The sequence below is a fragment of the Pantoea sp. B550 genome (assembly GCF_024158165.1).
In the GTDB taxonomy this organism is placed as follows: domain Bacteria; phylum Pseudomonadota; class Gammaproteobacteria; order Enterobacterales; family Enterobacteriaceae; genus Pantoea; species Pantoea alfalfae.
The window spans coordinates 2120936-3043681 of record NZ_JAMYXI010000003.1; the positions used below are offsets into that span (position 1 = coordinate 2120936).

The 922746-nt window shown below is 55.6% G+C and carries 824 protein-coding genes, 22 tRNA genes, 9 rRNA genes, 2 other RNA genes, 8 pseudogenes, 3 riboswitches and 2 other annotated features (2 of these 870 only partly in view); of the genes and pseudogenes, 516 read left to right on the top strand and 349 right to left on the bottom strand.

The window, feature by feature from the left end; genetic code table 11:
• The 14 genes and pseudogenes from wecB to NIM72_RS12950 all read left to right on the top strand — a co-directional run.
• Window positions 1-41: the 3' end of a non-hydrolyzing UDP-N-acetylglucosamine 2-epimerase gene (gene wecB, locus NIM72_RS12885; protein ID WP_161733877.1), read on the top strand. The gene continues 1090 nt to the left of window position 1, outside the view; the window shows 41 of its 1131 coding nt (coding positions 1091-1131); its start codon lies beyond the left edge, outside the window; the stop codon is at window positions 39-41.
• Window positions 38-1297, top strand: a complete 1260-nt coding sequence (gene wecC, locus NIM72_RS12890) for a UDP-N-acetyl-D-mannosamine dehydrogenase (protein ID WP_222924761.1) — start codon at window positions 38-40, stop codon at window positions 1295-1297. The genes wecB and wecC overlap by 4 nt, the downstream gene beginning before the upstream one ends.
• A gap of 84 nt (window positions 1298-1381) precedes the next feature.
• Window positions 1382-1501 (top strand): annotated as a pseudogene (locus NIM72_RS12895) (glucose-1-phosphate thymidylyltransferase 2 RmlA2); the annotation flags it as partial.
• A complete protein-coding gene (gene rffC / locus NIM72_RS12900) occupies window positions 1479-2186 on the top strand; it encodes a dTDP-4-amino-4,6-dideoxy-D-galactose acyltransferase (RefSeq protein WP_222924758.1) in 708 nt (235 codons plus the stop codon). The pseudogene NIM72_RS12895 and the gene rffC, both read left to right, overlap by 23 nt.
• Window positions 2173-3303, top strand: coding sequence for a dTDP-4-amino-4,6-dideoxygalactose transaminase (gene rffA, locus NIM72_RS12905; RefSeq protein ID WP_033784417.1), 1131 nt, complete (start codon window positions 2173-2175; stop codon window positions 3301-3303). Before rffC ends, rffA begins: the two co-directional genes overlap by 14 nt.
• Window positions 3303-4553 carry a lipid III flippase WzxE gene (wzxE, locus tag NIM72_RS12910; protein WP_253420660.1) on the top strand — a complete coding sequence of 417 codons (1251 nt, stop codon included), beginning with the start codon at window positions 3303-3305 and terminating at the stop codon, window positions 4551-4553. Before rffA ends, wzxE begins: the two co-directional genes overlap by 1 nt.
• Window positions 4550-5617, top strand: a complete 1068-nt coding sequence (locus NIM72_RS12915; protein ID WP_253420663.1) for a TDP-N-acetylfucosamine:lipid II N-acetylfucosaminyltransferase — start codon at window positions 4550-4552, stop codon at window positions 5615-5617. The genes wzxE and NIM72_RS12915 overlap by 4 nt, the downstream gene beginning before the upstream one ends.
• Window positions 5614-6957, top strand: coding sequence for an ECA oligosaccharide polymerase (wzyE, locus tag NIM72_RS12920; protein ID WP_253420666.1), 1344 nt, complete (start codon window positions 5614-5616; stop codon window positions 6955-6957). The genes NIM72_RS12915 and wzyE overlap by 4 nt, the downstream gene beginning before the upstream one ends.
• 25 nt (window positions 6958-6982) lie before the next feature.
• Window positions 6983-7723: a lipopolysaccharide N-acetylmannosaminouronosyltransferase gene (wecG, locus tag NIM72_RS12925; RefSeq protein WP_161733890.1), complete on the top strand. Its 741-nt coding sequence runs from the start codon at window positions 6983-6985 to the stop codon at window positions 7721-7723.
• Between the two features lie 158 nt (window positions 7724-7881).
• Window positions 7882-7958: transfer RNA gene (locus tag NIM72_RS12930), tRNA-Arg, on the top strand.
• 98 nt (window positions 7959-8056) lie between these two features.
• Window positions 8057-8132: transfer RNA gene (locus NIM72_RS12935), tRNA-His, on the top strand.
• Window positions 8133-8148: 16 nt separating this feature from the next.
• A tRNA-Leu gene (locus NIM72_RS12940) sits at window positions 8149-8235 on the top strand.
• A gap of 20 nt (window positions 8236-8255) precedes the next feature.
• Window positions 8256-8332: transfer RNA gene (locus NIM72_RS12945), tRNA-Pro, on the top strand.
• Between the two features lie 32 nt (window positions 8333-8364).
• Window positions 8365-8494: non-coding RNA, RtT sRNA (locus NIM72_RS12950), on the top strand.
• Between the two features lie 1151 nt (window positions 8495-9645).
• On the opposite strand, the gene hemY is transcribed toward NIM72_RS12950, so the two are convergent.
• Genes hemY through hemC form a run of 4 tightly spaced genes read right to left on the bottom strand, consistent with a single transcriptional unit; the run spans window position 9646 to window position 13670 of the window.
• Window positions 9646-10842, bottom strand: coding sequence for a protoheme IX biogenesis protein HemY (hemY, locus tag NIM72_RS12955; RefSeq protein WP_253420669.1), 1197 nt, complete (start codon window positions 10840-10842; stop codon window positions 9646-9648).
• Between the two features lie 2 nt (window positions 10843-10844).
• Window positions 10845-11978, bottom strand: a complete 1134-nt coding sequence (gene hemX / locus NIM72_RS12960) for a uroporphyrinogen-III C-methyltransferase (protein WP_253420672.1) — start codon at window positions 11976-11978, stop codon at window positions 10845-10847.
• Window positions 11979-12003: 25 nt separating this feature from the next.
• Window positions 12004-12732, bottom strand: coding sequence for a uroporphyrinogen-III synthase (gene hemD, locus NIM72_RS12965; RefSeq protein WP_150013259.1), 729 nt, complete (start codon window positions 12730-12732; stop codon window positions 12004-12006).
• Complete coding sequence (gene hemC, locus NIM72_RS12970) at window positions 12729-13670, bottom strand: hydroxymethylbilane synthase (protein ID WP_161733897.1); 942 nt, start codon at window positions 13668-13670, stop codon at window positions 12729-12731. The genes hemD and hemC overlap by 4 nt, the downstream gene beginning before the upstream one ends.
• Before the next feature lie 317 nt (window positions 13671-13987).
• Here hemC and NIM72_RS12975 point away from each other — a divergent pair, with 317 nt between their 5' ends.
• From NIM72_RS12975 to NIM72_RS13015, 9 genes are all read left to right on the top strand, one after another.
• Window positions 13988-16546, top strand: coding sequence for a class I adenylate cyclase (locus NIM72_RS12975; RefSeq protein WP_161733899.1), 2559 nt, complete (start codon window positions 13988-13990; stop codon window positions 16544-16546).
• A gap of 147 nt (window positions 16547-16693) precedes the next feature.
• Window positions 16694-16894, top strand: coding sequence for a lipoprotein (locus NIM72_RS12980; RefSeq protein WP_010257328.1), 201 nt, complete (start codon window positions 16694-16696; stop codon window positions 16892-16894).
• 28 nt (window positions 16895-16922) lie between these two features.
• The gene (dapF, locus tag NIM72_RS12985) at window positions 16923-17747 is read left to right on the top strand and encodes a diaminopimelate epimerase (protein ID WP_253420675.1); all 825 of its coding nucleotides are present in this window, start codon (window positions 16923-16925) and stop codon (window positions 17745-17747) included.
• Window positions 17744-18448: a DUF484 domain-containing protein gene (locus tag NIM72_RS12990; RefSeq protein ID WP_013359688.1), complete on the top strand. Its 705-nt coding sequence runs from the start codon at window positions 17744-17746 to the stop codon at window positions 18446-18448. The genes dapF and NIM72_RS12990 overlap by 4 nt, the downstream gene beginning before the upstream one ends.
• Window positions 18445-19350 (top strand): tyrosine recombinase XerC, encoded by a 906-nt coding sequence (gene xerC, locus NIM72_RS12995; protein WP_161733901.1) that lies wholly within the window; start codon window positions 18445-18447, stop codon window positions 19348-19350. Before NIM72_RS12990 ends, xerC begins: the two co-directional genes overlap by 4 nt.
• A complete protein-coding gene (yigB, locus tag NIM72_RS13000) occupies window positions 19347-20063 on the top strand; it encodes a 5-amino-6-(5-phospho-D-ribitylamino)uracil phosphatase YigB (RefSeq protein WP_161733903.1) in 717 nt (238 codons plus the stop codon). The genes xerC and yigB overlap by 4 nt, the downstream gene beginning before the upstream one ends.
• 154 nt (window positions 20064-20217) lie before the next feature.
• Complete coding sequence (uvrD, locus tag NIM72_RS13005; RefSeq protein ID WP_033734817.1) at window positions 20218-22380, top strand: DNA helicase II; 2163 nt, start codon at window positions 20218-20220, stop codon at window positions 22378-22380.
• A gap of 302 nt (window positions 22381-22682) precedes the next feature.
• On the top strand, window positions 22683-23636 hold the full coding sequence (gene corA / locus NIM72_RS13010) for a magnesium/cobalt transporter CorA (protein ID WP_161733905.1): 954 nt from the start codon (window positions 22683-22685) through the stop codon (window positions 23634-23636).
• A gap of 97 nt (window positions 23637-23733) precedes the next feature.
• Window positions 23734-24786, top strand: coding sequence for an AbrB family transcriptional regulator (locus tag NIM72_RS13015; RefSeq protein WP_161733907.1), 1053 nt, complete (start codon window positions 23734-23736; stop codon window positions 24784-24786).
• Here the strand turns inward: NIM72_RS13015 and rarD are convergent.
• Window positions 24757-25656, bottom strand: coding sequence for an EamA family transporter RarD (gene rarD / locus NIM72_RS13020; protein ID WP_222924753.1), 900 nt, complete (start codon window positions 25654-25656; stop codon window positions 24757-24759). The two genes, NIM72_RS13015 and rarD, sit on opposite strands and share 30 nt — an antisense overlap.
• Window positions 25657-25679: 23 nt before the next feature.
• Window positions 25680-26150: a thioesterase family protein gene (locus NIM72_RS13025; RefSeq protein ID WP_013359695.1), complete on the bottom strand. Its 471-nt coding sequence runs from the start codon at window positions 26148-26150 to the stop codon at window positions 25680-25682.
• Window positions 26151-26344: 194 nt separating this feature from the next.
• On the opposite strand from NIM72_RS13025, the gene pldA reads away from it, so the two are divergent.
• The 4 genes from pldA to NIM72_RS13045 all read left to right on the top strand — a co-directional run bounded on the left by pldA (window position 26345) and on the right by NIM72_RS13045 (window position 30734).
• Window positions 26345-27223: a phospholipase A gene (pldA, locus tag NIM72_RS13030; RefSeq protein ID WP_061061281.1), complete on the top strand. Its 879-nt coding sequence runs from the start codon at window positions 26345-26347 to the stop codon at window positions 27221-27223.
• Between the two features lie 24 nt (window positions 27224-27247).
• Entirely contained in the window at window positions 27248-29077 is a 1830-nt protein-coding gene (recQ, locus tag NIM72_RS13035) for an ATP-dependent DNA helicase RecQ (protein ID WP_161733911.1), read from the top strand.
• A gap of 12 nt (window positions 29078-29089) precedes the next feature.
• Window positions 29090-29713, top strand: a complete 624-nt coding sequence (rhtC, locus tag NIM72_RS13040) for a threonine export protein RhtC (protein ID WP_150013235.1) — start codon at window positions 29090-29092, stop codon at window positions 29711-29713.
• Window positions 29714-29924: 211 nt separating this feature from the next.
• Window positions 29925-30734 (top strand): DUF1460 domain-containing protein, encoded by an 810-nt coding sequence (locus NIM72_RS13045; protein WP_253422095.1) that lies wholly within the window; start codon window positions 29925-29927, stop codon window positions 30732-30734.
• A 69-nt stretch (window positions 30735-30803) separates the two neighbouring features.
• Here NIM72_RS13045 and rhtB read toward each other — a convergent pair whose 3' ends face one another.
• Window positions 30804-31427, bottom strand: a complete 624-nt coding sequence (gene rhtB / locus NIM72_RS13050) for a homoserine/homoserine lactone efflux protein (RefSeq protein ID WP_161733913.1) — start codon at window positions 31425-31427, stop codon at window positions 30804-30806.
• A gap of 112 nt (window positions 31428-31539) precedes the next feature.
• On the opposite strand from rhtB, the gene pldB reads away from it, so the two are divergent.
• Both pldB and yigL read left to right on the top strand, forming a co-directional pair.
• On the top strand, window positions 31540-32532 hold the full coding sequence (gene pldB, locus NIM72_RS13055; RefSeq protein ID WP_253420678.1) for a lysophospholipase L2: 993 nt from the start codon (window positions 31540-31542) through the stop codon (window positions 32530-32532).
• Between the two features lie 52 nt (window positions 32533-32584).
• Window positions 32585-33385: a sugar/pyridoxal phosphate phosphatase YigL gene (yigL, locus tag NIM72_RS13060; protein WP_033784698.1), complete on the top strand. Its 801-nt coding sequence runs from the start codon at window positions 32585-32587 to the stop codon at window positions 33383-33385.
• A gap of 46 nt (window positions 33386-33431) precedes the next feature.
• Here yigL and glpT read toward each other — a convergent pair whose 3' ends face one another.
• Entirely contained in the window at window positions 33432-34772 is a 1341-nt protein-coding gene (glpT, locus tag NIM72_RS13065; protein ID WP_161733917.1) for a glycerol-3-phosphate transporter, read from the bottom strand.
• 374 nt (window positions 34773-35146) lie between these two features.
• Between glpT and NIM72_RS13070 the strand changes: the two genes are divergently transcribed.
• Complete coding sequence (locus NIM72_RS13070; RefSeq protein WP_222924749.1) at window positions 35147-36010, top strand: carboxylate/amino acid/amine transporter; 864 nt, start codon at window positions 35147-35149, stop codon at window positions 36008-36010.
• A 511-nt stretch (window positions 36011-36521) separates the two neighbouring features.
• Here NIM72_RS13070 and NIM72_RS13075 read toward each other — a convergent pair.
• Together NIM72_RS13075 and metR are read right to left on the bottom strand one after the other, a co-directional pair.
• Entirely contained in the window at window positions 36522-37001 is a 480-nt protein-coding gene (locus tag NIM72_RS13075) for a DUF1456 family protein (protein WP_253420682.1), read from the bottom strand.
• Window positions 37002-37084: 83 nt separating this feature from the next.
• Entirely contained in the window at window positions 37085-38011 is a 927-nt protein-coding gene (gene metR, locus NIM72_RS13080) for an HTH-type transcriptional regulator MetR (protein WP_161733921.1), read from the bottom strand.
• 144 nt (window positions 38012-38155) lie between these two features.
• Here metR and metE point away from each other — a divergent pair, with 144 nt between their 5' ends.
• A complete protein-coding gene (metE, locus tag NIM72_RS13085; RefSeq protein WP_253420685.1) occupies window positions 38156-40426 on the top strand; it encodes a 5-methyltetrahydropteroyltriglutamate--homocysteine S-methyltransferase in 2271 nt (756 codons plus the stop codon).
• A gap of 50 nt (window positions 40427-40476) precedes the next feature.
• On the opposite strand, the gene NIM72_RS13090 is transcribed toward metE, so the two are convergent.
• Window positions 40477-41310, bottom strand: coding sequence for a dienelactone hydrolase family protein (locus NIM72_RS13090; RefSeq protein WP_161733925.1), 834 nt, complete (start codon window positions 41308-41310; stop codon window positions 40477-40479).
• A gap of 304 nt (window positions 41311-41614) precedes the next feature.
• Between NIM72_RS13090 and udp the strand changes: the two genes are divergently transcribed.
• The 10 genes from udp (at window position 41615) to tatD (ending at window position 51099) form a co-directional block, all read left to right on the top strand.
• Window positions 41615-42376: a uridine phosphorylase gene (gene udp / locus NIM72_RS13095; protein WP_161733927.1), complete on the top strand. Its 762-nt coding sequence runs from the start codon at window positions 41615-41617 to the stop codon at window positions 42374-42376.
• A 92-nt stretch (window positions 42377-42468) separates the two neighbouring features.
• Complete coding sequence (locus NIM72_RS13100) at window positions 42469-43737, top strand: tetratricopeptide repeat protein (protein WP_253420689.1); 1269 nt, start codon at window positions 42469-42471, stop codon at window positions 43735-43737.
• Window positions 43738-43822: 85 nt separating this feature from the next.
• A complete protein-coding gene (gene rmuC / locus NIM72_RS13105) occupies window positions 43823-45322 on the top strand; it encodes a DNA recombination protein RmuC (protein WP_222924745.1) in 1500 nt (499 codons plus the stop codon).
• Window positions 45323-45397: 75 nt separating this feature from the next.
• Window positions 45398-46156 (top strand): bifunctional demethylmenaquinone methyltransferase/2-methoxy-6-polyprenyl-1,4-benzoquinol methylase UbiE, encoded by a 759-nt coding sequence (ubiE, locus tag NIM72_RS13110; RefSeq protein ID WP_008926452.1) that lies wholly within the window; start codon window positions 45398-45400, stop codon window positions 46154-46156.
• 11 nt (window positions 46157-46167) lie between these two features.
• Window positions 46168-46773, top strand: a complete 606-nt coding sequence (locus tag NIM72_RS13115; protein ID WP_253420692.1) for an SCP2 domain-containing protein — start codon at window positions 46168-46170, stop codon at window positions 46771-46773.
• Window positions 46770-48407 carry a ubiquinone biosynthesis regulatory protein kinase UbiB gene (ubiB, locus tag NIM72_RS13120; RefSeq protein WP_150013210.1) on the top strand — a complete coding sequence of 546 codons (1638 nt, stop codon included), beginning with the start codon at window positions 46770-46772 and terminating at the stop codon, window positions 48405-48407. Before NIM72_RS13115 ends, ubiB begins: the two co-directional genes overlap by 4 nt.
• A 109-nt stretch (window positions 48408-48516) precedes the next feature.
• On the top strand, window positions 48517-48771 hold the full coding sequence (tatA, locus tag NIM72_RS13125; protein WP_150013208.1) for a Sec-independent protein translocase subunit TatA: 255 nt from the start codon (window positions 48517-48519) through the stop codon (window positions 48769-48771).
• Between the two features lie 3 nt (window positions 48772-48774).
• Window positions 48775-49470 (top strand): Sec-independent protein translocase protein TatB, encoded by a 696-nt coding sequence (gene tatB / locus NIM72_RS13130; RefSeq protein WP_253420695.1) that lies wholly within the window; start codon window positions 48775-48777, stop codon window positions 49468-49470.
• Window positions 49470-50228, top strand: coding sequence for a Sec-independent protein translocase subunit TatC (gene tatC, locus NIM72_RS13135; protein ID WP_161733937.1), 759 nt, complete (start codon window positions 49470-49472; stop codon window positions 50226-50228). Before tatB ends, tatC begins: the two co-directional genes overlap by 1 nt.
• Before the next feature lie 88 nt (window positions 50229-50316).
• Complete coding sequence (tatD, locus tag NIM72_RS13140) at window positions 50317-51099, top strand: 3'-5' ssDNA/RNA exonuclease TatD (protein ID WP_161733939.1); 783 nt, start codon at window positions 50317-50319, stop codon at window positions 51097-51099.
• Here tatD and rfaH read toward each other — a convergent pair.
• On the bottom strand, window positions 51096-51584 hold the full coding sequence (gene rfaH / locus NIM72_RS13145) for a transcription/translation regulatory transformer protein RfaH (RefSeq protein ID WP_033734838.1): 489 nt from the start codon (window positions 51582-51584) through the stop codon (window positions 51096-51098). The genes tatD and rfaH overlap by 4 nt on opposite strands.
• A 206-nt stretch (window positions 51585-51790) precedes the next feature.
• Between rfaH and pepE the strand changes: the two genes are divergently transcribed.
• From pepE to fre, 3 genes are all read left to right on the top strand, one after another.
• Window positions 51791-52516: a dipeptidase PepE gene (gene pepE, locus NIM72_RS13150; protein ID WP_253420698.1), complete on the top strand. Its 726-nt coding sequence runs from the start codon at window positions 51791-51793 to the stop codon at window positions 52514-52516.
• 80 nt (window positions 52517-52596) lie between these two features.
• On the top strand, window positions 52597-54081 hold the full coding sequence (gene ubiD / locus NIM72_RS13155; RefSeq protein ID WP_161733943.1) for a 4-hydroxy-3-polyprenylbenzoate decarboxylase: 1485 nt from the start codon (window positions 52597-52599) through the stop codon (window positions 54079-54081).
• 41 nt (window positions 54082-54122) lie between these two features.
• The gene (gene fre / locus NIM72_RS13160) at window positions 54123-54824 is read left to right on the top strand and encodes an NAD(P)H-flavin reductase (protein WP_008926461.1); all 702 of its coding nucleotides are present in this window, start codon (window positions 54123-54125) and stop codon (window positions 54822-54824) included.
• Window positions 54825-54894: 70 nt separating this feature from the next.
• Here the strand turns inward: fre and fadA are convergent, their stop codons facing one another.
• Both fadA and fadB read right to left on the bottom strand, forming a co-directional pair.
• Entirely contained in the window at window positions 54895-56058 is a 1164-nt protein-coding gene (gene fadA, locus NIM72_RS13165; RefSeq protein WP_253420701.1) for an acetyl-CoA C-acyltransferase FadA, read from the bottom strand.
• Window positions 56059-56068: 10 nt separating this feature from the next.
• On the bottom strand, window positions 56069-58252 hold the full coding sequence (gene fadB, locus NIM72_RS13170; RefSeq protein WP_253420704.1) for a fatty acid oxidation complex subunit alpha FadB: 2184 nt from the start codon (window positions 58250-58252) through the stop codon (window positions 56069-56071).
• Between the two features lie 187 nt (window positions 58253-58439).
• Here fadB and pepQ point away from each other — a divergent pair, with 187 nt between their 5' ends.
• The 10 genes from pepQ (at window position 58440) to birA (ending at window position 70143) form a co-directional block, all read left to right on the top strand.
• Window positions 58440-59771 carry a Xaa-Pro dipeptidase gene (gene pepQ / locus NIM72_RS13175; protein WP_161733949.1) on the top strand — a complete coding sequence of 444 codons (1332 nt, stop codon included), beginning with the start codon at window positions 58440-58442 and terminating at the stop codon, window positions 59769-59771.
• A complete protein-coding gene (locus tag NIM72_RS13180) occupies window positions 59771-60388 on the top strand; it encodes an IMPACT family protein (RefSeq protein ID WP_161733951.1) in 618 nt (205 codons plus the stop codon). The genes pepQ and NIM72_RS13180 overlap by 1 nt, the downstream gene beginning before the upstream one ends.
• Before the next feature lie 32 nt (window positions 60389-60420).
• On the top strand, window positions 60421-61872 hold the full coding sequence (gene trkH, locus NIM72_RS13185; RefSeq protein WP_161733953.1) for a Trk system potassium transporter TrkH: 1452 nt from the start codon (window positions 60421-60423) through the stop codon (window positions 61870-61872).
• Between the two features lie 17 nt (window positions 61873-61889).
• Entirely contained in the window at window positions 61890-62423 is a 534-nt protein-coding gene (gene hemG / locus NIM72_RS13190) for a menaquinone-dependent protoporphyrinogen IX dehydrogenase (RefSeq protein WP_253420707.1), read from the top strand.
• A gap of 409 nt (window positions 62424-62832) precedes the next feature.
• A 16S ribosomal RNA gene (locus NIM72_RS13195) occupies window positions 62833-64372 on the top strand.
• A gap of 88 nt (window positions 64373-64460) precedes the next feature.
• Window positions 64461-64535 (top strand) — tRNA-Glu (locus NIM72_RS13200).
• A 230-nt stretch (window positions 64536-64765) separates the two neighbouring features.
• Window positions 64766-67673 (top strand): 23S ribosomal RNA (locus NIM72_RS13205).
• 211 nt (window positions 67674-67884) lie between these two features.
• Window positions 67885-68000 (top strand): 5S ribosomal RNA (gene rrf, locus NIM72_RS13210).
• Together the 16S, 23S and 5S rRNA genes with 1 tRNA gene alongside form the textbook arrangement of a ribosomal RNA operon.
• Window positions 68001-68149: 149 nt before the next feature.
• On the top strand, window positions 68150-69187 hold the full coding sequence (gene murB, locus NIM72_RS13215) for a UDP-N-acetylmuramate dehydrogenase (protein ID WP_161736984.1): 1038 nt from the start codon (window positions 68150-68152) through the stop codon (window positions 69185-69187).
• The gene (gene birA, locus NIM72_RS13220; protein WP_161736985.1) at window positions 69184-70143 is read left to right on the top strand and encodes a bifunctional biotin--[acetyl-CoA-carboxylase] ligase/biotin operon repressor BirA; all 960 of its coding nucleotides are present in this window, start codon (window positions 69184-69186) and stop codon (window positions 70141-70143) included. Before murB ends, birA begins: the two co-directional genes overlap by 4 nt.
• A 42-nt stretch (window positions 70144-70185) precedes the next feature.
• Here birA and coaA read toward each other — a convergent pair whose 3' ends face one another.
• Window positions 70186-71133: a type I pantothenate kinase gene (gene coaA / locus NIM72_RS13225; protein WP_161736986.1), complete on the bottom strand. Its 948-nt coding sequence runs from the start codon at window positions 71131-71133 to the stop codon at window positions 70186-70188.
• Between the two features lie 354 nt (window positions 71134-71487).
• Between coaA and NIM72_RS13230 the strand changes: the two genes are divergently transcribed.
• The 14 genes from NIM72_RS13230 (at window position 71488) to rpoC (ending at window position 86148) form a co-directional block, all read left to right on the top strand.
• Window positions 71488-71658 (top strand): hypothetical protein, encoded by a 171-nt coding sequence (locus NIM72_RS13230; RefSeq protein WP_161736987.1) that lies wholly within the window; start codon window positions 71488-71490, stop codon window positions 71656-71658.
• A gap of 237 nt (window positions 71659-71895) precedes the next feature.
• Window positions 71896-71971: transfer RNA gene (locus tag NIM72_RS13235), tRNA-Thr, on the top strand.
• 8 nt (window positions 71972-71979) lie between these two features.
• Window positions 71980-72064 (top strand) — tRNA-Tyr (locus NIM72_RS13240).
• 190 nt (window positions 72065-72254) lie between these two features.
• A tRNA-Gly gene (locus NIM72_RS13245) sits at window positions 72255-72329 on the top strand.
• 5 nt (window positions 72330-72334) lie between these two features.
• Window positions 72335-72410 (top strand) — tRNA-Thr (locus tag NIM72_RS13250).
• A 108-nt stretch (window positions 72411-72518) separates the two neighbouring features.
• Window positions 72519-73703 carry an elongation factor Tu gene (gene tuf, locus NIM72_RS13255; RefSeq protein ID WP_222924737.1) on the top strand — a complete coding sequence of 395 codons (1185 nt, stop codon included), beginning with the start codon at window positions 72519-72521 and terminating at the stop codon, window positions 73701-73703.
• A gap of 231 nt (window positions 73704-73934) precedes the next feature.
• Window positions 73935-74318 carry a preprotein translocase subunit SecE gene (gene secE, locus NIM72_RS13260; protein WP_013359731.1) on the top strand — a complete coding sequence of 128 codons (384 nt, stop codon included), beginning with the start codon at window positions 73935-73937 and terminating at the stop codon, window positions 74316-74318.
• Window position 74319: 1 nt separating this feature from the next.
• Window positions 74320-74865 (top strand): transcription termination/antitermination protein NusG, encoded by a 546-nt coding sequence (gene nusG, locus NIM72_RS13265; protein ID WP_013359732.1) that lies wholly within the window; start codon window positions 74320-74322, stop codon window positions 74863-74865.
• A 147-nt stretch (window positions 74866-75012) separates the two neighbouring features.
• Window positions 75013-75441: a 50S ribosomal protein L11 gene (rplK, locus tag NIM72_RS13270; RefSeq protein WP_006121495.1), complete on the top strand. Its 429-nt coding sequence runs from the start codon at window positions 75013-75015 to the stop codon at window positions 75439-75441.
• A gap of 3 nt (window positions 75442-75444) precedes the next feature.
• Window positions 75445-76149 (top strand): 50S ribosomal protein L1, encoded by a 705-nt coding sequence (gene rplA / locus NIM72_RS13275; RefSeq protein ID WP_010261038.1) that lies wholly within the window; start codon window positions 75445-75447, stop codon window positions 76147-76149.
• 365 nt (window positions 76150-76514) lie between these two features.
• Window positions 76515-77012 carry a 50S ribosomal protein L10 gene (gene rplJ / locus NIM72_RS13280; protein ID WP_003848098.1) on the top strand — a complete coding sequence of 166 codons (498 nt, stop codon included), beginning with the start codon at window positions 76515-76517 and terminating at the stop codon, window positions 77010-77012.
• A 65-nt stretch (window positions 77013-77077) separates the two neighbouring features.
• Window positions 77078-77440, top strand: coding sequence for a 50S ribosomal protein L7/L12 (rplL, locus tag NIM72_RS13285; RefSeq protein WP_009092660.1), 363 nt, complete (start codon window positions 77078-77080; stop codon window positions 77438-77440).
• 329 nt (window positions 77441-77769) lie between these two features.
• On the top strand, window positions 77770-81798 hold the full coding sequence (rpoB, locus tag NIM72_RS13290; RefSeq protein ID WP_013359733.1) for a DNA-directed RNA polymerase subunit beta: 4029 nt from the start codon (window positions 77770-77772) through the stop codon (window positions 81796-81798).
• 126 nt (window positions 81799-81924) lie between these two features.
• The gene (rpoC, locus tag NIM72_RS13295) at window positions 81925-86148 is read left to right on the top strand and encodes a DNA-directed RNA polymerase subunit beta' (RefSeq protein ID WP_013359734.1); all 4224 of its coding nucleotides are present in this window, start codon (window positions 81925-81927) and stop codon (window positions 86146-86148) included.
• A 55-nt stretch (window positions 86149-86203) separates the two neighbouring features.
• Here the strand turns inward: rpoC and NIM72_RS13300 are convergent, their stop codons facing one another.
• Window positions 86204-86386: a DUF1127 domain-containing protein gene (locus NIM72_RS13300; RefSeq protein WP_033734941.1), complete on the bottom strand. Its 183-nt coding sequence runs from the start codon at window positions 86384-86386 to the stop codon at window positions 86204-86206.
• 174 nt (window positions 86387-86560) lie between these two features.
• On the opposite strand from NIM72_RS13300, the gene NIM72_RS13305 reads away from it, so the two are divergent.
• On the top strand, window positions 86561-88015 hold the full coding sequence (locus NIM72_RS13305; RefSeq protein ID WP_222924735.1) for a PLP-dependent aminotransferase family protein: 1455 nt from the start codon (window positions 86561-86563) through the stop codon (window positions 88013-88015).
• Window positions 88016-88208: 193 nt separating this feature from the next.
• Here NIM72_RS13305 and thiE read toward each other — a convergent pair whose 3' ends face one another.
• The 3 genes from thiE to rsd all read right to left on the bottom strand — a co-directional run bounded on the left by thiE (window position 88209) and on the right by rsd (window position 91607).
• Complete coding sequence (thiE, locus tag NIM72_RS13310; RefSeq protein ID WP_161736283.1) at window positions 88209-88835, bottom strand: thiamine phosphate synthase; 627 nt, start codon at window positions 88833-88835, stop codon at window positions 88209-88211.
• Between the two features lie 2 nt (window positions 88836-88837).
• Complete coding sequence (gene thiC / locus NIM72_RS13315; protein WP_305884806.1) at window positions 88838-90760, bottom strand: phosphomethylpyrimidine synthase ThiC; 1923 nt, start codon at window positions 90758-90760, stop codon at window positions 88838-88840.
• A gap of 87 nt (window positions 90761-90847) precedes the next feature.
• Window positions 90848-90948: riboswitch (TPP riboswitch) on the bottom strand.
• A 152-nt stretch (window positions 90949-91100) separates the two neighbouring features.
• Complete coding sequence (gene rsd / locus NIM72_RS13320) at window positions 91101-91607, bottom strand: sigma D regulator (protein WP_161736285.1); 507 nt, start codon at window positions 91605-91607, stop codon at window positions 91101-91103.
• Between the two features lie 89 nt (window positions 91608-91696).
• Between rsd and nudC the strand changes: the two genes are divergently transcribed.
• The 6 genes from nudC to NIM72_RS13350 all read left to right on the top strand — a co-directional run bounded on the left by nudC (window position 91697) and on the right by NIM72_RS13350 (window position 96095).
• A complete protein-coding gene (gene nudC, locus NIM72_RS13325) occupies window positions 91697-92467 on the top strand; it encodes an NAD(+) diphosphatase (RefSeq protein ID WP_161736286.1) in 771 nt (256 codons plus the stop codon).
• 40 nt (window positions 92468-92507) lie between these two features.
• Window positions 92508-93575 (top strand): uroporphyrinogen decarboxylase, encoded by a 1068-nt coding sequence (hemE, locus tag NIM72_RS13330; RefSeq protein WP_013359742.1) that lies wholly within the window; start codon window positions 92508-92510, stop codon window positions 93573-93575.
• Window positions 93576-93577: 2 nt separating this feature from the next.
• Window positions 93578-94246: a deoxyribonuclease V gene (gene nfi / locus NIM72_RS13335; protein ID WP_161736287.1), complete on the top strand. Its 669-nt coding sequence runs from the start codon at window positions 93578-93580 to the stop codon at window positions 94244-94246.
• Between the two features lie 63 nt (window positions 94247-94309).
• A complete protein-coding gene (locus NIM72_RS13340; RefSeq protein WP_013359744.1) occupies window positions 94310-94900 on the top strand; it encodes a YjaG family protein in 591 nt (196 codons plus the stop codon).
• Window positions 94901-95088: 188 nt separating this feature from the next.
• Window positions 95089-95361 carry a nucleoid-associated protein HU-alpha gene (gene hupA / locus NIM72_RS13345; protein WP_003850136.1) on the top strand — a complete coding sequence of 91 codons (273 nt, stop codon included), beginning with the start codon at window positions 95089-95091 and terminating at the stop codon, window positions 95359-95361.
• 71 nt (window positions 95362-95432) lie between these two features.
• Window positions 95433-96095: a DUF1481 domain-containing protein gene (locus tag NIM72_RS13350; RefSeq protein ID WP_161736288.1), complete on the top strand. Its 663-nt coding sequence runs from the start codon at window positions 95433-95435 to the stop codon at window positions 96093-96095.
• A gap of 32 nt (window positions 96096-96127) precedes the next feature.
• Here the strand turns inward: NIM72_RS13350 and purD are convergent, their stop codons facing one another.
• Window positions 96128-97408, bottom strand: coding sequence for a phosphoribosylamine--glycine ligase (purD, locus tag NIM72_RS13355; RefSeq protein WP_253420710.1), 1281 nt, complete (start codon window positions 97406-97408; stop codon window positions 96128-96130).
• A gap of 19 nt (window positions 97409-97427) precedes the next feature.
• Complete coding sequence (purH, locus tag NIM72_RS13360; protein WP_222924733.1) at window positions 97428-99017, bottom strand: bifunctional phosphoribosylaminoimidazolecarboxamide formyltransferase/IMP cyclohydrolase; 1590 nt, start codon at window positions 99015-99017, stop codon at window positions 97428-97430.
• A gap of 631 nt (window positions 99018-99648) precedes the next feature.
• On the opposite strand from purH, the gene NIM72_RS13365 reads away from it, so the two are divergent.
• From NIM72_RS13365 to aceK, 8 genes are all read left to right on the top strand, one after another.
• Window positions 99649-101188, top strand: a 16S ribosomal RNA gene (locus tag NIM72_RS13365).
• 88 nt (window positions 101189-101276) lie between these two features.
• Window positions 101277-101351 (top strand) — tRNA-Glu (locus NIM72_RS13370).
• A 230-nt stretch (window positions 101352-101581) separates the two neighbouring features.
• A 23S ribosomal RNA gene (locus NIM72_RS13375) occupies window positions 101582-104489 on the top strand.
• Window positions 104490-104700: 211 nt separating this feature from the next.
• Window positions 104701-104816: ribosomal RNA gene (gene rrf / locus NIM72_RS13380) — 5S ribosomal RNA — on the top strand.
• A gap of 178 nt (window positions 104817-104994) precedes the next feature.
• Complete coding sequence (metA, locus tag NIM72_RS13385) at window positions 104995-105924, top strand: homoserine O-succinyltransferase (RefSeq protein ID WP_010252696.1); 930 nt, start codon at window positions 104995-104997, stop codon at window positions 105922-105924.
• A 263-nt stretch (window positions 105925-106187) separates the two neighbouring features.
• Entirely contained in the window at window positions 106188-107786 is a 1599-nt protein-coding gene (gene aceB, locus NIM72_RS13390) for a malate synthase A (protein WP_253420713.1), read from the top strand.
• 17 nt (window positions 107787-107803) lie between these two features.
• Window positions 107804-109105: an isocitrate lyase gene (gene aceA / locus NIM72_RS13395; protein ID WP_253420716.1), complete on the top strand. Its 1302-nt coding sequence runs from the start codon at window positions 107804-107806 to the stop codon at window positions 109103-109105.
• Between the two features lie 62 nt (window positions 109106-109167).
• The gene (gene aceK / locus NIM72_RS13400) at window positions 109168-110916 is read left to right on the top strand and encodes a bifunctional isocitrate dehydrogenase kinase/phosphatase (RefSeq protein WP_253420719.1); all 1749 of its coding nucleotides are present in this window, start codon (window positions 109168-109170) and stop codon (window positions 110914-110916) included.
• Here aceK and iclR read toward each other — a convergent pair.
• Window positions 110891-111718: a glyoxylate bypass operon transcriptional repressor IclR gene (iclR, locus tag NIM72_RS13405; protein ID WP_222924730.1), complete on the bottom strand. Its 828-nt coding sequence runs from the start codon at window positions 111716-111718 to the stop codon at window positions 110891-110893. The two genes, aceK and iclR, sit on opposite strands and share 26 nt — an antisense overlap.
• A gap of 194 nt (window positions 111719-111912) precedes the next feature.
• Here iclR and metH point away from each other — a divergent pair, with 194 nt between their 5' ends.
• The gene (gene metH / locus NIM72_RS13410) at window positions 111913-115596 is read left to right on the top strand and encodes a methionine synthase (RefSeq protein WP_253420722.1); all 3684 of its coding nucleotides are present in this window, start codon (window positions 111913-111915) and stop codon (window positions 115594-115596) included.
• A 320-nt stretch (window positions 115597-115916) separates the two neighbouring features.
• On the opposite strand, the gene NIM72_RS13415 is transcribed toward metH, so the two are convergent.
• From NIM72_RS13415 to pgi, 5 genes are all read right to left on the bottom strand, one after another.
• The gene (locus NIM72_RS13415; RefSeq protein WP_222924728.1) at window positions 115917-118007 is read right to left on the bottom strand and encodes a YjbH domain-containing protein; all 2091 of its coding nucleotides are present in this window, start codon (window positions 118005-118007) and stop codon (window positions 115917-115919) included.
• Complete coding sequence (locus NIM72_RS13420; RefSeq protein WP_161733487.1) at window positions 118007-118750, bottom strand: capsule biosynthesis GfcC family protein; 744 nt, start codon at window positions 118748-118750, stop codon at window positions 118007-118009. Before NIM72_RS13420 ends, NIM72_RS13415 begins: the two co-directional genes overlap by 1 nt.
• Window positions 118747-119394: a YjbF family lipoprotein gene (locus NIM72_RS13425; RefSeq protein ID WP_161733489.1), complete on the bottom strand. Its 648-nt coding sequence runs from the start codon at window positions 119392-119394 to the stop codon at window positions 118747-118749. The genes NIM72_RS13420 and NIM72_RS13425 overlap by 4 nt, the downstream gene beginning before the upstream one ends.
• 196 nt (window positions 119395-119590) lie before the next feature.
• On the bottom strand, window positions 119591-119848 hold the full coding sequence (gene yjbE, locus NIM72_RS13430; protein ID WP_161733491.1) for an exopolysaccharide production protein YjbE: 258 nt from the start codon (window positions 119846-119848) through the stop codon (window positions 119591-119593).
• 566 nt (window positions 119849-120414) lie between these two features.
• Window positions 120415-122061: a glucose-6-phosphate isomerase gene (pgi, locus tag NIM72_RS13435; protein ID WP_253420724.1), complete on the bottom strand. Its 1647-nt coding sequence runs from the start codon at window positions 122059-122061 to the stop codon at window positions 120415-120417.
• Between the two features lie 391 nt (window positions 122062-122452).
• Window positions 122453-122645: riboswitch (Lysine riboswitch) on the top strand.
• 113 nt (window positions 122646-122758) lie between these two features.
• On the opposite strand from pgi, the gene lysC reads away from it, so the two are divergent.
• From lysC to panS, 3 genes are all read left to right on the top strand, one after another.
• Window positions 122759-124111 carry a lysine-sensitive aspartokinase 3 gene (lysC, locus tag NIM72_RS13440; RefSeq protein WP_161733495.1) on the top strand — a complete coding sequence of 451 codons (1353 nt, stop codon included), beginning with the start codon at window positions 122759-122761 and terminating at the stop codon, window positions 124109-124111.
• Window positions 124112-124350: 239 nt separating this feature from the next.
• Window positions 124351-125043 carry an aquaporin Z gene (gene aqpZ / locus NIM72_RS13445; RefSeq protein ID WP_161733497.1) on the top strand — a complete coding sequence of 231 codons (693 nt, stop codon included), beginning with the start codon at window positions 124351-124353 and terminating at the stop codon, window positions 125041-125043.
• A gap of 183 nt (window positions 125044-125226) precedes the next feature.
• Window positions 125227-126144 (top strand): ketopantoate/pantoate/pantothenate transporter PanS, encoded by a 918-nt coding sequence (gene panS / locus NIM72_RS13450; protein ID WP_161733499.1) that lies wholly within the window; start codon window positions 125227-125229, stop codon window positions 126142-126144.
• 86 nt (window positions 126145-126230) lie between these two features.
• Here the strand turns inward: panS and NIM72_RS13455 are convergent, their stop codons facing one another.
• The 6 genes from NIM72_RS13455 to NIM72_RS13480 form a co-directional block, all read right to left on the bottom strand.
• Entirely contained in the window at window positions 126231-127856 is a 1626-nt protein-coding gene (locus tag NIM72_RS13455) for a Na/Pi cotransporter family protein (RefSeq protein WP_161733501.1), read from the bottom strand.
• Between the two features lie 110 nt (window positions 127857-127966).
• On the bottom strand, window positions 127967-128959 hold the full coding sequence (locus NIM72_RS13460; protein ID WP_253420727.1) for an ABC transporter ATP-binding protein: 993 nt from the start codon (window positions 128957-128959) through the stop codon (window positions 127967-127969).
• 2 nt (window positions 128960-128961) lie between these two features.
• Complete coding sequence (locus NIM72_RS13465) at window positions 128962-129747, bottom strand: ABC transporter permease (protein ID WP_135910422.1); 786 nt, start codon at window positions 129745-129747, stop codon at window positions 128962-128964.
• Window positions 129748-129758: 11 nt separating this feature from the next.
• Entirely contained in the window at window positions 129759-130604 is an 846-nt protein-coding gene (locus NIM72_RS13470; RefSeq protein WP_222924727.1) for an ABC transporter permease subunit, read from the bottom strand.
• Window positions 130601-131413 carry an alkaline phosphatase family protein gene (locus tag NIM72_RS13475; protein ID WP_161733509.1) on the bottom strand — a complete coding sequence of 271 codons (813 nt, stop codon included), beginning with the start codon at window positions 131411-131413 and terminating at the stop codon, window positions 130601-130603. The genes NIM72_RS13470 and NIM72_RS13475 overlap by 4 nt, the downstream gene beginning before the upstream one ends.
• 20 nt (window positions 131414-131433) lie before the next feature.
• Window positions 131434-132495 (bottom strand): ABC transporter substrate-binding protein, encoded by a 1062-nt coding sequence (locus tag NIM72_RS13480; protein WP_253420730.1) that lies wholly within the window; start codon window positions 132493-132495, stop codon window positions 131434-131436.
• A 206-nt stretch (window positions 132496-132701) separates the two neighbouring features.
• On the opposite strand from NIM72_RS13480, the gene NIM72_RS13485 reads away from it, so the two are divergent.
• From NIM72_RS13485 to ubiA, 4 genes are all read left to right on the top strand, one after another.
• Window positions 132702-133409: a UTRA domain-containing protein gene (locus NIM72_RS13485; protein WP_222924726.1), complete on the top strand. Its 708-nt coding sequence runs from the start codon at window positions 132702-132704 to the stop codon at window positions 133407-133409.
• A gap of 70 nt (window positions 133410-133479) precedes the next feature.
• On the top strand, window positions 133480-133890 hold the full coding sequence (gene psiE / locus NIM72_RS13490) for a phosphate-starvation-inducible protein PsiE (RefSeq protein ID WP_013359769.1): 411 nt from the start codon (window positions 133480-133482) through the stop codon (window positions 133888-133890).
• Window positions 133891-133976: 86 nt separating this feature from the next.
• Window positions 133977-134489, top strand: coding sequence for a chorismate lyase (gene ubiC, locus NIM72_RS13495; RefSeq protein WP_161733513.1), 513 nt, complete (start codon window positions 133977-133979; stop codon window positions 134487-134489).
• Between the two features lie 28 nt (window positions 134490-134517).
• On the top strand, window positions 134518-135384 hold the full coding sequence (gene ubiA / locus NIM72_RS13500; RefSeq protein WP_256497640.1) for a 4-hydroxybenzoate octaprenyltransferase: 867 nt from the start codon (window positions 134518-134520) through the stop codon (window positions 135382-135384).
• 413 nt (window positions 135385-135797) lie between these two features.
• Here the strand turns inward: ubiA and plsB are convergent, their stop codons facing one another.
• The gene (gene plsB / locus NIM72_RS13505; protein ID WP_161733614.1) at window positions 135798-138221 is read right to left on the bottom strand and encodes a glycerol-3-phosphate 1-O-acyltransferase PlsB; all 2424 of its coding nucleotides are present in this window, start codon (window positions 138219-138221) and stop codon (window positions 135798-135800) included.
• A 128-nt stretch (window positions 138222-138349) separates the two neighbouring features.
• On the opposite strand from plsB, the gene NIM72_RS13510 reads away from it, so the two are divergent.
• From NIM72_RS13510 to NIM72_RS13525, 4 genes are all read left to right on the top strand, one after another.
• The gene (locus tag NIM72_RS13510) at window positions 138350-138718 is read left to right on the top strand and encodes a diacylglycerol kinase (protein ID WP_161733515.1); all 369 of its coding nucleotides are present in this window, start codon (window positions 138350-138352) and stop codon (window positions 138716-138718) included.
• Window positions 138719-138823: 105 nt separating this feature from the next.
• On the top strand, window positions 138824-139438 hold the full coding sequence (lexA, locus tag NIM72_RS13515) for a transcriptional repressor LexA (protein ID WP_013359774.1): 615 nt from the start codon (window positions 138824-138826) through the stop codon (window positions 139436-139438).
• Between the two features lie 100 nt (window positions 139439-139538).
• Entirely contained in the window at window positions 139539-140861 is a 1323-nt protein-coding gene (dinF, locus tag NIM72_RS13520) for an MATE family efflux transporter DinF (protein WP_161733517.1), read from the top strand.
• Between the two features lie 167 nt (window positions 140862-141028).
• Window positions 141029-141241, top strand: a complete 213-nt coding sequence (locus tag NIM72_RS13525; RefSeq protein ID WP_013359776.1) for a CsbD family protein — start codon at window positions 141029-141031, stop codon at window positions 141239-141241.
• An 89-nt stretch (window positions 141242-141330) separates the two neighbouring features.
• Here the strand turns inward: NIM72_RS13525 and zur are convergent, their stop codons facing one another.
• Window positions 141331-141852 carry a zinc uptake transcriptional repressor Zur gene (gene zur, locus NIM72_RS13530; protein WP_161733519.1) on the bottom strand — a complete coding sequence of 174 codons (522 nt, stop codon included), beginning with the start codon at window positions 141850-141852 and terminating at the stop codon, window positions 141331-141333.
• Between the two features lie 451 nt (window positions 141853-142303).
• Here zur and NIM72_RS13535 point away from each other — a divergent pair, with 451 nt between their 5' ends.
• From NIM72_RS13535 to pspG, 3 genes are all read left to right on the top strand, one after another.
• Window positions 142304-143554 carry a conjugal transfer protein TraF gene (locus NIM72_RS13535; protein ID WP_253420733.1) on the top strand — a complete coding sequence of 417 codons (1251 nt, stop codon included), beginning with the start codon at window positions 142304-142306 and terminating at the stop codon, window positions 143552-143554.
• Window positions 143555-143660: 106 nt separating this feature from the next.
• Complete coding sequence (dusA, locus tag NIM72_RS13540; protein ID WP_161733523.1) at window positions 143661-144653, top strand: tRNA dihydrouridine(20/20a) synthase DusA; 993 nt, start codon at window positions 143661-143663, stop codon at window positions 144651-144653.
• Between the two features lie 178 nt (window positions 144654-144831).
• Complete coding sequence (pspG, locus tag NIM72_RS13545) at window positions 144832-145098, top strand: envelope stress response protein PspG (RefSeq protein WP_161733525.1); 267 nt, start codon at window positions 144832-144834, stop codon at window positions 145096-145098.
• A 222-nt stretch (window positions 145099-145320) separates the two neighbouring features.
• Here the strand turns inward: pspG and NIM72_RS13550 are convergent, their stop codons facing one another.
• Window positions 145321-146304: a quinone oxidoreductase gene (locus NIM72_RS13550; protein ID WP_161733527.1), complete on the bottom strand. Its 984-nt coding sequence runs from the start codon at window positions 146302-146304 to the stop codon at window positions 145321-145323.
• 96 nt (window positions 146305-146400) lie between these two features.
• Between NIM72_RS13550 and dnaB the strand changes: the two genes are divergently transcribed.
• The 6 genes from dnaB (at window position 146401) to NIM72_RS13580 (ending at window position 151366) form a co-directional block, all read left to right on the top strand.
• The gene (dnaB, locus tag NIM72_RS13555) at window positions 146401-147807 is read left to right on the top strand and encodes a replicative DNA helicase (protein ID WP_010252197.1); all 1407 of its coding nucleotides are present in this window, start codon (window positions 146401-146403) and stop codon (window positions 147805-147807) included.
• Window positions 147808-147936: 129 nt separating this feature from the next.
• Window positions 147937-148416: an Lrp/AsnC family transcriptional regulator gene (locus tag NIM72_RS13560; RefSeq protein ID WP_161733529.1), complete on the top strand. Its 480-nt coding sequence runs from the start codon at window positions 147937-147939 to the stop codon at window positions 148414-148416.
• 240 nt (window positions 148417-148656) lie between these two features.
• Window positions 148657-149271 (top strand): YitT family protein, encoded by a 615-nt coding sequence (locus NIM72_RS13565; RefSeq protein WP_033734896.1) that lies wholly within the window; start codon window positions 148657-148659, stop codon window positions 149269-149271.
• 40 nt (window positions 149272-149311) lie between these two features.
• Window positions 149312-150505 carry an amino acid aminotransferase gene (locus NIM72_RS13570; protein WP_161733616.1) on the top strand — a complete coding sequence of 398 codons (1194 nt, stop codon included), beginning with the start codon at window positions 149312-149314 and terminating at the stop codon, window positions 150503-150505.
• Between the two features lie 121 nt (window positions 150506-150626).
• The gene (locus NIM72_RS13575) at window positions 150627-151046 is read left to right on the top strand and encodes a secondary thiamine-phosphate synthase enzyme YjbQ (protein WP_161733533.1); all 420 of its coding nucleotides are present in this window, start codon (window positions 150627-150629) and stop codon (window positions 151044-151046) included.
• Window positions 151046-151366 carry an MmcQ/YjbR family DNA-binding protein gene (locus NIM72_RS13580; protein WP_161733535.1) on the top strand — a complete coding sequence of 107 codons (321 nt, stop codon included), beginning with the start codon at window positions 151046-151048 and terminating at the stop codon, window positions 151364-151366. Before NIM72_RS13575 ends, NIM72_RS13580 begins: the two co-directional genes overlap by 1 nt.
• Window positions 151367-151418: 52 nt before the next feature.
• Here NIM72_RS13580 and NIM72_RS13585 read toward each other — a convergent pair whose 3' ends face one another.
• Both NIM72_RS13585 and uvrA read right to left on the bottom strand, forming a co-directional pair.
• The gene (locus tag NIM72_RS13585; protein ID WP_161733537.1) at window positions 151419-152483 is read right to left on the bottom strand and encodes an NAD(P)-dependent alcohol dehydrogenase; all 1065 of its coding nucleotides are present in this window, start codon (window positions 152481-152483) and stop codon (window positions 151419-151421) included.
• Between the two features lie 232 nt (window positions 152484-152715).
• Window positions 152716-155544, bottom strand: coding sequence for an excinuclease ABC subunit UvrA (gene uvrA / locus NIM72_RS13590; RefSeq protein WP_161733539.1), 2829 nt, complete (start codon window positions 155542-155544; stop codon window positions 152716-152718).
• Between the two features lie 225 nt (window positions 155545-155769).
• Between uvrA and ssb1 the strand changes: the two genes are divergently transcribed.
• A complete protein-coding gene (gene ssb1 / locus NIM72_RS13595) occupies window positions 155770-156324 on the top strand; it encodes a single-stranded DNA-binding protein SSB1 (RefSeq protein ID WP_161733541.1) in 555 nt (184 codons plus the stop codon).
• A gap of 69 nt (window positions 156325-156393) precedes the next feature.
• On the opposite strand, the pseudogene NIM72_RS13600 reads toward ssb1, so the two are convergent.
• Window positions 156394-156914: pseudogene (locus tag NIM72_RS13600) on the bottom strand (isochorismatase family protein).
• Window positions 156915-157033: 119 nt separating this feature from the next.
• On the opposite strand from NIM72_RS13600, the gene NIM72_RS13605 reads away from it, so the two are divergent.
• Window positions 157034-157861 carry an AraC family ligand binding domain-containing protein gene (locus NIM72_RS13605; protein WP_253420735.1) on the top strand — a complete coding sequence of 276 codons (828 nt, stop codon included), beginning with the start codon at window positions 157034-157036 and terminating at the stop codon, window positions 157859-157861.
• A 77-nt stretch (window positions 157862-157938) separates the two neighbouring features.
• Window positions 157939-158898 carry a DMT family transporter gene (locus NIM72_RS13610; RefSeq protein ID WP_161733548.1) on the top strand — a complete coding sequence of 320 codons (960 nt, stop codon included), beginning with the start codon at window positions 157939-157941 and terminating at the stop codon, window positions 158896-158898.
• A 923-nt stretch (window positions 158899-159821) separates the two neighbouring features.
• Here the strand turns inward: NIM72_RS13610 and NIM72_RS13615 are convergent.
• Window positions 159822-160217 carry a transposase gene (locus NIM72_RS13615; protein WP_013359793.1) on the bottom strand — a complete coding sequence of 132 codons (396 nt, stop codon included), beginning with the start codon at window positions 160215-160217 and terminating at the stop codon, window positions 159822-159824.
• 524 nt (window positions 160218-160741) lie between these two features.
• Here NIM72_RS13615 and NIM72_RS13620 point away from each other — a divergent pair.
• The gene (locus NIM72_RS13620) at window positions 160742-161998 is read left to right on the top strand and encodes an oligosaccharide flippase family protein (RefSeq protein WP_013359794.1); all 1257 of its coding nucleotides are present in this window, start codon (window positions 160742-160744) and stop codon (window positions 161996-161998) included.
• 8 nt (window positions 161999-162006) lie between these two features.
• Window positions 162007-162957: an ATP-grasp fold amidoligase family protein gene (locus NIM72_RS13625; RefSeq protein ID WP_013359795.1), complete on the top strand. Its 951-nt coding sequence runs from the start codon at window positions 162007-162009 to the stop codon at window positions 162955-162957.
• 54 nt (window positions 162958-163011) lie between these two features.
• On the opposite strand, the gene NIM72_RS13630 is transcribed toward NIM72_RS13625, so the two are convergent.
• Window positions 163012-163293 (bottom strand): YjcB family protein, encoded by a 282-nt coding sequence (locus NIM72_RS13630; protein ID WP_013359796.1) that lies wholly within the window; start codon window positions 163291-163293, stop codon window positions 163012-163014.
• Window positions 163294-163547: 254 nt separating this feature from the next.
• Complete coding sequence (soxS, locus tag NIM72_RS13635) at window positions 163548-163973, bottom strand: superoxide response transcriptional regulator SoxS (RefSeq protein WP_150012009.1); 426 nt, start codon at window positions 163971-163973, stop codon at window positions 163548-163550.
• A gap of 100 nt (window positions 163974-164073) precedes the next feature.
• Here soxS and soxR point away from each other — a divergent pair, with 100 nt between their 5' ends.
• The 4 genes from soxR (at window position 164074) to NIM72_RS13655 (ending at window position 168770) form a co-directional block, all read left to right on the top strand.
• Complete coding sequence (gene soxR, locus NIM72_RS13640; protein WP_161733550.1) at window positions 164074-164559, top strand: redox-sensitive transcriptional activator SoxR; 486 nt, start codon at window positions 164074-164076, stop codon at window positions 164557-164559.
• Window positions 164560-164598: 39 nt separating this feature from the next.
• Window positions 164599-165264, top strand: coding sequence for a glutathione S-transferase family protein (locus tag NIM72_RS13645; protein ID WP_161733618.1), 666 nt, complete (start codon window positions 164599-164601; stop codon window positions 165262-165264).
• A 361-nt stretch (window positions 165265-165625) separates the two neighbouring features.
• Entirely contained in the window at window positions 165626-166975 is a 1350-nt protein-coding gene (locus NIM72_RS13650; RefSeq protein WP_253420738.1) for an NCS2 family permease, read from the top strand.
• Between the two features lie 145 nt (window positions 166976-167120).
• Window positions 167121-168770 (top strand): Na+/H+ antiporter, encoded by a 1650-nt coding sequence (locus NIM72_RS13655; protein WP_161733554.1) that lies wholly within the window; start codon window positions 167121-167123, stop codon window positions 168768-168770.
• A 45-nt stretch (window positions 168771-168815) separates the two neighbouring features.
• Here the strand turns inward: NIM72_RS13655 and NIM72_RS13660 are convergent, their stop codons facing one another.
• The gene (locus NIM72_RS13660; protein WP_161733556.1) at window positions 168816-169718 is read right to left on the bottom strand and encodes a LysR family transcriptional regulator; all 903 of its coding nucleotides are present in this window, start codon (window positions 169716-169718) and stop codon (window positions 168816-168818) included.
• 103 nt (window positions 169719-169821) lie between these two features.
• On the opposite strand from NIM72_RS13660, the gene NIM72_RS13665 reads away from it, so the two are divergent.
• From NIM72_RS13665 to NIM72_RS13675, 3 genes are all read left to right on the top strand, one after another.
• On the top strand, window positions 169822-170247 hold the full coding sequence (locus NIM72_RS13665) for a CidA/LrgA family protein (protein ID WP_253420740.1): 426 nt from the start codon (window positions 169822-169824) through the stop codon (window positions 170245-170247).
• Window positions 170240-170935, top strand: a complete 696-nt coding sequence (locus NIM72_RS13670) for an LrgB family protein (protein WP_150038354.1) — start codon at window positions 170240-170242, stop codon at window positions 170933-170935. Before NIM72_RS13665 ends, NIM72_RS13670 begins: the two co-directional genes overlap by 8 nt.
• 140 nt (window positions 170936-171075) lie before the next feature.
• The gene (locus tag NIM72_RS13675; RefSeq protein ID WP_150011995.1) at window positions 171076-171621 is read left to right on the top strand and encodes a YfaZ family outer membrane protein; all 546 of its coding nucleotides are present in this window, start codon (window positions 171076-171078) and stop codon (window positions 171619-171621) included.
• An 82-nt stretch (window positions 171622-171703) separates the two neighbouring features.
• Here the strand turns inward: NIM72_RS13675 and NIM72_RS13680 are convergent, their stop codons facing one another.
• The 3 genes from NIM72_RS13680 to acs all read right to left on the bottom strand — a co-directional run bounded on the left by NIM72_RS13680 (window position 171704) and on the right by acs (window position 175781).
• Entirely contained in the window at window positions 171704-173359 is a 1656-nt protein-coding gene (locus tag NIM72_RS13680) for a cation acetate symporter (protein WP_161733560.1), read from the bottom strand.
• Window positions 173356-173685 carry a DUF485 domain-containing protein gene (locus NIM72_RS13685; RefSeq protein WP_013359807.1) on the bottom strand — a complete coding sequence of 110 codons (330 nt, stop codon included), beginning with the start codon at window positions 173683-173685 and terminating at the stop codon, window positions 173356-173358. The genes NIM72_RS13680 and NIM72_RS13685 overlap by 4 nt, the downstream gene beginning before the upstream one ends.
• A gap of 140 nt (window positions 173686-173825) precedes the next feature.
• Window positions 173826-175781 carry an acetate--CoA ligase gene (gene acs / locus NIM72_RS13690; RefSeq protein WP_161733564.1) on the bottom strand — a complete coding sequence of 652 codons (1956 nt, stop codon included), beginning with the start codon at window positions 175779-175781 and terminating at the stop codon, window positions 173826-173828.
• A gap of 585 nt (window positions 175782-176366) precedes the next feature.
• Between acs and gltP the strand changes: the two genes are divergently transcribed.
• The 6 genes from gltP (at window position 176367) to NIM72_RS13720 (ending at window position 183518) form a co-directional block, all read left to right on the top strand.
• A complete protein-coding gene (gltP, locus tag NIM72_RS13695) occupies window positions 176367-177668 on the top strand; it encodes a glutamate/aspartate:proton symporter GltP (protein ID WP_161733566.1) in 1302 nt (433 codons plus the stop codon).
• Window positions 177669-177887: 219 nt separating this feature from the next.
• Window positions 177888-178163 (top strand): type II toxin-antitoxin system RelE/ParE family toxin, encoded by a 276-nt coding sequence (locus NIM72_RS13700; RefSeq protein WP_010252139.1) that lies wholly within the window; start codon window positions 177888-177890, stop codon window positions 178161-178163.
• Between the two features lie 119 nt (window positions 178164-178282).
• On the top strand, window positions 178283-178657 hold the full coding sequence (locus NIM72_RS13705) for a helix-turn-helix domain-containing protein (RefSeq protein WP_033780420.1): 375 nt from the start codon (window positions 178283-178285) through the stop codon (window positions 178655-178657).
• A 722-nt stretch (window positions 178658-179379) separates the two neighbouring features.
• Window positions 179380-180291, top strand: coding sequence for an N-acetylmuramic acid 6-phosphate etherase (murQ, locus tag NIM72_RS13710; protein WP_161733568.1), 912 nt, complete (start codon window positions 179380-179382; stop codon window positions 180289-180291).
• Entirely contained in the window at window positions 180291-181745 is a 1455-nt protein-coding gene (murP, locus tag NIM72_RS13715) for a PTS N-acetylmuramic acid transporter subunit IIBC (protein ID WP_253420748.1), read from the top strand. Before murQ ends, murP begins: the two co-directional genes overlap by 1 nt.
• A gap of 228 nt (window positions 181746-181973) precedes the next feature.
• The gene (locus NIM72_RS13720; RefSeq protein WP_161733572.1) at window positions 181974-183518 is read left to right on the top strand and encodes a PAS domain-containing methyl-accepting chemotaxis protein; all 1545 of its coding nucleotides are present in this window, start codon (window positions 181974-181976) and stop codon (window positions 183516-183518) included.
• Between the two features lie 9 nt (window positions 183519-183527).
• Here the strand turns inward: NIM72_RS13720 and NIM72_RS13725 are convergent, their stop codons facing one another.
• Window positions 183528-184493: an AraC family transcriptional regulator gene (locus NIM72_RS13725; RefSeq protein WP_253420751.1), complete on the bottom strand. Its 966-nt coding sequence runs from the start codon at window positions 184491-184493 to the stop codon at window positions 183528-183530.
• A 104-nt stretch (window positions 184494-184597) separates the two neighbouring features.
• Here NIM72_RS13725 and NIM72_RS13730 point away from each other — a divergent pair, with 104 nt between their 5' ends.
• The 5 genes from NIM72_RS13730 (at window position 184598) to NIM72_RS13750 (ending at window position 188312) form a co-directional block, all read left to right on the top strand.
• A complete protein-coding gene (locus NIM72_RS13730; protein ID WP_253420753.1) occupies window positions 184598-185785 on the top strand; it encodes an MFS transporter in 1188 nt (395 codons plus the stop codon).
• 212 nt (window positions 185786-185997) lie between these two features.
• Window positions 185998-186207, top strand: a complete 210-nt coding sequence (locus NIM72_RS13735) for a DUF1471 domain-containing protein (protein ID WP_009092571.1) — start codon at window positions 185998-186000, stop codon at window positions 186205-186207.
• A gap of 197 nt (window positions 186208-186404) precedes the next feature.
• Window positions 186405-187457 (top strand): YncE family protein, encoded by a 1053-nt coding sequence (locus NIM72_RS13740; protein ID WP_253420762.1) that lies wholly within the window; start codon window positions 186405-186407, stop codon window positions 187455-187457.
• 209 nt (window positions 187458-187666) lie between these two features.
• Complete coding sequence (locus NIM72_RS13745) at window positions 187667-188020, top strand: type II toxin-antitoxin system RelE/ParE family toxin (protein WP_022625232.1); 354 nt, start codon at window positions 187667-187669, stop codon at window positions 188018-188020.
• On the top strand, window positions 188013-188312 hold the full coding sequence (locus tag NIM72_RS13750) for a helix-turn-helix domain-containing protein (RefSeq protein ID WP_253420765.1): 300 nt from the start codon (window positions 188013-188015) through the stop codon (window positions 188310-188312). Before NIM72_RS13745 ends, NIM72_RS13750 begins: the two co-directional genes overlap by 8 nt.
• Window positions 188313-188359: 47 nt before the next feature.
• Here the strand turns inward: NIM72_RS13750 and sbmA are convergent, their stop codons facing one another.
• Window positions 188360-189601, bottom strand: a complete 1242-nt coding sequence (sbmA, locus tag NIM72_RS13755; protein ID WP_161733582.1) for a peptide antibiotic transporter SbmA — start codon at window positions 189599-189601, stop codon at window positions 188360-188362.
• 275 nt (window positions 189602-189876) lie between these two features.
• Here sbmA and NIM72_RS13760 point away from each other — a divergent pair, with 275 nt between their 5' ends.
• The 3 genes from NIM72_RS13760 to NIM72_RS13770 are packed head-to-tail and all read left to right on the top strand — an operon-like array spanning window position 189877 to window position 193719.
• Window positions 189877-190611: a gluconate 2-dehydrogenase subunit 3 family protein gene (locus NIM72_RS13760; RefSeq protein ID WP_161733584.1), complete on the top strand. Its 735-nt coding sequence runs from the start codon at window positions 189877-189879 to the stop codon at window positions 190609-190611.
• A 2-nt stretch (window positions 190612-190613) separates the two neighbouring features.
• Window positions 190614-192398 (top strand): GMC family oxidoreductase, encoded by a 1785-nt coding sequence (locus NIM72_RS13765; protein WP_253420768.1) that lies wholly within the window; start codon window positions 190614-190616, stop codon window positions 192396-192398.
• A 10-nt stretch (window positions 192399-192408) separates the two neighbouring features.
• A complete protein-coding gene (locus NIM72_RS13770; RefSeq protein WP_253420771.1) occupies window positions 192409-193719 on the top strand; it encodes a cytochrome c in 1311 nt (436 codons plus the stop codon).
• A gap of 46 nt (window positions 193720-193765) precedes the next feature.
• On the opposite strand, the gene NIM72_RS13775 is transcribed toward NIM72_RS13770, so the two are convergent.
• The gene (locus tag NIM72_RS13775; protein WP_161733590.1) at window positions 193766-195175 is read right to left on the bottom strand and encodes an MFS transporter; all 1410 of its coding nucleotides are present in this window, start codon (window positions 195173-195175) and stop codon (window positions 193766-193768) included.
• A gap of 394 nt (window positions 195176-195569) precedes the next feature.
• Here NIM72_RS13775 and NIM72_RS21540 point away from each other — a divergent pair.
• A pseudogene (locus NIM72_RS21540) lies at window positions 195570-195671 on the top strand (hypothetical protein); the annotation flags it as partial.
• Window positions 195672-195752: 81 nt separating this feature from the next.
• Here the strand turns inward: NIM72_RS21540 and abgT are convergent.
• The 3 genes from abgT to NIM72_RS13790 form a co-directional block, all read right to left on the bottom strand.
• On the bottom strand, window positions 195753-197270 hold the full coding sequence (gene abgT, locus NIM72_RS13780) for a p-aminobenzoyl-glutamate transporter (protein WP_253420774.1): 1518 nt from the start codon (window positions 197268-197270) through the stop codon (window positions 195753-195755).
• Between the two features lie 160 nt (window positions 197271-197430).
• Window positions 197431-198873: a M20 family metallopeptidase gene (locus NIM72_RS13785; protein WP_253420777.1), complete on the bottom strand. Its 1443-nt coding sequence runs from the start codon at window positions 198871-198873 to the stop codon at window positions 197431-197433.
• Entirely contained in the window at window positions 198870-200183 is a 1314-nt protein-coding gene (locus NIM72_RS13790; protein ID WP_222924715.1) for an amidohydrolase, read from the bottom strand. Before NIM72_RS13790 ends, NIM72_RS13785 begins: the two co-directional genes overlap by 4 nt.
• A 114-nt stretch (window positions 200184-200297) precedes the next feature.
• Between NIM72_RS13790 and NIM72_RS13795 the strand changes: the two genes are divergently transcribed.
• The gene (locus NIM72_RS13795; RefSeq protein ID WP_253420780.1) at window positions 200298-201194 is read left to right on the top strand and encodes a LysR family transcriptional regulator; all 897 of its coding nucleotides are present in this window, start codon (window positions 200298-200300) and stop codon (window positions 201192-201194) included.
• A gap of 72 nt (window positions 201195-201266) precedes the next feature.
• Entirely contained in the window at window positions 201267-201704 is a 438-nt protein-coding gene (gene yjdN / locus NIM72_RS13800) for a VOC family metalloprotein YjdN (protein ID WP_013359825.1), read from the top strand.
• 138 nt (window positions 201705-201842) lie between these two features.
• Here the strand turns inward: yjdN and NIM72_RS13805 are convergent, their stop codons facing one another.
• From NIM72_RS13805 to NIM72_RS13815, 3 genes are all read right to left on the bottom strand, one after another.
• Complete coding sequence (locus tag NIM72_RS13805; RefSeq protein ID WP_161733602.1) at window positions 201843-202709, bottom strand: nucleoside-specific channel-forming protein Tsx; 867 nt, start codon at window positions 202707-202709, stop codon at window positions 201843-201845.
• Between the two features lie 279 nt (window positions 202710-202988).
• Window positions 202989-204344 (bottom strand): HAMP domain-containing sensor histidine kinase, encoded by a 1356-nt coding sequence (locus NIM72_RS13810; RefSeq protein WP_253420783.1) that lies wholly within the window; start codon window positions 204342-204344, stop codon window positions 202989-202991.
• The gene (locus tag NIM72_RS13815) at window positions 204341-205000 is read right to left on the bottom strand and encodes a response regulator (RefSeq protein WP_111141873.1); all 660 of its coding nucleotides are present in this window, start codon (window positions 204998-205000) and stop codon (window positions 204341-204343) included. The genes NIM72_RS13810 and NIM72_RS13815 overlap by 4 nt, the downstream gene beginning before the upstream one ends.
• Before the next feature lie 584 nt (window positions 205001-205584).
• Here NIM72_RS13815 and NIM72_RS13820 point away from each other — a divergent pair.
• The 4 genes from NIM72_RS13820 (at window position 205585) to NIM72_RS13835 (ending at window position 209333) form a co-directional block, all read left to right on the top strand.
• A complete protein-coding gene (locus NIM72_RS13820; protein WP_161733606.1) occupies window positions 205585-205926 on the top strand; it encodes a hypothetical protein in 342 nt (113 codons plus the stop codon).
• Between the two features lie 690 nt (window positions 205927-206616).
• Entirely contained in the window at window positions 206617-206985 is a 369-nt protein-coding gene (locus NIM72_RS13825) for a helix-turn-helix domain-containing protein (RefSeq protein WP_013359828.1), read from the top strand.
• A gap of 168 nt (window positions 206986-207153) precedes the next feature.
• Window positions 207154-208050 carry a LysR family transcriptional regulator gene (locus NIM72_RS13830; RefSeq protein WP_253420786.1) on the top strand — a complete coding sequence of 299 codons (897 nt, stop codon included), beginning with the start codon at window positions 207154-207156 and terminating at the stop codon, window positions 208048-208050.
• Window positions 208051-208160: 110 nt separating this feature from the next.
• Complete coding sequence (locus tag NIM72_RS13835; protein ID WP_253420789.1) at window positions 208161-209333, top strand: MFS transporter; 1173 nt, start codon at window positions 208161-208163, stop codon at window positions 209331-209333.
• An 84-nt stretch (window positions 209334-209417) separates the two neighbouring features.
• Here the strand turns inward: NIM72_RS13835 and NIM72_RS13840 are convergent, their stop codons facing one another.
• Together NIM72_RS13840 and NIM72_RS13845 are read right to left on the bottom strand one after the other, a co-directional pair.
• Entirely contained in the window at window positions 209418-211808 is a 2391-nt protein-coding gene (locus NIM72_RS13840) for a glucose/quinate/shikimate family membrane-bound PQQ-dependent dehydrogenase (protein WP_253420792.1), read from the bottom strand.
• 275 nt (window positions 211809-212083) lie between these two features.
• Complete coding sequence (locus NIM72_RS13845) at window positions 212084-212683, bottom strand: hypothetical protein (RefSeq protein WP_033781586.1); 600 nt, start codon at window positions 212681-212683, stop codon at window positions 212084-212086.
• Between the two features lie 401 nt (window positions 212684-213084).
• On the opposite strand from NIM72_RS13845, the gene NIM72_RS13850 reads away from it, so the two are divergent.
• Complete coding sequence (locus NIM72_RS13850; RefSeq protein ID WP_222924710.1) at window positions 213085-214326, top strand: MFS transporter; 1242 nt, start codon at window positions 213085-213087, stop codon at window positions 214324-214326.
• 422 nt (window positions 214327-214748) lie between these two features.
• Here NIM72_RS13850 and NIM72_RS13855 read toward each other — a convergent pair whose 3' ends face one another.
• Window positions 214749-215906: a Gfo/Idh/MocA family protein gene (locus tag NIM72_RS13855; RefSeq protein WP_161736363.1), complete on the bottom strand. Its 1158-nt coding sequence runs from the start codon at window positions 215904-215906 to the stop codon at window positions 214749-214751.
• 269 nt (window positions 215907-216175) lie between these two features.
• Here NIM72_RS13855 and NIM72_RS13860 point away from each other — a divergent pair, with 269 nt between their 5' ends.
• Both NIM72_RS13860 and NIM72_RS13865 read left to right on the top strand, forming a co-directional pair.
• Window positions 216176-217060, top strand: a complete 885-nt coding sequence (locus tag NIM72_RS13860) for a BadF/BadG/BcrA/BcrD ATPase family protein (RefSeq protein ID WP_222924709.1) — start codon at window positions 216176-216178, stop codon at window positions 217058-217060.
• Between the two features lie 40 nt (window positions 217061-217100).
• Window positions 217101-218219, top strand: coding sequence for an ROK family transcriptional regulator (locus NIM72_RS13865; protein WP_161736365.1), 1119 nt, complete (start codon window positions 217101-217103; stop codon window positions 218217-218219).
• Window positions 218220-218585: 366 nt separating this feature from the next.
• Here NIM72_RS13865 and NIM72_RS13870 read toward each other — a convergent pair whose 3' ends face one another.
• The gene (locus NIM72_RS13870; protein ID WP_161736366.1) at window positions 218586-219677 is read right to left on the bottom strand and encodes an ABC transporter ATP-binding protein; all 1092 of its coding nucleotides are present in this window, start codon (window positions 219675-219677) and stop codon (window positions 218586-218588) included.
• 12 nt (window positions 219678-219689) lie between these two features.
• Window positions 219690-220289 carry a GNAT family N-acetyltransferase gene (locus NIM72_RS13875; RefSeq protein ID WP_161736367.1) on the bottom strand — a complete coding sequence of 200 codons (600 nt, stop codon included), beginning with the start codon at window positions 220287-220289 and terminating at the stop codon, window positions 219690-219692.
• A 550-nt stretch (window positions 220290-220839) separates the two neighbouring features.
• Here NIM72_RS13875 and NIM72_RS13880 point away from each other — a divergent pair.
• From NIM72_RS13880 to NIM72_RS13895, 4 genes are all read left to right on the top strand, one after another.
• On the top strand, window positions 220840-222171 hold the full coding sequence (locus tag NIM72_RS13880) for an extracellular solute-binding protein (RefSeq protein ID WP_161736368.1): 1332 nt from the start codon (window positions 220840-220842) through the stop codon (window positions 222169-222171).
• 57 nt (window positions 222172-222228) lie between these two features.
• A complete protein-coding gene (locus tag NIM72_RS13885; RefSeq protein WP_161736369.1) occupies window positions 222229-223101 on the top strand; it encodes a carbohydrate ABC transporter permease in 873 nt (290 codons plus the stop codon).
• Window positions 223101-223916 (top strand): carbohydrate ABC transporter permease, encoded by an 816-nt coding sequence (locus tag NIM72_RS13890; protein WP_010252038.1) that lies wholly within the window; start codon window positions 223101-223103, stop codon window positions 223914-223916. The genes NIM72_RS13885 and NIM72_RS13890 overlap by 1 nt, the downstream gene beginning before the upstream one ends.
• A gap of 103 nt (window positions 223917-224019) precedes the next feature.
• Window positions 224020-225351 carry a glycoside hydrolase family 28 protein gene (locus NIM72_RS13895; RefSeq protein WP_253422098.1) on the top strand — a complete coding sequence of 444 codons (1332 nt, stop codon included), beginning with the start codon at window positions 224020-224022 and terminating at the stop codon, window positions 225349-225351.
• A 1-nt stretch (window position 225352) separates the two neighbouring features.
• Here NIM72_RS13895 and NIM72_RS13900 read toward each other — a convergent pair whose 3' ends face one another.
• Window positions 225353-226423, bottom strand: a complete 1071-nt coding sequence (locus NIM72_RS13900; RefSeq protein ID WP_371876298.1) for a tartrate dehydrogenase — start codon at window positions 226421-226423, stop codon at window positions 225353-225355.
• Between the two features lie 64 nt (window positions 226424-226487).
• Between NIM72_RS13900 and NIM72_RS13905 the strand changes: the two genes are divergently transcribed.
• The 4 genes from NIM72_RS13905 to NIM72_RS13920 all read left to right on the top strand — a co-directional run bounded on the left by NIM72_RS13905 (window position 226488) and on the right by NIM72_RS13920 (window position 229829).
• Window positions 226488-227432: a LysR family transcriptional regulator gene (locus tag NIM72_RS13905; protein ID WP_161736371.1), complete on the top strand. Its 945-nt coding sequence runs from the start codon at window positions 226488-226490 to the stop codon at window positions 227430-227432.
• A 195-nt stretch (window positions 227433-227627) separates the two neighbouring features.
• A complete protein-coding gene (locus tag NIM72_RS13910; RefSeq protein ID WP_253420796.1) occupies window positions 227628-228719 on the top strand; it encodes a YncE family protein in 1092 nt (363 codons plus the stop codon).
• A 406-nt stretch (window positions 228720-229125) separates the two neighbouring features.
• Complete coding sequence (locus tag NIM72_RS13915; RefSeq protein WP_253420799.1) at window positions 229126-229425, top strand: hypothetical protein; 300 nt, start codon at window positions 229126-229128, stop codon at window positions 229423-229425.
• Between the two features lie 89 nt (window positions 229426-229514).
• Window positions 229515-229829, top strand: a complete 315-nt coding sequence (locus tag NIM72_RS13920) for a hypothetical protein (protein ID WP_150037891.1) — start codon at window positions 229515-229517, stop codon at window positions 229827-229829.
• A 254-nt stretch (window positions 229830-230083) separates the two neighbouring features.
• On the opposite strand, the gene NIM72_RS13925 is transcribed toward NIM72_RS13920, so the two are convergent.
• The 4 genes from NIM72_RS13925 to NIM72_RS13940 all read right to left on the bottom strand — a co-directional run bounded on the left by NIM72_RS13925 (window position 230084) and on the right by NIM72_RS13940 (window position 233417).
• Window positions 230084-230380 carry a DUF1330 domain-containing protein gene (locus tag NIM72_RS13925; protein WP_161736375.1) on the bottom strand — a complete coding sequence of 99 codons (297 nt, stop codon included), beginning with the start codon at window positions 230378-230380 and terminating at the stop codon, window positions 230084-230086.
• A gap of 11 nt (window positions 230381-230391) precedes the next feature.
• Window positions 230392-231258 (bottom strand): glutathione-dependent disulfide-bond oxidoreductase, encoded by an 867-nt coding sequence (yghU, locus tag NIM72_RS13930; RefSeq protein ID WP_253420801.1) that lies wholly within the window; start codon window positions 231256-231258, stop codon window positions 230392-230394.
• 218 nt (window positions 231259-231476) lie between these two features.
• A complete protein-coding gene (locus NIM72_RS13935; protein WP_150011911.1) occupies window positions 231477-232355 on the bottom strand; it encodes a sugar phosphate isomerase/epimerase family protein in 879 nt (292 codons plus the stop codon).
• 18 nt (window positions 232356-232373) lie between these two features.
• On the bottom strand, window positions 232374-233417 hold the full coding sequence (locus NIM72_RS13940) for a Gfo/Idh/MocA family protein (RefSeq protein WP_253420804.1): 1044 nt from the start codon (window positions 233415-233417) through the stop codon (window positions 232374-232376).
• Between the two features lie 335 nt (window positions 233418-233752).
• Between NIM72_RS13940 and NIM72_RS13945 the strand changes: the two genes are divergently transcribed.
• The 3 genes from NIM72_RS13945 to NIM72_RS13955 all read left to right on the top strand — a co-directional run bounded on the left by NIM72_RS13945 (window position 233753) and on the right by NIM72_RS13955 (window position 237026).
• Window positions 233753-234778: a LacI family DNA-binding transcriptional regulator gene (locus NIM72_RS13945; protein WP_253420807.1), complete on the top strand. Its 1026-nt coding sequence runs from the start codon at window positions 233753-233755 to the stop codon at window positions 234776-234778.
• A gap of 150 nt (window positions 234779-234928) precedes the next feature.
• Window positions 234929-235846: a TIM barrel protein gene (locus NIM72_RS13950; protein ID WP_253420810.1), complete on the top strand. Its 918-nt coding sequence runs from the start codon at window positions 234929-234931 to the stop codon at window positions 235844-235846.
• 10 nt (window positions 235847-235856) lie between these two features.
• Window positions 235857-237026 (top strand): Gfo/Idh/MocA family protein, encoded by a 1170-nt coding sequence (locus tag NIM72_RS13955; RefSeq protein WP_161731751.1) that lies wholly within the window; start codon window positions 235857-235859, stop codon window positions 237024-237026.
• A 255-nt stretch (window positions 237027-237281) separates the two neighbouring features.
• Here NIM72_RS13955 and NIM72_RS13960 read toward each other — a convergent pair whose 3' ends face one another.
• Genes NIM72_RS13960 through NIM72_RS13980 form a run of 5 tightly spaced genes read right to left on the bottom strand, consistent with a single transcriptional unit; the run spans window position 237282 to window position 242533 of the window.
• Window positions 237282-238478, bottom strand: a complete 1197-nt coding sequence (locus NIM72_RS13960) for an ATP-grasp domain-containing protein (protein ID WP_161731753.1) — start codon at window positions 238476-238478, stop codon at window positions 237282-237284.
• Window positions 238475-239740, bottom strand: a complete 1266-nt coding sequence (locus NIM72_RS13965; protein ID WP_140922733.1) for an ATP-grasp domain-containing protein — start codon at window positions 239738-239740, stop codon at window positions 238475-238477. Before NIM72_RS13965 ends, NIM72_RS13960 begins: the two co-directional genes overlap by 4 nt.
• Window positions 239724-240956, bottom strand: coding sequence for an MFS transporter (locus NIM72_RS13970; RefSeq protein ID WP_161731755.1), 1233 nt, complete (start codon window positions 240954-240956; stop codon window positions 239724-239726). The genes NIM72_RS13965 and NIM72_RS13970 overlap by 17 nt, the downstream gene beginning before the upstream one ends.
• A gap of 16 nt (window positions 240957-240972) precedes the next feature.
• Window positions 240973-242055, bottom strand: a complete 1083-nt coding sequence (locus NIM72_RS13975; RefSeq protein WP_181161909.1) for a thymidylate synthase — start codon at window positions 242053-242055, stop codon at window positions 240973-240975.
• On the bottom strand, window positions 242045-242533 hold the full coding sequence (locus NIM72_RS13980; protein WP_161731759.1) for a nucleoside 2-deoxyribosyltransferase: 489 nt from the start codon (window positions 242531-242533) through the stop codon (window positions 242045-242047). The genes NIM72_RS13975 and NIM72_RS13980 overlap by 11 nt, the downstream gene beginning before the upstream one ends.
• Window positions 242534-242808: 275 nt before the next feature.
• Between NIM72_RS13980 and NIM72_RS13985 the strand changes: the two genes are divergently transcribed.
• Window positions 242809-243747, top strand: a complete 939-nt coding sequence (locus tag NIM72_RS13985) for a LysR family transcriptional regulator (protein WP_150011895.1) — start codon at window positions 242809-242811, stop codon at window positions 243745-243747.
• A 106-nt stretch (window positions 243748-243853) separates the two neighbouring features.
• Here the strand turns inward: NIM72_RS13985 and NIM72_RS13990 are convergent.
• The 6 genes from NIM72_RS13990 to aspA form a co-directional block, all read right to left on the bottom strand.
• Window positions 243854-243929, bottom strand: a tRNA-Phe gene (locus NIM72_RS13990).
• 107 nt (window positions 243930-244036) lie between these two features.
• Window positions 244037-244615 (bottom strand): transcriptional regulator, encoded by a 579-nt coding sequence (locus NIM72_RS13995; RefSeq protein WP_161731761.1) that lies wholly within the window; start codon window positions 244613-244615, stop codon window positions 244037-244039.
• Between the two features lie 63 nt (window positions 244616-244678).
• Entirely contained in the window at window positions 244679-246379 is a 1701-nt protein-coding gene (locus NIM72_RS14000) for a protein-disulfide reductase DsbD (protein ID WP_222924701.1), read from the bottom strand.
• Complete coding sequence (gene cutA, locus NIM72_RS14005) at window positions 246355-246669, bottom strand: divalent cation tolerance protein CutA (RefSeq protein ID WP_253420813.1); 315 nt, start codon at window positions 246667-246669, stop codon at window positions 246355-246357. The genes NIM72_RS14000 and cutA overlap by 25 nt, the downstream gene beginning before the upstream one ends.
• A 64-nt stretch (window positions 246670-246733) precedes the next feature.
• Window positions 246734-248035: an anaerobic C4-dicarboxylate transporter gene (locus NIM72_RS14010; RefSeq protein ID WP_161731767.1), complete on the bottom strand. Its 1302-nt coding sequence runs from the start codon at window positions 248033-248035 to the stop codon at window positions 246734-246736.
• Between the two features lie 111 nt (window positions 248036-248146).
• A complete protein-coding gene (gene aspA, locus NIM72_RS14015; RefSeq protein WP_150011885.1) occupies window positions 248147-249583 on the bottom strand; it encodes an aspartate ammonia-lyase in 1437 nt (478 codons plus the stop codon).
• Window positions 249584-249911: 328 nt separating this feature from the next.
• Between aspA and NIM72_RS14020 the strand changes: the two genes are divergently transcribed.
• The 4 genes from NIM72_RS14020 to NIM72_RS14035 all read left to right on the top strand — a co-directional run bounded on the left by NIM72_RS14020 (window position 249912) and on the right by NIM72_RS14035 (window position 253265).
• Window positions 249912-250373: an FxsA family protein gene (locus NIM72_RS14020; RefSeq protein WP_222925504.1), complete on the top strand. Its 462-nt coding sequence runs from the start codon at window positions 249912-249914 to the stop codon at window positions 250371-250373.
• Between the two features lie 228 nt (window positions 250374-250601).
• Window positions 250602-250895, top strand: a complete 294-nt coding sequence (locus tag NIM72_RS14025; RefSeq protein WP_009092502.1) for a co-chaperone GroES — start codon at window positions 250602-250604, stop codon at window positions 250893-250895.
• A 48-nt stretch (window positions 250896-250943) separates the two neighbouring features.
• On the top strand, window positions 250944-252593 hold the full coding sequence (groL, locus tag NIM72_RS14030; RefSeq protein ID WP_003848314.1) for a chaperonin GroEL: 1650 nt from the start codon (window positions 250944-250946) through the stop codon (window positions 252591-252593).
• Between the two features lie 324 nt (window positions 252594-252917).
• Window positions 252918-253265 (top strand): DUF4156 domain-containing protein, encoded by a 348-nt coding sequence (locus NIM72_RS14035; RefSeq protein WP_008925394.1) that lies wholly within the window; start codon window positions 252918-252920, stop codon window positions 253263-253265.
• 52 nt (window positions 253266-253317) lie between these two features.
• Here NIM72_RS14035 and epmB read toward each other — a convergent pair whose 3' ends face one another.
• Window positions 253318-254346 (bottom strand): EF-P beta-lysylation protein EpmB, encoded by a 1029-nt coding sequence (gene epmB / locus NIM72_RS14040; RefSeq protein WP_222924700.1) that lies wholly within the window; start codon window positions 254344-254346, stop codon window positions 253318-253320.
• Window positions 254347-254389: 43 nt separating this feature from the next.
• Here epmB and efp point away from each other — a divergent pair, with 43 nt between their 5' ends.
• From efp to NIM72_RS14055, 3 genes are all read left to right on the top strand, one after another.
• Window positions 254390-254956: an elongation factor P gene (efp, locus tag NIM72_RS14045; RefSeq protein ID WP_010251979.1), complete on the top strand. Its 567-nt coding sequence runs from the start codon at window positions 254390-254392 to the stop codon at window positions 254954-254956.
• Window positions 254957-255007: 51 nt separating this feature from the next.
• Window positions 255008-255139, top strand: a complete 132-nt coding sequence (locus NIM72_RS14050) for an entericidin A/B family lipoprotein (RefSeq protein WP_003848306.1) — start codon at window positions 255008-255010, stop codon at window positions 255137-255139.
• Between the two features lie 102 nt (window positions 255140-255241).
• Entirely contained in the window at window positions 255242-255376 is a 135-nt protein-coding gene (locus tag NIM72_RS14055; RefSeq protein WP_003848302.1) for an entericidin A/B family lipoprotein, read from the top strand.
• 55 nt (window positions 255377-255431) lie between these two features.
• On the opposite strand, the gene NIM72_RS14060 is transcribed toward NIM72_RS14055, so the two are convergent.
• Window positions 255432-255956, bottom strand: a complete 525-nt coding sequence (locus NIM72_RS14060) for a lipocalin family protein (RefSeq protein WP_061061424.1) — start codon at window positions 255954-255956, stop codon at window positions 255432-255434.
• A gap of 135 nt (window positions 255957-256091) precedes the next feature.
• Between NIM72_RS14060 and epmA the strand changes: the two genes are divergently transcribed.
• Window positions 256092-257069 (top strand): elongation factor P--(R)-beta-lysine ligase, encoded by a 978-nt coding sequence (epmA, locus tag NIM72_RS14065; protein ID WP_161731772.1) that lies wholly within the window; start codon window positions 256092-256094, stop codon window positions 257067-257069.
• A 160-nt stretch (window positions 257070-257229) separates the two neighbouring features.
• Here epmA and degS read toward each other — a convergent pair whose 3' ends face one another.
• The 3 genes from degS to zapG all read right to left on the bottom strand — a co-directional run bounded on the left by degS (window position 257230) and on the right by zapG (window position 260266).
• Window positions 257230-258291, bottom strand: a complete 1062-nt coding sequence (gene degS / locus NIM72_RS14070; RefSeq protein ID WP_161731774.1) for an outer membrane-stress sensor serine endopeptidase DegS — start codon at window positions 258289-258291, stop codon at window positions 257230-257232.
• A gap of 89 nt (window positions 258292-258380) precedes the next feature.
• Window positions 258381-259754: a serine endoprotease DegQ gene (gene degQ / locus NIM72_RS14075; RefSeq protein ID WP_010251960.1), complete on the bottom strand. Its 1374-nt coding sequence runs from the start codon at window positions 259752-259754 to the stop codon at window positions 258381-258383.
• 110 nt (window positions 259755-259864) lie between these two features.
• Window positions 259865-260266: a Z-ring associated protein ZapG gene (gene zapG / locus NIM72_RS14080; RefSeq protein ID WP_003848291.1), complete on the bottom strand. Its 402-nt coding sequence runs from the start codon at window positions 260264-260266 to the stop codon at window positions 259865-259867.
• Window positions 260267-260444: 178 nt separating this feature from the next.
• On the opposite strand from zapG, the gene zapE reads away from it, so the two are divergent.
• From zapE to sspB, 5 genes are all read left to right on the top strand, one after another.
• On the top strand, window positions 260445-261572 hold the full coding sequence (zapE, locus tag NIM72_RS14085; RefSeq protein WP_161731776.1) for a cell division protein ZapE: 1128 nt from the start codon (window positions 260445-260447) through the stop codon (window positions 261570-261572).
• A gap of 227 nt (window positions 261573-261799) precedes the next feature.
• Window positions 261800-262228, top strand: coding sequence for a 50S ribosomal protein L13 (gene rplM, locus NIM72_RS14090; RefSeq protein WP_008925400.1), 429 nt, complete (start codon window positions 261800-261802; stop codon window positions 262226-262228).
• Between the two features lie 15 nt (window positions 262229-262243).
• Window positions 262244-262636, top strand: coding sequence for a 30S ribosomal protein S9 (gene rpsI / locus NIM72_RS14095; RefSeq protein ID WP_008925401.1), 393 nt, complete (start codon window positions 262244-262246; stop codon window positions 262634-262636).
• A gap of 330 nt (window positions 262637-262966) precedes the next feature.
• Window positions 262967-263608: a stringent starvation protein SspA gene (gene sspA, locus NIM72_RS14100; protein WP_003851135.1), complete on the top strand. Its 642-nt coding sequence runs from the start codon at window positions 262967-262969 to the stop codon at window positions 263606-263608.
• 3 nt (window positions 263609-263611) lie between these two features.
• Window positions 263612-264097, top strand: coding sequence for a ClpXP protease specificity-enhancing factor (gene sspB, locus NIM72_RS14105; protein ID WP_013359871.1), 486 nt, complete (start codon window positions 263612-263614; stop codon window positions 264095-264097).
• 112 nt (window positions 264098-264209) lie between these two features.
• Here sspB and NIM72_RS14110 read toward each other — a convergent pair whose 3' ends face one another.
• Both NIM72_RS14110 and NIM72_RS14115 read right to left on the bottom strand, forming a co-directional pair.
• Window positions 264210-265967, bottom strand: coding sequence for a sulfite reductase subunit alpha (locus tag NIM72_RS14110; protein WP_222924699.1), 1758 nt, complete (start codon window positions 265965-265967; stop codon window positions 264210-264212).
• 185 nt (window positions 265968-266152) lie between these two features.
• A complete protein-coding gene (locus NIM72_RS14115) occupies window positions 266153-271684 on the bottom strand; it encodes a glutamate synthase-related protein (RefSeq protein ID WP_253420820.1) in 5532 nt (1843 codons plus the stop codon).
• An 887-nt stretch (window positions 271685-272571) separates the two neighbouring features.
• Between NIM72_RS14115 and arcB the strand changes: the two genes are divergently transcribed.
• Both arcB and mtgA read left to right on the top strand, forming a co-directional pair.
• Entirely contained in the window at window positions 272572-274923 is a 2352-nt protein-coding gene (gene arcB, locus NIM72_RS14120; protein WP_161731782.1) for an aerobic respiration two-component sensor histidine kinase ArcB, read from the top strand.
• Window positions 274924-275792: 869 nt separating this feature from the next.
• Window positions 275793-276512 carry a monofunctional biosynthetic peptidoglycan transglycosylase gene (mtgA, locus tag NIM72_RS14125; RefSeq protein WP_161731784.1) on the top strand — a complete coding sequence of 240 codons (720 nt, stop codon included), beginning with the start codon at window positions 275793-275795 and terminating at the stop codon, window positions 276510-276512.
• Between the two features lie 3 nt (window positions 276513-276515).
• On the opposite strand, the gene npr is transcribed toward mtgA, so the two are convergent.
• From npr to NIM72_RS14180, 11 genes are all read right to left on the bottom strand, one after another.
• On the bottom strand, window positions 276516-276788 hold the full coding sequence (npr, locus tag NIM72_RS14130) for a PTS phosphocarrier protein NPr (RefSeq protein ID WP_010251923.1): 273 nt from the start codon (window positions 276786-276788) through the stop codon (window positions 276516-276518).
• Window positions 276785-277639, bottom strand: coding sequence for an RNase adapter RapZ (gene rapZ / locus NIM72_RS14135; RefSeq protein WP_010251920.1), 855 nt, complete (start codon window positions 277637-277639; stop codon window positions 276785-276787). Before rapZ ends, npr begins: the two co-directional genes overlap by 4 nt.
• 47 nt (window positions 277640-277686) lie before the next feature.
• Window positions 277687-278166 carry a PTS IIA-like nitrogen regulatory protein PtsN gene (gene ptsN, locus NIM72_RS14140; protein ID WP_013359876.1) on the bottom strand — a complete coding sequence of 160 codons (480 nt, stop codon included), beginning with the start codon at window positions 278164-278166 and terminating at the stop codon, window positions 277687-277689.
• 150 nt (window positions 278167-278316) lie between these two features.
• Entirely contained in the window at window positions 278317-278604 is a 288-nt protein-coding gene (gene hpf, locus NIM72_RS14145) for a ribosome hibernation promoting factor (RefSeq protein WP_161731786.1), read from the bottom strand.
• Between the two features lie 21 nt (window positions 278605-278625).
• Window positions 278626-280059, bottom strand: coding sequence for an RNA polymerase factor sigma-54 (rpoN, locus tag NIM72_RS14150; protein WP_161731788.1), 1434 nt, complete (start codon window positions 280057-280059; stop codon window positions 278626-278628).
• A 48-nt stretch (window positions 280060-280107) separates the two neighbouring features.
• On the bottom strand, window positions 280108-280833 hold the full coding sequence (gene lptB / locus NIM72_RS14155) for an LPS export ABC transporter ATP-binding protein (RefSeq protein WP_009092467.1): 726 nt from the start codon (window positions 280831-280833) through the stop codon (window positions 280108-280110).
• 5 nt (window positions 280834-280838) lie between these two features.
• On the bottom strand, window positions 280839-281390 hold the full coding sequence (lptA, locus tag NIM72_RS14160; RefSeq protein WP_033731276.1) for a lipopolysaccharide ABC transporter substrate-binding protein LptA: 552 nt from the start codon (window positions 281388-281390) through the stop codon (window positions 280839-280841).
• Window positions 281365-281937 (bottom strand): LPS export ABC transporter periplasmic protein LptC, encoded by a 573-nt coding sequence (lptC, locus tag NIM72_RS14165; protein WP_161731790.1) that lies wholly within the window; start codon window positions 281935-281937, stop codon window positions 281365-281367. Before lptC ends, lptA begins: the two co-directional genes overlap by 26 nt.
• The gene (kdsC, locus tag NIM72_RS14170) at window positions 281934-282500 is read right to left on the bottom strand and encodes a 3-deoxy-manno-octulosonate-8-phosphatase KdsC (RefSeq protein ID WP_253420823.1); all 567 of its coding nucleotides are present in this window, start codon (window positions 282498-282500) and stop codon (window positions 281934-281936) included. Before kdsC ends, lptC begins: the two co-directional genes overlap by 4 nt.
• Window positions 282501-282513: 13 nt before the next feature.
• On the bottom strand, window positions 282514-283497 hold the full coding sequence (kdsD, locus tag NIM72_RS14175) for an arabinose-5-phosphate isomerase KdsD (protein ID WP_161731794.1): 984 nt from the start codon (window positions 283495-283497) through the stop codon (window positions 282514-282516).
• A gap of 16 nt (window positions 283498-283513) precedes the next feature.
• On the bottom strand, window positions 283514-284494 hold the full coding sequence (locus NIM72_RS14180) for a calcium/sodium antiporter (protein WP_033731280.1): 981 nt from the start codon (window positions 284492-284494) through the stop codon (window positions 283514-283516).
• Between NIM72_RS14180 and NIM72_RS14185 the strand changes: the two genes are divergently transcribed.
• From NIM72_RS14185 to murA, 8 genes are all read left to right on the top strand, one after another.
• Window positions 284493-284750 carry a hypothetical protein gene (locus NIM72_RS14185; protein WP_161731798.1) on the top strand — a complete coding sequence of 86 codons (258 nt, stop codon included), beginning with the start codon at window positions 284493-284495 and terminating at the stop codon, window positions 284748-284750. The genes NIM72_RS14180 and NIM72_RS14185 overlap by 2 nt on opposite strands.
• A complete protein-coding gene (gene mlaF / locus NIM72_RS14190; RefSeq protein ID WP_253420826.1) occupies window positions 284722-285537 on the top strand; it encodes a phospholipid ABC transporter ATP-binding protein MlaF in 816 nt (271 codons plus the stop codon). The genes NIM72_RS14185 and mlaF overlap by 29 nt, the downstream gene beginning before the upstream one ends.
• A 4-nt stretch (window positions 285538-285541) precedes the next feature.
• Window positions 285542-286324, top strand: a complete 783-nt coding sequence (gene mlaE, locus NIM72_RS14195; RefSeq protein ID WP_161731800.1) for a lipid asymmetry maintenance ABC transporter permease subunit MlaE — start codon at window positions 285542-285544, stop codon at window positions 286322-286324.
• A 4-nt stretch (window positions 286325-286328) separates the two neighbouring features.
• Window positions 286329-286874: an outer membrane lipid asymmetry maintenance protein MlaD gene (mlaD, locus tag NIM72_RS14200; RefSeq protein WP_161731802.1), complete on the top strand. Its 546-nt coding sequence runs from the start codon at window positions 286329-286331 to the stop codon at window positions 286872-286874.
• Window positions 286875-286889: 15 nt separating this feature from the next.
• A complete protein-coding gene (gene mlaC / locus NIM72_RS14205) occupies window positions 286890-287525 on the top strand; it encodes a phospholipid-binding protein MlaC (RefSeq protein WP_161731804.1) in 636 nt (211 codons plus the stop codon).
• Window positions 287525-287830 (top strand): lipid asymmetry maintenance protein MlaB, encoded by a 306-nt coding sequence (mlaB, locus tag NIM72_RS14210; RefSeq protein ID WP_010251883.1) that lies wholly within the window; start codon window positions 287525-287527, stop codon window positions 287828-287830. Before mlaC ends, mlaB begins: the two co-directional genes overlap by 1 nt.
• Window positions 287831-287943: 113 nt before the next feature.
• The gene (gene ibaG / locus NIM72_RS14215; protein WP_010251880.1) at window positions 287944-288201 is read left to right on the top strand and encodes a BolA family iron metabolism protein IbaG; all 258 of its coding nucleotides are present in this window, start codon (window positions 287944-287946) and stop codon (window positions 288199-288201) included.
• 66 nt (window positions 288202-288267) lie between these two features.
• Window positions 288268-289527, top strand: a complete 1260-nt coding sequence (gene murA, locus NIM72_RS14220; RefSeq protein ID WP_161731806.1) for a UDP-N-acetylglucosamine 1-carboxyvinyltransferase — start codon at window positions 288268-288270, stop codon at window positions 289525-289527.
• Between the two features lie 72 nt (window positions 289528-289599).
• Here the strand turns inward: murA and NIM72_RS14225 are convergent, their stop codons facing one another.
• A complete protein-coding gene (locus NIM72_RS14225; protein WP_161731808.1) occupies window positions 289600-289884 on the bottom strand; it encodes a helix-turn-helix transcriptional regulator in 285 nt (94 codons plus the stop codon).
• A gap of 237 nt (window positions 289885-290121) precedes the next feature.
• The gene (gene ispB, locus NIM72_RS14230; protein ID WP_253420830.1) at window positions 290122-291093 is read right to left on the bottom strand and encodes an octaprenyl diphosphate synthase; all 972 of its coding nucleotides are present in this window, start codon (window positions 291091-291093) and stop codon (window positions 290122-290124) included.
• A gap of 256 nt (window positions 291094-291349) precedes the next feature.
• Between ispB and rplU the strand changes: the two genes are divergently transcribed.
• From rplU to cgtA, 3 genes are all read left to right on the top strand, one after another.
• Window positions 291350-291661, top strand: a complete 312-nt coding sequence (rplU, locus tag NIM72_RS14235) for a 50S ribosomal protein L21 (RefSeq protein WP_008925416.1) — start codon at window positions 291350-291352, stop codon at window positions 291659-291661.
• Between the two features lie 15 nt (window positions 291662-291676).
• Entirely contained in the window at window positions 291677-291934 is a 258-nt protein-coding gene (gene rpmA, locus NIM72_RS14240) for a 50S ribosomal protein L27 (protein ID WP_003851093.1), read from the top strand.
• A gap of 244 nt (window positions 291935-292178) precedes the next feature.
• The gene (gene cgtA / locus NIM72_RS14245; RefSeq protein ID WP_013359890.1) at window positions 292179-293351 is read left to right on the top strand and encodes an Obg family GTPase CgtA; all 1173 of its coding nucleotides are present in this window, start codon (window positions 292179-292181) and stop codon (window positions 293349-293351) included.
• A 74-nt stretch (window positions 293352-293425) separates the two neighbouring features.
• On the opposite strand, the gene NIM72_RS14250 is transcribed toward cgtA, so the two are convergent.
• Genes NIM72_RS14250 through NIM72_RS14270 form a run of 5 tightly spaced genes read right to left on the bottom strand, consistent with a single transcriptional unit; the run spans window position 293426 to window position 298281 of the window.
• A complete protein-coding gene (locus NIM72_RS14250; protein WP_253422102.1) occupies window positions 293426-293845 on the bottom strand; it encodes a hotdog fold thioesterase in 420 nt (139 codons plus the stop codon).
• 2 nt (window positions 293846-293847) lie between these two features.
• On the bottom strand, window positions 293848-294606 hold the full coding sequence (gene dhbA, locus NIM72_RS14255) for a 2,3-dihydro-2,3-dihydroxybenzoate dehydrogenase (protein ID WP_253420832.1): 759 nt from the start codon (window positions 294604-294606) through the stop codon (window positions 293848-293850).
• Window positions 294603-295457, bottom strand: a complete 855-nt coding sequence (locus tag NIM72_RS14260) for an isochorismatase family protein (RefSeq protein WP_253420835.1) — start codon at window positions 295455-295457, stop codon at window positions 294603-294605. The genes dhbA and NIM72_RS14260 overlap by 4 nt, the downstream gene beginning before the upstream one ends.
• 18 nt (window positions 295458-295475) lie before the next feature.
• Entirely contained in the window at window positions 295476-297092 is a 1617-nt protein-coding gene (locus NIM72_RS14265; protein WP_253420838.1) for a (2,3-dihydroxybenzoyl)adenylate synthase, read from the bottom strand.
• Between the two features lie 10 nt (window positions 297093-297102).
• The gene (locus NIM72_RS14270) at window positions 297103-298281 is read right to left on the bottom strand and encodes an isochorismate synthase (RefSeq protein ID WP_253420842.1); all 1179 of its coding nucleotides are present in this window, start codon (window positions 298279-298281) and stop codon (window positions 297103-297105) included.
• Between the two features lie 176 nt (window positions 298282-298457).
• Between NIM72_RS14270 and fepB the strand changes: the two genes are divergently transcribed.
• The gene (fepB, locus tag NIM72_RS14275; protein WP_110331232.1) at window positions 298458-299426 is read left to right on the top strand and encodes a Fe2+-enterobactin ABC transporter substrate-binding protein; all 969 of its coding nucleotides are present in this window, start codon (window positions 298458-298460) and stop codon (window positions 299424-299426) included.
• Here the strand turns inward: fepB and entS are convergent.
• A complete protein-coding gene (gene entS / locus NIM72_RS14280; RefSeq protein WP_253420845.1) occupies window positions 299421-300665 on the bottom strand; it encodes an enterobactin transporter EntS in 1245 nt (414 codons plus the stop codon). The two genes, fepB and entS, sit on opposite strands and share 6 nt — an antisense overlap.
• Before the next feature lie 147 nt (window positions 300666-300812).
• On the opposite strand from entS, the gene fepD reads away from it, so the two are divergent.
• The 3 genes from fepD to NIM72_RS14295 are packed head-to-tail and all read left to right on the top strand — an operon-like array spanning window position 300813 to window position 303567.
• Window positions 300813-301802 (top strand): Fe(3+)-siderophore ABC transporter permease, encoded by a 990-nt coding sequence (gene fepD / locus NIM72_RS14285; RefSeq protein WP_253420848.1) that lies wholly within the window; start codon window positions 300813-300815, stop codon window positions 301800-301802.
• Window positions 301799-302779 carry an iron-enterobactin ABC transporter permease gene (gene fepG / locus NIM72_RS14290; protein ID WP_253420850.1) on the top strand — a complete coding sequence of 327 codons (981 nt, stop codon included), beginning with the start codon at window positions 301799-301801 and terminating at the stop codon, window positions 302777-302779. The genes fepD and fepG overlap by 4 nt, the downstream gene beginning before the upstream one ends.
• Window positions 302776-303567: an ATP-binding cassette domain-containing protein gene (locus NIM72_RS14295; RefSeq protein ID WP_253420853.1), complete on the top strand. Its 792-nt coding sequence runs from the start codon at window positions 302776-302778 to the stop codon at window positions 303565-303567. Before fepG ends, NIM72_RS14295 begins: the two co-directional genes overlap by 4 nt.
• Window positions 303568-303608: 41 nt before the next feature.
• On the opposite strand, the gene NIM72_RS14300 is transcribed toward NIM72_RS14295, so the two are convergent.
• The 3 genes from NIM72_RS14300 to fes all read right to left on the bottom strand — a co-directional run bounded on the left by NIM72_RS14300 (window position 303609) and on the right by fes (window position 309060).
• Complete coding sequence (locus NIM72_RS14300; protein WP_253420856.1) at window positions 303609-307538, bottom strand: enterobactin synthase subunit F; 3930 nt, start codon at window positions 307536-307538, stop codon at window positions 303609-303611.
• Complete coding sequence (locus NIM72_RS14305; RefSeq protein WP_161731830.1) at window positions 307531-307752, bottom strand: MbtH family protein; 222 nt, start codon at window positions 307750-307752, stop codon at window positions 307531-307533. Before NIM72_RS14305 ends, NIM72_RS14300 begins: the two co-directional genes overlap by 8 nt.
• A gap of 96 nt (window positions 307753-307848) precedes the next feature.
• Entirely contained in the window at window positions 307849-309060 is a 1212-nt protein-coding gene (gene fes / locus NIM72_RS14310) for an enterochelin esterase (RefSeq protein WP_161731832.1), read from the bottom strand.
• Between the two features lie 250 nt (window positions 309061-309310).
• Between fes and NIM72_RS14315 the strand changes: the two genes are divergently transcribed.
• A complete protein-coding gene (locus tag NIM72_RS14315) occupies window positions 309311-311578 on the top strand; it encodes a TonB-dependent siderophore receptor (RefSeq protein ID WP_253420859.1) in 2268 nt (755 codons plus the stop codon).
• A 61-nt stretch (window positions 311579-311639) separates the two neighbouring features.
• On the opposite strand, the gene dacB is transcribed toward NIM72_RS14315, so the two are convergent.
• Window positions 311640-313073: a serine-type D-Ala-D-Ala carboxypeptidase gene (dacB, locus tag NIM72_RS14320; protein WP_253420862.1), complete on the bottom strand. Its 1434-nt coding sequence runs from the start codon at window positions 313071-313073 to the stop codon at window positions 311640-311642.
• A 249-nt stretch (window positions 313074-313322) separates the two neighbouring features.
• Here dacB and greA point away from each other — a divergent pair, with 249 nt between their 5' ends.
• Window positions 313323-313799 (top strand): transcription elongation factor GreA, encoded by a 477-nt coding sequence (gene greA / locus NIM72_RS14325; RefSeq protein WP_010251811.1) that lies wholly within the window; start codon window positions 313323-313325, stop codon window positions 313797-313799.
• A 106-nt stretch (window positions 313800-313905) separates the two neighbouring features.
• Here greA and yhbY read toward each other — a convergent pair whose 3' ends face one another.
• The gene (gene yhbY / locus NIM72_RS14330) at window positions 313906-314199 is read right to left on the bottom strand and encodes a ribosome assembly RNA-binding protein YhbY (RefSeq protein ID WP_010251809.1); all 294 of its coding nucleotides are present in this window, start codon (window positions 314197-314199) and stop codon (window positions 313906-313908) included.
• A 127-nt stretch (window positions 314200-314326) separates the two neighbouring features.
• On the opposite strand from yhbY, the gene rlmE reads away from it, so the two are divergent.
• The 17 genes from rlmE to NIM72_RS14410 all read left to right on the top strand — a co-directional run bounded on the left by rlmE (window position 314327) and on the right by NIM72_RS14410 (window position 332327).
• Window positions 314327-314956, top strand: coding sequence for a 23S rRNA (uridine(2552)-2'-O)-methyltransferase RlmE (rlmE, locus tag NIM72_RS14335; RefSeq protein WP_013359905.1), 630 nt, complete (start codon window positions 314327-314329; stop codon window positions 314954-314956).
• Window positions 314957-315069: 113 nt separating this feature from the next.
• On the top strand, window positions 315070-316995 hold the full coding sequence (gene ftsH, locus NIM72_RS14340) for an ATP-dependent zinc metalloprotease FtsH (RefSeq protein WP_161731836.1): 1926 nt from the start codon (window positions 315070-315072) through the stop codon (window positions 316993-316995).
• 79 nt (window positions 316996-317074) lie between these two features.
• Window positions 317075-317914, top strand: a complete 840-nt coding sequence (folP, locus tag NIM72_RS14345; RefSeq protein ID WP_033731317.1) for a dihydropteroate synthase — start codon at window positions 317075-317077, stop codon at window positions 317912-317914.
• A complete protein-coding gene (glmM, locus tag NIM72_RS14350) occupies window positions 317911-319245 on the top strand; it encodes a phosphoglucosamine mutase (RefSeq protein ID WP_161731838.1) in 1335 nt (444 codons plus the stop codon). The genes folP and glmM overlap by 4 nt, the downstream gene beginning before the upstream one ends.
• 217 nt (window positions 319246-319462) lie before the next feature.
• Window positions 319463-319801, top strand: a complete 339-nt coding sequence (gene secG / locus NIM72_RS14355) for a preprotein translocase subunit SecG (protein ID WP_003851074.1) — start codon at window positions 319463-319465, stop codon at window positions 319799-319801.
• A 37-nt stretch (window positions 319802-319838) separates the two neighbouring features.
• A tRNA-Leu gene (locus tag NIM72_RS14360) sits at window positions 319839-319925 on the top strand.
• A 59-nt stretch (window positions 319926-319984) separates the two neighbouring features.
• Window positions 319985-320061, top strand: a tRNA-Met gene (locus tag NIM72_RS14365).
• Between the two features lie 211 nt (window positions 320062-320272).
• A complete protein-coding gene (gene rimP, locus NIM72_RS14370; RefSeq protein WP_010251795.1) occupies window positions 320273-320725 on the top strand; it encodes a ribosome maturation factor RimP in 453 nt (150 codons plus the stop codon).
• A 24-nt stretch (window positions 320726-320749) separates the two neighbouring features.
• Entirely contained in the window at window positions 320750-322237 is a 1488-nt protein-coding gene (gene nusA / locus NIM72_RS14375) for a transcription termination factor NusA (protein WP_061061455.1), read from the top strand.
• Window positions 322238-322254: 17 nt separating this feature from the next.
• Window positions 322255-324948, top strand: coding sequence for a translation initiation factor IF-2 (gene infB, locus NIM72_RS14380; protein ID WP_161731840.1), 2694 nt, complete (start codon window positions 322255-322257; stop codon window positions 324946-324948).
• Between the two features lie 65 nt (window positions 324949-325013).
• Window positions 325014-325421, top strand: coding sequence for a 30S ribosome-binding factor RbfA (rbfA, locus tag NIM72_RS14385; protein WP_033731320.1), 408 nt, complete (start codon window positions 325014-325016; stop codon window positions 325419-325421).
• Window positions 325421-326365: a tRNA pseudouridine(55) synthase TruB gene (gene truB, locus NIM72_RS14390; protein ID WP_253420865.1), complete on the top strand. Its 945-nt coding sequence runs from the start codon at window positions 325421-325423 to the stop codon at window positions 326363-326365. Before rbfA ends, truB begins: the two co-directional genes overlap by 1 nt.
• A gap of 131 nt (window positions 326366-326496) precedes the next feature.
• Window positions 326497-326766 carry a 30S ribosomal protein S15 gene (gene rpsO, locus NIM72_RS14395; protein WP_003851063.1) on the top strand — a complete coding sequence of 90 codons (270 nt, stop codon included), beginning with the start codon at window positions 326497-326499 and terminating at the stop codon, window positions 326764-326766.
• Window positions 326767-327076: 310 nt separating this feature from the next.
• Window positions 327077-329212, top strand: a complete 2136-nt coding sequence (gene pnp / locus NIM72_RS14400; RefSeq protein WP_222924682.1) for a polyribonucleotide nucleotidyltransferase — start codon at window positions 327077-327079, stop codon at window positions 329210-329212.
• A gap of 129 nt (window positions 329213-329341) precedes the next feature.
• Window positions 329342-330226 carry a lipoprotein NlpI gene (gene nlpI, locus NIM72_RS14405; RefSeq protein ID WP_161731844.1) on the top strand — a complete coding sequence of 295 codons (885 nt, stop codon included), beginning with the start codon at window positions 329342-329344 and terminating at the stop codon, window positions 330224-330226.
• A gap of 105 nt (window positions 330227-330331) precedes the next feature.
• Window positions 330332-330388, top strand: a complete 57-nt coding sequence (gene yrbN / locus NIM72_RS21575) for a protein YrbN (protein ID WP_098053093.1) — start codon at window positions 330332-330334, stop codon at window positions 330386-330388.
• 16 nt (window positions 330389-330404) lie between these two features.
• Window positions 330405-332327: a DEAD/DEAH family ATP-dependent RNA helicase gene (locus tag NIM72_RS14410; protein WP_013359913.1), complete on the top strand. Its 1923-nt coding sequence runs from the start codon at window positions 330405-330407 to the stop codon at window positions 332325-332327.
• Between the two features lie 55 nt (window positions 332328-332382).
• On the opposite strand, the gene NIM72_RS14415 is transcribed toward NIM72_RS14410, so the two are convergent.
• Complete coding sequence (locus tag NIM72_RS14415) at window positions 332383-333129, bottom strand: SDR family NAD(P)-dependent oxidoreductase (RefSeq protein ID WP_253420868.1); 747 nt, start codon at window positions 333127-333129, stop codon at window positions 332383-332385.
• A 172-nt stretch (window positions 333130-333301) separates the two neighbouring features.
• Between NIM72_RS14415 and NIM72_RS14420 the strand changes: the two genes are divergently transcribed.
• Window positions 333302-334222 carry an AraC family transcriptional regulator gene (locus tag NIM72_RS14420; protein WP_253420871.1) on the top strand — a complete coding sequence of 307 codons (921 nt, stop codon included), beginning with the start codon at window positions 333302-333304 and terminating at the stop codon, window positions 334220-334222.
• Here NIM72_RS14420 and NIM72_RS14425 read toward each other — a convergent pair whose 3' ends face one another.
• From NIM72_RS14425 to NIM72_RS14435, 3 genes are all read right to left on the bottom strand, one after another.
• Window positions 334223-335233, bottom strand: coding sequence for a luciferase-like monooxygenase (locus NIM72_RS14425; protein WP_253420874.1), 1011 nt, complete (start codon window positions 335231-335233; stop codon window positions 334223-334225).
• A gap of 114 nt (window positions 335234-335347) precedes the next feature.
• Window positions 335348-336226: a U32 family peptidase gene (locus NIM72_RS14430; RefSeq protein WP_161731938.1), complete on the bottom strand. Its 879-nt coding sequence runs from the start codon at window positions 336224-336226 to the stop codon at window positions 335348-335350.
• Window positions 336227-336235: 9 nt separating this feature from the next.
• Window positions 336236-337231, bottom strand: coding sequence for a peptidase U32 family protein (locus NIM72_RS14435; protein ID WP_161731852.1), 996 nt, complete (start codon window positions 337229-337231; stop codon window positions 336236-336238).
• Window positions 337232-337433: 202 nt separating this feature from the next.
• Between NIM72_RS14435 and NIM72_RS14440 the strand changes: the two genes are divergently transcribed.
• A complete protein-coding gene (locus NIM72_RS14440) occupies window positions 337434-337958 on the top strand; it encodes an SCP2 domain-containing protein (protein WP_161731854.1) in 525 nt (174 codons plus the stop codon).
• A complete protein-coding gene (locus NIM72_RS14445; protein ID WP_161731856.1) occupies window positions 337952-338458 on the top strand; it encodes a GNAT family N-acetyltransferase in 507 nt (168 codons plus the stop codon). The genes NIM72_RS14440 and NIM72_RS14445 overlap by 7 nt, the downstream gene beginning before the upstream one ends.
• Here the strand turns inward: NIM72_RS14445 and NIM72_RS14450 are convergent.
• Window positions 338442-338735 carry a GIY-YIG nuclease family protein gene (locus tag NIM72_RS14450; RefSeq protein ID WP_161731858.1) on the bottom strand — a complete coding sequence of 98 codons (294 nt, stop codon included), beginning with the start codon at window positions 338733-338735 and terminating at the stop codon, window positions 338442-338444. The genes NIM72_RS14445 and NIM72_RS14450 overlap by 17 nt on opposite strands.
• Window positions 338736-338810: 75 nt before the next feature.
• On the opposite strand from NIM72_RS14450, the gene NIM72_RS14455 reads away from it, so the two are divergent.
• Window positions 338811-339239, top strand: a complete 429-nt coding sequence (locus NIM72_RS14455) for a YhbP family protein (RefSeq protein ID WP_161731860.1) — start codon at window positions 338811-338813, stop codon at window positions 339237-339239.
• Window positions 339240-339274: 35 nt separating this feature from the next.
• Here NIM72_RS14455 and NIM72_RS14460 read toward each other — a convergent pair whose 3' ends face one another.
• Window positions 339275-339796, bottom strand: coding sequence for a type 1 glutamine amidotransferase domain-containing protein (locus NIM72_RS14460; protein WP_033731332.1), 522 nt, complete (start codon window positions 339794-339796; stop codon window positions 339275-339277).
• 147 nt (window positions 339797-339943) lie between these two features.
• Between NIM72_RS14460 and NIM72_RS14465 the strand changes: the two genes are divergently transcribed.
• Window positions 339944-340579 carry an NAD-dependent epimerase/dehydratase family protein gene (locus NIM72_RS14465; RefSeq protein WP_253420877.1) on the top strand — a complete coding sequence of 212 codons (636 nt, stop codon included), beginning with the start codon at window positions 339944-339946 and terminating at the stop codon, window positions 340577-340579.
• Here the strand turns inward: NIM72_RS14465 and nrdG are convergent.
• On the bottom strand, window positions 340571-341038 hold the full coding sequence (nrdG, locus tag NIM72_RS14470) for an anaerobic ribonucleoside-triphosphate reductase-activating protein (protein WP_161731864.1): 468 nt from the start codon (window positions 341036-341038) through the stop codon (window positions 340571-340573). The genes NIM72_RS14465 and nrdG overlap by 9 nt on opposite strands.
• Window positions 341035-343173: an anaerobic ribonucleoside-triphosphate reductase gene (gene nrdD, locus NIM72_RS14475; protein ID WP_253420880.1), complete on the bottom strand. Its 2139-nt coding sequence runs from the start codon at window positions 343171-343173 to the stop codon at window positions 341035-341037. Before nrdD ends, nrdG begins: the two co-directional genes overlap by 4 nt.
• A 249-nt stretch (window positions 343174-343422) precedes the next feature.
• Here nrdD and NIM72_RS14480 point away from each other — a divergent pair, with 249 nt between their 5' ends.
• The gene (locus tag NIM72_RS14480; RefSeq protein WP_253420883.1) at window positions 343423-345795 is read left to right on the top strand and encodes a beta-N-acetylhexosaminidase; all 2373 of its coding nucleotides are present in this window, start codon (window positions 343423-343425) and stop codon (window positions 345793-345795) included.
• Window positions 345796-345828: 33 nt separating this feature from the next.
• Here NIM72_RS14480 and galR read toward each other — a convergent pair whose 3' ends face one another.
• Window positions 345829-346830 (bottom strand): HTH-type transcriptional regulator GalR, encoded by a 1002-nt coding sequence (gene galR / locus NIM72_RS14485; RefSeq protein ID WP_003851033.1) that lies wholly within the window; start codon window positions 346828-346830, stop codon window positions 345829-345831.
• Between the two features lie 192 nt (window positions 346831-347022).
• Between galR and NIM72_RS14490 the strand changes: the two genes are divergently transcribed.
• The 8 genes from NIM72_RS14490 to lplT all read left to right on the top strand — a co-directional run bounded on the left by NIM72_RS14490 (window position 347023) and on the right by lplT (window position 364079).
• Window positions 347023-349296 carry a molybdopterin guanine dinucleotide-containing S/N-oxide reductase gene (locus NIM72_RS14490; RefSeq protein ID WP_253420887.1) on the top strand — a complete coding sequence of 758 codons (2274 nt, stop codon included), beginning with the start codon at window positions 347023-347025 and terminating at the stop codon, window positions 349294-349296.
• Between the two features lie 278 nt (window positions 349297-349574).
• Entirely contained in the window at window positions 349575-351314 is a 1740-nt protein-coding gene (locus tag NIM72_RS14495) for a penicillin-binding transpeptidase domain-containing protein (protein ID WP_161731872.1), read from the top strand.
• Between the two features lie 420 nt (window positions 351315-351734).
• Window positions 351735-352943 (top strand): efflux RND transporter periplasmic adaptor subunit, encoded by a 1209-nt coding sequence (locus NIM72_RS14500; protein WP_253420890.1) that lies wholly within the window; start codon window positions 351735-351737, stop codon window positions 352941-352943.
• The gene (locus NIM72_RS14505) at window positions 352940-356161 is read left to right on the top strand and encodes an efflux RND transporter permease subunit (RefSeq protein WP_253420893.1); all 3222 of its coding nucleotides are present in this window, start codon (window positions 352940-352942) and stop codon (window positions 356159-356161) included. The genes NIM72_RS14500 and NIM72_RS14505 overlap by 4 nt, the downstream gene beginning before the upstream one ends.
• The gene (locus NIM72_RS14510) at window positions 356158-359259 is read left to right on the top strand and encodes an efflux RND transporter permease subunit (protein WP_253420896.1); all 3102 of its coding nucleotides are present in this window, start codon (window positions 356158-356160) and stop codon (window positions 359257-359259) included. Before NIM72_RS14505 ends, NIM72_RS14510 begins: the two co-directional genes overlap by 4 nt.
• A gap of 3 nt (window positions 359260-359262) precedes the next feature.
• A complete protein-coding gene (locus NIM72_RS14515; RefSeq protein ID WP_253420898.1) occupies window positions 359263-360651 on the top strand; it encodes an efflux transporter outer membrane subunit in 1389 nt (462 codons plus the stop codon).
• Between the two features lie 90 nt (window positions 360652-360741).
• Complete coding sequence (gene aas, locus NIM72_RS14520; protein ID WP_222924669.1) at window positions 360742-362892, top strand: bifunctional acyl-ACP--phospholipid O-acyltransferase/long-chain-fatty-acid--ACP ligase; 2151 nt, start codon at window positions 360742-360744, stop codon at window positions 362890-362892.
• Entirely contained in the window at window positions 362889-364079 is a 1191-nt protein-coding gene (lplT, locus tag NIM72_RS14525; RefSeq protein ID WP_253420900.1) for a lysophospholipid transporter LplT, read from the top strand. The genes aas and lplT overlap by 4 nt, the downstream gene beginning before the upstream one ends.
• Before the next feature lie 49 nt (window positions 364080-364128).
• On the opposite strand, the gene ridA is transcribed toward lplT, so the two are convergent.
• The 4 genes from ridA to argF form a co-directional block, all read right to left on the bottom strand.
• Window positions 364129-364515, bottom strand: coding sequence for a 2-iminobutanoate/2-iminopropanoate deaminase (ridA, locus tag NIM72_RS14530; RefSeq protein WP_253422106.1), 387 nt, complete (start codon window positions 364513-364515; stop codon window positions 364129-364131).
• 72 nt (window positions 364516-364587) lie between these two features.
• On the bottom strand, window positions 364588-365052 hold the full coding sequence (pyrI, locus tag NIM72_RS14535) for an aspartate carbamoyltransferase regulatory subunit (RefSeq protein WP_161731886.1): 465 nt from the start codon (window positions 365050-365052) through the stop codon (window positions 364588-364590).
• Window positions 365053-365063: 11 nt separating this feature from the next.
• A complete protein-coding gene (pyrB, locus tag NIM72_RS14540; protein ID WP_222924667.1) occupies window positions 365064-365999 on the bottom strand; it encodes an aspartate carbamoyltransferase in 936 nt (311 codons plus the stop codon).
• Window positions 366000-366234: 235 nt separating this feature from the next.
• Complete coding sequence (gene argF / locus NIM72_RS14545) at window positions 366235-367242, bottom strand: ornithine carbamoyltransferase (protein WP_161731890.1); 1008 nt, start codon at window positions 367240-367242, stop codon at window positions 366235-366237.
• Window positions 367243-367402: 160 nt separating this feature from the next.
• Here argF and rraB point away from each other — a divergent pair, with 160 nt between their 5' ends.
• The 4 genes from rraB to NIM72_RS14565 all read left to right on the top strand — a co-directional run bounded on the left by rraB (window position 367403) and on the right by NIM72_RS14565 (window position 371138).
• Window positions 367403-367825, top strand: a complete 423-nt coding sequence (gene rraB, locus NIM72_RS14550; RefSeq protein ID WP_253420902.1) for a ribonuclease E inhibitor RraB — start codon at window positions 367403-367405, stop codon at window positions 367823-367825.
• A gap of 56 nt (window positions 367826-367881) precedes the next feature.
• Window positions 367882-368643, top strand: a complete 762-nt coding sequence (locus tag NIM72_RS14555; RefSeq protein ID WP_161731892.1) for a tRNA-(ms[2]io[6]A)-hydroxylase — start codon at window positions 367882-367884, stop codon at window positions 368641-368643.
• Window positions 368644-369006: 363 nt separating this feature from the next.
• A complete protein-coding gene (locus tag NIM72_RS14560) occupies window positions 369007-370335 on the top strand; it encodes an OprD family porin (protein WP_253420904.1) in 1329 nt (442 codons plus the stop codon).
• Between the two features lie 38 nt (window positions 370336-370373).
• Window positions 370374-371138 (top strand): histidine phosphatase family protein, encoded by a 765-nt coding sequence (locus NIM72_RS14565; RefSeq protein WP_256497786.1) that lies wholly within the window; start codon window positions 370374-370376, stop codon window positions 371136-371138.
• Here the strand turns inward: NIM72_RS14565 and NIM72_RS14570 are convergent.
• The 4 genes from NIM72_RS14570 to pepA all read right to left on the bottom strand — a co-directional run bounded on the left by NIM72_RS14570 (window position 371133) and on the right by pepA (window position 376618).
• Window positions 371133-371642: a GNAT family N-acetyltransferase gene (locus tag NIM72_RS14570; protein WP_371876304.1), complete on the bottom strand. Its 510-nt coding sequence runs from the start codon at window positions 371640-371642 to the stop codon at window positions 371133-371135. The two genes, NIM72_RS14565 and NIM72_RS14570, sit on opposite strands and share 6 nt — an antisense overlap.
• A gap of 79 nt (window positions 371643-371721) precedes the next feature.
• Window positions 371722-374577, bottom strand: a complete 2856-nt coding sequence (locus tag NIM72_RS14575; RefSeq protein WP_161731898.1) for a valine--tRNA ligase — start codon at window positions 374575-374577, stop codon at window positions 371722-371724.
• Between the two features lie 5 nt (window positions 374578-374582).
• A complete protein-coding gene (locus tag NIM72_RS14580) occupies window positions 374583-375041 on the bottom strand; it encodes a DNA polymerase III subunit chi (RefSeq protein ID WP_161731900.1) in 459 nt (152 codons plus the stop codon).
• A gap of 65 nt (window positions 375042-375106) precedes the next feature.
• The gene (gene pepA / locus NIM72_RS14585) at window positions 375107-376618 is read right to left on the bottom strand and encodes a leucyl aminopeptidase (protein ID WP_009092357.1); all 1512 of its coding nucleotides are present in this window, start codon (window positions 376616-376618) and stop codon (window positions 375107-375109) included.
• A gap of 268 nt (window positions 376619-376886) precedes the next feature.
• On the opposite strand from pepA, the gene lptF reads away from it, so the two are divergent.
• Entirely contained in the window at window positions 376887-377987 is a 1101-nt protein-coding gene (gene lptF / locus NIM72_RS14590) for an LPS export ABC transporter permease LptF (RefSeq protein ID WP_253420921.1), read from the top strand.
• Window positions 377987-379063: an LPS export ABC transporter permease LptG gene (gene lptG / locus NIM72_RS14595; protein ID WP_161731906.1), complete on the top strand. Its 1077-nt coding sequence runs from the start codon at window positions 377987-377989 to the stop codon at window positions 379061-379063. Before lptF ends, lptG begins: the two co-directional genes overlap by 1 nt.
• A gap of 189 nt (window positions 379064-379252) precedes the next feature.
• Here lptG and NIM72_RS14600 read toward each other — a convergent pair whose 3' ends face one another.
• The 3 genes from NIM72_RS14600 to NIM72_RS14610 all read right to left on the bottom strand — a co-directional run bounded on the left by NIM72_RS14600 (window position 379253) and on the right by NIM72_RS14610 (window position 383779).
• Window positions 379253-380551 (bottom strand): DUF445 domain-containing protein, encoded by a 1299-nt coding sequence (locus tag NIM72_RS14600; RefSeq protein ID WP_253420925.1) that lies wholly within the window; start codon window positions 380549-380551, stop codon window positions 379253-379255.
• A 26-nt stretch (window positions 380552-380577) separates the two neighbouring features.
• On the bottom strand, window positions 380578-382080 hold the full coding sequence (locus NIM72_RS14605; RefSeq protein WP_161731910.1) for a helicase HerA-like C-terminal domain-containing protein: 1503 nt from the start codon (window positions 382078-382080) through the stop codon (window positions 380578-380580).
• 121 nt (window positions 382081-382201) lie between these two features.
• Window positions 382202-383779 carry an ABC transporter substrate-binding protein gene (locus NIM72_RS14610; protein WP_253420927.1) on the bottom strand — a complete coding sequence of 526 codons (1578 nt, stop codon included), beginning with the start codon at window positions 383777-383779 and terminating at the stop codon, window positions 382202-382204.
• 688 nt (window positions 383780-384467) lie between these two features.
• Here NIM72_RS14610 and NIM72_RS14615 point away from each other — a divergent pair.
• The 3 genes from NIM72_RS14615 to NIM72_RS14625 are packed head-to-tail and all read left to right on the top strand — an operon-like array spanning window position 384468 to window position 388263.
• Window positions 384468-385196: a gluconate 2-dehydrogenase subunit 3 family protein gene (locus NIM72_RS14615; protein ID WP_095706284.1), complete on the top strand. Its 729-nt coding sequence runs from the start codon at window positions 384468-384470 to the stop codon at window positions 385194-385196.
• Window positions 385197-385226: 30 nt separating this feature from the next.
• Window positions 385227-386996, top strand: a complete 1770-nt coding sequence (locus NIM72_RS14620; protein ID WP_033731366.1) for a GMC family oxidoreductase — start codon at window positions 385227-385229, stop codon at window positions 386994-386996.
• Between the two features lie 4 nt (window positions 386997-387000).
• Window positions 387001-388263 carry a cytochrome c gene (locus tag NIM72_RS14625; protein ID WP_253420930.1) on the top strand — a complete coding sequence of 421 codons (1263 nt, stop codon included), beginning with the start codon at window positions 387001-387003 and terminating at the stop codon, window positions 388261-388263.
• A 43-nt stretch (window positions 388264-388306) separates the two neighbouring features.
• Here the strand turns inward: NIM72_RS14625 and NIM72_RS14630 are convergent, their stop codons facing one another.
• From NIM72_RS14630 to NIM72_RS14640, 3 genes are all read right to left on the bottom strand, one after another.
• Window positions 388307-388975 (bottom strand): MarC family NAAT transporter, encoded by a 669-nt coding sequence (locus NIM72_RS14630; protein ID WP_161731916.1) that lies wholly within the window; start codon window positions 388973-388975, stop codon window positions 388307-388309.
• Window positions 388976-388990: 15 nt separating this feature from the next.
• Window positions 388991-389626, bottom strand: coding sequence for a hypothetical protein (locus NIM72_RS14635; RefSeq protein WP_161731918.1), 636 nt, complete (start codon window positions 389624-389626; stop codon window positions 388991-388993).
• 131 nt (window positions 389627-389757) lie between these two features.
• The gene (locus NIM72_RS14640; protein WP_253420933.1) at window positions 389758-390267 is read right to left on the bottom strand and encodes a DUF2501 domain-containing protein; all 510 of its coding nucleotides are present in this window, start codon (window positions 390265-390267) and stop codon (window positions 389758-389760) included.
• A 532-nt stretch (window positions 390268-390799) separates the two neighbouring features.
• Here NIM72_RS14640 and NIM72_RS14645 point away from each other — a divergent pair.
• The 12 genes from NIM72_RS14645 (at window position 390800) to NIM72_RS14700 (ending at window position 404207) form a co-directional block, all read left to right on the top strand.
• Window positions 390800-391201 carry a DUF2382 domain-containing protein gene (locus NIM72_RS14645; protein WP_253420936.1) on the top strand — a complete coding sequence of 134 codons (402 nt, stop codon included), beginning with the start codon at window positions 390800-390802 and terminating at the stop codon, window positions 391199-391201.
• A 16-nt stretch (window positions 391202-391217) separates the two neighbouring features.
• A complete protein-coding gene (locus NIM72_RS14650; RefSeq protein ID WP_253420938.1) occupies window positions 391218-392213 on the top strand; it encodes a YsnF/AvaK domain-containing protein in 996 nt (331 codons plus the stop codon).
• Window positions 392214-392435: 222 nt separating this feature from the next.
• On the top strand, window positions 392436-393467 hold the full coding sequence (locus NIM72_RS14655; RefSeq protein ID WP_253422109.1) for a DUF1176 domain-containing protein: 1032 nt from the start codon (window positions 392436-392438) through the stop codon (window positions 393465-393467).
• Window positions 393468-393676: 209 nt separating this feature from the next.
• Window positions 393677-393761, top strand: a tRNA-Leu gene (locus NIM72_RS14660).
• 199 nt (window positions 393762-393960) lie between these two features.
• Window positions 393961-395220 (top strand): integrase arm-type DNA-binding domain-containing protein, encoded by a 1260-nt coding sequence (locus NIM72_RS14665; RefSeq protein WP_253420940.1) that lies wholly within the window; start codon window positions 393961-393963, stop codon window positions 395218-395220.
• A 246-nt stretch (window positions 395221-395466) separates the two neighbouring features.
• Window positions 395467-396477 (top strand): DUF4917 family protein, encoded by a 1011-nt coding sequence (locus NIM72_RS14670; protein ID WP_253420942.1) that lies wholly within the window; start codon window positions 395467-395469, stop codon window positions 396475-396477.
• Between the two features lie 43 nt (window positions 396478-396520).
• Window positions 396521-397096, top strand: coding sequence for a restriction endonuclease subunit S (locus NIM72_RS14675; protein ID WP_253420944.1), 576 nt, complete (start codon window positions 396521-396523; stop codon window positions 397094-397096).
• 19 nt (window positions 397097-397115) lie between these two features.
• Complete coding sequence (locus NIM72_RS14680) at window positions 397116-398723, top strand: type I restriction-modification system subunit M (protein WP_253420946.1); 1608 nt, start codon at window positions 397116-397118, stop codon at window positions 398721-398723.
• Window positions 398720-399907 carry a restriction endonuclease subunit S gene (locus NIM72_RS14685; protein WP_253420949.1) on the top strand — a complete coding sequence of 396 codons (1188 nt, stop codon included), beginning with the start codon at window positions 398720-398722 and terminating at the stop codon, window positions 399905-399907. The genes NIM72_RS14680 and NIM72_RS14685 overlap by 4 nt, the downstream gene beginning before the upstream one ends.
• A 58-nt stretch (window positions 399908-399965) precedes the next feature.
• A complete protein-coding gene (locus NIM72_RS14690; RefSeq protein WP_253420952.1) occupies window positions 399966-402881 on the top strand; it encodes a type I restriction endonuclease subunit R in 2916 nt (971 codons plus the stop codon).
• Window positions 402882-403061: 180 nt separating this feature from the next.
• On the top strand, window positions 403062-403163 hold the full coding sequence (locus NIM72_RS21580) for a hypothetical protein (protein ID WP_371876305.1): 102 nt from the start codon (window positions 403062-403064) through the stop codon (window positions 403161-403163).
• Between the two features lie 174 nt (window positions 403164-403337).
• Window positions 403338-404207, top strand: coding sequence for a restriction endonuclease (locus tag NIM72_RS14700; RefSeq protein WP_253420955.1), 870 nt, complete (start codon window positions 403338-403340; stop codon window positions 404205-404207).
• A 30-nt stretch (window positions 404208-404237) separates the two neighbouring features.
• On the opposite strand, the gene NIM72_RS14705 is transcribed toward NIM72_RS14700, so the two are convergent.
• The 7 genes from NIM72_RS14705 to NIM72_RS14735 all read right to left on the bottom strand — a co-directional run bounded on the left by NIM72_RS14705 (window position 404238) and on the right by NIM72_RS14735 (window position 410089).
• Window positions 404238-404894: a GIY-YIG nuclease family protein gene (locus NIM72_RS14705; RefSeq protein WP_253420957.1), complete on the bottom strand. Its 657-nt coding sequence runs from the start codon at window positions 404892-404894 to the stop codon at window positions 404238-404240.
• A 107-nt stretch (window positions 404895-405001) separates the two neighbouring features.
• Window positions 405002-405907, bottom strand: a complete 906-nt coding sequence (locus tag NIM72_RS14710; protein WP_253420959.1) for a hypothetical protein — start codon at window positions 405905-405907, stop codon at window positions 405002-405004.
• 26 nt (window positions 405908-405933) lie between these two features.
• Complete coding sequence (locus tag NIM72_RS14715) at window positions 405934-406206, bottom strand: hypothetical protein (protein ID WP_226347945.1); 273 nt, start codon at window positions 406204-406206, stop codon at window positions 405934-405936.
• Window positions 406203-406745: a hypothetical protein gene (locus NIM72_RS14720; RefSeq protein ID WP_253420961.1), complete on the bottom strand. Its 543-nt coding sequence runs from the start codon at window positions 406743-406745 to the stop codon at window positions 406203-406205. Before NIM72_RS14720 ends, NIM72_RS14715 begins: the two co-directional genes overlap by 4 nt.
• 66 nt (window positions 406746-406811) lie before the next feature.
• Window positions 406812-408515: a serine/threonine protein kinase gene (locus NIM72_RS14725; RefSeq protein WP_253420963.1), complete on the bottom strand. Its 1704-nt coding sequence runs from the start codon at window positions 408513-408515 to the stop codon at window positions 406812-406814.
• Window positions 408516-408528: 13 nt separating this feature from the next.
• Window positions 408529-409248: a TerY-P anti-phage system serine/threonine phosphatase gene (locus tag NIM72_RS14730; protein ID WP_253420965.1), complete on the bottom strand. Its 720-nt coding sequence runs from the start codon at window positions 409246-409248 to the stop codon at window positions 408529-408531.
• Between the two features lie 7 nt (window positions 409249-409255).
• Window positions 409256-410089 carry a TerY-P anti-phage system-associated VWA domain-containing protein gene (locus NIM72_RS14735; protein ID WP_253420967.1) on the bottom strand — a complete coding sequence of 278 codons (834 nt, stop codon included), beginning with the start codon at window positions 410087-410089 and terminating at the stop codon, window positions 409256-409258.
• Window positions 410090-410713: 624 nt separating this feature from the next.
• Here NIM72_RS14735 and NIM72_RS14740 point away from each other — a divergent pair.
• From NIM72_RS14740 to symE, 4 genes and pseudogenes are all read left to right on the top strand, one after another.
• Window positions 410714-411064: pseudogene (locus NIM72_RS14740) on the top strand (transposase); the annotation flags it as partial.
• Window positions 411034-411400: pseudogene (locus tag NIM72_RS14745) on the top strand (type II toxin-antitoxin system RelE/ParE family toxin). The pseudogenes NIM72_RS14740 and NIM72_RS14745, both read left to right, overlap by 31 nt.
• On the top strand, window positions 411384-411707 hold the full coding sequence (locus tag NIM72_RS14750; RefSeq protein ID WP_253420969.1) for a DNA-binding transcriptional regulator: 324 nt from the start codon (window positions 411384-411386) through the stop codon (window positions 411705-411707). The pseudogene NIM72_RS14745 and the gene NIM72_RS14750 overlap by 17 nt, the downstream one beginning before the upstream one ends.
• A 384-nt stretch (window positions 411708-412091) precedes the next feature.
• Window positions 412092-412421, top strand: coding sequence for an endoribonuclease SymE (symE, locus tag NIM72_RS14760; protein ID WP_253420971.1), 330 nt, complete (start codon window positions 412092-412094; stop codon window positions 412419-412421).
• A gap of 292 nt (window positions 412422-412713) precedes the next feature.
• Here the strand turns inward: symE and NIM72_RS14765 are convergent, their stop codons facing one another.
• Window positions 412714-413586 carry a phosphorothioated DNA-binding restriction endonuclease gene (locus NIM72_RS14765; RefSeq protein WP_253422111.1) on the bottom strand — a complete coding sequence of 291 codons (873 nt, stop codon included), beginning with the start codon at window positions 413584-413586 and terminating at the stop codon, window positions 412714-412716.
• Between the two features lie 221 nt (window positions 413587-413807).
• Between NIM72_RS14765 and NIM72_RS14770 the strand changes: the two genes are divergently transcribed.
• Window positions 413808-414584: a CDP-diacylglycerol diphosphatase gene (locus NIM72_RS14770; protein WP_253420973.1), complete on the top strand. Its 777-nt coding sequence runs from the start codon at window positions 413808-413810 to the stop codon at window positions 414582-414584.
• A gap of 68 nt (window positions 414585-414652) precedes the next feature.
• A pseudogene (locus NIM72_RS14775) lies at window positions 414653-414802 on the top strand (DUF1493 family protein); the annotation flags it as partial.
• A gap of 234 nt (window positions 414803-415036) precedes the next feature.
• On the opposite strand, the gene NIM72_RS14780 reads toward NIM72_RS14775, so the two are convergent.
• Window positions 415037-415705, bottom strand: coding sequence for a YecA family protein (locus NIM72_RS14780; protein ID WP_150010999.1), 669 nt, complete (start codon window positions 415703-415705; stop codon window positions 415037-415039).
• Window positions 415706-416060: 355 nt separating this feature from the next.
• Here NIM72_RS14780 and NIM72_RS14785 point away from each other — a divergent pair.
• Together NIM72_RS14785 and NIM72_RS14790 are read left to right on the top strand one after the other, a co-directional pair.
• Window positions 416061-416216, top strand: a pseudogene (locus NIM72_RS14785) (serine hydrolase); the annotation flags it as partial.
• Between the two features lie 125 nt (window positions 416217-416341).
• Entirely contained in the window at window positions 416342-416857 is a 516-nt protein-coding gene (locus NIM72_RS14790; RefSeq protein ID WP_161735949.1) for an RcnB family protein, read from the top strand.
• 58 nt (window positions 416858-416915) lie between these two features.
• Here the strand turns inward: NIM72_RS14790 and NIM72_RS14795 are convergent, their stop codons facing one another.
• From NIM72_RS14795 to NIM72_RS14810, 4 genes are all read right to left on the bottom strand, one after another.
• On the bottom strand, window positions 416916-418028 hold the full coding sequence (locus NIM72_RS14795; RefSeq protein WP_161735950.1) for an FAD-binding oxidoreductase: 1113 nt from the start codon (window positions 418026-418028) through the stop codon (window positions 416916-416918).
• Window positions 418029-418047: 19 nt separating this feature from the next.
• Entirely contained in the window at window positions 418048-418800 is a 753-nt protein-coding gene (locus NIM72_RS14800) for an amino acid ABC transporter ATP-binding protein (RefSeq protein ID WP_061061528.1), read from the bottom strand.
• Entirely contained in the window at window positions 418793-419599 is an 807-nt protein-coding gene (locus tag NIM72_RS14805; protein WP_253420983.1) for an amino acid ABC transporter permease, read from the bottom strand. The genes NIM72_RS14800 and NIM72_RS14805 overlap by 8 nt, the downstream gene beginning before the upstream one ends.
• Before the next feature lie 61 nt (window positions 419600-419660).
• Window positions 419661-420473, bottom strand: a complete 813-nt coding sequence (locus NIM72_RS14810) for an ABC transporter substrate-binding protein (RefSeq protein WP_161735952.1) — start codon at window positions 420471-420473, stop codon at window positions 419661-419663.
• 193 nt (window positions 420474-420666) lie between these two features.
• On the opposite strand from NIM72_RS14810, the gene NIM72_RS14815 reads away from it, so the two are divergent.
• Window positions 420667-421752 carry a LacI family DNA-binding transcriptional regulator gene (locus tag NIM72_RS14815; protein WP_222924615.1) on the top strand — a complete coding sequence of 362 codons (1086 nt, stop codon included), beginning with the start codon at window positions 420667-420669 and terminating at the stop codon, window positions 421750-421752.
• Between the two features lie 5 nt (window positions 421753-421757).
• On the opposite strand, the gene NIM72_RS14820 is transcribed toward NIM72_RS14815, so the two are convergent.
• Window positions 421758-423206, bottom strand: coding sequence for a PLP-dependent aminotransferase family protein (locus NIM72_RS14820; RefSeq protein ID WP_253420986.1), 1449 nt, complete (start codon window positions 423204-423206; stop codon window positions 421758-421760).
• Window positions 423207-423305: 99 nt separating this feature from the next.
• Here NIM72_RS14820 and NIM72_RS14825 point away from each other — a divergent pair, with 99 nt between their 5' ends.
• Window positions 423306-424019: a GNAT family N-acetyltransferase gene (locus tag NIM72_RS14825; RefSeq protein WP_253420988.1), complete on the top strand. Its 714-nt coding sequence runs from the start codon at window positions 423306-423308 to the stop codon at window positions 424017-424019.
• Window positions 424020-424035: 16 nt separating this feature from the next.
• Here NIM72_RS14825 and NIM72_RS14830 read toward each other — a convergent pair whose 3' ends face one another.
• The 3 genes from NIM72_RS14830 to NIM72_RS14840 all read right to left on the bottom strand — a co-directional run bounded on the left by NIM72_RS14830 (window position 424036) and on the right by NIM72_RS14840 (window position 427733).
• Window positions 424036-424623: a hypothetical protein gene (locus NIM72_RS14830; RefSeq protein ID WP_253420990.1), complete on the bottom strand. Its 588-nt coding sequence runs from the start codon at window positions 424621-424623 to the stop codon at window positions 424036-424038.
• A gap of 218 nt (window positions 424624-424841) precedes the next feature.
• Window positions 424842-427133 (bottom strand): phosphatidylglycerol--membrane-oligosaccharide glycerophosphotransferase, encoded by a 2292-nt coding sequence (opgB, locus tag NIM72_RS14835; RefSeq protein WP_161735957.1) that lies wholly within the window; start codon window positions 427131-427133, stop codon window positions 424842-424844.
• A 210-nt stretch (window positions 427134-427343) separates the two neighbouring features.
• Window positions 427344-427733: a tautomerase family protein gene (locus NIM72_RS14840; protein ID WP_098051578.1), complete on the bottom strand. Its 390-nt coding sequence runs from the start codon at window positions 427731-427733 to the stop codon at window positions 427344-427346.
• A 102-nt stretch (window positions 427734-427835) separates the two neighbouring features.
• On the opposite strand from NIM72_RS14840, the gene NIM72_RS14845 reads away from it, so the two are divergent.
• Window positions 427836-428753, top strand: a complete 918-nt coding sequence (locus NIM72_RS14845; protein WP_222924610.1) for a LysR family transcriptional regulator — start codon at window positions 427836-427838, stop codon at window positions 428751-428753.
• Here the strand turns inward: NIM72_RS14845 and NIM72_RS14850 are convergent.
• On the bottom strand, window positions 428730-429743 hold the full coding sequence (locus NIM72_RS14850; RefSeq protein ID WP_253420993.1) for a glycosyltransferase family 32 protein: 1014 nt from the start codon (window positions 429741-429743) through the stop codon (window positions 428730-428732). The genes NIM72_RS14845 and NIM72_RS14850 overlap by 24 nt on opposite strands.
• A gap of 502 nt (window positions 429744-430245) precedes the next feature.
• Here NIM72_RS14850 and NIM72_RS14855 point away from each other — a divergent pair.
• Window positions 430246-431211, top strand: coding sequence for a WD40 repeat domain-containing protein (locus tag NIM72_RS14855; protein ID WP_253420996.1), 966 nt, complete (start codon window positions 430246-430248; stop codon window positions 431209-431211).
• Here NIM72_RS14855 and NIM72_RS14860 read toward each other — a convergent pair.
• Window positions 431193-431747, bottom strand: coding sequence for a histidine phosphatase family protein (locus tag NIM72_RS14860; RefSeq protein ID WP_161735962.1), 555 nt, complete (start codon window positions 431745-431747; stop codon window positions 431193-431195). The genes NIM72_RS14855 and NIM72_RS14860 overlap by 19 nt on opposite strands.
• Before the next feature lie 580 nt (window positions 431748-432327).
• Between NIM72_RS14860 and NIM72_RS14865 the strand changes: the two genes are divergently transcribed.
• The 3 genes from NIM72_RS14865 (at window position 432328) to NIM72_RS14875 (ending at window position 435824) form a co-directional block, all read left to right on the top strand.
• Window positions 432328-433716, top strand: coding sequence for an MFS transporter (locus tag NIM72_RS14865; RefSeq protein WP_253420999.1), 1389 nt, complete (start codon window positions 432328-432330; stop codon window positions 433714-433716).
• 87 nt (window positions 433717-433803) lie between these two features.
• Window positions 433804-434826 carry a LacI family DNA-binding transcriptional regulator gene (locus NIM72_RS14870; protein WP_222924606.1) on the top strand — a complete coding sequence of 341 codons (1023 nt, stop codon included), beginning with the start codon at window positions 433804-433806 and terminating at the stop codon, window positions 434824-434826.
• Between the two features lie 11 nt (window positions 434827-434837).
• A complete protein-coding gene (locus tag NIM72_RS14875) occupies window positions 434838-435824 on the top strand; it encodes a nucleoside hydrolase (protein WP_161735965.1) in 987 nt (328 codons plus the stop codon).
• A 150-nt stretch (window positions 435825-435974) separates the two neighbouring features.
• Here the strand turns inward: NIM72_RS14875 and NIM72_RS14880 are convergent, their stop codons facing one another.
• The 3 genes from NIM72_RS14880 to NIM72_RS14890 form a co-directional block, all read right to left on the bottom strand.
• Window positions 435975-436439: a YbaK/EbsC family protein gene (locus NIM72_RS14880; protein ID WP_098051571.1), complete on the bottom strand. Its 465-nt coding sequence runs from the start codon at window positions 436437-436439 to the stop codon at window positions 435975-435977.
• A 94-nt stretch (window positions 436440-436533) separates the two neighbouring features.
• Window positions 436534-437328, bottom strand: coding sequence for a siderophore-iron reductase FhuF (gene fhuF, locus NIM72_RS14885; RefSeq protein ID WP_253421002.1), 795 nt, complete (start codon window positions 437326-437328; stop codon window positions 436534-436536).
• Between the two features lie 184 nt (window positions 437329-437512).
• Entirely contained in the window at window positions 437513-438610 is a 1098-nt protein-coding gene (locus NIM72_RS14890) for a diguanylate cyclase (RefSeq protein ID WP_161735967.1), read from the bottom strand.
• A gap of 232 nt (window positions 438611-438842) precedes the next feature.
• Between NIM72_RS14890 and NIM72_RS14895 the strand changes: the two genes are divergently transcribed.
• Window positions 438843-439127, top strand: a complete 285-nt coding sequence (locus NIM72_RS14895; protein WP_161735968.1) for a DUF1435 domain-containing protein — start codon at window positions 438843-438845, stop codon at window positions 439125-439127.
• A 146-nt stretch (window positions 439128-439273) separates the two neighbouring features.
• Here NIM72_RS14895 and NIM72_RS14900 read toward each other — a convergent pair.
• The 4 genes from NIM72_RS14900 to rsmC all read right to left on the bottom strand — a co-directional run bounded on the left by NIM72_RS14900 (window position 439274) and on the right by rsmC (window position 440775).
• A tRNA-Leu gene (locus NIM72_RS14900) sits at window positions 439274-439360 on the bottom strand.
• 28 nt (window positions 439361-439388) lie between these two features.
• Window positions 439389-439475 (bottom strand) — tRNA-Leu (locus tag NIM72_RS14905).
• Window positions 439476-439505: 30 nt separating this feature from the next.
• Window positions 439506-439592 (bottom strand) — tRNA-Leu (locus NIM72_RS14910).
• A gap of 151 nt (window positions 439593-439743) precedes the next feature.
• Window positions 439744-440775, bottom strand: coding sequence for a 16S rRNA (guanine(1207)-N(2))-methyltransferase RsmC (rsmC, locus tag NIM72_RS14915; RefSeq protein ID WP_253421005.1), 1032 nt, complete (start codon window positions 440773-440775; stop codon window positions 439744-439746).
• 106 nt (window positions 440776-440881) lie between these two features.
• On the opposite strand from rsmC, the gene NIM72_RS14920 reads away from it, so the two are divergent.
• From NIM72_RS14920 to yjjG, 3 genes are read left to right on the top strand one after another with little or no spacing between them, the layout of a single operon-like run.
• Entirely contained in the window at window positions 440882-441292 is a 411-nt protein-coding gene (locus NIM72_RS14920) for a DNA polymerase III subunit psi (protein WP_161735969.1), read from the top strand.
• Window positions 441264-441704, top strand: coding sequence for a ribosomal protein S18-alanine N-acetyltransferase (rimI, locus tag NIM72_RS14925; protein ID WP_253421009.1), 441 nt, complete (start codon window positions 441264-441266; stop codon window positions 441702-441704). Before NIM72_RS14920 ends, rimI begins: the two co-directional genes overlap by 29 nt.
• Window positions 441705-441722: 18 nt before the next feature.
• Window positions 441723-442403, top strand: coding sequence for a pyrimidine 5'-nucleotidase (gene yjjG / locus NIM72_RS14930; RefSeq protein ID WP_253421013.1), 681 nt, complete (start codon window positions 441723-441725; stop codon window positions 442401-442403).
• Window positions 442404-442494: 91 nt separating this feature from the next.
• On the opposite strand, the gene NIM72_RS14935 is transcribed toward yjjG, so the two are convergent.
• On the bottom strand, window positions 442495-443145 hold the full coding sequence (locus NIM72_RS14935) for a YtjB family periplasmic protein (RefSeq protein WP_095706238.1): 651 nt from the start codon (window positions 443143-443145) through the stop codon (window positions 442495-442497).
• Between the two features lie 107 nt (window positions 443146-443252).
• On the opposite strand from NIM72_RS14935, the gene serB reads away from it, so the two are divergent.
• From serB to nadR, 3 genes are all read left to right on the top strand, one after another.
• Window positions 443253-444230 (top strand): phosphoserine phosphatase, encoded by a 978-nt coding sequence (gene serB / locus NIM72_RS14940; RefSeq protein WP_161735972.1) that lies wholly within the window; start codon window positions 443253-443255, stop codon window positions 444228-444230.
• A 13-nt stretch (window positions 444231-444243) separates the two neighbouring features.
• The gene (gene radA / locus NIM72_RS14945) at window positions 444244-445626 is read left to right on the top strand and encodes a DNA repair protein RadA (protein WP_010253610.1); all 1383 of its coding nucleotides are present in this window, start codon (window positions 444244-444246) and stop codon (window positions 445624-445626) included.
• A 75-nt stretch (window positions 445627-445701) separates the two neighbouring features.
• Window positions 445702-446943: a multifunctional transcriptional regulator/nicotinamide-nucleotide adenylyltransferase/ribosylnicotinamide kinase NadR gene (gene nadR / locus NIM72_RS14950; RefSeq protein ID WP_161735973.1), complete on the top strand. Its 1242-nt coding sequence runs from the start codon at window positions 445702-445704 to the stop codon at window positions 446941-446943.
• A gap of 45 nt (window positions 446944-446988) precedes the next feature.
• Here the strand turns inward: nadR and NIM72_RS14955 are convergent, their stop codons facing one another.
• The gene (locus NIM72_RS14955) at window positions 446989-447990 is read right to left on the bottom strand and encodes a zinc-binding alcohol dehydrogenase family protein (protein WP_253421015.1); all 1002 of its coding nucleotides are present in this window, start codon (window positions 447988-447990) and stop codon (window positions 446989-446991) included.
• A gap of 95 nt (window positions 447991-448085) precedes the next feature.
• On the opposite strand from NIM72_RS14955, the gene NIM72_RS14960 reads away from it, so the two are divergent.
• Window positions 448086-448982 carry a LysR family transcriptional regulator gene (locus NIM72_RS14960; RefSeq protein ID WP_161735975.1) on the top strand — a complete coding sequence of 299 codons (897 nt, stop codon included), beginning with the start codon at window positions 448086-448088 and terminating at the stop codon, window positions 448980-448982.
• A gap of 112 nt (window positions 448983-449094) precedes the next feature.
• On the top strand, window positions 449095-449472 hold the full coding sequence (locus tag NIM72_RS14965; RefSeq protein ID WP_253421017.1) for a type II restriction endonuclease: 378 nt from the start codon (window positions 449095-449097) through the stop codon (window positions 449470-449472).
• A gap of 54 nt (window positions 449473-449526) precedes the next feature.
• Here the strand turns inward: NIM72_RS14965 and ettA are convergent, their stop codons facing one another.
• Together ettA and deoR are read right to left on the bottom strand one after the other, a co-directional pair.
• Entirely contained in the window at window positions 449527-451194 is a 1668-nt protein-coding gene (ettA, locus tag NIM72_RS14970) for an energy-dependent translational throttle protein EttA (RefSeq protein ID WP_013356691.1), read from the bottom strand.
• A 180-nt stretch (window positions 451195-451374) separates the two neighbouring features.
• Complete coding sequence (gene deoR, locus NIM72_RS14975) at window positions 451375-452139, bottom strand: DNA-binding transcriptional repressor DeoR (RefSeq protein WP_161731745.1); 765 nt, start codon at window positions 452137-452139, stop codon at window positions 451375-451377.
• A 380-nt stretch (window positions 452140-452519) separates the two neighbouring features.
• Between deoR and rbsK the strand changes: the two genes are divergently transcribed.
• Genes rbsK through NIM72_RS14990 form a run of 3 tightly spaced genes read left to right on the top strand, consistent with a single transcriptional unit; the run spans window position 452520 to window position 455782 of the window.
• Window positions 452520-453437 carry a ribokinase gene (rbsK, locus tag NIM72_RS14980; RefSeq protein ID WP_161731733.1) on the top strand — a complete coding sequence of 306 codons (918 nt, stop codon included), beginning with the start codon at window positions 452520-452522 and terminating at the stop codon, window positions 453435-453437.
• Between the two features lie 9 nt (window positions 453438-453446).
• Window positions 453447-454772, top strand: a complete 1326-nt coding sequence (gene fucP / locus NIM72_RS14985) for an L-fucose:H+ symporter permease (RefSeq protein WP_161731731.1) — start codon at window positions 453447-453449, stop codon at window positions 454770-454772.
• Window positions 454769-455782: an aldose 1-epimerase family protein gene (locus tag NIM72_RS14990; protein ID WP_253421019.1), complete on the top strand. Its 1014-nt coding sequence runs from the start codon at window positions 454769-454771 to the stop codon at window positions 455780-455782. The genes fucP and NIM72_RS14990 overlap by 4 nt, the downstream gene beginning before the upstream one ends.
• A 7-nt stretch (window positions 455783-455789) precedes the next feature.
• Here the strand turns inward: NIM72_RS14990 and urtE are convergent, their stop codons facing one another.
• From urtE to atzF, 8 genes are all read right to left on the bottom strand, one after another.
• The gene (urtE, locus tag NIM72_RS14995; RefSeq protein WP_253421021.1) at window positions 455790-456488 is read right to left on the bottom strand and encodes an urea ABC transporter ATP-binding subunit UrtE; all 699 of its coding nucleotides are present in this window, start codon (window positions 456486-456488) and stop codon (window positions 455790-455792) included.
• Window position 456489: 1 nt separating this feature from the next.
• Window positions 456490-457281, bottom strand: coding sequence for an urea ABC transporter ATP-binding protein UrtD (urtD, locus tag NIM72_RS15000; protein ID WP_161731728.1), 792 nt, complete (start codon window positions 457279-457281; stop codon window positions 456490-456492).
• A complete protein-coding gene (gene urtC / locus NIM72_RS15005) occupies window positions 457278-458351 on the bottom strand; it encodes an urea ABC transporter permease subunit UrtC (RefSeq protein WP_253421024.1) in 1074 nt (357 codons plus the stop codon). Before urtC ends, urtD begins: the two co-directional genes overlap by 4 nt.
• The gene (gene urtB, locus NIM72_RS15010; RefSeq protein WP_253421026.1) at window positions 458351-459916 is read right to left on the bottom strand and encodes an urea ABC transporter permease subunit UrtB; all 1566 of its coding nucleotides are present in this window, start codon (window positions 459914-459916) and stop codon (window positions 458351-458353) included. The genes urtC and urtB overlap by 1 nt, the downstream gene beginning before the upstream one ends.
• Window positions 459917-460015: 99 nt before the next feature.
• Window positions 460016-461284, bottom strand: coding sequence for an urea ABC transporter substrate-binding protein (gene urtA, locus NIM72_RS15015; protein ID WP_161731743.1), 1269 nt, complete (start codon window positions 461282-461284; stop codon window positions 460016-460018).
• 27 nt (window positions 461285-461311) lie between these two features.
• A complete protein-coding gene (locus tag NIM72_RS15020; RefSeq protein WP_253421029.1) occupies window positions 461312-462013 on the bottom strand; it encodes a GntR family transcriptional regulator in 702 nt (233 codons plus the stop codon).
• Between the two features lie 9 nt (window positions 462014-462022).
• The gene (gene uca / locus NIM72_RS15025; RefSeq protein ID WP_253421032.1) at window positions 462023-465640 is read right to left on the bottom strand and encodes an urea carboxylase; all 3618 of its coding nucleotides are present in this window, start codon (window positions 465638-465640) and stop codon (window positions 462023-462025) included.
• 2 nt (window positions 465641-465642) lie between these two features.
• Window positions 465643-467439: an allophanate hydrolase gene (atzF, locus tag NIM72_RS15030; protein WP_253421037.1), complete on the bottom strand. Its 1797-nt coding sequence runs from the start codon at window positions 467437-467439 to the stop codon at window positions 465643-465645.
• A gap of 271 nt (window positions 467440-467710) precedes the next feature.
• Here atzF and sltY point away from each other — a divergent pair, with 271 nt between their 5' ends.
• Both sltY and trpR read left to right on the top strand, forming a co-directional pair.
• Window positions 467711-469630 carry a murein transglycosylase gene (gene sltY / locus NIM72_RS15035; RefSeq protein WP_253421040.1) on the top strand — a complete coding sequence of 640 codons (1920 nt, stop codon included), beginning with the start codon at window positions 467711-467713 and terminating at the stop codon, window positions 469628-469630.
• A 45-nt stretch (window positions 469631-469675) separates the two neighbouring features.
• On the top strand, window positions 469676-469996 hold the full coding sequence (gene trpR, locus NIM72_RS15040; protein ID WP_222924588.1) for a trp operon repressor: 321 nt from the start codon (window positions 469676-469678) through the stop codon (window positions 469994-469996).
• Here trpR and yjjX read toward each other — a convergent pair whose 3' ends face one another.
• Window positions 469997-470515 (bottom strand): inosine/xanthosine triphosphatase, encoded by a 519-nt coding sequence (yjjX, locus tag NIM72_RS15045; RefSeq protein WP_161731712.1) that lies wholly within the window; start codon window positions 470513-470515, stop codon window positions 469997-469999.
• 204 nt (window positions 470516-470719) lie between these two features.
• Between yjjX and gpmB the strand changes: the two genes are divergently transcribed.
• Window positions 470720-471367: a 2,3-diphosphoglycerate-dependent phosphoglycerate mutase GpmB gene (gene gpmB / locus NIM72_RS15050; RefSeq protein WP_161731710.1), complete on the top strand. Its 648-nt coding sequence runs from the start codon at window positions 470720-470722 to the stop codon at window positions 471365-471367.
• 39 nt (window positions 471368-471406) lie between these two features.
• On the opposite strand, the gene robA is transcribed toward gpmB, so the two are convergent.
• Complete coding sequence (gene robA / locus NIM72_RS15055) at window positions 471407-472288, bottom strand: MDR efflux pump AcrAB transcriptional activator RobA (protein WP_161731708.1); 882 nt, start codon at window positions 472286-472288, stop codon at window positions 471407-471409.
• A 194-nt stretch (window positions 472289-472482) separates the two neighbouring features.
• Here robA and creA point away from each other — a divergent pair, with 194 nt between their 5' ends.
• Window positions 472483-472956 carry a protein CreA gene (creA, locus tag NIM72_RS15060; RefSeq protein ID WP_161731706.1) on the top strand — a complete coding sequence of 158 codons (474 nt, stop codon included), beginning with the start codon at window positions 472483-472485 and terminating at the stop codon, window positions 472954-472956.
• A gap of 71 nt (window positions 472957-473027) precedes the next feature.
• Here the strand turns inward: creA and arcA are convergent, their stop codons facing one another.
• Window positions 473028-473744 (bottom strand): two-component system response regulator ArcA, encoded by a 717-nt coding sequence (gene arcA, locus NIM72_RS15065; RefSeq protein ID WP_010253677.1) that lies wholly within the window; start codon window positions 473742-473744, stop codon window positions 473028-473030.
• Window positions 473745-474353: 609 nt separating this feature from the next.
• Between arcA and NIM72_RS15070 the strand changes: the two genes are divergently transcribed.
• The 5 genes from NIM72_RS15070 (at window position 474354) to thrC (ending at window position 480080) form a co-directional block, all read left to right on the top strand.
• Window positions 474354-475058 (top strand): tRNA/rRNA methyltransferase, encoded by a 705-nt coding sequence (locus NIM72_RS15070; RefSeq protein ID WP_161731704.1) that lies wholly within the window; start codon window positions 474354-474356, stop codon window positions 475056-475058.
• Window positions 475059-475246: 188 nt separating this feature from the next.
• On the top strand, window positions 475247-475315 hold the full coding sequence (gene thrL, locus NIM72_RS15075) for a thr operon leader peptide (RefSeq protein WP_071822204.1): 69 nt from the start codon (window positions 475247-475249) through the stop codon (window positions 475313-475315).
• Window positions 475254-475372 (top strand) — a sequence feature (Thr leader region). Its footprint overlaps the gene before it by 62 nt.
• A 26-nt stretch (window positions 475373-475398) precedes the next feature.
• Window positions 475399-477861 carry a bifunctional aspartate kinase/homoserine dehydrogenase I gene (thrA, locus tag NIM72_RS15080; protein WP_253421044.1) on the top strand — a complete coding sequence of 821 codons (2463 nt, stop codon included), beginning with the start codon at window positions 475399-475401 and terminating at the stop codon, window positions 477859-477861.
• Between the two features lie 2 nt (window positions 477862-477863).
• Window positions 477864-478793, top strand: coding sequence for a homoserine kinase (thrB, locus tag NIM72_RS15085; RefSeq protein ID WP_161731700.1), 930 nt, complete (start codon window positions 477864-477866; stop codon window positions 478791-478793).
• A gap of 3 nt (window positions 478794-478796) precedes the next feature.
• Window positions 478797-480080, top strand: a complete 1284-nt coding sequence (thrC, locus tag NIM72_RS15090) for a threonine synthase (protein WP_161731698.1) — start codon at window positions 478797-478799, stop codon at window positions 480078-480080.
• 62 nt (window positions 480081-480142) lie between these two features.
• Here the strand turns inward: thrC and yaaA are convergent, their stop codons facing one another.
• Complete coding sequence (gene yaaA, locus NIM72_RS15095; RefSeq protein WP_253421047.1) at window positions 480143-480916, bottom strand: peroxide stress protein YaaA; 774 nt, start codon at window positions 480914-480916, stop codon at window positions 480143-480145.
• A gap of 209 nt (window positions 480917-481125) precedes the next feature.
• On the opposite strand from yaaA, the gene tal reads away from it, so the two are divergent.
• From tal to NIM72_RS15110, 3 genes are all read left to right on the top strand, one after another.
• Window positions 481126-482079, top strand: a complete 954-nt coding sequence (gene tal, locus NIM72_RS15100; protein ID WP_013356716.1) for a transaldolase — start codon at window positions 481126-481128, stop codon at window positions 482077-482079.
• A gap of 125 nt (window positions 482080-482204) precedes the next feature.
• Window positions 482205-482792, top strand: coding sequence for a molybdopterin adenylyltransferase (gene mog, locus NIM72_RS15105; protein WP_253421050.1), 588 nt, complete (start codon window positions 482205-482207; stop codon window positions 482790-482792).
• Window positions 482793-482898: 106 nt separating this feature from the next.
• Window positions 482899-484206: an MFS transporter gene (locus tag NIM72_RS15110; RefSeq protein WP_253421053.1), complete on the top strand. Its 1308-nt coding sequence runs from the start codon at window positions 482899-482901 to the stop codon at window positions 484204-484206.
• 51 nt (window positions 484207-484257) lie between these two features.
• On the opposite strand, the gene satP is transcribed toward NIM72_RS15110, so the two are convergent.
• Entirely contained in the window at window positions 484258-484827 is a 570-nt protein-coding gene (gene satP, locus NIM72_RS15115; RefSeq protein WP_222924582.1) for an acetate uptake transporter, read from the bottom strand.
• A 303-nt stretch (window positions 484828-485130) separates the two neighbouring features.
• Here satP and dnaK point away from each other — a divergent pair, with 303 nt between their 5' ends.
• The 4 genes from dnaK to nhaR all read left to right on the top strand — a co-directional run bounded on the left by dnaK (window position 485131) and on the right by nhaR (window position 490545).
• Complete coding sequence (dnaK, locus tag NIM72_RS15120) at window positions 485131-487041, top strand: molecular chaperone DnaK (protein ID WP_253421056.1); 1911 nt, start codon at window positions 485131-485133, stop codon at window positions 487039-487041.
• 104 nt (window positions 487042-487145) lie between these two features.
• Window positions 487146-488291: a molecular chaperone DnaJ gene (gene dnaJ / locus NIM72_RS15125; protein WP_135910149.1), complete on the top strand. Its 1146-nt coding sequence runs from the start codon at window positions 487146-487148 to the stop codon at window positions 488289-488291.
• 164 nt (window positions 488292-488455) lie between these two features.
• The gene (nhaA, locus tag NIM72_RS15130) at window positions 488456-489628 is read left to right on the top strand and encodes a Na+/H+ antiporter NhaA (RefSeq protein ID WP_253421059.1); all 1173 of its coding nucleotides are present in this window, start codon (window positions 488456-488458) and stop codon (window positions 489626-489628) included.
• An 8-nt stretch (window positions 489629-489636) separates the two neighbouring features.
• On the top strand, window positions 489637-490545 hold the full coding sequence (gene nhaR / locus NIM72_RS15135; protein WP_161731688.1) for a transcriptional activator NhaR: 909 nt from the start codon (window positions 489637-489639) through the stop codon (window positions 490543-490545).
• A gap of 36 nt (window positions 490546-490581) precedes the next feature.
• On the opposite strand, the gene rpsT is transcribed toward nhaR, so the two are convergent.
• On the bottom strand, window positions 490582-490845 hold the full coding sequence (rpsT, locus tag NIM72_RS15140; protein ID WP_008925553.1) for a 30S ribosomal protein S20: 264 nt from the start codon (window positions 490843-490845) through the stop codon (window positions 490582-490584).
• Between the two features lie 306 nt (window positions 490846-491151).
• Between rpsT and ribF the strand changes: the two genes are divergently transcribed.
• The 11 genes from ribF to NIM72_RS15195 all read left to right on the top strand — a co-directional run bounded on the left by ribF (window position 491152) and on the right by NIM72_RS15195 (window position 506823).
• A complete protein-coding gene (ribF, locus tag NIM72_RS15145) occupies window positions 491152-492081 on the top strand; it encodes a bifunctional riboflavin kinase/FAD synthetase (protein ID WP_013356724.1) in 930 nt (309 codons plus the stop codon).
• A 29-nt stretch (window positions 492082-492110) separates the two neighbouring features.
• Window positions 492111-494927 carry an isoleucine--tRNA ligase gene (gene ileS, locus NIM72_RS15150; protein ID WP_161731687.1) on the top strand — a complete coding sequence of 939 codons (2817 nt, stop codon included), beginning with the start codon at window positions 492111-492113 and terminating at the stop codon, window positions 494925-494927.
• Window positions 494927-495433 (top strand): signal peptidase II, encoded by a 507-nt coding sequence (lspA, locus tag NIM72_RS15155; protein ID WP_003854827.1) that lies wholly within the window; start codon window positions 494927-494929, stop codon window positions 495431-495433. The genes ileS and lspA overlap by 1 nt, the downstream gene beginning before the upstream one ends.
• A 3-nt stretch (window positions 495434-495436) precedes the next feature.
• A complete protein-coding gene (gene fkpB / locus NIM72_RS15160; RefSeq protein WP_161731685.1) occupies window positions 495437-495907 on the top strand; it encodes an FKBP-type peptidyl-prolyl cis-trans isomerase in 471 nt (156 codons plus the stop codon).
• A complete protein-coding gene (gene ispH, locus NIM72_RS15165) occupies window positions 495888-496841 on the top strand; it encodes a 4-hydroxy-3-methylbut-2-enyl diphosphate reductase (RefSeq protein ID WP_003854823.1) in 954 nt (317 codons plus the stop codon). Before fkpB ends, ispH begins: the two co-directional genes overlap by 20 nt.
• Before the next feature lie 223 nt (window positions 496842-497064).
• Entirely contained in the window at window positions 497065-497880 is an 816-nt protein-coding gene (gene dapB, locus NIM72_RS15170) for a 4-hydroxy-tetrahydrodipicolinate reductase (RefSeq protein WP_253421063.1), read from the top strand.
• Between the two features lie 469 nt (window positions 497881-498349).
• Window positions 498350-499498 carry a glutamine-hydrolyzing carbamoyl-phosphate synthase small subunit gene (gene carA, locus NIM72_RS15175; RefSeq protein ID WP_161731680.1) on the top strand — a complete coding sequence of 383 codons (1149 nt, stop codon included), beginning with the start codon at window positions 498350-498352 and terminating at the stop codon, window positions 499496-499498.
• A gap of 14 nt (window positions 499499-499512) precedes the next feature.
• A complete protein-coding gene (gene carB, locus NIM72_RS15180; protein ID WP_161731678.1) occupies window positions 499513-502740 on the top strand; it encodes a carbamoyl-phosphate synthase large subunit in 3228 nt (1075 codons plus the stop codon).
• Between the two features lie 252 nt (window positions 502741-502992).
• Window positions 502993-504132, top strand: a complete 1140-nt coding sequence (locus NIM72_RS15185) for a porin (RefSeq protein ID WP_161731676.1) — start codon at window positions 502993-502995, stop codon at window positions 504130-504132.
• Between the two features lie 234 nt (window positions 504133-504366).
• On the top strand, window positions 504367-504849 hold the full coding sequence (folA, locus tag NIM72_RS15190) for a type 3 dihydrofolate reductase (RefSeq protein ID WP_161731674.1): 483 nt from the start codon (window positions 504367-504369) through the stop codon (window positions 504847-504849).
• Window positions 504850-504939: 90 nt separating this feature from the next.
• Entirely contained in the window at window positions 504940-506823 is a 1884-nt protein-coding gene (locus NIM72_RS15195) for a PhoX family phosphatase (protein WP_161731672.1), read from the top strand.
• A 34-nt stretch (window positions 506824-506857) separates the two neighbouring features.
• On the opposite strand, the gene apaH is transcribed toward NIM72_RS15195, so the two are convergent.
• Genes apaH through lptD form a run of 6 tightly spaced genes read right to left on the bottom strand, consistent with a single transcriptional unit; the run spans window position 506858 to window position 513671 of the window.
• Entirely contained in the window at window positions 506858-507715 is an 858-nt protein-coding gene (apaH, locus tag NIM72_RS15200) for a bis(5'-nucleosyl)-tetraphosphatase (symmetrical) ApaH (protein ID WP_161731670.1), read from the bottom strand.
• Between the two features lie 53 nt (window positions 507716-507768).
• A complete protein-coding gene (gene apaG, locus NIM72_RS15205; RefSeq protein ID WP_253421066.1) occupies window positions 507769-508146 on the bottom strand; it encodes a Co2+/Mg2+ efflux protein ApaG in 378 nt (125 codons plus the stop codon).
• A 3-nt stretch (window positions 508147-508149) separates the two neighbouring features.
• Window positions 508150-508971 (bottom strand): 16S rRNA (adenine(1518)-N(6)/adenine(1519)-N(6))-dimethyltransferase RsmA, encoded by an 822-nt coding sequence (gene rsmA / locus NIM72_RS15210; protein ID WP_161731666.1) that lies wholly within the window; start codon window positions 508969-508971, stop codon window positions 508150-508152.
• Entirely contained in the window at window positions 508964-509956 is a 993-nt protein-coding gene (gene pdxA, locus NIM72_RS15215; RefSeq protein ID WP_161731664.1) for a 4-hydroxythreonine-4-phosphate dehydrogenase PdxA, read from the bottom strand. Before pdxA ends, rsmA begins: the two co-directional genes overlap by 8 nt.
• Window positions 509946-511241: a peptidylprolyl isomerase SurA gene (gene surA / locus NIM72_RS15220; RefSeq protein WP_161731662.1), complete on the bottom strand. Its 1296-nt coding sequence runs from the start codon at window positions 511239-511241 to the stop codon at window positions 509946-509948. The genes pdxA and surA overlap by 11 nt, the downstream gene beginning before the upstream one ends.
• A 54-nt stretch (window positions 511242-511295) precedes the next feature.
• Window positions 511296-513671 carry an LPS assembly protein LptD gene (gene lptD / locus NIM72_RS15225; protein ID WP_161731660.1) on the bottom strand — a complete coding sequence of 792 codons (2376 nt, stop codon included), beginning with the start codon at window positions 513669-513671 and terminating at the stop codon, window positions 511296-511298.
• Between the two features lie 182 nt (window positions 513672-513853).
• On the opposite strand from lptD, the gene djlA reads away from it, so the two are divergent.
• On the top strand, window positions 513854-514663 hold the full coding sequence (djlA, locus tag NIM72_RS15230) for a co-chaperone DjlA (protein WP_013356743.1): 810 nt from the start codon (window positions 513854-513856) through the stop codon (window positions 514661-514663).
• 59 nt (window positions 514664-514722) lie between these two features.
• Here the strand turns inward: djlA and rluA are convergent, their stop codons facing one another.
• From rluA to polB, 3 genes are all read right to left on the bottom strand, one after another.
• Window positions 514723-515376: a bifunctional tRNA pseudouridine(32) synthase/23S rRNA pseudouridine(746) synthase RluA gene (rluA, locus tag NIM72_RS15235; RefSeq protein WP_253421070.1), complete on the bottom strand. Its 654-nt coding sequence runs from the start codon at window positions 515374-515376 to the stop codon at window positions 514723-514725.
• A gap of 38 nt (window positions 515377-515414) precedes the next feature.
• Window positions 515415-518321 (bottom strand): RNA polymerase-associated protein RapA, encoded by a 2907-nt coding sequence (gene rapA / locus NIM72_RS15240; protein WP_161731656.1) that lies wholly within the window; start codon window positions 518319-518321, stop codon window positions 515415-515417.
• A gap of 152 nt (window positions 518322-518473) precedes the next feature.
• Window positions 518474-520834: a DNA polymerase II gene (polB, locus tag NIM72_RS15245; protein ID WP_161731741.1), complete on the bottom strand. Its 2361-nt coding sequence runs from the start codon at window positions 520832-520834 to the stop codon at window positions 518474-518476.
• 169 nt (window positions 520835-521003) lie between these two features.
• On the opposite strand from polB, the gene NIM72_RS15250 reads away from it, so the two are divergent.
• Complete coding sequence (locus NIM72_RS15250; RefSeq protein ID WP_161731654.1) at window positions 521004-521768, top strand: DedA family protein; 765 nt, start codon at window positions 521004-521006, stop codon at window positions 521766-521768.
• Window positions 521769-521771: 3 nt separating this feature from the next.
• Here the strand turns inward: NIM72_RS15250 and thiQ are convergent, their stop codons facing one another.
• From thiQ to sgrR, 4 genes are all read right to left on the bottom strand, one after another.
• On the bottom strand, window positions 521772-522473 hold the full coding sequence (gene thiQ, locus NIM72_RS15255) for a thiamine ABC transporter ATP-binding protein ThiQ (protein ID WP_161731652.1): 702 nt from the start codon (window positions 522471-522473) through the stop codon (window positions 521772-521774).
• The gene (gene thiP / locus NIM72_RS15260; RefSeq protein ID WP_253421073.1) at window positions 522457-524067 is read right to left on the bottom strand and encodes a thiamine/thiamine pyrophosphate ABC transporter permease ThiP; all 1611 of its coding nucleotides are present in this window, start codon (window positions 524065-524067) and stop codon (window positions 522457-522459) included. The genes thiQ and thiP overlap by 17 nt, the downstream gene beginning before the upstream one ends.
• Window positions 524043-525029 carry a thiamine ABC transporter substrate binding subunit gene (gene thiB, locus NIM72_RS15265; protein ID WP_161731648.1) on the bottom strand — a complete coding sequence of 329 codons (987 nt, stop codon included), beginning with the start codon at window positions 525027-525029 and terminating at the stop codon, window positions 524043-524045. The genes thiP and thiB overlap by 25 nt, the downstream gene beginning before the upstream one ends.
• A gap of 46 nt (window positions 525030-525075) precedes the next feature.
• Window positions 525076-525178: riboswitch (TPP riboswitch) on the bottom strand.
• Between the two features lie 35 nt (window positions 525179-525213).
• Window positions 525214-526875, bottom strand: coding sequence for an HTH-type transcriptional regulator SgrR (gene sgrR, locus NIM72_RS15270; protein ID WP_161731646.1), 1662 nt, complete (start codon window positions 526873-526875; stop codon window positions 525214-525216).
• 252 nt (window positions 526876-527127) lie between these two features.
• On the opposite strand from sgrR, the gene NIM72_RS15275 reads away from it, so the two are divergent.
• Window positions 527128-528306 (top strand): MFS transporter, encoded by a 1179-nt coding sequence (locus NIM72_RS15275; RefSeq protein WP_150010845.1) that lies wholly within the window; start codon window positions 527128-527130, stop codon window positions 528304-528306.
• 269 nt (window positions 528307-528575) lie between these two features.
• Here NIM72_RS15275 and leuD read toward each other — a convergent pair whose 3' ends face one another.
• The 5 genes from leuD to leuL all read right to left on the bottom strand — a co-directional run bounded on the left by leuD (window position 528576) and on the right by leuL (window position 533425).
• The gene (gene leuD, locus NIM72_RS15280; protein ID WP_161731642.1) at window positions 528576-529181 is read right to left on the bottom strand and encodes a 3-isopropylmalate dehydratase small subunit; all 606 of its coding nucleotides are present in this window, start codon (window positions 529179-529181) and stop codon (window positions 528576-528578) included.
• Window positions 529182-529184: 3 nt separating this feature from the next.
• Window positions 529185-530591 carry a 3-isopropylmalate dehydratase large subunit gene (gene leuC, locus NIM72_RS15285; RefSeq protein WP_161731640.1) on the bottom strand — a complete coding sequence of 469 codons (1407 nt, stop codon included), beginning with the start codon at window positions 530589-530591 and terminating at the stop codon, window positions 529185-529187.
• Window positions 530592-530595: 4 nt separating this feature from the next.
• On the bottom strand, window positions 530596-531687 hold the full coding sequence (leuB, locus tag NIM72_RS15290) for a 3-isopropylmalate dehydrogenase (protein WP_098051507.1): 1092 nt from the start codon (window positions 531685-531687) through the stop codon (window positions 530596-530598).
• A 2-nt stretch (window positions 531688-531689) separates the two neighbouring features.
• On the bottom strand, window positions 531690-533252 hold the full coding sequence (gene leuA, locus NIM72_RS15295) for a 2-isopropylmalate synthase (protein ID WP_161731638.1): 1563 nt from the start codon (window positions 533250-533252) through the stop codon (window positions 531690-531692).
• A gap of 89 nt (window positions 533253-533341) precedes the next feature.
• Window positions 533342-533425 carry a leu operon leader peptide gene (leuL, locus tag NIM72_RS21585; protein WP_099257765.1) on the bottom strand — a complete coding sequence of 28 codons (84 nt, stop codon included), beginning with the start codon at window positions 533423-533425 and terminating at the stop codon, window positions 533342-533344.
• Between the two features lie 730 nt (window positions 533426-534155).
• On the opposite strand from leuL, the gene ilvI reads away from it, so the two are divergent.
• From ilvI to mutT, 22 genes are all read left to right on the top strand, one after another.
• Window positions 534156-535880 carry an acetolactate synthase 3 large subunit gene (ilvI, locus tag NIM72_RS15300; RefSeq protein WP_253421075.1) on the top strand — a complete coding sequence of 575 codons (1725 nt, stop codon included), beginning with the start codon at window positions 534156-534158 and terminating at the stop codon, window positions 535878-535880.
• Between the two features lie 2 nt (window positions 535881-535882).
• Window positions 535883-536374, top strand: coding sequence for an acetolactate synthase small subunit (ilvN, locus tag NIM72_RS15305; protein WP_009092152.1), 492 nt, complete (start codon window positions 535883-535885; stop codon window positions 536372-536374).
• A gap of 196 nt (window positions 536375-536570) precedes the next feature.
• Window positions 536571-537581: a catabolite repressor/activator gene (cra, locus tag NIM72_RS15310; protein WP_013356758.1), complete on the top strand. Its 1011-nt coding sequence runs from the start codon at window positions 536571-536573 to the stop codon at window positions 537579-537581.
• A gap of 494 nt (window positions 537582-538075) precedes the next feature.
• Window positions 538076-538534: a division/cell wall cluster transcriptional repressor MraZ gene (mraZ, locus tag NIM72_RS15315; RefSeq protein ID WP_009092149.1), complete on the top strand. Its 459-nt coding sequence runs from the start codon at window positions 538076-538078 to the stop codon at window positions 538532-538534.
• A gap of 2 nt (window positions 538535-538536) precedes the next feature.
• On the top strand, window positions 538537-539478 hold the full coding sequence (rsmH, locus tag NIM72_RS15320) for a 16S rRNA (cytosine(1402)-N(4))-methyltransferase RsmH (protein WP_222924567.1): 942 nt from the start codon (window positions 538537-538539) through the stop codon (window positions 539476-539478).
• On the top strand, window positions 539475-539795 hold the full coding sequence (ftsL, locus tag NIM72_RS15325; RefSeq protein WP_003854764.1) for a cell division protein FtsL: 321 nt from the start codon (window positions 539475-539477) through the stop codon (window positions 539793-539795). Before rsmH ends, ftsL begins: the two co-directional genes overlap by 4 nt.
• Window positions 539796-539811: 16 nt before the next feature.
• Window positions 539812-541581: a peptidoglycan glycosyltransferase FtsI gene (locus tag NIM72_RS15330; protein WP_013356760.1), complete on the top strand. Its 1770-nt coding sequence runs from the start codon at window positions 539812-539814 to the stop codon at window positions 541579-541581.
• Window positions 541568-543055 (top strand): UDP-N-acetylmuramoyl-L-alanyl-D-glutamate--2,6-diaminopimelate ligase, encoded by a 1488-nt coding sequence (gene murE, locus NIM72_RS15335; protein WP_161731632.1) that lies wholly within the window; start codon window positions 541568-541570, stop codon window positions 543053-543055. Before NIM72_RS15330 ends, murE begins: the two co-directional genes overlap by 14 nt.
• Complete coding sequence (gene murF, locus NIM72_RS15340) at window positions 543052-544410, top strand: UDP-N-acetylmuramoyl-tripeptide--D-alanyl-D-alanine ligase (protein WP_161731630.1); 1359 nt, start codon at window positions 543052-543054, stop codon at window positions 544408-544410. Before murE ends, murF begins: the two co-directional genes overlap by 4 nt.
• Window positions 544404-545486 (top strand): phospho-N-acetylmuramoyl-pentapeptide-transferase, encoded by a 1083-nt coding sequence (gene mraY / locus NIM72_RS15345; protein ID WP_013356763.1) that lies wholly within the window; start codon window positions 544404-544406, stop codon window positions 545484-545486. Before murF ends, mraY begins: the two co-directional genes overlap by 7 nt.
• Window positions 545487-545488: 2 nt before the next feature.
• Window positions 545489-546805: a UDP-N-acetylmuramoyl-L-alanine--D-glutamate ligase gene (gene murD / locus NIM72_RS15350; RefSeq protein WP_161731628.1), complete on the top strand. Its 1317-nt coding sequence runs from the start codon at window positions 545489-545491 to the stop codon at window positions 546803-546805.
• Window positions 546805-548019 carry a cell division protein FtsW gene (ftsW, locus tag NIM72_RS15355; protein WP_222924564.1) on the top strand — a complete coding sequence of 405 codons (1215 nt, stop codon included), beginning with the start codon at window positions 546805-546807 and terminating at the stop codon, window positions 548017-548019. Before murD ends, ftsW begins: the two co-directional genes overlap by 1 nt.
• Complete coding sequence (murG, locus tag NIM72_RS15360; RefSeq protein ID WP_161731624.1) at window positions 548016-549074, top strand: undecaprenyldiphospho-muramoylpentapeptide beta-N-acetylglucosaminyltransferase; 1059 nt, start codon at window positions 548016-548018, stop codon at window positions 549072-549074. The genes ftsW and murG overlap by 4 nt, the downstream gene beginning before the upstream one ends.
• Window positions 549075-549144: 70 nt before the next feature.
• Window positions 549145-550623 (top strand): UDP-N-acetylmuramate--L-alanine ligase, encoded by a 1479-nt coding sequence (gene murC / locus NIM72_RS15365; RefSeq protein WP_161731622.1) that lies wholly within the window; start codon window positions 549145-549147, stop codon window positions 550621-550623.
• Window positions 550613-551533: a D-alanine--D-alanine ligase gene (locus NIM72_RS15370; protein ID WP_253421077.1), complete on the top strand. Its 921-nt coding sequence runs from the start codon at window positions 550613-550615 to the stop codon at window positions 551531-551533. Before murC ends, NIM72_RS15370 begins: the two co-directional genes overlap by 11 nt.
• A gap of 1 nt (window position 551534) precedes the next feature.
• Complete coding sequence (gene ftsQ / locus NIM72_RS15375) at window positions 551535-552374, top strand: cell division protein FtsQ (protein WP_161731618.1); 840 nt, start codon at window positions 551535-551537, stop codon at window positions 552372-552374.
• Window positions 552371-553627 (top strand): cell division protein FtsA, encoded by a 1257-nt coding sequence (gene ftsA / locus NIM72_RS15380; RefSeq protein ID WP_010253890.1) that lies wholly within the window; start codon window positions 552371-552373, stop codon window positions 553625-553627. Before ftsQ ends, ftsA begins: the two co-directional genes overlap by 4 nt.
• Before the next feature lie 71 nt (window positions 553628-553698).
• A complete protein-coding gene (ftsZ, locus tag NIM72_RS15385; RefSeq protein ID WP_003854738.1) occupies window positions 553699-554853 on the top strand; it encodes a cell division protein FtsZ in 1155 nt (384 codons plus the stop codon).
• Window positions 554854-554954: 101 nt separating this feature from the next.
• Window positions 554955-555872, top strand: coding sequence for a UDP-3-O-acyl-N-acetylglucosamine deacetylase (lpxC, locus tag NIM72_RS15390; RefSeq protein ID WP_031376704.1), 918 nt, complete (start codon window positions 554955-554957; stop codon window positions 555870-555872).
• Between the two features lie 301 nt (window positions 555873-556173).
• Entirely contained in the window at window positions 556174-556680 is a 507-nt protein-coding gene (secM, locus tag NIM72_RS15395; RefSeq protein WP_371876306.1) for a secA translation cis-regulator SecM, read from the top strand.
• A 74-nt stretch (window positions 556681-556754) separates the two neighbouring features.
• Complete coding sequence (gene secA, locus NIM72_RS15400) at window positions 556755-559460, top strand: preprotein translocase subunit SecA (RefSeq protein ID WP_161731614.1); 2706 nt, start codon at window positions 556755-556757, stop codon at window positions 559458-559460.
• Between the two features lie 154 nt (window positions 559461-559614).
• Window positions 559615-560010 carry an 8-oxo-dGTP diphosphatase MutT gene (gene mutT / locus NIM72_RS15405; protein WP_161731611.1) on the top strand — a complete coding sequence of 132 codons (396 nt, stop codon included), beginning with the start codon at window positions 559615-559617 and terminating at the stop codon, window positions 560008-560010.
• 27 nt (window positions 560011-560037) lie between these two features.
• Here the strand turns inward: mutT and yacG are convergent, their stop codons facing one another.
• Genes yacG through coaE form a run of 3 tightly spaced genes read right to left on the bottom strand, consistent with a single transcriptional unit; the run spans window position 560038 to window position 561600 of the window.
• Window positions 560038-560235 (bottom strand): DNA gyrase inhibitor YacG, encoded by a 198-nt coding sequence (yacG, locus tag NIM72_RS15410; RefSeq protein WP_161731609.1) that lies wholly within the window; start codon window positions 560233-560235, stop codon window positions 560038-560040.
• An 8-nt stretch (window positions 560236-560243) separates the two neighbouring features.
• A complete protein-coding gene (zapD, locus tag NIM72_RS15415; RefSeq protein WP_161731607.1) occupies window positions 560244-560987 on the bottom strand; it encodes a cell division protein ZapD in 744 nt (247 codons plus the stop codon).
• Between the two features lie 4 nt (window positions 560988-560991).
• The gene (gene coaE / locus NIM72_RS15420) at window positions 560992-561600 is read right to left on the bottom strand and encodes a dephospho-CoA kinase (protein ID WP_253421079.1); all 609 of its coding nucleotides are present in this window, start codon (window positions 561598-561600) and stop codon (window positions 560992-560994) included.
• 234 nt (window positions 561601-561834) lie between these two features.
• Between coaE and NIM72_RS15425 the strand changes: the two genes are divergently transcribed.
• Window positions 561835-562875, top strand: a complete 1041-nt coding sequence (locus tag NIM72_RS15425; RefSeq protein ID WP_161731603.1) for a GMP reductase — start codon at window positions 561835-561837, stop codon at window positions 562873-562875.
• A 25-nt stretch (window positions 562876-562900) separates the two neighbouring features.
• On the opposite strand, the gene hofC is transcribed toward NIM72_RS15425, so the two are convergent.
• From hofC to nadC, 4 genes are all read right to left on the bottom strand, one after another.
• Window positions 562901-564100: a protein transport protein HofC gene (gene hofC, locus NIM72_RS15430; RefSeq protein WP_253421081.1), complete on the bottom strand. Its 1200-nt coding sequence runs from the start codon at window positions 564098-564100 to the stop codon at window positions 562901-562903.
• Window positions 564093-565478 (bottom strand): type II secretion system protein GspE, encoded by a 1386-nt coding sequence (gene gspE, locus NIM72_RS15435; protein ID WP_253421084.1) that lies wholly within the window; start codon window positions 565476-565478, stop codon window positions 564093-564095. Before gspE ends, hofC begins: the two co-directional genes overlap by 8 nt.
• Window positions 565465-565920, bottom strand: coding sequence for a prepilin peptidase-dependent pilin (gene ppdD / locus NIM72_RS15440; RefSeq protein ID WP_253421087.1), 456 nt, complete (start codon window positions 565918-565920; stop codon window positions 565465-565467). Before ppdD ends, gspE begins: the two co-directional genes overlap by 14 nt.
• A gap of 174 nt (window positions 565921-566094) precedes the next feature.
• On the bottom strand, window positions 566095-566991 hold the full coding sequence (nadC, locus tag NIM72_RS15445) for a carboxylating nicotinate-nucleotide diphosphorylase (protein WP_222925501.1): 897 nt from the start codon (window positions 566989-566991) through the stop codon (window positions 566095-566097).
• Between the two features lie 197 nt (window positions 566992-567188).
• Between nadC and ampD the strand changes: the two genes are divergently transcribed.
• Window positions 567189-567740: a 1,6-anhydro-N-acetylmuramyl-L-alanine amidase AmpD gene (ampD, locus tag NIM72_RS15450; RefSeq protein ID WP_161731595.1), complete on the top strand. Its 552-nt coding sequence runs from the start codon at window positions 567189-567191 to the stop codon at window positions 567738-567740.
• Between the two features lie 16 nt (window positions 567741-567756).
• Window positions 567757-568611: a beta-lactamase regulator AmpE gene (ampE, locus tag NIM72_RS15455; RefSeq protein WP_161731593.1), complete on the top strand. Its 855-nt coding sequence runs from the start codon at window positions 567757-567759 to the stop codon at window positions 568609-568611.
• Here ampE and NIM72_RS15460 read toward each other — a convergent pair.
• The 4 genes from NIM72_RS15460 to aroP form a co-directional block, all read right to left on the bottom strand.
• Window positions 568593-569552 (bottom strand): family 43 glycosylhydrolase, encoded by a 960-nt coding sequence (locus NIM72_RS15460; RefSeq protein ID WP_253421089.1) that lies wholly within the window; start codon window positions 569550-569552, stop codon window positions 568593-568595. The genes ampE and NIM72_RS15460 overlap by 19 nt on opposite strands.
• Window positions 569549-570961, bottom strand: coding sequence for a glycoside-pentoside-hexuronide (GPH):cation symporter (locus NIM72_RS15465; RefSeq protein WP_161731589.1), 1413 nt, complete (start codon window positions 570959-570961; stop codon window positions 569549-569551). Before NIM72_RS15465 ends, NIM72_RS15460 begins: the two co-directional genes overlap by 4 nt.
• 177 nt (window positions 570962-571138) lie before the next feature.
• On the bottom strand, window positions 571139-571384 hold the full coding sequence (locus NIM72_RS15470; protein ID WP_222924547.1) for a hypothetical protein: 246 nt from the start codon (window positions 571382-571384) through the stop codon (window positions 571139-571141).
• A 124-nt stretch (window positions 571385-571508) separates the two neighbouring features.
• Entirely contained in the window at window positions 571509-572864 is a 1356-nt protein-coding gene (gene aroP, locus NIM72_RS15475; RefSeq protein WP_161731585.1) for an aromatic amino acid transporter AroP, read from the bottom strand.
• Between the two features lie 515 nt (window positions 572865-573379).
• On the opposite strand from aroP, the gene pdhR reads away from it, so the two are divergent.
• From pdhR to lpdA, 4 genes are all read left to right on the top strand, one after another.
• Window positions 573380-574144, top strand: a complete 765-nt coding sequence (gene pdhR, locus NIM72_RS15480; RefSeq protein WP_033731582.1) for a pyruvate dehydrogenase complex transcriptional repressor PdhR — start codon at window positions 573380-573382, stop codon at window positions 574142-574144.
• 101 nt (window positions 574145-574245) lie between these two features.
• Window positions 574246-576912 (top strand): pyruvate dehydrogenase (acetyl-transferring), homodimeric type, encoded by a 2667-nt coding sequence (aceE, locus tag NIM72_RS15485; RefSeq protein ID WP_161731583.1) that lies wholly within the window; start codon window positions 574246-574248, stop codon window positions 576910-576912.
• A 14-nt stretch (window positions 576913-576926) separates the two neighbouring features.
• The gene (aceF, locus tag NIM72_RS15490; RefSeq protein ID WP_161731581.1) at window positions 576927-578831 is read left to right on the top strand and encodes a pyruvate dehydrogenase complex dihydrolipoyllysine-residue acetyltransferase; all 1905 of its coding nucleotides are present in this window, start codon (window positions 576927-576929) and stop codon (window positions 578829-578831) included.
• Window positions 578832-578991: 160 nt separating this feature from the next.
• Window positions 578992-580416, top strand: a complete 1425-nt coding sequence (gene lpdA / locus NIM72_RS15495; RefSeq protein WP_253422113.1) for a dihydrolipoyl dehydrogenase — start codon at window positions 578992-578994, stop codon at window positions 580414-580416.
• A 264-nt stretch (window positions 580417-580680) separates the two neighbouring features.
• On the opposite strand, the gene NIM72_RS15500 is transcribed toward lpdA, so the two are convergent.
• The gene (locus NIM72_RS15500) at window positions 580681-581316 is read right to left on the bottom strand and encodes a hypothetical protein (protein WP_253421091.1); all 636 of its coding nucleotides are present in this window, start codon (window positions 581314-581316) and stop codon (window positions 580681-580683) included.
• Between the two features lie 142 nt (window positions 581317-581458).
• Window positions 581459-582358, bottom strand: a complete 900-nt coding sequence (locus tag NIM72_RS15505; RefSeq protein ID WP_253421093.1) for a LysR family transcriptional regulator — start codon at window positions 582356-582358, stop codon at window positions 581459-581461.
• A gap of 105 nt (window positions 582359-582463) precedes the next feature.
• On the opposite strand from NIM72_RS15505, the gene NIM72_RS15510 reads away from it, so the two are divergent.
• The 4 genes from NIM72_RS15510 (at window position 582464) to yacL (ending at window position 587504) form a co-directional block, all read left to right on the top strand.
• Complete coding sequence (locus NIM72_RS15510) at window positions 582464-582973, top strand: phenolic acid decarboxylase (protein WP_010253965.1); 510 nt, start codon at window positions 582464-582466, stop codon at window positions 582971-582973.
• 86 nt (window positions 582974-583059) lie between these two features.
• Window positions 583060-583794 (top strand): MBL fold metallo-hydrolase, encoded by a 735-nt coding sequence (locus NIM72_RS15515; RefSeq protein ID WP_253421095.1) that lies wholly within the window; start codon window positions 583060-583062, stop codon window positions 583792-583794.
• Between the two features lie 544 nt (window positions 583795-584338).
• On the top strand, window positions 584339-586936 hold the full coding sequence (acnB, locus tag NIM72_RS15520; protein WP_161731573.1) for a bifunctional aconitate hydratase 2/2-methylisocitrate dehydratase: 2598 nt from the start codon (window positions 584339-584341) through the stop codon (window positions 586934-586936).
• A 190-nt stretch (window positions 586937-587126) separates the two neighbouring features.
• Window positions 587127-587504 carry a protein YacL gene (yacL, locus tag NIM72_RS15525; RefSeq protein ID WP_013356797.1) on the top strand — a complete coding sequence of 126 codons (378 nt, stop codon included), beginning with the start codon at window positions 587127-587129 and terminating at the stop codon, window positions 587502-587504.
• Window positions 587505-587552: 48 nt separating this feature from the next.
• Here the strand turns inward: yacL and NIM72_RS15530 are convergent, their stop codons facing one another.
• The 5 genes from NIM72_RS15530 to NIM72_RS15550 form a co-directional block, all read right to left on the bottom strand.
• Window positions 587553-588224 (bottom strand): SDR family NAD(P)-dependent oxidoreductase, encoded by a 672-nt coding sequence (locus NIM72_RS15530; protein WP_202604838.1) that lies wholly within the window; start codon window positions 588222-588224, stop codon window positions 587553-587555.
• Window positions 588225-588228: 4 nt separating this feature from the next.
• The gene (locus NIM72_RS15535) at window positions 588229-589428 is read right to left on the bottom strand and encodes an exo-alpha-sialidase (protein ID WP_161731569.1); all 1200 of its coding nucleotides are present in this window, start codon (window positions 589426-589428) and stop codon (window positions 588229-588231) included.
• 1 nt (window position 589429) lies between these two features.
• Window positions 589430-590845 carry a sodium:solute symporter family protein gene (locus NIM72_RS15540; RefSeq protein WP_161731567.1) on the bottom strand — a complete coding sequence of 472 codons (1416 nt, stop codon included), beginning with the start codon at window positions 590843-590845 and terminating at the stop codon, window positions 589430-589432.
• A gap of 79 nt (window positions 590846-590924) precedes the next feature.
• The gene (locus NIM72_RS15545) at window positions 590925-591809 is read right to left on the bottom strand and encodes a dihydrodipicolinate synthase family protein (RefSeq protein ID WP_253421097.1); all 885 of its coding nucleotides are present in this window, start codon (window positions 591807-591809) and stop codon (window positions 590925-590927) included.
• Between the two features lie 11 nt (window positions 591810-591820).
• The gene (locus tag NIM72_RS15550; protein ID WP_161731563.1) at window positions 591821-592969 is read right to left on the bottom strand and encodes an iron-containing alcohol dehydrogenase; all 1149 of its coding nucleotides are present in this window, start codon (window positions 592967-592969) and stop codon (window positions 591821-591823) included.
• Between the two features lie 187 nt (window positions 592970-593156).
• Between NIM72_RS15550 and NIM72_RS15555 the strand changes: the two genes are divergently transcribed.
• Genes NIM72_RS15555 through NIM72_RS15565 form a run of 3 tightly spaced genes read left to right on the top strand, consistent with a single transcriptional unit; the run spans window position 593157 to window position 596160 of the window.
• Window positions 593157-594416 carry a four-carbon acid sugar kinase family protein gene (locus NIM72_RS15555; protein ID WP_253421099.1) on the top strand — a complete coding sequence of 420 codons (1260 nt, stop codon included), beginning with the start codon at window positions 593157-593159 and terminating at the stop codon, window positions 594414-594416.
• Entirely contained in the window at window positions 594409-595389 is a 981-nt protein-coding gene (locus NIM72_RS15560) for a D-threonate 4-phosphate dehydrogenase (protein ID WP_253421100.1), read from the top strand. Before NIM72_RS15555 ends, NIM72_RS15560 begins: the two co-directional genes overlap by 8 nt.
• Window positions 595390-595395: 6 nt before the next feature.
• On the top strand, window positions 595396-596160 hold the full coding sequence (locus tag NIM72_RS15565) for a DeoR/GlpR family DNA-binding transcription regulator (protein WP_222924537.1): 765 nt from the start codon (window positions 595396-595398) through the stop codon (window positions 596158-596160).
• Window positions 596161-596240: 80 nt separating this feature from the next.
• Here NIM72_RS15565 and NIM72_RS15570 read toward each other — a convergent pair whose 3' ends face one another.
• From NIM72_RS15570 to NIM72_RS15585, 4 genes are all read right to left on the bottom strand, one after another.
• Window positions 596241-597533: a glycoside hydrolase family 28 protein gene (locus NIM72_RS15570; protein ID WP_161731555.1), complete on the bottom strand. Its 1293-nt coding sequence runs from the start codon at window positions 597531-597533 to the stop codon at window positions 596241-596243.
• Window positions 597534-597707: 174 nt separating this feature from the next.
• Window positions 597708-598517: an adenosylmethionine decarboxylase gene (gene speD, locus NIM72_RS15575; RefSeq protein WP_003854677.1), complete on the bottom strand. Its 810-nt coding sequence runs from the start codon at window positions 598515-598517 to the stop codon at window positions 597708-597710.
• A 28-nt stretch (window positions 598518-598545) separates the two neighbouring features.
• Window positions 598546-599409 carry a polyamine aminopropyltransferase gene (gene speE / locus NIM72_RS15580; RefSeq protein ID WP_253421102.1) on the bottom strand — a complete coding sequence of 288 codons (864 nt, stop codon included), beginning with the start codon at window positions 599407-599409 and terminating at the stop codon, window positions 598546-598548.
• 102 nt (window positions 599410-599511) lie between these two features.
• Entirely contained in the window at window positions 599512-599859 is a 348-nt protein-coding gene (locus tag NIM72_RS15585) for a YacC family pilotin-like protein (protein WP_150010759.1), read from the bottom strand.
• Window positions 599860-600040: 181 nt separating this feature from the next.
• On the opposite strand from NIM72_RS15585, the gene cueO reads away from it, so the two are divergent.
• Entirely contained in the window at window positions 600041-601636 is a 1596-nt protein-coding gene (gene cueO, locus NIM72_RS15590; protein ID WP_161731551.1) for a multicopper oxidase CueO, read from the top strand.
• On the opposite strand, the gene NIM72_RS15595 is transcribed toward cueO, so the two are convergent.
• A complete protein-coding gene (locus NIM72_RS15595) occupies window positions 601637-602920 on the bottom strand; it encodes a cystathionine gamma-synthase family protein (RefSeq protein WP_253421104.1) in 1284 nt (427 codons plus the stop codon).
• A 235-nt stretch (window positions 602921-603155) separates the two neighbouring features.
• On the opposite strand from NIM72_RS15595, the gene hpt reads away from it, so the two are divergent.
• Window positions 603156-603692, top strand: a complete 537-nt coding sequence (gene hpt / locus NIM72_RS15600; protein WP_105099563.1) for a hypoxanthine phosphoribosyltransferase — start codon at window positions 603156-603158, stop codon at window positions 603690-603692.
• 81 nt (window positions 603693-603773) lie between these two features.
• Here the strand turns inward: hpt and can are convergent, their stop codons facing one another.
• A complete protein-coding gene (gene can, locus NIM72_RS15605; protein WP_033784496.1) occupies window positions 603774-604430 on the bottom strand; it encodes a carbonate dehydratase in 657 nt (218 codons plus the stop codon).
• A gap of 108 nt (window positions 604431-604538) precedes the next feature.
• Between can and NIM72_RS15610 the strand changes: the two genes are divergently transcribed.
• Together NIM72_RS15610 and NIM72_RS15615 are read left to right on the top strand one after the other, a co-directional pair.
• The gene (locus NIM72_RS15610) at window positions 604539-605468 is read left to right on the top strand and encodes an ABC transporter ATP-binding protein (RefSeq protein WP_161731547.1); all 930 of its coding nucleotides are present in this window, start codon (window positions 604539-604541) and stop codon (window positions 605466-605468) included.
• Entirely contained in the window at window positions 605465-606235 is a 771-nt protein-coding gene (locus tag NIM72_RS15615) for an ABC transporter permease (protein ID WP_161731545.1), read from the top strand. The genes NIM72_RS15610 and NIM72_RS15615 overlap by 4 nt, the downstream gene beginning before the upstream one ends.
• 230 nt (window positions 606236-606465) lie before the next feature.
• Here NIM72_RS15615 and panD read toward each other — a convergent pair whose 3' ends face one another.
• From panD to thpR, 9 genes are all read right to left on the bottom strand, one after another.
• Window positions 606466-606846, bottom strand: a complete 381-nt coding sequence (gene panD, locus NIM72_RS15620; RefSeq protein ID WP_013356815.1) for an aspartate 1-decarboxylase — start codon at window positions 606844-606846, stop codon at window positions 606466-606468.
• 47 nt (window positions 606847-606893) lie between these two features.
• Window positions 606894-607748: a pantoate--beta-alanine ligase gene (gene panC, locus NIM72_RS15625; RefSeq protein WP_253421106.1), complete on the bottom strand. Its 855-nt coding sequence runs from the start codon at window positions 607746-607748 to the stop codon at window positions 606894-606896.
• A gap of 15 nt (window positions 607749-607763) precedes the next feature.
• Window positions 607764-608558, bottom strand: a complete 795-nt coding sequence (gene panB / locus NIM72_RS15630; protein WP_253421108.1) for a 3-methyl-2-oxobutanoate hydroxymethyltransferase — start codon at window positions 608556-608558, stop codon at window positions 607764-607766.
• An 83-nt stretch (window positions 608559-608641) separates the two neighbouring features.
• Complete coding sequence (folK, locus tag NIM72_RS15635) at window positions 608642-609127, bottom strand: 2-amino-4-hydroxy-6-hydroxymethyldihydropteridine diphosphokinase (protein ID WP_253421110.1); 486 nt, start codon at window positions 609125-609127, stop codon at window positions 608642-608644.
• Complete coding sequence (pcnB, locus tag NIM72_RS15640) at window positions 609124-610542, bottom strand: polynucleotide adenylyltransferase PcnB (RefSeq protein WP_222925499.1); 1419 nt, start codon at window positions 610540-610542, stop codon at window positions 609124-609126. The genes folK and pcnB overlap by 4 nt, the downstream gene beginning before the upstream one ends.
• 86 nt (window positions 610543-610628) lie before the next feature.
• The gene (gene gluQRS / locus NIM72_RS15645; RefSeq protein ID WP_161731535.1) at window positions 610629-611507 is read right to left on the bottom strand and encodes a tRNA glutamyl-Q(34) synthetase GluQRS; all 879 of its coding nucleotides are present in this window, start codon (window positions 611505-611507) and stop codon (window positions 610629-610631) included.
• 73 nt (window positions 611508-611580) lie between these two features.
• Window positions 611581-612036, bottom strand: coding sequence for an RNA polymerase-binding protein DksA (gene dksA, locus NIM72_RS15650; RefSeq protein ID WP_008925615.1), 456 nt, complete (start codon window positions 612034-612036; stop codon window positions 611581-611583).
• 247 nt (window positions 612037-612283) lie between these two features.
• Complete coding sequence (gene sfsA, locus NIM72_RS15655) at window positions 612284-612988, bottom strand: DNA/RNA nuclease SfsA (protein ID WP_253421112.1); 705 nt, start codon at window positions 612986-612988, stop codon at window positions 612284-612286.
• Window positions 612966-613523, bottom strand: a complete 558-nt coding sequence (thpR, locus tag NIM72_RS15660) for an RNA 2',3'-cyclic phosphodiesterase (protein ID WP_253421114.1) — start codon at window positions 613521-613523, stop codon at window positions 612966-612968. Before thpR ends, sfsA begins: the two co-directional genes overlap by 23 nt.
• 30 nt (window positions 613524-613553) lie before the next feature.
• Between thpR and hrpB the strand changes: the two genes are divergently transcribed.
• The 6 genes from hrpB to fhuB all read left to right on the top strand — a co-directional run bounded on the left by hrpB (window position 613554) and on the right by fhuB (window position 624799).
• Window positions 613554-616037, top strand: coding sequence for an ATP-dependent helicase HrpB (gene hrpB / locus NIM72_RS15665; RefSeq protein WP_253421116.1), 2484 nt, complete (start codon window positions 613554-613556; stop codon window positions 616035-616037).
• 98 nt (window positions 616038-616135) lie between these two features.
• Window positions 616136-618673 carry a bifunctional glycosyl transferase/transpeptidase gene (gene mrcB, locus NIM72_RS15670; RefSeq protein ID WP_253421118.1) on the top strand — a complete coding sequence of 846 codons (2538 nt, stop codon included), beginning with the start codon at window positions 616136-616138 and terminating at the stop codon, window positions 618671-618673.
• 201 nt (window positions 618674-618874) lie between these two features.
• Window positions 618875-621097, top strand: a complete 2223-nt coding sequence (gene fhuA, locus NIM72_RS15675; RefSeq protein ID WP_253421120.1) for a ferrichrome porin FhuA — start codon at window positions 618875-618877, stop codon at window positions 621095-621097.
• Between the two features lie 39 nt (window positions 621098-621136).
• Entirely contained in the window at window positions 621137-621931 is a 795-nt protein-coding gene (gene fhuC, locus NIM72_RS15680; protein WP_161731523.1) for a Fe3+-hydroxamate ABC transporter ATP-binding protein FhuC, read from the top strand.
• Window positions 621932-621941: 10 nt separating this feature from the next.
• Window positions 621942-622820, top strand: coding sequence for a Fe(3+)-hydroxamate ABC transporter substrate-binding protein FhuD (gene fhuD / locus NIM72_RS15685; RefSeq protein ID WP_161731737.1), 879 nt, complete (start codon window positions 621942-621944; stop codon window positions 622818-622820).
• Window positions 622820-624799, top strand: coding sequence for a Fe(3+)-hydroxamate ABC transporter permease FhuB (gene fhuB, locus NIM72_RS15690; RefSeq protein WP_161731521.1), 1980 nt, complete (start codon window positions 622820-622822; stop codon window positions 624797-624799). Before fhuD ends, fhuB begins: the two co-directional genes overlap by 1 nt.
• Before the next feature lie 331 nt (window positions 624800-625130).
• On the opposite strand, the gene hemL is transcribed toward fhuB, so the two are convergent.
• Window positions 625131-626411, bottom strand: coding sequence for a glutamate-1-semialdehyde 2,1-aminomutase (gene hemL, locus NIM72_RS15695; RefSeq protein ID WP_161735470.1), 1281 nt, complete (start codon window positions 626409-626411; stop codon window positions 625131-625133).
• A 203-nt stretch (window positions 626412-626614) separates the two neighbouring features.
• On the opposite strand from hemL, the gene erpA reads away from it, so the two are divergent.
• Window positions 626615-626962: an iron-sulfur cluster insertion protein ErpA gene (gene erpA / locus NIM72_RS15700; protein WP_008925625.1), complete on the top strand. Its 348-nt coding sequence runs from the start codon at window positions 626615-626617 to the stop codon at window positions 626960-626962.
• A 30-nt stretch (window positions 626963-626992) separates the two neighbouring features.
• On the opposite strand, the gene NIM72_RS15705 is transcribed toward erpA, so the two are convergent.
• The 3 genes from NIM72_RS15705 to mtnN all read right to left on the bottom strand — a co-directional run bounded on the left by NIM72_RS15705 (window position 626993) and on the right by mtnN (window position 628853).
• Window positions 626993-627244 carry a hypothetical protein gene (locus NIM72_RS15705; protein ID WP_161735472.1) on the bottom strand — a complete coding sequence of 84 codons (252 nt, stop codon included), beginning with the start codon at window positions 627242-627244 and terminating at the stop codon, window positions 626993-626995.
• Between the two features lie 123 nt (window positions 627245-627367).
• Window positions 627368-628162 (bottom strand): vitamin B12 ABC transporter substrate-binding protein BtuF, encoded by a 795-nt coding sequence (gene btuF, locus NIM72_RS15710; RefSeq protein ID WP_161735474.1) that lies wholly within the window; start codon window positions 628160-628162, stop codon window positions 627368-627370.
• Window positions 628155-628853, bottom strand: coding sequence for a 5'-methylthioadenosine/S-adenosylhomocysteine nucleosidase (gene mtnN, locus NIM72_RS15715; RefSeq protein ID WP_161735476.1), 699 nt, complete (start codon window positions 628851-628853; stop codon window positions 628155-628157). The genes btuF and mtnN overlap by 8 nt, the downstream gene beginning before the upstream one ends.
• 92 nt (window positions 628854-628945) lie before the next feature.
• Between mtnN and dgt the strand changes: the two genes are divergently transcribed.
• From dgt to NIM72_RS15730, 3 genes are all read left to right on the top strand, one after another.
• Complete coding sequence (gene dgt, locus NIM72_RS15720) at window positions 628946-630436, top strand: dGTPase (RefSeq protein ID WP_161735478.1); 1491 nt, start codon at window positions 628946-628948, stop codon at window positions 630434-630436.
• A gap of 134 nt (window positions 630437-630570) precedes the next feature.
• Entirely contained in the window at window positions 630571-632016 is a 1446-nt protein-coding gene (gene degP, locus NIM72_RS15725) for a serine endoprotease DegP (protein ID WP_161735480.1), read from the top strand.
• A gap of 184 nt (window positions 632017-632200) precedes the next feature.
• A complete protein-coding gene (locus tag NIM72_RS15730; RefSeq protein WP_013356833.1) occupies window positions 632201-633358 on the top strand; it encodes a CdaR family transcriptional regulator in 1158 nt (385 codons plus the stop codon).
• Window positions 633359-633418: 60 nt separating this feature from the next.
• Here the strand turns inward: NIM72_RS15730 and NIM72_RS15735 are convergent, their stop codons facing one another.
• The 4 genes from NIM72_RS15735 to map all read right to left on the bottom strand — a co-directional run bounded on the left by NIM72_RS15735 (window position 633419) and on the right by map (window position 638459).
• Window positions 633419-633811 (bottom strand): DUF3461 family protein, encoded by a 393-nt coding sequence (locus tag NIM72_RS15735; RefSeq protein WP_033731626.1) that lies wholly within the window; start codon window positions 633809-633811, stop codon window positions 633419-633421.
• 224 nt (window positions 633812-634035) lie between these two features.
• On the bottom strand, window positions 634036-634860 hold the full coding sequence (gene dapD, locus NIM72_RS15740) for a 2,3,4,5-tetrahydropyridine-2,6-dicarboxylate N-succinyltransferase (RefSeq protein WP_161735481.1): 825 nt from the start codon (window positions 634858-634860) through the stop codon (window positions 634036-634038).
• 83 nt (window positions 634861-634943) lie between these two features.
• Window positions 634944-637598: a bifunctional uridylyltransferase/uridylyl-removing protein GlnD gene (glnD, locus tag NIM72_RS15745; RefSeq protein WP_222924511.1), complete on the bottom strand. Its 2655-nt coding sequence runs from the start codon at window positions 637596-637598 to the stop codon at window positions 634944-634946.
• A gap of 66 nt (window positions 637599-637664) precedes the next feature.
• Entirely contained in the window at window positions 637665-638459 is a 795-nt protein-coding gene (map, locus tag NIM72_RS15750; RefSeq protein WP_161735485.1) for a type I methionyl aminopeptidase, read from the bottom strand.
• Between the two features lie 318 nt (window positions 638460-638777).
• Here map and rpsB point away from each other — a divergent pair, with 318 nt between their 5' ends.
• The 21 genes from rpsB to NIM72_RS15855 all read left to right on the top strand — a co-directional run bounded on the left by rpsB (window position 638778) and on the right by NIM72_RS15855 (window position 662804).
• Window positions 638778-639503: a 30S ribosomal protein S2 gene (gene rpsB / locus NIM72_RS15755; protein WP_031375276.1), complete on the top strand. Its 726-nt coding sequence runs from the start codon at window positions 638778-638780 to the stop codon at window positions 639501-639503.
• A gap of 181 nt (window positions 639504-639684) precedes the next feature.
• Window positions 639685-640536, top strand: a complete 852-nt coding sequence (gene tsf, locus NIM72_RS15760; RefSeq protein WP_013356839.1) for a translation elongation factor Ts — start codon at window positions 639685-639687, stop codon at window positions 640534-640536.
• A gap of 157 nt (window positions 640537-640693) precedes the next feature.
• Window positions 640694-641419, top strand: a complete 726-nt coding sequence (gene pyrH / locus NIM72_RS15765) for a UMP kinase (protein ID WP_013356840.1) — start codon at window positions 640694-640696, stop codon at window positions 641417-641419.
• A 143-nt stretch (window positions 641420-641562) separates the two neighbouring features.
• On the top strand, window positions 641563-642120 hold the full coding sequence (gene frr, locus NIM72_RS15770) for a ribosome recycling factor (protein ID WP_161735487.1): 558 nt from the start codon (window positions 641563-641565) through the stop codon (window positions 642118-642120).
• A 111-nt stretch (window positions 642121-642231) separates the two neighbouring features.
• Window positions 642232-643428: a 1-deoxy-D-xylulose-5-phosphate reductoisomerase gene (ispC, locus tag NIM72_RS15775; RefSeq protein ID WP_161735489.1), complete on the top strand. Its 1197-nt coding sequence runs from the start codon at window positions 642232-642234 to the stop codon at window positions 643426-643428.
• A 181-nt stretch (window positions 643429-643609) separates the two neighbouring features.
• Entirely contained in the window at window positions 643610-644362 is a 753-nt protein-coding gene (gene ispU, locus NIM72_RS15780; RefSeq protein WP_009091989.1) for a (2E,6E)-farnesyl-diphosphate-specific ditrans,polycis-undecaprenyl-diphosphate synthase, read from the top strand.
• An 18-nt stretch (window positions 644363-644380) separates the two neighbouring features.
• The gene (gene cdsA, locus NIM72_RS15785) at window positions 644381-645238 is read left to right on the top strand and encodes a phosphatidate cytidylyltransferase (RefSeq protein WP_161735491.1); all 858 of its coding nucleotides are present in this window, start codon (window positions 644381-644383) and stop codon (window positions 645236-645238) included.
• Between the two features lie 12 nt (window positions 645239-645250).
• Complete coding sequence (gene rseP, locus NIM72_RS15790; protein WP_161735492.1) at window positions 645251-646597, top strand: sigma E protease regulator RseP; 1347 nt, start codon at window positions 645251-645253, stop codon at window positions 646595-646597.
• Between the two features lie 51 nt (window positions 646598-646648).
• On the top strand, window positions 646649-649060 hold the full coding sequence (gene bamA / locus NIM72_RS15795) for an outer membrane protein assembly factor BamA (RefSeq protein ID WP_222924509.1): 2412 nt from the start codon (window positions 646649-646651) through the stop codon (window positions 649058-649060).
• 110 nt (window positions 649061-649170) lie between these two features.
• Entirely contained in the window at window positions 649171-649668 is a 498-nt protein-coding gene (gene skp / locus NIM72_RS15800) for a molecular chaperone Skp (protein ID WP_003852644.1), read from the top strand.
• 3 nt (window positions 649669-649671) lie between these two features.
• Window positions 649672-650697 carry a UDP-3-O-(3-hydroxymyristoyl)glucosamine N-acyltransferase gene (lpxD, locus tag NIM72_RS15805; RefSeq protein ID WP_013356846.1) on the top strand — a complete coding sequence of 342 codons (1026 nt, stop codon included), beginning with the start codon at window positions 649672-649674 and terminating at the stop codon, window positions 650695-650697.
• A 152-nt stretch (window positions 650698-650849) separates the two neighbouring features.
• Complete coding sequence (gene fabZ, locus NIM72_RS15810; protein WP_003852639.1) at window positions 650850-651305, top strand: 3-hydroxyacyl-ACP dehydratase FabZ; 456 nt, start codon at window positions 650850-650852, stop codon at window positions 651303-651305.
• A gap of 3 nt (window positions 651306-651308) precedes the next feature.
• Window positions 651309-652097 carry an acyl-ACP--UDP-N-acetylglucosamine O-acyltransferase gene (lpxA, locus tag NIM72_RS15815; RefSeq protein WP_253421122.1) on the top strand — a complete coding sequence of 263 codons (789 nt, stop codon included), beginning with the start codon at window positions 651309-651311 and terminating at the stop codon, window positions 652095-652097.
• Between the two features lie 3 nt (window positions 652098-652100).
• Window positions 652101-653249: a lipid-A-disaccharide synthase gene (gene lpxB / locus NIM72_RS15820; protein ID WP_161735496.1), complete on the top strand. Its 1149-nt coding sequence runs from the start codon at window positions 652101-652103 to the stop codon at window positions 653247-653249.
• On the top strand, window positions 653242-653868 hold the full coding sequence (gene rnhB / locus NIM72_RS15825; RefSeq protein ID WP_161735498.1) for a ribonuclease HII: 627 nt from the start codon (window positions 653242-653244) through the stop codon (window positions 653866-653868). The genes lpxB and rnhB overlap by 8 nt, the downstream gene beginning before the upstream one ends.
• Before the next feature lie 31 nt (window positions 653869-653899).
• Window positions 653900-657382: a DNA polymerase III subunit alpha gene (dnaE, locus tag NIM72_RS15830; protein ID WP_161735500.1), complete on the top strand. Its 3483-nt coding sequence runs from the start codon at window positions 653900-653902 to the stop codon at window positions 657380-657382.
• A 12-nt stretch (window positions 657383-657394) separates the two neighbouring features.
• Entirely contained in the window at window positions 657395-658351 is a 957-nt protein-coding gene (accA, locus tag NIM72_RS15835; protein ID WP_013356851.1) for an acetyl-CoA carboxylase carboxyl transferase subunit alpha, read from the top strand.
• A gap of 169 nt (window positions 658352-658520) precedes the next feature.
• Window positions 658521-660671: a lysine decarboxylase LdcC gene (locus NIM72_RS15840; protein ID WP_253421124.1), complete on the top strand. Its 2151-nt coding sequence runs from the start codon at window positions 658521-658523 to the stop codon at window positions 660669-660671.
• A gap of 64 nt (window positions 660672-660735) precedes the next feature.
• The gene (locus NIM72_RS15845; protein WP_253421126.1) at window positions 660736-661125 is read left to right on the top strand and encodes a VOC family protein; all 390 of its coding nucleotides are present in this window, start codon (window positions 660736-660738) and stop codon (window positions 661123-661125) included.
• 52 nt (window positions 661126-661177) lie between these two features.
• Entirely contained in the window at window positions 661178-662557 is a 1380-nt protein-coding gene (gene tilS, locus NIM72_RS15850) for a tRNA lysidine(34) synthetase TilS (protein WP_253421128.1), read from the top strand.
• Window positions 662496-662804: a cytochrome c gene (locus NIM72_RS15855; protein ID WP_161735506.1), complete on the top strand. Its 309-nt coding sequence runs from the start codon at window positions 662496-662498 to the stop codon at window positions 662802-662804. The genes tilS and NIM72_RS15855 overlap by 62 nt, the downstream gene beginning before the upstream one ends.
• A 40-nt stretch (window positions 662805-662844) precedes the next feature.
• Here the strand turns inward: NIM72_RS15855 and rof are convergent, their stop codons facing one another.
• Window positions 662845-663105 carry a Rho-binding antiterminator gene (gene rof, locus NIM72_RS15860; RefSeq protein ID WP_150010675.1) on the bottom strand — a complete coding sequence of 87 codons (261 nt, stop codon included), beginning with the start codon at window positions 663103-663105 and terminating at the stop codon, window positions 662845-662847.
• Complete coding sequence (locus NIM72_RS15865) at window positions 663092-663292, bottom strand: YaeP family protein (protein WP_003852623.1); 201 nt, start codon at window positions 663290-663292, stop codon at window positions 663092-663094. The genes rof and NIM72_RS15865 overlap by 14 nt, the downstream gene beginning before the upstream one ends.
• 217 nt (window positions 663293-663509) lie before the next feature.
• On the opposite strand from NIM72_RS15865, the gene arfB reads away from it, so the two are divergent.
• Window positions 663510-663920, top strand: coding sequence for an alternative ribosome rescue aminoacyl-tRNA hydrolase ArfB (gene arfB, locus NIM72_RS15870; RefSeq protein ID WP_003852622.1), 411 nt, complete (start codon window positions 663510-663512; stop codon window positions 663918-663920).
• Between the two features lie 204 nt (window positions 663921-664124).
• Here the strand turns inward: arfB and proS are convergent, their stop codons facing one another.
• From proS to metN, 6 genes are all read right to left on the bottom strand, one after another.
• Entirely contained in the window at window positions 664125-665843 is a 1719-nt protein-coding gene (proS, locus tag NIM72_RS15875) for a proline--tRNA ligase (protein WP_253421130.1), read from the bottom strand.
• An 89-nt stretch (window positions 665844-665932) separates the two neighbouring features.
• Window positions 665933-666637, bottom strand: a complete 705-nt coding sequence (gene tsaA / locus NIM72_RS15880; protein ID WP_161735510.1) for a tRNA (N6-threonylcarbamoyladenosine(37)-N6)-methyltransferase TrmO — start codon at window positions 666635-666637, stop codon at window positions 665933-665935.
• Complete coding sequence (gene rcsF / locus NIM72_RS15885; protein WP_013356860.1) at window positions 666634-667032, bottom strand: Rcs stress response system protein RcsF; 399 nt, start codon at window positions 667030-667032, stop codon at window positions 666634-666636. Before rcsF ends, tsaA begins: the two co-directional genes overlap by 4 nt.
• Before the next feature lie 128 nt (window positions 667033-667160).
• Window positions 667161-667976 (bottom strand): MetQ/NlpA family lipoprotein, encoded by an 816-nt coding sequence (locus NIM72_RS15890; RefSeq protein WP_161735512.1) that lies wholly within the window; start codon window positions 667974-667976, stop codon window positions 667161-667163.
• A 34-nt stretch (window positions 667977-668010) separates the two neighbouring features.
• On the bottom strand, window positions 668011-668664 hold the full coding sequence (locus NIM72_RS15895) for a methionine ABC transporter permease MetI (RefSeq protein ID WP_031375299.1): 654 nt from the start codon (window positions 668662-668664) through the stop codon (window positions 668011-668013).
• Window positions 668657-669688, bottom strand: coding sequence for a methionine ABC transporter ATP-binding protein MetN (metN, locus tag NIM72_RS15900; RefSeq protein WP_150010669.1), 1032 nt, complete (start codon window positions 669686-669688; stop codon window positions 668657-668659). The genes NIM72_RS15895 and metN overlap by 8 nt, the downstream gene beginning before the upstream one ends.
• A 189-nt stretch (window positions 669689-669877) precedes the next feature.
• On the opposite strand from metN, the gene gmhB reads away from it, so the two are divergent.
• From gmhB to NIM72_RS15935, 7 genes are all read left to right on the top strand, one after another.
• A complete protein-coding gene (gmhB, locus tag NIM72_RS15905) occupies window positions 669878-670438 on the top strand; it encodes a D-glycero-beta-D-manno-heptose 1,7-bisphosphate 7-phosphatase (RefSeq protein WP_222924503.1) in 561 nt (186 codons plus the stop codon).
• Between the two features lie 407 nt (window positions 670439-670845).
• Window positions 670846-672385: ribosomal RNA gene (locus NIM72_RS15910) — 16S ribosomal RNA — on the top strand.
• A 73-nt stretch (window positions 672386-672458) separates the two neighbouring features.
• Window positions 672459-672535 (top strand) — tRNA-Ile (locus tag NIM72_RS15915).
• A gap of 142 nt (window positions 672536-672677) precedes the next feature.
• Window positions 672678-672753 (top strand) — tRNA-Ala (locus tag NIM72_RS15920).
• A gap of 207 nt (window positions 672754-672960) precedes the next feature.
• Window positions 672961-675868, top strand: a 23S ribosomal RNA gene (locus NIM72_RS15925).
• A gap of 90 nt (window positions 675869-675958) precedes the next feature.
• Window positions 675959-676074, top strand: a 5S ribosomal RNA gene (gene rrf / locus NIM72_RS15930).
• Between the two features lie 87 nt (window positions 676075-676161).
• Window positions 676162-676238: transfer RNA gene (locus NIM72_RS15935), tRNA-Asp, on the top strand.
• A 144-nt stretch (window positions 676239-676382) separates the two neighbouring features.
• On the opposite strand, the gene yafC is transcribed toward NIM72_RS15935, so the two are convergent.
• Window positions 676383-677285 (bottom strand): DNA-binding transcriptional regulator YafC, encoded by a 903-nt coding sequence (gene yafC / locus NIM72_RS15940; RefSeq protein ID WP_161734554.1) that lies wholly within the window; start codon window positions 677283-677285, stop codon window positions 676383-676385.
• Between the two features lie 263 nt (window positions 677286-677548).
• On the opposite strand from yafC, the gene NIM72_RS15945 reads away from it, so the two are divergent.
• On the top strand, window positions 677549-678340 hold the full coding sequence (locus tag NIM72_RS15945) for an endonuclease/exonuclease/phosphatase family protein (RefSeq protein WP_161734552.1): 792 nt from the start codon (window positions 677549-677551) through the stop codon (window positions 678338-678340).
• A gap of 108 nt (window positions 678341-678448) precedes the next feature.
• On the opposite strand, the gene mltD is transcribed toward NIM72_RS15945, so the two are convergent.
• A complete protein-coding gene (mltD, locus tag NIM72_RS15950) occupies window positions 678449-679825 on the bottom strand; it encodes a murein transglycosylase D (RefSeq protein ID WP_013356866.1) in 1377 nt (458 codons plus the stop codon).
• 71 nt (window positions 679826-679896) lie between these two features.
• Window positions 679897-680652: a hydroxyacylglutathione hydrolase gene (gloB, locus tag NIM72_RS15955; RefSeq protein ID WP_161734558.1), complete on the bottom strand. Its 756-nt coding sequence runs from the start codon at window positions 680650-680652 to the stop codon at window positions 679897-679899.
• A 42-nt stretch (window positions 680653-680694) separates the two neighbouring features.
• On the opposite strand from gloB, the gene NIM72_RS15960 reads away from it, so the two are divergent.
• Window positions 680695-681432, top strand: coding sequence for a class I SAM-dependent methyltransferase (locus NIM72_RS15960; protein WP_150012952.1), 738 nt, complete (start codon window positions 680695-680697; stop codon window positions 681430-681432).
• On the opposite strand, the gene rnhA is transcribed toward NIM72_RS15960, so the two are convergent.
• The gene (gene rnhA, locus NIM72_RS15965) at window positions 681414-681980 is read right to left on the bottom strand and encodes a ribonuclease HI (protein ID WP_161734560.1); all 567 of its coding nucleotides are present in this window, start codon (window positions 681978-681980) and stop codon (window positions 681414-681416) included. The two genes, NIM72_RS15960 and rnhA, sit on opposite strands and share 19 nt — an antisense overlap.
• On the opposite strand from rnhA, the gene dnaQ reads away from it, so the two are divergent.
• Together dnaQ and NIM72_RS15975 are read left to right on the top strand one after the other, a co-directional pair.
• Complete coding sequence (dnaQ, locus tag NIM72_RS15970) at window positions 681934-682665, top strand: DNA polymerase III subunit epsilon (protein WP_013356870.1); 732 nt, start codon at window positions 681934-681936, stop codon at window positions 682663-682665. The genes rnhA and dnaQ overlap by 47 nt on opposite strands.
• 134 nt (window positions 682666-682799) lie before the next feature.
• Window positions 682800-682876 (top strand) — tRNA-Asp (locus NIM72_RS15975).
• A gap of 49 nt (window positions 682877-682925) precedes the next feature.
• Here the strand turns inward: NIM72_RS15975 and NIM72_RS15980 are convergent.
• Window positions 682926-684434: an NCS1 family nucleobase:cation symporter-1 gene (locus tag NIM72_RS15980; protein WP_253421131.1), complete on the bottom strand. Its 1509-nt coding sequence runs from the start codon at window positions 684432-684434 to the stop codon at window positions 682926-682928.
• A 144-nt stretch (window positions 684435-684578) separates the two neighbouring features.
• Here NIM72_RS15980 and NIM72_RS15985 point away from each other — a divergent pair, with 144 nt between their 5' ends.
• From NIM72_RS15985 to puuE, 3 genes are read left to right on the top strand one after another with little or no spacing between them, the layout of a single operon-like run.
• A complete protein-coding gene (locus NIM72_RS15985; protein ID WP_253421134.1) occupies window positions 684579-685301 on the top strand; it encodes a GntR family transcriptional regulator in 723 nt (240 codons plus the stop codon).
• The gene (gene hpxA, locus NIM72_RS15990; RefSeq protein ID WP_161734546.1) at window positions 685298-686029 is read left to right on the top strand and encodes an allantoin racemase; all 732 of its coding nucleotides are present in this window, start codon (window positions 685298-685300) and stop codon (window positions 686027-686029) included. The genes NIM72_RS15985 and hpxA overlap by 4 nt, the downstream gene beginning before the upstream one ends.
• A 34-nt stretch (window positions 686030-686063) precedes the next feature.
• Window positions 686064-687017: an allantoinase PuuE gene (gene puuE / locus NIM72_RS15995; RefSeq protein ID WP_161734544.1), complete on the top strand. Its 954-nt coding sequence runs from the start codon at window positions 686064-686066 to the stop codon at window positions 687015-687017.
• A 49-nt stretch (window positions 687018-687066) separates the two neighbouring features.
• On the opposite strand, the gene hpxZ is transcribed toward puuE, so the two are convergent.
• The 4 genes from hpxZ to NIM72_RS16015 are packed head-to-tail and all read right to left on the bottom strand — an operon-like array spanning window position 687067 to window position 690622.
• Window positions 687067-687447 carry an oxalurate catabolism protein HpxZ gene (hpxZ, locus tag NIM72_RS16000; protein WP_161734541.1) on the bottom strand — a complete coding sequence of 127 codons (381 nt, stop codon included), beginning with the start codon at window positions 687445-687447 and terminating at the stop codon, window positions 687067-687069.
• Window positions 687447-688844: an AtzE family amidohydrolase gene (locus NIM72_RS16005; RefSeq protein WP_253421136.1), complete on the bottom strand. Its 1398-nt coding sequence runs from the start codon at window positions 688842-688844 to the stop codon at window positions 687447-687449. Before NIM72_RS16005 ends, hpxZ begins: the two co-directional genes overlap by 1 nt.
• Window positions 688841-689023: an oxalurate catabolism protein HpxX gene (gene hpxX / locus NIM72_RS16010; protein ID WP_161734537.1), complete on the bottom strand. Its 183-nt coding sequence runs from the start codon at window positions 689021-689023 to the stop codon at window positions 688841-688843. The genes NIM72_RS16005 and hpxX overlap by 4 nt, the downstream gene beginning before the upstream one ends.
• A 12-nt stretch (window positions 689024-689035) precedes the next feature.
• Window positions 689036-690622 (bottom strand): gamma-glutamyltransferase family protein, encoded by a 1587-nt coding sequence (locus NIM72_RS16015; RefSeq protein WP_161734535.1) that lies wholly within the window; start codon window positions 690620-690622, stop codon window positions 689036-689038.
• 138 nt (window positions 690623-690760) lie between these two features.
• On the opposite strand from NIM72_RS16015, the gene hpxU reads away from it, so the two are divergent.
• The 9 genes from hpxU (at window position 690761) to uraH (ending at window position 697959) form a co-directional block, all read left to right on the top strand.
• Complete coding sequence (gene hpxU, locus NIM72_RS16020) at window positions 690761-691600, top strand: MurR/RpiR family transcriptional regulator HpxU (RefSeq protein ID WP_222924491.1); 840 nt, start codon at window positions 690761-690763, stop codon at window positions 691598-691600.
• Window positions 691601-691791: 191 nt separating this feature from the next.
• On the top strand, window positions 691792-692577 hold the full coding sequence (locus tag NIM72_RS16025) for a transporter substrate-binding domain-containing protein (RefSeq protein ID WP_161734531.1): 786 nt from the start codon (window positions 691792-691794) through the stop codon (window positions 692575-692577).
• Window positions 692578-692587: 10 nt separating this feature from the next.
• Window positions 692588-693256 (top strand): amino acid ABC transporter permease, encoded by a 669-nt coding sequence (locus tag NIM72_RS16030; RefSeq protein ID WP_161734529.1) that lies wholly within the window; start codon window positions 692588-692590, stop codon window positions 693254-693256.
• Window positions 693256-693912: an amino acid ABC transporter permease gene (locus NIM72_RS16035; RefSeq protein WP_161734556.1), complete on the top strand. Its 657-nt coding sequence runs from the start codon at window positions 693256-693258 to the stop codon at window positions 693910-693912. Before NIM72_RS16030 ends, NIM72_RS16035 begins: the two co-directional genes overlap by 1 nt.
• Window positions 693893-694624, top strand: a complete 732-nt coding sequence (locus NIM72_RS16040) for an amino acid ABC transporter ATP-binding protein (RefSeq protein ID WP_061061686.1) — start codon at window positions 693893-693895, stop codon at window positions 694622-694624. The genes NIM72_RS16035 and NIM72_RS16040 overlap by 20 nt, the downstream gene beginning before the upstream one ends.
• 20 nt (window positions 694625-694644) lie before the next feature.
• A complete protein-coding gene (locus NIM72_RS16045) occupies window positions 694645-695880 on the top strand; it encodes an alanine--glyoxylate aminotransferase family protein (RefSeq protein ID WP_253421138.1) in 1236 nt (411 codons plus the stop codon).
• Complete coding sequence (gene hpxK, locus NIM72_RS16050) at window positions 695877-697130, top strand: allantoate amidohydrolase (protein WP_161734525.1); 1254 nt, start codon at window positions 695877-695879, stop codon at window positions 697128-697130. The genes NIM72_RS16045 and hpxK overlap by 4 nt, the downstream gene beginning before the upstream one ends.
• Before the next feature lie 2 nt (window positions 697131-697132).
• Window positions 697133-697627 carry a 2-oxo-4-hydroxy-4-carboxy-5-ureidoimidazoline decarboxylase gene (uraD, locus tag NIM72_RS16055; protein ID WP_161734523.1) on the top strand — a complete coding sequence of 165 codons (495 nt, stop codon included), beginning with the start codon at window positions 697133-697135 and terminating at the stop codon, window positions 697625-697627.
• Window positions 697624-697959, top strand: coding sequence for a hydroxyisourate hydrolase (uraH, locus tag NIM72_RS16060; protein ID WP_161734521.1), 336 nt, complete (start codon window positions 697624-697626; stop codon window positions 697957-697959). Before uraD ends, uraH begins: the two co-directional genes overlap by 4 nt.
• A 23-nt stretch (window positions 697960-697982) precedes the next feature.
• On the opposite strand, the gene NIM72_RS16065 is transcribed toward uraH, so the two are convergent.
• Window positions 697983-698750, bottom strand: a complete 768-nt coding sequence (locus tag NIM72_RS16065; RefSeq protein ID WP_161734519.1) for an amidohydrolase — start codon at window positions 698748-698750, stop codon at window positions 697983-697985.
• Window positions 698738-699898: a pyridoxal phosphate-dependent aminotransferase gene (locus NIM72_RS16070; protein ID WP_161734517.1), complete on the bottom strand. Its 1161-nt coding sequence runs from the start codon at window positions 699896-699898 to the stop codon at window positions 698738-698740. The genes NIM72_RS16065 and NIM72_RS16070 overlap by 13 nt, the downstream gene beginning before the upstream one ends.
• 341 nt (window positions 699899-700239) lie before the next feature.
• On the opposite strand from NIM72_RS16070, the gene NIM72_RS16075 reads away from it, so the two are divergent.
• Genes NIM72_RS16075 through NIM72_RS16085 form a run of 3 tightly spaced genes read left to right on the top strand, consistent with a single transcriptional unit; the run spans window position 700240 to window position 702078 of the window.
• Window positions 700240-700854, top strand: coding sequence for a methylthioribulose 1-phosphate dehydratase (locus NIM72_RS16075; protein ID WP_161734515.1), 615 nt, complete (start codon window positions 700240-700242; stop codon window positions 700852-700854).
• Window positions 700851-701534 carry an acireductone synthase gene (gene mtnC / locus NIM72_RS16080; RefSeq protein ID WP_253421141.1) on the top strand — a complete coding sequence of 228 codons (684 nt, stop codon included), beginning with the start codon at window positions 700851-700853 and terminating at the stop codon, window positions 701532-701534. Before NIM72_RS16075 ends, mtnC begins: the two co-directional genes overlap by 4 nt.
• Before the next feature lies 1 nt (window position 701535).
• Window positions 701536-702078, top strand: coding sequence for an acireductone dioxygenase (locus tag NIM72_RS16085; RefSeq protein WP_253421144.1), 543 nt, complete (start codon window positions 701536-701538; stop codon window positions 702076-702078).
• A 56-nt stretch (window positions 702079-702134) separates the two neighbouring features.
• Here the strand turns inward: NIM72_RS16085 and mtnA are convergent, their stop codons facing one another.
• A complete protein-coding gene (mtnA, locus tag NIM72_RS16090) occupies window positions 702135-703157 on the bottom strand; it encodes an S-methyl-5-thioribose-1-phosphate isomerase (RefSeq protein WP_253421146.1) in 1023 nt (340 codons plus the stop codon).
• Window positions 703158-703278: 121 nt separating this feature from the next.
• Here mtnA and mtnK point away from each other — a divergent pair, with 121 nt between their 5' ends.
• Window positions 703279-704478, top strand: a complete 1200-nt coding sequence (mtnK, locus tag NIM72_RS16095; RefSeq protein WP_161734507.1) for an S-methyl-5-thioribose kinase — start codon at window positions 703279-703281, stop codon at window positions 704476-704478.
• 395 nt (window positions 704479-704873) lie between these two features.
• On the opposite strand, the gene fadE is transcribed toward mtnK, so the two are convergent.
• Window positions 704874-707324, bottom strand: a complete 2451-nt coding sequence (gene fadE, locus NIM72_RS16100; RefSeq protein ID WP_161734505.1) for an acyl-CoA dehydrogenase FadE — start codon at window positions 707322-707324, stop codon at window positions 704874-704876.
• A gap of 253 nt (window positions 707325-707577) precedes the next feature.
• Here fadE and lpcA point away from each other — a divergent pair, with 253 nt between their 5' ends.
• Complete coding sequence (lpcA, locus tag NIM72_RS16105) at window positions 707578-708156, top strand: D-sedoheptulose 7-phosphate isomerase (protein WP_013356896.1); 579 nt, start codon at window positions 707578-707580, stop codon at window positions 708154-708156.
• A gap of 51 nt (window positions 708157-708207) precedes the next feature.
• Window positions 708208-708975 carry a class II glutamine amidotransferase gene (locus tag NIM72_RS16110; protein WP_253421150.1) on the top strand — a complete coding sequence of 256 codons (768 nt, stop codon included), beginning with the start codon at window positions 708208-708210 and terminating at the stop codon, window positions 708973-708975.
• On the opposite strand, the gene dpaA is transcribed toward NIM72_RS16110, so the two are convergent.
• Window positions 708946-709689, bottom strand: a complete 744-nt coding sequence (gene dpaA, locus NIM72_RS16115; protein WP_253421153.1) for a peptidoglycan meso-diaminopimelic acid protein amidase — start codon at window positions 709687-709689, stop codon at window positions 708946-708948. The genes NIM72_RS16110 and dpaA overlap by 30 nt on opposite strands.
• 244 nt (window positions 709690-709933) lie before the next feature.
• On the opposite strand from dpaA, the gene dinB reads away from it, so the two are divergent.
• On the top strand, window positions 709934-710989 hold the full coding sequence (gene dinB / locus NIM72_RS16120; protein WP_253421165.1) for a DNA polymerase IV: 1056 nt from the start codon (window positions 709934-709936) through the stop codon (window positions 710987-710989).
• Between the two features lie 36 nt (window positions 710990-711025).
• On the opposite strand, the gene NIM72_RS16125 is transcribed toward dinB, so the two are convergent.
• From NIM72_RS16125 to pepD, 4 genes are all read right to left on the bottom strand, one after another.
• Window positions 711026-712093, bottom strand: a complete 1068-nt coding sequence (locus tag NIM72_RS16125) for a sugar ABC transporter substrate-binding protein (protein WP_161734497.1) — start codon at window positions 712091-712093, stop codon at window positions 711026-711028.
• 25 nt (window positions 712094-712118) lie between these two features.
• On the bottom strand, window positions 712119-713120 hold the full coding sequence (locus NIM72_RS16130; protein ID WP_161734495.1) for an ABC transporter permease: 1002 nt from the start codon (window positions 713118-713120) through the stop codon (window positions 712119-712121).
• Entirely contained in the window at window positions 713117-714622 is a 1506-nt protein-coding gene (locus NIM72_RS16135; RefSeq protein ID WP_253421168.1) for a sugar ABC transporter ATP-binding protein, read from the bottom strand. The genes NIM72_RS16130 and NIM72_RS16135 overlap by 4 nt, the downstream gene beginning before the upstream one ends.
• A gap of 260 nt (window positions 714623-714882) precedes the next feature.
• Window positions 714883-716340 carry a beta-Ala-His dipeptidase gene (gene pepD / locus NIM72_RS16140; protein ID WP_161734491.1) on the bottom strand — a complete coding sequence of 486 codons (1458 nt, stop codon included), beginning with the start codon at window positions 716338-716340 and terminating at the stop codon, window positions 714883-714885.
• Between the two features lie 254 nt (window positions 716341-716594).
• Between pepD and gpt the strand changes: the two genes are divergently transcribed.
• The 3 genes from gpt (at window position 716595) to crl (ending at window position 718949) form a co-directional block, all read left to right on the top strand.
• Entirely contained in the window at window positions 716595-717053 is a 459-nt protein-coding gene (gene gpt / locus NIM72_RS16145) for a xanthine phosphoribosyltransferase (RefSeq protein ID WP_003851171.1), read from the top strand.
• 115 nt (window positions 717054-717168) lie between these two features.
• Window positions 717169-718416 (top strand): esterase FrsA, encoded by a 1248-nt coding sequence (gene frsA / locus NIM72_RS16150; protein ID WP_161734489.1) that lies wholly within the window; start codon window positions 717169-717171, stop codon window positions 718414-718416.
• A gap of 131 nt (window positions 718417-718547) precedes the next feature.
• Window positions 718548-718949: a sigma factor-binding protein Crl gene (gene crl, locus NIM72_RS16155; RefSeq protein ID WP_161734487.1), complete on the top strand. Its 402-nt coding sequence runs from the start codon at window positions 718548-718550 to the stop codon at window positions 718947-718949.
• Window positions 718950-719357: 408 nt separating this feature from the next.
• Here the strand turns inward: crl and ompC are convergent, their stop codons facing one another.
• Entirely contained in the window at window positions 719358-720470 is a 1113-nt protein-coding gene (gene ompC, locus NIM72_RS16160) for a porin OmpC (RefSeq protein ID WP_161734485.1), read from the bottom strand.
• Window positions 720471-720708: 238 nt separating this feature from the next.
• Here ompC and proB point away from each other — a divergent pair, with 238 nt between their 5' ends.
• The 11 genes from proB to NIM72_RS16210 all read left to right on the top strand — a co-directional run bounded on the left by proB (window position 720709) and on the right by NIM72_RS16210 (window position 729402).
• Window positions 720709-721812, top strand: coding sequence for a glutamate 5-kinase (gene proB, locus NIM72_RS16165; protein WP_010255198.1), 1104 nt, complete (start codon window positions 720709-720711; stop codon window positions 721810-721812).
• Window positions 721813-721822: 10 nt separating this feature from the next.
• Window positions 721823-723076, top strand: coding sequence for a glutamate-5-semialdehyde dehydrogenase (proA, locus tag NIM72_RS16170; RefSeq protein WP_161734483.1), 1254 nt, complete (start codon window positions 721823-721825; stop codon window positions 723074-723076).
• A 360-nt stretch (window positions 723077-723436) separates the two neighbouring features.
• Complete coding sequence (locus NIM72_RS16175; RefSeq protein WP_161734481.1) at window positions 723437-724168, top strand: S24 family peptidase; 732 nt, start codon at window positions 723437-723439, stop codon at window positions 724166-724168.
• 423 nt (window positions 724169-724591) lie between these two features.
• Window positions 724592-724870 (top strand): hypothetical protein, encoded by a 279-nt coding sequence (locus tag NIM72_RS21590; RefSeq protein ID WP_161734479.1) that lies wholly within the window; start codon window positions 724592-724594, stop codon window positions 724868-724870.
• 204 nt (window positions 724871-725074) lie between these two features.
• The gene (locus NIM72_RS16180; RefSeq protein WP_013356911.1) at window positions 725075-725542 is read left to right on the top strand and encodes a glycoside hydrolase family protein; all 468 of its coding nucleotides are present in this window, start codon (window positions 725075-725077) and stop codon (window positions 725540-725542) included.
• On the top strand, window positions 725539-725886 hold the full coding sequence (locus NIM72_RS16185) for a hypothetical protein (protein WP_161734477.1): 348 nt from the start codon (window positions 725539-725541) through the stop codon (window positions 725884-725886). Before NIM72_RS16180 ends, NIM72_RS16185 begins: the two co-directional genes overlap by 4 nt.
• Window positions 725883-726176, top strand: coding sequence for a hypothetical protein (locus NIM72_RS16190; RefSeq protein WP_161734475.1), 294 nt, complete (start codon window positions 725883-725885; stop codon window positions 726174-726176). Before NIM72_RS16185 ends, NIM72_RS16190 begins: the two co-directional genes overlap by 4 nt.
• 204 nt (window positions 726177-726380) lie before the next feature.
• Window positions 726381-728135, top strand: a complete 1755-nt coding sequence (locus NIM72_RS16195; protein ID WP_161734474.1) for a glycosyl hydrolase family 28-related protein — start codon at window positions 726381-726383, stop codon at window positions 728133-728135.
• 244 nt (window positions 728136-728379) lie between these two features.
• A complete protein-coding gene (locus NIM72_RS16200; protein WP_253421171.1) occupies window positions 728380-728715 on the top strand; it encodes an Ivy family c-type lysozyme inhibitor in 336 nt (111 codons plus the stop codon).
• A gap of 300 nt (window positions 728716-729015) precedes the next feature.
• The gene (cspA, locus tag NIM72_RS16205; protein WP_003854408.1) at window positions 729016-729228 is read left to right on the top strand and encodes an RNA chaperone/antiterminator CspA; all 213 of its coding nucleotides are present in this window, start codon (window positions 729016-729018) and stop codon (window positions 729226-729228) included.
• Window positions 729229-729231: 3 nt separating this feature from the next.
• The gene (locus tag NIM72_RS16210) at window positions 729232-729402 is read left to right on the top strand and encodes a cold-shock protein (RefSeq protein WP_098053076.1); all 171 of its coding nucleotides are present in this window, start codon (window positions 729232-729234) and stop codon (window positions 729400-729402) included.
• Between the two features lie 225 nt (window positions 729403-729627).
• Here the strand turns inward: NIM72_RS16210 and NIM72_RS16215 are convergent, their stop codons facing one another.
• The 3 genes from NIM72_RS16215 to NIM72_RS16225 all read right to left on the bottom strand — a co-directional run bounded on the left by NIM72_RS16215 (window position 729628) and on the right by NIM72_RS16225 (window position 732699).
• Window positions 729628-731205, bottom strand: a complete 1578-nt coding sequence (locus NIM72_RS16215; protein WP_253421174.1) for a methyl-accepting chemotaxis protein — start codon at window positions 731203-731205, stop codon at window positions 729628-729630.
• 301 nt (window positions 731206-731506) lie between these two features.
• Complete coding sequence (locus NIM72_RS16220) at window positions 731507-731656, bottom strand: hypothetical protein (RefSeq protein WP_202604978.1); 150 nt, start codon at window positions 731654-731656, stop codon at window positions 731507-731509.
• Between the two features lie 80 nt (window positions 731657-731736).
• Complete coding sequence (locus NIM72_RS16225) at window positions 731737-732699, bottom strand: chemotaxis protein (protein WP_013356916.1); 963 nt, start codon at window positions 732697-732699, stop codon at window positions 731737-731739.
• A gap of 167 nt (window positions 732700-732866) precedes the next feature.
• On the opposite strand from NIM72_RS16225, the gene NIM72_RS16230 reads away from it, so the two are divergent.
• Window positions 732867-733259, top strand: coding sequence for a YgiW/YdeI family stress tolerance OB fold protein (locus tag NIM72_RS16230; protein ID WP_161734468.1), 393 nt, complete (start codon window positions 732867-732869; stop codon window positions 733257-733259).
• A 35-nt stretch (window positions 733260-733294) separates the two neighbouring features.
• Here NIM72_RS16230 and dbpA read toward each other — a convergent pair whose 3' ends face one another.
• The 3 genes from dbpA to NIM72_RS16245 form a co-directional block, all read right to left on the bottom strand.
• Window positions 733295-734677, bottom strand: coding sequence for an ATP-dependent RNA helicase DbpA (dbpA, locus tag NIM72_RS16235; RefSeq protein ID WP_161734465.1), 1383 nt, complete (start codon window positions 734675-734677; stop codon window positions 733295-733297).
• 909 nt (window positions 734678-735586) lie between these two features.
• A complete protein-coding gene (locus NIM72_RS16240) occupies window positions 735587-736975 on the bottom strand; it encodes an amidohydrolase (protein ID WP_253421177.1) in 1389 nt (462 codons plus the stop codon).
• Between the two features lie 90 nt (window positions 736976-737065).
• Entirely contained in the window at window positions 737066-737926 is an 861-nt protein-coding gene (locus NIM72_RS16245; protein ID WP_222924461.1) for a LysR family transcriptional regulator, read from the bottom strand.
• An 87-nt stretch (window positions 737927-738013) separates the two neighbouring features.
• On the opposite strand from NIM72_RS16245, the gene NIM72_RS16250 reads away from it, so the two are divergent.
• The 6 genes from NIM72_RS16250 (at window position 738014) to yniD (ending at window position 743716) form a co-directional block, all read left to right on the top strand.
• Window positions 738014-739183 (top strand): cyanate transporter, encoded by a 1170-nt coding sequence (locus tag NIM72_RS16250; protein ID WP_222924460.1) that lies wholly within the window; start codon window positions 738014-738016, stop codon window positions 739181-739183.
• 205 nt (window positions 739184-739388) lie between these two features.
• Entirely contained in the window at window positions 739389-741044 is a 1656-nt protein-coding gene (gene lldP, locus NIM72_RS16255; protein ID WP_161736670.1) for an L-lactate permease, read from the top strand.
• The gene (lldR, locus tag NIM72_RS16260; RefSeq protein ID WP_161736669.1) at window positions 741041-741814 is read left to right on the top strand and encodes a transcriptional regulator LldR; all 774 of its coding nucleotides are present in this window, start codon (window positions 741041-741043) and stop codon (window positions 741812-741814) included. The genes lldP and lldR overlap by 4 nt, the downstream gene beginning before the upstream one ends.
• The gene (lldD, locus tag NIM72_RS16265; protein WP_253421180.1) at window positions 741814-743001 is read left to right on the top strand and encodes an FMN-dependent L-lactate dehydrogenase LldD; all 1188 of its coding nucleotides are present in this window, start codon (window positions 741814-741816) and stop codon (window positions 742999-743001) included. Before lldR ends, lldD begins: the two co-directional genes overlap by 1 nt.
• 57 nt (window positions 743002-743058) lie before the next feature.
• A complete protein-coding gene (locus NIM72_RS16270) occupies window positions 743059-743487 on the top strand; it encodes an OsmC family protein (protein WP_161736668.1) in 429 nt (142 codons plus the stop codon).
• Window positions 743488-743608: 121 nt separating this feature from the next.
• Window positions 743609-743716 carry a small membrane protein YniD gene (gene yniD / locus NIM72_RS16275; RefSeq protein WP_022625163.1) on the top strand — a complete coding sequence of 36 codons (108 nt, stop codon included), beginning with the start codon at window positions 743609-743611 and terminating at the stop codon, window positions 743714-743716.
• A 115-nt stretch (window positions 743717-743831) separates the two neighbouring features.
• Here yniD and NIM72_RS16280 read toward each other — a convergent pair whose 3' ends face one another.
• From NIM72_RS16280 to NIM72_RS16290, 3 genes are all read right to left on the bottom strand, one after another.
• Window positions 743832-744062 carry a hypothetical protein gene (locus NIM72_RS16280; protein ID WP_161736667.1) on the bottom strand — a complete coding sequence of 77 codons (231 nt, stop codon included), beginning with the start codon at window positions 744060-744062 and terminating at the stop codon, window positions 743832-743834.
• A 99-nt stretch (window positions 744063-744161) separates the two neighbouring features.
• Complete coding sequence (locus NIM72_RS16285) at window positions 744162-744332, bottom strand: hypothetical protein (RefSeq protein WP_003850083.1); 171 nt, start codon at window positions 744330-744332, stop codon at window positions 744162-744164.
• 174 nt (window positions 744333-744506) lie between these two features.
• A complete protein-coding gene (locus NIM72_RS16290; RefSeq protein ID WP_161736666.1) occupies window positions 744507-745157 on the bottom strand; it encodes a CPBP family intramembrane glutamic endopeptidase in 651 nt (216 codons plus the stop codon).
• A gap of 213 nt (window positions 745158-745370) precedes the next feature.
• Between NIM72_RS16290 and NIM72_RS16295 the strand changes: the two genes are divergently transcribed.
• The 3 genes from NIM72_RS16295 to NIM72_RS16305 all read left to right on the top strand — a co-directional run bounded on the left by NIM72_RS16295 (window position 745371) and on the right by NIM72_RS16305 (window position 749019).
• Window positions 745371-747974 (top strand): EAL domain-containing protein, encoded by a 2604-nt coding sequence (locus tag NIM72_RS16295; protein WP_161736665.1) that lies wholly within the window; start codon window positions 745371-745373, stop codon window positions 747972-747974.
• 275 nt (window positions 747975-748249) lie between these two features.
• Window positions 748250-748546: an I78 family peptidase inhibitor gene (locus NIM72_RS16300; RefSeq protein ID WP_013356930.1), complete on the top strand. Its 297-nt coding sequence runs from the start codon at window positions 748250-748252 to the stop codon at window positions 748544-748546.
• Window positions 748547-748701: 155 nt separating this feature from the next.
• On the top strand, window positions 748702-749019 hold the full coding sequence (locus tag NIM72_RS16305; RefSeq protein WP_161736664.1) for a hypothetical protein: 318 nt from the start codon (window positions 748702-748704) through the stop codon (window positions 749017-749019).
• Window positions 749020-749028: 9 nt separating this feature from the next.
• Here the strand turns inward: NIM72_RS16305 and NIM72_RS16310 are convergent, their stop codons facing one another.
• The gene (locus NIM72_RS16310; protein ID WP_161736663.1) at window positions 749029-749280 is read right to left on the bottom strand and encodes a biofilm development regulator YmgB/AriR family protein; all 252 of its coding nucleotides are present in this window, start codon (window positions 749278-749280) and stop codon (window positions 749029-749031) included.
• 433 nt (window positions 749281-749713) lie between these two features.
• On the opposite strand from NIM72_RS16310, the gene NIM72_RS16315 reads away from it, so the two are divergent.
• On the top strand, window positions 749714-750988 hold the full coding sequence (locus tag NIM72_RS16315) for a multidrug efflux MFS transporter (RefSeq protein WP_256497690.1): 1275 nt from the start codon (window positions 749714-749716) through the stop codon (window positions 750986-750988).
• On the opposite strand, the gene NIM72_RS16320 is transcribed toward NIM72_RS16315, so the two are convergent.
• A complete protein-coding gene (locus NIM72_RS16320; protein WP_253421183.1) occupies window positions 750870-754007 on the bottom strand; it encodes a beta-galactosidase in 3138 nt (1045 codons plus the stop codon). The two genes, NIM72_RS16315 and NIM72_RS16320, sit on opposite strands and share 119 nt — an antisense overlap.
• Before the next feature lie 253 nt (window positions 754008-754260).
• Here NIM72_RS16320 and NIM72_RS16325 point away from each other — a divergent pair, with 253 nt between their 5' ends.
• The 3 genes from NIM72_RS16325 to NIM72_RS16335 all read left to right on the top strand — a co-directional run bounded on the left by NIM72_RS16325 (window position 754261) and on the right by NIM72_RS16335 (window position 756655).
• Window positions 754261-754407, top strand: a complete 147-nt coding sequence (locus tag NIM72_RS16325) for a hypothetical protein (RefSeq protein WP_253421186.1) — start codon at window positions 754261-754263, stop codon at window positions 754405-754407.
• 201 nt (window positions 754408-754608) lie between these two features.
• Window positions 754609-754911 carry a PsiF family protein gene (locus tag NIM72_RS16330; RefSeq protein ID WP_161735318.1) on the top strand — a complete coding sequence of 101 codons (303 nt, stop codon included), beginning with the start codon at window positions 754609-754611 and terminating at the stop codon, window positions 754909-754911.
• A gap of 217 nt (window positions 754912-755128) precedes the next feature.
• Entirely contained in the window at window positions 755129-756655 is a 1527-nt protein-coding gene (locus NIM72_RS16335; protein WP_253421189.1) for an FAD-dependent oxidoreductase, read from the top strand.
• Window positions 756656-756708: 53 nt separating this feature from the next.
• On the opposite strand, the gene proC is transcribed toward NIM72_RS16335, so the two are convergent.
• Complete coding sequence (gene proC / locus NIM72_RS16340) at window positions 756709-757521, bottom strand: pyrroline-5-carboxylate reductase (RefSeq protein WP_161735314.1); 813 nt, start codon at window positions 757519-757521, stop codon at window positions 756709-756711.
• A gap of 168 nt (window positions 757522-757689) precedes the next feature.
• Between proC and NIM72_RS16345 the strand changes: the two genes are divergently transcribed.
• Entirely contained in the window at window positions 757690-758145 is a 456-nt protein-coding gene (locus tag NIM72_RS16345) for a YaiI/YqxD family protein (RefSeq protein ID WP_003850071.1), read from the top strand.
• On the opposite strand, the gene NIM72_RS16350 is transcribed toward NIM72_RS16345, so the two are convergent.
• The gene (locus tag NIM72_RS16350) at window positions 758142-758864 is read right to left on the bottom strand and encodes a DUF2076 domain-containing protein (protein WP_253421192.1); all 723 of its coding nucleotides are present in this window, start codon (window positions 758862-758864) and stop codon (window positions 758142-758144) included. The genes NIM72_RS16345 and NIM72_RS16350 overlap by 4 nt on opposite strands.
• A 316-nt stretch (window positions 758865-759180) precedes the next feature.
• Between NIM72_RS16350 and aroL the strand changes: the two genes are divergently transcribed.
• The 3 genes from aroL to ppnP all read left to right on the top strand — a co-directional run bounded on the left by aroL (window position 759181) and on the right by ppnP (window position 760552).
• Complete coding sequence (gene aroL, locus NIM72_RS16355; RefSeq protein ID WP_161735310.1) at window positions 759181-759705, top strand: shikimate kinase AroL; 525 nt, start codon at window positions 759181-759183, stop codon at window positions 759703-759705.
• 111 nt (window positions 759706-759816) lie between these two features.
• Window positions 759817-760008, top strand: coding sequence for a YaiA family protein (locus tag NIM72_RS16360; protein ID WP_161735308.1), 192 nt, complete (start codon window positions 759817-759819; stop codon window positions 760006-760008).
• A gap of 247 nt (window positions 760009-760255) precedes the next feature.
• Entirely contained in the window at window positions 760256-760552 is a 297-nt protein-coding gene (gene ppnP, locus NIM72_RS16365) for a pyrimidine/purine nucleoside phosphorylase (RefSeq protein WP_003850060.1), read from the top strand.
• Window positions 760553-760612: 60 nt separating this feature from the next.
• On the opposite strand, the gene rdgC is transcribed toward ppnP, so the two are convergent.
• Entirely contained in the window at window positions 760613-761524 is a 912-nt protein-coding gene (gene rdgC, locus NIM72_RS16370; RefSeq protein ID WP_150013087.1) for a recombination-associated protein RdgC, read from the bottom strand.
• A gap of 146 nt (window positions 761525-761670) precedes the next feature.
• On the opposite strand from rdgC, the gene mak reads away from it, so the two are divergent.
• Entirely contained in the window at window positions 761671-762582 is a 912-nt protein-coding gene (mak, locus tag NIM72_RS16375; protein ID WP_161735307.1) for a fructokinase, read from the top strand.
• An 84-nt stretch (window positions 762583-762666) separates the two neighbouring features.
• Here mak and eat read toward each other — a convergent pair whose 3' ends face one another.
• Window positions 762667-764031: an ethanolamine permease gene (eat, locus tag NIM72_RS16380; RefSeq protein ID WP_161735305.1), complete on the bottom strand. Its 1365-nt coding sequence runs from the start codon at window positions 764029-764031 to the stop codon at window positions 762667-762669.
• Between the two features lie 249 nt (window positions 764032-764280).
• Here eat and NIM72_RS16385 point away from each other — a divergent pair, with 249 nt between their 5' ends.
• The gene (locus NIM72_RS16385; RefSeq protein WP_253422119.1) at window positions 764281-765285 is read left to right on the top strand and encodes a phosphotransferase enzyme family protein; all 1005 of its coding nucleotides are present in this window, start codon (window positions 764281-764283) and stop codon (window positions 765283-765285) included.
• A 162-nt stretch (window positions 765286-765447) separates the two neighbouring features.
• Complete coding sequence (locus NIM72_RS16390) at window positions 765448-766515, top strand: AraC family transcriptional regulator (RefSeq protein WP_161735303.1); 1068 nt, start codon at window positions 765448-765450, stop codon at window positions 766513-766515.
• Here NIM72_RS16390 and NIM72_RS16395 read toward each other — a convergent pair.
• The gene (locus NIM72_RS16395) at window positions 766512-766904 is read right to left on the bottom strand and encodes a cell envelope integrity TolA C-terminal domain-containing protein (RefSeq protein ID WP_161735301.1); all 393 of its coding nucleotides are present in this window, start codon (window positions 766902-766904) and stop codon (window positions 766512-766514) included. The two genes, NIM72_RS16390 and NIM72_RS16395, sit on opposite strands and share 4 nt — an antisense overlap.
• Window positions 766905-767058: 154 nt before the next feature.
• Between NIM72_RS16395 and NIM72_RS16400 the strand changes: the two genes are divergently transcribed.
• From NIM72_RS16400 to NIM72_RS16410, 3 genes are read left to right on the top strand one after another with little or no spacing between them, the layout of a single operon-like run.
• Window positions 767059-767736: a CsgG/HfaB family protein gene (locus NIM72_RS16400; RefSeq protein WP_161735299.1), complete on the top strand. Its 678-nt coding sequence runs from the start codon at window positions 767059-767061 to the stop codon at window positions 767734-767736.
• 11 nt (window positions 767737-767747) lie between these two features.
• Window positions 767748-768107 carry a DUF4810 domain-containing protein gene (locus NIM72_RS16405; protein WP_161735297.1) on the top strand — a complete coding sequence of 120 codons (360 nt, stop codon included), beginning with the start codon at window positions 767748-767750 and terminating at the stop codon, window positions 768105-768107.
• Entirely contained in the window at window positions 768104-768760 is a 657-nt protein-coding gene (locus tag NIM72_RS16410) for a GNA1162 family protein (RefSeq protein ID WP_253421195.1), read from the top strand. Before NIM72_RS16405 ends, NIM72_RS16410 begins: the two co-directional genes overlap by 4 nt.
• 29 nt (window positions 768761-768789) lie before the next feature.
• On the opposite strand, the gene NIM72_RS16415 is transcribed toward NIM72_RS16410, so the two are convergent.
• Window positions 768790-772464: an AAA family ATPase gene (locus NIM72_RS16415; RefSeq protein WP_161735294.1), complete on the bottom strand. Its 3675-nt coding sequence runs from the start codon at window positions 772462-772464 to the stop codon at window positions 768790-768792.
• Window positions 772461-773660: an exonuclease subunit SbcD gene (gene sbcD / locus NIM72_RS16420; RefSeq protein WP_161735292.1), complete on the bottom strand. Its 1200-nt coding sequence runs from the start codon at window positions 773658-773660 to the stop codon at window positions 772461-772463. Before sbcD ends, NIM72_RS16415 begins: the two co-directional genes overlap by 4 nt.
• A 197-nt stretch (window positions 773661-773857) precedes the next feature.
• Between sbcD and phoB the strand changes: the two genes are divergently transcribed.
• The 6 genes from phoB to proY all read left to right on the top strand — a co-directional run bounded on the left by phoB (window position 773858) and on the right by proY (window position 781219).
• Window positions 773858-774547: a phosphate response regulator transcription factor PhoB gene (gene phoB, locus NIM72_RS16425; RefSeq protein ID WP_003852491.1), complete on the top strand. Its 690-nt coding sequence runs from the start codon at window positions 773858-773860 to the stop codon at window positions 774545-774547.
• A gap of 14 nt (window positions 774548-774561) precedes the next feature.
• A complete protein-coding gene (gene phoR, locus NIM72_RS16430; RefSeq protein WP_222924441.1) occupies window positions 774562-775875 on the top strand; it encodes a phosphate regulon sensor histidine kinase PhoR in 1314 nt (437 codons plus the stop codon).
• Window positions 775876-775894: 19 nt separating this feature from the next.
• Window positions 775895-776815: a PstS family phosphate ABC transporter substrate-binding protein gene (locus NIM72_RS16435; RefSeq protein WP_222924440.1), complete on the top strand. Its 921-nt coding sequence runs from the start codon at window positions 775895-775897 to the stop codon at window positions 776813-776815.
• 163 nt (window positions 776816-776978) lie between these two features.
• A complete protein-coding gene (locus NIM72_RS16440) occupies window positions 776979-778085 on the top strand; it encodes a cobalamin-independent methionine synthase II family protein (protein WP_253421197.1) in 1107 nt (368 codons plus the stop codon).
• Between the two features lie 391 nt (window positions 778086-778476).
• Window positions 778477-779796, top strand: coding sequence for a branched-chain amino acid transporter carrier protein BrnQ (gene brnQ / locus NIM72_RS16445; protein WP_222924439.1), 1320 nt, complete (start codon window positions 778477-778479; stop codon window positions 779794-779796).
• A gap of 70 nt (window positions 779797-779866) precedes the next feature.
• Window positions 779867-781219, top strand: coding sequence for a proline-specific permease ProY (proY, locus tag NIM72_RS16450; protein WP_033731734.1), 1353 nt, complete (start codon window positions 779867-779869; stop codon window positions 781217-781219).
• Window positions 781220-781741: 522 nt separating this feature from the next.
• Here the strand turns inward: proY and NIM72_RS16455 are convergent.
• The 4 genes from NIM72_RS16455 to NIM72_RS16470 are packed head-to-tail and all read right to left on the bottom strand — an operon-like array spanning window position 781742 to window position 784601.
• Window positions 781742-782998 carry a histidine-type phosphatase gene (locus tag NIM72_RS16455; protein WP_253421200.1) on the bottom strand — a complete coding sequence of 419 codons (1257 nt, stop codon included), beginning with the start codon at window positions 782996-782998 and terminating at the stop codon, window positions 781742-781744.
• On the bottom strand, window positions 782999-783811 hold the full coding sequence (locus NIM72_RS16460; protein ID WP_253421202.1) for an inositol monophosphatase: 813 nt from the start codon (window positions 783809-783811) through the stop codon (window positions 782999-783001). It abuts the gene before it with no gap.
• A 9-nt stretch (window positions 783812-783820) separates the two neighbouring features.
• Complete coding sequence (locus NIM72_RS16465) at window positions 783821-783973, bottom strand: hypothetical protein (RefSeq protein WP_161735278.1); 153 nt, start codon at window positions 783971-783973, stop codon at window positions 783821-783823.
• A 46-nt stretch (window positions 783974-784019) separates the two neighbouring features.
• Window positions 784020-784601: an ACP phosphodiesterase gene (locus tag NIM72_RS16470; RefSeq protein WP_253421205.1), complete on the bottom strand. Its 582-nt coding sequence runs from the start codon at window positions 784599-784601 to the stop codon at window positions 784020-784022.
• Between the two features lie 103 nt (window positions 784602-784704).
• On the opposite strand from NIM72_RS16470, the gene queA reads away from it, so the two are divergent.
• From queA to secF, 5 genes are all read left to right on the top strand, one after another.
• Entirely contained in the window at window positions 784705-785775 is a 1071-nt protein-coding gene (gene queA / locus NIM72_RS16475) for a tRNA preQ1(34) S-adenosylmethionine ribosyltransferase-isomerase QueA (RefSeq protein WP_033731738.1), read from the top strand.
• Between the two features lie 79 nt (window positions 785776-785854).
• Window positions 785855-787003 carry a tRNA guanosine(34) transglycosylase Tgt gene (gene tgt, locus NIM72_RS16480; RefSeq protein ID WP_033731739.1) on the top strand — a complete coding sequence of 383 codons (1149 nt, stop codon included), beginning with the start codon at window positions 785855-785857 and terminating at the stop codon, window positions 787001-787003.
• Window positions 787003-787335 (top strand): preprotein translocase subunit YajC, encoded by a 333-nt coding sequence (gene yajC / locus NIM72_RS16485; protein ID WP_009091760.1) that lies wholly within the window; start codon window positions 787003-787005, stop codon window positions 787333-787335. The genes tgt and yajC overlap by 1 nt, the downstream gene beginning before the upstream one ends.
• A 25-nt stretch (window positions 787336-787360) precedes the next feature.
• Entirely contained in the window at window positions 787361-789208 is a 1848-nt protein-coding gene (gene secD / locus NIM72_RS16490) for a protein translocase subunit SecD (protein ID WP_253421208.1), read from the top strand.
• 10 nt (window positions 789209-789218) lie between these two features.
• Window positions 789219-790187 carry a protein translocase subunit SecF gene (gene secF, locus NIM72_RS16495; protein WP_013356971.1) on the top strand — a complete coding sequence of 323 codons (969 nt, stop codon included), beginning with the start codon at window positions 789219-789221 and terminating at the stop codon, window positions 790185-790187.
• Between the two features lie 59 nt (window positions 790188-790246).
• On the opposite strand, the gene NIM72_RS16500 is transcribed toward secF, so the two are convergent.
• Together NIM72_RS16500 and lysM are read right to left on the bottom strand one after the other, a co-directional pair.
• Window positions 790247-790825 carry a DUF3251 domain-containing protein gene (locus NIM72_RS16500; RefSeq protein WP_161735270.1) on the bottom strand — a complete coding sequence of 193 codons (579 nt, stop codon included), beginning with the start codon at window positions 790823-790825 and terminating at the stop codon, window positions 790247-790249.
• Between the two features lie 16 nt (window positions 790826-790841).
• A complete protein-coding gene (gene lysM / locus NIM72_RS16505) occupies window positions 790842-791279 on the bottom strand; it encodes a peptidoglycan-binding protein LysM (RefSeq protein WP_161735268.1) in 438 nt (145 codons plus the stop codon).
• Window positions 791280-791465: 186 nt separating this feature from the next.
• Here lysM and nrdR point away from each other — a divergent pair, with 186 nt between their 5' ends.
• From nrdR to pgpA, 6 genes are all read left to right on the top strand, one after another.
• A complete protein-coding gene (nrdR, locus tag NIM72_RS16510; RefSeq protein ID WP_009091750.1) occupies window positions 791466-791915 on the top strand; it encodes a transcriptional regulator NrdR in 450 nt (149 codons plus the stop codon).
• 3 nt (window positions 791916-791918) lie between these two features.
• Entirely contained in the window at window positions 791919-793019 is a 1101-nt protein-coding gene (ribD, locus tag NIM72_RS16515; protein ID WP_253421211.1) for a bifunctional diaminohydroxyphosphoribosylaminopyrimidine deaminase/5-amino-6-(5-phosphoribosylamino)uracil reductase RibD, read from the top strand.
• A gap of 90 nt (window positions 793020-793109) precedes the next feature.
• Window positions 793110-793580 (top strand): 6,7-dimethyl-8-ribityllumazine synthase, encoded by a 471-nt coding sequence (gene ribE, locus NIM72_RS16520; protein WP_161735265.1) that lies wholly within the window; start codon window positions 793110-793112, stop codon window positions 793578-793580.
• 19 nt (window positions 793581-793599) lie between these two features.
• A complete protein-coding gene (gene nusB, locus NIM72_RS16525; RefSeq protein ID WP_009091744.1) occupies window positions 793600-794019 on the top strand; it encodes a transcription antitermination factor NusB in 420 nt (139 codons plus the stop codon).
• Window positions 794020-794074: 55 nt separating this feature from the next.
• Window positions 794075-795052 (top strand): thiamine-phosphate kinase, encoded by a 978-nt coding sequence (gene thiL, locus NIM72_RS16530; RefSeq protein WP_161735263.1) that lies wholly within the window; start codon window positions 794075-794077, stop codon window positions 795050-795052.
• Window positions 794997-795536: a phosphatidylglycerophosphatase A gene (gene pgpA / locus NIM72_RS16535; RefSeq protein ID WP_161735261.1), complete on the top strand. Its 540-nt coding sequence runs from the start codon at window positions 794997-794999 to the stop codon at window positions 795534-795536. Before thiL ends, pgpA begins: the two co-directional genes overlap by 56 nt.
• A 59-nt stretch (window positions 795537-795595) precedes the next feature.
• Here pgpA and NIM72_RS16540 read toward each other — a convergent pair whose 3' ends face one another.
• From NIM72_RS16540 to xseB, 4 genes are all read right to left on the bottom strand, one after another.
• Window positions 795596-796570 (bottom strand): aldo/keto reductase, encoded by a 975-nt coding sequence (locus NIM72_RS16540; protein ID WP_161735259.1) that lies wholly within the window; start codon window positions 796568-796570, stop codon window positions 795596-795598.
• An 82-nt stretch (window positions 796571-796652) separates the two neighbouring features.
• A complete protein-coding gene (gene dxs, locus NIM72_RS16545) occupies window positions 796653-798518 on the bottom strand; it encodes a 1-deoxy-D-xylulose-5-phosphate synthase (protein WP_161735257.1) in 1866 nt (621 codons plus the stop codon).
• Between the two features lie 19 nt (window positions 798519-798537).
• A complete protein-coding gene (gene ispA / locus NIM72_RS16550; RefSeq protein ID WP_161735255.1) occupies window positions 798538-799437 on the bottom strand; it encodes a (2E,6E)-farnesyl diphosphate synthase in 900 nt (299 codons plus the stop codon).
• Window positions 799437-799679 (bottom strand): exodeoxyribonuclease VII small subunit, encoded by a 243-nt coding sequence (xseB, locus tag NIM72_RS16555; protein ID WP_161735253.1) that lies wholly within the window; start codon window positions 799677-799679, stop codon window positions 799437-799439. The genes ispA and xseB overlap by 1 nt, the downstream gene beginning before the upstream one ends.
• Window positions 799680-799911: 232 nt before the next feature.
• On the opposite strand from xseB, the gene thiI reads away from it, so the two are divergent.
• The gene (gene thiI / locus NIM72_RS16560; RefSeq protein WP_222924433.1) at window positions 799912-801360 is read left to right on the top strand and encodes a tRNA uracil 4-sulfurtransferase ThiI; all 1449 of its coding nucleotides are present in this window, start codon (window positions 799912-799914) and stop codon (window positions 801358-801360) included.
• 80 nt (window positions 801361-801440) lie between these two features.
• On the opposite strand, the gene yajL is transcribed toward thiI, so the two are convergent.
• Entirely contained in the window at window positions 801441-802037 is a 597-nt protein-coding gene (yajL, locus tag NIM72_RS16565; protein WP_033731753.1) for a protein deglycase YajL, read from the bottom strand.
• Complete coding sequence (gene panE / locus NIM72_RS16570) at window positions 801991-802911, bottom strand: 2-dehydropantoate 2-reductase (protein ID WP_033731754.1); 921 nt, start codon at window positions 802909-802911, stop codon at window positions 801991-801993. Before panE ends, yajL begins: the two co-directional genes overlap by 47 nt.
• 135 nt (window positions 802912-803046) lie before the next feature.
• Here panE and NIM72_RS16575 point away from each other — a divergent pair, with 135 nt between their 5' ends.
• Window positions 803047-803538: a YajQ family cyclic di-GMP-binding protein gene (locus tag NIM72_RS16575; RefSeq protein WP_003852530.1), complete on the top strand. Its 492-nt coding sequence runs from the start codon at window positions 803047-803049 to the stop codon at window positions 803536-803538.
• 569 nt (window positions 803539-804107) lie between these two features.
• Here NIM72_RS16575 and NIM72_RS16580 read toward each other — a convergent pair.
• The 8 genes from NIM72_RS16580 to NIM72_RS16615 form a co-directional block, all read right to left on the bottom strand.
• Entirely contained in the window at window positions 804108-805472 is a 1365-nt protein-coding gene (locus NIM72_RS16580; protein ID WP_253421213.1) for an MFS transporter, read from the bottom strand.
• Between the two features lie 132 nt (window positions 805473-805604).
• A complete protein-coding gene (gene cyoE / locus NIM72_RS16585; protein ID WP_010255394.1) occupies window positions 805605-806492 on the bottom strand; it encodes a heme o synthase in 888 nt (295 codons plus the stop codon).
• 13 nt (window positions 806493-806505) lie between these two features.
• Complete coding sequence (locus NIM72_RS16590; RefSeq protein WP_008924889.1) at window positions 806506-806835, bottom strand: cytochrome o ubiquinol oxidase subunit IV; 330 nt, start codon at window positions 806833-806835, stop codon at window positions 806506-806508.
• Window positions 806835-807452: a cytochrome o ubiquinol oxidase subunit III gene (locus NIM72_RS16595; RefSeq protein ID WP_009091720.1), complete on the bottom strand. Its 618-nt coding sequence runs from the start codon at window positions 807450-807452 to the stop codon at window positions 806835-806837. The genes NIM72_RS16590 and NIM72_RS16595 overlap by 1 nt, the downstream gene beginning before the upstream one ends.
• Window positions 807452-809434, bottom strand: a complete 1983-nt coding sequence (gene cyoB, locus NIM72_RS16600) for a cytochrome o ubiquinol oxidase subunit I (protein WP_013356988.1) — start codon at window positions 809432-809434, stop codon at window positions 807452-807454. Before cyoB ends, NIM72_RS16595 begins: the two co-directional genes overlap by 1 nt.
• 4 nt (window positions 809435-809438) lie before the next feature.
• Window positions 809439-810365, bottom strand: a complete 927-nt coding sequence (gene cyoA, locus NIM72_RS16605; protein WP_150037820.1) for a cytochrome o ubiquinol oxidase subunit II — start codon at window positions 810363-810365, stop codon at window positions 809439-809441.
• A 444-nt stretch (window positions 810366-810809) separates the two neighbouring features.
• A complete protein-coding gene (gene ampG / locus NIM72_RS16610; protein WP_253421214.1) occupies window positions 810810-812300 on the bottom strand; it encodes a muropeptide MFS transporter AmpG in 1491 nt (496 codons plus the stop codon).
• A 57-nt stretch (window positions 812301-812357) separates the two neighbouring features.
• The gene (locus NIM72_RS16615; RefSeq protein WP_161736019.1) at window positions 812358-812936 is read right to left on the bottom strand and encodes a lipoprotein; all 579 of its coding nucleotides are present in this window, start codon (window positions 812934-812936) and stop codon (window positions 812358-812360) included.
• A 286-nt stretch (window positions 812937-813222) separates the two neighbouring features.
• On the opposite strand from NIM72_RS16615, the gene bolA reads away from it, so the two are divergent.
• From bolA to NIM72_RS16660, 9 genes are all read left to right on the top strand, one after another.
• Window positions 813223-813537, top strand: a complete 315-nt coding sequence (gene bolA / locus NIM72_RS16620) for a transcriptional regulator BolA (protein WP_033731761.1) — start codon at window positions 813223-813225, stop codon at window positions 813535-813537.
• 293 nt (window positions 813538-813830) lie between these two features.
• Window positions 813831-815135 carry a trigger factor gene (gene tig / locus NIM72_RS16625; RefSeq protein WP_161736020.1) on the top strand — a complete coding sequence of 435 codons (1305 nt, stop codon included), beginning with the start codon at window positions 813831-813833 and terminating at the stop codon, window positions 815133-815135.
• Window positions 815136-815470: 335 nt separating this feature from the next.
• Window positions 815471-816094, top strand: coding sequence for an ATP-dependent Clp endopeptidase proteolytic subunit ClpP (clpP, locus tag NIM72_RS16630; protein WP_010255410.1), 624 nt, complete (start codon window positions 815471-815473; stop codon window positions 816092-816094).
• 136 nt (window positions 816095-816230) lie between these two features.
• Window positions 816231-817502, top strand: coding sequence for an ATP-dependent protease ATP-binding subunit ClpX (clpX, locus tag NIM72_RS16635; protein ID WP_003850494.1), 1272 nt, complete (start codon window positions 816231-816233; stop codon window positions 817500-817502).
• A gap of 186 nt (window positions 817503-817688) precedes the next feature.
• Window positions 817689-820043 carry an endopeptidase La gene (gene lon / locus NIM72_RS16640; protein WP_003850493.1) on the top strand — a complete coding sequence of 785 codons (2355 nt, stop codon included), beginning with the start codon at window positions 817689-817691 and terminating at the stop codon, window positions 820041-820043.
• 214 nt (window positions 820044-820257) lie between these two features.
• Window positions 820258-820530, top strand: coding sequence for a nucleoid-associated protein HU-beta (gene hupB / locus NIM72_RS16645; RefSeq protein ID WP_033731763.1), 273 nt, complete (start codon window positions 820258-820260; stop codon window positions 820528-820530).
• Window positions 820531-820777: 247 nt separating this feature from the next.
• A complete protein-coding gene (gene ppiD, locus NIM72_RS16650) occupies window positions 820778-822646 on the top strand; it encodes a peptidylprolyl isomerase (protein ID WP_222924428.1) in 1869 nt (622 codons plus the stop codon).
• Between the two features lie 140 nt (window positions 822647-822786).
• Window positions 822787-823146 carry a helix-hairpin-helix domain-containing protein gene (locus tag NIM72_RS16655; protein WP_253421216.1) on the top strand — a complete coding sequence of 120 codons (360 nt, stop codon included), beginning with the start codon at window positions 822787-822789 and terminating at the stop codon, window positions 823144-823146.
• Window positions 823147-823246: 100 nt separating this feature from the next.
• On the top strand, window positions 823247-823645 hold the full coding sequence (locus tag NIM72_RS16660; RefSeq protein ID WP_150013161.1) for a YbgC/FadM family acyl-CoA thioesterase: 399 nt from the start codon (window positions 823247-823249) through the stop codon (window positions 823643-823645).
• A 50-nt stretch (window positions 823646-823695) separates the two neighbouring features.
• Here the strand turns inward: NIM72_RS16660 and queC are convergent, their stop codons facing one another.
• Both queC and NIM72_RS16670 read right to left on the bottom strand, forming a co-directional pair.
• Window positions 823696-824391, bottom strand: a complete 696-nt coding sequence (queC, locus tag NIM72_RS16665; RefSeq protein WP_161736024.1) for a 7-cyano-7-deazaguanine synthase QueC — start codon at window positions 824389-824391, stop codon at window positions 823696-823698.
• A gap of 41 nt (window positions 824392-824432) precedes the next feature.
• Window positions 824433-826151: an SgrR family transcriptional regulator gene (locus tag NIM72_RS16670; protein ID WP_253421218.1), complete on the bottom strand. Its 1719-nt coding sequence runs from the start codon at window positions 826149-826151 to the stop codon at window positions 824433-824435.
• Between the two features lie 92 nt (window positions 826152-826243).
• Here NIM72_RS16670 and cof point away from each other — a divergent pair, with 92 nt between their 5' ends.
• A complete protein-coding gene (gene cof / locus NIM72_RS16675) occupies window positions 826244-827065 on the top strand; it encodes an HMP-PP phosphatase (protein WP_161736033.1) in 822 nt (273 codons plus the stop codon).
• A gap of 34 nt (window positions 827066-827099) precedes the next feature.
• Here cof and NIM72_RS16680 read toward each other — a convergent pair whose 3' ends face one another.
• Complete coding sequence (locus NIM72_RS16680; protein ID WP_161736026.1) at window positions 827100-828134, bottom strand: PLP-dependent cysteine synthase family protein; 1035 nt, start codon at window positions 828132-828134, stop codon at window positions 827100-827102.
• Window positions 828135-828251: 117 nt separating this feature from the next.
• Here NIM72_RS16680 and NIM72_RS16685 point away from each other — a divergent pair, with 117 nt between their 5' ends.
• The 5 genes from NIM72_RS16685 to amtB all read left to right on the top strand — a co-directional run bounded on the left by NIM72_RS16685 (window position 828252) and on the right by amtB (window position 834192).
• The gene (locus tag NIM72_RS16685; RefSeq protein ID WP_033782182.1) at window positions 828252-828713 is read left to right on the top strand and encodes an Lrp/AsnC family transcriptional regulator; all 462 of its coding nucleotides are present in this window, start codon (window positions 828252-828254) and stop codon (window positions 828711-828713) included.
• A gap of 24 nt (window positions 828714-828737) precedes the next feature.
• Window positions 828738-830507 (top strand): SmdA family multidrug ABC transporter permease/ATP-binding protein, encoded by a 1770-nt coding sequence (locus NIM72_RS16690; RefSeq protein ID WP_161736027.1) that lies wholly within the window; start codon window positions 828738-828740, stop codon window positions 830505-830507.
• Window positions 830500-832275 (top strand): SmdB family multidrug efflux ABC transporter permease/ATP-binding protein, encoded by a 1776-nt coding sequence (locus tag NIM72_RS16695; RefSeq protein WP_253421220.1) that lies wholly within the window; start codon window positions 830500-830502, stop codon window positions 832273-832275. The genes NIM72_RS16690 and NIM72_RS16695 overlap by 8 nt, the downstream gene beginning before the upstream one ends.
• 257 nt (window positions 832276-832532) lie before the next feature.
• Window positions 832533-832871: a P-II family nitrogen regulator gene (glnK, locus tag NIM72_RS16700; RefSeq protein ID WP_003850469.1), complete on the top strand. Its 339-nt coding sequence runs from the start codon at window positions 832533-832535 to the stop codon at window positions 832869-832871.
• 34 nt (window positions 832872-832905) lie between these two features.
• Entirely contained in the window at window positions 832906-834192 is a 1287-nt protein-coding gene (gene amtB, locus NIM72_RS16705; protein WP_161736029.1) for an ammonium transporter AmtB, read from the top strand.
• A gap of 58 nt (window positions 834193-834250) precedes the next feature.
• Here amtB and tesB read toward each other — a convergent pair whose 3' ends face one another.
• Window positions 834251-835114: an acyl-CoA thioesterase II gene (gene tesB, locus NIM72_RS16710; RefSeq protein ID WP_161736030.1), complete on the bottom strand. Its 864-nt coding sequence runs from the start codon at window positions 835112-835114 to the stop codon at window positions 834251-834253.
• Window positions 835115-835304: 190 nt separating this feature from the next.
• On the opposite strand from tesB, the gene NIM72_RS16715 reads away from it, so the two are divergent.
• A complete protein-coding gene (locus NIM72_RS16715; protein WP_033731772.1) occupies window positions 835305-835862 on the top strand; it encodes a YbaY family lipoprotein in 558 nt (185 codons plus the stop codon).
• A gap of 29 nt (window positions 835863-835891) precedes the next feature.
• Here NIM72_RS16715 and NIM72_RS16720 read toward each other — a convergent pair whose 3' ends face one another.
• Window positions 835892-836212, bottom strand: coding sequence for an MGMT family protein (locus NIM72_RS16720; RefSeq protein ID WP_161736031.1), 321 nt, complete (start codon window positions 836210-836212; stop codon window positions 835892-835894).
• 187 nt (window positions 836213-836399) lie between these two features.
• Here NIM72_RS16720 and ffs point away from each other — a divergent pair.
• Window positions 836400-836496, top strand: an RNA gene (gene ffs, locus NIM72_RS16725) — signal recognition particle sRNA small type.
• Window positions 836497-836634: 138 nt separating this feature from the next.
• On the opposite strand, the gene NIM72_RS16730 is transcribed toward ffs, so the two are convergent.
• The 3 genes from NIM72_RS16730 to NIM72_RS16740 form a co-directional block, all read right to left on the bottom strand.
• A complete protein-coding gene (locus tag NIM72_RS16730; RefSeq protein WP_003850458.1) occupies window positions 836635-836850 on the bottom strand; it encodes an HHA domain-containing protein in 216 nt (71 codons plus the stop codon).
• 24 nt (window positions 836851-836874) lie between these two features.
• The gene (gene tomB, locus NIM72_RS16735; protein ID WP_161736034.1) at window positions 836875-837252 is read right to left on the bottom strand and encodes an Hha toxicity modulator TomB; all 378 of its coding nucleotides are present in this window, start codon (window positions 837250-837252) and stop codon (window positions 836875-836877) included.
• A 147-nt stretch (window positions 837253-837399) separates the two neighbouring features.
• Entirely contained in the window at window positions 837400-837753 is a 354-nt protein-coding gene (locus NIM72_RS16740; RefSeq protein ID WP_222924426.1) for a hypothetical protein, read from the bottom strand.
• 326 nt (window positions 837754-838079) lie between these two features.
• Between NIM72_RS16740 and NIM72_RS16745 the strand changes: the two genes are divergently transcribed.
• Genes NIM72_RS16745 through NIM72_RS16755 form a run of 3 tightly spaced genes read left to right on the top strand, consistent with a single transcriptional unit; the run spans window position 838080 to window position 840478 of the window.
• A complete protein-coding gene (locus NIM72_RS16745; protein WP_253421222.1) occupies window positions 838080-838748 on the top strand; it encodes a metal ABC transporter ATP-binding protein in 669 nt (222 codons plus the stop codon).
• Window positions 838745-839584, top strand: a complete 840-nt coding sequence (locus tag NIM72_RS16750; protein WP_253421224.1) for a metal ABC transporter permease — start codon at window positions 838745-838747, stop codon at window positions 839582-839584. The genes NIM72_RS16745 and NIM72_RS16750 overlap by 4 nt, the downstream gene beginning before the upstream one ends.
• Before the next feature lie 15 nt (window positions 839585-839599).
• Entirely contained in the window at window positions 839600-840478 is an 879-nt protein-coding gene (locus NIM72_RS16755) for a metal ABC transporter substrate-binding protein (protein WP_161731951.1), read from the top strand.
• Between the two features lie 47 nt (window positions 840479-840525).
• Here the strand turns inward: NIM72_RS16755 and ykgO are convergent, their stop codons facing one another.
• The 4 genes from ykgO to NIM72_RS16775 all read right to left on the bottom strand — a co-directional run bounded on the left by ykgO (window position 840526) and on the right by NIM72_RS16775 (window position 845460).
• Window positions 840526-840666: a type B 50S ribosomal protein L36 gene (gene ykgO, locus NIM72_RS16760; protein ID WP_009091664.1), complete on the bottom strand. Its 141-nt coding sequence runs from the start codon at window positions 840664-840666 to the stop codon at window positions 840526-840528.
• An 11-nt stretch (window positions 840667-840677) separates the two neighbouring features.
• Window positions 840678-840932, bottom strand: a complete 255-nt coding sequence (locus tag NIM72_RS16765) for a type B 50S ribosomal protein L31 (protein WP_033782196.1) — start codon at window positions 840930-840932, stop codon at window positions 840678-840680.
• 162 nt (window positions 840933-841094) lie between these two features.
• On the bottom strand, window positions 841095-844250 hold the full coding sequence (locus NIM72_RS16770) for an efflux RND transporter permease subunit (protein ID WP_222924419.1): 3156 nt from the start codon (window positions 844248-844250) through the stop codon (window positions 841095-841097).
• A 16-nt stretch (window positions 844251-844266) separates the two neighbouring features.
• The gene (locus NIM72_RS16775; RefSeq protein ID WP_161731955.1) at window positions 844267-845460 is read right to left on the bottom strand and encodes an efflux RND transporter periplasmic adaptor subunit; all 1194 of its coding nucleotides are present in this window, start codon (window positions 845458-845460) and stop codon (window positions 844267-844269) included.
• A 142-nt stretch (window positions 845461-845602) separates the two neighbouring features.
• Between NIM72_RS16775 and acrR the strand changes: the two genes are divergently transcribed.
• Window positions 845603-846241, top strand: coding sequence for a multidrug efflux transporter transcriptional repressor AcrR (gene acrR / locus NIM72_RS16780; protein ID WP_033731781.1), 639 nt, complete (start codon window positions 845603-845605; stop codon window positions 846239-846241).
• Here acrR and rsmS read toward each other — a convergent pair.
• The 3 genes from rsmS to priC are packed head-to-tail and all read right to left on the bottom strand — an operon-like array spanning window position 846238 to window position 847232.
• The gene (gene rsmS / locus NIM72_RS16785; RefSeq protein ID WP_161731957.1) at window positions 846238-846390 is read right to left on the bottom strand and encodes a pleiotropic regulatory protein RsmS; all 153 of its coding nucleotides are present in this window, start codon (window positions 846388-846390) and stop codon (window positions 846238-846240) included. The genes acrR and rsmS overlap by 4 nt on opposite strands.
• Window positions 846391-846398: 8 nt before the next feature.
• Complete coding sequence (locus NIM72_RS16790) at window positions 846399-846644, bottom strand: hypothetical protein (RefSeq protein WP_161731959.1); 246 nt, start codon at window positions 846642-846644, stop codon at window positions 846399-846401.
• Window positions 846645-846701: 57 nt separating this feature from the next.
• Window positions 846702-847232 (bottom strand): primosomal replication protein PriC, encoded by a 531-nt coding sequence (priC, locus tag NIM72_RS16795; RefSeq protein WP_253421227.1) that lies wholly within the window; start codon window positions 847230-847232, stop codon window positions 846702-846704.
• Window positions 847233-847289: 57 nt separating this feature from the next.
• On the opposite strand from priC, the gene NIM72_RS16800 reads away from it, so the two are divergent.
• From NIM72_RS16800 to htpG, 6 genes are all read left to right on the top strand, one after another.
• Window positions 847290-847679 (top strand): DUF454 family protein, encoded by a 390-nt coding sequence (locus NIM72_RS16800; RefSeq protein WP_161731963.1) that lies wholly within the window; start codon window positions 847290-847292, stop codon window positions 847677-847679.
• Window positions 847680-847823: 144 nt separating this feature from the next.
• Complete coding sequence (gene apt, locus NIM72_RS16805) at window positions 847824-848375, top strand: adenine phosphoribosyltransferase (protein WP_013357022.1); 552 nt, start codon at window positions 847824-847826, stop codon at window positions 848373-848375.
• Between the two features lie 157 nt (window positions 848376-848532).
• Window positions 848533-850602: a DNA polymerase III subunit gamma/tau gene (gene dnaX / locus NIM72_RS16810; protein ID WP_253421229.1), complete on the top strand. Its 2070-nt coding sequence runs from the start codon at window positions 848533-848535 to the stop codon at window positions 850600-850602.
• Window positions 849944-850005 (top strand) — a sequence feature (DnaX frameshifting element). Its footprint overlaps the gene before it by 62 nt.
• Window positions 850603-850657: 55 nt before the next feature.
• Window positions 850658-850990 carry a YbaB/EbfC family nucleoid-associated protein gene (locus tag NIM72_RS16815; protein WP_003850423.1) on the top strand — a complete coding sequence of 111 codons (333 nt, stop codon included), beginning with the start codon at window positions 850658-850660 and terminating at the stop codon, window positions 850988-850990.
• On the top strand, window positions 850990-851595 hold the full coding sequence (gene recR, locus NIM72_RS16820) for a recombination mediator RecR (protein WP_222924412.1): 606 nt from the start codon (window positions 850990-850992) through the stop codon (window positions 851593-851595). The genes NIM72_RS16815 and recR overlap by 1 nt, the downstream gene beginning before the upstream one ends.
• A 97-nt stretch (window positions 851596-851692) precedes the next feature.
• Entirely contained in the window at window positions 851693-853567 is a 1875-nt protein-coding gene (htpG, locus tag NIM72_RS16825) for a molecular chaperone HtpG (RefSeq protein ID WP_161731969.1), read from the top strand.
• Between the two features lie 345 nt (window positions 853568-853912).
• Here the strand turns inward: htpG and NIM72_RS16830 are convergent, their stop codons facing one another.
• The gene (locus tag NIM72_RS16830) at window positions 853913-854782 is read right to left on the bottom strand and encodes a LysR substrate-binding domain-containing protein (RefSeq protein WP_222924411.1); all 870 of its coding nucleotides are present in this window, start codon (window positions 854780-854782) and stop codon (window positions 853913-853915) included.
• Window positions 854783-854969: 187 nt separating this feature from the next.
• Here NIM72_RS16830 and NIM72_RS16835 point away from each other — a divergent pair, with 187 nt between their 5' ends.
• The 4 genes from NIM72_RS16835 to NIM72_RS16850 all read left to right on the top strand — a co-directional run bounded on the left by NIM72_RS16835 (window position 854970) and on the right by NIM72_RS16850 (window position 859036).
• Window positions 854970-855845 carry a DUF6024 family protein gene (locus NIM72_RS16835; protein WP_253421232.1) on the top strand — a complete coding sequence of 292 codons (876 nt, stop codon included), beginning with the start codon at window positions 854970-854972 and terminating at the stop codon, window positions 855843-855845.
• A 114-nt stretch (window positions 855846-855959) separates the two neighbouring features.
• Window positions 855960-856604: an adenylate kinase gene (gene adk / locus NIM72_RS16840; protein WP_013357027.1), complete on the top strand. Its 645-nt coding sequence runs from the start codon at window positions 855960-855962 to the stop codon at window positions 856602-856604.
• Window positions 856605-856717: 113 nt separating this feature from the next.
• On the top strand, window positions 856718-857677 hold the full coding sequence (hemH, locus tag NIM72_RS16845; RefSeq protein ID WP_253421235.1) for a ferrochelatase: 960 nt from the start codon (window positions 856718-856720) through the stop codon (window positions 857675-857677).
• Window positions 857678-857734: 57 nt separating this feature from the next.
• Window positions 857735-859036 carry an inosine/guanosine kinase gene (locus NIM72_RS16850; RefSeq protein ID WP_161731979.1) on the top strand — a complete coding sequence of 434 codons (1302 nt, stop codon included), beginning with the start codon at window positions 857735-857737 and terminating at the stop codon, window positions 859034-859036.
• A gap of 300 nt (window positions 859037-859336) precedes the next feature.
• Here NIM72_RS16850 and ybaL read toward each other — a convergent pair whose 3' ends face one another.
• Entirely contained in the window at window positions 859337-861031 is a 1695-nt protein-coding gene (ybaL, locus tag NIM72_RS16855) for a YbaL family putative K(+) efflux transporter (RefSeq protein ID WP_161731981.1), read from the bottom strand.
• Between the two features lie 606 nt (window positions 861032-861637).
• Between ybaL and ushA the strand changes: the two genes are divergently transcribed.
• Window positions 861638-863353, top strand: a complete 1716-nt coding sequence (ushA, locus tag NIM72_RS16860) for a bifunctional UDP-sugar hydrolase/5'-nucleotidase UshA (protein WP_222925494.1) — start codon at window positions 861638-861640, stop codon at window positions 863351-863353.
• A 34-nt stretch (window positions 863354-863387) separates the two neighbouring features.
• Here ushA and NIM72_RS16865 read toward each other — a convergent pair whose 3' ends face one another.
• Complete coding sequence (locus tag NIM72_RS16865) at window positions 863388-863819, bottom strand: multidrug/biocide efflux PACE transporter (RefSeq protein WP_161731985.1); 432 nt, start codon at window positions 863817-863819, stop codon at window positions 863388-863390.
• An 89-nt stretch (window positions 863820-863908) separates the two neighbouring features.
• On the opposite strand from NIM72_RS16865, the gene NIM72_RS16870 reads away from it, so the two are divergent.
• Window positions 863909-864778 carry a LysR family transcriptional regulator gene (locus NIM72_RS16870; RefSeq protein WP_161731987.1) on the top strand — a complete coding sequence of 290 codons (870 nt, stop codon included), beginning with the start codon at window positions 863909-863911 and terminating at the stop codon, window positions 864776-864778.
• Here NIM72_RS16870 and ybaK read toward each other — a convergent pair.
• The 3 genes from ybaK to copA form a co-directional block, all read right to left on the bottom strand.
• Window positions 864775-865254, bottom strand: coding sequence for a Cys-tRNA(Pro)/Cys-tRNA(Cys) deacylase YbaK (gene ybaK, locus NIM72_RS16875; protein ID WP_161731989.1), 480 nt, complete (start codon window positions 865252-865254; stop codon window positions 864775-864777). The two genes, NIM72_RS16870 and ybaK, sit on opposite strands and share 4 nt — an antisense overlap.
• Window positions 865255-865427: 173 nt before the next feature.
• Window positions 865428-866231 (bottom strand): TraB/GumN family protein, encoded by an 804-nt coding sequence (locus tag NIM72_RS16880; RefSeq protein ID WP_253421237.1) that lies wholly within the window; start codon window positions 866229-866231, stop codon window positions 865428-865430.
• Between the two features lie 71 nt (window positions 866232-866302).
• Window positions 866303-868816 carry a copper-exporting P-type ATPase CopA gene (gene copA / locus NIM72_RS16885; protein ID WP_253421239.1) on the bottom strand — a complete coding sequence of 838 codons (2514 nt, stop codon included), beginning with the start codon at window positions 868814-868816 and terminating at the stop codon, window positions 866303-866305.
• 97 nt (window positions 868817-868913) lie between these two features.
• Here copA and cueR point away from each other — a divergent pair, with 97 nt between their 5' ends.
• A complete protein-coding gene (gene cueR / locus NIM72_RS16890) occupies window positions 868914-869318 on the top strand; it encodes a Cu(I)-responsive transcriptional regulator (RefSeq protein ID WP_161731995.1) in 405 nt (134 codons plus the stop codon).
• Here the strand turns inward: cueR and NIM72_RS16895 are convergent.
• The 5 genes from NIM72_RS16895 to tesA all read right to left on the bottom strand — a co-directional run bounded on the left by NIM72_RS16895 (window position 869306) and on the right by tesA (window position 873091).
• Window positions 869306-869752, bottom strand: coding sequence for an NfeD family protein (locus tag NIM72_RS16895; RefSeq protein WP_222924402.1), 447 nt, complete (start codon window positions 869750-869752; stop codon window positions 869306-869308). The two genes, cueR and NIM72_RS16895, sit on opposite strands and share 13 nt — an antisense overlap.
• Window positions 869752-870666, bottom strand: coding sequence for an SPFH domain-containing protein (locus tag NIM72_RS16900; protein WP_161731999.1), 915 nt, complete (start codon window positions 870664-870666; stop codon window positions 869752-869754). Before NIM72_RS16900 ends, NIM72_RS16895 begins: the two co-directional genes overlap by 1 nt.
• 57 nt (window positions 870667-870723) lie before the next feature.
• Window positions 870724-871581 carry a co-chaperone YbbN gene (locus NIM72_RS16905; protein ID WP_161732001.1) on the bottom strand — a complete coding sequence of 286 codons (858 nt, stop codon included), beginning with the start codon at window positions 871579-871581 and terminating at the stop codon, window positions 870724-870726.
• A gap of 79 nt (window positions 871582-871660) precedes the next feature.
• On the bottom strand, window positions 871661-872434 hold the full coding sequence (locus NIM72_RS16910) for an SDR family oxidoreductase (protein ID WP_161732003.1): 774 nt from the start codon (window positions 872432-872434) through the stop codon (window positions 871661-871663).
• Between the two features lie 30 nt (window positions 872435-872464).
• The gene (tesA, locus tag NIM72_RS16915; protein ID WP_202604849.1) at window positions 872465-873091 is read right to left on the bottom strand and encodes a multifunctional acyl-CoA thioesterase I/protease I/lysophospholipase L1; all 627 of its coding nucleotides are present in this window, start codon (window positions 873089-873091) and stop codon (window positions 872465-872467) included.
• Here tesA and ybbA point away from each other — a divergent pair.
• Window positions 873059-873745, top strand: coding sequence for a putative ABC transporter ATP-binding protein YbbA (gene ybbA / locus NIM72_RS16920; protein ID WP_010259059.1), 687 nt, complete (start codon window positions 873059-873061; stop codon window positions 873743-873745). The genes tesA and ybbA overlap by 33 nt on opposite strands.
• Window positions 873742-876159, top strand: coding sequence for a putative ABC transporter permease subunit YbbP (gene ybbP, locus NIM72_RS16925; RefSeq protein WP_253421241.1), 2418 nt, complete (start codon window positions 873742-873744; stop codon window positions 876157-876159). Before ybbA ends, ybbP begins: the two co-directional genes overlap by 4 nt.
• Before the next feature lie 84 nt (window positions 876160-876243).
• Here the strand turns inward: ybbP and purK are convergent, their stop codons facing one another.
• The 4 genes from purK to ppiB all read right to left on the bottom strand — a co-directional run bounded on the left by purK (window position 876244) and on the right by ppiB (window position 879152).
• Entirely contained in the window at window positions 876244-877308 is a 1065-nt protein-coding gene (purK, locus tag NIM72_RS16930; RefSeq protein WP_161732005.1) for a 5-(carboxyamino)imidazole ribonucleotide synthase, read from the bottom strand.
• Window positions 877305-877811: a 5-(carboxyamino)imidazole ribonucleotide mutase gene (gene purE, locus NIM72_RS16935; protein ID WP_161732007.1), complete on the bottom strand. Its 507-nt coding sequence runs from the start codon at window positions 877809-877811 to the stop codon at window positions 877305-877307. Before purE ends, purK begins: the two co-directional genes overlap by 4 nt.
• A 130-nt stretch (window positions 877812-877941) precedes the next feature.
• On the bottom strand, window positions 877942-878658 hold the full coding sequence (gene lpxH / locus NIM72_RS16940; protein ID WP_253421243.1) for a UDP-2,3-diacylglucosamine diphosphatase: 717 nt from the start codon (window positions 878656-878658) through the stop codon (window positions 877942-877944).
• Complete coding sequence (gene ppiB, locus NIM72_RS16945) at window positions 878658-879152, bottom strand: peptidylprolyl isomerase B (RefSeq protein ID WP_013357047.1); 495 nt, start codon at window positions 879150-879152, stop codon at window positions 878658-878660. Before ppiB ends, lpxH begins: the two co-directional genes overlap by 1 nt.
• Before the next feature lie 212 nt (window positions 879153-879364).
• Between ppiB and cysS the strand changes: the two genes are divergently transcribed.
• Together cysS and NIM72_RS16955 are read left to right on the top strand one after the other, a co-directional pair.
• Complete coding sequence (gene cysS / locus NIM72_RS16950; RefSeq protein ID WP_253421245.1) at window positions 879365-880750, top strand: cysteine--tRNA ligase; 1386 nt, start codon at window positions 879365-879367, stop codon at window positions 880748-880750.
• Window positions 880751-880783: 33 nt separating this feature from the next.
• Window positions 880784-881890 carry an AAA family ATPase gene (locus NIM72_RS16955; protein WP_253421247.1) on the top strand — a complete coding sequence of 369 codons (1107 nt, stop codon included), beginning with the start codon at window positions 880784-880786 and terminating at the stop codon, window positions 881888-881890.
• Window positions 881891-881917: 27 nt separating this feature from the next.
• Here NIM72_RS16955 and ybcJ read toward each other — a convergent pair whose 3' ends face one another.
• Both ybcJ and folD read right to left on the bottom strand, forming a co-directional pair.
• The gene (gene ybcJ / locus NIM72_RS16960) at window positions 881918-882130 is read right to left on the bottom strand and encodes a ribosome-associated protein YbcJ (protein WP_013357050.1); all 213 of its coding nucleotides are present in this window, start codon (window positions 882128-882130) and stop codon (window positions 881918-881920) included.
• The gene (gene folD / locus NIM72_RS16965; protein ID WP_161732013.1) at window positions 882131-882997 is read right to left on the bottom strand and encodes a bifunctional methylenetetrahydrofolate dehydrogenase/methenyltetrahydrofolate cyclohydrolase FolD; all 867 of its coding nucleotides are present in this window, start codon (window positions 882995-882997) and stop codon (window positions 882131-882133) included.
• A gap of 173 nt (window positions 882998-883170) precedes the next feature.
• On the opposite strand from folD, the gene NIM72_RS16970 reads away from it, so the two are divergent.
• Together NIM72_RS16970 and NIM72_RS16975 are read left to right on the top strand one after the other, a co-directional pair.
• Window positions 883171-883674, top strand: coding sequence for a DUF1198 family protein (locus NIM72_RS16970; protein ID WP_222924399.1), 504 nt, complete (start codon window positions 883171-883173; stop codon window positions 883672-883674).
• A gap of 94 nt (window positions 883675-883768) precedes the next feature.
• A tRNA-Arg gene (locus NIM72_RS16975) sits at window positions 883769-883845 on the top strand.
• Window positions 883846-883863: 18 nt separating this feature from the next.
• Here NIM72_RS16975 and NIM72_RS16980 read toward each other — a convergent pair.
• A pseudogene (locus NIM72_RS16980) lies at window positions 883864-884064 on the bottom strand (tyrosine-type recombinase/integrase); the annotation flags it as partial.
• A gap of 105 nt (window positions 884065-884169) precedes the next feature.
• Here NIM72_RS16980 and NIM72_RS16985 point away from each other — a divergent pair.
• Window positions 884170-885309, top strand: a complete 1140-nt coding sequence (locus NIM72_RS16985; RefSeq protein ID WP_222924397.1) for a hypothetical protein — start codon at window positions 884170-884172, stop codon at window positions 885307-885309.
• Between the two features lie 158 nt (window positions 885310-885467).
• Here NIM72_RS16985 and NIM72_RS16990 read toward each other — a convergent pair whose 3' ends face one another.
• Window positions 885468-885680 (bottom strand): hypothetical protein, encoded by a 213-nt coding sequence (locus tag NIM72_RS16990; protein WP_033779622.1) that lies wholly within the window; start codon window positions 885678-885680, stop codon window positions 885468-885470.
• 129 nt (window positions 885681-885809) lie between these two features.
• Window positions 885810-886037 carry a DUF333 domain-containing protein gene (locus tag NIM72_RS16995; RefSeq protein ID WP_222925493.1) on the bottom strand — a complete coding sequence of 76 codons (228 nt, stop codon included), beginning with the start codon at window positions 886035-886037 and terminating at the stop codon, window positions 885810-885812.
• 509 nt (window positions 886038-886546) lie between these two features.
• Here NIM72_RS16995 and NIM72_RS17000 point away from each other — a divergent pair.
• On the top strand, window positions 886547-886870 hold the full coding sequence (locus tag NIM72_RS17000; RefSeq protein ID WP_222924396.1) for a hypothetical protein: 324 nt from the start codon (window positions 886547-886549) through the stop codon (window positions 886868-886870).
• On the opposite strand, the gene NIM72_RS17005 is transcribed toward NIM72_RS17000, so the two are convergent.
• Window positions 886867-887685 carry a DUF4225 domain-containing protein gene (locus NIM72_RS17005; protein WP_253421248.1) on the bottom strand — a complete coding sequence of 273 codons (819 nt, stop codon included), beginning with the start codon at window positions 887683-887685 and terminating at the stop codon, window positions 886867-886869. The genes NIM72_RS17000 and NIM72_RS17005 overlap by 4 nt on opposite strands.
• Window positions 887686-888249: 564 nt before the next feature.
• On the opposite strand from NIM72_RS17005, the gene NIM72_RS17010 reads away from it, so the two are divergent.
• Window positions 888250-888573 (top strand): hypothetical protein, encoded by a 324-nt coding sequence (locus NIM72_RS17010; RefSeq protein WP_222924393.1) that lies wholly within the window; start codon window positions 888250-888252, stop codon window positions 888571-888573.
• 306 nt (window positions 888574-888879) lie between these two features.
• Here the strand turns inward: NIM72_RS17010 and NIM72_RS17015 are convergent, their stop codons facing one another.
• Complete coding sequence (locus tag NIM72_RS17015) at window positions 888880-889206, bottom strand: SymE family type I addiction module toxin (RefSeq protein ID WP_253421249.1); 327 nt, start codon at window positions 889204-889206, stop codon at window positions 888880-888882.
• Window positions 889207-889722: 516 nt separating this feature from the next.
• Between NIM72_RS17015 and ddpX the strand changes: the two genes are divergently transcribed.
• Entirely contained in the window at window positions 889723-890304 is a 582-nt protein-coding gene (gene ddpX / locus NIM72_RS17020; protein ID WP_253421250.1) for a D-alanyl-D-alanine dipeptidase, read from the top strand.
• 169 nt (window positions 890305-890473) lie between these two features.
• Here ddpX and NIM72_RS17025 read toward each other — a convergent pair whose 3' ends face one another.
• Entirely contained in the window at window positions 890474-890710 is a 237-nt protein-coding gene (locus NIM72_RS17025) for a DUF2171 domain-containing protein (protein WP_003854080.1), read from the bottom strand.
• A 355-nt stretch (window positions 890711-891065) separates the two neighbouring features.
• On the opposite strand from NIM72_RS17025, the gene NIM72_RS17030 reads away from it, so the two are divergent.
• The 4 genes from NIM72_RS17030 to NIM72_RS17045 all read left to right on the top strand — a co-directional run bounded on the left by NIM72_RS17030 (window position 891066) and on the right by NIM72_RS17045 (window position 894576).
• A complete protein-coding gene (locus tag NIM72_RS17030) occupies window positions 891066-891662 on the top strand; it encodes a DUF1349 domain-containing protein (RefSeq protein WP_253421252.1) in 597 nt (198 codons plus the stop codon).
• A 96-nt stretch (window positions 891663-891758) separates the two neighbouring features.
• Entirely contained in the window at window positions 891759-892778 is a 1020-nt protein-coding gene (locus NIM72_RS17035) for a DUF481 domain-containing protein (protein WP_253421254.1), read from the top strand.
• 101 nt (window positions 892779-892879) lie between these two features.
• A complete protein-coding gene (locus NIM72_RS17040) occupies window positions 892880-893845 on the top strand; it encodes a magnesium and cobalt transport protein CorA (protein WP_253421256.1) in 966 nt (321 codons plus the stop codon).
• A 497-nt stretch (window positions 893846-894342) separates the two neighbouring features.
• Entirely contained in the window at window positions 894343-894576 is a 234-nt protein-coding gene (locus tag NIM72_RS17045) for a hypothetical protein (RefSeq protein ID WP_222924380.1), read from the top strand.
• Between the two features lie 7 nt (window positions 894577-894583).
• Here NIM72_RS17045 and NIM72_RS17050 read toward each other — a convergent pair whose 3' ends face one another.
• A complete protein-coding gene (locus NIM72_RS17050) occupies window positions 894584-895513 on the bottom strand; it encodes a lipid kinase (RefSeq protein WP_161732033.1) in 930 nt (309 codons plus the stop codon).
• Window positions 895514-895681: 168 nt separating this feature from the next.
• On the opposite strand from NIM72_RS17050, the gene NIM72_RS17055 reads away from it, so the two are divergent.
• The 3 genes from NIM72_RS17055 to NIM72_RS17065 all read left to right on the top strand — a co-directional run bounded on the left by NIM72_RS17055 (window position 895682) and on the right by NIM72_RS17065 (window position 896848).
• On the top strand, window positions 895682-895954 hold the full coding sequence (locus NIM72_RS17055) for a cupin domain-containing protein (protein WP_253421259.1): 273 nt from the start codon (window positions 895682-895684) through the stop codon (window positions 895952-895954).
• Between the two features lie 12 nt (window positions 895955-895966).
• Complete coding sequence (locus NIM72_RS17060; RefSeq protein ID WP_161732037.1) at window positions 895967-896392, top strand: DUF4186 domain-containing protein; 426 nt, start codon at window positions 895967-895969, stop codon at window positions 896390-896392.
• A gap of 138 nt (window positions 896393-896530) precedes the next feature.
• Entirely contained in the window at window positions 896531-896848 is a 318-nt protein-coding gene (locus NIM72_RS17065; RefSeq protein WP_161732039.1) for a hypothetical protein, read from the top strand.
• 64 nt (window positions 896849-896912) lie between these two features.
• Here NIM72_RS17065 and NIM72_RS17070 read toward each other — a convergent pair whose 3' ends face one another.
• Complete coding sequence (locus NIM72_RS17070; protein ID WP_253421266.1) at window positions 896913-898151, bottom strand: AI-2E family transporter; 1239 nt, start codon at window positions 898149-898151, stop codon at window positions 896913-896915.
• Between the two features lie 352 nt (window positions 898152-898503).
• Between NIM72_RS17070 and NIM72_RS17075 the strand changes: the two genes are divergently transcribed.
• Window positions 898504-898833, top strand: coding sequence for a hypothetical protein (locus tag NIM72_RS17075; protein WP_222924375.1), 330 nt, complete (start codon window positions 898504-898506; stop codon window positions 898831-898833).
• Between the two features lie 14 nt (window positions 898834-898847).
• Here the strand turns inward: NIM72_RS17075 and NIM72_RS17080 are convergent, their stop codons facing one another.
• Entirely contained in the window at window positions 898848-902609 is a 3762-nt protein-coding gene (locus NIM72_RS17080; protein ID WP_161732045.1) for an NAD(P)-binding protein, read from the bottom strand.
• Between the two features lie 579 nt (window positions 902610-903188).
• Between NIM72_RS17080 and NIM72_RS17085 the strand changes: the two genes are divergently transcribed.
• The gene (locus NIM72_RS17085) at window positions 903189-903881 is read left to right on the top strand and encodes a DUF421 domain-containing protein (protein ID WP_161732047.1); all 693 of its coding nucleotides are present in this window, start codon (window positions 903189-903191) and stop codon (window positions 903879-903881) included.
• Here the strand turns inward: NIM72_RS17085 and NIM72_RS17090 are convergent.
• Window positions 903878-904630: a GNAT family N-acetyltransferase gene (locus NIM72_RS17090; protein WP_253421268.1), complete on the bottom strand. Its 753-nt coding sequence runs from the start codon at window positions 904628-904630 to the stop codon at window positions 903878-903880. The genes NIM72_RS17085 and NIM72_RS17090 overlap by 4 nt on opposite strands.
• A gap of 188 nt (window positions 904631-904818) precedes the next feature.
• On the opposite strand from NIM72_RS17090, the gene NIM72_RS17095 reads away from it, so the two are divergent.
• Window positions 904819-905025, top strand: coding sequence for a hypothetical protein (locus NIM72_RS17095; protein WP_253421270.1), 207 nt, complete (start codon window positions 904819-904821; stop codon window positions 905023-905025).
• Window positions 905026-905090: 65 nt separating this feature from the next.
• On the opposite strand, the gene NIM72_RS17100 is transcribed toward NIM72_RS17095, so the two are convergent.
• Window positions 905091-906284 carry a zinc-dependent alcohol dehydrogenase gene (locus NIM72_RS17100; protein WP_253421272.1) on the bottom strand — a complete coding sequence of 398 codons (1194 nt, stop codon included), beginning with the start codon at window positions 906282-906284 and terminating at the stop codon, window positions 905091-905093.
• A 150-nt stretch (window positions 906285-906434) separates the two neighbouring features.
• Window positions 906435-907025, bottom strand: a complete 591-nt coding sequence (locus tag NIM72_RS17105; protein WP_161732055.1) for a hypothetical protein — start codon at window positions 907023-907025, stop codon at window positions 906435-906437.
• 363 nt (window positions 907026-907388) lie between these two features.
• Between NIM72_RS17105 and NIM72_RS17110 the strand changes: the two genes are divergently transcribed.
• The 4 genes from NIM72_RS17110 to NIM72_RS17125 all read left to right on the top strand — a co-directional run bounded on the left by NIM72_RS17110 (window position 907389) and on the right by NIM72_RS17125 (window position 911686).
• Window positions 907389-908675 carry an HAAAP family serine/threonine permease gene (locus NIM72_RS17110; protein ID WP_161732057.1) on the top strand — a complete coding sequence of 429 codons (1287 nt, stop codon included), beginning with the start codon at window positions 907389-907391 and terminating at the stop codon, window positions 908673-908675.
• Window positions 908676-908896: 221 nt separating this feature from the next.
• A complete protein-coding gene (locus NIM72_RS17115) occupies window positions 908897-909994 on the top strand; it encodes an ABC transporter substrate-binding protein (RefSeq protein ID WP_253421274.1) in 1098 nt (365 codons plus the stop codon).
• 271 nt (window positions 909995-910265) lie between these two features.
• Complete coding sequence (locus tag NIM72_RS17120) at window positions 910266-910748, top strand: RcnB family protein (protein WP_253421291.1); 483 nt, start codon at window positions 910266-910268, stop codon at window positions 910746-910748.
• A gap of 101 nt (window positions 910749-910849) precedes the next feature.
• The gene (locus NIM72_RS17125) at window positions 910850-911686 is read left to right on the top strand and encodes a Cof-type HAD-IIB family hydrolase (RefSeq protein WP_161732161.1); all 837 of its coding nucleotides are present in this window, start codon (window positions 910850-910852) and stop codon (window positions 911684-911686) included.
• A 79-nt stretch (window positions 911687-911765) separates the two neighbouring features.
• Here the strand turns inward: NIM72_RS17125 and NIM72_RS17130 are convergent, their stop codons facing one another.
• Window positions 911766-912914 carry an iron-containing alcohol dehydrogenase gene (locus tag NIM72_RS17130; protein ID WP_161732063.1) on the bottom strand — a complete coding sequence of 383 codons (1149 nt, stop codon included), beginning with the start codon at window positions 912912-912914 and terminating at the stop codon, window positions 911766-911768.
• Between the two features lie 291 nt (window positions 912915-913205).
• Here NIM72_RS17130 and gntT point away from each other — a divergent pair, with 291 nt between their 5' ends.
• Window positions 913206-914522 carry a gluconate transporter gene (gntT, locus tag NIM72_RS17135; RefSeq protein ID WP_013357083.1) on the top strand — a complete coding sequence of 439 codons (1317 nt, stop codon included), beginning with the start codon at window positions 913206-913208 and terminating at the stop codon, window positions 914520-914522.
• A 173-nt stretch (window positions 914523-914695) separates the two neighbouring features.
• Here gntT and NIM72_RS17140 read toward each other — a convergent pair whose 3' ends face one another.
• Window positions 914696-914941 (bottom strand): hypothetical protein, encoded by a 246-nt coding sequence (locus NIM72_RS17140; RefSeq protein ID WP_013357084.1) that lies wholly within the window; start codon window positions 914939-914941, stop codon window positions 914696-914698.
• Between the two features lie 1305 nt (window positions 914942-916246).
• On the opposite strand from NIM72_RS17140, the gene cspE reads away from it, so the two are divergent.
• From cspE to tatE, 5 genes are all read left to right on the top strand, one after another.
• On the top strand, window positions 916247-916456 hold the full coding sequence (cspE, locus tag NIM72_RS17145) for a transcription antiterminator/RNA stability regulator CspE (protein WP_006118399.1): 210 nt from the start codon (window positions 916247-916249) through the stop codon (window positions 916454-916456).
• A gap of 227 nt (window positions 916457-916683) precedes the next feature.
• Window positions 916684-917115, top strand: coding sequence for a GNAT family N-acetyltransferase (locus tag NIM72_RS17150; RefSeq protein ID WP_161732067.1), 432 nt, complete (start codon window positions 916684-916686; stop codon window positions 917113-917115).
• Between the two features lie 265 nt (window positions 917116-917380).
• Window positions 917381-917539, top strand: coding sequence for a hypothetical protein (locus tag NIM72_RS17155; RefSeq protein ID WP_161732069.1), 159 nt, complete (start codon window positions 917381-917383; stop codon window positions 917537-917539).
• A gap of 46 nt (window positions 917540-917585) precedes the next feature.
• On the top strand, window positions 917586-918374 hold the full coding sequence (locus NIM72_RS17160; RefSeq protein ID WP_253422122.1) for a deaminated glutathione amidase: 789 nt from the start codon (window positions 917586-917588) through the stop codon (window positions 918372-918374).
• 132 nt (window positions 918375-918506) lie between these two features.
• Window positions 918507-918710: a twin-arginine translocase subunit TatE gene (gene tatE, locus NIM72_RS17165; protein ID WP_003854033.1), complete on the top strand. Its 204-nt coding sequence runs from the start codon at window positions 918507-918509 to the stop codon at window positions 918708-918710.
• Between the two features lie 110 nt (window positions 918711-918820).
• Here tatE and lipA read toward each other — a convergent pair whose 3' ends face one another.
• The 5 genes from lipA to rlpA all read right to left on the bottom strand — a co-directional run.
• On the bottom strand, window positions 918821-919786 hold the full coding sequence (lipA, locus tag NIM72_RS17170; RefSeq protein ID WP_161732071.1) for a lipoyl synthase: 966 nt from the start codon (window positions 919784-919786) through the stop codon (window positions 918821-918823).
• A gap of 169 nt (window positions 919787-919955) precedes the next feature.
• A complete protein-coding gene (lipB, locus tag NIM72_RS17175) occupies window positions 919956-920615 on the bottom strand; it encodes a lipoyl(octanoyl) transferase LipB (protein WP_161732073.1) in 660 nt (219 codons plus the stop codon).
• Window positions 920616-920694: 79 nt separating this feature from the next.
• Entirely contained in the window at window positions 920695-920958 is a 264-nt protein-coding gene (gene ybeD, locus NIM72_RS17180; RefSeq protein ID WP_013357093.1) for a DUF493 family protein YbeD, read from the bottom strand.
• A 100-nt stretch (window positions 920959-921058) separates the two neighbouring features.
• Window positions 921059-922270 carry a D-alanyl-D-alanine carboxypeptidase DacA gene (dacA, locus tag NIM72_RS17185; protein ID WP_033732040.1) on the bottom strand — a complete coding sequence of 404 codons (1212 nt, stop codon included), beginning with the start codon at window positions 922268-922270 and terminating at the stop codon, window positions 921059-921061.
• Between the two features lie 131 nt (window positions 922271-922401).
• Window positions 922402-922746, bottom strand: partial view of an endolytic peptidoglycan transglycosylase RlpA gene (gene rlpA, locus NIM72_RS17190; protein WP_253421294.1) — the final stretch only. It continues 750 nt past the right edge of the window; only the last 345 of its 1095 coding nucleotides appear in the window; its start codon lies off the right edge, out of view — the gene reads right to left on this strand; the stop codon is at window positions 922402-922404.

Here is a 922746-nt window from a genome sequence, read left to right on the forward strand (position 1 = left end):
GTATTTTACAAGCCTTAAAAGATAACCGAGCCGAATTATGAGTTTTGAAACCATCTCTGTGATTGGACTGGGATACATTGGGCTGCCGACGGCAGCCGTTTTTGCCTCAAAGGGAAAAAAAGTGGTGGGCGTGGATATCAATGCGCGCGCCGTAGAAACCATCAATCGTGGCGCGATCCACATTGTGGAACCCGATTTAGATCAGGTGGTGCATGCGGCTGTTGCGCGTGGCGACCTGCGTGCCACCACGCAGCCTGAAGCCGCTGACGCTTTTCTGATCGCCGTACCGACGCCATTCAAGGATGATCATCAGCCCGACCTGCGCTTTGTAAAAGCTGCGGCGGAGTCGATTGCACCGGTTCTGAAAAAGGGCGATCTGGTGATTCTGGAGTCGACCTCGCCGGTGGGCAGCACCGAACAGATGGCCGACTGGCTGGCTGCGGCACGTCCCGACCTGCGCTTTCCGCAGCACGGTGAGACGCCCGATATTTTTGTCGCCTACTGCCCGGAGCGCGTACTGCCGGGTCAGGTGATGGTTGAGCTGATTAACAACGACCGGGTGATTGGCGGCATGACCCCCGCCTGTTCTGTCCGCGCCAGCGAGCTTTATCGGCTATTTTTAAAAGGTGAATGCGTTGAAACTAACGCCCGTACCGCCGAGATGTGCAAGCTGACCGAAAACAGCTTCCGTGACGTGAATATCGCCTTTGCCAATGAGCTGTCGCTGATTTGTGCCGATCAGGGCATTAACGTCTGGGAGCTGATTGCGCTGGCGAATCGCCATCCGCGCGTCAACATTCTGCAGCCTGGTCCGGGCGTCGGCGGTCACTGTATCGCCGTCGATCCCTGGTTTATCGTGGCGCAGAATCCCGAATTAGCCCGCCTGATCCGCACCGCGCGCGAGGTGAATGATGCCAAGCCGCAGTGGGTGCTGGACCAGGTGAAAACCGCGCTGGCGGACTGCCTGACGCAGACCGGCAAGCGCGCCAGTGATATCACCATTGCCTGCTTTGGCCTGGCCTTTAAACCCAATATCGACGACCTGCGCGAAAGCCCGGCGGTGGGCGTGGCACAGAAGATTGCCGAATGGCACAGCGGCACCACCTGGATAGTTGAACCGCACATTGAGCAGCTTGCAGATTCTCTGGCTGACAAAGCAGAGCTGGTTTCCAGCGCGCAGGCGCTGGACCAGGCCGATATTCTGGTGATGCTGGTCGATCACCGTGCCTTCCGCGCCATTGATGCCGCCGACGTTCAGCAAAACTGGATTGTCGACACCAAAGGTGTCTGGCGATGAAGCGTTTTCTGATCACGGGCGGTGCCGGTTTTATCGGCTCGGCTCTGGTGCGCTTTATCCTTTAAACGGCTTATCTGTGTGGCCGCCTGGCGTAACAACTGGCTCAGTGATGACCAGCTGCGTGCTGCCGGTGAAGCGCTGACAAAAACCGGCTACGGCCAATACCTGCTGGATTTATTACATGTCCGTCCACGTCAGTATTAATCCCCTTAGCTGGGAAAGTGCATTCTTCGGTGTTGAGACCGTGCGGCTGGAGCCGGAAGGTGACATTCCGCTGGAGCAGGCGCTGCATCATCCCTGTGCGCTGATGCAGATGAAAGTGGCTGCCAGCGAGACGGCGTTGATTGATACGCTGCAGCAGCATCAGTTCCAGCTGGCAGAAGGCGAGGCGGACCTGACGCTGGCGATTAAAGAGACAGAACGGCAGGCGGGGATTCGCATTGCGCGCGAAGCACAGATTCCGCAACTGCGTGATGCAGCGTCACAGCTTTTCAGCCAGAGCCGTTTTCGCGCGGCCTGGTACGCACCGGACGCCAGCGGCCGTTTTTATGCGCAGTGGATTGAGAATGCGGTGCGTGGGACGTTTGACGATCAGTGTCTGGTGGCCAGTGATGCCACCGGTCAGCTGCAGGGATTTGTTTCGCTGCGCGCGGTGGATGGCGATGCTCGCATTGGCCTGCTGGGCGTAATGCCTGACGCGCAGGGTCAGGGGCTGGGTCAGCGACTGCTACTGGCGGCGGCTGACTGGGCGCGGGTAAGGCAGTTGGCTCAGCTTCGGGTGGCTACCCAGCTCAGTAATCTCACGGCGATGCGCCTCTATTTACGCAGCGGTGCCCGACTCGACAGCACCGCCTACTGGTTTTACAGGAAAGGTCATGATTCCATTTAATGCGCCCCCGATTGTGGGCACAGAAATTGAGTATATGCAGTCGGCGATGAACAGCGGCAAGCTGTGCGGCGACGGCGGCTTCACCCGTCGTTGTCAGCAGTGGATGGAGCAGCGTTTTGGCAGCAAAAAAGTGCTGCTGACTCCCTCCTGTACCGCTTCGCTGGAGATGGCAGCGCTGTTAATCGATCTGCAGCCCGGCGATGAGGTGATCATGCCGAGCTATACCTTTGTCTCAACCGCCAACGCCTTTGTGCTGCGCGGCGCGCGCATCGTGTTTGTCGATGTGCGCCCGGACACCATGAACATCGATGAAACGCTGATCGAAGCCGCCATCACTGAAAAAACCCGCGCCATTGTGCCGGTGCATTACGCAGGCGTAGCCTGTGAAATGGACACCATCATGGCGCTGGCGGCTAAGCATAAGCTGTTTGTGATTGAAGATGCGGCGCAGGGCGTGATGTCACGCTACAAAGGCCGTGCGCTGGGCACCATCGGTCATATTGGCTGCTTCAGTTTCCACGAAACCAAGAATTATACTGCCGGTGGTGAAGGGGGCGCGACGCTGATCAACGACGCCAGCCTGGTCGAGCGCGCCGAGATCGTGCGGGAAAAAGGCACCAACCGCAGCCAGTTCTTCCGGGGTCAGGTCGATAAATATACCTGGCGCGATATGGGGTCGAGCTACCTGATGGCCGACTTGCAGGCCGCCTATCTCTGGGCGCAGCTGGAAGCCGCTGAACGCATCAACCAGCAGCGGTTACGCATCTGGCAGCGTTATTATGACGCACTCCAGCCGCTGGCGGCTCAGGGCCGCATCAGTCTGCCAGTGATCCCCGCCAGCTGCGAACACAATGCGCACATGTTCTACATCAAACTGCGCGATCAGGACGATCGCCAGGCGCTGATCAACTGGATGAAAGAAGCAGAGATACTGACAGTGTTCCACTATATTCCGCTGCACAGTTCACCTGCCGGTGAGCGTTTTTCGCAATTTGTCGGTGACGATCGCTTCACCACGCTGGAAAGTGAACGTCTGCTGCGCCTGCCGCTGTTTTATAACCTGTCGGATAATAATCAGAGCACGGTTATCAGCTCGCTGCTGAGCTTCTTTTCCTGATGTCATTAGCCAGAGCCTCAGTGTGGACCGCATCGTCCACGCTGGTAAAAATTGTGTCTGGTCTGCTGGTGGTCAAACTGCTGGCAGTCAGCTTCGGCCCCGAAGGTGTTGGCCAGGCAGGTAACTTCCGGCAGTTGATCACCGTGCTGGGTGTGCTGGCGGGCGCGGGCATCTTCAACGGCGTCACCACCTATGTGGCGCAGTATCAGCAGCAGCCCGGACCACTCCGGGCGATGGTGGGCACGGCATCGGCTATGGTGCTGGGCTTCTCCGGCGTGCTGGCGCTGCTGTTTCTGCTGGCGGCAGCCCCCATCAGCACCGCGCTGTTTGGTCATGACCGCTATCAGGGCGTCATCCGCGTCGTCGCCTTTCTTCAGCTCGGCATCGCCTGGGCCAACTTTACCCTGGCGCTACTGAAGGGCTATCGTGACGCGCGTGGGAATGCGCTGGCGCTGATTCTCGGCAGCCTGACTGGCGTGGCGGGCTATCTGCTCTGCTGGTGGCTGGGCGGTTATCAGGGCGCATTGATCGGCCTGGCGCTGGTGCCAGCTTTGCTGCTGCTGCCTGCGCTACTGATGCTGAAACGCCGTGCGCCGCTACCGCTGAGCTGGCTGCGGCCACAATGGCATTCTGAGCTGGCGCGTAATCTGGCAAAATATACCCTGATGGCGCTGATCACGGCGGTGACCTTACCGGTTGTCTGGGTAATGATGCGTAACCTGCTGGCAGAGCAGGAGGGCTGGGCGCAGGTCGGGTTGTGGCAGGGTGTGACCAGCATTTCCGATGCCTATCTGCAGTTTATCACCGCGACGTTTAGCGTCTGGCTGCTGCCGACGCTTGCGCGGCTCGACAACAAACGCGACATCGCACGTGAGATTGGCCGTGCACTGCGCTTTGTCCTGCCCGCCGTGGCGGTTGCCAGCTTCGCCGTCTGGGTACTGCGTGACTTCGCCATCAGTCTGCTGTTCTCTCAGGCTTTTCGCGAGATGCGCGATCTTTTTGTGTGGCAGCTGTGCGGCGATGTTTTTAAAGTCGGTGCCTATGTTTTCGGATATCTGGTTATCGCCAAAGCCTCGCTGCGCTTTTATGTTCTGACTGAGATTAGCCAGTTTCTGTTGCTGACCCTGTTCTCACGCTGGCTGATCCCGTTACATGGCGCGACGGGTGCGGCGCAGGCCTATATGTTTACCTATATGGCTTACTTTGCCCTGTGTTGTGGCGCTTTTATTGTTTACTGCCGGAAAAAATGACTTTAATTCACGTTTTGGGATCGGACATTCCCCACCACAATCTTACGGTGCTGCGCTTTTTCAATGACGTTCTCAGCGTTGAGCAGCCTGCGGCTTTCCCACGCCATTTTATGGTGGTGACGCAGCAGCCAGAGAGCCTGTCTCCGTTCAGTGCGTTACAGATCGAGTGCTTTACCAGCAAGAAAGTGCTGGCGCAGGCGGTTTTGCAGCGGGCCAGGAATCGTCAGCAGCGTTTTTTCTGCCACGGTCAGTTTAACCCGTGGATCTGGCTGGCATTACTCAGCGGTAAGCTGCGCCGTTCTCAGCTGTTCTGGCACGTCTGGGGCGCCGACCTCTATGAAGATTCGCGCAGCCTGAAGTTTCGTCTGTTCTATCTGGTCCGCCGGATAGCACAGGGACGTGTTGCGCAGGTTTTTGCGACCCGAGGCGACCTGCATCACTATCAGCAGCGCCATCGCCGCGTTCCCGGTTCACTGCTCTATTTCCCGACCAGAATGCCGGATGCTGCCGTTGAGTCTGCGCCGTCAGAGCCGTTTACGCTGCTGCTGGGCAATTCGGGCGATCCGAGTAACCGACATATTGAAGGCTTAAAGGCGATTCACGCGCAGTTTGGCGAGCAGGTGCGCATCGAGGTGCCGCTGGGCTATCCGCCGGGCAATGAGGCGTACATCAGCCAGATTAAGGCCGCAGCAGAGACGCTGTTTCCTGACGGTCAGGTGAATCTGCTGCGTGAAAATCTGGCATTTGATGATTACTTAGCGCTGCTGGCGCGCTGCCATGTCGGCTATTTTATGTTTGAACGTCAGCAGGGGGTGGGAACACTTTGCCTGCTGATCCAGGCCAACGTGCCGTTTGTTCTGACCCGCAAAAACCCATTCTGGCGTGATGTGGCTGAGCAGCAGCTTCCGGTACTCTTCAGCGAAGATACGCTGTCGCCTGCGGTGATCGCCGAGGCACGCCGGCAGCTGATGCGCTGTGATAAACAGGCTATCGCCTTCTTTGCGCCAGGTTATCTCGCAGGCTGGCGAGCCGCGTTACAGCTCAGCGAAGGGGAGTTGTCATGAGTCTTATGCAGTTTGGCGGCCTGCTGGTGGTCTATCTGCTGTCGCTGGTTTTTATTCTGACGCTGACCTGGCGGGAGTTTAAGCGCGTCCGTTTTAACTTCCATCTGTTCTTTACGCTGCTGTTTCTGCTGACCTTTTACTTCGGCTTCCCGCTGACCTCCGTGCTGGTGTTTCGCTTTAACGTGGACATGATGCCAGTGGAGAATCTGCTGGAGGCGCTGCTGTCGGCCACAGCGTTTTACGCCATTTATTACGTCAGCTATAAAGTGCGGCTGAAACCGGCCAGCGCGCCTCCGGCTAAGCCCTGGCTGCAGATGAATCGGGTTGAAACCCACCTGACCTGTGTGATTCTGGCGCTGGTCGCGCTGGGTACCGTGACGGTGTTCTTCATTCACAACGGTTTTCTGCTGTTCCGCCTGACCGCTTATAACCAGATTTTCTCCAGCGAAGTATCGGGCGTGGCGCTTAAGCGCTTCTTCTATTTCTTTATTCCGGCGATGCTGATCCCCTACTTTTTACGGCCGACCCGCCGCAACTGGCTGCTGTTTTTGGTCGTGACGGTGGCCTTTGGTTTACTGACGTATGCACTGGTGGGCGGAACACGCGCCAATATCATTATTGCGTTTGCCCTGTTCCTGTTTATCGGCATTACCCGTGGCTGGATCACTCTGTGGATGCTGGCAACGGCGGGTGTGATGGCAATTGGGGGGATGTTCTGGCTGGCGCTGCGCCGCTATAACCTCGACGTGATGGGCGATGAAGCGTTCTATACCTTCCTGTATCTGACGCGTGATACCTTCTCGCCGTGGGAGAATCTTGCCCGGCTGCTGGATAACTACGACAAAATTGAGTTTCAGGGGCTGGCACCGCTGTGGCGTGATTTCTACGTGTTTATTCCGACCTGGCTCTGGCCCGATCGCCCGCTGGCGGTGTTGAACAGTGCCAACTACTTCACCTGGGAAGTGCTGAACAACCATTCTGGCCTGGCGATTTCACCCACGCTGATTGGCTCTCTGGTCGTGATGGGCGGCGTCTGGGCGATTCCGATCGGTGCGGTAGTGGTAGGGATGATTATTAAAGCCTTTGATGCGATCTATCAGCGTGGCTGCCTTGAGGCCAACCGGTACACCGGCGCCATCCTGCAAAGCTTCTGTTTTGGCGCGGTGTTTAACATGATCGTACTGGCACGCGAGGGCCTCGATGCGTTCGGCTCACGTGTGGTGTTTTTCTGCCTCATTTTTGCTGCCTGTCTGGGCATGGCTAAATTACTTTTCTGGTTACTGGATCGCGCAGGTTTAATTCGCGACCGCAGCAGGCGGGTGTTGCACAGCCCGCTCTGATTAACCTCTGGGATTAACGGAAGATATGACAACGTTAAATGAGACGCCGCAGTACCGTATTCGCGGCGTTGATTTGTATGGCTTCGAAAACATGCCGTCGGCGGTGAATTTTCTGATGCCGCCGCAGAGCGTACGCAGCGGTATTTTAGTGGCGATTAATGCGGAGAAGATCCTGACCGCTGAGCGGGATGAGGGATTACGCACGCTGTTAGCGCAGGCGGAATATGCGTACGCCGATGGCATCAGCATTGTGCGCTCGATTCGTAAAAAATATCCACACGCGTCGGTGCAGCGCATTGCGGGTGCTGATTTATGGGAAGCGCTGATGGAACGCGCCGGGCGGGAAGGGACGCCTGTATTTCTTATCGGCGGTCGTCAGCAGGTGCTGGATGAAACCTGCGATAAGCTACGTCGTCAGTGGAATGTGAATATTGTTGGCGCGCAGGATGGCTATTTTGCGCCAGCCGATCAGGATGCGCTGTTTGCCCGGATTGCGGCCAGCGGCGCGAAGCTGGTGACCGTCGCGCTGGGATCGCCACGTCAGGAGTTGCTGATGCTGGCGTGCCGTGCGTACTGGCCTGATGCCCTTTATATGGGCGTGGGTGGAACGTACGATGTTTTCACCGGTCATGTGAAGCGCGCCCCTGAGATCTGGCAGCGACTGGGGCTGGAGTGGCTCTATCGTCTGATTCGGCAGCCGAGCCGCCTGCGCAGGCAATTAAAACTGCTTAAATATTTGCGCTATCACTGGCGCGGCGATCTCTGATATTGCTGATAAATGCCGCATTTTCAGGCATCACGAGAGTGGAAATGTACTATTTGTCGACGAAATGCACAAAGCGTAATCAAACGCGTCTTTTTATTTAAAAAGCACTAGACACGATGGGCGCTTATCTCTAGTATGCACATCCGCAACGGCGCTACGCGCCCGTAGCTCAGCTGGATAGAGCGCTGCCCTCCGGAGGCAGAGGTCTCAGGTTCGAATCCTGTCGGGCGCGCCATATCGTTTGTGCGCATGAGCTTCGGTGGTTGATTTACCGCGGTTGGCAGTAGAGATTTAAATGCTGCAGGCTTTAAACCTGTAACATTAAGAATAGTGGTGGCTATAGCTCAGTTGGTAGAGCCCTGGATTGTGATTCCAGTTGTCGTGGGTTCGAGTCCCATTAGCCACCCCAGATTTTGCTGGGAAACGCGAAGGTGGCGGAATTGGTAGACGCGCTAGCTTCAGGTGTTAGTGTCCTAACGGACGTGAGGGTTCAAGTCCCTCTCTTCGCACCAGGCAAAACAGTTAAAAAAATCGGCGAGTAGCGCAGCTTGGTAGCGCAACTGGTTTGGGACCAGTGGGTCGGAGGTTCGAATCCTCTCTCGCCGACCATTTTTAGAAACCTGTCTGAAAAGACAGGTTTTTTTTCGTCTGTAGGAAAGAGGATGAGGACCGACAGAGGAGGTTTGAGCCGAGCGTAGCGAGACAACGTTGCTTCAGCAACGGCCCGCAGGGCGCTGCTCGCAGAGCAGAGTAATCCTCTCTCGCCGACCATATTTAGAAATCTGTCTGAAAAGACAGGTTTTTTTTTCGTCTGTAAAAAAGTGGATTTGAATTTCTGCTACGCACCTCATCCCTGAGGTGCGCCCGTAAACGGGCCAACGCTTTGCATTGTTCAGAAACGCTCCCGGCGTTTTATCCGGGCGGTGGGACGCTTTCCTCCTCTGACCGTGTTCCCTGCGCGTTGGGCTTCTTCATTGCTGTAAACCCTATGAAGCTTATGAAGTACTTAATACGTCTGCCATACGTGAAGCGAAGGGAGCATATGCCTGTAGCAAAGCATCGCGGGCCAGGGATGGGCCGCGCTGAGCCTGCCATGGATGGCGTCTTTTGCGTCTTTGCGAAAGGCGTATGCTCCCTGAAGCCCGCACAGCGGTGAGCGCGAGCCTGCGAAGGGAACACGGTCAGATCGGAAAGTCGCTAATGCCATCCATGGCCGCCCGACCCACGCGATTACGCACCTCATTCATGAGGTGCGCCCGTATCCGGGCCAACGCTTTGCGTTGTTCAGAAACGCTCCCGGCGTTTTAGCCGGCCGGTGGGACGCTTCCCTCCTCTGGCCGTGTTCCCTGCGCGTTGAGCATATTCATTGCTGTCAAAGTTACTCTGCTTTGATTCCACTAGCAATATAAGCAGGAACAATAGCGTCGTGAATTGCCGACAGATAAGTCATTGTTATTGTTAATTTCTAAGAGAGAATGACCTGGTTGTCTCTATTCAGAGACAGAGAAATTTATGGCTGTCGCTTCATCCCGACACATCCTGCCGTACCTCGCTCAGGAAAGGCTTAGCCAACTTCTTAAGATATTGATTGATATAAAATTTAAAAATAAATCTTAACCTGGCACGGCTTGTGCAACACTTTTGCTGTAGATGCTCATTCCACCTCTTATGTCTGCTGATGCTACATAAACCTGGGAATGATGCAGAGCCAATTTTAGGTACCTGTTGTCTGCCTGCCTGTATCGCGTAAGCCTTACAGGGTTAACAGACACCACGTTGAGTCAGGTACCTCCCGGTTGTCTTACCGACCTGATCTTGCACCTGCCCCTGGCAGGTGTTTTTTTTGCCTGCGCAATGTGGCTGGCAGATTGCAGGCACAAAAAAGCCGGGCGAGCCCGGCTTTAACCTGTCTGACAACCGCATCAGACGTTGGGATTATTCTTCAGCGTCAGCAACAATCCTTCACGACGCATCTTTGCGGCCTCTTCCGGACGATGCAGACGATCATAGACATCTGCCAGCCATGCATAATCAAACGCATCCGGACGCTGCGCCAGCGCCTGCTGCAGCGCGTCTGCTGCCTGCTGCCATTCGCCATGACGCATCAGCAACTGTCCCAGCGTACTGTGCAGCAACGGCGTTGCGCCATGCTGTTTGATCTGCTGGCGTAATGCCTTTTCCAGCGCTTCCGGATTACCGCTTTTGATGCGAGGCATCAATAGCACCAGCCGATCGTCATAATGACGCTTGAGGCCCTCCAGCACGATCGACTGTGCGGTGTCGTGATCGTTGCACTCAATCAGATGATCCGCCATTGCCACCTGCAGGGTCGTATCCTGACGGGTTTTGCGGCTCAGCGTGCCCCACCAGCGCTTCAGGCCATCGCTGCCCTGGTCGGCCATTGCCTGATTCATCAGACCCAGCCAGGCCTGCTGCTGTAACGCATCACGATGCAGGTCATCACCGACCTGCGCTTTCTGCATAGCAGGCAGAATATCCAGCAATGCACTCCAGGCGCCCGTACGGACGTACGCCTGTTCGGCCAGGCGCAGCACTTCAGGGTGACGCGGTGCCACTTCCAGCAGGCGATCAACGCTGTGACGAGCCGCATGATCTTCGTTACGGGCCAGCTGAATACGAGCACGGGCAATTTCCACCGGAATGGTATTGCTTTCAGACAGCTCAGCAGCACGTTCAAGATGCTGATTGGCACGAATTTCATCGCCACGCTGCTGGGCGGCTTCCGCGGCCAGCAGGTAGTTCGCTACCGGTACGTCGGCGTGATCGGCATCTTTAGACAGTAATTTTTCTACCTGGCGGTGATCGCCTTCTGCCAGCTTCATCAGCGCAGACTGGGTATGACGCTGCGCGCGACGGCGTTTGCGTCCGGTAAACCAGCCGCGGGTACGCGCCCCGGTGTGCAGCACACGGCGCAGCAGCCATTCCACCGCCAGAATCACCAGCAGGCTGATGATAAGGATAATCACCAGGCCGGTAACGCTGGTTTCGATATTCCAGTTATCGGTCTGAATCAGCACGTAGCCCTGATGACCGGCAATCATCGGTCCCAGCACCACGCCCGCTATCAGCAGGATAAAGAGGATAAATACCTTAAGCATGCTTAGCCTCCCTGCTGATTAGCAGCAGCAGACGGTTGCGCCAACAGGTTCCGCACGCGGGTCTGCATAAGCTGTTCCAGCAACGGCTGACTTTCCAGGTTATCCGGCAGATCCATATTGATGTTCTGCTGGCTCAGCTCATCCAGTTGGGCAAGGAAGGCTTTGGTGGCAGCATCATTAGTGTCATACCAGGCGCGAACCCAGGCGGACACGGTATCGATAGATTGTTTATAAATCTCATCCTGATGACGTGGTACGGCCTGCGCAGCAATCAGCAGACGCGAGCGGATATTCTCACGCAGGTAGACATCCTGATTCGGGGCCAGCAGCGGCTGTGCGGTATTATCGCGGCGGCGGATAGTAATAAAGTCATCCATAAAGTTATGCCAGCTTTTCACCAGATTCTGACGCCATTCACGTACCGAACCTGAGAGTTCGCCGCCGTCACTGTCCATCGGCGTATCATCGCTGTCATTATCGGCCAGACGCAGATTATCAACGTTATTCGACAGTTGATTCAGCTTGAGGATCACGCCGTCGTAGTCGACCTGCGTAACAGAAGAGAGGTTACTGATATCCTGAGTCAGGGCGCGACGCACATTCATGACGCTGGGATCGTTCATGTCAGCCAGACTGGCATCGGCGCTTTTCAGCAATGCAGCTGCGGTAGTGACATCCTGATCGCTCCAGAGTTTGCGGCCAGCCAGTTTCACCAGATAGTCCGCCTGTGCCAGCAGCCAGCTACGCACGTCGTTGCCAGAAATCACGGCCACTTTTTCACGCAGCGTTTCCAGCGCTTTTGCTGACGCAGCCTGCTGTTGCTGTGCCGTCTGCAGGGCAGTTTCAGCGCCACTCAGTTGCTGTGTCAGCTGCTGTTTATCGCTGCTGGCCTGCTGCTGCAATGCGCTTAACTGGTCGCTCAGCTTCTGATTGGTTTGTGCCTGTAAATCAGCCTGATGTTTCCCGTTAAGGTATAAACCTGCACCCATCGCCAGCGCGATGACAATCGCAACTGCACCCAACACCATGCCACCCTTTTTCGCATTACGCGGTGGTGTGCTGTTGCTGGAAGGAGAGCGGTCAACCGCTGGGGTGGTTTCTTCAACCATGGCGGAGGAGTCTTTTTGTTCCGTCATATGTGGCACATCCCATTGTTAAAGTTCAGCGTAACGCGCGCAGCAGCGCATCGTTATCGGCACCATCGGCTACCTGAATATCCTGCCAACCCAATCCTGCGGCCAGGGTAGCCAAACGTTCACTGACGACTATCAGTCGGCAGTTGAGCAGCCATTCCTCGCGATCAACCGCGGGGAACAGCGAAAAAAGCTGTTGTAACATTTCACCACTGGTCACCACCAGCACAGAGACGCCGCGATCGCGCCAGCGGCGGCCTTCAACCGGTCCGTCATAATGCTTCTGGCAGCGCTGGTAGCAGGCAGCAAACGTTACCTCAGCACCTCGCCGGGTTAATGTTTCTGCCAGCAATTCGCGTCCGGGATCGCCACGCAGGATCAGCGCACGTTTACCGGCAACCTGCTGAAGCGTGTTTATCTGGATCAATTCCTCACTGGTTTCATGCGCATGAGGCCAGGTCACCTGCTGTCCGCTGACGGTGTGAAACGCCAGCGCGGTGCTGCGACCAATTGCATAATAGTCCAGCTCCGTGGGCCATGCTTTGATCGCGTGCTGTGCGTAGTGAATCACCTGCTGAGAAAGAATAAAGACGAGATCACCGGCACGAAGTCCGGCGAGCCTGTGAGGCAGGGAATCGAGATCAGCGCCTGGCGCAAACTCGATCAACGGCAGGCTCCACGCCTGTTTGCCAAGGGCATGCAGGCGTGACACCAGCTCTGCCGCTGCGGGTTCCGGGCGCGTCACCAGGATGGTCATGCCGGCGGCTGCCCCTGATAGACCTCTTTCAGGATTTCACGCGCGCCGCCGTTCAGCAGTTCATCGGCAAGTGAGATGCCCATCTCTTCAGCCTGAGCGCGGGGACCACGGCGTTCGCCGCTGACCATCACCCGGCCATCCGGTGCACCGACCATGCCGCGCAGCCAGAGCTTATCGCCTTCCAGCACCGCGAAACTGCCAATGGGGACCTGGCAGCCACCCTCTAAGCGGGTATTCATAGCGCGTTCCGCTCTGACACAGACTTCGGTGTCATCGTGGTTCAGTGCCCGTAACAGGTCAATCAGGACGCTATCATCCAGACGGCATTCAATGCCGACTGCACCCTGACCCACGGCGGGCAGGGAGACTTCGGCAGGCATTGCCTGGCGAATGCGATCTTCCAGCCCCAGACGCTTCAGTCCGGCGACGGCAAGAATAATCGCGTCATACTCGCCGGCATCGAGCTTGCCGAGTCGGGTACCCACATTGCCGCGCAGCGAGCGGATCACCAGATCCGGACGGCGCGCGCTAATCTGGCACTGACGACGCAGGCTGGAGGTACCTACAACGGCACCCTGTGGCAGCGCATCAATGGAGTCATAGTGATGAGAAACGAACGCATCACGCGGATCGTCGCGCTCGCAGATGGTTACCAGGCCCAGACCTTCAGGAAAACTGACCGGCACATCCTTCATAGAGTGCACTGCCATGTCGGCACGGCCATCCTGCATTGCCAGCTCAAGCTCTTTGACAAACAGCCCTTTACCACCGACTTTTGCCAGCGGCGTATCAAGGATAATGTCACCTTTGGTGACCATAGGCACCAGCTCAACGCGCAGTCCCGGATGGGCACTCATGAGTCGTTGCTGTACATAATGTGCCTGCCATAATGCGAGCGGGCTTTGTCTTGTAGCAATTCTGAAAATTTTGTCTAACATGCTGTTAACCATTTTTATCGTTCACTGAATATCCTATCATCTCTGGGTGAATACTGTCAGTTTCAACGGATTGAAAACGGCCTGTGCGCGGTTTCAGGCCCGGTTTATCAAGCCATAGCGTGGCAACCAGTGCCGAAAAGGCGGGAAGCTGGTAAGAACGTGCTAAACTGTTAAGTAGCGCAACTTTCTTTACGGTCAATCTGCCGAGTGATAGATTGATCACGTTTCCAGCAATTATCTGCCCACTTTTTTACTTTTATAAGCGGCAGAGCGTGGAAACAGGGTGCTTAAACACTGGGACAATCAGGCGAAACGTCTTGTACCTCTACATTGAGACACTGAAACAGAGACTGGATGCAATTAACCAGCTGCGCGTTGATCGTGCGCTGGCTGCCATGGGACCCGCTTTCCAGCGCGTCTACAGTCTGCTGCCAACCTTATTACATTATCAACATCCGCAGATGCCGGGTTACCTTGAAGGTAGCGTTCCACATGGCATCAGCTTCTACACGCCTGATGAAAATCAGCGACAGCTGCTGGCCGATCTCACCGGCGACAGCGACCTGCGCCATGCCGATGCGCCGAAAGGCGAAATGCCGATCACTGCGATCTACTCTATGGGCAGTACCTCCTCGGTCGGGCAGAACAGCGTCTCGGATCTCGATATCTGGGTGTGTCATCAATCCTGGCTTGATAATGAAGAGCGGCTGAATCTGCAGCGTAAATGTACGCTGCTGCAGAAGTGGTGTGTCTCGATGGGCGTGGAAGTGAGTTTCTTCCTGATTGACGAGAACCGCTTCCGTCATAACGAAAGCGGCAGCCTGGGCGGTGAAGACTGCGGCTCCACACAACACATTTTACTGCTGGATGAGTTTTACCGTACCGCGGTTCGTATGGCGGGCAAACGCCTCCTGTGGAATATGGTGCCGGGTGAAGAAGAGCACCATTACGATGACTACGTGATGTCGCTGTACGCCAAAGGCGTGCTGACCCCCAATGAGTGGCTCGATCTGGGCGGCCTCGGCACGCTGTCGGCGGAAGAGTATTTCGGTGCCAGCCTGTGGCAGCTCTATAAAAGTATCGACTCGCCTTATAAAGCCGTACTGAAAACGCTGCTGCTGGAAGCCTACAGCTGGGAATACCCGAACACACAACTGCTGGCAATGGATATCAAACAGCGCCTGCACGACGGCGAAATCATCTGCTTTGGCCTCGATCCTTACTGCATGATGCTTGAGCGCGTGACGCACTACCTGACCAGCGTGGACGATCAGCCGCGCCTTGATCTGGTGCGTCGCTGCTTCTATCTCAAAGTATGTGAAAAGCTCAGCACCGAAGATCATCAGCAACGCACCGGCTGGCGTCGCGAGATTTTATCGCAGCTGGTTAAAGAGTGGGGCTGGAACGAAGAGAAGATCGCCATTCTGGACAACCGTGCCGGGTGGAAAATCGAGCGGGTGCGCGAAGCCCATAACGAATTACTGGATGCGATGATGCAGAGTTATCGCAACCTGATCCGCTTTGCCCGTCGCAACAACTTAAGCGTCAGCGCCAGTCCGCAGGATATCGGTGTATTGACCCGTAAACTGTATGCCGCGTTTGAAGCGCTGCCGGGCAAAGTGACGCTGGTGAATCCACAGATTTCGCCCGATCTCTCTGAACCGAATCTGACCTTTATTCATGTGCCGCCTGGCCGCGCCAACCGTTCCGGCTGGTATCTTTATAACCAGGCACCGGACATGGATTCGATCATCAGCCATCAGCCGCTGGAATATAACCGCTACCTGAACAAGCTGGTGGCCTGGGCGTGGTTCAATGGTCTGCTGACCCGTAAAACCCGGCTGCATATTAAAGGCAATGAGATTTGCGACCTGGCGCGCCTGCAGGAGCTGGTTAACGATGTTTCCAGCCACTTCCCGCTGCGTCTGCCTTCGCCGACGCCAAAAGCGCTCTACAGCCCGTGCGAAATCCGGCACCTCGCGATTATTGTTAACCTTGAGCACGATCCGACGGCGGCCTTCCGCAATCAGGTGGTGCACTTCGACTTCCGCAAGCTGGATGTCTTTAGCTTTGGTCAACAGCAGCAGTGCCTGATTGGCAGCATCGATCTGCTCTATCGCAACTCCTGGAATGAAGTGCGTACGCTGCACTTTAGCGGTGAACAGGCGATGATCGAAGGGCTGAAAACCATTCTCGGCAAGATGCATCAGGATGCCGCACCCCCGGATACGGTGGAAGTGTTCTGCTACAGCCAGCATCTGCGCGGTCTGATTCGCACGCGCGTGCAACAGCTGGTCTCTGAATGCATTGAGCTGCGCCTCTCCAGCACACGTCAGGAGCCGGGCCGCTTCAAAGCGCTGCGCATGGCAGGCGAGACCTGGGGACTGTTCTTTGAACGCATGAGTGTCTCGGTGCAGAAGCTTGAAAACGCCGTGGAATTTTATGGCGCGATCTCCAACAACAAGCTGCATGGGTTGTCGATCAAAGTCGAAACGAATCAGACGCCGCTGCCACCGGTAGTGAACGGCTATGCCAGCGAAGGCATCATTCAGTTCTTCTTTGAAAACACCACGGATGAGCGCGGCTTCAACATCTATATCCTTGATGAGACCAATCGGGTTGAGGTCTATCATCACTGTGAAGGCAGCAAAGAGGAGCTGGTGCGCGACGTCAGCCGCTTCTACTCCTCATCGCACGATCGCTTCACCTATGGGTCGAGCTTTATCAACTTCAACCTGCCGCAGTTCTACCAGATTGTGAACACCGGTGATCGATTCCAGGTGATTCCATTCCGGAGTCAGACGCTGACGCAGCTCTGTACGACGCAGCCTGACAACGACAACAGCGACTATCAACCGCGCTATCAGGTGCATTGATGCTGACGGGCTGCCTGCGCTCTGCAGGTGGCCGCTATCTTCCTGGCCTGTCACCCGGTTCACGCTATTTGCGGGGATTTCCTGTTGCTTTTCCACCTTCAACTGCGATGATAAGCATCCAGGTAAAGGACATAAAGAGCATAAAGAATGAAGAAAGTAATAAGCCTGTTGGCCATGACACTGGCAGTAATCAGCCTTGCAGGTTGTGGTCTGAAAGGACCGCTCTACTTCCCGCCGAAGGACCAGCCGAAGAAACAACAAGCCCCAACCGACCGCCAGAAAGCGGATGCCTCTAAAGCCGATGTCGGCGGGCTGGTGACCGGCAATTCAGGCGTAAAAGCGAACTAATCTGATGGCTTATCCGGCGGAGCAAAAAATGCAGTTCTCCAAAATGCACGGTCTCGGCAACGATTTTATGGTTGTGGATGCAGTGACACAAAACGTCTTCTTCTCGCCGGAATTGATCCGCCGGCTGGCCGATCGTCATCTGGGGATCGGTTTTGATCAGCTGCTGATTGTTGAACCGCCTTACGATCCCGATCTCGATTTTCATTATCGAATTTTCAACGCTGACGGCAGTGAAGTGGCGCAGTGCGGCAACGGTGCACGCTGTTTTGCCCGCTTTGTTCAGCTGAAAGGGCTGACCAACAAAAGCGACATCCGGGTCAGTACCCAGAATGGCCGCATGGTGTTAACCGTGACGCCTGACGATCACGTGCGCGTGAACATGGGTGAGCCCAACTTTGAGCCTCAGCAGGTGCCGTTCCGCGCCAATAAAGCCGAGAATCTCTATCTGCTGCGCGTGGCCGAACAGACGGTGATGCTGGGTGCAGTGTCGATGGGGAATCCCCACTGCGTCATTCAGGTGGAAAGCGTTAAAACCGCGCAGTTTGAACTGCTGGGCCCGATTCTCGAGAGCCACGAGCGTTTCCCGGATCGCGTCAATGTCGGTTTTATGGAGATCATTAATCCCGAACATATCCGGCTGCGCGTCTACGAACGTGGAGCGGGTGAAACGCAGGCGTGCGGCAGCGGCGCCTGTGCTGCCGTTGCATGCGGCATTCAGCAGGGCATTCTGGCACCGAAAGTGCGTGTCGATCTGCCTGGCGGGACGCTGCATATCTCCTGGAAAGGTGCCGGTCAGCCGCTCTACATGACCGGGCCTGCGACACACGTCTACGATGGGTTTATTCATCTATGAAAAATATCGAAGAGCAGGCTGACAGTTCGGTTCTGCTGGACGATCAGGCCGTCAGTGATTATCTGCGGCAGAATCCCGATTTCTTTATCCGTAATGCCCGCGAAGTTGAACAGATGGCGGTGCCGCATCCGGTGCGCGGCAGCGTGTCACTGGTCGAGTGGCATATGGCGCGGCAACGCAACCACATCCAGCGGCTGGAAGAAGAGATCACCCTGCTGATGGAGCAGGCCAGCGCTAACCATGAGCTGTTTGATCGTCTGCTGTCGCTGGAAAGTCATCTGGCCGCGGCAGATTCGCTGCAGGATATGCTCAACCGTCTGCATCGCTGGGCGCGAGAGTTAGGCCTGGCGGGCGCCAATGTGCGGCTGTTCAGTGATAAATGGCTGCTGGGCGCGCCCTCCGATTTCTTCCAACTGAGCCTGTCGCGTCAGGCGTTTGAACCGCTGCGTATTCAGCGCTTCGGCAACCAGCATCATTATCTCGGTAATATCAATGGGCCGGAACTGCTGCTGCTGCTGCCGCAGGCCAAAGCAATTGGCTCGGTTGCGATGTCGCTGATGGGCGAAGAGGGCGATCTCGGCGTGCTGGTATTCAGCAGCCGTGACAGCCAGCACTATCAGTCGGGCATGGGAACGCTGCTGTTACAGCATCTTTCACAGATGATGCCTGGCCTGCTTTCCCGTTGGGTAGAGCGCGCATGAGCAGCGCGCTGCAGGAGGCGGTCGACGGATTTCTGCGCTACCTGAAAGTGGAGCGCCAGCTGAGTCCGTTAACCCAGAGCAGCTATGCGCGCCAGCTGACCGCGCTGGTTGCAATTGCTGATGAGATGAAGCTCGGCAGCTGGGCGCAACTGGAACCTGCGCAGGTGCGCAGCATGGCGGCGCGCAGTCGTCGCGCCGGACTCTCTGCCAGCAGCCTCGCGTTGCGTCTCTCCGCCCTGCGCAGTTTTCTCGACTGGCAGGTGAGCCAGGGGTTGCTCTCCGCTAATCCGGCCAAAGGGGTGATGACGCCACGTAAAGCGCGCCATCTGCCTAAGAATATTGATGTGGATGAAGTGAACCAGCTGCTGGAGATCGACCTTAACGATCCGCTGGCGGTGCGCGACCGCGCAATGCTGGAAGTGATGTATGGCGGCGGGCTGCGTCTCTCCGAGCTGGTGAATATGGATTGCCGCCACGTCGACCTCGATTCCGGCGAAGTGTGGGTCGTGGGTAAGGGCAGTAAAGAGCGCCGGGTGCCGATTGGCCGCACGGCGGTCACCTGGATCCAGCACTGGCTGCCGCTGCGTGAAACCTTTGGCGGCCAGGATGATGCACTGTTTCTGTCGACGCGAGGCAACCGCATCTCGCCCCGCAACGTGCAGAAACGCTTTGCCGAATGGGGCATCAGACAGGGTGTGGCGAGCCATATCCATCCGCATAAGCTGCGACACTCTTTTGCCACGCATCTGCTGGAGTCCAGCGGCGACCTGCGTGCCGTGCAGGAGTTACTGGGTCATGCGAACCTCTCGACTACCCAGATCTACACCCATCTCGACTTCCAGCATCTGGCTTCGGTGTATGACGCTGCGCATCCCCGCGCCAAACGAGGAAAGAACGAATGAAGTTTTATCGTCCGCTGTCGGCCATAAAAGCCATGACCTTCGATCTTGATGACACCCTCTACGATAACTATCCAGTAATCCGTCGCACCACGCTGGAGTCTCACGCTGCTTTGCAGGCTTTTCATCCGGCGCTGCGTGACTTCACGCCGCAGGATTATCAGCAGTTGCGCGATCAACTGCTGCAGCGCGAGCCTGAGATCTATCATGACGTTTCAGAGTGGCGACGCCGTTCGGTAGAGCTGGCGATGCTGAATATCGGCCTCTCTGCTGCGGAAGCGACCGCGGGCGCGGCAGAGGTCATGGCGGTGTTCCATCAGTGGCGGAGTCAGGTCGAGATGCCGGACGAGACGCATCAAACGCTGAAGGCGCTGGCGGAAAAAATCCCGCTGGTGGCGGTAACCAATGGCAACGCCAGCCCGGAAAAAATGGGCATCGCTGAATATTTCCGCTTCACGTTGCGGGCCGGACCTGACGGGCGCGCTAAGCCGTGGCAGGATATGTATCAGCTTGCCGCGCAACGCCTTGATATTGCGCCACAACACATTCTGCATGTGGGCGACGACCTGACTACCGATGTCGCCGGCTCACTGCGCTGCGGCATGCAGGCCTGCTGGGTTAACCTGCGGCAGGGCAACCTGATGCATATCCCGGATGCGCGCCTGTTGCCGCATGTCGAAATTTCGCGGTTGGCATCACTCACCTCACTGCTATAATGGCTGTAAATTTATCCAGTCGTCTCCCTTTTTTCTGCCAGGCCGCTGTGCTTTATCCGGCGTCCGTGGCGCAGCCTGACTGGCCGCGACAATGCCTTACGGCAGGCGCAGTAAACAGCGCGGCGACGGCGTTTTTCTCTGGTAAACGGTGCTTATGGACGTTTCTGAACTGCTCGACGGTTTGAATGACAATCAGCGCGCGGCCGTTGCGGCTCCGCGCAGTAACCTGCTGGTGCTGGCAGGCGCGGGCAGTGGTAAAACGCGGGTGCTGGTGCATCGCATTGCCTGGCTGATGTCAGTCGAGAACTGCTCACCTTATTCGATCATGGCGGTGACCTTTACCAACAAAGCGGCAGCAGAGATGCGTCACCGTATCGAACATCTGATCGGCACCAGTCAGGGCGGGATGTGGATCGGGACTTTCCACGGTCTGGCGCATCGCTTACTGCGTGCCCACCATCTTGACGCCGGTCTGCCGCAGGATTTTCAGATCCTCGACAGTGAAGACCAGCTGCGTCTGCTCAAGCGCCTGATCAAATCGATGAACCTTGATGACAAGCAGTGGCCTGCGCGCCAGGGCATGTGGTACATCAACGGCAAAAAAGATGAAGGCCTGCGGCCAAAGCACATTGAAAGTTATGGCAATCCGATTGAGCAGACCTGGCTGCGCATTTATCAGGCTTATCAGGAAGCCTGTGACCGCGCTGGTTTGGTCGACTTCGCCGAGCTGCTGCTGCGCGCCCATGAGCTCTGGCTCAACAAGCCGCATATCCTGAATCACTACCGCGAACGCTTTACCAACGTGCTGGTGGATGAGTTTCAGGATACCAACAACATTCAGTATGCCTGGATTCGGATGCTGGCGGGTGACAGCGGCCGTGTGATCATCGTGGGGGATGATGATCAGTCGATCTACGGCTGGCGCGGTGCGCAGGTTGAGAATATTCAGCGCTTTCTGCAGGATTTTCCTGGCGCGGAAACGATCCGTCTGGAGCAGAACTATCGCTCAACCAATAATATCCTGAAAGCGGCCAACGCCCTGATCGCCAACAACAATGGCCGTCTGGGTAAAGAGCTCTGGACCGAAGGCAGCGATGGCGAACCGATCTCTATCTACTGCGCTTTTAATGAGCTGGATGAAGCACGCTTCGTGGTCAACCGCATCAAGGTCTGGATGGAGAACGGCGGTGCGCTCAACGACTGCGCCATTCTCTATCGCAGCAACGCCCAGTCGCGTGTGCTGGAAGAGGCGCTGCTGCAGAGCAGCATGCCGTACCGTATTTATGGCGGCATGCGCTTCTTTGAACGCCAGGAGATCAAAGATGCGCTCTCCTATCTGCGTCTGATGGCGAACCGCAATGACGACGCCGCCTTTGAGCGCGTGGTGAATACCCCGACGCGCGGCGTGGGCGATCGCACGCTCGACGTGGTGCGTCAGACGGCGCGTGAACGTCAGATGACGCTGTGGCAGGCTACGCGCGAACTGCTACAAAGTCGCGCACTGGCTGGCCGCGCCGCGTCTGCACTGCAACGCTTCTGTGAGCTGGTCGATTCACTGGCTACCGAAACTGCCGAATTACCGCTGCATGTTCAGACCGACCGGGTTATCAAAGACTCTGGCCTGTGGCTGATGTATGAGCAGGAAAAAGGCGAAAAGGGTCAGGCGCGTATCGAAAACCTTGAGGAGCTGGTGACGGCAACCCGTCAGTTCAGCTATCAGGATGAAGATGAAGATCTGATGCCGCTGCAGGCCTTCTTATCCCACGCGGCGCTGGAAGCGGGCGAAGGTCAGGCAGATAAATGGCAGGATGCGGTTCAGCTGATGACGTTGCACTCAGCAAAAGGGCTGGAGTTCAGCCAGGTCTTTATCGTCGGCATGGAAGAGGGCATGTTCCCAAGCCAGATGTCGCTGGATGAAGGCGGGCGGCTGGAAGAGGAGCGTCGTCTGGCGTATGTCGGTGTGACCCGCGCGATGCTCAAGCTGACGCTGACCTACGCTGAAACCCGCCGACTCTATGGTAAGGAAGTGTATCACCGGCCTTCCCGTTTTATCGGCGAACTGCCCGAGACCTGCATCGAAGAAGTGCGTCTGCGCGCCAGCGTCAGCCGTCCGGTCAACCATCAGCGTATGGGTGCCCCGGTGACCAAAAATGACAGTGGATTCGCGCTGGGCCAGCGTGTTCATCACGCAAAATTTGGCGAAGGCACCATCATTAATCTGGAAGGCAGCGGTGAGCACAGTCGCCTGCAGGTGGCGTTTCAGGGTCAGGGAATCAAGTGGCTGGTGGCGGCTTACGCGAAGCTGGAAACGCTTTAGCACGCGGTTGACGGCTTTTTCGTCTCAGCGTAACATGCGCCCACTATTATCATGAGAGGACAATGCCTTGGACACGCCCAGTCGATGCTGGCTCAATGACCTGAATATCAGGCATAACATCTAAGGCTACCTCTTTACGCGGGTAGCCTTAGCGGTTATCAGCGACCTCCCTTTTTGATTCCGTCGCGCGAGTCAGCACTGATTTATCTTTGAAACTCTGTTTCCGTGTTCAGGCTGCCTGTTCCCTTTAAAGGAACGGCGGACCGCTTTGTCCCATTTAGTCTGCAATGGGGAGTATTGCTATGCTGAGCGCATTTAAACTGGATCACAGCCGCCTGACGCGACTGGAGCTGGAAGACGAAACCGACAAACTGACCAACTCTGTCTGGGTCGATCTGATCGAGCCGGAAGAGGGCGAGCGTGACCGGGTGCAAACGGAGCTGGGCCAGAGCCTGGCAACACGGCCAGAGCTGGAAGATATCGAGGCCTCGGCACGCTTCTTCGAAGATGAAGATGGTCTGCATATCCACTCCTTCTTCTTCTATGAAGATGCTGACGATCATGCCGGTAACTCCACCGTGGCGTTCACCATTCGTGAGGGCCGACTCTACACGCTGCGCGAACGTGAACTGCCCGCTTTCCGTCTCTATCGTATGCGCGCCCGTAACCAGACCCTGATCGATGGCAATGCCTTTGAGCTGCTGCTCGACCTGTTTGAAACCAAAATCGAACAGCTGGCGGATGAAATCGAGAACATCTATAGCGCACTGGAGAAACTGAGCCGGGTGATCATGGAAGGTCAGCAGGGCGAAGAGTACGATCAGGCGCTGTCGCGGCTCGCCGAACTGGAAGATATCGGCTGGAAGGTGCGTCTCTGTCTGATGGATACCCAGCGCGCCCTGAATTTCCTGGTGCGTAAAGCGCGTCTTCCGGGTAATCAGCTGGAGCAGGCGCGGGAAATTCTGCGCGATATCGAATCGCTGCTGCCGCATAACGAATCGCTGTTCCAGAAGGTCAACTTCCTGATGCAGGCGGCCATGGGCTTTATCAACATTGAGCAGAACCGCATCATCAAGATCTTCTCAGTGGTTTCCGTGGTGTTTCTGCCGCCGACGCTGGTGGCCTCCAGCTATGGGATGAACTTTGAGTTTATGCCGGAACTGAAGTGGAGCTTTGGTTATCCGGCCGCGATCGGCCTGATGATTCTGGCCGGACTGGCGCCTTATCTCTATTTCAAACGTAAAAACTGGCTTTAAAAAAGCCACGGGCCATCTCAGATGGCCCGTTCTGCTGGCTCCTGTCCCCATTTCTGCGTAATCTTACCCTCCTGTTTTTACAAATTATTAACTTTTTATGGACGCTTTTTCGTTGCGCGCGCAGTGGACGCTACTGCTGCTGATCTCGGTACTACTGGGCGCGGTGCTGCATTATTTTCATGTACCCGCCGCGCTGCTACTGGGACCGATGATTGTAGGTGTGGTGATGGGCCTGTCAGGAGCCACACTGCGAATTGATAAACGATTCTTCCTGCTTGCTCAGGCGGTGCTGGGTTGCATGATTGCGCAGAGCCTGTCGCCTTCGATTCTGACACCGCTGGTTCAGGAGTGGCCAATCGTGCTGGCGGTGCTGCTGCTGACGCTGGCCGCCAGCGGCCTGTCGGGTTTTCTGCTGGTTCGCTTCAGTCATCTGCCTGGCCCGACCGGCGCATGGGGCTCGTCACCGGGCGGTGCTTCGGCAATGGTAGCAATGGCGGGGGACTTTGGCGCTGACGTGAGACTGGTGGCGTTTATGCAGTATCTGCGGGTACTGTTTGTCGCCTCGGCGGCCGCGCTGGTCGCGCGCATCGGGCTGGGCGATGAAGCGCACAGCGTTTCGCTGCTCTGGTTTCCCGTGCTGAATTATGGCTTTGCGATTACGCTGATGGTGATGCTGGCCGGCGCGTGGCTGGGGACACGACTGCGCATTCCTTCTGGCGCGCTGCTGCTGCCCGCGCTGGCGGGGGCGGTACTGAACAGCAGCCATATCGCAGTGTTACAGGTGCCGGAGTGGCTACTGGCCGTGGCCTATGCGCTGATTGGCTGGAGCGTGGGATTGCGTTTCACTCGCCCGATCTTTCTGCTGGCACTGCGCACGCTGCCGCAGATGCTGGCCTCAATCTTCGGGCTGATGCTGTTGTGTGGCGGGCTGGCGTGGATATTGACGCGCATGCTGGATATCGATCTGATGACGGCCTATCTCGCCACCAGTCCAGGCGGGCTGGACACAGTGGCGATTATTGCTGCGGGAACCCAGGTCAACATGGCATTTGTGATGGCGATGCAGACGTTGCGTCTCTTTACCATCCTGTTGACCGGCCCGGCTTTAGCGCGCTTTATTTCACGCTATGCGCGCGCGGGAACGGAATGAAAACGCTACCGCATCGCAGACAAACACCAGCAGCGCCAGCCAGATAAAGCCGAAGGTTACCATCTTGTCTGGCGTGATGGTTTCACCGTAAAACACCACCGCCAGCACAAACATCAGCGTCGGGCCGAGATACTGAAAGAAACCGACCGTAGAGAGGCGCAGCCGGCTGCAGGCCGCCGCAAACAGCATCAGTGGAATGGTGGTCACAATGCCCGCTGCGATCAGCTTCAGGTTGAGACTCAGCGGGTTCGCCGATAAATGACTGGTGGCGCTGTCGGCAAAGCCAAACAGATAAATGGCTGCCAGCGGAAACAGCCACAGGGTCTCAATCAGCATGCCGCTCTGTGCATCGACCTGGATCTTTTTGCGCATCAGACCATAAACGGCAAAGCTCAGGGCCAGCCCCAGCGCGATAACTGGCAACGATCCAAACTGCCACAGCTGCACCAGCACGCCGACGGTGGCCAGCAGCACGGCGAGCCATTGCAGGCGGCGAAACCGTTCGCGCAAAAACAGCATGCCGAACACCACGTTGATCAGCGGGTTAATAAAGTAGCCCAGGCTGGCTTCCAGCATATGCTGATTGTTGACTGCCCAGATAAACAGCAGCCAGTTGCCGCCGATAGTCACGGCCGTCAGCGCCAGCAGCAGCACTTTTTTAGGCTGACGCAGCACGCCTCGCACGCCGGGCCAGCTTCGGCTCAGGGTAATCAGCAACACCATAAAAAGTGCCGACCAGATTACCCGGTGCGTCATGATTTCTGTGGCGGGAACCTGTTTGACCAGCTTGAAATAGGCGGGCGCAATGCCCCAGATAAAGTAGGCGCCCAGTGCAAAGCCAATGCCCTGGCGGGTTTGTTGCGTATCCATATGCGATCCATTCAGTGGCATAGTTAGCCGATAAGATAGGTGGCGGTAGCCGTGGCGATGTAATCGCCCTGTTGATTATGCAGTTCCACGCGTGCCACGGCGACTTTGTTACCGGCACGCAGCAGGCTGCTGGTGGCGGTGAAGCGTTCGCCGCGTCCGGGACGCAGATAGTCAACGCGCATATCGATGGTGCCCATACGTGACAAACGCTGGCGCAGATCCGCTTCGCTGATGCTCTCCTGACGGGTTAACGCATTGCTGACGCAGACCATCCCCGCTGCCACATCGAGTACCGACGCAATAACACCACCATGCAGAATCTGCTGGGCCTGGTTGCCCACCAGCATGGTTTTGTTATTGAAGCTGATCTCTGCGTAGTCTGCGTCAAGGCGCATCAGCTCCAGGCCTAACGCCTGATTAAATGGCATGTGATAAACAAAAATTTCGCCGACCAGCTGGCGAGCGTCCTGCGGTGTCAGCACGGGTGATGACATGATGATGTGTCCTGAAAAAATCGGGCCAGAGGGGCGCGGAACATGAATGAGTTGTGTATTCTATGCCGCCTGCGAGGGTGTTTCCAGTTTAAGAAAACAGCACTCATGCTCGCTGCCATTTGCGTGTAGAATGGCCTGCTTTTTACAACACCCTTTCAGTTATTCTGATACGCAGCTGTTCACCGGAGAATTTTATGCGTAAGCATCGCGCCTTGCTGGCGGCAATGTTGATATTTCCTGCGCTGGCGCAGGCGGATGAAGCCCGGATTAAAGAGGTTCATGACGCGCCACAGGTTCAGGGCAGCATTATTGCTAACCTGCTGGAGAAGCATGATAACCCGTTTGTTCTCTATCCTTACGAGAACAACTATCTGCTCTACACCTATACCAGCGACCTCAATAAAGAGGCGATCTCCTCCTATAACTGGGGTGAAAACGCTCGCAAAGATGAAGTGAAATTCCAGCTCAGCCTGGCGTTTCCGCTGTGGCGCGGTATTCTGGGCGACAACTCGGTGCTGGCAGCCTCTTACACCCAGCGTTCCTGGTGGCAGCTGTCAAATAGTGCTGAGTCATCACCTTTCCGTGAGACCAACTATGAGCCGCAGATTTTTCTGGGCTGGGCGACCGACTACTCGCTGGGTGGCTGGACGCTGCGTGATGTCGAACTGGGTCTGAATCACCAATCTAATGGACGAAGTGACCCGACTTCACGCAGCTGGAACCGTGTCTATGCGCGTCTGATGGCGGAGAACGGTAACTTCCTGGCGGAAATCAAACCCTGGTATCGTATCCCTGAAGGGGCGAGCAGCGATGATAATCCCGACATCACCAAATATATGGGTTACTACCGCACCCGGCTGGGCTATAAGTTCGGCGACAGTATCTTCAGCGTAGAGGGCAACTATAACTGGAACAGCGGTTATGGCGGCGCGACAATGGGCTGGAGCTACCCTATCAGTGAACACGTCCGCTTCTATACTCAGGTGTTTAGCGGCTACGGTGAATCACTGATCGATTACAACCATCGCCAGACACGTCTGGGTGTGGGTGTAACGCTTAACGACTTGTTCTAATCCCTAACGTAAGACAGGAATCGCGTGGCAACCTCGGCAGTTCTTAATCAGGAAACGCTGGCGCAGCAGGTATTGCAGGACACCTTCGGCTACCAGCAGTTTCGTCCCGGTCAGCAGACGATCATTAATCAGGCGCTGAGCGGGCGCGACTGTCTGGTGGTGATGCCCACTGGCGGCGGTAAATCGCTCTGTTATCAGATTCCGGCGCTGGTGCGCGAAGGGCTGACACTGGTGGTGTCGCCGCTGATCTCACTGATGAAAGATCAGGTCGATCAGTTGCTGGCGAACGGCGTGGCGGCAGCCTATCTCAACTCCACCATGACGCGCGAGCAGCAGCAGACGGTGATGGCTGACTGTCGTACCGGCCGGGTTAAGCTGCTCTACATCGCCCCTGAACGCCTGATGATGGATAACTTCCTGGACAGTCTGGCGCACTGGCAACCGGCGATGCTGGCGGTGGATGAGGCGCACTGTATTTCACAGTGGGGCCACGATTTCCGTCCGGAATATGGTGCACTCGGGAAGATGCGTCAGCGCTTCCCGGAATTACCGGTCATGGCATTGACGGCGACGGCGGACGAAACCACCCGCAACGACATCGTTAATCTGCTGCACATGCAGGATCCGCTGATTCAGATCAGCAGCTTTGACCGCCCCAATATTCGCTACACGCTGGTGGAAAAATTCAAACCCACCGATCAGCTGCTGCGCTACGTTCAGGATCAGCGCGGCAAATGCGGCATTATCTACTGCAACAGTCGGGCGAAGGTGGAAGACACCGCCGCGCGACTGCAAAGCCGTGGATTCAGCGTCGGGGCGTATCATGCCGGAATCGACAGCGAACAGCGTGCCCGCGTGCAGGAAGCGTTCCAGCGTGACGATCTGCAAATCGTAGTGGCAACTGTGGCTTTTGGCATGGGCATCAACAAGCCCAACGTCCGTTTTGTGGTCCACTTTGATATTCCGCGCAACATCGAATCCTATTATCAGGAAACCGGACGAGCCGGACGTGATGGTCTGCCCGCCGAAGCGATGATGCTTTACGACCCGGCCGATATGGCCTGGCTGCGTAAATGCCTGGAAGAAAAAGTGCCGGGGCCATTGCAGGATATTGAGCGCCACAAGCTCAACGCGATGGGCGCGTTTGCTGAAGCGCAGACCTGCCGCCGCCTGGTGCTGCTGAATTACTTTGGCGAGGGTCGCCAGCAGCCGTGTGACAACTGCGATATCTGCCTTGATCCGCCAAAACGGTATGACGGCCTGGTTGAAGCGCAAAAAGCGCTTTCCGGCATCTATCGCGTGGGCCAGCGGTTCGGCATGGGCTATATCGTTGAGGTGCTACGCGGGTCCAACAACCAGCGTATCCGTGAGCAGGGCCATGACAAGCTGCCGGTCTATGGACTGGGCAAAGATCAGAGCCACGAACACTGGGTCAGCGTGTTACGTCAGTTAATCCATCTGGGGCTGGTAACGCAGAACATCGCTATGCATTCGGCTTTGCAACTGACCGAAGCAGCACGACCGGTCCTGCGCGGTGAAGTGCCACTGATGCTGGCGGTGCCGCGTTTAATTACCGCGAAAACAAAGAGCAGCGGTCCGGCGAAGTTTCACGGTGGTAACTACGATCGCAAACTGTTCGCCAAACTGCGTAAGCTGCGAAAAGCAATCGCCGATGAAGAGAATATTCCGCCTTACGTGGTGTTCAATGACGCCACACTGATAGAGATGGCAGAACAGATGCCGGTCAGCGCGTCCGAGATGCTTAGCGTTAACGGCGTGGGTCACCGCAAACTGGAGCGCTTTGGCAAACCCTTCCTGGTGATGATCAAAGAGCATCTTGATGATGAAGAGTAAAGGACACTAATCATGCTGATGTTATTCGCAACCGTGGCGCTGGTACATCTGGTGGCGCTGATGAGCCCCGGCCCCGACTTCTTTTTTGTCTCACAGACCGCCGCCAGCCGATCGCGCAAAGAGGCGATGATGGGTGTGCTGGGCATTACCCTGGGTATTGTGGTCTGGGCAGGCGTGGCGCTGATGGGCCTGCATCTGATCCTGGAAAAAATGGCGTGGCTGCATCAGATTATTATGGTTGGCGGTGGCCTCTATCTGCTCTGGATGGGCTGGCAACTGATGCGCTCGGCGCGTCAGCGTCATAGGCAGCCGCAGCAGGATGAGCCGGTGGTAGAGCTGCCGAAACGCGGCATGAGCTTTCTCAAGGGCCTGCTGACCAACCTGTCGAATCCTAAAGCGATTATCTACTTCGGCAGCGTCTTCTCGCTATTTGTGGGTGATGATGTCGGCTCAGCAGAGCGCTGGGGTCTGTTCCTGCTGATTGTCGGTGAAACCTTTGCCTGGTTTACCCTGGTGGCGGCTATCTTTGCGCTGCCATGGATCCGCGCGAAGTATCAGCGGCTGGCGAAGTGGGTGGATGGTATGGCTGGCGTGCTGTTCGCCGGTTTTGGTATCCACCTGATTATTTCGCGTTAAGCCCTTATGCCGGAGGGCGCGCTGCGCATCCGGCAGTCATTCCACCTCCTGCCGCTCCCTCTGAACGTCATCTGCGTGACGACTGTCACAATCTGCACCCGATGATGCCTCTCTGTTGCAACTGCAGATAAATAGTCACCATTCGTTAATTAATGAAACCATCACCTCCGGTATGGTCGTACCAACGGACTATTTTTTCATGGAGATGATGATGCGAGTAAAACCCCTGTTGCTGTTTTTCATCACCGCCTGTATCAGCGCCTGCGCCTCGCCTGATGCTGCCCATTACCGTGCCCCTGATCCGGCGAAAGTAGAGAGTGTCCCGGCTATTCTGGCGCAGATACCTCCGGCGTCAGAGCAGCCGCAGGGCGAGAGGATTAGCCAGATTTCCGCCGCGTTTCTCGGTACGCCCTACCAGGCCGATACGCTGATCGGATCGCCCGATACGCCGGAAGCGCTGGTGATCAATTTCAACGGTGTGGATTGCTTTACACTGCTTGATTACGTCCAGGCGCTAAGCCGCAGCCACGACCGCGCCAGCTTTGAGGCCAGCCTGATTCGGACCCGCTACGCTGGCGGTGAGGTCAGTTACCTGCAGCGTCGCCACTTTTTTACCGACTGGTCTGCCGTTAGCCCACGCAATGCCGATGACGTAACCGGCACCCTTAGTCCGAATGCGGTAACGGTAGTGAAGCAACTGAATCGTCAGGCCAGCGGAAAAGAAAGGCTGCCCGGTCTGGGTGTGATTCCTCGCCGCATTACCTATATTCCGGCCCGGGCAATCACATCAAAGGTGTTGAAGCAGATCCAGACTGGCGATTACATTGGGGTTTACACGCCCGCTCAGGGGCTGGATGTCTCGCATGCCGGGATTGCCGTCCGGCATGATGGGAAATGGTGGTTCAGGAACGCTTCATCACTGGCCGCTAATCGCAAAGTTGTCGATGTGCCGTTCAGGGAATATATGCAGTCGAAGTCGGGCATCATTGTATTACGTGCGGTGCCGCTGACTGCGCCTTAATGGTGCCCGGGAAGAAGGGGTTAAACAGGGAGTGTTCGCGCCGACCTCAGTGTGTCGGCGCAAAAAGTGTTAAGCGATTTTTCTGGCGCTGGCCAGCAGTGCGCCCACCGCCATAAACAGTCCACCAAAAATGCGGTTCATTAACTTCATCTGCTTTGGCCCTTTAATCCAGCCAGCAATGTGTGTGGCCAGCGTTGCGTAGCCAATCATTACGATGATATCGACCACCACCGTGGTCACACCCAGCACCAGATACTGCATAAACAGCGGCTGATGTGGCTGGATAAACTGCGGGAACAGGGCAGCCAGAAAGACGATGCTTTTCGGGTTGGTCAGGTTAACCAGCACGGCGCGTTTGAACAGGCGACGACGCGGCATCGCTTTGGCGACCGCATCAAGATCGATGCCACCTGCTGAGCGCCACTGCTGAATACCCAGCCAGACCAGATAGGCCGCACCGGCCCACTTCAGGATTTCAAACGCCAGCAGCGACTGAGAAAACAGCGCACCCAGTCCGATGCCGACCAGCACGATGTGCAGCGCCAGGCCAACCTGCAAACCCGTGATCGAGGCTACTGTGCCGCGATAGCCATGGCTGATACCGGTACTCATGGTATTGATTGCGCCGGAACCGGGCGACAGGCTGAGAATTGTGGTGGTAAGCAGGTAGGTCAGCCACCATTCGATGGTCATGGGTCAGGCTCTCTTTAGTCGCGGATTTGTGACACAATACGCCAGAAATAAGCGCGGCGCTATGGCATGCGCAGGGCATTCAGGACTCTGTATCCGGTCATCAGGAGGGCGAATGAATCAACACAAAGCCAGTTGGCTGCGACGAGAAAAAGCCTTTGCTGCCTTCGCCACCGGGCCGCTGCTCGATTTCTGGCACAGTCGTGAGGAGCTAGAGTTTACCGGCGTGGGTAATCTGACACTGCGCTATGTCCGCTTCACATCGCCGCAACATAAGCGTGTGATCCTGATTGTGCCGGGACGCATCGAGAGTTACATAAAATATCCTGAGCTGGCGTACGATCTTTTTCACTGCGGATTTGATGTGGTGATCCTCGATCATCGCGGTCAGGGGCGTTCCGATCGCCTGCTGGAAGATTCACACCGTGGTCACGTGGCGGAATTTACGCATTACGTGGACGATCTTGAAACGCTCTATCTGAAAGAGATTGTCAGCGGTCACTACCAGCAGCGCTATGCGCTGGCTCACTCAATGGGTGGCGCAATCTTAACGCTGTTTCTGGCGCGTCAGCCGCAGGCATTTCATGCAGTGGCGCTGGTGGCACCCATGTTTGGCATCGCCTTACCGCTGCCCTCTTTTCTGGCCCATCGGATCCTGGACTGGGCGGAGAAACGTCCAGCCTTACGCGATGGCTATGCGCTCGGCACCGGACGCTGGCGCGCGCATCCGTTTGGCATTAACCGGCTGACCCATAGCGCCGAGCGTTACCGGCGTAACCTGCGTTTTTATGCGGACGATCCGGCGATTCGTGTGGGTGGGCCGACCTACCATTGGGTACGTGAAGGCATCCATGCGGGGCGCAACATCATCAGTCAGGTTGATAAGATCACGACGCCGCTGCTGTTGTTACAGGCCAGCGATGATCGGGTGGTCGACAATCGTTCGCAGGACCTGTTTTGTGCCGCGATGGCTGCTGCGGGTTATCCGTGTGAAGGTAATAAACCACGGGTGATCGACGGCGCGCGTCACGAGATCCTGTTTGAAAAAGATGAGATGCGTGCCGAAGCACTCAATGCAGTGGTCGACTTTTTTTCATCGCATCACTGACGTTATTTATCCGACCGGTAAAAACCGGCAGAAACAGATACCCGAGGTTTTCATGTATCACATCGTTGCATCCGATCTGGATGGCACGCTGCTTTCTCCCGAACATCGCCTGACCCCTTTTGCACGTGAAACGCTGCAGCAGCTGGTCGCTAAGGATATTCACTTTGTCTTCGCCACCGGTCGTCATCATATCGATGTCGGACAGATGCGCGACAGCCTGGCGATTCCGGCCTATATGATTACCTCAAACGGTGCGCGCGTGCACAATGCAGAGGGCGAGCTGGTGTTCAGTCATAATCTGGATGAGGATATCGCCAGCGACCTGTTTGGCCTGCAATATCATCACAGCGATATTCTGACCCACGTTTACCGCGACGATGAGTGGTTTGTCAGCCGTTCAAGTCCGGCTGAGCAGGACTATTTCCGCGAGTCCGTGTTCAACTATCAGGTCTACGAGCCAGGTCTGCTGCCAACCAGCAACATCAGCAAGGTCTTTTTCACCTGCGAAAACCCTGAGCATCTGATCCCCATGGAGCAGGCAATTGAAGCGCGCTGGGGCGATCGGGTTAACGTCAGTTTCTCGCTGCCAACCTGTCTGGAAGTCATGGCGGGCGGCGTGTCGAAAGGCCATGCGCTGGAAGCGGTTGCGAAAACGCTGGGCCATTCACTGGAAAGCTGCATTGCCTTCGGCGACGGTATGAATGATGTGGAGATGCTGAGCATGGCAGGTAAGGGCTATATCATGCAGAACGCCCATCAACGGTTGAAAGATACGCTGCCGGAGCTGGATGTGATCGGTTCAAATGCTGATGATGCGGTGCCGCAGACGTTGCGCACGCTCTATCTGGCTTAAGCCGTTAGCGTAAAAAGGGCCGGTATCCGGCCCTTTTTTATTGCCGTCAGGCAGGGGTCTTTTTGTGATTGTGTTCGCTGACCATAGTCAGTAACAGCAGAATAACCGCCAGCACACAGCCCGCAATCATCACCATGAAGCCGCCATCCCAGCCGAAGTAATCGACGGTGTAACCGACAATGGCGCTGGCCGCGACCGAACCGCCGAGGTAGCCGAACAGGCCGGTGAAGCCCGCCGCTGTCCCCGCCGCTTTTTTCGGTGCCAGTTCCAGCGCATGCAGACCAATCAGCATCACCGGACCGTAGATCAGGAAGCCAATCACGATCATGCAGGCCATGTCGACGCCAGGATTGCCCGCGGGGTTGAGCCAGTAGATCACGGTCGCGATGGTCACCAGCGTCATAAAGAACACCCCGGTCGCACCGCGATTACCGCGAAACACTTTGTCCGACATCCAGCCACACAGCAGCGTTCCCGGAATCCCCGCATATTCATAGAGGAAGTAGGCCCACGACGACTTATCCAGCGTGAAGTGTTTGACTTCGCGCAGATAGGTTGGTGACCAGTCGAGGATGCCGTAGCGCAGCAGATAGACAAACACGTTGGCCAGCGCGATGTACCACAGCAGCTTGTTCGGCAGCACATACTTCATGAAGATCTGTTTTGCCGTCAGCTCCTCTTCGTGACTGGCATCGTAGTCGGGCGGATAGTCGTTTTTGTACTCTTCAATCGGTGGCAGACCACAGGATTGCGGCGTGTCGCGCATTAGCGCAAAGGCCAGAATCGCAATGGCAATCGCGCCAAACGCGGGCATGTAAAGTGCCGCTTTCCAGTCGTTGAACCACGCCATACCGAGCAGGAACAGCAGAGGCGGAATACCGCCGCCCACGTTATGCGCACAGTTCCAGACCGAGACAATCCTTCCTCGCTCCTTCTGCGACCACCAGTGAACCATGGTTCGTCCACACGGAGGCCAGCCCATGCCCTGGAACCAGCCGCAGATAAACAGCAGCACAAACATCACCATGATGCTGGAGGTCGCCCAGGGGACGAATCCCATGATCAGCATCACAGCTGCGGCCAGAATCAGGCCTGCCGGTAAGAAGACGCGCGGGTTTGAGCGGTCAGAGACCGATCCCATGATGAATTTTGAAAAGCCGTAGGCAATGGAGATGCCGGACAGGGCAAAACCGAGATCGCCACGTGAAAAACCCTGCTCCACCAGATAGGGCATGGCGAGTGCGAAGTTTTTTCTGACCAGATAGTAGGCGGCGTAACCAAAGAAGATCCCGATGAAAATTTGCCAGCGCAGACGACGGTAGAGCGGATCAACGTGATCCTCCGCCACCTGAGGCTGACGTGGTGCAGGTTTAAAAATGCTCAGCATCAGTGAGGCCCTCCAGGGCACATTATGGTTTTTAATTCCCGGCAGGTTGGAGCAGGAAAGTGCAGAACAAAATGGATGCATAATGTTCCATTTCGCGCAAAGAATAGTGTTAGTTGCGCAACGTTACTGTGATGAATGACACATTTGTTACAGTTTTATTACAATGAGGAGCGGAAGCGATCATCTGATGGATCATTTCGCGCATTTTATGTGGCTGAAAACCTATTCTTTCGACTTTTATGTCAGGAAGTGTAAGCAGGCTGTCCGGGAGGCTTTTTAATTGCCTGGTTTATAATCAGATGTCAACCAGATTTCACAGCCTGACGGCGGCACATTGTTTACACTGACGGCCTGTTAATTTCGGGGTCGTCGCCGTGTTTTTATTGATTATTACCACCATTCTGTGGGCATTTTCGTTCAGCCTGATTGGCGAATATCTCGCTGGCCAGGTGGATAGCTGGTTCTCTGTGCTGATGCGGCTGGCGCTGGCTGCGCTGGTGTTTTTGCCTTTCCTGCGCTGGCGTGGTCATCGCCTTTCAACGCTGCTGCTTTATATGCTGGTGGGGATGCTGCAACTGGGGGTGATGTATCTGCTGAGCTTCGAAGCCTATCTCTACCTTAGCGTGTCAGAATTCCTGCTGTTTACGGTGATGACGCCGCTTTATGTGACGCTGATTTACGATCTGATCAGCCGTCGTCCACTGCGCATCGGCTATATCTTTAGTGCGCTGCTGGCGGTGGCTGGCGCGGCCATTATTCGCTATGACAAAGTCAGCGATCATTTCTGGTTCGGTCTGCTGTTAGTGCAACTGGCAAACATCTGCTTCGCGGCTGGCATGGTGGGCTATAAACGTCTGCAGGAGACCCGTCCGATGCCGCAGCACACGGCCTTCTCATGGTTCTACCTGGGGGCGGTGTTGATTGCGGTGATCGCCTGGTGTGCCTGGGGCAATCCGCAGAAATTGCCGACCACCTCATTGCAGTGGGGCATTCTGGTCTGGCTGGGCGTTGCGGCTTCCGGTCTCGGCTATTTTATGTGGAACTACGGTGCGACGCAGGTTGATGCCGGTACGCTGGGCATTATGAATAACATGCACGTGCCTGCCGGGCTGCTGGTGAATCTGGCTATCTGGCAGGAGAAACCGCACTGGCCAAGCTTTATTGCGGGCGCACTGGTGATCCTCGCCTCGCTGTGGGTGCATAAGCGCTGGGTAGTGGGGCGCGGTGACCTGTCATAAACAGGGCTGTTGCATGGGTGCGGCCTCCCGGGCTGGCGCGTCCGATCGCGAAGGAATCTCACATCCCTGTGGATCGGCCGGGCCATTCTTGGCCCGGACGCTTCGCTCTTCTGACGCGCCAGCCCTGGAGACTTAACAGCATCATCGCAGTAGAACCAGGGGCTCAGAGCGAATATGAAGGAGGGGATGGGTCGCTGAAACGTAGAGCATTCGCGATGGAGCTGGCGTATGCGATCGCGAAGGAATCTTACAGGATGGTTCAGAAATGCCCCCGGCGCTTTTTCCCCCTGCGACGAACGCTCCACCGATGACCCGCTTTCACTCCCCAGAGCTGGCCTGGTGTTGCTGATTAAAAAGACATGAAGAAGCTTGAGGGAAGAGGTGGCGCAACTGAGGAGCAAAGCGTCCGAGCCAGGGATGGCGAGGCCGTGCTGCATGGATGCAGGCTTTCTTTGCGATCAGATGCGCCACTTCTGACCACGCAGGTACCCGAAGCGATCAGCCACAGACGTTAAGCAGGCTTCTCACTCTTAGGGCGCTGAATCATCGCCAGCCCTTTCAGGAAGTTACGCAGAATCTGATCGCCGCATTCGCGGTAGTTCTTATGATCAGGTTTGCGGAAAATCGCACCAATCTCAGCCTGTGAAACGGTAAAATTCACGCGCTTCAGTACATCAGGAATGTCGGTGGTTTTCAGATCAAAAGCGATACGCAGCTTTCTCATGAAGATGTTATTGGTCATCTTGCGCTCAATCGACGGCGCGGGCGCATCTTCACTTTTGCCGCGACGGTAGAAGATCAGGCCATTCAGGAAATAACCCATCAGCACATCGGGGCAGGGACGGAACGCAGCATCGTCATCTTTTTTCAGCCACGCCTGAATATCCGCCAGCGGCACGTCACATTGTGACAGCGCAAAAATCTCCACCATTTTGGCATCGCTCAGGTTGAGCATGTAGCGCACGCTGCGCAGAATATCATTGTTAGTCATGGTGAGATCTTCTCATGGTCAGTCGACAGGCTGCGCATTATAGGGGATTTTGCCCGCGTTCGCGCAGGTTTGTGTCCGTCGGATTACCGCTGTAACACGGCACCAGGCCGCGCGGCGTCACGCACAAACGGCAGATGCTCACAGGCGTGCTGTCGGGCAAAGCGGATAAAGGCTTCCAGCACCGGCTGACGCTGTTCTCCTTCGCGCACGGCCGCATAAAGACGGCTCCAAAGTCCATCACCTAGTGTGCGCGTGACGACCAGACCCTGCTTCTCAAAACTCTCTACCACCCAGTGCGGCAGTGCGGCAATCCCCATCCGTGCCGACACCATCTGAATCATCAGCAGGGTATTATCCACACTTTTCAGGGCCGGGCTGACGCCAGCGGGCTGCAGGAAGTGACGCCAGATATCCAGACGCTGACGCTGCACCGGATAGATCATCAGCACTTCATCGGCTAAATCTTCCGGCGAAATCTGCTCAACCTGGGCCAGCGGGTGATCCGTCGCCAGTACCAGCCGTACTTCATAATCAAACATCGGTGAGTAGAACAGGCCCGAGCGCGCCAGAATGTCGGAGGTCAGCACCACATCCAGCTCACCCTGCTGCAGAGCAGGCTGCGGATCAAAGGTCACGCCCGATTTAAAATCCATCACCACCTGCGGCCAGCTCTGACGGAATTTATCCAGCGCCGGGGTCAGCCACTGAATGCAGCTGTGACACTCAATCGCCACCCGCAGCGTGGTCTGATGCGGCTCATGGCAGGCCTGCAACGCCTGCTGAATCTGCGGCAGCACCTGCTCTGCCAGCTGCAGCAGAATATCGCCCTGCGGCGTAAAGCGCAGTGGCTGACTTTTACGGACGAACAGGCGGAATCCCAGCCGCTGCTCCAGATCGCTGAACTGGTGAGACAACGCCGACTGCGTCTGATGAAGCTGGGCTGCCGCCGCCGCCAGCGATCCCGTATTGCGCAGAGCCTGAAGCGTCCGCAGGTGCTTGAGTTCGATCATGAGAGTCCTTCACATCGAAAATGAACATATTGCGCTTGAGCAACATACAGTACCCGCAGAGTATAGCAGTGTAAACATCTGGACGGCTAAACATCTTTGGCTGCCCATTTAAGCCAAAGTGAAAGATTATCTGGAGAACAGCACATGACTATCCTCAACCATACCCTCGGCTTTCCCCGAATTGGCCTGCGCCGTGAACTGAAAAAAGCACTGGAGCGTTACTGGGCAGGCGACAGCACGCAGCAGGCCTTACTGGAGACGGGCCGCGAGCTGCGTGCGCGACACTGGCAACAACAGAAAGAGGCGGGCGTCGATCTGCTGCCGGTCGGCGATTTTGCCTGGTATGATCATGTGCTGACTACCAGCCTGCTGCTGGGCAACATACCCACGCGTCATCAGAACAAAGAGGGGACCGTTGATCTCGACACGCTGTTTCGTCTGGGGCGCGGTCGTGCGCCGACTGGCGAGCCTGCGGCGGCGGCAGAAATGACGAAATGGTTTAACACCAACTATCACTACATGGTGCCGGAATTTACTCAGGACCAGACCTTTAAACTTACCTGGACTCAGCTGCTGGATGAGGTGGATGAGGCGCTGGCGCTGGGCCACAACATCAAACCGGTGCTGCTGGGACCGGTGACGTATCTGTGGCTGGGTAAAGTTAAAGGTGAGCCCTTTGAACGTCTGTCGCTGCTGGAAAGGATTCTGCCGGTTTACCAGCAGGTGCTGGCAGAACTGGCGAAGCGCGGCATCGAATGGGTACAGATTGATGAACCCGCCCTGGCACTGGAGCTGCCGCAGACGTGGCGCGAAGCCTTCCAGCCGACGTATGACGCGCTGCAGGGTAACAGTAAGCTGCTGCTGACCACCTATTTTGACAGCATCGGACAGAACATTGATGTGATTCGTGCGCTGCCGGTGCAGGGCCTGCATATCGATCTGGTTCATGGCCGCGATGATATTGAGCAGCTGAATCAGCAACTGCCCGCCAGCTGGCTGCTGTCGCTTGGCGTGATCAACGGACGTAACGTCTGGCGTGCCGATCTGAGCCGCTGGTTCAGTCGCCTGCAACCGCTGACCAGAGCGCGTGAACAGGTGTGGATTGGCTCCTCCTGCTCGCTGCTGCACAGTCCGATCGATCTCGGCGTCGAGACCCGGCTGGATGATGAAGTCAAAAGCTGGTTCGCCTTTGCGCTGCAAAAATGTGCAGAGCTCTCGCTGCTGAGTCAGGCACTCAACACGAATGATCCCGCCTCGCTGGAGGCCTGGAGCGCACCGGTGCGCGCCCGTGCTTATTCCCGCCGTGTGCATAATGCCGCGGTAGGCCAGCGTCTTCAGGCCATTACGCCACAGCACAGTGAACGTCTGAGCGCCTACCCAGTGCGGGCACTTCTGCAGCGTCAGCGTTTCAATCTGCCCGCCTGGCCCACCACGACGATCGGTTCTTTTCCACAGACCACTGAAATTCGCGGCCTGCGCCTCGATTTTAAGCAGGGCCGTCTCGACAGTAATCATTACCGCACCGGCATCGCGGAGCACATTAAACAGGCGATCATCGAACAGGAGCGGCTGGGACTGGATGTGCTGGTTCACGGTGAAGCAGAACGTAACGACATGGTTGAGTACTTCGGCGAGCATCTGGAGGGATTTGTCTTTACCCAGAATGGCTGGGTACAGAGTTACGGTTCCCGCTGTGTGAAACCGCCTGTGATCATCGGCGATGTCAGTCGCCCAGAGGCGATTACCGTCGAGTGGGCCCGATATGCTCAGTCGCTGACTGACAAGCCGGTAAAAGGAATGCTGACCGGCCCGGTGACGATTCTCTGCTGGTCATTCCCGCGTGAAGATGTGCCACGGGAAACTATCGCAAAGCAGATCGCGCTGGCGCTGCGTGACGAAGTGGAAGACCTTGAGAAAGCAGGCATTGGTATTATTCAGATCGATGAGCCTGCACTGCGTGAAGGTCTGCCACTGCATCAGTCTGAGTGGGCAGACTATCTGAACTGGGCAGTGGAGGCGTTCCGGCTGAATGCGGCGGTGGCGCGGGATGAAACCCAGATTCATACGCATATGTGTTACTGCGAGTTCAACGACATCATGGACGCCATCGCTGCACTGGATGCTGATGTGATCACGATTGAAACCTCACGGTCTGACATGGACTTACTGGAGTCGTTCGAACACTTCGACTACCCGAATGAAATCGGCCCCGGCGTCTATGACATTCACTCGCCTAATGTCCCCAGCGTGGCGTGGATAGAGGCGCTGTTGCTGAAGGCGGCGAAACGGATTCCGGAAGCGCGTCTATGGGTAAACCCGGACTGCGGTCTGAAAACGCGTGGCTGGACGGAAACACGTCAGGCGCTGGCCAATATGGTGACGGCGGCAAAGAAATTGCGTGGTGAGACGGCGTAGGAATGGGACCGGATGGCAATAAACAGGGGCGCCGAAGCGCCCCTGTTTATTTATTTTGATGCCACGCCATACTGCCTGAACCAGGCCAGCATGCGCTGCCAGCCATCATTGGCTGATTCAGCATGATAGCTTGCACGATAGTCAGCATTAAAGGCATGGCCCGCTTCGGGATAGACGATGATCTCGGCGGTTGCATTGGCGGCATGGAGTGCCTGACGCATCTGCTCGACGCTCTCCAGCGGGATACCCTCATCCTGGCCACCATACAAACCTAATACTGGCGCATTCAGGTCGATCGCAATATCAATAGGATGCTTCTGCTGCTTCAGCGTGCGCTCGCCGGTCAGTCGCCCATACCAGGCAACCGCGGCGCGTAGCTGTGGGTTATGCGCGGCGTAGAGCCAGCTGATGCGGCCACCCCAGCAAAAACCGGTGATGCCCATGCGACGGATATCGCCGCCGTTGCGTGCCGCCCAGTTAGCGGCATGATCGAGATCGGCCAGCACCTGGGTGTCAGGCACTTTGCTGACCAGCTCGCTGAACAGCGTCGGGATATCGTTATACTCAGTCGGGTCGCCTTCGCGGAAATAGAGCTCAGGCGCAATCGCCAGATAGCCTTCCAGCGCCAGACGGCGGCAGATGTCCCGGATGTGCTCATGGACACCAAAGATCTCCTGCACCACCAGCACCACAGGCAATGGGCCTTCCGCTGAGTGCGGTTTTGCAAAAAATGCCGGCATGTTTTCGCCCTGGCTGGGCACTGAGGTTTCACCTGAGTGAATGGCCGGGCTTTCGGTAATAATGGTGGTAGAGGCGGTGGGCTGCACGGCAGGGGCAAAGCCGCCCGTCGCCGGTTTTTGTGCCATATTGTCACTGGGTTTCATTATTCTCTCCGTGCAAGCATTTACGCAATCACGTAACTATAGCCTGGCCGTAAAGCGTCTGCGTCCAGGTGTCGGTTAACACAATCAACAGCGAATAAAATCATCCACCTCTTTAACATTGCGCCGACCCTGACACAGCCTCGCTGAGGGCTATCCGGATGAATAAGACGTAATTATGTGATTAAAATCACATTTTATGTTCCGGGAAATGTAACTTTCATTTTCTTAAGTGAATTTTGTCACATATTTATCGGGCGTGCTGGCGTAGAGTGGCGCGCTACCTTCCCTTAACAGGAGTCTGAAAATGACACAGTCTGACGTTTTCCATCTTGGCCTGACAAAAGCCGATCTGCAGGGCGCGACCCTGGCGATTGTGCCGGGTGACCCGGAGCGTGTGAAGAAAATTGCCGGACTGATGGAAGATGCCACGCATCTCGCCTCACACCGTGAATTTACCTCCTGGCTGGCTAAACTTGATGGCAAGCCGGTCATTGTCTGCTCAACGGGCATCGGCGGTCCTTCTACATCGATTGCGGTCGAAGAGCTGGCGCAGCTTGGCGTGCGTACCTTCCTGCGAGTCGGTACCACAGGTGCTATCCAGCCACACATTAACGTCGGCGATGTGCTGGTGACCACCGCGTCCGTTCGCCTGGACGGAGCAAGCCTGCATTTTGCCCCGATGGAATTCCCGGCTGTCGCTGACTTCGCCTGCACCACCGCACTGGTTGCCGCCGCTGAAGCCTGTGGCGCGAAAACCCACATTGGCATCACCGCCTCTTCTGACACCTTCTATCCGGGCCAGGAGCGCTACGACACTGTTTCAGGCCGTGTCGTCAGTCGTTTCAAAGGATCGATGAAAGAGTGGCAGGAGATGGGCGTGCTTAACTATGAGATGGAATCTGCAACGCTGTTAACCATGTGCGCCAGCCAGGGTCTGCGGGCCGGCATGGTCGCGGGCGTGATTGTGAACCGTACTCAGAAAGAGATTCCGGATGCGGTCACCATGAAGCAGACAGAAAGTGACGCAGTGAAGATTGTGGTCGAAGCGGCGCGTCGTTTATTATAACGACTGCGTCGGGCAACAGGTTTTTTGTCCAGACTCAAAACCTGTTGCCGGTAGTTAACGGCGCGTAACATCAGTGAAACCTGAGAGTGTTTATGCGCAATACGATTCCTGTCCGACGTCCTGTCCCTGATGCTAATCCGGCCGCACTCAAAGCCCGTCTGGAACGCAGTGCCGAACGTTTCCGTGCCGCCATGCAACAGGGCGACTATGCGCTGGCTGCTCAATGCTGTGAAGAGGTATTGCGCTCCATGCCCAATCAGATGCAGGTGCTGAGCGACTACGCGCTCTGCCTGCTGCGTCTGGGTCAGTACAATAAATCGTACAAAATCTACCAGAAGATTTATCAGTCGCCGCCCGAGGTGCAGGCTACCGCCTCCGAAACCTGGCTGGATGGCCTGACCGAAGTGTGTGGCTGGCTGGATAAAAAGGATGAGGTGACGCGTCATGGGCTGGCCTCGCTGATGCGCTCTGATGCGCGTTTCAGTCAGGGGCAGCGCGCCACGTTTCCCGCTCCGCAACCTGAGCCTGTCGATCTCAGCCAGCCACATCAGAATGTCATCGCTTTCTGCCTCTATGGCGATCAGCCGCGCTACTGTGAAACCTTAATCAAAAACGTTGAAGTGGCGCCTGAACTCTATCCCGGCTGGGTTTGCCGCATCTACCTTGATGACAGCGTGCCGCAGCATGTCTGGCAGCGCCTGGACCAGCCACATGTGCAACTGGTCGATATGTCTCACGAAAAAACGCTGTTTCCGACCCTGTGGCGCTTTCTGGTGCTCGACGATCCTGACGTGAAGCGTTTTATCGTGCGCGATGCCGACTCGCTGCTTTCAGAGCGCGAAGCGGCGGCGGTTAACGCCTGGCTGGCATCGCCTTACTGGTTCCACCATATGCGTGACTACTTCTCCCATACCGAACTGCTGCTGGCAGGGATGTGGGGCGGCTGTCACGGTGTTTTCCGGAATGTGGAGCAGGCGATGCGTGATTTCATTGCACAGTATCAGGGCAGCCAGCGCTTCACCGATCAATATTTCCTCAAAGTGGCGTTATGGCCCACAGTGCGGGAAAGCCTCCTGAGCCATGATGAACTGTTCAACTTTCATCAGGCCCAGGCGTGGCCTGATCATGCGCCCGTGCGCTGGCAGACGCCGCATTTCCACGTAGGCAGCAATGCCGGCTTTGCCAGTATGACCGGTAAATCCAGCGCTCCTGAAGGGAGCAGACAGCGCGTCGCGATCACTTCTGGCGAGACAACCTGGCATTATCTGGCGCAGGTCAAAAACGGCGAGTGGCTTTTGCCGATGCCATTCTTCCTGATTGATGAGTGGCAGGCTGGAAAGCTGACGGTAGCGGCCCTGTAAGGCGCTGAATGCCGGTAAATTTATCTGGACATTCATACAGTGCGACTCTACCTTTTTCCTCAGCAGCCTGAGTCGCGGGGAAATCATGGATCAGCACATCATTATCAGCGCCTGTCTGGCGCTTGCCGGGTTGGGGATTGGCTGGATGCTGGCACAGTTACGTGCCGGCCATCAGGTCGCCAGTTTTCAGACCGAGCGCCGTCTGCAGGAAGAGGCGCAACAGCGCCAGCAGCAGCAGATCGAACAGCTTCAGCAGCAGACGCAGCAGCGTGAGCAGGAGCTGCGTCAGCTTCATGGCGCGCTGAGCGGGGCCAATGAGCGCCTGCAACAGCTCGATTACTGGCGCAATGAAAGCGAACAGCTTAATCGTGAACTGCGCAATCAGCTGGAGGTTAACAGCGCACAGGAAGCGGAGCTGCGCGAAGTGACCATCCGCCTTGAAGAGACACGTTTCGCGGCTGAAGAGAAACAGCGCCTGCTGACCAACAGCGAACAACGCCTCAGCGCCCAGTTTGAAAACCTCGCCAACCGTATTTTCGAAAACAGCGGCCGTCGTGTCGATGAACAGAACCGTCAGAGTCTGGACGGGCTGATTGGCCCGCTGCGTGAACAGCTGGATGGCTTTCGCCGTCAGGTGCATGAAAGCTTTGGGGCAGAAGCGCGTGAACGGCACACCCTGACTCATGAAATCCGGCAGTTACAGCAGCTGAATGCGCAGATGGCACAGGAGGCGCTTAACCTGACCAAAGCGCTCAAGGGCGACAATAAAATCCAGGGTAACTGGGGTGAAGTGGTGCTGAGCCGTGTACTGGAGGCCTCCGGGCTGCGTGAAGGCTACGAATATGAAACTCAGGTCAGCATCCAGTCAGAACAGCAAGGCCGGATGCAACCGGATGTCATTGTGCGTCTGCCGCAGGGCAAAGATGTCGTGGTGGACGCCAAAATGACGCTGGTGGCCTATGAACGCTACTTCAATGCGGATGATGAGATCGAACGTGAGCAGGCGATCCAGGAGCATGTCAGCGCCATGCGGGCGCACATTCGCCTGCTGGGACGAAAAGATTATCAACAATTGCCCGGTTTACGGTCGCTGGATTATGTGTTGATGTTCATTCCGGTCGAGCCGGCCTTTTTGCTGGCGATTGACCGCCAGCCTGAGCTGATTGGCGAGGCGCTGCAGCAGAACATTATGCTGGTCAGTCCCACCACGCTGCTGGTGGCGCTGCGTACCATTAACAATCTCTGGCGCTATGAGCATCAGAGCCGTAATGCGCAGCGTATTGCTGACCGGGCTACGCGCCTCTATGACAAGATGCGACTGTTTGTCGATGACATGAGCGGCATTGGTCACAGCCTGGATAAGGCGCAGAACAGCTATCGCGAGGCGATGAAAAAGCTGGCAGAAGGGCGCGGCAACCTGATTGCGCAGACGGAAGGATTTCGTGCGCTGGGCGTGGAGATCAAACGACCCATTAATCCTCAGCTGGCCGAACGGGCCATGCCGGAAAACCGGGCCGCTGACGATGCAGATGACGACAGGGATGCGGATGAGAGTGAGAGGCGTGTGAGGCGCCTCCACGAATAGTATGGGCGCAGCGTGCCTGACTTCCGTGACTCTGATACACTTCGGGAAGTATTGTTTGTGGAGCAGGTAAAACCGATGGCAGATGAATCACAGCAGGAAACTACCCATTTTGGCTTTCAGACGGTCGCCAAAAGCGAAAAAGCTGACAAAGTCGCGGATGTATTTCACTCCGTAGCAGCAAAATATGACCTGATGAACGATTTGATGTCGTTTGGCGTCCATCGTATCTGGAAGCGTTTTACCATTGACAGCAGCGGCGTACGTCGCGGTCAGCGCGTGTTAGATCTGGCGGGGGGTACCGGCGATCTCACCGCCAAATTCTCTCGCCTGGTGGGCGAAACCGGTCAGGTTGTCCTGGCGGATATCAACAGCTCCATGCTGAAGATGGGCCGCGAGAAACTGCGCAATCAGGGCGTGGTGGGCAACGTAAGTTACGTCCAGGCCAACGCAGAAGCTCTGCCTTTCCCTGATAACTATTTCGACTGCATCACTATCTCCTTTGGTCTGCGCAACGTTACGGAAAAAGAGAAGGCGCTGGCCTCCATGTTCCGTGTCCTTAAGCCGGGCGGACGCCTGCTGGTGCTGGAGTTCTCTAAGCCTGTTCTGGATCCGCTGAGCAAAGCGTATGACGCCTACTCGTTCCACATTCTGCCGCGCATCGGACAGCTGGTGGCGCAGGATGCAGAGAGCTATCGCTATCTGGCCGAATCAATCCGCATGCATCCCGATCAGGAGACCCTGAAAGCGATGATGAACGATGTCGGTTTTGAAAATACCACTTACTCCAATATGACCGGCGGCATTGTTGCGTTGCATCGTGGATTTAAGTTCTGAGTGAGATGGTAATGAACCTGACGCCCTTGATTACCGCAGGACTGGAAACGGCGCTGAACCGTATTCTCTATCGCGATCGTGGCCTGAAAGCGGCGCGGCAACGCCTGAATGGCAAAGTGCTGACGCTGCGCCTGAGTGAGTTTTCGCATCCGCTGGTGCTGGTTTTCAGTGAGCAGCGACTGGACGTACTCGCGGACTGGCAGGATCGCAGTGACTGCACGGTGATTACTTCGCTGAAAACGCTGCCAAAGCTGCGCGATCGCCAGCAGCTGACGCCGCTCATCCGCAGCGGTGAGCTGCAGGTTGAAGGTGACCTGCAGGTGGTGCAGCAGTTCTCTGCGCTAATGGATCTGGCTGAGCTGGATCCGGCAGAATATCTGGCTCCCTGGGTCGGTGATATCGCCGCTCAGGGTATCAGTCAGCGCTCACAACAGGCATTTCGCTTTTTCAAAGGTGAAGTGCAGCGTCGCCAGGATTATCTCGGACAGGCCATTACCGAAGAGTGGCGTGTTGCGCCTGGCTCGCTGGAGTTAGCCTGGTTTTCTGAGGAGGTCGACGCGATGGAACGTTCGCTTGAGGCGCTTGATGCGCGTCTGGCGCAGCTGGAGGCAAAATGAGTTTTGGAGAGATCCGCCGTTTATATCTGATCATGAAGGTCTTTCTGACCTATGGCCTTGATGAACTGATTCCTCAGACACGCCTCACTTTCCTGTTTCGCCTGTGGCGTCGTTCGGTTTTCTGGATCCCGAATCTGCATCAGCAGGAACTGATCGGTGCACGTATGCGCATGGCGATGGAGCAACTTGGGCCGGTCTGGATCAAGTTTGGCCAGATGCTGTCGACGCGTCGTGATCTTTTCCCGCCGCTGATCGCCGATCAACTGGCGATCCTGCAGGACCGCGTTGCGCCGTTCGATGGCGTCAAAGCCAAAGCGCAGATTGAAGCCTCAATGGGCGCGCCGATTGAAACCTGGTTTGATGATTTTGATATCAAGCCACTGGCATCGGCATCCATTGCGCAGGTACACACCGCCACGCTGAAATCGACCGGTAAGAAAGTGGTCATCAAGGTGATTCGCCCCGATATTTTGCCGGTGATCCGAGCGGACATGAAGCTGATCTATCGGCTGGCACGCTGGGTTCCGCGTCTGCTGCCGGATGGCCGTCGTCTGCGTCCGGTCGAGGTGGTGCGCGATTATGAGAAAACCCTGCTTGATGAACTGAATCTGTTACGCGAAGCCGCTAACGCTATTCAGCTGCGCCGGAACTTTGAAGATAGCCGCATGCTCTATGTGCCGGAAGTCTATTCAGATTACTGTAGCGAAACCATGATGGTGATGGAGCGCATCTACGGCATTCCGATTTCAGACGTTGCCACACTGGAGCGTCATGGCGTGAACATGAAGCTGCTGGCAGAGCGTGGTGTGCAGGTCTTCTTCACCCAGGTCTTCCGCGACAGCTTCTTCCATGCGGATATGCATCCGGGCAACATTTTTGTCAGCTATGAGCATCCTGAAGACCCGCAATATATCGGTATCGACTGCGGTATCGTGGGGTCGCTGAACAAAGAAGATAAGCGTTATCTGGCGGAAAACTTCATCGCTTTCTTCAACCGTGACTACCGTAAGGTCGCAGAGTTGCACGTTGACTCAGGCTGGGTGCCGCCCGATACCAATGTTGAAGATTTCGAGTTTGCGATCCGTACGGTTTGTGAACCGATTTTTGAAAAACCGCTGGCTGAGATCTCCTTCGGCCATGTGCTGCTGAACCTGTTTAACACCGCACGTCGCTTTAATATGGAAGTGCAGCCGCAACTGGTATTACTGCAAAAAACTCTGCTCTATGTGGAAGGTATTGGTCGTCAGCTCTATCCGCAGCTCGACCTGTGGAAGACAGCTAAGCCGTTCCTGGAAGAGTGGATTAAGGATCAGGTCGGTTTGCCCGCTATTATTCGTGCGGTCAAAGAGAAAGCGCCATTCTGGGCTGAAAAGTTACCTGAGTTGCCAGAACTCTTTTACGACAGCATGCGCCAGCACAAACTCTTACGGCACAGCGTCGATAAGTTAGTGGGCGACATGAATGCGCAACGCGTCCGTCACCATCAGGCGCGATACCTGTTTGGTGTCGGTGCAACGTTGCTGTTAAGTGGAACGGCGGTGCTGCTCACCCGACCGGACTGGGACTTCTTCCCGGCGGTACTGATGGCAGCGGGAATCGTCTCCTGGTTAATCGGCTGGCGTAAGACAAACTGATTGTCACGTCTGTTTAAAAAAAGGTAATGTCGCTGGCTAAAGCCCGGTTAAAAAGGGCACTCTGTCCTGCATTACCTTATCGTTTTCACAGAATATTAGAGGCTATCTCATGGGCGGTATCAGTATCTGGCAATTGTTAATCATTGCCGTGATTGTTGTTCTTCTGTTCGGTACCAACAAATTACGTAATCTGGGTTCAGATTTAGGTTCTTCGATTCGTGGCTTCAAAAAAGCCATGAGTGATGAGGATGACAAAAAGGATCAACCGAAAGAGCAGGACGCTGACTTCGCGGCCAAAACACTGGCGGACAAACAGCAAACTTCGGCTAACAAAGAAGACGCCAAGAACGACAAGCAGGTGTAAACCGTGTTCGATATTGGTTTTAGTGAACTGGTATTGGTGTTCGTTATCGGGCTGATTGTTCTCGGCCCGCAACGTTTACCGGTCGCGGTGAAAACCGTGGTCGGCTGGATCAGGGCGATTCGCTCGCTGGCAGCCAATGTACAACATGAACTGGCGCAGGAGCTCAAGTTGCAGGAATTGCAGGAGAGCCTGAAAAAGGTGGAAGAAGCGGGCCGCGGCACGCTCTCCCCTGAGCTGAAAGAGTCGATGGAAGAGCTGCGTAAAACGGCGGATTCAATGAAGCGCTCGGTCAGCCAGAGCATCGACATTGAAAAAGAAGAAGACGAGGCGAACACCATCCATTCGGCTCAGCACAGGCCCGCGCCTCATGCGGCTTCTGCTGCAGTGCCGGCATCTGAGCCTGCTGTCGCTGAGTCTTCGGTGACGCCTGCATCAGCAGCGCATCAGGCCAGTGCCGCGGCACAGAGTCCGTCATCAGCATCAGGCCCGGCGGTGCAACCTTCCGCTGCACCTGCTGCAGTCGCCACGTCTCCGGCACAGGTTTCGTCAGCAGTTTCATCAGCTCCGGCTGTGCAATCCTCTGCCGCGCCCGCCACCGCGGCGAGTGCACCGGCACAGGCACCCGCAGGTGATGCCGCCAGACCGACTGATACTGCGCGTCATTCCGTACCCTCCTCTTCTGCAAGTGATGAACGATAATGGCCGTTGAAGATACCCAACCGCTCATCAGCCATCTGATTGAGCTGCGTAAGCGCCTGCTGAATTGCATCATCGCCGTACTGGCGATCTTCCTGATGCTGGTTTACTTCGCCAACGACATCTACCAGCTGGTCGCCGCACCGCTGATCAGTCAGATGCCGGTCGGGTCCAGCATGATCGCGACCGATGTGGCCTCACCGTTTTTCACCCCGATTAAGCTGACCATTATTGTATCGGTGTTTCTCGCGGTGCCGGTGATCCTTTATCAGGTCTGGGCCTTTGTCGCCCCTGCGCTCTACCGGCATGAGCGCAGGCTGGTAATGCCGCTGCTCTTTTCCAGCACCTTCCTGTTCTACTTCGGCGTAGCCTTTGCCTATTTCGTGGTCTTCCCGCTGGCATTTGGTTTTTTCACCAAGACCGCACCGATTGGCGTCACCGTCGCAACGGATATCTCTAAGTACCTCGATTTTGTCATGACGCTGTTTATGGCATTTGGCGTGGCGTTTGAAGTGCCGGTAGCGATTGTGTTGCTGTGCTGGACCGGGATCACCAGTCCGGAAGAGTTGAAGAAGAAACGCCCCTATATTCTGGTGGGCGCCTTCGTGGTCGGGATGTTGCTCACACCGCCGGATGTTTTTTCCCAAACTTTGCTCGCTATTCCGATGTACTGCCTGTTTGAAGTCGGCGTATTCTTTTCCCGGTACTACGTGGGTAAAGGCCGACGCTTACAGGATGAGGAAGAGAACACTGACGCCTGATGCTGACAGCCTTACCCGCACTGGCGGGAAGCGTTCACTCCAAACCGCCCTGATGGGCGGTTTTTGTTTATAAACAGTGGGAAATATTATGTTTGATATCGGTGTAAACCTGACCAGCACGCAATTCGCCTCCGACCGGCAAAAGGTGGTTAAACGCGCGCGTGATGCGGGCGTCACCGGCATGCTTATTACCGGCACTAACGCGCTGGAGAGCCAGCAGGCTCAGCGACTGGCTGAAGCTCAACCCGGCTTCTGCTGGTCTACTGCAGGCGTTCACCCTCACCATGCCAGCGAATGGTCCTCGGAAATCGCCAGCACCCTGCGTCGCCTGGCTGAAAAACCGGAAGTGGTGGCTATTGGTGAGTGCGGACTTGATTTCAACCGCAACCTGTCGGCTCATGGGCAGCAGGAGTATGCGTTTGACGCGCAGCTGGCGCTGGCGGCAGAACTCAATATGCCGGTGTTTTTGCACTGCCGTGAAGCCCATGCGCGTTTCACGGCGGTACTTGAACCCTGGTTGCCAAAACTGCCGGGTGCAGTCATCCACTGCTTTACCGGCACGCGTGACGAGCTGGAAGCCTGTCTGGCAATGGGATTATCGGTGGGGATTACGGGCTGGGTTTGCGATGAACGTCGTGGTCTGGAACTGCGCGAGCTGCTGCCACTGATCCCGGCTGACCGCCTGCTGCTGGAAACCGATGCGCCTTATCTGCTGCCGCGCGACATGCGCCCGCGTCCGACCTCACGCCGGAACGAACCCTGCTTTTTACCGCATATTGTGCATCAGGTGGCGACATGGCGCGGCGAGAAAACCGAAGAGCTGGCGACCCGCATCGATCAGAATGCGCGGGCGTTATTCAGACTGGCTTAAATCTTACGGAACTGCTTATTGTCGACGCTGCGCATTACCTGCTTGTTCAGCAGATTGAGTAACAGAATCGAGCGCGTTTCACCATCCGGCTCGGCAAAAATGGCGCGCAGCCCTTCAAACGTCCCTTCGGTGATGACAACTTCATCGCCGCTTTGCGGTGTCTCAGGGTCAAGCAGGATTTGCGGAACGTCGGTTTCCAGCGCTTCGATCACCGCTGACGGCACGGTTGCGGGGGTGGTGCCGAAGCGTACAAAGTGACTGACACCGCGTGTGCTGCTAATCGTCGTGGTGTGAATCGCTTCCGGATCGAATTCGATAAACAGATAATTTGGAAACAGTGGCTCACTCACCGTGGTGCGTTTGCCGCGCACGATCTTTTCCAGAGCGATCATTGGACTGAGGCAATGCACTTCCTGCCGCTCCAGATGCTCCTTCGCGCGCAATAGCTGACCACGTTTGCAATAGAGTAAGTACCAGGATTCCATAACTGCTCCCATTGAATGGACGCTAAGAATAGCAAACCTGCTGCCAGAGTTATAGCGCAGGGGCAGGGTAAAGCGCCCCGCAGCGAAAATAAACTGAGACTTTTCTTAACATGCCGGATAGCAGTAAAAGCATTGATGGGTAATTGACGTCTGCTATTGCTCTGTATCAGACTCGATGACCATCACATCTGCATAAGGATCCTCTGATGGAACTCTTTCTGTTGAGCAATGGCAAGCTGGCGGATGATGGGGCGCTGCTGGGCTATGCGCAGCCACAGCTGCACGCCATGATCGCCCGACGCGCTATCCGATCGGCGGTACTGATCCCCTACGCAATTATTCGTGGCGACCAGCAGCAGCGTGCTGCCGAGCTCAGTGCTTCTCTTGGAATTCAGGTGGAGCGAGTTCAGGCATTCGCTTCGCCAGCTGACGCGATTGCCCAGGCAGATCTGATTTTGGTCAGCGGTGGCAACACCTGGTTTCTGAATCAGATGCTGCATGAACAGGGTCTGATCGGAGTGATTCAGCGCGCGGTGCGGGAGCGGCAGGTACCCTATGTCGGCTGGAGCGCAGGCTGCAACGTGGCAACGCCCTCAATCCGTACCACTAACGATATGCCGGTGCGCAGCAGCGTGGTGTTGCCTGCCCTGGGCCTCTTCCCGGTGCAGATCAATCCCCACTATCTGGATGCCAGCGTCAGCGGCCATATGGGCGAAACCCGCGATGAACGCCTGGCGGAGTTCTGTGCAGTTAACCCTGCCGAGTCGGTCATTGCACTGCGTGAAGGCAGTTTTCTGCACCTGCATGACAACCAGCTGCGTTATCACAGCGTGCGTAACGAAGATTTTAAACTGTTTCGCCACGGCGAGCCGATTCAGGGGTATCACGATGCCCGTGCGTTACAACCGCTGGTTCCCTTTCAGTGCGTATGAGGCCGCCATATAAACCTCAGCATATCCATGTAATCAGACCTATAATGGCCGACTCACTCTGGCCGGAAAGCTAAAGCCGCATGAAATATCACGATTTAAGAGACTTTCTCGCGCTGCTCGAACAGCGCGGTGAGTTAAAGCGCATTACCCAGTCGATCGATCCTGAACTGGAAATGACCGAAATTGCCGACCGCACCCTGCGTGCCGGTGGTCCCGCTCTGCTGTTTGAAAACCCGAAAGGGTACGACATGCCGGTGCTGTGCAATCTGTTCGGCACACCAAAGCGCGTGGCCATGGGCATGGGCCAGGAGGAGGTCAGCGCACTGCGCGAAGTGGGTAAACTGCTGGCCTTCCTGAAAGAGCCGGAGCCGCCAAAAGGCTTCCGCGATCTGTTCGATAAGATGCCGCAGTTTAAGCAGGTCCTGAACATGCCGACCAAACGTCTGCGCAATGCACCCTGTCAGGAAGAGGTGTTCAGCGGCGATGAAGTCGATCTGACCCGCATTCCGGTGATGAAGTGCTGGCCTGGCGATGCGGCACCGCTGATTACCTGGGGACTGACCGTGACGCGCGGCCCGCATAAAGAGCGGCAGAATCTGGGCATTTATCGACAGCAGGTGATCGGCAAAAACCGTCTGATTATGCGCTGGCTATCGCACCGTGGTGGCGCGCTCGATTATCTGGAGTGGAAGAAAGCGCACCCGGGTGAGCGTTTTCCGGTCTCGGTGGCGCTGGGTGCCGATCCCGCCACTATTCTCGGTGCCGTCACGCCGGTGCCTGACACGCTGTCAGAATATGCGTTTGCCGGGTTGCTGCGCGGCAATAAAACCGAAGTGGTGAAGTGCCTGTCGAACGATCTCGAAGTGCCGGCCAGTGCTGAAATCGTGCTGGAAGGGTATATCGAAGCGGGCGATATGGCACCAGAAGGACCTTACGGCGATCACACCGGCTACTACAATGAAGTAGATAGCTTCCCGGTGTTTACCGTGACACATATTACGCAGCGTCATAAGCCTATCTATCACTCCACCTACACCGGCCGTCCGCCGGATGAGCCTGCGGTGTTGGGTGTGGCGCTGAATGAAGTGCTGGTGCCAATCCTGGTGAAGCAGTTTCCGGAGATCGTGGACTTCTATCTGCCACCGGAAGGTTGCTCATACCGGCTGGCGGTCGTAACGATTAAAAAGCAGTACGCCGGGCACGCCAAACGTGTCATGTTTGGCGTGTGGTCGTTTTTACGGCAGTTCATGTACACCAAATTTGTTATTGTGTGTGACGATGATGTTAATGCGCGTGACTGGAACGACGTGATCTGGGCCATTACCACGCGTATGGATCCGGCCCGTGATACGGTATTAGTGGAAAATACCCCGATCGATTATCTCGATTTCGCCTCGCCCGTTTCCGGGCTGGGGTCGAAAATGGGGATGGATGCGACCAATAAGTGGCCAGGTGAAACGCAGCGCGAATGGGGTACCCCCATCGTTAAAGATCCGGCGGTCACCGCGCGCATTGATGCTATCTGGGATGAGCTAGGTATTTTTGATCAGCCGCCACAGCGTTGATGGCGAGCACAACCATAAAGACGACCCGACAGAGGGAACGCATGACAACGTTAAGCTGTAAAGTAACTTCAGTTGAGGCGATTACCGACACGGTCTATCGCGTTCGCCTGATCCCTGAAGCGGAATTCAGTTTTCGCGCGGGACAGTATCTGATGGTAGTGATGGATGAGCGCGACAAGCGTCCGTTCTCACTGGCCTCAACGCCGATGGAAAAAGATATCATCGAGCTGCATATCGGCGCGTCCGATCTGAACCTCTATGCCATGGCCGTTATGGATCGCATCCGTAACGATCGCCAGATCACCGTTGATATGCCGCACGGCGATGCCTGGCTGCGCGAAGAGAGCACTAAACCGCTGATCCTGATTGCAGGCGGTACCGGTTTCTCCTATGCCCGTTCCATTCTGCTCACCGCGCTGGCGGAACAGCCAGAGCGCGACATCGCCATTTACTGGGGCGGACGTGAGCTTAAGCACCTGTACGATATGGATGAGCTGGATGCGCTGGCCGTCAAGCATCCGAACCTGAAGGTGATCCCGGTGGTCGAGCAGCCCGAAGCGGGCTGGCAGGGTCGTTCTGGTACGGTACTGACCGCAGTGATGCAGGACTTCAGCACGCTGAGCGAGCATGAGATTTATATCGCCGGACGTTTTGAGATGGCGAAGATTGCCCGCGATCGTTTCTGTGCCGAGCGTGGTGCAGTGGAATCACAGATGTATGGCGATGCGTTTGCCTTTATCTGATAGCTGGTAGCAGACAGAAAAAACCCGCCGATCAACGGCGGGTAAATCTGACAAAGTAAGACTCAACGTATTACAGACGCTCGAATACGGTTGCGATCCCCTGGCCCAGTCCGATGCACATGGTGGCAAGGCCAAAACGGGCATCGCGGCGTTCCATGATGTTCAGTAATGTGGTGCTGATGCGTGCGCCGGAACAGCCCAGCGGATGGCCCAACGCAATCGCGCCGCCATTCAGATTAACCTTCTCATCCATCCGTTCCAGCAAACCTAAGTCCTTGATGCAGGGCAGCGTCTGCGCGGCAAAGGCTTCGTTCAGCTCAAACACATCGATATCACTGACGCTCAGTCCCGCCCGTTTTAATGCCAGTTTGCTGGCCGGTACCGGTCCATAGCCCATAATCGAAGGATCACAGCCGACCACTGCCATGCTGCGGATACGTGCGCGTGGCGTCAGCCCCAGTTCACGGGCGCGTGATTCACTCATAATCAGCATGGCGGCCGCGCCATCTGACAGGGCCGACGACGTACCCGCTGTGACGGTGCCATTCACAGGATCGAAGGCGGGTTTGAGCGCCGCCAGACCTTCGGCGCTGGTCTCCTCGCGGATCACCTCATCGCAATCATAGCGCTTAAGAATGCCATCGCTGTCGTGACCCCAGGTGGCGACAATCTCCGTTGCGAAGTCCCCACGTCGGGTGGCCTGCCATGCGCGCTGGTGCGAACGCAGGGCAAACGCATCCTGCTGCTCACGGCTGATATGATGCATACGCGCCAGCATCTCGGCAGTTAAGCCCATTATGCCTGCGGCTTTGGCAACGGTGCGGCCCAGGCCAGGATGAAAGTCCACGCCGTGATTCATCGGCACGTGTCCCATATGCTCCACGCCACCAATCAGGCAGCACTGCGCATCGCCGACCATAATAGCGCGGGCCGCATCGTGCAGCGCCTGCATTGACGAACCACACAGCCGGTTAACGGTGGTGGCCGGCACAGAGTGCGGGATTTCGGCCAGCAGCGCAGCGTTACGTGCGATATTAAATCCCTGTTCCAGCGTCTGCTGTACGCAGCCCCAGACAATGTCGTCGAGGGATGTCGGGTTCACCGCCGGGTTACGGCTCAGAATTTCGCGCATCAGGTGCGCAGAGAGATCTTCAGCGCGCACGTTCCGAAAGGCGCCGCCTTTTGAACGTCCCATTGGCGTGCGCACCGCATCAACAATCACCACATTTTCCATCTTCTTGCCCTCAGGCGCTTTTCAGCGCGGCTTCATCAATCGGTTTGGCGGCGGGATACCAGCTTTCATGCTGATGGGCTTTCTGCACCAGCAGCTCAGGCAGGGCATACAGGCCACCAAGCGCGCTGTAGCGCCGGGCCTGATCGACCACATTGCTGTTGCCCAGGGTATCGAGGTAGCGGAAAGCACCACCACGGAACGGTGGGAAACCGAGGCCATAGACCAGTGCCATGTCCGCTTCAGCGGGCGAGGCGATAATCTTCTCTTCCAGGCAGCGCACCACCTCATTCAGCATCGGCAGCATCATGCGGTTCAGAATCTCTTCATCGCTGAAGGCTCGCGCGGGCTGACAAACCTGTTGCAGCAGCGTATCTACCTCCGCATCCGGCACCTTCTTCAGCTTGCCCTTTTTATCCTCTTCCCAGCGCCAGAAGCCTTTGCCATTTTTCTGACCAAAACGACCGGCATCAAACAGCAGATCGATCGCATCGCGATAGTCATGCTTCATACGATCCGGGAAACCATCAGCCATGACGCTTTGCGCGTGGTGTGCGGTATCGATGCCCACCACATCCAGCAGCCATGACGGCCCCATCGGCCAGCCGAACTGTTTTTCCATCACTTTATCAATCTGACGGAAATCAGCGCCGTCGCGCAGCAGCAGGCTGAAAGCCGCGAAGTAGGGGAACAGCACACGATTGACAAAGAAGCCGGGGCAGTCATTCACCACGATGGGTGTTTTGCCCATTTTGCTGGCCCATGCCACGACTTTACTCAGTGTTGCTTCACTGGTTTTCTCGCCACGAATCACTTCAACCAGCGGCATACGCGGCACCGGATTGAAGAAGTGCATGCCACAGAAATTTTCCGGGCGTTGCAGCGCCTGTGCCAGCTGGGTGATAGGAATGGTTGAGGTATTGGAGGCCAGAATCGCATCCTGACGCAGATGCTGTTCGGTTTCCGCCAGCACTTTGGCCTTGATCTGCGGGTTCTCTACTACGGCTTCCACCACCACATCGGCCTGGTCAAAACCGGCGTAATCCAGGGTGGGCTGAATAGTGGCGATCACACTGGCGAGTTTACTGCCGTCGATTTTGCCGCGGTCCAGCAGCTTATTGAGCAGCTTGCTGGCTTCGTTCATCCCCAGGGTTAACGCCTGCGGATTAATGTCTTTCATTCTTACCGGCACACCTTTCCAGGCCGACTGATAGCTGATGCCGCCACCCATGATGCCCGCGCCCAGTACCGCTGCCTGAGCCGGTGCACCGCTTTCGCTGCCGCGTTTTTTCGCCAGGCTTTTAACGTACTGGTCGTTGAGAAAGATGCCGACCAGTGCGCGGGCTTCATCAGACTGCGCCAGGGGCACAAACGCCGCGGTTTCAAGTTTCAGCGCATCATCACGGCCAAGACTGGCCGCCGCTTCAATCGTTTTTACGGCCATCAGCGGGGCGGGATAGTGTTTACCTGCCGTCTGCAGCACCATTGCTTTCGCAATCGTGAAGCTCATCGCCGCTTCAATCGGACTGAGTTTCAGCGGTGCCAGTTTCGGTGCCCGGCGCGCCCGCCAGCTGCCATCAGTAGCGGCGGCTTTGAGCATCGCGATCCCCGCCTCGCGCAGTTTCTCGCGCGACACCACCGCATCGACCAGGCCGAGTTTCAGGGCGGCGTTGCCATCAACATCTTTACCCGCCGCAATAATTTCCAGCGCACTGTCGGCGCCCAGCAGGCGCGGTAGTCGCACGCTGCCCCCAAAGCCGGGCATGATGCCAAGTTTTGTTTCCGGCAGGCCAATACGGGCGTCCGCAGTGGCAATACGCAGATCGGTTGCCAGTACGCATTCACATCCACCGCCCAGCGCATAGCCGTCAATGGCGGCCAGAGTCGGCACCGGCAAATCTTCCAGACGGTTAAAGATGTTGTTGGCGTAGCTCAACCACTGACTCAGCTTTTCGGTGGGTGCATCAAACAGAGAAAGAAACTCGGTGATATCCGCGCCCACAATAAAAGCAGGTTTAGCGGAGCTCAGCAGCAGGCCGCGCAGTTCTGGCTGCTGTTCCAGTACCGCAATCGCCTCGCCCAGACTGGCGACCGTTTGCGTATCGAGCTTATTGACCGAGCCTGTAGCGTCAAAAACCAGCTCGGCGATGCCATCGTCCAGCCAGTGAAGAGTAAGGTTAGCGCCTTGGTAGAGCATGTGCGTCTCCTGAAACCGCGAAAGGTGATCTGGTCATACCAGATGATCGTGAGTGTGGGAGCGATGTTAATTAATTGCAAACGGCTCTTTGCTTATTTGCTAACAAGATCACAGCAGTGCTGACATCGGCATCTGCGCAAGGGGTATGCTAAACTTGCGGCCATTTCGCGACACTGGAGAGACGTCAATGGATTCACTGAAGACCTTGTATCACGCGCATATCGCCACGTTGCAACAACGGGCGCAGCAGGTGCTGGCACGCAACAAACTGGATGCGATGCTGATCCATTCCGGTGAGTTATTGACGGTGTTTCTGGATGATCACACCTATCCGTTCAAGGTGAATCCACAGTTCAAGGCCTGGGTGCCGGTGACGCAGGTGCCTAACTGCTGGCTGTGGATTGACGGGGTGAACAAACCGAAACTGTGGTTCTACTCTCCGGTGGATTACTGGCATAACGTCGAACCGCTGCCGGATAGTTTCTGGACCGCGGATGTTGAGGTCATTGGCCTGAAAAATGCTGATGAGATTGCGCAACTGCTGCCCGCACAGCGCGATAACGTCGCTTATATCGGCCCGGTCAACGCGCGCGCGGCTCAGCTCGGTATCGCCTCTGGCAATATCAATCCCAAAGCGGTGATCGACTTTCTGCATTTCCATCGCAGCATCAAAACCGATTATGAACTCGCCTGTCTGCGTCAGGCACAGAAGCTGGCAGTGGCTGGCCATCGCGCAGCGAAAGAGGCGTTCGCAGCGGGCTTAAGCGAGTTCGATATCAATCAGGCGTATCTGACCGCAACCGGTCATCGCGACACCGATGTGCCTTACGGCAATATCATCGCGCTGAATGAACACGCTGCCGTGTTGCACTATACCCGGCTGGATCATCAGCCACCGGCGAAACGCCACAGCTTTTTGATTGATGCCGGTGCTGAGTATCTTGGCTATGCCGCCGATTTGACCCGCAGCTATGCGGCGCAGAGTGGTTCGCTCTATGCCAGAATGATTGAGGCAATGAACGCGGAAGAGCTGGCGCTGATCGCTACGCTGAAAGCGGGCGTGCGCTACACCGATTATCATCTTCAGATGCACCAGCGTATTGCGAAGATGTTGCTGAAGTTTGAGCTGGTGCAGGGGATCAGCGAAGAAGCGCTGGTGGCTGAAGATCTGACCGGTCCGTTTATGCCTCATGGCCTGGGGCATCCGCTGGGTCTGCAGGTGCATGACGTGGCTGGCTTTATGCAGGATGATCAGGGCACGCATCTGGCCGCGCCTGCGCAATATCCTTATCTTCGCTGCACCCGCGTGCTGCAACCGGGCATGGTCTTAACCATCGAGCCGGGCTTCTATATTATTGACTCATTACTGGCGCCGCTGCGTGCAGGCCGTTTTAGTCAGTACTTTAACTGGCAGGCCATTGATGCGCTTCGGCCTTATGGCGGGATTCGTATCGAAGACAACGTGGTGATCCATGCGCATCGCGTTGAGAACATGACCCGCGATCTGCATCTGGCCTGATGGAGGCCTTTGATATTCCCGCTGTGCCCCTGAGCAGCAGTGAGGAGACGATCAAAAAGAGCCGCTTCATTACACTACTGGCGCACACCGAGGGTGCAGAAGCGGCGCGCGCGTTTGTCCAGCAGGTTAAAAGCGAGCATCCCACTGCCCGGCATCACTGCTGGGCGTGGGTCGCGGGTGCGCCGAATGATTCTCAGCAGCTTGGCTTCTCTGATGATGGTGAACCTTCGGGCACGGCCGGCAAACCGATGCTGGCGCAGCTGATGGGCGCAGATATTGGCGAGATTACCGCCGTGGTGGTGCGTTATTATGGCGGCATCATGCTGGGAACCGGCGGCTTAGTGAAAGCCTATGGCGGTGGGGTCCAGCAGGGGCTTAAGCTGCTGCCACGGCAGCGCAAAGTGCCGATGAAGCTGTTCACACTGCAGTGTGACTATTCACAGCTCAGCGACATAGAACGGCTGGTTCAGCGTTTCGACGGTAAGGTGACCGACAGTCAGTTTCAGGATCGCATTGCATTGACGCTGGCTGTCCCTTACGGACAGATCGACGGATTTAAACAAAATCTGTCAGACTTTAGTCGGGGCGCGTTATCGCTGATCCCGCTCACACCCTGATATTCATCTCTATTATTTAAAGGAACGGCTGAATGCACTTTCGCGCCATTACCCGCATAGTCGGTCTGCTGGTGATCCTCTTTTCAGTGACGATGATTTTGCCCGGCCTGGTCGCATTGATTTATCGCGATGGCGCGGGGCGGGCATTTAGCCAGACCTTTATGATGGCGCTGGTGATCGGCTCGCTGCTGTGGTGGCCGAATCGCAAAAAGAAAACCGAACTCAAACCGCGGGAAGGGTTTCTGATTGTCGTCCTGTTCTGGACGGTGCTGGGCAGCGTAGGGGCGATGCCCTTTATCTTTGCCGAGCAGCCGCATCTTTCGGTAACGGATGCGTTTTTTGAATCTTTCTCTGGCCTGACAACGACCGGTGCCACCACACTAGTGGGACTGGACTCGCTGCCCAAGGCGATCCTCTTCTATCGGCAGATGCTGCAGTGGCTGGGCGGTATGGGGATCATCGTGTTAGCGGTGGCGATACTGCCGATTCTCGGCGTCGGGGGTATGCAGCTCTATCGCGCTGAGATGCCGGGTCCGCTAAAAGATAACAAGATGCGGCCACGTATCGCCGAGACGGCCAAAACACTCTGGCTGATCTACGTCCTGCTGACGGTGGCCTGTGCACTGGCGCTGTGGCTGGCGGGCATGCCCGCGTTTGATGCTATCGGTCACAGCTTCTCAACCATCGCCATTGGCGGCTTCTCTACCCATGACGCCAGCATCGGCTATTTCCATAGTGGCACTATCAATACCATCGTGGCAGTGTTTCTGCTGATCTCAGGCTGTAACTATGGCCTGCACTTTGCCATGTTAAGCGGACGTAATTTACGCGTGTACTGGCGCGACCCGGAATTCCGCATGTTTATTGGCGTTCAGCTGACGCTGGTATTGATCTGCACACTGGTTCTCTGGTTCCACAATGTCTATGAAAGTGGCTGGCAGACGCTGAATCAGGCCTTCTTCCAGGTCGTTTCCATGGCGACAACGGCGGGATTCACGACCGACAGCATCGCACGCTGGCCATTGTTCCTGCCGGTACTGCTGTTGTGCTCCGCCTTTATTGGCGGCTGTGCCGGTTCAACCGGCGGTGGCCTGAAGGTGATTCGCATCCTGCTGTTGTGCAAGCAGGGTAACCGTGAGCTTAAACGTCTGGTTCATCCCAATGCGGTCTATACCATCAAGCTGGGCAATCGGGCGCTACCGGAACGTATCCTTGAAGCCGTCTGGGGATTCTTCTCGGCTTATGCACTGGTGTTCCTGGTCAGCATGCTGGCGATCATCGCCACCGGCGTCGATGACTTCTCGGCTTTTGCTGCCGTTGCCGCGACGCTCAACAACCTCGGGCCGGGCCTGGGGGTAGTGGCTGATAACTTCACTTCAATGAATGACGTGGCAAAATGGATTCTTATTTCTACCATGTTGTTCGGGCGTCTCGAGGTATTTACCTTGCTGGTGCTGTTCACGCCTACTTTCTGGCGTGAATAATTAATAAGGATGCTGACATGAAAGCGCTGATTCTCTATTCCACTCGCGACGGACAAACAAAGAAGATTGCCTCTTCTATTGCTGAGGTGATCCGTCAGCAGCAGCCATGTGATGTACTGGACATCCAGGATGCCACTCTGCCTGACTGGGCACAGTATGATCGCGTGCTGATTGGTGCCTCGATCCGCTACGGCCATTTCCAGCCAGTCGTCGATAAGTTCGTAAAGCTTCACCTTCAGGCGTTGCAGCAGCGTACCAGCGGTTTCTTTTCGGTGAACCTGACGGCGCGTAAACCTGAAAAGCGTTTGCCTGAAACCAACGCCTATACGCAGAAGTTCCTGGCTAACTCTCCGTGGCAGCCCGATTGCTGTGCCGTGTTCGCAGGCGCACTTTATTATCCCCGCTATCGCTGGTTCGATCGCGTCATGATTCAGCTGATTATGCGTATGACCGGTGGTGAGACAGATTCAACGAAAGAAGTGGAATACACGGACTGGCAGCAGGTACGCACTTTTGCCAATGATTTTGCACAGTTACCAGGCAAATCGTAGCGAAATAGCGCGATTTGATGAAAATTACTGCGAACGATAATCTTTTCGCAATAAACACTTGTCAGCCCGCGCGAACTCCCTATAATGCGCCTCCATCGACACGGCACACCGGCAACGGGAAACGGGTTGAAGGCACAGGAGACTGCGCCGCAGGAGAAAAACTTCTGAGAAAGAGGTTGACTCTGCAGGAGGAAAGCGTAATATACGCCACCTCGCGACAGGACGCTAACGCACTGTTCGCACTGCTCTTTAACAATTTATCAGACAATCTGTGTGGGCACTCGCAGGATTGATATCAGCGTCTTTGGACGCACAAAAATATCAAAGCCTCACGAGTGAACACATAATGAAATTCATTATGACGTTTTACAGATGAGCACCGCTTAACTTGTTTAAGCAAATCAAACTTAAATTGAAGAGTTTGATCATGGCTCAGATTGAACGCTGGCGGCAGGCCTAACACATGCAAGTCGGACGGTAGCACAGAGAGCTTGCTCTCGGGTGACGAGTGGCGGACGGGTGAGTAATGTCTGGGGATCTGCCCGATAGAGGGGGATAACCACTGGAAACGGTGGCTAATACCGCATAACGTCGCAAGACCAAAGAGGGGGACCTTCGGGCCTCTCACTATCGGATGAACCCAGATGGGATTAGCTAGTAGGCGGGGTAATGGCCCACCTAGGCGACGATCCCTAGCTGGTCTGAGAGGATGACCAGCCACACTGGAACTGAGACACGGTCCAGACTCCTACGGGAGGCAGCAGTGGGGAATATTGCACAATGGGCGCAAGCCTGATGCAGCCATGCCGCGTGTATGAAGAAGGCCTTCGGGTTGTAAAGTACTTTCAGCGGGGAGGAAGGCGGTGCGGTTAATAACCGCGCCGATTGACGTTACCCGCAGAAGAAGCACCGGCTAACTCCGTGCCAGCAGCCGCGGTAATACGGAGGGTGCAAGCGTTAATCGGAATTACTGGGCGTAAAGCGCACGCAGGCGGTCTGTTAAGTCAGATGTGAAATCCCCGGGCTTAACCTGGGAACTGCATTTGAAACTGGCAGGCTTGAGTCTTGTAGAGGGGGGTAGAATTCCAGGTGTAGCGGTGAAATGCGTAGAGATCTGGAGGAATACCGGTGGCGAAGGCGGCCCCCTGGACAAAGACTGACGCTCAGGTGCGAAAGCGTGGGGAGCAAACAGGATTAGATACCCTGGTAGTCCACGCCGTAAACGATGTCGACTTGGAGGTTGTTCCCTTGAGGAGTGGCTTCCGGAGCTAACGCGTTAAGTCGACCGCCTGGGGAGTACGGCCGCAAGGTTAAAACTCAAATGAATTGACGGGGGCCCGCACAAGCGGTGGAGCATGTGGTTTAATTCGATGCAACGCGAAGAACCTTACCTACTCTTGACATCCACGGAATTCGGCAGAGATGCCTTAGTGCCTTCGGGAACCGTGAGACAGGTGCTGCATGGCTGTCGTCAGCTCGTGTTGTGAAATGTTGGGTTAAGTCCCGCAACGAGCGCAACCCTTATCCTTTGTTGCCAGCGATTCGGTCGGGAACTCAAAGGAGACTGCCGGTGATAAACCGGAGGAAGGTGGGGATGACGTCAAGTCATCATGGCCCTTACGAGTAGGGCTACACACGTGCTACAATGGCGCATACAAAGAGAAGCGACCTCGCGAGAGCAAGCGGACCTCACAAAGTGCGTCGTAGTCCGGATCGGAGTCTGCAACTCGACTCCGTGAAGTCGGAATCGCTAGTAATCGTGGATCAGAATGCCACGGTGAATACGTTCCCGGGCCTTGTACACACCGCCCGTCACACCATGGGAGTGGGTTGCAAAAGAAGTAGGTAGCTTAACCTTCGGGAGGGCGCTTACCACTTTGTGATTCATGACTGGGGTGAAGTCGTAACAAGGTAACCGTAGGGGAACCTGCGGTTGGATCACCTCCTTACCTGAAGATACCTTCCCGCGCAGTGTCCACACAGATTGTCTGATAAAAAGTAATGAGCAGGACGGCTGCGAAGTCGTGACACTATCGTGTCCCCTTCGTCTAGCGGTTAGGACTCCGCCCTTTCACGGCGGCAACAGGGGTTCGAATCCCCTAGGGGACGCCACCTGCTTGGTGACAGGTGAAAGATGTCTCCATACAGTATCTCAAAGCCGTTCTGGCTGCGTAAGCAGCCGGGTCGCGTTTGAGATATTTGCTCTTTAACAATCCGGAACAAGCTGAAAATTGAAACGACGTGTCGCTTTCATTCTCCGTAACAAGAATGAAAAACGCGGCACGTTCGAGTCTCTCAAATGCTTGCAGTCTGCAGCGTTGCAAAACGCCTGTGGGTTGTGAGGTTAAGCGACTAAGCGTACACGGTGGATGCCCAGGCAGTCAGAGGCGATGAAGGACGTGCTAATCTGCGTAAAGCGACGGTAAGGTGATATGAACCGCTACAGCCGTCGATGTCCGAATGGGGAAACCCGGTGCACTCTGTGCATCATTGCAGCATGAATACATAGTGCTGCAAGGCGAACCGGGGGAACTGAAACATCTAAGTACCCCGAGGAAAAGAAATCAACCGAGATTCCCCCAGTAGCGGCGAGCGAACGGGGAGCAGCCCAGAGCCTGAATCAGCATGTGTGTTAGTGGAAGCGTCTGGAAAGTCGCAGGGTACAGGGTGATACTCCCGTACACAAAAGCACACGCGCTGTGAGCTCGATGAGTAAGGCGGGACACGTGGTATCCTGTCTGAATATGGGGGGACCATCCTCCAAGGCTAAATACTCCTGACTGACCGATAGTGAACCAGTACCGTGAGGGAAAGGCGAAAAGAACCCCGGCGAGGGGAGTGAAACAGAACCTGAAACCGTGTACGTACAAGCAGTGGGAGCCCTCTTTACGGGGGTGACTGCGTACCTTTTGTATAATGGGTCAGCGACTTATATTCTGTAGCAAGGTTAACCGTATAGGGGAGCCGCAGGGAAACCGAGTCTTAACTGGGCGTTAAGTTGCAGGGTATAGACCCGAAACCCGGTGATCTAGCCATGGGCAGGTTGAAGGTTGGGTAACACTAACTGGAGGACCGAACCGACTAATGTTGAAAAATTAGCGGATGACCTGTGGCTGGGGGTGAAAGGCCAATCAAACCGGGAGATAGCTGGTTCTCCCCGAAAGCTATTTAGGTAGCGCCTCGTGAACTCATCTCCGGGGGTAGAGCACTGTTTCGGCTAGGGGGCCATCCCGGCTTACCAACCCGATGCAAACTGCGAATACCGGAGAATGTTATCACGGGAGACACACGGCGGGTGCTAACGTCCGTCGTGAAGAGGGAAACAACCCAGACCGCCAGCTAAGGTCCCAAAGTCATGGTTAAGTGGGAAACGATGTGGGAAGGCACAGACAGCCAGGATGTTGGCTTAGAAGCAGCCATCATTTAAAGAAAGCGTAATAGCTCACTGGTCGAGTCGGCCTGCGCGGAAGATGTAACGGGGCTAAACCATGCACCGAAGCTGCGGCAGCGACACTATGTGTTGTTGGGTAGGGGAGCGTTCTGTAAGCCGTCGAAGGTGTGCTGTGAGGCATGCTGGAGGTATCAGAAGTGCGAATGCTGACATAAGTAACGATAAAGCGGGTGAAAAGCCCGCTCGCCGGAAGACCAAGGGTTCCTGTTCAACGTTAATCGGAGCAGGGTGAGTCGACCCCTAAGGCGAGGCCGAAAGGCGTAGTCGATGGGAAACAGGTTAATATTCCTGTACTCGGTGTTACTGCGAAGGGGGGACGGAGAAGGCTATATCAGCCGGGCGACGGTTGTCCCGGTTTAAGCGTGTAGGCGGAGGGTCCAGGTAAATCCGGTCCCTTATTAACGCTGAGGCGTGACGACGAGGCACTACGGTGCTGAAGTGATAAATGCCCAGCTTCCAGGAAAAGCCTCTAAGCATCAGGTAACACAGAATCGTACCCCAAACCGACACAGGTGGTCAGGTAGAGAATACCAAGGCGCTTGAGAGAACTCGGGTGAAGGAACTAGGCAAAATGGTGCCGTAACTTCGGGAGAAGGCACGCTGGCGCGTAGGTGGAGGGATTTACTCCCCGAGCCGAAGCCAGTCGAAGATACCAGCTGGCTGCAACTGTTTATTAAAAACACAGCACTGTGCAAACACGAAAGTGGACGTATACGGTGTGACGCCTGCCCGGTGCCGGAAGGTTAATTGATGGGGTTATCCGCAAGGAGAAGCTCTTGATCGAAGCCCCGGTAAACGGCGGCCGTAACTATAACGGTCCTAAGGTAGCGAAATTCCTTGTCGGGTAAGTTCCGACCTGCACGAATGGCGTAATGATGGCCAGGCTGTCTCCACCCGAGACTCAGTGAAATTGAACTCGCTGTGAAGATGCAGTGTACCCGCGGCAAGACGGAAAGACCCCGTGAACCTTTACTACAGCTTGACACTGAACATTGAGCCTTGATGTGTAGGATAGGTGGGAGGCTTTGAAGCGCGGACGCCAGTCTGCGTGGAGCCAACCTTGAAATACCACCCTTTAATGTTTGATGTTCTAACGTAGGCCCGTTATCCGGGCTGCGGACAGTGTCTGGTGGGTAGTTTGACTGGGGCGGTCTCCTCCTAAAGAGTAACGGAGGAGCACGAAGGTCAGCTAATCACGGTCGGACATCGTGAGGTTAGTGCAATGGCATAAGCTGGCTTGACTGCGAGAGTGACGGCTCGAGCAGGTGCGAAAGCAGGTCATAGTGATCCGGTGGTTCTGAATGGAAGGGCCATCGCTCAACGGATAAAAGGTACTCCGGGGATAACAGGCTGATACCGCCCAAGAGTTCATATCGACGGCGGTGTTTGGCACCTCGATGTCGGCTCATCACATCCTGGGGCTGAAGTAGGTCCCAAGGGTACGGCTGTTCGCCGTTTAAAGTGGTACGCGAGCTGGGTTTAGAACGTCGTGAGACAGTTCGGTCCCTATCTGCCGTGGGCGCTGGAGAATTGAGGGGGGTTGCTCCTAGTACGAGAGGACCGGAGTGAACGCACCACTGGTGTTCGGGTTGTCATGCCAATGGCACTGCCCGGTAGCTAAGTGCGGAAAAGATAAGTGCTGAAAGCATCTAAGCACGAAACTTGCCCCGAGATGAGTTCTCCCTGACTCCTTGAGGGTCCTGAAGGGACGTTGAAGACTACGACGTTGATAGGCCGGGTGTGTAAGCGCAGCGATGCGTTGAGCTAACCGGTACTAATGACCCGTGAGGCTTAACCTTACAACGCCAGAGGCGTTTTTGAGAGACAGATTTTCAGCTTGTTAACCGGATACAGTTGTGTCCTGCGGGCTGAAGTCCGAAGGATTTTGCGCTGAGGCAAGGCGGCAACCGACCGATACGAAGGAGCATACTGAAGTATGTGACGGAGTAGCGCGAGGGCGGCCAACGCAGCATCAGCACAAAAGACACAGGACAGAGCACAAAGAATTTGCCTGGCGGCTTTAGCGCGGTGGTCCCACCTGACCCCATGCCGAACTCAGAAGTGAAACGCCGTAGCGCCGATGGTAGTGTGGGGCCTCCCCATGCGAGAGTAGGGAACTGCCAGGCATTATATAAGTGAAGAAGCCCCGCACGCAGTGCGGGGCTTTTTTACGTCTGCAGATCGTGAAAAACCGCACCATAATCTCCGAAAACAGCCTGAGAACCCCTCTCTGATACGGTAAACTACGGCCAGATAACTCAGTAAAGGCCGTCAAATGTCCAGCCAGCATCCTTCCTTAAAAGCCGACAATACGCTTGGGCTTGAAGTACACACACAAAAACGCATCGTCGCAGAGACGCCAGCCGCCATTCTGGCCGCATGGCAGGATAGCCAGCGTAATCAAACACCTTTCCTTGTGCTCGGTGAAGGCAGTAATGTCCTCTTCCTGGAGGATTTTGCCGGTACCGTAGTGCTGAATCGCATCAAAGGCATCAAAATTCAGGATGAATTTGAGTGCTGGAAGTTGCATGTCGGGGCAGGTGAGAACTGGCATCAGCTGGTTAAGAGTACGCTGGAAAAAGGGATTACCGGCCTGGAAAACCTGGCGTTGATCCCTGGGATGACCGGCTCGGCACCGATTCAGAACATTGGCGCCTATGGTGTGGAATTAAAAGATGTCTGCGAATATGTGGATGTACTTAACCTGCACAGTGGTGAGACAGAACGTCTCAATCGTGAAGCCTGTGAATTTGGCTATCGTGACAGCATTTTTAAACATCGCTACCAGTCAGGCTATGTCATCGTCGCGGTCGGGATAATATTGCCTAAGCAATGGCAGCCCGTATTAACCTATGGCGACCTGAAAACGCTTAACCCGGTGACAGCCAATGCCTGGGATGTCTATCACGCGGTATGCCAGATGCGGCAGAGCAAATTACCGGATCCGAAAGTCACCGGTAATGTCGGCAGCTTCTTTAAAAACCCGGTCGTCACCGAGGCGCAGCGTAGCTCTCTGCTGACCCATTTCCCTGCGATGCCACACTATCTGATGCCAGATGGTGAAACCAAGCTGGCCGCAGGGTGGCTTATCGATCAGTGTCAGCTGAAGGGGTATCGCATCGGCGGTGCCGCCGTTCACCAGCAACAGGCTCTGGTACTGATTAACGCTGACCATGCCACACCTGAGGATATCGTTGCGCTGGCAAAAACTGTGCGCGCCCGGGTAGGTGAAAAATTTGATGTCTGGCTTGAGCCCGAAGTCCGCTTTATTCAGGCGCAAGGTGAATGCAATGCTGTCGGGGTGATCGTATGAAAGACCACAGTGTCCCGCTCAAACTGGTCGATATTTTATCTGATGGTGAGTTTCATTCTGGCGAGCAGCTGGGCGACACACTGGGCATGAGTCGTGCCGCCATCAATAAGCACATCCAGACACTAAAAAGCTGGGGTCTTGACGTCTATACCGTGACAGGGAAAGGCTATAGCCTCTCTGCCCCAATACAGCTGCTGGATGAGCAGGCAATTCTGTCACAGGTGAAGCAGGGTCATGTCTCGGTTATACCGGTGATTGATTCCACAAATCAGTATCTGCTGGAACGCATGCATGACATGCCGTCTGGCACCGCCTGCATAGCAGAATACCAGCAGGCAGGTCGTGGCCGTCGTGGTCGTCAATGGTTCTCTCCTTTTGGTGCCAACCTCTACATGTCCATGTACTGGCGTCTTGAGCAGGGTCCGGCTGCGGCGATGGGTCTTAGTCTGGTCATCGGTATTGTTATGGCTGAAACATTACGTTCACTCGGTGCCGATGATGTCCGGGTAAAGTGGCCCAATGACATTTACCTCAACGATCGGAAACTGGCAGGTATTCTGGTCGAACTGACCGGCAAAACCGGTGATGCTGCGCAGATCGTTATGGGGGCGGGCATCAACCTGGCGATGCGGACAGCGGATGCTTCACAGATTAATCAGGGCTGGATTAATCTGCAGGAGGCCGGAGTAAGCGTGAACCGCAATGAGCTGGCAGCCCGTCTGATCAACAGCCTGCGCGAGGCCCTGCCGCTGTTTGAGCAGGAGGGATTAACTGCCTTTATCTCGCGCTGGGCGGCACTGGACAATTTTATTAACCGGCACGTTAAGCTGCTCATCGGCGAACGTGAAGTGCATGGTATTGCACGGGGCGTCGACAGCCAGGGTGGTTTATTACTGGAGCAGGATGGCGAAATAAAAGCCTGGGTGGGTGGGGAAATATCACTGCGTCCTGTCTGATTAAAAAAGCCTGCACTGATGCAGGCTTTTTTATGACCGCGGTTATTTACGCAGGCGAACCTTGTCGACCGCATGATCGCCACTTTTGGTCATGATCAGGCTGGCCCTTTCACGCGTCGGCAGGATATTTTCCTGCAGATTGAGCCAGTTAATCTCTTTCCATAGATTACCCGCTATCTCAACCGCTTCTGCCTCTGAGAGCTGGGCGTAATGGTGGAAGTAGGAGTCTGGATCGGTAAAGGCACCCTGACGGAATTTCAGGAATCGATTGATATACCAGCTTTGCAGAAGGTCTTCCTCTGCATCTACATAGATAGAGAAGTCAACGAAGTCCGAAACAAAGACGTGATGGGGGTCATGGGGATAGTCCATGCCGCTCTGTAATACGTTCAGACCTTCCAGAATAAGAATATCTGGCTGCTGTATCACTTTATCGCCGTCAGGGATGACATCATAAATCAGGTGCGAATAGACCGGGGCGGTCACCTGACTGGCTCCGGATTTTAAGTCGGAAACGAAATTGACCAGCCGGTGCATATCATAAGATTGCGGGAAGCCTTTTTTCTTCATTAAGCCACGCTCTTTCAGCACGGCATTAGGGTGAAGGAAGCCATCCGTCGTGATCAATTCCACTTTACGATGTTCAGGCCAGCGGCTGAGCAACGCCTGCAGTACACGCGCAGTCGTACTCTTACCGACCGCGACGCTCCCCGCAATACTAATGATATAGGGGATTTTCTGGCTATTTGTGCCCAGAAATTGCTCCAGTACCGCCTGCCGACGAACGTTAGAGCTGATATAGAAATTAAGCAGACGCGAAAGGGGCAGATAAATTTCTGCGACTTCCTCCAGCGAAAGATCTTCGTTGATGCCCTTGAGCTGCGCGATCTCTTCCTCTGACAGCGTCATCGGCACAGAATCACGTAATGCAGCCCACTGCTCACGAGTGAACTCCAGATAAGGCGTTGTCAGGGGGGGTGTTTTATTCATAAGCATGCATCTGACCGCAAATTCATTACTATCAACCGCGTGTTAGCCGATAAGCAGGACAGTACGGGTGAAGTGAGTCACGAATCGCTGGTTTATCAGTGAGAACAATGGGCTGGAGGGTATCACCAGTATGGCTTTCAACAGAAGTAAAAAGATAGAGGCGATCTCGCTTTCGTCGGCATACCCACAAAATGTTACGATAGTCGCTGTTTTCACCGATCCGGGGTTGTTTATTATCTTACCGCGCCTCACAGCCACTGGGTGGCGTTAATCCCCTTATCCGACTACAGGCCTGGCTTGAGGGCGTAAACGCGGGAGAGGAGGACACAGAAGGGCGGGGAAAGACAAAACCCGATGCCGGACGACATCCCCGGCAAAACCGTCTGCCCTTCTGAGACCGTTCGTAACGGTGGTGCCAAAAAAGCGGTTTATTTGGTCGCAAAGCGGCTCCATTTTCTGCTGAAGCGCGACAGTGAACAAAAAAATGATGCAGAGTGGTTCAAAAAAGCATCACTCAGTGCGTAAAGGCAAAATAAAGGCGTGGGCCGTGGATCATTTATCTGCCCGAAAGAGCGCTTTCGCACGGAGTGAAGCGTCGGTCAGAACCGGCTGAGCCGGTAAAAACAGGGCCGGATTGCACAAATATTCTGCAAAAAATCGCGAAAATGCGACGATTTGCACAAATAGTAAGCGATAGAAAAAAATATGCGATTTTTTAGTTGCATCCGACGCCCGACCTTCCTAGAATGCGCACCACTTGATGCCGGCTTAGCTCAGTTGGTAGAGCAACTGACTTGTAATCAGTAGGTCACCAGTTCGATTCCGGTAGCCGGCACCAATCAAGTAGGTGGGATTCCCGAGCGGCCAAAGGGAGCAGACTGTAAATCTGCCGTCACAGACTTCGAAGGTTCGAATCCTTCTCCCACCACCATCTCAGCCTCACGGTTGAGTACAGATAGACAACCTGTTTATCTGTCAGGTGAGTCATTTATCACCCTGAATTCAGACTGAGCGTTAGCGAAGTCAAAGCCGGTCAGCTTCGCTGGCAGGCAGTAGATAACAGAGAGTCATTCTCTGTTTTCTGCAAGCTACAGAAAGAACAGGTAGCCGAGTTCCAGGATGCGGGCATCGTATAATGGCTATTACCTCAGCCTTCCAAGCTGATGATGCGGGTTCGATTCCCGCTGCCCGCTCCAGATGTGCTGATATGGCTCAGTTGGTAGAGCGCACCCTTGGTAAGGGTGAGGTCCCCAGTTCGACTCTGGGTATCAGCACCACTTCCTTTAATCTCCCTCCTGATTTTCTCTGTAACTTCCTTGCAGTCAGGCATTGCCTGGTTAATGTGATGATATCATTGATATATCCGTGTCTTAGAGGGACTAGCGATGGCTAAAGAGCAATTTCAACGTAACAAACTGCACGTAAACGTGGGCACCATCGGTCACGTTGACCACGGTAAAACCACCCTGACTGCAGCTATCACTACCGTACTGGCTAAAACCAACGGCGGCCAGGCGCGTGCATTCGACCAGATCGACAGCACCCCTGAAGAAAAAGCCCGCGGTATTACCATCAACACCGCACACGTTGAGTATGAGACTGCTTCACGTCACTACGCTCACGTTGACTGCCCAGGTCACGCCGACTATGTGAAAAACATGATCACCGGTGCTGCGCAGATGGACGGCGCGATCCTGGTTGTTGCTGCGACTGATGGCCCGATGCCACAGACCCGTGAGCACATCCTGCTGGGTCGTCAGGTTGGCGTTCCTTACATCATCGTGTTCCTGAACAAGTGTGACATGGTTGATGATGAAGAGCTGCTGGAACTGGTAGAGATGGAAGTCCGTGACCTGCTGTCACAGTACGACTTCCCAGGCGATGACACCCCAATCGTTCGTGGTTCTGCGCTGAAAGCGCTGGAAGGCGTTCCTGAGTGGGAAGCAAAAATCGTTGAGCTGGCTGAACACCTGGACAACTACATCCCGGATCCAGTCCGTGCGATCGACATGCCGTTCCTGCTGCCAATCGAAGACGTCTTCTCAATCTCTGGCCGTGGTACTGTTGTTACCGGTCGTGTTGAGCGCGGCATCGTTAAAGTCGGCGACGAAGTTGAAATCGTAGGTATCAAAGATACTGCGAAATCAACCTGTACCGGTGTTGAGATGTTCCGTAAGCTGCTGGACCAGGGTCAGGCAGGCGAAAACTGTGGTGTTCTGCTGCGCGGTATCAAGCGTGAAGACATCCAGCGTGGTCAGGTTCTGGCTAAGCCAGGCTCAATCAAGCCACACACCCAGTTCGAGTCAGAAGTTTACGTTCTGTCTAAAGACGAAGGTGGTCGCCATACTCCGTTCTTCAAAGGCTATCGTCCACAGTTCTACTTCCGTACAACTGACGTAACCGGCTCAGTAGAGCTGCCAGAAGGCGTTGAAATGGTCATGCCAGGCGACAACATCAAAATGGTTGTTACCCTGATCCACCCAATCGCAATGGACGAAGGTCTGCGCTTCGCAATCCGCGAAGGTGGCCGTACCGTTGGCGCGGGTGTTGTTGCTAAAGTTATCGCATAATTACCGATAACGTTTGACGCAATGCACACGGAAAGGGCATCATTTGATGCCCTTTTTGCACGCTGTTTCATAGAACCTGGCTCATCAGTGATTTTTTCGATCATAATCATTGCTGAGACAGGCTCTGTTATGCGGCGTTGGATACCGAGTTACGCCTCAAAAGCTCATTCGGTTTGGACGCCTCGCACTGCGGGGCAGAATAGTTTCTGAATTATTGTGGCAGGTTGGTTTATGAGTGCGAATACCGAAGCTCAAGGGAGCGGGCGTGGCCTGGAAGCGGTAAAGTGGGTAGGTGTTGTATTACTGCTGCTTGCAGCGATTGTAGGTAACTACCTCTATCGTGATGTGTCACTGCCACTGCGCGCGTTAGCCGTAGTTGTACTGATTGCAGCGGCTGGCGGCATTGCGCTTTTAACGACCAAAGGCAAAGCGACCGTGGCTTTTGCTCGTGAAGCAAGAACAGAAATGCGTAAGGTTATCTGGCCAACCCGCCAGGAAACGCTGCACACCACGTTAATCGTTGCCGCGGTTACTGCCGTGATGTCACTGATTTTGTGGGGGCTGGATGGTATTCTGGTCCGTCTGGTATCGTTTATCACTGGCCTGAGGTTCTGAGATGTCTGAAGCTCCAAAGAAACGCTGGTACGTCGTACAGGCGTTTTCCGGTTTTGAAGGCCGCGTAGCCCAATCGCTGCGCGAGCATATCAAATTGCACAACATGGAAGAGCTGTTTGGTGAAGTCATGGTCCCGACTGAAGAAGTCGTTGAAATCCGTGGTGGCCAGCGTCGTAAGAGTGAGCGCAAGTTTTTCCCGGGATACGTACTGGTTCAGATGGTGATGAATGACGCCAGCTGGCATTTAGTACGCAGCGTCCCGCGCGTGATGGGTTTCATCGGCGGTACCTCTGACCGTCCTGCACCTATCAGCGATAAAGAAGTTGATGCGATCATGAATCGTCTGCAGCAGGTCGGCGACAAGCCTCGTCCTAAAACGCTGTTTGAACCGGGTGAAATGGTTCGTGTTAATGACGGTCCGTTCGCTGACTTTAACGGTGTGGTTGAAGATGTGGATTACGAAAAGAGCCGCCTGACGGTATCCGTATCCATCTTTGGTCGTGCAACACCAGTTGAGCTCGACTTCGGTCAGGTGGAGAAAGGTTAACCTCTTTCCGCTCACAAATTAGCTGTTGCAGCAGGCGCGAAATTTAACTACAATTTCGCGCCTTTTGTTTTTATGCGCTGGCAACAGCGTATAAATCGTTATCACGGGGAGCCTTTACAGGCGCTATAACCCAATTGAGGAAATATCATGGCTAAGAAAGTCCAAGCCTACGTCAAGCTGCAGGTTGCAGCTGGTATGGCGAACCCAAGTCCACCGGTTGGTCCAGCTCTGGGTCAGCAGGGTGTTAACATCATGGAATTCTGTAAAGCGTTCAACGCTAAGACCGAATCTCTGGAAAAAGGTCTGCCGACTCCTGTTGTTATCACCGTATACAGCGACCGTTCTTTCACCTTCATTACCAAAACGCCTCCGGCTGCCGTACTGCTGAAAAAAGCAGCGGGCATCAAGTCAGGTTCTGGTAAGCCGAACAAAGATAAAGTCGGTAAAGTGACTCGTGCTCAGGTACGTGAAATCGCAGAAACCAAAGCTGCGGACATGACTGGTTCTGACGTTGAAGCGATGACTCGCTCAATCGAAGGTACTGCTCGTTCCATGGGCCTGGTAGTAGAGGACTAAGAAATGGCTAAGCTGACCAAGCGCATGACCGTAATTCGCGACAAAGTTGACGCGACCAAGCAGTATGACATTGCTGAAGCTGTTGCTCTGCTGAAAGAACTGGCAACTGCCAAGTTCGTTGAAAGCGTTGACGTTGCTGTCAACCTCGGCATCGATGCACGTAAATCTGATCAGAACGTTCGCGGCGCGACCGTTCTGCCACACGGTACTGGTCGTTCAGTACGTGTTGCTGTCTTCGCCCAGGGCGCTAACGCTGAAGCTGCTAAAGCAGCTGGCGCAGAGCTGGTAGGCATGGAAGACCTGGCTGATCAGATCAAGAAAGGCGAAATGAATTTTGACGTTGTTATTGCTTCTCCGGATGCAATGCGCGTTGTTGGCCAGCTGGGCCAGATTCTGGGTCCACGTGGCCTGATGCCAAACCCGAAAGTGGGTACTGTAACGCCTAACGTTGCTGAAGCGGTTAAGAACGCTAAAGCAGGTCAGGTTCGTTATCGTAACGACAAAAACGGCATCATCCACACTACCATCGGTAAAGTGGACTTTGACGCTGACAAACTGAAAGAAAACCTGGAATCTCTGCTGGTTGCGCTGAAAAAAGCTAAACCATCACAGGCTAAAGGCGTGTATATCAAGAAAGTCAGCCTTTCAACCACCATGGGCGCCGGCGTTGCCGTTGACCAGGCTGGTTTGAACGCAACAGCAAACTAATTGCTGCTTGAAACGGGCGAAAAATTCACCTAGAATCTTACGCCCGTTGTTCTGTTATTAGCAGAACAGGACACCAGAGAGCCAGAACCGACTGTTGCGTTTATCGCCATTCCCTCTGACTCTGCTGCGTCGCACAGAATTTAGGTTGGAGCCAGGCCTTATCCTGGCCTCCGTCCAAGACCGCAGGCGCTGTTTATCTCCGGGTATTCCGCTTAATCCCCTGCGTAGACGGTGACAGAACCAAAAGAATTTTTTCTTAGCTGGATTCTGCTCACCGTGTTCGAGCGCTTATTACCCCTCGGGGTGAGTAAGTGAAGTGAGTTCCGGGGAAATCCTTTCCCGGTCAAATCCAGGAGCAAAAGCTAATGGCATTAAATCTTCAAGACAAACAAGCGATTGTTGCTGAAGTCAGCGAAGTAGCCAAAGGTGCGCTTTCAGCGGTTGTTGCGGATTCCCGTGGCGTTACCGTTGATAAAATGACCGAACTGCGTAAAGCAGGCCGTGAAGCTGGCGTTTACATGCGTGTTGTTCGTAACACCCTGCTGCGCCGCGTCGTTGAAGGTACTCAGTTTGAGTGCCTGAAAGACACGTTTGTTGGTCCGACCCTGATTGCATATTCTATGGAACACCCGGGCGCTGCTGCTCGTCTGTTCAAAGATTTCGCGAAAGCGAATGCAAAATTTGAGGTCAAAGCTGCAGCCTTTGAAGGTGAGCTGATCACGGCGGCCAATATTGACCGTCTGGCAACGCTGCCGACCTACGAAGAAGCACTGGCACGTCTGATGTCGACCATGAAAGAAGCCGCTGCTGGCAAACTGGTCCGCACTCTGGCTGCTGTACGCGATGCAAAAGAAGCGGCTTAAGGCCTTATTCTTTTCTTCGTAACTGCTTACGTATAAACTTTTTCTGATTCTTAGGAACAATTGTCATGTCTATCACTAAAGACCAAATTCTGGAAGCTGTTGCAGCGATGTCCGTAATGGAAGTTGTTGAGCTGGTTTCTGCTATGGAAGAAAAATTCGGCGTTTCTGCTGCTGCTGCTGTAGCTGTTGCTGCGGGCCCGGCTGAAGCTGTTGAAGAAAAAACTGAATTCGACGTCGTACTGAAAGCTGTTGGCGCGAACAAAGTAGCAGTCATCAAAGCTGTACGTACTGCAACTGGTCTGGGCCTGAAAGAAGCCAAAGACCTGGTTGAAGCAACTGGCGTAATCAAAGAAGGCATCAGCAAAGATGACGCAGCTGCACTTGAAGCTGCTCTGAAAGAAGCTGGCGCTGAAGTTGAAGTTAAGTAAGACAGCCTTCGGGTTGCAGTCTGAGTAGTTTCAGGCTGATGGCTGGTGACTTTTTGGTCACCAGCCTTTTTGCGCTACAGGGTCTCAATGGGGTTTCACACTGTTTGTCCATTGTTGCTCTTCAATATCTTTCTCTATCGACGACTTAATATACCGCTTTCCTGTGCGGGTTCCCTGCCTTCTCAAAAGCGATGAAATGATTTAAGCGTGATAGAAAGAGGTATTGCACTGCTGCCGCGCAGCCAGTGAATCAAACAAAATCGTGTTGCATGAACTGTCCTGTCAGGACGGACAGCGTGGGTCGACTTGTCAGCTAGCTGAGGAACCCTATGGTTTACTCCTATACCGAGAAAAAACGTATTCGTAAGGATTTTGGTAAACGTCCGCAAGTACTGGACATACCTTATCTCCTTTCCATCCAGCTCGACTCGTTCCAGAAGTTTATCGAGCAAGATCCAGAAGGTCAGTACGGACTGGAAGCTGCATTCCGCTCTGTATTCCCTATTGCGAGCTACAGCGGCAACTCTGAGTTGCAGTATGTCAGCTACCGCCTGGGTGAACCTGTCTTTGACGTGAAAGAGTGTCAGATCCGTGGCGTGACCTATTCGGCACCGCTGCGCGTGAAACTGCGTCTGGTGATCTATGAGCGCGAAGCGCCAGAAGGCACCGTAAAAGACATTAAAGAACAAGAAGTCTACATGGGCGAAATCCCGCTCATGACCGACAACGGTACCTTTGTTATCAATGGTACCGAGCGCGTTATCGTTTCTCAGCTGCACCGTAGTCCCGGCGTGTTCTTTGATAGCGATAAGGGTAAAACCCACTCATCGGGTAAAGTGCTGTACAACGCACGTATCATCCCTTACCGCGGTTCATGGCTCGACTTTGAGTTTGACCCGAAAGATAACCTGTTTGTCCGTATTGACCGTCGTCGTAAGCTGCCGGCCACAATCATCCTGCGCGCGTTACAGTTCACTACACCTCAGATCCTCGATATTTTCTTCGAGAAAGTCGTGTTTGAAATCCGTGACAATAAGCTGCAGATGGAGCTGGTGCCTGAGCGCCTGCGCGGTGAAACCGCTACCTTCGATATTGAAGCGAACGGCACCGTCTACGTCGAAAAAGGTCGCCGCATTACTGCGCGCCATATTCGTCAGCTGGAAAAAGATGGCATTCAGCACATCGAAGTCCCGGTTGAATATATCGCGGGCAAAGTGGTCGCTAAAGATTACATCGATGAGAGCACCGGTGAGCTGATTGTTGCAGCGAACATGGAACTGTCGCTGGATCTGCTGGCTAAACTGAGCCAGTCCGGTCACAAGCGCATCGAAACGCTGTTCACCAACGATCTGGACCATGGTCCATATATGTCCGAGACCCTGCGTGTCGACCCAACCAGCGATCGCCTGAGCGCACTGGTTGAGATCTACCGCATGATGCGTCCTGGTGAGCCGCCAACACGCGAAGCTGCAGAGAACCTGTTTGAGAACCTGTTCTTCTCAGAAGATCGTTACGATCTGTCTGCGGTCGGTCGTATGAAGTTCAACCGCTCATTGCTGCGTGATGAAATCGAAGGTTCAGGCATCCTGAGCAAAGATGACATCATCGAAGTCATGAAGAAGCTGATCGACATCCGTAACGGTAAAGGCGAAGTGGACGATATCGACCACCTCGGTAACCGTCGTATTCGTTCAGTGGGTGAAATGGCTGAGAACCAGTTCCGTGTCGGTCTGGTACGTGTTGAGCGTGCGGTTAAAGAGCGTCTGTCTCTGGGCGACCTTGATACGCTGATGCCACAGGACATGATCAACGCGAAGCCGATTTCGGCTGCCGTGAAAGAGTTCTTTGGTTCAAGCCAGCTTTCTCAGTTTATGGATCAGAACAACCCGCTGTCAGAGATTACGCATAAACGTCGTATCTCTGCTCTCGGCCCGGGTGGTTTGACGCGTGAGCGTGCCGGTTTCGAAGTGCGTGACGTACACCCAACGCACTACGGTCGTGTCTGCCCAATCGAAACCCCTGAAGGTCCGAACATCGGTCTGATCAACTCCTTGTCTGTCTATGCACAGACCAATGAGTACGGTTTCCTTGAGACACCTTATCGCCGCGTTATTGACGGTCTGGTTTCTGACGAGATTCACTACCTCTCTGCTATCGAAGAGGGTAACTACGTTATCGCTCAGGCGAACGCCCCTCTGGATGACAACGGCGCGTTTGTTGATGACCTGGTCACCTGCCGTAGCAAAGGCGAATCAAGTCTGTTCAGCCGCGATCAGGTTGACTACATGGACGTTTCCACCCAGCAGGTGGTTTCTGTCGGTGCATCCCTGATCCCGTTCCTGGAACACGATGACGCCAACCGCGCCCTGATGGGTGCGAACATGCAACGTCAGGCCGTTCCGACTCTGCGTGCTGATAAGCCGCTGGTTGGTACCGGTATGGAACGTGCTGTTGCCGTTGACTCCGGTGTAACAGCCGTGGCGAAACGTGGCGGTACCGTACAGTACGTCGACGCATCACGTATCGTTATCAAAGTTAACGAAGACGAAATGCATGCTGGCGAAGCCGGTATCGACATTTACAACCTGACCAAATATACCCGTTCTAACCAGAACACCTGCATCAACCAGATGCCATGTGTTTCTCTGGGTGAGCCGGTTGAGCGCGGCGACGTGCTGGCAGATGGCCCGTCCACCGATCTGGGTGAACTGGCACTGGGCCAGAACATGCGCGTAGCGTTCATGCCGTGGAACGGCTACAACTTCGAAGACTCCATCCTGGTCTCCGAGCGCGTGGTTCAGGAAGATCGCTTTACGACTATCCACATTCAGGAACTGGCTTGCGTGTCGCGTGACACCAAACTGGGGCCGGAAGAGATCACTGCTGATATCCCGAACGTGGGTGAAGCTGCACTCTCTAAACTGGATGAGTCAGGCATCGTCTACATCGGTGCTGAAGTGACCGGCGGCGACATTCTGGTTGGTAAGGTAACACCGAAAGGTGAAACCCAGCTGACGCCAGAAGAAAAACTGCTGCGCGCTATCTTCGGTGAGAAAGCCTCTGACGTGAAAGATTCGTCACTGCGCGTGCCGAATGGCGTGTCAGGTACCGTGATCGACGTTCAGGTCTTTACCCGCGATGGCGTGGAAAAAGACAAACGTGCGCTTGAAATCGAAGAGATGCAGCTGAAGCAGGCCAAAAAAGACCTGTCTGAAGAACTGCAGATTCTGGAAGCGGGCCTGTTCAGCCGTATCCAGAACGTACTGATTTCAGGTGGCGTTGAAGCAGACAAACTGGACAAGCTGCCGCGCGAGCGCTGGCTGGAACTGGGTCTGACTGACGAAGCCAAGCAAAACCAGCTGGAGCAGCTGGCAGAGCAGTACGACGAACTGAAGCACGAGTTTGAGAAAAAACTCGAAGGTAAGCGTCGTAAGATCACCCAGGGCGATGATCTGGCACCAGGCGTGCTGAAAATCGTTAAGGTTTATCTGGCTGTTAAGCGTCAGATTCAGCCGGGTGACAAAATGGCAGGCCGTCACGGTAACAAAGGTGTTATCTCCAAGATCAACCCGATCGAAGATATGCCTTACGATGAAAACGGTACGCCGGTTGACATCGTTCTGAACCCGCTGGGCGTACCATCGCGTATGAACATCGGTCAGATTCTGGAAACGCACCTGGGTATGGCAGCGAAAGGTATCGGCGAGAAAATTAACGCCATGCTGAAGAAGCAGGAAGAAGTCGCGAAGCTGCGCGAATTCATCCAGCGCGCCTATGACCTGGGTACCGATCTGCGTCAGCGAGTTGATCTGAACACCTTCTCCGATGACGAAGTACTGCGTCTGGCTGAGAACCTGAAGAAAGGTATGCCAATCGCCACGCCGGTGTTTGATGGTGCGAAAGAGAGCGAGATCAAAGAGCTGCTGCAGCTCGGCGGCCTGCCTTCTTCCGGTCAGATTACCCTGTTTGACGGCCGTACCGGTGAGCAGTTCGAACGTCAGGTAACCGTTGGCTACATGTACATGCTGAAACTTAACCACCTGGTTGATGACAAGATGCATGCACGTTCTACCGGTTCCTACAGCCTGGTTACTCAGCAGCCGCTGGGTGGTAAGGCGCAGTTCGGTGGTCAGCGCTTTGGTGAGATGGAAGTATGGGCACTGGAAGCATACGGTGCCGCGTATACCCTGCAGGAAATGCTTACCGTTAAGTCTGATGACGTCAACGGCCGTACCAAGATGTATAAAAACATCGTTGACGGTAACCATCAGATGGAACCGGGCATGCCGGAATCCTTCAACGTACTGTTGAAAGAGATTCGCTCGCTGGGTATCAACATCGAGCTGGAAGACGAGTAACCCCTTTTCATGCGGCTTACCGCCGCCTGAAAGCGCAGGGTTTAAAGCGCTCGCAATTGTACTGGTTACGGGGCGTTCAATTTCGGTTGGACGCCCCCTGAGTCTCACTCCGACGGGAGCTAATCCGTGAAAGACTTACTTAAGTTTCTGAAAGCGCAAACTAAGACCGAAGAGTTTGATGCGATCAAAATTGCGCTGGCTTCGCCAGACATGATCCGTTCCTGGTCTTTTGGTGAAGTGAAAAAGCCAGAAACCATTAACTACCGTACTTTTAAGCCAGAGCGCGATGGTCTGTTCTGTGCCCGTATCTTCGGGCCGGTAAAGGACTATGAGTGCCTGTGCGGCAAGTACAAGCGCCTCAAACACCGTGGTGTGATTTGTGAGAAGTGCGGCGTTGAAGTGACCCAGACTAAAGTACGCCGTGAGCGTATGGGCCACATCGAACTGGCGTCGCCGACTGCGCACATCTGGTTCCTGAAGTCACTGCCATCGCGTATCGGCTTACTGCTGGATATGCCACTGCGTGACATCGAGCGCGTGCTCTACTTTGAATCTTACGTGGTAATCGAAGGTGGCATGACCAACCTCGAGAAGCGTCAGATCCTGACTGAAGAGCAGTACCTTGACGCTCTGGAAGAGTTCGGTGACGAGTTCGACGCCAAAATGGGCGCCGAAGCAATCCAGGCCCTGTTGAAAAACATGGATCTGGAGCAGGAGTGCGAGCAGCTGCGTGAAGAGCTGAACGAAACTAACTCCGAAACCAAACGTAAAAAACTGACTAAGCGCATCAAGCTGCTGGAAGCGTTCGTCCAGTCTGGCAACAAGCCAGAGTGGATGATCCTGACCGTGCTGCCTGTTCTGCCACCGGACCTGCGTCCGCTGGTACCGCTGGATGGTGGTCGTTTCGCCACGTCGGATCTGAACGATCTGTATCGTCGCGTGATCAACCGTAACAACCGTCTGAAGCGCCTGCTGGATCTGGCTGCGCCAGATATCATCGTGCGCAACGAAAAGCGTATGTTGCAGGAAGCGGTCGATGCACTGCTGGACAACGGTCGTCGCGGTCGTGCGATCACCGGTTCCAACAAGCGTCCGCTGAAATCGCTGGCTGACATGATCAAAGGTAAGCAGGGTCGTTTCCGTCAGAACCTGCTGGGTAAACGTGTCGACTATTCTGGTCGTTCGGTTATCACCGTTGGTCCATACCTGCGTCTGCATCAGTGCGGTCTGCCGAAGAAAATGGCACTCGAACTGTTCAAACCGTTCATTTACGGCAAGCTGGAACTGCGTGGCCTGGCCACCACCATCAAAGCCGCGAAGAAAATGGTTGAGCGCGAAGAAGCCGTTGTCTGGGATATCCTCGACGAAGTGATCCGTGAGCACCCGGTTCTGCTGAACCGTGCGCCTACGCTGCACCGTCTGGGTATTCAGGCCTTTGAACCGGTTCTGATTGAAGGTAAAGCGATCCAGCTGCACCCGCTGGTTTGTGCGGCTTATAACGCCGACTTCGATGGTGACCAGATGGCTGTTCACGTACCGCTGACGCTGGAAGCCCAGCTGGAAGCGCGTGCGCTGATGATGTCGACCAACAACATCCTGTCACCTGCGAACGGCGAGCCAATCATCGTTCCTTCTCAGGACGTTGTACTGGGTCTGTATTACATGACCCGTGACTGTGTTAACGCCAAAGGCGAAGGCATGGTGCTGACTGGCCCGAAAGAAGCTGAGCGTATTTATCGCGCCGGCCTCGCCTCTCTGCATGCTCGCGTTAAGGTGCGTATCACCGAACACGAGAAGAATGAGCAGGATGAGTGGGTTGCTAAAACCAGCATCATCGATACTACGATTGGCCGTGCCATCCTGTGGATGATCGTGCCAAAAGGTCTGCCTTTCTCCATCGTTAACCAGGCGCTGGGCAAAAAAGCTATCTCCAAAATGCTTAACACCTGTTACCGCATTCTGGGCCTGAAGCCGACCGTTATCTTTGCTGACCAGACCATGTACACCGGTTTCGCTTACGCTGCCCGTTCAGGCGCGTCAGTCGGTATCGACGACATGGTTATTCCAGAGAAGAAAGTGGAAATCATCACCGAAGCGGAAGCAGAAGTGGCTGAGATCCAGGAGCAGTTCCAGTCTGGTCTGGTAACCGCAGGCGAACGTTATAACAAAGTCATCGATATCTGGGCCGCAGCCAACGAACGTGTTGCCAAGGCGATGATGGAAAACCTCTCTACCGAAGTCGTGATTAACCGCGACGGCGAAGAAGAGCGTCAGGTTTCCTTTAACAGCATCTTTATGATGGCTGACTCCGGTGCGCGTGGTTCTGCTGCACAGATTCGTCAGCTGGCCGGTATGCGTGGTCTGATGGCGAAGCCAGATGGCTCCATCATCGAAACACCAATCACGGCGAACTTCCGTGAAGGGTTGAACGTACTCCAGTACTTCATCTCAACCCACGGTGCACGTAAAGGCCTGGCGGATACCGCACTGAAAACAGCGAACTCCGGTTATCTGACGCGTCGTCTGGTTGACGTTGCCCAGGATCTGGTAGTTACCGAAGATGACTGTGGTACACACGAAGGCATCATGATGACGCCTGTCATTGAAGGTGGCGACGTTAAAGAGCCACTGCGTGAACGTGTACTGGGCCGTGTGACTGCTGAAGACGTTCTGAAGCCGGGTACTGCTGATATTCTGGTCCCACGCAACACGCTGCTCGATGAGCACTGGTGTGACGTGCTGGAACTGAACTCAGTCGACAGCCTTAAAGTCCGCTCGGTGGTAGGTTGTGAAACCGACTTTGGTGTGTGCGCGCATTGCTACGGTCGCGACCTGGCACGTGGTCACATCATCAACAAAGGTGAAGCGATCGGTGTTATCGCGGCACAGTCCATCGGTGAGCCAGGTACACAGCTGACGATGCGTACGTTCCACATCGGTGGTGCGGCATCACGTGCGGCTGCTGAATCCAGCATTCAGGTGAAGAACAAAGGTACCATCAAGCTGACCAACGCCAAGTCGGTAACGAACTCGGCAGGCAAGCTGGTGATCACCTCGCGTAACGTTGAACTGAAAATGATCGACGAATTCGGTCGTACCAAAGAGAGCTATAAAGTTCCTTACGGTTCTACCATGGCGAAAGGTGATGGTGAGCAGGTTGCAGCGGGCGAAACCGTCGCAAACTGGGATCCGCATACCATGCCAGTTATCACCGAAGTGGGCGGTTTCATTCGCTTCACGGATATGGTTGATGGCCAGACGATTACCCGTCAGACAGATGATTTAACCGGTCTGTCTTCACTGGTGGTTCTGGACAGTGCTGAACGTACTGCAGGCGGTAAAGATCTGCGTCCTGCGCTGAAAATTGTTGATGCCAACGGCAACGACGTTCTGATCCCGGGCACCGACATGCCGGCTCAGTACTTCCTGCCAGGTAAAGCGATTGTTCAGCTGGAAGATGGCGTTAAGATCAGTGCCGGTGACACGTTAGCGCGTGTTCCACAGGAATCTGGCGGTACCAAGGATATTACCGGTGGTCTGCCACGCGTTGCTGATCTGTTCGAAGCGCGTCGTCCGAAAGAGCCAGCTATTCTGGCGGAGATCAGCGGCATCATCTCCTTCGGTAAAGAGACCAAAGGTAAGCGTCGTCTGGTCATTACTCCGCTGGATGGCAGTGAGCCATACGAAGAGATGATTCCGAAATGGCGTCAGCTGAACGTGTTCGAAGGTGAACGTGTTGAGCGCGGTGACGTGGTTTCCGATGGCCCAGAGTCTCCACATGACATCCTGCGCTTGCGTGGCGTGCATGCGGTGACCCGTTACATCACTAACGAAGTGCAGGAAGTTTACCGTCTGCAGGGCGTTAAGATTAACGATAAGCACATCGAAGTCATCGTTCGTCAGATGCTGCGTAAAGCAACCATCGTGAGCGCAGGAAGTGCAGACTTCCTGGAAGGTGAGCAGGCTGAATTCTCTCGCATCAAGATCTCTAACCGTGATCTGGAAGCGAACGGAAAAGTCGGCGCAACCTTCATGCGTGACCTGCTGGGTATTACCAAAGCGTCACTGGCAACCGAATCGTTCATCTCTGCAGCCTCGTTCCAGGAGACCACACGTGTCCTGACCGAAGCAGCAGTAGCAGGCAAGCGCGATGAACTGCGCGGCCTGAAAGAGAACGTCATCGTGGGTCGTCTGATCCCAGCCGGTACCGGTTATGCGTACCATCAGGATCGTATGCGCCGCAAAGCGGCAGGTGAAGTTCCGGTTGCACCGCAGGTGACTGCGGATGAAGCCTCAGCCAGCCTGGCTGAACTGTTGAACGCCGGTCTCGGCGGCAACAAAGACGATTAATCGTCCTTTGCCTGATAAAAACCCTGCCTCGGCAGGGTTTTTTTTTGTCTCAGATTCAGCCATTCCAGTCACTGCGGCTGATACCAATATCTTTCAGCTGACTGTCGCTTAACTTCGACAGGATGAGGCGTGTCTCACGCCGCAGCTGCCAGCGTTTGTAACTGCGCCACAGATAACGAACCAGGTGGTAAGGCGTGCCTGTAAACGGTTTAGCTGCGCGATTCTCGTCATATCCCATGATAGTGCCCTCAGTGAAGTGTCTGAGGACCATTTTCAGTGGATCGCTCTGTATGATACAGACGCAAAAATCACTTTTATTTAACATACAGATTGCCGTCAGTACGATCTGAATGGTAAAAAAGAGTCGGAACTGTACTGGTTACTGCTCAGCCTCTGAGCCTGTGGAGATACAATGACCCGCTATGAACATCTGGCTACGCTGCTGGCTCAGCGTATCGAACAAGGCTTATATCGCAGCGGTGAGCGCCTGCCTTCAGTACGCAGTCTGAGTACGGAGCATGGCGTCAGTATCAGTACCGTGCAGCAGGCTTATCATCTGCTGGAAGAGAAGCAGATGATTACGCCGCAGTCGCGCTCCGGCTATTTTGTGGCGTCACGCAAAGCAACGCCGCCGATCCCGGCGCTGACCCGCCCCGCACAGCGGCCGGTTGAGGTGACACAGTGGGATGCGGTGCTGGAGCTGATTAACAGCCGTCTGGAAGATGATGTTTTGCAGCTGGGCAGCGGCATGCCCGATCTGACCCAGCCGACGCTTAAGCCACTGTGGAAAGCTTTCAGCCGCCAGGTGCAGAAGCAGGACATGGCGCTGCTGAATTATGACAGTCTATATGGTGTGCTCGCTTTGCGGCAACAGGTTGCACGGCTGGCGATAGACAGCGGCTGCCAGCTCACCGCCGATGACATTGTCATTACTACCGGCTGTCATGAAGCATTATCGGTCGCCGTACGTGCAGTCTGCGAGCCGGGGGATATCATTGCCGTTGAATCACCGTCGTTTCACGGCATTATGCAAACTCTGCGCGGCTTTGGCATTCGTGCCATCGAGATCCCAACCGATGCAGTCACCGGCATCAGTCTGGAAGCGCTGGAGCTGGCCTTTGATCAATGGCCGATTAAAGCGGTTGTTGTTGTGCCGAACTGCAATAATCCGCTGGGATTTATCATGTCTGAGCCGCGTAAGCGGGCTTTGCTGGTGCTGGCGCAGCGGTTTGACGCGGCAGTGATTGAAGATGATGTCTATGGTGAGTTAGCCTGGGAATATCCGCGTCCGCCTACCATCAAATCGCTGGATCTCGATGGCCGGGTGCTGCTGTGCAGCTCCTTTTCGAAAACGCTGGCGCCAGGTTTACGCGTTGGCTGGGTTGCACCAGGCCGCTATCGTGACCGCGTGCTGCACATGAAATATATCGTCACCGGCTCCACCGCCACACAGCCTCAGCATGCGGTCTCCGAGTTTATCCGTCAGGGCCATTATCAGCCTCATCTGCGCCGGATGCGGCAACTCTATCATCGTAACTATGAAACTTTTAGCTGCTGGGTACGCCACTACTTTCCCTGCGGCATCTGCGTTTCCCGTCCTCAGGGCGGTTTTCTGATGTGGATAGAACTTCCCGAAGCGTTTGATGCGGTTCGTCTTAACCGGGAACTGCGCGAGTCAAAAATTCAGATTGCTGTGGGTTCACTGTTTTCAGCGTCGGGGAAATACCGTAACTGTCTGCGCTTAAACTACGGGCTGCCGATCAACGAGCAGACTGAACAGGCGCTGGCGCGGGTGGGTGCGGCCGTCGAGCGCGCCATGCTCTCGTGCCAGCATGAGACCCAGGCTTCAGCCTCCACGCTCGCATAGCGAAGAGAAGAAGCAGGGCCGGCAAGAGGAGGGATCCGGCCCTGGTCAGATAACCTTAACCTGACGGATGCCACGTTAAAGTTTTGGATCACAGCACGCCAGCGGCAACATGCACCTTTGCGCGGCACTTTCCCGGAATAATGCTGGCTTTACCGATTTTGCAGCCGCTATGCGCGACAGGTTCCATAAATGCTTAGTCGCCTGGTCCTGCCAGCGCCAGAAGGGTGCGCGTTGCGGCACGCCAGTCATCTGCCTGAGTAATGGCACTCACCACCGCAATGCTGCCGACGCCGGTGGCCAGCACCTCGGGTGCCCGCGCAATCGAGATACCACCAATCGCCACGGTGGGAATATGCGTCAGCCGTGTCAGATGCCGTTTCAGCTGCTCAATGCCCTGCGGCGAAGAAGGCATCTCTTTGGTCTGCGTCGGGAAAATATGCCCAAGTGCGATGTAAGAGGGCTGGATTGCCAGAGCGCGATCCAGTTCCGCATCGTCATGGGTGGAGAGCCCCAGACGCAATCCTGCCTGATGAATGCGAGCAAGATCGGCGACATCGAGATCCTCCTGACCCAGATGTACGCCATAAGCCTGATGTTTAATCGCCAGCTGCCAGTAGTCATTGATAAACAGGCGGGCGTCGTAGCGTTTACCTAACGCAATCGCCTGAGCAATGGCGGGTTCGGCGACCTCATCAGGCCGATCTTTGATGCGCAACTGCATCGTGCGAACGCCCGTTTCAAGCAGGCGTTCGATCCACTCGGGGCTATCAACCACCGGATAAAGTCCCAGGCGCGGGACGGTAGCGGGAAATGCGGGCATCGTTACTCCTCCTTAATGGCATCGGCGGGATGATAGAGCTCACCGCCGCGGCTGCGGAAACGATCTGACACCTGCGCCATGCCCACTTCAACCGGCTCGGCACGGGCATCCTGGCGTGCCGCAAACTCGCGCACCTCCTGGGAAATTTTCATCGAGCAGAATTTAGGGCCGCACATTGAGCAGAAATGGGCCACCTTGCCTGACTCCTGCGGCAGGGTTTCATCATGCATTGCCCGCGCCGTATGGGGATCCAGCGCAAGGTTAAACTGATCTTCCCAGCGGAATTCAAAGCGTGCTTTAGACATGGCGTTATCACGGATCTGCGCTCCAGGGTGGCCTTTCGCCAGATCGGCAGCATGCGCCGCAATTTTGTAGGTGATCAACCCCTGCTTCACGTCCTCTTTGTTCGGCAGACCCAGATGCTCTTTGGGCGTGACGTAGCACAGCATGGCACAACCAAACCAGCCAATCATGGCGGCACCGATTCCCGAGGTGAAATGGTCGTAGCCGGGCGCGATATCAGTGGTCAGCGGCCCAAGCGTGTAGAAGGGAGCTTCATTGCACAGATCGAGCTGTTCAGTCATATTACGGCGGATCATATGCATCGGCACATGTCCCGGACCTTCAATCATCACCTGAACGTCATACTCCCAGGCAATACGCGTCAGTTCGCCCAGGGTACGCAGTTCGGCAAACTGCGCCTCATCGTTGGCATCCTGAATGGAACCCGGACGCAGACCATCGCCCAGCGACAGGGAGACATCGTAAGCGGCGCAGATTTCACAAATCTCGCGGAAGTGCTCATACAGGAAGCTCTCCTGATGGTGGGACAGGCACCATTTCGCCATGATCGAGCCACCCCGCGAGACAATTCCCGTGAGGCGTTTCGCCGTCATCGGGACATAACGCAGCAGTACGCCCGCGTGAATAGTGAAGTAATCGACGCCCTGTTCCGCCTGCTCCAGCAGCGTGTCCCGGAATATTTCCCAGTTCAGCGCCTCGGCCACGCCATTCACTTTTTCCAGCGCCTGATAGATCGGCACGGTCCCGATGGGCACCGGGCTGTTTCGCAAAATCCATTCTCGCGTTTCATGAATATAGCGACCGGTAGAGAGATCCATCACCGTGTCGGCACCCCAGCGGGTCGACCACACCAGCTTTTCTACTTCTTCCTCGATAGAAGAGGTGACTGCCGAGTTACCGATGTTGGCATTGACCTTGACGAGGAAGTTACGGCCAATGATCATCGGCTCCGATTCAGGATGATTGATATTGGCAGGGATAATGGCGCGTCCGTCAGCGACCTCCTGACGGACAAACTCGGGTGTGATATCGGCGGGCAGATGCGCGCCAAAACTGTGCCCCGGATGCTGTTGCAGCAGCACCTCACTGCGGATTCGCTCACGGCCCATGTTTTCCCGCAGGGCGATGAACTCCATCTCCGGGGTAATCATGCCCTGACGGGCATAGTGCAGTTGCGTGACACGGCGGCCTGCACGGGCGCGGCGCGGTGTTGGCAGGTGATCGAAGCGCAGATGATCCAGCCCCTCGTCAGCCAGTCGCTGCTGGGTATAGCCCGAGCTGTTCTGCTCAAGAAGCTCACTGTCGTCGCGTTCAGCAATCCAGCGTGCGCGCAGCTTTTCCAGACCGCGATGCACATCAATCTGTGCCGCGGGATCGCCATACGCACCTGCCGTATCATAGACCGGCACCGCTTCATTTTGCTCATAGAGAGGCTGTTCTTTGCTGCCGCCGATATGGGTCGGGCTTAGGGTGATTTCACGCATCGGCACGCGAATATCTTCCCGGCTACCGGTAATCCAGACGCGACGGGACTGAGGAAAAGCACTGCCGCTTTGCAGGGAATCGATAAATTCCTGCGCCTGGGTACGCTGTTCACGACGGGACATTTTTGGGTCAGACATAGCAATCTTCCTGTTAAGGGGGAACGATGCTTGTCCGGAGTTCGGAAGGAGTAACCGTATAGACAGCACAGGCATGCTGGCATACAGAGAAGTTTTACTCTTGTTCCCTACGCAGGTTCTAACCTGGTCAGGTTCCGCGGATCCCGAATTAACGGTCTCAGCCCAACTGGGCACTCCGACAAGAAGCGGTTTTTTCGCGGGTGTCTGATAACAGACTCGGGCGTAAAAACCTCACATTTCAAAGCTAAAATAAAAAAGGTTCTTTGGAGAGCGCTCCTCAGAACCTGTTCAGCATAAAAGGGCTACAGGATAATCTCAAGCCCTTTGCCATTGTTAACCACTAAGCCGGACGCGCGATTTGGCTGTCATTCGCCACTGGTGGCGTAGCAAGCTGGTTATCCCAGGCCAGCTGAATCAGCTTATCTTCCAGCGTAAAGCGTGATTCCAGCACTTCACCCACTTCGGAGAGAGCCTGCTGGAAGGTCATGCAGTTTTCATCATCAATGGCCTGCTGCAGGTGACCGTCATACAGCTGCATCAGACGCTCAGTGTTTGCCTCCAGCGGAGGGTAGATCTGCGCGGCGGCGATCATCGGGCTGTCGCCACTCATTTCACTGATCACGCGCTCATAGATACTGAAGTGACCGGCAGAAAGATAGTCGACCAGGCCGTGACAGAAGTTGTCGAGTGCCTGCTCATCAAGACGCGTCAGCGCCTCTTTTTTAGGTTTAAGACCGACCAGGTGATAATAGGTCACCAGTAGCTGGCGACGCGCTTCAAGCCACGAATCGACCAGTTCATTACTGCCACCTACGCGTTCAGCCAGGACGTCTAACTGGTTAAGCATATCTAACTCCATGTGAGTTATAGTTGTTTATCTACACACTTAACATCAGGGCTTCAGCGTGCGAGTTGACGCTAAGGATGACGAAATAAATGCAATGCGAAATCTCAAGCGTAGACGCTGGATGGTGGATTGTCAGCCATGAACAAAAACTTTGGTTGCCACAAGGTGATTTACCCCACGGAAACGCCGAAAAATTCGGTTTAACTGGCAGTAAGGCCCGGACCATTGGTGAATGGCAGGGCGAAAAAGTCTGGCTGATTTGTGAGCCGCGTTCCTCCGATATGTTCTCCGTGCGACAGCTGATCGATCAGGATGTGGCGCTGTTTCAGCTGGTGGGTCGCGGTGTACAGCTGGCGGAGTTCTACCGCTCTCATCGCTGGTGCGGCTACTGCGGACATGAGATGCACCACAGCAAACATGAATTTGCCTGTCTCTGCAGTCATTGCCGTGAGCGTTACTATCCGCAGATCGCGCCCTGCATCATTGTGGCTATCCGTCGCGGCGATGAAATCCTGCTGGCGAATCATGCCCGCCATCGCAACAAGGTCTACACCGTGCTGGCCGGTTTTGTGGAGGTCGGCGAGACGCTGGAGCAGGCCGTTGCCCGGGAAGTGATGGAAGAGAGCAATATCCGCGTCAAAAACGTCCGTTACGTGACCTCCCAGCCTTGGCCCTTCCCGCAATCGCTGATGACGGCGTTCATGGCGGAGTATGACAGCGGCGATCTGCAACATGACGGTAAAGAGCTGCTGGATGCCGCCTGGTTCCGTTTTGATGCGCTGCCTTTGCTGCCACCGCCAGGCACGGTAGCGCGCCGCCTGATTGAAGATACCGTCGCCCTGTGCCGCGCCGAAGCGTGAAAGTGCTACACTACACGCCTGTTATTGAGAGAGTGTTGAGATGAGTGAACTGAAGAACGATCGTTATTTGCGTGCCCTGTTACGTCAGCCGGTTGATGTCACGCCGGTATGGATGATGCGACAAGCCGGGCGCTATTTGCCGGAGTACAAAGCGACACGCGCCCAGGCGGGTGATTTCATGTCGCTGTGTAAAAACGCCGAGCTGGCCTGTGAAGTGACCCTGCAGCCGCTGCGCCGTTATCCGCTGGATGCCGCCATCCTCTTCAGTGACATCCTGACCATTCCGGATGCGATGGGACTGGGTCTCTACTTTGAAACCGGCGAAGGCCCGCGTTTCTCTAATCCTGTGACCTGCCGCGCTGACGTTGAGCGTTTGCCGGTGCCCGATCCTGAAATGGAGCTGGGCTATGTGATGAATGCGGTCCGCACCATCCGTAAAAACCTGAATGGCGATCTGCCGCTGATTGGCTTCTCAGGCAGTCCGTGGACGCTGGCCACCTACATGGTGGAAGGCGGCAGCAGTAAGGCCTTTACTAAAATTAAGAAGATGATGTATGCCGATCCGGCGACGCTGCACGCGATGCTGGATAAGCTGGCCGACAGCGTCATCCTCTATCTCAACGCTCAGATCCGCGCCGGAGCGCAGTCCGTCATGGTCTTTGATACCTGGGGCGGCGTGCTGACCGGTCGTGACTATCGCGAATTCTCCCTGCACTACATGCACAAGATTGTCGATGGCCTGCTGCGTGAAAACGACGGCCGCCGCGTGCCGGTGACGCTCTTTACCAAAGGCGGCGGACAGTGGCTGGAAGCGATGGCTGCCACCGGTTGTGATGCGCTGGGTCTCGACTGGACCACCGATATTGATGATGCACGCCGCCGCGTAGGCGACAAAGTTGCGCTGCAGGGCAACATGGATCCCTCTATGCTCTATGCGGCACCTGAACGTATCGAGCAGGAGGTGGCCGGTATTCTGGAGCGTTTTGGCTCAGGCACTGGTCATGTCTTTAATCTGGGGCATGGCATTCATCAGGACGTTCCGCCCGAAAATGCCGGTGTCTTTGTTGATGCTGTGCATCGTTTATCGCGTCCCTGGCATCAGGAGTAATTATGGACATTGCCGCACTTCGCGCTGAGCAGTTACAACGCGCCGCTGACGTGGTGCGTGAAGATGACTTTGACGTTCTGCCGCCCCGCTTTATTGGCGGGGCAGACGTTGGGTTTGAGCAGGACGGCACCGTCACGCGGGCGGCGATGGTGATACTGGAATATCCCTCGTTAAAACTGGTGGAGCATCGCATCGCGCGCGTTGAGACCACCATGCCCTATATTCCGGGCTTTCTCTCCTTCCGTGAATATCCGGCGCTGATGGCTGCCTGGCAGATGCTGGAGCAAAAGCCTGATCTGCTGTTTGTGGATGGACACGGTATTTCGCATCCAAGACGGCTGGGCGTCGCATCGCATTTTGGCCTGCTGGTCGATGTGCCCACTATTGGTGTTGCGAAAAGTCGTCTCTGCGGGCGTTTTGACGATCTGGATGCGCAGCCTGGCAGCCGTCAGCCGCTGATCGACAAAGGTGAGCAGATAGGCTGGGTATGGCGCAGCAAGCTGCGTTGTAATCCGCTGTTTGTCGCCACCGGTCATCGTGTCAGCCTGGATACGGCGCTGCAGTGGGTCGAAAACTGTACGCGCGGTTACCGGTTGCCGGAACCTACCCGCTGGGCCGATGCGGTTGCCTCTAACCGAACCGCTTTCCAGCGCTGGCAAAACGCGCTTTAACACTGTTTGTGCTGCGGTTTTGCAGTTACACTGCGGCCAGAGAAACGAATAAGAGCCACCTTTATGTTACAGAACCCCGTTCATCTGCGTCTGGCGAAGCTGGAAAGCTGGCAGCACCTGACTTTTATGGCCTGCCTGTGCGAACGCATGTATCCCAACTATCGCGCATTCTGCGAGCAGACTGAATTTGCCGATCCGGCACTCTATCGCCGGATTCTTGATCTGATCTGGGAAAACCTGACGGTCAAAGATGCGAAGATTAACTTCGACAGCCAGCTGGAAAAACTCGAAGCCGCCATTCCTGATGGCGATGCATTTGAGGTTTACGGCGTTTATCCGGCTATCGATGCCTGTGTGGCATTAAGCGAAGTCGTTCATGCGCAGCTGAGCGGCGAAACGCTTGAGCATGCTATTGAAGTCAGCGAGACCTCAATTACCACCGTCGCTATGCTGGAGATGACCCAGGCTGGACGCGAAATGACCGATGAAGAGCTGCGTGAAAACCCGGCTATCATCGATGAGTGGGACCTCCAGTGGGAGATTTTCCGTCTGCTGGCGGAGTGTGAAGAGCGCGACCTTGAATTGATTAAAGGTCTGCGATCTGACCTGCGTGAAGCGGGAATTAGTAACATCGGTATAAATTTCCAGCAGTAAGGCGATAAAACGTGACTTCAGGCCCGAATTAGCGCGCCTGAAGGCTTCACATTGGCCCCCTGTCTGGTCTACATTTGGGGGGCTGAAAATTGTGGCTATCGGTGCGTGCAGGCAGAAGAGTGCCAGAATATGGCTTTTCCCTCGCACTCGTTGCTTAGCAAGCGATAAATACACTTTAAGGATAACTTATGAACAAGACTCAACTGATTGATGTGATCGCAGAAAAAGCTGACCTGTCTAAAACCCAGGCAAAGGCAGCGCTGGAATCGACTCTGGCTGCGATCACTGAGTCTCTGAAAGATGGTGATGCTGTACAACTGGTTGGTTTTGGTACTTTTAAAGTGAACCACCGCGCTGAGCGTACCGGTCGTAACCCGCAGACTGGCAAAGAGATTAAAATCGCTGCAGCAAACGTACCGGCATTCGTGTCTGGTAAAGCGCTGAAAGACGCCGTTAAGTAAGACGTCGCACTGCGGTTAAGCTTTAAAACAGGGGGCGTTTCGCCCCTTTTGTTTTTAAGAGGCCAGCCATCATGATTCCGCTGTTACCGCGTTTATCTGTTCTGTTTCTCTCTCTGTTTCTTTTCGGCTGCAGCTCGACTCCGGATATACCTCCCTTTTCTGCCAGTGGCTATCTTGCCGATCGTGGTGTTGTTCGTATCTGGCGCAAAAATAGCGACCATCAGTCAGTTCATATCCGCACCCTCTATACGCCGTTCAGTGGCGGTGAAGGTGAAGTGACTGACTATGTCTGGCTGGAAGAGTCATTGATCAGCATTCAGCGCCAGGTGAAGGGCAAACAACCTGACGATGTAACCCTGCGCTTCGACCAGGCGGGTGGTCTCAACTTTATGCAGCGCCAGCTTGCAGGCCGGCGTGAAGCGGTCAGCCCGGATGCGGTTGAACTCTATAAGTTTGATGCCGAGCGCATGCGTAACCTCAGCGATGCGCTGTTAAGCGGTCAGGTGTTCCTGAAACAGGGACACTGGCTGGGAAACAATGTGCTGGAGAATTGTGAAGGCCAGCAGGTCAGACCCGCTTTTGATGCTGACGAGGTGCAGATGCTGACACAGCAGCAGCGTAGCGCATCGGCACCGCTGATGGTGTCATGGCTTGAAGCACCTGAAGGAATTCAGTTGTTGCGGGTCAGTCAGAAGGATGACTGCTCACAGCAGCCGACAGAAGACGATATGTGAAGTGAAAAGGGGGCACCAGGTGCCCCCTTCGCTTATTTGCGGTTAATAGCGCGGTAGCCGATATCGCGGCGACAGAAACTGCCCTGCCATGAAATTGGCTTTGTCAGCTCGTAAGCCCGCTTTTGTGCCGCAGCGACATCGTCACCCAGCGCAGTGACGCACAGCACACGGCCACCGTTCGTCAGTACCCGATCCTCTTCCAGACGTGTTCCGGCGTGGAATACCTTGCCGTCGGCAACCTCTTCCAGTGGGAGCCCATGAATCTGATCGCCCTGAGCGTAATTACCCGGATAACCGCCTGCCGCCAGTACCACACCCAGCGCAGGACGGGGATCCCATTGTGACTTTTTCTGATCCAGCTTACCGTCACAGGCAGCCAGGCAAAGATCGACCAGATCCGACTGAAGGCGCAGCATGATCGGCTGCGTTTCCGGATCGCCGAAGCGGCAGTTAAATTCGATTACTTTCGGCTGCCCGGTGTGGTCGATCATCAGACCGGCATAGAGGAAACCGGTGTAGACGTTGCCTTCTGCGGCCATGCCACGCACGGTTGGCCAGATAACCTGATCCATCACGCGCTGGTGGATCTCATCGGTGACAACCGGAGCCGGTGAGTAGGCCCCCATACCACCGGTGTTCGGACCAGTGTCGCCATCGCCGACGCGTTTGTGATCCTGGCTGGTGGCCATCGGCAGTACATGCTCGCCGTCTACCATCACGATGAAGCTGGCTTCTTCGCCATCCAGAAACTCTTCAATCACAATGTGGTGTCCGGCATCGCCAAACGCGTTACCTGCCAGCATATCCTGAACCGCATCCTCAGCTTCCTGCAGCGTCATTGCGACAATCACGCCTTTACCTGCGGCCAGGCCGTCGGCTTTAATAACGATGGGCGCACCTTTCTCACGCAAATATGCGAGAGCAGGCTCAACGTCGGTAAAGTTCTGATACGCCGCGCTGGGGATCTGGTGACGTGCCAGAAAATCTTTGGTGAAGGCTTTAGAGCCTTCCAGCTGTGCCGCGGCCTGCGTCGGACCAAAGATAGCCAGCCCTGCCTTACGGAAGGCATCCACGACGCCAATCACCAGCGGCGCTTCCGGCCCGACAATCGTCAGATCGATCTTTTCACGCTGGGCAAATTCAAGCAGGGCAGGGACATCTGTCGCACTGATCGCGACGTTCTGCAGCGCAGGCTCTAATGCGGTGCCCGCATTACCAGGCGCGACAAATACGGTTTCCGCCAGTGGCGACTGGGCCGCTTTCCAGGCCAGAGCATGTTCACGTCCGCCATTGCCGATTACTAAAATTTTCATCTGTTACTCTCCAGAACGATTAATGGCGGAAGTGGCGCATGTCGGTGAAGATCATCGCAATGTCATGCTCATCGGCTGCCGCAATCACTTCTTCATCGCGGATGGAGCCACCTGGCTGGATAACGCAGCTCACGCCTGCCGCGGCGGCGGCATCAATACCATCGCGGAACGGGAAGAAGGCATCTGACGCCATGGCTGAGCCTTTCACTTCCAGACCTTCATCGGCTGCTTTAATACCCGCAATTTTAGCGGAGTAGACGCGGCTCATCTGACCCGCGCCAATGCCGATAGTCATGTTGTCGCGTGCATACACAATGGCATTGGACTTAACGAACTTCGCGACTTTCCAGCAGAACAGCGCATCACGCAGCTCCTGTTCTGTTGGCTGGCGCTTGCTGACTACACGCAGCTGGCTGGCGTCCACCATGCCGAGATCACGATCCTGGACCAGCAGGCCGCCATTGACGCGTTTGAAATCCAGCGCGGCAGTGCGGTTTTGCCACTGGCCGCAGATCAGGACACGAACATTCTGTTTCGCAGCGGTAATTTTTAGCGCGGCTTCGGAAACGGCAGGCGCGATGATCACCTCAACAAACTGGCGGCTGATAATCGCCTGTGCCGTCGCTTCATCCAGCTCGCGGTTAAAGGCAATGATGCCGCCGAACGCGGAGGTCGGGTCGGTCTGGTAAGCACGCTCATAGGCTGCCAGCAGATTGTCACCGGTCGCGACACCACAGGGGTTAGCATGCTTAACGATGACGCAGGCGGGTTCACTGAACTCTTTAACGCATTCCAGTGCCGCATCCGTGTCAGCAATATTGTTATAGGAGAGCGCTTTGCCCTGAACCTGCTGCGCGGTCGCTACTGACGCTTCAGTAATGTTCTCTTCTATATAGAAGGCAGCATCCTGATGGCTGTTCTCGCCGTAACGCATATCCTGCTTCTTAATGAAGTTCAGATTCAGGGTACGCGGGAAACGGCCAGCGGGCTGATTGCGTTCACCGTGATAGGCTGGCACCAGGGTACCGAAGTAGTTAGCGATCATGCTGTCATAGGCGGCGGTATGTTCGAAGGCTTTGATGGCCAGATCGAAACGGGTCTCAAGCGTCAGCGCGTTCTCATGCGCATCCATTTCAGCAATGATGGCGTCGTAGTCACCGCTGCTGACCACAATGGCGACATCTTTATGGTTCTTGGCAGCAGAGCGCACCATGGTCGGGCCACCGATGTCGATGTTTTCCACCGCCTCTTCCAGTGAACATCCTTCACGGGCGACCGTCTGTGCAAAGGGATAGAGGTTAACGACCACCATGTCGATTGGGCTGATGTCGTGCTGCGCCATGATGGCATCATCCTGGCCGCGACGACCCAGAATGCCGCCATGCACTTTCGGATGCAGGGTTTTGACGCGTCCATCCATCATTTCCGGGAAACCGGTGTAGTCAGAGACTTCAGTAACAGCCAGACCCGCATCCGCCAGAAGGCGAGCGGTTCCACCTGTGGAGAGCAGTTCGACACCGCGACTTGAGAGCGACTGAGCAAATTCGAGGATACCGGCTTTGTCAGAGACACTGAGCAATGCGCGGCGTACAGGACGAGGTTGTTGCATGGTGGTTTATCCCTTGGCTTTGTTTCGCGTATATAAGAGCGTTACGTCAGGCTTTACAGCGGTTTTCTCTTCTATATAAGAAGAAAAGATCAAAAACCTCAGGTAACGCCCCGAAAAGGGGTGTCCGGAATATTGCCCGGCATTGTAGCGAAAACGTTTGCGTGATGCTCGCCTAAATTCATTCAGCCTGCTCTGTGTGGATAACATTGTGCGTAACTGCGTATAACAGCGGCTTTTGCTGTGGAATGCAGCGAACGCTCTTTTTTATGCAATTTATGGGTTGCGACTCTCCGGCAACTCCCTATAATGCGCATCCATCAACACGGCACACCGGAAACGGGAAACGGGTTGAAGGTTCAGGAGACTGACCCGCCGGAGAAAAACTTCTGAGAAAGAGGTTGACTCTGCAGGAGGAAAGCGTAATATACGCCACCTCGCGACAGGACGCTAACGCACTGTTCGCACTGCTCTTTAACAATTTATCAGACAATCTGTGTGGGCACTCGCAGGATTGATATCAGCGTCTTTGGACGCACAAAAATATCAAAGCCTCACGAGTGAACACATAATGAAATTCATTATGACGTTTTACAGATGAGCACCGCTTAACTTGTTTAAGCAAATCAAACTTAAATTGAAGAGTTTGATCATGGCTCAGATTGAACGCTGGCGGCAGGCCTAACACATGCAAGTCGGACGGTAGCACAGAGAGCTTGCTCTCGGGTGACGAGTGGCGGACGGGTGAGTAATGTCTGGGGATCTGCCCGATAGAGGGGGATAACCACTGGAAACGGTGGCTAATACCGCATAACGTCGCAAGACCAAAGAGGGGGACCTTCGGGCCTCTCACTATCGGATGAACCCAGATGGGATTAGCTAGTAGGCGGGGTAATGGCCCACCTAGGCGACGATCCCTAGCTGGTCTGAGAGGATGACCAGCCACACTGGAACTGAGACACGGTCCAGACTCCTACGGGAGGCAGCAGTGGGGAATATTGCACAATGGGCGCAAGCCTGATGCAGCCATGCCGCGTGTATGAAGAAGGCCTTCGGGTTGTAAAGTACTTTCAGCGGGGAGGAAGGCGGTGCGGTTAATAACCGCGCCGATTGACGTTACCCGCAGAAGAAGCACCGGCTAACTCCGTGCCAGCAGCCGCGGTAATACGGAGGGTGCAAGCGTTAATCGGAATTACTGGGCGTAAAGCGCACGCAGGCGGTCTGTTAAGTCAGATGTGAAATCCCCGGGCTTAACCTGGGAACTGCATTTGAAACTGGCAGGCTTGAGTCTTGTAGAGGGGGGTAGAATTCCAGGTGTAGCGGTGAAATGCGTAGAGATCTGGAGGAATACCGGTGGCGAAGGCGGCCCCCTGGACAAAGACTGACGCTCAGGTGCGAAAGCGTGGGGAGCAAACAGGATTAGATACCCTGGTAGTCCACGCCGTAAACGATGTCGACTTGGAGGTTGTTCCCTTGAGGAGTGGCTTCCGGAGCTAACGCGTTAAGTCGACCGCCTGGGGAGTACGGCCGCAAGGTTAAAACTCAAATGAATTGACGGGGGCCCGCACAAGCGGTGGAGCATGTGGTTTAATTCGATGCAACGCGAAGAACCTTACCTACTCTTGACATCCACGGAATCTGGCAGAGATGCCTCAGTGCCTTCGGGAACCGTGAGACAGGTGCTGCATGGCTGTCGTCAGCTCGTGTTGTGAAATGTTGGGTTAAGTCCCGCAACGAGCGCAACCCTTATCCTTTGTTGCCAGCGATTCGGTCGGGAACTCAAAGGAGACTGCCGGTGATAAACCGGAGGAAGGTGGGGATGACGTCAAGTCATCATGGCCCTTACGAGTAGGGCTACACACGTGCTACAATGGCGCATACAAAGAGAAGCGACCTCGCGAGAGCAAGCGGACCTCACAAAGTGCGTCGTAGTCCGGATCGGAGTCTGCAACTCGACTCCGTGAAGTCGGAATCGCTAGTAATCGTGGATCAGAATGCCACGGTGAATACGTTCCCGGGCCTTGTACACACCGCCCGTCACACCATGGGAGTGGGTTGCAAAAGAAGTAGGTAGCTTAACCTTCGGGAGGGCGCTTACCACTTTGTGATTCATGACTGGGGTGAAGTCGTAACAAGGTAACCGTAGGGGAACCTGCGGTTGGATCACCTCCTTACCTGAAGATACCTTCCCGCGCAGTGTCCACACAGATTGTCTGATAAAAAGTAATGAGCAGGACGGCTGCGAAGTCGTGACACTATCGTGTCCCCTTCGTCTAGCGGTTAGGACTCCGCCCTTTCACGGCGGCAACAGGGGTTCGAATCCCCTAGGGGACGCCACCTGCTTGGTGACAGGTGAAAGATGTCTCCATACAGTATCTCAAAGCCGTTCTGGCTGCGTAAGCAGCCGGGTCGCGTTTGAGATATTTGCTCTTTAACAATCCGGAACAAGCTGAAAATTGAAACGACGTGTCGCTTTCATTCTCCGTAACAAGAATGAAAAACGCGGCACGTTCGAGTCTCTCAAATGCTTGCAGTCTGCAGCGTTGCAAAACGCCTGTGGGTTGTGAGGTTAAGCGACTAAGCGTACACGGTGGATGCCCAGGCAGTCAGAGGCGATGAAGGACGTGCTAATCTGCGTAAAGCGACGGTAAGGTGATATGAACCGCTACAGCCGTCGATGTCCGAATGGGGAAACCCGGTGCACTCTGTGCATCATTGCAGCATGAATACATAGTGCTGCAAGGCGAACCGGGGGAACTGAAACATCTAAGTACCCCGAGGAAAAGAAATCAACCGAGATTCCCCCAGTAGCGGCGAGCGAACGGGGAGCAGCCCAGAGCCTGAATCAGCATGTGTGTTAGTGGAAGCGTCTGGAAAGTCGCAGGGTACAGGGTGATACTCCCGTACACAAAAGCACACGCGCTGTGAGCTCGATGAGTAAGGCGGGACACGTGGTATCCTGTCTGAATATGGGGGGACCATCCTCCAAGGCTAAATACTCCTGACTGACCGATAGTGAACCAGTACCGTGAGGGAAAGGCGAAAAGAACCCCGGCGAGGGGAGTGAAACAGAACCTGAAACCGTGTACGTACAAGCAGTGGGAGCCCTCTTTACGGGGGTGACTGCGTACCTTTTGTATAATGGGTCAGCGACTTATATTCTGTAGCAAGGTTAACCGTATAGGGGAGCCGCAGGGAAACCGAGTCTTAACTGGGCGTTAAGTTGCAGGGTATAGACCCGAAACCCGGTGATCTAGCCATGGGCAGGTTGAAGGTTGGGTAACACTAACTGGAGGACCGAACCGACTAATGTTGAAAAATTAGCGGATGACCTGTGGCTGGGGGTGAAAGGCCAATCAAACCGGGAGATAGCTGGTTCTCCCCGAAAGCTATTTAGGTAGCGCCTCGTGAACTCATCTCCGGGGGTAGAGCACTGTTTCGGCTAGGGGGCCATCCCGGCTTACCAACCCGATGCAAACTGCGAATACCGGAGAATGTTATCACGGGAGACACACGGCGGGTGCTAACGTCCGTCGTGAAGAGGGAAACAACCCAGACCGCCAGCTAAGGTCCCAAAGTCATGGTTAAGTGGGAAACGATGTGGGAAGGCACAGACAGCCAGGATGTTGGCTTAGAAGCAGCCATCATTTAAAGAAAGCGTAATAGCTCACTGGTCGAGTCGGCCTGCGCGGAAGATGTAACGGGGCTAAACCATGCACCGAAGCTGCGGCAGCGACACTATGTGTTGTTGGGTAGGGGAGCGTTCTGTAAGCCGTCGAAGGTGTGCTGTGAGGCATGCTGGAGGTATCAGAAGTGCGAATGCTGACATAAGTAACGATAAAGCGGGTGAAAAGCCCGCTCGCCGGAAGACCAAGGGTTCCTGTTCAACGTTAATCGGAGCAGGGTGAGTCGACCCCTAAGGCGAGGCCGAAAGGCGTAGTCGATGGGAAACAGGTTAATATTCCTGTACTCGGTGTTACTGCGAAGGGGGGACGGAGAAGGCTATATCAGCCGGGCGACGGTTGTCCCGGTTTAAGCGTGTAGGCGGAGGGTCCAGGTAAATCCGGTCCCTTATCAACGCTGAGGCGTGACGACGAGGCACTACGGTGCTGAAGTGATAAATGCCCAGCTTCCAGGAAAAGCCTCTAAGCATCAGGTAACACAGAATCGTACCCCAAACCGACACAGGTGGTCAGGTAGAGAATACCAAGGCGCTTGAGAGAACTCGGGTGAAGGAACTAGGCAAAATGGTGCCGTAACTTCGGGAGAAGGCACGCTGGCGCGTAGGTGGAGGGACTTGCTCCCCGAGCCGAAGCCAGTCGAAGATACCAGCTGGCTGCAACTGTTTATTAAAAACACAGCACTGTGCAAACACGAAAGTGGACGTATACGGTGTGACGCCTGCCCGGTGCCGGAAGGTTAATTGATGGGGTTATCCGCAAGGAGAAGCTCTTGATCGAAGCCCCGGTAAACGGCGGCCGTAACTATAACGGTCCTAAGGTAGCGAAATTCCTTGTCGGGTAAGTTCCGACCTGCACGAATGGCGTAATGATGGCCAGGCTGTCTCCACCCGAGACTCAGTGAAATTGAACTCGCTGTGAAGATGCAGTGTACCCGCGGCAAGACGGAAAGACCCCGTGAACCTTTACTACAGCTTGACACTGAACATTGAGCCTTGATGTGTAGGATAGGTGGGAGGCTTTGAAGCGCGGACGCCAGTCTGCGTGGAGCCAACCTTGAAATACCACCCTTTAATGTTTGATGTTCTAACGTAGGCCCGTTATCCGGGCTGCGGACAGTGTCTGGTGGGTAGTTTGACTGGGGCGGTCTCCTCCTAAAGAGTAACGGAGGAGCACGAAGGTCAGCTAATCACGGTCGGACATCGTGAGGTTAGTGCAATGGCATAAGCTGGCTTGACTGCGAGAGTGACGGCTCGAGCAGGTGCGAAAGCAGGTCATAGTGATCCGGTGGTTCTGAATGGAAGGGCCATCGCTCAACGGATAAAAGGTACTCCGGGGATAACAGGCTGATACCGCCCAAGAGTTCATATCGACGGCGGTGTTTGGCACCTCGATGTCGGCTCATCACATCCTGGGGCTGAAGTAGGTCCCAAGGGTACGGCTGTTCGCCGTTTAAAGTGGTACGCGAGCTGGGTTTAGAACGTCGTGAGACAGTTCGGTCCCTATCTGCCGTGGGCGCTGGAGAATTGAGGGGGGTTGCTCCTAGTACGAGAGGACCGGAGTGAACGCACCACTGGTGTTCGGGTTGTCATGCCAATGGCACTGCCCGGTAGCTAAGTGCGGAAAAGATAAGTGCTGAAAGCATCTAAGCACGAAACTTGCCCCGAGATGAGTTCTCCCTGACTCCTTGAGGGTCCTGAAGGGACGTTGAAGACTACGACGTTGATAGGCCGGGTGTGTAAGCGCAGCGATGCGTTGAGCTAACCGGTACTAATGACCCGTGAGGCTTAACCTTACAACGCCAGAGGCGTTTTTGAGAGACAGATTTTCAGCTTGTTAACCGGATACAGTTGTGTCCTGCGGGCTGAAGTCCGAAGGATTTTGCGCTGAGGCAAGGCGGCAACCGACCGATACGAAGGAGCATACTGAAGTATGTGACGGAGTAGCGCGAGGGCGGCCAACGCAGCATCAGCACAAAAGACACAGGACAGAGCACAAAGAATTTGCCTGGCGGCTTTAGCGCGGTGGTCCCACCTGACCCCATGCCGAACTCAGAAGTGAAACGCCGTAGCGCCGATGGTAGTGTGGGGCCTCCCCATGCGAGAGTAGGGAACTGCCAGGCATTATATAAGTGAAGAAGCCCCGCACGCAGTGCGGGGCTTTTTTACGTCTGTTGTTTGCCACGTTAAGCTGAAACATTTTCATTTTCTGCATCAAACCTCGACAATCTCTGCTGATCACTATAATGTTGGGCATCCAGATGTCTAAACGTTTATATGGTTGCGAGAGGTGAGCAGGTTATGCCAATCAGGGTTCCCGACGAATTACCGGCAGTGAATTTTTTGCGTGACGAAAATGTCTTTGTGATGACATCGTCGCGCGCCAGTGTTCAGGAGATCCGCCCGCTTAAAGTGCTCATACTGAATCTGATGCCGAAAAAGATCGAAACGGAGAATCAGTTTCTGCGTCTGCTTTCCAACTCGCCCTTACAGATCGATATTCAGCTGCTGCGCATCGACAGCCGCGAGTCACGCAATACGCCCACTGAACACCTCAACAACTTCTACTGCAATTTTGAAGATATCCAGCATGATAACTACGATGGCTTAATCGTGACAGGTGCACCACTCGGGCTGGTTGATTTTAATGATGTCGCTTACTGGCCACAGATTCAGCGCGTTCTGCACTGGGCAAATGAGCATGTCACCTCAACCCTGTTTGTCTGTTGGGCGGTTCAGGCCGCGCTTAACATTCTGTATGGCATCCCCAAGCAAACCCGGCATAACAAACTGTCTGGCGTCTATGAGCATCAGATACTGCATCCCCATGCGTTACTGACCCGCGGTTTTGATGATAATTTCCTCGCACCGCACTCACGCTATGCTGATTTTCCCACTCATTTGATAACGGATTACACCGATCTTGAGCTGTTTGCTGAATCGGAACAAACCGGTGCCTATCTGATGGCGAGTAAAGACAAACGTCTGGTGTTTGTTACCGGTCACCCGGAATATGATGCCCTTACATTGTCTGGTGAGTATCATCGCGATTATGAAGCGGGGGTGAATCCGGAAGTCCCTTATAACTATTTCCCGCAGGATAATCCGGTATTGCCACCCCGCGCCACCTGGCGCAGTCACGGCAATCTGCTGTTCTCGAACTGGCTCAACTACTACGTTTACCAGATCACGCCGTTCGATCTGCGTCACATGAACCCAACGCTGGAATAGTCCCGTCTGAAGATCAACGGAACCGTGTTAGCCGATGGCAACACGGTTTTTTTTCGCCTTCATAACGTTAAATGAAAGCGATTCCTTTAATGGATGAAAATTTTATTTCTGATAAAACATAAGGATAAGTTGATTTTTATTTAAAAATGGAAATAGCTTTTGATTTATAAAAATAAATGATTATGCTCTGATCCTGTCGCTCACAAAACGAACACCGTGTGGATCCGCTGCATTCGATCCTTTGAATACAGGAGAAAGCCAGCATGACAGACTCAGTGATCAGCCATACCCTCTCTTTCAGCCAGCCCTTTAATCATGCCGAACAGCAGCTGTTAACGCCCGAGGCCGTCTCTTTCTTAGAGGGGCTGATTGCACGCTTTGCACCACAACGCGACGTGCTGTTGTCGGCTCGCCAGCAACGTCAGCGTCGATATGACGAGGGCTATCTTCCAGACTTCGATATGGAAACCGCTTCCATAAGAGCCAGCGCGTGGCGTATTCAACCCATTCCGGCAGATTTAAAAGATCGTCGGGTTGAGATCACCGGTCCACCCGAGCGAAAAATGGTGATTAATGCCCTGAATTCAAACGTAAAGGTTTTTATGGCCGACTTTGAGGATTCGCTGTCACCGGAGTGGTCAAAGCTGATTGACGGGCAGCTTACTCTGCGCGAAGCTGTGCTGGGTACGCTGAGTTACACCAGCGACACTGGCAAAATTTATCAGCTCGGCGCTAATCCAGCTGTGCTGATGTGTCGGGTTCGCGGCCTGCATCTGTCAGAAAAACATGTCAGCTGGCAGGGCGAGGCGATTCCGGGTGGGCTGTTTGATTTCGCGCTCTATTTCTTCCACAACGTCCGTCCTTTACTGGCCAAGGGCAGCGGACCTTACTTCTATCTGCCTAAGACTGAGAGCTGGCAGGAGATCGCATGGTGGCGTGAGATCTTTAGCTTCAGCGAGGATCAGTTCGATCTGCCGCGCGGCACGATCAAAGCGACAGTGCTGATCGAAACCTTACCCGCCGTGTTTCAGATGGATGAGATCCTGTGGAATCTGCGCGATCACATTGTGGGCCTCAATTGTGGCCGCTGGGACTACATCTTCAGCTACATCAAAACCCTGAAACAACATGCGGATCGCGTACTGCCGGATCGCCAGTCTGTCACCATGTCTCAGCCGTTTCTGGATGCTTACTCGCGCCTGCTGATTAAAACCTGTCATCGCCGGGGCGCTTTTGCGATGGGCGGGATGTCTGCGCTGATCCCCGCTAAAGATCCGACGCGCAATGCCTGGGTGCTGCAGCGCGTAACGGAAGATAAAGAGCGGGAGGCGGACAACGGGCATGACGGCACCTGGATTGCGCATCCGGGCCTGGCAGATACCGCCATGGCGGTCTTCAATGCTGCGCTGGGTGACCGGCCGAATCAGCTGCATATTCTGCGCGAAGAAGATGCCCCCATCACGGCGGAGCAGTTACTGGCGCCCTGCCAGGGCGAGCGCACTGAAGCCGGAATGCGCGCCAATATCCGCGTCGCACTGCAATATCTTGAAGCGTGGATTAGCGGCAACGGCTGTGTGCCAATTGACGGACTGATGGAGGATGCCGCGACTGCTGAGATCGCACGCACCTCAATCTGGCAATGGATTCGTCACCAGCAAATGCTGAGCAGTGGCCAGCAGGTCACGGCCGAACTGTTTCTGCGCTGGCTGAATGAAGAGCTGCATCTGCTGCAAAACGCGCTGGGCGAAGCCCGTTTTAGTGCCGGTCGCTATGACGACGCGGCACAGTTGATGGCGCAGATCACTACCGAACGCGAGCTGGTTTCCTTTCTTACCCTGCCAGGCTACCGCCTGATCCCCTGAACAGAGGAGCTATTGCCATGACACGTACTCAACAGATAGATCAACTGGAACAACTCTGGCAGACCGCACGCTGGCAGGGCATTACCCGCCCTTACAGCGCAGCAGAGGTTGTCAATCTGCGCGGTTCTGTTCTTCCCGCCTGTACGCTGGCAGAGCGCGGTGCGGAAAAATTATGGACGCTGCTGAACGGGGAGGCGAAGAAAGGGTACATCAACAGTCTGGGTGCGCTCAGCGGCGGGCAGGCACTGCAGCAGGCCAAAGCGGGCATTGAAGCAATTTACCTTTCTGGCTGGCAGGTGGCTGCGGATGCCAACGTGGCAGGGCAGATGTATCCCGATCAGTCTCTCTACCCGGTGAACTCGGTGCCGGAAGTGGTGACCCGCATTAATCAGACCTTTCAGCGTGCCGATCAGATTCAGTGGTCCAGTGGCATCGAAAAGGATGACAGCCGGTACACCGATTTCTTCCTGCCGATTGTTGCCGATGCGGAAGCCGGTTTTGGCGGCGTACTCAATGCGTATGAGCTGATGAAGGCGATGATTCAGGCGGGCGCGGCTGCGGTCCACTTCGAAGATCAGCTGGCGGCGGTAAAAAAATGCGGTCACATGGGCGGTAAAGTGCTGGTACCGACTCAGGAAGCGATTCAGAAACTGGTGGCGGCACGGCTGGCTGCGGATGTAATGGGCGTACCCACCGTGCTGCTGGCCCGCACTGACGCCGACGCCGCTGACCTGATTACCTCAGACTGCGATGAATACGATCGTCCCTTTATCCCTGGTGACCGGACGGCAGAAGGCTTTTTCCGCACCCACGCTGGCATTGAACAGGCGATCAGCCGCGGGCTGGCCTATGCACCTTATGCTGACATCCTGTGGTGCGAAACCTCGACGCCGGATCTGGCGATGGCACAGCGCTTTGCCGACGCCATTCATGCGCGCTTCCCGGGCAAACTGCTGGCTTACAACTGCTCACCGTCGTTCAACTGGAAGAAGAACCTCGATGATCGCACCATCGCGAAGTTCCAGCAGGCGCTCAGCGACATGGGCTATCGTTTCCAGTTCATCACGCTGGCGGGCATCCACAGCATGTGGTTCAACATGTTCGATCTGGCGCATGCCTACGCCCAGGGCGAAGGCATGCGTCACTACGTGGAAAAAGTGCAGCAGCCTGAGTTCGCTGCCCGCGATCGCGGTTACAGCTTCTCGTCACATCAGCAGGAAGTGGGCACCGGTTATTTCGATCAGGTGACCAACATCATTCAGGGCGGTAAGTCTTTAGTCACCGCGCTTACCGGTTCGACCGAAGAGCATCAGTTCTGACGCTTCTTCTATGACGGATTCCCCGCCCGCACCACGTGGGCGGTCATTGACCGGAGCTGACTATGCCGCCACGCGAATCTCTGATCGCCCACACTATCCTGCAGGGTTTTGATGCGCAGTATGGCCGCTTTCTGGATATTACGGCCGGGGCGCAGCAGCGGTTCGAGCAGGCGGATTGGCAGGCAGTGCAGCATGCCATGAAGGCCCGCATTCATCTCTATGATCATCACGTCAGCCTGGTGGCCGATCAGCTGCGGGTGCTGAATGGCGCGGCCAGCTGGGATGAGATTTTCTGGCTGCGGGTCAAGGATCACTATCAAAGCCTGCTGCCTGGCTATCCACGGCATGAGATCGCTGAAAGCTTCTTTAACTCGGTTTACTGCCGGTTGCATGGACATACTGACCTGCAACCGGATCGGCTATTTATCTTCAGCTCCCAGTCCCAGACCGCACCAATCACACCTTTGAGGCCGTTGTCGCGCCATTATCAGCCGGAGCGGGGCTGGCGGGCATTAGTGGATCAGGTGCTGGGAGATTTACCGCTGACGCTGCCGTGGCAGCACCGCGCGCGCGATGTCGGCTGGATTGTCCGCCACCTGCAGTCGTATTTCCCCCGGCTGGATCAGGGCTGGCTGGAGGTCAACTGTGAACTCTTCTATCGCAACAAAACCGCCTGGCTGGTGGCGCGCCTGCATCTGCCGGAGGGCATTTTTCCCTGTCTGCTGCCGATACAGCGCACTGAAAGTGGCGAGCTGTGGATCGACACCTGCCTGACCGATGTGAATGACGCCAGCATTGTCTTTGGTTTTGCCCGTGCCTATTTCATGGTGTATGCCCCGGTGCCTGCGGCGCTGGTGGCCTGGCTGCAACCGATTCTGCCCGGCAAAACGCTGGCGGAACGCTATATGGCGATTGGCTGCCAGAAGCACGGTAAAACCGAAAGCTATCGCGAATATCTTCAGGCGCTGGCAGAGAGTGAGACGGCCTTTGAGATCGCGCCTGGCGTGCGGGGCATGGTGATGCTGGTCTTCACGCTGCCGGGCTTTGACTGGGTGTTCAAGGTGATAAAGGATCAATTCGCGCCGCAAAAAGAGGTGACGGAAGCGCAGGTCCGCGCCTGTTATCAGCAGGTCAAAGAGCACGATCGCGTGGGTCGGATGGCGGATACGCAGGCGTTCGAGCAGTTTGTGCTGCCACTGTCGCGTATCTCACCGGCGCTGCTGACGGAACTCCACGCCTGCGTGGCAGAAAAGCTGCATATCGAAGGTGATCGCCTGATCATTCGTCACCTGTGGCTGGAGCGTCGTATGCAGCCGCTTAACCTCTACCTGGCGCAGGCCAGCGACGCTGAGCGACGACACGCCATTGAAGAGTATGGCCACGCGATTAAACAGCTGGCAGCCGCCAACATATTTCCTGGCGACATGCTGTTTAAAAACTTCGGCATAACCCGTCATGGCCGGGTGATTTTCTACGATTACGATGAGATCCGCCCGATGCAGGCGCTGAATTTCCGCGAGGTGCCCGCGGCGCGCTATGAGGAAGATGAACTTAGCGCTGAGCCGTGGTACAGCGTCGGACCGGATGATGTCTTCCCGGAAACCTTCCGCTATGCGTTATGCAGTGAAGCCGCGACTGGCGCCTTACTGCTACAACTGCATCCGGAGATATTCGACGCCCGCTGGTGGCGCGCGCAGCAGCAGCGCCTCGCTCATGGCCATGTTGAAGAGGTCATCGCCTGGCGGCAGACGCAGCGTTTCAGCGTCTGCTACGCGTCAGAGGCTATTAACGGCCGCTGTACGCCAGCGTAACCTGACGCGCTTCGCGGATGACCAGCGCACCTAATTCCGTAATCCGATCGTCTGTCATGCGAGCGATAGGGCCGGAAATCGAGAGCGCGGCAAACGCCTCGCCATGTTCATCGTAGAGGGGCGCGGCGACACAGCGCAGTCCAAGTGCATGCTCTTCATCATCCAGCGAAAAGCCCGCTTTGCGTACCTGCGCCAGATTCTCTTTCAGGCTCTGCGGCGACATCAGGGTCTTTGGCGTGTAGTAATGCAATCCTTTCTGATGCAGCAGGGTGGTAACCTGTTCATCACCCAGATGCGCCAGAAACGCTTTGCCTGCGCCTGACGCATGCATCGGCAGCTTGCCGCCTATCGGCGCGGACATCCGCATCAGTTGGGTGCACTGTACCTGATCAATGATCACCGCCTGGTGGTCACTGAGATCCAGCACCGCCAGATTTACCGTTTCACCGGACTGCTCCATCAGGCTCCGCAGCACCGGGTGGACCAGCGCCAGCAGATTCCGGCTTTGCAGGAAACTGCTGCCGACCACAAAGGCATGCGCGCCGATTGTCCACAGTCCGAGATCGCCCACCTGACGGACAAAACCCTGCTGTTGCATGGTGCTGAGCAGGCGATGCGTGGTGGAGTTGGGCAGGCCCGCCTGCTGTGCCAGCTCGGTCAGCGCCACGCTGCCATGTGAGTCAGCAATCAGCTCCAGCAATGTCAGGCCGCGCGTCAGCGATTGAACCTGACCGCCCGCAGGTGCGGCGACAGGGGTGCCGCGGGGTTTCTTACCGCGTTTAACGGGAACGGGCGTTGCCATCGTTGTCTCTCCTTTTGCATTGTGGAAATCATTTTCGTTTTAATCACGCCGTTTGCAAATGCTGGTTTTCTGGTCAGACCTGTGAAGCCGTGACCTGCACCTGTCGCAGAAGAGGTTACTTTGTCGCCAGAGAGGCTTGTGCCAGAATGAAAAACAGGGTTTTCCGCCAGCAGACTGACGTGAATGGGGCAACAGTGAGCACTAAAATTGACGCGCTACATCAGCAGCTCGCACAACGCATTATGGTGTTGGATGGCGGCATGGGCACCATGATCCAGAGCTACCGGCTGGAGGAAGAGGATTATCGCGGCAGCCGTTTTGCTGACTGGCCCTGCGATCTCAAAGGCAACAACGATCTTCTGGTACTGAGTAAACCGTCGGTGATCCGCGAGATCCACGACGCTTATCTGGCTGCCGGTGCGGATATCCTCGAAACCAACACCTTCAACGCCACGTCGATTGCGATGGCGGATTACCAGATGGAAAGCTTGTCGGCGGAGATCAATTTCGAAGCGGCCCGGCTGGCGCGCGTCTGCGCCGATGCGTGGACGGCGAAAACGCCGGATCGTCCGCGTTACGTTGCGGGTGTGCTCGGCCCGACTAACCGCACCTGCTCGATCTCACCCGACGTTAATGATCCTGCTTATCGCAACGTCACCTTTAATCAGCTGGTGGAGGCGTACCGCGAATCGACTCGTGCGCTGGTGGAGGGCGGTGCTGACCTCATCATGATCGAAACGGTGTTCGATACGCTGAATGCCAAAGCGGCTGTCTATGCGGTGAAGACCGAGATGGACGCGCAGGGTGTGAAGCTGCCGCTGATGATCTCCGGCACCATCACTGACGCCTCCGGCCGGACGCTCTCCGGTCAGACCACTGAAGCGTTTTACAACTCCCTGCGTCATGCCGAACCGCTCTCTTTTGGCCTGAACTGCGCGCTGGGACCGGATGAGCTGCGTCAGTATGTGGCGGAGCTGTCGCGCATCGCCGAGGGCTACGTCACTGCCCATCCCAATGCGGGTCTGCCCAATGCCTTTGGCGAATACGATCTCGATGCGGCACTGATGGCGGAGCAGATTAAGGAATGGGCCACCTCGGGCTTCCTGAACATTATTGGCGGCTGCTGTGGCACTACGCCGCAACATATTGAAGCTATGGTCGCGGCGGTTGAAGGCGTCGCGCCGCGCAGGTTGCCGGTGATTCCGGTGGCCTGTCGCCTTTCCGGTCTGGAGCCGCTGAACATCACCGCTGAGTCGCTGTTTGTTAACGTCGGTGAGCGCACCAACGTCACCGGCTCAGCAAAATTTAAGCGGCTGATTAAAGAAGAGAAGTACAACGAAGCGCTGGAGGTGGCGTTGCAGCAGGTGCAGAGCGGCGCGCAGATCATCGATATCAACATGGATGAAGGGATGCTCGACGCCGAGGCGGCGATGGTGCGCTTCCTGAATCTGATTGCGGGTGAACCCGATATTGCCCGCGTGCCGATTATGATCGACTCCTCGAAATGGGCGGTGATTGAGAAAGGGCTGCAGTGCATTCAGGGCAAAGGAATTGTGAATTCGATTTCGATGAAAGAGGGGGAAGCGGCCTTTATCCATCATGCGCGCCAGGTCCGGCGTTACGGCGCGGCGATGGTGGTCATGGCATTTGACGAAGTGGGCCAGGCAGATACCCGCGCCCGTAAAATCGAAATCTGTCGCCGCGCTTACCGGATCCTGACCGAACAGGTCGGCTTTCCGCCGGAAGATATCATTTTTGATCCCAACATCTTTGCGGTTGCCACCGGCATCGACGAGCACAACAACTACGCGATGGATTTCATCGGTGCCTGTGAAGACATCAAGCGTGAACTGCCCCATGCGATGATTTCCGGCGGCGTCTCCAACGTCTCGTTTTCCTTCCGTGGCAACGACCCGGTGCGTGAAGCGATACACGCGGTGTTCCTCTACTACGCCATCCGAAATGGCATGGATATGGGCATCGTCAACGCAGGCCAGCTGGCCATCTATGACGATCTGCCGGCAGAACTGCGCGAGGCGGTAGAGGATGTGATCCTTAACCGACGGGATGATGGCACCGAGCGGCTGCTGGCGCTGGCGGAGAAATATCGTGACGGCAAAAGCGAGGGTGCGCAGGACAAGCAGCTCGCCGAGTGGCGCAGCTGGGACGTGGTGAAGCGGCTCGAATATTCGCTGGTCAAGGGCATCACGGAGTTTATCGAGCAGGATACCGAAGAGGCGCGCCAGCAGGTGCCCCGTCCGATAGAGGTGATTGAGGGGCCGCTGATGTCCGGCATGAACGTGGTCGGCGACCTGTTCGGCGAAGGCAAAATGTTCCTGCCGCAGGTGGTGAAATCGGCGCGCGTGATGAAGCAGGCGGTGGCGTATCTGGAGCCGTTTATCGAAGCCAGCAAAGAAGCAGGGCGCAGCAACGGTAAAATCGTGCTGGCCACCGTCAAAGGCGACGTGCATGACATCGGCAAGAATATTGTCGGCGTGGTGTTGCAGTGTAATAACTACGAAATTATCGACCTTGGCGTGATGGTGCCGGGCGAGAAAATCCTCAAAACAGCGCGTGAAGTGAAGGCAGACATCATCGGCCTGTCAGGGCTGATTACGCCGTCGCTGGATGAGATGGTCAATATGGCGAAAGAGATGGAGCGTCAGGGCTTTACCTTACCGCTGCTGATTGGCGGCGCGACCACCTCGAAGGCGCATACTGCCGTCAAAATTGAGCAGCACTACAGCGGCCCGACGGTCTACGTGCAGAACGCCTCTCGCACCGTTGGCGTGGTGTCGTCGCTGCTCTCCGCCACATTAAAAGACGATTTTGTCGCCCGAACGCGCAAAGAGTACGAAACCGTGCGCATCCAGCATGCACGTAAAAAGCCGCGCACGCCGCCGGTCTCGCTACAGATGGCGCGCGATAACGCCACTTCAATTGACTGGGAGAGTTACACACCGCCGGTGCCGCATCGACCTGGTGTCAGTCAGGTGGAGGCCAGCATTGCCACGCTGCGCCACTACATCGACTGGACGCCGTTCTTTATGACCTGGTCGCTGGCGGGTAAATATCCCCGTATTCTGGAGGATGAGGTGGTGGGTGAGGCGGCGCAGCGTCTGTTTGCCGATGCCAGTGCGATGCTCGACAGATTAAGTGAGGCGTCGCTGCTGAAGCCGCGTGGCGTGGTCGGTATTTTCCCGGCTAACCGGGTTGGTGATGATATCCATATTTACCGTGACGAGCGACGCGATGAAATTTTGTGTGTGAGTCATCACTTACGTCAGCAGACCGAGAAAACCGACTTCGCTAACTATTGTCTGGCGGATTTTGTGGCCCCAAAAACCGCCGGAAAAGCGGATTATCTCGGCGCGTTCGCAGTGACAGGCGGACTGGAGGAGGATGCGCTGGCGGAGGCCTATGATCGTCAGCACGATGACTACAACAAGATTATGGTGAAAGCGCTGGCTGACCGTCTGGCGGAAGCCTTTGCTGAATATCTGCACGAGCGGGTGCGTAAGGTGATTTGGGGCTTTGCGCCCAACGAAAATCTCAGCAATGAAGCGCTGATTCGCGAAAATTATCAGGGAATACGTCCGGCGCCAGGCTATCCGGCCTGCCCGGATCACACTGAAAAAGCTGCCATCTGGCGTCTGCTGGCAGTGGAAGAGCAGATCGGCATCAAACTGACCGAATCCTTTGCCATGTGGCCGGGCGCGGCGGTGTCCGGCTGGTACTTCAGCCATCCTGACAGCCGCTATTTCGCCGTGGCGCAGATTCAGCGTGATCAGGTGGAAGATTACGCAGCACGCAAAGGGATGTCGGTCACGGAAGTGGAGCGCTGGCTGGCGCCGAATCTCGGCTACGATGCGGATTAAATAAAAAAGCGGCCGGGGGCCGCTTGAAGGGAGGGGAATCAACTCGGGCCCTGTCAGCTGTGATATCGAGCCAGCGCAGGAAACACGGTCAGATTCACCCTGTTTCGGCTTTTTTTCAGCGGTCTGAAGCGTTCAGATGGTCGCCTGAAACGCGCCGGAGTCAAAGCGATGGGAGCATACGCCCGGAGTAAAGCATCGCGGGCCAGGGATGGCCCGCGCTGAGCATGCCACGGATGGCGTTTTTGCGTCTTTACGCAGGGCGTTTGCTCCCTGAGCCTGCTTCTGTAAACAGCGTTGAGCGGCCCGAAAGCCGCCTCTGCTTAGTTAAAGCGCGCGTCGCGATCGGACGTCAGATCATACAGCTGGTACTTACGACCCAGCATCTGACCGCCATCACGCGTCAGCGGCACCCAGTTGACCTGCGCGCGACCGCGTGTTGGCGTCACGGTGAACAGATCCATCGGCACGGAGATATAGAAGCCTTTGGTGAAGTCACCCTCGCCATACTCTTCCGACGACACGTTGGTTTTGGTGGCATAAACACCGACCATCACGCCGCTGTCGAAGCGCTTCGACACATCGACCGTCACGCCTTTATCTTTTGCCAGATACTGTCCTACGCTGGTTTTCACCAGCACATCCTGCATGAACCACGGACGCCAGTAACCGGTCAGGTTGCCAGTGGTCGCTTTATAGCGGTTAAACTGCATCATATTGTCCCAGTCACGCTGACGGACGTAGTTGGCATCGACACCTACCGCCCAGTTCGCATCGACCGGACGATAAAGCAGCTCGCCGCCCACGCCGCCGTACATCGTCTCCAGATAGCCGCCGTAGACCTGACCATAGAAGCCGTTACCGAGGTGGCCCATATAGTTCGCCTGCAGATCATTGACATAAACGTTGTTCTCAACGTAATCGCGGATATGAGTACGCACGCGCGGCAGCGAAGAGTCCGCCGGTGCGCCGTTGTAGTTGAACTTGTCGTAGTTGTTGGCGAGGTTACCAAACAGACTGCCGCCCACCAGCAGGTGATCCGTCAGCCAGTAATCCGCATTGGCCATGACGCCAACCTGATACATGTAGAAGCTTTCCGGGCCACCCACCGACTGATTCAGCACCGGCGACAGGCTGTAGTTCAGCCGATCTTTACGGATAAACATACCCTGCTCAGTGTTACCCGGATCGATCGGTTCTTTGCGGGTCTGTTGCAGCGGCTGCTCGTGGCCCAGCGGGTAGCCTTCCAGCTCGTTACGCAGACTGGCAACTTTCGTTTCAGTGGTCACCTGCGGCATGTTAAAGCGCGACTCGGTCACATTAATGGTGTCAATGCCGTCCGGCAGGTGGTTCATGATAATGCGATTAGCGCGATCCACCCCTTCACGGGTATCACGGTACTTCGTCTGCTCGCCTGACACATACAACGTGTGGCCCTGAGTCTGAATCCGCGGACCATCAAGACCCGCGTTGTATTTCAGATCGGTCAGCTGAGTGCCGACTACCGTCGGCTCCAGCAACGGCGGCTGCGGCTGTGGATTATAGGCCGGCTTCTCGCTGTCGATGTGCGCCTGACGCAAATCATTGAAGTTGGTACGGATGGTGACACCAAACATAAACGTATTGCCGCGTTCGTAGCTGGCGTTGATGTCAGCCCAGTCGGTCACACGATAAATCGCGCCGACGTTGAGCTTGCTGCGCTGATCAAGGCGGCCAGCAAAGTCATTCTGGTAGTCGTTGCCCTCATACTCCATCTTGAGTCGCAGCGGCTGCCAGGGCGTCTGATACTCCACGCCGCCGAAAAATGCTGTCGGACCGTGGAACATCTGCGAGCCATTGATGGAACCCGCTTCGCCTACCTGTGGACGCTGGCAATAGCTGTCGCTGTAGGAGCAGAACGGGTTCTTCACGGTGCCGCTATTGCCGAGATAGCCCCAGCCGAGGCCCAGGGTGAAGTCGAACGGTCCCCAGGCTTTGGTTCCCACCACATATTCACTGTCGAACAGGCCGGTACCACCGAGATCGCGCGTTCCCACCGCCACTTCCGGCAGCCAGAAGCCTTCCTGCCACAGACGCAGTTTCAGGTCGAAGGCTTTATCCTTATAGCTCTGCGTGCCGCTGAATTCTGACACCGCACTGTACTGCCGGGTGCGCACGTCGGTATAACGCACGGTCGTCTCCAGCCAGGGAAAGAGCTGCAGTGACGCAGAGTAGTAGCGGTACTGATCGTTGTCGCGCGCATTGAGGCTGAACTCGCCTTCTCTGGACATGCGCGCTGTCGGCACCTGCATCAGGCCCACACCACCGAAATCAGATTGTGACGGGCCCACCGGCGCGGGGAAGGTGTCGGCCTGCGCCTGACAGGCTGCCGCCACGGAAACAGCCAACAGGCTGAAGAGATAACGTTTTTTCATCAGTCTGGTATCCGGTGAGTCAGTACGGAAAGGATGCGATCGTTCAGATCTTCATAGCTGCCTGGCAGGCTCCATGAGGAAAAGCCGAGCCAGATAACGCTGCCTGGCTCCACTTCCGCGTGGCGATGATTCCAGTATGCAACCGGCACCTGCTGTGTGGCGCCGGAAGGCGCAATCACCGTGACAAAATTGCGTTCTGCGCCGGAGAGTGACGGGTGACCCTCCAGATAGTCGCGTACTGATTTACCCGGCTGCCAGCTCACTTTGCCTGCACCGCTTAATGCGCCGAGCAGCAGCACTGAATCGGATGGCGCCTGCAGCCAGAGGTCATAGCTACCTTCCAGCCGACGGTTGTCCGCCGGATGGAGACGGATCCAGTCCGGGTCAAGCGGGGTGAACTGGCGACCTGTCACGTTGATGGCGCTCAGCTGGCGGATGACCTCAGCAATGGCCGCCGCCCTATCGCCACTGCTGTCAGCACGCCAGGCACGTAACGCGCCCAGCGTCTGTTGATATTGCTGCTGTGCGACGGCGCTGGCACCGCGCTCGGCAATAACGGTACGGCGCCAGTCCGTGTTGGTCTGCAGCGGAGGCAGTGTCACCAGCTGTGACAGATCCGCGATCTGGCTCAGCTCAGCCTGACCGCCGTTGTGCGGAGCATGAACGATAACCTGCGCAGTCGCCTGCGCTTCTGCGGCGCTGAACAGGCTCAGCCCGGCCAGCAAAATAGTGATTTTTTTCATGATTTCGCCGGCTTCAGAATAGTGATATCGACAGGGAAGGCATCGGCCGCCAGCATCTGATGGGCCTGCACCACATCACCGCTGCTGTTGTCGATCCAGAAGGTGTTCTCCCACTCGCGGTTACTGCTGTCGATGCTTACCTGCTCATGCCAGACACGGCACGGAATGCGGTTGCCCGCCACGGTCAGCACTTCGTCGGTGCCACGCTGGAAGGTGGAGCGCACGGTCGCGCCGCGAACCTTGCCCTGCTCGGTCCACTGCACAATGCGGGTCCAGCCTGCGCCATTGCTGATATGCAGGCTGTCAGCAAGCGGATCCTGTTGCAGATTGCTGACGCTCAGCAGGTTATCCGGTAAGCCCAGGGTTTTAACCAGGCGGCCGTGCTGTGTCACCAGCATCGCCTGATCCTGCGTAACCCATTTCTGCTGCCCCTTCTCGTTGTAGCCCAGCACCACAAAAATGCGCGGACCCTCATTCAGACGAGCATAGAGACTGGCATAGGGAAGATTGTTGACCTGTTGATCGGTGACGGTCACGTCATCCGGACCGTTAACCGCGAGCAGCAAAGTCTGTTCAAGACCTTTTTGCGTTTGTGTACAGGCCTGCAGCAGCAGGCAAGCGAGCAGCAGAGGAAGTCGGCGCACTGTGTGTCCCTGATAAGTCATGCCAAAGTAAAAAATAACCACACAGGCGTGTGGTTATGTTTAAAGGTGCTCTGCCCGTCACGGCTGGCTGCAGAGATACAGGTTACGTGGCTTAGCGTCATCACTTACCGAAGTCAGTGTTTCAGCCGCAGCCCGTTTGCTGTAAATCAGCAATCAGACGGGAGACGGGCATCCATCAACGAGTGGTGCTCGTCGTGGTCGTGGTTGTTGTACCGGTATTTGCACCGTCACCACCGCCAGAAGCAGCAATGCCGAGCCCGACCAGCGCGCCAAGTGCGCCGACACCGACAGCCGTGGACGTGCCAGCAGAGATTGCTCCCGCCTGCGCGCCAGCTGCAGTACCTGCTTCACCTGCTTCCTGCGGCGCAGCAAATGCGCTGGAAGAAGCGGCAACGAGGATCAGGGCTGCACCGGCAACCATAGTTTTTTTCATAACAACGTTTCCTGCATTGAGTGAATGAAGGAGCTCTGACCGGCGACAAGGGCAATACAGACAGGCTGCAGCCAAAGCGACGGACAGTCCCATTGCGGGCGCGTTCATTATAGGGCAACAAAATATCAGAGTTCAGTGCCATAAAAACCAGGGTAAATAGCGGGGCAATTGCGTGATTTAATCAGCTGAATTGGGGATAACTACTTTTTAAATCGGAGGTTTTCTGGTTGATACCCTATATTTCGCTACAGGTAAGGCGAATGCAAAGCGGAATGTTCTTTTTTAGTTATATCTGGTACGGAATAAGAATAATCAGAATTTACTCAGAAGGGCTTAAATTAAATATGGCTATAAATCAATAGCTAACCCTGTTGCCCGTTAGTTTTCAGATCCATTTTATACTGGATATCACACTGTTTTATGGCCAGATGTTCAGAATTATCTTAGGGTATTTTAAGACTTTTCCCGCACTGGCGTGAATGACAAAATCGATAATCAGGCCACCTGGATGGAAAAAGAGACAAAAAAAGGGCGGCAACGTTGCCGCCCGATGAAATTAACGCCGATTAACGCCAGGATTTATAGCGGTTAATTAAGGCATTAGTGGAACTGTCATGAGAGGTAATTTCGTCCTCATTTTCCAGTTCCGGCAGAATACGGTTCGCCAGCTGCTTACCTAACTCCACACCCCACTGATCGAAGGTGAAGATATTCAGGATGGCACCCTGCGTGAAGATTTTGTGCTCGTACAACGCAATCAGCGCACCCAGGCTGTACGGCGTAATTTCACGCAGCAGAATGGAGTTAGTCGGGCGATTACCTTCAAACACCTTGAACGGCACAATGTGGGCTACAGATTCTGCCGATTTGCCGGCATCGGTAAACTCTTTCTCCACGACGTCGCGTGACTTACCAAACGCCAGCGCTTCGGTCTGGGCAAAGAAGTTAGAGAGCAGCTTCGGATGGTGGTCCGCCAGCGCGTTATGAGTAATCGCCGGGGCAATGAAGTCACACGGAACCAGTTTGGTCCCCTGATGGATCAGCTGATAAAACGCGTGCTGACCGTTGGTGCCAGGTTCGCCCCAGATAATAGGGCCAGTCTGGTAGTCCACCGGATGACCGTCGCGATCCACATACTTGCCGTTTGACTCCATATTTCCCTGCTGGAAATAGGCGGCAAAGCGGTGCATGTACTGGTCGTAAGGCAGAATCGCTTCGGTTTCGGCACCAAAGAAATTGTTATACCAGATGCCAATCAGCGCCAGCAGCACCGGCAGGTTCTGCTCCGCCGGGGTAGAGGCGAAGTGCTGGTCCATGGCATGTGCGCCGCTCAGCAGTTGCCCGAAGTTATCGAAACCAATCGAGAGAATGATCGACAGGCCGATCGCTGACCACAGTGAATAGCGGCCGCCAACCCAGTCCCAGAATTCAAACATGTTATTGGTGTCGATACCGAATTCACCCACCGCTTTGGCGTTAGTCGACAGGGCAGCAAAGTGTTTCGCTACGTGCTGTTGATCGCCTGCGGTTTTCAGGAACCAGTCGCGCGCACTGTGGGCGTTGGTCATGGTTTCCTGGGTGGTGAAGGTCTTCGATGCGACCAGGAACAGGGTGGTTTCCGGGCTGAGATCTTTCAGCGTTTCGGCGATGTGGGTGCCGTCTACGTTAGAGACAAAATGCATGTTCAGATGGTTTTTGTACGGGCGCAGCGCTTCCGTCACCATAAACGGGCCAAGATCGGAGCCGCCGATACCGATGTTCACTACGTCGGTGATCGCTTTACCGGTATAGCCTTTCCATTCGCCGCTGATGATGCGCTCTGAAAAGCCTTTCATCTTGTCCAGCACAGCGTTGACCTCTGGCATCACATCTTTGCCATCCACCAGAATCGGCGTGTTACTCCGGTTACGCAGTGCGACGTGCAGCACCGCACGATCTTCGGTACGGTTAATCTTCTCACCCGAGAACATAGACTTAATGGCACCGCTGAGATCGGTCTCTTTAGCCAGCGTCTGTAACTTATCGAGGGTTTCCTGGGTGATGCGGTTTTTGGAGAAATCCACCAGCATCTGATCATCAAAGGTGGCAGAGAATTTGGCAAAACGATCGGCATCCTGGGCGAACAGATCGGCAATTTCTACCGATTTCATCTGCTCAAAATGCTGTTGCAGCGCTTTCCAGGCTGCGGTTTGTGTCGGATTGATATTTTTCATGGCAACACTCTTGTTGATATTAAGAACCGTCATTCCATCGGAGGCACATCATGCCCGTTTAGCGTTTCAGTATGACCACACTTGTAACTGAAAGGAAAAATTTTGTCAGCGCACGCCGCGCAGACGAGGTAAACGCTGCGGTCTGTCGTCAGCATTCACTGGCGCGAACAGCCTGAGGATGGCAGCAGTATCACGCGCTAAAGTGTGACGCGAAAGTCTGCGCAAAACGTTGTGCCGTGTCAGGGATTGTTGCAGGGGCTGAACCCATTAAGCACTGTAGCCGCTGCGGCGCAGGGCAATTTGTTTTCTGATGCGGCTCTGCGGCCATCGCTGACATTGACAGCAGGTCCAGAAAAGGCTAGATCTATGCGCCTACTTGCGCACCTGTGTGCAAGCCAGAAGAGGCGCGTCGCCCAGGCAGTGTGTTGGAGGAACCGTATCCGGTGAAAACACATCATGGGGAGCGACGCCGAGGTGGGTCAGCACGCGGTGTGCTGCCTGTCGGCTACAGGGGCTGAATCCTCTGGGTTGTCACCAGAAACGTCTGCAGTCGACGTTTTGCAAGGTGGGGCGCTTCTGGGTGACTCGTCTATCCGATCTTGTCCGCCCGTTTCTGCTCTTTCCTTGTGCCTGGCTGAAAGCATGTTTCTCGACCCTTTCATCGGCGAGAACAAGATAACCTGACACGAGGTCCTACATGTCTCAAACTCTGATAGTGGCAAAATTTGGCGGCACCAGCGTAGCCGATTTTGAAGCGATGAACCGCAGCGCCGATGTGGTGTTGCAGGACGCCAGCACGCGTCTGGTAGTGCTCTCTGCCTCGGCAGGCATTACCAATCTTCTGGTTGCGCTGGCTGAAGGCCAGCAGGCACCCCAGCGCGCTGCTCTGCTTGATGATATCCGCCGTATCCAGTACGCCATTGTCGATCGCCTGCAGCGTCCGGACGTGATCCGCGATGAAATTGATCGGATGATCGACAATATCAGCATGCTCTCAGAAGCGGCGTCACTCGCCACCTCAAATGCCCTGACCGATGAACTGGTCAGCCACGGCGAGCTGATGTCTTCACTGCTGTTTGTTGAAATTCTGCGTGAACGTCAGGTGAATGCAGAGTGGTTTGATGTTCGCAAAGTGATGCGCACCGACGATCATTTTGGCCGGGCAGTCCCGGATGTTCAGGTGCTGGCGGAGCAGGCGACGGCGCAGTTACACCCACGTATCGCGCAGGCGCTGGTGATAACTCAGGGCTTCATTGGCAGCGAAAGCGAAGGGCGCACCACCACCTTAGGGCGTGGCGGCAGTGATTATACCGCCGCGCTGCTGGGCGAAGCGCTGAACGCGGCGCGCGTCGATATCTGGACGGATGTGCCGGGTATCTATACCACCGATCCACGCGTGGTGCCGACGGCGAAGCGTATTGATGAAATCACCTTTGAAGAAGCCGCTGAAATGGCGACGTTTGGTGCAAAAGTCCTGCATCCGGCGACGCTGCTGCCCGCCGTGCGCCGGGGTATTCCGGTCTTCGTCGGATCCAGCAGGGATCCGGCAGCGGGCGGCACCCGCGTCTGCAACGAAACCCGCAACCCGCCGCTGTTCCGGGCGCTGGCGTTACGCCGTAAGCAGACGCTGTTAACGCTGCACAGCCTTAACATGCTGCATACGTTTGGTTTCCTCGCCGAACTGTTTAACATTCTGGCGCGTCATAACGTCTCCGTTGACCTGATAACTACCTCCGAAGTCAGTGTGGCGCTGACGCTGGACACCACCGGCTCGACCTCAACCAGTGCCAGTCTGCTGACCCAGGCGTTGCTGACTGAACTCTCGTCGCTGTGCCGGGTAGAAGTGGAGGAAGATCTGGCGCTGGTGGCGATTATCGGCAATGAGCTGTCAAAAGCGTGTGGTGTTGGCAAAGAGGTGTTTGGTGTGCTCGATCCGTTCAACCTGCGGATGATTTGCTATGGTGCCAGCAGCTACAATCTCTGCTTCCTGGTGCCGGGCAATGATGCGGAAAGCGTAGTCCGTACGCTGCACCGCAATCTGTTCGAGTAAATTTATCTGCTGTTCAGGCCGCGTCTGCGCGGCCTGAACAGTGGCAAAAAAGGTTCAGTTCGTCCTGATCTCCCTGTGGTTTGCTTCTTCCAGACAGTTCCATCAATACAAAGGCTTATTGCCACTATTGCCAAATGGCAACCCCTTTCTTTGCGCATTTCGTGTACCGGCGTTGCGCTCCCTTTCCTCAGATTTATAATCCCGCCGCTGAATCCATTCACCTAAAGTTAGGAAATATCATGAAAAGGTTAGTCGCAGAGGCGCTGGGGACTTTTGTACTGGTCGCAGGCGGTTGTGGTAGTGCCGTACTGTCAGCGGCGTTCCCGGAACTGGGCATTGGCTTCATGGGCGTGGCGCTGGCTTTCGGGCTGAGCGTGCTGGTCATGGCGTATGCGGTCGGTCACATCTCAGGCGGTCACTTTAATCCGGCAGTTACCCTGGGATTAGTGGCAGGCGGACGTTTCTCCGCCTCGCAGGCCATTCCTTACATCATCGCGCAACTGGTGGGCGGCATTGCGGCTGGCGCGGTGCTTTATCTGATCGCCAGCGGTAAAGGCGACTTCAGCGCAGCGGCCAGCGGCTTTGCGGCGAACGGCTACGGTGAACACTCACCGGGTGGCTTCAGTTTGCAGGCAGGCATGATCACTGAGGTAGTGATGACGGCTATCTTCCTGATTGTGATCATGGGCGCTACCAGCGAACGCGCGCCAAAAGGCTTTGCCCCGATTGCGATTGGCCTGGCGTTAACCCTGATCCACCTGATCAGCATTCCGGTGACTAACACCTCTGTTAACCCGGCACGCAGCACCGCAGCAGCCCTCTTCCAGGGTGACTGGGCGATCTCTCAGCTGTGGATGTTCTGGTTGATGCCGATTATCGGTGCCGTGGTTGGTGGTTTGATCTACCGCGGTTTAGAGGAAAAAGCAGCGTAATTTCGTCGATATTCAGCGGATCGGCAGCAGTCGATCCGCATTTTCCTGTCTCGCCCCATCTTCGCCTTACGCCATGATAATGAAATGTTATGATCCCGCCTTGGTCACGGCAGTCGTTCCTGCATGATGACGCTCTATGGCAAATCTGCACTAAACATAACATTCTTATAAGGAAGTCTGGCTATGCTCGCCACGTTAACCCGCCTGTTCCCGCTCTGGGCCGTGCTGCTGTCTGTCGCCGCCTATTACTCTCCAGGTACCTTTCTCGGCATCGGACCCTGGGTCACTTATCTGCTGATGCTGATTATGTTCGGCATGGGTGTCACCCTGAATATCGACGATTTCAAACGGGTGCTGACCCGGCCTGCGCCGGTGATTGCCGGCACCTTTCTGCACTATCTGGTGATGCCGTTAGCCGCCTGGGGGCTGGCAAAACTGTTCCATATGCCGCCCGATCTGGCCGCCGGTATGATTCTGGTCGGCTCAGTTGCCAGCGGCACCGCCAGCAACGTCATGATCTATCTGGCGAAAGGGGATGTGGCGCTGTCGGTAACCATTTCTTCCGTCTCCGCGCTGGTGGGCGTGTTCGCCACGCCGCTGTTAACCCGCTTTTATGTGGATACCCACATTCAGGTTGATGTGGTGGGCATGCTGCTGAGCATCGTGAAGATCGTCGTGATCCCGATTAGTCTTGGACTGATCATTCATCACAGCATGAACAGCGTGGTTCGCCGGGTGGAGCCGTGGCTGCCTGCGTTTTCGATGGTCTGCATTCTGCTGATCATCAGCGCGGTGGTGGCAGGCAGTCAGAGCTTTATCGGATCGGTGGGTTTGATGGTGATCGCGGCGGTGATCCTGCATAACGCGATTGGCCTGCTTGGCGGCTACTGGGGCGGCAAACTGTTTGGCTTTGATGAGTCAACCTGCCGTACGCTGGCACTGGAGGTCGGCATGCAGAACTCCGGTCTGGCGGCGACGCTGGGCAAACTCTACTTCTCGCCGCTGGCGGCATTGCCGGGCGCACTCTTCTCGGTGTGGCACAACCTGTCAGGTTCACTGCTGGCGGGTTACTGGTCCGGAAAGCCGATTAAGAAGAAGTAACCGTGGCGGCGCATTATTGCGATGCGCCGCTTCTCACTGCTGTTACGCCGGACGATTGCTCCGGCGTAACTGTCTGTTCACACGCTTTATTCATAATCCCGTTCATCGTCGGGCTGGTCCAGCACGGTATAGGCCACGCTGCAGAAGAGGGAATTCAGGCGCTTCATATCGCCGAGTAAACCAAGGTGCAGCGAGCTGGTCTCAATGCTCTGCACGTTCTGCTGATGCAGGCGATCAACGTGGGCATGAGAGTAGCGGCGAATCATCAGGCGGAAGCGATGTTTCGCGCGGCGCAGTCGCCTGGCGCTGGTGACATCGTGCGACAGAAATACCGACAGGCTCATTCTGAGGTTGGCGATTAACAGCTCCTGCAACTCCTGCAGCTCCTTTAAGCCCTCTGCAGAAAACGCACGGCCCGCTGCCAGCGACTTGTCAGCGACATCGCCGCTCATCCGCTCAATAATGTCACCGGCCTGCTCCAGATTCAGCGACATCTCAATGATTTCACCCCAGCGGCGCGAATCCTCTTCCGGCAAATCCTCTTTGGGCATCCGCGCCAGATAGAGTTTGATGGCGGTATAGAGCACATCGACATCATCATCAAGCCGCCGCACCGTGCGCTCCTCGCGGGACTCACCATGTATGACTTTATTAAACGCTTCCAGCATCTGTTCCAGCACGTCACCCATGCGCAGCGCTTCGCGGGCGGCATTCACCAGCGCCAGCGCCGGGGTATCCAGCGCGCTGCGATCGAGGTGCTTTGGCTTAAGCTGCAGCGCGTTGTCGACGTCGTCGGCAATGAGTCGACGGCAGAGGCGCGCCATCAGGTCAGCAAACGGCACCATCGCCACACAGCGGATCAGGTTGTAAAACACATGGAAGAAAATCACTAACTCTTCATCGTTGACCGGCAGCTTATCGAGCCAGGTCGCCACAATATCGACAAACGGCAGGATCAGGACGCAGCCAATGAACTTGAACAGCAGGCTGCCGAGCGCTACGCGCTTACCGGCGGCATTCGAGCTGCTGGCGTTGATCATCGCCAGCAGACCGCTACCGAGATTGGCACCGATCACCAGACAGAGCGCGACCTTGAACGAAATCACGCCGGTTGCAGTCAGTGTCGCGGTGATCAGCACCGCGGCCAGACTGGAGTAACTGATAATGGCAAACACTGCGCCCAGCAGCGCATCGAGCATCACGTCGCCCGTCAGGCTGGAGAAGAGCACCTGCACACCCGCGGCCTGAGTAATCGGACGCGCCGCTTCGACAATCAGCTGCAGCGCCAGCAGTATCAGGCCCAGGCCGATACTGGCGCGGCCTAACTGACCGGCACGGGTCTGTTTGCGGCTGAGGAAGAACACCACGCCAAAGAAGATAAACAGCGGTGAGAGCCAGGAGAGATCAAAGGTCAGAATACGGGCCATGATAGCGGTACCGACATCCGCGCCCAGAATCACCACCAGTGCGGGCGTCAGGCTGACCAGATTCTGCGCCACAAACGAGGTGACCAGCAATGTCGTAGCGTTGCTGCTCTGCACCAGCGTGGTTACGCCGATACCTGCCAGAAACGCCATCGGTTTTTTTTCGATGCTGCGGCTCAGCACGCGGCGCAGATCGGCACCGTAGACCCGCATGATGCCGGTTCGCACGATATGCGTGCCCCAGACCAGCAGGGCCACTGCAGAAAGTAAATTAAGCAGGGTTAACACGGGGTATCGCTCCTCGTTTGTCAGGCTTCAAACAGCACAGACTGCCAGCCTGACAGCGAGAGCAATCTGTGAAGGGGATTGCCGTGCTATGCGTGATTTTTTCCTGTGTTTTAAGCCACCTGGCGCAAAGTCGACAGCTCTAATTGTAGACCAATCTTCCTGCCAGCGGGATGCAAATCCGCCGCCGATCGGTTAAGCACATCGACCGAAAGCTCCACGTCATGCGCCCGGATACGGTAGCGGATGACGTTGCCCAGCAGGCTGTGGCTGAGGATTTCCGCAGGAATACCCTGGCCTGGCACGGTAAACAGCATCGATTCCGGGCGAATAGCCACCTGACTGTGGAAAGGCTGGCCGGTCAGCCGCGTCGCCTGCTCGGCACTCAGCAGGTTGTAATTGCCAATAAATCCGGCGGCAAAGAGATCGACCGGCTGTGTATAGAGCGCTTCGGCATCGCCGTTCTGGACGATTTTGCCCCGGTTCATTAGCACGATGCGATCGGAGAGCGTCAGCGCCTCCTCCTGATCGTGGGTCACGAAGAGGGTGGTGAGATTCAGCTCGCGCTGAATGCGCCGGATTTGATCGCGCAGATGGCGACGGATACGTGCATCCAGCGCCGACAGCGGCTCATCCAGCAGCAGCAACCGCGGACGCGTGACCAGTGAACGCGCCAGCGCCACGCGCTGACACTGGCCGCCTGACAGCTGATGCGGATAACGACGCGCATAGTCACTGAGTTCCACCAGTTCCAGCACCTCCAGCACTCGCTGGCGGATCTGTGCCTCGGGCAGCTTCTGCATCTTCAGGCCAAACGCGACGTTCTTCTCCACCGTCATGTTGGGAAACAGCGCATAGCTCTGGAACACCATGCCGATGGCGCGCTTCTGCGGGGCCAGCGGCACGATATCCTTGCCCTCCAGCCTGATTTCACCGCTGTCGACGCCGGTTAATCCCGCCAGACAGCGCAGCAGCGTCGATTTGCCGCAGCCGCTGGGGCCGAGCAGGGTGACAAATTCCCCTTCGGCGGCGCTGAAATCGATCTGCTCAAAAATCGGCGTCGGTCCATAAGACTTGTTCAGCTCTCTGACCTCAAGGTAACTCATATTCAGCCTCGTTCAGGATTCAGGGCGTTGGCCAGCCAGGTGACCAGCAGCACCACAAAGAAGTAGGAGATCACCAGCGCGCTGGTGAAGTGACCGCTGCCGTTGCGCATGTTGAAGAGATAAACCTGCAGGGTTTCATAGCGGTTGCCGACCAGCAGGTTAGCGAAGACGAATTCGCCAATCAGAAAGGAGAACGAGAGCAGCACGGCGATCAGCATCCCTTTACGCAGGTTAGGCAGCACCACCCACAGCGCCGCCTGCCAGGTGCTGGCACCCAGCAGCTGTGCAGCATCAATCAGCTCTTTAAGGTTGATCGCCTGCATATTGTTCGCCAGCGCTCGATAAATAAACGGCAGTGCGATGGTGAAGTAGCAGCCGATTAAGATCCATGGCGTGCCGGTCAGCATCAGCGGTGACGAAGAGTAGAGCTGGAGTAATCCCACGGATGACACCACCGGCGGCACCGCAAAAGGCATCAGGATCAGGATGTTCATCACCGCATCCAGTCGGGGAAAGTAGTAAGCGATTACAAACATGGCAGGCAGCACCAGCACCAGCGAGAACAACAGCGCACCAAAGCAAATCAGCAGCGAATGGCCCAGCGCCGTCAGAAAACGTGGGTCGCTCCAGAGCTGAATGAACCACTTCAGGCTATAGCCCTGCGGCAGAATGGTATTACTCCAGTCGGACGAAATCGCATAGAGCAGCGTCGCCAGCAATGGCAGCGCCAGCAGAGTAAAGAGTAACCCGACCATGATCCGGTGATAGAGATGCTCAGCACGTGACATGACGGCTCCTTTCATGGCTGTTTCGCATTGAGATAGCTGCGGCGCACCAGATACTGCTGCACCAGGGTGATGAGCGTCATAATGGCCACCAGCAGCATCGCCAGCGCGCTGCCGGTGTTGGGATCGAGCGAAATATCACCCGAGACCAGCGCGGCGATGCGCACCGGTACCACGTTGAAATTACCGGTGGTCAGGGCGTAAATCGTGGCGTAAGCGCCCAGCGCATTTGCCAGCAGGATGACAAAAGTACCGAGCAGGGCCGGGAACAGAATCGGCAAACCGATATGCCACCAGTAGCGCCAGCGGCTGGCACCCAGCAGCGCAGCGGACTCCTGCCACTCCTTTTTCAGCCCGTCGAACGCCGGATAGAGCAGCAGCACGCCCAGCGGGATCTGGAACCAGGTGTAAACCAGCACCATGCCGTTGCGCGAGAAGAGTCGGAAGCTCTCAATCACGCCATAATGGCGCAGCAGCAGCGTCAGACAGCCGTTCAGCCCCAGTAGAATCACAAAGGCAAACGCCAGCGGGACACCGGCAAAATTGCTGGTCATGTTGGTAAAGGAGATAAGAAAACGCTGCAGTCGTCCGCTGCCGAGCTGATGCAGCGAATAGCCGGTGATGAGCGCAATCAGCAGTCCCCAGACGCTGGACCAGAGCGAGATATCCAGTGAGAAGCGGAATGCCTGCTGGTAGAAAGGCGAGGTGAGAATGTCCTGATAGTTATCCCAGCCCCACTGGCTGTTCATCTCACTCCAGAAGCTGTTGATGGCGATCCACAACAGCGGGGCCAGTTGAAAGGCGACCCAGAACAGAGTGAATGGCAACAGCAGCAGCAGCGCGAACCCTTTTCCCTTCATCTTTGCGGCTCCGCCAGCAGGCCGCGACAGACCGGCTTGTCATGGGCCACTTCCAGCAGTTCACACAGCGTGCCGCACAGGTCGGTTTGCTGCGGCGCGAGGTCAGGCTGCAGCGAGAATGCGTGGCCAAAGACAAACAGCGGCACCGTGGTCTCTTCCGGCAGAATCCCGCCGTGGGAGCGATCGTCATTCATGCCATGATCGGCCGTTACCATCACCTGATAGCCTCCGGCCAGCCACAGCGGCATCCACTGCGACAGCAGGCCGTCGGCAATGCGCGCCCGGTTGCGGTACTGCGGCGAGGAGAGCCCCGACTTATGACCGGCATCGTCGATATTCATCGGGTGGATCAGCAGAAAATCGGGATCGTGACGCAGCCGCAGGCTCTCTGCATCTTCAAACAGATGCGAGTCAGGATAGCTATCGTCAGAATAAAAATGCCCATACTGAATCGGCAGGTCCGGCGCGTCGGTGTGACGATCGCGCGCCGGAACGAACGGGGTGCGGTTATAAAGCTCACTCACCCAGTGGTAGGCCGCCGCCGCCGTTGTCAGTCCCGCCGCGCGCGCAAAGTGGAACACGCTGCGCTCGCGACTTAACCGGCTGACGCCGTTATGAATAATACCGCTTCTGACCGGCGGAACCCCGGTCAGAATGCACTCATAAAGCGGGCGCGACAGCGACGGTAACTCACAGGTCATTCGGTAATAGGACCCGTTGCCCTGCGAACATTCGGCATGCAGGTAACCCATTGCATGTTGTGCGACCTGATTGCTCAGCCCGTCCAGTACCACCAGGATGGTCTTCATTCCGTTCTCCCTGCCGCGAACTACTGCTGCATGTTAATGATGACGTTTTCCTGCCACAGGCGCGGCAGCATTTTCGACGATTTATCCCAGGCAGCCTGATCCTTAACCGGACGGGCATTTTTATATTCGGACTGCGGCAGCAGGCGAGCCTGAACGTCCGCTGGCAGCGTCAGATGCTCGGCACGAATCGGGCGCGCATAGCCTTTCGCCAGATTGATCTGGCCCTGGTCTGAGAAGATATATTCACGCGTCAGTTTTGCGGCGTCAGGATGTTTCGCATATTTGTTAATAAGGGTGGTGTAGCCGGAGGTGACTGAGCCATCAGACGGGATTACCACTTCGTAGCGGTTTTTGTCGATCTGGTCACGGTAGTTCAGAGCGTTGAAGTCCCACACCACCGCCATCTGTACTTCGCCTTTTTCGATGTTAGCGATCACCGGATCGGTCACGCCAAGACGACTCTGCTTAGCCAGATCGGCAAAGAACGCCAGCGCCGGTTTCAGGTTCTTCTCATCACCGCCTAAAGCGTAGTTGGCAGCCAGTACGCCATTAGCCGCCTGAGCAGCTACGCCGACGTCACCGATAGTAACCACATACTTACCTTTTTTCAGATCGGCCCAGCTGTGGGGGATATCTTTCACCTGCTGCTTGTCGATCAGAAAGGCAATGGTGCCGGTATAGGCCAGTGCCCAGTGACCCTCTTTATCTTTAGCCCAGGCCGGAATCTGATCCCAGTGCGTGGGTTTATAGGGCTGGGTCACACCTTTAGCGACAGCGATCGGGCCAAAGGCGGCGCCCACGTCACCGATATCAGCACTGGCGTTCGCTTTCTCTGCATCGAATTTCGCCAGCTCCTGCGCCGATGACATATCGGTATCGCTGTGCTTAAGGCCATATTTGCTGCTGATGTCGTTCCAGGTATCTTTCCAGTTGGCCCAGCTATCCGGCATCCCGACGCTGTTGACCTGACCTTCACTGCGCGCGGCTTTTTCCAGCGCAGCGAGGTCGTTATCGGCGGCCTGCGCAACGGGCAGGGTGAGAACTACAGCACTGGCTACTACAGAGGCGATAAACGCTTTCATCTCAGTTGCTCCGGGTGTAAGTTGATGGGCCTGGCTGGTCTAGTCCAGCAAGAACCGAGCCAATGTAGCCCCTGTATATGAACGATTTATGACAAGGCGGCGCGGTGCGGGGAAGGGGCGACAAAAGAGGCGACCCGTTCGCCTGCCACAGGCGCATTTACCTGAACAGTAAGAGTGCGGAGTCGCACCAAAATGAGGCTACTGTTGTGGAGTCGATAGCACTCAAAACGGCGGATGCGATAGCCAGCGCACTGCTGACGCGCATTCAGGCGGGGGAGTTCAGCGGCGGGCGGCTGCCGGCAGAGCGTGCCTTAAGCGAGGCGTTCAGCACCACCCGGATTACCTTGCGGGAAGCACTGGGCAAGCTGGAAGCCCAGGGAATGATCTACCGGGAACTGCGCCGCGGCTGGTTTATCGCGCCACCACGTCTGATTTACAATCCGCTGCATCACAGCCACTTTCATGCCATGGCGAGGGAGCAGGGACGGCAGGCGACCACTGAGGTGATCGCCGCTGAGCAGGTTGCGGCGCACGACAGCGTCGCGACCGCGCTGCGGCTGGCACCCGGTTCGGCGGTTTACTGCATCCGCCGCCTGCGCCGCATCGACGGGCGCGCCGTACTCTATGTAGAACACTACCTTAATCCGCGTTTCTTCCCTGGCCTGCTCGATGAAGATCTGACCCGCTCCCTGACCGATCTCTATGACCAGCGCTACGGTATTCGCTACGGCGGCGCGCGCTTCACCATTCTGCCTGGCCCGTTGCCGGAGATTGCCGCACCTACGCTGAATGTGGCGCCGGGCAGTCCCGGTCTGCTCATCACCCGTATCAACCGCAATCAGCTAAAAGAGGTGATTGATTGCGACTGTGAATACTGGCGGTACGACGCGCTCTGTGTGGATGTAGAAGCTTAGGGTTATTGTGATTTGCATCACACTGACGCATGATATCGCGCGCTGATAACTCCTTTTTAAAAGGCGCAACATGAGTGACAAAAATCCTTTGGCCCGCCACCTTGCAACGGTATTGCAATGGGTGCTGAATCTGGGTCTGCTGAGTCTGGCGATCATCCTGATCGTCTTTTTAGGCAAAGAAACTATCCATCTGGCAAACGTTCTGTTTAACACCGGTGAGCAGGCCTCTTCTTACCTGCTGATTGAGGGAATTGTTATCTATTTCCTCTACTTCGAATTTATTGCCCTGATTGTTAAGTACTTTCAGTCGGGCTATCACTTTCCGCTGCGCTACTTTGTCTATATCGGTATCACGGCCATCATCCGCCTGATTATCGTCGACCATAAAAATCCCTTCGATACCCTCTGCTACTCAGCGGCGATTCTGATTCTGGTGGTCACGCTGTGGCTGGCCAACAGTAACCGGCTGAAACGCGAGTAATCCACCTGCCGTCTGACACGACGGCAGGTGTTCGCATCGCCGCTCTGCGCTAAACTAGCGTCCTGAAAATTATCGGGAGTGGTGCCATGTCGCAAGACGCACTCAGCTTATTACGTTCGCTCAACTGGCTTTCTCCGTCGCAGGCCACCCTTGCGCCGCCTTTGCTCGACTGGCTGATGGAGGAGGATTCGATGACGCGCCGCTTTGAACAGCACTGTCAGCGGGTCACGGTTCAGCCGCTGCGTGAAGGCTTTATTGACGCCAGCGAGCTGGGTGAGGAAAGGGCATTGTTGCCAGACGATGAACGCTTCTGGCTGCGCGAAGTGCTGCTGTCCGGCGACGATCAGCCCTGGCTGGCGGGTCGCACGCTGGTGCCGGAAAGCACCCTCAATGGGCCGGAGGCGATGCTGCAACAGCTCGGCACCCGTCCTCTGGGGCGCTATCTTTTTTCGTCGTCGACGCTGACCCGCGATTTTATTGAGCCGGGGCAGGTGGACGGATTATGGGGACGGCGTTCCCGCCTGCGTCTCTCTGGCAAACCGCTGCTGCTGACTGAACTGTTTTTACCGGCATCGCCGCTCTATCGCGATCTGGTCTGAGGATTTTGTGGTGCAAACGAGCTTAAGTATGAATAAATGGCGGGCCTACGCTCGCCTGATGCGTATCGACAAACCGATTGGGACGCTGCTGCTGATGTGGCCCACGCTCTGGGCATTATGGCTGGCTGACATGGCGATCCCGCCGCTGCCGGTGCTGGTGGTATTCGTTGCCGGAGTGTTTGTGATGCGCGCGGCCGGTTGTGTGATTAATGACTACGCCGACCGTAAAGTTGATGGTCATGTGGAGCGTACGAAGCACCGGCCACTGGCCAGCGGCACGGTGAGTGCCAAAGAAGCGAAGCTGCTGTTCGTGATCCTGGCGCTGATAGCTTTTGCGCTGGTGCTGACCATGAACCTGATGACGATAATGCTCTCCGTCGTGGGGTTGGCGCTGGCCTGGGTCTATCCCTTTATGAAGCGTTATACCCATCTGCCGCAGGTGGTGCTGGGGGCCGCATTTGGCTGGGCGATTCCTATGGCATGGTCCGCAGTTAGTGAGTCCTTACCTCTGGTATGCTGGCTGGTGTTTATTGCCAACATCTGCTGGACGGTCGCTTACGACACGCAGTATGCGATGGTCGATCGGGACGATGACCTGAAGATTGGCGTGAAGTCGACGGCGATTTTATTTGGCCGTTTCGACAAGCTGATTATTGGGCTGCTGCAACTGGCAACTCTGTTGCTGATGGCGCTGGTGGGCATGATGCTGCATCTGAATGGCGCCTTCTACTGGACGCTGCTGCTTGCGGCTGCGCTGTTTGTTTACCAGCAGAAGCTGATCGCCGGGCGTGAACGCCAGCCCTGTTTCCAGGCTTTCCTGAATAATAATTATGTCGGGATGGTGCTGTTCCTTGGCGTACTGATGAATACGCCGCCGTTCAGTCAGCTGTTCTGATAGAGAGTTTTGGGCGAAAAAAGGCTGATTTAGCGGCGAAATCGAGCGTGCGCAGGAAACACGGTCAGATCGGAAAGACGCAAAAGCCGCCATCCCTGGCATGCTCGGCCCGCGCGATTACGCACCTCATCCCTGAGGTGCGCCTGTAGCCGGGCCAACGCGTTGCGTTGTTCAAAAACGCTCCCGGCGTTTTTAGTACGCACCTCATCCCTGAGGTGCGCCCGTTGCCGGGCCAACGCGTTGCGTTGTTCAAAAACGCCTGGCGTTTTTTTCCGGGCGGCGGGACGCTTTCCTCTTCTGACCCTGTTCCCAGCGTGTTGAGCTTATTCATTGCTTCCAGAATTCTTCTGCTCCGAAGTTTTGGGCATAAAAAAGGCGACCTCATGAGGTCGCCTTTTTACTGTACGCAGGGGTCAGTCGTGCGCCACCGCGGTTTCAATCGTCATGCGGACATCACTGGTGACCAGGTCAGCCAGGATGTGCCAGGTCGCCAGCGTCTGTGCGACATTGGCATCCCCGCTGTCGCTGATATACCCTTCATCGCGTAGCGTCAGTACCAGCGAGGTAAAGACCGCTTTGTCGAAGAACTCCGGCGCATTGATCCCGTGCAACACCGACAGACGCTGTGCCAGCGTCCGGCTCTCTTTCTCCAGCGTGCCGCGGTTAATCGTCGGCTTGGCGCTGAGAATGGAGAACGTAATGGCGTAGCGCTGCAGCGTTTCACGCACACCGGCAGCCAGCAGTTGCAGCGTGCGATAGCGCGCTGAGGAAAAGCGCAATTCGCCGGCTTCGAACGTAATCAGGCCCTGACGCGCCAGCTCCTGACTCAGTTCGGTCAACAGTTGCGGCAGCTCATCGGTCTGCCAGCGCAGGAACAGCTCACTCTTCAGCATCGGGTAGATCAGGCTTACCTGACGCAGCAGTTCTGCTTCGCTCAGCGTCTGATGCTGCTGAACAATGGCGGCAATCAGCGACGGCATCACCAGCATGTGATGAATATTGTTGCGATAGTAGGTCATCAGCACCGCCTGCTCACGCGGCAGAATGATGATGTCGCCAATGCTGTCCTTTTCGCTCTCAAACTTATTCATACCCATGGCGTGATCCAGCAGCGCTTCCGCGGAGAGATCGGGTACGGTCGCATTTGGCGAGTAAGGCACGTTGCGCAGCAACTGGGTATAGCACTCCAGTTGTTCAATCAGCTGTTCACGGGTGAGTGAGCGCTGACGCGACGCCAGCAGGGCGGTGACACAGAGGTTCATGGCGTTAGCCGCGCCCGCTTCATTGATACGCACCATCAGGCTGGCAGCAATATCGTTGACGGTTGGGGTTAACCAGCTGGGACGCTGCGGCTCAATCGGATCGATGGCATCGCGCCATTCCGGCACCCGCTTGTTGAGATAGTTGACCAGCGGCAGCGGTTCGCCAAAGTTAACGTAACCCTGACCGAGATTGCGCAGCTTGCGTAAGCCGCGCACCATCTGCATGAAGCCCTCTTTCTCTTTGGCTGCGCCGCGCAGTTCTTTGGCGTACGTACCCACTTCCATCACGTGTTCATAACCGATGTAGATCGGCACCAGCGTGATCGGGCGATTGCCGCCGCGCAGCATCGCCTGCAGCGTCATAGCTAAAGTGCCGGTTTTCGGGTCCAGCAGGCGACCGGTACGAGAACGGCCACCTTCAACAAAGTATTCAACTGAATAACCGCGGGTGAACAGCTCGCCGAGATATTCGCGGAACACCGTGGCGTAGAGCTTGTTGCCTTTAAAGGTACGACGAATAAAGAACGCGCCCAGACGACGGAAAATCGGGCCGGCTGGCCAGAAGTTGAGATTGATACCGGCAGCAATGTGTGGCGGCACCAGGCCCTGATGATAGAGCACATAGGAGAGCAGCAGATAATCCATGTGGCTGCGATGGCACGGCACATAGACAATCTCGTGGCCATCCTGCGCCAGCTGACGAACTTTTTCGCCGCCATTGACGTTGATGCCCTGATAGAGACGACTCCAGAGCCAGCCCATCACGCGGTCGGTGACGCGAATCGCTTCATAAGAGAAGTTGGCGGCAATTTCTTCCATCATCTCAACGGCATTCTGCTGCGCTTTCTCATGGGAGATTTTTTTGCTGCGTGCTTCATCTTCGACGGCTTTTTCAATCGCTTTGGATTGCAGCAGACGGTTGAACAGATCCTGACGCGCCGGTAAACGCGGGCCAATCGCCGCCAGCCGCTGACGGGCAAAATGGATGCGCGCCACGCGAGCCAGCTTCTGGGCGATCGACTTATCCGTACCGTGCTCCGTGGCCATACGGCGCAGCGAGACGGTCGGCGAGAAGCGAACAAAGCTGTCGCGTCCGTGCCAGATCACCGCAAAGAACTTCTGTACACCGTTCAGCACCCGCAGGTGTGGCGTGGCTTCGCCCTGGACTTCACGTCCTGGTGCGCGGCCAAACATTACCGTGACCGGCAGCATCTGGATATCGAGCTTAGGGTTATTGCGATGCAGATCGAGGTAATCGTGAAAGATTTTCACCGATTCGACGCTGGGCACAAAGTAGGGGAATACGCGCGGGCCATCGTGGATAAATACGTGGCGCGGCAGCAGTGAACCATCAATCTCCAGCGGAGAGAGCGGATCAGGCAGATGATGCCGCAGACACTGCGCGCGTAAAGTCAGTAAGTCGGCCTTCGAATCGTAAGGCAAAACATACATAATAGGTCGGGTCGGATCCAGACCATGTTCAGACACGGGATCGGCCGGAATGGCCTTACTTTTTACCAAAAACGACAGTGGTAAATTAAGCAATTTGTAATAGAGTTTACGCCAACCTGACATAGACAACATGAAGCCTCTTGTTAGCAAAGCGCCGCAAGCATACCAGAAAGTGCAGCGAAGATCTGTGGTGGTGCCAATTGCACGCAGCCCAGACATTGACGTCAATCCGATAAAAGGGTTCCCACATCATGGCAAATAATGCCACCGGACTTATCAGAATAATTAAAGCCGCAGGTTACTCCTGGCAGGGACTGCGTGCCGCCTGGCAACATGAAGCGGCGTTTCGTCAGGAAGCCCTGGCTGCGCTGGTCGCCATTATTATCGCCTGCTGGCTGGATGTCGATGTGGTCTCACGCATCCTGATGATTGGGTCGGTGGTGCTGGTGGTCATTGTCGAAATCCTTAATAGCGCCATTGAATCCGTGGTCGACCGCATCGGTCAGGAGCATCATCCGCTGGCGGGCCGGGCCAAAGATATGGGATCTGCGGCAGTACTAATCAGCATCTTACTGGCACTCTTTGTCTGGATCGCGCTGCTCTGGACACATTTGCGATAAGCGTTCCATATCGCGCCGGAAGCCGCGTTTTGCCTGACAATCGGTTTCCATTTCGCCAATACCTGTATATACTCACAGCGACTGTATAAACAACCAGGGGGCGGGATGAAAGCATTAACCAGCAGGCAGCAGCAGGTCTATGACCTGATTCGCGACCATATTTCTTCAACAGGCATGCCGCCTACGCGCGCAGAGATTGCTGCACAACTGGGCTTCCGCTCACCGAATGCGGCAGAAGAGCACCTGAAAGCGCTGGCGCGTAAAGGCGTCATTGAGATCGTTTCCGGTGCATCGCGCGGCATTCGCCTGCTAATGGAAGAAGAAGCCTCAGAAGGCATACCGTTGATTGGCCGGGTTGCTGCCGGTGAGCCAATCATGGCGCAGGAACATATCGAAACCCACTATAAAGTGGATCCGGGCCTGTTTAAGCCCTCTGCCGACTTCCTGCTGCGCGTCAGCGGAATGTCGATGAAAGATATCGGGATTATGGATGGCGACCTGCTCGCGGTACATAAAACCCAGGATGTGCGCAATGGCCAGGTTGTCGTTGCCCGCATTGATGATGAAGTCACCGTTAAGCGCTGGAAAAAGCAGGGTGCTATCGTGCATCTGCTGCCTGAAAACAGCGATTTCGACCCGATTGTTGTCGATACCCGTGCACAGTCTCTGACCATTGAAGGTCTGGCGGTTGGCGTGGTGCGTAACGGCGAGTGGCTCTGATTCTGAGGGCTGCGTGCATTCGCTTTCTCTGATGCTATTCTGTCTGCCCTAATTTTGTCGCTGCCTGTTTTGCGCAGCGACACTGAGCACGGAACGGCGAATGCGCTTTATCACGGCAACGGATAAAAATCTCTGGCGGCTTGCGCTGCCGATGATCCTTTCAAATATCACCGTTCCCTTACTGGGCGTGGTCGATACTGCAGTTATTGGTCATCTCGACAGCCCTGTCTATCTTGGCGGGGTTGCGGTCGGGACCACTGTGACCAGTTTCCTCTTTATGCTGCTGCTTTTTCTTCGAATGAGTACGACTGGCCTGACGGCGCAGGCGTTTGGTGCCGGTGATAAAATGGCGCTGGCACGTGCGCTGACCCAGCCGCTGATGATTGCGCTGCTGGCAGGTGTACTGTTCATCGCTTTACGTTATCCGATTATTCAGCTGGCGACCCATCTGGTTGGCGGTAATCCCGCGGTACTGGAACAGGCGGCGCTGTTTATTCAGATTCGCTGGCTCAGTGCACCCGCCACGCTGGCAAACCTGGTCATTCTGGGCTGGCTGCTGGGCGTGCAGTATGCGCGCGCGCCAGTGATCCTGCTGGTGGTAGGCAATCTGGTTAACATCGGGCTCGATCTCTGGCTGGTGATGGGACTGCACTGGGGTGTCGCGGGGGCGGCAACCGCCACGGCGCTGGCGGAGTACATCACGCTGGGTGTCGGCGGTATCATGGTCTGGCGAGTCCTGAAGCTGCGCGGTATTACGTTAAGCCTGCTGAAGCAGAGCTGGCGCGGTGACAGCGGCCGGCTGCTGCGGCTGAACCGGGACATCATGCTGCGCTCATTGATGCTGCAACTCTGTTTCGCCTCGCTGACCGTGCTGGGCGCGCGGCTGGGCCCGGATGTGGTGGCGGTTAACGCGGTATTGCTGATGTTCATTACGTTCACGGCCTATGCGCTGGATGGCTTTGCCTACGCAGTTGAAGCTTTTGCCGGCGAGGCCCATGGTGCAAAAGATGGCGGCAAACTGCTGCGTGTCTGGCACTCTGCCTGTCGGCAGGCGGTGGTGGTAGCGCTGTTCTTTTCCCTGACCTATGCCATTGCTGGCCCGCAGATTGTTACCCTGTTGACCTCTCTTCCTTCGCTGCAACAAAGTGCTGACCGCTATCTGGTCTGGCAGATCGTTATGCCGCTGATCGGCGTCTGGTGTTATCTGCTGGATGGGATGTTCATCGGCGCAACACGCGGACGTGAGATGCGTAACAGCATGGTGGTGGCAGCAGCAGGCTACTTTCTGATGCTGCTCAGCGTACCGGCGCTGGGTAATCACGGACTGTGGCTGGCGGTAACGGTTTTCCTGGCGCTGCGCGGCCTGTCGCTGTGGCTCATCTGGCGTAAGCACTGGCGTCAGAACAGCTGGTTTGATGCCTGAGTCAGTCGTGGCTGCACGCAAGCCGATACAGATTATTCTGTATTATTCCACGGTTAATAAATTGGCTACTATAATTAACTCTATGCAGCGCAGTTAACCAGCGCTTTATATCGTTATTTTGTTAAGTAACAAGATAATCATTAAACCCCGAGGATTGGAGGTCTGCCATGAATAAAGATGAAGCCAGCGGCAACTGGAAGCAGTTCAAAGGCAAAATGAAAGAGAAATGGGGCAAGCTGACCGATGACGACATGCAGGTTATCGAAGGTAAACGCGATCAGCTGGTCGGCAAAATCCAGGAACGTTATGGCTATGCGAAAGATGAAGCAGAGCGTGAAGTAACCGACTGGGAAGGTCAGAACAAAGATCACCGCTGGTAATCTGATACCAGGCTGATAATCAGCTAAAAGCTTTCCGGCGCGCCCGCCCCGGAACGGCACAGGGACGGAACAGCACAAGGATGTGCAGATTACCCGCGTTTGCCCCGCTTTTTACCCTCATCCTGATGGTCATGCTCGCAGCTTTCATGGTGCGTACAGGCTTCGACCGCAGCACAATTTTTACATAAACCATGCGCTTCAATCACGCTATGACGTAAAGCGAACTGTGCTTCACCCGCCAGCGTTGCGATAATCTTCTCCACGCCCTGCGCCTGTTTCTCCGTTACCGCAGCACAGCGGTCACAGACCAGCATCACCGATGTATGTGCCGGTGCCTCAAAATGGTGGCACATGACGTAGCTGTTGTTGGATTCCACCCGATGAATGAAACCCTGCTCCAGCAGGAAATCCAGCGCACGATAGACCGTGGGCGGCTTAGCCTGTGGTTCGCTGATGCGGAGCTGATCCAGCAGATCGTAAGCGCTGATCGAGCCAGGCTGTTCGGCCATCAGGCGCAACACCTCAGCACGCTGCGAAGTCAGACGTACACCGCGCTGCAGGCATATCTTTTCAGCCTGAATCAAAATTTGCTGCGACGTCATGTTTGTCATGAAAAATTCTCCGCTGGATAAGTGATGTTATTTTATCACACATAGTTTTTCGGCGCTGATGTTCGTTTTCGCCTGGTAAAACAGCATTATTTGCCTGATAAAGCAGCATTTTAAGCGTTTCACCCGCTATCTATCTCAAATCTGACGAGAAATCAGATCCATTTTCAATCGACCTGAAGCGGAATTTGTTGGTATTTTGCTTTGCATCTCACTGAGTTAAGAAGTAATGTTCAGAAAGACTTAAGGAAAGTCTGGCATTATTTGAAATACCCCGACGCAGTTTGAACAATTACAACGGTTTTTTGATTGGAAAACGTCCAATCCTTTGAATTAAGACACTGTTTCCTTTGAATTCACAGCAATAACGCGTTAGCCAGGGTTCACAATAGGGCTAACAAACTATTCAGTCGTTGAATGTTTCAATGACAATTTCTCAGGTGATGGCAGGCAAATGGTGAAAAAATCCGCTCAACGTTCAGCGCTGAAGTATTCCGCTGCAGCGACCGCGCTTTTCCTTTCTTCTTCCGCCATGGCGGCAGGGACCTGGTATGATGCACGTAATGACGCCATGGGCGGGACCGGCGTAGCATCTTCTGTTTATGGCTCAGCAGTGCTAGCGAACCCGGCATTAATGACGCGTGCTAAATCTGACGATAACGTCAGCATTATTTTCCCTTCAGCGGGAATTCAGGTGACTGACAAAGATAAGCTGATCGATAAAGTCGATGATATTACGGACACCGTAGATCGCTATCGTGACGTGATTGGTAATCTGACTTTTGCAGATTATCTGCGTGGCTACCCTGAACTGCGTGCTGCCTCCGGCGATGTTGCTGACAAGCTCAGCGATTTGCGCGGTAACAAAGCTCACGGCAGTGCAGGCGTGGCCGTGGCCGTCACGATCCCCAATGAGACTCTGCCTTTTGCGTTTATTACCAAAGCCTACGGTACGGCGCACGTCCGTGCCAACGTGGTCCAGGGTGATATCGACTATCTGCGCGGTGTCGCTAACGGAACGGTGCTGCTACGTCCGGGCGATCAAAATAACCTTCGTTCCAGTGCGAATGGCTTAGCGGCACTGACCATTGATTATGGTGTGGCGGTGGCGCATGAGTTCACTATCGCCGGTCAGCCGGTCTCAGTGGGCGTGACGCCGAAAGTGCAGAAAACCTCGCTCTATAACTATACTGCCAGCATCTATAACTATGACAAGAACGACATCAACAATAGCCAGTATCGCAGCACCGACACCGGCTTTAACGTTGATGCCGGTCTGGCAACCACCTTTGCTGAAAACTGGACGCTGGGTGTGACCGGACAGAACCTGGTTTCGCGCGATCTGCAGACCAAAGAGGTCAACGGGTTCCGTGATACCTACCAGATTCGCCCGCTGGTCACCACCGGCCTGTCCTGGGATAAAGGTCCGTTTACCGTGACCGGCGATGTGGATCTGACCGAAACCAAACGCTTCAAAACTCAGGATAACAGCCAGTATGCGGCAGTGGGCGCGGAATACCGCGTGCTTGACTGGCTGCAGCTGCGTGCCGGTTATCGTGCGGACATGCGGTCTAACGACGAAAATGTTGCCACCGCAGGTTTTGGTCTGTCACCGTTTAACAAAGCTGTCCATGTGGATCTGGCCGGCTCTGTGGGGGCTAACAATACCTGGGGCGCGATGATGCAGCTGGGCTTTAACTTCTAAGCACGTTATTCAGGCTGTTCGGAGGCGGGCGATGCACTATCGCCCGCCCTTGTGTTATCCTTGCACAGAATTCCATCACCCTTAATTACCGGATTGTCTGCGCTTCATGCCTAATTTCTCTTCGCAACGTTTCTCTATCGCCCCCATGCTCGACTGGACCGATCGCCACTGTCGCTATTTTCATCGTCAGCTGACCGGCGACACGCTGCTCTACACCGAAATGGTGACCACGGGCGCGATCATTCATGGCAAAGGGGATTACCTGGCTTACAGCGAGGCGGAACATCCGGTCGCGTTGCAGCTTGGCGGTAGCGATCCGGCGGCGCTGGCGCAGTGTGCGAAGCTGGCAGAGCAGCGTGGCTACGATGAAGTGAACCTGAATGTCGGCTGTCCTTCGGATCGGGTTCAGAATGGCCGATTCGGTGCCTGCCTGATGGCCGAGGCGAATCTGGTCGCGGATGCGATTAAAGCGATGCGCGACGTGGTATCGATTCCGGTGACGGTGAAAACCCGCATCGGGATTGATGAGCTGGACAGCTATGAATTCCTGACCGACTTTATCGGCACGGTGGCCGGTCGCGGTGAATGCGAGACATTTATTATCCATGCGCGCAAAGCCTGGCTCTCTGGCCTCAGCCCCAAAGAGAATCGCGAAATTCCACCGCTGGATTATCCCCGCGTCTGGCAGCTGAAACGCGATTTTCCGCATCTGACGATCGCGCTCAATGGTGGTGTGAAAACGCTGGAAGAGGCACTGGCTCATCTGCAGCACCTTGACGGCGTAATGATGGGACGTGAAGCCTATCAAAACCCCGGCATTCTGGCGCAGGTCGATCAGACGCTGTTTGGTCGTCAGCATCCGGCGGCTAACCCGGTGGACGTAGTGCGCGCTATGTATCCCTATATTGAAGCGGAGCTGGCGAAGGGCACGTATCTGGGACACGTCACACGCCATATGCTGGGATTATTTCAGGGAATTCCGGGCGCTCGCCAGTGGCGACGTCACCTGAGTGAAAACGCCCACAAGCCGGGCGCTGATGTTCGCGTACTGGAAGCGGCGCTGGCGCTGGTTGCGGATAAGGTCCCGCAGGAAGTCTGATGTCTGCCCTGAACAGGAAAGCCAGCTTTTAAAGCTGGTTTTTTTTACGCCATAATGTGGTTTTTCTCACCAGGTTACGACACTTTTTTTAATCCTTATTAGCGTTAAATCAATAAGTTATCGGTTGGCACGTTTCTTGTAATAGCTATAACAATCAATCTCAAAAAGGAGCGCTGACGTGGAAATTTTATTCGTATTGGGTTTTTTCCTGATGCTATTGCTGACCGGCGTTTCACTGCTGGGCGTGCTGGCGGCACTGGTGGTCGCAACCATCGTGATGTTTGTCGGTGGACTGTTTGCAATTGTTATTAAAGTGTTGCCGTGGCTGGTGCTGGCGGTGATTGCTGTGTGGCTGCACCGTGCCCTTTTTGGCGACAGCGAGGCGCGAGCGCGCCGTAAGCTGAGGCGTAAAATCAGCAGGTTAGACCGCAAAGGCTGGCGCTAAATGCGGTAGCGATCACAGTGTGAAAGATTGCTCGGCACTGATCTGCAATTAAACATATTTTTTACTTATGTTTTCTGGCAGGATGCCTGTCGTCAAATCGATGTGCCATCGACTCGACACGAATTCATCGCCGCTGTCCCTACACCAGCGCGAACAAAAAATAAAAAAAAGAAGAGGGCTTCCCAGGGGAAGCCCTTTTTGTTGCTTACCGGGCGCTGACTGTTACGGAATTAACAGACAGGATCCCTGCGTGGCCCGGCTCTCCAGCATCTGGTGCGCCTTACTGGCCTCTTTCAATGCAAACTTCTGCTGCTCTGGTACATCAATCTTAATGGCGCCGCTCGCCAGCAGCGAGAACAGCTCGGCACTGGCGGTTTCCAGCTCCTGCCGATTGGTGATATAACCAAACAGTGAAGGGCGGGTCACAAAGAGCGAGCCTTTCTTATTCAGAATGCCCAGATCAATCCCGGTCACCGGACCCGACGCATTACCAAAACTGACCATCAGACCGTGACGACGCAGCGAGTCCAGCGACGCTTCCCAGGTGTCTTTGCCCACCGAGTCATACACGACGCCCACTTTTTTTCCGTCGGTCAGTTCGCTGACGCGCTGTGCAATATTCTCTTCGCGGTAGTTAATGGTCGCCCAGGCACCGGCGTTCTTCGCCATCGTGGCTTTTTCTTCGGAACCCACCGTACCGATTAAATGTGCACCCAGCGCTTTTGCCCACTGGCAAGCGATAAGCCCGACGCCGCCCGCGGCCGCATGAAACAGAAAGGTCTCACCGGCGCTGATTTTATAGGTCTGGCGCAGCAGATATTGCGTGGTCAGCCCTTTCAGGTAGCTGGCTGCGCCCTGCTCAAAGCCGATCGCCTCCGGGAGATGCATCAGGCGATCTTCCGCCACGTTATGCACTTCGCTATAGGCCCCCATCGACGCCAGACAGTAGACCACGCGATCGCCGGGCTTAAATAATGTCACGCCACGTCCAACCCGCGACACGACGCCCGCGGCTTCCGTTCCCAGGCCAGAAGGAAAAGCGGTAACCGGATAGAGCCCGCTGCGAACATAGGTATCGATGTAATTAATCCCGATAGCGCGATGCTCTACCTGCACGTCATGTTCAGCCGGGTCAGCGGGTTCAAAATCTGTCCACTCTAAGACGTCCGGGCCGCCATGCGCGCTGAACTGAATACGCTTTGCCATTCTGACTCCTGTGATTGTTTCATCATGAGGGTGAGGCGCGCACCTCAACTAAGGTATACTTGCGCGTCCCCACAGAAGATCGGTAATGCATTCACTATGGCAGGAAATAAACCCACCAACAAATCGAACGAAACGCAGGATCGCCAGCTCGCAGGCGTGAAAATGCCCCCGCATTCTCTGGAAGCGGAGCAGTCGGTGCTCGGTGGGTTAATGCTGGATAACGAGCGCTGGGATAACGTCTCTGAGCGCGTCGTCGCGAATGATTTTTTCAACCGCTCGCATCGGCTGATTTTTTCCGAGATGCAGCGGCTGCTTGAAAACAGCAAACCTATCGACCTGATTACGCTCTCTGAATCGCTGGAAACCCGGGGCGAACTGGAGATGGCAGGCGGCTTCGCCTATCTGGCTGAACTGGCGAAAAATACACCGAGTGCGGCGAATATCGGTGCTTATGCCGACATCGTGCGTGAACGTGCGGTGGTGCGTGAGATGATCGCCGTCGCCAACCAGATTGCCGATGCCGGTTACGATCCGCAGGGACGTAACAGCGAGGAGCTGCTCGACTTCGCAGAGTCGAACGTCTTTAAAATCGCGGAAGCGCGCGCAGATAAAGATGCTGGCCCGAAAAACATTGAGCAGATTCTGGAATCGACCGTCTCCCGTATCGAATCGCTCTATCAGACCCCGCACGATGGCGTCACCGGCGTCGATACCGGCTATCAGGATCTGAATAAAAAGACCGCGGGCCTGCAGGGTTCTGACCTGATTATTGTCGCCGCACGTCCGTCAATGGGTAAAACCACCTTCGCGATGAACCTGTGCGAAAACGCCGCCATGCTGCAGGAGAAGCCGGTGCTGATCTTCAGTCTGGAGATGCCCAGCGAGCAGATCATGATGCGTATGCTTGCGTCACTTTCCCGCGTCGATCAGACGCGCATCCGAACGGGACAGCTGGATGATGAAGACTGGGCGCGTATCTCCGGCACCATGGGCATCCTGCTGGAGAAGAAGAACATGTACATCGATGACTCTTCTGGCCTGACGCCTACCGAAGTGCGCTCGCGCGCCCGACGTATCTACCGTGAAAACGGTGGCTTAAGTATGATCATGATCGACTATTTGCAGCTGATGCGCGTACCGTCATTGTCGGACAACCGTACGCTGGAGATTGCGGAGATCTCCCGCTCGCTGAAAGCGCTGGCGAAAGAGCTGAATGTGCCGGTGGTGGCGCTGTCGCAGCTTAACCGCTCACTGGAGCAGCGTGCTGACAAGCGTCCGGTCAACTCGGATCTGCGTGAATCGGGTTCGATCGAGCAGGATGCGGATTTGATCATGTTTATCTATCGGGATGAGGTTTACCACGAAAACAGCGATCTCAAAGGGATCGCGGAGATCATCCTGGGTAAACAGCGTAATGGCCCCATCGGTACAGTACGCCTGACCTTTAACGGTCAGTGGTCGCGCTTTGATAACTACGCGGGTCCGCAATACGACGACGAATAATCCCGCTTTGTGCTGTCATGCACGATCTGTGCATGACAGCCCCCATCATCATAAAATAGTGTTGGACAACCTCTCGGGTTATCGGGTTATCTGTAACAAAGCGACGCCTGGTACCGATGTGGAAACGGAATGACTCACGTAGACGATTACGACCTTAAAATCCTGACTTTATTACAAGCTAACGGCCGTCTGACCAATCAGGAACTCAGCGATCTGGTCGGCCTTTCTGCCTCACAATGTTCGCGCCGCCGTATTAATCTGGAACAGGCTAACCTCATCCTGGGTTATCACGCCCGGCTGTCACCCGATGCCATCGGGCTTGGCATGGTGGGATTGATTGAGGTGCGCTTAATCAACCACACCGCTGAATATGTTGAGAGCTTTCACCGGATGGTGGAGCAGGAGCAGGCGATCGTGGATGCCTATAAAACCACGGGCGATGCAGACTATCTGCTCAAAGTGGCAGTAGCCGATCTTAATTCCCTCAGTGCGTTAATCAGCCAGTTAGTCGCGGGCCACCAGAGCGTTTCCCATGTGAAAACCTCAGTGGTGCTGGGAAGAATGAAAGAGAACGGGCTGATGATGCTGCCTGAGCAAAAGACGCGCTAAAAGGGTGCGCGCTGTGCGGTTTTGGTGCACACTTGCGGTAATAAATGCAATTAACGCGCATCAAAACGGAGCCAGACGCATAGATTGACGGTATCAGTCGAAATCTATGCATAAAGTTATGTTTAAAGCGCCTTAGATATCATTGGGATATCGCTGGCATCCGCTTTACAGCTGTTCAGTGCTGTGACGATGGTGCGTTTTTTGCATCGGAACCGCATCATTTGCACTGAGAAAACCCCCATGGATAACATCGCAGAACCTACCCGCGTCCCGCATTCGCGCATTGAAGATGCGCTGGCGATGGTGCTCGGCACTCTAATGGTCTCGTTCGGCGTCATTATGCTAAAACAGGCCGGTGCGCTGACGGGCAGCACCGCAGGTATCGCTTTTCTGATTAGCTATCTCTCGCCGCTCTCATTCGGCAGCGCATTCTTCCTGATCAACATCCCTTTTTACTGGCTGGCGGTAAAACGCATGGGCTGGGAATTTACCCTGAAAACCTTCTGCGCCGTCGGGCTGGTGTCGCTGTTCACTCAACTGCACCCGCTGTTCGTCCACTTTTCTGACCTTAATCCCTTCTATGCGACACTGTTCGGTAACGTCATCATGGGAATCGGGTTTATAGTGTTATTTCGTCATAAGGCGAGCCTGGGCGGCATCAATATTCTGGCGCTGTGGCTACAGGATCGCTTTGGGATCCGCGCGGGTAAACTGCAGATGGCAGTCGATACCTGCGTCGTGCTGGCGTCACTGTTTGTGGTGAGTGGCCCCATCCTGCTCGCGTCGATTGCGGGTGCGGTGATCCTGAACCTGATTATTGCAATGAACCACCGTCCGGGACGCTATCGGGTTTAATCCGCCGCTTACCTCTGGACCAATCATGGAGACCTACACCGTGTTTCAAAACGTTGATGCCTATGCGGGCGATCCGATTCTGTCGTTGATGGAAGCGTTCAAACAAGACCCACGTGAACACAAAGTTAACCTGAGCATCGGGCTCTATTACGACGAACAGAACATCATCCCGCAGCTGAAGGCTGTAGCGGCTGCTGAAGAGCAGCTTTATGCTGAGCCGCATCAGGCATCGCTCTATCTGCCAATGGAAGGGCTGAACAGCTACCGCAGTGCGATTGCACCGCTGCTGTTTGGTGCCGATCATCCGGTGTTAAAGGCGGGCCGTATTGCGTCGATTCAGACTCTTGGCGGTTCTGGCGCGTTGAAAGTGGGTGCGGATTTCCTTAAGCGCTACTTCCCGCAGTCTGCCGTCTGGGTCAGCGATCCGACCTGGGAAAACCACGTCGCGATTTTTAATGGCGCAGGTTTTGACGTCAATACCTATCCCTGGTATGACGCAGAAACTCACGGTGTGCGGTTTGATGCCTTTATCAGCACCCTGAAAACCCTGCCTGCGCAGAGCATCGTGTTGCTGCATCCCTGCTGTCATAACCCGACCGGCGCTGACCTGACGGATGCGCAGTGGGATCAGACCGTTGAGGTGCTGAAAGCACAGCAGCTGATTCCTTTCCTGGATATCGCCTATCAGGGCTTTGGTGCCGGTATGGAGCAGGATGCGTATGCACTGCGCGCGGTCGCCGCGGCGGGTCTGCCTGCGCTGGTCAGCAACTCCTTCTCCAAAATCTTCTCGCTCTATGGCGAGCGCGTAGGCGGTCTCTCTATCGTGTGCGACAGTGCCGAAGAGTCAGCACGTGTGCTGGGCCAGTTAAAAGCAACCGTTCGCCGTAACTACTCCAGCCCGCCGAATTTCGGTGCGCAGGTTGTCGCACGCGTCCTCAACGACGAGGCGCTGAAGGCCAGCTGGCTGGCTGAAGTGGAGGCGATGCGTCTGCGCATTCTCGCGATGCGCCAGTCGCTGGTGGACGTACTGAGCACCGCGCTGCCAGGTAAAAACTTCGACTATCTGCTGAAGCAGCGTGGCATGTTTAGTTATACCGGTCTGAGTGCGCAGCAGGTTGATCGCCTGCGTAACGAATTTGGCATCTATCTGGTGGGCAGCGGTCGCATGTGTGTGGCCGGTCTGAACAGCAAAAATGTGCATCAGGTAGCGGAAGCGTTTGCCGCCGTGATGTAACAGCAGCCAGGTTGTAAACAAGACCGCCAGCGTTTTCTCTGGCGGTTTTTTTATGGGTCAGGGTTTACCTTTCGGCGACATGCTGCACACTTAAACGGGATAACCGTTTCAGGAATAAGCTATGTGGCATCAACAAACTATTACGCTGAGCGCGAAGTCGCGTGGGTTTCATCTGGTCACCGATGAGATCGTCAACTCGCTCTCCGGACTGCGTGATATCAAAACCGGTCTGCTGCATCTGCTGTTGCAGCACACTTCGGCGTCGTTAACCTTAAATGAGAATTGCGACCCGACGGTGCGCAGCGACATGGAGCAGCATTTCATGCGGTACGTGCCCGAGAATGCGCCTTATCAGCACGATTACGAAGGGCGTGATGATATGCCGGCGCACATCAAATCGTCGATCTTAGGGGTTTCGTTGTTATTACCGGTTCAGCGGGGACGTCTGGTGCTGGGCACCTGGCAGGGGATCTGGCTGGGCGAGCATCGCATTGAGGGCGGTGCCAGGCGGATTGTCGCCACGTTACAAGGGGAATCGTAATGAATAACTCAGATTTACTGACCTATTGCATGAGCAAGCCGGGCGCGGAGCAGAGCGTCCACAGTGACTGGAAAGCCACGCAGATTAAAAGCAACGGCGTGCTGTTTGCGATGGTACATGAGGCGAAAGGGCGGCCCGCGGTCTCGCTGAAATCGACGCCTGCGCTGGCCGAATTACTGCGCGAAGAGCACAGCGATATTATTCCCAGCGAGCATCTGAATAAGTCTCACTGGAGCACGCTGTTCCTCGACGGTTCGCTGAAAGATTCGCAGATCTACTATCTGGTCGATGCCTCATACCAGCAGGCGGCTACCCGTTAAACGGCAATAAAAAACCCTCTTACCTGAGCAAGAGGGTTTCAGATCAAGCAGCTTACGCGGCAGACTGAGCGCGCAGCGTGTTGATATCGATAACAAAGCGATACTTCACATCGCTTTTGAGCATGCGCTCATAGGCTTCGTTGATCTGGTCCATCGCGATCAGCTCAATGTCTGACGTAATCCCGTGCTCGCCACAGAAATCGAGCATCTCCTGGGTTTCCGCGATGCCGCCAATCAGTGAACCGGCGATGCTGCGACGTTTAAAGATCAGGTTAAAGACCTGCGGTGCCGGATGGTCGTGCTCCGGTGCACCAACCAGCGTCATGTTGCCATCCAGTTTCAGCAGGGTGATGAACGGGTTGAGATCGTGCTGAGCCGCCACGGTGTTCAGGATGAAGTCAAAGCTGTTCGCGTGCTGCGCCATCTGCTCCGGATCTTTGGAGATCACGACTTCATCGGCACCCAGACGTTTGCCATCTTCAATTTTGGATGGCGAGGTGGTGAACAGCACCACATGTGCGCCCATGGCATGCGCAATCTTCACGCCCATATGGCCCAGGCCGCCTAAGCCTACGATACCCACTTTTTTGCCAGGACCGACATTCCAGTGACGCAGCGGCGAATAGGTGGTGATACCGGCACACAGCAGCGGTGCAACGCCCGCCAGCTCCAGGTTCTCGGGAATGCGCAGCACAAAGCTCTCATCAACCACCATCGACGTTGAGTAACCGCCGTAGGTAATAGCGCCGGTTTCGCGATCTTCGCCGTTATAGGTGCCGACAAAGCCGTTTTCGCAATACTGCTCCAGACCCTGCTGACAGCTTGGACAGCTGCGGCAGGAATCAACCATGCAGCCGACGCCAACCAGATCGCCGACTTTGTATTTCTGCGTCTGTGGACCAACAGCAGTCACGCGACCCACAATTTCATGACCCGGAACCACGGGAAAAATGGTGTTTTTCCACTCATTACGGGCCTGATGCAGGTCTGAGTGGCAAACGCCACAGAACAGCACCTCAAGCTGAACGTCATGGGCGCGCAGCTCACGCGGCTTAAAATCGAACGGTGCCAGTTTGGATTTTGCATCCTGAGCAGCATACGCATGCGTAATATTCATGGTGTCTCCAGTTTCGATGTGTCGTGAGTGTTTTTTGATGATGTGCAGCAGCATGGATGTGCTGCGAAAACAGGGCGACGCCAGGGGCGTGCCAAAGAGGAACCGTTTAAGGATAGTCAGCGTAGTGAGAAGCGTATATGCCTATACATGTCTGAATCTTGCCTGATTCTGCATTTTTCTGGCTGAATCGGCAGGGGTAAAAAAAGGCCCGCACGCGGCGGGCCTGAAAGAATTACTTCTGTAACAGGGGCTTCAGGAAGCGCGCAGTGTGGGATTTCTCACACTCCGCCACGGTTTCTGGCGTACCAGCAACCAGGATTTCACCGCCGCCGCTGCCGCCTTCCGGACCGAGATCGACAATCCAGTCTGCGGTTTTGACCACATCAAGGTTGTGCTCAATTACCACGATGGTGTTGCCCTGATCGCGCAACTTATGCAGCACTTCCAGCAGCTGCTGGATATCGGCAAAGTGCAGGCCGGTGGTCGGCTCATCCAGAATGTAGAGCGTCTGACCCGTGCCACGCTTCGACAGCTCACGCGCCAGCTTCACACGCTGGGCTTCACCGCCGGACAGGGTGGTGGCGGACTGACCGAGGCGGATGTAGGTGAGACCTACATCGATCAGCGTCTGCAGCTTACGCGCCAGCGCTGGTACGGCATCGAAGAACTCACGGGCCTCTTCGATGGTCATCTCCAGCACTTCGTGGATGCTCTTGCCTTTGTACTTCACTTCCAGCGTTTCACGGTTATAGCGTTTGCCTTTGCACTGGTCACACGGCACATAAATGTCCGGCAGAAAGTGCATCTCGACTTTCAACACGCCATCGCCCTGACAGGCTTCACAGCGTCCGCCCCGCACGTTGAAGCTGAAGCGACCCGGATTGTAACCGCGCGAACGCGCTTCCGGCACGCCCGCAAAGAGTTCACGCACCGGGGTAAAGATACCGGTGTAGGTGGCCGGGTTGGAGCGCGGTGTACGACCAATCGGGCTCTGATCGATGTCGATCACTTTGTCGAAGTGCTCCAGGCCTGCCACGTCACGGTAAGGTGCCGGTTCGGCGATGGTCGCACCGTTCAGCGCCCGCTGAGCAATCGGGAACAGCGTATCGTTGATCAGGGTCGATTTACCTGAACCGGACACACCGGTAATACAGGTGAACAGTCCGACCGGCAGCGTCAGCGTGACATCCTTAAGGTTGTTGCCGCGTGCGCCGGTAATCTTCAGCACTTTGGCCGGATCGCCTTTGACGCGCTCCTCTGGCACCACAATGCCACGCTTGCCGCTCAGGAACTGGCCGGTCAGGGATTCTTCCTGCGCCATAATCTGATCAACGGTGCCTTCCGCGACGACCTGGCCGCCGTGTACGCCTGCACCCGGACCGATGTCGATCACATGGTCTGCGGCACGAATCGCATCTTCATCATGCTCAACCACGATCACGGTGTTACCGAGGTCGCGCAGATGAATCAGGGTGCCGAGCAGCCGTTCGTTGTCACGCTGGTGCAGGCCAATAGAAGGCTCATCCAGCACATACATCACACCGACCAGACCCGCACCGATCTGGCTGGCCAGACGGATACGCTGTGCTTCACCCCCGGACAGGGTCTCAGCGGAACGTGACATTGAGAGATAGTTCAGGCCGACGTTGACCAGGAAGCTCAGGCGATCGCCAATCTCTTTCAAAATTTTCTCGGCAATCTGCGCACGCTGGCCGCTGAGTTTCATGTTTTCAAAGAAGGACATCGCATGACCGATGCTCATCTCAGAGATAGTCGGCAGCGTGGTGTTCTCCACGAAGACGTGGCGCGCTTCACGACGCAGACGGGTGCCTTCACAGCTGGCACAGGCGCGGTTGCTGATAAACTTCGCCAGCTCTTCGCGAACCGCAGAGGATTCCGTCTCTTTATAGCGGCGTTCCATGTTATTGAGCACGCCTTCAAACGGATGACGGCGAACCGAGGTATCGCCGCGATCGTTGATGTACTTAAATTCGATGCTCTCTTTGCCTGACCCATACAGAATCACCTTCTGCACGTTGTCTGGCAGGCTGCCGAATGACGCTTCGATATCAAAATCGAGGTGTTCCGCCAGCGAACGCAGCATCTGGAAATAGTAAAAGTTACGGCGATCCCAGCCGCGGATAGCACCGCCCGCCAGCGAAAGTTCAGGATTCTGCACGACGCGGTCAGGATCAAAATATTGCTGTACGCCCAGGCCGTCACAGGTTGGACAGGCGCCCGCCGGGTTGTTAAACGAGAACAGACGCGGTTCCAGCTCACTCATGCTGTAACCGCAGATGGGGCAGGCGAAGTTAGCCGAGAAGAGCAGCTCTTCTGCGTCGCTGTCATCCATGTCCGCCACGATAGCCGTGCCGCCGGAAAGTTCCAGCGTGGTTTCAAACGACTCCGCCAGACGGGTTGCCAGGTCTTCACGCACTTTAAAGCGGTCAATCACCACTTCAATGGTGTGCTTCTTTTGCAGCTCAAGCTTTGGCGGATCGGAGAGGTCACACACTTCGCCATCAATACGCGCACGGATATAACCTTGCGTTGCCAGATTCTCCAGCGTTTTGGTGTGCTCACCCTTACGATCTTTCACTACCGGGGCCAGCAGCATCAGGCGACGACCTTCCGGCTGCGAGAGCACCTGATCCACCATCTGACTCACGGTCTGCGCCGCCAGCGGCACATCATGATCCGGACAACGCGGTTCGCCTACGCGGGCAAACAGCAGACGCAGATAATCGTGAATCTCAGTGATGGTTCCCACGGTCGAACGTGGGTTATGCGAGGTGGATTTCTGCTCAATGGAAATGGCGGGCGACAAACCTTCGATATGATCGACGTCCGGCTTCTCCATTAACGAAAGAAACTGGCGCGCATACGCAGAGAGCGACTCCACATAGCGGCGCTGACCTTCCGCATACAGCGTATCAAACGCCAATGAGGATTTACCGGACCCTGACAGGCCGGTTACCACAATGAGTTTGTCGCGTGGGATGGTCAGGTTGATGTTTTTCAAATTATGGGTGCGGGCACCACGAACTTCGATCTTATCCATTCACCTTTCCCGGATTAGCTGCACTCACCGTGCCTTGCCGACACGGCCAGAATAAACGTGTCATTATGGCACAAAAAATAGACTGAATATATATCCAGTACTCTCAGGCCTGGAAGCGGAGAGGGATTAAAACTGGAACCCCGCTCGAAAGTGGGAAACAGTCCGCAGGACGTGTTAGAATTGAGAGATTAGACTGTATGCATTAACTCATCGGGAGACAGCAACATGGCCAGTCGTGGCGTTAACAAAGTGATTCTTGTCGGGAATCTGGGTCAGGATCCGGAAGTACGTTACATGCCAAATGGTGGCGCGGTTGCCAACATTACGCTGGCTACGTCGGAAAGCTGGCGCGACAAGCAGACCGGTGAAAACAAAGAGATCACTGAATGGCACCGTGTGGTGCTGTTTGGCAAACTGGCTGAAGTCGCAGGCGAATACCTGAAAAAAGGGTCGCAGGTCTACATCGAAGGTCAGCTGCGTACCCGTAAATGGCAGGATCAGGGCGGCCAGGAACGTTACACCACCGAAGTCGTGGTCAACGTTGGCGGCACTATGCAGATGCTGGGTGGCCGTCAGCAGGGCGGCAACGCGGGTGCACCAGCAGGTGGCGGCGCGCAGGGCGGTGGCAACAACAATGGTTGGGGTCAGCCGCAGCAGCCGCAGGGTAACAACAATCAGTTCAGTGGTGGCGCGCAGTCCCGTCCACAGCAGCCACAGAGCGCGCCGGCCAGTAGCAACAACGAACCACCAATGGATTTCGACGACGATATTCCATTCTGATTCTGTTGGTCAGAGAGTGTAAAAAAGCCCGCTTATGCGGGCTTTTTTATGTGCGGCTTTCGCAGGCGGTTACGACCATTCCGCCACAATCTCGTCTGTGCGCAGCACACGCGGCACGTTACCGGGAATCGACAATGAGGACCAGACCTCATTGTGCTGGTTTATCAACGCTTCAGCGCTGACCCAGTGACGATCGGCGGTGGTGTGCGCATCCGCAGCAACCGTAATGGCATAACCTGCACTGGCACCCACTTTTATGGTGGTATCCAGACAGTAGTCAGTGGCACAACCGCACACCACAAACTCTTCCACCGCCCGCTTCTTTAACAGTGCGGCCAGCTCAGTCTGCCAGAAGCTGTCGCAAGCGGTTTTTGTCACGTAATATGCGCCAGCAGGCTGAATCAGTTCCGACAGCAGATTAAAAGCTTCATTTCCCTCGCACATCGCGCCTTCGCGGTGCTGGATAAAATGGTGATATCGGCGCGTTCAGTCAGTCGGTTAATCTGCGCTACCCGACCCGCCTGGTCGAAGCGCGGCGAGATGAAGACCCCATTCTGCATATCGATAATCACTGCCACACGCTGTGCCATGCTTAACCCCATCCGTCTGAAAAAAGCAGTGTTACCCGCGGCGTTGCAGATAGCAATCTTTTGCATTTTAGCCCCGGTCGCAGGCATGCTTAGCAGACTGGTTAAATAAGGAGAGAGAAGTGGACGGTGTTCCGGCAAGTTTCCCCTGTGAGAAAGATCGCGCCCGGTTCCGGCAACTCGCAGAGCTGCCGGGTGTGGAACTCTATCAGGCCCACATCTCCCGCTATGCCTTTGAACCTCATACCCATGAAGCCTTTGGGATCGGCACCATTGAAGCGGGCGCACAGCGCTTTCGCTATCGCGGCACCGAATATACTGCGCCGGAGAACTCACTGGTCATGATGAACCCGGATGAGCTGCACACGGGTGAGTCAGCGTGCGAAGAGGGCTGGCGCTATCAGATGATCTACATTCAGCCGCAGCTGATGGATGAACTGACCGGCGACCGCGGCTGGTGGTTTAACGAGGCGCTGCTGACCGATCCGCGCGTGGCGCAGCCGCTCTCCCGCACGCTTGCCGCACTCTGGCATGCAGAGTCTGAACTGGCGCGCCAGAGCCTGATTGCTGAGCTGCTGCTGCAAATCCGTCCGCTGGCGCGTATGTCCTCACAGCGCAGACCCGATGCCCGGCATCGTTTTGATCAGGTCAGAGATTTTTTGCGCGCAAACCTTGCAGAACCGGTGCGGCTGGAGGAGCTGGCCGCGCTGGCTTCACTGTCGCCGTGGCACTTCTTACGTGCTTTTCGGCAGCACTATCACGTTACGCCGCATCAGATGCTGATGGCTTTCCGGCTCTATGACGCCAAGCAAAGGCTGGCGCAAGGTGAGGCGGCCGCTAGCGTCGCGGCGGCGGTTGGATTGACCGATCAGGCTCATCTCACCCGCGCCTTTGCTCACCGTTATGGCATTACGCCGGGCCGCTATCAAAAGCAGGTTCGCCAGCCCTGATAACACCGCAATCTGCTACAAGCATTTCCCGCCGGAACCCGCCACACTCTGCCAAAAGTCTGTATAAGGAAGAAATCATGTTTGCGGGAATTATGTTTGCCGTCACCGCCGGGTTGCTGTGGGGGCTGATCTTTGTCGGGCCGCTGCTGGTGCCGGACTATCCTGGCGCCCTGCAATCGGCGGGACGTTACGTGGCGTTTGGGCTGATTGCGCTGCCGCTGGCCTGGCACAGCCGTCGTCGGCTGCGTCAGCTGTCACGCGCTGACTGGCTTGAGGCCGTGAAGCTCTCGTTGGTGGGAAACCTCTTCTACTATGCGTTTCTGGCGAACGCCATTCAGCGTACCGGCGGGCCGGTCTCCACCATGATTATCGGCACGCTGCCGGTGGTGATCGCCGTCACGGCTAACCTCTGTTATGGCCATCTTGAAGGACGGCTGCCGTGGCGGCGGCTGTTCCCGGCACTGGTCATGATGGCGGCTGGCTTGCTCTGCGTGAACGCAGCGGAGCTGCAGAGCCAGGGCGCCACGCTGGATCTCAGTCGTTATCTGACCGGTATCGTGCTGGCACTGCTGGCGGTAATCTGCTGGACCTGGTATCCGCTGCGTAATGCCCGCTGGCTGCGCACGCATCCTGAACTGCGCCCCTCAACCTGGGCTACCGCGCAGGGGCTGGTGACGCTGCCGATGGCACTGATCCTGTACGCGCTGGTCAGCGTTCAGCTCGCCTGGCAGCAGCCCGATTTTTCGCTGCCGTTCGGGCCGCGTCCCACGGTATTCATCGCATTGATGCTGACGATTGGCCTGCTCTGCTCCTGGCTTGGCACCTTATGCTGGAATGCTGCCAGCCAGCGTCTGCCCACCGTACTGATGGGGCCGCTGATCGTTTTCGAGATACTCTTTGGCCTGTTATGGACTTTTCTCTGGTATCAACGCTGGCCGCCGCAGCTCACCCTGACAGGCATTGTTTGTCTGATGGCGGGTGTGATCTGGGCAATGCGCATCAAACCGCACCCGCAGGTAGTTACGATTAAAGAGTAAACCGTAAAACTCACCTGAATGCCTTTACCGCGCGGACAACACACCGCGCGGCTTTTTAAGATTAAACCCTATCCTGATTTGCTCGCTCTTCGGCAGATTTATACCGCGAAATCGATTTCATGGTTCCGCACTGTTGTCCGGTATTCTCCGATAACCTCATTCATCCTTCCTTTGTCAGTAAAAAAACGGTCCTTTCTGGCACCTGAAAGTTGTCTGTTTCAACTCTGGCAACCTTTCACTGGTCAGATATCGGTCATTAATCAGGAAAAATAGCGCAGCATTATGGACGTTACGCTTTTATCCGCTGCTGTTTATTGCGTTAGGGTCCTGAGAAAAGGGGACTAAAAACCACCATTAACTTCACTCAGTGATAAATGAGTAAGAGAATTCCGCCGCTGCGTTATTAATTAAAGATTAATCTCTGGCATCAATGATGTGCAATGAAGAGAGTGAAAAGATAGACCCATAACGTTAGTGATAAGGAGCAATAAACTATTTAACCCGGATTAATCCTGGAGAAAGTTAATGCAATAAAGCCGTCATCGGGAATTAAAGCGCAACCGCAAAATTTGAGTCAGGGCCACCATTAACTCAAATGTACGGTGATTATTGTTTGTGCGATGTTTAAAGCGGCTTAATGGTGTTGAGAGGATTTAGTTCCGACGATTAGCAGGGCTAAACTAAAAAAGGGAAGGCCCAATCCCGCATAAAGGGGATTGGGAGGGGAAGATAAGGCGTGGAATGCGAGACTTTTGCTGTTGTGAATCAATTTTACCGCAAAAAAAGAAGCTTAGCTGTGAAGCCATTCATTAGTTATAAATGGAGCGGAAAAGGAGGCCGCAATTGTCCTGTTAAATGATCTTCATCTCTTCTGGTAAGAACAAATCTCAGCGTTAAGTCTAAAAAGCGCGGTAGCATTAGGTTTAGCGATTCTCCGTGCCTGACGGATAGTGGTATACGCTGCGGCTGATATCTAATAAGCGGCAGCTGCGACGGGTGCCAATGTCAAAGGTGGTCTGCAGGAAATCTACAGCCTGTCGTTTTTCATTAGTCGTAAAGAAGTGCTTCAGAACGCTCTGCAGCATCTCTTTGTCCGAGTTGAGCGTCTGCAGTTCACGTGTGACATTCTGCAGTTTTTCTTCCAGCTCCTTGATTTTTCTGCCTTCTTCCGAAGACAACCCAGAAAACTTCTTTTTCCAGCTATAGAACGTGGCTTCAGAGATGCCTAACTCTTCACAAATCTCTCTGACTTTCACGCCCGATTCAGAAGCTTTAATGGCATTTGTGATTTGATCTTCGCTGTATCGTGACTTTCTCATAAATGCTCTTACCTTTCTTATCGATTAATGGATGAGAATGACTTTAATAATTTCTGGCACTGTAAGATTTTATTAAGGCAGTATTAAAGTGCGCGAATTGAATTGCGAAGCCTAAATTAAGATATTTAGAAGAAATATCATCATGGGATAAATCTTATTTTATTCTTATCCGGGGAGCGTGCCTTCCTGGAAGCGGGTTTTTGTTATAAATTCATCGCATCCAAAATACGAAAAAATTCTACGTACACTGGATATTTAGCTTCGCCGACTTGATTAATATGCCGGTATAGCTCTTTAAGGTTGTTTTATTTTCAGCCTGAAATCGTTTCCATTTGAAGTGATTCGCGCCATTTATAATAAGAATTATCCTGAATTCACTCTCCGGATCATGATTTACATCTCAATTTTCGGACCAGCTTGGTCTGAAGTCATACATTTTCGCCAGGCCCACTGAGCGCTTATTAATTCGTTACAGGGATGTTGTACCGAAGCGGTTGTAGTTGAGTAATACTAAGGAAGAGTCGATGAAATTGAGCGTAATGTCTAATGCCGCCTGGATGATGTCTGAGAAGATCATCTCCGTTTTTGGCGTCATTTTTGTGACGTCTTACGTGGCTAAATCCTTTGGTCCAACGGTGTTTGGCCAGATGGCGTTTTCTACTTCACTTTTTGCAATGGTGCAAACCGTCGCAATCTTTGGCACCGAAACTATTCTGTTTAAGCGCGTCAGCAAAAATGCGTCGAAAGGTCTTCGACTGATGACCATCGCCCGTACGCTGCGCATGGTGCTATTGCTGGTCACTTCGGTGCCAGTCTTAATTTGGGTCTGGTACAACATGCAGGAAAACTTCCTGGCGTTTGCACTGGCCTCATTTGTTGCCTCGGTTTTTGTCACCCAGGACACCTTCAGCGTTTATAACAACGCGCGTCTTGCCTCGCGTCTTAACACTATCGCTAACGCTGTGGGCATGCTGCTGAGTTTCGGCATCAGCTTTACCGTGGCCTGGCTGCGTCTTAATCCGCTCTGGCTGACGCTGTCGATTGTTGCCGTGACACTGGTGCCTTACCTGATCAAGCGTCACAACTTCTATCAGGACCACCAGGATCAGATGCCACCGCGCGAAAAGCGCACCGCCTATCTGCGCTATCTGATGTATGCCGGTCTGCCGCTGGCGATCTCCAGCATCTTTATCTCGGTGCAGGTCAAAGCGGCGCAGATGTTTCTGGCAGGCACGGCGCCTGCGCGCGACCTCGGTCTCTTTGCGGCGGCGAATACTATCTCCGCCTCCTGGATTTTTATCCCGGTTGCGCTTATCACCTCCTGCTTCACTGAAATCTTCAGGGAGCGCGGCGAGGTCGCCATTAAGCTGGCTGCCCGGCTCAATGGCTACGTTATGGCGGTTTCATTGCTGATGCTGCTTGTCATTTCGCTTTACGGCGAGCAAATCATCATCGCGTTGTACGGACCGGAATACACACAGTCAGGAAGTCTCATTACGTTGCTGTCGATAGCGACCAGCTTTTCGGCAATGGGGACCGTAGCGTATCGCTACATGGTCAAAGAGGGAGGATTTAACTACTTGCTGAGGAAAATCATCTGCCTGATGGTCATCAGTCTGCCGCTCTCCTGGTGGTTGATCCAGGGTCACGGCATCATGGGGGCCGCGTGGAGCGTTTTCCTTTCAGAACTTTTGTCCCTGACCGTAATGAATTACTTCTTTAAAAACGGCGTCATTCAAAAGATTCAGGTTTCCTCACTCAACTACAAAACATACAAATGAGGTCAGATATGCTCAAGTTGAAAGAAGAACTCAGAAAAAGTGTGCAGTACTTTATCAAGAAGATGCCCTGGGCTTATCAGGACCGCATCTACTACTTCCATAAGTTCAGAAAGCTGCCCAATCTGCGTCAGCCAAAAGTGTTCAACGAGAAGGTGTTGTACCGTAAGTTTATCTTCGGCGATTACCAGAACTACGGTCGTCTGTCAGATAAGTACTCGGTACGCGAATTCATTGCTGAAAAAATCGGTAATGAGTACCTGATCCCGCTGGTACACGAAACCACTGACCCGACCACGCTGAACAGCCTGCCTTGCTGGAAGGGAACGGTGATCAAGCCGAACCACGCCTCCAACATGGTAGAAATACTGCTGGAAGAGCCGGACGCGTTGCGCAAGCAGCAGATCATTCATGACTGCTATCGCTGGCTGAAGACCGATTTCGCCAATGAAGCGCGCGAGATTCACTACCGCTACATCAAGCCACGCATCCTGGTTGAGAAGTACATTGGTGATGGCAAAAGCGCGCCGATCGATTACAAATTCCATATGTTCAACAAGCGTGATGGCAGGTTCGAATATGTGCTGCAGGTAATCTACAACCGCTGCCAGCCGCTGCTGTCGATGAACTTCTACGTGAATAACCTCAATGAGGCCTATCACAAGATCCGCGATACCGGGCTGGATGTGTCACCGATTATGCCGTCACTGGAACATGCGCTCGAACTGAGCAAGAAGCTGGCCAGCGATTTCGACTACGTGCGTGTGGATTGGTATATCCATGACGAGCATATCTACTTTGGCGAACTGACCTTCACCCCAGGTGCAGGGCTGGTTACCGGATTAGATCGTGGTTTAAACCAGATGATGGGAGATATGTGGATTCAGGACCGCCGCGGAACGCAGAGCCCGGGCGTTACAGTGCAGGATGTTAATATTCCTGCCATGTTGAAGAAAATTTAAGTTCACACAGCAATATAAAAAACCCCGCTAAGCGGGGTTTTTTATGCGTAAAAATCAGGGCATCGGCCAGTCAGCAGGCGCCTGGCTCATCGCATCGATAAAGGCGTGCTTTGAGATTTCCACGAAGTTATGTACGTTTTCCATGCTCAGGGTAATGCCCATCAGACCGGTAACAAACCAGCAGGTCATGCCTAAACCAATCCCGCCACACATAAAGGCCATCACGTGACGGCTATCCTGACGAAGTTTGGTTTTCAGGGTGCTGGCAAAAAACATCATGATTGCGCTCAGCAGTTCCCAACGCATAACAAGAAAACTGGCGGTTAACGTAGCCATCGGCCGGACCTCACTATCAGTAAGTATTCCTGACAATCTGCGGACATCACCGGCGACAAAAAAGTGTGTCAGGTAGGACTTTTTTGCCGTCAACCCAGGTTAAAAGTGTGACTTGGGTCACATTATATCACCCGATTTTAAATTTTGAACAAAATTTGACTCTTGTATGGTAGTGGTGTGCAGAAAAAATGAGCAGTAGAAGAAGAACGGCGGGGAAATCAGACAGATGCGCCCGGAGCGGGCGCAGCGAAGAATTAACGGACCGGGCAGCACTCGCCGGTCGTGCGCTGGGTAAAGCTGTTGATCGGATCGTTACAACCGAAACTCAGCAGGCGAGGGCGCTGAATCGCCTGGCGTCGCATGGTGTGGCGGTAAGCGGTCGGGGTCTGTGAAAACTGACGACGAAACACCCGTGAAAAAGTTTGCTGCGAGTCATAGCCATACTGCATCGCGATATCAAACACCGGACGCTGTGTCTGCGATAGCGCTTCTGCGGCCAGCGTCAGGCGGCGCTCACGAATATAGCCACCCAGCGTCTGTTTCGTCACGGAACGGAACATACGCTGCAGGTGCCATTTCGAATAGCCTGATTTTGCCGCAACCTCATCAATCGACAGGCTCTTATCGAGGTTCTGGTCAATCCAGTCCGTCAGGGAATGAATGATCTCTTCTTGCATCATAGCCTCATCCTTCTGGTGCTTAATAAGGGGTAATGGGAGTTTAGGGGTTTCAACGGAGAAGAAGTATAATTCCTCAAGTTAACTTTAGGTAAAGGGTCTGATGAAAAAAGAACGTAACTATCCAAAACCGGTCTTAACACCCGGGGAAGTGGCGCGCCGCAGCGGTGTGGCGGTCTCGGCGCTGCACTTTTATGAAACCAAAGGCCTCATTTTCAGCACCCGCAACAGCGGCAATCAGCGCCGATACAGCCGCGATGTGCTGCGACGCGTGGCGATCATCAAGATTGCTCAGCGTATTGGTATCCCGCTGGCGACGGTCAGTGACAGTCTCGACCACATTCCGCCAGATAAGCGCATGTCGACGACGGAATGGGATGCGCTGACTCAGCACTGGCGCGAAGAGCTGGATAAACGCATTGAAACTCTTACCCGTCTGCGCAATGACCTGGATGGCTGTATCGGTTGCGGCTGCCTGTCGATGCGCGACTGTCCGCTGCGTAATCCCGGCGACCGGCTGGGTCAGCAGGGCTCGGGTGCGGTGCTGCTTGACCCGGAACAGGATGATAAACATCCGGCTGTGGAGTGACGTCTATACTTGGTGAAGGTCAACACACAGGGAATCATGATGATCACCGTTCACCATCTTGAGAAATCGCGCTCGCATCGGGTGCTGTGGCTGCTGGAAGAGCTGGAAGTGCCGTACCAGATTAAACGCTATCAACGCGAACCGACCATGCTGGCCCCGGAGGCGCTAAAAAAAGTGCATCCACTGGGAAAATCGCCGGTCATTACTGACGGGAACCAGGTGGTAGCAGAATCGGGGGCCATTCTCGAATACCTTGAAGAGAAATATGATCACGAATTCAGGCTGAAAGTGAGTGATGAGGCGTCACGGTTACAGTGCCGCTACTGGCTGCACTACGCCGAAGGCTCGCTGATGCCGCTGCTGGTGATGAAACTGATCTTCGGTCAGATGGGCAAAGCGCCGGTGCCATGGCTGCTGCGTCCGGTCGGCGCGGCATTTGGCAAAGGGGTGCAGAAGGCATTCCTGGATAAACAGCTAAAGCCGCACAGGCAGATGATCGAACAGCATCTGGCAGCCAATACGTGGTTTGCCGGTGAGCGTTTTACCATTGCGGATATCCAGATGAGCTTTCCGCTGCTGGCACTGGCGCGGCGTGGCGGACTGGATCGGATGCCTGCCACAGAGAAATGGTTGCAGACGGTGCAGCAGCGCGCCGCCTGGCAACGCGCGATTGCGCAGGGCGGCGAGCTTTCGTTGCCAGGTTAATCCTCTCTCCGCCGGCGCATCCTGTCTCATCCCGACTGCGCCGGTGCGAATCCTGCCTTTATATGACATTAACTTTATGGCCTCAGCGTTTCAGGCTGGCTTCCGTCGGGCGTCTGCCAGCCTCCTGCGCCCAATCTTTCTTTATGCCAAAGAATCTCCCTCTTAGAGTTGAAAACGTGGCGCTAAACGCCGGATAATCGCATGCCTTTTTATCTGGCTGCTTTTGACGGCTAATTATCTGCGGCAAGGTAAACGTTTGCCTGATGGGTTAATCCCGACAGTGACGCCGTCTACCCGCTTATTCCAGGGACAGCGATGGTCGCAGAGCGATCCACACAACAAAAATTTTTGAGGCTCAACTATGTCAACTGAATCACGCCCGGCCAGTGGAAAACTGGACGCATGGTTCTCGATCTCGGCGCGCGGCAGCAGCGTGCGCCAGGAAATTCTGGCCGGACTCACTACCTTCCTGGCGATGGTCTACTCCGTCATCGTGGTACCGGGAATGCTGGGCAAAGCCGGTTTTTCCCCCTCCGCCGTGTTTGTCGCCACCTGTCTGGTCGCCAGCTTTGGTTCCATCCTTATGGGGCTGTGGGCCAATCTGCCGATGGCCATTGGCTGCGCCATCTCCCTGACCGCCTTTACCGCTTTCAGCCTGGTGCTGGGTCAGCACATCAGCGTGCCGGTCGCGCTGGGCGCAGTGTTCCTGATGGGCCTGCTGTTTACCCTGATCTCCGTGACCGGCATTCGTGCCTGGATTTTGCGTAACCTGCCGATGGGCGTGGCGCACGGCACCGGCGTCGGGATTGGCCTGTTTCTGCTGCTCATCGCCGCTGACGGCGTGGGTCTGGTGGTAAAAAATCCGGCTCCGGGCCTGCCGGTGGCGCTGGGTCACTTCACCACTTTCCCGGTGATGATGACACTGCTGGGACTGGCCGCGATTATCGGACTGGAGAAGCGCAGGGTACCGGGCGGCATCCTGCTGACGATTATCGCTATTTCGCTGCTCGGCCTGTTCTTTGACCCGTCGGTGACATATCAGGGACTGTTTGCCCTGCCGAGCCTGCGTGACGCCAGCGGTCAGTCGTTGCTGTTCAGCCTCGACATTATGGGGGCGCTACAGCCTGTAGTACTGCCCAGCGTGCTGGCACTGGTGATGACGGCGGTTTTTGACGCCACCGGTACCATTCGTGCGGTCGCAGGGCAGGCCAATCTGCTGGATAAACAGGGCCAGATTATCAATGGCGGTCGTGCGCTGACCAGTGACTCCGTCAGCAGCCTGTTCGCGGGTCTGGTGGGCGCGTCACCGGCTGCGGTCTATATTGAATCGGCGGCAGGGACAGCGGCGGGGGGCAAAACCGGCCTGACCGCAATTGTGGTGGGCCTGCTGTTTCTCGCTATCCTGTTTATGTCGCCGCTGGCTTATCTGGTTCCGGCTTACGCTACCGCACCTGCACTGATGTATGTGGGTCTGCTGATGCTCAGTAATGTGGCAAAAGTGGACTTCAGTGATTTTGTCGATGCGATGTCTGGGCTACTCACGGCGGTGATTATCGTGCTCACCTGCAACATCGTCACCGGCATCATGATCGGTTTCGCCAGCCTCGTGGTGGGGCGTCTGTTCGCCGGTGAATGGCGTAAGCTCAACGTCGGTACCGTGATCATTGCCGTCGCGCTGGTGGCATTTTACGCCGGTGGCTGGGCAATCTGACTGTACAACCGGGCGTGCGGCTGCGCGTCCGGAATTTTTCACTTTTTTCCCGCCCGGCGCACGCGTAGCTGACAACCTTCAATGCAGTTTGTTTTACACTTTAGCGCTTAACCAATGATTGAAAGAAACGACGCCTAAGGAAAGCATGGAAATCTTTTTTACTATTCTCATCATGACGCTGGTCGTGTCGCTCTCTGGCGTCGCGGCCCGCATTCTCCCTTTTCAGATCCCGTTGCCGCTGGTGCAGATCGCCGTAGGTGCGATGCTGGCCTGGCCAACATTTGGTCTGCATGTCGACTTTGATCCGGAACTGTTTCTGGTGCTGTTCATCCCGCCGCTGCTGTTCGCAGATGGCTGGAAAACGCCGATCAGTGAGTTCCTGCATCATGGTCGAGAAATCATCGGCTTAGCGCTGGCGCTGGTGCTGATTACCGTGATCGGCATCGGCTATCTGATCTACTGGCTGGTGCCGGGGATCCCGCTAATCCCCGCCTTTGCGCTGGCGGCGGTGCTGTCGCCGACCGATGCCGTGGCACTCTCCGGCATTGTCGGTGAAGGTCGCATTCCCAAGAAGATTATGTCGATTGTGCAGGGTGAAGCCCTGATGAATGATGCTTCGGGCCTGGTATCACTGAAGTTTGCCGTCGCCGTCGCCATGGGCACCATGGTGTTTACCTGGGGCGGTGCCAGCGTTGAGTTCCTGAAAGTCGCGGTAGGCGGCCTGATTGCCGGTGTGGCGATCTGCTGGCTGTACGGTAAATCGCTGCGCCTGCTCAGCCGCTGGAGCGGGGATGACCCGGCGACACAGACCGTGCTGCTGCTGCTGCTGCCATTCGCCTCTTATCTGATTGCCGAACATCTGGGCGTCTCAGGCATCCTGGCAGCGGTCGCGGCCGGTATGACCATCACCCGTTCCGGCATTATTCGTCAGGCTCCGCTGGCGATGCGGCTGCGTGCCAACAGTGTCTGGCAGATGCTGGAGTTCGTGTTCAACGGCATGGTCTTCCTGATGCTGGGCCTGCAGCTGCCGGACATTCTGCAGACCTCGATCGACCAGGCGCAGGCCGACCCGAATGTGGAACTCTGGATGCTGTTCGCCGATATCGGGCTGGTCTATGCCGCGCTGATGATCGTGCGCTTTGGCTGGCTGTGGATTATGCAGCGCTTCAGCAAACGCCTGCTGAAGAAGAAGCCGCTGGAGTTTTCAAACTACTCGCTGCGTGAACTGCTGATCGCCTCGTTTGCCGGGGTACGCGGTGCAATCACCCTGGCCGGTGTGCTCTCTATCCCGCTGTTCCTGACCAACGGCGAGCCTTTCCCGGCGCGTTATGAGTTGGTGTTTATCGCCACAGGCGTGATTCTGTTCTCGCTGCTGGTAGGGGTAGTGATCCTGCCAATTCTGCTGCGCGGCATTGATAGTATCGACAAAGGTGCACATCGCCGTGAGCTGCAGAATGCCCGTGCGGTGATGGCAGGTGCAGCGATTGAGAGCCTGCACAAGATGGAAGAGCGGCTGGAGAATGAGTCAGAAGAGAACATCGATCCGGAACTGCTGAAAGAGGTCAGTCTGCGCGTGATTGGCAACTTACGTCGCCGCGCCGAAGGCAAGAATGATCTTGAACATGCATTGTTTGCTGAGAACCTTGAGCGTCGTTTCCGCCTGACCGGGCTGCGTGCCGAACGTGCAGAGGTCTATCATCTGCGCGCCACCCAGCAGATCTCCAATGAGACGATGCAGAAGTTGCTGCACGACCTGGATCTTCTGGAAACACTGCTGATCGAAAAAGAAGAGTAAGCCCTGGCTGGCACGCCTGTGGATTCATGCGGGCGTGCCAGCTTTTCACACCGACAGGCGCGGCGGTTCATCCGGCCAGTGTTCGCGACAACAGTTGATCCACGCCTGCGCACTGCGTGACAGATAACTCCCTTCCCGCCAGATCAATCCCAGACTCCATTTCAGCTCCGACGCCAGCGGCAGCCACAATAGCGACTGCTTATCCAGCCGCTGACAGATCGGCTCCGGCAGAATCGCCAGCCCCATCTCCGCCTGCACCATTGCCGCCAGAAAATCCCACTGACCGCTGCGCACTGCCACCGTTGGCGTCAGGCTGAGCCGCTGAAACGCCTGCATCAGCTGACGATTCAGTGAAAACTCCTCATTGAAAATCAGCAACGGGTGCTCTGCCAGCTCTGCCAGTCCTATCTGCTGGCGGCTGAGCCACGCCGGGCGGCGCGGCAGCAGCACGCAGAGCGGATGATGCATCAGGGGCAGGGTATTCAGCGGCAGCTCGGCATCGACCGGCAGCGCGGTCAGAGCGATATCCAGACTGCCCGCCAGCACCGCCTGCTGTACGGTCAGACCGCCGAATTCAGAGATTTTCAGCTTCACACCGGGATAGCGGCGGCGAAACGCGGAAATCGATCCGGCGATCTGCATACCGACCATCGGCGGAATACCCAGTCGCAGCTCACCGGTTTTGAGCTGGTTGATGTCACCAATCTCCGCCTCAAGCTGATGAAACTCCTGCAGGATTGCCAGGCCGCGCTGATAAACCGCCTGCCCGCTGTCGGTGAGGTGCAGGCGACGGCCATCCCGCAGGATCAGCGTACAGCCCAGTTCCTCCTCCAGCTGACGCAGCATTTTGCTGATGGTCGGCTGCGTCACAAACAGCTTTTGCGCCGCACGGGTAAAGCTCTGCTGGCGGACCACTTCAGTAAAGTAGCGTAGGGCGCGGACATCCATAACTATTCCTTTCAGGCATGATTGCGATAATTTTAATTCATTTTTTTCACCTTCTGTTGACGATTTATACTGCGACATCAGTTTAATCGGGGGAGACAAGGTGATGGCGTTAGCGCTCACTCCACGCAGTATCCGTGCAGTGCAATGGCTCAGCCTGCCGCTTCAACTGGGTTTCTATATCGGCCTGTTTATCGCCTGCGACCGGCTGGTGAGCTGGCTGAAGCTGCCGCTGCCCGCCAATATCGTCGGGATGCTGCTGCTGCTGACCTTAATCGTGACGCGGGTTGTGCCGCTGAACTGGGTAAAAGCCGGATCGCGCTGGCTGCTGGCCGAGATGCTGCTGTTCTTTATCCCGGCGGTGGTGGCGGTAGTAAATTATGGCGATCTGCTGCGCGTCGATGGCTGGCGTATCTGCGTAGTGATTGGCGTCAGTACGCTGCTGGTGCTGGCTTCCACCGCCTGGGTGGTGGACCGGCTCTATCAGTATGAAGTCGCGCGCGCCGCGCGTAAGCAGGATCCTCATGCGTGATTTTCTGCTCAGCCTGCTGTGTGTAGCGGTTACGCTGCTGGTATATGCGCTGAATAAACGGCTTTACCGCCGCTGGCGTACGCTGCTGTTAATGCCGCTGGTGATGACGCCGCTGGTACTGGTGGCGCTGCTGCTGCTGACCCACATCAGCTGGCAGGATTACATTGCAGAAAACCACTGGCTGCTCTGGCTGCTGGGACCGGCGACGCTGGCGTTTGCGGTGCCGGTCTATGAGAACGTAGCGATTATAAAGCGCCACTGGCTCTCTCTGAGCGCGGGCGTTCTGACCGCCACGCTGGTCGCCGTCTGCAGTTCGGTCTGGCTGGCGCGGCTGCTAACCCTGCCGGAGTCAATCCAGCGCAGTCTGGCCGTGCGTTCCATTACTACGCCTTTTGCGCTGGCCGCAGCCGGGCCGATTGGCGGTCAGCCCGATCTGGTGGCGCTGTTTGTGGTCATCACTGGCGTGTTTGGCATGGCAGTGGGTGACGTGCTGTTTCTGCGCATCGCGATTAAGCAGGGGGTGGCGAAAGGAGCAGGCTTTGGTGCCGCGTCACACGGTGCCGGCACCGCTCGCGCTTATCAGCTTGGGCAGCAGGAGGGCGTCGTCGCCAGCCTGGTCATGATGCTCTCGGGGGTGGTGACCGTTATACTGGCCCCGGTGATTGGACACCTGATGTGGACAATATAGTCTACACTGCGTTGCGCAGAGACAGCTGCAATTCTGAACGCGACACGTATTTTTACGTAAAGTTTCCCGGATTTTGTTGTCTCCCCGTTTCAGGCTGTTAACCTTGCGGCCGAATTAATTGTCCTTCACGGAGTGGAATCATGTTTAAGCATCTTGTTACCGGGAGCGCCCTCGGGCTGGTTTTACTGAGCGGTGCCGCTCAGGCGATTGAAGGTAGTGTTGATGTCAGCGAACACAATACCAACCTGAATCTGGGTCTGGGCACCACTACACCCGGTCTGTTTCTGAAAGGTAACTGGCTGCGTAGCGACCATGATGGCAGCACCTACGGTGCCGGTCTGGGCTACAACGTTGACTTCGGGCCGCTGCGTCTGGCACCGACCGCAAAAGCGATCTTTACCCATCCGGAAGATGGAAAAGATGGATTTGCGGTGGCGGTGGGCGGTGCAGCACACTACAGCCTGAACAGCATGTGGGGCCTGTATGGTGAATATTATTATGCGCCAGAGTCGTTCACCGATCAGCTCGACAGCTATCAGGAAGCCGCTGGCGGCCTGAGCTTCACGCCGGTTTCACTGCTTAACCTGCGTGTGGGTTATCAGTACATCGAACTGAACAACAAAGATGGACGTAAAGATAACGTGCTGGTCGATGGCCCTTACGTGGGTGCATCACTGCGCTTCTGATTCTGTTGCGTGAAAGAAAAGGGCGACTCCCCAGGTAGTCGCCCTTTTTTATTGCCTGATCGTTATGAACGAAAAGCCACAATCAGTGCGCCTTGCCCTGTTCAATACCGGTGCCGGTCTGCGAGCGAATAAATTGCGCGCGGAAGCGGGAACGCTCTTCTGCGCCCTGCTGCGAATGATCGGTAATGGAGAAAAGCCAGATGCCGACAAAAGCCACCACCATCGAGAACAGCGCCGGATACTCATACGGGAAAATCGCCGTGGCGTTGCCCAGCACCTGTACCCACACGGTCGGGCCGAGGATCATCAGGATAACGGCGGTCAGCAGACCGAGCCAGCCGCCTACCATCGCGCCGCGCGTGGTGAGTTTTGACCAGTACATCGACAGCAGGATGATCGGGAAGTTACAGCTGGCCGCAATCGAGAAGGCCAGCCCGACCATAAAGGCGATGTTCTGCTTCTCAAACAGAATACCCAGCGCAATCGCCACCACACCCAACGCCAGCACGGTGATTTTGGACACCCGCAGCTCATCTTTCTCGCTCGCCTGGCCTTTACGATAGACGCTGGCGTAGAGGTCATGCGACACCGCCGACGCGCCCGCCAGGGTTAAGCCCGCGACCACCGCCAGAATCGTGGCGAAGGCAACCGCAGAGATAAAGCCCAGGAAGGTGCTGCCGCCAACTGCGTTAGCCAGATGTACTGCCGCCATATTGGTGCCGCCAATCAGCGCGCCGCTGGCATCTTTAAAGGCCGGGTTCGCACCCACCAGCAGAATCGCACCGAAGCCGATAATAAAGGTCAGGAAGTAAAAGTAGCCCATAAAGCCGGTGGCCCAGAAGACGCTTTTACGCGCCTCTTTGGCATCCGCGACGGTGAAGAAGCGCATCAGAATATGCGGTAAACCTGCCGTACCAAACATCAACCCCAGCCCCAGCGACAGCGCCGAGATAGGATCTTTGACCAGCCCGCCAGGCTGCATAATCGCGATGCCTTTGGGATGAACCGCCATCGCCTCAGTGAACAGCGTGTTAAAGCTGAAGTTGGCCGCCTTCATCACCATTACTGCCATAAAGGAGGCACCAAATAGCAGCAGCACCGCTTTGATGATCTGCACCCAGGTGGTCGCCAGCATGCCGCCAAACAGCACATACATCACCATCAGAATGCCGACCAGAATCACCGCAACATGGTAGTTCAGGCCGAACAGCAGCTGGATAAGTTTACCGGCACCCACCATCTGCGCGATCAGGTAGAGCGCCACTACCACCAGCGAACCGCAGGCTGACAGGGTACGAATCGGCATCTGCTTCAAACGATAGGAGGCGACATCGGCAAAGGTGTAGCGGCCCAGGTTGCGCAGCCGCTCGGCGATTAAAAACAGAATCATCGGCCAGCCGACCAGGAAGCCGAGCGAGTAGATCAGTCCGTCATAGCCTGAGGTGTAAACCAGCGCTGAAATGCCCAGGAACGAAGCCGCTGACATGAAGTCACCCGCCATCGCCAGGCCATTCTGGAAGCCGGTGATATTGCCGCCAGCGGTGTAGTAGTCGTTACGCGATCGGGTTCGCTTTGACGCCCAGTAAGTAATTCCCAGCGTAGCGCCGACGAAAATCGTAAACATGATAATCGCCTGATAGTTGGTTGCCTGGCGCTGCACCGCACCGGTGATCGCATCAGCGGCCAGCGCTGAAAACGGCAACATTAAGGCCAGCAGCCATAAAGTGAGACGAGTCATGATTTCACCTCACTGAGGATCGCTTTGGTTAAACGGTCAAACTCACCGTTGGCGCGCCAGACATAGACGCCGGTCAGCACAAACGACATCACAATCAGCCCGACACCAATCGGGATACCGCGGGTGACGTTAGTGCCGGCATGCAGCGGCGTGCCGAGCCAGCCGGGAGCAAAGGCAATCAGCAGGATAAAGCCAACATAGAGCACCAGCATGATCAGCGACAGCAGCGTCGCGAACGCCTGGCGTTTACGGACTAACTCATGAAAACGGGGATTACGTTCAATCTGCTGATTGATTGCATCCTGATTCGAAAGGGCGTCATTCATCACATTTTCTCCAGAGGGCTTGCACGCGAGAATCTCACGACAGGGCGCGGATTCAGCTGGTTATAATAGTTGTGACTACCGAAACAGACTGCGTAGGGCGGGTGTGGCGGGAAGCGATCTTCCCGCCGGACAGCATGCGTTTAAGGCATTTTGATCGACTGTTTCTCCTCAAGCAGTTTTTCGACGACGCCAGGATCGGCAAGGGTCGAGGTATCACCCAGGTTACTGGTATCGCCGGTGGCAATTTTGCGCAGAATACGGCGCATGATTTTGCCGGACCGCGTTTTCGGCAGTGAGTCAGTCCAGTGCAGCACATCCGGTGTGGCTATCGGGCCAATCTCTTTACGGACCCACTGGCGCACTTCGGTGTACAACTCCGGCGACGGCTCTTCGCCATGATTCAGCGTGATATAGGCGTAAATCGCCTGGCCTTTAATGCTGTGCGGAATCCCGACCACGGCCGCTTCGGCAATTTTAGGATGCGACACCAGCGCCGATTCAATTTCGGCAGTACCAAGACGGTGACCGGAGACGTTGAGCACGTCGTCGACACGTCCGGTGATCCAGTAGTAGCCATCTTCATCGCGACGGGCACCGTCACCACTGAAGTAGACATTTTTAAAGGTAGAGAAGTAGGTCTGCTCGAAACGGTCATGGTCGCCAAAGAGGGTGCGCGCCTGTCCCGGCCAGGACTCGGTGATCACCAGATTGCCTTCACAGGCACCTTCCTGTGGCTGACCTTCGTTATCCACCAGCGCCGGTTGCACACCAAAGAACGGCCGGGTAGCGGAACCCGCTTTCAGTTCGGTCGCACCCGGCAACGGCGTGATCATGAAGCCGCCGGTTTCGGTCTGCCACCAGGTATCCACTATCGGGCAACGGCTGTTGCCGATTTTCTTGTAGTACCACTCCCAGGCTTCCGGGTTAATGGGCTCACCGACCGATCCCATAATGCGCAGGCTGCTGCGATCGGTACCTTCAATGGCCTTATCCCCTTCCGCCATCAGCGCACGGATGGCGGTGGGTGCGGTATAGAGCAGGGTGACTTTATGTTTATCGACCACTTCCGCCATGCGGCTCGGCGCTGGCCAGTTCGGCACCCCTTCAAACATCAGCGTGGTGGCACCACACGCCAGCGGGCCATAAACCAGATAGCTGTGTCCTGTTACCCAGCCGACATCGGCGGTGCACCAGTAGATGTCATCCTGATGGTAATCAAAGACGAACTTAAAGGTGGTGGCGGCATAGACCAGATAACCGCCTGTGGTATGCAGCACGCCTTTGGGTTTGCCGGTGGAGCCGGAGGTATAAAGGATAAACAGCGGATCTTCCGCGCCGACTTCGGCTGCAGAGTGATTGGTGCTGGCGTCCCGCATCAGGTCATGCCACCACCGATCGCGGCCTTCAACCCAGCCCACATCTTTACCGGTGCGCTGGAACACCACCACGTTTTTCACGCTGGTGACATTCGGGTTTTTTAACGCGTCATCGACATTTTTCTTCAGCGGAATGCTGCGACCGGCGCGGATCCCTTCATCGGCGGTAATGACCAGCGAGGCGCTGGAGTCGACAATGCGGCCAGCGACCGCTTCCGGTGAGAAGCCGCCAAAGATCACGGAGTGAACGGCACCGATACGGGCACAGGCCAGCATCGCCACCGCCGCTTCCGGCACCATCGGCATGTAGATTGCCACCACGTCGCCTTTTTTTACTTCCAGCAACTCAAGCACATTGGCGAAGCGACAGACTTCAGTATGCAGCTGGCGGAAGGTCAGAGTTTTGCTTTCGCTGGCGTCGTCGCCTTCCCAGATAATCGCCGGGTGATCGCCGCGCGTTGCTAAATGGCGGTCAAGGCAGTTTGCCGCCAGGTTGAGCGTGCCATCTTCGTACCAGCGAATGTTAATGTTACCTGGCGCAAACGAGCAATTTTTCACCTTGCTGTAAGGCTTAATCCAGTCAAGGATTTTGCCCTGTTCGCCCCAGAAACTGTCTGGATCGTCGACAGAATGCTGATACATCGCCTGGTACTGTTCAGCCGTAATCAGGGTGTTTGCTGCAATGTTCTCTGGAACGGGATGAATGTGATTTTGGCTCATAGCGGATCTCCTAGAAGATGTTAATGATATGTCAATCAATGGTTAATTGAAGCCTGTGCCATAGCTTTGTTTCTTTTTTGCGCCACAGATCACGAGATAAACCTCTTCGGGAGAAGCGTGAAGCCGTTCTGATATTTCCGGTTAACTCTCTGGCGGCGATGGGGAATTAAGAAGGGGTATCACTCGGGATTGGGCTGGATAAAAAGCAAGCAAACGCGCCTGACGCGTTTTTAACCCACTTTGCATAGCTATGCGGAAATTCATCTAAGTATTACTTTTCATAACAGCAGGTTAGGGATTTTTAACGCTGGCAGCACTTTATGCTACTTAGCTGGCTAACTTTTAATCGGATCTGCCAGGGGTTGCATTTACCACAGTGAAAATGGTACTTATCTCGCCCCTGTTCTGCAGGTATCAACTCAGACCGCGTCTGAAAATGGGTATGGGAATCATCAGATTTTCATACGAGGCGCTGTTTCTAAACACCCTCTAATTTACCGGGCTTTTTGCTCACTCCCTGTGTGTATTGTCTTCTGCACCTTCGCAGTAGAGAGAAACGGGTTTTGACTGAGGAAATTACGCGTTATGAAAGGTTTTAAAATCAGCCTGGCCTGGCAGATTCTGACAGCCCTGGTGCTCGGCATCGTTGTGGGTGCTGTGTTGCATAATCAGCCAGACAATCGTGAATGGTTAGTCACCAACATTCTCAGTCCTGCAGGCGATATCTTTATTCATCTTATCAAGATGATTGTGGTACCGATTGTGATTTCATCCCTGATTGTCGGCATCGCTGGCGTGGGTGATGCAAAGAAGCTGGGACGCATCGGCGTCAAAACAATTCTCTACTTTGAAGTGATCACCACCATTGCCATTGTAGTCGGTATTACGCTGGCCAACGTATTTCAACCCGGCACCGGCATTGATATGTCAACGCTGGCAACGGTGGACATCTCTAAATATGAAGCGACAACGGCAGAGGTACAGGGCGGTCCGCATAGCCTGGTGACCACCATTCTGTCGCTGATCCCGCAGAATATTTTCGCCTCTATGGCAAAAGGCGACATGCTGCCGATTATCTTTTTCTCGGTGCTGTTTGGTTTAGGCCTGTCGTCACTGCCGTCAGAACAGCGCGATCCGCTGGTGAACCTGTTCCGTGGTATCTCTGAAGCGATGTTTAAAGTAACGCACATGATCATGCGTTATGCGCCGGTCGGTGTGTTTGCGCTGATCGCGGTGACGATTGCTAACTTCGGTTTTGCCTCGCTGTGGCCACTGGCTAAGCTGGTGCTGCTGGTTTACGCCGCGATTCTGTTCTTCGCCTTTGTGGTGCTGGGCGGGGTAGCGCGCTTCTGTAAGCTGCGCATCACCACGTTGATGCGTATTCTGAAAGATGAGCTGATTCTCTCTTACTCCACGTCCAGCTCGGAAACCGTGTTGCCGCGCATCATGGAGAAGATGGAAGCCTACGGCGCGCCGAAAGCGATCACCAGCTTCGTGGTGCCGACCGGTTATTCATTTAACCTGGATGGTTCAACGCTGTATCAGAGTATCGCGGCGATCTTTATTGCGCAGCTGTACGGCATCGATCTGTCGCTGACCGATGAAATTGTGCTGGTCCTGACGCTGATGGTGACCTCGAAAGGTATCGCTGGCGTGCCAGGCGTTTCGTTTGTGGTGCTGCTGGCTACGCTGGGCAGCGTCGGCATTCCGCTGGAAGGTCTGGCGTTTATCGCCGGTGTTGACCGCATCATGGACATGGCGCGTACCGCGCTGAACGTGGTCGGCAACGCGCTGGCGGTGCTGGTGATTGCCCGCTGGGAAAACCAGTTCGACGCCGAACAGGCGAAAGAGTACGAGCTGCAACTGCGGACGCAGACCGCAAGCTGAACAAGGCATTAACGTAAGAATGGGCTCAACGAAAGTTGGGCCTTTTTTTTTATGAGATTTTTCATGGCAGATATACAGGTTGACTGAAAATTAAAAGGTTATACTTTTATAACTAAAAACCATAATTATGAGACGAGAGTATTGTTGTTATGATTGATTATAGTTATATTTCGTTGCGGTAAGTTGACTGTCTTCTTTGACAACATGGAGTGTTGACGGATGCCAGAAATTAACTGGACGAAAAAGGCATTGAAACAGCTTTATGGGCTGCCTCAGAAAGAGGGTAACGCTATTGAAGATGCTGTAGAGGCGCTGGCTAAATGGCCGGATATTCCCCATCTGAAAGTCGAAAAGCTGACTGATGATAAACAGAAGCGAATGAAGCTGGTAGTAGGTCACTACCGCGTACTCTGGAAGATAGAGAAAGGTCAGCCAGTAGTGATAGATATACTTGAAGTCGTAAGAAGAACATCGACCACGTACAAAAAGCGCTAGCAGTGTGGCAGGAGCAATGTGCGTCATCAATAAGTTCTGTGCAGCCGGGTTTAGCGTTCCGCAGCACAGGCAGACGATCAGACAGTGTTGCCTGCCGTACCAGTAAGGAGTGATTACCCATGAATGCTATACAGTTTCTGACGGACGAGCGCGGGAACCGCACTGGTGCTGTCATCCCTATAGAGCTGTTTAATAAGCTCATGGCTGAACGTCATTTAGATGATGTGTTTGAGTCTGTCCCTTATGAAGTGGGTCCAGACGATGATGAAACGATTCCTCACGATGTAATGAAAATCAGCCGACGGCAATCTGTTCCTTTGCATGTTGCCTGGCGTTTGCATCGTCACCTGTCACAGGAAGAGGTGGCGAATAAACTGGGCATCACGCAGGCTGGCGTGTCGAAGTTAGAGTCGAGAAAGAAACCTCAAAAACAAACGCTTGAGAAGCTGGCTGCTTTATATGGCTGCAGAACGTCACAACTTTATATTGATTAAATGGATGCGCTTTTAACCTGCGATTGGTGGGTTTTAATTGGCTGACGCGGCTCCCTCGCGATGTCGAATGGTGCCCTCAGAACCCATTATGAGGCAGGCAATTGCTCACTGTTTTCTGATACCTGACTAAACAGTGGATGTCGCTGAAGAACAAAACGTGCATCGCTCAGTCGGATACCAGCATTGCCTGCGCAAAGACGGCGTAAAACTATCCCCGGGGTCTTGGCTGCCGGTTCACTCGCCTCGTCCATGCGGCGGACGCTTAACTCCGTCAATGCTGGTATCCGCCTTCTCATCCACCTTGAGTATAGATTGTCACAAGGACAAAAACCATGAAAGGACATCTTACTCCAGCAGGCCTTTTTCAACGTTTATGTCCGACTCAAGCCTCTTTTTAAGCAGCCATAAAAAAGCTTGAGAGAAGAAAAGGTTCACCTGAAGAGTAAAGCGTCCCACGCCAGGGACGGCGTGGGCCGAGCGTCATGGATGACGAATGCGTCTTTACGATCAGGTGAACCTATTCTGACCTGCGCCAGTCTCCCAGCGATTCCACTCACATGAACCGCACCCAGGTCGTAATGCTTATACTCATCACTCACCCAACCTGATCCCCCGCAACATGACTCACCCCACATCCATCGAAAAAAGATCTCACCCAATGAATTAATCATTCGTTATGATAGTTAGTAATTTGAATAATTTATTCCTTTGCGGAGCCCGCCATGAAACTCGACCTCAGCCAGATGATCACCGAAGGCCGCAACCCGGCCAGCCAGAACATTGATGAACTCTCCACCGAAGCGATGCTGCGCGTCATTAATGATGAAGATAAAAAGGTGGCATTGGCGGTTGAGGCCATCGTGCCGCAGATCGCCACCGCCGTTGACGCCATCTGCACGGCATTTAAAGCTGGAGGACGGCTGATCTATTGCGGCGCAGGCACCTCCGGGCGACTCGGCATCCTGGATGCCAGCGAATGCCCACCCACCTTTGGTACACCCCGCGAGCAGGTTATTGGCCTGATTGCCGGCGGTCATACCGCTATATTGCAGGCGGTTGAAAATGCCGAAGATAACCGGGAGCAGGGTGCGCAGGATCTGAAGGATATCCACTTCAGCCGCCACGATGTGCTGGTCGGTATCGCCGCCAGCGGTCGCACACCTTATGTGCTGGGCGCGCTGGCTTACGCTAACGAGCTTGGCGCAACTACCGTGTCGCTCACCTGTAATCCGGGCAGCGCCATGTCGCAGGTTGCCGCGATTGCGCTCACGCCAGTGGTTGGCCCGGAAGTGGTCACTGGCTCCTCACGGATGAAAGCGGGTACGGCGCAAAAACTGGTGCTCAACATGCTCACCACCGGGTCAATGATCCGTAGCGGAAAAGTGTACGGCAACCTGATGGTTGATGTGGAAGCGACCAATCAGAAACTGGTGCAGCGCCAGGTCAACATCGTCATGCAGGCCACGGATTGTGATGATGCAACGGCCAGCGCCGCGCTCACCGCCTGCGGTGGACACTGCAAAACCGCAATCCTGATGGTGCTGGCTGACCTGGCCGCCGATGAGGCGAAAGCGCTGCTCAGTCAGCATCAGGGCTTTATCCGTCAGGCGCTGCAGGCAGCGGGAGCACGCTAATGGCGAAAATCACCGAGGCACTGTTGCGTGACATCCTGCAGGCGGTCGGTGGCGCGCAAAATATCGTGGCCTGTGCTCACTGCATGACGCGGCTTCGGCTGACGCTCAATCAGCCGGAACAGGTCGACCTGACTCAGCTAAAAAGTCTGCCGGGCGTATTAGGCGTTATCGATAGCGAGGCGCAGTTTCAGATTGTCCTGGGGCCGGGCAAAGCGCAAACCGCGGCCGAGGGAATGCAGAGCCTGCTGACAGAGGGCGATACCGCGCCGGAACCGCAGGGCGGAACGGCAGAACTTAGCCAGCTGGCAGCGCAACAGAAGCAGCAGCTCAAAGCGAAGCAGACCAGCGGCGTGCATCAGTTCCTGTCGCGCTTCGCCACCATCTTCACCCCGCTGATTCCGGGCTTCATCGGCGCGGGACTGCTGCTGGGATTTGCCACGCTGATTGAGCAAAGCCTCCACCTTAATGTGTCCGGCGACCACGCGCCCTGGCTGCTGCACACCGTGGCGTACATGAAGGTCTTCGGCAAAGGGCTGTTTACCTTTCTCAGCATCCTGATTGGCTACAACGCGCAAAAAGCCTTTGGCGGCAGCGGCGTCAATGGTGCCATCATCGCTTCGCTGTTTGTGCTTGGCTATGTGCCCACGGCCACCACCGGCTACTACAGCGGCATGGAGAGCTTCTTTGGCCTGACGATCGACCCGCGCGGCAATATTATCGGCGTGCTGATGGCGGCAATTATCGGGGCGGGGATTGAGAAACAGCTGCGCAAAATCATTCCCGGCAACCTCGATATGATCCTGACTTCACTGTTTACGCTGGTGATTACCGGGGCCATCACCTATCTGTTTATCATGCCGCTGGGTGGTGAACTGTTTAAGGGGATGTCGTGGCTGTTTATCCACCTCAATAACAATCCCTTTGGCTGTGCGCTGCTGGCCGGGCTGTTCCTGATCGCGGTGATGTTCGGCATTCATCAGGGCTTTATTCCGGTCTACTTTGCGCTGATGGAAACGCAGGGTTTTAACTCGCTGTTCCCGATTCTGGCGATGGCGGGCGCAGGTCAGGTCGGCGCATCAGCGGCGCTGTGGTGCAAAGCCGGAAAAGGGGCGCTGCTGCGGGCGCAGATCAAAGGTGCCATTGTGCCCGGCCTGCTGGGTGTCGGAGAACCACTGATCTACGGCGTCACGCTGCCGCGCCTCAAGCCCTTTATCACTGCCTGCGGTGGCGGCGCGCTGGGCGGTTTCTTTATCGGGCTGGTAGCGTGGCTGGGTTTGCCGGTTGGAATGAATACGGTATTCGGACCTTCCGGCCTGGTCACGCTGCCGCTGATGACCTCCAGCCAGGGGATTTTCGCCGGTATGGCGGTTTACCTGGCCGGACTGATCGTGGCCTGGGTCGGCGGATTCCTGCTGACCTGGTGGTTCGGCACCCGAAACGTCGACCTCAGCTGACTGGCTGCCGGAATTCTGAAATCCGGCTAACGGATGAATAATCACCTAAAAATGTGAAAGCCGCTGCAAAGCGGCTTTTTTATTGCCAGTAATTTAACTTAATCGCTAAAGAGTAGGCGGACGCATGCCGAAAACATAAAAAAAGGTAATCGTTATCTCTCAGCCCCTCGTTTTCACGCTGACACGCAGACTGTCACGTGCAGGACGTCGGGTCTTCAAGGACTTTTGATGCGTAACAACCAGCCTGTCTCTCAGCGTGAATATCAGTTTGACGATCATGCGACACTGATGTCGACCACCGATCTCAACAGCCACATCACCTATGCCAACGACGCCTTCATCGAAGCGAGTGGATTCTCTGCCGAAGAGATCAACGGCCAGCCGCATAACATGGTGCGTCATCCCGATATGCCACCAGAAGCGTTTGCTGACATGTGGGCGACGCTGAAACAGGGTGAACCCTGGACTGCGCTGGTCAAGAACCGCCGTAAAAATGGCGATCACTACTGGGTGCGGGCTAATGCCATTCCGGTGGTGCGCGACGGTAAAGTGCAGGGCTATATGTCAGTACGCACCAAACCCACGGCAGAGGAAATACGTCAGACCGAAACGCTCTATCAGGATTTTCGTGAAGGCCGGGCCAGAGGGCGACGTTTTTACAAAGGCCTGCTGGTTCGCAGTGGCTGGCGTCGTTCCGCCTCCATTCTGAAAACGCTGCCCCTGCGCTGGCGGATCCGCAGTACGCTGCTGGCGTTACTGCCCCTTTCGGTGGCAGGCGTCTGGGCGCTGGGCATGACGCACACAGCACTGGCTGGCTTTACCGCAGGCATGGCTGGGCTGCTTCTGCTCAGCAGCCTGTGGCTGGAGCAGCAGATTTCACGCCCTATCGAGCGGATGTGCAAACAGGCGCTGAGCGTGGCGACCGGTGCGAGTCACAAAGTTGAGCAGATGGATCGCGTTGATGAGGTCGGTGTCACACTGCGCGCTATCGGTCAGCTCGGATTGATGTTCCGCTGGCTGGTCGATGATGTCAGCGGTCAGGCGATCAACGTGCTGAGTGCCAGCGACGCCATCGCCCGCAGCAACAACGAACTCAGTCGCCGTACCGAGCAGGCAGCGGCCAACGTGCAGCAGACCGCGGCCACCATGAATGAAATGACCGCCACAGTGAAGAGCAATACCGAAACCGCGCACGAGGCGAATAGCCTCTCAGCCAGCACCAGCCACGCTGCCAGCAAAGGCGGCGAGGTGATGACCGAGATGATGGGCATGATGGGCGAAATTGCCGACAGTTCAAAGCGGATTGCCAATATTACCAGCGTTATCGATGGCATTGCTTTCCAGACTAACATACTGGCGCTGAACGCCGCAGTAGAAGCGGCGCGGGCTGGTGAGCAGGGCAAAGGCTTTGCGGTGGTGGCAGGCGAAGTCCGTAGCCTCGCACAGCGCAGCGCCAAAGCCGCCAGCGAAATTAAAATGCTGGTCGAAACCAGCGGCAGCCGGGTCCAGTCGGGCAATGAGCACGCCAGCGCAGCAGGCCGGACGATGCAGGATATCGTGTCACAGGTGCAGAATGTCACCTCACTGATCGCCCAGATCAGCGCCGCCACGGCCGAACAGGCGACCGCGCTCAGCGAAGTCAGTTCAGCGGTGGAAGATCTTGATGACATCACCCATCAGAACGCCGCTCGCGTGACAGAAAGCGCCGAGGCGTCAGGTCGCATGACCCATCAGGCTAACCGGCTGGTGGAAGCGATCAGCGTGTTTCGTTAAGAGAAAAAATTACGAGGCCAGCGCCTGCGTGCCTTCGCGTCCGGTACGCAGCGCCCCTGGCGATTGCCCGACAATCCGCTTAAAGGCACGACTGAATGCCGCAATTGAGCCGTAGCCGAGATGATAGGCCACGGCTTCCACCGCTTCGCCATTGTTTACGATCCGCTGCACCGCCAGCCGCATCCGCAACTCCGTCAGATATCGCAGCGGCGTCATGCCGGTAGCCGTGAGAAAACGTCCGGCGAACACCGAACGCGAACAGCCCGCCACGCTGGCGAGTCGCGCCACCGTCCAGTTTTCGCCCGGCTCCCGATGCATCGCGGCAATCGCCTGGCTCAGACGCGGATCGCGCATCGCCTGCACCAGCCCGCTACTCTGGCCGCAGCCATTCTCTACCCAGCCGCGAACTATCAGCGCGGCAACCACATCCGCCAGGCGCGACAGGATTCCGGCAAATCCCGCCTGGCGGGTGCGCGACTCCCGCTCCATCGCCGCCAGAATCGGCTGAATCTCCGGGTACTGCGACAGCAGGGTACTCACCAGCATCACATCCGGCATGGTAGTGATCAGTGGTTGCATACCGCCAAGTTCAAACGCCATGCAGGCGCTGAACAGCAGCACGCTGTGCTCGTCATCACAGGCATCTTCCGGTGCGGCAATCGCGCAGACGCTGTCGCAAATCGGCTTACTCGCCATGTTCTTAATACACTGGCAGTCCGCCTCCTCAGTGGAGATCAGGCTGTGCGGCTTACCGTGCGGCACCAGCAGCGCATCGCCGCTGTTGAGATGAAACAGTTCGCCGGAGGCGCTGCGCACCAGCAGTGAGCCGCGCCCGACAAAGTGAAACTGCGCCCGCCCCGGCGCATGCTCATAATGCAACCCGAACGGCGCGCTTACCGCGATACGCTGATAGTTCACGCCATACAGACGCATTCCCATCAGCAGCTCACTGGTCAGATCTCCATAGTGGCTCATACGATTCCGGACGAATTATCAAAAATGAAGGTGTAAGCATCATAGATCGTCCTGACGCTCCACTCTATGCTCACACTCACTTTTTTATCTTCCGGAGAAGCAGCATGAGTCTGACAACCGAAGTGGCTGATGAGGTTTCCTCGCCGACCCGTCCCGCCTGGGGCGCGGTATTTGCTATGGCGTTTGGGGTGTTCAGCCTGATTACCGCCGAATTTTTACCCGTGAGTCTGTTGACGCCAATGGCCCACAGCCTGGGCGTTTCAGAAGGGCAGGCGGGACAGACCGTCACCATCACCGCGCTGGTGGCGCTGTTTACCAGTCTGGTCACCGGCAGCGTTACGCGGCGTATCGATCGCCGCATTGTCATGCTGGTGTTTTCGCTATTGCTGATTGCTTCGGCGCTGATGGTGGCGTTTGCGGCTGACCTGACGGTGATCCTGCTGGCGCGGGTGCTGCTGGGAATGGCCATCGGCGGCTTCTGGACGCTCTCAACGGCCATCACCATGCGCCTGGTACCCACTGACCAGGTACCGCGTGCGCTCTCTATTGTCTTCAGCGGCATCTCACTGGCGACGATTATCGCCACGCCACTTGGCAGCTATCTCGGCGGAGTGGTGGGCTGGCGTAACATCTTTATGCTGACCGCCGGACTGGGTGCGGTGGCACTGCTGTGGCAGTTCTTTACCCTGCCCGCCATGCCGGCAGAGAACAAAGCCCGCAATGGCGGCGTGCTGGCGCTCCTGCGTATCGGCGTGATGCGCTGGGGCATGCTGGCGGTGATCATGATGTTTACCGGCCACTTCGCTTTTTTCACCTATCTGCGTCCGTTTCTGGAAGGCGTTGCACAGCTCAACCTTAATCAGCTGTCGCTGGCGCTGCTCGCCTTTGGCGTGGCGAACTTCTTTGGTACCTCGCTGGCGGGTTTTCTGGTCACCCGCAGCGTATCGCTGACGCTGAGCGGGATGGCGCTGTTAATGAGTGTCACGGCGCTGATGCTGGTGAGCTTTGGCGATGTCAGCTGGATGGTAGGCGCAGGTGTGGCAATCTGGGGGATGGCCTTTGGTTCGATGCCAACCGGCTGGTCAACCTGGATTTCACGCGCGGTGCCGGATGACGCGGAATCGGGCGGCGGGTTACTGGTCGCCACCATTCAACTGGCGATTACCGTCGGCGCGGCAGCAGGCGGCTGGATGTTTGACCTGCGCGGAGCAGGCGGCGTGTTCGTTGCCAGTGGTGTGCTGATGCTGCTGGCCGCACTGACCATCTTCACTCGGGTGCGGCATCACGGTTAATCTTCTGAAGGTAGCGCATTATGCTGCCTTTTTTTATAGAGGCGGGTGATTAACCTTTTGAGCGATAACTGTGCGATACGTGCTTTTTATGTTCAATTTTACTGAAAGAGTTAAGCAAAACCCTCCGCTTTTTACTGATCAACTTCCGGACTAATATATCTATCAACAAGGCATCACGCCTTACCTGATAAAAATTAAACGAGGAATTGACCATGAAATCTATCAAAACTTTTGCAGCTGTTATCGCGCTTTCTGTTCTGCCATTCGCCAGCTTCGCCCAATCTGTGACCGCCATCGATTCTACGCTGGATGGTGCGGAAGCGAAAATTGCTGCCCAGGCGCAGGAAGCTGGTGCTTCATATAAAATCACTGAAGCTTACACCAACAACGGCGTTCACATGACCGCTGAACTGCTGAAATAAAACGTTCTACCCTCTTGTGCTGACAGGACGCCTCCGGGCGTCCTGGCTTCGTTTCTCCGCGAATAATCCTGTCCCTTTCCTTCATAAATAATTATCATTCTCAAAAAAAGTAAATCAGCCTGTGTGTCAGGCCTTTCTGGTTGCAATGTTGGGCTTTCTTATCACTGCGTCTGCAGTGAATTAACTCTGGAGAAGTTATGAAAGCGATTACCATTACGCGCCGGACCCTGCGTCCGCTGTTACTGGCTACGGCCCTGTTCTCTGCCTCTGGATGGCTGGCAGCGCAGGCGGCGGATCTTAATCAGTCAGTGGGTAAAGGTGTTTATGAACTGGCGGTCAGCCCGAAAGACAACGCGCTGTTCGTGGCGACAGCGCAGAACAGCAGCGGTAACGGCGGCACGGTTTTCCGTCTCGACCCGGCGACGCTGGGGGTGCAGCAGGCAATCCACACTGAGCTGAAATCGTTTGGTGCGGCGATCAACCCCCAAACCAACGTGCTTTATATCGGTAACACCGTAAACGGTTCGGTGACCGCTATCGACGCCAGTAGCGGCAAGGTACTGAATACGCTGGTGCTGGATAGCCGTCCGCGCAGTGAGGCCGTGCGTCCGCTGCAGCCGCGCCAGGTGGCGGTTGATGCGAAAACTAACCGGGTGTATATCACCGGACTGGGACCGCAGAGCGTGGTCTGGGTGGTGGATGGCAGCACGATGAAACTTGTCAGCACCATCCCGAATACCGGCAAAATGGGCACCGGTCTGGCTGTGGATGCCGACGCGCAAAAGATCTACGTCACTAATGCTGATGGCGAACTGGTAACCATTAATGCACGTACAAATGCGGTTGAGAAGAAGCAGAAGATTGACGGCGATAAAGAGCACTTCTTCCTGAACATTGCGCTGGATACGCATGGTCAACGCGCTTTCCTGACAGATTCAAAGCAGGCACAGGTGCTGGTAGTGGATCTGCGTAATCAGCAGGTGATGCAGCGGATTGATGTGCCTGAATCGCTGGCGGTTCTGTTCAATGCGAAGCGTGATGAGCTTTATGTTACCCATCGTAAAGCCGGTGAAGTCAGCATCATCGACGCCAGCAGCTATAAGGTGAAGCGTACGGTAAAAACCCCGGCGTTGCCTAACAGTCTGGCACTCTCGGCAGACGGCAAGGTGCTTTATGTCAGCGTGAAACAGCCTGGCTCGCGTAAGGCGCCGCCAAAAAATCCTGACAGCGTGATGCGTATTGCGCTGTAAGGCGTGACGTCCCGGACACTGCTGTATTGAAGCTGTTTTACATCCGGTCTTTGTAAACGAGAAAGCCACTCTGACGAGTGGCTTTTTTATTTTCAAAGCCGGTTTGAGGTCTGGAATATCCTTTTGCCCTGGCGGCCCGCGAGACACTTGCCTTTATAGCGAACAGGCTATAGCATCATTTATAGCTTATTCGCTATAAGGATGTTGCGATGTGGGATGTGGATACAACCAAAAGATTTGATGAGTGGTTTAAGGCTCAGAGTGAGGAACTGAAGGAGGATATGCTCGCCGCGATAGTTATCCTGTCTGAGTATGGGCCGCATTTAGCGAGGCCGTTTGCTGATACCGTAGACGGCTCTGATTTTCCGAATATGAAAGAATTAAGAGTACAGCATCAAGGCAAACCGATACGGGCCTTCTTTGCTTTTGATCCTTCTCGCCGTGGCATTGTGTTGTGTGCAGGCGATAAAACCGGGGTTAAGGAAAAGAAATTCTATAAAGACATGATCAAATTGGCAGATGCTGAATTCCGCAAATATTTGAATGGAGGGGATAATGGCTAATTTAAAACAGCTAATGGCAAATCAAAGTCCGGAGAGTCGCGAACGCATTGCCAAAAAAGTCGATGCAATGCGGCAGGTTATCGCGCTACACATGTTGCGCGAAGAACTTAACCTGTCACAGACAGAGATGGCGCAGGCAATGGGTGTGAAACAGCCAACTATCGCCAGAATGGAACAGGCTGATAATGATCCCCGCCTTTCTACGCTGAAGCGTTACGTTACGGCTCTGGGAGGCGAGATAAGTATCGATGTCAAATTGCCGACAGGCAAAAGAATAGCTTTTGATCTGTGATTAAATGAGAGAAGCCACATTAACGTGGCTTCTCTCTTTCCAACCCGTTACACCTCTTCCGATGCCTCGCGCTTCATCTCATCATGGGGTACATCATCCAGAATCTGCTCAAAGCTGCGCAGACGCTTGTAGATCGACATCAGTTCGATCAGCGTCGACCAGGAGGCGATCAGATACTGGAACGAGCCACGCACCTGATCAAACACGTTGGTAATCTGGTTGAGTAAGCCCAGCGTAATAGTGCCTGCCACAATCGACGGGAAAAGCAGGAACAGACCAAACACGTTATCGACCTGCAGATAGAGAATGCGGGTGATGTTGAAGTAGAGATAGTGGAAGTAGAGACGGAAGTAGTTAACCCGCACCCGGCTAAACAGTTCCTGTACGGTCTGCGGTTGTGCACGATCGGCATTGTCTTCGCCGTAGACCAGCTCTTTACGGTAGGCGGCTTCAACCCGCTGATTACGGAACTCCAGCCCTGGCAGCTTAATTCCGACCAGCGCCAGCAAGCCGGTGCCGAATACAGACCAGAGCACTGCGGCAATTACCAGCGCGTAAGGAATATTGCCGAGGAACGGGATATCTTTTACGTGATGTGACAGCGCCACCAGTACCGGCAAAAACGCCACCAGCGTCATAATCGCCTGAATAAAACTGACACCCCAGTTTTCCAGCGTCGTTGCAAACCGCATGGTGTCTTCCTGCACACGCTGTGCGGCACCTTCCACATGACGCAGCCGCTGCCAGTTGTGCATGTAGTAGTTATTCATGGCGGTACGCCAGCGGAAAACCCAGTGGCTGATAAAGAAGGAGTTGAGAACGCCAATCACCACCGCAATTAAGGCAATGCCGAGAAACGCGATAACCTGATGGTAAAACTCGGCAATCTGCACCGATCCCGCTTTGGTCAGCGCTTTCTGTATCAGATCATAGAACGGACCATACCAGGCATTAATAGCCACCCCCACCTGCACGCCAAACCAGGTGACAAAGATAATCAGCGCGGAACCCCACACTGACCAGCGTTGCCACGGATGTGCATCAATCAGCCGCCAGGCCAGGGCAAAAATGGCGACCATTATCCAGTAATAGAGATAAAACCAAATCTGACTCGCGGCGATAAAACGTGCCGCTGTGGTCGGTAAAGGTTCTTTCATTGCCGCTTCAAAAGTCGGCCACATGCCGGGCAGATGCGCGGCAAAGCCGAACCAGGCAAAAATCGCTACTAAGCTCCAGACAGCCGCAGAGCTGAAAAACAGCGCTGGCCGCGGAAAAAAAGACTTAAACATAGGCACTCCGCTGTTGTGTGTTGCCTGTTATAACGTTTTTGACGTGGCGCTGTCTGTAGTCTGTTGTTTCTGCTCATGACAGGACGGTGATAGATGTTAATGAAATTGTGCGGTTTTGTTTCGTGGAACTAAATCTTTGTGAATGGCAGTGTTACAATATGCTGGCTTGTTACCGGTAACAAGCCAGATGCTACCCTGAATTTGCTGATAAAAACCATTACAACGCAACCATTTATTTTTCATACCGCCGGATAGGGCGGGAATGAGGCAATGTCATGTCAGAACAAAAAAAAGGTCATTCACGCAGGGATTTTTTGCTGAAGACGATTACCCTGGCGCCTGCAATGGCGGTAGGTTCCACGGCGATGGGCGCGCTCTCTCTGCCGCTCGCCGCACAGGCGGCTGAAACCCCGGCCGCGCCACAGCAGGCGCGTGATTACCAGCCGAACTGGTTCACCGCCGAAGAGTTCGCCTTTATCACGGCCGCCGTAGCGCGTCTGATCCCCAGTGATGAACGCGGGCCGGGTGCGCTGGAAGCCGGCGTGCCGGAGTTTATCGATCGTCAGATGAACACGCCGTATGCCACAGGCTCGAACTGGTATATGCAGGGGCCGTTTAATCCCGATCTGCCGAAAGAGCTGGGCTATCAGTTGCCGCTGGTGCCACAGCAGATCTACCGTCTCGGGCTGGCCGATGCCGACAACTACAGTAAAAAGCAGCACGGCAAGGTGTTCGCCGAGCTCAGCGGCGAGCAGCAGGATGCCTTACTGCAGGCGATGGAGAGTGGCAGTGCGGAATTCAGCCAGCTGCCAGCAAAAGTTTTCTTCAGCTTCCTGCTGCAGAACACACGCGAAGGCTTCTTCAGCGATCCCATCCACGGCGGGAATCAGGGCATGGTCGGCTGGAAGCTGATTAACTTCCCTGGCGCACGCGCCGACTTTATGGACTGGGTAGAGCGCGGCGAACGGTATCCGTTCCCGTCAGTGTCGATTCGCGGGGAGAGAAGCTAAGCATGGCTAACGAAATGAAAAAAGTGGATGCGGTGATTGTCGGCTTCGGCTGGGCAGGCGCGATTATGGCGAAAGAGCTGACCGAAGCGGGCCTTCACGTGCTGGCGCTGGAGCGCGGACCGCATCGCGATACCTATCCTGATGGCTCCTATCCGCAGTCCATTGATGAGCTGACCTATAACGTTCGCAAAAAACTGTTCCAGGATCTCTCTAAAAGCACCGTAACCATTCGTCATGACGCCTCGCAGACGGCTGTTCCCTATCGCCAGCTGGCGGCGTTTCTGCCAGGCACCGGCACAGGTGGCGCAGGTCTGCACTGGTCCGGCGTTCATTTCCGTGTCGATCCGGTTGAACTGCGGATGCGCAGCCATTACGAAGAGCGCTATGGTAAGAACTTTATCCCGGAGGGCATGACGATTCAGGATTTCGGCGTCAGCTACGATGAGCTTGAGCCGTTCTTCGACAAGGCAGAAAAAGTCTTTGGCACCTCCGGCAGCGCCTGGAGCATTAAGGGGAAGGTGGTCGGCAAAGATAAAGGCGGCAACCCGTTTGCGCCGGATCGCTCCGATAACTTCCCGCTGCCCGCGCAGAAGCGTACTTATTCAGCGCAGCTGTTTGCTCAGGCCGCTGAGTCGGTCGGCTATCATCCTTACGATCTGCCGTCCGCCAACACATCGGGCCCTTATACCAACACCTATGGCGCGCAGATGGGGCCATGCAACTTCTGCGGTTACTGCAGCGGCTACGCCTGCTACATGTATTCCAAAGCGTCGCCTAATGTGAACATCCTGCCCGCGCTGCGTCAGGAGCCGAAGTTCGAGCTGCGCAATAACTCTTATGTGCTGCGGGTTAATCTCAGCGATGACAAAACGCGCGCGACCGGCGTGACCTATGTGGATGGGCAGGGTCGCGAGCAGGTCCAGCCCGCTGACCTGGTGATCCTCTCCGCCTTCCAGTTCCATAATGTGCATCTGATGCTGCTGTCGGGCATCGGTAAACCGTACAATCCGATCACTAACGAAGGCACCGTAGGCCGCAACTTCGCCTATCAGAACCTCTCCACGCTCAAGGCGCTGTTTGATAAAAACACCACCACCAATCCGTTCATCGGTGCGGGTGGCGCGGGCGTCGGCATTGATGATTTCAATGCGGATAACTTCGACCACGGGCCGCTGGGCTTTGTCGGCGGTTCGCCATTCTGGGTCAACCAGGCGGGTACCAAACCGATCTCCGGTCTGCCGGTGCCAGCGGGCACACCTAACTGGGGCAGCCAATGGAAAGCGGCGGTGGCGGATACCTACACCCACCATCTGTCGATGGATGCGCACGGCGCACACCAGTCCTATCGCGCTAACTACCTCGATCTCGATCCTCACTATAAAGATGCCTATGGACAGCCGCTGCTGCGCATGACCTTTGACTGGCAGGAGAACGACATCAAGATGGCGCAGTTTATGGTCGGTAAGATGCGCAACATCGCCGAAGCGATGAACCCGAAGATGATCATCGGCGGCGCGAAAAAGCCGGGCACCCATTTTGACTCTACGGTGTATCAGACCACCCACATCAGTGGCGGGGCGATCATGGGAGACGATCCCAAAACCAGTGCGGTGAACCGTTATCTGCAAAGCTGGGATGTGCCAAATGTGTTTGTACCGGGCGCATCCGCCTTCCCGCAGGGACTGGGTTATAACCCGACCGGCATGGTGGCGGCGCTGACCTACTGGTCAGCCAAAGCGATTCGCGAGCACTACCTGAAAAACCCTGGTCCACTGGTGCAGGCATAAGGAGATGGCGATGAAAAATGGCATTCTGGCTCTGATTCTTGGCTCCCTGTCGTTCGCCGTACTGGCGGATAGCAGCCAGGACGATCTGGTTAAACGCGGTGAGTATCTGGCGCGCGCCGGTGACTGTGTGGCCTGCCACACCAGCAAAGGCGGCGCAGCGTTTGCCGGTGGTCTGCCGATGGCAACACCGATTGGCACCATCTACTCCACCAACATCACGCCCGATGGCGACACCGGTATTGGTGAATACAGCTACGACGACTTTCAGAAAGCGGTGCGTCACGGCGTGGCGAAAAATGGCGATACGCTCTATCCGGCGATGCCATTTCCTTCCTACGCGGTGGTCAGCGATGAGGATATGAAGGCGCTTTATGCCTACTTCATGCATGGCGTTGCGGCGTTTAAGCAGCCAAACCGGGAGAGCGACATTCCCTGGCCGCTGTCGATGCGCTGGCCGCTGGCGATCTGGCGCGGCATTTTTGCGCCCGATGTAAAAGCGTTCCAGCCTGCCGCCCAGGAAGATCCGGTGCTGGCGCGGGGTCGCTATCTGGTTGAAGGACTGGGCCACTGTGGAGCCTGTCACACGCCGCGCAGCATCACCATGCAGGAGAAGGCGCTGACCAACGAGGAGGGCAGCGACTATCTGGCGGGTAGCAGCGCGCCGATTGATGGCTGGACCGCCAGCAACCTGCGCGGTGACAACCGTGACGGGCTGGGACGCTGGAGCGAAGAGGACCTGCGTCAGTTCCTGCGCTATGGCCGCAACGATCACACCGCTGCTTTCGGTGGCATGACTGACGTGGTGGAACACAGTCTGCAGCACCTGAGCGAGGCCGATATCACCGCCATTGCGCGCTATCTGAAGTCGCTGGGTGCAAAAGACCCGCATCAGGCAGCCTTCAGCGTCGATGATGCCACCGCCAAAGCGTTGTGGAAAGGTGATGACAGTGCGACGGGTGCAGCCACCTACGTCGACAGCTGTGCGGCGTGCCATAAAACCGATGGCAGCGGTTATAAACGTTTCTATCCGGCGCTGCGCGGTAATCCGGTGGTGCTGGCGGACGATCCGACCTCACTGATTCATATCGTGCTGGTGGGCGGACAGTTGCCTGGCGTCAATGGCGCGCCGTCGACGATTACCATGCCAGCATTCGGCTGGCGTCTTGACGATCAGCAGGTGGCAGACGTAGTGAACTTCGTGCGCAACAGCTGGGGCAATAAGGCGACAGAGCAGGTCAGCGCGAAACAGGTCGCGGCGCTGCGTAAAGATGAGAAAGACCGGCTGGGCAGTGCGGATATCAACGTACTCGAAGGCAAATAACCGGCAGTAATAGAGGCCGTCATCATCAGGATGACGGCCTTTTCTTTTAGATATTCTCCAGATCGATTCCGCGCGTTTTCGGCCCGTAAATCCCTACTGACAGCATCACCATCACCATGCTCAGCACGATAAAGGTAATTACACCTGGCGTTCCTGCGTACTGCAATATCATCCCGATGAGAATACTGCTGAAGACCGTTGAGAGGCGGCTGAAAGAGTAGCAGAAGCCGACTGCCCGCGCCCGAATGTGGGTGGGGAAAATCTCGGTCTGATAGGCGTGGAAGCTGAAGGTCAGCCAGGCGTTGGACCAGGTGATCAGGAAGCCGCACAGAATCAGCAATACCGGCTGCGTCTGGAAAGCAAAGAGCGTACCGAACACCACCGTCATCAGCGACGACAGGACGATCTGCCACTTATTCTCCATTTTGTCAGCGTAGCGGCTGCAAATCAGCGATCCCAGCGGATAGGCCAGGGTGATGAAGAAAGCATAGAGCAGGCTGTGCGTCACCGTGGCTCCACGGCCTGACAACAGCGCAGGCAGCCAGTTACCAAAGCCAAAAAAGCCGATTGCCTGAAAAAAATTCATCACCACCAGCATCAGAGTGCGCTTGCGGTAAGCAGGAGACCAGATCTCGCTGAAGCGTCCCTTTCTGGGCAGTTTTGCCGCTGCATCCTCAGCTGAAAACGCGGGTCCGGCCGGGATGCCGCAGCGTTGCTCCATCATCGACAGCACGTCATGTGCCTCCTGATGACGACCCTGCTGCGCCAGCCAGCGTGCTGACTCCGGCAGATTTCTGCGCACCAGCCAGATCACCAGCGAACAGACCGCGCCCGCGATCACTACCCAGCGCCAGCCTTCCAGACTGAGCAGCGTTTGCGGAATCAGCCACCAGGACATCAGCGCCACCGCAGGCACCGACAAAAACTGCACGAAAAAGGAGAAGGCAAAAGCGCGGCTTCGCAGATGGCTCGGCACCCATTCCGACAGGTAAGTATCAATAGTCACCAGCTCGACGCCCAGCCCGATCCCCACCAGAAAGCGGAACAGAATGATCATCTCCGCGCTCTGCTGGAACGCCATCAGCAGCGAAAACAGCCCATACCACAGCAGCGCACACATAAAGGTGAGACGGCGACCAAAGCGGTCAGCGTAGGGGGCCAGCAGGCTGGCCCCGAAAAACAGGCCGAGAAAAGTGGCTGAGGCGAAGGCCGCCTGATCGGAGAAGCCCAGCACGCCTGCCGCACCCGTGTGAAATACGCCGGCCGACAGCAGGCCGGTACTGATGTAGCCGGTTTCAAACAGATCATAAAGCTCAAAAAAGCCGCCCAGCGCCAGCAGCGTAATAAAGCGCCACAATCCGGCGGAGGAGGGCAGCGCATCAACGCGTGCGGCTAAGCTGTTACGGGCCGCCGATGAAGCGTGCATCGGCGGCAGGCTGGTGGAGGAGGTGGTCATGTCAGCGTGAACCTCAGGCAGTGTGGAGACGACTCGCAGCCGGTCGGAGGCTTATTAAAATAGTTAACCGTTAGCAAGCGAAGAAAGAGCAGAATAGTCAATTCATCCGCCAATGCCGAGAGCGTCGTTGCTGACGATTTAGCAACATACGTTGCAGGTTTTGCCATTCATCGCAGATCAACTCCGGCAGTTGTGATCAGGCCAGGATCTGTATGAAACTCAGAGCTGTCTCTCAGCCCGGTAACGCGGTAGCAGGCCCGTATGGATGCAAATGACGTAACTGCGCTAGCATAGCCTTGCTTTGTTACCTCTTCTTCATGGATGCAGAAAAGCTGAGCTGAAGAAGCTGACACAATCAGGGAAAGATAAGGTGTAACGTGAGTTTTTTGACGAGCTGAAAGCATCGCTGAAAGAAGCTGTTGAGATCAAAAACGGTGCCAAAGAGCCAGGTCGTGTTACCCGCTATGCGGTGGCCGACGTGAAGACTATCCGGGCACTCAATCCATGCCCAGATATCCCGCCAGCCGGAAAAGCGAGAAAGCGCCACCGATAATGCCCGCATCGGTGGCACGGTGCCTTAAGGCAATTTCGGCCAGACGCCGGGTCCAATCGGCAGACCCAGCAGATACCACACCAGCAGCAGCGCTATCCAGCTGATAAAGAACACCAGCGGATAGGGGAAGATCAGCACGTAATAGGTGCCGAGCTGCGCATCTTTCTGGTAACGCTGCAAAAAAGCCAGGAACAGCGGCAGAAACGGCGACATCGGTGCCAGCGGCAGCACGGCGGAGTCGGCGATGCGGAAAATCATCTGGGCAAAGGCGGGATGGAAGCCGAGCAGCATAAACATCGGCACGAAGACCGGCGCCAGAATCGACCAGATGGCTGAACCGCTGGCGATAAACATGCAGAGAAACGCCGACAGGAACATCAGGCCGAGAAAAGCGGGCGCGCCGCTGACGCCTGCGCTCTCCAGCACATCAGTCAGCCCGATCGCCATGAATTTGCCCATGTTGCTCCAGTTGAAGAACGCCACGAACTGCGACAGCGGAAACACCATCACGATAAAACCCGCCATGCCCTTCATCGGATCGACCAGCAGCTGCGGGATATCATCCGGACGACGGATCTGCCGGGTGACCACGCCATAAGCAATCGCCACCACAAAGAAGAACAGAATGATGATTGGCACAATGCCCTGAATAAAGGGCGAGGGAATAATGGCGCCGGTAGCGGGATTGCGCAGCGGCGCATGTTCCGGCACCACCAGCAGCGCCATCAGGCCGATAAACAGCAGCGCGGCGATCCCGGCAGCCCGCAGGCCGCGGTTCTCCAGCGGCGTCAGTGCCGCCAGCTTCTCGCCGTTGCCCTGCCACTTTGGCAGGCGCGGCTCGACAAACTTATCGGTCAGCAACGCGCCCACACCCGTCAGCACAATCACCGACGTGGCCATAAAAAACCAGTTATCGATGACGCTGACGTGTACCGTATCGCTGACCGCTTTAGCTGCTTCGGTGCTGATCCCCGAGAGCAGCACATCGGTGGTGACAATCAGCAGGTTGGCGGTAAAGCCAGAGGCCACACCGGCAATCGCGGCCAGCAGGCCCGCCACCGGATGACGGCCCACCGCCAGAAAGATCAGTGCGCCCAGCGGCGGCATCACCACCAGCGCGGCATCCGAGGAGATATGGCTGAAAAAGGCGATAAACAGCACCATGTAGCTGGCATAACGGCGGCTGACGCGTGACGCCATCTTCACCATCAGCGACTGGAGCAGGCCGACCTTTTCCGCCAGTCCGGCACCAATCACCAGCGCCAGAATCGATCCCAGCGGTGTAAAGCTGCTGAAGTTTTTGATGATATTGGGCAGGATCCACTGAATGCCTGCGACGCTCAGCAGGTTATTCACCCGCACGATTTCGCCGTTGCTCGGGTTCTTCACAGCCAGATCCAGCGCGCTGATAATGGCGGTCGCCACCATCAGCACCACGATCAGATAGACAAACAGTAAAAACGGGTTGGGGACTTTATTCCCCACACGCTCGATCCAGCTGAAAAGCCGGCCAGGGCTGCGGTTCCCGGATGTTGCTTCCATGGTATTGATTCTCGTCTTGTGTTCCCCTTATCGGTGGAGGCCCGGTCTGACGCCCGTCGTGATATACAACAGGCGGTGAGTTCAGAGTCGGCTCCGCTGAATCAGGGAAGTGTTTGCACTATTTTTTATAGTGGTCCGCGTCAGAGACACGGCCGTTGGCTCATTCGGCCAGTTTTGTGGGTATGATCCCCGCCGGGATAGGGCAGATATAAGGCTGCGCGGCGCGTACCCGTTCAAACTCGGCCCTGCAGCCAGCCAGTGCCTGCGGATCCGTTAACAGCGTTAACACCGTGGCCGCCATCACTTTACTCGCCAGAAACATCCCCTTATGCCCGATACTGGTGCGACCCTGCGCCACCAGTTGCCAGGTGTGCAGCGGCGTGCCGAAGGTAAAGCAGGGCGCAAAGCACTGTGCGGTCGGCGTTACCCAGCTGACATCGCCGACATCGGTGGAGCCATAAAGCAGCTCACGCGTGACCGCATAGGGCGCAACCTCATCCATAAACAGTTTGTCACCCAGCTGTTCAGCCCAGGCGTGACCGGCTTCACCACCGGTTCGGGCGACATTGAGCCGGGCATTGCGCAGATCGTCATCGGTCAGGGTGGCACGCAGTTCGGCCGCAAACGCGCGCTCTTCGTCGCTGTAGTCGGGCAAACCAAACTGATGCAAATAGCGCTCCATCACCGCCTCCAGCGCGCGATTCGGCACGTAGTCAGAACAGGCTTTGTCTAAACGTACGGTCAGCGTGGTGTCGGTCATCAGCGCTGCACCCCTGGCGATATTGATCACCCGTTCATAAATCGCCTGCGCCTGTGGCAGTTCCGGGGCGCGGATCAGGTAGAGCACCTCCGCATCGGCCTGCACCACGTTCGGCGATACACCGCCGCTGTTGGTGATGGCGTAGTGCAGACGTGCCTCCTGAACAATATGCTCGCGCAGAAAATTGGCCCCGGTATTCATCAGCGTGACGGCATCCAGGGCGCTTCGGCCCAGATGGGGAGAATTGGCCGCGTGCGCCGCAACCCCTTTGAAGCTGAACGCCGCCTGAATATTGGCGAGGGTACGCAGATTGAACATGCCGCTGAACCCCTCCGGATGCCAGGTCACGGCGGCATCAACGTCGTCAAACAGCCCTTCGCGCACCATAAAAGTCTTGCCCGAACCGCCCTCTTCGCCAGGGCAGCCGTAAAAGCGCACCGTGCCACCCGTGTGATGCTGTTCCATCCAGGCTTTCACGGCGCAGGCCGCTGCAACACCTGCCATGCCGAGCAGGTTGTGACCGCAGCCATGGCCGTTGCCGTTGGCTTCCAGCGGTTGTGGCCGGGCGCAGCCCGCCTGCTGACTCAGGCCCGCCAGCGCATCGAACTCGCCAAGGATGGCAATCACCGGCTTGCCGCTGCCCGCACTGGCGATAAACGCCGTATCGATGCCACCCACGCCGCGTTCCACTCTGAATCCCTCTTCTGCCAGCGCATCAGAAAGCAGGGCTGACGAGCGGGTTTCGGCAAAGCGGGTCTCCGGTGTGTCCCAGATGGCGTCGCTGAGCGTGCTGAAACGAAGCTGATGACGATGGATATAGTCGGCAATAAAGTCTTCCATCATCGTGAGCCCCTATACTGCGCCTGGTTCAGCGCCAGGGTGGCCAGCAGTGTGATAGCGTCCGGCATGACCCGCTCGTCAAAGTCGAATTTCGCGTTGTGATGGCCCGCCGCCAGCGCGCAGCCAAAAATAACGTAAGAGGCCTGGCCGCCGCGCTCTTTGACTCGCTCCATCATGTAAGTCGCATCTTCTGACCCTGCCGCCTGCGCTTTACGATCGACCACCGAGTCGAAGATACCGAGCGCGTCTGCCTGCTGATGGATGAAATCGACCCACGGCTGCGTCGGCGTACAGCTGCGCGCGGCACCCATCAGTGAAACCTGCTGCTCAACGCCATACATCGCCGCTGCACCGGCAATCACCCGCAGCGCCTGCTGATAAATATCGTCGTTAACCTGATTGGTCACGCCACGGGTTTCGACTTTCAGCAGGGCGCAGTCGGCCACCACGTTACGGCCGGTTCCGGCCTGCAGCACGCCCACGTTGACCCGCGCCACGCCGCCGCTGTGCTGGGTTAAACCATGCAGCGCCAGCGTTGCCTGTGCGGCGGCCAGCAGGGCATTACGCCCCTCTTCAGGACGACCGCCCGCATGGGCACCGACGCCGGTAAAGTGAACATCCAGCTTGGTAGTGGCGAGGAAGCTGTCGCTGCCGCACACCACTTCGCCTGCCGGTACGCCGGTGCCGATATGAATCGCGGTGAAGCGATCAACGTCATCGACCACGCCCGCCGCCACCATCGCTTTTGCGCCGCGCACACCCTCTTCGGCGGGCTGGAAGATCAGTTTAATCGTACCGCTGAGCTGATCTTTCATCGCCATCAGCACCGAGGCGAGACCCAGCCCGATAGTGGTGTGGCCGTCATGCCCGCAGGCGTGCATCATGCCTGCGTTGCAGGAGGCGAACCCTTCACGTTGCGGCAGATGATCGTCAGCCTGGCTCTCGTTGAGATCCAGGGCATCCATATCGACGCGGAAGCCCATCACCGGGCCGGGACGGCCGGTCTCGAGCGTTGCCACGATGCCGCAGAATCCGCCGGAGAAGTGGCTGATCCACTGCGGCAGCGCGCCCTGTTGCAGCGCGCGCGCTTCCTGCTGCTTCAGCACCGCCTCGTCGGGCAAGCCCATCCGCGCGTCAGCGTCGATGACCTCACGGCCCAGCTTCAGTTGATAACCGAGCTTATGCAGCTCTTCAGCGACTAAGGTGGCGGTGCGGAACTCCAGCCAGCCCGATTCGGCATAGTGATGGAAGTCGCGACGCCACTGTTGCAGCTGTGGCAGCCGGGCGCTGACGTGGTCTGAAAGGGGTTTCATCGGCTCTCTCCTCGTTGTTGATTTTTTATGCACTGTTCCGAATCTACACAATGGTATTGACCGGCATAAGATGCGAATATCTTGTTACTGATAAACAAAGGTTATCGCAAAATTATGTCTGCCAATCTCAAGCTCCATCAGCTGCGCGCCTTCGTTGACGTGGCGCGACAGGGCAGTATCCGGGCGGCAAGCCGTCTTTCCGGGCTGTCACAACCGGCGTTAACCAAAGCGATTCAGGAACTGGAGCGCGAGCTGGGGGCAAAGCTGTTTATCCGCCGTCAGCAGGGCGTAGTGTTAACCAATATCGGTGATAACTTTTTTCGGCATGCCAGCCTGGTGCTGGCAGAGCTGCGGGTCGCCGAAGAGGATATTCAGCAGCGGCTGGGACTGGGTGGCGGTCAGGTGAATATCGGCGTCGGTGGCAGCGTGGCGCGCACCATTATGCCGCAGGTGATTAACCAGTTTCATCGCGAATACCCGCTGGTGAAGGTGCGCATCGTCGAAGGCCAGCTGGTGTCGATGGTGCATGAACTGCGTCAGGGGGCACTCGATTTCACCATTAATACCTACGATCAGAGCCATCTCGATCAGGAGCTGATGTATGAGCGGATGATGGAGCGCGAGTACAAGGTAGTGGTACGCAAAGGCCATCCGCTGGAAAAGGCGCGTTCTCTGGCGGAGTTACAGCAGGCGGACTGGACGATGCCAACGCCTAAAGGCAGTTACTACCGCTTGTTGCACGATCTGTTTGGTGAACGCGGCATGGCACCCAAAATCGTGGTGACCTGTGAAACCTTTATGGCCTGCACCAGCCTGGTGGCGCAAAGCGATTTCATCAGTATTCTGTCGGTCGACGTCATTGACGACCCGATTCTGGGCCGGTCGCTGGTGGCGCTGACGCTCGACGAGCCCTTACCGAAAGCCATCTTCTATCTGATCCAGCGCAAAGACACCGCGCTGACGCCGATGAGCAGTTATATGGCACAACTCTTTCGGCGTTATTGTCAATGAAATCAGGGGGTAAAGTCGATCGTCTACACTATAGAGGTACTGTAAAAATCCACCCGACAAATAGAGGTTACGATGCAAGTCAGTCCTTATCTGTTTCTCTATGGCCGTTGTGAAGAGGCTATCGACTTTTATCTGCAGGCGACCGGGGGAGAGCTGCTCTCTAAAATGAAATTTGGTGATATGCCGGATCAGGGTGAGCAGGTCGGCGATCAGTCTGCCGCGCCGCAGCCGCCAGAAAAGATCATGCATGCCCAGCTGCGTATCGGTGACGGTGAGCTGATGCTGAGCGACGGCAATACTGAGAAGCCGCCCGCGTCTGAACATGCCGGTTATGCGGTCAGCCTTTCCACCACTGATGTCGAAAAGGGTAAAGCCTGGTTTGAGAAACTGTCGGCAGGCGGCAAGGTGACAACTGAGTGGCAGGAGACATTCTGGTCGAATGGATTCGCGATGTTTATCGATAAGTTCAACATTCCATGGCGCATCAACGTTGAGAAGCCGCAGGAATAAACGACGTTCAGATGCAGGACTGAGTGGCTAAACCTGCCTCTCAAAAGTTGGCCTGGAGGAGAGCTGGCCTGGAGGCGTTAATGCCCCAGGCCAGTTCTCCTGTGCAACGGGCGTTTTTTCAGCCGCCCGTCATCATTATCAGAAGTTATAACCCGCTACCAGGTAGTAACCCCAGCCAGTCGATTTCACTTCAAATGGCCCTTTGCCGAAGTTCAGCTCCTGACCATCCGCCCACTGTCCGCCGTTGTGGAAGTAACGCGCCACTGCAGAAATATGCCAGTGATCGTAACCCAGTGACAGAATGTGGCTGGAGGCGATAGAGTTGCTGGTGCGTGATGAACCGCCTTTCTCGTTGAGGTCAGAACCCCAGTCGAAGTTGGTGAAGCCCACATAGCCCAGATTACCGCCCCACAGCGTGGTGATTGGCACGAAGTATTTCACCTTGAAGCGATAGCCATCCCAGCTGTTTTCGTTTGCCGCGCCGTAATTTTCCCACTGATATTTGGCGTAGACGTTCAGCGACAGGCCGACATCGCTGTGCGTATCGATATCGGTGCCCAGACCCATATACCAGGTATTCTGGCGGTTGTCGCTGTTGCGGCCCATATCGTAGATATAGTTATTGGCGAAATACCACTCTTTGAACGGGCCAAAGGCCAGGCTGGTGCCGGTTAGCTTATCGATAGAGAAGCGCGGTTCAATCTCCATAAACATCGGTGAACCGTGGTCGAACACGCCGTTGGCATTGCTGTTGCCCACGCCGAAGAAGTTAGGCACGTCCAGATAGCCGTAGAAATCGAACCACTCTTTCTTCGCAAACGCTTCATATTCCAGATAAACGTCGTTATTAAATTGCGGTCCGAAACGCGTGTGGTAGCTGCCTACCACGTTCACGCTCTGATGCCACCAGTCGGAGACATACTGTGGATCGCTTTCAGCGGCCTGCGCAGCACCACTCAATGAACATGCCAGCACGGCACCTGCTATCAACGTTTTATATTTCATTATTATCAGCCACATGCTTTTGACCGCCGCACACCAGACGCAGTCAGAGAGAAATCGGTCCCTTGATGGGAATGAGGGTTTCACAGCGAATAACAACCCGTTCTTCAGCCCGCGTAGCGTGCCTGTAACAGATCGATAGAAAATAGATTTTGCTCACGTTTGTCAAAAAGTGTTGCATTACAATTCAGCTAAAATGTGACGAACTTCACAATAGCGATGTGGATCGAACGGAACCAGGCAACCGTTTACGTTGTCTGGTTCGTGATCAAACAGGCGGGATCAGGGAAGGGTGACGCGAACCTGCAAACCACAAACAGCACCCTGTGGTGTCAGGCAGTTGGTAAGGGCAACGTGGATCTGATGTTTCTGTGCGACGTTACGCACAATGGAGAGTCCCAGCCCGCTGCCCTGGGCTTTAACGTCAGGCGAACGGGTAAAACGGTCGAACGCGCGTTCGATAAAGGATTCCGGGATGCCCGGTCCGTTATCGACAATATCGACCACCGTTTTGCCCGCCACCCGATGCAGCAGCACATCGACCAGGCTGCCTTCCGGCGTGTGCAACATAGCGTTACCAATCAGGTTGTCGAACAGGCTGCGCAATTCAGAACGGCTGGCCTGCAGACGGTACTGCGTGGAGCCATTAAAGCCGATATCAATGCCGCGTTTGTCCGCCACCACCATCAGCTGCTCAATGCTCTCTTTCAGCAGATCTTCCAGTTCAATATGCTCCACGCTGGACACCACGCTCTGGTCATCCTGGCGTGAGACATTGAGTAACTGTGTGACCAGGTGACGGGTGCGCGTGACGCCCGCTTCCAGCTGGCTGAACTGACGGCTCGCTTCGCCTGGCTGAATATGCTGACGCAGGTTTTCCAGCTGTAACGTCACCGCTGTTACCGGCGTACGCAGCTCATGGGCAGCATCTTCCAGGAACTGACGCTGCGACGACCAGGCGTCACGCAGCTTACTCAGCAGCGAGTTGTAAGCGGCTACCAGCGGCAGGATCTCATCCGGTAAGCCCTCAGGTGAAACATTGTGCGGATGATGTGTCTCCTGCGCCGCAATCTGACGTGAAGCGACCTGCAGATCTCGGGTGATCTTGCGCACCACCAGCCAGATCACCAGCAGCGACAGCGGCATCATCAGGATCATCGGAATGATCGCCGACAGCGCCCGCTTAACCATCGAGGCTTTCATGTAGCTGAGGTTGTGCATCACCTGGATGGTTTTGATCTCGCTGCCGGGCATGCCGGGCCGGGTAAAAATACGCCATTCACAGTCGTCGCACTGACCCACATGCACATCGTGATACCCGCGCTGATTTTGCAGCGGGGCCTGCAACTCCGGCCATGAGCTGGCCCGCAACTGGCCCTGATCGTCCCAGAGCTGGACTACAAAGGCGCTCTTTGCTTTATCCGGCGCGATAAGCATCGGCATCAGGGCGGGCATCTGTTTATTGGTAGACCAGGCATCAGCGATTTTCGCCAGCTGATCGTCCTTCATTGTGCCGACCATATCGCCATAGCAGCTGAAGAAATACCAGGTGACGCCGCCTATCATCAGCAAATGAATGATCAGCAGCGTAGAGAGAAGTTTGTTGCGTAATGACCGCATAAAGGTGAAAGGTTTCATATTGCCGGAACCCGCCAGCCCAGTCCGCGCACGTTACGGATCACGTCGTTGTCGAGCTTACGACGCATCCCGTGGATCAGCACATCGACCGCGTTGCTGCTGACTTCATCGCCCCAGCCGTAAATGCGGTTTTCCAGCTGCTCGCGCGACAAGATGGCACCTGGCCGCTCCAGCAGGGCATAGAGCAGGGCATATTCCCGCGCAGTCAGCTGCTCGCGCTGTCCTTTGTAGAGTACCTCGCGGGTCATCATATCCAGCTGGACATCACCGCTGCCCAGCACCGAGTCTGCTGCGCCGTGGCTGCGTCGGGTAATGGCGCGCATCCGGGCCATGACTTCCTGGAGATCGAACGGCTTAAGCAGGTAGTCATCCGCCCCGCTGTCGAGTCCCTGTATCCGCTGCGCCACCGTGTCGCGTGCGGTAAGAATCAGCACTGGCGTGGCATCGCCGCGCCCGCGCGCCCGGCGCAGCACCTGCAGACCGTCATCGCGCGGTAAGCCGAGATCGAGCAGCACGCAGCTGTAGCCGCCTTCGCTCCAGGCATTCTGGGCATAGACGCCATCGCGCACCCAATCTACCGACCAGCCCGCGCCCTCCAGTGCCTGCTGCAGGTTCGCGCCGATCATTTCATCATCTTCAACCAGTAACACGCGCATGGCTGATCTCCTCTGCAAAGATGGGGGGAGAGTTTACTCACCAATTGTTAGGCCAGAATTATCCGCCGTCATACTCCGCACTGTGGCGGCGCTGGCTGCATCTGCAGTGCTCAATCAGAACCCTACCCGCATTCTTCAAATTAAACGAGAATAAAACTAATGGCTTAGGGGTGAAAATGTTGATGCTTTCAGGAATAAGTAAACGCTATCCTGAATCTGCAGGAATTATGTAACTACACCATTATATGAATAATACGTGTTAAAAATAATTGTTATTCGATAGAGGCTTCACTTCCGCTAATCTGACAATGAATAGGAAATGTTAAAATTATGCAATGAAAATTAACTCTGCGAATGAATTGTGCTAACTGTCACAAAATCACATAAATATTAAAAAGTTTATTAAGACTAATAAGCATAAAAAATCTCATAACTATATTTTTCTGTCAATCTGTTTGATATGATTCGTTTTTCTAAATTTCGGCAAGGATAATAACTATTTGCTCATAGGAATATCAATTGATATAAACGTGCTGGCAATAGAGTTTGCTATCAATAGATAAAGAACAGAAGGAGTTTGTTAAATGAAGAACTTAGAAAATAATCAATGGCTTTTAGTTACTGGTGCAAGCGGTGCATATGACCCTGCTTATGCCGGAGCGTCTTCTCATGCTAGCCAGCATGGTAATAAGTCGGGTGGTTCCAGTAATCTATTTGGGCCGAGTAATGGCGTAGTACAGGTCGTGGCTGCTCATCCTGAAATTGCGGACTGCCTCAATGGTATTCTGGGCGGGATGATTGCTGGTTCAGCAGGTGGGCCGGGCTCAGCTGTGGCAAGTGCCATTGGGGGTGGTATCGGTTCATGTTTTAATAATTCTGGAAACAGCAATGCTGGGAATAGTTTTGGTGGGCAATGTACCTGGTGAAGTTAGTCTCCACGACTAATGACAGCTGAGGGTCTTATGCAAAAAATAGTCTGTTATCTATCTATACTAAGCAGCATATTAGTAGGCGCAATGTTTTTGAGTGGCGCAGGCGTCTCCTATATAGGCTGGTATGCTATGCCAGAAAATGCATCAAAAATGGTGGTTACAATCGCTACATTGACTACGTTTGTTAAAACTGCCATTTCTTTGTGTTCATGGTTTTTCAGTACATCTGGCAGCAGTAAAAAAACTTAAGCGTGGATATTAAATCTGCAGGGGCTTCGGCCCCTGTGATTATTTAACAAAATCAGTAGAGCAGGAGGCTAATACATTTCACCTGGAACTATAAATGGTTCAACAGCGATGCTTTAACAGGATTTGCTCAGAAATAGAGGATTTGTGTGTTGAGCAGAAATTTATTGATAACGTAAAATTTTAGATGCTCCCAGGAACTCATCACCACATCACATCCCGCATAAAAAAATCTCCTGGCTGACTCAGTTTTTTGAAAACATCTCACCTCTTTTTCTTCAACGATCTCACGACTGATTCCCCCCAAAGCCCCGCAGGCCGCGCCTTTCCGCTCCCGTTTCAGCCGTTGCTAATTCTGCGCTAATTTTCTGCTAATTAAGGGATAAATTTTAGCGGGTAGAGTGGCTCCACTGCACATCAGCATCAACAGGAGGAACCATGAATCAGCGCGAGTTTATTCGGAGTTTGCTGGACTGGATTGAGAACAACTTAGGACACGATCTGCATCTGGATGAGGTGGCACGCCGCTCGGGCTATTCGCGCTGGCATCTGCAACGCCTGTTTCGTCAGCATACCGGCTTTTCACTGGCAGAATATATCCGCCAGCGTCGCTTAACCGAGTCTGCACTCAGTCTGCTAAGCAGCAACGAAGCGATATTACAGGTGGCGATGAATTACGGCTTCGATACCCAGCAGGCCTATACCCGCACCTTTAAAAACTACTTTATGATGACGCCAGGCCAGTTGCGCCGTCAGCGTCGCGTCGAGCCGGATCGGTTGCTGTTCCCTCTGGCGATGGCCAGCTGATGCCTGATAAGGCCTTCCCGACATCGCACACAGACGGGAAGGTCGGCCCGCGCTCTGCGCCGCTCTTCTCCTGAACTTCGCCTCGCTTTTTTTGCCGGTCAGCCACAGCGATCCCGCCCGAACATGTTAGTTTGTTGCCAGCCCCCCTTACTGCCGGAGTCGGGAAACATGGAAAATGGCGCGAACTTAACCGCCATGCTGGTATTTGCACGGGTTGTGGAATTACAGAGTTTCAGCGAGGCGGCACGCGCACTTGGCCTGTCCAAATCTCACGTCAGCCGGGAAATTGCCCGTCTGGAGCTGCGGCTCGGTATCCGGCTGCTGCAGCGTACTACCCGGCGGCTGGCACTGACTGAGCTGGGTCAGGCTTACTATCCTTACTGTGTGAGGATGCTGGCTGAAGTGCAGCGCGCCGAGGCGTTTGTGCAGCAGGTGCATCAGCAGCCCACTGGGCATGTCAGGCTACAGGCGCCCGTCACTTTTGGCTGCCAGTGCGTGGTTCCCGTTCTCAATCGTTTTCTGCGCCGCCATCTGCATATTAACGTCGATCTCGATCTGACCGATCGCAATCACGATCGGCTGGACGATCAGGTCGATCTGGCGATTGTGATCCGATCCCGATCGCCGCAGCAGGGCAATTTCCGGGTACTGAGCGATATCGAGTGGGGACTTTATGCCGCGCCCGCTTACCTGGCGCAGCGACCCGCCATCACGCATCCTGAGATGTTGCCGCGCCACGACCTGCTGCTGTTTCATGGTCCGGCGCACACCGCCGCACTGCCGTTCCGCCGCGATAAACAGCGGCTGGCACTGGACGTGCGCAGCCGCTTTCGCGCCAATAACAGCATGGCGCTGCTCAATGCCGCACTGGCGGGCAGCGGTATCGCCTATCTTCCGTCCTACATGGCACAGGAGGCGATTGCGCGTGGCGACATTCAGCAACTGCTGCCGGAGTGGCAGATGGATCGCCTGCAAAGCTATCTGCTGCTGCACAACACGCCTGAACCGGCGTCACCGGTGACACTGCTGTGCGATACCCTGATTACGGCGCTGAATCCGAACTGATTGTTGCCTGCTGACAACAATCAGCGCCACAAAGTAACTATCCTGCGATGACTGTTGTTCATCCGCTACGCCGGTTAGCCTGTATCCCTGATCATTCAACGGATATTTACATGCAACAGTTACCCGAAACGGCAGAGTTTCAGCACTGGCGACGTAACTTAGCGGTCTGCGTCGTCGGCTCTTTTACCACCATCGTGGCGATGACGCTGCTGCTGCCATTTCTGCCGCTCTATGTGCAGCAACTGGGCGTTGAGCAGCCCGCGGCCATCGCCCGCTGGTCCGGGCTGGCCTATGGCGCGACCTTTTTCAGCGCCGCGCTGACTGCGCCGCTGTGGGGCAGGCTGGCTGATCGCTACGGTCGTAAGCTGATGCTGATCCGGGCCAGCCTGGGAATGGCGATTGCGATGTCGCTGATTGGCATGGCAACCGCGCCGTGGCAGCTGGTGGCGCTGCGGCTGCTGGCCGGGCTGCTGGGTGGCTACGCATCGGGATCGACCATTCTGGTGGCGGCGCAGACGCCAAAAGCGCAGACCGGCTGGGCGCTGGGCATCCTGTCATCCGGTATTATGGCAGGCAACGTAGTGGGACCGCTGCTGGGTGGCGCTTTACCGCCGCTGATCGGCATTCGTCAGACATTCTGGCTGACCGGTGCGGTCATCTTTCTCGCCTTCCTCGCGACCACCTTTTTACTCAAAGAGCAGCCACGTGCTGCTGCGACGTCGCGTGCCAGCCAGCAACCGCATCCTGAAGCAGAACCGGTGAATCACACACTGGTGCGGCTGATGTGGCTCTCCGGCATGTTGCTGATCTTCGCCAGCATGTCGATTGAACCCATTATTACGCTTTACGTGGGCGAGTTCGTGCAGGGTGACCATCAAATCACGATGATCGCCGGCCTGGTGATGTCTGCGGCGGCGCTGGGCACGGTGCTGGCAGCACCCCGACTGGGTCGTCTGGCCGATCGGGTAGGGCACTGGCGGGTTCTGACCGGCGGATTACTGGTCAGTGGGCTGTTGCTGATCCCCCAGGCGTTTATCACAGCGGCCTGGCAACTGGTGCTGCTGCGTTTTCTGATGGGGATGGCGCTGGGCGGATTGATGCCGTGCATTACGGCGATAATCCGTCATAACGTGCCCGGTTCACAGGTCGGGCGGATGCTGGGGTATTCGACGTCGGCGCAGTATATCGGCCAGGTCAGCGGTCCGTTGTTCGGTGGGCTGATAGGTGGGACGTTCGGGATGCGGCCAGTGTTTCTGGCAACCTGTGTAGTGATGCTGTTTTGAGCGTGGCTCAACTGGCGTGAGATGAAAAAATAGCGCAAAAAAGGCGGACCGGAGTCCGCCTTAGGCTATTCACAGCGTCGTGAATTATTTCTGGTCTGGCAGTGCGTAAGCAATCACATAATCGCCCAGCTTAGTACCAAACGAACCGTGACCGCCTGCCGCGATGACAACGTACTGCTTGCCATCTACTTCATAGGTCATTGGGGTCGCCTGGCCGCCTGCTGGCAGACGTGCCTGCCACAGCAGCTCGCCGGTATCGGTGCTGAACGCACGCAGGTAGTTATCTGCGGTCGCGCCAATGAAGAACACCTTACCAGCGGTGGTGACAGGACCACCCAGCATCGGCATACCCATTTTGAACGGCAGCGGAACCGGCGCGCTATCGCGAACGGTACCGATACGCTGTTTCCACACTACGTCGTTGGTCTTCAGATCCACCGCGGAGATGTAACCCCAGGCAGGCTGTTTACATGGCAGACCAAACGGTGACAGGAACGGATTCAGCTCGACGCCATATGGCACGCCATACTGTGGCTGAATACCGGTTTCCGTACCTGAACCACCCTCTGCGCCTTTCGGCGGCTCAATCGGATTGCCCGGGCCACGTGGAATCAGCTTCGAGACAAACGGCAGCGCCATTGGGTTAGCAATCGCAATCTGACGATGTGGATCGACGGCAATACCGCCCCATTCGAACATACCGAGATTACCCGGGAACACCAGCGTGCCCTGCTCTGATGGCGGGGTGAACGGACCTTCATAGCGCAGGCGCTTGAAGATCACGCGGCACACCAGCTGGTCGAACATCGTCGCGCCCCACATGTCCTTGTCCGTCAGGTTCTGTTTCGGACGGAAGGTCAGCTCAGAGTAGGGCTGAGTAGCGGCAACGTGGTCGCCTTTTGCAGCACCCTGTGGCACTGGCGTTTCTGGCGCAGGGACCACTGGCTTGCCGGTACGGCGATCCAGGACAAAGATGTTGCCGGTTTTCGCTGGCGCGTAAACCACCGGTACGGTGTTGCCATCTTTATCGGTGATGTCAGCCAGGGTCGGCTGCGACGGCAGATCCATATCCCACAGGTCGTGATGCACAGTCTGATAAGACCAGACCAGCTTACCGGTGGTGGCATTCAGAGCCAGCACGCTGCTCGCATAGCGTTCCTGCTCTGGAGTGCGGTTACCGCCCCAGATATCCGGTGTGGTCACGCCCATTGGCAGATAAACGGTATCCAGTTTCGGATCGTAAACTGCCGGTGCCCATGAATTCGGTGAGTTCATGGTGAAGGTGTGTTCATCAGCCGGAATGGCATTTGGGTCTTTCGCGCCTGGATCAAATACCCACAGCAGTTTGCCGGTATTCACATCAAAACCACGGATCACGCCTGACGGCTCGCGGGTTGAGAAGTTATCGGTTACTGCACCGGCCATTACGATGGTGGTATTGGTAATGATTGGCGGCGAGGTCGGCTCATACATACCCGCAGTCGTAACAGGCTGTTTGTGTTGCAGATCCAGCTCGCCATTGACGCCAAATGTCGGGCAACGTTCGCCGGTCTCTGCGTCCAGCGCAAACAGACGACCATCGTTGACAGGCAGATAGATACGACGAGAGCAGAGAGCAGGCTGCGTATTCGCTGCATCGGCTGCTGCCGGCACTTCGTGGTAAGAAACACCGCGACAGGTCACGTGCTGGAAGGTTGGATTCACCTTCATGCCCGGATCAAATTTCCACTTCTGCTTACCGGTGGCCGCATCCAGCGCAAACAGAATCTGGTGTGGCGAACAGAGGTAAAGCGTGTCGCGGATTTTAATCGGGGTGACTTCATCGGTGATTTCACCTGGGTCGTCAGGCCCTTTCATGTCGCCCGTCTGGAACTGCCAGGCAACCTGCAACTCTTTCACGTTCTGGAGGTTAATCTGCTTCAGCGGCGAGAAACGGGTTCCCTGCTGATCGCGCGCATAAGCGGGCCAGTCAGCATCAGGAATGTTACTCAGCGGCGCAGCCTGCGGGGCGTTGTCAGCGGTTTCTGGCACTGAACCGTTTATCACCTGCGGATCGTTAAACACCGCATAGGTCAGCACGATAGCACTGGCAACCAGCGCTACAGCCATGGTCCCCAGCGCGGCTTTACTGCCCGCGTTGAAGCTGCGATAAACAAACGGCAGGATCAGCCAGACACCAAAAATCACCAGCACATCGGTGCGCGGTGCCAGTGCCCAGAAGTCTGTACCCACTTCCCATACACCCCAGATCAGGGTGCCGATCAGCAGTAGCGCATAGAGAACCAGCGCGGTGCTTTTGCGACGGGAAAGCAGATAGGCGGTGATAAGCATCACCACACCGCCGAAAACGTAATACCAGGAACCACCAATGGCGGCTAACCAGCCACCGCCAATCAGCATAAACGCGCCCGTCAGTACTGCGAACAGCACTGTCAGGAAACGAATTACGCCAAAAGATGAGGAGTTTTTCCCCATAATATCGACCTCGTTTCGTTGCCATAAAACACACGAAAACAACCAGATAGGCTGTTTCCAGTTATCAAGTACAAATGATTAGGGTGTTCTGAAGTATCTCTTCCGTTAAGACAGACGGTCCCTTTGTGTTAAATGTTATAGCAAAATCAGATCAAGATTTGATTTTTTTAGCTTAAATCGCTTAACAACCGGAATAATACGACATTTTATGGGGGATTAAAGGACGTTAAGCGCACCGCCGTGTGCCCTTAACGCCGGAAGGCAGGATTTGTGAATCAGCAGCTAATAAGATCGCCATCCGAGCGTTGCTGTTGCCAGCCGCTGATATTTATCTCAGCAAACTGCTCAGCCGTTAAAGTCGGCGTATGACTTCGTACGATGACCTCTGCCCCTTTTTCACGAAATGTCGCCATAAAAAAGGGAAAGGTAAATTTTTCATAATTGTCATTAAAGAACGCTTCGTTTAAAACAATCCCTGAAAAAGGGAAAGATTCCAGCAGTCGCCAGTCTGCTCCCGGCGGCGCAAAATCATAAAGCCAGAAATCAAATTTCTTAGTTAATTCAAGTAGTGGCGCATAATGTGCCGCTAAACTGGAATAATTAATTCCAATCCGGATTCGCCCATTCTGTAAATGTGAATAAGCGTCCGGTACCGCAATCATTCCCCGTAATCGCATATCATCGATGGGAATAATCATTAATGCTGCTTCAGTGGCAATTTGATTGTGTAATGAAATAATGTTGTTTGTATTAAGTGTATTTCTGCTTTCCTGATTTTGCTGAAGATAAGGCACGCTATAGCAAATGCCAGAGACATTACGCTTAACGTGATGGATAGGTTCAGTAACATAGGGGTTATATAAACTGTTTTTCATTATCTCTATGAAATGCAATAAAAAAGGATTTGTTGATAATTGATTATATAAAAAGTCGCATTTTTTTAAACGCGTGAATAAATATAGATCATCTGCTTAATCCAAATCATCCTTTTGTTGCCTGCGAAAGTAAATAAACCCATTAGCAAAGAGAACATAATTCCTTTGGCGTCTGATGATGTGCTGGAATATATTCAATAGTCGGGACCAATAGGCTGGTAATAGTCAGGAGAGGTCGGATGCGCCTGTGCCGGACAGGTATGCGTTTTGTTGTGCAGAGAGCCAGGGCTGGAGCCGCAGCCATTCAGGTCTCATCCGGTCTGTTAATTTAACATCATCAATAACCACACCAATAACACCGCGCAACGATGCGGGCTTCCTCACCTGATTTGGGATAAGACATGGGATTTATGGCATCAACAGCAGAAGAGTCGCTGTGGCGACATCGGACATTTGTCGCGTTCTGGCTGGCGCGCACCTGCTCATCATTTGGTTTTCAGATGTTCTCGGTGGCAATCAGCTGGCAGATCTATGCGCTGACCAACAGCGCAATGGCGTTGGGGATGATTGGCCTGATGCAGTTTCTGCCGTCGGTATTGCTGGCGCTACCTGCAGGTCATCTTGCGGATCAATATGACCGGCGGCGCATTGTGCTGCTGGGGCAGCTGGTGGAATTTGCTGCGCTGGTGGCATTAGTGGTGCTTACCTTATTCCATACCGCTGACAAGACCGCGCTGTGGGGACTGGTGTTTATGATTGCGGTGGCGAAGGCGCTGGAGTGGCCTGCAATGTCCTCAATGCTGCCGTCGCTGGTGCCGCCTTCGATTCTGGCGCGCGCCATGGCGATGAACTCAGTAGGGGGCCAGGCGGCGGTGATTGTCGGGCCGACCATGGGCGGGCTGCTTTATGTTGCCGGGCCGCATGTCGTATATGGCGTTTCCGGACTGTTTTATCTGATTTCGCTGACGCTGGTGAGTCTGCTGCGCTATGAGCGTCCGGTGCAGGCTCGTCTGCCAATGAATATGAAGAATCTGTTTGCCGGGATTCACTTTATCCGTGAGCGCAAGGATGTGCTTGGGGTGATTTCGCTCGATCTGTTTGCGGTGCTGCTGGGTGGCGCGACGGCACTGTTGCCGATTTTTGCCAAAGATATTCTGCATACCGGGCCGTGGGGATTGGGAATGTTGCGCGGTGCGCCGTCGGTGGGCGCCTTGCTGGTCGGCATCTGGCTGAGCCGTCACAAGCTGGACAAGCATGTCGGGATGATTATGTTTGGCTCGGTGGCGGGATTTGGCGTTGCCACATTGGTGTTCGCGCTGTCCACGCAGCTGTGGCTGTCGCTGATTGCCCTCTGTGCGCTGGGGGGCTTTGATATGGTGAGTATGGTGATCCGGGGTGCGCTGGTGCAACTGGATACGCCGGATGCTATGCGGGGACGGGTGAATGCGGTTAACGCGATTTTTATCAATACGTCGAATCAGCTGGGCGAGTTTGAGTCTGGGTTGCTGGCAGCCTGGATGGGAGCGGCACCCGCGGCAGCGATTGGCGGCATCGGTACGCTGATTGTGGTGGCGTTGTGGATGACGTTGTTTCCGCATCTGCGGCGGCGTCAGAAGCTGGAGAATGAGGTGGATCCGGTTTAGGACTGGCGTCGGGGCTGGTTGGATTGGCTGAGGGGATTTGTGCGGTTATGGACTGCGGTGCACGCTCAGCGCGGGCCATCCCTGGCCCGCTATGCTCTGCTACAGGCGTATGCTCCCATCGCTTTGAGTCTGCTCGTCGCCTCAGGCTGTGGAGCAGGTAGGTGAGGATGATTGGGTCACTGGAGGGAATTGTGCGGTTGTTGAATTGCGCGCAGGCGTATGTCCCCATCGCTTTAAGAATGCAAGTAGCCTCAGGCTGGAGAGAAGGGAAAAGACGTTGGCTGAGCGTTGGACAGAGTTATTACGGTGGCGCTCACCATCAATAATGTCACTGGCCCGAAGGCCAGTACAGGAAGTTACCAGTCATACTGCCATTCAAAACCCGGAGTCAGAGGGGGTGTCTGACCCGCAGGATGGGCCCATCAGGTCCCGGTTTTTCCCAGGTTGGCGTCAAATGTTAGCCAGCTTTCACGCATGTCCACAACGCTGCGGGTTTTGCGCGCCTCATCGATTTTTATGGCGGTGAGGCCCGCTTCCAGCGCGTCCACCACTGAAACTTTCAGCGGTGTTCCCTGTTTAATATGTTTAACAATCTCTTCTGCCATCAGCGCATCTGCGCCGTAGTGACCGTCATACGCATTGCCGCTGTAGGCGGTATCGACCTCTTTTTCACCGCTGCGCGCGTTATGTACGCGGAAGTAGTTTCGTACAAAGTCGCCTTCTGCCATGCCGTCCGTGCCCATCACACAGAAACGGCGGAACTCATCCGGAACGTTCAGGTTGGCATGGAAAGCCAGCGTCGCGCCGCCTTCGTACTCAATCAGGGCGGTCTGGTAGTCAACAATATCGGCGTCGCTGTCGAAGACCGCATCGGTGCTCGACCAGCCACTAGGCTTCACGTGATAAAGCTCTGACTCAGCGGTGATCGCTCCCTGTGGTGCATGCGCCGGGGTAAAGGATTTCCGGCCACCAAAGCTGGCGACGCGGATCGGACGCTCCTGCAACAGGCCCTGATAGAGGTCGATATCGTGGCAGCACTTCTCCAGAATGTACGGACCGGCATACTTCTCCAGACGCCGCCAGTCACGCTGGAAGAATGCGCCGTGGTAAGGCTTGATATGTTCCGTCGCCTCAATCGAGGTGATCTCACCCAACTGGCCCGCATCGCGTGCCGCCAGCAGATCGTGATAGAGTGGGGAGTAGCGCAGCACCAGGCCGACCAGAATGCGCGCTTCGCCATACTGACGCACCAGCTTCGCCATCTCCATGGTCTGCTCTTCATTGATCACCACCGGCTTTTCGGTAAACACCGTGTAACCCGCTGCCAGCGCCTGACCCACATGCTCCAGATGCAGAAAGTTGGGAGAGCCCACCAGCACCACATCCATTCCGCCGTGCTCCAGCAGCGCGTCGATGGACGCAAAGGCCTGGCCGGGCGCGATACCAAAACTGTGCAGATTAGGCAGTCCGGCGGGTGCCGGATCGTAATAACCCACTACCGAGAAGGCGTCGTCGGCTTTGCTGAACTCTTTGATCACGTGGGACAGTCGAAAGCCGAGACCGATAATGCCTACTTTCATGTTAAACCCCTGCTCCTGAAATCGCATGATGCATAGCCCGCCTGTGATCGGGCGCGCCTGTTGATAATCTGACCACCAACTTATTACGACAGAAAAACTAATGTCAATAACGCACTGCGCGTTTTGCGAGGTGGTTTTTGTTATCGTTATGTAAATTAAGAATAAAATTCAGATATGATTTTGCTATATTTATTTGTTATTGCGATTTAAGTTTTTTTATCCTATCGTTCGCTCATTATGGCTATAACCCAAAATCGGGAAGGAAGCGCGTGCAACCACACTATCTTCTTGGCATTGATGGCGGCGGTACACAGTGTCGCGCGCGGTTAACCGACCTGCAGGGCCACGTGCTGGCGGAAGCCACTGGCGGGCCAGCCAACGTCTGGTCAGACTATGACGCGGCGCTGACCTGTGTCGGACAACTGATTGACCGGGTATTGTCACAGGCGGGATTAGCCCCGGAGGCGCTAACGCAGACCGCGCTGGTGGCCGGATTAGCGGGTGCGAATGTCGCCTCGGTGCAGGCGCGGCTCGCCAGCTGGCAGCCCGCCTGCGCGGCGTTACAGGTGGTCAGCGATGTGGAGATCGCCTGTGCGGGTGCGCATGGTGGCGCTCCTGGCGCTGTCTTTATCATCGGCACAGGTAGTCAGGGCGCGGCCTGGGATGGCGAACGCTTTACGCTGCTTGGCGGCTGGGGCTTTGCCCTGTCTGACCAGGGCTCGGGCGCAGAACTGGGCCGTCGTGCGCTGCGTCTGGCGCTGCTGGCCCATGAGTCAATTATTATGCCGACTGCCTTTACCCGGCAGTTGATGGCGCAATTCAGTGACAGCCCGGAAACGATGCTGCTCTGGACGCGCTCAGCGACGCCTGCTGACTGGGCACGCGTGGTGCCACAGGTTTTTGCGGCCGCCGACGCGGGCGATGGTCACGCTCAGGATCTGCTGCATCAGACCGCAGCAGATATCGGTCTGATGGTCTGCCGTCTGATTGCGTTGAGCAGCGGACGGGTGGCGCTGATGGGGGGCGTGGCGACGCCAATACAGCGCTGGCTGGATGACGATATTCAGGCCCGGCTGGTCACGCCGCAGGGCGATGCCCTGAGCGGGGCGCTGATACTGGCGCAGCAGCTGACGCCTGTCCGATACCCGATCTGAAACTGGCTGAACCTCTTCTGCCAGATAACCCGAGGAATTTATGACCGCTCCCAACGTAACCGCGCGCATTCTGCGGTTGATTGTTGAAAATGCGCCGATCAGCCAGTCAGACCTGAAAGTCCGTAGCGGACTGAGCATGTCGACCGTGTCGCAGGCGACTAATCGGCTGCTGGCACAGGAGATTGTGCAGGAGCTGGGGCTGCGTCGCGTGTCGATGGGGCGGCCAAAAACCCTGCTGGGACTCAATCCCGATCGTGCCAGCGTGATTGGCATTCAGCTCAACGCGGAACGCAATCTGATCGTCATGACCGATCTCAGCGGCAACCTGCTGGGCGAGCAGCAGATGCCGAAAGGCACGCTGACACCGCGCCAGCTCGGCGATGCGCTGGCGAAGTTCCTGCGAGGTGTCGAGGAGAAGCGGGTCGGGGCGATTGGCCTGGCGCTGTCGGGCCTGGTTGATGCTGAAAACGGCTACTGCATCCGCTCCAAAGTGCTCGACTGGGATAATGTCCCGATTGCACGTCTGCTGGAAGAGCGTTTCTCGCTGCCGGTCTTTATCGAGAACGACGCCAACGCGATGGCGATGGCGGCGCTGGTGTTTGGGCAGCTCGGTAATGCCCAGTCAGCGGTAATCGCCACCTACGGTAAAGGGATCGGTGCAGGCATCATCCTGAATCGTCAGCTCTATCGCGGTCGTCATGGCAAGGCAGGCGAGATCGGCAACGGGCTGGTGGGTGATGGCTCGCTGCGTCTGCTGGAAGATGTCGCCTCATCGCGCGCCATTCTGCAGCGGCTGGCGGAGCAGGAACCGATGGAGGGCCTTACGTTGCAGGCGCTGGATCAGCGACCAACGCCCGAGGTGCTGGCGGTGCTGGAAGAGGCAGGGCGCGAGCTGGGGATTTCGCTGGCGAACCTGTCAGTGGCCTACGATCCGGACGTGGTTTATCTGGCGATGGAGCCGCACATGGCATCACGCATTCTGCTCGATCACATCACTCAGAGCTTCCAGGCATACCGGCTCAAACTGACGCCGCACATGACGCCGTTGCAGTTCCTGACGGAATCGAACCGGATGTGGGCGCTGGGCGCGGCGGGTTTTGCCGTCAACCGGCTGCTGGATCTGCTGGCGGCGCAGGCCGATGAAGAGCCGGTCACCTGAGTTATCCCTGGAATAAAAACGGGCGCTAAGCGCCCGCCAGACTGCTGACAAACCCAAGTCAGGGTGAGTCTGGCAGCAATGAATAAGCGCAATGCGCAGGGAGCACGCTCAGAGGAGGAAAGCGTCCCGCGGCAGGGACAAAAACGCCAGGCGTTTTTGAACAACGCAACGCGTTGGCCCGGTTACGGGCGCACCTCAGGGATGAGGTGCGTAATCGCGCGGGCCGGGCATGCCAGGGATGGCGGTTTTTGCGTCTTTCCGATCTGACCGTGTTCCCTTCGCAGGCTCGGTCTTACCGCTATCGAGCTGGACTTTGTCAACAATCTCACGGGCGCTTCGGCGCCCGTTTTTATTTCCGCGTTTGCCTTAGCGCAGGCGCAATCCCTGCTCATCAAACAGCAGGCAATGCGCGGCAGAAAAGCCCAGTTCTACCTGTGTGCCCATATCGCGCGTGGTTGCTTCGCGCTCTTCCACCACCAGCATCTGCTCGCGCCCGATATCCAGGTAGAGATAGTTGGTGTGGCCCAGCATCTCGCCATAGGCCAGCTCGCCGTGGAAGCGCAGTGCGTCCGGCGTCTGCGCGGCGGGCTGGAAATGCTCAGGACGAATGCCCAGCGTCACGGTCTGGCCCTCACGACAGTCTGCGGCGATTTTCAGCACCAGGCCCTCAATTTTCAGTTCCGGCACCCGCAGTTGCACTTCACCCTCGCCGGTGGCGCTGATTTCCGCCCGCAGGAAGTTCATTTTCGGTGAGCCGATAAAGCCAGCGACAAACAGATTATCCGGATCGTGATAGAGCGTCAGCGGTGCGCCGACCTGCTCAATGCGGCCCTGACGCAGCACCACAATGCGGTCAGCCAGCGTCATCGCCTCCAGTTGATCGTGGGTCACATAAATCATCGTGTTACCGAGCGAGGCGTGCAGCCGGGCGATCTCAATGCGCATCTGCAGGCGCAGTTCAGCATCAAGGTTAGAGAGCGGTTCATCGAACAGGAAGATACGCGGATGACGAATAATCGCCCGGCCTATCGCCACGCGCTGCCGTTGTCCGCCAGAGAGCGCACGCGGCAGGCGATCAAGCAGTTCGGTGAGATGCAGACGGGCTGCCGTCTGAGTGATCGCCTCGTTGATCTCCGCTCTGGACTTTTTCATCACCTCCAGCGGATAGGCCAGATTGCCGCGCACCGTCATGTTGGGGTAGAGCGCATAAGACTGGAACACCATCGCGATGCCACGCTCGGTGGCGGGCTGCTGCGTCATGTCCTGCTCCTCAATCAGCAACTGTCCGCTGCTGATCTCCTCCAGCCCGGCGATCATCCGCAGCAGCGTCGATTTGCCGCAGCCGGATGGCCCGACAAACACCACAAATTCACCGCTGTTAATCGTCAGGTCGATGCCATGAATGACATTAACGTGTTCATACGACTTCTTCACATTCTGCAAGCGCAGGCTGGTCATCGGCTACCTCACTCAGAGTAACTGGCCCATGTAGATGGCATTGCTGCGCAGGATAGGGGTAAACCCCATGCGCGCATAGAAGGCACAGACCTGCTCGTTCTGCAGGCTGACGCCAAGATGGACACCGCTGACGCCCGCCGCCCGCAACGCCGCCAGCTCATGCTCAATCATCCGGCGACCCCAGCCGCCTTTCTGCGCCGCCGGCAGGAGGTTGATATGCAGATGCGCGGGCCACTGCGTCACCAGCGTGTCAGCAGCCTGGTCGGGATGACGTATTGCGTCGAGCACTTTGCTGTCGAGCGGGGCGCTGGCGCTGCGATCACGATACTTATCCTGCAGCTGCGGCCACCATTCGGCCTGAAGCTGTGCTTCAAACGCGCGGGTATCGGGCGCGGCGACGACATAACCCTGCACCTCACCGTCCCGCTCCAGCACAAAAGCAAAGTCAGGCGCGAAGCGCGCATAGGGCACGGCAAAACGCTGGCCGGGATAGTCGGGATCGGAGTAGAGCGCGCGGGCATCGCTGCCTGCATCGGCTGTTTCCAGGCAGATGCGGTAGAGCGCCGGGTAGTCCGCCGGCGTGGCCGGACGAATGACACTTTGATTCGCCATGGTGAATTCTCGTGAGTGAGGGAACCGGTCAGGGATTGAACAGATCCGCAGATGAAAGTTACGTTAATGAAAGTGGACTTAGTTTTCAAGATAGAATAATTACCTTATCGCACTAACGCAGGCGGTTCGGCAATGTTTAGCGGCGTCAGGATGCACAACTGTGATCGCCAACACGTCAGGAGCGCCGCGGCTGGCCAGCGTTTTAAGGCCGTTCGGAAGGGAAAAGTGTGAGCGTGATAGGATTTTCATATGTTTTATCAGGACGTTATTTTGCGATTATTGTACTGGTATCTCCTGCTATTGAAAACGTGACTGGCGACGTGCCGCCAGGGTTAATCGTCTGAAAGCCAGCGCGGTGTGCTGAATTTCACGCCATGTCGCTGTTTATTTGCGCGTGCTCACAGCGTTGCAATTCCCACTGCAGGCTGTTTGACTTTATTTTTCCATTAAAGTAAGTATGAGTGAGTGCGTTTGTGTGCGGCTGCAGCCTGCAGGATGTCAGGCGGTGAGATGAAAGGATGCCGATCCTGGTCTGAAGAAGGTGAGCATAATGTCTGTTTCCTCCGTTCGTTCGTTCCGAATTCGCAATGTGGGTCGGCTGCTGGCAGCAGGCCTGCTGGCGGGCAGCGTTTCTCATGCCGCTCACGCCGCTGTTACTCTGAATGAGTGGGATATCTACAACTACCCGGAGCAGACTGCCGCGGTGGATGAAGGGATTAAAGAGTTCTCACAGCAGAATCCCGGCATCGTGATTAACCGCTCAGTTCACTCTTTTGAAGATACCCGCATTCCGCTGAAGCTGGCACTGACTGCCGGTGATGGCCCACAGATCGCCCAGGTCAATCAGGGCGGCGGTGATATGGGGTCGCTGGTTAAAGATAAGCTGCTGCTGCCGCTCGACGGCTATGCCGCCAGCTACGGCTGGACCACGCGCTTCCCGGACTCGATTCTGAAACGTAACCGCTGGTCAGACAGTGGCGAGTTCGGCAGCGGCAAGCTTTACGGCATCGCCAGTCTGGGCGAAATGGTCGGTCTCTATTACAACAAAGCGCTGCTGGATAAAGCGGGCATTGCGGTACCGAAAACGCTGGCCGAGCTGGAAAGTGCCATGGCGAAGCTGAAACAGCAGGGCACCGCACCGATGATGCTGGGCCTGCTCGATGGCAACATGGGCCAGCAGCTGCTCAGCACCCTGTGGCAGGCGCAGATTGAGAGCCACGACCGCAAGACGCTGGATAATCTGATTTACGATGTGGGCGGTACCTTCAAAGACAGCAAGCTGGTCAATGCCGCCACCATGATGAAGAGCTGGACCGACAAAGGGTACTTCTTCCCTGGCTTTCAGGGCATTGGTCACGACGATGCGGCGACGCTGTTCCAGAACGGCCAGGCCGCGTTCCTCGTCAGTGGCACCTGGTATCTCGGCCAGTTTAAAGACAACAAGGATATTCACTTTGCCGCAATGCCTGCCGGTGAAGGCGTGAAGCAGCCGCTGATGGTGGGCGGGACCGATCTGGCGTTCTCGATTACCAGCACCGCCAAAGGCAAAGATCAGCAGGAGGGCGCGGCGAAGTTCATCAACTATATGGTCTCGGATGCTATGGCGAACCGCTGGCTGAAAGTGGGCTTCCTGCCGGCCAGTACTAACAAGGCGGCCAAAATGCCGGCGGACAATCCGCTGCTGGCGGAGGCGTATCAGGTCTGGCTGACGCTCAACGACTATGACGGTTTAGGCCACTATGTGGACTGGGCCACGCCGACCATGAATGCCGAGCTGAATCAGAACGTCCAGCTGCTGCTGGCGGGTCGTCAGACTGCCGATCAGATGGTGGCCAATTTTGATAATAACTATCAGCGTTACCTGAAAACCCTGAAGCATTAAGCCGGAGGCCCGGCGCACAGCCGGGCCTGAGCATCGTTCTGAACCACGAGTAGGGTTATGTTGAATTTAAGCGGCTGGCGTAATTTTCTCTATGTTCTGCCTGCGGTGCTGGTCTATGCGGTGTTTCTGCTGTTCCCGCTGCTGGCCTCACTGGGTATCAGTTTTACTGAATGGGACGGCACCTCGCTGCCGGTGTTTAGTGGCATCAGTAACTACCTGCGGATGTTCAGCGATCCGGTCTTCTGGATTGCGCTGGGCAACAACGCCATCCTGATGCTGTTCTATACCCTGTTGCCGATTGGCGTCGGCCTGCTGCTTTGCAGCTTTCTCTATGACACGCGCAACAACAACGAACGCAGCGTGCTGCGCATTCTCTTTTTCCTGCCCTACATTATGCCGATGGCGGTATTGGGCGTGGTGTGGCGCTGGCTTTATAATCCGGCCTTCGGGCCGATCGACCAGATATTACGCGCGATTGGGCTGCCACAGCTGGCGCTCTCCTGGCTGGGTGATTTTACCTGGGCGCTGCCCGCCGTGGGGCTGGTCGCCACCTGGTACTTTTTTGGCTTCTGTCTGGTGCTGTTTATGGCGGGCCTGCAGCGTATGGACCCATCACTGCTGGAAGCCGCCGATCTGGATGGCTCGTCACGTCGCCAGAAGTTTATGCGCATCACGCTGCCTGGCCTGCGGCCCGAACTGCGGATTGCCCTGCTGCTGACGGTGATCGCCAGCCTGAAAGCCTTTGACCTGGTCTATGTGATGACCCAGGGCGGGCCGGGCACCTCCACCATGGTGACCAACATCTTTATGTATAAGCAGGGCTTTGACCTGCACTACTTTGGCTACGCCTCGTCGGTCGCGGTGTTCAGCATGATCATTGTTTTAGGGATTAACTATCTGATCCACCTGGCCTTAAAGGAGCGTTACTGATGCGAAGCACGCCGGTGATTTCACGCGCGCTGATCTGGATCGTGGCGCTGATGACGATTCTGCCTTTTCTGATGGCGCTGATGACCTCGTTTAAAACCCAGATGGAGCTGTTTCAGGGTGTTTTCACGCTGCCCGCCTCGCTGAATTTCAAAAACTACCTGACCGCCTGGCAGCAGGGTCACTTTAACGTCTACTTCCTCAACTCAGTACTGGTGGTCATTCCGGTAGTGCTGTTCAGCGTGCTGCTCGGCATTCTGGCCGGGTTCGGTTTCGCCTGGCTGAAAATCCCCGGTAAAAAAGTCATCGGAGCGATGCTGGCGCTGGGGATGGTATTGCCGAGTGAAGCCTTTATCATTCCGCTCTATCACGAGCTGCGCTGGATGGGGCTGACCAACACCTATCTGGCGCTGATCCTGCCGCAAATTGCCTTGTCGCTGCCCTTTACCACGCTGATGATCGCCAGTGCTTTTCAGCAGGTGCCGAAAGAACTGGTGGAAGCGGCGGTGATGGATGGGGCATCGCGGGTCAAAATTCTGTGGGGCATTCTGGTGCCCGCTATCTGGCCGACCCTGTCAACGCTGGGGCTGCTGCTGTTTATCTGGACCTGGAATGAGTTCCTGATCCCGCTGATTCTGGTCAACAAGGATGAGCTGCGCACGCTGCCGATTGGCATGATGTTTTTCCAGAACAAAAACACCATCGACATTCCGGTGCTGATGGCGGGCGCGATGATTGTGATTATGCCGCTGATCGTGGTGTTCCTGATTTTCCAGCGCAAGTTCATCAGCGGCGTCACCGAAGGGGCCGTGAAGTAATTTGTGAAGTTCCGCACGAAACGGCGCACTGGCGGCCAGACAAAGGTTTGCCGCGCCGTATCGTGCTGCAATTCCTCCTCCTCAACCCTGCGGGAGACGCATGATGCACCTTTCCCTTGCTGATTTTCACCCTGTCGCCGATGGCGAAACCCCGGACACGGCCATGTTGCAACGCGCGATGGATCAGATTGCGGCGGCAGGCGGTGGCCGTCTGACGCTGCCAGCCGGACGTTATCGCAGCGGCTGCCTGAACCTGCCCTCTGATTTTGAGCTGCACCTTGAAGCGGGTGCGGTGCTGATCGCCAGTCCGCGGCTGGCTGACTACCAGGCGGTACAGGCGCTGAGCTGCGCGGAAAAGTCCCACAACGTGCTGCTCTATGCGCTGGGCCAGCGCAATATCACCATTAGCGGCACCGGCCGCATCGATGGCGAGGGTGAAGCCTGGTTTGCCGCTGAGCGGGATGAGCAGGGCTATCGTCTGCCGCGTGCCGACCGGCCGCGCATCATTGTGTTTGAAGATTGCGAACAGGTGACGCTGACCGCCTTTACCATAGTGCAGGCACCGATGTGGACAGTGCATCTGGTGAGCTGTCGCCATGTGCATATCGACCACCTCACCATCGACAACGCCATGACGATGCCAAATACCGATGCGCTCGACATCGACAGCTGCGAAGCCGTGTTTGTCAGCAACAGCTACCTCAGCGCCGCTGATGATGCCATCTGCATCAAAACCACCCATAAACCGGCCGCGCTACGGCGTCCGGCGCGACAGATCATGATCACCAACTGTCTGCTGCGCAGCTACAGCTGCGCCTTTAAGATCGGCACTGAAACCTGGGATGACGTCGAAGATGTCACGGTAACCGGCTGCACCATTTTTGATTCCAACCGCGGCATCGGCATCCTGTCGCGTGACGGCGGCGCGATGCGGCGTCTGCTGTTCAGCAATCTGACCTTTGCCTGTCATCACGCGCCGCCCTGTCACTGGGGTAAAGCCGATCCGCTGCATATTTCGGTACGCCGCCGCGATCCTGCCATCATGCCCGGCATCGTGGAGCAGGTGCAGTTCAGTAATCTTACGGGCGTGTCAGAAGGGGCGATTAACCTGCATGCGGCAGAACCGGGCTGGATACGCGATGTGGTCATCAGCCAGCTGCAGATGCGGCAGAGCGTGGCACCGGTTGCACAGGGACACTATGATGTACGGCCGCCCTGTAACCCGGACTCCCCGACCGGCATGGGGCTGGATAACGCCTACAAACTTGACCCGAAAACCGGCGAAGCCTTTGGTGTCGAGCGCTATCCCGGCGGACTGCCGGGCCTGTTCGCGCGTGGGGTGGAGAACCTGCAACTGCACAGCCTGGTGATAACACGTCCGGAGCCGTTACCGTCAGGCTGGCACCCTGAGTGTGTGGTGCAGTTGCCGGATTGATTTACAGCGCGGCGGCGATGGCTGCACCGAGCTGTTCGGTGCTGGCGCTGCCGCCGAGATCGCGCGTCAGGTGCTCGCCCGCCGCCAGCGTGCGTTCAATCGCGTCTAACACCGCATCACCTGCCGCTTTGTAGCCGAGGTGCTCCAGCATCATCGCCCCGCACCAGATCTGTCCGATGGGATTGGCGACGCCTTTACCGGCGATATCGGGCGCAGAACCGTGAACCGGCTCGAACAGGCTGGGGAACAGGCCTTCCGGGTTGATATTGGCCGAAGGGGCGATGCCGATGGTGCCGGTACAGGCCGGGCCGAGATCGGAGAGGATATCGCCAAACAGATTGCTGGCGACCACCACATCAAACCAGTCCGGATGCAGCACGAAGTTAGCGGTGAGAATATCGATGTGATACTTATCGACGCGAACATCGGGGAACTGACCGGACATCGCTTCAACGCGGCTATCCCAGTAAGGCATGGTGATGGCGATGCCGTTCGATTTGGTGGCAGAGGTCAGGTGTTTCTTCGGCCGACTCTGCGCCAGCTGATAGGCAAACTTCAGGATGCGATCGACGCCGGTGCGCGTCATCACCGTCTCCTGAATCACCACTTCACGGTCAGTGCCGGGAAACAGGGTGCCGCCAACGCTGGAGTATTCACCCTCGGTGTTTTCGCGTACCACATAGAAGTCGATATCGCCGGGCTGACGATTCGCCAGAGGCGCTTTGACGCCAGGCATCAGCCGCACCGGGCGCAGATTGACATACTGATCAAACTCCCGCCGGAACTGCAGCAGCGAGCCCCACAGCGAAACGTGGTCGGGCACGACATCAGGCCAGCCGACCGCGCCAAAATAAATCGCATCAAAGGCTTTGAGCTGCAGGAACCAGTCGTCAGGCAGCATTTTGCCATGCTGCTGCCAGTAGTCGGCGCTGGCGTAATTGAACCACTCCCAGCGCAGCGGAATGTTAAATTTCTCTGCGGCCGCATTCATTACGCGGACGCCTTCCGGCATCACTTCTTTGCCGATGCCGTCGCCAGGGATAACGGCAATGCGGTGAATTTTGTCAGTCACAGGGCACCTTTCCGGTTGATGTTCGAATTGTGTACGCAGTATAACTGTCGATTCCGGGGAAATAATGAGCCTCAAAGGCAATCCATTGTTGAATCAAAGTAGAGAATCCCGCACCTCCACCGATGACTTAGCCTTCTTTGTTCGCCTGGCCGCGCTGGACAGTCTGACCGCGGCGGCGCGTGAACTGGGCCTGTCGCTGGCGGCGGTCAGCAAGCGTCTGAGCCAGCTGGAGCAGCGGCTTGGCGTGCAGCTACTGCGCCGCACCACGCGACGGCTGGAGCTGACGCCGGAAGGCCGTCGTTATCTGGCAGGTGCGCGCCCGTTGCTGGATCAGCTGGTGGCGCTGGAAGAGGCGGTCAGCGGTGAAACGGCTCAGTTGCGCGGCACACTTAACATCAATGCCTCATTTGGTTTTGGTCGTCGGCACATTGCGCCCTGCGTCTCTGCCTTTGCCGCACTGCATCCGCAGCTCTCGCTATCGCTGTCGCTCAGCAGCCAGCCGCTTAATTTTCTGGATGCGCACATGGACATTGATATCCGCGTCGGTGAACCGCCCGACTCGCGGCTGGTAGCGCGTAAACTGCGCACCAATCCGCGCATCCTCTGCTGCTCACCCGCCTATGCTGCCCGTCACGGCCTGCCCGCTACGGTGCGCGATCTGGCGCAGCACAACTGCATTTTACTGCGTCAGCACGACAGCGATTTTACGTTATGGCGGCTGACCAGCGGCGAACAGAGCATCAGCCAGAAAGTGCGCGGCAGCCTGATTACCAACGATGGTGAAGTGGCGATGCGGCTGGCGATGGATGGGCATGGCATTCTGCTGCGCTCCTGGTGGGACGCGCAGCACAGTCTGGCGACAGGCGAACTGTTGCAGGTGCTACCCGACTGGCAGGCCCCTGATGGCGATATTTTTGCGGTCTGGCAGGCGCAGCGCCAGCTTCCGGCGCGCATCACCGCGTTTGTAGCGTTTCTGCAGAAAAATCTGCAATCTGTTGAAAAACAGTGATTTTATATGGATGGGCGGGCCTGAAAAAGCATCTGCGGACAAGTAGCATACCGCATTAAACTGATTCGGTCGTTTCAGACTGACGCTGCGTTTACAGTCTTTTTTCTGATGCGTATGATTTTCATTCATTTTTCTTCCCTGCCTGTCCTCTGCGTTGCGGCCAGCCGGGAGAGCAGGTCGATAGGGGAGTTAAGCATGAAAGCGTTGTTCAGCCCGCATAAAAAGGCACTCGCACTGGTGATGGTCACCACCTTCAGCCTGGCGGCGTGCCAGACCGCGGTGAAAAAAGTGGATGGTGGCGCCGTAGTGATGCAGCCCTCCAGCCCCGATAACCTGATTGAGCGCGAGCTGGGTGAAGGGTTGTATGAGATGGCGTACCTGCCCGCCAGGAATGCGCTCTATGTTGCCAGTGCGCCGGAAGGGAACGATATCAGTGGCGGCATGATCTACCGTCTTGATGGCACTACGCTGCAGAGCACCGGGACGGGCCATTTCGACCTGAAAAACTTTGGGCTGATTAGCGAGCCGGACGGCAGCGCACTCTACGCCACCAACTCACTGGATGGCGGCATCGCTAAGATTGATCCGGAGAACGGAAAGGTGCTGAAACGCCTGATGTTTGACGATAAAAACGAGAAAGGGTTACCGGTTGGCACGCGTGAAATCTTTCTGCATGACGGGCTGCTCTATGTCGGCGGCACAGGCGATCCGGGTGTGATCTGGGTGGTCGATGCCAAAACGCTGACCCTGAAAACCCGGATTAAAAATGCCGGCAAGTGGGTCACAGGCATTATCTTCTCGCCGGTCAGCGACCGGATTTACGCGGCGAACGGCAGCGGTGAAATCCTGGTAATCAATCCGCGTAATCACAAGATCGAACAGCGTCTGACAGCCGGTGACGGGCAGAATTATCTTTTCCTGAACATGGCCGAAGATCCGGCGACAGGACGCCTGTTTGTCACGGATAATTCTAAGGCGAAAAACACCCTGGTGTTTGATGAGCGCAGCGGCAAGGTGATTAAGCGTCTTGATGTGGGTGATTCGATGGGGATTAAGTTTAACGGCAAGCGCAATGAGATTTATATCAGCCAGCGCGAGTCGAAGAAGGTGCTGCAACTGGATGGCACGACCTATGAAGTGAAAAACAGCTGGTCATTTGATCGTCACCCTGACAATCTGCTGGTCTCACCGGATGGGCAGACGCTCTATGTCACCACCAGGCCTGACTTTAATCAGCATCACAGCAGCAAAGAGCGGGACGGCGTAGCACGTATTCAGCTGAATTAAGTTAATAAATGGCGGCCGCAGGCCGTCTTAATGCTTTTATCTGATTCTCAATTTCAGTTGTTGTTTTTAATTATTAGCAAAATGTTTCTTGTCTTTCTGCATGGACCTATTTCACTGGCAGGGGAACGGCTTTTGCTATTCATTCTGGAATTAATGTTGTCAAAAAATTAACCATATAACCAGGTGGCTGGCTTTTTTATTATTATCATTCCAATATTATCCCGATTTTTATGATTATTTCATAATATCTGGAAAGTGATTTTATTATATTTATATTTTTCCAGAAAATGGATTTTTTTACTATTTTTTTTAGCCTTCTGCTGCTGTATTGTTCCAGTAAATGAATTTTACATTTACTGAAATAAAAGGGCTTATAAATTAACATTAAATAGCCGGAGTGAAAATAATGAGAAAGCTAAAGGAATACGAGGTTAGTGTCGTAAGCGGTGGCGCTCCAGCGACGGCCGATGAGGTTAACGCTTTTTTTGAAGGTATTGTCTGGGGTGTGCTGGATGGATTACTGACTGGCGTAACCGTCGGCGGAAGCGGTAGCCGAAGCGCCGTATTTGGTATTATCTCTCAGGGCGTAGGAGCCATTGTTGGCGGTATAATTGGCCCTATCGCGGGCGGCATTATGGGTGCAATGGTTGGCAGAGATGCCGTTGCAGCGTATGCGGCTGACATCAGAAAGCAATATTCCAGCTAGTCAAAAGCATTGCATCCTCCCCTCTTCATTAAAGGTGATTTAATGAAGTTTTACTGTCGTAATAATCTTTAAATATAAGGAAATTAATCATGCGTGAATTATCTCTGATCGAAACTGAAATCGTAAGTGGCGGTGCTTTAGTGGCTACGCTGGGCGACGCAGCAGAAGGCGCTGTCTGGGGTTTTTTTGAAGGTCTGGCGACTGGCGCGGCAGTAGGCGGTAGTGCCAGCCGCAGCGCCGTATTCGGCCCTATTGCTCAGGTTGTAGGCCTGGTTTTCGGGAGCATTGTTGGCCCGATCGTAGGAACCGTTATGGGCGCGCTGTGGGGTAAAGATACCGTCGCGGCCTATGGAGCGGACTTCCGCCAGAATTACGGCACCAGCGGCAGCGTAGCGCTCGTTTAATATTTTCTGAACGAAACATGATCTGAGTTGTACGATAGCGGTATTATCTATCCATAATGTTAGCGATGGATTTTACTAACGTTTTTGAAAATAAAATCACGGACGATATTCGAATACTCAGAGAGTTTAATCAAATCCGTAACGTTTCGACGTTGCGGATTTTTTTGTGCAGTTATCTCAGTAACCTGTTGGCGAATGAGAATGTAAGCCGCACCTTAATGGCTACGGCTTACTGTTCTCATAGTCATAACAGGTTATGACTGCTCTACACCCTGAACCAGCACCACACGGTATTCCGCACCTTTCAGGCGATGCTGTTTCGCTTCCTGATATTCCGGGCTGTCATACCAGCCGTGCGCTGCTTCAGCCGTCGGAAACTCCAGCACGACAACGCCGTCCGCTTCCGGTCCTTCCAGCGTCTCAAGCTGTCCATAAAACGCCAGTGGCGTAATGGGATGGTCGCCGCGCGCTTTGCCCGCTTTCTCGCCGTAAATAGCGAATTCCTCAGGGTTAGTAATTTTGTCGCGAATAAAGATGACATATGCGCTCATTGTGGGCTCCTTTACGCCTGGCGTTTATCTTCAGTGTTAATGTCAAAATCGGCTGCATCATGACGCTCATGCAGCTGATCGGCCGGGTCACCCATAACGCGGTTAACCTTGCGGCCACGGATGACGGCAGGACGCTGTGCGATCTCTTTCGCCCAGCGCACCACGTTTTTATAGGACTGCACATCCAGGAATTCGGCCGCGCCATACTGATCGTTGAGCACCATGTTGCCGTACCACGGCCAGGTGGCGATGTCGGCGATAGTGTAGTCATCACCGGCCAGATAGCGGTTATCAGCCAGCTGGCGATCCAGCACGTCAAACTGACGCTTCGCTTCCAGCGTGAAGCGGTTAATGGCGTACTCAATTTTTTCTGGCGCGTAGTGATAGAAATGGCCGAAACCACCACCCAGGTAAGGCGCTGAGCCCTGCAGCCAGAACAGCCAGTTCAGCGTTTCAGTGCGGCCAGCGATATCTTTCGGCAGGAAGTAACCATATTTTTCCGCCAGATAGAGCAGGATATTGCCTGATTCAAATACCCGAATCGGCGGTGTTGCCGAGTGGTCGCTCAGCGCCGGGATTTTTGAGTTCGGATTCACGTCGACAAAACCACTCGAGAACTGATCGCCGTCGCCGATACGGATCAGCCAGGCATCATACTCGGCATCGTTGACGTTAAGCGCCAGCAGCTCTTCCAGCAGGATGGTGACTTTCTGGCCGTTAGGCGTGCCGAGCGAATAGAGCTGCAGAGGGTGTTTGCCGACCGGCAACGCTTTCTCATGGGTGGGACCAGCGAACGGACGATTAGTTTTAGCGCCGTTACCTTTGGCTTCAGGGTCCCAGGTCCAGACTTTTGCGGGCTGATATGCATTTTCCGACATAATGAAAGTTCGCCTTATGGTGTGGTATTGGTCTGGAGTGTAGCAGGTACTGCGAAGGCGGTTTAACCCTGCTGGCTGCGCGAGGACGTGTTGTGACGGGCCGATGTCAGGCGGAGAGCGGCTCAGGGGAAAAGTGCTTAAAAGTGTGTCAGATGGGACAATGTCTGTCCTGCGCGGATATAACCGTGCAGCCAGCAACGACTGCACGGCAGGCAGGTTTACAGCAGTTCGCGCTCAATCAGTTCGCGGGTTTCAATCGCCTGCACCTTCATCTTTTCCGGGTAACCAAACAGTGACGCCGCGATAATCGGTTCACCACCGACTTTATGGCTGCGGGTAGCAAAACCGGTGTCGCGCAGGGTTTTAAACAGGGTATCGAAGTCGACTTCACCTTCGCCAACACCAACGTGCTGGTGAATAGTGGCATCCACGCCTGGCGGGTTAACGATATAGCGACAGTGTTTCGTATGGTTCATGGTGTCGGCGATCAGCATGTGGGACAGATCGTCACCCGCATACTCCAGCATCGGTTTCACATCGCCTTTGCCTTTGTCATAGAAGAAGGTGTGCGGCGCGCTGTAGATATACTTCACGTTATCGCTGCGGAACGACTTCACGATATCCACGGTTTCATTGTTCTCTTCACAGAAATCCCACGGGTGGGCCTGAATTTCGACGCGGATACCTTCACGTTCGATAATCGGCAGCAACTCTTCCATTGAGCGATAGAACATCTCTTCACAGATTTCCGGCTCGTTAGGCGTGCCGGAGAGTTCGGTGTTAATGACCTGCACACCCATCTCAACCGCAATCTCAATCATCCGCTTCCAGTTCTTTACCGCAGCCTGACGGCGCAACTCATCCGGGCCGGACCAGCGATAGACCACGATAAAAGAAGAGATTTCCAGCCCGGTGGCGCTCAATGCATTCTTATACTCGGTGATGATCTCACGGCTGGCTTTGGGATGTTTATAAAACGGGTTAATCTGCGGATGCGGCGACTGCTCGATATATTTGTAGCCCCAGTCGGCCACCTGATGAACCATTCGGGTGATGCCTAAGTCTTTAATCACATCCACATCAAAAGCGATTTTCATCTTTCTGCTCCGGGCACATTAAGGTTGCTGTTCTTCGTTGAAGGTCACGCCGATCTGCTGCCTGACGTTGTCCATTGCGGCCAGGGTGATGATCGCCTGGTCAAGCGAATGGACAGGTGAATCGATCAGGTTCTGGCCGACGCACCAGGCGAAGTGGTTAATTTCATGACAGAGTTGTTCATAGCGGTTAGTGGGTTCCTGCCACTGCAGGCGGTGACGCCGATTGCTGGAAGTGAGCGTGAAGTTACCGGGTGCATAGAACTGGCCCGCCAGCTCCAGCGTGGCGTCGCGACCGGCAATCACCGCGCAGCCGGGCGTGTTGCTGAACAGGGTAGTATTCAGCACCGACTGCATGCCGTGCTGATGGGTAAACAGCATCGACGTCTGACCGTTGACGCGGCCATCCGGGACGGGCTGACCACGGGCGACGATCGTGTCAGGTGCACTGCCGCCAACAAATACGCTAAGCGCCACCAGATAACTGCCGAGATCGAGCATCGGACCGCCCGCCAGATCGGCATTGAAGATGCGGTGATCCGGGGTGAAAAACTCACCGTGATCGGCAATCAGGGTGTGGACGTCACCGAGTACGCCATCCGCCAGCAGCTGACGAATGACGTCATACTTCGGTGCAAAGTTGCACCACATCGCCTCCATACAGAGCCGGTTCGCGGCCGCAGCGGCCTGTTTAAGCTGAATCGCCTGCTGCGCATTCAGCGCCAGCGGTTTTTCGATCAGCAGATGCTTTCCGGCGGCAATCGCGCGCAGGCCATCGGGAAAATGGTGGTTGTGGGGTGTCGAGATATAGACCGCATCCACATCATCCCGTGCCAGCATCGCATTGAGGTCGCCTGTGGCATGGCCGATTGACCATTTGTCGGCAAAGGCCTGTGCTTTTGCCGGGTCGCGCGCAGCCACCGCCGTGATCTGCTGGTGGGTATGCTGGTGCAGCGCATGGGCAAAATGGTCGGCGATCCAACCTGGCCCGATAATGCCCCAGCGCAGTTGCGGAACCTGGCGGGCATCGGTTGTGCGTGGAGCCGGAAGCGTTGATGGGAACATTACTTTTCCTTTTTTACGTGCAGGCTGGGGGGGCTCAGGTCTCCACTATAAAAAGCTCACCGTCACCGCTCTAACCTTTTAATGATGTGATCCCATCAACCGGATCGGTCGGATCGGTTCGGGATTTTTACCCTTTTTAGCAAATGAACGTTTTAAAGAGAATGCGAAAAGAAATGAATGTTTCATTTTGAGAGAAAGATCAAAGTTAGCTCTGATTTTCTATCAAATAAATGAGAGGAAATGGCCCTGTCGCGATAAGGTAGTGCTGTTTTAAACAACAGAACATAAAGACGTAGCCGTTAGTTAATGGGAACAGGAAAAGCAGGAGAAGGGTGATGTCAAAAGTGACGATGACGGCCATTGCGCAGGCGGCGGGCGTGGGTGTGGCGACGGTAGACAGGGTGCTGAACCGCCGAGCGCCGGTACGCAGTGTGACCGAGCAGAAGGTGCTGGCTGCGGCCCGTGAACTGGGCTATCGCCTGACCCAGGCGCACAGCCAGACCACCGCGCCACTGGCTGCAGCCGCACTCCGCGTGAGCTTTATCCTGCTGCCTGCCCGCTATTCGTTTTATCAGCAGCTGGGCGAGGCGCTGAAGCAGCAGCTCAGGGCGCAGCAGCCACAGGGTAGCGAACCTGAATTCTGCTGGCATGATATTCACGAGGTTGAAGCCGTCGCGCATTCCTTGCGTCAGCTGGCACAGCGCAGTGATGTGATTGCGCTGGTGGCGCTGGATCACCCGCTGATCCGTCACGCAATCCAGGATGTTTCACGGCTGGGCGTGCGGGTTTACGCGCTGTTCTCCGATTTCTCGCCCTGTGACCATGCCGGATTTATTGGCATCGATAATCAGAAAGCAGGACGCACTGCGGCCTGGATGGCACATCATCTGCTGCGTGAGCCGGGATGTGTCGGTGTGCTGCTGGGCGACCACCGTTTCACCTGCCAGGAGAGCAGCGAAATCAGTTTCCGCTCCTACCTGCGCGAGTCGGGCATCAGTCAGCGGGTACTGGAACCGTTAAAAACGCATGAGTCGGGTGAAGGAGGCTATCAGGCGACCCGGCAACTGCTGGAAGCCCACGACGATCTGGTCATGATTTATGCGCCCTGCGGCGGCATAGAGGGCGTGATACAGGCGCTGCGTGAGAGCGGTCGCACGCAGATTGATTTGCTGTGCCACGGCCCGCTGCCTGGCGATGAACTGGCGCTGATTGACGGCACCATCACGCTGATGGTGCGGCACCGTATTGATGCGATGGCGGAGGCGGTGATCGCTACCTGTCTCAGCAGCCGGAGGGATCAGCCTGACCATTTTGCACAGGTGACCGTACCATTTGAGATCGTAACGCTTGAAAACCTGTAGAAATAACAGGTTAGCTATTATTTGATAGTAATCTATCATTTAACGGGATTTTTAAACGCGATCTCTATCAAAAAATGAAACTTTCATTGTTGTCTGAGATGAAATTTTTATTTGATACTGCCAGCAGTTTTCACTGCACAGGCAGATATCATGACCTTTCATATTGCGAATGCCCCCTGTAGCTGGGGCGTGGATGATCCCGCTAATCCCTTTCTGCCGCCGTGGCAGAAAGTCCTGACCGAAGCCGCGCAGGCCGGCTATCCCAATATTGAACTCGGTCCCTGGGGCTATCTGCCAACCGATGCCGCCGAACTGACCCGGCAGCTTAATGCGCATCAGCTTTCGCTGGTGGCAGGCACGATCTTCGATGATTTGGTCAGTGAGGCGCATTTTCCGGCGCTGGTGACGCTGACCCACAATCTGTGTCGCACGCTGTCCAGCGTACCTGTTGCGACTAAAACGCCCGGTGCCAGCGCGCCTTATCTGGTGATCATTGATTTCGGCAATCCGGAGCGGGCGAAATATGCCGGTCAGTCTGAAAAAGCGCCACGGCTTTCCGCTGAAGACTGGCAGCGCATGATGCAGCACATCACCCTTCTGAGTGAGATCGCCTGGCAGGAGTATGGCGTGCGGCCGGTTATCCATCCGCATGCGGGCGGCTGCATTGAGTTTGCCGATGAGCTGGCACAGCTGGTCAGTGACATTCCGCATCAGGTCGCCGGTTTGTGCCTGGACACTGGTCATCTCTATTACGCCGGCATGGATCCGGTCGCTTCGCTGAAACAGTACTGGGACCGTATCGACTACCTGCACTTTAAAGACGTTAACCAGCCGGTCTGGCGTGATGCCCTCTCGCAGGGACTCGACTTTTTCACTGCCTGCGCGCAGGGGGTGATGTGTCCGCTGGGGCAGGGCGCGATCGACTATCCGGCAGTGCGCAGCTTGCTGACTGAACGTCATTATCAGGGCTGGATCACCATCGAACAGGAGCGCGATCCGCGCCATGCCGACACCAGCCTGCAGGATGTGAAAGCCAGCCTGGACTATCTCCGATCAACAGGATTCTGAGGACAACAGCATGATTAATGGTAAAAAAGCAGTTAACCGCTCGCTGCGCTGGGGCATGATCGGCGGCGGCGGCACCAGCCAGATTGGCTATATCCATCGTTCGGCGGCGCAGCGTGACGGCAATTTTGCATTGCTGGCGGGGGCGTTTGATATCGACGCGGCGCGCGGCCGCGAGTTTGGTCAGGCGCTGGGTGTGGCACCTGAACGCTGCTATCCCGACTACGCCAGCCTGTTCGTCGGAGAAGCGGCGCGCGAAGATGGCATTGAAGCGGTGTCGATCGCCACGCCTAACAATACCCATTTCGCCATTTGCCGCGCGGCGCTGAATGCCGGACTGCATGTGGTGTGCGAGAAGCCGCTCTGTTTTACGGTCGAAGAAGCGGATGAGCTGGAGCAGCTGAGCCGGGAAAAACAGAAGATTGTCGGCGTCACTTACGGCTATGCCGGGCATCAGCTGATTCATCAGGCCAGAGAGATGATCGCTGAAGGCATACTGGGTGAGATCCGCATTGTAAATATGCAGTTTGCTCACGGCTTCCATAATGAGGCGGTGGAGTTGCAGAGTGAAAGCACCCGCTGGCGGGTAGATCCGCGCTTTGTCGGCCCGAGCTACGTGTTAGGCGATCTGGCGACGCATCCGCTGTTTATCGCCGAAACGATGTTGCCGCAGCTGAAGGTGACGCGTCTGCTCTGTTCGCGCCAGAGTTTTGTCGCCTCGCGTGCGCCGCTGGAGGATAACGCCTTTGTGATGATGGAGTATGACAATGGCGCGGTGGGTACGCTCTGGGCCTCGGCGGTGAATGCAGGTTCCATGCATGGGCAGAAAATTCGCGTGATCGGATCGAAAGCCAGTCTGGAGTGGTGGGATGAGCAGCCAAATCAGCTGCGCTACGAAGTGCAGGGCGAGCCGGTTCGCATTCTGGAGCGCGGCATGGGCTATCTCAGCCCGCGCGCGCTGGAAGAGGATCGCATTGGTGGAGGCCATACCGAGGGATTATTCGAAGCTTGGTCAAATCTCTACCGCCGCTTCGCGCTGGCGATGGATGCCACCGATCGTCGTGACACCGCCTTCCTGGAGGATTTCTGGTATCCCGATGTGCATGCCGGATTAGCGGGCGTGCGCTGGGTAGCCCAGTGCGTGAAATCAGCAGATGCTGGGGCGGTGTGGGTGGAAGGGTAAGGGCGTGATAAACAAAACCTCAACCCGCCAGAGACGGGTTGAGGAAAGCGGCGTCATCTGTGAGTACACCGCACTGCCGCTGACATTTTAATTATCACCCGTTGAAAAGGGCCGTAACAGGCAGGACAAAAAACATCCTGACCAGATAATTGCATCCACACGACATTATCAACTTTTTATCCCGGATGCATCAGCCTGTAAAGCGGGACGCCAGGCAGACCTGCTCCTGATTACGTCAGGCAATACTGTGCGGGACTAAGCTATGCGTAGCGTTGAAGCGATAAAGCTAAGCGAGCTATGCTGAACAGACTGCAACACATTCTCAATGCTGCTGATCGTTCCGCCGGCAATCATATTTCGTGAGTCTTTTCCGTCTACCGTAATGATGTTGTCACGGTAAACTGTGACGTTATTGCCTTCGTCGCGAATAACAGAACTGATTTCATCTGCATATTTCCCGCCCAGTTGCAGAGCGGCTCCCTGACGACTTTGATAAGGAAGCGGTGCCTGCCATTGACCCGAAGAAATAAGGTACGTTGACTCAAATGAATTGACGCCGCTTGCTGCTGAGCTCAGGCAACTGATTCCGCTAATACGTGGGTTAATTTCCAGAAGATAAAGGCTGTTTTCCGTAACAATAAAATCGACGCAGCAGACACCATTGAACCCCAGGTGATTTAATAGGAGAATCAGTTTTGTCTGGACCTCACCGGTTAACTGTTTGCTGAAAAGACCAGGATGACAAACGCGTATCGTATCAAAATCAGAGCGAACTCCCAGTGAACTCTGGCCGGTATAACAGGGAGGCTGGAAAAAGTAATTCCCCGGCGTACCAGCAATTTCTATGCAACCAAGCGCACCATCAATAAAGGACTCAATTAAAATATTCTTGCGCTGATTCTGACTCAGCGTCTTGATCAGCTGGTCTTTGTTACTGATTATCTCAATACCATGCCCCATACAATCCCACAGAGGTTTCAGAATGACGGGAAAAGCAATATGGCTGACCAGTTCCTGCTCAAGTTTGTCTCTGCAGCCCGGTTTTAAAAGCTCGCCATGTGTAAATTCTCGGTCCAGAAGTTCCCAGCGCGGCGTAGGAAGGGCGAATTGCTCAAAAAGCATTTTGGTTGCTCTTTTATCGGCGAGCTTATATACAGCATTAATTGGGCCAGGGACCGCGCTGACGCCTTCTGACAAAGTGATGTCTTCAATGGTCCTTTCATTGGGAATAGACCAGGAAATAACATGGCTGACGTAAGCCGGTTGACGCTCACTTTGGGCATCGTCAATTGCGGCATCAGGCCCCATCGGAGACGAAAAGTGAGGCTGATCTTTGAGCAGCAGTCTTGAATCACTGTGCCTGCTTTTGATCGTTTCCCATGCCATTTCGAGAAAAGGTGATGCCTGGCTTATATCCAGCGAGCGGATGCAGAGTACGGGAAAATCACTCATACGATAGAGACCCTGGTGCTTTGTGAAAATTCATCCATAGCCAAAAGTATTGACTGCTCAGAATCAGCGGTAAAAATGGCCCATCCCAGACGTTCAATATTTGTTGAGCCCGGTTTTACCGGTGAATTTTCACTAACGGTAGAGCGGGTTTCAATGACGGATGCATTTTCCAGCCTGGAAGGAATTTCAAGCTGCTTTAAAACGCCTTCGGCGTCAGGCCGGACAAACTGAATGGCACAATAGCGTTTAGGCACGGCAGGTTTAAAGTCACTATCCAGCATACCGACGGCCTGGCGGGCATAGATTTCAAGCGGGTCCTGATCGGTGGAAAGGGCGACAAGGCGAGGAATATAGTCACCTGCTGGCCGTGAACAGCTCTCAATAACGCGTGGCTTTCCTTCTTTGTCTAATTTGATTTCGGTATGGCTTATGCCATTCGTGATGCCCAGGGCAATAACCGCCTGAGTGGCAACGTTCAGAATCTCATCGCGTAAGGCGTCAGGAACAGGCGCCGGGAAAATGTGTCCGGTTTCTGCACGAGCTTTGCCGGGCGTGGTGAACTTCATTGTCACACCCCAGGGCGCATATCGACCTGAGACGGAAAGGCCTTCAACACTAAACTCCTGTCCGGGAATATATTCCTGAACCAGAATTTCTTTGCTGAAAGGAATACCGTGTGGATATTCATGTGTCCATTGTGATGCGTCTTTACATGCCTGAGGAAACTCGTTGCACTCCATCAGCACTGAAACGCCAAAGGAGGCTGCATTTTCAGCCGGTTTGACCACCAGAGGAAACGCCAGCTCTTCCAGAGGAAGCTGATGCACATCATCCTTGTCGGTTAATACCGCCAGCAGTGCCGGTAACGGACACTCTGCCTTCGACAGCGTGCGGTACATGTCATATTTGTTTCTTCTGGCTCTGGAAAGCGAGGCATCCGGACCGCAAAGATCGAGCCTTTGTGCGACTTCTGCTGCGATATCTGTCAGGAACTCCCAGGCGACAACTACCCCGGAAACGCCTTTCTTCTTCGCTTCGCTGACCAGCGTCTCAATGGCCAGCTGGCGCACTGAAAAGTCCAGAAAAATGAGGTCATCAATCATGCCTGAGACTTCTTGCAGCATGGAGTCATAGACTTCTTCTGTTGTGGCGACGACTGAATGATAACCCAGTGCGCGTATTGCCTTAAGAAGCAGCTCTCCTCCCATACCGATCGGCTCAATAACCAGTATGCTTTTATTTCCATTAATAGTTGTATTCATTAACTCCTCCTTTTAAATTTTTGAATCCCAGACTAAAAGTGACTGCGGTCAGTAAGAGCAGTACTATCCAGGTGGAATGCGTATTCATATCCAGCAGCCAGCCAAAAATTGCCGGAGACAACGTCATTCCTGCCGACCAGGTCATCTGGAAGGCAGCCATGTAATTTCCATTATTTACTTCCGGGGCTAGTTTTATACTTAGCATGTTAACCGACGGCGTAGATAACATTTCTGCAAGGCTGTAAATAAGCATCGCAACAATTAACAGCCCACCAGTAACTATCTGGTTATTTAAAGTTATGCTGGCACACCAGAAAATAATGAATGAAAGAATATTCAGGTAATAAGCGTGTTTTATGTTCTGGACGGGATCGTTCTCTTTTGTCCATGATGCAATATGGGTGCTGATTAGCGCCACAATGGCCGTGTTTAAAATGACCAGTCCGCCTGAGAAAAAAGCAGGAAGGCCAAGTTGTTTGGTTGCATAAATAACAATTACGAGCGGAATAACCATTGCAGCAATGACTAAGCCAAAGTTGACAATCAGAAGCTGGCGATAGCTGGGATCGCTCAACACTTTTCTAATATTATGACTTTCTGCTTTTTTGTGGCTATTCTTTACCGTCTGCACGGCTACAGGATGCCACATCAAAAGTGCCAGGCAGGATAGAAAGTAAAGTGATGCCGACGCAATAATAATAAAATGCAGACTGCTGTCAGAATCAACAGAAAAAGCCAGTGAAGTAAAGATGGTGCCCAGTCCCAGACCAATATTCCTGATAGACGCAATAAGTCCGAACCAGGTTTGAGTCCCTTTCCCACCTGAAGCCAGTGAAACCAGCCCTCGGTTGCTCGTCCAGAAAATATGAGATCCTGCCTGGGTAAAAAACTGCGTCAGCATTATGGTAAAAGGGTCTCTGGCGAAAAGACACATGACAAAACCCGCGCCGCTGATAAAATCGCCCCATATCGACAGTTTTTTAGGACCGAGTCTGTCCAGTAACCTTCCTATCAGGACAGGTACTAAAGAGGAAAGGGCACGGCCTGTGGCAATAGCTACGCCTATTATTGAGAGCGTAAGCGTTGTCGTTCTGTCAAAGTAGATCATCATAAACGCCATGATCAATCCACCACCCGTTGCATTTAATATTGTCGATGCAACAAATAGTCTGGAACGTTTTATGTTTGGCACTGATATTTTTAATGTGGTTTTCACGCAGAGACCTTTAAAACTAAGTGATTAGACTGCTATTTACCGGGTTCTTCATCGAGGTAAATGCCTGATAAAATTCATCTGAAATCGTGCTGACTGCTGCCAATGTTTCCTGGGATTTCCATTTCCTGCTAAGATATTCAAGTGCGGCAATGTGGAAATCACTATTGCCCAGCTCTTTGAGGTAATTATTGATAATGTCCCGATCGACATTTAGCTGCAGCGCATTATAAATTTTCAACAAGGTCGCGGCCTTTCTGAAAAAAGGATCGGCTATATTCTTCTCGATCTCAGACGAATTTTTAAAGTTGCCGTTTCGTGAAGCCTCTTCAGCCTGAAAAACCATTGCCAACACTTCATCAATATTTTCTGCACACGTGGTTATTTTGGTCGGGTTAATCTGGCATTCGTACATGCTTACCGGGTTCTTCATGCTGCTGATTTTCTCTGCAGTCGAGTAATGACGGTTATAGATATGGAATGTGCCTACATACCAGGATAACTTTCCGACTTTCCACCCAAGCGTATTAGCAATAATCTCGTGTAAAACGCTCCACTCAAAAAAATTAATGCCGCTGAATCCCCAGATGGCATCATTCGCGCGGACGGTAACATGTAAATCAAGATAACCGCCTCGCTGGATGAAGTGCAGCCAGTTATTACAGGGAACATCTTTTGTTTCCTGATAATCCGTTTCAGGATCAAAGATATTCATTACTGCACGTTTTGTCAGCGGATCTTCTCTAAGGCGATTCACTACTCCCTGCAACTGGTCTACTTTCCCTTTCCATTTGCGTAACCGGGGTCCGTAGGCTGCTCGCCAGGTCAGTGAGTCATCGGAATAGTCTTCTGCGCGAGGAAGATAATGTTTAAGGAAGTGCAGATCATCCCGTCCAGCGAGTACCCACATCGTTTCTGCAACCTGCGCAAAGACGTTATTATTTCTGTGGGGTAATACCAGGAATCGCTCTGTGGGATGGCTGATTTTGGTTAATGTAGAGAGAACTTCCCGTTGCTCCTGATCGCGTGAGCCAACATCGTTACCATTCATCATGATGTTATTTACGGTATTAACCAGCGCATGCGTAATATTACGATTCATGGGCGACCTCATAACCTAACTTCGCCATTTCACTTTCGATAATCTGAAAGGCATCTTCAACCTGCTGATAATCATAATGGCGACATCCATCACTGCCAGATATCATGGCTGAAACGTTTTTTTCATTTTTTCTGTAGAGCGTGATAACAGGAATACGCCAGCTGATTGCTGTCGCAATTTCATAACCTACTCCCAGACTTGGAGTTGTGACTTCAGCGACAACTACCTGGGAATGGCGCAGCCAGTGCAAATCACGGTCATGAATAAATTTGTCACCCAGGAAAGACTGACCACCATCAGATAAACTGTAATCACCCACGTGTTCGGTAATAACTTTACCGTAGCCCTTGAGCTTATTAATCAGTTTCGCGTAAACAGGAACATCATCCCGTCCGGCTCTGATTGAACCAGCAAAATAGATAACCAATCCATTGTCAATAACAGTTTCAGGCGAAAGGGTATGTACTAATTCACTCACGATGCTTCTCCATATAAGGGTTTCCTTTGACCAAAAAATAACAGTCAAGCTTTCAGTTTTTTGAAGCTTATAAAAAGAATTTCATCCGGTTTATTAACGGAATTAATAAAGCCGGGGAGGTACTCTTACTATTTTGAAAATTTGACAAGCGACAGTGCCTTTCAGGTAATTTAACAATTCATTTTCATCAAGACTAAAATGCAGTGACATCATTGTAAATATAAGTAAAGGTACTTACACTAAGGAAAAAAATTCCACAATTGGAGGGGGGGGGGATGGAGAGTCTGCGAGGTCTCAGGGCGTTTGTTTATACGGCTGAACTGGGCAGCTATGTTGCAGCGGCAAGGGTGTCAGGCATCTCTTCTTCAGCGATTGCAAAGAGCGTGGCGAAACTTGAAGACGAACTCGGGGTAAGGCTTTTTCATCGGACAACGCGCAGCATCGGTCTGACTGAAGAAGGGAATGTCTTCTATGAACGGTGTAAGTTCATCCTGAATGAGATTCGCGATGCCAGAGCTCTGATTGCCGAAACGCGCATCACGCCCTGCGGCAGATTACATATCAGCGTGCCGCAAATTTTCGGGCATTCCCTTTTGATGCCCATACTTCCACGTTTTATTGAAAAGTACCCTGATATACAGCTTGATATCGATTTTGAAGATCGCGTGGTGGATCTGATTGCGGAAGGAATAGATGTCGCGGTGAGAAGTGGTGAGCTGGCAGATAACCGCCTTGTGAGCAGAAAGCTGGGAGAGCAGTATTTTGTCGTCTGTGCCAGCAGAGAGTATCTAAAAACGCATGGCGTCCCTTTGAACCCTGCTGATCTGGTCCACCATCGCTGCATACATTTCAAATATCCCTCAAGTGGTCGAATCGCCAGTTGGGCTTTCTCTGCCGATTTTGAAAACCTGGACCTTCCCAGGGATCTTATATTCAACAATACTCACGCTGGGTTGCGGGCAGCCATTGATGGATCAGGCGTAGCTCATCTGCCGGTCTATGTTGCTGAAGAAGCATTTGAAAAAGAATTACTCGTCCCTTTGCTGACTGAATACATGCTGCCATTAGGATCGATGTCGCTAATCTGGCCTTCTAACCGCCATTTATCCTCGAAGGTCAGAGCATTTGTGGATTTTGTCAGCAGCGAACTGGTTCAGGGGAACTATTTTACGAACATCGGCAGTCAGACGCTGAGTGGGCCTGACGAAGCGTGAATTGAAGGAGATGGGCGAGCCACTGGATGTGGCGAGTCTATTGAACCTTCGATAACGGGTTCGCTCCAGAACGCAAAAACCCGCCAGAGGCGGGTTCTTTAAATTTTGGTGCCCGAACCCGGAATCGAACCAGGGACACGGGGATTTTCAATCCCCTGCTCTACCGACTGAGCTATTCGGGCAACGGGGCGCATTAAACCGTAAAGGCCGCGGGTCGTCAACGGCTTTCACTAAAAAACCCCTGGAAACGTGACTGATTGCCTGATTTTCAGTCAAAACGGGCAAAACATCAGGCCAGCGCGCCATTTTTGCGGCACAGCGCGATGCTGTAGACATCCTCGGCCAGACGCTGGGCTGTGGCGACATCCTGCACATTGCGTTTCACCAGCAGCCTGCTCAGGCAGCCTTCAAGAATCAGCTCCATCTGATCGGCCACCATGCTGGGGTTGTCCAGCGCCTGCTCAACCAGAATGTCGTGGGTGAACTGCCATGAGCCGCGTTTCTGCTGTTCGGCCAGTTGATGGATGGGCTGATCGGGCTGCGGGTAGAAGCTGCAGGCGGCGATAAACAGGCAGCCCGGAAAGCGTCCTTTACTGACCTGCTCACTCAGGACTTCGTAGCGTGCCATCAGTTTCTGATCCGGTGACAGCGACGCATCCAGCAGGATCTGGCGTCGCCAGGTTTCGATCTGCTGGCCATGATAGCGCAGCGCATCATAGAGCAGAGCGTCACGATCGGGCCAGAACAGCTGAAGCTGCTCAAGGGTTAATTCAGTCTGTCCCGCCAGGGTTTCCAATGAGAGGGTGGCGGCGAGGCCGTTCTGTTCAAGCACATTCAATGCATGCTCGAGTATCTGTTCACGCTGCAAGTGACTCTCCTCTGGTATGCAGGCCCGGTCATTCACCGGGCAATGACCTGACTCCAGTGTTGTTTACGGGGTAAGTTTCTGCAAATGCGCTCTGAAGTCGGCGGCATTGAGAAATCCGGTGAGGCGCGAGTCGGGGATTTCACGGCCCTGCGCATCGAAGAACAAAATCGTCGGTAAACCAAGCACCTGAAGATGCTGCAACAGCGCGTTGTCGCTGGCGTTGTTGGCGGTGACGTTGGCCTGGAGCAGCTGTACCTGACTCAGGCTATCGCGCACGGCGCTGTCACTAAAGGTATATTTTTCAAACTCTTTGCAGGCGACGCACCAGTCAGCGTAGAGATCGACCATGGTGATGCGGCCGCGGGCCTGCTGCAGCGCGCTATCGAGCTGCTGCGGTGTCTGGATGGTATGAAACGGCAGCGGTGCCACAGCCTGCTGCGCCGCCGGGCCACCAAAGGCCCAGTCCTGCAACGGGCGTGCACTGATCAGCGCAGCGGCCAGCATGATAATCTGCACGACGCGCCACTTACCGCTGCTGGCGCGCAGGCTGACGCTGAACGCCCAGCCGAAGAACGCCACGCCGAGCAGGCTCCAGAGCCGCACTCCCCACGCGTCGCCCAGCACCCGTTCCAGCAGGAACACCGGCAGCGCCAGGATGACAAAACCAAAGCCCTCTTTAACGGTTTGCATCCACGGGCCGCTTTTCGGCAGCAACCGGTTACCAAACAGGGTCACGGCGATCAGCGGTAATCCCATTCCCACCGCATAGAGCCACAGCGTTCCGGCACCGGCCCACGGATTTCCGCTCTGCGCGATGTAAAGCAGAATGGCGCTGAGCGGGGCCGTGGTGCAGGGCGAGCAGATCAAACCCGCCAGTGCCCCCATCAGGAAGACGCCGGGCAGCGAGCCACCCTGCTGACGATTGCTCCACAGGGTCAGACGGGTTTGCAGGCTGGCGGGCAGTTGCAGCGTAAACAGGCCGAACATCGACAGCGCCAGCACGATAAACAGCAGTGAGAGCGAGAAAAGAACGTAAGGATGCTGTAATGCGGCCTGAAAACGCAGACCCGCTGCCGCAACCACCAGTCCCAATAGCGTATAAGTCAGCGCCATCCCCTGCACATAGACCATCGCCAGCGCGAACAGCCGGCCCAGCGAATAGTGGCGCTGTCCGCCAAGGATGATGCCGGAGATCAGTGGATACATCGGCAGTACGCAGGGGGTAAACGCCACGCCGATGCCGATTAATAACGCCCAGAGCGGAGAAAAGGGTAGCGGACTGGCGGGCGCGGGCTGAGCACTGACCGGTGCTGGCGCGCTGCTGGCTGCAATCTCACTTACCGGCACGCTGCGCGTCTCCGGCGGATAACAGAATCCAGCGGCGGCACAGCCCTGATAAGTGACGCTGAGCGTGGCATCAGGGCCTGCCTGTTGCAGCGTCACCGGCAGCGTCAGGTCCTGCGGATAGATCTCACTTTTGCCAAAGAACTCATCCTCATGCGGCTGACCGGCGGGCAGCGTCAGCGGCGTCATCGTCGCGTTCTGCGGCGTGATGTGGATCTGCTGGCGATAGAGGTAGTAACCCGATTTCACTTTCCAGTGCAGGTTGAGCTGCGCGCCCTGCTGATCGAAGTCAAACGTAAACGCCTGATCGACCGGCACAAAACGGCTGGTCGCCGGGTTTGAAAAAAGCGATGCGTGCGTCTGCAGGCAGATAAACAGCGTCAGCAGAAGCGTAATTAAGCGAGAGATGCGTGCAGCCATGACAAGTATTCACTGTCTCCATGTTGAACCGGCAGCGCCAGCAATTCGGGTACGTCGTAAGGGGGGGCCTCTTTAAGCAGATCACACAGTGCCTGCTGATGATCGCTGTCGCACTTCAGCAGCATCTGAATTTCGCTGCTCTGCGCCATTTTGCCCTGCCAGAGATACCATGAGGTGGCGCCCGCCAGCATGGTGACGCAGGCCGCCAGTCGGGCTTCCAGCGCTAAGCCAGCAAGGTGCTCTGCCGTGGCCTGATCGGGCGCAGTGCAGAGGATCACGACAGCGTTCATCCTGTGACTCCTGTTGAAAAGAGCGCCGATGATAGCACGCTCCATCCGTAACACGAGGAGTGCGCTATAGCAGCAATCCGCCAAAGACGAAGCCAGAGAGTACCGACAACGCAATGGCGATTACCCCGGGAATGATAAAGGCGTGGTTAAAGACAAACTTGCCAATCCGGGTTGAGCCGGTGTCATCCATCTCCACGGCGGCCAGCAGGGTCGGGTAGGTCGGCAGCACAAACAGCGCGGACACCGCCGCGAAGGAAGCGATGGCCGTCAGCGGCGTCACGCCCAGCAGCAGCGCGGCGGGCATCAATGCTTTGGTGGTGGCGGCTTGTGAGTAGAGCAGCATCGAGGCGAAGAACAGCACCAGCGCCAGCATCCACGGATAGGTTTTCAGTGTGTCGCCCGCCAGCATCTGAATATCTGCCAGATGCGCTTTGACAAAGGTATCGCCCAGCCAGGCGACGCCCATCACGCAGATACAGGCGCTCATGCCGGATTTAAAGGTACTGGCGCCGAGGATCTCGCTGGTGTCGAGCTTGCAGGTCAGGCTAATCAGTGTGGCGATGGTCAGCATAAACACTACAATCGCTTCGTTGCGTGGCAGCGGCGGATTGACGATCAGCCCGACACTGGCGCTGGTCGCGGTGGCATAGAGCACCACGGCCACAATACCAATCAGAAATAGCAGCACCGATTTTTTCGCGCCCGGTTTTGCCTGGAAGACGCTGGTACCGCGCAGCGTGACTTCGCCTTTGGCGAGACGCGCCTGATAGACCTCATCATCTTTCAGCTCTTTGCCCAGGAAGTTCGTCACCAGTGCCGCCAGGAAGAGACCCACCATGGTTGAGGGGATGGCAATCGCCAGCAGCGTGATATAGCTGACGCCATGCGGTTCAAGCAGCGTGGCGAAGAAGACCACCGCAGCGGAAATCGGTGACGCGGTAATCGCAATCTGCGAAGCCACCACCGCAATCGACAGCGGTCGGGAAGGGCGAACGCCTTGCTCTTTCGCGACTTCGGCAATCACCGGCAGCGTTGAGAACGCGGTGTGCCCGGTTCCGGCCAGCAGCGTCATCAGGTAGGTCACCAGCGGGGCCAGCAGCGTGACGTGGCGCGGATGACGGCGCAGCAGGCGTTCCGCCAGGCTCACCAGATAATCCATGCCGCCCGCTACCTGCATGGCGGCTATTGCGGCGATCACCGCCATAATGATTTCAATCACATCGAACGGGATAGCACCGGGCACCATGCCAAATCCCAGCGTCAGCACCAGCACGCCCATGCCGCCGGCGAACCCGATACCAATGCCGCCAAGACGGGCACCCAACCAGATCGCCATTAAGACGATAAGCAGCTCAACCACAAACATGAATCACTCCTGAAAAGTAAACCGGTAAAACCTGGGTGTGCTGTGTAACAAAAAAAAAGGCACACCGTGTTGATCGCGGTGTGCCTTTGGTTAACCAGCGTCGATTAAGCCTTACTGTTCATTTTCATCGGTATAACGTTTCGCTTTATAAACCGGGTACATCAGGTTCTGCACCGAGAAGATATCGTCCAGCTCACTTTCCGTCAGCAGGCCGCGCTCCAGCACCACCTCACGCACGCTTTTACCGGTCTCTGCGCAAATTTTGCCAACGATGTCGCCGTTGTGGTGGCCGATGTACGGGTTAAGGTAAGTGACGATACCAATCGAGTTGAAGACGTAGGCTTCGCACACCGCGCGGTTGGCGGTGATGCCGTTAACGCACTTCTCCAGCAGGTTGTAGCAGGCATTCGTCAGGATGCTGATTGACTCAAACAGCGCCTGGCCAATTACCGGCTCCATCACGTTGAGCTGCAACTGTCCCGCTTCAGAGGCCATCGTCACGGTAATGTCGTTGCCAATCACTTTGAAGCAGACCTGGTTAACGACCTCTGGCACGACCGGATTGACCTTGGCCGGCATGATAGAGGAACCCGCCTGCAGCTCTGGCAGGTTAATTTCGTTCAGGCCAGCGCGGGGACCGGAGGAGAGCAGGCGCAGGTCGTTACAGATTTTAGAAAGCTTCACCGCCAGACGTTTCAGCGATGAATGGACCATCACATAAGCACCGCAGTCAGAGGTCGCTTCAATCAAATCTTCCGCCGGCACCACCGGCAGGTTGCTGACCTCCGCCAGACGCTGAACCGCAAGATGCTGGTAGCCTTCCGGTGTATTGAGGCGGGTGCCGATGGCGGTCGCGCCCAGGTTCACTTCCAGCAGCAGTTCAGCGGTGCGCAGAATGCTTTTAGTCTCTTCATTCAGCAGCACGCTGAAGGCGTGAAACTCCTGGCCGAGGGTCATCGGCACGGCATCCTGCAACTGGGTGCGGCCCATTTTCAGGATGGTCTGGAATTCATCGGCTTTGCGCTGGAAGCCTTCGGCCAGCTGGCTGATGCCATCAAGCAGCTTCAGCAGCGAGCTGTAAACTGCGATACGAAAACCGGTCGGGTAGGCGTCGTTAGTGGACTGGCACTTGTTCACATGATCGTTAGGGTTAAGATACTGATATTCCCCTTTCTGATGGCCCATCAGCTCCAGGCCGATGTTTGCCAGCACCTCATTGGTGTTCATGTTGACCGAGGTCCCGGCACCGCCCTGATAAACATCCACGGGGAACTGGTCCATACAGCGGCCGTTGTTCAGCACTTCGTCGCAGGCCTTAATGATGGTATCGGCAATATTACGCGGAATGGTCTGCAGCTCTTTATTGGCCATCGCCGCCGCTTTTTTTACCATAACCATACCGCGGACAAATTCAGGTATGTCGCTGATTTTGCTGTTGCTGATATAAAAATTTTCAATCGCACGCAGAGTATGAACGCCATAATAGGCATCCGCCGGAACTTCGCGCATACCTAACAGGTCTTCTTCGATACGAATGTTGTTCGCCATGATAACCTTCTTGTTGTTGCCGCTAACCATCACAAAGGATGTGTTTATTTTGTTGTGGTGTGCCCGTGCCGACATATTATCCGTCTTCACAGTGGCATGTGCGATCATATTCTGATGCATAAGAAAAGCACGAATGCAGATCACTTAATGCTGCCGTCTGGTTAACGATATGTGAAGTTGGTTACAAAATTAACCCTGCAGGATAAATTTGACAGGATCGGTTGAAAATGGCGGCGCGGGTGCCCATCTCTTTTCTTATCATCCTCAGGATGAACGCTTTCTGCTGACCGGCACGCTGCCGTTCAGCCCCTACTTACAGGAGAGTACGGTGCGCTGGATACCGTTATTAGTCTTTTTTATTCTGGCCTGGATCGAGATTTCGCTCTTCATTCAGGTTGCACACGTCATGGGCGTGCTGCTGACCATGCTGCTGGTGGTCTTTACCTCGTGCATCGGGGTTTCGCTGGTTAAAAATCAGGGCATGAAGAACTTCATGCTGATGCAGGAGAAGCTGGCGCGTAACGAAAGCCCGGCCAATGAGATGATCAAAAGCGTATCACTGATCATCGCGGGCTTCCTGCTGCTGTTGCCTGGTTTCTTTACTGACTTGCTGGGCCTGCTGTTGCTGCTGCCACCGGTGCAGAAGCATCTGACGCTGAAACTGATGCCTCATCTGCGCGTCTGGCGCGGGCCGGGAGCCGGGCCTGACAGCGGCTACACTATGGATGGCGAGTTCGAGCGTAAAGACAGCAATCGCCTTGAGCATCATGACGATCACAAGGATCGTTAACTGCAGCCCCAGCTTCTGAAAGCGCAACCTTCGGGTTGCGTTTTTTATTTGCCTCATCCTCTGTTCAAAAAGCCATCACTTATTACTCGCGGGTAAAAAATTTATTGTCCGTCCCCTTGAAAGTGGGTGGCAGCGGCCCTATCTCTCTGGTCACGAGGCCGGAAGCCATGCAGCCCGGTGTTCAACCCCAAAACTGAATGATTGGACTTCTCAAAGGAGAGCTATCAAATGAAAATTCGTCCATTGCACGATCGCGTCATCGTCAAACGTAAAGAAGTTGAAGCTAAATCAGCTGGCGGCATCGTGCTGACCGGTTCTGCAGCCGGTAAATCCACCCGTGGTGAAGTTCTGGCTGTCGGCAATGGCCGCATCCTTGAGAGTGGCGACGTTAAGCCGCTGGACGTGAAGGTTGGTGACGTCGTGATCTTCAATGAAGGTTACGGTGCTAAAACCGAAAAGATCGACAACGAAGAAGTGCTGATCATCTCTGAAAGCGACATTCTGGCGATTGTTGAAGCGTAATTTTTTCGCGTAACTCACTGAACGAAACGAATTTAAGGGACAATTGAAATGGCAGCTAAAGACGTAAAATTCGGTAATGACGCTCGCGTAAAAATGCTGCGTGGCGTGAACGTACTGGCAGATGCAGTAAAAGTTACCCTGGGCCCTAAAGGCCGTAACGTGGTTCTGGATAAATCTTTTGGTGCACCGACCATCACTAAAGATGGTGTTTCTGTCGCACGTGAAATCGAGCTGGAAGACAAGTTCGAGAACATGGGCGCGCAGATGGTGAAAGAAGTGGCCTCTAAAGCGAACGACGCTGCGGGCGACGGTACCACCACGGCAACCGTACTGGCACAGTCAATCATCACTGAAGGCCTGAAAGCGGTCGCAGCGGGTATGAACCCGATGGATCTGAAGCGCGGTATCGACCAGGCAGTTATCGCTGCGGTTGAGAAACTGAAAGCGCTGTCTGTACCTTGCTCAGACTCTAAAGCGATTGCGCAGGTTGGTACTATCTCTGCTAACTCCGATGAAACCGTAGGCCAGCTGATTGCTCAGGCGATGGAAAAAGTCGGTAAAGAAGGCGTGATCACCGTTGAAGAAGGCACCGGCCTGCAGGACGAGCTGGATGTGGTTGAAGGTATGCAGTTTGATCGTGGCTACCTGTCTCCTTACTTCATCAACAAGCCAGAAACTGGCGCAATTGAACTGGAATCGCCGTTCATCCTGCTGGCTGACAAGAAAATTTCTAACATCCGTGAAATGCTGCCAGTGCTGGAAGCCGTTGCGAAAGCGGGCAAACCACTGCTGATCATCGCGGAAGATGTTGAAGGCGAAGCGCTGGCAACACTGGTGGTTAACACCATGCGCGGCATCGTGAAAGTGGCCGCGGTTAAAGCACCAGGCTTCGGCGACCGTCGTAAAGCTATGCTGCAGGATATCGCTATCCTGACCGGTGGTACCGTGATCTCTGAAGAGATCGGTATGGAGCTGGAAAAAGCGGCGCTGGAAGATCTGGGTCAGGCTAAACGCGTTGTGATCAACAAAGACACCACCACCATCATCGACGGTGTGGGTGAAGAGGCGACAATCCAGGGCCGTGTCACCCAGATTCGTCAGCAGATCGAAGAAGCAACCTCTGACTACGACAAAGAAAAACTGCAGGAGCGCGTAGCGAAACTGGCAGGCGGCGTAGCCGTTCTGAAAGTAGGCGCAGCCACTGAAGTTGAAATGAAAGAGAAGAAAGCCCGCGTTGAAGATGCGCTGCACGCAACCCGTGCTGCTGTCGAAGAAGGCGTGGTTGCTGGTGGTGGTGTGGCGCTGGTTCGCGTTGCCGCACAGCTGGCCGATCTGCGTGGTCAGAACGAAGATCAGAACGTCGGTATCAAAGTTGCGCTGCGCGCAATGGAATCTCCACTGCGTCAGATCGTCTCTAACGCCGGTGAAGAGCCATCCGTTGTTGCTAACAACGTGAAAGCGGGCGACGGTAACTACGGTTACAATGCGCAGACTGAAGAGTACGGCAACATGATCGACTTCGGTATCCTGGACCCAACCAAAGTGACCCGTTCTGCTCTGCAGTACGCGGCCTCTGTTGCGGGTCTGATGATCACCACCGAATGTATGGTCACTGACCTGCCAAAAGGCGACGCACCTGATTTAGGCGGCGGCGCTGGCGGTATGGGTGGCATGGGCGGTATGGGCGGCATGATGTAATTGCCGTTGACTGCTTAAGTCATCACAGAACCCCCGATCGGAAACGGTCGGGGGTTTTTCTTTTGGGCAGGAAAATAGTATAAGTAGTGGCGCAATCGTTCGTCTTTCCTCTTGATATCTCCCGCTGTCTGCTCGCTGACTGTTACCGCCCTGCCAGATTGACTTACGGCCGTAAGCTCATCGGAAAGCGCAAAGCTGTCAGCCTGAACACAGTATGAAATATTGAGGTGATATAACGGGATTAAGGCAATGAATGTTCAGAAAAAAGCGATCTTTTTCTGCTACGCTGCCACCCGACTCTGATGATAATAAATGGGGATTACAATGCGGATTAACCTCTTGCTCGGACTGACGGCTGGCGCGTTATTGCTGGCGGGCTGCAGCAGCTCTACGCAACTCTCTTCAGCAGGACAGCGCGTGACGTTTACCGATCAGCAGCCTGGCAATAACTGCCAGCTTCTGGGCAATATCACCGGCTCACAGAGCAACTGGCTGAGCGGGGCTGGCGGCGAAACCAGCGCGCTGCGCGGTGCAGCCAATGACCTGCGCAATCGCGCAGCGGAGATGGGCGGCAACGTCATTTACGGTGCAACCAGCCCGACGCAGAATCTGTTGTCCGCGTTCGCGCCACTCGACAGCAAAATGACCGGCCAGGTATATAAGTGCCCATAATGTGACTCGGGCGCCTGCTTTGTTGAATCGGCCAGCTTTTCGCTGGCCGTTTTTATTCCTGACGTAACTGTAAATCCAGCGGTGTTTTACTTGGCTCCCCACCAATTTCTCGCGCCAGCTTTGGCACCAGATAACCCGAGACCTGTGACAGCAGCGCACGCACCAACTGACGGGCTTCCTCATCAGACACAAAGAAGTGCGCGGCACCCTGTACCTTATCCAGTACGTGCAGATAATAAGGCAGGATACCCGTATCAAACAGCGCATTGCTCAGCGTGGCCAGCGTCCGGGCATTATCATTGACGCCACGCAACAGCACACTCTGATTCAACAGGGTGACACCGGCACGCTTCAGGCTGCTCATCGCCTCACGCAGCTCATCATCAATCTCCTGCGCATGGTTGATGTGCGTCACCATCAGCACCTGCAGGCGGGTTTCGCTGAGCATCTGACAGAGCTGATCGGTGATGCGCGCCGGTATCACTACCGGTAAACGACTGTGGATGCGCAGACGCTTCACGTGCGGGATCGGTTCCAGCGCCGCGAGCAGCCAGGCAAGCTCATGATCTTTCGCCATCAACGGATCGCCGCCGGAAAAAATGATCTCATCCAGCTCAGGATGATCGGCGATATAGTCCAGCGCAGCCTGCCAGCTACGCTTGTTGCCGGGATTGTCCTGATAGGGAAAATGACGACGAAAGCAGTAGCGACAGTTGACGGCGCAGCCGCCTTTTACCAGTAATAATGCCCGGTTTCGGTATTTATGCAGCAATCCAGGTACAACGTTGCTTTGTTCATCGAGCGGATCGGTGCTATAACCTGGCGCATCGATGAATTCCTGACGGCGGGTCAGCACCTGAAGCAGCAGCGGGTCGTGCGCATCGCCTTTTTTCATCCGGCGGATGAACGCATGCGGAACACGCAGGGCGAAAAGACGCCGCGCATCCGCGCCCTCAGCCAGCTCAGTGTGCTGATCAAGGGCTAAAATCCGCAGTAATTCATCAGGTTCAGTGACAACATCCGCAAGTTGCTGCAACCAATCTTCTCTGGAAGGTGTTTTTAGGGTTACAATGTGTGCCATTTTTTTGGCTTAGTACCAGTGTCAATTTTCGTAGAGGGCCTTCATGGCGACTTATTCTAGCAACGATTTCCGTCCCGGTCTTAAAATCATGTTTGAAGGCGAGCCGTATGCCATCGAATCCAGTGAGTTCGTTAAACCGGGTAAAGGTCAGGCATTCGCACGCGTTAAAATGCGTCGCCTGCTGACGGGTTCTCGCGTTGAGAAAACTTTTAAATCTACCGACTCCGCCGAAGGCGCAGATGTAGTAGATACCAACCTGAACTACCTGTACAACGACGGTGAGTTCTACCACTTCATGCACCCGGAAAGCTTTGAGCAGTTCCAGGTTGAAGAGAAGACGGTAAGCGATGCAGCAAAATGGCTGCAGGATAACGCTGAATGTATCGTTACGCTGTGGAACGGTCGTCCAATTGCCGTTCAGCCGCCGAACTTTATCGAAGCCGAAGTTATCGAAACCGATCCAGGCCTGAAAGGTGATACGGCGGGTACTGGCGGCAAGCCAGCCAAGCTGTCTACCGGCGCCGTGGTGAAAGTGCCATTGTTCGTTCAGGAAGGCGAAGTGGTCAAAGTTGACACCCGCTCTGGCGAATACGTGTCACGCGTAAAATAAGATTCGCAGGCGCATCTTCTGATGCGCCTTTTTCTTGTCTGAGAGAAAAAAATGATCAAGCTGGCAAAATTAATCGCATTCGCGTTGCTGGTCTCTTCTGCGCTTAGCGCCTGCAACACATTCCACGGTTTTGGCGAAGATGTCTCCCACTTAGGCGGTGCCATTTCGCGTGCGGCAAAATGACCTTAACTGATTGTCCTTTTTAGAGTCCCGCTAGCAGCAACTGCCTGAAATCCGGCTATGCTTAAAGCGCTGTACTTTACATCCATCAAAAAGGACATTGTTATGTTAAAGAAAAGTATTGCCGCAATCTTCTCTGTACTGGTGCTCTCTTCTCTGCTGACGGCGTGTAATACCACGCGTGGCGTCGGTGAAGATGTTGAAGCGGGTGGCCAGGCGATTCAGAACAGCACGAAGTAACCTGTTATTCCAACCGGTACGAAAGACTTTTCGTACCGGCTTGTCATATTCTGCACTATTTCTGTTTTACCCAGATTAACTCTTCGACCGGGAAACCATCCCGACGCGCCTGTTCAACCAGTTTCTCTTTCACGCCCGGCTCCAGTTGGGGTGTCCGTGACAGTATCCAGAGATAGTGGCGATTCGGGCCGCACACCAGCGCATAGCGATAGTCGGGATCCAGTGCGATAACGTTATAGCCGCCGTAGAAGGGGCCAAAGAAAGAGACTTTCAGTGACGCACGCTGGGGTTCACCAGTGAAGTAGGCTTTACCGACGCTTTCCTGCCAGCGCTGCTTTTTGACGTTATAGCCACGATTGATCACTTTCAGACCGCCATCTTCACGCGGGCTGTAGTTTGCCGTCACCTGCTCAAGGCCACGCTCAAAGGGGTGGTTAAGGCGGGCAATCTCATACCACTGACCGAGGTAGCGCTGGCTGTCAAAGTTATCAACGACCGTGACGTTCTTTGGCGGCGTGGTGCTACAGGCAACAGAGAGAAAAGCACTCAGGCTGGCAACAACTGTTTTCCATGGAGACATAGTGGGATTCCTTTGTGATTTAACCGCTTAAGTATAGAAGCCGAAACGCTGTTTTTGGCAGCACGGGCACGAGATTGTTTGCCGCAGGCATTGCAGGTAGACTTCCCCCCCTAATTTGTATCAGGAGTCATCACCATGAGCGAAACGGCAAGCTGGCAACCAAGCGCACCCATCGCCAATTTGTTAAAACGCGCCGCTATTTTAGCCGAAGTGCGTCGTTTCTTTGCCGATCGCGGCGTGCTGGAAGTCGATACGCCGGCGATGAGCCAGGCAACGATTACCGATATCCATCTGGTGCCGTTCCAGACGCGTTTTGTCGGGCCTGGTGCAGCGCAGGGTCGCGATCTCTGGCTGATGACCAGCCCGGAATATCATATGAAACGCCTGCTGGCGGCGGGCAGTGGCCCGATCTACCAGATGGCGCGCAGCTTCCGCAATGAAGAGGCGGGGCGTCACCACAACCCCGAATTTACCATGCTGGAGTGGTACCGGCCGCATTACGATATGTACCGTCTGATGAACGAAGTCGATGATCTGATGCAGCAGGTGCTGGAGTGTGACAGCGCCGAGTCGCTCTCTTATCAGCAGGCATTTATCCGCCATCTGGAGCTGGATCCGCTGTCAGCGGATAAAGCGCAGTTGCGAGAAGCTGCTGAAAAGCTGGGTGAAGGCGAGCTGGCGCGCGCAGAAGAGGATCGCGATACCTTGCTGATGCTGCTGTTTATGCTGGGTGTGGAACCAAAGATTGGTCAGGATAAACCCTGCTTCGTTTATCACTTCCCGGCCAGCCAGGCGGCACTGGCGGAGATCAGTACGGAAGATCACCGTGTGGCTGAACGTTTCGAGGTCTATTACAAGGGCATTGAGCTGGCGAACGGTTTCCGTGAACTGACCGACAGCCGTGAGCAGCGTCAGCGCTTTGAGCAGGATAACCGCCGCCGTGCGGCGCGCGGCCTGCCTGTGCATCCTATTGATACTTATCTGCTGGATGCGCTGGCGCATGGTATGCCAGCCTGTTCCGGGGTCGCGCTGGGTATTGATCGCCTGATCATGCTGGCGTTGAAAGCGGAGTCATTGAGTGAAGTGATCGCGTTTCCGGTGGATCGTTGCTAAAAGTCCGGATGAAAAGGGCAGGGATGGCCCATCTGACCGCAAAGGAATCCTGCATCCCTGCAGGGCGGCCTCGCCATCCTGACTCGGACGCTTTGCTCTTCAGATGGGCCACCCCTGCCCGTCAGGCTAAGGCATTGCTGATAGTCTAAAACCCCGCCAATCAGCTGCTGCTGTCAGGAAACTCCTGAATGGTGACCGGCAGCGTCAGCTTCTGATCGTTTCGCAGCACCTGCACATCAATTACTGAACCCGGACGAATTTCTGCCACCTGATCCATGGTCTCCTGCGCGGAGATGGCCGGCTTGCCATTAACGCTGAGCAGCACATCGTTGGCCTGAATCCCGGCTTTATCCGCTGGCCCATCTGGCGTGACCACGCTGACAATAATGCCCTGAACCCGATCCAGATTGCTGCCCTGTCCATGCAGCGGCGGTAACTCACGCCCGGTAATGCCGATATAGCCGCGGATCACCCGGCCATCACGAATCAGCTTGTCCATGATTTTTGAGGCTAAGACGGTTGGAATGGCGAAGCCAATCCCTTCCGGGGTTTCACCATCATTGCTCTTATCAAACGTCAGGGTGTTAATGCCCATCAGCTCGCCGAGTGAGTTAATCAGCGCACCGCCGGAGTTACCCTGATTGATTGAGGCATCGGTCTGCAGGAAGTTCTGCCGGCCTGACGAACTCAGGCCTACGCGGCCTGTGGCGCTGATAATACCCTGCGTTACCGTCTGACCGAGGTTATAGGGGTTACCGATTGCCATTACCACATCGCCGATATGCGGCTGCCGGTTGGGATTAATCGGGATAACAGGCAGGCCAGAAGCCGTAATCTTCAGTACGGCCAGATCGGTCATGCCATCGGAACCCACCAGCGTCGCTTCAAAGAAGCGGCCATCCTGCAATGCCACGATAATCTGATCGGCATTGTTGATCACATGCTTGTTGGTAAGGATGTAGCCTTTTGTATTCATGATCACCCCTGAGCCCAGGGTGGTGATGCCACGATTGTTGTTGCCGTGGGCGCTGCGGTTGTAAACGTTCACAACGGCAGGCACGGCGCGGCGCACCCCCTGATTGAAGCTAAAGGGCGTTTCGTCGGTAATATTGTCGTGGTTATAGAGGGCGTCGCTGCCCATACGCAGTGCAGGCAATGCTGCGAGCAAAATACCCGCCACAATCAGGCCCAGCACCACGGCACGCAAAAGTTTAAGAAACATGGTGTTAAATCACGCCAGGGGAGATCGCAGGGGAGAATAACATGAGAGCGGCGGACACACACGCGCTTGTGTCCGCCGTAATGCGAGGTTTATCTCAACAACAGATAGATACTTTCATCGCCGCGCACCACATTCAGTGCCAGTACCGGCGGTTTTCCTTCCAGAATTTTACGCATTTCTGCAATCGTCTGAACACGATTGCGGTTAACGCCGATAATCACATCATCTTTCTGCAGGCCAACCTGTTCGGCTGGCGTACCTTTTTCGATGGTATCGACCTTCACGCCTTTATCACCGGTTTTGGTCTGTCCATCACTCAGGGTTGCGCCCTGAAGTGCAGGTGACATCAGCTGAGCGCTGGCGGTACTCTGGGCGCTCTGTTCCAGCGTGACGGTAACGGTTAGCGGCTTACCTTCGCGCAGCAGGCCAAGTTTAACCTGCTCGCCTGGCGGCGTGGTGCCCACTTTGACGCGTAACTCAGCGAAGCTGGTAATCGGCTTATCGTTGATCGACGTAATGATATCGCCTGACTTCACGCCCGCTTTCTGCGCGGCAGATTGCGGTAAGACTTCAGAGACAAAGGCGCCGCGCTGTGCATCGACATTGAATGCTTTAGCCATATCGGCTGTCATTTCAGTGCCTTTGATGCCGAGCTGACCGCGCTTCACTTCACCAAATTTAATCAGCTGCTGCGCGAGGTTCATCGCCATATCACTCGGGATAGCAAAGCCGATACCGATGTTACCGCCGCTGGAGGCCAGAATCGCAGTGTTGATACCGATCAGCTCACCGTTAAGGTTGACCAGCGCACCGCCTGAGTTGCCACGGTTGATCGCAGCATCGGTCTGAATAAAGTTTTCCAGCCCTTCCAGGTTCAGGCCGCTGCGGCCCAGCGCAGAAATAATCCCGGAGGTGGCGGTCTGCCCCAGACCAAACGGGTTACCGATCGCCACGGCGAAATCACCCACTTTCAGCTGGTCAGAGTCCGCGACTTTCACCTGCGTGAGGTTTTTAGCGCCCTGAATCTGAATCAGCGCGATATCGGTCTGCTCATCATGGCCGATTAGTTTGGCTTCATATTCGCTGCCGTCGCCAAGCTGTACGTTGATCTTATCCGCACCGTTGACCACGTGATTGTTGGTCAGCACGTAACCTTTCGCGGCATCAATGATGACGCCAGAACCTAAGCCTTCAAACGGCTGTGGCTGACTATTTCCGCCAGGCATCTGGCCGAAAAAACGCTTCAGGGGTTCAGGAATATCCTGAGCCTGTGCACCCGAATCAGTGCCTTCAACGTGAACACTGACCACGGCAGGTAACACTTTTTCCAGCATCGGTGCCAGACTTGGCAGCGGCTGGCCCGCAATTTGTGCTGGTAGCGTTGCCATCGCGTCTGGTGCGGCGGCAAGGCTCATCCCAATACTCAGGGCTAATGCGCTAAACAGGCGTGCTTGTTTTTTCATTGCTACAACGCTCTCGCTGCAAAAGGTGGGAAGAATTAATGAGTGTGACAGTCGTTTGCGGTCAGGGTTCGCAAAAACAGCGGGCGCAGACAGGCTGCGCCCCAAAAAGATTAGTCGCGGGCAGGGCGCTCGCCACGCAGTAAACCGGATGCGCCTTCAGAGTAGTCGCGCGGCATCTGCACCGGCACCTGATCGTTGTCCGCTTCAGCTTCAGTCAGCTGATAGGCAAACGGATTTTTCTGGCCAGGCAGATTTGGCAGCAGGTCATTCGAGCCTTTTGCCATATGCTGATAGAGCTGACGATAGTCACGCGCCATGTTGTCCAGCAGCTCCGCACTCTGTGCGAAGTGGTTGGTCAGCTCTTCGCGATAATCAGCCAGCTCCGCTTTCGATTTTTCCAGCTCGTACTGCATGCTGCGCTGCTCACGCAGCTTTTTGTTGCCAAAACGCATGGCGACTGCGCCGACAATAATACCTACCACTAAACCAATTAGCCCGTATTCCCAGGTCATAATGACTCCCGTGTTTTTTCCATTGTTCCGTAGGGCGTTGCACCATTTCAATAATAGTCACTATACCCGTTAATCTTATGGATGTGGAACTCCGGAGCAGCATGGCTTAGTGTAGAACGGCCTTTTTTTCAGCAACCGTGGTATCAATCAGACACCATTCAGGGACTTTGAAACAATAATGCAAACCTCAACTCCGCTTGCACGCTATGAGCAGGCGCTGTCGCAGGGCGAATTCAGGCCCGATGACGTACAACGTGAAGCGATTACCCGTTTAGACGCGCTGCAGCAGGCGCTGGTTGCCCGGCAACAATCCGCCGCGCCTTCCTCATCCGGCCTGCTGGGGCGCCTCTCTAAATTGATTGGCAAAGAGAAAAACGAAACGGTACAACCGGTACGCGGGCTCTATATGTGGGGCGGTGTCGGTCGCGGTAAGACCTGGGTTATGGATCTCTTTTTTCAGTCTATTCCTGGCGATCGCAAACTGCGCCTGCACTTCCACCGCTTTATGCTGCGGGTGCACGAAGAACTGACACAGCTTCAGGGCCAGAGCGATCCGTTGCTGATCGTGGCGGACAAATTCAAAGCCGAAACCGACATCCTCTGTTTTGATGAGTTTTTTGTCTCCGATATCACCGATGCAATGCTGCTGGGCACGCTGATGGAAGCGCTGTTTGAACGCGGTATTGCGCTGGTCGCCACCTCGAACATTCCGCCGGACGATCTCTATCGCAATGGTTTGCAGCGTGCACGCTTCCTGCCTGCTATTGAGCAGATAAAACGGCACTGTGATGTGATGAATGTGGATGCGGGTATCGACTACCGGTTACGCACGCTGACCTCCGCACATCTGTGGAACTTCCCGCTCAACGCAGAGACGCATGCCGAGATGGGCCGGATGTTCAAAGCACTGTCAGGCAGTCAGCCTGAAGCGGCACCGGTTCTGGAAATTAATCATCGCCAGATGCCGACGCTGGGCGTCAGCGAAGGCGTACTGGCGATTAATTTCACGACCCTGTGTGGAGAGGGCCGCAGCCAGCATGACTACATTGCGCTGTCGCGCCGTTTTCACAGCGTGCTGCTGTATGACGTGCCGGTGATGATTTATAAAACCGAAGATCAGGCGCGCCGTTTCCTGGCGCTGGTCGATGAGTTCTATGAACGTCATGTGAAGCTGGTGGTCGCGGCAGAAACGTCCCTGACCGAGATTTATCAGGGCACGCGACTGAAATTTGAATACCAGCGCTGTTTATCGCGACTTCAGGAGATGCAGAGCGAAGAGTATCTGCGTTTGCCACACCTGCCGTGAGAATAAACAGGATAAATACCGAAATAGGGTTCGATTTTTGTAACCGACTTCTCTATAATCTTGCGACCCCACGTTACAGCAAAGGATTTTTTTCCCAAATCCTCTGTGTTCCAGTAACTCTATCCGAAGGGGTGGCTTGCTGGTCAAAATGGTCGTGTGAGCCTCATTCGTTTACTTAAGCGTTTGGGATTTCACCAACGTGTAACTTAATTTGGGTAAGCTTTTCGATGAAAACTTTTACAGCTAAACCAGAAACCGTCCAACGTGACTGGTTTGTAGTTGACGCAACGGGCAAAACTTTGGGTCGCCTGGCGACTGAACTGGCGCGCCGTCTGCGTGGTAAGCATAAAGCGGAATATACTCCGCACGTTGATACGGGTGATTACATCATCGTTCTGAACGCAGAAAAAGTTGCTGTAACCGGCAACAAGCGTACTGACAAGATCTACTATCACCACACTGGTCACATCGGTGGTATCAAACAGGCGACCTTTGAAGAGATGATTGCTCGCCGTCCTGAGCGTGTGATTGAGATCGCGGTTAAAGGCATGCTGCCGAAGGGCCCGCTGGGTCGTGCTATGTACCGTAAACTGAAAGTTTACGCAGGCAACGAGCACACCCATGCGGCACAGCAACCGCAAGTTCTTGACATTTAATCGGGATTAAAGGCAATGGCTGAAACTCAAAACTACGGCACTGGTCGCCGCAAAAGCTCTACCGCTCGCGTATTCATTAAGCCGGGTAGCGGTAACATCGTAATTAACCAACGTTCTCTGGAACAGTACTTCGGTCGCGAAACTGCCCGCATGGTAGTTCGTCAGCCGCTTGAGCTGCTGGACCTGGTTGGTAAATTCGATCTCTATGTCACTGTTAAAGGTGGCGGTATTTCTGGTCAGGCTGGTGCGATCCGTCACGGTATCACCCGCGCTCTGATGGAATACGACGAATCACTGCGTGGCGAACTGCGTAAAGCAGGCTTCGTTACTCGTGATGCGCGTCAGGTTGAACGTAAGAAAGTCGGCCTGCGTAAAGCACGTCGTCGTCCTCAGTTCTCCAAGCGTTAATTGTTTGCAGCTCCGGCTGTGGCAATTGGCTCAAAAAACCCGCTTCGGCGGGTTTTTTATTTTCTGCCTTCCCACGACTTCCCGCGAAAACCGTAACGTCGCGCTCAATTTACCTGCAAAGATTCATTACTCGCCCACAAGCAGCCTAAAATCTGGTAAACTCTGTGTCACTTTGCGCCCGCAGGCCGGTGCGTTATGCGCCTTCCCACTGTCGGGGCGTCAGTATCTGTGACGCGGCTAACCAGGTTGCGTGCGAGTTCGATAAGCTGGTGAATCGCCGTGTGGTTGGCTATTCGCAGTATCTTTTTGTGAACAAACTTGGAGGTTTTCATGGCTGTCGCTGCCAACAAACGTTCGGTAATGACGCTGTTTTCTGGTCCTACTGACATTTTCAGCCATCAGGTACGTATTGTCCTGGCGGAGAAGGGTGTCAGCGTAGAGATCGAGCAGGTCGAAATGGATAACCTGCCGCAGGATCTGATTGACCTCAATCCGTATCGCACGGTACCAACGCTGGTAGATCGTGAGCTGACGCTGTATGAATCACGCATCATCATGGAATATCTGGATGAGCGCTTCCCGCATCCGCCACTGATGCCGGTTTATCCGGTTGCCCGTGGTGACAGCCGACTGATGATGCATCGCATCGAGCAGGACTGGTACAGCCTGATGCGGAAAGTCGAGAACAGCACGGGTCAGGAAGCCGAAGCCGCACGCAAGCAACTGCGTGAAGAGCTGCTGGCCATCGCGCCACTGTTTGGCCGTACGCCTTACTTCATGAGCGAAGAGTTCAGTCTGGTCGATTGCTACCTGGCGCCGCTGTTATGGCGTCTGCCGTCAATGGGCATCGATCTGATCGGCTCGGGTTCAAAAGAGCTGAAAGGTTACATGAACCGTGTATTTGAGCGTGACTCTTTCCTTGCTTCATTGACTGAAGCTGAACGTGAAATGCGCCTGCAAGCCCGGGCTTAACGTATGGAAATGTCGCAACTTACTGCACGTCGTCCCTATCTGCTGCGCGCCTTCTATGACTGGTTGCTCGACAACCAGCTGACGCCGCATCTGGTGGTCGACATTAATCTGCCGGGTGTGCAGGTGCCGCTGGAGTATGCGCGTGATGGTCAGATTGTCCTGAACATTGCGCCACGTGCTGTCGGTAACCTCGACCTGGCCAATGATCAGGTGTCGTTCAACGCCCGCTTTGGTGGCGTTCCTCGCCAGGTTAACGTGCCGATGGCGGCGATTCTGGCGATCTATGCACGTGAAAACGGTGCCGGAACGATGTTTGAACCGGAACCAGCCTATGAGCTGGGAATGCAGGAAGCGTCAGAGGGTCAGGAAGAGACTATGATGTCCGTGATTGATGGCGACCGTCCTGACGATGCCAGCGATGACGAGACGCCGCCTGATGACGATCCACCACCACGTGGCGGACGGCCTTCACTGCGCGTCGTGAAATAGCCGTGACATAATCGTGAATACCCGTCCATGCGACGGGTATTTTTTTGCCTGTCAGCCATAAAAAAATCCGGCTGCCTGCGCAAGCCGGATTTTTATCAGCAGACCTTCGCGATCAGTAAACGTCGCGCAGGTAGCGTTTCTCTTTCTTCAGCTGATCGACATAGTCCGCAGCACGCTCGGTAGAGAGACCACCAAACTGACGAACCACTTCATACAGCGCATTATCCACATCCTTCGCCATACGTGAGGCATCACCACAGACGTAGAAGTACGCTCCTTCCTGCAGCCATGCATAAAGCTCTGCGCCCTGTTCCAGCATCCGGCTCTGTACGTAGATCTTCTTCTCCTGATCGCGCGAGAACGCCAGATCCAGACGGGTCAGCAAGCCGTTATCCCGCCAGGCCAGCAGCTCATCCTGATAGATAAAATCATGTTCCTGATGCTGATCGCCGAAGAACAGCCAGTTTTTGCCCTGCGCGCCGGTTGCCTGGCGCTCCTGCAGGAAGGCACGGAATGGGGCGATACCAGTACCCGGTCCCACCATGATCAACGGTGCGCTGTTATTGGCAGGGACGCGGAATGCTTTATTGGGTGAGATAAAGATGGCGGGCTTCTCACCACGACGCACGCGCTCGGCCAGATAGGTCGAGCAGACGCCACCGCGATTACGGCCGCCACTGTGATAACGCACCGAGGCAACGGTCAGATGTACCTGGTTAGGGTGTGCTTTAGAACTGGATGAAATAGAGTAAGCACGATGCTGCAGCGGGCGCAGCAGGGCAACAAACTCAGGCACCGCCAGCGTGCGTGTCAGCTCAAGCTGCAGCAGGTCGAGGGTATCTTTGCCCCACAGCCAGACGCCCAGTGCATCTTTATCATCATGCTGTAAGACATGACGCAGTTCCTGATTGGTCGTGTTCTGCCCAACCCATTCGATTAACTTGCGTGACGGCTCAGAGATTTCAAACTGATAGGTCAGCAGGTCGCCGAGGCTGCGGTCAAAGCCAGGTACTGGTGTCTGGTAATCAGCATTAAGCTGCGTCAGCAGCAGGCTGACCAGTGACGGCTCGTTGACCGGAATCACGCCCAGCGCATCGCCCGCTTCATACTTCAGGCCGCTGTCCGACAGGTCGAATTCGAAATGACGAATATCTTTGGCTGACTGCTCGCCTGACAAACGCTTGTTGGTGATCAGCGCGGCGGCATACGGATTCGATTTGTTACTGCCTGGGATGACTGGCGCTTCAGGCGCGCTCTCCAGCACAGTGCCGCTGCTGCCTGCGCTGGCGGCAAACTGTGGCATTGAGCTGTTCAGCCACTCGCTGGAAGGTTCTTCGTAGTCGATATCACAATCGATACGATCAACCACGCGTTTCGCACCCAACTGCTCAAGGCGCATATCAATGAACTTGCCTGCCTGACAGAAGCCATCGTAGCCGGTATCGCCAATCGCCAGTACGGCGAAATGCATCTGCTCCAGACGCGGTGCGGTACTGGCAGAGATCGCATCCCAGAACAGCTGTGCGTTGTCCGGCATCTCACCTTCACCATAGGTCGAGGTGACGATCAGCACATGACGCATGGTGGCAAACACGTCGAGATCGACATCGCCCAGCGCCTGCACCACCGGCACCAGGCCTTTCGCACGGGCAGATTTTGCAGCAGTCTGCGCCAGCGCTTCGGCATTGCCGGTCTGGGAGCCGTAAAGAATATGCAATTGCGTGGTCGCGGCTGCGCCTGTACCCGCGGCAGGTTGCTGCTTGTCTTCTAATACCAGCAAACGGGAGTGAAGCCCCGCGAGAAAGCCAGCCAGCCAGTACTTCTGATCGCCATTAAAAGGTGCATCTTCTGGAATATAAGGAATTTTCATGGGTACTTTTACTCAATCCCGTTCTCGCCCGATATCAGTGGCGTTCCCCGGTCTGAAAGCGGTTCCGCCTCCCCGCGCCGCAGCGTGTGCAGCATGGGAAAGCGGTTCAGCCTCTGTCCGGTACAACGATTAATCCGGGCAATGATCAATTAATAATATTCAGTTCAGCCTGATCAGTATCACTGTCAGGAGAGTTTACCCACCGCAGCGGCGATTTCCGGCAATGCCGCACGTGCAAACAGCTCTTCAAAGTCAGGCAGGTGGCCCAGCACTTCCCGGTTACAGGCATCCTGATACATGATCCAGCCGTAGGTCGCCAGACTGTCCATGGAGCGGATGTTACGTTGCGTCAGCGCCGCTTTGTAATCTGACATGCGTTTGGTACCGATCAGACTCGCCAGTTCGTCATCGCTGTAACTCTCGATGGCCGAACGGGCATGACGCTGCAGCTTGCTCACCAGCGAAAAGTCTTCAGTCATCAGCAGATTACGCACCGCTTTTTCCACCGCCGCATCTTCAACAGGTGTACCTTTCGGCAACTTCGCCAGTGCCAGCTGCTGGGCAAAACTCAGCACGGTGTAGTTGTTCAGCAGGACAAACATCTCCTGCGTATCGGTTGCGCCATAAGCCGGGACGGCACCGTTGGCGATGGTTTTACCCTGACGCCACGCGGCTTTGAATTTCGCTACCTGATGGCCTGCCAGTGCTGTCGACAGCTCTTCGAGCAGATCTTTACGGCTCTTGGCTTTGAGGATCTCGCCGCCATCCTGATAGAGCAGCAGCGAGCGCGGCATCACGTAAACAAAATGGTGACACTCGGTTTCCCAGTTCTCCAGCAGCCAGGCGGCACGCGGCGATTTGGTCGCTTCCAGATGCCAGTTCAGCATGGTCAGCACTGCCTGCTTGTGCACCTGCGCCATCTCATCCTGATCGGCAATCGAGCCGAACCGCACTGAATCACCGGCAGCGTGACTGGCCAGCGATCCATACGGATCGTACTGGTAAGCAAAGCCGCCGCTCATGCCGTTGCCAAATCCTTTACCAAAGGTGCCCAGGTTAAGAATGGCACCGTTAGTCATGTATTCGCAGCAGAAGTCACCGACGCCTTCAACCACGGCCGTTGCGCCTGAGTTACGCACCGCGAAGCGATCACCAGCCTGACCCTGCACGAATAGACGTCCGCCAGTTGCGCCGAACAGCGCAAAGTTACCAATCAGCACGTTGCCGTCGCCATCCTGCGCGCCGCCGCCCGGTGACATGACAATCAGCTCACCGCCACACTGTCCCTTGCCGACGCCATCATTACAGGTGCCGTAGTGGGCCAGCTGCATGCCATCGTTGCAGAACGCGCCAAATGACTGACCAGCAGAACCGGTGGTGGAAATTTTTACGCTCTCAGGGGCCAGATAACGGCGGCCGCGATCGTCGGTCATCACCGCAGGCATCGCCTGCAACTGCGCCGCACTCAGTTCATGGTTCAGCATGCGTTCAATGTCGATCGCTAACTGGCCGCCCACACTTTTGTTGCGGTTGTTCAGCACGATGCCGTTGCCCAGTGCGACGTCGGTATTGCCCTGATCGACCAGTGCTGATTTCAGCTGCTCAACCCAGCCGTCATCCAGCTCAAAATCTTTTTCCAGATAAACCGGCTTGTCGATTTTCAGCTCAGGTACCACGGTCAGCATGGCGCGTAAGTCGAGTTTGCCGACTTCCAGTGGATGATCCATCAGGTGCAGCAGGTCAGAGCGACCTCGAGCCTCACGCAGGGAACGCAGGCCCATGCGAGCCAGAATCTCACGCACTTCATGTGCCACATTGAGGAAGTACTGTGCCAGCTGACGCGGATCGCCATCAAAGGCTTCGGCATTAGTGGTTAAACCAGCAGGGCACTTAACGTTGCAGTTTTTCGCCATCACGCATTTCAGCATCATCAGCGCCGTCGTACCGAACTCAAAACTGTCACCGCCCAGCAGAGCAGATTTCACCACGTCGCTGCCGGTCTGCTGCGCGCCAGAGCAGCGCAGCTGCACTTTATCGCGCAGGCCGTTGGCGCATAGCGCCTGATGGACTTCAGCGATGCCGATTTCCGCCACGCGTCCGGTATATTTCAGGCTGGTCACCGAGGCAGCACCGGTACCGCCGGTGTTTCCCGCGACGTTAATCACGTCTGCACCGGCTTTGGCTACGCCAACCGCGATGGTGCCGATCCCTTCAGAGGAGACCAGTTTGACGATAACGCGTACCCGCGCCGCTTTGCAGTCGTGGATCAGCTGCGCCAGATCTTCGATGGAGTAGGTATCGTGATGCGGCGGCGGCGAGACCAGTTCAACGCCAGGCGTACCGCCACGGGCCGCAGCAATCTCGACGGTCACTTTGGCCGCCGGTAACTGACCACCTTCGCCAGGTTTCGCACCCTGACCAATTTTAATCTCCAGCTCTTCCAGCATCGGATCCGCCAGATAGGCAGCCCAGACGCCGAAACGCCCCGAAGCCAGCTGTTTGATACGGGAGGCACGGATGGTACCGTGACGGGAATAATGCTCGCCGCCTTCACCGCAGTTACTCATGCCGCCGACCATGTTGGTGCCGTGTGCGACCGCTTCATGAGCCGGAGCGACCAGTGCACCATGGCTCATTGCCCCGGAAGCAAAGGTACGGGTAATTTCGCAGGCTGGCTGCACTTCACTTAGCGGCAGTGAGGGCAGGGTAGTAAAAATACGTGACAGATAATCTGCCGCTTTACCGTACGCCGTCACTTTCAGACCGCCAGTGACCACGTCGCTGCTCTCGATATCGTCGCCGAAGCGGGATTTCAGGGCGCGGGACAGGTTCTGCAAACGTTCACTCTCTGGCTTCAGCCCCTCAATCGCATCGGTCAGACGCAGCATAAAGTGATTCAGGCTGCCATCTACCGCTTCACACTCCATGCCGCGAATAGCAAAGCCGTTGTTGGTCAGTGAGTAGCGCCCAAGCTTACGGCGGAACTCCGCTTCGCTGTCGATGTGGGTCAGGTCAGCCGGGAAGGTCAGGATGTCGCGCAGGGCCGCCGGGCGACGTTTACGCTCTTCATACATCAGACTTGAGAACTGGCGATAATCGGCCGTAATCGCAAAGTTGTTGATCACGTCATCCGGAATGCGCTCGAAGCTGCTGTCCTTAAACGTCTCTGGCTTGATGCCAAAGGCGTTATCCAGTTTTGCCAGCGTCATCAGTCGGATGAAGTTGTCCTCTTCGCGCGCTTTGTCGGCAAAGCGAATCGGCTCTTCAGTCATGTCGATGAAGGTGCGCACGGCGATGGTACCGTAGGAGTGACCGGCGCCTTCGGCACGCTCTTTGAACAGGCCCAGCAACGGCACTTCAGACTCGCCCTGAATCTTCAGCGCGCTCTGATGCCAGTCAACGGCCATTGCCGCGATGGCTGCAAAGCCTGCGCCACCCACCGGGGTTTTGATATTCGGGAAATACTTTTTCAGCACCGGATCATCAGTGTTGAGGAAGTTAGGCTCAAAGAATTCACCGCTGCTGTAACTCTCAACGGTACAGAGACCGACTTTGCCCATGGTTTTCATCAGGGCTTTTTCAGCGGCTTTGGCATAGCGCTTAAAGGCTTTGTTACCTTCTTCACCTTCACCAAATTTCTCCTCTGCACGCATCTGTACACCCAGTGGATAGATAGCGGAAGCTCCGAAGCCGAGGGTGGCAGCTATGTGATGCGAGGAGATGCTCTGGCCGCTTTCCACTACCAGAGAAACATCCAGACGCAGACCTTCCTGCACCAGGCGCTGGTTGATGGCAGAAACCACCAGCAGCATCGGGATTGCGGCGTGCGTTGACGAGATGTGACGATCGGTAAGCACGGCGATGCCACCCTGTGCACGGGCAAAATCCACTACCTGTTGCGCCAGGTCATCAATCGCTTTTTCCAGCGCATTGGCGTTCGCGGTGGTGCTCAGCAGATCTTTGCCGATTACCGGCTCATAGAGCATTTCAAAGCGCGCATAAGGGGCGATGGTCTGCTCGCGCAAACGCAGCATATCAAGATGGCTGAGGATGGGGGTCGGTACCACAATCTGACGCCCCTTGCTGCGGCCCAGATGGGGTTTCGCACCCAGCGCGACACGCAGCGTCATGCCATCCACTTCGCGGATTGAGTCCAGCGGTGGGTTGGTCACCTGAGCAAAGCGCTGAGAGAAGTAGTGCGCCATGCCGCCTTCATGATCGGATAAACCGTTAATGGCGTTACCGTAACCCATCGCGGAGATTTTCTCTGCGCCGGTATTCAGCATCGGGTCCATCATGAACTTGAAGCTTTCCTGGTTGTAGTAGTAAGCCACAAAGCGCTGATAGGTTTTCAGATCGCCGCGATAACGAAGTGGTGAACCCTGCTGTTCAGCCGGGATCTCAGGCAGATCGTCAAGACCGACGCGGGCTTCACGCAGCAGCGCCGAATAATCTTTCTCTGCAGCCAGTTTTTCCAGCGCCTGCAGCGTGGTGTAGCTGCGTTTTTCACGATGATCGAAATAGAGCATGCCGCCTGCTTCGATACGGCCACGACGCAACACGCTTTCCGGTGGGAAGGCGATCTGGCCGGCTTCTGACATCGCCCCAATATACTCCGCCGTTTCAACTGAACGCAGTGGACGCAGGCCAAGACGGTCAAGGCGGGCACCAATTACTTCGCCGTTGCCGAAGATTAATGCCGCCGGCCCGTCGTTTTTCTCTTCATAAAGAGAGAAATACTCCAGCATGTCACGCACTTCTGCTGGCAGTGAACTGTCGTTTTCCCAGGCGGGCGGCATCATTGAAACCACGGCGGTGATGAGATCGAGATTATCTTCCATCAGACGGCTGTGGATACTCTGATCCAGACGTGAGCTGTCGGACTGACCTTTCGGCCGCACGATTTTCTTGCCACGGGCCAGTGCCAGCGCGGACTCAGCGATGCGGTTTTTACGGTCCGTGTTCAGCTCACCGTTATGTGCCATCAGGCGAAACGGCTGGGCCATCGTGGTATGCGGATCGGTGTTGGTGGAGAAGCGGGTATGGAAAAACAGCCCGCGCACCTGATGATCAGGATCGGTCAGATCTTTGAAGTAGGGGATCACTTCATTGGAGTTCAGACGAGCTTTAAACACCTGGGTACGCGACGACAGCGACAGCGGATAGAGGCCACCAAATTCACTTTCGGTAAACGCGCGGGCTTCAATCGTTAACAGGGCGCGGTAGATGCGTTGTTCGAAGTCGTTCTGGTCAACCACGTCCTGTGGCGCAGTGAAAATCCACTGCAGAATCGGTAACTGAAACTGTACGGCGGCCGGACGGGTCACGCTGCTGTCGAGCGGCATGTCACGCTTCATGATCACCGGCAGGCCAAAGCTGCTGAGTGTCTCATCTACCAGACGTTCAGCATTCGCGCGCAGCGCAGCATCTTTCGGCACAAAGAAGTTGCCGACGCCAAAGCGGCCTGCTTCCAGCGGCTGGCCGGTAATCTTGCGGAAGAAGTGCAGGGAAAGGTCAACGTTGACCCCCGCGCCGTCGCCAACGCCTTCCGCTGACATACCGCCGCGGTGAGGTACCGTGCACAGGGCGCTATGCGCCATCTGCAGAATTTCGTGGGTCTGCTCGCCGTCCTTGCGCGTAATGAAACCTACACCACAGCTGTCACTGCCTGCTGTCGGATCATACAAGCCATAGGATTGAGGTTTTTTAGTGGACATTGAGGGTCTCCTTAACTGCTTTGACATTACCTGCACTGTTTCAGGGTCTGAGCGCAACGAGCGCTATCATTTTCATCGCCATGCTCTGTCGAGCGCGCGTCATAGCCCTGAGCATTTCTCTCCAGACATCGATAAAACGTCCTTAATTGAGCTGCTCTCTGATTTCCGGTCTCTTAAAGGAGATGACTTAAACCGCGCGGGAGTCTTCTTGTTGCATAGATATGCCGAGACAATGGCCCGTCTGGAAAGCTTTCAGCGGATTTCCAACTTATCGGGAAAGAGTAATCAGGTCAAATAGGGCGGTCAGACAAGGTAAATAGGTGTTTTATGTGATTAAGTTTATGAATTAATGGGTTTTTAAGGTTTAAAATGTATCACTCTGTAGCCTGGCGATAGGCCCATAAATGTGAACTGACTCACTGTAGTGCAGGCGTCAGATCTCTGCACCATGCTGGTGACGGGGTGTTAGACAGCATTAAATGCTGTTCAGAACCGTTGATGCATAGCATGTATCTGTTTTTCTTATGTCCGTCTATTTGAATGAAACAGCGGTTGGTTATAAGAAAAATTAATCAACACGGGCGTGCTTAAAACAGCATTTAAGTTGAATGGGTATGCATGTAAACAAGGTGTGCCTGCGCAACAGGACATTGCCAGGATATTGAAAACAGGCCATACGGAGAAATCACGGATTCGATGGCGGCATTACAGATTATTCATTTGGCACAATCAGTCAAGGGTTTTAAGCCCTTTGTCCTTAACGTCGCCGATCGGCTATGCGAATGCACCATAAAAGCGCATTTGATCCCGTATCTCCACGCGACGTGCCGGGACGCCAGCAGGCTAACTACGCTATTATGAGGCTGTTTCTCTTCCAGGGAGTTGTTATGAAACAAATTCGTCTGTTGGCGCAGTACTACGTTGATTTAATGGTCAAGCTTGGGCTGGTGAGGTTCTCACTGTTGCTGGCATCTGCGCTGGTGGTGCTGGCGATGATTGTCCAGATGGCGGTTACGATGGTACTGCGGGGTCATGTCGAGAGCATTGACGTGGTGCGTTCGGTCTTCTTCGGGTTGCTGATTACGCCCTGGGCGGTCTATTTTCTGTCGGTGGTGGTCGATCAGCTGGAGGAGTCGCGTCAACGGCTGGCACGGCTGGTGGATAAGCTGGAAGAGATGCGAACCCGCGACCTGGAACTGAACCAGCAGATGAAAGAGACCATCACGCAGCTGAATCAGGAGATCAGTGATCGTAAGAAGGCGGAGCTGGCTCGCGAACAGGTGATGGACAAGTTGCGTGAAGAGGTGACGCGTCGCGAGCAGGCACAGATTGAGCTGGAGCAGCAATCCTCCTTCCTGCGCTCCTTCCTGGATGCTTCGCCTGACCTGGTTTTCTATCGCAACATTGATAAGCAGTTCTCCGGCTGTAATCGCGCGATGGAACTGCTGACCGGTAAAAGCGAAAAACAGCTGATTGGCCTGACGCCACGCGATATCTACGACGATGAAGCGGCAACGAAGGTGCTGGAAACGGACGAGAAAGTGTTCCGTCATAACGTCTCGCTGACCTATGAACAGTGGCTGCAATATCCCGACGGGCGCAAAGCCTGTTTCGAGATCCGTAAAGTGCCTTATTACGACCGCGTCGGTAAGCGCAGCGGACTGATGGGTTTTGGTCGCGATATAACGGAGCGTAAGCGCTATCAGGACGCGCTAGAGAACGCCAGCCGGGAGAAGACCACCTTTATCTCTACGATCAGCCACGAGCTTCGTACGCCGCTTAATGGCATTGTCGGCCTGAGTCGCATTCTGCTGGATACCGACCTTAACCAGGAACAGCTGAAATATCTGAAGACCATCCACGTCTCTGCCATCACGCTGGGCAACATCTTTAATGATGTGATTGAGGTGGACAAAATCGAGCGCCGCAAAGTGCAGCTGGATAATCAGCCCCTCGACTTTACCGGTTTCCTCGCCGATCTGGAAAATCTTTCCGGCCTGCTGGCCCAGCCAAAAGGACTGAAGTTTGTGCTTGCGCCGCAACTGCCGCTGCCGCATATGATTTCGACGGACGGAACGCGTCTGCGTCAGATTCTGTGGAACCTGATTGGTAACGCCGTGAAGTTCACTCAGCAGGGCGAAATCGTGGTGCGGGTAGTCTATGAGCAGGACGAAACGCTGCGCTTTGAGGTGCAGGACTCCGGTATGGGTATTCGTCAGGAGGAGCAGGATAAGATCTTTGCGATGTACTATCAGGTCAAAGATCAGCATGGCGGTAAACCGGCGACCGGCACCGGTATCGGGCTGGCGGTTTCACGTCGTCTGGCGCAGGCGATGGGCGGTGACATCCGCGTACACAGCGCACCAGGACAGGGATCATGCTTCACGGTTGAGATCAAAGCGCCACGCATTGCTGAAGAGGTGGAAGATGAAGGCCTGGACGACAGCCTGCCACTCCCGGCGCTGCACGTGCTGCTGGTGGAAGATATTGAGCTGAATGTGATTGTGGCGCGCTCGGTGCTTGAGAAGCTGGGTTGCAGCGTCGAAGTCGCCATGACCGGTAGCGAAGCGCTGGCGATGTTCGACCCACTGGAGTTTGATCTGGTGCTGCTGGATATTCAACTGCCCGATATGACCGGACTGGATGTCTCGCGTGCGATTCGCCAGCAGTATCAGGGAACGCATCTGCCACCGCTGGTTGCGCTGACCGCCAACGTGCTTAAAGACAAAAAAGAGTATTTCGATGCGGGAATGGATGATGTTCTGAGCAAACCGCTGGCAGTGCCGGCCCTGACCGCAATGATCAAAAAATACTGGGATTATCAGGCAGATTCGGAAGAGGAAACCGCAGATGCCAGCGACGACAAAACCCGGATGCTGCTGGATGTGGCGATGCTCGAACAGTATATCGAGCTGGTTGGTCCGGGCCTGATTACCCAAAGCCTGACGATGTTTGAAAAGATGATGCCGGACTATCTTGCTGTGCTGGAATCGAATCTGATGGCGCGCGATCAGAAAGGCATTGCTGAAGAGGGGCACAAGATTAAAGGGGCGGCGGGTTCGGTCGGGCTGCAGCGTTTGCAGATGCTGGCGAAACAGATTCAGAGTCCTGAATTACCGGCGTGGTGGGACAACGTTGTTGAATGGATTGACGAGCTGAAGCATGAGTGGCGACACGATGTGCAGGTATTGCGCGACTGGGTGGCAGAGCAGGGTCAGTCATATCCCGGAAAAAAATGACCCCAGCCGAGGCCGGGGTGCGCGAATACTGCGCCAACACCAGGGAAAGCATTGCGGCCGCTATGATTTGAATAATTAATGCAGCCGCAGGGTATTGGTTAACACTGACATCACCTTAGCAAATTCATCTTCTCATGCGACAAGATTCATTAAAATTTGTGATATTGAGCAGCGTTTAAATACAGAAAACATTAATTTGGCAACACAGTCAAGCAAGGAATCATTTTCTCTGCTGCGTTGCTTATATTTTAATCAAATTTGTGGTTTTTTGTGTGGTTTTGACGCGGCTCAGCTCCAAAGCAAAGGCTGAGCCGCAGTAAATTAAGCTGGCATTAACATCTGCCTCCTGAGGCAGGCTAACGCGCTGATATTGCAAGTGACCGCCCTGAAATGACACGAATTATCCAAAACGATTTGGAATGATAAAAAAGAATCTAAAACTTTGCCCTTTCATTGCGCTGACATCATTGTGCTTGCTGAAAGTCACCAGGGCCATAGCAACGTTGAGTGATGCTGTTAAGCGCTGTTTATTTATACGTTATAAGCATGATTCTGTTTAAGCTTTGGGCGGCTCATCATTCATAAAATAATAACAGTTAAGCATAATGAATGATTTGAACCGGTGCTTATTATCCATTATTAAGTGTTTATCTGGAAAGATGCTAAGCAGTAGCCATGAATGGAACCGATTCCTTTTTTCTGGAAGTCCTTGAACTATTTCGAACTGTTGCAGCATTTTGATGCAAAATGATTGAATAAAGTCTGGAAACCGTTGTGAGGTTTTCAGCGATATTTGTGGAAAAGCTGCTTTTCTGGCAGTGATTACATGAGTGATTGATTAACGTCTGAAACAAGTGTGGGAAGATTGCATGAACAAGCATAAAGGAAGCGTCGGACAGCGTATCAGACGTATTATTGGTCGTATCCTGCTGGTGTGGCTGGGCGTATGGCTGGCGGGAATATTACTCTTTTCGTTCTTACCGGTACCGTTTTCAGCGGTGATGGCTGAACGCCAAATTAGTGCCTGGTTACACGGTGACTTTAGTTATGTCGCCCATTCTGACTGGGTCGGACATGATGAGATTTCGCCGTGGATGGGGCTGGCCGTTATTGCCTCCGAAGATCAAAAGTTTCCGGACCACTGGGGGTTCGATGTCGCGGCGATTGAATCTGTACTGGATAACAGCGATAGCCGGATGCGCGGGGCGTCCACATTGTCACAACAGACAGCCAAGAATCTGTTTCTGTGGGATGGCCGCAGCTGGGTGCGTAAAGGTCTGGAAGCGGGGCTGACAGTAGGGATTGAGACAGTCTGGACGAAGCGACGTATTCTGACCGTCTATCTCAATATTGCAGAGTTCGGGCCGGGTATCTTTGGCGTTGAGGCAGCTTCACAGCGTTATTTCCACAAGCCAGCCAGCCGGCTTACTGCAGCCGATGCTGCTTTACTGGCGGCGGTTCTGCCTAATCCTATCCGTTATCGTGCTGCTGCACCTTCAGGCTACGTCAGAGAGCGACAGCAGTGGATAATGCGTCAGATGCGCCAGCTTGGCGGTGAGGGCTTCCTGCAGCGTAATAAGCTCGACTAAGCCTTAGTCTTCATCAAAACCCGCTTCAAACAGCTCAATGACTGCTGCCAGCGCCGGGATCTCCTCCGGGCCGCTGGCTTCAATCTCTATGTGTCCGCCTTTAGCCGAGTCGAGCATCAGCAGCGCAATCACGCTGCTGGCTTCGGCTTCTGTGCCCGCTTCGTTGCGCAGCAATACTTCGGCATCGAAGCTCTGCACCAGCTCAAACAACTTCATCGCCGGACGGGCGTGCATGCCTAGCTTATTTTTGATTTCTACAGTTTGTCTGACGGTCATGATTTGCGCTTTTCCAGCGTGCGATGGCGTGACTGTACATTCTTACCGCGCGAACGGAAGTAATCCGCCAGCTGTTCTGCAATATACACTGAGCGGTGTTTGCCACCAGTACAGCCAATTGCCACGGTAAGATAGCTACGGTTATTGGTCTCCAGCATCGGCAGCCAGAGTTCAAGATAGCTGCGTGTCTGGTAGATAAAGTTGTGCACTTCAGTGTGGCGGTCAAGGAATGCCGCGACCGGACGATCGAGGCCGGTCATCGGGCGCAGCTTAGGATCCCAGTGGGGATTGGGCAGAAAGCGCACGTCAAAGACATAGTCAGCGTCAATCGGAATGCCATGCTTGAAGCCAAACGACTCAAACACCATAGTCAGCTCACGTTCACGCTTGCCCAGCAGGCGGGTACGCAGCATCTCTGCCAGCTCATGCACTGACATCTCTGAGGTGTCGATGATCAGGTCGGCACGTGAACGCAGCGGCTCCAGCAGGTCGCTCTCTTCATCAATCGCGCTCTCTAGTGACAGGTTTTTGCTGGAGAGGGGATGCAGACGGCGCGTATCGCTGTAACGACGAATCAGGGTATTGCGATCGGCGTCGAGAAACAGCAACTGAGGTGAAAATGTGTCAGGCAGATTATTCAGCGCGGTTTCAAAAATTTCCGGGGATTCAGGCATGTTACGGACGTCGATGCTGACCGCCGCCGAAATATTGCGTTCCGCCAGCGAGTTGGCTAACTCAGGCAGCAACACGACCGGCAGGTTATCAACGCAGTAGAACCCCATATCTTCCAGCGCACGGAGCGCCACTGACTTCCCCGAGCCTGAACGACCGCTAACGATCATCAGCACCATGACCTTCTCTCCCGTTTTAAAACCGGCACCGGGCCGGTAAAGACGCGTTACTGCTCTGTCTGGACTTCCGTAATAATGGCATAGAGTTCTTCATCACTCTGCGCAGCACGCAGACGACGACAAACCGTTTTATCTGCCAGACGTTTTGCCACCAGTGAAAGGGTGTGCAGGTGTGTTTTGCACTGGTCAGCCGGAACCAGCAATGCAAACAACAGATCGACCGGCTGGTTGTCGACGGCATCAAACGCAATCGGCTGCTCGAGGCTGATAAATACCCCTACCGCACGCAGTGTATCCTCTTCCAGCTTGCCGTGAGGAATGGCTATTCCGTTACCAATACCGGTACTGCCCATACGTTCGCGGGTCAGAATCGCTTCGAAAAGCGTCTGGTGCGGCAGGTTGAGCTGCTTAGCGGCCAGTTCGCTGATGATTTCCAGCGCACGTTTTTTGCTCTGGCAGTGTACGCCGCTGCGGGTGCAGTCTGGCGAAAGCACTGTGCTCAATTCCAGTGTAAGATCGTTGTTCATTATCGTTTCACTTGCGTGTTCACCAGGCCATTCACCGCCAGCGCCCTGATATGTGCGACAAACGGCGCTTGCTCAGATGACAAAACGGGGCGGATTATCCGCCCCATACTGTCGGCTCTGCGCGCCATGCGCGCGTAGCTAGCGTGAAGGTTAGTGTTTTTTCAGTTTATCTTTGTGTTTGGTCAGCTGACGGGCGAGTTTATCAATCAGCCCATCAATTGCCGCATACATATCTTCCGCTTCGGACGTGGCGTGCAGCTCGCCACCGTTCACGTGGAGTGTTGCGTCAGCCACCTGTGTGACTTTCTCAACCTTCAGGACAATATAGACCTGATTGATATGTTCAAAATAGTGTTCCAGTTTGGCAAATTTACTGTTGACGAATTCACGCAAAGGTGGCGTGATTTCAACATGTTGCCCGGTCAGGTTCAGCTGCATAGGTCTTCCTTCTCATTTCTTTCAAACCAGTTGTTTACGCTGGTTCGATGGCGGGATGGATAAAGACTCACGATATTTGGCGACGGTACGCCGTGCCACCATGATCCCCTGATCAGATAACATGGAGGTCAGTTTACTGTCGCTCAAGGGTTTGGCTGGGTTTTCCGCCGAAATTAATTTCTTCACCAGAGCCCGGATCGCGGTAGAGGAGGCTTCGCCGCCACCTTCCGTATTAACGTGGCTGGAGAAAAAGTACTTCAGTTCAAAAATGCCACGCGGGCTGTGCAGATACTTCTGCGTGGTAACACGGGAAATGGTCGATTCATGCATCTCAACGGCCTGGGCGATATCGGCCAGCACCATCGGACGCATAAATTCTTCACCCTGCTCGAAGAACGCCTGCTGCTGCTCAACGATACAGCGCGTGACTTTCAGCAGCGTGTCATTACGGCTTTCCAGACTCTTAATCAGCCAGCGCGCTTCCTGCAGATTACTGCGAATGAACTGACTGTCGCTGTCATTGCGCGTTGCGCCACCCATTGCCGCGTAGTGCTGATTAATCTTCAGACGTGGCAGGCTGTCGGCATTGAGTTCAACCGTCCAGCGGTTGCCAACCTTACGTACCAGCACGTCGGGGATAACATATTCCGGCTCGCCAGTGTTGATCGACTGACCCGGACGCGGGTCCAGTGACTGAATCAGCAGCATCGCCTCTTTCAGCACCTCTTCTTTGAGGCGCGTGACGCGCATCAGGCTGCGGAAGTCGTGATTGGCCAGCAGATCGAGATGTTCGCTGACAATCAGGCGCGCTTCAGCCAGCATCGGTGTCTCTGGTGCATACTGCGAAAGCTGAACCAGCAGACAGTCACGCAAATCGCGTGCGCCCACACCAATCGGGTCAAAACGCTGGATACGTTTCAGCACCGCCTCAACCTCATCCGCTTCAAGCTCATCGTTGCCAATGCTGTCGAGGATCTCCTCAAGCGAGACGGTGAGATATCCGGTGTCATCAATAGCATCGACGATAGACGTCGCGATTGCGCGGTCGGTATCACTGAAAGGCGTCAATTCGACCTGCCACATCAGGTAATCCTGCAGTGACTGCGTGGTTTCACCCTGATAGACAGGTAACTCATCATCCTGATAATCGGTACCCGTGCCGGAAGGGGTGCCAGCGGTGTAGATTTCATCCCAGGTGGCATCCAGCGGCAGCTCATCAGGCATCTCTTTCTGCTCAAGCGCTTCACGTGTATCCAGCGCTTCGGCTTCCGACGATTCCCGGGAGTCAATCTCATCATGCAGATCGGTCTGCTCAAGCAGTGGATTACTTTCCAGTGCAAGCTGTAACTCCTGCTGGAGTTCAAGCGTGGAGAGTTGCAGCAGACGAATCGCCTGCTGCAATTGTGGAGTCATTGCCAGCTGTTGGCTGAACCTGAGTTGTAAACCTTGCTTCATAGACAGGATGGTAGTTCCCAGGTAAACATCGGTATTAACGACACCTTATCAGAGTCTGAACTCTTCACCCAAATAAACCCGCTTAACCTGCTCATCCGCAAGAATTTCATTGGGTGTACCATGCGCAATCAGGTGGCCCTGGCTGACGATATAGGCCCGCTCACAGACCGCTAACGTTTCGCGTACGTTGTGGTCGGTAATCAAAACGCCGAGGCCGCTGTCACGCAGATGCTCAATGATCTTCTTGATGTCGATAACGGAGATAGGGTCAACCCCGGCAAAAGGTTCATCCAGCAGAATAAACTTTGGATTGGCAGCCAGCGCGCGGGCAATCTCAACACGACGTCGTTCACCACCCGACAGTGCCTGACCCATGCTGTCGCGCAGGTGCTCGATGTGAAACTCTTCCATCAGCTCACGGGCGCGATCCTGACGTTGCTCTTCGGTCAGGTCATCACGAATCTGCAGTACCGCCATCAGGTTATCGTAGACGCTGAGGCGACGGAAAATCGATGCCTCCTGCGGCAGATAGCCGATGCCACGGCGCGCACGTGCATGCAGCGGCAGGATACTGATATCTTCATCATCAATAACAATGCGGCCCGCGTCACGCGGGACAATACCTACCACCATGTAAAAGGTGGTGGTCTTACCGGCCCCGTTCGGGCCGAGCAGGCCGACAATCTCGCCGGACTTTACCTGCAGACTGACATCTTCTACCACGCGACGGCCTTTATATGCCTTCGCCAGGTTTTCTGCGATTAATGTGGCCATAGCTATCAGTTACTCTTCTTTCCGCTGTTGGACGAACCTTTATCCTGAAGTTGCGACGGCACCAGGACGGTCGTGACGCGCTTGTTCTGGCCCTGGCTGTAAGCCTGCATTTTCTGCTCTTTTACCAGGTAGGTAATACGATCACCTTTGATGTTGCTGTCCTGCTGTTCAATGAACGCATTGCCGGTCAGTTCAACGAAATCGTTAGCCAGTTCGTAGTGCAGTTTTGAGGCATGGCCCTGAACCGGCTTACCGCTGTCTTGCATCTGATAGAAAGTGGCAGGATTACCGTAGGCGTCAACGATGGTTTTCTTGCTGTCGCCGCCCGGACGGGTCACCACGACTTTGTCCGCCGTGATTTTGATAGAGCCCTGCGTCACGATGACATTGCCGGTAAAGGTCGCGACATTGCCCTGCAAATCCAGCGCCTGATTCTGCGAGTCAATATTGACGGGCTTGTCCGAGTCACCGGTCAGGGCCAGCGCCGGAACGCTGGTTGCCAGTAACATGCTGGCCAGTAAAATCTTCAGGCTATTTTTGTTCATTTTGAATTTCATAAGAGGTTTTGACCTTCTCGATTAACTCGGCGTTTTTTGTCCGTAAATTGCCGCGCATTTTCATGCCGGTGGAGTTAAAGCTGCGGCCATACAATGTCACCTGGTCATCAGAGGTAACGTCCTGAGTGACAAGATTAATCTGTGCATTATCGGTTTTGATCCGCTCAAGCTGGGAATCCTGCGTCAGCGTATTCAGCTCAACATGGCCATACAGATAAAGCATACGATCTTTGGTGAGCTTTGCTTTATCTGCGCGTAACGTCCAGGTGGGAACTTTGTTCTCATCAAAGGTGGTCATTACCGGATTGTCGAACCAGCTCAGCTCGTCATCCGAGAAATAGGTCACTTTGTCAGAGACCAGTTTATATGACAGCGCGCCCTGCGGGTTATACACCACAGTGTGAGAATCGTCACTGGTATAGGTCGGCGACTGACCATTCGTCCCGACTGGCGTGCTATCGCCATCCTGGTTGGTAAGATTCCAGCCGATCAAAACCAGTGCAATCAAGGTCAGAATCAGCGTTATCCAACGCCTGCTTTTACTCATACTGATTGCCCTTTGGCATCCTCAAATTTGTTCTGCGCCATTAAGATCAGGTCACATACTTCGCGTACTGCGCCGCGTCCACCCGCAATCCGCGTGACATACTGCGCGCGCGGCAACAGAATCGGATGTGCATCCGCTACTGCCACGCTTAATCCCACTTTCGCCATAACCGGCCAGTCGATCAGGTCGTCACCGATATAGGCGACCTGCTCATCAGAGAGAGACAGTTTATCCAGAAGTTCACGATAGGCCAAAAGCTTATCGGATTGTCCCTGATAAAGATGACGGATGCCGAGCGTTTTGCAGCGATCTTCCATCAGACGGGCATTGCGGCCGGTAATAATAGCCACTTCCACATCGGCGGTCAGTAAACAGCGTACACCGTAACCATCCCGCACGTTGAAGGCTTTCAGCTCTTCGCCATTGTTCCCCATGTAGATCACCCCGTCGGACATGACGCCATCGACGTCGCAGATCAGCAGACGAATGTTGCTGGCGCACGCCATGACGTCAGCACTGACCGGTCCATAGCAGGTGTCAATCGTGGGAATTGCCTGTTGCATTTTCTTTTCCTGTTCAGACTACGCCAGCGCGCAGCATGTCATGCATATGTACCACACCGAGCAGATGATCGTCATCGGCCACCAGAATCGAGGTAATGTTTTTGGTCTGCATCAGGTTCAGGGCTTCAACCGCCAGCATATTTGGCCGGACGCGGATGCCACCTGGCGTCATCACTTCCCCGATAGTGGCGCGCTGAAAATCGATGCCCATATCAAAGATGCGGCGCAGGTCACCATCGGTAAAGATACCTTCAATTTTCATCAAACCGTCGACAATGACCGTCAGTCCCAGATTTTTGCGGGTAATTTCCAGCAGCGCATCACGTAGTGAGGCGTCACGGGTGACGTGCGGCAGCTCATCGCCGCTGTGCATGATATCGGATACATGCAGCAGTAGTTTGCGGCCCAGCGCTCCGCCAGGATGGGAGAGGGCGAAATCTTCCGCCGTGAATCCACGCGCTTCAAGTAACGAAACCGCCAGCGCGTCGCCCATCACCAGTGTGGCTGTGGTGCTGGTGGTTGGCGCAAGGCCTAACGGGCAGGCTTCCTGGGGAACATGGACACACAGATGCACATCGGCAACCCGGCCCATCGCGCTGTCAGGCCGTCCGGTTATGCAGATCAGCGCAATATGCTGGCGTTTTAACACCGGAATCAGCGCGAGGATTTCGTTCGACTCACCGCTGTTGGAGATGGCGATCACGACATCATTTTTGCTCACCATGCCCAGGTCGCCATGGCTGGCTTCGGCCGGATGAACAAAAAACGCTGGCGTGCCGGTACTGGCAAAGGTCGCCGCCATTTTTTTGCCGATATGACCAGACTTGCCCATGCCCATCACCACCACTTTCCCCTGGCAGGCGTAGATCAGGGCGCAGGCGCGGGCGAAATCGTCATTAATATATTGATCGAGCTGTTCCAGTCCTTCACGCTCAATGCGCAGGACGTTTTTTCCCGCCTGCTGAAAATCAAAAGCTGTTGGTTGCTGATATGACATAGTGAGTCTGTCCTTGTTAGCCGTCCATGAATGCCGGCTGCATCCACAGCAGCGTCACCCAGACGAAGAAACCACAGAGTAAAATCAGGCCGGCGATGCGGCCAACGCGTCGGCGACGCAGCAGGCAGAGCAGGGCAAACAGCACGCTGACCCCCAGCATCACCCAGTAATCACGGGCAAAGGCGTGATAGTCGATACTGCCGGGGTGAATCAGCGCCGGCAGGCCCAGCACGATAGCAATATTATAAATGTTGGCGCCGATCAGGTTGCCGATCGCGATATCATCTTCACCTTTCAGTGCCCCGGCAATCACCGTCGCCAGCTCGGGCAGGCTGGTGCCCACGGCGATAAGCGTCAGGCCCATCACCAGTTCGCTGACGCCAAAGTAGTCGGCAAAGGCGGTGGCATTGTCGATCACCATCCGGGTCGACATCGGCAGGATAATCAGCGCGACGGCCAGCCAGAGGAAGGCCACCGTATTTCCGCTCTCTTCGCGGGGCAGCTCGGCCAGCTGCTCGCGCGTCAGGGTGTCGTTGTTGTCCCGTTCTGCTTTACGCGCAATGCGAATCACCACCATCAGATAAATAGCGGCGATGGCGATCAAGCCAATTCCATCCAGTCGACTAAGCTGATTGTCAAACAGCATGAATCCGCTGAGCAGGGTAACCAGCAACATCAACGGCAGTTCACGACGTATCAGATTAGAATGAACGCTGAGTGGATGCATTAGCGCAGCGGCACCGAGAATGAGTAAAATGTTGGTAATATTCGAGCCAAGCGCGGTACCAACAGCCAGATCCATCTGGCCATGCTGGGCCGCAGAAAAGGAGAGGATCATTTCTGGCAGCGAGGTGCCTATGCTGACAACGGTCATGCCAATGATCAGTGGCGGGATGCCAAATGATCGACACAATATAGAGGCGCTAAACACCAGACGATCGGCACCATATGCCAGTAAAAGCAAACCGATAATCAGCAGTGCAGAAGCTACGAACATGAAAAATCCTTGCGTAAAAACCCAGGCCGGCAATGCCTTTCCCGACCGGTTTAAGGTTCTGTTTGGCGAGACAGCCGCTGATTTTGACCGTCTGAACGGCAAAAGTAAATTTAATGACCATTTTCGCCAAATCTTAGCGGTAAGTTTCTGTAAAGCTATCGTGAATCAGGACCGAACAGGCTACCATCGTACCCCATGTTTACGCCCGATCCTTACAAGAGGTAATAATGATCCAGCAGCAAACGAATCTGGTTGAGGTTCGTGGCGTGAGTTTTTCGCGCGGAGATCGCACCATCTTCGACGACATTTCGCTGACCGTGCCAAAAGGCAAAGTGACGGCGATAATGGGACCGTCGGGAATAGGAAAAACCACTCTGCTACGCTTGATTGGGGGGCAACTTCAGCCAACTAGCGGGGAAATCTTTTTCCGTGGCGAAAACATTCCGTCATTGTCTCGCGCTAAATTGTACGAAGCGCGCAAAAAGATGAGCATGCTGTTCCAGTCTGGCGCGCTATTTACTGACTTAACGGTCTATGAAAATGTCGCCTGGCCGCTGCGCGAACATACCCGTCTTCCCGCACCTATTCTGCACAGCACGGTATTAATGAAGCTGGAAGCCGTGGGTCTGCGTGGTGCAGCTCAACTTAAACCGGCTGAGCTGTCGGGCGGAATGGCGCGTCGTGTGGCGCTGGCGCGCGCGATTGCCCTTGAACCGGAGCTGATCATGTTCGACGAACCCTTTGTCGGTCAGGATCCCATTACTATGGGCGTGCTGGTAAAATTGATCGACGAACTTAACCATGCTCTGGGCCTGACCTGTATTGTGGTCTCGCACGACGTACCGGAAGTACTGAGTATCGCGGACTATGCCTATATCGTGGCCGGACAAAAAATTATCGCACACGGCACCACACCGGAACTGCGAGAGAATAATGACCCGCGCGTCCGCCAGTTTATTGATGGCGATGCGGATGGTCCGGTTCCCTTCCGTTTTCCTGCCGGCGACTATCTCTCTGATTTAACCGGCTCAGGGAGTAACTAAACAGATGGTCTTGAAGGCGCTGGCGTCATTCGGTCGTCAGGGAATTGAAACGTGCGCCAGTTTTGGACGCGCAGGATTAATGCTGTTTCACGCGCTGGTAGGAAAACCCGCGTTTCGCAGACATTCGCCGCTACTGATTAAACAGCTCTATAGTGTTGGCGTGTTGTCGTTACTGATTATTGTGGTGTCTGGCCTGTTTATCGGCATGGTACTCGGACTTCAGGGTTATCTGGTACTCACCACATACGGTGCTGAAACCAGTCTGGGTATGCTGGTGGCGCTGTCGTTGCTGCGTGAGCTGGGGCCGGTCGTGACCGCGCTGCTGTTTGCCGGACGGGCAGGCTCGGCGCTCACGGCTGAAATCGGTCTGATGAAAGCCACTGAACAGCTCTCCAGCATGGAGATGATGGCGGTGGATCCGTTGCGTCGCGTTGTTTCGCCGCGCTTCTGGGCCGGTTTTATTAGCATGCCGCTACTCGCACTGATCTTTACTGCCGTTGGCATCGCTGGCGGTGCACTGGTTGGCGTGAGCTGGAAGGGAATCGATCCTGGTTTCTTCTGGTCAGCCATGCAGAACGCGGTCGATTTCCGCACCGACGTTGTTAACTGCATCATCAAAAGCACCGTCTTTGCCGTGACGGTTACCTGGATTGCTCTTTTTAATGGCTATGACGCGATTCCCACTTCTGAAGGGATCAGTCGCGCGACAACGCGTACCGTAGTACATGCTTCACTGGCGGTGCTCGGGTTGGATTTTGTGCTGACAGCACTGATGTTTGGGAATTGATGCAATGCAAAGCAAAAAAAGCGAAATCTGGGTTGGCATTTTTATGATTATGGCGTTGATCGCCGCATTGTTTCTCTGTCTGCGCGTCGCCGATTTAAAGTCGATGGGCACAGAGCCAACGTGGAAACTTTACGCCACGTTTGACAATATCGGCGGCCTGAAAGCCAGTTCGCCGGTCAAAATTGGCGGTGTAGTGATTGGCCGGGTAACGGACATTGAGCTTGAATCGAAAACGCTGCTGCCACGTGTCACGATGGAGATCAGCGATCAGTATGCGAATAAAATTTCAGACACCAGCTCGCTGGCGATACGCACGCAGGGACTGCTGGGTGAGCAGTTTCTGGCGCTCAACTTAGGCTTTGACGATCCTGAACTCGGTTCGGCGATGCTGAAAGATGGCGATACGCTACGCGATACCAAGTCAGCCATGGTGCTTGAAGACCTGATTGGCCAGTTCCTTTACAAGAGCGGCGATAACAAACAAAACAGTGACAACAAGGATGCGCAGGAAGGCGACAGTGCTGCGCCTGCGGCACCGGCTCAACCTTAAAGAAGAGGGTATACCATGTTTAAACGTTTACTGATGATTGCCATGCTGGTGGTTGCCGTACCGCTAACGGCGACAGCGGCCGATCAAAGCAATCCCTACAAGCTGATGAACGAAGCGGCGGAAAAGACCTTTACCCGTCTTAAAAATGAGCAGCCTAAAATCAAGCAGGATCCAAACTACCTGCGTCAGATTGTGCGTCAGGAGCTGCTGCCCTATGTACAGATCAAATATGCGGGCGCGTTAGTGTTGGGCCGCTACTATCGTGATTCGACCCCGGCGCAGCGTGAAGCCTACTTCAGCGCCTTTGGTGACTATCTGGCACAGGCTTATGGTCAGGCTCTGGCACTCTACAACGGTCAGAGCTACCAGATTCAGCCTGAGCAGCCATTGGGCGATGCTCAGATTGTCGCCATTCGGGTCTCCATTATCGATCCAAATGGTCGCCCACCGGTTCGCCTCGACTTCCAGTGGCGTAAAAACAGCCAGAGCGGTAACTGGCAGGCTTATGACATGATCGCTGAAGGCGTCAGCATGATCACCACCAAACAAAATGAGTGGAGCGATCTGTTGCGTACTAAAGGTATCGATGGTCTGACAGCGCAACTGAAATCCTCTGCGGCACAGCCCATCACGCTGGATAAACAAAAATAATGCACGAATCGTTACGCTGGGAGCGGGAAGCCAGCACGCTATTGCTGAAAGGCGAACTGGATCGCGACACGTTAATGAGCCTGTGGCAGCAACGTGAGACGCTGATTAAAGATGTCGATACCATCGATGTCGCGGCGCTGGAGCGTGTGGACTCTTCCGGACTTGCCCTGCTGGTGCACCTGCGGGAAATCGCACGGGCACAGGGTATTACCCCTCGCTTTACGGGCATCAGCGACAAACTGCATTCGCTGATTACGCTTTACAATCTGCAACAGATTATTGTTTCTGCGGATAAAAGCGCCTGATTTCCGGTTGTTATGCTAAGCCCCTGTTTTCAACAGGGGCTTTTGCGTATTTAAGAGTCAGCCGCTTTCCTCTACTATGTCAGCCTTATTATTATTAAGTGAAGTTAAGCCCAATGGAAAACAGTGAAATTCAGGCCGTGCTGATGGCAGCATTGCCTTTAGACGAAGTGCACGTGATGAGCAATGATGGCAGCCATTTTCAGGTGATCGCCGTAGGCGAACTGTTTGGCGAACTGAGCCGCGTCAAAAAGCAGCAGGCTGTCTACGCGCCGCTGATGGAATTTATTGCGGATAACCGCATTCATGCTGTCTCTATCAAAACCTATACTCCCGCTGAATGGGCGCGTGACCGTAAACTCAACGGTTTCTGATCCCCAGCGTGGTGAACTCGTCGCTGGCGAGTCCAATCTTTAGCTAGTTAATTGAGAGCCGTGTTAATGGACAAATTTCGTGTGCAAGGCCCCACCCGCTTAAGTGGTGAAGTAACCATTTCCGGGGCGAAGAACGCCGCGCTTCCTATTCTGTTTGCTGCCCTGCTGGCTGAAGAGCCGGTTGAGATCCAGAATGTGCCAAAGCTGCGCGACATTGATACCACCATGAAGCTGCTGAGCCAGCTGGGTGCGAAGGTGGAACGCAACGGTTCTGTGCATGTCGATGCCAGCGCGGTAGATGTATTCTGTGCGCCTTACGATCTGGTCAAAACCATGCGTGCCTCAATCTGGGCGCTGGGTCCACTGGTGGCACGTTTTGGTCAGGGTCAGGTTTCCCTGCCGGGTGGCTGCGCGATTGGCGCGCGCCCGGTTGACCTGCACATTACCGGTCTGGAACAGCTGGGTGCCGAGATCAAGCTGGAAGAGGGCTATGTTAAAGCGTCAGTCAATGGCCGCCTGAAGGGCGCGCTGATTGTCATGGACAAAATCAGCGTTGGCGCAACCGTGACCATCATGAGTGCTGCAACGCTGGCGACTGGTACTACCGTAATCGAGAATGCGGCGCGTGAACCGGAAATTGTCGATACAGCCAACTTCCTTAATACCCTGGGCGCTAAAATCAGTGGTGCAGGCAGCGACAAAATTACTATCGAAGGCGTAGAGCGTCTGGGTGGCGGTGTCTATACCGTCCTGCCCGATCGTATCGAAACCGGTACTTTCCTGGTGGCTGCCGCTATTTCAGGCGGTAAAGTAATGTGTCATAAAACTCAGCCCGATACGCTGGATGCAGTGCTGGCGAAGTTGCGTGATGCGGGTGCCGATATCGAAACCGGTGAAGACTGGATCAGTCTGGATATGCATGGCAAGCGACCAAAAGCGGTCAATGTGCGCACCGCACCGCATCCGGGTTTCCCGACCGATATGCAGGCGCAGTTCACTCTGTTAAATATGGTTGCGGAAGGCACAGGCGTGATTACCGAAACCATTTTTGAAAACCGTTTCATGCATATTCCGGAACTGATTCGTATGGGCGGACATGCTGAGATTGAGAGCAACACAGCGATCTGTCACGGGGTTGAAACCCTTTCAGGTGCGCAGGTGATGGCGACCGATTTGCGTGCGTCTGCCAGCCTGGTTCTGGCAGGTTGCATTGCGGAAGGAACGACGTTCGTTGATCGCATTTATCATATTGATCGTGGCTATGAGCACATCGAAGATAAGCTGAAAGCGATGGGCGCGAACATCGAGCGCGTCAGCGAAGAGTAGTTCTGCAGATGCGCTGAAATAGCCAGCCCCCGCGGGGGCTGGTTTTTTTTCGCCTGAGGATCGCCTGAGATCTCAGGCATTATCCGTCTGATCGGCAGGCGTCCGGATACGTTTTCTGCGATCCAGCAGACAGTTTGTATCGGGATCGTAATAGCGGCTGGGCCAGATCTCACTGGGATGAACCTTAATCGCGTCGGCAATCAGCCATTCGCCTTTGGGCCAGGGACGCGTCAGTGCATTAGCCAGCGTTGATGAACTCAGGCCTGCTGCGCGTGACAGCGCCGCCAGTGTCATACCACGCTTATGCAGCGCCGCGATAATGTCAGCCGGGTGCCAGTCTTCCTTTCTTTCTTGCATAACCTGTTCTCCTTTTCCTTGTCATTGCATCGTCCAGCGAGATGCTGGTTTTCCTTTTACCATTATCTGGAAATAGTCAGAATTTTATAGCAAATGTTTCCTGATAATTTCCAGTAATATTTGGATCCAGCTTCTGGTCTGTGTCGTGGCACGCAACAGGAGTGCAATAGCTAATAGGGAACAAAAAGAAGTGAGAGCAGGGTCGTAAAAACGGAGCCCGGCAGGCTCCGTGAGGGATCAGAAGTCGCGCTGAACTGACATGTGTGCCAGCGACTCCAGCGCGCTGCGCCAGGGGGATTCGGGCAGAATCCGCAAGGCTTCAATCGCTTTATCCGCTTCCTGTTCCGCGCGGCTGCGCGTCCATTCCAGCGAACCACACTGATTCATCGCCTCCAGCACCGGCTCAAGCAGATGGCGGCCATTTCCCTGCTCAATAGCTTCACGGATCATCTTCGCCTGTTCAGGCGAGCCGTGCTGCATGGCATGCAGCAGCGGCAGCGTCGGTTTGCCTTCGCTCAGGTCATCGCCGGTATTTTTACCCAGCGTCTCGCCGTCAGCACTGTAATCCAGCAAATCGTCAATTAACTGGAAAGCAGTACCCAGATAGCGCCCATAATCCTGTAGCGCCTTTTCCTCTTCAGGCGTGGCTTCAGCCAGTATCGCCGAAGCCTGTGAGGCTGCTTCAAACAGGCGCGCGGTCTTACTGTAAATCACGTGCATGTAGCTCTCTTCGGTAATGTCGGGATCGTTAACGTTCATCAGCTGCAGGACTTCGCCCTCAGCAATGACGTTTACTGCTTCTGACATCAGCGCCAGGATACGCAGCGACCCCATGCTGGTCATCATCTGGAAGGCACGAGTGTAAATAAAATCACCGACCAGCACGCTTGCCGCATTGCCAAACGCCGCGTTCGCGGTCGCTTTGCCACGACGCATATCGGATTCATCCACGACATCGTCATGCAGCAGCGTGGCGGTGTGGATAAATTCGATCAGCGCCGCATTGGTCACGTGCAGGTCGCCCTTGTAGCCCATGGCACGTGCGGATAGCACGGCAATCATGGGACGGATACGCTTGCCCCCACCACTGATGATGTAGTAGCCCAACTGGTTGATGAGCGAGACATCCGAATTCAGCTGGTCGAGGATGGTCTGGTTAACGGCAGCCATATCCTGTGCGGTTAATTCATTAATCTGTTCTAAGTTCATTCGTCTTTTCAGCTATGACTCGTTATCTCTGCCATGGTAAGTGGTTTACCCAGCCAGCGTTCAGGTAATCTGTTACTGATTGTACTTGAATTTTGTGCCTGAGAAACGGTTGCATTCAGCCTGTGTTTTTTTTCTGCAAGAGTGTGCAAAGTGCTCTTGTCTTCTTCTGGAGTTTTGCGTAGAATTCGCGCCCTATTGTGAATATTTAGCGCGCCGCCTGATGAACTAAAAGGCAAGCGCAGAAGCGGAGTTTTATATGTACGCGGTTTTCCAAAGTGGTGGTAAACAACACCGAGTAAGCGAAGGTCAGACCGTTCGCCTGGAAAAGCTGGACATCGCAACCGGTGAAACGATTGAGTTTGACCAGGTTCTGATGATTGCTAATGGCGAAGACGTGAAAATCGGCGCGCCACTGGTTTCAGGCGGAATGATCAAGGCAGAAGTTGTTGCTCACGGTCGTGGCGAAAAAATTAAGATTGTTAAGTTTCGTCGTCGTAAGCACTACCGTAAGCAAGCAGGCCATCGCCAGTGGTTCACTGATGTGAAAATCACTGGTATCACGGCGTAAGAGGAGATCTGACAAATGGCACATAAAAAGGCTGGTGGTTCGACTCGAAATGGTCGTGACTCCAATGCAAAACGTCTGGGTGTAAAACGTTTCGGTGGTGAATCTGTTCTGGCAGGTAGCATCATCGTTCGTCAGCGTGGCACCAAATTCCACGCCGGTACCAATGTAGGTTGTGGTCGTGACCACACCCTGTTTGCTACCGCAGACGGCAAAGTACAGTTCGAAGTTAAAGGTCCGAACAACCGTAAATACATCAGCATCGTTGCTGAGTAAGGTTGTCGTGACGCAGACGTCTGACGTCTGAACGCACGAATTGAAGGCCCCGCAGCTCCTGCGGGGCTTTTTACATTCTGCGGTCTGTCGCGGTAAAAGCGACGCATCACAAAAGTTTGCTGTACACTTTGTGTACGCACTGGCGAAAGCCAATCCTGATTTATCCGCCGCTGGTCAGCGCAGAAGACCCTGGCGGACCCGTCTGCAGAGTGCTGCAGACGATTGTGTGACGGAGATTTAAAAAATGAAGTTTGTTGATGAAGCGACAATTCTGGTCGTCGCCGGTGATGGCGGTAATGGTTGCGTAAGCTTCCGCCGCGAAAAATATATCCCGAGAGGCGGCCCTGACGGGGGTGATGGTGGTGACGGCGGTGACGTTTATCTGATCGCTGATGAAAACCTCAATACCCTTATCGATTATCGTTTCGAAAAATCTTTCCGCGCCGAGCGTGGGCAGAACGGCCAGAGCCGCGACTGTACCGGTAAACGTGGTAAAGATATCGAAGTTAAAGTGCCGGTCGGCACCCGGGTTATCGACCAGGGTACCGGTGAGACACTCGGCGACATGACGCGCCACGGCCAGAAACTGATGGTCGGTAAAGGCGGCTGGCATGGCCTGGGCAACACCCGTTTCAAATCGTCAGTGAACCGCAGTCCGCGCCAGAAAACCATGGGTACCCCAGGTGAAAAGCGTGACCTGCAGCTGGAGCTGATGCTGCTGGCGGACGTCGGGATGCTGGGCTTACCGAATGCCGGTAAATCGACCTTTATTCGTGCCGTCTCGGCAGCCAAACCTAAAGTAGCGGACTATCCGTTTACCACCCTGGTGCCAAGCCTGGGCGTAGTGCGTATGGACAGCGAGCAGAGCTTCGTCGTGGCCGATATTCCGGGTCTGATTGAAGGTGCAGCAGAGGGCGCAGGCCTCGGCATTCGCTTCCTGAAGCACCTTGAACGCTGCCGCGTGTTGCTTCACCTGATCGACATCGACCCTATTGATGAAAGCGATCCGGTTGAAAATGCCCGTATCATCCTCGGCGAGCTGGAAAAATATAGCGAGAAGCTGTTCAACAAACCACGCTGGCTGGTCTTCAACAAAATTGATCTAATCAGTGAAGAAGAAGCGCAGTCACGGGCTAAAGCGGTTGCTGAAGCGCTGGGCTGGGAAGATAAGTATTACCTGATCTCTGCCGCAAGCCAGACCGGCGTCAAAGAACTCTGCTGGGACGTGATGAGCTTCATCAACGCTAACCCGAAAGAAGCGGAGCTTGAAGAGAAGCAGCCGGAGAAAGTGGAATTCATGTGGGATGATTACCACAAAGAAACCATTGAAAACACGGTCGAAGTGGAAGATGAAGAGTGGGATGACGACTGGGATGATGAAGACGACGAAGGCGTTGAAATTATCTATCAGCGTTAACCGATCGCCTGCTACTGCGTGATATGCGATGCCCCCCTTTCAGTGCTGAAAGGGGGGCATCGTTCTTTCTGCCGCTAGTTCATGACCGCTACGCTCAGTCGCGCACTGCAGCACAGCTGATCCCGACCCTTCCGAATCTCAATCTGCCAGCTCTGACTGCGTTTACCCAGATGCAGTGGACGGCAAATTCCGCGCACCAGACCCGCAGAAACCGCACGATGATGGCTGGCATTCACTTCTACGCCAACCACGCTGCTGCCTTCCTCTACCGCCATATACCCGGCAATTGAACCCATCGACTCCGCCAGCACCACAGAGGCACCGCCATGCAGCAGCCCGAACGGCTGTTGCGTCCGGGCATCGACCGGCATCGTCGCTTCCAGATAATCGTCACCTATTGCGGTAAAAACGATACCCAGATGGGCCACCAGAGAGTTCTCACCCAGCGCGTTCAGCGCAGGAAGATCAATGGATCGTTTCCAGATCGCTGTCATCATCATGCTCCCAGGGTTGCGCCGCCATCGACCACAATATCCTGCAGCGTCACATGGCTGGCAAGATCCGACGCGAGAAACAGAACGGTGGCCGCAATCTCCTGCGGCTGCGCAATCTTGCCCAGCGGAATACCCAGCTTGAACTGATCCGGGAAGCCCGCAATCATCTCCTGCTCACCGGTCGGTGTGTGCCACAGACTGCGCTGCATATCGGTGTCGGTGGAGCCAGGCGAAACGATATTACAGCGCACGCCGTAAGGCGCCATCTCCAGACCCACGGTCAGACAGAGGCTGCGCAGCGCGGCTTTTGACGCACCATAAGCGGACATGCCGATACGTGGGGCATGCGCTGAATTCGATGCGACAGTAACGATGGCACCGGTGCGCTGTTCACGAAAGCGTGGCAGCGTCTGCTGGAACAGATTAAATGCACCGCCCGCATTGACGTTAAGACAGGCCTGCCAGTCGGCAAACGAGAGCTCATCGGTGGCACCAGTACGCAGAATACCGGCTGCGTTGACCAGCACATCAATGCGCGGCTGGGCGGCTAATACGCGCTGGCAGATCGTTTTGACCTGAGCCGGATCGGCCACATCCATCGTGTGGCAGGGAAACGGATAATCATCACTCTGGAACCGCAGATCAAACGCCTCTACCTGCGCGCCCGCCTGATGAAAGGCTAACGCAATATGATAGCCGATGCCCTGGCCGGCACCGGTTACCCAGACGATTTTACCGCTGAAGTCGAATGTGTGGCTCATTTCGCCGGCTCCCGCGACAGCAGCGCCCACCAGCCATCAATGCTCGGGTTTTTGGCCAGGCTGACAAAATCAATGTCACGATGTACCTGACGCCAGCGTGCCGCCAGCGCCATCACGCGTACCGAATCCAGCCCGTAGTCGATCAGGTTTTCATCATCGTCCGGCACCTCATCATCTTCCAGCAGCGGCAGGATCAACGCGCGCAAATCATCTTTGCTGAGTGGCACAGGCATCAGATCGGCGGTCATCACCACTTTTCCGCTACGGCCCGCGGTGTAGGTCAGCGCCATCATATGTTCCTCACGGCTGAAGTCAGCCAGCGCATCGGCCACCATAAACGGCTGAATATTGCGCATAAACGCATCGGTGGCGGTGGTCAGGCAGCCAATATGGGCATAGACGCCGGTGATAATCAGCTGATCGCGCCCCATCTCCTGCAGGATCGCCTCCAGCGGCGAGCGGTGAAATGCACTGTAGCGCCATTTGGTCAGGACATGATCGTCCTCATCCGGTGCCAGCGCCTCCACGATCTTCTGCTGATCGGGATGCTTATTCAGTCCGGGTCCCCACATATCGTTAAGCAGCGCACGATCTTTATCGCTCTGCGCGTTTGGCTGAGCGGTGTAAAACACCGGAATACCCTGCGCTTTGCAGTAGCGTCGCAGGCGGACAATATTGTCAACGACCTGCTCAACCAGCGGGCTATTTTCGCCCCAGAAGTTGAGAAAATAGCGCTGCATATCGTGGATCAGCAGGGCGGCACGTCCCGGCTCCAGCATCCATTTCACTTTGTTGTTGGGCAACTCGGTGGCGGCTGGCAGCAGATAAGAGGTCAGTTGTGGAATAGCCATTGAAAATCTCCGGACAGATCAGGCTTGCGCTTGTTGATCGGCAAGTTGTTGGCGCAGACGTTTCTTGTCCACCTTGCCGACCGCGGTCAGCGGCAGAGCATCTACGCAGGTAATACGGTCGGGCAGCTTAAATTCTGCGACGCCCAGTTCACGCAGGTGACGACGCAGCGCCACCGGTTTCACCGGCTGACGGGTGACAATAAAAGCACAGCTCTTTTCACCCATCAGTTCGTCGCTCATAGAGACCAGCGCTGCGTGGATCACATCCGCATGGCGCTGCAGCAGGTTTTCAATCTCTTCAGCTGCGATCTTTTCGCCGCCCCGGTTGATCTGATCTTTCTCCCGACCCTGCACAATGATGTTGCCAGCGGGGGTGATCTCAACCAGATCGCCAGAGCAGTAGAAGCCCTGGTCATCAAAGCTGGCGGCGTTATGTTCCGGGCTGTTGTAGTAGCCACGGAACGTATAAGGACCGCGCGTCATCAGGCGACCAATGGCACCCACCGGTAGCGGATGTCCCTGTTCGTCTGCAACCCATACCTCGTCATCCGGAGAAACAGGGCGTCCCTGCGTAGTGAGAATGGTCAGTTCATCGTCATCCAGCCGGGTGTAATTCACCAGACCTTCCGCCATACCAAACACCTGCTGAAGGGTACAGCCAATCTCGTTCTGGATGCGCGCGGCCAGCGTTTCGCCCAGCTTTGCGCCACCGACCTGAATACGTTGCAGTGAGGCCAGCGCGGCATTGCTGCCCCATTCCTGAATCGCCTGCAGCCAGAGACTGGCCGCGGGTGGAACCAGGCCGGTATCAGTTACCTGATGTTTTTCAATCAGCGGGAAACAGAGGGTCGCGCTGGGATCGGCCGCTAAGATCACCTGGCCGCCCGCGTAAAAGACGCCCAGCGCGCCCGGAGAACTCATCGGGAAATTATGCGCAGCGGGCAGGGCAATCAGGTAACGGGTGTCTGCGGTGACCCCGCAGATCACATCGCTTTCCCGGATGCTGTAGTAGTAATCATTGTGGGTACGTGGGATGAGTTTCGGGGTGCCGGTACTGCCGCCCGAAAGCTGGAAAAAGGCGACTTCATCGCCTGCGGTCGGGGTTGCCCTGAAGTCACCTGCGGGTTCTGCCAGCAGGGCGTCGAGACGGTTTTCCGCATGAGCATCATTACGCAGGATCACCTGCTGCAGTGAAGGCTGTTCCCGGCGAAGCTGCGTAATAAAGGCGTCATCGGCGAACAGGGGGTGGCTGCGATCGGCAATCAACAGGCGCGGCGCGATCTGACTGGCATAGGCGGCCAGTTCGGTACGCTGATGGCTGAACAGGGCGTTAACCGGGGCAACGCCGATTTTGAACAGCGCAAACAGCGTCAGGTAAAATTCCGCCACGTTGCCAAGCTGCACCAGCGCCGTATCACCGGGTTTCAGGCCACGACGCTGCAGGGCCGCTGCCAGATTGTCACTCAGTGAGGCCAGCTGTCGATAGGTAAATTGCCGGTCGCCATCAATCACCGCCACGCATTCGCTGTCGCGGTGACGCTCCAGGATGTCGGTCATCGGCAGATCCAGCCAGTACCCTTTTTCACGGTAACGAGCAGCCAGATCGTCCGGCCAGCGGCTGTAAGAAATCGTCATACAGGTTCCTTTAGTGCAATCCAAAAGCGCGAAGCATGGTGTCGAGTTTGACGCCGGTTTCGCGCCACTCGGATTCAGGTTGTGAGTCCGCCACGATGCCCGCGCCAGCAAACAGCCGGACCCGCGGACCATTCACCGTGCCGCAGCGGATGGTGACGACCCATTCGCCGTTGCCCTGATCGTCACACCAGCCGACGATGCCGCCAAACAGCTGACGCTCAAACGGTTCAAGTTGCTGAATCAGCGCCTGAGCACGCTGATGCGGAAATCCGCTGAGCGCTGGTGTCGGATGCAGCAGGCAGGCCAGTGACAGTGCATTTTCGCGGTCGTCCAGTACTTCGCCCCGAATCTGCGTAGCGAGGTGCCACAGCGTTGCGGTGGTCAGCAGGGAAGGGGTTTCCGGGACCGACAGCAGGCGACTGCGAGGCTGCAGCGTCATGCGCATCGCATCCGTCACCAGTTTATGTTCATGCCGGTCTTTGGCTGACTGCATCAGGCTGTCACCTGAGGCCTGGTCACGCTGTGGATCGTTGTTGCGCGGCGCTGAACCGGCCAGCGGACAGGAGCTGAACTGTCGGCCCTGCTTACGAATCATCAGTTCCGGGCTGGCCCCCACCAGCGCGCCGCCATCGGGCAGCGGCAGATGAAAGTGATAGCTGTCAGGGTTCTGCGCCACGATGCGCTGCATCAGGGCGGCCGTATCGACCGGTTGTTCCGCCACGATTTCCATCAGCCGCGACAGCACCACTTTATCCGGATCGCCGCGCCGCGTGGCTGCCACGGCCTGCGCAACCATGTCAGTGAAGGTGTCGTGATCCGGCAGCGCGGTACGGCGACGAACTTTTGGCAGATCGCTTTCAGCCGATGAGGCGTGGGCTTTCAGATCGTCACGCTGAAAGGTCTGATACGACTCAGGGATAAACAATGCAGCGGGCTGATCCACATCGAACGGGATCGCACCCACCAGAATGGGATGGGCTATGCCCTGTTTTCTGGCCGAGGCAAAATGATGCTGCAGTTGTTGCTGAAACTCTCCGGTCAGCTGCTCACCCTGGTTTACCGGGGCAGTGAGTGTCGTAAAACAGCCCTGAGTTGTCAGGCTTCGCCAGGGAGAAGTAAACAGGAAGCCACGGCAGAGTGCCGGAAAATCCTGCAGCAGGGGATGTTCAAATGCCAGCGATTCCACCATAATTTCACCTATAAATGATAAGATAACTAATAATGATTATCATTTGTATTATGTTGCAGTAACCTACGTCGAATAGCCGGAGGTGTCAATAAATACGCGGTGATTCAGCTGGTTTTGTTGGTTAAATCAGCACAAGTTGTCGCCCGGATTACCGGAGAGAAATAGGATGAAAACAAATGACTAAACAGGGAGTAACGTCGGCATTAGCGCTGTTTTTGCTGAGTATCACTCTGTTCAGCGTGACCGCTGTTGCACAGACCGGCTGGCCGCGCACCTTCGCGGGGGCAAAAGGTCAGGTCACCCTGGCTCAGGCACCGACTCGCATTGTCTCGACCAGTGTCACCCTGACCGGATCGCTGCTGGCGATTGATGCGCCGGTAGTTGCCAGTGGCGCAACCGCACCCGGCAGCCGGCTGGCTGATGAGCAGGGATTCTTCCGGCAGTGGGGGCGTGTGGCGAAACAGCGTGGCGTAAAGCGGCTCTATATTGGTGAACCCAATGCGGAAGCGATCGCTGCGGAAGCGCCAGACCTGATTGTGGTCAGCGCCACCGGTAATGATTCAGCGATCAAACTGGCCGATCAGCTCTCGGCGATTGCACCGGTACTGGTCGTTAACTATGACGATAAAAGCTGGCAGCAGCTGGTGACGCTGCTGGGTGAGGCGACCGGGCATGAGGCGGATGCCGCTGCCCGGATAAGCGAGTTCGACGCGCGTGAAAAGGCGCTGAAGGCAAAGCTGACCCTGCCTCCGCAGCCGGTTTCTGCAATGGTGTGGAACGGAGATGGCCGGGCTGTGAATCTCTGGACGGAGGCATCGGCACAGGGGAAGTTACTGCAGGCGCTGGGCTTCACGCTGGCAACGCCACCGGCGACGCTTCAGTCCGCTCACAGCATGGGACAGCGTAAAGATATTCTTCAGCTGTCAGGCGAAAATCTGGCGGAAGGCCTGAATGGGCAGACTTATCTGCTGTTTGCCGCCGAAGATAACACGGCTGCGCAGGTAATGAGCAATGCTTTTCTGGCGCAGACCCCAGCGGTGCGCGCTAAAGCGGTCTATGCGCTGGGGCTGGATAGCTTTCGTCTCGACTACTACAGCGCCAGTCATTTACTGACGCGGCTGGAAGCGCTGTTCGTGAAATCATGATGTTGCTTCGTCGGGGGCAGGCCGTTGATAGCGTCGCAGGCGGCCCATCAGCAGCCACATGATGAGACCCAGCACGGTGGCTGCCAGGCCAGAGAGGGCGGCTGCCTGCTGCGGCAACAGCAGTGAACCCATCGCGCCAATTATTGCTGCACCTATCGCATCGCCGGTGACATTCTGCGCTGTCCAGAGGCTGTTGATCCTGCCAAGCAGTGCATCGGGCGTCAGCGTCTGAATCATCGCGTACTGCACCAGGCTGCTGATGGCACTGAAATAACCAAAGGCCACGAGGCAGATCAGACTCAGGCTGAACCATGGCATCAGGCTGAACAGAGCCAGTGCGACGAATGCCGCGATGGCACTGACCAGAATCAGGCGGCCCGGCTGTGGCGACTGCGCCAGCCGTCCGCTGGTCAGCGCGCCTGTCGCAGCACCCAACGGCACGGCGGCGTACATCAGCCCCAGCTCCGTCAGACCGACCTGCCAGTGGGGTGCCAGCGCCGGATAGAGCACGCGCACCGCGCTGGCTAACGTTACCAGCGCGCCAGTCAGCGCGGCCATACCTACAATCGGCGTATCGAACAGAAATCGGACGCCGCTGCTTAGCGCCATTAAGGGATGTTCACGCGGCTGCGGCGGTGGCGCAAGCGGTGGCAACCGCAACAGGGTTAATACCGTCAGCAGCGTGCCGAACGCGGCCAGCCCGTAGTTCCACGCCACACCGCCCTGAGCAATCACCATACCCGCAATGGCGGGTGACAGAATCGCGCCAAAGCGTACCGTCAGCATAGTGATGGCACCCGCCTTCATCAGATTCTCACGCCCGACCAGCGCCGGGGTGGCCGCCAGCAGCGCCGTGACGCCTATCGCGCCGAAAAAGCCATCCCAGAGTCCCAGCACGAAGACGGCGATGACCGACGGTGAAGGGAGCAGGGCATTAATGCACAACGCGGCAAAACCCAGGCCACAGGTGGATCGGGCAAACAGGATCAGGCGACGGCGCTCATAGCGATCGGCCAGCACGCCGCCGGTCAGCAGGCCGATAAACATACCGGCTCCGGCCAGCGTCACCGCCAGCCCTACCTGTAGCGGCGATTGCGTCAGCTGCTGAATCTGAACCGGGACCGCCACCGCCAGCATGCCGAGCGCGACAATCGAGATAAAGCGGGCGATAAACAGGGCGCGAAAGGCGGGATGGGTTCTCAGCAGAGTGAGATCGATAAAATGGGAGGGTTTGTTCATAGCGTCGCTTTTTTGCACCCATTTTCCTCATTATTGAATCTGAGAGTCATGGTAACATACAAAAAACAGTTAATAACGATAACAAGTATCATTATCATAAACACTCGCAATTGCGGGCCATGTTGAATTCGTGAAGGTTTAAACGTTATGCGTCAACTCCGTGCAATAGCCGGTTCAGGGATGCTGCTATTGTTGCTTATTGCGCTCAGCCTGATGCTGGGTGCCAGACCTGTCCCCTTTCATGATGTCACACATGCCTTACTCTCCGACTGCAGCCGCATCGATTGCGTGATCGTGCGCGATGCCCGGCTGCCGCGAACCCTGGCGGGACTGCTGGCCGGGATCAGTTTAGGTCTGGCGGGCGCACTGATGCAGAGCCTGACGCGCAATCCACTGGCCGATCCAGGCATTCTTGGTGTGAATGCCGGAGCAGGTTTTGCGGTGGTGCTCGGCATCGCGCTCTCTGGCGCCGATTCTCCTGCGGAATGGCTGGGTTTTGCTTTTACGGGTGCACTGCTGGCGTCGCTGCTGGTGGCCCTGACGGGGGCGATCGGCGGTGGCCGCGTGAATCCGCTGCGTCTGACGCTGGCAGGCGTGGCGCTGGGTGCGGTGCTGGAGGGCTTAACATCTGGCCTGTCGCTGCTTAATCCCGATATTTACGATCATCTGCGTTTCTGGCACAGCGGCTCGCTGGATATCCGTAATTTCGCCATTCTGCGCACTGTCTTTCCGGCGGTCGTGGCCGGGAGCCTGCTGGCGCTGCTGCTGGCACGTTCGCTCAACAGCCTGAGTATGGGCGGAGATATGGCAACCGCGCTGGGCACCCGTGTGATGCGTACTCAACTGGTGGGATTGCTGGTGATTGCACTGCTGAGCGGTGCGGCGACGGCGGCAGTCGGACCCATCGCCTTTGTCGGGTTAATGACACCGCATCTGGCCCGCTGGCTGCTGGGCAACGATCATCGCTGGATGCTGCCGGGAACCCTTGTGATCACGCCCTGTCTGCTGCTGGCTGCCGATATTCTTGGACGGCTGCTGATACCGGGTGAACTACGCGTGTCAATTGTCACGGCCATTCTCGGTGCGCCGATGCTGATTGTGCTGGTGCGCCGTAAGCTGGGAAAAGGGCAGATATGACACGGATGATGATCAATGCGTTACTGCTGTTGATGGCCTGCGGGGTGCTGGCTTTTCTGGGCATCACGCGCGGCACCTTACCGATCTCAGCCAGCCAGTTATGGGCACTTTTCAACGGCGAGGCGGCGCGCAATGTTCAGCTGATTGTGCTGGAGTGGCGTCTGCCGCGCGTCATGATGGCGCTGCTGATTGGTGCGGCGCTGGGCGTCAGCGGGGCGATTTTTCAGTCGCTGTTGCGCAACCCGCTGGGCAGTCCCGATATTCTGGGTTTTAACACCGGCGCTTACAGCGGTGTGCTGGTGGCGCTGGTGCTGTTCCAGCAAAACATGGAAGGGATGACGCTGGCAGCACTGCTTGGCGGACTGCTCACTGCGGGAGTGGTCTGGCTGTTCAGCTGGCGCAACGGCGTGGAGACTTTTCGGCTGATTATTGTGGGTATCAGCGTGCGGGCACTGCTGATGGCGCTGAACAGCTGGCTAATTATCAGTGCTTCACTGGAGGCGGCACTGAGCGCCGGGCTCTGGAGCGCCGGTTCACTTAACGGTATTACCTGGGCGAAAACCACGCCGGTGATCATCGTGCTGCTGCTGGCGCTGCTGGCAACAGGCATGCTGGCCCGCCGCATGCGACTGCTGGAGATGGGTGACGACACGGCCTGCGCGCTGGGCGTTCCGGTTGAGCGCAGCCGCGTCATGCTGATGCTGACAGGCGTTATCCTCACCGCCGCCTCGACGGCGCTGGTCGGTCCGATCGCCTTTATTGCGTTGCTGGCACCGCAGATTGCGCGGCGGCTCAGTGGTGGCACCAAAGGCGCGCTGCCGCTGGCGGCCTTGTGTGGCGCGCTGCTATTAATCGCCGCGGATTACGCCGCGCAGCACTTTTTCCTGCCTTATCAGCTGCCGGTTGGCGTAATCACGGTCAGCCTGGGCGGGCTCTATCTGATTGCGCTACTGGTGCGGGAGGCACGACGCCAATGAAAGTGACAACACGTTTGCGGGGCGACGCGCTGACGCTGGGCTATGACAAAAAAATCGTGGCGGAGAATCTCTCTGTGGCGATCCCTGACGGTGAGCTGACCGTGATCATTGGTCCCAACGCCTGCGGAAAATCGACGCTGCTGCGTACCTTAAGTCGCCTGGCCTCGCCGCTGCAGGGTGAGGTGCTGCTGGATGGCAATACCATTGCTCACTACGCGACCAAAGAGGTGGCACGCCGGCTGGGGCTGCTGCCGCAAAGCTCGAATGCGCCTGCGGGTATCAGCGTCAGCGAACTGGTGGCGCGCGGGCGTTATCCGCACCAGTCGTTGTTTGGGCGCTGGCGACAGGAAGATGAGGCTGCGGTGCAGCAGGCCATGCAGGCCACCGGCGTGGCCGATTTAGCGCAGCAGCAGGTTGATACGCTCTCTGGCGGTCAGCGGCAGCGGGTGTGGATTGCGATGGTGCTGGCTCAGCAGACACCGCTATTGCTGCTGGATGAACCGACCACCTGGCTGGATATTGCCCATCAGATTGAACTGCTGGAATTAATGCAGGATCTCAATCAGCAGCATGGCCGAACGCTGGTGGTGGTGCTGCACGATCTTAATCAGGCGTGCCGCTACGCCAGCCACCTGATAGCGATGCGCGACGGGAAAATCGTTGCCGAAGGAAAACCGGCGGAGATTGTAACGCCGGAACTGATAGACGCGATCTACGGCCTGCGCTGCATCATCATTAACGATCCGGTGGCCGGTACGCCGATGATTGTACCGCTGGGCAGAGGCTGACCCGCGCCTTCTCCGGTGAAAAAAGCGCAGGTCAGGATGACTCAGGAAATCAGCGTTGCCAGACACTGCTGCAGTCGTGGGCCGATCTGCTCGAACATGCGCGGTGAGATGATCTCGACGTGCGCACAGTCCAGCGGCCAGATAGTCAGTCCGCCAACCCAGGGCGCCCAGGCGCGGCGTGCATCCTGACCGGGCAACTGGGTCTGTTGCGCCAGGAACAGCGTGGCGTGCCCACTAAAGCGGGCACTGCGCGCCGTGGCCAGCAGGCGCACCGAACTGGCATAGTTGGCTTCAATGGTGGTAAACAGTGCCTCCATTCCTTCACCGGCCTGCTCGCGCTGTGCTGCGATAAACTGCTCGCGCTCACGATTAACCTCTTCCAGCACCGCCGGATCCAGCACGTTTTCGCCGCGCCGTTCATCCCAGTTCTGCGTCTCCGGCGGCCAGGTATCCAGCAGTCCGAGGAAGGCAACGGTTTCACCTTCGGCCTCCAGCCGCGCGGCGATACCCTGCGCCAGCGTGCCGCCCAGCGAATAGCCCAGGAAATAGTAGGGCCCCTCTGGCTGCTGCTGGCGCACCGTCGCCAGATGCGCCTCACACACCGCGTCAAGGTGCTGCGCCTGATTCAGCGGGCTGGTGATATCAGGTGACTGAATGCCGAGCAGCGACCAGCGGGCATCCAGATAGCGCTGCAACACGCTGAATTGCCAGGCAAAACCTGAGGCGGGATGGAAGCAGAACAGCGTCGGGCCGGTAGTACGCCGCAGCGGCAAGACCGCCTCAAATCCGGCGCGGGCTGTCTCCGCGGGTTCACTACTAAGCAGGACGGCCAGCTTTTCTACCGTAGCTGCCACCATAATCTGGCCCACTGACACCGGCTGATTCAGCGTCCGCCGCAGCTGCGCCGCCAGCCGCATCGCCAGCAGCGAATGACCACCCAGCGCAAAAAAATCATCCTGTGCGCTGACGGACTCACGTTCCAGCAGCGTGGCGAACGCCTGCGCCAGCGTCGTTTCCAGACCCGGGTACGGTGCACGACCGGCAGCCGCTGTTCGGGTCTGTGGCAGCGGCAGCGCTTTACGATCCAGCTTGCCGTTGCTGCTGAGCGGTAATGCCGCCAGCTGAACAATCGCCACCGGCACCATATGCGCCGGTAACTGTGTCGCCAGAGTCTGGCGCATGACGTCGGCATCAATTGAGCCCTCTGCCACCACATAGCCGACCAGCTGGCGGGCATCACCCTGCTGGTCGCTGCTGCTGCCCAGTACCACTGCATGCGTCACGGCCTGCACAATGCCAGGCAGCGCAGCCATGGCGTGGTCGATCTCGTTCAGCTCGATACGCTGTCCGCGAATTTTAAGCTGATCGTCGCTGCGACCCAGATACTCCACCGCACCATCCGGCAGCCAGCGCGCCACATCACCGGTGCGGTACATCCGGGAGCCGTGACCCCACGGATCGGCGACAAACCGGCTGGCAGTGAGGTCGGGACGATCAAGATAGCCATGCGCCAGCTGCACGCCGGTCAGCCAGAGATCGCCAGCCACGCCCGGTGGCACCGGCTGCAGACGCGCATCCAGAATCCGTAAGCCGGTGTTCCAGACCGGGAAGCCAATCGGCACGCTGGCACCGTCGACGGCCGCCAGCGCCGGTCCGAAAGCCGGGTAGAAGCTGACATCCACTGCCGCTTCGGTCGGGCCATAAAGATTATGCAAGGGCACCCGGGTCAGCGTCTGCCACTGGCGCGACAGCTCAGCGGGCAGCGCTTCGCCGCTGCAGAAAACCCGGCGCAGGCTGGCGCAACGCGCTATCGCGTCACCTTCCTCCAGCGAGGCGACAAAAGCAGCCAGCATCGACGGAACAAAATGGGTGGTGGTCACGCGGTAGCGGGCAAATAGCTGCTGCAGCGCGTCCGGGTCGCGGTGGGCATCAGGCGGTGCCATCACCAGCTGTGCGCCAGCGATCAATGGCCAGAAGAACTCCCACACCGAGACATCAAAGCTGCTCGGCGTTTTCTGCAGCACCACATCATCACCGCCGAGCGGATAACGATCCTGCATCCACAGCAGCCGGTTGACGATCGCCTCATGACTGACCAGCACGCCTTTTGGCCGACCGGTCGAACCAGAGGTATAGATGAGGTAAGCGCCATCATGCGGACGCGGAGCCTGTGTCAGCACGCTATCCACCGGAGTTAACAGCACGTCGTAAAACAGCGGCGCGGCCGGTGAGAGAGCCGCCAGCCTGTCTGCCAGTTCGCGGCAGGTGATCAGCATTTTCGGCGCGGCATCTTCCAGCATCATCTTCAGCCGATCGTCCGGGTAGCCGGTATCAAGCGGCAGCCAGGTTGCGCCTGTGCTGACAATCGCCTGCAGCGCCAGTGATAAAAAGACCGAGCGCGGCAGCGCCACGGCGACGATGTCACCCCGCGTCACACCCTGCGCAATCAGCTGTTGTCCCAGCGCGGCGACCTGCTGTTGCATCTGCTGATAATTAAGCTGATGCGCCTCATCCGCCAGCGCCATAGCGTGCGGCGTACGCTGCGCCTGCAGCAGCAGCAGGCTGCTTAGCGTCTCTGCAGGCAGCATCACAGCCGTCTGATTGACCGCTGCCAGCTGTTGATGTTCTTCCGGCATCAGCATATCCAGCTCGCCACAGGCGCACGCTGGCCGGACGGCAAGCTGCTCAAGCAGCAGACCAAAGCGACTGGCATGTTGCTTCAGCGCGGTTTCACTATAGCGCTCTGCATTAGCCAGTAGTTCCAGCGTGAGGTCGCCCTGTTCGCTGAGGTAGATAGCAATCTCCAGATCGCGAACCGGGCCTGACGCCAGCTGATGAGTGATGCCTTCAATGCCTGCGAAATCGAGCTGATAGTCGAACATCTTCAGGTTAATCACCGGCCCATAGAGCGGAGCACTGTCACCAAACCGGCCCAGATCGCGCTGCACCTGCTCAGCGTCGTAACGCTGATGACGGCGCATTTTTCTGACTTCGCCCGCCAGACGCCCGGCCAGTGCCGTCAGCGGCTGTGCCGGGTCGTAATGGATTGCCATAGGCAAAACGTTGATCACCGGACCGGTGGCGCAGAGCGCGGCCGAGCCGATGCGGCGCATAAAGATGAAACCGGCGGCGAACGCATGCTGACCGGTGAGGCGCGCCAGCCATAACGCCACCAGCGCAAAGGCGGTGTCCGCAGCACTGAGGTTGTGCTGCCCGGTGTGCGTCAGCAAAGCCTGAAAAGTGTTGCGATCCACGGCAAACGTATGGCGTAGCAGGTCGGTACTGGCGCTCTGACCGGCCAGCGGCAGAGCGGACAACGAGGCGGGCGCAGGTAACTGCGCGCCTTTCTCCAGCCAGAACTGACGATCGCGCTGCCAGGTCGAAGAGTGCTGATAGCGCTGATACTCGTCGACGACCTCGCTGAACGGGACAAAGGGGCTCGGCTCCGGCGTGTCGCCGTGCTGCCAGGCGCTGTAGAGATGGGCGATGCGGCGGGTCAGGGCGGTGAAGCTGAAACCATCGACCACCAGATGATGGTAGCGCTGATACCAGTACCAGTGATCCTCGCCCAGCCGAAGCAGGCTGTGATGATAGAGCGGCGCACCGCTCAGTATCCGCAGGTCACCGGACATATCCTGCTGCATCAGCGCACGTGCTGATGCAGCAGGATCGGCGGCATCGCGCAGATCGATTATTTCAGGCTCGCGAAAATGCTGGGGGGCAGGCCACTGCAGCGGTTCACCCTCCTGCTCGCCAAAGGCCATATTCAGCGTGTCCGCTTCCTGCATGCCAGCAATTATGGCCCGTGACAGCAGCGCGCTGTTCAGCACACCGTGCAGTTCGACAAAATGCGCCACGGCGTAAGCATTGGAATAGGGCGATAGCTGGTCAGCGATCCAGATTCCGGGCTGAGCGGCCACCAGCGGCAACGTTTTTTGCTCTGTCAGCGGGTTCAGAGTGGTCTCAGACATTGCGGCTCCCACTGTCCTGCGTCATAACCGGACGGATATCGTGCCAGTTTTCATTCAGCCAGCTCAGGCAACGGGCCTGTGGTTCGGGCCCATAAACAGGCTGCCATCCTGGCGGGACCGCACAAAAGGCGGGCCATAAGCTGTACTGCTGCTGAGCATTTTTCAGTACCTGACAATCCTGCTGGGGATCGTCGAAAGGATTGCGTTGTTGCATGTTGGTCTCCTGTCCGAAGTCGTCGGGCGTATAAACGCCGATCTCCTGGGTATCCTTTTTCTTTTAATGGCACACAGACGGCGGGATATCAGCGGGTTATGACGATTGCCACATAGCGTTGAGGCCTGCCAGCAGTCCGCCGCGCCAGCACAGCGCATCGTGACCGCCTTCAATCGGGTGATAGCTGACCTGATGTCCTGCCACAGTCAGATCGCGCTGAAACTGTTCGTTTGCTGCCAGAATCAGGCGTTCGCGCCGCCCCGCCTCCAGATAAAAGCGCCGGGAGGGCGCCTGCAGCAAACCCTGCTGTAACTGCTGCGGCAGCCAGCCATTCGGGTCACCGCGCGCGGGCCACCAGAACGAACCGGAAAGACTGACGGCACCCGCAAAAGTTTCCGGCCAGTTCAGGGTGGCGTAAGCGGCAGAAAGGCCGCCAAAACTCTGTCCGGCCACCAGCGTGCTGTCGGCCCGAAACGGTGCCCACTGCTGAATTTGTGGTAACAGCTCGTGCTGAATCGCCAGCCAGAAGTCAGGGTTACAGGTCAGTTCACGCGTGCGGTGTTCGCGGTCGATGATGTCGATCATGACATAGACCGCAGGAGGCAGCTCGCCTGCCTCAGTGAGTTGCTGAAGCGGACCGGCAACCGGCATGCTGTGCGCCCAGAACTGACCATCCAGCAGCAGTGCCAGCGGACGATCGCCTGCACTGGCGTCTCCGGTGACAGCGATCCAGATCTGACGCTGGTTTCCCAGCCGTTCGCTGCGCCACAAATAGTGTTGCAGCGGAATATCGGCGGCACGGCCCTCATCAACCGCACGCCACACCTGTTGATCCGGCGCGCGTGGCAGGTGCAGCGGCGAGACCCTCATTCCGCGTCCACCTGCCCAGCTACGCAAAGGATTCAGCGGGTCGCTTTGTGCCTGCCGGAATTTCTGACTCCACCACTGGCGCAGCGCCTGCATATCAGCCTGCCCGGCAAACGTCTCTGTCTGGTTGTCAGGGATCAGGCAGTAGCTGCCGCGCCAGTCAGCGGGCAGGGTGGTTTGCCACCACCAGACATCGGTATCAGGAACAGGTGTTAAGGAGGAAGGTGAGGCTGTGTGATGATGATCGGTTACACCGGTAATGTTGATCCAGACGCGCCGGGTATCAGAGTGCAGCGGGTCACCCTGCGGATCACGCCAGAAAAAAGTGACCTGACAGGTCCCCTTTTCAGCGGGTTCAATCAGGGGAATGCCCTGTTGCTGCAGCTGCTGCCACCAGCGTTCGCTGCCGGTCTCTTCGTTTAACCACGCTATTCGCGCCATGATTCAATCACACTTGCTTAGAGTCATGCATGTTACAGATAATAGTATTGATAATTATTTGCATTTGCAATAGGGTGTTTCCGCTCGACAGGGAGCGCGCGCATTCTCTCTGCCGCATCGGATTTCAGACGGACGCAACGCGGTTCTGAAGCCGGTGTGGCGGGAAGGTTAATGCGTTGCAGGCAAGGTTATGACCTTTTTACCGGTACGCCGGCAGTGGCATGCTCGCTGGCACTCCAGGAATAGAAAAATGAAAAAGATATCCCGGCTTTCGTTAGCCATTATGATTGAACTGGGTCTCACGGCCTCTCTCATTTCTGCCGGTGCCGTGGCTGCTGAAGCCACCCGCGAACCCGCTATCGACAGCAGCACCTCCGATCCCCTCCACGACGACACCATGACGGTCACCGCCGCTGAGCAGACGCTGCAGGCCCCTGGCGTGTCAACGATTACCGCCGACGAAATCAAAAAACATCCGGCTGCGCGCGACGTCGCCGAAATCATCCGCACCATGCCCGGTGTCAATCTGACCGGTAACTCCACCAGCGGCCAGCGCGGTAATAACCGTCAGATCGATATCCGTGGTATGGGGCCGGAAAATACCCTGATCCTGATCGATGGCCTGCCGGTAACCAGCCGCAATGCGGTGCGGCTTGGCTGGCGTGGCGAGCGCGACACACGCGGCGACACTAACTGGGTACCGCCAGAGATCATTGACCGCATTGACGTCATCCGGGGTCCGGCAGCGGCCCGCTACGGCAATGGTGCGGCGGGTGGTGTGGTTAATATCATCACCAGGAAAGAGATGGATAATCAGTGGCACGGCTCGTGGAGCGCCTATTACAACGTGCCGCAACACAAGGAGGAGGGCGCGACGCGGCGTACTAACTTCAGTCTTGAAGGACCGCTGGGCGATGATGTCAGTTTCCGGCTCTATGGCGGTCTGGCAAAAACGCAGGCTGATGCTTACGATATCAATGAAGGGCACGCCGCAGACCGCACCGGCAGTTACGCGGGATCCTACCCGGCGGGCCGCGAAGGTTCAGTCAATAAAGATATTCATGGCCTGCTGCGCTGGGCGTTTGCACCAATGCAGGCGCTGGAAGTGGGGGCCGGTTACAGCCGTCAGGGCAACCTCTATGCTGGCGACACCCAGAACACCAATACCAACGCGCTTGTGAAAAGCAAATATGGTGACGAAACCAACCGGCTCTATCGGCAGAACTTTTCAGTTAAGTGGACCGGCGCCTGGGATAATGGCATCAGCACCAACACCTATGCGCAGTATGAAAACACCCGCAACTCGCGTCTGAATGAAGGGCTGGCGGGCGGCACTGAAGGGATCTTTTCCAACAGCAATTTCAACACTATCCAGCTGGATGATGTGTTGCTGCACAGCGAGATCAGCGTGCCCTTTGAGTGGCTGGTGAATCAGACTGCAACCTTTGGCACGGAATGGAATCAGCAGCGGATGAAGGATCCTTCCTCGACGACGCAGGCCGCCAGCTACGGTTCGATTCCGGGTATCGCCACCACCGGACGCTCTCCCTATTCGCAGGCGGAGATCTTCTCACTGTTTGCGGAAGACAATATTGAGCTGACTGACAGCACCATGCTGACGCCCGGCCTGCGCTTCGATCACCATTCGATTGTCGGCGATAACTGGAGCCCGTCGCTCAACCTCTCACAGGGATTAGGCGATGAGTTCACGCTGAAAATGGGCATTGCGCGCGCTTATAAAGCGCCGAGCCTCTACCAGACTAACCCGAACTATCTGCTTTACAGCAATGGCCAGGGCTGCGCGGCCAGTGCCGGTGCCTGTTATCTGATGGGTAATGATGACCTGAAAGCGGAAAACAGCATCAATAAAGAGATTGGACTGGAATGGAAGCGCGACGGCTATCAGGCGGGTCTGACCTGGTTCCGCAACGACTACCGGAACAAGATTGAGGCAGGCACGGCTCCCACCGGCACGGCGTCTAACGGCAAAACCGACATCTACAAATGGGAAAATGTGCCCAAAGCGGTGGTTGAGGGGCTCGAAGGTACGGTTAACGTCCCGTTCTCCGACAGCCTGACGTGGAACAACAACTTCACGTATATGCTGCAGAGCAAAAATAAAGAGACCGGCGATCGCCTGTCAATTATTCCGGCGTATACGCTCAATTCGACGCTGAGCTGGCAGGCGATGCAGGATCTCTCTCTCCAGACAACCCTGACCTGGTACGGTAAACAGGTGCCGAAGAAGTATGACTATAAAGGTAACGCCGTCACCGGCAGCGCGACCGATCAGGTCAGTCCCTATTCGGTTGTAGGCATGAGCGGCACCTATGACGTTAATAAATATGCCAGTGTCACCGTGGGTATCGACAACCTCTTCGACAAGCGTCATTTCCGTCAGGGCAATGCGCAGACTACCGGCAATGCCACCACCGGCGCTTACCTCTACGGCGCAGGAGCCAATACCTTTAACGAATCGGGCCGCACATTTTATATGAGCGTGAACACCCGCTTCTGATCGGTTCAGCCATAAAAAACGCAGCAGGTTGATCGCCTGCTGCGTTTTTATTTCTGCTTAATCAGTTGTTCTGATTGATATCGCGGTAGAGTCGGCTTTCAAAACGCACCAGTGGAATACGGCGGGTACGTTGATCTTCCGGCGGCACTGCATAACCGGAAAGGAACTGAACAAATGCCACTCTTGCACCGCTGGAAGTGGTAATAAAGCCCGCCAGATTATAGACGCCCTGCAGTGAACCGGTTTTCGCCGAGACCTTGCCATCCAGTCCCGCCTCATGCAGCCCGCCACGATACTGTAGCGTGCCGTCGTAACCCGCCAGGGGCAACATCGAAATATAATCCAGCGTGTTGTCATTCTTCGCAATGAACTGCAACACCTGCATCATGGTTTGCGGCGAAATCAGATCGTGGCGCGACAGACCGGAACCATCAACCTGAATGCTGTTACCCATATCGACATTGGCTTTGGCTTTCAGGATACGGCGGACAGCATCCTGCCCGGCACGGAAGGTACCGGGCACGTTGAAGTAGTGATGACCAATGGTGCGGAAGACCGTGTCGGCTATCATGTTGTCTGACTTCTTCAGCATGGTGTGCAGCAGCGTGTGCAGCGGCGCAGACTGGGTCGATGCCAGTACGGTACCTGGCTCCGTGACCTGCGTCTGGCGCACCAGATGGCCACTGTAGTCAATCTCTGACGAGCGCAGCTCTGCCTTAAGGATTTCACCTGCCCAGGCCGCGCCATCCTGCACCGCAAAGGCCAGCGGCAGCGGTTCGGCACGCTGGCGCATACAGCCTGTCAGGGTGTAACGGTTCAGCTCACCGGGAACCACATCCAGTTCGCAATATTGCGCTTCACCGCTGTTACGGCCGATGGTGCGGACCTGGCTGTACATATGCGCCGGATAATAGGAGGCGATGCGCACAAACGCATTTTCACCTGGCGTATTGGCACTGTAGAGCGACACCGAGAAGCAGTTTTTATCCACAATCGCGGCACCCGGCGGGGCGCTGAAGCACTGGGTCATATCGTTCCACGGCCAGCCCGGTGCCATGTCGTGACTGGCAAAAACCGAGGTGTCGATAACCAGGTTGCCTTTGATATGGTTAATGCCCTGCTTCTTTATTGCCGCGACCATGTTGCGCAGATCCTGACGGCTTAAAGTTGGATCACCGCCGAAACGTGCGACTAAGTCGCCGTTCAGGGTGCCATCTATAATGGCACCCCGGGTCTCAAACGTGGTCTGAAAACGGAAGTCGCCACCCAGTTCCAGTAGTGCCGCCAGCGCCGTCACCACTTTCATGGTACTGGCGGGCAGGGCCATCTGTTTGCCGTGGTAATCAATGATCGGTGTTGATGCACCCACTTTCTGAACCATCAGCGCCAGATTGGCGCCATCTGGCAGGTACTGCATGTATTCATCAACTGGCGCTGCGTGTGCCTGCAGCATAAATGCGCAGCTTAATCCGGTAACAAGTCGTGAAAATCGCATAATCTCGCGGTAACTGGCAGGTGAGGGCGTCAATACTACGTCGCTGGACGGTGCAAAGTAAACGATGACCCGCAGGGAACTCTGGGGTAAAATACGTATCAAATTGCAAAACTCTTTTCTGGCCTGGAAGCATCTCCGGGTCAGGATTCTTTTATTTGCAAAAACGGGCTAATGCGCCGCAGAGCGCTTTTTTCTGCGGTCACCGGTCAGGATGACATCGTTAAACAGGAAAGAGGGCGAGGAGCTTAAATGAATCAGATTCCGATGACGTTAAGAGGCGCTGAAAGATTGCGCGAAGAGCTGAACGAGCTGAAAACCGTGAAGCGCCCGCGCATTATCGCCTCTATCGCTGACGCACGCGAGCATGGCGATTTAAAAGAGAACGCGGAATATCACGCTGCGCGTGAAGAGCAGGGCTTTTGTGAAGGCCGTATTCAGGAGATTGAAGCCAAACTCTCCAATGCGCAGGTTATCGATGTTACGCAGATGCCTAAAACCGGCCGCGTGATCTTCGGCGCAACGGTGACCGTGCTGAACGTCGAGACCGACGAAGAAGCCACGTATCGCATCGTGGGCGATGACGAAGCAGACTTTAAGCAAAATCTGATTTCAGTCAATTCGCCAATGGCGCGTGGTCTGGTGGGTAAAGAGGCCGATGATGTGGCTATCGTAAAAACCCCGGGCGGCGACGTTGAATATGAGATTCTGAAGGTGGAATACCTTTAAGATGTTGCTACGCTTTGAAAAGCGCTGAAGCACAATGTAAAGAAAGGAAAAAGGCCGCATTGCGGCCTTTTATCTGAGGTAAGAGCATGTCACTTTCTTTGCCCACTTAGCGTGGCAGAGAAATTTTGCTCTCTTTAGAGGGGCGATACAGCACCAGCGTTTTGCCGATCACCTGTACGTTGCTGGCACCGGTCTCACGCACGATAGCCTCGACGATCAGCTGTTTCGTTTCACGATCTTCAGAGGCGATTTTTACCTTAATCAGTTCGTGATGCGACAGAGCCTGCTCGATTTCGGCCAGCACGCCTTCAGTCAGGCCATTGCCACCCAGCATAACAACTGGCTTGAGCGGATGGGCGAGGCCCTTGAGGTGCTGTTTTTGTTTGGTACTTAGATTCATCGTAGTTTTTTACTTACTCAGGGATTGAAAACGGTTCATTCTACCGCCATCTCGGGTATATCACCAAATCGACGCAACCCATTGCGTGCAGGTTTATCGCTACGATGACGATTTAACTGGAATTATTATGACGGGTAAAAAGCGTTCGGCCAGCTCCAGCCGCTGGCTTCAGGAACACTTTAGCGATAAATATGTGCTTCAGGCGCAGAAAAAAGGGTTGCGTTCGCGCGCCTGGTTTAAACTTGATGAAATACAACAGGGTGACAAGCTTTTCAAACCCGGCATGACCGTGGTAGATCTGGGTGCTGCACCTGGTGGCTGGTCGCAATATGTGGTTCAGCAAATCGGGAATAAAGGGCGCATCATTGCCTGTGATATCCTGCCAATGGATCCGATAGTCGGTGTCGATTTCCTTCAGGGCGATTTTCGTGAAGAATCGGTGATCAATGCGCTGCTTGAGCGCGTTGGCGATCAGAAAGTCCAGGTTGTCATGTCCGATATGGCGCCGAATATGAGTGGTACACCTGCCGTAGATATTCCCCGGTCGATGTATTTAGTAGAACTGGCGCTGGAGATGTGTCGGGATATCCTGGCACCTGGCGGCAGTTTTGTAGTGAAAGTGTTTCAGGGAGATGGCTTCGATGAATACCTGCGGGAAATTCGCTCCCTGTTTACGAAAGTGAAAATTCGTAAGCCGGACGCTTCACGTTCACGTTCACGTGAAGTGTACATTGTGGCGACTGGGCGCAAACTATAACCAAATTGCTGGAGACGTCCGCAGCTTTGCTGCGATTCCATGTATGCAGGATCTATAGTACCCTACGCTATCTGTTAACACCGATGTAATATGAGGTTAATCCCTTGAGTGACATGGCGAAAAACCTGATTCTCTGGTTAGTCATCGCGGTCGTGCTGATGTCAGTATTCCAGAGCTTTGGGCCCAGCGAGTCAAATGGCCGTCGGGTTGATTATTCAACCTTCCTGTCGGAAGTGAACCAGGATCAGGTCCGCGAGGCACGTATTAACGGGCGTGAAATTAACGTCATTAAAAAAGACAGCAATAAATACACGACCTACATTCCTGTCAACGATCCCAAGTTGCTTGATAACCTCTTGACCAAAAACGTCAAAGTGGTTGGCGAACCGCCGGAAGAGCCAAGCCTGCTGGCTTCCATCTTCATTTCGTGGTTCCCGATGCTGCTGCTGATCGGTGTGTGGATCTTCTTTATGCGTCAGATGCAGGGCGGCGGCGGTAAGGGCGCGATGTCCTTCGGCAAAAGCAAAGCCCGCATGTTGACGGAGGACCAGATTAAAACCACTTTCGCCGATGTAGCAGGTTGTGACGAAGCGAAAGATGAGGTGGCTGAGCTGGTGGAATATCTGCGCGAGCCGAGCCGTTTCCAGAAGCTGGGCGGTAAAATTCCAAAAGGCGTTCTGATGGTGGGCCCGCCGGGTACCGGTAAAACCCTGCTGGCAAAAGCGATTGCCGGTGAAGCCAAGGTGCCTTTCTTCACTATCTCCGGTTCTGACTTTGTGGAAATGTTTGTCGGTGTCGGTGCATCCCGTGTGCGCGACATGTTCGAACAGGCCAAGAAAGCCGCTCCGTGCATCATCTTTATCGATGAGATCGATGCTGTGGGTCGTCAGCGTGGTGCCGGTTTAGGCGGTGGTCATGATGAACGTGAGCAGACGCTGAACCAGATGCTGGTTGAGATGGATGGTTTCGAAGGTAACGAAGGTATTATCGTTATCGCCGCGACTAACCGTCCTGACGTACTGGACCCTGCGCTGCTGCGTCCAGGCCGCTTTGACCGTCAGGTTGTGGTCGGTCTGCCAGACGTACGTGGTCGTGAGCAGATCCTGAAAGTGCATATGCGTCGTGTGCCACTGGCAACCGACATTGATGCCGCAATCATTGCACGTGGTACGCCAGGCTTCTCAGGTGCCGATCTGGCCAACCTGGTGAACGAAGCTGCGCTGTTCGCCGCTCGTTCAAACAAGCGCGTGGTGTCGATGGTTGAGTTCGAGAAAGCGAAAGACAAAATTATGATGGGTGCGGAACGTCGCTCCATGGTGATGACGGAAGCGCAGAAAGAGTCAACGGCTTACCACGAAGCGGGCCACGCCATTATTGGCCGCCTGGTGCCAGAGCATGATCCGGTGCATAAAGTTACGATTATCCCGCGCGGCCGTGCGCTGGGTGTGACCTTCTTCCTGCCTGAAGGCGACGCGATTAGCGCCAGCCGTCAGAAACTGGAAAGCCAGATCTCAACGCTGTACGGTGGTCGTCTGGCAGAAGAGATCATCTACGGTGTGGAACATGTTTCTACCGGTGCGTCCAACGACATTAAAGTCGCGACTAATCTGGCACGTAACATGGTGACGCAGTGGGGCTTCTCTGAAAAACTGGGGCCGTTGCTGTATGCAGAAGAAGAGGGTGAAGTATTCCTTGGACGTTCTGTCGCGAAAGCGAAACATATGTCTGATGAAACAGCCCGCATCATTGACCAGGAAGTTAAACACCTGATCGACAGCAACTACCAGCGTGCCCGCCGCATTCTGGGTGAGAACATGGACATTCTTCACGCCATGAAAGACGCGCTGATGAAGTATGAAACCATTGATGCACCGCAGATCGACGACCTGATGGCACGCCGCGAAGTGCGTCCGCCTGCGGGCTGGGAAGATCCAGGCAGCAACTCAGACAGCAACGGTACGCCAAAAGCGCCACGTCCGGTTGATGAACCGCGTACGCCGAACCCAGGCAATACCATGTCAGAGCAGTACAACAAATAAGACGCATCATTGTCAGACAAAACCCCGGCTGGTCCGGGGTTTTTTACATCCAGATATTGATCAGCAAGGAGTTTTCACCATGAAGTTGTTTGCCCGTGATTCCCATCTCGATTTATCTTTTCCTCATGTGATGGGCATTCTGAATGTCACGCCGGACTCTTTTTCAGATGGTGGTAAACATAACGCGCTGGTCGATGCGCTGACGCATACCAATGAGATGGTCAACGCAGGCGCAACCATTATCGATGTCGGCGGTGAATCAACCCGTCCTGGCGCAGATGAAGTGAGTGTGGAGGAGGAGCTGGAGCGGGTCATTCCGGTAATCGATGCCATTGCCCAGCGTTTCGAAGTGTGGATTTCAGTAGACACCTCTAAAGCCGACGTAATCAGGGAAGCCGCACGAGTGGGTGCTCACATCATTAACGATGTCCGCTCACTCTCTGAGCCGGGTGCGCTGGAAGCCGCAGCGGCTACCGGACTTCCTGTCTGTTTAATGCATATGCAGGGCGAACCGCGCACCATGCAGCAGGCACCGGTTTACGAAAACATCTTAAGCGAAGTGGACACTTACTTCGCTCAGCAGATTGCGCGCTGCGAAGCGGCGGGAATTAAAAAAGAGCAGCTGATACTCGACCCGGGCTTCGGTTTCGGTAAAAATCTCAGCCACAATTATGAACTGCTGGCTCATCTCAGCGATTTTCACCACTTTGGTCTGCCGCTGCTGGTGGGGATGTCGCGTAAATCGATGATTGGCCAGTTGTTAAATGTTGGCCCGTCACAGCGTTTAACCGGCAGCCTGAGCTGCGCGGTGATTGCTGCCATGCAGGGCGCGCAGATTATTCGCGCGCATGATGTAAAAGAGACGGCCGAAGCGATGCGCGTGGTCGAAGCGACCCGAAGAGCAAAAGGAGCATCATGAGTAATCGTAAATATTTCGGTACAGATGGCATTCGCGGCAAAGTCGGTGAAACACCTATCACGCCTGATTTCGTCCTGAAGCTGGGCTGGGCCGCGGGTAAAGTACTGGCGCGTCACGGTTCGAAAAAGATCATTATCGGCAAAGATACCCGTATCTCGGGCTATATGCTGGAGTCTGCGCTGGAAGCAGGCCTCGCCGCCGCGGGCCTGACCGCTGCGTTTACCGGTCCGATGCCGACCCCCGCCATCGCCTATCTGACCCGTACCTTCCGCGCAGAGGCGGGCATCGTTATTTCAGCGTCGCACAATCCGTTTGACGATAACGGTATTAAATTCTTCTCGTCCGAAGGCACCAAACTGCCTGATGACGTGGAAGAAGCGATTGAACTGGAGATGGAAAAGCCGATTACCTGTGTTGAATCAGCCCAGTTAGGCCGCGCCAGCCGCATTGTTGATGCAGCGGGGCGTTACATTGAGTTCTGTAAGGGGACTTTCCCCAGTGAACTCAATCTGAATGGTCTGAAAATTGTGGTCGACTGTGCCAATGGTGCGACTTACCACATTGCGCCGAATGTCCTGCGCGAGCTGGGCGCAACCGTCATCGCAATCGGTGTCCAGCCAGACGGCATGAACATCAACAAAGAGTGCGGTGCCACCGATCTTAAACTGCTGCAGCAGCGCGTACTGGCGGAGAAGGCCGATATTGGTCTGGCCTACGACGGCGATGGCGACCGCATCATGATGATTGACCATCTGGGCGACAAAGTAGATGGCGACCAGATCCTCTACATCATTGCACGTGAAGCGCTGCGTCAGGGACAGTTACGTGGCGGTGTAGTGGGTACGCTGATGAGCAACATGGGCCTGGAATTAGCGCTGAAACAGCTCGGCATTCCGTTTACCCGTGCCAAAGTCGGTGACCGTTATGTGCTGGAGAAGATGCAGGAGAAGGGCTGGCGTCTCGGCGCGGAGAACTCCGGTCATGTGATCCTGCTGGATAAAACCACCACCGGCGACGGTATCGTTGCAAGTTTGCAAGTGCTCACTGCGATGGTGCGTAACCACATGAGCCTGCACGATCTCTGCAGTGGTATGAAGATGCTGCCGCAGGTTCTGGTCAACGTACGCTTCGCGGGCGAGCATGACCCGCTGCAAAACGACGCCGTGAAAACGGTCACCGCTGATGTTGAAAAAGCGCTGGCGGGTCGCGGACGCGTTCTGTTGCGTAAGTCAGGCACTGAGCCGCTAATTCGTGTGATGGTCGAAGGCGAAAATGAGGCGCAGGTCACCGAACTGGCTAATCGTATTGCCGATCAGGTCAAAGCGGTTTAAACCTCTTAAAGGCGGTGCTCAGAATGCTGAACCGCCTGTAAAATCACCGGGATGGCGCTTTTTTCTGCAATCAGTTTGCGTAAGAGAAATTGCACTTGCAGAGATATGCGCCTTTGGTTAGTATTCACACCCGCTTCTGATGGGTGATGACGAGACGCCCCATCAATACTGGTTGAAGCTTTAACTGTACGATTATCGTGCAAGGAACAGGTTGAATATGTACGAAGCTCTTTTAGTTGTTTTCCTTATTGTAGCTATTGCCCTCGTGGGTATGATCATGCTGCAGCAAGGCAAAGGCGCTGATATGGGAGCCTCATTCGGTGCAGGCGCATCCGGTACGGTGTTTGGTTCTTCGGGTTCAGGTAATTTCATGACCCGTACTACTGGCATCCTAGCGGCACTGTTCTTCATCATCAGCCTGGTTCTGGGTAATCTGAACAGCAATAAAGCCTCGAAAGGAAGTGAGTGGGAAAATCTTTCTGCGCCGGCGCAGTCTTCTCAACAGACTGAAAAGCCAGCTCAACCGGTTACACCGGGCAGCGATATTCCTAAGTAAGATCGTCAGCACAACGAATCGTTGTGGTCAGTGCAGTGCCGTGGTGGTGGAATTGGTAGACACGCTACCTTGAGGTGGTAGTGCCCGATTGGGCTTACGGGTTCAAGTCCCGTCCTCGGTACCAAATCGTAGTATCACTTGCATTTTATGCAGGTCTGGCGTATTATTCGCCACGTTTTCGGACGCGGGGTGGAGCAGCCTGGTAGCTCGTCGGGCTCATAACCCGAAGGTCGTCGGTTCAAATCCGGCCCCCGCAACCACTTTCCCTTTGAGTTCTTTTTCAAATATACTGTATGCATCGACGGACGCATTCACGGCTATTTTTTGAAAGAAAATTCTTTGGATGGAGTCCGGGCCGCGTTGCGGCATACAGGGTCCAGTGACTAAAAGCCCCGAATATTCGGGGTTTTTTGTTATTAGCGAATCGTAATACTGGGCTATAGGCCCTTTTTTTATGTCTTGGGGGTGGGCTTGTCCACATTAGAGCAAAAATTGACAGAGTTGGTATCGGCTCCCGTAGAAGCGCTGGGTTACGAACTGGTTGGAATTGAATTCGTTCGTAGTCGCACATCTATCCTGCGCATCTATATTGATAGTGAAGATGGCATCAATGTCGATGATTGCGCCGATGTCAGCCACCAGGTAAGTGCGGTAATGGATGTTGAAGATCCGATTACTGTACCTTACAACCTTGAAGTCTCTTCACCGGGACTCGATCGTCCTCTGTTCACCGCAGAACACTACACCCGTTTTATGGGTGAAGAAGTGAGTCTGGTGTTGCGTATGGCCGTTCAGAACCGCCGTAAATGGCAGGGAACCATCAAGTCAGTTGATGGCGAGATGATCACGGTGCACGTTGAGGGTAGCGATGAAGTGTTCGCGCTGAGTAATATTCAGAAAGCGAACCTGGTCCCCCACTTTTAAAAGTCCGGATTGAGGCTAACCAGGATGAACAAAGAGATCTTAGCTGTTGTAGAAGCCGTTTCTAACGAAAAAGCCCTGCCGCGTGAGAAAATCTTCGAAGCGCTGGAGAGCGCGCTGGCGACTGCGACCAAGAAAAAGTACGAGCAGGAAATTGAAGTACGCGTCAGCATTGATCGCCGCAGTGGCGATTTCGATACTTTCCGCCGCTGGGAAATCGTAGAAGAGGTGACACAGCCGACGCGCGAGATCACGCTGGATGCGGCCCGCTTCGAAGATGAAGCATTCAATCTGGGCGAATATGTCGAAGATCAGATTGAATCGGTCACCTTTGACCGTATCACTACCCAGACCGCTAAGCAGGTTATCGTGCAAAAAGTGCGCGAAGCTGAGCGCGCGATGGTGGTTGATCAGTTCCGTGAGCAGGAAGGCGAAATCATCACCGGTGTGGTGAAGAAAGTTAACCGCGACAACATTTCCCTCGACTTAGGCAGCAATGCCGAAGCGGTCATTCTGCGCGAAGATATGCTACCGCGTGAAAACTTCCGTCCAGGCGACCGTATTCGTGGCGTACTCTACTCTGTACGTCCGGAAGCGCGTGGCGCGCAGCTGTTTGTGACGCGTTCCAAACCGGAAATGCTGATTGAACTGTTCCGCATTGAGGTGCCAGAAATTGGCGAAGAACTGATTGAAATTAAAGCCGCTGCCCGTGATCCGGGTTCCCGCGCTAAAATTGCAGTCAAAACCAACGACAAACGTATCGATCCGGTGGGTGCCTGTGTGGGCATGCGCGGCGCGCGTGTTCAGGCGGTTTCCAGTGAACTGGGCGGCGAGCGTATCGATATCGTGCTGTGGGACGATAACCCGGCGCAGTTTGTTATTAACGCCATGGCTCCGGCCGATGTGGCATCAATCGTGGTTGATGAAGATAATCACACCATGGATATCGCCGTAGAAGCTGGCAATCTGGCTCAGGCGATCGGCCGTAACGGCCAAAACGTGCGTCTCGCTTCGCAGCTGAGTGGCTGGGAGCTGAACGTGATGACCGTCGATGATCTGCAGGCTAAGCATCAGGCTGAAGCGCATGCAGCGATCGATATGTTCACTAAACATCTCGACATCGACGAAGAGTTCGCCACCGTACTGGTGGAAGAGGGCTTCTCCTCGCTGGAAGAGCTGGCATACGTGCCAATCAACGAGCTGCTGGAAGTCGACGGCCTCGACGAAGAGACCATTGAAGCCCTGCGTGAACGAGCAAAAAATGCGTTAACCACCCTGGCACTGGCGAAAGAAGAGAGTCTTGGAAATCAGGAGCCCGCTGCGGATCTTCTGAATCTTGAAGGCCTCGATCGTGCGCTGGCGTTCCGCCTGGCGTCAAAAGGCGTTTGCACGCTGGAAGATCTCGCTGAGCAAGGTGTTGACGATCTGACGGATATTGAAGGCATGTCTGATGAACAGGCCGGCGCGCTGATTATGGCCGCACGTAATATCTGCTGGTTCGGCGATGACGCGTAATAACAGGAAGGAACAGCATGACAGATGTAACCGTAAAATCGCTGGCCGCAGAAATTCAGACTCCGGTCGATCGCCTGGTACAGCAATTTGCTGATGCGGGAATCCCTAAGTCTGAAAATGACGCGGTGACCCAGCAAGAGAAAGAAACCTTACTATCTCATCTGAACCGTGAACACGGTCAGGTCGGTTCAGCTAAGCTGACGCTGCAGCGTAAAACGCGCAGCACCTTGAATATTCCAGGCACCGGGGGTAAAAGTAAGTCGGTGCAAATCGAAGTCCGCAAAAAGCGTACCTATGTGAAGGGTGATGCAGAGGCTGAGCAAGCTCAGGCAGAAGCTGAAGCCGAGGCGCAGCGTGAAGCGGAAGAGCAGGCGCAACGCGAGGCTGAAGAAAAAGCCCGTCGCGAAGCTGAACAGAAAGCGCAACGTGAAGCCGAAGATAAAGCCAGGCGCGAAGCCGCTGATAAGGCCAAACGTGCAGCAGCGGAAAATGACAAAGTGACAAATCAACCTACCGACGAAGTGACCAGGGCTGCGCAATCAGACAAAGCCCGTCGCGAAGCTGAAGCTGCTGAACTGAAGCGTAAAGCTGAAGAAGAAGCCCGCCGTAAGCTTGAAGAGGCTGCCCGCCTCGTAGCCGAAGAAGCCCGCCGTCTGGCTGAAGAGAAATCAGCTGAATGGGAAAAACCGGAAGAAGAGGATAAAGGCGACTATCACGTCACCACTTCGACCCACGCCCGTCAGGCAGAAGACGAAAACGACCGTCAGGTTGAAGCAGGCCGTGCGCGTGCGCGTACTACTGCTAAAGCTGCGCGTCCGGCGAAAAAAGGCAACAAACATTCCGAAGCCAAAACTGACCGTGAAGAAGCGCGTGCGCAGGTTCGTGGCGGTAAAGGCGGTAAGCATCGCAAACCTAGCGCACTGCAGCAGGGCTTCAACAAGCCAGCGCAGGCCGTTAACCGCGATGTTGTGATTGGCGAAACCATCACCGTAGCCGAACTGGCGAACAAAATGGCGGTGAAAGGTTCTCTGGTCATCAAAGCGATGATGAAGATGGGCGCCATGGCGACTATCAACCAGGTCATCGATCAGGAAACTGCACAGCTCGTAGCCGAAGAAATGGGCCACAAAGTGACCCTGCGTCGTGAGAATGAGCTGGAAGAAGCGGTAATGGACGATCGTGATACCGATGCGGCACAGGAGTCTCGTGCGCCGGTTGTGACCATCATGGGCCACGTCGACCACGGTAAAACCTCTCTGCTGGACTATATCCGTTCCACTAAAATCGCCTCTGGCGAAGCGGGCGGTATTACACAGCACATTGGTGCTTACCACGTTGAAACCGACAACGGTATGGTCACCTTCCTGGATACCCCGGGCCACGCCGCGTTTACCGCGATGCGTGCACGTGGTGCACAGGCGACAGATATCGTTATCCTGGTGGTTGCCGCAGACGATGGCGTGATGCCACAGACTGTCGAAGCTATTCAGCACGCCAAAGCCGCTAAAGTGCCGGTTGTGGTTGCCGTGAACAAGTGCGATAAGCCAGAAGCGGATCCGGATCGTGTTAAAAACGAACTGACTCAGTACGGAATCATTCCGGAAGAGTGGGGCGGCGAAAACATGTTCGTAAATGTCTCTGCGAAAGCGGGTACCGGCATTGATGACCTGTTAAACGCAATCCTGCTGCAGGCAGAAGTTCTGGAACTGACGGCTATCCGTGAAGGTATGGCGAGCGGCGTGGTGATTGAATCGTTCCTCGACAAAGGTCGTGGTCCGGTTGCTACCGTGCTGGTTCGTGAAGGTACGCTTAATAAAGGCGACATCGTTCTTTGTGGTTTCGAATATGGCCGTGTTCGTGCAATGCGTGACGAACTGGGTCGCGAAGTCATGGAAGCGGGTCCTTCTATCCCGGTTGAGATTCTGGGCCTGTCCGGCGTGCCGGCTGCAGGTGATGAAGCGACTGTGGTACGTGACGAGAAGAAAGCACGTGAAGTTGCGCTCTACCGTCAGGGCAAATTCCGCGAAGTTAAACTGGCTCGCCAGCAGAAATCTAAGCTCGAAAACATGTTTGCTAACATGACCGAAGGCGAAGTGTCTGAACTGAATATCGTTCTGAAAGCCGACGTTCAGGGTTCTGTGGAAGCCATCTCTGATTCCCTGCAGAAACTCTCCACCGACGAAGTGAAGGTGAAGATTGTGGGTTCAGGCGTGGGCGGTATTACCGAAACCGATGCAACCCTGGCGGCTGCTTCTAACGCCATCCTCCTTGGCTTCAACGTTCGTGCCGATGCCTCTGCGCGTCGCGTCATTGACGCAGAAAGCTTGGATCTGCGCTACTACTCTGTCATCTATAACCTGATTGACGAAGTTAAAGCAGCGATGAGCGGCATGCTGGCACCAGAGTACAAACAGCAGATTATTGGCCTGGCTGCAGTGCGCGACGTGTTCAAATCACCGAAGTTTGGCGCGATTGCCGGTTGTATGGTGACGGAAGGTAACATCAAACGTCACAATCCAATCCGTGTCCTGCGTGACAACGTGGTGATTTACGAAGGCGAGCTGGAATCTCTGCGTCGCTTCAAAGATGACGTCAACGAAGTGCGTAACGGCATGGAGTGCGGTATCGGCGTGAAGAACTACAACGACGTTCGCGTTGGCGATATGATCGAAGTGTTTGAAATCATCGAAATTAAACGCACCATCGAGTAATAGACTGCTGATGTGTTGCAATTTGGGAGGCCTCTGGCCTCCCGAATTATTTGGGAGAAATAATGATGGCGAAAGAATTTGGTCGCCCGCAGCGCGTGTCACAAGAGCTGCAAAAAGAGATTGCGATGATCCTGCAGCGTGAGATTAAAGATCCGCGCCTTGGCATGATGGTCACCGTATCCGGCGTTGAAGTGTCACGCGATCTTGCTTACGCAAAAGTGTTCGTTACGTTCCTCAACGACAAAGATGAAGATGCGATCAAGCATGGCCTGAAAGCGCTGAAAGAAGCGTCAGGCTACATTCGCATTCTGCTCGGCAAAGCGATGCGTCTGCGTATCGTGCCTGAGCTGACGTTCTTCTACGATAACTCGTTAGTCGAAGGGATGCGCATGTCTAACCTCGTCACCAGCGTCGTTAAGAACGATGCAGAGCGCCGTGGTCCGGATGCCACCGGCGATGACGAGGAGGCGTAATGAGTCGTCCGCGTCGTCGCGGTCGCGACGTCCATGGCGTGTTGTTGCTGGATAAGCCACAAGGCGTTTCGTCGAATGATGTCCTGCAGAAAGTGAAGCGTATCTTTAACGCTAATCGCGCAGGCCATACCGGCGCGCTTGATCCACTGGCCACCGGCATGTTGCCAATCTGCCTGGGTGAAGCGACCAAGTTTTCGCAGTATCTGCTCGATTCCGACAAACGCTACCGTGTGATTGCCCGACTGGGCGAGCGCACTGACACGTCAGATGCGGATGGCAATATCGTGCAGACGCGTCCGGTCAGCTTCAGTCAGGTCGATCTGGATAGCGCCCTTGAGAGCTTCCGCGGCGATACGCTGCAGGTGCCATCGATGTTTTCGGCGCTGAAGCATCAGGGTCGTCCGCTGTATGAATATGCGCGTCAGGGCATTGTGATTGAGCGTGAACCGCGTCCCATCACGGTCTATGAGCTGCAATTTATTCGCTGGCAGGATAATGAGCTGGAGCTGGAAATTCACTGCTCCAAAGGCACCTATATCCGTACCATCATCGATGACCTGGGTGAAAAGCTGGGATGCGGTGCGCATGTCATCATGCTGCGACGTGTACAGGTTGCCCGTTATCCGTATGAACGGATGGTGACGCTGGAACAGCTCAACACGCTGCTGGCGGAAGCCACAGAAGCGGGCACCCCACTGGAAACGCAGCTCGATCCGCTGTTGTTGCCGATGGACAGCCCGGCCTCTGATTTCCCTGAAGTGAATATCCCGCCCGCCGTGGCAGATTTTTTCCGTCAGGGACAGCCGGTACAGGCCAGCAACGCGCCTGCGAAGGGGCTGGTCAGAGTATCGGAAGGCGAAGCGCGTAAGTTTATCGGTATGGCAGAAATTGCCGATGATGGCCGTCTTGCGCCACGTCGTTTAGTGGTTGAGTATCAGGATTAAGCCAGGCGTTCACTTTTCGCTGATGGGGCATTTGCGTTGCTATCAGGCGCAGAGTAGAATAGCGCGGCTTTAAAGCGGGATGCTGAATTAGAGATCGGCACCCATACATTCATTTATTACTGGAGTTTATTATGTCTCTAAGCGTAGAAGCTAAAGCAGAGATCGTTGCTAAATATGGCCGTGGTGCTAACGACAGCGGTTCAACTGAAGTTCAGGTTGCCCTGTTGACCGCGCAGATTACCCATCTGCAGGGTCACTTCTCTGAGCACAAAAAAGACCACCACAGCCGCCGCGGTCTGCTGCGCATGGTATCACAGCGTCGTAAGCTGCTGGACTACCTGAAGCGTAAAGACGTTGCACGCTACAGCAGCCTGATCGAAAGTCTCGGTCTGCGTCGCTAAGTCTGAAGAATCTGATCGTCGGGGCATTATGCGGACTTTTGCACTGTGTGCAGCTTACGATCAGATTTGTGCGAGTTTCGTGAAGAGGGGGCCTTTATGGCCCCTTTTTTCGAGCAATCGGCAGCAATCCGGGCCAAACTGATGTATTGTTGCTTAGTGTGATCTTTAGTTTGCAGAATTTCGCGCGGCTAATGAGAGGCTTTACCGCAGGGGCGGTCGAGGGTTGTCATTAGTCGCGAGGATGCAGCTGAAGATTGGTAATCAATGGCAGGCTACAGATAGCCCTGCCCCGAAGTTAAGGACTTTGATTTTGCTGAATCCGATCGTACGCAAATTCCAATATGGTCAACATACCGTCACGCTGGAAACCGGCATGATGGCTCGCCAGGCGACAGCCGCTGTGATGGTGAGCATGGACGATACTGCAGTGTTCGTCACTGTTGTAGGTCAGAAAAAATCTAAACCAGGTCAGGACTTCTTCCCACTGACCGTGAACTATCAGGAGCGTACTTACGCTGCTGGTCGTATCCCAGGCAGCTTCTTCCGTCGTGAAGGCCGTCCAAGCGAAGGCGAAACCCTGATTTCGCGTCTGATTGACCGCCCGATTCGTCCACTTTTCCCGGAAGGCTTTGTTAACGAAGTCCAGGTTATTGCCACCGTGGTGTCTGTCAACCCACAGGTTCATCCAGACATCGTTGCGATGATCGGTGCTTCTGCTGCACTGGCGCTTTCTGGTCTGCCGTTCAATGGCCCGATTGGCTCTGCACGTGTAGGTTACATCAACGATCAATATGTTCTGAACCCAACCGCAGATGAGCTGAAACAGTCTCGTCTGGATCTGGTTGTTGCCGGTACGCAGAATGCCGTTCTGATGGTTGAATCTGAAGCTGAGATCCTGTCAGAAGAGCAGATGCTGGGCGCCGTGGTCTTTGGCCATGACCAGCAGCAGATCGTTATCGAAAACATCAATGCCCTGGTTGCTGAAGCAGGCAAACCGCGCTGGGACTGGCAGCCAGAAGCGGCTAATACCCCGCTGATTTCTCGTGTTGCTGCCCTGGCAGAAGCGCGCATCAGTGATGCTTACCGCATCACTGACAAGCAGGAGCGTTACGCGCAGGTTGGCGTCATCAAAGACGAAACCATTGCTGCGCTGCTGGCTGAAGATGACACGCTGGATGGTTCAGAAATCGGCGACATCGTGCATAGCCTCGAAAAAACCGTTGTTCGTACCCGCATCCTGAATGGCGAGCCACGTATCGATGGCCGTGAAAAAGATATGATCCGCGGTCTGGACGTGCGTACTGGCGTATTGCCACGTACTCACGGTTCATCACTGTTCACCCGTGGTGAAACGCAGGCACTGGTTACGGCAACGCTGGGTACTACCCGTGATGCGCAGAACCTGGATGAGCTGATGGGCGAACGTACCGACAGCTTCCTGTTCCATTACAACTTCCCTCCGTACTCTGTCGGTGAAACCGGCATGGTCGGTTCGCCGAAGCGTCGTGAGATTGGTCACGGTCGTCTGGCGAAGCGCGGTGTGTTAGCGGTAATGCCTAAAGCGGAAGATTTCCCTTACACCGTTCGCGTCGTGTCTGAAATCACCGAATCAAACGGCTCCTCTTCAATGGCCTCTGTCTGTGGTGCCTCACTGGCGCTGATGGATGCAGGTGTGCCAATCAAAGCCGCCGTTGCCGGTATCGCGATGGGTCTGGTGAAAGAAGATGAGAAGTTTGTGGTTCTGTCTGACATCCTGGGCGACGAAGATCATCTGGGCGACATGGACTTCAAGGTAGCCGGTAGCCGTGAAGGTATCACCGCGCTGCAGATGGACATCAAAATCGAAGGCATCACGCGTGAAATCATGCAGGAAGCCCTGAACCAGGCCAAGGGTGCGCGTCTGCACATTCTGGGCGTAATGGAACAGGCTATCAGCACACCGCGTACTGAGATTTCTGAATTTGCACCGCGCATCTACACCATCAAAATCAGCTCTGACAAGATCAAAGATGTGATCGGTAAAGGCGGCTCAGTGATTCGTGCACTGACCGAAGAGACCGGCACCACGATTGAAATCGAAGATGACGGCACCGTGAAAATCGCTGCGACCGATGGTCTGAAAGCGAAAGAAGCCATTCGTCGTATTGAAGAGATCACTGCAGAAATCGAAGTGGGCCGCATTTACAGTGGTAAAGTGACCCGTATCGTTGATTTCGGTGCCTTCGTTGCCATCGGCGGCGGTAAAGAAGGTCTGGTTCACATTTCACAAATCGCTGATAAGCGCGTTGAGAAAGTGACTGACTACCTGCAGATGGGTCAGGAAGTGCCGGTTAAGGTGATGGAAGTTGATCGCCAGGGTCGCGTACGCCTGAGCATCAAAGAAGCGACAGAATCTAAGCCGCAGACTGAAGAAGCTGCAGCGGTGACCACGCCTGACGCTGAATAAGTCGTTGCTGATTTGCCCCTCTTTGCCTGGCAGAGAGGGGCGTTTGTATCATCGCGAGGGCGGGAATCCTTGTGCACAGCAGGCGGATGACAGGATGGTTATCCCAATGTTTGTATTCGGGAGTGGGAAATGAAGCCTTTTCTGCGCTGGTGTTTTGTTGCGACAGCTTTGACGCTGGCAGGATGCAGCAACTCCAATTGGCGTAAGAACGACGTTCTTGCAGTGCCTTTACAGCCCACACTGCAGCAGGAAGTGATACTGGCGCGCATGGAACAAATTCTTGCCAGTCGCGCTCTCACCGATGATGAACGCGCACAGCTGTTATATGAGCGCGGAGTGTTGTATGATAGTTTAGGTCTGCGGGCATTAGCGCGGAACGATTTTTCGCAAGCGCTGTCTATAAGACCAGATATGCCCGAAGTGTTTAACTACTTAGGCATATATTTAACGCAGGCGGGCAACTTTGATGCCGCCTATGAAGCGTTTGATTCTGTACTTGAGCTTGATCCAACTTACAACTATGCGCATTTAAACCGTGGTATCGCCCTCTATTACGGCGGTCGATACAAGTTAGCGCAAGATGATCTGCTGGCGTTTTATCAAGACGATCCTAACGATCCTTTCCGCAGTCTGTGGCTCTATCTCGTTGAACGTGAGATGGATGTCGACAAGGCAAAAGTCGCGCTTAAACAGCGTCACGACAAAGCGGTCAGAGACCAATGGGGATGGAATATTGTCGAGTTCTACCTTGGAGATATCAACGAGAAAACGTTGATGGAAAGTCTCAAGGCGGACGCAACGGATAACACCTCGCTCGCTGAACATCTCAGTGAAACCAACTTCTATTTAGGTAAGTACTACCTAAGTCTGGGGGAGAAGGACGACGCGAAAGCGTTGTTCAAACTGGCGGTGGCCAACAACGTTAACAACTTTGTTGAACACCGATACGCATTGTTGGAACTGGCGCAACTCGGCCAGGCACAAGACGATTTATCAGAATCTGACCAGCAATAGCTGACGAACTTAATTTGCCTGTAAAACCTGTTAAGTCATCATCTTAAAGGATGAAGGCTTTTCTGTTCGTCAAAACTTCTAATTTGAGCCGGTTCACACTTTTTGATGAAAATGACTGAAAGTTTTCACGACGAGTTATGTAGACTGGCCGCCGCAATCTAAGAGGCACGTGTACTACATGACTGATATTCAAACCACTTTTGCTGACCTTGGCCTGAACGCCGACATCCTTGAATCACTGAATGGCATGGGCTACGTAAAGCCATCCCCAATCCAGGCTGAGTGTATTCCTCACCTGCTGGCGGGCCGTGACGTGTTAGGCATGGCGCAGACCGGGAGTGGTAAAACTGCGGCATTTTCTCTGCCGCTGTTAAACAACATCGACCCGACTGTTAAAGCACCGCAAATCCTGGTGCTGGCACCGACCCGCGAACTGGCGGTACAGGTTGCTGAAGCAATCACCGAATTCTCTAAGCACATGCGTGGCCTGAACGTGGTTGCCCTTTACGGCGGCCAGCGTTATGACGTGCAGCTGCGCGCTCTGCGTCAGGGACCACAGGTTGTTGTGGGTACCCCTGGTCGTCTGCTTGACCACCTGAAACGCGGCACGTTAGAACTCTCTAACCTGCGCGGCCTGGTGCTGGATGAAGCTGATGAAATGCTGCGTATGGGCTTCATCGAAGACGTTGAAACCATCATGGCTCAGATTCCAGCCGGTCATCAGACTGCACTGTTCTCTGCAACCATGCCGGAAGCGATTCGTCGCATCACCAAACGCTTCATGAAAGATCCACAGGAAGTGCGTATCCAGTCAAGTATGACAACGCGTCCTGATATCAGCCAGAGCTACTGGACCGCTTACGGTCGTAAAACAGATGCACTGGTTCGCTTCCTGGAAGCAGAAGACTTTGATGCTGCCATCATCTTCGTGCGTACTAAAAACGCAACGCTGGAAGTGGCAGAAGCACTGGAGCGTAGTGGCTACAACAGCGCCGCGCTGAACGGTGATATGAACCAGGCTCTGCGTGAGCAGACGCTGGAGCGCCTGAAAGATGGTCGTCTCGACATCCTGATTGCAACCGACGTTGCGGCCCGTGGCCTGGACGTTGAGCGTATCAGCCTGGTTGTGAACTACGACATCCCGATGGATGCAGAATCTTACGTTCACCGTATCGGTCGTACCGGTCGTGCTGGTCGTGCTGGCCGTGCGCTGCTGTTCGTTGAGAACCGCGAGCGTCGTCTGCTGCGCAACATCGAACGTACGATGAAGCTGACTATCCCTGAAGTTGAACTGCCTAACGCAGAACTGCTGGGTGAGCGTCGTCTGGCCAAGTTTGCCGCTAAAGTTCAGCAGCAGCTGGAAAGCAGCGATCTGGATCAGTACCGTGCTCTGCTGACTAAAATGCAGCCGGAAGATGAACTGGATCTGGAAACGCTGGCCGCCGCACTGCTTAAGATGGCACAGGGCGAACGTCCTCTGATTCTGCCACCAGAAGCACCACGTCCTGCACGTCGTGAATACCGCGATCGTGACGAGCGTGATGGCCGTCGTGACAGCCGTGAAGCGCGTAGCGATCGTGGCCCACGTGAAAGCCGTGACAGCCGTGATGGCGATCGTCCACGTCGCGAACGTCGTGACGTTGGCGAAATGCAGCTGTACCGCATCGAAGTAGGCCGTGATGATGGTGTTGAAGTTCGTCACATCGTTGGCGCTATCGCTAACGAAGGCGACATCAGCAGCCGTTACATCGGTAACATCAAGCTGTTCGGTAACCACTCGACTATCGAGCTGCCGAAAGGCATGCCAGGCGATGTGCTGCAGCACTTCACCCGTACGCGTATTCTGAACAAACCAATGAATATGCAGCTGCTGGGTGATGCTCAGCCAAACGAAGGCCGTGGCGATCGTCGTCCAGCCGGTGCTGGCGGTGAGCGTCGCAGCGGTCCGGGCGCAGCTAACCGTGAAGGTGGCCGTCGCTTCTCTTCTGAACGCCGTGAAGGTGGTCGTGAAGGCGGTGGACGTACTTTCAACCGTGAAGGTAGCCGTGGTCCACGTCGTGAAGAAGGCGCAGCTGCCGCTCCACGTCGTCGTGATGCATAACGACTTAACGTCGTAATAAAAAGGGAAGCCGCTGGCTTCCCTTTTTTTATGCCTGTCAGGCCCCCCCGCTGATCATGACGCGCTCGCCGCTGACATAAGCGGACTCCTCAGAGGCCAGAAATAGCGCGACCTGCGCCACATCCTCCGGCAGACCAAAACGCCCCAGCGGGGTAGCCGCCAGCAGCTGTGCCTTGAGCTGCGGACTCATCCTCTTCGCAGCCAGTAATCCCTCGGTCAGGATCATCCCAGGAGCCAGCGCGTTAACCCGGATATTCCTGGCGCCCAGTTCGCGCGCCAGCCCCTGAGTCAGGGTATCCACCGCGCCTTTGGTGGCCGCCCAGAGTACGGAACCCGGCGTGCTGTTTTTACTGTTCAGGGCACTAAGATTGATAATGCTGCCGCCATGCGCGGGGAAATGACGAATCGCCTGCTGACAGACCATCAGCGTGCCGAGCAGGTTAATGTTGATCTGCTGCTGCATCTCCTCCTGCGTCAGCGCCGCAAACTCGCCGTGATGAAAGCTGCCCGCATTGTTCACCACAATGTCCGGTGCGCCGAAACACTCTGCAGTTGTGGCGAACAGCCGTTCCACATCCTGCAGATGAGAAATATCAGCCTGTACCGCCACGGCTTCACTGCCCAGCGTGACGATATCGCTGACTACGTCAGCCGCTCCCACCTCGTCCTGACGATAGTTGACCACGACGCGCGCGCCCGCTGCGGCAAATGCGATGGCAATGGCCGCGCCAATGCCTTTGGACGCGCCGGTCACCAGTGCAATTTTATTCTGCAATGCTTTCATTATGTCATTCTCCGCCGTAATGATTGCGTCGAAAGACTATGCGCGCGGCTGACGAAAAGCGGGTAGCGCAATCCTGCAAGCTTTTTGCACGATCCTGCAAAAGTGCTGCACCAGCAAAGGCATTCCGCCAGACGTCAGGTAATATCGGCACAGAGCGGAAGGGGAGAACGCAGTGACAGAGAGTAACAAGTGGCAGGCGCTGGCACAGTTAATTGCCCGTCATGCGCCGGAGGATGGTCGGCATTCCAGCGCCATCGACTGCCTGTTTTTTGGCCGGGTTTCAGCACCTACTGAGCCGATGCACTTTGCTCAATGGGCCAGTTTTGCGCTGGTGGCGCAGGGCAGCAAAGCGCTGCATATGGGTGATGAGGTGCTGCACTATGGACCAGGGGATCTGCTGCTGGTAACGCTGGATATGCCAGTGCGCGCCTGCGTCACTGTCGCCACGCCGGAAAAGCCCAATCTCGGGATAGGTATCGCCATCAATGAATCCCGGCTTATGCGCTACCTTGAACAGTTTCCGCCAGCGCTGCCGCTGGTGACCTCAGGCAATGAACGGGGTGTCACCGTGCATAAGGTTTCACCTTTGCTGGTGGATGCAGTCATCCGGCTGGTGCGTCTGCTTGACCACCCGGAAGATATTGAGGCGCTGGCTCCGCTGATTGAGCAGGAGATTTTCTACCGGCTGCTGACCGGGCCGGAGGGCTCGCGCATCCTGAATATGGCGCTGGCTGAGCGGCCGGGTAACCGGGTGGCGCAGGCTGCCCGCTGGCTGCGGGAGAATTTTCACCAGCCGCTAAAGATCGATCAGCTTGCCAGCAGTGTCGGCATGAGTATCTCTTCGCTGCATCATCACTTCAAAGCCGTAACGGCTATGACGCCGATGCAATACCAGAAACAACTGCGGCTCAATGAGGCGCGGCGTTTGATGTTGGTGGAAAAGCTGGATGCCGGTACGGCAGGCTATCGGGTGGGCTATCAGAGCGCATCACAGTTCAGTCGTGAATATCGCCGCCTGTATGGGCAATCTCCTGCCAGGGATAGTCGTCAGCTGGCGGTGAGCCCGGATACCCTGCGCCCACCGCAAAACTGATTACAGGCTGTTTGCCGCTTCCATCGCAATGGCAAAGGAGCGCAGACGAGCTTCGCTGTCAAAAATCTGGCCATTAACCATAATTTCATCTGCCTGCGTTTCACGCATCAGCGAAGCCAGGCCATGACGCACCTTGTCGGTATCGCCCACCAGCGACATGCTGAGTGCCTGCTGAACGCCATACTGCTCTGACGGCGACCAGAGATTATCCATATTCTCAACCGGGGCCGGTAACGGGCCCGGTTTGCCGCGGCGCAGGTTAATAAACTGCTGCTGCTGCGAGGTAAACAGGAAGCGCGCATCACGCTCATTATCAGCGGCCACCACGTTAATGCAGACGGTGGCATAGGGCTTGTCGAGACGCGCCGAGGGCTGGAAGTTCTCACGATACACGTGCAGTGCCTGGAAGAGCTGGTCAGGCGCGAAGTGGGAGGCAAAGGCAAACGGCAGGCCCATTTTTGCTGACAGCTGCGCGCTGTAGAGGCTGGATCCGAGTAGCCAGACCGGGATCTTCAGCCCCAGACCCGGCACTGGCTGAACCGGCAGTTGCGCATCCGGGCCAGCATCGAACCAGTTAATCAGTTCAGCCACATCTTCGGGAAAGGTGTCCGCATGCATGCTGGACTGGTGACGGCGCAGCGCCATCATGGTGCGCTGGTCAGAACCGGGCGCGCGACCTAAACCGAGATCGATACGGCCCGGATAGAGAGAGGCCAGGGTGCCAAACTGCTCGGCGATGACCAGCGGCGCATGATTAGGCAACATAATGCCACCGGAGCCCAGCTTCAGTGTCTCGGTGTTCGCCGCCAGATAGCCGATCAGCACCGACGTCGCAGCGCTGGCAATCCCTGTCATGTTGTGATGTTCAGCCAGCCAGTAGCGTTCGAAGCCCAGTTTTTCAGCCTGACGCGCCAGCGCCAGGGAATTATGGAACGCATTCCGTGCGGTCGCACCCTGTGGAATCGGCGCAAGATCCAGCACGGACAGGCGAAGAGGTTTTTTATCAGACATGACTACTCCCGTTGTATGGCGCAGGCGTAAAACCTGCACCATTTAGTATTACGCATCATTCCTTATATTAAAACTGCTAACCTCAGCAGGAATATAGCCGGTATGTGCTTTTACTCAGGATGCCAGCGTCATACCCGCCAGTTTGCGCCAGTAACCGTTACAATCGCAGCCTTTCGCGACCATAAGCGGAGCCTGACCGTTTTCATTGGCGCGGAAACGGTCGATCTCTGCCAGCGTCGACGTATCCTGCGGCGAGAGTCTCACGCAATCGACCTGGCCACGCATCCCCGCCAGATCGTTACCCAGGTTATAGCAGTAGCCGCTCATGGTCTGAATGCCATTGAGGACGAACACCTGTTGTCCCTCCTGAGAGTTGACGCGGCGACCTGTCGGATAGTTGATACAGCAGGTTTCGCAGTCATCTTTCGCGCGATTTTCCGAGCGGGCGGTGAAACAGCGCGCTGACAGCGCCAGCGGCAGATGACCGTAACCCATCACCTCCACCTCAAACTGCTTGCGGATACCCCGCGTCTCGCACTGCGCCAGCAGCTGTAGCAGCCAGTCACGCGACATCTCCACCGGCATACACCAGCGCGTCATGCCCTCTTTAACCAGCAGCTGCAGCGTGTCGGCATTATAGACATTCAGCGTGGGACCGGCGACAAAGGGCAAATGGCGCTCAGCGGCCATATTGACCGTGCCGATATCATTGGCTTCAATCAGGAACTCGCCGTTTTCTACGTAGCGCTGCAGCTCTTTCAGCTCAGAGGGTGATTGCAGCAGCGCCAGCGTGCTGAGTACAACCTGTTTGCCGCTGGATGCCACGTCACGCGCCAGCGCCATCCAGCGTGCATAGGGCGTAGCGCGGCGTTTACTGCACACCGCTTCGCCGAGATAAATAATATCCGCACTACTGCGGACAGCCTGCTGATAAAAATCGTCCAGCGTATCGGTCGGCCAGTACCAGAGCACCGGTCCAAGAGCATATTGCATCATGACTCCTTATTGCCATTCACGGTGATAAGCACCCAGCGTGGTTTGTGTGCCTTCAGAGAGATCGCCCAACGTCTGCATCCACTGTGGCGCCACGTCAAACTGCTCCGGCTGCGCCTTGCAGCGATCGATTGCCTGACGCCAGACGCGCGCCACATCAGCGACGTAGGCGGGACTGCGCTGCCGGCCTTCGATTTTCACCGAGGCGATGCCTGCCCGCAGCAGCTCTGGCAGCAGTTCCAGTGTGTTGAGACTGGTCGGTTCCTCCAGGACGTGATAACGCTGATTGTTAACCTCATAGCGTCCTTTGCAGAGCGTCGGGTAACCGGCGCTCTCATCGGGGGCGTAGCGATCAATTAGCACTTCATTCAGGCGTGATTCCATGCCCTGCGGCGTCTGCTGCCAGCGTACAAATTTCGCCGGGGAGCAGGCACCTGCGCTGTTAGGTGATTCGCCGGTCATCCAGGAGGAGAGGTAGCAGCGGCCTTCTGCCATAATGCACAGACTGCCAAAGGCGAACACCTCCAGTGGCACCGGCGTGCTGCGTGCCAGTTGTTTAACCTGATGAATCGACAAGACGCGCGGGAGTACCACCCGCTGCAGATTGAAGTGGCGATGATAAAAGCGAATCGCCTCAAGATTGGTTGCCGATGCCTGTACAGAGAGATGACGTTCAACCTGTGGATAGTGCTTCGCGGCGTACTCCAGCGTAGCGATATCAGCCAGAATCAGGGCATCTGCCCCGTTTTGCGCCGCCACATCAATCGCCCGCTGCCAGCGTCCCATGCCATCGGGATGGGCAAAGGTATTGATTGCCACATGCAGTTTGCGCTGATGCTGATGGAGATAGCGCGCCGCTTCAGCCAGCTTTTTATCAGTGAAGTTCAGGCCCGCAAAGTGACGAGCATTGGTGTCATCTTTCAGTCCCACATAGACCGCATCCGCGCCATTTTCTACGGCGGTGCGCACTGCGGGTAAGTTTCCTGCCGGGCAGAGCAGTTCCATAGGTGTTCCTCTCAACATGCGATGGGCGTCGAGTCTAGGCATCTGGTCTGGTCTGTGTGTTGATTTAAGGCAGTGAAATTTCAGTTCATCTTTCCCGGCAGCGTTTTTTCCCGCTATTGCCGCGTTTTTTATTGATCCCGGATGAGGCGCGCAGAAAAGGATATGGCAATATACGTAAAATTTTCTGAAGGGAGTGACGAAAGTGTTAGAGCGGATACATGCCCATTGTGTGAAGACCGGTCCAAAAATCTTAGGGTTACCTGTAGCGCTCACCCCATTCCCGGTCAAAAAGTTGCTGCTGCAACAACTCTTAAACTGGCAATTTCGCCATGCTTTGGCTGAAGGTGAGTTAGACTTTCTGAATGGTCGCCTGCTGGGTATCGAGATTGCCGATCTTAATCTGCAATGGATAACCACGCTGCAGGATGGCCGACTGGCGGTATTGCAACAGTCCGAAGCGGATGTCTGGTTTCGGAGCAATGCCAATGATCTGTTGCTGGTGGCAGCACGTAAAGCAGACCCCGATATGCTGTTCTTTCAACGCCGTCTGGTGATTGAAGGTGACACAGAACTGGGACTTGAGGTGAAGAACGTAATGGATGCTATTGAACCCGAGGCTATGCCCACTGCGTTACGCACGGCTATTGAGCAGATGGCGGCATTTGTCGACGCCGGCATGAAACAGGACGCGAAGGCCGCACAGCCGCGCGCAGGTGCCGCATGTTGATCCGTAGCGAAATTGGTGTTGATGCCGCAGGCATCGACGTACTGCTCAGACGCTGCTTCAGTCACTCCGCCGAGGCGGAACTGACTCAGGCGTTGCGTGAAGATGGCCTGCTGACCTTAGGCGTGGTCGCCACAGATGACGAGGGACAGGTGCTGGGTTATGCCGCATTCAGTCCGGTCAGCGTTCAGGGCGACGATCGCGGCTGGGTGGCGCTGGCACCGCTGGCCGTTGATGAGACGCTGCGCGGTCAGGGCATTGCCAGCAAGCTGATTTATGAGGGGCTGGATACACTTAATGAATTTGGCTACAGCGCGGTTGTCGTGCTGGGCGATCCGGCGCTGTTCAGCCGGTTTGGTTTTGAACCGGCTGCACGTCATGGCCTGCGCAGTCGCTGGCCGGGAACAGAGGCAACGTTCCAGGTCTACCGTCTGGCGGACAATGCCTTTGACGGCGCGGAAGGGCAGATCGACTACGCCGAACCCTTTAATCGCCAGCCGTAATACGTAGCCAGCTCTCCAGGCTGATCGGCTGACCCGCCACCAGCAGTAACTTCTGCTGATGGGTCAGTTGCTTAACCTGATACTCCAGTCTGGAGGCGCTGGCGCGATCGCCCGCCTCACAGTGAAACACCAGGTCCAGCGGGCCTTTGCCGCGCAGCGCGCGGGCGCCGCGTCCGCTCTGGTGCTGAGCAACCCGGCGCACCACATCCGTGGTGATGCCGGTGTACAGGCTCCCTTTCGCCGTCCGGACGATGTAGAGTTGCCACTGCTGACCCATCGTAAACTATTCCCAAAAAAAGGTGCCGGGCAGTGTAGCGCGCTTCACGCTCCGGTGCACCACCAGGAGTTTATCTTGTCCGATCACGCCCATCTGGTTCGCTACCTCAGAAAGCAGCATGTACTTTCTCTCTGCTGTACCGCCGACGATCAACTCTGGTGCGCTAACTGCTACTACGTCTTTGATGAGACACGCATGGCCTTCTGGATTATGACCGAACCCGCTACCCGCCACGGTGAATTAATGGTACAGAATCCGCAGGTTGCAGGTACCGTCAATGGCCAGCCCAGAACTGTGCTGCTCATTAAAGGGGTACAGTATCGTGGCCGGGTCAGACGGCTGGAGGAAGCAACAGAGCTGGTCGCCAGAGCGGCTTACCAGAAACGTTTTCCGGTCTCACGCAAAGTGTCGGCCCCGCTGTGGGAGATTGAGCTGGATGAGGTGAAGATGACGGATAATGCGCTGGGATTCGGCAAGAAAATTGCCTGGCAGCGGGAAAAATAGACACGCCCCTTTCGGCTGAAAAGGGCGCGGCGGAATTACAGCGCTTCGAGGATCCGCAGGGATTCACGGTTAAAGGCCGGTAAATCGTCCGGCGTACGGCTGGTGACCAGCTTATCGCCGTCCACCACCACTTCCTTGTCATGGAAGTCAGCACCGGCATTGATCAGGTCAATGGCAACGGCTTTAACGGTGGTCATCTTGCGACCGCGCACGCCGTTCGCGCTAATCAGCAGCTGTGGACCGTGGCAGATGGCAAAGATCGGTTTGCCGCTGGCGACAAACTCTTTGGTAAAGGCAACAAAACGATCGTCGCCGCGCAGAGCGTCAGGCGAGTGACCGCCTGGCAGCAGCAGGGCATCAAATTCCGCCGGGCTGACATCATCAATGCTGCGATCGATGGTCACTTCCGCTTCGCCTTTCTTGCCTTTAACGACATTACCGGCCTGTTTCTCAATGGTCACGACCTCAAAACCCGCGCCTTTGTAGGCTTCCGCAGGTGAGGTAAATTCTGAGTCTTCAAATTCGTCGGTAATCAAAACCGCAACTTTCTTGCTCATCTTTTTTTCCTCCTTAAAGTTGTGGAGAGCGTGGCGCGCTTTCCGGATCACGCTGTAAGCCTGGTCGCTGAGCGTGAGAACGCAAGCCTGCCCGTTAAGATCAGCTATCTTTTAAGCTGTCAGCAGTGAAATAAGGACGAATCTGAGATGAATCGCGTATTACTGACCGGTGCCACTGGCTTAGTCGGGTCGCATCTGCTGCGCTTACTGATTGAGGATCCCCGCATTGACGAAATCATCGCGCCCACCCGCCGGCCACTGCCTGCGATGCATAAAGTGGTGAATCCGGTAGAAGCCGATCTGACGGATGTGCTCGGGCCGCTGGAAAGTTCGCTGGATACGGTGTTCTGCTGCCTGGGAACGACGCGCAGGCAGGCGGGCAGCAAACAGGCATTCATCCACGTCGATTACACCCTGGTAGTGGACAGCGGATTATGCGGATTACGCCTGGGCGCGAAGCAGATGCTGGTCGTCAGCGCGCACGGTGCCAGCCGTTACTCACCGTTTTTGTACAATCGCGTCAAAGGCGAAATGGAGAATGCGTTGCGCCATCAGGGCTGGCCGCGCCTGACGCTGGTGCGACCTTCACTGCTGCTGGGGGATCGCGCGCAGAAACGTCAGGGCGAAAGCCTGGCGGGACCGCTGTTTTCGCTGCTGCCGGGCAACTGGCGGGCGGTTCACGCACGCGACGTGGCGCGCTGTCTGCATCAGCAGGCGTTCACGCCGGGTGGTGAAAGCGTCAACATCATTGAGTCGGGCGACATCCCACGTCATTCAGCGTAACTGCCAGACGATCTGATTACGGCTGCCGCGCCATTGCAGCGTGGCATCTTTCTCCTCTTCGACAAAGCGGCCATCGATCAGCACGTCGAGATAGTCCAGCACGGCGCGCTGTGCCGCATTCAGCTCCTGCATCCGGTAGCCGGTCCAGAGCCAGATGTCTTTACCGGGGCATATCTGTCGCACCCGTTTCACCAGACGGCGAATGTGCGGCACGTTATGCGGATGAAGTGGATCGCCACCGCTCAGCGACAAGCCCTGGCGCGGAATGCGTGTGTCCTGCAGATCCGCCAGTAGTTGCTCCTCCATCGCCAGCGTAAAGGGCACGCCGGAATCAATACGCCAGGTGCTCTGGTTGTAGCAGCCGCGACACTGATGTTCGCAACCAGCAACAAACAGCGTGCAGCGGGTGCCGGGGCCATTCACGATATCCACATCGTAGTAACGATGAATATGCATCATCCCAGCGGTCCTTCGGCCAGATGCTTAACGCGACGCTGCACTTCCTGCTGTTTACCGGCATTAAAGGGCCGTGCATCCGGGCTGCCAAGATAGCCACAGACCCGCCGTGTAACAGAGACGCGCGCCGGATCGTGATTGCCACAGTTCGGACAGGTAAAGCCACGGCTGGTACAGGTGAACTCGCCGTTGAAGCCGCACTCGTAGCACTCATCAATCGGCGTATTGGTACCGTAATAGGGCACGCGGTCGTAGCTGTAATCCCAGACATCTTCCAGCGCTTTGAGATTGTGCTGCACATTCGGGTATTCGCCGTAACAGATGAATCCGCCATTCGCCAGCGGCGGATAGGGCGCTTCAAAGTCGATTTTGTCGTAAGGATTCACCTTCTTCTCAACGTCGAGATGGAAGCTGTTGGTGTAGTAGCCCTTGTCTGTGACGCCCGGCACCAGACCAAACTGCGCGGCATCAAGACGGCAGAAACGGTCACACAGATTCTCACTTGGCGTGCTGTAAAGGCTGAAGCCGTAGCCTGTTTCCGCTTTCCAGCGATCGGTGGCGGCGCGCATGTACGCAATGATCTCTACGCCTTTGGCGCGCAGCGCCGCATCATCGTAAGGATGCTGATGACCGCCGCTGAGCGCATTCAGGGTTTCATGCAGGCCGATATAGCCCAGCGACAGCGACGCACGACCATTACGGAAAATAGGTCCTACCTCATCATCGGCATTCAGCCGGACGCCGCAGGCCCCTTCCATATAGAGGATGGGCGCAACGCGCGCTTTGGTCTTCTCCAGCCGTGCCACACGCGTCATCAGCGCCCGCTTAGCCAGCAGCAGGCGGGCATCGAGCAGCGTCCAGAAACGCGCTTCATCACCGCCCGCTTCCAGTGCGATGCGTGGCAGGTTCAGGCTGATCACCCCGATATTGTTGCGACCCTCATGAATCTGCTCGCCGTTCTCTTCATAAACGCCAAGGAAACTACGGCAGCCCATTGGGGTTTTGAACGAGCCGGTGACTTTCACCACCTGGTCGTAATTGAGAATGTCGGGATACATCCGCTTGCTGGCACACTCCAGCGCCAGCTGCTTGATGTCGTAATTAACATCGCCCGCCCGGCGGTTGACGCCTTCACGAATGCTGAAGACCAGTTTAGGGAACACCGCGGTTTTGCGATTCTTGCCCAGCCCCGCCAGCCGGTTACGCAGAATCGACTGCTGGATCAGCCGTGCCGCCCAGTCAGTCCCCAGACCAAAACCAAAGGTGACAAACGGCGTCTGACCGTTGGCGGTGTGCAGGGTATTCACCTCATACTCCAGCGACTGAAAGGCGTCATAGCACTCTTTATCTGTGCGCTGGCGCGCATACTGCTCTGCCTGCGGGATTTGCCACTGTTCGGCGATCGCCAGATGCCGGGTATAGCTCTGCTCAACAAACGGGGCCAGTACTTCATCAATGCGGTTAATGGTGGTGCCGCCGTAAATGTGGCTGGCGACCTGGGCGATAATCTGCGCCGTCACAGCAGTGGCGGTGGCGATCGATTTAGGTGGCTCGATCTCAGCATTGCCCATCTTAAAACCGTTGGTCAGCATGCCCTTCAGATCGATCAGCATGCAGTTGAACATCGGGAAGAAGGGTGAATAGTCGAGATCGTGATAGTGGATCTCGCCGCGCTCATGCGCCAGAACGATGTCGCGCGGCAGGATCTGCTGCTGTGCGTAGTGCTTTGCCACGATCCCGGCCAGCAGATCGCGCTGCGTCGGGATCACTTTGCTGTCTTTATTGGCATTTTCGTTCAGCAGCGCCGCGTTGGTCTGATCGACCAGACCGCGAATGGCGTGATGTAACTGGCTCTGACGATCGCGGGCGACATCGCGATCGTGGCGATACTCAATGTAGGCGCGCGCCAGTTGTGGATAAGGACCCGCCATCAGCGTCTCTTCTACCGCACACTGAATCTCGCGGATAGCCACTTCCGGACGATCGGCCAGCCGCAGGGCAACGCGCTCAGCGACCTGCGCGCACCAGGCCGCATCGTCGACATCTGCTGCCCGTGCCGCGGCCACAACAGCCTGCTCAATACGCTGCGCATCAAAGCCTGTCCGGCATCCATCGCGCTTGATTACCACCGTCGCCATTCCTCTCTCCGTTAACTACATATGGGGGTTGGGTGGATTCTATTCTCTACATGTAGTGATTGCTGTGAATTATTGCGCAAGGATTTGACCTGAAGCAAGGAAGACTCAACCCGGCAGAAAATTCCGACGAATGTAAAAAATCGGGTGATGGTTCAGGTTTCCTGCGGGATTCACTGGCGAATCGGCGTGCAGCAACTTTAATCAACGTTCTGCCCTGTCAAACCGTTGACGTTACAAGGATGCCCGCCAATGTGGTTACCCCGTACTCTGCTCCTGCTCGCTGTTTTTAGCCCGATCGTCATAGCCAATCCGCTGCCGCTAATGCCCTGGCCGCAACAGGTGGAGCAGCCCGCCAGTGGCGGTGCGCTTACCCTGACGCCGCAGTTGACGCTGCAAATCTCAGGCGATCATCTGGCGGGGGCCGAAGCACGCTGGCTGGCGCGCATCAGCGATCAGACCGGCTGGCCGCTATTGCCCGCCACGCAGCCGGTAGCTGCACCGACTATCCGCATCATGATTGCAAAGGCAGTCGATCCACTGCCGCTGCCCGACAGTGATGAGCGCTATCAGTTGCAGGTCAATGGCGATGGCGTGCGATTAACCGCACCCAACCGTTTTGGTGCGATGCGCGGCATGGAAACCCTGCTGCAGCTGATACAAAACGGTGAGCAGGGCACGACGATTCCTTACGTCACCATTCACGATCATCCGCGCTTTCCGTGGCGCGGTGTGCTGATCGACACGGCACGCCACTTTATGCCGGTAGAAACGCTTAAGCGTCAGATCGACGGCATCGCCGCCGCACGAATGAACGTCTTTCACTGGCATCTCACCGACGATCAGGGCTGGCGCTTCGCCTCCAGCCACTATCCCCAGCTGCAGCAGAAAGCCAGCGATGGCAACTATTACAGCCAGCAGCAGATGCGGGAAATCGTGAAATATGCCACCGACCGTGGGGTGCGTGTGGTGCCCGAGCTGGATATGCCAGGACATGCCTCCGCGCTGGCGGTGGCGATGCCGGAACTGATCAGCGCAGCGGGTCCCTTTCAGATGGAGCGCGGCTGGGGCGTCTTTAAACCGCTGCTTGATCCCGCTAATGAACAGGTTTATCAGGTGATCGATACGCTGGTGGGAGAGATAGCGGCGATCTTTCCCGATCCCTGGCTGCACATCGGCGGCGATGAAGTCGATCCCACGCAGTGGAAAAACTCACCCGCGATTCAGCAGTTTATGCGCGAGCACGATCTGAAAGACGCGCATGCGCTGCAGGCGTACTTCAATCAGCGGGTGGAGAAGATCCTCGAAGCCCATCAGCGTCAGATGGTGGGCTGGGATGAGATCGCTCATCCCGATCTGCCACGCAGCATTCTGATCCAGTCCTGGCAGGGCCAGGATGCGCTGAGTGCGCTGGCAAAAGAAAATTATCGCGGCATCCTCTCCACCGGTTTCTACCTCGATCAGCCCCAGCCTGCCAGCTATCACTATCGCAACGAGGTCACGCCACGCGGGCTGAACGGTCAGGACCGTCTGCGGCCCGGCGACCAGGCGCAGAGCTGGTCATTCACGATGCCACGGCTGAAAGGCAGCCCGGTGAAGGGCAGCTTTACGTTGATTCAGGGCGCGCAGGGCTGGCGCGGTTTTATCGACTTCGACGGCAAAGCCCGGCGGATGATCAGCGACATCAACTGGCTCTCGACGCAACAGGTGCAGTTCACGGTGGATAGCTGGATGGGGCCGTTCCAGCCGGTGGTCACGCTGCAACAGCAGTCTCTCAAAGGCTATGTGCGGGTAGGCAACGTACGTTATCCCGCCAGCGGTCAGCGTCTGATGCAGCCGCCTGCGGGCATCGCACCCGTGCTGCCCACGCCAGAACAGGTACAGCAAAATCTGCTGGGTGGCGAGGCGGCGCTGTGGGCTGAAAACATCAACAGCCAGATCATTGATACTAAACTGTGGCCGCGCGCCTTTGTGGTGGCCGAGCGGTTATGGTCGGCAGAAAACGTCACGAACATGGATTCGATGTATTCACGGCTGGCGGCGATGGATCGCTGGAGCACGGTGTCCGTGGGAACGCTGCAACATGCGCAGACGGAGCAGCAGATGATGCGGCTGGCCAGCGGACACGATATCGCCCCGCTGCGAGTGCTGGCCGAAGTACTGGAACCGGCGCAGTATTACACGCGTCAGCACCTGAAGTTTCAGGCGGGGCATTACAACTATCAGGAGCCATTAAACCGGCTGGCCGATGTGCTGCCCGCAGAGAGTGAGGCAGTGCGCCAGCTGGAGCAACAGGTCGCCGTATTAATCGCCAATCGTAATAATCCGGCTGCCGCCTCCGCAGTGCGCGCGCCGCTGCAGCGCTGGCAGGCCAACACGACTGCGGTGATGCCGATCGTCAACGGCAGCGCGACGCTGAAGCCGCTGGCACACAGCGTGCAGCAGGTTGAGGTGCTGAGCGCCATGGGCCTCGCGCTGGTGAATGCTTACGTCCGTAATCAGGCGTTTGGTGCCAGTGAAGTGGCGGAGATGCAGGCGACACTGGATGCCGCCGCAGAGGTGCAGGATGAAACGGTGATAGCGCTGGTCAGGCCGCTGGAGACGCTGCTGCACGCCTTTCAGTAAGTACTGTGGCCGGCTGAACCGGCCTCCGTTGCGTCAGGCCGGGCCGCTGACCGAATGACGGCGCACCAGCGTCGGGCTGAACATGTGAGTCACTTCCGGCAGCGGCAGATCGTTGGCCAGCGCCAGGGCCAGCTGAGCGGCCTGCTGCGCCATCGTGACAATCGGATAGCGGACCGTCGTAAGGCGTGGTCGCACATAGCGCGACACCAGCACATCATCGAAGCCGATCAGCGACATCTCTTCCGGCACGCGGACGCCGTTATCGCTCAGCACCGCCAGCGCGCCCGCCGCCATCGAGTCGTTGTAGCAGGCGACGGCGGTGAAATTTCTGCCGCGTCCCAGCAGTTCTGTCATCGCCTGCTCACCGCCCACTTCGTCCGGTTCGCCCCAGGTCACCAGCCGATCGCTGCACGGCAGACCGTGCTCTTTCAGCGCATCATAGTAACCCTGCAGGCGATCTTCGGCATCGGAGATGGTGTGGGTCGAGCAGATAAAGGCGATATTCTGATGGCCGAGCTGGATCAGATGACGGGTTGCCAGCCAGGCGCCGTAGCGATCGTCGAGTGCAATACAGCGCTTTTCAAAGCCTTTGATCAGGCGGTTCAGCAGCACCATACCCGGCACCTGCTTCATCAGCACTTCCAGTTCTGCGTCGGGAATTTTCTTGGCGTGCACCACCAGCGCCGCGCAGCGGTGACGCATCAGCTGTTCAATCGCCTGCCGCTCTTTTTGCTCATTATGGTAACCGTTACCAATCAGCAAAAAGTTACCGGTGTCGCCTGCCACCTCATCCACGGCTTTCACCATTGCGCCAAAAAAGGGATCGGAGACGTCACCGACAATCAGGCCGAGCGTTTCGGTCGATTGCTGCGCCAGCGCGCGTGCGTTGGCATTCGGGTGATACTGAAGCTGCTCCATCGCCTGGCCTACGGCCTGTCGGGAGCTGTCGCTGGCTTTGGGAGAATTATTGATTACACGGGAGACTGTGGCGACAGAAACGCCCGCCAGTCGCGCAACATCCTTTATGGTAGCCATGCGTTGACCTGCTTTGGGGAAAACGTTTACACATCGCATCAGTGTTACGGAAAAGGGCGGACACATCAACCCGACAGAATGCCAGCGTCGTCGCAAAAAGGGGCAAAAACGACCGCTGCTGCACATCTTCTGCTGAGACGTTGCCCCATGTTATGCTCAGTTCCCCACCTGGCTACCGTGAAAAAAACAACGATGAAAACCAAAGTGCCACATCTGGCGCACTGGGGCGCGTTTACCGCCGTCACTGAAAACGATCGTCTGATTGGCTGCGAACCTTTCTTCGCTGATGCCGATCCGTCACCGATGATCCACACCATTCCTGAGCTGGTCTACTCAGACAAACGCATTCGCCAGCCGATGGTGCGTCGCTCGTGGCTGAAGTCACGCGAAAAGAGCGACCGCACGCTGCGTGGCCGGGAAGATTTTGTCGCCGTCGACTGGGAAACCGCGCTGGACCTGGTGGCGGAAGAGAATCGCCGCGTCCGCGAACGCTATGGTGCGTCGGGCATTTTCAACGGCTCCTACGGCTGGTCATCGGCCGGTCGCGTCAATCACGCCCGCACGCTGGTGCGTCGTTTCTACTTTCAGGGCGGCGGCGGCGTCGATCAGCAGGGTAACTACAGCTGGGGCGCGGCGCAGTTCTTCCTGCCCTATGTGATCGGCACCTATATGCCGCTGACCGGGCGCGTCACCGAGTGGCCGCAGGTAGTGGAACATGCCGAAATTTTTGTCGCCTTTGGCGGGCTGGCGCTGAAAAACGCCCAGGTCGCCTCAGGTGGCGCAGGGCAGCACAGCCTGAAACCGGCGCTGATGCAGCTGGCGGCCAAAGGCACGCCGGTCATCAACATCAGCCCGATGCGCGATGACTGCCCGGAATTTGTGAACGCCGAGTGGATCCCGATTCGCCCCAATACCGACGTGGTACTGATGCTGGCGCTGGGGCATGAGATCACCCAGCACGGCGCGGTTGACGAGGCGTTTCTCGCCAGCCACTGCACCGGCTGGCCGCAGCTGCGCGCCTATCTGCTGGGCGAAACCGACGGCGTAGCGAAAACCGCTGGCTGGGCCAGCCGTATCACCGGCATCCCGGCTGATCGCATCGTGCAGCTGGCGCAGCAACTGACCGGCAAGCGCAGCTTTATTACCTGCTCCTATTCCGTGCAGCGCGCCCATCGCGGCGAGCAGCCTTACTGGATGATGATTGCGCTCTCCTCAATGCTCGGTCAGCCTGGCCTGCCGGGCGCGGGGTTCTCTTTCGGTCATGGTTCAATGAACAGCGTCGGCAATCCCCGTCAGGAGGGGCCTGCCCCGATGATGAGCACCGGTTCCAATCCGTCAGGGTTGTCGATTCCGGTGGCGCGCATCAGCGATATGCTGCTCAATCCCGGCCAGCCATATAGCTTCCAGGGCGAAACGCTGCACTATCCCGATATCCACATGGTGCACTGGGCGGGCGGCAATCCTTTCCACCATCATCAGCAGCTGAACCGGCTGGTGGAGGGCTGGCAACGGCCCGATACGGTGGTGGTGCAGGATATCGTCTGGACGCCAGCGGCGCAGATGGCGGACATCGTGCTGCCTGCGACGACCACGCTGGAGCGTAATGACATCGGCGGCTCCTCACGTGACCGCTTTGTGCTGGCCATGCATCAGGCGATTAAGCCGCAGCATCAGGCGCGCAACGACTTCGATATTTTTGCCGACTTAGCAGAGCGACTCGGCTATCGCGACACCTTTACCGAAGGGCGCAATGAGATGCAGTGGATTGCGCATCTTTATCAGCAGTGTGCGACCGCGCATCAGCGCAAAGGCATCGATTTCCCAGAGTTTGATGAATTCTGGCAGCGCGGCTTTGTGGAAATTCCGGAAGGTGGCAAGCCTTATCAGTTTATGGAGGATTTCCGTGCCGATCCGCAGGCCAATCCAATCAAAACCGCCAGCGGCAAAATCGAGCTGTTCAGTCAGACCATTGCGGACTACCAGCTGGACGACTTCGCCGGTCATCCGGAGTGGCGTGAACCACAGGAGTGGCTTGGTTCCCCAGTCAGCCGCGACTATCCGCTGCACATGATCTCCATTCAGCCTTCCGACCGGTTACACAGCCAGCTGGATGCCACCGACACGGTGCAGGACAATAAAACGGCCGGACATGAAACGCTTTACATGCATCCAGTGGATGCAGCTGCGCGCGGACTGGTGGAGGGCGATGAGATTGAGGTGAGCAACGCACGTGGTGTGATGCTGGCGGGTGTGCAGATCACCGAGGGCGTGACGCAGGGCGTGGTGATTATCGCTACCGGTGCGTGGTTTGATCCTGGCTTTGGCAGGGCGTGGCAGCCTTTTGATCGTGCCGGTAACCCCAACGTGCTGACGCTCGATATTGGTACGTCGTCGCTGACGCAGGGGCCAAACGCCATGAGTTGCCTGGTGGAAATCAAAAAACATCAGGATTGCACAATAGCGTAAGGATCTCATGGCTGGTTACATTTTGCGGGTAACTGTTGCGTTTAGGCGATGGCAGCCGATCAATCCCCTTTGCTATATTCAGGGTCCCAGAGGTATTGATGGGTGAACATCAATAGATTTTCTTGATTACACCAACCTGCGCAGATGCGCAGGTTTTTTTTGCCAAAAATCCGTTGCCAATAACGAACTGATACACAGTTTTCCTGTTATACGGCCAGCGCTTTCTTTATAACTGCTGGCACCAGCCCCTTTCTCTTTATTTTGCGCAGCGGAATGCCATGCCCCGGATTAAAAAACTACTGGGAAAAGACCAGATAAAAGCGCCATTCAACCCTTTTCGTTTTCGACTGATCTGTCTGGGTGTCACAACCTGTCTGGTGGTGCTGCTGGCGCGCGTCGCGGACCTGCAGTTCCTGAATCAGCCGATGCTGGAGCACGAAGCGGATCAGCGATCGCTGCGAACCGTCACGCTGCCCACCAGTCGCGGCACCCTGCTGGATCGTAACGGCGAAGCGCTGGCGCTCAGCGTGCCATCGCGCGATGTGATTGCCGATCCACTGCGCGTACTGGAGAGCAACCCCGATTTTACCAGTGCCAAATGGGCCTATCTTGCGGCCGCGCTCAACACCCGTCCCGAAGAGCTGGCGGCGCAGATCACCGCCAACCCGAAACGTCGTTTCCTCTATCTGGGACGTAAAGTCGAACTGGGCATCGCCAAAGACATTAAAGAGCTGAAGCTGAAAGGCATCAGTGAAGTTTATGACGACAGCCGTTTCTATCCGATGAGCGAAGCCTCTGCGCCGCTGATCGGTATCGTTGGCGCGGATAATGTCGGCCTGAACGGGCTGGAAAAAGGCTTCGATAAAGTCTTGCAGGGCGAGCCGGGCAAAGAGGTCTATCGTCAGGATGCGGCGGGCAATATCATCGCGATGATCAACTACCAGCCGCCGACGCAGCCGCCCACTGTGCAGCTCAGCATCGACAAATATGACCAGTACACGCTCTACAGCAAACTGCGCGACGGCGTACTGATCAACAAAGCGGACTCGGGTGCGGCCGTGCTGGTGAAAATCGACACCGGCGAGATTCTGGCGATGGCCTCCTATCCGTCGTTCAACCCCAACAACTATGAAGGGGCCACCCCGGCGCAGATGCGTAACTCGGCCATCAATGACAGCTACGAACCGGGATCGACCGTTAAGCCGTTAGTCGTAATGGAAGCGCTGGAGCGCCATCTGGTGCGTCCGGACTCGGTGATCGACACCACGCCTTACAGCGTTAACGGCCACCTGATCCGCGACGTCGGCCACTGGCCGCGCCTGACCATGACCGGCATTCTGCAAAAATCGAGCGACATCGGCGTCTCTCATCTGGCGCTGGCGATGCCCGCGGAGGCGCTGGTGAATACCTATCATGCGTTTGGCCTGGGCAAACCGACCGGATTAGGGCTGACCGGCGAAAGCGTCGGCTACTTCCCGCTGCACCGCGCCCGCTGGGCGGATATCGAGCGGGCTACCTTCTCCTTTGGCTATGGTCTGCGCGTCACGCCGCTGCAGATTGCCCGCGAATACGCCACGCTCGGCTCTTATGGCGTTTACCGTCCGCTGTCGATCACCCGCGTCACGCCGCCGGTCATGGGACGCCAGGTCGCCAATCCGGAAACGGTGAAAGAGGTGGTGCATATGCTGGAGAGCGACGTCCTGCCGGGCGGAACCGGACTGAAAGCTGCGGTACCGGGCTACCGTCTGGCAACCAAAACCGGTACGGCGGAAAAGATGGGTACCAGCGGCAAGTATGATGGCGGCTACGTCAACTACACCGCCGGTATTGCGCCCGCCAGTCATCCTGAAGTGGCGCTGGTGGTGATGATCAACCATCCGACGGCGGGCGATCACTTCGGTGGTTCGGTTGCTGCGCCGGTGTTCGGCAATATCATGGGGCCGGTACTGAAACACATGAACGTTGCACCGGATGCCATCTACACTAAACCCACGGCCAGCCCTTCGGATAAATCTTAGTTAAATCAGAGTGTAAGCGAGGCGTGAGGAATATTCACACCTCGTTGCACTTCCCCGAATTCGGTTGCGTTTTCCCGCTGTCTCCGCGCGGTCAATCAGTGCGAGGATAGCAGTCCCAGAGGTATTAATGGGTGTGAAAACAACACTGCTTCGGCAGTGAGACCCTGTTATTACACCGACCCACGCAGATGCGTGGGTTTTTTTTGTCTGCTTGCCTGAGCCTGCCGTTACCGCTGTAAAAACTCCCGCTAAATCAACATCGTTCTTAACGAAACCCTGACAGTTTGCCAATAGAAAGGCGCGTCGCCTTTCACTGATAATGGCCGCCGTGAAGCCTGGCGGTTTTTTGCTCGCTGCCGCTCACTGCCGCATTCCGCACGTTCCGGGATTTCTTTTTCTGCTTATCTGAAGAGTTCGACGATGACTCACCTTTCTCGCCCCGCGCGTTCCTTTGGGCTTAAATGGCTGCTTCTGTTGCTGGTGGCGGCGATTGTCGCGGGCGTTATCTGGCGTCTGCTCTCTTCGGGGCACGGGCCGGGTGACGGAATGCCGCCGGGCAGACCGGGTTTGCCTGGCATGATGGGCGGCAGTGCAACGCTGGTTCACAGCGGGGTTGCCAGCACGGCGGATGTGCCAGTATGGCTTAATGCGCTCGGCACGGTGATCCCCAACGCCAGCGTGACGGTGACCAGCCGCGTTGACGGCCAGTTGGAGCAGGTTTTCTTCACCGAAGGACAGAAGGTCAGTGCCGGTCAACTGCTGGCGCAAATCGATCCGCGCAGCTATCAGGCGACGCTGAACCAGTATCAGGCTGAACTCAGCGAGAACCAGGCGCTGCTGAAAAGTGCCGAGCTGACGCTGGCGCGCTACCGCAAACTGGCGGCGCAGGATGCGCTGGCGCGCCAGGATCTGGACACGCAGATTGCCACCGTCGGGCAGTATCGCGGCGCGGTCGCCGCCGATCAGGCGCAGATCGCCAGTGCGAAACTCAGCATTGAATATGCCCGGATCACCGCCCCGATCAGCGGGCGCGTCGGTCTGCGTCAGGTCGATCCCGGCAACATGGTGCAGAGCTCCAGCAGCACCGGTCTGGTGACCATCACGCAGATGCAGCCCGCCGCCGTGACCTTTAGCGTGCCACAAAGCGACATCCCCGCGCTGGTCAGCGTGCTGCATCAGGGGCAGAGCCTGCCCGCCACGCTGTTTGATCAGGACAACCAGCATCCGCTCGCCAGCGGCGAAGTGAAGTTCATCAGCAACCAGATCGACACCGCCACCGGCACCGTGGCGCTGAAAGCGGTGTTTGCCAACCAGGATGAGTCGCTGTTTGCTAACCAGTTTGTGAATCTGCGGCTGCAGACCCGGGTGCTGAAAGGCGCGACGGTGATCCCGGCGCAGGCGCTGCAGTTGAGCAGCGACGGCAGCTTTGTCTTTGTGATCAACAAAGATCATACCGTCACGCGTAAAGCGGTCACCACCGGCCCGGCTTTCGGCGACGATCAGCAGGCGATCCTCAGCGGCGTTGCACCGGGCGATCGGCTGGTAACGGAAGGGATCGATCGTCTGACCAGCGGCAGCAAAGTGTCGCTGGCGGATGAGACGCCCGCTGCCGGTGCTGTATCGAAATGAATCCGTCTCGCCTGTTTATTCTGCGTCCGGTCGCCACCATTCTGCTGATGGCCGGCGTGCTGATCGCCGGCATTTTTGCCTGGAAATTCCTCTCAACCTCGGCGCTGCCGCAGGTCGACTATCCGATCATTCAGGTCACCACGCTCTATCCGGGTGCCAGCCCGGATGTGATGGCGTCGTCGGTCACCTCACCACTGGAGCGCCAGTTAGGGCAGATGGCGGGACTGAGCCAGATGAGCTCCACCAGCGCCAGCGGCTCGTCGATCATTACCCTGAAGTTCAGCCTCGATCTGTCGCTGGATGTCGCCGAGCAGGAGGTGCAGGCGGCGATCAATGCGGCGAATAACCTGCTGCCCGACGATCTGCCCAACCCGCCGACCTACAAAAAGGTTAATCCGGCGGACAGCGCGGTGGTGACGCTGGCGGCCAGCTCCGGCACGCTGCCGCTGACTGAGGTGCAGGATCTGGTCAACACCCGGGTGGCGCTGAAGCTGTCGCAGATCTCCGGCGTCGGGATGGTGACCTTGGCGGGCGGCCACCAGCCGGCGATTCGGGTGCAGATGAATCCTCTGGCGCTGGCGGCGCATCACCTGACGCTGGAGGCGGTAAATACGCTGATTGGCAACAGCAACGTCAATGGCGCCAAAGGCGGCTTTGACGGTAAATATCATTCGGTGACCATCGACGCCAACGACCAGCTGCGCACCGCAACCGAGTACGGCAACCTGATCCTCAGCTATGAGAATGGCGCGGCGCTGCGCCTGAAAGATATCGCCCACATCGAACAGGGCCCGGAGAACAGCTTCCAGTCCGCATGGGCCAATAACCAGCCCGCGATTGTCATCAGCGTGCAGCGTCAGCCCGGCGCAAACGTGATTCAGGTGGTGGACAACATCAAGGCGCAGCTTCCTGCACTGCAGGCGGCGCTGCCGGACGGGGTGAAGATGACGATTCTCTCCGACCGCACCCAGACCATTCGCGCCTCAATCAGCGACGTGCAATTTGAGCTGATGCTGTCGATTGCGCTGGTGGTGATGGTAACCTTTCTGTTCCTGCGCAACGTGGCCGCCACGCTGATCCCGAGCGTGGCGGTGCCGCTGTCGCTGGTTGGCACCTTTAGCGTGATGTATCTGGCGGGCTTCAGCCTGAATAATTTGTCGCTGATGGCGCTGACCATCGCCACCGGCTTTGTCATCGATGACGCGATCGTGGTGGTCGAGAACATCTCCCGGCGGCTGGAGCAGGGCGAGTCACCGATGGAAGCCGCGCTGAAAGGCTCACAGCAGATTGGCTTCACCATCATCTCGCTGACCTTTTCGCTGATTGCGGTGCTGATCCCGCTGCTGTTTATGGGCGATGTGGTCGGGCGGCTGTTCCGGGAGTTCGCGATTACGCTGGCGGTGGCGATCCTGGTGTCGATGGGGGTGTCACTGACGCTGACCCCGATGCTGTGCGCGTATCTGCTGCGGCACATTCCACCAGAGCAGCAGTCAACCTTTGCCCGCAAGGGCGGCGCGCTGTTTGACCGGCTGGTGCGCGGCTATGACCGGCTGCTGACCATGGTGCTGAACCATCAGAAACTGACGCTGCTGGTGGCGCTGGCGACCTTCGGGCTGACGGCGCTGCTCTATCTGATGGTGCCGAAAGGCTTCTTCCCGACGCAGGATACCGGGCTGATTCAGGGCGTTACCGTTGCGTCACAGGATGTCTCGTTTAACGCCATGACCACGCGGCAGCAGGCGCTCTCCGCGCTGATCCTGAAAAACCCGGCGGTGAAGAGCGTCTCATCGACCATCGGCATCGACGGCACTAACAGCAGCCTCAACAGCGGACGGTTGCAGATCAACCTTAAGCCGTCTGGCACCCGCGATCTCAGTGCCAGCGAAGTCATCAGCCAGCTGAACCGGGCGACCGCCAGCGTGCCGGGTATCCGGCTCTATCTGCAGCCAGCACAGGATCTCACCGTCAACGATCAGGTGTCGCCGAGTCAGTATCAGTTCACCCTTGACGACGCCGACAGTGAAAATCTGGTCCGCACGTCGCCGAAACTGGTGGCGGCCTTGCAGCAGCGGCCCGAGTTTAATGGCGTGGTGAGTAACCTGCAGGATCAGGGGCGTGTCTCTTACGTGGAGCTGAACCGCGATAAAGCGGCGCGCTTCGGCATTACCGCATCGGACGTGGACACCGCGCTCTATAACGCCTTTGGTCAGCGTCTGGTCTCGACCATTTTTACCCAGTCGAATCAGTATCGGGTGGTGCTGGAAGTGGCGCCAGCTTACCAGCAGGGGCCGGCGTCGTTTGATGATGTTTATCTGCAGCCGTCCACCAGCAGCAGTTCAACGTCGTCATCCACCAGCACGACGTCATCAGCGTCAACGTCTTCGTCAACATCTTCGTCTTCATCGACGTCCACTTCAGCCTCTGACACCCGCTCTGCCAGCAGCGGCATGGTCAAACTTACCTCTATCGCCACTATCCACCAGCGCACCGGTTCGCTGATGCACATGCGGCTGAATCAGTTCCCGGCGGTGATGATCTCCTTCAACCTGAATCCAGGCTACTCGCTGGAGGATGGACAGCGGGCAATTGCCGACGTGCGGCAGCAGCTGCAGCTGCCGGAGAGCACCACGCTGCGCTATCAGGGCGAAACGTCGGCATTCCAGAGCGCCACCGGCAACACGCTGTGGCTGATTCTGGCGGCGCTGATCACCATGTATGTGGTGCTCGGCATTCTCTACGAAAGCTTTATCCATCCGGTGACCATCCTCTCTACGCTGCCGTCGGCGGCGGTGGGCGCGTTGCTGACGCTGCTGCTGGCGGGCACCGAATTCAGCCTGATTGCGCTGATTGGGGTGATACTGCTGATCGGCATCGTGAAAAAGAACGCCATCATGATGATCGACTTCGCGCTGGAGGCGGAACACCATCAGCAGCTCAGCGCGCGCGACGCAATTCATCAGGCCTGCCTGCTGCGCTTCCGCCCGATTCTGATGACGACGATGGCGGCGCTGCTGGGTGCGCTGCCACTGATGCTGGCCTCCGGCTCCGGGGCAGAGCTGCGTCAGCCGCTGGGGCTGGTGATTGTCGGCGGGCTGATTGTCAGTCAGGTGCTGACGCTCTTCTCCACGCCGGTCATTTACCTCCTGTTTGATGGGCTGGCGCAGCGCGGTAACGCCTGGGTGAAACGCCGTCAGCAGCGGGCGCGGAGCGGGCAATGAATCTGACGCGGCTGTTTATCTTTCGTCCGGTAGCGACGCTGCTGCTGACGCTGGCGATCCTGCTGCTGGGCGCGCTGGGTTACCGGCTGCTGCCGGTGGCACCGCTGCCGCAGGTCGATTTTCCGACCATCATGGTCAGCGCCAGCCTGGCAGGCGCCAGCCCGGAAACCATGGCGGCGACGGTCGCTACGCCGCTGGAACGTTCGCTGGGGCAGATTGCCGGTATTAGTGAGATGACCTCCAGCAGCTCGCAGGGCTCCAGCAGCATCATCCTGCAGTTTGAACTGGACCGCGATATCAATGGCGCGGCGCGCGACGTGCAGGCGGCGATTAACGCGGCGCGCAGCCTGCTGCCGAGCGCAATGGCCTCGCTGCCGACTTATCGCAAAGCCAACCCGTCAGATGCGCCGATTGTGATGCTGGCGCTGACCTCTGCTACCCGCACGCCCGGCGAGCTTTACGATCTGGCGGAGAGCAAAATCGAACAGGCGATGGGGCAGGTACAGGGCGTCGGCGAAGTCTCGCTGATGGGCAGTGCCTTACCGGCGGTGCGGATTGATCTGCAGCCGCTGAAGCTGACCCATTACGGCATCTCGCTGGAGACGGTGCGTGCCGCCGTCGCCAACAGCACCACCAATCTGCCTAAAGGGATCTTACAGGGCAGTGACCATTCGTGGCTGGTGGACAGCAACGGCCAGCTGGAGAAGGCGGCCAGCTACCGCGATCTGATCATCACTTATCAGCAGGGCAACGCGGTGCGGCTGCGCGACGTCGCCACGGTCTATGACTCGGTGGAAGATCGCTATCAGGCGGGATTCCTGAATGCTACGCCTGCGGTAATGATCGGCATTAAACGTCAGGCGGGCGCTAACATGCTGGAAACCATCGACGCAATAAAAGCGCAGTTGCCGCTGCTGGAAAAGAGTCTGCCCGCTGACAGCCAGCTGAAGGTGGTGGTTGACCGCTCACCGGGCGTGCGCGCCTCGCTGTATGACACCGAAGAGACGCTGCTGATCGCGGTGCTGCTGGTCATTGCGGTGGTGTTTGTTTTCCTGCGCAATCTGCAGGCGGTGATCATTCCGGCCCTGGCGCTGCCGGTGTCGCTGATCGGCACCTGCGCGGTGATGTACCTGCTGGGTTACAGCCTGGATAACCTGTCGCTGATGGCGCTGATTATCTCTACCGGCTTCGTGGTGGATGATGCGATTGTGGTGCTGGAGAACATCACCCGTCACATTGAGCGCGGACTCAGCCCGCTGCGGGCAGCGCTGCGCGGGGCGCAGGAGGTGAGCTTCACCGTGCTGTCGATGACCGTATCGCTGATCGCGGTGTTCATCCCGATTCTGCTGATGGGCAGCATTGTCGGGCGGCTGTTCCGCGAATTTGCTGTCACGCTCACCGTGTCGCTGCTGATCTCGCTGTTTGTCTCACTCAGCCTGACGCCAATGCTCTGCGCGCGCCTGCTGAAACCAAAGCCGCCTGTCAGTCAGCGGCCGCATCCGCTTTATCAGTTGATTGAAAACCAGCTGAACCGCCTGCTGGCCGCCTACGGGCGCGGGCTGGCCTGGGTGATGCGCCATCAGAAACTGACGCTGCTCAGCCTGCTGCTGACCGTGCTGCTGAATGTTTTTCTGTTCACCGTGGTGCAGAAGGGCTTTTTCCCGAATCAGGACACCGGGCTGCTGATGGGCGCGCTGCGTGCCGATCAGAACATTTCGTTTCAGGCGATGAAGCCGAAAATGCTGATGTTCACGAAGATCATTCAGGAAGACCCGGCGGTCGATAGCGTAATGTCGTCGATGGGCAGCGGGATGTTTGGCTCCCGCAACAGCGCCAACTTCTTTGTGCGACTTAAAGATTTTGACCAGCGCGATGCCACGGCTACCGAAGTCGCCAACCGGCTGACGCGTAAAACCAGCCACATCGCCGGGGCGCAGATGTTCCTGATGGCGGCGCAGGATCTGCACATTGGCGGACGCAGCGCTAACGCCACGTATCAGTACAGCCTGCAGGCAGACGATCTTGATCTGCTGCGGATCTGGACGCCGAAAGTGCAGGCGGCGCTGGCGGCGACCCCCGGGCTCAACAGCGTAGACTCCGACTCGCAGACCGGCGGGCAGGAGGTGGAGCTGACTATCGACCGCGACCGCGCGACCCGGCTGGGCGTCAATGTGAACATGCTGGATACGCTGCTGAACAATGCGTTCAGCCAGCGGCAGATCGCCACGCTCTATAACACCCTGAATCAGTATCACGTGGTGATGTCACTGCAGGACAGCGACACCGCGAATCCGGAGACGCTTCAGCAGCTCTATGTGATTAACGACAGCGGTGACCGCGTGCCGCTTTCCGCCTTTGCCCGCTTCAGCGGCGGCAATGTGCCGCTGTCGGTGGCGCATCAGGGCCAGTCCGCGACCAGTACCGTAGCATTCAACCTCAATGAGGGCGTTTCGCTGGAGCAGGCGCAGTTACTCATTAAACAGGCGATGGCGAAGCTGGGCCTGCCGTCGACCCTTCATGCCGGTTTTGCCGGTACTGCCGCCGCCTTTTCCCAGCTGACCGCCACCATGCCGTGGCTGATTCTGGCGGCGCTGGCGGCGGTCTATCTCGTGCTCGGCGTGCTCTACGAGAGCTACATCCATCCGCTGACCATTCTCTCAACGCTGCCGTCTGCGGGCGTCGGCGCGCTGTTACTGCTGCTGCTGACCAACACGCAGCTCACGGTGATCGCGCTGATTGGCATCATCCTGCTGATTGGCATCGTGAAAAAGAACGCCATCATGATGATCGATTTTGCCATCGACGCGGAGCGGCGGCAGGGTATGTCGCCGCAGCAGGCGATTACCCAGGCGTGCCTGATGCGCTTCCGGCCGATCATGATGACTACGCTGGCCGCCTTTTTCGGCGCGTTGCCGCTGGCGCTGGGCAGCGGCGGGGATGCCGATCTGCGCAGTCCGCTGGGGATCGCTATCGCGGGCGGACTGGCGCTCAGCCAGCTGCTGACACTGTTTACCACACCGGTTGTTTATCTTTGGCTCGACCGTCTGGGCCGTGCCACTCAACGTCAATGGCGTCGTCTGCGCCCTACGGAATCCTGATCCATGAAACCGCTTATTCCCTTTGTTGTGATGCTGCTGCTGGGCGGCTGTAGCGTCGGTCCCGACTATCAGCGCCCCGCGATGGCGATGCCGGTCCACTATAAAGAGGCCAGAGGCTGGCAGCAGGCGACGCCGCTTGATGCGCAAAGCAAAGGCGAATGGTGGGCGGTTTATCACGACGCCACCCTGAGCGGCCTGCTGAACCAGGTGAGCATCTCGAACCAGAACGTGGCGAATTATGCCGCGCAGTACCGGCAGGCACAGGCGCTGGCGAGTGCGTCACGCGCGGCGCTGTTTCCTTCACTGGGCTATGACGGCAGCGTGACGCGCAGCGGCAGCCATGCCACTGGCAGCAGCGTTCGCACTACCAGCAGCAGCCATCAGGCGGAGCTGAGTGCCAGCTGGGAGCCTGATCTGTGGGGCAAACTGCGACGCACGCTGGAGGAGAACCGCGCCAGCGCCTCGGCCAGCGCGGCGGAACTGGCCAATATCACCCTGAGCGCCCAGTCTGAACTGGCGCAGGATTATTTCCAGCTGCGCATCATGGATCAGAAAATCGCGCGCTATCAGCAGAGCATTGACGCTTATCAGCGCTACCTGAACGTCATTAACAGCCAGTATCAGGCGGGCACTGCGTCGCGTGCCACGCTGGCTCAGGCGCAGCTGCAGCTGGAGAGTGCCAGCGCCTCGGCGCAGGATTACCAGTGGCAGCGCGCGCAGATGGAACATGCCATTGCGCTGCTGGTCGGCAAAGCCCCCGCCGACTTCAGTCTCGCCGCCGCGCCGCTGACCGCCACGCTGCCCGCCATTCCGGCCGCCCTGCCGGGCGAGCTATTGCAGCGCCGTCCCGACATTGCGTACGCCGAACGTAACATGGCTGCGGCCAATGCTGCGGTGGGCGTGGCGGTGGCCGGTTACTATCCCGACCTGACCCTCAGCGCCAGCGGGGGCGTCAGCGCTTCCGTGCTGCATTCGCTGTTCTCGCTGCCGAATCGCGTCTGGTCGCTGGGGCCGGAGCTGAGCGGCACGCTGCTTGACGCGGGCGCGACCTCTGCCAAAGTCGATCAGGCGCGGGCAGGCTGGGATGCCAGCGTCGCAACCTATCGTCAGACGGTGCTGTCCGCGATGCAGGAAGTGGAAGATAAGCTGGTGGAGCTGAACACGCTGCAGGGCGAAATCGCCGCACAGCAGCGCGCCACCGATGCAGCACAGACCTCGGCGCGGGTGACGCGTCTGCAGTATGAGGCGGGCATGATTAACTACCTGGATGTCGCGACCACGGAGAACAGCAGCCTGAGTGCGCAGCAGAGTTTGCTGACGCTGCAGAGCACGCAGTGGGTCAGCAGCGTGGCACTGATTGCCGCGCTCGGCGGTAGCTGGCAGGCCCCCTGAAGCCGCGTCAGATTGCCGATAATTCGGTTGTCGAACCGCGTCAAATCCTGCATCGTGAGGGGCTAATTTTCACGATGCTAAGGAACCGGCATGGCTTTCAAAATTTTACGTTTGATATTTCGCCTGTTATGGCGGGTCGAACTGCGTGGCGACGTCGCCGAACTGCATAAGCAGAAGGTATTAATCACGCCGAACCATATGTCGTTTCTCGACGGCATGTTGCTGGCGCTCTTTTTACCGATTAAACCGGTATTCGCCGTCTACTCGACCATCAGCGAAAGCTGGTTTATGCGTCTGATTAAACCCTTTATCGACTTTGTGCCGCTGGATCCGACCCGGCCTATGGCGCTGAAGCAGCTGGTAAGGCTGATTGATACGGGCCGTCCGGTGGTCATCTTCCCGGAAGGACGCATTACCGTCACCGGCTCGCTGATGAAAATCTACAGCGGGGCCGGCTTTGTCGCCGCGCGCTCAGGCGCGAATGTGGTGCCAATGCGCATTGAAGGCGCAGAATACACGCCGTTTGGTCGTCTGGCTGGCGTGTTTAAACGTCGCCTGTTCCCGCGCATCACCCTGACCGTACTGCCCGCGACCCGCATTCCGATGCCGGAGGCGAAACGGGCGCGCGACCGTCGCGTGCTGGCCGGTGAGCATCTGCATCACGTGATGATGGAAGCGCGCATGGCGGTGCGTCCGCGTGAAACCCTGTTTGAGGCGTTTCTGGCGGCGCGTACCCGTTATGGCGCGTTTAAGCGCTGCATCGAAGATGTCAATTTCAAGCCTGACAGCTACACCGGACTGCTGAAAAAGTCGCTGGGCGTGGGCCGTATTCTTGAACGCTACAGCCAGCCGCGAGAAGTGGTGGGGCTGCTGCTGCCGAATACCACCGTGACAGCGGCAGCGATTTTCGGGGCCACCCTGCGCGGGCGCGTTCCGGCCATGCTCAACTACAGTGCGGGCGTTAATGGCATGCGGGCGGCACTGACCGCCGCACAGATCAAAACCGTCTTCACGTCGCGGCAGTTCCTGGAAAAAGGCAACCTGTGGCATCTGCCGCAGGGGCTGGACGATGTGCAGTGGATCTACCTGGAAGATCTGAAAGATACCGTCACCGGCAAAGACAAGCTATGGATCCTCGCGCATCTGCTGATGCCGCATCGCGCCCAGTTGCCTCAGCAGCCGGAAGACGCCGCCATGGTGCTGTTTACCTCCGGCTCTGAAGGCAACCCTAAGGGCGTGGTGCATTCGCATAAAAGCCTGCTGGCGAACGTCGAGCAGATCCGCACCATCGCCGACTTCACGCCGCGCGACCGCTTTATGTCTGCGCTGCCACTGTTTCATGCGTTTGGTCTCACCGTCGGGCTGTTCACGCCGCTGATGACCGGCGCCCAGGTGTTCCTCTATCCCAGCCCGCTGCACTATCGCATCGTGCCAGAGCTGGTCTATGACCGTAACTGCACCGTGCTGTTTGGCACCTCAACCTTCCTGGGTAACTACGCGCGCTTTGCCGCACCCTATGATTTTGCCCGCCTGCGCTATGTGGTAGCGGGTGCGGAGAAGCTGCAGGAGAACACGCGTCAGCTCTACATTGAGAAGTATGGCATTCGTATCCTTGAAGGCTACGGCGTCACCGAGTGCGCGCCGGTCGTGGCGATTAACGTGCCGATGGCGGCGAAGACGCACACCGTGGGACGCATTCTGCCGGGCATGGATTCACGACTGATGTCGGTGCCAGGCATTGAGCACGGCGGACGTCTGCAACTTCGCGGGCCGAACGTGATGAAAGGCTATCTGCGGGTCGAAAATCCTGGCGTGCTGGAAGCACCGGTCGCTGACGATGGCGAAGGCAACATGGAAGCGGGCTGGTACGACACCGGTGATATCGTCAGCTTCGATGAAGGCGGTTTTTGCCAGATTCAGGGTCGTGCCAAACGCTTTGCGAAGATTGCCGGTGAGATGGTATCACTGGAAATCGTCGAGCAGATCGCTCTGAAAGCGTCACCGGACAAACAGCACGCCGCCTCGCTGCGCCCGGATGGTCAGCGTGGTGAGGCACTGGTGCTGTTTACCACCGATGCGGAGCTGGCGCGCGACAGGCTGCAGAAAGCTGCCCGCGAGCTGGGTGCGCCAGAGCTGGCACTGCCGCGTGATATCCGTGTCATGAAGCAGTTGCCGCAGCTGGGCAGCGGTAAACCCGACTACGTTACCCTGAAAAAAATGGCGGAAGAGGAGCAGGCATGAGCCTTGATCGTAATGCGCCGCTGATGTCGCGTGGCATGATCGCCGTGATTATCGCCCAGTTCTTTTCGGCCTTCGGCGATAACGCGCTGCTGTTTGCCACGCTGGCTGTGCTGAAAAGTCAGTTCTATCCCGAGTGGAGCCAGCCGGTATTACAAATGCTGTTTGTCGCAGCCTACATTCTGCTGGCGCCGTTTGTCGGTCAGGTGGCGGACAGCATGGCGAAAGGGCGGGTGATGATGCTCGCCAACAGCCTGAAGCTGCTGGGCGCGCTGGTGATCTGCTTCGGCTTCAATCCCTTTGTCGGCTACACCCTGGTGGGCGCAGGCGCAGCGGCCTACTCGCCAGCCAAATATGGCATCCTCGGTGAGATCACCCACGGCGAGAAGCTGGTGAAAGCCAACGGGCTGATGGAGGCCTCGACCATCGCCGCCATTCTGCTTGGCTCGGTGGCGGGCGGGATGCTGGCTGACTGGCATATTCTGGCGGCGCTGGGGATCTGTGCACTGACTTACGGCATCGCCGTAGTCGCGAACCTGTTTATCCCGAAACTGCAGGCGGCACGTCCGGGGCAGAGCTGGCAGTTCGGCGTGATGACGCGCAGCTTCTTCAGTGCCGCCACGCTGCTGTGGCGTGATGCGGAAACGCGCTTCTCGCTGCTCGGCACCAGTCTGTTCTGGGGCGCAGGCGTGACGTTACGTTTTCTGCTGGTGCTCTGGGTGCCGGTGGCGCTGGGCATCAATGACAACACCACGCCAACCACGCTGAATGCCATGGTCGCGATCGGTATCGTGATTGGCGCGGCAGCGGCGGCGAAGCTGGTCACGCTGGAGACCGTGCGTCGCTGCATGCCGGCCGGTGTGCTGATTGGCGTGATGGTGGTGGTCTTCGCGCTGCAGCACTCCCTGATGAATGCTTATTTAGTGCTGATGCTGATTGGTGCGCTGGGCGGTTTCTTCGTGGTGCCGCTGAATGCGCTGCTGCAGGCGCGCGGCAAAGAGAGCGTCGGGTCAGGCAATGCGATTGCGGTTCAGAACCTGGGCGAGAACAGCGCCATGCTGATCATGCTGGGGCTCTATACGCTGGCGATTAAGGCGGGAGCACCTGCGGTGTCGACGGGCGTCGGTTTTGGCGTGCTGTTTGCGCTGGCGATTACGGTGCTGTGGCTATGGCGACCGGCTAAGCGGTAACGAATTCGCCGCCTCTCTCCGGCTTACGCGGGCAGAGGCGGCGTGAGGCTTAGCGACGGACGGCAATCGCTTCGATTTCGATCTTCACATCTTTTGGCAGACGCGCCACCTCGACACAGGAACGCGCCGGGAAGTGAGCCTCATGCTCGGTGAAAAACGCTTCATACGTCGCGTTGACCGTGGCGAAATCATTCAGGTCCTTCACGAACACCGTGGTCTTCACGATGTCACCCACCTTCAGACCCGCGGCTTCAACAATCGCCTTCACATTTTCCAGTGACTGACGTGCCTGTGCGGCAATGTCATCTACCACCTGGCCGGTCGCCGGATCCACCGGGATCTGGCCAGAGGTAATGATCATGCTGCCCAGATCGACACCCTGAACATAGGGACCGATAGCGGCAGGGGCTTTTTCAGTACTGATTTCACGAGACATCATGGCTCCTTTGATTATGTCGTCAGGCGGCGATGCCGCCGGTATTGCCCATTATAAGGTCGGGCAGGGCGATTACCAGTGACCCAGCACCACATGGCGGGCGAACTCTTTCTCGCAATATTTGCACTTCAGATACACATCGTCGGCGCGCTGCTTCACGGCAAAGCTGGAGAAGACCGGCTCGCTGCGGCTGATGCAGTTGCTGTTCGGGCAGGTCAGCACCCGTTCAACGTGATCCGGCAACGTCGGGGCGATCTTCGCCACCACTTCGTAGTCGTCGATGCGGTTAACCGTGGCGTGCGGCGCATAGACCGCCAGCTGATTTACCTGATCGTCGGTGAGAAAGGTGTTCTCAATCTTGATCAGATCTTTGCGGCCCATCTCGCCTGACGGCAGATTCAGACCGATGGTAATGCGCTGATCGGTTTCGGTCAGCCGGAACAGGGAGAGCAGTTTAAAGCCGATCTGCGCCGGAATATGGTCGATGACCGTGCCGCGCTTGATCGCTTCGACCTGCAATTTGTTGTCCTGCGTCATGGGGGGTCTCCTTACAGGGCGAGTTCGCTGTTTAAAACCAGTGCCAGCAGAGCCTGGCGCGCATAGATGCCGTTACCCGCCTGCTGGAAATACCAGGCATACGGGGTTTTATCGACATCGGTGGTGATTTCATCGATGCGCGGCAGCGGGTGCAGCACCTTCATATTGTCGCGTGCCGTACTGAGGTCGGCGGCGCGCAGAATGAACTGCGCTTTGACGTTGGCATATTCAGAGGGATCGAGCCGCTCTTTCTGCACCCGCGTCATGTAAAGGATATCAAGCTGCGGCATCACCTCTTCAAAGCTGTCATGCCGTGACCAGGCGATGTTCTTCTCATCCAGCATATCGGTGATATAGGCTGGCATCGCCAGCGCATCGGGCGCGATGAAGAAGAAGCGGTTGCCGTCAAACTTTGCCAGTGCCTGCGTCAGGGAGTGGACGGTACGGCCATATTTCAGGTCGCCGACCATCGCCACATTCAGCTGATTAAGACGGCTCTGCGTCTCCTGAATGGTGAAGAGATCGAGCAGCGTCTGGGTCGGATGCTGGTTCGCGCCGTCGCCAGCGTTGAGAATCGGGATGCCGCCGGAGAATTCGGTCGCCAGTCGCGCCGCGCCCTCCTGCGGATGACGCATCACAATCGCATCAACGTAGGTACTGATTACTGAAATAGTGTCGGCCAGGGTTTCGCCTTTCTTGCCCAGCGACGTATTACTGCCGTCGGCAAAGCCCACCGCTGACGCGCCGAGGCGATGAATGGCGGTTTCAAACGACAGGCGGGTACGGGTCGACGCCTCAAAGAAGCAGCTGGCGATCACCTTGTGCTTCAGCAGTTCCGGCTGCGGATGGGCTTTAAGCTTTGCGGCGGTGTCCAGTGCCAGTTCCAGCTCTTCACGACTGAGGTCGTTGATTGAAATAATGTGCTTGCGATATAGCGGGTTAGCCATAGCTCTCTCCTCTGCGCGGCCGGATTGCGGACAAAAAAAAGCCCCTGCTTAAGGGGCTTTTTTAAGATCGGGTCGATGACCGAAAGAAACAGCAGCGCCGCCTGCGGTCAGGCGTGATTGAGCGTCAAATTGTCCGCTGTGCTGTCGCATATTTCCTCCGGCAAATTGGGCCGCATTATACCCGTTCGCGGTGGGTCAGCAAGAGGAAAACGTTTGCGCCTCTGGAGCGGATCGGTCAGCGCTGGCCCAGCGTGGCCACCATTACCGCTTTAATCGTGTGCATCCGGTTCTCAGCCTGGTCGAACACAATGCTGTGTGGTGATTCGAACACCTCGTTGCTCACTTCCATGCCGTTGGGCAGATCGTACTGTTCCGCCATCTGCTGGCCCAGCGTGGTCTGATCGTCGTGGAAGGCGGGCAGACAGTGCAGGAATTTAACCTGCGGGTTGCCGGTCAGATCGAGCATCGCCCGGTTAACCTGATAGTCACGCAGCAGCGCAATACGCTCGGCCCACACCGCTTTGGCTTCGCCCATCGACACCCAGACATCGGTGTAGATAAAGTCAGCGCCTTTCACACCGTCGGCAATATTGTCGGTGAGGATAATTTTCCCACCGGTCTGCTGTGCGGCTTCACGGCACTGCGCCACCAGTTCGTCCTCTGGCCAGCAGCTCTTCGGTGCCACCAGACGCAGATCCAGACCGACCTGTGCGGCGGCTTCCAGCATGGTGTTACCCATGTTGTTGCGCGCATCGCCCACATAAACCAGTGTCATTTCGCTGAGTTTTTTGCCTGGCAGATGCTCCTGCATGGTCAGCAGGTCGGCCAGCAGCTGGGTTGGGTGAAACTCGGTGGTCAGACCGTTCCACACCGGCACACCGGCGTGTTCTGCCAGCGTCTCTACCAGCTCCTGACCGTAACCGCGATACTGAATGCCATCGTACATGCGGCCCAGCACCCGCGCGGTGTCGCGCATTGACTCTTTATGGCCGATCTGACTGCCACTGGGGCCAAGATAAGTCACGTTTGCACCCTGATCGTAAGCGGCAACTTCGAAAGAGCATCGGGTACGGGTCGAGTCTTTTTCGAAGATGAGCGCGATGTTTTTACCTTTCAGATACTGCACTTCGCTGGCGCTTTTTTTCGCCTGTTTCAACTCAGCGGAAAGGGAAAGCAGGTGATCGATTTCGGCGGGGGTAAAATCCAGAAGCCTGAGGAAATGGCGCTGATACAGCTGACTCATACAACACTCCGGTAATCATCAAAATGAATTAAAATTCAATCTAACCGTATGAATATGCATTTTCAAGCCTGGAGCTAAGAAACTTTTCGTTTTGTGTAGTGGCACGACAGGCAGTGTGGGAAAATAATTGATTATTGCCGAACTCAGAGAGGACATTGTCATGGCATATGAAGCATTACTGGAAGAGCAGCAGGAAGAGACGCGGCAGATTATCGAAGAGCTGCTGGAGGATGGCAGCGATCCTGATGCGCTCTATACCATCGAGCATCATCTCTCATGCAATAATTTTGATTCGCTGGAAAAAGCGGCCATTGATGCGTTCAAGCTGGGTTATGAAGTGACCGAGCCGGAAGAGCTGGAGCTGGAAGATGGCACCACCGTGATGTGCGTCGACATCATCAGCGAATCTGCGCTGAAGCCTGAACTGATCGATGTGCAGGTTGAGCAGCTGGTGAACCTGATTGGTAAGTACAACGTCGACTACGACGGCTGGGGCACCTATTTTGAAGACCCTGATGCTGAAGATGAAGACGAAGATGACGACGCCATCGAAGATGAAGATGATGATGGTATTCGCCACTAAGTAGCCGGGGCGGAGAGTTCTCCGCCTGTCACTTCTGCCACCCCTTTTCTGACATCATGAATTACGCACCCTTACTCGAACCGATCTATCAGTTTCTGCACTGCCGCACGCCACAGGCCTGGATTGATGAGGCGCGCAAGCCGGAAAACCTGACCCTGCTGTTAACCGACCATCTGGTGTGTGAGCTGAAAGCCGCCCAGACTGCGGTGTGGCTGATCCGCAAATATGTGGCCGACAAACCCAGCGGCGACGCTATTCTGGCGTGGCTGAAACCCTATGAAGATTTTATCTTCCGGGAAGATGGCGACAGCGACTTTATCAACGCCCATAAGAACCTGACGAAACGCATCATTGTGCGCAATGCGCTGCCGTGGGCGGATGAGCTGGTGGAGAAGATGGTGCTACTGATTAAAGAGGAGCTGCATCACTTCTATCAGGTCTGGGAAATTATGCAGTCGCGCGGGCTGGTCTATCAGAAGATCACCTCCAGCCGCTATGCTAAATCGCTGTTGCGCGAAGTGACCACCCATGAGCCGGAGACGCTGGTGGATAAGTTGATTTGTGGTGCTTACATTGAGGCGCGATCCTGCGAGCGTTTCGCCAGTCTGGCGCCGTATCTTGATGATGAACTGGCGAAGTTCTATATTTCGCTGCTGCGCTCAGAGGCGCGGCATTATCAGGACTATTTAACGCTGGCGGCGCAGATTGCCGGTAAGGATATTGCGCCGCGGGTGCAGGCGATTGGCCGGGTCGAAGCAAAGCTGATTAGCGAGCCGGACACGGAGTTGCGTTTTCACAGCGGCGTACCTGCGTGGTAAACCCCTGAGGACGCCCTGGCCAGGGTGTCTCTTTTTCCGGATGCCTGACCGCGTTTATTTCTCTTCCGTGCAGCGTGGTCTCATATAATGTGCTGTGTAACGCTTTAATTTAAGTAACACTGACGTACAAAGATATTTTGTGCCACCTATCACATAACGGTTTTTTTACGCTGACTTTCTGAAGTTAAATAAATATAGTCCCGGAGTCAGTGCGGGATTGTTATTTTTTTAAGCAAAACCCGACTCGCTACCCTTTTTAACAGAGGGCAGCGAGTCGGGTTTTTTTATGGGTTAACGGAACCGGGTCACCCTTATTGTCATGGCGTGACGGATTTTTACTATCGCCAGGGGAAGGATTTAAAAATGAAAGAAAAATACTATTTTCATTTATTTTTTTCACTATTGCTGCTTTTTTTTGGGGGGAGTGTTAAGGCGTCTGACATTCACGCCCCCTCCGCGCAGAATAAATTATGGGGTGACGCGGCGCTCGATTTCAAACTGCGCAACCATTGGAAGTATCTCAAGGAGGACGAAGCACAGCCCACCGCGGTTCACAATGCCTGGGGCCAGGCCGCGACAGTCGATTTTCGTTCCGGTTATCAGTGGGACCTGCTTGGATTTGATACGACTTATACCCGCGCCGTACGCCTGGGGTCAAGCGACTACTTCTCCACGCGCGGTCTGCTCTATGACAGCGGTGGTAACATGGAGAAGCGGGATGCCCACGGCTTTAGCAAGTTCAGTCAGCGCTATCTTAAGCTAAAGCTCGGCAATCGCAGGCTACGGTTCGATGGAAAGGCAGGCTGGCAGGAACTGAAAAATATCGGCGTGCTGACGACCACGGATCGCCTGTCGCGCAACAACTATGCTGGCTATAGCGGAGCACTGACGTGGCAGAATGCCCGGCTGGATCTTGCTTTCGTTAACAAAACCATACGGCATGATTCAGGAAAAACGCTGGCGTTGCAAACCCAGGCCAGACAAAAAATTGACGCCATTTACACCGCTGCGCTGCGCTACAAAGATGAACGTCACGCGGTTGCCTACGCATTCGGCGAGGCTGAGCGCTATCAGCGCCGCCATGTGATTGAGGCGGGCTACACCCTCTCGCCATACTGGTCACTAGGCGCGCAAATCTATGGCAGCCAGGCGCTGGAGAAATATAGAAGGATGCCCGCCAGCAAGAGAACCTTTGATAAACAGGCGTGGCACTATGTCGGGGAAACGACCTGGAAGCATGGCGCCTGGACGCAGAGACTGGCTGCTGGCTGGACATCGGCTCCAAAGGAGAGGGCGGTGGGATATTATGCCCGGCCCCTGACTAAAAATACCCGGGGACGTTTCACGCCACTAACTTCGGCGGGCAAAGACTATATGCGCGATAGAGAGCTGGCACTGGTTTCTCTGAGTCAGTATGAAATTACAAAGGGGATCAGTACCGGAATACAGCTTAATTATGGCCAGTTCCATTATCGTAATAATCTTGTGCGAACCGGCGAGGTTTCATTAATTAATCAATTCAGTAATCAACATCCCACCTTCAAAAATCTGACGCTATTCACGCTGACCGGTTATGGCTGGTCATATAAAAACAGTAAAGAGACCCCGCATCTGAATAATCAGGGGAAAACTCAGCGTTCCCGCAGTTTGTCCGCTGAAGTGGTTGTTCAATATAAATTCAATCTTTTTTGATCCGGAGAATAAAAATGAAGATAAAATTTAAAACGCTCATGTTAATAGCTGTCATCTCCGTCAGCACTGCCGGCTCCGCCTGGGCCGCAGATGTGATGCTCTATGTTACCCGGCATGGAAAGACCATGTTTAATACGGTACATCGCGCACAGGGATGGGCCGATACGCCGCTGACGGCTTCCGGTGCAGCTGTTGCAGAGCAACTGGGAAGGGGATTGCAGCCGTTACCCTTCGTCGCGGCCTGGTCCAGCGATTCGGGACGGGCGAGAGAAACTGCGCAGCTGGTAATGAAGAACTGGAAACACCCGCCTGTGCTGAAAGAGCTGAAAGGGCTGCGCGAGGTGGGATTTGGCCTTTATGAAGGCGATCTGAATAAAAATCTGATTAACGCTGCCGCGCATCAGGCGGGCTATGCTTCTGATACCGCACTTCTGGAAGCGTTTAGCGCCGGTAAAATTCATATGGATGGGATGATCGACGCGATTCATGAGGCGGAAGCCGCAGGCACGCCATCGCTGGCAGGTATTAAATCCTCCGGCCAGGCCGAAACCTATCAGCAGGTAGCTAAGCGCATGATGAAGAGTATCACCACAATCGCGAAGCAGGCGCAGCAGCAGGGCGGAGGCAATGTGCTGGTGGTCAGCCACGGTATGGCTATCACCACTCTGCTGCAGGCGCTGGGCGATACTTCGTTACGGGAGCAGCTTAAGAATGCCAGCGTGACGCTGCTGCGCTACACCGATAACGGGCAGTTCAAAATCGAGTCCATCAACGATATGCGTTACGTGGAGCGCGGTTTATAAGGTCTTCAGCATCCGTACTTCGCAGTCGACATGGCCGGTGCAGCCCATTGCACTGTCGATGTGCTCAAAGCCCAGCGACTCATACAGTTTAATCGCCCGCGTCAGGCTGGCGGTGGTTTCCAGATAGCAGCGCCGGAAGCCGTGGTTGCGCGCATGCTCCATCGCCCGCAATGCCAGTTCGCGCGCCAGACCCAGACCGCGCACCTCTGGCAGAAAGTACATCTTTTGCAGTTCGCAGATATCGGGCGCGCTGCAGGCGAGCGGCGCAACACCGCCACCGCCGACCACCTTGCCCTGATACTCAACAATCCAGTAGGCGCTCTGTTCGGCACTGTAGAGCTCAAACAGCTGGTCGAGCTGCGGATCGGAAACGGTGTAGCCCTTGTCAGCCGTCAGGCCGAACTCGGCGGAAACATCACGGATCACCTGGGCGATATGCGGATTATCGGCGGCCGTAATTGGCCGCACCTGGAGGTCAAAATGCGGGATGGTACTGGTCGTCATCATCTCTTCCGGATTTGTACGAGGTCAATAAAAAAGCCGGGCAAGCCCGGCTTTATGAATAAGCTGTCAGCTACGACGCTTACAATGCCGCAATGACCGCCTGCTGTTCAATCAGTTTTGCTTTTGATTGTTGCAGGTCTGCCACGCGTTCACGCTCTTTCGCCACCACCGCTTCCGGGGCGCGTGACACAAAGCCTTCGTTTGCCAGCTTGGTCTCAATCTTCTCGATTTCCACATCCAGCTTAACCAGCTCTTTCGCCAGACGCTCCAGCTCGGCGGTTTTATCCACCAGATCCGCCATCGGGATCAGCAGCTCTGCGCCTTCAACCAGTTTGGTCACCGACACCGGACCTTTCTCGCCCGCAGGCAGAATGGTCAGGCTTTCCAGACGCGCCAGGCGCGACAGGAAGTTGCGGTTAGCTTCAACGCGACGCAGTGCCGCAGGCGAGCAGTCACGCAGCAGCACATCCAGCGGCTTGCTCAGTGCGATGTTCATTTCGGCACGGATATTACGCACCGCCACGATCGCCTGTTTCATCCACTCGATGTCCGCTTTCGCTTCGGCATCTTCTTTCGCCGCATCGTACTGCGGGAAAGGCTGCAGCATGATGGTGTCGTCGCTGATATTTTTCAGCCCCTTCACACGCTGCCAGATGGTTTCAGTGATAAACGGAATGATCGGATGCGCCAGACGCAGCAGCGCCTCCAGCACGTGAACCAGCGTATGACGGGTGCCACGCAGTTCAGCTTCACTGCCACTATTCATGACCGGCTTGGTCAGCTCCAGATACCAGTCGCAGAACTGGTTCCAGGTGAAGTCATACAGCAGGTTAGCCGCGATGTCGAAACGATAGCTATCCAGGGCTTCACGGTACGCTTTCACCGTGTTGTTGAACTCGGTCAGGATCCAGCGATCCGCCAGCGACAGCGTCATTTCGCCGCCATTCTGTCCGCAATCCTGCTCTTCGGTGTTCATCAGCACAAAGCGGCTGGCGTTCCACAGCTTGTTACAGAAGTTGCGATAGCCTTCCAGGCGCTTCATGTCCCAGTTAATGTCGCGTCCGGTTGAGGCCAGCGCCGCCAGGGTAAAGCGCAGTGCATCGGTGCCTGATGGCTCGATGCCGTCAGGGAACTGCTTCTCGGTACGTTTGCGAATCTTCTCAGCCAGCTGTGGCTGCATCATATTGCCGGTGCGTTTTTCCAGCAGCGCTTCCAGCGAAATGCCGTCGACCATATCCAGCGGATCAATCACGTTACCCTTGGATTTCGACATCTTCTGACCTTCTTCATCACGGATCAGACCGGTCATATAGACGGTTTTGAACGGCACCTGCGGTTTGCCGTTTTCATCTTTGATGAAGTGCATGGTCAGCATGATCATGCGGGCAATCCAGAAGAAGATGATGTCGAAGCCGCTGACCAGCACGCTGGTCGGATGGAAAGTACGCAGCGCTTCGGTGTTTTCCGGCCAGCCCAGAGTGGAGAAGGTCCACAGACCTGAGGAGAACCAGGTATCCAGCACGTCATCATCCTGACGCAGCGCCACATCGGCGGCCAGGTTATTCTCGGCGCGCACTTCGTCTTCGGTGCGGCCGACGTAGACGTTACCGTTGTCGTCATACCACGCCGGGATGCGGTGACCCCACCAGAGCTGACGGGAGATACACCAGTCCTGAATATCGCGCATCCAGGAGAAGTACATGTTTTCGTACTGCTTCGGTACAAACTGGATGTCGCCATTCTCAACGGCTTCAACCGCGACTTTCGCCAGCGGTGCGGTACGCACATACCACTGGTCGGTCAGCATCGGTTCGATAACCACGCCACCCCGGTCGCCGTAAGGCACGGTCAGATCGTGAGGTTTGATCTCTTCAAGCAGGCCGAGTTCATCGACAGCGGCAACAATCGCTTTACGCGCCGCGAAGCGTTCCATGTTCTGGAAAGCCGCCGGGATCTCATCGGAACAGGCATCGCTGGCTTCGCCGTTGGTGTCATACACCTGAGCACGGTCGCGGATATCACCGTCGAAGGTCAGGATGTTGATCATCGGAAGCTTATGACGACGGCCAACTTCATAGTCGTTGAAGTCATGCGCCGGGGTGATCTTGACGCAGCCGGTGCCTTTTTCCATGTCGGCATGTTCGTCGCCAACGATAGGGATCAGGCGGCCAACCAGCGGCAGCATCACAAATTTGCCGATCAGATCTTTGTAACGTGGATCTTCCGGGTTAACGGCGACGCCGGTATCACCCAGCAGGGTTTCCGGACGGGTGGTGGCGACCACCAGATAATCTTTGCCGTCGGCGGTTTTTGCGCCGTCAGCCAGTGGATAGCGGATATGCCACATGGAGCCTTTGCTCTCGCGGTTTTCCACTTCCAGATCGGAGATCGCAGTGCGCAGCTTAGGATCCCAGTTCACCAGGCGTTTGCCACGGTAGATCAGGTTCTCTTTGTAGAGGCGAACAAACACCTCTTTCACGGCGTTGGAAAGGCCATCGTCCATGGTGAAGCGCTCGCGCTCCCAGTCGACGGAGTTGCCCAGACGGCGCATCTGGCGGGTAATGGTGCCGCCGGACTCTGCTTTCCACTGCCAGATTTTCTCGATAAACGCATCGCGGCCATAGTCCTGGCGCGTTTTACCCTCTTCAGCCGCAATTTTGCGCTCAACCACCATCTGCGTGGCGATGCCCGCGTGGTCAGTACCGGCCTGCCACAGGGTATTTTTCCCCTGCATGCGCTGGTAACGGATCATGGTGTCCATGATGGTTTGCTGGAAGGCGTGACCCATGTGCAAGCTACCGGTGACGTTCGGCGGCGGGATCATGATGCAAAAGCTTTCCTGGCTGGTATCGCCATTCGGTTTGAAGTAGCCCTGCTTTTCCCAATGCTCGTAAAGCGGCTGCTCGATATCTTGCGGGTTATATGTCTTTTCCATTTCTGCTATGTCGTTTGCGGCTGTGGTGGCGCTGCCGTATTCAATTGGAATCCAACGCTGCGATACGCTTTGTAGCGGTCGCGCGCCAGTTGTTTGAGAGCGTCCTCGTAAGGAACGAAGTCTATCACTTCATGGAAAGCAGTAGCAAAATCTGCGAAGTGGGGCAGCAGGCTAATCAGCAGGTCGCGCGGTGAACTGCCGCGACGCTGTGGCCAGGCCAGCTCGACCGGCGCACCGTAGCGCGGGCCTTCACCCGCCAGGTTGTGCGGCACGAAGGCGTTTGCCGGTCGTTGCCACAGCGCTTCGTCAAGACGAATGGCCTGCTGTTCATCTTCGCAGGCGATCAACACCCGCTTTCCGGCCCGCCAGCGTGTTTCCGCCAGATTGCACACCAGCGCTTCAACGGCGCTCAGGCCATCGCTCGGGGCATCGGTTTCCAGCACGTAGAAGGTTGCGTTTTTCATCGGTTAGCTCATCAGAAGATCAAGGGCGGAATCAGATCCGCCCCTGCTGTCAGAAAAGAGGGCGCTTAGTCGTCGCCGTTCAATCCTGCCCGATTCAACAGAAACTGCGACAGCATCGGCACCGGACGTCCAGTAGCGCCTTTAGCCTTGCCGGAGCGCCAGGCCGTGCCGGCGATATCCAGGTGCGCCCAGTTATATTTGCGGGCAAAGCGTGCCAGGAAGCAGGCAGCGGTAATCGCGCCGCCAGGACGGCCACCGATGTTGCCCATATCGGCAAAGTTGGACTCCAGCTGCTCCTGGAACTCATCCGCCATCGGCAGACGCCAGGCGCGGTCGCCTGACTGCTCCGAGGCGCTGATCAGCTCATGCGCCAGCGGGTTGTGATTCGACAGCAAACCGCTGATGTGATGTCCCAGCGCAATCACGCAGGCTCCGGTCAGCGTTGCCACGTCAATGACGACTTCCGGGTCGAAACGTTCCACGTAGGTCAGCGCATCGCACAGCACCAGACGGCCTTCGGCGTCGGTGTTCAGTACTTCAACCGTCTGGCCAGACATGGTGGTCAGCACGTCGCCCGGACGCATCGAGCGGCCATCCGGCATGTTTTCACAGCCCGCCAGCACACCCACCACGTTCAGCGGCAGATTCAGCTCGGCCACCATCCGCATCACGCCATAGACGGCGGCCGCGCCGCACATGTCATATTTCATTTCGTCCATGCTGTCGGCAGGCTTGATAGAGATGCCGCCGGAGTCAAAGGTCAGCCCTTTACCCACCAGCACAATCGGGCGCGCTTCAGCATCCGGATTGCCTTTGTATTCAATCACCGACATCAGCGATTCGTTCTGCGAACCGGCCCCGACAGCGAGATAGGCGTTCATGCCCAGCTCTTTCATCTGCTGTTCGCCGATCACGCGTGTGGTGACATTTTTGCTGAAGGCGTCGGCCAGCTGGCGCGCCTGCGACGCCAGATAGGCAGCGTTACAGATGTTTGGCGGCATATTGCCGAGATCTTTAGCGGCTTTCATGCCTGCAGCAACCGCTAATCCATGCTGAATAGCGCGTTCGCCGCTGGTCAGTTCACGGCGGGTCGGCACGTTAAACACCAGTTTGCGCAGCGGACGACGCGGCTCTGCTTTGTTGCTTTTCAGCTGATCAAAGTTGTAGAGCGCCTCTTTTGAGGTCTCCACGGCCTGACGCACTTTCCAGTAGGTATTGCGGCCTTTGACATGCAGTTCGGTCAGGAAGCAGACCGCTTCCATGGAGCCGGTGTCGTTCAGCGTGTTGATGGTTTTCTGAATGACCTGCTTGTACTGGCGTTCATCCAGCTCACGCTCTTTACCGCAGCCAATCAGCAGAATACGCTCGGACAGGATATTTGGCACATGATGCAGCAGCAGTGTCTGGCCCACTTTTCCTTCCAGCTCGCCACGGCGCAGCAGGGCGCTGATGTAGCCGTCGCTGATTTTATCCAGCTGCTCGGCAATCGGTGACAGACGACGCGGTTCGAAAACGCCAACGACAATGCAGGCACTGCGCTGTTTTTCCGGGCTTCCGCTTTTTACACTGAACTCCATGCACTCTCCTGAATCTTAAAGACAACGGCCGCTGCTGCCGCTAGAATGTAGCGCGCTCATGACCCATTTATTCATCGTCGCAGCATGACATTCTGCCGCTGGAGGTCATAATGAATCAGGGTGACAAGATGTTGTTTTTTCACCACCCGGACGCGTTTTTCATACAAATTTAGCTACGGCGACGGCCATTGATGAAGAAAAATGGCTGATAAGCGTTGAAACTAGCGATTTTCCTGCAAAAAGACAAGTTTTCACAGGCGTACTAAGCGTGATCATCATTAGATATCTGGTTCGGGAAACGCTCAAAAGCCAGCTGGCTATCCTGTTTATCCTGCTACTCATCTTCTTTTGCCAGAAGTTAGTCAGGATCCTGGGAGCCGCGGTGGATGGCGAAGTGCCGACAAACCTCGTTCTGACCTTGTTAGGACTCGGTGTGCCTCAAATGGCACAACTTATACTGCCCTTAAGTCTGTTTCTGGCGATCCTGATGACGCTGGGGCGTCTCTACACGGAAAGTGAAATTACCGTGATGCACGCCTGCGGCCTGAGTAAGGCCGTCCTGGTGAAAGCGGCGATGGTACTGATGCTGTTTACCTCGATAGTGGCTGCGGTGAACGTCATCTGGCTGGGGCCGTGGTCATCCCGTTATCAGGATGAAGTGACGCAGAACGCCAAAGCAAACCCAGGTGCGGCAGCGATGGCTGCCGGGCAGTTCCAGACCTCCAGCGACGGCAGCGCCGTGCTGTTTGTCGAGGATGTGAAGGGCAACAACTTTGGTAACGTGTTCCTGGCGCAGTTACGGCCAAAAGGTAACGCGCGTCCTTCGGTGGTGGTGGCTGACAGCGGTCACATGGAGCAGCACAAAGATGGCTCGCAGGTGGTAACGCTGGACAAAGGCACCCGCTTTGAGGGCACCGCACTGCTGCGTGATTTCCGTATCACCGACTTCACCAACTATCAGGCCACCGTGGGATATAAAGCGGCAACGCTCGATCCTAACGATGCAGAGCAGGCCAGCATGACCGACCTGTTCGCGAATAAGACACCGGATTTTCAGGCCGAGCTGCACTGGCGTCTGACGCTGGTGTTCGCGGTGCTGGTGATGGCGCTGATGGTAGTGCCGCTCAGCGTGGTGAACCCGCGTCAGGGTCGCGTGCTGTCGATGCTGCCCGCCATGCTGCTCTATCTGATCTTCTTCCTGTTGCAGAGCTCGCTGAAGTCGAGCGGGGCGAAAGGGCGGCTTGATCCGGCGCTCTGGATGTGGGTGGTGAATATCAGCTATCTGTTGCTGGCGGTGCTCCTTAACCTGTGGGATACGGTGCCGATGCGTCGGATTCGCGCCCGCTTTACACGCGGAGGGTCGGTCTGATGTTTCGCGTACTTGACCGCTATATCGGTAAAACTATCTTCAATACCATCATGCTGACGCTGTTCATGCTGGTGTCGCTTTCCGGCATCATCAAGTTCGTCGATCAGCTGCGCAAGACCGGTCAGGGCAGCTACAACGCGCTGAGCGCCGGTTACTACACCCTGCTGAGCGTGCCGAAAGATATTGAGATTTTCTTCCCGATGGCGGCCCTGCTGGGTGCGCTGCTGGGACTGGGCGCGCTGGCGCAGCGCAGTGAGCTGGTGGTGATGCAGGCGGCGGGCTTTACCCGCATGCAGGTGGCGCTGTCCGTGATGAAAACGGCAATTCCGCTGGTGCTGCTGACCATGGCGATTGGTGAGTTTGTTGCGCCATCGGGCGAGCAGATGGCGCGTAATTACCGGGCGCAGCAGCTTTATGGCGGCGCACTGGTCTCGACGCAGAATGGTCTGTGGGCGAAAGATGGCAATAACTTCATCTATATTGAGCGCATCAAAGGCGACAATGAAATTGATGGTGTGAGCATCTATAACTTTAACGATCAGCGTCGTCTGCAGAGCGTGCGTTACGCGGCGACGGCGATCTGGGATGCGGCTAAGAAGCGCTGGATGCTGTCTCAGGTCGATGAGTCAAACCTGACCGATCCGAAGCAGATTACCGGTTCACAGAGTCTGAGTGGCGAATGGAAAACCAATCTGACGCCGGACAAGCTGGGCGTGGTAGCGCTGGATCCGGACGCGTTGTCGATTCGCGGTCTGCATAGCTACAGTAAATATCTGAAGCAGAGCGGCCAGGAAGCGGGACGTTATCAGCTGAATATGTGGAGCAAGATTTTCCAGCCGCTGTCGGTGGCGGTGATGATGCTGATGGCGCTGTCGTTTATCTTCGGTCCGCTGCGTAGCGTGTCGATGGGTGTGCGTGTGGTGACCGGTATCAGCTTTGGCTTCCTGTTCTACGTGCTGGACCAGATTTTCGGTCCACTGAGTCTGGTTTATGGCTTACCGCCGATTCTGGGGGCGATTCTGCCGAGCTTTGCGTTCTTCGCGATCAGTCTGTTTATGCTGATTAAGCGGCGCTAAGCGCAATGAATGCAGTAAAAGAAAAGGCCGCGCAAGCGGCCTTTTTTATTGGCTAACAGTGCAGGCTCAGGGATTATACGCTTTCCACAAAGACGCTATCCATGACCCGCAATGCTTTACGACAGGCGTATACGCCCATCGCTTTATGTCTGCCAGCCGGAGGAGTGACTGCAGTGGCCTGAAACGGCGTTACGCCACGCTATTTATCCAGCCTGACAGTGCGGGCAGGGCAGCGGGCAGCTGCGACAGCAGATAGAGAATCAGCCCGATGGTGCCGCCTACCAGCGTGCCGTTGATGCGGATAAACTGCAGGTCCTTGCCGATATTGAGTTCAATCTGCTGCGACATGTCGCGCGCATCCCAGCTTTTCACAGTATCGCTGATGTGACGCGTCAGGAAGCCAGCAAACTCTGGTGCAACACTGCGTGCAGCCTGTTCCAGATGCTGGTTCATGGAGTCACGCAGCGCCGGGTCGGCGGCCAGGGTTTCGCCAAGCCACAGGGCCGCACCGCGCACTTTCTCCTGCACCCGCGAATCCTCACTGCTGAGATCCGCTTTGAGCCAGTTGCGCATATCATTCCACAGCTCGCCGATGTAGCGGTTAAACGAGGCATCCTCTTTCAGCCAGCCCTTGATCTCTTCGGCGCGCTCCGCCATTTCCGGATCGTTTTGCAGTTTAACGATCAGTTTATCAACCGCCCGGTTGAAGCCGAGGCGCAGCTCATGGCCCTGATCCAGCGCCACATCATCCAGCAGGGAATCGACCGCGTTGGCCACCAGCTCGGCGCTGTGTTCGCCCAGCCATTCGGTCGGCAACATTTTGGCTTTGATCGGATGCTCGCGTTTCAGCCAGCGCACCAGCTGCATGGCGATAAACTCGCGGGTACTGGGCTTATGCAATAACTTCAGCAACTGGTCGATGGCCGCGTCCAGCAATGCCTGATGGCGGTTATTTTTGGTCAGGCTTTCCAGCACCATGGCGCTGGTCTGGCTGAGATCGACCTTGTCGATGGCACGATGCACCGCGCGGCGCATAAAGGTCTGAATCCGCGCGTCATCGGTGAGATCCAGGAAGCCGCGCATCACCTGCAGCAGATGGCGGCCAACGCGGTCGGCATTGCCCGGTGCATTCAGCCACTGTGCCAGCAGGTTTGAAGGATCGTGACGGCGAATCAGGTTCAGCAGGGAGTCGGTATCAAGAAACTTTTCCTGCACAAAGCGGCCGAGGTTTTCACCGATACGATCTTTGTTGCGCGGAATGATGGCGGTATGGCGCGAGATAAAAGGCACCGGCACGCGCCGGAACAGCGCCACCACGGCAAACCAGTCCGCCAGTGCGCCGACCATCGCGGCCTCCGCAATCGCTTTGACGCCGCTGACCCAGAAGCCAGGCGGCAGGAAAAGGGTGACAACAAAGGTGGCGACGGCGAGCAGCAGCAGCAGCAGCGCCAGGCGTTTCATCCGTTTCAGTTCGTAGTGTTTATCCATAACCTGATCTTAGCAGAGAGCGGGGTTCATCGGCGACGGCCACCCAGCAGGCTGCCCAGCACCCCACGGATGATCTGATTGGTGATCTGGCGGGTAGCGCTTTTCGCCATGGTCTGTACCACGCCGTCGTGTTTGCCGCCGCGCGGGCCGGTGTGACCAAACAGGATCTCTTTCAGACCACCGAGAATCCCATTGTCGACAGCCACAGCGTCGCCTTTGGCCGGGGGGGCACTCGCCTCATCGCTGGCGGCCTGGAAGCCTTTTTGCAGCTTTTCAAACGCCGATTCGCGATCGATTTCGGTGTCATATTTGCCATAGAGCGGCGAATGGTTGATCAGGCCGTTACGCTCATCGCCGGTGACCGGACCCATGCGCGAGCCTGGCGCAATGACCATGGCGCGCTCCACCACCGACGGACTGCCTTTGGCATCCAGAAAGGAGATCAGCGCTTCGCCAGTGCCCAGCGCCTGAATCGCTTCCACGCTGTCAAACGCCGGGTTGGCGCGCAGCGTATCGGCGGCCGTTTTCACCGCTTTCTGATCTTTGGGCGTGAAAGCGCGCAGGGCGTGCTGAACGCGGTTGCCGAGCTGGCCCAGCACCCGATCGGGAATATCCGCCGGGTTCTGGGTGACGAACCAGACGCCGACCCCTTTGGAGCGGATCAGCCGCATGACCTGTTCTATTTTCTCCAGCAGCACCGGCGGTGCATCGGTAAACAGCAGGTGCGCCTCATCAAAGAAGAACACCAGCTTTGGCTGATCGAGATCGCCCGCTTCCGGCAGATGCTCGTAAAGCTCCGACAGCAGCCACAGCAGGCTGGTGGCGTAGAGTTTTGGCATCTGGTAGAGCTTCTCTGCGGAGAGGATGTTGATGACGCCTTTGCCGTTGCTGTCGACACGCATCCAGTCAGCGATATCCAGCATCGGCTCACCAAAGAAGTGTTCCGCCCCCTGTTGCTCCAGCGTCAGTAATCCGCGCTGAATCGCGCCGACCGAGGCGCTGTTGATATTGCCGTAGTGGGTCTGGAAGTTTTTGGCGTTGTCACCAATGTACTGGGTCATGGCGCGCAGATCTTTGAAGTCCAGCAGCAGCAGGCCCTGGTCATCGGCGATGCGGAAAATAATCTGCAGCACGCCGCTCTGGACTTCATTCAGATTCAGCAGCCGCGCCAGCAGTAATGGACCGAGATCGGAAACGGTGGCGCGTACCGGATGGCCTTTCTCGCCAAAAATATCCCACAGCACCACCGGATTGCTCTGCGGCTGCCAGTCGGTGACGCCGATTTTCGCCAGCCTCTCCTGCAGCTTTTCGCTGGACTGGCCCGCCATCGCCACGCCGGTTAAATCGCCTTTGACGTCAGCCATAAAGACCGGTACGCCGCTGGCGGAGAACGATTCGGCCAGCTTCTGCAACGTAACGGTTTTCCCGGTGCCGGTCGCACCGGTAATGAGGCCGTGGCGGTTGGCCATTTGCGGCAACAGATGAAGTTCGACGTCTGGCGTACGGGCAATCAGTAGCGGGGAAGTCATGGTTTTCCACTCTCAGTCAAAGGATTATGCCTGAAGGATAGCAAGCGGAGCATAGACAGGAGGAGAACAATTCGTCAAAAACGCGGCCGCTGCCCGCAGAGCAGCGGCCTGAAACGCGGGATTACTTCTGCACCTCTTCGAAATTGAGCAGGCTGACGCCGATGCCCTGCTGCAGGTGACTGAGGTTGCTGCGCACCGCCACCTGGGTCGCGCCCTGTAAGAGTACGATAAACGGTGAATCCTGCTGGATGCGGGTTTGCAGCCCGGTATAGAGGCTACGGCGTTTAGCCGCATCGCTCTCTCCGGCGGCGGCGCGGGTCTGTGTACTCAGCGCCGGAATGGTCCAGCCGACACGCCATGCCAGGGTTTTGCCGCCACCTGGCACGTTAGAAGCAAAGGTGCTGGCATTGGTGTTAGGGTCGATGTAGTCCGCGCCCCAGTAAGTGAAGATGGCCTGGAAGTCGCGGCTGCGCATTTTGCTCCACAGCTCCGATTCCGCCACCGGCTGGATATCAAGCTGCACATCCGCTTTGGCAAAGCTCGCCTGCAGCGCCTGCGCCACGTCTATATAAGGCGGCTGGTTCACCACCGTCAGCGCGATGTGGGTGCCCGGTTTGATGCCGCCTTTCTGCAGGATTTCCTGCGCCTTTTTCAGATCGTAATGGAACGGCGTGGTGTTCAGTGCACCATCGAAGCCATCCGGCAGGAAGCTCTGATGGATGCGATACTGACCTTTCAGCAACTGGTTCGCCAGGCTGTCATAGTCAACCAGCCAGCGTGCCGCCTGCCACAGGGCCGGATTGCCCAGCGCCGGTTGCTGCGCGCTCTGAGTATTAAAGCCAACGTAATAAACCAGGCTGGACGGGAAGGCGTCAACCCGCACATTTGCCTGTGTTTTCAGCGCGGCAATCTGGTCCGGACCAAGCTGATAGGCGACATCCACGTCACCCTGCTGGAGCAGCAGTCGGCGGCTGCCGGCATCGGCTACGCCCTTGAGCAATACCCGCTTCAGATGCGGCTTCTGCGTGCTGTAAGAGTTAGCTTCCAGCACCAGCGCCTGCAGCGGGACAAACTGTTTGATGGCATAGGCGGCGCTGCCAGCCGAGTGCGTTTTCAGCCAGGCATTGCCGTAATCGTTATTGCTGACGTGTTCCCGGGCCAGTTTACTGTCAACGATGGAGGCGACCGGCGCGGTCAGCAGGCGCAGCGCCAGATCGCTGCCGATCTCAGCGGGCCAGCGCAGTTCAAGCTGGTGGTCGTTGATCACCGTGAACTGTTGATCGATATTTTCCGGCGTCCAGCCAAACTCACCCAGGATAAAAGAGGGGGCTTTGTTGAGTTTTACCGCGCGGGTTAAGGAGAAGACCACATCCTGCGCGGTCAGCGGATGACCGCTGGCGAAACGGGCCTGTGGGTTGAGGTCAAATACCAGGCTGTGCGGCGTTTTTCCGGCCTGCCAGCGTGTGGCGGCGAGTGGCGAGAGCTGCTGTGGGTTCTGATGATTCGGTTCCAGTAGCGTCTGGTAGATATTGCGCAGGCTGCTGTTACTGACGGTTTCAAAACTTTCCGCCGGATCGAAACTGATGATGCCATCGAGTGGCACGGCGACTACCAGCGTGTCCGCTGGCGTCGCGGCGTATGCCGGGTGAACCAGTGTCAGTGCAGTCAATAAAGAGAGTGAGAGTAGCGTTTTGCGCATTGAGGGTTATCCTGAGTCGTTGATCGCTCTACTCTATCGGGCGCCGGATAATCTCAAAATGCCGGTTTGTTATGAGCTTTGCACAATTACATGCTTAGTTATTCAGGCAAAAAGACAAATTAAGGTCATGTCCGTCAGTAATTATTTCAGCGTCCTTTAACAACAGGCGGAATAAAGCAGGATTTACTCAGGCGATCACACTTTGCGCACTGTCTGATTGTATGACCATCAAAGTCACTATAGTGTTAACGATGAGAATGATTCTCTTGTATGGAAGTATGATATTTTTTTATCGGTTATTCTGCGTGATGATGACAGGGCGAAAATAATATCCGTCGCTCCTGCGTTAAAACGGCTAAATACCCGATGTTTATGCGGTTTTAGACGCAATTTCCTCGCTGTAAATCTTTTACCTATCCGCAACCCTTCCGCAACACCATGATAAACTTTCACTACAACACATTTTAAATTCAATTTTTACATTCAGACATATCTATATCCCTAATATTGCCAGGTTATTAACCGATATGTTCCGTTAGTCACCGAACCATAATTCTACCTGCCTTCTCTGTTCTGCCGTTGTCTGTGCTGTGTGCGTTCATCTCTGCGGGGAGTTTCCTGCCTGCACCCGGCCTTTCAGCGTCATAACACAGTAAGCGGGTATTTAGCAGATGAGAGTCGTGCGGATATGCTTTTAGAAAAACCCACCACCAGGCGTAAATTTTTGCTCGGTTCACTGCTGGCGTTGCCATTAAGTGAACTGGTCCTGAAAGGCATGACTGCGGCACAGGCTGCAGAGATGGCCGCACCGGAGTTAGCCGATTACAAACCGATCTTTTTTAGTGCCGATGAGTGGCAGTTTATTCTGGCCGCCACCGACCGCCTGATTCCGGCGGGCGGCAAAGGCAAAGCACCGGGCGCGCTGGAAACTAACGTGCCGATCTTTATCGATCAGCAGCTGCACAGCGAAGCGTTTGGCAGCGAAATCTATATGCAGGGGCCGTTCAACACGAAAGCACCCGCCACGATGGGTTATCAGATCCCGTTCCGTCCCCAGCAGATGTATCAGACCGGTATCCGGCTGATCAATCAGTGGTCGCAGAACACGCACCAGAAAGCGTTTCATGCGCTGACGCTGGAAGAGAAAGATGCGGTGCTGACCCAGGTCAACAAAAACGAGATCGACTTTGCCGCGCTGGGCGAAGCCGATCTTAAGCCTTCCCATTTCTTCAGCCAGCTGCTTTCCGATACCAAGCATGGCTACCTGGCCGACCCGATGTACGGCGGTAATAAAGGCATGAAAGCCTGGATCGCTATCGGCTTCCCCGGCGCGCGTGCCAGCTTCACCGAATGGGTGAAACAGCACAACGTTCCTTATCCGCTCGGCCCGGTCAGCATTAAAGGTGAACGCGCATAAGCGCTTCCACATCAGGTAAACAGGATTATCATGGCACAGGTTACTAAAAAAGAAGTCGACGTCGTGGTCTGCGGCCTCGGCTGGGCAGGCTCGCTGATGAGCATCGAGCTGGCACTGGCAGGTCTGGACGTGCGCGCCCTGGAGCGCGGCGGCGATCGCGATTACGACGAGTTCGCCTACCCGAAACCGGCGGATGAATACGCCTATGCGGTGCGCAACAAAGTGTTTGCGACACCCGCCGAAGTGGCGGTCACCGTGCGCTACAACAGCAGCCAGACGGCATTGCCAACCCGTAAATGGGGCGCGTTTGCACCGGGCACCGGCGTAGGCGGTTCCGGTCTGCACTGGACGGCGGTACTGATCCGTCCGACGCCGACCGATATCAAACTTAAAACCTACGTTGACGAGGCTTATAAGCCCGGCATTCTGCAGGATGATATGCGGGTGATGGACTTCCCGTTCAGCTGGGAAGAGATCGAGCCCTATTACTATAAATTCGAACTGATTTGCGGCCAGTCGGGCAATACCGGCAACCTGCGCGGCAAAATCCTGGAAGGCGGCGACCCGTTTGAAGGCCCGCGCTCTGAACCTTACCCACTGCCCGCGCTGGATGACACGCTGAACAATGTGATGTTCAAAGAGGTGGCGACGAAACTCGGTTACCACCCGTTCCCGAATCCGTCAGCCTGTGTGTCGCGTGCGTGGAAAAACCCGTACGGCAACCAGATCGCCCCGTGTAACTACTGTGGCTACTGCAGCAAGTATCCGTGCCTGAACTACTCCAAAGCGTCGCCGCAGACGGCGGTGATGGATTCGCTGAAGCGTATGCCGAACTTCTCCTATGAAGTGAATGCGGAAGTGATCAAGGTCGTGCTGAACGATGATAAGAAAACCGCCAAAGGCGTGATCTACATCGATGCGCAGGGCAACGAGTGCTTCCAGCCCGCAAAAATCGTGGTGCTGAGCAGCTTCCAGCTCTACAACGTGCGTCTGATGCTGCTTTCCGGCATCGGCAAACCTTACAACCCGATTACCGAAGAGGGCGTGGTAGGGCGTAACTACGCGTTCCTGTCGAACGGCGGCGCAACGCTGTTCTTCAAAGATAAAAACTTCAATCCGTATGCGACGGCGGGCGCGACCGGCCAGATGTTTAACGATATCTCGCCAGGCAACTTCGACGGCCCTTCACTTGGCTTCCTGGGCGGTGCGAAGATCCACAGCTCACAGGCGACCGGCACGCCAATCAGCACCGCGCTGCCAAAAGGCACCCCGACCTGGGGCATGGGCTACAAGGAAGGTCTGGAAGAGTGGTACGGTCATTCGATGAAGATCAGCATCACCACCACCTGCCAGTCTTACCGCGACATCTATCTGGATCTCGATCCGAACTACAACGATCACCGTGGCCTGCCACTGCTGCGCATGACGTTTAACTGGAAAGAGAATGAGCTGAAGCTGCAGCAGCATCTGAAAGGCATCGTCGGCAACATCGCCAAAGAGCTGAACCCGGACAGCATGAGCATGAGCTTCCTGCCGATGGGCGCGGATTTCGATATCACCAAATATGTCTCTACCCATAACGTGGGCGGCGCGGTGATGGGCGATAACCCGAAAACCTCGGCGCTGAACAAGTATCTGCAGAGCTGGGATGTGCATAACGTCTTTGTGCCCGGCGGCAACGCCTTCCCGCAGAACTTCCAGGCGAACCCGACCGATACCATCGGTGCGATTACCCTGATGGCGGCGCAGGCGATCAAAGATCACTACCTGAAAAATCCCGGCCCACTGGTACAGGCATAAGCGCATGAATAAGCTGAAACTGAAGTCTTTTATTTTTGCCAACGCGGTGCTGCTGGCCAGCGGATTTGCGCTGCCGGTTCACGCCGAAGATGAAGCGCAACTGATTAAGCAGGGCGAGTATCTCTCCCGCCTGGGCGACTGTATGGCGTGCCACTCGCTGCCCGGCAAACCGGCCTATTCGGGTGGACTGGCGATTGAGTCGAACCTCGGCACCATCTTCTCCACCAACATTACGCCGGATAAGCAGCATGGCATCGGTAACTACAGCGAGCAGCAGTTCTCTGACGCGGTGCGCAAGGGCGTATTACCGGATGGCTCGCATCTCTATCCGGCCATGCCGTATCCTGACTACGCCAAAATCAGCGATGCCGATATGCACGCGCTCTACGTCTACTTTATGAAAGGCGTGCAGCCGAGTGCGGAACAGCCACCGGAAACCGATCTGAGCTTCCCGTTCAGTCAGCGCTGGGGCATGCGGTTCTGGAACTGGGCGTTCACGTCCGATAAGCCGTTCCAGCCGATTGGCGGCGCGTCAGCCGAGGTTAACCGCGGTGCCTATATCGTGGAGAGTCTGGGTCACTGCGGCAGCTGCCATACGCCGCGCGGTCTGGGCATGAACGAGAAAGCGCTGGATAGCGGTGATGATAAATTCCTGGCGGGCGGCAGCCTGAACAACTGGGATGTGCCGTCACTGCGTGGCCTGCCACACTGGAGCGAGCAGGAAGTCATCGACTACCTGCAGACCGGCCGTAACGATAAAGCGGCAGTAGGCGGCGAGATGACCTCGGTGGTCGAGCACAGCAGCTCACACATGACCGATGCCGATCTCAAAGCCATTGCGGCCTACCTGAAGTTCCTGGGCGGCAATCCGCCATTGCAGGCGTTCAGCGTGCAGGCGCAGCAGGCAACGGAAGCGAAACTCACCGCCGCGAAGAACCTCAGCGAAGGCGAGCGTCTCTATCTGGATAACTGCGGGGCCTGTCACTTCGTGACCGGCAAAGGCGCACCCGGGATCTTCCCAGAGCTGGATGGCGCAACCATCGTGAATGCTAAGGATCCAACCGGCTTGATCCACACCATTCTGGCCGGTGCGCAGCAGCCTTCGACCGCGAAAGCGCCGTCTAAACTGGCGATGCCAGGCTTTGCCCAGCGGCTGAATGATGATGAAGTCGCGCAACTGGCGACCTTTGTTCGTCAGGGCTGGAGCAACACCGCGCCTGCGGTGAGCAAAGATCAGGTTGCTGAAGTGCGTAAAACGCTGAAGTAATCGCGCTTTCCCCTCTGCCTGTCCGGGGAGGGGAAAACCCGGATTAATGGAAGGTGCGTACCACTTCCAGCACGCCGTTAATGATGAACTGCACGCCCATACAGACCAGTAAAAATCCCATCAGGCGCGATATCGCCTCAATACCGCTTTTACCCACCAGCTTCATGATGGCACCCGAACTGCGCAGCGAGATCCACAGAATCAGGCTCACCAGCAGGAAGGTCAGCACCGGTGCCACGCTGATTACCCAGGCGGGAAAATCGACGCCACTTCTTACCGTTGAGGCAGAAGAGATGATCATCGCAATGGTACCCGGCCCGGCCGTACTTGGCATCGCCAGCGGCACAAAGGCGATATTCACCGGCTCTTTAGCCCCATCCAGCTCATCCAGTTTCTGCTTAGCTTCAACTGAATGCCCGGCAGGTTTAGCCGGGAACAGCATCCGGAAGCCGATAAAGGCGACAATCAGGCCGCCCGCCATGCGCAGACCCGGTATAGAGATACCGAAGGTATTCAGCACCGCACTGCCCGCGTACCATGCCACCATCATGATGGCGAAGACATAGATGGAAGCCTGGCGCGCCTGGCGGTTGCGCTCCTCGAAATTCATGTCACCCGCCAGCCCTAAAAACAGCGCCACGGTGGTGAGCGGATTGGCGAGCGGCAGGATCACCACCAGCCCCAGGCTGACCGCTTTAATCAGTTCCAGCATAGCCGATCTCCCTGATTAGTGTTTCGGGCGCTCCAGCGCCTCTAACAGCTCAGGGAAGAAGTCCTGCAGGATTTCCGGCGTCATCAGTTCGGGGTACTGCATCAGATGCTCGCGGATACGTTCGTTGACGTCCGGCAGCAGACGCTGGGCCGCGGCGCTGGCGGTGATTTTGTGCTTCTTCATGGCGCGCAGCAGATCGCCTGGCAGCGCGTCTTCGTCATCGCCGTCATCGACCATCTCCAGCGCATCCAGCTCGTCGAACATCTCCATCAGCGCTTCGGTCTGCGGTGTGCGCGACTCATATTCACGCGGATGTTCATCTTCCAGAAAACGCAGCATGGCGCGCATCGGCGTGCCGTCTGGCGTGGAAGGCGGCTCAGCGGCGAACCAGCTCAGCAGCTGGTGCATGGTGACCTGATGGACGCGATAACCGCTGTCGACCAGCTCATCGGCCAGCAGCTCGGCGGTTTCGTTTTCAATCAGGCAGATGTGGGTGCGATTAGGTTCGTACTGCTCCAGCCACTGGTAGATCTCTTCAATCACGCCATCGTCATACTCGAATTTTTTGCTGAGATAGCTGCCGTCCTGTTCATGAACGCAGGCCTGAATCTGATCGGGGTCGAAGTAAAGTGCGATGTTGATGCCTTTCATGCGTGCTGTCCTGTAGAAACCAAAACAACACTATAGCGCTCAACCCCAGGTTAAGGGAATGTCAGGCATCACAGCAAAGCGGGGTTTAACGCTCCCCTCAGAGCAGAGAGGGGAGAGAGAAGGGAAGGAGATCAGGAGATAAAGTTTTTGCCCTGCTTCAGCACCACGTCACAGGCTTTGGTTTTCAGTTTCTCCCCCATCGGCGAGTTGCTCAGGCTTTGCAGATTCAACTGCTGGCCGTTCCCGGTGTTCAGCAGTCCTGCCACGCCCTGGGTGTAGTCGGTTTTCTGTTCCTGCGCGGTGGTGGTATTCAGACCGAGCTTGCTCAGCACCTGATCTTTAACCGACTGCACATTGTTTTTCACCACGTTATGTTCGACGCAGTACTGCATCACACCGGCCGCGTTGGTCATGCTGTTGGCGCTGACCGCTTTGTCGCCGCCGCCCAGCATGCTGGTAATAGCAGACAGTGACATGCCGCCATTTTGCTGGGTGGTGCCGGTGGTGCTGCCGTTGTTCTGCTGGCTGAGCTGCGATGCTGCACTGCTCAGCTGATCCTGCCAGCTTGCCGCTGATGCACTGCCTGCCACCAGAAGTGCCGCCAGTCCCCATCCCCACGCACTGCGTTGTGCCTGTTTCATCTTAACCTCAGTATCTGCTTATTCAGTTTTGCTAAGAAAGGCTGAGGAGCAGAAAGTTCCTGAACTTTCTTCATAAATAACGCTTTGGGAATCTTCTGTAATAGAGGCAATAAAATATCCGGATGAGCACGGGTGTTATTATTTCGTGAGATGACTTTCCCTGGTGCGTTAATTAGCGCTTCAGCTGAAACATTCTTTAATATTCTCACGGTGTTTATCAGGAATTGTCCTGGTTTAAATTAAAGTTACCGCTTTGCTTATAGCGTATTTTCTAAGCGATTGCGTCTGGTCTGGTAATATTTACCTGAGGAATTATTTTTATATAATCTCATGTATTTTTAGTTATTTTTATTTTTAGCGTAGCGGTGATTTAAGCCGACTTGCTGTTTTTTGATGCAGATTTCTGTGCCGTAATTAAATTGAGTTGGTGGGGGTTTTTATTATTCCGGCTTGCGAAATCAGCGAGAGTGTTCATGCTTAATCACTGTGTCAGGCAGTTGTGGTAGATATTTAATTTAACGGGAGTGATATTATGGCTGGACAGCCAGAGCACAATAATAATGCAGATGTCACGCTTAAACTCGCTGAAGAGCAAATAGCCCTGACGAAGCAAAAGATTGTGGATGGACATGTCCGCGTTACCCGTTCCACAACTGAACATGACGAGGTCATCAGTACACTGCTTACCCAGGAGAAGGTTGAGGTTGAGCATGTAGCGAAAGCGCAGCCCGTTGAAACGATGCCCGAAATCAGGGAAGAGAATGGTGTACTGATTGTCCCGGTAGTAGAGGAAGAAATCCAAATCGTCAGAAAGCTGGTGCTTAAAGAGGAAATCCACATCCGAAAAGTGCAGGAGAATGTTCCTTTTCAGGAGGTGGTGACCCGACGTGAGCAGCAGGTGAACGTTGAGAGAGATGACGATCAAATCAGCTAACAGAGAGGAACCTATCATGGCACAGGAAAAAATCGTAACACTGTTCGATTCTGCAATTCAGGCAGAGGCCGCGAAAAGAAATCTCGTGAAAGCAGGCTTTTCTGATCGGGACATCAGTCTTATCAGTGGAGAACGTTTGCAGCAGGAAGGGCAGTCTGTCCGCCATCCGAGCCTGTGGCAGCGTCTGTTTGGGCACGACGTCGATAAAGATGAGGCGGATGTGTATACCCGAGCAATGGACAAGGGCGGCGTCGTGCTGACCATCCGTACTGAGGAGGAGAAGCTGGCCCGCGCCATGACGATTCTCCATTCTCATGACTCGGTAGATGTGCCGTCACGTATGCAAAGCTCAGTCGGGAACGGCACCACCGCACCGGGCATTAACCCGACCGCAGGCAAGCAGTTTGCCGGTGAGACCAACGACCGCCCGGCTGAGCCGCGACGTACCTCGCTGACCGGTGATGAGAGCGAGGCTGATATTCTGCGTCTGGCCGAAGAGCAGGTGGAAGTGGGTAAACGTCTGGTGAGCGAAGGCTCCACCCGCGTACGACGCTATACCGTGACCGATACCGTCTCTGAAGATATCTCGCTGCATGAGCAGCATGCTGACATCTTCCGCCGCTCGGTGAATGAACCCGCGCTGGCCGGTGAAGTGGACTGGTCCGAGAAAACCGTCGAAGTCGCTGAGACGCATGAGCAGCCGGTAATCAACAAAACGACCCACGTGAAAGAAGAAGTGGTGGTGCGTACCGACGGCAGCGATCGTACCGAGACCATTAACGACACGGTGCGTCGTCAGGAAGTGGAGATCGACCATGCACGCGGTGGTCTGGAGAGCGAGCTTCCGGGTACGACAGCAGGGGTAAAACCTGCTGCAGCGGGTGCAGCGACACAGTCACCCGGCGCGCACAACCATGACCACAAAGAGAGCCTGACTGAGAAAGTGAAGGATAAAGCTGGCGAAGTGAAGGATAAGGTCGAAAACAAGCTGCATCATGACCATACGCATTGAGGCGCCTTGCCTGACAACAACAGGCGCTGATGGGTATCGCTGATACCCTATGCTGAGCATGTGATATGCAAGGAAGAGCCAACCGCGAGGTTGGCTCTTTTGCGTTTGTGGGGAGGGAGAAAAAACGGATAACGACGTCAAATTCTCTTCGATATAATCAGGCGCTATCTGTGCAGGCGGGACAGAAATAAAACCTGAGGGATTAACGTGAACTGTAAACCGATGCTTTTCGTGCTGGCGATGCTCTCCCTGTCGGCTCAGGCCGCTCAGAGCGGAAAAACGCTTGAGCACAAAGACTGGGAAGTAGTCTGTGATAACACTCGGACCTGCCGCATTGCGGGTTATGCCAAAGAAGAGGATCCCTCCGGCTCCATTCTGCTCACCCGTGCTGCTGGACCGGGAACGGAGACAGTGGGCGAAGTGACGCTCGGCGACACCGAAGATGACAGCGAACCGGCGGAAAATCTGACGCTGTGGATCAATGGTAAATCCGCTGGCGATCTGGTGGCGGCTGATGACAACTGGCGAATGTCAGCCAGTCAGACTTCTGCGGTAATCAGCGCCGTGAAAGGCAGCGGTAAAGTTGAATTTAAAGGCGGCACAAAGCCATTCCAGCTTTCCGGCGAGGGCGCGTATGCCGTGCTGCTGAAAGCGGACGACGTGCAGGGCCGTATCGGCACGGCAGGCGCGCTCACCAAAAAGGGCAATAAACCGGAAAGCAGCGTGGCTAAGGCTGTGCCCGCACCAGTTATTCAGGCGGCTAAAACCCTCGGCGGCGAACCCCGTTTGCTGACTGCAGCAGAAAGCGACGCGCTGAAAACCCGACTGCTTGCAACGGTCAATCATAACGACGATGACACCTGCGACAGCCTCTATTCACCGGCCGAAAACAGCGATCCGGAAACCGACGGACTCACGCTTACGCCACTGGATGACACACACGCCTTGCTTTCAGCACTCTGCTGGCGTGCCGCTTATAACGAAGGATATGGCTACTGGGTCATTGATAATCAGCTGAAAGGCAAGCCTGAACTGGTGACCATTTCCGGGTCCGATTACGACAAGGGCGAGATTACCAGCGTGCAGAAAGGCCGGGGTATCGGTGACTGCATGAGCCAGGAAAGCTGGGTATGGGACGGCCAGGCCTTCCGCAAAAGCTATGAGGGCGGGACCGGCATGTGCCGGTATATCCATGCAGGCGGCACGTGGGATCTTCCGACGCTGGTAACGGATGTGAAGGCTGTTTCGGGTTAGCGCTTTTGTTATGCCAGTAAAGTTGATGGCTGACGTGAATGCTTTACGGCGGGCGAGGGGGAGCAGGCAGCTTCAACAAGGAGGTTATGCTGTGTCCCGGAGAACCCAAAAGACGGTTTTTTCAGCAGTTGCACCTCTGCCAGCGGATAAGGGTTGCGGAAACAGGGGGTAACGGTATAATCCTCAACGTTTTCCGCATACCCTTCAGTGCCGAAGTGGCGAAATCGGTAGACGCAGTTGATTCAAAATCAACCGCCGCGAGGCGTGCCGGTTCGATTCCGGCCTTCGGCACCATCGGAACATCAATAGACGTCAACGGACGTCTTTTTTTGTGCCTGAAATCCAGTATCCGCAAGGCTTTGCCCCGCTTTTTAGTCAACCGACGTCAATCTAAGTTACCCCACATCAACATGCTTGTGAGTATAGAACCGAGTATATATGTTGGTTCGATAATGCTTATATACTCACGGCAGCATATGGAAGGAATACCATCATGGCCCTGACTGATACCAAGGTGCGTTCGGCAAAATCTGAAGCAAAGGAATACTCGCTAGTCGATGGCGATGGCATGTTTTTGTTGATACATCCTAACGGCTCCAAATATTGGCGCTTCCGTTTCCGCTTTGGCGGCAAGCAGCACCTCATGGCTTTTGGGGTTTACCCTGAAACGTCACTGGCTGATGCACGTCAAAAGAGGGAAGAGGCCAGGAGGCTTGTTGCTGCCGGTGTCGATCCTCGTGAGCATAAGCGTGCAGTGAAAGAAGAACAGGCTAAAGAGGCCATCACTTTTGAATCTGTTGCCAGAGATTGGCACGCCAGCAATCAAAAGTGGTCTGAGTCACATAGCGGCCGTGTTCTTAAAAGCCTGGAAGATAATCTATTCGATGCGATTGGTAAGCGGAATATCGCTGAGTTAAAAACCAGAGATTTACTTATCCCCATAAAGACCGTAGAGATGTCTGGACGTCTTGAGGTGGCGGCGCGTCTACAGCAACGAACAACTGCAATTATGCGATTTGCCGTGCAAAGCGGTTTAATTGATTACAACCCCGCACAAGAGATCGCTGGAGCAGTTGCCACAGCTAAACGACAGCATCGTGCTGCGCTAGAACTTAATCGCATTCCGGAGTTACTTCATCGCATTGATACCTACACTGGCAGGCCATTAACACGCTTAGCAGTGGAGCTGACGTTGTTGGTCTTTATTCGATCTAGTGAACTACGTTTTGCTCGCTGGTCAGAAGTCGATTTTGACACTGCAATGTGGACGATTCCGGGAGAACGTGTACCACTTGAAGGTGTTAAGCATTCACACCGAGGCTCAAAGATGCGGACTCCTCATCTTGTTCCTTTATCTCACCAAGCACTCGGTATTCTGGAAAAGATCAAAAGCTTGAGTGGAAACCGTGAGCTCATCTTCGTTGGTGATCACGACCCGCGTAAGCCGATGAGTGAGAACACGGTGAATAAAGCACTTCGAGTGATGGGCTACGATACAAAAGTTGAAGTTTGTGGTCATGGTTTTAGAACGATGGCTTGTAGTTCGTTGATTGAGTCGGGATTATGGTCGAGGGATGCGGTTGAGCGACAGATGAGTCATCAGGAACGTAACTCTGTGCGTGCGGCTTATATTCATAAGGCCGAGCATTTGGGGGAGCGTAGGTTGATGCTGCAGTGGTGGGCGGATTATCTGGATGCGAATAGAGAGAAGGGAGTTAGTCCGTTTGATTTTGCAAAGCAAGCAGTAAGATAAGCCCTTTTAAGGATTATAGCTCCTTGAAAATAAGAAACTTTAAAGCGTTATTTAGCGCTTGAGATGAATGGTTTTTCTGTAATTCGTCAAAATTACACATAAAAGGATTGACGACAACACAGCGTTGTTGTCTAATGGCCTCAGCTTCAAACGAGGTAATTTTTAAAAATTACCAATTTGAACATGAGTGGGTGAGTTCTTGCCGGAATACCCACAAATCTTAAATATGAAAGCGAGGATTGAAACATGGTAACAATTAAACAATGGGCCGAGATTGAGGCCAACTACGATGATACTTTACTTTTGGGGAATGGTGCAAGTATCGCTGTTAATAGCGATTTTGCCTATCGTAGCTTATGTCAGAAGTTGACCGAGCTCAGTTCAGATGGGCAGCTGACAGCCTTGTTCGAACTATTTGATACGCAAGATTTTGAGTTGATTCTGCACCGTCTGTGGATTGCAACTCAAGTAAATCAACAACTCGGTGTGCCTGAAAATGCAACGACAGAGGGGTATAAGTTACTTAGAAATCTGTTGATACAATGTGTGAGCCAAAATCATTCTGAGCATCATGAGCTATCGGATGTGCTAATCAAAATCCGTGCTTTTATAGGCAGATTTAAGACAGTCTTATCTCTGAATTATGATCTTATTGTTTACTGGGCATCTTTGCTAGAAGATACAACTACCGGAAAATTAAAGGATTGCTTCATCAATCGTTTGTTTAATGAACAGTTAGATTGGAGTGATTTTAGAGACTTACATTGGAAAGATCGTGAAAAAGGTTACAAGACGACAAGCTTAGTCTTCTATCCACATGGCTCTCTGATTTTGGCTCAAGACTTCAGTGGTCAAGAGTCCAAATTACATACTAATCCTCATGGTGACGGAAATTATCTTCAGCAAATATCTCAGCAATGGAATTCTGCAGCAGTTACACCAGTTTTTGTTTCTGAAGGGACAAGTAAGCAAAAACTAAGTGCGATTGCTCGTAGTCGTTATCTGGATACAGTCTACCGTGAAGTTCTACCAGAGAAAAAGGAAAGTATCGTGATTTATGGGTGGAGTATGGGGGAAAATGACACCCATATACTCGATGCACTGAAAAAAAGTCAGCCATCAAGGATTGCGATTTCAGTGTATGGCACTGATACCTCTGACTGTGATGCAATTGAAAGAATGTTAAAAGCGGTGTTTGGTCAAGGTTTACTCGTCGAGTTTTTCGACAGTGAAAGCGCCAACTGCTGGTGCCATTAAACAAGCGAAAGGGGGCACAGCCCCCGATTTTACGAGGATAAAAATGGGAAAAATCGTCTATAGCGACATTGCAAATTTTATCCCCGGAGTAAACCTGTCACGCATAGAGTCGGAAGAATCAGGAGAAGAGTATCGTTTTTATACAGCACAGCTGCATCAGATCGATGACTGGCAACCTGAAGTGATAGTTTCTGAAAAAGAACAGGTAGTTAAGAGTACGTCGTTTCTAAAAGTGACAAGAGAAAATGATGTCATTATTAACTTAGCGAACGCTAAAGCTGTTCTTGTTAAGCAGGAGCATGCGGGGCGAATATTGGGCAATAACTTTGTTAAGGTCGAGTTGGATGTTAGCAGAGTCTCTCCGTTGTTTTGGATTTGGCATTTCAATGAGAGCAAAGCTATAGCCCAACAAAAATCATTTGTTCTACAGGGGTCAACTGTACCTAAGTTAACTCTGCAAATGGTTCGTCAATTTGAACTCGATTTACCTGGACTAAAAAAGCAACAAGCGATAGGTGAGCTGTATCTTCATCTCAGGATGAAAGATTACTACGAGTACAACTTGATGAAATTAAAGCAACAATATTATTTTGCCAAACTAGAAAATTTATCAAAATAATCAACAATTAAGGTTTTTTATGTCTCCTCAGATTGAAGCGCAAAATTTAAGTGAACTGCAAGGCCGCCTGTGGAATATCGCCGATACCCTGCGCGGTAAGATGAATGCCGATGAATTCCGCGACTACTGCTTAGGCTTTATTTTCTACAAATATCTTTCTGAAAAATTCGTTGCTTACGCTAACAAAATTTTGACGGAAGATGGCATTCAGTACAATGAACTGAATGCGGAACATCCGGCTTATCAGGATATCGTTGATGCGGTAAAAGAGGACAGTGTCCAGACCTTAGGTTATTTCCTGCCGCCAACGGATTTGTTCCACTCCATGGCGGAGCGTGTGGCTAAAGACCCCAAAGGCACAGGTACCGGCTTTATTCTGGAAGACCTCGCCACTACGCTACGCAACATTGAACAGAGCACTCTGGGCACTGACTCAGCGGATGACTTCAGCAACCTGTTTGAAGATCTGGACTTAGGATCCAGCAAGCTCGGCAACACTGCGAAAGCAAAAAACGAATTGATCGGCAAAGTCGTCACTGAACTCGACAAACTGAGCTTTAGCCTGAGCGAAGCGAGTTCCGACATTTTGGGTGATGCCTACGAGTACCTGATCGGCCAGTTCGCCTCAGGCGCAGGTAAGAAAGCCGGTGAGTTCTATACCCCGCAGCCGGTCTCCACCCTGCTGGCTAAAATCGTCACCACCCACAAGCTGAAGCTCAAAAACGTGTATGACCCGACCTGTGGCTCTGGCTCTTTATTACTGCGCGTGAAACGTGAAGCCTCTTCAGTGGGGAAAATCTACGGTCAGGAGATGAACCGTACCACCTACAACCTGGCACGTATGAACATGATCCTGCACGGGGTTCACTATGCGGATTTCGAGATCATTCAGGAAGATACGCTGGAGCGCCCGCAGCATACGCATCTGAAGTTTGATGCTATCGTCGCCAACCCACCGTTCTCTGCCAAGTGGAGCGCCAGCCCGCTGTTTATGAACGATGACCGTTTTGCCCAATACGGCAAACTGGCACCGTCCAGCAAAGCAGATATGGCGTTTGTGCAGCATATGTTCCACCATCTGGAAGATGACGGCACTATGGCGGTGGTGTTGCCTCATGGGGTTCTGTTCCGTGGCGCAGCGGAAGGGCATATTCGCCAGTTTATGATTGAGAAGCTGAATTGCATTGATGCAGTGATCGGCCTGCCTGGCAATATCTTCTATGGCACCAGCATTCCGACCTGCGTACTGGTGCTGCGCAAGTGCCGCAAACACAACGACAGCATTCTGTTTATCGACGCCAGCAACGAGTTTGAGAAGGTGAAAACCCAGAATCGCCTGTTGCCGGAGCATATCGACAAGATTACCGATACTTATAATGATTGGAAAGCAGCCGAGAAATACAGTCATATCGCTAGCTTGAAAGAGATCCGTAACAACAATTACAACCTTAATATCCCACGCTATGTTGCTACTTTTGAAGCGGAAGAAGAGATTGACCTCAACGCCATGGCGCAGGAAATCCGTGATCTGGAAGGGAAAGTGGCGAAGATCGATAAGACCATTGCTGGATTCTGTAAGGAACTAGGGATTGAGGCACCGTTTGTGCTGGCTGAGGGAGATAAATGATGGTTCCGAAGCTGCGTTTTTCAGAGTTTAAAGGAAAATGGCAAAGTGATTTATTTGGCAATGTTGTGACAAATAAATCAGCAAAGTACAATCCATCAACGGAAGAGGAAGATTTACCTTGTTTGGAAATGGATAGTATTTCCCAGGAAGATGGGCGCATACTTCATATATACTCAGCAAAACAACAAGCAAGTATTAAAAATAGATTTTCATCTGGCGATGTTTTATTTGGAAAGCTAAGGCCATACCTTAGGAAATATATATTGGCGCCATTTAATGGCGTATGTTCATCCGAAGTGTGGGTGCTCCATGGGTTAAATATTAACAATAAATTTCTTTTTCATTATGTTCAAACCAATAAATTTATTGAGTGTGCTAATAAGTCCTCCGGTTCTAAAATGCCTAGAGCTGATTGGTCGGTTGTTTCATCAGAAATGATGTCATTTCCCCAGGAAAAAGAACAAGCCAAAATTGCCGATTTCCTGTCCTCTGTAGACGAAAAAATCTCTTTACTGAACAAGCAGTACGGCCTGTTTTGTCGGTACAAAAAAGGCATGATACAGAAGATTTTTAGTCAGGAAGTGCGATTTAAGGATGATAGCGGGAACGAGTTTCCTGAATGGGAGGAGGTAGAGCTAAAACAAATAGCCATCAAGGTAAATACTAAAAATAGAGATAATTCAGTAAGTACAGTTTTAACTAACTCTGCCACACAAGGTATTGTTAGTCAGGAAAGCTACTTTGAAAGAGAGATTGTTACAGAAAGCAACTTGACAGGATATTACGTCGTTAGAATCGGTGATTTCGTATATAACCCGAGAATATCTTCAACCGCTCCCGTTGGTCCTATAAAAATGAATGAATTGACCCAGGGAGTTATGTCTCCTTTGTATACGGTTTTTCGTTTTGAAAAAGGCTTGCTGAAATTTTATCAATATTTTTTAGAAAGTTCAGTTTGGCATGATTACATGAAAAGCGTAGCGAATAGTGGTGCCAGACATGACCGTATGAATATATCAGGAGCAGATTTCTTCGGTCTTCCTGTACCCCAACCTTTTGAGGAAGAACAAACCAAAATCGCCAAATTCCTCTCTACCCTTGACGAAAAAATCGCCGTCAAAAAAGCAGAACTAGACAAGTTAAAAACCTGGAAGCAAGGCCTGCTCCAGCAAATGTTCGTATAGAATTTATCCGGCCCGACCTACTCCGGGCCAGCACAATAACGAAAGGCACTACACACTGATGGCAACGCAAAGCGAATACGAGTTAGAAACGCAGCTGGTGGAACAACTGGTAGGCATGCACTACGAGCGGGTGAATGTTACCGATGAAACCAGTATGAAAGCCAATCTGCGCAAGCAGATTGAAATCCATAACCGACTGGAATCTTCCCCGCTAACTGACGGTGAATTTAACCGTATTTTTTTGCACCTGACTAAAGGTAATGAAGTTATCGATCGCGCTAAGATCCTGCGCGATCGCTACCAGTTGTTGCGCGATGACGGCACCGAGAAGTGGCTCAGATTTATCAATAAAGAGGAGTGGTGCCAGAACGAGTTTCAGGTGACGAGCCAGGTGAAGCAGTTCAACGCTGAGCAAAACACGCGTAAAACCCGCTTCGACGTCACGCTACTGATCAACGGCCTGCCGCTGGTGCAAATTGAACTTAAGCGTCGCGGCCTGGGGCTGAAAGAGGCTTTTAACCAGATCGATCGTTACCATCGGGATGCCTTCTGGGTAGGCAGCGGCCTGTTCCAGTATGTGCAGATCTTTATTATCAGCAACGGCGTGGACACCAAATACTACGCCAACAACCGCGCCAACCACTTCGAGCAGACCTTCTTCTGGACCGATGAAAAGAATAACCCCCTCAAAGCGCTGGAGAAATTCACCGACGCATTTCTGAAAGTCTGTCACATCGCCAAAATGATCACCCACTACACGGTGCTGAATGAAACCCGTAAGTGCCTGATGGTGATGCGCCCCTATCAGTTTTACGCTTGTGAGGCGATGATCCGCCATGTGAAGGAGAATCTCCACAAGCAGGGACGTCCGGAGAACGGCTATATCTGGCACACCACTGGCTCCGGTAAAACGCTGACCTCGTTCAAAGCCAGCCAGGTGATCATGGAAATGCCGGAAGTGGATCGGGTCATTTTTGTAGTCGATCGCCGGGATCTGGATTATCAGACGGCGAAAGAGTTCAATGGCTTTGCAAAAGAAAGCGTGGATACTACCAACAACACCAGTACGCTGATAAAACATCTCAAGCAAAGCAGCACCAAACTGACGCTGACCACCATTCAGAAGCTGAATAATGCCATCACCCATGAAGGGTATAAAGCGCAGCTCGCACATTTGCGAAAAGAACGCATCGTCTTTATCTTCGATGAATGCCACCGCAGCCAGTTCGGTGATACACACAAAGCGATCGTGAATTTCTTCGAGAATGCGCAACTGTTTGGTTTTACCGGGACGCCAATCTTTGCCGATAATGTCAATATCACCAATGGTGTCAAACAGACCACCGAACTGTTGTTCGATAAATGCCTGCATAAATACGTGATTGTCGACGCCATCCGGGATGAAAACGTTCTGCGCTTTGCCGTGGAATATGTCGGTACTTACAAGCGCAAAGAGAGCAGCAATGAGATCGATATTGATGTGGAAGATATCGACACTAAAGAGGTCATGGAAAGCGACATCCGGCTGGGCAAAATCACCGACTATATCCTTGCTCATCATAACGCGAAAACCCGCAATCGCGAGTTCACCGCGATGTTCTGTGTCGGGTCAGTCGATATGCTGATCACCTACTACAAACTCTTTAAAGAAAAGCAGGCCGCACTGCAGGCGGCGGATGCCAACTACAAGCCATTAAAAATTGCCACCATCTTCACTTATGCCGCCAATGAAGCGGACAAAAGTGATAAAGAGGCGGTAAACGGACTGCTGGATGAAGAGGATATTAGCCTGCCGCAGGGCGCGAAAGTTGATACCTCGAGTCGCGATCATTTGGATAGTTTTATCAAGGATTATAACGAACTGTATGGCACCAGCTACTCGGCCAATGATTCAAAGAGCTTCTACGATTACTACAAAAATATTGCTCAGCGCACCAAAGAGAAAAGCATCGACATTCTTCTGGTGGTGAATATGTTCCTCACCGGCTTCGACAGCCCGGCGTTGAACACGCTGTACGTTGATAAAAACCTGCGTTTTCACGGCCTGGTGCAGGCGTTTTCCCGCACCAACCGCATCCTCAACGAGAAGAAAAGCCACGGGAATATCGTCTGCTTCCGTAATCTGAAGAAAGCCACCGACGATGCTATTGCCTTGTTCTCGAATAAAGATGCCTCTTCTACGGTGCTGGTCAAACCCTTTGAGGAGTACTTCGGGGATTATCAGGAAGCCGTCGATCGCTTGTTAACGCTGACGCCAACGGTAGAAAGCGTGGACGATTTACCGGATGAAGAAGCGCAACTGGCATTCGTAACGGCGTTCCGCGATGTGATGCGTTTGAAAAACATCCTCGAAAGCTTTGCCGATTTTGATGATGCGGCTAAACCGCTGTCGGACCAGACGCTGGTGGATTTCACCAGTAAGTACCTCGATATTCACGACAAGGTGAAAAAACACTCCAGCAAGGAGAAAGTCTCGATTCTTGAAGACGTGGATTTTGAAGTCTCGCTAATTCATCGCGACGAAATTAACGTTGGCTACATTCTGCGTCTGCTGGCGGGTATTCAGGCGATGCCGCCAAAAGAGCAGCAGGAACAGAAGAAAAAGATCATGGATATTGTCGACAGCGACGTCACGCTGCGTAGTAAACGTGAGCTTATTAATAACTTTATTGAAAAAAGCCTGCTGCATGCCCCGCATGACGAAGATATCACTCAGGTGTTTGAAGCCTATGTCGAACAGGAAAAAGGTAAGGCGCTGGCTGCCCTGTGCAACGAAGAGCGACTTGATTCCATTAAGCTAACCGGCTTACTGGATAACTACCTCTTTACCGACGTGATGCCGCGAGAGGATGAAGTGGCAGAAACGCTAACCTGGACGCCGAAGATTCTGGAACGCAAGAACGTGCGGGCACGTGTCTATGACCGTGTGTGTAATGTGATTGAAACGTTTATCAATGGGATGCGCGGGTTTTAGTTTGAAAGGGTCAGCTGATAAATGGCCCTTAAATTCACACTTTATATCTAAAAATCAATTTGTTAAATATTTGTCTGTCAGGGGTTTCGTAGCAATTTGGCTCATGTTAACTTGATGAAACTCTGACACTTAATCACCCCGGAGTGCATTGATTACGTAATTCTGCATGAGCAGTGTCATATTGCTGAACACAGTCATAGCGATCGCTTTTACCGTCTGATGGGACTGTTATGCCCGAGTGGGGAGTTGTCAAAACGCGGTTGGATGAGATGGCTGGGGTGATATTTTCTGCTTTTAGATGTGGAGATGAGATTTTATCTTAGTTAGTAAAATCAGCGTGGTGTATGTTCATGTCCTCACCAGTTGGAAGTACACTCAATTGCTAAGTAACTAAACAGACTTTAGTTGATCTGTTTGACGCAACCGATCTAAAAAAAACATATCAGGGATGTTTATATGGCCGTTCCTACCTACGATAAATTTATTGAACCAATTCTCCGTTTTCTGGCAGGTAAACCTGAGGGCATACCTGCTCGCGATGCGCATGAAGCTGCGGCAGATGCACTTAATCTTGATGATAATCAGCGAGCAGAAGTGATAGCCAGTGGTCAGTTGGTTTATAAAAACCGGGCAGGGTGGGCACATGACCGTCTGAAGCGAGCTGGATTATCGCAAAGTTTATCCAGAGGAAAATGGTGCTTAACCCCCGACGGGGTTAAATGGGTACAGGCCCATCCCCAGCCGCTCGTCGAAGAGGAAGTGAACCACCTGGCCTTTGATTTCATGAACGTGAAGTTAAAACAGCAGCCAGATGCTGTCGATCTTGATCCAAGACCAGCGGCACCGAACCAGGAAGAGCTAGCAAAAAGCAGCCCTGACGATCGTCTAGATCAAGCGTTAAAAGAGCTGCGGGATGCTGTTGCTGATGAGTTACTGGAAAACTTGTTGCAAGTATCTCCTGCGCGCTTTGAGGTTATCGTACTGGATGTACTTCATCGTCTGGGATATGGCAGCATCGACGGCATTATTTCGCTTGATAAATTGGGGCTGGAAAAAGTTTACGTGCAGGCTAAGCGCTGGCAGAACACAGTTGGTCGCCCTGAACTTCAGGCGTTCTATGGTGCGCTGGCCGGACAAAAGGCCAAACGTGGAGTATTTATTACCACTTCCGGTTTTACTTCTCAGGCGCGGGATTTTGCCCATTCCGTTGAGGGAATGGTGCTGGTTGATGGCGAACGTTTAGTTCATTTAATGATTGAAAACGAGGTTGGCGTTTCCTCTCGTTTGGTTAAGGTGCCCAAACTGGACATGGATTACTTTGAGTAATGAATTTGGGTTATCGTTACGCCTGTCGCATCAGACGAAAATTCTCTGGGCTTGATGCGCGCGTGTTATTTGTTGGCATGCATCGTCATGAAAGAGATCCGTAGTCATGACGACAGAGTAAATATCGTAATCATTTACCAGCTTATTCGCATTTAAACGGACATCATCTTCTGGCCGAAAGAATGCCTCGTCTGTGTCAACAATGAATGCTAGATCTGTCCGTTGGGTTGTCTGCTCTACGAGGTATCCAGCGATTTCTTTCTCAGTCGTAATCTCTAGCCAGACACCTCCGGGCATTTGAACAATCCTTACCGCTACAATTTCTGGACGTATATATAAAGGATATTTTTCTGTAAGCCGTAGCGTTATATCCTCGGCCACATACTGTTCAGTGGAGTTTTGAAGGGGGGTTGCCAGCTTAATTAGTAATGCAACGGCCTTGTCGAGTGGGTAGCGGAAAAACTCGCGTGCCGCATTAACTCGAAAATCATTCAATTCATTATGTACCATAGCCTCGAGAGCTTCATGTTGTTCAGCAAACAACTCAAAAGCAACTTGAAACGGTGTTGGTACTCCAGTGGAGAAGAGCTCACGCGCACGCATGCGTGAGTCGCGTAGCGTTCGACCGATTTTAATTAATCCTGGCATGCTTGAGTTGATTAAAATGTATACATATCCAGGGGCCATAAATGCTTCTCCTTTTTATAAATTTAGTATGATACTGTCAATCAAAATCATTATCTTCAGAAGAGTCGAGTTCGTAGTAAATCGCCAATTGTTGCAGGCTTGATATCTCAAGGTTGATAACTGGCTTGCCAGCGCGGTCTTTTTTTTTCGGAGACTTCTGGGTTTAACAAAAAGACACGAAAATATCTCACATTTTCTGTTGATAATATTTCATCAATATAATGACTGAATCGTCCTTTCTCCATAAGGTTCTTATTGATATACAGACGAATTGGTTTATCGTTATGTTTATCGAAGAAATTAATGAGAAAACCACGACCATAGCGTTTCACCAAAGAGCCACCGCCGAAAATGACACCTGCGTATTGGTTTTTTAGCCCTTTCTGAATATGAGTTATGTATTTATGGAAATGAATATTCCCGTAGTTTGTGACTCTTAGTCTTAAAGCTCTGAACTCGTCGTATGTAAGAGTTCTCTTGGCTTCTTGCCAGGTGTCTACTAGGCGCTGTAACTGGTTAGTTCGTGTATAACGACTCCACTTGCGGGATTTCTCGTCAGACAAATCATCGTCTTTGACGGGGTAGTTTACCTGCGAAAGTGATGTAAGTTGTCCAGATTCTTTTTGCTGAGAATCTTTCTCATCAGTACAAGGATCGAAGCAATTGATAAAATCATTTAGCTTCTGCCTTGCCTTTCTTTCTGTGTAGTCAGCCTCTGTTTCATTAGGTTGACGGGGCTGGTTAGCTTCCTCAGAAAACTGCATCCATTCACATCCCAGATTATGGGGATGTGGAGAACGAAAATGTGCAACTTTGAACTTTTTACCGTCTTCAGCTTTGACATGGTAATTAACGCCACTAATGGTGACGTTGCAGTTGCGATCGCCGCAGGGGAAAGTGAACCGTTGTCTGTCGTGCGGATTTCTTGAAAAGAATTCTGTTCTTGCTTCATCAATCGATATACATCGATCTAACTCATGGCAATAAGCAAAAAGTACTTTGGTCTTTGACATACGTCCTCCATGACGCTTTTTTGTAATCACTTTATCTTTATGAATTTACTGTTTTTAAAAGTTCTGAACAGATTTTTCGTCATCTTTTCAACTAGTTCATCAGCATAATCTTCAGCTATTTCCATCCCTTTCGATTTAGCAACGATGAGCAGAGATGTGACGTCGTTTTCCCTCCCACAGTTGGCACAAACGACAACGCTATGACTTGGGGGGGCGTAATCCTCGTAAGGTAAGGCGAACTGTTCCGAGCGGCAGAATGCACAGCGCAGTCGGATCGTTTTTTTAAGATCCTCCATCATCCCATTAGACCTGGAAGAGAACCAGCAAGACCTCCGACGATAGAGCCAACCAAAGGATGTTCCAAAAAATTAGCCAAGCGGTTTTTAGCTTCCTGTTTGTCTTCATCAGAAGCGGAGGATTTCTCGATCTGCTGAAGTAATTGATTAAATACATTGTGAATGTTTTGCGTATTGGCGTTACCAACTTGTGCTGGCCCATGAACATTTAGCGTCGCGATTTGCATACTGGCTCCTAACTCGTAAGAACGATTTTTCCCATGTTTGACTGATATAGCCCTGCTCTGGCCTTCTTCTGTCAGGGATACATGTTCAAAATCTCCATAGTCCTTACGTAGAAGAGAACGGGAATGGCAGATGTTGATGATTTTGAACAAATACTCTTCCGACCAGTGAAGCCGCTCGTCAATAGCAATGCGATCGTTCTGGTCCATATCAAATCCAAATGAAACAGTTTTGATCGTCTCTCCGAGGTTCTCCATGTCATCGTTCATATATGTTAAAAGAGCATCTATATCTGACTGAATTTTCTCTGCGTCCATTTTTTACCTCATTTTTCGATAGTTAGGAAACAAGCATCGTGATATGCAGATCGCCCGCCTTGCTGATTAATGCAGCAATCTCGAAAGCCATTTGAAAATCTTTATGATTATATTTGTCTTAGAAGTCTGTTGATTTGAAGCAACTGTCTTACTCGGAATGCTTTGAGCTGGTGATACCGGCTGTGAAGCTGATGTTTTCGTCGGTGCCACATAATGCGTTGATGATTTATTAGGCACAATATGCTGAGTTTGCGCTCTTGCTGGCGATGCAGTTTGTGTAGAAGCCCGTAACTTGCTGAGGATTGCCTGGTTTACAGTCGTTGCATTAGTGCTCATAGGCTTAGGAGTTGAAATGGTGCTCTTACCCTTAATGCGCTCTAGGGCTTCTTGATTGCTGCTAGTAGAAGTTAATGTTTGTCGACTATTCTTTGGCCCAGCAAGACGCCAACGGGCATCTGTTTCTGAAAGCACGGTCATTTGGCCGATCGTCGTTACTGTAATTGAGATATGTGAATATTTGTATTTCCCGCTAACGTAAGGCGGCTCCATAAGACCGATTACACTAATCCATTTTCCGATCCATGAGGCATCGGGTTTTGAAGGCAAGGCGCTAATGCCCTCACTCCAAATTGATATTTTAAATATATTACCGCGCCAATCACCGAAATTAACGAAGATATATGGCTTGCCATTTCGGGTTTTATTGAGTTTGACGTCAATAATCTTGCCAATAACTTCAACTTTATCACCAACTCGCTTAAGGCAGGCGCTGTACTCTAGAGCTGATAATACTGTGTAGGCACCGATGTAACCGGGTTTCAGTCTGCTGCTTGGTATATCCCCATTCATACTAATAGTTGTTAGGGATACGGGAATGTTTCTGCCAGCAATGAAGTCATCCAAGGAAGGTGTTTTTTCCATTGCGGAAGCGCATACTGCGGCAAAATTCTTTACGTGGGGGGAAAGCTGTTGAATGCCTGATAGCATCCCTAAGATGGAAGATGAACTGGGGTCTACAAAGTCATTAGCTCGAAAAATGATTGCATCCAGTTCCGAATTTGATTTATCCCAAATGGAAGGATCGATTTGCAAGGTTTTAAGAGCTAGCCAGAGCGTAATGAGTGAGAAACGGTCCAGAGTGTGATTGAACGGATTTGTTGATTTACGTTGGGGATGCTGAAAATTGACGTGCCCCAGCTCTGAGCTTCCTAATGTCTTAATCTCATCAACGAACATTCCGTCATAGTCGATTAGCTGAACGGTTGCACCTCCGTCGGAAACCATCAGGTTTCCGGTCTGGAAATCACCATGTGCTATTTTTTCTTTTTCAAGGTATGCAGCAAGTGATTCAATCGATGCAGATAGTTTCGCTATTGCTTGTGTAGAACGCTTGTTGACCTCAAGGAATTCTCCAAGTGTCTCTCCCTTGGCCCATGCCATTTTGACAATAGGGTAAGATATTCCTTCGACTTTGATCCCTTGGGGCTGAAACTGGAAATCAAGAAAGTAGGGTGAGCGAAGGCTGGAAATCTTCCTGGCTATAGCCTCATAACGGCATTCTAAGGCTTTTGATTCCCTGTGAAAGCAACGAACGGCATATTTCTTAACACCTGATTTGATCGTATAGGTCAGCGCAAAGCCACCGCTGATGGCCAAGGGTAGACCCAGCCCTGTCGTGGCAACGGAGCCAGATTTCAATTCAGGATCGATTAACAGCTTACTATGTAGCTGAAACGCTTGGTTGTATTGTTCAAGAGACGGGTAAGGCATCTTTCTTTCCGCGTTAAAACGATAGTACAAGCAGCGTTGAGTCGTCGATATGCATACGTTTTGCTGCACGCTCCCTCAGGACTAACTGTGCAAGCTGTTCCTCGGTTTGCAGTGAAAGTAATTCTATAAAACCAGAATCCTCTGCCAGTGCTTGTTTCAATGCCCATTCGCCGAGCGCATCTGTCATACAGAGGAGTTTGGGTTGGGTGAGTTTTTCAAGGTAAAAAGTTTTCCCATGCCGTGTCCAGAAACTACCTCCGCCGACGAAATCGTTATGAGCGGGGAGCGTAGCAAGCAGTGTTGGCCGCTCTCTAAATTTATCTGGATTATCGAAAGGCCATGCGCGAATGAGTTTCCCGCAATCAACCAGCATAGTGATGCTATCTCCTACAGCAAGAATCTCTACCGCCTGATGCTCTTCAAATTCCTCTACACCTATTAGTGTCGCAAAACTGCCTCTTTCGAATGCAGCTTGCTTGGACCAGGACATAGACGGGAAGTCATGCGTGGCAGAATATTCCGCTACAGCAGATGCTACCCATTCAGGATTTACTTTCGGTTCTGCAATAAATTTACGAGCAAGAAGATCAGCCCATAACTTTGAGTTGAAGGACTCGCTCGCGCCATCACATAGAGCCAGCCTTCTCTCATCCTCGGAGAAGGCAAATTTATCTTCATTCGCCTCAGGGTATCCAGGATCTTTTGGAACTGTCCCTAAGAACTCCAGTTTCATTGCTGAATCAACGCAGCTGAGAAGCGCGAGTTCCGATGTCGAAGAAATCGACGAGTTCGGCAGCCTCAGCATTGAACATGAATCCACGAGATTCGATTCCGACCGTATGACCTTTTTCCTGCGCGAAACGCACCAGATGTTCCGGAAGAGGGCTGGACATACGGAAGAGCAGCTTAGCGTAGGCATCCGGTAAAGCAGCGTCAGAGGAGGGGAATCTGATTGGATCATTTCCGAGGGAACTGACATGGATGTTAAGAATAAGAACTTCACCGTCATTGGTGCTAATTTGTCGTAAATGATTAGCAATCTCTTCCGGGTCACCGTCGTTTGATTCGCCGTCAGTCACATGCAGAATAGTCGGAGGATAGCAATCCGGGTGGGCATCACACCAAGTCACCAACTCTTCGGCAGCTCTGGTCAGGGCTTCACGCATAGGCGTGCCGCCACTAGCAATAGGATTGAACCATACTGGAAACTTAATTGCTGTCTCGATGATTCCGCCAGCTCCATCATCCATCTTCCTTTTGCGATCTTCCACTCTGGCTGGATTTTGTTCGAGAGCTGAAATTGGATTGAGGACTTGTCCTCCAAGCGGACCAGAGAAGCCATTAGAAACCCCTTGACCGCCATAACCCAAAACGCCAATCTCGAAATAGTCACGCACGCCTTCCGACTTTGTACAGCGAGTGATTAGGTTCATTAACGTTCGATTAAGCGCATCGGCGACAAACTCAGCCTTGCTTCGACCGGAGGACATTTTGTCTGACATCGAGCCAGACTGATCGACGACGAAAAGAAATGCTGCAGGGTTATTGCGACTGATCTGAGCTTCGTAAGCCATATGTCTTTCTCCTTTTTGAGATTATTCCCATCGTATCAATTTGTTAGACAATTGCGAGAAATGCCCTAAGAACAGTTGAAATTTTTAGTCGAGTCTTGACTAAAATCACACTAAGCCATGCTCTTTAGAGAGGGATTAACATACCATGCTGATTATTAGGATTTTAATAGTTAGATTTTATCAAATGATCCAGCCTGCTTATTGATCGCTACAAGTAATGGCGTATATCTAGTCCGCACATTGCGGACATACCTTTTCACCATTCCAACAGATATGGCACCAACAGCATTGCCAGTTTTGTATCGTAGTTTGGCAGGATAGTTGGCGTGTCTTTATCGCTCTGACTGAGGTATGCGCAGTTTGTGGTGTTTATATTCCGCCAGTCATGCCAGCCATAGTTCGGTAAGTGGAGGCAATTGATACACTGGTGCAAGAGCAAGCAGTAAGTCGCTTTATATGCTCCAGACTGAGTGGAGTATGAATAAAACTTCTCACGCCAGTCAGTAGGTCAAGTGAAACAATTATTTTCACCCTGCAGTACTCATAGAACAGCTGACCTGCTCCCAGTTGATTAATACACCGCGATGTTAGTAATGTCTTCATCAGTCACATGAGGACATCCTCATCAAGAAGCGTTTTTCCAGCGAACAGATCATCAGTATTCTCCGCGAGGCCGAAGCCGGGGTTTCGGCACGGGAACTCTGCCGCAAGCATGCTATTTCAGACGCTACTTTCTACACCTGGCGCAAGAAGTTAGGCGGCATGGAAAGTCCCTGAGGTAAAGCGGCTTAAGTCACCTGAAGATGAGAATGCCCGCCTTAAGAAGCTTCTCGCTGAAGCCATGCTGGATAAGGAGGCGCTTCAGGTGGGGCTGGGCCGAAAGTTCTGACGACAGACCAGAAGCGGGAAGCCGCCGCTTTGGTTACCGGCGCATCTGGCAGTTATTGCGCCGGGAGGGCCTCAAAACTAAATGGTTCAGCAAGGCAGCGAAATCTCACGCCATTAAAGATAGTGAGTTATGTCGGCCTACAGAGGCAGTAGTGCAGGGGGAAGGCTGACGATCCTGGTGGTGGTGTTTACAAGAAGCGCCTGAACCAGAATCGCGATCGCGCCATTATCCTGATGAAAGGTGGGGAGCACTGGTTTTACACGTTCCTTTATGCCAAACAGGATATGGCAAATATTGATAATCGCGAGCTGGCCGGATTTCGCGAGTTAGCAAAGCACTATGCTGCCCTTAGCGATGAAAAGATCAAGGCACTGATTAAGAGTAAAGAACTGGTGGAGATTTGCCATGACTGCAAAAAGTAAATTTAAGAGTCCTGCATTTGAGGCCATCCACAGCGCGGCTTCTGGATTTTTAAGGGTCGATGCTATCCCTCAGGAAACGATGCGCAACTTTGATAGAGCGTGCCTCAACAATGTGGATGAGCTGCAACCCATCGAGATTAAGGCGTTGCGTGAGAAGCTGAACGTCAGCCAGCCCGTTTTTGCCAGCTATCTGAACACCAGTGTGTCAACGGTGCAGAAATGGGAAAGTGGGGTAAAGCGTCCAAGTGGATTATCGCTGAAACTGCTTACCGTGGTGCAGAAGCATGGACTGAAGGTGTTGGTTTGAGTTTGTTGTACTGGCTTATTTCCGGGTGAATTATTTCAGGAAAATAAGTCCCAGTATCTATCTGACAGGCTGACAACCGCGCCGCCGCGTTGCTGGAAAAAATTAAAGTCGAACGTACAGCGAGCACAGGTAAAAAAGCGTCGCGAAAAAAATCCTGAACCTTATTTTATTGCGCACCTTACTGGTGCGCTTCTTATTATTCCATGCCAGCTAAATCTTATTTTTTATATTCAAATGATTTTATAAATAGCTTATTAAAGGCTGTTTTAAACTGGACTTTCCTTCTCTTTACTGATGATATATACAGGTATTTAGCGCGGTGCGGATGTGCTGCAACACACCCGCGCCGCTAATCACAATCACTATTAAACAGGAATAGTAATCATGACTGACGCCCATTCTATTGCACAACCGTCTGAACCAGAAGTCTCGCCATCAAATAACCGTCAATTAACGGTTGGCTACGCGAGTCGCTATCCGGATTACAGCAGAATGCCCGCCATCACCATGAAAGGACAATGGCTGGAAGCTGCCGGTTTTGCCACAGGCACAGCCGTAGAAGTAAAGGTAATGGAAGGTTGTATCGTGCTCACCGCGCTACAGGAGAGCGAACTGATGCAGTCGCTGCGCCAGGTGTGCAAACTCTCGGCACGGAAACAAAAGCAGGTGCAGGAGTTTATTCAGGTTATATCAGGTAAACAGAAAGTCGTCTGATGGAAAAGCCGCTCCCGATATCATATCGGGAGCGGTTAACTATCAGGACCAGAACACTTCTACCAGCACATCTGTTGCCGGACTTTCTTCACTGTTTGCCACGTTCACCGCATTACAGCCTGACGCCTGAATGCCCGACTGCAAAGAAATACTATCCCCGACGTCAACGTTATATTCACTTCATACAAAGTGAATGCGCCAGCATACTTTTATTAACAACTCGAATATTCAGCCTCTGCCGACATTTGCCATCCACATAGTTAACGTAAGGCTGGGGAGGCTTTTATGCGTCTCAGGCTTTAAACACCTGCGTCTGATGCCACTCAATAAACCGCTCAGCAGGCCATAGCATTTTATCTTTAGGCAGATGAAGTCTTTGCCCCTCAAGCGCCCAGAAAAGCTGGTCAACAATGGGGCTACGATTGACCCCTCCTGAGATCTGAATCTTCAGGTCTTCATCAATGCCGATAGCACCTTTGTCGAATGCAGAATGGTGTACGGAGCAGAGGGCTAGTCCGTTATTGACTTCACAAGGTCCACCATATTGCTTCCAGCGTATGTGCGCAGCCTCAAGTCCTACCAGCGCACCATCCAGTCGCAGGTCATACCCGCAAATGGCGCATTGTGAGTGATAAGCCCTTAAAATCATGTCGCGAAAGCGAGGATCGCGAGCTCTCATCAGCGTGACTAAATCAAAGCCTAACAGTTCGGCCAGGTTAATCTGGAGACTCTCGGGAAAGCGCTCAGTCAGAATCTGCTGCGCCAGCTTGTCGATCAGGGCTGGATTGTTTTGCAGCGTTTGATAATTCTCCTCATCAAATCCGCCCCAAACCTGATTTTCAATCAGCTCACGCTTAGTCGGCTGGATATTTCCTTTACGAGGTCTGCAGTTCTCTGTGTTTTCCAGCGTCCAGAATCCATCTGTTCTCAACCGCCAGAAAGGCATATTGGGATAGTACTCACGCCTTTTCGGACCAAACTCAATCAGCAGCCTGGTTAACGGCTCGTCAATCTCATTTCCATAGTTAAACAGCCGCGAATGTCCTTTTCTGTATTGGGATAATACATAGAGCAGCAATAGAGGTTTATGAGGGGCGCATTGATCGCCTTTGCGCCATACCGCGACATCGGAAATGGCAGTCTGAAGTGATTGAGCTGGAGTCATAGTCAGGGCTAAGCAACGGATAATTATTGCGATCATGCTCTTAAAAAGTATGAGATTCAATGCGTGCTCACAGAACATTCTGTGAGTTGTGTCCGTTGAAGCAGATCACCACAGGCTCCATGCTAAACTGCATAAACGCTCCCCTAATATGAACCCTTGCTGATGAGGTTGTACCCGCATTGAGTTGCCTGACCGGACGCAATCTACTTAACGGGAAATGGTTGTGGCGATGCCGATCTCTGCCGCTGGTCATTGCGCTGCTGCTGACAGGATGCGCCCGCTCTGACGCGCTGTGGACGGTCACGCATGACCTCTGTATGAATAACTATCACTACCGTCGCGATCCTGCACCCTGCCAGCAAATCTATCAGCCGCAGGACAGCACACAGGGCTATAGCATCATCCAGAACCCTCGCCACAGCTTGCACTTTATTCTGGTACCGACGATGGCGATGTCCGGCATTGAGAGCATTACGCTGTCGCGCCCCGGACGTCCCGACTATTTCGGTTACGCCTGGTTAATGCGCTATCGTCTGATGGCGGCCTATGGCGCTAAAGTGCCTGAGGATCGGCTTGGCATGGCGCTGAATTCCGCTTATGGCCGCAGCCAGAATCAACTGCATATTCATCTGACCTGCCTGCGGGAAGATGTTTATCGCCAGCTTCAGGCCGAGCGCCCCTATATTCATAATGACTGGCGACCCTTGCCCGACCGTTTGCTGAATCACACCTATTATGCCCGTCGCGTTATGCAGCCGACGGCGATGGGGATCTATCCTGTCTCCTCCGTGGCGCGCCATTTCCATCTGTCCTCGCCGCAGCTGGCGGAGTCGGGTGTGGCGCTCATCCCGACGACGTTCTCGGGAGAAAAAGGGTTTATCCTGCTAACCACCCGGCGCGGCTGGGATAAGGGCAACCGGGCGTCCGTTGAGTCGCTACTGGATAAACGCTGCGCAATTCTTTCAACACCGCCAGCTGATGTTTCAAGGGCGGAGTAAGCCAACCTCATCACCCTGAATTCTGCACTGACCCCGCCACTCTGGTGTAATCCGAGGGATTACACATTGCCACAGAGAACTTCAGCATTGAAGCCTGTTCTCCGCATGAGCCTGTATCATGGAACCCATTCAAAAAGTTTGAACCTGTTCCCGTTCCGGATTTTACGCCCGGTATGCTGATTGCGTCGGCAAAAGCTGGCAGAGGGTTGTATGACTGAGCATCCGCAGAGTGCTAAATCACTATCTCCACTGGCTCCTGTCTCTTTAGCTGCCTGAGCGCCAAAAAAACCGGCTTTCGCCGGGCCAGATTTCATGCTCACGCTATCTTCACCGAAGAAGTCGTTTCGCGCGGCAACGCCGTTACCAGTTAAACAGCCGAAGCAGGAATAGAGGTCACTTCAAACCTGCCGGGCAGAATAGCCACCCGGCAGCTCACAAAGCAGCAAAATCGATCAATGCAGACAGCACTGCTTATATTTTTTGCCGCTGCCGCACGGGCAGGGATCGTTACGGCCGGGCAGTTTCTCTGCTGAAACAGGTTTTTGTGGCACGGGAATCGCTTCCGGCTGGGAGATCCAGTGGTCATGCAGCGCCAGCGCAGCAGGGCGGATTGCCTCAATGCTGGCTTCCATCTCCTCCGGCGTCATAGCGTCAATCTTTTCGAGGTTCTCTTCCACGCCGTGCAGGGCGATAGCATCCAGCGCAGGCTGCAGATCCGCTGGCAGAGCAGACCAGTCGGTCAGCGCGACACCGCGCATATAGCCGAAGCACCACTCTTCAACCACGGTAAACTCCAGACCCTCCATCTCGCGGATGCCAAACAGCGGTTCGAACTGCTCCGGGAATTCAGATAAGCGATCAGCCACATCATTCATATGCTGGAAGCACAGCGACATAAAACGCGTCATTTCACGCTCGTTGCTCCATTTTGGAATCTGCTTCTCGCCACCCCACAGCGCCACCAACCACTGGCTGGGTTCGACGGTCACAGGGCCGGAGAGAACGGCAGTCAGCAGACCATCCAGTTCGGAGACATCAATAATCGACGCTTCGCTGCCATATTTTTCCAGCATATCTTCCAGCCATTGCAGCTCTTTTTCGGACAGTGGGCCTTCTTTCATGCGGTTGCCTCCCGGGCATATTAAATTTCAGCGCGGCGTTAAGCCTCAAAACCGCAGCAGTGTACACCCTTGTGGGCTGCAACACAGCTAACCCTGTTCGGGCATTCCCTGGCAGTTAAACCGTGTTCAGCCTCTCTGTCACCTGTTATGCAACTACAGTCACGTACGTTCTGGCGCTGCCGCCGCTCAGCTACGCGTTAAATAAATGACTGACAGAAGGAAAACAGCGTTTCCTGCAGCATGGTTTTGGCTGGCTTTTTCACACGGATCGTCGCTATCGGCCAGTGGATGGACAGATTAACAATGCGACTTAATCTGCCTGCTGGCGGATGGTGTCACCTTCTCGCAGATCTCCGCGCTGTCGGGCTATATCGGCGCCTACGCCAGTTTTATCGGCTACGACAAACGTCACGGTAATGCGGTTGTGGTGCTGCAGAGCGGCTTTAACCGGAGCAACAATTCAGGCATTGCGTTGTTGGTCGATCTGGCAACTCAGGATAAAGTGGTCTGATCCGTTATCTGGCCTGTGTGCAGTAAGGCAAACAGCGCTGTTTTCCCTGCACATAGCATCAGCACAACGGAACGGAAGTGCGATAAACTTTAGCCTGACTGTCAAAATTCAACGTGGAAATCATTATGCGCAGGACTCAACGTGTACTTTTATCAATGGGATTACTGGTTGGCTCGCTGAGCCTGATCCCCGCTGTACAGGCTGCTGGCGAAGCAACGGATACCGTTCCGCCACCGCCGCAGATCCAGCCCGCTAATCCTGATGCTCAGACCGCGACGCCTGATACCGGCAGCGTTCAGCCAGATGCCGGTGCGGCGCAAAACCAGGCACCGACCAGCTCACAGTCTAATGATGGTATTACGCCCACCACGCCAAACACGCCGTCAACGGTGAATGGTGCGCGCCCTGATTATGAACTCAGCACCATCATCATCGACTACAAACAGTACAAAATCGGTGACATCGTGCCAGAGAAGTACACCGATAAAACTTTCACCATTACCGAGTGGCAAAAGCGTAATCTGCCTGCCCCGCAGGAAAATACTCACTGGGCGTATATCAACGCCAACTACATTCTGATTACCAATGACACTGGCAAAATCGTCATGGGTAAATCGGGTGATATCTTCTTCCGTGGCTAATTCCGTGGCTAATTCCGTGGATAAATAAAATCAGCCGGTCGTGATGACCGGCTTTTTTTTAGCTGAAACGTTCTGCACTAAAGCTGGCCAGCATCGGATGCTTCTCACCGCTTACGATCTCCTCCGCCAGTAATTCCCCGACAATCAGCGCCAGCGTTGCGCCCGAATGCGTGAACGCCACATAACAGCCCGGCACCTTTTGCAGTTGTCCCAGCACCGGATCGCCATCGCCCGGAATCGGCTTCAGGCCAGTCTTCCAGCTCTGAACGCTGAGCGGCTCGTCACCCCGTAACAGCTTGCTCGCTTCGTCCGCCAGCTTTGCCACGACCTGCTCATCAATATAGTAATCACCTCCGGCCAGCGGCTGGATATCCTCTTCATACCAGTCATGATCCAGCGCGTAACGGTTGCCGGGATTAGGCCGGATGGCGGCGCGGGGCGTGTTCAGCACCGCTTTCAACTCATGGCTGCCTGGTTCCGTGATGACCAGCATGGAGACCGGCGATCCGTTGGGGATCGTCACGCCGAGAGGTGCTACCACATCCGGTGTCCAGGGGCCACAGGCGACCACCACCGCATCTGCCCGCAGCTCACCCTGTTCAGTGCGGATGCCACAGGCGCGGCCCTGATCGGTGAGCACGCTGGCTTTACCGGCATGTTCTATCACTTCACCCCCGCGCGCCCGAAACTGATTCACCAGATACTCTGTGAGGTGTGGCAGGCTGACCCAGCCTTCACCAGGATTAAATATTGCCTGCGACGGCAGCGCGTCGGGATTGATGGCCGCATCCGCCTGCGCCACGTTATCCGCAGTCATGAGTTGTGAGTCGTAGCCGTGGGTTTTCTCATAAGCATGCCGCGCCTGGGTTCCGGCTGCATCGTCTTTAAACCAGCAGAGCCCGCCATCAAAACGTAGCCAGTCAAGGTCAGGATGTTGAGCAAACAGGGTGCGATAGCGATCGATACCCGCCATGCGCAGCGCATGGTAGGGCAGGGAGCGCTCACCCGCTGAGTTGAGCCACGACAGTGAACGTCCCGATGCGCCGGAGCAGAGTGCAGCTTCGGTCACCAGCGTCACCGCCGCTCCGCGTTTTGTCAACTCCAGCGCCGTCGACACACCGATGACGCCACCGCCCAGTACCACCACTTTTATTTCATTTTTTAACGCCATTATCAGGTTCCTTGCTCAGTTACAGCACTTCAGAGAGAAAACGTTGCAGTCGCGGCGACTGCGGTGCATCAAAAATGGCACCCGGCGGTCCGGCTTCAACAATCTCGCCTTCGTCCATAAACACCACCTGATCTGCCACCTTGCGTGCAAAGCCCATTTCATGGGTCACTACAACCATTGTCATGCCGCGACGGCAGAGATCCGCCATCAGCGTCAGGACACCTTTCACCAGTTCGGGATCGAGCGCGGAGGTCGCCTCGTCAAACAGCATCACCTCGGGATCCATCGCCAGCGCGCGGGCAATCGCGACGCGCTGCTGCTGACCGCCGGAGAGATCGCGTGGCCGGTGATCGGCGCGTTGCCCCAGGCCCACCTCTTCCAGTCGCTGACGCGCAATCGCCATCGCCTGCGCTTTAGGCAAGCCTTTAACCCGCCACGGGGCCAGCGCCACGTTCTCCAGCGCGCTGTGGTCGGGGAAGAGATTGAAATGCTGAAACACCATGCCAATCCGCAGCCGCAGCGCATCGGGTTTGTCGTGCAGCACCGATCGGTCAGCCAGCAGCACATCCCCGGACTGCGGTTCATGCAGCCGGTTGATGCCGCGCAGCAGCGTCGATTTACCCGAGCCGGATGGTCCGATAATGCAGGTAGTACTGCCAGGCGCGACCCGCAGCGAGACGTTACGCAGCACCTCAATCGGGCCATAGGCCAGCGTCAGATCGCGCAGCTCCAGGCTGGCGCCGTGCCAGCTCGCGCCGTTCAGGTTATTCATGGGTGCCTCCGATTCGGGGTTGCGTGACCAGTGAAACCCCGGGCGTTCTGACTTCATCCACTTCTTTTAAGCCGCTTTTCGGTGCCGTCAGGCGACGGCGGCCGGTGCGATAGCGCACATCGACATAGTTGACCATGTGTGTCAGCGGCACCGTGATGATCAGATAGAACAGCCCGGCCAGCATCAGGGGCGAGAGGTTGCCAGTGAGCACTGCCGCATCCTGACCCACGCGAAACAGCTCCCGCTGCTGGGTCATCAGGCCCAGCAGGTAGACCAGCGATGAATCTTTGATAATGGCGATGAACTGGTTAACGATGGCGGGCAGCACACGGCGGATCCCCTGCGGGATGACCACCAGCCGCATTGCCCGGCCATAACTCATCCCCAGCGCCCGGCAGGCCTCCATCTGGCCGCATTCCACGCTCTGAATACCGGCGCGGAAAATCTCGCCCATATAGGCGCTGGCGATCAGGCTGAGGGCGAAGATCCCCAGCGGATAGGGTGTAGGACCGAACAGCTGATAGCTGAATCGCGCCAGGCCCTGACCAATCAGCAGAATGGTCAGAATCGAAGGCAGACCGCGGAACAGATCGGTATAGAGCCGGGCAGGTAGTCGCAGCCAGCGTGAGGGCGAGATGCCCATCAGCGCCAGCAGAAGACCAGACAGCGTGCCGAGCAGCGTAGCTGCCAGCGAGATAATCACCGTGTTGACCAGCCCGGTGGTCAGCATCTGCGGCAGTACTTCCATCATTGATGGAAAATCAAAGAAGGTGCGGGAAAGAATCGTGAGCAGGTCCATCGCCGTCTCCATGCAGGGTGGGGGATCCCCCGGTTAACTCAGGACGCGGACGTCCGCATCTTTACTGCCCGCCAGGCAGATACTGTTTTGGCATCGGCGATCCGGGGAACCACTTCTCGTAAAGTCGTTTCCAGGTGCCATCCTGCATCGCGGCTTTGATGGCGCCGTCCAGCGCAGCCTTAAAGGCGGGTTTGCCTTTGGCGATGGCAATGCCGGCCGGTGCATCAAACGAGGGGATGTCGGCGGCAGAGACCAGCTTAAAGCGGTCGGCGTAGCTTTTTGCTGCCTCGTAGTCGAGGAAGATCGCGTCGAGCGTACCGTTGTTGAGCGCGGAAACTGCGCTGTTGTTATCCGGGAAGCGCACGAGATCGGTCTGGGTGAAGTGTTCGACGGCATAGCTCTCCTGCAGCGTACCCTGGACCACCCCGAGCCGGCGTTTTGCCAGGGTGGCGACATTCTTGACGCCGCTGTCAGAGCGGGTCAGCACGGTGAGAAATCCCGCCAGATAACCCGTCGAAAAGTCGACCGTCTTTTCCCGCGCCGGAGTGATACCGATAGCCGCCACCGCCGCGTCATACTGACCGTTAGCCACGGCCGGCATAATCGCCGAGAAGTCCTGACCAATAAAATCGACCTTATCGATCCCGATTCGGTGGGCGACATTCCGGAAGAACTCGACGTCAAAGCCGGTAAACTCACCGCTGGCATCCGTGAAGGTGTAAGGTTTTGAGTCGCCGACGCTGGCGATGCGTAGCTGACCCGGTTCGATCAGCCCATAAGGATTGTTATCGCTGGCAGCCAGCGTACAGAACGAAAGTGAACAGAGTGCGAGCGTGGTGCCGAGCAGCTTGCCCAGGGTGGTTTGCGATTTCATAGCTCATCCGTTTTTGCAGGTTTAAACATCAGAGACAGTTGAGCCAGCAATTATAATTGAGACCGGTCTCAACGCAGGTGGCACCTCAAGACGTGGGCGTTGTGAGACCGGTCTCAAGGGGTTATAATGAGTTTAAGCACAGCCTTTTTTCGGCGTCAATATTCCTGTCATCAACCTGTGATTCAAAATAATTATGACGAGTCAGAAACGACAATCGAAAGCGCCTACCGTGGCGGATGTGGCACGTGCAGCAAACGTCTCTAAAGCTCAGGCGGCCCGTGCGCTGGGCGGTTATGGGGCCGTCAGTGATGAGGTGCAGGAGCGGGTCAGCAGCGCGGCCTCAGCGCTGGGCTACCGTCCGAATGCTTTGGCCCGCAGCATGAATACCGGGCGTTCTCATACCATCGGTGTGATTGTCGGTGATATCGAAAACCCTCACTTTGGCCTTGCGCTGCGCGGCATGGCCGATGTAGCGCGCACGGCCGGTTACCATCTGCTGCTTAGCAACAGCGATGAGAAACTGCAGGCTGAGCAGGATGCAGTGCGGGTGATGCTGGAAAAGCGGGTCGACGGCATTATCGTTGCGCCATGCTGTTCGGAGCACCAGCACAACAGCCATCTGACGCAGGTACTGGAAGAGGGCAGAGCGCTGAAATTATTTGATCGCGCAGTGACTGACCTTAATGTGGAAGCGATCTGCTGCGAATTTACGGATGTCGCCGCAGAAGCGACCGCCCGATTGCTGGAGGCAGGTCATCGTCATATCGCCTATGTTACCAGCATGGCGCTGGCAACCGATTACAGAGCACCAGAGGATTTTGGCCTGACGCCGGTTGCTCAGCGCGTTAGCGGCATGATGCAGGCCTTTGCTGCCGCGGGCGTGGAGTTTGATCCAACGCTGGTGAAAGTGAACGCGCTGGATGAAACGGAGATTGCCCGTATTGTGGCTGAGCTGTGGCAGCGTCCGCAGCCGCCCACGGCGCTGGTGGCCTCTGACAGCGTGGTCGCGATGTGGCTGCTGCGGGAAGTCACGCAGCGCGGACTGCGCATCCCTGCCGATCTCTCATTTGTGATGTATGACAATTTTCCGTGGAGTGAGATTGTCACGCCGCCGCTGACGGTGGTGGCGCAACCGGTCTATGAGATGGGCCGTGAGGCGGCACGACGCCTGATTGCGGAGATACGCGGCGAGGCAGCCGGGCCAATGCCGCGCTTTGACGCCCGCCTGATGATTCGCCAGTCGATTGCTGCGCCGGCCAGCCTGATCAGCGCGGAATGATCAGGTTATCCGGGCCAGCTGAGCAGGCGACTTAGCTGGCGCGTAGCTGCGGTAATTTGCGTGTCGCTGCAGTTGCCATAGCCAATAACCAGCCCCTGCTGCACCCGTTCCTGCAGATAGAAGGTCGAGAGAGCCATGGGTGCGTATCCCGCCTGGAGCAGTTTGCGGGTGATAGCGACGTCATCCCGATGAGGATCGAGTGGCAGCACCAGATGCATACCGCTGTTACCGCCCAGCAGCGGAATCGACTGACCCGCAGCGCGCTGCAGTTCGGTTCGCAGCCATGCCTGTCGCTGACGATAGAGACGACGCATTTTACCGAGATGGCGGCGATAATCACCACTGAGAATAAAATGCGTCAGTGCCTGCTGCTCCAGACGGTTTCCGCCGCGCAGTAGCTGATGAAGCGCTGGTCGCAGTCGACTGACCAGCGGGGCGGGCAGTACCATAAAACCGATGCGCAGCGCAGGGAACAACGTCTTGCTGAAAGAACCAAGATAGATAACCGGGGCATTATCGGTCATGCCCTGCATCGCCATGACAGGCTCGCCGTGGTAATGGAAGTCGCCATCATAATCATCTTCAATAATCCAGGCCTGGTGCTGCTGCGCAGCAGCAATCAGCGCCAGACGCCGGGCCGCGCTCATTACCGCGCCGGTGGGATACTGATGGGTAGGCGTTGTATAAATCAGACGGGGCGGAGTCCGTTCCCAGTGTATCGGCTCGGGGGCAAGACCCTGCTGATCGATGGGGATCGGGACAACGTTAAGCTCCCCGGCCTGCAGAGCGGCTTTGGCACCGCGATAGCCGGGCTCTTCAATCCAGCCATGGTCGCCAGGATTGCTTAACAGGGCGACGCACAACGTTAGCGCCTGCTGCACACCTTCGGTAATCACAATCTGTCCGGCATCACAACGTACACCACGCGTGAGACGCAACTGCTGCGCCAGTACATCACGCAGTTCGGGATCGCCAAATGGATCGCCATAGCCGAGTAGCTGCGGTGGCGTGTGACTCAATATCTGATTCAGCGTCCGGCGCCATGCAGCCAGCGGGAAATGGGTCAGAGCGGGGATACCGGGACGCAGGGGCAATGCGCCGCTGTCCATTTCCCTGCTGTGGTGAAAGAGATCAATTCGTTTTGCCAGCGGCCAGCTGGCTAACGTATCGTCATCCGTCTGTACGGCAGGTAAAGCCAGCGGGCTGATGCGGCTGCCTTGCCGATCGCTCATCAGATAGCCCTCTGCCTGTAGCTGTGTCCAGACGTTAAGCACCGTATTCCGTGAAACCTTTAGCTCAGGTGCCAGCTGACGCGTGGACGGTAACATCGTTCCGGCAGCAAGCTGACCCTGCAAAATGCCCTGTTTTATCCGCCGATAAAGTTGCTGCTGCAGTGTGGTCCCTGCTGCTGGTATCAATGGAGCCAGCAGCAAATCTGGGATCTCTGGCTTCATGACCTGCTCCGTGGATCCATCATTTTTCATGATTGTGGTACTTTTTAACCCACCATGATAGTGGCAATCTGCAGATATCATCTGTAGCCGGGAGGCGATATGTCACAACACCTGAATCAATTCGGTCAGCCGGTCGGTCAGCCTTTACCAGACTGGCAACCCCGTCCTTTGCCCCAGCATCAGGTTTTCACCGGCGAGTCGTGTCGGCTGGAGCCGTTCAGTGCAGCACGGCATGGTGATGCACTGTCTGAGGCCTGGGAGATGGCTGAGGATGGACGCGACTGGACTTACCTGCCAGCCGGTCCCTTTACCGAACGCCAGGCATGGCAGGCGTATGCCGCACAGCTTGAAGTGAGCCGCGATCCGCTGCATTTTGCTGTGATCGATCTCGCCACCGACCAGGCGGTGGGGAGCCTGTCGTTAATGCGCATCCAGCCTGAATATGGCGTGATGGAAGTCGGGCATGTCATGTTTTCGGCCCGGCTGAAGCAGACCCGCATGGCAACGGAGGCGCATTTCCTGCTGATGCGTTACGCATTTGAGACGCTGGGTTATCGTCGTTATGAATGGAAATGCGACAGCTGTAATGCCCCGTCGCGTAAGGCGGCGGCACGGCTGGGCTTCCGGTATGAAGGCGAGTTCCGTCAGGCAATCGTCTACAAAGGGCGTTCGCGTGACACCAGCTGGTTTTCGATGATCGACAGCGAATGGCCGCAGGTGAAAAAGGGCCTGAAGCGCTGGCTGGCGGAGGATAACTTTACCGCCGAGGGTCAGCAGCGCGAAAAGCTGGAGGCGCTTCGCGACAGACCCTGACCGGGCGATAACGGGATCACATTACACAATCTTTCAGGACCGCCGCCAGCAGGGTGGTGGTCATCAGGATAGACAACCGTTTGATCCAGCGCATATCGGTGGTCAGGGTCACAACGTCATTTCTCAGGCTGTCGACAGCCGAAGTTAATCGGAAATTCATTTCACTGAGAGCGACATCCAGCTTATCCACTTTGCCTTCTGACTGATTAAAACGGATGGCCAGTTTGTCTGTTTTTCTTTCAACATGGCCAAGCCGCTCGTCTATCTGATGTACTTTTGTTGTGAGCTGACCAAGCCGCTCATCTATCTGATCAACTTTGGCCGTAAGTTTGCCGAGTCGATCGTCCATCTGGTCGATTTTGGTCGTGAGGTTACCGATCCGATCGTCTGTCTGGTCGGCTTTTGTCTGAAGCTGGCCGATCCGGACGTCAATATGATTGGTTTTGGTCTGAATCTGACCGAGTTGCTTCCCGACCTGTGCGCCTGGCGGCCTCTGCTGCATATCGTTAAACACCTCCACCATCGCCTCCGCTTGCTGATCGTCGATCCCTGCCTGTTGCAGCGCTTTAAAGGCTTTATGGGTACTCATCATTGTGCTTGTCATCACGACACCTCCCTGTGTACTCCAGCGATAACCGCATCATGACAGGCACAAAGCGTATCCCTACTCAGCTGGTTGTATTTTGCGCGCCATGCCGAAAAATATCAATTAGTTCAAAAGGTAACGTGCAGCGAAGTATGGGCTGGTTCGCAACAGAGAGCCGATGACAGTATGAGGTGCCTCTGCGGATTACCGCAGAGGCGGAAGGGGAAAAAACGGCGTTATGGCTGTGGTACGATTTTAATTTCAACCATACCGATGCCCAGTTTGCGCGGATCCTGGCCGGTGATATTGCCGATGTTACTCAGCTGCGGTTCCGGTGGCGCAATCACCAGCTGATGGCTGGCGTTTGGGTTGTCGAAATGCAGAGTATGCGTCGATACCTCTTCGCCCAGCGACAGCAGTTGCTGCTGATCGCCAACCCGAACCGGGATCGCGCGGTGTGCGTTGGGGCCATATGCACGTGCGGTAATGACCAGATCAAACTTAGCCGGGAGCGCATCGACATAATCGATATGCACTTCTGGCGCGAGATTGGCGTTTGACCAGCGCCCCCAGCTCTCTGGCCGTGAGATGCCGCTGAAGCTTTTAACCGTTTCTGGCGCGCCAGGCACGTCGAGCCGGAAGCTGTCAGCGCTATAGCGAATGTTGTTATCTTCAATCCGGATCTGCGCCAGGTTCTGCTGGTAACGTGCCTCGCTGACAACGCCGTCCGGAAACTGCACTTTGCCTTTCCATTGCGGTTTGTCGACATGCGTCACGGTTGGCGTGCCGCCAAGCTGCCCCATCGCCACACAGAGATCGCCGGAGAGGGCCAGCGAAGGCTGCCAGAGTCGTGCCATTTTAAAACAGCGATCCACCCAGAGAAATTTATCGGCTGAGGCGAAATCGGCCAGCTGATAGCGCAGCGGGGCCGAATATTCCCCTTCCGGCATCGGCTCCACATGCTTATCGCTGATGCGGAACAGAATCGGCAGTTTAAAGGTGGTGCCTGAGAAGCTGAACGTATTCTTCGCCTGATCCACCGTGAAGTTGTCTATCTTCTTCGGGAAATTCCAGAGCTGAATAATGTCAGGTTTCCAGCTCGCCACCTTACTCTTCATATCGTCGAACTGGGTGGAAAGTGAAAGAGAAGAAAGGCTGCTGCGGCCCAGGCCAATCGCGTTATCGCCGCCGAGAATATCCAGCAGCGTTGCGCCATTATCCAGTGTGCTGCGCTTCGCTTCCATCAGTTCCGCCTGCGGTTTATCACCCCGGATCACCATGAATAGATTACGACGAGGTTGTTTGACCAGCCACGGATGCGCCGTATTATTCATGGCCAGATGATCGGAGCTCACCACAATCACGGTATTTTTAAACCACGGCGACGCTTTGATGCGCGCAATCAGTCGCGCCACATGTTCCTGCGAGCAGGCGACCGCACTGAAGGACTGATTCGGTTTGCCTGCAATGCTGTAGCTTCTGCGATCGCAACTGCGTGAGATAAACCCGTCCGGGTGATGCGTATCGACGGTCAGCGTAAACAGCGCAAAAGGTTTACCGGCCTGGGAGAGTTCCTGGTATTTTTCAAAGACTTCGTCCAGCACCGTATCGTCGTAATAACCCCAGTTATTGCGGTAAGCAGGATCGGCAACGCGGCTTTTCAGCTCCTGCGAACCATAAAGATTTTCAGGGTCGAAACCGTGCGATTTCAGGAAGACATCTTTACCGGCAAAACGGAGATCGGCACCCTGAATAAACCAGTTCTGGTAGCCGGAGTTTTTCAGGATGTCGCCCAGACAGACGTTTTGCGGATAGAAGCTGGAGAGCGACGCCGACGCATTGCCGTCAAACGGCGCAAACAGCGGAATGCCGCACTGTGAGGCGACCATACCTGCAATGGTGTAGTCGGTGCCGGGTAACTGTTCGGTTTCGCTGAAGTCGATACTCTGCTCTTTCTGCCGGCTCAGCTCAGGCGCCAGGCCGGGAAAGGCGATGGGGTCGAAATAGGTGCGCTCTAAGCTTTCACCATAGATGTAAACCACGTTGAGGCGCGGCTGTTCAATGCGATTACGCGGCACTTTATAAAAGTTGTCGAAGTCAGAATCGGCCATCTGGGTATGCGACACGATGAGCGTCGCAACCTGACGAAAGGCCGGGGTAGTCTGCACTGAGCCGAGTGCGCAGGCGGCCGCCAGCAGCGACCAGCCCATGTGATGCGGACGCTTACGCCGACGCAGAATCCACGACAGCAGGCAGAACAGCAGGAACAGCACAATAATCAGCCCAATCGCGGGCACCACATACTTACTGACACCCGCGCCGGTCAGGCTATTGGTCAGGGTATAGAGCACCGCATCGTTGATGCCGTCTCCGGTAAAATAGTTGCTGGCATACAGGGTGGCGTTCAGCACAACGAAAAGCACCAGCAGGATAAGAACTAGAATAAACCAGAATTTGTTACGCCCGGCTTTACAGGAATAGATTGCAATAGCGGCCAGAAACAGCACGACGGAGACCAATTCGGACAACGGTAAATCCTCTCTCTACAGGGTTGCACGAGGCTTCACGCAACCGGCCACCTTCGGGGGATGGTTTTTCGACAATCTATATTGGCTGTCATCCGGCTGCAACATATCCGGCCCGATTTGTGCGGTGTAGAGCAGATTGGTTAAGAAGAGAGGTTTTCAGGCGTGACGGTGGCTGGCGCACCGTCAGCAGAGCAGAAGTCAGGACGTTTTTCAGAGTTTGCCGGTGAGGTATTGCGCTTCGCCGTCGGCAAAACTCCAGTCACCTTTGTCGTTGGTGATAAAGCTGATCATTAAATCGTTGCCCTGCACGCCACAGTGCTCACGCAGCTCACGCGCCAGCTCCGCCATAAAATGCTGCTTCTGTTCACGGCTGCGTGGGCTGGTATAAACCCGCACCATCACCAGATTATCGCTGCGGCTGAATCCCAGGCCGGTATCCTGAAACACCATCTGATAGCGCTTGTTTTCCTGAACAATCTGATAACGATCGCGTTCAGGCACGTTAAAAGCTGTCAGCACGGCACGGTGCGCTGCATCCAGCAGTGTACGCAGCTCTGATTCTGAACGACCCTGAATAACATCGAATTGCAGTAGTGGCATAGTGAACTCCTCATCGTGATTAATGCACCTATGGTGACTTCTTTATCCGGCGGGAAAAAGCGCGTAGCCTGAAATGATTATTCAATATAACGAACAATCGCAATGAAAGAGATGAAAACGGATACGCTATGGGATCATCTTCACTGGCTGACCGTACTGGCTGAGCAGGGCAGCTTTACCCGCGCGGCAGAGCGGCTGGACGTCAGCAAAGCGGCGATGAGTCAGAAAATCAAAGAGCTGGAGCAGATAGCCGGTGTACTGCTGGTACAGCGCACCACACGCAGCGTGCGGCTGACATCGGCGGGTGAGAAGCTGGTGGAGGAGTTGCGCGAGCCTTTTGCCCGCATCGAACAGAGTTTTTTCAGCGTGCGCGATACCGCCGGGCCAGTGCGTGGTCTGGTGCGTATTACCGCGCCGGTGGCGTTTGCCCGACAGCAACTGGTGCCGATTATTGGTGAGTTTCTGCGTGACTATCCGCAGGTGCGTCTGCAGCTGGATGTGACGGATCGCATTGTGTCGCTGAGCAGTGAGGGATTTGATCTGGCAATCCGGCACAGTGACACGCTGCCGGAAACCCATGTGGCGCTGCCGCTGTGTGATACGCAGACAGTACTGGTGGCCTCACCCGCCTATCTTAACGAACAGGGTATACCGAACACGCCGCAGGATCTGGTGCAGCATAACTGTCTTTACTATCCGCGTGGTGTTGAATCACCGCGCTGGCGGTTTGCTACCGCAGCGGATGGCGAAGAGGTGCAGGTCCGGATTCAGGGCAGTTTTGCCACCAACAACAGTGAGTCGATACGCGATGCCGCTCTGCAGGGACTGGGAATCGCGATGCTGCCCGACTTCAGCGCCCGTGAAGCGCTGGCCGCGGGCTCATTGCAGCAGGTGTTATCTGAGTGGCAGCCGGTTGAAGCCTTTGCCGCCCGCCTGTGGATCGTCCGACCCTGGGCGGCGCAGGTGCCCCGCGCAGTCACCACCTTTACGCACTGGCTACGCGCGCGTTTTGACCGTTGATGGCAATGCCAGCGCAGGTGATGGGGTGTCCATCATCTCGCCAATCAGGCTGCTGCGGTTATACAAACCCAGCCGCAGATTGAAGTCGAGATGCAGTCGCTCGTTGCCGGTTAATTTGATAATCGGTGGTGGCGTCTCTGGCCGCTGCTGAAACATCACCGACTGCGCAAAGGCGGTGCTGCTGTCGGCATGCAGGCGCTGATAGTACCAGGCGCTGGCTTCCCCTTTACGCAGATAAAGATTGGCTCGCCGGTATTCGCGCATCGCGATCTGCTGCGCCAGTGACAGGAGCTGACGTGACGGATTATCTACATTTTGCACAATCAGCGGAAAATCATCCCGCTTTTTAAGCTCATGGAAATAGTTGCGGATACCGACGTTTTTAACCGGTGCCAGCTGTTTCAGCCATTCGCGAATGAAGGCATTTTGCGGCGGCGCGGCAATGAACCAGCTCTCGGTGACCGGCGCAAGCAGGTTCAGCGTTGATTGCTCGCGATAGTAGCCGATGAGATCCATTGGCCGCGTCTTGTGAACGCGGTGTACCCAGGCGAGATTCTCAAACAGCAGGGTGCTGCAGTCGATACCGATACCGCCATAGCGGTGAATCAGCTCAAGCCGGATGATTTCACTTTTATGTGCCAGCGTCAGATCGGAAGAGATAAAGCTGAGTTCGGGCAGCCACTGCGACAGGGTGCGCTGCGTAACCAGATAAACCTGGTGATCAGGATTGTCCCGCCGGATTTTACTGATATTCAGCGCCATTGACGCCGGCAGCTGATCGTTATGCCAGACCATCCAGACAATCTTTGGAATCTCAGGCAGATCTTTCTGCTGAGCGATCAATACGACATTATCTTCCTGTCCTGGATCATATTCCGGTGCCTGACAGAGGCTCTGTTGTTTCTTATTCCATAACATCTGGCTACTGAACGATATTCTTTTCCAGTTACGCCAGATTTTATGCGCTGAACGTTGGCGATGTGAAGTCATGGTACACCTGTTATTTTTATTTTCCCGCGATAGTTCAGGCTCTGGCCGTTACGCCTGAGGCGTGAGCGGACGGCATTGAATAATGGCTCATCCCGATGAATGCGGGAATTAATGAATAGTTTTCCCTGGTGGCGACGCAGTGCGGGAGCGCGCGATAGTTTCCTCACGGCTTTTTAATTGCACTGCACCTTTTTAATAAAACATTATTTACACATTAGCTATGTCTTTTTTTGACTTTAGGATAATACGGAAATCATCCGGTCATCCTATTGGAATAATAATATCGGCATGGTTAATCAGTTATTTAAATGTGTCTGAACACATAACTAAAGAATATCTGAATATTATGCTGAGCTTTTGGGTTTTCTCAGGGCCCGGACATCAGGATCAGTGAATATTGCGCTTAACGTGTAGCGTAAGCCCGGCTTAACAATTCCCGGAATCGTACAGCCTGAAGAGGATTGTCTACGCTTAAGAAGAACTTACTGAGAAAGGAGCGCGCATGCAGAGTGAATCCTATGGTTTACTGGCGGTTGATAAGCAGGGTAATCGCGTCCTGTTTCTTAATCCGGAAACCTTCGCGGTCGAGCGCGAGCTGAACGCTTTTCCACCGCGGCCGCATGAACTCCTGATGCTGGCCCCCTGGGGCAAAGCGTATGTGCCCATCTATGGTGACGGCGTTCATGGCAATAACCCGCATCCGGGTCACAAAGTGGCGATCATTGATTTGCAGCGTCGCGAGATCAGCGGCTTTATCGATCTGTCGCCGTTGCGTGCCCCACACAGTGGGCAACTGGGCCGTGATGGCAAAGTCTATCTCTGCTGTGAGCAGAGCGCCGCTGTAGCCGTGATCGATCCGCAGACCGACAAAGTGGAAAAGATCATCCCGATTCCTTCTCACAACGCGCATCGCCTGACGCTGTCACCCAGCGGCCGCAAACTGTTCACCGATAACGAAGAGGATGCGACCATCACCGTCGTGGATCTCTGTGAAGCAGAGGGACGGGTCATCGATACGATTCTGCTGCCGGGTCCGATTGCGGGCATCGCCGCCTCACCAAAACACCCTTATCTGGTCGCCAGCGCCGCGGATGCGCCGTTACTTTATGTGATCGACCGACAGAGCCACCGTATTCGCCAGCGCATTACGCTGCCAGGTCATCAGCAGCCCTGCCAGGTGGTTCGCTTCAGCGCCGATGGCGAACAGCTGGTGGCGATTGGCGATCAGGAACCACTGGTAACGCTGTTTGACGACCTGCTGAATCCGCTGGGCGATATCAGCGTGGGCAACATGCCGATGGATGGCTGCTTCACGCCAGACAGGCAACAGCTGCTGATTGCTAATCAGGATGATGGCACGCTGAGCGTGATCGATCTGGCGCAGGGTAAAGTGATTGCCACGCCGCGTGTCGGAACAGGCTGTGAGGTGCTGGGCTATTTTCCGATTGGTCAGATAAACGGACGGTGATAGATCGCGGAACTCCAGTGGCGGCTGCTGGCATGTTTTTCTGCCTGCCAGCCGCGTTTACGTAATTCGCGCGCAATCATCTTGTTCATGATGCCGTGGCCCAGCAGCAACACTGTGCCACGCTGTGAGTGTCCTATCAGCTTCTCTGCCGCCGCCGAGGCGCGGCTGCGCGCATGTTGCAGCGACTCCGCTTCACCCGCATAACCGCAGAACCACAACAGCCGCAGTAAGGCCAGCCAGCAGATCGTTGGCAGCTGAAAGGCCCCCGTCCGCAGCAGCGGTACGGCGACTTCGCTGTAGAGCGCATCAATCTCATGAGGCTGCAGGCCAAGCTGGCTCAGAGAGGATTGTGCGCGGGGCAGAGGACTGCAGACAATAATCGCGGCCTGACGGGCGATCTCAATACTGCGCGGTGGCGGCCCGTCACTGACTCCGGACTGATCGTAAGCTTCGCACCAGTCTGCAAGTGTCTGCACGCTCTGACGACCCGCGGCCTGGTGGTCAGGTTTACCGTGTCGCATCAGAATAATAGTCATAACACCTCTGTCAGGCTTTTTTTCAGGGTAACGCATTGTCTGCGCTTGCAGAGATTTTTCAGAATAAAGACGAAGTGTCATCTGCAGGTAATCAGGGTGTGCGACAACAGAACCCGATGAAAGGATTTTAGCCTCGCTTATAACGCTCAATGATTAGAGAAAATGCTAACTTACCGTGCAGAGTGATTTTTTATTGTGCGATATGGTGGAGTTAACTGGCTGAATTTGCGCTGAAAATGTGCGATGACGCAATGTGATAGTGAAGTTTTACTAACAAATTTCGTCGGGGTGCCTTGATTTATCTACGCGCGTAGATACACTAGGTCCCCAGTGATTGCTCACGGTGCGATGCATAGTAGGCTCCATTGATTGTTAAGTTACATTCGCTCAGTTTAAGCGACCGGTGAAAAATACATCGGCGAAACGGGGCGAAGAACAAGATTCCAACACCAGGGAATCCTTTAACCTTTCATCATGGTTAGTCAACTGAACGTCGCCACCGGGGGAATTCCGCTTTCATCAGGGAATCGACCCATGGACGGGCGTTTATCAATCTGCATACTCATTCAGGGATAGGGTTATGACGGCACACAATTCCGTTAAGCAGCAGGCATCACTGTCTTCCACCTCAGCCGCCGACGAGCGGTTTAACACTTCTTCAGGCCGAAAAGATTTCTGGCGCGCCACTTTCTCATGCTGGCTCGGAACGGCAATGGAGTACGCGGATTTCGCACTCTACGGCCTGGCTGCCGGTATCATCTTTGGCGACGTCTTCTTTCCGGAATCGACTCCCGCGATGGCACTGCTCTCCAGCTTTGCGACCTGGTCCGTCGGGTTTATTGCCCGGCCTATCGGCGCGCTTTTTTTCGGCTGGCTCGGCGACCGCAAAGGCCGTAAGGTGGTGATGATCTCCACCATCATTCTGATGGGCGCTTCCACCACCTTTATCGGCTTAATACCGAGCTATGCCGCGATTGGCGTCTGGGCTCCGGCCTGTCTGGTGCTGCTTCGCTTTACCCAGGGTTTCGGCGCGGGCGCAGAGTTATCGGGCGGCACGGTGATGTTGGGTGAGTATTCGCCGACAGAGCGTCGCGGACTGGTTTCTTCCGTGATCGCACTGGGCTCCAACAGCGGCACGCTACTGGCCTCACTGGTCTGGCTGCTGGTGGTGCAGATGGATCAGCAGAGCCTGCTGGAGTGGGGCTGGCGTATTCCCTTTCTCAGCAGTGCCTTGATTGCCCTGGTTGCGCTGTGGATTCGACGTCATCTGCGTGAAACGCCGGTGTTTGAGCGCAGAAAAGCGGAGATCGAAGCGGAACGTGCAGGCGTACTGGCGGCGCCGGTAGTGGATCAGCGACCGTTCTTCCAGCGTACACGTGCCTTCTGGACCATGGTTGGCCTGCGTATCGGGGAAAATGGCCCGTCCTATCTGGCGCAGGGCTTTATCGTCGGTTACGTCGCGAAGGTACTGATGGTGGATAAGTCCGTGCCGACAACGGCCGTGTTCCTTGCCTCACTGCTGGGCTTCCTGATTATTCCTTTTGCAGGCTGGCTCTCCGACCGTTTTGGTCGCCGGGTGGTGTATCGCGTCTTCTGTCTGTTACTGATGATCTACGCCTGGCCTGCCTTTACGCTGCTGGACACGCGTGAACCGATGCTGGTTATCCCGGTTATCGTGGTCGGTATGGCACTGGCGTCACTGGGTATCTTTGGTGTGCAGGCTGCATGGGGCGTGGAAATGTTCGGTGTTCATCATCGCTACACTAAAATGGCGGTGGCCAAAGAGCTTGGCTCGATTTTATCCGGCGGCACGGCACCGCTTATTGCCGCTGCTATGCTCTCTTATACCGGTCACTGGTGGCCGATTGCGGTCTACTTCTCTGCAATGGCCGCCATTGGATTCTTTACCACCTTTGTCGCTCCTGAGACGCGAGGGCGGAATCTCAATCTGCCTGAAGATGCCATCTAGATTTGCCTGAGGGTGCCATCTGCCATGGGAGAGCGATAAACAGCAGGCCGTGTAAAGCGGCCTGTTTTTTTTATGGAGGAACGTGATGTGCCTAAGTCGTTAACGGGAAAAGTGACCCGCAGTGAAGTTGCGAAAGCGGCAGGCACCTCAGTGGCAGTCGTCAGTTATGTCATTAACAACGGGCCTCGTCCGGTCGCTGAGGCGACCCGCCAGCGGGTACTGGAGGCGATTAAAGCGACCGGTTACCGGCCAAATGCGGCAGCACGCGCCCTGGCATCCGGTAATACCAAAACGTTTGGACTGGTGGTGCCCAACATCGGCAATCCCTTCGTGGCGTCAATGGCGCACGTGTTGTTGCAGGAGTCGATGAACCACGGTCACGTCATGCTGCTGGGTGATGCAGGTGACGATCGCAAACGCGAACTGGAGTTGATTCAGGGGCTGCTCAACCGGCAGGTCGATGGACTGTTTTACAACAGCGTCGATCGCCATCCATACATCGACCTGATTAAAGCAAGCGGAACGCCACTGGTGATGCTGGAGCGGGTTGAGCCTCAGCCGGGTGTGAACATGCTGCGGGTCAATGAACGTCAGGCCGCGTGGCAGGTGACGGCACATCTGTTGAGTCACGGTTATCAGCAGGTGGGGATCATCAGCGGCCCGGTCGATATGCTCAACGCGCAGGATCGTATTCAGGGCTGGCGCGATGCCATGCACGATCGTGGCCTGCCGGTTGATGAGTCGCTGATGTTTCCTGCCAGCTACACCCCACAGGGCGGTTACGAGGCGGCACAAACCATGATCGCCCGCGGCTGTGTGCCTCGTGCGTTGTTTACCAGTAATGAAGGTCAGGCGATTGGCGCGCTTCGCGCCTTTTCCGAACATCACATTCGCGTGCCGCAGGATGTGGCACTGGTCTGCTTTAACGGGACCAATCACTCGTCGTTTCATGTCCCGACATTAACCACGGTGCGTCAGCCACTGCGTGAGATGGCACGCTCTGCGATTCAGATGCTGAAAGAGGGGCAGAGCGAAGCGCAATTAAAGGAGTTTCCACACTATCTTGAAATCGGTGAATCCTGCGGCTGTCAGCCGCAAAGTCAGAGTTAATTTATAAAAATATGAAAAGAATCATTATTGATTGCGATCCCGGCAATGGTATCGCGGGTGCCAACACCGATGATGGGCTGGCAATTGCGCTGGCCTTAGCTTCACCAGCCCTGTCGCTGGAATTGATCACCACCGTAGCGGGTAACACGCCATCTGACGTGGGCGCTCGCGTTGCCAAAGATCTGATCGTCCGGCTGGGATTATCTATTCCGGTCGTACAGGGCGCGACGCAGGCGTTACAGGAAGATCCTGCGCCATGGCGCGAGATGCTGGATCATCGGGTCAATCAGCTTGCGCAGGGAAAACTCTGGCAGGATGTGCGTCAGCCAGCCGATGTTGCGGCGGATGCGCTTGATGCGGCTGACGCTATCGGCAAACTGATTTGCGACAATCCGGGCGAGATTACGCTGGTGGCAATTGGCCCGCTGACGAATGTGGCGCTGGCGATGCAGCGTTATCCCGCCATGGCAGAATCGGTGGCGGAAATTGTGATCATGGGCGGCGTCTTCTCGCTGGATGACTACATCAAAGACACCAATTTTGGTCTGGATCCCGAGGCGGCGCATCAGGTGTTGCACAGCGGTGCTACAGTGACACTGGTGCCGATGGATGTCACCACGCAGACGCTGCTGACCCAGCAGGATCTGACCCGCCTCACCGCCGTCGATCATCCGCTGACCGAATTTGTGCGCGACACGCTGCGACCGTGGATCGACTATTCAATGGAAACCCGTCAGCTGGCGGGATGCTGGATCCACGATGCGCTGGTGGTCGCCTGGTTGCTGAATCAGCGAGTCGCCTCAGGCATCGATTACCGGGTTGATATCGAACTGCGTCCCGGTGCGACGCGTGGCAAAAGCTGGCGTTATCGTCAGCCGCTTCGGCTCACTGTCGGTGTGCCTGATCACTGCGGCGCATCGGTGCATGTGCTGCATAGCGTCGATAACACGCTGCTGTTGTCGATCATTGAACAGGCATTTATGCGCCTGACATCCTGAAGTCATGGGCGATGAACTGCGCCCGCTTACTGCGCGTGATCGGCTGCCATGATAAGGCAGTGATTATCAGCGGCTGACAAAATTTGTCAGGTTGTCAGTAGCATTCGGGCGCAGGCAGAAGATGCAGGGTTTATCAACCAATACAAAGCGTTAGATCGCTTCACACACGTCGATCCAGCGGGCGTTAGTCAGTTCAGCCATCTGCTGTGGCGAGATACGGACGGCGCTGTGGATAGCGCCAGCGGCGGGCAGGACTTCATCAAAGCTGCGCAGTGAAACATCACAGTAGACGGTCAGCGGATTCTCCAGACCGAACGGACAAACGCCGCCCACTGGGTGGCCGGTCCAGTTAATCACCTCGTCGACGCTCAGCATCCGCGCTTTCGCGCCCAGCGCTGCTTTCAGCTTGCGATTATCCAGCCGGGCATCACCGCGTGTCACAATCAGCACCACGTCGTTTTTGACTTTCAGTGACAGGGTCTTGGCAATCTCTCCTGGTGTCACGCCATGGGCGCGTGCAGCCATCCCGACCGTTGCAGTGCTTTCTGCCAGTTCAATAATTTCAATTTCAGGGGCGTGTTCGGCAAAGAACTGGCGCACGGACTCCAGACTCATCTTTCTCTCCAGGCTTATCGAAGGCGTAAAAATTGCCACAAGCCTCAGTGCCTGTAAACGAGATAAACGGAGAATTCGCTGTAATTAAGTCTGTTTAGCTGCCGCTCAGTGTGCAGTTGCCGCATTGTTGGACATCAGGGATGCGATAACGCTGGCAACAGCTGCGACGGACCAGTTCGCCGTTACGCGGGATCATGGTGCGGTAAAGGGGGTTTGCGCTGCCATCCAGCAGCCGCTGGTTGAAGAACAGCGCCTGCTCCAGTTGCAGGATCAGCGCCTCATCGATCTGGCTTTTCAGCTCACCCAGGAACCACTGGAATGAGTAGCCCATGTTGTTCCAGATGAGTCGGGCGTTAATATCACCATGCTGCGTAATGCTATCGACCACCGGGATCAGATGCTGCTGAATCAGCCGATCAATGCGCTGCAGGGAATTAAGATAGCGCGCTTCTTCATCTTCCTGCACATCGATCCAGAACGTGGCCGGATGGCCATTCTCATGAAATCCGACGCGAATATGCTCAGGCGAGCAGTCCAGCGCACGTGACTCCTGCAACAACGCCATAATGAGCGGTGGCAGCAGCAGGCCAAAATACCACTGTGCCCAGAGTGACAGCACCGGTTTCGCTTCACGAAGGGCATCAGGATGATCGCGATAGAGATAATCACTATAGCGCTGGATGAGCGGACCAAAGGCCTCTGACGCCGACCAGGCGGCAAGTGTCAGCGTATCGCGCGGAGCAGACTGGTTGAACTTCGTCGATTCAAGCAGATAGCTGCGCTGTTGCTGCAGCCGCTCATGCAGACTTTCCGCCAGCGGGCGGTCATTCTGCCGGAAGATCATCGACTGAGCGCTAAAACGCTGTTCCTGAGCTGAAGCAGTTGCCATGACGACTCGCAGAAAGTGTAGATAAGAAAGCAAATGATAATCGTTATTGATTAACTCTACAAGTCGCGTAAAAAAACGTCGCTGCTGGCGGGAAAAAGGCGGGGATTGAGAGCGGTCATCAGGCCGGACAGGGCAGCACTTCGCTCGCCACCGTTCCGTTCAGTAACGACCGCATTATGCTTACTCAGGCATGTTCGCTGGACGTCTGAGGCTGCTGTCGGGGCAAATCTTCCCAGGCCAGGATGGTATTGCGACCCTGATTTTTAGCCACATATAACGCGCTGTCCGCATTGGCGACCGCCAGATCGAACTCATTATCATAAATGGGCGCGATACCCGCACTGATAGTAACGTGGGTTGAAACGGTCTCATTGAAAAGGTGAGGGATTTCTAAATCCAGCACATACTGGCGGATTCGCTCTGCCAGCTTCATGGCGATGGAACTGTTCACATTGGTCATCAGCACCAGAAACTCTTCGCCGCCGTAGCGGGTGACGACATCACGCGAACGCACTGCATCACGAATCGCGACAGAGACCCGCGCCAGCGCCTGGTCGCCCATCGCATGTCCATAGTTATCGTTGTAGGCCTTGAAGTGATCGATATCCAGCAGCAGCACGTAGTGGCTGCCGGCATGGTTTTCCAGAATATTATCGAGCCGGTTCTTCAGGCCGCGGCGGTTATAGAGTCCGGTCAGCGGATCGAGCATGCTGAGATCGCTGAATGTCTCTTTCTCTTCATAGAGCTGATGCATGAGGCGCAGGGTAAAGCTGTCGGCACGGCGGCGCATCAGATGCTGCAGGGAGAAACCGATCAGGGGCAGGATGATGGTCAGCAGGATCAGCGGCAGATGCTGTCCATTGTCGAGCAATAGTACGGTGAATACCGGCGGCGCGACGTGCAGACAAAAAGCACCCAGATAATCGCTCAGGGCGATGGCACTGATAAATAACACACTGATCAAACTGATAATAAGAAAGCCACCATCAAAATAGAACACCTGATGAAAGCGATAATTAATGTGCAAAGCCCAGAGCATGCCGAGCAGGAGTGCTACAGGATTTAACAGGGGAAGTTTTAGTCTGGGCCATATTAAATAGGTAATTAACATGATCCCGCTAAACGCAGCGACACAAATTACCGGCAGGGTCGCGTCATTTGTCTCATTGCTCATTACGGGCAGCAGATAAAATAGCGAAACGGCGATATTTAAAAAGAGAAAAAGCATCACTGAAAGCCGGTATTTACTCTGTTTCAGTTCTTCATATGATTGTAATTTCATTATAAATACTCGTGACGGCCCTGAAATACCAAAGCGCAAGCCGGCAAAAAAAAGATTCTGCCAGAGAGTGAGCAAATTATTGCTGTTGCTGTTATTAAAAGTGTTATCGGCCGCAATCTAGCATTTTCCAACTGGTCTGTCATCTTCGTTGCCGGACGTGGCAAAAACAGGCTGCAAGGGCGTCAGAACTGCTATATGATAATGGGAATGCTTATCATTTGAGGTTTGCGTCATGGGGATAGCGATTATTGCGGCCTGCGGCCTGTGGGGAGTCAGCTGGGCATTGGGTAAAAAGCTGGATAGCGCGTGGGGCGTATTGCTGCCCTGCATCGCACTGCCGCTGTTCGCCTTGTGGGAACCGAGCTTCAGTCAGTGGCGGATGGTGATGACGGTTGCACTGCTACTGACGGTCGTAATGCTGTTTAGCCCGCGTCTGCGTCACTATCTGCTGCTGCCCTCCTGTCTGGCGTTAGCAGGCGGACTGGCGGCTATCTCTGTGAATTTTCATCTGATTTAATCGGGGCGGAGCGGCTGAAAATTGTCGTACAGCATGAAGCGACCGGATGAGCGAAACCAGGCTGAAAAAATGAGGTGAGCAGGGGATAAAACGATACTGCAAGGGAAGCTGAAGTGCATTGCGGGAAAAACTGAGGATGACAACGTTGGTGCGAAGAGAGGGACTTGAACCCTCACGTCCGTTAAGACACTAACACCTGAAGCTAGCGCGTCTACCAATTCCGCCACCTTCGCATCGAGTTGTCTGTTCATATCACCGCAATGGTGCGAAGAGAGGGACTTGAACCCTCACGTCCGTTAAGACACTAACACCTGAAGCTAGCGCGTCTACCAATTCCGCCACCTTCGCGCAGTGCTCGCGATATGAAACATGTGATTTTGGTGCGAAGAGAGGGACTTGAACCCTCACGTCCGTTAGGACACTAACACCTGAAGCTAGCGCGTCTACCAATTCCGCCACCTTCGCATACCCGTAACATCCTGAGAATGTTACAACCACGGAGGCGCATTCTAGAGATTTTACTCTTTGCGTCAACAACTATTTCGTCGGGCTGAAACGATCGCTGTAAAAAGCAACGTTTTCAGCCCGGCAACGCAGTTAACGCCGGGAAAAGCGCTTAGCGCGTTTTGGCTCCGCGACCGTAAACAGCACGATAAACTTTAAAACGACCGGTCTGCGCGATAACTTCGTGACTGCCGAAGGCTTCATCCAGCGCCTGCGGGTAGGGCAGGAAGGTGTTTGCGACGATACGCAGTTCACCGCCGGTGTTCAGGTGTTTCACTGCGCCACGGATCAGCGCCTGGGCGGCGTCGAGGCTGGTCTGGGTACCTTCATGGAACGGCGGGTTCGAGATAATCATGTCGAAACGCCCCGTGACGTCAGAGAAGACGTTGCTGGCGAAGACTTCGCCCTCAATGCCATTGGCGGCCAGCGTCAATTTACTCGCTTCAATGGCAGCCGCGTGCACGTCGCACAGCCACAAACGTACTTTAGGCGAACGGGCCGGCAGAGAGGCGGCAATCACGCCTGCGCCACAGCCCATATCCAGCACTTTACCTTTGGTATGTGGAGTAAAGGTCGAGAGCAGCAGGGCACTGCCGCTGTCCAGGCCGTCACGGCTGAAGACGCCAGGCAGGGTATGAATCGTCAGACCATCCAGCTGATACTGATGACCAAAGCTGCTGGCATCAAACTCAGGCTGTTTGTCCAGACGACCATGGTAGAGACCACAGCGACGCGCGCTGTCGATTTTCTCCAGTTTCACCCACGACTCCGCCATACCTTCAGCACTGCGCACGCCGCTGCGGTTTTCACCGACCACGAACACGTCACAGCCGACCGGCAGCAGAGAGAGCAGGTTCTGCAGCTGGAACTGCACTTCCGGCTTATTCTTGGTCCAGAAGTAGACCAGCGTATCGCAGCCCTGCACATCTTCTGCCTGCGCAACCATGCCGTAACGCGCCTGCTCGCCCATACGACGGCTGAGGTTTTGCCAGTGATGATATTGCTGGGTGTGAACGCGCGACGAGGCGGTTTCCAGCTGAGCGGGCAGGTCATCCTGCAGATCGCCAGCAAATAAAACATGGCGGGCGGTAAATTCATCACTGTGGCGCAGAATGACTTCGCTGGCCGGGGTTAAAGCAGACATGTAGGGCTCCTGTAAGATCTGAGCGGGGATTATAGTGGTTTGTTGGCGCATGTTCGATGGGTTTGCTAGCATAGCGACGCATTCAGGCAGCAGAACAGGTAACACCATGACGTCCAGGCGCGACTGGCTTTTACAGCAAATGGGAATTACACAGTACCAGCTGCGCCGCCCGCGCGTGCTTCAGGGCGAAATTGCCGTCACGCTGGCACCGGACACGCAGTTAATTATTGTCGCTGACGCACCGCCCGGTCTGCATGAACCGCTGATGCGCGACGTGCTGCATGCTCTCAATCTGCAACCCGAACAGGTCATGACCGTGACGCCGGATCAGTTGCAAATGCTGCCGGAGACGCTGAACTGCGCGGGCTGGCTGCTCGGCGTAGAGAGCGAACAGACTTTCAATGGCGTAGCATTAACCAGCGCCTCTTTCAATGAACTAATCAGCAGCGGCGTCGCCAAACGCGCGCTCTGGCAACAGATGTGTAACCATGACAGCCATCTCTTTACTCACCCATGACGATCTGGCGCAGGCCTACGCCATTGAGTGTCGTAGTCACGCGTTTCCCTGGAGTGAAAAGACGTTTGCCAGCAATCAGGGCGAGCGCTTTATCAATTTACGTCTCGATGTTGACGGCAAAATGGCCGCCTTTGCGATTACGCAGGTGGTACTGGACGAAGCCTCGCTGTTTAACATCGCGGTCGATCCCGCTTTTCAGCGCCGGGGATTGGGCCGCCAGTTGCTGCAGCATCTGATCGATGAACTGATTAAACGCGACGTGCTGACGCTGTGGCTGGAAGTGCGGGCCTCGAACCAGCCCGCCATTGCGCTCTATGAGCAGCTTGGATTCAATCAGGTCAGTCGTCGCCCCAACTATTATCCCACCGCCAGCGGCCGTGAAGATGCCATTCTCATGGCCCTGACGCCGTAGTGGTGTTAAGGAGCTTTAATGATCGATAACTGGGACTGCATCCTGTTTGATGCGGACGATACCCTTTTTCATTTCGACGCCTATGCTGGTTTACAGCGCCTGTTTGCGGGTTATGACGTGCAGTTCACCGACCAGGATTACAGCGATTATCAGGCTGTCAACAAACCGCTGTGGGTCGATTATCAGAACGGCACCATCTCAGCGTTACAGCTGCAGACTCAGCGTTTTAACCACTGGAGCGAAAAGCTCAGCGTGGCGCCAGAGATCCTCAACAGCGGCTTCCTCAGCGCGATGGGCGAGATCTGCACGCCGCTGCCGGGTGCAGTCAGCCTGATGAATCAACTGCATGGCAAGGTAAAGATGGGGATCATTACCAACGGCTTTACCGCGCTGCAGCAGACGCGTCTTGAGCGCACCGGTTTCCGCGATTACTTCCCGGTGCTGGTGATCTCTGAGCAGGTCGGCGTGCCTAAACCGGCGGCAGAGATCTTTGATTATGCGCTGGAACGTATGGGCAATCCGGATCGGCAGCGGGTGCTGATGGTGGGTGATACACCAGAATCAGATATTCTGGGCGGCATGAATGCTGGCGTGAAAACATGCTGGCTCAATCATGGCACCCGGCCGCTGCCAGAACATATCAAACCAACCTGGCAGGTCAAATCGCTGGGTGAGCTGGAAGCGCTGCTGATCGGCTGATGGAAGCTGCCTCGCAAATCCGCAACTTTCCTGTAAAAAAGGCCCGCACAGCGGGCCTTTCTCGTTTTATCTTTACCGCAGCGCAGGCGCGTTACTCTTTCTTCTCGTCGTCCTCATCCCGATCCTCTTTCACCGGAGTGCTGGCGGTAAGCAGAAACGGCGACTGCTGCCAGCGGGTGCGGCGATGGCGCAGCAGGGTACGGGAGAGAATAATGCCGATCGCCAGCGCCAGCAGCATCATCAGACGCAGAATATTGGTGGTGTTATCGACCTGATGTGAGTCGGTGACCAGCACGTGGGTATCCAGCGTTACGCGCAAAAAGCCCAGCGGGCCATCGTTTCCGGCCAGCGGCTGCACAATCTGGTGGTTGAAATAGCTGCCCGCGCGCTTGCCGTCGAGCGCCAGCCGGTCGCGGACATTGATGTTTTCACCGCTGTGCGCCACCAGACTGCCGTCTCCGTCATATACGGATGCATCCAGAATACGGCTGTTCGCCGTCATCTGATTAAGGATGGCTTCGATCTGATTCCGGTTATTTTCACTGTTGTCCATCAACGGCTTAAGGCTGAACGCCACCTGGCTGGTCAGCGTATGCGCCAACTCCTCGACCTGCTCAGAACGCGCCGTCTGATGGCCGAGACTAAACCAGGAGGCGCCCTGCATCAGCACGACCAGCAGCGCCATCGAGATAAGAACAATCACGGTACGATGTAAGCGAAATTTCAGTGCGGTTTTAGCCATTAATCATCCGGGTCATATCACAACCGAAAGCCTGGAGATTATGTTGCCAGAAGCGACGCAGACAAGGTAGCCTCTTGCGTGGTTTTGTTGTCCCTACAGGAGCTCTGATGCCAAATCGTTTAACCTGGTGCGATCTTCCCGCCGATGTCTCCCTCTGGCCGGGTTTGCCCCTTTCTCTTAGCGGTGATGAAGTGATGCCGCTGGATTATCGTGCTGGCCGTACCGGCTGGCTGCTGTATGGCCGCGGTCTGGATAAGCAGCGGCTGACCGATTACCAGCACCAGCTGGGTGCGGCGATGGTGATCGTCAGCGCCTGGAACGTCGATGAGTATCAGGTGATTCGCCTGGCGGGATCGCTGACGCCGTTTGCCAGCAAGCTGGCGCACGACGCCGGGCTGGACGTGGCACCGCTGGGAAAAATCCCGCATCTCAAAACGCCAGGCCTGCTGGTGATGGATATGGACTCCACCGCGATTCAGATCGAGTGCATCGATGAGATTGCAAAACTGGCGGGCTGCGGCGAGCAGGTGGCGGAAGTCACGGAACGCGCGATGCGCGGCGAACTCGACTTCACCGCCAGCCTGCGTCAGCGCGTGGCCACGCTGCAGGGGGCGGACGCCAATATTCTGAAACAGGTGCGTGATGCCCTGCCGCTGATGCCAGGCTTAACCACCCTGACGCAGAAGCTGCAGGCGCTGGGCTGGCAGATTGCCATCGCGTCTGGCGGCTTTACCTACTACGCCGAATACCTGCGCGACAAGCTGCATCTGTCGGCGGTGGTCGCGAATGAACTTGAAATTCGCGACGGCAAACTGACCGGCAACGTGCTGGGACCGATTGTCGACGCACAATACAAAGCCGATACCCTGAAGAAGCTGGCGCAGCGTTTTGACATCGCGCCGGAACAGACGGTGGCGATCGGCGATGGGGCCAATGACCTGCTGATGATCAAAGCCTCAGCGCTGGGCATTGCGTTCCATGCTAAACCTAAGGTGAATGAGCAGACTGCGGTCACCATTCGCCATGCCGATTTAATGGGGGTGTTCTGCATCCTCACCGGCAGCCTGATCCACGAAGAGCGTTAACAGAGGTATTGATTTGGCCAAAGCGGCAAAACGCGCATTTGTCTGTAACGAATGTGGCGCAGATTACCCACGCTGGCAGGGGCAATGCAGCGCCTGTCACGCCTGGAACACCATCACCGAGGTGCGCATCGCCGCCTCTCCCGCCGCTGCGCGTAACGAGCGCCTGAGTGGTTATGCCGGCAGCGCTGGCACCAGCCGGGTGCAGAAGCTCTCTGAAATCAGCCTGGAGGCGTTACCGCGCTTCTCGACCAGCTTCAAAGAGTTTGACCGGGTACTGGGCGGCGGCGTCGTGCCGGGCAGCGCTATTCTGATTGGCGGCAGTCCGGGCGCGGGCAAATCCACGCTCCTGCTGCAGGTGATGTGCCGGTTGTCCGAAGGGATGAAAACCCTTTACGTCACCGGTGAAGAGTCACTGCAACAGGTGGCGATGCGCGCCCATCGTCTGGGATTACCCACCGAAAATGTCAATATGCTGTCGGAAACCAGCATTGAGCAGATCTGCCTGATCGCCGAGCAGGAGCAGCCGCAACTGATGGTGATCGACTCGATCCAGGTCATGCACATGGCGGAGATCCAGTCATCGCCGGGCAGCGTTGCTCAGGTGCGTGAAACCGCCGCTTACCTGACGCGCTTCGCCAAAACGCGCGGCGTGGCGATCATCATGGTCGGCCACGTCACCAAAGATGGTTCGCTGGCCGGGCCGAAAGTGCTGGAGCACTGCATCGACTGTTCAGTGCTGCTGGATGGCGATGCTGATTCCCGCTTCCGCACGCTGCGCAGCCATAAAAACCGCTTCGGCGCGGTGAATGAGCTGGGTGTGTTTGCCATGACCGAGCAGGGCATGCGTGAAGTCAGCAACCCGTCAGCTATTTTCCTGTCGCGCGGCGAAGAGATCACCTCGGGCAGTTCGGTGATGGTGCTGTGGGAGGGAACGCGACCGCTGCTGGTGGAGATTCAGGCGCTGGTCGATCATTCGATGATGGGCAATCCACGCCGCGTGGCAGTGGGTCTGGAGCAGAACCGCCTGGCGATTCTGCTGGCAGTATTGCACCGTCACGGCGGATTGCAGATGGCCGATCAGGATGTGTTCGTTAACGTCGTGGGCGGCGTCAAAGTCACCGAAACCAGTGCAGACCTGGCGCTGATGCTGTCGATGGTGTCGAGCCTGCGCGATCGTCCGCTTCCGCAGGATCTGGTGATCTTCGGCGAAGTAGGACTGGCCGGTGAGATCCGTCCGGTGCCCAGCGGGCAGGAGCGCATCGCTGAAGCGGCGAAGCATGGCTTCAAACGCGCCATTGTGCCGGCAGGGAATGCACCGAAAAAACCGATTGCCGGGATGCAGGTTTTCAGCGCGAAGAAGCTGGCCGATGCGCTGGCGATTCTGGACGATCTGTAACGCGCCTGCGGCCGCCAGCGAAAAGCCGCTGGCTGGCCGCTCCCACCTTAACCGCATTGATGCAGGAGGCACGACATGTCGTCGTTTGATTATCTGAAAACGGCCATTCGCCAGCAGGGCCATACGCTGCAACAGGTCGCTGATGCCAGCGGCATGACCAAAGGCTATCTGAGCCAGTTACTCAATGCCAAAATCAAAAGCCCCAGCGCGCAAAAGCTGGAGGCGCTGCACCGCTTTCTGGGACTGGAGTTTCCGCGCCGCGATAAAACGGTGGGCGTGGTGTTTGGTAAGTTCTATCCGCTGCATACCGGCCATATCTATCTGATTCAGCGCGCCTGTAGTCAGGTGGATGAGCTGCATATCATTATGGGTTATGACGAGCCGCGCGACCGCGAGCTGTTTGAGAACAGCGCGATGTCACAGCAGCCGACAGTCAGCGATCGCCTGCGCTGGCTGCTGCAGACCTTTAAGTATCAGAAAAATATTCGTATTCACGCCTTTGATGAAGAGGGGATCGAACCCTATCCGCACGGCTGGGATGTGTGGAGTAAAGGCGTCAGCGCGTTTCTCAGCGAGCACGGCATTGCGCCGGACTGCATCTACACCAGCGAAGCGCCCGATGCGGAGATGTACCAGCAGCACCTGGGCATTCAGACCGTGCTGGTCGATCCCAACCGATCCTTTATGAGCATCAGCGGCGCGCAGATTCGTCAGGATCCGTTCCGCTTCTGGGACTACATCCCGACTGAAGTGAAACCGTTCTTTGTGCGTACCGTGGCGATCCTCGGCGGAGAGTCGAGCGGTAAATCGACGCTGGTGAATAAACTCGCCAACATCTTCAACACTACCAGTGCCTGGGAATATGGCCGCGACTATGTCTTTTCCCATCTGGGCGGTGACGAAATGGCGCTGCAATATTCCGATTACGACAAGATCGCGCTGGGACAGGCGCAGTACATCGATTTCGCCGTCAAATACGCGAATAAAGTGGCGTTTATCGACACCGACTTTGTGACCACGCAGGCGTTTTGTCTCAAATATGAAGGGCGTGAACATCCCTTTGTGCAGGCGCTGATCGATGAGTATCGTTTTGATCTGGTGATCCTGCTGGAGAACAACGTGCCCTGGGTCGCGGATGGCTTGCGCAGCCTGGGCAGTTCAGTGGATCGGCGGGAGTTTCAGTCGATGCTGGTCACGATGCTGCGGGAAAATAACATCGAATTCCTGCACGTGAAGGAAGATGATTATGACGCCCGTTTCCTGCGCTGTATTGAGCTGGTGAAAGCGATGCTGGGCGAGAAAAACGCCCAGCCGTAACGCATGCATTGGCCCGGTCTGCCGCACGGCAGCCGGGTCAGGGCATTAATAGACCATCACCACTTTGCCGCGCATGTGGCCTTCCAGCACGCGCTGGTGGGCGGCGGTTAAAGTCTCAACGCTTAAGCCATGCAGCGTTTCGCTCAGCGTGGTCTGCAGCTTACCTTCATCCAGCAACGCCGATACCGCATCCAGAATCTCGCCCTGACGCGCCATATCCGGTGTATTGAACATGCTGCGGGTATACATCAGCTCGAAGTGCAGTGCCGCACTCTTCAGCTTCAGCTGGTCCATCGACAGGGGATGTTCGTTTTCCACGATGGTGCAGATATGACCCTGCGGAGCGATCAGCTTCGCCATGGTTTCCCAGTGACCGTCGGTGTCATTCAGGCAGAAGATATAATCGACCTGCTTAATGCCCTGTTTCTCCAGCTCACCGATCATATCTTTGTAGTTGATCACCAGATCGGCTCCGCGATCGCGGCACCACTGGGCGGAATCTTCACGCGAGGCTGTCGCAATGATCTTCACCTTGCTGCGCAGTTTCGCCAGCGGGATCGCCAGCGATCCGACACCGCCCGCGCCGCCGACGATCAGCAGCGTCTGATCTTCCGTTGCGGTCTCCAGGTTCAGTCGCTCAAACAGGCCTTCCCAGGCGGTCAGGGCCGTTAGCGGGATCGCCGCCGACTGCGCCCAGTCCAGGCTCTCTGGCTTGTGACCGGTGATGCGTGAGTCAACCAGCTGTTCGGTGCTGTTACTGCCAGGGCGGGTCAGATCGCCCGCATAGAAGACTTCATCGCCAGGCTTAAAGTTGCTGACTGAGCTGCCCACTTCCAGCACAACGCCACTGGCATCCCAGCCGAGAATGCGTGGCTGCTGTAAGCCGTTCTTCTTCGCCCCTTTGTGCACCTTGGTATCGACCGGGTTGACCGACGCGGCTTTGACTTCGACCCGCAGGTCATACTCACCTAGCGTAGGGGTTTCAGGAAAAATTTCGGTAAAGTTTTCCGGATTTTCGGGATTAACTGCGATAGCGCGAATAGACATAAAGATTCTCCTTGGTCAGTGTCTTAAGTGTAGAACCTGATTTTAGCGGTGATAAGATGGACAATCTCTCATAGAGTGTTCGTCTGAGGTGAACAATGGCATTTCGTCAGTGGCAGGATATGGCGCTGTTTGCGCTGGTGGCGGAATGCGGCAGCTTTACCGGCGCGGCAGAACGCGCGGGTCTGCCCAAATCGAGCGTCAGTCAGCGCATCAGTCAGCTGGAACAGCGGCTGGGGATCCGGCTGCTGAATCGCACCACCCGCCAGCTCAACCTGACCTTTGCCGGTGAGCGCTATCTGCTGCATTGCCAGGAGATGATGCAGGCCAGTGAGCGCGCCGATCAGGCGATTGCCAGCCTGCGGGAAAACCCCAGCGGGCGCCTGCGCATTACCAGCCCGGCAGGCATTGGTGCCACGCTGCTGGCGCGCTGTAATGCAGAGTTTTTACGTCTTTATCCTGATGTGACGCTGGATGTCTCGATCTCCGATGAGATGCGCGATCTGGTACAGGAGGGCTTTGATGTGGCGCTGCGCACCGGTCAGCCGCAGGAGTCCTCGCTGATTGGCCGCCGGATAGGCAACTGCCCGCGACTGCTGGTGGCTTCTCAGCACTATCTTAATCAGCATCCACCGCTGCTTCACCCACAGCAGCTCTCGGCCCACCGCTGTATTGCGCATCGCGCCTGGAATGAATGGGTGTTGCAGCGCGATGACGAGTTCTATCGCTGGCTGCTGCCGCCAGGCCATCTCACCGACAATTTACTCTATGCGCGCGAATCGGCGCTGGGCGATGCGGGTATTACGCTGCTGCCGCGCTTTCTGACCGACGGGGCGATGGCGGATCCCCGACTGGTGCCGGTACTGCCGGAATGGGAAATCGAGGGGAATGAGCTGTGGCTGGTCTATCCGGGCCGTAAACTGAATTCACCTGCGCTGGCGCGCTTTATTGAGTTCGCGCTGCAGTCACCGGTGTTCAGGGAGTTTTATCGCTGAACTTAAAATAAAAGTTATAACCGTAACCTGTAACTTTGACACCCGTAGCAGAAAATTACATTGCATTAATTACGATGGCATTTCCCGTTCTTCTCAAAGGAAGAGAAATGTTATGAAAGCTCAAAATTTAAAAAGTGCATGTATTAAAACTTTATCAAAAAGTGAACTTTATGATCAAAGAGAGTTTAATGGTGTAGCAGCTCTTAAAAATATTTTAGGTAATGAAAATAAAGATATTGAAGCAGATTTTGTACTCAGGGGCAGTGATGTCAGCTGTAGTGCATCACTGACTTGGTATGGTGCCAGAAAGTCACATGAAAGCCGGTCTGAATTTCGGCTTTATTATGAAGGCAATCCGGTAATGGAGCTCGCAGTGCCTGGTGATAATATTGTCATTGGTTATGATAAAAAAAGTAAATTAACCTGCATTTTATTTAAAACACATGATGATGAGCATCAAGGGCATGTTGAAGAATGGATGCCGCTTTAAAAAAATAAAAAAGGGAAGCATCCGCTTCCCTTTTTAGTATTAATCAGACTGCGATTACTTCGTCATACGTTTGTACTTGATGCGCTTCGGCTCCAGCGCGTCGGCGCCGAGGGTACGCTTCTTGTACTCTTCATATTCGGTAAAGTTACCTTCGAAGAATTCGATGTTGCCCTCATCCTGATAATCCAGAATGTGCGTGGCGATACGGTCCAGGAACCAGCGGTCATGCGAGATCACCATCGCACAGCCCGGGAACTCCAGCAGGGCGTTTTCCAGCGCGCGCAGGGTTTCAATGTCCAGGTCGTTGGTTGGCTCATCGAGCAGCAGCATGTTGCCGCCAACCTGCAGCAGCTTCGCGAGGTGCAGACGACCACGCTCACCACCCGACAGTTCGCCCACGCGTTTGCCCTGATCGACGCCTTTAAAGTTAAAGCGGCCGACATAGGCGCGGCTTGGCATCTCGGTGTTACCGATACGCATGATGTCCTGACCACCGGAAACTTCTTCCCACACGGTTTTGGAATTGTCCATGCTGTCGCGGAACTGATCGACGGAGGCCAGCTTAACGGTCTCACCCAGCACGATGCTGCCGGAATCAGGCTGTTCCTGACCGGACATCATACGGAACAGGGTGGATTTACCCGCGCCGTTCGGACCGATAATCCCGACAATCGCGCCTTTTGGCACAGAGAACGAGAGATCGTCAATCAGCACACGGTCGCCATAGGACTTACGCAGATTGCTGACTTCCAGCACTTTGTCACCCAGACGGGCACCTGGCGGAATGAACAGTTCGTTGGTTTCGTTACGCTTCTGGTAGTCGGTGTTATTCAGCTCTTCAAAGCGTGCCAGACGGGCTTTGCCTTTAGACTGCTGGCCTTTTGGTCCTTTACGAACCCACTCCAGCTCTTTCTCAATCGACTTACGACGAGCCGCTTCAGAAGAGGCTTCCTGCGCCAGACGCGCATCTTTCTGCTCCAGCCAGGAGGAGTAGTTGCCTTCCCACGGAATACCTTCACCGCGGTCAAGTTCCAGAATCCAGCCTGCCACGTTATCCAGGAAGTAACGGTCATGCGTGATCGCCACGACGGTGCCTTCGAAGTCATGCAGGAAACGCTCCAGCCAGGCGACAGATTCGGCGTCCAGGTGGTTCGTTGGTTCGTCCAGCAGCAGCATGTCTGGTTTTTCCAGCAGCAGGCGGCACAGGGCGACGCGGCGACGTTCACCACCGGAAAGGGTGGCGATTTTCGCGTCCCAGTCTGGCAGGCGCAGCGCATCGGCAGCACGTTCCAGCTGGGTATTCAGGTTGTGACCATCGTGTGCCTGGATGATCTCTTCCAGACGGCCCTGCTCGGCGGCCAGCTTGTCGAAGTCTGCACCCTCTTCGGCATAGAGCGCATAGACTTCGTCGAGACGTTTCAGTGCGCCAACCACTTCTGACAGTGCTTCTTCAACCGACTCACGCACGGTGTGTTCAAGGTTAAGCTGCGGCTCCTGCGGCAGGTAGCCAATCTTGATGCCTGGCTGCGGACGCGCTTCCCCTTCGATATCTTTATCGATGCCGGCCATGATGCGCAGCAGGGTAGATTTACCCGCACCGTTCAGGCCGAGTACGCCGATTTTTGCGCCAGGGAAGAAGCTGAGCGAGATGTTTTTCAGGATATGACGCTTCGGCGGAACTACTTTGCCGACGCGATGCATGCTATAGACGAATTGAGCCACGTTGGTTTGAGCCTCTGGGTCTGTTGGTCGTTGGAATGATGTCGAAGTTTAGCCTTTTTCACCGTTTAATCCCAGCCAGGGGGCGGCGAATATTCGCCGGGCAGAAGGGATGCCGGACGACGTGCGGGATAACTGACTGATTTCCGCGCTCAATTGCTGACGATAGTACCGGGGCAGGCCTCAGGGCAGGCGCAGTGGTATCGCCTGCTGTGCCAGCCAGTTCTGCAATGCCTGGTCGGGCGCGCTGTCACTCACCAGCAGATCAAAGCGCTGTAGCCCGGCGATGCGGGCGGGCAGCACTTTGCCATATTTACTGCTGTCCGCCACCAGCACCGACTTTTGGGCACGCAGCATGGCGTGATGTTTCATCATCAGCTCATTGGTATTGTAGCAGGTCGCCCCCTGATCTTTGTCGATGCCCGCCGCAGAGATAAAGGCCAGCGTCGGACAGAGATCGTCCAGGAGGGTATGCACGCCAATCGGCGTAAACAGCGCATTGTCGGCATGAAATTCACCGCCGCTCAGAATCACACTACAGGCCGGTTTCTCTTTCAGGGTCAGAAAGGTGTTCATGGCGCAGCAGATGGCAGTAAATGACAGCGTGTCAGGAATGGCATCAACGATATAGGGCAGGGTAGTGCCGCAGTCAAAGAAGACCGTATCGTTTTCGCTGATCAGGCTGGCTGCCGTCTGCGCCAGCCGCTGCTTTCTGGCGGCATTCTGCCCATGCTGATCGCTGACAAAATAGTGGCCGGCATGACTTTTCGGGTCGCTGACGATATAGCCGCCCAGCAGGACCACGCTGGAGCCTGGCTCGGTTAAATCACGGCGAACCGTCATCTCTGAGACGCCTAACAAGTGGGCCGCATCTTTCAGATGCAGTTTGTCGGTGCGTTTAAGCGCCTGGGTCAGCTTGTGAATGCGTTCGTCGCGCCGGGTTTCCATGGTCATCTCTCTGTTACCTATCCTGTAGTGCGGAGCAGGAACGCCGGAATCGACGCTATATCGCGACAAACCTCACAGATTTGAATGAGTTGCGTCTCATCCGCCAGGCTGGCAGTCAATCTTACCCGCAATCTGTAAGAGCCGCAAACCTCCGCCGTGCGGTGATCCCGGCCCATCATCACTGGCGGTAACATCTCTCAGCCGTCATGGCCCCTGATGTTATCTTGTTATAATAGTAACACTTTAAATCCCCCTTTATGCCGTTTACCGCCGGTATCTGCCACTTCAGGATGTGGTTTTTGTCACATATTTAACCTTTAAGAAAGGTTATTGTTAATTTAATAACATTTTAAGTGTGAAAAACATCCGGGAGTTCTGTCATGACAATTGCGGTTATCGGCTCAAACATGGTCGATCTGATTACCTATACCAACAGCCTGCCGAAAGCGGGCGAAACCCTTGAAGCGCCCGACTTTGCCATTGGCTGCGGCGGTAAAGGCGCTAACCAGGCGGTCGCGGCCGCGAAAATGGGTGGCAACGTAATGATGGTCAGCAAGGTCGGCGACGATCTCTTTGCTCCCAACACCGTTGCTAATCTGCAGCAGCAGGGCGTGGACACGCGCTTTGTCACTACTGCAACAGGCGTCTCCAGCGGCGTGGCACCGATTTTTGTCGATGACCAGTCGCAGAACCGCATTCTGATCATCAAAGGGGCCAACCAGCAGCTGAAACCGGCCGATATCGACGACGCGGCAGAGGCGCTGAAAGCCTGTGAGCTGATCATCCTGCAACTGGAGATCCCGCTGGAAACGGTCTATTACGCCATCGATTTTGCCCGCCAGCATCAGATCAGCGTGATCCTGAATCCGGCGCCGGCCGTCGCCACGCTGGATATTCACTACGCCTGCAAATGCGACTTCTTTATGCCGAACGAAACCGAGCTGGAGATCCTCACCGGCCTGCCGGTCAACACTGATGAAGAGGTGATCCTGGCCGGGCAGTCGCTGCTGAAGCATGGCCTTAAAAATCTGATTATCACGTTGGGCAGCCGGGGCTCGGTCTGGATGAGCGGCGACGAGATCCATCGCGTGGCCGCCACGCCGGTTCAGGCGGTGGATACCAGCGGTGCGGGCGATGCCTTTATCGGCTGTTTCGCGTATCTGCTGGTGAAAACCGGCGATGTGGTCGCCGCTATGACCCAGGCCTCTGCTTATGCCGCCTGCAGCGTCACCGGGCGCGGCACCCAGCGCGCTTATCCCGACGCCGAGTGTTTCCAACGTTTTCTCAACCGTAACTGAGGTTCTGCTATGCAACAGAAAATTGTTCAGCAATCTGATGGCTATCTGAATAAAACGCCGCTGTTCCAGTTCATTCTGCTGTCGTGCCTCTTTCCGCTCTGGGGTTGTGCAGCGAGTCTTAACGATATCCTGATCACCCAGTTTAAAAGCGTGTTCGCCCTGAGCGATTTTGCCAGTGCGCTGGTGCAGAGCGCCTTTTATGGCGGCTATTTTCTGATTGCGATCCCCGCCTCGCTGGTGATCCGTAAAACCAGTTACAAGATGGCAATCATGATCGGCCTGGCACTCTATATCGCTGGCTGTATCGCCTTTTATCCCGCTTCGCACATGGCGACCTACACCATGTTCCTGGCGGCGATCTTTGCTATCGCCATCGGCCTGAGCTTCCTGGAAACTGCGGCCAATACCTACAGTTCGATGATTGGTCATCGTGACCATGCGACGCTGCGCCTCAACGTCAGCCAGACCTTCTATCCGATTGGTGCGCTGATGGGGATCGTGCTGGGTAAATATCTGGTGTTCCAGGAGGGCGACAGCCTGGAGAGTCAGATGGCGACGATGACGGCAGAGCAGGCGCATGCCTTCCGTCTGACGATGCTGGAGCACACGCTGGAGCCTTACAAATATCTGGTGATGGTGCTGGTAGTCGTAATGCTGCTGTTTATGTTCACCCGCTATCCGCGCTGCAAACCTGAGAGTAATGAGAGATCGCGCCCCTCGCTGGGCGAGACCTTCCGCTATCTGGCCGCTAATCGTCACTTTAAACGCGGCATTGTGACCCAGTTCCTCTATGTTGGCATGCAGGTCGCGGTCTGGTCGTTTACCATTCGTCTGGCGCTGACGCTGGGGGCGACCAACGAACGTCACGCCTCTAACTTTATGATCTACAGCTTCGTCTGCTTTTTTATCGGTAAGTTCGTGGCGAACTTCCTGATGACCCGCTTCCGTGCCGAGAAAGTGCTGATCGCCTATTCGGTGCTGGGCGTGCTGACGCTGGCCTATGTGATGCTGGTGCCGAACTTTACCGCCGTCTACGCCGCTGTGTTTGTCAGCGTGCTGTTTGGTCCCTGCTGGGCGACGATCTACGCGGGAACGCTGGCGACGGTCGATAACAAATACACCGAAGTCGCAGGCGCGTTTATCGTGATGGCGATTGTCGGTGCGGCCTTTGTCCCGGCGCTGCAGGGCCTGGTTTCGGACTCACTGGGTTCGATGCAGCGGGCATTTGGCGTCTCGCTGCTCTGTTTCGCCTGGGTCGGATTCTACTTCTATGGCGAACTGCGCCATAAAAAACAGCTGGTTGCGACCGGTCGTCTGGCGGAGGAGTCACCATGAAAACCCGTTTACCTTTAGCCAGTGAACAGTTTCACACCACACCCTGGGTGCTGTTAGAGAGCGATGACTTCCGGGTTGAGCTGTTTCGCTATCCGGCGGGCATTGAGGCGGTGCGCATTCATAACCGGCGCGGCAGCGTGACCGTGCTGCCATTTCTCGGACAGATGGTCTGGGACGTGCAGTTCGACGAGCACAATCTGACCATGAGCCACAGTTTTAAACAGCCGCTGCCCGCCAAGTCGATCATCGACACTTACGGCTGTTTTGCCTTTCATTCGGGACTGCTGGCCAACGGCTGTCCCGCACCAGAGGACGATCATCCGCTGCACGGTGAGATGGCCTGCGCCCGCATGGACAGCGCCTGGCTGGTGCTGGAGGATCAGACGCTGTCGCTGGAAGGGGAGTGTGAATATGTTAAAGGCTTCGGCCATCACTACCTTGCGGCACCTGCCGTCCGCCTTCAGGCCGATCGGCCCCGTCTGACGATAGCGATGACGGTGACCAATCTGGCGGGCGCGGCGATGCCGCTGCAGTATATGTGTCACCTCAACAGCGCGTGGATCGACCAGGGACGCTTCCGGCAGTCGATCCCCGATCGGGCATTCCAGCTGCGTCGCTCGATCCCCGCACACCTTAAACCCACACCTGCCTGGCGCGAGTACACGGATCACTTATCGCGCGATCCACAGGCGTTACAACAGCTCGATCAGCCGCAACTCTGCGAGCCGGAGATCGTCTTCTTCGCGGACGATCTGCCGCAGTATGGCGATGACGTGCAGTTTGAGCTGCATTCGCCGCAGGGCTATGCGCTGATGACGCGCTTCTCTACCGCGCAGTTTCCGCACGCGACCCGCTGGCTGCTGCATAACCACGATCAGCAGGTGGCGGCCTACATTCTGCCCGCCACCTGTCGTCCAGAGGGCTTTCTGGCCGCGCAGCAGGCCGGTACGCTGATCACCCTGGCCAGCGGCGAAGAGCGGCACTTCTCCGTCGAGACCGGCCTGCTCTGAGCCGGATTTAAATCGCCACCAGGCCGCGCACACCCTCAGCTTCCATGGTGTCGCCGCGGCCACGCTGCACGAACTCCCCGCGCGACATCACCAGATAACTGTCCGCCAGCTCCGCTGCGAAGTCATAAAACTGCTCCACCAGCAGGATCGCCATATCGCCCCGCTGCGCCAGCTGGCGGATTACCGCGCCGATCTCTTTGATCACCGAAGGCTGGATCCCTTCGGTCGGCTCGTCGAGGATCAGCAGCTGTGGCCGGCAGGCCAGCGCCCGGCCGATCGCCAGTTGCTGCTGCTGACCGCCTGAGAGATCGCCGCCCCGGCGTGACTTCATCGCCAGCAGCACCGGAAAAAGTTGGTAGATCTCCTCCGGTACTTCACGTGCCTGGGCAGCCGGAAAGCGTGACAGGCCCATCAGCAGGTTCTCTTCCACCGTCAGACGCGGAAAGATTTCCCGACCCTGCGGCACATAGGCGATGCCCGCCTGCACCCGCTGGTGCGGCTTGCGGCCATTCATGCGCTGCTGCTGCCAGTGAATCTCGCCTGACTTCGCCGGAATCAGCCCCATCAGGCATTTCAGCAGCGTGGTTTTCCCCACGCCGTTGCGCCCCAGCAGACAGGTAATTTCGCCAATCTTAACCTCAAATGACAGGCCGCGCAGAATATGACTGCCGCCATAATATTGATTCAGTTCAGTAACCTGTAACATTTCAGCGCCCCAGATAAACGTCGATAACCTGCTCGTTGGACTGCACGTCGCGCAGCGAACCCTCGGCCAGCACCTGTCCCTGATGCAGCACGGTGACATGGTCGGCGATAGTCTCGACAAAGCCCATGTCATGCTCCACCACCATCAGCGAATGCTTGCCCGCCAGGCTGCGGAACAGCTCGGCGGTGTAGGCCGTTTCGGCATCGGTCATACCCGCGGCCGGTTCATCCAGCAGCAGCAGATGCGGCTCCTGCACCAGCAGCATGCCGATCTCCAGAAACTGCTTCTGGCCGTGTGACAGCAGGCCCGCGCGACGCTGGCGTTCGCCGCCCAGCCGCAGCAGTTTCAGCACCTCATCAATGCGGTCACGCTGTTCGCCGCTGAGGCGGGCGCGCAGGCTGGCCCAGACCGATTTGTCGTCTTTGAGCGCGATCTCCAGATTCTCGAACACGGTTAACGCCTCAAACACCGTGGGTTTCTGGAACTTACGGCCGATACCGGCGCGGGCGATCTCCACCGGTGAAAGGCGGGTCAGATCGCTATCCTGGTCGTAGATCACCCGGCCAGCGTCAGGACGCGTTTTGCCGGTAATCACATCCATCAGCGTGGTTTTGCCCGCACCGTTAGGGCCGATCACGCAGCGCAGTTCACCGACGCCGATCTGCAGCGACAGATCGGTCAGCGCCCGGAAACCGTCAAACGACACGCTGATTTTCTCCAGTTGCAGCACCGGATCGCGCTGCGCCCGATGGCGATCCGCCAGTTGAGTCTGGGTAAACAGGACATCACTCATTTTTTCCTCCGACGCAGCAGGCCAATCACGCCGTGCGGCAGAAACAGCGTGACCAGGATAAACATCAGTCCCAGGAAGAAGAGCCAGTATTCAGGGAAGGCGACGGTGAAGAAGCTGCGCGCGCCGTTCACAATCGCCGCGCCCAGCAGTGGGCCTATCAGCGTGCCGCGTCCGCCCAGCGCCACCCAGATTGCCGCTTCTATCGAGTTGGCCGGTGACATCTCACCCGGATTGATAATGCCGACCTGCGGCACATAGAGCGCCCCGGCCAGGCCGCACAGCACGGCGGAGAGCGTCCAGACAAACAGCTTGAAGCCGCGCGGGTCGTAACCACAGAACATCAGACGGTTTTCGGCATCGCGTACTGCGGTCAGCACCCGGCCAAACTTGCTGCTCGCCAGGGCAAAGCCGATCCCCAGGCTCAGCAGCAGCAGCAACACGGTGGCGATAAACAGCCCGATGCGGGTGCCGGTCGCCGTCACCGAAAAGCCGAGCAGGGTGGTAAAGCCGGTAAAGCCGTTGTTGCCGCCAAAACCGGTTTCGTTGCGGAAGAACAGCAGCATTCCGGCGTAGGTCAGCGCCTGGGTCATGATGGAGAAGTAGACGCCTTTGATCTTCGAGCGAAAGGCGAAGAAGCCAAACACCAGCGCCAGCAGGCCCGGCACCAGCATGCTCAGACAGAGCGCCCAGACGAAATAGTCGGTGCCGGTCCAGAACCAGGGAAGTTCACGCCAGGAGAGAAAGGACATGAAGGCGGGCAAACCCTCACCGGCAGCCTGGCGCATCAGGTACATGCCCATGGCATATCCGCCCAGGGCAAAGAACAGGCCGTGACCCAGCGACAACAGTCCGGCGTAGCCCCACACCAGATCCAGCGCCACCGCGATCACCGCATAGCAGAGGATTTTGCCGACCAGCGTCAGGGTATAGGTGGAGATCGCCAGCGGATGCGTGGCGGGCAGCAGCGCCAGAAATGGCATCACCAGTAATGCCAGAGTGATCGCCACGCCGATGCCGATCGTCAGGCGCGGCGCGGTGCGCGCCACGCGAAGCGTGATGGGTTGCGTCATCAGTCAGTCACCCTTCCTTTAACCGCAAACAGCCCCTGCGGGCGTTTCTGAATAAACAGCACGATAATCACCAGAATCAGGATCTTGCCCAGCACCGCGCCAATCTGCGGCTCCAGCACTTTGTTCAAAATCCCCAGGCTGAACGCGGCAACCACGGTGCCCGCTAACTGGCCGACGCCACCCAGCACCACCACCAGGAACGAGTCGATGATGTAGCCCTGACCCAGCTCCGGCCCGACGTTTCCGAGCTGTGACAGCGCCACGCCGCCCAGCCCGGCAATGCCCGAACCGAGGCCAAATGCCAGCATATCGACGCGGCCGGTCGGCACGCCGCAGCACTCCGCCATGGCGCGGTTCTGGGTCACGGCGCGCACGTTCATGCCAAGGCGGGTCCGGTTCAGCAGCAGCCAGGTCAGCGCCAGTACAAACACCACAAACAGGATTACCGCGATGCGGTTCCACGGCAGCACCAGATTAGGCAGCAGCTGTAAGCCGCCGGAGAGCCACGACGGGTTCGCCACCTCCAGGTTCTGCGCCCCGAACAGCACCCGCACCAGCTGGATCAGCATCAGGCTGATCCCCCAGGTAGCAAGCAGCGTCTCCAGCGGACGGCCATAGAGATGGCGAATGATGGTGCGCTCCAGTGCCATACCGATAGCGGCAGTGACCATAAAGGCGACCGGCAGCGCCAGCAGCGGATACCAGGCTAAATAGTCCGGTGCAAACTGCTGGAACAGGCTCTGAACCCACCAGGTGGCGTACGCGCCGAGCATCAGCATTTCACCGTGCGCCATGTTGATCACCCCCAGCAGGCCATAGGTGATCGCCAGGCCCAGCGCAGCCAGCAGCAGGATGGACCCCAGTGACAGGCCGCTAAACGCCTGCCCCAGCAGATCGCCCCACATCAGCCGTTTCTGAATCTGTTGCAGGCTTTCCGCCGCGGCTGCCCGCACCATGGCGTCCGGCTCATTCGCGGGCTGAGTCAGGCGTTGCAGACTGGCCTGCGTGTTAGGATCGCTGGATTCGCCCAGCAGTTTTACCGCCCGCAGGCGCACCATCGGCTCGTCATCCGCCAGTTGCAGGTTCGCCAGCGCCAGCGCTAATGCGGCATGCACCCGGCTGTCCTGTTCGGCGGCCAGGCGCTGTTCCAGCAGCGGCAACTGGTCAGCGGCACCCCCATTCTGCAACTGCTGCGCTGCGCGCAGGCGCAGTGCCGCATCGCTGCTCACCAGCTGGTGGGCGGCCAGCGCATTGTTAACCAGCACGCGCAGGCGATTGTTCATAAACAGCTTTTTCAGGTTTCCTGTGGGCTGCGCCACCGCATCCAGCGGCTGCAGCGTGGATCCCTGCTGGCTGAACGGCTGTTTATTCTGGTCGATGACCACCGTTTCGGCATGCAGCGCTTCCAGCAGCGGCAAGCGATGACTGTCCGGTGCGGTGGCCCACTGTTGCAGCAGCGTGGCCTGCTGGCTGCGGCTGGCGGCGGCAAAATCAGCCGCCGGTCCGGCACTCGCAAACAGCGGGAGCAGCAGCAGCAGGCTGAAAAAGCAGCGACATAGATTCATAAAAGGAGCCTCGTTTGGGAAGGTCAGCACGGCAGCCTGTTGAGTGCTGCCGTGCTGCCGCGTCACAGCGGGTGACGCTTTCTCATCAGCAACGCGCGCTTACTGCGCGGTCTTCACCGGGTGATCGGGCTTCTTGTCGTTACCGGCAATGTACGGGCTCCACGGCTGTGCCCGCACCGGCTTATCGGTCTGCCACACCACGCTGAACTGACCGTTCTCTTCTACTTCGCCAATCATGACCGGCTTATGCAGATGATGGTTGGTCTGATCCATGGTCAGGGTAAAGCCATCCGGCGCGTTGAAGGTCTGACCGGCCATCGCCGCGCGTACTTTGTCCACATCCGTCGTGCCCGCTTTTTCCACCGCCTGCGCCCACATATGGATGCCAACATAAGTTGCTTCCATCGGGTCGTTGGTGACGACGGTAGCCGCATTCGGCAGGTTGTGTGCTTTGGCGTAGGCGCGGTAATCGGCGACGAACTTCGCGTTGGTCGGATTATCGATCGACTCGAAATAGTTCCAGGCCGCTAACTGACCCACCAGCGGTTTGGTGTCGATGCCGCGCAGCTCCTCTTCGCCCACCGAAAAGGCGACCACTGGAATGTCAGTAGCTTTGATGCCCTGGTTCGCCAGCTCTTTGTAGAACGGTACGTTGGAGTCGCCGTTGATGGTCGAGACCACCGCCGTTTTACCGCCTGCCGCGAACTTTTTGATGTTGGACACGATGGTCTGGTAGTCGCTGTAACCAAACGGCGTGTAGACCTCTTCGATATCTTTGTCGGCCACGCCTTTGCTGTGCAGGAAGGCGCGCAGGATTTTGTTGGTGGTGCGCGGATAGACGTAGTCGGTACCCAGCAGGAAAAAGCGTTTCGCGCTGCCGCCATCTTCGCTCATCAGGTACTCCACCGCCGGAATCGCCTGCTGGTTAGGCGCCGCGCCGGTGTAGAAGACGTTGGGTGACATCTCTTCCCCTTCATACTGCACCGGATAGAACAGCAGGCCGTTCAGCTCTTCAAACACCGGCAGTACCGATTTGCGTGACACTGAAGTCCAGCAGCCAAACACCACTGCCGCTTTATCCTGAGTCAGCAGCTGCCGCGCTTTCTCGGCAAATAACGGCCAGTTAGAGGCGGGATCGACCACCACCGGTTCCAGCTTTTTCCCCAGCACGCCGCCTTTTGCGTTGATCTCATCAATGGTCATCAGCGCCACATCTTTCAGTGGCGTTTCAGAAATCGCCATGGTGCCAGAGAGCGAATGCATGATACCCACTTTGATGGTGTCAGCCGCCTGCGCACTCCAGGCGAACCCCATGCTGATAACGGTGGCGGAGAGGGCGAAAGCCTTGATCAACGAACGTCTTTTCATCATTTAAACCCCTGGGTGGTTGTTATGTTATTCGGTAAGCTGGAGCCGGGCCTGCTGGAGGCGGTGCAGGGTGATCTTCCTGACCTCCGCCTTACTGACGGCGATGTGATCGGTCAGGATGCGTTGTGCCTCGATGGTCTGCTGCTGAAAGATCGCCTGTAAAATCTGCGCATGTTCCTGATAAGTGGCATAGACGCGGTCATCACGGGTGAAGTCGAGCCGACGGATAATGCGGATCTTCTCCGTGAGTTCGGCGTGAATGCGCGCCATCTCCGGGTTACCCGCTGCCGCGACCAGCGTCATGTGAAACGCCTCGTCATGCTGCGACACCACCAGGCCCTCGGTGAGCGCCTCTGCCTCACACCAGAACTGATTCAGTTCGCTTAACAGCGCGCCAGACTGCGGCGCAGGCAGGGCGCAGAGGCGTTTTACCGCCTCGCACTCCAGCACCGTGCGCAGGTCATACAGCGATTCGAACCAGGCGAAATCGAAATTTTTAATCTGCCAGCCGCTGCGGAACCACACTTCGACAAAGCCTTCGCGCTCCAGCCGGAACAGCGCCTGGCGCACCGGCGTGCGGCTGACCGCCATCCGTCCGGCGATTTCGCTTTCGCTGAAACGATCGCCCGGCATCAGGCGAAAGGCGAAAATATCGGCCTTCAGCGCCTGATAGACCCGTTCGGCCAGCGCTTCCGGGCGCGCTTTAGGGGATTGAGGTTGGGTTGTCATCGGCGCTCCTTATTCCAGCCACAGCAGGGTGTCGCCAGGACTGACCGGACGGCCCGCCTGACAGGCAATCCGCGTTACCCGACCGGCCTGCGGGGCGACAATCGCCAGCTCCATCTTCATCGCCTCGACGATAATCAGCGTCTGCCCGGCGCTGACTGCGTCGCCCGGCTGCACCAGCACTTTCCAGATGTTGCCATTGAGGTCCGCCTGCACCGGCAGCCCGTTCTCCTCCTCTTCGATGACGCTGGCAGGCGTGTCATCCGCCTGCGTTGCGTTCTGCTCTTCCTGCGCCCAGAGCTGCACTTCCTGTTCAAAGGCGGTGGCCTGGCGCTGGCGGAACGCGGCAATCTCAGCGGCGTGGTCGGCGAGGAACTGCTGGTGGGCGGCAAAATCAAACTGCGTCTCTTCAATACGCAGGCTGGCACGACCTTCCCGGAAATCTTCGCGCAGCTGGTTCAGTTCGGTTTCACTTACCGGATAGAAGCGTACCTGATCGAAGAAGCGCAGCAGCCACGGCGCATCGGGCGCGAACTGCGGGTTTTTCAGGAAGGTGTTCCAGATAGGCAGCGTGCGGCCCACCAGCTGATAGCCGCCGGGCGAATCCATGCCGTAGATACACATATACATGCCGCCAATCCCGACGGTGCCTTCGGCGGTGAAGGTGCGCGCCGGACTGTATTTGGAACTCAGCAGGCGATGGCGCGGATCGATCGGCACGGCACAGGGTGCGCCAAGATAGACGTCGCCCAGCCCCAGCACCAGATAGCTGGCGTCGAACAGGGTGTCGCGTACCTCATCGCGGCTGCTTAAACCGTTAATGCGCTGGATAAAATCGACGTTGTTGGGCAGCCAGGGCGCGCTGGCACGCACCGTCTCCTGATAGCGGCTGACCGCACCCAGCGTGGCGCTGTCTTCAAATGCCATCGGCATCCACACCACGCGGGAGGGCACTTTCAGCGTGCTGACGTCGCCCAGCGTCGCTTCCAGCGCCAGCAGCAGTGACATCAGCCGGGACTGGCTAATGATGCGGCTGTCGTAGCGCACCTGCAGCGAACGCACGCCAGGCGACAGCTCCCCGACACCCGTCTCCGCCTGCGCCGTTAGCGCATTCATCAGCAGATGGACGCGCAGGCGCAGCGCCAGGTCCAGCACGTTGTCACCATACTCAATCAGCACATATTTATCGCCCGCCTGGCGATAGACCACTTTTGGCGTGCTGTTGGTAGCCTCAATGGCGGCCAGAATCGTGGCGGAGCCGTGAGCGGTTTCGGCCAGCGACGGCACGGCAAAGGTTGGGGGTTGTTCCGGTCGCAGGGTGTCGACCAGGTGCATCTGTGCTTTTTCCCGCGCCAGCGCATCGTCTGCCGTAATGGGATGGAAGCGGATGGTGTCGCCAGGTTTGACCTGACCCACTTTCCACAGCTCGGCTTTGGCGATAGTTACCGGACAGACAAAGCCGCCCAGGCTCGGGCCATCGTGCGTCAGGATCACCGGGAAGTCGCCGGTGAAATTGACCGCGCCGATGGCATATTCACAGTCGTGAACGTTGGAGGGGTGCAGGCCCGCTTCGCCGCCGTTGGCGCGGGTCCAGGTCGGTTTCGGGCCAACCAGCCGCACGCCGAGGCGGTTGGAGTTGTAGTGCACCTGCCAGTCGCTGGCAAAGAACTCGTCGATGGCAGCCTGGGTGAAGAAGTCTGGTGCGCCGTGCGGGCCGTAGAGCACGCCGATGCGCCATTCACTGCCGTAGTGCGGAATCAGTGCGGTATCGAGCGGCTGCGGATCGCTGACTGGCGCAGGCGTGGTGCAGGCTGCCCGTTCAGGCTGTGAGATCGCCAGCATATCGGCCACGCGCAGGGTACGTCCGGCGTGACCGCCAAACTGTCCCAGTGAAAAGGTGCTGCGGCTGCCCAGATATTCCGGCACGTCGAAGCCGTTACGCACCGCCAGATAGCTGCGGCAGCCGGTCCGCGCGCGTCCCAGCGCCAGAGTCTGTCCCGCTTTCACGGCCAGCGGCTGCCAGGTGCTGACCGGTTCTCCATCAAGCCGGGCGTTGCAGTCCGCGCCGGTCAGCGCCAGAATGGCATCGCAGTGGAAACGCAGCGTCGGTCCCTGCAGAGTAAATTCCAGGCCTGCGGCTGATTCATGGTTACCGACGATGCGGTTCGCCAACCGGAACGCGAGGTCATCCATCGGGCCGGAAGGCGGCACACCAATATCCCAGTAGCCGAGGCGACCAGGGTAGTCCTGAACCGAACTGAAGGTGCCGGGCTGCAGCACTTCCACTACGGAGGAGGCAGGGACGACGCTGTCGAGGTAGCGCGTCCAGACGTTGCCACTGCGAAAAGCGTCGCTGGTGGTGATCTGGCGCAGATAGTCGAGGTTGGTGGCGATGCCATGCAGCTGCGTGGCATCCAGCGCCTGGTGTAGTTTTTCCAGCGCCGCATCGCGGGTGCTGGCATGCACAATCAGCTTGGCGATCATTGGATCGTAGAAGCTGGAGACCTCGCTACCGGTTTCGATGCCGCTGTCGACCCGCACGCCGTCTGGGAAGGTTACGCTGGTGAGCAGGCCGGGGCTGGGCTGAAAGTTCTTCAGCGGATCTTCCGCGTAGAGCCGCACCTCAATGGCCGCGCCCTTTGGAGGCCGCTGCAGACGTGCCCAGTCCACCGCATCGCCCGCCGCCACCTGCAACATGCATTCGATCAGATCGAGTCCGGTGACGCATTCTGTGACCGGATGTTCCACCTGCAGACGGGTGTTCACTTCCAGAAAGTAAAAGGTCTGCTGGTCGACGTCGTAGATATACTCCACGGTACCTGCGCTGCGGTAGTTAACCCGCTCGCCGAGCCGAACCGCCGAGGCGAGCAGGGCGTCACGCGTCGCCTGCGATAAACCGGGTGCCGGCGTCTCTTCCACCACCTTCTGATTGCGGCGCTGCAGTGAGCAGTCGCGTTCGCCCAGTGCCACCACGGTGCCGGTGCCATCACCAAAAATCTGCACTTCAACGTGGCGGGCGCGATCGATACAGCGCTCCAGAAAAACGCCGGCATCACTGAAGAACTGTTCGCCCAGACGGCGCACGCTCTCCCAGGCGCTGGCGAGCGCATCGGCATCGGCGCAGCGCGTCAGGCCAATGCCGCCGCCGCCCGCCGTGCTTTTCAGCATCACCGGATAGCCTATTTCATCGGCGGCCTGTAACGCCGCCTCCAGCGAGGCGAGCAGCGGTGTACCTGGTGTCATCGGGACACCCGCGCTGGCTGCCAGCTCACGGGCGCGGTGCTTCAGGCCGAACTCACCAATCTGCTGCGCGGTAGGGCCGACAAAGGCGATGCCCGCCGCGTCGCAGGCGTCAGCAAACGGCTGGCTTTCAGAAAGAAAACCGTAGCCTGGCCAGATCGCCTGCGCGCCGCTCTGCTGCGCCGCCGCCAGGATTTTGTCGATACGAAGATAGCTGTCGCTGGCTTTGTCGCCGCCCAGCGCGATAGCGATATCGGCCTGCTTAACGTGCTGCGCGTTGCGGTCAGCGTCGGAGTAGACTGCGACGCTTGTCACCCCGAGGCGCTTCAGAGTGCGGATGGCGCGGCAGGCAATTTCGCCGCGGTTGGCAATCAGTACGGTGGTGAACATGCTCAGTGACTCCCCTGTGATGCCAGCCAGTTGCGCCAGCCGCCTGTTTCAGTAATCTCCAGCGCGGTCTTCAGCGCCGAGCCTTCGCAGATAAAGCCTTTCACCACCCGGCCATCAGCCAGCGTCAGGCTGCCGATACCCAGCGGGGCGGGGATCTCCGCCACAAACTCGCCAAAACGCGCGACCGGGATATCCCACAGTTCAACGGTGATCGCAGCGCCCTGTTCGTCACGCATCAGGCCGGGCTTTTTGATCGCGCCCTCCAGCAGGGCGAAGAGGCGATAGTGTGGCGCGGTCTGCGTCTCTTCGACCCAGACGGCCTTGCGTTCAGTGAGCTGGAAATTAAGTGGCATGCCGGTCAGATGCGCGCCCACGACCGCCAGCCGGACGTGGTCGGGTGAAGCGGGCAGCGAAGTGCGCCGGGTCGGAAAGGGCTGGCCGGTCGCGCCCAGCGGCAGCGCGAGCTGCTGCTGCCAGCGAAGACCAAATTCCGCCAGCGCCCGATCGTGCCAGGCTGGCGCAATCAGTGTGATGCCAGCCGGGAGATCGTCGTTGCGGAACGGGCCGGGCAGCGCCAGCGCTGAGAGGTCGGCAAGATTGGTGAAGTTGGTATAGGTGCCGAAATGTGAGTTGTAGAGAATCGGCTCCTGCTTCATCTCCTCCAGGGTGTGGATGGTGGGCGAGGTCGGCACGACCAGCGCATCAAACTGTGCCAGCGTCTGGTGTATCTGGCGCGTCAGCTCCGCCCGCAGATACTCCGCCTTATAAGCATCGACCGCGCTGTATTTCAGGCCGCTGGCGACGATCTCATGCACCACCGGGTCCATCTCCGCCGGATGATCGAGCATCCCGCCCACCGCCGCCGTGCGTTCGGCGACCCAGGCGCCGTAATAGAGCTGTTCAGCCAGCTTGCTGAACGGGGTGAAGTCGATAGGGTGCAGCGTTGCGCCGCCCGTCTGTAATGCCTCCAGCGCCTGATCCCAGGCTGCTTCGGCCGCAGCATCATCAAAAAATTCCGGGTTCAAAGGTACAGCAAAATGGGGATGAACCGGCAGGCTGGCCGGGGCGGTGCGCGGATTCACACGCGAATAGGCGTCACCGGCATCATAACCTCCCATGACGCTGGCGACGCTAAACGCATCTTCTGCCGTCAGCGCAAACACCGAAAGGGTGTCGTTGAGGCGACAGGCGGGCACCACGCCGCGCGCAGAGAACCAGCCTTTGGTCGGCTTGAGGCCGACTATATTGTTAAAGCCTGCCGGCACACGGCCCGAACCGGCGGTATCGGTGCCCAGCGAAAAAGCGACCAGCCCGCGCGCCAGCACGGATGCCGAGCCGGAGCTGGAGCCGCCACTGACATAATCAGCATCAAAGGTGTTACTGACCGCACCATAAGGCGAGCGGATTCCCACCAGACCGGTCGCGAACTGATCGAGGTTGGTTTTGCCGATGACGACGGCGCCAGCGGCTCTCAGCCGGGCGACGGCGACCGCGTCTTCGCTGGCGGTATAGGTAAAGGCAGGGCAGGCAGCGCTGGTGGGCCAGCCCGCCACATCAATATTGTCTTTGACCGCAAAGGGCACACCAAACAGCGGCAGCGAGCCGGGATCGCGCTGATAGTCCGCCAGCAGTGGCGCAATCTGTGCCGCTAACTGATCCGGGGTCGCGAGATAGATCCAGGCATTATCACGGGTATCCATCGCTGCCAGGTGTGCGCTCAGCAGTGAGGTTATCTGTTGCGGAGCCTGCTGATAGCGCTGCTGCCAGGCGGCAAGTGTCAGGCCGAGGGTTGAAGTCATAGGAAGAATTCCAGCTGGTATACAAGATGGGATTCAACAGAGCAAAGGGTGTGCCACTTTTTTAAGACGATGATTCAACAGTTTAATGCATTCAGTGATAAGATTTTCTGATGATAATTTGCACAATGACGGCGCGCACGCTGAGCGATGACGGTGCGTTTAATGTCCGTATGCGTAAATTTTGCGAAGAACATGGCAAGAGTCCGGTGGCCCGGTTAGCATGAAAGACTGTCTGGCAACTCGCCGGCGCCCAGCAACAGAGGAGATTTACGTGGTGAAGTGGCGTAACTGGATGATAGGGATCTGCCTGGTCGGTTCGGCCAGCAGCGCATGGGCCGATTCGCTGGATCAACAACGGCAACGTTATCAACAAATTAAACAGGCCTGGGACAGTAATCAGATGGCGACCGTGGATCAGCTGTTGCCGACGCTCCAGGATTATCCGCTCTACCCTTATCTGCAATATCGCCTGCTGGCACAGGATCTCGATCAGGAAACCGCCCTGGCCGTGCAGAACTTTATTCGCCAGTATCCGACGCTGCCACCCGCACGCTCGCTCAGTACCCGCTTTATCAATGTGCTGGCCTGGCGTCAGGACTGGCAGGGCGTGCTGAACTTCAGTCCGACCGAACCCAAGCCGGTGCAGGCACGATGTAACTGGTATTACGCCAAGTGGGCCACCGGTCAGCAGCAGGCCGCGTTTGATGGCGCAAAGCAGATCTGGCTGCGTGGCACAGCCCTGCCCGCCGACTGCGATAAGCTCTTCTCGGTATGGCAGGCTTCCGGTCAGGTTTCGCCTATTACCATCCTGGAACGTATCCGGCTGGCGATGAAAGCGGGCAACGACAGCCTGGTGAGTTATCTGGCGAAAACGTTACCTGCTGACTATCAGACCATGTCTGACGCGATACAGTCCCTGCAGCAGGATCCGTTAACGGTCAGCACGTTTGCCAGCGCCGTTGGGCCAACCGACTTCACCCGTCAGGCCACGATTTACGCCTTTACGCGCGTGGCGCGGCAGGACATGGAAAATGCCCGCAGCCTGATTCCGATACTGGTCCGGGCGCAGAAGATGGGGCCGGAAGATGAGCAGGCGCTGAAAGAGATTGTGGTCTGGCGCATGATGGGCAGCGATCTCACTTCTGAGCAGGCGCGCTGGCGCGATGCGGTGGTGATGAACAGTGAGTCAACCGCGCTGGTGGAACGCCGGGTGCGCCTGGCGCTTTCTCAGCATGACAGACGCGGTCTGAACACCTGGATCGCCCGTCTGCCGCTGGAGGCCAAAGAGAAAGATGAGTGGCAGTACTGGCAGGCTGACCTGCTATTTGAGAAAGATCGTAAAGAGGAAGCGGAAGAGATTCTGCGCAAGCTGATGCAGGCGCGTGGCTTCTATCCGATGGTGGCCGCCCAGCGGCTTGGCGTTGACTACCCGTTGCAGGTGGATGAAGCGCCGAAGCCTGACAGTGCCACTGTGCAGGGACCGGAGCTGGCCCGCGTGCGCGAACTGATGTACTGGGGGCTGGATAATCTGGCACGCAGCGAGTGGAGCAATCTGATTGCCAGCCGCACCCACACGCAGCAGCAGATGCTGGCGCGTTACGCCAATGAGCAGGACTGGTGGGATCTCAGCGTGCAGGCGACCATCACCGCAAAAATGTGGGACAGCCTGAAAGAGCGCTTCCCGCTGGCGTGGCAGAGCGTCTATGAGCGTAACACCGAGGTCAAACAGATCCCGCCGAGCTATGCGATGGCGATTTCGCGTCAGGAAAGCGCCTGGAACCCAAAAGCGCATTCGCCGGTCGGGGCGAGTGGTCTTATGCAGATTATGCCTGCCACCGCGGCGCACACCGTGAAGATGTATAACATTCCTGGCTACAGCAATATCAGCCAGCTGCTGGATCCGGAAACCAATATCCAGATCGGCACGCAGTATCTGGAATATGTCTATCAACAGTTTAACCAGAACCGGATCTTCGCCTCCGCCGCCTATAATGCCGGGCCGGGCCGGGTGCGAAGCTGGCAGAAAACCAGTGCAGGCAATCTCGACGCCGTCGCGTTTATTGAGACCATTCCGTTCTCTGAAACGCGCGGCTACGTGAAGAATGTGCTGGCGTATGACGCCTACTATCGTCACTTCATGGGCAAGCCTGACAAGATCCTGTCAGATGCTGAGTGGAATCGCCGTTACTAGCTGTGCTAAGCTTCCGTACTCTTTAGCGAGTACGGAAGCCTCTTCATGACCCATTCTGATTCCCCCTCTACCGATGCGCATTCGCCAGAAGATAGCTGGCAACGCTTTGTCGTGCTGATGCAGCAGGCCTTTGCCGATGGTCATGCATTGCCCCTGATGCAACTGATGATGACGCCTGATGAGCGGGAAGCATTCGGCACCCGACTGCGGATTATCGAAGAGTTGATGAACGGCGAAATGAGCCAGCGCGAGCTGAAAAATGAGCTCGGCGTCGGCATCGCAACCATTACCCGTGGCTCTAACAGCCTGAAAGAGGCGCCCCCAGAGCTGAAACGCTGGCTGGAAGCGCATCTGGGACGCACCTGATCACTGCTGGTAAAGCGGATGGACGAACGGGCAGAGTGCCAGAATCAGTGCCTGATGATAGACACTGGAGCGACTGAGCAGGCCGTTCGTGAACGCCCCGATAGCACCACCCTGGTGTTTGATATTGTCGATGCCGGTTAACCGCGCCATCTCGTCGCCCAGCTCACGGCCTTCACGCAGGCCTGCCAGCACGACTGGCGGCAGGGTAAAACTGGCCGAGCGCGATTCGCCGCGCTGCTTCTGGTTTTCCACGACCATCCAGGCAAATGCGGTGTCATCTTCGATGCCTGCCTCAATCGCTACCCAGAACGCCGCTTCAGGCCGGACCTGTCGGGCATTCATGACGCGCTGACGTGCGCCTGTTCGCGTTTCCAGATGGGTTAACGGTTGTGCTGCTACGCCGCTATCGACCTCGACCCCTTCAATATGGCAGGATCCCTCGCCGAAAACGTCGCTGAAAGCCTGAGCAATCGCGTGAATCTTCGCTGGGTTGGTTGTGGCTGCGACAACATGGTACATAATTGATTGAACCCTCAGGTGATTAAGAGCCTGGCCCATCAGGCGATTTTATGGGCTGGTCTGAACCTGGGCAGTGCCACGATCCTCGCGTACTCCGTGTACGCCGGATTATTACGCACGCTCCGTGTCCAGACTGTCTGCAACAATGACGCCTGATGGGACAGGCTCTGAGACGATTTTTGTCGCAGTATAACGGAAACTAACATGCTACAGGTCTATCTTGTTCGTCACGGTGAAACGGTATGGAATGCGGAACGCCGCATTCAGGGGCAATCCGACAGTCCGCTGACGGAAAAAGGTGAGCAACAGGCTTATCAGGTGGGTGAGCGCGTCAAACATCTGGGCATCACGCACGTGATTGCCAGCGATCTGGGACGTACGCGCCGCACCGCGGAGATTATTGCGGACGCCTGCGGATGCGCAGTGACGCTGGATCCGCGGCTGCGTGAGTTGAATATGGGCGTACTGGAGAAGCGTCCGCTGGATGGTTTAACGGCGGAGGAAGAGCAGTGGCGCGCCACGCTGGTCAACGGCACCGAAGGCGGTCGCATTCCAGAAGGCGAGTCGATGACGGAGATGGCGACGCGCATGCACGCCGCGCTGAATGCCTGTCGCGAACTGCCTGTCGGAAGCCGTCCGCTGCTGGTCAGTCACGGTATGGCACTGGGATCGCTGGTCAGTACGATTCTCGGTCTGCCCGCGTATGCGGAACGTCGCCTGCGTCTGCGTAACTGCTCAATCTCACGTGTCGATTATCAGCAGAGTGCCTGGCTGGCAGAAGGGTGGATTGTGGAGACGGCGGGGGATATTTCCCATCTTGACGCGCCTGCGCTCGACGAGCTGCAACGCTGATGTCGTGAAAGCTGCCGTCCACAGACGGCAGCCCTGATCTTAGCTGGCGACAGTCTGACGGCGAATCGGAATCAGATATTCGCACCGAATCTCGGTCGGTGGCTCGCTAAGCTTTTTACCGCCATGAGTATAAAAGCGTTCGATGTCCTGTCCCTGACGACGGGTCAGTCCCAGCGTTGGCATGCAGGTGCCATAAAGCAGCAGGATAAATTCCTGCAGATTGACGCGCGGGCCGTTGTAGGTGAACTGCACGTAATCGCCCGCTTCCAGAATAACACTCTGGCCGGAGTGCAGGTTGACCGCGCTGTCAGCAGGCACCGCCGTGGTGTAGAGAATCTCCTGCTCATCATCTTTGTCCTGGCTGGCACGCACCTGATGCAGGCCATACAGCACCGGCGGAACCGTGTCCGTTTCCAGCAGGAACTGCTTCCAGAAGTGAATCCGCATCTCGTCGCGATAGCTGGAGATCTGCTCCAGAATACAGGTGTAGTTCTGGGTTTGTCCCACCAGTACCGTTTCCGGCAGGGTAACGAAAGCCGGTTCCGGCTGCGTCTCATCGTCCAGGCGAATCGGGGGACGAATACCGAATGAGTTCCAGTCGGAAGAGCGACGATACCAGGCCGGAGTCTGAGCAAACTGCTTTTTGAATGCGCGAGTAAAAGTTTGCTGTGAATCAAAACGATACTGCAGGGCGATGTCCAGAATCGGGCGACTGGTCAGCCGCAGCGCGACAGCAGCTTTCGACAGACGACGCGCACGGATATAGGCACCTATTGCGTGACCGGTTACGTCCTTGAACATCCTTTGTAAATGCCATTTAGAGTAACCGGCTTTCTGGGCAACATTGTCCAGTGAAAGGGGTTGATCCAGATGGCTCTCCAGCCAGACAAGCAAATCGCGAATGATACCGGCTTGGTCCATAAAACATCCTCATACTCTGGTGGTGCAGCTAAACGCATTCGAAGAATATTAGCACTCATTGCTCAAAAGACGTGGGCCGTTTTCCGGGGAAGGTTGTGCTAAATCAGTACGGGCTTAAACCCGTTTTAGTTTGGTCATTAATTCGTTTGACAGTACATTACATTCTCATCTATTCCATTTGCAATGGTAACTCCATGACAATAACGCGTCTTATGATCGCTGTGCTGACCACGCTGACCTTTTCCAGCCCGCTGCTTGCCGAACAGATTGGCTCTGTTGATACGGTATTCAAGATATTCGGGCCTGACCACAAAATCATTGTTGAAGCATTCGATGACCCGGACGTTAAAAATGTAACCTGTTATATCAGCCGGGCGAAGACCGGCGGTATTAAAGGCGGACTGGGACTGGCAGAAGATACCTCTGATGCCGCGATTTCCTGTCAGCAGGTCGGTCCGGTCGAACTGAGTGATAAAATTGCGCAGGGCAAAGCGGAGGGAGAAGTGGTCTTCCGCCAGCGTACCTCTCTAATCTTCAAGAAGCTGCAGGTTGTACGCTTCTTCGACAAAAAGCGCAATGCTCTGGTCTATCTGACCTACTCCGATAAAGTGGTCGACGGTTCACCGAAAAATGCGCTCAGCGCCGTGCCGATTATGCCGTGGCACTGATTAACCTGCTGTATTGAGCGCAAAAAAAACGCCCGCAGGGGCGTTTATTGTTTATCGCATCTGACAGCTGCTTAATCCTGCAGATCACCACAGAAGCGATAACCTTCACCATGGATGGTGGCGATGATCTCAGGCGTGTCCGGCGTAGATTCGAAATGCTTGCGGATACGACGGATGGTGACATCAACGGTGCGATCGTGCGGCTTAAGGTCGCGGCCGGTCATTTTTTTCAGCAAATCGGCACGGGTCTGAATTTTGCCTGGATTTTCGCAGAAGTGCAGCATGGCGCGGAACTCACTGCGTGGCAATTTGTAGTGCTCGCCGTTCGGGTTGATCAGTGAGCGGCTGTTGATATCCAGCTCCCAACCGTTGAATTTGTAACTCTCTACCTGACGGCGCTCTTCGCCTGGCATCGCCAGGTTCATAGTGCGCGACAGCAGGTTGCGGGCACGAATAGTCAGCTCACGTGGATTAAACGGTTTGGTGATGTAGTCGTCAGCGCCAATTTCCAGACCAAGAATTTTATCGACTTCGTTGTCACGGCCGGTCAGGAACATTAGAGCGACATTGGCCTGCTCACGCAGTTCACGGGCCAGTAGCAGGCCGTTTTTACCGGGCAGGTTGATGTCCATAATGACCAGGTTAACGTCATTGTCAGTCAGCACCTGATGCATTTCAGCGCCATCAGTCGCCTCGTACACCACATAACCTTCCGCCTCAAAAATGCTCTTGAGGGTATTACGCGTGACCAGTTCGTCTTCAACGATAAGAATGTGCGGGGTCTGCATGTTTAGCTACCTAAAATTTGCCAACAAATTGAAAACAGGGCGTACAGCGGTATGGCGTTCTCCATCATCGAGAGCGGCGGGCCGCGCTGAACCGTTGTACGAAATCATATTTTGATAAGCCATCTATCAACGTCAACAACAGTATTAGCTCAGCCAGTCAGGATGAAAATTGCATGCCCCGGGCGTTAATGATAATGGCGCATATCCTAACTGTATTAACAGCAACCTAACAGCACCAACTACAACCGATAAGCATAAAAACAACGCTTCGTTGACTTATATCAAATGCAATTGTAGCACGTTAACACTTTTGTGAAAAACTTCTCGCAGAATGCCTGTTTAGCTCACAAAAAGCATCATTTACGTTACATTTATCACGCCTGTGACCCAAAATGAAACCAGCGGGTAATCACATTCTATCTCTTTGAAGTTAAATAAATTAATAATGATTTCTTTAATAAGGCGGGTTTCGGGGATAAAAATATTCAGGGCATCACTTTTCACTGGTTTTAACATTGTTAACACCCGATTTTCTTGTCGCCTTCTGACGACTGGATCATTAACAGTCATGTTAATATGGCGTTATGTAAATGGACCAATGGAATAAATATGCTTTTTCCCCTGATTCTCGTCTCGCCCGCGCGGCCAGAAAATATCGGCGCTGCGGCGCGTGCCATGAAAACTATGGGGTTCAGCCAGCTGCGCATCGTTGCCAGCGACGCCTGGCAGGATCCGGCAGCGCGCCGGGTAGCCCATGGCGCAGGTGAGATCCTCGATAATGTTCAGGCCTTTACTACGCTTGCCGAGGCTTTAGCGGATATCGATTTTTCGGTCGCGACGACGGCGCGCAGCCGGGCAAAGTTCCGTTACTATGCCACACCCGAGCAGGTTGAAACGCAACTGCTGGAAAAGCGTCAGTGGGTCAACAGCATGGCGCTGGTGTTTGGCCGCGAAGATAGCGGGCTGACCAACGAGGAGCTGGAGCAGGTCGATCTGCTGACCGGCATCCCGATGGCAAATGATTATCCTTCACTGAATCTCGGTCAGGCAGTGATGGTTTACTGCTATCAGCTGTCGAAGCTGAATCAGGTTGAAGCGCCGGTCGCGTCCGCTGCCGACGGGCAGCAGCTGCAGGCGCTGCGTCAGCGTTTCCATCAGCTGCTGGCGCAACTCGATGTCAGTGATGATGAGAAGCTGTCAGACTGGATCGATCAGCGAGTGGGTTTGCTGGAACAGCGTGACAGCGCGATGCTGCATCGTCTGCTGCACGATATTGAAAAAAAACTCACAGATAAATCCTCGGCAAAAAGCTGATTTTACAGCAACAGATCGCAGGGAATTTCTGCATCGCAAACGATCGAACAGCGTTTTGCGATTTGACCGGAGGCTGTGCGCAGTGGTGGAAAACTGTCCGCCGGACAAATCGGGTTGACTTAATGTGCGCTTTGCTTTACTTCTGGAAGCAAGACGGACAGACAAAAACAGACAGAAAATAAATCTAAATGCGTAAAATCAGCCTGAACACCACAATTATTACCACCACCATTACCTCAGGTAACGGTGCGGGCTGACGCATACAGGAAAAACAGAAAACAAGCCCGCACCTAAACAGTGCGGGCTTTTTTTTCGGCTTAAATTCAGGAGAGTTAATATTATGCGAGTGCTGAAATTCGGCGGGACCTCGGTAGCGAATGCGGAGCGTTTCCTTCGCGTCGCTGACATTCTGGAAAGCAATGCGCAACAAGGACAGGTTGCAACCGTGCTCTCTGCACCTGCGAAGATCACTAACCATCTGGTGGCGATGATTGAAAAAACCATCAGTGGTCAGGACGCTTTACCGAATATCAGCGACGCCGAACGCATCTTCAGCGAGCTGCTGCAGGGGCTCGCTGACGCGCAGCCGGGCTTTGAGTTCGATCGACTGAAAACCCGCGTTGATCTGGAGTTTGCTCAGCTAAAACAGGTAATGCACGGCATCAGCCTGCTGGGCCAGTGCCCGGACAGCGTCAACGCAGCGATTATCTGTCGTGGTGAAAAACTCTCGATTGCGATCATGGAAGCGCTGCTGCAGGCGCGCGGTCATGAGGTGAGCGTGATTGATCCGGTCGAGAAATTGCTGGCGGTCGGCCACTACCTCGAATCGACAGTCGACATCCCTGAATCAACCCGCCGTATTGAAGCGAGTCAAATCCCGCCGCAGAACATGATCCTGATGGCTGGCTTTACCGCCGGTAACGAGCGCGGCGAGCTGGTGGTGCTGGGCCGTAATGGCTCTGATTATTCAGCTGCCGTGCTGGCCGCCTGTCTGCGTGCCGACTGCTGCGAAATCTGGACCGATGTGGATGGCGTCTATACCTGCGATCCGCGTCAGGTGCCGGATGCACGCCTACTGAAGTCAATGTCGTATCAGGAGGCGATGGAGCTCTCCTATTTCGGCGCCAAAGTGCTGCATCCCCGCACTATCGCGCCTATCGCCCAGTTCCAGATCCCTTGCCTGATCAAAAACACCGCTAATCCGCAGGCGCCCGGCACCCTGATTGGTGCTGAAGGCGAACAGGATGAGAGCCCGGTAAAAGGCATCACCAATCTGAATAATATGGCGATGGTCAACGTCTCCGGCCCCGGCATGAAAGGGATGGTTGGAATGGCGGCCAGAGTCTTTGCGGCGATGTCGCGCACCGGTATCTCTGTGGTGCTGATCACTCAATCCTCTTCCGAATACAGCATCAGTTTCTGCGTGCCGCAGAGCGAGCTGGCGCGGGCGCGTCATGTGCTGGAAGAAGAGTTCTACCTGGAGCTGAAAGATGGCCTGCTGGATCCGCTGGATATCATTGAAAACCTGGCGGTGATCTCGGTGGTGGGCGATGGCATGCGCACGCTGCGTGGCATCTCAGCGAAATTCTTCTCGGCGCTGGCACGCGCCAATATCAATATCGTGGCGATTGCACAGGGCTCCTCTGAGCGCTCCATCTCGGTGGTGGTAAATAATGACGAAGTAATCACTGGCGTGCGTGTGGTGCATCAGATGCTGTTCGCCACCGATCAGGTGATCGAAGTGTTTGTGGTCGGTGTCGGCGGTGTCGGCGGTGCGCTGCTGGATCAGTTACATCGCCAGCAGGCGTGGCTGAAGCAGAAGCACATCGATCTGCGGGTCTGCGGCATTGCGAACTCGCATGCGCTGTTAACAAATGTCCACGGCATCGATTTAAGCAACTGGCAGGCGGCACTCGCCGAAGCGAAAGAGCCGTTCAATCTCGGACGCCTGACGCGTCTGGTGAAAGAGTATCACCTGCTTAATCCGGTCATTGTGGATTGTACCTCCAGCCAGGCCGTTGCCGATCAGTACGCGGATTTCCTCAGCGAAGGCTTCCATGTGGTAACGCCGAACAAAAAGGCGAATACCTCCTCCTGGAATTACTATCAGCAGATGCGCGCCGCCGCCGCCAACTCACGACGTAAATTCCTTTATGATACCAACGTCGGTGCCGGACTGCCGGTGATTGAGAACCTGCAGAACCTGATGAACGCGGGTGATGAACTGCTGCGCTTCTCGGGTATTCTTTCCGGATCGCTGTCGTTCATCTTCGGCAAGCTGGACGAAGGGATCTCGCTGTCGCAAGCCACTAACATGGCGCGTGAGATGGGCTTTACCGAACCCGATCCGCGAGACGATCTCGCTGGCACCGATGTGGCGCGTAAGCTGCTGATCCTGGCGCGTGAAGCGGGTCATCAGCTTGAGCTGAGTGATATTGAGATCGAGCCGCTGCTGCCCGCCAGCCTTGTCGAAATTCAGGATGTGGAGCAGTTTATGCAGCGTCTGCCTGAGCTGGATAACGCCTTTGCTGACCGCGTTGCACAGGCGCAGAGTGAGGGCAAAGTGCTGCGCTACGTGGGCGTGATTGAAGAGGGCGGCGTCTGCAAAGTGAAGATCGACGCCGTTGACGGCAACGATCCGCTCTATAAAGTGAAAAACGGTGAGAACGCGCTGGCGTTTTACAGCCGCTACTATCAGCCGATTCCGCTGGTGCTGCGCGGATACGGTGCAGGAAATGATGTTACAGCGGCCGGTGTCTTTGCCGACCTGCTGCGTACGCTGTCATGGAAGTTGGGAGTTTAATCATGGTAAAAATTTACGCACCGGCCTCGATTGGTAACGTCAGCGTCGGCTTCGATGTGCTGGGCGCGGCGGTTTCGCCGGTAGATGGCTCCCTGCTGGGTGACTGCGTCTCCGTGGAAGCGGCAGAGCAGTTTTCACTGACCAACGCCGGACGTTTTGTCAGTAAGCTGCCCGCCGATCCCAAAGAGAACATCGTTTATCAGTGCTGGCAGCGTTTCTGCGAGGCGATTGGCAAAGCGATCCCGGTGGCGATGACGCTGGAGAAGAATATGCCCATTGGCTCCGGGCTGGGTTCCAGCGCCTGCTCGGTGGTGGCCGGTTTAATGGCGATGAACGAGTTTTGCGGCAAGCCTCTCAGCGACAGCACGCTACTGACGCTGATGGGTGAGCTGGAAGGGCGAATCTCCGGCAGCGTACATTATGATAATGTCGCTCCCTGCTTCCTCGGCGGCATTCAACTGATGCTTCAGGAGAATGACATCATCAGCCAGGCGGTGCCAGGCTTTGACGACTGGCTGTGGGTAATGGCCTACCCGGGCATTAAAGTGTCGACCGCAGAAGCACGCGCCATTTTACCGGCGCAGTACCGTAAAGAAGACTGCATTAAGCATGGCCGCCTGCTGGCCGGCTTCATTCACGCCTGCCATACGCGTCAGCCGCAGCTGGCAGCTAAACTTATGCAGGATGTGATTGCCGAACCTTATCGGACCCGGCTGCTGCCAGGTTTCGCCGAGGCGCGGCAGGCCGCGAAAGAGATTGGCGCACTGGCGTGCGGCATCTCCGGCTCTGGTCCGACACTTTTCGCCGTTTGCAATCAGATGGAAACGGCACAGCGGATGGCTGACTGGCTGAGCCAGCACTATCTGCAGAATGATGAAGGCTTCGTCCATATCTGCCGTCTCGACACGGCTGGCGCACGACAATTGGGATAACGCATGAAACTCTACAATCTTAAGGATCACAACGAGCAGGTCAGCTTCGCCCAGGCGGTGAAACAGGGTCTGGGTTCGCAGCAGGGTCTGTTCTTTCCGCTGGAACTGCCGGAGTTTGAACTGACCGACATCGACGCGATGCTGGAGATGGATTTTGTCAGCCGCAGCAGCAAAATTCTCTCGGCTTTCATTGGTGACGAGATTCCGGCCCATCAGCTGCATGAGCGTGTTAAAGCCGCTTTTGCTTTTCCGGCCCCGGTGAAACAGGTCAGCGAAGATATCGCCTGTCTGGAGCTGTTCCACGGTCCGACGCTGGCGTTTAAAGATTTCGGCGGCCGTTTCATGGCGCAGATGCTGTCGTATGTTTCAGGCTCAGATGAGCAGATCACCATTCTGACCGCCACCTCCGGTGATACCGGCGCGGCCGTGGCGCACGCGTTCTACGGCATGAAGAACGTGCGCGTGGTGATCCTCTATCCGCAGGGCAAAATCAGTCCGTTGCAGGAGAAACTCTTCTGTACCCTGGGCGGTAACATCGAAACCATCGCTATCGACGGCGATTTTGATGCCTGCCAGTCGCTGGTCAAACAGGCGTTTGATGATGAAGAGCTGAAAAAGACGATTGGTCTGAACTCGGCAAACTCTATCAACATCAGCCGCCTGCTCGCGCAGATCTGCTACTACTTTGAAGCAGTCGCGCAGCTGCCGCAGGAAAAACGTAATCAGCTGGTGGTATCCGTGCCGAGCGGCAACTTTGGTGATTTGACCGCCGGTCTGCTGGCGAAATCGCTGGGCCTGCCGATCAAACGCTTTATCGCCGCCACCAACGCCAATGACACGGTGCCGCGCTTCCTTGGCAACGGCGAATGGCAGCCTAACCTGACGGTCTCTACGCTGTCGAATGCGATGGATGTCAGCCAGCCGAACAACTGGCCGCGTGTGGAAGAGCTGTTCCGCCGTAAAACCTGGCGCTTAACCGATCTCGCCTGTGGTGCGGTCTCTGATGAGACCACGCGCGCCGCCATGCGTGAACTGGCTCAGATTGGCTATGTTTCCGAGCCGCATGCTGCCATCGCCTGGCGTCTGCTGCGCGATCAGCTGCAGGAAGGGGAATATGGTGTGTTCCTCGGTACCGCGCACCCTGCGAAATTCCGCGAAAGTGTGGAAGCGATTCTTGAACAGACTCTGACGCTGCCGCCAGAGTTAGCGGAGCGCGCTGATCTGCCGCTCCTGTCGCACGAGATGACGGCGGACTTCGCCTCACTGCGGGCCTTCCTGCTGAAGTAGTGCTGTAAATGGCTTCCCGGCGGCGGGAAGCCTATTCGCGGAGAGACATTACGCGCGGGGTATTACTGCTCCGCGCGCTTAAAGACCAGCTCGCTCTCCCTGCTGCTGGCTGCATCAAAACGATAGCCATCCAGATCAAACGCTTTAAGCTGCTCCGGCTTTGTCAGGCGCTGCTGAATCACATAGCGGCTCATTAATCCACGCGCCTTTTTGGCATAGAAGCTAATCACTTTATAACTGCCGTTCTTCTCATCGAGGAACACCGGCTTAATCATTTGTGCTTTCAGCTTCTTCGGCTTAACTGCTCTGAAATATTCGTCCGAGGCGAGGTTAATCAGTACCTCATCACCCTGTTCCGCCAGCGCGGCATTCAGCCGTTCAGTGATAACATCGCCCCAGAATGTGTAGAGATCTTTGCCCGCCGGATTGGCCAGACGAATGCCCATCTCCAGTCGGTAAGGCTGCATGAGATCGAGCGGACGCAGCACGCCATAGAGGCCTGACAGCATACGCAGATGCTGCTGAGCAAAATTGAAATCCTCATCACTGAAGGTTTCGGCCTGCAGGCCCGTGTAGACATCACCTTTGAACGCCAGGATGGCCTGACGGGCATTCTGCGGGGAAAAATCGGGGTGCCAGCTGTTAAATCGTTCGGCATTGAGGTGTGCCAGTTTGTCGCTGATGCCCATTAACGAGGCGATGCTGGCGGGTGACAGCTCGCGCGCAATCTCAATCAGCTGTTGTGACTTTTCTAACAGCGCAGGCTGGGTGAAACGCGTGGTCGCCAGCGGGCTTTCATAATCGAGCGTCTTGGCAGGAGAGATCACCATCAACATTGTTGCTTCCTCGGTTAATGCCTGGTTTAACAGGGCATTGGCTGCTTATCAGGCTTTGCAGTGTACCAAAAAAGCCGCAAAGAATGACGAATCACACCTATTTGTTCGCGCTATCGTAAACGGCATTCCCTGACCTTGCGCGACCGTTGGCGCGTGATATTATCCCAACAGCCTTTTTTCACACTGACAGTTAACTAAGAGAAAAGAACATGACGGACAAACTTACCTCCCTGCGTCAGCTCACCACCGTCGTCGCCGACACCGGTGATATTGCAGCCATGAAGCTGTATCAGCCGCAGGACGCTACCACCAACCCTTCTCTGATTCTTAACGCCGCACAAATTCCTGAATACCGTAAACTGATCGATGAAGCGATCGGCTGGGCGCGTGAGCAGAGCAGCAACAAAGAAGAGCAACTGCAGCTGGTTTCTGACAAGCTGGCCGTAAACATTGGTCTGGAAATCCTGAAGCTGATCCCAGGCCGTATCTCGACTGAAGTCGATGCGCGTCTCTCTTACGACACGGAAGGCAGCATCGCTAAAGCCCGCAGCCTGATCAAACTCTACAATGATGCCGGTATCAGCAATGACCGCATCCTGATCAAACTGGCCTCTACCTGGCAGGGCATCCGTGCTGCAGAGCAGCTGGAAAAAGAGGGTATCAACTGTAACCTGACCCTGCTGTTCTCCTTTGCTCAGGCGCGTGCCTGTGCTGAAGCGGGCGTGTTCCTGATCTCTCCGTTTGTTGGCCGCATCCTCGACTGGTACAAAGCCAACACCGACAAGAAAGAGTATGCCGCGCACGAAGATCCAGGCGTGGTTTCAGTCTCTGAAATCTACAACTACTACAAGCAGCATGGCTATGAAACCGTGGTGATGGGCGCGAGCTTCCGTAACGTTGGCGAAATCATCGAGCTGGCCGGCTGTGACCGTCTGACCATTTCGCCTGCGCTGCTGAAAGAGCTGGCAGAGAGCGAAGGCACCCTGGAGCGTAAACTGAGCTACAGCGGCGAAGTGAAAGCGCGTCCGGCCCGCATGACCGAGTCTGAGTTCCTGTGGCAGCACAACCAGGATCCCATGGCGGTAGCTAAGCTGGCAGAAGGTATCCGCAACTTTGCCGTTGATCAGGGCAAACTTGAGAAAATGCTGGCAGAACTGCTGTAATCTGCTGACCGTGGCGGCGCAGGCTGCCACGGTTTTCTCTTTTCCGACCCTTTCACTTTATATTATCCTTTCTGCTATTCCCCTTTTACTCCACCGCACCGCGGTAAATCACAGCGAAGCTCATCATGAATACATTACGCATTGGCCTGATCTCGGTCTCCGATCGCGCCGCGAACGGCATCTATCAGGATCAGGGGATTCCCGCACTGGAGAGCTGGCTTGGCAGCGCAATCAGCAGTCCGTTTGAGATTGAGTCCCGACTGGTACCGGACGAGCAGCCGATGATTGAGCACGCCATTTGCGAACTGGTCGATGAACGTTTTTGCCATCTGGTGTTAACCACTGGCGGCACCGGTCCGGCCCGACGCGATGTCACGCCCGACGCCACCTTAGCCGTTGCCGATCGGGAAATGCCTGGCTTTGGTGAGCAGATGCGTCAGATAAGCCTGCAGTTTGTGCCGACCGCGATTCTGTCGCGTCAGGTCGGGGTGATCCGCAAACAGTCGCTTATCCTCAATCTGCCGGGTCAGCCGAAGTCGATCAAAGAGACGCTGGAAGGGCTGAAGGATGAGCAGGGCAACGTAAAAGTGCACGGCATCTTTGCTTCTGTACCTTATTGTTTACAGCTTCTGGAAGGGCCTTACGTCGAGACGCATTCTGAGGTAGTAGCAGCATTTCGCCCTAAAAACGCGATACGTGAGATAAATAACTAAATATTGCGCATTTCAGGCATAAGCTATAGCCCTGCTGGTGTGGCAAAAGATTGACGATATAGTAAGAGTATCTTTACAACCTTGTCTCTTTTGCCTCTGGACTATTATGAATCCGACTTACACGCAGCGTCTGACCGGTAAGGATTACAAAACTCTGGCGCTGGCCGCGCTGGGCGGCGCGCTGGAATTTTACGACTTCATCATCTTTGTCTTCTTCGCCACCGTAATTGGCGAACTCTTTTTCCCTTCAGATATTCCGGAATGGCTGCGTCAGCTGCAGACGTTTGCCATTTTTGCCGCAGGCTATCTGGCACGCCCGCTGGGCGGCATCGTGATGGCGCATTTTGGCGACAAGCTCGGACGCAAAAAGATGTTCAGCCTGAGTATTCTGCTGATGGCGCTGCCAACCCTGATGATGGGCGCTCTGCCTACCTGGCAGACGATTGGCATTGCTGCGCCACTGCTGATGCTGTTGATGCGGATGCTGCAGGGCGCAGCGATTGGCGGCGAAGTGCCGGGTGCGTGGGTGTTTGTCGCTGAGCACGTGCCTTACAAACGTATCGGCATCGCCTGTGGCACGCTGACGGCCGGGCTGACCATCGGCATTTTACTGGGGTCGCTGGTGGCGACGCTGATTAATACCTCGATGTCGCAGCAGGCGATTCATGACGGCGGCTGGCGTATTCCGTTCTTCCTCGGTGGCGTGTTTGGTCTTATCGCAATGTACCTGCGGCGCTGGCTGCATGAGACGCCGGTCTTTGTTGAGATGCAGAAGCGTAAAGCGCTGGCTGAAACCCTGCCGCTGAAGACCGTGCTGGCGGAGCATAAAAAGTCGGTTGTGATTTCCATGCTGCTGACCTGGCTGCTCTCCGCCTGCATCGTGGTCGTGATCCTGATGTCGCCGGTCTGGCTGCAGAAGCAGCTGGGCATCGCGCCCGCGCTGACCCTGCAGGCCAACAGTATCGCCACCGTGATGCTCTGCATCGGCTGCATTATTGCCGGACTCGCTGTCGATCGCGTTGGTGCCAGTCGTACCTTATGTGTCGGCAGCCTGCTGCTGGCAATCTGTAGCTGGCAGTTCTATCACCTGACCGCTCTCTATCCGCAGCAGCTGTTCCTGCTCTATGGCGTGGCGGGCCTGAGCGTCGGTATTGTCGGCGTCGTGCCCTTTGTGATGGTGCGCGCCTTCCCGGCAGAGGTGCGTTTTACCGGCCTCTCGTTTTCCTACAACCTCTCCTACGCGATCTTCGGCGGGCTGACACCCATCTTTGTGTCGCTGCTGATGAACGTCTCAGTGATGGCACCCTGCTGGTATGTGATGGCGCTGGCGCTGGTGGGATTGTTGACGGGGATCTGGCTGCGGCGTGATGTCAGCCACGAGCCTGGCCTGCAGCAGGGAATAAACTCTTTGTAATGCGGGGACGCGGAGACAGGCTCCGCGTCTTTTTCAGGCGTAAAGGCAGGCTTAAAGCGATTTCGCGCCAATCGGCAGAAGAGTGCGGCCAAAGGTGTCGTTCAGCACTTCACCCATTGCCAGATAGCAGGCGCTGGCACCACAAAGTATGCCGACCCAGCCCGCAGACACCTCCAGCGAAGGCAGGTGCATAAGGTGAGCCACGGCCAGCAGCAGAAACAGCAGCGTGAGCGAGCCAAAGACAAACTGCAGCATCCGCGCACCTTTCAGCGTGCTGATAAACATAAACAGCGTGAAGATGCCCCACAGTGCCAGCCAGGCACCCAGGAAGCGTTCATCAGGCGCTTTCGCCAGACCCATCTGCGGTAACAGCAGAATCGCCACAAAGCTTAACCAGAACATGCCGTAAGAGGTAAAGGCTGTCAGCCCAAAAGTGTTGTTCTTTTTAAATTCCAGCAGACCGGCCAGCACCTGCGCGATTCCGCCATAAAAAATCCCCATCGCTAAAATTGCCACGTCCATGTCAAACAGACCCGTGTTGTGCAGGTTCAGCAAAATGGTTGTCATGCCAAATCCCATTAAGCCCAGCGGGGCAGGATTAGCCAGCGTTGAATTTGCCATAGTTCCTCGGCAGTCAGTTGATCGTTAATGAAATAAAAGGACTTCAGCCTGCTCACAGAAAGGAGTAAGGCGACGCATCATATTCAGTGGGTTAACCGTGTTCTTTGATCCCGGCAGGGCCAGAGGTAGAAAAATTTTTTTGGTTTAGCCCTTGATGCGCATCGAAGCGGCCCCATTTACTTGTCATCGAGCGTTGTGAACGTTGGAAAAAAAGCATGTGCTGGCAGGTTGAATGCAAACAACCCGCCCACATAACAGGTTCACAACCCAAATTGGCAACGAATTTAAGTGGGAGATGTTTAGATGGGTAAGATTATTGGTATTGACCTGGGTACAACCAACTCTTGTGTTGCGATCATGGATGGCACTAAAGCACGCGTGCTGGAAAATGCCGAGGGCGATCGCACCACGCCTTCAATTATTGCGTATACACAGGATGGCGAAATTCTGGTCGGTCAACCGGCTAAACGTCAGGCAGTGACTAACCCGCAGAATACCCTGTTCGCAATCAAGCGTCTGATTGGTCGTCGTTTCCAGGACGAAGAAGTGCAGCGTGATATTAAAATCATGCCGTACAAAATCACCGGCGCTGACAACGGCGACGCCTGGCTGGAAGTGAAAGGCCAAAGAATGGCACCACCGCAGATCTCTGCTGAAGTGCTGAAGAAAATGAAAAAGACCGCCGAAGATTACCTCGGTGAGCCAGTGACCGAAGCGGTCATTACCGTACCGGCTTACTTCAACGATGCGCAGCGTCAGGCGACCAAAGATGCCGGCCGTATCGCGGGTCTGGAAGTCAAACGTATCATTAACGAACCGACAGCTGCTGCACTGGCATACGGTCTGGACAAAGGCCAGGGCAACCGCACCATCGCGGTTTATGACCTGGGTGGCGGTACCTTCGATATCTCAATCATCGAGATCGACGAAGTTGACGGCGAAAAAACCTTTGAAGTTCTGGCGACCAACGGTGACACCCACCTGGGTGGTGAAGACTTTGACAGCCGCCTGATTAACTATCTGGTTGCTGAATTCAAGAAAGACCAGGGCATCGATCTGCACAACGATCCACTGGCAATGCAGCGTCTGAAAGAAGCGGCAGAGAAAGCGAAAATCGAACTTTCTTCTGCACAGCAGACCGATGTTAACCTGCCATACATCACGGCAGATGCGACCGGTCCTAAGCACCTGAACATCAAAGTGACCCGCTCTAAACTGGAGTCACTGGTTGAAGATCTGGTTGCACGCTCAATCGCGCCACTGAAAGTTGCGCTGCAGGATGCGGGCCTGTCTGTATCAGACATCAACGACGTTATCCTGGTGGGTGGTCAGACCCGTATGCCACTGGTTCAGGCGAAAGTGACCGAATTCTTCGGTAAAGAGCCGCGTAAAGACGTGAACCCGGACGAAGCCGTTGCCGTTGGTGCTGCGGTTCAGGGTGGTGTACTGGGTGGCGACGTGAAAGACGTGCTGCTGCTGGACGTTACCCCGCTGTCACTGGGTATCGAAACCATGGGTGGCGTGATGACTTCGCTGATCAGCAAGAACACCACCATCCCAACCAAGCACAGCCAGGTCTTCTCGACGGCTGAAGATAACCAGTCAGCCGTGACCATTCATGTGCTGCAGGGTGAGCGTAAGCGCGCCAATGACAACAAGTCACTGGGCCAGTTCAACCTCGACGGTATTCAGAATGCGCCACGCGGTATGCCGCAGATCGAAGTGACCTTTGACATCGATGCGGATGGTATCCTGCACGTGTCGGCGAAGGATAAGAACAGCGGTAAAGAGCAGAAGATCACCATCAAAGCCTCTTCAGGTCTGAGCGATGAAGAGATCCAGAAAATGGTGCGTGATGCAGAAGCGAACGCTGAATCTGACCGTAAGTTCGAAGAGCTGGTCCAGACGCGTAACCAGGGTGACCAGATTGCCCACAGCACACGTAAGCAGCTGGATGAAGCAGGCGACAAACTGTCAGCTGATGACAAAGCGCCAATTGAAGCCGCACTGGCCGCGCTGGAAACTACGCTGAAAGGCGAAGACAAAGCGGAAATCGACGCCAAAATGCAGGCGCTGATGGAAGTGTCCGGCAAACTGATGGAAGCAGCACAGCAGTCTCAGGCGGGTGCAGCGGATGCCGGTGACGCGTCAGCGAAGAAAGATGATGACGTTGTCGATGCTGAATTCGAAGAAGTGAAAGACAACAAGAAATAATTGCCCCTGACCGGGCGCGACGGTTGGCCTGACAGCCGTTGAAACCAGCACGGGCGTAGGAGATCTCTCCACGCCCGTGCGATCATGTTAAGGGCTAAAAAAACATGGCGAAGAGTGATTACTACGAGATTTTAGGCGTCGCCAAATCCGCGGACGAGCGTGAAATCAAAAAGGCTTACAAACGCCTGGCAATGAAATTTCACCCGGACCGCAATCCCGGTGACAAAGAGGCCGAAGCTAAATTCAAAGAGGTCAAGGAAGCGTACGAAATCCTGACCGATGCGCAGAAGCGTGCGGCCTACGATCAGTATGGTCATGCAGCCTTTGAACAGGGCGGTATGGGTGGCGGTGGATTCGGCGGCGGCGGCTTTGGTGGCGGCGGTGCAGACTTCAGCGATATCTTTGGCGACGTATTCGGTGACATCTTTGGTGGTGGACGCCGTCAGCGCGCCTCACGTGGCGCCGATTTACGCTACAACATGGAGCTGTCGCTGGAAGAAGCGGTACGCGGCGTGACCAAAGAGATCCGCATTCCAACCCTGGAAGAGTGTGATGTCTGCCACGGCAGCGGCGCGAAAGCGGGAACGCAGCCACAAACCTGTTCAACCTGTCATGGTGCAGGCCAGGTGCAGATGCGCCAGGGCTTCTTCACTGTCCAGCAGGCCTGTCCGACCTGTCATGGTCGCGGCTCGGTGATTAAAGATCCGTGCAACGCCTGTCATGGCCATGGCCGCGTTGAGAAGTCGAAGACGCTGTCAGTGAAAATCCCTGCTGGGGTTGACACCGGCGATCGTATTCGTCTGAGTGGCGAAGGCGAAGCGGGCGAGCAGGGCGCACCAGCCGGCGATCTCTACGTTCAGGTATCGGTGAAGAAACACCCGATCTTCGAGCGTGAAGAGAACAATCTCTACTGCGAAGTGCCAATCAACTTTGCGATGGCGGCGCTGGGCGGCGAGATTGAAGTGCCGACACTGGATGGTCGCGTGAAGCTGAAAGTGCCGTCAGAAACGCAGACCGGCAAGCTGTTCCGCATGCGCGGACGTGGCGTCAAATCGGTACGTGGCGGCGCGGTCGGCGACCTGTTATGTCGCGTCGTGGTGGAAACACCGGTCAGCCTGAATGAGAAACAGAAAGCGCTGTTGCGTGAACTGGAAGAGAGTTTTGGCGGCCCGAGCGGCGAGCATAACAGCCCGCGCTCAAAGAGCTTCTTCGACGGCGTGAAAAAATTCTTTGATGACTTAACCCGTTAAGTTCATCCACGCTGAAAGCCAGCGCCTGCCGCTGGCTTTTTTTTACCTGCGATCAACGCTTCGTTATTTCCGAACAATCCCCGCTAAATAAACTGTTTTTTTCGAGCTGTTATTACCGTTACTCTTAGGGACTTTGATTGATCTCTGGATTAAGGACAACGCGTGTGAATATCAGATTAAAAAAAATAGTTGAAAGCGACGCTACCGGCGGTGTGGTGCTGATTATTGCGGCTGCGCTGGCGATGGTACTGGCCAATAGCGGAGCGACGCAGCAGGGCTATCGCGATTTGCTGGCCATTCCGGTGGAGTTTCGCTTTGGCAGTCTCGATATCAGCAAAGACCTGCTGCTGTGGATTAACGATGCGCTGATGGCGCTGTTCTTCCTGATGGTAGGACTTGAGGTCAAACGCGAACTGGTGATGGGCGCGCTGGCTAAACGTGAACAGGCGCTGTTCCCGCTGATTGCGGCGCTGGGTGGCATGATCGCCCCGGCGATCATTTTTCTGCTGTTTAACGGTGCCGATGCCGCCACCCGCAGCGGCTGGGCGATCCCGACCGCCACCGATATCGCCTTTGCGCTGGGCATCCTGGCGCTGCTGGGAAGCCGCGTGCCGCCTGCTCTAAAAATCTTCCTGATGGCGCTGGCGATCATCGACGATCTCGGGGCAATCGTGATTATCGCGCTGTTTTACACGCATCACCTTTCGATGGCCTCGCTGGGCGTTGCCGCCGCTGCCATTGCCGTGCTGGCGCTGATGAACCTGCTCAACGTGCGCAACACCGGTCTCTATCTGCTGGTGGGGCTGGTGCTATGGGTGGCGGTGCTGAAGTCGGGTGTTCATGCGACGCTGGCGGGTGTCGTGGTCGGCTTCCTGATTCCGCTGGCGAAGAAAGAGGGACACTCTCCGGCGATTCATCTTGAGCATGCGCTGCATCCCTGGGTGCGCTGGGTGATCCTGCCCCTGTTTGCCTTTGCTAATGCGGGTGTGTCGCTGACGGGTGTCTCGTTCGGTAGCCTCTTCTCGCTGCTGCCGCTGGGCATCATGTCCGGTCTGCTGATCGGTAAGCCACTGGGCATTACGCTGTTCTGCTGGCTGGCAGATAAAACCGGCATAGCCAGACTGCCGGAAAATACTCACATCAAAGATATTGCGGCGGTGGGGGTGCTGTGCGGTATTGGCTTCACCATGTCGATATTTATCGCCTCGCTGGCCTACGGCGACATCAGTGCTGAACTGATGACGCTGGCGAAGCTGGGGATTCTGTCAGGCTCGATTCTGTCGGCGGTGCTGGGCTATGTGATCCTTGGCTGGCGTCTTAAGCAGCGTGCGGCGTAGGGCATCCTATGGCGCATATTAATTACAATCATCTCTACTACTTCTGGCACGCCTGCCGTGCGGGATCGATTACGGCGGCAGCAGAGGCACTCTCCCTGACGCCACAGACCATTACCGGGCAGATTAAGGCACTGGAGGAGCGCCTGCAGGGCAAGCTGTTCCGGCGTCAGGGACGGGGTCTGGTACCGACGGAACTGGGACAGTTGGTGTTCCGCTACGCTGACCGCATGTTTATGCTGGGTCAGGAGATGCTGGATATCGTTAACTACCGCAAAGAGTCTCATCTGCTGCTGGATGTTGGCGTGGCAGATGCGCTCTCTAAGCAACTGGTCAGTAAGGTACTGGAGACCGCAGTGGTTGCAGAAGAGAAGATTCACCTGCGCTGTTTTGAGTCGACTCACGAAATGCTGCTGGAACAGCTCAGTCAGCATAAGCTGGATATGATTATCTCTGACTGCTCCATCGATCCCACCCAGCAGGAAGGGCTGTTTTCGGTGAAGCTGGGGGAGTGCCCGATCAGTTTCTGGTCCGCGCAGCCGATCACCGATCTCTCTTTTCCGGCTTGTCTTGAGACGCGCCCCCTGCTGATTCCGGGTCGCCGCTCGATGCTGGGGCGCAAAATCCTCAACTGGATCACAACCCAGGGGCTGCAGGTGGAGATTCTCGGTGAGTTTGATGATGCAGCTCTGATGAACGCATTTGGTGCGCGTCAGAAGGCGGTTTTTGTAGCAGCAGCGCTGGACAGGGATCAGCAGGAGGGGAGTTATGAAGTCGGCCGGCTCGATGCGGTGTCAGAGGAGTACCATATACTCTTCGCCGAGCGGATGATTCAGCATCCGGCGGTGCAGCGTCTCTGTCACGCTGACTTCAGCGGACTCTTTCCCCGTCAGAGTACAGACGAAAAAAAACCGGCGTAAGCCGGCTTTTTTAACAAAGCGATAAACAACGGGCGATTAAGCCAGTTTGTTGATCTGTGCAGTCAGGTTTGATTTATAACGTGCAGCTTTGTTTTTGTGGATCAGACCTTTAGCGGCCTGACGATCCACGAGTGGTTGCATTTCATTGAATGCGTTCTGCGCAGCAGCTTTGTCGCCTGAAGCGATCGCCGCGTATACTTTCTTAACGAAGGTACGCATCATTGAGCGGCGGCTAGCGTTATGCTTGCGGCGTTTCTCAGATGTTACGGCGCGTTTCTTAGCTGATTTGATATTAGCCAAGGTCCAACTCCCAAATGTGTTCTATAGAGACAAATCAAAGGCCGAGGACTATGCCCTTCTAACCTGATTTTGTCAATGGATTTGTGCAAATAAGCGTCGCTCTATGAGCAGCACTCGGTTACGTATTTGATGGCGCAAGATTCTACCAGCTTCCCCTCGCTGAATACAGTATTTCGCGACAAAATTCTTAACATGCGCATCTGCAACAGGAAATGCAGCACCTAAAGCATGAAAGGCGTGCTGACGGGTTAACCTGAGTCGCTTTCAAGGGTATAATCCGCCGATTTCCACCGGTTTGGGCCAGCCATGAAGTTTATCCGCGGTATTCATAATCTTAACGAGCAGCATCGCGGCTGCGTTCTGACCATTGGTAATTTCGATGGTGTGCACCGCGGGCATCAGGCGCTGATGTCCCGGCTGTGTGAAGAGGGGCGTAAGCGTAATCTGCCGGTCGTGGTCATGGTGTTTGAGCCACAGCCGCTGGAGCTGTTTGCCGGTGATAAAGCCCCGGCACGCCTGACGCGCCTGCGTGAAAAACTGCGCTATATGGCTGAAGCCGGCGTCGATAAAGTGCTGTGTGTGCGGTTCGACCGTCGCTTCGCAGCCCTGTCCGCCCAGCGTTTTATCAGTGACCTGCTGGTGGACAAGCTGGACGTAAAGTACCTCGCAGTAGGCGATGATTTCCGCTTCGGCGCTGGTCGCCAGGGGGATTTCCTGTTATTACAGAAAGCCGGTGCGGAGTATGGTTTTGAGGTCGTGAGCACCGAAACCTTTTGTGACGGCGGGAAGCGAATCAGCAGCACCGCCGTGCGTCAGGCGCTGGCCGCAGATGATTTAGCGCTGGCGCAGTCGCTGTTAGGTCATCCATTCACCATTTCCGGCCGCGTCGTGCACGGTGATGCACTGGGACGCACGCTGGGTTTCCCCACTGCGAACCTTCCTTTACGCCGCAGCGTCTCACCGGTGAAAGGGGTCTATGCGGTGGAGGTACAGGGTCTGACGCCTGAGCCACTGCCGGGTGTTGCCAATATCGGCACTCGCCCGACCGTAAAAGGTTTACGCCAGCAGCTTGAAGTTCACCTGCTCGACATCAATATGGATCTCTATGGTCGTCACATTGATGTGGTGCTGAAACAGAAAATACGAAACGAGCAGCGCTTTGCCTCACTGGAGGCGTTGAAAGAACAAATTGCGAACGATGTGGTAACGGCCCGGCAGTTCTTTGGGCTGCTTTAACCTGAGCGAAAAACGGAATCGAGAATCTGATGAGTGACTATAAATCTACCCTGAATTTGCCGGAAACGGGATTCCCGATGCGTGGCGATCTGGCCAAACGCGAACCGGGAATGTTGCAACGCTGGTATGCCGACAACCTGTACGGCATCATCCGCGAAGCCAAAAAAGGGAAAAAAACCTTTATCCTGCATGATGGCCCTCCGTATGCGAACGGCAGCATTCATATTGGTCACTCTGTTAACAAGATTCTGAAAGACATTATCGTTAAGTCGAAAGGCATGGCGGGTTATGACTCGCCATATGTGCCGGGCTGGGACTGTCACGGTCTGCCAATCGAACACAAAGTTGAGCAGATGATCGGCAAGCCAGGCGAGAAAGTCACCGCCGCTGAATTCCGTGCCGCGTGCCGCAAGTATGCTGCTGAACAGGTTGAAGGCCAGAAGGCCGACTTTATCCGTCTGGGCGTGCTGGGCGACTGGGATCGTCCTTACCTGACCATGGATTTCGGCACCGAAGCCAACATCATCCGTGCGCTGGGTAAAATCATCGGCAACGGCCACCTGCATAAAGGCGCGAAGCCAGTGCACTGGTGCCTGGATTGCCGTTCAGCCTTAGCAGAAGCGGAAGTGGAGTATTACGACAAAACGTCACCGTCAATTGATGTGATGTTCAACGCCATCGATGCCGACGCGGTGCGTCAGGCATTTGGCGTAGCACAGGTCAATGGCCCAATCTCACTGGTGATCTGGACAACGACGCCGTGGACATTACCAGCTAACCGCGCCATCTCTCTGCATCCTGAATTTGAGTACCAGTTGATCCAGATCGAGGGCCGTGCCCTGATCCTGGCGAAAGAGCTGGTTGAGAGCGTCATGAAGCGCGCCGGTGTCAGCGAATGGCAGGTACTGGGCGAATGTCAGGGCGCTGCGCTGGAGCTGCAGAAATTCCAGCATCCGTTCCTGGCGCTGGCGTCGCTGGTGGTGCTGGGCGATCACGTGACGCTGGACGCGGGTACTGGTGCAGTTCACACCGCTCCAGGCCACGGTCCGGATGACTATGTCATCGGTCAGAAATATGGCATCGAAACGGCGAATCCGGTCGGACCGGATGGCACTTATCTGCCAGGCACATATCCGACGCTGGATGGGATTAACGTTTTTAAAGCCAACGACATGATCGTTGAGCTGCTGAAAGAGAAGGGCGCGCTGCTGCACGTTGAGAAACTGCTGCACAGCTACCCGCACTGCTGGCGCCATAAAACGCCGATCATCTTCCGCGCCACGCCGCAATGGTTCATCAGCATGGATCAGAAAGGACTGCGTGCGCAGTCGCTGAAAGAGATCAAAGGCGTACAGTGGATCCCGGACTGGGGCCAGGCGCGTATCGAATCGATGGTAGCGAACCGTCCTGACTGGTGTATCTCCCGTCAGCGTACGTGGGGCGTCCCAATGGCGCTGTTCGTTCATAAAGAGAGCGAAGAGCTGCACCCGGACACGCTGGCGCTGATGGAGAAAGTGGCGCAGCGCGTTGAGCAGGATGGGATTCAGGCCTGGTGGGATCTCGACCCGCGCGAACTGATGGGCGACGATGCCGATCATTACGTTAAAGTGCCGGATACGCTGGATGTCTGGTTTGACTCCGGTTCTACCAGCTACTCCGTGGTGGATGCGCGTCCTGAATTTGGCGGACATGCGCCTGATCTCTATCTGGAAGGCTCCGATCAGCATCGCGGCTGGTTTATGTCCTCGCTGATGATCTCCACGGCGATGAAGGGCAAAGCGCCTTATCGTCAGGTACTGACGCACGGTTTCACCGTGGATGGTCAGGGCCGCAAGATGTCGAAGTCGATCGGCAACACCGTTGCACCGCAGGATGTGATGAACAAACTGGGCGCCGATATTCTGCGTCTGTGGGTGGCCTCAACCGACTACTCGGGTGAAATGGCGGTCTCCGATGAGATCCTCAAGCGCTCTGCCGATGCCTATCGTCGTATCCGTAACACCGCGCGTTTCCTGCTGGCTAACCTCAGCGGCTTCAACCCGGCCACCGATCTGGTGAAACCGGAAGAGATGGTGGTGGTGGATCGCTGGGCAGTGGGTCGCGCACAGGCGGCACAGGCCGATATCGTTGCCTCTTACGAGAACTACGATTTCCACGAAGTGATCCAGCGTCTGATGCAGTTCTGCTCAATTGAGATGGGCAGCTTCTATCTCGACATCATCAAGGATCGTCAGTACACCGCGAAAGGCGATGGCCTGGCGCGTCGCAGCTGTCAGACCGCGCTGTGGCATATCGTCGAAGCGCTGGTACGCTGGATGGCACCGATCATGTCCTTTACAGCGGATGAGATCTGGGGCTACCTGCCAGGCGAACGTGCACAGTATGTCTTCACCGAAGAGTGGTATCAGGGTCTGTTTGGCCTGGCAGAAGATGAAGCGCTGAATGACGCCTACTGGGCTGAGCTGCTGAAAGTGCGTGGCGAAGTGAACAAGGTGATCGAGCAGGCGCGTGCGGATAAACGTATCGGTGGCGCACTGGAAGCGACGGTGACGCTCTATGCCGATCCGGAACTGGCTGCTAAGCTGCAGGCGCTGGGCAATGAGCTGCGTTTTGTGCTGCTGACCTCTGGCGCACAGGTAGCGGATTACGCACTGGCGAATGACGAAGCGCAGCAGAGTGAGCTGCTGAAAGGTCTGAAAATCGCGCTGCACAAGGCGGAAGGCGAGAAATGTCAGCGCTGCTGGCATTACACTACCGACGTCGGACAGAATCCTGAGCATGCTGAGGTCTGTGGTCGTTGTTACACTAACGTAGCCGGTGACGGCGAACAGCGTGAATTTGCCTGATGCGTAAACCTATTTTATCAACCGGATTGCGCTGGCTGTGGCTGGTGCTGGTGGTGATTGTTGTCGACTTCGCCAGTAAGCAGTGGGTGATGAACAACATGATGCTGCATGAAACCCAGCCGCTGATGCCTTATCTGAATCTGTTCTACGCGCACAACTACGGCGCGGCGTTCAGTTTCCTGGCGGACAAAGGCGGCTGGCAGCGCTGGTTCTTTGCCGGTATTGCGCTGGCTATCGTGATCTCGCTGGTGGTGATGATGTACCGCAATCACGCCAGCCAGAAGATGGCTAACATCGCCTATGCTCTGATCATCGGCGGCGCGATAGGCAATTTGTTCGATCGCTCATACCATGGCTTTGTGGTCGATTTTATCGATTTCTATGTCGGTAACTGGCACTTCGCTACATTTAATATCGCTGACTGCGGCATCTGTATCGGTGCGGCATTGGTGGTGCTGGAGGGCTTTTTCAGCCCGAACGGCAAACAGGCTAAACAGAAAGGGTAAGTGATGACTGAGTGCGTACAGCGCGAAAGCGCGGTGTTGGTGCATTTTACGCTGAAGCTGGAAGATGGCTCGACGGCGGAATCGACCCGTGCAAACGGCAAGCCCGCGCTGTTCCGTCTCGGTGATGGCAGCCTCTCTGCAGCACTTGAGCAGGCACTGCTGGGGCTGAAAGCGGGTGAAACTAAACAGTTTACCCTGGAACCGGACGACGCCTTTGGCGGCGTCAGCCCTGACCTGATCCAGTATTTCTCGCGTCGGGACTTTATCGATGCGGGTGAGCCGGAAGTGGGAGCCATCATGCTGTTCAGCGGCATGGGCGGCAGTGAAATGCCTGGCGTGATCCGTGAAATCTCCGGTGACTCTATCACTGTGGATTTCAACCATCCGCTGGCAGGTCGTCGTATTCAGTTTGATGTAGAGGTGCTGGAAATCGATCCCGCACTGGAGGCCAACGATGCAAATCCTGTTAGCTAATCCGCGCGGCTTCTGCGCTGGCGTTGATCGTGCCATCAGTATTGTTGAGCGCGCGCTGGAGATGTATGGCGCGCCCATCTACGTCCGTCACGAAGTGGTGCATAACCGTTATGTGGTAAACAGCCTGCGTGAGCGCGGTGCCATCTTCATTGAAGAGATCAGTGAAGTGCCGGATAACGCGATTCTGATCTTCTCCGCGCACGGTGTTTCTCAGGCAGTGCGTGCCGAAGCTAAAGCGCGCAATCTGACTATGCTGTTCGACGCCACCTGTCCGCTGGTGACCAAGGTGCATATGGAAGTGGCACGCGCCAGCCGTAAAGGCGTTGAGGCAATACTGATTGGTCATGCGGGGCATCCGGAAGTCGAAGGCACCATGGGGCAGTACAACAACCCTAATGGCGGCATGTATCTGGTGGAGTCACCGGAAGATGTCTTCAGACTGACCGTCAAAGACGAAAACAATCTGAGCTTCATGACGCAGACCACGCTGTCGGTGGATGACACCTCTGACATCATTGATGCTTTGCGCCAGCGCTTCCCGGCGATTATCGGGCCGCGTAAAGATGATATCTGCTACGCCACCACCAACCGTCAGGAAGCCGTTCGTACGCTGGCGAAAGATGCGGAAGTGGTGCTGGTGGTAGGGTCGAAGAACTCCTCGAACTCCAACCGCCTGGCCGAACTGGCACAGCGTGCCGGTAAGCTGGCGAAGCTGATCGACTCTGCGGATGATATTCAGGAAGAGTGGGTAAAAGGCGTAGCCTGTATTGGTGTAACCGCGGGTGCCTCAGCCCCCGATATTCTGGTGCAGCAGGTGATCCAGCGACTGCGTGAGCTGGGTGGCGAAGCGGCGATTGAGCTGATTGGTCGTGAAGAGAATATCGTCTTCGAAGTGCCAAAAGAGCTACGTGTCGACGTACGCAACGTGCAGTAGCGTTCTGATTTACCTGCTAAAAAGGCCGACTCTGTTCGGCCTTTTTTGTTTTTTTGGTCAGACAGAAAAGACTGTTGTTTGCGGGCGTAATTGCTTTTACTGATAATCACAGGCGGCTGGCATAAAATTCTTATTATCACGGATTAATAGTGGCGTGACTGTTAACTCGTCGTTAACCTGATGACGCTTTGTATGCATAGATTTGCTTTAGGAATGAATAAATATGAACACTATCCGGATTGCTATTGTGGGCGCGCCGGGCCGAATGGGCCGTAATCTGATTCAGGCGACACAGCAGGCAGAGGGCGTAGAACTGGGTGCAGCACTGGTACGCCCGGGTTCATCGCTGACGGGCAGCGACGCTGGTGAATTAGCAGGCATCGGGAAGAATGGCATCCTCATCGCAGACGATTTACGCGCGGTGATTAACGACTTTGATGTGTTGATCGACTTCACCCGGCCGGAAGGCACGCTGGAGTATATGGCGATCTGCCGTGAGCAGGGTAAAGCGATGGTCATTGGCACCACCGGTTTTGATGAGGCAGGCAAAGCGGCCATTCGTGCGGCGGCGGAAGATATCGCCATCGTGTTCGCCGCTAACTTCAGTGTGGGGGTTAACCTGGTGCTGAAGCTGCTGGAGAAGGCCGCTAAAGTGATGGGCGAGTATGCGGACATTGAGATCGTTGAAGCGCACCACCGTCATAAAGTGGATGCGCCGTCTGGCACCGCGCTGGCGATGGGGGAGGCAATAGCCGACGCGATGCAGTGGAAACTGGATGAGCATGCAGTCTATACACGTGAAGGCCATACGGGTGAACGCCAGCCACAGACCATCGGTTTTGCGACGGTGCGCGCAGGTGACATCGTCGGTGAGCATACGGCGATGTTTGCAGATATTGGCGAGCGGGTAGAGATTACCCACAAGGCTTCGAGCCGTATGACCTTTGCAAATGGCGCAGTTAAGTCGGCTTTATGGTTGAAAGATAAGAAATCAGGGCTTTACGATATGCGCGATGTGCTGAATTTGTCGATGTTGTAAGTGTTGTGAACCATCGTGATGTGGTTATTTCAATCGTTAATAACTTGATTGAAAAGGGGCAATGATTTCATTGCCCTTAATTTTATCTAAAAACCAGGGTTAGGGTGTAATATTCTGCTCTGACGCTTATTTTTATCCATTTACGTCCTTTTATTACCCGGCTGGATGCTATTTTTGACCATTTGGTCAAAAATAAAGAGGCGGTTGCGCTAATTTAGTTTTTAGGCTGCCTGGCAAACGATTATTTAGCCGAGTTTTCCCCTCTTTTTGCCGCTCATGCCCGTTTTTTTCCTCATAAGGCAGATAAGTATGAAAAAATTCCACTGCAGGGTAGACAATGACCAGGGCGATCATTAGAATGCGCGCAATTTGCCAAAAATCGACAATTCAGGCGGTTTTTGCATTGATTCAGGCGGCTATTTTGAATTAATATGCAGATATATTGACTGTTTATTCCCTGGAGGATGTTTTGATCAAGTCAGCAATCCTGGTTCTGGAAGACGGAACCCAATTCCACGGTCGGGCCATAGGGGCAACAGGATCGGCAGTGGGAGAAGTCGTTTTCAACACTTCAATGACCGGTTATCAAGAAATCCTCACTGATCCTTCCTATTCCCGCCAAATCGTCACTCTCACTTATCCCCATATCGGTAATGTCGGTGCTAATGCCGCCGACGAAGAATCCAGCCAGATTCATGCGCAGGGCCTGGTTATTCGTGACCTGCCGCTGATTGCCAGCAACTTCCGTAGCGAAGAGGGCTTATCTGCTTACCTGCAGCGCAACAACATCGTGGCGATTGCCGATATTGATACCCGCAAGCTGACGCGCCTGCTGCGTGAGAAAGGGGCGCAGAACGGCTGCATTATTGCTGGCGACAATCCGGATGCTGCGCTGGCGCTGCAAAAAGCCCAGGCGTTTCCGGGACTGAAAGGAATGGATCTGGCGAAAGAGGTCTGCACTACGGAGACTTACAGCTGGCAGCAGGGCAGCTGGACGCTGGACGCGGGTCTGCCAGAGCAGGCTACTGCGGAGTCGCTGCCTTATCATGTAGTGGCTTACGATTACGGCGCTAAGCGCAACATCCTGCGCATGCTAGTCGATCGCGGCTGTCGTCTGACCGTGGTTCCGGCACAGACACCTGCCGAAGAGGTTCTGAAGCTAAGTCCTGACGGCATTTTCCTCTCCAACGGTCCCGGTGACCCGGAGCCGTGCGACTACGCGATCAGCGCGATTCAGTCCTTCCTGAAGACAGAGATTCCGGTGTTCGGTATCTGCCTGGGGCATCAGCTGCTGGCGCTGGCCAGCGGGGCTAAGACCGTGAAGATGAAGCTCGGCCACCACGGCGGCAACCATCCGGTGAAAGATCTCGAAAAAAACCGCGTGATGATTACCGCGCAGAACCACGGTTTTGCGGTCGATGAGAACAATCTGCCTGCGAACCTGCGTGTCACCCACATTTCGTTGTTCGATAAAACGGTGCAGGGCATTCATCGCACTGATAAGCCTGCATTCAGCTTCCAGGGACACCCGGAAGCCAGCCCGGGTCCGGGTGATGCCGCACCGCTGTTTGACCACTTTATTGAATTGATTGACGCATTCCGTCTGCAAGCGAAGTAATCAGGAGCTAATACATGCCAAAACGTACAGACCTAAAATCCATCCTGATTCTTGGTGCCGGTCCGATTGTGATCGGCCAGGCCTGCGAATTTGACTATTCCGGTGCGCAGGCGTGTAAAGCGCTGCGTGAAGAGGGTTACCGCGTCATTCTGGTAAACTCGAACCCGGCGACGATCATGACCGACCCGGAAATGGCCGATGCGACCTACATTGAGCCGATTCACTGGGAAGTGGTGCGCAAAATCATCGAAAAAGAGCGCCCGGATGCGGTATTGCCAACGATGGGCGGACAGACAGCGCTGAACTGTGCGCTGGAGCTGGAGCGTCATGGCGTGCTGGAAGAGTTTGGCGTCACGATGATTGGCGCGACGGCTGATGCGATCGACAAAGCGGAAGATCGTCGTCGCTTCGACGTGGCGATGAAAAGCATCGGTCTGGATACCGCGCGCTCCGGCATTGCGCACACCATGGAAGAAGCGCTGGCCGTGGCAGAAGATGTTGGCTTCCCGTGCATTATCCGTCCCTCATTTACTATGGGCGGAACCGGTGGCGGCATCGCCTACAACCGCGAAGAGTTTGAAGAGATTTGCGAACGTGGTCTCGACCTCTCACCAACCAATGAGCTGCTGATTGATGAGTCGCTGATTGGCTGGAAAGAGTATGAGATGGAAGTAGTGCGCGATAAAAACGACAACTGCATCATCGTCTGCTCAATTGAAAACTTCGATGCGATGGGGATCCACACCGGTGACTCCATCACGGTGGCGCCTGCCCAGACGCTGACCGACAAAGAGTATCAGATCATGCGTAACGCCTCGCTGGCGGTACTGCGTGAAATCGGTGTTGAGACCGGTGGCTCCAACGTGCAGTTCTCAGTTAACCCGAAAGATGGTCGCCTGATTGTCATCGAGATGAACCCACGCGTGTCGCGCTCTTCGGCGCTGGCGTCAAAAGCGACTGGCTTCCCGATTGCTAAAGTGGCGGCCAAACTGGCAGTCGGCTACACCCTCGACGAGCTGATGAACGATATCACTGGCGGTTTAACACCAGCCTCGTTTGAACCGTCAATCGACTACGTCGTCACCAAGATCCCGCGTTTCAACTTTGAGAAATTTGCCGGTGCCAACGATCGCCTGACCACGCAGATGAAATCGGTGGGTGAAGTGATGGCGATTGGCCGTACTTTCCAGGAGTCCATGCAGAAAGCGCTGCGCGGCCTGGAAGTCGGCGCTAACGGTTTTGACCCGAAAGTGCACCTTGATGACCCGGAAGCGTTAACCCGCATCCGCCGCGAGCTGAAAGATGCCGGTTCAGACCGCATCTGGTACATCGCTGATGCATTCCGTGCCGGTATGTCAGTAGATGGCGTGTTCAATCTGACCAACATTGACCGCTGGTTCCTGGTGCAGATTGAAGAGCTGGTACGGCTGGAAGATCAGGTGGCAAGCGAAGGGGTGAATAGCCTGGATGCCACGTTCCTGCGTACTCTGAAGCGTAAAGGCTTTGCCGATGCGCGGCTGGCGACGCTGGCAGGTGTGGCTGAGAGCGAAATCCGCAAGCTGCGTCAGCAGTTTAACCTGCATCCGGTTTATAAGCGGGTGGATACCTGTGCCGCCGAGTTCGCGACGAATACGGCCTATATGTACTCCACCTATGAGGAGGAGTGCGAAGCCAACCCGAGTCCGGATCGTGAAAAAATCATGATTCTGGGTGGTGGGCCAAACCGTATCGGTCAGGGTATCGAATTCGACTACTGCTGCGTTCATGCCGCTCTGGCGCTGCGTGAAGATGGTTACCAGACCATTATGGTGAACTGTAACCCGGAAACGGTCTCGACCGATTACGACACCTCTGACCGCCTCTACTTTGAGCCGGTCACGCTGGAAGATGTGCTGGAGATTGTGCGCATCGAGCAGCCAAAAGGCGTCATCGTACAGTATGGCGGTCAGACTCCGCTGAAACTGGCGCGTGCGCTGGAAGCCGCAGGCGTACCGGTTATCGGCACCAGCCCGGATTCTATTGACCGTGCGGAAGACCGTGAACGTTTCCAGCAGGCGGTTGATCGCCTGAAACTGAAGCAACCAGCTAACGCCACGGTAGCGACGCTGGAGCAGGCAGTCGAGAAAGCGGCTGGCCTGGGTTATCCGCTGGTGGTGCGTCCTTCTTATGTACTGGGTGGCCGTGCCATGGAGATCGTCTACGACGAGATCGACCTCAGACGCTACTTCCAGACGGCAGTCTCGGTTTCCAATGATGCGCCGGTACTGCTGGATCGCTTCCTGGATGATGCTGTCGAAGTGGATGTGGATGCGATTTGCGACGGTGAGCGGGTACTGATTGGCGGCATTATGGAACACATTGAGCAGGCTGGTGTTCACTCCGGTGACTCCGCCTGTTCACTGCCGGCCTACACGCTGAATCAGGAGATTCAGAATGTGATGCGCCAGCAGGTTGAGAAACTGGCGTTTGAGCTGAACGTTCGTGGCCTGATGAACGTTCAGTTCGCGGTGAAAGACAACGAAGTCTATCTGATCGAAGTGAACCCACGTGCGGCGCGTACCGTTCCGTTCGTCTCTAAAGCGACCGGTGTACCGCTGGCGAAAGTGGCTGCGCGCGTGATGGCAGGTAAAACACTGGCAGAGCAGGGCGTGACGGAAGAGGTGATCCCGCCTTACTACTCGGTCAAAGAAGTGGTGCTGCCGTTCAACAAGTTCCAGGGCGTTGACCCGATTCTGGGTCCAGAAATGCGCTCAACTGGTGAAGTCATGGGTGTGGGCCGCACGTTCGCTGAGGCGTTCTCCAAAGCGATGCTGGGTGCCCAGAGCAATATGAAGAAGTCAGGCCGTGCGCTGCTGTCTGTGCGTGAAGGCGACAAGAAACGTATCGTCGACCTGGCCGCGAAGCTGCAGAAGTTTGGTTTCGAACTGGATGCGACTCACGGCACCGCGGTGGTGCTGGGCGAAGCGGGCATCAACCCGCGCCTGGTCAACAAGGTGCATGAAGGACGTCCGCACATTCAGGACCGCCTGAAGAATGGCGAGTATAGCTACATCGTCAATACAACGGCGGGTCGTCAGGCGATTGAAGATTCGAAGCTGATTCGCCGCAGCGCACTGCAGTATAAAGTGCATTACGACACCACGCTGAACGGCGGCTTCGCCACCGCGATGGCGCTGAATGCAGACCCGACGGAACAGGTTATCTCCGTTCAGGAAATGCATGCCCAGATAAAGGCGATGTAAGGTAATGTAATGTGAAAAACGGCTCCTTCGGGAGCCGTTTTTTTTGCCACTTCTCTGGCGATAATCCGAAATTGAGGTCCAGGAAGAGTCTGGAGTTTGCGTTAAAGTAACTGATTTGGCTTAATTTTTTAGCTATAGGTGCGAATAACGCCGGTTCGCACAAATTTATAAGATAAACACTTCCTGTGCGGATTTTTCGCCAGTACTATGCCTGCCGCTCATCACTGGAGCGTATCAGGACATAAATAAAAAATGAAAATGCGTACTTTTTCTCTGAGTGCAGTGGCTGCACTGATGGCTATTCTTCCTTTTGCCAGCCAGGCGGAAATTACCCTGTTGAAACAGGATCCGCAGGCGGGCGATCCACTTAGCCGCCTTACGCTGAATGTTGGCGGCAGCATCCGTGCTCAGGTCAATCATCAGACCGGCGTGGATGACAAATCCTACAAGCGCGACGGTTTCGATGGTGGCACCCGTTTCCGTTTTGGCGCTGACTATTACCTGTTTGATGACGTGAGCTGGATCAGCTACTACGAGCTGGGTGTTAACGTACCGGCGGTGTTCAGCTGGGATCGTCACTATGCCGATGGTGCCAATAACACCACGCGTCGCCAGCTCTACACCGGTCTGAAAAGCAAAACCTGGGGTCAGCTTACCTTTGGTCAGCAGAACAGCGTCTATTATGACACCGTGGGCGCCAAAACGGATATCTGGGATTACGACATGATCGGCCAGGCACCGGGCAACGGAATCAACGGCGACTACGATGGATCTTACCGTTCACGTAAGCAGCTGAAGTACAAAAACAGCTTCGGCGACGCGGATATCTACGCTTCTTATCTGTTCGAAGATAACGAGTATCTGCCAGGCAACGGCCTGCGCTATAAGCGCAAAGGCGGCGGCTCACTGGGCGTGGATTACCACATCACTGAGGATCTGAGCTGGGGCACGGCGTGGAACTACACTCGCGCGGCGATGCGTAATCCGAACAACGGCGACAGCCGCGATTACGACCAGAACATCTACGGCACCGCACTGAGCTGGACACCAGGCAACTGGACGCTGTCAGCCGGTGGCGGCTGGTATCAGAACTTCATGACCACCAAACGCAAAGATGTGCATGACTACTTTGCTGGCGATGCGTGGGGCATTGAATATTTCGCCGGTTACAAGATCCCGGTGGCGCAGTACGGTCTGAAAGCCATCCAGCCTTATGTCATGGGTGACCGCATCGAGTATGCGACTGGCCGTGATTACCAGCGCATCGACAACGGTCTGGGTGTGACGCTGTTCCTCGACTACGGTTTCCGTGTTGATTACGAACATGTCTTTACCTCCAGCACCGATAACCTGGGTGATATGAATCTGGTGCGTCTGCGCTACGACTTCTGATAACCCTGACGGCTCCTGCGGGAGCCGTTTTCTTTTGCGCACGCTTTTTGTGCCAGCCTGAGGCCAGTCGCTGGCGCGCTGCGGCAAACTGACGCGATTACGCGGTGAAAAACGCTGCACAGGCCGCGAAAAACGGCATCATGAAAAGCTTTACGCAAATAGACCTTTCCCCCTATCGACGAAAGTTTCACCTTTACGTATCATGGCGCCAATTTTTTTCAGTGAGTGGTTAACATGATTAGTCTTATCGCGGCATTAGCAGCAGATCGCATTATTGGAATGGAGAACGCCATGCCGTGGGACCTGCCTGCAGATCTGGCGTGGTTCAAGTGCAATACGCTGAAGAAACCGGTGATTATGGGGCGATTGACCTTTGAATCCATTGGCCGTCCGTTACCTGGACGACTGAACATTGTTGTCAGCAGTAAGCCAGGCACCACAGAAGGCGTGACCTGGGTTACGTCGCTGGATGAGGCGTTACAGGCAGCCGGAGACGCTGAGGAGATCATGGTGATTGGCGGTGGCCGCGTCTATGAGCAGATGCTGAAGCGTGCCGATCGTCTTTATCTGACGCACATTGATGCGGAAGTAGAAGGTGATACGCAGTTCCCGGATTACGAGCCGGACGAATGGCAGTCCACTTTCAGCGAATTCCACGACGCTGATGAGCAGAACTCTCACAGCTACTGTTTTGAGATCCTCGACCGTCGCCGTTAATCCTCTTTCCGCCTGGCTGTAACCTGGCTGTCATCTCTGTTCATTAGCATTGCTTCTTTTCTGGGATCGTCATAAAGGAAGCAATCAATAATGAAAACCGAACTCTCCGCATTAAGCACTGACCGCCTTCGTGATCCACATCGTCGTAAATTTCTTGCCGGTTCCGGCGCGATAGGGCTGACCGGCTTTCTCAGCGGCAGCCTCACGCTTTCAGGAAACGTACTGGCGCAGACAAAGCCTGCCGGCAGCCCACTGCTGGGCTTTCAGGCGATTGCCGCATCTACGGCCGATGAGGTTGTGGTCGCACCGGGCTATCGTGCTGACGTGCTGATCTCCTGGGGTGATCCGCTGGTGAATGGCGCGGTCGCGTTTGACCCGCACGGCAACAATAGCGCAGAAGATCAGGAAAAGCAGTTCGGTGACAACAACGATGGGATGAGCTTCTTCGCGATTAATGACCAGCGTGGCGTGATGGCGATTAACAATGAATACGTGAACGAGCCGACGCTATTTGCCCACGGCGGCAGTAAAGCGACCAGCCTGGAAGATGTCAAAAAGTCGCAGGCGGCGCACGGTATCTCCATCGTTGAAGTCAAACGGGGTGAGGACAATCGCTGGCAGGTGGTACGTCCTTCTGACTATAACCGCCGCATTACCGCCAATACCCCGATGCGCTTCTCCGGTCCGGCCGCAGGGGATAAAGCGCTGCAGACTGCGGCCGATCCGCAGGGAATGAATGTCCTGGGCACCTTTGGTAACTGCGCCAACGGCAAAACGCCGTGGGGCACCTATCTCACCTGTGAAGAGAACTACGATACCTACTTTGGTACCCATCAGGCCGACTTTACCCCGACCCCACAGCAGAAGCGCTATACCCTGAATGCCGCCGAGCCGGAGCGCAACTGGTCTGACTTTGATCCCCGCTTCGATATCGCTAAGAATCCCAACGAATTCAACCGTCACGGCTGGATCGTCGAAATCGATCCTTTCGATCCTCACTCCGTGCCGGTAAAGCGGACCGCGCTGGGCCGCTTTAAGCACGAGAATGCCGCCGTGACGGTCGCGAAAACCGGCCAGCTGGTGGTTTATATGGGCGACGACGAGCGCGGCGAATATATCTATAAATATGTCTCCGACGACAAGGTCATCCCGGATGATGCTAAAGCCAATCACGGACTGCTGGATAAGGGCACGCTCTATGTGGCGCAGTTCAACGGTGATGCGCAGGGCACACCGCTGAAAGGCACCGGGCGCTGGCTGGCGCTGAAGTGGGGCGAAAATGGACTCACCGCTGAAAAGGGATTCAATAGCCAGGCAGATGTTTTGATCAATGCGCGTGCGGCGGCCGATGTCGTTAACGCCACGCGGATGGACCGGCCCGAGTGGATTGCCGTTAACCCACACGATGGTCGTGCCTACTGCACGCTGACCAACAACAACAAGCGCGGGAATGAAGGCATGCCGGTCAATGCAGCGAATCCGCGGCCAAAAAATATTTACGGTCAGATTATCCGCTGGGATGAGAAGGGCGATGCCACTGCACAGACCTTTGAGTGGGATATCTATGCCTTGTGTGGCAACCCGATAGCACATCCTGAAGGGGTTTATCGCGGCACACCTAACATCACGGCGGAGAACACCTTCAACAGCCCGGATGGCCTGGGATTTGATGCGCAGGGGCGCTTGTGGATCCTGACCGACGGCAAGTACAGTAACAAAGAGGATTATCAGGGGCAGGGGAATAATCAGATGCTGGTGGGAGATCCTGACAGTGGAGAGATCCGCCGGTTTATGGTCGGCCCCAAATCGTGCGAGCTTACCGGTATTACCTTCACGCCCGACTACAAAACGCTGTTCGTGAATGTGCAGCATCCCGGTGAAGAGGGTGACTCACACTTTCCCAATAACAGCCCGCGTCCACGTTCGTCGGTGATCATGATCACCCGCGAAGATGGCGGCATTATCGGTGCATAAAACAGGATGCTGGCCTGACTGACCAGCATCGCCGTTATAACGCAGGCGGTGCGAGACTGTCGCTGGAGGCCAGCGCTTGTTCGCGATTGGAAGGCTGCACGACATAACGCTGATCTTCCCAGTGCAGCAGGGTCAGCGTTCCGCCCCAGCAGCAGCCGGTATCCAGACCGATAATGCCGTCTGGTGTCCCTTTGCCTTCCAGTGATGCCCAGTGACCAAACACGATGGTGTAGTCACGTGCAACCGGCCCCTCGATGTTAAACCAGGGTTTCAGCGGCGGAAGGGCGGATTCAGGGGCATCTTTGCAGATCATGTCCAGCTGACCGTTGGGGAAGCAGTAACGCATGCGCGTCAGGGCGTTGGTGCTAAAGCGCAGACGCGCCAGGCCGGTCAAATCCTCACTCCAGTTGTTCGGCATATCGCCATACATGGCATCCAGGAACAGCGGATAACTGTCGCTGGCGAGAACCGCTTCCACTTCACGCGCACACTTTTTCGCGGTTTCGATATCCCACTGCGGTGTGATACCGGCGTGGCCCATCACCAGTTTTTTCTCTTCATCCACCTGTAATAGCGGCTGACGACGTAGCCAGTTGATCAGCTCATCTGCATCGTCCGCTTCGAGCAGGGGGGTCAGGCGATCTTTAGGCTTGTTACGGCTGATCCCGGCGTAAACCGCCAGCAGATGCAAATCGTGATTGCCCAGCACCAGACGTACCGCGTCACCCAGCGATTTCACGTAGCGCAGGACGTCAAGGGAGCCTGGACCGCGTGCCACCAGGTCGCCGGTCAGCCACAGCGTATCCTGCTCAGGATTGAAATCGACCTGTTGCAGCAACGCACGTAATTCATCGTAGCAACCGTGAACATCGCCAATCAGGTATGTGCTCATAACGTTTTATCCATCAGGAAGGTGCCCGATTTAACGGGCAAAAAGCGTGTAAATCAATGAATGTGGGTCTGAATGGCGAGGCGGAACACCGGGATCTCGACGTGGAAGGTTTCACCCTGTTCGTCGACCATCACGTAATGTCCCTGCATGGTGCCCATCGGCGTTTCGATCACCGCACCGCTGGTGTACTGAAATTCATTACCAGGCGCAATACATGGCTGTTCACCGACCACGCCTTCGCCCTGAACCTCCGTTTCGCGGCCGTTACCATTGGTAATCAGCCAGTAACGTCCCAGCAGTTGCACAGCGGAACGGCCCAGATTGCGTATCGTAATGGTATAGGCGAAGACGTAGCGATCGTCATCCGGTGAGGATTGTGAGGCGACGTACTGGCTTTGCACATGGACGGAGACGCGGGCCGTTTCACTCATGACTTACTCCTGCGATTTTCCCTGATGATTGGCCAGCCAGTTCGCCAGCTGACAATATTGCGCGACGGAGACGTTCTCGGCACGCAGGGTTGGATCTATGGATAACTCTTCCAGCGCACCGGCAGCCACCATGTGGCTCAGGCTGTTGCGCAGCGTTTTACGTCGCTGGCCGAACGCTTCAGTGGTAATGCGGCTCAGAATACGCACATCGCTGACCGGATATGGTGGCTCGGCATACGGCACCAGACGCACCACGGCAGAGTCTACTTTCGGTGGCGGTGTAAAAGAGTGCGGAGGCACTTCCAGCACCGGAATGACCTGGCAGTAATATTGCGCCATCACCGTCAGACGACCGTAGGTCTTACTACCCGGACCGGCGACCAGACGATTGACCACTTCTTTCTGCAGCATGAAGTGCATATCTTTGATCGAACCAGTATAGCTGAAAAGGTGGAACATCAGCGGGGTCGAAATATTGTACGGCAGGTTACCAAATACCCGCAGCGGCTGGCCTCTCTCCTGCGCCAGCGCGGCGAAGTCGAAGGTCATGGCATCCTGCTGGAAGATAGTCAGTTTAGGGCCAAGGAACGGATGCGTTTCCAGACGCGCAGCGAGGTCGCGGTCCAGCTCTATCACCGTTAATTTATCGAGGCGTTCGCCGACCGGTTCGGTCAGGGCACCCAGGCCCGGACCGATCTCTACCAGCGCTTCATCGCGCTGTGGATGGATGGCGGAGACAATGCTGTCGATAATGTACTGATCGTTCAGGAAGTTCTGCCCGAAACGTTTACGGGCATAGTGCCCCTGATGGACGCGATTATTCATTACTGCTCTTGATCATAGTGATGGCGAGGTTAAGCGCCGTGATGAAGCTGCCCGGTTCAGCCTGACCCAGACCAGCGAGTTCAAGCGCAGTGCCATGGTCAACTGAAGTCCGGATAAAGGGCAGGCCCAGGGTGATATTCACCGCCCGGCCAAACCCCTGGAATTTGAGTACCGGCAGGCCCTGGTCGTGATACATCGCCAGCACCGCATCGGCATATTGCAGATATTTAGGCTGAAAAAGGGTATCCGCAGGCAGCGGGCCGGTCAGGTTAATGCCCTGCTGACGCAGTTCATTGAGTGCCGGCGTGATGGTCTCGATCTCTTCCCGACCCATGTGGCCGCTTTCGCCCGCATGAGGATTAAGACCACAGACGTAAATATGCGGCTCGGCAATGGCAAACTTCTGCTGCAGATCACGATGCAGAATCGTAATCACTTCATGCAGACAGTCGCGGGTTACCGCAGCGGGGACATCTTTCAGCGGCAGATGGGTAGTTGCCAGTGCGACGCGCAGCTCTTCTGTCGCCAGCATCATCACGACACGATGGCCGCCCGCGCGATCGGCGAAGAATTCGGTATGGCCGGTAAAGGCGATGCCGGCATCATTGATGACGCCTTTGTGCACCGGGCCGGTAATCAGGGCAGTGAACTCACCATCGAGACAACCGTCACAGGCGCGCGCCAGGGTGGCCAGCACATAGTCGCTGTTGGCGACGCAAAGCTCGCCGGGCGTGACCGGCGCTGCCGTTTCGATGGGCAGGATAGTCAGCGTACCCGCCTGCTGCGGCAATGCTGCCATGCCAGGCTGATAGGGACGCAGGGTCAGCGGCAAACCGAGTTGTGCCGCACGCTGCTGCAACAGGGCAGGTGAGGCGCAGACTACCAGTTCAACCGGCCACGACTGCTGGGCCAGCTGAACAGTAAGATCGGGACCAATCCCGGCAGGTTCGCCGGGGGTGATCACTACACGGGCATTACTGCGCATTGCCATCCAGAATCTTCACGTAGGCACTGGCGCGTTGTTCCTGCATCCAGGTCTGTGCTTCTTCTGCGAACTTACGGTTAAACAGCATACGGTAAGCACGCTCTTTCTGGGCTGCATCGGTTTTATCCACCTGACGGGTATCCAGCAACTGAATCAGATGCCAGCCGAAAGAGGAGTGAACTGGCTGACTCGTCTGACCTTTTTTCAGGCGCAGCAGTGCGTCACGAAACGCCGGATCAAAGACTTCCGGAGAGGTCCAGCCGAGATCGCCGCCCTGGTTCGCCGAACCCGGGTCATCAGAGTACTGTTTGGCCGCCGCGGCGAAAGTGGTTTTGCCACTGCGGATGTCAGCCGCGATCTGTTCCAGCTGCGCGCGTGCCTGTTCATCTGTGAGAATCGGCGATGGCTTCAGCAGAATGTGACGCGAATGCACTTCGGTGACAGAGACATTTTTGCTCTCGCCACGCAGGTCATTCACTTTCAGGATATGGAAGCCGACACCTGAGCGAACGGGTCCGACGATATCGCCTTTTTTCGCGGTCGCCAGCGCCTGCGCAAACAGGGTTGGTAACTCTTCGATTTTGCCCCAGCCCATGTTGCCGCCTTTCAGCGCCTGAGAGTCAGCAGAGTAGGTTACGGCCATCTTGCCGAAGTCCGCGCCATTTTTCAGTTCGCCAACCAGCTGTTTCGCCAGTGTTTCCTGCTCATCAACCTGCTGCTGCGTCGGGTTTTCCGGCAGCGGCAGCAGAATATGGCTGACGTTCAGTTCTGTCCCCTGACTGTTCTGAGAACCGATCTGGTTAGCCAGCGTATCGACTTCCTGCGGCAGAATGGTGACGCGACGACGCACTTCGTTATTGCGCACTTCAGCAATGGTCATCTCTTTACGGATCTGAGAACGATAAACGCTGTAATTCATGCCGTCATAAGCCAGACGACTGCGCAACTGATCAAGGCTCATCCTGTTCTGCGCAGCGATGTTCTGAATCGCCTGGTCCAGTTGCTCGTCGCTGATCTGGATCCCCGCTTTTTCACCCATCTGCAGAATGATGTTGTCCATGATCTGACGTTCCAGAATCTGATGGCGCAACGTTTTATCATCCGGCAACTGCTGACCTGCCTGCTGGGCCTGAGATTTAACCGTGCCCATCATGCCGTCCACGTCACTCTCAAGAACCACGCCGTTATTGACCACGGCTGCAACTTTATCAACGACTTGTGGTGCTGCGAACGCGGTGTTAGCACTGATTGCCACACCAAGAATCAGCATTCTCCAGTTCTTCATACTTTATCCATTGTTGGTTCCGCACTGCGGGATTGCCTGTCAAACATCACAACATCAGAAAGCGGGCTGGTAAGGGATAATGCCCTGACGCAGCATATCGTTGGTGCCTAAGCCATAGTTAGAACTCAGACCACGCAGCTCAATGTTGAATGAGATTTGGTTGTCATATTTACTGTCGTTGTTTTCCCAGCCGTTAATTTTGCGTTCGTAACCGACCCGGATCGCGTAACAGCATGAACTGTATTGCAGTCCAACCAGCTGCGACGCCGGACGCGTGTTGCGGGTATCGTAGTAGTAAGCGCCTACCACGGACCATGCATCCGCAATCGGCCAGCTGGCCGTAGTGCCCACCTGTGAAATCCCGTTTTTAAAGATAGGATTTGTCACCAGCGCACTGTTGTTCAGCGCCGTTGCCACATATTCCGGGCTGCTGTAACGGTAGCTTAGTTGCACCATACGGTCGGCATCACGACGGTATTCCAGTACGGTATTGCCCTGGGAGACGTTGTCGAGTTTGGTGTCATATTGCAGCCCACCTCTGACGCCCCAGCGATCGCTGATTTTCCAGTATGTATCACCAGCCCAAATCAGGCTGCCGGTATCATCTTCTTTACTGGTTTGATTCACACCAGTACGAGAAGGGGTAAACGAGTAGATTTGACCCACAGAAACGTTAAAACGTTCAACCAGATCGGTATCATAAATACGCGAGGTGACACCGGTAGCCACTTCATTGGCTGACGCGATGCGATCCAGCCCGCTATAAGTACGGTCGCGGAACAGACCGGTGTAGTCGGTTTGCAGCAATGTTGAGTCGTAGGGATAGATATTGCTTTGATTGCGGTACGGGATATAGAGGTACTGTACGCGCGGTTCCAGCGTCTGGGTATAGCCCGCAGCCGAGTTCATATCGCGGTCAAACACCAGCCGTCCATCCACTTTAAACTGCGGCAGGGTACGGTTGACCGACTCATCCAGCTCGCCGCTCTGATCACCCCTGAGGCCATTGGCCGCATTATTATAGTAATCAACGTCAGTCTGCTGATAGTGGGTCGCCAGGAACTTCGCTTCGGTATCCAGACTGGCCCAGCCGTTTGACAGCGGCAGGTTCAGCGTCGGCTCAATGTGCAAACGGGTTGCTTCAGGGTAGTGATCGCTGACGTTGGTAAATTTCACCGCCTGAGCATAGATCCGGCCATCAAACGGGCCAATATCGTTCTGATAGAGATTAACGTCCAGTTGCGGCATCGCGCGGTAAACGTTATCGCTGCTGCTATTGCCGAATACCTGGAAATCTTTAGTGGAGAGCGTCGCGTCCCAGTTAGTGTCGGCATAGCCTATGCTGAATTTCTGCGTGGCGTAGTTATCAGTCGAGCTGTAGTACTTCGAGTCGAGATCGTTGAAGTAATATTTGTCGCTGACCTTAGTGTAGTCCGCGTTGAAACGCCAGTGCTGGTCATAAACACCCGCATGACGCCAGTAGAACAGCCAGCGATCGGAGCTGTCATCGTCGGCGATGCCGCGCAGCGCTTTGTCGTTGTCATACTGTTTATCGGAGCCGAGGTAGTCAAATTCCATCAGACCGGCACCCAGCGTGGTCAGATAACGGAATTCATTTTCAAACTTCATGCCGCGCTTACTGATGTAGTGCGGCGTGATGGTCGCATCGGCCTGCGGCGCGATGTTCCAGTAATAGGGCAGAATGAACTCGAAGCCATTATTGCTGCCATATTTTGCGTTCGGGATCAGGAAACCGGACCGGCGACGATCGCCAATCGGTAACTGCAGATAGGGGCTGTAGAACACCGGAACGGAACCGAGCTTAAAGCGGGCGTTCCAGATCTCCGCCACTTCCTCTTCGCGATCCTGGATCACTTCTGAACCCACTACGCTCCAGCTGTTGGAGCCAGGCAGACAGGACGTAAATGTACCGTTTTCCAGGATGGTATAGCGGTTATCGCCGCGCAGCTTCATCTGGTCTGCAGTCCCGCGTCCCTGACGATCCACCATCTGGTATTGGCCATTCCAGACGTTGGTATCTTTGCTGTTGAGGTTTGACCAGGCTTTCGGACCTTTCAGGATGACCTGATTGTCATCGTAGTGCACATTACCCAGGGCATCGACGGTACGCACTGGCGCGGTCTGGCCTTCCTGCTGACGCTGATGAAGCTGAACTTCATCCGCCTGCATACGGCTGTTGCCCTGCTCAATGTTTACATTGCCGGTGAAGACCGCATCATCGGGATAGTTCCCTTTCGCGGCATCAGAGTGAATGGTGACAGGCAGCTGGTTCGTATTACCGTTCACCAGCGGGCGGTTATAACTCGGCACGCCTAACATACACTGCGACATCAAATCGTCGGCAAAGGCTTGCTGGCTAATGGCTGCGCCGATCAGTGTGGCCAGCAGGGTAGGTATATGTTTTTTCATACGCGGTATCGAGAATTCCATGAAAACTGGCATCATGCCGACAATCGGGTCAGAGACTAACTTACTGCCCGGCGTTGTGCCAGTGTTAATCCTGGTCTGTCAGCGTTGCCGTTAGGCGCTGAGATAAATGACAGGTATGATAATGCAATTTTCAGCCGCAAGCATGGCGAATTGAGGAGTTTATGCGCTACTGGGGAAAAGTTATGGGTCTGGCGGTGGGATTACTTTCCGGCGCAGGCTTTTGGGGTATTGTGATTGGCTTGATCATTGGCCATATGATTGACAAAGTACGCGGTGCGCAAGGCAAGGCTTACTTCTCAAATAATCAGACCCGACAGACGCTGTTTTTCAGCACCACCTTTCAGGTGATGGGCCATCTGACCAAGTCAAAAGGGCGCGTCACGGAAGCGGATATTCAGATTGCTTCGCTGCTAATGGAACGGATGCAGCTGCATGGTGACTCCCGCAGTGCAGCCCAGCGCGCGTTCCGCGAAGGCAAGCAGGCGGATTACCCGTTACGCAGTAAATTGCGTGAACTGCGCAGCGCCTGTTTTGGCCGGTTCGATCTGATCCGGATGTTCCTGGAGATCCAGATTCAGGCCGCCTTTGCCGACGGCTCACTGCATCCCAACGAGCGTCAGGTGCTCTATGTGATTGCTGAAGAGCTGGGCATTTCGCGTGTCCAGTTCGATCAGTTTCTGCGCATGATGGAGGGTGGCCAGCAGTTTGGCGGTGGTCAGCGCAGTTCGGGCGGTTTCCAGCAGGCGCAACGCGGCCCAACGCTGGAAGATGCCTGTAGCGTGCTGGGCGTGAAGAGCAGCGATGACGCCACCACGATTAAACGCGCGTACCGTAAACTCATGAGCGAGCATCATCCTGACAAGCTGGTGGCGAAAGGGCTGCCGCCAGAGATGATGGAGATGGCGAAGCAGAAAGCGCAGGAAATTCAGGCAGCGTACGATCTGATTCGCAAAGAGAAAGGCTTTAAGTAATCACTATGTCTCGTGGCCTCTTCTGCAACAGAGGAGGCCACGGTGACAGGCAGTAGATTTCAAAAATCGGCGGGCTGGCGAAACGTCATGGCATTACCAAATGCCGGATGGGTAATGGTCAGTGACTCTGCATGCAGCAGCAAACGGGCTGCCATCGCTTTAGCCTCCGGATGCGCATAGAAGTTATCCCCCAGAATCGGATGGCCCAGCGCCAGCATATGCACCCGCAGCTGGTGTGAACGGCCGGTAATCGGCTTCAGCAACAGGCGCGCACAGTTATCCGCACGATATTCCAGCACCTGATACTCCGTCTGCGCGGCTTTGCCGGTCTCGAAGCAAACCATCTGCTTTGGACGATTTGGCCAGTCACAAATCAGCGGCAGATCAACCAGTCCTTCTTCCTTCGCCGGATGCCCCCAGATGCAGGCCACGTAGGTTTTGGAAGGCTCGCGCTCACGGAACTGGCGCTTCAGCTCGCGTTCAGCCGCTTTGGTCAGCGCCACCACCATTACGCCGCTGGTCGCCATATCGAGCCGGTGAACGGATTCTGCTTGCGGGAAATCACGCTGTATCCGCGTCATCACGCTATCTTTGTGCTCATCCAGACGACCGGGTACCGAGAGCAGACCGCTGGGTTTGTTCACGACCATGATGTGTGCATCCTGATAAAGGATGTGCAGCCAGGGTTCACGCGGTGGGTTGTAAGGTTCCATGGGGCTTTCCAAAAATAAGGGGCCAGTGGCCCCTGAGCTTACTGGTGCGTCACCACAATCAGGCGCAGCGCGTCGAGACGCCAGTTAGCCTGATCGAGACTTTCCAGCACCTGTTCGCGATTGCTTTCCAGTGCCTCGACTTCATCGTCGCGGATGTTCGGGTTGACGGCTTTCAGCGCGTTAAGACGCGAAAGCTCGGCACCCAGCTTCTCGTTCGCTTCAGCACGTGCCGCATCGATCACCGCGCGCGCTTCGCTGACCACACTCTCTTCGGCCTGCGTCAGAATCGCATGCACATCCTGCTGCACCGCATTCACCAGTTTACTGGCGGTATGACGGTTAACGGCATTCAGCTGACGGTTAAAGCTTTCGAACTCCACTTTTCCCGCCAGGTTGGTGCCTTTGGTATCCATCAGCAGACGGATTGGCGTCGGTGGCAGGAAACGGGTCAGTTGCAGATGCTTCGGTGCCTGCGCTTCAACGACATAGATCAGCTCAACCAGCAGGGTCCCCACCGGCAGCGCCTTGTTCTTAAGCAGTGACAGTGCGCTGCTGCCGGTATCACCTGACAGGATCAGATCCAGTCCGTTACGAATCAGCGGGTGTTCCCAGGTAATAAACTGGGTATCCTCGCGCGACAGCGCCTGATCGCGGTTAAAGGTGATGGTGCAGCCATCTTCCGGCAAACCAGGGAAATCAGGCACCAGCATGTGGTCGGAAGGGGTCAGCACAATCAGATTATCGCTGCGATCTTCCTGATTGATGCCGACGATATCAAAGAGGTTGAGCGCGAAGTTCACCAGGCCGGTGTCGTTATCCTGCTCGCTGATGGCATTGGCCAGCAACTGCGCCGATTCACCCCCGTTAGAGTTCAGCTCCAGCAGGCGATCACGACCCTGTTCCAGCTGCGATTTCAGCGTGTCGTGCTGTTTACGGCAGTCAGTTATAAACGCATCGAAGCCTTCATTGTTTTCCGGCGCGGCCAGATAGCCGATCAGCTGTGAATGAACGCTGTCATAGATGGTGCGGCCGGTCGGGCAGGTGTGTTCAAACGCGTCCAGCCCTTCGTGGTACCAGCGCAGCAGCACCGCCTGTGCGGTCTGCTCCAGCCACGGTACCAGAACCTGAATGTCGTGCGCCTGACCGATACGATCCAGACGACCGATACGCTGTTCCAGCAGGTCCGGGTTAAACGGCAGGTCGAACATCACCAGACGGCTGGCAAACTGGAAGTTGCGGCCCTCTGAACCGATCTCAGAGCAAAGCAGCACCTGAGCGCCGTTCTCTTCTGAGGCAAACCAGGCCGCGGCGCGGTCGCGCTCAATGATCGACAGCCCCTCGTGGAACACCGCGGCGCGGATACCTTCGCGCTCGCGCAGTACCTGCTCCAGCTGCAGCGCGGTGGCCGCTTTGGCACAGATCACCAGCACCTTCTCTTTACGGTTAGTGGTGAGATAGCCCATCAGCCATTCCACGCGCGGATCGAAGTTCCACCAGGTGCCGCTGTCACCTTCAAATTCCTGATAAATCTGTTCCGGGTAGAGCAGGTCACGCGCCCGCTCTTCTGCGCTTTTGCGCGCGCCCATGATGCCGGAAACTTTAATCGCCGTCTGATACTGCGCTGGCAGCGGCAGGCGGATCTGATGCAGTTCGCGTTTCGGGAAGCCTTTAACCCCATTACGGGTGTTTCGGAACAGTACGCGACTGGTGCCGTGGCGGTCCATCAGCATGGAGATCAGCTCCTGACGCGCTTCCAGCTTGCCGTCACGATCGCTGTTGGCGACCTGTAGCAGCGGCTCAATGTCCTGCTCGCCGACCAGATCGTTGATTCGGTTCATCTCCTCCTGGGAGATTGCCTTGTCTGCCAGCAGTGCTGTGACAGCATCGGCAATCGGGCGGAAATGCTGCTGCTCTTCAACAAAGGCGGCAAAGTCATGGAAACGGTCCGGGTCGAGCAGGCGCAGACGGGCGAAGTGGCTCTCCATACCCAGCTGTTCTGGTGTTGCAGTCAGCAGCAGAACGCCAGCAGTTTTCTCCGCCAGCTTTTCGATAACCTGATATTCGCGGCTTGGCTCGCCTTCTGACCAGGCCAGATGGTGCGCTTCATCCACCACCAGCAGATCCCATTCGGCATCGGCCAGCATCTCAAGGCGCTGTTTGTTACGGCGCACAAAGTCCAGCGAGCAGATAATCAGCTGCTCCGTTTCAAACGGGTTGTCACTGTCGTGCTGCGCTTCGGTATAGCGATCGTCATCAAACAGCGCAAAGCGCAGGTTGAAGCGGCGCAGCATTTCGACCAGCCACTGGTGCTGTAAGGTTTCAGGCACCACGATCAGGACACGCTCAGCACGACCCGCCAGCAGCTGCTGCTGGATGATCATCCCGGCTTCAATGGTTTTACCCAGGCCAACTTCATCGGCCAGCAGCACGCGCGGCGCATGGCGGCGACCCACATCATGGGCGATATGCAACTGGTGAGGGATCAGGTTGGTGCGCATACCGCGTAAGCCGCTGATAGGCAGACGATATTGCTCGCTCTGGTATTTACGGGCGCGGAAGCGGAGGGCGAAACGATCCATCCGGTCAAGCTGGCCGGCAAACAGACGATCCTGCGGCTTACTGAACACCAGCTTGCTGTCGAGCATGACTTCGCGCAGCATCACGTCGCTTTCTTCGGTGTCCAGCCGGGTACCGATATAGGTCATCAGGTCATTTTCGTTGCGTACTTCATCGACGCGCATCTGCCAGCCTTCGTGACTGGTGATGGTATCACCCGGATTAAAGATGACGCGGGTAACCGGCGAATCGTTGCGGGCGTAGAGGCGGTTTTCCCCCGTGGCCGGAAACAGCAGGGTGATCATGCGGGTATCGATCGCCACCACGGTGCCCAGTCCCAGTTCACTTTCCGTATCACTAATCCAGCGCTGACCTAATGTAAAAACCATATTTTTTTGCTCAAATTTTAACGTTTTTAGAGGTGTTCCCAAAGCTCAGGCAATAGCGCTACCGCCAGACAAACGAGATCTGGAGCGGGAGTAAGAGCGGTGAGTTTCAGGAAGGGCGCTATGGTACTGGATGGCAGGGCGTTCGTCACCTGTCAAAAAAGCCCCAGTTGCCCTGTAATCAGTGTAGCAAAATCCCCTTCAACAAAGGGCAGAATCCCCTCTGCGATCGGCTGAAGTTGCTTCGTCACGTAGTGGTCATAGTCCAGTGGCGTGCGGCGCGCTTCCAGTGGTTCCGGGCCTGCCGTCGCCATAACGTAACGAATACGGCCTCCCTTCTGGTACTGCAATGGCCGGTTTAATTTACGATTCTGCTCATCGGCCAGCCGGGCGGCACGCACATGCGGGGGCACGTTTCGTTCATATTCATTCAGCGGCCGCCGCAGACGCTTTTTGTAGATCAGCTGATCGTCGAGTTCACCGGCCAGCAACTGCGCTACGGTCGTGCGGATGTAGTCCTGCCACGGCTCACGGTGAAAAATGCGATGGTAGAGCTGCTGCTGAAACTGTTTGGCCAGCGGCGTCCAGTCGGTTCGTACCGATTCCAGCCCCTTGAAGACCATGCGCTCACCGGCAGCGTCACGAATCAGTCCGGCGTAGCGTTTCTTGCTGCCCTGTTCCGCGCCGCGAATGGTTGGCATCAGGAAGCGGCAGAAGTGGCTTTCATACTCCAGTTCCAGTGCGCTGGTCAGCCCCTGGGTTTGCTGCAGGTGGGCTCGCCACCAGGCATTCACTTTCTGCACCAGCTGCTGACCAATCGCGGCGGCCTGCTCTTCGCTGTGGGCGGACTTCAGCCAGACAAACGTGGAGTCGGTGTCGCCATAGATAACGTCGTAGCCTTCCGCCTCAATCAGTGCGCGGGTCTGCTGCATGATGGCGTGACCGCGCAGGGTAATTGAGGAGGCGAGACGCGGATCAAAGAAGCGGCAGGCGCTGGTGCCCAGCACGCCGTAAAAGGCATTCATAATGATCTTCAGCGCCTGAGACAGCGGCTGGTTGTTCTGCTTTTTCGCCGCTTCACGACCCAGCCAGATCTGCTCAACAATCGCGGGCAGACAGTGGGTATGCCGTGAGAAACGCGCTTCGCGGAAACCTTCGACTGAATCGGCATCATCAGGATGGGCCAGCCCCTCTACCAGACCCACCGGGTCGATCAGGAAGGTGCGGATAATCGACGGATAGAGGCTTTTGTAATCCAGCACCAGCACCGAGTCATACAGGCCGGGGCGCGAATCCATCACATAGCCGCCCGGACTCGCTTCCGGGGCGACATCACCCATGTTCGGGGCGACAAATCCGGCGCGATGCATCCGCGGAATATAAAGATGACCAAAGGCCGCCACCGAACCGCCGTGGCGATCGACCGCAAGGCCATTCACCGCCGCGCGTTCCAGCAGAAACGGCATAATCGCGGTTTTGTGAAAAATGCGCGTCACCAGCTCGCAGTCTTTCAGGTTATAGCGTGCCAGCGCCGGTTTATCGTTGGCAAAGCGCCAGTTGATCTCCTCCATTCGCTGCCAGGGATTATCAATCGCTTTCCCTTCACCCAGCAGCTGTTGCGACACCGACTCCAGGCTGAACGACGGGAAATCCCAGAACGCCGATTTCAGTGCGTCGATGCCATCGATAATTAACCGACCGCTGGCCTGAGCGAAAAAAACGCCGGGCTTGAAGCCATGTTCACGCCACTCCAGCGCGGCCTGCTGGCGGCCAAGACGCAACGGAATACCATAGCGATCGGCATGCTTTTGCAGCACCCGCAGGTCAAACTGCACCACGTTCCAGCCAATCAACACGTCCGGGTCATGCTCTGCAAACCACTGGTTCAGTGCTTCAAGCAGTTGCGGGCGGCTGTCGAGATAGATCAGCTCAAAATCCAGCATGCTGGCATCACCGTTTGGCGGGCCGAGCATAAAGACCTGGCGCTGACCGCACCCCTCCAGCCCGATGCAGTAAAGCTCGCCGTGCTGCGTGGTTTCAATGTCCAGCGAGACCCATTTCAGCGGCGGGCGATAGTCGGGATGAGGTTTGAGCCGCGCATTAATCATGCTGTCGCCGTGCTGCTCGCCGTCAAACCAGACCGGGGCGGTAATAAAACGCTCCATCAGGTAGCGCTCCGGCGGACGGATATCCGCCTCATAGACCGGAATGCCCTGTTCACGGAGCCGTTTTTCGATGCGCTGTAGCTGACGATTCTGCGGGCAATAGAGACCAAAAACCGGACGGCGGCGGAAATCTTTCAGCGCTAGCGACTGAATCCGAAACTGACGTTCATCTTTAAGTAATTCGCTGACCTGCGCCTGAAATTCTTCAGGAATAAACGCGACAGACTCCTGCACCGGCAGCACCACGCGCTGCGCGCCGGCATCGGTGGCAAGCCAGAGGATAATTTCGCTGCCATGCGGGCTGTCGCGCCAGTGGCGGGTGAGCAGAAAACCTGCGCGGGGCATATTCAGATGGTCTCCGGACTCAGCAATTCAGGGGTGAGAAAACCGCTTAAGTATACCATGGATATTTATACAGTTCCCGTTACTGAGTTTTGTCAACATTGTCCTACAATTCTTGCCTTGACGCTGTGTGGCTGGCTCTGGACAATCCAGCCTTCTGCTTTTACTAAGGATGATTATGGAAGCCTGGATTCAACAACTGATTACGCAGTCTCTGGAGTGGGCGCTGTTTGCCGTTGCGCTGGTGACATTTCTGGAGTCGCTGGCGCTGGTCGGGCTGTTGCTGCCAGGTACGGTAATGATGGCCAGTCTGGGCGCGCTGGTCGGCAGTGGCGAACTTGGCCTTTACCCTGCCTGGGCTGCGGGCTTTGCCGGCTGTCTGATTGGTGATTGGGTCTCTTACGGCATCGGCTGGAAATTCCAGGGGCCGCTGCATCGCTGGAAGTATCTGCAAAAATATAAAGGCCTGCTGGATAAAACCGAGCACGCCCTGCATCAGCACAGCATGTTTACGATTCTGGTCGGTCGATTTGTAGGCCCTACGCGTCCGCTGATCCCGCTGGCGGCCGGTATGCTGGAGCTGCCGGTGCGTAAATTTCTGCCGCCAAACATTATTGGCTGCATTCTCTGGCCGCCGCTCTATCTGCTGCCCGGTATTCTGGCGGGGGTAGCGATCGATGTGCCCAAAGCCGCGCAGGGGAGCAGCTTTAAATGGCTGTTACTCGGCGCAGCACTGCTGATCTGGCTGGGTGGCTGGTTATGCTGGCGCTGGTGGCGCAGCGGCAAGAGCCGCGACTGGGCCACGGCCTGGCTGCCGCCTGAGCGTTTGCGCTGGGCAGGACCGCTGGGTCTGGTGGTCGCCGTCTCGGCGTTCGTCGGCATTCAGTTCCATCCGATGATGCCGGTTTTCCGGCATCTGCTGTGGCAGGTTTTCTTCGCCTGATGCTTAACGATGCGGGATACCGAGTACCTCGGCCTCCCGCGTCTCGCCCGACAGCAGCTGTCGGGTTTCGCCATCCCAGTACACCCGTCCATCCACAATCACCACGCTGCGCGGCGCAATCTGCTGGGCATCTTCCAGACTGTGCGACACCATCAGCAGCGTGATGCTGCGCGCTTCACACACCGAACGTACCAGTTGCAGCATCTCTCCGCGCAGCGCCGGGTCCAGCGCAGAAAAAGGCTCATCCAGCAGTAATACCGGACGATCACGCAACAGGCAGCGTGCCAGCGCCACGCGCTGTCGCTGTCCGCCCGACAGTTCGCCCGGCAGACGGGTAAGCAGATCGCCTAATCCCACCTGATCGGCCAGCGCAGCCAATTGCTGACGCTGCTCAGTGCTGAGTTTTAATCCCGGATGCAGCCCCAGCGCCATATTCTGCTGCACGCTGAGGTGCGGAAACAGGTTGTTCTCCTGAAACAGCATCGACACGGGCCGTCTGGCCGGCACGCTGTGGGTGTGCTCCTGGCCGTCAATCATCAGGGTGCCCTGTTTCACCGGCAGGAAACCGGCAATCAGGCTCAGCAGCGTGCTTTTACCGGCCCCGCTGGGGCCGAGGATCGCGATGCGCTCGCCGCGAGTGGCGTTGAGACTAAAGCGCATCGGCAGATGCTGATAAAGGTACGTGAGGTTATTCAGTGTCAGCATGGCGGTCTGGTAATTTTTCCATCAGGGTGAACAGCAACAAACAGAGCAGCAGCAGCAGCAGGGCAGTGACCGCGCCATCTGCGCCGCGATAGGCGCCGATCTGCTGATAAAGGTAGAACGGCAGCGTGCGGAAGTCGGCGCTGCCAAACAGCGCCACCACGCCAAAATCACCAATCGACAGCACGCAGGCAAAGGCCAGTGCCTGAGCCAGCGGACGCTTCAGCGCCCGCAGCTCAATCAGCCGCAGCCGGTTCCAGCCGTGGATATCCAGAGAATCGCAGAGTCTGCCATAGCGCTCTGCGACATCCCGCATCGGGTTTTCCAGCACTTTCAGCGCATAGGGAATGGCGATCAGCGCATTGGTAAAGATCACCAGCCCGTCGGCCGACTCGGGCAGGCCGATGGTGGCGTTGAACAACAGGAAAAAGCCGGTGGCGAGCACGATGCCTGGCATCGCCAGAATCAGCATGCCGCTGGTGTCGATAAGGGTTGCCGCCGCCGGGCGCTGACGCAGGCGCAGCTCGCGGCTGCTCCACAGCAGCATCATGGTCAGCACCACACAGAGCAGACCGGCGCCGGTGGCGATGCGCAATGAAGTCAACGTGGCCTGCCACAGTGCAGGCTGTGCCAGCGCGCCTCGCACTCCGCCGTGCAGACCATCGACGATGACCGCCGCCAGTGGAGGCAGCAGCAGGATCAGCGCCAGCAGGATCAGCAGCGCATCAACCAGCTGCGCCCAGCGCGAATCCTGCGGATCGCGCCAGCCGTTCAACTGACTGGTTCCGGCGGGAATCGCCTTGCTGAAGCGCTGGCTGAGCAGCACCAGCGTTACGCAGCAGCCAAGCTGGATCAGCGCCAGCAGTGCAGCGCGTCCGGGATCGTAGTCATAACTCAGCGCCTGGAATATCGCCAGCTCAATGGTCGTCGCCTGCGGGCCGCCGCCCAGCGAGAGCACGGTAGCAAAGCTGGCGAAACAGAGCATGAAGATCAGCGCGCCGGTCGGCAGCAGCTGACGCCGCAGCCATGGCCACTCCAGCAGACGAAAATGGTGCCAGCCGCGCAGGTCGAGCTGTGCCGCCAGCTGACGCTGTTCCGCCGGAATGCTCTCGAGCGCCTGCAGCATCAGGCGGGTCGCCAGCGGCAGGTTAAAGAAGACGTGCGCCAGCAAAATGCCCGATAAACCGTAGGGAGAGAAGTGGTAATCGATCCCTGCCAGCTGGCACAGCTGCGCCAGCCAGCCATTGCTACCGTAGACGGTTAGCAGCCCAAATACCGCCACCAGTACTGGCAGCACCAGCGTCATGGCGCACAAGCGCAGCAGCAGCTGGCGGCCTGGGAAACGACGTCGATAGAGCGCCCGCGCCAGCGGCACCGCAGGCAGCAGCGACAGCAGGGCGGAGAGCAGCGCCTGAGCAAACGAGAATGCGATAACGTGATGCAGATAGTCATCCTGCAGCACGCCGTGTAAGTCCGTGTCCGGCGCGGCGCGCCAGAGTGCACCGAAGGCCAGAAACGCCACAAGTGTCAGTAATGCTGTGGCGAGGGAACCGGGAATCAGCCAGCGCGGCATCAGCGGCTGACGGCGCGTTGCCACTGGCTAATCCAGCCCGAGCGCTGGCTGGCAACCTCTTCCGGCGAGAACTGCAGGGCGGTGGAAGGCACGTCGAGCGCCGCGAAACCGGCAGGCAGCGGCGTGTCGATCACCGGGTACATCCAGTTGCCGGTGGGTATGGTGCGCTGGAAGTCAGGCGAGACCATAAACTTCATGAACTGCTGCGCCAGCGCTGGCTGTTTGCTGCTGGCTAACTGCGCGGCAACTTCAACCTGCAGATAGTGGCCCTCTGCAAACGGCGCGGCGGCATAGTTCTCTTTCTTCTCTTCGATGATGTGGTAAGCCGGAGAGGTGGTGTAGCTCAGCACCAGATCACCTTCGCCCTTGAGGAACAGGCCATAGGCTTCACTCCAGCCTTTGGTGACCGTCACTGTCTTCTGTGCCAGCTTTTGCCATGCCTGCGGTGCCTGATCGCCATAGACTTTCTGCATCCACAGCAATAGACCTAATCCGGGCGTGCTGGTGCGGGGATCTTCGTAGATCACGCGCCACTTCTCCGGGCTGTCGACCAGCTCTTTCAGGCTTTTTGGCGGATTCTTCAGCCGGGTTTTGTCATAGACAAACGCGAAGTAGCCATAATCAAACGGCACGAAGGTGGTGTTGTGCCAGCCATCGGGCAGTTTCAATGTCGAGGTGTCGACCTGACTTTCGGCAAACAGGCCGGTTTTCTGCGCCGACTGCACCAGATTGTTATCCAGCCCCAGCACCACATCCGCTTTACTGTTTTTGCCTTCCATGCGCACGCGGTTCAGCAGCGAGACGCCATCTTCCAGCGTGACGAATTTCAGCTCGCAATTGCACTGGGCTTCAAAGGCTTTTTTAACCGCCGGGCCAGGGCCCCAGTCGGCGGAGAAGGCGTCGTAGGTGTAGACCGTGAGAACCGGCTTGGCCGCCAGAACGGGGGCGGAGAGTAACAGCAGCACCGGCAGAACTTTGTTTAACACTTTGCGCTCCTTCAGGAGAATAGGGGATGAGTCGCAAAGGATCTGAGCACAGAGGCCTCTCAAATCCCTACGTCGGTATTAACCGAATCAGGTTCGACGGGTCTCTCTCAGCTGCTTGCTTGTGGCAGGCCGCACCCCGTTGAGAACGTCACATTCTAGTCATTTCAGCGCCAGGGCGAAAGCGTCACAGCGCCGGTGGCGCGAACCAGGCCGATTTAAAATCAAACCAGCCCAGGGTATTCATCCGCACACCGCGCATGCTGCGCTGGCCTTCCAGCAGCAGCCAGTGGTGAAACAGCGGATGCAGACCGGCTTCTTCGACCAGCTGTTTGCTCCATTCGGCCAGCGGCAGCGTTTTTTCGCGCCAGCGGGCCGCATCGCCGTGCCAGTCGATCGGCAGACAGTGATGCAGTAGCGGAATCTCATAAAGCTGCGCGAACAGCGAATAATTCAGCGGCAGGGTGAAGTTCACGCTGCCCAGCCAGATATCACTTTCCGCGTCGCCCTGATACCAGCTTTCGTAGCTAATCTCACGGGTCTCCAGCGTGACGCCATGCGCTGCCAGCAGCGGACGCAGCGCATTAGCGATGCCTTCATGCTCCACGTGCTGGCTGTACCAGGTCAGCGTCAGGTGCGTTAAGCCAGGCGGTTTTTCCACTGGCGTCAGGTCACGCCGGTGATGCCAGCGCGGCAGCAGGCCATACGCCGGAAACCAGTAACGCTGATAACCGACACCGGCATGATTGAGCAGGGCGATGGGGTTAAAGAGGTAACTGACCCAGCGGCGGACCGCCTCGTTGCGACCCTGCTCTGAACGCTGATCGAACAGCAGATAGTAGCAGCCCTCTTCAAGGCGGCTCTCCTCCTGAATCTCATCAATGCTGTCACCCTGCAGACGGACACCGGCATAGACCAGTTCATCGCTGATGTCGGGCAGTACCCAGATAGAGACATCATCAATCAGGGCGCGAAAACCGAAGTAGTCATCAAACGCTTCGATTTTCAGCTGGCTCTCCTGATTGCGTATCACCCGGTAAGGACCTGTGCCAACCGGCTGGCGGGCAAAATCACGCAGCGTCGGCCATTCGCGCGGCAGGATCATCGCACTGACGCTGCCCAGCAGCCAGGGCAAACCCTCGTCGGGCTGGCTTAAACGAATGTCCAGCGTCCAGGGGGCAGGTAAGTCAATCTGCTCTATATGGGAAAAGAGGGGATGGGTGCGCTGACGCTCCAGCGTGGCGAGCACATCCTCCATCTCCAGTTCTCTGCCGTGATGGAAGCGAATCGCCGGACGCACAAAGAAGCGCCAGTGAAGCGGAGAGGTCTGCTGCCAGTGGTGTGCAATATCAGGTTCAATTTCCCCGTTTTCCTCATTTATGCGCGTCAGGCCGTTGAAAATCTGTCGGGCAATATGCGTTTCCGAGCGCCGCAGCGCCGAACCGGGCAGCAGGTTAAGCAGCGGACGATAGTAGAGCACCCGCAGGATATGCTTGCCCTGCCGGAAACTGCGCCCCAGGTGTGCCCCAATCATCTGCCGCACCTGATTCTTATCGCCCACTAACTGGACCAGTTGATCGATGCGATCCTGTTCCAGCAAATCCTCGGCACGCTGCTGTTGTAAAGCCAGTCCGGTATAGCAGAAGGAGAGCTGTGAACGCTTGCCGCGTCCGGCTTCCGCCTGCCAGATCAGCCAGCCCGCGGCCTGCATCCGGTTGAGCAGATTGCGCATATGGCGGCGCGAGCAGTGCAGCAGGTCAGCCAGTTCGCTGAGGGTAATCTCCTGCGTTTGCCCCTGGCAGCTCTGCCACAGGCGAATGAACTGCTGCTTCAGACGTGATGAGGACATAAAAGGGGAACTCCCGGTGAAAAGCGCTCTGTTTTTTCTGCCCCATTTTAAGAGCAAACTTTGCGCTATGGGAAGAGCGGGAGGCATTCAGCACTGAATGGCGTTCGACCCTCACTTCGCTGTTCAGTGGAGTGCTTTTCTGAGTAGGGTGCATTTACACCGCCAGCAGATGATCTCTGCTGGCTTTTTTCATGTTGCGCGGTATCGTCTACCCTTCTTTTCCCCTCTGTTTGTTCTGAAAGGGATTTCGCTATGAAATCGCTGTTAACGCGGCAGCGCCGCATCAATCCGGTTTACCTCGCTTTTATGGTCGCCTCGTTCATGCTGGGCATCGCAGGCGCACTACAGGCACCAACACTTAGCCTGTTTCTGACGCGCGAGGTACAGGCGCGGCCCTTCTGGGTCGGGCTGTTTTTCACCATCAATGCGGTGGCCGGTATCGTGGTGAGTATGCTGGTGGCTAAGCGCTCAGACAGTGTTGGCGATCGTCGGCATATTATTCTTTTTTGTTGCCTGATGGCGCTGGTGAATGCGCTGCTGTTTGCCTTTACCCGCCATTATCTGACCCTGCTGACGCTGGGTGTGCTGCTGTCGGCGCTGGCCAGCGTCTCTATGCCTCAGCTGTTTGCGCTGGCGCGGGAGTATGCCGATCAGTCGGCGCGTGAAGCGGTGATGTTCAGTTCGGTGATGCGTGCCCAGCTGTCGCTGGCATGGGTAATCGGGCCACCGTTGTCGTTCGCGCTGGCGCTGAACTACGGTTTTGTGACGCTGTTTATGGTGGCTGCCGCGCTGTTTCTGATCTGTATCCTGCTGGTCTGGTTTACGCTGCCGTCTGTGCCACGCACGCAGCCGCTGATGCAAAGCGGCGGGCTGCCGATAAGCGGCTGGCGCGATCGGGATGTGCGGTTGCTGTTCATCGCTTCCGTTGTGATGTGGACCTGCAACACGATGTATATCATCGATATGCCGCTCTATATCAGCACAACGCTGGGACTGCCGGAGAAGCTGGCCGGTCTGCTGATGGGGACGGCGGCCGGGCTGGAGATTCCGGTGATGCTGCTGGCGGGACATTACGCGCGTCGCATCGGTAAGCGCAGGTTAATGCTGATTGCGGTGGCGGCTGGCGTCCTGTTTTATCTGGGGCTGGTGCTGTTCAACTCCCGCACCTCGCTGATGGTGTTGCAGCTGTTCAACGCGGTGTTTGTCGGAATTATTGCGGGTATCGGGATGCTGTGGTTCCAGGATCTGATGCCCGGGCGGCCCGGTGCGGCGACAACAATGTTTACTAACTCGATCTCGACCGGCATGATTCTGGCAGGGGTGATTCAGGGAACGCTGAGTGAGCGGCTGGGGCATGAGGCGGTTTACTGGCTGGCATTCGGGCTGGCGATTGTGGCGCTGGTGATGTCGGCGCGGGTGCGCGACGTATAAAAGAGAAAGGCGACAGGATGTCACTCCTGGATTTCTGACAAACTCCGATTCGAGGGAGTCTGACCGCAACAACACGCTTTACACGAAGGCAACACGGGCAGAGGAGGAAAGCGTCCCGCGCCATGGACGGCGCGGGACGAGCGGCCAGGGAAGGTTTAAGCGACTTTCCGATCTGACCGTGTTGCCTTCGCAGGCTCGATCTCATAGCGGGCCAGAACCGAGATTGCCTGCAACCTCAGGCGACGGGATGTCGCCCTGTTTTAACTCAATCAGCGCAGGAAAGCGGGCTGATTCTGCTCGTACTGAGAAATCGAGGCTTCGTGCTGCAGCGTCAGGCCGATGCTGTCGAGGCCGTTAATCATGCAGTGGCGGCGGAAGCTGTCGAGCTCAAACGGATAGACTTTATCACCTGCGGTGACCGTCTGCGCTTCCAGATCAACCGTGAAGCTGATGCCCGGCTGGGCCGCAACCAGTCTGAACAGCTCATCCACTTCCTCTTCGCTTAATTTCACCGGCAGCAGCTGGTTGTTAAAGCTGTTGCCGTAAAAGATATCGGCGAAGCTCGGCGCAATCACCACGTGAAAACCGAAATCGGTCAGCGCCCAGGGGGCATGCTCACGTGATGAGCCGCAGCCAAAGTTCTCGCGTGCCAGCAGGATACTGGTGCCTTTGAACGCCGGCTTGTTCAGCACAAAGCCGGGCGTTGGCACGGTGCCCGCGTCATCTTCAAAGCGCCAGTCGTGGAACAGGTGCTGACCGAAACCGGTACGGGTCACCTTCTGTAAAAACTGCTTGGGAATGATGGCGTCCGTATCGACGTTCGCGGCGTCCAGCGGCGCAACAATGCCGGTGTGCTGAGTAAATTTATTCGCCATGACTTAAGCTCCTGTCGTCAGTTCACGGATGTCGGCAAAGTGGCCGGTCACGGCAGCCGCCGCGGCCATCGCCGGGCTGACCAGATGGGTACGTCCACCACGGCCCTGGCGACCTTCAAAGTTACGGTTGCTGGTAGATGCGCAACGCTCGCCCGGATTCAAACGGTCATTGTTCATCGCCAGGCACATTGAGCAGCCAGGCAGACGCCATTCAAAGCCCGCTTCCAGGAAGATTTTATCCAGACCTTCCGCTTCAGCCTGCGCTTTTACCGGGCCGGAACCTGGCACCACCATGGCGACCACGCCAGGCGCGACTTTGCGGCCTTTAGCGATGGCGGCGGCGGCACGCAGATCTTCAATACGCGAGTTGGTGCAGGAGCCGATAAAGACTTTATCAATCGCGACATCGGTCAGTCTGATGCCCGGCTGCAGGTTCATGTAGGCCAGCGCTTTTTCCGCGGAGGCACGCTCAACCGGATCGGCGAATGAGGCCGGGTTCGGGATCAGCTGATCAACGGCAATCACCTGACCCGGGTTAGTGCCCCAGGTGACCTGCGGTGCGATCTCTTCAGCATGCAGCGTCACTACCGCATCATACTTCGCGCCTTCATCAGATTTCAGGGTGCGCCAGTATTCAACGGCCTGCTCCCATTTCTCACCCTGGGGTGAGAACTGACGACCTTTCAGGTAGTTGAAGGTAGTGTCATCCGGTGCCACCAGGCCCGCTTTCGCGCCCATCTCAATCGCCATATTGCACAGGGTCATACGACCTTCCATGCTCAGCGCCTGAATAGCCGGGCCGCAGAATTCAACCACATAGCCGGTGCCGCCTGCGCTGCCGGTTTTGCCGATGATCGCCAACACGATATCTTTTGCTGTAATGCCGGTTGACGCCTGGCCCAGCACTTCAATCTTCATGGTTTTCGCGCGACCCTGTTTCAGGGTCTGAGTGGCAAACACATGCTCCACTTCAGAGGTGCCGATACCAAAGGCCAGCGAGCCGAACGCGCCGTGCGTCGCGGTGTGCGAGTCGCCGCAGACAATCGTCATGCCCGGCAGCGTCATGCCCTGCTCAGGGCCGATAACGTGGACGATGCCCTGGAATGGGTGATTCAGGTCATACAGCTGTACGCCAAATTCTTCGCAGTTCTTCATCAGCTCCTGCATCTGAATACGCGCCATCTCGCCCGACGCATTGATATCTTTGGTCTGCGTCGAAACGTTGTGATCCATGGTGGCGAAGGTTTTACCTGGCTGACGGACTTTGCGTCCGTGCGCACGCAGACCATCAAAGGCCTGTGGCGAGGTCACTTCATGAATCAGGTGACGATCGATGTAGAGTAACGGCGTTTCGTTCGGCGCTTCGTGGACGACATGTGCATCAAATAACTTCTGGTATAAGGTTTTCATTTTTTTATTTTTCCTCGGCGATAAAGCGGGCAATGATGCTGCCCATCTCATCTGTGCTGACTGCAGGGCCATCACCGGCTAAATCTTTGGTGCGGTAACCCTGTTCCAGCGCACGGCTGATGGCGCGTTCGATGCTGTCGGCAGCGGCATCGGCATTCAGGCTGTAACGCAGCAGCAGCGACAGCGACAGGATCTGAGCGACCGGGTTGGCAATATTCTGACCGGCGATGTCCGGGGCTGAACCACCCGCGGGTTCAAACAGGCCAAAGCCCGCTTCATTCAGGCTGGCGGACGGCAGCATACCCATTGAGCCGGTGATCATGGCGCACTCATCAGACAGAATGTCACCGAACAGGTTAGAGCAGAGCAGCACGTCAAACTGCGACGGGTCTTTGATCAGCTGCATAGTCGCGTTGTCGATATAGATGTGGCTCAGCTGCACGTCCGGGTACTCTTTTGCTACTTCGTTGACGATTTCACGCCACATGACTGAGGTCTGCAGCACGTTAGCTTTGTCAACCGAGGTAACTTTGTTACGACGTTTGCGCGCCGATTCAAACGCGATACGGGCGATGCGTTCAATTTCGAAACGGTGGTAGACCTCGGTATCAAAAGCACGCTCTTCCGGGCCGCTGCCTTCGCGTCCTTTAGGCTGACCAAAATAGATACCGCCGGTCAGTTCACGCACGCACAGAATGTCAAAGCCTTTGGCGGCAATGTCGGCGCGCAGTGGGCAGAAGGCTTCCAGTCCGCTGTAGAGCGCTGCCGGACGCAGGTTACTGAACAGCTTAAAATGCTTGCGCAGCGGCAGCAGCGCACCGCGTTCCGGCTGTGATGCCGGGGGTAAATGCTCCCACTTCGGACCGCCAACGGAGCCAAACAGGATCGCGTCGGCCTGCTCGCAGCCTGCAACAGTTGCGGGCGGCAGGGGTTCGCCGTGCTGATCGATAGCAATGCCGCCGACCGCATATTCCTGGGTGGTAATCTGCATATCAAAGCGCTGACGAATGGCATCCAGCACTTTCATTGCCTGGGCCATCACTTCCGGGCCGATACCGTCGCCGGGTAAAACTGCGATATGAGAAGAGGTGGACATGGTTATACGGTTTCCTTCTGATCTTTAAATTTGCGCTGCAATTCTTGTTCAACCTGACGGGCACGCCAGATATTGTTCAGAGCGTTGACCATCGCTTTCGCAGAGGACTCGACGATATCGGTCGCCAGACCAATACCGTGGAATTTACGGCCGTTGTAGCTCACAACGATATCCACCTGTCCCAGCGCGTTTTCGCCGTGGCCTTTCGCGGTCAGCTTGTAGTTAACCAGCTCAGCGTCAAACTGCGTGATGCGGTTAATCGCCTGATAGACCGCGTCAACCGGACCGTTACCGGTAGCGGCATCCGATTTAGCGACATCACCGCAGCCCAGATTTACAGAGGCGGTAGCAGTCATGCTGGAACCGGTCTGGACGTTAAATTCGTGCAGCTGGAAATGCTCCGGCTCTTCATTCTGTTTGTTGATGAAGGCCAGCGCTTCCAGGTCGTAATCAAAGACCTGACCTTTTTTGTCGGCCAGCTTCAGGAAGGCGTCATACAGCGTATCCAGATTGTAATCCTGCTCGGCATAGCCCATCTCTTCCATACGATGTTTAACCGCCGCACGGCCTGAACGTGAGGTCAGGTTCAGCTGGATTTTGTGTAAGCCAATTGACTCTGGCGTCAGGATTTCATAGTTCTCGCGATTCTTCAGTACGCCATCCTGATGAATACCGGAGGAGTGGGCGAAGGCGTTGGAGCCGACCACCGCTTTGTTAGCCGGAATCGGCATGTTGCAGATCTGGCTGACCATCTGGCTGGTGCGATAGATTTCCTGATGATTGATAGTGGTGTGAACATTCATGATCTGCTGACGGGTTTTAATCGCCATGATCACCTCTTCCAGCGCACAGTTACCGGCACGTTCACCCAGGCCATTCATCGTGCCTTCAACCTGACGCGCGCCTGCCTGAACGGCAGCCAGTGCGTTACCGGTGGCCATCCCCAGGTCGTCGTGGGTGTGGACAGAGATAATCGCTTTGTCGATATTGGGAACGCGATTCATCAGCTCACTGATGATATGTGCGTACTCGCCTGGCAGGGTGTAGCCAACGGTATCCGGGATGTTGATGGTGGTCGCACCGGCGTTAATCGTCGCTTCAACCATCCGGCACAGGTCATCAATTGGCGTACGGCCGCCATCTTCACAGGAGAACTCAACGTCACTGGTGTAGTTACGTGCACGCTTCACCATATGCACCGCACGCTCAATCACTTCCGGCAGCGTACTGCGCAGTTTTGTAGCGATGTGCATGGGTGACGTCGCGATAAAGGTATGGATACGGAAGGCTTCGGCAACGCGCAGTGATTCGTACGCCGCGTCGATGTCTTTCTCCACACAACGCGCCAGCCCGCAGACCCGGCTATTTTTGATGGTGCGGGCAATGGTCTGTACTGATTCAAAGTCGCCTGGTGAAGAGACCGGGAAACCCACTTCCATCACATCCACGCCCATACGCTCCAGCGCTAAGGCAATCTGCAATTTTTCTTTCACACTCAGGCTGGCCTGTAATGCCTGCTCACCATCGCGCAGAGTGGTATCGAAAATAATGACTTGCTGGCTCATCGTATTCATCCTTTTGCTTTTTCGGGCCTGGCAACGAGCATAAAAAAACCCGCGACAGGCGCGGGTTTTTAACTTTCAGCAGGTTTGAATCAGTGTTTGATTCCGCCCACAAGTCTACCGCGCAAGCTGAGTGCGTTTAGTAGTAGACCGAGAAGGCGAACAGAACGAAACATGGATTCAAACCTTATAAAATGTTGTGCTGTACATATTGGTACTGGAATCGCTCAGGGATGTCAACCTTCAATGCAGGGGTATTATCCGGGACGATGAAGAAAGATATTCTGTTATTTAACGGTCCGGCAGCGTAATGAACAGCGCGTCAGTTGCGGCGGAAGCGAACATTGTCAGAATGCACTCTTTTACGGGCTGGTTGATGATTTATTTAATTGAAAGTAAAAGGTTTTATTGGTCTTTTGTCCAGCGGCGTCACAGGATTTATCACCTGCCGGTTAGCATAATCGAATGCGCTTGCGTGATTTACTGGTTAATTACGCCAGAAAAGAAAAGTGTCAGGCGATTGTGGGCTATTGCAGGCGGTAATAAGTTTTCGTTATTTCTTATATCACGCTGAAAATAATTTCTTACTTAGCATTTTCGTCTGCGGTTCTGCGACGTAATTAGTTTAATCCGCGCAGCCAATTCTTATCAGGCAGAGCCTTTACGTCCCGGCCTTTTAATTTACGCGGGTTTGTGGTTTGCCTGCCCGGTTAACTGCGGTTATGGTAATTGACCTACTCTCATAACAATGAACTCAACAGATTTCTCTGTAACAGGACAGCGGCACATGTTTTCGCTGTCGTGCATAAACATAAGATTTTGATTGGCAAAGCAGGCACCAGGGCAACGTGTTACGCACCAACGGGCGTAGTAACCGGGCCGGGTCCTCAAGCCTGGAGGCAGAAGATGGAGATGTTGTCAGGAGCCGAAATGGTCGTCCGTTCGTTAATCGATCAGGGCGTTAAGCAGGTATTCGGTTATCCGGGTGGCGCAGTCCTGGATATCTATGATGCGCTGCAAACCGTCGGGGGTATCGATCATATTCTGGTGCGCCATGAGCAGGGCGCAGTGCATATGGCTGACGGCCTGGCACGCGCCACTGGCGAAGTCGGCGTGGTGCTGGTCACCTCAGGACCGGGTGCAACCAATGCGATTACCGGTATCGCTACCGCCTATATGGACTCGATTCCGCTGGTGATTCTGTCGGGTCAGGTTCCTTCGTCGCTGATTGGCTATGACGCCTTTCAGGAGTGCGACATGGTCGGCATCTCTCGTCCGGTGGTGAAGCACAGCTTCCTGGTAAAAAGCACCGAAGAGATCCCAACCGTGCTGAAAAAGGCGTTCTGGCTGGCCTCCAGCGGACGTCCGGGACCGGTGGTGATCGACCTGCCAAAAGATATTCTGAACCCGGCCAATAAACTGCCTTATCACTGGCCAGAGTCAGTGAGCATGCGCTCTTATAACCCGACTATTCAGGGTCACAAAGGGCAGATTAAGCGTGCGCTGACGACGCTGCTGGCTGCGAAAAAGCCGGTGATCTACGCGGGTGGCGGTGCCATTACCGCAGGCTGCGAAGCGGAACTGTTACAGCTGGCTGAGAGCCTGAATATTCCGGTAACGACCTCGCTGATGGGCCTGGGCGCGTTTCCGGGTACCCATCGTCAGTGCGTTGGTATGCTGGGTATGCACGGTACCTATGAAGCCAACATGACGATGCACAATACCGACCTGATTTTTGGTATTGGTGTTCGCTTCGATGACCGCACCACCAACAATCTGGCGAAATATTGTCCCAACGCCACGGTGATGCATATCGATATCGACCCGACCTCTATCTCCAAGACGGTATCGGCGGATGTCCCGATTGTGGGTGATGCAAAACAGGTGCTGCAGCAGATGCTGGAGTTGCTGGCGCAAAGCGACACTCTATCGCGCGCTGAGAGCCTGCACGAGTGGTGGCAGGCAATTGAGGGCTGGCGCAGTCGTCACTGTCTGGCGTTTGATCGCACCAGCGACAAAATCAAGCCGCAGGCCGTGATTGAAACTATCAGCCGTCTGACCAAAGGCGATGCGTACGTCACGTCGGATGTAGGACAGCATCAGATGTTTGCGGCGCTCTATTATCCTTTCGACAAACCGCGCCGCTGGATCAACTCTGGCGGTCTCGGCACCATGGGCTTCGGTCTGCCCGCAGCACTTGGCGTGAAGATGGCGCTGCCAGAAGAGACCGTCATCTGTGTAACAGGCGATGGCAGTATCCAGATGAACATTCAGGAGCTCTCTACCGCGCTGCAGTACGATCTGCCGGTGCTGGTGCTGAACCTGAATAACCGGGTGCTGGGCATGGTGAAGCAGTGGCAGGATATGATCTATTCCGGTCGTCACTCCCAGTCTTATATGGAATCGCTGCCTGACTTCGTGCGTCTGGCGGAAGCTTATGGACATGTCGGCATCGCGATTGAGCACCCGGCTGAGCTGGAAGAGAAGCTGACGCTGGCGCTGGAAACGCTGGCGAAAGGACGTCTGGTGTTTGTGGATGTCACCGTTGACGGTAGCGAGCACGTTTACCCGATGCAGATTCGCGGTGGCAGCATGGATGAGATGTGGTTAAGCAAAACGGAGAGGACATAATTATGCGTCGCATTTTATCAGTTCTGCTGGAGAACGAATCCGGCGCATTATCCCGTGTCGTCGGTCTGTTTTCGCAGCGCGGCTATAACATTGAAAGCCTGACCGTGGCACCGACCGACGATCCGACACTGTCGCGGATGACCATTCAGACAGTGGGCGATCAGAAGGTGCTGGAGCAGATTGAAAAGCAGCTGCACAAGCTGGTGGATGTGTTGCGTGTCACCGAGCTGGGGCAGGGCGCCTATGTTGAGCGCGAAATCATGCTGGTGAAGATTCAGGCCAGCGGTTATGGCCGTGAAGAGGTGAAGCGTAACGCCGAGATCTTCCGCGGTCAGATTATCGACGTGACGCCGACGCTGTACACGGTTCAGCTGGCAGGCACCAGTGACAAACTGGACGCCTTCCTGAATAGCGTTCGCGAGGTTGCCGAAATTGTTGAAGTGGCACGCTCCGGTATCGTGGGCGTTTCACGTGGCGATCGCATCATGCGTTAATCACGCTGCGTCACCATCGATCCTTACCTAACCCGGCGAAATGCCGGGTTTTTTTATTTTTTATGCGCCAGGCGGGTTACATTCAGAAAAGCGGTTGCTCCGCGCACTTTTCTGCTGTTAGATGATAGTCATAAGTTATCCATAGCTTAACTGCGGCTATTTTTGCCGTTAAAGCGGATTTGATGGTGGGGTTATCGTGAAACTGGATGAAATTGCGCGTCTGGCAGGCGTATCGCGCACCACGGCCAGTTATGTGATCAATGGCAAGGCGCGGCAGTATCGTGTCAGCGACAAAACCGTTGAGAAAGTCATGGCGGTGGTACGTGAGCATAATTATCACCCTAATGCGGTGGCTGCCGGGCTGCGCGCCGGGCGAACGCGCTCTATTGGGTTAGTCATTCCCGATCTGGAAAATACCAGCTATACCCGTATTGCGAACTATCTGGAGCGACAGGCGCGTCAGCGCGGCTATCAGTTGCTGATTGCCTGTTCTGAAGATCAGCCTGATAACGAAATGCGCTGCATTGAACATCTGTTACAGCGGCAGGTCGATGCGATAATCGTCTCTACCTCGTTACCGCCAGAGCATCCCTTTTATCAGCGGTGGATCAACGATCCCCTGCCGATTATCGCGTTAGACCGCGCGCTGGATCGTGAACATTTCACCAGCGTAGTGGGTGCCGATCAGGATGATGCACAGACGCTGGCCGCTGAATTGCGTCAGCTTGAGGTTAAAAATGTGCTGTTCCTTGGCGCGTTACCTGAGCTCTCAGTGAGTTTTCTGCGGGAGATGGGGTTCCGCGATGCCTGGAAAGACGATCCCCGCCCGATTGACTATATCTACTGCAACAGCTTCGAACGTACAGCCGCTGCGGCGCTGTTTGAAAAATACCTGGAAGATCACCCGATGCCGGAGGCGCTGTTTACCACCTCATTTGGTCTGCTGCAGGGTGTCATGGATGTGACGCTGAAACGTGACGGAAGACTGCCGACCGAGCTGGCCATTGCCACGTTTGGCGACCACGAATTACTGGACTTTCTTGAGTGTCCGGTCCTGGCGGTAGGGCAGCGTCATCGTGACGTAGCAGAGCGCGTACTGGAATTAGTTTTAGCCTCTTTAGATGAACCCAGAAAACCGAAACCGGGTTTAACCCGCATTCGTCGTAATTTATACCGTCGCGGACAATTAAGCAGAAAAGTTAAATGAGTAACGGGCAGTATTACGCTGCCCGCCCATTTTATTTCCGTAATGTACTGATTAAATAAACAGGTCGACGTAAAAAAGCGTAAATTCTGCTCATCAAATCTAACAAAGTCGAAAGGCTTATTTTTATTATCTGCTTACAACTTCAACAAACTTCCTGCCCCGTCTGGCCTGAAGCTGCTGTGCTTCCTTTCGGAAATCCCCTAAAATGCCGCCGCTGTCTCAGAAACTACGATAAATATTCAGCGCTTCACATTGTTTCATTTTTAGTCATTTTTGCCCGGATCCTTATTTTTATTCAGGTATTCATTGGCTTAATTTTTATATTCCTTTTTTATTCGTTTATATCGTCGCCAGAAATTAATTTTGCGCTCTGTAAAGAGTGTTATTCAACTACCGCTCCGGCTTGACAAGGATTTCATGGGATCCTTAAACTCGTTTCGTGGTAAAAAGTGGGATAAAGTGGCGTAAATGGGTGACCAGGAGGAGAGACTGGCATGTTCCGCGGAGCAACGTTAGTCAATCTCGACAGCAAAGGGCGGCTCGCCGTACCCACGCGATATCGCGATTTGCTGATTGGGGAGTCTCAGGGGCAGATGGTCTGTACCATCGACCTCCACCAGCCATGCCTGTTGCTTTATACCCTGCCCGAATGGGAAATCATTGAAAAAAAGCTGGCACGCCTTTCCAGTATGAATCCACTTGAGCGTCGCGTGCAGCGTTTGCTGCTGGGACATGCCAGTGAATGTCAGATGGACAATGCAGGCCGCCTGCTGCTGGCAAATACGCTTCGGCAGCATGCAAAATTAACCAAAGAAGTGATGCTGGTTGGACAGTTCAACAAGTTTGAGCTGTGGGATGAACAGACCTGGTATCAACAAGTCAGGGACGATATTGACGCAGAACAGTCGGCTCAGGAGCCTTTATCTGAGCGGTTGCAGGACTTGTCGCTATAGCTATGCAGGAAAATTTTAAACATACCACCGTACTGTTGGATGAGGCGGTTAACGGCCTCAATATCAGGGAAGACGGTATTTACATCGACGGTACTTTTGGCCGTGGTGGTCACTCACGCCTGATTCTTTCGCAACTGGGAGAGAAGGGAAGGCTGATCGCTATCGATCGCGATCCGCAAGCTATCGCCGCTGCTGCGGAGATCACCGACCCGCGTTTTTCAATTATTCATGGCCCTTTTTCCGCACTGGCAGAGTATGCCGCTGAACGGGATTTAGTCGGAAAAATTGACGGCATTTTACTCGATCTGGGGGTTTCATCACCGCAGCTGGATGATGCCGAACGCGGCTTCTCCTTTATGCGTGACGGACCGCTAGATATGCGCATGGATCCTTCGCGCGGTCACTCCGCCGCAGAATGGTTGCTGCACGCGGAAGAAGCGGATATCGCTTTCGTCCTGAAGACCTACGGTGAAGAACGATTCTCTAAACGTATTGCCCGGGCCATTGTCGAGCGCAATCGTGAACAGCCGATGACTCGCACCCGTGAGCTGGCTGAAGTCATCTCTGTCGCCATGCCCGTGAAAGATAAGTTTAAGCATCCGGCTACACGCAGCTTCCAGGCAATTCGTATCTGGATTAACAGCGAACTGGAAGAGATCGATATTGCGCTGAAAGGGGCGGTTGAGGTGCTGGCACCACAAGGTCGCCTCTCTGTCATCAGCTTCCATTCACTGGAAGATCGACTGGTGAAGCGCTTCATGCGCGATCAGAGTCGCGGGCCACAGGTGCCTGCCGGGATACCGATGACTGAACAGCAGCTGCGAGCCCTGGGCGGGCGTGAACTGAAGCTGCTTGGCAAGATGTCGCCAGGTGACGCTGAAGTCTCTGAGAATCCACGTGCGCGCAGTTCGGTATTACGTATCGCGGAGAAAACCGACGCATGATCGGCAATGAGCGCCACAGTCTGCCCGCCGTCATCGGCGGGGATTTGCTGCGAAAAGGCAAGATTCCGGTGCTGTTGCTGATCGCTGTGGTGGTGTCTGCCGTGCTGGTGGTCACCACCACCCATAAAACACGCCTGCTTACCGCGCAGCGCGAACAGCTGGTGCTGGAGCGTGATGCGCTGGATATTGAGTGGCGCAACCTGATTCTGGAAGAGAATGCGCTGGGCGACCATAGCCGGGTTGAACGCATCGCCACCGAGAAGCTGCAGCTGCAGCACGTTGATCCTTCACAAGAAAATATCGTGGTGCAGAAATAAGGATTTCAGATAGCGAATGAGCGGCACAGGCAGAACGCTGAAGTTAAAGAAACCGGAAGATAAAGCCAGCTTTGTAAGCTGGCGTTTTGCGTTGCTGTGCGGCTGTATTTTACTGGCGCTGGGCGGTTTGCTGTCGCGTGTGGCCTGGCTGCAGGTGATCAATCCGGGCAAGCTGGTGAAAGAGGGCGATCTGCGCTCGCTGCGTGTTCAGGCTGTGCCGACTTCACGCGGGATGATCAGCGATCGCGCTGGCCGCCCATTGGCAGTCAGTGTACCGGTTAATGCCATCTGGGCTGATCCAAAAGAGCTGCATGCCGGTGGTGGCGTAACGCTGGACAGCCGCTGGAAAGCGCTGTCTGATGCGCTCTCTATTCCGCTTGATCAACTGGCGGCCCGCGTCAATGCCAATCCTAAAGGCCGCTTTGTCTATCTGGCGCGCCAGGTCAATCCGGCCATCGGTGAATACGTCAAAAAACTCAAACTTCCCGGTATTCATCTGCGCGAAGAGTCGCGTCGTTACTACCCTGCCGGGCAGGTGACCTCCCATCTGATTGGCTTTACCAATATCGACGGCCAGGGCATTGAAGGCATTGAAAAGAGCTTTGATAAATGGCTGACCGGTGCGCCGGGCGAGCGGACGGTACGCAAAGACCGTTATGGTCGCGTTATTGAAGATATCTCGTCAGTGGACAGCCGCGCCGCCCATAACCTGACTCTGAGTATTGATGAGCGCTTACAGGCGCTGGTCTACCGGGAACTGAATAATGCGGTGGCCTTTAACAAAGCGGAATCGGGCACCGCGGTGCTGGTGGATGTGAATACCGGTGAAGTGCTGGCGATGGCCAACAGTCCGGCTTACAACCCAAATAATCTCACCAACACGCCTAAAGATCTGATGCGTAACCGCGCAATTACCGACATCTTCGAGCCGGGTTCTACCGTGAAGCCGATGGTGGTGATGACCGCGCTGCAGCGCGGCGTGGTCAGAGAGAATAGCGTCCTGAATACCGTGCCGTACCGGGTCAATGGTCATGAGATCAAAGATGTGGCGCGCTACAACGAATTGACCCTGACAGGGGTTTTACAGAAGTCGAGTAACGTCGGTGTTTCACGTCTGGCGTTAGCGATGCCTTCCTCAGCGCTGGTAGAAACTTACGCGCGCTTTGGACTGGGCAAACCGACCAATTTGGGGCTGGTCGGGGAAAGCAGTGGCTTATACCCTAAAAAACAACGGTGGTCTGACATAGAGAGGGCCACCTTCTCTTTCGGCTACGGGCTAATGGTAACGCCGTTACAGTTAGCGCGAGTCTACGCAACGATTGGCAGCTATGGCATTAATCGCCCGCTGTCGATTACCAAAGTGGATCCGCCCGTCGCGGGACAACGCGTTTTCGATGAGTCACTGGTGAAAACCGTGATGCACATGATGGAAAGCGTGGCGCTGCCCGGTGGCGGTGGCGTTAAAGCGGCAATCAAGGGTTATCGCATTGCGATAAAAACCGGTACGGCGAAAAAAGTCGGGCCGGATGGACGCTACGTCAATAAATATATTGCTTATACCGCAGGCGTGGCGCCTGCCAGTCATCCCCGATTCGCGCTGGTGGTGGTGATCAACGATCCCCAGGCCGGCAAGTATTACGGCGGTGCGGTTTCTGCACCGGTGTTTGGTGCCATCATGGGCGGCGTACTGCGCACCATGAACATCGAGCCGGACGCATTACCGACGACCAATGACAGGAATGAGTTGGTGACTAACAGAAGTGAGGAATCAAGTGACAGATCGTAACCTGCGCGACTTACTCGGCCCCTGGGTGCCAGGTGCGCCGGCGCGCCCACTGCGCGACATGACCCTGGATAGCCGCATGGCGGCGTCTGGCGATCTGTTTGTCGCGGTTGCAGGCCATCAGGTCGATGGACGCCGTTTCATTCCGCAGGCGATTGCGCAGGGCGTCGCCGCCGTAGTGGCTGAAGCTGAGGATGAAGCGACCGACGGCGAAATCCGTGAGATGCACGGCGTACCGGTTATCTATCTGGCGCAGTTGAATCAGCGCCTTTCAGCCTTAGCAGGCCGCTTTTACCAGCAGCCGGGCGAGAAGCAGACGCTGATTGGCGTCACCGGCACCAACGGTAAAACCACGACTACCCAACTGCTGGCGCAGTGGGCGACGCTGCTGGGTGAGACCAGTGCGGTGATGGGCACCGTCGGCAACGGGCTGGTGGGGCACTTAGTCGCCGCAGAAAATACGACCGGTTCAGCAGTGGACGTTCAGCATACGCTGCACGAACTCGCTGAAAAAGGAGCGACCCTGACCGCGATGGAAGTCTCGTCACACGGTCTGGTGCAGCATCGCGTTGCAGCACTGCCGTTTGCCGCTGCGGTCTTCACCAACCTCAGTCGCGATCACCTCGATTACCACGGTGACATGCCGGGCTATGAGTCGGCCAAATGGCTGCTGTTTTCTGAGCATCAGGTTGGACAGGCGATTCTTAACGCTGATGATGAAGTTGGTCGTCGCTGGCTGGCGCGCTTACCTGATGCGGTTGCCGTCACCATGGAGGATAACCTTCAGCCGGGCTGCCATGGCCGCTGGCTGAAAGCCGATGCGGTGGAGTATCACGACAACGGTGCGCATATCCGTTTCAGCTCAAGCTGGGGCAACGGTGAAATCGACAGCCCGCTGATGGGTGCGTTCAACGTCAGTAATCTGCTGCTGGCACTGGCGACCCTGCTGTCACTGGATTATCCACTGGCGACGCTGGTCAGTGTTGCACCACGGTTACAGCCGGTTAACGGGCGTATGGAAGTCTTCAGCGCTGCAGGAAAACCGACGGTCGTAGTGGATTATGCCCACACGCCGGATGCGCTGGAAAAAGCGCTGGAAGCGGCACGTCTGCACTGCAAAGGAAAACTCTGGTGCCTGTTTGGCTGCGGCGGGGACCGTGACAAAGGCAAACGCCCGTTAATGGGTGCGATTGCTGAGCAATATGCGGATGTGGTGGTGATCACCGACGACAATCCGCGTAGCGAAGATCCGCAGGCGATAGTAAAAGACATTCTGACTGGTTTGCTCGAACCGGGCCGCGCCCGCGTGGTATCGGGTCGTGCGCAAGCGGTCACTAACGCCATTATGCAGGCACAGCCTGACGATATCGTGCTGGTGGCGGGTAAAGGCCATGAAGATTATCAGATCATCGGCAACCGTCGTCTCGACTACTCCGATCGTGCCACAGTAGCGGCACTGCTTGGAGGCGCAGCATGATTCCGGTTTCATTAAAGACCCTGGCGGAAATTACCGGCGGCACGCTGCACGGCAGCGATTTAACCCTGAATGATGTGACCACCGATACCCGCAAAGTGACGGCGGGCAGCCTGTTTGTCGCGCTGGTGGGCGAACGCTTTGATGCCCATGACTTCGCCGTAGATGCCATTGCTAGTGGCGCACAGGCGCTGCTGGTCAGTAAGCATTTACCTGTCGCCGTGCCTCAGGTGGTGGTTGAGGATACCCGGGTTGCCTTTGGCCGACTGGGTGCCTGGGTTCGTCAGCAGTCGACCGCCCGCGTAGTCGCGCTGACCGGCTCTTCCGGCAAAACCTCGGTTAAAGAGATGACCGCAGCGATTCTGCGTCAGTGTGGCGAGACGCTCTACACCTCGGGCAATCTCAACAACGATTATGGCGTACCGATGACGCTGCTCCGCCTGACCGCAGAACATCAGTACGCGGTTATCGAGCTGGGTGCTAATCATCAGGGCGAAATCGCCTACACCACTGACCTGGTTAAACCGGAAAGTGCACTGGTGAATAATCTGGCCGCGGCACACCTGGAGGGCTTTGGCTCACTGGCCGGTGTCGCTAAAGCGAAAGGTGAGATCTTTCAGGGTCTGCCGGCTCACGGCATTGCAATTCTCAACGAGGAGAGCAACGACTGGCCAAACTGGCAGACCACGCTGCAGGACAAAACCGTGTGGCGCTTCTCGCCGCAGGCGGCTGAGTGTGATTTCTCCGCCCGGGATATCCGCATTGCGCAGGATGGCACCCATTTTGTGATGAACACACCGCGTGGCACAGCTGAGATCGTATTACCGTTGCCGGGTCGTCATAACATCGCTAACGCTCTGGCGGCGGCGGCACTGGCTCTGTCGGTAGATGCGCCGCTTAGCGCCGTTCAGCAGGGACTGAAAAACCTGCAGTCGGTGCCAGGTCGCCTGTTCCCGGTACGTCTCTCTGCGCATCAACTGCTGCTGGATGACAGCTACAACGCTAACGTCGGATCGATGACCGCCGCCGTCCAGGTCCTGTCAGAGATGCCTGGTTACCAGGTGCTGGTCGCGGGTGATATGGCGGAACTGGGTGAAGAGACTGAAAAATGCCACCGCGAAATTGGCGAAGCGGCACGCGAAGCAGGCCTTGACCGCGTACTGACCTGTGGAAAATTCAGCCAATTCATCAGTGAAAGCAGTGGCGTTGGTGAACATTTCAGCGATAAGACGGCGCTGACTGAACGTTTACGAGAATTGTTGTCCCAACACTCAGAAATTACCGTCCTGATAAAAGGTTCACGTAGTGCCGCCATGGAGCAGGTAGTACAGAGCTTAAAGGAGAAAGGAACATGTTAGTTTGGCTGGCCGAGCATCTGGTCGCTTTTTATTCGGGCTTTAACGTCTTTTCCTATCTGACGTTTCGCGCCATTGTCAGCCTGCTGACCGCACTATTTATCTCACTCTGGATGGGGCCGCGCCTGATCGCCTGGCTGCAGAAATTACAGATTGGCCAGGTCGTCCGTAACGATGGCCCGGAATCGCACTTCAGTAAGCGCGGGACGCCTACCATGGGCGGCATCATGATTCTGACCTCCATCACCATTTCTGTGCTGATGTGGGCCTATCCGTCGAACCCCTATGTCTGGTGCGTGCTGTTCGTGCTGGTCGGCTTTGGCATCATCGGCTTTGTCGATGACTACCGTAAAGTGGTGCGCAAAGACACCAAAGGCCTGATCGCCCGCTGGAAATATTTCTGGATGTCGGTGATTTCGCTGGGTGTGGCGTTCGGACTCTATGCGGCGGGCAAAGATACCCCCGCGACTCAACTGGTCGTGCCGTTTTTCAAAGACATCATGCCGCAGCTTGGCCTTTTTTATGTGCTGCTTGCCTACTTTGTGATCGTCGGAACGGGTAACGCGGTCAATCTGACCGATGGCCTGGATGGGCTGGCGATTATGCCAACCGTCTTTGTCGCTGCGGGCTTCGCGCTGGTTGCCTGGGCAACCGGTAATGTGAAGTTTGCTGAATACCTTCATATTCCCTATCTGCGTCACGCCGGTGAGCTGGTGATTGTCTGTACCGCTATCGTCGGGGCAGGGCTGGGCTTCCTGTGGTTCAACACCTATCCGGCTCAGGTCTTTATGGGCGACGTCGGCTCGCTGGCTTTAGGCGGCGCGCTGGGCACTATCGCGGTGTTACTGCGTCAGGAATTTTTACTGGTGATCATGGGCGGCGTATTTGTGGTTGAAACGCTGTCGGTGATCCTGCAGGTGGGATCGTTCAAGTTGCGCGGCCAGCGTATTTTCCGCATGGCGCCGATCCATCACCACTATGAACTTAAGGGCTGGCCGGAACCGCGCGTTATCGTGCGCTTCTGGATTATTTCGCTAATGCTGGTGCTGATTGGCCTGGCCACGCTGAAGGTGCGTTAATCATGGCTGACTATCGGGGTAGAAAAGTCGTCATCATCGGACTGGGCCTTACCGGGCTCTCCTGTGTTGATTTCTTTTTAGCGCAGGGCGTCACGCCTCGCGTGATGGATACCCGTGTCTCGCCGCCGGGACTGGATAAATTACCCGGGCAGGTTGAACGCCATCTGGGCGGCATTAATGGTGACTGGTTACTGGCGGCCGATCTGATTGTTGCCAGCCCAGGCGTCGCGCTGGCGCATCCGATTCTCAGCGAAGCGGTTGAAGCCGGAATTGAAATCGTCGGTGACATTGAGCTGTTCTGCCGCGAGGCGCAGGCACCCATCGTGGCAATTACCGGTTCCAACGGCAAAAGCACCGTGACCACGCTGGTGGGTGAGATGGCGAAAGCCGCAGGCTGGCAGGCCGGCGTCGGCGGCAATATTGGTCTGCCCGCGCTGAGTCTGCTGCAATCACCGGCCCAACTCTATGTACTGGAACTTTCCAGCTTCCAGCTTGAGACTACGCACAGCCTGAAAGCGGCTGCGGCAACCGTGCTTAACGTTACCGAAGATCATATGGATCGCTATCCGCTGGGTATGCAGCAGTATCGTGCTGCCAAGCTGCGGGTCTATGAGAATGCGCAGATCTGCATCGTTAACGCCGATGATGCGCTGACGATGCCAGTACGTGGTGCGGATAAGCGCTGCGTCAGTTTTGGTGTCGATTTCGGCGACTACCACCTCAACAAGCAGCAGGGCAGTATCTGGCTGCGGGTAAAAGGCGAGAAAGTCCTGAACACCGCTGAAATGAAGATGGTGGGACAGCACAACTACACCAACGCGCTGGCGGCGCTGGCGCTGGCTGATGCGGTGGGGCTGCCACGCGCCTCCAGCCTCGCGGCTTTAACGCACTTTAACGGTCTGGCGCATCGCTTCCAGCTGGTCCATGAACACCAGGGTGTGCGCTGGATTAATGACTCCAAAGCGACCAACGTCGGCAGCACCGAAGCGGCGCTGAATGGTCTGCAGGTAGAGGGAACGCTATGGCTGCTGATGGGCGGTGATGGTAAGTCAGCCGACTTTACGCCGCTGATCCCCTGGCTGCAGGGCGACAATGTGCGTATCTACTGTTTTGGCCGCGACGGCGATGCGCTGGCAGCGCTGCGTCCTGAGATCGCCGTACGCACGGAGACGATGCGTCAGGCGATGGAGCAGATCGCGCCGCAGGTCAAAGCAGGCGATATGGTTCTGCTGTCGCCGGCCTGCGCCAGCCTTGACCAGTTCCGTAACTTTGAGCAGCGCGGTGAGCAGTTCGCGCAACTGGCGAAGGAGCTGAGCTGATGCGTATTCCTGGCGCCGGACTGGCGGGTTACTTCTCAGGACGCCTGAAAGACTGGGTGATGGGCGCTCGCGAAAGTGATGACTCATCGCTGGTGCTTTATGACCGCACACTGTTATGGCTGACGCTGGGCCTGGCGGTAATTGGTTTTGTGATGGTGACGTCGGCGTCAATGCCGGTAGGTCAGCGTCTGAATGACGATCTTTTCTACTTCGCCAAACGTGATGCGTTTTACATCGTGCTGGCTTTAGGTATGGCGCTGGTCACGCTGCGGGTGCCGATGGATTTCTGGCAGCGCTACAGCAACGTGATGCTGATGGTCACGGTGGCGATGCTGCTGATTGTTCTGGTCGTCGGCAGCTCGGTTAACGGTGCCTCGCGCTGGATCGCGCTCGGGCCGCTGCGTATCCAGCCTGCGGAGCTGTCGAAGCTCTCCCTGTTCTGCTATCTCGCCAGCTACCTGGTGCGCAAAGTGGAAGAGGTGCGAAACAACTTCTGGGGCTTCTGTAAGCCGATGGGCGTGATGGTCGTGCTGGCTGTGTTACTGCTGGCGCAGCCGGACCTGGGTACGGTGGTGGTGCTGTTTGTCACTACGCTGGCGATGCTGTTCCTGGCCGGTGCCAAACTGTGGCAGTTCATGGCGATTATCGGCTCCGGTATTTTTGCGGTAATCCTGCTGATTATTGCCGAACCTTATCGTATGCGTCGTGTGACCTCGTTCTGGAACCCGTGGGAAGATCCGTTTGGTAGCGGCTACCAGCTGACGCAGTCTCTGATGGCATTTGGTCGCGGGGAATTCTGGGGGCAGGGGCTCGGTAACTCGGTGCAAAAGCTGGAATATCTGCCGGAAGCGCATACCGACTTTATTTTCGCCATCATCGGGGAAGAACTCGGCTATGTCGGTGTGGTAATGGCACTTTTAATGGTATTCTTCGTCGCTTTTCGTGCGATGTCGATTGGCCGTCGTGCTCTGGAACTGGATCAGCGTTTTTCCGGGTTTTTAGCCTGTTCAATCGGTGTCTGGTTCAGCTTCCAGGCGCTGGTTAACGTCGGGGCTGCCGCCGGTATGTTACCGACCAAAGGCCTGACCTTACCGCTGATCAGTTACGGTGGTTCGAGTCTGATCATTATGTCGACCGCCATCGTCTTTTTATTACGCATAGATTATGAAACGCGCCTGGCGAAAGCGCAGGCGTTTACCCGAGGTGGTCGATGAGCGGTAAGCGATTGATGGTGATGGCAGGCGGAACCGGTGGACATGTCTTTCCCGGTCTGGCTGTCGCCCATCATCTGATGGAACAGGGCTGGCAGGTTCGCTGGTTAGGCACCGCCGACCGTATGGAAGCCGATCTGGTGCCAAAACATGGCATCGACATCGACTTCATCCGCATCAGCGGGTTACGCGGGAAAGGCATGAAAGCGCTGCTGCTGGCACCGCTGCGCATCTTCAATGCATGGCGTCAGGCGCGTCGCATCATGAAAGCCTGGCAGCCGGATGTGGTGCTGGGCATGGGCGGCTACGTTTCTGGTCCTGGCGGCTTAGCGGCGTGGAGCTGTGGTATTCCTGTGGTGCTGCATGAGCAGAATGGGATCGCCGGGCTGACCAACAAATGGCTGGCGAAAATCGCCACCAAAGTTTTGCAGGCGTTTCCGGGCGCGTTTCCCGCCGCCGATGTGGTGGGAAATCCGGTTCGTACTGATGTTCTGGCTCTGCCTTTGCCCGCGCAACGTCTGGCGGATCGTCATGGCCCGATTCGGGTACTGGTGATTGGCGGCAGTCAGGGTGCGCGGATTCTGAACCAGACGCTACCGCAGGTTGCGGCGCTGGTGGGTGATGAGATCACCCTGTGGCATCAGACGGGTAAAGGGGCACAGCCCGAAACAGAGAAAGCGTATCAGCAGGTCGGACAGACGCAGCATAAGGTCACTGAGTTTATAGATGACATGGCTGCCGCCTACGCCTGGGCTGATGTGGTGGTATGTCGCTCCGGCGCATTAACCGTGAGCGAAGTCGCTGCCGCCGGATTACCGGCGATTTTCGTGCCGTTTCAGCACAAAGATCGCCAGCAGTACTGGAACGCGCTGCCGCTGGAGAAAGCGGGCGCCGCCAGAATTTTTGAGCAGCCGCAGTTTACTGCGGAGGCTGTAGCGGATCTGCTACGCCACTGGGATCGCGTAACACTGCTGACGATGGCTGAGCAGGCCCGTCAGGTGGCGATTCCCGATGCGACTGAACGAGTCGCTCAGGAAGTGGCTCGCGCCGCAAAGTAATCATTCCGGTCAGCGTGTCTGACCTGTACCCCGAGTGGGTACAAACTGAAATAGCAGGTAACTGAGAGCGATGAATACACAACAATTGGCAAAACTGCGTTCTATCGTGCCTGAGATGCGTCGCGTCCGGCACATCCACTTTGTCGGCATCGGTGGTGCTGGCATGGGCGGTATTGCCGAAGTGTTAGCAAATGAAGGCTACCATATCAGCGGTTCAGATCTGGCCCCTAACCCGGTGACACAGAACCTGATTGCGCTGGGGGCCACCATTTATTTTAACCATCGCCCCGAAAATGTGACCGATGCCAGCGTCGTAGTCGTCTCCAGCGCCGTATCGCAGGATAATCCGGAACTGGTGGCAGCACGTGAGCAGCGTATCCCGGTGATCCGTCGCGCGGAGATGCTGGCTGAACTGATGCGTTTCCGTCACGGCATCGCCGTTGCGGGTACGCATGGCAAAACGACCACCACGGCGATGGTGTCGAGTATTTATGCGGAAGCGGGTCTTGATCCAACCTTCGTTAACGGCGGTCTGGTTAAAGCAGCGGGTACTCATGCGCGTCTGGGTCACAGCCGCTATCTGATTGCCGAAGCAGATGAGAGCGATGCGTCATTCCTGCATCTGCAGCCGATGGTGGCGATTGTGACCAACATCGAAGCTGACCATATGGACACCTATCAGGGCGATTTTGAGAACCTGAAGCAGACGTTTATTAACTTCCTGCATAACCTGCCGTTTTACGGTCGTGCGGTGATGTGTGTGGACGATGCGGTCATCCGTGATCTGATACCGCGTGTGGGACGTCATATCACCACGTACGGTTTCAGTGACGATGCTGACCTGCGCATTGAAAATTATGAGCAGAGTGGCGCGCAGGGGCATTTCACTCTGATCCGTCAGGACAAGGCGCCGCTGCAGATTACGCTGAACGCGCCGGGTCGCCATAACGCCCTGAACGCGGCGGCAGCGGTCGCCGTCGCCACTGAAGAGGGCATTGAAGACAATGCCATACTGGCTGCGCTGGAGAGCTTCCAGGGTACGGGGCGTCGCTTTGATCTGCTGGGTGAATTCCCGACAGAGCCGGTCAATGGACAGCCGGGCAGCGCGATGCTGGTAGATGATTACGGTCATCATCCCACCGAAGTGGACGCGACGATTAAAGCCGCGCGCGCAGGCTGGCCGGATAAAAAACTGGTGATGGTGTTTCAGCCGCACCGTTACAGCCGCACCCGCGATCTGTTTGATGATTTCGCCAACGTGCTGTCGCATGTCGATGTGTTGCTGATGCTGGATGTGTACTCCGCCGGTGAAACCGCGATTCCGGGTGCCGACAGCCGTTCGCTGTGCCGTGCCATTCGTAACCGGGGCAAGGTTGATCCGATTCTGGTGCCGGAACATGACGCGCTGCCGGAGATGCTGGCACCGCTGCTGTCAGGCAATGACCTGATTCTGGTACAGGGCGCCGGTAACGTCGGCAAGGTTGCCCGCAAGCTGGCGGAGACTAAGCTTCAGCCGGAACGTAAAGCGGAGGATCGTCATGGCGGATAAAGTTGCCGTATTAATGGGCGGCACCTCAGCAGAGCGTGAGGTTTCGCTGAACTCGGGTCAGGCCGTCGTCGCCGGACTGCGTGAAATGGGCATCGATGCGCATGGCATTGATACCCGCGATGTGTCGGTGCTGACGCTGAAAGAGCAGGGCTTTACCAAAGCCTTTATCGCGCTGCATGGCCGGGGCGGAGAAGATGGCACGATGCAGGCGGTACTGGAGTTTCTGCAACTGCCTTACACCGGCAGCGACGTAATGGCATCGGCTGTGACCATGGATAAGCTGCGCACCAAACTGCTGTGGCAGGGTCGCGGATTGCCGTCAGGAAAATTTGTCTGGCTGACGCGGCAGCAGTTCGATGCCGGGCTGGATGCCGAGAGCAACGCGGCGATTACAGCGCTGGGTCTGCCACTGTTTGTTAAGCCAGCCTGTGAAGGCTCCAGCGTGGGTATCAGCCGGGTTAACGAGCTGAGCGCGCTGTCTGCCGCACTGGAAATGGCGTTTAAGTACGACAATGACGTACTGGTCGAGGCGTTTCTCAGCGGCGCGGAGTATACCGTCGCGATTGTGGGCGATCATATTCTGCCCTCAATTGAAATAAAGAGCGCCAGTGAGTTCTATGACTATGAAGCTAAATACATTTCTGACGATACTCAGTACGTCTGTCCGGCCGGGTTAAGCGCTGAACGTGAAGCTGAATTACAGCAGCTGGTGCTGGCGGCCTGGCGTGCACTGGGCTGTCGTGGCTGGGGACGGGTTGATGTGATGACGGATGGGGCAGGGAATTTCCAGCTACTGGAAGCCAATACCTCGCCGGGCATGACCAGTCACAGTCTGGTTCCTATGGCAGCGAAACAGGCGGGCATGAGTTTCCCGCAGCTGGTTGCCCATATTCTGGAGCTGGCCGACTGATATGTCACAGGCGGCGATGAGAGTTCGAAACCGTGAACCGCAGGAGCGTATTCGCACCGGGCGCAGTAACGGAGCCCGACTGTTCGGCATTGTTTTTCTGCTGATCGTTATCGGGATTATGGTTGCTGGCGGGCTGGTAGTGTTGAAGTGGATGAACGATGCGTCCCGGCTGCCGCTTTCAAAGCTGGTGGTAACAGGACAGACGCACTACACGACTCACGACGATATCCGTCAGGCGATTCTATCGCTGGGTCCGCCTGGCACGTTTATGTCTCAGGATGTGGATATCCTGCAGCAGCAGATTGAGCGACTGCCGTGGATTAAGCAGGTCAGCGTACGTAAGCAGTGGCCAGACGAACTGAAAATCCATCTGGTGGAGTATACGCCAGTGGCGCGCTGGAACGATTTGCATATGGTGGATGCTGAAGGTGTCTCCTTCAGCGTACCCGCCAGTCATGCCGGCAAAGAGACAATGCCGATGTTGTATGGGCCTGAAGGGAGTGAGAAAGAGGTCCTGGCGGGCTATCACAGCATGGATGATGTGCTGAAAGCCCGGAAGTTTACTCTGAAGGTGGCGTCGATGACGGCCCGTCGTTCATGGCAGCTGGTTACCAGTGATGATGTACGCATCGAACTGGGGCGCAGCGACACTATGAAACGACTGAATCGCTTTATTGAGCTCTACCCGGTGCTGCAACAGCAAGGTCAGAACGAGAGCAAACGTATCAGCTACGTGGATTTGCGATACGACTCTGGCGCTTCTGTTGGCTGGACACCGGTCGTGATGGAGCCACAGGACAGTAATCAGCAACAGAACCAGGCACAGGCTAAACAACAATGATCAAGGCAACGGACAGAAAACTGGTAGTTGGACTCGAAATCGGCACTGCAAAGGTTGCCGCCCTGGTTGGGGAAGTTCTGCCCGATGGTATGGTCAACATTATTGGGGTGGGCAGTTGCCCTTCCCGCGGTATGGATAAAGGTGGCGTAAACGACCTTGAGTCGGTGGTGAAATGCGTTCAGCGCGCCATCGATCAGGCTGAGCTGATGGCAGATTGCCAGATCTCCTCCGTCTACCTTGCTTTATCGGGCAAACATATCAGTTGTCAGAACGAAATCGGGATGGTTCCGATTTCGGAAGAGGAAGTGACTCAGGATGATGTAGAGAACGTTGTACATACTGCCAAATCGGTAAGAGTACGTGACGAGCACCGCATCCTGCACGTGATTCCTCAGGAATACGCAATTGATTATCAGGAAGGGATTAAGAATCCGGTCGGACTGTCCGGCGTGCGCATGCAGGCAAAAGTGCACCTGATCACCTGCCACAACGATATGGCGAAGAACATCGTTAAAGCCGTTGAGCGTTGCGGACTGAAAGTGGATCAGCTGATTTTTGCCGGCCTCGCCTCCAGTTTTGCGGTTCTGACTGAAGACGAACGTGAGCTGGGCGTCTGTGTTGTCGATATTGGTGGCGGTACAATGGACATAGCCGTATATACCGGCGGCGCTTTACGGCACACTAAGGTGATTCCGTATGCAGGCAACGTTGTCACCAGCGATATCGCGTATGCGTTTGGTACACCACCAACGGATGCTGAGGCGATTAAAGTGCGCCATGGTTGCGCGCTGGGCTCGATTGTCGGCAAAGATGAGAACGTTGAAGTGCCGAGCGTAGGCGGACGTCCACCGCGCAGCCTGCAACGTCAGACGCTGGCGGAGGTGATTGAGCCGCGTTATACCGAACTTTTGAATCTGGTCAATGACGAGATTCTGCAGTTACAGGAACAACTGCGTCAGCAGGGCGTGAAACATCATCTGGCCGCAGGCATTGTCCTGACCGGTGGTGCAGCGCAAATCGAAGGACTGGCGGCCTGTGCGCAACGCGTATTCCATACGCAGGTGCGTATCGGACAGCCGCTGAATATTACCGGCCTGACTGACTATGCGCAGGAATCGTACTACTCCACCGCCGTGGGACTGTTGCATTACGGCAAAGAGTCGCACATGAACGGTGATGCAGAGACCGAAAAACGGGTTTCAGTAGGTAACTGGTTCAAGCGTATTAACAGTTGGTTAAAAAAAGAGTTTTAATTTTTGTGAAAGGGGATCATGCTGTTTTCTTTAGTGATCTCCAGGCGACAGGCACATAACGGAGAGAAATCATGTTTGAACCTATGGAATTAACCAACGACGCGGTGATTAAAGTCATCGGCGTCGGTGGCGGCGGCGGTAACGCCGTAGAGCACATGGTACGCGAACGTATCGAAGGTGTGGAATTCTTTGCTGTGAATACCGACGCGCAAGCGCTGCGTAAAACAGCTGTCGGCCAGACCATCCAGATCGGTAATAACATTACCAAAGGTCTGGGTGCGGGTGCGAACCCGGAAGTGGGCCGTAACTCTGCAGAAGAAGATCGCGAAGCACTGCGGGCTGCGCTGGAAGGGGCAGACATGGTCTTCATCGCAGCAGGCATGGGCGGCGGTACCGGTACCGGTGCAGCGCCTGTGGTCGCTGAAGTGGCCAAGGATCTCGGTATCCTGACGGTGGCGGTTGTCACCAAGCCATTCAACTTCGAAGGCAAGAAACGCATGGCGTTTGCCGAGCAGGGGATCGCTGAACTCTCCAAGCATGTCGATTCACTGATCACCATTCCAAACGACAAGCTGCTGAAAGTGCTGGGTCGTGGCATTTCCCTGCTGGATGCGTTTGGCGCGGCCAATGACGTGCTGAAAGGCGCAGTACAGGGTATCGCCGAACTGATCACCCGTCCGGGCCTGATGAACGTCGACTTTGCTGACGTGCGTACAGTGATGTCCGAAATGGGCTATGCAATGATGGGTTCAGGCGTGGCGTGCGGTGAAGATCGTGCGGAAGAAGCGGCTGAAATGGCGATCTCCAGCCCGCTGCTGGAAGATATCGACCTGTCAGGTGCCCGTGGCGTGCTGGTCAACATTACTGCGGGCTTCGACCTGCGTCTGGATGAGTTCGAAACCGTGGGTAACACTATCCGCGCCTTCGCTTCTGACAACGCGACCGTGGTAATCGGTACGTCGCTGGATCCGGAAATGAACGATGAACTGCGCGTTACCGTGGTGGCAACCGGTATCGGTATGGACAAGCGTCCGGAAATCACCCTGGTGACGAACAAGCCAGCCAGTCAGCCTGTGATGGATCATCGCTATCAGCAGCACGGTATGTCACCGCTGCCGCAGGAGCAGAAGCCTGCTGCCAAAGTCGTTAACGACCAGGCTGCGCAGTCGAATAAAGAGCCAGACTATCTTGATATTCCGGCCTTTTTACGTAAGCAGGCCGACTAGGATTAACCCTATAATTGGGATTCTCCGCTCTTTGTGCTAAAGTGTCTGTCCGCTGGTAAAGTATACTGGCGGTCGGAAAGGTGATACTGCGAGATAATGCGATGATCAAACAAAGGACATTAAAACGTATTGTTCAGGCGACTGGTGTCGGTTTACATACCGGCAAAAAAGTCACACTGACATTACGCCCTGCGTCGGCTAATACCGGGGTCATCTATCGTCGCACCGACTTGAATCCACCGGTAGATTTTCCGGCTGATGCAAAATACGTGCGCGACACCATGCTGAGTACCTGCCTGGTGAACGATGAAGGCGTGCGTATTTCAACGGTTGAACACCTTAATGCCGCCCTGGCGGGTCTGGGTATTGACAACATTATTGTTGAAGTCGATGCGCCAGAAATCCCGATCATGGATGGCAGCGCAGCACCGTTTATCTATCTGCTGATGGATGCGGGCATCGAGCAGCTCAACAGCGCGAAGAAATTTGTGCGTGTTAAGCAGACCGTGCGTGTGGAAGAGGGTGACAAATGGGCTGAGATCAAACCGTATAACGGTTTCTCACTCGATTTCACCATCGACTTCAAACACCCGGCTATCGATTCCAGCTCACAGCGCTATGCGATGAACTTCTCTGCTGACGCCTTTGTTCGTCAAATCAGCCGGGCGCGTACATTTGGCTTTATGCGTGAAATCGAATATCTGCAGTCTAAAGGCCTGTGCCTGGGCGGTAGCTTAGATTGTGCGATAGGTCTGGATGATTTCCGCGTACTGAATGAAGAAGGTCTGCGTTTTGAAGACGAGTTTGTCCGTCACAAAATGCTGGACGCGATTGGCGACTTGTTTATGTGTGGTCACAACATCATTGGCGCATTCACTGCGTTCAAATCGGGCCACGCGCTGAACAACAAGCTGCTGCAAGCAGTTCTGGCTAAGCAGGAAGCCTGGGAATGGGCAACCTTCGAAGACGAAGCTGAACTGCCGCTGGCATTCAAAGCACCGAATCTGGTTCTGGCTTAACTACCCCAGAACGTGAAACGGCTGGTTATGCTGACACCCTCTCCGGTCAGCGGCACCAGCCGTTTTTATATTGCCTTCCATAACACACCTGATAACGGCGACCTCGCCCGCAAAGCGTTGTCTGTTCTGCTGAATTGCTGAACAATCACACGCGTTTTCTCTCGCCGCCTCTTTAATCCCAGGTGTGGATGCCCCACATTAATGTTACTATCTGTGGCGCTTTTACAGGCCGAAATCCGTTGCGGCTCGCGGCGGGTACCAGAAAACAAGAGCGCAACAGAGCATGCGCGATGGAAAGGTTGTGATCGGGATTCTTCTGCGCTGGCGACAATTAGGTAGACGCTACTTCTGGCCCCATCTCCTGTTAGGGATGGTAGCGGCCAGCTTTGGCCTGCCAGCCTGTGCGCAAAGCTCCGAACTCAACGCCTCGTCTGAATCGCCGGCCAGCAGTCTCTTTCTGGGCAATGCTACCCGCTTTGATCATTTAATCCGGCTTCAGGAAGCGTCCCGGCGACCGAGCTTCAGCGTGGATTACTGGCATCAGCACGCCATCCGCACCGTTATCCGTCACCTCTCTTTCACGCTGGCACCTCAGGTGCAGGCGGAGCAACAGCAATTACCGCTGGCGGCACAAAAGCTGGCGCTGATTGACTCACTGCATAATTTACTGACATCACATTCTGCGCTGCACACTGCACCGCAGCAGATATCTGCCCCCCCTCTTTTCATGGCCGCTACCCGCTCATGGGTAGAATGGCATGCCAGTGTGCATGGCATTCGCGCCGGACCCGCCCGATTGTTCTGCTAATATTTTTGGTTTTATTCACTCTGTTTAGATTTCGCAGTCCGGAATGCGCCGGCTGAATTGAGAATATATTTACTATGTTAAGCAAAATATTGACCAAGGTTTTTGGTAGCAGTAACGATCGTACGCTGCGCCGTATGCGCAAAGTGGTGGACGTCATCAATAAGATGGAGCCCGATTTTGAGAAGCTCTCTGACGATGAACTGAAAGCGAAAACCGACGAGTTCCGCGAGCGCCTGAAAAAAGGTGAATCGCTGGAAAGCCTGATCCCTGAAGCGTTCGCGACCGTGCGTGAAGCGAGTAAACGTGTGTTCGGTATGCGTCACTTCGACGTGCAGCTGATCGGCGGCATGGTGCTGAACGACCGCTGCATCGCTGAGATGCGTACCGGTGAAGGTAAAACCCTGACCGCAACGCTGCCAGCCTATCTGAATGCGCTCTCTGGCAAAGGCGTTCATGTGGTGACCGTCAACGACTATCTGGCACAGCGTGATGCGGAAAACAACCGTCCACTGTTTGAGTTCCTGGGGTTAAGCATCGGTATCAACATGTCGGGCCTGCCAGCGGTGGCGAAGCGTGAAGCTTACGCTGCTGATATTACCTACGGCACCAACAACGAATATGGCTTTGATTACCTGCGCGACAACATGGCTTTCAGCCCGGAAGAGCGCGTGCAGCGTAAACTGCACTATGCGCTGGTGGATGAGGTCGACTCCATCCTGATCGATGAAGCGCGTACGCCGCTGATTATCTCCGGTCCGGCAGAAGACAGTTCTGAGCTTTATACCAAAGTGAACAAAATCATCCCTCATCTGGTACGCCAGGATAAAGAAGATACCGAAACCCATCAGGGTGAAGGCGACTTCTGGGTTGATGAGAAAGCGCGTCAGGCTCATATGTCTGAGCGTGGTCTGGTGAAAGTGGAGGAGCTGCTGGTCAGCCAGGGCATCATGGAAGCAGGCGAGTCTCTCTACTCACCGACCAACATCATGCTGATGCACCACGTCACTGCGGCGCTGCGTGCGCACGCACTCTTTACCCGCGATGTTGATTACATCGTGAAAGATGGCGAAGTGGTGATTGTTGATGAGCACACCGGCCGTACCATGCAGGGCCGTCGCTGGTCCGATGGTCTGCATCAGGCGATTGAAGCGAAAGAAGGCGTTGAGATTCAGAACGAGAACCAGACGCTGGCCTCTATCACCTTCCAGAACTACTTCCGTATTTACGAGAAGCTGGCCGGTATGACCGGTACTGCCGATACTGAAGCGTTTGAATTCAGCTCTATTTACAAGCTCGACACCATTGTGGTGCCGACTAACCGTCCGATGGTGCGTAAAGATCTGGCCGACCTGGTCTACATGACCGAGAAAGAGAAGATCGATGCCATTATCGAAGATATCCGTGAGCGTACTGCCAACGGTCAGCCAGTGCTGGTGGGAACCATCTCGATTGAAAAATCAGAAGTGGTTTCTAACGAACTGACCCGTGCCGGTATCAAACATAACGTCCTGAACGCCAAATTCCACGCCCGCGAAGCGGATATCGTGGCGCAGGCCGGTCAGCCGGGTGCGGTCACTATTGCCACCAACATGGCCGGACGTGGTACGGATATTATGCTGGGCGGTAGCTGGCATGCCGAGGTGGCTGAACTGGAAGAGCCAACTGAAGCGCAAATCGAAGAGATCAAAGCGGCATGGCAGATTCGTCATGATGCGGTGCTGGCGTCAGGTGGTTTGCACATTGTCGGTACTGAGCGTCACGAATCACGTCGTATCGATAATCAGCTGCGCGGTCGTGCCGGCCGTCAGGGTGATGCCGGTTCTTCGCGTTTCTACCTGTCGATGGAAGATGCGCTGATGCGTATTTTCGCCTCAGACCGCGTCTCCAACATGATGCGTAAACTGGGCATGAAGCCAGGCGAAGCGATTGAGCATCCATGGGTCACCAAAGCGATTGCCAATGCACAGCGCAAAGTTGAAAGCCGTAACTTCGATATTCGTAAGCAACTGCTGGAATATGATGATGTGGCGAATGACCAGCGTCGCGCGATCTACAGTCAGCGTAATGAGCTGCTGGATGTGTCTGATGTTAGCGAAACCATTAACAGCATTCGTCACGATGTTTACAAAGTGACGATTGATACCTACATTCCGCCACAGTCGCTGGAAGAAATGTGGGACGTGCCAGGCCTGGAAGAGCGTCTGCGTGCTGACTTCGATCTGAACCTGCCGATTGCAGAGTGGCTGGATAAAGAGCCTGACCTGCACGAAGAAGTGCTGCGTGAGCGCATCATGACCCACGCCACGGAAAGCTACGCTGAGAAAGAGCAGATCGTTGGCGCAGAGATGATGCGCAACTTCGAAAAAGGCGTGATGCTGCAGACGCTGGATTCATTGTGGAAAGAGCATCTGGCTGCGATGGACTACCTGCGTCAGGGTATTCATCTGCGCGGCTATGCGCAGAAAGATCCTAAGCAGGAGTACAAGCGTGAATCCTTCGCCATGTTTGCTGCGATGCTTGAATCACTGAAATATGAAGTGATCAGTACGCTGAGCAAAGTGCAGGTGCGTATGCCAGAAGAAGTTGAAGCGATGGAGCAACAGCGTCGTGAGGAAGCTGAACGTCTGGCGCAGCAACAGCAGCTAAGCCATGTAGAAGAAGATCTGCTGGCAGCCGAGCCTGTGGCGGAGCAGAGTGGTGAACGCAAAGTCGGCCGCAACGACCCCTGCCCATGTGGTTCCGGCAAAAAGTACAAACAGTGCCATGGCCGTATTGCCTGAGACTGAATGCTGATGAAAAAGGAGCCAATGGCTCCTTTTTTTATGCGCTCTGCTAACGTAATCTCTGTGCCAGCGCTGAGCTAAAGCGGTTAACTTCCGCTCCGGCATGCTCTAGAATCAGCCTTCATTCACCTATGACGACCGGATAGTTTCCATGAAGCACCTGCAGGTTGCAGTTGGCATCATTCGCAATGCCAATAAACAGATTTTCCTTGCCCAGCGCGCGGCAAGCTCTTACATGGCGAACAAGTGGGAGTTTCCTGGCGGTAAGATTGAAGCGGGCGAAAGCGCCGAACAGGGACTGATCAGGGAGCTACACGAAGAGACCGGGATTGACGTCACTGAGGCGCGCCCGATTGGTCATGCAGACCACAGCTATGACGATCTGCGCGTAACGCTGCATTTCTTTCTGGTTGAAGGGTGGAACGGCGAGCCGTGGGGCAAAGAGGGTCAGCCACAGCGTTGGGTTGATCAGCATGCGCTGGTGGCGGAGGAGTTTCCACCCGCGAATCACCAGCTGATTGCGCGACTGGTCGCGGGCGAACTCTGACTGAATGGGGCAGTGCGCCCCATCTTATCAACGATCTTCTTCACTCCAGTTGTCACTGTCGTTCATGTCGTTGCTGCTGGGAATGCGTTTTTCTTCTGCGGCCCATTCCCCTAAATCGATGAGCTGGCAGCGCTTACTGCAAAAAGGGCGCCACGGGCTGAGCTCATCCCAGATCACATCTTTGCCGCACTGCGGACAGGAAACGGTCATCACTTCTTGCTGCATTTTTACCTCTAACAACAGGCCAGTTGAAAATTAAGGCGGGCCGGAACTTCACCACGCTCACTATCAAGCGGCATAAAACGAATGGCGTAGCGGCTTTTATGTCCGGACACCTGTGGATAGAGCGCATCCTCCAGCGACAACTGCAGTCGCAGCAGATCGGCGCCTTCGGCATTATCCTGATAAAAACCATTAAGGCTGGTCTGCACATGAAACGCGCCAGACTGGCGGATCAGATCCAGTATCATCGCCAGCGCATGATGCAGTGGCTCCAGCGTCAACATCCAGGCTTCGACCTGCGCATCGCGTGCTTCCTGCGGCAGATGGAGCCAGATGTGCAGGCCCGGCAAATCAAAGCTGCAGCATCCACCGGGGATGCTCAGACGCTGCCGCACCAGGGCAATCAGACGATCCTCGCGGAGTTGCTGGCCCATACGTGGGGCATTCATCAACTGCGTTGACTGAATTTTGATCTTATCGCGCAGGGCATCCACCAGCGTCATATCGACGCCGGGCACGTCAGCCCACGCCCGTAATTTTTGCTGCTGGCGCTCAAGCTCTTTCAACAGTTCTGTCCGCATATCGCCGCGCTCAAAAATATCGAGCAGCTCGCTAATCAGGCGAAAAAAGGTCAGCGCATTAACGGTTTTATCCAGTGGTGTCGTTTCATCTAACTGATTAATCAAAAACTCAACCCGTAACCAGGTTCGCATTTTTTCATTCAGTGGGTGTTCAAACAGAACGGGTGTGCTCATGGTATTAATCCTGTTTCGTTGCCGCCAGCCTGAGATAGCGCTGATGGAGTTCGGCAACCTGTGGCAAGGCGTCGTCGGGCTTGCCACTGTTATCAATAATGTCATCGGCACAGGCGAGGCGCTGCTGGCGCGTGGCCTGTGCGGCAAGAATACGTTTCGCCTGTTCGACGGAAAGATGGTCACGTTGCTGGGTACGCGCTAACTGCGTTGCCTCATCAACATCGACTACCAGCACCCGATCAGCCTGGTGCTGTAACTGATTTTCCACCAGTAATGGCACCACCCAGAGCACATAAGGTGAGGTGGCCTGGGCGATCAGTTCTCGTGTCCGGGCGTTAATCAGCGGATGGAGCAGCGCGTTTAACCAGCTTTTCTCTTCCGGCTGCTGAAAAATAATGTCGCGAAGCTGTTTACGATCAAGCATTCCCTGATCCGTCACGATTGACGCGCCATAGCGTGCCTGAAGAGCCTGCAAAGCGGGCGTGCCAGGTTCAACAACTTCTCGGGCGATCAGGTCAGCGTCAATAATTTCCACACCAGACGCGGCGAATGCCTGGGCAATCGTACTCTTTCCACTGCCGATTCCCCCTGTAAGCGCGACGATATAGGGCATGTTTCTCACTTGACTTCATATTCCGACATAGGTTCAGGGTAATGATCTGGCTAAAAAAGGCAAAAATGCGCGGCAGATCACACCGATAAAGCACAACTAAATTTAACGGATTGTAGCGTAAATAAAGTGTAATTCGCAGTCTTGTCGCGCAGCGAGAGGCGCGTATCATAACGTCACTGGAGCTGTGCTTACTTCGTGAACGACGATTCATTGCCACTTACCAGGACACTGTTTATGCGTATTGAAGAAGATTTGAAACTGGGCTTTAAAGATGTCTTGATCCGCCCCAAACGTTCAACGCTGCAAAGTCGCTCACAGGTTGAGCTTGAGCGCAGCTTTACCTTCAGACATTCAGGTCTCAGCTGGAGCGGCGTACCGATCATCGCCGCCAACATGGATACCGTCGGCACATTTTCAATGGCTGAGGCGCTGGCCAGCTTCAATATCCTCACTGCCGTCCATAAGCATTACAGCGCAGACGACTGGCGGGCGTTTATTCAGCGCGTCCCCGCGACGGTATTGAAACATGTGATGGTTTCAACCGGCACGTCAGAAGCCGACCTCACTAAACTGGTCGCGATTATGGCGCTGTCTGACGATCTGCAGTTTATCTGCATTGACGTGGCCAACGGCTACTCACAGCATTTTGTCGATTTCCTGCAGCGTGCACGTGAAACCTTCCCGACTAAAACTATCTGTGCCGGAAACGTGGTCACAGGCGAAATGGTAGAGGAGCTCATCCTCTCCGGCGCGGATATCGTCAAAGTCGGTATTGGCCCGGGTTCGGTCTGTACAACCCGGGTGAAAACCGGCGTGGGCTATCCGCAGCTTTCTGCAGTCATTGAGTGTGCCGATGCGGCGCATGGCTTAAGCGGACAGATTGTCAGTGATGGCGGTTGTTCCGTGCCGGGTGATATTGCCAAAGCCTTTGGCGGCGGCGCTGACTTTGTGATGCTGGGTGGCATGCTGGCAGCACATGATGAGTGTGAAGGGCAGGTCGTCGAAGAGAATGGCGAAAGCTTTATGCTCTTTTACGGCATGAGTTCCGAATCAGCGATGAAGCGTCACGTTGGTGGTGTCGCCCAGTACCGTGCCGCCGAAGGTAAAACGGTGAAACTGCCATTGCGGGGGCCGGTCGCTGACACCGCGCGCGATATTCTGGGTGGACTGCGTTCTGCCTGTACTTACGTCGGAGCGGAGCGCCTGAAAGAGCTGACCAAGCGCACGACCTTTATCCGCGTTAACGAGCAGGAGAACCGGGTCTTCAACCGATAGGCATCCGGGGCGCAGCCCGCGCCCCTTAATGCATTACATCCCCCAGCCCGAACACCGGCAGATACATTGCAATCACCAGCGTGCCGACAATGCCGCCAATCACCACCATCATTATCGGTTCCAGCGACGCCGCCAGTGTGTCAGCGCGCTCTCGTGTTTCTGCCTCATGCCATTCCGCCAGCCGGGCCAGCATCAAATCCAGTGCGCCCGCCTCTTCCCCAACCCGAACCAGCTGACCACATAAGGGCGTGAACAGCGGATGCTGCATCAGCGCCTGATGCAGAGGACTCCCCTGGGCAATATGCTGCTGCAGTCCGGCCATCGCTTCCCGCCAGAGTAATGAGGAGAGCGTGACTTCAACAGCAGCCAGTCCCTGTAACAGCGTTAACCCGGCTCGCTGTGTCAGATTCAGAATGGTGTAGATCTGCGTCAGCTGCGTGCCACGCCATAACCCGGAAAGCAGCGGGATGCGCAGGAAAATCGCCTGCTCACGGCGTTGCCAGCCCACAGAGCGTCGTCGTAACTGATGCCAGGCCACCAGCATCAGCGATACGCCGATGGCTAACACCGCTCCCCACTCCTGAAGTGCGGCAGATAACTGCATGACCGTGGCTGTAAAAGCGGGCAGAGGCGCGTCAAAAGAGTCATACACCGCAACGAACTCTGGCAGCACGAACAGCAACATGCCGCAGGTGACAGCGATTGCCACCAGCAGAATGAAGAGCGGATAGCGTAACGCCTTTGCCAACTGATGCCATAACTGCTGCTGGCGGATCTGCTGCTGAGCCAACTCACTGCAGCAAACATCCAGCTGCCCCGTCAGTTCGCCCACTTCCATCAGCGCCGGGTAGAGCGGCGGAAAAATCTGCGGCCATTCACGCAAAGCCTGTGAAAAAGGGGCACCGCTGAGTACCCGATGATGAAGGGCGAGCATCAGAGCCCGCCAGCCTGCATGAGGATGCCCCTCAGCCAGTAAAGCCAGACTTTCTGCCAGTGGCAGGCCCGCTTTGAGCAGGGTAGCCAGCTGACGAATCAGATCGGTTTTGTGCTGCCACGTCCAGTCCCTCTGACGCCAGATTTTTTCCCGCTTCCAGCTCACCGGCAGAAGATCGCGCTGCTCCAGGATGAGTAGCAGGTTGTCAGTGTCGACAGCCAGTAGCTGACCACTGAGTAACTGGCCCTTGCTGTCGACCGCCTGCCAGCTGAATAAAGCTGCGTTAGCCATCGTCCAGCCCAATCACCCGTTGCATCTCTTCCAGCGAGGTATCGCCCCGGCTTACCGCTTCCAGGCCGGAAACCAGTAAAGTGCGCAATCCTTGCTGTTTCGCCAGATTGAGGAGATTCTCCAGCGGCATCTCGGCTGCAATCGCATTCTGCAGCCTGGCATTGATCGGCAGAAGTTCAAACAGCGCCAGCCGACCAAAATAACCGGAAAAGCAGTGGTCGCAGCCGGACGCCCGCCAGGTTTGCAGGGTGCCGGGCCAGAGTTCCGCAGGATAGTGCGCCACCGCCTCAGCGGGTTGACGGCAATGGGGGCAGAGGCGCCGCACCAGACGCTGCGCAACAATCAGTTTCAGCGCCGACCCCAGCAGATAACCGGGAATCCCCATCTGTCGCAGCCGGGTCAGCGTCTCGGCGGTGGAGTTAGTGTGCAGCGTTGACAGTACCAGATGCCCGGTCTGCGCCGCTTTCACCGCAATCTCCGCTGTTTCGGCATCGCGGATCTCGCCCACCATGATCACATCCGGATCCTGTCTCAGCAGCGCCCGCAGCACACGGTTAAAATCAAGACCGTTTTTAGTGTGGATCTGTGTCTGGTGAATGCCGGGCAGCGGAATCTCAATCGGATCTTCAACGCTGCACAGATTTTTTTCTGGTTTATTCAGGGCACTGAGTCCGCTATAAAGCGTAAACGTCTTGCCGCTGCCGGTGGGGCCGGTGACCAGGATCAGTCCCTGCGGCTGGGCCAGTGCGGCACAGAACCGACGCAACTGGGCAGCCGGTAAGCCGAGCTTATCCAGAGACAGCGCCGCGCTTTCACTCTGCAGCAGCCGGACCACCGCTTTCTCGCCACCATAGATGGGTAAGGTCGCCAGGCGAAAAGAGGCGGGTTTACCGGCAATCTCCATGCTGAACTGACCATCCTGCGGTAACCGGCGTTCGGCGATATCCAGCCCGCCAAGGATCTTCAGTCGTGCCAGCAACGCCGCAGGCTGAGTGAAAGGCAGTGAAGAGAGCGGATGCAGTACGCCATCAATACGCAGTCGCACACGCAGACCCTCGCGGCAGGGTTCGATATGCACATCGGAGGCCCGTCGCTCCAGTGCCTGACGCAGGATGAGCTGTGTCGCTTCTATTGCTGACTCGGTGGGTGTCTCTTCGCGCGCCACCAGCCCTTTATCAGCGTGCTGGAGCTGGTCAAGCCGGGCCTGCGGCCAGCATTCGATCTCAATCTGACACTGGCTGGCAAAATTGAGCGCTTCAGCCAGTCCGGGCGGCACGCTCTCCGCAACGGCAACGCGCAGCAGACTGGCATCATGGTGCAGAACCAGAGCGCGATAGCGCTGGCATAATGCCATAATCGTCTCATCAGGCTTGCTCATCGCTGGCTCCTTTATCCGCAAAGCGGAATTGTTCCCGGCAATTGTCCCGCAGGCTGGTGTTACTGCTGGTGCAGCTGCGTTGCCAGCTGATGCCGCCCTCTATGCTGTCCCAGATTGGCAACATTTCAACACTCAGGCCATTCAGACTCTCCTGGCCAGTCAGCGTAATCACCCCGTTGGTTACGCTCAGTGCCGAGACATAGCGCGATCCTCTGGCGGCAGGAATACCCGCTTCTCCGGCCTGGCACTGCGTCGGGCCGCCGCGCTCCATGGCGCAAAGCTCTACGGCGGTTTTAAAGGGCACCATGGTTTGCAGCATGTCGGTAAGGGCAGCACGCTGCAGATAATTTTGATAAGCGGGCAGGCCGATGGCACTTAAGATTGCCACAATACCCACCACAATCATCAGTTCAACCAGCGTAAATCCACGTTGATAATTCATCACATCGTCTCCGTATTAAGAAGGCGACAGGGTAAAAATCGGGGACGGTGAAAGACAGTCAGAGATCGGCGAACTGGAAAGCATGATGTGAAGAGATTTCAGACTTACAGCGCAGTCGAAACTGCGCCGGAAGCGGGATCGCAAAATCGCTGTATTGAGTGACGGCGAGGCAGGCTATTTTTGTTTAAAGCGCATCGAGAGATCCAGCGCCCGCACATGCTTGGTCAGCGCACCGACCGAGACGTAGTCCACGCCGGTCAGGGCGATCTGTGGCAGGGTGGTTTCGGTGACGTTGCCGGAGACCTCCAGCAGCGTCCGCCCCTGGTTGAGTTCGACGGCTTCACGCATCGCTTCCAGGCTGAAGTTATCCAGCATCACGATATCGGCTTCCGCTTCCAGCGCCTGACATAACTCCTCCAGCGATTCCACCTCAACTTCAACCGGCACATCGGGCTGCAGCCATTGCGCTCTTTCCACTGCCTGCTGAATCGAGCCGCTGGCAATAATATGGTTCTCTTTGATGAGATAAGCGTCAGAGAGACCCAGGCGATGATTGCTGCCTCCGCCGCACAGTACCGCATATTTCAGCGCAGTCCGCAGTCCGGGCAGGGTTTTACGCGTGTCCAGCAGTTGCGTCTGGCTTCCCGCCAGCAGCGCGACATAGCGGCTGACTTCGGTGGCAACGCCTGAGAGCGTCTGCACAAAATTAAGCGCCGTTCGCTCGGCGGTCAGCAGCAGCCGGGCAGGCCCCTCGATTTCAAACAGCAACTGGTCAGCCTCGATCTGATCACCATCTTCAACATGCCAGATCAGGGTCGCGTGCGAGCCGAGCTGAATGAAGACCTCTTCAACCCAGCGTTTACCACAAAAAACACCGGCTTCACGGGTGATGACCTGCGCATGGGCCTGGGTTTCAGCAGGTAACAGCTGCGCAGTAATGTCGCGTTCAGCGTCGATTTCACCACCGAGATCCTCTTTTAACGCCAGCGCAACCGCATCCGGAATGTCACTTTCACTACGTTTAATCAGTGCGTGACGGCGATTGTCGGGATCATAACCACGGGATGACATAGGCATTTTACTCCAGAAACAGAAAGGACAGAGGCGGTCACAATAGCCTGAACCGGCATCAGGTTCCAGCAACGGATGGTATTTTGTTTAGTATCCTTAACAATGGGCAATTTAATGTCACCGGACCGACACACTAAGAGGCAAGAATCCTTTATTATTCATGCTATTCTCAGCCTGGTGATATAAGGAAAAGCGGTATGAAAATCAAACAGGGCTGGCTGACCGGTGTGCGTCACGTGCCGTCAACACACTGCAATGAACGCCCTGACAATGAGGTGCCTTCACTGCTGGTGATCCACAATATCAGCCTGCCACCCGGTGAATTTGGCGGACCCTGGATCGACAGACTGTTTACCGGCACATTACCGCCTGATGCCCATCCCTATTTTGCGGATATCGCCGCGCTGAAAGTGGCAGCACACTGCCTGATTCGTCGTGACGGGGAGATCGTGCAGTATGTCCCTTTTGACAAACGCGCCTGGCATGCAGGCATTTCGCAGTTCGAAGGACGTGAGAACTGCAACGACTTCTCCATCGGTATTGAGCTGGAAGGAACTGACAGCGAGCCGTATAGCGAGGCGCAATATCGGGCCTTGCAGCAGGTCACGCAGTTACTGCTGCAACACTATCCGGTAACGCCTGCACGTATCACGGGGCACAGCGATATCGCGCCGGTACGCAAAACCGATCCCGGGCCTGCTTTTGACTGGGACTACTACAAACAGCTGTTAACGCAGCAAAAATCCTGATTTTTGCGGAGTCAGTATGACGTTGTTTACCTTGTTGTTGGTTTTAGGCTGGGAGCGCCTGTTTAAACTGGGCGAGCACTGGCAGCTCGAACACCGGCTGGAGCCGATTTTTCGCCATCGTCGCCATTACTCCATGATGCGTACTTTGCTGATGACCCTACTGGCAATGGCGCTGACCGCACTGGTGGTCTGGAGTCTGAAAGGATTGCTGTTTGGCGTGCTGCAGTTGCTGTTCTGGATTGTTGCCGGACTGCTCTGTATCGGTGCCGGCTCAGTGCGTCAGCACTACCATAACTATCTGAAGGCGGCCAGCCATGACGACGACGCGGCACATCAAGCGATGGCGGCTGAGCTGACGCTGATCCATGGTGTGCCGGTGGAGTGCAGCGAGCGTGAGTTTCTGCGCGAGCTGCAGAATGCGCTGATCTGGATAAACTTCCGTTTCTATCTCGCCCCGATGTTCTGGCTGGTGGTGGGTGGCCCGTGGGGGCCGGTGCTGCTGGTGGGTTACGCGTTTCTGCGCGCCTGGCAAGGCTGGCTGGCAAAATTCGGCACACCAATGGCGCGAGCGCAATCAGGCGTGGATGCGATTCTGCATTTGCTCGACTGGATCCCGGTGCGGCTGGCGGGTGTCGCTTACGCGCTGCTGGGCCATGGCGAAAAAGCGCTGCCCGCCTGGTTTGCCTCGCTGACCGATCGTCACCGTTCTCAGTATCACGTGCTGACGACGCTGGCGCAGTTCTCACTGTCGCGCGATCCGCACACCGATAAAGTTGAAACGCCACGGGTGGCCGTGGCGTTAGCGAAACGGACTTCGCTGGTGCTGGTTGTTGCCGTCGCGTTGCTGACGATTTACGGCACGCTGGTGTAATCAGCAGGTGGCACGCCGAAATCAGGCGTGCCATCTTCCCGCCAGCTGAAATATTTCAGTCGGGTATGGCGGTTCGGATCCCATAACGGATCGCCTTCAATTTCAGTGTAGTTACGCGCGTGGTACACCAGTACGTCGCGTCCTGCCTCATCCTGGGTAAAACTGTTGTGGCCCGGCCCGTACTGGTGGTTGTCCCAGCTGGTCACAAATACCGGACGCGCTGATTTCTGCCAGGCTGCGACATCAAGCGGGTTGGCATTCGCGGCAATCGACAGTATCCCCAGACAGTAATTTTCATCGGTGGCGCTGGCGGAATAGGTCACAAATAGCCGATCGCCGTGACGGATAACCGCCGGTCCTTCATTAACGCTGAACCCTGCACACTCCCACTCATATTCCGGCCGGCTCAGCATTACGGGCGTACCTTTTAGCGTCCAGGGATTCAGCAGCTCATCCAGGTAGAGGTTAGAGTTGCCGGGAATCAGGGGATCTTTCTGCGCCCAGAGATACCAGTTTTTGCCCTGATGCACGAAGTGGGTTGCATCCAGTGAGAAGCTGTCCAGGTGGGTGAAGACCCTGCGGCAGGGCTGCCATTCGCCCTGCAACGGATCTGCCGCCTCACACACCAGCGCATACATCCGGTGCTGAAACAGTCCCTCTTTGATTTCGCGTGTGGGTGCTGCTGCGAAATAGATGACCCACTGTCCGTTAATGTAGTGCAGCTCAGGTGCCCAGATTAACTCGCTAAAGGGGCCGCTCTCGGGCTTGCGCCAGACGACCACCGGCTCGGCGCTGCGCAGGCCGGCCAGCGTCGTGGCGCGACGGATCTCCAGCCGGTCATACTCAGGCACCGATGCCACAAAGTAATAGTACTGTTCATGACGCAAAATAAAGGGGTCGGCACGCTGCTCGATAAAAGGATTCGACAAGATTGCGGTCATTTAACATCTCCGGTTGGCGTGACAACACCGTCGCGCAGGCGAACAGTGTGTAACTCATGGAAGTTTTCGCGGCGCAGCGCGAGATCCTGCTGGATGGTAATCATCATTTTGCGGTCGACCTTCATCAGTCGTACCACACCTGCGGTAATCAGATAGCCGACGCCAGGAATAATGGTGAAGAGCAGCATGATGCCGTTAATCGCCTCAGGTGACTGCTGCTTAGCGCCCGCATTGTAGCCATAGATCGACAGCAGAAAGCCGACCATCGCACCGGCCACTGCCAGCCCTACCTTAAGGAAAAAGAGGTTGCCGGAAAAGCTGATACCGGTAATGCGTTTGCCGGTTTTCCATTCGCCGTAGTCATCCACATCGGCCATCAGTGACCAGTGCAGCGGAGAGGGGATTTGATGCAGAATGTTCAGCACAAAATAGGCGACCACCACCATCACGGTAGCGTGGGGATCGATCCAGTAGAAGGCGCTGGAAAAAAGGGCCAGTGCGATATTGGTCCAGAAGAAGACTTTGAGTTTGCACCAGCGATCGGTGAGCAGTTTTGCCAGCGTGCTGCCGACCATCATGCCAATGACTCCCAGGCTGATAAACAGCGTGGCAAAGTGCGTTGACTGGCCCATGACCCAGGTCACGTAATACATGGTGGCCGCCATGCGGATGAAGCCAGGGCAGACGTTACAGAAGGTGAGCAGCAGAATGCGCACCCATTGGTCATTTTTCCAGACATCACGCAGATCTTTCTTCAGATCATCATTACTCGGCACGGCCGGGCGGATACGTTCACGTACCGTGGCAAAGCAGAACAGAAACATTGCCAGGCCAATGGTTGCCAGTACCGCCATCGCCATCTGGTAGCCGCGCGCTTTGTCTTCGCCACCGAACCACTCTGCCATCGGCAGCAGGGACAGAGAGAGTATCAGCGTGGCGATGCCGACCATGACAAAGCGATAAGACTGACAGGAGACACGCTCACCGGGGTCGTTGGTAATCACGCCGCCCAGAGAACAGTAAGGAATGTTAATCGCTGTGTAAGTTAGCGACATCAGGAAATAGGTGACGAAGGCCCAGATCACCTTGTTGTGGTAAGTCCAGTCTGGCGTGGTGAACATCAGTACGCTGAAGACCACATAGGGCACGGAAACCCACAGCAGCCAGGGACGAAAACGGCCCCAGCGACTCTGGGTGCGATCGGCGATGGCACCCATAATCGGATCGGTGACTGCATCGAGCACCCTGACCGAGAGCAACAGAGTTCCCACCAGCGCCGGAGCCAGCCCGAAAACATCGGTATAGAAGTAGTTCAGGAACAACATGATGGCACCGCCAATCATGTTGCATCCGGCATCGCCCATGCCATAACCCAGCTTTTCTTTAAATGAGAGTGCTGCGGGCTTCATTTTGCTTCTCCTGCAAACCGTGAAGCCAGTGATTATTAGGGTCGAAGCCGTCTGTGACGCAGCAGCAATTGGTTACAAAGATGGACAAAACAGGCGGGCGCAAAAAAATGTGAACTGGTACGCACCAGCGAGCCAGTTCACATTAGTTTATAGAGGGTATTTTTAACGAAAGGGTGTTTACGCAGCGCTTTTGTTCTGGCCTTCAACCAGTCCGCCAACGAAGCTGCCGAGCCAGCCACCAATATTGCCAAAGAGAGTGCTGGCAACAGAACCTACTAAACCGGAAATAAATGGCACCGGGATCAGGGAGCCGAGTATGTTACCGATTAATGAACCGGCCTGCTTACCCACGGTGGTAGTAATATCCTGAATCATGCCACAGCCACTTACGGCCAAAATTTCTGATGGTGCGAGTTCCCGCATAATAATTTTTTCCTTAATCAGGTTAGAAGCAGGAAAAAATTACCATCTCAAGCCAGTAATAAAAATAGTAATAGAGCTAAAGTGGCCGGTGCGCCTGACAGCGCGCACCGGATGAGCAAAAAGATCAGGCTTTCTGCGTCTGGTTCTTAATAAAGTAACCAATACCCAGAATGACCAGCCAGACCGGGATAAGCCAGACAGAGATCGCCATGCCCGGCGTGGTCACCATCAGCACCAGAATCGCCGCCAGGAAGACCAGGCAAATCCAGTTACCCGCCGGATAGAGCAGCGCTTTGAAGCGGGTGGTGACGCCCTGCTGATCTTTCTTACGACGGAACTTGAGGTGCGCCAGGCTGATCATTGCCCAGTTGATGACCAGCGCGGAGACGACCAGCGACATCAGCAGGCCAAACGCTTCGCCCGGCATCAGGTAGTTGATCAGCACGCACAGTGCAGTGGCAACAGCCGAGACCAGAATCGTTAACACCGGCACACCGCGACGATCGACTTTCAGCAGCGCTTTCGGCGCATTGCCCTGCTGTGCCAGACCAAACAGCATACGGCTGTTGCAGTAAACGCAGCTGTTATAGACCGACAGGGCCGCCGTCAGGATCACCACGTTCAGCGCATTCGCCACCATGGCATCGCCCAGCTCGTGGAAGATAAAGACAAACGGGCTGACTTCTGACGTGACACGACTCCACGGCATCAGAGACAGCAGCACTGCCAACGAACCAATGTAGAAAATCAGGATACGCCACAGCACCTGGTTAGTTGCTTTTGGAATGCTCACTTCCGGGTTATCAGCCTCTGCTGCGGTGATACCTACCAGCTCCAGTCCGCCGAACGAGAACATGATAATTGCCATGACCGCGACGAGACCGCCGATGCCATGCGGGAAAAAGCCGCCCTGTTCCCACAGGTTGCGCACGGTCGCCTGCGGACCCGCGTGACCGCCGAACAGCAGCCAGCCACCGAACAGAATCATGCCGATGACCGCAACCACTTTAATGATGGCGAACCAGAACTCCATCTCACCGAACACTTTCACGTTGGTCAGGTTGATGGCGTTGATCATCACGAAGAAGATGGCGGCTGAGGCCCAGGTAGGAAAGTCTGGCCACCAGAACTGGATATATTTACCAACGGCAGTAAGTTCTGCCATGGCAACCAGTACGTAAAGGACCCAGTAGTTCCAGCCTGAGGCGAACCCGGCAAAGTTGCCCCAGTATTTATACGCGAAGTGGCTGAAGCTGCCGGCGACCGGCTCTTCCACCACCATTTCACCCAGCTGACGCATGATTAAAAAGGCAATAAAACCGGCAATCGCATAGCCCAGAATAACGGCCGGTCCGGCGGATTCAATGACCGATGCGCTGCCCAGAAACAGCCCGGTTCCCACTGCACCACCCAGCGCGATGAGCTGAATATGGCGGTTCTTAAGACCACGTTTCAGCGCTTCGCCTTGCTGTTGTTCCATACAAACCTCGTGATGTTTTTATTCTTCGTTCGCAGCGCAGTCCGCTGTAATGAAGTAGTTACAATAACGTATTGATTATTTTACGGTATCCGGCGTGCTGAATGCTGCCATCTGCTACCCTGGCGACAAGAATAGTGATAAGCGGATCGCTTTGCACCTGCTTTCGCCTTTCGTGCTGAGAGTTGACTGAAAAAACGCCGTCCTGGTCACGTCTGCCCACAGCAACTTCTGCCATGAAATGCCGTTAATGACGAATAGGTTTCACTTATGCCTGCCGCTGCGCTAACGCGCTAAGCGGGTGTAAGGTTTGGTAAAAGTGAAATTATTTAACATTTGTGGCAACGCGAATTTTTCATTTTTTTAACCGCAAGTTAGCGCCAGCACAGGCTTTGGGGGCAGGTGAATGTCGCAGACACCATATAGACACAAGGTGAATACTTTGTTACTTTACCGGCACCTCTTTGCAATTGGTATTACCAATTTACTCCGGACGATTGGCTTAATAAGAAGGGACGATGGCTTACAGTAAGATTCGCCAACCTAAGCTCTCCGACGCTATCGAGCAACAGCTCGAATCGCTGATTATGGAAGGGACCCTGCGTCCGGGAGAGAAGCTGCTGCCTGAGCGCGAACTCGCTAAACAATTCGATGTCTCACGTCCGTCCCTCCGCGAAGCGATCCAGCGCTTAGAAGCCAAAGGATTATTGCTGCGCCGACAGGGTGGCGGAACATTTGTACAGGAGCATCTCTGGCAAAGCATGAGCGATCCCCTCGTTGAGCTTCTCGCCGACCATCCGGAATCACAGTTTGATCTGCTGGAAACGCGCCATGCCTTAGAGGGCATCGCGGCTTATTACGCGGCACTGCGCGGCACAGAGGAAGACCTGCTGCGCATTCGCGACTGCCATGTGAATATCCAGCAGGCGCAGGATAGCGGCGACTTAGACGCCGAAGCGGACGCAGTGATGCAGTATCAGATCGCTGTCACAGAAGCGGCCCATAATGTTGTGCTTTTACATTTGCTACGCTCAATGGGCCCTATGCTGGAACAAAACGTCCGTCAGAATTTCGAATTGCTCTACTCGCGCCGGGAAATGCTGGCAAAAGTGAGCGGTCACCGCGCCAGAATCTTTGAGGCGATTGTGGCCCGTGAGCCAGAAAAAGCGCGCGAGGCTTCACACCGTCACCTGGCGTTCATAGAGGAAATCTTGCTGGACAGAAGTCGGGAGCAGAGCCGTCGGGAACGCTCCCTGCGTCGTTTACAGCAACGTAAGGAATAACGTGCGACAAAGATCGTACTGACATCAGACGAGCCTGCCGGCATCTGCTTTAACAGGCTCCCGATTATTCAACGTATTAGACACAGATAAGGAACACACCCATGTCAGAACGTTTACACAATGACGTGGATCCGATTGAAACTCGTGACTGGCTACAGGCGATCGAATCGGTCATCCGTGAAGAAGGTGTTGAACGTGCACAGTATCTGATTGATCAGGTACTGGGTGCAGCCCGCAAAGGCGGCGTAAAAGTGGCTGCAGGTTCGTCTGCAATCAGCAACTATATCAACTCTATTGCCGTTGAAGATGAACCCGATTATCCGGGCAACACCTCTCTTGAACGTCGTATCCGTTCCGCAATCCGCTGGAACGCCATCATGTCGGTGCTGCGCGCGTCGAAGAAAGATCTGGAACTCGGTGGCCACATGTCCTCCTTCCAGTCTTCTGCGACGATTTATGAAGTGTGCTTCAACCACTTCTTCCGCGCGCGCAGTGAGAAGGATGGCGGCGATCTGGTCTATTTCCAGGGCCACATCTCTCCGGGTATCTATGCCCGTGCGTTCCTTGAAGGTCGCCTGACCGAAGATCAGATGAATAACTTCCGTCAGGAAGTTGATGGCAAAGGCCTCTCTTCTTATCCGCACCCGAAATTAATGCCGGAGTTCTGGCAGTTCCCGACCGTATCAATGGGTCTGGGTCCATTGTCAGCGATCTATCAGGCGAAGTTCCTGAAGTATCTGGAACACCGTGGCCTGAAAGACACCTCTGCCCAGACCGTTTACGCCTTCCTGGGTGACGGTGAGATGGATGAGCCGGAATCAAAAGGTGCGATCACCATCGCCACCCGTGAAAAACTGGATAATCTGGTCTTCATCATCAACTGCAACCTGCAGCGTCTGGATGGCCCGGTAACCGGTAATGGTAAGATCATCAACGAGCTGGAAGGCATCTTTGCCGGTGCTGGCTGGGAAGTGATCAAGGTCATCTGGGGCGGTCGCTGGGACGAGCTGCTGCGCAAAGATACCAGCGGTAAGCTGATTCAGCTGATGAACGAAACCGTTGACGGTGACTACCAGACCTTCAAATCCCGTGATGGTGCCTACGTGCGTGAGCACTTCTTTGGCAAGTATCCGGAAACCGCGGCGCTGGTTAAAGATATGTCCGATGATGAAATCTGGGCATTGAACCGTGGCGGCCACGATCCGAAGAAAATCTATGCGGCACTGAAAAAAGCGCAGGATACCAAAGGCAAGCCAGTACTGATCCTGGCGCATACCATCAAAGGTTATGGTATGGGCGACACCGCGGAAGGCAAAAACATTGCCCACCAGGTGAAGAAGATGAACATGGATGGCGTACGCTATATCCGTGATCGCTTTAACGTGCCGGTTGCTGACGATAAAATCGAAGAACTGCCGTACGTCACCTTTGAGAAAGGCTCAGAAGAGCATACTTATCTGCACGGTCAGCGTGAGAAGTTAGGCGGTTACCTGCCAACGCGTCAGCCGAAGTTCACTGAAAAGCTGGAAATGCCAGCACTCGAAGAGTTCAGTGCGCTGCTGGATGAGCAGAACAAAGAGATCTCGACCACTATCGCCTTTGTGCGTGCCCTGAACGTGATGCTGAAGAACAAGTCGATCAAAGATCGTCTGGTTCCGATCCTCGCCGATGAAGCGCGTACCTTTGGTATGGAAGGTCTGTTCCGTCAGATCGGTATCTACAGCCCGAACGGTCAGCAGTATACCCCGCAGGACCGCGAGCAGGTTGCCTACTACAAAGAAGACGAGAAAGGCCAGATTCTGCAGGAAGGGATCAACGAGCTGGGCGCAGGTTCATCCTGGCTGGCTGCGGCGACCTCATACAGCACCAACAACCTGCCGATGATCCCGTTCTACATCTATTACTCGATGTTCGGCTTCCAGCGTATTGGCGATCTGATGTGGCTGGCGGGCGACCAGCAGGCGCGCGGCTTCCTGGTCGGCGGTACCTCAGGCCGTACGACGCTGAACGGCGAAGGTCTGCAGCATGAAGATGGTCACAGCCATATTCAGTCTCTGACTATCCCGAACTGTATCTCTTACGATCCATCTTACGCTTATGAAGTCGCAGTCATCATGCATGACGGTCTGGTGCGTATGTATGGCGAAGCGCAGGAGAACGTTTACTACTACATCACCACGCTGAATGAAAACTACCATATGCCAGCAATGCCGCAGGGCGTTGAAGAAGGTATCCGTAAGGGTATCTATAAGCTGGAAACGGTAGAAGGCAGCAAAGGTAAAGTGCAGCTGCTGGGCTCAGGTTCTATCCTGCGTCACGTTCGTGAAGCTGCGCAGATCCTGGCGAAAGATTACGGTATCGGCTCTGATGTCTACAGCGTGACCTCGTTCACCGAGCTGGCGCGTGATGGCCAGGATTGTGAGCGCTGGAACATGCTGCATCCGACTGAAGAAGCGCGCGTACCTTACATCGCTCAGGTGATGAACGACGCACCCGCTGTTGCTTCAACCGACTACATGAAACTGTTCGCTGAGCAGGTTCGTAGCTATGTCCCGGCCAGCGATTATCGCGTACTGGGTACCGATGGCTTTGGTCGCTCTGACAGCCGTGAGAATCTGCGTCATCACTTCGAAGTGGATGCATCTTATGTGGTGGTTGCCGCGCTGGGTGAGCTGGCTAAACGCGGCGAGATCGAGAAGAAAGTGGTGGCCGATGCGATCACCAAATTCAATATCGATGCCGATAAAGTTAACCCGCGTCTGGCTTAAGAGGTAATAGAGTAATGGCTATCGAAATTAAGGTACCGGATATCGGGTCTGACGAAGTTGAAGTCACCGAGATTCTGGTGAAAGTTGGCGACAAGGTGGAAGCCGAGCAGTCGCTGATCACCGTGGAAGGCGACAAAGCCTCAATGGAAGTGCCGTCGCCACAGGCTGGCGTAGTGAAAGAGATTAAGATCTCTACCGGTGACAAAGTTGAGACCGGCTCACTGATCATGGTGTTTGATGCTGAAGGCGCTGCGGAAGCAGCACCAGCACCGGCCGCAGAGAAAAAAGCGGACGCGGCGCCTGCGCCAGCCGCTGCTGCGGCGACGGCCAGCAAAGAAGTGGCTGTGCCGGATATCGGCGGTGATGAAGTCGAAGTCACTGAGATTCTGGTGAAGGTTGGCGACAAAGTTGAAGCCGAGCAGTCACTGATTGTGGTGGAAGGTGATAAAGCCTCAATGGAAGTTCCGGCTCCGTTCGCGGGTGTGGTCAAAGAGATCACCATTGCGACCGGCGACAAAGTCAGCACCGGTTCAGCCATCATGGTCTTTGAAGCAGAAGGCGCAGCACCGGCCTCTGATGCGAAGCCAGAAGTGAAAGAAGAAGCAGCATCGGCACCCGCTGCTGCTGCAGGCGCAAAAGAGGTCAACGTTCCGGATATCGGCGGTGATGAAGTCGAAGTTACCGAGATCCTGGTCAAAGTTGGCGACAAAGTTGAGGCTGAGCAGTCACTGATCGTGGTTGAAGGCGACAAAGCCTCAATGGAAGTCCCTGCGCCGTTTGCAGGTACTGTCAAAGAGCTGAAAGTCGCCACGGGCGATAAAGTCAGCACCGGCTCACTGATCATGGTGTTCGAAGTCGAAGGTGCTGCTCCGGCCGCCCCTGCGGCCGCGAAACAGGACGCCGCTCCGGCGCCTGCTGCGAAATCTGAGGCTAAGCCAGCCGCCGCGGCGCCAGCAGCCAAAGCCAACAGCAAAGGTGAGTTCGCAGAGAACGACGCTTACGTTCACGCGACCCCGGTGATCCGTCGCCTGGCGCGCGAGTTCGGTGTTAACCTGGCGAAAGTCAAAGGCACCGGCCGTAAAGGTCGCATTCTGAAAGAAGACGTGCAGACTTACGTGAAAGAGGCCGTGAAACGCGCTGAAGCAGCGCCTGCTGCGGCAAGCGGCGGTGGTCTGCCGGGCATGCTGCCATGGCCGAAAGTTGATTTCAGTAAGTTTGGCGAAATCGAAGAAGTCGAACTGGGTCGTATCCAGAAAATTTCTGGCGCGAACCTGAGCCGTAACTGGGTGATGATCCCGCACGTTACGCATTTCGACAAAACCGATATCACCGATCTGGAAGCGTTCCGTAAGCAGCAGAATGCTGAAGCAGAGAAGCGTAAGCTGGATGTGAAATACACGCCTGTCGTGTTCATCATGAAAGCGGTCGCGGCGGCGCTTGAGCAGATGCCACGCTTCAACAGCTCGCTGTCTGAAGATGCGCAGAAACTGACGCTGAAGAAATATATCAACATCGGTGTGGCGGTTGATACGCCAAACGGCCTGGTTGTTCCGGTCTTCAAAGACGTGAACAAGAAAGGCATCACCGAGCTGTCGCGTGAACTGATGGCGATTTCGAAGAAAGCGCGTGACGGTAAGCTGACAGCGGGCGACATGCAGGGCGGATGTTTCACCATCTCCAGCCTGGGCGGCCTGGGTACCACACACTTCGCGCCGATCGTTAACGCGCCGGAAGTGGCTATCCTGGGTGTCTCTAAATCGGCGATGGAGCCGGTGTGGAATGGTAAAGAGTTTACGCCGCGTCTGATGATGCCGATTTCTCTCTCCTTCGACCACCGCGTGATCGACGGTGCTGATGGTGCGCGATTCATCACCATTATCGGCAATATGTTGTCTGACATTCGTCGTTTAGTTATGTAAATGTGAAGAAGGCCGGCGGATGCCGGCCTTCCTTTAACGATTCGTCGCGCCGCTGTTGGCAGTTTGTTAACAATTCTGTAAACTCTTGCGGTGAAAGTCCCGGTGGAATAAGGGCATTATAAGAACGTCTGACCCGCCGGATATCAATTAAGAGGTCATGATGAGTACAGAGATTAAAACCCAGGTCGTGGTACTTGGGGCAGGTCCTGCAGGTTACTCTGCAGCCTTCCGTTGTGCGGATTTAGGTCTGGAAACCGTACTGGTAGAGCGTTACAGCACCCTCGGTGGTGTTTGTCTGAACGTCGGTTGTATCCCATCTAAAGCGCTGCTGCACGTTGCTAAAGTGATTGAAGAGGCAAAAGCCCTTGAAGAGCACGGCATTGTGTTTGGCCAGCCATCTACTGATATCAACAAGATTCGCAGCTGGAAAGAGAAGGTTATCAACCAGTTGACTGGCGGCCTGTCAGGTATGGCAAAAGGTCGTAAAGTCACCGTGGTGAATGGCCTGGGCAAATTCACCGGTGCTAACACCCTGGTGGTTGAAGGAGAAGGCGGCGCGACCACCATCAACTTCGATAATGCTATCATCGCTGCGGGTTCACGCCCAATCGAACTGCCATTCATTCCACATGAAGATCCACGCGTCTGGGACTCTACCGATGCGCTGGAACTGAAAGAAGTGCCAAAGCGTCTGCTGGTTATGGGCGGCGGCATCATCGGTCTGGAAATGGCGACGGTCTATCACGCGCTGGGTTCAGAAATCGATGTGGTTGAGATGTTCGACCAGGTTATCCCGGCTGCGGATAAAGACGTAGTGAAAGTCTTTACCAAAAAAATCAGCAAGAAATTTAACCTGATGCTGGAAACCAAAGTGACCGCCGTTGAAGCAAAAGACGATGGCATTTACGTTTCCATGGAAGGTAAAAAGGCACCAGGCGAAGCGCAGCGTTATGATGCCGTGCTGGTGGCGATCGGTCGTGTGCCGAACGGTAAAGGTCTGGATGCCGGTAAAGCGGGCGTGGAAGTGGACGATCGCGGCTTCATCCGCGTCGACAAGCAGATGCGCACTAACGTGCCACACATCTATGCTATCGGCGACATCGTCGGTCAGCCAATGCTGGCGCATAAAGGCGTGCATGAAGGCCACGTTGCGGCAGAAGTGATCTCTGGTCTGAAGCACTACTTCGATCCGAAAGTGATCCCTTCGATTGCCTATACTGAGCCAGAAGTTGCCTGGGTCGGTCTGACCGAGAAAGAAGCGAAAGAGAAGGGCATCAGCTACGAGACCTCCACCTTCCCGTGGGCTGCCTCTGGCCGTGCTATCGCTTCAGATTGTGCAGACGGCATGACCAAGCTGATTTTCGACAAAGAGACGCACCGTGTTATCGGTGGTGCGATTGTTGGTACTAACGGCGGCGAGCTGTTAGGCGAAATAGGTCTGGCCATTGAGATGGGTTGTGATGCGGAAGATATCGCGCTGACCATCCACGCTCACCCGACCCTGCATGAATCAGTGGGTCTGGCCGCAGAAATCTTCGAAGGTAGCATCACCGATCTGCCTAACGCCAAAGCGAAGAAAAAGTAAGTTTCTGCTGCTGCAAAGAGAAAGCTCCCGTTATGGGGGCTTTTTTTTCGCTGTCATTTTGATCATAAGTGTCAGTAGATTCTGCCATTCATTCCTCTGACAGACACGTTAGGCCGAGGGAAAATCGCCCGGAATCGCACTTCAATATTACTGATATTCAGCTTTTGTGCTGCCGGACTAGCAATGACAGTAAGCCGTTAACCCCTAACCGTGAAGCGGTGTGTCAAAAAGCCCGGGCAGGGGAAAGGTGGGACATCAGAACGGCTAGATAGATTTAAGAGAAGGCATGTTACCTGCCAGGAATGTGCGGATGGCATTGTCGATGACTTCACGCGTCAGCTCTGACTCTGCGACGATAATTTGCAGACCAATACCATTGCGATAGCCATGCTGGATGCGATAACCAGGGGTGATTACGGGTGGAGTGTCGCGGAGAATATCTGCCACGCGCTTATTAATGTAATCATGATATGTCATCCCGCCGAACTGGGGATAAGCAACGCGGGTGCGCTTTACCTGCTTATAGCTGACAATCTTTCCTTTCGCGTCATAGCTGGACACTGTCTCTGAACGGAATTCATCCTCCAGTTGGGTCTGGTCAAGCATTGCAGTGGCCTCATTGAGTACCCGGTTTTCGATGATATCCATGCGAGCGACATCAGCAGTAACGATCTCAGCGTTCCAATAGATGGTGGGATCTTGATCATCCAGGAAAAGTACATCACTCCAGGTCCAGACCCAGCCCGCCGCAATAGCCTCTGCGTTTTCAGAATCACAATCATCGTAATGTAGCCCACCGCAGCGCTCACGCTCGCGATGGATAAGATTTTTGATGTGCTGAACACGCGTGCGACGGTGGCGGCGGGAAAGTGAGGTGAAAGGCTTGAATTTGCGGGTCATGGGTTACTCTGCGCAATTTATGCTGGGAGGAATCCAGCCCCGCAGTTTAGCGAAAGGAAATGATGAGAGCTAGCGAAATAGCGGGGTTATAAGGAGCGAGCGGCCAGAAAGAGCTGCTGTACGCGTGCCCTTCGATTTACGTTCAGCGACGCACTTCCCACGCCGCCACCCGTTCAACAAACATCTGCGCCAGTTCAGCAATAGCGCTGTTGCCGGGCAGCCTCTCTTCATTGATGTACATCACCAGCGTACTACTGCGCCGGCGACCCTGGAGCAGCGGCAGGGGACGGAGTTCACCGCTCTCTAAGAGCCCCGCGATATTCTGTTCCGGCAGCCAGCCATAGCCTAGCTGGTGCTGGACCGCTTCAATCGCTGCCGACAGGGTAGTGAATGACCAGTTTTCTGCCTGATCGCCACTCACCTCTGACTGCTGCTGTTGCTGGCGATCCAGAATGGTAATACAGGGCCAGCGCGCCAGTGTGGCAGCATTAAGCGGGGCAGGTTCACTGTGCAGCGGGTGATGGCGATGCGCCACGGCAACGAAATCGACGCTCATCAGGCTTTCGCCAGCCAATGGTTCAGCGCCATATTGCGCCACCAGCCAGAGATCGGCCTGTTGTTCCGCCAGCCTGTCTGGCGTTTCGCTGCGGACAATTTCGCTGAACCAGATGCGCACATGTGGATAGCGTTGCTGAAATATACTGAGCACGTCGAACAGCAGAGGTTTAGGAAAAGTAGCATCTACCATTAAATCAATGCGCGAACGTTCACCCCGTCTCAGGGCACTGGCCTTAGCTTCGAGCGCGCTAAATCCTTCCAGCAGTGGACGTACCTGCGCAAGTAACTGATGTCCTTCAGCACTCAGAACGGCACGGCGTCCCACCTGCTCCAGCAGTTCCATGTCCAGCCGTTGTTGAAGCAGACCCAGCTGATAGCTTAATGAGGACTGGCTACGATTATTTTTCTCCGCTGCCAGCGCAAAACTCCCTTCCTTTACGACGGCGTCGAGCAGATACCATTGTTCCAGCGTTGTTTTGTACATGACAACCCATCTAAAAATTGAATTATTTAGTGCTAAAAATAGCGTTATTCATCGCTTTTGTAACGCGCAATAATCACCTCAAGGAAAACAAATGAGGAATTCATTATGAGCACTTTTGATAAACATGACCTGTCTGGCATCGTTGGCAAACATCTGGTTTACACCTATGACAATGGCTGGAATTACGAGCTTTACATTAAAAATGCCAGCACCATCGACTATCGCATTCACAGTGGCATGGTCGGCAATCGCTGGGTTAAAAACCAGCATGTTTATGTGGTTCGCCTGGCACAGGATGTCTATAAAGTTTCCTGGACTGAACCCACCGGCACTGATGTCAGCCTGGCCGTCAATCTGGCGGATAAAATTTTCCACGGCACCATCTTTTTCCCACGCTGGGTCATGAACAATCCGGAAAAAACCGTCTGCTTCCAGAATGATCATCTGGAAGAGATGGCGAAATTCCGCGAAGCGGGCCCGGCTTATCCAACCGAAGTGATTGATGAGTTCGCGACGCTGACCGTAATCCGCGATGTCGGTGAAAACAACGAAAGCGTCATTGACTGTCCGCCTGATCAGCTGCCCGCCAATTTTCCGGAAAACCTGAAAAATTAAGAGTGAACAGAAGAGGTCATCATGACCTCTTCTGCTTAGTTGTTTCTGACGTGCAGCTTCTGATGTGTAACGTATGAGGACGAAAAATGGATTTATCGACGAAGGTTTTTATCAGCAGCGATCAGCACGACGGCTTCGGTGTCAGTTCCACCATTATGGGTGAGAAAGAGGCGATGTTAGTCGACGCCCAGTTCACGCTGGCGAATGCGCATCGTTTAGTCGCTGAGATTATCGAAACCGGTCTCGACCTGAAACGCATCTTTATTACCCATCTGCATCCCGATCATTTTCTGGGTCTTGAAGTGATTAAGTCGGTTTTTCCGGCTGCTGAAATTCTCTCTTACAGGCAGGTCGCCGAAGATGTTAATGACGCCTTTGATTTCAAAATTGATTACTGGGGTAAGCAGGTTTTAAAAGAGAACGGTGCCCGCACTAAGTTTGCGATCACCGAACTGGAAGAGGATACGATCTGGCTGGAAGGGCAGGAGATTAAAATCCTGAGCGATCTCAGTGGCGATTGCATCCGGGTGACACCGCTCTGGATCCCCTCGACGAAAACATTGATCGCCTCCGATGTGGTCTTCGCGGATGCACATGTCTGGATTGCCGATATGCGCACGCCGGAGCGCATGGCGAAATGGATGGGCAGTCTGGATAAACTCGAAGCGCTGGCGCCGAAAGTCCTGATCCCTGGCCATTCGCGAACGACGCCATCGCTTAGCCCCTCAGCAATAGGCTTTACCCGCACCTATATCAACGATTTCATTAAGACGCTGCACAAGGTCAAAAACAGCGAAGAGCTGGTGCAGGAGATGGAGTGAATCTATCCCAACCTGCCGGTGAAAATCTGTCTCGACTACAGTGCGCGGATTCTGAAAGATCACTACGTCTGGCCGGGTGACTGGCCGGTATCACTGCGGGAAATGAAAACCACGTTGTAATCCTCTGACGCGAGAAGAGCACCAGGCTGATTTGCAGCCTGGTGTTGATCTGCTCCCGAACCCTCCTCTACTGTACACCAGACGCCTGCTGTTTCTATTCCTGCCAGTTATCTATTTCACTGAATCATTTCGTTAAAACCGCGGCAAAGCTGACGTCCTCGCGCTGTCATTTGAGCGGAATGCGGTACGCTGCTGAGAGAGCCAATCAGCTGACTTAGCTGGCTGATGCGGGATAATAAGCGGGTAAAATGGGCGCAGTGGATTATGTTGTATTTTTGTAAACAGATTAACAAACAGACGAAATCCTGCTATTCTGCCCTCCGCGAAACCGGGCACCTCAACCTGGACGAGAAAGGGAAGTGTGTTCTCCATAAGTGAGCAAGGTGGTCGGAAAGCCCTACATAATGAGAGCGAGGATAACGTCGTGCTAGAAGAATACCGTAAGCACGTTGCCGAGCGTGCTGCCCAGGGAATTGTACCTAAGCCTTTAGAGGCTTCCCAGATGGCCGCGCTGGTTGAACTGCTGAAAAATCCACCTGCGGGTGAAGAAGAATTTCTGACCGATTTATTGGTCAACCGCGTCCCACCTGGCGTCGATGAAGCGGCGTATGTCAAAGCCGGTTTCCTGGCGGCTGTCGCCAAAGGCGAAGCAACCTCTCCTCTGATATCTCCTGAAAAAGCGGTTGAACTGCTTGGCACCATGCAGGGCGGTTACAATATTCATCCGCTGATTGAGGCGCTGGACGATAGCAAACTGGCTCCGATTGCCGCGAAAGCCCTTTCACACACGCTGCTGATGTTCGACAACTTCTATGATGTCGAAGAGAAAGCGAAAGCGGGTAATGAATACGCGAAGCAGGTGATGCAATCCTGGGCAGATGCGGAATGGTATCTGTCACGGCCTGAACTGGCAGAGAAGATCACGGTTACAGTGTTTAAGGTCACTGGCGAAACCAACACCGACGATCTCTCTCCGGCCCAGGATGCCTGGTCACGTCCAGACATTCCTCTGCACGCCCTGGCGATGCTGAAAAATGCCCGTGAAGGCATTGAGCCTGATGAAGCGGGCAATATCGGCCCGATCAAACAGCTCGAAGCTCTGAAGACCAAAGGCTTCCCGCTGGCCTATGTCGGTGATGTTGTCGGAACCGGTTCTTCACGTAAATCCGCCACCAACTCGGTGCTGTGGTTTATGGGCGACGACATCCCGAACGTGCCAAATAAAAAAGGCGGCGGCGTGGTGCTGGGCAGCAAAATTGCACCCATCTTCTTCAACACCATGGAAGATGCGGGCGCACTGCCCATTGAAGTGGACGTAAACAACCTGAACATGGGCGATGTGATCGACATCTATCCATTCAAAGGCGAAGTCCGCAACCACGAAACCAATGAGCTGCTGGCCAGCTTCGAGCTCAAAACCGAAGTAGTGATTGACGAAGTGCGCGCCGGTGGCCGTATTCCGCTGATCATCGGTCGCGGTCTGACCACCAAAGCGCGCGAGTCGCTGGGTCTGCCGCACAGCACCGTATTCCGTCAGGCGAAAGATGTCGCGGAGAGTACCCGTGGGTTCTCGCTGGCGCAGAAAATGGTTGGCCGCGCCTGTGGCGTAACCGGCGTTCGTCCGGGTGCCTATTGCGAACCTAAAATGACCTCGGTTGGCTCGCAGGATACCACCGGCCCGATGACCCGTGACGAGCTGAAAGATCTGGCTTGCCTGGGCTTCTCGACCGATCTGGTGATGCAGTCCTTCTGTCACACCGCCGCCTATCCGAAGCCTGTGGATGTGAGCACGCACCATACACTGCCAGACTTCATCATGAACCGTGGCGGTGTGTCACTGCGTCCGGGTGACGGCATTATCCACAGCTGGCTGAACCGTATGCTGCTGCCGGATACCGTGGGTACCGGTGGTGACTCCCATACCCGTTTCCCTATCGGCATCTCTTTCCCGGCGGGTTCAGGCCTGGTGGCGTTTGCGGCAGCGACGGGCGTTATGCCGCTCGACATGCCGGAATCAGTGCTGGTGCGCTTCAAAGGTAAGATGGAGCCAGGCATTACCCTGCGCGATCTGGTTCACGCCATTCCGCTGTATGCCATCAAACAGGGTCTGCTGACCGTTGAGAAGAAAGGTAAGAAGAACATCTTCTCTGGCCGCATCCTTGAGATTGAAGGTCTGCCGGATCTGAAAGTCGAGCAGGCGTTTGAGCTGTCCGATGCGTCAGCCGAGCGTTCCGCTGCGGGCTGTACTATCAAGCTGGATAAAGCGCCGATTATCGAATACCTGAACTCCAACATCGTGCTGCTGAAGTGGATGATCGCAGAAGGCTACGGCGATCGTCGTACGCTTGAGCGTCGCGTTGAAAGCATGGAGAAATGGCTGGCCGATCCTCAGTTGCTGGAGCCGGACGCGGATGCTGAATATGCTGCCGTGATCGAAATCGATCTGGCTGAAATCAAAGAGCCGATCCTCTGTGCGCCAAACGATCCGGACGATGCCCGTCTGCTCTCTGACGTTCAGGGCGAGAAGATCGACGAAGTGTTCATCGGTTCGTGCATGACCAACATTGGTCACTTCCGTGCTGCCGGTAAACTGTTGGATAGCCACAAAGGCCAGCTGCCAACCCGTCTGTGGGTGGCTCCGCCAACCAAGATGGATGCGGCACAGCTGACCGAAGAGGGCTACTACAGCGTATTCGGCAAAAGCGGTGCGCGTATCGAGATCCCGGGCTGTTCACTCTGCATGGGTAACCAGGCACGTGTGGCTGATGGTTCGACGGTGGTGTCCACTTCGACCCGTAACTTCCCGAACCGTCTGGGTACCGGTGCTAATGTCTACCTGGCGTCAGCGGAGCTGGCTGCGGTCGCGTCTCTGCTTGGTAAACTGCCAACGCCGGATGAGTATCAGCAATTTATGGCGCAGGTCGATAAAACGGCCAGCGACACGTATCGCTATCTCAACTTCGACCAGCTGACGCAGTACACCGACAAAGCTGATGGCGTGATTTTCCAGACCGCGGTCTGATTCTTCACCTGTCAGTTATGACTAAGGGGCGATGATTCGCCCCTTTTTTACGTCTGTACATGGGGTAGAGAGACGATCAAAAGCTGGCTTTCGGCAGGCAGCCTGTAATAATGCGCGACGTGTCACACTGTGCCGCGAGAGCAGCACGAACACTTACCAGGTGACGCGATGACGTTAAGAGGAACGGGCGATGGAATATGAATTTTTACGCGATGTGACCGGACAGATTAAGGTTCGTATGTCGATGGATCATGAAGCGGTCGGCCACTGGTTCAACGAAGAGGTGAAAAACGATCCAGGATTGCTGGATGAAGTGGAAGCCGCAATCGAAGACGTCAAAGGCAGCGTGCGTCAGTGGCAGCGCATCGGCAGCGAGTACACCATCCTGCTGGATGAGGAAGAGGTGATGATTCGCGCTAATCTGCTGGCACTGGAAGATGACGGCATGGAAGAGGGGATGAATTACTACGACGAAGAGAGCCTCTCCTTCTGCGGTATTGAAGATTTTCAGCTGGTGATTGCCGCTTATCGCCAGTTTGTGAACCAGTATGGTAAACCCGTACGGTAATTTTTACGCTAATACAGGCCGGGCCACCTGAGCTGCCCGGCCTGCTAATTAATTCAGCGACGCACCACCGCACATCACCAGCTGCTGACCGGTGATCGCCGCTGCCGCCGGCGAAAGCAGGAAGCCGACCAGCCCGGCCACTTCCTGCGGCTGAATATAACGCCCGATTGGCGGCAAGCGCGGTGGTGAACTGGCCCGGCCCGGCTGTTGCAGCATCGGCGTTTCGGTGGCGCCTGGCGCTACAATATTGGCCGTAATGCCGAGCGGTGCCAGCTCTGCCGCCCAGCTGCGCACCATGCCGATCATCGCCGATTTGGTGGCCACATACTGACTGCGGCCCGACGCACCGCCTGACGTGCGGCTGCCCAGCAGCACGATTCTGCCACCCGCGCTCATCCGGGGCGCAAAATGATTGGCCAGCTGTTCTGCAGCGGCAACATGCAGTTGCCACAGGCGTGTGCTGGCGTTCAGATCCAGCTCCCCGAGCGGCGCGGCCTGCATCATTCCCGCTGCATGGATCACCGCCTGCGGCACCGGCAGTTTGTCCAGTAAAGCCTGCAATGCTGCGCTGTCGCTGATGTCGACCTGATGGCTCTGCCAGCCCGCGTCTGCCCGATTTATCGCCGAGCGGCTCAGGCCGGTAACCTGCCAGCCCTCATCAAGCAGGCGGTCCACAATCGCCTGACCGATGCCGGAGCTGGCTCCGGTCACCAGCGCCATCTTTTCAATCACGCATCACCCCCCGCACCCAGGATTCGTCGACCCTCACATACTTGATCGCCTGGCGATACCAGGTGTAGGCGATATGCAGTTCGCCGTTTACGCCCTGTTTGATGCTGGGGTAAGAGAACTCACGGTTTAACTTTTGCTGAGAGTTATTGGTCATGCAGTAGCCATCGCCTTCGTCCAGATTGCGCTGTAGCGGCCAGCTTTTGCCGCCATCCGTTGAGATAGCCAGCGTCATGGGCGCACGTGGCGCGCCCCAGAAGGCGGTCCGCCCGCTGTGCACCACCGGCTCGGCGGCAACCGCAACGTCACTGTCCTCTTCATCATCTTCAATTTCGTCATACAGCGACAACCGGCGCTCGCTGGCACCTTCGGCGCTCATGGCATTGAACACCAGCGCCAGATGACCGTTGCGCAGCGTTGTGACCTGAATGGACGAGTTATTGTTGGGCAGCGACAGCGGCTCAGGCGCACTCCAGCTTTCACCCTGATCAAACGAGCGGCTCTGGTAGATATGGTCGGCCCAGCGACTGCGGTAGAGAGCCAGCAGCGAACCATCATCCAGCAGGGTGACGTTCATATGAACGCAGCCGGTGCTGTCAGGCACGCTGACGTCGCGCCAGCTCTGGCCTTTATCTTCCGAGATTTTTACCGCGCTGACGTCATAACTGCCGACCCACTTTTCGCCGGGCTGCGTCAGGCAGTAGAACACCGGCAGCAACCAGTTGCCGTTGGGCAACACCACAATCGGCTGGCGGATAAAGGTGCCGGGCTTATCCAGCAGCGTTTTGATCTCGCCCCAGTGCTTGCCGAAATCGTGAGACTGGCGATAGCGCACAATCGCGGTGTCCTGATTGCCCGATTTCTGTGCCGTCCACAGCAGCCACAGTATCTGGTCCGGATCGAGAAACAGCACCGGGTTCTGTTCTGAACGACCCGGATCGTCAGACAGCTTCTGCGCGTCACTCCAGCGATCGCTGCCTTTTGTCAGCCGGGAACACCAGACCGAGATATCGGCAATCCCTTCCTGCGTGCCACCAAACCAGACGCAAAGCAGATCGCCATCGGGCAGCGGCAGCAGGTTAGCCGCGTGGTTTTGCGGGCAGGAGGAGGGCAGCATCGCAATCTGCTGGGCGCTATCCTGCGGGTGCGGCGCAACCAGGCCGGTGCGTTCTGCGGTGACGGTTTCCTGAGTCATATTAGGCTCCACTATTTTGTGCATTGTGTTGCGGTTGAGGCTGAGACTGGCGTGACGGGATACAGCGGTCAATTACCATAATGATGGCCGGTGTAATCAGCGCCACATACATATTGTCGATACCGAAGGGGTTACCCATCAGGAACCAGACGGATGTGACCACGCAGGCACCAATCAGACCGGCGTTGGCACCGCGCGTGCTCTTAAACCATGGCAGATAGAACGCCATAATCGCTACCACGGTGATCGACAGGCGAATTGCGCGGGTAAAGAAGGAGAGCTTCAGCACTTCAGGGAAGAACAGGACAAACAGCAGCGGGAAGAAGCCGATGCCAATCGAAATCCAGCGCGTCATTTTGAATTCGCGCTCTGGCGTCGGGTTACGCCAGGGCACGTAAAAGTCTTTTACGACCAGCGAGGCGATGGCCAGCGCAACGGTGCCGACGCTGACGAAAATCGAGGCCACCAGCGAGGTGGTGACAATGCCTGCCAGCCACGGTGACATATCCTGCAGAAACACGGGCAGCGCATAGAGGCTCTTGATATCGGGGTGCGCAAACTTCGCCGCCACACCAATCAGCGCCATCGCCAGACCGATTGGCAGGCAGAAAATGAAGGCAACCCAGGTAGCGCGTTTCGCTGACTTCACATCTTTGGTGGATGAGATCGCCTGGATCACAAACTGCGTACAGAAGATCGAACCCACGGTCCCGATCAGCCAGGCCACAATGGTGCTGGCCCCGACGTGGCCATCCCACGTCCAGTAGAACGCCGGCATTTTCTCGATCATCGGAGCGACGCCGCCGGTCATCTTCAGTGCCACATAGAGGATGATCAGAATCCCCATATACTTGATGGCGCTGTGCAGCAGCGTAACCCACGCAACGCCTTTCATGCCGCCAAATGCAAAGTAGAAAGTACTTACCACTGCGGTAATAAAGGCCGCCTGCGTCAGGTCGATCTTCAGCACGGTTGAGATCGCCGCCGCACCGCTGATGTAGTTCCCGACGTTCACCAGCAGCAGCGCATAGATCATGATCAGCGAGATAATGTTCCTGGTCGAACGGCCATATTTCTCGGCGATAGCACCAGAGATCGTGATCTTCCCGGTGTTATAAATGCGTTTGACCAGAATCAGGCCAAACAGCGGAAAACCTATCGCGGCACCGATGACCGACCAGGAAGCGGCGAAGCCATCCTCAAAGGCTGCCTGCGCCGTGCCGATGGTCGATTTTGCCCCGATATACTCTGACATCAGCATGATGCCGACGATAAAGGCCGGCATGGCGCGGGAGCCTTCCATAAAGTCGCCGCTGGTTTTACTGCGTAAGCGCCATGTCAGCCAGGTGGTGAACAGGATATAGGCGACCACCATGCCGACGATCAGTAAGGTGCTCTCAGTTGAGAATGCTTTCATCGTAACCTCGATTGTTCTGGCAGATGGCGACCATCAGGTTCGTTCTCATCTGACCGATAGGGTGCAAAGGCGATGGACGTTATTGCAGGTAGTGGTTCACAATTTGACGGATCTGCTGCTGTTCGTCGGCGCTGAACTGCACCGCATAGCGGCTTTCACCCACTTCAAAGCCCTGCAGGCTGACCGCTTTTTTCACGGCGGCCGGTGAGAAACCGATGCTGTACAGCGCGGTGCGCAGGCCGGTAACGTTCTCCTGTGCCTGATGCGAACCGGCAATGTCACCGGCACTGAAGCGCGCCCAGATGGCGTTAATTGCTTCCGGTGCCACGTTTGCCAGCCCGGAAATGGAGGCGGAGCAGCCATCAACGAATCCCTGATGAATCAGCGAGTCAGGGCCGTTTAGCACATCAAAGCCCTCACAGTCGGCGGTAGCCTGCAGAAAGCCGCTCAGACTTTCATAGCTGCCTGCGGAGTCTTTAATGCCGATGATGTTCGGGTGCGCGGCCAGCGTACGAACGGTCTCTGGCTGCAGGGTATTGCCGGTTCGCGCCGGAATGTTGTAGAGGAACAGCGGCACCGTCAGCGCGTCAGCCACGCGCTGATAGTGGTCGATCAGCTCCTGCTGCTTCAGCGGCACAAACCATGGCGTGATCGCCGAGACGGCATCCACGCCAAGGCGGGCGATCTGTTTGCCGAGCCGGATCGTTTCACGGGTCGAAATCTCGCCGATATGCGCCACGACGGCCGCACGGCCATTGACTTCATCGACGCAGGTGGTGGTAACGGCAATCTTCTCCTGCTCGTTCAGCACAAAGAACTCGCCGTTGGTGCCGCCACAGAAGATGCCGTTTCCGGCGTTGATCTGGCGTCTGACCTGCTCACGCTGCCTTACCGGGTCAAAGGCACCTTCACGGTCAAAGGTGGTGACGATGGCGGTCAGTACGCCGTTGATTTTCTTATTCATGACAATCCTCATTACGCCTGGCAGGAAGGGAACAGCGTCAGGTAGACGGCGCGCACATCATCGGCGGTGACCGCCATCGGCACGTTTTTCATGAGGCGCTGCACGTCGAGTGCCGCTTCCACTAAATAAGGCAGGTGATCCGGGCCGATGCCCAGCGCTTCCAGGCTGGCAGGCAACTGCAGCCGCGCAACCAGCGCGGTGAAGTAGTCGACCAGCGCGTGTGATTTCTCTTCATCGCTTAAACGGACGTCAGCGTCGGGCAGCAGGTCATAGGCCTGAGCGAATTTGCTCACTGCGGCCGGACGGACAAAGCGCATGCAGGGGGCCAGCAGAATGGCGTTGGCAACGCCGTGTGGCAGGTGATATTTGCCGCCAAGCGGATAGGACATCGCATGCACCAGATGCGTCCCGGCATGGGCAATTGATGCGCCGCCATAATAAGAGGCCCAGAGCATCTCCAGCCGTGCCTGCAGATTCTCCGGCTCGCGCAGCGTGGTTTCGAGATTCGCGAACAGCTTCTTCATCCCAATCAGCGCATAGTTGTCGCTGACCGGATTGGCAACGTTGGCGGTGAAGCACTCAATCAGGTGACACAGGGCATCAATGCCGGTAGACGAGGCGATGTGCGGCGGCATGCTGGTGGTGAGTTCCGGCACCAGCGCCACCACATCGGGCAGCATGACCGGTGAAATAATGCCGACTTTGGTCTCTTTCTCCGGGATCGCCAGAATCGCATTCGGGGTCGCTTCAGAGCCGGTGCCAGCAGTGGTCGGGATGAGCATTGAACGGGTGCGACGCTGCGGTTTTTCGCCTGCCAGCAGGGCGTCCAGCGACGGTGCGCCGTTGATGCACAGCACCGAGAGCAGCTTCGCCACATCCAGTACGCTGCCACCGCCGATGCCAATCACCATGTCGGCCTGGCGCTGCGAGAGCGTTTCTATAATCGCGGCCACATCATGCTGGCTCGGTTCAGGTGGAACGCTGTTGACCACGCTGATACGCGGGATCTGATCCCGGAGTTGCCCCATCAGCGCCTGTACCGCCGGAATCGCCTCAATGTTCCGGTCAGTGACCACGACTGCCGTCGCTATCCCATCCAGCAGATAGCGCATGTCGTTTAACGCCTGATAACCGCTGATCACCGTGCTGTTAATGTTCATTTCATACCCTTATTTCTGTCATGTCTGAGCAGATGATTAATTTTGCTCAGCGCAATGCGATGTCAGTCACTCTCTGTGGCTAATTTTATAAGGCATATCGATTTCGATTAATTTGAACTTGCTCACATATAATCAATCATGATTGAATATAATCAAATGCAGCGGCAATAGCCTGACAGGAGTGAGGATGGGCTCATCAGTATGGAAAACCCCGGTGCTGGTTATCGCCGATGACTTTACCGGTGCCAACGATGCAGGTAGTGGACTGGCACAGGCCGGTGCCCGTGTACATGTGCTGTTCGGCTCCGCAGCAACGTTACCCGACGAGGCGGCGGATGTACTGGTTATCAGCACCGACAGCCGGGCTGTCAGTGCCACTCAGGCTGCAGAGCGCGTTACGCAGGTGGTGCAGCATTACGCGGCACAGCTTCAGCAGGGCTGGCTGTTTAAAAAGATAGACTCCACGCTGCGCGGCAATATCGGGGCTGAAACGGTGGCGGCACTGCGCGCCAGCGGCAAAAGGCTGGCGCTGGTGGCACCGGCCGTACCGCGTCTGGGCCGCACCACACGTGAGGGCAGCGTGTGGGTCAATCAGCGGTTACTGACAGACACCGAATTTGCCAGCGATCCTAAAACCCCGATCCGCAGCGCCCGCGTCATTCATCAGATGCAGATCGACGGCATGGAGATCGATCTCGCGACGCTGCATAGCGATCGGCTTGATGCTGTGTTAGCCGAAGCAGATGGCGTCGTGGTAGTGGATGCCGAAACGGAGGCCGACCTGGCGCGACTGATAACCGCTGCGTCGCGGCTGAGTGAGACGCCCCTGCTGGTCGGGGCCGCCGGATTAAGCGATGCGCTGGGCGCTGCGCTCTCCGTTCGCCCGTCGCAACCTGTGCTGGCGGTGGTGGGATCGATGAGTCGTCAGGCAGAGCAGCAGATCGCCGCGCTGCGTACTCAGCGCGCCGTTGAGGTCGTCGATGTCGATATCCGTCAGCTGTTTCAGCAGTCCGCCTGGCCTGAGCGGGATCGCTGGATCGAACAGGCGGCCACCGCACTGCGTGCCGGTCGCCATACGGTGATCCGCACCTGCCAGCATGCATCCCAGCGGCACGAGATCGAGGATCTTTGCCAGCAGCACCGCGTGACGCGCCAGCAGCTGGGTGAGGCGATCTGTCAGCTGCTAGGCGAAATCACCCTGAGTCTGTGCCGGGCACGGCTGCCGCATGCGCTCTATCTGTCAGGCGGCGACGTGGCGATTGCCGTCGCGCAGGCGCTGGGGGCCAGCGGCTTTAAAATTCAGGGTCTGGTGGCGGGCTGTGTGCCGCACGGGGTCCTGCTTAACAGTGAATTTACTCTGCCGGTGATGACCAAAGCGGGTGGCTTTGGTGATGAAAATACCCTGGTAGCAGCCATTAGTTTTATTGAGGAGAAGTCGAGTGAGTAAAATTATTGCGATCACCATGGGCGATCCGGCGGGCATCAGCCCGGAAATCATCATCAAAGCGCTCTCTGAAGGTGAGCTGAATGGCATCCCTGCCGTGGTGATTGGCTGTGCCAGTACGCTGCGCCGCATTATGGCGATGAACATCACCCCACAGGCCGAGCTGCGGGTGCTGGATCGGGTAGCCGATGCGCGCTTTGCGCCCGGCATTATCAATGTGATCGATGAGCCGCTGGCCGCTCCCGACGCGCTGAAACCTGGCGTGGTACAGAAAGAGGCGGGGGATCTGGCGTGGCGCTGCGTGAAGCGTGCCACCGAACTGGCACTGGCCGGTGACGTGCATGCGATTGCTACCGCGCCGCTGAATAAAGAGGCGATGCACGCGGCGGGCCACCTCTACCCGGGTCACACCGAACTGCTGGCGCATCTTACCGACACCAAAGATTACGCTATGGTGCTCTATACCGATAAGCTCAAGGTGATTCATGTCACGACCCATATTGCGCTGCGTAAGTTCCTCGATACGCTCAACCAGACACGCATCAAAACGGTGATTGGTATGGCGGACACCTTCCTGCGTCGTGTCGGTTACAGCGCACCACGCATCGCCGTCGCGGGTGTCAATCCGCACGCCGGTGAGAACGGGCTGTTTGGCGATGAGGAGATCACCATCGTTGCTCCCGCGATTGAAGCGATGAAAGCGGAGGGGATTGATGTCTCCGGGCCTTGCCCGCCGGACACGGTATTCCTGCAGTGCCAGGATGGACGCTATGACATGGTGGTGGCGATGTACCACGATCAGGGACACATCCCGCTTAAACTGCTGGGCTTCTATGATGGCGTGAACATTACCGCAGGCCTGCCGTTTATCCGCACCTCTGCTGACCACGGCACGGCATTTGATATCGCCTGGACAGGTAAAGCGAAGTCTGACAGCATGGCGATCTCGATTAAACTCGCGATGCAGCTCGCATAGGGAAATATGAAGGGACAGAGCCGTCTTGACCAGATTATGGATTACCTGAAAAGCCATAATCTGGTGACTGTTGAGCAACTGGTCAGTGCGATTTCCGCCTCACCCGCCACGATTCGACGTGATTTAATTAAGCTGGATAAAGAGGGCGTGATCAGCCGCAGTCATGGCGGCGTCACCCTGAATCGTTTTATTCCTGCCCAGCCGACCACGCTGGAGAAAATGCAGCGGAATTTGGCCGAGAAGCAGGCGATCGCGGAGTGCGCCGCCAGCTTTGTCCGGGCGGGGGATGCGGTGGTACTGGATGCCGGTACGACTATGCTGGAGCTGGCGCGACAGCTCACGCATCTGCCGCTGCGGGTGATTACCGCCGACCTGCACATTGCGCTGTTTCTGTCTGAGTTTAAGCAGATCGAAGTAACGATCATTGGCGGGCGGATTGATGACTCCAGTCAGTCCTGCGTGGGCGAACATGGACGGCGGTTGCTGCGCAGCATCAATCCGGATATCGCCTTTGTCAGCTGTAACTCATGGAGCCTTGAGCGCGGCATTACCACGCCGACTGAAGAGAAAGCGGGGCTGAAACACGATCTGCTGGCCAATGCGGCGCGCCGGGTCCTGCTGGCGGACAGCAGTAAATATGGCTCCTGGTCGCTGTTCTGCGCCTCACCGGTTGATGACCTGACCGATGTGGTGACCGACAGCCGGTTAGATCAGGAGGTGTGCCGCACGCTGCGCGAGCGTGGCATTACGCTGGCGCTGACTTCCACCTGAACTGAACGCGCCATGCTTCTCTGACCTTATCCTGAAGCAGGGCGCGAGCAGCACCGCGCGTTTATCTTCTGCAATTGCCGCTAACGCGCGTAGGCGTCATGCTCTTCGCGCGTCATTGCCGGCGCGTCTACCGTAACCCGTTCAAAACTCAGATTCCTTACGCCCGCTATTTTGCCAAACTCCTGCGCCTGCAGTGTGATGTCGCTGAAACTCAGCCGTTCAATCGGATTTTCCGGCGTGCCTTCAATAAAAAAGGCGCGGGAAAACGCCGCAGGCTCAGTCAGGCTGCTGCTGATATGACTGATACTGATATTCTCAACCCGCGTCAGGCCAGCATCACCTGTGACGCCCGATGCCAGCTTACGCCAGTGTGGCGGCTGTTCGGTGTCGGCGGGCTGCTCACTGTAGCTATACTGCGGGAACCAGTTCAGCTGCAGCATAAACGGATAACAGACATCCTCCATCTTCAGATGGCGAACCACGATGTTTTTGATCCAGCCGCCGCGATTACGGGCTGACTTGATGCGAAAGCCGACACCCGTGCCGGAGAAACGGTTGTGTTCGATGATGACATTTTCGATACCGCCAGAGGTTTCGCTGCCCAGGGTAATGCCCGAGCCTTTCAGCAGAGTGCAGTCGCGAATAATGATATCGCGTGCGGTTCTGCCGAGCTGCTGTGCTTCCGCGCCGCGACCCGATTTCACGCAGATATTGTCGTCATTGCAGGAGACCGTACAGCCTTCAACGCGAACCAACTGGCTGGAATCAATATCAATGCCGTCGGTGCTGGGTCCGGTAGCGTTCATCACACGTAGCCGCTGCAAATTAACCTGTTTCGAATAACAGACGTGCAGGTTCCAGAAGCCGGAATCCTGTGAGGTAAAGTCCTCCAGCGTCACGTATTCACTCTGATAAACCACCACGTTACGTGGACGTTTGCAGTCGTAATCCACCACCCAGCGCAGGCCGCGACGGGTATAGTCCGCCAGCATCCCGCTGTTTTCGTCTTCGCCCCAGAATTTATGCCACCAGACGGCACCGTGTCCGTCGAGCGTGCCATTGCCGCAGACAGTGACGTCGCGGCAATGATTGATGTTAAGCATCGCCGCGGGCCAGACCATATCAATCCCCGCCACGCGCGTAGCGATATCTGGGTAATCCTCCAGCCGCTCGCTGCCGAGCAGCACGGCATCTTTCGCCAGCTCCAGCGTCATCTCACTTTTCAGAAACAGCGCGCCCGTCAGAAAGCGGCCTGCCGGGATCAGCACCGTGTCGCCTGCTGATGCGCTATCAATCGCGCGCTGTATCGCCTGAGTGGAAAGTGAGGTGGCGTCCGGGACGGCAGCGAAATCAATAATGTTAATTCTTGCCATTTTTTTGCCTGTAGTCGATGAAGAAATAAGCGTTCAGCGCTGAAAGTAGCACGCTCTGACAGGCAAATTATTGCTGACGATCAGGGAATGCCGGCGGTTACCGTGATGAGAAGTCGGAGGGATAAGCGGGAAGAGACGCGCAGGTTATGGGGTGTCACGCTGCGCGTCTGATAATCAGAGGGTCTTCAGGCCCACTGAGGGGATATTTCTGCCGTAGTAGATCTCACGCATCTCTTTCCACAGCAGGTCAGTAATACGCTTGTGCTCCTGCGGGCTGAGATCTTCCGGGCGGGTGTTAAACAGATAGTGTTTCAGGTCAAACTCTTTCAGCAACATCTTGGTGTGGAAGATGTTCTCCTGATAGACATTCACATCCACCATGTCATACATCGCTTTCATATCGTCGGACATGAAGTTCTGAATCGAATTGATCTCGTGATCGATAAAGTGCTTCATCCCTTTCACGTCACGGGTAAAACCGCGCACCCGGTAATCGACGGTAACAATGTCTGACTCCAGCTGGTGGATCAGGTAGTTCAGCGCCTTGAGCGGTGAGATCACGCCGCAGGTTGAGACTTCAATGTCCGCGCGGAAGGTGCAGAGCCCGCCTTCAGGATGGCTTTCCGGATAGGTGTGCACGCAGATATGGCTTTTATCCAGATGCGCCACCACCGAATTGGGCAGCGGGCCAGGATGCTCGGAGTTATCGATATCTTTGGGATCGATCGGCTCTTCGCTGACCAGAATCGTGACGCTGGCTCCCTGCGGTTCATAATCCTGGCGTGCAATATTAAGCACGTTAGCCCCGATAATGGAGCAGGTTTCGGTCAGGATTTCCGTCAGACGGTTGGCGTTATATTGTTCATCAATGTAGGCGATATAACCATCGCGTTCAGCTTCAGTATTCGCATAGCAGATATCGTAAATACAAAAACTCAGGCTTTTCGTCAGGTTGTTGAAGCCATGTAGTTTTAGCTTTTGCAATTTTGTTCACCCCCTTAAAAATGCACTGTCAGCACGCGGCCGATAGCGCATTTAACAGATATTGCGGCAGGGCAAAGCTGCCGGTATGGATCGCTGGTGTGTAGTAACGACACGCCAGGCCAGCGGCCTCGAAACGCACCTGCAGGGTGGCGGTATCGAGCTGGCGCAGCGCCGGATTATCGCTCGCCCAGGCAAAGGTCATGATGCCGCCGTAATAGGTCGGAATCGCCGCCTGATAGAAACTGACATCCGAAAAGTAATGGCCCAGCTTGCGATGGCTGTTTACGGCCTCATCCTGCTGCAGGAAGCAGACGCCATTCTGCGCCACGAAGATGCCATTTTCATTAAGGGCCGCTTTACAGCCGGCATAAAATTCGGAGGTAAACAGGCTCTCGCCCGGACCAATCGGATCGGTGCAGTCGGAGATGATGACATCGAACTTTTCCTGCGTATGATTAACGAAGTTAACCCCGTCATCGATCACCAGCATAAAGCGCGGATCGTCATAGGCACCTGCGCTGTGGTTCGGCAGATACTGGCGACAAAAGGTCACCACGCCTGCATCGATTTCCACCATGGTAATCTTTTCGATTTCCGGATGACGTGACACTTCGCGCAGCATTGCGCCGTCACCGCCGCCGATGATCAGGACGCTCTTCGCCGCGCCGTGCGCCAGCAGCGGAACGTGGGTCATCATTTCATGGTAGATAAATTCGTCGCGTTCGGTGGTCTGCACCACGCCGTCCAGCGCCATTACGCGGCCCATCGCGGCATTTTCGAAAATGATTAAATCCTGATGCGCAGTTTTTTCACGGTACAGCTCTTTATCTACCGTGAAATACTGGCCAAAACCGGCATGAAGGGTTTCATACCACGTTTCATTGTGGGCCATGGTGCTCTCCTCTGATGACATCGCCATGAAGATGGGCGGCACATGATAGCTAACACTGACCGTGGTTGCACGGTCAATGTCCGGCAGCAGAGGGCAGAGTAATTACCTGACGTAGGCCAGCAGGCTCAGTGAATCACGGGCCAGTGACTTGCACTTTTTGTCATTGGTGATGGCGATGCCGCTGAGATCGCGATAGCTGTCTTCACCCAGCGCTTTCATGTTGTAGTTGCTGTAGTTACTTAAATCCCAGCGGTTCTGCTGAGCAAAAAAGACCAGCGCTTTGCGAATCTGTGCGTCCGGTAAATCCTGATAGCCACAATCATTTTTCAGATAGACGAAAACCGCCGTGAGATCGGCCAGATCTTCCGCTTCGGATTCGCTTAGGGCAAAACTGGTGGAGGAGAAGCCAAGGAGTCCCGTCAGCAGCAGGATCTTGATGCTTTGCTTCATAGTCGTTCTCTTCAATGGATATTGCTCATGACGTTAGCACAGTTATTCTCAGGTTTTCGATTAATTTGGCGCTGTGAGCCGCTGCACCGCCTTTTTTCATCAGATTCTCACGGCTAACACTTGACCTTCCCATAAGGTCAGGGTTTAGGCTGTACGCTCTGATGTCACAAGGATGATCACCATGCAACGTCGTCACTTCCTGAAACTTACCGCCGCACTGAGTGCAGCCGGAGCCTTGCCGCTCTGGAGCCGTTCGCTGATGGCAGCCACCCGTCCGCTGCTGCCGATTCCATCACTGCTGGAAGCGGATGCCAGGGGCAGCTACAGCCTTACCGCGATGCAGGGCACCTCGCAGTGGAATGGCAAAGCCGTGCCGACCTGGGGCTATAACGGCAGCCTGCTGGGACCGGTGCTGAAGTTGCAGAGTGGCAAACCGGTGACGGTGAACATCCATAATCGACTCAGCGAAGCGACTACCCTGCACTGGCACGGGCTGGAAATCCCCGGCGCGGTAGATGGCGGTCCGCAGGCCGTGATTGCGCCTGGTGCTTCGCGTCAGGTCTCTTTTACCCCTGACCAGCCCGCCGCAACCTGCTGGTATCATCCGCATCTGCATGGCAAAACCGGGCATCAGGTCGCACACGGACTCGCGGGACTGATTTTGCTGGAAGATAAGGAGAGCGGCACACTGCGCCTGCCTGTGCAGTGGGGCGTGGATGATGTGCCACTGATTTTCCAGGATAAGCAGCTGAGTAAAGATGGCGGCCGGATCGATTATCAGCTCGACGTAATGCGCGCAGCCGTGGGCTGGTTTGGCGACATGATGCTGACCAACGGCGTGCAGTATCCGCAGCATGCGGTGCCGCGCGGCTGGCTGCGTCTGCGTCTGCTGAACGGCTGTAATGCCCGTTCGCTGCACGTTGCCGCCAGTGATAAACGTCCTCTTTATGTGATCGCCAGCGACGGTGGCCTGCTGGCTGAACCGGTGAAGCTCGGCGCACTGCCGATGCTGCCGGGCGAGCGTTTTGAGGTGATGATCGATACTTCTGACGGTAAAGCGTTTGATCTGGTTACGCTGCCGACCGAACAGATGGGCATGACGCTGCCGCCGTTTGACCAGCCGCTGCCGCTGGTACAGATCCTGCCGCTGCGGGTGATGGCCAGCGCCACGCTGCCGGATAAGCTGGCGACGCTGCCTGCGCTTCCCGCCACCGACGGACTGACGACACGCTGGCTGCAGCTGATGATGGACCCGCAGCTGGACCAGCAGGGGATGCAGGCGCTGATGCAGCGCTACGGCGAGAAAGCGATGGGCAAGGGCGGTCATCATTCGATGCCGGAGAAAACGGCTGCCGGGCCGATGCCGCCGATGGAAAACATGGAAGGGATGGATCACAGCATGCACGGCATGGCGAAGCCCGCCAGTTACGATTTCCGCAATGGCAATAAGATCAACGGCCAGGCTTTTGATATGACAAAGCCGTCATTTGCGGTGAAGCTGGGTGATTATGAGAAGTGGACGATTTCAGGAGAAGGCGACGCCATGCTGCATCCCTTCCATATTCACGGCACCCAGTTCCGCATTCTCTCCGAGAACGGCAAACCGCCCGCCCCGCATCGGCAGGGCTGGAAAGATATGGTGAATGTCGACGGCTGGCGCAGTGAAGTGCTGGTGCGCTTCAACTATGTCGCTGCCGCCGAACACGCTTACATGGCCCACTGTCATCTGCTGGAGCATGAAGATACTGGCATGATGCTGGGCTTTACCGTGAGCTGATTACGCCTGATCCAGCGCCAGTCTGATGTCTTCAATCAGGTCACCGGCGTTCTCGATGCCAATCGACAGCCGCACCGTGGCGTCAGTGATACCAATACGCTGACGCACCGCCTGCGGCACGCCGGAGTGGGTGGTGCTGCCAGGATGGCTGGCCAGCGACTCGGTTCCGCCCAGGCTCACCGCCTGTTTGAACAGCGACAGCGCATTGAGAAAACGGAACGCAGCGGGCTGATCGCCGACGATATCGAACGAGAAGGTCGAACCCGCGCCGCTGCACTGCTCGCGATAGGTTTTCCCTTCGGCGCTCTCCGCATCCAGATAGGGCAGCCAGTGCAGCTTCGCCACTTTCGGGTGATCGCGCAGAAAGGCCGCGACCGCTTCTGCATTGTGAAAGGCTTTCTCCATCCGCAGCGACAGCGTTTCCAGCGAGCGGCTGAGCATCCAGCTTGAGTGCGGGTCCAGCTGCGTACCAATGGCGCTGCGCAGGGCGCGCACTTTCGCCATCAGCGCTTTACTGCCCATCGCGGCACCCGCAATCAGGTCAGAGTGACCGCCAACATATTTGGTCAGTGAGTAGAGTGACAGATCCGCGCCCAGCGTCAGCGGCTGCTGGAACAGCGGGCCGAGCAGGGTGTTATCACAGGCGATAATCGGTCGTGAACCCTGTTGCTGGTCAATTTCATCGGCAATGCGCGCCATCAGGCGGATATTGACCAGGCTGTTAGTCGGATTTGCGGGTGTTTCAATCAGGATGACCGCCACCCGGCCCTGGGCCATCGCCTGCTGAGCGGCTTCGCGCACCCTGACTTCATCATTCCCGTCGCTGAAACCAACTGCTTTAATATCCAGATTGTGCAGTGTTTTGCTGAGCAGCGTTTCGGTGCCGCCATACAGGGGCTGGGAGTGCAGGATCACCTCGCCCGGGCGGGCAAACGTCAGCAGGGCCGTGGAGATAGCGGCCATCCCGGAAGAGAAGAGTGAACAGCTCTCTGCCTGCTCATAGACCGCCAGCCGGTCTTCAACAATTTCGCTGTTCGGATGGTTAAAGCGCGAATAGACCAGCCCGCCCGATTTGCCTTCCGGCGGCTCACGACGACCAGAGACGTAATCAAAGAAATCCCGTCCCTCTTCGGCGCTGTCAAAGACAAAGGTCGATGTCAGAAACACCGGCGGCTTTACCGCACCTTCAGAGAGGCGGGGATCATAGCCATAGTTCAGCATCTGGGTTTCGGGGTGCAGCGGCCTGTCGCCGATATGCGTCTTTTTGCTTGATGATGAAGTCATTGTGATCTCCGGCCAGCGGCGCGAGTAGGGTAACGATCTGTTGGATAAAGGCTACCACGCAGCGAATCATGCTGGTAAATGCCAGAATGTTCTAAGGTAATGCGCCTTTCAGTGACTTAAAGGCCACAGGTAATAATTTTTGCGACGTAATCGTTTGCATACAGGGTCGCACAGTCGTCGCTGCGGCGTCTGTGATAGACTTCGGGGCTTTTCTGACGTAACCGGGCTGAACGCAATGAAACACACTGTTGAAGTGATGATCCCTGAACAGGCAATCGCCACGCGCATCGCTGAACTGGGGAAAGAGATTAACGAGCACTACCGCGACAGCGGCAGCGATATGGTGCTGGTGGGGCTGCTGCGCGGCTCATTCATGTTCATGGCTGATCTCTGTCGCGCCATTGATGTGCCGCATGAAGTCGACTTTATGACGGCGTCCAGTTACGGCAGCGGCATGTCCAGCACGCGTGATGTGAAAATCCTGAAAGATCTGGATGAAGACATTCGTGGCAAGGATGTGCTGATCGTCGAAGATATCATCGACTCCGGTAACACCCTGAGCAAAGTGCGTGAGATTCTGCAGCTGCGTCAGCCAAAATCACTGGCGATCTGTACCCTGCTGGATAAGCCTGAGCGCCGTGAAGTTGAAGTCAATGTCGAGTATGTCGGCTTTGCGATTCCGGATGAGTTTGTGGTGGGCTTTGGTATCGACTACGCTCAGCACTATCGCCATCTGCCTTACATCGGCAAAGTGGTGCCGCTGGAATCCTGATACTGCTCTGACCGCACATTCTTCCAAGGCCTGCACCGGTTGCCTGGTGTAGGCTATGTCGCGCTTTACGCCGCGATCGGCTCAGGCCTCGCCGTTCATCTGCAGATTAGCAATGCCGTGACGATAGCGCTGTTCAAGGATCTCCCGGCTGTTTGCCGTGACATCCAGGTTACGCAGGCAGCCATCCTGAATGCCGTAAACCCAGCCGTGCAGGGAGACATCCTTGCCACGTTTCCAGGCAGATTGCAGAACGGTCGAGTGCCCCAGGTTATAGACCTGTTCAATAACGTTGATTTCGCACAGTTTGTCCAGGCGCTTATCCGGCGGGAGTTCCCCCAGCAACACGCTATGCTTGTACCAGAGGTCGCGGATGTGCAGCAGCCAGTTGTCGATTAATCCCAGCTCCGGGTTATCCATCGCCGCCTGCACGCCGCCGCAGCCGTAGTGGCCGCATACGATAACGTGTTCCACTTCCAGCACTTCGATAGCGTACTGCACCACGGACAGACAGTTCAGATCGGTGTGGATTACCAGATTGGCGACGTTGCGGTGAACAAAGAGTTCGCCTGGCTCCAGTCCGGTCAGACGTTCGGCAGGGACACGGCTGTCAGAACAGCCAATCCACAGGAAGCGCGGTTTTTGTGCCTGGGCGAGCCGCTCAAAAAAACTGGGATCTTCTTCAACCAGCAGTTTTGACCATTCGCGGTTGTTTCTGATCAGGGTATTGATGTCTGTCATGGCGTTGAGCGACCGGTTACTGCGCAAAGTGCGCGCGCGTACTATATGCCAGGGCCTGATAAATTTAAACGGCATTGCAATGCCATCAAAACAGGGTATGGATGCAGAATGACTTATGCACTGGAACTTTCCCGGCTGACTAAGACCTATCCCGGCGGCGTGCAGGCGCTGAAGGGCATTGATCTTAACGTTGAAGCGGGTGACTTTTATGCGTTGCTGGGGCCAAACGGTGCCGGTAAATCGACCACCATCGGGATTATCAGTTCGCTGGTAAACAAATCCGAAGGCAGCGTGCGGGTGTTTGGCTACGATCTGGAAAAAGATGTGGTGAATGCCAAGCGCCAGCTCGGGCTGGTGCCGCAGGAGTTTAACTTCAACCCGTTTGAGACGGTGATGCAGATCGTCGTGAATCAGGCGGGTTACTACGGCGTTGAGCGTCGTGAAGCCAATGAGCGTGCGGAAAAGTATCTGAAGCAGCTCGACCTGTGGAGCAAACGCACTGAGCGTGCGCGCATGCTCTCCGGCGGGATGAAGCGCCGCCTGATGATCGCCCGTGCACTGATGCACGAGCCAAAACTGTTGATTCTGGATGAGCCAACGGCTGGCGTGGATATCGAACTGCGTCGCTCAATGTGGGTGTTCCTGAAAGATCTCAATGCCAAAGGCACTACCATCATTCTCACTACCCACTATCTGGAAGAAGCCGAGATGCTGTGCCGCAACATCGGCATCATCCAGAGCGGTGAGCTGGTGGAAAACACCTCGATGAAAGAACTGCTGTCCAAGCTCAAATCAGAAACCTTTATCCTGGATCTGGCGCCGCGCAGTCCGCTGCCCAGGCTGGAGGGGTTCCAGTACCGGCTGACCGATACTTCAACGCTGGAAGTGGAAGTGCTGCGTGAGCAGGGCCTTAACAGCGTGTTCAGTCAGTTAAGTGCGCAGGGTGTGCAGGTGCTGAGTATGCGCAATAAAGCCAACCGTCTTGAAGAGCTGTTCGTTGGCCTGACGACGCAGGGAAAAACAGGAGCAAAAGCATGACACATTTGTACTGGGTGGCGCTGAAAAGCATCTGGGCCAAAGAAGTTAACCGTTTCGCCCGTATCTGGATCCAGACGCTGGTGCCGCCGGTCATCACCATGACGCTCTATTTCATCATCTTTGGCAACCTGATCGGGTCGCGCATTGGTGAGATGCACGGCTTCAGCTATATGCAGTTTATTGTGCCGGGATTGATCATGATGGCGGTGATCACCAATGCCTACGCCAATGTGGCATCGTCCTTCTTCAGTGCCAAGTTCCAGCGCAACATTGAAGAACTGCTCGTTGCACCCGTGCCGACCCACATTATCATTGCCGGCTATGTGGGCGGCGGTGTGGCGCGTGGCGTCTGCGTCGGCATTCTGGTGACGGCTATTTCGCTGTTCTTTGTGCCGTTCCACGTGCACTCCTGGTCGATGGTGGCGATTACGCTGCTGCTGACCGCGATTCTGTTTTCACTGGCCGGTTTGCTCAACGCCGTCTTTGCGCGCACCTTTGACGACATCAGCCTGATCCCGACCTTTGTGCTGACGCCACTGACCTATCTGGGCGGCGTATTCTATTCGCTGAGTCTGCTGCCGCCAATCTGGCAGGCTATCTCTAAACTGAATCCAATCGTTTATATGATTAGCGGATTCCGTTATGGCTTCCTGGGCATTAATGATGTGCCGCTGGTGTTTACGCTCTCGGTACTGGTGGCCTTTATTCTGGTATTCTACTGGCTGGTCTATGCGCTGATTCAGCGCGGACGCGGACTGCGCACCTGACAATACGTTGAATAGTAAGGGCCACGCTGCGATAAGGGCGTGGCTTTTTTTTGGTGAGTGAAAAACAACCCGAACGACGGTTCTCCCTGACCTCGAAATCATCCTGAAACCTGCCTGCGATGAAAAAGTCATCGAAGCCGATGACAACCAAAGCGGTTTAATTGCAGAAGCAGAAATAAAAAGGGCCGCCCATTTCAATGGCGGCCCTTTTTTGTCAGCTGATGGATTACTCAGGCGATTTGTACCGGCAATGCTTTCGCCAGACGCTTCATCTGGTTGTCACCTTCAAAATAGGCGACCTTAGGCTGCCATTGACGCGCGACGGCATCCTCAACCTGCACATACGAGCAGATAATTAAAATATCGCCTTCGCAGGCGCAGCGGGCAGCAGCACCGTTGACCGAAATAATTTTCGAGCCACGCTCAGCCGCGATAGCGTAGGTAGAGAAGCGCTGACCGTTAGTGACGTTATAAATATCGATCGCTTCATATTGCAGAATGCCGGAAGCATCCAGGAAATCCTGATCGATAGCGCAGGAGCCTTCGTAATTGAGGTCCGCCTGCGTCACTTTTACGCGGTGCAATTTGCCTTGCAGAACTGTGCGAATCATAGCCAGAAACCTTATCAGAGAAATAAAATAACCTGCAGCGGGCGTACTTACAGCGTCAGGTCAACAGTTTGATTATCAATCAGTCGGGCTTTACCCAGCCAGGCGGCCATCAGCACCACCGCACGCTGGCTGTCCACCGTCAGCGGCTGCAACGTGTCCGCATCACAGATTGCCAGGCCATCAGGACGCAATCCCTGTGCCAGCAGTGTCTCGCTGGCTGCCTCAATAATCTCTTCAATGTGACGCTCGCCGTTCTCAAGTTGCTGAGCCATCTGATGCATCACCTGGCTCAGCACCGGTGCCAGCTTACGCTCATCGTCTGTCAGGTAGCCGTTGCGCGAACTCAGCGCCAGGCCATCTTTGGCCCGCACTGTTGGCACGCCAACAATCTCAATGTCGAAGCCCATATCAGCTACCATCTTACGAATGATAGCCAGCTGCTGAAAATCCTTTTCACCGAAACAGGCAATATCGGGCTGCACCAGATTAAACAGTTTGCTGACGATGGTCGCCACGCCGCGAAAATGGCCTGGACGCGTCGCGCCTTCCAGCAGGGAAGAGAGCACCGGCACCTCAACAAAGGTCTGATTCTGCGCGCCCTGCGGATAGACTTCAGCCGGTGACGGGGCAAAAACCACGTCAACCTGGTGACGGTTCAGCTTTTCACAATCTTCCTGCAGGGTGCGCGGGTAGCGGGCTAAATCATCGGCGCGATCGAACTGCATCGGATTGACGAATATCGAGACAATGACGATGTCCCCGCGCGACCGGGCTTCATCCACCAGCGTCAGATGGCCTTCATGCAGGTTGCCCATGGTCGGCACCAGCGCAATGCGTTTACCCTGCTGACGCCAGCGACGGACTTCCTTGCGCAGCATCAGCAGCGTTTCAATAATCAACACGGTGACTCTCCTGAATTACTGGAAACTGTGCTCTGCCGCCGGATAGGTTCCGGCCTCGACGTCGGCGATATAGTGGCGAATCGCCGCGCGAACATCGCCGGTCTCCGCCAGGAAATTTTTGGCAAATTTGGGAATGTGGCCGCCGGTCACGCCCAGCGCGTCATGCATCACCAGAATCTGACCATCGGTGACGTTACCGGCACCGATGCCGATCACCGGGATAGTGAGCGCCTCGGTGATCCGCTGGGCCAGCGACACCGGCACGCACTCCAGCACCATCAGCTGTGCGCCTGCCGCTTCCAGCGCCAGCGCATCGGCCAGCAGCTGATCGGCACCGGCTTCATCACGGCCCTGCACTTTATAGCCGCCAAAGATATTGACCGATTGCGGGGTCAGGCCAAGATGACCGCACACCGGCACGGCGCGTTCGGTCAGCATCTGTACGGTCTCAGCCAGCCAGCTGCCGCCTTCCAGTTTCACCATATTGGCACCGGCACGCATCAGCTGTGCGGCACTCTCAAAGGTCTGCTGTGGCGTGGCATAACTCATAAAGGGCAGATCGGCGAGCAGCAGGGCCTGTGGCGCACCACGGCGCACGGCAGCGGTATGATAGGCGATATCGCTGACCGTGACCGGCAGGGTGGAGTCGTGCCCCTGTACCGTCATCCCTAAGGAATCACCAACCAGCAGCACCTGAATGCCTTCATCGGCAAACAGGCGGGCAAAACTGAAATCGTAGGCGGTCAGCGTCGCGAATTTTTTACCGCTGGCTTTCGCCTGACGCAGATGTGAAATCGTGGTGGGTTTCATGGCGCTCTCAACTCAGGAATTCTGATGGGCGCAGTTTACTGGATAGCGTGAAAGAGCGGAATCAGAGATGTACGTTTGTCTGATCAGCCATGCCACAGCGTGATGTTGCGACTGTCCAGGGTGGCCAGAACGGTGCTGAGTGTGCGGCCATCGGGCAGGCGGGCATCGGGCGCAATCGCCAGCAGTGGCACCAGCATAAAGGCGCGATTCAGCAGGTCGTAGTGCGGCACAATCAGCCGCTCAGTGTTGATTGCTGCGTCGCCAAACAGCATCAGATCGATATCCAGCGTGCGCGGCCCCCAGCGTTCCGCCTTACGCACCCGCCCATGATCCCGCTCAATCTGCTGGGTATGGTCAAGCAGGGTTTCTGCGCTGAGATGGGTCTCCAGCGCCACGGCGGCATTGAGAAAATCGGGCTGATCGGGCGGGCCATAAGGCGGTGTACGGTAGAACGGCGAGGTCGCGATACGTTGCGTCTGCGGCAATGCATCCAGTGCCGTCAGCGCTGCATCAACCTGATGCAGCGGGTCGGCCAGATTACTGCCTAATGCGAGGTAAACTCGTGTCATGACACGTTTTGATTGTCACGACGTGGTGCGGAAGAGCGGCGGCGCGGACGGCGTGATTTATTGCGCGGCACCGGATCGTCACCCAGATTATTCAGCATGTTTTTCTGATGCGGCGGTGCAGCCACCTGGAATTCCCCCCACCACTGGCTCAGACGCAGCAGTTCCGGGTTATTTTCCACTTCTGCACGCAACGCCAGCAGATCGTAAGCAGCGCGGAATTTCGGATGCTCCATCAGCTTCCAGGCGCGTTTACCGTGACGGCGTGACATGCGCAACTGCAGCAGCCAGATATCGCGGATCAGCGAGGTAATACGTTTTGGAATTGCCAGCGCACGGCAGGCTTCGTCCAGCGTATCGTTCATCGCCATCGCAAAGGCTTCGAAGTAGGTCAGGCCACTCTCCTGCGCAATGCGTTCGGCCGCTTCAAGCTGCGGATACCAGAACATCGCAGCAAACAGGAACGCCGGATTCACGCGCATATCATTATGAATGCGGTTGTCGGTGTTTTTCAGCACCTGTGCCAGCATCCGCTCCATGTGGCTGTCACTGTTTTCCGTGAAGTTGCGCGCCAGCGTCGGGAAGAGCGGCTGGAACAGCTGATATTCACACAGCTTGAGATAAGTACTGTAGCCATAACCTGCCTGCAATAGCTTCAGCGACTCTTCAAACAGACGCGCGGGCGGAATATCACGCAGCAGCGAGGCCAGACGTGGAATCGGCTCGGCGGTTTCCGGCGCAATGCTCATATTGAGCTTGGCGGCAAAGCGTGCGACGCGCAGCATGCGAACCGGATCTTCGCGGTAGCGGGTTTCCGGATCGCCAATCAGGCGAATGATGCCCTGTTCGAGATCGCTGATGCCACCAACGTAGTCACGTACGCTGAAATCAGCCACGCTGTAGTAGAGGCTGTTGATGGTGAGATCGCGGCGCTGGGCATCATCTTCAATAGAGCCGAAGATATTATCGCGCAGCAGCATACCGCTCTGGGCGCGCTGCGAACTGTTACGATCTTCTGCGATCTCTTCAACCTGATGATGGCCACGGAAGGTAGCGACTTCGATCACTTCCGGGCCAAACATCACGTGAGCCAGACGGAAACGCCGACCCACCAGGCGACAGTTGCGGAACAGCTTACGCATCTGCTCAGGCGTGGCGTTGGTGGTCACATCGAAATCTTTAGGTTTTTGCCCCAGTAGCAAATCGCGCACGCCACCGCCTACCAGATAGGCTTCATAACCGGCTTTATTCAGGCGATAGAGCACTTTGAGGGCATTTTCGCTGATGTCTTTACGTGAGATGTTGTGGCTTTCACGAGGGATAATGGCCATCAGACGTTCTGGTTCAACCTCTGCAGGGGCTTCCTCTTCATCACGCTTCAGGACTTTTCGGCAAAAATTAGCTACTCGGGTAAAAATGGGACACCTCGACAGTGGCAATTAGGGTGTAGGTAAAATCAGCGGCTAATCATAGCCTGTTGAGAACCGTTTGAGAATGCTGTTGTCTATGCATCCGGTTTCAGGGCGTTCTGTTGCGGCATCAAAGCGATATTCCACTGTGCTACCGCATCAGACAGCAGTTTGTCCTGCGTTAAGTCCTGCCAGCCACCTGAAACAGGCTGCCCGAGGAAGCGTAATGCCGCTACCAGCAGGGGTCTGGCATCGCCATCAGGCAGGGAAGGAGCATGATTCTGCTTCGATAACTTATTGCCATCGTGATTAAGCGCCAGAGGCAGGTGCAGCCAGGCCGGCACCGGCCAGCCAAACTGCTGATAAAGTGCAATCTGCCGTACCGTCGGCTCAATCAAATCTGCGCCGCGCACCACTTCGGTAATGCCCTGAAAATGATCGTCGACGACCACCGCCAGGTTGTAGGCAAACAAACCATCACGACGGTGAATAATAAAGTCTTCCTGTGCCAGACGTCTGTCCGCCTCTACGCACCCGCGTAATCGGTCTTCAAACGCAAAGACCGGCGCATGCTGGCGTAAACGCAGCGCGGCATTCTCTGGTCCGCGTTGCCGTTCACGGCAGTAACCATCATAGAAACCGCCAATCTCCTGAATGCGACGTCGGGGACAGGTGCAGAAATAGCTCTGACGATGCTGCTGCAGCCAGGCGAGCGCGTCACGGTAGGCCTCATGACGTTGCGACTGCCACAGCACTTCGCCATCCCACGTCAAACCATAGTGTTCCAGCTGATGCAGGATGCGGCTGGCGGCACCCGGCACTTCCCGCGGCGGATCGATATCTTCAATTCTCACCCGCCAGATGCCGTTTTGCGCGCGCGCGCTCAGGTAACTGCCCAGGGCAGCAATCAGCGAGCCAAAATGAAGTTCACCAGAGGGAGAAGGGGCGAAGCGACCAATGCAGGAGGATGACATAGGATTCAGAAGTGACCACGCAGTGGACAAAAAAGTCATTGTTCCACTGCGCGGTAACAGGATGGACGCGGCATCAGCCGGCCATTTGTTTCTCACGAATTTCTGCTAACGTCTTACAGTCGATGCAGAGATCGGCAGTAGGACGTGCTTCGAGACGGCGGATACCAATCTCAACGCCACAGGAATCGCAATAGCCGAAGTCGTCATCTTCAACTTTCTTCAGCGTCTTCTCGATCTTTTTAATCAGTTTACGTTCGCGATCGCGGTTACGCAGCTCCAGGCTGAACTCCTCTTCCTGCGCGGCACGGTCAACCGGGTCCGGGAAGTTAGCAGCTTCATCCTGCATATGCGATACGGTACGATCGACTTCGTCCCGCAATTGATTACGCCAGGCTTCCAGAATCTTGCGAAAATGGGTCAGCTGCGCGTCGTTCATATACTCTTCGCCAGGCTTAACCTGATAAGGCTCAACGCCAGCGATAGCGAGAATACTCAGGGACGATGTTTTACGGTTTTGACCTTCTTGCATGTTGCTTCTCCTGGATAACACGCACTATACCCTCTGACTGACGTCCCGCAGGGGCGTTGCTGCCGGCCTGCATCTGACGTCTGCGGGGTACATCGATCCCCCATTGGGGAAAAAAACAGGCCGCTATAAATAACAGAAGCAGTCAGGGTTGGCAATTCTTCATGAACACACCTTGACAAGCCTGTGAGGAACAGCGTAATCAGCCCTTAGCTCAGAACATTCTTACCACATAAAATTGCAAAAGATATTACAAGGTTACGTTGATCGGCGATTTAAGAAACATTCCCTCCGCCGATAAGTCTGCCTGATACGCTAAAACCTCTACACCTTCCCGTTGCGCCTGAGCCAGTTGTTCTGCATACGCCGCATCAATGTGGCGTGCCGGGGAAACGTCCTCAATCCCCGAGTGCAAAACGGCAAACAACAAAACGGCCCGATGACCCTCTGCCGCCACTGTCGCCAGCTCGCGCAGGTGTTTCTGTCCTCGAATCGTCACCGCATCCGGAAAATAGCCTTTACCTTCATGTAAAAGGGTTACGGATTTCACCTCAATATAGCAGTTGCGCCGTGCCTCTGCTTTGAGCAGGAAATCAATTCTGCTTTTTTCACTGCCATATTTTACTTCTGCCTGTCGATGCGAATAACCAGCCAGCGATGGCAACCGATCCTGGTCCAGCGCTTCAGCCACCAGCTGATTCGCGCGCAGGGTATTCACGCAGATCCAGTGGCCCTGCTGCGTTTCGGTCAGCTCCCAGCTGTGGGGATATTTGCGCGTCAGGCTGTCGGACGTGGAATACCAGACCCGATCGCCCGGCGTGGCGCAGCCGGTCATGGCACCGGTGTTGGCGCAATGAATCGTCAGCACCTCGCCCTCAGGCGTCTCGACATCGGCCAGGAAACGTTTGTAACGGGCGATCAGGCGGGCGGATTTAAGGGGCGGAGAGAAGTGCATGCGGATCCTGAGACGTTAACGGCCAGCTGGCCAGAGCGCGATAGCGGGTACGACCTCTGGCATAGTCAGAGGCGAACAGTGAAAAGGTGGAGACGCGAAAACGCCAGTGAAAACCGCGTGGCGGTAATGCAACCGGCTGGGTGGCCTGGCGTAACAGCGTGATGTGCGGATGAAACGGCTGTGGGCTTTGATAACAGCCATGCCGGGCGGCCTGGGCCCGCAGCAGGCTGGCGAGCTGTAACAGATCGCGTGGCGCGCGCTGGCAGCCGAGCCAGACCACGCCGGGGCGCGGCCAGTGCCCGGCATCATCCAGGTCGAGATCGAAACCGGGCTGGACGATACGGGAGGCCAGCGTCTGCAGGCGTTGTGAGGTTTCCGGTGCGACCTCACCCAGAAACGCCAGCGTCAGGTGCAGGTTTGCTGCGACCACTGGCTGGCCGACCTCTGCAGGAAAGGTGTGCGCCCGCCAGCGCACCAGCTGTTGCTGCATTTCGTCAGGCAGGCTGATGGCAAAAAATAAGCGTTGTGTCGCCATGGCGCTCTCCGGCAAATATCACGTGCTACAATGCGCGCCATCTTAGCACAGGCAGAAGCGGAGTTTGCTGTGAGCGATTTACCGGTCAGCGCGGTGCTGCCTGACATCCTGGCGGCGCTGCGTGACGCCTCTCAAATCCTGCTGGCCGCCCCTACCGGCGCGGGCAAATCGACCTGGCTGCCGCTGCAGTTGTTGCAGCAGGCGGCGTTGCCGGGACGCATCATTATGCTGGAGCCACGCCGGCTGGCGGCACGTAATGTGGCGCAGCGCCTGGCAGAACAGCTCGGCGAACAGCCGGGAGCCACAGTGGGATTCCGGATGCGTGGCGAAAGCTGCGTCGGGCCAGAAACCCGGCTGGAAGTGGTCACCGAAGGGATGCTCACGCGCATGCTTCAGCACGATCCGATGCTGGAGGGCGTGTCGCTGGTGATCCTCGATGAATTTCACGAGCGCAGCCTGCAGGCCGACCTGGCGCTGGCGCTGCTGCTCGATGTGCAGCAGGGGCTACGCGACGATCTTAAAATCATGCTGATGTCGGCCACGCTGGATAATGCCCGGCTGGCGGCGCTGCTGCCGGATGCGCCACTGATTATTTCAGAAGGGCGCAGCTATCCGGTTGAACGGCGTTACGCGTCGCTGAATCAGAACGTACGCTTTGAAGAGGCGGTCGCGCGTGAAGTCGCCCAGCTGCTGCGCGACGAAGACGGCTCCCTGCTGCTGTTTCTGCCGGGCGTGGCGGAAATTGAACGCGTGAAACGCGAGCTGGAATCACGCATTAGTGACGATGTGGATCTGACACCGCTCTATGGCGCACTGCCGCTGGCGGCGCAGCGACGGGCGATCCTGCCCGCCGCCGCCGGACGTCGCAAAGTGGTACTCGCCACCAATATCGCCGAGACCAGCCTGACCATTGAAGGGATTCGTCTGGTAGTCGACAGTGCGCTGGAACGCAGCGCCCTGTTTGACGCCCGCAGCGGCGTAACGCGTCTGCAGACGCAGCGCATCAGCCAGGCATCAATGATCCAGCGCGCAGGTCGCGCCGGGCGACTGATGCCGGGGATCTGTCTGCATCTTCTGCCGCAGGAGCAGGCGTCTCGTGCGGCGGCGCAGAGCGAACCGGAAATGGTTAACAGTGACCTTTCGTCGCTGTGGCTGGACCTGTTGCAGTGGGGCTGTACCGGGCCGCAACAGCTGCAGTGGCTGGATCAGCCGCCCGCCAGAAATCTGATGGCAGCGCAACAACAGCTGACCTGTCTGGGTGCACTGGACAGCAACGGCCTGCTTAACACGCTGGGACGGCGTATGGCAAAGCTGGGTTGCGATCCGCGGCTTGCTGCTATGCTCTGTGCCGCAGGCGATGAGCCGGATGCGGTCGCCAGCGCCGCACTGCTGGTGGCGATTCTGGAAGATCCTCCGCGCAGCGGCAGTGCCGATCTGCGTGATGCGCTGCATCGGCCACAGGCCCAATGGCAGCGGCGGGCGCAGCAGTGGCAGCAGCGGCTTAAAATTCGGGGCGGACGGGTCGATGAAGATCGCTTCGCTGGCCTGCTGGCGGTAGGGTTTGGCGATCGGCTGGCGCGGCGTCGCGACCAGAGCGGTCGCTATCAGCTGGCTAACGGGCTGGGGGCCAGACTCGATGAGCAGGATGGCCTGACGCGCAACGAATGGCTGATTACACCCGCCCTGTTGCAGGGCAGTGCGACGCCGGATGCCCGGATGTTGCTGGCACTGCCGGTCGATATTGAAATGCTATGCCAGCATCAGCCAGCGCTGATTGAGCGTCGGACCGAAGTGGAGTGGGATGAAGAGAAGGGCACGCTGCGTGCGTTCAGACGTGAGCAGATTGGCGCCCTGATCCTGAAGACCCAGCCGATGGCGCGCCCGGAGCCGGACGTGCTTCACGCGGCTATGCTGCGCTGGATCGCCGAAAAAGGTCTGTCGGTATTGGGCTGGACGCCGGATGCCGGGCAGTTGCGCCTACGCATTCAGTGTGCGGCGCAGTGGCTGCCGGAAGAGAGCTGGCCCGCCATGGATGACGAAAGCCTGCTTGAGAGCCTGCCGCAGTGGCTGTTGCCGCAGATGTCAGCAGTGCGCGATCTGCGCAGCCTGCAGGCGGTGAACCTGACCACGGCGCTCTTACATTTACTCACATGGTCACAACGTCAGCGGCTGGATACTGTGCTGCCAACTCATTACACTGTGCCGACCGGAAGCCGGCTGCCAATCCGCTACGATGCGGATAAGCCGCCCGCGCTGGCAGTCAGGATTCAGGAGATGTTTGGCGAAGCGCAGAATCCCACCGTGGCGGAAGGACGCATCCCGCTGGTGCTCGAGCTGTTATCGCCCGCCCAGCGTCCGTTGCAGATCACCCGCGATCTGGCGGCGTTCTGGCGCGGTGCCTGGCCGGAGGTCAGGAAAGAGATGAAGGGACGCTATCCGAAACACCTCTGGCCAGAGGATCCGGCCACCGCCTTGCCAACAAGGCGAACCAAAAAAATGTCCCCGCAGGGTTGAGTCCGCTGGATCGAATTCAGAGGGTTCTGCCATGCGGCACGCGAGAAAGCAGTTAGAGTAGCGGCGCTGCCGTAAGCACTGCCTGGAGAAGAAAAGTAATGTCTGGGAACGATCGCGAACCAATAGGGCGCAAAGGTAAACCGTTGCCGCCGCGCAGCAGTGCGGGCCGGGGACGACGCAGGGATATCGAACAGGATATCGATCAGGACGATTTTAATGATGACGAGGAGGAAGCGCCGGTGCCACGTAAAGGTAAAGGTGGAAAACCGCCGCGCGGCAAACGCCGTTGGCTGGGATGGTTAATTAAACTGTTCCTGGTGTTTGTGGTGGTAATGGTCGCATGGGGCATCTACCTCGACTCGGAAATTCGCAGCCGGATTGACGGTAAGGTGTGGCAACTGCCTGCCACCGTCTATGGCCGCATGGTCAGCCTGGAACCGGGCATGGCCTACAACAAAAGTGAAATGGTGGCGCTGCTGGAAGGGACTCAGTATCGCGAAGTCTCCCGTATCACCCGCCCTGGCGAGTTTTCGGTGAAGGGCAACACCATTGATCTGCTGCGTCGCCCGTTTGATTTCCCCGACAGTAAAGAGGGGCAAATCCACGCGCGCATGAGCTTTACCAAAGATGAGCTGAGCGAGATTAAAAACCTCGAAACCGGCCGTGATTTTGGCTTTTTCCGCCTCGATCCGCGTCTGATCACCATGCTGCAGTCACCCAATGGTGAACAGCGACTCTTCGTGCCGCGCACCGGTTTCCCTGATTTGCTGGTCGATACGCTGATCGCCACTGAAGATCGCCATTTCTATGAGCATGATGGCATCAGTCCGTACTCCATTGGTCGCGCCTTCCTGGCGAACATCACGGCCGGGAAAGCGGTGCAGGGTGGCAGTACGCTGACGCAGCAGCTGGTTAAGAACCTGTTCCTGACCAATGAGCGTTCGCTGTGGCGTAAAGCGCGTGAAGCCTATATGGCGGTGATCATGGATGCGCGCTACAGCAAAGATCGCATCCTGGAGCTCTACCTGAATGAGGTCTATCTCGGTCAGGCGGGCAGCGATCAGATTCGCGGCTTCCCGCTGGCGAGCCTCTACTACTTTGGCCGTCCGGTTGATGAGCTGAGTCTGGATCAGCAGGCGATGCTGGTTGGCATGGTGAAAGGGGCGTCGCTCTATAACCCGTGGCGTAACCCGAAACTGGCGCTGGAACGCCGCAACCTGGTGCTGCGCCTGTTGCAGCAGCAGAAAGTGATCGACCAGGAGCTGTACGACATGCTGTCGGCGCGTCCATTGGGCGTGCAGCCGAAGGGCGGTGTGATCACGCCACAGCCTGCCTTTATGCAGATGGTGCGTAACGAGCTTCAGGCGAAACTGGGCGACAAGATTAAAGATCTCTCCGGCGTGAAGATCTTTACCACGCTGGATCCGGTCTCGCAGGATGCGGCCGAAAAAGCGGTGGTTGACGGCATTCCGACGCTGAAAAAACAGCGTGGTCTGAAGGATCTGGAAACCGCAATGGTGGTGGTTGACCGCTTCAGCGGCGAAGTCCGTGCTATGGTCGGCGGTGCCGATCCGCAGTATGCCGGTTATAACCGTGCGTTGCAGGCGCGTCGCTCTATTGGTTCCCTGGCGAAACCGGCGACCTACCTCACCGCGCTGAGCCAGCCAAACAGCTATCGCCTGAACAGCTGGATCGCCGATGAGCCGATTGCGCTGAAGCAGCCAAATGGCACCATCTGGAAACCGATGAACGACGACCGTCGCTTCAGCGGCAAAGTGATGCTGGTGGACGCGCTGACCAACTCCATGAACGTGCCGACGGTTAACCTCGGTATGACGCTGGGGCTGGATGCGGTAGTCGATACCTGGAACAAGCTGGGCGTGCCGAAAGAGCAGCTGCATCCGGTTCCGGCGATGCTGCTGGGTGCTTTAAACCTGACGCCGGTTGAAGTGGCACAGGCGTTCCAGTCGATCGCCAGCGGCGGCAATCGCGCGTCGCTGTCAGCGGTGCGTTCGGTGATTGCAGAAGATGGCAGCGTGCTCTATCAGAGCTATCCGCAGGCGCAGCGTGTGGAACCGGCGCAGGCCGCTTATCTGACGCTCTACACCATGCAACAGGTCGCTGACCACGGTACTGCCCGTGCACTGGGCGCGCGTTTCCCGAATGCGCATCTGGCGGGCAAAACCGGTACTACCAACGATCTGGTGGACAGCTGGTTTGCCGGTATTGATGGCAAAGAAGTGGCGATCACCTGGGTAGGACGTGATAACAACCAGCCGACCAAACTCTACGGTGCCAGCGGTGCGATGCAGCTCTATCGTCGCTACCTCGACAATCAGGCACCCATGCCGCTGCAGCTGACGCCGCCGGAAGATGTATCACTGATGAATGTGGATTCGGCCGGTAACTTTGTCTGTGGCACGGGCAGCAGCACCTGGCGTTCTCTGCCGGTGTGGGCGCTGGATCCGAATGCGCTGTGTCAGCAACAGCAGCAGCAGGTTCAGCAGCAGCAACAGCTGTTTGACCAGCAACAGCAGCAACAGCCGCAACAGCAACCGGCCCAGCAACCGCAGGAGCAGGAGCAGAAAGACAGCGACGGCGTAGCAGGTTGGATAAAAGATATGTTTGGCAAATAAATCAGTCAGACAGGTTAAAAAGGGCGCTTCGGCGCCCTTTTTTTGTTTTTGATCAATACGGGTAAATGGCTCTGCAAACGGCGTCACTGCTGGGATTTCTGCTTGCAGTCGTCGCTGAAGTTCGCATATTATCTAATCCGTTATAATAATCATTATCGTTTCGATTCGCTCGCCTGAGCCTATTTTAAGAGACACCTTTTTATGAATGCGCGAACGACTTTTGCAGACAACACCAAAAAAACATTTTCCCGGCCGCTTCTGGGCGTCATGATTTCACTGAGCCTGAGCTCCTCGCTTTATGCTGCGCAGACGGAGACCATGGTGGTCTCGGCGGATGGCGGCAGCGGCGTCGAGGCGGAAAGCGCCTGGGGGCCGGCACCGACCGTGGCGGCGAAACGCAGCGCCACGGGCACCAAAACTGACACACCGATTGAAAAAAATCCGCAGTCTGTTTCCGTGGTTACCCGCGAAGAGATGGAGATGCGCAACGTGACCAGCGTGAAAGGGGCGTTTAACTATACGCCTGGCGTGCTGACCGGTAACCGTGGCAGCTCAGATGTGATTGATGCGTTATCCATTCGCGGCTTCAGCGAAACCAATACCAATCAGTATCTGGATGGCCTGAAGCTGCAGGGAGATAATTACTCTGAGTTTGCCATCGACCCCTATTTCCTGGAGCGCGCCGAACTGCTGCGCGGTCCGGTGTCGGTGCTCTATGGCAAAAGCAATCCGGGCGGTGTGGTCTCGCTGGTGAGCAAGCGTCCAACCCAGGAAACGCTGCGCGAAGTACAGTTCCAGATGGGCAACGACAACCTTTTTTCGACCGGCTTTGATTTTGGCGGCGCGCTGGATGATAACGGCGTCTACAGCTATCGCCTGACCGGTCAGGCGCGCAGTCAGGATGCGCAGCAGTCGATGAACAAAGAGAAGCGCTACACTATCGCTCCGTCATTCAGCTGGCGTCCCGACGATCGCACCCGCATTGATCTGCTGACCTATTTCCAGAACGAGCCAGAAACTGGTTATTACGGCTGGCTGCCGCGTCAGGGCACTGTGGTGCCGATCACCCGTGCCGATGGCAGCCAGTACAAACTGCCGACCGACTTCGACGAAGGCGAGCAGAGCAATAAGATTTCACGCACTACCAAAATGGTGGGCTATAACGCCGAGCACAGCCTTAACGACACCTGGACGCTGCGCCAGAACCTGCGTTACGCCGACCTGCGCACCGATTACCGCAGTATCTATGGCAATGGTTTCCTGCCGGAGACTCAGCAAATCACGCGCGGTTCGGCAGTTTCAGAAGAGACGCTCAACCAGTTGGCGGTCGATACCCAGGCGCAGGCGAAATTCGCCACCGGCCAGGTTGATCATACGCTGCTGTTGGGCGTGGACTTCCAGCGTACCCGCAATGATATCGACGCACAGTTTGGCACTGCTTCCAGCCTGAATGCAGTTAATCCGCAATATGGCGATAACGGCGTAACGCCATTTGCCGATCCTTATCAGCATCTGAATAAGCAGCGTCAGACCGGCCTCTATGCACAGGATCAGATGGAATGGAACCGCTGGGTGCTGACACTGGGTGGCCGCTACGACTACGCCATGACCTCGGTTTACGATCGGGTGGCGAATAGCGTTGATCGCCAGAACGATCAGGCCTTTACCTGGCGTGGGGGTCTGAACTATGTGTTTGATAACGGAATCGCGCCTTACTTCAGCTACAGTGAAGCCTTTATTCCGAATGCGGGTTCAACCTATGAGGGTCAGGCATTTGATCCGTCACGCGCTAAGCAGTATGAAGCGGGCGTGAAATATGTACCGAAAGATCGTCCGGTGGTGCTCACCGCAGCGCTTTACCAGCTGACCAAAACCAAAAATCTGACTGCCGATTCCGATCCAGACAGAGCTTTTTTCAGCGTTCAGAGCGGTGAAATCCGGTCACGGGGCGTAGAGCTGGAAGCTAAAGCGGCGCTCAATGCCAACGTTAACCTGACGGCCTCCTACACCTACACCGATGCGGAATATACTGAAGACACGTCGCTTAAAGGCAAAACGCCGGTGCAGGTGCCGAAACATATGGCCTCACTGTGGAGCGACTACACCTTCCACGAGACAGCTTTGTCAGGGGTGACGATCGGCGCTGGGGTCCGTTACGTGGGTGAAAGCCAGGGGCTGTATGCTGAAACCCCAACTAATACCTCTGCTGGACTCTCGAACCAGAACTTTAAGGTAGCCGGTTACACCACGGTGGATGCGGCGCTGAAGTATGATCTGGGTCGTTTCGGTCTGCCAGGCTCGACAGTGGGTGTTAACGTTAACAATCTGTTCAACCGCGAGTATGTCGCCAGCTGCTACCGTGAATACGCCTGCTACTGGGGTGCGGAACGCCAGATTGTCGGCACCGCGACCTTCAGATTCTGATTTAACCGGGCGCTTAGGCGCCCGTTCACAGGGATAACCATGCCGCATCCGCACGCAGAAGAGGCAACCTTCAGGCTGGAGAATGCCAGTTTCGAAGTGCCCGGCCGCACTCTCCTCCAGCCCCTGTCGCTGACTTTTCCACCGGGTAAAATGACCGCGCTGATTGGCCACAATGGCTCGGGCAAATCGACGCTGTTGAAAATGCTGGGTCGCCATCATGCGGCCAGCAGTGGAGAGGTTTTGCTGAATCAGCAGCCCGTCGGGCGCTGGAACAGTAAAGCCTTTGCCCGCGAGGTGGCCTATCTGCCGCAGCAGTTACCGGCCGCCGAAGGGATGACGGTGCGTGAGCTGGTAGCGATTGGCCGCTATCCCTGGCACGGGGCGCTGGGGCGCTTTGTTCAGGAGGATCGCGATAGGGTAGAGGATGCGATTGCGCAGGTCGGGCTAAAGCCCTTTGCCGGTCGGCTGGTGGACAGTCTGTCAGGCGGTGAGCGTCAGCGCGCCTGGCTGGCGATGATGGTGGCGCAGAACAGCCGCTGTCTGCTGCTGGATGAACCGACCTCGGCGCTGGATATTGCCCATCAGGTGGAGGTGCTGGCGCTGATAAAAGACCTGAGCCAGCAGCGCGGCCTGACCGTGATTGCGGTGCTGCACGATATCAACATGGCGGCACGCTACTGCGATCATCTGGTGGCGCTGCGTCAGGGTGCGATGATTGCCGGAGGTGACGCCGGAGCAATTATGCAGCCTGAGGTACTGGGTGCAATTTATGGCATTCCAATGGGCATTTTACCGCACCCGCAGGGCGGCGCGCCGGTCAGTTTTGTCTGTTAAGGAAAGGATGATGCCCGATCTTTATCGCCGCCGACTGTTGCTGGCGCTGGCGGCCTCGCCACTGTTCTGTGCGCTTCCTCTGCGTGCTGCCACGCCGGATCCGGGTCGGATTATTGCACTGGAGTGGTTACCCACCGAACTGCTGATTGCGTTGGGCGTTACGCCCTGGGGCGTGGCCGATCTGCACAACTACAACATCTGGGTAGGTGAGCCGAAGCTGCCTGCGGACGTGATCGACGTCGGCCTGCGCACCGAACCCAATCTTGAGCTGATGGCGCAAATGCAGCCGTCGCTGATCCTCTGCTCTAATGGCTACGGCCCGCCCAAAGAGAAACTGACGCGCATCGCACCCATCATGGGCTTTGATCTTCACAGCGGCGACGGAAAACCCTTCACCGCCGCGCGCGCATCGTTGCGTCAGCTGGCAGCGCGCCTGGGATTAAGCGAGCGGGCGGAGCAGCATCTGCGCGAGGTCGATGATCAGCTGGCGGCGGCGCGTGAGCGGCTGGCACCCTATGCCGGACGCACGCTTCTGCTGATGTCGCTGCTCGACAGTCGTCACGCCATTACCTTCGGTAAAAACAGTCTGTTCCTGGAAGTGATGACCCTGCTGGGCCTGAAAAATGGCTGGCAGGGCGAAACCAATTTCTGGGGCAGCGCAGTGATCGGCATCGAACAGCTGGCGCAGGCCGGGGAGGTAGATGTTATCTGTTTCGATCATGACAATGACGTGGAGATGCAGCAGCTGATGCGCAGTCCGCTGTGGCAGGCCATGCCGTTTCTCCGCACTGGACGCTTTCAGCGCGTCCCGGCGGTCTGGTATTACGGTGCAACGCTCTCGGCGCTGCACTTTGTTCGCGTGCTGGAACGCGCGCTGGAGACGCACTGATGCGCCATGCTCTGTTTCCCGCAGGCCTCCTCAGCCTGCTGTTTCTGCTCTCACTCAGCCTGACGCTGGTTAATCTGCACCAGGCACTGCCACAGGCTGAATGGTGGCAGGCATTCTGGTCACCAGCCGTCGATAGTCTGCCGCAGATGGTGTTTCACTACAGCCTGCTGCCGCGCACGGCGCTGGCGCTGCTGGTGGGTGCCGGACTGGGTCTTGCCGGTCTGCTGTTTCAGCAGATCCTGCGCAACCCACTGGCGGAGCCGACCACGCTGGGTGTCTCTTCCGGCGCGCAGCTGGGGATTACCGTGGCAACGCTGTGGCATCTGCCCGGCGGGGCCATGACCCAGCAGTTTGCCGCGCTTAGCGGTGCGCTGCTGGTGGGCGCGCTGGTGTTTGGTGTGGCCTGGGGCAAACGTCTGTCGCCGGTGACGCTGATTCTGGCCGGGCTGGTGCTGAGCCTGTACAGCGGCGCGGTGAATCAAATCTTCGCTATCTTCAATCACGATCAGCTGCAGAACATGTTTCTGTGGAGCACCGGCGCGCTGAATCAGATGAGCTGGGAAAACGTACAGCAACTCTGGCCGCGTCTGCTGCTGGCGTTTGTGCTGACACTGGCGCTGCTGCGTCCGCTGACGCTGATGGGGCTGGATGATGGTGTCGCGAAAAACCTGGGTCTGGCGCTCTCTGTGGCGCGTATTGGTGGCCTTGGACTGGCGATTCTGCTCAGCGCACAGCTGGTGAATATCGCCGGTATCATCGGCTTTATCGGGCTGTTTGCGCCGCTGCTGGCAAAGCTGCTGGGTGGACGACGACTCCTCAGCAGGATGCTGCTGGCACCGTTTACCGGCGCGCTGCTGCTGTGGCTGGCGGACAGTTGCGTCTTATGGCTCAGCACGCACTGGCGCGATATTCCGACCGGCACAGCCACGGCCCTGCTTGGCGTACCGATTCTGCTGTGGCTGCTGCCGCGACTGCGCACCGGTTCAGTGCCGCCCGCGCTGAATCAGGGTGACCATGTGCCCGCCGAGCGACAGAACCTGCTGCGCTGGGCGCTGATCGGTCTCGCTGTTCTGGCGCTGCTGGGGTGGGGAGCTCTCGCGTTTGGACGTGATGCGCAGGGTTGGATCTGGTCAGCGGGCGAGATGCTGCAATCACTGCTGCCGTGGCGCGCGCCGCGCGTGCTGGCGGCGCTGGTAACCGGTCTGATGCTGGGCGTGGCGGGGAGTCTGATTCAGCGGCTGACCGGCAATCCCATGGCCAGCCCGGAAGTGCTGGGCATCAGTTCCGGAGCTGCCTGCGGCATAGTGGTCATGATGTTCTTTGTGCCAGGCGATGCGATGGCCTGGCTGCTGCCCGCCGGTGCTGTGGGTGCCGCACTGACGCTGCTGGTGATTATAACGGTAGCCAGCCGTGGCGGCTTCTCGCCGGAGCGGATGCTGCTGGCGGGTATGGCGCTTAACAGCGCCTTTGTCACCCTGCTGATGCTGCTGCTGGCCAGCGGCGATCCGCGTATGGGCGGGCTGCTGAGCTGGATCTCCGGCTCGACCTATAACATCAGCGGCAGTCAGGCGATTCTGAGTGCCCTCTGTGCGCTGGTGCTGGTCTCACTGGCCCCGCTGGCCAGTCGCTGGCTGACGCTGCTGCCGCTGGGAAGTGCGACTGCACGCTCGGCGGGCATGGCGTTGACGCCCGCGCGGCTGAGTCTGCTGCTGCTGGCCGCCGCGCTGACCGCCAGCGCGACGCTGACTATCGGTCCGCTGAGTTTTGTCGGACTGATGGCACCGCATATGGCGCGGATGCTGGGGTTCCGGCGGGCCTTGCCGCAACTGCTGCTGTCGGGATTGCTGGGCGGGGGATTGATGATACTGGCTGACTGGTGCGGGCGAATGCTGGCATTCCCGGATCAAATCCCAGCCGGGCTGATGGCGACCTTTTTAGGTGCGCCTTACTTTATCTGGCTGCTGCGGCGTTCAGGTTAAAAAAAGACCAGCGCAAACCGGTCTGAGATTACTAACAAAGTCTGGCCCGATTGGCTGTGAGACTGAGCCTGCGAAGGGAACACGGTCAGATCGTAAAGACGCAAAAGCCGTCATCCCTGACACGCTCGGCCCGCGCGATTACGCACCTCATCCCTGAGGTGCGCCCGTAAACCGGCCAACGCGTTGCGTTGTTCAAAAACGCCTGGCGTTTTTGTCCCAGGCGCGGGACGCTTTCCTCCTCTGCCCGTGTTCCCTGCGCGTTGAGTTTTATGTTGCTGTGAGATCCTGGACCGGGTGCTGCTGCCGGTCTTTGCCTCTAACGCTGCCGCAATTACAGCTTCGCGAAACAACGACGCGCGGCGTCGACAGTGCGCTGAATATCCTCTTCGCTGTGCGCCAGCGACATAAAGCCTGCCTCATAAGCTGATGGCGCAAAGTAAACACCTTCCTCCAGCATCAGATGGAAGAAGGTTTTAAAGCGCTCTACATCGCAGCGGGTCACATCGGCATAACAGGTCACGCTATCAGCCTCGGTGAAGAACAGGCCGAACATCCCGCCCACATGATTAATCACCAGCGGGATATTTTGCTGTTGGGCTGCTTCGCGCAGACCCTCAGCCAGCTGGCGGGTCAGGGCATCCAGTTTGTCGTGCGTGCCAGGCTGCGCGATCTGTGTCAGGCAGGCAAAACCGGCGGCCATGGCAATGGGGTTACCGGAAAGCGTACCCGCCTGATAAACCGGACCGGTCGGGGCCAGCGCAGCCATCACGTCGCGACGGCCACCAAATGCGCCAACCGGCATCCCGCCACCGATAATCTTTCCGAGACAGGTCAGGTCAGGACGCACATTGTAGTGAGCCTGCGCGCCGCCCAGCGCCACGCGGAAACCGGTCATCACTTCATCAATAATCAGCAGTGCGCCGAACTCATCGCAGAGCGCACGCAGGCCTGGCAGGAACGCCGGCTGCGGCGGAATGCAGTTCATGTTGCCGGCGACCGGCTCAACGATGATGGCCGCGATGGCGTCAGGATATTGCTCAAAGGCGCTGCGCACCGAGTCGAGGTCGTTAAAGGTGCAGGTCAGGGTGTGTTTAGCGAAATCAGCCGGTACGCCCGGCGAGTTTGGCTGACCCAGCGTTAAGGCACCGGAACCCGCTTTCACCAGCAGATGATCGGCGTGACCGTGATAGCAGCCTTCAAACTTGATAATTTTATCGCGGCCCGTAAAGCCACGCGCCAGACGAATCGCGCTCATGGTTGCTTCGGTGCCGGAGTTGACCATCCGCACCATCTCCATAGACGTCACCAGCTCACACACCAGTTGCGCCATGGTCACTTCCATTTCGGTCGGTGCGCCAAAGCTCAGGCCGCGCTGGGCCGCTTCGATCACGGCATTACGGATCGCCGCGTTGTTATGACCCAGCACCATCGGACCCCATGAGCCAACATAGTCGATATAGACTTTTCCATCGGCGTCATAGAGATACGCGCCATCAGCATGTTCAATAAACAGCGGAACGCCGCCCACGCCGGTAAATGCGCGTACTGGCGAGTTTACCCCGCCCGGGATCAGGCGTTGTGCCTCGGCAAACAGTTGTTCGGACTTACTCATTTTCGGCTCCAGCGGTTCATAAAAATATTGCACCATTCTACGGAAGAGGGGCAGCAGACGAAAGGCGGATTCACCCGCGGCGCCCTTAACAGAGGTGAAAGCGGCACAGAGTGCGAAGGGCAGAGCTTGATTGCGCTGAGGTGCTGGCTGATAATAGCGTTATTAAGGTCGTTTTCTGACCTGGGCGTTTACCGGAGTAAAACATGAGTGATGAAGTAGTAGCACTGCCGTTGCAGTTTACCGACGCCGCAGCCACCAAGGTGAAGAACCTGATTGCCGACGAAGAGAACCCGGCGCTGAAACTTCGCGTCTATATCACCGGTGGCGGTTGCAGTGGTTTCCAGTACGGCTTCACCTTTGATGATCAACTGAATGATGGCGACATGACGATCGAAAAGCAGGGCGTCTCGCTGGTGGTTGACCCGATGAGCCTGCAATATCTGGTGGGCGGTTCGGTGGATTACACCGAAGGTCTGGAAGGCTCACGCTTTATCGTGACCAATCCAAATGCCAAAACCACCTGTGGCTGTGGCTCTTCCTTTAGTATCTGATGATGAAGGCCGTCATCGCGACGGCCTCGTTTACCACTCGATTGTGACCAGCCGGTTACTCTGTTTCACACTTCCCTGCGACTGAATCTGACTATGGGTTACGCGTGGCTGCGCGCTTGCCTGTCTGCCGCAGTTGATCTGTGGCGCGGGCTGACCGTTAGCCGTGTTGATTTCACAGCGTGAATAGATGACAAGTCTGGCGCCAATAGAGCCATTTATCGATCCTGCAAAGGCAGAACCGGCGATCGACAGCCCTATGGCCAGCAGCAGTGCTCTGGTCATATAAGGTTCCTGGTGTTTTAAAAAAGCGCCGGGGCGCTAAAAGGACGGCGAGCATACGTGGCGCGTTCGTCTCTGGTATTGATCAACGGCAAAAATCGCAGTGACTTTAATTAATTCGCCGATTTATTCATCGGGATGCAGAGCCGCACAGAGTTGCTGCGCGGCCAGCAGCAGTCGCGGGCCTGGCCGGCTAAGCCAGTCCTCGTTGATGGCAATCACCGGTACATCCAGCTGCGGTCGCCAGAACACACGGATGTTTTCCGCCTGCTGCGCACTGCCACCCGTCACAACGGCCTGAGGATGGCGCATCAGTACCTGCTCACGGCTGACCTGTGGCCAGCTGACACGACTGTCGGCAAAAATATTCCTGCCACCGCATAATGTAATTATCTCATTCTGCAGCGTGGCTCTGGCGGCGGTAAAGAGTGGCTGCTGTCCAAACTGCAAAAAGAGCGGAACCGCAGTCAGGTGAGTATAGCGCTGACGCAATGCGGCTTCCTGCTGCCGTAACGCCTGGGCAGCTCTGCTTGCCTGTTCCGGGCTGGGGCTCCAGCGGCCCAGATCGGCCAGCGCTGTGAACATGTCATCCAGCGTCTGCGGATCAATCCATTTAACCGGTACGCCGAGCTGCTGCAACTGGTCAATCTGTCGCTGCGGATTACCGCCTCGCCAGGCTAAGACCAGATCCGGTTTGAGCTGCAGAATGCGTTCGGCCTTGATGCCCTGCCAGTTGGCAACCTGTTCAATCTCTTTCGCCTGTGGCGGATAGTCAGACCATGCACTGACCGCAATCGGCGTAATCCCGGCAGCAAAGGCGAGTTCGGTAAGGTGGGGAGCGAGGGTGATAACACGGGGCGGGGAGGCAAGCAGGCTGCCGCTCAACAGCAGCAGCCAGCAGAAAAGCAGCGTTTTAGCCACGCGCCAGATGCGCCAGCAGGTTCTCCACCAACAGCGAAGATTGCTTTGCCGCTACGCTTAAGAACTCATCAAAGCTGAGGTGAGATTCCTTATCGGCCACGTCGGAAATCGCACGGACCACCACAAACGGTACCTGGAACTGATGACAGACGTGACCGATAGCGGTTGCTTCCATCTCAACGGCAATCGCCTGCGGGAACAGGTTGCGAATGCGTGCCAGCGGTTCGGCACCATTGATAAAGGCATCACCGCTCACCACCAGACCGCGTACGGCATTCAGGTCCAGTTGCTTAATGCAGGCTTCCGCCGCAGCAATCAGCTTGCTGTCTGCCACAAATGCGGCCGGACAACCCGCCATCTGACCCGGCTCGTAACCAAATGCGGTGACATCCGCATCGTGATAACGCACTTCGTCTGACACCACGATATCGCCGACGCTGAGCGACGGCGATAAACCGCCCGCCGAACCGGTGTTGATCACCACATCGGGTTTGCAGAGCTGCAGCAGCAGCGTGGTGCCCAGCGCCGCAGAGGTTTTACCAATGCCCGATTTCAGCAGTGCCACCTCAACGCCCTGCAGGGTGCCGGTATAGATTTCACAACCCGCCAGCGACAGCGTTTGACGGTTTTCAATTTTGTCGCGCAGCAGTGTGACTTCCTGCTCCATCGCGCCAATAATGCCTGCTTTCATAGTGAGTTCCGCTAATGTAAAGAATCAAAATTTAGGGCATAGTCTACCATGGCATTCAGGGGATTAATTCACGAAAAAGTCAGGGGTAATTCATGTCGGCGATCAATTTCAGGAAGAAGATCAGCTTCTCGCGCCCTTATACCAGTCGAAAAGATCCGGAAGGCGAATATTATATTACCCGCCATTTTGAGAGCGACCGTGGACGGATTATCAACTCCGCCGCCATCCGGCGACTGCAACAGAAAACGCAGGTTTTTCCGCTGGAGCGCAATGCCGCTGTCCGTTCCCGACTGACACACTCGCTGGAGGTGCAGCAGACCGGACGCTACATCACCAAAGAGATCCTGCAAACCCTGAAGATGCAGGGCGGGCTGGCGCAGTATGGTCTGGATGAGCTTGAAGGCGCATTTGAAAGCCTGATCGAAATGGCGTGTCTGCTGCATGACGTGGGCAATCCGCCGTTTGGTCATTTTGGCGAGGCAGCTATTAACGACTGGTTTGAAGAGAACCTCGCTGCCGAGCTGGTCGATCCGCTGGTGGCGGGCGTTGAAGGGGATGCGCAGCGCAAAGCCTTTGATGAGCTGAACGCCATGATACGCCAGGATCTCTGCCATTTTGAGGGCAACGCGCAGGCTATCCGTATGGTGCATACGCTGCTGCAACTCAATCTCAGTTATTCTCAGGTCGCCTGTATCCTCAAATATACTGCTCCTGCCTGGTGGCAGGGTGAAAAGCCCGCCGAATTTAGCGTGTTAATGAAGAAACCCGGTTTTTATCTCTCTGAGCAGGATTATATTGCCGACCTGCGTGCTGCCACCAATATGGAAGAACACCACCGATTTCCGCTCACCTATATAATGGAAGCCGCAGATGATATCTCCTATTGTATTGCCGATTTGGACGACGCTGTAGAAAAAGATATTTTTAATGTTGAGAGTTTGTTTGAATTTCTCAGTAAAGCCTGGGGGCCGGTGAAAAATAATGACGCCTTTAGCCGGACTATTGGCGAAGCCTGGCGGGAAGCCTGCAGTAAAAAACGCCGCAGCCGCAGCGATCAATTTTTTATGTCATTACGCGTAAATGTTCAGAGCGTGCTGGTCAGTTACGCGGTGAAACGTTTTGTTGATAATCTGCCTGCAATATTCGAGGGAAGTTTTAACCATGCACTGCTGGAAGATGAGGGTGAAGAAGGGCGTTTACTGCAACTGTTTAAGACCGTTGCGCGCCAGCAGGTGTTTAATCACTCCGAAGTTGAGCAGCTGGAACTGCAGGGTTACCGCGTGATTAAAGGGCTGCTGGAGATCTATCAGCCGCTGATGCGCCTTAATTATGAAGCCTTTACCACGCTGATGAATGAAGACTTCCTGCGCCAGCACCCGATTGAAACGCGGCTTTTCCATAAGCTCTCCGGGAAACACCGTAAAGCCTATTTGCACAAGATGCGTAATCTGGTTGTGGAGCATAAATATCAGCGGCTGTTGTGGGAGCGTTATTATCGCTTCCGGCTTATTCAGGATTATATTAGCGGTATGACCGATCTCTATGCCTGGGATGAGTACCGGCGGCTGATGGCAGTAGAATAAGCCGCCGATTGTAAAGAGCGCGAATAAATTTTTACCTTTGGCTTAAACTTTTAAAGGAACTTCGCGCTAAAACATTTATCTCACCTTTCGACCACAGCAATGGTCTGAACAGTAATCTTATTGAGAAACGAAAAATGAAAAAAAAGACTTTAGTGTTAAGTGCGCTGGCATTGAGCCTGAGCATGGCGCTCGCCCCTGTTACTGTTTCTGCTGCGCAAACGGCCTCTTCCGAAAGCCAGCAACTGCCAAGCCTGGCTCCCATGCTGGAAAAAGTGATGCCGTCTGTGGTCAGTATCAGCGTTGAGGGCACTACCACAGTAAAAACGCCACGCATGCCACAGCAGTTTCAGCAATTTTTTGGCGACAATTCGCCGTTCTGTCAGGACGGTTCACCGTTCCAGGGTTCACCCCTGTGCCAGAACGGTGACGGTGCAGGCGGTAACGGTAGCGGACTTGCCCCTGATACCCAGCAGGAAAAATTCCGTGCGCTGGGATCGGGCGTGATCATCAATGCCGAAAAAGGCTATGTGGTGACCAATAACCACGTCGTAAATAATGCCACCAAAATTCAGGTGCAGCTCAGCGACGGCCGTCGCTATGATGCAAAAGTCATCGGTAAAGATCCCAGCTCTGACATTGCACTGGTTCAGCTACAGGAAGCCAAAAATCTGACCGCCGTGAAAATTGCTGACTCCGACAATCTGCGCGTCGGTGACTACACCGTGGCAATCGGTAACCCGTATGGACTGGGTGAAACCGTGACCTCCGGTATCGTTTCGGCACTGGGACGCAGCGGCCTGAATGTAGAAAATTACGAAAACTTTATCCAGACGGATGCGGCGATTAACCGGGGCAACTCCGGTGGTGCGCTGGTTAACCTCAACGGTGAACTGATTGGGATTAACACCGCTATTCTGGCACCGGATGGCGGCAATATCGGTATCGGCTTTGCAATTCCGAGCAACATGGTGAAAAACCTGACGGCGCAGATGGTTGAGTTTGGACAGGTGAAACGCGGCGAGCTGGGTGTGCAGGGCACGGAACTGAACTCCGAACTGGCAAAAGCGATGAAAGTCGACGCACAGCGTGGTGCGTTTGTCAGCCAGGTACTGCCAGACTCTGCAGCTGCGAAAGCGGGCATCAAAGCGGGTGACGTGATTGTCTCCATGAATGGCAAACCGCTGAGCAGCTTTGCTTCACTGCGTGCAGAAGTCGGTTCACTGCCGGTTGGCACCACCCTGAAACTGGGCCTGCTGCGTGACGGCAAACCGGTCGATGTTTCTGTTCAGTTGCAGCAGAGCAGCCAGGCGAAAGTGCAGTCCGCCACCATCTACAACGGCATTGAAGGGGCTGACCTCAGCAATGTTGAAACCGGCGATAAAGGCGTTCGCGTTGATAATGTGAAAGCCGGCAGTGCCGCAGCGCGTATCGGCCTGAAGAAGGGTGATGTGATTCAGGGCGTTAACCAGCAGCCGGTAACCAACCTCGGCGAGCTGCGCAAAGTTCTCGATACCAAACCAGCTGTTCTGGCACTGAATGTGAAGCGCGGCGACAGCAGTATCTACCTGCTGATGCAGTAACGGAACGACCACTGATGAAGAGGCGGACCAGGGTCCGCCTTTTTTATGCCCGGCATTTGCCCTGGCAGAGTGTGATGCTCACCGCAAATTCGGCAAATGACCGCCTGGCTCTGTGCAAATGCACAATGTTCTGCCTGCTTTCCATGCGTATTCTGTTTCTCCCCCTCTTTTTCAGGAGTAATGGATGGCTACCTATCACCTTGATGCCCGGCTGGCACAGGATATCGTGGCGCGCACCATGAAAATTATTGACAGCAATGTCAATGTGATGGATGCGCGGGGCCGCATTATCGGCAGCGGTGACCGGGAACGCATTGGGGAGTTGCACGAAGGTGCGCTACTGGTGCTTTCGCAGGGCCGCGTAGTCGACATCGATGAAGCCGTGGCTAAACACCTTCATGGCGTACGGCCCGGCATTAACCTGCCGCTGCGCATTGATGGTGACATCGTCGGGGTGATTGGCCTGACCGGCGAGCCGCTGGCATTGCGGCATTATGGCGAGCTGGTCTGCATGACCGCAGAGATGATGCTGGAGCAGGCACGGCTTCTGCATATGCTGGCACAGGACAGCCGTCTGCGTGAAGAGCTGGTGCTGAATCTCATCCGCAGCGATACCCTGTCGCCACAGCTGACCGAATGGGCTCAGCGGCTTGGCATCGATCTCAATCAACCGCGTGTGGTGGCCGTTCTGGAGGTGGATAGCGGTCAGCTTGGCGTCGACAGCGCGATGTCAGAGCTACAGCAGTTGCAAACGCTGCTGACCACACCGGAGCGCGATAATCTGATCGCTATTGTGTCACTGACCGAAATGGTGGTGCTGAAACCGGCCCTGAATGGGCATGGACGTTACGATCAGGATGATCATCGCCGCCGCGTCGAGCAGCTGCTGCAGCGGATGAAAGAGAGTGGTCATCTTCGGATGCGTATCGCGCTGGGTAACTTCTTTACCGGGCCGGGCAGCATTGCACGTTCTTATCGGACGGCGCGCACCACCATGATGGTGGGCAAGCAGCGTATGCCTGAAGTACGCAGCTATTTTTATCAGGATCTGGTGCTGCCGGTGCTGCTCGACAGCCTGCGCGGCGGCTGGCAGGCCAATGAGCTGGCCCGGCCGCTGGCGAAGCTCAAGAGCATGGATAACAACGGTTTGCTGCGCCGCACGTTAATCGCCTGGTTCACCCATAACGTCCAGCCGAGCGCTACCGCACGTGCGCTGTTCATTCATCGTAATACGCTGGAGTACCGCCTGAACCGGATTTCTGAGCTGACCGGACTGAATCTGGGTCATTTTGACGACAGGCTACTGCTCTATGTGGCTTTGCAACTGGATGAGCAGGGGTAGGGAGAAGATTTGCGGCATAAAAAAGGCCAGCAAAGCTGGCCTCTCTTGTCAGACAGGACATTAACGGCTGTTACGGGTTAATTTTTCGAGGTCCGATTCAATTTCTGAGATCTTGTGGGCGACCACGCTTTCCAGATGACGCAGGTCATCCAGAATTTTGCGTTTCAGATCCACTTCAACCTGATCGCGCTGGCAAATCTGGTCCAGTTCATCGATGACATAACGCAGATTCGGGCTGATTTCCTGAACTTCTTTGTAGCCCTGAGTCGCGTGATCGGCAACGACAGTTTTGCGCTGGCGCGGATATTTGAATTTAACGCTCTTCGCGAAAAACTCGCCTTTATCTTTACGGAAGTAGATCTTCAGAATGTCGTTATTGGCTTCCTGACGCAGGCTGTAGCGGTCAATGTCGTCCGGGTTACTGATACCTAAGCTTTTCAGATTGTCATACATAGCGTTGTTTCCATCAAAAGTGAGAAGCGCGCAGACTTGTTCATGACGTCCGTCAACTGTAGACATAAATAAGCGGGATGAACATTGCGCGACAGGATTTAACTGGCGCGGATTATGACCTGGATAAAAACTAAACGCACCAGTTAATTCGCGGCGCGAATCATGTTATTGGGTAATGAGTGTAAAGAAAAGATGACGGGCTGGTTTCCAGCCCGTCAGTTCAATCAGTCGATGGTGCGCAGCAGTTCGTTGATACCGGTTTTTCCCAGCGTTTTCGCATCCACTTTCTTCACGATCACAGCACAGTAGAGGCTGTAGCTGCCATCTTTGGACGGCAGGTTACCTGAAACTACGACGGAACCAGCAGGCACACGACCATAATGTACTTTGCCTGTTTCGCGGTCATAAATTTTAGTACTCTGACCGATGTAAACGCCCATTGAGATCACTGAGCCTTCTTCAACAATCACGCCTTCAACGATTTCAGAGCGTGCGCCAATGAAGCAGTTGTCTTCGATAATGGTCGGGTTGGCCTGCAGCGGTTCCAGCACGCCACCGATACCCACGCCGCCAGAAAGGTGAACGTTTTTACCAATTTGTGCACAGGAGCCAACAGTCGCCCAGGTGTCTACCATGGTGCCTTCATCCACGAAGGCGCCAATGTTGACGTAAGAAGGCATCAGCACCGTGTTGCGGGCGATATAGGCACCCTGACGCACTGCCGCAGGCGGCACGACGCGGAAGCCTGCGGCTTTGAAACGCGTTTCATCCCAGCCGGCAAACTTCATCGGCACTTTGTCGTAAAAGCGGGTTTCTGCACCTTCCATTACCTGATTGTCATTGATGCGGAAAGAGAGCAGCACTGCTTTCTTCAGCCACTGATGCGTTACCCACTCGCCGTCGATCTTCTCAGCAACGCGCAGCTCACCGCTGTCCAGCAGAGAGATCACCTGGTTGATGGCATCACGGGTTTCGCTGTCAACGCTGGCAGGTGTGATGTCAGCGCGACGTTCGAAGGCGGATTCAATAACGCTCTGTAACTGTTGCATATTTTTTTCCTGATCTGTCATGTGCGATGCCGGGCAATAACCCGACACAAGTAAAGAGATTAATGTTTACAAATCGAGTCTGGTCACACTTTATCGTTTGGATTAAGGGCCTCTGTCAACCGTTGTTGCAACGCTTTACGCATTTCTTCATCCAGCGCCTGACGTTCACTGTTGGCCAGAATAAACAAATCTTCGACCCGCTCGCCGATGGTGCTGATGCGTGCGCCGTGCAGCGACACACCGAGATCGGCAAAGACTTCACCGACTCGCGCCAGCAGACCAGGCTGATCCAGCGCCACCAGCTCCAGGTAGCTGCGACGATCGGTATGCGTCGGCAGGAAATTGACCTCTGTATCCACGCTGAAATGCCGGAGTTTGGCTGATGGACGGCGGGTACGCGGCGGCACCCAGTCAGACTGGGTGATCGCCTGCTCCAGCGCCTGAATGATCATCGGATGGCGATCCGGCGACAGTGGGCTGCCATCCGGTTCCAGCACAATAAAGGTGTCCATGGCCATGCCGTCGCGGCTGGTAAAGATCTGCGCGTCGTGGACGCTGAGGTTGCGGCGGTCGAGTTCTCCAGCTACGGCGGCAAACAGGTGCGGACGATCGGGGCTCCAGATGAAAATTTCGGTTCCGCCGCGCGTGGCCTGCGGGCTGACCAGCACCATCGGTTTCTTCAGATCGTGAACCAGTAAGTGGCGGGCATGCCATGCAATCTGATTAGGCGTGTGGCGCAGGAAATAATCTGCGCGGCAGCGATTCCAGATCTGGTGCAGGCGCTCTTCATCGATATTGTCCATCCGTAGCAGCGCCAGTGCCTGCAGACGATGGTGACGCACCCGCTCACGCAGGTCCGGACTGTTTTCCATGCCGCGTCGCAACTGCTTCTCGGTGGCGAAAAACAGCTCGCGCAGCAGGCTCTGCTTCCAGCTGTTCCACAGGCTTTCGTTGGTGGCGCAGATATCGGCGACGGTCAGGCAAACCAGATAGCGCAGCCGGTTCTCATTCTGCATCACCTCAGCGAACTGCTGGATCACCGTCGGGTCCTGAATATCGCGCCGTTGCGCCGTCACCGACATCAGCAGATGATGGCGAACCAGCCAGGCCACCAGCTGTGTTTCACGCGAGTTCAGGCCATGCATTTCAGCGAAATCGAGCGCATCCTGTGCGCCGAGAATAGAGTGATCGCCGCCGCGCCCTTTGGCAATGTCGTGCAGCAGTGCTGCCATCAGCAACAGCTCCTGCTGCGGCAGACGCGGCCATAACTCTACGCACAGCGGATGCTGCGGACGCGTGGTTTCATTGGCAAAGCTTTCCAGCTTCTGCAGCACGCGGATAGTGTGCTCATCCACGGTGTAGGCGTGGAACAGATCGAACTGCATCTGCCCGACGATATGGCCCCACAGCGGCGTGTAAGCCCATAACACACTGTGACGGTGCATCGGCACCAGCGCCCGGCTGACCGCGCCGGGATGGCGCAGAATCGACATAAAGGTGCGTCGCGCTTCCGGAATCTGACACAGCGGTTGTTTAAGATGACGACGCGCATGGCGCAGATGACGCAGGGTAGTGGAGTAGATCCCTTTGATGCTGTCGTTACGCACCATGACATAGAACATGCGCAGAATTGCCTGCGGTTCGCGGGTGAACAGCGTTTCGTCACGCAGGTCGATCAAATCGCCACGCAGCTGGAAATCGTCATCGACAGGCCTCGGTTTTTCGCTGGTAGAGAGCGCCAGAATCGCCTCATCAAACAGCTGCAGCAGCATCTGATTCAGTTCGCCGATGCGCCGCGTGACGCGATAGAAATCTTTCATCATCCGCTCGACCGGCTCATTGCCTTCACCCTGGTAATTCAGGCGCTGCGCCACGCTGAGCTGGCGATCAAACAGCAGGCGGTTATCATAGCGTGGCAGGGAGAGGTGCAGGGCAAAGCGGATGCGCCAGAGAAATTCCTGGCATTCGTTGAGTTCGCTGCGCTCCGCGTCGGTGAGGAAACCAAAGCCAACCATCTCATCCAGCGTTGTGGCACCAAAATGGCGTCGGGCGACCCACTGCAGCGTATGGATATCGCGCAGACCACCCGGACTACTCTTGATGTCCGGCTCTAGGTTATAGCTGGTACCGTGGTAACGCGTGTGGCGTTCCTGCTGTTCTTCAATTTTGGCGGCAAAGAAGGTGGATGAGGGCCAGAAGCCGTCACTGAAGATGTTTTTCTGCAGCTCCAGAAACAGCGCCACGTCTCCGGTCAGCATCCGCGACTCAATCAGGTTAGTGGCAACGGTAAGGTCTGACAGTCCTTCCAGCAGACACTCTTCCAGCGTGCGGACGCTATGGCCTACTTCCAGCTTGAGGTCCCACATCAGCGTCAGCAGATCGCTGGTGCGCTGTGCGGCCTGTTCGTCCAGCGGCTGTCGACTAAGGATTAGCACATCAATATCAGAGAGCGGATGCAGTTCGGCACGGCCATAGCCGCCCACGGCGACCAGCGCGATAGAGGGCATCGCATCAAAGCCAAAGAAGCGCCACAGGCGACGTAGTAGCCGGTCAATAAACAGGGTACGCGCATCAATCAGCGGCTCAACGGCTTCACCGGTATCAAATGCGGCAGCCAGATGCTGCTGAAACTGCTCCAGCCGCGGCTTCAGAATGTCGCGGGTCAGCTGGTCGTCACCCCATTCGGCCGGCGAATCGACCAGACCGTTTTTTACCTCTTCTGACAGACTCACACTCATGCAGCTCTTCTCTTTTTTAGCCAAAAAAAAGCCGGCTCATCGCCGGCTTGATCTGTGTGAGGAAAATTACCCTTCAGCAACGAGCACGGCAGGGATCGTGTCATCTTTACGCAGGGTTAAAATCTCACAGCCGTTTTCCGTCACCACAATAGTATGCTCATACTGTGCGGACAAGCTGCGATCTTTGGTTTTTACCGTCCAGCCATCTTTCATTGTGCGGATGCGGTAATCACCGGCATTGACCATCGGTTCTACCGTAAAGGTCATGCCCGCCTGCAGTACCACGCCGCTATCATCGGCATCGTAATGCAGCACCTGCGGCTCTTCGTGGAAGCCTTTGCCGATGCCATGACCGCAATATTCACGCACGACAGAGAAGTCGTTCGCTTCCACATACTTCTGGATAGCCCGGCCCAGCTCGCGCAGACGAATGCCAGGCTTAATCAGACGCAGGGAAAGATAGAGGCTCTCCTGCGTGACGCGGCACAGGCGTTCACCCTGAATGGTCGGCTTGCCGACGATAAACATCTTTGAGGTGTCGCCGTGGTACTCATCTTTAATCACGGTGACATCAATATTGACGATATCGCCATCTTTTAACGGGCGATCATCGCTGGGAATGCCGTGGCACACCACTTCGTTAACGGAGATGCAGACCGACTTTGGAAAGCCGTGATAGCCGAGGCAGGCAGAGATTGCCTGTTGCTTTTGGGTAATATGCTCGTGGCAGATGCGGTCCAGCTCACCGGTGGTCACACCCGGTTTCACGTAAGGTTCGATCATCTCCAGCACTTCAGCGGCCATTCGGCCCGCGACGCGCATTTTTTCGATTTCTTCAGGGGTTTTAATTGAAATTGCCATTAAATTAATCCGCAGTTGTCGAAGTTTTCGACAATAATAAGTTCTGTGCTGCCATGTTAGCAGCCAGCAAATGGGCTGCCAAATAGAGAACGCGCTGGCCTCTGTCAGCGATCATTTATTGGCGTCACTGGGCTGGTTGTGGTATAAAGCGCGCCGACGATTCTCTGTATGGCCGTTTCGGTCAGCAGGAAACGCATAACTCTCATTATGTGTACTAAAACACACATGTATCGACACATACGCCGGGGTGCCTTGAAAGAGGTCGGTCGTATGGGATACATGGAGGCCCAACCCCAATCAAACTTTAGAGGTTTTATCATGGCAACTGTTTCCATGCGCGACATGCTCCAGGCTGGTGTTCACTTCGGTCACCAGACCCGTTACTGGAACCCAAAAATGAAGCCATTCATCTTTGGTGCTCGTAACAAGGTTCACATCATCAACCTGGAAAAAACGGTTCCTATGTTCAACGAAGCTCTGGCTGAACTGAACAAGATCGCTTCCCGTAAAGGTAAGATCCTGATCGTAGGTACTAAGCGCGCTGCTGCTGAAGCGGTAAAAGAGTCTGCACTGAGCTGCGACCAGTTCTTCGTAAACCACCGCTGGTTAGGTGGCATGCTGACTAACTGGAAAACCGTGCGTCAGTCAATCAAACGTCTGAAAGATCTGGAGACTCAGTCTCAGGATGGTACTTTCGACAAACTGACCAAAAAAGAAGCGCTGATGCGTGCGCGTGAGCTGGCCAAGCTGGAAAACAGCCTGGGCGGTATCAAAGACATGGGCGGTCTGCCAGACGCGCTGTTTGTTGTTGATGCTGACCACGAACATATCGCAATCAAAGAAGCAAACAACCTGGGTATCCCGGTATTTGCTATCGTTGATACCAACTCAGATCCAGATGGCGTTGATTTCGTTATCCCAGGTAACGACGATGCGATCCGTGCTGTAAACCTGTACCTGACTGCCGTTGCGACCACCGTTCGCGAAGGCCGCTCTCAGGACCTGGCTGAGCAAGCTGAAGAAGCGTCTTTAGAAAACGCTTAATTAAGGTTTGCTCTGCATAAGAGCCCTTAGCATTCAGATGTGATCTGTAAGGGGCCTATAGTGGCCCCTTTATTTATCTCAGTCTGTTACGCCCCCAACCGGACGGCGGGACAGAGTAAATTTTCCGCAAATAAGTGTCTGCAGGTACCTATGTACACAGGCACGAACCGAGGATTCTGGAATGGCTGACATTACCGCTGCATTGGTAAAAGAACTGCGCGAGCGTACTGGCGCTGGCATGATGGATTGCAAAAAAGCGCTGACTGAAGCGAACGGCGACATTGAGCTGGCGATTGAGAACATGCGTAAGTCTGGCGCAATCAAAGCAGCGAAAAAAGCAGGCAACGTTGCTGCTGATGGCGTAATCAAAACCAAAATCGTTGGCGACTATGGCGTGATTCTGGAAGTGAACTGCCAGACTGACTTCGTAGCAAAAGATGGCGGTTTCCAGGCGTTCGCAGACAAAGTTCTGGATGCGGCTGCCGCTGATCGCGTCACTGACGTTGAAGTCCTGAAAGCGCAGTTCGAAGAAGAGCGCGTTGCACTGGTTGCGAAAATCGGTGAGAACATCAACATCCGTCGCGTTGCAATCCTGGAAGGCGCAGAGCTGGGCAGCTACCTGCACGGCGCGCGTATCGGCGTTCTGGTTTCAGCGAAAGGCGCTAACGAAGATCTGATCAAACAGATCGCGATGCACGTTGCAGCGAGCAAGCCTGAATTCGTTAAGCCAGAAGACGTTTCTGCTGACGTGGTTGATAAAGAGTACCAGGTTCAGCTGGACATCGCGATGCAGTCTGGCAAGCCAAAAGAGATCGCAGAGAAGATGGTTGAAGGCCGCATGAAGAAATTCACCGGTGAAGTCTCTCTGACGGGGCAGGCTTTCGTTATCGACCCAAGCAAAACCGTTGGCCAGGCTCTGAAAGAGCAGGGCGCTGACGTCATCAACTTCATCCGCTTCGAAGTGGGCGAAGGCATCGAGAAAGTTGAGTCTGACTTCGCTGCAGAAGTTGCAGCAATGTCCAAACAGTCTTAATGCTCTGAAAGAACCGCCAGATGGCGGTTCTTTTTTGTCTGTGAATCGCAACAGACACGTTTTCAGTTTCATCCCAATAGCATTTTCTTTGCGGTAAGCGGATGATCGATCAGAATTTACTTCTCCTTTACACCCAATCTTCCAGGAAGAACTGACCATGGCGACCAACGCAAAACCTGTTTATCAACGTATCCTGCTTAAACTCAGCGGCGAAGCTCTGCAAGGCGCTGAAGGTTTTGGTATCGACGCGAGTGTGCTTGACCGCATGGCACAAGAGGTAAAAGAGCTGGTTGAGCTGGGCATCCAGGTTGGCGTGGTAATTGGCGGAGGGAACCTGTTCCGCGGCGCGAGCCTGCAGCAGGCAGGGATGAACCGTGTCGTAGGTGACCACATGGGTATGCTGGCGACCGTGATGAACGGCCTGGCGATGCGTGATGCACTGCACCGCGCCTATGTGAATGCACGCCTGATGTCAGCGATTCCACTGAATGGCGTCTGTGACAACTACAGCTGGGCAGAAGCGATCAGCCTGCTGCGTAACAACCGCGTAGTCATCTTCTCCGCCGGTACCGGCAACCCATTCTTTACCACCGACTCTGCGGCGTGTCTGCGCGGCATTGAGATTGAAGCGGACGTGGTACTGAAGGCGACCAAAGTTGACGGCGTCTACTCTGCCGATCCGGTGAAAAGCCCGGATGCGACACTGTATGATCAACTGACCTATGCCGAAGTCCTGGATAAAGAGCTGAAAGTGATGGATCTGGCGGCCTTTACCCTGGCGCGTGACCACAAATTACCTATCCGTGTTTTCAACATGAATAAACCTGGCGCACTGCGTCGCGTAGTGATGGGTGAAAAAGAAGGTACCCTGATTACGCATTAATACCCGAGGCGAGATAAAATAAGGTATATTCTGTCAGCGCGATGAGAATGCATCGCGCACCAGTCAGGATTATCGATGATTATCGATCCCGCTTCCGGTTATGCCGGAACTGGCCAGGTCAAACCGAATCCAAGGGTTTCAACGTGATTAACGACATCAAAAAAGATGCTGACACGCGCATGGAAAAATGCGTTGAAGCATTCAAAACGACCATCAGCAAAGTGCGCACCGGTCGTGCGTCACCTACGCTGCTCGACGGCATCGTCGTCGAATATTACGGCACGCCGACGCCACTGCGTCAGCTGGCTTCTGTCACTGTGGAAGATTCACGCACGCTGAAAATCAACGTGTTTGATCGTTCACTGAGTCCGGCAGTCGAAAAAGCGATCATGAAGTCTGATCTCGGTCTGAACCCAAGTTCAGCCGGTACTGACATCCGTGTTCCGCTGCCAGCGCTGACAGAAGAGCGTCGTAAAGATCTGATTAAAATCGTGCGCGGCGAAGCCGAGCAGGGCCGTGTGTCGGTACGTAACGTCCGTCGCGATGCCAACGATAAAATCAAAGCGCTGCTGAAAGATAAAGAAATCAGTGAAGACGACGAACGTCGTGCGCAGGACGAAGTGCAAAAAATGACCGATGCGTACATCAAGAAAGTTGATGCTGCACTGTCAGAAAAAGAGACGGAGTTGATGGATTTCTGATTCCATCACTGCCGGACAAAACGCCGTACAGAGAGGTATTCATATGAATGCGACATCTGGCGGCGTTTTACATTGTGCCTGCGGGCACGCTGACTTCACACGGATAGCCTCATGAAGCGATTAACTCTGCTGGGATCCACCGGCTCGATCGGCACCAGTACGCTGGCGGTGGTTCGCGCCAACCCAGAGCTTTATCAGATTACGGCGCTGGTTGCCGGCCATAACGTGGCGCTGATGGCCGAACAGTGTGCGGCCTTTACGCCACGCTACGCCTGCATGGCAGACGAGGCTTCTGCCGCTGCGCTACGTGAGCGACTGAGAGCAATCAGGGTCAATACTGAAGTGCTCTCCGGCGTTCAGGCAGCCTGTGAGCTGGCTGCGCTGGATGAGGTGGATCAGGTGATGGCGGCCATTGTCGGTGCATCAGGTTTACTGCCAACGCTGGCCGCCATTCGCGCCGGTAAAACGGTGCTGCTGGCCAACAAAGAATCGCTTGTCACCTGCGGCCGTTTGTTTATGGAGGCGGTGCGTCATCATAACGCGCAGTTACTACCGGTCGACAGCGAGCATAACGCCATTTTTCAGAGTTTACCGGCTACCATCCAGCATCAGTTAGGTTACGCTGACCTGCGGGATAATGGCATTGAGTCAATTATCCTTACGGGATCGGGTGGTCCTTTTCGTGACACAGATTTAGCAGATCTCAGCGCCATGTCGCCAGATCAGGCCTGTGCACATCCGAACTGGTCGATGGGGAGAAAAATCTCCGTCGATTCGGCCACCATGATGAATAAAGGTCTTGAGTACATTGAAGCCCGTTGGTTGTTTAATGCCAGCGCAGCGCAGATGGAAGTAATCCTTCACCCACAGTCGGTGATTCACTCCATGGTGCGATACTGCGATGGCAGCGTGCTGGCTCAGTTAGGTTCTCCCGATATGCGTACGCCCATTGCCCATAGCATGGCGTGGCCTTCGCGCATCAAAGCAGGCGTGACGCCGCTGGATTTTACCCGCATGTCGGCGCTGAGCTTTGCAGAACCTGATTTTAGTCGCTATCCCTGCCTGAAGCTGGCCATTGATGCCTGTGAGGCAGGGCAGGCGGCGACCACCACGCTGAATGCAGCCAACGAGGTTGCCGTCGCGGCTTTCCTGAATCACCAGATCCGCTTCACCGACATCGCGGCGCTTAATAGCGCGGTGATGGCGGCACAAGTGTGTCCGGAGCCGGATTCGGTGGACGCTGTCCTTGAAATTGATCGCTCCTCGCGCGCGCTGGCGGCAGAAATGTTGCCGCGCTTCACGTCGTGAAGCCGATCGTTATGAGGCCATTTGTTCGCTTCAGGTGAAAATGGTATAGTCGCTGGCTCGCGTTTCACGGTCTGTCACCGAATTCGGTGTGGCCCGGCACCAAAAGCGTGTCGGGATTTGAACCGGGCGCAATGTATTCAGAAACCACAGCATTTCTGATGAAAGGAATTGGTTAAGCGTTATGTCGTCTAACAATCACAACAACACTGATGACCAGCAGGGAAACGGTCCGCGCCATGTCGCTATCATCATGGATGGCAACGGTCGCTGGGCCAAAAATCAGGGAAAATTGCGCATTTCAGGCCACAAAGCGGGCGTTAAATCGGTGCGCCGTGCCGTCAGCTTTGCGGTCAGCAACAATCTTGAAGCCCTGACGCTTTACGCCTTCAGCAGTGAAAACTGGAGCCGTCCGGCACAGGAAGTCACCGCGTTAATGGAACTGTTTGTCTGGGCGCTCGACAGCGAAGTTAAAAGCCTGCACAAACACAATGTTCGCTTACGCGTCATTGGCGATACCAGCCGTTTCAGCCCGCGTATTCAGGAACGTATTCGCCGTTCTGAGACGCTGACCGCAAATAATAGTGGCCTGACGCTCAACATTGCTGCCAACTATGGCGGCCGTTGGGATATTATCGAAGGCGTGAAAAAACTGGCTGAGCAGGTGCAGGAAGGATTACTGCGTCCTGACCAGATTACCGAAGAGAGCCTGACGTCGCAGCTCTGTATGCAGGAGCTGGCGCCAGTGGATTTAGTGATAAGGACCGGGGGAGAGCATCGGATTAGCAACTTCCTGCTGTGGCAAATTGCCTATGCTGAATTCTATTTTACCGATGTGCTCTGGCCGGATTTCGATGAACACGTTTTTGAAGGTGCACTGAATGCATTCTCTCTGCGGGAGCGTCGTTTTGGCGGCGCTGCACCAGGCGGCGCCTGAGCAATCTGGGGGTAACCTTTGCTGAAGTCTCGTCTGATTACCGCGTTGATATTAATTCCGCTGGTAATCGCTGCACTGTTCTGGTTACCACCTGTGGGCTTTGCTCTCACTACCATCGTTATCTGTATGCTGGCCGCCTGGGAATGGGGTCAGTTTGCAGGCATGGCATCACGGCAACAGCGCGTCTGGCTGGCTGTACTTTGTGGTCTGCTGCTTGCGCTGATGCAGTTTACGCTGCCACCTTATCAACATACGGTGCATCTGCCACAGATCGCGACATCGCTTTGGGCGTCGCTGGTGTGGTGGGGCGCTGCACTGCTGCTGGTGCTCTCCTATCCCGCTTCTGCGGCCTTCTGGCGCCATTCGCGTCCCCTTCGCTTACTGTTTGGCGTATTAACGCTGGTCCCGTTTTTCTGGGGCATGGTGGCGCTGCGCCAGTATCACTATGACACCGACCACTTCGCCGGTGCCTGGTGGCTGCTGTTTGTGTTGCTGCTGGTGTGGGGAGCGGATTCAGGTGCCTATATGTTTGGCAAGATGTTCGGCAAGCACAAGCTGGCGCCAAAGGTCTCACCAGGCAAAACCTGGGAAGGCTTCCTGGGCGGTCTGGTCACCTCGGCGCTGATTGCAGTGCTGTTTGCGACGCTGGCGCCACTGACGGTTTCCACCGGTACGCTGGTGATTTGCGCGATTATCGCGACGCTGGCCTCCGTGCTGGGCGACCTCACTGAGAGCATGTTTAAACGTGAAGCGGGCATCAAAGACAGTGGTAATCTGATTCCTGGTCACGGCGGCATTCTTGATCGTATTGATAGTCTGACTGCGGCGGTGCCGGTGTTTGCCTGTTTATTGCTGCTGGTGTTCCGCACCCTTTAAGGACAGGCAAAGATGTTGAGCATAATCTGGAGTTTCTTCGCCTTTATCGTTGCGCTGGGCGTGTTGATTACCGTTCATGAGTTTGGCCATTTCTGGGTCGCTCGTCGCTGTGGCGTCAAAGTTGAGCGCTTTTCCATTGGGTTTGGTAAGTCGCTCTGGCAGCGCCGTGACCGCCACGGCACGGAATTTGTCATCGCGCTGATTCCCCTTGGTGGCTACGTTAAAATGCTCGACGAACGTGTCGAAAGCGTACCAGCCGAGCTGCGTCATCAGGCTTTTAATAATAAAGCTGTCTGGCAACGCGCCTCCATCATCGCGGCAGGTCCTGTCGCTAACTTCCTCTTTGCCATCTTTGCTTACTGGGTTGTGTTTATTCACGGCGTGCCGGGTGTGCGCCCGGTGATCGGTGAAATTTTAAACGGTTCGGTGGCTGCGGAAGCGCAAATTGCGCCCGGCATGGAACTTAAGGCCGTTGACGGTATCGAAACGCCTGACTGGGATGCTGTGCGTATGGCGCTGGTGGGTAAAATCGGCGACAGCAGCACCACGTTAACGGTGGCACGATTTGGCGAGGATGCGACTCAGCAGAAGCAGCTGGATTTGCGTAACTGGCAGTTTGAGCCTGATAAGCAGGATCCGGTCGTCGCATTAGGCATTCAGCCTCGCGGTCCGCAAATTGAGACCACACTGGCAGAAGTACAGGCGAATTCGCCAGCCAGTGAAGCCGGTTTGCAAGCAGGCGACAGGATCGTTAAAGTCGATGGTCAGCCATTATCGCAGTGGCAGACATTTGTGACCCAGGTCCGGGACAATCCCGGCAAAAGCATGACGCTTGAGGTGGATCGCGGCGGTGAGTCAATTGCGCTGACGATGACGCCAGAAGCGAAAGCTGGCACGACAGCGGGCTTTGCGGGTGTGATTCCGCGCATTGTTCCGCTGCCCGAAGAGTACAAGACGGTAAGGCAGTATGGCGCGTTTGCGGCTATCGGTGAGGCCAGTGTAAAAACCTGGCAGCTGATGAAGCTCACCGTTTCCATGCTGGGCAAGTTAATAACCGGTGATGTGAAGCTGAACAATCTGAGCGGGCCAATCTCGATTGCGCAGGGTGCAGGGTTGTCAGCAGAATATGGGTTGATTTATTACCTGATGTTCCTGGCGTTGATTAGCGTCAACCTGGGCATTATCAACCTGTTCCCTTTGCCGGTTTTAGATGGTGGGCACCTGCTGTTCCTGGCGATCGAAAAGATCAAAGGTGGACCGGTGTCCGAGCGAGTTCAGGACTTTAGTTATCGCATCGGCTCAATTTTGCTGGTGCTGTTAATGGGGCTTGCACTTTTCAATGATTTCTCACGTTTGTAACCGCTGGAACGCGAACATTCGAGGGATGTGTTAGGAAAACGCATAACAACGATGGCGATGAAAAAGTTGCTCATAGCGTCGCTGCTGTTTAGCAGCGCCACCGTTTACGGTGCAGACGATTTCGTGGTGAAGGATATTCATTTCGAAGGGCTGCAGCGAGTCGCCGTCGGCGCGGCTCTGCTGAGCATGCCAGTACGGGTTGGCGATACGGTGAATGACGATGATGTCAGAAATACCATTCGCTCGCTGTTCGCTACTGGCAACTTTGAGGATGTTCAGGTCCTGCGAGACGGTACAACGCTGATTGTCCAGGTCAAAGAACGTCCTACCATTGCCAGCATTACCTTCACCGGTAACAAAGCGGTGAAAGAGGATCAGCTCAAACAAAATCTGGAAGCTTCAGGCGTCCGTGTCGGCGAAGCGCTGGACCGTACTACTATCTCTTCTATCGAGAAGGGACTTGAAGACTTCTATTACAGCGTCGGTAAATATACCGCTAACGTGAAAGCCGTGGTCACGCCACTGCCGCGTAACCGCGTTGATCTGAAGCTGGTCTTTACGGAAGGTGTCTCTGCGAAAATTCAGCAGATCAACATCGTCGGTAATAAAGCCTTCAGCTCAGATGAACTGATCTCCCGCTTCCAGCTGCGCGATGAAGTGCCATGGTGGAACGTGGTGGGCGATCGTAAATACCAGAAGCAGAAACTGGCGGGCGACCTCGAAACCCTGCGCAGCTTCTATCTGGATCGCGGTTATGCACGTTTCAACATCGATTCGACCCAGGTCAGCCTGACGCCAGATAAAAAAGGCATCTACATCACGGTGAATATCACCGAGGGCGATCAGTACAAAATCGCTGGTGTAATCGTCAATGGCAGCATGGCGGGCCATTCAGCAGAAATTGAACATCTGACCAAAATTCCGGCAGGCGAGCTTTATAACGGTGCCAAAGTCACGAAAATGGAAGATGACATCAAGAAACTGCTGGGCCGCTATGGCTATGCCTATCCGCGCGTAGCCACACAGCCTGAAATCAATGACACCGATAAAACCGTCAAACTGCATATCAATGTGGATGCGGGCAATCGTTACTACGTGCGTAACGTCCGTTTCGAAGGCAATGACACGTCAAAAGACTCGGTGTTACGTCGCGAAATGCGTCAGATGGAAGGTGCATGGCTGGGCAGCGATCTGGTTGAACAGGGTAAAGAGCGTCTGAACCGTACCGGTTACTTTGAAACCGTTGATGTGGATACGCAGCGTGTACCAGGTGCGCCGGACCAGGTTGATGTGGTCTACAAGGTTAAAGAGCGCAACACCGGCACCTTCAACTTCGGCGTCGGTTATGGCACTGAAAGTGGTGTGAGCTTCCAGGTCGGGGTAACGCAGGATAACTGGCTGGGCACCGGTAATACCGTGGGCATCAGCGGGACCAAAAATGATTATCAGACCTATGCTGAATTCTCGCTTACTGACCCTTACTTCACCGTTGATGGTGTGAGTCTGGGTGGTCGTCTGTTCTACAACGACTTCAAAGCGGACAATGCGGACCTTTCTGACTATACCAACAAAAGTTATGGTCTGGATGGCACGCTTGGCTTCCCGGTTAACGAAAACAACACCTTGCGTGTCGGTCTTGGCTATGTCCACAACGACCTGTCAAACATGCAGCCGCAGGTTGCGATGTGGCGTTATCTGGATTCAGTCGACAAGCCGCAACAGCTTAATGATAAAGGCGAATTCTCAGCCGATGACTTCACCTTTAACTACGGCTGGACTTACAACACGCTGGACCGCGGCTTCTTCCCGACATCCGGTAACCGTACCAACCTGAATGGTAAGGTAACGATTCCAGGCTCAGATAACAGCTTCTATAAGGCCACGCTGGACACTCAGCAGTATGTGCCGATTAACCAGGATCGTACCTGGGTGCTGCTGGGCCGTGGTCGTGTCGGTTATGGCGATGGACTCGACGGCAAAGAGATGCCGTTCTATGAGAACTTCTACGCCGGTGGTTCGAGCACCGTGCGTGGCTTCCAGTCCAACACCATTGGACCGAAAGCGGCTTACTACAATAACAACTCGTCGAACTGCCGAATTGCCGATCCGAATGGCGTCTGTAAGTCTGACGATGCGGTGGGCGGTAACGCCATGGCGATTGCCAGTCTTGAGCTGATTACGCCAACGCCGTTCCTGAGCGAAAAGTATGCTAACTCGGTGCGTACCTCGGTGTTTGTCGATGCCGGTACCGCGTGGGATACCCATTGGGAAAATACGGATCAAACGCGCGCAGCGGACATTCCCGACTACAGCGATCCTAACAATATCCGCGTATCAAGCGGTGTGGCGCTGCAGTGGATGTCACCGCTCGGTCCGCTGGTGTTCTCGTACGCCCAGCCGATTAAGAAAGTCGATGGAGACAAGTCAGAGCAGTTCCAGTTTAACATTGGTAAAACCTGGTAATGTTCTGAGCATGGATGCATAGCTGAAGTCTTGCTGCCGGGCAGCACCTGTTGCTGTTCCGGAGCAAACACTGTGTCGCTGACACAAACGTTGATGGTAAGGAGTTTATAGTGAAAAAGTTGTTGTGTGCCGCAGGTCTGGGTCTTGCTTTAGCGGTCTCCGCTGGTGTTCAGGCTGCCGACAAAATTGCAGTGGTAAACGTGTCCAGCATTTTCCAACAGTTACCGCAACGTGCGACTGTTGCTAAACAGCTGGAAAACGAGTTCAAAGGCCGTGCAACTGAGTTGCAGAGCCAGGAGCGCGATCTGCAGACCAAAATGCAGCGTCTGCAGCGTGACGGTTCTACCATGAAGGCCAGCGAACGCAGCCGTATGGAAAAAGATGTCATGTCTCAGCGTGAAGCCTTCTCTTCAAAAGCGCAGGCTTTTGAGCAGGATAATCGCCGTCGTCAGATGGAAGAGCGTAACAAGCTGCTGAGCCGTATTCAGGATGCCGTTAAGAAAGTCGCTGACAGCGATGGTTATGACGTCGTGATCGACGCTAACGCGGTGGCTTATGCATCAAACGCAAAAGACATCACTGCTGACGTGCTGAAACAGGTTAAATAATTCATGTCATCTATTCGACTGGCTGATTTAGCCCAGCAGTTGGATGCAGAATTGCACGGAGATGGCGATATCGTCATCTCCGGCATTGCTTCTATGCAATCCGCCACAACTGGCCAAATCACTTTTCTTGCAAACAGCCGTTACCGCGAGCAACTCGCCCTGATAAAGGCCTCAGCCGTGGTGCTGACGGAAGCGGATCTGGAGTGGTGCAAAACCGCAGCCCTGGTAGTCAAAAACCCCTACCTGACCTATGCGCGTATGGCACAGATACTCGATACCACCCCACAGCCAGCGCAGAATATCGCCCCAAGCGCGGTAATCGATCCCTCAGCCCGACTTGGCAATAACGTTGCCATTGGTGCCAATGCGGTGATCGAAGCGGACGTTGAGCTGGGTGATAACGTGGTCATTGGTGCGGGATGCTTTGTTGGCAAAAAAACCCGTATCGGCAGCGGAACCCGCCTCTGGGCCAACGTCTCGGTTTATCACGAGATCGAAATCGGCCAGGATTGTCTGATTCAGTCAGGTACCGTCATCGGTTCTGATGGTTTTGGCTACGCCAATGATCGCGGTAACTGGGTGAAAATCCCGCAGTTAGGCGCGGTAATTATCGGTGATCGCGTCGAAATAGGTGCCTGCACTACCATCGATCGCGGTGCGCTTGATAACACTCTGATCGGCAATGGTGTTATCATAGACAACCAGTGCCAGATCGCTCACAACGTAGTTATTGGCGACAATACTGCGGTTGCAGGCGGTGTGATCATGGCGGGTAGTCTGAAGATTGGACGTTACTGTATGATTGGCGGTGCCAGCGTCATTAACGGCCATATGGAAATCTGTGACAAAGTAACGGTGACCGGTATGGGTATGGTCATGCGTCCTATCACAGAGCCTGGTGTCTATTCGTCAGGCATTCCGCTGCAACCCAACAAAACCTGGCGCAAAACTGCAGCGCTGGTGATGAACATCGATGATATGAGCAAACGCTTAAAAGCCATCGAGCGCAAGGTCGGCAAAGACGACTAACCGCCATCCCAAAACTGACCGGCTTTCATAATAAAAATGTTAAGCAGGGAAGCCCGGCGCCACAGAACCTATTTGCGGCCTGCGGAAGATCATTTTGATCTGTGCAGGCCGTGTTATTGACGTCATCAGATTTTTAGGACAGGAAGAGTATTTTGACTACTGAAACTCATACTCTGAAAATTGAAGAGATTTTAGAGCTGCTGCCGCACCGCTATCCGTTTCTATTGGTAGACCGCGTGCTGGAATTTGAAGAGCACAAATACCTGCGTGCAGTGAAGAACGTTTCTGTTAATGAACCGTTTTTCCAGGGGCACTTCCCTGGTAAACCGATTTTTCCTGGCGTTCTGATACTGGAAGCGATGGCGCAGGCCACCGGTATTCTGGCGTTTAAAAGCGTAGGTAAACTGGAACCAGGTGAACTCTATTACTTTGCCGGTATCGACAGTGCCCGTTTCAAGCGCCCTGTGGTACCAGGCGATCAGATGATCATGGAAGTCACTTTCGAGAAAACCCGCCGTGGTCTGACCCGCTTTAAAGGCGTGGCGACTGTCGATGGTAAAATCGTTTGTGAAGCGACCATGATGTGTGCCCGTAGCCGGGAGGCATAATTCGTGATTGATCCAACCGCCACTATCCATCCCAGTTCAGTCATCGAAGAGGGCGCTGTTATTGGCGCCCGCGTTCACATTGGCCCTTTTTGCTTTATTGGCGCGAATGTGGAGATCGATGAAGGAACGGTACTGAAGTCACACGTTGTGGTTAATGGCCACACGCGCATCGGTAAAGATAATCAGATCTATCAGTTCGCCTCGATTGGTGAAGTGAATCAGGATCTGAAATATGCCGGTGAGCCAACGCGGGTTGAGATCGGCGATCGCAACCGCATTCGTGAAAGCGTGACGATTCATCGCGGCACCACGCAGGGGGGCCATGTCACCACCGTGGGCAGCGATAATCTGCTGATGGTAAATGTCCATATTGCGCATGACTGCGTGATTGGCAACCGCTGTATCTTCGCTAACAACGCCACCCTGGGTGGTCACGTGACGGTCGATGATTTCGCCATTATTGGCGGCATGACAGCGGTACATCAGTGGTGCATCATCGGTGCTCACGTGATGGTAGGTGGCTGTTCCGGCGTGGCGCAGGATGTGCCGCCTTACGTTATTGCGCAGGGCAACCACGCGACGCCGTTCGGAATCAATATTGAAGGTCTTAAGCGCCGTGGCTTCAGCAAAGAGTCGTTGCACGCCATTCGCAACGCCTACAAGCTGCTCTACCGCAGCGGCAGAACGCTGGAAGAAGTGAAGCCGGAGATTGAAGCCATCGCGCAGCAGCACAGCGAAGTGCAGCCTTTCTACGACTTCTTCACCCGTTCAACCCGTGGATTAATTCGTTAATCCATGTCAGCGCGTCCTTTAACGATTGCCCTGGTCGCCGGAGAAACCTCCGGCGATATTCTTGGTGCGGGTCTCATTCGTGCCCTGAAAGCCCGTCATCCTGATGCACGCTTTGTCGGCGTGGCGGGCCCACTGATGCAGGCTGAAGGGTGCGAAGCCTGGTATGAGATGGAAGAGCTGGCGGTGATGGGCATTGTCGAGGTGCTGGGTCGCCTGCGACGTCTGCTGACAATCCGCCGCGATCTCACCCGGCGCTTTACCGGACTCAGACCCGATGTCTTTGTCGGCATTGATGCGCCCGATTTCAATATCACGCTGGAAGGCAATCTCAAACGCACGGGCATTCGCACGATCCACTATGTCAGCCCTTCGGTGTGGGCATGGCGGCAAAAGCGCGTGTTTAAGATTGGTCGTAATACCGATCTGGTACTGGCCTTCCTGCCGTTTGAAAAAGCTTTCTACGATCGCTATAACGTTCCCTGTCGCTTTATCGGCCACACCATGGCGGATGCCATGCCGCTGCAACCCGACAAACTGGCTGCGCGCCGTCATCTCGGTATTGCCGATGATGCACTGTGTCTGGCCCTGCTGCCCGGCAGCCGTGGTGCGGAAGTGGAAATGCTCAGCGCTGATTTCCTGAAAACAGCTCAACTGTTGCGTCGTCACTATCCGGCGCTGGAAATCGTGGTGCCGCTGGTTAATGCCCGTCGTCGCGAACAGTTTGAGAAAATCAAAGCCGACGTCGCTCCCGAACTGCCGATGCATCTGCTGGATGGTCAGGGACGTGAAGCGATGATTGCGAGTGATGCCGCACTCCTGGCGTCAGGTACTGCCGCACTGGAGTGCATGCTGGCAAAATGCCCTATGGTCGTCGGTTATCGAATGAAGCCGGCCACGTTCTGGCTGGCGAAACGGCTGGTAAAAACGCCTTACGTCTCGCTGCCAAATTTGCTGGCCGGGCGTGAGCTGGTCAAAGAGTTACTGCAGGATGAGTGTCAGCCAGAAGCCCTGGCCGCGGCATTAGATCCGCTGCTGCATGCCGGGCCTGAGCGCGAAACCCTGCTGCAGACGTTCCATGAATTACATCAACAGATCCGCTGGCACGCCGATGAGCAGGCAGCGGATGCGGTACTGGAGCTGGTGAATGCCTGATTTTATCTATCCTGTCGCCAGGCTGATTGCCGGTGTGGACGAAGTGGGGCGCGGTCCGCTGGTCGGCGCGGTCGTCACTGCTGCAGTCATCCTCGACCCGGCTAATCCGATTACCGGCCTGGCTGATTCCAAAAAACTGTCGGAAAAGCGCCGCCTGTCGTTGTATGACGAAATCAAAGAGAAGGCGCTGGCATGGAGTCTGGGACGTGCAGAACCTGAAGAGATCGACCAGCTCAACATCCTGCATGCCACCATGCTGGCGATGCAGCGCGCGGTCGCTGGCCTGAGTATCCAGCCCGACTATGTACTGATTGATGGTAATCGTTGCCCGGCGCTGCCCATGCCTTCACAGGCTGTCGTCAAAGGGGATAGCCTGGTGGCCGAAATCAGTGCAGCCTCCATCATCGCCAAAGTATCGCGCGATCGCGAGATGGCCGAGCTGGATCTGCTTTTCCCGCAGTATGGCTTTGCGCAGCACAAAGGTTATCCGACGGCGCTGCATATGGAAAAACTGACGCAGTATGGCGCCACGCCGCACCACCGTCGCAGTTTTGCGCCTGTACGCAACGCGCTGCTCGACGCTGAAGTACTGGCTGCCCGCCAGACCCTTACGCTTTAATAGCCTGACGCTGTTTTAACCGGAAACTGATATGGCTGAACCCCGTTTTATACATCTGCGTGTCCACAGTGACTATTCGATGGTTGATGGCCTGGCGAAAACCGGGCCATTGATCAAGAAGGCAGCTGCCCTTGGCATGCCTGCTATCGCAATTACCGACTTCACTAACCTTTGTGGTCTGGTGAAATTTTACGGTGGCGCACACAGCGCAGGGATAAAGCCGGTCATTGGTGCCGATTTCAACGTTGCCAGCGAGTTGATGGGGGATGAGCTGACCCAACTTACCGTGCTGGCTTCAAGTAATACCGGCTATCAGAATCTGACGCTGCTGATCTCCCGCGCCTATCAGCGTGGTTATGGCGTAGATGGACCGATCATCGATCGCGACTGGCTGATTGAGTTGCAGGAAGGGTTAATCCTGCTGTCGGGCGGACGGCGTGGCGATGTGGGCCGCAGCCTGCTGCGTGGCAATAACGCCCTGGTGTCGCAGTGTCTGTCGTTTTACCAGCAGCATTTCCCCGATCGCTACTATCTGGAGCTGATCCGCACCGGTCGTCAGGACGAAGAGAGCTATCTGCATGCCGCCGTTGAGCTGGCCATTGCCGAGGGCATCCCGGTCGTCGCCACCAATGAAGTCTGCTTTATCAACGCAGAAGATTTCGACGCGCACGAAATTCGCGTTGCGATTCACGACGGCTATACGCTGGATGATCCCAAGCGTCCGCGCAACTACAGTCCTCAGCAATATATGCGCAGCGAAGAAGAGATGTGCGAGCTGTTCTCGGACATCCCGGAAGCGCTGGAAAACAGCGTAGAGATTGCTAAGCGTTGTAACGTCACGGTCCGGCTCGGCGAGTACTTCCTGCCGCAGTTCCCGACCGGCGACATGACCACTGAAGATTATCTGGTGGTGAAATCCCGTGAGGGACTGGAAGAGCGTCTGGTGTTCCTGTTCCCGGACGAGGCTGAGCGCGCGGAAAAACGCCCGGAATATGATGAGCGTCTGGAAATTGAACTCAACGTTATCAACCAGATGGGATTCCCGGGCTACTTCCTGATCGTAATGGAGTTCATCCAGTGGTCCAAGGATAACGGTGTGCCGGTCGGACCGGGGCGTGGTTCGGGTGCGGGTTCGCTGGTGGCCTATGCGTTGAAAATCACCGATATCGATCCGCTGGAATTTGACCTGCTGTTCGAACGCTTCCTGAACCCTGAACGTGTCTCAATGCCCGACTTCGACGTCGACTTCTGCATGGAGAAGCGCGATCAGGTGATCGAACATGTCGCCGATATGTACGGACGTGAAGCGGTTTCACAGATCATTACCTTCGGCACCATGGCAGCGAAAGCGGTTATCCGCGATGTGGGCCGCGTGCTGGGTCATCCTTACGGCTTCGTTGACCGTATTTCAAAACTGATCCCGCCCGATCCCGGCATGACGCTGGAAAAAGCGTTTATTGCTGAACCACAACTTCCTGCGATGTATGACGCAGATGAAGAGGTGAAAGCGCTCATCGACATGGCGCGCAAGCTGGAAGGGGTGACGCGTAACGCCGGTAAGCATGCGGGTGGCGTGGTCATTGCGCCAACGAAGATCACCGATTTTGCGCCGCTCTATTGCGATGAGCACGGCCAGTTCCCGGTCACCCAGTTCGATAAAAATGATGTGGAATATGCCGGACTGGTGAAGTTCGACTTCCTGGGGCTGCGTACGCTGACCATCATCGACTGGGCGCTGAAGATGATCAATCCGCGCCGGGAAAAAGAGGGACTGGAGCCGATCGATATCGCCGCGATCCCACTGGATGATAAGAAAAGCTTCGATATGCTGCAGCGCTCGGAAACCACCGCAGTGTTCCAGCTTGAATCGCGCGGCATGAAAGATCTGATTAAGCGTCTTAAGCCCGACTGCTTCGAAGATATGATCGCACTGGTGGCGCTGTTCCGTCCTGGTCCTCTGCAGTCCGGCATGGTAGACAACTTCATTGACCGTAAGCATGGCCGGGAAGCGATCTCCTATCCCGACATCCAGTGGCAGCATGAAAGCCTGAAGCCAGTACTGGAGCCAACGTACGGCATCATCCTCTATCAGGAACAGGTGATGCAGATCGCCCAGGTCCTGTCCGGTTACACACTGGGCGGTGCAGATATGCTGCGTCGCGCCATGGGTAAAAAGAAACCTGAGGAGATGGCCAAACAGCGTTCAGTCTTCCGCGACGGTGCCGAAAGCATGGGCATCGACGGCGAACTGTCGATGAAGATCTTCGATCTGGTGGAAAAATTTGCAGGGTATGGCTTTAACAAGTCACACTCTGCGGCCTACGCACTGGTCTCCTATCAGACGCTGTGGCTGAAAGCGCACTATCCGGCTGAGTTTATGGCGGCGGTTATGACCGCCGATATGGATAACACCGAGAAAGTAGTCGGCCTGGTCGATGAGTGCTGGCGGATGGGGTTGAAAGTCCTGCCGCCCGATATTAACTCCGGTCTCTATCCGTTCCATGTTAACGAAGCGGGCGAGATCGTGTACGGCATAGGCGCGATCAAAGGCGTGGGCGAAGGTCCGATCGAAGCGATCATCGACGCCCGTAACGAAGGCGGCTATTTCCGCGAGCTGTTTGATCTCTGCGCCCGTACCGATACCAAAAAGATCAACCGTCGGGTGATGGAGAAACTGATTATGTCCGGGGCCTTTGATCGCCTCGGACCGCATCGCGCGGCGCTGATGAGTGCACTCAGCGACGCGCTGAAAGCGGCCGATCAACACGCGAAAGCGGAAGCGATTGGTCAGGCAGATATGTTTGGCGTACTGGCAGAAGAGCCGGAGCAGGTTGAGAAATCGTACGCCAGCGTCACACCCTGGCCTGAGCAGGTGCAGCTGGATGGTGAACGGGAAACGCTGGGCTTGTACCTGACCGGCCACCCGATTAATCAGTATCTGAAAGAAATTGAGCGTTACGTTGGCGGGGTGCGGCTGAAAGATATGCATCCTACCGATCGGGGTAAAATTACCGTGGCGGCCGGTCTGGTGATCGCCGCGCGGGTAATGGTGACCAAACGCGGCAACCGAATTGGTATCTGTACTCTGGACGATCGCTCCGGTCGTCTTGAGGTGATGTTATTTACCGATGCGTTAGATAAATACCAGCAGTTGCTGGAGAAAGACCGAATCCTGATCGTCAGCGGACAGGTCAGCTTTGATGACTTCAGTGGTGGGCTTAAAATGACCGCGCGTGAAGTCATGGACATCGACGAAGCTCGCGAAAAATACGCGCGCGGACTTGCTATCTCGCTGACGGACAGGCAAATTGATGACCAGCTATTAAACCGACTCCGTCAGTCCCTGGAACCCCATCGATCAGGGACTATTCCGGTGCATCTCTACTATCAGAGAGCCGACGCGCGAGCGAAGCTGCGCTTTGGTGCAGCGTGGCGAATTTCGCCCAGCGATCGTTTACTTAACGATCTGCGCTCGTTGATTGGATCGGAGCAGGTGGAACTGGAGTTTGACTAGAACAGGAACATTATGAGTCTTAATTACCTGGATTTTGAACAGCCAATTGCAGAACTGGAAGCGAAGATTGATTCGCTGACCTCGATTGGTCGTCAGGATGATAAACACGTTAATCTGGATGAAGAAGTTCAGCGTCTGCGTGAGAAAAGCGTTGAGCTGACCCGTAAAATCTTCGCCGATTTGGGCGCATGGCAAATTGCCCAACTGGCACGCCATCCTTTACGTCCTTACACCTTTGACTACGTTCGCAACGCCTTCGACGATTTCGATGAGCTGGCGGGCGACCGTGCTTATGCGGACGACAAAGCGATTGTCGGCGGGATTGCGCGTCTTGATGGACGTCCGGTGATGATCATCGGGCACCAGAAAGGCCGTGAAACCAAAGAGAAGATTCGCCGTAACTTCGGCATGCCCGCACCGGAAGGCTACCGCAAAGCGCTGCGCCTGATGGAGATGGCTGAACGTTTCAAAATGCCAATCATCACCTTCATCGACACACCGGGTGCTTATCCGGGCGTGGGCGCGGAAGAGCGTGGGCAGTCTGAAGCGATTGCCCGCAACCTGCGTGAAATGTCTGGTCTGAAAGTACCCGTGATCTGTACGGTCATCGGTGAAGGCGGTTCAGGTGGCGCGCTGGCAATTGGCGTGGGCGATAAAGTGAATATGCTGCAGTACAGCACTTATTCAGTGATCTCGCCGGAAGGCTGTGCTTCCATTCTGTGGAAAAGCGCTGACAAAGCACCGCTTGCCGCCGAAGCGATGGGCATTACTGCGCACCGTCTGAAAGAGCTGAAGCTGATTGACTCCGTCATCCCTGAACCGCTGGGTGGCGCGCATCGTCGTCCGGTGGATATGGCGCAGTCACTCAAGCAGCAGCTGCTGGCTGACCTGGCCGACCTCGATGGATTAACCACCGAGGAGCTGCTGGATCGTCGTTATCAGCGTCTGATGAGCTATGGCTACGCCTGATTTTAGCCCATCAATAAAAGCGGACTTCGGTCCGCTTTTTTTATGCCGCCAGTTCAGCCCCCGCACGCGGTCTGACGCCTTTCAGCCTCATCTGATCGTCCCCTTGCTACACCTTCCCTGAGTTAGCGGTTATGCTTGTCCGGTTCCACAACAATCAGGGAGAGGGGCATTGAATATTCTGGCGATCATGGGCGCGCACGGCGTGTTTTATAAAGATGAACCGTTACGCGAACTCGACGCGGCGTTAAATCTGCAAGGCTTCCAGCTGCTTTACCCGAAAAACAGTGATGATCTGCTGAAGCTGATTGAACACAATCCGCGTATCAGCGGCGTCATCTTCGACTGGGATGCACACAACAGTCCTGAACTGTGTGGTGAGATTAATCAGCTCAACGAATACCTGCCGCTGTACGCCTTTATTAATACCCACTCACAGATGGACATCAGCATCAATGAGATGCGCATGCCGCTGCACTTTTTTGAATATGCGCTGAATGCCGCCGACGATATCGCGCTGCATATCCGGCAGTATACCGATGACTATCTCGACCACATTACGCCGCCGCTGACCAAAGCATTGTTCACCTATGTGAAAGAGGGCAAGTACACCTTCTGCACACCGGGCCATATGGCGGGCACCGCATTTCAGAAGAGCCCGGTAGGCTGCCTGTTCTACGATTTCTTCGGGGCCAATACGCTGAAGTCGGACATCTCCATTTCAGTGACCGAGCTGGGTTCGCTGCTGGATCACACCGGCCCGCACCTTGAAGCGGAAGAGTACATCGCACGCACGTTTGGCGCCGAGCAGAGTTATATGGTGACCAATGGCACCTCAACGTCGAACAAAATTGTCGGCATGTATGCGGCCCCGGCGGGCAGCACCGTATTGATCGATCGCAACTGCCACAAGTCTCTGACTCATCTGCTGATGATGAGCGATCTGGTCCCGATCTGGCTGAAGCCGACCCGCAATGCGCTGGGGATTCTCGGCGGTATCCCGAAGCACGAGTTCACCCGTGAGAGCATTACGCAGAAGGTCGCGACCACCGATCGCGCTACCTGGCCGGTGCATGCGGTGATCACCAACTCCACTTACGATGGGCTGCTCTACAATACCCAGTTCATTAAAGAGACGCTGGATGTGCCGTCAATTCATTTCGATTCAGCCTGGGTGCCTTACACCAATTTCCATCCGATTTATGCCGGTAAAAGCGGCATGAGTGGCGATCGTATTCCGGGCAAGGTGATATACGAGACGCAATCGACCCACAAACTGCTGGCGGCGTTCTCGCAGGCCTCCATGATTCACATTAAAGGCGACTACGACGAACAGACGTTTAACGAAGCCTACATGATGCACACCACCACCTCGCCCAATTACGCTATTGTCTCCTCAATTGAAACTGCCGCCGCCATGCTGCGCGGTAACCCCGGTAAGCGGTTAATCAATCGCTCGGTGGAACGCGCGCTGCACTTCCGTCGGGAAATCCAGCGCCTGCGCGAAGAGTCTGACAGCTGGTTCTTCGATATCTGGCAGCCGGAACAGATTGATGAAGCGCAATGCTGGGCGATCCAGCCCGGCGACGAAGAGTGGCACGGATTTACGCAGGCCGATCGTGACCACATGTACCTCGATCCGATCAAGGTCACCATTCTGACGCCAGGTATGAGCGAGCTGGGTGAGATGGCGGAAGAGGGGATCCCGGCCGCGCTGGTAGCGAAGTTTCTCGATGAGCGCGGCATTGTAGTGGAGAAGACCGGCCCCTATAACCTGCTGTTCCTGTTCAGTATCGGCATCGACAAAACCAAAGCGATGAGCGTGCTGCGCGGTCTGACCCAGTTTAAACGCGCCTACGATCTCAATCTGCGGGTGAAAAATATGCTGCCGGATCTCTACGCTGAAGATCCCGACTTTTATCGAAATATGCGTATCCAGACGCTGGCGCAGGGGATCCATCAGCTGATCCGCCATCACGATCTGCCGCGTCTGATGCTGCAGGCATTTGATGTGCTGCCCGAAATGAAGATGACGCCGCATCAGGCGTTTCAGCAGCAGGTGAAGGGCAATATCGAAACGGTGGATCTCAGTGAACTGGTCGGGCGGGTGTCGGCCAACATGATTCTGCCTTATCCGCCAGGCGTTCCACTGGTGATGCCGGGCGAGATGATTACGGAGAAGAGCCGTGCTGTGCTCGACTTCCTGCTAATGCTGTGCAGCATTGGCCGTCATTATCCGGGCTTCGAAACCGATATTCACGGTGCCAGCCTGATGGAAGAGGGCGAGTACCGCGTTCGCGTGCTAAAAAACGATCCCGCGTAAACCCTTAAACCACTCACAGCGGCAGGCGGTCTGCGGGCAGCCTGCCTGAATCAGGACATTCACTATGTTGCAGTTAACCGCTATTCACCACATCGCCATCATCGCGTCCGACTATCAGCGCAGCAAAGCGTTCTATTGTGACGTGCTGGGCTTTCGCCTGATGGGCGAAGTTTACCGCGAGGCGCGCGACTCCTGGAAAGGCGACCTGGCCTTACAGGATCGCTATACCATTGAGCTGTTCTCTTTCCCTGAGCCGCCGGTGCGGGTCAGTCATCCCGAAGCATGTGGCCTGCGCCACCTGGCCTTTACCGTGCCGGATGTGGTCGCTGCTGTCGCCACGCTGGCCGATAAAGGTGTTATCTGCGAGCCGATTCGCATTGATGAACTGACCGGTAAACAGTGTACGTTCTTTACGGATCCGGATGGTTTGCCGCTGGAGCTTTATCAGGCGTAAAATAGCGCGTTCAGCGGGCGACATTCAGTGGCCCGATTTTTCGGATGCCGCTATGTCTTTGCCCGCTTTTGACGCCCTGTTGCAACCTGATGCCGCGCTGGTAGTCGCATTCAGCGGCGGACTCGATTCAACGGTGCTGCTGCATCAGCTTCGCGGCTGGCAGCAGCAGCATCCTCAGTCGCGCCTGCGGGCGTTGCATGTGCATCACGGTCTTAGCCCGAATGCCGATGCATGGGCCGCCCATTGCCAGACGATATGCGAACAGTTGCAGCTGACATGTGACGTGCTGCGCGTGACGGTGGATGACAGGGAAACCGGGATTGAAGCAGCCGCCCGCACCGCCCGTTATCAGGCGCTGAGCGCCGCGCTCAAGCCGGGCGAGATATTACTTACCGCGCAGCACCTCGACGATCAGTGTGAAACCTTTCTGCTGGCGCTGAAGCGCGGCAGTGGTCCTGCCGGGCTGGCTGCGATGCCATCATCGCGCATGCTGGGTTCCCATCAGCTGGTGCGTCCGCTGCTGAATCAGTCGCGAAAGTCGCTGGAAGCTTACGCCGACGTACATCAGCTGGTGTGGATAGATGATGAAAGCAATCAGGATCTTCGCTACGATCGTAACTTCTTACGCCAGCGGCTGCTGCCTGAGCTTTATCAGCGCTGGCCCCATTTTGCCGAGGCAACGGCCCGAAGTGCGGCATTGTGCAGTGAACAGGAGCAGTTGCTGGATGAACTGCTCGCCGGGCAACTGGCCGAGCTGATCCAGCCTGACGGCAGCCTCTACTTTCCACCTTTAATGAACATGAGCGCGCTGCGCGCTAACGCGTTATTGCGCCGCTGGATCGCCGGACAGGGTGGGGCGATGCCATCCCGTGATGCGCTGAAGCGTATTTGCGATGAAGTGATGGTAAGCCGGGAAGATGCACAGCCCCGGCTACGCTTAGGTCAGGCTGAATTGCGTCGGTACCGTCAGCAACTCTACTGGCTGCCGTTATTCCCGTCACTGCGAGACATTGAGCTGGCATGGCCCGATATTCGCCAGCCGCTGGATTTACCACAGAATCTCGGCACGCTGCGAGCCAGCCAGTCACAAAGCCTGTTACGCTATCCTCAGCCGGATGAGCAGATCAGCGTGCGGTTCCATGCGCAGGGTCACGTTCATGTGGTGGGTCGCAATGGCGGAAGAGAAATGAAAAAGCTGTGGCAGGAGTTACAGATACCGCCGTGGCAGCGAGAACGGCTGCCGTTAATTTTTTACAACCAGGCGCTGGTCTGTCTACCGAATCTCTTTGTCACCCATGCTGGCGCGGCCAGTGATCAGCAGGGCTGGCAGATAGTCTGGGACATGACACCTGCGCAGGAGAGCAATAACAATGAAGCAATGGCTTATCGCCTGTTTAGTGGCCGCCGTGTTACCGGCATGGGCGGCGGGTGATGCGCACCGCGGCGCAGAAAAAGCGGCCAGTTGCATGGCGTGTCATGGCGCAGCGGGCAAAGCGGCGGTGCCGCTCTACCCAAACCTGGCCGGACAACACGCCCCTTATCTGGAGCATGCGCTGCAGGCCTACAAAAAGGGTGAGCGCAGCGGGGGTCAGGCTGAGGTCATGAAGGCGTTTGTGGCGGGATTAAGCGATAGCGATATGGCGGATCTGGCGGCGTACTACAGTTCGTTACAGCCCTGATGTTTAAACGGGCGGGAAGGTCCCGCCCGGAATGCGTGGATTACTCTGCGCTGACCACGACCGTACCCAGTTCGGGATGGGTAAAGCTGGCGATATGATCGAGACGTAATTCGCGATGCTCACCGGAAAGATCGATAGCCAGATATTCCACATTCTTGCGTGAAAAGATCTCTTTAGCCTTTGCCTTGAGCTGCTCGCCATCTTTCATTTCCAGCGACAGCATCCAGTGGTTCTGGCAGGCGAGCTCCAGATTATCGTAATCATCGCAATTGATAGGTTGGTACGCTTCATTTATCAACATAGTCGCTCACCAATAAGTTAGCAGCGGCGTAAGCCGCCTGTTCCCTGACAGAAGAGTTTAGCTCAGTATTTGCGGCAATATCATTAAGTGCCTTTAATGCGCAGCCAATCGCATCCGGTATGTAACCTAAATCCCCGCTGCCGATTTCGGCATATTTCCGGCGAACTAACTCACAATAATTTTGCACGTGGCCCTCCTCAGCAGAGCGTAAATACTCTGGTTAACTGGCGACTATATCATAGCCATTTGGAGGAAATCAGCCTGTGTAAAGCAGGATCAGTGCGCGAATCACTGCTAAAGTGACAGATTCCGCTGTCTCAGGCGGACTGAATCAGAGCACAAAAGGTTAAATTGATGAACAGGTTATCGGAGGTCAACGTGATTAAGGTATGGGGAGAGCGCTAATGATTATGCTATCCCGTTCGGTTGAGATTCCGGAGAGTGAGATCGAGCTGACGGCGATTCGTGCCCAGGGTGCAGGCGGACAACATGTCAACAAAGCCAGCACCGCCATTCATCTGCGTTTCGATATTGCGGCCTCTTCACTGCCTGCGTTTTATAAAGAGCGACTGCTCACCGCCAGCCATCATCTGATTACCGGTGATGGCGTCGTGGTGATTAAGGCGCAGGAGTATCGTAGTCAGGAGATGAATCGTGAAGCGGCGCTGCAACGTCTGGTCAATCTGATCCAGGAGCTGAGCACCGTCGAAAAAGCCCGGCGCGCCACGCGCCCGACCCGCGCCTCGAAAGAACGTCGTCTGGAAGGAAAAGCGCGACGCAGTTCGACTAAATCGATGCGGGGCAAGGTGCAATAAAAAACGCCCCGCAGGCGGGGCGTTTGAGAACTTATAACTTCAGGGGCGAGCCTTGAAGAGATTCCGAGCTTTCTCAGGGAACCGGGTCAGACCGGAAAGTCGCTAAAGCCATCCATGGCCGCTTTCCTCTTCTGACCCGGTTCCTTTCACGTTGAACTCATCAGTTGCGGCCAGATTCAGCCCGCTTTGACTAACGCTAAGAACTTACTTATTCAGAGCCTTCAGCAGGAAATCAACGATTTCATCCTGCTTAATCATCTGCTTCTCACCGGCACGACGTGATTTATATTCAATCTCCTGATTGTCGAGATTGCGGTCGCCGATGACGATGGTGTGCGGCACACCGATCAGTTCCATATCTGCGAACATCACGCCCGGACGCTCTTTACGGTCATCCAGAATAACCTCAACGCCCCTGGCTCGCAGGGTGGCATACAGCTCTTCCGCCAGCTCTTTAACGCGGAACGATTTCTGCATATTCATCGGCAGAATTGCCACTTCGAACGGTGCCAGTGCGGCTGGCCAGATGATGCCGCGATCGTCATGGTTCTGCTCAATGGCTGCGGCAACCACGCGAGTGATGCCGATGCCATAGCAGCCCATGCTCATCACCTGATTACGGCCATCTTCACCCTGAACGGAGGCTTTCAGCGCGTCAGAATACTTGGTGCCGAGCTGGAAGATGTGACCCACTTCGATGCCGCGTTTGATCTGCAGCGTACCTTTGCCATCCGGGCTTAAATCGCCTTCGACCACGTTACGGATATCTGCAACGCTGGCCAGCGGCAGATCGCGCTCCCAGTTAATGCCGAAGTAGTGTTTACCATCGACGTTGGCACCGGCGCTGAAGTCGCTCATCTTCGCCACGGTACGGTCAGCAATGATCGGCATCTGCAGACCAACCGGGCCGATTGAACCCGGTCCGGCACCCACTGCGGCGCGAATCTCTTCTTCGGTCGCGAACACCAGCGGTGACGCAACGATCTCTGACTTCTCCGCTTTGATCTCATTAAGCTGATGATCGCCGCGTACCAGCAGGGCAACCAGCGCGTGGCCGCTCTCTTCGGCAGCTTTAACAATCAGCGTTTTCACTGTTTTTTCAACAGGCACACTGAATTGCTCAACCAGCTCCACGATGGTTTTTGCGTCTGGCGTCTCAACCAGCTGCATCTCCTGCGATGGCGCGGCACGTTCACCCGCGGGGGCAACGGCTTCGGCCAGCTCAATGTTGGCGGCGTAATCAGAATCGGTAGAGAAGATCACATCATCTTCACCGCTCTGCGCCAGTACCTGGAACTCATGTGATGCGCTGCCGCCGATAGAGCCAGTGTCGGCCTGCACGGCACGGAAATCCAGGCCCATACGGCTGAAAATCTGGCTATAAGCGCGGTACATCGCGTCATAGGTTTCCTGCAGCGATTCCTGCGACGTATGGAATGAGTAAGCATCTTTCATGATGAACTCGCGTGAACGCATCACGCCAAAGCGCGGACGGACTTCATCACGGAATTTGGTCTGAATCTGATAGAGGTTGAGTGGCAGTTGCTTATAAGAGCTCAGCTCATTGCGGATCAGGTCAGTGACCACCTCTTCATGCGTCGGACCCAGCACGAACGGACGTTCGTGGCGATCGGCAATACGTAACAGTTCCGGGCCATACTCCTCCCAGCGACCGCTCTCCTGCCACAGGTCGGCGGGCTGCACAACCGGCATTAAAATCTCAACCGCGCCCGCGTTGTTCATCTCTTCACGCACGATGTTTTCGACTTTCTTCAGCACGCGAACCCCGGTCGGTAACCAGGTGTACAAGCCAGAAGCCAGTTTGCGGATCATACCGGCGCGCAGCATCAGCTGGTGGCTGATCACTTCAGCGTCGGAAGGCGTCTCTTTCTGAGTAGAGAGCAGATATTGAGTAGTACGCATTGATTACGGTTCCAGTTGATCGGAAAGTCACAGACAGAATTTTGCTGGCGGCTAGTGTACCAGTGAGATCACCGGCTCAAAAGCGGGTTTTAACGCGGGTCGATCGCGATTACTTCAGTACCGGCATCATCAATGCGCCAGCGTACATTAAAATCCATCAGCCAGGCCGCATATTCCCGCGCCTGCGTTTCGCTCTGTCGGTAAGCGGGACGAGGATCCTGTGCCAGCACTTCGCTGATAAAACGTGCCAGATTGGGGTAGCGCGACTGCTGCTGAAGCTGCTGCTGGGCCAAAGCGGAGAAGCGAACCGGCATATCAGCGGCAGGTGCCGCCTGAGCAAAACCTGCCTGTGCATGAGGCAGCGCTTCGGCAAAGGGCAGATAAGGTTTGATATCGACCACCGGCGTGCCATCGACCAGATCCAGACTGCCAAGCTGCAGGATCACCTGCTGTTTTTCAATCCTGATACCTTTTAGCTCAACCAGCGACATGCCAATGGGATTGGGACGGAACGTTGAACGTGTCGCAAATACACCCATGCGCGCATTGCCGCCCAGTCGGGGAGGGCGAACCGTAGGACGCCAGCCGCCGGCCATCGTCTGATGGAAGACAAACAGCAACCAGAGATGGCTGAACGCTTCCAGCCCACGCACCGCTTCCGGCTGATTGTAAGGTGGCTGCAGGTGCAGTTCGCCGCCGCCATCCTGCACCAGCCCTGGCTGGCGCGGCACGGCAAACTTCTCCTTCCACGGTGAGCGGATTACCCCAATTTGCGCAAAGGCGAATTCACTCATTGATTGCTGACTTTCAGCGCTGAACCCTGGCAGACGGCCTGACGATAGCAGCCCGGCGTGCCGGTGACGATTTCACACTGATGCAGCAGCACCGCATTGGCTTTCATCTGTGATGCTTTAATCTGCAGACGTTTTCGTGCTGTGGCGATGTTGGCCGGGGAGTTCTGATTACTGATCTGGCAATCTTCAGCGGAGACTTCACCCAGATCGCGGAACGGTTTACTGACCAGATCGGCGGCATCGGTATAGAGCTTAACCGGCGCCGGTCGTACCACAGGTTTGCGGGTCGGTTGGCTGGATTGCTGCGGCCGGGACGGTGCGCTGCTTATCGGGTGATACTCATGAACACACCCTGTCAGCATCAATGCTAACAAGCAGAGCGGTAAAAAACGCATGGCAACATCCTCAGGTTTCAAAAAGTGGCGTTATTGAAACAAGGACAAGAATAAATAACAAGTCGGGCAGGGCACCCAATAACAGAAAGGGCGGCATAGCGCCGCCCTTAAAGAGATGAACAGCTGAATTACCAGCCTTTAACCGCGCCGCCATTAAAGACTTTGTTAGCTTCTGCGTAAACTTCGTCAGACTGGTAAGCCTTGACGAATTTCTTCACGTTTTCCGCATCTTTATTATCTTCGCGCGCGACAATCAGGTTCACGTAAGGTGAGTCTTTATCTTCGACGAAAATGCCATCTTTGGCTGGTGTCAGGCCAATCTGGCTGGCGTAAGTGGTGTTGATAACCGCGAGCGCGATCTGCTGATCGTCCAGTGAGCGTGGCAGCTGCGGCGCTTCCAGCTCAACAATTTTCAGATGCTTAGGATTCTCAGTGATATCCAGCGAGGTTGGCAGCAAGCCCACGCCATCTTTCAGTTTAATCAGCCCCACTTTCTGCAGCAGCAGCAGTGTACGGCCCAGGTTCGTCGGGTCATTCGGAATGGCAACCTGCGCGCCATCCTGCAGCTCATCCAGTGACTTGATCTTCTTCGAATAGCCTGCAATCGGGTAGACGAAGGAGTTACCTACGGAAACCAGCTTGTAACCACGATCTTTGATCTGCTGATCCAGATACGGTTTGTGCTGGAAAGCATTGACGTCGATATCGCCTTTGCTCAGCGCTTCATTCGGCAGCACGTAGTCGTTAAATGTGACCAGCTCAACATCCAGACCATACTTATCTTTAGCCACTTTCTGTGCGGCTTCAGCAACCTGCTGCTCAGCACCAACAATGACGCCCACTTTGATGTGGTTAGCGTCTTTCTCTTTTTGATCGCATCCTGCCAGCGCAATCGCGCCAATCAGTGCACCCACAGCGGCAATTTTTTTGAATCTGAAAGACATATCCTTTCCTTCTTAATAATGTGAGATTGCTGGCTTACTTATGGGACACTGCACGCACGATGCGGTCGCCACAGAATTGAATGAGATACACCAAAACCACTAACAACACCAATACCGTATTCATCACCGTGGCGTTGTATCCGATATAACCATACTGATAACCGATCTGACCCAGACCACCGGCACCCACTGCGCCACCCATGGCGGAGTAACCGACCAGCGTAATCAGGGTAATGGTTGCCGCATTCACCAGGCCTGGCATCGCTTCCGGCAACAGGACCTTACGGATGATCTGCATTGGCGTTGCGCCCATGGCACGCGAGGCTTCGATCAGGCCGGTAGGCAGTTCCAGCAAGGCGTTTTCAACCATACGCGCAATAAACGGTGCAGCGCCGACGGTCAGCGGAACGATAGCTGCCTGCAGTCCAATGGAGGTGCCGACGATAACGCGGGTAAAAGGAATCATCCAGACCAGTAAGATAATGAAAGGTATGGAGCGGAAGATATTCACCAGCGCGGAGAGCACGCGGTACAGCCCCTGATTCTGCAGAATCTGGCCCGGACGGGTGACATAAAGTAAAACGCCGACCGGCAGGCCTAGTACAAAACCGAAAAAGCCAGAGACGAAGGTCATCATCAGCGTTTCCCATACGCCTCGTCCCAGCAACCACATCATCGCTTCAGACATAACCTAACACCTCTACTTTCACATGATTCTCTTTCAGCCAGGCTATCGCCTCGCGCGTATCGCTCTCTGCGCCATGCATTTCGGCCAGCATAATGCCGAACTTCACACCACCGGCGTAATCCATCTGGGCACTGATAATGTTGTTATTCACGTTGTAACGGCGGGCCGCTTCGGAAAGCAGTGGCGCATCAACCGATTTACCGGTGAATTCCAGCCGCAGCAGCGGCACGGTGCCTTCAGTGGCAGTGGCTGAAAGACGCTGCTGGTAATCATCCGGGATATCCAGATGCAGGGTAGACTGAATAAACTGCTGCGCCAGAGGCGTCTTAGGGTGTGAGAACACCTCACTGACGCTGTCTTTCTCGATTAACTCACCGTGACTGATGACCGCAACCTGATCGCAGATGCGTTTCACCACATCCATCTCATGAGTGATCAGGAGAATCGTCAGCCCAAGGCGGCGGTTGATATCTTTCAGCAACTCCAGAATAGAGCGGGTTGTAGCGGGATCCAGTGCGCTGGTGGCTTCATCACACAGCAGAACCTTGGGATTACTGGCCAGCGCACGGGCAATCGCGACACGCTGCTTCTGACCGCCTGAGAGATTTGCAGGCCAGGCATCATGCTTATCAGACAATCCCACCAGTTCCAGCAGCTCAGTGACACGAGCGTTGATCTGGGCGCGGGAGAGATTACCGAGTTCCAGTGGCAGAGAAACGTTGCCCGCAACGGTGCGTGAGTTCATCAGGTTAAAGTGCTGGAATATCATGCCAATCTGGCGGCGCGCCTGGGTTAACTGACGTTCATTAAGTGCAGTCAGATCGGCTCCGTCAACCAGTACGCGACCCGAAGTAGGCCGCTCCAGCAGATTCACGCAACGAATCAATGTACTTTTACCGGCACCGGAAGCGCCAATAACGCCATAAATCTGTCCGGCAGGCACGTGCAGACTGACATCCGTTAATGCCGGAATAGTCCGCGAGCCCTGCTGAAACACTTTAGTAATATTTTCTAGTTTAATCATTATGTTATTAATTATCGTGTTGCGTTGTCCGTGGTGTGGGAAGCCTCGTCACTTTTAGTCGCTATAAAAGCTGGATGGATGTTAAGGCATCCAGACGTCTAAATCAATGGAAGTGATTCAATCTGACATTCTCCCTTTTATAGCAATCATGCGATACTGATCGGCAATTTTTACAGCAGGAGTTTCTACGTGGCGAATAAAGTCCCCGCTATTTTTCTTGATCGTGATGGCACCCTTAATGTCGATAGTGGCTATGTCCATGAGATTGATGACTTCCAGTTTATTGACGGCACAATTGAAGCGCTGCAAAAACTGAAGGCAATGGGATATGCACTGGTGGTCGTGACCAATCAATCTGGCATAGCGCGCGGTATGTTTACCGAAGATACCTTTATGCGTCTGACAGAGTGGATGGACTGGTCGCTGGCCGATCGCGACGTCGATCTTGATGGCATTTATTTCTGTCCTCACCATCCTGAAGCAAACGTAGAAGAATTCCGTCAGGAATGTGATTGCCGTAAGCCACAGCCAGGCATGCTGCTGACTGCACAGGAAGAGCTGCATATTGATATGGCTGCTTCTTATATGGTGGGTGACAAGCTGGAAGATATGCTGGCAGGAAAGGCTGCGGGCGTTGGCACCAAAGTGCTGGTGCGTAGTGGTAAACCCGTCACGGCCGAAGGCGAAGCTGCAGCAGACTGGGTGATTAATAGCCTGGCAGAGCTGCCAGCACGCATTAAACAGGGCTAAAACGGCGCTTTTGTGCAAATTTCAGACGAACAGCAAAAAAGTCTCAATTTGCACTTGCGCTATCTGAGCCGTTCCCTATAATGCGCCTCCACTGACACGGCAAACCGGCAACGGGATGACGGGTTAAGAGGCACAGGAGACTGCGCCGCCGGAGAAAAACTTCTGAAATAGAGGTTGACTCTGCAGGAGGAAAGCGTAATATACGCCACCTCGCGACAGGACGCTAACGCACTGTTCGCACTGCTCTTTAACAATTTATCAGACAATCTGTGTGGGCACTCGCAGGATTGATATCAGCGTCTTTGGACGCACAAAAATATCAAAGCCTCACGAGTGAACACATAATGAAATTCATTATGACGTTTTACAGATGAGCACCGCTTAACTTGTTTAAGCAAATCAAACTTAAATTGAAGAGTTTGATCATGGCTCAGATTGAACGCTGGCGGCAGGCCTAACACATGCAAGTCGGACGGTAGCACAGAGAGCTTGCTCTCGGGTGACGAGTGGCGGACGGGTGAGTAATGTCTGGGGATCTGCCCGATAGAGGGGGATAACCACTGGAAACGGTGGCTAATACCGCATAACGTCGCAAGACCAAAGAGGGGGACCTTCGGGCCTCTCACTATCGGATGAACCCAGATGGGATTAGCTAGTAGGCGGGGTAATGGCCCACCTAGGCGACGATCCCTAGCTGGTCTGAGAGGATGACCAGCCACACTGGAACTGAGACACGGTCCAGACTCCTACGGGAGGCAGCAGTGGGGAATATTGCACAATGGGCGCAAGCCTGATGCAGCCATGCCGCGTGTATGAAGAAGGCCTTCGGGTTGTAAAGTACTTTCAGCGGGGAGGAAGGCGGTGCGGTTAATAACCGCGCCGATTGACGTTACCCGCAGAAGAAGCACCGGCTAACTCCGTGCCAGCAGCCGCGGTAATACGGAGGGTGCAAGCGTTAATCGGAATTACTGGGCGTAAAGCGCACGCAGGCGGTCTGTTAAGTCAGATGTGAAATCCCCGGGCTTAACCTGGGAACTGCATTTGAAACTGGCAGGCTTGAGTCTTGTAGAGGGGGGTAGAATTCCAGGTGTAGCGGTGAAATGCGTAGAGATCTGGAGGAATACCGGTGGCGAAGGCGGCCCCCTGGACAAAGACTGACGCTCAGGTGCGAAAGCGTGGGGAGCAAACAGGATTAGATACCCTGGTAGTCCACGCCGTAAACGATGTCGACTTGGAGGTTGTTCCCTTGAGGAGTGGCTTCCGGAGCTAACGCGTTAAGTCGACCGCCTGGGGAGTACGGCCGCAAGGTTAAAACTCAAATGAATTGACGGGGGCCCGCACAAGCGGTGGAGCATGTGGTTTAATTCGATGCAACGCGAAGAACCTTACCTACTCTTGACATCCACGGAATTCGGCAGAGATGCCTTAGTGCCTTCGGGAACCGTGAGACAGGTGCTGCATGGCTGTCGTCAGCTCGTGTTGTGAAATGTTGGGTTAAGTCCCGCAACGAGCGCAACCCTTATCCTTTGTTGCCAGCGATTCGGTCGGGAACTCAAAGGAGACTGCCGGTGATAAACCGGAGGAAGGTGGGGATGACGTCAAGTCATCATGGCCCTTACGAGTAGGGCTACACACGTGCTACAATGGCGCATACAAAGAGAAGCGACCTCGCGAGAGCAAGCGGACCTCACAAAGTGCGTCGTAGTCCGGATCGGAGTCTGCAACTCGACTCCGTGAAGTCGGAATCGCTAGTAATCGTGGATCAGAATGCCACGGTGAATACGTTCCCGGGCCTTGTACACACCGCCCGTCACACCATGGGAGTGGGTTGCAAAAGAAGTAGGTAGCTTAACCTTCGGGAGGGCGCTTACCACTTTGTGATTCATGACTGGGGTGAAGTCGTAACAAGGTAACCGTAGGGGAACCTGCGGTTGGATCACCTCCTTACCTGAAGATACCTTCCCGCGCAGTGTCCACACAGATTGTCTGATAAAAAGTAACGAGCAGAAAAAACCTCTACAGGCTTGTAGCTCAGGTGGTTAGAGCGCACCCCTGATAAGGGTGAGGTCGGTGGTTCAAGTCCACTCAGGCCTACCAAATTCGCACTCACGCTGCGTTATGTTCCCGGCTCGCATAGTTCACTATGCTGCGCGGAAACATGCCCTGCCTGAGCACGAATTGCATTTCTTACGAAGTGTACTCGGTTGAGTGGTAGTAGCGGTCTCTGCAGTAACTGTATGGGGCTATAGCTCAGCTGGGAGAGCGCCTGCCTTGCACGCAGGAGGTCAGCGGTTCGATCCCGCTTAGCTCCACCATACCGTTTATCTGTTTTTTCTGAATACTTCAGAGCGTACCGGCAACGGTGTGCTGCGAAGTATTATGCTCTTTAACAATCCGGAACAAGCTGAAAATTGAAACGACGTGTCGCTTTCATTCTCCGTAATAAGAATGAAAAATGCGGCACGTTCGAGTCTCTCAAATGCTTGCAGTCTGCAGCGTTGCAAAACGCCTGTGGGTTGTGAGGTTAAGCGACTAAGCGTACACGGTGGATGCCCAGGCAGTCAGAGGCGATGAAGGACGTGCTAATCTGCGTAAAGCGACGGTAAGGTGATATGAACCGCTACAGCCGTCGATGTCCGAATGGGGAAACCCGGTGCACTCTGTGCATCATTGCAGCATGAATACATAGTGCTGCAAGGCGAACCGGGGGAACTGAAACATCTAAGTACCCCGAGGAAAAGAAATCAACCGAGATTCCCCCAGTAGCGGCGAGCGAACGGGGAGCAGCCCAGAGCCTGAATCAGCATGTGTGTTAGTGGAAGCGTCTGGAAAGTCGCAGGGTACAGGGTGATACTCCCGTACACAAAAGCACACGCGCTGTGAGCTCGATGAGTAAGGCGGGACACGTGGTATCCTGTCTGAATATGGGGGGACCATCCTCCAAGGCTAAATACTCCTGACTGACCGATAGTGAACCAGTACCGTGAGGGAAAGGCGAAAAGAACCCCGGCGAGGGGAGTGAAACAGAACCTGAAACCGTGTACGTACAAGCAGTGGGAGCCCTCTTTACGGGGGTGACTGCGTACCTTTTGTATAATGGGTCAGCGACTTATATTCTGTAGCAAGGTTAACCGTATAGGGGAGCCGCAGGGAAACCGAGTCTTAACTGGGCGTTAAGTTGCAGGGTATAGACCCGAAACCCGGTGATCTAGCCATGGGCAGGTTGAAGGTTGGGTAACACTAACTGGAGGACCGAACCGACTAATGTTGAAAAATTAGCGGATGACCTGTGGCTGGGGGTGAAAGGCCAATCAAACCGGGAGATAGCTGGTTCTCCCCGAAAGCTATTTAGGTAGCGCCTCGTGAACTCATCTCCGGGGGTAGAGCACTGTTTCGGCTAGGGGGCCATCCCGGCTTACCAACCCGATGCAAACTGCGAATACCGGAGAATGTTATCACGGGAGACACACGGCGGGTGCTAACGTCCGTCGTGAAGAGGGAAACAACCCAGACCGCCAGCTAAGGTCCCAAAGTCATGGTTAAGTGGGAAACGATGTGGGAAGGCACAGACAGCCAGGATGTTGGCTTAGAAGCAGCCATCATTTAAAGAAAGCGTAATAGCTCACTGGTCGAGTCGGCCTGCGCGGAAGATGTAACGGGGCTAAACCATGCACCGAAGCTGCGGCAGCGACACTATGTGTTGTTGGGTAGGGGAGCGTTCTGTAAGCCGTCGAAGGTGTGCTGTGAGGCATGCTGGAGGTATCAGAAGTGCGAATGCTGACATAAGTAACGATAAAGCGGGTGAAAAGCCCGCTCGCCGGAAGACCAAGGGTTCCTGTTCAACGTTAATCGGAGCAGGGTGAGTCGACCCCTAAGGCGAGGCCGAAAGGCGTAGTCGATGGGAAACAGGTTAATATTCCTGTACTCGGTGTTACTGCGAAGGGGGGACGGAGAAGGCTATATCAGCCGGGCGACGGTTGTCCCGGTTTAAGCGTGTAGGCGGAGGGTCCAGGTAAATCCGGTCCCTTATTAACGCTGAGGCGTGACGACGAGGCACTACGGTGCTGAAGTGATAAATGCCCAGCTTCCAGGAAAAGCCTCTAAGCATCAGGTAACACAGAATCGTACCCCAAACCGACACAGGTGGTCAGGTAGAGAATACCAAGGCGCTTGAGAGAACTCGGGTGAAGGAACTAGGCAAAATGGTGCCGTAACTTCGGGAGAAGGCACGCTGGCGCGTAGGTGGAGGGATTTACTCCCCGAGCCGAAGCCAGTCGAAGATACCAGCTGGCTGCAACTGTTTATTAAAAACACAGCACTGTGCAAACACGAAAGTGGACGTATACGGTGTGACGCCTGCCCGGTGCCGGAAGGTTAATTGATGGGGTTATCCGCAAGGAGAAGCTCTTGATCGAAGCCCCGGTAAACGGCGGCCGTAACTATAACGGTCCTAAGGTAGCGAAATTCCTTGTCGGGTAAGTTCCGACCTGCACGAATGGCGTAATGATGGCCAGGCTGTCTCCACCCGAGACTCAGTGAAATTGAACTCGCTGTGAAGATGCAGTGTACCCGCGGCAAGACGGAAAGACCCCGTGAACCTTTACTACAGCTTGACACTGAACATTGAGCCTTGATGTGTAGGATAGGTGGGAGGCTTTGAAGCGCGGACGCCAGTCTGCGTGGAGCCAACCTTGAAATACCACCCTTTAATGTTTGATGTTCTAACGTAGGCCCGTTATCCGGGCTGCGGACAGTGTCTGGTGGGTAGTTTGACTGGGGCGGTCTCCTCCTAAAGAGTAACGGAGGAGCACGAAGGTCAGCTAATCACGGTCGGACATCGTGAGGTTAGTGCAATGGCATAAGCTGGCTTGACTGCGAGAGTGACGGCTCGAGCAGGTGCGAAAGCAGGTCATAGTGATCCGGTGGTTCTGAATGGAAGGGCCATCGCTCAACGGATAAAAGGTACTCCGGGGATAACAGGCTGATACCGCCCAAGAGTTCATATCGACGGCGGTGTTTGGCACCTCGATGTCGGCTCATCACATCCTGGGGCTGAAGTAGGTCCCAAGGGTACGGCTGTTCGCCGTTTAAAGTGGTACGCGAGCTGGGTTTAGAACGTCGTGAGACAGTTCGGTCCCTATCTGCCGTGGGCGCTGGAGAATTGAGGGGGGTTGCTCCTAGTACGAGAGGACCGGAGTGAACGCACCACTGGTGTTCGGGTTGTCATGCCAATGGCACTGCCCGGTAGCTAAGTGCGGAAAAGATAAGTGCTGAAAGCATCTAAGCACGAAACTTGCCCCGAGATGAGTTCTCCCTGACTCCTTGAGGGTCCTGAAGGGACGTTGAAGACTACGACGTTGATAGGCCGGGTGTGTAAGCGCAGCGATGCGTTGAGCTAACCGGTACTAATGACCCGTGAGGCTTAACCTTACAACGCCAGAGGCGTTTTTGAGAGACACAATTTTCAGCCTGTACCGGATATTCTGCGCGGCCTTACGGGCGGCGCGGAGACAGAATTTGCCTGGCGGCTTTAGCGCGGTGGTCCCACCTGACCCCATGCCGAACTCAGAAGTGAAACGCCGTAGCGCCGATGGTAGTGTGGGGCCTCCCCATGCGAGAGTAGGGAACTGCCAGGCATCAAATTTGTTCCTTTTCCTCTGACAGGGAAAATAACGGGAACAGGCGGTTATCAGCCGGTTGCTGATAAGCGTGAAAGAATCGGTGGAGCGGTAGTTCAGTTGGTTAGAATACCTGCCTGTCACGCAGGGGGTCGCGGGTTCGAGCCCCGTCCGTTCCGCCACTTAATTGGAAAGCCCTGACTTAACGGTCAGGGCTTTTTCCATTGCAGCAAATTCATCGCGGAAAAAGTATCCGCGCTGATTATCTTCGATCTCCAGGATCATACTGTAGCAACAGACCCCGATAAGGCCTGCTCTTATAGATGTCACGTGCGCCACGGCTGCGCAGCTGTCCACTCACTGAGAAAATCGATAAAAGCCCGCACACGCTGGCTTACTCCGATATCGCTGTAGTAGACCGCATTGAAGGGCATCTCGACCGGCAGACGCTGATCGGCCAGCACTTCCACCAGTGATCCCTCCGCGACCTCACGATCAATCATATAGTCTGACAGGCAGGCAATCCCATTGCCGGTAAGACAGAGCTGCTTAATTGTCTCTCCGCTATTCGAAGAGATAGCCCAGTCGATGTCATAAAGTTCGCCGCTTTCACGTGCAATGGGCCAGCGATTGAGCCTCGGGGACTCTTCGAAGCCAAGGCAATGATGGTTATCCAGATCGGTCACCTTTTGTGGGACACCGTGCTCATGGAGATAGGCAGGGGAGGCGACAACTTTGCGAAAACTATTGAACAGTAATCTGGCGCGTAGTGTTGAGTCCGTGAGATTGCCAGCACGAATCGCAATATCCACTTTCCGTTCAATCAGATTGATAAAACTCTCAGATGAGATTAACGAAAGCGTCACCCCGGGATAGCGCTGGCGAAAGGGCTTAACCATCGGCATCAGCAAATGCAGAATAACCGGTGTCGCGGCATCAACGCGCAGTAACCCTTTGGGCTCCTGTAAGCTTTCTATCAAATCGCTTTCTGCGGTCGTCATCTCCTGCAAAAAATGCTGAACATGGCGGAAATAGCGTTCACCTTCCTGCGTAAGTGCCAGCTGTCGCGTGGTACGGGTTAGCAGAGCAATGCCCAGCTTGTTTTCCAGTTTTTTTATGGTTCTGCTGACGGCAGAATTAGCCATCTGCAACTGCTCAGCAGCGCGGCTGAAACTTCCACTCTCTACTACACTGACAAACACTTTGAGTTCGTCAGAAGATGCCTTCATTCTTCCTCCCTGGCATGTCGCAGATATTTAGCTATTTTATGGACGATTATACTGGCATAACTCCAGTACAGGCGTCCTCAATGATGACACCGTTGATGTGGCCAGGTTCTGCCTCGTTTAGCTTAGCGAGCTTAAAGTAACGCCTTATTCTGGAAAAGCGTGATGAATTCTGACATTCACCTGCATCCATTGAAACATCGGTCTAGAATCCCTATAACAGACAGGTGTTAACTGTATTTTTGAATTATCAGCCAGGCGGGAAAGTGCGTAAAAAAACTTATGCAATGCGATATGTAGCAGGACAACCAGTGGAGCAGATTTTTCCACCTGGCGCGATGCTCCATCTCGGCCAGGCACTGCCACCCGGCGCACCGTTGCCCGCGCATCCAAACCTTAAAGTTCTGGTATGGAATATCTTCAAGCAGCAGCGTGCAGACTGGATGTCAGTGCTGGAAGGATTTGGTAAGGATGCCCATCTGGTGTTACTGCAGGAAGCGCAGACCACACCTGAACTGGTGCAGTTTGCCACCAGTAATTATCTGGCTGCCGATCAGGTGCCTGCCTTTGTGCTGCCTCAGCATCCCTCTGGCGTAATGACCCTCGCTTCTGCCCATCCGGTCTATTGTTGCCCCTTACGCGAACGTGAGCCTCTGCTGAGGCTGTCAAAATCGGCGCTGGTTACGGCTTATCCTCTGCCTGCGGGAGAAATGCTGATGGTGGTTAACATCCATGCGGTTAACTTCAGCCTGGGTGTCGACGTCTACAGTAAACAGCTGGGGCCTATCGGCGAGCAGATCATGCATCATCAGGGACCGGTCATCATGGCCGGGGATTTCAATGCCTGGAGCCGTCAGCGCATCAATGCGCTCTACCGGTTTGCACAGCGGATGAAGCTGGAAGAGGTGATGTTTACGGCCGATCATCGCCGCAAAGCGTTTGGTCGCCCGCTGGATTTCGTCTTCTATCGCGATCTCAGAGTGAGTGAGGCATCCGTACTGGTGACGCGCGCTTCCGATCATAACCCGTTACTGGTGGAGTTTAGCTCAGGAAGCTAATCCGGTGCATTGAATGTGCCTGCAGAAGAAGAAGCGGGCAGGGTAATGAGTAAATCGTGGCAGATGGATGAAAGAAAAAGGCTGACAATTGTCAGCCTTTTCAACGTATCAGGTATCAGGTGTAGCGTTATTATTCACAAACAGCGTTAAGTTATCGCCGGGCTGAATATCTTTCGCACTGTCCAGCACACTGTTCCAGCGCATCACGTCCTTGATATTGACGCCGTGATGACGGGCAATACTGTCAAGAGAATCACCCTTACGAACACGATAGGTGATGCTGTTGCCGTTATCAGCCAGTCGGGTGCCGTTCGAACCGATGGTCAGCGTCTGACCCGGTCGGATATCAGCACCGCGCAGGTTGTTTTCCTGCTTCAGTGTCGAGACGCTAACGCCAAGTTTAGCGGCGATACCCGAAAGCGTATCACCCCGTCGCACTTTGTACCCGCCACTCGCGCTGGCTTTCGCAAGCTGCACAGGCTGTACCGCTGCGATGTCACCGGAGGCCAGTGAGTTACGCAATTTCGCGACGTTCGACTTCGGCACCATAATGTAGTGCGGGCCGTTAGGCGCTGTTGCACCGCCTTTGTAGCCGGTATTGAAGCTCTTCAGTTTCGTGAGCGACATACCCGCCATTTCGGCAGCCTGCGTCAGCTGTATCTGCTGACCCACTTCCACTCGTGCCAGAGCACGACTTTCATTCGGTGTCGGCAGTTTGATACCGTAACGCTTGTTATTTTTGAGCAGTTCACTCAAGGCTAACATTTTAGGCACATACACGGTGGTTTCGCGTGGCAGCGATAAATGCCAGAAGTCAGTCGGCTTACCGCGCGCCTTATTCTGCTTAATCGCTTTGAGCACCCGTCCTTCACCACTGTTGTAAGCAGCAATGGTCAGTAACCAGTCACCGTCAAACATGGTATTAAGACGCTGCATCATATCCAGCGCAACTTTCGTGGATGCGACTACATCACGTCGCCCATCGTAATACTGGTTTTGTTTCAAACCATAGTTTCGACCCGTAGCTGCAACAATCTGCCAGATACCAGCGGCATTGGCGGATGAGGTTGCGCGAGGGTCAAAAGCGCTCTCCACTATGGGTAGCAGTACCAGTTCCATCGGCATTTTACGTTTCTGTATCTGCTCGACTATCCAGTACATGTACGGCTCTGCCCGTAATGTTACATCGTGGAGATAGCTCTTATTTTTTAAAAATTTACTTTTTTGTTCGCGGATTGCCGGGTTTTCCGGAATCCCCATCTTCAACTCGTCACTAATGAAACTCCAGAGATCTGCGTCTGCTGCGAGGCCAGTTCCATCTTCCTGCCATCGCGGCGACAAAAACTCGTCTCCGTACTTTCCATTTTCACCTTGACCAGCTGAAGACAGACTCTGTGCATGCTGTTCGGGGATATTGGCATCGTTCCTGGACGCCTGACATCCTACCAGCAAGACTGAGGCGAGTAAGATCGCTTTAGCCTTCATGTGTGTGTCAATAGTTCGCTTAAAAGACGAGCAACTATACGTGACGACTTTTCACAACACAACCCGAAAAATCAAAAAGCGTCTTTCTTCTCGCGTAGAACGGCAAATGTCCGCCATACTGGTTCATCAGTAATGTTAACGTTTAATGCCCTTTGTAAATCAATATCTTGCGTACGAAGAAATAAATTTATTGACCGTTCGTGCGCCAGTTTTGTTGGCAAAGTAATGCCATTTTCGGCGCGTAAGTCCTTAATTTTCTGGTATTCGGCCGTTATTTGCGGGTCATGGGGCAGAATAGCCGCAGCAAACTTCAGATTGGATAAAGTATATTCATGCGCACAGCAGACTAAAGTCTCACCTGGTAGCTGGTTAAGCTTTTGAAAGGAATCATACATCTGCTCTGGAGTGCCTTCAAAAAGGCGTCCGCACCCGCCTGAAAAGAGAGTGTCGCCACAGAAAAGATAAGGCGAGCTGTAATATGAGATATGTCCTAAAGTGTGACCAGGAGTATGGATCACTCTGAAGGTCAGGCCCAGTACGGTGACTTTATCGCCTTCGCTGACTATCGTCCTGGCCCCTTTCGCTTCGGTTTCCCGAGGGCCGTAGACCTCAAGGTCAGGGAAGTGCTCACATAATGTTTTCACGCCGCCCGTATGGTCGTTATGGTGGTGAGTCAACAGAATGGCGACTGGCTGCCAGCCGTTTGACGCCATTTTTTCTAACACTGGCTGAGCTTCGCCGGGATCAACGATCAGGCATTTACCCTCATCATCATTCAGCGTCCAGATGTAGTTGTCCTGCAACGCAGGAATACTGGTAAGATTCATCATCACCTCTCGCAGGTCGTAGGAAAAGGAAGAGCGTAAAGCATGAAGCCCGCTAAATCACGCCAGGTTCTGAACGCACCGCTGTCCTGGCGTAACATGCCGTGGGGAGATTACTTCCGCGACGCGCTAACGCAGCAGCTTCAGCCTTATCTCGGAAAGCTTTATGGCTTTCATATGCTTAAGCTTGGCAACCTCAGCGCAGAAATCAACACCGAAAACTGTGCTATTTCACATCAGGTCAATGTGGGCAGCGAAGGCGAGCTATTACAGGTGCGGGCTGACCCGATGCAATTGCCGTTTGAGTCGAAATCGATTGATGCCTGTCTGCTTGCCCATACGCTTGCCTGGAGTCAGGATCCTCACCGGGTGTTACGCGAAGTAGACAGGGTATTAATCGACGATGGCTGGATGATCATCAGCGGCTTCAATCCTTTCAGCCTGCTCGGCGTCAGTAAAATGGTACCGGGATTAACTCGTAAAGCCCCCTGGAGCGGGCGGATGTTCAGCCAGATGCGATTGCTCGACTGGCTGGGACTACTGAATTATGAGGTGGTCTACCGCACCCGATTTCAGGTGCTGCCATGGCATCAGCAGGGCGGGAAACTGATCAGCGCCCACTTACCGGCGCTGGGGTGTCTGAATATTGTGGTGGCGCGCAAGCGAACCTTCCCGCTGCTGCCGACCCGGGCAAAGAAGAGCCTGAGTACCAGCAAGATTCGTCAGACGGTCAATGCCACACGTCAGTTCCGGAAAGCAGAGGATCAGGACTCGGCTTTATAGCCGATATCCTCAAAAGCAGGATTTTCCGCCGCGCTGCGGGCCAGCACATCGCAGCGCTCGTTTTCCGGGTGTCCGGCATGGCCTTTAACCCACTCCCACTGAATCTTATGGGTACTGAGGGCTAAGTCGAGACGCTGCCAGAGATCGACATTCTTCACCGGCTTTTTATCGGCGGTTTTCCAGCCACGCTTTTTCCAGTTATGGATCCAGCTGGTGATCCCCTGACGCACATACTGACTGTCGGTGCTGAGCACCACATCGCACGGCTGGGTCAGCGCCTCGAGCGAGACAATCGCCGCCATCAGCTCCATCCGGTTGTTAGTGGTAAGGCGATAGCCCGCGCTGAAGGTTTTCTCATGCTGACCGTAACGTAAAATCGCCCCGTAACCGCCGGGACCGGGATTTCCAAGACAGGATCCATCGGTGAATATCTCTACCTGTTTGCGCATCTCTGGTAGACTTCCTCTTAAAAAACGCCAAGTCTGACATAAAACGGGTCTTATGAGCACTGCAAATAACCGCCAGATCGTTCTCGATACTGAAACCACCGGCATGAACATGATCGGGGTACATTATGAGGGGCACCGCATCATTGAGATTGGTGCGGTAGAGGTGATTAACCGTCGCCTGACCGGTAACAATTTCCATATGTATCTCAAGCCCGATCGGCTGGTCGATCCCGAAGCTTTTGGCGTCCACGGCATTGCCGATGAGTTTCTGGCCGACAAGCCCGCCTTCAGCGAAATCGCCGATGAGTTTCTCGACTACATTCGCGGTGCCGAATTAGTCATCCATAACGCGCCGTTTGATATCGGCTTTATGGATTACGAATTTTCAAAGCTGAATCGCGGCATTGAGAAAACCGAAACCTTCTGCAAAATTACCGACAGCCTGGCACTGGCGCGTCGAATGTTTCCCGGCAAGCGTAACAGCCTTGATGCGCTCTGCTCACGTTACGAAATAGACAACACCAAACGAACCCTGCACGGCGCACTGCTCGATGCCGAGATTCTGGCAGAAGTGTTCCTGACCATGACCGGCGGGCAGACCTCTCTCTCCTTTTTATCGGAGAGTGAAAGCGCCCGACAGGCTCAGGGAGAGAGCATCCAGCGCATCGTGCGTCCCGCTTCTGCACTGCGTGTGGTCACGGCCAGCGAAGAAGAGGTGGTTGCTCATGAATCCCGTCTGGATCTGGTGATGAAAAAAGGCGGCAGCTGTTTGTGGCGCGGCTGAATTGCGTGATTTTGTTGAGAAAATCAGCGGCAAGCTGAAAAAAACAGCAAACGATTTGTTCGGTCGGAAAAAGCATTGACGCCGTAACAGGCTGCCATTACTATGCGCCTCGTTCCCGACGGGGAACAAAGCGCGGAGCGGTAGTTCAGTTGGTTAGAATACCTGCCTGTCACGCAGGGGGTCGCGGGTTCGAGCCCCGTCCGTTCCGCCAATCTCTTTAAAAAAGCCGATTCAGAAATGAATCGGCTTTTTGCTGTCTGCTATTCAGCCGCGGCTTGCTTCTTCTGCGCCATTCCCTCGCTATGCCAGCGGGTCACATCCTCCGCCTCGCGATCTTCACGGGCGATAAAGCGATAGCAGCCTGCCGCCAGACCGGCACCAATAAACCAGCTGAAGTTCGCTACCTGATGCAGGGAAGGGATAAAGCTAATCACCAGGCAAATTGCCACCGACGGCAGCAGCGCGCCAATCGCTTTAGGGTTAAAGCCACCGCGATACCAGTAACGGCCTGCAGGTGTGTCGTTAAACAGATCGTCGACCGAAATACGTCCACGTTTAATCAGATAGAAATCGGTCAGCAGAATCCCGAACAGCGGCCCGATAAACGATCCCAGCACATCCAGCGTGTAGTGAATCAGCTCAGGCGACTGGAACAGGTTCCATGGTGTTAACAGCACCGAGCCAACGGCAGCGATCATGCCACCAGTACGAAAGCTGATTTTCTGCGGTGAACAGTTGGAGAAGTCAAAAGCGGGTGAAACGAAATTCGCCACGATATTGATGCCGATGGTGGCAGTAATCATGGTCAGCAGACCGATCGCAACGGCCAGATCGTTGCCAACCATGCTCACGGTTTCGATGGGATCGGTAATCATTTTGCCAAACAGCGACTGCGTGCCTGACACAATCACCACCGTCACCACAGAGAACAGCAGGAAGTTAAACGGCAGGCCCCAGCGGTTGCCGCGGCGAATCTCTGACATGTTCTTGCCGTAGCGTGAAAAGTCACCGAAGTTCAGCAGCGGCCCGGAGAAGTAGGAGACCACCAACGCCGTGGCCGTAATCATCTGCCACGTTTGCTCGCCCGCGGTCAGCGATTTGCTTGCCAGGGTAAAGGAGATCCCGTCAAAGCCGGTCTTGTATACAATCCAGCCCGCCAGCGCGACCATCACCACATAAACCGCTGGTCCAGCGACATCGATAAACCGTTTAATGGCGTTCATGCCGTGCCAGAACACCATCGCCTGCAGTAACCACATCACCCCGAAACAGCACCAGCCCAGCAGCGACAGGCCCAGCCAGTGCGGCACGGTCATCGACGTCAGAGAAGGCACGAACTTCAGCAGCACCAGCATCAGGGCGTTCGCCGCCAGATAAGTCTGGATGCCATACCAGGCGAAGGCGATTAGCCCGCGAATGACTGCTGGAATATTGGCACCAAACACGCCAAACGCCTGACGGCAAATCACCGCATAAGGCACGCCCGCCATCTGGCTCGGTTTCGCCACCAGATTCGCACAGATCTGCACGATGCAGATCCCGGCGAGCAGGCAAAGCAACACCTGCCAGCTGGCTAGTCCCAGCGTGAAGAAACTGGCGGCCACCACATAGCCGCCCATACTGTGCACATCGGACATCCAGAAAGAGAAAATGTTGTACCACGACCAGTTCTGATCGCGTGTCGGTGCCAGGTCGTCGTTACAGAGCCGTGGGCTGTAACGGGCACTGGCTTCAGAGGCCGTGCTGGCCACCGTTGATTGATTTGGCATGAAACCTGCTCCTGTACCTGAAAGTGGAATGAATAATCTGGTAGGACGGTATTGCAGGATTCAGGCCAGATCTCTTTTCTTGTATACAATATTTAATTTTCACGTATACGATATGTAGCACACAGCGAGTGACCGGAGCAGGTAATGACGAGTAAAACAGGCCAGCGAGACGCCACCAGGCTGCAGGATAAGGATGAAGGGATCTATCAGGCGTTAATGAACGCCATTGTTGAACATCAGCTACCGCCGGGCAGCAAATTGCCGGAAGAGGCCCTTTCCGGGGTCTTTGGTGTAAGCCGCACCGGCATCCGTAAAGTGCTGCAACGCCTCGCGGCGGTGCAGATGGTGACGCTGACGCCCAAACGTGGTGCGCAGGTGGCGACACCCGGTGTTGAAGAGGCGCGGGACATCTTCTCAACCCGCAGTTTAATGGAATGTGCTAATCTGCCCGCGGTACTGGCGCATCTGCAGCCTGCCCATCTGGTGGCACTGGAGCAGCTCATCGAGCAGGAGAACCAGGCGCTTACCGATCAGAATGGTCCGGCAGCGATCCGGCTCTCTGCGGCATTTCATATCCAGCTGCAGGCGATCTCCGGCAATCAGGTGCTTACCGGCATGGTGACCAGCCTGACTCAGCGCTCCTCGCTGGTGATCGCCGCCTATGGCGCGCCCTGGCAGCGCGGCTGCCGCTGTGACGATCACGACAATCTGCTGAAGTTACTGCGCGCGCGCGCGCAGAAACCGCTGACGCAGGCGCTACAACATCACTTTGAGCATATCGTCTCCAGCCTGCACTTTGAGCGCAGCGGGGAAACCCTGCCCGATTTCTCCCGACTGTTTGCCGCAAACTCTGGAGCTGCCTCATGAGTCTGATTCAGGTGATTAACCCCAACACCAGCCTGGCGATGACCGAAACCATCGGCCAGGCCGCCCGTGCCGTCGCCGCGCCGGGTACCGAAATTCTGGCGGTTTCGCCGTCGCAGGGTGTGCCCTCCATTGAAGGCCACTTCGATGAGGCGATCGCCGCCATCGGTGTGCTGGAGCAGATCCGGCTCGGCAGGGAACAGGGCGTCAGCGGTCACGTCATCGCCTGCTTTGGCGATCCGGGTCTACTGGCAGCACGTGAGCTGGCCAGCGGACCGGTGATTGGTATTGCGGAAGCGGCGATGCACACCGCCACGCTGCTGGCGACGCGTTTCTCTATTGTCACCACGCTGCCGCGCACCCTGGTGATTGCGCGTCATCTGCTGCAGCAGTATGGCTTTACCCATCACTGTGCCGCGCTGCATGCCATCGATCTGCCAGTACTGGCACTGGAGGATGGCAGCGGCCTGGCGCAGGAAAAAGTGCGGCAGCGCTGCATTCAGGCGAAGCGGGAAGATGGCAGCGGGGCGATTGTGCTGGGCTGTGGCGGAATGGCGACGCTGGCTGCTTCGCTGACCCAGGAACTGGGCCTGCCAGTGATCGATGGTGTCAGTGCAGCAGTAAAAATGGTCGAATCGCTGGTGGCGCTTGGCTTTGGCACCAGCAAACATGGCGATCTGGCCTGGCCTTTGCAGAAACCTCTCTCAGGTGCGTTTCAGCATCTAAACTAACGGAACTTTCCCGAATCCCGAAAGGAAGCCAGTGATGACTGACGCTGCAGAGAAGAAAGAGTACAGCTTTAACAAAAACTATCCGCGCGATTTAATCGGTTATGGCGCTAATCCGCCACACGCCGCCTGGCCCAACAACAGCCGTGTGGCGGTGCAGTTTGTTCTGAACTACGAAGAAGGCGCTGAAAACAGCGTGCTGCATGGCGATGCCGGCTCGGAGCAGTTTCTCTCCGATATCATCGGTGCAGCGAGCTATACCGATCGGCACATGTCGATGGAGTCGCTGTATGAGTACGGCTCCCGCGCCGGATTCTGGCGCATCCACAATGAATTTCAGAAACGCGGTCTGCCATTAACCGTGTTTGGCGTGGCGATGGCGCTGGCACGTCATCCGGAAGTCGTTGAGGCGATTAAACAGGCGGATTACGATGTGGTCAGCCACGGCTGGCGCTGGATCCACTATCAGGGTATGGATGCAAAAACTGAACGTCAGCATATGCAGCAGGCGGTCGATGTGCTGGTGGATCTGTTTGGTAAAGCGCCGACCGGCTGGTACACCGGCCGCGACAGCCCGAACACCCGTCGGCTGGTAGTGGAGCAGGGCGGTTTCAGCTACGACAGCGACTACTACGGCGACGATCTGCCGTTCTGGACCCAGGTCACCTGTCAGGATGGCACGGTGAAACCGCACCTGATTATCCCGTATACCCTGGAGTGCAACGACATGCGCTTTGCCTCGCCGCAGGGGTTTAACACCGCCGAACAGTTCTTTACCTATCTGCGTGATACGTTCGATGTGCTGTATGAAGAGGGTGAAACCGCGCCGAAGATGATGTCGATCGGCATGCATTGTCGCCTGCTGGGCCGTCCTGGCAAATTCCGCGCGCTGCAGAACTTCCTTGATCACATCCAGCAGCATGACGATGTCTGGATCTGTACCCGCCAGCAGATCGCCGACCACTGGATCACCACGCACCCGGCACCGTAAGCCGGTTCCGGCGCTTGCCCCTGTTGAGCGGGCGAAGCGCCGGACAGTGTCAGCTCATAAGACTGACCTGCGCCGCCACGATGCACCAGCCGTGGGGCATTCGCACCCAGGTCTGCTGCTGACGGCCAATTTTATCGCTACCGGTGCGGGTAAATTCAGTGCTGCAGACCGCATAATTCTCACCAAAAGTGGTAATCACGGTGTTGCGCAGCGTCCGGTTCAGCCCGGCTGACGGACGCGCGGCACGGAAGGCCCGAATCTCATCAATGCCATACAGGTTCTCACCCGCGCCAAGGCGCACGGTTCGCGGGTCGTGCCAGAACAGGGCATCCAGTTCGGCCACATCATTGCTGACCAGCGCCTGCTCGTAGCGATAAAACTGCGCTGTCACCTCGGTGAGCACCTGCGGTAAATTAATCTCTCTGTTCATCAGGCTCCTGCCATATTGATTTGCGGCATCGTGATGCCGCGTTGTTCCAGTGTCCAGGCGGCACGTAACACCGCCTCTTCGTTAAACGGACGGGCGATAAGCTGTAATCCAATCGGCAGACCACTTCGGGTCGCCAGCGGCACGGTACAGACCGGTAATCCCAGGAAGGAGATCGGCTGCGTCAGCATCCCCATGCTCGCCTTAGCGGGCAGCGATTCACCCTGAATCGTCAGGGTCTGCTGACCGATAGTGATCGCGCTGCAGGGCGTCGCCGGCGCGATCAGCACATCGAAGCGATCAAACAGCGGTAACACCTGCTGCTGGAAATGACGACGGAAGCGCTGCGCCTGCACGTACCAGGCACCTGGCATCATGGCACCCGCCAGCAGACGCTCACGGGAGTTTGGTTCAAACTGCTCCGGTATCTGACGCAGGGCAGGGAGATAGTGATTGCCACCTTCTGCGGCGGTCATGATAAACGCCGCCGAGCGGGCCACCTCTGCGTCCGGCATCAGCACCTCTTCCTGGGCTTCAAGCGCTGCCGCAACCACCGCGACGGCAGCGCGGGCATCCTCATCGCACCAGCGGGCAAAAAAGCCACCCAGCACGCCGCAGCGTAATCCTTCGCTGCCCAGTGACAGCCCCGGCAGCGTCGCGGCCACCGGACGATCGGCCTGAAACGTATCGGTGTGGTCTGCGCCCTGTAACAGATCATATACCAGCGCCAGGTCTTCAACCCGCCGCGCCAGCGGCCCGATGTGATCGAGGCTGGCAACAAACGGATGACTGCCGCTGCGAGATAACCGGCCAAAGGTCGGCTTAAGACCAAAAATACCGCACAGCGACGCGGGCACCCGAATCGAACCGTTGGTGTCGGTGCCGAGCGAAAAGTGGACCAGCCCGGCGGCTACCGCGGCGGCCGAACCGCCTGACGAACCGCCCGCCACGCGGCTGAGATCGCGCGGATTGTGGGTCGCACCATAATGGCTGTTTTCGGTGGTAAAACCATACGCGTAGGCATCCATGTTCAGCATGCCCGACAGCAGCGCGCCAGCATGCCGCAGTTTTCCGACGGCAAACGCATCGGCCTGTGCCGCAGGGCGATCGCGGAACAGGCTGGCACCGGCCAGCGTGCTGTGACCCGCCACATCAAACAGGTTTTTCACCGCATACGGGATGCCCGCCAGCGGGGGCAGCTTTTCGCCACGCTGCCGCTGCGCATCAATGGCGCTGGCCTCTTTTAACATGCGCGGCCCGGTGACCTCCGTCCAGGCATTCAGCGCCGGATTATGCTGCTCAACTGCCTGCAGCGTGCGCTTTGCCACTTCCAGTGCGCTGATCTCACCCTGCTGGATAGCCTGTTGCAGCGTCTGAATTGAAACGTCACCTAATCTCATGCCTGGTATACTCCTGCCACTTCCAGTCGTTCATCCAGCGGAAACGCCATCAGCGGCGCAGCCATCACCGCGATACGCGACAGCTGGATCAGCAGTTCAGCGCGACGCGCGTCATCCAGTTCCAGTTGCAGGATCTGCTCCATATGGCCGATGTAGCTGGCCCACTCGTGTTGATTCATGATTCGCTCCTGTTAAAAACCGGCGGCGCTGCCGTTACTGCGCGGATCGCTTGCGCCCTCGAACATGCCGTTGCTGTGGCGCACAATCGCGCCCGCATGGCCCACGGATTCGCTGAAATCCGGCAGCATTTCCACCTCATGGCCCCACAGACGCAGCATCAATACCGTTTCATCGTCAAAGCGGCCTTCCAGTTTCAGCGAGTCTGACGATTGCCCCCAGGTACGGCCCAGCAGCCAGCGCGGCGCACTGACCGCCTGTTGCAGCGGCAGGCCCTGAATCACATGGCGGGTGAAAATCGCCGCCTGGGTCTGCGGCTGTCCATCGCCGCCCATCGCGCCATACACCATTGTCCGGCCATCTTTCAGCCGTGCGGCGGCGGGATTCAGGGTATGAAACGGCTGCTTGCCGGGCGCAAGGGCCAGCAGATGCTCAGGGTCGAGGCTGAACGCCGCGCCCCGGTTCTGCCAGGTAACGCCCGTGCCGGGCAGCACCACACCACTGCCAAACTCGTGATAGATGCTCTGAATAAAAGAGACAGCCAGACCGCTGCTGTCCATTACGCCCATCCAGACCGTATCGCCCGGTCCGCGTCCGCTGCCCCAGGCGGCGGCCTCGCCATCGGCGATCTGGCTGGCGAGCGTGGCGAGGTGATCGCTTTCCAGCAGCGCCTGCAAATCTTCGGTGACGTGACGCGGATCGGTGATGTGTTTGTCGCGCAGGGCAAAGGCTTTTTTGGTGGCTTCAACGATGCGGTGCACCGTCTGTGCGTCGTCAGCCTCGGCCATCTCCAGGCGATCGGTGATGCCGAGGATCGCCAGCGACACGACGCCCTGGGTCGGCGGAGCGATATTCCAGATGTCGCCTTCGCTGTGGGCGAGATGCAGCGGAGTCGTGCGACGGGCGCGATGCTGCTGCAGATCGGACAGCGTCACCGGCATGCCCAGCGTCGCCATCTCGTCGGCCATATGGTGAGCCAGCGGACCGCGATAAAAGCTGTCGAGTCCCTCTTCGGTGAGCTGGCTCAGGGTATTCGCCAGCGCGGGCTGGGTAAAACGGCTGCCCGGCTGCGGCACATCGCCGTCGGGCATAAAATGGGCACTAAAGCCGGGCTGATGCTGCAACTCACTGCGGAAGTTCGTGGTCGCGGCGGTCTGTGAGGCGCTCACCGGAATGCCGTCGGCGGCGTAGCGAATCGCATCCCGCAGCAGACGGGCCAGCGGCAGTGGCGGGGTGCCCATCTCCGCAGAGAGCGTCAGGGCCTCCTGCCAGCCGCTGACCGTACCGGCCACCGTCAGCGCCGCTTTCGGCCCACGATGGGGGATCTTCGGGTGATCGGCGTAAAAATCGCGGTGAGCCAGCGAACCGGCGGCACCGCTGGCGTCGATAGCGACAGGGCCGCCGCCGGGCGGCAGAATCAGCCAGAAGCCATCGCCGCCCAGTCCGTTCATGTGCGGATAGACCACAGCGATAGTCGCGGCAGCGGCTACCATCGCTTCAATGGCATTACCGCCATCACGCAGCACCGCGAGCGCACTTTCACTCGCCAGATGGTGTGGCGTTACCGCCATCCCCTGCGGGGCCATATTGCTTTGAATCATCTTTTTCTCGTTCTTTGGGTGACAGAACCCATAACAAAGCAAGAGCTGTTCCAGTTTTCATGCTCCGCTGACGATGCACCGGTTAACCTGGCGTAAATTGTGCTAGCTTCTGCTGAAACAAAAGTTACAGGACGCCTTATGAAACAGCTTGATGAACGACTCAGAAGTCACTATGCCCAGCTCTCTCCGCAGGAGCAGCGTATTGCCGACTTCGTGTTTGACCACTTCGATGATCTGATTAGCTACAACAGCGCCGAGCTGGCGCGGCTCAGTGGCGTGTCGAAAGCCACAGTCAGTCGACTGTTTAAGCGTCTGGGCTATGAGAAGTACAAGGATATGCGTGATGAGCTTCGCATCCTGCGCCAGAGCGGCATGCCGCTGACCGATAACCGGGATGCGGTGCAGGGCAATACGCTGCTGGCACGTCATTACAAGCAGGAGATGGCTAATCTGACGCAGTGGGTAAACAGCCTGGATGCCCGGCACTTTAACGAGGTGATTCAGCAGCTGGCGCAGGCTAAACGTCTCTTTATCATCGGCATGCGCAACGCCTATCCGGTAGCGCTGCATCTGCGACAGCAGCTGGTACAGGCGCGTTCGCAGGTGCATATTCTGCCGCAGCCGGGCCAGACGCTGGCTGAGGAGCTGGTGGATATCACGCCGGACGATATGGTCATTGTGATGGCGTTTCGTCGTCGTCCGCGCATCATTCGCCCACTGATGCAGCAGCTGCAGACGGCTGGCATCCCGCTGCTGGCGCTGTGTGAGCCACAGGCGCAGACGGTAATTGCGCTGGCACGCTGGCAGCTCTGTACGCCGCTCGACAGCGTTTCCGCCTTCGACAGTTACAGTGCCGCCATGAGCCTGGTTAACCTGATCGCCAATGCGCTGCTGCATGAAATGCTGGCACAGGGACGCCAGCGGATTCATCAGATCGCCGACCTTTACCAGCAGTTTGACGAGCTGGAGCACCGTTAACAGGCACCGTTTTGGTGCTTTGCCCCATTTCAGAACACCTCTTCCGCGGCGTGATTGCCCCGATTACGCCCTATTTCCGTAGAACTCTCTGTCGCTTAACCCTTTTTCTGTTGCCGCCCGGGTTGGCACATTAGTTGCAGATTGCTTGTCAAAGAATCTTTTGTTTCACGTTAATCTCACCGGGGTGCATAATGAAAAAAGTTTTGATGGCGGTTGCGACAGCGGCATTACTGATGGCACAAACGGGCAGTGCGCTGGCCGATCAATTGCAGGATATCCAGAAGCGCGGCGTCATCCGCGTCGCCGTGCCGCAGGATTTCCCGCCGTTTGGCTCGGTCGGCACTGACCTGCAGCCGCAGGGATATGACATCGACACGGCGAAATATCTGGCAAAGCAGATGAAACTTAAGTTGCAGCTGGTGCCGGTCAGCAGTGCCAACCGCGTGCCTTATCTGCAAACCGACAAGGTCGATCTGGTTATCTCCAGCATGGGTAAAAACCCCGAGCGTGAAAAGGTGATCGACTTTACCCGCGCCTATGCGCCGTTCTTTCTGGGCGTCTTCGGTCCGAAAGGCGATGAAATTAAAGCGGCGTCGGCTCTGAGCGGCAAGTCGATTGGCGTCACGCGCGGTGCGGTAGAGGACATGGTGCTCAGCGAAGTGGCCCCGAAAGATGCGCAGGTGAAACGCTATGAAGACAACAACACCACCTTGTCTGCGTATCTCTCCGGTCAGGTGCAGTATGTTGCGACCGGCAACCTGGTCGTCGCCGCCATTGCGCGCCAGAATCCGGCCAAAGCGCCCGTCGCGCAGTTTATGCTGAAAGATTCACCCTGCTTTATCGGCCTGAAGAAAGATGAGCCTGCGCTGAAAGCGAAAGTGAATGAACTGATTGAGCAGGGCATTAAAGATGGCACGCTGAATAAACTCTCTGAAGAATGGCTGAAAGCACCGCTGCCTGCGAACCTCGGCGCCTGAGGACGGATTCATGATCGGGCAACTTAACTTTCCCGCCCTGTGGCCCTACTGGCCGGAGCTGCTCTCCGGTCTGTGGGTCACCATCCAGCTGACGGTGCTGGCGACCACCGGTGGCGTGGCGCTGGGCATTGCGGGCGCCGCGCTGCGCAGCGGCAAACCGAGCTGGATGAGCCGTCTGTGGGGCATCTATGTCGAGCTGATCCGCAATACGCCGTTTGTGGTGCAACTGTTCTTTATTGTTTTTGGTCTGCCTGCGCTGGGGCTGAAACTCACTGCGGGTGAGGCGGCGCTGCTGGCGATGCTGATCAATCTTGGCGCCTACAGCACCGAGATCATCCGCGCCGGGATCCAGGTGACGCCCAAAGGGCAGTGGGAAGCGGGACGGGTGCTGGGATTAACCCGCAGCCAGACCTTTCTGCGGGTCGTGCTGCCGCCTGCGCTGCAGCGCATTTATCCGGCGCTGGTGAGTCAGTGCATCATCGTCATGCTGGGCTCGTCGGTGGTGTCGCAGGTCTCCTATGAGGAGCTGACCTTCGCAGCCAACCTGATTCAGTCGCGCACCTTCTTAAGTTTTGAGGTCTATCTGGTGACCACGCTGATCTACCTGGCGTTGTCGATTGCGATGCGCCATCTGCTGCTGGCGATTGGCCGTAAATGGTTTGGAGTGCAGGCATCATGATGACGACCTTTACCGACTGGGACATCCTGCGCAATCTGCTGCTGGCGGCGCGCTGGACTCTGTTGCTGTCGCTGGTGGCCTTTGTCGGCGGCACGCTGGTGACGCTGCCGCTGCTGTTTCTGCGACTGCTGCAGCGTAAGTGGCTGACACGCGCGGTACGCGGTTACACCGCGCTGTTTCAGGGCACGCCGCTATTGATGCAGTTGTTCCTGGCGTTTTTTGGCGTCGGCCTGTTTGGTATTGATGTCGCGCCCTGGACCGCCGCCTCGCTGGCGCTGACCTTTTACACCAGCGCCTTTCTGGTCGACATCTGGTACGGCAGCATCCGCGCCCTGCCGAAAGGGCAGTGGGAAGCGTCGCGCTGCCTCGGCCTGACCTTCGGTCAGACGCTATGGCGGGTGGTGGCACCGCAGGCGATCCGCATCGGTATCGCCCCGACCGTAGGATTCGCGGTCCAGGTGATTAAGGGCACCGCGCTGGCATCAATTATCGGCTTCATCGAGCTGACTAAAGCCGGCACCATTCTGAACAACGTGACCTATCAGCCTTTTAAAGTCTTTGGGCTGGTGGCGCTGGGCTACTTCCTGATGTGTTATCCGCTGTCTCGCTACAGCCAGTATCTGGAGAAAAAATTCAATGCCGCTCATCACCATTAATCAGGTGCAAAAATATTACGGCGACAACCATGTGTTGAAAGGCGTGGATCTGGATATCGACATGGGCGAAGTGATCTCGATCATCGGTCGCAGCGGATCGGGTAAAAGCACGCTGCTGCGCTGCATGAACGGTCTGGAAGGCTATCAGGAGGGCAGCATCAAGCTCGGCGGGATGACGATCACCGACCGCGATTCGCAGGCGCGTGAAATCAGCCGCTCGGTCGGGATGGTGTTTCAGAGCTTCAACCTGTTCCCGCACATGACGGCGCTGGAGAACGTCATGCTGGCGCCACGCCGTGTGCTGAAGAAAAGCGAGGCCGAGTGCCGGGCGCTGGCTGCGCAGATGCTGGAGAAGGTCGGGCTGGGCGAACGCCTTAACTACTATCCTGCCAGCCTCTCCGGCGGTCAGCAGCAGCGCGTGGCGATTGCCCGTGCGCTGGCGATGACGCCGAAAGTTTTACTCTGTGATGAGATCACCTCCGCGCTCGATCCCGAACTGGTGGGCGAAGTGCTCAAAGTTCTTGAGCAGCTGGCGGCAGAGGGAATGACGCTGATCCTCGTCACTCATGAAATGAACTTCGCCCGCGACGTGGGCGATCGTGTGGTCTTTATGCATCAGGGGCGCGTCTGGGAGCAGGGCGACAGTAAAACGCTGTTCGCCCAGCCGCAGACGCCGGAACTTAAGCAGTTTATCTCTTCGGTTCGCCTCTGATTCTGAAAAAGGAAAGGAAGATGGATATCAATCACTACCCGCAACTCAATCCGCCACAGCGTCTGCTGATGGGACCTGGGCCGATCAACGCGGATCCCCGCGTGCTGCGCGCCATGTCGAGTCAGCTGCTGGGGCAGTACGATCCCGCGATGACCCACTACATGAATGAAGTGATGGCGCTCTATCGCGGCGTGTTTCGCACAGAGAACCGCTGGACGCTGCTGATTGACGGCACCTCCCGCGCCGGTATCGAAGCCATTCTGCTGTCATCGATCCGGCCTGGCGACAAAGTGCTGGTGCCGGTGTTTGGCCGCTTCGGTCATCTGCTGTGCGAAATTGCCCGCCGCTGTCGTGCGGAAGTCCACACCATTGAAGTGCCGTGGGGTGAAGTCTTTACCCCGGACCAGATCGAAGATGCGATTAAAAAAGTGCGACCGCGCCTGCTGCTGACCGTGCAGGGTGACACCTCGACCACCATGCTGCAGCCGCTGGCGCAGTTAGGCGCAATCTGCAAACAGTATGGCGTGCTGTTCTACACCGATGCTACCGCGTCGCTGGCGGGTAACGCGCTGGAAACGGACGCCTGGGGACTGGATGCCGTCTCGGCGGGGATGCAGAAATGCCTGGGCGGCCCATCGGGTACCTCGCCGATCACCCTGAGCGCAGAGATGGAAGCCGTGATCCGCAAACGCAAATGCGTAGAGCAGGGGATCCGTACCGAAGCGCATCAGGATGGCGAAGAGGAGATGATCTACTCCAACTATTTTGATCTCGGCATGATCATGGATTACTGGGGCCCGGAGCGGCTCAACCATCATACCGAAGCCACCAGTGCGCTGTTTGGCGCGCGCGAGTGCGCCCGTCTGATCCTGCAGGAGGGTCTGGATAACGGCATCGCCCGTCACAAACTGCACGGTGAAGCGATGCTGAAAGGCATTCAGGGGATGGGGCTGGAGACCTTCGGCGACCTGAAAAACAAAATGAACAACGTGCTGGGCGTGATGATCCCGTCTGGCGTGAATGGCGATCAGGTGCGCAAACTGATGCTGGAAGATTTCGGCATTGAGATTGGCACCTCGTTTGGCCCGCTGCATGGCAAGGTGTGGCGCATCGGCACCATGGGCTACAACGCGCGCAAAGACTGCGTGATGCAGACGCTGTCCGCGCTGGAAACGGTGCTGACCTATGTCGGCTATCGCACGCCACAGGGTGCCGCCGCGCAGGCCGCCTGGGATCACTACGGGAGCCACGCATGATGATGAGCGCCAGCGAAGCCCAGGCCGCTGCACAGCGCGTTATGGCGCGCTGCGATGCGCTGGCGGCGATCAGCGAAACGGCTGAGGGGCTGACCCGCGTCTACCTCTCCCCAGAACATTTGCGCGCCAACGCCTGCGTCGGTGAGTGGATGCAGGCGGCGGGGATGCAGGTGTGGCAGGATGCGGTCGGCAATATCTGCGGGCGCTACGAGGCGGCAGAAGCGGGTGCGCCTGCGCTGCTGCTTGGCTCGCATCTCGACACGGTGCGCAACGCCGGTCGCTACGACGGGATGCTGGGCGTACTCAGTGCCATTGAAACCGTGCAGTGGCTTAACGAACATCAGTGCCGCCTGCCGCTGGCGATTGAGGTGATTGGTTTCGGCGACGAAGAGGGCACCCGTTTTGGCATTACGCTGCTCGGCAGTCGTGGCATTACTGGCAGCTGGCCGCAAAGCTGGGTGACCCATCCTGACGGCAACGGCATCACCGTAGCGCAGGCGATGGCCGATGTCGGGCTCGATAGCGACAGAATCGCCTCTGCGGCACGGCGGGTTGAGGATATCGTCGGGTATCTTGAGCTGCACATCGAGCAGGGCCCCTGCCTGGAGCAGGAGGATCTGGCGCTGGGCGTGGTTACGGCGATCAACGGTGCGCGCCGGCTCAACTGCCGTTTTACCGGAGAAGCGGGCCATGCGGGCACCGTGCCGATGACCCATCGCAAAGATGCGCTGGCCGCCGCTGCCGAGTGGATGGTGTTTATCGAGCAGACGACGCGTGAGCAGGACCCGCAGCTGGTCGCCACCGTCGGCACGATTAACTGCGCGCCGGGGGCGGTCAATGTCATTCCGGGTGAGATATCACTGTCGCTGGACGTGCGTGGTCCGCTGGATAATCCGCTGGAGACGCTACTCTCCAGCCTGTTAACCCAGGCCGAGGCGATTGCGCTTCGCCGTGGACTTCGCTTCGAGTCGAACGAATATTATCGCATCGGTGCCACCGCCTGTGACTCTGCGCTGCAACAGGCGCTGAGCCATGCGGTTGAAACGGTGCAGGGTCGCAGCCTGTCGCTGCCGAGCGGCGCCGGGCACGACGCTATCGCCATCGCTGAACGCTGGCCGGTCGGCATGTTATTTGTGCGTAACCATCGCGGCATCAGCCATCATCCGGCGGAGTCGGTGGCGGTGGAAGATGTGGCACCTGCGCTGCAGGCTTATTTACAGGCGGTCTCGCTGATTGCCGGACGGAGCTGAACATGGAATTAGCCGCATTTAATCAGCTTTCCGCTGACGAAGCGCAGGCGGCCATCCGGCACTGTGTGGCGCTCCCGCACTGGCAACAGGCGCTGGTGGCGGCCCGGCCTTTTGCCACCACCGATGCATTACTGGCAACTGCCGATGCGCTGGCGCGTCAGTGGCAGCAGCCTGAACTGGAGGCCGCACTGTCGGCACATCCGCGCATCGGTGAACGCGCAAACGGTGCAGATAAAGAAGCCGCGTTGTCGCGCGGCGAGCAGTCTGCAATGCAGCAGGCCGATCACGCTCTGCAACAGGCGATGCAGCAGGGCAATCAGGCATATGAAGCGCGTTTTGGCCGGGTGTTCCTGATACGCGCCAGAGGGCGCAGCGGCGAGCAGATGCTGGCAGAGTTGCAGCGCCGGTTGCAGAATAGTGAGGTTACCGAGCAGCAGGAGGCGCTGGACCAGCTGCGTGAAATTACTCTGTTACGCCTTAAGGAGACGATGCAATGAGTACCGTAACGACCCATATTCTTGACACGGCGCTGGGCAAACCGGCCAGCGGCGTGGCGATTTCACTGGAGCAGAACAGCCCGGAAGGGTGGTTTCCGATTTCTCAGGGTGAAACGGACAGCGACGGACGTCTGAAAGATCTGACGCCTGAGCCGCTTACGCCGGGTCATTACCGTTTAACGGCGGAAATTGGCGACTATTTTGCCGTCGCCGGTCGGGATGCGCTCTACGTCAGCGCGCAGATCGATTTTGTCATTGCCGAGGCGGGCAGCCACTTTCACCTGCCGTTTCTGATTTCGCCCTGGTCGTGGTCAACTTATCGCGGCAGTTAAAGGCTGATGGCCGCGCCTGCGATTTACAGCGAAAAACGATCCGCATCCTGCCAGGCCGGAAAACGCTCGCGGTAAGCATTAAGTGCGTCCAGCGACAGCTCAGCATCCAGTCGGGCGCGCTGATGCGGCTCGGCTGCGCTAAGGATCTCGCCCTGCGGCGAAATAATCTGGCTGTCGCCACTATAGTGATGCTGATTGCCGTCACTGCCGACGCGGTTACAGCCTGCCACATACGCCTGATTTTCAATCGCCCGCGCTAACAGCAGCGCCTGCCAGTGCAGCGCGCGTGGCGCAGGCCAGTTGGCGACATAGAGCGCCAGATCGTAATCGTTGCGGTTGCGCGAGAAGACCGGGAAGCGCAGGTCGTAACAGATTTGCGGCAGGATGCGCCAGCCGCGCCACTCAAAGACCTGACGCTGCTCACCAGGCAGATAGTGATGATGCTCGTCCGCCATGCGGAACAGGTGACGCTTGTCATACTGATGCAGCGTGCCGTCCGGCTCGACCAGCAGGAAACGATTTACCGCGCCGTTTTCGGTCTGGATTGCCGCGCTGCCGCCGATCAGCGCATCGGTGCGACGGGCATGCTGATGCAGCCATTCAACCACCTGCGCCTCTGGCAGGGAGCTCTTTGCCGCCTCCATCGCAAAGCCGGTAGTAAACATCTCTGGCAGCAGAATCAGATCGCGTCCGGTGAATCCGGCCAGCTGCGCGTCAAAATGGCGCAGGTTGGCCTCGCCATCCATCCAGCTCAGCGTCTCCTGCAAAACGGTAATTTTTAAAGCTGACATAAGCGCTCCGCGGCGGCATCTAATGTCGCCGGCTGTTTGGCAAAACAGAGGCGGATCAGTTTATAGGGGAAAGCATCGGCGCAGAACACCGACAGGGGAATCGCGGCGACGCCCACTTCGCGCGTCAGCCACTGGCAGAAACTGACATCATCCAGATCGGAGATGGCGCTGTAATCGACCAGCAAAAAGTAGGTGCCTTCGCAGGGCAGCACCTTAAAGCGGCTGTTGCTCAGTGCCGTCGCCAGTCGATCGCGGCGATCGCGATAGAACGCCGGCAGCTCAAGATAGTGTTCCGGATGCTCACGCAGCATATCGGCGATCGCCAGCTGCGCCGGGGTATTCACCGAGAAGGTCAGGTACTGATGCACCTTGCGCAGTTCGGCGCTGATTGCCGCAGGGGCAATGCAGTAACCCACTTTCCAGCCGGTCATGTGGAACGTCTTACCAAACGACGATACCGCAATGGCGCGCTGCCGCAGTTCAGGATGGGCCAGCACGCTGGCGTGGCCCGTCTCATCGAAGCAGATGTGCTCATACACTTCGTCGCTCAGCACATAGATTGGGTGCTGAGCAATTGCCTGCCACAGCGCGGCGAAATCCTGCTGCTGCCAGACGGTGGCCGAAGGATTGTGCGGCGTATTCAGGATCACCAGCCGGGTTTTGTCACTCAGTAGCGCAGCAAACGCCTGCCAGTCCACCCGAAAAGCGGGCGGTTGCAGCGTAATGCGTTTCATCACGCCGCCCGACAGCTCCACCGCAGGGGCATAGCTGTCGTAGCTGGGATCAAAGCAGATCACCTCATCGCCTGGCCGCACCAGCGCGGTAATCGTCGCATAAAGCGCTTCTGTTGCGCCCGCCGTCACCGTGATTTCCGCCTCAACATCCGGACGATAGTCATAAAGTCGCGCGGTTTTCTCTGCAATCGCCTCACGCAACGGCAGCGCACCGGTCATCGGCGCATACTGATTCGCGCCCTGGCTGACGTGATACGCCAGTCGCTGCTGCAGATAGTCCGGGCCGCTGAAATCGGGAAAGCCCTGTGAGAGATTGATGGCGTTGTGCTGCTGCGCCAGCGCACTCATCTGGCTGAAAATCGTGGTGCCGAGCAGAGGGAGTTTACTCTCGGGGATCAGGTTGTGCTGCGTCATGGTGTCAGGCCTTAAGCGCGAAGATTGATGCGGTGTCACCCGGTGTTTGTGCCACTATAAACAGGATGGTAGTATTTGGCAATCAAGACGCTTAGACGGCTAAATGCGTCATGCTCCACACCTCAGCTTCGTTAGCTTCGTTTGCTTACCCCGGTCACTGACAAGTGTCAGCTCACGGGGATGCGCGCACTTGCTGCCTCGCTGAGATGCGGATCATTTCGCATTTACATGCGCCATGTTACACACGGTCCATTTAGCATTTACATGCGTCATGAGCTGCGCGTCGGCGGCGTTGGCTACCCGTACTTATCCGGAATTATATTTCACCGCAAGGAACCTTTATGTCGCAGAGTCTTCCGTTAGATCAACTGGTCGCCGCCTGTCACTGGATTGGGGCGAAAGGCTGGGCACCGGCCACCGGCGGGAATATGTCCGTGCGCCGTGATGAACATGTCTGCCTGCTGAGTGAATCGGGCAAAGATAAAGGCACGCTGACGCGGGATGACTTTATCGAGGTCGATATCGCCACCAGCCAGTCGCTCTCTGGCCGTAAGCCGTCGGCAGAAACCGGGCTGCACACGATGATCTATCGCCTCTTTCCGGAGGCGGGCGCGGTGCTGCACACCCACACGGTCAATTCGACCGTACTGTCGCGGGTAGAGCAGGGTGCGGCGCTGCTGCTGCATGGCTATGAGATGCAAAAATCGTTAAGCGGCCAGCACACCCACCTGGATACCCTGGCGATTCCCGTTTTTGACAACAGCCAGGACATTACGGCGCTGGCGTCAGAAATTGAAGATTACGCTGCCCGCTTTCCGCTGCGTTATGGCTTTCTGCTGCGCGGCCACGGCTTAACCTGCTGGGGCCAGGATGTCAGCGAAGCCCGCCGTCATCTGGAAGGTCTGGAATTTTTATTCGAATGTGAACGTCAACGTCGCCTGCTGGAGAAAGCATGATTCGCGCCATTGTTACTGATATCGAAGGCACCACCAGCGATATCCGCTTTGTACATAACATCCTGTTTCCCTATGCCCGCCAGCACCTGCCGGACTTCGTGCGTAACAATGCGCACCAGCCCGAGGTGGCAGCGGCGCTGCAGTCGGTGCGTGAAGAGGCCGATCAGCCGCAGGCTGATCTGAACGGGGTGACGGACATTCTGCTGAGCTTTATGGACCAGGATCGCAAATCCACCGGCCTGAAAGCGCTGCAGGGGATGATCTGGCGTGACGGCTACGTGAACGGCAGTTTTACCGGTCATCTCTATCCCGATGTCCTGCCTGCGCTGCGCCACTGGAAGGCGCAGGGCATTGAACTTTATGTATATTCCTCCGGCTCGGTTGCGGCGCAGAAATTGTTATTTGGCTACAGCGACGAAGGTGATATTACTGGCCTGTTCAGCGGCTATTTTGATACGCGCGTGGGTGCCAAACGCGAAGTCGCGGCTTATCGCGCCATCGCCGCTGAAATTGGTCGGCCAGCGGCACAGCTGCTGTTTCTCTCCGATATTCATCAGGAGCTGGATGCCGCCGCAGAGGCGGGCTGGCAGACAATGCAATTACTGCGTGGCGAAGCGGACGACGAGAGCCGCCATCGTCAGGTGACTGATTTTACCCAGATTAACCCGGAGTCGATTTAGGATGAGCGCACTGACTATTTTTACCGACCGCGAAGCCAGCCAGCCGGTGTGGCACAGCACTGACGCGGAAGCGATTCGTGACCGCCTGAATGCTAAAGGTGTCCGTTTTGAGCGCTGGGAAGCCGATCGCGATTTGGGTGAGAACCCGGATGCCGAAACGGTGATCAACGCCTATCAGCATGCGATTGATCGGCTGGTGGCGGAGAAAGGCTATCAGAGCTGGGACGTGATCAGCATGCATGCCGACAATCCGCAGAAAACCGTGCTGCGCGAGAAGTTTCTCAATGAGCATACGCACGGTGAAGATGAGGTGCGTTTCTTTGTCGAGGGGGCCGGGCTGTTCTGCCTGCATCTGGATGGTGAGATCCTGCAGATCCTGTGCGAGAAAAATGATCTGATCTCGGTGCCCGCGGGCACGCCGCACTGGTTTGATATGGGATCGTCACCGCACTTCACGGCTATCCGTATTTTCGATAATCAGGAAGGCTGGGTAGCGAACTTTACCGGCGATAAGATTGCGGATGCCTATCCGCGTCTGGCGTAATCAGCCCGTCGTTTTCGCAAGGCGTTTGCCGCTCACGGTAAACGCCTTGCAGACCGTTACTGCGGCTGGAAGATGCCGTTCTGTACCTGGTCAGGCGTGACCACGCCGGTATCCAGCACCCAGCCGCTGATCAGGGCGGCGGGCGTAACATCAAACGCCGGATTGTAAACCTTTGCCGCTTCCGGTGCCCACTGCACGCTGCCAAAACTGCCGGCTACGCCCGTCACTTCGCTGGCGGCGCGCTGCTCAATGGGAATCGCTGCGCCATCAGGACAGCTGCGATCCAGCGTAGTGTGTGGGGCCGCTACGTAAAACGGAATCTGATGATAATGCGCCAGCACCGCCAGGCTGTAGGTGCCGATTTTATTCGCCACATCGCCGTTGGTGGCAATGCGGTCAGCGCCGACCCACACCGCATCCACTTCTCCACGGGCCATCAGGCTGGCGGCCATGGAATCGGTGATTAGCGTGTAAGGAACCGCCAGTTCGCCCAGCTCCCAGGCGGTTAACCGGCCGCCCTGTAACAGCGGGCGGGTTTCATCCACCCAGACATTCTTAATCAGCCCCTGCTGATGGGCGCGGGCAATCACGCCCAGCGCCGTACCGACGCCAGCGGTGGCCAGCCCGCCGGTATTGCAGTGGGTCAGCAACTGGCTATGGGGTTTCACCAGCGTGCAGCCCGCGTCAGCGATGGCATCACACAGCAGCTTATCCTCCTGCACCAGCCGCCAGGCTTCTTCAGCCAGCGCGGGGGTAAAGTCTGGCTGTGCCAAGGCCACTTTCATCCGATCCAGGTTGTTCATCAGATTGACCGCAGTAGGGCGGGCGGCACGCAGGGTCTCCAGTGCCTGCGCCAGTTCAGCGCGCGTCAGTCCCTGTTCTGCCAGCAGCGCCAGCAGCAGCGAGGCGGAGAGGCCGATCAGCGGCGCACCGCGCACCCGCAGCGCGTGGATATGTTCAATCAGCTGAGGCACGCTGTGCGCGGGCAGCCAGTTCTTCTGCTGCGGCAGCGCCTGCTGATCCAGAATCCAGAGCTGATTGTCACGAATCTGTAAACTGGTGGTTTGAAGTCTCTGCATTGTGGGTGAAATCCATGTTGCGTTAATGATGCGTATTGTGCCAACATGCTGAACGGATGTATAGACGTCTGAACGGCTTATTATCCCTGAGTGACCCCCTTCGAATGATAAGGAACAGGCAATGTCGCAATACCGTACCTTTACTGCTGCTGATGCTGTGGAATATGCCCGACAATTTGGCGGCGTGGACAATCCTGCCGCGCTGAGCAGCGCAGAAGAGATTGGTGATGGCAACCTTAACCTGGTGTTTAAAATTTATGACGATCAGGGCAACAGTCGGGTGGTGGTCAAGCAGGCGCTGCCCTATGTGCGCTGCGTAGGGGAGTCCTGGCCACTGACGCTGGATCGGGCGCGGCTGGAAGCGCAGACCCTGGTCGAACACTACAAATATTGTCCGCAGCATACGGTGAAGATCACCCATTATGATGCGGAGCTGGCAGTGATGGTGATGGAAGATCTCTCCAGCCATCGCATCTGGCGCGGCGAGCTGGTGAAAGGCGCGTATTACCCGCAAGCGGCGCAGCAGTTAGGCGACTATCTGGCGCAGACCCTGTTCCATACTTCCGACTTCATCCTGCATCCGCATCAAAAAAAGGCGGAAGTGGCGCGTTTCATTAATCCGGAAATGTGTGAAATCACCGAAGATCTTTTCTTTAACGATCCTTACACCAACCATGAGCGCAACAGCTATCCCGCTGCGCTTGAGCCCCTGGTCGCCAGCCTGCGTGATGACGATGCGTTGCGCATTGCGGTGGGCGGCCTTAAACATCGCTTCTTTGCCCATGCTGAAGCGCTGCTGCATGGCGATATTCACAGCGGCTCGATTTTCGTTGCGGACGGCAGCCTGAAAGCGATTGATGCAGAATTTGGCTATTTTGGCCCTATCGGTTTTGATGTCGGCACCGCCATCGGCAACCTGCTGATTAACTACTGCGGCCTGCCGGGTCTGCTGCCTCCGCGTGAGGCCGCCGATGCACGCGAGCAGCGTCTCAGCGATGTTCACACCCTCTGGACGACCTTTGCGTCAGGCTTCCTGGCGCTGGCGGCAGAGAAGACCCGCGATGAGGCGCTGGCTTATCCAGGCTATTCGCAAGCATTTCTGCGTAAAGTGTGGGCCGATACCATCGGTTACTGCGGCACCGAACTGATTCGCCGCACGGTGGGGATGTCTCACGTGGCGGATATGAAGCTGATTGCCGATCCGGCAATGCGTACCGACTGCATCCGCAATGCGATTAACCTGGGACGTACGCTGATTCTGGCAGCCGATCACGTCGAAGATGTGGATGCGCTGATTGCCCGCATCCGTCAGGCGGGATAAAAAAAGCCGACATGATGTCGGCTTTCAGGTAAATCAAAGGCTGGCTGTAAGAGTGTGACCGCGCCGGTAACAGGGTCAGATCGGAAAGTCGCTAAAGCCATCCCTGGCTCGCTCGGCCCGCGCAATTACGCACCTCATCCCTGAGGTGCGCCCGTAAACGGGCCAACGCTTTGCGTTGTTCAAAAACGCTCCCGGCGTTTTTGTCCGTGGCACGGGACGCTTTCCTCTTCTGACCCTGCTCCCTGCGCCTTAAGCTAATCGATTGTGGTCAGATTCACCTGGATTTGTCATTGTCAGCTCTTTTTGGCCGACGAGGCGTCGACCTCTGAAAACAGTGCTGACTCCCATCGCTTTAAGTTCAGTACCCGATGCTGATATCACATCGGCCCTGAATCTTATGCCGCCTCACTTGCCCGTGACGCAGGCTGAGGGGCTTTCTCTGGCACCGGTACGGCCAGTGCCTCCGGCTCAAACTCATCGACGTTAATCGAACGCAGACGACTGGCTTCAGCACGCTTCAACACGTCAGCCTCTTTAGCATCAATCCAGCCCTGCTCCAGCGCACGCTTCGCCAGCGCGTCCAGCCGGGTAAAGGAGAGGTGCTGTTTCGTCTGTTTACACAGCCTGTCATGGATCACTTCTGCCGCCATCACATCCTGCAGCGCCTGTTCCAGCTGACCGGCAGGGTTGTGCTCACTCGGCGTCAGATACATGCCACGGCCCAGACGGCTGCGGGTAGCCGACGGCTGTTGCAGCATTTTCGCCAGCTGATGATCCAGGCGATCAGATGGCGCAGGGCAGTGATGACCGCCAGCAAAAATGGTCATCCGCAATGCACCCGCCACCAGACGGTTCGGGAAGTTACGCAGCAAATCGTCGATAGCCACTTCCGCCTGATGCAGCGCATCCTGCACGCCCCAGTGAACCAGCGGCAGATCGGCTTCGTTGCGGCCTTCATCGTCATAGCGTTTCAGCGTCGCAGAGGCAAGATAGAGCTGGCTCAGCACATCGCCCAGACGCGCCGAAATACGCTCGCGGCGTTTCAGGCTGCCGCCCAGTACCGCCATCGACACATCAGAGAGCAACGCCAGATTGGCACTGATGCGGTTCAGGTGCTGGTAATAACGGCGGGTGCCATCCCGGGTCGGACTGGCGCTGGTGCGCCCGGCGGTTAAGCCCAGCCACAGGCTGCGCATAGTGCTGCTGCCCACGTGCCCGATATGGCTGAACAGCGCCCCGTCAAACGCATTAACATCGTTGCTGGCTGCGGCCGCCATCTCCTGCAGCACATAAGGATGGCAGCGAATCGCGCCCTGTCCGAAGATAATCATGCTGCGGGTCAGAATGTTAGCGCCTTCCACCGTGATAGCGATCGGTGCGCCCTGATAGGCACGGGCCAGGAAGTTGCTGTTGCCGAGCATGATGCCTTTACCGCCCGCAATATCCATGGCGTCGATAATGGCGCGCTGACCGCGATGGGTGCAGTGATATTTCACAATCGCCGACAGCACTGCCGGTTTTTCACCCTGCATAATCCCGGCGGTAATCAGCGTGGCCGCCGCATCCATCACGTAAGCGTTACCGGCGATGCGCGCCAGCGGCTCTTCAATCCCTTCCATCTTACCGATTGAAACCCGGAACTGACGGCGGATATGGGCATAGGCACCTGTCGCCAGCGCCACACTTTTCAGGCTGCCGGTTGAGTTCGATGGCAGCGTAATACCGCGGCCTACTGACAGACATTCCACCAGCATCCGCCAGCCCTGGCCGGCCATTTCCGGCCCGCCGATAATATAGTCAATCGGTACAAAGATATTGTTGCCGCGCGTCGGCCCGTTCTGGAACGGTACGTTAAGCGGGAAGTGGCGATGGCCAATTTCCACGCCGGGGGTATTCGTTGGAATCAGCGCACAGGTAATGCCAGGATTCTCATTGTCGCTGAGCAGATGCTCCGGGTCGGAAAGCTTGAATGCCAGGCCCAGCACGGTGGCGATTGGCGCCAGCGTAATGTAGCGCTTGTTCCAGGTCAGGCGCATGCCCAGCACCTGCTGACCCTTCCATTCGCCCATGCAGACGACGCCGGTATCGGGGATCGCACCGGCATCTGAACCCGCTTCCGGGCTGGTCAGCGCAAAGCAGGGGATCTCATCGCCGCGTGCCAGCCGCGGTAAATAGTGATTTTTCTGATCTTCGGTGCCGTAGTGCTGCAGCAGTTCGCCCGGACCCAGTGAGTTAGGCACGCCCACGGTAATCGCCAGAATCCCGGAAACGCCTGACAGTTTTTGCAACACGCAGGCCTGTGCATAGGCGGAGAAATCGAGTCCGCCATACTCTTTCTTAATGATCATCGCGAAGAAGCGGTGCTCTTTCAGATAAGCCCAGAGTTCCGGCGGCATATCGGCCAGCTCATGGGTAATCTGGAAATCGTTAGCCATGCGGCACGCTTCTTCAACCGGGCCATCGAGGAAAGCCTGCTCTTCGGCAGTCAGGCGCGGCTGTGGATAGTTGTGCAGCTTCTGCCAGTCCGGTTTGCCCTGGAACAGATCGCCTTCCCACCAGGTGGTGCCCGCATCAATCGCTTCTTTCTCGGTGCGTGACATCGGCGGCATCACCTTCTGGAAGCGCTGAAAGATCGGCTTTGAAAACAGGCTGCGGCGCAGTGACGGCAGGTTAAATGGCAGCAGGATGATCGCCAGCGGCAACAGCAGCCACGGCGTCCAGAGATGAGCAACAGCCATCGCCGCAGTCCACAGCAACAGGATGGCGCTGCTGAGCCGCAACGACAGGCGGTGATAGAACAGGGCGCCAATCAGCGCCACAGTGGCAAGTATCGAAACAACCATCATAATGAACCGCTCCAAGTAGTAAGAGGTCTGACCTGTTATGTAGAGAGGTTTAGAGTAGTTGAAGGGATTTATCAATTTGTTTACATCGCAATTACAACCTGCCTCACAAAAACCGTTTTTAGCCCATTTTTGCATCAACTGTGGCAATGATCATCGCCGCCACTATCTGGCCGGACATGGCATGACGCTTTGCGCTGACCGGCCATTCCGTTAAACTTGCTGCGATTAACCTCTCCTAAAAAAGGACATCCCTATGTACCAGGACATCATCCGCTCTGAGCTTAATGAAGCTGCGGATACGCTGACTAAATTCCTCAGCGATGACGCCAATATTCATGCGATTCAACGTGCTGCGGTGCTGCTGGCTGACAGTTTCAAGGCGGGCGGCAAGGTGCTTTCCTGCGGTAACGGCGGTTCACATTGTGATGCGATGCATTTCGCCGAAGAGCTGACCGGTCGCTACCGTGAAAATCGTCCTGGCTATCCGGCGATTGCTATCTCTGATGTCAGCCATCTCTCCTGCGTCAGTAATGACTTTGGTTATGACTATGTCTTTTCGCGCTATGTGGAAGCGGTAGGACGACCAGGCGATGTGTTGCTGGGCCTCTCAACCTCCGGCAACTCTGCCAATATTATTAAAGCGATTGAAGCTGCGCGTGCGCAGGGGATGAAAGTGATCACCCTGACCGGTAAAGATGGCGGTAAGATGGCAGGCAGTGCCGATATTGAAATCCGCGTGCCGCACTTTGGTTATGCCGATCGCATCCAGGAGATCCACATTAAAGTGATCCACATCCTGATGCTGCTGATCGAAAAAGAGATGGTGAAATAACTGCGCTGGCCTCCTGCCTGACGGGAGGCCGCAAAATCAGAGGTGGTGGCTATGTGCGAATTGCTCGGGATGAGCGCCAATGTTCCCACGGATATCTGTTTCAGCTTTACCGGACTGGTTCAGCGGGGCGGTGGAACCGGGCCTCACAAAGATGGCTGGGGCATTACCTTTTACGAAGATAAAGGTTGTCGTACGTTTAAAGATCCGCTGCCGAGCTTTAACTCGCCGATTGCGCGTCTGGTGCAGGAGTATCCGATCAAATCACATTCGGTGGTGGCGCACATCCGCCAGGCGAATCGTGGTCAGGTGTCGCTGGAAAACACCCACCCGTTTACCCGCGAGCTGTGGGGCCGAAACTGGACCTACGCGCACAACGGTCAGCTTAAAGGCTATCGTCAACTGGAGACCGGTACATTCCGGCCCGTGGGCGAAACGGACAGTGAGAAGGCGTTCTGCTGGATCCTGCATCAGCTGGCGACACGCTATCCACGCACGCCGGGCAACTGGCCTGCGGTGTTTCGTTTTATCGGAGAGCTGGCCGGTTCGTTACGGCAGAAGGGCGTGTTTAACATGCTGCTGTCAGACGGCCGTTATCTGATGGCCTTTTGCTCCACCAATCTCTACTGGATCACCCGCCGCGCACCCTTTGGCCGGGCGCAGTTACTGGATCAGGATGTGGAGGTCGATTTTCAGCAGCACACCACGCCGCATGACGTGGTGACGGTGATTGCTACGCAGCCACTGACGGCCAATGAAACCTGGCAACGGATTGCGCCAGGTGAATGGGCGTTATTCTGCCTTGGAGAGCGCCAGGAATGAACGTGAAGCGGCTTCGGGACTGGCTAACACCGGTGCCGGGCTGTTGTTCATCACATATTTCCCGCTGGCGACATTGACCATCGGCGGCTGGTGATATTTCGCAAAGTACGCATAGCCCGGCTGCAACTGTTGCCAGAAACTGGCATCGCTGGAGTAGCGGTGACGCTGCATGTTGCTGTCGGTCATGCGGAACGGATAGATGCTGATGCTGACATCCTGCTGGCCGTTACGCAGCGCCGCGTTCACATAAGTAAAAATCTCATCCATATAGGCGTTGGTCATGGCATAGCAGCCAATCGACTTACAGTCGCCATGAATCATCAGGTAGTTGCCGCTATAGCCCTGATTACGATCGTACTGATTCGGAAAGCCAATATTAATCGCGCGATAAAACCGGCTGTCCGGCTTCAGCTGATTCAGCTTCACGTTGTAAAAACCTTCCGGGCTTTTGAAATCGCCTTCACGACGTTTCGGGCCGAGGCCGCCAGAAAAGTTACAGATGCGATAGGTATCCAGCAGGCGGAATTCATTACCGATTTTGCCGTAGAGTTCGAGCGTGCGTTCTTCCTTGAAAATCTGGATATAGACCGGGGTACCGAGTAACTGCTTCTTTAATTCTTTGCTGACCGGTGCCGCTGAGACGGGTTCGGGTGTCATTGCCATGCTGAGGGCTGGCAGTAAAATCATCGCAAACAGGAGTGCGATTTTGCCCATGCTGTGTATACCTTGAGGTGAAGAGAACATGACGCAAAATGTGCGTCTTTGTTTGCATTATCGGAACTGTCCGCTACCGCAGCGCAACATTAAACATTGTCTGTTTTTTTAGCAAGACGCCGACAGCCAGATTCGCGATTTACTGAAAGATATTCGGCCACAAATTTGTAAACTTTAATTGTGGGCGCGACAAATATTGCAGTTACCCCTGCCAACTGTATACTTATCCAGTGCCGGAGGGGGTATGCGTAAAATCATTCATGTCGATATGGACTGCTTCTATGCCGCGGTGGAGATGCGTGATAATCCCCAGCTGCGCGATATCCCGATCGCTATTGGTGGCAGCCGCGAACGCCGCGGCGTGATCAGCACCGCTAACTATCCGGCCCGCAAATTTGGCGTGCGCAGTGCCATGCCAACCGGCATGGCACTTAAGTTATGTCCGCATCTGCGTCTGCTGCCAGGCCGTTTCGACGCCTATAAAGAAGCCTCCGCACAAATTCGCGATATCTTTACCCGCTACACGCCGCTGATCGAACCGCTCTCCCTCGATGAAGCCTATCTGGATGTCACCGACAGTCCGCACTGTCACGGCTCCGCCACGCTAATGGCGCAGGCGATCCGCGCCACCATCTACCGTGAAACCGGGCTTACCGCGTCAGCGGGTATCGCGCCGATTAAGTTTCTGGCAAAGATCGCCTCGGATCTGAATAAGCCGGACGGACAGTATGTGATTACCCCGCCAGAGATGGCCGGTTTTCTGCTGACCCTGCCGCTGGCGAAAATTCCAGGCGTCGGCAAGGTCTCGGCCAAAAAGCTGGAGGAGATGGGGCTGGTCACCTGTGGCGACGTGCAGAAGGCAGATTTAGCGCTGCTGCTGAAGCGCTTTGGAAAGTTTGGCCGGGTGCTGTGGGAGCGCAGTAACGGCATTGATGACCGCGAAGTTATCGTCGAGCGCGAGCGTAAATCGCTGGGGGTTGAACGAACGCTGGCGGAAGATATCAGCGACTGGGATGCCTGCCTGGAAATTATCGATTTTCTCTACGCCGAACTGGAACGCCGGCTGACGCAGATACGACCTGACAAACAGGTGGCGCGGCAGGGCGTGAAACTGAAATTCAGCGATTTCCAGCAGACGACCCAGGAGCATATCTGGCCGGTACTGAATAAAGAGGACATGATTGCCATCGCCCGGAAAACCTGGGATGAGCGTCGTGCCGGGCGTGGCGTGCGGCTGGTGGGACTGCATGTCACCATGGTGGATCCCCAGCTGGAGCGTCAGCTGCTGCTGGGTCTGTAACGATCAGCCTCACCGCCCGATGAGGCTGACCTCCGATTACTTCTTATATTTCGCCGCCAGAGTCGCAAACCACGGGGCAACGAAATCCTCATTGCTGCCCCAGCCCGGAATAATCCTGTTCAGCGATGCAACGTTCACCGCGCCAGGCTGACTGTTGAGCTGCTGCTGAGAGATTGACGCGGCTTTAAACTGGTAAGTCGCTGGTGTCTCTTCACCGGCAATCTTCTTCGCGACCAGACGCATATTCACCGCGCCGATGGTTTTAGGATCGACCGCCACCGTCTGCACCCACGGGCTGTTTTTCTCGCGCATCAGCTGCAAATCCTGGTTCGAGACATCGATGCTGTAGAGCTTGATCTCAGTACGGCCATTCTCCTGTAGCGCTTTGTAAGCGCCCTGGCTGAAGGCATCCCACGCACCCCAGATCGCGTCGATTTTGCCTTTCGGGTATTTCGCCAGAATCGCACCAATCTTGTTGGCGGTGTCGCCCTGAACGTCAGTTGAAACCGCACCAATCGACTCAAGCTGATGAATGCCCGGATTCTCTTTCAGCAGTTTTTCATACACCACCTGACGGCGTTCCATCGGCGGGAAACCGGCAACCCATAGCTTGACGATGTTCGCCTTGCCGTTGAAATCATGGATGAGCTGGCCCAGCGACAACTGCGCCAGTGAAGCATCATCCTGCGCCGTGACGGTGACGCCCGGAATCGGATTATCCACCGGGGTATCAAACACGGATAGTTTGATACCGGCATCGGCAATACGCTTCACCAGTCCGCTGGCGTAAGGCGCTTTACCGTGCGACAGCACGATGCCGTCATATTTCTGGCTGATCGCCTGATTTACGAAATCCTGGAAGCGCGCATCGTCGCCGTTGCTGAGAAAGGTGCTGACTTTAAAGCCCAGCTGGCGACCCTGCTGAATGGCACCGGCAACAAACTGGGTGGTGTTGTCATCGGAGCCGAGATTGCGGATCACCGCAATGCGAATCGGGCCATCATGGCTGGCGATTGCCGCAGGCACCGGGGTGACGGTGTCTGCGAAGGCGGCGCTGGCGTTCAGCAGGCTCAGGGCCAGTAGCGAGAGTGTTATTTTTTGCATTGTTATCAACTCCGGTAAACGCGCCTCAGCGGCGCTGGATATAGGTGATCGCCAGTGCTAACGCCAGCACCAGCCCTTTAATAATGTCCATGGCGTAATAGGGCACAGAGAGCATGACCAGGCCGTTCTGCAGCACGCCGAGGATGACCGCGCCAACCAGCGTGCCCAGCGCGTTGGGCTTGCCGGAGCCGGCCAGCGAGAAGCCAATCCACGCCGCCGCGACCGCATCCATCAGGTAGCCGCTTCCGGCGTTGACCTGCGATGAACCGATACGCGAGGCGAGCAGGATGCCGCCCAGACCGGCCAGCAGAGAGGCAATCACATAAGCCAGCACCCGGTAGCGGGTGGTGCGGATGCCGGAGAGGCGCGCCGCTTCCGGATTACCGCCCAGCGCATACATCCGGCGACCATGTTTAGTCAGCGACAGCGCCAGCTGTGCGGCGACGGTCACCACCAGCATAATGATGACGATGGTCGGCACCTGGCCGAGCAGGCCAAACGTCGCTGGAATGGTGCCTTCTGCCATATCACCGCTCGGCAGCACCATATTCTCGGTGATCGACCCGCCAAAGCTGTAGGTCATTGCCACACCCTGAATCACAAACAGGGTTGCCAGCGTCGCCAGCATGTCGGGAATGCGCAGGATCACAATCAGGAAGGCGTTAAACAGCCCGACCAGGGTGCAGAGCGCCAGGGTGAGCAGGATGGCGGTGGTCGTGCCGAAGCCGTACCAGACAAACAGCGAAATCACTAAGGCATTGGCGAGCGAGGCGGTCGAGCCGACCGACAGATCAAAGCCGCCAACCGTCAGGGAGATGGACACGCCGATCGCAATCACCGTAACAATCGCAATCGAGCGCAGAATGTTGATGATGTTGTTGGGTTCAAGGAAGCTGTCGGAGGCCAGGCCAAAGGCAGCGATCAGGAGCACCACCGTAAGCAACATGCCCCATTTATAGAGAAAGTCGAACAACTGGTGACGCCACGGCGAGGGGGTCAGGTTCAGGCGGGTTTCTTTACTGCTCACGCAGGGGTTCCTCCGGTGGAATAGAGCAAAAGCGTCTCTTCGGTCACGTCGCGTGCAGCCAGCTCGGCCACAATGCGTCCATCCCAGAGCACGCAAATCCGGTCGCATAAGCCGACCAGTTCAGAAAATTCCCCCGACGCGTAGATAATGCCTTTCCCTTCGCGCGCCAGGTTATCGATCAGGGTGAACAGCTCGGTTTTGGCTTTGATATCCACGCCTTTGGTCGGCTCATCAAAAATCAGCACATCAGCGTTGTTGCGCAGCCATTTGCCAATGGCCACTTTCTGCTGGTTGCCGCCGGAGAGACGCCGCAGTGTCTGTGCCGGGCCAGTGGTGCGTACCTGCAACTGCTGGATAACCTGCTCAGCCCAGCGCCACGCCTGACGATGCCCGAACAGGCTCCAGCGCGAAAAGCTGTCGTCCGCGCTGACGCTGAGGTTCATCGCGACCGACTCATCAATAAAGATCCCCTCTTTGCGCCGTTCTTCCGGCACCAGCGCCATGCGGCGACTGACGGAGTCGTACGGCGAGCGGGGCTGCCACGGCTGACCATGCAGTTCCCCGCGACTGACGCGGCTTTTGCTGGCACCAAACAGGGCTTTGCAGAGTTCGGTTTTGCCCGCACCGGCCAGACCGGCGATGCCCAGAATTTCGCCTTTGTGCAGCCTTAGCGAGATATCCTGCAGCAGCTGTTCATCGTGAAGGCCTTCTACCGCCAGCAGCAGTGGTTGTGCCTGTTGTGCACGGCGGGCCGGGAAGATATCGGTGAGCTGATGGCCCAGCATCTTCTCCACGATCTGTTCGCCGCTCAGCGCCGCCATCGGGCCGGTTTCAATCAGGCGGCCATCACGCAGCACCGTCAGCTGGTCGCAGATGGCTTTTAGTTCATGGATGCGGTGAGAGATAAACACTACGCCGATCCCACTGGCCTGCAGACGACGCACCACGGCAAACAGCCGCTCGCTTTCGTGCTGATCCAGCGGGGCGGTGGGTTCATCCAGAATCAGGAAGCGGCAGTGGTGCGACAGCGCCCGCGCCAGCAGAATTTGCTGTTTTTCCGCCAGGGTGCAGCGCTCCACCAGTCGGTTGACGTCCAGTGCCACGTCGAGCTGCGTCAGCAAGGCCTGAGCCTGACGGCGGATCTCGCCCCAGCGATAGCGGTGGCCTGGTTCTGCCAGCCGATCCAGCAGAATGTTTTCCGCCACGCTGAGCTGCGGCACCAGGGCGACATCCACTTCCTGCTGAACCAGATGGATACCCAGCTGTTTTGCATCACGCGGCGTGCGGATGGAGACCGGCTCACCATCCAGCAGGATCTCGCCGCTGTAGTGGCTATGCGAGCCGGACAGGATCGCCATCAGCGTTGACTTCCCCGCGCCGTTCGCGCCGGTCAGCGCATGGACTGAATGGCCGTCACTGCGGAAATCCACCGACGATAGCGCGGCAAACCCGCCAAAAGCGATGGAGATGTTACGCATCTCAAGGCGGTTTAACCCTGGCATGTCATTACTCTCCTGAAGAAACACTGGCCGCATTTTTTCCTGAACCTTCAGGCGCGGCAACAGCCGAAAGCGCATAAGCTAGCACGAAATCTTATTAGCCATCCAGACATCCGGACATAATGGCGGCTGTGACCAGCGAACCGCGGGAACATGGCGGAATTGCGGGGTAAAGCGCGGAAAAGGCAGCGGATTATGCTGGGCGTGAATGACAGGCATAAAAAAACCAGGCCGGAGCCTGGTTGACTTTTTTTGTGACAGAATTACTTTTCTGGCACCACATTCAGCAGGGTGGTCAGCAGTTTCCAGTAAAGACCAACGCTTTCGATGTGAACCTGCTCATCCGGCGAGTGCGGCCCGGTGATGGTCGGCCCAATCGAGACCATATCCATATCCGGATAAGGCTTTTTGAACAGACCACACTCCAGACCGGCGTGAATCACCTGAATGTTCGGGGTCTTATCAAACAGCGCGATATAGGTCTGACGGGTCAGCGCCATGATGGCGGAGTCCGCATCCGGCTGCCAGCCTGGGTAGCCGCCTTTCGCTTTGGTCTGCGCGCCAGCCAGCTGGCCCAGCGAGGTCAGCATCTGCACCACATAATCGCGGCCGGTGTCGATCAGCGAACGGATCAGGCAGTTGATCTCTGCGTGATCGTTTTCCATCGTCACCACACCGATATTCAGTGAGGTTTCGACCACGCCTTTCGCCACGTCTGAATTGCGGATCACGCCGTTTGGCGTGCTGTTCAGCAGGTTCAGGAAGCGATCGCGGCTGTCAGTGCTCAGGGCATCACCCTGATGCGCCAGCGGCTCGGTGACCAGAGCGATGTTTGGCTCTTTAATGCCGTGCTCGTTTTTGATGGCGCTAAGGAAGTGCGCCGCCGCGGATTTCAGCGCATCCGCTTTGTGGCTCTCGACCGCCACGGTGGCAAAGGCTTCACGCGGAATTGCGTTGCGCAGCGTACCGCCGCTGAACGCCAGCAGACGCAGATCCAGATCAGCCGCGTGTGCCGCCAGGAAGCGCGCCAGAAGTTTGTTGGCGTTGCCGAGGCCCATATGAATATCAGCGCCGGAGTGACCGCCACGCAGTCCTTTCAGCGTCAGCTTCAGGGTCTGGAACTCAGCAGGCACGGTTTCACGGGTCAGCGGCAGGGTAGAGACGAAGTCGATACCGCCTGCACAACCCATGTAGATCTCACCTTCTTCTTCGGAGTCGGTGTTGATCAGGATTTCAGCCTGCAGCCAGTTGGGTTGCAGACCGAAAGCGCCATCCATGCCGGTCTCTTCGGTCATGGTCAGCAGCACTTCCAGCGGGCCATGCGTCAGGCTGTTGTCAGCCAGTACCGCCAGCGCAGAAGCCATACCGATGCCGTTGTCCGCGCCCAGCGTGGTGCCGCGCGCTTTTACCCACTCGCCGTCAATCCAGGGCTGAATCGGATCTTTGGTGAAGTCATGAACGGTGTCGTTATTTTTCTGCGGCACCATGTCCAGATGCGCCTGCAGCGCAACCGGAGTACGGTTTTCCATACCTGCGGTGGCGGGCTTACGAATCAGGATGTTGCCGACCTGATCGCGCTCACACCAGAAGCCCTGCTCTTTAGCCCAGCCGGTGATGTAGTTCGCCAGCGCTTCTTCGTGAAAAGAGGGATGGGGAATCGAGCAGATCTTAGCGAAAATATCCCACAGTGGCTGTGGAGAGAGTTGAGACAATTCAGACACGACAGGTCTCCTGTGTCAGTGTACCGGCGAGGCCGGACATCGCGAGTTTCCAGTGAAAAATCGCCGTCAGAGAATCTGACGAGCCAGGCCTGAGAATATCACTGTTTTTTACCGGGTGCGCTCTCAGACGCGCTAAAAAGCCGCAACCAGCGCGCGGGTGCTGGTTTTTAGTGCGTCAACTCCTTATAATCTCGCGCAACCTTTTCCCCGTTGCACATTTTTACGCCACTTCGGTTGGCTGGGATTTCTATTCTATGAGCGAAAAATACGTCGTTACCTGGGACATGCTTCAGATTCATGCCCGTAAACTGGCCCAGCGCCTGCTGCCTGTTGAGCAGTGGACAGGCATTATCGCGGTGAGCCGCGGCGGTCTGGTACCGGCTTCGCTGCTGGCACGTGAACTGGGTATCCGCTACGTTGATACCGTCTGCATCTCCAGCTATGACCACGATCATCAGCGCGAAATGAAAGTGCTGAAGCGCGCAGAAGGCGACGGTGAAGGCTTTATCGTGATCGATGACCTGGTAGACACAGGCGGCACCGCTCAGGCGATCCGCGAGATGTACCCGAAAGCGCGTTTCTGCACCATTTTCGCGAAACCGGCTGGTCGCTCACTGGTTGATGATTATATCGTCGATATTCCGCAGGATACCTGGATTGAGCAGCCGTGGGATATGGGTGTGGTCTACATCCCGCCGATTGTAAAAAACTGATTGATACACATCAGACAACGCCCGGTTTTCCGGGCGTTGTGCTTTCTGAGCCTCGCACCCCGAATTGGCGTACAGTACACTTAGCCATCGCCGTTTTGTTGCAGGAGAAGTGAGTATGTCGAGCAAAAATCTCAGCGAGGAGCTATTCAAGCCGCGCTTTAAGCATCCTGAAACCTCTTCCCTGGTTCGCCGCCAGCATCACGCTACCCCGGATGTCCACTCAGCCCTGGACGGTGATAGCCAGCGTGGCTGGTATCGCATGCTGAATAAGCTGATGTGGACATGGCGCGGCCTGACGCCGCAGGAGATCAGTGAAGTGCTGGCGCGTATCGCCATCAGCAACGTTGAACATACTGATGAGACGCTGCTCGACACGGTGATTGGTTTCCGCGGCGGCAACTGGCATTTTGAATGGTGCAGACAGGCAGGCATCTGGCAGCAGAAGGCGCTGGAGGCGACCGAAGACAGTGAGGCGGGCGACTACTGGCTGCACGCGGCGCACCTTTATAGCGTTGCCGCTTATCCCTATATAAAAGGCGATGAGCTGGCTGACCAGGCACAGACGCTGGCCAACCGCGCCTATGAAGAGGCCACTCAGCGGTTGCCAGGCGAACTGAAGTCCCTGACGTTTGCCATCACGGGCGGCAGCCCGGTCAGCGGCTTTCTGCACATACCGCCGGATGTTGAAGCGCCTTATCCCACCGTGCTGTTCTGCGGCGCGCTCGACTCGTTACAGAGCGATCATTACCGTCTGTTCCATGACTATCTCGCCCCGCGCGGCATTGCGATGCTGACCATTGATGTGCCGTCGGTGGGTAACTCGGTGAAATGGACGCTGAATCAGGACACCAGTTTTCTGCATCAGCAGGTGCTGCGCGATCTGAAAAATGTGCCCTGGGTTGACCACACCCGCGTGGCGGCGTTTGGCTATCGCTTTGGCGCGAACGTGGCGGTGCGGCTGGCCTATCTGGAATCGCAGCGGCTGCGCGGCGTCGCCTGTCTTGGCCCGATTGTGCATGCGCTGCTGACGCAGACGGCGTTGCAGGATGAGATCCCGGATATGTACATGGATATGCTGGCCAGCCGGTTAGGCATGGCGACCGCTTCCGACAGCGCGCTGCGCACCGAACTCAATCGCTATTCGCTTAAAACTCAGGGATTGCTGGGCCGCCGGACGCCGACGCCGATGCTGTCGGGCTACTGGCAGAACGATCTCTTCAGCCCGGAAGAGGAGAGCAAGCTGATCGCTAACTCGTCGTCTGACGGCAAAGCGTTGCTGATTCCGGTGAAGCCGATGATGGCCAGCTTCGATAAAGCGCTGAATGAGATTTGCGACTGGCTGGAGAAGCGTTTAAAAAGGTAACTGGCAAAATTTACAGTATTTGCTACAACTAGTAGCGGAATTCTTCCGGGCTGCCCTATAAAGGCTTATGACGTAATCAGGCCGCCCGGAAATCAGGGCTGTATAGCGGTCAAAACCTATGGAGAATCAGCATGACGTTACCAAGTGGTCATCCCCGCAGTCGCCTGCTTAAGCGTTTTACCGAGCTTGGGCCTTATATTCGCGATGGGAAATGTGACGAAACCCGGTTCTTCTTCGACTGTCTGGCTGCCTGCGTCAATGTGAAACCGGCACCGGAACTTCGTGAGTTCTGGGGCTGGTGGATGGAGCTGGAAGCGCAGGCTGACCACTTTACCTATGTCTACCATATCGGTCTGTTCGATAAAGAGGGTGACTGGTCGGTGGCAACCATCAAGGGCAAAGAGAACACGGCGCGCGTGGAAGAGACCTTACGGAATTTCCATACCCGCCTGAAGGCGATGCTGAAGGAGTTAGATCTGGACCTTATCCCGGCCAGTGATTTCGATGAGAAACCGGTGAAGCTGAGCGCCTGATAGGGTGTTTAGCGATAAAAGGGTGAGTTAAAACGCTCGCCCACAAACTGCTGACAACTCTCAATCAGGGTGAATCTGGCAGCAACGAATAAGCTCAACGCGCAGGTAATCGGGTCAGAAAAGGAAAGCGTCCCGCGGCAGGGACAAAAACGCCGGGAGCGTTTTTGAACAACGCAGAGCGTTGGCCCGGCAACGGGCGCACCTCAGGGATGAGGTGCGTAATCGCGCGGGACGAGCGGCCATGGATTGGCGTAATCGCCTTTCCGTTCTGACCCGATTACCTGAGCGGGCTCGATCTCACAGCAAACCGGGCCAGATGGTTGAAATAACAAAAGGGCGAGTTGAAAAACTCGCCCTTTTCGATGCTCACAAATTCTGTCGCTCATGCTATGCGGCATGAGCCTGACATCAGAACTGGTAAGTCACACCCATCGCCACAATGTCGTCGTTGTTGATCGACAGCGCGTTGTCATCATCCAGCTGGTTGATTTTGTAATCCACGAAGGCGGACATGTTTTTGTTGAAGTAGTAGGTTGCACCCACATCGATATATTTCACCAGATCCGCATCGCCGATACCGTTTTCGATATCCTTGCCTTTAGTCTGCACATAACCAATAGAAGGACGCAGGCCGAAATCAAACTGATACTGCGCCACCAGTTCGATATTCTGCGCTTTGTTGGCTGCGCCCGCGACGGCAGCGCCGGTATTACGGTTGGTGCCGCTGATTGGCGTCATGTTGCGGGTATCGGTGTAAATCGCCGCCAGGTAAACGCTGTTGGCATCATACTTCACGCCTGCGCCCCAGGAATCTGCACGGTCACCGCCGCCATAGGCGCGCGCCTGCTGCTGGTTGGTGCGATCAGATGAGGTGATGGCACCCATCAGGCTCACGCCGCTATCACCCAGCGCGTAGCCCAGTGAAGCACCATAGCCGTCGCCGTTCTGGCGGTTAATATCGGTGCGGCTGTTGGCGCTGGTGGCGTCGTTCTTGCCCTGATACTGCAGTGCAAATTTCAGGCCATCGACCAGACCAAAGAAGTTGTTATTGCGGTAAGTCGCGACGCCGGTGGCGCGCTGGGTCATAAAGTTATCAGAGCGTGCCGTGCCATCACCACCGAATTCCGGGAACACGTCTGTCCAGGCTTCAACGTCATACAGCACGCCATAGTTACGGCCATAATCCACCGAACCATACTGCGAGAATTTCAGGCCAGCAAAACCAAGGCGGGTTTTGTTGCCGTTATTGGCGTCGCTGCCTTCAGAGTTATTAACGTTGTACTGATATTCCCACTGACCGTAACCGGTCATCAGGTCATTAATCTGCGTCTGGCCTTTAAAGCCGATACGGGTATAAGACTTGTCACCGTCTGTGCTGGCATTATCGCTGATGTAGTGCTCAGCTTTAACTTTGCCATATAAATCCAGTTTATTGCCGTCTTTGTTATAGATTTCGGCAGCGTGCGCGGCAGAAGCCAGCGTCAGCGTGGAGACGATCATGGCCAGTGTGCTTTTCTTCATTTGCTATCAATCCCAATGTGAACGCCGTAAAAAAATGAAAGTTTTTGTAAAACACCGACTTTTTACCCGTCCGTGATGAACTTTTTATGACACTTTTCCGGATTTCTTGTTAATGCTGAACTTTTGGTCTACTGCCTTGTCCGCGTAAATTCGTGCTTTTCCCCCGCTGGCTGTTGGCTTCCGTATCGACTCCTGTTAAAACGTCCTTTCGTAAAAATTTTTCACTACGGCAGGAAATATGAGTGGCAGTCAGACCTTAGTGGTCAAGTTGGGTACCAGCGTTCTTACCGGCGGCTCTCGCCGGTTAAATCGGGCGCACATGGTGGAACTGGTTCGTCAGTGCGCGCAGCAGCACGCAGCCGGCCACCGCATTGTGATTGTTACGTCTGGCGCAATGGCCGCAGGACGCGAACATCTGGGCTACCCCGAACTGCCACCGACCATCGCCTCAAAGCAGCTGCTGGCTGCGGTGGGGCAGAGCCGTCTGATTCAGCTGTGGGAACAGTTATTCTCTATCTACGGCATCCATATTGGTCAGATGCTGCTGACCCGTGCTGACATGGAAGATCGCGAACGTTTCCTTAATGCCCGCGACACGCTGCGCGCGTTGCTGGATAACCACATTGTGCCGGTGATTAACGAGAACGATGCGGTTGCGACTGCCGAAATCAAAGTGGGCGACAACGACAATCTTTCGGCGCTGGCAGCGATGCTTGGCGGTGCCGACAAGCTGCTGCTGCTGACCGATCAGCAGGGACTGTTTACTGCCGATCCGCGTAACAATCCAGAAGCTGAGCTGATCAGCGATGTCCATGTGATTGATGATGCGTTACGCGCGCTCGCGGGTGACAGCGTGTCCGGCCTGGGCACCGGCGGCATGTCGACCAAGCTTCAGGCGGCGGATGTTGCCTGCCGGGCAGGAATAGACGTGATTATCGCCTCGGGCAGTCGCAGCGGTGTGATCAGTGATGTGATTGACGGCAAGCCGGTTGGAACGCGCTTTCATGCGCAGCAATCGCCGCTGGAGAACCGTAAACGCTGGATCTTCGGTGCGCCACCGGCAGGCGAACTCACCGTCGATGACGGTGCGCTGGCTGCCATCATTGAACGCGGCAGTTCGTTGCTGCCCAAGGGCATTCGCGCTATTCAGGGGAATTTCTCGCGCGGTGAAGTGATCCGCATCCGCAGCCTGCAGGGCCGGGATATTGCTCACGGTGTTTCTCGCTACAACAGCGACGCGATGCGCATGATTGCCGGTCATCACAGCCAGCAGATCAGCGAAATTCTGGGATACGAATATGGCCCGGTGGCCGTTCACCGCGACGACATGATCGTCAGTTAAGGAGCGGACAATGCTAGAAGAGATGGGAAAAGCGGCGCGTGCCGCAGCTTACACCGTGGCCGATTTGTCGACGGCTGAGAAGAATCAGGTTCTGATGACCATTGCCGATCGCCTTGAGGCGGAAAGCGCAGACATTCTGGCAGCCAATGAGCTGGATTTAGCTGATGCGCGTCAGAACGGCATGAGCGCCGCATTGTTAGATCGGCTGACACTCAACCCGCAACGCCTCAGCAGCATCGCCAGCGATGTGCGCCAGGTCTGTCAGTTGGCCGATCCGGTGGGACAGTTAATCGACGGCGGTCAGCTCGACAGCGGTCTGCGCATTGAACGCCGTCGCGTGCCGCTGGGGGTGGTGGCCGTGATCTACGAGGCGCGTCCCAATGTTACGGTGGACGTCGCCAGCCTGTGCCTGAAAACCGGTAACGCCGCCATACTGCGCGGTGGCAAAGAGACCTGGCGCACCAATGCGGCCACCGTCCGGGTCATTCAGAACGCGCTGCAGCAGCACGGTTTACCGGAGGCTATCGTACAGGCGATTGAAAATCCGGATCGCGAGCTGGTGAATCAGCTGCTGAAGCTGGATCGCTACGTCGATATGCTCATCCCGCGTGGCGGAGCCGGGCTGCACAAGCTGTGCCGGGAAAACTCCACTATTCCGGTGATTACCGGCGGCATCGGCGTCTGTCACATCTACATTGATGAGACGATGGAGATTGAACCGGCTCTTGATTTGATCGTTAACGCCAAAAAACAGCGTCCCAGCGCCTGTAATTCGCTGGAAACGCTGCTGGTGAATCAGGCGATGGCCGAACGCTTCCTGCCCGCCTTCAGCGCGCGTATGGCGCAGGAAGGGATTGCGCTGCATGCGGACAGTAACGTGCTGGCGCAGCTGCAGCAGGGTCCGGCGGCTGTCAGACAGGTCAATCCACAGCAGTACAATGATGAGTGGCTGTCGCTGGATCTTAACGTCAAATTAGTGGCGGATATGGATGAGGCGATCGATCACATCCGCACGCACGGCACGCAGCACTCGGATGCTATCCTGACCCGCGACACCCGCAACGCCGCGCGCTTTGTCCGTCAGGTCGACTCTTCCGCGGTCTATGTTAACGCCAGCACCCGCTTTACCGATGGTGGGCAGTTTGGCCTGGGTGCGGAAGTGGCGGTCAGTACCCAGAAACTGCATGCACGCGGGCCAATGGGATTAGAGGCGCTGACCACCTATAAATGGATTGCCTGGGGCGACGACACACTCAGGTCATAACGACGATAATTTTTAACAAAACGGGAGTCTTTCAGAGACTCCCGTTTTTTTTAGCCCGCTTTTTCGATCCAGTGAAAGGTAGAGTTTTCTCCCTGTCTGATTAAATTTCATTCCGATCCCGCCACCGTCGCCCGTTAAGCTGGCTGAATTTTACGCAATTTCTTACGGAACATTCCTGAAAGCCGGGGCTGTATGCGGCCTGAGGCAATATTTTTTGTTCAGATGCAGACCGAAGCGGATAATGATAATTAGAAATGCTTGATAAAGCGGTTAGGTAGTAAACGAGCGGTAATATAAAATGAACTGGTAGCAATAATGAAAATAACATCCAGTATCTCTTCTATGGCTGATTATTAACTAATGGTTAAAAAAGAAAGTACAAGACAAGCTTTCACCACCAGGCTGATAGCGGCCTGTGAGAGTGCCGGCATTGCCGGACATGGACGAAACAAACAGGTTGCCAGAGCCCTGCAGCAGCAAGGCTGCAAGATTTCAACGCCGGGAGTGTGGAAGTGGTTTAACGCGCAGTCAGTGCCTGATGGCGGCAATTTACTGGCGCTCAGCCAGTTGCTGGGAGTCAGGGTAGAGTGGCTGCAATACGGTATGGATCAACCCGCTGACCCGGTAACGCTGAGCACGTTCACCGGCCATAAGAATGTTTTTCGGGTTGATAGCCTCGATATCGGGCAGCGAAGTGCTGCGGGACTGCCCGCGCGTGATGAGTTTGTGGAGACCATCCAGGCGATCGAATATGGTCTGGATGAGGCGCGGGTGCTGTTCAATGGGCGTCCGGCGGAGAACATCCGGTTAATTGCCATCAATAGCGACTCTATGGCTGACACCTTTGCACCGCGCGATCAGCTGTTTGTGGATATCAGCGTGCGGATGTTCGACGGTGATGGCATCTACATTTTTACCCTTGATGAGCAACTCTATCTCAAGCGCCTGCAGCTGCAGCATAAGAAAATTGCTGTGATTTCAGACAATAAACGCTATGAAACCTGGTATCTCAATCATGATGACGTCACCAGCCTGAAGGTCCTGGCAAAAGTGATCATGAGTCAGGCGCGTCACTATCAAATTCTCGGCTAAGGCCGCTTTTGCTGCCTTTCTCAGACGGGCTGCAAAAAAATAATCGACATAAATTCATAAATTTAACCAGCGGTAAATAAAAAATTAACCAACAGTGTTTGATAAAGCATAAGAACCTGTTAATAATTTGGATATGGATGAACGAACCAGTTCTTTCACGGATGAGCCGCTCTTAAACAATTGAGGCGCTGCACAAGCGCGAATCATACCACCCAAAAGTCAGTGAACTTTGGGATGGGGTGGATGCGCAAAATGCAGCGTCGTCAGATGCCGTTTATTTCCCCCTCGCTTACTTTCCACCTGGCTGCTAACGCAGCCGGGCGGCGAGCGTGCGAGCGCGATACACGTCATTCGGGCCCGTTCGGATCACCGAAAGCTCGCGCCTGCCACCCCATCGCCAAAGACTCATTCACAGGAGGAGTTATGGCGATAATTCACTATGGCAAAAGCGTTTTTGTGGGCAACGCACGTACTCGTCGCCATCGGCGGCGCCAACCTCTCAGCAGCCTGACTCAGAGCATCGACCAGGCCCTTAACTTTCCAACTGAACCCCCTGTCCTGAGACGTGCAGAGCAAATCTGCCAGCGTCAGGTCGCCCCGCGTGTTGATCGCGCAATCACCGCACCCCGCGTCACCAGTCAGGAAACACCCAGTTTCGACAATTGCTGTCTTCCCCACGTTCATCTCTACGTCGTGAGCTGAAGCGCGAAGACAGCATGCTTTTCCGTTCCGGCTAACTCTTCGTTATCTCCAGCTCTCACTGGACGCAATGTGCTGAATTACTGTTCAGTTTTGCTGCAGGGTCAGTAAGGCCTCTTGCTGCGCCTGAACGGGTAATGATCAGCAGGCGTTATGTATTTCTTTTCACAATGGTGAATTGCTTTAACCCGTCATTAAGGAGTCGTTATGAGCCAGATAATTGCAGTGCTGAATTTTGAAGAGGGGTATGTCGACACGCCTTACCTCGACACGCTGGGCTTTCCCACGGTGGCAGGCGGTATCCGCATCGGACCTAAGGGGGCATCACTGAGTAATTACACTTTCCGCGTGCCGCGGCGCGTCGGGGACGTCTGGAAGCAGTGCATTCTTGAAAACAAAGTTCAGGAGATGCAGGGCAGGGATCTGCTGCGTAATGCGCTGGCGAAGTGTAATGACGCCCGAACGGATGTGTTGCTGAGCATGACGTATCAACTGGGCGTCGAAGGCGTTATGCAGTTTAAAAACATGCTTACCGCCATCGCGGCTGAACAGTTCAATGAAGCGGCTGACGCGATGATGAACAGCCTCTGGGCCCGCCAGACACCGGGCCGCGCCCGACGTCATGCGGAGATGATGCGCAGCGGAACCTATGCGGTTTACAGGGGGCTGCTATGAGATGGCTTATGTTTCTCGTTGCCGTGCTGGCGGCGATCGTCATCCTGCTGCTCTTACAGCGCTTCACTACCCTGCAGTTTGTCTCTCATGCCCGGCTCCTCTTCAAAACCTGGTCCGTCTGGCTCGCGTCACTGGGTTCGATGCTCAGCGCCTGGGCGCAGTCGTTTCCTTCTGCTGCCGTTGATGCCTGGAGCGTACTGCCGGAGGACGTGAAAACGATTCTGCCGCACGACTACCTGGGGCTGGTGGGCGCATTTATGGTGGCGATGGGGGTGATTGCACAGTTTGTTCGTCAGAAAAACCTGCTCAACGCGAAGGAGCAGGCTGAAGGAGCGAAACCATGACTCTGATTACCACCTTACTGGGCGGCAGCTGGCACTGGCTTGCTGCACTGGCAGGCGTTATTGCTGCACTGGGCGCCACTTATTTCGGCGGCAGGAAAATCGGCAAAGTGCAGCAAAAAGCGCGATCTGACGTCGATAACGCACAACAGGAGGCGTCCCGCGTCAGCGCGGTGGCGCAGCAACAACAACATAACCGCGAGGAGGCTAACCGTGTGGCGACCGATAACCACAGTCTTGATGACGCTGCTGCTCGCGACAAGCTGCAGCAGTCGAAATACCACAAACCCTGAGCCGGTGGCGATCACCGACTCTGCCTGCGTACTTTTTTCCCCTCTTTATACCTACGGCGATGACGCGCAAAAAATGGACGTCAGGACAGTGCGCGCCATCAATACCCACAACGATATGTGGGACACCCTTTGCGGCCATCCGGCTGCGGCTAAGTAGTGCGCTGACAATCAGCGCGATATCACATTGATCCTGAGGAGGATTCTATGATCGAAGTTAACTCTTTTGCTGAACTGCGTACCACGGTCCCGCCAAAATCAGGTGAAGTCGCGAGCCTGAAACGCTATTACGACAAAGACTCCAGCTTCCGTGGCGGTGCTGACTTTGTCGGTTTTCTCTCCACTACTACGCTGAAAGATGATGGCGGTACGGTGGCAGTGGGTAATGGTTTCTACTGGAAGCGCACCATCAACGACCCTACTGAAGTGAATGTTCTGCACTTTGGCGCGAGAGGGGATGGCGTGACCGATGACACTGAAGCCTTTAAGCGGATGCTGGCATGGACGCAGTCCTATAACGCCTATGCGAAAGCGATGCCGGTGCGTTTTCCGGGGGGCCGCTTCCTGATTTCACCCATTGATATCAGCGATACAGAGTTGCCGTTTTTTGGTCTGGCAGGTGATGATATCGAACTCGGATCGTCACCGCGCACCACCATTGTCTCTGATAAAAGCGCGAGTGCGGTGTTTAAGGTTAATGCACGCAAAATCGTCATCAAAGGTATCTGCTGGCACGGACAAGCTAATGCCGGGACTGTCGACACCACTCAAAAAGTCACCGTTACGCCTGAACAGTGCAGCAACGTGCAGCCGTTCTTCGAAAATACGATTGTCGGCGGCCAGATCGTCAATATCTTCTGCTTCAAGGCGCAAAGTACCGGTGGAACCGTCTTTAAGCTGCAGGATACGCTCGACAGTAAGTTCGATCAGATTTACAGCTCCTCGACCTATTCACGGGTGTTTGATATCGGCTGGTCAAACACACCGAAGGGGAACTGGGACCACTCAACCGCCATTGAGCTGTGTAATGCCAACTTCCAGTCGGGCTATGGCGACGCCACACTCTACATGCCGCGCGTCACGCAGGGTATCATGCGAAACGTCTGGATTGAGCACACGACCAACCCGGGAGACCTGTCGGATGGTGGGTGGACCATTGATACGCTCAACATTGAGGATTGTGCCGCACCATTCAATCTTAACAATGCCCGCGTGGTGATGCGTCAGATTAACCTGCAGGCGGGGGCGAAAATTACCAATGATCTGGCTGGAAGTAAGTGGTTATCGACCTTTGAATATGGCTATCGTCGGGATGAGAACTTCGGCACGTTCATGACGGGTTCGCTGCGTGCCGGCTATTACAGCGGCTATAAAGTGGTGAACAACACCGATACCGATAACTGGTATCGGCTGGGGCAGCTCTTTTTCCCGGCGCCTAACCAGCAATGGGTGATGGAGTTGATCGGGAAAGCGGATGCCACTACGCCGTCCGGCACCGCCGCTTCACCCGTAAATATGCCTGCTACCGGTAAAACGCTGATCAACCTGCAGCGGCTGGAAACGGTCTGGGCGGATGCTTACCACATGGGGCAGCCTTCCGTGCTGGACATCCGTTATAGCCGGGTAGGAACCACCTATGCAGCGGTATGGGTCAAGCTGAAAGCCAGCAGTGGCGAGACCATGTTCAACCTGAAGACGACCGGTCCGACCCGCTTCGATACCGGCTCCTGCTCGTTGTTCCAGTCCGATATGTCGGTGGTGACGGACATTACCAAAGTTGGCACTCTGAAACCCGCTGCACGCTTCGGCATGCACAATGGACTGGCGGGCATCGGTGCCAATGAAAAAGGGGTCGTTACGCTCGCTACTGCGGCGGGTACACCGACCAATAAAACCGCGCCAACCGGTTTTGTGCTGATCAATATCAACGGCGTTGACCGCAAGGTTCCTTACTACGATTGATGTTCGGCATGTTTTGGGCGAGGCTCCGGCCTCGCCCTTTTTTTGATTTGCCTCTCTGAAGCTTCAATGGCAAGTGTTCCCCACCTGACAAACAGTGGCAAAGCCGATAATGTCCTGTTTAACACAGGCAAAACTCAGCGGGTAAGAGGGGCGCGCGATGAATAAAGGTTTACTGGTAGCAGTATTAGCTGGCATGCCAATGTTAGTAAATGCTGCAAATCAGACTTATCTTTCTGATTTCATAATGAATAAACAGACCAGCCAGGTGTATCACCAGCTTATCGCCGGACATGATTTCCCTGCCTGGGTTAAGCAGGGCGGAACCAGTACACCGGCCAGTACAGTTACCCTCCAGGGTGAAACCTGGCAGCTACTCTCCGGCTGTAAGCCACACAACTGTCCGGCACAATCTATTGCTCTCCTTTACTCTCCGGAGAAAGGGGAGATTCATGGTGTTTACTCTGACTACGATCAGAAAAGAGATCGTCAGACGCTGACCTGGCTTAATCTCACTCCAGCAGATGAGGCAAAGATGCGAAACGTGCTGTTCAGGCGGCTGGAGGGTGACGTAGCAGAGTGATCTTTACTTTCAGGCCGCAGTGTGGGGCAGAGCAGGCTGTAACATAGCAACGTCGCTGTGCGGCTTTCGGGCAACGCTATTTGAGTTTAATTTTAATTACGGCTTGCGTCGCCTGGTGAAGTGTGGCCTAATGAATTGTCGGTTTGATTAACAGACACTATCAAAGTAAGTAACCAAAGCAGTTCTCATCTCTAAGTTTGTCGCGAGACATCCCTTCTTTTTGAGTCTTCTCTTACGTTCTGATTAAAATCTGTTCTCAGGCCATTATGCCGGAAGGCTCGATATATTAAGGATTTAAGCATGTCTAACAAAATTCGCGGTACCGTTAAATGGTTTAACGCAGAGAAAGGCTTCGGTTTCATCTCTCCTGCAGACGGCAGCAAAGATGTATTCGTACATTTCTCTGCAATCCAGGGCACCGATTTCCGTTCATTAGACGAAGGTCAGCAAGTTGAATTCACAGTAGAAAATGGCGCCAAAGGCCCAGCTGCTGCGAACGTTGTTGGTCTCTAAGGACTGAAAATTACTTTTAAATGTCCTCACTGTAATGGCTCACAGTTTCGTACATCACATTTTGATGTTACAAGAGCCAACCCGCATGGAGCGAAATGCATTTTCTGCAAATCTGTCGTTGTTCAGGTGAACGCGGCGAGGATTGCAATTCAGAGCCAGCTTCGCGCTCTCTGATAAAGGCTAGTGAGCTTTATAGCGTTGTTGCATTTACAGTAATAAAAGGCTGCCTCTGGCAGCCTTTTTGTTTCTGCTGTTTCCATCCGCAATCCCTAATCCTTTCTTCTATAACCCCCGGAATACCTTAGCTTCCCTGCGCAACTTTTTGGTCAACCATCTGTAACCTGTTCGTTTACTGTCACCGATCTGAAAAGGCCCGCCGGAGCAGGCCATTAAAGGGAATCAGCGAAGCACGGGTTGCAGTGCGAGCTTGCCGGTATTAAACACGCTCATTGCCTGTGCCATACGCTCAGCCTGATCCTGCAGTGCCTGTGAAGCGGCTGACGCTTCCTGAACCAGCGCGGCGTTCTGCTGCGTTACCGCTTCCATCTGGGTAATCGCCTGATTGATCTCATTGATACCGCTGCTTTGCTCGCTGCTGGCAATGGTGATTTCGCTCATGATATTCGCCACGCTCTGCACGCTGTTCACCACCTCACCGATGGTCGAACCCGCATGGGTTACCAGTTTGCTGCCTTCATCGACTTTAGCGACCGAATCTTCAATCAGGACCTTAATCTCTTTGGCCGCGGAGGCTGAGCGCTGTGCCAGATTACGCACTTCACTCGCAACCACCGCAAAGCCGCGACCCTGTTCACCCGCACGCGCAGCTTCAACGGCGGCATTCAGTGACAGAATATTGGTCTGGAAGGCGATGGAGTCGATGACGCTGATGATATCGACAATTTTGCGTGAGGAGAGCGCGATCGCTTCCATCTTCTCGATCACTTTCTCCATGACCACGCCACCTTCACGCGCTACGCTGGACGTCGTCGATACCAGGTGATTAGCTTCACGCGCATTGTCGGCATTGTGTTTCACGGTCGACGTCATCTGCTCCATGGCAGAGGCGGTCTCTTCCAGCGAACTGGCCTGTTGCTCAGTGCGGGTTGAGAGGTCAAGGTTACCGCTGGAGATCTGATTAGAGGCGACCGCGATAGTGTCGGAGCCGGTGCGTACTTCAGTCACAATCGACAGCAGGTTATCGTTCATGCGCTGCAGCGCCTGCATCAGGACGCCGGTTTCATCACGCGAGGTTACCTGCATCTGAGTACTCAGATCGCCCGCGGCAACACGTTCAGCAACGTCAACCGCTGCAACCAGTGGACGGACAATAGAGCGGGTCAGGAAGTAGCCCAGCATAATCGCGGCCAGAATGGCCAGCGCGGAGAAAATCAGCGTGATGGTGATGGCTGACTGTCCATTTTCCACAATACCCTGGCCTTCACTGCGCAGCTGGGAATCCTGTGAGTTGGCAAAATTCACCGCATCCTGAAGAAACTTATTCTGTGTAGCGGTCATCGATTTCAGGACATAGGTGCTGGCAGCATCAAAATCGCCTGCTTTAATCAGGATGATCAACTCAGCTTTAACCTTCTCAAACGCCTGAGAAGAGGCCAGCAGACCGGCGATCTTTTTCTTACCTACGGGCGTGACCTGGATATCCTCAATCTTTTTCATCGCGATGTTAGTGCGTTGCGTCGCTTCATCAAGCTGACCATAACGCTTCACATTCATTTCCGGGCGTGTTGTGTCGATCACCATGCCGCGCAGGTATTTGATCTGATCGTTGACGCCATCGCGCACATCAAATGCCAGTCGTACTTTTACATAGCGATCGTCAACGATCGATGAGATCGCGGTATTAATACTGTTAATTCTGGTAATGGATGTTACGCCAATCACTATCAGTAAGGTCACAATAATACCGAAGGCTGCTGCGAGCCGCATTCCCACCTTCATATTCTTGATACTGAACATGTTCTCTTCCCCGTTTTATTATTAATCAATTTGTTAGCAACGCTCAGGTTCTCTGCTGTTGTGCGCAGTGCCTTGCTGATGTCTGTGGTCACAGCCGCAGGCAAAAAGGTGATCTCGCGCATACAGTTATCGGAATACGAACATGTACCTTTAATAATTTTTAAGTAATAACGGTGCGTGAATAAATAGTCACTGAAAAGCTTCATAAAAGGTTAACAAATAAACAAAGGGGGAAACGCAGGCAAAAAAAGGGCCGTCAGCAGGAGTGCTGACGGCCCGATCCAGACAAGCATGACCGGATTCAGAAAACTAAGAAGTAGAGGCCTGTCCAGAATGCGACACTTAACGTGACGGCGGTAATCCAGGCCAGCTGGCGTAAACGGCCACGCAGCGCTTTCTGAGGAGCAGGGGTAGCAGGTGCCGGTGTAACAGGTAAAGTTTCAATGTGCATAGTCGGTTCCTGGTCAGGCCAGCTATTTTGCTGGCTAAAAAGTAAAAACATACCGGGCATTCTTTGCGGCCCGGATTTGTTTAGCGGGCAGTGTCGAGAACGTTGAAAATCACGTCTGACAGCTCATTCAGTTCAAACTTCGCCACATAACCGTCGGCACCCACTTTGCGCACATGATCTTCGTTGGCGCTGCCAGAGAGTGAGGAGTGAATGACGACCGGCAGAACCTTGAGAATCGGGTCCCGCTTGATGTTGCGGGTCAGCGTAAAGCCATCCATCTCTGGCATCTCCAGATCGGTCAGGACCAGCGCAATTTTGTCGTGAATCGACTCGCCTGCAGCCTGTGCTTCCTGGCTCATCAGCTTAATTTTTTCCCAGGCTTCCAGTCCGGTGTTAAACATCAGCGCCGGAATGCCCATGCTCTTCAGGCCCTGTTCCAGCAGCTGACGCGCCACTTTGGAATCTTCTGCCACAATGGCGACCGCACCAGGGCGATAGTTGAAGGCACGCGGTCTGGCCGCTTCCGGTTCAACGCCGCGCACTGAAGGGATGATGTCATACAGAATCTGCTCAACGTCCAGCACCATCGCCAGCTCGTTGCTCTGCTTGTCGCTGTCCAGGCAGGCGATGCTGGTAATATTGCGGCCACCGATACCGGCTTCGGCGGTATGCACCTGGCTCCAGTCGAGGCGCACGATGTTCTCTACTGACTCCACGGCAAACGCCTGGGTGTTACGGGCATACTCGGTCACCAGCAGCAGGTTAAGACCGGTTTCAGGTACACAGCCCGCTACCGCTGGCAGGTCGATCACCGGAATGAACTGACCACGAATACTCGCCATACCCAGCAACGGCGAACGCATGCCCGCGGCTTTAGTGATAGTCGGCATCGGTACAATTTCACGCAGCTTGAAGACGTTAATGCCAAACAGTTCAGACTTGCCTTTCAGCTGATCGGAACCTAAGCGAAACAGCAGCAGCTCAAACTTGTTCGATAACGCGAGGTTCGCTCTTTCATCGATCTCTTTTTGAAAATTATCCATGGTTGCCTCTGCATTAACGCAGCTGGTGAAATAGGGTGTGAACAGGTTATCGGCAGCAAACGGAAAAAGGTGAGAAGAGAAGGGTGAAATAAAACGGATGCCAATTATTGTGCCAGGCTTAACCCTGAAGGTTCAACATGGACACCTTTCCAATAAAGGAGTGTGAAATGAAAAAAGTGATTTTAGCGTCGTTGCTGGTGATGATGAGCGCGGGCGTTTCAGCTGAAGAGGGCGGATACAAAGCTGGTGATACGCCGCCGCCGCAACACAAGCAGGATGCCGGCTATAAAGGTTCGGAAGATACCGGTCAGACCCACATCGATCAGATCCGCGATTTCCGTCAGGGCGGGTATGTGACGCTGGAAGGTTACATTTTGAAGAAAGAGCAGGGCGAGCGGTATCAGTTCCGTGACAACACCGGCACGTTACCCATTATCGCCCCAAAGAAAACCTTTGATGGTAAAACCTACACCGCTGAAGACAAAGTGCGCGTCAGTGGTAAGGTACAGGGCAAAGGGGATAAAACCACGCTGCATGTGTCCCGCATCGAAGAGCCATAACAAAAAGGGCGAGGTCATAACCTCGCCCTTTTTTCTTAGTCTTTCAGCAGAATCGCCCGACAGGTTTTACCTTTGATTTTGCCCTGCTTAAGTTTCACCAGTGCCGCTTTAGCCTGATTTGCCTCAATCGCTACGTAGGCATGGGTCGGGGTCAGAACAATTTTCCCGATCTGCTCAGCGCGATAACCTGCTTCACCGGTCAGTGCACCCAGAATATCTCCCGGACGTATCTTGGCTTTACGGCCACCATCAATGCATAGCGTCATCATGGCGGCAGGCAGTGGCTTGCTGCTGCCCTTTTTTAGCGTGCTGGCCGAGACCCACGGCAGCTTCTGCTGCAGAAAATCTTCCAGCGCGTGCGCGCGCGCCATTTCATCAGCCGCGACCAGGCTGACGGCAACGCCATGTTCGCCTGCCCGCGCCGTACGACCGATGCGGTGGAGATGGACTTCAGGATCCCATGCGAGCTGATAGTTGACTACCATCGCCAGCGATTTGATGTCGAGTCCGCGCGCAGCGACATCGGTAGCGACCAGCACGCGACCGCTGCCGTTCGCGAAGCGGATCAGCACACGTTCGCGATCGCGCTGCTCAAGATCACCATGCAGTGGCAGAGCACTGATATCACGCGCGTTAAGCGCCGCGGCGACATCGTCACATTCACGTTTAGTGTTGCAGAAGACCACGCAGGATGAAGGCTGACGATCGCCGAGCAGTGCGATGAGCAGACCCAGTTTTTCATTGTGACTGGCTTCAAAGAACTGCTGGTCGATTGACGGGAGTTCACTGACATCTTCAGTGACGACGCTCAGCGCATCACGCTGGAAGCGGGTGCTGATGGCTGTGATGCCGTCGGGCCAGGTGGCGGAGAAGAGCAGCGTCTGGCGCGAGGCAGGCGTCGCTTCAATGATGGTTTCCATATCATTGAGGAAACCCATCTCCAGCATCCGATCCGCCTCATCCAGTACCAGCGTGTTGAGCTGGTCGAGCTTGAGGTTCTCACGATTGATGTGGTCGAGGATACGACCCGGCGTGCCAACCACGATATGCGGTGGATGCACCAGTGAATCACGCTGTGCGCTCATCGGCTGTCCGCCACACAAGGTGAGGACTTTGATGTTGCGGGTGAAGCGCGCCAGCTGGCGCAGGACATTGCCTACCTGATCCGCCAGTTCACGGGTCGGACAGAGGATCAGTGCCTGCGTCTGAAAGCGGGTGCTGTCGATATGGTGCAGTAAACCAATACCAAAGGCAGCCGTTTTACCGCTGCCGGTTTTCGCCTGCGCGCGCACGTCGCGTCCCTGCAGAATGGCGGGCAGCGTAGCGGCCTGCACGGGCGTCATGCTGGTGTAGCCCATCTCGCGCAGGTTATCGAGCTGGCTATCGGGAAGCGAATTGAGGGTAGAAAAAGCGGTCACGGGCGCGGCCTCTGAGGCTGAAAGTGTAAGGCATTATTGCGGGGCAAGTCTGGCAGAAAGCACGCCTGACAGCAACGGGAACCTCGATGGTTAGCAGTATGCAACTATATCTGCCGGTACGCTTAGGAATAAGCTGAAGTTTACTGAAAAAAGGTGGTTTATTTTTATAGATTAATGCCGGCTTAACGAAGGTGTTCCGGATTGACGATCGGTTAATACCAATGATTATTTTATAAGTGACCGTTTTTAAAAAAATATTTCATTGTTAATCAGACAAATCCTTAACTATGACTCCAGTAATAGAATTAATCATTAAAAAATATCACCACTAGTGCCGATAAAAATCCTGATCTAATTGCTTTATATTTATCGCGCCATATTCCTGGTACAACGACCGGTAGAGGGTATTTGCATTGAGTAATAGCATCCAGGGACCACATGAAAATGTGCTTAAAATAGTAGGCCGCGCCGTACTGACACTGCATGTTCATGGAGAGAGTTTATCTGCGGATAAAATCGCATCCATGATCGGCTGTTATGCGGAAGATGAGCCCTGTGATCAGGAAGATCGTCGCTTATACGCGCTGGCAATGGAACTAATGTCGAATAATCAATGGGCCAAAAGCGCGTAACCCGCACTCCGCTCAGGTAAATGCAGAGCCTCCCTTGTGGAGGCTCTGTTGTTTTTGGGGGAGTGGGTTTGCGTTGTGGGGCGGGTACTGGCTCCCGGCGCTTTAGGTAAGGTGATCGTCTGTAACCGGGCCGGAGCCGGCTCGATCTCTCCGCATTTGCTGAGAAGGCTCAGCGCGGGCGATTACGCACCTCATCCCTGAGGTGCGCCCGTAGCCGGGCCAACGCGTTGCGTTGTTCAAAAACGCTCCCGGCGTTTTTGTCCGCAGCCCTGCTGTTTCAGGTCGATGCCAGCGCAAATACCGGTTTACCGCGCGAGAAGGTCGCGACTACCGGTGACATGCGTGCCACGGCTTCGGCAGAACAGCTCGCTGCTACCAGCATCATGCTCGCTTCATCGCCCGGCGCAGGCCACTGACGTTCGCCCTGAGCAGAGAGCGGCAGCCGATCGTCTGTGGCGATGGCCAGCGCCCGCGACAGCGAGAACTCATCTGAACCGCGATAGAGCTGTGCATAGAGATTCGCTTTTTCCAGCATGCTGCCGGTGCCAAACGGAGACCAGTGATCGATCACGCTGTCGGTGCCGGTCATCACTTTAATTCCCGCCGCCTGCAACTGTGGAACTGGCATAGTGAGCTTGCCAATCGGCAACGTGGAAGCGACGCTGAACTGCTGCTCTGCCAGCCCTTCAATCATTTTATCCAGCGCACTGCCGGTGAGCGTCGCCAGCGCAAAACCGTGGCTCAGCGTCACTTTGCCTTTCAGCGCCGGAGTCTTCGCGACGGTGTCAACCATATACTGAATCGCCGCCACGCCAGCCGGTGAGGTTTCATGCAGATGAATATCCACGCCGCGCTGATAGTCGAGCGCAATCTGAAACATGGCATCCAGCGACTTCTCCATCGCGCCATCCACGTTGGTAGGATCCAGTCCGCCGACATACTCAACGCCGTGCTGCATCGCCTCACGCATCAAGCCATCGACCTGCGAGTGCAGCAGACCGTGCTGCGGGAAGGCAACGATCTCGCACGCAAAGGCGGGATGACGGGCTAATGCCGCCTGCAGATGTTCCAGACTTTTCAGACCACTGACCGGGTCGATATTGCAATGGCTACGCGCACGGGTGGTGCCTTTGGCATGCAGCAGGGCGATCAATCCTTCGGCGCGGGCCTGCGAGTGCGGCAGCAGCTGCGGAATCAGTACCTGCTCGCGCGCAATCATATCCATGATGGTTTTGCCCTGACGTGGACGTGGAGCCTGCCACGGACCGCCGTAGAAGGTTTTATCAAGATGGATATGCATGTCCTGCGTAGCGGGCAGCAGCAGCGCCTCCTGCGCATCCCACGAGGGCAGCGTGCTGTTACCCTGGCCCGCAGAGGTCAGCTGGTCAATTTTGCCGTCGCGCACGCTGATGTCATAAAGACCGGTCCGGGTCGCGACGACGTCGTCATCTTCGCGGATAAAGCCCTCTTCCAGTCGCACATTGCGCAGCAGATAGTGATCCTGCCGGGGCAGAGTGGCGGCCTGGTCGGGATTGATGGCGGACAACGATGGGGGAATGGCGGCACTGACCTGACCGAGACCGGCGGCCAGCAAGCCGCCTGCAGCGGTCCAGCGAACGCTTTGCCCCAGGAAATCACGGCGACTCGCCGAAGAGGAAATAGGCATCAGAGGCTCCTGCAAAGAGAACAAGGCTTTAATCTGACAAACGACGCTTCACTCTGCTGCGTTATTTTCCACTGATGGCTATTCGCTATCTCACTGCCAGCGCAGCTTGCCAAACGCCGCCAGTGACGCTGCCAGTTCACGTTGCAGCGGATCATGCGGATGACGGCAGAACAACGCCAGTTCAAAGGTATCAATCACCGGCAGACCCTGTTCAGGACCTAATACCCGATGTGCCGGCAGGCGGCAGCTGGCAGGCAGTAACGTCAGACCCAGCCCCTGTGCACTGGCGGCGGCCAGCGCGACCAGGCTGGCGCTGCTGTAACCTATGCGCCAGCTTCGACCCAGCGCATCAAGCGTCTGACAGACCTCATCGCGATAGAGCCCCAACTGGGGAAACAGCACCAGCGGCACCGGCGTCTGCTCAAAGCAGGGCCATTCTGCGCTGTCGAGCCACAACAGCGGTTCAGGACGCGATGCCAGTGGCCTCTCGCCGTACGGCTGTTTAATCAGCATGATGTCGAGCTCTTCACGCTGCCAGGCGCGACGCAGCTCCACCTGCATGCCGCTCATCACGTCCAGCCGCAGCTGCGGATGGTCGCGACTGAAGTGCGCCAGCAGACCGGCCGTGGGCGCGGCGAAATCTTCCGGCACGCCAAGGCGCAGCACGCCATCGCGCCACTGGTCACTCAGCACATCGTGCGCTTCCCCGTTCAGGGCAATAATTCGCCGGGCGTAGCCTAAAAGTTTTTCGCCCTCCTCGGTGATCTGCACCTGATGCGAGGAGCGGACCAGCAGCTCTTTGCCGACCATCTCCTCCAGCCGCCGCACCTGCTGGCTGACGGTGGACTGCGACAGGTGCACCCGGTCGGCGGCGCGGGTAAAGCTGGCGGTTTCGCACACCGCGACAAAGCTGAGCAGCTGTTGCGGAGTAAACATCGGCTGACGATTCATTTTTCCACTACCTGGCAGAGTAATATTTCATTTCCAGATAGTAACGACTGCTGCCAGGCTGGCAACTTTTAATAGCGTAGATTTTATATGAAGAGAGAGAACAACCTGCTGCTGGCGGCGCTGGTGCTGGCCGGGCTCAATATGCGACCGCTGATGACCTCGGTCAGTCCGTTACTCGGCGAGCTGCGGCAGAGCATCGGTCTGTCGCCGCTGGCGGCATCGCTCTTGCCTGCGGTGCCGATGATGATGATGGGTGCCATTGCGTTAGTCAGCGCCCCGCTGATGCAGCGCTTTACGGTGCGTAAACTGCTGCTGGGTGGCCTGTTGCTGCTGTTGCTGGCGCTGGTGAGTCGGCTGTTTGTGGCTGACGGAGGCGGGCTGGTGCTGAGTACTGTGCCGGGAGGAGCGGGCATTGGCATCGTGCAGATGGCGATGCCGGGATTGATCCGTCAGCGATTTGGCGGCCGCAGTGCCGGCGTGACCGGACTGTGGGCAGCGGCGCTGATGGGCGGCGGTGGGATTGGCGCGGCGATCTCGCCGTGGCTGAATGGGCAGCTTGGCTGGCAGGGCGCACTGAGCAGCTGGGCGCTGCCGGTGGTGCTGGCCATCCTGCTCTGGCTGTTTATCACCACCCCACGTGCAGCCCGGACGGAGTCCGCCGCTCTGCCTTCGCTGTGGCGGAAAACCCGCGCCTGGACGCTGGCGTTGAGCTTCGGTCTGGTGAACGGCGGATATGCCATCTGTGTCGCCTGGCTGCCCGATTTTTATCATCAACTCGGCTGGAGCGCGCAGGCGGGCGGTTCACTGCTTGGCATGATGATCGGCTGTCAGGTCACGGGTGCGCTGCTGTTGCCCTTGCTGGCGCGGGGCCGCGATCGCCGTCCGCTGCTGCTGCTGACACTATTGATGCAGTTCAGCGGCATGCTCGGTTTCCTGTTTGCGCCACAACTGGCACCGTGGCTTTGGGCAGGGATGGCGGGCTTCGGGCTGGGCGGGGCATTTCCGCTGACGCTGGTGCTGGCGCTGGATCATCTGGAGCAGCCGCAGGCTGGCGCGCGGCTGGTGGCTTTTATGCAGGGCGTCGGCTTTATTATCGCGGGCAGCATGCCGTTTATCGCCGGTCAGCTGCATGCGCTCACCGGAAATTTCACCAGCGTCTGGATTCTGCAGGCGACGATCACGCTGCTGCTGATTGCGCTTAATCTGCGTTTTCATCCGCACAGCTATCAGCGCGCCTTTCGGGATACCAATCCCTGATTTTGGTCCGACCAATCCCGGCAATATTTTTCTCTGGTTCACACTCCGGGAAAATTCGCGCATCTTTTGTTGCCACAGGTTAACAATGCGTTAACTATCTGTTGCCATAAGCCCCGACACAGCGGTTTGGTCTGACCAATCCGGGGCAGATGGCACCAGCGCTGCGGCTGCGTGCCACGTCACCTTTTCCTCTGGAGATACTGGCATGCAGATCTGGCAACAAAACTACGATCCGCTGGGTAATATCTGGCTTTCAAGCCTGATCGCACTGATCCCGATTCTCTTTTTCTTCTTTGCGCTGATTAAGCTGAAGATGAAAGGCTACCTGGCGGCCACCACCACCGTGGTGCTGGCGCTGCTGGTGGCGCTGTTTCTCTATCAGATGCCGGTTGCACAGGCGCTGGCCGCCGTGGTGTATGGCTTTCTCTATGGCTTGTGGCCGATTGCCTGGATTATTGTCGCCGCGGTGTTCGTCTACAAGATCTCAGTCAAAACCGGCCAGTTCGACATTATCCGTGCCTCTATCCTGTCGATTACGCCCGATCAGCGTCTGCAGATGCTGATTGTCGGCTTCTCGTTCGGGGCGTTTCTGGAGGGGGCTGCGGGCTTTGGTGCGCCGGTGGCGATTACCGCCGCGCTGCTGGTGGGACTCGGCTTTAATCCGCTCTACGCCGCCGGGCTCTGCCTGATTGTGAATACCGCGCCGGTGGCCTTTGGCGCGATGGGAATCCCGATTATTGTGGCGGGGCAGGTAACCGGGCTCGACAGTTTTGCCATCGGCCAGATGGCCGGACGCCAGCTGCCGCTGCTCACCCTGATTGTGCTGTTCTGGATTATGGCGATCATGGATGGCTGGCGCGGCGTGAAAGAGACCTGGCCGGCGGTGGTCGTGGCAGGTGGCTCGTTTGCCCTTGCCCAGTTCCTCAGCTCCAACTTCCTGGGTCCGGAGCTGCCCGATATTATCTCGTCGCTCGCCTCGCTGATTTCGCTGACGCTTTTCCTGAGGGTCTGGAAGCCGGTGCGCATCTTCCGCTTTGCCGATGCAGAGGCGAAACAGGGTGCTCCGTTGCTGCCACCGCAGAAGTATCGGCTGGGGCAGGTGATCCGCGCCTGGATGCCATTCCTGTTTCTCACCGCTACCGTCACGCTCTGGAGTATCCCACCGTTTAAAGCGCTTTTCGCCAAAGGCGGTGCGCTCTATGAGTGGGTGCTGGCTATGCCGGTGCCGATGCTGCATGAACTGGTGGCGCGGATGCCGCCGGTGGTCAGCAGTGCGACCCCTTATCCGGCGATCTATAAGCTGGATCTGGTCTCTGCGACCGGCACCGCGATTTTAATTGCGGCGATTATGGCGATGCTGTTCCTGCGTATGAAGCCAAAGGCGGCGCTGCAGACCTTTGGAGAAACGCTGAAAGAGCTGGCGCTGCCGATCTATTCCATCGGGATGGTACTGGCCTTTGCGTTTATCTCCAACTACTCCGGCCTCTCTGCCACGCTTGCCCTAGCGCTGGCGCATACCGGTCACGCATTTACCTTCTTCTCGCCGTTTCTGGGCTGGCTGGGCGTCTTCCTGACAGGATCAGATACCTCATCAAATGCGCTTTTCGCCGCGTTACAGGCCACCACCGCCCAACAGATCGGCGTTTCCGATATTCTGCTGGTGGCGGCCAACACCACCGGTGGCGTGACGGGTAAGATGATCTCGCCGCAGTCGATCGCTATCGCCTGTGCAGCGGTCGGGCTGGTGGGGAAAGAGTCCGACCTGTTCCGGTTTACGGTTAAACACAGCCTGATTTTCACCTGTATGGTGGGTGTGATTACCACGCTTCAGGCCTATGTCTTCCCCTGGATGATCCCATGAGCAACACTGCCGATCCGCTGGTGACACGCCTGCGGACCTATATCACCGAACATCAGCTTGAGCCGGGCATGCGTCTGCCCGCCGAGCGCCAGCTCTCTGCTGAACTCGGCGTCTCGCGATCTTCGCTGCGTGAAGCGATACAGCAGCTAATCAGCAGCGGCATGCTGATTAGCCGGCGCGGCGGCGGCACCTGGATTCGTCAGCAGCTGGCACCCTGGTCGGAACAGCGCATCGTCGAACCGATTCGGCAGCTGCTGCGCGACGATCCCGACTACCGCTACGACATTCTGGAAGCGCGCCATGCCATTGAGGCCAGCACCGCCTGGCATGCGGCATTGCGGGCTACTGACGCCGACAAAGAGAAGCTGCAGTACGCCTTTGACGCCACCCTGAAGCTGAAAGAGAGTGACGATCCCGACCTCGCTGCCCAGGCAGATGTGCGCTTCCATCTGGCGATTGCCGAGGCGTCGCACAATGTAGTGCTGCTGCAGACCATGCGCGGCTTTTTCGAGCTGCTGCAGTCGTCGGTGATGCAGAGTCGTCAGCGCATGTATACCCAGCCAGATATTTTCGCCCGCCTGACGGAACAGCATCAGGCGCTGCTGGATGCGATCCTCGCGGGCGACGCCGACGCGGCCCGTCAGGCGGCGATGCAGCATCTGGGCTTTGTCCACACCACCCTGAAAAGCCTCCATGAAGATGAAGCGCGCCAGGCGCGCATCACCCGCTTACCGGATAACGACACACGCAACCCAAAGGAATCTGACTGATGATTATCTCAGCTGCCAGTGACTATCGCGCCGCCGCGCAACGTATCCTGCCGCCATTCCTGTTTCACTATCTTGATGGCGGTGCTTACGCCGAGCACACCCTGCGTCGCAACGTGGAGGACCTTTCTGACGTGGCGCTGCGCCAGCGCATTCTGAAGAACATGTCGGAACTGAGCCTCGAAACGAAATTATTTAATGAAACCCTGTCGATGCCGGTTGCGCTGGCACCGGTCGGCCTGTGTGGCATGTATGCCCGTCGCGGCGAAGTGCAGGCGGCGCGCGCGGCCGCCCTGAAAGGCATTCCGTTTACCCTGTCGACGGTCTCGGTCTGCCCGATTGAAGAGGTAGCTCCGCAGATCGACCGTCCGATGTGGTTCCAGCTTTATGTGCTGCGTGACCGCGGCTTTATGCGCAATGCGCTGGAGCGGGCCAAAGCCGCCGGTTGCTCAACGCTGGTGTTTACCGTGGATATGCCGACGCCGGGTGCGCGCTATCGCGATGCGCACTCCGGGATGAGCGGCAATCACGCGGCGCTGCGTCGTTACTGGCAGGCGGTCACCCATCCACAGTGGGCGCTGGATGTGGGTCTGCAGGGCCGTCCGCACGATCTGGGAAACATCTCCGCCTATCTCGGCAAGCCGACCGGGCTGGAAGATTATATTGGCTGGCTGGCGAACAACTTTGATCCTTCCATCAGTTGGAAAGATCTGGAGTGGATCCGCGAGTTCTGGGACGGGCCGATGGTGATCAAGGGCATTCTCGATCCGGAAGATGCACGGGATGCGGTGCGTTTTGGCGCTGATGGCATCGTGGTCTCGAATCACGGTGGACGCCAGCTGGATGGCGTACTCTCCTCAGCCCGTGCGCTGCCAGCGATTGCCGATGCGGTCAAAGGTGACATCACTATTCTGGCGGACAGCGGCATTCGTAACGGACTGGATGTAGTACGGATGATTGCGCTGGGCGCAGACAGCGTGCTGCTGGGACGGGCGTTTATCTATGCGCTGGCGACTCACGGACAGCGTGGCGTGGAAAACCTGCTGAACCTGATTGAGAAAGAGATGCGCGTGGCCATGACGCTGACCGGCGCAAAATCGATAAGTGAAATTACCCGCGATTCGCTGGTGCAGGCGGAGGCGCTGCTGACACCAACAAGCACCGTGTCACGTCCTCGCGCCGTGAGTTAGCCTGCGAAAATGAATGTGTTGTCTATACTTAGCTTCTTTACCCACAGGAGGAATGACATGACTATTCATAAGAAAGGTTCGGCGCACTGGGAAGGCAATATCAAAGGCAAAGGCACCGTTAGCACCGAGAGCGGCGTGCTGAGCCAGCAGCCTTATGGCTTTAATACCCGTTTTGAAGGCGGCAAAGGCACCAACCCGGAAGAGCTGATTGGTGCAGCGCATGCGGCCTGTTTCTCTATGGCACTGTCGCTGATGCTGGGCAATGCAGGTCATACGCCGGAAAGCATTGATACCACGGCTGACGTGTCACTGGATAAAAAAGGCGACGGCTTTGCCATCACTAAAGTGGCGCTGACCAGCACGATTTCTCTGCCTGGCATTGATGAGTCGGCCTTCGACGAAATCATCAACAAAGCCAAAGCGGGCTGCCCGGTTTCTCAGGTACTGAACGCGGAAATTACGCTGGATTACACCCTGAACAATTGATGCCGGCAACGGGTCGCCTTTTGGTGGCCCCGACGTTATGCTATGCCTCCCGGTCCTGTTGCTGACCGGAACAGATGCGCCTTCTGGCGCATCTTCGCTTTCTGACAGAGGGGAAACCGAGGTGACAAGATACCGGGCGGCCAAAAAGTACTGGAAGATGGTGTTGGTTCTGCTGTGCATTTGCGGCGCGCTGCTGCTGATCCGCTGGGCTGCGATGATCTGGGCCTGAGCCGATGAAGTGGATGAGTCGCCACTCGCTGGGCATCTTAGTGATGGTAATTATCGTACTGGAAGCGGTTCATTTTCTGCTCACAGCCTCATGGCTGCCGTGGCGATAATCGCCCTCAGACAAAAGCATCCTCGCGCCGTTTAGTCCGCACATCGCTGCGCGCAATACGATAAGCCTTACGCGGATCACCCACCAAAAACTCAAAGGTTGGCGTGTAGTAAAATGGCAACCAGCCGCCATAGCTGCTCTCCCACTCCCATCGGACGGGGCAGGGCCACAGAATGCCATCATACAAAAGATAGTAAACCCAGCGTCCACCAGGACGACGGGGGCGTGATGTTTTCATGGGATTCACTACGGTAAAGGTTAACAACAGCTTATATTTTGTACGTTAAAGCGCCAGCTTGCAATGTTGCAGCCCTGCTTTATTGAATCTGGTCCTGAATCAGCGATGGACCTCACCACAAAGCAGTACCACATTCGGTCTGACTTTATGAATACGGTTTGCCATCGTTTCACAGTCCACCTTCGTCGGATAGATGCGCTCCGAGACCGGCAGCGCTTCGCAGGCATCGTAGCCACACGCGCTCACTAACAACACAAATCCTATCAACATAGATCCTCTCCTTTACACGGTCTGGTGGTCCGGACTGTGGTGCTTTTTATCCCTTTTTAACATCCAGTATAGACAAACGTGACGGGGCGGCATTGTCAGTGTGAGCTATGACGCTGCCAGGCAGCGGCCTGCGGCAGGATGAGGGCTGGGTAAGACGAGGACGCTGGCAGGGAGTCAGCCAGCAAAATACCAGGCGGGCAGCAGCGCAATCAGGTTATTCAGGGTGTGCAGGAAGATGGGCAGCGCCAGACTGTTACTCCGCAGCCGCGCATAGCAGAGCAGCAGCGAAAACAGCGTCAGAGCGATAAGGGTCTGCCAGTGCACATACTGTGTATGCATCACCGCAAACAGCAGTGAGGTCAGCAGCATGCAGGCGAAACGGCTGCGCGGCGCCCACAGCAGAAAACCCTGTAACAGGAAACCGCGGAACAGCACCTCTTCAAACACCGGCGCCAGCAGTACGGCGGTCAGCAGCAGGATCAACAGCGAATTGCGTCCCTGCTGGGCCTGCATCACCAGCCAGCCTTCCGGCTGCATGAACTGCATCTGTGCTGCCATCAACAAAAACAGCGCGCCGGTAAACAGCAGGGTTTGCAGCGTGTAAAGCTCACCCAGCGGCAAATCAGTACGACGCTGGCAGTAAAAGCGATAAAGCGGGTAGATAACAGCAAATTCAAACAGGCAGAGTACGGGCACCAGCAGGCCGTCATTACGCAGCACGCTGTAATTAGGGAACAGCGTGATCAGCATGGTAACCAGGTAATAGACCACAAAGCTGCCGACGTAGAACAGCGTCAGGGTCACTCTGTCGGAATTGGTGTTCATAGGCGACTCAGCCAGCGAAGGTAAGCGCATAGTAGCAATGCACCCGATCGCTGTCGAGTGAGCCTGTTACACATTATTTAAGCGCAAAATGTTACCCGCAGACTAAACACCGGAGCGCCCGGGCCGATAACTGATGAAACTAATCTGGCCAGCAACGCATGTTGTATTGCAGGCCTGTGATCTTAATCCCTGGCTGTGTAGTGAGCACTCTTAATGACTTTTAACCCTCCGGCGCCGCCGTCGCCACCATTCAGACATGCCGCTGAAGATCGCACTGTCCGCTTTACGCGGCGCAGCCTGCGTACGCTTTCGCTGCTGCTGTCTGGTGTGCTGGTGCTCTCGATGCTGATGGTACTGATGATTGCACAGCGTCAGAACAGCGCATCGGTTGAGCATGACCGCATGCTGATGCAGCAGACGTGGCAAAATCGTCAGGAGGCGATGGTCACCGATATCCGGGATTATGCCTTCTGGGGAGAAGCCTGGCGCAATCTCCATGTCAGGGTGAACAAAGTCTGGGCGTTTGACGAAGAGAACTTCGGACCGGGTCTTTACGAAGAGTATCACTATGAAGGCGTGTTCGTGGTCGACAGCAAAGGTCACACCACCTACAGCGTGATTAATGGGCAGATGGCGGATACGCCACTGGAAGCCTGGCTGGGTCATGAGACACGGACGCTAATTGCGGCAGCGCGTCAGCTCAATAATAAAGCGATGACCCGCAATGCGCTGATCAACCATCTGCCCGCGATTGTGGTGGCCGCACCTATCAGCAGCGGTAAACTGCCGAACGTGCCGCCCATGGCCGGGCCTGCATCAATCATGGTGTTCGTGAATCTGTTTACACCCGCCAAATTACAGGCGCTGGGCGCGACGCTGGATATACGCGAACTGCGTCTGCCCGCCAGTGAAGAGGATGCCCTGCATGAACCGCGAATGGTACTACCGTTGCCAGGCGGCGAGCCGATTGTGCTGCGCTGGACGTCAAAAATGCCGGGCATGGGCCTGATCGGGTTGCTGCTGCCACTGCTGCTGCTGACGGCGATCATCATCGGCATCATTACTCATCGCGTCAGCCGCCATGCGCTCTCCAATGCGATTCTCTCTGACCGCCGCTTTGCCATGCTGGCAATCAGTCAGCAGGAGCTTGCCAACAGTGAAGCGCGGTTTCGCGATCTCGCTGAGGCGGCGTCAGACTGGATCTGGGAAACGGATGAAGAGGGTCGCCTGATCTATCTGTCCGCGCGCTTTCATACCCTTACCGGCCACGACATCACACACTGGCTGGGACGTCACATCGATCACCTGCTGACCCATCCCAGCCATTCACTGGTCGCCTGGCTGCTGCGGCAGGAGGCGGAAGAGCAACAGATGCCGCTGCGCTGTCAGTTTATGTCCGCACAGGGTCACCGCCGCATCGGTCAACTGGTGGCGAAAACCATCTGGCATGATGCGCGACGTATCGGATTTCGCGGCACGGTATCGGACATCACCCAGGGCATGGAAGCAGAGGCACGCATTCAGTTTCTGTCGCGTCACGACGTTTTAACCGGTCTGTCGAACCGCGTGCAGCTGCTGGAGTTTCTGACGCTGCACCTTGCGCTGCCTGATGGCGCTGCGCCGCTGACGCTGATTACCCTCGATCTCGATCAGTTCCGGCCAATTAATGAAACCTGGGGTCATGCGGCGGGCGATGAGGTACTGAGCCAGATAGCGCAGCGTCTGAAGCACTGTATCGGCCCGCAGGAGCTGGTGGCGCGGCTGAGCGGTGATGAATTTGTACTGGTGTTGCGGGAAACGAACCGTGAGCGGATCGATCAGCGTTGTGCTCAGCTGGTGCACGAGGTTCAGCAGCCAGTCAGCACCGGTCAGCATGTCCACTATCTCACCATCAGCATGGGCATTGCCTGTGCGCCACAGGATGCCAGCCATCCGGAAGCGCTGTTGCAGATGGCAGATATCGCACTGAATGAAGCACGCGATGCGGGACGTAATCAGTGGGTCTGGTACGCCAATGAAATGGCGAGCCAGCGCGAAGATAAGCGTGAAATGGCGCGGCGCATTGAGAAAGCACTGACTAATAATGAATTCCGTCTGCACTATCAGCCCCGTTATCAGCTGCTGACCGGTCAGCTGGCCGGCGCTGAAGCGCTGATTCGCTGGCAGATTGCCCCGGATCAGTGGATTACGCCAGACCACTTTATTCCGCTGGCGGAAGAGAGCGGTCTGATCGCCACTATCAGCGACTGGGTTCTGATGCGTGCCTGCCAGGATGCGCTGGGCTGGGGTGGCGATCGCTATGTGTCAGTCAATATTTCGCCGATGGAGTTTCGCACCAGCGATCTGGTGCAACGGGTGGCAGATGCGCTGGCGAAAAGTGGTCTGCCAGCGACAAGGCTGGAGCTGGAGATCACGGAGAATGTCACCTTTGAACATCCACAGCATGCGCTGGAGGTAATGCAGGGCTTACGGTCGCTGGGGGTAAGGTTAACCGTCGACGATTTTGGCACCGGCTATGCCGCGCTGGGCTATCTGAAGACCTTCCCGTTTAACGGTCTGAAGATTGATCGCTCCTGGATGAAAGATTTCCCGGAGTCGCAGCAGGCGCAATCGGTGGTGGCGGGCATTATTGCGCTGGCACGCGCCTTCGCCCTGACGATCACGGCGGAGGGAATTGAGACAGAAGCGCAGCTGAACCAGCTAAAACAGCTCTCGTGCGAAGAGGGGCAAGGCTACTTCCTCGGTCGGCCGATGCCGCTGGCTGCGTTCAGTACGCTTCTGGAAAGAACAACGCAGAATCAGGCTGAGCCGGTTTAACGGACTTTAACCGCCACGGCGGTCATCAGCATTGCGCAGACAACAAAAATAATCAGTTCCATCATGACCTCCACAGGGGTAAGAATAGTCTTAAGATAGTGTAGCGGCTCACTGTGGTTTTTTTAGGCAGTGAGTGCGATTAATCTTAAAAAGAGAGTCTGTGGGACACCCGGATCCGCGCTCACTGTAACAACTTTACCTTTTCCGGCTTCTGGTCAGCAGGCACGCTTTGCTACTCTTGGGGCAGATTTTACACGTCCAACAGGAGAACAAACGTGAAATTTTATGGAAAAGGGCTGCTGGTAGTGGGTCTGTTTGCATTAACCGCCTGTCAGTCTGCCAGTAAACCTGACACCGCCAGTGTGCCGCAGGATCCTGAAGCCGACCGCTGCGGTGCCTCTCAGTTTCAGAACTATGTCGGCAAACCGTTAACCGTGCTTCAGGGTCAACACTTTGAACAGCAGGTGCGTCCAATCCCCTATAATTCTGCGGTCACCATGGATTTCAACCTTAACCGGCTTAACTTCCTGGCCGACAAAAATGGCAATATCAGCTCAGTTTATTGTGGCTGACGGCCGGTCTGTCATAGGCTTGTCATAACGGCAGGCGAGGATAGCAGCGCGTTTAAGAAACTTCCTCGTCACACAATAAATAGTGCTCGTCTTGTTTATTCCCGCCCCGGCGGGAATTTTTTTAGCGGCTTCGGGCCGGAACAGGAGCGGAGAAGATGAAATGCATAGGGGCACTGCTGCCCACGTTGTTACTCAGCAGCACACTGGCACAGGCGTCCAGTGAAGAGGCCTGGCAGAAGAGCCGCCAGATCATGACACAGGCGTGTATTAATGCCAGCCATCTGAGTAAAGTAAAGGTGCTGGGCGAGCCGATTGAGTATGACGACAACACAGGTTACAGCGCACTGTTGCTGGAGGGGCGCTATCCCCAGCAGCATATGAAAAACAGGCGTGGACGCGAGCTCTGCCTGTTTCAGCTCAGCAGCGGACGGGCCAGCGTCAGCGAAGCAGATAAACTGCGCTGGGTGAAGTAAACCGACGCTTTACACCTCCGGATGCGTGTCGATGAGCTGTGCCAGCAGGGTGCGATACCGCTGCAACTGCGCCTCATCGCCTTCGACTTCCAGTTTGTCGATCACCCGCGCAATCAGTGCCTTACTGGTCGCGGGTTCTCCCGCCTCCATAATTTCACGCAGAATAACCGCCAGCAGATCGGACTCTGGCGGTATTCGCCAGTTCGGGCTGTTGAAATAGTCACTGATAGCGCGGCTGGCACTGCTTGTTTGCACTCTCATTTCCTACCTCCGCTGAAACGCTACCCCGACCCTTACGCAGGTGTAAGGGCATCTATGCACGTCATAAGCTGAACTGCCTCAGCGTAGCCGGATGGTCTGGACCGTTTTTTAGCGGAGGACGTCGCGCCAGGCAGAATGATCGTCACATCGCCACAACTGGCGATTTTTTAAACATAGAAGCGGCGTGAATCGTTGTCAGTAACAGAATGACATATTTTTCCATATTGATGAGGCATGGTTGAGGAAGAGGGTGCCAGGGCAGGCCATCGGCCACGGGATTCACGCTGTAAACCGCTGGTCAGAGAAAATTTTCGCGGGTAATTGCGCTGAATCAAGAGGAATCCTGTCTTTTGCCGTTTGTGCCATGTTATGTCGGTCATGTTAAGAATCGTCGCGTTAAACTAAGCACTCCCTCTCTTTGAATCATCTGCCCATGCCACGCACTATTGAACCCTGGAAGATAAACCTGATCTCAGTCTGGTTTGGCTGTTTTTTTACTGGCCTGGCCATCAGCCAGATTATCCCGTTTCTGCCGCTCTACCTTGAGCAGCTTGGCGTCACCGGAGGCGAGTCCCTGAGTCTCTGGTCGGGGCTCACCTTCAGTATCACCTTCGTGGTTTCGGCGGCGGTCGCCCCGCTGTGGGGCAGTCTGGCCGATCGCAAAGGGCGTAAACTGATGCTGTTGCGCGCGGCGTTTGGTATGGGCGTGGTGATCCTGCTACAGGCTTTTGTCACCGAAGCCTGGCAGTTACTGCTGCTGCGCGCCCTGATGGGGCTGACCTCTGGCTATATCCCCAACGCGATGGCGCTGGTGGCGGCTCAGGTGCCGCGTGAACGTAGCGGCTGGGCGCTGAGCTGTGTCTCCACCGGGCAGATTGGCGGTGTGATTCTGGGGCCGATGCTGGGTGGGCTGCTGGCTGACTGGGTCGGTTTGCGCACGGTATTTATCGTCACCGCGGCGCTGCTGATGGTCAGCTTTATGGTGACGCTGTTCATGATTAAAGAGACCGGTTACACCCCGGTGAGTAAAAAAGAGAAACTCAGCGGACGCGAGGTTTTTCGTTCGCTGGACAACCCAAAGCTGATGCTCTGCCTGTTTTTCACCACCATGGTCATCCAGATGTGCAACGGATCGGTGAACCCTATCCTGACGCTCTTTGTGCGGGAACTGGCACCCACCGCTGAGAATATCGCTTTTCTTAGCGGGGTCATTGCCGCGCTGCCTGGCGTCTCTGCACTGCTGGCCGCGCCTCGTCTGGGGCGACTCGGCGATCGCATCGGCACGCAGCGTATTCTGCTCGCAACGATGGTTATCTCGCTGCTGCTGTTTATCGCCATGTCTTTTGTCACCAGTGCCACGCAGCTGGGCATCTTACGTTTTCTGCTGGGCTTCGCCGATGGCGCGATGATGCCTGCGGTACAGACGCTGCTGGTGCGTCATTCGCGCGACACTATCACCGGCCGGATCTTCGGTTATAACCAGTCGTTTATGTATCTTGGCAATGTTGCTGGCCCATTACTGGGCGCAGCGGTATCGGCGGTGGCAGGTTTCCGCTGGGTCTTTTGTGCCACCGCCGTTGTAGTGCTGATTAATGTCCTGTTCCTGAAACGCTTTTACCGGCGTCCGAAGACTGTGCTGCCCGCGTCGGCTGACAAATCGTCAGCTCAGCCTGCCAGCGTTGCTGAGTCAGCAAAAACTCAGGACTGACGCTGGGGCTCCAGGAGTCATCGCCGCCGACGCCCATATGGAAGGCATCCAGGTGCAGCCAGCAGCCCGCTTCCGGACGCAGAAGGTGGCGGTGGGAGGCTTCACGCAACTGCTCCAGACTGAAGCGGCTCAGCGAGAAAGCAAAATCGCCGCTGACCTGCCAGCTGCCGCTGTCGAGCTGGCGGGTGCCGCCACGCAGACCATTCTCGCTGGGGAAAACGTAGGGCGTTGAAAGCTGATCCAGCGGCAGTTGCCAGCGTGAGAACTGCGCGGCCAGCTGGCGATCGGGATAGTTTTCATGCGGTCCCAGGCCGAGCCAGCTTACCTGCTGCGGGATTTGCGCCAGCGCGCAGCGCAATCCGATGCGTGCAGGCGGTGGTAAACCGCGAGACTGCACAACGGAAAGCTGTAACTGCAACTCACCCTGCGCATTGATCAGATAACGCTTACGGCTGATAAAGGCGAGCTGGTCATTAGCGATCCAGCTATGCAGCGTCTCAATCTGTATCGCCTGCGGCAACGCATTCGCGGCTATCGACACCAGCGGGCTGCTCATCTGGTCATAACCTGCCGCTTTCCAGCGCTCAACCCACGCATTGGGATCCACCCGCTCTGCTTCGCTGGTGCCGATATCGTTGTCCAGCGGCGCGCGAATAAAGCAGTCCTGAAGCGGGGAGAGCAGCGTCGGTGCCTCATTCACAAACCACTGCGTCAGTTCACCGCTGTGGCGTGAAAAATGCCAGCGCTGTTGCTGGTGAGTGACGACAATCTCACTGGCGTCATCATAGAGGACAGGTACTTCAGCTGTTTCCGGCAGCGGGGGCAGCACCAGCAGCGAAGGCAGCGCCCACTGATGCCAGGCGACACACCAGTCCGCAGCACTCCAGCGGGTCGGGTGAATCTGATGAACCGCAACGTTAAGCCAGCATTCGCCCTGTAACGCGGGCGGTGACGGCAGCGTGATCCGCTGCTGGCCCTGCGGGCCGATATCCAGTGAGACTTCACCTTCCGTCACCACCTGGCCCTCCTGCTCAATGCGCCAGCGCAGCACTTCATTGTCACTGTGACGGAATAAGTAGTCGCTGCTGACCGTCAAGCTCAGCGGGTCGCCGGGATCGGGCGTGAACTGCCAGAACTGCTGGGCGCGCTGCGCCTCATACAGCGCCGGATGCGGCGTGCGATCGGCAAACACCAGCCCGTTCATACAGAACTGGCGATCGTTGGGCTTATCGCCAAAATCGCCGCCGTAAGCCTGCCATGGCTGGCCCTGATCGTCATAACGGGTCAGGCTCTGATCAACCCAGTCCCAGACGAAGCCGCCCTGCAGACGCGGAAACTGACGGAATGCCTCCCAGTATTTCGCGAAACCGCCAAAGCTGTTGCCCATCGCATGCGCGTACTCACACAGGATCAGCGGACGGGTTTCGCCCGGCAGACCGATCCACTTTTTCAGCGACCACTTCGGCACCGCCGTGAACGGCTGATCTTCATCGACCCTGGCATACATAGGGCAGATGATATCGGTCGCGGCGGTGTCCGCACCGCCGCCTTCATACTGTACCGGACGGGTAGGATCGCTGCTTTTCACCCAGCGGTAGAGCGCATCATGCGTGGTGCCATGTCCAGACTCATTACCCAGCGACCAGATAATAATGCTGCAGTGATTACGATCGCGCTGCACCATACGCGTCACGCGTTCGCTATAGGCAGCGAACCAGCGGGGATCGTCGGAGAGCCGGTTCATTGGTTGCATGCCGTGAGTTTCGATATTCGCTTCATCCACTACATAAAGCCCATACTGGTCGCACAGCCGATACCAGAGCGGATGATTGGGATAGTGCGAACAGCGCACCGCATTGAAATTGTGCTGCTTCATGAGCTCAATGTCGCGGCGCATCGTCGCCTCATCCACCACCTGACCGCGCTCCGGATGGTGTTCGTGGCGGTTGGTGCCACGGATTAGCAGCGGTTTGCCGTTGAGACAGAGCTGGCCGTTGTCGATGGTGACCTGACGGAAGCCGACATCATAGGCTTCCACCTCGACCAGCTGCTGATCCCCATCCAGCAGCGCCAGCGTGGCGCGATAGAGATGGGGCATTTCGGCGCTCCACAGTACAGGCCGTTCCACCGGCAGACTGAGCAGGGCGCGTTCAGGATAGTGGCCCCGCTCGTCAATAATGGCGCTACCCAGCGGCTGTTGACACTGCGCAACCGGCTGTTCACCCTGCCACAGCGTCAGGCGCAGCTGATAGTGCGTGGTGACCTCTGGCGGCAGGGCGACGCGGACCTGGGCGCGCAGCGCGGCACGGGTAAACTCCGGGCTGAGCCGGGTTTCCAGCTGCACGTCGGCCAGATGCACCTGCGGCTTATGCAGTAACGTGACATCGCGGAAAATGCCGCTCATCCGCCACATATCCTGGTCTTCCAGATAGCTGCCGTCGCTCCAGCGCAGCACCATCACCGCCAGCCGGTTTTTGCCTGGTCGCAGATAAGGCGTCAGGTCGAATTCGGCGGGCAGGCGGCTGTCCTGAGAGTAGCCAATCCAGCTTCCGTTGCACCACAGATGAAAGGCTGAATTGACACCGTCAAAGATGATGCGTGTCTGCCCGGAAGTGAGCCAGGCAGCGTCCGTGCTGAATGTGAGCGAGTAACATCCGGTCGGGTTCTCTTTGGGCACAAGCGGAGGATTAACCGGAATCGGATACTGCACGTTAGTGTAAATGGGCGCATCAAAACCGTGCATCTGCCAGTTTGCCGGGACCGGAATCGTGCTGGCATCCGGCAGATCCTGCAGTAACCAGCTGGCCGGGACCGCCTCAGGCTGTACAAAGTAACTGAAACCCCACTCCCCATTCAGGCTCTTTAGTGACGCGGAGGGCGTGTCATCTCGCGCTGCCGCTTCATCCCGCCAGCTGGCAAAAGGCGGGTGCGCATCCAGCCGATGCAGCGAGGTTATGACCGGGTTTTCCCAGTCGCGCCGGGATAGGATGTCACTGAAAGCAGCCTGTGAGAGAGTCATGATTATATCCTGTAAATGTGATGCGCTCACAATGCGGAATATTGTTCAGGCTGTAAAGCGTTCGCCATCCCGATTTGCACAAATAGTTTGCCCCGAAAGCGGGCCGCACTGTTGAGAATGTGGCGGCTTACTGACTGTAAAACGTTAAGTCTGGTCAGCAAAGATGAATAGCAGCCGGAAGCGGAGGAATCTCACTTGTCGCCATGCGGGTGCCTTCATACACTCAGCCCGATTTCATCACCCTGAGGTAAATATGGTACGAATCGTTAAGCTGGCTGCCGTTGTGGCATTAGTGACTGCATTAAGTGGATGTCTTTTCCCGCCTCCTGGTGGCGGCGGTGGGGGGGGCTGGGGCGGACATGGCGGCGGGCCGGGCCGCGGATTTGTCGATCCCCGTTAAGCCCTGCCTGATGAATGCTGGCAAATGACGATGTGCGCCTGCTGCGCAGTTACATCGAAAAGCTGTTGCGGCATCCCCGCCAGTAACGCCGTTAGTCCCAGACGGGAATGGGATCTTCACGTCACTTTGACCTGAAACATTTTCCGCTTTGCTTATTCGCTGCCAGAATAACAGGTGACAATCCATTGTGGAGATAACAAGATGAAAGTCAGTTTAATGGCGATGATGATGGCGGGCCTGCTGGTCAGTGGTATGGCGGGTGCGGCGGAAAAAACGCCGCAGCAGGAGAAAATGACGATGTGTAACCAGCACGCCAAATCTCAGGATCTCAAAGGGGAAGCACGTAAAACCTTTATGAGTGAATGCCTGAAAAAGGACAGCAAACTGTCGCACATGACGCCGCAGCAGATGAAAATGAAAAGCTGTAACGGCGAAGCTGGCGATAAAAAGCTGGCAGGCGACGCGCGTAAAACCTTTATGAGCCAGTGCCTGAAAAAAAGCTAATCATCCCTCACGGCCACGCAGGTGGCCGCTTCTCCCTGCCGATTCCTTGTCGCCTGAAGACGATTAAATTATCTTTCACAACAGCAGGTTAACCTTCTGACAAACATTCGGCGTCAGGCTTCCTGGTTCCTTTGCCACACTTACTGTTTGTGAGGATTTGCGCAGGCCTCGTTTTACCGCGCAGCATCAGTCCAGAAACAGCGAAAGGAGCCATGCCGTGAACTATCAATTTACCACCGACCTGAACGATCTGCCTCAGCGACAGCCGGTTAAAAAAACGCTGGGTGAGGTAGAGGTCTTACTGATTCGCGACGGGGACAACGTACGCGCGTATCAGGCGAAATGTCCACACGCGGGCGCGCCGCTGGAGCAGGGCGCCATCTGCGGCGACCGGCTGGTCTGCCCGTGGCACAAAGCCGCGTTTGATCTTGCCGACGGCAAAATGTGTGAACCGCTGGCGCTAGCCGATCTCAAACAGTATCCGCTGCGCATCGAACAGGGGCGGGTGCTGGTGAATCCTAAAGCGATGTCACCCGCTGCCCCCATTGGCAGCGGGGCAACCGCGCCGGTCTATGTGGTGCTGGGTGGTGGCGCGGCGGGCAGCGCAGCGCTGTGGCGTCTGCGTCATGACGGCTTCAAAGGCCGCCTGATTCTGGTTGAGCGGGAGGCGGACGCACCTTACGACCGCACCGCGCTGACCAAATTTGTGCCGTCGGGCAAAATGGACATCAGCGAGGTGCCACAGCTGCTGAAAGCGGATGTGATGGATCACGTTGAACGAGTGCAGGCAACCGTGAGCCGCCTCGATGCGCAGCAGCAACGGCTGATCTTCGACGATGGCAAAACGCTTGCCTTCGACAAACTGCTGATCGCCAGCGGCGCGAAGCCTGTCCGTCCCGATTTGCCGGGCAGCGATCTTGACGGGGTCTATCTGCTGCGCAGCAAAGCGCAGACCGATGAGCTGCTTCAGGCGGTGGATGCGACCCATAAAATCGTGATTATCGGTAACAGTTTTATCGGCACCGAGCTGGCGTCGGCACTGCGTAACCGTGACATCGACGTTACAGTGATTGCCCGTCAGGCGCTGCCCTTTGCAAAACGGTTTGGCGATCAGATTGGCCGCTATTTCTACCAGTTGCACGAGCAAAACGGCATGAAATGGGTGCAGGGTGAGATCGCATCACTGCAGGGCGACCAGCAGGTGAGTGGCGTGCAGCTTAAGGGCGGACGGCAGCTGGACGCGAATGTTGTGCTGTTTGCTACCGGCGTTAAACCGGCTACCGACTTTATCCACGATCTGCCGCTGGCAGAGGATGGCAGTCTGCAGGCAGACGAGCATTTACGGGTCGCTGACAATATCTGGGTGGCGGGTGATATCGCCACGTATCCGTCGGCACAGGGGCCGCTGCGCATTGAGCACTATCGCGTCGCGCATCAGCAGGGACAGACTGCCGCATGGAATATGCTGGATCAGAACGTCACCTTTGATCGTGTGCCGTTTTTCTGGACGACGCAGTATGGCACCCGTTATGAGTATGTTGGCCACGCAGCAGAATGGGATAATTTCGAGCTGATCGGCTCGCTGGAGGACAAAAAGTTTATGGCGTTTTATGGTCAGCAGGGGCAACTGGCCGCGATCTGCTCATGCGGTATGTACACGCTGACCGCTGAGCTGGTGGAGCGGATGCAGCAACCGATGACGCTTGCCGACGCGGTAGCGCTCTGTCAGGCGCACATCAGTTAAGCTGCGCGCAGGGCGAGCCGCGAGCTGGTCCGCCCTGCGCAATGCCTGAACGCTTAGCTGCGGCTCAGTTTTTCGGACTTCGCCATGCACTGCTGCATTGCTTCAATCACTGCCGACCGCATCCCTTTCTCTTCCAGCACCTTCACGGCTTCAATGGTGGTGCCGCCAGGTGAGCAGACCATATCTTTAAGTTCAGCCGGATGTTTACCGCTGGTCAGCACCATCTCCGCCGCTCCTTTTACCGCCTGTGCAGCAAACTGATAGGCCTGGGCGCGCGGCATGCCGCCCAGTACGGCCGCATCCGCCATCGCTTCGATAAACATAAAGACGTAGGCCGGCGCAGAACCGCTGACGCCGACCACGGAGTGAATCAGATATTCATCCACCACGGCCGCTTTGCCGAAGCTCTCAAAAATCGCAACGACCTCGTCGATCTCCGCCTGCTCAACCAGCACGTTGGGCGTGACCGAGGTCATGCCTTCGCTGACCAGCGAAGGCGTATTCGGCATCGCCCGGATGATTTTACGATCGTAGCCCAGCACCGATGAAAGCGAATCCAGCGTCACGCCCGCCGCAATCGACACCACCAGCGCCTCTTTTTTCAGGCTGCCGGCCAGCTCTTTTAATACTTTCAGGATCACATTGGGTTTTACCGCGCCGAACAGGATGTCCACTTCACGTGCCAGCGCATCCGCGCTCTCAGCCGCGTTGATGCCATACTGTTCTGCCATCGCCTGGTTGGTCTCTGCTTTGCGATCGTAAACGAAGATATCAGACGGGGCGATTTTACCGCTATTGACCAGTCCGCCGATAATGGCTTTCGCCATGTTTCCCCCGCCGATAAACCCGATTTTTTTTGCCAGCATCGCCATCTCCTTAGGACATTATTCGGTTTTCTCAGTGGGCTAGCTTACTTCAGCCAGCCCGAATAACAAGTCAGCCGGGTGCGGGCTGGAAAGCGTGCCGCAAATAAAATTTGCCATTCAGGGAGAACCCGGCAAGATCTCAGGCTTCTCTGACTGTAAGGAATCATGATGTTTATCTGGGTCGATGCCGATGCCTGTCCGAATGTGATCAAAGAGGTGCTCTACCGTGCGGCGGATCGCACCGCCACCACGGTCACTTTTGTGGCAAACCAGTTTCTGCGTGTGCCGCCATCGCCTTATCTGCGCACCCTGCAGGTGCCAGCCGGATTTGATGTGGCGGACAATGAGATTGTCAGACGTTGTCAGCCCGGCGATCTGGTGATCACCGCCGATATTCCGCTGGCGGCTGAGGTGATTGAGAAAGGGGCGGCAGCGTTGAATCCGCGCGGCGAGCGCTACTCACCGGCCACGATACGTGAACGCCTGACGATGCGGGATTTTATGGATACTCTGCGTTCAAGCGGCGTGCAGACCGGCGGCCCCGCGACGATGAGTCCGCGTGACCGCCAGCAGTTTGCCAATGAGCTGGACAGCTGGCTCACTCAGCAGAAACGCTCTACTTAAACGAAGCTATCGTCGTCGTCGAAATCGCCGCCGCCAAAATCGTTCAGATCGCTGTTGTCAGCATAATTACTGTCCCAGCCCGCGTTCTGGTCCAGGAAGGCGTTATCATTACCGCCGTTAAAGGCATCGGCGTTGTCATCGCCACCGTTGAAGGTGTTGAGATTATCATTCACCTCCGGCAATGGCGGCTCATTGATGATGTTCACAATCTCTTCCGGCTGTGAATGGTGGAACATGCTGGTCAGCATGTCGGCCATCACGACCCCCCCAGCCACGCCCACCGCTGTTTGCAGTGCGCCGCCAAGGAAACCGGTGCCGCGTGGCGCGGGTGCCTGGGCAGGAGCATATTGCTGCTGTGCCGGTTGCTGCGGTGCACTGTTCCACGGCGACGATTGTTGCTGCTGCTGAACGGGCTGCTGCTGGCGCGAACCGCTGCCAAACAGTCCCGACAGAAAGCCGCCGCTGCTCTGTGCGGGTTGCTGTTGCTGTTGCAACTGTGCAACCTGGCTTTCCAGCGCTGACACTTTCTCATTAAGTTTTTTCAGTGCCGCTTCCTGAATCAGGATCGCCTGCGCCATGTAGTAAGGCGCGCCCGGCTGCGCCTGAAGATGCTGATTAATCAGTTGTTCGGCTGCGGCATCGCGTGCCACGGTCTGGCTTTCAGCCTGTTTCAGACGGCTGAACAGCCCTTCGATCAGTTGTTGTTCTTCGCGTTGCATGATGACTCTCCTGTGGCAATGTTTATCAGTATATGTGGGCGCCAGTGAGAAAAGTAAAATCGCGGCGGTAAGCAAATATTGCCAGCGCATTCCGGACGCTACTTTACGCGTTGTTTTATCGTCCTGTTAGCGCCCTGATGCACAAAACGTGCATGCTTTTCCTGTTGAAAATACGAATGTTATCGCTGTTCAGGTAACGAAAATGCGTAAATCATGCCTGACAGGTGGAGGCCATAATAATTTCCAGTTATCATGCGTCGCATTATTAAGCTCACCATGCAGCCGCATCGCGCGGTCAGGCGGAGGAATGGCCCTGATGTCACTACCCATCTTTTTGATTGGCGCTCGCGGTTGCGGCAAAACCACGGTCGGCGAAGCGTTGTCGCAGGCGCTGGGCTACGCCTTTAGAGATACCGATCACTATCTGCAACTCAGCACGCAGCGCAGCGTGGCCGAGATTGTTGCGGCAGAAGGCTGGGAAGGTTTTCGCGCCCGTGAAACGGAATCGCTTAAAGCGGTAACAGCACCCGGGACCGTGATTGCTACCGGTGGTGGTATGATTCTGGCTGAAGAGAACTGCCGCTTCATGCAGGAGCAGGGCCGGGTGATCTGGCTCAGCGCGTCGCCCGAAGTGCTGGCAGAACGACTGGAAAGCGAACCTGAAGCGGCTCAGCGTCCAACGCTGACCGGACGTCCGATTGCCGATGAGATGAGTGATGTGCTGCGTGAACGTGCGCATCTCTACCAGGCGGCGGCCCATCATCAGGTCAACGCCATGCAATCGCCGGCGTGCGTGGTGGAAGAGATTCTGCTGTCACTTTCCCTGGCGCGCGCCAGCTAACCCTCCGATTTTTCCCGCTTTGATCCCGCTTCGGATGGCATTGTCTATACTTACTCTATGACAGGCAGCGGCCTGTCCTGTGGAATGTTATTCAGACAAGAGGGACACAGTATGCCGACCAGACCACCGTACCCACGTGAAGCGAAAGTTGTGCCCGTTGAAAAGGGCACTGAAGGTAATAAAGTCACTTCTTACGAATTGCGTGCTGATCATCCCAAACCGAATTCATTAATCAGCGAGCACGAGACGGAAGAAGAAGCGCATGATGCTAAAGCGCGCTACGAAGACGTCGAAAAAGAGTAACACGTCACGGCTGGCAGGGACGCCAGCCTGCTGATCAGCTTTAATCTGCCCGTAAGTTGCCTGATCTTTTCCCTCTATGTTTGACTCCCCAAATCCCCATAGCCGAATCAAAACAGTGCTGCCCGGACCACCTGCTTAACGCGCTCTCCCATCGGAAGAGATCACAAACGACCATCATTTCGCGTGACAGATCAGCGGGTTCCCTTCTACACTTCCAGACACACAACATGTGCTCTGGAGAACTATTATGCTCAACGTAAGTGAGTATTTTGACGGAAAAGTTAAATCTATCGGTTTTGACAGTGCGAGCACCGGTCGTGCCAGCGTGGGCGTGATGTCTGAAGGTGAATACACATTTGGAACCGGCCAGCCGGAAGAGATGACCGTCGTCAGCGGCTCGCTTAAGGTGTTGCTGCCGGGTGAGACTGAGTGGAAATGGTTTGAAGCGGGTTCGGTGTTTAACGTGCCGGGTCACAGTGAATTTCATCTGCAGGTCGGCGAGCCAAGTTCCTATCTCTGCCGCTACCTGAAAGACAAAGATTAAAAAAAGGGCCGCTAAGCGGCCCTTTTTTTGGGCAAACCATGTCTGTCCGGGTGATTCTGATTAACGCTGGGCTTCGCCACCTAAGGCTTCCACCAGATTGCTGGTCAGTGCGGCCAGTTCGCTGGTCATCAGAATAAAGTCAGCATCAAAGCGCTGAGCAAAATCTTCGCGGTCGATATCGTCGTTCTGGTCGCGCAGCGTGTCGCTGAACTTCAGACGTTTCACCGAACCGTCATCCGCCAGCACGAACTGAATGCGCTCCTGCCAGTCGAGTGCCAGTTTGGTCACCAGCTTGCCCGCTTCGATGTGGTTGGCGATCTCATCGCATACCAGATCCTGTTTCTTGCAGCGAATGACGCCGCCATCTTCCAGCAGCGCTTTCAGCTCCGCTTCATCCATCAGCGCAAAACCGGCAGGCAGATCGCCCGAACGAACCCACTCGGTCAGGGTCAGCTCAATCGGGTTTTCCAGCGTCAGCGGCACCACCGGCAGTGAACCCAGGCTTTTGCGCAGCAGCGCCAGGGTATCTTCCGCTTTTTTTGCGCTGGCACAGTCCACCATAATCAGATTGTTGACCGTGTCGATCCACAGATAAGTCTGGCTGAAACGGCTGAAGGCGCGCGGCAGCAGGCTGTGCAGCACTTCATCTTTCAGCGAATCTTTTTCGGTCTTTTTGAGCTTGCGGCTCTGCTCAGATTCCAGCTTGTCGATTTTCGCTTCCAGCGCCTGTTTCACGACCGGCGACGGCAGGATTTTCTCCTCTTTGCGGGCGCAAATCACAATCTGGCCTTTGTTCTCATGGGTCAGCGCGTCGCTGCGGTTACCCATCGGCGGGACCCAGCCGGTCTTGCTCATATCCTGACTGCCACACGGTGAAAACGTGAAGGCGTCGAGCTGTTTTTCCATCTCATCTGCGGACAACGGAATGTCACGATTCAGACGATAAACCATCATATTTTTAAACCACAACATCGGGATTCCTTACCGTGGCGCGATCGGGCGCACAAGTCTGCGAGAGTCAGCGCGCATGATAGCGAAACATCGGAGTGGTTTCATTGCCTTTAAGGCAGCCGCCTTCTACTGTATCTCTCACCTGAACGAATAACGAGGAGGTAACCTTGCGCATAGGCATAGATCTGGGTGGCACCAAGACAGAAGTGATTGCATTGTCGGATAAGGGACAGGAGCTGTTCCGCCATCGGGTGAATACCCCGCGTGATGACTATCAGGCAACGGTGCAGGCGATTGTCGATCTGGTCACACTGGCGGAGCAGAAAACCGGCGAGACCGGCACGGTCGGGCTGGGTATTCCTGGCTCGCTTTCGCCCTTCAGTAAGCGGGTGAAAAATGCCAACTCTACCTGGCTCAACGGCCAGCCGCTGGACAAAGATCTGGCTCAGGCGCTGAACCGGGAAGTGCGTATTGCCAACGACGCCAACTGTCTGGCCGTGTCGGAAGCGGTCGATGGTGCGGGTGCCGGACAGTCGCTGGTGTTTGCCGTGATCATCGGCACCGGGTCGGGCGCGGGTGTAGCGATCAATGGGGAGTCGCGCATCGGTGGCAACGGCAATGCCGGCGAGTGGGGCCACAATCCGCTGCCGTGGATGGATGAAGATGAGCTGCGCTACCGCCAGGAAGTGCCCTGTTATTGCGGGCAGCAGGGCTGCATCGAGACCTTTGTTTCTGGCACCGGTTTTGGTATCGACTATCAGCGGCTGAGTGGCGTGCATCGCAAAGGTGCTGAGATCGTGTCGCTGCTGACGCAGCAGGATCCGATCGCCGAACGGGCGATGAGCCGTTATGAGCTGCGGCTGGCCAAATCGCTGGCGCAGGTGGTGAATCTGATCGATCCCGACGTGATCGTGCTGGGTGGCGGGATGAGCAATGTGGATCGTCTCTATCAGACCGTACCGGTGCTGATGAAGAAATGGGTGTTTGGCGGGGAGTGTGAAACGCCGGTGCTGAAGGCGCAGCATGGCGACTCCAGCGGCGTTCGCGGTGCGGCGTGGCTCTGGCCGCTTAACGGCTGAGTGTCCCGCACATCCGCTGACGTTCAGCGCCTGGGTTTCTGGCGCTGAACTTAAGCCCCGGCGCGGCATCCTGCCGCGCCGCGGTTATTCGCCCACCAGCATCGTGTCCTGCGGAGCCCGGTCGCGCTGCGCTTTGGTGGCGAGGAAGTAGAGATAGCCGACCAGCATAATGGCGAAAAACAGTGCGCCAATCACCGGATTAAACCACAGCATCGCCAGCAGGCAGATGACTGACAGCAGCAGAGCGATGCCCGGTACAATCGGATAGCCCGGCGCGCGGAAACTGCGCACCATCTCCGGCGCGCTGCGGCGTAGTTTAAACAGGCTCAGCATGCTCATGATGTACATCACAATCGCGCCAAACACCGCCATGGTGATCATCGCCGCCGTCAGCGTCATTCCCTGCAGATTAATCACGCCATCGCTGTAAATCGCCGCGATGCCCAGCACGCCGCCGAGAATAATGGCGCGATGTGGGGTCTGGAAACGCGACAGTTTTGCCAGCGAAGGCGGCAGATAGCCCGCGCGGGCCAGGGCAAAAAACTGCCGTGAATAGCCGAGGATGATGCCGTGGAAGCTGGCAATCAGGCCAAACAGCCCAATCCACACCAGCATATGCATCCAGGTAGAGTGTTCGCCAACGATCATTTTCATCGCCTGTGGCAGCGGATCGTTAATGTCGGCCAGTTTACGCCAGTCACCTGCGCCGCCCGCCATCAGCATTACGCCAATTGCCAGCACTACCAGCGTCAGGATCCCGCTGATCCAGGCACGGGGAATGGTCCGGGTAGGATCTTTCGCCTCTTCGGCCGCCATCGCGGCACCTTCAATGGCAAGGAAAAACCAGATAGCGAAGGGAATAGCGGCGAAAATGCCGGAGAAGGCGGGCAGTCCGAAGCTGTCACTTCCCGCCCAGCCGTGTGCGGCAAAGTTTGCCAGGCTGAAGCCAGGTGAGACCACGCCCATAAATACCAGCAGCTCAATGACCGCCAGTACAGTGACAACCAGTTCGAACATCGCCGCCAGTTTTACACCGAGAATATTCAGCGTCATAAACAGCAGGTACGCGCCGACCGCCGCGGTTTTCGGATTGAGTTCGGGATACTGCACATTCAGATAAGCCCCGATCGCCATGGCAATCGCCGGAGGCGCAAAGACAAATTCAATCAGCGTCGCCAGACCAGCAATCAGCCCGCCGGTTTCGCCAAAGGCGCGACGGCTATAGGCAAAGGGTCCGCCTGCATGAGGGATCGCGGTGGTCAGCTCGGTGAAGCTAAAAATAAAGCAGGTGTAGAGCGTGGCGATCAGCGCGGTAGTAACCAGAAATCCCAGCGTGCCCGCCACGGCCCAGCCGTAACTCCAGCCAAAATATTCGCCTGAGATCACCAGGCCAACCGCAATCCCCCACAGATGCAGGGTGCCCAGAGTGGGCTTGAGTCTGTTTGTCATTCTGCTATCCCCGTCGTTGTTGGTCTCACGCGGCCTTACACCGCCATAACTACTAAAGTAAGGGGATAATGCCGTTGCATTACTCACCACGACTTGACGCGGGCGCAGTGACTTCTGTCCTCCACGGTCAACTCACAGGCAACAACCGGGCCGGATGCACGCTGCGGTCAACTTTGTCTCTTCTGAGGTCAAGCAACTCACCTTCTGGCAACACATGCTGAGATAACGCAAGTGAAAAGGAGCCGGATGATGAGCGCAAAACAATATGACAACCTGACTGATTCCCAACTCACCCTGATGGCGCAGCAGGCGCTGGCCTGTTATCCCGCTGCGCTGCAGGGGCAGCTCAGCCTGCTGTGCCGCTCAGAGAACGCCACGTTCCTGGTTAAAGCGGCAGGCCGGCGTTATGCGCTGCGGCTGCATCGCGGCGATTACCATCAGAAAGCGGATATCCTTAGCGAACTGCTGTGGCTCGACGCGCTGCGCGAAACCGGCATTATGGTGCCGGAAGCGGTGCCGGACAACGCGGGCGAAACGGTGTTGACGCTGCGGCTGCCGGATGGCAGTGAGCGCTACGTGGTGCTGTTTCACTGGATCGAGGGGGAGATGCCGACCACCGACGTTGATCCCCGCGCCTTTCAGCAGCTGGGACAGATTACCGCGCGGCTGCATCAGCACAGTAAGCAGTGGCAGCCACCCGCGGGTTTCCAGCGCATCATCTGGGATCACCACACCATGACCAGCGCTGAGAGTCACTGGGGACGCTGGCAGGATGCGCCCACTCTGCCTTCCGCCGATCACGGCGTCGTCGAACAGACGATCGCGCAGGTCGGCGCGGCGATGGCGCAGTTTGGTAAGGGATCGGATCGCTATGGTCTGATCCACGCCGATCTGCGGCTGACCAATCTGCTGCTGCACAAGGGCGAAACGCGGGTGATCGACTTCGATGACTGCGGACTTGGCTGGTATCTGCACGATCTGGCGGCGGCGATCAGTTTTGTTGAGCATCATCCGCGCGCACCAGAGTGGATCGATCACTGGATACGCGGTTATGAGCAGGTGGCGCATATCAGCGATGCCGAGATGGCCATGCTGCCCGCGCTGCTGATCCAGCGTCGTATCCAGCTCACCGCCTGGATAGGATCGCATGCTGAAACCGAAATGGCGCGCAGTCTCGGCCCGGAGTGGGCCAGTCACTCGGTCCGCCTCTGCCGCGATTATCTGGCGGGTAAACCGCTGCCGGTCGGCGTCTGATGCACCAGCGGCGGGCGTAGCTGCGCCGCCGCAGTGCCGGATGCCGTGTCCGCGCGCAGTCTGGACCACCCGCAGGCGGTGCGGCGGGGCCTGGGAACCTGGTATGGAATTTGCTCTGATCTCAGGAACGGGTGATCCACCTGACTTCTGACTGAGGCGACCATGAATCCGACACTGATCAAGCCTGATGCATTTGCGGCCTGCTCTGCAGCGGCGGGGGCAGGCAATCACGGCGTGCTGGCTGCGGCGGCGACCGGTTTAAGCGAGTTTATTCATTCTCAGGGCGGCGATGTTGATCGCATTTTTGGCATCAGCGGCATCGATCCGGAGCGCCTGGCCAGCCCGACGCTGAGCCTGGGGCTGGTTAACTATTGTCGGGTACTGGAAGAGGCGGCGCGTCACTCCGGTTTTGATAACTTCGGTTTGCACTACGGCAGGCAGTTTAAACCGCAGTCATTAGGTCTGATCGGCTACATTGGCTTGTGCTCCGATACGCTGGAACAGGCGCTGCACAATGTGGTTAACGCATTTCCCTGGCATCAGCACGACACCTTAACCCGGCTGGTGGATAAGGGAGAGTGCTGGCGGCTCGACTATCAGGTACGGCACGGCGCGATCCTGTCGCGCCGTCAGGATGCCGAGCTGACGCTGGGAATGTTTATGAATCTGATCCGCCACGTCGCTGGCAGACACTGGGCACCACGTGAAGTCCATTTCGAACACCCCCGTCCCGGCCAGTGGCACGATCACTGCAAAGTATTTGATGCGCCGGTCTGGTTCGATCAGCCGTTTAATTCGCTGGTGATCCCGAAACGCGATCTGCTGCGCGCGATGCCGGAGAGCGATCCGATCCTGTTGATGGTGATGCAGGATGCGATCCGGCGGCTGAACCGTGGGACGTCTCAACAGAGCATGATTGAGCAGGCGCGTTCGCAGGTTAATTTATCGCTGATGCAGGGCGAGCCGGTACTGGAAGAGGTGGCGGATAAACTCGGGCTGTCGAGCTGGTCACTGCAGCGACGGCTGCGCGAAGAGGGCAGCAGCTTTACTGCGCTGGTGGATCAGGTGCGCTGCGAGATGGCGACGCACTATCTGCAGCAGAAGCAGCTGCCGATCTCGGAGATGGCGTTGCTGCTGGGCTACTCGGAAGTCAGCGCGTTCTCACGCGCATTTCGCCGCTGGTTTGGCATCAGTCCGCGCCAGTGGCGTCAGGAAGGTCTGGCCAGCTAACCACGCGGCGCAAAACCAAACCACGCCGGTTGTCCAGGCTCCGGTGGCGGTGGCAGATCGCGCGTTTGTGCCACCAGCTGCCAGGCACGCAGGCAGAGCGCCTCATCCCCCTGAGTCTGCGTCACCGCATAATGTCTGCTATGTTGCTGCCACTCCATCCGTACCAGACATTGCTGACCCGTATAACGTACCGCATCAGTAAACTGCCGATTCAGTACCGGCTGCATTTGATTAGTCCAGTGACAGGATTTACTGTCCGGATCCTTCGCAGGCTCACACAGGTTTGCCACGCTATCACGTTGCTTTGACAAAGGTTGCTGACAGGCACTGAGCGAAAAAGCAATAATCACACCCGGCAACATTCTCACTATTGTATTAATTAAATTCATTAAATTAGCCACTTTTTTCTAAAGATCTTCCGGTCTGCTGCCGACAGTCTACAGACCGGCATGCTGAATGCTATGGCATTCCTCCGACTGTCGGCAGAACCAGAATTTACCGCCCCTGTGCGGATGATGTCTCTTTTCACTTCATGGATTAGAAATGCAGAAAAAATATGCCTTTGCGGCACTCTCCTTGTTAACCACCTCGCTGATCAGCGGCTGTGCCACCGAATCTTCCCGTGCAATTCAGGCGCCGCAGGTTCGCGCAGCCAGCCAGCCGGTTTATCAGGGCGTGCGCAGCCCGATTGCGGTAGGTCAGTTTGATAACCGTTCCTCGTACATGAACGGCATCTTCTCTGATGGCGTCGATCGGCTGGGTAATCAATCGAAAACCATTCTGATTACCCATCTGCAGCAGACCAATCGCTTCAGCGTGCTGGATCGCAGCAACCTGAAAGAGTTGCAGCAGGAGTCAGACTTCAAACGCAGCCAGCAGAATATTAAAGGCGCGAACTTCATCATCACCGGTGATATCACCGAGTTTGGCCGCAAAGAAGTAGGCGATCAGCAGCTGTGGGGCATTCTGGGCCGCGGCAAAACTCAGATCGCCTATGCCAAAGTGAATCTCAACGTGGTGGATGTCGCCACCTCTGAAGTGGTTTACAGCACCCAGGGTGCGGGCGAGTACCAGCTTTCGGCACGCGAAGTGATCGGCTTTGGCGGCACCAGCAGCTATGACTCGACGCTGAACGGTAAAGTGATGGATCTGGCGATTCGCGAAGCGGTTGATCATTTAGTGGATGGAATCAACAACGGCGCATGGCGCCCGGCTAAATAAGGAAGCAGTAAATGAAAATGATGACACTGAGCAGCCTGCTGATGGCAGCAGCGCTGTTGGCCGGCTGTGCGCCAAAAGCGCCGAAAACGATCTACTACTGGGGCGACTATCAGGAACAGATTTATAGCTACTATCAGCAAAGCGGCGATCCGCTGAAGCAGATCGATGCGCTGAATCTGGATGTGGAAAAAGCCCGTGCTGCGGGTCAGCCAGTGCCGCCAGGCCTGCATGCGCAGCTCGGCCTGCTCTACGCTAAAACCGGTGATACCAATAAAGCGTTTGGTCAGTTCGCCACCGAGAAGCAGCTGTTTCCCGAATCGGCACCTTACATGGATTTTCTGATGAGTAAAAAACAAGGAGGGGTACAGTGAAAAAATGGATTGCTCTGAGCGGCGCGCTGATCGTGCTGTTACTGACTGGCTGTGCGCAGCCGAAAAAACCGTATGACTACACGGCGTTTCATGCCAGCAAGCCTGCCTCGATTCTGGTGCTGCCTGCCGCTAACACCTCGCCGGATATCAACGCTGCGCACAGCCTGAACTCGCTGGTGACGCGTCCGCTGGCCGAGGCCGGTTACTACGTCTTCCCGGTAGCGGTGGTTGAAGAGACCTTTCAGCAGAACGGCCTGTCCAGCGCCAGCGACGCCCAGGCGGTCAGCGCGAAGCGTCTGAATGAGATTTTCCACGCCGACAGCGCGCTCTATATCTCGATCAGCGACTATGGCAGCAGCTATCGTGTCATTGACAGCGTGACCACGGTGACCGCCAAAGCACGGCTGGTGGATTTACGCAGCGGCAAAGAGATCTGGCAGGGTTCCGCCACCGCTACCGACAATGATCAGGGCAACAATAACAATAACGGCGTGATCGGTATTCTGGTCAGCGCGGCGATCAAGCAGATCTCCGACAACGTCGGTGACAAAGCCCATACCGTGGCCGGACTGACCAGCAATCGTCTGCTGGCACAGAACGAGCAGGGCGGATTACTCACCGGCCCTCGCTACAAGGTCGTCAGCGCCCGCTGATCAGACTCAGACGGGCGCTCTGGCGCCCGTTATCCCTGCGGCAGCTCCAGCTGGCTGTAACCCAGGCCATTCATTTTGCGCACTTTAATCTGCACCGGGATGCGTTCTTTCATCGCTTCCACGTGGCTGATCACCCCAATGGTTTTGCCGCTGGCGTTCAGCGCGTCCAGGGCATCCAGCGCGGTGTCGAGCGTCTGCGCATCCAGCGTGCCGAACCCCTCATCCAGAAACAGCGATTCGATGCGCGTTTTGTGGCTGACCAGATCCGATAACGCCAGTGCCAGCGCCAGACTGACCAGGAAGCTCTCGCCACCTGATAACGTGCGGGTATCGCGCGCCGCATCGGCCTGCCAGGTATCGACGACATCCAGCTCCAGCAGATCCTGCGCCCGGCGCTGCAGCAGATAACGGCCATGTAGCCGATCAAGCTGGCGATTAGCGAGCGCGACCAGATGATCCAGCGTTAACCCTTGCGCGAAGCGCCTGAACTTGTCGCCGCTGGCGGAGCCGATCAGATCGTTGAGCAGGCTCCACTGCGCCAGTATCACACTATCCTGTTCAATCTGCGTCATCAGGCTCTGCTGTCGGGCGCGGAGACTGGCGTCGCTGTACAGCTGCTGCTGAATCTGACCCTGCTGGCTGGCGTTGTCGCGCAGGGCCAGCCGCAACTGCTCCAGCTGCTGCGCCAGCGCTTCCGCAGATTCCGGCATCGCGTCGGGCTTCGCCTGCTGATGCGCGCTGAGCCGCTGATGCAGATCCGCCAGTCGCGCCTGCTGCTGCTGGCATTGCTGATCGAGCTGCTGCAGCTGCTGGCGCAGTTGCAGTGCAGTCTGCTCATCCAGCAGCGCCTCGCGCAGGCTGGCTTCATCGGCAAATCCGGCGCTCTCCAGTGCCTGCTGCAGTGCGCTTTCCGCCTCTGCCAGTTTGCCGCTGAGGGTCTGACGCTGATTTTCCAGCCCCGACAGCTCACCCTGCAGGCGACTGACCTCGGCGTGCGCCTGTTGCAGGGCGGTGAGCTGCTGTGCCAGCTGTTCATCAGCGTGCTGAACGCGGGTCTGCATCTGCTGACGGGCGAGGGTAACCTCGCGATCGCCGAACAGCGCCAGACGGGCACGGCGCATCTCGCTGAGCTGCGTCTGGCTCTGCTGCTGCTGCTGCTGACGGGTCGTGAGCTGCTGCTGTTCCTGTTCAGCCTGCTGCTGCAGGGCAGTGAGCTGAGTTTCCCCTTTTAACAGCTGCGGCTGCAGGTTAGCGAGCAACTGCTCACTTTCCTGCCAGCGCTGCCAGCGCCGCTGTTGCTCCGCCAGCCACGCATCGCGATGGGCGGCATCGGGCAGGGCAAGACTATGTGCAGTGAACTGCTGCTCCAGACGGCTCTGCAACTGCGCCCAGGCCTGCTGTTCCTGCTGCTGACGCTGTTGCAGCGCATCCAGCGCCTGTTGCAGGCTGGTCAGCGACTGCTGCGCCAGCTGTCCGGCCTGCTGGTGCTGCTGCCAGGCCTGCAATTGCTGAAGATGGTGATCTTTCGCAGCCTGACGCGCCTGTTCAGCGGCCTCCTGAGCCTGTCGCTGCTGCTCAAGCTGACTTTCACGGTCGCTTTGTTGCTGCTGCCACGTGGCTAAGGACTCGCGATCGGCAAGCGGGAAGGTAAGTGCCAGCTCACCGCTCAGCGCCTGCCATTGCTGCTCAAGCTGATCAAGCTGTTGCTGCATCCCGGCGATTTCCTCGCGCAGAGTCTGCTGCTGCACCGTTGATTGCTTCAGCTGTTCGTTTTTTGCCGTGCCCGCTTCGCGCAGTGCCTCGGTTTGTTGTTGCAGCGCAGCCCTGCGCTGCTGGTTAGCACTTACTTCCAGTGTACTGTAGGCCTCGACCGCAGGATGGGTGCAGGAGCCGCACAGCGGACAGGGCTGATCGGCGGTGAGCCGGGCGCGGTAATCGCTGAGGTCGACAATCTGCTGCTCCAGCGCGCAGATTTTTTCGACGTCATCCAGCTGCTGCTTTTCGCGTTTCCACGTCTCGCGCAGGGTCTGAAGTTCCGCTTCACTCTGCTGATGCGCTTTTACCAGCGCGCTCAGCTTTTGCTGGTGCTGGTCCAGCTGCTGGTGCAGCGGCTGCCACTGCGTTGAGAGCAGCAGCAGTTGCTGACGCGCCGGACGACTGTTCTGCAACTGGCTTAATGCCTGGCGCAGTGCAGCCGGTGGATGCTGTTCATGAAGCGAAGTGAGTACCTGCTCCGCCTGCAACAGCGCCTGGCGGGCCTGTTGCTCCGCCTGCTGGCGCGGCAGTGCCTGTTGTGCCTGCTGCTGCTGTTTCGCCTGTTGCGCATCAATCTGTTGCTGCTGCTGCTCGCGCTGTTGTGTCAGTTCCGCCAGCGTCGCCTCACGCTGTGCCAGCAAAGCAAAATTCTCCTGCCATACCGGCAGCGAAGCGCCCCAGTGCGCCAGATCGGCAAGCTGCTCGCGTAACTGATGCTGTTCTGTAATCGCCTGCTGCCAGCCCGCGACCTGCTGCATCTGCTGCGTCAGGCTGGCCTGGGTCTGATCGGCATGCTGCTGCAGACGACTGTTCTCCTGCTGCTGCTCCGCAAGGTGCTGCTGCAGCGTACTCATCCGCTGATCCAGCGGCAGCACCTGTTCCGTCAGCAGGTTTTCCTGCTGCTGCTGTTCCTGCTGCGCCTGCTGGCGGGCCGTCTGAGCGGCTGCGTAGTGCTGCTGATGCTGCTGCTGCTGGTTCTGCGCCAGCGCCGTCGCTGACGTGAGCTGCTGATAGCGGCTCTCAGCCTGCTGCTGTTCGCTGCGCAACGCGTCGCGCTGCTGCAGTTTTATCCGCAGCTTTTCAGCCGGTTCGCTGCGAGCCAGCCGCTGGCGATCCGTCTCTGCCGCCTGTGCGACGGCCTGAGCCTGCTGCAGCGCGGCTTCAGCCTGCGCACTGTCCTGCAGTAACTGCTGTGCCTGCTGCTGCCATTGCTGCTGTTGCTGCGCCAGTTGATAGTGTGCACTGAGCTGCTGTTCCGCGTCAGTCAGAGCGGTGAGCTGCTGTTGCAGGGCGTCACGGGCGTCGCTATCCAGCAGGGCCATCGCCCCCGCCTGGCTGCGCAGCAGATCCAGCTGAGTTTTCGCCTCTTTGTGGCGCTCGTAGATGGCAGCGGAAATCAGGCCGTAAATTTCGGTGCCGGTTAGCTCCTCCAGCAGTTCGGCGCGTTCACTGGCTTTAGCATTGAGGAAGGCGGCAAACTGGCCCTGTGACAGCATCATCGAGCGGGTAAAGCGTTCGAAATCAAGACCTGAGAGGGTTTCGATCAGCTTCAGCTTGTCACCGACTTTATCGGCAACAATGAGGTTGTCGTCACAGCGCGCCAGCTCAACGCGCGGTGCCTGCAGTTTGCCGTCGGCGGTGCCGCGTGCGCGGTTCTGGCTCCAGAAGGCGCGCCAGGCTTCACCTTTGATCTCAAACTCGACCTCAGCCAGACATTCTGCGCAGTCGCGGGTCATCAGCGCATTCTGGCTCTGGGAAATCGCCCCCAGGCGCGGCGTCTGGTGATAGAGCGCCAGGCAGATCGCGTCCAGCAGGGTGGTTTTACCGGCCCCGGTGGCCCCGGTTATGGCAAACAGGCCGTTGCTGGCAAAGGGTTCGGCGCGGAAGTCGATGAACCATTCACCGCGCAGGGCGTTGAGGTTTTTAAACCGTAGCGTAAGAATCTTCATCGGGTCTCTTCCATAGCCGCCAGTGTCTGGCGAAACAGCGTGGTCATCTCGTCAATTTGCGCCGGTTGCAGCGCCTCATCCAGCGCCAGGCGGCGCGCGAAGACCTCTTCCACCTTCAGCTCACTCAGCGTTTCGTTGTCGAGCCGCGCCAGGCTCTGCTGACGCTGTTCACGACTGCGGCGTAACAGCAATACCTCGACCGGCAGCGTAGCGGTCAGTGTTTCGACCTGGCGCTGCAGATCGCTGAGGTACTCCTGGGTGGTAACCTCGATGTCGAGCCAGGTCGGTTTTTCCTGCTCTGTCGTACTAAAGGCGTTTAGCTGCTCCGCAATCTGCGCCAGCGAACCTTTCAGCACCTGCATCGGCTGCGTCTGTGGCACCACCAGCGGCGTAACTGACTGCAGGCCACTGACCGCCAGTTCCAGCAGGAAGACGCTCTTTTCACTCCCCAGCTCATCAAAGCTCAGCGGAATCGGCGAGCCGCTATAGCGGATATGCTCGCTGCCGGCCACGCGCTGGGCGCGATGAATATGGCCGAGCGCAATATAGTCAACAGCCGGAAACGCGCTGGCCGGAAACGCGTCCAGCGTGCCGATGTAGATGTCGCGCACCGAATCGCTCTGGCTGACGCCGACAGTGGTGAGGTGACCGGTAGCAATGATTGGCAGCGCATAGCCCAGCGCCTGGGCAGCGGCGAAACGCTGCTGATAGTGGTGGGCAATCGCCTCCAGCAGCGAGGTCTGTTTGTCGCGGCCCGACTGACCCGCCCGGCTGCGCAGGATATCGCGCGGGCGCAGATAGGGAATGGCGCACAGCAGCGCACCCGGCTCGCCCTGGCGGGTGTTGAGCAGTAGCACATCATCCTGCTCCTGCGGTGTAGCGATCACCCGGGTATTGAGACAGGCCAGCAGCTCGCGTGACTCGTTCAGCGTTGCCACGGAATCGTGGTTACCCGCCAGCACAATCAGCTGACAGCCGGTGGGCTGCAGCGCCACCACAAAACGGTTAAACATCTCGCGGGCGTAGCTGGGCGGCGTGCCGGTATCAAACAGGTCGCCTGCAATAATCAGCGCATCCACCTGATGCTGTTCAATCTGGATCAACAGCCAGTCGAGAAACGCCTGATGTTCGGCTGCCCGACTTTTGTTGTAAAAGAACTGCCCCAGATGCCAGTCCGCAGTATGAATAATGCGCATGATGAGTCCCTGCCGTTGTGATTCGCCGGGCGATTATACTGGCTCTGCGGCCAAAGCAAAAAAATGTCGCTGCGCTGTCATAAATGATTACCAGTGAGGTTACAGGCAGGTTATGTTTTTCATAAAAGTGTCACAAATCTGACGCATAATGGCGCCGCGAATCTCAGTGACAGCCGTCATAATCAGCAGGAGTAATAATGGCTAAGCGCATTTTGGTTGTGGAGGATGAAGCCCCCATCCGTGAAATGTTGTGTTTTGTTCTGGAGCAGAACGACTATCAGCCAATCGAGGCGGAAGATTATGACAGCGCCGTTGGCAAGCTGATTGAACCCTGGCCCGATCTGATTTTGCTGGACTGGATGTTACCCGGTGGCAGCGGTATTCAGTTTATTAAGCATCTGAAGCGCGAGGCGATGACCCGCGATATCCCGGTGATGATGCTGACCGCGCGTGGCGAAGAGGAAGATCGGGTACGTGGCCTGGAAGTGGGCGCCGATGATTACATTACCAAGCCGTTCTCACCCAAAGAGCTGATGGCGCGGATCAAAGCGGTGATGCGCCGCATTTCGCCGATGGCGGTGGAAGAGGTGATTGAGATGCAGGGGCTGAGTCTGGATCCCTCCTCACATCGCGTGATGTCCGAAACCACGCCGCTGGAGATGGGCCCCACCGAATATAAGCTGCTGCACTTCTTTATGACTCACCCGGAACGCGTCTACAGCCGCGAACAGCTGCTGAACCACGTCTGGGGCACCAATGTGTATGTGGAGGATCGCACTGTCGATGTTCACATTCGCCGTTTACGTAAAGCGCTGGAAGTCTCCGGCCACGATCGCATGGTACAAACCGTCCGTGGAACAGGGTATCGTTTCTCTGCCCGCTACTGAACGGAGCCTTTACCGTGCTGGAACGCCTCTCCTGGAAGAGATTACTGACAGAACTGCTGCTGGCCAGTCTGCCTGCTGCGCTGCTGGGCCTGCTGTTTGGCAGCCTGCCCTGGTGGCTGCTGGTGAGCGTGCTGGTGGTGCTGTTGTGGCATTTCCACAATCTGATGCGGCTGTCGCACTGGCTGTGGCTCGACCGCACCATGACGCCACCGACCGGGCGTGCCAGCTGGGAACCGCTGTTTTATGGGCTTTACCAGATGCAACTGCGCAACCGGCGGCGGCGGCGTGAACTGGGCAATCTCATTAAACGCTTCCGCAGCGGGGCCGAATCGCTGCCGGATGCGGTGATCCTGACCACGGAAGAGGGCACTATTTTCTGGTGTAACGGCCTGGCGCAACAGCACCTGGGGCTGCGCTGGCCGGAAGATAATGGCCAGAATATCCTCAATCTGCTGCGTTACCCGGAGTTCTCCCGCTATCTTCGCCAGCGCGATTTTGACAAGCCGCTGACGCTGGTGCTGAACAACAAACTTCATATGGAATTCCGCGTCATGCCCTACAGCGAGGGGCAATGGCTGCTGGTAGCCCGTGATGTGACGCAGATGCATCAGCTGGAAGGGGCGCGCCGTAACTTCTTTGCCAACGTCAGCCATGAGTTACGGACGCCGCTCACCGTGCTACAGGGCTATCTGGAGATGATGAACGACTCGGTGATGAGCGAGCCTTCGCGCAGCAAAGCGCTGCACACCATGTCGGAGCAGACGCGCCGCATGGACAGCCTGGTGAAACAGCTGCTGACGCTGTCGCGTATTGAAGCCGCCCCCGCGATCGATCTCAAAGAGAAGGTCGATGTGCCGGTGATGCTGAAACTGCTGCAGCATGAGGCGGCGACACTGAGTGGCGGTCGGCACGATATCCATTTTCATACCGATCCCCATCTGAAAGTGTTCGGCAACGACGAACAGCTGCGCAGCGCGATCTCCAACCTGGTTTACAACGCGGTCAATCACACCCCGGAGGGCACGCGGATCGATATCAGCTGGCTGCGTGGCAAGCAGGGCGCAACCTTCCGGGTATGCGACAACGGGCCAGGTATCGCCTCAGAACATATTCCGCGTCTGACCGAGCGCTTCTACCGGGTTGATAAAGCGCGTTCACGCGCCACCGGCGGCAGCGGGCTGGGGCTGGCGATTGTGAAACATGCGCTGAGCCACCACAACGCGCGGCTCGATATCACCAGCGTGCCGCATAAAGAGACCTGTTTTACTTTTACGCTGCCCGCGAGGTTGATTGTCAGCAGCGTGATGCAGGAGAATGCCGTTCATTAATCGCTGCCGGATCTCTCTGATGCGCCTCCTTCTTTTGTTAATCGTCTCTCTGCTGCCGGGCATGGCGCTGGCCCAGCCCGGCGCGCTCTCCGGCAATCTCAGCAGCGTCGGATCCGACACGCTTGGCTATCTGATGACCCTGTGGGGCGAAGATTTCAGCCGCCAGGCACCGGGCGTTAATGTGCAGGTTCAGGCCTCTGGTTCGTCTACCGCGCCGACCGCGCTGGCAGCGGGTGCCGCTCAGCTCGGGCCGATGAGCCGACCGATGCAGGCCGACGAACGCCAGGCCTTTGAGGCGCGCTACGGCTATCCGCCGCTGGCGGTGCCGGTGGCGATGGATGCGCTGGTGGTGGTGGTGAATCAGCGCAATCCGCTGCAGCAGATTGAACCGCGTCAGCTCGATGCTATTTTCTCCATTACCCGCCTGTGTGGCGCGCACGGTGTGCCGCTGCGCTGGGGCGATCTCGGTTTAACCGGCGACCAGTGGCGCAAACGGCCGATTCAGCGTTATGGCCGCAACTCCGCCTCCGGCACGTGGGGTTTCTTCAAGCAGCAGGTGCTGTGCAAAGGCGATTTCCGCAGCGACGTGGCAGAGTTTCCCGGCTCGGCCGCCGTGGTGCAGGCGGTGGCCGGTAATTCGCGCAGCATCGGTTACGCCAGTTTCGGCTTTCATCTCAGCGGTGTAAAAATGCTGGCGGTGATGAACGATCAGGGGCAGGCGATTGTTCCGGATGCCGATGCTATCCGCAGTGGCCGCTATCCCTGGGCGCGTCCGCTCTATCTCTACGTCAACAAAGCGCCCGGCAAACCGTTGCCACCGCTGGTCGCCGCCTTTTTGCAGCAGGTACTTTCTCCTCAAGGCCAGCGGCGGGTCAGCGAAGCAGGCTACCTGCCGCTCTCTGACAGCCAGATGGCACAGGCACGCGCAGCGCTGCAATAATTTCCAACCTGAATTTTTTTCATCATCGCTGAATTTTCTTCAGTTGCAGACAGAGGTTACTCATGTCACTCTGCATTCAGACATATAGCCATCCAGATGGCTATTCATATCAGAATGTAATTATTTCCTGCCGCAATCATTTGCAGGAGAGACAGGAGTGATCATGCAAAGAGAAACCGCCCCGTTCCGCGCCGACACCGTTGGCAGCTTCCTGCGTCCTGCTGCGATTAAGCAGGCGCGCGAACAGTTTTCAGCGGGCGAGATTGATACCGCAGCCCTGCGTCAGGTTGAAGATGCGGCAATCCGCGATGTAGTCGCGAAACAGCGCGAAAATGGCCTGAAAGTGGTGACAGACGGCGAGTTCCGTCGTGGCTGGTGGCATTTCGACTTCTTCTATGGCCTTGACGGCGTCGAGAGCTATGAAGCGGAGCAGGGCATCCAGTTTAATGGCGTTCAGACTAAAGCGCATGGCGTGAAAGTGGTGAGCAAACTCGGTTTCCCGGCGGATCACCCGATGCTCGGCCATTTTCGCTTCCTGCAGAGTATTGCCGGTGATGCGGTGCCGAAGATGACCATTCCCAGCCCCAGCGTGCTGCACTTCCGCGGTGGACGCAAAGTGATTGATTCGGAAGTCTATCCCGATCTGGCGGACTACTTCGACGATCTGGCGCAGACTTACAAACAGGCGATCAAGGCCTTTTATGACGCGGGCTGTCGCTATCTGCAACTGGATGACACCGTCTGGGCGTATCTCTGTTCCGAAGATCAGAAGCGCGATATCCGCGCACGTGGCGACGATCCGGACCAGCTGGCCCAGACGTATGCTCAGGTGTTGAATAAAGCGCTGGCGGATAAACCTGCCGATCTGACCGTGGGTCTGCATGTCTGTCGCGGTAATTTCCGCTCAACCTGGATTTCTGAAGGCGGCTATGGACCCGTGGCAGAAATCCTGTTCGGCAGCGTCAATGTGGATGCGTTCTTCCTGGAGTATGACAATGCCCGTTCTGGCGGCTTTGAGCCACTGCGTTACGTCAGGCCGGGCCATCAGCAGGTCGTTCTGGGCCTGATCACCACCAAAGTAGGTGAGCTGGAAGATCCGGCGCAGGTGAAAGCCCGACTGGAAGAGGCGACGCAGTATGTCAGCCTGGACCAGATCTGCCTCAGCCCGCAGTGCGGCTTTGCTTCTACCGAAGAGGGCAATAGCCTGAGCGAAGCGGAGCAATGGCAGAAGATTCGTTTAGTGGTCGATATCGCTAATCAGGTCTGGTAATGCTGTAACGTTGTGCAGACAGGCGCGTAAAACGCGCCTTTTGTGTATCTTCTGGCCCATTTATGCGGGGTTTTCTCACGCTCTGTCTGTTATTTAAGCACATCATCTTGTGTGCCTACGGCAAAATTTAACGCTATCCACTGCCTTTTGAAAAAATGGCGGCATAACCTTCTGGTTTTCCGATCCCGTATTGCCTTTCACCGCTATAAACGTTTTACTTAGCGCCGTTGTCGATCCATCCCTCTGTGAACAGAATAAAAGCAGCTTAAATCACCTGCGCTTTACCCTGCGATGAGCATAATGCGCTGACATTGTCAGCCAGGTCGCGGTTTGCACGCAGCGAGGGGACAACACTAACCCAACTTCCACCGCAACATCAGTGACAGGCCGTATGACACATCGTTTAACTTCGAAGGACATTCTCGCGCTGGGCTTTATGACATTTGCCCTGTTTGTTGGCGCGGGTAACATCATTTTTCCGCCAATGGTCGGCATTCAGTCTGGCGAACACGTCTGGACAGCCGCGATTGGTTTTCTGATTACCGCAGTCGGTCTGCCCGTGATGACCGTGATCGCGCTGGCCCGCGTCGGCGGCGGCGTGGATGCGCTCAGCAGCCCGATAGGCAAGGTCGCTGGTATCGTGCTGGCCACCGTGTGCTATCTGGCTGTCGGGCCGCTGTTTGCTACCCCGCGCACGGCAACGGTCTCGTTTGAGATGGGCATTGCACCGCTGACCGGCGATGGCGCGCTGCCGCTGTTCATCTATAGCCTGATCTACTTCGCGCTGGTGATTGGCGTGTCGCTCTATCCGGGCAAGCTGCTCGACACGGTAGGGCACTTCCTTGCGCCACTAAAAATTATCGCGCTGACCGTGCTGGGCGTAGCTGCACTGGTCTGGCCTGCAGGCGGGACCATTCCGGCGACGGCTGATTATCAGCGTGCGGCGTTCTCCAGCGGTTTTGTTAATGGCTATCTGACCATGGATACGCTGGGCGCGCTGGTGTTTGGCATCGTGATTGTTAATGCCGCCCGTTCACGTGGTGTTGATAATGCCGCGCTGCTGACCCGCTATACCGTGCTGGCAGGATTGATTGCCGGTCTGGGCCTGACGCTGGTCTACCTCTGCCTGTTTAAACTGGGCGCGGGCAGCGGGGCGCTGGTGGATCAAAATGCCAATGGTGCAGCGATTCTGCACGCGTATGTTCAGCATACCTTTGGCAACATGGGCAGCTTCTTCCTGGCCGCGCTGATCTTCGTCGCTTGTATGGTGACCGCTGTCGGCCTGACCTGTGCCTGTGCGGAATTTTTTGCGCAATACCTGCCGTTGTCGTATAAAACGCTGGTGTTTATTCTGGGTCTGTTCTCGATGGTGGTGTCGAATCTCGGCCTGAGCCACCTGATTCAGATCTCCATCCCGGTACTGACGGCGATCTATCCGCCCTGTATCGTGCTGGTGGTGCTGAGTTTCACCCTCAACTGGTGGAATAAGAGCAGCCGGATTATCGCGCCAGCGATGCTGGTAAGCCTGCTGTTTGGCATTGTTGATGCGATTAAAACTACCGGGTTTAAAGATTTGCTGCCGGCATTCAGTCAGCATCTGCCGCTGGCCGATCAGGGTCTCGCCTGGTTGCCACCGTCGCTGGTAATGCTGCTGATTGCCGCTGTTGTGGATCGGGTGAAAGGACCGGAACAGGTGACGGTTCACTCGTAACAGAGCGCACTGATTCTTCTTTAACCACGGGCTTGCCCGTGGTTTTTTCATTTCACAGGTACAGGTTGTTATGCAAGAAACCAATAAGCTCAAACGCGGACTGAGCACGCGCCACATCCGTTTTATGGCGCTGGGATCGGCGATTGGCACCGGGCTGTTTTACGGTTCCGCCGACGCGATAAAAATGGCCGGACCGAGCGTGCTGCTCGCCTATATCATCGGCGGGGCAGTAGCCTACATCATCATGCGCGCGCTGGGTGAGATGTCCGTTAACAATCCTCAGGCCAGCTCTTTCTCCCGCTACGCGCAGGACTATCTTGGGCCGATGGCGGGCTACATCACCGGCTGGACCTACTGTTTTGAAATCCTGATTGTGGCGATTGCAGACGTTACCGCATTCGGCATCTATATGGGCGTCTGGTTCCCTGAGGTGCCGCACTGGATTTGGGTGCTGAGCGTGGTGCTGATCATCGGTGCCGTCAATCTGATGAGCGTGAAGGTGTTTGGCGAAGTGGAGTTCTGGTTCTCCTTCTTCAAAGTCGCCACCATCATTGTGATGATTCTGGCTGGTTTCGGCATGATTATCTGGGGGATTGGCAACGGCGGTCAGCCGACCGGTATCCATAACCTGTGGACCAACGGCGGCTTCTTCGCCCACGGCGTCGTCGGCATGCTGCTGTCGCTACAGATGGTGATGTTCGCCTATGGCGGCATCGAAATCATCGGTATCACTGCGGGTGAAGCGAAAGATCCGGAGAAGTCGATTCCGCGCGCGATTAACTCGGTGCCGTGGCGCATTCTGGTGTTCTACGTTGGCACGCTGTTTGTGATTATGTCGATCTATCCGTGGAATCAGGTAGGAACCTCGGGCAGCCCGTTTGTGCTGACCTTCCAGCATCTGGGGATCGCGGCAGCCGCCTCTATCCTCAATTTCGTCGTGCTGACCGCGTCGCTCTCGGCGATTAACAGCGATGTGTTTGGCGTGGGTCGCATGCTGCACGGGATGGCGCAGCAGGGTCATGCGCCGAAAGTCTTTATGAAGGTCTCGTCGCGGGGCATTCCGTGGGTGACGGTGGTGGTGATGATGTTCGCCATGCTGATTGCGGTTTATCTCAACTACCTGATGCCGGAAAAAGTTTTCCTGGTGATCGCTTCGCTGGCGACCTTTGCAACGGTGTGGGTCTGGATCATGATTCTGCTGTCGCAGATCGCCTTCCGTCGCAAAATTGGCAAAGAGGCGGCGAGTAAGCTGCAGTTTGCGCTGCCAGGTGGCAGCTGGACGGCTGGCGTTGGCGTTGCGTTCCTCTGCTTTATTATCGGTCTGATTGGTTATTTCCCCGATACCCGCATTTCACTCTATGTTGGCATGGTGTGGATTGTGGTGCTGCTGCTGGGCTATAAACTGGTGCGTAAACCACGCTAATCTCCAGTTCTGCTCTCCCTGTTTTTGGGGGAGCAGAACCCGCAATATTCCTCTTTTATTTTCTCACATCGCTGCTTATTTGCGTGATCTGTGCCACAACGCTGAATTCTTTTATTACGCGTTGAACCACTGTCATCCAAATAAGACGCTGCGCCGGTTTATTACGGCGAATGTATCCCGAAAAGATTATTCAAACGGGCAGTGAATATCGCTGAAGGTTACAGGCGGGAAAAATTGTTGATGGGGCTTCATGCGCAGGAATGTGCAGCTATACGGGCAGTGGTGCGCTAAAAAAGCAGAGAGGCGGAAATAAAAAACGGCGAAACCAGTCGCCGAAATACGCAAGAATTACAGGAAAATAGATAATAAAGGGATGATTGACAGGACTATCGTAAATCAAAATGTGTGGCGCTGATAGTCAGATGAATTAAATAAGAAAAGGTCTGAGTGGTGTTAATTAACAGCGGTTAACATTATTAAGGTCGCATTGCGGCTGCGGCCTTAATTTGATTAGCGACAGACTCAGGGCAATATAACCGAAACCGGCAGCACAGCGCTGTTATCCAGGTTTTTCCGGAGCTGAGTCAGTGTGGATTGATAAGGGCAGAGCAGGCCGACATCGGTAACTCTGCAGTCAGGCTGATGCCATTCCTGTTGTAATAACGGATATTTATCATCAATGAGTTGCAACTGGCGGATGCCATCCAGACTCTGCGCCTGAAAATAGATCCGTAAAAAACGCTCGCCGCTGCGGGTGTCGTGCCAGCGCTCCAGCACCAGACTGCTGCCCGGCGGAATGTTACCGCGCGAGTAACCGGGTAACTGCCAGTTAAAGTCCATCAGGGTGCGCACCATCGCAATATTGGTGTCATGCGCGACAAGAATCAGCCAGCGGCTCGGCGAGCTATTGGCAGCGATCGCCTCCAGCATCGTGTTGAGCAGTATCGAGCCACGGCGCTGTGCCAGGTAGAGTACATCGTTGCTGAGATCGTAGTTTGCGGTCAGCAGCGGCAGCAGGGAGGTGATTTGCGCGGCCGAGGTGATATGCCCCCAGGCGAGCTGATCAAACGGCAGATTTTCGCTGTAGCCCAGTCGCAGCGTCTCCACCATGCTCGCCATGACGCTCAGCCCGTAAACGTAACTATTTCCGTTGCGGGTTTGCCGGAACGTCCAGGGCGCATCAAACAGGGGACAAGCCGTTACGGGGGGACAGACGGCGGTTTTCAGCTGCTGAATCGCCGGTTGCAGTTGCTGTTGCAGATGTGCCAGATCGCCCGCTTTCTGCTGTTTAGCAGTCAGTTCCTGCGCGGGGTCGGTCCGGGTGACCGTCAGCTTTTCATTCTGAAACAGGGGATCAACATCGCCCGCGACGTGATGCACGGTTACGCCGCAGCCGGGAAAGGCGCCGTCCGTCAGCGCCGCAGCCGTGGCACGGGTGCGCTGCAGCGGGCTGGCGCGCACGTAGACCTGAGCCGCATCCGGGCAGCCCGTGCCCAGCAGGCCGAGCTGGCGATAGTGCTCGCCTTCCCAGCGTCCTTTATTCACCACGGCACTGTAGCCGTGACCCGTCAGCTCGCCATCGGCAGTGGTCCACTGTGTCCAGGGTTGCTGGCTGGCGGCTTCAATCTCTTTTCGATTGCCTGGCGTGGGTGGACGTACGCCGTGACGGCTCAGTTCAACCACTTTCTCCAGCTGGTAATCCGCCGCCTGTGTCGCCGGGCTTAACAGCCAGAGAGAACCGAGGATCAGCGCACAGCGGCACAGGGTTGGCAGCGTCATTTACTCTTCCAGTGCGCCGTTGCCGGTCAGCGCTTTAATTTTTGGATACAGAGCCGCATTGGCCAGCAACACAGGGTTACCGTTTTTCAGGCCTTCATTACGCAGATAATCATTGGTGACACCGCCTGCTTCGCGCATAAGAACGATGCCCGGCAGACTATCCCACGGATGCATATGCGCTTCGTAGTAACCAATCAGCCGACCGGCTGCCGCCCAGGCGCTGGTCAGCGCACCCGAACCGATGCGAATAAACATACCACCCTGTTCAATTAAGCCGCTGATCAGGCGTGAGACGCTTTCGCCCGGCGTCCGGCTGGAGTTGCTGATGCCAAGTAAACCCTCATTGAGATGCGCTGCGTCATGAACCTGCAGGCGACTTTCATTCAGCCATGCCCCCTGGCCTGCCCGTGCGTGGAACAGCTCCTGATGATTAGGATCGCAGACGACGCCGATCACCGGCTGGCCCTCGCAGACCACCGCCAGCGAAACGCACCAGTTAGGCAAACCGTTGACGAAACAGGCGGTGCCATCGATCGGATCGACAACCCAGATAAACGGCGCACCCTCAACCTCGCCGCCGCTCTCTTCGCCATAGACGCTATCCTCAGGAAAACGTTCAGCGATTAAGGTCTTAATTAATGCCTCAACGTTACGATCAGCCTCGCTGACCACGTCCTGCAAATCCCTTTTGTGTTCCACGACCAGAGTCTGACGCTGCTGATACCATGATAAGGCCCGGCTGCCCGCTGCACGGGCGATGTCGCAGGCGTAACGGTAACGCGCGTCTATTTCAGAATGCGAAGCGGCTGACATCTTTTCCTCTTATGATTTTTTTGCCATAACGAACGGAAGGCGCGCCTGAACAGGCGGTCTGGCTGTGATGTTTACTTCAGTATTGTTAAGAAAGGCTTCATTAAGCCGCAGATAAGCAGCAATGGCAAGATAGTGCTGGGCCGGGTGGCCGGCTTTTTTCATCTGGCAAAAGCGCGTGTCCGTCAGCCCGGCAGCAGAGGATCGGGTTTTACAGGGTTCTGCTGGTCGCCAGCGCCATTAAACGCGGATAAAAAACAAAAAACAGCGCTTCCAGCTGATCATAATGTTGGATGAAATCGTGGTAGGAGTCGCGCAGTGCCGACAGGCGGGGACGGCGGCTGGCCATGCCGTGCAGCACCCGCTCCAGCCGGGCAGGCTGGGCATAATGCTCGAACCAGCGCTCGCGCCACATCACTGCGTTGAGTTCCTGAAACTCTACGGGCGTGTCGGCCAGCTGCGGCAGGATTTCGCGCTCGGCGGTGGCAGAAAACTGCACCAGCGTCTGGTCGGGCGTAAATTGCTGCCAGTGACGGGCCAGAAAATGGTCCCAGATGACGTCCAGCGTAATCGGGGCCACACGATAGGTTTCCGCACGGAACAGCTGACGGGCGCTGCGTACTTCCGGCAGTGCATCGGTCATCACATCCAGACGACGATGCATCAGAATGCCGTCTGCGACAGGCGCGGACCAGTTCTGGTGCGGGTTGCCACGCACAAAGTCGGCCATTAGATTGCCGAGTAAGGAGCTGTCGGCCAGCTTAGCCAGATGGAGATGAGCAAGAAAGTTCATGCCGCATTATAGGCAGAACTGCCTTTGCGCAGCCAGTTGTTCAGAATTGGTCGGTTTTCCGCTAAACTGTGCCGCCTGTTTTTGCCTGAGAAAGAACATGTCAATGCGTGTCGCCGATTTTGCTTTTGAATTGCCCGAATCCCTGATTGCTCACTATCCCCAGGCGCAGCGCAGCGGCTGTCGTCTGCTGTCGCTCGACGGTCCCAGCGGTGCGCTGTCGCACGGTGTTTTCACCGACGTGCTGGATAAGCTGAATCCGGGCGATCTGCTGGTGTTCAACAACACCCGTGTGATTCCGGCGCGCGTGTTTGGCCGTAAAGCCAGCGGCGGCAAAATCGAGATGCTGGTGGAGCGGATGCTCGACGACAAGCGCGTGCTGGCACATGTGCGCGCCTCAAAAGCGCCAAAACCGGGGGCAGAGCTGCTGCTGGGCGAAGATGAGAGTGTGAAAGCGACCATGGTGGCACGCCACGATGCGCTGTTTGAGATTGCGTTTGATGATGAGCGCGCAGTGCTCGACATCCTCAACAGCGTTGGCCACATGCCACTGCCGCCGTATATCGACCGTCCGGATGAAGAGGCGGATCGCGAGCTTTATCAGACGGTTTACAGCGCCCGTCCGGGTGCCGTGGCGGCGCCGACCGCCGGTCTGCACTTCGATGAACCGCTGCTGCAGGCGCTTAAAGAGAAGGGCATTGAGATGGCCTTTGTGACGCTACACGTCGGGGCGGGCACCTTCCAGCCGGTGCGTGTCGAGACCATCGAAGAGCATCACATGCACGCGGAGTATGCCGAAGTGCCGCAGGAGGTTGTCGACGCAGTACTGGCCTGCAAAGCGCGTGGCAATAAGGTGGTCGCTGTCGGCACCACCTCCGTTCGTTCGCTGGAGAGCGCCGCCAAAGCGAGTCAGGATGCCCTGATTGCGCCGTTCTTCGACGATACCCAGATTTTCATCTATCCGGGCTATGAGTATCAGGTGATCGATGCACTGATCACCAACTTCCACCTGCCCGAATCGACTCTGATTATGCTGGTCTCGGCGTTTGCCGGTTATCAGCACACCATGGCCGCGTACCGCGCAGCCGTGGCTGAGCAATATCGTTTCTTCAGTTATGGCGACGCGATGTTTATCAGCAAAAATCCGCAGGCGCCGCTGGAAAAAGTGGGCGACTGATTTATTAACCGATAGCCGGAATCGCCTGTCGTGCGAATGAAGGTTATCTGCATCGGACTGTTTCTCCGATGGAGGCTTTGTGAAATTTGAACTTGATACCACAGACGGGCGCGCACGCCGTGGCCGTCTGATTTTTGATCGCGGTGTGGTGGAAACCCCTGCGTTTATGCCTGTTGGCACCTATGGCACTGTTAAAGGCATGACGCCGGAAGAAGTGCAGGAGACCGGCGCGCAGATCATTCTGGGCAATACCTTCCACCTCTGGCTGCGTCCCGGCCAGGAGATCATGAAACTGCATGGCGATCTGCATGACTTTATGCAGTGGAAAGGGCCGATCCTGACCGACTCCGGCGGCTTCCAGGTCTTCAGCCTGGGCGACATCCGTAAAATTACCGAAGCGGGCGTGCATTTCCGTAACCCGATCAACGGCGACCCGATCTTCCTCGATCCGGAAAAATCGATGGAGATTCAGTATGACCTCGGTTCCGACATCGTGATGATTTTCGATGAATGTACGCCCTATCCGGCGGACTGGGACTACGCCAAACGCTCCATGGAGATGTCGCTGCGCTGGGCGCGACGCAGCCGTGACCGTTTCGACAGCCTGGGAAATAAAAATGCCTTATTTGGCATTATTCAGGGCTCGGTTTACGAAGATTTACGAGATGTCTCGGTGAAAGGTCTGGTAGAGATTGGCTTTGATGGGTACGCTGTGGGCGGCCTGGCGGTGGGTGAGCCTAAGCAGGACATGCACCGTATTCTTGAGCACGTCTGTCCGCAGCTTCCGCAGGATAAACCGCGTTATCTGATGGGTGTCGGCAAGCCAGAAGATCTGGTTGAAGGCGTCCGTCGCGGCGTCGATATGTTTGACTGCGTGATGCCAACCCGTAATGCGCGAAATGGTCACCTGTTTGTAACCGAAGGTGTAGTGAAGATTCGCAACGCCCGCTACAAAGATGACACTGCGCCGCTGGATGCGGAGTGTGATTGTTACACCTGTCGCAATTATAGCCGTGCCTACTTGTATCATCTCGACCGTTGTAACGAAATACTGGGCGCGCGTCTGAATACTATTCACAATTTGCGCTACTACCAGCGTCTGATGGCTGGTTTACGCCAGGCCATCGAAGAGGGTAAATTAGAGCGCTTTGTAACTGAGTTTTACCAACGGACGGGCAAAGAAGTTCCGCCATTAACGTCTGATAATTCATCAATGAGGGAAATTTAATGAGCTTATTCATTTCTGACGCCGTGGCCGCAGCAGGCGCTCCGTCTCAGGGAAGTCCGTATTCTCTGGTGATCATGCTGGTGGTGTTTGGTCTGATTTTCTATTTCATGATCCTGCGTCCGCAGCAGAAACGTGCGAAAGAGCACAAGAAGCTGATGGATTCCATCTCTAAGGGTGATGAAGTGCTGACCAGCGGTGGCCTGGTAGGCCGCGTAACGAAAGTCTCTGACACGGGCTACGTAGCTATTGCGCTGAATGACACCAATGAAGTCGTCATTAAACGTGATTTCGTCGCCGCCGTGCTGCCGAAGGGCACTATCAAGGCGCTGTAATTCTTTCTTCCCTAAGGGAACTGCCGTGTTAAATCGTTATCCTTTGTGGAAGTACGTAATGCTGGTCGTCGTGATTCTCGTCGGCCTGCTCTATGCGCTTCCCAACCTGTATGGTGAGGATCCGGCCGTTCAAATCACTGGTGCGCGCGGAAGCGCCGCCAGTGAGCAGACGTTGGATCAAATTCAGTCCGTATTGAAACAAGACAATATCCAGAGCAAATCTGTTGCGCTGGAAAATGGTGCGATTACCGCGCGCTTCAATAATACGGATGTGCAGTTACGCGCCCGTGAAGCGATCATGAAAGCGCTGGGTGAAAACTACGTTGTCGCGCTGAACCTTGCGCCCGCCACGCCGCGCTGGCTGACGATGCTGTCAGCAGAGCCGATGAAACTCGGTCTCGATTTGCGTGGTGGTGTGCACTTCCTGATGGAAGTGGACATGGACACCGCGCTCAGTAAGCTGCAGGAGCAGAATGCTGACACGCTGCGTAGCGACCTGCGCACTAAAAATATCCCCTACACCAACGTCAATAAAATCGCGAACTACGGCGTGGAAATTCGTTTCCGTGACGCTGCCAGTCGTGATGCGGCGATCTCCTGGCTGAGTTCCCGTCATCAGGATCTGGTGATCAACAGCAGCGGCAGTGATGCGCTGCGTGCCACCATGAGCGATGCCCGTCTCAGCGAAGCGCGTGAATATGCGGTTCAGCAGAACATTACGATTCTGCGTAACCGTGTAAACCAGCTGGGCGTAGCTGAACCACTGGTTCAGCGTCAGGGTTCCGATCGTATTGTGGTTGAGCTACCGGGTATTCAGGATACGGCGCGCGCCAAAGAGATTCTGGGTGCCACCGCGACGCTGGAATTCCGTCTGGTTAACACCAGCGTGGATCCTACTGCGGCGGCCAGTGGGCGTGTACCGGGTGACTCTGAAGTGAAAGATATGCGCGATGGCCAGCCGGTCGTGCTCTACAAGCGGGTAATTCTGACCGGTGACCATATCACCGACTCAACCTCCAGCATGGATGAGTACAACCAGCCACAGGTGAACATTTCACTGGATGGCGCAGGCGGTAACATCATGTCCAACTTCACTAAGGACAACATCGGCAAGCCGATGGCGACCCTGTTTGTGGAGTACAAGGACAGCGGTAAAAAAGATGCCAACGGTCGTTCAGTTCTGGTGAAACAGGAAGAGGTGATTAACGTCGCTAATATCCAGTCTCGCCTGGGGAACAGCTTCCGTATCACCGGTATCAATAACCCGAACGAAGCGCGTCAGCTGTCGCTGCTGCTGCGTGCCGGTGCGTTGATTGCGCCCATCCAGATTGTGGAAGAGCGTACTATCGGGCCGACCATGGGTCAGCAGAACATTACTCAGGGTCTGGAAGCCTGCCTGTGGGGTCTGCTCGCCTCGATCCTCTTTATGGTGGTGTTCTATAAAAAGTTTGGTCTGATTGCGACGAGTGCGCTGCTGGTTAACCTGGTGCTGATTGTCGGCATCATGTCCCTGCTGCCTGGCGCGACCCTGACCATGCCCGGTATTGCCGGTATCGTGTTAACGCTGGCGGTAGCAGTTGATGCCAACGTACTGATTAACGAACGTATTAAAGAAGAGTTGCGAAACGGGCGCTCGATTCAGCAGGCAATTCATGAAGGCTACAAAGGCGCCTTCTCCAGTATTGTCGATGCGAACGTGACCACCCTGATCAAAGTTATCATTCTTTACGCGGTCGGCACCGGTTCGATCAAAGGCTTTGCGATTACCACCGCAATTGGTATCGCGACCTCAATGTTCACCGCGATTATCGGTACCCGTGCCATTGTTAACCTGGTTTACGGTGGCAAACGCATCAACAAGCTGTCTATCTGAGGAGTGCGTTGTGGCACAGGAATATAACATTGAGCAGTTAAACCACGGGCGTAAAGTCGTCGACTTTATGCGCTGGGATAAGCTGGCCTTCATCATTTCGGGACTGCTGATTGTGGCCGCGATTGCGATCGTGGGCGTGCGTGGTTTTAACTGGGGCCTTGATTTCACCGGGGGTACGGTGATTGAGATCGCGCTGGAGAAACCCGCCGATCTGGACACGCTGCGTAGCGAACTTGTGAAAGCGGGCTTTGACGAGCCGCTGGTGCAGAACTTTGGCAGCAGCCGTGACGTCATGGTGCGTATGGCACCGGTTACCGGCCCGGCAGGTACCGAGTTAGGCAATAAAGTGGTGTCGGTGATCAACCAGACTACGCAGCAAAACGCCACCGTTAAGCGCATTGAGTTCGTGGGGCCGAGTGTGGGCAGCGACCTGGCGCAGGCGGGTGCGATGGCCCTGCTATCGGCGCTGATTGCGATTCTGATCTATATCGGTTTCCGCTTTGAGTGGCGTCTGGCACTGGGCACCGTGCTGGCGCTGGCGCATGACGTGATTATCACCTGCGGCCTGCTGGCGCTGTTCCGCATTGAAATCGACCTGACGATTGTTGCCTCGCTGATGTCGGTAATTGGCTACTCGCTTAACGATAAAATCGTGGTCTCTGACCGTATTCGCGAAAACTTCCGCAAGATCCGTCGCGGCAGTTCTTACGATATTACGAACGTATCACTGACCCAGACGTTAAGCCGTACCCTGATTACCTCACTGACGACGCTGGCGATGATCCTCATCCTCTTCATATTTGGTGGTGCGCTGCTGAAAGGCTTCTCACTGACCATGCTGATTGGTGTGACGATTGGTACGATCTCATCCATTTATGTCTCTTCGGCGCTGGCGCTGAAGCTGGGCATGAAGCGTGAACATATGATGGTGCAGAAAGTCGAGAAAGAGGGCGCCGATCAGCCTTCTATCCTGCCTTAATCGCGCGTCAGTAATAAAAACGGGCAGCCTTTTGGCTGCCCGTTTTTTTTGCACCACGGTTAAGGGTTAGCAGGTGCCGCAGGGGAGGTCTGGGACGGGGTGGCAGCGGACACGTTATGCACGCGGACATAACCCAGTTGCTCCGGGGTCAGGCCACTGAGACGCAACGGGATCGTCGCCGAATGCTGCGGCAGCAGCGAGGCAGGCACCGCGACCGTCTGAGTCAGACTGTCACTGCTCAGCGGTTTACCGGTCGCCGGGTCGAGTTCACCCCAGATCACCGTCGCATGCAGGGCGGGCAAAGGCCGATCGTCCATTGAGCGTACGGTCAGGGTTGCCCGCGAGCCGCTGGCTTCTGCAGTGACAGGGGAGAGCGTCAGTCTCAGCGTGCCGAGCTGAGTCTGCAACGCCACTGGCGTGTTCGCCTGTGGCACCAGCCAGGCACCTTGCTGCAACTGGCTGTTAAGCTGCCCCTGAATCTCCAGCGCGCTGGCCTGTGTGGTCAGATGCTGCATCTGCTGATTGAGCTGACTCACTTCCTGGTGCAGCTCTCTGACCTGCGGGTTACCTGCACTGCTACTGCAGCCGCTCAGCGCCACCAGTGAGAACGCCACCGGAACCCAAACCATCCTGCTCATAAGTGATCCTTGTCCGTTATTTTGGAATACGTAAAACCTGGCCAGGATAGATCTTATCAGGATGGGTGAGCATTGGCTTATTCGCTTCGAAAATCTTGTTATATTCGTTAGCGTTGCCATAAACCTGTTTAGAAATAGCGCTCAGCGTGTCGCCTTTTTTTACGGTATAAAGCTCTGACTCGGCCGCGCTGTCTGTCACGGTGACCTTGTCTTCCACTTTCGTGATGCCTGCCACATTACCTGCCGCGATCAGAATCTTCTCTTTCAGTTCCTGAGAAAGGCCATCGCCGGTCACGGTGACGGTATCACCATTAACTTTTACGTCCACCTTGTCGCTGTCTGGCAAGCCGAGCTTGTTGATGTGATCCTGTAGCTTTTTATTCTGGTCCTCACCGCCATGTACGGCGTCCCAGAGTTTTTCACCGGCTTCTTTCACAAAGTTAAACAGACCCATACAACCTCCAATGTGTTAGTGGAAAATTTTAATTGCCGCTCTTAAAGCGTAGTCCCTTTTGCCGCAGACGAAATTTAGCATCGTTTATCCTGCGATGAGAAGCCCACGAAAGACACGGAAGAGATTTTGTTGATTCACAGTTCGCGCTACACTGTGTGGCCCATCACTCTCGCGTCAGGAAACGTCATGCATTGCCCATTCTGCTCCGCTGTCGACACCAAAGTGATTGATTCTCGTCTGGTTAGTGAAGGCTCCTCGGTGCGACGCCGTCGCCAGTGTCTGATGTGTCATGAACGCTTCACCACCTTTGAGGTGGCGGAACTGGTGATGCCCCGCGTGGTGAAAAGCAATGATGTACGCGAGCCTTTCAATGAAGACAAAATGGCCAGCGGGATGATGAAAGCGCTTGAGAAGCGTCCGGTCAGCGCTGACGCGGTGGAAAGCGCCGTAAACCATATTAAAACGCAGCTGCGCGCCACTGGCGAACGTGAGATCCCCAGTAAGCTGATTGGCAATCTGGTGATGGATGAGCTTAAGAAGCTCGATAAAGTCGCCTATATTCGCTTCGCCTCGGTTTACCGCAGCTTTGAAGATATTCGCGATTTTGGCGAAGAGATCGCCCGGTTACAGGATTAAAGTATGGACGAACGCTACATGGCGCGTGCGCTGGAACTGGCGCGACGCGGCCGTTTTACGACCATGCCGAACCCGAATGTCGGCTGTGTGATTGTGCGCGATGGCGAAGTCGTGGGTGAGGGCTGGCATCAGCGTGCCGGTGAACCCCATGCTGAGGTCTACGCGCTGCGCATGGCTGGCGAGAAAGCGCGTGGCGCAACTGCCTATGTCACGCTGGAGCCGTGCAGCCATCATGGCCGCACGCCGCCCTGCTGTGATGCGCTGATCGCCGCAGGTGTAACCCGTGTCGTCGCCGCTATGCAGGACCCGAATCCGCAGGTCGCGGGACGCGGACTGCACCGTCTGCATCAGGCGGGCATTGACGTCAGCCATGGTCTGATGATGCAGGAAGCAGAAGCACTGAATCGCGGCTTCCTCAAGCGCATGCGCACCGGCTTTCCCTGGGTTCAGCTTAAGCTGGGCGCATCGCTGGATGGCCGCACGGCCATGGCCAGTGGCGAAAGTCAGTGGATCACCTCTGAGGCTGCACGCCGTGATGTGCAGCGTCTGCGGGCGCAAAGCGCCGCCATTCTCAGCAGCAGCGCCACGGTGCTGGCGGACGATCCCTCTCTGACAGTGCGCTGGTCTGAACTCAATACCGACAGCCAGGCTCTGGTTGATGAACAGCAACTGCGTCAGCCGGTACGTGTGATTATCGACAGCCAGAATCGCGTGACGCCGCAGCATCGGCTCATCTCCCAGCCGGGCGAAACCTGGCTGATGCGTCATCAGCCGGATCAGCAGCACTGGCCCGCCAGCGTGACGCAAATCGCCGTTCCGCTGCGCGAACAGCACCTGGATCGGGTGGCGATGATGATGCTGCTGGGACAGCGACAGATTAACAGCGTCTGGGTTGAAGCGGGTGCCACGCTGGCTGGTGCCCTGTTACAGGCCGGGCTGGTGGATGAACTGATCGTTTATCTGGCACCTAAGCTATTAGGCCATGAAGGACGCGGCTTGTGTCAGCTGCCGGGGCTCAGCCAGCTGGCTGACGCGCCTGCGTTCCGTTTCAGCGATGTCCGGCAGGTCGGTGACGATTTACGTCTGACCCTGACACCGCAATAGCATGCCCGGAAAAGCGAGAGCACGCCGCCTAAGAGTATGATAGAATCCGCCCCCCTGCGCGGGGCCAACCAAACCCCTGAAAGGATAAGTATGAAAGTTATCGAAGCTGCTGTTGCAACGCCTGAGGCCAATGTTGCCATCGTCATCGCGCGTTTTAACAACTTCATTAATGACAGCCTGCTGGATGGCGCAGTTGATGCCCTGAAACGTATCGGCCAGGTCAAAGATGACAATATCACCGTAGTCTGGGTGCCGGGTGCCTACGAACTGCCGCTGGCAGCCCGTGCCCTGGCAAACACCGGCAAATATGATGCGATTATCGCACTCGGCACCGTTATTCGTGGTGGCACTGCGCACTTCGAATATGTGGCGGGTGAAGCCAGCTCCGGTATCGCCAGCGTTGCCATGAACAGCGACATTCCTGTCGCGTTCGGCGTGCTGACCACTGAAAGCATCGAGCAGGCCATTGAGCGTGCCGGCACCAAAGCGGGTAATAAAGGTGCTGAAGCGGCGCTGACTGCGCTCGAAATGATTAACGTATTGAAAGCCATTAAAGCCTGATTTTTGTAAGGGGAATTTTGTGAAACCTGCTGCTCGTCGTCGCGCCCGTGAGTGCGCTGTTCAGGCGCTTTACTCCTGGCAGTTGTCGAATAACGACATTGCCGATGTGGAATACCAGTTTCTGGCGGAACAGGACGTCAAAGACGTCGACATTACCTACTTCCGCGAACTGCTGTCCGGTGTGGCGACCAACAGTGCGTATCTGGATGGATTGATGAAGCCTTATCTGTCGCGTCAGCTCGAAGAGCTGGGCCAGGTAGAAAAAGCTATCCTGCGCATCTCGCTGTATGAGCTGAGCAAACGTGATGATGTGCCCTATAAAGTGGCCATCAACGAAGGCATTGAGCTGGCGAAAGTCTTCGGTGCCGAAGACAGTCATAAATTTGTCAACGGCGTGCTGGATAAAGCCGGTCCACAAATTCGACCCCATCGGAAATAAACAAAAAGGCCGGCTTGCCGGCCTTTTTTCATGAAGAGTTAAGCGGAACGCAATTATGTCTTGTGGTGAATTTGAACTCATCGCACGCTACTTCAACCGCAGAACACGCAGCCGCCGTGATGTCGAACTCGGCATCGGTGACGATTGTGCGTTACTTAGCGTGCCGGAAAAACAGACGCTGGCGATCAGCACCGATACCCTGGTCGCGGGTGTGCACTTCTTACGGGATATCCATCCTGCCGATCTGGGCTACAAAGCGCTGGCTGTGAATCTTAGCGACCTTGCTGCCATGGGTGCCGATCCCGCGTGGCTGACGCTGGCCTTAACGCTGCCGCAGGTCGATGAGAGCTGGCTCTCCGCCTTTAGCGAAAGCCTGTTTGAACTGCTGGAATATTACGACATGCAGCTGGTGGGTGGCGACACGACCCGTGGCCCGCTGAGCCTGACGCTGGCGATTCACGGTCTGGTGCCGCAGGGCCGCGCCCTGAAACGCTCCGGTGCGAAGCCGGGCGACTGGATCTACGTGACCGGCACGCTGGGTGACAGCGCGGCGGGTCTGGCGCTGTTGCAGCATCACTGTCGCATCAGCGATCCGGCGGTGCATGAAGCGTTGATTAAACGGCATCTGCGCCCAATGCCACGCATTCTGCAGGGCCAGGCACTGCGTTCGCTGGCCTCTTCAGCCGTGGACCTTTCCGATGGCCTGATTTCCGATCTCGGCCACGTGCTGAAAGCCAGCGGCTGTGGTGCAAGGCTTAACCTGGATGCGTTGCCGCTGTCGGCGGCGCTGCGTGACCATTTCGACCCTGAGCAGGTATTGCGCTGGGCGCTGAGTGGCGGAGAAGATTACGAACTCTGCTTCACCGTGCCGGAAGTGAATCGCGGTGCGCTTGATGTGGCGCTGGGGCATCTGGGCGTGCCTTATACCTGCATCGGACAGATAGCACCGGAATCAGAAGGCTTAACGCTGCTGGATAATGGCAAGCCCGCCACGTTCCATCATAAAGGGTTTGATCACTTTGATACTAAATAACGACGTGGCGAAGAGCCGCCTGCGGATGAGCAATCCCTGGCATCTGCTGGCCACCGGTTTCGGCAGCGGATTAAGCCCGGTCGTGCCTGGTACCATGGGATCGCTGGCGGCCATTCCATTCTGGTGGCTGATGACCTTTCTGCCGCAGGATCTCTATTCGCTGGTTGTGCTGGTTGGTATCTGCGTCGGTGTCTATCTCTGCCATCGCACCGCCAAAGATATGGGCGTACACGATCACGGCAGTATTGTCTGGGATGAGTTCATCGGCATGTGGATTACGCTGATGGCGATTCCGGTTAACAACTGGCAATGGGTACTGGGCGGCTTTGTCGTGTTCCGTATTCTTGATATGTGGAAACCCTGGCCGATTCGCTGGTTTGACCGCAATGTACATGGCGGCATGGGCATTATGGTGGATGACATTATTGCTGGCGTGATTTCTGCGGCGATGCTCTATGGCTTTGGGGTCTGGCTGGCGGGTTAAACGTCGATGCTAAACGCATGATAAGAGGTGACGCCCGGGCAGGGCGTCACATTCTGGTTTTATTCAAATCCCACCGCCTGATGCGGCTGATAGACCTCTTCCAGCAGGGTAATCTCTTCGTCACTCAGCGTGACATCCACTGCCTTCACCAGATCCTCAAACTGCTCTGCGCGCGATGCACCAATAATCGGTGCCGTAACGGCAGGCTTGCTCAGAAGCCAGGCCAGCGCCACCTGCGCCCGCGTCACGCCTTTGCTTTCCGCTACCTGTGCCAGCCGCTCTGCAATCACGGCATCATTCGCTTCGGTATTGTCATAGAGCTTCGCCATCACCTGGTCGGAGGCGGAACGCGCGGTGTTTTCCCCCCACGGGCGGGTCAGCTTACCGCGCGCCAGCGGACTCCAGGGCAGCACGGCGATCTGTTCTTTCAGGCAGAGCGGATGCATTTCACGCTCCTCTTCGCGCTGAATCAGGTTGTACTGATCCTGCATGCTGACAAAGCGATGCCAGCCCTGTTCCGACTGCATCTGCAACGCCTGAGCAAACTGGCTGGCGTGCATTGACGAGGCACCGATATAACGGGCTTTGCCAGACTGCACTACCTCATGCAGCGCTTCCAGCGTCTCTTCCAGCGGCGTGTCATAATCCCAGCGGTGAATCTGCAGCAGGTCCACATACTCCATGCCAAGACGCTGCAGGCTGTCATCAATCGATTGCAGAATATTTTTGCGCGAGAGTCCCTGTGAGAGATTGGTCAGCGGAAAATAGACTTTGGTGGCGACCACGATCTCTTCACGGTGGGCGAAATCTTTCAGCGCCCGGCCCAGGATCTCTTCACTGCTGCCATCGGAGTAGCTGTTGGCGGTATCAAAGAAGTTGATGCCCGCGTTCAGCGCCTGCTGGATCAGCGGACGGCTGCTTGCTTCAGGCAGCGTCCAGGCATGATTACCGCGCGTTGGCTCGCCATAGGTCATACAGCCAAGACAGAGACGCGACACCTGCAGATCGGTAGTACCCAGTTGAATCGTTTTCATGGTGGAGGCTCCTGCGAAAGTGCAAAGGTTACAGCATAGCAGGATGTTGCGCTCCCCAGGGGGGGAGCGCAGAGAGGAGAAGTTACTGCGCCAGCCAGCGGGCGATCTGTTGCTGAATGCCTTCGGCGTCCAGCAGATAGTCATGACGCACTTCATCCTGCGTGCCCTGCGGGATGAACTCATCGGGCAGGCCAATGTTCAGTACCGGAACGGCCAGCCGTTTCGCCATCACAAACTCATTTACGCCGCTGCCCGCACCGCCTTTGATTGCGCCTTCTTCCAGCGTAATCAGCGAGTCGTGGGTTTTAGCGAGCTCGGCGATCAGCGCCTCATCCAGCGGCTTCACAAAGCGCATATCAACCAAAGTTGCATTCAGCACTTCCGCCGTGGCGGCTGCTTCTGGCAGCAGAGTACCGAAGTTCAGAATCGCCAGCTTTTCACCCTGACGTTTCACGACTGCTTTACCCAGCGGCAGACTCTGCAGCGGAGCCAGCGGCGTGCCGATACCGGTGCCGCGCGGATAACGCACTGCACTTGGGCCAGCCTGATGGTGATAGCCGGTGTAAAGCATCTGTCGACACTCATTCTCATCGCTCGGCGTCATGATCACCATATCCGGCACGCAGCGGAGATAGGCGAGATCAAACGCGCCCTGGTGAGTCTGACCATCCGCGCCAACAATACCACCGCGATCGATAGCAAACAGGACCGGCAATTTCTGGATAGCGACGTCGTGGATCAGCTGATCGTAGGCGCGTTGCAGGAAGGTCGAGTAGATGGCCACAATGGGTTTATAGCCGCCAATCGCCATACCGGCCGCGAAAGTCACCGCATGCTGCTCGGCGATCGCCACGTCAAAATATTGCTTCGGGAATTCACGTGAGAAGGCCACCATGCCGGAGCCTTCACGCATCGCTGGCGTAATCGCCATCAGCTTCGGATCGTCGGCGGCCATTTCACACAGCCAGTTGCCGAAGATTTTAGAGTAGCTCGGCAGACCTTCTGCGCTTTTCGGCAGTTCGCCAATCGCCGGGTCAAATTTAGGAACGGCGTGCCAGGCAATCGGATCTTCCTCTGCCGGGGCGTAGCCTTTACCTTTCTTCGTCATGATATGCAGGAACTGCGGCCCTTTCAGGCTGCGCATGTTGCTCAGCGTATTGACCAGCGTCAGCACATCGTGACCATCAACCGGGCCGATGTAGTTAAAGCCCAGCTCTTCAAAGAGCGTGCCCGGCACGACCATGCCTTTGAGATGCTCTTCGGTGCGTTTGACCAGCTCTTTGATTGGCGGCAGATTTGTCAGCACCCGTTTACTGCCTTCGCGCAGTCGTGCGTATGTTTTACCCGACAGGATCTGCGCCAGGCGATTATTCAGCGCGCCGACGTTTTCGGAGATCGACATCTCGTTGTCATTGAGGATGACCAGCATGTCCGGCTTAATATCACCAGCATGGTTCATCGCTTCAAACGCCATGCCTGCGGTAATCGCACCATCGCCAATAATACAGGCGGTACGACGGCCCTGACCTTCACGTTCTGCCGCAGCGGCCATGCCCAGACCGGCACTGATTGAGGTCGACGAGTGACCGACGCTCAGGACGTCATATTCACTTTCACCGCGCCACGGAAACGGGTGTACGCCGTTTTTCTGACGGATAGTGCCGATGCGATCGCGGCGACCCGTCAGAATTTTATGCGGATAAGCCTGATGACCTACATCCCAGACCAGATGGTCAAACGGGGTGTTATAGACATAATGCAGCGCGACCGTCAGTTCAACCACGCCCAGACCCGATGCAAAATGGCCGCTGGAGCGGCTCACACTGTCTAACAGATACTGACGCAGTTCATCACACAGCGCAGGCAACTTCTCTTTCGGCAGGGCGCGTAGCGCCTGAACGGTGTCTGCCAGCGCCAGTGTCGGGTATTTAGCAATATCAAAACTCATCAGAGACTCATTATGGAAGTTATTTGTCGCGTTCAATTATGAAGCTCGCCAGCGCCTGCAGTGCTGTGGTGTTATAGGAGTGCGCAGCGAGCAATTCTAAAGCATCAAGAGCTTCCTGATACAAATCCCGCGCCTTGGCACGAGCATTTTCAAGGCCTAACAGTGAAGGATAGGTGCTTTTCCCCAGATCCTGATCGGCACCCTGGCGTTTTCCGATCACCGCTGTGTCACCGATCACATCCAGAATGTCGTCCTGCACCTGAAATGCGAGACCAATCGCCTCTGCATAGCGGTCGAGCAGCGGCAGCGCTTCGCGGCCCGCATCGCCTGCCGTTAATGCGCCTAAGCGCACCGCTGAGCGGATCAGCGCGCCAGTTTTATGGCGATGGATCTGTTCCAGCTGATCAAGATCGACGGATTTGCCTTCTGCCGCTAAATCCAGTGCCTGCCCGCCACACATCCCGGCTACGCCGCTGGCTTTTGCCAGTTCGGAGAGCATCAGCAGACGGTATTCGGCGCTGACACCGGGCATTGCTTCATCGGCCAGAATGGAGAAAGCCAGCGTCTGCAGGGCGTCACCCGCCAGAATCGCAGTGTCTTCGCCATATTTAATGTGACAGGTTGGCTGCCCGCGACGCAATGCATCATCGTCCATCGCAGGGAGATCGTCATGAATCAGAGAGTACGCATGAATGCATTCAACTGCGGCGGCAGGGGCATCCAGACTCGCCGGATTGGCGTGGAGCATTTCGCCGGTCGCGTAGACCAGAAAAGGACGCAGACGTTTACCGCCTAATAATGCCCCATAATGCATGGCATTCACCAGAGGAGAACTCTGAAAAGGAAGTGGCTCTATAAAACGCGTCAGCGCGGCGTTGACCTGCTGCTGATAGGCGTCGAGTAAGCGGGCAAAATCCATTAGTCGTTTTCCGGCATGAAAGCAGTGAGGTCGGCATCTTTATCATCGTTCAGCAGAATGCGGACCCGCTGTTCAGCCTGCTGCAGCGTCTGCTGGCCATTCCGCGCCAGCTGCACGCCGCGTTCAAATTCGTTCAGGGCTTCTTCCAGCGGCAGTTCACCACTTTCCAGACGGCTGACAATCTGCTCCAGCTGCTGCAATGACGTTTCAAAGCTGGCTGGCTGTTCGGCTTTTTTCGGCATATTTCGTGTCGACTCACGGTTGGGACATTATCTCGCAATCGGTCATGGTAGCTGAGACCCTATGATTAGCAAAATAATCAATGCGGCGGCTGATGAAGAAGCAGTCACCTGACAAAGGTGATATACTCCCGCGCCTCGGATGCGGTTGCGCCTTGCAGCCCGCAATTTTGTGATTTTACCAGCTAAGTGCCGCCTGTTTTAGCACTTATTTGCCCAACGAAGCTGTATCGCCATGAAGTTTATCATCAAGTTATTTCCTGAAATCACCATCAAGAGTCCGTCGGTGCGTTTGCGCTTTATCAAGATTCTTGCCAGCAATATCCGCAACGTCCTGAAAACCGTCAGCGACGACATCGCCGTTGTGCGCTTCTGGGATCACATTGAAGTGCGGTCAAAAAATGCGGCGCTGGCTGACATTATTCCCGATGAGCTTTCCCGCATTCCCGGTATCCATCACGTTTTAGCGGTTGAAGATCGTGAGTACACCGATATACATCACATCTTTGAGCAGACGTTAACGCAGTATCGCGACAGTCTTGAAGGCAAGAGCTTCTGCGTACGTGTGAAACGTCGCGGTAAGCATAGCTTCAGTTCACAGGATGTAGAGCGCTATGTGGGCGGCGGCCTGAATCAGCATATTGAAAGCGCCCGCGTGCAACTTAAAAACCCTGACGTGACGGTGAACCTTGAAGTTGAAGAGAATCGCCTGACACTGGTGACTGCACGTTACGAAGGTCTGGGTGGTTTCCCAATCGGCACGCAGGAAGATGTGCTGTCGCTGATTTCCGGCGGTTTCGATTCCGGCGTATCCAGTTATATGCTGCTGCGTCGTGGCAGTCGCGTGCATTACTGCTTCTTTAACCTTGGCGGTGCCGCGCATGAGATTGGCGTGCGTCAGGTTGCGCACTATCTGTGGAATCGTTTTGGTCGTTCACACCGCGTGCGCTTCGTGGCGATCAATTTTGAGCCGGTCGTCGGTGAGATCCTCGAAAAAGTGGATGACGGCCAGATGGGCGTGGTGCTGAAGCGCATGATGGTGCGCGCTGCTTCGACGATTGCTGAACGCTACGGCGTGCAGGCGCTGGTCACGGGTGAAGCGGTGGGGCAGGTGTCGAGCCAGACGCTGACCAACCTGCGACTGATTGATAACGCATCCGATACGCTGATTCTGCGTCCGCTGATTTCTCATGACAAAGAGCACATCATCAGAGTTGCCCGGGAGATCGGCACCGAAGATTTCGCCAGCACGATGCCGGAATATTGTGGTGTGATCTCAAAAAGCCCAACGGTGAAGGCGGTGAAGGCGAAGATTGAAGCGGAAGAGCAGAATTTCGACTTTGCGATTCTGGATCGGGTGGTGGAAGAAGCGACCAATGTCGATATCCGTACTATTGCTGAGCAGACAGAAGAGGAGGTGGTTGAAGTTGAGACCGTCGCGCTTCTGAGTGACAACGACGTCGTGCTGGATATCCGCTCTATTGATGAGCAGGAAGAGAAGCCACTGACGCTGAACGCTACAGAAGTGAAATCACTCCCATTCTATAAACTCAGCACGCAGTTTGGCGATCTCGATCAGAACCGGACCTGGCTGCTTTACTGCGATCGCGGTGTGATGAGCCGTCTGCAGGCGCTTTATCTGCATGAGCAGGGTTTTAAGAACGTTAAAGTTTACCGCCCGTAGTCACCATGTTGAGCCAGTCAGTGCCTGTTCAGGTCTGACTGGCTTTCTCGTTTTAAGCCTTTCTATCTAAGACTGAGTCTTTACGCCTGATAGTCATAAATGCCGGGAGCCAGCACCAGCTGTGCAGCTACCTCACGCGCCATCTCTTTTCCCACCAGCAGATCGATTAACTTCAGCGCAAAATCCATTGCCGTACCTGGCCCCTGGCTGGTCAGCAGATTGACGCGCGGATCCCAGACGACACGCCGCTCCATCCACTTTTCCTCCGGAATTGTCTCTTTCAGACCAGGAAAGCCAGTCATATTGCCGACCGGAAAGAGATCGTGAGGGATCAAAACCGTGCCTGCGGCTGCGCATATTGCCGCGACAATCTTCTCATTGAGGTGAAACTGACGTACCGTTTCGACTAACAGCGGACTGTCACGGAAGGTCTCAGCCCCTTTGAGGCCACCGGGCAGCACAATGGCGGCGAAATCATTGTCGGCGACTTCAACCAGCGTGACATCAGTCAGCAGACGAACACCGCGCGAGCAGACAATCTCACGGCTGCCATCGCTTTCGACGCTGGCGGTAACAACCTTCAGCCCGGCCCGAACCAGCAGGTCGATGGTGGTGACAGCTTCTGTTTCTTCACTGCCATGTGCCAGGCAAACCAGCACCGATGCGTTCGCGGTCATAATGGGACTCCTTGCGTTTTACAATGTCATACAGACGGGTATTCTCCGTGAGCACCAGGCCGTGCGTCCGGGCGCGGCGTAGCAGAAAGCCGCTGATATAGTCGATTTCGGTGAGCCGCTGGGCGCGAACGTCCTGCAGCATGGAAGAGGTGTTGGCCGCAGTGCTTTCGATCACGTCGAAGATGATGTCCTGCAAACTGTCACTGGCCACGTTCTGGCCTTCACGCTCCATGACCCAGCTGATCTCTTCGCACAGCTGCGCGATCTGCTCCGGATACGCGCGCAATGCCCCGTTCTGGCACTCATACTCCACGCTGAGCGGGTTAATGACACAGTTGACGGCCAGTTTGCGCCAGCAGGCCGCCCGGATATTGTCATGCCAGGCAACGTCGGGCAGGGCAGGGTGCAGTATATCGGCGAGATCACTGTAAGCGGCACTTTTGCGGTTACCGGGACCAATGTGGGTGATGCCACTGGCGATGTGCTTGATGACGGTGCCATCACGCATCGCCGCATGCGTGGTGACGCCACGCAGGAGTGGCTGAGTCAGCCCTTTCAGTTCCTCCAGCGTGCCCATACCGTTGTGCAGCAGCAGCACCGGGCAGTTTTCTGGCAGCACACTTTCCAGATTCTTCACGGCGGGTGAGACCTGTGGCGCTTTGAGTGTGACCAGCAGCAGCTGACTTTCCGCCAGAAACAGCGGATCGTTGGCGATAAATGTGCGATTCGAAATGTTGCCCTGTGGATCAATCACATTGGCTGAGCAGTAAGGCTGCGGCACGCGCAGCCATCCCTGTACTTCATGTCCCTGGCGGGCAAGCGCTGTCAGCCAGACCTGACCCAATGCACCGCAACCTAACACGGTAATTTTCATGCTGCCTCCCGCTGGCGGGCTAGCCATCTGTTATTTACTGTCACACCTACATTATAGCGTTGTGTGCAGCCTGATTTTATTTAGCACCTTAAGACGCGTATTATGCATGTCACTTTAGCGTCAGGAGAAGAAGAGATGCCATCTTTCGATATCGTTTCAGAAGTCGATCTGCAGGAAATTCGCAATGCGGTGGAGAATGCCAACCGTGAAGTGTCTACCCGCTTCGATTTCCGCAACGTGAGCGCCGAGTTTGAGCTCAACGAAAAGAATGAAACCATCAAAATCACCAGCGAGTCCGATTTTCAGGTTAAGCAACTGGTCGATATTTTGCGAGAGAAGTTGCTGAAGCGTGGGATTGAAGGCGGTGCTTTAGAGGTGCCGGAAGAGATTGAGCACAGCGGCAAGAGCTGGGCGGTCGATGCCAAACTGAAGAAAGGCATTGAAAGCGACGTGGCGAAGAAGCTGGTGAAGCTGATCAAAGACAGCAAGCTGAAGGTGCAGACCCAGATTCAGGGTGAAGCGTTGCGTGTGACCGGTAAAGCGCGTGACGATTTGCAGGGTGCGATGGCGATCGTGCGCGGCAGCAATCTGGGCCAGCCGTTCCAGTTTAAGAACTTCCGCGATTAAGTGGGGGAGGCTGTTTTTTTGGCCTGAATGCAGTGATAAAAAACCCGGCTCAGGCCGGGTTTTTTGTTATCTACCGCGTGCGCGTGCGCGCTTCTAACTATCTGAATTTGCAAAACTTAGTCTGAGATATTTATGTGCTCGCACCTTGCTTATATCGCTTTGTGAGATGGATGTCGTCTGGAACATCGCGTTCAGGCTCAGGAAGCCTGTGCCTTTCGCAAAGACGCAAAAGCGCCATCCATGGCTGGCTCAGCGCGGGCCATCCCTGGCCCGCGATGCTTTGCTACAGGCACAGGCTCCCATCGCTTTAAGCTGATTAGTGGTCTGTAAGAAGGATTGTGCTGGGTGATATTTACTCAGAAATTTAAATGCGGCTGAACCTGGCAGCAACGCAAAAGCTAAGGGGCGCAGGGGACACGGTCAGAGGAGGAAAGCGTCCCGCGCCAGGACGGCGCGGGCCGAGCATGCCACGGATGGCGGCTTTTGCGTCTTTCCGATCTGAACGTGTTCCCTGAGCCAGCTCGATCCTGAAGCGAAACGAGCTGACGTTATCACTAAACTTTTTAAAGCTAGCAACTCCCCAGCAGCGCTTCCAGCTCAGGCCGGCTGGTGACCTTACTATCAATTTTGATATACGCGCTTTTCTCTTCCGGCACGATAAACACGGAATTAACGCCTTTCTGAGCCTTCAGACGCTGCTCCAGATTCGGCACAGCCAGTGCAGCATCACTCAGCACGATGCGCAGGCTGCTGACATAAGGCGGCTCCTGCATCGTCATGCTGACAAACAGCCAGGCTGCGGCCACCATCGCGCCCACCAGGAACACGGTCTGTGCATCGAAATGACCAAACACCCAGCCACCCATGCTGCCGCCAACGGCCACACCCAGGAACTGGCTGGTAGAATAAATCCCCATCGCCGTACCTTTGTATCCTGCAGGCGACTCTTTACTGATCAGCGAAGGCAGAATCGCTTCCATCAGGTTGAAGGCGAAGAAGAAGAGCTGAACACCCACCACCAGCGTCCAGAAGTGGCCTTCTGCACCCCAGAGCACGATCTCCGCAATCACAATCATTCCGACACAGCCGACAAAGACACGCTTCATGCGGCGCTTCACTTCGGCATAAATGATGAAGGGGACTACGCCAGCAAAAGCAATCAGCATGGTGGAGAGATAGACTTTCCAGTGTTCGGGTGCCGGGAAACCGGCCTGTTCAAACTGCCCTGGCAACGCAACAAAGCTCGACATCAGCAGGACGTGCAGGCAGAAAATACCAATATTGAGTTTCACCAGACGCGGGTTAGCCATCACTTTGCGGAAGCTGCCTTTCACCATGCCCGATTCACGGTTCAGGACATGATTGGAGGCAGATGGCACTACCAGCAGGGTAATCACGATGCCCAGTGACGCCAGGATCGCAATCATCCAGAACAGCGCATGCAGACCCAATGCATGAGTCACAACCGGGCCGACCACCATCGCAATCGCGAAGGTCACGCCAAAACTGATGCCGATAAACGCCATCGCTTTGGTGCGGTTCTGCTCACGGGTTAAGTCGGATAACAGCGCCATCACCGCAGCCGCAATCGCGCCCGAGCCCTGTAATGCACGGCCCAGAATAATGCCCCAGATGGAGTCGGTGCAGGCTGCGATAACGCTGCCCAGAACAAACAACAGCAGTCCGCCAACGATCAACGGCTTGCGGCCGATGCGATCAGAGAGCAGACCAAAAGGAATCTGAAATATTGCCTGGGCAAGGCCATAGATGCCAATCGCCAGACCAATTAAGGTTTCACTCGCGCCCTGTAATGCCATGCCATAAGTGGTCAGTACCGGCAGGACCATAAACATTCCAAGCATTCGCAGGGAAAAGACCGTACCGAGGCCCCATGTGGCGCGCAGCTCCACCGGAGTCATTTTATTATCGTTCATTCCAACCTCTGTTAATGTGCTGCTTTTATTCTAGGGGGCGGGGCAGGGCGGGTAAAACAATAGTTTTTAAGCAGTGGTAACAAAAAGAAAGGGCGCGAAAATCGCGCCCTTTTCATGCTGTATTGGTGCCGGTTACCAGACGTAGGTCAGCAGGTCCTTCGAAGCCGGAGCCATCGAATCTACTGACATCATCACGCTCAGTGCGGTGATGGTCACGATAGAGAAGACAAACAGCTTACGCGCCCAGACACGGTCATCTGCGGTTTTATAACCCGATAATGCCATGCCCAGCCACCAGACGCTGACCGCAGCGGCCACCACCAGATATTTGTAGCCTGCGTAACCGCCCAGCGTCAGCATCAGCGTGGCAATCATAAACGCCAGGATATAGAGCGTAATATGATTCTTCGCGACGGAAATGCCTTTCACCACCGGCAGAACCGGGATGTTCGCTGCCTGGTAATCTTTAAAGCGGAAGATAGCAATCGCGTACGAATGCGGCATCTGCCACAGGCTAAAGATCGCCAGCAGGATCAACGCGCCAGCATCAAACTGGTTAGAGACCGCGCAGTAGCCGATAACTGGCGGCGCAGCACCTGACAGACTGCCAATCAGCGTTCCGTAAACGGAATTACGCTTCATGTACAGGCTGTAGATGCCCACGTACACCACGAAGCCCATCACCGCCAGCCACATGGCCAGCGGATTAGCACCGAAGTAGAGCAACGCAAAGCCAGCAATACCCAGCACAGTGGCATAAACCAGGCTTACTTTCGCGGAGATAAGGCCTTTTACCAGCACCCGATTCCTGGTTCTCTCCATCTTGATGTCGATGTCGCGGTCAATCACGTTGTTGAAAACACAACCCGATGCAACCACCAGTGACACGCCCACCAGGGTGATGAGAAACAGGGCGTAATCCGTGTTGCCTTTGGAGGCCAACAGGAATCCGCCGATCACAGAAATTAAATTCCCGAAAATAATTCCTGGTTTTGTAACTTGCAGGTATTGCTTAAACATTACGCGTGACTCTTTAGTGAGGCATCATGTTGTAGTTGAGGTTCCACATGATCCACAGTGAGCCTACTACGACAATCAGGATGATGATGGCCGAGAAAACAATAGCTACCATGTTCCAGCCACCCTCAGATTTGCTGTCTAAGTGCAGGAAGTACACCAGGTGAACCAGCACCTGAATGACCGCACACACCAGAACAACACCGAGGATAGTACCGTGAGATGCACTGCCATCCATTACCATCCAGAACGGGATCGCCGTCAGAATGATAGAGAGGATGAAGCCGATCATGTAGGACTTCACGCTACCGTGTGAAGCGCCATGTTCGTTAACAGAATGACTCATTACATGGCTCCCATCAGGTAAACAACGGTGAAGACGCAAATCCAGACCACGTCCAGGAAGTGCCAGAACAGGCTCAGACACATGATACGGGTACGGTTAGTCGCGTTCAGGCCACGTTTGGAAATCTGGAACATCAGGACCAGCATCCAGATCAGACCGGAGGTCACGTGCAGACCGTGGGTACCGACCAGCGTAAAGAAGCCAGACAGGAAGCCACTGCGATCCGGACCAAAGCCTTCAGCAATCAGGTGATGGAATTCATAGATTTCCATCCCGATGAAGCCCAGACCGAACAGGAAGGTCAGCGCCAGCCAGCCGATAACGGCACCTTTTTGCTCCTTGTTCATGGAGATAACAGCCATGCCGTAAGTGATCGAACTCAACAGCAGCAGGGCGGTTTCTACCAGAACAAACGGCAGCTCAAAGATATCTTTACCTGCCGGGCCACCGGCAGTGTTGTTGACCATGACGGCATAGGTCGCAAACAGGGTTGCGAAGATAATGCAGTCACTCATCAGGTAGATCCAGAAGCCAAAGACTTTATTGGCTCCTGCATCGTGATGCCCATGCTCCGCATGGGCGTCGTGGTGATGTTTAATCAGAGTTTCAGTTGACATTATTTCAGACCTGCTTTGCTGATTTCGTCAAAGTGCTGGTTCTCAATCTTCTGAACTTCGGCAACCGGAACGTAGTAATCCACGTCTTCGTCGAAGCTCTTCACGATCCAGGTAACGATCATGCCGAGGAATGAAAGACCCGCCATCCACCAGATATGCCAGATCAGCGCAAAGCCCATCACAGTAGCGAATGCACAGATGACGATTGCCGCACCACTGTTTTTCGGCATATGAATCTCTTCATACGATGCCGGCTGCTTATACGCTTCGCCTTTCTCTTTCATTTCCCAGAACGCATCACGCTCGTGGACATGTGGGATCACAGCAAAGTTATAGAACGGTGGTGGTGAAGAGGTTGCCCACTCCAGCGTACGACCGCCCCACGGGTCACCTGTCACATCACGGTTCTGGTCGCGGTCACGTACCGAGACGTAGAACATGGTCAGCTGACACAGGATACCCAGCGCAATCAGACCCGCACCAACCGCAGCAACCACCAGCAGAGGATGGAACTGTGGATCGATATCCTGGCTCAGACGACGGGTCATACCCATGAAGCCCAGTGCGTACAGCGGCATAAAGGCAACGAAGAAGCCAATGATCCAGAACCAGAATGCGCGCTTACCCCAGGTTTCGTTCAGGGTGAAGCCGAATGCTTTCGGGAACCAGTAGGTCACGCCCGCCATACAACCGAAGACTACACCGCCGATGATTACGTTGTGGAAGTGTGCAATCAGGAACAGGCTGTTGTGCAGAATGAAGTCAGCGCCCGGAACGGCCAGCAGTACGCCGGTCATACCCCCTACAGAGAAGGTTACCAGGAAGCCAACGGTCCACAGCATGGCAGAGTGCATCTGAATGCGGCCCTGATACATGGTGAACAGCCAGTTAAAGATTTTAACCCCGGTCGGAATCGCGATGATCATCGTCATAATACCGAAGAAGGCGTTAACGTTGGCACCCGCACCCATGGTGAAGAAGTGGTGCAACCAGACGATGAACGACAGCACGGTAATGGCGATGGTCGCCCACACCAGTGAGGTATAACCAAACAGACGTTTTTTGGAGAAGGTCGCGGTAATTTCTGCGAACACACCAAACACCGGCAGTACCAGGATATACACTTCCGGATGGCCCCAGACCCAGATCAGGTTGACATACATCATCATGTTGCCGCCCATTTCATTGGTGAAGAAATGGAAGCCGAGATAACGATCAAGGGTCAACAGCGCCAGGGTCACGGTCAGAACCGGGAACGCAGCGATGATCAGGACGTTGGTGCACAGCGCAGTCCAGGTAAATACCGGCATTTTGAACAGGCTCATGCCCGGTGCGCGCATCTTCAGAATGGTCACAAAGAAGTTAATACCGGTCAAGGTCGTACCAATACCTGAAAGCTGAAGGCTCCAGATCCAGTAATCGACCCCGACGCCGGGACTATACTCCGCGCCGGAAAGCGGCGGATAAGCCAGCCAGCCGGTCTGTGCGAACTCGCCCACACCCAGAGACAGGTTAACCAGGATCACACCGACCGCGGTAAACCAGAAACTCAGGTTGTTCAGGAAGGGGAACGCAACGTCACGTGCACCAATCTGCAACGGAACGGCGATGTTCATCAGGCCAACCACGAAAGGCATCGCCACGAAGAAGATCATAATCACGCCGTGCGCGGTAAAGATCTGGTCGTAGTGGTGCGGTGGCAGGATGCCCGCTTCACCGGCCGAAGCCATCACCTGCTGGGTACGCATCATAATGGCATCAGCGAAACCACGAATCAGCATGACGAACGCCATGATGATATACATGATACCCAGACGTTTGTGGTCAACTGACGTCAGCCATTCAGACCACAGGTATTTCCACTTACCAAAATAGGTAAGCGCAGCGACCAGCGCAGCACCACCTATCAGGATAGCGGCAACCGTAACCATGATAATCGGCTCATGGTACGGCACTGCATCAAGTGTTAATTTTCCTAACATCGTATTATTCCTCGGCTCCCGCGGAAGCGGCGTGACTCATGTCCATACCTTCATGCTGTGGCATGTCCATTTTCCCGTGGCTCATCTTGAACTTGTCGATGACTTGCATGAACAGTTTCGGATCAGCTGAAGAGAAATATTCCACCGGATGATTTTCGCTTGGCACAGCCACTTTCTCGAAATCTTCCATGGTGGTCAGCGTGTTAGGGGCTGCTTTAACTTTAGCCACCCACTGCTGGAATTCCGCATCGTCTTTGGTTGCAATGGCTTTAAACTTCATGCCAGAGAAACCACGACCACTAAAGTTCGCAGAGATACCGTCGAACGTGCCTGGCTCATTCGCAATCAGATGCAGTTTGGTCTGCATACCCGCCATCGCATAAATCTGGCTGCCGAGTGTTGGAATGAAGAAAGAGTTCATGACGGAGTTAGAGGTGATTTTGAAGTTCACCGGAGTATTTGCCGGGAAGGCAATCTGGTTCACAGTCGCAATACCCTGTTCCGGGTAAATGAACAACCATTTCCAGTCCAGTGCAACCACATCGATCTCAACCGGTTTCACATCAGATTGCAGCGGTTTGCTGGGCTCCAGTGCGTGGGTTGATTTCCAGGTCAGTACGCTGAGGAAGAGAATGATCAGGATCGGAATGGTCCAGACCACGGCTTCCACTTTGTTAGAGTGTGACCAGTTAGGGCTGTACTTCGCATTCGTGTTGGACGCCCGATACTTCCAGGCAAACACCACGGCCATCAGGACTGCGGGAATCACGACGATCAACATCAGGCCAAAGGCAGTCAGTATCAGCGAACGTTGCTCCAGTGCAATCTGTCCTTTGGGATTTAACAATGCACTATCGCAGCCACTCATTAATAAAGTGCCTGCAATTAATGACAAAATCCCCAAACTTTTATTGTATTTACTGAGTCTCATTTAACGACCTCAATGACAAAGGGCTCTATTGTCGTTTAAGTGTGCGCGCATTTTACGGGAAGGTTTATGCAGTGTAAACCAGCTTAAGGATGTGTCAGATACGTGTTGACACCTTTTGCTAAGGGTGTCACAGATGTTGCGCCAGGTGACAAATAATTAACGCAGACAAGCAGTTGGCATCAATATAACAAAAACCAATGGAAGTAACCGTAAAAAAATCAGGGAAAGGAATAACCCTTACTTTTAACTCCCAAATATTTAACAAGTCTGCATCATTTGCGCGATGAAATTTAACTAAAGTAATTGCTAACCGGTTTTTAGTATTTCCGCTACGCCTCCTCAGGATCTATTCTTATTTTTTAAAAATAACACGCGATGATAAATGACGGCGACTTATCCGGATGTCAAAAAATAAGCCGCACCCCGTTAACCTATCGATTTCACTTAAGCATCTGACGCGGGCAACACCGGCGTTCTCTTCAGTGCCCGATAGTCCAGCAAGACCCCGGCAAACACCGCCAGCAGGGAGAGGCTCATGCCCAGCTCAAACAGGCGGGTCAGCAGCGGTGCCAGCGCAGTCAGCCCCAGTGCATTCAGTGCCAGCACGACCAGCCAGAGAGCCAGCACGCCGCAGCCAGCTGCAAACAGACGATTAGTCCAGCGATAGCCATGAGGATAGTAGCTACGTGTGAGGAAATTGCCACTCTGCTCGACCTGATTCAATGTTTGCCGGCAAAAAGCCAGCAGCACCAGGCCTGGCAGACCCGCCATCACCGTGAAAGCATAGAATGTCGGCCAGCCCCAGAGTTCCACCAGCCAGCCCGCCGCCGGGCCGACATAGACCCGGCCGACTGCGGAGAGCGCCGATAACAGGGCAAACTGGGTGGCTGAGAACGACTTATTGCACAGCGTCATTAACAATGCGACAAAGGCCGCGGTGCCCATGCCGCCGCAGAGGTTTTCGACAAAGACTGCACTGGCCATGCTCCACAACTGTTTGTCGGTCACTGCCAGCAGCCAGTAACCAAAGTTCGAGACAGCCTGCAGCAGACCGAAAATCATTAGCGCCCGGAACAGGCTCAGACGCTGCATCAGTACGCCGCCATAAAGCGCGCCGATAATGGTCGCCAGCAGACCCAGCGTCTTATTGACCAGGCCGACGTCACCGGCATTGAACCCGACGCCGCGGATCAGAAAGGTAGTCGTCAGTGAGGCGGCAAAGGCATCGCCCAGCTTGTAGAGAATAATCAGCGTAATGAGTAGCCAGGCGTTGTTGCGCTGAAAGAAATCCTTGAGCGGATCGACAACTGCCTGTCGCAGTGAATGCGGGGTGGAAGTCCGTGTGTCCGGCTCGCTCGCCATCAGTGTGGCGATAATGCCCGGCACCATCATCAGCGCCATCAACCAGTAGGTCGCCTGCCAGCCCAGATAACGGTCAGCCAGCCACAAGGCCAGCCCGCCTGAAATCAGCATCGCCAGCCGATAGCCCAGTACGGTAATGGCTGCGCCGCTGCCGCGCTCTTCAGGTGGCAGAATATCCGTTTTCCAGGCGTCAAAAACGATGTCCTGGGAGGCGGAGCAGAAAGCGATCAGCACTGCCAGCGCCGCCATCAGGGTCAGATCGCGTTCTGGCTGCAGAAATCCCATCGCGACAATCCCGCCTGCCAGCGCCAGCTGACTCAGCAGTAACCAGCCGCGACGCCGGCCCAGAAACGGCGGCGTATAGCGGTCCATCATCGGCGACCAGAGAAATTTAAAGACATAGGCCTGGCCGACCAGTGAAAAGAAGCCGATGGTTTTCAGATCAACATTTTCCACCGTCATCCACGCCTGCAACGTGCCCGAAGTCAGTGCCAGAGGCAGTCCGGAAGCAAAACCAAGTAGCAGTAGTACGGCGGCATTTTTCTGGCTGAAGAGGCGAAGATAGTGGTTCATGCGGATCCTGCAGATAACAAAAAGCCCTGCACGAGGCAGGGCAGAGGTGAGACGATATTAACGGGCGTTCTGCTTGATGAAGTCGTTAACGCTGGTGTCCTGTGCCATATCCGCAATCACATCGCTCATGGTGGCGTTCACCGCGTCAGTAATCTTCTGGTTATTGGCGTTGAATGCGCCTTCTACGCTGTAAGTCTGGCGGTAGTTTTTAACCTGCTTGTTGCCATTTTTCGCGGTCGCAATAATAGAGATGTCCGCTTTGGTAGTGATGCTGTAGCGCACATTGCCCTGCGTCACGTCAGCGTAGAGATTGTTAACCACAATTTGCAGATCGACCGCGCCATCAGGACCAATCATATAACCACGTGCGGTCATCTGCTTCTCCAGCACTTCCTGCAGCAGGAAACGGAGATCGCGCGAAGGCGTCAGGGTCACTAACTGACCATCACGGTTAACTTTTGCCAGCGCCTGATCTTTACGCTGGTCGGCACCGTTGATGCTCACGGTCACGCCCATCAGGCCGGGATCCTGCTGCGGCAGCTGAATTTTAGGCTGGATAGTGAGGGTATTATTGCTGGTTGCACAGCCGGCTAAAATGAACGCAGCCAACAGTGGGAATAACAGTTTTTTCAACATACTTTTTCTCGTTGGTGTCAGGGGGTTGGTTTGCAAAAACTGCGGCCATCATAGCATTGCCCGGCAGTGAAAAAAGCCCTGTTGCGGGTGAAATTGTCTCTGAAACCGTTTTAAGCCCCTTCTCTGACAGGCAGGTTTGCTGATGGTTTCGACTGCGTTATGATGCACACCAGAAGCGGGCTGACATAAAATGCAATATTTAGCGTCCGCCGGCGGGTAAGCGCACTAAAAGCGACTAAGATTGAATGAGATGGGGCACCGCGCTCGCCATTGAGGAGTAATAGCCATGATCCGCGAACAAATAGAAGAAAAGCTGCGTGTGGCGTTTCAGCCAGCTCATCTGGAAGTGCATGACGAAAGTTACCGGCACAACGTGCCTGCCGGATCGGAAAGTCACTTCAAAGTGGTGATTGTCAGCGACTGCTTTGCAGGCCAGCGCTTCCTGGCGCGTCATCGTCTGATTTATAGCGAACTGGCGGCTGAATTAGCGGGCAGTGTCCATGCCTTAGCCCTGCATACTTACACCCTGAAAGAGTGGGAAGGGTTGCAGGATACCGTTCTGGCTTCGCCTAACTGTCGTGGTGCCGGAAGTCTCGCCTGATCTCCCTCCTCTGAAACGGCCTGCTGGCCGTTTTTTCTGTGATTTAGCGAAAAACGCGATCCCTGGCTCAAAAAAGCAGCAAACCTGCTGAAAAGTGGTGAGTTAGCGTCCTCGACTCATTCCAGTGATGCCGCTATAATGCTGCGTCTATTTTTCCGGAATGTCTTCGGGACGCTTCTGGTAACAGGGATCAGGTTCTCTTCACGGAAGCCGTCCCGGTTGTTGGATACGGCGCATTTCACTATGTGTGGTGTCTGAAGTTGACCGAGCACGTGATTTTTTGAGGTAACAAGATGCAAGTTTCTGTAGAGACCACTCAGGGCCTGGGCCGTCGCATTACGATTACTGTTGCAGCTGACAGCATCGAAAGCGCAGTAAAAAAAGAACTGGTTGACGTTGCCAGGAAAGTTCGCATCGATGGTTTCCGTAAAGGCAAAGTGCCGATGAACATCGTGGCGCAGCGTTACGGCGCTTCTGTCCGTCAGGACGTGCTGGGCGAGCTGATGACGCGCAACTTTGTTGACGCCATCATCAAAGAAAAAATTAATCCGGCTGGCGCACCAAACTATGTGCCGGGCGAATACAAAGAAGGCCAGGATTTCACCTACGCGGTTGAATTCGAAGTCTATCCGGAAGTTGAGCTGAAAGGCCTGGAAAACATCGAAGTCGAAAAACCTGTCGTTGAAGTAACTGATGCTGATGTTGATGCCATGCTGGATACTCTGCGCAAGCAGCAGGCCAACTGGATCGAAAGCGACGCAGCTGCAGGCCCGGAAGATCGTGCAACTATCGATTTCAACGGTTCTGTTGACGGTGAAGAGTTCGAAGGCGGCAAAGCCACTGATTTCGTTCTGGCCATGGGCCAGGGCCGCATGATCCCAGGCTTTGAAGAAGGCGTTGTGGGTCACAAAGCGGGCGAAACGTTCACTATCGACGTGAAATTCCCGGACGACTACCACGCAGAAACCCTGAAAGGGAAAGATGCGAAGTTCGAGATCGTGCTGAAGAAAGTTGAAACGCGTGAGCTGCCAGAGCTGACTGAAGAGTTCATCAAACGTTTCGGCGTTGAAGATGGTTCAGTAGCCGGTCTGCGCACTGAAGTGCGTAAGAACATGGATCGCGAGCTGAAAGGCGCTATCCGTAACCGCATCAAAACTCAGGCGATCGACGGCCTGGTTGAAGCGAACGAAATCGACGTGCCAGCTGCGCTGGTTGACAGCGAAATCGATGTTCTGCGTCGTCAGGCTGCACAGCGTTTCGGTGGCAACGAACAGCAGGCGCTGGAACTGCCACGCGAACTGTTTGAAGAGCAGGCTAAACGCCGTGTTGTTGTCGGTCTGCTGCTGGGCGAAGTGATTCGTACCCACGAGCTGAAAGCTGACGAAGCGCGCGTGAACACCATGATCGAAGAGATGGCTTCTGCGTATGAAGATCCGAAAGAAGTCATCGAGTTCTACAGCAAGAATAACGAGCTGATGAACAATATGCGCAACGTCGCGCTGGAAGAGCAAGCGGTTGAAGCGGTCCTGGCGAAAGCTAAAGTGACCGAGAAAGAGACCAACTTCCAGGATCTGATGAATCAGACCGCTCAGGCCTGATCACGCAGTTAACCGTCTGTGCTAAGCCCGTGACTGAAAAGTCGCGGGCTTTTTTGTATTTTGCGTACAGAACGCGACGCTTCGCCGCTATTTGCTTAATTAATCGGCAAATTATTCACGCATCGCTTTTTCCGGGTTAGCGAACAGGGAAAAGATTGTTATGCTTGAAACATGCGTGCAGCATCCCCAGATAGTGGGAGTATGCAGAAATGAGAGTGAGGCTGGCTGATTAACCGTCCTGAAGGTGTCGGAAAAGGTGCGACGTGGAGTTTCCCGAGCGTCTTACGTAGAATCGGTACAGAATGTTGCCAATGAAATTTATCCAGGAGACGGTAATGTCATACAGTGGCGATCGTGAATATACTGCACCGCACAATGCGCTGGTGCCAATGGTGGTTGAACAAACTTCGCGTGGTGAGCGTTCTTACGACATCTACTCCCGTCTGCTGAAAGAGCGCGTCATTTTTCTGACCGGTCAGGTTGAAGACCACATGGCTAATCTGATCGTGGCGCAGATGCTGTTTCTGGAAGCTGAGAACCCGGAAAAAGATATCTATCTCTACATCAACTCGCCAGGCGGTGTGATCACGGCCGGTATGTCGATTTACGACACCATGAAATTTATCAAACCGGATGTCAGCACCATCTGTATGGGACAGGCCTGTTCAATGGGGGCGTTTCTGCTGACAGCGGGCACTAAAGGGAAGCGTTTCTGTCTGCCAAACTCGCGCGTGATGATCCACCAGCCGCTGGGCGGCTATCAGGGCCAGGCGTCAGACATTGAAATCCATGCGCGTGAAATCCTTAAAGTTAAACAGCGCATGAATGAGCTGATGGCTGAGCATACCGGTAAAACGCTGGAAGAAATTGAGCGTGATACCGAGCGTGATCGTTTCCTCTCTGCAAATGAAGCGGTAGAGTATGGATTAGTCGATTCAATTCTGACGCATCGCCAATAAGACCCCGACTTACCGTTGTCACTGGTCTATAGTTAACAGGACAACGGTACTATTTATGGGTTGAATGAATTTCGGCCGTCCCTGTACGGCCTGAGCCGTACGCGGGTATGGCCTGAGAACAAGAAGAGGTTAACTGATGACAGATAAGCGCAAAGACGGTTCAGGAAAGTTGCTGTACTGCTCTTTTTGCGGCAAAAGCCAGCATGAAGTGCGTAAGCTGATTGCCGGGCCGTCAGTGTATATCTGCGATGAGTGTGTTGACCTGTGCAACGACATCATTCGCGAAGAGATTAAAGAAGTTGCCCCGCATCGTGAACGCAGTGCGTTGCCAACCCCACATGAAATTCGCCATCACCTCGATGATTATGTTATCGGTCAGGAAAGAGCGAAGAAAGTGCTGGCGGTTGCGGTTTACAACCACTACAAGCGTTTGCGTAACGGTGATACCAGCAATGGCATCGAATTGGGCAAAAGTAACATTCTGCTGATTGGCCCGACCGGTAGTGGTAAAACGCTGCTGGCAGAAACGCTGGCGCGCCTGCTGGATGTGCCATTCACTATGGCTGACGCCACCACGCTGACTGAAGCCGGTTACGTGGGTGAAGACGTTGAAAACATCATCCAGAAACTGCTGCAGAAATGTGATTACGACGTACAGAAAGCACAGCGCGGCATCGTTTATATCGATGAAATCGATAAAATCTCACGCAAGTCTGATAACCCGTCGATTACCCGTGACGTGTCAGGCGAAGGTGTACAGCAGGCTCTGCTTAAACTGATTGAAGGCACCGTGGCTGCCGTTCCGCCGCAGGGTGGACGTAAGCATCCGCAACAGGAATTCTTGCAGGTTGATACCTCGAAAATTCTGTTTATCTGCGGTGGCGCATTCGCCGGCCTGGACAAAGTGATCTCCCAGCGCGTGGAAACCGGATCTGGTATTGGTTTTGGTGCCACCGTGAAAGGGAAGTCACAGAAAGCCAGCGAAGGTGAACTGCTTTCACAGTGTGAACCTGAAGATTTGATCAAGTTTGGTCTGATCCCTGAGTTCATCGGTCGTCTGCCTGTGGTCGCGACCCTGAGCGAGCTGAGTGAAGAAGCGCTGATTCAGATTCTGCGTGAGCCGAAAAACGCTCTGACCAAACAGTACCAGGCGCTGTTTAACCTGGAAGGGGTTGAACTGGAGTTCCGTGACGAGGCATTAACCGCTATCGCGAAGAAAGCGATGTCACGTAAAACCGGTGCTCGTGGTCTGCGTTCTATTGTTGAAGGTGCGCTGCTGGAAACCATGTATGACCTGCCTTCCATGGATGACGTGGAAAAAGTAGTGATTGATGAATCAGTTATTGAAGGTCAGTCTGAGCCCATGTTGATCTACGGCAAGCATGAAGCGCAGGCATCTGGCGAATAATTAAACAGATCGTCCATGTTGTTCAATTAAAAAAGGGGAAAATGTTTCCCCTTTTGCTTTTCTCGCCTCTGTGACGTTGAATGTCGGACAATCATCCCCATATACTCAGATACCTGTGGGTTTAACTGCATACCTGCCTGATGCGGTTCCCATCACCTGGCGGACATTAAACAAAGAGAGAGCTCTATGAATCCTGAGCGTTCTGAACGCATTGAAATCCCCGTGTTGCCGCTGCGCGACGTGGTGGTTTATCCGCACATGGTAATTCCGTTGTTTGTTGGCCGGGAAAAATCAATTCGGTGCCTTGAAGCCGCAATGGATCATGATAAAAAAATCATGCTGGTCGCACAGAAAGAGGCTTCAACGGATGAACCTGGCATTAACGATCTCTTTTCAGTAGGGACCGTTGCATCAGTATTGCAAATGCTGAAACTGCCGGATGGCACTGTCAAAGTCCTGGTAGAAGGTTTACAGCGCGCCCATATTACGACGCTGGCCGACAACGGTGACCATTTTGTTGCACAAGCTGAATATCTGGTTTCGCCAGAGATTGAAGAGCGCGAGCAGGAAGTGCTGGTGCGTACGGCGATCAATCAGTTTGAAGGCTACATCAAACTCAATAAAAAAATCCCACCCGAGGTTTTAACCTCACTGAATAACATTGACGATGCGGCCCGCCTTGCTGACACCGTTGCAGCGCATATGCCACTGAAACTGGCAGACAAACAGTCTGTGCTGGAGATGTCCGACGTTAATGAGCGTCTGGAATATCTGATGGCGATGATGGAATCTGAAATCGATCTGCTGCAGGTTGAGAAGCGCATTCGCAACCGTGTTAAGAAGCAGATGGAGAAGAGCCAGCGCGAGTACTATCTGAATGAGCAGATGAAGGCGATTCAGAAAGAGCTCGGTGAGATGGACGACGCGCCTGACGAGTACGAAGCGTTAAAACGCAAAATCGACGCGGCAAAAATGCCGGAAGAAGCGCGTGAAAAAGCAGAAGCTGAGCTACAGAAGCTGAAAATGATGTCCCCGATGTCCGCTGAAGCGACCGTGGTTCGCGGCTACATCGACTGGATGGTGCAGGTTCCGTGGAACGCGCGCAGCAAAGTGAAGAAAGATCTGCGTAAAGCGCAGGAGACGCTGGACACTGACCATTACGGCCTGGAGCGCGTGAAGGATCGTATTCTTGAGTATCTTGCGGTTCAGAGTCGTGTCAGCAAAATCAAAGGGCCGATTCTGTGCCTGGTCGGACCGCCAGGGGTAGGTAAAACGTCCCTCGGTCAGTCGATCGCCAAAGCGACCGGACGTAAATATGTGCGTATGGCGCTGGGTGGCGTGCGTGATGAAGCGGAAATCCGTGGTCACCGTCGTACTTACATCGGCTCTATGCCGGGTAAACTCATCCAGAAAATGGCGAAAGTCGGGGTTAAAAACCCGCTGTTCCTGCTGGATGAGATAGACAAAATGTCTTCGGACATGCGCGGCGATCCTGCTTCAGCGCTGCTGGAAGTGCTTGATCCTGAGCAGAACATTGCGTTCAACGACCACTATCTGGAAGTCGACTATGACCTCTCTGATGTCATGTTCGTGGCAACGTCGAACTCAATGAACATCCCGGCACCGCTGCTGGACCGTATGGAAGTGATTCGTCTGTCGGGTTATACCGAAGATGAGAAACTGAACATCGCTAAGCAGCATCTGCTGACCAAGCAGATTGAGCGCAACGCGCTGAAAGCCAGTGAAATTACGGTTGAAGACAGCGCGATTGTCGGCATTATCCGTTACTACACCCGTGAAGCTGGCGTGCGTAGTCTTGAGCGTGAGCTGTCGAAATTGTGCCGTAAAGCGGTGAAATCACTGCTGATGGACAAGACGAAAAAGCACATCACCATCAACGGTGAAAACCTCAAGGACTTCCTGGGCGTACAGCGCTTCGACTACGGCCGTGCTGACAGTGAAAACCGTGTGGGTCAGGTCACTGGCCTGGCGTGGACGGAAGTGGGCGGCGATCTGCTGACCATCGAAACTGCGTGTGTACCGGGTAAAGGCAAGCTGACTTACACCGGCTCCCTGGGTGAAGTGATGCAGGAGTCGATTCAGGCTGCGCTGACCGTGGTGCGTGCCCGTGCCGAGAAACTGGGCATTAATGGTGACTTCTACGAAAAACGTGATATTCACGTTCACGTGCCAGAAGGCGCCACACCGAAAGATGGCCCGAGTGCCGGTATCGCAATGTGTACCGCGCTGGTCTCTTGTCTGACCGGTAACCCGGTGCGTGCGGATGTCGCTATGACCGGTGAAATCACCCTGCGTGGTCAGGTTCTGCCGATTGGCGGTCTGAAAGAGAAACTGCTGGCAGCACACCGTGGTGGCATTAAAACCGTGCTGATCCCGGACGACAACAAGCGTGATCTGGAAGAGATTCCACAGAACGTGATTGCCGATCTGGAGATCCATCCGGTGAAACGCATTGAAGAGGTGCTGAATCTGGCACTGGAAAATGCGCCTTACGGCATGCAGGTCGCAACAGCAAAATAGTGATTAACGGCATAAACCGTTAAAAAGCGGAGCTGGCAAGGCAATTGGCGCTTGCCAGCTTTTTTTTGTGCCGCTAATTTAGGTGGCTGTCGATGCGACGTTCTCAGAGAAATTCCGTTGTTTCGGCTCCACAGGCTTGATATAACTTGCTGCGCGTTCGTACCCGGCCGGAAGCCCGGTACGATGTGAAATAATAAAAGAGGGGATGAAGAGAGTGAATAAGTCACAATTGATCGACAAAATTGCTGCCGATGCTGATATTTCTAAAGCTGCAGCAGGACGTGTTTTAGATGCATTTATGGGCTCAGTTTCAGATGCGCTGAAAGAGGGTGATGAAGTGGCTCTGGTGGGTTTCGGCACATTCTCTGTGCGTGACCGCGCTGCACGTACCGGCCGCAATCCGCAAACCGGTAAAGAAATCACCATCCCGGCTGGTAAAGTACCGGGTTTCCGTGCTGGTAAAGCATTGAAAGACGCTGTCAATTAATAACAACGAATAGATTCATTGACGCATTTTCTTCAGTGGATTAGAGGACGATTAACCCGTTCTCATGTAACATACGGGCACATCAATGAGATGTGCCTTTTTTGTTTTAACCGGTGAGAATCGGGTCGTAAGATGGACCTGGACCGTATTGAGACTGCCAGCCAAGCCAGCAGTTACGTGAGTCGCCAGCCAGTGGCGAGTTGCGACCGAGCTTTACATTCACACTACAGCGGAGCGTTGCCATACCATGATGGACAATTTACGCGCGGCGTCGAACCATGTCGTGCTCAAGATTATTCTGGGACTGATTATCGTCTCTTTTGTGCTGACAGGCGTTGGCAACTATCTGATTGGCGGCAATAACGACTATGCGGCCAAAGTTAACGGTCAGGAGATTAGCCGGGGACAGCTGGAGCAGGCTTTCAACAGTGAACGCAGTCGTCAGCAGCAGATGCTGGGTGACCAGTTCTCGCAGCTGGCCAGCAACGATGGCTTCATGCAGCAGATGCGTCAGCAGGCACTGTCTCAGTTAATCGACCAGGCACTGCTCGACAGCTACATCAAAGATCTCCACCTCAGCATCAGTGACGATCAGGTTAAGCAGGCTATCTTCAATCAGCAGGCTTTCCAGACCAACGGCAAATTCGATAATGCTAAATATCTGGCGCTGATCGGCAACATGGGTTTCAGTGCCGACCAGTATGCTGAAGCGCTGCGTAAGCAACTCTCCAATCAGCAGCTGATCAATGCCGTGGCCAACACAGACTTCACGCTGAAAGGCGAAGCCAGCAAACTGGTGGATCTGGTTTCACAGCAACGTGATATTCGTCAGGCGACGCTGGACGTCAATGCCCTGATGGCGAAACAAACCGTCACCGACGACGAAATCAGTCAGTATTATCAGCAGCATAAAACCAGCTTTATGGCACCGGAGCAGTTCCGTGTCAGCTACATCCTGATGGATGCTGCCAGCATGCAGCAGGATGCCAGCGAAGCGGATATTCAGGCCTGGTACGACCAGCATAAAGCGGACTATTCGCAGCCACAGCGTACGCGCTACAGCGTCATTCAGACCAAAACTGAAGCCGATGCCAATGCGGTACTGGCTCAGCTGAAGGGGGGCGCTAACTTCGCGGATGTGGCGAAAGCCAAATCCATCGACCCAATCTCTGCGCGTAAGGGCGGTGATATGGGCTGGCTGGAACCGTCAACGACCCCTGATGAGCTGAAAAATGCCGGTCTGACGGAGAAAGGCCAGATGTCAGGCGTGATTAAATCTTCAGTGGGCTTCCTGGTGGTTCGTCTCGACGATATTCAGCCAGAGCAGGTTAAGCCACTGGATGACGTTCGCAGCGCTGTTGCCGCGAAAGTGAAGCAGGAGAAGGGCGTTGATGCCTTCTACAAACTGCAGCAGAAAGTCAGTGAAGCGGCCAGCAATGACAATGAGTCACTGGCGGGTGCCGAGCAGACTTCGGGTCTGAAAGCGAAAGAGACCGGCTGGTTCAGTCAGGACACGCTGCCAGACGCGCTTAACTTTGATGCTGTGAAGCAGGCAATCTTTAACGGCGGTCTGGTGGGTCAGAACGGTGCACCGGGCAACAACTCCGACATTATTACCGTCGACGGCGATCGTGCCTTTGTGCTGCGTATCAGCGAGCACAAACCGGAAGCGGTAAAACCGCTGGAGCAGGTTAAGGCGCAGATTACGGATACGCTTAAGCATGACAAAGCGACACAGCAGGCGAAAGCACAGGCCGATAAACTGCTGACCGATCTCAAAGCGGGCAAGCTGGAAGCACTGACAGCAGCAGGCCTGACACTGAGCGCCAGCAAAACCGTTGACCGGAATGCGCAGGATCCGGTGGCACAGGCCGCCTTTAATCTGCCTCAGCCTGCTGACAATAAGCCTTCATGGGGTGTCAGCGAAGATATGCAGGGTAATGTGGTGCTGGTGGCGGTAGATAAAGTTAAAACCGGCAGCATGCCACAGGCGCAGATTGACGAAATGGTTAAGGGCGTCACGCAGAACAATGCGCAGCTGACGTTTGAAGCCTTACTGCAAAACCTCCGTAAAGAGGCGAAAATCAAGTACGGCGCTGCCGCACAAATGCAGTAAGCCTCGCAAAAGCTACGCAACGACTGTAACAATCAAAGGCCGCATTCGCGGCCTTTTCCATTTCTGAAATCCCGCTTTTGAGCCTTGTGCGGTGTAGTGCCACTCTGTCACTGCTGTTTACACACAAGGAGAAACACAGCATGGCTAAACATAAACTTGTTGCCTTTTATCTCTCACTCGCACTGGGCGGTACACTCTGTCACGGCAGCGTCTCTGCGGCACCTGAACCTGCCAGTCCGGCTGTGTCGCAGAACGCACATCCTGCACCGAAGCCGGAGACAGCCGCGCAGCTGCAGCCAAAGCAGGAACAGGTCAGCATCAATGAAGCGACAGCGGAACAGCTCTCTGCTGCTATGAATGGTGTGGGGCTGAAGAAAGCGCAGGCGATTGTGAACTATCGCGAACAGTACGGACCCTTTAGCGCGATTCAGCAACTCAGTGAAGTACCGGGTATCGGTAACACGCTGATAGAGCGAAATGCGTCCCGGCTGAAATTGTGAGGCAGTACACATCTGTGATGCTTAACCCACGCTAATCAGGTGACTCTGCTAAAGTGAACAGGTCCAACCAGTTAACTTACAGTAGCAGGAGAGCATGATCATGCAGACCACCATAAAAGTGCGTGGCTATCATCTGGATGTCTATCAGCACGTCAACAATGCGCGCTATCTTGAGTTTCTTGAGGAGGCGCGCTGGCAATGGCTGGAAGAGGTTGAAGCGTTCCACTGGTTGCTGGAACAGAAACTGGCTTTTGTGGTGGTCAATATCAACATTAACTACCGTCGCCCGGCCGTGCTGGGCGACGTACTGGCTATCGACAGTGAGATTACGCAGTTAAATGGCAAAAGCGGCATTATTGCCCAGCGGGTGTTGCTGGCAGGTCAGGAGACCGTGGTGGCGGATGCCGCACTCACGTTTGTCTGTATTGATTTGCGGACCCAAAAGGCGGTTGCGCTGGAAGGGGAGTTACGTGAGCGGCTGATGCGTCTGATGGCATGAGCTGATAAAAAGCGGCAAACCTGACTGCTTTGCCGCCATGTCATACCGTCTTAGTTAAGGCCGCTTTTAGCTTTCATGGCAGACATTACGCCCGCCCGATCGCTGAGATAACCCTGCAGGCCATTGGCCCGTAAATGACAGGCAGCACACTCACCACATCCGTCGCCTTTTACGCCGTTATAGCAGGTCAGCGTCTGCTCGCGTACCAGCGAAAGTTGCTGCCAGTAATCTGCCAGCGCCCAGGTTTCCGCTTTATTGAGCCACATCAGCGGCGTCTCAAAACGCACCTCGCGAGCCATGCCAAGCGACACCGCATGGTTCAGCGCTTTGACAAACTCATCGCGGCAGTCGGGATAGCCGGAAAAATCGGTTTCGCAGACGCCGGTGATGACCGCTTCCGCTTCGACCTGATACGCGTAAACTGAGGCCAGCGTCAGAAAGAGAATATTGCGTCCTGGTACAAACGTACTGGGTAATCCACTGGCCTCAGGATTATAAGCCGGCACCGGAATGTTATCCCGCGTCAGGCTGCTGACAGCGAGTTCGTTCAGCATGGTCACGTCCAGCACTTTATGTGCGCGCGCACCCAGTGTCATCGCCAGATCGCGGGCGACATCGATCTCTTCCCGGTGGCGTTGTCCATAGTCGAAAGTGACACAGTGAACTTCATCATAAAGCTGTACAGCCTGAATCAGGCAGGTAGTGGAGTCTTGTCCACCGCTGAAAACTACAACCGCGCGTTTCATGGTGTTTCCCTGATAATTAATTTTGCGCTTATGGTAATGCCTCAGTCCGCTGCTGAACAGCTGCAAGGCGGATCAATGGGCGGTGGAATCCATGCGCGGCTGAAATCAAACCAGCCCAGCGTGTTCAGTTCAATCCCTTCTACGGCAGGGGGCGCATAAATCTGGTAGCGATAATTGAACAGAGGCAGCAGGATGCCGTCCCTCATCAGTTGATGATAAAGCTGCTGTAGCGCACGGGTACGGCTGTCGCTATCTGCTATCTGCTGGATAGCCAGCAGTTGCGCCTGGACTTCTTCGCCATGCGGTGCAGACCACAGCCGACGCCATAGCGGGTCAATCTGTAACCAGCTCGCCAGTGTGAAGATCGGCGCATCGCCAATCAGCCGATCGCCCATCACGATATCCGCCTCATCAGGCGGGTCGATATGATGCCAGCTTTTCACCGGGTGAAAAACGACGTTCAGAGTACAACCGTGCTGTTTTAACAGGGCGACCAGTGCCTGTGACATCTGATGCAGCTCAACCGGCAGCTGATAATGCAGTGTCAGGGTGGTGGGCAAGGGGACCGGAACATTATCAATCAGCGGCACTTCCCAGCCAGGTAACAGCTCTTTGCTGGGGGTAATTAATCCCTCATCCAGTGGTAATCGGCTGACGATGCCGCTTTGCTGAATCAGCTGGAAAAGCGTGCGCGCCTGATCAGGGGTAAATCCGGCTCGCGGCCGGCAGACCAGATAACAGAAGCCGAGACTGATGCTACTGCTGACCGGCTTCAATGTCCTGAGTTCTGCGGCATCCCCTATCGCAATCTGCACCGGATGACGACAGCTGCTGCCGAGAGCGGGATCAAACAGCTGAGGAGTAATCCAGTACTCCACCGCCTGCAGCAGAGGACGCTGCAGATGCCAGCGCGCATGGCTTTCAATCCTCACCAGCTCAGCGCTGAAATGCCTCAGTTTCCACGGCCCGCTGCCTGTCTTCATATCAGCGGGATGGGGCAGCAGACACAAAAGATGGGCAAGTCGGTGAGGCAACCAGAAATCAGGTCGTCGCAGGGTAAACCGCAGCGCCAGCGGGTGAGGCGCATCCACGCTGACCACATCGGCAAGCAATATCCTGACACGCGTATCCCGCAACAGCTGGCGGAACTGCGTCACCAGTTGTGCGGCCTGCACCGGCTCGTCGTTATGCCACATCAGCTGAGGCCGTAACCAGAATAACCAGCTACATGACGCCTCATCGTGCTGCCAGTGATGCGCCAGGTCGCCGACCGGCGCATCCTGCTCAAAACGGGTCAGACCGGAATAGATCTGACGAACCAGGTGCTGTTCAGCCCGTCCGGTAATCTGGCGCGGCTCGGTGCTCTCCATCGGACGATAGTAGGGGATACGCAGAACCGGCGTGTCGTTCTGCCATTGTCCACCCATTAACGGCCGCAGCATATTGATCAGCCTTTCCGGCGGCAGATCCAGCAGCTGTAAGGCATCCGCCGCATCTCCGGCATCAAGCTGTTTTTGCAACAACTGCTGCCGTAACTGTTCAGGCGTGCGCAGAAACACTAACTGACCCTGTTTGCCACGGCCCGGCTCGCCGTGCCAGCTAAGCCAGCCAGCGTGCTGCCACTGTGACAGTAACGTGCGCAGATGACGCTCGCTGCAGATGCAGTGGCGCGCCATCTCTGCCACGCAGGTCTGCTGAGGGATGCCCTTGCTCTGCTGCCACAGGCGCTGAAACTGATTAAGGCGGTTAAGCTGGCGCATCGTAAACCCGGAACAGTTTTTTAAAAGTATTCACTATTAGTTCCGCGATTAACAGGCAATAGTAAGCTCATCTTTTCAGCATGAGGGTAACCATAATGCGTTTAGCCGCATTCGATATGGATGGCACATTATTGCTGCCGGATCATCAGCTGGGTCAGCAGACGCTGGATAGCCTGCAGGCGTTGCATCTGCGTGGCGTAAATCTGGCGCTGGCGACGGGCCGCCATCTGCTGGAGATGCAGATTCTGAGGGAGAAATTAACGCTGCCTGCGTGGCTGATTACCGGGAACGGCACTCGTGTACACGACAGGCAGGGCAATCTGATCTTTGCGCGTGATCTGCCCTCTGCGGTAGCCGAAGAGGTCATCCATCGCCACTGGGAAACATCCGCGTCGATCCACATTTTCAACGATCAGGGGTGGTTTACCGATCGCCCCCAGCCTGAGCTGCTGGTGGCCCATCAGATGAGCGGGTTTAGCTATCAGCTGTGCGATTTGAAAAGGCTTCCCGCGCATCAGGTAACAAAAATCTGCTTTATCGATCAGCATCAGCATCTGTGCCAGCTGAAAACGGAACTGGGTGCGGCGCTGGGTGAGCAGGCGAATATCTGCTTCTCCGCGGTGGACTGTCTGGAAGTGTTGCCCGCCAGTTGCAACAAAGGCAGCGCGCTGGCGCTGTTGTGCGACCATCTGTCACTGACGCTGGCGGAGTGCATGGCGTTCGGGGATGCAATGAATGACAGAGAAATGCTGTCGCAGGTTGGGCGGGGCTTCATCATGGGCAATGCGATGGCGCAACTGAAAGCTGCGCTACCGCATCTGCCGGTATTAGGGCATTGCGAGACACAGGCGGTGTCTCACTATTTAAATCACTGGCTGGCAACACCCGACCTCGCGTATTCCCCCGAATGCTGAGGATTGCCGTGAACCGGACTGGATGTCCGGTTTTTTATTCGAGTTCGCACTGCCACGGCGTGATATCGCCAATATGTTTTGCCACCCATTCCGGCTGATAGTAGCTATCGGGATAACGTTCGCCACTGTCGCACAGCAGTGTCACCAGGGATCCCTGCTGATTTGCTGCCCGTAAGCGTTTCGCCACCTGCATCATGCCCCAGAAATTGGTGCCCGTAGAGGCGCCCGGTTTGCGTCCCAGGATCTTTTCCAGCTTCAGCATGGCGGCCAACGTCGCACCATCCGGTACTTTGATCATTTCATCAATCACGTCAGGCATAAATGACGGCTCTACGCGCGGACGGCCAATTCCCTCGATCATGCTGCCGCGCGTGCTGGTCAGCGTTGCATCACGCTGTTGCCAGTAATCGAAAAACACGGAATGCTGGGGATCCACCACCAGCAGTTTCGTTTCCAGGCCCTGATAACGAATATAGCGGCCCAGCGTCGCCGAGGTGCCGCCAGTGCCCGCGCTCATAATCACCGTATGCGGAATCGGATAGGGTTCATGCTGCATCTGACGGAAAATGCTCTCAGCAATATTGTTATTACCGCGCCAGTCAGTAGCGCGTTCAGCGTAGGTAAACTGATCCATAAAATGGCCATTCAGCTCACGTGCCAGCCGTTCAGATTCTGCGTAAAGCTGGCAGGGATCCTCGACAAAATGGCACTGTCCACCATAAAAGGTGATCTGCTCAATTTTACGTTTCGCCGTGCTGGCGGGCATCACCGCAATAAAGGGCAGACCAAGCAGCCTTGCGAAGTACGCCTCTGAAACGGCCGTGCTGCCTGACGAGGCTTCGATAATCGGCGTATTCTCTTTAATCCAGCCGTTGGAGAGACCGTAGAGAAACAGGGATCGTGCCAGCCGATGTTTAAGACTGCCACTGGGATGGGTGCTCTCATCTTTCAGATAGAACCAGATGCCGGGAAAATCCGCCAGATCGAAACGGATCAAATGGGTTTCAGCCGATCGTTGAAAATCAGCGTTAATTTCGTTGATAGCGTGGCGAATCCAGCAGGTCTGCATTTCAGGCATCCGGTAAAGAAGTGATGCGGCCATTTTATGGCACGTGCAGGAAAAAGAGATTGCAAAAATACCGCTAAAATCGCGGTAATGGAGAAAATGATTCTCCGGGAGTCCCATATGCTAGATAAAACTGACCTTAAACTGCTCTCACTGCTGCAGCAGGATTGCACGCTGTCGCTGCAGGCGCTGGCGGATGCCGTCAACCTCACCACCACACCCTGCTGGAAGCGCCTGAAAAAGCTGGAAGATGATGGCATTATTCGCGCCCGGGTGGCACTGCTGGATGGGGATAAAATCGGACTGTCACTGACGGCGTTTATGTTTGTGAAAACCCAGCAGCATAGCCGCGACTGGTATCAGGCCTTTGTCTCGGTGGTAAGCAGCATGCCCGAGGTGATGGCCTTTTACCGGATGGCAGGCGAGTATGATTACCTGCTGCGCATTCAGGTGGCCGACATGAAGAGCTATGATGCTTTCTACAAGCGATTAGTGAACGGTGTGCCCGGCCTGATTGATGTGACATCCAGCTTCGCCATGGAAGAGATTAAATACACCACGGCTTTACCTGTCGCCCCCTGAGGGCCTGAGATTGAGAGCAGCGTTGTGCGATTATTCAGTCAATTAAGTTGGTATTTTCTGCGGGAGTGGCGGCGCTATCTGGGCGCGGTTATCCTGCTGATTGTTATTGCTATTCTGCAGTTGCTGCCGCCGCATGTGGTCGGTGTCATTGTTGATGGTGTCACACGTGACAACATGAGTACCAGTCGCATCATGATGTGGATTGGCATCATGCTGGCAACCGCAGTGGTGGTCTATCTGCTGCGCTACGTCTGGCGCGTACTGCTGTTTGGTGCCTCCTACCAGCTGGCGGTTGAGCTGCGCGAAGATTTTTATCGCCAGCTGAGTCGGCAGCAACCGGCATTTTATCTGCGTCACCGCACAGGTGACCTGATTGCGCGCGCCACTAACGATGTGGATCGGGTAGTGTTTGCAGCCGGGGAAGGGGTGCTGACGCTGGTCGACTCGCTGGTGATGGGCTGCGTGGTGCTGCTGGTGATGAGTACGCAAATCAGCTGGCAGCTGACGCTGCTGGCGCTGGTGCCGATGCCCATTATGGCGATCGTCATCCATCGCTACGGTAATCAGCTGCATCATCGCTTTAAACTGGCCCAGGCGGCCTTCTCCAGCCTTAACGACCAGACGCAGGAGAGCCTGACCAGCATCCGGATGATTAAATCCTTCGGTCTTGAACAGCATCAGTCGCAGCAATTCTCCGACATCGCCCGCGATACCGGTGAAAAGAACCTGCGCGTGGCGCGGGTCGATGCCCGTTTCGATCCCACTATCTACATCGCTATTGGTTTCTCAAACCTGCTGGCGATTGGCGGCGGAAGCTGGCTGGTGTGGCATGACCAGATGACGCTGGGGCAGCTTACCAGCTTTGTGATGTATCTCGGCCTGATGATCTGGCCGATGCTGGCGCTGGCGTGGATGTTCAATATCGTCGAACGCGGCAGCGCCGCCTGGAGCCGCATCGGTGCATTACTGGCGGAAGCGCCAGCGGTGGAAGATGGTGATAAGTCACTGCCACCTGACCCAGGCACGCTGCAGGTCGCGATTCGCGCCTTTCACTATCCGGCCAGCGCGGCTCCGGTGTTAAGTGATGTCAGCTTCCAGCTGAAGCCCGGCGAAATGCTGGGACTGTGTGGGCCAACCGGCAGCGGAAAAAGTACCTTACTGAGCCTGATCCAGCGCCATTTTGATATTCAGCAGGGCGACATCCGTTATCACCAGATCCCGCTGCCGCAGTTACGGCTGGACAGCTGGCGCAGTCGTCTCGCCGTGGTCAGCCAGACACCATTCCTGTTTTCGGACAGCGTAGCGAACAATATTGCGCTGGGGAAACCGGGCGCAACCCAGCAGGAGATTGAACAGGCCGCCACCCTGGCCTGCGTGCATGACGATATCCTGCGGCTGCCGCAGGGTTATGAAACCGAAGTCGGGGAGCGAGGTGTGATGCTGTCCGGTGGACAGAAGCAGCGTCTTTCGATTGCCCGGGCACTGCTGCTGAACGCAGAAATCCTGATTCTGGACGACGCACTCTCTGCGGTGGATGGTCGTACCGAGCACGAAATCCTGCATAACCTGCGCATCTGGGGGCAGGGAAAAACACTGATTATCAGCGCGCATCGCCTGTCAGCGCTGACGGAAGCCAGTGAAATTCTGGTGTTACAACAGGGCAGCGTGGCACAGCGTGGCAATCATGACGCGCTGACCGCCAGCGCTGGCTGGTATCGTGACATGTATCGTTACCAGCAACTGGAAGCGGCGCTGGATGATGATGAAAATGAGAAAGGAGTGCCGCATGGCTAAGTCTGCCCGCTTGTGGCCAACCCTGAAGCGCCTGCTGAGTTACGGTAAGCCCTGGCGTAAATCCCTGTCGCTGGCGGTAGGCATGCTGTGGATCGCTGCCGCGGCGGAAGTAACCGGTCCGGTGCTGGTCAGCTACTTTATTGATAACCTGGTGGCGAAGCATCAGATGCCCTGGGGACTGGTGGCCGGTCTGGTCATCAGCTTTGTCCTGCTTCAGCTACTGGCCGCCGGGCTGCACTACTGGCAGGCGCTGCTGTTTAATCGCGCTGCGATTGGTGTGGTGCAGCGGTTACGCAGTGACGTGATGAATGCTGCGCTTTGTCAGCCGCTGAGCGCCTTTGATACTCAGCCGGTCGGGCAGATTATTTCGCGCGTGACGAATGACACCGAAGTGATCCGCGATCTTTATGTCACAGTGGTTTCAACCGTACTGCGTAGCGCTGCGCTGGTCGGCGCCATGATGGTGGCCATGTTCAGTCTTGACTGGCGCATGGCGCTGGTAGCAATGATGATCTTCCCGCTGGTACTGATAGTGATGTTCATCTATCAGCGTTACAGCACGCCGATTGCCCGACGGGTTCGCAGCTATCTGGCTGACATCAACAACGGCTTCAATGAAGTGATCAGCGGCATGAGTGTGATTCAGCAGTTTCGTCAGCAGGCACGATTTGGTGAGCGCATGGGCGAAGCGAGCCGCTCTCACTATCTGGCGCGAATGGAGACGCTGCGCCTCGATGGCTTTCTGCTGCGTCCGCTGTTGAGCCTGTTTTCAGCGATGGTCTTGTGCGGGCTGCTGATTCTGTTCAGTTTCTCTGTGCCTGGTGTGTTTGAAGTGGGGGTGCTCTATGCCTTTATTACTTACCTGGGCCGTCTGAATGAGCCACTGATTGAGCTGACCACCCAGCAGTCGATGCTGCAGCAGGCGGTGGTTTCCGGTGAGCGTATTTTCGAGCTGATGGATGCCGCCCAGCAGCAGTATGGGGCCGATCAGCAGCCACTGGCTTCAGGTCGTATTGCCCTGAACAATCTCAGTTTTGCCTACCGTGAAAATCGTGATGTGCTGAGTGATATCAATCTTGAAGTCGCACCGCGTGAGTTTGTGGCGCTGGTGGGCCATACCGGCAGTGGCAAAAGTACCCTGGCTAATCTGTTAATGGGTTATTACCCGGTGACGCGTGGCGAAATCCGTATTGATGATCGCCCGATTGGCGGCTTGAGCCACGCCGTGCTGCGACGCGGTATCGCGATGGTGCAGCAGGATCCGGTGGTGCTGGCCGATACGCTGCTGGCCAATGTGCGGCTGGGCCGCGACATCAGCGAAGAGGCTGTCTGGACAGTGCTGGAACAGGTGCAACTGGCACCGCTGGCGCATGCCCTGCCGGAGGGGATTCACACCCGACTGGGCGAGCAGGGCAATAACCTGTCGGTCGGGCAGAAACAGCTGCTGGCGCTGGCCCGGGTACTGGTTGATCTGCCGCAGATTCTGATCCTCGACGAGGCAACCGCTAACATCGACTCCGGCACCGAGCAGGCGATTCAGCAGACGCTTGCGACACTAAGGCAACACAGCACGCTGGTGGTGATCGCTCACCGCCTCTCAACGATTATCGATGCGGATAATATTCTGGTGCTGCATCGTGGTCGTGTGGTTGAGCAGGGCACCCATCAGCAACTGCTGGCGCTGCAGGGACGCTACTGGCAGATGTATCAGCTGCAGCAGGCAGGGGAAGATCTGGCGTCGGGCGTACCTGTAACATCTGAAAGCTGACTTGCACCTTTTTTGCGCAGCTTTATCGGAATAATCTGTATAAATGCACTCCTTTGACGCCTGGAGCACCAAAGGAGTGCAGTCTCAGCCTGCGATCCCTGTCACACACCCATTCTCATTCATATCTTCCCTGAAGCATCCCTTGCTCTGTCTCGCCTGACTCACTGATTAAGGGCACTTTTACACTCTGGCACAGGCTTTGCTTATATCCCTGCGTGTCCGTAAACGTTACCTATTTACTCGCTGGAGGGGATCCAATGAAGCTGGTTACCGTCGTAATTAAGCCATTCAAACTGGAGGATGTACGTGAAGCTTTATCCTCTATCGGCATTCAGGGACTGACCGTCTCCGAAGTGAAAGGTTTTGGTCGTCAGAAAGGCCATGCAGAGCTCTATCGTGGCGCAGAGTACAGCGTGAACTTCCTGCCAAAGGTCAAAATTGATATCGCCATTGCCGACGATCAGTTAGACGAAGTGGTGGATGTCATCAGTAAAGCGGCTTACACCGGCAAAATTGGCGACGGTAAAATTTTCGTGGCTGAACTGCAGCGCGTCATCCGTATTCGTACCGGCGAAACCGACGAAGCCGCTCTGTAATTAAGACTCAGTACTGTGATGGGATGGAATAAAAATGAATAAAATTTTCACTAAGCTGGGCCTCACCAGTCTGGCACTGTTACCCTCACTCGCAATGGCTGCGCCTGCCGTTGCGGACAAGGCTGATAACGCATTTATGATGATTTGCACCGCGCTGGTGCTCTTTATGTCAATTCCAGGTATTGCGCTGTTTTACGGCGGTCTGATTCGTGGCAAAAACGTTCTGTCGATGCTGACGCAGGTTGCTGTCACCTTCTCGCTGGTGTGCGTGCTGTGGGTGGTCTACGGCTACTCCCTGGCATTCAGTGAAGGTAACGCTTTTTTCGGCGGCTTTGGCTGGGCCATGCTGAAAAACATTCAGCTTACCGCCGTTATGGGCAGTTTCTATCAGTATATCCATGTAGCATTCCAGGCCTCGTTTGCCTGTATTACCGTGGGCCTGATTGTTGGTGCCATTGCAGAGCGTATCCGTTTCTCTGCCGTATTGATCTTCGTCGGTGTCTGGCTGACGCTTTCATATTTACCTATTGCACACATGGTCTGGGCGGGCGGTTTCCTGGCACAGGATGGCGCACTGGATTTCGCTGGCGGTACCGTGGTGCATATTAACGCCGCTATAGCGGGTCTGGTTGGTGCATATCTGGTGGGCAAACGTGCGGGATTTGGTAAAGAGGCATTCAAACCCCACAACCTGCCGATGGTCTTTACCGGCACCGCTATTCTGTACGTTGGCTGGTTTGGCTTTAATGCCGGTTCAGCTTCAGCAGCGAACGAAATCGCCGCGCTGGCTTTCCTTAACACCGTGGTTGCAACAGCAGGTGCGGTACTGGCATGGACCTTTGGTGAGTGGGCGGTACGGGGTAAGCCTTCACTGCTGGGTGCCTGCTCAGGCTTTATTGCCGGTCTGGTCGCGATTACCCCAGCCTGTGGCTATGTCGGTGTGGGCGGTGCGTTAATCATCGGCCTGGTCGGCGGACTGGCGGGACTGTGGGGCGTCACCACTCTCAAAAAATGGCTGCGCGTTGATGATCCGTGCGATGTGTTCGGCGTGCATGGCGTGTGCGGTATCGTGGGCTGTATCCTGACGGGCGTGTTTGCTTCCTCTTCACTGGGCGGCGTCGGTTATGCTCAGGGTGTAACCATGGGCCATCAGGTCTGGGTGCAGCTCTTCAGTGTGGGTCTGACGATTGTCTGGTCGGGCGTTGTTGCCTTCATTGGCTTCAAGCTGGCCGATCTGATTGTCGGACTGCGCGTACCGGAAGAGCATGAACGTGAAGGTCTGGATGTAAACAGCCACGGCGAGAATGCTTACAACCAGTAATGGACAGGCACTGAAATGAATAATCGGGGGCGAGCAATCGCCCCTTTTTTATTTCTCTTTATTCGCTGCGCTGGCGCATTACCCCTTCCTGAACTGTTGAGGCTACCAGCACACCCTGCTGATTGTAGAACTCGCCGCGGACAAAACCGCGTGCCCCGGAAGCTGAGGTACTGACCACGCTGTAGAGCAGCCATTCAGTGAAGTCGAACGGGCGGTGGAACCACATAGAGTGGTCGATCGTGGCGACCTGCATATCCGGCTCTAAAAAGCCTTTACCGTGCGGCTGCAGCGCAACCGGCAGGAAGTTGAGGTCGGACGCATAGCCGAGCAGGTACTGATGGATACGCAGGTCATCGGGCAGGGGGCCGGTGGCACGGATCCAGACCTGACGCTCCGGTTTATCCACATGTCCACGAAGCGGGTTATGGATCTGTACCGGGCGAATCTCCAGCGGACGTTCAGCAATGAATTTCTCGCGTAACTTTTCTGGCAGCAGATGCGCCATTTTCTGCGCCATCGCCTGTTCGGTTAACAGGTTCTCCGGCCCCGGCACCTGTGGCATCGGATTCTGATGTTCAAATCCGCTTTCAGGTGACTGAAAAGAGGCCGTCATATAAAAAATGGGCTGGCCATTCTGAATGGCGCTGACCCTGCGTGCGCTGAAACTTTTGCCATCACGCAGCGTTTCAACATCATAGATAATCGCTTTCTGGCTATCGCCGGGCCGCAAAAAATAGCTGTGAAATGAGTGAATAATGCGATCTTCCGCGACGGTTTGCTTTGCAGCATACAGCGCCTGACCCACCACCTGACCGCCAAACACCTGGCGCAGTCCCAGATCTTCGCTCTGGCCGCGATATAAACCCTCCTCCAGTTTTTCCAGATTCAATAAATTCAGCAGATTTTGCAGTGCCTGACTCATGGCGCATTCCTCAATATAGTGACCCGCTCAGTGTGAAAGATCGGACCAGTTGACGTCAATCAGACTTTCCGCTTTGCCTGTGCCAGGCAAAATTTCATTTTTGTGCCAATATTAAGCCCATACGGCGAGTGAAGCGCTGTAAGCAGGATTCGCTGCCGACAATCATTTTGATCAAATGGAGACGACATCAATGAAACTCAGGCATGTGTTCAGTGGGGTAGTTATTGCGGTTGCTGTTGCGGGATGTGCCGACAAGAGTAAACCAGTTCCAACGCCAACGCTGGGTTCTGCAGTGGCAGGACAAACGGCCGCGATTGCGCAGCCAAACGTAAGTGGTTCAGTCTTTATCCGCCAGCGCATTGCGCTGCCGCCGGATGCGGTATTAACCGTGACGCTTTCTGATGCCTCCGTATCCGATGCTCCATCAAAAGTGCTGTCGCAGCGCGTGGTGCGTACTGAAGGTAAACAGGCACCGTTCCAGTTTGTATTACCGTTTAACCCTGCCGACATTCAGCCCAATGCACGCATTCTGTTAAGCGCAGCCATCTCAATCGACGGCAAGCTGGCCTTTGTCACTGAAGGCGTGAAGCCGGTCATCAACCAGGGTGGCACCAAAGCTGAACTGCTGCTGGTACCGGTACCGTCAGTAGCGATGCCAACCCAGCCGGGCGCCGCGACAACTGTTCCGTCGACTTCACCCACTCAGGTGACGCCATCTGCTGCTGTTCCGGCACCAACACGTATTTAATTCTCTGCCGGGGCGACCTTGTCGCCCCTTCATCCTGCCTGAAATTGCCAGCGACAGGTCGAAAGATCGAGTTGCCCGTCATCACTGACCTCTATGCCTTCCGCTTCCAGCGCATCCCGCTGCCGCATCAGACGGTCGCCCTGTAGTGAAATTGTGCCATGGCGATTAACAACGCGATGCCAGGGTAGAGTAGTGCCTTCTGGTAACCGGCTCAGCACGCCGCCCACCTGACGTGCCGCGCGCGGGGAGCCCGCCAGTCGCGCAACGTCGCCATAAGTCGCGACGTGGCCATAGGGTATTGCGGCAACAATTTGCCAGATGCGTTGCTGGAAAGAGTCAGGCTGATCCATGTGCTTATTTATTCTGCTTTTTTCATCAGGAATTGGGTTTTAACTTTAGCATGAGGAGGATGAGGAAACAGTGTCAGCACGGCGATTGTTCAAGAAAACAACGGTTGTCCCGACTACGCTTGCAATTGCCATCTCCTTCCCAGATAATGCCCCCGCTCTCGTAAAGAGGGCTTGTCAATGGGGGCCCTGTTGGTTCTCCCGCAATGCTAGCTTGTGAACTCGGTCAGATCCGGAAGGAAGCAGCCGCAGCAGGTGACGCGTGTGCCGGGATGTAGCTGGCAGGGCCCCCACCATTTTCCCCCTCTGAATATCTCTTCTCCCGAAACTGCAGACAGGCAAAACCCGCCTGGGCCGATCCTTTGCCGGCAGGCAGGAATATCCGGTACTAAAGAAGAGATTAAACGCAGCAACAATCCGTCAGATTAACGGACAAATTTCCATACTGAACCTGGGACTTTATCGTAGAGCTTGTTCATCGTCAGTTCCGCCAGGCGATGGTCGGCTGCGGAGTAAAATACCGCTAATTCATCCTCGGGTAATTCATACTTATTTTTTTCAATGACCCTTTCCAGGGTATCCAGAGAGCGGCAACGCCGCAGTCGCATCAAATAATCGGTTTTAGTCAGGGTTTTGTTCATAAATAAACCGTTCTCATGTCTGTACTATAATGAATGGCTTGGCTGGTGCAGAAAAGCGCACTCTTCAGTGAACAGATTAAATAAGCGTTTCGCTGAACGTTGCCACCGTTGAAGATCCGGACTGTTGATACCATAGTTGCTGAATAGCATAAAAGTATCATCAAGATATTCATCGATTTGCGAAATCAGCGCTTCATCTTCGACGTGCTTAATTTTGTAATTCATAGTGAAAGAGGCAATGTGTTCAATCAAATCGTTAAGCTGCAGATTGCTTTCAGAAGTGGGGTCATTCACCCAGCCGTGATGGCTGTCGGTTAATGTTGCCATGCTGTCGTCAAACAGGCTCTCACACAGATATTTAAGCTGGGCAATATCATGCCGTTTCGGTGAGTATTCGTCCATCTTTTTCCCCTCCATAGCTAGCTCAGTTGCCGCAGGGCAGCGATAGTGGATAACGCAGCCAGGAAGCGATTATTCGGGCAGTTATTAAACGGGATACCTTAAAGATAGTGTAAAACCATTAGTTCTGCTCACCTCCATTACTAAATATTACAATTCATCGCCAGGGGAGGGCTGCTGATTGTCGACCACATCAAACTCAAGTGCTCCGGGCTTAATGTGAAAGTTTACCTGCTCAGATTGCGTCACGGTTTCATTTAGATCCAGACAGGGATTAAATAAATTCCAGTCAAAATCGTAAAGTAATTTAAAACTATTCATATCCAGGTATTCAACAGAAACAATTTTTAAACTGCCTGGAACTAACTGCGCATTCTGTGAGTACCAGCGTAAATCACCTACCAGCAAATCTGTTATTTTGAGAATATTCCGCTGAACAATCTCTGCTATTTTTTCGCAGTCTGCTTCGCCCAGGGCAATATCACATTCAATACGTGACAGCATATCTGATCCACTAATAACCGTTAATAAACCTATCATTGGTTTTCTGCAACTGGTTTGCAAGCCAGCAGAGCACAAAACTGTCAGCATCTGCGCTTCAGCAGGCGGCAGTGCCTGCCAGCATCCTGCCGTAAGTCCTGTTGGTGTTTATCTTTTGATACACAATCACGCGTTTCCCTGACGGGAATATCCGGTATCTTATTTGTTATGTTATAACATATTGGTGAAGCGATGCGTCAGAGTGGATTACTTATGTCATTGGGTGGGAGGCTGAGTGTAGCCGTGCTATTCATCGCGCTGCTTGCCGTGGCCATAAAATGGGGGATCACATGATCCGGTTCAACACGCTTCGTGCTGGCTATCAGGGACAGAGCGTCACCCCGTTGGTTACCGGGCAGATTGCAGCTGGCTCGATGACAGCCTTAGTCGGTGCTAACGGCAGTGGCAAATCAACCCTGCTGAAAACTATTGCGGGTTTATTGCCACCGATAACCGGACGTTGTGAATTGCAGGTTTCGCGTCGGGATATCGGCTGGATGCCGCAGCGAACAGAACTTGAAACCCGTTTTCCCCTGACAGTATTTGAACTGGTCTCAATAGGCTGCTGGCCGCGCTGCGGCTGGTTCGGCGGTATTAACCGGGTACTACGCCGTGAAATCTGGCAGTCGCTGGAGGCCGTTCAGATGCATGATTATGCAGATGTGCAGCCTGCGACTTTATCAGGCGGACAACTTCAGCGCGTTTTGTTTGCACGACTGATGTTGCAGCGCAGCCAGCTCTGGCTGCTGGATGAGCCTTTTAACGGCATTGACAGCCAGACCGTGACATTACTGATGTCGATTCTTGAGCAGCAACAGCAGGCCGGCACAACCCTGCTGGTGGTGCTGCACGATCGTCCGCTGGTGGCGCGCTACTTCAGTAACGTCATGTCGATGGATGACAGTGAGATCAGCTGCACCAGTCAGCCTGCTATCCCTTTGCGGAGTTGTGCGCCGTGACCCTGATGCAGCCTTTTATTGAGTTTGGTTTTATGCGGCGCGCGCTGGTGGCCTGTTTTGCACTGGCGGTCAGCGCTACGCCACTCGGCGTGTTCCTTTCGCTGCGCCGGATGAGCCTGATTGGTGATGCCTTATCGCATGCAGTGCTGCCCGGTGCCGCTATTGGTTATCTGATCTCCGGCCTGTCGCTGGTTGCGATGGGTATCGGCGGCCTGATCGCCGGTTTAGCCGTGGCGCTGCTTTCTGGCGCGGTCAGTCGCTATACGCCCCTGAAAGAGGATGCCAGTTTTGCCGGGTTCTATCTTGGATCCCTGGCGCTGGGCGTCACGCTGGTCTCATTACGCGGCTCAAGCGTGGATCTGCTGCACGTTCTGTTTGGCTCGCTGCTGGCGGTGGATAACGGCGCGCTGCTGCTGGTCGGCGGCATCGCCGCCTTTACGCTGATTCTGCTGGCGATCATCTATCGTCCGCTGGTCATCGACGCATTTGACGGTGACTTTCTGCGGGCGCAGGGGAAATGGAGCGCGCCGCTGGTGCATAGTCTGTTTTTAATGCTGGTGGTGCTGAATCTGGTCGCGGGCTTTCAGGTGCTGGGCACGCTGATGTCGGTGGGACTGATGATGCTACCCGCCGCCAGCGCCCGTTTCTGGAGCCGTCATCTTGCCGCCATGCTGGTGATTGCCATTTTCATGGCAATGATTTCAGCGCTGGCGGGACTGATGCTCTCCTGGCACTTTTCATTGCCGGCCGGCCCCGCTGTGGTGCTGAGCGCCGCCATGCTGTTTTTTCTCTCCATTCTTGCAGGGCCATGCGGCGGGATTTTTCGTCGCCATTAATCTAAAGGGGTATCTATGAAGAAATTACCGGTTAGCCTGGCGCTCGCAGCGCTGTTTGCCACGCCTTTTGCGATGGCAAAAACGGTGGATGTGGTGGCCAGCTTTACCGTGCTGGCAGACATCGTTAAGCAGGTCGGCGGCGACCATGTCAACGTGAAAAGCCTGGTGGGGCCGAATGGCGATCCTCATACATTTGAACCCACGCCGCAGGACAGTCAGGCACTTGCAAAGGCCGATCTGGTCTTTGTCAGTGGACTGGGACTGGAAGGGTGGATGGATCGGCTGGTCAGCGCCTCCGGATATCGCGGCCAGTCCGTTGTGGCCTCGGCGGGTGTCACCACCCGCAGCATGGAGGAGGAGGGCAAAACCGTTACCGATCCTCACGCCTGGAACAGCATGCAGAACGGCGTGATCTATGCCACTAACGTAATGAATGCGCTGGTCAAAGCCGATCCTGAAGATGCCACCGCCATTCGTCAGCGTGGTCAGAATTACATTCAGCAGCTGGAGGCGCTGGATAGCTGGGCAAAAACGGCCTTTGATGCTGTGCCTGTCGATAAGCGAAAAGTGCTGACCAGTCATGATGCGTTTGGTTACTTTGGACAGCGCTATGGCGTGACGTTTCTTGCGCCGGTAGGGTTCTCTACTGAAGCGGAAGCAAGTGCCAGTGACGTGGGTAGTTTAATCACCCAACTAAAGCAGCAGCATATCAACCGCTATTTTATAGAGAACCAGACTGATCCGCGCCTGGTAAAACAGATTGCCAGCGCCACGGGAGCCGAGCCGGGTGGTGAGCTCTATCCGGAAGCGTTGTCCACAGCCTCTGGCCCGGCAGCCACTTATGAGGCGGCCTTTAGACATAACGTGAATGCGATGCTGAAGAGCATGCGCTAAGTATAAAAAAGGCCGGGCAAGCCCGGCCAGTCATCACGACACACATACTAGCGTTTTTTCTTTCTTCCCTGTACGGCTTTAAAGCGTGGATTCGTTTTACAGATCACGTAAATCCGCCCCTTGCGGCGCACTACCCTGCAATCCCGATGGCGATTTTTTGCTGAGCGCAGCGAACTCAATACCTGCATGAATCTTTTCCTTATTTACGGCCAAGAAAGCGCCCGAAACGCTGATTAAAGCGCGCGGTGCTGCCTTCTTTGGCGAAATCTTTCTGTTTGCCGGTATAGAAAACGTGTGAGGCCGACGACACATCCAGTGTGACGTAGGGCAGCGTTTCACCTTCAAACTCTACGGTGCGATCGGTTTTGATGGTCGAACCGATTTTGAAATAAACGTCAGCTGATGTGTCATGGAAGACCACGTGACGATAGTGAGGATGGATATTCGCTTTCAAAATACTCTCCTATGTAATGTTATAATATAACATTATTATGCGCCGCACTGTTCAGGATTGCAACTGCCAGGACGTCAGCTCGCGTGAAGTGTCAGGAAGGGAGAAGGGCTGAATCGCAGGCATAAAAAAAGGCCGCTTGCGCGGCCTCAGATGATTTACAGCTTAGTGAGTCTGGTCAGCCTCAACCGGATGACTTCTGGATGATTCGTCTTTTTTCTTGCCAAAGCGGCGGCGTACCACCACAAAGAACACAGGAACGAAGAAGATCGCCAGTATGGTCGCGGTGACCATGCCCCCGATAACGCCAGTACCTACGGCGTTTTGTGAACCGGAGCCAGCACCCGTACTGATCGCCAGCGGCAGTACCCCGAGAATAAACGCCAGCGACGTCATCAGGATAGGACGCAGACGCATACGACAGGCTTCCAGTGCTGCTTCAATCAGCCCTTTACCCTCTTTATCCATCAAATCCTTGGCAAATTCGACGATAAGGATGGCGTTCTTGGTCGAGAGGCCGATGGTTGTCAATAACCCCACCACGAAGTAGACGTCATTACTCAGGCCACGCAGCGTGGTAAAGATCAGCGCACCTATGACCCCAAGTGGAACAACCAGCATGACCGAGAAGGGAATCGACCAGCTCTCGTACAGTGCGGCAAGACACAGGAAGACCACAATTAGCGAGATGGCATAGAGCGCAGGAGCCTGGTTGCCTGACAGACGTTCCTGATAGGACATACCGGTCCAGTCATAGCCGATGCCCGCAGGCAGCTTCGCCGCCAGCTCTTCCATCAGGTCCATTGCTGCACCGGAGCTTTTGCCTGGTGCGGCCTGTCCCAGAATTTCCATCGCAGGCAGACCGTTGTAACGTTCGAGACGCGGTGAACCATATTGCCACTTCGCTGACGAGAAGGCAGAGAAGGGCACCATAGTTCCACTGCTGTTACGCACGTACCATTTACCAATGTCGTCCGGCAGCATACGGGAATCCGCATTACCCATGACGTAAACTTTCTTCACACGACCGCGGTCGATAAAGTCGTTTACGTAAGAGCCGCCCCAGGAGGCTGCCAGCGTGGTATTGATATCACTCAGTGATACGCCCAGCGCCTGCGCTTTTTCCTGATCGATAGTCAGTTTGTACTGCGGTGTATCTTCCATCCCGTTAGGGCGAACACCCACCAGCGTATCAGGATGCTGCGCAATCATACCGAACAGCTGATTACGTGCTTCTGTCAGCTTATCGTGGCCGAGGTTGTTCTGATCAATCAGCTCAAAGTCAAAGCCGGTCGCATTACCCAGTTCGATAATTGCTGGCAGGTTGAAAGGAATGACCATCGCATCTTTGATCGCCCCCAGCGCCTGCATGGCACGGCCAGCAATCGCCGGAACTTTCATGTCGCTACCGGCACGCTCATCCCACGGCTTAAGACTGACAAAGGCGATACCGGTGTTCTGTCCACGACCAGCAAAGCCGAAGCCGTTAACGGTGAACACCGATTTAACCGTATCTTTCTCTTGCGTCAGGAAGTAATCCGACACCTGATCCAGCACTTTCTGGGTACGTTCCTGAGTAGCACCCGCTGGCAGCTGTGCCTGAGCGAGCAGCAGACCCTGATCCTCTTCCGGTAAGAATGAAGAGGGCAGTCGCATAAACAGAAACGCCATACCGACCACGATCAGCAGGTAGATCACCATATAGCGACCCGTACTGCGGATCATGTGGCCGACGCTGTCGACATAGTGGTGGGTGCTTTTGTCGAACATGCGGTTGAACCAGCCAAAGAAACCGGTGGTTTTACCGTGCTCGCCTTTTTTAACCGGCTTCAGCATGGTGGCACAGAGTGCCGGCGTCAGAATAAAGGCGACCAGCACCGACAACGCCATCGCTGAAACGATAGTGATTGAGAACTGACGATAAATAACGCCGGTCGAACCACCAAAGAACGCCATCGGAATAAATACGGCGGCAAGCACCAGCGCGATACCGACCAGCGCGCCCTGAATCTGCTCCATAGAACGCTTGGTCGCTTCTTTTGGCGGCAATCCTTCTTCCGCCATGACGCGCTCGACGTTCTCGACCACCACGATGGCGTCATCCACCAGCAAGCCGATGGCCAGCACCATCCCGAACATCGTCAGGGTATTTATCGAATAACCAAACGCGCTGATAACGGCAAACGTACCCAGCAATACCACGGGCACGGCGATGGTAGGAATCAACGTGGCACGGAAGTTTTGCAGGAACAGGTACATGACCAGGAACACCAGCACAATCGCTTCGATCAGCGTTTTCACTACTTCGAAAATCGAGATCTTAACGAATGGGGTGGTGTCATACGGATAGACTACTTTTAACCCGGCCGGGAACGTTGGCTGCAATTTGGCCAGTTCGGCTTTCACCGCATTGGCGGTATCCAGCGCATTCGCACCTGTGGCCAGCTTGATACCGATACCGGACGCAGGCTTGCCGTTATAACGGGCAATGATCTCGTAGTTTTCTGCGCCGAGTTCAATTCTGGCCACATCACGCAGACGAACCTGAGAACCATCCTCGTTCACTTTGAGCAGAATTTTACCGAACTCATCCGTTGAGGTCAGACGGGTTTGCGCAATGATTGAGGCGTTAAGCTGCTGGCCCGGAACCGGAGGCGTACCACCTAACTGACCGGCAGCGACCTGGGTGTTCTGAGTGTTCAGCGCGCTGATCACATCGACCGGTGTCAGGTTGTAGTTGTTCAGCTTGTGCGGATCCATCCAGATACGCATCGCGTACTGCGCACCAAATACCTGGGTATCACCCACGCCTTTAGTACGGCTGATGGGATCTTTGATGGACGACGAAATGAAATCAGAAATATCATTCTGCGTCATATTGTCATCGTCGCTGATGAAGCCCGCAACCATCAGGAAGCTGCTGGAGGATTTTTTAACCTGAATCCCCTGTTGCTGCACTTCCTGCGGCAGCAGCGGCGTCGCCAGCTGCAGTTTGTTCTGCACCTGAACCTGCGCGATGTCCGCATCTGTTCCTGACTCAAAAGAGATAGTCAGGGTCAGCGTACCGGATGAGTCGCTGCTCGAGGACATATACATCAGTCCATCGATACCGTTCATGTTTTGCTCAATGACCTGCGTCACCGAGTCCTGCAGCGTTTTTGCATCCGCACCAGGGTAGGTCGCCTGAATCTCAATTGCCGGCGGCGCAACATTGGGATATTGCTCGATCGGAAGTTTGAGAATCGATAGCGCACCGACCAGCATGATGATGATGGCGAGCACCCACGCAAAGATGGGGCGATCGATAAAGAACTTAGCCATGAATCAACGGCTCCTGTTATGACGATGACTTGTCAGACTGCGGTTTTGAATCGGGTGCCGCTTTCGCATCGTCTGAGACTTCTTGTGGAGTAACCTGTGCGCCTGGCTTGGCACGCTGCAGTCCGGTGCTGATCACACGTTCGCCTGCTTTAACGCCGTCGGTCACTAACCACTTGTCGCCAATCGCCTGAGAGGTGGTGACCTGACGTGATTCGACTTTGTTATCTGCACCTACGACCATCACGGTTGCCTGACCCGTTGGCGTGCGGGTAACTGCCTGTTGGGGCACCAGCATTGCATTCGGGTTGATCCCCTCATCCAGACGCGCACGAACAAACATGCCCGGTAACAGCGTGTGGTTCGGGTTCGGGACAATGGCGCGTAGGGTGATGGAACCGGTGGTTTCATCAACGGTCACGTCAGAGAACTCCAGCGTACCGGTCTGTGCATAGCTGCTGCCGTTCTGCATCAGCAGCGTCACGTTGGCTTTGCCATCGTTCTGCTTCAGCTGACCCGACTCGAGTTCTGAACGTAAGCGCATGAAATCTTCGCTCGACTGGGTCACGTCGACATACATTGGATCAAGCTGCTGCACGGTAGCGAGCGCGTTGGTTTGTGCGCTTTGTACCAATGCACCTTCGGTAACAGAGGATTTACCGATGCGGCCACTGATAGGCGAGGTCACTTTGGTGTAAGCCAGGTTAATACGGGCCGTTTCAACATTGGCTTTTGCCACCTGCACGGCAGCATCGTTTTGCGCGGCAGTAGCAACGGCGGTGTCATAATCCTGCTGACTGATATATTTGGTGCCGAGCAGCGGTTTATAGCGCTTGACGGTCAGCTGAGCGATGCGAGCATTCGCCTGAGCCTGTGTCAAATCGCCTTTAGCGCTGTCGTAAGCAGCCTGATAAGTCGCCGGATCGATCTGATAAAGAGACTGACCTGCTTTGACATCGCTGCCTTCAACAAAATTACGCTTCAGAATGATACCGGAAACCTGCGGACGGACTTCAGCCACACGATATGCTGAGGTGCGGCCAGGGAGTTCAGTCGAAATTTTCAGGGGTTCAGTTTTAAGTGTCACAACACCCACTGCTGGCGGTTGCTGGGCGGCTTGTTCGGATTTATTGTTGTCACATCCTGTTAACAAAAAGCTGCCTGATAGCATCAGGACGGCCGCCAGAGGCGATAATCCTCTGATTTTATTCATAAATAAACCTCTAGTGTCCGATATCAATTGGTCAATGGATCACAAACTGAAAAACCCATTGCTGTGTCAAGTCGCAGGTCATGCTATGGTACATACATTCACAAATGTATGTAAACTTACCTGTTTGTAAAAAAAGCCCCTTATGGCACGAAAAACCAAAGCGCAAGCACTTGAAACGCGACATCAAATTCTTGATGCCGCCATTGTTCTGTTTTCGCAGCAGGGCGTCTCAGCCACTTCTCTTGCAGAGATTGCCACCGCGGCCAGTGTCACGCGTGGGGCTATCTACTGGCACTTCAAAAATAAAGCCGATGTGTTACATGAAATATGGCTTCGTTGTGATGCTGGTCTGGACGATGTGGAACTTGAGTATCAGACAAAATACCCTGGCGATCCACTCTCTGTGTTGCGCGCAATGCTGGTCTATATCTTTGATGCAACAGCAAAGGATCCACAGCGCCGCGCTTTGATGGAGATCATTTTCCATAAATGTGAATTTGTGGGCGAAATGTCGGCGCTGAAAAATATTCAACAAAGCCTGCTGCTGGAGTGCTATGACAAAATAGAAGATGTTCTGCGTCAGTGTATTGAAGCCGGACAACTTCCGGGTAGTCTCAGTACGCGACAGGCCGCACTTATCCTGCGTGGTTACGTTAATGGCATGATGGAAAGCTGGCTTTTTGCGCCTGAAAGTTTTGATTTAGCCGCTGACGCGCCAACGCTGGTCAATGCCTTTATTGATATGCTGCGTCTTAGCCCGACGCTGACTGCTCAGCGCTAAGCAGGCTGCCCATCGCGCTTGTTCTCGAAATCGCGCTGCACGATGGCCAGCGCTGAAAGCACCGTTTCCACCGGTAACTGATGCTCTTCCAGAAGCTGGATCAAATCCACTGCCAGTTTGACGTCGTCAGGGGCATTTTCCAGTGACATTTTTTCTCCTAAATACGTAAGCGGGCCGCGACCAGCAGCATCAGCACTGCGCCGAGGATCGCCATGCCCAGCGCGCCAGCATGCAACGTTGCCAGCGAGCCCAGTTCAAAATAGGTGGCGATATAGCCGCCAATCAGTGCGCCGATCATCGACAGCGTCAGGGTTGCCATCAGACCGCCGGGTCGTCCCGGCATCAGCAGACGCTTCAGCAATCCCAGTAGCAGCCCGCATAGCAGCCAGCTTAGTAAGCCCATTTTTCGTCTCCGCGCCGAATTACACCCAGTATAGAAGCGCTTTTATCTCGTTGCGCTTTATTCGCCGTCTTCACTGCCGCGCAATGACGAGGCCCACTCAACCGAGCGAATCGCCTGTCGACAGCGTGCCAGTCGTCCCTCTAACGTTTCCAGATCCTGCTTAAGCTGATGCTGTACCGCCAGGGTTTCAGCGAGTGCCAGCCGCTGCTCACGCTGATCGATCATCGCCAGTAAACGCCGTTCAAATTCACGGTACTCCTGATATCTGGTCGCGCGTGGGTTCTTTATTGGCTGTTCGCGTCGGGTACGCAGCTGTTGGGTACTCGCCTCGCGTTGCAGGGCGGCAATCTGATCGACCAGGCGTTCAGCCAGCCAGGCACTGCGGGCCAGGTCATGGCTGACATCGCATAATCGGGCGAAGTTCTGTTCCACCTCCTGCAGATAATCCGCCAGTCGCGTGCCTTTGGTCTGGAATAGCTGCGTATCAAAACGTGGCAGACGGCAAACGCCATCGGGATGGCGGGCTATCTCCTGACGCAGGGCGATAAGGAGCTGGTGCAGGCGCTGTTGTACACCGATCGCACTCATCGTGTGGCCCTGAGTTGTGCTAACTTACGCTGATGAGGAAAGAGCTGGGCGAGATTCATGCAACGCATTCTGTTATTAACCCTCGGCTGGCTGGCGATTGTGCTGGGGACGCTGGGCATTGTATTACCATTATTACCCACCACGCCATTCATGCTGCTGGCGGCCTGGTGTTTTGCCCGTTCATCGCCGCGTTTCCATCACTGGCTGCTGTGGACATCGCCTTTTGGCCGCTATCTGCGTCACTGGCAACAGCATCGCGCCATGCCACCGGGTGCCAAAGTGCGCGCGATCTTCCTGATAGTCGCGACCTTTAGTCTCTCACTTTTTCTGGTGCATCAGCTCTGGGTTCGCATCGTGCTCCTGATCATGCTGGCGGCGCTGCTGCTGTTTATGTGGCGTATTCCGGTGGTGGCAGAAACAGCGGACGCACCGCCGCCGCCGCGATAAAGTTGCATTTAGCCGGTCATTTGCTTAGATTTGGGCGTCTTCGTGCGTGGCTTCCCTTTGTGAATTGACTTCCGCTGAGCCTTTTATCAGGTATTAGCGCTTTTGAAGCTGCGCGAAACAGAATTTTTTACCAGGCGTATCATTATGACCGACACTGCGCAGCAGCTTGAATTCATTAAAAACAGCATTAAAAGTATCCCCGATTATCCTAAGCCAGGCATCCTGTTCCGCGATGTCACCAGCCTGCTGGAAGATCCGAAAGCCTATGCTGCGTCGATTGCGCTGCTGGTTGAGCGTTACCGTAATAAAGGCATCACCAAAGTGGTAGGCACGGAAGCGCGCGGTTTTCTGTTTGGTGCACCCGTGGCATTAGGTCTGGGTGTCGGTTTTGTTCCGGTTCGTAAACCTGGCAAACTGCCGCGTGAGGTTTACAGCGAATCCTATGAGCTGGAATACGGCACCGATAAGCTGGAATTGCACAAAGATGCCATCCAGCCAGGCGATCTGGTGCTGGTGGTTGACGATCTGCTGGCGACCGGCGGGACTATTGAAGCGACGGTTAAACTGATTCGCCGTGCTGGCGGTGAAGTGAAAGACGCAGCCTTCATTATTAACCTGTTCGATCTGACTGGTGAATCGCGTCTCAATGCCCTGGGCGTTGAAAGCTATAGCCTGGTCAAATTCCCCGGCCACTAAGCCACGCTTTTGGCCTCGCCACCCGGCGAGGCCGTCACGCCTCCGGCGTCAAGATAACGAGTGCCAGCCAAAAGCGTAGCTGATAGACTACTGCAATCTTATACAGGGGTTGCAGAGCGTCTGCGCTCATCTTTCCATCCAACTTCGTCGAATCCACATGAGCTATCAGGTACTTGCGCGAAAATGGCGTCCCCAGGCTTTTGCTGATGTTGTCGGTCAGGAACATGTTCTGACGGCGCTGGCGAATGGATTGTCTCTGGGACGCATCCATCATGCTTATCTCTTCTCCGGCACCCGCGGCGTAGGGAAAACCACTATTGCGCGTCTGCTGGCCAAAGGCCTTAACTGCGAAACCGGTATCACCGCCACGCCCTGTGGTCAGTGCGATAATTGCCGTGAAATCGAGCAGGGCCGCTTTGTCGATCTGATTGAGATTGACGCCGCATCACGCACCAAAGTTGAAGACACCCGCGATCTGCTCGACAACGTGCAGTACGCGCCGGCGCGTGGCCGTTTCAAAGTCTATCTGATCGATGAAGTGCACATGCTGTCGCGTCACAGCTTTAATGCGCTGTTAAAGACGCTGGAAGAGCCACCTTCACACGTTAAATTTCTGCTGGCGACCACCGATCCGCAGAAACTGCCGGTGACCATTCTCTCGCGCTGCCTGCAGTTCCACCTCAAAGCGCTGGATGTTGATCAAATCCGTCAGCAGCTTGAGCATGTGCTGAAGCAGGAACAGATTGAGAGCGAAACCCGGGCACTGCAGCTGCTGGCGCGCGCCGCCGATGGCAGTATGCGCGATGCGCTGAGCCTCACCGACCAGGCGATTGCCATGGGGCAGGGCGCGGTGACCAGCAGCACGGTCAGCGTTATGCTCGGCACGCTGGATGATGAACAGCCGCTGGGGCTGCTTGAAGCGCTGGTTGACGGTAACGGTCAGCAGGTAATGAACCTGCTGAGCCAGGCCGCGTCACGCGGGGTGGAGTGGGAGGCGCTGCTGGTCGAGATGCTGCGCCTGCTGCACCAGATTGCGATGGTGCAACTGCTGCCGGCCTCGCTTAATGACGACGACGAAAGCAATGCGATCCGGCTGCGTGAACTGGCCCGCGTCGTACCACCCGCCGATTTGCAGCTCTATTATCAGACACTGCTGATGGGCCGCAAGGATCTGCCGATTGCGCCCGATCGCCGCATGGGCGTTGAGATGACGCTGCTGCGCGCCCTGGCGTTTCATCCCAAAGCGGCAGTGGCTGAACCGATTGCGCGTCCCGTGTTAACGGAACAGATGGCATCTGTTGCTCCTGCGCCGACGTCACCGACACCATCCGGTCCTTCGCCTGTAGCACGACACACGACAGCACAGCCAGCCACACCGTCACCTGCTCAGACAAGGTCGCCCGTAGCTCAGCAGCCGATGCCTGCGTCGCAACAGCAGGTTGCCGCTCAGCCACAGATGGCCGCGCCCGATCCGGCTCTGCAGCCTGCGCCGCCACCGGATGCGGCACCTGACACTGCACTCTCCAGCTCCACCAGCCAGCTCCTGCAGGCGCGCACGCAGTTGCTGCGTCAGGGAGCGTACAAGCCAAAAAAGAGTGAGCCGGCGGCGCCAGGTGCGCGGCCGGCCAACTCCGCGCTGGAGCGGCTGGCCTCGGTCACCGAGCGCAGTCAGCAGCGTATCCGCGATCGTGAGCCTGCCGTCCCGGTAAAAGAGGAAGCATACCGCTGGAAAGCGGTTAATCAGCCGGTTGAAGTAGCGGAGCCGGTGGCGACGCCTAAGGCCTTGCGTTCCGCGCTGGAGCATGAGAAAACCCCTGAGCTGGCGGCGCGTCTGGCGGAAGAAGCCCAGCAGCGCGATTCCTGGGCCGCAGAGATTGCAACCCTGCCGTTGCCGAAGCTGGTGCAGCAGCTGGCATTAAATGCCTGGAAAGAGACAACCGAAAATGGCGTCTGCCTGCACCTGCGCAGCAGCCAGCGTCACCTTAATTCACCGTCGGCGCAGCAGGTCTTAAGCGATGCGCTTAGCCAGAGTGCAGGGCAGAAAGTTGAACTCTCTGTCGTTGAAGACGATAATTCATCGGTGTTGACGCCACTGGAGTGGCGTCAGGCCATTTACGAAGAGAAACTGGCGCAGGCGCGTCAGTCGATCACCTGTGATACCCACATCCAGACGCTGCAACGATTTTTTGATGCCGATCTGGATGAGGAGAGTATCCGACCTGTTTAGACACGCTGCTGCTATCGTAACGATAGCGTTGTAGCCTTAGCTGAGAGAGAAAACTATGTTTGGTGGTAAAGGCGGATTGGGCAACCTGATGAAACAGGCCCAGCAGATGCAGGACAAAATGGCCAAGGTTCAGGAAGAGATCGCCGCGATTGAAGTGACCGGTGAATCGGGTGCTGGCCTGGTAAAAGTCACCATTAACGGCGCGCACAACTGCCGTCGCGTGGAAGTCGATCCCAGCCTGCTGGAAGATGACAAAGATATGCTGGAAGATTTGATTGCCGCCGCGTTCAACGATGCGGCACGTCGCATTGATGAAACCCAGAAAGAGAAGATGGCGTCTGTTTCCTCAGGCATGCAGCTGCCACCAGGCTTTAAGATGCCGTTCTGATGCAAACCAGTCCACTGCTTGAATCATTGATGGAGTCGCTGCGCTGTCTGCCTGGCGTTGGGCCGAAGTCGGCACAGCGCATGGCTTTTCAGCTGCTGCAGCGCGATCGCAGCGGTGGCATGCGGCTGGCGCAGGCGCTGACCCGCGCGATGTCGGAGATCGGACACTGTGCCGACTGCCGGACATTTACCGAGCAGGAAATTTGCACCATCTGCGCCAATCCACGGCGTCAGCAGAATGGTCAAATCTGCGTGGTGGAAAGCCCGGCAGATATCCACGCCATTGAGCAAACCGGCCAGTTTGGCGGTCGCTATTTTGTGCTGATGGGGCATCTCTCGCCGCTCGACGGCATCGGTCCGGCGGATATCGGCCTGGACCGTCTGGAGCAGCGGCTGGAGAATGAAACGCTGCAGGAAGTGATTCTCGCCACCAACCCGACGGTAGAAGGCGAGGCAACCGCAAACTACATCGCGGAGCTCTGTGGTCAGTATGGCGTTGACGCCAGCCGTATCGCGCACGGTGTGCCGGTAGGCGGAGAGCTGGAGATGGTGGATGGCACCACGCTGTCCCACTCGCTGGCAGGCCGCCAGAAGTTTAAATTTTAATCACTTGCCGGTGTTGTGACAGACACCGGCTTGAAATTCCTTCTGTCATCCCCACATCAACCTCAACGTTTGTTCAACCTGTTTTGTTGAGGTAGCAATGACCATGAAAGGACAAGAGACCCGTGGCTTTCAGTCGGAAGTAAAACAACTTCTGCACCTGATGATCCATTCTCTCTATTCAAACAAAGAGATTTTCCTGCGTGAGCTGATCTCCAACGCCTCGGATGCGGCAGACAAACTGCGCTTCCGCGCCCTGTCAGATTCCAGCCTCTATGAAGGTGATGGCGAGCTGCGTGTCCGTCTCTCTGTTGATAAGGACAACCGTACCCTCACGCTCAGTGATAACGGCATCGGTATGCGTCGCGATGAGGTCATTGAGAACCTCGGGACTATTGCCAAATCAGGCACCAAATCTTTCCTGGAATCCCTGGGCTCCGATCAGGCGAAAGACAGCCAGCTGATCGGTCAGTTCGGTGTCGGTTTCTACTCTGCCTTTATCGTGGCGGATAAAGTCACGGTGCGTACCCGTGCCGCGGGCGCATCAGCCGATGAAGGCGTGTTCTGGGAATCCGCGGGCGAGGGCGAATATACCCTGGCTGAGATCGAGAAAGCCGATCGCGGTACTGAGATCACCCTGCATCTGCGCGAAGGCGAGGATGAGTTCCTGGACGCATGGCGCGTGCGCAGCATCATCAGCAAATATTCCGATCACATCGCGCTGCCGGTTGAGATTGAGAGCAAAGACGAAGAGGGCGAAGGAACGCACTGGGAGAAGATCAACAAAGCCCAGGCGCTGTGGACCCGCAACAAGTCTGAGATCAGCGACGACGAGTACAACGAGTTCTACAAGCATATCGCCCATGACTATAGCGACCCTGTCGCCTGGAGCCACAATCGGGTGGAAGGTAAGCAGGAATATACCAGCCTGCTCTACATCCCGGCGCGTGCGCCATTCGATATGTGGAACCGCGATCAGAAACATGGCTTGAAACTCTACGTGCAGCGCGTCTTTATCATGGATGACGCTGAGCAGTTTATGCCGAACTATCTGCGCTTTGTGCGTGGTCTGATTGACTCCAACGATCTGCCGCTGAACGTCTCCCGTGAGATCCTGCAGGACAGCCGCGTGACCCAGAGCCTGCGCGCTGCGCTGACGAAGCGGACCCTGCAGATGCTGGAAAAACTGGCGAAAGAGGACAACGAGAAATATCAGACCTTCTGGAATGAGTTCGGTCTGGTGCTGAAAGAAGGTCCGGCAGAAGATCACGCCAACCAGGAAACGATCGCTAAGCTGCTGCGCTTCGCCACCACCCAGAGCGAAGGTTCAGCACAGACCATTTCGCTGGAAGACTACGTCAGCCGCATGGTGGAAGGTCAGGAGAAGATATATTACATCACTGCTGACAGCTATGCCGCTGCGAAGAGCAGCCCGCATCTGGAGCTGTTCCGCAAGAAAGGCATTGAGGTGCTGCTGCTCTCCGATCGCATCGACGAATGGATGATGAGCTACCTCACTGAGTTTGACGGTAAAACCTTCCAGTCGGTCAGCAAAGCGGATGAGTCGCTGAGCAAGCTGGCTGATGAAGAGACCGAAGAGCAGAAAGAGGCGGAAAAAGCGCTGGAGCCGTTTGTTGAGCGTGTGAAAAATCTGCTGGGCGAACGCGTGAAAGAGGTGCGTCTGACGCATCGTCTGACTGACACGCCAGCGATTGTGACTACCGATGCCAATGAGATGACCACGCAGATGGCGAAGCTGTTTGCGGCGGCCGGGCAGGACGTGCCGGAAGTGAAGTACCTGTTTGAAATCAACCCGGATCACCCGCTGGTGAAACGTGTTGCCGATACGCAGGATGAAGCACGCTTCGGTGAGTGGATTGAGCTGCTGCTGGATCAGGCGTTGCTGGCCGAGCGCGGCACGCTGGACGATCCTAACCAGTTTATCCGTCGCATGAACCAGTTGCTGACGGCATAATGCTTACAGGCCGGTGGTTTTCACCGGCCTCAGACGGCTGATAAAGTCAAAGCAGGGGCTGGACTGCTGTCAGATCGAGCCAGCGCAGAAAACACGGTCAGATCGAAAAGACGCAAAAGCCGTCATCCATGACCCACTCGGCCCGCGCGATTACGCACCTCATCCCGGAGGTGCGCCCGTTACCGCGCCAACGCTCTGCGTTGTTCAAAAACGCCTGGCGTTTTTGTCCATGGCGCGGGACGCTTTCCTCTTCTGACCGTGTTCCCTGCGAACCGGATTCATTCGATGCGGCCAGAGGCCAGGCGCACTCATAAAAATCAAGCCGGTGATCATCACCGGCTTTTTTTAGGGTTGTGCGGCATCCCGCAGCCAGTCACGAAACAGACTAATCTCCGTATCATGACGCCGGCTCTGCTTCGTCATCATCCAGGTTGCCCGCTCGACGGGGACAAAGCCAAGCGGCGCAAGCAACGTACCATCCTCCAGCTCTTTGCGTACCAGCAGATGCGGTGCCATCAACACGCCAAGGCCGCTTCGTGCAGCCTGAATAGCCAGCGTCAGCGACTCAAAATGCTTACCGCGATTAAAATGGCCACTGTACCCCGTTTTTGCCGCCCACTCTGACCATGCGTGTAGTCGGGTATCCGCGTGCAGCAAGGGCAGGGTAGCCAGATCTTCGCCGACCCGCAGCTGAGAAGCAAAATGCGGTGCGCAGAGCGGTCCGGTCTCATCTTCGCTGACCAGCGTCGCGTCTAAATCAGCTTCAGGTGGCTCACTATGACTGAGGATCAGCACATCCACGTGTTCACTGCGCAGTTCCGAAACCTGCGTCAGCGGCTGGAAGTGAACCTCAATCTCCGGATAGCGTTGATAAAAGCTGGCGATACGGGGAATCAGCCATTGTGACAAAAAGCTGGGCGCACAGGAGATCCGAATCTGCTGAAGCAGACCGGTACGAATGTTCTCACAGCTGCTGCGTAACTCACTGAATGCCTGCTGACAGCTCAGCAACAGGCGGTCGCCATGTGAGGTCAGTTTCACCCGGCCATTACTGCGGACAAAAAGTGGTTTGCCCATCCAGCTCTCCAGCTGACGAATCTGGTGGCTAATGGCGCTGTGCGTAACATGCAGATGGTCGGCCGCCACACTAAAGCTGCTGTGTAAGGCTGCCTGGTGAAAATAGTGCAGCGCTCTTAGTGGCGGCAGTCCGTTCATCCTCATCTCCTGTGCAAAAAACTAACAGAGATTGTCAATTTATATCATTTTAAAGTCCAGACGCATTGACCTACTCTGAATGGCAAATTCTGGCGGGTTGACTCAGCCTGATATCTGTGGTTTTTCACCGATATTCCGCCTCGCTTCTCCTGCGCTTACGCCGCATCATCACTAAAGCGAGACATACATGGCACACAGCCTTTTATCCTCTGAAACGTCAGCAGAGGCGCGCCATCGGTTACGCCTGGCGCTCTCCCGTTTTTACAGGCTGGAGCAGTTCGATCTCTTCTTTGCGCCTTCACTGCATCTGACGCAGGTGCTGCTTTCTCAGCTGTTTCTGCGGCAGGAGCAGGCACGCAATCAGAGCCGTTATGCGTCTCACTTTCCGGTCACCGAACTCAACATGCTGCCCGCGGTGCCGCTGATAGCGGGCAGCATTATGCTGGTGCCGCATGTCGAAGTGCCCAATGGCCGCGTCCGTTCATTGCGGGAATGCCAGAATCAGGGCGTGACAGAGGCGAGCGAGAGTTTCGCCAGCGTGCTGCATCAGAAGCTGATCGATGAAGCCAATCTGTTTGTTACCCGGCTGGATCGCCACGCCGGGATCTGCAGCGATCTGGTGCTGGTAGCATTGCGGACCCACGACTTCAGTACGCTGGTGCGCAGCGAACTGCGGCTGTTTGAACAGGGGCTGAGCCTGAACGGCACGCACGAGGCACTACGCTGCTTCGCCGATCCCGAGTGGCGACCCTACAACGCCGCCACCGTTGATGCGCTTTCCCTGTCAGGACCACTGCCGCTGAGTTCCTGCCATCAGCCCGGTTTGCCGTTTGCCAGTTTTAATGTTCCGGCCTCGCTGATCGCTGCGCTGTCAGATGCGGAAGATGTGGTGAAGTGGCCCCAGCAGGCACGGCTGCAGCTGAATGCTAACGTGCGCGGCAGTGGCAAAAAAAGCGTGAATATGACACATCATCTGAGCCGGCGACTGCAATTCCTGCTCAGCACAGGCGGTAAATCTGAAAAAGCGGCAGGCCAGCCAGCCGGGCCGGGTTCAGGGCCATAAAGAGAGTAAAGTCATCCTGAGCGATCCTCGCCCTTCCTTGTGATGAGCGGGTCATAATGGTATGTTCTTCCGCTTCTAAGATAGATCAATGCGATTCGCAAGGGGATTTACGCAATGCGTATTATTCTGCTCGGAGCTCCGGGCGCAGGTAAGGGGACTCAGGCCCAATTCATCATGGAGAAGTACGGCATTCCGCAAATCTCCACTGGCGACATGTTGCGTGCAGCAGTAAAAGCAGGCAGCGAGCTGGGTAACCAGGCGAAAGCCATCATGGATGCTGGCAAACTGGTAACCGATGAGCTGGTGATTGCGCTGGTTAAAGAGCGTATCACTCAGGAAGACTGCAAAAACGGTTTCCTGCTGGACGGTTTCCCGCGCACCATCCCTCAGGCAGATGCAATGAAAGAAGCCGGGATCACTGTTGATCACGTGCTGGAGTTCGCCGTACCGGACGAGCTGATTGTTGAACGTATCGTAGGCCGTCGCGTTCACGCGCCATCTGGCCGTGTTTATCACGTCACCTTTAATCCACCGAAAGTGGAAGGTAAAGATGATGTGACAGGCGAGGAGCTGACCACGCGTAAAGACGATCAGGAAGAGACCGTGCGTAAGCGCCTGGTGGAATACCATCAGATGACCGCCCCGCTGATTGCTTACTACAGCAAAGAAGCGGAAGCGGGCAACACCGCCTATCACAAAATCGACGGCACCCGTAAAGTGACCGAAGTGAGTGCCGAGCTGGCTAAGATCCTCGGCTAAGCTCAATGGGGCCGGTATCACTGGCCCCTTTTGCAGTAATTGCTTTTACCTCCCACTAATTCCGCTACAATTTCCCTGTTTTCACGCATCCCCGTTGTCATCAAGGAACTCAAATGAGGCAAGATAAGCCCGGCGTGTTATTGGTTAATTTAGGTACGCCAGACGCTCCAACCACACCTGCAGTTAAACGCTATCTGAAGCAGTTTTTAAGCGATCCGCGCGTGGTCGATGCACCGCGCTGGCTCTGGTGGCCGGTTCTCAATGCTGTCATTCTGCCGTTTCGCTCACCGCGCGTGTCGAAGCTCTACGCATCGGTCTGGATGGAAGGCGGTTCTCCGTTGCTGGTCTACAGCATGCGTCAGCGCGATGCCCTGGCGGCACGGGTTGATATGCCCGTCGAACTGGGTATGAGCTATGGCAATCCGAGCCTGAAAAGCGCAGTCGATAAGCTGATGGCGCAGGGCGTCACCCGCCTGATTGTGCTGCCACTCTATCCGCAATTCTCCTGCTCCACCGTAGCCGCGGTATGGGATGGCCTGACCGCCGTCTTCAAAGGGTATCGTTCGCTGCCCGATGTGCAGTTTATCCGTGACTACGCCGAACATCCGGCCTATATCGCCGCGCTGAAAGCGACGGTAGAGCGCTCGTTTGAGCGGCACGGTCAGCCCGATCTGCTGGTGTTGTCGTTCCACGGCATTCCGCAACGTTTTGCTAACGAAGGCGATGACTACCCGCAGCGCTGTGCGGATACCACCGCCGCACTGGTCAAAGCGCTGGGTCTGCGTGAGGATCAGTACATGATGACCTTCCAGTCGCGTTTTGGTCGTGAGCCCTGGCTGATGCCCTACACCGACAAAACCATGGAAGGCCTGCCTGCCAAAGGGATCAAACATGTTCAGGTCATGAGTCCGGGCTTCTCGTCTGACTGCCTGGAAACGCTTGAGGAGATCAGTGGTGAAAACTGCGAAATCTTTATGCATGCCGGCGGTGAAAAGTTTGAGTATATCCCTGCGCTGAACGCCGATGAGGCGCATATCGACATGATGGTGCAACTGGTCGACGCACGCCGTTAAAGCGAAGGCGGAGAGTGTGATATCATTCTCCGCCTGTTTTTCCAGACGGCATTCCCGATGAAATTTCCCGGCAAACGTAAATCCAAACACTACTTTCCCGTCAGCGCACGCGATCCCCTGTTACAGCCCGCTCAACACGATGTTGATGCAGGCAGTTGGGTAGTGGGTATCGACCAGACGCTGGTGGATATCGAAGCCAAAGTCGATGACGACTTTCTCGCCCGTTACGGTCTGAGTGCCGGGCACTCGCTGGTAATCGATAATGCTGTCGCGGAAGCGTTGTACAACGAGCTGATGCGCGATGCGCTAATCACTCATCAGTTTGCCGGAGGCACCATCGGTAACACGCTGCACAACTTCTCGGTGCTGGCCGATGACCGCTCCGTGCTGCTCGGCGTGATGTGCAACAATATCCAGATTGGCGGCTACGCCTATCGCTATCTCTGTAACACCTCAAGCCGGGTCGATCTTAACTATCTGCAGGGTGTTGATGGCGCTATTGGCCGCTGCTTTACGCTGATTGGCGAACATGGCGAGCGAACCTTCGCGATCAGCCCCGGCCAGATGAACCAGCTGCATCCGGAGAAGGTGCCAGAAGAGGTGATCGCCGGAGCCTCTGCGCTGGTGCTGACCTCCTATCTGGTGCGCTGTGCCGAAGGTGAACCGATGCCGCAGGCAACGTTACAGGCGATTGAATATGCCAAACGCCACAATGTGCCGGTGGTGCTGACGCTGGGTACCAAACATGTGATTGGCGATAATCCTCAGTTCTGGCGGGACTTCCTGCGCGAGCACGTCAGCATCGTGGCGATGAACGAGGAGGAAGCGCTGGCGCTGACCGGCGAAGCCGATCCGCTGCTTGCTTCCAATATGGCGCTGGACTGGGTGGATCTGGTGCTCTGCACCGCTGGCCCGATTGGGCTCTATATGGCGGGCTACACCGAAGACGAGTTCAAACGCAAAACCAACCATCCGCTGCTGCCTGGCGCGATTGCGGAATTCAACCAGTATGAGTTCAGCCGCGTGATGCGCCAGCAGGATTGCCAGCAGCCGCTGCGTATCTTCTCGCACATCGCGCCTTATATGGGCGGACCTGAAAAGATCATGAACACCAACGGCGCCGGAGATGGTGCGCTGGCGGCGTTGCTGCATGACATCACCGCCAACAACTATCACAGCCTGAATGTGCCGAACTCCAGTAAACATGCGCGTCCGTATCTGACCTATTCGTCACTGGCGCAGGTGTGTAAGTATGCCAATCGCGTCAGCTATCAGGTGCTGAATCAGCATTCGCCGCGTTTAACCCGCGGCCTGCCGGAGCGTGAAGACAGTCTGGAAGAGTCTTACTGGGATCGGTAAAGCGGGTTGCCACAGGACGGCAGACAGTTTGCAAACTTAAATGAGGGTGAATCTGGCAGCAATGGATTAACTCAACGCGCAGGGAACAGGGTCAGAAGAGGAGAGCGTCCCGCGCCATGGACAAAAACGCCAGGCGTTTTTGAACAACGCAGAGCGCTGGCCCGGTAACGGGCGCACCTCAGGGATGAGGTGCGTAATCGCGCGGGCCAGGCGTGTCATGGATGTCGGCTTTTGCATCTTTCCGATCTGACCCTGTTCCCTGTGCCGTTTCGATATCACAGCTATACGGGCCAGACTGAATCAGCGCACGACATCGCAGGGCTTTAAATCTTCGCCCTGCTTCATCTCATCCTGCAGGATTTGCAGCATACTGCTGGCAATCTCACGCTCACCCATCACGACGCGGGTGGCACCACGCTCCATGATGTACTCCACCTCGTCGTCATAGTGGGCACGGGCGATAATCTCGATATTCTGATGCTTTTCACGCGCCGCCGTCACCACTTCACCCGCTTCATAGCCATTCGGGATGGTCAGTAACAGCCAGCGGGCGCAGTCGAGTCGTGCCAGTTCCATGGTATCCGCGCGGGCAGCATTACCGAGCACCGCCTTGATGCCCTGTTCGCGCAGCGCTTCGACCCGGGTACGGGAGTTTTCAACCACCACCAGCGGAACATTAGCCTCAAGAAGCTTCTGACCAATCAGGCTGCCAACCCGGCCATAGCCCACAATCACGGCGTGATTACAGAAATCCACCGGGATCTGCTTCTCTTCTTCAATGGCTTCTTCCAGCGTCTGCTCTTCCATCGTCTCTGTTTTTGCCAGAAAACGCTCCAGCAGGGTAAACAGAATCGGGTTAAGCATAATCGACAGGATGGCGGCGGCCAGCACCAGGTTGCGGCCCTCATCACTCAGCAGGCCCAGCGAGATACCCAGACCGGCCAGAATAAAGGCGAACTCACCAATCTGTGCCAGGCTGACCGAAATGGTCAGTGCCGTACGACGCGAATGGCCGAGCAGCGTTACCAGCAGCCACGCGGCGACCGACTTACCCACCACGATAATCACCAGCGCGCCCAGCACTGCCAGCGGCTGCGTCACCAGAATCGACGGGTCGAACAGCATGCCGACCGAAACAAAGAACAGCACGGCAAACGCATCACGCAACGGCAGAGTATCCCGTGCGGCACGATGGCTCAGTTCCGACTCATTCAGCACCATACCGGCGAAGAAAGCACCTAATGCAAACGAAACATCAAAGAATTCAACGGCCCCAAAAGCGATGCCCAATGCCAGCGCTAACACCGCCAGCGTAAACAATTCGCGTGAGCCGGTGGCGGCGCTGCGGGCGAGGATCCAGGGCACGGCACGGCGTCCCACCACCATCATCAGCACCATAAAGGCAGCCACCTTACCGATGGTCCACAGCAGATCCCAGGCCAGCAGTCCGGCGCTGGCGTTGCCCTGTTCCATCATGCCCGCAATGGCGGGCAGCAGTACCAGCGTAAGCACCATCACCAGATCTTCAACAATCAGCCAGCCAATGGCTATCTGTCCGCGCTGGCTATCAATCAGCTGTCGTTCCTCTAACGCACGCAGTAACACCACGGTACTGGCGGTAGAGAGGCAGAGACCAAACACCAGGCCGGTCAACCACGACCATCCCAGCGTCCATGACAATCCCATTCCCAGTAACGTCGCGACTGCGATTTGCGCGATGGCACCGGGAATGGCGATCGACTTTACCGACATGAGATCTTTCATTGAGAAGTGGAGGCCGACACCAAACATCAGCAGGATAACGCCGAGTTCTGCCAGTTCAGGGGCCAGATTGGTATCTGCGACAAAGCCGGGCGTAAAAGGACCCGCCAGCACGCCTGCCATCAGGTAACCGACGAGGGGCGAAATACGCAGGCGGTTTGCCAGCATCCCAAGGAGAAATGCCAGAACCAGTGCTCCGACAATGGTAGTGATCAACGGTGTGGTGTGATGCATGCCTGTCTCCTTGTATACAAATGTATCCGCTTGTAACAAATGAGTTTAAAACAAAATCACTTCTTTCGCTGAGCAATTTGCGGGAATACCTTAAAAAACCATGAAAAAAAGTCAAAACCACAATCGAAAGGGTGTTTTTGTCCATTATCCATAATATTGGCTGATTTGACGCTTTAAACAGGGCCGGATAAATAAAAATTCGCATCAGTAAATAACGTCGGTCTGGCACGAATAAGGGAGAAATGTGCATGCAGAGGGGGTAAAGCCTGCCAGCGGCACTTTTGCAGCAGTAAACAATCGGTTAACAACACGCTTTATGGCCTCTTTCTGCTCAGTCGGGAGAAACCGGACCCGGGCTGGAACGAGAGCCCGCTGTTGTATAGGTGTCACTCCGGAGCCACTTTCTTACTCTGCAAACACGGAGCAGAAATAAAAAGCGTAAGCTCATGCATGCACGCAGATGTGCATTGGCCTTGAGTTCGCCGGGGGAATATGCGACACAGTGGGGCAAAGCGGCAGATAATCGGGCCAGAAAGTAAATTAAGGAGAATCACCGTGTTGTTATCAAAATGGACAGGAGCAGGTGTGGCGCTACTGGTGGCCCTTATGCCGCTGTTTTCACAGGCCGCTGAGGCCGATCACACCTATCGTTTCAGCCTGCTGCACACCAACGATGAGCATGGCCACTTCTGGTTTAATGCGCAGGGCGAATATGGTCTGGCGGCGCAGAAAACGTTGATGGATACCCTGCGCTACGATGTCCAGGCCAGAGGCGGCGGCGCACTGATTCTCTCTGCCGGTGATATCAATACCGGCGTGCCGGAGTCCGACGAGCTGGATGCTGAACCCGATTTTCGTGCGATGAACCTGATTGGCTATGACGCGATGGCGCTGGGCAATCATGAGTTCGACAAGCCGATTGCGGTTCTGCGCAAGCAGGAGAAGTGGGCGCGATTCCCGCTGCTGGCCGCCAACGTTTATCAGAAAGGCACCGATCAGCGCCTGTTTAAACCCTGGGCGGTATTTAACCGTCTCGGGCTGAAAATCGCAGTCGTCGGGTTAATTACCCCGGATACCGCAAAACTGGCCAATCCGGCTGGGCTGACAGATACCGAGTTCCGCGATCCTATTGCAGAAACGGTGAAGGCGGTTGCTGAACTGCGTGCCGCGGAGAAGCCGGACGTGATTGTTGCGCTGACCCACCTTGGCCACTATGACGACGGTAAGCACGGCAGCAACGGCATCGATGACGTCACTCTGGCCCGCAGCCTGCCTGCCGGCACAATCGATCTGATCGTGGGTGGGCATTCCCATGATGCGGTCTGCATGGAAAAAGAGAACGTCAGCGTCAAAAATTATCAGCCCGGCCAGCCCTGCAAACCCGATCAGCAGAATGGCATCTGGATTATGCAGGCCGATAAGTGGGGCAAATATGTCGGACGTGGCGACTTCACCTTCCGTAATGGAGAAGTGTCGCTGGAGGCTTATCAGCTGGTGCCGGTCAACCTCAAACATCAGGTGAAGAATGCCGATGGCAGTGAAACCTGGCTCACCTGGCAGGAAGAGATCCCGAAAAATACCGCAATGATGAAGCTGCTGATGCCGTTTCAGAAGCGGGCAGAGGCGAAGCTGACCCTGAATGTCGGCAGCGTTGACGGCGACTTCAGCGGTGAAAAAGAGCAGGTTCGGTTTGAGCAGACAAATCTCGGCCAGCTGATTCTGCGCGCTCAGATGGCGCATACTAAAGCCGATTTTGCGGTGATGAGCGGCGGCGGTATTCGCACCTCGCTGAAATCGGGCAAGCTGAGCTGGCGTGACCTGCTACAGGTCCAGCCGTTCAGCAACCAGGTGGTCTCGGTCAGCCTGACTGGCGCAGAGGTCAAAAAATATCTGGATGTGGTCGCCAATATTCAGCCTGACTCAGGTGGCTATGCCCAGTTTGCCGGTATCAGCCTGACCGCCGATGGTAAGCATGTCAGTAACGTCCGTATTAACGGCAAACCGATTGAAGATACGCAGCATTATCGCATGGCGACAAACAGCTTTAATGCGGCGGGCGGCGACGGCTATCCGCGTCTGGATAATCATGCCGGGTACGTCAACAGCGGAGCAGTGGATGCGCAGGTGCTGCGCGACTTCATCAAGGCGCATTCACCGGTTAAAGCCAGTGACTATGAGCCGAAAGGGCAGATCGTGCATCTTACCGATGAGCAGATTCGGGCGCGGGATGAGGCAGCAGAGAAAGCGCGGAAGCGTAACTATCCCAAAATGATTCTGGCGTGGATCTGGCCGTGGGGGAACGAAACAGCCGCCACGCATTGAACTGACCGGGAGGCGCTTGCGCCTCCCGTTTTTCTTATGCCCGGCAGGGGTGACGTCTGATCCAGCGCTCGCGCAGTTTGTCCCATCCCCAGTTGTAAGCCATGGTGAAGGGCAGGAAGAAGAGGAAAAAGGCCACTTCAACCAGGAAAGCTTCCCACAGGGTGATATCCAGCATCAGGGCGGCGATCGGCAGACCAATCAGGATAAATCCGCCTTCAAAGCCCAGCGCATGTAACACACGCACGCCCGGACCGCGTTTCTGGCCTGGCGCATAAATCCGATCAAACCCGCTGTTGTAAATCATATTCCATAGCATCGCGGCCGTAGAGAGCATAATCGCCAGCGATCCCATCTGAAACAGCGGTTTATTCATTGCCCATGCCGCCAGCGGCGAAACGGTCAGAATCGCCAGTGTTTCAAAGCAGACAGCATGAAGAATACGTTCTTTAAGTGAGCGGGTACGCATTTTTTGTTCTCCTTCAATAATACGGCGCATTTTCACATGTCAGAATGCTAAGATAAAATGAACACCTATCGAAAAAAGCGATGGAAAAAATGCGATACTCCCCGGAATCCCTTGAGGCTTTTATGCAGACCGTGGCGAGTGGCTCCTTTTCGGCGGCTGCGCGTGCGCTGGGTAAAAGTCAGTCCACCATCAGCGCAGCGGTGGCTAATTTAGAAGACGATCTCGGCTTTGCGCTGTTTGATCGAACGGGCCGTCAGCCGATCCTCTCCGAGCAGGGACGTCGCGTTGTTCCTCAGGTTCAGCAGATTCTGTCGGCCAGCGAGCGGCTGGATGCGCTGGCGATACGTCTGTCGCAGGGCGTTGAACCCCGGCTCAGTTTTGCCATGTCCGATTTCTGGCAAACCGATCATCATGAACATCTGCTCAGGCAATTTGATGCGCGTTATCCGGAGATTGAACTGGAAGTCATGATTGCTGAAGATGGTGATGTCCTTGATCTGCTGCAGGCCGGGCGGGTACATCTGGGCGTCGTGCGGGCGCAGCCCAATCTGCCGGTAGATATCGCAGTGGCGCGGCTGCAGGTTGAAGCGCAGATGGCGGTCTTTTTACATCGCGATCACCCGCTGGCACAGCCTGATACCCTGAGCGAAAGCGAACTGGAAGGCGTGCGACATCTGCGGCTTAACACCTGGGTTGAGGCGCATGAACCCGCGCCCATGGGTCGCATCTGGTCAGCGCCCACCTATTTACTGCTGCTGGAGATGGCGGAGCAGGGATTTGGCTGGACGATTCTGCCACGCTGGCTGGTGAAACAGTTTGGGCATGGCGTGCTGAAAGAGTTGTCGATGTCGGGCTGGCCACAGCACATCGCCGTTGAAGTTGTCTGGTCACGACGAACGCCGCCCGGTCCGGCGGGGCGCTGGATGATCGATCAGCTGTGCGCCCAGCCGCGTGTTTAGTCGTGGCGGGCGATATCCGCAAACGGTGCGTCCAGCAGGCGTGAAAGATCCTGAGGTGCCAGTTCAATATCCAGGCCTCGTTTGCCGCCAGAGATAAACATGGCGTCAAACGCGCTGGCTGAGTCATCGATTACCGTGGGCAGCCGTTTTTTCTGTCCAAGCGGACTGATACCGCCCACCAGATAGCCGGTCACACGCTGTGCCAGCTGCGGATCGGCCATATCGGCTTTCTTCGCGCCCAGCGCTTTTGCCACCTTTTTCAGGTCGAGCTGCGTCGATACCGGCGTAATCGCTACCGCCAGCTGTTTCGCTTCACCATTCAGCGCCACCAGCAGCGTTTTATAGACCTGGCGCGCATCAAGATTAAGCCTGCGGACCGCTTCGTCACCAAAATGCGTTTCGTTACTGTCATGTTCATAAGGATGCAGCGTAAAGCTGACCTTTTGTTTTTCAAGTAATTTTACGGCGGGTGTCATACGTATTCCTTACTAAGAAAAATCTTATTACGCAGAATCATGGAAAAAGGTGGCGAAATTTTGTTCTTTGCGTAAAATTGGCCGCGCGCCAGCAATCTGATTGCTGAGCGATAACCAAAATCATAAACAAATTCCTCTTTGACGGGCCGATAAACTTATCGGCTCTCTTTTTTTCAGGGCTTCTTCAGCATCTCAGGCAGATTATCTTCGCCGTAAAGATGCAAAGCACCCACGGCCACCACATAGTTTCCCGCCGCTAACCCCTGCAGCCTGTCACACCACTGCGCATTACGCTGACCGATCAACGTATCATTCAGCGCCTGACTGAACGTCGCGGGCAGAGTGATTTCAGGCTGGCGTGGCGGTGTATCAAGCCACCAGCTCACCATCATCTGCAGCAGTCGTGCATTAGTGTGCCAGTGCAGCAGCGTATCCTGTAACAGCGCCATGCCATCATCCGGTAGCGCGGTTAGCAGGGCGATCTGCGCATCGGCACCTTCCAGTTCAATCACGGGTTTGTTCAGGCCTTTCGCTGCCTGCAACAGCTGATAATCAATGCCGTAGTCAGGCCGTAATCCCAGCCTCTGTGCCTGTTGCGCCTGTAACGTCAGCGCCACCTGCCAGGCGGGCAGGTTATCCAGCAGGCTAAGCGTGAGACTCATCTCCTGACACAGTGCGGTAAGCGTTTGCATCGCGCTGCTCTCCAGTCGCTCTGAGAGCGCAGGACGATCGCCTCGGTGATCGAAGGGTGAGCCACCCTGCGTAATATCCGCTTCCACAATCAGCGCATCAGCCTGCTGCAACTGATGCAGCAGGCGAGCGGGCAACGGCTGCATATCGCGCGTTCCCATATGAATACTGCCCACCAGATGCAGTTGACGATTGCCAAGCCGGACATCTATCGCAGGCCAGCGGTAACTGGCGGGAAAAAGTTGGCTGATAAAGCCGCGCAGTGAGCGCCAGATGTTGCCTGTCATTCCCGGTCCTTTGCGATTCAAAACCCCATGCTAGCGACTTCAGAGCGTTAAAAACAGCGCTGAAACGGCGATTACTGGCGCGGTGGCCGGTAACGCAGCAGGCGGTTAGCATTGCTGACCACGGTAATGGAGGAGAGCGCCATCGCCGCACCTGCAACAATCGGGCTGAGCAGGGTGCCGGTCAGCGGATAGAGCACGCCCGCGGCTACCGGAATACCGATACTGTTATAGATAAATGCGCCAAACAGGTTCTGCCGGATATTGCGCAGCGTCGCGGAAGAGAGCGCTAACGCATCTGCCACGCTGTTGAGATCGGCGCGCATCAGCGTAATTCCCGCAGTTTCTACCGCCACATCGCTGCCGCCACCCATCGCAATGCCCACATCGGCCTGCGCCAGTGCAGGCGCGTCATTGATGCCATCACCGACCATCGCGACGCGACGACCCTGCTGCTGTAGCTGTTCAATGGCCGCCGCTTTGCCTTCAGGCAATACGCCTGCAATCACTTCATCAATGCCGGTTTCGGCAGCGATGGCGCGTGCGGTATCTTCATGGTCGCCGGTCAGCATAATCAGGCGATAACCCTGCTGATGCAGTCGCTTAAGGGCTGCACTGCTTTCAGGACGTAGCTGATCGCGCAGCGCGATCAGCCCGGAGAGCTGACCCTGTTCAGCCAGCAACACCGGGGTGGCACCCTGTTGCGTCAGGCGCATAATCGCTGCTTCTGCCGCCCGGCAATCGACGCCGTTATCCTGCAACAGTGCAGCGTTACCCAGCAGCAGCGCTCTGCCATCCAGACTACCGCTGACCCCTCTGCCGCGTATTGTACGAAATTGCGCTAACGACGCTGGCTGAGTCAGTTTCGCTTCGGCGACAATCGCTTTCGCCAGCGGATGACCCGAGGCGAACTCCAGCGCAGCCGCGGTCGCTAATACCGATTCACGGCTGGCGTTCCCCCAGACCAGCACCTCACTGACCTGCGGCTTTCCGGCCGTCAGGGTGCCGGTTTTATCAAACACCAGGGTGTCGATCTGGCTGGCGCGCTGCAGCGCATCGGCGTCGCGGACCAGCACCCCCAGCTCGGCGGCACGGCCAACACCGGCAATAATCGACATCGGCGTCGCCAGTCCCAGTGCACAGGGGCAGGCGATAATCAGGACGGTTGTCGCAATCACCAGCATGTAGGCAATCTGCGGCTGCGGGCCGAACAGATACCACACCGCGCCGCTGAGCAGCGCAATCAATACCACCACCGGGACAAAAACGGCGGAGATGCGATCCGCCAGACGGCCCACATCGGGTTTGCTGCTCTGCGCCTGACGTACCAGCCGGATAATGCGCGACAGGGTGGTGTGATTCCCGGTTGCCCGGGCGATAAATTCTACTGAGCCGTCCTGCACCAGGGTTCCGGCAAAGATCGCCACACCCGGATTTTTGCTTTGCGGCACCGCTTCGCCGGTGAGCATCGCTTCATCAAACCAGGCTTCACCCGTGATGATTTCGCCATCGACCGGCACCCGATCGCCGGTGACCAGGCGCAGCGTCATGCCGGGCTGGACGTCACTGACCGGGATCAGTCGGTCGCCCTGTTGATCGACCAGCCGCGCCTGGGCCGGTGTCAGATCAAGCAGTCGCTCCAGTGCCTTAGACGATCGCTGACGCGCCCGCTGCTCCAGTGCATGGCCCAGATTGATCAGGCCCAGAATCATCACGCTGGCTTCGAAATAAAGATGGCGCGCCTGCGGCGGGAAAAAGTCGGGCCACAACACCACGCTAAAGGAATAAATCCAGGCCGCGCCGGTGCCGAGTGCTACCAGCGTATCCATGGTAGCGCTGCCATTACATAAACTGCGCCAGGCGCTGCGATAAAAGTGGCTGCCGGTCACGACCATGATCAGCAGGGTCACGAGGCCCAGCGTCAGCCAGATGCCGTGGTTATGGTCGGTGAGCATCATGTTGTCGCCAACCATGCCCCAGATCATCAGCGGTACGCCAAAGGCTAAGGCGACAGCCGCCTGCCAGCTGAAACGCCGCATCGCGCTGCGGGCGCTGTGCTGCTGCTTTTCACGTCGCTCCTGCTCGTCATCCACCACCTGCGCGCCATAACCCGCGGCATCAACGGCAGCCACCAGCTGCTCAGGGTCAGCATCACCCAGCACCAGCGCACTGCGCTCGCCGAGATTGACCCGCGCCTGGCTGACGCCTGCGACCTGCTGCAGCGCTTTTTCCACCCGGCTCACGCAGCTGGCGCAGGTCATGCCTTCAATCAGCAGCATATGGGTGGGTAATGTTTTTTCTGCCGGATGAGAAGCGGTCTCCGTTGTCAGCGCCTCCGGCGGCGGCTCCGATGCTGTCAACGGTTCAGACTTTGGGGACGCGTCCGCCGTTTTCAGCGTCGCGTGATAGCCCGCCTGCTCAACAGTGGCGATCAGTGCAGCCGCATCCGCGTGACCGGAAACCTGCGCTTCCTGTTGGGTAACCTCGGCCTGGTCAACATCGTCGCGCTGCTCAAGTGCCTCTTTGACGCGTTTGACACAGTGGCCGCAGGACAAGCCGTCCAGTGCCAGAGAAATAGTGTGTGACATAATCAACTCCTCTTGTGATCCCATTTGACCAACTGGTCAGTTTCGATTCATGCTTAAGCATAAACCTTCCATCAAGGGGAAGGTCAAGGGGACGAAAATGAACATCAGCGATGTGGCGAAAAAGACCGGGCTGACCAGCAAGGCGATTCGTTTCTACGAAGAGAAAGGGGTGGTGACGCCGCCGTTGCGCAGTGAAAATGGTTACCGCCATTACGACGGTCACCATCTGGATGAACTGAACCTGTTACGTCAGGCGCGACAGGTAGGCTTTACGCTGGATGAGTGCCGCGAGCTGGTGGCGCTGTTTAACAATCCGTCGCGACACAGTGCCGATGTAAAAGCCCGCACTCTGCAGAAAGCCGATGAAATTGCAGCGCACATTGAAGAGCTGCATGCCATGCGCGCTCGTCTGCTGGCGCTGGCGGACGCCTGCCCGGGCGATGAGAGCGCAGAGTGCCCGATTATCAATAATCTGGCCGGGTGCTGCATTCAGCGTGGCTGAATTCGCAGCGTAATCCCCTCAATGCCGACCACGACGACCGGTGTGCCGGCAGGCAGATCCTGTTCTGCCTCAACCCGCCAGCTGCTATCCCCGATGCGTATGTGACCGGTGCGGTTATGCAGCGCGGTATCCAGCGTCAGCTGCAACCCGATCATCTGGCTACCGCGCTGGTTCAGGGCATTGGGCGTCTGATGCGTTTCACGGTGGCGCATCCAGCGATACCACAGAAAGACGCAAATCAGTGTCAGCACGGCAAATAGTGACCCCTGTGTCGTCCAGCTCACTGGCACCAGCCACTCAAAGATGCCGACAATAACTGCCGCCAGTCCGCTCCACAGCAGATAACCGCTGGTGCCCAGCATCTCAGCCGCCAGCAGTAATCCACCCAGCGTCAGCCAGAACCAGTGCGGATGCGCGATGATTTCCATCAGCATCAGCGTGTCGACTCGGTACGCGATTCCTTCAGCAGTTCACCGATGCCCGCGATCGACCCCAGCAGACTGCTCGCTTCCAGCGGCATCATCACGACTTTGCTGTTAGTGCCTTCACCGATTTTTTGCAGCGCATCGGTGTATTTCTGCGCCACGAAGTAGTTGATAGCCTGAATATCACCCGCCGCGATCGCTTCCGAGACCATTTTAGTGGCGTTAGCTTCCGCTTCAGCCTGACGTTCACGGGCTTCTGCCTGCAGAAACGCCGAGGTACGTTCACCTTCCGCTTTGAGGATCTGCGACTGCTTCTCCCCTTCAGCGCGCAGGATAGCCGCCTGTCGTACCCCTTCGGCCGTCAGAATATCGGCGCGCTTGGTTCGCTCTGCTTTCATCTGTGCATTCATCGCGCCGATAAGCTCCTGCGGCGGACGCACGTCGCGAATCTCGATACGGGTGATCTTAACGCCCCACGGGTTGGTCGCTTCATCCACGATATGCAGCAGACGGGTATTAATGCTGTCACGCTGTGACAGCATTTCGTCCAGCTCCATGCTGCCCAGCACGGTGCGCATATTGGTCATAGTGAGGTTCAGAATCGCCTGCTCAAGATTGCTGACTTCATAGGCGGCACGCGCCGGATCAACGACCTGAATAAAACAGACCGCATCGATGGTGACGTTGGCGTTATCTTTGGAGATGATCTCCTGCGAGGGAATATCCAGTACCTGTTCCATCATGTTGATCTTGCGACCGACGCGATCCATGAACGGCACGACCAGACTTAATCCTGGCTGTAGCGTGCGGGTATAACGGCCAAAGCGCTCAACCGTCCATTGAAAACCTTGTGGCACGATCTTGACGGTTGCCCAGACCGCTACCAGCGCCAGAATAATCAGGGCAGGAATGACAGTTATCATACAACCTCCGCATTGTCAGATTAACGGGCCGAGTCGCTTCGGCCCGTGGTGCTGATGTTAGTACAGCAGGGAATAGAGCTGGCGACGATAACGCGCAGCCAGTGCATCGCCGGTTCCCAGCGCCGCCAGAATCTCCTGCAGCATTTTACGCGCCTGGCCATCTGCGGCATTGAGATCGGATTTCAGAAAGCTGAACAGCAGTTCCAGTGCTTCTTCATTGCGACCCACCTGATGCAGTTGTAACGAGAGTTTAGCAGCCAGCCCGGCGTTAGTCGGGTCCGCTTCAAGCTCGGATTGCAGCTGCTGAATCTCCGGCGTATCCGCAGCCTGTTTCAGCAGATCGATCTGCGCCATCAGGCTCTGATAACGGGTATCCTGATCCTGCAAAGGTACGACTTTTAGCACTGCTTCTGCTTCATCGCTGCGGTTCAGGGTAATCAGTACTTCTGCCAGCAGGAAACCGATCTCACTGGACTGGTTGCTCAGCTGCCACGCATCTTTTAACAGCGGCAGCGCCTCCAGCGGTTTATCTTCCTGCATCAGCACCATCGCCTGCTGCGCTTTCAGCTCTTCTTCACGCGGCAGGACTTTTTCCAGCAGGGCGCGGATCGCCTCTTCCGGCTGCGGTCCCTGGAAACCGTCAACCGGCTGACCATCCTGGAACAGGTAGACGGTCGGGATTGAACGCAGACCAAACTGCGACGCGACTCTTTGCTCTTTGTCGCAATCGAGTTTTGCGAGAATAAACTGACCCGCGTACTCCTGCGCCAGACGCTCCAGCACAGGTGTCAGCTCCTGACAGTGCTGACTGCGCTCAGACCAGAAGTAGAACAGCACCGGCAGCTGCATCGACTGCTCAAGGGTCTGCTGCAGGTTAGATTCGTTGATGTCGATGATAGAAGCGTGTGGTGACATGGATAAGTCTCTTTGCAAAAAGTGTTCTAAGAATATGGGGCCAACTGGCCCGGCTTCAAGCGCTATTGCGCATGGCTGATTAATGGCTGCGCAAAATGCGATCCAGCATCCAGCCTGGCAGTAACCGTTTCAGCAGGCTCATGACGTGTGCGATCAGCGTCACCGGATAGCGCAAACGTGGATGTTTACTCTCGAGTGCGTGACGAAGCTTAGGCAGAATGGCTTCCGCTGGCAGGGTAAAGCGTGCCGCGATGCCCGGGTTACGCACCGGGTTATGCTGTTCCCCCTGCGTCACATTGTCGGTAAAGCGAGTCTCAATCGGGCCAGGTTCAATCAGGCTGACCCGGATGCCGCTATTGCGCACTTCGAGCCGCAGCGCATCGCTCCAGGCTTCCAGTGCATATTTGCTGGCGGCATAGGCACCCCGGCCAGGCGTGGAGATCAGTCCCAGTACCGAGCTGGTATTCACAATGCGGCCATCGCCGCTGGCCTGCAGCGCCGGCAACAGTCGCAGCGTCAGCTGATGGACGCCAAAAAAGTTGCTGGAAAACTGCTGCTCCAGCTGCTGACGGGTGAGGGTTCGCAACGGGCCATACAGACCAAATCCGGCGTTGTTGAATAGCGCGGCCAGACGGTTATCGCAGAGCGCGAGCACCGTGTCCGCTGCCCGATCGACACTCTGCGGATCGTCGAGATCGAGCTGCAGGCCCGTATAACCCAGCGTGTTCATGCGGGCGACATCGTCGGCTTTTCGGCAGGCGGCGATCACCTTATAACCGCGCGCCAGCAGATCGTGCGCGGCGACCAGGCCAATACCGCTGGAACAACCTGTAATCAGAATGGTTTTTTGCATTTCTTTACCCTTTTTGCGCATCCAGGCGCGCTACGGCTGCTTAACTAAGGGAGCCAGTTCTTTTGCCATTAATCCGGCGATAAATGGCTGTGCATCAGGATTGGGATGTATGCCATCCTGCTGCATCCACTCGGGTTTCAGATAGACCTGCTCCATGAAAAAGGGCACCAGAGGAATATCATGCTGCTGCGCGAGTCCAGGGTAGATGCCGCTGAACGCCTCGGTGTAGCGGCGGCCATAGTTGGCGGGCAGACGGATCTGCATCAGCAGCGGCTTTGCATCGGCAGCTTTGACATCGTCGATGACTTTACTCAGATTCTGCGCGATAGCGTCAGGCGGAAAACCGCGCAGACCATCGTTACCGCCCAGTTCGATTAACACCCATTGCGGCTGATGCTGTTTTAATAGTGCAGGCAGGCGCGCCAGTCCCTGTGCGGCAGTGTCGCCGCTGATGCTGGCGTTGACTACTTTTGGTTTCTGCTGCCACTGCTTATCAAGCAGGCTGGGCCAGGCAGCGGTGGCAGACATGCGATAGCCTGCGCTCAGGCTGTCGCCCAGCACCATCAGGGTATCTGCAGCAGCAAGACGCGACACCATCAGAAGAATCAATAACAGGAAGGGATAATGCCAGCGGAAAACATTGTTGAAGTTCATCATCTTACTAAGTCCGTCGGTCAGGGAGAGCATCAGTTAACCATCCTTACCGGAGTTGAGTTGGTTGTCAAACCAGCCGAGACCATTGCGCTGATTGGCGAGTCCGGCTCCGGCAAGTCAACCCTGCTGGGAATTCTGGCCGGGCTGGACGATGGCAGCAGCGGCGAAGTTCATCTGCTGGGGCAGCCGCTGCACCAGATGAACGAAGAACAGCGTGCGGCTCTGCGTGCCCGTCAGGTCGGCTTTGTGTTTCAGTCATTTATGCTGGTGCCGACATTGAATGCACAGGAGAACGTCCAGCTGCCATCACTCCTGCGCGGTGACAGCGACCGCCAGAGTCGCGAACAGGCACGGGAACTTTTGACGCTGCTCGGGCTGGGTGAACGTCTGCATCATCTGCCCGCTCAGCTGTCAGGCGGCGAACAGCAGCGTGTCGCGCTGGCTCGCGCCTTCAGTGGTCGTCCGGGTCTGCTGTTTGCCGATGAGCCGACCGGCAACCTTGACCGCAAAACCGGTGATCGCATCGCCGATTTGCTCTTTTCCCTTAATCGCGACTTCGCCACCACGCTGATTCTGGTGACGCATGACGAGCAACTGGCGGCGCGCTGCGATCGTCGCCTGCGGCTGCGCGACGGAAAATTGTGGGAGGAGCAATGATCTGGCGCTGGTTCTGGCGCGAGTGGCGTTCGCCCTCGCTGCTGATTGTCTGGCTGGCCCTGACGCTGGCGGTGGCCTGCGTGCTGGCGCTGGGGTCGATCAGCGATCGCATGGAAAAAGGGCTGAATCAGCAGAGCCGTGATTTTATGGCTGGTGACCGCACGCTGCGTAGCACCGATGCTGCGCCCGAAGCCTGGCTGGAAAAGGCGCGGGAAACCGGCCTGACGGTCAGTCGTCAGCTCACCTTCATGACCATGACCTTTGCCGACCAATCACCGCAGCTCGCCTCGGTAAAAGCAGTGGATGACCGCTACCCGATGTTTGGCACGCTGCAGACGCAGCCGCCGGGACTGAGGCCGCAGGCGGGTACTGCGCTGGCGGCACCGCGCCTGATGGCGCTGCTGAATCTGAAAGTGGGCGATACGCTGGAAGTCGGCGATACCCAGCTGCACATCAGCGGGGAGATAATCCAGGAGCCGGATGGTGGCTTTAACCCGTTTGAGATGGCACCGCGTCTGCTGATCAATCTGGCGGATGCTGGCAAAACCGGTGCGATTCAGCCAGGCAGCCGTATTACGTGGCGCTATAAATTCTCCGGTAATTCCGAACAGCTGGCCCGCTATGACCGCTGGATTGAACCGCAGCTGAAGGCGGACCAGCGCTGGATCAGCGTGGAGAACTCGGAAGATGCGCTGGGCCGTTCGATGCAGCGCGCGCAGCAGTTCCTGCTGCTCTCGGCCTTACTGACGCTGATGCTGGCGATTGCGGCCGTGGCGGTTGCCATGAGTCACTATTGCCGCAGCCGTTACGATCTGGTGGCGGTGCTGAAAACCCTGGGCGCGACGCAGGGTGCGTTGCAGCGGTTGATCATCGGCCAGTGGCTGGCGGTGCTGCTGCTGGCGGCGATTGCCGGAGGCGTTGTGGGGCAGGGCGTGGAAGCGATCCTGATGGCCATGCTGAAACCCGTGTTGCCCGCCAGCTTACCGGCGGCCAGCGTCTGGCCGTGCATCTGGGCGGTGGGATCGCTGTTTGTCATTTCGCTGCTGGTGGGTTTGCGTCCCTATCGTCTGCTGCTGGCAACGCAGCCGCTGCGAGTGCTGCGGCGCGATGCAGTGGCAAATCTCTGGCCGCTGAAAATCTATATCCCGGTGATGATCGCGGTGGTCGTCACGCTGTTAGCGTTGCTGGTCGGGGGCAGTAAAATGCTCTGGGCGCTGCTGGCAGGTGTGGTGGTGCTGGCGGGATTACTGGCGTTACTCGGCTGGGGAACTCTGTTGCTGCTGCGTCGGCTGGTGGTGCGCAATCTGGCGCTGCGACTGGCGATCAACCGGCTGCTGCGCCAGCCCGGCATGACGCTGAGCCAGCTCGCGGCCTTTTCGCTGTCGTTTATGCTGCTGGCGCTGTTGCTGGTGATGCGCGGCGATCTACTGGATCGCTGGCAGCAGCAGTTACCGGCAGACAGCCCGAATTTCTTCCTGCTCAATATGACGGCGGATCAGGTGCCGCAGGTGCGCGATTTCCTGCAAGCGCACCAGATCAAACCCGAAACCTTCTATCCGATTGCGCGGGTGCGGCTTAGCGAACTCAACGGCAAACCGGCCGATCCGAAACGGGATAATGCCCTGAATCGCGAACTCAACCTGACAGAGCTGGCCGAGCGCCCGGATCACAATCCGCTGGTCGCTGGCAACTGGCCGCCGAAGGCCGGTGAAGTGTCGATGGAGGTAGAACTGGCGGATCGTCTGGGGCTGAAGCTCGGTGATACGCTGACGTTCGACGGCGATACGCAGACCTTCAGCGCCCATATTACCAGTCTGCGTAAAGTGGACTGGGAAAGCCTGAAGCCGAATTTCTTCTTTATCTTTCCGCCAGGTGCGCTCGACAGTCAGCCCCAGACCTGGCTCACCAGCTTCCGCATGGAGGCGAATCCTGTACTGCTGGCGCAGCTGAACCGGGCTTTCCCGGCGCTGAGTCTGCTGGATATCGGCAGCATTATGCGGCAGATCGGTCAGGTGCTGACGCAGGTCAGCCGGGCGCTGGAGATCATGGTGGTGCTGGTCACGACCTGCGGTGTGTTGCTGCTGCTGGCGCAGATTCAGGTCGGGATGCACCAGCGTCGGCAGGAGCTGGTGGTCTATCGCACGCTGGGTGCCGGTAAACGCCTGCTACGCACGACGCTGTGGTGTGAGTTTGCGCTGCTCGGCGTGGTTTCCGGCGTGGCGGCCGCGATGGGGGCAGAAGCGGCGCTGTGGGGATTACAGACGAAGATTTTCGACTTCCCATGGCAGCCTGACTGGACACTGTGGCTGGCATTGCCGTTGTGTGGCGCGCTGCTGCTGTCGCTGTGCGGCGGCTGGCTGGGGATACGGTTACTGAAAGGAAAGGCGCTGTTCAGGAAGTTTGATGCGGCGTAAAGCAGGGCTGGAATAAGGCGGCACCAGGCCGCCTTTGACCTTTATTCAGACTGCACCCGTAACCTGCAGGCGGATTACGGGAAACTACAGCTTTTCAACGGCCCAGGCGATACCGCTGGCGTACTCTTCCGGTAGCTGAGGCACCAGCGCATTTAGCGCGGCGCTGAGCCGCTCTGCATCGCTGTCGTTCAGATTGAGGTGGCCCACCTTACGACCCGGACGCACCTCTTTGTCATACCAGTGCAGATGCACCAGCGGCTGTTGCAGCCAGCTGAGATTCACGGCAGTGCCGATCAGATTCACCATGACCGACGGCGCAAACACCACCGGCTGCGGTAATGCCAGGCCAAGAATGGCGCGCAGATGCAGCTCAAATTGGCTGATAGACGCGCCGTTCTGCGTCCAGTGACCACTGTTATGCACACGCGGTGCCAGCTCATTGATCAGCAACCCGGCTGGCGTCACAAAACACTCCATCGCCATCACGCCAACGTAATTCAGCGCCTGCATGATCGCGCTCAGCATCGTTTCGGCCTGCTGCTGCTGTGCCGGATCCGCCTGCGGAAACGCCACGCTGGTGCGCAGAATGCCGTCCTGATGCAGGTTATGCGTCAGTGGATAGAACACGACCTTGCCATCGTGACCGCGCGCGCCGACCAGTGACACTTCACCGGAAAAGTTGATGCCCTGCTCAACGATACACTCGCCATAACACGCATCCGGCAGCTGGTCAGTTTCATCAGCACGCAGACGCCACTGACCCCGTCCGTCATAACCACCCGTGCGGCTTTTCACAATTGCCAGCTCGCCCAGTGAATCAAACACCGCTGGCCATTCGCTTTTGTCCGCCAGCAACTGCCACGGCGCGGTAGCGAGCCCCAGTTGATCCAGTAGCTGTTTCTGCGTCAGGCGATCGGCCAGACGTGGGAAAATATCACGGTTAACAAAAGCCGGATGGCTCGCCAGTTCACGCGTCAGCGCGGTCTCCGGCCAGCGTTCGATTTCGGCGGTAATCACGCTATCGGCGATCGGCAGGGCGGCAGGATCGGCATCCAGGCCTACCGGATAGACCGCAATGCCCAGCGGTTCACCCGCCTGACGCAGCATACGACCTAACTGGCCGTTGCCCAGTACGCAAACCGGCTTCATGCATCCACCCGCGGATCGGGATGGTTCAGCACCTCATCGGTCTGAGTCTGACGCCAGGTATTCAGGCGTGACGCCAGCGCGCTGTCATGCAGTGCCAGAATCTGCGCAGCCAGCAGGGCGGCATTAGCTGCACCCGCTTTACCAATTGCCAGCGTACCGACCGGAATACCGCGCGGCATCTGCACAATCGAATAGAGGCTATCGACGCCGCTCAGGGCCGCACTCTGCACCGGCACACCCAGCACCGGCACCAGGGTTTTTGCTGCCAGCATTCCCGGCAGATGCGCCGCGCCACCTGCGCCAGCAATAATCACCTGATAACCGTTGCCGGCTGCCGTTTCGGCGAAGCTGAACAGTTTATCCGGGGTGCGGTGCGCAGAGACCACTTCAACATCAAAAGGGACGTCCAGGCTGGAGAGGATTTCAGCGGCGAACTGCATGGTGGCCCAGTCACTTCTGGAACCCATAACAATGGCGATGCGGGCCGGGGCGTTGGATGACATGGGGTCAACTCCTGTGAATGAACAAACAGACCTGGCCGGGCGGACAGGTTTTGAAGGGCACCGAGAATAGCATGAGACGCACGCAAGGAAAACGGTTGCGTCAGGCTAAGGTTGGGGAGTTAACCGCAGATTAAAAGTCGAAATGGATAAGCTGAATGCCGCTGGCGTCGAGCTGGATCATGGAACCCCGGCTGTGCCAGGCACCCAGCACTGCGCGTTGTGCTGTTTCACCTTTTAAGTTCAGCGTATGAATCGCCGGGCGATGCGTATGGCCATGGATCAGCAAAGGCACCTGCTGGCGCAGCATTGCGGCGGCCACAGCATCCTGATTCACATCCATAATGGTCTGGGATTTATGCTGGTTGGCCTGTTTACTGTCGGCGCGCATCCGGGCGGCGATGCGTTTACGTATCCACAACGGCAGCGCCAGGAAGAGCCGCTGAATCCAGGGATTGTGTACGTTGGCCCGAAAACGCAGGTAACCCGCATCGTCGGTACAGAGCGTATCGCCGTGCATGATCAGCAACCGATGGCCGTAGAGCGTCAGCACCTGCTCTTCCGGCAGCAGCGTCATGCCGCAGGCCTGCGCGAAGCGTCGGCCAATCAGGAAGTCGCGATTGCCATGAATAAAGTAGACGGGAACCGGCAGGGCGCGCAGGGCGCGGGCAATCTGCTGATGCAGCGGATTGGGGTCATCGTCGCCAATCCAGGCTTCAAACAGATCGCCGAGAATATAGAGCGCGTCGCAGTGGGGCGCTTCGCGCTGTAAAAAATGCAGAAAACCGGCGGTGATCGCCGGTTCTTCCTGACACAGATGGAGATCTGCGATAAACAGCGTGCGGGACATTACTCGCTGACGGTCACTTTCTGGATAACGACGTCATCTTTTGGCACATCCTGATGCATGCCGCTGCGGCCGGTAGAAACGGCTTTGATCTTCTCGACCACGTCCATACCTTCAACCACTTCAGCGAATACGCAGTAGCCCCAGCCCTGAACGCTTTCGTCACGGAAGTTCAGGAAGTCATTGTCAGCCACGTTAATGAAGAACTGTGCGGTCGCAGAGTGCGGCGCAGAGGTACGTGCCATTGCCAGCGTACCTTTAGTGTTTTTCAGGCCGTTGTTCGCTTCGTTCTGGATTTCATCTTTGGTCGCTTTCTGCTTCATGCCCGGCTCGAAGCCGCCGCCCTGAATCATAAAGCCGTTGATGACACGGTGGAAAATGGTGTTGTCGTAAAAACCTTCACGGCAGTAATCCAGGAAGTTCTGTACGGTTGCCGGCGCTTTATCATCGAAAGTTTTGATTACGATATCGCCATGGTTCGTCTGGAAAGTTACCATTTTTGTTGTCCTGTAAAGGTTGTGATCAGTTGCCGGGATCGCGCTGTTAACTGGCGTACCCCTTTTAGTCGACCGTTCTTATATCATAATTTCCAATGACGCGTCAGCAGCACGGCGCAGTTGGCTTGCTTTGCGTCGCGCGAGCGATAAAAATACGGCACAATGTCTGGATACTTAAAAAAGCCAACCACACGCGAAAACGGAACCGTTCAATGCTTAAGATTTATAACACCCTGAGTCGACAGAAAGAGGAATTCAAACCCATTCATGCCGGTAACATCGGGATGTATGTTTGCGGCATCACGGTGTATGACCTCTGTCACATTGGTCATGGGCGGACGTTCGTGGCGTTTGACGTGGTGGCGCGCTACCTGCGTTACCTCGGTTATCAGCTTAACTATGTACGTAACATCACCGACATTGATGACAAAATCATCAAACGCGCCAATGAGAATGGCGAGAGCATCGAAACGCTGACCAACCGTATGATCGGCGAGATGCACAACGACTTCGCCGCGCTGGGCATTCTGCCACCTGATGAGGAACCGCGCGCCACCCGTCACATCGCTGAAATCATCGAGCTGGTGGAAACATTGATCGCTCGCGGTCATGCCTATGTGGCAGATAACGGCGACGTGATGTTTGATGTACTGAGCGACACCGATTATGGCGCGCTGTCGCGTCAGGATCTGGAGCAGCTGCAGGCGGGCGCACGCGTTGAAGTCGCTGATGTGAAGCGCAATCCGATGGACTTCGTGCTGTGGAAGATGTCTAAAGCGGATGAGCCCGCCTGGTCATCACCGTGGGGCAACGGCCGTCCTGGCTGGCACATTGAGTGCTCGGCGATGAACTGCAAACAGCTGGGCACCCATTTCGATATCCACGGCGGCGGTTCCGACCTGATGTTCCCGCACCATGAAAACGAAATCGCCCAGTCGAGCTGCGCTCATGACGGTCCTTACGTTAACTACTGGATGCACTCCGGCATGGTGATGGTTGACCGCGAGAAGATGTCGAAATCGCTCGGCAACTTCTTCACCGTACGAGACGTGCTGCAACATTATGATGCGGAGACGGTGCGTTACTTCCTGATGTCCGGTCACTATCGCAGCCAGCTTAACTACGGCGAAGATAACCTGAATCAGGCGCGCGCGGCGCTGGAACGCCTTTATACCGCGCTGCGTCACACCGACAGCAGCGTTAAAGCGCACGGCGGCGAAGCGTTTGAAGCGCGTTTCCGCAGCGCTATGGATGATGATTTCAATACCCCGGAAGCCTACTCGGTGCTGTTTGATATGGCGCGTGAAGTGAACCGTCTGAAAAGCGAAGACGGCGCGTCAGCGCATGGTCTGGCGTCGAAGCTGCGCGAGATGGCTAACGTGCTGGGTATTCTGCAGCAGGATCCTGAGCTGTTCCTGCAAAGCGGCGCGCAGGTTAATGATGAAGAGGTTGCCGAGATTGAGCATTGGGTGAAGGCCCGTGCCGATGCGCGTGCTGCGAAAGCCTGGGCAGAAGCGGATATCGCGCGCGACAAGCTTAACGCGCTGGGGGTCATCGTCGAGGATGGGCCACAGGGCTCCAGCTGGCGTCGAAAATAAACCGGAGAGGGCGAGCAATCGCCCTTTTTTATTATGGCGATTGAACAGATTCAGATCCGCGGTTTCCGCTCAATACGTAACCTGACGCTGTCACTGCAACAGCTGAATGTGGTGAGCGGTCCCAACGGCTGCGGTAAATCCAACCTCTACAAAGCGGTGCGGCTGCTGCACGAGGCGGCCAGCGGTCGTCTCGCGCTGGCACTGGCTGACGAAGGCGGCATTCAGAAAGCGATGTGGGCAGGCGGATTGCGCCGGGGCGATCGCCGACACGATCCGAAGCGGCTGGAGCTGGCCGTGGTGATGGATGATATGGATTACCAGCTGGAGATTGGCTTTCCCGAGCCGCTGTCGACCAGCCTGTTCAATCTTGATCCGCTGGTGAAGCAGGAGCGGCTCTGGCTCAGCGGCCAGCGTCGTCGTCCTTCTGCCTGCCTCATGCAGCGTGAAAATCAGACCGCCTTTCTGCATAACGTTGAGGGCGATCGCGTCGCCTGGGCGGCGGTGCTGCATCCGGAAGAGTCGCTGTTTGGTCAGCTTAGCGAACCCCATCGCTACCCGGAGCTTTCCCAGCTGCGCGAACGGCTGCTGCAGTGGCGCTTCTACCATGAGTTCGCCGTCTGGCCTGGCTCACCGATTCGTGCGCCGCAGATTGGCGTGTGTGCGCCAGTGCTGAGCCATAATGGCAGTAATCTGGCCGCGGCCTGGGCAACCATCGTGGAGCGCGGTCATTCAGAGCTGTTGTTTGAGGTGATGGCGCAGGCGTTTCCTGACAGCCAGTTTGACGTCGAAGTGCAGAACGGCCGCTTTCAGATGCTGATGTCCCGCCATGGCATTCTGCGTTCGCTGGAGAGTGCAGAGTTTTCAGATGGCACGCTGCGTTTTCTGTGTCTGGTTGTGGCGCTGCTCAGCCCGCGCCCGCCCGCCTTTATGGCGCTGAATGAGCCGGAAAACAGTCTGCATGAAGATCTGTTGCCTGCGCTGGCGCGCTTAATCGCCGAAGCCAGTCAGTACAGTCAGCTCTGGATCACCAGCCATTCAGCCCGGCTTGCAACGCTGATTGCGCGGCATACGGCGGTGAATCATATTGCACTGGAACAGCGGGAAGGAGAGACGCGTGTGGCGGGGGAAGCACTGCTGTGACAGCGTCCCCGCAGGGACGCCTGAAAATTACTCGACGACAGTGATGCGAAAACCAGCAAATTCCACAGTCTGACCGGCAACGATCTTGCAGCGCTTACGGGTCTCTACCGCGCCATTGACCTTCACTTCACCCTCGGCAATCACGACTTTCGCCTGTGCGCCGCTCTGAACCCAGCCTTCCAGCTTCAGCAGGTCACACAGATCGACGTGCGGGAATTTACCCAGTGAAAAACTTGCCATTTAAACGTCCTCTTTATCGTGAAACTCTTCGCACGCCTGCAGCGTGTTTTGAATCAGTGTTGCGACTGTCATCGGTCCGACACCGCCCGGTACCGGGGTAATGTAGGATGCGCGCTCTGATGCGCTGTCAAAATCAACGTCGCCCACCACTTTGCCGCTGTCCAGACGGTTAATGCCCACGTCGATGACGATGGCACCCGGTTTAATCCAGTCGCCCGGAATAAAGCCTGGCTTGCCCACCGCAACGACAAGCAGATCGGCATGCTCAACGTGATGGCGCAGATCTTTGGTAAAGCGATGGGTCACGGTGGTGGTGCAGCCCGCAAGCAGCAGCTCCATGCTCATCGGACGACCAACAATGTTAGACGCACCGACCACCACAGCATTCAGGCCATAGGTGTCGATGTTGTAGCGCTCCAGCAGCGTCACGATACCGCGCGGGGTGCAGGGACGCAGGGTTGGCGCACGCTGGCACAGGCGGCCAACGTTATAAGGGTGGAAGCCATCAACATCCTTATCTGGCGTGATGCGCTCCAGCACTTTCACATTATCGATGCCCGCTGGCAGCGGCAGCTGCACCAGGATGCCATCGATTTCAGCGTCCTGATTGAGCTTATCGATCAGCTCCAGAAGCTCAGCTTCGCGGGTGGTGGCAGGCAGATCGTAAGAGCGGGAGTGGAAACCGACCTCTTCACAGGCGCGGCGTTTGCTGGCCACATAGATCTGCGATGCCGGGTTTTCACCCACCAGAACCACGGCCAGACCTGGCGCACGTTTTCCGGCGGCCAGACGCTGCTTTACTTTTTCCGCAACCTCAACGCGCACCTGCTGCGCAATCGTTTTACCGTCAATAATTTTTGCTGCCATCAGAGAGGAAATCCACTGTGTTGTATTGAATCGGGGAAGGGGGCTATTTTGTCAGAAGCGTGGGCTGCTGTCAGTCACAGTTTCAGCCGCGTATGCGCTTTCCGGCTTTTTCGGCGCGACGAGTACCTGCCTCCATGCGTATGATATCTGCAGGACAATCCGGGGACGATGTAATGATTTGGATAATGCTTGCTACGCTGGCGGTGGTGTTTGTCGCTGGATTTCAGCTGCTCACCGCTGGCTCACGCCATGCCGCTCAGCGGCTCAGCAAACGGCTGCAGCTGCCACCGGTACAGGTGGAATCAATGATCTCTATGATGGGGAAAGAGGCGGCGAAAGAGTTTACCGACTATCTCAGCAAGGATAATGAAACGCATCTGCATAACGGCGCAGCGGTATTGCTGATCTGGCAGGTGTTGATTGTTGATGGCAGCGAGGAGAACAGCCAGCGCTGGCATGCGATTCTCAGTCGTGCCGGTTTTCCACCGCTTATCAGCCGCCAGCAGTTGCTGCTCGCGCTGGGCTTTCTGCGCCAGCTGGAGCCGGACAGCCAGGTGCTGCATGCACTTCGTGAGCAATACAATGCGCGTTTCACCTCACAAGGGATTGAGCTGGAAGGAGAATTTACCGGCACCAGTAAACTTGTGTCGCTCAGCGAATGGCGCAGGCGCCATTGACGTCAATTGGTCATTACCGCAGCACTTCGCTACGGAGAAACGGCAAAAACGTTGACGTACCCGCTTCCCGACGTATAATCCGTGCCATCTCCATGCGCCCTTAGCTCAGTTGGATAGAGCACCGGCCTTCTAAGCCGTAGGTCACAGGTTCGAATCCTGTAGGGCGTACCAAATAAAATCAACGAGTTATCACCTCCCTCCGACTACCAGATTTTCCACATGGGACAGATTTGGGACACGACTGCCAAAAATCGCATCAATTTGCCGTGCATGCTCCGTTAAATGGTTAGGTGCAGGGTGCGCATACCGCTGGACCATTTCGATACTTTCCCAGCCTCCCATTTCCTGCAGCGCAGAAAACGGAACTCCAGACTGAATTAGCCAGCTTGCTCCGTGTTGAGGGTACGCAAATTATCGACAAATCACAGATGGGATGTGAAAACCATAACTGATAGCTAGCGACCTTCGGGTGGCTTTTTTCTAAGGGGCAAGGAAATGAAAAAGTCTATTCTGGCATGTTTTATATCTGTTTTCATTTTGACAGGATGTGGTCCAAAGGAGCTTTCTCCTGAAGAGAAACAAAAAGTAGAGCAACTCAAGGTAGAATTATCACAAACAGAAAGTGAGATTTCGTCCGCGAATGCCACCAATCAGAACTACTCTGGTGGGCTGATCAAGACTTTAATCAGCGCCAGAGTTGAGATTCTCAAAACAAACCAGGCGCTAATTAAGCAGCGAATTGATGCTATTGAGTCAGGCGCAAAAATAACAATGGATGTACACGTAATAAAACCGGATGAGGCGGCGGCTGATTCAGTTAAGAGCGAAATAGATGCGTTAAATGCTCAGATTTCTCAGGCTAAAGCAGAAGCGAACCAATATAGCGGTGGCTTGGTTCTTGCGATGAAACTGGCAGCAATCGCAACTCAGGAGCAAACCATGGCGATGCTTCAACAGCGCTATTTGTCAGCCAGGTATGGACTTGCTAACGCTATGCCATCTGATTTGAAGCAGGGCAACGTTGCGGAAGCAAAGCCAATCGAGAAAGCAGTTCAGGCTAACAATAATCAGCCATTACTTCCGCCGGGAGATGGGCCATTTGGCCTGGAGTCAGGTTTAACCAAAAAGAATATCGAAGATATGACCGGTGAAGAGCTTAAGCCTTATGAGGGCGTGACAAATCTCTACACTGTAAAATTTCCACCGAAAAAGAACACTGAATTTGAGGGTTATGGTCTACTTATATCTCCAAAGTCTGGCCTATGCCAAATCAGAGCGTTAGGTAAAAACATTGATACAGACAGTTATGGACTTGCGCTCCAATCAAAATACAAAGAACTCTTCGATTCTCTCTCTTCAATCTATGGCAAACCTAAAAGCACCGATTTTTTACTTTCAGGCTCAATCTGGAAAGAACCTCAAGACTGGATGATGGCGCTGAACAAAAAGGAACGTTTCCTCTCAGCTCAATGGGAAGAATCGTCTGCAACACCTCTTAAAAACAGGCTCACATCTGTCTCAATGGAGGTAAGAGCCAATGACTCCAGTAAGGGATATGTTTATCTTCAGTATGACTTCAACAACATAGATGCTTGCAACGCAGAAATTGAAGAAGCTAAGAAAAGCTCGTTATAAACCTTTTTCTCAATATTGCTATATAAACGCTTATAAAATTTTTTAACTACACCTCGCTTCGGCGAGGTTTTTTATGAGCAAAATATTCGATCAAAACGATCAAATCATCATTTCATAAATCGGCATACAAATAGAGATTATTTCAGAATGTCGCTTCGTTATCGTTGGTTAGCTTTGCGATATAGCCAGACACCGATAAAGGCCAGCAGAGCAGAAAGCACCGCCTTAAGTGCAATCACTGTGAATTCGAAACTATCCATAGCGCCTTCACCATCACCGCTAATGTGGCCTTCTACCAGGGATCTGATGATGCTTTCAGGTATGAGAAACCAGGTTGCGGAGAAGATTATAATAAATATCAGTATTTTCATCGCACTACACACTTTGTGAAATCAGGAACATCAATGCGGCCGTATGCTGGTAATCCTTCTTTCATAAAGCCACGTCCCATTCTTACGGCTCCTTGATAGCTGCCCTGATATGCCTTCCGACTAACGAGTCTATTGGTTATCCCTTCTGTACAGCGCCCACTCCTCGATGCGCTCTCCGCCTGGCAGAGTACAGTAACCTGATTCACCATCCGGGCCCTTCACTATGTCCAGCTTGCCGCCCATCTTTTCACAATACACAGAGGCTGGGTTAGCCATGCCCACAACGTGTTGTCTGTCATTATGGGGTACACAGGCTGTGAGTAATAAAATGGTCGCTGCGATTGTAATTGTTTTCATTTTTAACCTTATCTGAAGAGATTGATGAGGGTTAATCGTTATATCCACGCTGCTTCATCTCGCGCTAGTTTTTCTGTTTAATTAAACGGCTATTGTGACCCTGTGTAGCCATTGAAATCAGATCATAACCTGGGCTTAATCCCGCCAGTTAGTGTGGATTTATACATACATCGTGTTCATTAGGTGCATCACCACTTTCCCTTACCTTTGGGATCGCATCTCATCTGGGTACAGCCAGAGCTGCGTTGGCCACATAAACCGGCTACAGGCGCTGCTTCAGCAGCTGCATTGCTGGCCGCTTATTCGTCAGCTGTAACCGGCGCATTGATAGAGCACTTAAGGAGGGGCAGCCATCGCGGGATTAACGGGTTACACCACACCAATGACAGCAGCGCAGACAATATCATCGGGCGGTACCGGTGCCGCCCATGTAAAGAGGGGGGTTAGCCTGGCTCAGGTACACTGTGCTATATTTTGCTCGTATCGCAACGGCATTCAGGATGAATCAGATGAACGAATTTGAGCAAAAACTCTTTAATAATGGCTTCTCTGCTAAAGAGATCGGTAAACTCAAAAGTATTATAAAAAAAGACGAGTCAAAAAAAGATACACTTCAAAGCCTCGTGATTGATCTAAGTAAACGCTTCTGGGGCGGAGTTATTGCTCTTATTATTTTGATGCTTATTGGACTGGATGGCATTTTCAATGCAGATGCTTCAAATGCCATTCCATATATCGTTGTTCTGACGTTTGCATTCCTTGTGGTCTATTTTGTTACGCCTATGAGACTGGCATGGAAATCCTACAAGTTTGTCAGAAAAACCAGAAGTTAGTTTTGAGAGGGGCTATTTTGCATTTGATAAAGGTTGATACTTATTCCAGTCCCCTTATAGGCTGCTCCAGCGCCTTTAAAAGCAAGTGCTGGTTTACTCATAACCTGTACTTTGCGGTAATAGTCAGTTGGCAGATATTTGTATAGCCTCCAGGCCTCTGGCTTCAACGTCAGCTTGAAAATGCCATAGTATGAAGTGGTCAAATCAACTACCTGATAGGCTAGCAATCCCAGTCGCTTATCAAAGCCAAAGAAATCTGCCACATCCTCATATTTATCTCTTATTGGGTTAGATGGATGAGCCACACCGCTAAGTCTACCTATGCTCTCAATCCCTGATCCCACTCCATTCATCACCAGGGTGGAACCCGCTACAACACCTAAAATATTACCCGTGGTGAGAGAACCCACAATCAGACCGACCCCAGCCACGATTTGTAAGCCACTCAACACCACGCCGATGCCATTGATTACATACCCAATGACCTTTTCATGGTCATGGTAAAACTGCACCGAAGACGATACGACAGCTTCACCAGTTCTGAGCATTCTGTCCTGAATCTTAAGATACTGGCTTTCCTGCTTCAGATTCTGGATACACTCCTGACACTGATCATCCGAAGTCGAATTGCGAATCGTATGGAGCTGTAGTCGAGCGAAATCACGCACTTCATCCTGAAATTTTACTCTTAAAAGAGCATCTTTAAGATGAAATTGTGAAAGTGAGATTGCTACATTAACTAACTGATTAGCTTCAATATTTGCAATCGTCAGAAAGTAGTTTGAGAGTCTTCTGGTGTCCCAATAGTTGTCCATAACAATACCTTTATATAAGCGTCTTTCTCACCAGACATGGTTAATCAGATCCTAAAATAGCTGGAGTTTTTAGAGATTACAAATTGAAGATTTTAAGGAGTGGTGACAGTTTTAGTAAGGGGTGCCTCAGAAGCATGCAACAAATTCAAATAAAAAATTTCTTATATAACAATAGGCTTTCTAACAGGAGTAAATCCTTTAGGGTACCCAATTCTACCTTTTGTTTAGCATCCACATACTCTTTGTTTTTATACTGCCGTCATAATACCTTAATGGTTTGCTTTCTTTCGTACGCACGTATTCAATAGCAGTACTTTGACTATGCGGTAGTTTGGATATGGTACCAATTTATGGCTTTGTCTGGAGGCTCGTAAAGTCAAAACCTGTTATCGACAGTTCTGATGTTTGCATTCGCCGATTAATTGCTCGCGCTGTAGGTTTTCAGCTAGTTGAAAAAAGGTTAATCCAAGGTTAGATAAACACTGATGGCGAAGCAGATCATATAAAAAGGTTGGTCAGGATGGTATCTTCGTACGCATAGAAACATACTTCAGGAGGAATCTGATGAACGAATTTGAGCAAAAGCTTTTTCAAAGTGGTTTCTCAGCTAAAGATCTGCGAAAACTAAAAGATACGCTTACCAGAGATGAGAACAAATTATACACCCCGCAGTCTCTCGTCCAGGAACTCAGTAAGCGTTTTTGGGCTGGAATTATTTGCATGGCGACTTTAATTTCTTTTTTCATTTATGGAGTAGCAAAAGGACATCAGCAAAGCCTGATATCATATGCAATCGTCCTGATGGTAGGAGCAGTTGTAGTATATTTAGTGATACCGATGAATCTTGCATGGAAATCATATAAATTCACCAGAGCATGTAAGCGCTAATTTTTATACACTGCTAATTGCCTGATTCCTGTTTTAGGCACGCATTTATAGTTGTACGATCCTTACAGGAAATTAGTGGGTACATCGATAATCTGTATTTTGCGATAGTAACCATCTAATAATTCTCCTGAAATCATTCCAATCTATAGATTATCTGTCCTCTCATTATAAAAGGCGATTAAAACAGGGGAGCGCTACGTTGGCGGGGCAAAAGATCCTTTAAATATAGAAACACGGATAATCATTGCCAGCAATACTAATCTGCCGCTCCCCAAACAGAAGCGGCATCCTTTCACCTCAACACCGCTAACCCGCAGTCACACCCGACAATGCCAGCACCTGCTTCTGTTTCTTTGCAGGCAGCTTATTCAGCTGCGCTAAAGCATTAACCAGTTGCTCATCGACAGGCTCGGGTGGCTTCACGGTCAGCACGATACGGCCCTCTGTAACGCTCACCTCAACTTCGGTTCCGGTGGTGAATCCGGCTGCTGCCAGCCACTGGCCTTTCATAATGATCGACGGAATACGGATATAGTCTGGATACCGGCTGGCGTAACTCACCGTTAATTTACGCCGGGTAACGGAAGGGGCTTCTGGATTTAAGCCAACTGCATTACACTCTGACTCAGTCATAATCTCTATTCTCGCTAAATAGTGGTTGTGATTAGCGATGCAGGGGTGCTCCAACACCTCTGTATCGCGCTAAATACCTGTACATATAATCAACTAATACGAATAAAGTCCAGCTGAAAATCGATGTAAATCAGCGAGTTTATTCACAATTTAAACGCTATTATTTGCGGCGCAGATCGCAAAATAAAGTAATTAACTGCTGCACTTTCATGTGAAGTAAAATTGATAAAGGATTCGAATTTCCTGGGGTTGAAATATCGCCTTTCATCTGACTGTAATTATTTATAAAACGCTATAGTTCCTGAATTCAGGTAACTGATTATTCCACCTGTACTCATCTCTCAAGCCTTTAAACCTGCCAGCCAGCATCCTGAGTAAACAAACTGCCACATCACGACCAGACTCAGAAAACCATCACATCTTTTTTTCCTCCCGCCGCAGTGCCATGATAACCGCCTCATAACTATCTTCTCCGGCCAGCCCGCCACAGAGCACATAAACAGGGAGCACTTCATCATGGAAAGTAAAAATCTTGTTGATATTGCTGAGGCCTTTCCTCAGTTAGCCATCGATCTGAAATACGCTACCGCCGACAACCTTACCGGACAGCCAATCTACCGCGATGCGCGCTGTCTGCTGCACGTTGATGCGGCAAGAGCGCTGGCGAAAAGCATCGGGATTGCAAACGTGGCGGGCTATTCACTGCTGATCCTCGATGCGTACCGACCACCTGCCGCGCAGGCAATCCTGTGGCAGGCCTGCCCGAATCAGGACTATGTCGCACCGCTGACGCGCGGATCAAACCACAGCCGCGGCACCGCAGTAGACGTGACGCTTATCGACGAGCGTGGCGAAATCGTTGATATGGGTACCGGCTTCGATGAGATGAGTGAGCACTCCCATCCTTATCACCCTGCGGTGCCCGTTCAGGCACAGCGTAACCGTCTGATGCTTAATGCCATCATGCTGGGTGGTGGCTTCACCGGCATTGCGACCGAATGGTGGCATTTTGAATTGCCCGGATCAGAAAGCTATCTGCTGATCGACGGCGTATTTGGCTGTTATTCCTTACTGCAACCAGAAAATATCAGCCTCTGAGAAAACAGAACAATTTGAGTATATTCAGGGGAAATGCAGAAAGCGTTGTTTCTTCATCAAATGCAGAAGGGCAGAGCGATAAAATGAGCGGGTTCGGGCAGGGTGATAAGAAAAAATAGCTTAACGCAAAGAAAATAAATAAGCCGTGGCAGATGCCACGGCTAATGTTTTATGCAGACTGCCACTCACTTTCAACATCCGCTTTGGCTTTAGAAAGGATGACTTTATTATCATCAACCTCTTTCACCCAGCTGAATGGAATAATGTGGTGTTTGCCGCCCGCTTCAGGATCGCTTTTCGCCAGCTTAATTTTGTCGTCGCCTTCGAAGTGGTCGACAATCCCGACATGTTCGCCATTCACATCAACAACCTGCGCGTGATCTAAAATTTCTGATTTATCTACCATGGTGGCTTAATCCTTATATTTAATGAGTTCAGTTGCCCTCAGACAAAACAAGTCTGGTTGTTAAATGCGATTTGCGCCAGGCTATTAACAAAATGAAATAGTTGAGTGAGCTGGACCTGGTCGCTGTTATTTATTTCCGGCAGAAGAATAAAAGGTATATAAGCGAAACCGCTAACGGAACCGGCGTGTCTGCAGCCACGGGTCTGCTGACCTCACTGCCTGCCACATCGGCATCATCAGATTTGCCGCAATCGTCTGCCGCCCGTTCACCAATCAACGCTATGATAATCAGGTCAATCGCCACGCCGCAGATCGGCCAGAACGCGGGCGGTTTAACTTACCCAAAGGAGTGCCTATGACAGCAGTCAGTTCCATTACCGCTGAAGGTAGCGTCTGGATTAATCAGCCGCCGGTACACAGTCTGGATTGCGATACGCTGAGGTTTGAAACCGCGCTGAACAGCGATTTCTGGCAGCGTACCTGGTACGGCTTCGAACGGCACAGCGGCCACGCTTTTGGCTTCTGGGTGGAAAACGACTTTACCGTTCAGGTGCAGGTGAGGGCGGATTTCAGTCAGCTCTACGATCAGGCTGGTCTGTTTATTCAGGATAGCGAAACGCACTGGGTTAAGGCGGGCATTGAGTTTAACGATGATCAGCCTGCCATTGGCAGCGTAGTCACGCGTGAGTTTTCCGACTGGTCTACCGGTGTATTTCCCGGTGATGCGCGTCAGTTCTGGCTGCGCGCCACGCTGGAAAAGGCGGCATTACGAATCCAGTACTCCACCGACGGCCTGACCTGGCCACTGTTGCGGCTCTGCCCGTGGCCGGGTCAGACGCGGCGTTTTGTCGGCGTGATGGGCTGTTCGCCTGAACGCGAGGGACTGGCGATCCGTTTCAGCGATTTCACGCTGGGTCCGCCGCTCGGTAAAGCACTGCACGACCTCTCCTGACCGCATTGCATATCATCGCGGAATCCGCTTAATTGTCAGGTCCGAATTTACGGTGACGCGTCGTCCGAACCGAACGACGCCTTTACAGGGAAAGCTATGCGTTGCGCCACCTTATTGACCCGGCTGCTGGTCATCTTCTGCTGTGCCGGATGGGCAGAGCAGGCCGCAGCCGATACCGTCTGGCTGACTAATGGCGATCGACTGACTGGCACGATCCGCTACCTCAGCGACGGCAAGCTGGCGATAGAGACACACTACGCAGGCACCGTCACCCTGGCGTGGAATGCGGTCAGTACGCTTGCCAGCGACAATCCGGTCAATGTCGAAAACAAAAAGACCGGCGAACACTATCAGGTGCGGCTCTCTTCGTCCGATCCCGGTTATGTCTGGGTGGAACGCAATGAGCAGGAGCAGCAGGTCTCCGTCAGGCGCATCGATGAGTTTATGAAAGCCAAAGTGCGCAGCGATCAGCTCGCCTGGACCGGCAATATCGATGCCGGTGTGAAGGTCAAAAAAGCTTCGACGAAAACTGACGACTACAGCTTTGCGCTCAACACCAAACTGAACAAGGGAAAATGGCGGCACGACATCGGCGCGACCTATAACCGTGAGCAGGAAAATGCGAGCGTTAACACAGATAACTACAGCCTGCGCTACGCCTTCGACTATCTGGTCAGTGAGCAGTTCTTCTGGCAGACCCGCGCGACCTACAAGCGCGACTGGGTGGAGAACCTCTCACGCCAGGCGCTGCTCGGCACCGGCCCCGGTTATCAGCTTTGGGACACCGAACTCAGCGCGTTCTCACTCTCCGTGCTCGGCGGGGCCTTTGAGTATGGCTACAGCGACGATCGCGAAGAGCGGCACTTTGGCGGCTCGCTGCGCTGGAACTATCAGCGCTATCTGCTGGGTAAGTCGGTCACGCTTTACAGCAATGGCGATGTCGGCCATTCGCTGGATGATGACGGCGTATTTATGCTGGATGCCGAAGTCGGGCTGCGCTACAGCCTGACGTCGTGGTCAACCCTGCACCTTGGCTATCATCGCAATCTGGTCAGCGGCATTCCCGATACCCTGAACGAAGGCATTTTCTCCACCGGATTAGGCCTGAAGTGGTAACCCGCTGATAGTGGAGTCGCAGCAAATCCTTACTGTTTTTATCCGGTTACAGGCCCGGCTTTAGCTAAGCTGCATGTACTGTCATAACGGGAATGCAGAAGATGATCGTAAGCAGCAGGGTGTATCGTCCGGGAAGTGCGGGCGAAGAGGTCGACGTCGAAGATATCAGTGAAGTGATCAAAGAACCGGAAGCGTTTATCTGGCTCGGGCTGTGGCAGCCAGATGCTGAATTTATGGCGAAAATTAAAGAGGAGTTCGGCCTGCACGAACTGGCCGTTGAAGATGCGCTTAATGCCCACCAGCGCCCTAAAATTGAACATTATGGTGACTCACTCTTTATCGTGGTCAAGACGGTATGTGCGAAGGATGACAGCTGCGAACTGGGCGAAACCCATTTCTTTGTCGGAAAAAAATTCCTGATCAGCATCCGTCACGGCGCATCTGAAAGCTATACCCCGGTGCGGCAGCGGGCGTGTGAAAATCCGGCGCTGCTGAAGTTTGGCCCAGCGTGGCCGCTCTACTGCCTGCTTGATTTCATTGTCGATCGTTATGCCGCGCTCTCCACCTCGCTGAATGAGCGGGTCGGGCAGATGGAGAACGAACTCTTCACCAGCGAATTTGACCGTAAGTCGGTCCAGTCGGTCTACACCATGCGGCGTCATCTGCTGTCACTACGCAATGCAGCGCTGCCGGTGGAAGAGATCTGTAACCAGCTTATCCACCTGCATGAAGATCTGATCCCGCGTCCGCTGCGCGCCTATATCCGCGACGTGCAGGATCACGCCCGTCATGTGGTGACCGACGCGGAAGATATGCGCGAGATGCTGACCAGCGCCATGCAGGTCAACCTGGCGCTGGTGACGGTGCAGCAGAATGAGGTGGTCAAAAAGCTGGCGGGCTGGGGCGCGATCCTGGTGATTCCGACCGTGGTGTTCAGCATGTATGGCATGAACTTCGAACATATGCCAGAGCTGAAGTCGCTGTATGGCTATCCGCTGGCGGTTGGGCTGACGCTGCTGGCCTGTGGCGGGTTGTGGGCTAAACTGCGACGCTCTGGCTGGCTGTGATTGTCGTCTGGCAGGGGCGGATGCCGGGGCGCCTCATCCAATCCTGATACGGCGTCATCTCGCATGCTTAATGCAGCTGCCCGTGTGTGTACCTGATGCGCGCAAAGACGACGATCATTAATTCTGACGACGTGCTGGAAGCGTCACAATCCTGGCGCGATTTGAACGGATGAAACAGGCTGCGATGACATTAAAACGTTCAACGTTCTGTTATTCCGAAGACAGAAGCGCCGGGGATTGATTACAGCGTCTGAGTTGAATGGATTATGTCAGACCAGTGCCTCCGGTAACAGAAGCGCGGGCGTCATTTACCGACATTTGCCTGTCAGGCAAGGCTCCAGACGCCGCAACGATGCTAACCGGTTGACGCTGCGCTTGTTCTGCCGCTTCCCTTGTAATCCTGTGAATTTGGTTCAGACTCAGCACTCTATTCATGTTTTATCATCAGAGCTGGCCTGACTCCCAATCAGCGTTATGCTTTCACAGTCAGGATCAAAGTGAATGAATTTACGAGTTTTACCTTCTATCCGGTTACCGGCTGGCATATTGGTCCCCTGAAATCACATCGGGCACTGGTACTGAAATTCGGTTATATCGACCCCGACGCCCCGCGAGAACAGGGCCCGCAGGAGACGTTGTTTCTGGGGCTGACCCTTGAAATGGCGAAGAAGCTGGCCACCAGTCTTTCTGAGCATATCGACTACGCTGAAAAAAACGGCATCGGACACTAGTTTCTTATTACTCACGCTGGTTACAACGCCTGCTGGCGGGCTGGTATATCGCGCTGTCGCCTGGGGCATAAACCTGTAGCGCACGGGCGATTAGACGGAAATGTGCCGGTGTCTGGCCGATAATCTCGCCGTCTGCATTGATGTAATGAGGACGGCGCGTTTCAATGGTCAGTTCCGTGGTGCTGAACGCCCGCACATCGCGCCAGCGGCCATGCGTGCCGCGCCGAAGAAAGGGCAGCAGCGCAATCAATTGCCAGCTGTGCTGCAACTCCAGGCTGTAGACATCCAGTAGCCCATCGTCGGGTGCTGCGCACTGTTCCACCGTCATGCCACCCCCGTAGAAGCGCCCGTTGCCTACCGATACCTGAACCGTTTTGATCGGTATCCGCTGACCCTGATGCACCAGCGTGGCGCTGAACGGACGGCTCTGCCGCAGCAGCCGCAACGCTGCCAGGGCATACCCGCCCACACCCCAGCGTTTTTTCGATTCCGCCGTAAGGTTACGCGCCAGCTCTGCCGAAAAGCCGATGCTGCAGACGTTGAGAAACAGGTGCTGATTCACTTCCCCCAGATCTACGGCGCGCCACTGCCCGTCTGCGATAATTTTCACCGCCTGTTCAAGGCTGGCGGGAATGCCCAGCGTACGGGCAAAATCGTTGGCGGTGCCCAGCGGTAAAATGCCCAGTGGCAGGCCAGTCTGCATCAGTCCCGGCGCGGCCGCGTTAAGCGTACCGTCGCCACCGCCGACGATCACGGCATCGACGCGACCGGCATACGCCGCGATGAGCTGGCTGTAGGTGCGGGTCTCATCCTCGTCCGGTTGTAGCAGGGTGAAACCAGCCTGAACCAGCAGCGTCTGCGCCCGACTGGCCTCAATGCGTCCTTTTCGTGAGCGCTGATTAATCAGCAGCAGAGCCGTTCTCTGAGGGTTAGACATACTTTTACGTCATCCTGATGTCAAAATGGGGAATGAGACGGCAAGTACAGCATCGGCCTGACCCGTGAACAACCCTGTTTGCGCGACTTTACGTACCCGCTCCGTGCCATAAGCGGCGATAAAGATCGTCTACACTGCTTAGGGTCAGTTCCATATTGAGGAGTTGCAATGACCGAACACGAATTCAGAAATTTGTTAGCCGAACAGGGTTTTGATGAGCCACTGCTGATTGAGCGTGCCGCATCAGCCCAGCTTGATAATCACGTCCATCCTTTTGAAGCGCTGGCCCTGATTCTCAGTGGTGACATCACCATCAGTACCGAGCAGGGCGACACGACCTATCATCCCGGCGAGACGTTTCACCTGCAGCCGAATGAACTGCATCGCGAAGCGTTCGGACCACAGGGCGTCAGCTATCTGGCGGGGCGTAAATATGAGTAACTGGCAATCAGTATGAACGTGTCTGACGATCTGTTTACCCGACTGGCACGTTCGCCGTTTCGTCAGCGCTTTCGACTGGGACGCGCTGAGTACGATTATGCGAGCAGCAAAGGCGAGCCGGTTTTGCGACAGCACGCCGCAGAGTTTGTTGCACAGCGGCTGGCGCCTGCTCAGCCGGAAAATGATGGCAAACAGACGCCGATGCGCGGCCATCCGGTGTTTATCGCCCAGCACGCCACCGCGACCTGCTGTCGTGGCTGTCTGAACAAGTGGCACAACATCGGGCAGCATCAGCCGCTGAGCGCTGAGCAGCAGGATTATGTCGTGACGGTATTACTGGCGTGGATCACCCATCAGATGCAGCAGCCAGCACCGCCCGCCCGCGTGAGCCGGAATAAGCCGAAACCGGACGACGATCCGCAGCTGGCGCTCTGGTAATGGATAAAAAAGCTACAGTCAGCGGCTTTTTCTGGTGAAAACTGGCCCTTTTTCATTCCTGGTTTATTCTTAAATCTTTCCTGGAAAGACTATGCCAGGATTAAAACCTACACGGCAACGATGAATACAGAGGGAATTATGAAGAAATCAATTATTGCACTGTCTGCTATTTTGCTGGCCTCGCCAGTATTTGCTGCTACCACCACAGATAACACCGTTGCGGAAGCGCATAAAGGCGCTGATACTGCGAAAGAAAAACTGCATCAGACACAGAACGAAGGCAAAGAGCTGAAGCTGAAGTCTGAGCATGCCGCTGAAGGCAAAAGCCACACTACCGGTAGCAAGATCACCGAAGGTGCTCAGCAAGGCTGGCACAAAACCAAAGAAGGCACTGAAAAAGGCTGGGATAAAACCAAGCAGGGTGCTGAAGATCTGAAAAACAAAGCGACCAACTAAGACGCTGGTTTTCAGGTTAAAAAAGAACCCACCGGAAGGTGGGTTTTTTTATGGCTGATCCAGGTTACGCTTTGTTGTCCGCTGCCTTTCTTTTTGCGGCTTCTCTTTCCGCCGCGGCTAACGCTGACACTTTGATTTCCGCTTCAGCGGCCGCATCGGCTGCAGCAGAAGCGGCTTCCGCTGCGGCTTCTGCCGCTGTCTCTGACTGTTTCTTGCCTTCTTCGATCACTTCTTCGTCAATGACTTCAATATTTTCGCGGTTATCGCGGCCGGAGAGCAGATTCCAGCAGGCGATAAACAGAGCAGCAATGACCGGACCGATCACGAAACCGTTAATGCCGTATATTTCCATGCCGCCCAGCGTGGCGATCAGGATCATATAGTCAGGCATCTTAGTGTCTTTACCGACCAGCAACGGACGAAGGATGTTATCCACCAGACCGACAATCACCACGAAGAAACCAACCAGGAACAGCCCTTTCCACAGTGCGCCGGTGGCGAAGAAGAAGATTGCCGCAGGCACCCAGATGATAGCGGAACCGACCGCCGGAATCAGGGAGAGGAACGCCATCAGCGCGCCCCACAGCAGGCTGCCATCGATGCCGGTAAACCAGAACGCCAGCCCGCCGAGAATACCCTGCACGATACCGACCACCACAGTGCCTTTCACCGTCGCGCGCGCCACGGCAGCAAACTTTACCATCAGGTGATGCTTCACGTAGGTGGAAAGCGGCAGCGCTTCCAGAATCAGATGCACCAGATAGGAGCCATCTTTCAGCAGGAAGAACAGCAGATAGAGCATGATGCCAAAGCCGACGGTGAAGCTGAACGTCCCTTTACCGATGATAAAGGCACTGCCCGCCACATACTGACCGCCCTTAAGCGCAAACGAGGAGAGCTTCTGCTGAATCTGTGCGGCGTTATCCAGATTATTTTCAGCCAGGAAATGCCTTGCCCAGCGCGGCAGATGCTGCAGCAGATCGGCGAACACGGCCGGGAACTGCGACGAATTGGTCTGCAGCTTGTGATAGACCGCGTTGGTTTCAACCACCAGCGAGGAGGCAATAATCGCCAGTGGCGTGAAGACAATCAGGCAGATGCAGAACAGGGTAATTAACGCGGCCACGCCGTTGCGGTCACCCAGTCGGTTGCGCAACCAGGTTTTCAGCGGATGGAAAATCACCGCCAGAATCGCCGCCCATAAAATTGGCGAGAAATAGGGCGAAAGCACCTCGAAAAACGCGAAGGTGGCGATAGCCAGAATTAAAATGAAAAACCCGATGTTCAATCCTTTAAAACGCATGGAGAAACCTCATCTGGAACAAACTCTGATAAACCCGACGCGCAAATTTGCTGTGTCCGGCTTCGCTTGCGCGGCTGCCTTGTCACAAATTAACGCTCAGGCTTTGCTCGTTAAATACTGCTGATGGCAGCATCATGCTGGCTAACTCTCTGAAAGGTCTGGCAGAAGTGATGAACGGGCAATGTGCGTTCGCTGCGTGACTTCCGGTCGGTAGCGGGCTGCCTCTGACTGCAGCGCGCTGAATCCTACATTAGCGTAGCGGTTTCGACCATTATTGGTAGCTCAGAGACTCATGATCTCTGTGTATGTTGCCGATAACCCTGTTAATCGGGCAAAAAACAGGCAATGAAAAATGTGTAAACAGAAAGTCTTAATGGGACTACTGGTGCTGGTGTTAACCGGCTGCGCAACCAAACACTATCCACAAGCGGCTGCGGTGACGCCGCAAGAGACAGCGACGCTGAACTGCAACGTCCTGGATCAGGAGCTGAGTAAAGCGTACAGCGTGCAGAGTGATATTGAGCAGACCGGCCAGTTTAATGCTCTGACCGTGCTGGGCTTTGTCGGGGATTTCGGACTGGGCAATGGCATTGCAAAATACAATGCCACCCGGAAAGTGGAAAAGCGGGTCACTGCGTTGCAGTCGCTGAAAGCCGCAAAGTGCAGCCAGCGTCTTTCATAACGGTCGGCGTCAGATCAGCCAAGCGTCCCTGCGCTGACATGTTGCAACTGGACATTTTCGGCCGCGCGTTTACCGGCCAGGAAGGCGTGATCCGAGTTGTAATATTCCCACTCGCTGTAACGACCCGACAGATGGATATCCTGGGTCAGCAGCCACTGGCGGATCAGCGCCACGTTATCGCTGCGCGCATGGTCATAGACCACGTAGGCGTAAGGCATATCAACCTCAGATGCGCAGAGCAGCGGATCGTCCGCGGTGATCATGCCGACCCGGATGCAATCCTGACGGCAGCGCTCAATCAGCGCATCGCCCTGAAGCGGCAGCGGATTAGCCGCGTTGTAAGTGATTTCACAGGTTAAGCCGAAGCCGCCCGGCGGATTGCAGTGCGGACTGGCATTACCCTGCACAAAAATGCGATGAAACAGCGTATCGCCAGGATAGTAAATCCAGTGTTTTTCAGTCAGGTCAGCCCGGCCAATGCCCAGATTCACACAGCGCACCGACACAAACTGCAGCTGCTGCGCCGCCAGCCGGACGCTCTCCGGCACTTCATCACCCATCAGCTTAATCAGCTCCGGCAGCGGCATGGTGCTGATCAACTGCTCATACCGGTAGTGGCGACCATCCGCCAGCAGGGCGACATGCGCCTGCGGGTAAATGCGGGTCAGGGTGGTGTCCGTTTCCAGCGTACATTTCAGGTGCGGTAAAAAGCCCGACATCAGTGCCTGGAAGCCACCGCGCAGCGGATAGCCGAAACGGGCATTTGGGCCGACCGGTTTCGCCAGCGGTTGCAGCGCACCATCAATGATCTGTGACAGATCGGGCAGCGGCACGCGTCCGCCCAGCCACGACGTTTCCATGTCGGTCAGCGGCACTTTCCACAGTTTCTGGTTATAGGGCAGGGCGAAGTGACGCGCGATGCCTTTACCCCAGGTGCGCATAATGAAATGCTGGAAATCCTCTTTGCCCTCCACGGCAGCGAGACTGCTACCCTCATCGGGGATCGCGCCATCTGCACAGCAATCCCGCCGCGCCCGCGCCCGATCCAGTGGCACGGCAGCCGCCGCGGTTTCGCCGTAACGCGCTTCGATAGCGCCCAGCACGCACTCTTTTACCACCCCGACCGGCAAGCCGTGCAGCGCTGACTGGAAGGGATAACGGGTATAAACACCGTCACTGTAAACCCAGGCTTCGCGCGCCTGCCAGTGCAGATTGTCGCCCAGCAGCAGCTCATAGAGCTGCAACACGTAGGGATCCTGCGAGAACATGATGTGACCGGCATAGTCGAAGGTGAACCCCTGATCGTCAATCGATCGGCACCAGCCGCCGGGCGTGCTATTTTTCTCCAGCAGCACCGCGCCTTCGCCATAGTGATACCCGGCGCTCAGACCCGTCGGTCCGGCGCCAATAATCAGGCAGGGCACCGCATCGCTCTCCAGCATCGCTGGTGTGAGTGGCATGACATCAGCCTGCGCGCGGGCCTGACTGGCAGACTTCAGTGCGGGCTGACGCTGCGTCAGCGCCTGCTGGATCAGGCCATGTATCTGCTCTGCGGTGCGATCCCAGGAAGTAACATCCACTTTGGCCTGCATCCGTCCCGCCAGCGCCAGCCGTTCTGCGGCACCGATCGCCATTGCCTGTTCACAGGCGGCAATAAATTCCGCGTGCGTCTCTGCTACCGCCACTTCCTCAGCGTAGTGGCGCGCCACATCGACAATGGCAGTACTGACAATCGGCAGCTGCGCCGCCATATACTCCAGCACCTTGGTCGGGGAGATGTAGCGGGTCGAAGCATTAATGGCAAATGGCATCAGACAGACATCCCAGCCCGCCAGAAACTGTGGCAGAGCCTGATAGGGCTGCTGACCGAGCCAGTGAATATTGTCGCGCTGCGGCAGGCTGGCAGGATCAATTTTCACCACCGGTCCGACCATAATGATCTGCCATTCGGGATGGCTGTCTGCCAGCGCGGCTATCAGCGGCAGGTCGATACGCTCATCCAGCACGCCGTAATAACCCAGACGCTGCGACGGAATGGCATCCTGTAACGGATGACGATTCGTGCGATCGCGCGCCTGTTCAAAATGAATGGCATCAACACTGCTGGGGAAGCAGTAAACCTGAGCGTGTTTGTCACGCTTCGCTTCATAGAGGCTGGAGCCGCCGGTAAAGACCAGATCGGCGCGGGTCATCAGCGCAGATTCGCGCTGCTGCAGCTGGCGTGGCGCATTCTGAAAGGCCGAAAGCTCATCCATACAGTCGTAAATCACCAGTGCCGGATCAAACGGCGTCAGCAGCGGCAGTGCCATTGGCGTATAGAACCAAATCAGCGGCTGTTCGTCCTCCTCCAGCAGCGGCGTCAGCAGCAGCAGCAGTGGGGCGATCTGGCTGTCGTGAAAGCCGGGCGCGTCGCTGTCGGTGTGCGGCTGAATCACCGTGATGTTGGCGGCAGGCGTACTCTGATGCAGACCTGGTGGCCCCGCCTGCCAGACCGGCTCCTCGACAAACAGCACGCGATAGTGCTGTGCCAGTCGTGTCAGTAGCTGCTGCGGACGCTGAAAAACAAAACCCCAGCGTAAATGGCTGAAAACGATAAGAACAGGTGGTTTCATGGTGTGCTCCTGGCTGGGATGTAAGGGGAACTGGATGTGCTGCAAAAAGCGCTGCGCCTGGCGCAAGGCGTCAGCATAGGGCTGCTGTAACTGGCGGGCGTAAGGATCGGTGCCGAGTAGGTCAAGATCCCACAGGCCGCTGCGGGTCCAGAAGGTGGTCTCTTCCCACAAGGGACGATCAAGAATCGGATAGAGGCAGATGCCGAGCAGGTCCGCGCCCGCCAGCTGCGCCTGTGCAACCTGTGTGGCGATCTCACGGATCCAGGCGCCGCGTCCGCTGCCGACATGGCTGGTTTCCGCCAGCAGCAGCGGCCGCTGATAGCGCTGCCAGACCTGCAGCAGTAGCTGATGCAGCGGCTGGCGTCGGCGGTCGCCCAGATGCCAGTAAAGTCGCCGGTTTGAACCCTGTTCCCACTGGTTGTCGTGGTAGTAATTCACGCCAATCAGATCGAGATAGCGGGGTGCGCCGCCCAACTCCGGATTGCGGCGACCACTGAGCATGTCCCATGCCTGATACTGGGTATCACACATTTCACGCGCCAGACGGTCGCTGTCGGAATCGGCGGGATCGGGCGCGATATGGATCAGCGGATCGCAGTGCAGCACACGGGCGCGCGGATCGGCCTGCCAGATCGCATCACAGCCAGCCAGGGTAGCGCGCACCAGTTGCTGCTTGACGGCATCGGCCCGGGCCGGCTCCGGGATCGCCTCACAGGCGAACAGCCCGACCGAGATGCCCCAGCTGACAAAGGAGATCTCATTCATCGGGGAGTAGATCGGTGCCTGCTGATACCAGGGCGCCAGGAAGCGGGCCAGTGCGCCACAGAAGGCAGCGAAACGGGGGACAAAGTCGTGATCAAACAGGCTGACACCCGCGGGCCAGCCGTAGTGGCAGATTGTCCAGCTCAGCTGAATACCCTGCTGCTCTGCTGCCTGAATCCGTGCTGCGACCGTGGAGAAATCATAGCGGCCGTCGCGTTCACATAGCCGCCAGCCGACGCTTTCGCGCACCGTGCGAATGGCAAAGGGCCCCAGCGCGGCATAATCCTCTGCCGCGCGCGCCTGATGCTGGTTCAGATCGTTCATCGACAGCGCAACACCAGCCGGATTAATATGATCAGCACCTTCGTAGCCGGCCTGCCAGAAACTGGAAAAGGGCGTCATGGCATCTCCCGAAAAAAAAGCAACACGCTTCCCGCTGACGAGCCGTCGCGAAACGGGTCAGGGCGTTACAGGTATGCAAAGCAGACTGGCGATCCTTGCCATAAGTCACAGACGCTAAATTGCAGGCAACAGAGCCTGTGACGGTTTGGATGCGTGAGATAGCAGAACTAAACGTGCGGCGCTATCGGCAGGAAAAAGAGTGGCTTCTCTGAATGTTAACGAATTTTGCGGAAGCCTTACTGGAAAGTATAGGCAGGGAGGGGTTATTCGCAACTTATTGAAGTGAAAAGAAAAAAGCGCAGCGGCAAAAGTCATCCATTCAGAAACAGGAATTTTTAACTTTTGTTTATGCTGTCGGATTGATAAGCGAGGCGTGAAGAGAGTCAGCACTATTTTCAGCTTTGTTAACCTTTTCCTCAACATGCAGAGCAGACAGACTTACCTGTTTTAGCGTTACTGCTTCGCTTGCCTTTTAACGGACTGGCGACAAGATTTACTTATTGCTGGCCTGAATCTGCGGGCTATTAACGGGCGGCTGGTTAAGCGGCGCGCCGCTTAAAACAGGATGTTTAACCGACTATGTTCTCATTCGACTGGCACCGTTTCTTACTTAACGACCAACCGGCCACCTTTTTGTTTGAGGTGGTGGCGCGGGTCCTGATCGCTTATCTGGTGGTTTTTACGTTTCTGAAAGTCTCAGGACGACGCGGCGTGCGTCAGCTGTCGCTGTTCGAACTGGTGGTGATCCTGACGCTGGGTTCCGCGTCCGGTGACGTCACTTTTTATGATGATGTGCCGGTGCTGCCGGTCATTATGGTGTTTGTGGTCCTGCTGACGCTCTACCGCTTCACCACCTGGCTGACGTCACACAGCCCACGCTTTTCGCGGCTGATTCAGGGCGACGTCATTACCCTGATTAAAGACGGATTGTATGTGCTGGAGAGCCTGGATCGGCTGAATATTTCTGAAGATGAGTTCTTTATGGAGTTGCGGCAGAGCGGTGTGGAACATCTGGGGCAGATCAGGCTGGCGCTGGTGGAGGTCGATGGTCAGCTCAGCCTCTATTTCTACGATGACGATGAGATGCGCGCCGGGTTAAGCGTACTGCCCCCAGAGCACCGGCAGGATTACAGCACTGTACCGATCAGCACGCTCTATGCCTGCACCCATTGCGGCCAGACGCAGATCATTAAGGCTGAGCAGCAGGCAGTCTGCCCGCGCTGTCAGCGACAGCGCTGGTCTGCAGCACTGACCGTGCGTCGGCTGCATTAATCGCCCGTATCCGCTCCGCGCTCAGAACTTGTCGCGTTTGCATCCGCCGGGTTAACGTCGGCGAAGCAGGCGCTGAGCGGGCGCTTTTGCTGTCCCCCGGCAGCGAAATTATCCGCACTCAGCCAGGCACTCAGGGCGCGCTGAACATCCGGCCATTCACGGTCAATAATTGATAGCCAGTCGGTATCGCGATTACGCTGTTTACGCGTCATCACCTGACGAAAACGGCCCTCAAAGCGGAACCCCAGCCGTTCTGCTGCGCGTCGTGATGCCATATTGGTCGAATCACAGCGCCATGCTACCCGCCGATAGCCGCGCGAGAAAGCCTGTTGCAGCAGCAGATAAATCGCCTCGCTGCCGATGACACTGCGCTGCATCAGCGGCGACCAGGTGACGTGACCGATTTCAAGCGTGCCATGTCCCGGCTCAATGCTGGCGAAGCAGACCACCCCACAGGGCTGCCGATTTGGCGAGCAGACCGTGAAGGGCACCAGGGCCTTATCCGCCACTTTATCTGCAATCCATTGCTGCATCTGCGGCAGGGAGGCGGGCCGCTCCGCGCTCAGCCAGGTCCAGTCGCGATCATCCGGTGCCAGCATAAATGCCTGCAATAGCGGTTCTGCATGATCGATGCTCAGCGGCAGGAGAAGGCAGTACTGACCCGTGAGTGGCATACAGGGGGGCCTTGTGACCGGTTGCCAGTCGGGCAGGGCCTCACCGACCGGCTGATCAAACTGATTGATGTTCAACAACATTCTCCTCAAAGAATACGGACGGTATTCCGGAAAACGTATGATGCCGGGCTGACTGGCTATCCTGAACCGCGGTTAAACCCGTCGCAGCTTGTTCCCGCTTAACACATAACTTTGCCTGTTACTGACAGAAAATGAAAACCCTTCGGGCAGCATAGCGACACCGTTACTAAAGAGGTGTGCGTATGAAAATGAGGGCGGCCAGTGCATTACTGTTTTTACTGTTGTCATTTGGTGCATTTTCACAACAGGTGATCAGCGAAAGTCATCCTCATTCACGCAGTGCGCGACTGCTGGAACAGGGGAGTCAGGTGGATACGGCGGACTCGCCGGATGAACATCTGCTGGAGAGGCGGGAGTGGCGAAGCAGCCTGCAACGCAAGCCGTTCTGAGACGAGAGCCCCGGCGTAAAACAGCCGGGGAGCCAGGGGTTAAGCGTTACAGACCCGTTGTGAAATTATATTGTGGCCTGTGTCGCTGCCATGCCTGGCACCAGAATCACCTTGCGGCACTCCTCTTCGCGTTTGGCAAAAATATCGTAGCCGCGTGCGGCATCTTCCAGCGGCAGATGATGGGTTACAATCTCTTCCGGCGTCAGATGCCCCTGCTCAATCAGCTTCAGCAGATCCGGCAGATAAGCATGCACATGCGTCTGTCCCATTTTAAAGGTCAGCCCTTTGTCGAAGGCATCACCAAACAGGAAGCCATGAATGAATCCGGCGTAGACGCCTGGTATGCTGACGATACCGCCACGCCGCACCGCAGCAATACACTGACGCAACGCTTTACCACTGCTGCCTTCCAGCTTGAGATTGGTGAGCACGGTTTCAGTCAGGCTCCCTTTCGCCTCGAACCCGACGGCATCGATCACGGCATCCACACCGCGATTGCCGGTGCTGTGCTCGATAATCCAGCCAGCCGGGTCATCGATCTCATCGAAGTTAATCGGGATGACGCCGTAGCGATCGCGGGCAAAGTTTAAGCGGTAGTTGTTGTGGTCAATCATGTAGATCTGCTCGGCGCCCTGCTGCCGGGCGCAGGCGGCACTGAGCAGGCCAACCGGTCCGGCACCGAAAATCGCCAGGCTGGAGCCGGGTTTAACTTCGGCATTTTTGACCGCCTGCCACGCGGTGGGCAGAATGTCCGACAGGAACAGCACTTTCTCATCTGACAGTACCGACGGCACTTTAAACGGGCCGGTATTGGCTTTCGGCACCCTGACATACTCCGCCTGTCCGCCGGGCACACCGCCATAGAGCTTGCTGAAACCAAACAGCGCCGCGGGCGGCGTGATGTTCTTGCGGTTCAGAATAGCGCCCCGTCCGCTGTTTGTATTTTCACAGGCGGCATACTGGCTCATCAGGCAGAAAAAGCAGTCGCCACAGGCGATCACAAACGGAATGACTACCCGATCGCCTTTGGCGACGGCAGTCACTGCGCTGCCCGCCTCAACCACTTCGCCCATAAACTCATGACCAAAAATATCGCCATGCCCGGTGCCGGGAATTTTGCCGCGGTATAAGTGCAGGTCTGAACCGCAAATGGCGGTGGCGGTCACGCCCAGGATAATGTCATCGGCCGCTTCCAGACCCGGGTCGGGCACATTATCCACGCTGACTTTATGGGGGCCATGATACGTTAATGCTTTCATCTGTTGATCTCCTACTGACGAGGAAAGGGCAGCCAGACCAGAAGGTATGGCTACCTGCGAGGAAGACTCAGGGAATCTGAAATCGAAACCTGCCTGAAGTGTAGTAATCCTTTGAAGAGTAAGCAGAGCGGTGCTGAAGGCGGGGCGCTTTCAGACCGGCGGGCTGGGGGACGGCATCTGAGCTGTGGCGGTGTTGACGGGCAACGCATCCGGTTGCCAGCCGGTAAGATCAGCCAGTGCGCGCCGGTAAGCGGTATCGATTTGCGCCGGAACCTGTTCAATGTAGTGAAACGCGTGCTCACGTGTTTCGCCGGTAAGATTCTGCAGGTAATGTCGCGCGTCATCCAGTGTGGGGGTCAGGCCTTCGACACGCGCCATGCGGGCAGGCAGATCGGTCCAGATCAGACCTTCAATGCCTTTGGCCTGCGCCCACGTTGCCAGCGGTCCGGCTGAGCTTTCTGTCACCGTCATCATGCCGACGCCATCAACGCGGCTGTCCGGTATCCCTTCCCGAATGCGCAACGCGCGGCAGGCGCTCTCCAGAGAAGCGGTGTTCAGCCAGGCCCAGAACACCGGCACCGGGCGGGCGTTGAGACAGATCGCCGTTGATAGTTCCCCGCCGTCAGCGATGCGCACAAACTCAATTGGTACGGCAGGTCCATCATGATGCCACTGACTGGCCACCGGCAGTGCGCCAGGTTTCCAGATTAACGATCCCCATCCCAGACAGGCAATTTTCATTCTTTTCTCCTGTGTACCTGTCGGCATAATCGCGACAGCGTCAGTTAAAGCGTAGTCCGTTACGCTTAATCGTTACAGGGATCACCTTTTCAGGGGCAGTAAAACGGGCGCAAAAATGGCATGATCGCCGCGCAGTCACTTTGCACAACCTGACGGTTTTTTCAGCAATCCATGCGTGTTTATCTTCGCGGCTTGAACTTTTATCGTCAGGTAGTGTAAAAAGTGGCGCACGCAATCGATTACCTATGCGCGGGTGGATCACTTTTACGCTTCACCGATCCGTCTGCAGCTGAGGCTGAGCGGGGCATACGTTTATCTGCCTGACGGCTCAGGTTACTGGCGGCTTTTAACACGGACTATCTGATGAAAACCACGCAAACTGGCACGCTGGGCGCGCTTGAGAGTGACGTCGATACGGGATGGCGTAAAACCGACACGATGTGGATGCTGGGTTTATACGGCACCGCAATTGGAGCCGGTGTGCTGTTCCTGCCCATCAATGCCGGTGTCGGCGGGCTGATCCCACTGATCATTATGGCGGTGCTGGCCTTTCCGCTGACCTTCTTCGCGCACCGCGCCCTGACACGCTTTGTCCTTTCCGGCAAAAATCCGGCGGGTGATATTACCGAAGTGGTCGAAGAGCATTTCGGCGTCGGCGCGGGCAAGCTGATTACACTGCTCTATTTCTTCGCCATCTACCCGATTCTGCTGATGTACAGCGTAGCGATTACAAACACGGTTGAGAGCCTGATGGTGAACCAACTCGGTCTGGTGCCGCCGCCACGTGTGCTGCTGTCGCTGCTGCTGATTGTCGGCCTGATGACCATTGTGCGCTTCGGCGAGAAGATGATCGTTAAAGCGATGAGCGTGCTGGTCTATCCCTTTGTGGCGGTGCTGATGCTGATGGCCTGCTATCTTATCCCGCACTGGCATGGCGCTGCACTCTCTACCCTGAACGTTCAGCCTGCGGGCAGCAGCCTTTGGATGACGCTGTGGCTGGCGATACCGGTTATGGTCTTTTCGTTTAACCACTCACCGATCATCTCCTCCTTTGCACTGGCAAAGCGCGAAGAGTATGGCGACGCGGCTGAGAAAAAATGCTCGCGCATTCTGGCCTGCTCACACCTGATGATGGTGGTAACGGTGATGTTCTTTGTATTCAGCTGCGTGCTGAGCCTGTCGCCTGATGATCTGCACGCCGCCAAGGCGCAAAACATTACCATTCTCTCCTATCTGGCGAACCATTTTCAGGTGCCGATGATTGCCTGGCTCGGGCCGCTGATTGCCATTGTGGCGATCACCAAATCGTTCCTCGGCCACTATCTGGGAGCGCGTGAAGGGTTTAACGGTATGGTCAATAAGGCGCTGCGCAGTCGCGGTAAAACCATCGCGCCCGCCAGACTGAATCGCCTGACGTCACTCTTTATGTTGCTCACCACCTGGCTGGTGGCAACACTGGACCCGAATATTCTCGGCATGATTGAGACGCTGGGCGGGCCGGTGATTGCGATGATCCTGTTCCTGATGCCGATGTATGCGATTCAGAAAGTCCCGGCAATGCGCAGGTACAGTGGTAAAATCAGTAACCTGTTTGTGGTGCTGACAGGTTTGATTGCTATCTCCGCGATTTTCTATTCGCTGGTGAAGTAACCGATCACTCAACAGGCGCTTCTCAGCGGTATTGAGAGGCGTCTGCTGTTCGGCCCGCTACCCGTCATTTTCTCCCTGTATCGCCTTCCTGTTTTAGCCTGCCGCCACACAGCAAACCCTCTCCGTCAGACGCATCTCGTCAGCAATATTTACATTTGTTACTTTTTCACATGGTAGAGTTAACGCGAATAATTATTATTCCTTTAAAGGACAGGAGAAAAATGAAAATCGGGATTGTTGCTGCCACCACGCTGTTACTGTCAACCGCCTGCGCGGCGACCACCTATCCGGTCACGGTGACCGACATGGATGGTCAGAAAATTACGCTGCAAAAGGAGCCGCAGCATGTGATTTTGCAGGATGGACGCGACGTGATGGCGCTGGCCTTACTGGATCGACAGAACCCGTTTCGACGGGTGGTCGCCTGGAATAACCTGCCGAAAAAGCAGGATACCCAGACCTGGGACCTGCTGAAGCAGCGCTGGCCGCAGGCGGCATCGATTGTGGATATGGGCTTTAACGATCAGGGGCAGGTCAATCTGGAGAGCGTGCTGGCGAAGCAACCCGATCTGATGATTGCGCAGCTGCGCGCTAAACCGGCACTGGCGCAGTCGGGCGTGCTCGCGACCCTGAAAAATCTGCATATTCCGGTGCTGTTTCTGGATGATGAGCTTCATCCTAAAGAGAACACCCTGAAGAGCGTGAAAGTGTTGGGTACCGTTCTGAATCGCGAAACCGAAGCGAAAGCCTACGCTGATTTTTATCAGCAGCGCTGGCAGATGATTCAGCAAAAGATTGCCCAGGTGCCGCACAAGCCGACGGTATTTATTGAACCGATTGCCGGTAACAGCGATAACTGCTGCTTTACCCATGGTCATAACGGCTGGGGCGCGCTGGTGGAAGCGGTCGGCGGGAAAAATATTGGCTCAGCGCTGCTGCCCGGCAGCTCAGGTTTTGTGTCGCTGGAGAAGATTATTGCCATGAAGCCGGACGTGTACATCATGACCGGCTCGAAGCGTCCGAACAGTAACGTGCTGCCGTTTGGTTACGGTGCCAGTCAGACCGACGTGACCGCCACTTTTAATCGCCTGCAGAGTCGCACCGGCCTGGAGCAGATCGAACCGGTGAAACAGAAACGGGTCTATGGCGTTTATCATCATTTCTATAATCACCCATACAACATCATCGGTATGGAAATTCTGGCAAAAGATCTCTATCCGGAACTGTTCCGCGATCTGGATCCGACGGCCGATTTCCACCACATCGTAAAACAATTCACGGGATTGCCGGATGCGCCAGTGATCCTCAGCACGCCATAACCGGGTAAAGCATCGGGGTGCGTTTCAGCACCCTGACGTTGAACAGGTTTTAACGGGGCAGCCTGAGGCGCGATGCTCAGGCTGCGCGGTTGAAATCTGAATTGCGTCAGGAAAGTTGTAAGGATATGACCCGTGTTAAGAAAGCGCTAAGCAAGCGTAATAGTGTGTAAGTTACCGGATTTTAAGACTTTTACAGATGTCCCCCGCCAGGATTATTGCCATGATGCCGGGCAACGGTGCCTGAACAGCCGTTATTTCCGGAGGCAGTATCATGAAAAAAACAACACTCACGCTTATCGCTTCACTTTTAACCTGCAGCACGCTCTTCTCTCAGGTTTCACTGGCAGACGATCATGATGACGGACACCGCATGCCTGTGCCGCATCAGAACAGTGATAAACGTCCTGAAAATCGCGGTCCTGACCAGAAGCGAGACCGCGGCAACAATCGCCATGATGATAAAAAGCCTCACGACATGGGCAATAACCGGCATGATGATGATAATAACCATCGTGGCAGAGAATCCCGCAATGACCGTGACCATTTCGCCTGGCAGGGCCACGATTTCCGTCGCGGCCATCCTGTCCCGCAGGAATTTCGCGGCGACCGTTACCGTGTAGCCGACTGGCATGAACGCGGTCTGCGTGAACCGCCGCGTGGTTATCACTGGGCAAACATCGACGGCAACTATGTGCTGATTGCTGCTGCGACCGGAGTGATTACCGCGCTGGTGCTGAACAGCGCTCTGAATTAATCCCCCGGGGATGGCTGCGGCCATCCCTGTTTCTTTCCGTTTTGCTGCGCCAGCGGCTATCCTGAGACTCCACGCTGAAATTTCCTGTGTAAGGAGTCATGATGACGACGGTTAAGATGGTTGCGGTAGATATGGATGGCACGTTTCTGGACGATAACAAGCAGTACAACCGATCCCGCTTTCTCGCCTGCTATCAGCAACTCACCGCCCGCGACATCAAATTTGTGGTGGCCAGCGGCAATCAGTATTACCAGCTCAAATCCTTTTTCCCGGCGATCGCCAGCGATATCGCGTTTGTGGCGGAAAATGGTGCATGGATTATTGACCGTGATGAGGAGCTGTTTTGCGGTGCCTTTGAACGCTGCGATGTTGAAGCGGTAATCGGCACCCTGCAAAACGGCAACTATCCCGGCCTGCGTTACCTGCTGTGTGGTCGTAACAGCGCGTATTACTTCGACGGCATGGAAGAGAGCTGGCTGAAGAAGATGCGCCATTACTGTCACCGGCTGAAGCCGATTCATCATCTGGATGAGGTGCAGGATGACCGGCTGTTTAAGTTCGCGCTGAATCTCTCTGACGACTACATCGAGCCATTGATGGCGGATATTGAGCGACTGCACCAGGGACGCGTGGCCGCGACGTCAAGCGGTCATGGATCGGTGGATCTGATCGTGCCGGGAAATCACAAAGCGCACGGTCTGGATCTGCTGGCAAAACGCTGGGGGATCACGCATGACCAGGTGCTGGCCTTTGGCGATGGCGGTAACGATCTGGAGATGCTGAAACAGTCCGGCTTCAGTTTTGCCATGGACAATGCGCCGCAGCGGGTGAAGCAGGCGGCACGTTATGCCGCGCCGTCTAATAATGAGCAGGGCGTGTTGCAGATCATTGAGCAGATGCTGGCAGGCGAGGGGCCTTTTGCCGCCCTGAGCCGCTGAGACTGAAGGCGCCAGAATAGCGCTGAGCTGCTGCATGACCTGCCAGCCTGGCAGGTCGAAAGGCCAGCGCGCCCCTGGATCACGCCGTGATTTGCCAGGCCTGCGCAATCATTGTCCGCATCTGTTCGCGGCTGTAATTCACCAGCGAATTTTTGCTGTTGGCACGCGCCAGAATCCACTCCACCTCAGTGCGGCTCAGCGACGGGCCATCCTGCCAGAATGGCGTGATAGCCTGCTGCTGCAGCCACTGTTTCAGAAACTGTGCCGGTGAATCTGTGGATTCGCTGAAGAGCTGCGGGTGCAGTTCCGCCATCAGCGTATGCTGCAGCGGTTGCTGGCTGTCAGACAGCAGATCCAGGAACGGAAACAGCAGGCGTCCGCACACTTCACCGTGATGGTACGGTTTAATCGCGCCCACTTCCCCGGCAATACCGTGGATCACCCCCAGACCCGCGCTGCTGAGAGTGACGCCCCCCAGCCACGATGCCATCATCATTGCTTCACGTGCCGCATCACCCGCCGCATCCTCGCGATTGAGTGCAGGCCACGCCTGAACAAACTGACGCAGACCGGTCAGCGCCAGCTGGCGGGTGAACAAGTTGCCTTTGCCGGAGAGATACGCTTCAAACAGGTGGGTAAAAGCATCGATGCCGCAGGTCGCCAGCACGTGATCAGGCGCGCCTTTCAGCAAATCCGGGTCAAGAATCGCTACCTCCGGCACAAAGACCGGATGACGCAGTGACGCTTTGATCTGAATATCCTGCTGGTCGGTTACTACCGCATTTTGCGTGACTTCGCTGCCGGTCCCGGCAGTCGTCGGGACCGCAATCAGCGGCAGCGTGATAGGCTGAACTGCGGTATCACCCACCTTCTCCAGATAGCGAGCGGTGGGCAGCGGGTGTTGGATCATGGCGCTAAAGGCTTTCGCCGCATCCAGCACGCTGCCTCCGCCAATCGCTAATACCCGATCAACATGACCACGCCAGCGGGCAACCCAGCCATCGATCTCAGCGGGCGAAGCTTCATGGCTGACAATTTCGTAGCCGAGGATGTGATCGTTGAGTTCAGCTTTTATCCGGGCATAGGCCGCCCCCTGGAGGAAAGATTGTCCGCAAAACAGCAGGGTAGGTTGTGGCCGGGCGGCCAGCAGCGGCACCAGTTTATCCAGACTGCCGCGGCCAAAGAGGGTTCGTTGATTACTGTACAGCTCACTCAGGTTCTCACTCACCAGCGCATCCTTTTTACATTTCGCTAAAATCTGAGTGTAACGAAAAGCGCGGCGCCAGCATGGGCAAACTTTCTGATAACACGCTGGCAAAAAGTTGATCATCTTCGCAAAACAGAAATTCACCGTCGGCAGGGTGGTGCTTTCCTGCGGATGTTACCCTTAACATGTTATCGGTAACAGCGTTTGTCGGGATGTGTAAGCATCTTACAGCGCACTGTTTTGTAGCCCTCAGGGGATCATGATAATAAACCGACACTGAATACCCTTCAGTGTGCAAGGTGGAGAAAACCTATGCCATTACTCTATGTGGCGATCGGCGTCGCGTTACTGCTGCTGCTGATGATTCGCTTTAAGCTTAATGGATTTATCGCGCTGATCCTGGTGGCGCTGGCGGTCGGTGTGATGCAGGGCATGCCGGTTAATAAAGTCATTACCTCAATCAAGGCGGGCGTGGGTGGCACGCTTGGCAGCCTCGCGCTGATCATGGGCTTTGGTGCCATGCTCGGTAAGTTGCTGGCCGATTGCGGCGGCGCGCAGCGTATTGCCACCACTCTGATTGAAAAATTCGGCACTAAGCATATTCAGTGGGCGCTGGTGCTGACCGGTTTTATCGTCGGCTTCGCGCTGTTCTACGAAGTTGGCTTTGTCCTGATGCTGCCGCTGGTGTTCAGCGTGGCGGCGTCTGCGCGTGTACCGCTTCTCTATGTCGGGGTACCGATGGCGGCGGCTCTTTCAGTGACGCACGGTTTTCTTCCGCCACACCCCGGCCCGACGGCTATTGCCACGCTGTTTAATGCTGACATGGGTAAAACGCTGCTGTTCGGTACGCTGCTGGGTATCCCTACGGTGATTCTGGCAGGTCCGGTTTATGCCCGTTTCCTGAAGAATATCGACAAACCGATTCCGCAGGGGCTTTACAACCCGAAAACCTTTACCGAAGCGGAAATGCCCAGCTTTGGCGTTAGCGTCTGGACGGCCTTGGTTCCGGTGGTGCTGATGGCGCTGCGTGCCGTGGCGGAGATGCTGTTGCCTAAAGGGCACGTACTGCTGCCCTATGCGGAGTTCTTTGGTGACCCGGTAATGGCAACGCTGATTGCGGTGCTGATTGCGATCTTCACCTTTGGTCTGAATCGCGGTCGTACGATGGAACAGGTGATGGACACCCTGACCGACTCGATTAAAATCATTGCCATGATGCTGCTGATCATTGGCGGTGGCGGTGCTTTCAAACAGGTGCTGGTGGACAGCGGCGTGGATAAATATATCGCCAGCATGATGCACTCTACCCAGCTCTCACCCATCTTTATGGCCTGGTCGATTGCTGCCGTGCTGCGTATTGCCCTGGGGTCTGCCACGGTAGCGGCGATTACCGCTGGTGGCATCGTGGCACCGTTGATTGTCACAAGTGGTGCCAGCCCGGAACTGATGGTGATCGCTGTGGGGTCCGGCAGCGTGATCTTCTCACACGTTAATGACCCTGGCTTCTGGCTGTTCAAAGAGTATTTCAACCTGACGATTGGCGAAACCATTCGCTCCTGGTCGGCACTGGAGACCATTATTTCGGTCTGTGGTCTGGTAGGTTGCCTGCTGCTCTCCTGGGCGATTTAACCTCTGGCCGCTGGCAGGCCTGCCAGCGGCACTCCGCTTTTGCTTCTCTCCAGCCCGTTTGCTTGTTTATCGCGGACGGCATCGTTGGCCATTTATTCACAGCCCATAACCACGACGATAAAAAGGGCCGCAAAGCGCGGCCCACAGGTCTGCAACCGTGTAAATCTGGCCCCTTAATGAGGCGGTTCAAATCCGGCTTTGACCATCTGTTCCCGCAGCGCACGCGCAATTTCACGGTTGCCGCCGGTGACCGGATAGATAACGTTGTTTACCACATCATCAAGATAGTGCTCGTCAAACTCCTGCATAGAGAGCTGCGTGCCGCCTTCATCGTTGATGGCGAAAGAACCTTTGATGTGGTTACCGCTGTTTTTTGCCTTGAGGCTGTAGCGGCCCATGCTGGTATTAATCGTGCTCATAAGATCTCCTCGCGACTCATTTTCAATCTCATCACTACTAAGGCATGCCTTACCGCCTGAATTTTAGCCAGGAGTAGTCTGTAAAACGAAGAAAGAGGGCCGGTAAAAAGTGGTGTTGCGATCGTTATCTCAGAACATAAATAAAAGCGAAATCTGCTGAACTTATGAGCAGTTGAACCCTGAGTGAAGCAGCATGACATATTTTTCTGTCTATACTGCTTACAGGAAAAATGTTTAATCAGTGAGGGGAAAAGGAAATGAAAATTATTCTGTGGATTATCGCGATCATATTCGTCGTGGGCTTGCTGACCCTGACAGGGGTGTTCAAACTGATTTTCTGATGTCATATTTTTTTAAAGCTTCAGCGACAGCGGGCACCTAATCAGGTGCCCGCGCTGTTTTCTGGCTGGCCAGCAGATAGTGCGTAATGGGATCTATCGGCGTATTGGGCAGCAGATCCTGCGACCCCAGCGGCTTTTTACAGCTTGCGCAGCAGGCACCATGAAAGTTGCGATCACCTTCTCTGTAATCAGTAAATATGAACCTGGCGCTTCCACACTGGGTACAGCGTATTTTCATCACCATCTTAGGTTTATCCTCCATTTCACTGAGCATTCACCCATGCCCGTCCCTGACATCTTAAGAAAAATTTATCTATTGCAGCGCAATATTATTCCAGCCTGCAGTGAGGAAAGTAGTGGCTTATCAGGTTAATTGTTTGTTGCCAAATGCGAATTTATTCTCTAAAAGGCAGTTCATTGATCCTGCTCAATGTTTATGGTTTTTTGTCTGACTTATCCGCGAATAGCCTGCTCTGACTGGGCTGAACAGCGCTCAGAATTAAATTTTCCCGAAAAAACCGGCTTCGGGGTGCGGAAAAAATGCGCTGTTGTGATCATTAAAAGGTCAGAATTACAGCGGTGCCCGGTAACGCCTGAAAAAACATGCGTGTTTCAGGTTTTTTACATGCCTGATAAAAGTGGAAAATAGTGCTGTTTTGCCAGCTAAAGTGTCAGGAAAAGCAGGTGCAACTCTTAATGAGATTTTTCTTTTTAACGTGAATGGCATATCTGTATGAAATAAAAAAGATATGCCTTTCCAGCGGGTTAGCGTGTGGGAACAGCCTCATCCGCGTTACCCGTTCAGGCGGGTTTCACAAGTTGAAAAGCAGGAAAGTGTGATGGATGCACAGAAAGTCGATATTTATCACTTTTTCATCAAATCATGCTGGACAAATCCCTCCACAATTGCTGTACTAGACAGCGACACAGTTTAGTGTCCATTTTTCATGTAAAGGTAATATAGATGTCTAAGATCAAAGGTAACGTTAAGTGGTTTAATGAATCTAAAGGATTCGGTTTCATTACTCCTGAAGATGGCAGCAAAGATGTATTCGTACATTTCTCTGCAATCCAGAGCAACGGCTTCAAAACTCTGGCTGAAGGTCAGCGCGTAGAGTTTGAAATCACCGACGGTGCTAAAGGCCCATCTGCTGCTAACGTTATCAGTCTGTAAGTTAACAGTCAGAATTCTAAAAACCCGCCTTATGGCGGGTTTTTTTATGCCTGTCATCTGCACTTCATCCTCTTCATCGTACCCTCTGTATCGTCCCTGAGGCCGCACAAACTGCGCGGCGGCTCACAATAAATCCTCGTAACATATTCATAACAACCCGGCATACAGCTTTTTAGCGTGTGACGCTATATAACTGAGCGACAGAATCTGGTGAGTGAGGAGGCAGGATGAAGATACGTCAGGCGGAGTTAAAAGACAGTTTTGCGTTGAGTGCCCTGTTAAGCGAGTTAGGCTACGGCGGTACCGAAAGCTTTATTGAACAGCGCCTGGCACAGTTATGCAGCGATCCCAGTGAAGTATTGCTGGTGGCTGAACATGGCAGCCAGGTGCTGGGTTTTCTTTCCCTCCATTTTATCCCTCAGCTTGCCCTGGCCGGCGATTTCGCCCGCATCAGCTATTTCTGCATTGCAGAAGGTGAGCGCAGTAAAGGCGTCGGCCAGCAGCTGCTTCAGCACGCTGAAACGCTGGCTGCGCGTCATGGCTGCGACCGTATGGAAGTTCATTGCCATCAGTCACGTCTTAAGGCGAATCAGTTCTACGCTCGCGAAGGCTATACTGAGTCACCCTGTTATCTCATCAAAGATCTGCAAGTGGGTTAACTTCCCGACCAGAGTGACGACCCGCACGTCGGCGATATTTTTCCACAGTGCCTTCCTGAGGCTGGCGACAGAAATGATGACTGATCGCTGCATCCTGTGCCTGTCAGCACTTTCTGCTTTCACGGTGGCAACCGGACAGCAGAAACGGTTGCCGTGAGGGTTCGCTCTCTGGCGGACAGCAGGCCTCTGCAAACCGGTGGCACGCTGTCGAAGGTAAAGCCATACACAGGCCGCCAGCACTATTAAGCTGGGGGGGCGAGCATACATGAATAAGGACGATACGTTGCCGTGGCTGGCTAAGGATTTGCGGTGCATGACGCAGGAATGTCTGCTTTGCTGGCAGCACAATGGTTTTAGCGCCAATGAGAAGATGATGGCTCACGCCGAATACGGGCACTATCAGCAGGGGCTGATCCACCGATAACTGACGCCGGGAGTAATATTGCCGGCGCTGCAGGAGAAGAACAATGATGAAAGTGGCGTTAGGGCAATTTGCAGTGAGCCGTGAATGGCAGGAGAACGCTGATACCTGTCTGGACTTAATGCAGCGGGCGGCAGAAGGCGGCGCCGATTTGCTGGTGCTGCCGGAAGCGGTGCTGGCGCGCGATAATGCCGATCCCGATTTAGTGGTGAAGGCGGCGCAGCCACTGGATGGCCCTTTCCTCAGCCAGTTGCTGGCCGCCAGTGAACACAATGCGCTGACTACCATAATGAGCGTTCATGTTCCCACCGGGCAGCATAAAGCGCTCAACGTGCTGGTGGCTATTCGTAAGGGTAAAATCATCGCCGCCTATGAAAAGCTGCATCTGTACGATGCCTTTGCGATGCAGGAGTCACAGCGGGTCGATCCGGGCCACATCATTCCGCCGCTGATTGACGTCGCGGGAATGACAGTCGGATTGATGACCTGCTATGACCTGCGCTTCCCGGAACTGGCGCGTCGGCTGGCGCTGGATGGTGCGCAAGTGCTGGTGCTCCCTGCTGCATGGGTAAAAGGTCCGCTTAAAGAGATGCACTGGGAGCTGTTGACCCGTGCCCGTGCGCTGGAGAACACCTGTTATATGGTGGCGGTAGCTGAGTGTGGTCCACGCAATATTGGTAATAGTCTGGTCGTCGATCCACTGGGCGTGGCGGTGGCAAATGCGGCTGAGTCTCCGGCACTGCTGTTTGCCGATCTTGATCCTGAGCGTATTGCCTATGCCCGCCGGGTATTACCGGTTCTTGAAAACCGGCGTTTTGAACGGCCTGAGCTGAAGTGATTGCCTGAACCGGGAAACACCACATATTCGCTACAGCAAAGATCTTACTCTGTTACAGATTCCAGTTGTCGTCACAGGCAAACTGCGCGTAAATAACAGTCACCGTGATTCAATAAAGTCGAAAGGTTAAATATGGAAGGTATCAGTATTGCCAAGCTGCTGATTATCGGTGCGCTTATCGTACTGCTTTTTGGTACCAACAAGTTGCGCTCACTGGGCGGCGATCTGGGCTCTGCAATCAAAGGCTTCAAAAAAGCCATGAAAGATGAAGATACCAGCGCAACCCGAACGACGGCAGAAGACGTGCCAGCAGAACGCGTCGTTCATAAAGATTAATCGGTTATTTGCTGCAAATAACTGTTACTTTTTATTTCAGGCACACCTAAAAAAACCAGGCTGTTTCCAGTCTGGTTTTTTGTTTTCACTCTTCTGACCGCAAAGGCTACTTATTTCACTTCTTCGCCTTTAGCCTGCATATCCGCATGATAGGAGGAGCGGACAAACGGACCGCACGCGGCATGGGTAAAGCCCATCGCCATCGCTTCTGCTTTCATCTCATCGAATTCGGCCGGGCTGACGTAGCGCTGAACCGGCAGGTGATGGCGGCTCGGCTGCAGATACTGTCCCAGCGTCAGCATGGTGACGCCGTGGCGACGCAGATCGCGCATTACCTCAACGATTTCGGCATTGGTTTCACCCAGGCCCACCATCAGACCCGATTTGGTCGGAACATCAGGATGAGCTTCTTTAAAACGCTCCAGCAGCTTCAGTGACCACTCGTAGTTCGCGCCTGGACGCACCTGACGGTAGACGCGCGGTACGTTTTCCAGGTTGTGGTTAAACACATCTGGTGGCGTCGCGGTGAGAATCTCCAGCGCACGATCCATACGGCCACGGAAGTCCGGCACCAGCGTTTCAATTTTAATGGTAGGATTTTTTTCACGAATCGCGCTGATGCAGTCGGCAAAGTGCTGAGCGCCGCCATCACGCAAATCATCGCGGTCCACCGAGGTGATCACCACGTAGCGCAGGCCCATATCGGCAATCGTCTGTGCCAGTTTTGCGGGTTCGTTGGCATCAGGCGCATTAGGACGGCCATGAGCCACATCGCAGAACGGACAACGACGGGTGCAGATTGCGCCAAGAATCATAAAGGTGGCGGTGCCGTGGTTAAAGCATTCGGCCAGGTTAGGGCAGGACGCCTCTTCACAGACCGAGTGCAGGCCGTTTTTGCGCATCGCGGCTTTGATGCCCTGAATACGACTGGAGTCGGCTGGCAGCTTGATTTTCATCCATTCCGGCTTACGCAACATCTCCTGCCGTTCAACAGCCACGGTTTTTACCGGGATCAGCGCCATTTTGTCTGCGTCACGATATTTGACGCCGCGTTCCATCTGAATTGGTTTACTCATAAATCAGCAGGTTCCGGTCGGATTGCGATTTGAAAGCGTTCCCACTCAAACCGGGAAGGGGGCTTTCAACTTTATTTGAAAAAAGTGCAAAAATTATATCATCACATCGCCTGCGAAGCAGCCATAGTCAGCGCGGATACGTTACATATTTGTAAATTCGCATTCTGCGTTAAGGCTTAACAGGGAGTTCGCCTGCGATCCATTCAACATTTTCATAACCTGCCAGCCGCGCAAACGCACTGACCAGTGGGGAACGCACCTGCTCTGTGGTCACGTCGGGCTGAAAATGTTTCAACTGGGTCATGCTCATCCCGGCATAACCACAGGGGTTGATGCGCAGAAAAGGAGATAAATCCATGGCAACATTCAGCGCCAGGCCGTGAAACGAGCAGCCTTTGCGAATGCGTAATCCCAGCGAGCAGATCTTCTCTTCACCGACATAGACGCCGGGTGCATCTGCGCGGGCGCGGGCGCTGACGCCGAACTCTGCCAGAGTGGCGATCACCGTCTCTTCCAGAATAGTCACCAGCTGGCGCACGCCGAGCTTACGGCGTTTTACATCAATCAGGACATACATGACCTGTTGTCCCGGCCCGTGATAGGTGACCTGACCGCCACGATCGCTCTGCACCACAGGAATATCGCCTGGCATCAGAAGATGTTCTGCTTTTCCCGCCTGACCCTGAGTAAAGACCGGAGGATGTTCGACCAGCCAGATTTCATCACGACTCTGGTCGTCGCGCTGGTCAGTATACTGGTGCATGGCGTCGGAGACAGGTTGCCAGTCACGCAGACCGGACTGACGGACAAAGAGGGTTTCAACTGACAAAGCGATAGCCCGCTAAAGGAAAAACGCTGAGGATAACGTCGGCAAACCGTCAGGCAGAGGCGCCTTGCCGACCCGTAAATTACAGTACCATCCGCACAATTTCGATCTGGCCCAGCTCTTCGTACAGGCGTTCGACCTGCTCGATGTGAGTGGCGTTGATAGTGATGTTTACGGAGTGATAGTTGCCTTTGCTGCTCGGCTTAACTTCAGGGCTGTAATCGCCGGGCGCATGACGTTGCACCACTTCAACCACTTGATCAACCAGCTCCGGTTGCGCCAGACCCATTACTTTGTAGGTAAACGGGGTAGGAAATTCGAGCAGCTCATTCAGTTTGGTTTTCATATTAACTCCGGTGCATAAAAAACAGGCTCCCGCCTGAGCGGGAGCATCATAATATCTGGTAATGGGGACGAAAGGGTGATTTTTCAATCACCCTTTACGCTTAACCAAACCAGTGATGGAACATCAGTTTGATGTAATCCACGATACGGCCAAAGAAACCACCCTCTGAGATTTCGTTCAGCACCACCAGTGGACGCTGTTCGATAGTCTTGCCATCCAGCTGGAAGTTGATGCTGCCGACAACCTGGTTTTTCTTCAGTGGGGCATGCAGTTCCGTGTTGGTCAGCACATAGCTGGCTTTCAGATCTTTCATACGGCCACGTGGAATGGTCAGGTAAGCATCTTTTTCCACGCCCAGCTGCACACGGTCATTATCACCGAACCAGACCGGCTCAGAGGCGAACTCTTTACCCGCTTTCAGTGGCGCAACGGTTTCAAAGAAACGGAAGCCCCAGGTGAGCAGTTTTTTGCTCTCGGTTTCACGGCCTTTAAAGGTATGACCGCCCATGACGGCAGAAATCAGGCGCATCTGGCCTTCAGTCGCGGACGCCACCAGGTTGTAACCGGCAGAGTTAGTGTGGCCGGTTTTAATACCGTCCACATTCAGGTTGGTATCCCACAGCAGACCGTTACGGTTCATCTGACGGATGTTGTTGAAGGTGAACTCTTTCTCTTTATAGACAGCGTACTCTTCCGGCACGTCGCGGATCAGCGCCTGACCGATCAACGCCATGTCGCGCGCGGAGCTGTACTGACCTTCAGCGTCCAGGCCATGCACTGTCCCGAAATGGGTATTCTGCAGGCCAATCGCTTTGACGTAGTTGTTCATCAGATTAACGAACGCATCCTGGCTGCCGGCGACATAGTCAGCCATCGCAACACAGGCGTCATTACCCGACTGCAGTACAATTCCACGAGTCAGCTGAGAGACCGGTACGCGGTCGCCTGGCTTCAGGAACATCAGGGAGGAACCTTTGAACACCGGGTTGCCGGTCGCCCAGGCATCCGGACCCACAGTGACCATATCGTCCTGATGAATTTTGCCCGCTTTCACGGCCTGACCAATGACATAGCTGGTCATCATCTTGGTCAGACTGGCAGGATCGCGGCGTGCATCGGCGTTTTTCTCTGCCAGCACTTTACCCGAGTTGTAGTCGATAAGGACATACGCTTCGGCATCAATGTCCGGCACGCCCGGAATCATGGTCTTGAGATTGACGTCATCAGCAATAGCAGCATGGCTGAGAGAGAAAGCGATCAGTGATCCCACTGTCAGGCGTTTCAGCAAACGAGATGATTTCAGCGTGTTCATGTGTAGGACTACAACATCCGTGAGTTTGAGGTTAAAAATGTCACTCATCATACCCAATGCCAGTGAGTCTGGCACCGGGCGTGATGATTGGGTTGTTAGCAGACGTAACGTGTCGCTGTCCGAGAAACCGATCAGCGACGCGTATTAGTAATAAATGAGGCTGTCTGGCCTTCACTGCTCAGGCGCTGTTGCAGCGCAGCCGCTTCGGCACGGGAGCTGTAACCGCCGAGCTGAACGCGATAAACGTTGTTGCCCGCGTCTTCGACCTTGCCGGGCACACCATAACGCTGGCTCAGGCTTTTCATCATCTGCTGAGCACGCGCCGGGTCATTCAGTGCACCAACCTGCACGACATAGCCGGCTGCGGCACCACTGCTGGCTGCCGGCGCGGCGCTGGCGGCGACCGGAGTAGCGCTGCTGGCGACCGGTGCAGTGACGGGCACCGTGGTGGATGGTTCATTACCTTCCAGCACGCC

Coding starts and splice junctions, on each gene's coding strand:
- NIM72_RS14600 (WP_253420925.1), bottom strand. CDS start 380,551: ATGGATAAACACTACGAACTGAAACGGATGAAACGCCTGGCGCTGCTG.
- NIM72_RS14605 (WP_161731910.1), bottom strand. CDS start 382,080: ATGACTTCCCCGCTACTGATTGCCCGTACGCCAGACGTCGAACTTCAT.
- NIM72_RS16330 (WP_161735318.1), top strand. CDS start 754,609: ATGAAAGTCAGTTTAATGGCGATGATGATGGCGGGCCTGCTGGTCAGT.
- NIM72_RS15500 (WP_253421091.1), bottom strand. CDS start 581,316: ATGACCCGCAAATTCAAGCCTTTCACCTCACTTTCCCGCCGCCACCGT.
- ileS (WP_161731687.1), top strand. CDS start 492,111: ATGAGTGACTATAAATCTACCCTGAATTTGCCGGAAACGGGATTCCCG.
- uraH (WP_161734521.1), top strand. CDS start 697,624: ATGAGTACCGTAACGACCCATATTCTTGACACGGCGCTGGGCAAACCG.
- udp (WP_161733927.1), top strand. CDS start 41,615: ATGACACAGTCTGACGTTTTCCATCTTGGCCTGACAAAAGCCGATCTG.
- NIM72_RS16745 (WP_253421222.1), top strand. CDS start 838,080: ATGATCCGGTTCAACACGCTTCGTGCTGGCTATCAGGGACAGAGCGTC.
- urtC (WP_253421024.1), bottom strand. CDS start 458,351: ATGACGCAACCCATCACGCTTCGCGTGGCGCGCACCGCGCCGCGCCTG.
- dxs (WP_161735257.1), bottom strand. CDS start 798,518: ATGAGTTTTGATATTGCTAAATACCCGACACTGGCGCTGGCAGACACC.
- rarD (WP_222924753.1), bottom strand. CDS start 25,656: ATGGATACGCAACAAACCCGCCAGGGCATTGGCTTTGCACTGGGCGCC.
- NIM72_RS16500 (WP_161735270.1), bottom strand. CDS start 790,825: ATGAGCAGGATGGTTTGGGTTCCGGTGGCGTTCTCACTGGTGGCGCTG.
- NIM72_RS13935 (WP_150011911.1), bottom strand. CDS start 232,355: ATGAAAATCGCTTTTGATGTGGATGTGATTAAAGACTTAGGCATCACC.
- rpsI (WP_008925401.1), top strand. CDS start 262,244: ATGGCTGAAACTCAAAACTACGGCACTGGTCGCCGCAAAAGCTCTACC.
- pldB (WP_253420678.1), top strand. CDS start 31,540: ATGAATCAACACAAAGCCAGTTGGCTGCGACGAGAAAAAGCCTTTGCT.
- lpdA (WP_253422113.1), top strand. CDS start 578,992: ATGAGTACAGAGATTAAAACCCAGGTCGTGGTACTTGGGGCAGGTCCT.
- NIM72_RS13890 (WP_010252038.1), top strand. CDS start 223,101: ATGCGAAGCACGCCGGTGATTTCACGCGCGCTGATCTGGATCGTGGCG.
- NIM72_RS13660 (WP_161733556.1), bottom strand. CDS start 169,718: ATGGATGTCCGCGCCCTACGCTACTTTACTGAAGTGGTCCGCCAGCAG.
- aroL (WP_161735310.1), top strand. CDS start 759,181: ATGTCACTACCCATCTTTTTGATTGGCGCTCGCGGTTGCGGCAAAACC.
- NIM72_RS13025 (WP_013359695.1), bottom strand. CDS start 26,150: ATGTCATCACCCGTGCTGACACCGCAGGACGCTCGCCAGCTGGTCGGC.
- NIM72_RS16045 (WP_253421138.1), top strand. CDS start 694,645: ATGGATATCAATCACTACCCGCAACTCAATCCGCCACAGCGTCTGCTG.
- thiL (WP_161735263.1), top strand. CDS start 794,075: ATGTCTTGTGGTGAATTTGAACTCATCGCACGCTACTTCAACCGCAGA.
- NIM72_RS14635 (WP_161731918.1), bottom strand. CDS start 389,626: ATGAAAGGCATCAACATCGCACTTTACTTCGACCCCGATCAGATTCAG.
- NIM72_RS15250 (WP_161731654.1), top strand. CDS start 521,004: ATGGAAGCCTGGATTCAACAACTGATTACGCAGTCTCTGGAGTGGGCG.
- rpoN (WP_161731788.1), bottom strand. CDS start 280,059: ATGAAGCAAGGTTTACAACTCAGGTTCAGCCAACAGCTGGCAATGACT.
- NIM72_RS17080 (WP_161732045.1), bottom strand. CDS start 902,609: ATGACGCCCTTTTCCAGTTTCTGGCAGGCCGGCTACGAAGGTGCTGAT.
- tesB (WP_161736030.1), bottom strand. CDS start 835,114: ATGAGTCAGGCACTGCAAAATCTGCTGAATTTATTGAATCTGGAAAAA.
- NIM72_RS13805 (WP_161733602.1), bottom strand. CDS start 202,709: ATGAAATATAAAACGTTGATAGCAGGTGCCGTGCTGGCATGTTCATTG.
- nrdD (WP_253420880.1), bottom strand. CDS start 343,173: ATGGCGACGGTGGTAATCAAGCGCGATGGATGCCGGACAGGCTTTGAT.
- folD (WP_161732013.1), bottom strand. CDS start 882,997: ATGGCAGCAAAAATTATTGACGGTAAAACGATTGCGCAGCAGGTGCGC.
- NIM72_RS14265 (WP_253420838.1), bottom strand. CDS start 297,092: ATGACGATTTCTTACAGCCGCTGGCCGGACGATCTGGCTGCTCGTTAC.
- NIM72_RS14055 (WP_003848302.1), top strand. CDS start 255,242: ATGTTAAAGAAAAGTATTGCCGCAATCTTCTCTGTACTGGTGCTCTCT.
- NIM72_RS13960 (WP_161731753.1), bottom strand. CDS start 238,478: ATGAGTGATTTTCCCGTACTCTGCATCCGCTCGCTGGATATAAGCCAG.
- lpcA (WP_013356896.1), top strand. CDS start 707,578: ATGTACCAGGACATCATCCGCTCTGAGCTTAATGAAGCTGCGGATACG.
- NIM72_RS16015 (WP_161734535.1), bottom strand. CDS start 690,622: ATGATTCAAAGCAATATGGCCCCGCAGGGGATGGCGGTAACGCCACAC.
- queC (WP_161736024.1), bottom strand. CDS start 824,391: ATGAAACGCGCGGTTGTAGTTTTCAGCGGTGGACAAGACTCCACTACC.
- NIM72_RS14000 (WP_222924701.1), bottom strand. CDS start 246,379: ATGGCTGCACGCATCTCTCGCTTAATTACGCTTCTGCTGACGCTGTTT.
- aqpZ (WP_161733497.1), top strand. CDS start 124,351: ATGAAAAGGTTAGTCGCAGAGGCGCTGGGGACTTTTGTACTGGTCGCA.
- NIM72_RS14630 (WP_161731916.1), bottom strand. CDS start 388,975: ATGCTGGAACTGATTAAAGCGGTCAGCCTGGGGCTGGTGGTGATCCTG.
- NIM72_RS15570 (WP_161731555.1), bottom strand. CDS start 597,533: ATGGCAAGAATTAACATTATTGATTTCGCTGCCGTCCCGGACGCCACC.
- NIM72_RS13460 (WP_253420727.1), bottom strand. CDS start 128,959: ATGAGTTACCTTGAGGTCAGAGAGCTGAACAAGTCTTATGGACCGACG.
- satP (WP_222924582.1), bottom strand. CDS start 484,827: ATGGCAAATTCAACGCTGGCTAATCCTGCCCCGCTGGGCTTAATGGGA.
- serB (WP_161735972.1), top strand. CDS start 443,253: ATGCCAAATCGTTTAACCTGGTGCGATCTTCCCGCCGATGTCTCCCTC.
- NIM72_RS14115 (WP_253420820.1), bottom strand. CDS start 271,684: ATGTCCACTAAAAAACCTCAATCCTATGGCTTGTATGATCCGACAGCA.
- NIM72_RS16360 (WP_161735308.1), top strand. CDS start 759,817: ATGCCGACCAGACCACCGTACCCACGTGAAGCGAAAGTTGTGCCCGTT.
- hrpB (WP_253421116.1), top strand. CDS start 613,554: ATGCGCGCCATCTTAGCACAGGCAGAAGCGGAGTTTGCTGTGAGCGAT.
- aroP (WP_161731585.1), bottom strand. CDS start 572,864: ATGGAACAACAGCAAGGCGAAGCGCTGAAACGTGGTCTTAAGAACCGC.
- gltP (WP_161733566.1), top strand. CDS start 176,367: ATGAAAGGTTTTAAAATCAGCCTGGCCTGGCAGATTCTGACAGCCCTG.
- yjbE (WP_161733491.1), bottom strand. CDS start 119,848: ATGAAAAAAACTATGGTTGCCGGTGCAGCCCTGATCCTCGTTGCCGCT.
- NIM72_RS14060 (WP_061061424.1), bottom strand. CDS start 255,956: ATGTCTCCATGGAAAACAGTTGTTGCCAGCCTGAGTGCTTTTCTCTCT.
- hemD (WP_150013259.1), bottom strand. CDS start 12,732: ATGACCATCCTGGTGACGCGCCCGGAACCCGCAGCGGCAGAGCTGGTG.
- NIM72_RS14495 (WP_161731872.1), top strand. CDS start 349,575: ATGCCCCGGATTAAAAAACTACTGGGAAAAGACCAGATAAAAGCGCCA.
- ftsH (WP_161731836.1), top strand. CDS start 315,070: ATGGCGAAAAACCTGATTCTCTGGTTAGTCATCGCGGTCGTGCTGATG.
- ppnP (WP_003850060.1), top strand. CDS start 760,256: ATGCTCAACGTAAGTGAGTATTTTGACGGAAAAGTTAAATCTATCGGT.
- NIM72_RS16905 (WP_161732001.1), bottom strand. CDS start 871,581: ATGTCACCACACGCTTCTATCATCGACATCAACGAATCTAACCTGCAG.
- rsmA (WP_161731666.1), bottom strand. CDS start 508,971: ATGAATAATCGCGTCCATCAGGGGCACTATGCCCGTAAACGTTTCGGG.
- degQ (WP_010251960.1), bottom strand. CDS start 259,754: ATGAAAAAACAAGCACGCCTGTTTAGCGCATTAGCCCTGAGTATTGGG.
- rplM (WP_008925400.1), top strand. CDS start 261,800: ATGAAAACTTTTACAGCTAAACCAGAAACCGTCCAACGTGACTGGTTT.
- ubiB (WP_150013210.1), top strand. CDS start 46,770: ATGAGTTTTGGAGAGATCCGCCGTTTATATCTGATCATGAAGGTCTTT.
- NIM72_RS15735 (WP_033731626.1), bottom strand. CDS start 633,811: ATGTATGACAATCTGAAAAGCTTAGGTATCAGTAACCCGGACGACATT.
- NIM72_RS14025 (WP_009092502.1), top strand. CDS start 250,602: ATGAAAATTCGTCCATTGCACGATCGCGTCATCGTCAAACGTAAAGAA.
- ssb1 (WP_161733541.1), top strand. CDS start 155,770: ATGGCCAGTCGTGGCGTTAACAAAGTGATTCTTGTCGGGAATCTGGGT.
- panE (WP_033731754.1), bottom strand. CDS start 802,911: ATGAAAATTACCGTGTTAGGTTGCGGTGCATTGGGTCAGGTCTGGCTG.
- uraD (WP_161734523.1), top strand. CDS start 697,133: ATGGAATTAGCCGCATTTAATCAGCTTTCCGCTGACGAAGCGCAGGCG.
- mutT (WP_161731611.1), top strand. CDS start 559,615: ATGAAGCACCTGCAGGTTGCAGTTGGCATCATTCGCAATGCCAATAAA.
- NIM72_RS16345 (WP_003850071.1), top strand. CDS start 757,690: ATGTTTATCTGGGTCGATGCCGATGCCTGTCCGAATGTGATCAAAGAG.
- NIM72_RS13915 (WP_253420799.1), top strand. CDS start 229,126: ATGAGAAAGCTAAAGGAATACGAGGTTAGTGTCGTAAGCGGTGGCGCT.
- cueR (WP_161731995.1), top strand. CDS start 868,914: ATGAACATCAGCGATGTGGCGAAAAAGACCGGGCTGACCAGCAAGGCG.
- NIM72_RS16190 (WP_161734475.1), top strand. CDS start 725,883: ATGACTCTGATTACCACCTTACTGGGCGGCAGCTGGCACTGGCTTGCT.
- ybaK (WP_161731989.1), bottom strand. CDS start 865,254: ATGACACCCGCCGTAAAATTACTTGAAAAACAAAAGGTCAGCTTTACG.
- NIM72_RS14500 (WP_253420890.1), top strand. CDS start 351,735: ATGACTCACCTTTCTCGCCCCGCGCGTTCCTTTGGGCTTAAATGGCTG.
- pgi (WP_253420724.1), bottom strand. CDS start 122,061: ATGAAAAATATCAATCCGACACAAACCGCAGCCTGGAAAGCGCTGCAA.
- NIM72_RS15890 (WP_161735512.1), bottom strand. CDS start 667,976: ATGTCTTTCAGATTCAAAAAAATTGCCGCTGTGGGTGCACTGATTGGC.
- NIM72_RS16865 (WP_161731985.1), bottom strand. CDS start 863,819: ATGCGTACCCGCTCACTTAAAGAACGTATTCTTCATGCTGTCTGCTTT.
- NIM72_RS17110 (WP_161732057.1), top strand. CDS start 907,389: ATGAAAACCACGCAAACTGGCACGCTGGGCGCGCTTGAGAGTGACGTC.
- NIM72_RS16595 (WP_009091720.1), bottom strand. CDS start 807,452: ATGTCAACTGAAACTCTGATTAAACATCACCACGACGCCCATGCGGAG.
- npr (WP_010251923.1), bottom strand. CDS start 276,788: ATGACCGTCAGACAAACTGTAGAAATCAAAAATAAGCTAGGCATGCAC.
- NIM72_RS13115 (WP_253420692.1), top strand. CDS start 46,168: ATGAACCTGACGCCCTTGATTACCGCAGGACTGGAAACGGCGCTGAAC.
- NIM72_RS15610 (WP_161731547.1), top strand. CDS start 604,539: ATGACTTATGCACTGGAACTTTCCCGGCTGACTAAGACCTATCCCGGC.
- proS (WP_253421130.1), bottom strand. CDS start 665,843: ATGCGTACTACTCAATATCTGCTCTCTACTCAGAAAGAGACGCCTTCC.
- NIM72_RS16395 (WP_161735301.1), bottom strand. CDS start 766,904: ATGAATTTAATTAATACAATAGTGAGAATGTTGCCGGGTGTGATTATT.
- rluA (WP_253421070.1), bottom strand. CDS start 515,376: ATGGAACCTTACAACCCACCGCGTGAACCCTGGCTGCACATCCTTTAT.
- NIM72_RS13580 (WP_161733535.1), top strand. CDS start 151,046: ATGAATAACTCAGATTTACTGACCTATTGCATGAGCAAGCCGGGCGCG.
- dpaA (WP_253421153.1), bottom strand. CDS start 709,689: ATGGGCAAAATCGCACTCCTGTTTGCGATGATTTTACTGCCAGCCCTC.
- htpG (WP_161731969.1), top strand. CDS start 851,693: ATGACCATGAAAGGACAAGAGACCCGTGGCTTTCAGTCGGAAGTAAAA.
- NIM72_RS16880 (WP_253421237.1), bottom strand. CDS start 866,231: ATGACAGGCAACATCTGGCGCTCACTGCGCGGCTTTATCAGCCAACTT.
- NIM72_RS15545 (WP_253421097.1), bottom strand. CDS start 591,809: ATGAATAAGAAAATCAACGGCGTACTGACCGCCATCGTCACCACCTTT.
- NIM72_RS16970 (WP_222924399.1), top strand. CDS start 883,171: ATGATTTGGATAATGCTTGCTACGCTGGCGGTGGTGTTTGTCGCTGGA.
- NIM72_RS14675 (WP_253420944.1), top strand. CDS start 396,521: ATGGGAAAAATCGTCTATAGCGACATTGCAAATTTTATCCCCGGAGTA.
- NIM72_RS15555 (WP_253421099.1), top strand. CDS start 593,157: ATGGGCTCATCAGTATGGAAAACCCCGGTGCTGGTTATCGCCGATGAC.
- rplJ (WP_003848098.1), top strand. CDS start 76,515: ATGGCATTAAATCTTCAAGACAAACAAGCGATTGTTGCTGAAGTCAGC.
- uca (WP_253421032.1), bottom strand. CDS start 465,640: ATGTTCACCACCGTACTGATTGCCAACCGCGGCGAAATTGCCTGCCGC.
- rsd (WP_161736285.1), bottom strand. CDS start 91,607: ATGCTTAACCAGTTAGACGTCCTGGCTGAACGCGTAGGTGGCAGTAAT.
- NIM72_RS14890 (WP_161735967.1), bottom strand. CDS start 438,610: ATGAAATTACAATCATATGAAGAACTGAAACAGAGTAAATACCGGCTT.
- entS (WP_253420845.1), bottom strand. CDS start 300,665: ATGAACAAACCCTCCCATTTTATCGATCTCACTCTGCTGAGAACCCAT.
- NIM72_RS13855 (WP_161736363.1), bottom strand. CDS start 215,906: ATGAAAGTAGGCATTATCGGTCTCGGCTTTCGACTGTCCCACGTGATC.
- NIM72_RS17015 (WP_253421249.1), bottom strand. CDS start 889,206: ATGACTGAGTCAGAGTGTAATGCAGTTGGCTTAAATCCAGAAGCCCCT.
- murF (WP_161731630.1), top strand. CDS start 543,052: ATGATTCCGGTTTCATTAAAGACCCTGGCGGAAATTACCGGCGGCACG.
- NIM72_RS16180 (WP_013356911.1), top strand. CDS start 725,075: ATGAGCCAGATAATTGCAGTGCTGAATTTTGAAGAGGGGTATGTCGAC.
- cgtA (WP_013359890.1), top strand. CDS start 292,179: ATGAAGTTTGTTGATGAAGCGACAATTCTGGTCGTCGCCGGTGATGGC.
- NIM72_RS13685 (WP_013359807.1), bottom strand. CDS start 173,685: ATGAATGACGCCCTTTCGAATCAGGATGCAATCAATCAGCAGATTGAA.
- zur (WP_161733519.1), bottom strand. CDS start 141,852: ATGACAAACATGACGTCGCAGCAAATTTTGATTCAGGCTGAAAAGATA.
- NIM72_RS14825 (WP_253420988.1), top strand. CDS start 423,306: ATGTCACAACACCTGAATCAATTCGGTCAGCCGGTCGGTCAGCCTTTA.
- NIM72_RS14665 (WP_253420940.1), top strand. CDS start 393,961: ATGGCCCTGACTGATACCAAGGTGCGTTCGGCAAAATCTGAAGCAAAG.
- mlaD (WP_161731802.1), top strand. CDS start 286,329: ATGCAAAGCAAAAAAAGCGAAATCTGGGTTGGCATTTTTATGATTATG.
- sbmA (WP_161733582.1), bottom strand. CDS start 189,601: ATGTTTAAGTCTTTTTTTCCGCGGCCAGCGCTGTTTTTCAGCTCTGCG.
- pyrH (WP_013356840.1), top strand. CDS start 640,694: ATGGCGACCAACGCAAAACCTGTTTATCAACGTATCCTGCTTAAACTC.
- folK (WP_253421110.1), bottom strand. CDS start 609,127: ATGACACGAGTTTACCTCGCATTAGGCAGTAATCTGGCCGACCCGCTG.
- rpsO (WP_003851063.1), top strand. CDS start 326,497: ATGTCTCTAAGCGTAGAAGCTAAAGCAGAGATCGTTGCTAAATATGGC.
- murB (WP_161736984.1), top strand. CDS start 68,150: ATGTCCAGCCAGCATCCTTCCTTAAAAGCCGACAATACGCTTGGGCTT.
- NIM72_RS14425 (WP_253420874.1), bottom strand. CDS start 335,233: ATGTCTGATAAAAAACCTCTTCGCCTGTCCGTGCTGGATCTTGCGCCG.
- NIM72_RS16185 (WP_161734477.1), top strand. CDS start 725,539: ATGAGATGGCTTATGTTTCTCGTTGCCGTGCTGGCGGCGATCGTCATC.
- thrC (WP_161731698.1), top strand. CDS start 478,797: ATGAAACTCTACAATCTTAAGGATCACAACGAGCAGGTCAGCTTCGCC.
- queA (WP_033731738.1), top strand. CDS start 784,705: ATGCGTGTCGCCGATTTTGCTTTTGAATTGCCCGAATCCCTGATTGCT.
- NIM72_RS13565 (WP_033734896.1), top strand. CDS start 148,657: ATGGATAACATCGCAGAACCTACCCGCGTCCCGCATTCGCGCATTGAA.
- puuE (WP_161734544.1), top strand. CDS start 686,064: ATGACTGACGCTGCAGAGAAGAAAGAGTACAGCTTTAACAAAAACTAT.
- cutA (WP_253420813.1), bottom strand. CDS start 246,669: ATGAACGCTGTCGTGATCCTCTGCACTGCGCCCGATCAGGCCACGGCA.
- NIM72_RS13705 (WP_033780420.1), top strand. CDS start 178,283: ATGAATGCTATACAGTTTCTGACGGACGAGCGCGGGAACCGCACTGGT.
- NIM72_RS14465 (WP_253420877.1), top strand. CDS start 339,944: ATGAATCGCGTATTACTGACCGGTGCCACTGGCTTAGTCGGGTCGCAT.
- yghU (WP_253420801.1), bottom strand. CDS start 231,258: ATGTCGGAAAATGCATATCAGCCCGCAAAAGTCTGGACCTGGGACCCT.
- hemC (WP_161733897.1), bottom strand. CDS start 13,670: ATGTTAGACAAAATTTTCAGAATTGCTACAAGACAAAGCCCGCTCGCA.
- NIM72_RS13340 (WP_013359744.1), top strand. CDS start 94,310: ATGTTACAGAACCCCGTTCATCTGCGTCTGGCGAAGCTGGAAAGCTGG.
- pyrI (WP_161731886.1), bottom strand. CDS start 365,052: ATGACGCAGGACAACAAATTGCAGGTCGAAGCGATCAAGCGCGGCACG.
- rfaH (WP_033734838.1), bottom strand. CDS start 51,584: ATGGAATCCTGGTACTTACTCTATTGCAAACGTGGTCAGCTATTGCGC.
- NIM72_RS17025 (WP_003854080.1), bottom strand. CDS start 890,710: ATGGTAGATAAATCAGAAATTTTAGATCACGCGCAGGTTGTTGATGTG.
- dnaQ (WP_013356870.1), top strand. CDS start 681,934: ATGAGCACTGCAAATAACCGCCAGATCGTTCTCGATACTGAAACCACC.
- NIM72_RS16315 (WP_256497690.1), top strand. CDS start 749,714: ATGCCACGCACTATTGAACCCTGGAAGATAAACCTGATCTCAGTCTGG.
- NIM72_RS14180 (WP_033731280.1), bottom strand. CDS start 284,494: ATGTTCGTAGCTTCTGCACTGCTGATTATCGGTTTGCTTTTACTGGCA.
- NIM72_RS15845 (WP_253421126.1), top strand. CDS start 660,736: ATGTTGCAGTTAACCGCTATTCACCACATCGCCATCATCGCGTCCGAC.
- NIM72_RS16215 (WP_253421174.1), bottom strand. CDS start 731,205: ATGTTCAGTATCAAGAATATGAAGGTGGGAATGCGGCTCGCAGCAGCC.
- kdsC (WP_253420823.1), bottom strand. CDS start 282,500: ATGCAACAGGCAATTCCCACGATTGACACCTGCTATGGACCGGTCAGT.
- wzyE (WP_253420666.1), top strand. CDS start 5,614: ATGAGTCTTATGCAGTTTGGCGGCCTGCTGGTGGTCTATCTGCTGTCG.
- NIM72_RS13090 (WP_161733925.1), bottom strand. CDS start 41,310: ATGAAACCCAGTGACAATATGGCACAAAAACCGGCGACGGGCGGCTTT.
- NIM72_RS13465 (WP_135910422.1), bottom strand. CDS start 129,747: ATGTCACGTGCTGAGCATCTCTATCACCGGATCATGGTCGGGTTACTC.
- nrdR (WP_009091750.1), top strand. CDS start 791,466: ATGCATTGCCCATTCTGCTCCGCTGTCGACACCAAAGTGATTGATTCT.
- rhtC (WP_150013235.1), top strand. CDS start 29,090: ATGCTGATGTTATTCGCAACCGTGGCGCTGGTACATCTGGTGGCGCTG.
- metN (WP_150010669.1), bottom strand. CDS start 669,688: ATGATTAAACTAGAAAATATTACTAAAGTGTTTCAGCAGGGCTCGCGG.
- NIM72_RS16290 (WP_161736666.1), bottom strand. CDS start 745,157: ATGAACACCAATTCCGACAGAGTGACCCTGACGCTGTTCTACGTCGGC.
- NIM72_RS15585 (WP_150010759.1), bottom strand. CDS start 599,859: ATGAAGCAAAGCATCAAGATCCTGCTGCTGACGGGACTCCTTGGCTTC.
- murC (WP_161731622.1), top strand. CDS start 549,145: ATGAATACACAACAATTGGCAAAACTGCGTTCTATCGTGCCTGAGATG.
- NIM72_RS14690 (WP_253420952.1), top strand. CDS start 399,966: ATGGCAACGCAAAGCGAATACGAGTTAGAAACGCAGCTGGTGGAACAA.
- murD (WP_161731628.1), top strand. CDS start 545,489: ATGGCTGACTATCGGGGTAGAAAAGTCGTCATCATCGGACTGGGCCTT.
- rpmA (WP_003851093.1), top strand. CDS start 291,677: ATGGCACATAAAAAGGCTGGTGGTTCGACTCGAAATGGTCGTGACTCC.
- NIM72_RS13760 (WP_161733584.1), top strand. CDS start 189,877: ATGTCAGAACAAAAAAAAGGTCATTCACGCAGGGATTTTTTGCTGAAG.
- lpxH (WP_253421243.1), bottom strand. CDS start 878,658: ATGTCCCGCACGCTGTTTATCGCAGATCTCCATCTGTGTCAGGAAGAA.
- rsmS (WP_161731957.1), bottom strand. CDS start 846,390: ATGTCACTGGAAAATGCCCCTGACGACGTCAAACTGGCAGTGGATTTG.
- NIM72_RS14990 (WP_253421019.1), top strand. CDS start 454,769: ATGAAAACCCGTTTACCTTTAGCCAGTGAACAGTTTCACACCACACCC.
- NIM72_RS14450 (WP_161731858.1), bottom strand. CDS start 338,735: ATGGGTCAGCAGTGGCAACTCTACATCGTCCGGACGGCGAAAGGGAGC.
- rbsK (WP_161731733.1), top strand. CDS start 452,520: ATGACAATTGCGGTTATCGGCTCAAACATGGTCGATCTGATTACCTAT.
- NIM72_RS14955 (WP_253421015.1), bottom strand. CDS start 447,990: ATGTCTATTCGCGCTATCGCAGTTAATCCCGAAAATCCGGAAAACTTT.
- NIM72_RS13905 (WP_161736371.1), top strand. CDS start 226,488: ATGAGCCTCAAAGGCAATCCATTGTTGAATCAAAGTAGAGAATCCCGC.
- fadE (WP_161734505.1), bottom strand. CDS start 707,324: ATGATGGTTGTTTCGATACTTGCCACTGTGGCGCTGATTGGCGCCCTG.
- NIM72_RS13870 (WP_161736366.1), bottom strand. CDS start 219,677: ATGACCAGCCTGCGCTTGCAGAATGTGAAGAAGTCGTATGAACACGTT.
- NIM72_RS16755 (WP_161731951.1), top strand. CDS start 839,600: ATGAAGAAATTACCGGTTAGCCTGGCGCTCGCAGCGCTGTTTGCCACG.
- gluQRS (WP_161731535.1), bottom strand. CDS start 611,507: ATGTCATCCTCCTGCATTGGTCGCTTCGCCCCTTCTCCCTCTGGTGAA.
- groL (WP_003848314.1), top strand. CDS start 250,944: ATGGCAGCTAAAGACGTAAAATTCGGTAATGACGCTCGCGTAAAAATG.
- NIM72_RS16025 (WP_161734531.1), top strand. CDS start 691,792: ATGAAAAAAGTTTTGATGGCGGTTGCGACAGCGGCATTACTGATGGCA.
- NIM72_RS16250 (WP_222924460.1), top strand. CDS start 738,014: ATGAAGAGAGAGAACAACCTGCTGCTGGCGGCGCTGGTGCTGGCCGGG.
- NIM72_RS16195 (WP_161734474.1), top strand. CDS start 726,381: ATGATCGAAGTTAACTCTTTTGCTGAACTGCGTACCACGGTCCCGCCA.
- NIM72_RS15550 (WP_161731563.1), bottom strand. CDS start 592,969: ATGAACATTAACAGCACGGTGATCAGCGGTTATCAGGCGTTAAACGAC.
- NIM72_RS15330 (WP_013356760.1), top strand. CDS start 539,812: ATGAGCGGCACAGGCAGAACGCTGAAGTTAAAGAAACCGGAAGATAAA.
- wecG (WP_161733890.1), top strand. CDS start 6,983: ATGACAACGTTAAATGAGACGCCGCAGTACCGTATTCGCGGCGTTGAT.
- fes (WP_161731832.1), bottom strand. CDS start 309,060: ATGGCGCGAATAGCGTGGTTAAACGAAGAGACCGGCAGCGAACGCTGG.
- soxR (WP_161733550.1), top strand. CDS start 164,074: ATGAAAAAAGAACGTAACTATCCAAAACCGGTCTTAACACCCGGGGAA.
- deoR (WP_161731745.1), bottom strand. CDS start 452,139: ATGGAAACCCGGCGCGACGAACGCATTCACAAGCTGACCCAGGCGCTT.
- lldP (WP_161736670.1), top strand. CDS start 739,389: ATGCAGATCTGGCAACAAAACTACGATCCGCTGGGTAATATCTGGCTT.
- proC (WP_161735314.1), bottom strand. CDS start 757,521: ATGCTGGCAAAAAAAATCGGGTTTATCGGCGGGGGAAACATGGCGAAA.
- NIM72_RS13420 (WP_161733487.1), bottom strand. CDS start 118,750: ATGAAAAAAATCACTATTTTGCTGGCCGGGCTGAGCCTGTTCAGCGCC.
- NIM72_RS16295 (WP_161736665.1), top strand. CDS start 745,371: ATGACTTTTAACCCTCCGGCGCCGCCGTCGCCACCATTCAGACATGCC.
- dnaX (WP_253421229.1), top strand. CDS start 848,533: ATGAGCTATCAGGTACTTGCGCGAAAATGGCGTCCCCAGGCTTTTGCT.
- NIM72_RS15855 (WP_161735506.1), top strand. CDS start 662,496: ATGAAGCAATGGCTTATCGCCTGTTTAGTGGCCGCCGTGTTACCGGCA.
- gloB (WP_161734558.1), bottom strand. CDS start 680,652: ATGAATCTTACCAGTATTCCTGCGTTGCAGGACAACTACATCTGGACG.
- NIM72_RS14800 (WP_061061528.1), bottom strand. CDS start 418,800: ATGAATAACCTGAACGGCGCGAGCTGGCACGGCGCCAGCCTGGAGCTG.
- NIM72_RS15195 (WP_161731672.1), top strand. CDS start 504,940: ATGAAAACCGAACTCTCCGCATTAAGCACTGACCGCCTTCGTGATCCA.
- NIM72_RS16910 (WP_161732003.1), bottom strand. CDS start 872,434: ATGCAAAAAACCATTCTGATTACAGGTTGTTCCAGCGGTATTGGCCTG.
- NIM72_RS13775 (WP_161733590.1), bottom strand. CDS start 195,175: ATGACCACCTCCTCCACCAGCCTGCCGCCGATGCACGCTTCATCGGCG.
- NIM72_RS16030 (WP_161734529.1), top strand. CDS start 692,588: ATGATCGGGCAACTTAACTTTCCCGCCCTGTGGCCCTACTGGCCGGAG.
- NIM72_RS16400 (WP_161735299.1), top strand. CDS start 767,059: ATGCAGAAAAAATATGCCTTTGCGGCACTCTCCTTGTTAACCACCTCG.
- NIM72_RS13575 (WP_161733533.1), top strand. CDS start 150,627: ATGTGGCATCAACAAACTATTACGCTGAGCGCGAAGTCGCGTGGGTTT.
- NIM72_RS16075 (WP_161734515.1), top strand. CDS start 700,240: ATGTCGCAGAGTCTTCCGTTAGATCAACTGGTCGCCGCCTGTCACTGG.
- NIM72_RS16175 (WP_161734481.1), top strand. CDS start 723,437: ATGGTTAAAAAAGAAAGTACAAGACAAGCTTTCACCACCAGGCTGATA.
- NIM72_RS16800 (WP_161731963.1), top strand. CDS start 847,290: ATGCAACGCATTCTGTTATTAACCCTCGGCTGGCTGGCGATTGTGCTG.
- lldD (WP_253421180.1), top strand. CDS start 741,814: ATGATTATCTCAGCTGCCAGTGACTATCGCGCCGCCGCGCAACGTATC.
- fre (WP_008926461.1), top strand. CDS start 54,123: ATGACAACGTTAAGCTGTAAAGTAACTTCAGTTGAGGCGATTACCGAC.
- NIM72_RS14725 (WP_253420963.1), bottom strand. CDS start 408,515: ATGCCTTACCCGTCTCTTGAACAATACAACCAAGCGTTTCAGCTACAT.
- leuC (WP_161731640.1), bottom strand. CDS start 530,591: ATGAAAACCTTATACCAGAAGTTATTTGATGCACATGTCGTCCACGAA.
- fepD (WP_253420848.1), top strand. CDS start 300,813: ATGCGTCAACTCCGTGCAATAGCCGGTTCAGGGATGCTGCTATTGTTG.
- NIM72_RS16985 (WP_222924397.1), top strand. CDS start 884,170: ATGAAAAAGTCTATTCTGGCATGTTTTATATCTGTTTTCATTTTGACA.
- NIM72_RS15730 (WP_013356833.1), top strand. CDS start 632,201: ATGGCTACCTATCACCTTGATGCCCGGCTGGCACAGGATATCGTGGCG.
- NIM72_RS14580 (WP_161731900.1), bottom strand. CDS start 375,041: ATGAAAAACGCAACCTTCTACGTGCTGGAAACCGATGCCCCGAGCGAT.
- tatD (WP_161733939.1), top strand. CDS start 50,317: ATGTTTGATATCGGTGTAAACCTGACCAGCACGCAATTCGCCTCCGAC.
- leuD (WP_161731642.1), bottom strand. CDS start 529,181: ATGGCGAATAAATTTACTCAGCACACCGGCATTGTTGCGCCGCTGGAC.
- NIM72_RS14430 (WP_161731938.1), bottom strand. CDS start 336,226: ATGCAATATGCTCTTGGACCGGTGCTCTGGTACTGGCCGACCGATACG.
- tsaA (WP_161735510.1), bottom strand. CDS start 666,637: ATGAGTGAATTCGCCTTTGCGCAAATTGGGGTAATCCGCTCACCGTGG.
- NIM72_RS14560 (WP_253420904.1), top strand. CDS start 369,007: ATGAAAGAAAAATACTATTTTCATTTATTTTTTTCACTATTGCTGCTT.
- hemG (WP_253420707.1), top strand. CDS start 61,890: ATGAAAGCGCTGATTCTCTATTCCACTCGCGACGGACAAACAAAGAAG.
- NIM72_RS15510 (WP_010253965.1), top strand. CDS start 582,464: ATGAGCACTTTTGATAAACATGACCTGTCTGGCATCGTTGGCAAACAT.
- NIM72_RS16390 (WP_161735303.1), top strand. CDS start 765,448: ATGAATCCGACACTGATCAAGCCTGATGCATTTGCGGCCTGCTCTGCA.
- NIM72_RS14300 (WP_253420856.1), bottom strand. CDS start 307,538: ATGTCTGAGACCACTCTGAACCCGCTGACAGAGCAAAAAACGTTGCCG.
- ppiD (WP_222924428.1), top strand. CDS start 820,778: ATGATGGACAATTTACGCGCGGCGTCGAACCATGTCGTGCTCAAGATT.
- NIM72_RS15020 (WP_253421029.1), bottom strand. CDS start 462,013: ATGACAACCCAACCTCAATCCCCTAAAGCGCGCCCGGAAGCGCTGGCC.
- NIM72_RS16770 (WP_222924419.1), bottom strand. CDS start 844,250: ATGGCTAAGTTCTTTATCGATCGCCCCATCTTTGCGTGGGTGCTCGCC.
- yigL (WP_033784698.1), top strand. CDS start 32,585: ATGTATCACATCGTTGCATCCGATCTGGATGGCACGCTGCTTTCTCCC.
- NIM72_RS16685 (WP_033782182.1), top strand. CDS start 828,252: ATGCTAGATAAAACTGACCTTAAACTGCTCTCACTGCTGCAGCAGGAT.
- thiI (WP_222924433.1), top strand. CDS start 799,912: ATGAAGTTTATCATCAAGTTATTTCCTGAAATCACCATCAAGAGTCCG.
- NIM72_RS14225 (WP_161731808.1), bottom strand. CDS start 289,884: ATGCAAGAAAGAAAGGAAGACTGGCACCCGGCTGACATTATCGCGGCG.
- pyrB (WP_222924667.1), bottom strand. CDS start 365,999: ATGGCTAACCCGCTATATCGCAAGCACATTATTTCAATCAACGACCTC.
- psiE (WP_013359769.1), top strand. CDS start 133,480: ATGAGTGACAAAAATCCTTTGGCCCGCCACCTTGCAACGGTATTGCAA.
- NIM72_RS17155 (WP_161732069.1), top strand. CDS start 917,381: ATGAATAAGGACGATACGTTGCCGTGGCTGGCTAAGGATTTGCGGTGC.
- NIM72_RS17035 (WP_253421254.1), top strand. CDS start 891,759: ATGCGTTGCGCCACCTTATTGACCCGGCTGCTGGTCATCTTCTGCTGT.
- NIM72_RS16740 (WP_222924426.1), bottom strand. CDS start 837,753: ATGCTGTCACGTATTGAATGTGATATTGCCCTGGGCGAAGCAGACTGC.
- rdgC (WP_150013087.1), bottom strand. CDS start 761,524: ATGTTGTGGTTTAAAAATATGATGGTTTATCGTCTGAATCGTGACATT.
- NIM72_RS16135 (WP_253421168.1), bottom strand. CDS start 714,622: ATGCCAGGGTTAAACCGCCTTGAGATGCGTAACATCTCCATCGCTTTT.
- dinB (WP_253421165.1), top strand. CDS start 709,934: ATGCGTAAAATCATTCATGTCGATATGGACTGCTTCTATGCCGCGGTG.
- NIM72_RS16815 (WP_003850423.1), top strand. CDS start 850,658: ATGTTTGGTGGTAAAGGCGGATTGGGCAACCTGATGAAACAGGCCCAG.
- tal (WP_013356716.1), top strand. CDS start 481,126: ATGACGGACAAACTTACCTCCCTGCGTCAGCTCACCACCGTCGTCGCC.
- NIM72_RS14035 (WP_008925394.1), top strand. CDS start 252,918: ATGCGGATTAACCTCTTGCTCGGACTGACGGCTGGCGCGTTATTGCTG.
- lysM (WP_161735268.1), bottom strand. CDS start 791,279: ATGGGTCTGTTTAACTTTGTGAAAGAAGCCGGTGAAAAACTCTGGGAC.
- NIM72_RS16830 (WP_222924411.1), bottom strand. CDS start 854,782: ATGAACGGACTGCCGCCACTAAGAGCGCTGCACTATTTTCACCAGGCA.
- ftsW (WP_222924564.1), top strand. CDS start 546,805: ATGCGTATTCCTGGCGCCGGACTGGCGGGTTACTTCTCAGGACGCCTG.
- ftsQ (WP_161731618.1), top strand. CDS start 551,535: ATGTCACAGGCGGCGATGAGAGTTCGAAACCGTGAACCGCAGGAGCGT.
- NIM72_RS16070 (WP_161734517.1), bottom strand. CDS start 699,898: ATGACGCAGCACAACCTGATCCCCGAGAGTAAACTCCCTCTGCTCGGC.
- efp (WP_010251979.1), top strand. CDS start 254,390: ATGGCGACTTATTCTAGCAACGATTTCCGTCCCGGTCTTAAAATCATG.
- tuf (WP_222924737.1), top strand. CDS start 72,519: ATGGCTAAAGAGCAATTTCAACGTAACAAACTGCACGTAAACGTGGGC.
- soxS (WP_150012009.1), bottom strand. CDS start 163,973: ATGATGCAAGAAGAGATCATTCATTCCCTGACGGACTGGATTGACCAG.
- NIM72_RS16065 (WP_161734519.1), bottom strand. CDS start 698,750: ATGTCAGCTTTAAAAATTACCGTTTTGCAGGAGACGCTGAGCTGGATG.
- NIM72_RS14610 (WP_253420927.1), bottom strand. CDS start 383,779: ATGCGCAAAACGCTACTCTCACTCTCTTTATTGACTGCACTGACACTG.
- NIM72_RS12980 (WP_010257328.1), top strand. CDS start 16,694: ATGAAGAAAGTAATAAGCCTGTTGGCCATGACACTGGCAGTAATCAGC.
- NIM72_RS16660 (WP_150013161.1), top strand. CDS start 823,247: ATGCAGACCACCATAAAAGTGCGTGGCTATCATCTGGATGTCTATCAG.
- NIM72_RS17120 (WP_253421291.1), top strand. CDS start 910,266: ATGAAAAAAACAACACTCACGCTTATCGCTTCACTTTTAACCTGCAGC.
- NIM72_RS15960 (WP_150012952.1), top strand. CDS start 680,695: ATGAAGCCCGCTAAATCACGCCAGGTTCTGAACGCACCGCTGTCCTGG.
- yhbY (WP_010251809.1), bottom strand. CDS start 314,199: ATGAATCTAAGTACCAAACAAAAACAGCACCTCAAGGGCCTCGCCCAT.
- rmuC (WP_222924745.1), top strand. CDS start 43,823: ATGGATCAGCACATCATTATCAGCGCCTGTCTGGCGCTTGCCGGGTTG.
- lldR (WP_161736669.1), top strand. CDS start 741,041: ATGAGCAACACTGCCGATCCGCTGGTGACACGCCTGCGGACCTATATC.
- infB (WP_161731840.1), top strand. CDS start 322,255: ATGACAGATGTAACCGTAAAATCGCTGGCCGCAGAAATTCAGACTCCG.
- apaH (WP_161731670.1), bottom strand. CDS start 507,715: ATGAGCACATACCTGATTGGCGATGTTCACGGTTGCTACGATGAATTA.
- djlA (WP_013356743.1), top strand. CDS start 513,854: ATGCGCTACTGGGGAAAAGTTATGGGTCTGGCGGTGGGATTACTTTCC.
- NIM72_RS13630 (WP_013359796.1), bottom strand. CDS start 163,293: ATGGCTACGTTAACCGCCAGTTTTCTTGTTATGCGTTGGGAACTGCTG.
- murA (WP_161731806.1), top strand. CDS start 288,268: ATGGACAAATTTCGTGTGCAAGGCCCCACCCGCTTAAGTGGTGAAGTA.
- NIM72_RS17140 (WP_013357084.1), bottom strand. CDS start 914,941: ATGAGCACGATTAATACCAGCATGGGCCGCTACAGCCTCAAGGCAAAA.
- tesA (WP_202604849.1), bottom strand. CDS start 873,091: ATGATGAACTTCAACAATGTTTTCCGCTGGCATTATCCCTTCCTGTTA.
- NIM72_RS15505 (WP_253421093.1), bottom strand. CDS start 582,358: ATGTACAAAACAACGCTGGAACAATGGTATCTGCTCGACGCCGTCGTA.
- NIM72_RS13745 (WP_022625232.1), top strand. CDS start 187,667: ATGTGGGATGTGGATACAACCAAAAGATTTGATGAGTGGTTTAAGGCT.
- ybcJ (WP_013357050.1), bottom strand. CDS start 882,130: ATGGCAAGTTTTTCACTGGGTAAATTCCCGCACGTCGATCTGTGTGAC.
- pdxA (WP_161731664.1), bottom strand. CDS start 509,956: ATGCGCAGTAATGCCCGTGTAGTGATCACCCCCGGCGAACCTGCCGGG.
- NIM72_RS13350 (WP_161736288.1), top strand. CDS start 95,433: ATGATTCCGCTGTTACCGCGTTTATCTGTTCTGTTTCTCTCTCTGTTT.
- rpoB (WP_013359733.1), top strand. CDS start 77,770: ATGGTTTACTCCTATACCGAGAAAAAACGTATTCGTAAGGATTTTGGT.
- rffA (WP_033784417.1), top strand. CDS start 2,173: ATGATTCCATTTAATGCGCCCCCGATTGTGGGCACAGAAATTGAGTAT.
- NIM72_RS13945 (WP_253420807.1), top strand. CDS start 233,753: ATGTCAAAAGTGACGATGACGGCCATTGCGCAGGCGGCGGGCGTGGGT.
- ribD (WP_253421211.1), top strand. CDS start 791,919: ATGGACGAACGCTACATGGCGCGTGCGCTGGAACTGGCGCGACGCGGC.
- NIM72_RS16270 (WP_161736668.1), top strand. CDS start 743,059: ATGACTATTCATAAGAAAGGTTCGGCGCACTGGGAAGGCAATATCAAA.
- sfsA (WP_253421112.1), bottom strand. CDS start 612,988: ATGCACTTCTCTCCGCCCCTTAAATCCGCCCGCCTGATCGCCCGTTAC.
- ispB (WP_253420830.1), bottom strand. CDS start 291,093: ATGAACTTAGAACAGATTAATGAATTAACCGCACAGGATATGGCTGCC.
- NIM72_RS13655 (WP_161733554.1), top strand. CDS start 167,121: ATGGAAATCTTTTTTACTATTCTCATCATGACGCTGGTCGTGTCGCTC.
- NIM72_RS14765 (WP_253422111.1), bottom strand. CDS start 413,586: ATGACTCCAGCTCAATCACTTCAGACTGCCATTTCCGATGTCGCGGTA.
- NIM72_RS13625 (WP_013359795.1), top strand. CDS start 162,007: ATGCTCAAGTTGAAAGAAGAACTCAGAAAAAGTGTGCAGTACTTTATC.
- galR (WP_003851033.1), bottom strand. CDS start 346,830: ATGGCTACCATAAAGGATGTTGCGCGACTGGCGGGCGTTTCTGTCGCC.
- rof (WP_150010675.1), bottom strand. CDS start 663,105: ATGTTGATAAATGAAGCGTACCAACCTATCAATTGCGATGATTACGAT.
- NIM72_RS13720 (WP_161733572.1), top strand. CDS start 181,974: ATGCGTAACAACCAGCCTGTCTCTCAGCGTGAATATCAGTTTGACGAT.
- thiQ (WP_161731652.1), bottom strand. CDS start 522,473: ATGCTGACACTGAATAACCTCACGTACCTTTATCAGCATCTGCCGATG.
- recR (WP_222924412.1), top strand. CDS start 850,990: ATGCAAACCAGTCCACTGCTTGAATCATTGATGGAGTCGCTGCGCTGT.
- NIM72_RS14670 (WP_253420942.1), top strand. CDS start 395,467: ATGGTAACAATTAAACAATGGGCCGAGATTGAGGCCAACTACGATGAT.
- lplT (WP_253420900.1), top strand. CDS start 362,889: ATGAGCCTTGATCGTAATGCGCCGCTGATGTCGCGTGGCATGATCGCC.
- yjdN (WP_013359825.1), top strand. CDS start 201,267: ATGCAAGTCAGTCCTTATCTGTTTCTCTATGGCCGTTGTGAAGAGGCT.
- NIM72_RS17000 (WP_222924396.1), top strand. CDS start 886,547: ATGAACGAATTTGAGCAAAAACTCTTTAATAATGGCTTCTCTGCTAAA.
- NIM72_RS16955 (WP_253421247.1), top strand. CDS start 880,784: ATGGCGATTGAACAGATTCAGATCCGCGGTTTCCGCTCAATACGTAAC.
- NIM72_RS16125 (WP_161734497.1), bottom strand. CDS start 712,093: ATGCAAAAAATAACACTCTCGCTACTGGCCCTGAGCCTGCTGAACGCC.
- dksA (WP_008925615.1), bottom strand. CDS start 612,036: ATGCAAGAAGGTCAAAACCGTAAAACATCGTCCCTGAGTATTCTCGCT.
- lpxB (WP_161735496.1), top strand. CDS start 652,101: ATGTCAGCGCGTCCTTTAACGATTGCCCTGGTCGCCGGAGAAACCTCC.
- gspE (WP_253421084.1), bottom strand. CDS start 565,478: ATGAGCAAGCCTGATGAGACGATTATGGCATTATGCCAGCGCTATCGC.
- yjjG (WP_253421013.1), top strand. CDS start 441,723: ATGATCGATAACTGGGACTGCATCCTGTTTGATGCGGACGATACCCTT.
- NIM72_RS16280 (WP_161736667.1), bottom strand. CDS start 744,062: ATGAAAACATCACGCCCCCGTCGTCCTGGTGGACGCTGGGTTTACTAT.
- NIM72_RS13820 (WP_161733606.1), top strand. CDS start 205,585: ATGAAGAACTTAGAAAATAATCAATGGCTTTTAGTTACTGGTGCAAGC.
- yacG (WP_161731609.1), bottom strand. CDS start 560,235: ATGCAGCAAGAAGTGATGACCGTTTCCTGTCCGCAGTGCGGCAAAGAT.
- NIM72_RS16655 (WP_253421216.1), top strand. CDS start 822,787: ATGGCTAAACATAAACTTGTTGCCTTTTATCTCTCACTCGCACTGGGC.
- NIM72_RS14815 (WP_222924615.1), top strand. CDS start 420,667: ATGACGAGTCAGAAACGACAATCGAAAGCGCCTACCGTGGCGGATGTG.
- rraB (WP_253420902.1), top strand. CDS start 367,403: ATGGCATATGAAGCATTACTGGAAGAGCAGCAGGAAGAGACGCGGCAG.
- nadR (WP_161735973.1), top strand. CDS start 445,702: ATGTCGTCGTTTGATTATCTGAAAACGGCCATTCGCCAGCAGGGCCAT.
- NIM72_RS13015 (WP_161733907.1), top strand. CDS start 23,734: ATGGACGCTTTTTCGTTGCGCGCGCAGTGGACGCTACTGCTGCTGATC.
- hpxZ (WP_161734541.1), bottom strand. CDS start 687,447: ATGAACAGAGAGATTAATTTACCGCAGGTGCTCACCGAGGTGACAGCG.
- pepQ (WP_161733949.1), top strand. CDS start 58,440: ATGGATTCACTGAAGACCTTGTATCACGCGCATATCGCCACGTTGCAA.
- dnaB (WP_010252197.1), top strand. CDS start 146,401: ATGGCAGGAAATAAACCCACCAACAAATCGAACGAAACGCAGGATCGC.
- NIM72_RS14555 (WP_161731892.1), top strand. CDS start 367,882: ATGAATTACGCACCCTTACTCGAACCGATCTATCAGTTTCTGCACTGC.
- kdsD (WP_161731794.1), bottom strand. CDS start 283,497: ATGTCATATCAGCAACCAACAGCTTTTGATTTTCAGCAGGCGGGAAAA.
- creA (WP_161731706.1), top strand. CDS start 472,483: ATGACAATAACGCGTCTTATGATCGCTGTGCTGACCACGCTGACCTTT.
- xerC (WP_161733901.1), top strand. CDS start 18,445: ATGAGCAGCGCGCTGCAGGAGGCGGTCGACGGATTTCTGCGCTACCTG.
- rhtB (WP_161733913.1), bottom strand. CDS start 31,427: ATGACCATCGAATGGTGGCTGACCTACCTGCTTACCACCACAATTCTC.
- gpmB (WP_161731710.1), top strand. CDS start 470,720: ATGCTACAGGTCTATCTTGTTCGTCACGGTGAAACGGTATGGAATGCG.
- NIM72_RS17030 (WP_253421252.1), top strand. CDS start 891,066: ATGACAGCAGTCAGTTCCATTACCGCTGAAGGTAGCGTCTGGATTAAT.
- ybeD (WP_013357093.1), bottom strand. CDS start 920,958: ATGAAAACCAAACTGAATGAGCTGCTCGAATTTCCTACCCCGTTTACC.
- NIM72_RS16580 (WP_253421213.1), bottom strand. CDS start 805,472: ATGAACGATAATAAAATGACTCCGGTGGAGCTGCGCGCCACATGGGGC.
- folA (WP_161731674.1), top strand. CDS start 504,367: ATGATTAGTCTTATCGCGGCATTAGCAGCAGATCGCATTATTGGAATG.
- NIM72_RS13950 (WP_253420810.1), top strand. CDS start 234,929: ATGACCTTTCATATTGCGAATGCCCCCTGTAGCTGGGGCGTGGATGAT.
- NIM72_RS13665 (WP_253420740.1), top strand. CDS start 169,822: ATGGCGTTAGCGCTCACTCCACGCAGTATCCGTGCAGTGCAATGGCTC.
- lexA (WP_013359774.1), top strand. CDS start 138,824: ATGAAAGCATTAACCAGCAGGCAGCAGCAGGTCTATGACCTGATTCGC.
- NIM72_RS16575 (WP_003852530.1), top strand. CDS start 803,047: ATGCCATCTTTCGATATCGTTTCAGAAGTCGATCTGCAGGAAATTCGC.
- fkpB (WP_161731685.1), top strand. CDS start 495,437: ATGACTGAGTGCGTACAGCGCGAAAGCGCGGTGTTGGTGCATTTTACG.
- secG (WP_003851074.1), top strand. CDS start 319,463: ATGTACGAAGCTCTTTTAGTTGTTTTCCTTATTGTAGCTATTGCCCTC.
- NIM72_RS13895 (WP_253422098.1), top strand. CDS start 224,020: ATGCACCTTTCCCTTGCTGATTTTCACCCTGTCGCCGATGGCGAAACC.
- bamA (WP_222924509.1), top strand. CDS start 646,649: ATGGCGATGAAAAAGTTGCTCATAGCGTCGCTGCTGTTTAGCAGCGCC.
- eat (WP_161735305.1), bottom strand. CDS start 764,031: ATGACAAACAGACTCAAGCCCACTCTGGGCACCCTGCATCTGTGGGGG.
- dnaK (WP_253421056.1), top strand. CDS start 485,131: ATGGGTAAGATTATTGGTATTGACCTGGGTACAACCAACTCTTGTGTT.
- yajC (WP_009091760.1), top strand. CDS start 787,003: ATGAGCTTATTCATTTCTGACGCCGTGGCCGCAGCAGGCGCTCCGTCT.
- yafC (WP_161734554.1), bottom strand. CDS start 677,285: ATGAAGGCATCTTCTGACGAACTCAAAGTGTTTGTCAGTGTAGTAGAG.
- ushA (WP_222925494.1), top strand. CDS start 861,638: ATGCCGCTGTTTTCACAGGCCGCTGAGGCCGATCACACCTATCGTTTC.
- NIM72_RS13180 (WP_161733951.1), top strand. CDS start 59,771: ATGGAGGCCTTTGATATTCCCGCTGTGCCCCTGAGCAGCAGTGAGGAG.
- NIM72_RS14110 (WP_222924699.1), bottom strand. CDS start 265,967: ATGAAAATTCCTTATATTCCAGAAGATGCACCTTTTAATGGCGATCAG.
- rbfA (WP_033731320.1), top strand. CDS start 325,014: ATGGCGAAAGAATTTGGTCGCCCGCAGCGCGTGTCACAAGAGCTGCAA.
- fhuF (WP_253421002.1), bottom strand. CDS start 437,328: ATGGCAACTGCTTCAGCTCAGGAACAGCGTTTTAGCGCTCAGTCGATG.
- nusA (WP_061061455.1), top strand. CDS start 320,750: ATGAACAAAGAGATCTTAGCTGTTGTAGAAGCCGTTTCTAACGAAAAA.
- NIM72_RS15615 (WP_161731545.1), top strand. CDS start 605,465: ATGACACATTTGTACTGGGTGGCGCTGAAAAGCATCTGGGCCAAAGAA.
- mtgA (WP_161731784.1), top strand. CDS start 275,793: ATGAACAAGCATAAAGGAAGCGTCGGACAGCGTATCAGACGTATTATT.
- NIM72_RS15460 (WP_253421089.1), bottom strand. CDS start 569,552: ATGACCGCAATCTTGTCGAATCCTTTTATCGAGCAGCGTGCCGACCCC.
- dnaE (WP_161735500.1), top strand. CDS start 653,900: ATGGCTGAACCCCGTTTTATACATCTGCGTGTCCACAGTGACTATTCG.
- NIM72_RS15985 (WP_253421134.1), top strand. CDS start 684,579: ATGACGAGTAAAACAGGCCAGCGAGACGCCACCAGGCTGCAGGATAAG.
- speE (WP_253421102.1), bottom strand. CDS start 599,409: ATGGCCCACAATGAAACGTGGTATGAAACCCTTCATGCCGGTTTTGGC.
- NIM72_RS13585 (WP_161733537.1), bottom strand. CDS start 152,483: ATGAATATTACGCATGCGTATGCTGCTCAGGATGCAAAATCCAAACTG.
- hpf (WP_161731786.1), bottom strand. CDS start 278,604: ATGCAGCTGAACCTGACCGGGCAACATGTTGAAATCACGCCACCTTTG.
- proB (WP_010255198.1), top strand. CDS start 720,709: ATGAGTGGCAGTCAGACCTTAGTGGTCAAGTTGGGTACCAGCGTTCTT.
- purH (WP_222924733.1), bottom strand. CDS start 99,017: ATGCAACAACCTCGTCCTGTACGCCGCGCATTGCTCAGTGTCTCTGAC.
- rlmE (WP_013359905.1), top strand. CDS start 314,327: ATGACGGGTAAAAAGCGTTCGGCCAGCTCCAGCCGCTGGCTTCAGGAA.
- truB (WP_253420865.1), top strand. CDS start 325,421: ATGAGTCGTCCGCGTCGTCGCGGTCGCGACGTCCATGGCGTGTTGTTG.
- clpX (WP_003850494.1), top strand. CDS start 816,231: ATGACAGATAAGCGCAAAGACGGTTCAGGAAAGTTGCTGTACTGCTCT.
- panD (WP_013356815.1), bottom strand. CDS start 606,846: ATGATTCGCACAGTTCTGCAAGGCAAATTGCACCGCGTAAAAGTGACG.
- NIM72_RS13830 (WP_253420786.1), top strand. CDS start 207,154: ATGGAAAATGGCGCGAACTTAACCGCCATGCTGGTATTTGCACGGGTT.
- ptsN (WP_013359876.1), bottom strand. CDS start 278,166: ATGAACAACGATCTTACACTGGAATTGAGCACAGTGCTTTCGCCAGAC.
- greA (WP_010251811.1), top strand. CDS start 313,323: ATGAATCAGATTCCGATGACGTTAAGAGGCGCTGAAAGATTGCGCGAA.
- coaE (WP_253421079.1), bottom strand. CDS start 561,600: ATGCCCTATATCGTCGCGCTTACAGGGGGAATCGGCAGTGGAAAGAGT.
- NIM72_RS13525 (WP_013359776.1), top strand. CDS start 141,029: ATGAATAAAGATGAAGCCAGCGGCAACTGGAAGCAGTTCAAAGGCAAA.
- NIM72_RS17070 (WP_253421266.1), bottom strand. CDS start 898,151: ATGCGTTTTAAAGGATTGAACATCGGGTTTTTCATTTTAATTCTGGCT.
- NIM72_RS14965 (WP_253421017.1), top strand. CDS start 449,095: ATGAAAGCTCAAAATTTAAAAAGTGCATGTATTAAAACTTTATCAAAA.
- metE (WP_253420685.1), top strand. CDS start 38,156: ATGACTATCCTCAACCATACCCTCGGCTTTCCCCGAATTGGCCTGCGC.
- zapG (WP_003848291.1), bottom strand. CDS start 260,266: ATGACCTGGGAATACGGGCTAATTGGTTTAGTGGTAGGTATTATTGTC.
- rffC (WP_222924758.1), top strand. CDS start 1,479: ATGTCCGTCCACGTCAGTATTAATCCCCTTAGCTGGGAAAGTGCATTC.
- hpxU (WP_222924491.1), top strand. CDS start 690,761: ATGAAACAGCTTGATGAACGACTCAGAAGTCACTATGCCCAGCTCTCT.
- NIM72_RS17075 (WP_222924375.1), top strand. CDS start 898,504: ATGTGTAAACAGAAAGTCTTAATGGGACTACTGGTGCTGGTGTTAACC.
- ispU (WP_009091989.1), top strand. CDS start 643,610: ATGTCGTCTAACAATCACAACAACACTGATGACCAGCAGGGAAACGGT.
- mlaE (WP_161731800.1), top strand. CDS start 285,542: ATGGTCTTGAAGGCGCTGGCGTCATTCGGTCGTCAGGGAATTGAAACG.
- NIM72_RS16670 (WP_253421218.1), bottom strand. CDS start 826,151: ATGCGCCAGCTTAACCGCCTTAATCAGTTTCAGCGCCTGTGGCAGCAG.
- NIM72_RS14515 (WP_253420898.1), top strand. CDS start 359,263: ATGAAACCGCTTATTCCCTTTGTTGTGATGCTGCTGCTGGGCGGCTGT.
- NIM72_RS17050 (WP_161732033.1), bottom strand. CDS start 895,513: ATGTCTAACCCTCAGAGAACGGCTCTGCTGCTGATTAATCAGCGCTCA.
- NIM72_RS14795 (WP_161735950.1), bottom strand. CDS start 418,028: ATGGCGTTAAAAAATGAAATAAAAGTGGTGGTACTGGGCGGTGGCGTC.
- NIM72_RS14625 (WP_253420930.1), top strand. CDS start 387,001: ATGAATAAGCTGAAACTGAAGTCTTTTATTTTTGCCAACGCGGTGCTG.
- aspA (WP_150011885.1), bottom strand. CDS start 249,583: ATGGCGAACAACATTCGTATCGAAGAAGACCTGTTAGGTATGCGCGAA.
- pepE (WP_253420698.1), top strand. CDS start 51,791: ATGGAACTCTTTCTGTTGAGCAATGGCAAGCTGGCGGATGATGGGGCG.
- yaaA (WP_253421047.1), bottom strand. CDS start 480,916: ATGTTGATGGTGATCTCTCCTGCCAAGACGCTCGATTATGAAAGCCCG.
- NIM72_RS13725 (WP_253420751.1), bottom strand. CDS start 184,493: ATGAGCCACTATGGAGATCTGACCAGTGAGCTGCTGATGGGAATGCGT.
- fadB (WP_253420704.1), bottom strand. CDS start 58,252: ATGCTCTACCAAGGCGCTAACCTTACTCTTCACTGGCTGGACGATGGC.
- NIM72_RS13645 (WP_161733618.1), top strand. CDS start 164,599: ATGATCACCGTTCACCATCTTGAGAAATCGCGCTCGCATCGGGTGCTG.
- rplA (WP_010261038.1), top strand. CDS start 75,445: ATGGCTAAGCTGACCAAGCGCATGACCGTAATTCGCGACAAAGTTGAC.
- NIM72_RS21590 (WP_161734479.1), top strand. CDS start 724,592: ATGGCGATAATTCACTATGGCAAAAGCGTTTTTGTGGGCAACGCACGT.
- rsmH (WP_222924567.1), top strand. CDS start 538,537: ATGCAGGAAAATTTTAAACATACCACCGTACTGTTGGATGAGGCGGTT.
- folP (WP_033731317.1), top strand. CDS start 317,075: ATGAAGTTGTTTGCCCGTGATTCCCATCTCGATTTATCTTTTCCTCAT.
- NIM72_RS16715 (WP_033731772.1), top strand. CDS start 835,305: ATGAAACTCAGGCATGTGTTCAGTGGGGTAGTTATTGCGGTTGCTGTT.
- NIM72_RS13700 (WP_010252139.1), top strand. CDS start 177,888: ATGCCAGAAATTAACTGGACGAAAAAGGCATTGAAACAGCTTTATGGG.
- NIM72_RS16900 (WP_161731999.1), bottom strand. CDS start 870,666: ATGATAACTGTCATTCCTGCCCTGATTATTCTGGCGCTGGTAGCGGTC.
- lysC (WP_161733495.1), top strand. CDS start 122,759: ATGTCTCAAACTCTGATAGTGGCAAAATTTGGCGGCACCAGCGTAGCC.
- wzxE (WP_253420660.1), top strand. CDS start 3,303: ATGTCATTAGCCAGAGCCTCAGTGTGGACCGCATCGTCCACGCTGGTA.
- cyoA (WP_150037820.1), bottom strand. CDS start 810,365: ATGAGACTCAGTAAATACAATAAAAGTTTGGGGATTTTGTCATTAATT.
- lspA (WP_003854827.1), top strand. CDS start 494,927: ATGCGTAAACCTATTTTATCAACCGGATTGCGCTGGCTGTGGCTGGTG.
- nadC (WP_222925501.1), bottom strand. CDS start 566,991: ATGTCATCCCGTGGTTATGATCCCGACAATCGCCGTCACGCACTGATT.
- NIM72_RS13785 (WP_253420777.1), bottom strand. CDS start 198,873: ATGATGGAAGACTTTATTGCCGACTATATCCATCGTCATCAGCTTCGT.
- NIM72_RS17055 (WP_253421259.1), top strand. CDS start 895,682: ATGACCGAACACGAATTCAGAAATTTGTTAGCCGAACAGGGTTTTGAT.
- NIM72_RS14805 (WP_253420983.1), bottom strand. CDS start 419,599: ATGGACCTGCTCACGATTCTTTCCCGCACCTTCTTTGATTTTCCATCA.
- NIM72_RS14735 (WP_253420967.1), bottom strand. CDS start 410,089: ATGGCTTACGAAGCTCAGATCAGTCGCAATAACCCTGCAGCATTTCTT.
- secE (WP_013359731.1), top strand. CDS start 73,935: ATGAGTGCGAATACCGAAGCTCAAGGGAGCGGGCGTGGCCTGGAAGCG.
- NIM72_RS13790 (WP_222924715.1), bottom strand. CDS start 200,183: ATGAAACCCCTTTCAGACCACGTCAGCGCCCGGCTGCCACAGCTGCAA.
- sbcD (WP_161735292.1), bottom strand. CDS start 773,660: ATGCGCATTATTCATACTGCGGACTGGCATCTGGGGCAGTTCTTTTAC.
- ftsL (WP_003854764.1), top strand. CDS start 539,475: ATGATCGGCAATGAGCGCCACAGTCTGCCCGCCGTCATCGGCGGGGAT.
- NIM72_RS13480 (WP_253420730.1), bottom strand. CDS start 132,495: ATGAAAGCGTTTATCGCCTCTGTAGTAGCCAGTGCTGTAGTTCTCACC.
- aceK (WP_253420719.1), top strand. CDS start 109,168: ATGCCGCCACGCGAATCTCTGATCGCCCACACTATCCTGCAGGGTTTT.
- trpR (WP_222924588.1), top strand. CDS start 469,676: ATGACCCATTCTGATTCCCCCTCTACCGATGCGCATTCGCCAGAAGAT.
- NIM72_RS16325 (WP_253421186.1), top strand. CDS start 754,261: ATGGTACGAATCGTTAAGCTGGCTGCCGTTGTGGCATTAGTGACTGCA.
- dusA (WP_161733523.1), top strand. CDS start 143,661: ATGCCTAATTTCTCTTCGCAACGTTTCTCTATCGCCCCCATGCTCGAC.
- NIM72_RS15185 (WP_161731676.1), top strand. CDS start 502,993: ATGAAAATGCGTACTTTTTCTCTGAGTGCAGTGGCTGCACTGATGGCT.
- rapA (WP_161731656.1), bottom strand. CDS start 518,321: ATGGTTTTTACATTAGGTCAGCGCTGGATTAGTGATACGGAAAGTGAA.
- hpt (WP_105099563.1), top strand. CDS start 603,156: ATGAAACACACTGTTGAAGTGATGATCCCTGAACAGGCAATCGCCACG.
- NIM72_RS17150 (WP_161732067.1), top strand. CDS start 916,684: ATGAAGATACGTCAGGCGGAGTTAAAAGACAGTTTTGCGTTGAGTGCC.
- NIM72_RS16005 (WP_253421136.1), bottom strand. CDS start 688,844: ATGAGATTAGGTGACGTTTCAATTCAGACGCTGCAACAGGCTATCCAG.
- NIM72_RS13885 (WP_161736369.1), top strand. CDS start 222,229: ATGTTGAATTTAAGCGGCTGGCGTAATTTTCTCTATGTTCTGCCTGCG.
- NIM72_RS14050 (WP_003848306.1), top strand. CDS start 255,008: ATGATCAAGCTGGCAAAATTAATCGCATTCGCGTTGCTGGTCTCTTCT.
- panB (WP_253421108.1), bottom strand. CDS start 608,558: ATGAAACCCACCACGATTTCACATCTGCGTCAGGCGAAAGCCAGCGGT.
- mraZ (WP_009092149.1), top strand. CDS start 538,076: ATGTTCCGCGGAGCAACGTTAGTCAATCTCGACAGCAAAGGGCGGCTC.
- nfi (WP_161736287.1), top strand. CDS start 93,578: ATGGACATTGCCGCACTTCGCGCTGAGCAGTTACAACGCGCCGCTGAC.
- NIM72_RS15465 (WP_161731589.1), bottom strand. CDS start 570,961: ATGAAGCCCGCAGCACTCTCATTTAAAGAAAAGCTGGGTTATGGCATG.
- NIM72_RS13965 (WP_140922733.1), bottom strand. CDS start 239,740: ATGAATACAACTATTAATGGAAATAAAAGCATACTGGTTATTGAGCCG.
- NIM72_RS16405 (WP_161735297.1), top strand. CDS start 767,748: ATGAAAATGATGACACTGAGCAGCCTGCTGATGGCAGCAGCGCTGTTG.
- NIM72_RS13075 (WP_253420682.1), bottom strand. CDS start 37,001: ATGACTAACAATGATATTCTGCGCAGCGTGCGCTACATGCTCAACCTG.
- NIM72_RS13735 (WP_009092571.1), top strand. CDS start 185,998: ATGAAATCTATCAAAACTTTTGCAGCTGTTATCGCGCTTTCTGTTCTG.
- NIM72_RS16240 (WP_253421177.1), bottom strand. CDS start 736,975: ATGCCTATTTCCTCTTCGGCGAGTCGCCGTGATTTCCTGGGGCAAAGC.
- dhbA (WP_253420832.1), bottom strand. CDS start 294,606: ATGAGCCACACATTCGACTTCAGCGGTAAAATCGTCTGGGTAACCGGT.
- NIM72_RS14780 (WP_150010999.1), bottom strand. CDS start 415,705: ATGAAAGAAGGCCCACTGTCCGAAAAAGAGCTGCAATGGCTGGAAGAT.
- NIM72_RS13300 (WP_033734941.1), bottom strand. CDS start 86,386: ATGGGATATGACGAGAATCGCGCAGCTAAACCGTTTACAGGCACGCCT.
- lipA (WP_161732071.1), bottom strand. CDS start 919,786: ATGAGTAAACCAATTCAGATGGAACGCGGCGTCAAATATCGTGACGCA.
- aceA (WP_253420716.1), top strand. CDS start 107,804: ATGACACGTACTCAACAGATAGATCAACTGGAACAACTCTGGCAGACC.
- lpxD (WP_013356846.1), top strand. CDS start 649,672: ATGTCATCTATTCGACTGGCTGATTTAGCCCAGCAGTTGGATGCAGAA.
- fepB (WP_110331232.1), top strand. CDS start 298,458: ATGACTAAACAGGGAGTAACGTCGGCATTAGCGCTGTTTTTGCTGAGT.
- rplK (WP_006121495.1), top strand. CDS start 75,013: ATGGCTAAGAAAGTCCAAGCCTACGTCAAGCTGCAGGTTGCAGCTGGT.
- cspA (WP_003854408.1), top strand. CDS start 729,016: ATGTCTAACAAAATTCGCGGTACCGTTAAATGGTTTAACGCAGAGAAA.
- NIM72_RS16835 (WP_253421232.1), top strand. CDS start 854,970: ATGGCACACAGCCTTTTATCCTCTGAAACGTCAGCAGAGGCGCGCCAT.
- sgrR (WP_161731646.1), bottom strand. CDS start 526,875: ATGTCCTCATCACGTCTGAAGCAGCAGTTCATTCGCCTGTGGCAGAGC.
- arcB (WP_161731782.1), top strand. CDS start 272,572: ATGAAACAAATTCGTCTGTTGGCGCAGTACTACGTTGATTTAATGGTC.
- acs (WP_161733564.1), bottom strand. CDS start 175,781: ATGAGCCAAAATCACATTCATCCCGTTCCAGAGAACATTGCAGCAAAC.
- leuA (WP_161731638.1), bottom strand. CDS start 533,252: ATGAGCCAGCAAGTCATTATTTTCGATACCACTCTGCGCGATGGTGAG.
- NIM72_RS14640 (WP_253420933.1), bottom strand. CDS start 390,267: ATGAAACAGGCACAACGCAGTGCGTGGGGATGGGGACTGGCGGCACTT.
- NIM72_RS13880 (WP_161736368.1), top strand. CDS start 220,840: ATGTCTGTTTCCTCCGTTCGTTCGTTCCGAATTCGCAATGTGGGTCGG.
- NIM72_RS17100 (WP_253421272.1), bottom strand. CDS start 906,284: ATGAAAGCATTAACGTATCATGGCCCCCATAAAGTCAGCGTGGATAAT.
- rimI (WP_253421009.1), top strand. CDS start 441,264: ATGACAGCCATCTCTTTACTCACCCATGACGATCTGGCGCAGGCCTAC.
- urtA (WP_161731743.1), bottom strand. CDS start 461,284: ATGAAAAGACGTTCGTTGATCAAGGCTTTCGCCCTCTCCGCCACCGTT.
- hemE (WP_013359742.1), top strand. CDS start 92,508: ATGAGTGAACTGAAGAACGATCGTTATTTGCGTGCCCTGTTACGTCAG.
- ispH (WP_003854823.1), top strand. CDS start 495,888: ATGCAAATCCTGTTAGCTAATCCGCGCGGCTTCTGCGCTGGCGTTGAT.
- carB (WP_161731678.1), top strand. CDS start 499,513: ATGCCAAAACGTACAGACCTAAAATCCATCCTGATTCTTGGTGCCGGT.
- fepG (WP_253420850.1), top strand. CDS start 301,799: ATGACACGGATGATGATCAATGCGTTACTGCTGTTGATGGCCTGCGGG.
- panS (WP_161733499.1), top strand. CDS start 125,227: ATGCTCGCCACGTTAACCCGCCTGTTCCCGCTCTGGGCCGTGCTGCTG.
- NIM72_RS14415 (WP_253420868.1), bottom strand. CDS start 333,129: ATGAAAGCATTGCAGAATAAAATTGCACTGGTGACCGGCGCGTCCAAA.
- NIM72_RS16990 (WP_033779622.1), bottom strand. CDS start 885,680: ATGAAAATACTGATATTTATTATAATCTTCTCCGCAACCTGGTTTCTC.
- NIM72_RS14295 (WP_253420853.1), top strand. CDS start 302,776: ATGAAAGTGACAACACGTTTGCGGGGCGACGCGCTGACGCTGGGCTAT.
- thrB (WP_161731700.1), top strand. CDS start 477,864: ATGGTAAAAATTTACGCACCGGCCTCGATTGGTAACGTCAGCGTCGGC.
- NIM72_RS15275 (WP_150010845.1), top strand. CDS start 527,128: ATGAAATCGCTGTTAACGCGGCAGCGCCGCATCAATCCGGTTTACCTC.
- zapE (WP_161731776.1), top strand. CDS start 260,445: ATGCAAACCTCAACTCCGCTTGCACGCTATGAGCAGGCGCTGTCGCAG.
- NIM72_RS16230 (WP_161734468.1), top strand. CDS start 732,867: ATGAAAAAAGTGATTTTAGCGTCGTTGCTGGTGATGATGAGCGCGGGC.
- trkH (WP_161733953.1), top strand. CDS start 60,421: ATGCACTTTCGCGCCATTACCCGCATAGTCGGTCTGCTGGTGATCCTC.
- corA (WP_161733905.1), top strand. CDS start 22,683: ATGCTGAGCGCATTTAAACTGGATCACAGCCGCCTGACGCGACTGGAG.
- apaG (WP_253421066.1), bottom strand. CDS start 508,146: ATGAGTGAAACGGCCCGCGTCTCCGTCCATGTGCAAAGCCAGTACGTC.
- rcsF (WP_013356860.1), bottom strand. CDS start 667,032: ATGCGTTTTTTACCGCTCTGCTTGTTAGCATTGATGCTGACAGGGTGT.
- ibaG (WP_010251880.1), top strand. CDS start 287,944: ATGGAAAACAGTGAAATTCAGGCCGTGCTGATGGCAGCATTGCCTTTA.
- NIM72_RS16850 (WP_161731979.1), top strand. CDS start 857,735: ATGAAATTTCCCGGCAAACGTAAATCCAAACACTACTTTCCCGTCAGC.
- NIM72_RS16285 (WP_003850083.1), bottom strand. CDS start 744,332: ATGTTGATAGGATTTGTGTTGTTAGTGAGCGCGTGTGGCTACGATGCC.
- nlpI (WP_161731844.1), top strand. CDS start 329,342: ATGAAGCCTTTTCTGCGCTGGTGTTTTGTTGCGACAGCTTTGACGCTG.
- NIM72_RS13415 (WP_222924728.1), bottom strand. CDS start 118,007: ATGAAAAAACGTTATCTCTTCAGCCTGTTGGCTGTTTCCGTGGCGGCA.
- amtB (WP_161736029.1), top strand. CDS start 832,906: ATGAATAAAATTTTCACTAAGCTGGGCCTCACCAGTCTGGCACTGTTA.
- NIM72_RS13770 (WP_253420771.1), top strand. CDS start 192,409: ATGAAAAATGGCATTCTGGCTCTGATTCTTGGCTCCCTGTCGTTCGCC.
- aceB (WP_253420713.1), top strand. CDS start 106,188: ATGACAGACTCAGTGATCAGCCATACCCTCTCTTTCAGCCAGCCCTTT.
- proY (WP_033731734.1), top strand. CDS start 779,867: ATGCAAGAAACCAATAAGCTCAAACGCGGACTGAGCACGCGCCACATC.
- copA (WP_253421239.1), bottom strand. CDS start 868,816: ATGTCACACACTATTTCTCTGGCACTGGACGGCTTGTCCTGCGGCCAC.
- NIM72_RS16615 (WP_161736019.1), bottom strand. CDS start 812,936: ATGTTGAAAAAACTGTTATTCCCACTGTTGGCTGCGTTCATTTTAGCC.
- NIM72_RS14565 (WP_256497786.1), top strand. CDS start 370,374: ATGTTAATAGCTGTCATCTCCGTCAGCACTGCCGGCTCCGCCTGGGCC.
- NIM72_RS16775 (WP_161731955.1), bottom strand. CDS start 845,460: ATGAATAAAATCAGAGGATTATCGCCTCTGGCGGCCGTCCTGATGCTA.
- NIM72_RS14010 (WP_161731767.1), bottom strand. CDS start 248,035: ATGTTTGTGGTTGAGCTGCTTATCGTCTTAATGGCGATCTGGTTGGGT.
- yacL (WP_013356797.1), top strand. CDS start 587,127: ATGGAATATGAATTTTTACGCGATGTGACCGGACAGATTAAGGTTCGT.
- ampD (WP_161731595.1), top strand. CDS start 567,189: ATGAAAATCAAACAGGGCTGGCTGACCGGTGTGCGTCACGTGCCGTCA.
- NIM72_RS13615 (WP_013359793.1), bottom strand. CDS start 160,217: ATGAGAAAGTCACGATACAGCGAAGATCAAATCACAAATGCCATTAAA.
- cyoB (WP_013356988.1), bottom strand. CDS start 809,434: ATGTTAGGAAAATTAACACTTGATGCAGTGCCGTACCATGAGCCGATT.
- zapD (WP_161731607.1), bottom strand. CDS start 560,987: ATGAGCACACCCGTTCTGTTTGAACACCCACTGAATGAAAAAATGCGA.
- metA (WP_010252696.1), top strand. CDS start 104,995: ATGCCAATCAGGGTTCCCGACGAATTACCGGCAGTGAATTTTTTGCGT.
- NIM72_RS17105 (WP_161732055.1), bottom strand. CDS start 907,025: ATGAAAATTGCCTGTCTGGGATGGGGATCGTTAATCTGGAAACCTGGC.
- thpR (WP_253421114.1), bottom strand. CDS start 613,523: ATGGCGACACAACGCTTATTTTTTGCCATCAGCCTGCCTGACGAAATG.
- dgt (WP_161735478.1), top strand. CDS start 628,946: ATGTCGGCGATCAATTTCAGGAAGAAGATCAGCTTCTCGCGCCCTTAT.
- NIM72_RS16310 (WP_161736663.1), bottom strand. CDS start 749,280: ATGAGAGTGCAAACAAGCAGTGCCAGCCGCGCTATCAGTGACTATTTC.
- NIM72_RS14700 (WP_253420955.1), top strand. CDS start 403,338: ATGGCCGTTCCTACCTACGATAAATTTATTGAACCAATTCTCCGTTTT.
- thiC (WP_305884806.1), bottom strand. CDS start 90,760: ATGTCTGACCCAAAAATGTCCCGTCGTGAACAGCGTACCCAGGCGCAG.
- NIM72_RS14685 (WP_253420949.1), top strand. CDS start 398,720: ATGATGGTTCCGAAGCTGCGTTTTTCAGAGTTTAAAGGAAAATGGCAA.
- degS (WP_161731774.1), bottom strand. CDS start 258,291: ATGTTTCTTAAACTTTTGCGTGCCGTGGTGCTGGGCCTGATTGTGGCG.
- lptD (WP_161731660.1), bottom strand. CDS start 513,671: ATGAAAAAACATATACCTACCCTGCTGGCCACACTGATCGGCGCAGCC.
- surA (WP_161731662.1), bottom strand. CDS start 511,241: ATGAAGAACTGGAGAATGCTGATTCTTGGTGTGGCAATCAGTGCTAAC.
- cyoE (WP_010255394.1), bottom strand. CDS start 806,492: ATGTTTAAGCAATACCTGCAAGTTACAAAACCAGGAATTATTTTCGGG.
- NIM72_RS12915 (WP_253420663.1), top strand. CDS start 4,550: ATGACTTTAATTCACGTTTTGGGATCGGACATTCCCCACCACAATCTT.
- fhuC (WP_161731523.1), top strand. CDS start 621,137: ATGCCGCATCCGCACGCAGAAGAGGCAACCTTCAGGCTGGAGAATGCC.
- NIM72_RS14790 (WP_161735949.1), top strand. CDS start 416,342: ATGCGCAGGACTCAACGTGTACTTTTATCAATGGGATTACTGGTTGGC.
- map (WP_161735485.1), bottom strand. CDS start 638,459: ATGGCAATTTCAATTAAAACCCCTGAAGAAATCGAAAAAATGCGCGTC.
- NIM72_RS13845 (WP_033781586.1), bottom strand. CDS start 212,683: ATGAAAAACAGTTTATATAACCCCTATGTTACTGAACCTATCCATCAC.
- NIM72_RS14850 (WP_253420993.1), bottom strand. CDS start 429,743: ATGACTTCACATCGCCAACGTTCAGCGCATAAAATCTGGCGTAACTGG.
- brnQ (WP_222924439.1), top strand. CDS start 778,477: ATGACACATCGTTTAACTTCGAAGGACATTCTCGCGCTGGGCTTTATG.
- NIM72_RS14620 (WP_033731366.1), top strand. CDS start 385,227: ATGGCACAGGTTACTAAAAAAGAAGTCGACGTCGTGGTCTGCGGCCTC.
- hemL (WP_161735470.1), bottom strand. CDS start 626,411: ATGAGTAAGTCCGAACAACTGTTTGCCGAGGCACAACGCCTGATCCCG.
- NIM72_RS16305 (WP_161736664.1), top strand. CDS start 748,702: ATGAAATGCATAGGGGCACTGCTGCCCACGTTGTTACTCAGCAGCACA.
- mrcB (WP_253421118.1), top strand. CDS start 616,136: ATGTCTGGGAACGATCGCGAACCAATAGGGCGCAAAGGTAAACCGTTG.
- lptB (WP_009092467.1), bottom strand. CDS start 280,833: ATGGCCACATTAATCGCAGAAAACCTGGCGAAGGCATATAAAGGCCGT.
- glpT (WP_161733917.1), bottom strand. CDS start 34,772: ATGCTGAGCATTTTTAAACCTGCACCACGTCAGCCTCAGGTGGCGGAG.
- NIM72_RS13510 (WP_161733515.1), top strand. CDS start 138,350: ATGGCAAATAATGCCACCGGACTTATCAGAATAATTAAAGCCGCAGGT.
- ompC (WP_161734485.1), bottom strand. CDS start 720,470: ATGAAGAAAAGCACACTGGCCATGATCGTCTCCACGCTGACGCTGGCT.
- NIM72_RS15425 (WP_161731603.1), top strand. CDS start 561,835: ATGCGTATTGAAGAAGATTTGAAACTGGGCTTTAAAGATGTCTTGATC.
- NIM72_RS16995 (WP_222925493.1), bottom strand. CDS start 886,037: ATGAAAACAATTACAATCGCAGCGACCATTTTATTACTCACAGCCTGT.
- priC (WP_253421227.1), bottom strand. CDS start 847,232: ATGAGTGCGATCGGTGTACAACAGCGCCTGCACCAGCTCCTTATCGCC.
- NIM72_RS14895 (WP_161735968.1), top strand. CDS start 438,843: ATGGGGATAGCGATTATTGCGGCCTGCGGCCTGTGGGGAGTCAGCTGG.
- ykgO (WP_009091664.1), bottom strand. CDS start 840,666: ATGCAGGTATTGAGTTCGCTGCGCTCAGCAAAAAATCGCCATCGGGAT.
- tatC (WP_161733937.1), top strand. CDS start 49,470: ATGGCCGTTGAAGATACCCAACCGCTCATCAGCCATCTGATTGAGCTG.
- coaA (WP_161736986.1), bottom strand. CDS start 71,133: ATGAATAAAACACCCCCCCTGACAACGCCTTATCTGGAGTTCACTCGT.
- nhaR (WP_161731688.1), top strand. CDS start 489,637: ATGGCGCATATTAATTACAATCATCTCTACTACTTCTGGCACGCCTGC.
- glmM (WP_161731838.1), top strand. CDS start 317,911: ATGAGTAATCGTAAATATTTCGGTACAGATGGCATTCGCGGCAAAGTC.
- fucP (WP_161731731.1), top strand. CDS start 453,447: ATGCAACAGAAAATTGTTCAGCAATCTGATGGCTATCTGAATAAAACG.
- NIM72_RS16415 (WP_161735294.1), bottom strand. CDS start 772,464: ATGAAGATTCTTACGCTACGGTTTAAAAACCTCAACGCCCTGCGCGGT.
- NIM72_RS14680 (WP_253420946.1), top strand. CDS start 397,116: ATGTCTCCTCAGATTGAAGCGCAAAATTTAAGTGAACTGCAAGGCCGC.
- NIM72_RS16200 (WP_253421171.1), top strand. CDS start 728,380: ATGAATAAACAGACCAGCCAGGTGTATCACCAGCTTATCGCCGGACAT.
- lptG (WP_161731906.1), top strand. CDS start 377,987: ATGTTTCGCGTACTTGACCGCTATATCGGTAAAACTATCTTCAATACC.
- ubiA (WP_256497640.1), top strand. CDS start 134,518: ATGAATAAATGGCGGGCCTACGCTCGCCTGATGCGTATCGACAAACCG.
- NIM72_RS14510 (WP_253420896.1), top strand. CDS start 356,158: ATGAATCTGACGCGGCTGTTTATCTTTCGTCCGGTAGCGACGCTGCTG.
- tatE (WP_003854033.1), top strand. CDS start 918,507: ATGGAAGGTATCAGTATTGCCAAGCTGCTGATTATCGGTGCGCTTATC.
- lptC (WP_161731790.1), bottom strand. CDS start 281,937: ATGAGTAAAAGCAGGCGTTGGATAACGCTGATTCTGACCTTGATTGCA.
- NIM72_RS15595 (WP_253421104.1), bottom strand. CDS start 602,920: ATGACTTCATCATCAAGCAAAAAGACGCATATCGGCGACAGGCCGCTG.
- fhuA (WP_253421120.1), top strand. CDS start 618,875: ATGAATGCGCGAACGACTTTTGCAGACAACACCAAAAAAACATTTTCC.
- NIM72_RS13650 (WP_253420738.1), top strand. CDS start 165,626: ATGTCAACTGAATCACGCCCGGCCAGTGGAAAACTGGACGCATGGTTC.
- NIM72_RS14575 (WP_161731898.1), bottom strand. CDS start 374,577: ATGGAAAAGACATATAACCCGCAAGATATCGAGCAGCCGCTTTACGAG.
- leuL (WP_099257765.1), bottom strand. CDS start 533,425: ATGTTTCGTTCTGTTCGCCTTCTCGGTCTACTACTAAACGCACTCAGC.
- NIM72_RS17040 (WP_253421256.1), top strand. CDS start 892,880: ATGATCGTAAGCAGCAGGGTGTATCGTCCGGGAAGTGCGGGCGAAGAG.
- ilvI (WP_253421075.1), top strand. CDS start 534,156: ATGGAGATGTTGTCAGGAGCCGAAATGGTCGTCCGTTCGTTAATCGAT.
- pdhR (WP_033731582.1), top strand. CDS start 573,380: ATGGCTTACAGTAAGATTCGCCAACCTAAGCTCTCCGACGCTATCGAG.
- NIM72_RS14250 (WP_253422102.1), bottom strand. CDS start 293,845: ATGACAGCGATCTGGAAACGATCCATTGATCTTCCTGCGCTGAACGCG.
- NIM72_RS14705 (WP_253420957.1), bottom strand. CDS start 404,894: ATGGCCCCTGGATATGTATACATTTTAATCAACTCAAGCATGCCAGGA.
- NIM72_RS14865 (WP_253420999.1), top strand. CDS start 432,328: ATGACGGCACACAATTCCGTTAAGCAGCAGGCATCACTGTCTTCCACC.
- NIM72_RS13550 (WP_161733527.1), bottom strand. CDS start 146,304: ATGGCAAAGCGTATTCAGTTCAGCGCGCATGGCGGCCCGGACGTCTTA.
- NIM72_RS15370 (WP_253421077.1), top strand. CDS start 550,613: ATGGCGGATAAAGTTGCCGTATTAATGGGCGGCACCTCAGCAGAGCGT.
- NIM72_RS14570 (WP_371876304.1), bottom strand. CDS start 371,642: ATGACGACCAGTACCATCCCGCATTTTGACCTCCAGGTGCGGCCAATT.
- urtD (WP_161731728.1), bottom strand. CDS start 457,281: ATGAGTGATGTCCTGTTTACCCAGACTCAACTGGCGGATCGCCATCGG.
- NIM72_RS13835 (WP_253420789.1), top strand. CDS start 208,161: ATGCAACAGTTACCCGAAACGGCAGAGTTTCAGCACTGGCGACGTAAC.
- mtnN (WP_161735476.1), bottom strand. CDS start 628,853: ATGAAAGCAGGCATTATTGGCGCGATGGAGCAGGAAGTCACACTGCTG.
- atzF (WP_253421037.1), bottom strand. CDS start 467,439: ATGACTTCAACCCTCGGCCTGACACTTGCCGCCTGGCAGCAGCGCTAT.
- ribE (WP_161735265.1), top strand. CDS start 793,110: ATGAAAGTTATCGAAGCTGCTGTTGCAACGCCTGAGGCCAATGTTGCC.
- hemH (WP_253421235.1), top strand. CDS start 856,718: ATGAGGCAAGATAAGCCCGGCGTGTTATTGGTTAATTTAGGTACGCCA.
- NIM72_RS14720 (WP_253420961.1), bottom strand. CDS start 406,745: ATGGACGCAGAGAAAATTCAGTCAGATATAGATGCTCTTTTAACATAT.
- thiE (WP_161736283.1), bottom strand. CDS start 88,835: ATGCCCGCATTTCCCGCTACCGTCCCGCGCCTGGGACTTTATCCGGTG.
- lon (WP_003850493.1), top strand. CDS start 817,689: ATGAATCCTGAGCGTTCTGAACGCATTGAAATCCCCGTGTTGCCGCTG.
- iclR (WP_222924730.1), bottom strand. CDS start 111,718: ATGGCAACGCCCGTTCCCGTTAAACGCGGTAAGAAACCCCGCGGCACC.
- NIM72_RS14730 (WP_253420965.1), bottom strand. CDS start 409,248: ATGAAACTGGAGTTCTTAGGGACAGTTCCAAAAGATCCTGGATACCCT.
- NIM72_RS14305 (WP_161731830.1), bottom strand. CDS start 307,752: ATGCAACAACGCAATCCTTTCGACGATCCCCAGCAGGATTGTCAGGTA.
- xseB (WP_161735253.1), bottom strand. CDS start 799,679: ATGCCGAAAAAAGCCGAACAGCCAGCCAGCTTTGAAACGTCATTGCAG.
- NIM72_RS14410 (WP_013359913.1), top strand. CDS start 330,405: ATGACTGATATTCAAACCACTTTTGCTGACCTTGGCCTGAACGCCGAC.
- NIM72_RS15535 (WP_161731569.1), bottom strand. CDS start 589,428: ATGACTCAGGAAACCGTCACCGCAGAACGCACCGGCCTGGTTGCGCCG.
- NIM72_RS13535 (WP_253420733.1), top strand. CDS start 142,304: ATGGTGAAAAAATCCGCTCAACGTTCAGCGCTGAAGTATTCCGCTGCA.
- acrR (WP_033731781.1), top strand. CDS start 845,603: ATGGCACGAAAAACCAAAGCGCAAGCACTTGAAACGCGACATCAAATT.
- NIM72_RS16695 (WP_253421220.1), top strand. CDS start 830,500: ATGGCTAAGTCTGCCCGCTTGTGGCCAACCCTGAAGCGCCTGCTGAGT.
- dacB (WP_253420862.1), bottom strand. CDS start 313,073: ATGCGATTTTCACGACTTGTTACCGGATTAAGCTGCGCATTTATGCTG.
- NIM72_RS17125 (WP_161732161.1), top strand. CDS start 910,850: ATGACGACGGTTAAGATGGTTGCGGTAGATATGGATGGCACGTTTCTG.
- gpt (WP_003851171.1), top strand. CDS start 716,595: ATGAGCGAAAAATACGTCGTTACCTGGGACATGCTTCAGATTCATGCC.
- birA (WP_161736985.1), top strand. CDS start 69,184: ATGAAAGACCACAGTGTCCCGCTCAAACTGGTCGATATTTTATCTGAT.
- NIM72_RS13230 (WP_161736987.1), top strand. CDS start 71,488: ATGCCGGACGACATCCCCGGCAAAACCGTCTGCCCTTCTGAGACCGTT.
- NIM72_RS15110 (WP_253421053.1), top strand. CDS start 482,899: ATGAATCCGACTTACACGCAGCGTCTGACCGGTAAGGATTACAAAACT.
- adk (WP_013357027.1), top strand. CDS start 855,960: ATGCGTATTATTCTGCTCGGAGCTCCGGGCGCAGGTAAGGGGACTCAG.
- NIM72_RS14860 (WP_161735962.1), bottom strand. CDS start 431,747: ATGACTATTATTCTGATGCGACACGGTAAACCTGACCACCAGGCCGCG.
- ubiE (WP_008926452.1), top strand. CDS start 45,398: ATGGCAGATGAATCACAGCAGGAAACTACCCATTTTGGCTTTCAGACG.
- fhuB (WP_161731521.1), top strand. CDS start 622,820: ATGCGCCATGCTCTGTTTCCCGCAGGCCTCCTCAGCCTGCTGTTTCTG.
- cysS (WP_253421245.1), top strand. CDS start 879,365: ATGCTTAAGATTTATAACACCCTGAGTCGACAGAAAGAGGAATTCAAA.
- ddpX (WP_253421250.1), top strand. CDS start 889,723: ATGGAAAGTAAAAATCTTGTTGATATTGCTGAGGCCTTTCCTCAGTTA.
- ribF (WP_013356724.1), top strand. CDS start 491,152: ATGAAGTTTATCCGCGGTATTCATAATCTTAACGAGCAGCATCGCGGC.
- NIM72_RS16460 (WP_253421202.1), bottom strand. CDS start 783,811: ATGTCAGCCGCTTCGCATTCTGAAATAGACGCGCGTTACCGTTACGCC.
- aas (WP_222924669.1), top strand. CDS start 360,742: ATGGCTTTCAAAATTTTACGTTTGATATTTCGCCTGTTATGGCGGGTC.
- NIM72_RS14650 (WP_253420938.1), top strand. CDS start 391,218: ATGGCACAGGAAAAAATCGTAACACTGTTCGATTCTGCAATTCAGGCA.
- ridA (WP_253422106.1), bottom strand. CDS start 364,515: ATGTCTCGTGAAATCAGTACTGAAAAAGCCCCTGCCGCTATCGGTCCC.
- cueO (WP_161731551.1), top strand. CDS start 600,041: ATGCAACGTCGTCACTTCCTGAAACTTACCGCCGCACTGAGTGCAGCC.
- rapZ (WP_010251920.1), bottom strand. CDS start 277,639: ATGGTGCTGATGATCGTTAGCGGTCGTTCAGGCTCGGGGAAGTCAGTG.
- NIM72_RS13670 (WP_150038354.1), top strand. CDS start 170,240: ATGCGTGATTTTCTGCTCAGCCTGCTGTGTGTAGCGGTTACGCTGCTG.
- hpxA (WP_161734546.1), top strand. CDS start 685,298: ATGAGTCTGATTCAGGTGATTAACCCCAACACCAGCCTGGCGATGACC.
- NIM72_RS16440 (WP_253421197.1), top strand. CDS start 776,979: ATGCAAAGAGAAACCGCCCCGTTCCGCGCCGACACCGTTGGCAGCTTC.
- crl (WP_161734487.1), top strand. CDS start 718,548: ATGACGTTACCAAGTGGTCATCCCCGCAGTCGCCTGCTTAAGCGTTTT.
- NIM72_RS14615 (WP_095706284.1), top strand. CDS start 384,468: ATGCTTTTAGAAAAACCCACCACCAGGCGTAAATTTTTGCTCGGTTCA.
- NIM72_RS13795 (WP_253420780.1), top strand. CDS start 200,298: ATGTCTGCCAATCTCAAGCTCCATCAGCTGCGCGCCTTCGTTGACGTG.
- rplU (WP_008925416.1), top strand. CDS start 291,350: ATGTACGCGGTTTTCCAAAGTGGTGGTAAACAACACCGAGTAAGCGAA.
- rnhB (WP_161735498.1), top strand. CDS start 653,242: ATGCCTGATTTTATCTATCCTGTCGCCAGGCTGATTGCCGGTGTGGAC.
- phoB (WP_003852491.1), top strand. CDS start 773,858: ATGGCTAAGCGCATTTTGGTTGTGGAGGATGAAGCCCCCATCCGTGAA.
- robA (WP_161731708.1), bottom strand. CDS start 472,288: ATGGACCAAGCCGGTATCATTCGCGATTTGCTTGTCTGGCTGGAGAGC.
- mlaF (WP_253420826.1), top strand. CDS start 284,722: ATGATCCAGCAGCAAACGAATCTGGTTGAGGTTCGTGGCGTGAGTTTT.
- plsB (WP_161733614.1), bottom strand. CDS start 138,221: ATGTCAGGTTGGCGTAAACTCTATTACAAATTGCTTAATTTACCACTG.
- NIM72_RS16350 (WP_253421192.1), bottom strand. CDS start 758,864: ATGCAACGCGAAGAACAACAACTGATCGAAGGGCTGTTCAGCCGTCTG.
- dacA (WP_033732040.1), bottom strand. CDS start 922,270: ATGAACACGCTGAAATCATCTCGTTTGCTGAAACGCCTGACAGTGGGA.
- purE (WP_161732007.1), bottom strand. CDS start 877,811: ATGTCATCCAACGCCCCGGCCCGCATCGCCATTGTTATGGGTTCCAGA.
- NIM72_RS13740 (WP_253420762.1), top strand. CDS start 186,405: ATGAAAGCGATTACCATTACGCGCCGGACCCTGCGTCCGCTGTTACTG.
- NIM72_RS13825 (WP_013359828.1), top strand. CDS start 206,617: ATGAATCAGCGCGAGTTTATTCGGAGTTTGCTGGACTGGATTGAGAAC.
- NIM72_RS17095 (WP_253421270.1), top strand. CDS start 904,819: ATGAAAATGAGGGCGGCCAGTGCATTACTGTTTTTACTGTTGTCATTT.
- NIM72_RS13560 (WP_161733529.1), top strand. CDS start 147,937: ATGACTCACGTAGACGATTACGACCTTAAAATCCTGACTTTATTACAA.
- NIM72_RS15540 (WP_161731567.1), bottom strand. CDS start 590,845: ATGAAAGCATTCTCAACTGAGAGCACCTTACTGATCGTCGGCATGGTG.
- NIM72_RS15530 (WP_202604838.1), bottom strand. CDS start 588,224: ATGGCGCTGGTGACCGGAGCCAGCTCCGGCATCGGTCAGGCGATTGTG.
- mraY (WP_013356763.1), top strand. CDS start 544,404: ATGTTAGTTTGGCTGGCCGAGCATCTGGTCGCTTTTTATTCGGGCTTT.
- ampG (WP_253421214.1), bottom strand. CDS start 812,300: ATGAACCACTATCTTCGCCTCTTCAGCCAGAAAAATGCCGCCGTACTA.
- NIM72_RS13675 (WP_150011995.1), top strand. CDS start 171,076: ATGTTTAAGCATCTTGTTACCGGGAGCGCCCTCGGGCTGGTTTTACTG.
- can (WP_033784496.1), bottom strand. CDS start 604,430: ATGACAGACATCAATACCCTGATCAGAAACAACCGCGAATGGTCAAAA.
- rpsB (WP_031375276.1), top strand. CDS start 638,778: ATGGCAACTGTTTCCATGCGCGACATGCTCCAGGCTGGTGTTCACTTC.
- apt (WP_013357022.1), top strand. CDS start 847,824: ATGACCGACACTGCGCAGCAGCTTGAATTCATTAAAAACAGCATTAAA.
- mtnA (WP_253421146.1), bottom strand. CDS start 703,157: ATGCAGAGACTTCAAACCACCAGTTTACAGATTCGTGACAATCAGCTC.
- NIM72_RS14645 (WP_253420936.1), top strand. CDS start 390,800: ATGGCTGGACAGCCAGAGCACAATAATAATGCAGATGTCACGCTTAAA.
- NIM72_RS16110 (WP_253421150.1), top strand. CDS start 708,208: ATGTGCGAATTGCTCGGGATGAGCGCCAATGTTCCCACGGATATCTGT.
- NIM72_RS16540 (WP_161735259.1), bottom strand. CDS start 796,570: ATGAAAACGATTCAACTGGGTACTACCGATCTGCAGGTGTCGCGTCTC.
- hemX (WP_253420672.1), bottom strand. CDS start 11,978: ATGACGGAACAAAAAGACTCCTCCGCCATGGTTGAAGAAACCACCCCA.
- NIM72_RS14820 (WP_253420986.1), bottom strand. CDS start 423,206: ATGAAGCCAGAGATCCCAGATTTGCTGCTGGCTCCATTGATACCAGCA.
- NIM72_RS13730 (WP_253420753.1), top strand. CDS start 184,598: ATGAGTCTGACAACCGAAGTGGCTGATGAGGTTTCCTCGCCGACCCGT.
- ftsZ (WP_003854738.1), top strand. CDS start 553,699: ATGTTTGAACCTATGGAATTAACCAACGACGCGGTGATTAAAGTCATC.
- glnK (WP_003850469.1), top strand. CDS start 832,533: ATGAAGCTGGTTACCGTCGTAATTAAGCCATTCAAACTGGAGGATGTA.
- dnaJ (WP_135910149.1), top strand. CDS start 487,146: ATGGCGAAGAGTGATTACTACGAGATTTTAGGCGTCGCCAAATCCGCG.
- ftsA (WP_010253890.1), top strand. CDS start 552,371: ATGATCAAGGCAACGGACAGAAAACTGGTAGTTGGACTCGAAATCGGC.
- dapD (WP_161735481.1), bottom strand. CDS start 634,860: ATGCAACAGTTACAGAGCGTTATTGAATCCGCCTTCGAACGTCGCGCT.
- fadA (WP_253420701.1), bottom strand. CDS start 56,058: ATGGAAAATGTGGTGATTGTTGATGCGGTGCGCACGCCAATGGGACGT.
- NIM72_RS14445 (WP_161731856.1), top strand. CDS start 337,952: ATGTTGATCCGTAGCGAAATTGGTGTTGATGCCGCAGGCATCGACGTA.
- murQ (WP_161733568.1), top strand. CDS start 179,380: ATGAAACTCGACCTCAGCCAGATGATCACCGAAGGCCGCAACCCGGCC.
- NIM72_RS14480 (WP_253420883.1), top strand. CDS start 343,423: ATGTGGTTACCCCGTACTCTGCTCCTGCTCGCTGTTTTTAGCCCGATC.
- NIM72_RS13750 (WP_253420765.1), top strand. CDS start 188,013: ATGGCTAATTTAAAACAGCTAATGGCAAATCAAAGTCCGGAGAGTCGC.
- rplL (WP_009092660.1), top strand. CDS start 77,078: ATGTCTATCACTAAAGACCAAATTCTGGAAGCTGTTGCAGCGATGTCC.
- mtnK (WP_161734507.1), top strand. CDS start 703,279: ATGTCGCAATACCGTACCTTTACTGCTGCTGATGCTGTGGAATATGCC.
- NIM72_RS13940 (WP_253420804.1), bottom strand. CDS start 233,417: ATGTTCCCATCAACGCTTCCGGCTCCACGCACAACCGATGCCCGCCAG.
- aceF (WP_161731581.1), top strand. CDS start 576,927: ATGGCTATCGAAATTAAGGTACCGGATATCGGGTCTGACGAAGTTGAA.
- NIM72_RS17010 (WP_222924393.1), top strand. CDS start 888,250: ATGAACGAATTTGAGCAAAAGCTTTTTCAAAGTGGTTTCTCAGCTAAA.
- NIM72_RS16320 (WP_253421183.1), bottom strand. CDS start 754,007: ATGACTCTCTCACAGGCTGCTTTCAGTGACATCCTATCCCGGCGCGAC.
- NIM72_RS16870 (WP_161731987.1), top strand. CDS start 863,909: ATGCGATACTCCCCGGAATCCCTTGAGGCTTTTATGCAGACCGTGGCG.
- tig (WP_161736020.1), top strand. CDS start 813,831: ATGCAAGTTTCTGTAGAGACCACTCAGGGCCTGGGCCGTCGCATTACG.
- proA (WP_161734483.1), top strand. CDS start 721,823: ATGCTAGAAGAGATGGGAAAAGCGGCGCGTGCCGCAGCTTACACCGTG.
- lptA (WP_033731276.1), bottom strand. CDS start 281,390: ATGAAATTCAAAATGAACAAAAATAGCCTGAAGATTTTACTGGCCAGC.
- NIM72_RS16465 (WP_161735278.1), bottom strand. CDS start 783,973: ATGAAAAAAGCCGGCCACCCGGCCCAGCACTATCTTGCCATTGCTGCT.
- NIM72_RS15515 (WP_253421095.1), top strand. CDS start 583,060: ATGGATTTATCGACGAAGGTTTTTATCAGCAGCGATCAGCACGACGGC.
- NIM72_RS15705 (WP_161735472.1), bottom strand. CDS start 627,244: ATGACCAGAGCACTGCTGCTGGCCATAGGGCTGTCGATCGCCGGTTCT.
- NIM72_RS14855 (WP_253420996.1), top strand. CDS start 430,246: ATGCAGAGTGAATCCTATGGTTTACTGGCGGTTGATAAGCAGGGTAAT.
- NIM72_RS15895 (WP_031375299.1), bottom strand. CDS start 668,664: ATGTCTGAAGCGATGATGTGGTTGCTGGGACGAGGCGTATGGGAAACG.
- purK (WP_161732005.1), bottom strand. CDS start 877,308: ATGAAGCCGGTTTGCGTACTGGGCAACGGCCAGTTAGGTCGTATGCTG.
- dinF (WP_161733517.1), top strand. CDS start 139,539: ATGCGCTTTATCACGGCAACGGATAAAAATCTCTGGCGGCTTGCGCTG.
- pgpA (WP_161735261.1), top strand. CDS start 794,997: ATGGCAAGCCCGCCACGTTCCATCATAAAGGGTTTGATCACTTTGATA.
- NIM72_RS14845 (WP_222924610.1), top strand. CDS start 427,836: ATGAAAGAGATGAAAACGGATACGCTATGGGATCATCTTCACTGGCTG.
- sspB (WP_013359871.1), top strand. CDS start 263,612: ATGGAAATGTCGCAACTTACTGCACGTCGTCCCTATCTGCTGCGCGCC.
- murG (WP_161731624.1), top strand. CDS start 548,016: ATGAGCGGTAAGCGATTGATGGTGATGGCAGGCGGAACCGGTGGACAT.
- NIM72_RS17085 (WP_161732047.1), top strand. CDS start 903,189: ATGTTCTCATTCGACTGGCACCGTTTCTTACTTAACGACCAACCGGCC.
- NIM72_RS14315 (WP_253420859.1), top strand. CDS start 309,311: ATGAAAAAGATATCCCGGCTTTCGTTAGCCATTATGATTGAACTGGGT.
- NIM72_RS13470 (WP_222924727.1), bottom strand. CDS start 130,604: ATGAAGGGAAAAGGGTTCGCGCTGCTGCTGCTGTTGCCATTCACTCTG.
- hupA (WP_003850136.1), top strand. CDS start 95,089: ATGAACAAGACTCAACTGATTGATGTGATCGCAGAAAAAGCTGACCTG.
- NIM72_RS13925 (WP_161736375.1), bottom strand. CDS start 230,380: ATGAGCGCATATGTCATCTTTATTCGCGACAAAATTACTAACCCTGAG.
- fhuD (WP_161731737.1), top strand. CDS start 621,942: ATGCCCGATCTTTATCGCCGCCGACTGTTGCTGGCGCTGGCGGCCTCG.
- mog (WP_253421050.1), top strand. CDS start 482,205: ATGAATACATTACGCATTGGCCTGATCTCGGTCTCCGATCGCGCCGCG.
- NIM72_RS14840 (WP_098051578.1), bottom strand. CDS start 427,733: ATGCCACTACTGCAATTCGATGTTATTCAGGGTCGTTCAGAATCAGAG.
- NIM72_RS16455 (WP_253421200.1), bottom strand. CDS start 782,998: ATGACGCTGCCAACCCTGTGCCGCTGTGCGCTGATCCTCGGTTCTCTC.
- dapF (WP_253420675.1), top strand. CDS start 16,923: ATGCAGTTCTCCAAAATGCACGGTCTCGGCAACGATTTTATGGTTGTG.
- NIM72_RS14185 (WP_161731798.1), top strand. CDS start 284,493: ATGAAAAATCCTTGCGTAAAAACCCAGGCCGGCAATGCCTTTCCCGAC.
- NIM72_RS16730 (WP_003850458.1), bottom strand. CDS start 836,850: ATGAACAAAACCCTGACTAAAACCGATTATTTGATGCGACTGCGGCGT.
- NIM72_RS16385 (WP_253422119.1), top strand. CDS start 764,281: ATGAGCGCAAAACAATATGACAACCTGACTGATTCCCAACTCACCCTG.
- yigB (WP_161733903.1), top strand. CDS start 19,347: ATGAAGTTTTATCGTCCGCTGTCGGCCATAAAAGCCATGACCTTCGAT.
- NIM72_RS14880 (WP_098051571.1), bottom strand. CDS start 436,439: ATGAGTCTGGAGTCCGTGCGCCAGTTCTTTGCCGAACACGCCCCTGAA.
- lpxC (WP_031376704.1), top strand. CDS start 554,955: ATGATCAAACAAAGGACATTAAAACGTATTGTTCAGGCGACTGGTGTC.
- secA (WP_161731614.1), top strand. CDS start 556,755: ATGTTAAGCAAAATATTGACCAAGGTTTTTGGTAGCAGTAACGATCGT.
- NIM72_RS14935 (WP_095706238.1), bottom strand. CDS start 443,145: ATGGCTAAAACCGCACTGAAATTTCGCTTACATCGTACCGTGATTGTT.
- clpP (WP_010255410.1), top strand. CDS start 815,471: ATGTCATACAGTGGCGATCGTGAATATACTGCACCGCACAATGCGCTG.
- gntT (WP_013357083.1), top strand. CDS start 913,206: ATGCCATTACTCTATGTGGCGATCGGCGTCGCGTTACTGCTGCTGCTG.
- tatA (WP_150013208.1), top strand. CDS start 48,517: ATGGGCGGTATCAGTATCTGGCAATTGTTAATCATTGCCGTGATTGTT.
- urtE (WP_253421021.1), bottom strand. CDS start 456,488: ATGTTACAGGTTACTGAACTGAATCAATATTATGGCGGCAGTCATATT.
- NIM72_RS16895 (WP_222924402.1), bottom strand. CDS start 869,752: ATGCTGATGGAAATCATCGCGCATCCGCACTGGTTCTGGCTGACGCTG.
- NIM72_RS13810 (WP_253420783.1), bottom strand. CDS start 204,344: ATGAAACCTTTCACCTTTATGCGGTCATTACGCAACAAACTTCTCTCT.
- NIM72_RS13815 (WP_111141873.1), bottom strand. CDS start 205,000: ATGCGCGTGTTACTGGTTGAAGATGATGAAATGATCGGCGCGAACCTG.
- NIM72_RS14460 (WP_033731332.1), bottom strand. CDS start 339,796: ATGAGCAAGAAAGTTGCGGTTTTGATTACCGACGAATTTGAAGACTCA.
- frsA (WP_161734489.1), top strand. CDS start 717,169: ATGTCGAGCAAAAATCTCAGCGAGGAGCTATTCAAGCCGCGCTTTAAG.
- rseP (WP_161735492.1), top strand. CDS start 645,251: ATGTTGAGCATAATCTGGAGTTTCTTCGCCTTTATCGTTGCGCTGGGC.
- mtnC (WP_253421141.1), top strand. CDS start 700,851: ATGATTCGCGCCATTGTTACTGATATCGAAGGCACCACCAGCGATATC.
- NIM72_RS16435 (WP_222924440.1), top strand. CDS start 775,895: ATGCGCCTCCTTCTTTTGTTAATCGTCTCTCTGCTGCCGGGCATGGCG.
- NIM72_RS14490 (WP_253420887.1), top strand. CDS start 347,023: ATGAAAACCAAAGTGCCACATCTGGCGCACTGGGGCGCGTTTACCGCC.
- NIM72_RS13100 (WP_253420689.1), top strand. CDS start 42,469: ATGCGCAATACGATTCCTGTCCGACGTCCTGTCCCTGATGCTAATCCG.
- NIM72_RS16790 (WP_161731959.1), bottom strand. CDS start 846,644: ATGGGCTTACTAAGCTGGCTGCTATGCGGGCTGCTACTGGGATTGCTG.
- hpxX (WP_161734537.1), bottom strand. CDS start 689,023: ATGAATCAACACGAGTGGGCCAGCTACATCGGCCATATGGAGCAGATC.
- tsf (WP_013356839.1), top strand. CDS start 639,685: ATGGCTGACATTACCGCTGCATTGGTAAAAGAACTGCGCGAGCGTACT.
- arfB (WP_003852622.1), top strand. CDS start 663,510: ATGATTATGCTATCCCGTTCGGTTGAGATTCCGGAGAGTGAGATCGAG.
- murP (WP_253420748.1), top strand. CDS start 180,291: ATGGCGAAAATCACCGAGGCACTGTTGCGTGACATCCTGCAGGCGGTC.
- NIM72_RS16470 (WP_253421205.1), bottom strand. CDS start 784,601: ATGAACTTTCTTGCTCATCTCCATCTGGCTAAGCTGGCCGACAGCTCC.
- ppdD (WP_253421087.1), bottom strand. CDS start 565,920: ATGAATTATCAACGTGGATTTACGCTGGTTGAACTGATGATTGTGGTG.
- thrA (WP_253421044.1), top strand. CDS start 475,399: ATGCGAGTGCTGAAATTCGGCGGGACCTCGGTAGCGAATGCGGAGCGT.
- NIM72_RS13305 (WP_222924735.1), top strand. CDS start 86,561: ATGACCCGCTATGAACATCTGGCTACGCTGCTGGCTCAGCGTATCGAA.
- NIM72_RS17160 (WP_253422122.1), top strand. CDS start 917,586: ATGAAAGTGGCGTTAGGGCAATTTGCAGTGAGCCGTGAATGGCAGGAG.
- uvrA (WP_161733539.1), bottom strand. CDS start 155,544: ATGGATAAGATCGAAGTTCGTGGTGCCCGCACCCATAATTTGAAAAAC.
- NIM72_RS13765 (WP_253420768.1), top strand. CDS start 190,614: ATGGCTAACGAAATGAAAAAAGTGGATGCGGTGATTGTCGGCTTCGGC.
- arcA (WP_010253677.1), bottom strand. CDS start 473,744: ATGCAGACCCCGCACATTCTTATCGTTGAAGACGAACTGGTCACGCGT.
- NIM72_RS14830 (WP_253420990.1), bottom strand. CDS start 424,623: ATGACAAGCACAATGATGAGTACCCATAAAGCCTTTAAAGCGCTGCAA.
- ubiD (WP_161733943.1), top strand. CDS start 52,597: ATGAAATATCACGATTTAAGAGACTTTCTCGCGCTGCTCGAACAGCGC.
- NIM72_RS16085 (WP_253421144.1), top strand. CDS start 701,536: ATGAGCGCACTGACTATTTTTACCGACCGCGAAGCCAGCCAGCCGGTG.
- metR (WP_161733921.1), bottom strand. CDS start 38,011: ATGATCGAACTCAAGCACCTGCGGACGCTTCAGGCTCTGCGCAATACG.
- NIM72_RS14875 (WP_161735965.1), top strand. CDS start 434,838: ATGAAAAGAATCATTATTGATTGCGATCCCGGCAATGGTATCGCGGGT.
- yjjX (WP_161731712.1), bottom strand. CDS start 470,515: ATGTACCATGTTGTCGCAGCCACAACCAACCCAGCGAAGATTCACGCG.
- ilvN (WP_009092152.1), top strand. CDS start 535,883: ATGCGTCGCATTTTATCAGTTCTGCTGGAGAACGAATCCGGCGCATTA.
- NIM72_RS17005 (WP_253421248.1), bottom strand. CDS start 887,685: ATGGACAACTATTGGGACACCAGAAGACTCTCAAACTACTTTCTGACG.
- NIM72_RS15565 (WP_222924537.1), top strand. CDS start 595,396: ATGAAGGGACAGAGCCGTCTTGACCAGATTATGGATTACCTGAAAAGC.
- NIM72_RS13475 (WP_161733509.1), bottom strand. CDS start 131,413: ATGAAGACCATCCTGGTGGTACTGGACGGGCTGAGCAATCAGGTCGCA.
- NIM72_RS13910 (WP_253420796.1), top strand. CDS start 227,628: ATGAAAGCGTTGTTCAGCCCGCATAAAAAGGCACTCGCACTGGTGATG.
- tomB (WP_161736034.1), bottom strand. CDS start 837,252: ATGGACGAATACTCACCGAAACGGCATGATATTGCCCAGCTTAAATAT.
- uvrD (WP_033734817.1), top strand. CDS start 20,218: ATGGACGTTTCTGAACTGCTCGACGGTTTGAATGACAATCAGCGCGCG.
- NIM72_RS15070 (WP_161731704.1), top strand. CDS start 474,354: ATGCTTTTTCCCCTGATTCTCGTCTCGCCCGCGCGGCCAGAAAATATC.
- ispA (WP_161735255.1), bottom strand. CDS start 799,437: ATGGATTTTGCCCGCTTACTCGACGCCTATCAGCAGCAGGTCAACGCC.
- mlaB (WP_010251883.1), top strand. CDS start 287,525: ATGCACGAATCGTTACGCTGGGAGCGGGAAGCCAGCACGCTATTGCTG.
- hemY (WP_253420669.1), bottom strand. CDS start 10,842: ATGCTTAAGGTATTTATCCTCTTTATCCTGCTGATAGCGGGCGTGGTG.
- urtB (WP_253421026.1), bottom strand. CDS start 459,916: ATGAATCTATGTCGCTGCTTTTTCAGCCTGCTGCTGCTGCTCCCGCTG.
- degP (WP_161735480.1), top strand. CDS start 630,571: ATGAAAAAAAAGACTTTAGTGTTAAGTGCGCTGGCATTGAGCCTGAGC.
- aceE (WP_161731583.1), top strand. CDS start 574,246: ATGTCAGAACGTTTACACAATGACGTGGATCCGATTGAAACTCGTGAC.
- abgT (WP_253420774.1), bottom strand. CDS start 197,270: ATGGAAGCAACATCCGGGAACCGCAGCCCTGGCCGGCTTTTCAGCTGG.
- NIM72_RS13620 (WP_013359794.1), top strand. CDS start 160,742: ATGAAATTGAGCGTAATGTCTAATGCCGCCTGGATGATGTCTGAGAAG.
- NIM72_RS15470 (WP_222924547.1), bottom strand. CDS start 571,384: ATGCGGGAACTCGCACCATCAGAAATTTTGGCCGTAAGTGGCTGTGGC.
- glnD (WP_222924511.1), bottom strand. CDS start 637,598: ATGAGTGTGAGTCTGTCAGAAGAGGTAAAAAACGGTCTGGTCGATTCG.
- NIM72_RS12990 (WP_013359688.1), top strand. CDS start 17,744: ATGAAAAATATCGAAGAGCAGGCTGACAGTTCGGTTCTGCTGGACGAT.
- symE (WP_253420971.1), top strand. CDS start 412,092: ATGACTGACGCCCATTCTATTGCACAACCGTCTGAACCAGAAGTCTCG.
- NIM72_RS16220 (WP_202604978.1), bottom strand. CDS start 731,656: ATGCACATTGAAACTTTACCTGTTACACCGGCACCTGCTACCCCTGCT.
- hpxK (WP_161734525.1), top strand. CDS start 695,877: ATGATGATGAGCGCCAGCGAAGCCCAGGCCGCTGCACAGCGCGTTATG.
- NIM72_RS13975 (WP_181161909.1), bottom strand. CDS start 242,055: ATGAATCGTAATATTACGCATGCGCTGGTTAATACCGTAAATAACATC.
- NIM72_RS16225 (WP_013356916.1), bottom strand. CDS start 732,699: ATGGATAATTTTCAAAAAGAGATCGATGAAAGAGCGAACCTCGCGTTA.
- ubiC (WP_161733513.1), top strand. CDS start 133,977: ATGTCGCAAGACGCACTCAGCTTATTACGTTCGCTCAACTGGCTTTCT.
- hofC (WP_253421081.1), bottom strand. CDS start 564,100: ATGGCTAACGCAGCTTTATTCAGCTGGCAGGCGGTCGACAGCAAGGGC.
- NIM72_RS14960 (WP_161735975.1), top strand. CDS start 448,086: ATGGCATTTCGTCAGTGGCAGGATATGGCGCTGTTTGCGCTGGTGGCG.
- tilS (WP_253421128.1), top strand. CDS start 661,178: ATGTCTTTGCCCGCTTTTGACGCCCTGTTGCAACCTGATGCCGCGCTG.
- NIM72_RS16590 (WP_008924889.1), bottom strand. CDS start 806,835: ATGAGTCATTCTGTTAACGAACATGGCGCTTCACACGGTAGCGTGAAG.
- erpA (WP_008925625.1), top strand. CDS start 626,615: ATGAGTGATGAAGTAGTAGCACTGCCGTTGCAGTTTACCGACGCCGCA.
- NIM72_RS14920 (WP_161735969.1), top strand. CDS start 440,882: ATGACGTCCAGGCGCGACTGGCTTTTACAGCAAATGGGAATTACACAG.
- NIM72_RS13955 (WP_161731751.1), top strand. CDS start 235,857: ATGATTAATGGTAAAAAAGCAGTTAACCGCTCGCTGCGCTGGGGCATG.
- ispC (WP_161735489.1), top strand. CDS start 642,232: ATGAAGCGATTAACTCTGCTGGGATCCACCGGCTCGATCGGCACCAGT.
- yajL (WP_033731753.1), bottom strand. CDS start 802,037: ATGACCGCGAACGCATCGGTGCTGGTTTGCCTGGCACATGGCAGTGAA.
- NIM72_RS16040 (WP_061061686.1), top strand. CDS start 693,893: ATGCCGCTCATCACCATTAATCAGGTGCAAAAATATTACGGCGACAAC.
- purD (WP_253420710.1), bottom strand. CDS start 97,408: ATGAAAATTTTAGTAATCGGCAATGGCGGACGTGAACATGCTCTGGCC.
- NIM72_RS15980 (WP_253421131.1), bottom strand. CDS start 684,434: ATGCCAAATCAATCAACGGTGGCCAGCACGGCCTCTGAAGCCAGTGCC.
- argF (WP_161731890.1), bottom strand. CDS start 367,242: ATGAGTCAGCTGTATCAGCGCCATTTCCTCAGGCTTCTGGATTTTACC.
- ybbA (WP_010259059.1), top strand. CDS start 873,059: ATGCCAGCGGAAAACATTGTTGAAGTTCATCATCTTACTAAGTCCGTC.
- ampE (WP_161731593.1), top strand. CDS start 567,757: ATGACGTTGTTTACCTTGTTGTTGGTTTTAGGCTGGGAGCGCCTGTTT.
- NIM72_RS17115 (WP_253421274.1), top strand. CDS start 908,897: ATGAAAATCGGGATTGTTGCTGCCACCACGCTGTTACTGTCAACCGCC.
- pepA (WP_009092357.1), bottom strand. CDS start 376,618: ATGGAGTTCAGTGTAAAAAGCGGAAGCCCGGAAAAACAGCGCAGTGCC.
- NIM72_RS13840 (WP_253420792.1), bottom strand. CDS start 211,808: ATGGGGAAAAACTCCTCATCTTTTGGCGTAATTCGTTTCCTGACAGTG.
- NIM72_RS14435 (WP_161731852.1), bottom strand. CDS start 337,231: ATGGAACTGCTCTGCCCGGCAGGAAACTTACCCGCAGTGCGCACCGCC.
- NIM72_RS14260 (WP_253420835.1), bottom strand. CDS start 295,457: ATGGCTATTCCACAACTGACCTCTTATCTGCTGCCAGCCGCCACCGAG.
- leuB (WP_098051507.1), bottom strand. CDS start 531,687: ATGTCCACCTCTTCTCATATCGCAGTTTTACCCGGCGACGGTATCGGC.
- NIM72_RS17060 (WP_161732037.1), top strand. CDS start 895,967: ATGAACGTGTCTGACGATCTGTTTACCCGACTGGCACGTTCGCCGTTT.
- ybaL (WP_161731981.1), bottom strand. CDS start 861,031: ATGCATCACACCACACCGTTGATCACTACCATTGTCGGAGCACTGGTT.
- NIM72_RS13680 (WP_161733560.1), bottom strand. CDS start 173,359: ATGACTCGTCTCACTTTATGGCTGCTGGCCTTAATGTTGCCGTTTTCA.
- mlaC (WP_161731804.1), top strand. CDS start 286,890: ATGTTTAAACGTTTACTGATGATTGCCATGCTGGTGGTTGCCGTACCG.
- NIM72_RS13985 (WP_150011895.1), top strand. CDS start 242,809: ATGGAGAGTCTGCGAGGTCTCAGGGCGTTTGTTTATACGGCTGAACTG.
- cspE (WP_006118399.1), top strand. CDS start 916,247: ATGTCTAAGATCAAAGGTAACGTTAAGTGGTTTAATGAATCTAAAGGA.
- NIM72_RS13920 (WP_150037891.1), top strand. CDS start 229,515: ATGCGTGAATTATCTCTGATCGAAACTGAAATCGTAAGTGGCGGTGCT.
- NIM72_RS14270 (WP_253420842.1), bottom strand. CDS start 298,281: ATGGTGGAATCGCTGGCATTTGAACATCCCCTGCTGCAGGATTTTCCG.
- mltD (WP_013356866.1), bottom strand. CDS start 679,825: ATGAAGGCTAAAGCGATCTTACTCGCCTCAGTCTTGCTGGTAGGATGT.
- NIM72_RS14750 (WP_253420969.1), top strand. CDS start 411,384: ATGACTGCAAAAAGTAAATTTAAGAGTCCTGCATTTGAGGCCATCCAC.
- NIM72_RS13850 (WP_222924710.1), top strand. CDS start 213,085: ATGGGATTTATGGCATCAACAGCAGAAGAGTCGCTGTGGCGACATCGG.
- NIM72_RS17065 (WP_161732039.1), top strand. CDS start 896,531: ATGAAGAAATCAATTATTGCACTGTCTGCTATTTTGCTGGCCTCGCCA.
- NIM72_RS16035 (WP_161734556.1), top strand. CDS start 693,256: ATGACGACCTTTACCGACTGGGACATCCTGCGCAATCTGCTGCTGGCG.
- NIM72_RS14715 (WP_226347945.1), bottom strand. CDS start 406,206: ATGATGGAGGATCTTAAAAAAACGATCCGACTGCGCTGTGCATTCTGC.
- nudC (WP_161736286.1), top strand. CDS start 91,697: ATGCAATGCGAAATCTCAAGCGTAGACGCTGGATGGTGGATTGTCAGC.
- NIM72_RS13865 (WP_161736365.1), top strand. CDS start 217,101: ATGACCGCTCCCAACGTAACCGCGCGCATTCTGCGGTTGATTGTTGAA.
- accA (WP_013356851.1), top strand. CDS start 657,395: ATGAGTCTTAATTACCTGGATTTTGAACAGCCAATTGCAGAACTGGAA.
- NIM72_RS13610 (WP_161733548.1), top strand. CDS start 157,939: ATGTTTGCGGGAATTATGTTTGCCGTCACCGCCGGGTTGCTGTGGGGG.
- sspA (WP_003851135.1), top strand. CDS start 262,967: ATGGCTGTCGCTGCCAACAAACGTTCGGTAATGACGCTGTTTTCTGGT.
- NIM72_RS13875 (WP_161736367.1), bottom strand. CDS start 220,289: ATGGCGAATCAAAGTGTCATTCGTCCGGCCACGCCGGCGGACTACCCG.
- ybbP (WP_253421241.1), top strand. CDS start 873,742: ATGATCTGGCGCTGGTTCTGGCGCGAGTGGCGTTCGCCCTCGCTGCTG.
- NIM72_RS14655 (WP_253422109.1), top strand. CDS start 392,436: ATGCTTTTCGTGCTGGCGATGCTCTCCCTGTCGGCTCAGGCCGCTCAG.
- NIM72_RS14505 (WP_253420893.1), top strand. CDS start 352,940: ATGAATCCGTCTCGCCTGTTTATTCTGCGTCCGGTCGCCACCATTCTG.
- ppiB (WP_013357047.1), bottom strand. CDS start 879,152: ATGGTAACTTTCCAGACGAACCATGGCGATATCGTAATCAAAACTTTC.
- NIM72_RS16245 (WP_222924461.1), bottom strand. CDS start 737,926: ATGAATCGTCAGCCGATGTTTACTCCGCAACAGCTGCTCAGCTTTGTC.
- NIM72_RS16720 (WP_161736031.1), bottom strand. CDS start 836,212: ATGGATCAGCCTGACTCTTTCCAGCAACGCATCTGGCAAATTGTTGCC.
- wecC (WP_222924761.1), top strand. CDS start 38: ATGAGTTTTGAAACCATCTCTGTGATTGGACTGGGATACATTGGGCTG.
- NIM72_RS14810 (WP_161735952.1), bottom strand. CDS start 420,473: ATGAAATCGCAAACCACCCTGGGCAAGCTGCTCGGCACCACGCTCGCA.
- bolA (WP_033731761.1), top strand. CDS start 813,223: ATGATCCGCGAACAAATAGAAGAAAAGCTGCGTGTGGCGTTTCAGCCA.
- nusG (WP_013359732.1), top strand. CDS start 74,320: ATGTCTGAAGCTCCAAAGAAACGCTGGTACGTCGTACAGGCGTTTTCC.
- epmA (WP_161731772.1), top strand. CDS start 256,092: ATGAGCGAAACGGCAAGCTGGCAACCAAGCGCACCCATCGCCAATTTG.
- nrdG (WP_161731864.1), bottom strand. CDS start 341,038: ATGATGCATATTCATCGTTACTACGATGTGGATATCGTGAATGGCCCC.
- pldA (WP_061061281.1), top strand. CDS start 26,345: ATGCGTAAGCATCGCGCCTTGCTGGCGGCAATGTTGATATTTCCTGCG.
- NIM72_RS16680 (WP_161736026.1), bottom strand. CDS start 828,134: ATGCAGACCTGCTGGATTCGCCACGCTATCAACGAAATTAACGCTGAT.
- dapB (WP_253421063.1), top strand. CDS start 497,065: ATGAACACTATCCGGATTGCTATTGTGGGCGCGCCGGGCCGAATGGGC.
- rsmC (WP_253421005.1), bottom strand. CDS start 440,775: ATGTCTGCTTTAACCCCGGCCAGCGAAGTCATTCTGCGCCACAGTGAT.
- epmB (WP_222924700.1), bottom strand. CDS start 254,346: ATGGCACACATTGTAACCCTAAAAACACCTTCCAGAGAAGATTGGTTG.
- NIM72_RS14710 (WP_253420959.1), bottom strand. CDS start 405,907: ATGTCAAAGACCAAAGTACTTTTTGCTTATTGCCATGAGTTAGATCGA.
- NIM72_RS13045 (WP_253422095.1), top strand. CDS start 29,925: ATGCGAGTAAAACCCCTGTTGCTGTTTTTCATCACCGCCTGTATCAGC.